Source organism: Gardnerella sp. KA00255, assembly GCF_049244095.1.
Taxonomy (GTDB): Bacteria; Actinomycetota; Actinomycetes; order Actinomycetales; family Bifidobacteriaceae; genus Bifidobacterium; species Bifidobacterium vaginale_F.
The window spans coordinates 749729-1672474 of record NZ_CP058374.1; the positions used below are offsets into that span (position 1 = coordinate 749729).

At 41.3% G+C, this 922746-nt stretch carries 658 protein-coding genes, 26 tRNA genes, 6 rRNA genes, 2 other RNA genes, 15 pseudogenes, 1 CRISPR repeat array and 2 riboswitches (1 of these 710 running past the window's edge); of the genes and pseudogenes, 375 read left to right on the top strand and 332 right to left on the bottom strand.

The annotated features are described in order from the left end of the window. Together rimM and trmD are read left to right on the top strand one after the other, a co-directional pair. A protein-coding gene (rimM, locus tag HXT51_RS02985; RefSeq protein WP_421776747.1) for a ribosome maturation factor RimM crosses the window boundary here: on the top strand, positions 1-328 show its 3' portion. 269 nt of this gene lie to the left of the window's left edge; 328 of the gene's 597 nt are visible here — the last part of the coding sequence; the start codon falls outside the window, past its left edge; its stop codon occupies positions 326-328. Positions 329-339: 11 nt separating this feature from the next. Beyond that, positions 340-1236 (top strand): tRNA (guanosine(37)-N1)-methyltransferase TrmD, encoded by an 897-nt coding sequence (gene trmD, locus HXT51_RS02990; protein ID WP_421776748.1) that lies wholly within the window; start codon positions 340-342, stop codon positions 1234-1236. 18 nt (positions 1237-1254) lie between these two features. Here trmD and rsmD read toward each other — a convergent pair whose 3' ends face one another. Together rsmD and trmB are read right to left on the bottom strand one after the other, a co-directional pair. Further along, a complete protein-coding gene (gene rsmD, locus HXT51_RS02995) occupies positions 1255-1839 on the bottom strand; it encodes a 16S rRNA (guanine(966)-N(2))-methyltransferase RsmD (protein WP_421776749.1) in 585 nt (194 codons plus the stop codon). Between the two features lie 57 nt (positions 1840-1896). Then, positions 1897-2769 carry a tRNA (guanosine(46)-N7)-methyltransferase TrmB gene (trmB, locus tag HXT51_RS03000; protein WP_421776750.1) on the bottom strand — a complete coding sequence of 291 codons (873 nt, stop codon included), beginning with the start codon at positions 2767-2769 and terminating at the stop codon, positions 1897-1899. 187 nt (positions 2770-2956) lie between these two features. Between trmB and galE the strand changes: the two genes are divergently transcribed. Next, positions 2957-3967, top strand: a complete 1011-nt coding sequence (gene galE, locus HXT51_RS03005) for a UDP-glucose 4-epimerase GalE (protein ID WP_421776751.1) — start codon at positions 2957-2959, stop codon at positions 3965-3967. Between the two features lie 59 nt (positions 3968-4026). Here galE and HXT51_RS03010 read toward each other — a convergent pair. From HXT51_RS03010 to HXT51_RS03020, 3 genes are all read right to left on the bottom strand, one after another. Continuing rightward, positions 4027-4099: transfer RNA gene (locus HXT51_RS03010), tRNA-Phe, on the bottom strand. A gap of 42 nt (positions 4100-4141) precedes the next feature. Next, positions 4142-4215, bottom strand: a tRNA-Asp gene (locus tag HXT51_RS03015). A 193-nt stretch (positions 4216-4408) separates the two neighbouring features. Further along, positions 4409-5074: a DUF4190 domain-containing protein gene (locus HXT51_RS03020; RefSeq protein ID WP_421776752.1), complete on the bottom strand. Its 666-nt coding sequence runs from the start codon at positions 5072-5074 to the stop codon at positions 4409-4411. Here HXT51_RS03020 and HXT51_RS03025 point away from each other — a divergent pair. Next, positions 5068-5421 (top strand): hypothetical protein, encoded by a 354-nt coding sequence (locus tag HXT51_RS03025; protein WP_415692234.1) that lies wholly within the window; start codon positions 5068-5070, stop codon positions 5419-5421. The genes HXT51_RS03020 and HXT51_RS03025 overlap by 7 nt on opposite strands. A gap of 274 nt (positions 5422-5695) precedes the next feature. Here the strand turns inward: HXT51_RS03025 and HXT51_RS03030 are convergent. The 8 genes and pseudogenes from HXT51_RS03030 to HXT51_RS03065 all read right to left on the bottom strand — a co-directional run. Then, a tRNA-Glu gene (locus HXT51_RS03030) sits at positions 5696-5767 on the bottom strand. 676 nt (positions 5768-6443) lie between these two features. Beyond that, on the bottom strand, positions 6444-8285 hold the full coding sequence (locus tag HXT51_RS03035; protein ID WP_421776753.1) for a DEAD/DEAH box helicase: 1842 nt from the start codon (positions 8283-8285) through the stop codon (positions 6444-6446). A 125-nt stretch (positions 8286-8410) separates the two neighbouring features. Beyond that, positions 8411-9418 carry a lipid II:glycine glycyltransferase FemX gene (locus tag HXT51_RS03040; protein WP_421776754.1) on the bottom strand — a complete coding sequence of 336 codons (1008 nt, stop codon included), beginning with the start codon at positions 9416-9418 and terminating at the stop codon, positions 8411-8413. 196 nt (positions 9419-9614) lie between these two features. After that, positions 9615-11291: an energy-dependent translational throttle protein EttA gene (gene ettA, locus HXT51_RS03045; RefSeq protein WP_103084850.1), complete on the bottom strand. Its 1677-nt coding sequence runs from the start codon at positions 11289-11291 to the stop codon at positions 9615-9617. Positions 11292-11597: 306 nt separating this feature from the next. Continuing rightward, positions 11598-13250 carry a hypothetical protein gene (locus tag HXT51_RS03050; RefSeq protein ID WP_421776755.1) on the bottom strand — a complete coding sequence of 551 codons (1653 nt, stop codon included), beginning with the start codon at positions 13248-13250 and terminating at the stop codon, positions 11598-11600. 15 nt (positions 13251-13265) lie between these two features. Then, complete coding sequence (locus HXT51_RS03055; protein WP_421776756.1) at positions 13266-14132, bottom strand: ABC transporter ATP-binding protein; 867 nt, start codon at positions 14130-14132, stop codon at positions 13266-13268. Between the two features lie 119 nt (positions 14133-14251). Beyond that, positions 14252-15478: a glycosyltransferase family 2 protein gene (locus tag HXT51_RS03060; RefSeq protein WP_415692229.1), complete on the bottom strand. Its 1227-nt coding sequence runs from the start codon at positions 15476-15478 to the stop codon at positions 14252-14254. 601 nt (positions 15479-16079) lie between these two features. Then, positions 16080-17409 (bottom strand): annotated as a pseudogene (locus HXT51_RS03065) (AI-2E family transporter); the annotation flags it as partial. Positions 17410-17661: 252 nt separating this feature from the next. Here HXT51_RS03065 and glnA (HXT51_RS03070) point away from each other — a divergent pair. Next, on the top strand, positions 17662-19098 hold the full coding sequence (gene glnA / locus HXT51_RS03070; RefSeq protein WP_421776757.1) for a type I glutamate--ammonia ligase: 1437 nt from the start codon (positions 17662-17664) through the stop codon (positions 19096-19098). Positions 19099-19287: 189 nt separating this feature from the next. Here the strand turns inward: glnA (HXT51_RS03070) and HXT51_RS03075 are convergent, their stop codons facing one another. From HXT51_RS03075 to HXT51_RS03100, 6 genes are all read right to left on the bottom strand, one after another. After that, positions 19288-21117: a ribonuclease J gene (locus HXT51_RS03075; RefSeq protein WP_258004258.1), complete on the bottom strand. Its 1830-nt coding sequence runs from the start codon at positions 21115-21117 to the stop codon at positions 19288-19290. Between the two features lie 218 nt (positions 21118-21335). Continuing rightward, positions 21336-21707 (bottom strand): hypothetical protein, encoded by a 372-nt coding sequence (locus HXT51_RS03080; RefSeq protein WP_421776758.1) that lies wholly within the window; start codon positions 21705-21707, stop codon positions 21336-21338. Between the two features lie 61 nt (positions 21708-21768). Continuing rightward, a complete protein-coding gene (locus HXT51_RS03085; RefSeq protein WP_415692226.1) occupies positions 21769-23130 on the bottom strand; it encodes an MFS transporter in 1362 nt (453 codons plus the stop codon). A 167-nt stretch (positions 23131-23297) separates the two neighbouring features. Further along, positions 23298-23972 carry a GNAT family N-acetyltransferase gene (locus HXT51_RS03090; protein WP_421776759.1) on the bottom strand — a complete coding sequence of 225 codons (675 nt, stop codon included), beginning with the start codon at positions 23970-23972 and terminating at the stop codon, positions 23298-23300. Positions 23973-24314: 342 nt separating this feature from the next. Next, positions 24315-29024 (bottom strand): ATP-dependent DNA helicase, encoded by a 4710-nt coding sequence (locus HXT51_RS03095; RefSeq protein WP_421776760.1) that lies wholly within the window; start codon positions 29022-29024, stop codon positions 24315-24317. Positions 29025-29045: 21 nt separating this feature from the next. Continuing rightward, entirely contained in the window at positions 29046-34352 is a 5307-nt protein-coding gene (locus HXT51_RS03100; protein ID WP_421776761.1) for a UvrD-helicase domain-containing protein, read from the bottom strand. Between the two features lie 471 nt (positions 34353-34823). Here HXT51_RS03100 and HXT51_RS03105 point away from each other — a divergent pair, with 471 nt between their 5' ends. The 4 genes from HXT51_RS03105 (at position 34824) to HXT51_RS03120 (ending at position 40071) form a co-directional block, all read left to right on the top strand. After that, positions 34824-35609: a hypothetical protein gene (locus tag HXT51_RS03105; protein WP_421776762.1), complete on the top strand. Its 786-nt coding sequence runs from the start codon at positions 34824-34826 to the stop codon at positions 35607-35609. 125 nt (positions 35610-35734) lie between these two features. Next, positions 35735-35826: riboswitch (TPP riboswitch) on the top strand. Beyond that, entirely contained in the window at positions 35815-37332 is a 1518-nt protein-coding gene (thiM, locus tag HXT51_RS03110) for a hydroxyethylthiazole kinase (protein ID WP_421776763.1), read from the top strand. Its footprint overlaps the riboswitch before it by 12 nt. Before the next feature lie 26 nt (positions 37333-37358). Beyond that, a complete protein-coding gene (locus HXT51_RS03115) occupies positions 37359-39053 on the top strand; it encodes a bifunctional hydroxymethylpyrimidine kinase/phosphomethylpyrimidine kinase (protein WP_421776808.1) in 1695 nt (564 codons plus the stop codon). A gap of 463 nt (positions 39054-39516) precedes the next feature. Next, a complete protein-coding gene (locus HXT51_RS03120; protein WP_004118531.1) occupies positions 39517-40071 on the top strand; it encodes a cysteine hydrolase family protein in 555 nt (184 codons plus the stop codon). A gap of 496 nt (positions 40072-40567) precedes the next feature. On the opposite strand, the gene HXT51_RS03125 is transcribed toward HXT51_RS03120, so the two are convergent. From HXT51_RS03125 to HXT51_RS03145, 5 genes are all read right to left on the bottom strand, one after another. After that, on the bottom strand, positions 40568-40996 hold the full coding sequence (locus HXT51_RS03125) for a hypothetical protein (RefSeq protein WP_421776764.1): 429 nt from the start codon (positions 40994-40996) through the stop codon (positions 40568-40570). Then, entirely contained in the window at positions 40993-41511 is a 519-nt protein-coding gene (locus HXT51_RS03130) for an ImmA/IrrE family metallo-endopeptidase (protein WP_421776765.1), read from the bottom strand. Before HXT51_RS03130 ends, HXT51_RS03125 begins: the two co-directional genes overlap by 4 nt. Before the next feature lie 334 nt (positions 41512-41845). Continuing rightward, positions 41846-43285, bottom strand: coding sequence for a hypothetical protein (locus tag HXT51_RS03135; protein WP_421776766.1), 1440 nt, complete (start codon positions 43283-43285; stop codon positions 41846-41848). Positions 43286-44235: 950 nt separating this feature from the next. Beyond that, positions 44236-44814, bottom strand: a complete 579-nt coding sequence (locus HXT51_RS03140) for a hypothetical protein (RefSeq protein WP_415692693.1) — start codon at positions 44812-44814, stop codon at positions 44236-44238. Between the two features lie 575 nt (positions 44815-45389). Beyond that, on the bottom strand, positions 45390-46727 hold the full coding sequence (locus HXT51_RS03145) for a hypothetical protein (RefSeq protein ID WP_421776767.1): 1338 nt from the start codon (positions 46725-46727) through the stop codon (positions 45390-45392). A gap of 819 nt (positions 46728-47546) precedes the next feature. Here HXT51_RS03145 and HXT51_RS03150 point away from each other — a divergent pair. Together HXT51_RS03150 and HXT51_RS03155 are read left to right on the top strand one after the other, a co-directional pair. Next, positions 47547-48008, top strand: coding sequence for a Panacea domain-containing protein (locus HXT51_RS03150; protein ID WP_421776768.1), 462 nt, complete (start codon positions 47547-47549; stop codon positions 48006-48008). Between the two features lie 729 nt (positions 48009-48737). Beyond that, a complete protein-coding gene (locus HXT51_RS03155) occupies positions 48738-49832 on the top strand; it encodes a protein kinase domain-containing protein (protein WP_421776769.1) in 1095 nt (364 codons plus the stop codon). 781 nt (positions 49833-50613) lie between these two features. On the opposite strand, the gene HXT51_RS03160 is transcribed toward HXT51_RS03155, so the two are convergent. After that, positions 50614-51828, bottom strand: a complete 1215-nt coding sequence (locus HXT51_RS03160; RefSeq protein ID WP_421776770.1) for a hypothetical protein — start codon at positions 51826-51828, stop codon at positions 50614-50616. Between the two features lie 538 nt (positions 51829-52366). On the opposite strand from HXT51_RS03160, the gene HXT51_RS03165 reads away from it, so the two are divergent. The 3 genes and pseudogenes from HXT51_RS03165 to HXT51_RS03175 form a co-directional block, all read left to right on the top strand. Continuing rightward, complete coding sequence (locus tag HXT51_RS03165; RefSeq protein WP_103084585.1) at positions 52367-53539, top strand: ATP-binding protein; 1173 nt, start codon at positions 52367-52369, stop codon at positions 53537-53539. Between the two features lie 270 nt (positions 53540-53809). Next, positions 53810-53882 (top strand) — tRNA-Arg (locus tag HXT51_RS03170). 539 nt (positions 53883-54421) lie between these two features. Continuing rightward, positions 54422-55381 (top strand): annotated as a pseudogene (locus HXT51_RS03175) (class C sortase); the annotation flags it as partial. Between the two features lie 238 nt (positions 55382-55619). Here HXT51_RS03175 and HXT51_RS03180 read toward each other — a convergent pair. The 3 genes from HXT51_RS03180 to HXT51_RS03190 all read right to left on the bottom strand — a co-directional run bounded on the left by HXT51_RS03180 (position 55620) and on the right by HXT51_RS03190 (position 59363). Continuing rightward, complete coding sequence (locus tag HXT51_RS03180) at positions 55620-57140, bottom strand: nitrate/sulfonate/bicarbonate ABC transporter ATP-binding protein (protein WP_421776771.1); 1521 nt, start codon at positions 57138-57140, stop codon at positions 55620-55622. 78 nt (positions 57141-57218) lie between these two features. Next, positions 57219-58967, bottom strand: coding sequence for an ABC transporter permease (locus tag HXT51_RS03185; protein WP_421776772.1), 1749 nt, complete (start codon positions 58965-58967; stop codon positions 57219-57221). A gap of 252 nt (positions 58968-59219) precedes the next feature. Next, a complete protein-coding gene (locus tag HXT51_RS03190; protein ID WP_258004218.1) occupies positions 59220-59363 on the bottom strand; it encodes a hypothetical protein in 144 nt (47 codons plus the stop codon). A 104-nt stretch (positions 59364-59467) separates the two neighbouring features. Then, positions 59468-59627, bottom strand: a riboswitch (M-box (ykoK) riboswitch). Between the two features lie 653 nt (positions 59628-60280). On the opposite strand from HXT51_RS03190, the gene HXT51_RS03195 reads away from it, so the two are divergent. Continuing rightward, positions 60281-62413, top strand: coding sequence for an ABC-F family ATP-binding cassette domain-containing protein (locus tag HXT51_RS03195; protein ID WP_421776773.1), 2133 nt, complete (start codon positions 60281-60283; stop codon positions 62411-62413). Positions 62414-62555: 142 nt separating this feature from the next. On the opposite strand, the gene HXT51_RS03200 is transcribed toward HXT51_RS03195, so the two are convergent. The 56 genes and pseudogenes from HXT51_RS03200 to HXT51_RS03475 all read right to left on the bottom strand — a co-directional run bounded on the left by HXT51_RS03200 (position 62556) and on the right by HXT51_RS03475 (position 115099). Beyond that, positions 62556-63230: an HNH endonuclease family protein gene (locus HXT51_RS03200; RefSeq protein ID WP_103084581.1), complete on the bottom strand. Its 675-nt coding sequence runs from the start codon at positions 63228-63230 to the stop codon at positions 62556-62558. A gap of 70 nt (positions 63231-63300) precedes the next feature. Beyond that, positions 63301-66162: an ABC transporter gene (locus HXT51_RS03205; RefSeq protein ID WP_103084580.1), complete on the bottom strand. Its 2862-nt coding sequence runs from the start codon at positions 66160-66162 to the stop codon at positions 63301-63303. A 356-nt stretch (positions 66163-66518) separates the two neighbouring features. Then, positions 66519-67637 carry a LacI family DNA-binding transcriptional regulator gene (locus HXT51_RS03210; RefSeq protein ID WP_258004217.1) on the bottom strand — a complete coding sequence of 373 codons (1119 nt, stop codon included), beginning with the start codon at positions 67635-67637 and terminating at the stop codon, positions 66519-66521. Positions 67638-67661: 24 nt separating this feature from the next. Further along, positions 67662-68498 (bottom strand): ribonuclease HII, encoded by an 837-nt coding sequence (locus HXT51_RS03215; RefSeq protein WP_421776809.1) that lies wholly within the window; start codon positions 68496-68498, stop codon positions 67662-67664. A 32-nt stretch (positions 68499-68530) separates the two neighbouring features. Next, positions 68531-69301 (bottom strand): signal peptidase I, encoded by a 771-nt coding sequence (lepB, locus tag HXT51_RS03220; RefSeq protein ID WP_421776774.1) that lies wholly within the window; start codon positions 69299-69301, stop codon positions 68531-68533. Between the two features lie 151 nt (positions 69302-69452). Then, complete coding sequence (gene rplS, locus HXT51_RS03225) at positions 69453-69818, bottom strand: 50S ribosomal protein L19 (protein ID WP_103084577.1); 366 nt, start codon at positions 69816-69818, stop codon at positions 69453-69455. Positions 69819-70229: 411 nt separating this feature from the next. After that, on the bottom strand, positions 70230-70973 hold the full coding sequence (locus tag HXT51_RS03230) for an energy-coupling factor transporter transmembrane component T family protein (protein ID WP_421776810.1): 744 nt from the start codon (positions 70971-70973) through the stop codon (positions 70230-70232). A 188-nt stretch (positions 70974-71161) separates the two neighbouring features. Next, a pseudogene (locus HXT51_RS03235) lies at positions 71162-72953 on the bottom strand (ABC transporter ATP-binding protein); the annotation flags it as partial. Between the two features lie 67 nt (positions 72954-73020). Further along, entirely contained in the window at positions 73021-73620 is a 600-nt protein-coding gene (locus tag HXT51_RS03240) for an ECF transporter S component (protein WP_103084575.1), read from the bottom strand. Positions 73621-74146: 526 nt separating this feature from the next. Further along, positions 74147-74965, bottom strand: a complete 819-nt coding sequence (locus HXT51_RS03245) for a DeoR/GlpR family DNA-binding transcription regulator (RefSeq protein WP_103084622.1) — start codon at positions 74963-74965, stop codon at positions 74147-74149. Positions 74966-75289: 324 nt separating this feature from the next. Further along, a complete protein-coding gene (locus tag HXT51_RS03250) occupies positions 75290-76477 on the bottom strand; it encodes a quinone-dependent dihydroorotate dehydrogenase (protein WP_103084621.1) in 1188 nt (395 codons plus the stop codon). Positions 76478-76788: 311 nt separating this feature from the next. Further along, entirely contained in the window at positions 76789-79137 is a 2349-nt protein-coding gene (locus HXT51_RS03255) for a transglycosylase domain-containing protein (protein ID WP_103084574.1), read from the bottom strand. Positions 79138-79354: 217 nt separating this feature from the next. After that, the gene (gene rplQ / locus HXT51_RS03260; protein WP_103084573.1) at positions 79355-79780 is read right to left on the bottom strand and encodes a 50S ribosomal protein L17; all 426 of its coding nucleotides are present in this window, start codon (positions 79778-79780) and stop codon (positions 79355-79357) included. 86 nt (positions 79781-79866) lie between these two features. Then, positions 79867-80862: a DNA-directed RNA polymerase subunit alpha gene (locus HXT51_RS03265; protein WP_103084572.1), complete on the bottom strand. Its 996-nt coding sequence runs from the start codon at positions 80860-80862 to the stop codon at positions 79867-79869. A gap of 79 nt (positions 80863-80941) precedes the next feature. Further along, entirely contained in the window at positions 80942-81340 is a 399-nt protein-coding gene (gene rpsK, locus HXT51_RS03270; protein ID WP_004105468.1) for a 30S ribosomal protein S11, read from the bottom strand. Between the two features lie 83 nt (positions 81341-81423). Next, positions 81424-81801 (bottom strand): 30S ribosomal protein S13, encoded by a 378-nt coding sequence (gene rpsM / locus HXT51_RS03275; protein WP_103084570.1) that lies wholly within the window; start codon positions 81799-81801, stop codon positions 81424-81426. Between the two features lie 182 nt (positions 81802-81983). Continuing rightward, entirely contained in the window at positions 81984-82097 is a 114-nt protein-coding gene (gene rpmJ / locus HXT51_RS03280; RefSeq protein ID WP_082266282.1) for a 50S ribosomal protein L36, read from the bottom strand. A 22-nt stretch (positions 82098-82119) separates the two neighbouring features. After that, positions 82120-82338: a translation initiation factor IF-1 gene (infA, locus tag HXT51_RS03285; RefSeq protein WP_075523701.1), complete on the bottom strand. Its 219-nt coding sequence runs from the start codon at positions 82336-82338 to the stop codon at positions 82120-82122. A gap of 182 nt (positions 82339-82520) precedes the next feature. Further along, positions 82521-83081, bottom strand: coding sequence for an adenylate kinase (locus HXT51_RS03290; RefSeq protein WP_103084569.1), 561 nt, complete (start codon positions 83079-83081; stop codon positions 82521-82523). A 55-nt stretch (positions 83082-83136) separates the two neighbouring features. Beyond that, a complete protein-coding gene (gene secY, locus HXT51_RS03295) occupies positions 83137-84471 on the bottom strand; it encodes a preprotein translocase subunit SecY (RefSeq protein ID WP_415692278.1) in 1335 nt (444 codons plus the stop codon). Positions 84472-84726: 255 nt separating this feature from the next. Further along, positions 84727-85182, bottom strand: a complete 456-nt coding sequence (gene rplO, locus HXT51_RS03300; protein ID WP_103084567.1) for a 50S ribosomal protein L15 — start codon at positions 85180-85182, stop codon at positions 84727-84729. Positions 85183-85184: 2 nt separating this feature from the next. Then, positions 85185-85367 carry a 50S ribosomal protein L30 gene (gene rpmD, locus HXT51_RS03305; RefSeq protein ID WP_075523705.1) on the bottom strand — a complete coding sequence of 61 codons (183 nt, stop codon included), beginning with the start codon at positions 85365-85367 and terminating at the stop codon, positions 85185-85187. Further along, positions 85367-86095 carry a 30S ribosomal protein S5 gene (gene rpsE, locus HXT51_RS03310; RefSeq protein WP_103084566.1) on the bottom strand — a complete coding sequence of 243 codons (729 nt, stop codon included), beginning with the start codon at positions 86093-86095 and terminating at the stop codon, positions 85367-85369. Before rpsE ends, rpmD begins: the two co-directional genes overlap by 1 nt. Further along, positions 86092-86463 carry a 50S ribosomal protein L18 gene (gene rplR / locus HXT51_RS03315; protein WP_103084565.1) on the bottom strand — a complete coding sequence of 124 codons (372 nt, stop codon included), beginning with the start codon at positions 86461-86463 and terminating at the stop codon, positions 86092-86094. The genes rpsE and rplR overlap by 4 nt, the downstream gene beginning before the upstream one ends. A gap of 1 nt (position 86464) precedes the next feature. Further along, the gene (gene rplF / locus HXT51_RS03320; RefSeq protein WP_103084564.1) at positions 86465-87004 is read right to left on the bottom strand and encodes a 50S ribosomal protein L6; all 540 of its coding nucleotides are present in this window, start codon (positions 87002-87004) and stop codon (positions 86465-86467) included. 16 nt (positions 87005-87020) lie between these two features. Beyond that, positions 87021-87419 (bottom strand): 30S ribosomal protein S8, encoded by a 399-nt coding sequence (gene rpsH, locus HXT51_RS03325; RefSeq protein WP_075523709.1) that lies wholly within the window; start codon positions 87417-87419, stop codon positions 87021-87023. 85 nt (positions 87420-87504) lie between these two features. Then, positions 87505-87690: a type Z 30S ribosomal protein S14 gene (locus HXT51_RS03330; RefSeq protein WP_004114370.1), complete on the bottom strand. Its 186-nt coding sequence runs from the start codon at positions 87688-87690 to the stop codon at positions 87505-87507. Position 87691: 1 nt separating this feature from the next. Then, positions 87692-88264: a 50S ribosomal protein L5 gene (gene rplE, locus HXT51_RS03335; protein WP_415692279.1), complete on the bottom strand. Its 573-nt coding sequence runs from the start codon at positions 88262-88264 to the stop codon at positions 87692-87694. After that, complete coding sequence (gene rplX, locus HXT51_RS03340; protein ID WP_004114367.1) at positions 88261-88596, bottom strand: 50S ribosomal protein L24; 336 nt, start codon at positions 88594-88596, stop codon at positions 88261-88263. Before rplX ends, rplE begins: the two co-directional genes overlap by 4 nt. Position 88597: 1 nt before the next feature. Further along, positions 88598-88966, bottom strand: a complete 369-nt coding sequence (rplN, locus tag HXT51_RS03345) for a 50S ribosomal protein L14 (protein ID WP_075523712.1) — start codon at positions 88964-88966, stop codon at positions 88598-88600. Between the two features lie 91 nt (positions 88967-89057). Continuing rightward, positions 89058-89324: a 30S ribosomal protein S17 gene (gene rpsQ / locus HXT51_RS03350; protein ID WP_075523713.1), complete on the bottom strand. Its 267-nt coding sequence runs from the start codon at positions 89322-89324 to the stop codon at positions 89058-89060. Between the two features lie 2 nt (positions 89325-89326). Continuing rightward, positions 89327-89578, bottom strand: coding sequence for a 50S ribosomal protein L29 (rpmC, locus tag HXT51_RS03355; RefSeq protein ID WP_075523714.1), 252 nt, complete (start codon positions 89576-89578; stop codon positions 89327-89329). After that, complete coding sequence (gene rplP, locus HXT51_RS03360) at positions 89578-89997, bottom strand: 50S ribosomal protein L16 (RefSeq protein ID WP_075523715.1); 420 nt, start codon at positions 89995-89997, stop codon at positions 89578-89580. The genes rpmC and rplP overlap by 1 nt, the downstream gene beginning before the upstream one ends. Before the next feature lie 4 nt (positions 89998-90001). After that, the gene (gene rpsC, locus HXT51_RS03365; RefSeq protein ID WP_103084562.1) at positions 90002-90820 is read right to left on the bottom strand and encodes a 30S ribosomal protein S3; all 819 of its coding nucleotides are present in this window, start codon (positions 90818-90820) and stop codon (positions 90002-90004) included. Between the two features lie 2 nt (positions 90821-90822). Further along, a complete protein-coding gene (rplV, locus tag HXT51_RS03370; RefSeq protein WP_004114358.1) occupies positions 90823-91182 on the bottom strand; it encodes a 50S ribosomal protein L22 in 360 nt (119 codons plus the stop codon). A gap of 16 nt (positions 91183-91198) precedes the next feature. After that, a complete protein-coding gene (gene rpsS / locus HXT51_RS03375; RefSeq protein WP_004114357.1) occupies positions 91199-91477 on the bottom strand; it encodes a 30S ribosomal protein S19 in 279 nt (92 codons plus the stop codon). A 15-nt stretch (positions 91478-91492) separates the two neighbouring features. Then, positions 91493-92323, bottom strand: coding sequence for a 50S ribosomal protein L2 (gene rplB / locus HXT51_RS03380; protein WP_421776775.1), 831 nt, complete (start codon positions 92321-92323; stop codon positions 91493-91495). 35 nt (positions 92324-92358) lie between these two features. Next, the gene (rplW, locus tag HXT51_RS03385; RefSeq protein WP_103084560.1) at positions 92359-92655 is read right to left on the bottom strand and encodes a 50S ribosomal protein L23; all 297 of its coding nucleotides are present in this window, start codon (positions 92653-92655) and stop codon (positions 92359-92361) included. A 5-nt stretch (positions 92656-92660) separates the two neighbouring features. Continuing rightward, positions 92661-93326: a 50S ribosomal protein L4 gene (gene rplD / locus HXT51_RS03390; RefSeq protein WP_103084559.1), complete on the bottom strand. Its 666-nt coding sequence runs from the start codon at positions 93324-93326 to the stop codon at positions 92661-92663. A 5-nt stretch (positions 93327-93331) separates the two neighbouring features. After that, entirely contained in the window at positions 93332-93982 is a 651-nt protein-coding gene (gene rplC / locus HXT51_RS03395; RefSeq protein WP_103084558.1) for a 50S ribosomal protein L3, read from the bottom strand. Positions 93983-93998: 16 nt separating this feature from the next. Next, positions 93999-94307, bottom strand: coding sequence for a 30S ribosomal protein S10 (gene rpsJ / locus HXT51_RS03400; protein WP_003808013.1), 309 nt, complete (start codon positions 94305-94307; stop codon positions 93999-94001). A gap of 449 nt (positions 94308-94756) precedes the next feature. Continuing rightward, a complete protein-coding gene (gene adhE / locus HXT51_RS03405; protein WP_421776776.1) occupies positions 94757-97474 on the bottom strand; it encodes a bifunctional acetaldehyde-CoA/alcohol dehydrogenase in 2718 nt (905 codons plus the stop codon). 363 nt (positions 97475-97837) lie between these two features. Continuing rightward, entirely contained in the window at positions 97838-98326 is a 489-nt protein-coding gene (rpsI, locus tag HXT51_RS03410) for a 30S ribosomal protein S9 (protein ID WP_103084557.1), read from the bottom strand. Positions 98327-98346: 20 nt separating this feature from the next. After that, positions 98347-98796 (bottom strand): 50S ribosomal protein L13, encoded by a 450-nt coding sequence (gene rplM, locus HXT51_RS03415; protein WP_103084556.1) that lies wholly within the window; start codon positions 98794-98796, stop codon positions 98347-98349. 399 nt (positions 98797-99195) lie between these two features. After that, positions 99196-101358 (bottom strand): 4-alpha-glucanotransferase, encoded by a 2163-nt coding sequence (gene malQ, locus HXT51_RS03420; RefSeq protein WP_421776777.1) that lies wholly within the window; start codon positions 101356-101358, stop codon positions 99196-99198. 287 nt (positions 101359-101645) lie between these two features. Further along, the gene (locus tag HXT51_RS03425) at positions 101646-102314 is read right to left on the bottom strand and encodes an AbrB family transcriptional regulator (RefSeq protein WP_421776778.1); all 669 of its coding nucleotides are present in this window, start codon (positions 102312-102314) and stop codon (positions 101646-101648) included. A gap of 609 nt (positions 102315-102923) precedes the next feature. Continuing rightward, entirely contained in the window at positions 102924-103565 is a 642-nt protein-coding gene (locus HXT51_RS03430) for a YigZ family protein (protein ID WP_421776779.1), read from the bottom strand. Continuing rightward, positions 103562-103855 (bottom strand): metal-sensitive transcriptional regulator, encoded by a 294-nt coding sequence (locus HXT51_RS03435; protein WP_103084553.1) that lies wholly within the window; start codon positions 103853-103855, stop codon positions 103562-103564. Before HXT51_RS03435 ends, HXT51_RS03430 begins: the two co-directional genes overlap by 4 nt. A 290-nt stretch (positions 103856-104145) precedes the next feature. Continuing rightward, complete coding sequence (locus HXT51_RS03440) at positions 104146-108684, bottom strand: hypothetical protein (RefSeq protein ID WP_421776780.1); 4539 nt, start codon at positions 108682-108684, stop codon at positions 104146-104148. 326 nt (positions 108685-109010) lie between these two features. Then, a complete protein-coding gene (nusG, locus tag HXT51_RS03445; protein WP_421776192.1) occupies positions 109011-109901 on the bottom strand; it encodes a transcription termination/antitermination protein NusG in 891 nt (296 codons plus the stop codon). A 24-nt stretch (positions 109902-109925) separates the two neighbouring features. After that, entirely contained in the window at positions 109926-110153 is a 228-nt protein-coding gene (gene secE, locus HXT51_RS03450; protein ID WP_103084550.1) for a preprotein translocase subunit SecE, read from the bottom strand. A gap of 41 nt (positions 110154-110194) precedes the next feature. Then, positions 110195-110270: transfer RNA gene (locus HXT51_RS03455), tRNA-Trp, on the bottom strand. A 226-nt stretch (positions 110271-110496) separates the two neighbouring features. Beyond that, the gene (locus HXT51_RS03460) at positions 110497-111723 is read right to left on the bottom strand and encodes a pyridoxal phosphate-dependent aminotransferase (RefSeq protein WP_421776193.1); all 1227 of its coding nucleotides are present in this window, start codon (positions 111721-111723) and stop codon (positions 110497-110499) included. Between the two features lie 166 nt (positions 111724-111889). Beyond that, a complete protein-coding gene (locus tag HXT51_RS03465) occupies positions 111890-113176 on the bottom strand; it encodes an FAD-binding protein (RefSeq protein WP_421776194.1) in 1287 nt (428 codons plus the stop codon). Positions 113177-113314: 138 nt separating this feature from the next. Then, entirely contained in the window at positions 113315-113608 is a 294-nt protein-coding gene (gene groES / locus HXT51_RS03470; RefSeq protein ID WP_103084547.1) for a co-chaperone GroES, read from the bottom strand. Between the two features lie 156 nt (positions 113609-113764). Then, a complete protein-coding gene (locus HXT51_RS03475) occupies positions 113765-115099 on the bottom strand; it encodes a hypothetical protein (RefSeq protein ID WP_421776195.1) in 1335 nt (444 codons plus the stop codon). Between the two features lie 349 nt (positions 115100-115448). On the opposite strand from HXT51_RS03475, the gene HXT51_RS03480 reads away from it, so the two are divergent. Both HXT51_RS03480 and HXT51_RS03485 read left to right on the top strand, forming a co-directional pair. Then, on the top strand, positions 115449-115625 hold the full coding sequence (locus HXT51_RS03480) for an FmdB family zinc ribbon protein (protein WP_082266286.1): 177 nt from the start codon (positions 115449-115451) through the stop codon (positions 115623-115625). A 288-nt stretch (positions 115626-115913) separates the two neighbouring features. Then, positions 115914-116516, top strand: coding sequence for an SAF domain-containing protein (locus tag HXT51_RS03485; protein WP_103084545.1), 603 nt, complete (start codon positions 115914-115916; stop codon positions 116514-116516). A gap of 65 nt (positions 116517-116581) precedes the next feature. Here the strand turns inward: HXT51_RS03485 and HXT51_RS03490 are convergent, their stop codons facing one another. The 25 genes from HXT51_RS03490 to HXT51_RS03610 form a co-directional block, all read right to left on the bottom strand. Then, complete coding sequence (locus tag HXT51_RS03490; protein WP_103084544.1) at positions 116582-116782, bottom strand: hypothetical protein; 201 nt, start codon at positions 116780-116782, stop codon at positions 116582-116584. After that, a complete protein-coding gene (locus tag HXT51_RS03495) occupies positions 116782-120714 on the bottom strand; it encodes a helicase (RefSeq protein ID WP_421776811.1) in 3933 nt (1310 codons plus the stop codon). The genes HXT51_RS03490 and HXT51_RS03495 overlap by 1 nt, the downstream gene beginning before the upstream one ends. A 5-nt stretch (positions 120715-120719) precedes the next feature. Continuing rightward, positions 120720-122144 carry an FHA domain-containing protein gene (locus HXT51_RS03500; RefSeq protein ID WP_421776196.1) on the bottom strand — a complete coding sequence of 475 codons (1425 nt, stop codon included), beginning with the start codon at positions 122142-122144 and terminating at the stop codon, positions 120720-120722. A 209-nt stretch (positions 122145-122353) separates the two neighbouring features. Beyond that, positions 122354-122548: a 50S ribosomal protein L28 gene (gene rpmB / locus HXT51_RS03505; protein WP_012913853.1), complete on the bottom strand. Its 195-nt coding sequence runs from the start codon at positions 122546-122548 to the stop codon at positions 122354-122356. A gap of 245 nt (positions 122549-122793) precedes the next feature. Next, positions 122794-125577, bottom strand: a complete 2784-nt coding sequence (fni, locus tag HXT51_RS03510; RefSeq protein WP_421776197.1) for a type 2 isopentenyl-diphosphate Delta-isomerase — start codon at positions 125575-125577, stop codon at positions 122794-122796. A 180-nt stretch (positions 125578-125757) separates the two neighbouring features. Continuing rightward, positions 125758-126870, bottom strand: coding sequence for a diphosphomevalonate decarboxylase (gene mvaD / locus HXT51_RS03515; RefSeq protein ID WP_421776198.1), 1113 nt, complete (start codon positions 126868-126870; stop codon positions 125758-125760). Continuing rightward, complete coding sequence (gene mvk, locus HXT51_RS03520) at positions 126858-128132, bottom strand: mevalonate kinase (protein ID WP_421776199.1); 1275 nt, start codon at positions 128130-128132, stop codon at positions 126858-126860. The genes mvaD and mvk overlap by 13 nt, the downstream gene beginning before the upstream one ends. 362 nt (positions 128133-128494) lie before the next feature. Beyond that, a complete protein-coding gene (gene rplL, locus HXT51_RS03525) occupies positions 128495-128875 on the bottom strand; it encodes a 50S ribosomal protein L7/L12 (protein ID WP_103084540.1) in 381 nt (126 codons plus the stop codon). A 94-nt stretch (positions 128876-128969) separates the two neighbouring features. Beyond that, positions 128970-129491, bottom strand: coding sequence for a 50S ribosomal protein L10 (rplJ, locus tag HXT51_RS03530; RefSeq protein WP_415692295.1), 522 nt, complete (start codon positions 129489-129491; stop codon positions 128970-128972). A 393-nt stretch (positions 129492-129884) separates the two neighbouring features. Then, the gene (locus HXT51_RS03535; RefSeq protein WP_103084538.1) at positions 129885-131291 is read right to left on the bottom strand and encodes an NCS2 family permease; all 1407 of its coding nucleotides are present in this window, start codon (positions 131289-131291) and stop codon (positions 129885-129887) included. A 253-nt stretch (positions 131292-131544) separates the two neighbouring features. Beyond that, a complete protein-coding gene (pstB, locus tag HXT51_RS03540; protein ID WP_415692297.1) occupies positions 131545-132324 on the bottom strand; it encodes a phosphate ABC transporter ATP-binding protein PstB in 780 nt (259 codons plus the stop codon). An 89-nt stretch (positions 132325-132413) separates the two neighbouring features. After that, positions 132414-133448 (bottom strand): phosphate ABC transporter permease PstA, encoded by a 1035-nt coding sequence (pstA, locus tag HXT51_RS03545; protein ID WP_421776812.1) that lies wholly within the window; start codon positions 133446-133448, stop codon positions 132414-132416. Between the two features lie 49 nt (positions 133449-133497). Then, positions 133498-134406 (bottom strand): phosphate ABC transporter permease subunit PstC, encoded by a 909-nt coding sequence (gene pstC / locus HXT51_RS03550; RefSeq protein ID WP_421776813.1) that lies wholly within the window; start codon positions 134404-134406, stop codon positions 133498-133500. A gap of 142 nt (positions 134407-134548) precedes the next feature. After that, entirely contained in the window at positions 134549-135832 is a 1284-nt protein-coding gene (pstS, locus tag HXT51_RS03555) for a phosphate ABC transporter substrate-binding protein PstS (RefSeq protein WP_415692299.1), read from the bottom strand. A gap of 206 nt (positions 135833-136038) precedes the next feature. Then, positions 136039-136764 (bottom strand): 5'-methylthioadenosine/S-adenosylhomocysteine nucleosidase, encoded by a 726-nt coding sequence (gene mtnN, locus HXT51_RS03560; RefSeq protein WP_103084535.1) that lies wholly within the window; start codon positions 136762-136764, stop codon positions 136039-136041. Further along, positions 136757-137272: a hypothetical protein gene (locus HXT51_RS03565; protein WP_415692301.1), complete on the bottom strand. Its 516-nt coding sequence runs from the start codon at positions 137270-137272 to the stop codon at positions 136757-136759. Before HXT51_RS03565 ends, mtnN begins: the two co-directional genes overlap by 8 nt. 105 nt (positions 137273-137377) lie before the next feature. Then, positions 137378-138559 (bottom strand): 3-deoxy-7-phosphoheptulonate synthase, encoded by a 1182-nt coding sequence (locus tag HXT51_RS03570; RefSeq protein ID WP_421776200.1) that lies wholly within the window; start codon positions 138557-138559, stop codon positions 137378-137380. A gap of 475 nt (positions 138560-139034) precedes the next feature. Further along, positions 139035-140369, bottom strand: coding sequence for a C1 family peptidase (locus HXT51_RS03575; RefSeq protein WP_421776201.1), 1335 nt, complete (start codon positions 140367-140369; stop codon positions 139035-139037). A gap of 84 nt (positions 140370-140453) precedes the next feature. Continuing rightward, positions 140454-141923: a cell division protein gene (locus HXT51_RS03580; protein ID WP_421776202.1), complete on the bottom strand. Its 1470-nt coding sequence runs from the start codon at positions 141921-141923 to the stop codon at positions 140454-140456. A 164-nt stretch (positions 141924-142087) separates the two neighbouring features. Further along, positions 142088-142759, bottom strand: a complete 672-nt coding sequence (locus HXT51_RS03585; protein ID WP_415705592.1) for a pyroglutamyl-peptidase I — start codon at positions 142757-142759, stop codon at positions 142088-142090. Positions 142760-142771: 12 nt separating this feature from the next. Next, positions 142772-143737: a polyphenol oxidase family protein gene (locus HXT51_RS03590; protein WP_421776203.1), complete on the bottom strand. Its 966-nt coding sequence runs from the start codon at positions 143735-143737 to the stop codon at positions 142772-142774. A 14-nt stretch (positions 143738-143751) separates the two neighbouring features. Beyond that, entirely contained in the window at positions 143752-144615 is an 864-nt protein-coding gene (locus HXT51_RS03595; protein ID WP_180978571.1) for an aldo/keto reductase, read from the bottom strand. Positions 144616-144870: 255 nt separating this feature from the next. Then, positions 144871-147672, bottom strand: a complete 2802-nt coding sequence (locus HXT51_RS03600) for a polyribonucleotide nucleotidyltransferase (RefSeq protein WP_421776204.1) — start codon at positions 147670-147672, stop codon at positions 144871-144873. A 714-nt stretch (positions 147673-148386) separates the two neighbouring features. After that, a complete protein-coding gene (rpsO, locus tag HXT51_RS03605; protein ID WP_004109774.1) occupies positions 148387-148656 on the bottom strand; it encodes a 30S ribosomal protein S15 in 270 nt (89 codons plus the stop codon). Positions 148657-148839: 183 nt separating this feature from the next. Then, positions 148840-149508: a teichoic acid transporter gene (locus HXT51_RS03610; protein ID WP_374703757.1), complete on the bottom strand. Its 669-nt coding sequence runs from the start codon at positions 149506-149508 to the stop codon at positions 148840-148842. Between the two features lie 212 nt (positions 149509-149720). Between HXT51_RS03610 and HXT51_RS03615 the strand changes: the two genes are divergently transcribed. Together HXT51_RS03615 and HXT51_RS03620 are read left to right on the top strand one after the other, a co-directional pair. Beyond that, positions 149721-150410 (top strand): DedA family protein, encoded by a 690-nt coding sequence (locus HXT51_RS03615; RefSeq protein WP_415692308.1) that lies wholly within the window; start codon positions 149721-149723, stop codon positions 150408-150410. A 139-nt stretch (positions 150411-150549) separates the two neighbouring features. Further along, positions 150550-150622, top strand: a tRNA-Ala gene (locus tag HXT51_RS03620). A 56-nt stretch (positions 150623-150678) separates the two neighbouring features. Here the strand turns inward: HXT51_RS03620 and HXT51_RS03625 are convergent. From HXT51_RS03625 to murA, 4 genes are all read right to left on the bottom strand, one after another. Next, complete coding sequence (locus HXT51_RS03625; protein ID WP_421776205.1) at positions 150679-153090, bottom strand: hypothetical protein; 2412 nt, start codon at positions 153088-153090, stop codon at positions 150679-150681. Positions 153091-153185: 95 nt separating this feature from the next. Continuing rightward, complete coding sequence (locus HXT51_RS03630) at positions 153186-153569, bottom strand: hypothetical protein (RefSeq protein WP_421776206.1); 384 nt, start codon at positions 153567-153569, stop codon at positions 153186-153188. 168 nt (positions 153570-153737) lie between these two features. After that, positions 153738-156308, bottom strand: a complete 2571-nt coding sequence (locus tag HXT51_RS03635; protein WP_421776207.1) for a serine/threonine protein kinase — start codon at positions 156306-156308, stop codon at positions 153738-153740. A gap of 456 nt (positions 156309-156764) precedes the next feature. After that, entirely contained in the window at positions 156765-158114 is a 1350-nt protein-coding gene (murA, locus tag HXT51_RS03640) for a UDP-N-acetylglucosamine 1-carboxyvinyltransferase (protein WP_180978570.1), read from the bottom strand. Positions 158115-159087: 973 nt separating this feature from the next. On the opposite strand from murA, the gene HXT51_RS03645 reads away from it, so the two are divergent. Next, positions 159088-160068: an IclR family transcriptional regulator gene (locus tag HXT51_RS03645; protein WP_421776814.1), complete on the top strand. Its 981-nt coding sequence runs from the start codon at positions 159088-159090 to the stop codon at positions 160066-160068. 25 nt (positions 160069-160093) lie between these two features. Here HXT51_RS03645 and HXT51_RS03650 read toward each other — a convergent pair whose 3' ends face one another. From HXT51_RS03650 to HXT51_RS03680, 7 genes are all read right to left on the bottom strand, one after another. After that, positions 160094-161431, bottom strand: a complete 1338-nt coding sequence (locus HXT51_RS03650) for a metallophosphoesterase (protein ID WP_421776815.1) — start codon at positions 161429-161431, stop codon at positions 160094-160096. 887 nt (positions 161432-162318) lie between these two features. Continuing rightward, a tRNA-Gln gene (locus tag HXT51_RS03655) sits at positions 162319-162390 on the bottom strand. Between the two features lie 40 nt (positions 162391-162430). Then, positions 162431-162503, bottom strand: a tRNA-Glu gene (locus HXT51_RS03660). A gap of 182 nt (positions 162504-162685) precedes the next feature. Then, complete coding sequence (gltX, locus tag HXT51_RS03665) at positions 162686-164248, bottom strand: glutamate--tRNA ligase (RefSeq protein ID WP_421776208.1); 1563 nt, start codon at positions 164246-164248, stop codon at positions 162686-162688. 49 nt (positions 164249-164297) lie between these two features. Further along, the gene (locus HXT51_RS03670) at positions 164298-165308 is read right to left on the bottom strand and encodes a hypothetical protein (RefSeq protein ID WP_421776209.1); all 1011 of its coding nucleotides are present in this window, start codon (positions 165306-165308) and stop codon (positions 164298-164300) included. A 28-nt stretch (positions 165309-165336) separates the two neighbouring features. Further along, positions 165337-166053 (bottom strand): histidine phosphatase family protein, encoded by a 717-nt coding sequence (locus HXT51_RS03675; RefSeq protein WP_421776210.1) that lies wholly within the window; start codon positions 166051-166053, stop codon positions 165337-165339. A 6-nt stretch (positions 166054-166059) separates the two neighbouring features. Then, positions 166060-166572, bottom strand: a complete 513-nt coding sequence (locus tag HXT51_RS03680; protein WP_180978569.1) for a GtrA family protein — start codon at positions 166570-166572, stop codon at positions 166060-166062. Between the two features lie 116 nt (positions 166573-166688). Here HXT51_RS03680 and HXT51_RS03685 point away from each other — a divergent pair, with 116 nt between their 5' ends. Further along, a complete protein-coding gene (locus HXT51_RS03685) occupies positions 166689-167036 on the top strand; it encodes a phenylpyruvate tautomerase MIF-related protein (protein ID WP_415692316.1) in 348 nt (115 codons plus the stop codon). A gap of 138 nt (positions 167037-167174) precedes the next feature. Here the strand turns inward: HXT51_RS03685 and brnQ are convergent, their stop codons facing one another. Together brnQ and argS are read right to left on the bottom strand one after the other, a co-directional pair. Next, positions 167175-168656, bottom strand: coding sequence for a branched-chain amino acid transport system II carrier protein (brnQ, locus tag HXT51_RS03690; RefSeq protein WP_421776211.1), 1482 nt, complete (start codon positions 168654-168656; stop codon positions 167175-167177). A gap of 328 nt (positions 168657-168984) precedes the next feature. Further along, positions 168985-170781, bottom strand: coding sequence for an arginine--tRNA ligase (gene argS, locus HXT51_RS03695; protein ID WP_421776212.1), 1797 nt, complete (start codon positions 170779-170781; stop codon positions 168985-168987). Positions 170782-170893: 112 nt separating this feature from the next. Here argS and relB point away from each other — a divergent pair, with 112 nt between their 5' ends. Beyond that, positions 170894-171136 (top strand): type II toxin-antitoxin system RelB family antitoxin, encoded by a 243-nt coding sequence (gene relB / locus HXT51_RS03700; protein WP_421776213.1) that lies wholly within the window; start codon positions 170894-170896, stop codon positions 171134-171136. 96 nt (positions 171137-171232) lie between these two features. Here relB and valS read toward each other — a convergent pair whose 3' ends face one another. The 3 genes from valS to HXT51_RS03715 form a co-directional block, all read right to left on the bottom strand. After that, positions 171233-173995 carry a valine--tRNA ligase gene (gene valS, locus HXT51_RS03705; protein ID WP_421776214.1) on the bottom strand — a complete coding sequence of 921 codons (2763 nt, stop codon included), beginning with the start codon at positions 173993-173995 and terminating at the stop codon, positions 171233-171235. Between the two features lie 47 nt (positions 173996-174042). Further along, on the bottom strand, positions 174043-175608 hold the full coding sequence (locus HXT51_RS03710; protein WP_421776215.1) for an ABC transporter substrate-binding protein: 1566 nt from the start codon (positions 175606-175608) through the stop codon (positions 174043-174045). A 382-nt stretch (positions 175609-175990) separates the two neighbouring features. Further along, the gene (locus HXT51_RS03715) at positions 175991-176719 is read right to left on the bottom strand and encodes a beta-carotene 15,15'-monooxygenase (protein ID WP_103084510.1); all 729 of its coding nucleotides are present in this window, start codon (positions 176717-176719) and stop codon (positions 175991-175993) included. A 266-nt stretch (positions 176720-176985) separates the two neighbouring features. Between HXT51_RS03715 and HXT51_RS03720 the strand changes: the two are divergent. Both HXT51_RS03720 and nth read left to right on the top strand, forming a co-directional pair. Next, a pseudogene (locus HXT51_RS03720) lies at positions 176986-177693 on the top strand (winged helix-turn-helix domain-containing protein); the annotation flags it as partial. Between the two features lie 214 nt (positions 177694-177907). Further along, the gene (gene nth, locus HXT51_RS03725) at positions 177908-178603 is read left to right on the top strand and encodes an endonuclease III (protein ID WP_415692321.1); all 696 of its coding nucleotides are present in this window, start codon (positions 177908-177910) and stop codon (positions 178601-178603) included. Positions 178604-178959: 356 nt separating this feature from the next. Here the strand turns inward: nth and HXT51_RS03730 are convergent, their stop codons facing one another. Beyond that, complete coding sequence (locus tag HXT51_RS03730) at positions 178960-179454, bottom strand: inorganic diphosphatase (protein WP_103084508.1); 495 nt, start codon at positions 179452-179454, stop codon at positions 178960-178962. 359 nt (positions 179455-179813) lie between these two features. Between HXT51_RS03730 and HXT51_RS03735 the strand changes: the two genes are divergently transcribed. From HXT51_RS03735 to pgl, 4 genes are all read left to right on the top strand, one after another. Further along, complete coding sequence (locus HXT51_RS03735; protein WP_421776816.1) at positions 179814-182348, top strand: acyltransferase family protein; 2535 nt, start codon at positions 179814-179816, stop codon at positions 182346-182348. Positions 182349-182447: 99 nt separating this feature from the next. Next, positions 182448-184028 (top strand): glucose-6-phosphate dehydrogenase, encoded by a 1581-nt coding sequence (zwf, locus tag HXT51_RS03740; protein ID WP_103084507.1) that lies wholly within the window; start codon positions 182448-182450, stop codon positions 184026-184028. Continuing rightward, positions 184025-184966, top strand: a complete 942-nt coding sequence (locus HXT51_RS03745; RefSeq protein ID WP_421776216.1) for a glucose-6-phosphate dehydrogenase assembly protein OpcA — start codon at positions 184025-184027, stop codon at positions 184964-184966. The genes zwf and HXT51_RS03745 overlap by 4 nt, the downstream gene beginning before the upstream one ends. A 149-nt stretch (positions 184967-185115) precedes the next feature. Beyond that, positions 185116-185940, top strand: a complete 825-nt coding sequence (pgl, locus tag HXT51_RS03750) for a 6-phosphogluconolactonase (protein ID WP_421776217.1) — start codon at positions 185116-185118, stop codon at positions 185938-185940. A gap of 100 nt (positions 185941-186040) precedes the next feature. Here the strand turns inward: pgl and gndA are convergent, their stop codons facing one another. After that, positions 186041-187495 (bottom strand): NADP-dependent phosphogluconate dehydrogenase, encoded by a 1455-nt coding sequence (gene gndA / locus HXT51_RS03755; RefSeq protein WP_421776218.1) that lies wholly within the window; start codon positions 187493-187495, stop codon positions 186041-186043. Positions 187496-187944: 449 nt separating this feature from the next. Between gndA and nrdH the strand changes: the two genes are divergently transcribed. From nrdH to nrdF, 4 genes are all read left to right on the top strand, one after another. Then, a complete protein-coding gene (gene nrdH, locus HXT51_RS03760; RefSeq protein ID WP_033888558.1) occupies positions 187945-188205 on the top strand; it encodes a glutaredoxin-like protein NrdH in 261 nt (86 codons plus the stop codon). A gap of 2 nt (positions 188206-188207) precedes the next feature. Continuing rightward, positions 188208-188708, top strand: coding sequence for a class Ib ribonucleoside-diphosphate reductase assembly flavoprotein NrdI (nrdI, locus tag HXT51_RS03765; protein WP_415692327.1), 501 nt, complete (start codon positions 188208-188210; stop codon positions 188706-188708). A gap of 75 nt (positions 188709-188783) precedes the next feature. Continuing rightward, the gene (gene nrdE, locus HXT51_RS03770; RefSeq protein WP_421776219.1) at positions 188784-191015 is read left to right on the top strand and encodes a class 1b ribonucleoside-diphosphate reductase subunit alpha; all 2232 of its coding nucleotides are present in this window, start codon (positions 188784-188786) and stop codon (positions 191013-191015) included. Positions 191016-191097: 82 nt separating this feature from the next. After that, entirely contained in the window at positions 191098-192177 is a 1080-nt protein-coding gene (nrdF, locus tag HXT51_RS03775; protein WP_016635885.1) for a class 1b ribonucleoside-diphosphate reductase subunit beta, read from the top strand. 368 nt (positions 192178-192545) lie between these two features. Here nrdF and HXT51_RS03780 read toward each other — a convergent pair whose 3' ends face one another. From HXT51_RS03780 to HXT51_RS03815, 8 genes are all read right to left on the bottom strand, one after another. Continuing rightward, on the bottom strand, positions 192546-193718 hold the full coding sequence (locus tag HXT51_RS03780) for an exodeoxyribonuclease V (RefSeq protein WP_421776220.1): 1173 nt from the start codon (positions 193716-193718) through the stop codon (positions 192546-192548). A 34-nt stretch (positions 193719-193752) separates the two neighbouring features. Further along, positions 193753-194406, bottom strand: a complete 654-nt coding sequence (locus HXT51_RS03785; RefSeq protein WP_410312083.1) for a response regulator transcription factor — start codon at positions 194404-194406, stop codon at positions 193753-193755. 34 nt (positions 194407-194440) lie between these two features. Beyond that, on the bottom strand, positions 194441-194902 hold the full coding sequence (locus tag HXT51_RS03790) for a hypothetical protein (RefSeq protein WP_103084498.1): 462 nt from the start codon (positions 194900-194902) through the stop codon (positions 194441-194443). Between the two features lie 276 nt (positions 194903-195178). Continuing rightward, positions 195179-195352, bottom strand: a complete 174-nt coding sequence (locus tag HXT51_RS03795; RefSeq protein ID WP_004129684.1) for a hypothetical protein — start codon at positions 195350-195352, stop codon at positions 195179-195181. Further along, the gene (locus HXT51_RS03800; RefSeq protein ID WP_020759138.1) at positions 195349-195642 is read right to left on the bottom strand and encodes a DUF2089 family protein; all 294 of its coding nucleotides are present in this window, start codon (positions 195640-195642) and stop codon (positions 195349-195351) included. The genes HXT51_RS03795 and HXT51_RS03800 overlap by 4 nt, the downstream gene beginning before the upstream one ends. Before the next feature lie 292 nt (positions 195643-195934). Further along, complete coding sequence (locus HXT51_RS03805; RefSeq protein WP_415692331.1) at positions 195935-196525, bottom strand: type IV toxin-antitoxin system AbiEi family antitoxin domain-containing protein; 591 nt, start codon at positions 196523-196525, stop codon at positions 195935-195937. 147 nt (positions 196526-196672) lie between these two features. Next, entirely contained in the window at positions 196673-196960 is a 288-nt protein-coding gene (locus HXT51_RS03810; RefSeq protein WP_103084496.1) for an addiction module antidote protein, read from the bottom strand. Positions 196961-197102: 142 nt separating this feature from the next. Next, positions 197103-198554, bottom strand: a complete 1452-nt coding sequence (locus tag HXT51_RS03815) for an ATP-binding protein (protein WP_415705567.1) — start codon at positions 198552-198554, stop codon at positions 197103-197105. A gap of 274 nt (positions 198555-198828) precedes the next feature. On the opposite strand from HXT51_RS03815, the gene HXT51_RS03820 reads away from it, so the two are divergent. Then, positions 198829-200079 carry an ATP-binding protein gene (locus HXT51_RS03820; protein WP_103084494.1) on the top strand — a complete coding sequence of 417 codons (1251 nt, stop codon included), beginning with the start codon at positions 198829-198831 and terminating at the stop codon, positions 200077-200079. An 89-nt stretch (positions 200080-200168) separates the two neighbouring features. On the opposite strand, the pseudogene HXT51_RS03825 reads toward HXT51_RS03820, so the two are convergent. The 35 genes and pseudogenes from HXT51_RS03825 to HXT51_RS03995 form a co-directional block, all read right to left on the bottom strand. Then, positions 200169-200309, bottom strand: a pseudogene (locus HXT51_RS03825) (histidine kinase); the annotation flags it as partial. Positions 200310-200347: 38 nt separating this feature from the next. Then, the gene (locus tag HXT51_RS03830) at positions 200348-200947 is read right to left on the bottom strand and encodes an FMN-binding protein (RefSeq protein WP_421776221.1); all 600 of its coding nucleotides are present in this window, start codon (positions 200945-200947) and stop codon (positions 200348-200350) included. A gap of 45 nt (positions 200948-200992) precedes the next feature. Beyond that, complete coding sequence (locus HXT51_RS03835) at positions 200993-201838, bottom strand: ABC transporter ATP-binding protein (RefSeq protein ID WP_421776222.1); 846 nt, start codon at positions 201836-201838, stop codon at positions 200993-200995. Positions 201839-201912: 74 nt separating this feature from the next. Then, the gene (locus tag HXT51_RS03840; protein WP_421776223.1) at positions 201913-203307 is read right to left on the bottom strand and encodes an ABC transporter permease; all 1395 of its coding nucleotides are present in this window, start codon (positions 203305-203307) and stop codon (positions 201913-201915) included. Next, a complete protein-coding gene (locus HXT51_RS03845; protein ID WP_421776224.1) occupies positions 203297-204655 on the bottom strand; it encodes an ABC transporter permease in 1359 nt (452 codons plus the stop codon). The genes HXT51_RS03840 and HXT51_RS03845 overlap by 11 nt, the downstream gene beginning before the upstream one ends. 12 nt (positions 204656-204667) lie before the next feature. Then, entirely contained in the window at positions 204668-205939 is a 1272-nt protein-coding gene (locus HXT51_RS03850; RefSeq protein WP_103084491.1) for a DUF2318 domain-containing protein, read from the bottom strand. A gap of 72 nt (positions 205940-206011) precedes the next feature. Next, complete coding sequence (locus HXT51_RS03855) at positions 206012-206644, bottom strand: iron transporter (protein ID WP_421776225.1); 633 nt, start codon at positions 206642-206644, stop codon at positions 206012-206014. A 122-nt stretch (positions 206645-206766) separates the two neighbouring features. Further along, the gene (locus HXT51_RS03860; RefSeq protein WP_421776226.1) at positions 206767-208482 is read right to left on the bottom strand and encodes an FTR1 family iron permease; all 1716 of its coding nucleotides are present in this window, start codon (positions 208480-208482) and stop codon (positions 206767-206769) included. A gap of 218 nt (positions 208483-208700) precedes the next feature. Continuing rightward, on the bottom strand, positions 208701-211991 hold the full coding sequence (locus HXT51_RS03865) for a type I restriction endonuclease subunit R (protein WP_421776817.1): 3291 nt from the start codon (positions 211989-211991) through the stop codon (positions 208701-208703). A gap of 54 nt (positions 211992-212045) precedes the next feature. Next, positions 212046-212999: an Abi family protein gene (locus HXT51_RS03870; protein ID WP_421776227.1), complete on the bottom strand. Its 954-nt coding sequence runs from the start codon at positions 212997-212999 to the stop codon at positions 212046-212048. A 111-nt stretch (positions 213000-213110) separates the two neighbouring features. Then, positions 213111-214295, bottom strand: a complete 1185-nt coding sequence (locus HXT51_RS03875; protein WP_415692343.1) for a restriction endonuclease subunit S — start codon at positions 214293-214295, stop codon at positions 213111-213113. Beyond that, the gene (locus HXT51_RS03880; protein WP_421776228.1) at positions 214288-215895 is read right to left on the bottom strand and encodes a type I restriction-modification system subunit M; all 1608 of its coding nucleotides are present in this window, start codon (positions 215893-215895) and stop codon (positions 214288-214290) included. The genes HXT51_RS03875 and HXT51_RS03880 overlap by 8 nt, the downstream gene beginning before the upstream one ends. Positions 215896-216173: 278 nt before the next feature. Continuing rightward, positions 216174-217757: an amino acid permease gene (locus HXT51_RS03885; RefSeq protein WP_421776818.1), complete on the bottom strand. Its 1584-nt coding sequence runs from the start codon at positions 217755-217757 to the stop codon at positions 216174-216176. A gap of 88 nt (positions 217758-217845) precedes the next feature. Then, positions 217846-220602 (bottom strand): ABC transporter permease, encoded by a 2757-nt coding sequence (locus tag HXT51_RS03890; RefSeq protein ID WP_421776229.1) that lies wholly within the window; start codon positions 220600-220602, stop codon positions 217846-217848. Between the two features lie 6 nt (positions 220603-220608). Beyond that, entirely contained in the window at positions 220609-221310 is a 702-nt protein-coding gene (locus HXT51_RS03895; protein ID WP_415692347.1) for an ABC transporter ATP-binding protein, read from the bottom strand. A 174-nt stretch (positions 221311-221484) separates the two neighbouring features. Next, entirely contained in the window at positions 221485-222105 is a 621-nt protein-coding gene (locus HXT51_RS03900) for a DUF5701 family protein (RefSeq protein WP_103084486.1), read from the bottom strand. A 52-nt stretch (positions 222106-222157) separates the two neighbouring features. Further along, positions 222158-223225, bottom strand: a complete 1068-nt coding sequence (locus HXT51_RS03905; protein WP_421776230.1) for an aspartate-semialdehyde dehydrogenase — start codon at positions 223223-223225, stop codon at positions 222158-222160. Positions 223226-223320: 95 nt separating this feature from the next. Beyond that, positions 223321-223890: an ACT domain-containing protein gene (locus HXT51_RS03910; protein ID WP_103084484.1), complete on the bottom strand. Its 570-nt coding sequence runs from the start codon at positions 223888-223890 to the stop codon at positions 223321-223323. A gap of 62 nt (positions 223891-223952) precedes the next feature. Beyond that, on the bottom strand, positions 223953-224717 hold the full coding sequence (locus HXT51_RS03915) for an aspartate kinase (protein WP_103084483.1): 765 nt from the start codon (positions 224715-224717) through the stop codon (positions 223953-223955). Positions 224718-224826: 109 nt separating this feature from the next. Further along, complete coding sequence (gene recR, locus HXT51_RS03920) at positions 224827-225435, bottom strand: recombination mediator RecR (RefSeq protein ID WP_415692349.1); 609 nt, start codon at positions 225433-225435, stop codon at positions 224827-224829. A gap of 2 nt (positions 225436-225437) precedes the next feature. Beyond that, positions 225438-227966 carry a DNA polymerase III subunit gamma/tau gene (dnaX, locus tag HXT51_RS03925; protein ID WP_421776231.1) on the bottom strand — a complete coding sequence of 843 codons (2529 nt, stop codon included), beginning with the start codon at positions 227964-227966 and terminating at the stop codon, positions 225438-225440. A 133-nt stretch (positions 227967-228099) separates the two neighbouring features. Next, positions 228100-228564, bottom strand: coding sequence for an Rv3654c family TadE-like protein (locus HXT51_RS03930; protein ID WP_415705546.1), 465 nt, complete (start codon positions 228562-228564; stop codon positions 228100-228102). Between the two features lie 45 nt (positions 228565-228609). Further along, entirely contained in the window at positions 228610-228972 is a 363-nt protein-coding gene (locus HXT51_RS03935; RefSeq protein ID WP_103084479.1) for a TadE/TadG family type IV pilus assembly protein, read from the bottom strand. Between the two features lie 64 nt (positions 228973-229036). Next, complete coding sequence (locus HXT51_RS03940; protein WP_374703762.1) at positions 229037-229264, bottom strand: DUF4244 domain-containing protein; 228 nt, start codon at positions 229262-229264, stop codon at positions 229037-229039. 245 nt (positions 229265-229509) lie between these two features. Next, the gene (locus tag HXT51_RS03945; protein ID WP_103084477.1) at positions 229510-230229 is read right to left on the bottom strand and encodes a pilus assembly protein; all 720 of its coding nucleotides are present in this window, start codon (positions 230227-230229) and stop codon (positions 229510-229512) included. Between the two features lie 197 nt (positions 230230-230426). Further along, positions 230427-231029 carry a pilus assembly protein gene (locus tag HXT51_RS03950; RefSeq protein WP_421776232.1) on the bottom strand — a complete coding sequence of 201 codons (603 nt, stop codon included), beginning with the start codon at positions 231027-231029 and terminating at the stop codon, positions 230427-230429. Between the two features lie 3 nt (positions 231030-231032). Beyond that, positions 231033-232043, bottom strand: a complete 1011-nt coding sequence (locus HXT51_RS03955) for a CpaF family protein (protein ID WP_421776819.1) — start codon at positions 232041-232043, stop codon at positions 231033-231035. 260 nt (positions 232044-232303) lie between these two features. Continuing rightward, on the bottom strand, positions 232304-233593 hold the full coding sequence (locus HXT51_RS03960) for a hypothetical protein (protein ID WP_421776233.1): 1290 nt from the start codon (positions 233591-233593) through the stop codon (positions 232304-232306). Positions 233594-233658: 65 nt separating this feature from the next. Further along, on the bottom strand, positions 233659-235038 hold the full coding sequence (locus HXT51_RS03965) for a ClC family H(+)/Cl(-) exchange transporter (RefSeq protein ID WP_421776820.1): 1380 nt from the start codon (positions 235036-235038) through the stop codon (positions 233659-233661). A gap of 100 nt (positions 235039-235138) precedes the next feature. Beyond that, positions 235139-235546 carry a fluoride efflux transporter FluC gene (locus tag HXT51_RS03970; protein ID WP_103084472.1) on the bottom strand — a complete coding sequence of 136 codons (408 nt, stop codon included), beginning with the start codon at positions 235544-235546 and terminating at the stop codon, positions 235139-235141. A 3-nt stretch (positions 235547-235549) separates the two neighbouring features. Further along, on the bottom strand, positions 235550-236092 hold the full coding sequence (locus HXT51_RS03975) for a fluoride efflux transporter FluC (protein WP_415705537.1): 543 nt from the start codon (positions 236090-236092) through the stop codon (positions 235550-235552). A gap of 133 nt (positions 236093-236225) precedes the next feature. Then, a complete protein-coding gene (locus tag HXT51_RS03980; protein WP_103084471.1) occupies positions 236226-237527 on the bottom strand; it encodes an adenylosuccinate synthase in 1302 nt (433 codons plus the stop codon). 120 nt (positions 237528-237647) lie between these two features. After that, positions 237648-238703 carry a class II fructose-bisphosphate aldolase gene (gene fbaA / locus HXT51_RS03985; RefSeq protein WP_103084606.1) on the bottom strand — a complete coding sequence of 352 codons (1056 nt, stop codon included), beginning with the start codon at positions 238701-238703 and terminating at the stop codon, positions 237648-237650. Between the two features lie 16 nt (positions 238704-238719). Further along, positions 238720-239109 (bottom strand): chorismate mutase, encoded by a 390-nt coding sequence (locus tag HXT51_RS03990; RefSeq protein WP_421776234.1) that lies wholly within the window; start codon positions 239107-239109, stop codon positions 238720-238722. Positions 239110-239112: 3 nt separating this feature from the next. Further along, positions 239113-239574 (bottom strand): Lrp/AsnC family transcriptional regulator, encoded by a 462-nt coding sequence (locus tag HXT51_RS03995; RefSeq protein ID WP_103084469.1) that lies wholly within the window; start codon positions 239572-239574, stop codon positions 239113-239115. Between the two features lie 484 nt (positions 239575-240058). On the opposite strand from HXT51_RS03995, the gene HXT51_RS04000 reads away from it, so the two are divergent. After that, the gene (locus HXT51_RS04000) at positions 240059-241261 is read left to right on the top strand and encodes a pyridoxal phosphate-dependent aminotransferase (protein WP_421776235.1); all 1203 of its coding nucleotides are present in this window, start codon (positions 240059-240061) and stop codon (positions 241259-241261) included. A gap of 219 nt (positions 241262-241480) precedes the next feature. Here HXT51_RS04000 and rho read toward each other — a convergent pair whose 3' ends face one another. From rho to gatC, 7 genes are all read right to left on the bottom strand, one after another. Next, positions 241481-243505: a transcription termination factor Rho gene (gene rho / locus HXT51_RS04005; protein WP_421776821.1), complete on the bottom strand. Its 2025-nt coding sequence runs from the start codon at positions 243503-243505 to the stop codon at positions 241481-241483. A 397-nt stretch (positions 243506-243902) separates the two neighbouring features. Next, positions 243903-245516: an NAD(P)/FAD-dependent oxidoreductase gene (locus HXT51_RS04010; RefSeq protein WP_415692358.1), complete on the bottom strand. Its 1614-nt coding sequence runs from the start codon at positions 245514-245516 to the stop codon at positions 243903-243905. 277 nt (positions 245517-245793) lie between these two features. After that, positions 245794-246108 carry a DUF2469 domain-containing protein gene (locus HXT51_RS04015; RefSeq protein WP_415692359.1) on the bottom strand — a complete coding sequence of 105 codons (315 nt, stop codon included), beginning with the start codon at positions 246106-246108 and terminating at the stop codon, positions 245794-245796. A 2-nt stretch (positions 246109-246110) separates the two neighbouring features. Beyond that, positions 246111-247157 carry a GNAT family N-acetyltransferase gene (locus HXT51_RS04020; protein WP_421776236.1) on the bottom strand — a complete coding sequence of 349 codons (1047 nt, stop codon included), beginning with the start codon at positions 247155-247157 and terminating at the stop codon, positions 246111-246113. A gap of 312 nt (positions 247158-247469) precedes the next feature. Next, complete coding sequence (gene gatB / locus HXT51_RS04025) at positions 247470-248969, bottom strand: Asp-tRNA(Asn)/Glu-tRNA(Gln) amidotransferase subunit GatB (RefSeq protein WP_103084463.1); 1500 nt, start codon at positions 248967-248969, stop codon at positions 247470-247472. A gap of 32 nt (positions 248970-249001) precedes the next feature. Beyond that, the gene (gene gatA / locus HXT51_RS04030; protein ID WP_103084462.1) at positions 249002-250543 is read right to left on the bottom strand and encodes an Asp-tRNA(Asn)/Glu-tRNA(Gln) amidotransferase subunit GatA; all 1542 of its coding nucleotides are present in this window, start codon (positions 250541-250543) and stop codon (positions 249002-249004) included. A 3-nt stretch (positions 250544-250546) separates the two neighbouring features. Further along, positions 250547-250843 carry an Asp-tRNA(Asn)/Glu-tRNA(Gln) amidotransferase subunit GatC gene (gene gatC / locus HXT51_RS04035; protein WP_004114131.1) on the bottom strand — a complete coding sequence of 99 codons (297 nt, stop codon included), beginning with the start codon at positions 250841-250843 and terminating at the stop codon, positions 250547-250549. A 401-nt stretch (positions 250844-251244) separates the two neighbouring features. On the opposite strand from gatC, the gene HXT51_RS04040 reads away from it, so the two are divergent. The 3 genes from HXT51_RS04040 to HXT51_RS04050 all read left to right on the top strand — a co-directional run bounded on the left by HXT51_RS04040 (position 251245) and on the right by HXT51_RS04050 (position 255773). Then, on the top strand, positions 251245-252396 hold the full coding sequence (locus HXT51_RS04040; protein WP_421776237.1) for an ABC transporter ATP-binding protein: 1152 nt from the start codon (positions 251245-251247) through the stop codon (positions 252394-252396). Continuing rightward, positions 252393-253490, top strand: coding sequence for a hypothetical protein (locus HXT51_RS04045; RefSeq protein ID WP_421776238.1), 1098 nt, complete (start codon positions 252393-252395; stop codon positions 253488-253490). Before HXT51_RS04040 ends, HXT51_RS04045 begins: the two co-directional genes overlap by 4 nt. 735 nt (positions 253491-254225) lie before the next feature. Next, entirely contained in the window at positions 254226-255773 is a 1548-nt protein-coding gene (locus tag HXT51_RS04050; protein ID WP_103084459.1) for a thiol-activated cytolysin family protein, read from the top strand. Between the two features lie 219 nt (positions 255774-255992). On the opposite strand, the gene HXT51_RS04055 is transcribed toward HXT51_RS04050, so the two are convergent. The 5 genes from HXT51_RS04055 to HXT51_RS04075 all read right to left on the bottom strand — a co-directional run bounded on the left by HXT51_RS04055 (position 255993) and on the right by HXT51_RS04075 (position 261732). Further along, positions 255993-257078: an FAD:protein FMN transferase gene (locus HXT51_RS04055; RefSeq protein WP_421776822.1), complete on the bottom strand. Its 1086-nt coding sequence runs from the start codon at positions 257076-257078 to the stop codon at positions 255993-255995. 384 nt (positions 257079-257462) lie between these two features. Further along, positions 257463-258923: an ATP-binding protein gene (locus tag HXT51_RS04060; RefSeq protein WP_219726416.1), complete on the bottom strand. Its 1461-nt coding sequence runs from the start codon at positions 258921-258923 to the stop codon at positions 257463-257465. Positions 258924-259195: 272 nt separating this feature from the next. Beyond that, positions 259196-259918, bottom strand: coding sequence for a Fic/DOC family protein (locus HXT51_RS04065; RefSeq protein ID WP_415692367.1), 723 nt, complete (start codon positions 259916-259918; stop codon positions 259196-259198). Positions 259919-259946: 28 nt separating this feature from the next. Beyond that, positions 259947-260129 (bottom strand): antitoxin VbhA family protein, encoded by a 183-nt coding sequence (locus HXT51_RS04070; RefSeq protein ID WP_103084456.1) that lies wholly within the window; start codon positions 260127-260129, stop codon positions 259947-259949. A 382-nt stretch (positions 260130-260511) separates the two neighbouring features. Continuing rightward, positions 260512-261732, bottom strand: coding sequence for an ATP-binding protein (locus HXT51_RS04075; protein WP_103084455.1), 1221 nt, complete (start codon positions 261730-261732; stop codon positions 260512-260514). Positions 261733-261949: 217 nt separating this feature from the next. On the opposite strand from HXT51_RS04075, the gene HXT51_RS04080 reads away from it, so the two are divergent. Further along, positions 261950-262252 carry a HigA family addiction module antitoxin gene (locus tag HXT51_RS04080; protein WP_032843165.1) on the top strand — a complete coding sequence of 101 codons (303 nt, stop codon included), beginning with the start codon at positions 261950-261952 and terminating at the stop codon, positions 262250-262252. Between the two features lie 184 nt (positions 262253-262436). Here the strand turns inward: HXT51_RS04080 and HXT51_RS04085 are convergent, their stop codons facing one another. Beyond that, positions 262437-263429, bottom strand: a complete 993-nt coding sequence (locus HXT51_RS04085) for a Fic family protein (RefSeq protein ID WP_421776239.1) — start codon at positions 263427-263429, stop codon at positions 262437-262439. A 304-nt stretch (positions 263430-263733) separates the two neighbouring features. On the opposite strand from HXT51_RS04085, the gene HXT51_RS04090 reads away from it, so the two are divergent. Continuing rightward, positions 263734-265014, top strand: a complete 1281-nt coding sequence (locus HXT51_RS04090; RefSeq protein ID WP_421776240.1) for an ATP-binding protein — start codon at positions 263734-263736, stop codon at positions 265012-265014. Between the two features lie 168 nt (positions 265015-265182). Here the strand turns inward: HXT51_RS04090 and HXT51_RS04095 are convergent, their stop codons facing one another. The 9 genes from HXT51_RS04095 to HXT51_RS04135 form a co-directional block, all read right to left on the bottom strand. Further along, positions 265183-265497 carry a F0F1 ATP synthase subunit epsilon gene (locus HXT51_RS04095; RefSeq protein WP_103084451.1) on the bottom strand — a complete coding sequence of 105 codons (315 nt, stop codon included), beginning with the start codon at positions 265495-265497 and terminating at the stop codon, positions 265183-265185. Positions 265498-265499: 2 nt separating this feature from the next. Further along, the gene (gene atpD, locus HXT51_RS04100) at positions 265500-266987 is read right to left on the bottom strand and encodes a F0F1 ATP synthase subunit beta (RefSeq protein ID WP_421776241.1); all 1488 of its coding nucleotides are present in this window, start codon (positions 266985-266987) and stop codon (positions 265500-265502) included. Between the two features lie 5 nt (positions 266988-266992). Continuing rightward, the gene (locus HXT51_RS04105; protein ID WP_421776242.1) at positions 266993-267997 is read right to left on the bottom strand and encodes a F0F1 ATP synthase subunit gamma; all 1005 of its coding nucleotides are present in this window, start codon (positions 267995-267997) and stop codon (positions 266993-266995) included. Between the two features lie 3 nt (positions 267998-268000). Further along, positions 268001-269674, bottom strand: coding sequence for a F0F1 ATP synthase subunit alpha (atpA, locus tag HXT51_RS04110; protein ID WP_103084448.1), 1674 nt, complete (start codon positions 269672-269674; stop codon positions 268001-268003). Positions 269675-269779: 105 nt separating this feature from the next. Next, entirely contained in the window at positions 269780-270361 is a 582-nt protein-coding gene (locus HXT51_RS04115; RefSeq protein WP_103084447.1) for a F0F1 ATP synthase subunit delta, read from the bottom strand. 10 nt (positions 270362-270371) lie between these two features. Continuing rightward, on the bottom strand, positions 270372-270914 hold the full coding sequence (locus HXT51_RS04120; protein WP_103084446.1) for a F0F1 ATP synthase subunit B: 543 nt from the start codon (positions 270912-270914) through the stop codon (positions 270372-270374). A 57-nt stretch (positions 270915-270971) separates the two neighbouring features. Continuing rightward, positions 270972-271211: an ATP synthase F0 subunit C gene (locus tag HXT51_RS04125; RefSeq protein WP_075523893.1), complete on the bottom strand. Its 240-nt coding sequence runs from the start codon at positions 271209-271211 to the stop codon at positions 270972-270974. A gap of 115 nt (positions 271212-271326) precedes the next feature. Then, the gene (gene atpB, locus HXT51_RS04130; RefSeq protein ID WP_415692373.1) at positions 271327-272169 is read right to left on the bottom strand and encodes a F0F1 ATP synthase subunit A; all 843 of its coding nucleotides are present in this window, start codon (positions 272167-272169) and stop codon (positions 271327-271329) included. A gap of 286 nt (positions 272170-272455) precedes the next feature. Then, positions 272456-273487: a homoserine O-succinyltransferase gene (locus HXT51_RS04135; protein WP_415692374.1), complete on the bottom strand. Its 1032-nt coding sequence runs from the start codon at positions 273485-273487 to the stop codon at positions 272456-272458. A 118-nt stretch (positions 273488-273605) separates the two neighbouring features. Between HXT51_RS04135 and HXT51_RS04140 the strand changes: the two genes are divergently transcribed. Then, a tRNA-Met gene (locus HXT51_RS04140) sits at positions 273606-273679 on the top strand. Here HXT51_RS04140 and HXT51_RS04145 read toward each other — a convergent pair. Continuing rightward, a complete protein-coding gene (locus HXT51_RS04145) occupies positions 273639-273890 on the bottom strand; it encodes a helix-turn-helix domain-containing protein (protein WP_116285258.1) in 252 nt (83 codons plus the stop codon). The genes HXT51_RS04140 and HXT51_RS04145 overlap by 41 nt on opposite strands. A 160-nt stretch (positions 273891-274050) precedes the next feature. Here HXT51_RS04145 and HXT51_RS04150 point away from each other — a divergent pair, with 160 nt between their 5' ends. The 20 genes from HXT51_RS04150 to HXT51_RS04245 all read left to right on the top strand — a co-directional run bounded on the left by HXT51_RS04150 (position 274051) and on the right by HXT51_RS04245 (position 291345). After that, positions 274051-274884, top strand: a complete 834-nt coding sequence (locus HXT51_RS04150) for a tyrosine-type recombinase/integrase (RefSeq protein ID WP_421776243.1) — start codon at positions 274051-274053, stop codon at positions 274882-274884. A gap of 198 nt (positions 274885-275082) precedes the next feature. After that, the gene (locus tag HXT51_RS04155; RefSeq protein WP_004109958.1) at positions 275083-276141 is read left to right on the top strand and encodes a hypothetical protein; all 1059 of its coding nucleotides are present in this window, start codon (positions 275083-275085) and stop codon (positions 276139-276141) included. Between the two features lie 185 nt (positions 276142-276326). Next, positions 276327-277286, top strand: a complete 960-nt coding sequence (locus HXT51_RS04160) for a hypothetical protein (protein WP_258004202.1) — start codon at positions 276327-276329, stop codon at positions 277284-277286. After that, entirely contained in the window at positions 277283-278755 is a 1473-nt protein-coding gene (locus HXT51_RS04165; RefSeq protein ID WP_421776244.1) for an LPXTG cell wall anchor domain-containing protein, read from the top strand. The genes HXT51_RS04160 and HXT51_RS04165 overlap by 4 nt, the downstream gene beginning before the upstream one ends. Before the next feature lie 145 nt (positions 278756-278900). After that, complete coding sequence (locus tag HXT51_RS04170) at positions 278901-279230, top strand: hypothetical protein (RefSeq protein ID WP_009993955.1); 330 nt, start codon at positions 278901-278903, stop codon at positions 279228-279230. 390 nt (positions 279231-279620) lie between these two features. Then, on the top strand, positions 279621-280070 hold the full coding sequence (locus HXT51_RS04175; RefSeq protein WP_250310186.1) for a hypothetical protein: 450 nt from the start codon (positions 279621-279623) through the stop codon (positions 280068-280070). After that, entirely contained in the window at positions 280054-281346 is a 1293-nt protein-coding gene (locus HXT51_RS04180) for an MFS transporter (RefSeq protein ID WP_009993952.1), read from the top strand. The genes HXT51_RS04175 and HXT51_RS04180 overlap by 17 nt, the downstream gene beginning before the upstream one ends. A gap of 609 nt (positions 281347-281955) precedes the next feature. Further along, positions 281956-282504: a hypothetical protein gene (locus HXT51_RS04185; RefSeq protein ID WP_230454556.1), complete on the top strand. Its 549-nt coding sequence runs from the start codon at positions 281956-281958 to the stop codon at positions 282502-282504. 563 nt (positions 282505-283067) lie between these two features. Then, positions 283068-283196, top strand: a complete 129-nt coding sequence (locus tag HXT51_RS04190; RefSeq protein WP_421776245.1) for a hypothetical protein — start codon at positions 283068-283070, stop codon at positions 283194-283196. A gap of 1070 nt (positions 283197-284266) precedes the next feature. Beyond that, positions 284267-284599 carry a hypothetical protein gene (locus HXT51_RS04195; protein WP_009994572.1) on the top strand — a complete coding sequence of 111 codons (333 nt, stop codon included), beginning with the start codon at positions 284267-284269 and terminating at the stop codon, positions 284597-284599. An 11-nt stretch (positions 284600-284610) separates the two neighbouring features. Beyond that, positions 284611-285078, top strand: coding sequence for a single-stranded DNA-binding protein (locus tag HXT51_RS04200; protein WP_013399328.1), 468 nt, complete (start codon positions 284611-284613; stop codon positions 285076-285078). A gap of 115 nt (positions 285079-285193) precedes the next feature. Next, positions 285194-285505: a type II toxin-antitoxin system RelE/ParE family toxin gene (locus HXT51_RS04205; RefSeq protein WP_009994575.1), complete on the top strand. Its 312-nt coding sequence runs from the start codon at positions 285194-285196 to the stop codon at positions 285503-285505. Next, positions 285499-285855 carry an addiction module antidote protein gene (locus HXT51_RS04210; RefSeq protein WP_009994576.1) on the top strand — a complete coding sequence of 119 codons (357 nt, stop codon included), beginning with the start codon at positions 285499-285501 and terminating at the stop codon, positions 285853-285855. The genes HXT51_RS04205 and HXT51_RS04210 overlap by 7 nt, the downstream gene beginning before the upstream one ends. A 497-nt stretch (positions 285856-286352) precedes the next feature. After that, positions 286353-286913, top strand: coding sequence for a hypothetical protein (locus tag HXT51_RS04215; protein ID WP_009994577.1), 561 nt, complete (start codon positions 286353-286355; stop codon positions 286911-286913). A gap of 421 nt (positions 286914-287334) precedes the next feature. Then, positions 287335-287676, top strand: coding sequence for a hypothetical protein (locus tag HXT51_RS04220; RefSeq protein WP_162037913.1), 342 nt, complete (start codon positions 287335-287337; stop codon positions 287674-287676). A 696-nt stretch (positions 287677-288372) separates the two neighbouring features. After that, entirely contained in the window at positions 288373-288708 is a 336-nt protein-coding gene (locus HXT51_RS04225; RefSeq protein ID WP_009994580.1) for a hypothetical protein, read from the top strand. A 276-nt stretch (positions 288709-288984) separates the two neighbouring features. Beyond that, positions 288985-289371 carry a hypothetical protein gene (locus HXT51_RS04230; protein WP_013399331.1) on the top strand — a complete coding sequence of 129 codons (387 nt, stop codon included), beginning with the start codon at positions 288985-288987 and terminating at the stop codon, positions 289369-289371. Positions 289372-289451: 80 nt separating this feature from the next. Continuing rightward, on the top strand, positions 289452-289736 hold the full coding sequence (locus HXT51_RS04235) for a hypothetical protein (protein ID WP_421776246.1): 285 nt from the start codon (positions 289452-289454) through the stop codon (positions 289734-289736). Then, on the top strand, positions 289711-290259 hold the full coding sequence (locus HXT51_RS04240) for a DUF6036 family nucleotidyltransferase (protein ID WP_016637681.1): 549 nt from the start codon (positions 289711-289713) through the stop codon (positions 290257-290259). Before HXT51_RS04235 ends, HXT51_RS04240 begins: the two co-directional genes overlap by 26 nt. A 459-nt stretch (positions 290260-290718) precedes the next feature. Then, on the top strand, positions 290719-291345 hold the full coding sequence (locus tag HXT51_RS04245) for a hypothetical protein (RefSeq protein ID WP_415692381.1): 627 nt from the start codon (positions 290719-290721) through the stop codon (positions 291343-291345). On the opposite strand, the gene HXT51_RS04250 is transcribed toward HXT51_RS04245, so the two are convergent. From HXT51_RS04250 to HXT51_RS04260, 3 genes are read right to left on the bottom strand one after another with little or no spacing between them, the layout of a single operon-like run. Then, a complete protein-coding gene (locus HXT51_RS04250; protein WP_421776247.1) occupies positions 291328-292410 on the bottom strand; it encodes a tetratricopeptide repeat protein in 1083 nt (360 codons plus the stop codon). The two genes, HXT51_RS04245 and HXT51_RS04250, sit on opposite strands and share 18 nt — an antisense overlap. Before the next feature lie 39 nt (positions 292411-292449). Next, positions 292450-293532, bottom strand: a complete 1083-nt coding sequence (locus HXT51_RS04255) for a hypothetical protein (RefSeq protein ID WP_258004198.1) — start codon at positions 293530-293532, stop codon at positions 292450-292452. A 6-nt stretch (positions 293533-293538) separates the two neighbouring features. Then, positions 293539-295401, bottom strand: a complete 1863-nt coding sequence (locus HXT51_RS04260) for a hypothetical protein (RefSeq protein ID WP_103084436.1) — start codon at positions 295399-295401, stop codon at positions 293539-293541. Positions 295402-295708: 307 nt separating this feature from the next. On the opposite strand from HXT51_RS04260, the gene HXT51_RS04265 reads away from it, so the two are divergent. After that, on the top strand, positions 295709-296686 hold the full coding sequence (locus HXT51_RS04265; RefSeq protein ID WP_103084435.1) for an FKBP-type peptidyl-prolyl cis-trans isomerase: 978 nt from the start codon (positions 295709-295711) through the stop codon (positions 296684-296686). A gap of 253 nt (positions 296687-296939) precedes the next feature. Here the strand turns inward: HXT51_RS04265 and HXT51_RS04270 are convergent, their stop codons facing one another. From HXT51_RS04270 to clpB, 7 genes are all read right to left on the bottom strand, one after another. After that, positions 296940-297923 (bottom strand): ABC transporter permease subunit, encoded by a 984-nt coding sequence (locus HXT51_RS04270; protein WP_103084434.1) that lies wholly within the window; start codon positions 297921-297923, stop codon positions 296940-296942. Further along, a complete protein-coding gene (locus tag HXT51_RS04275) occupies positions 297920-298912 on the bottom strand; it encodes an ATP-binding cassette domain-containing protein (protein WP_103084433.1) in 993 nt (330 codons plus the stop codon). Before HXT51_RS04275 ends, HXT51_RS04270 begins: the two co-directional genes overlap by 4 nt. 131 nt (positions 298913-299043) lie before the next feature. Next, positions 299044-299850, bottom strand: coding sequence for a TrmH family RNA methyltransferase (locus tag HXT51_RS04280; RefSeq protein ID WP_103084432.1), 807 nt, complete (start codon positions 299848-299850; stop codon positions 299044-299046). A gap of 57 nt (positions 299851-299907) precedes the next feature. Continuing rightward, positions 299908-300756, bottom strand: a complete 849-nt coding sequence (locus tag HXT51_RS04285) for a hypothetical protein (protein WP_103084431.1) — start codon at positions 300754-300756, stop codon at positions 299908-299910. 58 nt (positions 300757-300814) lie between these two features. Beyond that, positions 300815-302155: a DNA recombination protein RmuC gene (gene rmuC / locus HXT51_RS04290; protein WP_004105862.1), complete on the bottom strand. Its 1341-nt coding sequence runs from the start codon at positions 302153-302155 to the stop codon at positions 300815-300817. A gap of 151 nt (positions 302156-302306) precedes the next feature. Then, positions 302307-303602, bottom strand: a complete 1296-nt coding sequence (locus HXT51_RS04295; protein WP_421776248.1) for an ATP-binding protein — start codon at positions 303600-303602, stop codon at positions 302307-302309. Between the two features lie 260 nt (positions 303603-303862). Then, on the bottom strand, positions 303863-306457 hold the full coding sequence (clpB, locus tag HXT51_RS04300) for an ATP-dependent chaperone ClpB (protein WP_103084427.1): 2595 nt from the start codon (positions 306455-306457) through the stop codon (positions 303863-303865). 278 nt (positions 306458-306735) lie between these two features. On the opposite strand from clpB, the gene HXT51_RS04305 reads away from it, so the two are divergent. Further along, on the top strand, positions 306736-307551 hold the full coding sequence (locus HXT51_RS04305) for a fumarylacetoacetate hydrolase family protein (RefSeq protein ID WP_421776249.1): 816 nt from the start codon (positions 306736-306738) through the stop codon (positions 307549-307551). 49 nt (positions 307552-307600) lie between these two features. Here the strand turns inward: HXT51_RS04305 and HXT51_RS04310 are convergent, their stop codons facing one another. The 3 genes from HXT51_RS04310 to HXT51_RS04320 all read right to left on the bottom strand — a co-directional run bounded on the left by HXT51_RS04310 (position 307601) and on the right by HXT51_RS04320 (position 310356). After that, positions 307601-308401 carry a YggS family pyridoxal phosphate-dependent enzyme gene (locus HXT51_RS04310; RefSeq protein ID WP_415692395.1) on the bottom strand — a complete coding sequence of 267 codons (801 nt, stop codon included), beginning with the start codon at positions 308399-308401 and terminating at the stop codon, positions 307601-307603. Positions 308402-308436: 35 nt separating this feature from the next. Further along, positions 308437-309486 (bottom strand): glutamyl-Q tRNA(Asp) synthetase, encoded by a 1050-nt coding sequence (locus HXT51_RS04315; protein ID WP_421776250.1) that lies wholly within the window; start codon positions 309484-309486, stop codon positions 308437-308439. Between the two features lie 138 nt (positions 309487-309624). Then, a complete protein-coding gene (locus HXT51_RS04320; protein WP_103084423.1) occupies positions 309625-310356 on the bottom strand; it encodes an MIP/aquaporin family protein in 732 nt (243 codons plus the stop codon). Between the two features lie 649 nt (positions 310357-311005). Here HXT51_RS04320 and HXT51_RS04325 point away from each other — a divergent pair. The 6 genes from HXT51_RS04325 to upp all read left to right on the top strand — a co-directional run bounded on the left by HXT51_RS04325 (position 311006) and on the right by upp (position 319010). Further along, a complete protein-coding gene (locus HXT51_RS04325) occupies positions 311006-313243 on the top strand; it encodes an RNA degradosome polyphosphate kinase (RefSeq protein WP_103084421.1) in 2238 nt (745 codons plus the stop codon). Between the two features lie 397 nt (positions 313244-313640). Further along, positions 313641-314966, top strand: a complete 1326-nt coding sequence (locus HXT51_RS04330; RefSeq protein ID WP_421776251.1) for an AAA family ATPase — start codon at positions 313641-313643, stop codon at positions 314964-314966. A gap of 54 nt (positions 314967-315020) precedes the next feature. Continuing rightward, a complete protein-coding gene (locus HXT51_RS04335; protein WP_421776252.1) occupies positions 315021-315743 on the top strand; it encodes an RloB family protein in 723 nt (240 codons plus the stop codon). Between the two features lie 429 nt (positions 315744-316172). Further along, positions 316173-317357, top strand: coding sequence for an NUDIX hydrolase (locus tag HXT51_RS04340; protein WP_421776253.1), 1185 nt, complete (start codon positions 316173-316175; stop codon positions 317355-317357). A 46-nt stretch (positions 317358-317403) separates the two neighbouring features. Next, the gene (locus HXT51_RS04345; protein ID WP_103084602.1) at positions 317404-318060 is read left to right on the top strand and encodes a thymidine phosphorylase; all 657 of its coding nucleotides are present in this window, start codon (positions 317404-317406) and stop codon (positions 318058-318060) included. A 311-nt stretch (positions 318061-318371) separates the two neighbouring features. Next, positions 318372-319010 carry a uracil phosphoribosyltransferase gene (upp, locus tag HXT51_RS04350; protein ID WP_103084418.1) on the top strand — a complete coding sequence of 213 codons (639 nt, stop codon included), beginning with the start codon at positions 318372-318374 and terminating at the stop codon, positions 319008-319010. Between the two features lie 148 nt (positions 319011-319158). Here the strand turns inward: upp and HXT51_RS04355 are convergent, their stop codons facing one another. From HXT51_RS04355 to ftsY, 8 genes are all read right to left on the bottom strand, one after another. Then, positions 319159-319578: a type II toxin-antitoxin system HicB family antitoxin gene (locus HXT51_RS04355; protein ID WP_103084417.1), complete on the bottom strand. Its 420-nt coding sequence runs from the start codon at positions 319576-319578 to the stop codon at positions 319159-319161. Beyond that, positions 319578-319775 (bottom strand): type II toxin-antitoxin system HicA family toxin, encoded by a 198-nt coding sequence (locus HXT51_RS04360; protein WP_032841657.1) that lies wholly within the window; start codon positions 319773-319775, stop codon positions 319578-319580. The genes HXT51_RS04355 and HXT51_RS04360 overlap by 1 nt, the downstream gene beginning before the upstream one ends. Before the next feature lie 96 nt (positions 319776-319871). Then, positions 319872-320663, bottom strand: coding sequence for a type 1 glutamine amidotransferase (locus HXT51_RS04365; RefSeq protein ID WP_421776254.1), 792 nt, complete (start codon positions 320661-320663; stop codon positions 319872-319874). A gap of 202 nt (positions 320664-320865) precedes the next feature. After that, the gene (locus tag HXT51_RS04370; RefSeq protein WP_421776255.1) at positions 320866-322272 is read right to left on the bottom strand and encodes a MurT ligase domain-containing protein; all 1407 of its coding nucleotides are present in this window, start codon (positions 322270-322272) and stop codon (positions 320866-320868) included. Positions 322273-322279: 7 nt separating this feature from the next. Then, the gene (dnaB, locus tag HXT51_RS04375) at positions 322280-323650 is read right to left on the bottom strand and encodes a replicative DNA helicase (protein ID WP_103084415.1); all 1371 of its coding nucleotides are present in this window, start codon (positions 323648-323650) and stop codon (positions 322280-322282) included. 254 nt (positions 323651-323904) lie between these two features. Then, positions 323905-325407, bottom strand: a complete 1503-nt coding sequence (locus HXT51_RS04380) for an MATE family efflux transporter (RefSeq protein WP_421776256.1) — start codon at positions 325405-325407, stop codon at positions 323905-323907. A 630-nt stretch (positions 325408-326037) separates the two neighbouring features. Further along, positions 326038-328050, bottom strand: a complete 2013-nt coding sequence (locus HXT51_RS04385; RefSeq protein WP_421776257.1) for an ammonium transporter — start codon at positions 328048-328050, stop codon at positions 326038-326040. Positions 328051-328206: 156 nt separating this feature from the next. Continuing rightward, complete coding sequence (ftsY, locus tag HXT51_RS04390; protein WP_421776258.1) at positions 328207-329565, bottom strand: signal recognition particle-docking protein FtsY; 1359 nt, start codon at positions 329563-329565, stop codon at positions 328207-328209. 301 nt (positions 329566-329866) lie between these two features. On the opposite strand from ftsY, the gene HXT51_RS04395 reads away from it, so the two are divergent. Together HXT51_RS04395 and HXT51_RS04400 are read left to right on the top strand one after the other, a co-directional pair. Continuing rightward, complete coding sequence (locus HXT51_RS04395; protein WP_421776259.1) at positions 329867-330175, top strand: mycoredoxin; 309 nt, start codon at positions 329867-329869, stop codon at positions 330173-330175. A 187-nt stretch (positions 330176-330362) separates the two neighbouring features. Continuing rightward, positions 330363-330435: transfer RNA gene (locus tag HXT51_RS04400), tRNA-Lys, on the top strand. A 241-nt stretch (positions 330436-330676) separates the two neighbouring features. Here the strand turns inward: HXT51_RS04400 and HXT51_RS04405 are convergent. The 7 genes from HXT51_RS04405 to HXT51_RS04435 all read right to left on the bottom strand — a co-directional run bounded on the left by HXT51_RS04405 (position 330677) and on the right by HXT51_RS04435 (position 344184). Next, positions 330677-330856 carry a DUF6903 family protein gene (locus HXT51_RS04405; protein WP_103084410.1) on the bottom strand — a complete coding sequence of 60 codons (180 nt, stop codon included), beginning with the start codon at positions 330854-330856 and terminating at the stop codon, positions 330677-330679. Then, positions 330853-331749, bottom strand: a complete 897-nt coding sequence (locus tag HXT51_RS04410) for a carbohydrate ABC transporter permease (RefSeq protein WP_103084600.1) — start codon at positions 331747-331749, stop codon at positions 330853-330855. The genes HXT51_RS04405 and HXT51_RS04410 overlap by 4 nt, the downstream gene beginning before the upstream one ends. A 15-nt stretch (positions 331750-331764) precedes the next feature. Further along, the gene (locus tag HXT51_RS04415; RefSeq protein ID WP_103084409.1) at positions 331765-332706 is read right to left on the bottom strand and encodes a carbohydrate ABC transporter permease; all 942 of its coding nucleotides are present in this window, start codon (positions 332704-332706) and stop codon (positions 331765-331767) included. Between the two features lie 225 nt (positions 332707-332931). After that, positions 332932-334269 carry a carbohydrate ABC transporter substrate-binding protein gene (locus tag HXT51_RS04420; protein WP_103084408.1) on the bottom strand — a complete coding sequence of 446 codons (1338 nt, stop codon included), beginning with the start codon at positions 334267-334269 and terminating at the stop codon, positions 332932-332934. 407 nt (positions 334270-334676) lie between these two features. After that, on the bottom strand, positions 334677-340769 hold the full coding sequence (locus tag HXT51_RS04425) for an endo-alpha-N-acetylgalactosaminidase family protein (protein ID WP_421776260.1): 6093 nt from the start codon (positions 340767-340769) through the stop codon (positions 334677-334679). Positions 340770-341426: 657 nt separating this feature from the next. Further along, the gene (locus tag HXT51_RS04430; RefSeq protein ID WP_103084599.1) at positions 341427-342836 is read right to left on the bottom strand and encodes a DUF4032 domain-containing protein; all 1410 of its coding nucleotides are present in this window, start codon (positions 342834-342836) and stop codon (positions 341427-341429) included. A 220-nt stretch (positions 342837-343056) separates the two neighbouring features. Then, positions 343057-344184: an ABC transporter ATP-binding protein gene (locus tag HXT51_RS04435; protein ID WP_103084406.1), complete on the bottom strand. Its 1128-nt coding sequence runs from the start codon at positions 344182-344184 to the stop codon at positions 343057-343059. Between the two features lie 277 nt (positions 344185-344461). Here HXT51_RS04435 and HXT51_RS04440 point away from each other — a divergent pair, with 277 nt between their 5' ends. The 6 genes from HXT51_RS04440 to HXT51_RS04465 all read left to right on the top strand — a co-directional run bounded on the left by HXT51_RS04440 (position 344462) and on the right by HXT51_RS04465 (position 351694). Next, positions 344462-346213: a protein kinase domain-containing protein gene (locus HXT51_RS04440; RefSeq protein ID WP_421776261.1), complete on the top strand. Its 1752-nt coding sequence runs from the start codon at positions 344462-344464 to the stop codon at positions 346211-346213. A 295-nt stretch (positions 346214-346508) separates the two neighbouring features. Beyond that, entirely contained in the window at positions 346509-347384 is an 876-nt protein-coding gene (locus tag HXT51_RS04445) for a DsbA family protein (protein ID WP_421776262.1), read from the top strand. Between the two features lie 157 nt (positions 347385-347541). Then, positions 347542-347615: transfer RNA gene (locus HXT51_RS04450), tRNA-Thr, on the top strand. A gap of 644 nt (positions 347616-348259) precedes the next feature. Further along, positions 348260-349819, top strand: a complete 1560-nt coding sequence (locus HXT51_RS04455) for a G5 domain-containing protein (protein WP_415692411.1) — start codon at positions 348260-348262, stop codon at positions 349817-349819. A gap of 157 nt (positions 349820-349976) precedes the next feature. Next, a complete protein-coding gene (gene rsmA, locus HXT51_RS04460; RefSeq protein ID WP_421776823.1) occupies positions 349977-350888 on the top strand; it encodes a 16S rRNA (adenine(1518)-N(6)/adenine(1519)-N(6))-dimethyltransferase RsmA in 912 nt (303 codons plus the stop codon). Positions 350889-351058: 170 nt separating this feature from the next. Beyond that, positions 351059-351694 carry a LytR C-terminal domain-containing protein gene (locus tag HXT51_RS04465; RefSeq protein WP_421776263.1) on the top strand — a complete coding sequence of 212 codons (636 nt, stop codon included), beginning with the start codon at positions 351059-351061 and terminating at the stop codon, positions 351692-351694. Between the two features lie 222 nt (positions 351695-351916). Here the strand turns inward: HXT51_RS04465 and HXT51_RS04470 are convergent, their stop codons facing one another. Then, on the bottom strand, positions 351917-353347 hold the full coding sequence (locus tag HXT51_RS04470) for a CCA tRNA nucleotidyltransferase (protein ID WP_103084400.1): 1431 nt from the start codon (positions 353345-353347) through the stop codon (positions 351917-351919). 88 nt (positions 353348-353435) lie between these two features. Between HXT51_RS04470 and HXT51_RS04475 the strand changes: the two genes are divergently transcribed. From HXT51_RS04475 to trxB, 5 genes are all read left to right on the top strand, one after another. Continuing rightward, the gene (locus HXT51_RS04475; protein ID WP_180978579.1) at positions 353436-354212 is read left to right on the top strand and encodes an NUDIX hydrolase; all 777 of its coding nucleotides are present in this window, start codon (positions 353436-353438) and stop codon (positions 354210-354212) included. Further along, entirely contained in the window at positions 354196-357051 is a 2856-nt protein-coding gene (locus HXT51_RS04480) for a DUF6049 family protein (RefSeq protein ID WP_421776264.1), read from the top strand. Before HXT51_RS04475 ends, HXT51_RS04480 begins: the two co-directional genes overlap by 17 nt. Further along, the gene (murJ, locus tag HXT51_RS04485; protein WP_421776265.1) at positions 357048-358862 is read left to right on the top strand and encodes a murein biosynthesis integral membrane protein MurJ; all 1815 of its coding nucleotides are present in this window, start codon (positions 357048-357050) and stop codon (positions 358860-358862) included. The genes HXT51_RS04480 and murJ overlap by 4 nt, the downstream gene beginning before the upstream one ends. Positions 358863-359021: 159 nt before the next feature. Then, the gene (locus HXT51_RS04490; protein ID WP_421776266.1) at positions 359022-361751 is read left to right on the top strand and encodes a kinase; all 2730 of its coding nucleotides are present in this window, start codon (positions 359022-359024) and stop codon (positions 361749-361751) included. A 135-nt stretch (positions 361752-361886) separates the two neighbouring features. Further along, positions 361887-362831, top strand: a complete 945-nt coding sequence (gene trxB / locus HXT51_RS04495) for a thioredoxin-disulfide reductase (RefSeq protein WP_103084597.1) — start codon at positions 361887-361889, stop codon at positions 362829-362831. 173 nt (positions 362832-363004) lie between these two features. Here the strand turns inward: trxB and HXT51_RS04500 are convergent, their stop codons facing one another. From HXT51_RS04500 to HXT51_RS04515, 4 genes are all read right to left on the bottom strand, one after another. Further along, positions 363005-363214, bottom strand: coding sequence for a hypothetical protein (locus HXT51_RS04500; protein WP_421776267.1), 210 nt, complete (start codon positions 363212-363214; stop codon positions 363005-363007). A gap of 222 nt (positions 363215-363436) precedes the next feature. Next, positions 363437-364906 (bottom strand): ParB/RepB/Spo0J family partition protein, encoded by a 1470-nt coding sequence (locus HXT51_RS04505; protein ID WP_421776268.1) that lies wholly within the window; start codon positions 364904-364906, stop codon positions 363437-363439. After that, entirely contained in the window at positions 364903-365859 is a 957-nt protein-coding gene (locus HXT51_RS04510) for a ParA family protein (protein WP_421776269.1), read from the bottom strand. Before HXT51_RS04510 ends, HXT51_RS04505 begins: the two co-directional genes overlap by 4 nt. Positions 365860-366099: 240 nt before the next feature. Then, complete coding sequence (locus HXT51_RS04515) at positions 366100-367266, bottom strand: proline-rich domain-containing protein (protein ID WP_421776270.1); 1167 nt, start codon at positions 367264-367266, stop codon at positions 366100-366102. A 411-nt stretch (positions 367267-367677) separates the two neighbouring features. On the opposite strand from HXT51_RS04515, the gene HXT51_RS04520 reads away from it, so the two are divergent. Both HXT51_RS04520 and HXT51_RS04525 read left to right on the top strand, forming a co-directional pair. Further along, positions 367678-368019 carry a type II toxin-antitoxin system RelE/ParE family toxin gene (locus HXT51_RS04520; protein ID WP_421776271.1) on the top strand — a complete coding sequence of 114 codons (342 nt, stop codon included), beginning with the start codon at positions 367678-367680 and terminating at the stop codon, positions 368017-368019. Beyond that, positions 368019-368369, top strand: coding sequence for a helix-turn-helix domain-containing protein (locus HXT51_RS04525; RefSeq protein ID WP_415692583.1), 351 nt, complete (start codon positions 368019-368021; stop codon positions 368367-368369). Before HXT51_RS04520 ends, HXT51_RS04525 begins: the two co-directional genes overlap by 1 nt. A 581-nt stretch (positions 368370-368950) precedes the next feature. Here HXT51_RS04525 and rsmG read toward each other — a convergent pair. From rsmG to rpmH, 6 genes are all read right to left on the bottom strand, one after another. Further along, entirely contained in the window at positions 368951-369772 is an 822-nt protein-coding gene (gene rsmG / locus HXT51_RS04530; protein WP_421776272.1) for a 16S rRNA (guanine(527)-N(7))-methyltransferase RsmG, read from the bottom strand. 126 nt (positions 369773-369898) lie between these two features. Further along, a complete protein-coding gene (locus HXT51_RS04535; protein ID WP_103084393.1) occupies positions 369899-370450 on the bottom strand; it encodes a protein jag in 552 nt (183 codons plus the stop codon). A 224-nt stretch (positions 370451-370674) separates the two neighbouring features. Then, complete coding sequence (gene yidC / locus HXT51_RS04540) at positions 370675-371682, bottom strand: membrane protein insertase YidC (protein ID WP_415692578.1); 1008 nt, start codon at positions 371680-371682, stop codon at positions 370675-370677. Then, positions 371682-371969 carry a membrane protein insertion efficiency factor YidD gene (gene yidD / locus HXT51_RS04545; protein WP_180978577.1) on the bottom strand — a complete coding sequence of 96 codons (288 nt, stop codon included), beginning with the start codon at positions 371967-371969 and terminating at the stop codon, positions 371682-371684. The genes yidC and yidD overlap by 1 nt, the downstream gene beginning before the upstream one ends. A gap of 171 nt (positions 371970-372140) precedes the next feature. Continuing rightward, positions 372141-372632 (bottom strand): ribonuclease P protein component, encoded by a 492-nt coding sequence (gene rnpA / locus HXT51_RS04550; protein WP_421776273.1) that lies wholly within the window; start codon positions 372630-372632, stop codon positions 372141-372143. Between the two features lie 21 nt (positions 372633-372653). Next, complete coding sequence (rpmH, locus tag HXT51_RS04555) at positions 372654-372788, bottom strand: 50S ribosomal protein L34 (RefSeq protein ID WP_004106067.1); 135 nt, start codon at positions 372786-372788, stop codon at positions 372654-372656. A 431-nt stretch (positions 372789-373219) separates the two neighbouring features. Between rpmH and dnaA the strand changes: the two genes are divergently transcribed. From dnaA to mscL, 8 genes are all read left to right on the top strand, one after another. Further along, positions 373220-375109 (top strand): chromosomal replication initiator protein DnaA, encoded by a 1890-nt coding sequence (gene dnaA / locus HXT51_RS04560; RefSeq protein ID WP_421776274.1) that lies wholly within the window; start codon positions 373220-373222, stop codon positions 375107-375109. A 476-nt stretch (positions 375110-375585) separates the two neighbouring features. Continuing rightward, the gene (dnaN, locus tag HXT51_RS04565) at positions 375586-376707 is read left to right on the top strand and encodes a DNA polymerase III subunit beta (protein WP_103084389.1); all 1122 of its coding nucleotides are present in this window, start codon (positions 375586-375588) and stop codon (positions 376705-376707) included. A gap of 271 nt (positions 376708-376978) precedes the next feature. Next, complete coding sequence (recF, locus tag HXT51_RS04570; RefSeq protein WP_421776275.1) at positions 376979-378433, top strand: DNA replication/repair protein RecF; 1455 nt, start codon at positions 376979-376981, stop codon at positions 378431-378433. Further along, the gene (locus HXT51_RS04575; protein ID WP_421776276.1) at positions 378430-378888 is read left to right on the top strand and encodes a DciA family protein; all 459 of its coding nucleotides are present in this window, start codon (positions 378430-378432) and stop codon (positions 378886-378888) included. Before recF ends, HXT51_RS04575 begins: the two co-directional genes overlap by 4 nt. A 220-nt stretch (positions 378889-379108) precedes the next feature. Further along, a complete protein-coding gene (gyrB, locus tag HXT51_RS04580) occupies positions 379109-381184 on the top strand; it encodes a DNA topoisomerase (ATP-hydrolyzing) subunit B (RefSeq protein WP_103084386.1) in 2076 nt (691 codons plus the stop codon). A gap of 73 nt (positions 381185-381257) precedes the next feature. Then, on the top strand, positions 381258-383945 hold the full coding sequence (gene gyrA / locus HXT51_RS04585; RefSeq protein ID WP_103084385.1) for a DNA gyrase subunit A: 2688 nt from the start codon (positions 381258-381260) through the stop codon (positions 383943-383945). A 244-nt stretch (positions 383946-384189) separates the two neighbouring features. Continuing rightward, positions 384190-384690 carry a DUF3566 domain-containing protein gene (locus HXT51_RS04590; RefSeq protein WP_374703755.1) on the top strand — a complete coding sequence of 167 codons (501 nt, stop codon included), beginning with the start codon at positions 384190-384192 and terminating at the stop codon, positions 384688-384690. Between the two features lie 91 nt (positions 384691-384781). Further along, the gene (gene mscL, locus HXT51_RS04595; RefSeq protein WP_103084384.1) at positions 384782-385195 is read left to right on the top strand and encodes a large conductance mechanosensitive channel protein MscL; all 414 of its coding nucleotides are present in this window, start codon (positions 384782-384784) and stop codon (positions 385193-385195) included. A gap of 171 nt (positions 385196-385366) precedes the next feature. Here mscL and HXT51_RS04600 read toward each other — a convergent pair whose 3' ends face one another. Continuing rightward, positions 385367-386098, bottom strand: coding sequence for a phosphatase PAP2 family protein (locus tag HXT51_RS04600; protein WP_103084383.1), 732 nt, complete (start codon positions 386096-386098; stop codon positions 385367-385369). Positions 386099-386298: 200 nt separating this feature from the next. Between HXT51_RS04600 and HXT51_RS04605 the strand changes: the two genes are divergently transcribed. From HXT51_RS04605 to pknB, 7 genes are read left to right on the top strand one after another with little or no spacing between them, the layout of a single operon-like run. Beyond that, positions 386299-387000: an FhaA domain-containing protein gene (locus tag HXT51_RS04605; protein WP_103084382.1), complete on the top strand. Its 702-nt coding sequence runs from the start codon at positions 386299-386301 to the stop codon at positions 386998-387000. A gap of 27 nt (positions 387001-387027) precedes the next feature. Further along, positions 387028-387543 (top strand): FHA domain-containing protein FhaB/FipA, encoded by a 516-nt coding sequence (locus HXT51_RS04610; RefSeq protein WP_103084381.1) that lies wholly within the window; start codon positions 387028-387030, stop codon positions 387541-387543. A gap of 8 nt (positions 387544-387551) precedes the next feature. Continuing rightward, positions 387552-389390 carry a PP2C family protein-serine/threonine phosphatase gene (locus tag HXT51_RS04615; RefSeq protein WP_421776277.1) on the top strand — a complete coding sequence of 613 codons (1839 nt, stop codon included), beginning with the start codon at positions 387552-387554 and terminating at the stop codon, positions 389388-389390. Further along, positions 389387-390994 carry an FtsW/RodA/SpoVE family cell cycle protein gene (locus tag HXT51_RS04620; protein WP_421776278.1) on the top strand — a complete coding sequence of 536 codons (1608 nt, stop codon included), beginning with the start codon at positions 389387-389389 and terminating at the stop codon, positions 390992-390994. The genes HXT51_RS04615 and HXT51_RS04620 overlap by 4 nt, the downstream gene beginning before the upstream one ends. Next, complete coding sequence (locus HXT51_RS04625) at positions 390987-392453, top strand: peptidoglycan D,D-transpeptidase FtsI family protein (protein WP_421776279.1); 1467 nt, start codon at positions 390987-390989, stop codon at positions 392451-392453. The genes HXT51_RS04620 and HXT51_RS04625 overlap by 8 nt, the downstream gene beginning before the upstream one ends. Next, a complete protein-coding gene (locus HXT51_RS04630; RefSeq protein ID WP_103084378.1) occupies positions 392450-393415 on the top strand; it encodes a serine/threonine-protein kinase in 966 nt (321 codons plus the stop codon). Before HXT51_RS04625 ends, HXT51_RS04630 begins: the two co-directional genes overlap by 4 nt. Further along, a complete protein-coding gene (gene pknB / locus HXT51_RS04635; protein ID WP_421776280.1) occupies positions 393412-395457 on the top strand; it encodes a Stk1 family PASTA domain-containing Ser/Thr kinase in 2046 nt (681 codons plus the stop codon). The genes HXT51_RS04630 and pknB overlap by 4 nt, the downstream gene beginning before the upstream one ends. A gap of 607 nt (positions 395458-396064) precedes the next feature. Here pknB and HXT51_RS04640 read toward each other — a convergent pair. Both HXT51_RS04640 and HXT51_RS04645 read right to left on the bottom strand, forming a co-directional pair. Then, positions 396065-397177 carry a class E sortase gene (locus HXT51_RS04640; protein WP_421776281.1) on the bottom strand — a complete coding sequence of 371 codons (1113 nt, stop codon included), beginning with the start codon at positions 397175-397177 and terminating at the stop codon, positions 396065-396067. Further along, positions 397174-397974 (bottom strand): DUF881 domain-containing protein, encoded by an 801-nt coding sequence (locus HXT51_RS04645; RefSeq protein WP_415692566.1) that lies wholly within the window; start codon positions 397972-397974, stop codon positions 397174-397176. Before HXT51_RS04645 ends, HXT51_RS04640 begins: the two co-directional genes overlap by 4 nt. A 75-nt stretch (positions 397975-398049) precedes the next feature. On the opposite strand from HXT51_RS04645, the gene crgA reads away from it, so the two are divergent. Beyond that, positions 398050-398463 (top strand): cell division protein CrgA, encoded by a 414-nt coding sequence (crgA, locus tag HXT51_RS04650; protein WP_103084375.1) that lies wholly within the window; start codon positions 398050-398052, stop codon positions 398461-398463. 205 nt (positions 398464-398668) lie between these two features. Here crgA and HXT51_RS04655 read toward each other — a convergent pair whose 3' ends face one another. Together HXT51_RS04655 and HXT51_RS04660 are read right to left on the bottom strand one after the other, a co-directional pair. Continuing rightward, entirely contained in the window at positions 398669-400060 is a 1392-nt protein-coding gene (locus HXT51_RS04655; protein WP_421776282.1) for a THUMP-like domain-containing protein, read from the bottom strand. A gap of 657 nt (positions 400061-400717) precedes the next feature. Next, positions 400718-401467 carry a rhomboid family intramembrane serine protease gene (locus tag HXT51_RS04660; protein ID WP_421776283.1) on the bottom strand — a complete coding sequence of 250 codons (750 nt, stop codon included), beginning with the start codon at positions 401465-401467 and terminating at the stop codon, positions 400718-400720. Between the two features lie 160 nt (positions 401468-401627). Between HXT51_RS04660 and HXT51_RS04665 the strand changes: the two genes are divergently transcribed. Continuing rightward, positions 401628-401846 carry a hypothetical protein gene (locus tag HXT51_RS04665; RefSeq protein ID WP_103084372.1) on the top strand — a complete coding sequence of 73 codons (219 nt, stop codon included), beginning with the start codon at positions 401628-401630 and terminating at the stop codon, positions 401844-401846. Positions 401847-402133: 287 nt separating this feature from the next. Here HXT51_RS04665 and HXT51_RS04670 read toward each other — a convergent pair whose 3' ends face one another. Next, positions 402134-404623: a glycogen/starch/alpha-glucan phosphorylase gene (locus tag HXT51_RS04670; RefSeq protein WP_415692562.1), complete on the bottom strand. Its 2490-nt coding sequence runs from the start codon at positions 404621-404623 to the stop codon at positions 402134-402136. Positions 404624-404911: 288 nt separating this feature from the next. Between HXT51_RS04670 and HXT51_RS04675 the strand changes: the two genes are divergently transcribed. Next, on the top strand, positions 404912-405283 hold the full coding sequence (locus HXT51_RS04675) for a sterol carrier family protein (RefSeq protein WP_374703759.1): 372 nt from the start codon (positions 404912-404914) through the stop codon (positions 405281-405283). Positions 405284-405362: 79 nt separating this feature from the next. Here HXT51_RS04675 and HXT51_RS04680 read toward each other — a convergent pair whose 3' ends face one another. Further along, positions 405363-405737, bottom strand: a complete 375-nt coding sequence (locus tag HXT51_RS04680; RefSeq protein ID WP_103084370.1) for a DUF3073 domain-containing protein — start codon at positions 405735-405737, stop codon at positions 405363-405365. Positions 405738-405880: 143 nt separating this feature from the next. On the opposite strand from HXT51_RS04680, the gene trpS reads away from it, so the two are divergent. After that, complete coding sequence (gene trpS / locus HXT51_RS04685; protein ID WP_103084369.1) at positions 405881-406972, top strand: tryptophan--tRNA ligase; 1092 nt, start codon at positions 405881-405883, stop codon at positions 406970-406972. A gap of 98 nt (positions 406973-407070) precedes the next feature. On the opposite strand, the gene HXT51_RS04690 is transcribed toward trpS, so the two are convergent. Then, the gene (locus HXT51_RS04690) at positions 407071-408744 is read right to left on the bottom strand and encodes a threonine/serine ThrE exporter family protein (RefSeq protein ID WP_421776824.1); all 1674 of its coding nucleotides are present in this window, start codon (positions 408742-408744) and stop codon (positions 407071-407073) included. A gap of 376 nt (positions 408745-409120) precedes the next feature. Between HXT51_RS04690 and HXT51_RS04695 the strand changes: the two genes are divergently transcribed. The 22 genes from HXT51_RS04695 to HXT51_RS04800 all read left to right on the top strand — a co-directional run bounded on the left by HXT51_RS04695 (position 409121) and on the right by HXT51_RS04800 (position 437975). Next, positions 409121-411877, top strand: a complete 2757-nt coding sequence (locus HXT51_RS04695) for a phosphoenolpyruvate carboxylase (protein ID WP_421776284.1) — start codon at positions 409121-409123, stop codon at positions 411875-411877. Between the two features lie 333 nt (positions 411878-412210). Continuing rightward, complete coding sequence (locus HXT51_RS04700) at positions 412211-412858, top strand: carbonic anhydrase (protein ID WP_421776285.1); 648 nt, start codon at positions 412211-412213, stop codon at positions 412856-412858. A gap of 88 nt (positions 412859-412946) precedes the next feature. Beyond that, positions 412947-414128: a permease gene (locus HXT51_RS04705; RefSeq protein ID WP_421776286.1), complete on the top strand. Its 1182-nt coding sequence runs from the start codon at positions 412947-412949 to the stop codon at positions 414126-414128. Further along, positions 414125-414961: a TIGR03943 family putative permease subunit gene (locus tag HXT51_RS04710; protein WP_421776287.1), complete on the top strand. Its 837-nt coding sequence runs from the start codon at positions 414125-414127 to the stop codon at positions 414959-414961. The genes HXT51_RS04705 and HXT51_RS04710 overlap by 4 nt, the downstream gene beginning before the upstream one ends. A 213-nt stretch (positions 414962-415174) precedes the next feature. After that, complete coding sequence (locus HXT51_RS04715; RefSeq protein WP_103084588.1) at positions 415175-416482, top strand: hemolysin family protein; 1308 nt, start codon at positions 415175-415177, stop codon at positions 416480-416482. Positions 416483-416527: 45 nt separating this feature from the next. After that, positions 416528-417007, top strand: coding sequence for a Dps family protein (locus HXT51_RS04720; RefSeq protein ID WP_103084364.1), 480 nt, complete (start codon positions 416528-416530; stop codon positions 417005-417007). A 100-nt stretch (positions 417008-417107) separates the two neighbouring features. Further along, positions 417108-417181: transfer RNA gene (locus HXT51_RS04725), tRNA-Ile, on the top strand. A 34-nt stretch (positions 417182-417215) separates the two neighbouring features. Then, positions 417216-417288 (top strand) — tRNA-Ala (locus HXT51_RS04730). Positions 417289-417635: 347 nt separating this feature from the next. Further along, positions 417636-419942 (top strand): heavy metal translocating P-type ATPase, encoded by a 2307-nt coding sequence (locus HXT51_RS04735; protein ID WP_421776288.1) that lies wholly within the window; start codon positions 417636-417638, stop codon positions 419940-419942. Positions 419943-420268: 326 nt separating this feature from the next. Then, positions 420269-421747 (top strand): FAD-dependent oxidoreductase, encoded by a 1479-nt coding sequence (locus HXT51_RS04740; protein ID WP_103084362.1) that lies wholly within the window; start codon positions 420269-420271, stop codon positions 421745-421747. 208 nt (positions 421748-421955) lie between these two features. Beyond that, on the top strand, positions 421956-423044 hold the full coding sequence (locus HXT51_RS04745) for a M48 family metalloprotease (RefSeq protein ID WP_103084361.1): 1089 nt from the start codon (positions 421956-421958) through the stop codon (positions 423042-423044). A 153-nt stretch (positions 423045-423197) separates the two neighbouring features. Continuing rightward, a tRNA-Gly gene (locus HXT51_RS04750) sits at positions 423198-423271 on the top strand. 428 nt (positions 423272-423699) lie between these two features. Next, the gene (gene nagB / locus HXT51_RS04755) at positions 423700-424512 is read left to right on the top strand and encodes a glucosamine-6-phosphate deaminase (RefSeq protein ID WP_103084360.1); all 813 of its coding nucleotides are present in this window, start codon (positions 423700-423702) and stop codon (positions 424510-424512) included. A 105-nt stretch (positions 424513-424617) separates the two neighbouring features. Continuing rightward, positions 424618-425892, top strand: coding sequence for an N-acetylglucosamine-6-phosphate deacetylase (nagA, locus tag HXT51_RS04760; protein WP_103084359.1), 1275 nt, complete (start codon positions 424618-424620; stop codon positions 425890-425892). Positions 425893-426477: 585 nt separating this feature from the next. Continuing rightward, positions 426478-428004 (top strand): 16S ribosomal RNA (locus HXT51_RS04765). Positions 428005-428378: 374 nt separating this feature from the next. After that, positions 428379-431439 (top strand): 23S ribosomal RNA (locus tag HXT51_RS04770). Positions 431440-431598: 159 nt separating this feature from the next. Then, positions 431599-431715, top strand: a 5S ribosomal RNA gene (gene rrf, locus HXT51_RS04775). Together the 16S, 23S and 5S rRNA genes form the textbook arrangement of a ribosomal RNA operon. 355 nt (positions 431716-432070) lie before the next feature. Next, complete coding sequence (rplK, locus tag HXT51_RS04780) at positions 432071-432502, top strand: 50S ribosomal protein L11 (protein ID WP_004118588.1); 432 nt, start codon at positions 432071-432073, stop codon at positions 432500-432502. 14 nt (positions 432503-432516) lie between these two features. Then, positions 432517-433212: a 50S ribosomal protein L1 gene (gene rplA, locus HXT51_RS04785; protein ID WP_103085051.1), complete on the top strand. Its 696-nt coding sequence runs from the start codon at positions 432517-432519 to the stop codon at positions 433210-433212. A 468-nt stretch (positions 433213-433680) separates the two neighbouring features. Next, positions 433681-434199, top strand: coding sequence for a hypothetical protein (locus HXT51_RS04790; RefSeq protein ID WP_258004279.1), 519 nt, complete (start codon positions 433681-433683; stop codon positions 434197-434199). 1458 nt (positions 434200-435657) lie between these two features. After that, positions 435658-437085 carry a hypothetical protein gene (locus tag HXT51_RS04795; RefSeq protein WP_103085054.1) on the top strand — a complete coding sequence of 476 codons (1428 nt, stop codon included), beginning with the start codon at positions 435658-435660 and terminating at the stop codon, positions 437083-437085. A gap of 347 nt (positions 437086-437432) precedes the next feature. Further along, positions 437433-437975: a peptidylprolyl isomerase gene (locus tag HXT51_RS04800; RefSeq protein ID WP_421776289.1), complete on the top strand. Its 543-nt coding sequence runs from the start codon at positions 437433-437435 to the stop codon at positions 437973-437975. A 93-nt stretch (positions 437976-438068) separates the two neighbouring features. Here HXT51_RS04800 and HXT51_RS04805 read toward each other — a convergent pair whose 3' ends face one another. The 3 genes from HXT51_RS04805 to lexA all read right to left on the bottom strand — a co-directional run bounded on the left by HXT51_RS04805 (position 438069) and on the right by lexA (position 440311). Further along, positions 438069-438779, bottom strand: a complete 711-nt coding sequence (locus HXT51_RS04805; RefSeq protein ID WP_421776290.1) for a hypothetical protein — start codon at positions 438777-438779, stop codon at positions 438069-438071. A 130-nt stretch (positions 438780-438909) separates the two neighbouring features. Next, positions 438910-439386, bottom strand: a complete 477-nt coding sequence (locus HXT51_RS04810) for a Panacea domain-containing protein (protein WP_415692511.1) — start codon at positions 439384-439386, stop codon at positions 438910-438912. Positions 439387-439591: 205 nt separating this feature from the next. Then, positions 439592-440311, bottom strand: a complete 720-nt coding sequence (lexA, locus tag HXT51_RS04815) for a transcriptional repressor LexA (RefSeq protein ID WP_415692510.1) — start codon at positions 440309-440311, stop codon at positions 439592-439594. Between the two features lie 156 nt (positions 440312-440467). On the opposite strand from lexA, the gene HXT51_RS04820 reads away from it, so the two are divergent. From HXT51_RS04820 to HXT51_RS04830, 3 genes are all read left to right on the top strand, one after another. Beyond that, complete coding sequence (locus HXT51_RS04820; RefSeq protein WP_415706439.1) at positions 440468-440797, top strand: LysM peptidoglycan-binding domain-containing protein; 330 nt, start codon at positions 440468-440470, stop codon at positions 440795-440797. Positions 440798-441075: 278 nt separating this feature from the next. Then, complete coding sequence (locus HXT51_RS04825; protein WP_421776291.1) at positions 441076-441222, top strand: hypothetical protein; 147 nt, start codon at positions 441076-441078, stop codon at positions 441220-441222. A 32-nt stretch (positions 441223-441254) separates the two neighbouring features. Further along, positions 441255-441482 carry a hypothetical protein gene (locus tag HXT51_RS04830; protein ID WP_421776292.1) on the top strand — a complete coding sequence of 76 codons (228 nt, stop codon included), beginning with the start codon at positions 441255-441257 and terminating at the stop codon, positions 441480-441482. A 260-nt stretch (positions 441483-441742) separates the two neighbouring features. Here HXT51_RS04830 and nrdR read toward each other — a convergent pair whose 3' ends face one another. Then, positions 441743-442204, bottom strand: coding sequence for a transcriptional regulator NrdR (gene nrdR, locus HXT51_RS04835; RefSeq protein WP_103085060.1), 462 nt, complete (start codon positions 442202-442204; stop codon positions 441743-441745). Between the two features lie 236 nt (positions 442205-442440). On the opposite strand from nrdR, the gene nucS reads away from it, so the two are divergent. After that, the gene (nucS, locus tag HXT51_RS04840; protein ID WP_421776293.1) at positions 442441-443181 is read left to right on the top strand and encodes an endonuclease NucS; all 741 of its coding nucleotides are present in this window, start codon (positions 442441-442443) and stop codon (positions 443179-443181) included. Between the two features lie 358 nt (positions 443182-443539). Here nucS and HXT51_RS04845 read toward each other — a convergent pair. Next, positions 443540-443737: pseudogene (locus tag HXT51_RS04845) on the bottom strand (hypothetical protein); the annotation flags it as partial. A 161-nt stretch (positions 443738-443898) separates the two neighbouring features. Here HXT51_RS04845 and HXT51_RS04850 point away from each other — a divergent pair. Together HXT51_RS04850 and HXT51_RS04855 are read left to right on the top strand one after the other, a co-directional pair. Continuing rightward, positions 443899-444081 (top strand): annotated as a pseudogene (locus tag HXT51_RS04850) (LacI family DNA-binding transcriptional regulator); the annotation flags it as partial. 379 nt (positions 444082-444460) lie between these two features. Continuing rightward, positions 444461-445804, top strand: coding sequence for an ABC transporter substrate-binding protein (locus HXT51_RS04855; protein ID WP_421776294.1), 1344 nt, complete (start codon positions 444461-444463; stop codon positions 445802-445804). Between the two features lie 180 nt (positions 445805-445984). Here the strand turns inward: HXT51_RS04855 and HXT51_RS04860 are convergent, their stop codons facing one another. Then, on the bottom strand, positions 445985-446998 hold the full coding sequence (locus tag HXT51_RS04860; RefSeq protein ID WP_421776295.1) for a LacI family DNA-binding transcriptional regulator: 1014 nt from the start codon (positions 446996-446998) through the stop codon (positions 445985-445987). Between the two features lie 301 nt (positions 446999-447299). On the opposite strand from HXT51_RS04860, the gene HXT51_RS04865 reads away from it, so the two are divergent. The 3 genes from HXT51_RS04865 (at position 447300) to HXT51_RS04875 (ending at position 449777) form a co-directional block, all read left to right on the top strand. Then, positions 447300-448151 carry a carbohydrate ABC transporter permease gene (locus HXT51_RS04865; protein ID WP_103085065.1) on the top strand — a complete coding sequence of 284 codons (852 nt, stop codon included), beginning with the start codon at positions 447300-447302 and terminating at the stop codon, positions 448149-448151. After that, on the top strand, positions 448148-448981 hold the full coding sequence (locus tag HXT51_RS04870; protein WP_103085066.1) for a carbohydrate ABC transporter permease: 834 nt from the start codon (positions 448148-448150) through the stop codon (positions 448979-448981). Before HXT51_RS04865 ends, HXT51_RS04870 begins: the two co-directional genes overlap by 4 nt. A gap of 187 nt (positions 448982-449168) precedes the next feature. Then, positions 449169-449777 (top strand): DUF624 domain-containing protein, encoded by a 609-nt coding sequence (locus HXT51_RS04875; RefSeq protein WP_103085067.1) that lies wholly within the window; start codon positions 449169-449171, stop codon positions 449775-449777. Positions 449778-449928: 151 nt separating this feature from the next. Here the strand turns inward: HXT51_RS04875 and malQ (HXT51_RS04880) are convergent, their stop codons facing one another. The 5 genes and pseudogenes from malQ (HXT51_RS04880) to HXT51_RS04900 all read right to left on the bottom strand — a co-directional run bounded on the left by malQ (HXT51_RS04880) (position 449929) and on the right by HXT51_RS04900 (position 458680). After that, positions 449929-452178 (bottom strand): 4-alpha-glucanotransferase, encoded by a 2250-nt coding sequence (gene malQ, locus HXT51_RS04880; RefSeq protein ID WP_103085068.1) that lies wholly within the window; start codon positions 452176-452178, stop codon positions 449929-449931. A 313-nt stretch (positions 452179-452491) separates the two neighbouring features. Then, positions 452492-454576 carry a type I pullulanase gene (gene pulA / locus HXT51_RS04885; protein WP_421776296.1) on the bottom strand — a complete coding sequence of 695 codons (2085 nt, stop codon included), beginning with the start codon at positions 454574-454576 and terminating at the stop codon, positions 452492-452494. Positions 454577-454966: 390 nt separating this feature from the next. Beyond that, on the bottom strand, positions 454967-455890 hold the full coding sequence (locus tag HXT51_RS04890) for a sugar ABC transporter permease (RefSeq protein WP_421776297.1): 924 nt from the start codon (positions 455888-455890) through the stop codon (positions 454967-454969). Continuing rightward, positions 455887-457297 (bottom strand): annotated as a pseudogene (locus tag HXT51_RS04895) (carbohydrate ABC transporter permease). The gene HXT51_RS04890 and the pseudogene HXT51_RS04895 overlap by 4 nt, the downstream one beginning before the upstream one ends. Positions 457298-457456: 159 nt before the next feature. Continuing rightward, on the bottom strand, positions 457457-458680 hold the full coding sequence (locus tag HXT51_RS04900) for an extracellular solute-binding protein (protein WP_103085071.1): 1224 nt from the start codon (positions 458678-458680) through the stop codon (positions 457457-457459). A 560-nt stretch (positions 458681-459240) separates the two neighbouring features. On the opposite strand from HXT51_RS04900, the gene HXT51_RS04905 reads away from it, so the two are divergent. The 4 genes from HXT51_RS04905 (at position 459241) to HXT51_RS04920 (ending at position 473080) form a co-directional block, all read left to right on the top strand. Next, on the top strand, positions 459241-460941 hold the full coding sequence (locus HXT51_RS04905) for an alpha-amylase family glycosyl hydrolase (protein WP_421776298.1): 1701 nt from the start codon (positions 459241-459243) through the stop codon (positions 460939-460941). Between the two features lie 276 nt (positions 460942-461217). Beyond that, complete coding sequence (locus tag HXT51_RS04910; protein WP_421776299.1) at positions 461218-462156, top strand: TraX family protein; 939 nt, start codon at positions 461218-461220, stop codon at positions 462154-462156. A 59-nt stretch (positions 462157-462215) separates the two neighbouring features. Next, a complete protein-coding gene (locus tag HXT51_RS04915; protein ID WP_421776300.1) occupies positions 462216-465131 on the top strand; it encodes a TIM-barrel domain-containing protein in 2916 nt (971 codons plus the stop codon). Between the two features lie 470 nt (positions 465132-465601). After that, positions 465602-473080: a peptidase gene (locus HXT51_RS04920; protein ID WP_421776301.1), complete on the top strand. Its 7479-nt coding sequence runs from the start codon at positions 465602-465604 to the stop codon at positions 473078-473080. 928 nt (positions 473081-474008) lie between these two features. Here the strand turns inward: HXT51_RS04920 and HXT51_RS04925 are convergent. From HXT51_RS04925 to tgt, 3 genes are all read right to left on the bottom strand, one after another. Next, on the bottom strand, positions 474009-476267 hold the full coding sequence (locus HXT51_RS04925) for a HelD family protein (RefSeq protein ID WP_421776302.1): 2259 nt from the start codon (positions 476265-476267) through the stop codon (positions 474009-474011). Positions 476268-476587: 320 nt separating this feature from the next. Continuing rightward, a tRNA-Leu gene (locus HXT51_RS04930) sits at positions 476588-476670 on the bottom strand. A gap of 247 nt (positions 476671-476917) precedes the next feature. Continuing rightward, positions 476918-478231, bottom strand: coding sequence for a tRNA guanosine(34) transglycosylase Tgt (gene tgt / locus HXT51_RS04935; RefSeq protein WP_103085077.1), 1314 nt, complete (start codon positions 478229-478231; stop codon positions 476918-476920). Between the two features lie 231 nt (positions 478232-478462). On the opposite strand from tgt, the gene HXT51_RS04940 reads away from it, so the two are divergent. Both HXT51_RS04940 and HXT51_RS04945 read left to right on the top strand, forming a co-directional pair. After that, positions 478463-480571: a S1C family serine protease gene (locus tag HXT51_RS04940; protein WP_421776303.1), complete on the top strand. Its 2109-nt coding sequence runs from the start codon at positions 478463-478465 to the stop codon at positions 480569-480571. A 190-nt stretch (positions 480572-480761) separates the two neighbouring features. Further along, positions 480762-481472: a nitroreductase family protein gene (locus tag HXT51_RS04945; RefSeq protein ID WP_421776304.1), complete on the top strand. Its 711-nt coding sequence runs from the start codon at positions 480762-480764 to the stop codon at positions 481470-481472. On the opposite strand, the gene HXT51_RS04950 is transcribed toward HXT51_RS04945, so the two are convergent. Beyond that, positions 481464-483329, bottom strand: coding sequence for an ABC transporter ATP-binding protein (locus HXT51_RS04950; RefSeq protein ID WP_421776305.1), 1866 nt, complete (start codon positions 483327-483329; stop codon positions 481464-481466). The genes HXT51_RS04945 and HXT51_RS04950 overlap by 9 nt on opposite strands. Before the next feature lie 130 nt (positions 483330-483459). Continuing rightward, positions 483460-484455, bottom strand: coding sequence for a 23S rRNA (guanosine(2251)-2'-O)-methyltransferase RlmB (gene rlmB / locus HXT51_RS04955; protein ID WP_421776306.1), 996 nt, complete (start codon positions 484453-484455; stop codon positions 483460-483462). 228 nt (positions 484456-484683) lie between these two features. On the opposite strand from rlmB, the gene HXT51_RS04960 reads away from it, so the two are divergent. Together HXT51_RS04960 and dcd are read left to right on the top strand one after the other, a co-directional pair. After that, on the top strand, positions 484684-487674 hold the full coding sequence (locus HXT51_RS04960) for a cation-translocating P-type ATPase (RefSeq protein WP_421776307.1): 2991 nt from the start codon (positions 484684-484686) through the stop codon (positions 487672-487674). Positions 487675-488084: 410 nt separating this feature from the next. Continuing rightward, a complete protein-coding gene (gene dcd, locus HXT51_RS04965; protein WP_421776308.1) occupies positions 488085-488666 on the top strand; it encodes a dCTP deaminase in 582 nt (193 codons plus the stop codon). A gap of 643 nt (positions 488667-489309) precedes the next feature. On the opposite strand, the gene HXT51_RS04970 is transcribed toward dcd, so the two are convergent. Next, positions 489310-489771 (bottom strand): nucleoside deaminase, encoded by a 462-nt coding sequence (locus HXT51_RS04970; protein WP_421776309.1) that lies wholly within the window; start codon positions 489769-489771, stop codon positions 489310-489312. A gap of 75 nt (positions 489772-489846) precedes the next feature. After that, positions 489847-490617 (bottom strand): alpha/beta hydrolase, encoded by a 771-nt coding sequence (locus HXT51_RS04975; RefSeq protein ID WP_421776310.1) that lies wholly within the window; start codon positions 490615-490617, stop codon positions 489847-489849. Between the two features lie 290 nt (positions 490618-490907). Between HXT51_RS04975 and HXT51_RS04980 the strand changes: the two genes are divergently transcribed. The 4 genes from HXT51_RS04980 to HXT51_RS04995 all read left to right on the top strand — a co-directional run bounded on the left by HXT51_RS04980 (position 490908) and on the right by HXT51_RS04995 (position 494754). Then, positions 490908-491876 carry a ketopantoate reductase family protein gene (locus tag HXT51_RS04980; RefSeq protein WP_421776311.1) on the top strand — a complete coding sequence of 323 codons (969 nt, stop codon included), beginning with the start codon at positions 490908-490910 and terminating at the stop codon, positions 491874-491876. Between the two features lie 201 nt (positions 491877-492077). Further along, positions 492078-492389 (top strand): prevent-host-death family protein, encoded by a 312-nt coding sequence (locus HXT51_RS04985; RefSeq protein WP_415706411.1) that lies wholly within the window; start codon positions 492078-492080, stop codon positions 492387-492389. After that, positions 492379-492759, top strand: coding sequence for a type II toxin-antitoxin system YafQ family toxin (locus HXT51_RS04990; RefSeq protein ID WP_415706410.1), 381 nt, complete (start codon positions 492379-492381; stop codon positions 492757-492759). Before HXT51_RS04985 ends, HXT51_RS04990 begins: the two co-directional genes overlap by 11 nt. Before the next feature lie 48 nt (positions 492760-492807). Continuing rightward, positions 492808-494754 (top strand): alpha-glucosidase, encoded by a 1947-nt coding sequence (locus HXT51_RS04995; protein WP_421776312.1) that lies wholly within the window; start codon positions 492808-492810, stop codon positions 494752-494754. A 28-nt stretch (positions 494755-494782) separates the two neighbouring features. On the opposite strand, the gene HXT51_RS05000 is transcribed toward HXT51_RS04995, so the two are convergent. Then, positions 494783-495556 carry an SIR2 family NAD-dependent protein deacylase gene (locus HXT51_RS05000; protein WP_421776313.1) on the bottom strand — a complete coding sequence of 258 codons (774 nt, stop codon included), beginning with the start codon at positions 495554-495556 and terminating at the stop codon, positions 494783-494785. A 298-nt stretch (positions 495557-495854) separates the two neighbouring features. Here HXT51_RS05000 and HXT51_RS05005 point away from each other — a divergent pair, with 298 nt between their 5' ends. From HXT51_RS05005 to HXT51_RS05040, 8 genes are all read left to right on the top strand, one after another. Then, the gene (locus HXT51_RS05005; RefSeq protein WP_421776314.1) at positions 495855-497192 is read left to right on the top strand and encodes an ATP-binding protein; all 1338 of its coding nucleotides are present in this window, start codon (positions 495855-495857) and stop codon (positions 497190-497192) included. 194 nt (positions 497193-497386) lie between these two features. Next, entirely contained in the window at positions 497387-498037 is a 651-nt protein-coding gene (locus HXT51_RS05010) for a response regulator (protein ID WP_421776315.1), read from the top strand. A 554-nt stretch (positions 498038-498591) separates the two neighbouring features. Continuing rightward, positions 498592-499227 carry a hypothetical protein gene (locus HXT51_RS05015; protein ID WP_415706405.1) on the top strand — a complete coding sequence of 212 codons (636 nt, stop codon included), beginning with the start codon at positions 498592-498594 and terminating at the stop codon, positions 499225-499227. Positions 499228-499647: 420 nt separating this feature from the next. After that, complete coding sequence (locus HXT51_RS05020) at positions 499648-500040, top strand: hypothetical protein (protein ID WP_421776316.1); 393 nt, start codon at positions 499648-499650, stop codon at positions 500038-500040. Between the two features lie 17 nt (positions 500041-500057). Continuing rightward, positions 500058-500960, top strand: coding sequence for an efflux RND transporter periplasmic adaptor subunit (locus HXT51_RS05025; protein ID WP_421776317.1), 903 nt, complete (start codon positions 500058-500060; stop codon positions 500958-500960). Further along, positions 500957-501667 (top strand): ABC transporter ATP-binding protein, encoded by a 711-nt coding sequence (locus tag HXT51_RS05030; RefSeq protein ID WP_421776318.1) that lies wholly within the window; start codon positions 500957-500959, stop codon positions 501665-501667. The genes HXT51_RS05025 and HXT51_RS05030 overlap by 4 nt, the downstream gene beginning before the upstream one ends. Beyond that, positions 501651-502862: an ABC transporter permease gene (locus HXT51_RS05035; protein WP_421776319.1), complete on the top strand. Its 1212-nt coding sequence runs from the start codon at positions 501651-501653 to the stop codon at positions 502860-502862. Before HXT51_RS05030 ends, HXT51_RS05035 begins: the two co-directional genes overlap by 17 nt. A gap of 27 nt (positions 502863-502889) precedes the next feature. Continuing rightward, the gene (locus HXT51_RS05040) at positions 502890-503414 is read left to right on the top strand and encodes a hypothetical protein (RefSeq protein WP_421776320.1); all 525 of its coding nucleotides are present in this window, start codon (positions 502890-502892) and stop codon (positions 503412-503414) included. 44 nt (positions 503415-503458) lie between these two features. On the opposite strand, the gene HXT51_RS05045 is transcribed toward HXT51_RS05040, so the two are convergent. Next, positions 503459-504733 (bottom strand): MFS transporter, encoded by a 1275-nt coding sequence (locus tag HXT51_RS05045; protein WP_421776321.1) that lies wholly within the window; start codon positions 504731-504733, stop codon positions 503459-503461. Positions 504734-505378: 645 nt separating this feature from the next. Then, positions 505379-506809, bottom strand: a complete 1431-nt coding sequence (locus HXT51_RS05050) for an ATP-binding protein (RefSeq protein WP_421776322.1) — start codon at positions 506807-506809, stop codon at positions 505379-505381. A 694-nt stretch (positions 506810-507503) separates the two neighbouring features. On the opposite strand from HXT51_RS05050, the pseudogene HXT51_RS05055 reads away from it, so the two are divergent. The 6 genes and pseudogenes from HXT51_RS05055 to HXT51_RS05080 all read left to right on the top strand — a co-directional run. Beyond that, positions 507504-508460, top strand: a pseudogene (locus tag HXT51_RS05055) (alpha-amylase family glycosyl hydrolase); the annotation flags it as partial. A gap of 984 nt (positions 508461-509444) precedes the next feature. Beyond that, positions 509445-510716 (top strand): ABC transporter substrate-binding protein, encoded by a 1272-nt coding sequence (locus HXT51_RS05060; RefSeq protein ID WP_415692476.1) that lies wholly within the window; start codon positions 509445-509447, stop codon positions 510714-510716. A gap of 84 nt (positions 510717-510800) precedes the next feature. Then, entirely contained in the window at positions 510801-511706 is a 906-nt protein-coding gene (locus tag HXT51_RS05065) for a carbohydrate ABC transporter permease (protein WP_415692475.1), read from the top strand. Next, positions 511706-512527, top strand: coding sequence for a carbohydrate ABC transporter permease (locus HXT51_RS05070; RefSeq protein WP_415692474.1), 822 nt, complete (start codon positions 511706-511708; stop codon positions 512525-512527). Before HXT51_RS05065 ends, HXT51_RS05070 begins: the two co-directional genes overlap by 1 nt. A gap of 32 nt (positions 512528-512559) precedes the next feature. Beyond that, positions 512560-513939 carry a glycoside hydrolase family 13 protein gene (locus tag HXT51_RS05075; protein WP_415692473.1) on the top strand — a complete coding sequence of 460 codons (1380 nt, stop codon included), beginning with the start codon at positions 512560-512562 and terminating at the stop codon, positions 513937-513939. A gap of 29 nt (positions 513940-513968) precedes the next feature. Next, positions 513969-515027 carry a LacI family DNA-binding transcriptional regulator gene (locus tag HXT51_RS05080; protein WP_421776323.1) on the top strand — a complete coding sequence of 353 codons (1059 nt, stop codon included), beginning with the start codon at positions 513969-513971 and terminating at the stop codon, positions 515025-515027. A 115-nt stretch (positions 515028-515142) separates the two neighbouring features. Here HXT51_RS05080 and HXT51_RS05085 read toward each other — a convergent pair whose 3' ends face one another. Further along, positions 515143-516681, bottom strand: a complete 1539-nt coding sequence (locus tag HXT51_RS05085; RefSeq protein WP_421776324.1) for an aminotransferase class I/II-fold pyridoxal phosphate-dependent enzyme — start codon at positions 516679-516681, stop codon at positions 515143-515145. 387 nt (positions 516682-517068) lie between these two features. Here HXT51_RS05085 and HXT51_RS05090 point away from each other — a divergent pair, with 387 nt between their 5' ends. Next, a complete protein-coding gene (locus tag HXT51_RS05090; RefSeq protein ID WP_103085130.1) occupies positions 517069-517335 on the top strand; it encodes a hypothetical protein in 267 nt (88 codons plus the stop codon). A gap of 3 nt (positions 517336-517338) precedes the next feature. On the opposite strand, the gene HXT51_RS05095 is transcribed toward HXT51_RS05090, so the two are convergent. After that, complete coding sequence (locus tag HXT51_RS05095; protein WP_415706395.1) at positions 517339-518145, bottom strand: nitroreductase family protein; 807 nt, start codon at positions 518143-518145, stop codon at positions 517339-517341. Between the two features lie 409 nt (positions 518146-518554). Here HXT51_RS05095 and HXT51_RS05100 point away from each other — a divergent pair, with 409 nt between their 5' ends. From HXT51_RS05100 to HXT51_RS05135, 8 genes are all read left to right on the top strand, one after another. Continuing rightward, positions 518555-519361 carry a histidine phosphatase family protein gene (locus tag HXT51_RS05100; protein WP_421776325.1) on the top strand — a complete coding sequence of 269 codons (807 nt, stop codon included), beginning with the start codon at positions 518555-518557 and terminating at the stop codon, positions 519359-519361. Positions 519362-519548: 187 nt separating this feature from the next. Then, positions 519549-520952, top strand: coding sequence for an ABC transporter substrate-binding protein (locus HXT51_RS05105; RefSeq protein ID WP_421776326.1), 1404 nt, complete (start codon positions 519549-519551; stop codon positions 520950-520952). A gap of 146 nt (positions 520953-521098) precedes the next feature. Continuing rightward, positions 521099-522439, top strand: coding sequence for an ABC transporter substrate-binding protein (locus HXT51_RS05110; protein ID WP_421776327.1), 1341 nt, complete (start codon positions 521099-521101; stop codon positions 522437-522439). A 315-nt stretch (positions 522440-522754) separates the two neighbouring features. After that, positions 522755-524644 (top strand): molecular chaperone DnaK, encoded by a 1890-nt coding sequence (gene dnaK / locus HXT51_RS05115; protein ID WP_421776328.1) that lies wholly within the window; start codon positions 522755-522757, stop codon positions 524642-524644. Beyond that, the gene (gene grpE, locus HXT51_RS05120) at positions 524644-525360 is read left to right on the top strand and encodes a nucleotide exchange factor GrpE (protein WP_421776329.1); all 717 of its coding nucleotides are present in this window, start codon (positions 524644-524646) and stop codon (positions 525358-525360) included. The genes dnaK and grpE overlap by 1 nt, the downstream gene beginning before the upstream one ends. Positions 525361-525507: 147 nt before the next feature. Next, positions 525508-526551: a DnaJ C-terminal domain-containing protein gene (locus HXT51_RS05125; RefSeq protein ID WP_421776330.1), complete on the top strand. Its 1044-nt coding sequence runs from the start codon at positions 525508-525510 to the stop codon at positions 526549-526551. A gap of 140 nt (positions 526552-526691) precedes the next feature. Continuing rightward, positions 526692-527273, top strand: coding sequence for a heat shock protein transcriptional repressor HspR (locus tag HXT51_RS05130; RefSeq protein ID WP_374703777.1), 582 nt, complete (start codon positions 526692-526694; stop codon positions 527271-527273). A 139-nt stretch (positions 527274-527412) separates the two neighbouring features. Next, on the top strand, positions 527413-528144 hold the full coding sequence (locus HXT51_RS05135; protein ID WP_421776331.1) for an HAD family hydrolase: 732 nt from the start codon (positions 527413-527415) through the stop codon (positions 528142-528144). Here the strand turns inward: HXT51_RS05135 and HXT51_RS05140 are convergent. The 3 genes from HXT51_RS05140 to HXT51_RS05150 form a co-directional block, all read right to left on the bottom strand. Further along, on the bottom strand, positions 528141-530393 hold the full coding sequence (locus HXT51_RS05140; RefSeq protein WP_421776332.1) for a transglycosylase domain-containing protein: 2253 nt from the start codon (positions 530391-530393) through the stop codon (positions 528141-528143). The genes HXT51_RS05135 and HXT51_RS05140 overlap by 4 nt on opposite strands. A gap of 43 nt (positions 530394-530436) precedes the next feature. Continuing rightward, an RNA gene (gene ffs, locus HXT51_RS05145) (signal recognition particle sRNA small type) lies at positions 530437-530533 on the bottom strand. Positions 530534-530576: 43 nt separating this feature from the next. Continuing rightward, entirely contained in the window at positions 530577-531719 is a 1143-nt protein-coding gene (locus HXT51_RS05150; protein WP_415706385.1) for an inositol-3-phosphate synthase, read from the bottom strand. A gap of 266 nt (positions 531720-531985) precedes the next feature. Between HXT51_RS05150 and HXT51_RS05155 the strand changes: the two genes are divergently transcribed. The 15 genes from HXT51_RS05155 to pepN all read left to right on the top strand — a co-directional run bounded on the left by HXT51_RS05155 (position 531986) and on the right by pepN (position 552627). Continuing rightward, positions 531986-533407, top strand: coding sequence for a phosphatase PAP2 family protein (locus tag HXT51_RS05155; RefSeq protein ID WP_421776333.1), 1422 nt, complete (start codon positions 531986-531988; stop codon positions 533405-533407). A gap of 359 nt (positions 533408-533766) precedes the next feature. After that, a complete protein-coding gene (gene topA, locus HXT51_RS05160; RefSeq protein ID WP_421776334.1) occupies positions 533767-536781 on the top strand; it encodes a type I DNA topoisomerase in 3015 nt (1004 codons plus the stop codon). A gap of 8 nt (positions 536782-536789) precedes the next feature. Further along, entirely contained in the window at positions 536790-537503 is a 714-nt protein-coding gene (tmk, locus tag HXT51_RS05165) for a dTMP kinase (protein ID WP_421776335.1), read from the top strand. A gap of 2 nt (positions 537504-537505) precedes the next feature. After that, positions 537506-538666: a DNA polymerase III subunit delta' gene (locus tag HXT51_RS05170; protein ID WP_421776336.1), complete on the top strand. Its 1161-nt coding sequence runs from the start codon at positions 537506-537508 to the stop codon at positions 538664-538666. Between the two features lie 4 nt (positions 538667-538670). Then, positions 538671-541127, top strand: a complete 2457-nt coding sequence (locus tag HXT51_RS05175; protein ID WP_421776337.1) for an ATP-dependent DNA helicase RecG — start codon at positions 538671-538673, stop codon at positions 541125-541127. Positions 541128-541227: 100 nt separating this feature from the next. Continuing rightward, entirely contained in the window at positions 541228-542373 is a 1146-nt protein-coding gene (locus HXT51_RS05180; RefSeq protein WP_103085021.1) for a PfkB family carbohydrate kinase, read from the top strand. A gap of 106 nt (positions 542374-542479) precedes the next feature. Continuing rightward, positions 542480-543916 carry an MFS transporter gene (locus tag HXT51_RS05185; RefSeq protein WP_421776825.1) on the top strand — a complete coding sequence of 479 codons (1437 nt, stop codon included), beginning with the start codon at positions 542480-542482 and terminating at the stop codon, positions 543914-543916. 164 nt (positions 543917-544080) lie between these two features. Beyond that, positions 544081-544611: a pantetheine-phosphate adenylyltransferase gene (gene coaD, locus HXT51_RS05190; protein ID WP_421776338.1), complete on the top strand. Its 531-nt coding sequence runs from the start codon at positions 544081-544083 to the stop codon at positions 544609-544611. Further along, positions 544611-545597: a hypothetical protein gene (locus tag HXT51_RS05195; protein ID WP_421776826.1), complete on the top strand. Its 987-nt coding sequence runs from the start codon at positions 544611-544613 to the stop codon at positions 545595-545597. Before coaD ends, HXT51_RS05195 begins: the two co-directional genes overlap by 1 nt. Then, the gene (locus HXT51_RS05200) at positions 545597-546250 is read left to right on the top strand and encodes a YceD family protein (RefSeq protein WP_421776339.1); all 654 of its coding nucleotides are present in this window, start codon (positions 545597-545599) and stop codon (positions 546248-546250) included. Before HXT51_RS05195 ends, HXT51_RS05200 begins: the two co-directional genes overlap by 1 nt. Before the next feature lie 169 nt (positions 546251-546419). After that, the gene (gene rpmF / locus HXT51_RS05205) at positions 546420-546617 is read left to right on the top strand and encodes a 50S ribosomal protein L32 (protein WP_103085024.1); all 198 of its coding nucleotides are present in this window, start codon (positions 546420-546422) and stop codon (positions 546615-546617) included. Between the two features lie 157 nt (positions 546618-546774). After that, positions 546775-547551 carry a ribonuclease III gene (gene rnc / locus HXT51_RS05210; RefSeq protein ID WP_415706379.1) on the top strand — a complete coding sequence of 259 codons (777 nt, stop codon included), beginning with the start codon at positions 546775-546777 and terminating at the stop codon, positions 547549-547551. Between the two features lie 48 nt (positions 547552-547599). Continuing rightward, the gene (locus HXT51_RS05215) at positions 547600-548151 is read left to right on the top strand and encodes a YbhB/YbcL family Raf kinase inhibitor-like protein (protein WP_415706378.1); all 552 of its coding nucleotides are present in this window, start codon (positions 547600-547602) and stop codon (positions 548149-548151) included. A 159-nt stretch (positions 548152-548310) separates the two neighbouring features. Beyond that, on the top strand, positions 548311-549918 hold the full coding sequence (locus tag HXT51_RS05220; protein ID WP_421776340.1) for a C69 family dipeptidase: 1608 nt from the start codon (positions 548311-548313) through the stop codon (positions 549916-549918). Positions 549919-550011: 93 nt separating this feature from the next. After that, positions 550012-552627, top strand: a complete 2616-nt coding sequence (gene pepN, locus HXT51_RS05225; RefSeq protein ID WP_421776341.1) for an aminopeptidase N — start codon at positions 550012-550014, stop codon at positions 552625-552627. Between the two features lie 560 nt (positions 552628-553187). On the opposite strand, the gene glmM is transcribed toward pepN, so the two are convergent. After that, a complete protein-coding gene (glmM, locus tag HXT51_RS05230; protein ID WP_103085029.1) occupies positions 553188-554624 on the bottom strand; it encodes a phosphoglucosamine mutase in 1437 nt (478 codons plus the stop codon). A gap of 392 nt (positions 554625-555016) precedes the next feature. Between glmM and HXT51_RS05235 the strand changes: the two genes are divergently transcribed. The 3 genes from HXT51_RS05235 to HXT51_RS05245 all read left to right on the top strand — a co-directional run bounded on the left by HXT51_RS05235 (position 555017) and on the right by HXT51_RS05245 (position 560413). Beyond that, positions 555017-555670 carry a peptide deformylase gene (locus tag HXT51_RS05235; protein ID WP_103085030.1) on the top strand — a complete coding sequence of 218 codons (654 nt, stop codon included), beginning with the start codon at positions 555017-555019 and terminating at the stop codon, positions 555668-555670. 136 nt (positions 555671-555806) lie between these two features. Continuing rightward, positions 555807-558425, top strand: a complete 2619-nt coding sequence (locus tag HXT51_RS05240; RefSeq protein ID WP_421776342.1) for a hypothetical protein — start codon at positions 555807-555809, stop codon at positions 558423-558425. A 464-nt stretch (positions 558426-558889) separates the two neighbouring features. Then, complete coding sequence (locus HXT51_RS05245) at positions 558890-560413, top strand: formate--tetrahydrofolate ligase (RefSeq protein WP_421776343.1); 1524 nt, start codon at positions 558890-558892, stop codon at positions 560411-560413. A gap of 132 nt (positions 560414-560545) precedes the next feature. On the opposite strand, the gene HXT51_RS05250 is transcribed toward HXT51_RS05245, so the two are convergent. Further along, positions 560546-561388, bottom strand: coding sequence for an alpha/beta hydrolase (locus HXT51_RS05250; protein ID WP_103085032.1), 843 nt, complete (start codon positions 561386-561388; stop codon positions 560546-560548). Positions 561389-561663: 275 nt separating this feature from the next. Between HXT51_RS05250 and rsmI the strand changes: the two genes are divergently transcribed. Next, a complete protein-coding gene (gene rsmI / locus HXT51_RS05255; RefSeq protein ID WP_421776344.1) occupies positions 561664-562593 on the top strand; it encodes a 16S rRNA (cytidine(1402)-2'-O)-methyltransferase in 930 nt (309 codons plus the stop codon). 166 nt (positions 562594-562759) lie between these two features. Here rsmI and HXT51_RS05260 read toward each other — a convergent pair whose 3' ends face one another. Together HXT51_RS05260 and HXT51_RS05265 are read right to left on the bottom strand one after the other, a co-directional pair. Next, positions 562760-563026: a hypothetical protein gene (locus tag HXT51_RS05260; protein ID WP_421776345.1), complete on the bottom strand. Its 267-nt coding sequence runs from the start codon at positions 563024-563026 to the stop codon at positions 562760-562762. A gap of 35 nt (positions 563027-563061) precedes the next feature. Then, positions 563062-563820, bottom strand: coding sequence for a hypothetical protein (locus HXT51_RS05265; RefSeq protein ID WP_421776346.1), 759 nt, complete (start codon positions 563818-563820; stop codon positions 563062-563064). A gap of 250 nt (positions 563821-564070) precedes the next feature. Between HXT51_RS05265 and metG the strand changes: the two genes are divergently transcribed. After that, positions 564071-565936 carry a methionine--tRNA ligase gene (gene metG, locus HXT51_RS05270; protein WP_415692445.1) on the top strand — a complete coding sequence of 622 codons (1866 nt, stop codon included), beginning with the start codon at positions 564071-564073 and terminating at the stop codon, positions 565934-565936. A 500-nt stretch (positions 565937-566436) separates the two neighbouring features. Here the strand turns inward: metG and HXT51_RS05275 are convergent, their stop codons facing one another. Further along, positions 566437-567903 carry an aminopeptidase C gene (locus HXT51_RS05275; protein ID WP_421776347.1) on the bottom strand — a complete coding sequence of 489 codons (1467 nt, stop codon included), beginning with the start codon at positions 567901-567903 and terminating at the stop codon, positions 566437-566439. A 531-nt stretch (positions 567904-568434) separates the two neighbouring features. Between HXT51_RS05275 and HXT51_RS05280 the strand changes: the two genes are divergently transcribed. The 14 genes and pseudogenes from HXT51_RS05280 (at position 568435) to fdxA (ending at position 591306) form a co-directional block, all read left to right on the top strand. Continuing rightward, positions 568435-569424, top strand: coding sequence for an ABC transporter permease (locus HXT51_RS05280; RefSeq protein ID WP_415706368.1), 990 nt, complete (start codon positions 568435-568437; stop codon positions 569422-569424). Positions 569425-569451: 27 nt separating this feature from the next. Further along, positions 569452-570519: an ABC transporter permease gene (locus HXT51_RS05285; protein ID WP_421776348.1), complete on the top strand. Its 1068-nt coding sequence runs from the start codon at positions 569452-569454 to the stop codon at positions 570517-570519. 21 nt (positions 570520-570540) lie between these two features. Further along, positions 570541-572610 (top strand): ABC transporter ATP-binding protein, encoded by a 2070-nt coding sequence (locus HXT51_RS05290; protein WP_258004277.1) that lies wholly within the window; start codon positions 570541-570543, stop codon positions 572608-572610. Between the two features lie 373 nt (positions 572611-572983). After that, positions 572984-574720 carry an ABC transporter family substrate-binding protein gene (locus HXT51_RS05295; RefSeq protein WP_421776349.1) on the top strand — a complete coding sequence of 579 codons (1737 nt, stop codon included), beginning with the start codon at positions 572984-572986 and terminating at the stop codon, positions 574718-574720. Positions 574721-574883: 163 nt separating this feature from the next. Next, positions 574884-576698, top strand: a complete 1815-nt coding sequence (locus HXT51_RS05300; RefSeq protein WP_415692440.1) for an ABC transporter ATP-binding protein — start codon at positions 574884-574886, stop codon at positions 576696-576698. A gap of 3 nt (positions 576699-576701) precedes the next feature. Next, on the top strand, positions 576702-578498 hold the full coding sequence (locus HXT51_RS05305; RefSeq protein WP_103085042.1) for an ABC transporter ATP-binding protein: 1797 nt from the start codon (positions 576702-576704) through the stop codon (positions 578496-578498). 121 nt (positions 578499-578619) lie between these two features. Beyond that, positions 578620-579600: a TatD family hydrolase gene (locus HXT51_RS05310; protein ID WP_415706364.1), complete on the top strand. Its 981-nt coding sequence runs from the start codon at positions 578620-578622 to the stop codon at positions 579598-579600. A 166-nt stretch (positions 579601-579766) separates the two neighbouring features. Then, positions 579767-582280: a KUP/HAK/KT family potassium transporter gene (locus HXT51_RS05315; protein WP_421776350.1), complete on the top strand. Its 2514-nt coding sequence runs from the start codon at positions 579767-579769 to the stop codon at positions 582278-582280. Positions 582281-582308: 28 nt separating this feature from the next. Continuing rightward, the gene (locus HXT51_RS05320; RefSeq protein WP_415706362.1) at positions 582309-583109 is read left to right on the top strand and encodes an HD domain-containing protein; all 801 of its coding nucleotides are present in this window, start codon (positions 582309-582311) and stop codon (positions 583107-583109) included. A 468-nt stretch (positions 583110-583577) separates the two neighbouring features. Then, positions 583578-585104, top strand: a 16S ribosomal RNA gene (locus tag HXT51_RS05325). Between the two features lie 374 nt (positions 585105-585478). After that, a 23S ribosomal RNA gene (locus tag HXT51_RS05330) occupies positions 585479-588539 on the top strand. 156 nt (positions 588540-588695) lie between these two features. Beyond that, positions 588696-588812 (top strand): 5S ribosomal RNA (gene rrf / locus HXT51_RS05335). A 411-nt stretch (positions 588813-589223) separates the two neighbouring features. After that, a pseudogene (locus HXT51_RS05340) lies at positions 589224-590854 on the top strand (APC family permease). A 134-nt stretch (positions 590855-590988) separates the two neighbouring features. Further along, positions 590989-591306: a ferredoxin gene (fdxA, locus tag HXT51_RS05345; protein ID WP_103085140.1), complete on the top strand. Its 318-nt coding sequence runs from the start codon at positions 590989-590991 to the stop codon at positions 591304-591306. Positions 591307-591407: 101 nt separating this feature from the next. Here the strand turns inward: fdxA and dinB are convergent, their stop codons facing one another. Next, positions 591408-592925, bottom strand: coding sequence for a DNA polymerase IV (gene dinB, locus HXT51_RS05350; RefSeq protein WP_421776351.1), 1518 nt, complete (start codon positions 592923-592925; stop codon positions 591408-591410). 110 nt (positions 592926-593035) lie between these two features. Here dinB and HXT51_RS05355 point away from each other — a divergent pair, with 110 nt between their 5' ends. Both HXT51_RS05355 and HXT51_RS05360 read left to right on the top strand, forming a co-directional pair. Continuing rightward, a complete protein-coding gene (locus HXT51_RS05355) occupies positions 593036-593968 on the top strand; it encodes an EamA family transporter (protein WP_421776827.1) in 933 nt (310 codons plus the stop codon). Positions 593969-594629: 661 nt separating this feature from the next. Then, positions 594630-594716 (top strand) — tRNA-Ser (locus HXT51_RS05360). Positions 594717-594812: 96 nt separating this feature from the next. Here HXT51_RS05360 and HXT51_RS05365 read toward each other — a convergent pair. From HXT51_RS05365 to HXT51_RS05380, 4 genes are all read right to left on the bottom strand, one after another. Beyond that, positions 594813-596036 carry a hydroxymethylglutaryl-CoA synthase gene (locus HXT51_RS05365; RefSeq protein ID WP_421776828.1) on the bottom strand — a complete coding sequence of 408 codons (1224 nt, stop codon included), beginning with the start codon at positions 596034-596036 and terminating at the stop codon, positions 594813-594815. Between the two features lie 159 nt (positions 596037-596195). After that, complete coding sequence (locus HXT51_RS05370) at positions 596196-597518, bottom strand: hydroxymethylglutaryl-CoA reductase, degradative (RefSeq protein ID WP_421776352.1); 1323 nt, start codon at positions 597516-597518, stop codon at positions 596196-596198. Between the two features lie 27 nt (positions 597519-597545). Then, positions 597546-598832: a thiolase family protein gene (locus HXT51_RS05375; RefSeq protein WP_421776353.1), complete on the bottom strand. Its 1287-nt coding sequence runs from the start codon at positions 598830-598832 to the stop codon at positions 597546-597548. 320 nt (positions 598833-599152) lie between these two features. Next, positions 599153-599740: a xanthine phosphoribosyltransferase gene (locus tag HXT51_RS05380; RefSeq protein ID WP_421776354.1), complete on the bottom strand. Its 588-nt coding sequence runs from the start codon at positions 599738-599740 to the stop codon at positions 599153-599155. Between the two features lie 384 nt (positions 599741-600124). Here HXT51_RS05380 and HXT51_RS05385 point away from each other — a divergent pair, with 384 nt between their 5' ends. From HXT51_RS05385 to HXT51_RS05535, 31 genes and pseudogenes are all read left to right on the top strand, one after another. Next, positions 600125-603232: an ATP-dependent helicase gene (locus tag HXT51_RS05385; protein WP_421776355.1), complete on the top strand. Its 3108-nt coding sequence runs from the start codon at positions 600125-600127 to the stop codon at positions 603230-603232. A 272-nt stretch (positions 603233-603504) separates the two neighbouring features. Further along, entirely contained in the window at positions 603505-603990 is a 486-nt protein-coding gene (locus HXT51_RS05390; RefSeq protein WP_103084628.1) for a DUF4418 family protein, read from the top strand. 105 nt (positions 603991-604095) lie between these two features. Next, positions 604096-605306, top strand: a pseudogene (locus HXT51_RS05395) (ABC transporter permease). 19 nt (positions 605307-605325) lie between these two features. Beyond that, positions 605326-606168 (top strand): ABC transporter ATP-binding protein, encoded by an 843-nt coding sequence (locus HXT51_RS05400; protein ID WP_421776356.1) that lies wholly within the window; start codon positions 605326-605328, stop codon positions 606166-606168. A gap of 198 nt (positions 606169-606366) precedes the next feature. After that, entirely contained in the window at positions 606367-606993 is a 627-nt protein-coding gene (gene rpsD / locus HXT51_RS05405) for a 30S ribosomal protein S4 (RefSeq protein WP_103084631.1), read from the top strand. 784 nt (positions 606994-607777) lie between these two features. Next, positions 607778-609055, top strand: a complete 1278-nt coding sequence (gene galT / locus HXT51_RS05410) for a galactose-1-phosphate uridylyltransferase (RefSeq protein WP_308411039.1) — start codon at positions 607778-607780, stop codon at positions 609053-609055. 183 nt (positions 609056-609238) lie between these two features. Further along, positions 609239-609913 (top strand): histidine phosphatase family protein, encoded by a 675-nt coding sequence (locus HXT51_RS05415; protein WP_421776357.1) that lies wholly within the window; start codon positions 609239-609241, stop codon positions 609911-609913. Between the two features lie 145 nt (positions 609914-610058). Then, positions 610059-610466, top strand: a pseudogene (locus tag HXT51_RS05420) (DUF948 domain-containing protein); the annotation flags it as partial. A 139-nt stretch (positions 610467-610605) separates the two neighbouring features. Beyond that, positions 610606-610968: a hypothetical protein gene (locus HXT51_RS05425; protein WP_421776358.1), complete on the top strand. Its 363-nt coding sequence runs from the start codon at positions 610606-610608 to the stop codon at positions 610966-610968. A 127-nt stretch (positions 610969-611095) separates the two neighbouring features. After that, positions 611096-613777 carry an alanine--tRNA ligase gene (gene alaS / locus HXT51_RS05430; protein WP_421776359.1) on the top strand — a complete coding sequence of 894 codons (2682 nt, stop codon included), beginning with the start codon at positions 611096-611098 and terminating at the stop codon, positions 613775-613777. Positions 613778-613882: 105 nt separating this feature from the next. Next, the gene (gene ruvX / locus HXT51_RS05435; protein ID WP_415692643.1) at positions 613883-614356 is read left to right on the top strand and encodes a Holliday junction resolvase RuvX; all 474 of its coding nucleotides are present in this window, start codon (positions 613883-613885) and stop codon (positions 614354-614356) included. A gap of 256 nt (positions 614357-614612) precedes the next feature. Beyond that, a complete protein-coding gene (mltG, locus tag HXT51_RS05440) occupies positions 614613-615710 on the top strand; it encodes an endolytic transglycosylase MltG (protein WP_421776829.1) in 1098 nt (365 codons plus the stop codon). A 275-nt stretch (positions 615711-615985) separates the two neighbouring features. Then, on the top strand, positions 615986-618358 hold the full coding sequence (locus tag HXT51_RS05445) for a choice-of-anchor M domain-containing protein (protein WP_421776360.1): 2373 nt from the start codon (positions 615986-615988) through the stop codon (positions 618356-618358). A 34-nt stretch (positions 618359-618392) separates the two neighbouring features. Further along, a pseudogene (locus HXT51_RS05450) lies at positions 618393-619624 on the top strand (choice-of-anchor M domain-containing protein). Between the two features lie 13 nt (positions 619625-619637). Further along, entirely contained in the window at positions 619638-621833 is a 2196-nt protein-coding gene (locus HXT51_RS05455) for a choice-of-anchor M domain-containing protein (protein ID WP_180978600.1), read from the top strand. Positions 621834-621886: 53 nt separating this feature from the next. Continuing rightward, entirely contained in the window at positions 621887-623671 is a 1785-nt protein-coding gene (locus tag HXT51_RS05460) for an anchored repeat ABC transporter, substrate-binding protein (RefSeq protein WP_103084640.1), read from the top strand. A 20-nt stretch (positions 623672-623691) separates the two neighbouring features. Beyond that, positions 623692-624480, top strand: a complete 789-nt coding sequence (locus tag HXT51_RS05465; RefSeq protein ID WP_180978588.1) for an anchored repeat-type ABC transporter ATP-binding subunit — start codon at positions 623692-623694, stop codon at positions 624478-624480. After that, a complete protein-coding gene (locus HXT51_RS05470) occupies positions 624480-625352 on the top strand; it encodes an anchored repeat-type ABC transporter permease subunit (protein ID WP_103084642.1) in 873 nt (290 codons plus the stop codon). The genes HXT51_RS05465 and HXT51_RS05470 overlap by 1 nt, the downstream gene beginning before the upstream one ends. Before the next feature lie 111 nt (positions 625353-625463). Next, positions 625464-626348, top strand: coding sequence for a lysophospholipid acyltransferase family protein (locus HXT51_RS05475; RefSeq protein WP_421776361.1), 885 nt, complete (start codon positions 625464-625466; stop codon positions 626346-626348). A 166-nt stretch (positions 626349-626514) separates the two neighbouring features. Further along, entirely contained in the window at positions 626515-627510 is a 996-nt protein-coding gene (locus tag HXT51_RS05480) for an NAD(P)H-dependent glycerol-3-phosphate dehydrogenase (RefSeq protein ID WP_103084644.1), read from the top strand. Positions 627511-627579: 69 nt separating this feature from the next. After that, positions 627580-628722: a D-alanine--D-alanine ligase family protein gene (locus HXT51_RS05485; RefSeq protein ID WP_415692649.1), complete on the top strand. Its 1143-nt coding sequence runs from the start codon at positions 627580-627582 to the stop codon at positions 628720-628722. A 153-nt stretch (positions 628723-628875) separates the two neighbouring features. Further along, positions 628876-629868: a CPBP family intramembrane glutamic endopeptidase gene (locus HXT51_RS05490; RefSeq protein ID WP_415692650.1), complete on the top strand. Its 993-nt coding sequence runs from the start codon at positions 628876-628878 to the stop codon at positions 629866-629868. A 197-nt stretch (positions 629869-630065) separates the two neighbouring features. Beyond that, positions 630066-631469 carry a homoserine dehydrogenase gene (locus tag HXT51_RS05495; protein WP_421776362.1) on the top strand — a complete coding sequence of 468 codons (1404 nt, stop codon included), beginning with the start codon at positions 630066-630068 and terminating at the stop codon, positions 631467-631469. Positions 631470-631488: 19 nt separating this feature from the next. Continuing rightward, entirely contained in the window at positions 631489-632565 is a 1077-nt protein-coding gene (locus tag HXT51_RS05500; RefSeq protein WP_421776363.1) for a homoserine kinase, read from the top strand. A gap of 33 nt (positions 632566-632598) precedes the next feature. After that, positions 632599-634050: a Maf family nucleotide pyrophosphatase gene (locus HXT51_RS05505; protein WP_421776364.1), complete on the top strand. Its 1452-nt coding sequence runs from the start codon at positions 632599-632601 to the stop codon at positions 634048-634050. A 390-nt stretch (positions 634051-634440) separates the two neighbouring features. Beyond that, the gene (locus HXT51_RS05510) at positions 634441-635268 is read left to right on the top strand and encodes a KilA-N domain-containing protein (RefSeq protein WP_421776830.1); all 828 of its coding nucleotides are present in this window, start codon (positions 634441-634443) and stop codon (positions 635266-635268) included. Positions 635269-635628: 360 nt separating this feature from the next. Next, complete coding sequence (locus tag HXT51_RS05515) at positions 635629-635895, top strand: hypothetical protein (RefSeq protein WP_421776365.1); 267 nt, start codon at positions 635629-635631, stop codon at positions 635893-635895. After that, complete coding sequence (locus HXT51_RS05520; RefSeq protein WP_421776366.1) at positions 635892-636182, top strand: hypothetical protein; 291 nt, start codon at positions 635892-635894, stop codon at positions 636180-636182. The genes HXT51_RS05515 and HXT51_RS05520 overlap by 4 nt, the downstream gene beginning before the upstream one ends. Before the next feature lie 248 nt (positions 636183-636430). Continuing rightward, positions 636431-636655 carry a hypothetical protein gene (locus tag HXT51_RS05525; RefSeq protein ID WP_421776367.1) on the top strand — a complete coding sequence of 75 codons (225 nt, stop codon included), beginning with the start codon at positions 636431-636433 and terminating at the stop codon, positions 636653-636655. A gap of 33 nt (positions 636656-636688) precedes the next feature. After that, a complete protein-coding gene (locus tag HXT51_RS05530; protein WP_103084656.1) occupies positions 636689-636976 on the top strand; it encodes a toxin-antitoxin system antitoxin subunit in 288 nt (95 codons plus the stop codon). A 249-nt stretch (positions 636977-637225) separates the two neighbouring features. Then, positions 637226-638326: a hypothetical protein gene (locus HXT51_RS05535; RefSeq protein ID WP_421776368.1), complete on the top strand. Its 1101-nt coding sequence runs from the start codon at positions 637226-637228 to the stop codon at positions 638324-638326. 179 nt (positions 638327-638505) lie between these two features. Here HXT51_RS05535 and HXT51_RS05540 read toward each other — a convergent pair whose 3' ends face one another. Beyond that, positions 638506-638793 (bottom strand): type II toxin-antitoxin system RelB/DinJ family antitoxin, encoded by a 288-nt coding sequence (locus tag HXT51_RS05540; protein ID WP_421776369.1) that lies wholly within the window; start codon positions 638791-638793, stop codon positions 638506-638508. A 283-nt stretch (positions 638794-639076) separates the two neighbouring features. Here HXT51_RS05540 and HXT51_RS05545 point away from each other — a divergent pair, with 283 nt between their 5' ends. Continuing rightward, positions 639077-640252 carry a hypothetical protein gene (locus HXT51_RS05545; protein WP_421776370.1) on the top strand — a complete coding sequence of 392 codons (1176 nt, stop codon included), beginning with the start codon at positions 639077-639079 and terminating at the stop codon, positions 640250-640252. A gap of 91 nt (positions 640253-640343) precedes the next feature. On the opposite strand, the gene HXT51_RS05550 is transcribed toward HXT51_RS05545, so the two are convergent. Further along, positions 640344-641285, bottom strand: a complete 942-nt coding sequence (locus HXT51_RS05550; RefSeq protein WP_421776371.1) for an AEC family transporter — start codon at positions 641283-641285, stop codon at positions 640344-640346. A 1771-nt stretch (positions 641286-643056) separates the two neighbouring features. Between HXT51_RS05550 and HXT51_RS05555 the strand changes: the two genes are divergently transcribed. The 5 genes from HXT51_RS05555 to proB all read left to right on the top strand — a co-directional run bounded on the left by HXT51_RS05555 (position 643057) and on the right by proB (position 650180). Then, the gene (locus HXT51_RS05555) at positions 643057-646269 is read left to right on the top strand and encodes an Rne/Rng family ribonuclease (protein WP_421776831.1); all 3213 of its coding nucleotides are present in this window, start codon (positions 643057-643059) and stop codon (positions 646267-646269) included. 182 nt (positions 646270-646451) lie between these two features. Beyond that, the gene (gene rplU, locus HXT51_RS05560; RefSeq protein ID WP_004111933.1) at positions 646452-646760 is read left to right on the top strand and encodes a 50S ribosomal protein L21; all 309 of its coding nucleotides are present in this window, start codon (positions 646452-646454) and stop codon (positions 646758-646760) included. Between the two features lie 33 nt (positions 646761-646793). Next, a complete protein-coding gene (rpmA, locus tag HXT51_RS05565) occupies positions 646794-647045 on the top strand; it encodes a 50S ribosomal protein L27 (protein ID WP_103084659.1) in 252 nt (83 codons plus the stop codon). 199 nt (positions 647046-647244) lie between these two features. Continuing rightward, positions 647245-648915 (top strand): GTPase ObgE, encoded by a 1671-nt coding sequence (obgE, locus tag HXT51_RS05570; protein ID WP_421776372.1) that lies wholly within the window; start codon positions 647245-647247, stop codon positions 648913-648915. A 119-nt stretch (positions 648916-649034) separates the two neighbouring features. Continuing rightward, on the top strand, positions 649035-650180 hold the full coding sequence (gene proB, locus HXT51_RS05575) for a glutamate 5-kinase (protein WP_421776373.1): 1146 nt from the start codon (positions 649035-649037) through the stop codon (positions 650178-650180). 111 nt (positions 650181-650291) lie between these two features. Here proB and HXT51_RS05580 read toward each other — a convergent pair whose 3' ends face one another. Next, positions 650292-651890, bottom strand: coding sequence for a helix-turn-helix domain-containing protein (locus HXT51_RS05580; protein WP_421776374.1), 1599 nt, complete (start codon positions 651888-651890; stop codon positions 650292-650294). 116 nt (positions 651891-652006) lie between these two features. After that, a complete protein-coding gene (locus HXT51_RS05585; RefSeq protein ID WP_421776375.1) occupies positions 652007-654022 on the bottom strand; it encodes a DUF6020 family protein in 2016 nt (671 codons plus the stop codon). Positions 654023-654278: 256 nt separating this feature from the next. Between HXT51_RS05585 and HXT51_RS05590 the strand changes: the two genes are divergently transcribed. Next, a complete protein-coding gene (locus HXT51_RS05590; RefSeq protein ID WP_421776832.1) occupies positions 654279-655160 on the top strand; it encodes a biotin--[acetyl-CoA-carboxylase] ligase in 882 nt (293 codons plus the stop codon). Positions 655161-655378: 218 nt separating this feature from the next. On the opposite strand, the gene HXT51_RS05595 is transcribed toward HXT51_RS05590, so the two are convergent. Further along, the gene (locus HXT51_RS05595; RefSeq protein ID WP_103084664.1) at positions 655379-656038 is read right to left on the bottom strand and encodes a biotin transporter BioY; all 660 of its coding nucleotides are present in this window, start codon (positions 656036-656038) and stop codon (positions 655379-655381) included. A gap of 156 nt (positions 656039-656194) precedes the next feature. Here HXT51_RS05595 and HXT51_RS05600 point away from each other — a divergent pair, with 156 nt between their 5' ends. The 4 genes from HXT51_RS05600 (at position 656195) to HXT51_RS05615 (ending at position 671832) form a co-directional block, all read left to right on the top strand. Continuing rightward, positions 656195-658153 (top strand): biotin carboxylase N-terminal domain-containing protein, encoded by a 1959-nt coding sequence (locus tag HXT51_RS05600; protein WP_103084665.1) that lies wholly within the window; start codon positions 656195-656197, stop codon positions 658151-658153. Next, positions 658153-659781 (top strand): acyl-CoA carboxylase subunit beta, encoded by a 1629-nt coding sequence (locus HXT51_RS05605; protein ID WP_421776376.1) that lies wholly within the window; start codon positions 658153-658155, stop codon positions 659779-659781. Before HXT51_RS05600 ends, HXT51_RS05605 begins: the two co-directional genes overlap by 1 nt. Positions 659782-659853: 72 nt before the next feature. After that, positions 659854-669528 (top strand): fatty acid synthase subunit beta domain-containing protein, encoded by a 9675-nt coding sequence (locus tag HXT51_RS05610; RefSeq protein ID WP_421776377.1) that lies wholly within the window; start codon positions 659854-659856, stop codon positions 669526-669528. A 252-nt stretch (positions 669529-669780) separates the two neighbouring features. Next, positions 669781-671832, top strand: coding sequence for a PASTA domain-containing protein (locus HXT51_RS05615; protein ID WP_421776378.1), 2052 nt, complete (start codon positions 669781-669783; stop codon positions 671830-671832). A 66-nt stretch (positions 671833-671898) separates the two neighbouring features. On the opposite strand, the gene HXT51_RS05620 is transcribed toward HXT51_RS05615, so the two are convergent. Then, positions 671899-673569, bottom strand: a complete 1671-nt coding sequence (locus tag HXT51_RS05620) for a zinc-ribbon domain-containing protein (protein WP_421776379.1) — start codon at positions 673567-673569, stop codon at positions 671899-671901. 351 nt (positions 673570-673920) lie between these two features. Between HXT51_RS05620 and HXT51_RS05625 the strand changes: the two genes are divergently transcribed. The 5 genes from HXT51_RS05625 to HXT51_RS05645 all read left to right on the top strand — a co-directional run bounded on the left by HXT51_RS05625 (position 673921) and on the right by HXT51_RS05645 (position 680245). Next, on the top strand, positions 673921-674472 hold the full coding sequence (locus HXT51_RS05625; RefSeq protein ID WP_421776380.1) for a holo-ACP synthase: 552 nt from the start codon (positions 673921-673923) through the stop codon (positions 674470-674472). Positions 674473-674578: 106 nt separating this feature from the next. Then, positions 674579-674652 (top strand) — tRNA-Gly (locus HXT51_RS05630). 170 nt (positions 674653-674822) lie between these two features. After that, entirely contained in the window at positions 674823-677246 is a 2424-nt protein-coding gene (locus tag HXT51_RS05635) for a GH25 family lysozyme (protein ID WP_421776381.1), read from the top strand. 326 nt (positions 677247-677572) lie between these two features. Further along, on the top strand, positions 677573-678541 hold the full coding sequence (locus HXT51_RS05640; RefSeq protein WP_103084821.1) for a glycosyltransferase: 969 nt from the start codon (positions 677573-677575) through the stop codon (positions 678539-678541). Positions 678542-678610: 69 nt separating this feature from the next. Continuing rightward, positions 678611-680245, top strand: coding sequence for a glycosyltransferase family 39 protein (locus HXT51_RS05645; RefSeq protein WP_421776382.1), 1635 nt, complete (start codon positions 678611-678613; stop codon positions 680243-680245). Here the strand turns inward: HXT51_RS05645 and HXT51_RS05650 are convergent. After that, positions 680180-681145 carry a DMT family transporter gene (locus HXT51_RS05650; protein WP_421776383.1) on the bottom strand — a complete coding sequence of 322 codons (966 nt, stop codon included), beginning with the start codon at positions 681143-681145 and terminating at the stop codon, positions 680180-680182. The genes HXT51_RS05645 and HXT51_RS05650 overlap by 66 nt on opposite strands. A gap of 111 nt (positions 681146-681256) precedes the next feature. Then, positions 681257-683053: a phosphotransferase gene (locus HXT51_RS05655; protein ID WP_421776384.1), complete on the bottom strand. Its 1797-nt coding sequence runs from the start codon at positions 683051-683053 to the stop codon at positions 681257-681259. A gap of 214 nt (positions 683054-683267) precedes the next feature. Between HXT51_RS05655 and HXT51_RS05660 the strand changes: the two genes are divergently transcribed. Then, positions 683268-684401, top strand: a complete 1134-nt coding sequence (locus HXT51_RS05660; protein WP_421776385.1) for a LicD family protein — start codon at positions 683268-683270, stop codon at positions 684399-684401. A 106-nt stretch (positions 684402-684507) separates the two neighbouring features. On the opposite strand, the gene HXT51_RS05665 is transcribed toward HXT51_RS05660, so the two are convergent. Next, positions 684508-686823: a glycosyltransferase family 2 protein gene (locus tag HXT51_RS05665; RefSeq protein ID WP_421776386.1), complete on the bottom strand. Its 2316-nt coding sequence runs from the start codon at positions 686821-686823 to the stop codon at positions 684508-684510. 85 nt (positions 686824-686908) lie between these two features. Between HXT51_RS05665 and HXT51_RS05670 the strand changes: the two genes are divergently transcribed. Together HXT51_RS05670 and HXT51_RS05675 are read left to right on the top strand one after the other, a co-directional pair. Beyond that, positions 686909-687745, top strand: coding sequence for an ABC transporter permease (locus HXT51_RS05670; protein WP_421776387.1), 837 nt, complete (start codon positions 686909-686911; stop codon positions 687743-687745). A 76-nt stretch (positions 687746-687821) separates the two neighbouring features. Then, entirely contained in the window at positions 687822-689099 is a 1278-nt protein-coding gene (locus HXT51_RS05675) for an ABC transporter ATP-binding protein (RefSeq protein ID WP_415691778.1), read from the top strand. Positions 689100-689167: 68 nt separating this feature from the next. Here the strand turns inward: HXT51_RS05675 and HXT51_RS05680 are convergent, their stop codons facing one another. After that, a complete protein-coding gene (locus HXT51_RS05680; RefSeq protein ID WP_421776833.1) occupies positions 689168-691309 on the bottom strand; it encodes a glycosyltransferase in 2142 nt (713 codons plus the stop codon). Between the two features lie 125 nt (positions 691310-691434). Between HXT51_RS05680 and HXT51_RS05685 the strand changes: the two genes are divergently transcribed. Both HXT51_RS05685 and rfbB read left to right on the top strand, forming a co-directional pair. Then, positions 691435-692685: a UDP-galactopyranose/dTDP-fucopyranose mutase family protein gene (locus tag HXT51_RS05685; protein ID WP_421776388.1), complete on the top strand. Its 1251-nt coding sequence runs from the start codon at positions 691435-691437 to the stop codon at positions 692683-692685. An 86-nt stretch (positions 692686-692771) separates the two neighbouring features. Continuing rightward, positions 692772-693851: a dTDP-glucose 4,6-dehydratase gene (gene rfbB, locus HXT51_RS05690; protein WP_421776389.1), complete on the top strand. Its 1080-nt coding sequence runs from the start codon at positions 692772-692774 to the stop codon at positions 693849-693851. A 254-nt stretch (positions 693852-694105) separates the two neighbouring features. Here rfbB and HXT51_RS05695 read toward each other — a convergent pair. Further along, positions 694106-694190, bottom strand: a tRNA-Ser gene (locus HXT51_RS05695). A 275-nt stretch (positions 694191-694465) separates the two neighbouring features. On the opposite strand from HXT51_RS05695, the gene HXT51_RS05700 reads away from it, so the two are divergent. From HXT51_RS05700 to rpmG, 5 genes are all read left to right on the top strand, one after another. Further along, on the top strand, positions 694466-695728 hold the full coding sequence (locus HXT51_RS05700) for a hypothetical protein (protein WP_421776390.1): 1263 nt from the start codon (positions 694466-694468) through the stop codon (positions 695726-695728). 269 nt (positions 695729-695997) lie between these two features. Then, positions 695998-696079 (top strand) — tRNA-Tyr (locus HXT51_RS05705). Between the two features lies 1 nt (position 696080). After that, a tRNA-Thr gene (locus HXT51_RS05710) sits at positions 696081-696152 on the top strand. Positions 696153-696156: 4 nt separating this feature from the next. Continuing rightward, positions 696157-696230, top strand: a tRNA-Met gene (locus HXT51_RS05715). Positions 696231-696280: 50 nt separating this feature from the next. Next, a complete protein-coding gene (rpmG, locus tag HXT51_RS05720) occupies positions 696281-696451 on the top strand; it encodes a 50S ribosomal protein L33 (RefSeq protein ID WP_103084679.1) in 171 nt (56 codons plus the stop codon). A gap of 118 nt (positions 696452-696569) precedes the next feature. Here rpmG and HXT51_RS05725 read toward each other — a convergent pair whose 3' ends face one another. Continuing rightward, entirely contained in the window at positions 696570-697142 is a 573-nt protein-coding gene (locus tag HXT51_RS05725) for a prepilin peptidase (RefSeq protein ID WP_421776391.1), read from the bottom strand. 239 nt (positions 697143-697381) lie between these two features. Here HXT51_RS05725 and aroC point away from each other — a divergent pair, with 239 nt between their 5' ends. From aroC to sufU, 9 genes are all read left to right on the top strand, one after another. Next, positions 697382-698569, top strand: coding sequence for a chorismate synthase (gene aroC, locus HXT51_RS05730; protein ID WP_421776392.1), 1188 nt, complete (start codon positions 697382-697384; stop codon positions 698567-698569). 108 nt (positions 698570-698677) lie between these two features. Beyond that, positions 698678-700372, top strand: a complete 1695-nt coding sequence (locus tag HXT51_RS05735) for a bifunctional shikimate kinase/3-dehydroquinate synthase (protein ID WP_421776393.1) — start codon at positions 698678-698680, stop codon at positions 700370-700372. A gap of 18 nt (positions 700373-700390) precedes the next feature. Then, complete coding sequence (locus HXT51_RS05740) at positions 700391-700846, top strand: type II 3-dehydroquinate dehydratase (protein ID WP_421776394.1); 456 nt, start codon at positions 700391-700393, stop codon at positions 700844-700846. A gap of 50 nt (positions 700847-700896) precedes the next feature. Next, the gene (locus HXT51_RS05745) at positions 700897-702579 is read left to right on the top strand and encodes a CTP synthase (RefSeq protein WP_421776395.1); all 1683 of its coding nucleotides are present in this window, start codon (positions 700897-700899) and stop codon (positions 702577-702579) included. Positions 702580-702836: 257 nt separating this feature from the next. Then, positions 702837-704396, top strand: coding sequence for a Fe-S cluster assembly protein SufB (gene sufB / locus HXT51_RS05750; protein WP_415691784.1), 1560 nt, complete (start codon positions 702837-702839; stop codon positions 704394-704396). 53 nt (positions 704397-704449) lie between these two features. Next, entirely contained in the window at positions 704450-705751 is a 1302-nt protein-coding gene (gene sufD / locus HXT51_RS05755; RefSeq protein ID WP_421776834.1) for a Fe-S cluster assembly protein SufD, read from the top strand. 32 nt (positions 705752-705783) lie between these two features. Next, positions 705784-706560 (top strand): Fe-S cluster assembly ATPase SufC, encoded by a 777-nt coding sequence (gene sufC / locus HXT51_RS05760; RefSeq protein ID WP_421776396.1) that lies wholly within the window; start codon positions 705784-705786, stop codon positions 706558-706560. A 125-nt stretch (positions 706561-706685) separates the two neighbouring features. After that, positions 706686-708017, top strand: coding sequence for a SufS family cysteine desulfurase (locus HXT51_RS05765; protein ID WP_421776835.1), 1332 nt, complete (start codon positions 706686-706688; stop codon positions 708015-708017). A 41-nt stretch (positions 708018-708058) separates the two neighbouring features. Next, positions 708059-708736, top strand: coding sequence for a Fe-S cluster assembly sulfur transfer protein SufU (sufU, locus tag HXT51_RS05770; protein WP_421776397.1), 678 nt, complete (start codon positions 708059-708061; stop codon positions 708734-708736). A gap of 38 nt (positions 708737-708774) precedes the next feature. Here the strand turns inward: sufU and HXT51_RS05775 are convergent, their stop codons facing one another. From HXT51_RS05775 to HXT51_RS05785, 3 genes are all read right to left on the bottom strand, one after another. Continuing rightward, positions 708775-709245, bottom strand: coding sequence for a metal-sulfur cluster assembly factor (locus tag HXT51_RS05775; protein ID WP_421776398.1), 471 nt, complete (start codon positions 709243-709245; stop codon positions 708775-708777). 390 nt (positions 709246-709635) lie between these two features. Continuing rightward, positions 709636-710448: a DUF4191 domain-containing protein gene (locus HXT51_RS05780; protein ID WP_421776399.1), complete on the bottom strand. Its 813-nt coding sequence runs from the start codon at positions 710446-710448 to the stop codon at positions 709636-709638. Between the two features lie 173 nt (positions 710449-710621). Continuing rightward, positions 710622-711257 carry a DUF3043 domain-containing protein gene (locus HXT51_RS05785; RefSeq protein WP_103084690.1) on the bottom strand — a complete coding sequence of 212 codons (636 nt, stop codon included), beginning with the start codon at positions 711255-711257 and terminating at the stop codon, positions 710622-710624. Positions 711258-711395: 138 nt separating this feature from the next. Between HXT51_RS05785 and HXT51_RS05790 the strand changes: the two genes are divergently transcribed. The 9 genes from HXT51_RS05790 (at position 711396) to HXT51_RS05830 (ending at position 727651) form a co-directional block, all read left to right on the top strand. After that, the gene (locus HXT51_RS05790) at positions 711396-712760 is read left to right on the top strand and encodes a dipeptidase (protein ID WP_421776400.1); all 1365 of its coding nucleotides are present in this window, start codon (positions 711396-711398) and stop codon (positions 712758-712760) included. A gap of 69 nt (positions 712761-712829) precedes the next feature. Continuing rightward, positions 712830-713156: an ACT domain-containing protein gene (locus HXT51_RS05795; RefSeq protein ID WP_421776401.1), complete on the top strand. Its 327-nt coding sequence runs from the start codon at positions 712830-712832 to the stop codon at positions 713154-713156. Between the two features lie 29 nt (positions 713157-713185). After that, positions 713186-714550, top strand: coding sequence for a PFL family protein (locus HXT51_RS05800; RefSeq protein ID WP_421776402.1), 1365 nt, complete (start codon positions 713186-713188; stop codon positions 714548-714550). 162 nt (positions 714551-714712) lie between these two features. After that, positions 714713-715360 (top strand): tRNA (cytidine(34)-2'-O)-methyltransferase, encoded by a 648-nt coding sequence (locus HXT51_RS05805; protein WP_421776836.1) that lies wholly within the window; start codon positions 714713-714715, stop codon positions 715358-715360. Positions 715361-715502: 142 nt separating this feature from the next. Next, positions 715503-716318, top strand: coding sequence for a peptide ABC transporter permease (locus tag HXT51_RS05810; protein ID WP_421776403.1), 816 nt, complete (start codon positions 715503-715505; stop codon positions 716316-716318). 299 nt (positions 716319-716617) lie between these two features. Beyond that, a complete protein-coding gene (gene rpoB / locus HXT51_RS05815; protein WP_415691792.1) occupies positions 716618-720253 on the top strand; it encodes a DNA-directed RNA polymerase subunit beta in 3636 nt (1211 codons plus the stop codon). 63 nt (positions 720254-720316) lie between these two features. Next, positions 720317-724333 carry a DNA-directed RNA polymerase subunit beta' gene (locus tag HXT51_RS05820; RefSeq protein ID WP_415691793.1) on the top strand — a complete coding sequence of 1339 codons (4017 nt, stop codon included), beginning with the start codon at positions 720317-720319 and terminating at the stop codon, positions 724331-724333. Between the two features lie 487 nt (positions 724334-724820). Next, complete coding sequence (locus HXT51_RS05825) at positions 724821-726023, top strand: hypothetical protein (protein ID WP_421776404.1); 1203 nt, start codon at positions 724821-724823, stop codon at positions 726021-726023. A 719-nt stretch (positions 726024-726742) separates the two neighbouring features. After that, positions 726743-727651, top strand: coding sequence for an Abi family protein (locus tag HXT51_RS05830; protein ID WP_421776405.1), 909 nt, complete (start codon positions 726743-726745; stop codon positions 727649-727651). 1196 nt (positions 727652-728847) lie between these two features. On the opposite strand, the gene HXT51_RS05835 is transcribed toward HXT51_RS05830, so the two are convergent. Together HXT51_RS05835 and HXT51_RS05840 are read right to left on the bottom strand one after the other, a co-directional pair. Continuing rightward, on the bottom strand, positions 728848-729258 hold the full coding sequence (locus tag HXT51_RS05835; protein ID WP_415691794.1) for a DUF86 domain-containing protein: 411 nt from the start codon (positions 729256-729258) through the stop codon (positions 728848-728850). Positions 729259-729327: 69 nt separating this feature from the next. Further along, positions 729328-729801: a nucleotidyltransferase family protein gene (locus HXT51_RS05840; RefSeq protein WP_415691795.1), complete on the bottom strand. Its 474-nt coding sequence runs from the start codon at positions 729799-729801 to the stop codon at positions 729328-729330. A 608-nt stretch (positions 729802-730409) separates the two neighbouring features. Between HXT51_RS05840 and HXT51_RS05845 the strand changes: the two genes are divergently transcribed. After that, on the top strand, positions 730410-731648 hold the full coding sequence (locus HXT51_RS05845) for a hypothetical protein (RefSeq protein WP_421776406.1): 1239 nt from the start codon (positions 730410-730412) through the stop codon (positions 731646-731648). Between the two features lie 692 nt (positions 731649-732340). Here the strand turns inward: HXT51_RS05845 and HXT51_RS05850 are convergent. The 3 genes from HXT51_RS05850 to HXT51_RS05860 form a co-directional block, all read right to left on the bottom strand. Beyond that, positions 732341-733987: an MDR family MFS transporter gene (locus tag HXT51_RS05850; protein WP_421776407.1), complete on the bottom strand. Its 1647-nt coding sequence runs from the start codon at positions 733985-733987 to the stop codon at positions 732341-732343. A 326-nt stretch (positions 733988-734313) separates the two neighbouring features. Beyond that, positions 734314-735300 (bottom strand): G5 domain-containing protein, encoded by a 987-nt coding sequence (locus tag HXT51_RS05855; protein ID WP_421776408.1) that lies wholly within the window; start codon positions 735298-735300, stop codon positions 734314-734316. Positions 735301-735525: 225 nt separating this feature from the next. After that, positions 735526-735891: a thioredoxin family protein gene (locus HXT51_RS05860; RefSeq protein WP_421776409.1), complete on the bottom strand. Its 366-nt coding sequence runs from the start codon at positions 735889-735891 to the stop codon at positions 735526-735528. 252 nt (positions 735892-736143) lie between these two features. Here HXT51_RS05860 and serS point away from each other — a divergent pair, with 252 nt between their 5' ends. Beyond that, positions 736144-737430, top strand: a complete 1287-nt coding sequence (gene serS / locus HXT51_RS05865; protein WP_421776410.1) for a serine--tRNA ligase — start codon at positions 736144-736146, stop codon at positions 737428-737430. A 79-nt stretch (positions 737431-737509) separates the two neighbouring features. Continuing rightward, a tRNA-Ser gene (locus tag HXT51_RS05870) sits at positions 737510-737594 on the top strand. Between the two features lie 172 nt (positions 737595-737766). Here the strand turns inward: HXT51_RS05870 and HXT51_RS05875 are convergent. Beyond that, a complete protein-coding gene (locus tag HXT51_RS05875; protein ID WP_103084703.1) occupies positions 737767-738519 on the bottom strand; it encodes a Bax inhibitor-1/YccA family protein in 753 nt (250 codons plus the stop codon). A 241-nt stretch (positions 738520-738760) separates the two neighbouring features. Further along, positions 738761-739465, bottom strand: a complete 705-nt coding sequence (locus tag HXT51_RS05880; RefSeq protein WP_421776837.1) for a GTP pyrophosphokinase — start codon at positions 739463-739465, stop codon at positions 738761-738763. 324 nt (positions 739466-739789) lie between these two features. On the opposite strand from HXT51_RS05880, the gene miaA reads away from it, so the two are divergent. Then, positions 739790-740803, top strand: coding sequence for a tRNA (adenosine(37)-N6)-dimethylallyltransferase MiaA (gene miaA / locus HXT51_RS05885; RefSeq protein ID WP_421776411.1), 1014 nt, complete (start codon positions 739790-739792; stop codon positions 740801-740803). A 128-nt stretch (positions 740804-740931) separates the two neighbouring features. Here the strand turns inward: miaA and ssrA are convergent. From ssrA to HXT51_RS05905, 4 genes are all read right to left on the bottom strand, one after another. After that, positions 740932-741328: a transfer-messenger RNA gene (gene ssrA, locus HXT51_RS05890) on the bottom strand. 258 nt (positions 741329-741586) lie between these two features. Further along, positions 741587-743137 (bottom strand): MFS transporter, encoded by a 1551-nt coding sequence (locus HXT51_RS05895; RefSeq protein WP_421776412.1) that lies wholly within the window; start codon positions 743135-743137, stop codon positions 741587-741589. 436 nt (positions 743138-743573) lie between these two features. Continuing rightward, entirely contained in the window at positions 743574-747656 is a 4083-nt protein-coding gene (gene hrpA, locus HXT51_RS05900; protein ID WP_421776413.1) for an ATP-dependent RNA helicase HrpA, read from the bottom strand. A 125-nt stretch (positions 747657-747781) separates the two neighbouring features. Then, the gene (locus tag HXT51_RS05905) at positions 747782-748516 is read right to left on the bottom strand and encodes a class I SAM-dependent methyltransferase (protein ID WP_421776414.1); all 735 of its coding nucleotides are present in this window, start codon (positions 748514-748516) and stop codon (positions 747782-747784) included. 101 nt (positions 748517-748617) lie between these two features. On the opposite strand from HXT51_RS05905, the gene hflX reads away from it, so the two are divergent. From hflX to HXT51_RS05920, 3 genes are all read left to right on the top strand, one after another. Then, positions 748618-750099, top strand: a complete 1482-nt coding sequence (gene hflX / locus HXT51_RS05910; protein WP_421776415.1) for a GTPase HflX — start codon at positions 748618-748620, stop codon at positions 750097-750099. Positions 750100-750380: 281 nt separating this feature from the next. Then, on the top strand, positions 750381-751343 hold the full coding sequence (locus HXT51_RS05915; RefSeq protein ID WP_421776416.1) for an L-lactate dehydrogenase: 963 nt from the start codon (positions 750381-750383) through the stop codon (positions 751341-751343). 207 nt (positions 751344-751550) lie between these two features. Next, the gene (locus HXT51_RS05920; protein WP_103084711.1) at positions 751551-753035 is read left to right on the top strand and encodes a sensor histidine kinase; all 1485 of its coding nucleotides are present in this window, start codon (positions 751551-751553) and stop codon (positions 753033-753035) included. Positions 753036-753155: 120 nt separating this feature from the next. On the opposite strand, the gene HXT51_RS05925 is transcribed toward HXT51_RS05920, so the two are convergent. The 4 genes from HXT51_RS05925 to HXT51_RS05940 all read right to left on the bottom strand — a co-directional run bounded on the left by HXT51_RS05925 (position 753156) and on the right by HXT51_RS05940 (position 758401). Then, complete coding sequence (locus HXT51_RS05925) at positions 753156-753428, bottom strand: WhiB family transcriptional regulator (protein WP_415705967.1); 273 nt, start codon at positions 753426-753428, stop codon at positions 753156-753158. Between the two features lie 120 nt (positions 753429-753548). Continuing rightward, positions 753549-755531 carry an FtsK/SpoIIIE domain-containing protein gene (locus HXT51_RS05930; protein WP_421776417.1) on the bottom strand — a complete coding sequence of 661 codons (1983 nt, stop codon included), beginning with the start codon at positions 755529-755531 and terminating at the stop codon, positions 753549-753551. Between the two features lie 75 nt (positions 755532-755606). Beyond that, positions 755607-756944 carry an LCP family protein gene (locus tag HXT51_RS05935; RefSeq protein WP_421776418.1) on the bottom strand — a complete coding sequence of 446 codons (1338 nt, stop codon included), beginning with the start codon at positions 756942-756944 and terminating at the stop codon, positions 755607-755609. A gap of 188 nt (positions 756945-757132) precedes the next feature. Then, positions 757133-758401 (bottom strand): LCP family protein, encoded by a 1269-nt coding sequence (locus HXT51_RS05940; RefSeq protein WP_421776838.1) that lies wholly within the window; start codon positions 758399-758401, stop codon positions 757133-757135. Between the two features lie 517 nt (positions 758402-758918). Here HXT51_RS05940 and HXT51_RS05945 point away from each other — a divergent pair. Both HXT51_RS05945 and HXT51_RS05950 read left to right on the top strand, forming a co-directional pair. Beyond that, entirely contained in the window at positions 758919-762293 is a 3375-nt protein-coding gene (locus HXT51_RS05945) for a glycosyltransferase family 2 protein (protein WP_421776419.1), read from the top strand. Continuing rightward, the gene (locus HXT51_RS05950) at positions 762280-764103 is read left to right on the top strand and encodes a DUF5719 family protein (protein ID WP_421776420.1); all 1824 of its coding nucleotides are present in this window, start codon (positions 762280-762282) and stop codon (positions 764101-764103) included. The genes HXT51_RS05945 and HXT51_RS05950 overlap by 14 nt, the downstream gene beginning before the upstream one ends. Before the next feature lie 49 nt (positions 764104-764152). Here the strand turns inward: HXT51_RS05950 and HXT51_RS05955 are convergent, their stop codons facing one another. The 3 genes from HXT51_RS05955 to HXT51_RS05965 all read right to left on the bottom strand — a co-directional run bounded on the left by HXT51_RS05955 (position 764153) and on the right by HXT51_RS05965 (position 766777). Next, positions 764153-764581, bottom strand: coding sequence for a metallopeptidase family protein (locus HXT51_RS05955; protein WP_415691808.1), 429 nt, complete (start codon positions 764579-764581; stop codon positions 764153-764155). Positions 764582-764982: 401 nt separating this feature from the next. Then, on the bottom strand, positions 764983-765816 hold the full coding sequence (locus HXT51_RS05960; RefSeq protein ID WP_421776421.1) for an HAD hydrolase family protein: 834 nt from the start codon (positions 765814-765816) through the stop codon (positions 764983-764985). Between the two features lie 109 nt (positions 765817-765925). Further along, positions 765926-766777: a ComF family protein gene (locus tag HXT51_RS05965; protein WP_421776422.1), complete on the bottom strand. Its 852-nt coding sequence runs from the start codon at positions 766775-766777 to the stop codon at positions 765926-765928. A gap of 173 nt (positions 766778-766950) precedes the next feature. On the opposite strand from HXT51_RS05965, the gene rph reads away from it, so the two are divergent. From rph to ileS, 22 genes and pseudogenes are all read left to right on the top strand, one after another. Then, positions 766951-767712 (top strand): ribonuclease PH, encoded by a 762-nt coding sequence (rph, locus tag HXT51_RS05970; RefSeq protein WP_415705979.1) that lies wholly within the window; start codon positions 766951-766953, stop codon positions 767710-767712. A 35-nt stretch (positions 767713-767747) separates the two neighbouring features. Next, positions 767748-768434 (top strand): non-canonical purine NTP pyrophosphatase, encoded by a 687-nt coding sequence (locus HXT51_RS05975; RefSeq protein ID WP_415705981.1) that lies wholly within the window; start codon positions 767748-767750, stop codon positions 768432-768434. 215 nt (positions 768435-768649) lie between these two features. Beyond that, the gene (locus HXT51_RS05980) at positions 768650-769693 is read left to right on the top strand and encodes a DMT family transporter (protein WP_421776839.1); all 1044 of its coding nucleotides are present in this window, start codon (positions 768650-768652) and stop codon (positions 769691-769693) included. Between the two features lie 116 nt (positions 769694-769809). Further along, positions 769810-770826: a ribose-phosphate diphosphokinase gene (locus tag HXT51_RS05985; RefSeq protein ID WP_421776423.1), complete on the top strand. Its 1017-nt coding sequence runs from the start codon at positions 769810-769812 to the stop codon at positions 770824-770826. Positions 770827-770965: 139 nt separating this feature from the next. Next, entirely contained in the window at positions 770966-771262 is a 297-nt protein-coding gene (rpsF, locus tag HXT51_RS05990; protein ID WP_103084723.1) for a 30S ribosomal protein S6, read from the top strand. 155 nt (positions 771263-771417) lie between these two features. Beyond that, on the top strand, positions 771418-772050 hold the full coding sequence (locus HXT51_RS05995) for a single-stranded DNA-binding protein (protein ID WP_103084724.1): 633 nt from the start codon (positions 771418-771420) through the stop codon (positions 772048-772050). Positions 772051-772162: 112 nt separating this feature from the next. Further along, the gene (gene rpsR, locus HXT51_RS06000) at positions 772163-772411 is read left to right on the top strand and encodes a 30S ribosomal protein S18 (protein WP_103084725.1); all 249 of its coding nucleotides are present in this window, start codon (positions 772163-772165) and stop codon (positions 772409-772411) included. A gap of 16 nt (positions 772412-772427) precedes the next feature. After that, complete coding sequence (gene rplI, locus HXT51_RS06005; RefSeq protein ID WP_103084726.1) at positions 772428-772874, top strand: 50S ribosomal protein L9; 447 nt, start codon at positions 772428-772430, stop codon at positions 772872-772874. 1100 nt (positions 772875-773974) lie between these two features. Further along, positions 773975-774853 (top strand): annotated as a pseudogene (locus tag HXT51_RS06010) (Mbeg1-like protein); the annotation flags it as partial. A gap of 56 nt (positions 774854-774909) precedes the next feature. Continuing rightward, the gene (truA, locus tag HXT51_RS06015) at positions 774910-775869 is read left to right on the top strand and encodes a tRNA pseudouridine(38-40) synthase TruA (protein WP_421776424.1); all 960 of its coding nucleotides are present in this window, start codon (positions 774910-774912) and stop codon (positions 775867-775869) included. Positions 775870-776038: 169 nt separating this feature from the next. Further along, a tRNA-Ser gene (locus tag HXT51_RS06020) sits at positions 776039-776125 on the top strand. 697 nt (positions 776126-776822) lie between these two features. Next, positions 776823-782894: a GA module gene (locus HXT51_RS06025; protein WP_421776425.1), complete on the top strand. Its 6072-nt coding sequence runs from the start codon at positions 776823-776825 to the stop codon at positions 782892-782894. A 566-nt stretch (positions 782895-783460) separates the two neighbouring features. Then, on the top strand, positions 783461-786415 hold the full coding sequence (locus HXT51_RS06030; protein ID WP_421776426.1) for a hypothetical protein: 2955 nt from the start codon (positions 783461-783463) through the stop codon (positions 786413-786415). After that, positions 786412-788190 (top strand): SpaH/EbpB family LPXTG-anchored major pilin, encoded by a 1779-nt coding sequence (locus tag HXT51_RS06035; protein ID WP_421776427.1) that lies wholly within the window; start codon positions 786412-786414, stop codon positions 788188-788190. The genes HXT51_RS06030 and HXT51_RS06035 overlap by 4 nt, the downstream gene beginning before the upstream one ends. 93 nt (positions 788191-788283) lie before the next feature. Beyond that, positions 788284-789351 carry a class C sortase gene (locus tag HXT51_RS06040; RefSeq protein WP_421776428.1) on the top strand — a complete coding sequence of 356 codons (1068 nt, stop codon included), beginning with the start codon at positions 788284-788286 and terminating at the stop codon, positions 789349-789351. 701 nt (positions 789352-790052) lie between these two features. Then, positions 790053-790126 (top strand) — tRNA-Lys (locus HXT51_RS06045). 775 nt (positions 790127-790901) lie between these two features. Next, complete coding sequence (locus HXT51_RS06050) at positions 790902-796913, top strand: S8 family serine peptidase (RefSeq protein WP_421776429.1); 6012 nt, start codon at positions 790902-790904, stop codon at positions 796911-796913. Positions 796914-797077: 164 nt separating this feature from the next. Then, positions 797078-798433 (top strand): exodeoxyribonuclease VII large subunit, encoded by a 1356-nt coding sequence (gene xseA / locus HXT51_RS06055; protein WP_421776430.1) that lies wholly within the window; start codon positions 797078-797080, stop codon positions 798431-798433. Positions 798434-798492: 59 nt separating this feature from the next. After that, on the top strand, positions 798493-798825 hold the full coding sequence (locus tag HXT51_RS06060; RefSeq protein ID WP_103084733.1) for an exodeoxyribonuclease VII small subunit: 333 nt from the start codon (positions 798493-798495) through the stop codon (positions 798823-798825). A 104-nt stretch (positions 798826-798929) separates the two neighbouring features. Beyond that, positions 798930-799002, top strand: a tRNA-Arg gene (locus HXT51_RS06065). 210 nt (positions 799003-799212) lie between these two features. Beyond that, on the top strand, positions 799213-800295 hold the full coding sequence (locus tag HXT51_RS06070) for an Abi family protein (RefSeq protein WP_421776840.1): 1083 nt from the start codon (positions 799213-799215) through the stop codon (positions 800293-800295). Between the two features lie 335 nt (positions 800296-800630). After that, on the top strand, positions 800631-804029 hold the full coding sequence (gene ileS / locus HXT51_RS06075) for a mupirocin-resistant isoleucine--tRNA ligase (protein WP_421776431.1): 3399 nt from the start codon (positions 800631-800633) through the stop codon (positions 804027-804029). A gap of 103 nt (positions 804030-804132) precedes the next feature. Here ileS and HXT51_RS06080 read toward each other — a convergent pair whose 3' ends face one another. Both HXT51_RS06080 and HXT51_RS06085 read right to left on the bottom strand, forming a co-directional pair. After that, entirely contained in the window at positions 804133-804336 is a 204-nt protein-coding gene (locus HXT51_RS06080; protein WP_415683395.1) for a hypothetical protein, read from the bottom strand. Further along, the gene (locus HXT51_RS06085; RefSeq protein WP_103084736.1) at positions 804314-804589 is read right to left on the bottom strand and encodes a BrnT family toxin; all 276 of its coding nucleotides are present in this window, start codon (positions 804587-804589) and stop codon (positions 804314-804316) included. The genes HXT51_RS06080 and HXT51_RS06085 overlap by 23 nt, the downstream gene beginning before the upstream one ends. A 549-nt stretch (positions 804590-805138) precedes the next feature. Here HXT51_RS06085 and HXT51_RS06090 point away from each other — a divergent pair. The 6 genes from HXT51_RS06090 to murI all read left to right on the top strand — a co-directional run bounded on the left by HXT51_RS06090 (position 805139) and on the right by murI (position 812233). Beyond that, positions 805139-805306 (top strand): hypothetical protein, encoded by a 168-nt coding sequence (locus HXT51_RS06090; RefSeq protein WP_421776432.1) that lies wholly within the window; start codon positions 805139-805141, stop codon positions 805304-805306. Between the two features lie 382 nt (positions 805307-805688). Next, positions 805689-806618, top strand: a complete 930-nt coding sequence (locus HXT51_RS06095) for an ABC transporter permease (protein ID WP_421776433.1) — start codon at positions 805689-805691, stop codon at positions 806616-806618. Continuing rightward, entirely contained in the window at positions 806615-807853 is a 1239-nt protein-coding gene (locus HXT51_RS06100; protein WP_421776434.1) for an ABC transporter permease, read from the top strand. The genes HXT51_RS06095 and HXT51_RS06100 overlap by 4 nt, the downstream gene beginning before the upstream one ends. Before the next feature lie 170 nt (positions 807854-808023). After that, positions 808024-809730: an ABC transporter substrate-binding protein gene (locus tag HXT51_RS06105; protein ID WP_421776435.1), complete on the top strand. Its 1707-nt coding sequence runs from the start codon at positions 808024-808026 to the stop codon at positions 809728-809730. 6 nt (positions 809731-809736) lie between these two features. Continuing rightward, complete coding sequence (gene nikE / locus HXT51_RS06110; protein ID WP_415706005.1) at positions 809737-811410, top strand: nickel ABC transporter ATP-binding protein NikE; 1674 nt, start codon at positions 809737-809739, stop codon at positions 811408-811410. Between the two features lie 49 nt (positions 811411-811459). Then, positions 811460-812233, top strand: a complete 774-nt coding sequence (gene murI, locus HXT51_RS06115; protein WP_415706007.1) for a glutamate racemase — start codon at positions 811460-811462, stop codon at positions 812231-812233. A gap of 569 nt (positions 812234-812802) precedes the next feature. Here murI and HXT51_RS06120 read toward each other — a convergent pair. After that, positions 812803-813780: a PHP domain-containing protein gene (locus tag HXT51_RS06120; protein WP_421776436.1), complete on the bottom strand. Its 978-nt coding sequence runs from the start codon at positions 813778-813780 to the stop codon at positions 812803-812805. A 76-nt stretch (positions 813781-813856) separates the two neighbouring features. Between HXT51_RS06120 and HXT51_RS06125 the strand changes: the two genes are divergently transcribed. Further along, positions 813857-814507, top strand: a complete 651-nt coding sequence (locus HXT51_RS06125; RefSeq protein WP_103084743.1) for a vitamin K epoxide reductase family protein — start codon at positions 813857-813859, stop codon at positions 814505-814507. 39 nt (positions 814508-814546) lie between these two features. On the opposite strand, the gene HXT51_RS06130 is transcribed toward HXT51_RS06125, so the two are convergent. Continuing rightward, complete coding sequence (locus HXT51_RS06130; protein ID WP_103084744.1) at positions 814547-814771, bottom strand: DUF3107 domain-containing protein; 225 nt, start codon at positions 814769-814771, stop codon at positions 814547-814549. Between the two features lie 46 nt (positions 814772-814817). Next, positions 814818-816521 (bottom strand): phosphotransferase, encoded by a 1704-nt coding sequence (locus tag HXT51_RS06135; protein WP_421776841.1) that lies wholly within the window; start codon positions 816519-816521, stop codon positions 814818-814820. A gap of 291 nt (positions 816522-816812) precedes the next feature. Between HXT51_RS06135 and HXT51_RS06140 the strand changes: the two genes are divergently transcribed. Then, a complete protein-coding gene (locus HXT51_RS06140) occupies positions 816813-818453 on the top strand; it encodes an ATP-dependent helicase (protein WP_421776437.1) in 1641 nt (546 codons plus the stop codon). 65 nt (positions 818454-818518) lie between these two features. Here the strand turns inward: HXT51_RS06140 and HXT51_RS06145 are convergent, their stop codons facing one another. Further along, complete coding sequence (locus tag HXT51_RS06145) at positions 818519-820330, bottom strand: zinc-dependent metalloprotease (RefSeq protein ID WP_421776438.1); 1812 nt, start codon at positions 820328-820330, stop codon at positions 818519-818521. Positions 820331-820779: 449 nt separating this feature from the next. Between HXT51_RS06145 and HXT51_RS06150 the strand changes: the two genes are divergently transcribed. The 4 genes from HXT51_RS06150 to HXT51_RS06165 all read left to right on the top strand — a co-directional run bounded on the left by HXT51_RS06150 (position 820780) and on the right by HXT51_RS06165 (position 826274). Then, complete coding sequence (locus tag HXT51_RS06150) at positions 820780-821523, top strand: ATP-binding cassette domain-containing protein (RefSeq protein WP_421776439.1); 744 nt, start codon at positions 820780-820782, stop codon at positions 821521-821523. Next, positions 821513-823591: a YhgE/Pip family protein gene (locus HXT51_RS06155; RefSeq protein WP_421776440.1), complete on the top strand. Its 2079-nt coding sequence runs from the start codon at positions 821513-821515 to the stop codon at positions 823589-823591. Before HXT51_RS06150 ends, HXT51_RS06155 begins: the two co-directional genes overlap by 11 nt. 237 nt (positions 823592-823828) lie before the next feature. Continuing rightward, complete coding sequence (locus HXT51_RS06160; protein ID WP_421776441.1) at positions 823829-825007, top strand: hypothetical protein; 1179 nt, start codon at positions 823829-823831, stop codon at positions 825005-825007. A gap of 40 nt (positions 825008-825047) precedes the next feature. Next, positions 825048-826274: a hypothetical protein gene (locus HXT51_RS06165; protein WP_421776442.1), complete on the top strand. Its 1227-nt coding sequence runs from the start codon at positions 825048-825050 to the stop codon at positions 826272-826274. A gap of 51 nt (positions 826275-826325) precedes the next feature. Here the strand turns inward: HXT51_RS06165 and HXT51_RS06170 are convergent, their stop codons facing one another. Further along, on the bottom strand, positions 826326-826748 hold the full coding sequence (locus HXT51_RS06170; RefSeq protein ID WP_103084752.1) for a DUF3052 domain-containing protein: 423 nt from the start codon (positions 826746-826748) through the stop codon (positions 826326-826328). Positions 826749-827231: 483 nt separating this feature from the next. Between HXT51_RS06170 and nrdD the strand changes: the two genes are divergently transcribed. The 4 genes from nrdD to HXT51_RS06190 all read left to right on the top strand — a co-directional run bounded on the left by nrdD (position 827232) and on the right by HXT51_RS06190 (position 831669). After that, entirely contained in the window at positions 827232-829664 is a 2433-nt protein-coding gene (nrdD, locus tag HXT51_RS06175; RefSeq protein WP_415691833.1) for an anaerobic ribonucleoside-triphosphate reductase, read from the top strand. Between the two features lie 221 nt (positions 829665-829885). Further along, entirely contained in the window at positions 829886-830593 is a 708-nt protein-coding gene (gene nrdG / locus HXT51_RS06180) for an anaerobic ribonucleoside-triphosphate reductase activating protein (protein ID WP_415706021.1), read from the top strand. Positions 830594-830902: 309 nt separating this feature from the next. Further along, complete coding sequence (locus HXT51_RS06185) at positions 830903-831544, top strand: ECF transporter S component (RefSeq protein ID WP_421776443.1); 642 nt, start codon at positions 830903-830905, stop codon at positions 831542-831544. 48 nt (positions 831545-831592) lie between these two features. Next, positions 831593-831669 (top strand) — tRNA-Ile (locus HXT51_RS06190). Between the two features lie 88 nt (positions 831670-831757). On the opposite strand, the gene HXT51_RS06195 is transcribed toward HXT51_RS06190, so the two are convergent. Together HXT51_RS06195 and HXT51_RS06200 are read right to left on the bottom strand one after the other, a co-directional pair. Beyond that, the gene (locus HXT51_RS06195) at positions 831758-832654 is read right to left on the bottom strand and encodes a carbohydrate kinase family protein (RefSeq protein ID WP_103084756.1); all 897 of its coding nucleotides are present in this window, start codon (positions 832652-832654) and stop codon (positions 831758-831760) included. Positions 832655-833019: 365 nt separating this feature from the next. Continuing rightward, positions 833020-834618: an aminopeptidase P family protein gene (locus HXT51_RS06200; protein ID WP_421776444.1), complete on the bottom strand. Its 1599-nt coding sequence runs from the start codon at positions 834616-834618 to the stop codon at positions 833020-833022. A 315-nt stretch (positions 834619-834933) separates the two neighbouring features. Here HXT51_RS06200 and HXT51_RS06205 point away from each other — a divergent pair, with 315 nt between their 5' ends. After that, positions 834934-836394, top strand: coding sequence for a bifunctional folylpolyglutamate synthase/dihydrofolate synthase (locus HXT51_RS06205; RefSeq protein ID WP_103084758.1), 1461 nt, complete (start codon positions 834934-834936; stop codon positions 836392-836394). Between the two features lie 305 nt (positions 836395-836699). Here HXT51_RS06205 and HXT51_RS06210 read toward each other — a convergent pair whose 3' ends face one another. From HXT51_RS06210 to HXT51_RS06235, 6 genes are all read right to left on the bottom strand, one after another. Beyond that, entirely contained in the window at positions 836700-838487 is a 1788-nt protein-coding gene (locus HXT51_RS06210) for a UDP-N-acetylmuramoyl-L-alanyl-D-glutamate--2,6-diaminopimelate ligase (RefSeq protein WP_421776445.1), read from the bottom strand. A 38-nt stretch (positions 838488-838525) separates the two neighbouring features. After that, positions 838526-839296, bottom strand: a complete 771-nt coding sequence (locus HXT51_RS06215) for an exonuclease domain-containing protein (RefSeq protein WP_421776446.1) — start codon at positions 839294-839296, stop codon at positions 838526-838528. Positions 839297-839448: 152 nt separating this feature from the next. Next, complete coding sequence (locus HXT51_RS06220) at positions 839449-839523, bottom strand: 50S ribosomal protein bL37 (protein ID WP_369803150.1); 75 nt, start codon at positions 839521-839523, stop codon at positions 839449-839451. A gap of 402 nt (positions 839524-839925) precedes the next feature. Further along, entirely contained in the window at positions 839926-840426 is a 501-nt protein-coding gene (ybaK, locus tag HXT51_RS06225; RefSeq protein WP_415691840.1) for a Cys-tRNA(Pro) deacylase, read from the bottom strand. Positions 840427-840600: 174 nt separating this feature from the next. Further along, a complete protein-coding gene (gap, locus tag HXT51_RS06230) occupies positions 840601-841656 on the bottom strand; it encodes a type I glyceraldehyde-3-phosphate dehydrogenase (RefSeq protein ID WP_415691841.1) in 1056 nt (351 codons plus the stop codon). Positions 841657-841920: 264 nt separating this feature from the next. Continuing rightward, positions 841921-842715 carry a thiamine diphosphokinase gene (locus HXT51_RS06235; RefSeq protein ID WP_421776447.1) on the bottom strand — a complete coding sequence of 265 codons (795 nt, stop codon included), beginning with the start codon at positions 842713-842715 and terminating at the stop codon, positions 841921-841923. A 401-nt stretch (positions 842716-843116) separates the two neighbouring features. On the opposite strand from HXT51_RS06235, the gene infC reads away from it, so the two are divergent. The 27 genes from infC to HXT51_RS06370 all read left to right on the top strand — a co-directional run bounded on the left by infC (position 843117) and on the right by HXT51_RS06370 (position 882377). After that, positions 843117-843827: a translation initiation factor IF-3 gene (infC, locus tag HXT51_RS06240; RefSeq protein ID WP_103084831.1), complete on the top strand. Its 711-nt coding sequence runs from the start codon at positions 843117-843119 to the stop codon at positions 843825-843827. Then, a complete protein-coding gene (rpmI, locus tag HXT51_RS06245; RefSeq protein ID WP_103084763.1) occupies positions 843808-844002 on the top strand; it encodes a 50S ribosomal protein L35 in 195 nt (64 codons plus the stop codon). Before infC ends, rpmI begins: the two co-directional genes overlap by 20 nt. Positions 844003-844062: 60 nt before the next feature. Next, the gene (rplT, locus tag HXT51_RS06250) at positions 844063-844446 is read left to right on the top strand and encodes a 50S ribosomal protein L20 (RefSeq protein WP_103084764.1); all 384 of its coding nucleotides are present in this window, start codon (positions 844063-844065) and stop codon (positions 844444-844446) included. Between the two features lie 232 nt (positions 844447-844678). Beyond that, positions 844679-845692 (top strand): site-specific tyrosine recombinase XerD, encoded by a 1014-nt coding sequence (xerD, locus tag HXT51_RS06255; protein WP_103084832.1) that lies wholly within the window; start codon positions 844679-844681, stop codon positions 845690-845692. Positions 845693-845742: 50 nt separating this feature from the next. Beyond that, positions 845743-846582, top strand: a complete 840-nt coding sequence (locus tag HXT51_RS06260) for a ParA family protein (protein WP_103084765.1) — start codon at positions 845743-845745, stop codon at positions 846580-846582. 283 nt (positions 846583-846865) lie between these two features. Then, on the top strand, positions 846866-848788 hold the full coding sequence (gene typA / locus HXT51_RS06265; protein WP_421776448.1) for a translational GTPase TypA: 1923 nt from the start codon (positions 846866-846868) through the stop codon (positions 848786-848788). Positions 848789-848956: 168 nt separating this feature from the next. Next, positions 848957-849367 carry an alcohol dehydrogenase gene (locus tag HXT51_RS06270; RefSeq protein ID WP_258004248.1) on the top strand — a complete coding sequence of 137 codons (411 nt, stop codon included), beginning with the start codon at positions 848957-848959 and terminating at the stop codon, positions 849365-849367. 118 nt (positions 849368-849485) lie between these two features. Continuing rightward, positions 849486-851006 carry a glycine--tRNA ligase gene (locus HXT51_RS06275; RefSeq protein ID WP_421776449.1) on the top strand — a complete coding sequence of 507 codons (1521 nt, stop codon included), beginning with the start codon at positions 849486-849488 and terminating at the stop codon, positions 851004-851006. Between the two features lie 110 nt (positions 851007-851116). Continuing rightward, positions 851117-852271: a tRNA dihydrouridine synthase DusB gene (gene dusB, locus HXT51_RS06280; protein ID WP_421776450.1), complete on the top strand. Its 1155-nt coding sequence runs from the start codon at positions 851117-851119 to the stop codon at positions 852269-852271. Positions 852272-852496: 225 nt separating this feature from the next. Beyond that, positions 852497-853705, top strand: coding sequence for a cell division protein FtsZ (gene ftsZ / locus HXT51_RS06285; protein ID WP_421776451.1), 1209 nt, complete (start codon positions 852497-852499; stop codon positions 853703-853705). Between the two features lie 24 nt (positions 853706-853729). After that, on the top strand, positions 853730-854197 hold the full coding sequence (locus tag HXT51_RS06290) for a cell division protein SepF (protein WP_103084770.1): 468 nt from the start codon (positions 853730-853732) through the stop codon (positions 854195-854197). Between the two features lie 182 nt (positions 854198-854379). Beyond that, positions 854380-854679, top strand: coding sequence for a YggT family protein (locus HXT51_RS06295; RefSeq protein WP_103084771.1), 300 nt, complete (start codon positions 854380-854382; stop codon positions 854677-854679). Between the two features lie 261 nt (positions 854680-854940). Continuing rightward, entirely contained in the window at positions 854941-856254 is a 1314-nt protein-coding gene (locus tag HXT51_RS06300) for a DivIVA domain-containing protein (protein ID WP_103084772.1), read from the top strand. Positions 856255-856416: 162 nt separating this feature from the next. Further along, a complete protein-coding gene (locus HXT51_RS06305) occupies positions 856417-856911 on the top strand; it encodes a signal peptidase II (protein ID WP_421776842.1) in 495 nt (164 codons plus the stop codon). Further along, complete coding sequence (locus tag HXT51_RS06310; RefSeq protein ID WP_421776452.1) at positions 856904-857896, top strand: RluA family pseudouridine synthase; 993 nt, start codon at positions 856904-856906, stop codon at positions 857894-857896. The genes HXT51_RS06305 and HXT51_RS06310 overlap by 8 nt, the downstream gene beginning before the upstream one ends. A gap of 45 nt (positions 857897-857941) precedes the next feature. Beyond that, positions 857942-861496: a DNA polymerase III subunit alpha gene (dnaE, locus tag HXT51_RS06315; RefSeq protein WP_421776453.1), complete on the top strand. Its 3555-nt coding sequence runs from the start codon at positions 857942-857944 to the stop codon at positions 861494-861496. Positions 861497-861594: 98 nt separating this feature from the next. Next, a complete protein-coding gene (locus tag HXT51_RS06320; RefSeq protein WP_421776454.1) occupies positions 861595-862497 on the top strand; it encodes a hypothetical protein in 903 nt (300 codons plus the stop codon). Positions 862498-862644: 147 nt separating this feature from the next. After that, on the top strand, positions 862645-863982 hold the full coding sequence (gene glnA / locus HXT51_RS06325; protein ID WP_103084777.1) for a type I glutamate--ammonia ligase: 1338 nt from the start codon (positions 862645-862647) through the stop codon (positions 863980-863982). 299 nt (positions 863983-864281) lie between these two features. After that, positions 864282-873827, top strand: a complete 9546-nt coding sequence (locus HXT51_RS06330; RefSeq protein ID WP_421776455.1) for an InlB B-repeat-containing protein — start codon at positions 864282-864284, stop codon at positions 873825-873827. Between the two features lie 180 nt (positions 873828-874007). After that, positions 874008-874220 carry a 50S ribosomal protein L31 gene (gene rpmE, locus HXT51_RS06335; protein ID WP_075523086.1) on the top strand — a complete coding sequence of 71 codons (213 nt, stop codon included), beginning with the start codon at positions 874008-874010 and terminating at the stop codon, positions 874218-874220. Positions 874221-874406: 186 nt separating this feature from the next. After that, positions 874407-875504, top strand: coding sequence for a peptide chain release factor 1 (prfA, locus tag HXT51_RS06340; RefSeq protein ID WP_103084779.1), 1098 nt, complete (start codon positions 874407-874409; stop codon positions 875502-875504). A 106-nt stretch (positions 875505-875610) separates the two neighbouring features. Further along, positions 875611-876525, top strand: coding sequence for a peptide chain release factor N(5)-glutamine methyltransferase (gene prmC, locus HXT51_RS06345; RefSeq protein WP_421776456.1), 915 nt, complete (start codon positions 875611-875613; stop codon positions 876523-876525). Next, positions 876503-877249 (top strand): L-threonylcarbamoyladenylate synthase, encoded by a 747-nt coding sequence (locus HXT51_RS06350; protein ID WP_421776457.1) that lies wholly within the window; start codon positions 876503-876505, stop codon positions 877247-877249. The genes prmC and HXT51_RS06350 overlap by 23 nt, the downstream gene beginning before the upstream one ends. After that, the gene (locus HXT51_RS06355) at positions 877246-878349 is read left to right on the top strand and encodes an MraY family glycosyltransferase (protein ID WP_415691853.1); all 1104 of its coding nucleotides are present in this window, start codon (positions 877246-877248) and stop codon (positions 878347-878349) included. Before HXT51_RS06350 ends, HXT51_RS06355 begins: the two co-directional genes overlap by 4 nt. Positions 878350-878416: 67 nt before the next feature. Continuing rightward, a complete protein-coding gene (gene guaB / locus HXT51_RS06360; RefSeq protein WP_421776458.1) occupies positions 878417-879961 on the top strand; it encodes an IMP dehydrogenase in 1545 nt (514 codons plus the stop codon). Positions 879962-880154: 193 nt separating this feature from the next. After that, complete coding sequence (gene orn, locus HXT51_RS06365) at positions 880155-880862, top strand: oligoribonuclease (protein WP_410314448.1); 708 nt, start codon at positions 880155-880157, stop codon at positions 880860-880862. Positions 880863-880910: 48 nt separating this feature from the next. Beyond that, positions 880911-882377: an ATP-dependent DNA helicase gene (locus tag HXT51_RS06370; RefSeq protein ID WP_421776459.1), complete on the top strand. Its 1467-nt coding sequence runs from the start codon at positions 880911-880913 to the stop codon at positions 882375-882377. A gap of 112 nt (positions 882378-882489) precedes the next feature. On the opposite strand, the gene HXT51_RS06375 is transcribed toward HXT51_RS06370, so the two are convergent. Then, entirely contained in the window at positions 882490-883506 is a 1017-nt protein-coding gene (locus tag HXT51_RS06375) for a hypothetical protein (protein WP_421776460.1), read from the bottom strand. A 270-nt stretch (positions 883507-883776) separates the two neighbouring features. Here HXT51_RS06375 and HXT51_RS06380 point away from each other — a divergent pair, with 270 nt between their 5' ends. Together HXT51_RS06380 and HXT51_RS06385 are read left to right on the top strand one after the other, a co-directional pair. Next, complete coding sequence (locus HXT51_RS06380) at positions 883777-885612, top strand: proline--tRNA ligase (RefSeq protein ID WP_421776461.1); 1836 nt, start codon at positions 883777-883779, stop codon at positions 885610-885612. 910 nt (positions 885613-886522) lie between these two features. Continuing rightward, positions 886523-887764 (top strand): ATP-binding protein, encoded by a 1242-nt coding sequence (locus tag HXT51_RS06385; protein ID WP_103084789.1) that lies wholly within the window; start codon positions 886523-886525, stop codon positions 887762-887764. A 338-nt stretch (positions 887765-888102) separates the two neighbouring features. On the opposite strand, the gene HXT51_RS06390 is transcribed toward HXT51_RS06385, so the two are convergent. Continuing rightward, entirely contained in the window at positions 888103-888624 is a 522-nt protein-coding gene (locus HXT51_RS06390) for a single-stranded DNA-binding protein (protein ID WP_103084790.1), read from the bottom strand. Positions 888625-889124: 500 nt separating this feature from the next. On the opposite strand from HXT51_RS06390, the gene cas9 reads away from it, so the two are divergent. From cas9 to cas2, 3 genes are read left to right on the top strand one after another with little or no spacing between them, the layout of a single operon-like run. Continuing rightward, the gene (cas9, locus tag HXT51_RS06395; protein ID WP_421776462.1) at positions 889125-892685 is read left to right on the top strand and encodes a type II CRISPR RNA-guided endonuclease Cas9; all 3561 of its coding nucleotides are present in this window, start codon (positions 889125-889127) and stop codon (positions 892683-892685) included. 7 nt (positions 892686-892692) lie between these two features. Further along, on the top strand, positions 892693-893601 hold the full coding sequence (gene cas1 / locus HXT51_RS06400; protein WP_421776463.1) for a type II CRISPR-associated endonuclease Cas1: 909 nt from the start codon (positions 892693-892695) through the stop codon (positions 893599-893601). Continuing rightward, positions 893598-893930 (top strand): CRISPR-associated endonuclease Cas2, encoded by a 333-nt coding sequence (cas2, locus tag HXT51_RS06405; protein ID WP_174143299.1) that lies wholly within the window; start codon positions 893598-893600, stop codon positions 893928-893930. The genes cas1 and cas2 overlap by 4 nt, the downstream gene beginning before the upstream one ends. A gap of 50 nt (positions 893931-893980) precedes the next feature. Continuing rightward, positions 893981-894648: direct repeats of the CRISPR family, unit length 36 nt; unit sequence CAATTGTATCAAGAATGGTAGAAGCTAATTTTCAAC. A 433-nt stretch (positions 894649-895081) separates the two neighbouring features. Here cas2 and HXT51_RS06410 read toward each other — a convergent pair. Then, positions 895082-897220, bottom strand: a complete 2139-nt coding sequence (locus HXT51_RS06410) for a M13 family metallopeptidase (RefSeq protein WP_421776464.1) — start codon at positions 897218-897220, stop codon at positions 895082-895084. Positions 897221-897289: 69 nt separating this feature from the next. Between HXT51_RS06410 and map the strand changes: the two genes are divergently transcribed. The 13 genes and pseudogenes from map (at position 897290) to HXT51_RS06475 (ending at position 912852) form a co-directional block, all read left to right on the top strand. Further along, positions 897290-898063: a type I methionyl aminopeptidase gene (gene map / locus HXT51_RS06415; RefSeq protein ID WP_103084792.1), complete on the top strand. Its 774-nt coding sequence runs from the start codon at positions 897290-897292 to the stop codon at positions 898061-898063. A gap of 87 nt (positions 898064-898150) precedes the next feature. Further along, complete coding sequence (prfB, locus tag HXT51_RS06420; RefSeq protein WP_103084793.1) at positions 898151-899308, top strand: peptide chain release factor 2; 1158 nt, start codon at positions 898151-898153, stop codon at positions 899306-899308. 119 nt (positions 899309-899427) lie between these two features. Then, positions 899428-900441, top strand: a pseudogene (gene ftsE, locus HXT51_RS06425) (cell division ATP-binding protein FtsE); the annotation flags it as partial. A gap of 398 nt (positions 900442-900839) precedes the next feature. Beyond that, positions 900840-901763 (top strand): permease-like cell division protein FtsX, encoded by a 924-nt coding sequence (gene ftsX, locus HXT51_RS06430; protein ID WP_415691862.1) that lies wholly within the window; start codon positions 900840-900842, stop codon positions 901761-901763. A 185-nt stretch (positions 901764-901948) separates the two neighbouring features. Beyond that, positions 901949-903340, top strand: a complete 1392-nt coding sequence (locus tag HXT51_RS06435; RefSeq protein ID WP_421776465.1) for a CHAP domain-containing protein — start codon at positions 901949-901951, stop codon at positions 903338-903340. A gap of 66 nt (positions 903341-903406) precedes the next feature. Next, positions 903407-903898 carry an SsrA-binding protein SmpB gene (gene smpB / locus HXT51_RS06440; RefSeq protein WP_103084797.1) on the top strand — a complete coding sequence of 164 codons (492 nt, stop codon included), beginning with the start codon at positions 903407-903409 and terminating at the stop codon, positions 903896-903898. A gap of 255 nt (positions 903899-904153) precedes the next feature. After that, positions 904154-905062, top strand: coding sequence for an ABC transporter substrate-binding protein (locus tag HXT51_RS06445; protein ID WP_415691864.1), 909 nt, complete (start codon positions 904154-904156; stop codon positions 905060-905062). A gap of 118 nt (positions 905063-905180) precedes the next feature. After that, positions 905181-906209, top strand: coding sequence for an amino acid ABC transporter permease (locus HXT51_RS06450; RefSeq protein ID WP_421776843.1), 1029 nt, complete (start codon positions 905181-905183; stop codon positions 906207-906209). Between the two features lie 86 nt (positions 906210-906295). Further along, the gene (locus HXT51_RS06455) at positions 906296-907141 is read left to right on the top strand and encodes an amino acid ABC transporter ATP-binding protein (RefSeq protein ID WP_421776466.1); all 846 of its coding nucleotides are present in this window, start codon (positions 906296-906298) and stop codon (positions 907139-907141) included. Between the two features lie 231 nt (positions 907142-907372). After that, positions 907373-908338 carry an ABC transporter substrate-binding protein gene (locus HXT51_RS06460; protein WP_415691866.1) on the top strand — a complete coding sequence of 322 codons (966 nt, stop codon included), beginning with the start codon at positions 907373-907375 and terminating at the stop codon, positions 908336-908338. 126 nt (positions 908339-908464) lie between these two features. Beyond that, complete coding sequence (locus tag HXT51_RS06465) at positions 908465-909340, top strand: amino acid ABC transporter permease (RefSeq protein WP_421776467.1); 876 nt, start codon at positions 908465-908467, stop codon at positions 909338-909340. A gap of 82 nt (positions 909341-909422) precedes the next feature. Next, the gene (glmS, locus tag HXT51_RS06470; protein WP_421776468.1) at positions 909423-911330 is read left to right on the top strand and encodes a glutamine--fructose-6-phosphate transaminase (isomerizing); all 1908 of its coding nucleotides are present in this window, start codon (positions 909423-909425) and stop codon (positions 911328-911330) included. Positions 911331-911475: 145 nt separating this feature from the next. Further along, positions 911476-912852, top strand: a complete 1377-nt coding sequence (locus HXT51_RS06475) for an ABC transporter substrate-binding protein (protein ID WP_421776844.1) — start codon at positions 911476-911478, stop codon at positions 912850-912852. Positions 912853-912915: 63 nt separating this feature from the next. Here the strand turns inward: HXT51_RS06475 and HXT51_RS06480 are convergent, their stop codons facing one another. Genes HXT51_RS06480 through glgB form a run of 4 tightly spaced genes read right to left on the bottom strand, consistent with a single transcriptional unit; the run spans position 912916 to position 918073 of the window. Continuing rightward, positions 912916-913689 carry a type III pantothenate kinase gene (locus tag HXT51_RS06480; RefSeq protein WP_421776469.1) on the bottom strand — a complete coding sequence of 258 codons (774 nt, stop codon included), beginning with the start codon at positions 913687-913689 and terminating at the stop codon, positions 912916-912918. Between the two features lie 52 nt (positions 913690-913741). Further along, positions 913742-914980 (bottom strand): sensor histidine kinase, encoded by a 1239-nt coding sequence (locus tag HXT51_RS06485; RefSeq protein WP_258004251.1) that lies wholly within the window; start codon positions 914978-914980, stop codon positions 913742-913744. Positions 914981-915020: 40 nt separating this feature from the next. Continuing rightward, positions 915021-915785: a response regulator transcription factor gene (locus HXT51_RS06490; RefSeq protein ID WP_103084805.1), complete on the bottom strand. Its 765-nt coding sequence runs from the start codon at positions 915783-915785 to the stop codon at positions 915021-915023. 14 nt (positions 915786-915799) lie between these two features. Continuing rightward, a complete protein-coding gene (gene glgB / locus HXT51_RS06495; protein ID WP_421776845.1) occupies positions 915800-918073 on the bottom strand; it encodes a 1,4-alpha-glucan branching protein GlgB in 2274 nt (757 codons plus the stop codon). Positions 918074-918207: 134 nt separating this feature from the next. Between glgB and HXT51_RS06500 the strand changes: the two genes are divergently transcribed. After that, positions 918208-918804 carry a CarD family transcriptional regulator gene (locus tag HXT51_RS06500; protein ID WP_180978606.1) on the top strand — a complete coding sequence of 199 codons (597 nt, stop codon included), beginning with the start codon at positions 918208-918210 and terminating at the stop codon, positions 918802-918804. Positions 918805-918974: 170 nt separating this feature from the next. Here HXT51_RS06500 and HXT51_RS06505 read toward each other — a convergent pair whose 3' ends face one another. Continuing rightward, positions 918975-920036: a metal ABC transporter solute-binding protein, Zn/Mn family gene (locus HXT51_RS06505; protein ID WP_103084807.1), complete on the bottom strand. Its 1062-nt coding sequence runs from the start codon at positions 920034-920036 to the stop codon at positions 918975-918977. Positions 920037-920183: 147 nt separating this feature from the next. On the opposite strand from HXT51_RS06505, the gene HXT51_RS06510 reads away from it, so the two are divergent. Both HXT51_RS06510 and rpsA read left to right on the top strand, forming a co-directional pair. Continuing rightward, on the top strand, positions 920184-921059 hold the full coding sequence (locus HXT51_RS06510; protein ID WP_103084808.1) for a bifunctional methylenetetrahydrofolate dehydrogenase/methenyltetrahydrofolate cyclohydrolase: 876 nt from the start codon (positions 920184-920186) through the stop codon (positions 921057-921059). A 144-nt stretch (positions 921060-921203) separates the two neighbouring features. Further along, complete coding sequence (gene rpsA / locus HXT51_RS06515) at positions 921204-922706, top strand: 30S ribosomal protein S1 (RefSeq protein ID WP_103084809.1); 1503 nt, start codon at positions 921204-921206, stop codon at positions 922704-922706. Positions 922707-922746 lie beyond the last annotated feature (40 nt).

Sequence of the window (922746 nt, forward strand, 5' to 3'; positions counted from 1 at the left end):
TAACGGATTAGAGTTATATATTCCTGCAGAAGATAAAGAAAAGCTCGCATCCGAAAACGCATGGTATATAAAGGATTTAGTTGGACTTGAAGCGCGTTTATGCCAAGATAATCAGTTAGGATTACAATCACAAGTTATTGGAAAAGTTGTTGACGTGCTAGATGGGGCGCAATCTTTATTAAAAATTCGTCTTGCTAATCCTTTAGACGAAGATAATAAAACCGCATTAGTTCCTTTTGTTGAAGCACTGGTCCCAGAAGTCAATATTGCAAATGGATATTTGACTATTAATCCCCCGAATGGCTTAATTCCCGGACTTTCGCAGTGAAGTGCACTATTATGAACATCGATATTATTTCTGTATTCCCTGAATATTTCAATATGCTTGATTTAAGCTTGCTCGGAAAAGCACAAGACAAGGGTTTGCTGAATATACAAGCACATAATTTACGCAAATGGACGCACGATGTTCATCAATCGGTTGATGATACTCCAGTTGGCGGCGGAGCTGGAATGGTAATGAAGCCAGAAGTATGGGCTGAATGTTTAGACGAATTATTAGGTTTTAATTCTTCAGACGACGAAATTAGTTCTTCGGGCGACGAAATTAAATACGAAGAAGACAAAATTAATTCTTCAGACGACAATAACGAGTCTTGCAAAGAAAATAATCACCCTATATTGATATTCCCAAATCCTTCTGCGCAACTTTTTAACCAGAGTGACGCAACTGAGTTAAGCCGCGCGAATCATCTTATTTTTGGATGCGGCAGATATGAAGGCTACGACTCGCGAATCCCAGATTATTACAGATCTAAAGGAATAGACGTTCGCGAATACTCTATTGGAGATTACGTACTTAACGGCGGAGAAGTGGCTGTAAGCGTAATGGTAGAGGCTATTACGCGCTTAATGCCTGGATTCATGGGAAATCCTGAATCAATCATAGAAGAGTCTTATACAGGCTCTGAAGCTCTTTTAGAGCATCGCCAATACACTCGCCCAACTACTTGGAGAGGTATTAGTGTTCCAGACGTATTAACTTCTGGTAATCATGCGAAAGTCGATCGTTTCCGCAGAGATGAGGCTTTAGAACGCACTAGCGAGATTCGTCCGGACTTAATTGAAAAACTAGATTGTCATGCATTAGATAAAGCAGACAGAAAAACGCTTATTAATCTCGGTTGGGAAGTTTCAGGTAATAATCCGCGAAAGTTAAGCGATAAGCAAAATTAATCCGCTTAAAATATAGTTTTAGGACCTTTTAGACTGTATAAACATAACAGCAGTTTCACCATAATGGCGATTGTCAAAAAGCTCCCATCCGTCAGGAATATTCGGAATACTACTTCTTGCGCTACGTTCTAAAACTATCAGCGTATCAGCTTCCGCGCTAGCAAGTTTATTGCCAATTATTTGCTGCAAGAGCAACTCGCAATCGCTTGTTTCATAAGCATACGGCGGATCTATAAATATAAGATGAAAAGCATCTCCAGCATAGTCATTAACGAATTGTTCAGCGCGCTTACGACTAACCAGCATAGAAAGTGAATTATCCCAAGACGAAGATTTTTGCAAAACTTTAGCAGTATGACCAATAAGAGCGGCAGCTTGGGAATTCGCTTCAACAGTTACTAATTCTTTAGCTCCGCGAGATAACGCTTCAATACCTAAAGCGCCAGTTCCTGCAAACAAATCAAGAACTCTAGAGTTTTCAATTACATCCCATGAATCAAGACGTGAAAATATAGCCTCTTTCGTGCGATCTGTTGTAGGTCTAGTACACGACTTAGCAGATGTTAACGGAATTGATTTGAATCGTCCAGAAATAACGCGCATATATATCTTACTTCTTGTATCTTTTATTAACGCAAATTAAATACTCATGCAAGTAAATTAAATACTCATGTACGTAATATCGTGAATCTTACGTCCAGCTTCCAATCCTTTGCGCTCAAAATTCGTAAGAACACGACCATCAAATCTATCTGACTCGCAAAAATCAGCATGCGGAAGCAAATTAGCATCCTCAGCATTGCCTTTTCCAACGTGTTCAATTGGTAAGCTAACAGAAGTATTTCCTATATTTTTAAAATCTGAACGATTATCCATTACTTCATGCACGTGTAAAGCATAATCTTCTATGTCTGTTGCAATTCTCCACAATCCGCCTTCTACTAAAGCATTATGAATATCTTTAGCTAGTTCCGATTGCACAATGCGACGCTTATGATGGCGCATTTTTGGCCAAGGATCTGGGAAGAAAGTCCAAACTTCGCGAAGTACATTAGAATCGCAAGCTTTAAGAAAATCTGGGGCATTAACTTGAGCAATTCTCAGATTTTTCAAGCCTTTATCTGAGTCTTGTTCAGATTCAGAAGAATCGCAATCTGCATTAACGCATTTAGAAGCAAGAAGCATAGTATGCGCTACTCCTGGATCATAAACTTCTAAAGCCAAAAAATTTATATCAGGATTTTTAGCAGCAGCCGCAACTATATTTTCGCCTTGGCCTGATCCAATTTCTACAATAAGAGGATTTGTATTACCCCAATTTCTAGAAATCCACTCAGTATTAACACGAATATCATCGCTTAAGCGCAATGATCCTTCTGAAGATGTAACTTGCAATAAATACTTGGAAGAATACGCATCTTTAGCGCGCTGTAAACGAGAATCCAATCTAGCTGATCGTCTAACAAAAGATAAAACGGCACGAGCCTTAGCTATCATGCTATTATTTTCAGATTGTGTATTTTCGTTATTCATAATTATCCCAACACGTATTCATGCGACTTAGACTGGCCATTTTTGTATTTTATTGTAGATTGTGAAATATGTAAAATATTTTGCCTTTATGATGTATACTAAAAGAGCAAAACATAACATATGTGAGCAAAAACGAACATTTTTTGTTCCAATTAATTTCTATCGATCAATGCTAGAAAGGTCTATCATGACTGTTCTCGTTACAGGAGGATGCGGATACATCGGCGCACACGTCGTACACGCACTTCATCAAGCCAAGCAAGAAGTCGTCGTCGTTGACGATTTAAGCTATGGCAAACCAACGCGTATTGAAGGCGCTCGTCTTTACGGAATGGACATTGCAGCCCCAGGTGCAAGCGAACGTCTTGCAGAAATTATGAAAAATGAGCATGTAGATGCAGTTATACATTTTGCTGCTAGGAAACAAGTTGGCGAATCAATGGAAAAGCCACTTTGGTACTATGAGCAAAATCTTAACGGAATGCTTAATGTTCTTGAAGGAATGCGCCATAGCGAAGCTAAGAAGCTCGTATTTTCATCTTCTGCAGCAACTTATGGAGAGCCACCAGTAGAAGTAGTGCCTGAAGATGTTTCTCCTATGCTTCCTATCAACCCATACGGCCAGACCAAACTTATTGGAGAATGGATGGCTCGCGCTTGCGAAAAGCCTTATGGGATTCGCTTCTGCGCATTGCGCTACTTTAACGTGGCTGGATGCGGTCCAGTTGAGTTAGAAGACCCTGCTGTACTAAATCTTATTCCTATGCTCTTAGAACGCCTGCAGCGCGGCAAAGCACCTGCTATTTTCGGCGATGACTACCCAACTCCAGATGGAACTTGCATTCGCGATTATATTCACGTCTCAGATTTGGCTGACGCGCATATTGCAGCTTTGAACTATTTGGATCGCGACGAGCGTAAGTATGACGCTTTTAACGTTGGAACTGGCACTGGTACGTCAGTTAGGGAAATCGTTGAAGAAGTTCGACGCGTCACAAAGATACCGTTCAAAGAAGCTGTATTACCTCGCCGCGCTGGAGATCCTCCTCAATTAATTGGCAATCCAACTCGTATTAATGAGGAAATGGGCTGGCATGCACAATATAACGTTAAGGATATTGTTGAATCAGCATGGGCTGCTTGGCAAGCAAATCCAAAACATCATATTGATGTTGAATCTTGGAAGCAATCTGACTAGCTTATGAAATAAAGAAACGCGCGACAAAGACTGCCGCGCGTTTTTTGTTTATTTACTTGTGGCTCCGAGCGGGATCGATCCGCTGACCTAACGATTTTCAGTCGTTCGCTCTACCAACTGAGCTACAGAGCCAAGATGAATAAAAAACCCGGACTAACCGGGCTTCCACCATCGCGACCCCGGCCGGACTTGAACCGGTGACCTCCGCCGTGACAGGGCGGCGCTCTAACCAACTGAGCTACGGGGCCGTGGCACGTTCTCTTGAACGGCCGAGTCACTATCTTACAGGAAATAGCCTTAAATGCAAGTTATAAAATAACAATCGGCGTGTTGCCTTGATAACTAAGGGATTTCCGGCGTGTTGAAAATCGGCGTAATTAAGCCAACTTCTAACCTAAAATCACAAATCCAATCCTGCGAAACACCGACAGATTTATAAAATTAGTCACCATTATCCGAATTGTACGAATTGTCATCATACGAATTATCCGAATTGTACGAATTGTCATCGTTATCAGAGTTATACGAGTTATCGTCGTTATCTGAATTGTACGAATTATCGTCGTTATCAGAGTTATACGAATTGTCATCGTTATCTGAATTGTACGAATTATCGTCGTATGAACGCGAATAATTATATGTACTATTTATCGAATCATGTATTTTCGAATTAATAGTGTTTACGAAGAACAAAATGCCAAAAACATACACAAATGACATTACAATGCTGACGATAATTGCAGCAATGGCTCTACCTTTACCGCGTTCGTGGTTTTTAGAAATCTGAACTAATCCAATAATACCTAAAATAAAACCTACAAGAGGAATAAAGAACGCTAGGATAATGCTCCAGAAAGCGAACATATTCACAGAATCATCGTCATTATTGATATTTTTATCCGCTTCAGGATCATCATATTTAACTTTCGGAAGCGCATATGAAGGAGTATTCCAGAATCTTCTATATTTCTCGTCTTGAAGGCTACCGCGACGGCGATACGGATTGCCTTGTCGATAAGCGCCATTCCTACCATTCATTCCGTAAGGTGGACGTGCATATTGCATATTCGGATTGCCATACTGTTGATACGGGCGTCCATATGGCATACCTTGATTACCCTGATTGCCATATTGCATATTTTGAGCACCATACTGTTGAGATGGATTACCGTATTGCTGAGTATTCTGCCCGTAATAATTATTGCTTTGCTGAGGCTGTGAGTATTGAGATTGTGAATACTGCTGCTGTGAATATTGTTGCTGAGTGCTCTGCTGTGCACTTTGAGGCCGTGTGTTCTGTGACTGCGTGTTCTGTGACTGAGAATATTGAGGCTTATAATTCTGCTGCGTGTTTTGAGGCTGCATACTCTGTTGCTGCACGTTCTGTTGTGCATTCTGTGACTGCGTATTCTGAGGCTGTGAATATTGAGTCTGTGAATATTGAGGCTGACTAAACTGATTATTCTGATTTAGCTGATTATAATTAGAGTTTTGATAATTTTGATACTGTTCGTTACCATTAGAACTTCCATATTGATTATTATCTGCAGCCATCGAAGCCTCCTTACAAACCTTTCCTTAACATTCTAATTCCGATTGTAGATATGTATAGTATGGCAAACTAATAGCCAACTGACTAGTTTTGGACTATAAACCATAGTTTTAAATGGCAGATAGAAATTATACATATATAAAAAACGCCGCCCAAAACGAGCGGCGCAGAATTTGTACCCCCTAAGAGAGTCGAACTCTTGTTGTCAGATTGAAAGTCTGGTGTCCTAACCGTTAGACGAAGGGGGCTTTAACCAAACCATATGATATTAACACTTTGATCGCGCAAGAGCAAACCGGCGTGTCGCATCGTCTTGCTTTTTCACTCAAAGCGTAGCGTGAAAAAGCAAACCGATGCGAGAGCGCTGACTCAATGCTGAAAGCACAGTGCGCTTTCAGCGTCAGCGCGCCGATTACGCTTTCTTTACCACCCTAAAGAAGCGTAATCCACAGACCAAAAAGCTTCTTCTCGATACACTAATGCGAAAGCGCTTGCACAATGCGGAAAGTCCAGTGGACTTTCCAGCAAGCGCGCTTCCCCCAACTTTGTGTACTTATCTGGTACCTAAGTAAACAAAACCAAGAACACTTCCCCGATTTTGTTTACCAACACGCCCAATAAGTAAACAAAACCAAGAACACTTCCCCGATTTTGTTTACCAACACGCCCAATAAGTAAACAAAACCAAGAACACTTCCCCGATTTTGTTTACCAACACGCCCAATAAGTAAACAAAACCAAGAACACTTCCCCGATTTTGTTTACCAACACGCCCAATAAGTAAACAAAACCAAGAACACTTCCCCGATTTTGTTTACCAACACGCCCAATAAGTAAACAAAACCAAGAACACTTCCCCGATTTTGTTTACCAACACGCCCAATAAGTAAACAAAACCAAGAACAGGAATAGCAGAGATAACAATCAGTGCTTGTCGACGGCTTTGCTGCGGCTCCTCCTACTCCATCTTCCACGACTTCTTCCGCGACCTTTCCGCTTATGCTGCTCAGGCTCCGGCATAGTCCAACCTTCTTGCAGCTCAGCATAATCGCCAACAAGTTCATCAATAATCGTAGAACCCGAATTCACATCCTCGGCCTTTGCGTGAATTCCAGCTCTGCGAAGCATCATATGAGCAGCGCGCTTTTGATTAGGAAGCACAAGAGTTACTACGTCGCCTTCTTCACCTGCGCGAGCGGTACGACCAGAACGATGCAAGAAGGATTTAGGATCCTCAGGAGGCTCAGTTTGCACAACTAATGCAACGTCGCTAATATCTATACCTCGCGCAGCAACATCTGTAGCAACGAGCACGCGCACTAAGCCTTCAGAAAACACTGCCAAATGGCGATCGCGCTGACTTTGGGAAAGATTACCTTGCAAATCAACTGCAGGAATACCTTCTTGTACAAACTTTTTCGCCATATTCTTCGCCTGATATTTAGTGCGAGTGAAGAATATAGAACGCTTTTTGCCTGATGCTAGCTTTCGTAGAACTTCGTACTTGTCTCCTGCAGAAACAGCGAAAATATGATGCGTCATAGTGTCTACTTGACTATCGGCATCATCCACAGCATGAATAACAGCATTTGGCAAGAATCGATTAACTATTGCGCTAACTTGCTTATCGAGAGTTGCAGAAAACAGCATTCGCTGGCCATCTGGTTTAACTTGCTCTAAAAGTCTTGTTACAGCTGGCAAGAATCCCATATCTGCCATTTCGTCTGCTTCGTCGAGCACGCTAACCATTACTTTTTCAAGCGTAAGCGCACCTTGGCGTATTAAATCTTCCAAACGACCTGGGCAAGCGAGAACAATCTGAGCGCCTTGCTTAAGTTGTGATATTTGACGTTGATATCGCACGCCACCATAAACAGTTACTGTTTTCATGCCATAGGCTGCAGCAAGTGGAGCGATTACGTCATCAATTTGATGGACAAGCTCACGAGTTGGAGCCAAAATCATGGCACGAGGTGCAGGAATATCACTGGATTCGCGCGATTTATGCTTTTTACCAGAATTAATTAGATCAACAAAATTCTCAGCTAAACGCGCAACAAGCGGAATAGAAAATGCTAATGTTTTACCACTTCCTGTACGACCGCGTCCTAGAATATTCGCGCCTTTTAGGGAATCCGGTAACGTTGCTTGCTGAATTGGGAAAGCTGTAGTTTTGCCATCTGCACGCAATACTTCCACAATAGGGTCTGGAACGCCAAGTTGCGAAAAAGTGACATTTTCAGAATAGTTTTCACGAGATTCGATTGCAGAATCAGGTATTACTATTGAATTTTGCTTAGCTGAAGAACTGTCATATTTTTCAGCGAAATCTTGCTGTGCGTCGCGAATAGCCATTTCTTCGTATTGCAAAGCCTTCTCGCGAGACTTTTGACGAGCTTTATCCGCCTTGCGATTGCGCTCTCTGCGCGAATTAAACTCGTGATTGGAGCCATGACTGAACTCGCTATTGGAACCGTGATTAGAACCGTGATTAGGACCATGGTTGGAACCATGATTCTTATGACTTGGCTGGTATTCAAAAGGATTGCGTTTTTTAGAGACTCTTTTCGACTTACGCTGCTCATTAGAATTACTAGTTGAACGAGAATTGTAAGAGTTACTTAATTTTGTATCACTATTCCTAACGCTACTATTTTTATTAGCGTTATTTGTTTTATTATTCATGCTGTTTTTATTATTTGCAGCATTTTTAGTTTTTTTAGCACTGCGATGCATGGCATGCGCGTTATAGTGAGTGTGTGGCACAATAGCCTTTCATATCTTACTTTTATTTATATTTATTTATTTTATTTTTATTTATATTTCTATCTTATTTAACAGTGATGCACGTAATTATTACAAAATCGTGAACTAACTGAGCCTAGCATAAATTACTTTTTATTTCTATTAATAAATTTGGAATAAGCGTCATCGTCAATCACAACGTCTAAATCGCCAATCCATAAACATGGTTCATCTGCCTTGCAGAATCCATACTTAAAGAAGTAAAGACCATCGTCAACGCTTAACGAATAAACGCCACCCATATTAAATTTCTTTAAATTAAGCTTTTTAGCGCGCTGAATCAAATCCCAAATGCAAATATATCCTGGGCTAATCTTTCCACGCATAGTCTGAGTTGCTCCGTAAATGTACCACAAAGTGTCTTTATACGGAAAAGCAATCATGCTTGCAATAGGCTCCCCTTCGTACTCGCAAGTGCAAATCTCAATTTGTGGGAAAGCAGCCAGCAAGCGCTCAAAATATTCCTTAGGCCTATACGTAATACCATGCCTATTTGCCATAATTTCAGTAAGAGCATAAAAAGTATCTAAATCCTCTTGGCTTCTACTCCATCGTGTAGAAACACCTGCTTTAATGGCGGTTCTAATATGCCTTCTTGTCATTGAACTAAAGCCAGCCATCAAATCTTCTTCAGACTTTCCTTCAACAGTCAGCATAATCTCATAACGAGGATTTGAGAACGAATGAATATCTTCACCGTCGCTTCTAAAAGTAAAACCTTGATCCCTGTACTTTTTCACAAGATCTTGATCGTTTTGAACGCAAGGATCTAATCTCAAAAGAAAAGCATTATATTTTTCAAAAAGCGGTTTAGCTTCATCAATCAGCTTTTTAGTGGTTTCGATATCGTAAAAATCACAAACTGGCCCACGAGGAGCGTAAAGGAACATTTTATCGTCTATTGCTTTAATTCCTAAAACAGACATTGCAGCGCTGATTTTGCCATTTTCTTCAAGATAGACGTATTCGTTAATCCAGTTATTTTTAACTTTTGCCCAGCTCATATCTTGCATTGCGTTAGAATATGGAGAGTTCTTTATAAAATCCTCATATTCTTGAACTTTAGCAGAATCATTTTTATCAAGTATCGGCATTTGTACTCCTTTTAAGCTCAATACGTGATTTTACCGCGCATCGAATTGATTAAGCGCTAAGCGATGCGAATTATCCTCACACAGCTTAGCGCAAGATTATATTTTTAAGCTAACAATCTAACTAAGTTAACCGTACACTAAGTTAACCGTACACTAAGTCAACCGTACACTAAGTTAACCGTACACTAAGTTAAATTTAGCGCGTGAGCTTCCTATGCAAGCGATGCGGACGAGCAGCTTCCTCACCCAAGCGAGCAATCTTATTTTCTTCGTAAGCTTGGAAGTTACCTTCGAACCAGTACCATTTTGCAGGATTCTCGTCGTCGCCTTCCCACGCAAGAATATGCGTTGCAACGCGGTCAAGGAACCAGCGATCGTGCGAAACCACAACAGCGCAGCCCGGGAAATCAAGTAAAGCATTTTCCAAGCTTTCCAAGGTTTCAACATCCAAATCGTTAGTAGGCTCATCGAGGAGAAGCAAGTTTCCACCTTGCTTAAGAGTCAAAGCCAAGTTCAAACGGTTACGTTCACCGCCGGAAAGAACGCCAGTAAGCTTCTGCTGATCCGAACCCTTAAAACCAAAGCTTGCAACATATGCGCGAGTAGGAATTTCAACGCCTGCAACCTCAATAAAATCGAGTCCGCCGGAAACAGCTTCCCACAAGTTCTTATTAGGATCCAATCCTGCACGATTCTGATCCACGTAAGAAATCTTTACGGTATCGCCAACAATAAGCTCTCCGCCAGAAAGAGGCTCCAAGCCTACAATCGTCTTGAAAAGCGTAGACTTACCAACGCCGTTTGGACCAATCACGCCAACAATACCGTTACGAGGCAAAGTAAATGACAAGTCGTCGATAAGCACGCGGTCGCCAAAAGCCTTGTGAATATGCTTTGCTTCCAAAACTTGCGAGCCCAAACGTGGACCTGCTGGAATTTGAATTTCAGAGAAGTCAAGCTTCTTGGAATTACGTGCCTCTTGCTCCATCTGATCGTAGCGTTCCAAACGAGCCTTGTTCTTAGCCTGACGTGCCTTCGGCGAGCTACGTACCCAATCAAGCTCGTTCTTCAAACGCTTAGCAAGCTTGGCATCCTTAGCACCCTGGATTTCCATACGCTTGGCTTTAGTTTCCAAATAAGTAGTGTAATTACCCTTGTATGGATAAAGCTGGCCGCGATCAACTTCACAAATCCACTCTGCTACGTTATCCATAAAGTAGCGATCGTGCGTAACTGCAATAACAGCGCCTTCATACTTGTGCAAGAACTGTTCAAGCCAAAGAATAGACTCTGCATCCAAGTGGTTTGTAGGCTCGTCAAGCAGCAGCAAATCTGGAGCTTCAAGAAGAAGCTTGCACAATGCCACTCGACGTCTTTCGCCACCAGAGCACACAGATACAGGAGAATCAGGATCTGGGCATTGCAAAGCATCCATTGCCTGCTCAAGCTGAGAATCCAAATCCCAACCGTTTGCAGCATCAATATCAGTCTGAAGCTTACCCATTTCTTCCATCAAAGCATCGAAATCAGCATCAGGATTGGCCATTTCTTCGCCGATTTGGTTAAAACGCGCTACTTTTTGCGCAATCTCACCAAACGCCATTTTAATGTTTTCGCCAACTGTTTTAGTTTCATCCAGTGGTGGCTCCTGTTGCAAAATTCCAACAGTGTAACCTGGAGTGATAGAAGCTTCACCGTTAGAAACGTTTTCCAAACCGGCCATAATTTTAAGCAGCGTAGATTTACCCATGCCATTAGGTCCAACCACGCCGATTTTCGCTCCTGGAAGGAAACTTAATGTAACATCATCAAGAATTACGCGATCGCCGTAAGACTTACGCGCTTTAATCATCTGATAGATAAACTCAGCCAAAGTAATATACCATCCTTAAAACGTTGGGATTCCAGCGTGCTGCATGCATAGACGAAAGCGTAACCTGAATTTAGCGCATTAACTTTGCAAGTGTTTGATTGCATAATGATACAAAATCCAAGCCAGAAAAAGTCAAGCTGGCAAATATCAAGCTAGCAAACACTACAAATTACGAGCAGATTACGCAAAAATAAAGTAAATCGCAAGCAAAAGCAGCAAAAGTACCGTTGGTTATTATCTCATGCTATCGATACATTAGCATTCAAAAATATCTACTGTATACAAGCAGGAGCCAGTAATAGGTATTTACGCAGTAATCGACGAGAATCTGCGCAAGTTTTCTACAATGCGAATCATGCGCTTATCCATTACTTTGCCGCCAAGAATTACGCCAACAACCAGCACAATCAAACCGTTTATTACAGACAGAATGCTTGCAATCCACAAAAAATTCATGTTAATAGCCACAAACGCAATAGCTGCAGCAATAGACGGAATCATGCATACTGCAGCAAGAAGCGTAAAACCTATTGGTGCAAGAGATCTAGCACCTGCGGAACCTTGCGGCCTAGAAAATGGCTTTTCAATTGACGCCACAGGGTACATTGCAATGCACGAAGAAACTGAGCCAATACCTATGGAAGCAAAAGCTACACCAATTGGCAAAAGAGTCTGTAACATAACCGAACTTACACTTTGTTGAATATTTGCTACGAGGAAAAGGAAAACATAAAATCCTACTCCAAGAAGAGCAAAATACACAGCGCAAATCAAGGACCAAACTATTGCGTGCGCTAAGCGATCGCGAATGCCTTTTACGCCAATAATCGCGTGCATAGTAAAAGCTGTGCCATCGTAAGCAATATTGTTTCCAACAACCATGCCAATCATCAAAGCAGCATACATAAGCCAGCCAGATACGCCTAAACCATCTGCCAAACCCTTAAAGCCTACGGAACCAGTAACACTTGCAGTTGGAACTACCAGCATAAAAAGAGGCATAATAAGCAAAAATAGCTGGCGCATATCTCTTCTCATAACGCTAACAATTCGTGCAATAATCGCACCGACTGTGTTGTCTGGAACTGCTGCAAACAAGCCAATTCCCTTAGTTTTAACAACTGTTTTTTGTTCACTGCGCAGTAGCTTAGGTTCTAATTTTGCACAAAATACAGAGATTGCAAAGCAAACGGCAATCGTTACAACGCAAATAAGGAAGCGAATAACAAGCGCAAGCCAATTGCCATTAATAGCATCGAGCGGCAAAGCCATAGCTGCACTTAATGGCGTAAAAGCAGATACAGCGCAGAAACTTGAGCTGATCACAATTTTATTTGGTGAACTACCATGCCCGTTCATTGATGCAACAAAAATCATGTACGCTATAAAAATAACAACGTAAAAAATGTTTCTTGAATGCTTGTTTATTAAAATAGTGTCTAAAAATTCAATAAGCATTTTGCTTAAAGACACGATTGTTACAACGTAAAGCGGAGCCGCAATTACACTTACTAAAACCGGCACAATTCCAAAGCTTCGGTACGCTAAAGACCACAAAGCAAGTGCGATTGTGCTGCTTATAGAAAGCGCTCCAAAAAGAGAGCCAAGAAGCATTCCAGCTTGCTGCTTTACGTAAGGAATGCCGTAAAGCGCAAAACTGCGCGATTTTAGTGTTGTGTCGCTGCCAAACATAAACAGGTTTATAAACAGCGTAAAAATTGACGCAGCTGACGCAACCGTTATTGGAAGAGCTTGGAATTCCTGCCAATCTTTAGTATCTGGAAGCATCCCTGGATCAAGATACTTTCCTGCTTGAAAACCAGCAAAGCCAAGAGCGCATATAAGCGCAAGTCCAAAAACAATTGCTATACCAAAGCCGATTTTTTGCCAAATCGACTTTCGCATAACGGAAAAAGTAAGCGCCCAGCGAAGGCGAACCATTGTAAAAATCATAGACATTACGGTTCTCCTTTTTTAAGCGTTGAAATTGGTGGAATCGGTGCTAGGAGCGTTATCAGACTTGCCGCCATTAAGCCAATCAATGCGTGCAGCCGCGTGACGTCCGCCAACAAGCTCCATAAAGCGATCTTCAAGATTCTTGCCTTGAGCAACTTCTTCAAGAGTGCCAGCAGCTGCAACATGACCTTCGTTAATAATCGCCACATGCGAGCACATTTTTTCGACTAATTCCATAACGTGCGAAGAAATAATCACCGTGCCGCCAGTGGAAACATACTCGGCGAGAATATCCTTCAAATTCGCGCTAGAAACAGGGTCCACTGCCTCAAAAGGCTCGTCCAACACAAGCACGCGAGGGCTGTGAATCATAGCTGTTGCAAGGCAAATCTTCTTAGTCATACCAGTTGAATAGTCAGAAACCATAGTGTTTGCGGCTTCTGTTAAGTCGAATGCAGAAAGCAAGTCGTTCGCGCGACGAACAGCCTCAGCGCGGCTCATCTCGCGAAGCATGCCAGCATAAGTTAAAAGCTGAAGACCGGTGATAGTCCTGAAAATCTCATCTGCTTGAGGCATTAAACCGATTGCGCGCTTAGCGCTATTTACGTCACTCCAGACGTCATTGCCAAAAATCGAAGCCGAGCCAGCATCTGGCATAAGCAAGCCCGTAAGCATTTTAATCGTGGTAGTTTTACCAGCACCGTTAGGGCCTACTAATCCGTAGAAAGAGCCTGCTGGAATGCTTAACGAAAGATTATCTACAGCAACTTTCTTGCCAAAAGTCTTAACAAATCCGCGAATAGAAACCGCTGGAACTTCTCCGCTACTATCACTCGCATCGCTCGAATAAGTGTTTGCGCCAAAAACTGGAACAGAATCTACCATAGAAACCTCACAACATACAGATAAGCGCACGCATTATGCCACATTATGCGCAAGCGCGCGCTTATGAAAAAATCTATATTATCTTATCATATGCAAATTTTTTGCACAAACATTGCAAATCAGTGCCCAGTATGGTGAATTGGCTTCCACTCGCTCTTTGAAAATACTGCTTGGAAGGAAATAGGAACATACGAAAGCATAAAGATTGGGAAACTAAGCGCATATGCGAATAGCTCTTTGCCAGTAGCACCAAGTTTGCGGTGCTCAACAATCATTGTCAGAGAAACAAAGATCATCATTCCAATAACACTGCTGATTGTTGTAATAATGAAGTTAGTTGCAGCTTCAATCTGGCTTGCCCAAGTCACGAATCCGAACATAGCAAATATAAATCCTAAAATAAGTCGAATAATCGCAAGAACCATAAATGGGCAGAGAACTAGAGAAAAATCAACCGATGAAAAATCACGCTCCTGAATACCATGCTTAATCAAAGCAGAACCGTAATAACGGAATACTTGCAAAAAGCCTTTACTCCAGCGTAAACGTTGCCTCCAGCTTTGGCTGAATGACACAGGCTGCTCGTCGTAAAGCACAGCCGAACCACAATACCCCACGCGATCTCCGTGCAAAATCGAATCCATAGTAAATTCGAGATCTTCTGTTAAAAGATGGAACTTCCAACCGCGATTCCTATGCATTATTTCGCGAGAGAACATGAATCCAGTTCCTCCAACATGGCAGCTAGATCCAAAAAGCATCCTCGAGTTATTTGTAAATCGCGATTCGCGTATAAACCATAAAGCAGATCCAGACGATACCCAATTATCAGATAAATTAACAGAATTACGATAACTTGTAAGTATCTGGAAGCCTGCGTGGAATCCTTTATTCATCTCTTCGAAATAATGCTTATCAAGACGATTATCTGCGTCAAAAACGAAGTAAGCGTCGTATATTTTATCCTTCCCTTTTTCCATGATGTGATCAAGAAGGAAACTTAAAGCATATCCTTTTCCAATATTCTTTTTATCGAATCGCTCTAATACATTGCAACCAGCGTCACGGCCAACTTGAGCAGTTTTATCTGTGCAATTATCCGCTACAAGCCAAATATCTATAAAATCTTGATTGTACGTTTGTTCTTTAATCGAATTTATAAGATTTCCAATTACAGCTTCCTCATTACGAGCAGATATTAATACAGCATAATGCTTATCCATAGGAGCATCTGGAAACTCAATTGGCTTAGCTATAAGTGACGCTACAGCGCATACGGCTTGATAAAGTACATTCGTTACGCCAATGATTATAACGAGTATGTCAAAAACATATAATAGTGTCATTTCTTCCACCCGCTCCGCGGATTGTTACGTGTATTATTTTTACGTTTTGTACGCTTTATTGCTTTTTCAGAAGTCTTTTTTGTAAAATCTTCTTTTGTTTCATCTGATGAAATTCTATCAACATTCCTGACAGACGCACGCGAGCTTGTTTTATTTGAGTTTTTATATTCGCGATTTATATTAGATGAATTTAGATTTTTCTTATTTAATTTCACTTCTTTATTTACAGCATTAAGCATTTCGCGCGATATAACCATAGTTGAAAGTTCTTCAATATTGGAATTATTAACGCTATTAACGCTATTAACGCTATTTTCAGTAGTTTTACTACTTTCGCTAGTTTTACTACTTCTACTACTTCTATTAGTATGATTTTCTTTATTATTAGCAGGATTTTCGCGAGAATTATTTACAGAGCGAGAATTACCTACAAATCGAGAATTATTTACAACGCGAGAATTATCTTTGCTATCTTCATACGAATTAACTTCATACGAATTAACTTTAAGCGAATTATCCTTAAGCGAATCACCATCAGACACGCCACCATCAGACACGCCCCCATCAGGCAAATCTTTATTAAGCGAATCATTTTTATTGAATTCATAAGCTTGTTTGTACCAATAAAGCACTTCATCATTCATAGTTACACGAGAACTACTTCCTTTAAGAACTCGCACAACGCTATCTCGAACAGGACGAACTATGCTATTGTCAATCGCTTCAGCTCCAGCAACCATAATTGACTTATGATCCGGCTTAGGATCTTCCATCAAAGGAGAATCAATTAAGTCATAACTCTTTGTGTACACTTTAAAAATGGCTTGAAGACTTGCTGTAACAGGCAAAGCCAAAAAAGCTCCTAAAGCTCCAAATACTGCTCCTAAAATCAATACAGAAAGAAACGCAATAGCCGGATTCAAATCCATAGTTTTTTCTGAAATCTTAGGAGAAATAACCATATTCTCAATCTGCTGGTAAATCGTAACAAAAGCCAAAGTAGCTAATGCAGTACCAAATCCATTTGAGCTCCAAGCGAATATAATAGGCAAAGCTCCGCCTAAATACGTACCAACAGTTGGCACAAATTGAGAAACAATTCCGCAGAATAACGAAAGAGGCAACCAATAAGGCACGCGCATGCAAATAAGGAATATTGCGGTTCCAACAGCATTAATTACGGCAAGAATAATTCTTGAAAAAAGAAAACTTGAAATTTGCTCTTGCACTACAGACCATATAAACACAAAACGACGCTGTGATTTAGGATTTAACCACCTGCAGAAACTACGACGCATTCTTGGACCAGCAGCAGAAATGTAATACGTAACCATAAGGATAGTAAGCAAATCAAGTAATCCAGAGAACAATCCCCAAGTTGTATTAAGAGCAAAACCTCCAAAATCAACTACCCAAGAAGTCTGTATATTTTTCAAAATTTCTATTACTAATTGCTCAATATTAGGTAGTTTTACGTGAGCAGTATGTTGCACTAATTTCGAGAACTGTTCATAAAGTTTAGGCAAACCAGTAATCATAGAAATAGCCTGCTGCACGAACATATTCCCAAAAAGGCCGAGCATAAGACCTACAGATACTATAAGTCCAAATAAAGTTACTCCTGAAGCAACACCCCTACGCCATCCATGTTTTATTAATCGCACTACAAGCGGTTCCATTGCGAGCGCAATAAACATCGAAACTATTACGTCGAATACTACAAAAGATATTTTTTCCCACGCAAACCACAGAAAAATAGCAATAAAAGCCATCATAACCACGTATAGCAATGCGCGGCCAAGCCAGTCAGGCGGTCGTCTATCATCGCCTTTAACCGGGAATAAAGATGCTAAATCTATCTTGTCACTGCTTGAATTTTTTTCTTCACGGTCACTGACAGTATCTTCGGCGTAATATTTGGGATTACTCATAGGCTCTATTGTAATGTAAACTGCTATTTTGACCTAACTTAAAAATGAATTATTGCAAATGCAAATCGCAAATATAAATCACCAAAGCAAATCGCAAAAATAACAGTAAAAACAACAGTAAATAAATTACAACTAAATAAATTTTCAGGAACACGAAACACAAAAGTAACGTGATAGTAGAGTTGTTGAAATCCAAAACAGCATATGCGCATCTAAACTATCTACTGAGTTTTAAGAAAGGAATGTGTCTCCATGACCACTTTGCAAACGAAAGAAGATGCCGCAGCCCTTATTGAAAAGGAAGGCATTGAATACGTATCCGTACGATTTACCGATTTGATTGGCGTTCAACAGCATTTCACTGTTCCAGCTGAAGAGTTCTTACACAGCGCTTTCACTGATGGAATGGCATTCGATGGTTCTTCTATGCAAGGCTTCCAGGCTATTAACGAATCAGATATGAAGCTTATCCCAGATGTTGATACTGCTTATATTGATCCATTCCGTAAGCATAAGACTTTAAACGTTGCTTTCTCTATTGTTGACCCTGTAACAGATGAGCCATATTCTAGGGATCCTCGTCAGGTCGCTATTAAAGCAGAGTCTTATTTGAAGTCCACTGGCATTGCAGATACAGCAAGTTTTGCCCCAGAAGCTGAGTTCTTCATTTTTGATAAGGTGCGTTTTGCTAACGATATGCAGCGCTCATTCTATGAGGTTGATTCTAACGAAGCTCCTTGGAATTCCGGAATCGACACTGAAGATGACGGCAGCAACAATATTGGTTTCAAGAATCGCGTAAAGCACGGCTACTTCCCTGTGCCACCTGTAGATCACAATCAGGATTTGCGCGATGACATGGTTTCAAATTTGCAAAAGGTTGGCTTGATTCTTGAGCGTTCTCACCACGAAGTTGGCGGTGCAGGTCAGCAGGAAATCAACTACCGTTACAATACGCTTGTTCACGCTGGCGACGATTTGATGAAGTACAAGTATGTGGTTCATGAAACTGCTGCTTTAGCTGGTAAGGCTGCAACATTTATGCCAAAGCCAATTGCTGGAGATAACGGCACCGGCATGCACTGCCATCAGTCTCTTTGGAAAGATGGCAAGCCACTGTTCTATGCAGAAACTGGTTACGCTCAGCTTTCTGATATTGCACGTTGGTACATTGGCGGTTTGATTAAGCACGCTTCTTCTGTGCTTGCATTTACGAATCCTTCGCTTAACTCTTACCACCGCTTGGTTCCAGGCTACGAAGCTCCAGTCAACTTGGTTTACTCTGCTCGTAACCGTTCTGCAGCTATTCGTATTCCTCTTGCTGGTGATGCTCCTGCAGCTAAGCGCATTGAGTTCCGCGCACCGGATCCTTCTTGCAACCCATTCTTGGCGTTCTCTGCTCAGCTTATGGCAGGCTTGGATGGCATTATGAACCATATTGAGCCTCCAGCTCCTGTTGACAAGGATTTGTATGAGCTTCCTCCAGAGGAGCACGAGGGCATTAAGCAGGTTCCTTCTTCGCTTGGCGAAGCTTTGCAGGCTTTGGAAGAAGATCACGACTTCCTTATGCAAGGAGACGTTTTCACAAGCGATTTGATTGATACTTGGCTTGATTTGAAGCATGGCGAAATGGATATGGCTCGCTTGGCTCCAACTCCATTAGAGTATGAGCTTTACTTCCATATCTGATTTTTAAGCATTAATTATTAGTAAGGGGTTTGCGGACTGCTACAAAAGCAATTCACAAACCCCTTAATATTTTGCTATTTAATATTTAGATACTTAATATTTTGATATTTAATATCTTTAATATCTAGTTGCTACTTATATCTAGCTGCTACTTATATCTAGCTACTAATTAGGCTGCTACTTAAGCTGCTACTTAATAAACGAATCCTTTAAGCTTTCAAATGCAACATCCGCAACAACAGGCACAATCATAGGACGTCTGCGCAAAGTGCGCGCAATCCATGTGCCAAGTACTCTGCGCATAATCTGCTGAAGCTTATAAGTATCACGCTCGCCGTTCATCATTGCATCTTCTAATTGCTGAACAATTTGATGGCGAATCTTATCAAAATCAGACTCATCTTCAGCCATAGCGTTAACGAAAATCTTCGGGCCAGTTACAACATCGCAGCTATCAGTATCAACTACAACAAAGCTCGAAACGAATCCTTCTGTGCCCAGAATCCTACGTTTTTCAAGCTCTTCATCTGTAAGCTCGCCCACAGAATCGCCGTCAACATACACATAACCGCAAGGAACTGATCCAACTACAGCAGCGCGACCGTGATACAAATCAACAACATCACCGTCTTCAGCTAAAACAACATTTTGAGGATCAACACCAGTTTTAACAGCAATTAAGCCATTAGCAACAAGATGTCTGTGCTCGCCGTGAATTGGCATAGCGCATTTTGGCTTCACAATGTTGTACAAATACAGAAGCTCGCCTTCATTGCAATGTCCAGAAACATGAATAGCAGCATTATCTTTGTTTATAACTCGCGCACCCATTTGAACAAGCTTGTTAATAACCTTATAAACTTCATGCTCATTACCAGGGATAAGCGAGCTTGCAAGAATCACAGTATCGAATTCGTTAACAGTGATATCCTTGTGATTCCCATCTGCAATTCGCCCAAGCGCAGCCATAGGTTCACCTTGAGAACCAGTGCACATATACACTAACTTATCGTCTTGTATATCTTTAGCTTGCTTTAAATCTACAACAGTATTTTCTGGAATATGCAAATACCCCAAATCAGCTGCAATAGACATATTGCGAATCATAGAACGGCCAACAAAAACAACTTTACGACCAAACTTATGAGCTGCATCCACTACTTGCTGCACGCGATGCACGTGGCTAGAGAAGCTTGCAACGATAATCTTTCGAGTTGCTTCAGAAAAAGCTCGATCCAAAGCAGGACCAATAGTGGTTTCAGGCTTCACAAAACCTGGAACTTCAGCATTAGTAGAATCAGCCATAAGCAAGTCAATACCCTGCTCACCTAAACGTCCAAACTCAACTAAATCAGTAATACGATGATCTAGCGGAAGCTGATCTAACTTAATATCTCCAGTATCAATAATCGTTCCAGCAGGAGTTTTAACACACACAGCAAGAGCGTCTGGTATAGAGTGCGTAACATTGATGAATTCCAAGTTGAAAGGCCCAACCTTAAGCTTTTCTCTGCCTTCTACTTGAATCATCTTAGGATCAATCTTATGTTCCTTACATTTAGCTTCAACAAAAGCCAAAGTGAGTTTGGATCCAATAAGAGGAATATCAGGACGCATCCTCAATAAATAAGGAACGCCACCAATATGGTCTTCATGTCCGTGAGTTAAAACTAAAGCTTCAACTTTATCTAAACGATTTTGTATATAGTGGAAATCAGGCAGAATTAAATCCACACCAGGCTGTTCTTCTTCTGGGAATAAAACTCCGCAATCTATAAGAAGAATATGACCGTTATATTCAACTACATTCATGTTACGGCCAATTTCACCAAGTCCGCCTAATGGAACTATACGCATAGAACCTTTGCGATACTTTGGAGGAAGCACTAATTCGCCTTCACGCTGATCATTTACAACAGGTGGAAGAATATTAGCACGCGAAGTTTTAACGTTTTTACGAGATTCTGCTTTACCTGCTTTAGATTCCTCACGCTCTATTATTTCTTTATCTTTTTTCACTAACTTACTCGTACTTTTCTTAAATTATTATTAATTGGTTATATATATACAAATACTTTTAAATACGCTTATCGTGAACGCAAGATTAGTATTATAACAACAATCAACGCAATTACAAAAAGAATTGCGAGTAAAACAACTGCCGCAAATATAGCTACACCCATGGCTCCTAATACATGCGTACCAGTTATTAATTGCAAAGCATTGTATAACATTATTTACTTTTCTTCGCTATCTGGATCTTCGTGGAATACTTCGGTTTCGTCTACATCAGACTCGAAAGATTCTGCAGACTCAGAAGATTCAGTTTCGCCAGTTTCAGATCCTTCAGAAGCTTCAGATTCCTCAGAAGCAGCATCGGCAACTTCAGATTCACCTTCCACAGCTTCAGGATTATTCTTGCTCATCTTCTTATTTCTGATAGTTTTAACAACGAAATTTATGATAGCAATTAAAATACCGATAACAGCTACAACAAGAGCGAAAATAAGAATACGCAAAATTGCAGCACCAGTTATAGGCAAAGAAGCTTGTGCTACTTTACTAGCTTCAACTAATTTTCCAGAAACAATCTCTTCAATTCCAAACATAACATTCCCCCTGCTTATTAAAACAGTACATGTACTTTTGTTCTAATCATACAACTTGTATTCACCTTTTACCAAGAATTATCACAATAAACCATCCTAAAACAGCAAACGGAATCGCTATAAGCGTTGCAACCCAAGGAACAGACATACCAACATGCACATTCCATGCGTCGATAACTGCACCTGCAGCCATAGATCCCAGGGAAGATCCGATAGCAGAAGCCGTAGGAAGCCAAGAAAGACCTTCAGTAAGAGAATATTCTGGAACTGTAGCTTTAACAATTAAATTAGCTGTAGCGAAAATCGGCGAAACGCATAAGCCTGAAAGTACTTCGAAAATACTTAGCACGATTAAACGATCCAGATTAATACTCATAAGAACGTATCCAAGTGTAAGGAAAATAAGGAATACTATTAAATGAGACCAATTAGATCCGCGGAACTTATGCGAGCCAAAAATCATTGCGCCAACAAGAGAACCGCAAGCAAATAATGCTAACTGCATGCCGATATGATTTTCTAAACCTTGAGCTTTCAAAGCTGCAGTAACTGAAAGATCAAAAGCGCTAAAGCTCATGTTAAAAATCAAAAACATAATTAGCAAAGGTATAATACCGCGATAAAGCAGCACGTTTTTTGACTTTTTTCTAGGTTTAGACGTACGCAATTGCTTCAAAGTCAGCTTGTCAAGCAAACCAGCGTTATATTTTTTATCCCTAACGTCCCTAACAGCATCACGTACATCAATATCATTTGAAGAAGCAGATTCTACTTCAACAACTTCCATAACAGCAGGTTGAGTATTACGCAAAGAGAAGAACCAAGTTCCGCCAATTCCGCTAGCAAAAACTGGCACAAATAATTGCGATACTGGGTGAACAGATGTTGCTAACCATGCTGAAAGAATAGGTCCGAAAATAAATACTATCTCGTCAATTCCAGATTCGAGAGCGTACGCAGTATTGAGCAAAGAATCGTCTTTTTCAGAACGCAAAGTATAAGCCCATCTAGTACGCACAAGCGCACCAAAAGCAAATTGCGTAACGCCCATAATTATTGCGAGCACAAACAATAAAGTTAAAGATACGTGGAAAAGCACAGCTGTAGCAAATGCAAGCATTGCAATTACTTGAATTGTTAGAGCTACAGTACCAATTTTCTTTTGACCAAATCTATCAAAAAGCTTTGCATATAAAGGCGTTACTGCAGCTTGCGCCAACACGTATGCGGCCGCCATTGCTCCAGCAACAGTCCAATTATTGTAAAGATTATTTATAGCAAGTACTATTCCCAAGCCCATCATAGACATTGGCAATCGAGCAAGAGCACCTGACAAGCAAAATGATTTAACCCCTCTATACGCAAAAAGACGCGCATATTTTGCTTTCGCTGCAGGTTTCTTATTCAATGTTGACGATGTCATACATTCAACTCCCAGTAGCAACAATAAGTAGATAAAAGATAACTTAATTTAAAGATAAATATCGATTTGAAGATAAATATCCTTAAATTATTTAAATCCCGTAATTTATTTACTGTTTATTATTTGTTATTCGTTTGTTATTTGTTATTCGTTTATTATTTAATCTTTCAACGCTTATGAGAATGAGAAGATTTAATTAACGGCTCACCTGAGTAAATAAATAAATCACTTACCAAATTTTTAACGCATTCAGCTTCTTTAGGATGATCTTGATGCATCCATTCAGCGTCTCTTCTCAAGCCATAATAATCATAAAAACTCACGTCGCAAGCAGTATCGGTATGCAAATAATAACGATTCACTCCGCGATGACGCAAATGGCTCATAGTCTTAGACCACAATCCTGCGCCAACTCCCTTTCCTCGAGAATCAGGCGATACTACGAAAAGCTCTAATTCAGCTTGAGTTAAATCGTTAATATGAGATCTAGCTTCCAACTTAATTTCGATCTCACGCATTGTTTCAGCTCCAGCTAAAGCGTTTAAATACCTATCATCTTTGGCATTCTTCATAAGAGATTCTTGCTTTTCCAACATATATGAAACTTCTGGGAAAAGTAGCTCATCACCAAAAACGCGAGTTAATAATAAGCCTAATAATTTATCATCATCATATGCCATAACGCTATACGTAGAAGGCGCTAAATAATGCAATACAAATCTGCGAGAAAGCTCCAACGACGCTTCCGATCCAACAACTTTAGCTATACCCCACGTACGCTCATATTCGTCTACTACAGCATCGATATCACCCAAACCCATCGGGCGAAATTCAACAGCCATTTTACATCCTCAACTTTTTAACACTATTAATGCTAAATATGCAATGCACAATACGCGTATCTCCTATGCATATGAAATATACACGGCATAGACATGAAATACACATGACATACGTAATGCACAAATACTTACAGGCTAATTATTTGTTATGAATACAATTTAATTATGCATAAAATTTTGACCAAAAGATAGACTTTCTTACACATTTTTATGCATATTTACATATTATTCATACATTTTGCTGATTACACATCTTATTTTATAACTATCGTCAGCTATATCTAAGAGTATCAAACACCCAATATGAATCATATATTTTTAATATTCACATAACGAAAAAGCCTATTCTAAGCCTAATTCAGAGCGAATCTGCTGATCGTTTTTCATTGAAGCATGAATTTCTCGCGATTCTTCATTTTCCTCACTTACGTAATAAAGCGTAGCGTCAATAGAATCAAGATTCACTCCAGTAACAGCTGAAAGCATTAAACGATACCAATCAAGCTGAACCAATTTTCTTTGAATTTCCAATGGCTCAACAGGCTTTTTGCCGGTTTTCCAATCCACTATCGTGAAACGCTTAGATGAATCTTTAGAGTCTAATCCTCCAATAAAAACAGCATCTAAAACGCCATTTAAAACACGCTTATCTTCACTACTAGCATCATTGGATCCGTTCGCATTATTTCCGTTCGCATTATTAGCTCCAATTGCAAACGAAATAGGCAATTCTGCTGCTAATGAAACTCGCTTAGACCATCTAGATTGCACTAATCTGCGCTTCCATAAAAGCAATAAATCTTCACTGCTTTTACTTGCGCCTGAAACACTATTATCAATCGAAACGCCATCATTTCTCGAAGTATCACCCAAAGAATTAGCCAAATTTTGCTGAGCAGAAGTAAGATTATCTCTTTGAGCTAAAGAACTTACTTCTAATTTAGACGAAATCCCTGAAAGTGCAGCAAGCTGACGATCAATTCTTGAATCATTTAATTCAAAAACATCATCAATTGAAAAATCATTCGATAAAACATTACTTTCAATCAAATTACCAGCATTAACAAAATCTTCAGCCCAAGCATGAAATTGCGTGCCTAAATCTGAACTTAAAGTCGCAACAGAAGGTATAGGACGTATCCAAGCCATTAAAGCTTTACGCATACTCCTATTGTTAATTTTAGAAACTTTACTATCTTCTACAGTATCTTTATAAGTATCGTGAAGCTTAGCACTGCGTTGCATAGTAGTTATACTTGTTGTACCAGAATTAGCATAACTAGCGTAATTACGCGCTTTTTGAGCTGCGTCTTTCATAATATCTTCGCTAGATTTATAAGCTTTAGGCATTAAATCTGAATCGTTAACAAATATCCGCGCGCGCGAAGTCAAAGAGTCATCAACATCGCTATCGGCATTTTTAGAGTTAAGCGAATCAGATGAATTTGTATCCACATTCGTATCTTCATTTGCATCTTCACTTGCATCTTCACTTTGAGCACAAATATCGCCATTTTTCATAAAGCGAACAGATTCTTTCAAAGTGTTTTCTAAATCCTCACTCAAAGTAATAGGCCAAGGAAGTACAACATTTCCCAGAGAAGAAGGCTGATTCGTCTTTTCTTCTAAAGCTTGTGCCAATTCATGCGCATACTCGCCTAACGCGACTCCAAAAGTAACATTTTTATTACTTTCTTCAGACGAGCTTTCTTTATCCGAGCTTTCTTTATCAGATTTATTTTCAACAGAACTATCTTTAGAAAGACTATCTCCAGCCGAGCTTTCTCCAGCAGCTTTATTTTGAACAGAGCTTTCTCCAGCAGCTTTCATATAAACGCAATCAGCATTCATCTCACAAAGCGATTTCAATGCTTCTTTCATGAAAATAGACATTTTCATATCACGTTTTACGTCATCTGTAGCCATTTTAGCTGTGCGAGCGCAACTTAACATCGTAGCGAATTGAGCACGAGTCATAGCAACATAAAGCAAATGCCTTTCTTCCATATGCAATTGATTTCCGCGCTCTTCAGATTGAGTAAAAGCATTATTATTTTTCAAATTAAGACTATTAGAATATATTTCTTTAGTTTGCTCAGACAAAAATTGATCAGGATCAACTTCACTAGGCATAGTATCGCTTTCATACACGGATTCAGCGAAATCGCGCAAGGAATTATAACGATCCCTTTTCATCTCGTCATAAATTTTTTCTACGCAATCGTAAGACTTTAAAGCCTCTTTTGGATGCATGCTTTCTTGCAAACTAGCATCATGCGGGAAATGAGGTAAATTATGCGAATCAACTCTTAAAGGAATTGGAACACAAGATGCGTATTCGATTGGGACATTAGCAGTAATAGAAATTTCAGATTTATTCTTTACGCAATCATCTGAAGAGCTAGAATCAGACGAATCCCCAGAATCCCCAGAATCGCTAGAATCCGCCAAATCACTTTTACCACTGAGCTTATCTATATAATCACTGTCGTCGTCGGAATCTACAGAAAAACGAAGACTATCCCCCTGACTACTAGGGAATCTCGTTGCATTCAATCCAACAACCGCAACAGCTGGCCATTGCAAGCCTTTAGACTGATGAACTGTCATCATAATTACTTGAGCATCTTCTTCTTCCGAAGAATCAACAGAATCAAAGTCTTCAGTTGCATCAATCCAAGACATAAGACCTTTAAGAGAAGGACTCTGCCACTCACTCATTTCTTGAATATAAGTAGAAACAACTGAATTTAAGGAATCTAAAGCTCCATGCATAGCTTTTAATATTTTTTGACGATCAAGCGAATTATCATTAACGCATGCAGCAACGCCTGAATCAATATCTACATTTAAAGCCTCAACAGCAGCTCGCATAACGTCATTTAAAGAATCATTACACCTGCAACTAACGGTTTTTAATATTTCACTAACTCTTCTTACAGCTTCATAACCGTGTTTGCTTAATCTATTTTTTAATTCACGAGTATTCTCATCTAAATCAGACATAAGTATATCTGCTAAAAATACGCCGTTATCAACGTTTACAGCAGATGTAGATGAGCTTGTTTGCGAAGCAGAACCACTATTCACACCATTTCTTTGGCTTGTAACAGCTCTCATCATTTCTAATCCGCTAAGACCAGATGGTAACAGTCCTGCTTGCACATAAATATCATATTGATATTTTGCATTCGCTTCGTCAGCAATTGATGCAATAGTTTTTAAATCTTCTGCAGATAGAGCAAACCTTGCAGTAGCAAGTAATCTCATAAGATCTGACGAACGACTGTGATCATTAACAATATTTAATAACGCGAGCACATCTTTTACAGCTGGATCATTTTTTACAGAAGAACATCCAACAACGCTAACTTTTAGACCAGCTTCTCGTAAAGCATCTGCGTATAAAGGCATAGATAATTTGCTTCTAAATAATATTGCAACTCTAGGCTTTAAAGGATTGCGATTTTCATCCCCCGGCAAAGGCGTAAGATCAGGATTAGAAAACAGCTTAGCAAAACGAACTACTGCTTCGATTTCCTGATATTTAGTAGGCATTACTACAGCTGCAACTGTTCCAGAAGCAGCATTATCCATAGCTTTCAAAACTTCTACATCAACTTCACAATCTTCAACGCTACTTCTATTTTTAAACATAGATTCGCGCATCGGTTTTGTTAAATCATTAGCGAGATTGAGAATAAGACGAGCATTTCTTCTAGTAGTAGTAAGAGAACATTCGCTTAAATCGACATCTTTAGCACTATTGAAAGAATTCTTAAAAGATACAAAAGCCCCAGAACTTGCTCCTCGGAATCCATAAATAGCTTGGAAAGGATCACCGACAGCAGTAATGTAAGTATTTGTTTTACGCGCATTAGGATCACGCTTTATTTCGGAATCATCATAATCAGGATCATCATAATTAAACAGTTTATTTATAAGCATTGCTTGCGTAGTAGAAGTATCTTGATACTCATCTAACAAAACTTGCTTATACTGCTCTCTATATTGAATCGCAATTGAAGGAAACTTAGTCACTAATCTATAAGCAGCAATCGTAAAATCACTAAATTGCGCCATATTAGCTTTACGCTTAGCCTTGTCAAAGGCCAAAACCAAATCAAGCAAAATATTGCGCTTTTTAGCAGCCGTAACAAGATTCATAGACTCTTCAACGCAAGCATTATCCCAATACTGCTCAAAATTTTCACAATACCTTTTAAAAATCTTATTTTTCTCATCAACTGACTTATTTTTAGCTTTACTATACTTACGAATTGCAGGAGCAGAATCTTTATGTTCACCCAAAGTTTTATTAGCAACAATTCCGTCCATAAATTCCAGAAAATCTTTATTCCAGCGTCGAATTTTACTAACAGCTTGAGGAACACTATCGCAAACATTATTCTCAGCATCGACGCCAATCATAGAGCAAGCTATATCTGAATAAAGACTTAGAACATCCTTGCATAAAGTCTTAAAACCATATAACGAAATAACACAATCATCAGAATACAAATTCCATGTGCCACTATGCTCGTCTATATAATCGCCGACAACTGATTTAACTAATTCGTACGCTCCAGCATCGCTTAAAGGCATAGCATTCTGACTGAATCCGATTAGAACACCATATTTGCGCACAATCGATTGGAAGAATGCATCATAAGTCATAACTTCAGGCTTCAAAAATATATTTGAAGACGATTTACTTACAGCAGCAGAAACGCGAGATAACAATTCGGCAGCAGCTTTATTCGTGAAAGTAAGACCGAGAATTGACTCCGGCGCAACACCTTGATTTATAAGCTCTATCACGCGCTGAGTCATAGTGAAAGTCTTACCGCTTCCAGCTCCAGCAACAACAAGAATGTGATTGTTCGCGGAAGATTTTATAACTTTTGCTTGTTCATCGCTGAAAACAATTTTTTGACTATTATTACCCGGCTGAGGCTGTGAATCTTGTGATACTTGCGAGCCTTGCAATCCCTCTGAGCCTTGCAATCCCTGCAATCCTTGCGATTCATTATCTGATAATTGTGCACTCATTATATTTCCGCCTACTTAATATCACTTATCACTATTTGAAGAATTACGTACAATATTTAATTTCTGCGCTTCTTTAGCAGCAGTCCTAACCTCATATACAGCGTCGCTTTTACCAGCACATGCAGGGCAAGTAGTGCCACATCTACAACGAAGAACATGCTCATTCGTAGGCTCATGCTCAAATTTTTCAGCAAGCATTGCACTAGCAGCAAAAAATACGCGCGAAATCATCATAAGCGACCACTGAGCTTGAGGAGGAAGATTAATAAAATCACTCCAATAAGATTCGTCTACGTCACTTGGCCTTGAATTTTCATCAAGTACCGGCAAGCCATAAAGACGATTCACATCATTAAAACCAGTACGTTTATTTATTTCTTCTGTATTTAATTTATCGCCCATAAACAACGCTGGCTGAGACATATTTTCAGCCATATTGCGGCTTTCTGCAGGATAATTTTTATTTACTACATGGAATAGCATACTTTCAGAAATCCTGCGATTGTGCGCCAAACGCAACACATTTAACATGCTTGATTCAAGTGATTTATCAATACCTTCAGCATCTGAATTGTCTGAATTACTTGAATCAGCTGAATCGTTTGAATCATTTGAATCAACAGAATTCTTTTCAACATAGCTAGGACAATTATTGAAGCACAAGAACTTTTGCACATCATTTTCATCGAAATATTCTTGCAAAACAGCTTTTGCAAACTCGCAATTCCTACTAAAGAAACGCAAAGCAAGCTGGTAGCAAACTAATTGCAAATCAGAAAAAACTTCTTTTTCAGAAGGAACAATCCCAGTTTTATAATCTATTAATCGTATTGTTTCCCTAGATATTTGAGATTTAATATCTTCAAATGAAGTACGTTTCTTAGAATTTTCAAGCTTAGAATCATTTGCAGTCCCAGAATCAGAAGCATTAGCGATACTATCCGCATCGCTTCTAACTTCCATACGATCCATTCGGCCTGAAATACGAATAAGCATATTCTCATTGTTTTCTACAGGCCATCCACCTACAAGATATCCCATAATAGAACGAAGATTAGCGATTTTTTTAGACTCTTCAGAAGCCACATATGAGAACGATTTTCCATCCGAATCAATTTTCTTTTTAGGATTAAAATCAACTCCTAAAGTCTTGTAGTAAATACGAGCTATATCTTCGAACCCAAAAGTAGCACGCAATTGACATTCACTATAAGAACGCTTTAAAACGCCAAAATAAGGAGAAACAGAATGACTTTTAGGCTTATACACACCTTTAGAATTATCGTATCCAATAACTCTTCCTAAGTCATCTTTCATAATATTTCTTAAAGCATAAGCGCCTTTAGCAGATTCCACAAAATAATTCGCAATATCGTAAATAGCGCTATCAACTTTTCTTTGATTAACTAAAGCCATATAACGATTACGCACATTTTCATCTACTGAAGAATTACTAGCAAGTTCAATATAATGCTCGCGCATAGAATCAGCTATATGTTTAACAGCTTTCAGATAATCTTCCTCACTAATTTCGCCATTTCTAACAATAATCTGAGGATAATTTTCTTCTAAATAACTCGTATCAAGGCTTTTATCTTTACACGCCCAGCAAGCAGTGTTGTGTATTAAAGTACCAAAATTCGTACTCGTATTTGATTTCTGCGGACCGCTAAATTCGTTTTCTAATAGCGCACACACAGGGCAATTCCATAAAGCATCAACTTTAGAAGGCGAAAGACGAATAATATTAGCTTTACTTTCGGCAGAATCCTTGCTTTTGGTAGAATCTTTACTTTTAGCAGAATCTTTACTTTTAGCAGAATCCGCACTTTTATCTACGAAATCCCAAGTTTCAAAATCTGCAGCATGAATATCGTGCTCACTTAATAACTTCAGAGCACAAACAGCATCCGCGATTTTCCCCTTATCATTATTTTTAATCGCATTCATTAATTTCGCGCGCGCAAAGCATACCAAAGCTCTCGCATCTGTATCGATAGCAGCCAGCTCATGATCTATAGGCGTATAAATAGCAGAACCATCCTCTTCTCTTAAAAATTGAGCAGGCATATATCTAAACAGAAAATCAGACGGAACTAAATCATCACTTCTAACAGCACTGATATATAACTGTTTAATCGCTCGAGTACAAGCCACAAAGAAACTACGTTGTTCATTAGTATAAACAGCTATTTTATCGTTCACAGACATGCCCAAACTATTTTTCATAGATAAAGGCTGATTAAGCATGCCAACAATACGCTTATTAAGAGTCATATCTACTAAAGATTCAGATCCAAACATTGTGTTACGCAAATCAACATTTGGCCAAATCCTCTGCTGCACTGCTGGAATCCACACTAAAGGCCAGCGATTCCCAGCAGCTCCTGCAGGAGTAGCAAGTGTTACAGCATCCGGCAAAGGCGCCACTCTAGCAAGAGAATCAGCCTCAATTTCCATTCCTCGCACTTGTTCAATAAAAAGATTGATAGCACCTGTAAAATCGCCCGTCATAGGTCTATACGAAACAGCAGAAGACTTTTTTTGTTCAGACATATTAAAAGTTTTTACATACGCAAATAATCTCATAGCAATATCTAATCGCTCATTAGCAATTCTGCCAGAATCATTGTGATGCAAAGACATAATCTGCCATTTTTCTGCTACATTACAGATATTCCAAGCTTCACCAAGCACATACTTAGGCTCTGACATTTCAGAATTATTCTTAATGCTTTCAGCCAACTTATTTATCATGCGGCAAGCGCGAACAAGCGCAATAACATTCTTGCTAGAAGGACACATATCGTGCAATAAACTCAATAACGAAAGCGAAGTAATTTCACGATAAGCGCGCTTATTTATGCAATATTTGTTATTTGTTTTGTTATCTGCTTCAAGCTCTGTTTTGTCATTCGCTTCAAGCTTCGCATTCCTATCCTTAGACGTGTTTAAGCTTTCGCAAAGCTCACATAAAAGTAACCAATAGCACGCATCTAAATTACAATTAGAATATTTAGAATCATCTTTTAGATTATTCCCAATAGGATTTTCTTCAATAAGACTGTTATCAATCGTGTAATTTTCAAAATTCGAAGTATTTATATCGCTTTTTTCTTGCGTCTTAGCGAAAGAATGCATTTTATCGCAAAGCTTTTGCCATTGATCAACTATTACTCGCAAAGGAGAGGAATCATACTCACTATTATCCCCATGATTCACGTTTACAACTGCTTGAAGAGAAGAAATAGAACGCATTAAAATCTCAACACTATTAATATTCATAGGTGTTTCACGAATATAATTAGACTCAGAAATTTCTACGCTATCAGAATCTGAATTCGAATACTTTGAATTCGAACTACCTGAACTATTCGAACTATCTGAACTATTAGAATTCCCCAAACTATCTGAATTCGAATACAAATCGCGATTATCGCTTTGCACAAGAGGACTATTCATAATAGATACAAAACGAGAACGCACATAAGAAGCTACTTCGCGCATAGTCAGAGTGCCAACAGAGATATCATGCGAAATATCGTCTAAACCTCGAAGGCTTAATTGCGCTAATTCAATCATTGCAAAAAGGCCTTGTACAAAAGGCTCATCGCGAAGAGTTTTCTTAACAGACGAATACCTAACAGGCACGCCATCTCTAGATAATTTTTCACCAAAAGCTCTAACCGTTGCATTATCGTGAGCAATAATCGCAATATCACTCCACTTACAATTAGAATCCAAATGAGCGCGCTTTATTTGCCAAATAATAGTATCTAATTCTTCTCTAGCAGAACGGTACACAGCTCCATAAGCATTAGCGGCGACTTCACCTTTGTGCACATGATTTTCGTTCGCATAACTTTCGTGCGCTGTATACTTCCACAAACGCTTAGATAAAGGCATATCAGTCGATATAAGAGAAGCTATAGAATTATCAATATTTCGCGATAATTCTTGAAGAGATATTGGATTATTGCGAATTTGATTAGAAACAAAAGTTGAATTATCTAAATCTGTATTATCTAAATCTGAATTCGGATAATCTGAAGAATCGCAATCGTCAGAAGACGAGTCACAATCAGCAGAATCATAAGCGTCAGAAGACGAATCACAATCGCAAACATCTTCAATAGAAACAGCAGCAGCGCGCATAAAACCATGACGTGCAGCTTCAATCACATAATCCGGATAAGCTCCTCTAAATGATTGCACTGATTCATCTGGATTAGCAGTTAAAACTATGCGAACACCAACTTCAGATAGAGAATTCAGAAAATCTAAGCCGCCTAAAGTAACATCCTGAAAATCGTCAACAACAAGCATAACTGGAATATTCGCTAAACCATCTTGCAAATCTGCCAATTCTTTAACAGCTTTAGACGCAGCAATCATCAAACCAGAAGAATCATAACGAGCCGAATTATTATAATCCTTGCGAAGTCTATCTTGATATTCCTTGCGCAAACGAAAAGCTAAACTCCACTGAGTGCGCAATCTTTCGATATAATCCGCGCTATATAAACTCGCATAATCTTTAGTTAAATCTTCTAAAACACGAGATTCATCATCACTAGAAACTATTGATAACTCATCCAAACGAGCAATCATATCTCGTAATTCATGCACAAAAGCAGAGTTAATTAAAGACTGATCCTGATTATTTTCATTATCTAAACGAGTATTTGAAGCATTATTAGAATCTTTATTAAAATTCTTAGAAAAATCTTTAGAATCTCTAGAATCTTCATCTCTAGCATCTCTAGCATCTTTAGAAAGACTGTCTGAATTTACAACAACGCAATTCCACTGATAGTTATTAAAATATTGCGCAAAAAGTTTGCAAGTTTCGCAACTTCCATTATCTCCCCTAACAACTTCCAACATATGCGTATGAATCACACTGCGCAATAGAGAATCCTGCTCCGCTCCATTAAGTAAACGCGGCTTTTGCGTATGCTTCAAATTAGATAAAGCAGAAATAATGCGAAAAGCTAAAGCAGACAAAGTTCCAACAGGCCTTGATTGCAAAGACGCACCCAATTTATTAATTATTTCATTTGAATAGCGAGCTGCAGAATTACGATTTTGCACAACAACAGTTACAGGGCCATAAGCACGATTTTGAGAAAAATCTTTATAATATGACATGCCATCAAGAGCAGCTTTAATAGCAAATCGCGTTTTACCCGTATTTGGAGCACCAAAAACAAGAAGCGTATTAGTCGGTTTTTCGTAAGTCTGCACTGAAGAATTATCCGGAGTAGATGAATCTGAAAAGCTATGCGAGCGCAAAGTACCATCAAATAATGCTTGCAAGTAATTCATATACCACTCCTTTGTTTAAGACTATTGATTATTATACGATTCACTACACTTAAGTACCCTTAAGTACCCTTCGCTACTCTTAAGTACCCTTAACTACTCTTCATTACTCTTCATTACTCTTCATTACTCTTAACTACTCTAAAGCGCCAAAAATAGCCAAAAACTAATGAATCACCAAGCAAACAACCCTAAACTACCCTTAACTACCCTTAACTACCCTTCCTACTCTAAAGTACTCTCTCTTAATCACTCTTCAGCACCCTTAACATCACAATTCAAAACTCAAAATATTTAGCTTAATAAAGCTTAATTGCATACTTCATACAAAAAAACACAATCCTTTTTTGAAGAATCATATACTGTGTAAAAATATTTTTTTATAGTTAAATCATTATTGTTGGTGATTTAAACTCACTTAACAAATACAAATCATGCTCGAACTAATGCGAAAATAAGAGATATGGAAAGAATATGTCTGAAAATTTACAAAACGTTGAGGAAAATACTTCAAACACGCAGCAAAACACGCAAACTCTTACAACCCACGACTACACTGTTCGCACAGTCATACGCATAATCGCTATTGTCGCTTCAATTTACGGAATGGCAGCCTCATGGGAAGGCTGGCTATCACTTTCATACTTCACAAATCTTTCTAATCTTATGATTTGCGTAGCTCTTGCAGGCTCACTAATTTGGGATACGCTAAACGTAATCAATCGAAACAAAGAAAATTCTAATTGGATTGATACAAAAACTAACGCTTGGTATATTTTCAAATTCATGATGACAATTTCTATTGCCGTCACATTCACACTCTACTTATGCTTCCTCGCTCCAACGAACAAACTAGGATTCATCGGAGCATACATGAATAACGGAGCAAGCAGCCTTTGCGTTCATTTCATAACGCCGCTTTTAGCTATAGCTGACTTCGTTCTTTACGATTACTTGTTTAAATCAAAGCGTTCACACATACTTTTCGCAACAGTTCCACCATTGGCATACGTGGCATTTTCAGTATTATTAAGCGAATTCGCAAACGTAAGATGGGGAGAACATGCCATGAAAGCTCCTTATAATTTCTTAAATTATGGAGCTAAAGCAGGATGGTTTGGATTTGCACCAGATACTTTTAACGCAACAACTCTTGGCGTGGGAGTCGCGTACTTACTCGTTATTTTCACGCTTATCTTTATTGGAGTAGGACAATTATTCCTAACGCTTAAAGATATTCGCGCGCGCAAAATGGCGTAACGCGTATAGCGAGAAAAGTGACGCTATATGTGGCTAGTATAGCTGGAAAAGTGACGAACAAAATAGCGTTATATATAGCGTAATAAATAAAATCCGAATAACGTCATAACGCGCATATATAGTCAAATATGGGTTCGGGGTGCGCAAAAGCGCTGAGATTATACCCGTTGAACCTGATCTAGTTAGTACTAGCGAAGGGAAAATCATGACTACTATGTCGTGCCATCAAAATAGTGAATTCTCAAACAATGCTCGTCGCAAGCAATTCGTTCAAGACGTGCGCGAATGTATTGAAACTTTGCGAGCAAAGAATCCTCTAACACACTGTGTAACAAATAATGTTGTTCAAGAAATAACAGCAAATGTTCTTCTTGCAGCAGGAGCATCTCCAGCAATGGTTATAGACGCCAACGAAGCTGAAGTATTTGCTCAAATCGCTTCTGGAGTATTAATAAATCTTGGAACATACAGACCAGTAGACAAAGAATCTATGGATGCTGCAATACGCGGAGCTGTAAAAGCGCATACACCGTGGGTTCTTGACCCTGTTGCAGTTGGCGGATTACCACCTCGCACCGAATACGCGCGAGAAATTGTTAAAAATCAACCTGCTGTAATCCGTGCAAACGCTTCAGAAATCTTAGGTTTAGCTGGAGAAGAAAGCGGAGGCAAAGGCGTAGACGCTGGAGACTCGGTTGATTCGGCAGTTGCAGCAGCTAAGAAGCTAGTTAAACTTTATGGATCCGTAGTAGCTATTTCTGGCGAAAAAGACGCTATTTATGGCCACGGATGCTCAGCTCGCGTTTCAGGCGGAAACGAGATAATGACAAAAGTAGTCGGCACTGGCTGCTCTCTTGGTGCATTAGTAGCAGCATACGTTGGAGCAAATCGAAATAAGCCTTTTGCTGCAACAGTTGCCGCACACGTACATGCTGCCGCAGCAGGAACCTGGGCAGCACAACGTTCAACTTCACCAGGATCATTTAGAACATTATGGATGGATGCGCTTATGGATTTAAGCGCAGACGAAATGATACAACTAACAAATATTGAATTCGAACTCGACCCCGTTGACTGGTCTTTATATTTCATAACAGACCCAAAGATGAGCGATAGAGCTGAAGAAGATATTGCAGTTGATTGCGTTAAAGGCGGTGCGAGCGTAGTCCAATTGCGCGATAAGTATGCAGATAGCGAAACTTTTAATAATAAAGCTCAAAGTTTACGTGAAAAAATGCTTGCTAACGGTTGCGGAGACGTACCTATTTTCGTTAATGATCGTTTAGAATGCGCTAAAAACTTAGGATTCAACTTACATGTTGGACAAACAGATACTCCTTATATTGAAGCGCGTAAATCTATTCCTGCAGAATGGATGGTTGGACTTTCTATAGAAAACTTAGACCAGTTAAATTACGTTTATGAAGAATGCGCTAAAGAAAATGTAGCATTGCCTGATGTTATTGGAATAGGTCCAATTTGGCCTACTGCCACTAAACCAGACGCTGCTCCTGCTTTAGGCATTGAAGGTCTAGAAAAGATTGCCAAACAAGCTAAAGAATTCGGCATTAGCGCGCTCGGAATCGGCGGCGTTAACGAAAGCACTGTGTTCCCTATTAAAAATACTTCCGTAAATGGCTTATGCGTGGTATCTGCTCTTATGCTCGCAGAAAACCCTTGCGAAGAAGCACATAAATTACGCGATACTATCACGAAAGAATAAAATTAATGAATAATGAATCTGTCCAGATAGACACTCAGTCAAGTCAATCAGCCCAAACTCAATCGGTTAATCAAGTGTACGAAGCGAATCTAAGGCCATCTTCCCTACCTTCTTTAGAAGAGCCGATTATTCCGCGAGTGCTAAGCATTGCAGGCACTGATCCAACAGGCGGAGCTGGAATTCAAGCTGATTTGAAATCAATCATGGCATCTCACGGATATGCAATGTGCATAACAACGAATTTAGTTGCTCAAAACACTTGCGGCGTGCGCGAAGTTTACACTCCACCAACTGAGTTTTTGCAAGCGCAACTCGAAGCAGTATTTGACGACGTAACTATTGACGCTGTGAAAATCGGCATGCTTGGAGACGAATCATATATAAGACTAGTTCAAAACTGGCTTAAAAATCATCCAGTTCCTGTTATTGTGCTAGATCCTGTTATGGTAGCAACTTCAGGAGATAGATTGCTTGAAAAATCTGCAGAAAACGCAATGCGCGAATTTGCAGCTTGTGCGGATGTTATTACGCCAAACGTGCCTGAACTCGCAGTATTATGCGATAAACAGCCTGCATCTAATTTCGAAGAAGCTTATGCACAAGCAAGCGAATGGGCTGCAAAAAACAATACGATTGTTATTGTTAAAGGCGGTCATTTAACAGACAAAGATGCCGGAAATACTGTTGTATTCCCAGACGGACACAAAACACACGTTCCTTGCCCTAGAGTTGACACAACAACAACGCATGGAACCGGCTGCTCGCTATCGTCTTCGCTCGCAACACGCATAGGATTAGCGTTACGCGAAGGAAAGAATCTACAAGATTACAATACTGTAGCTAACGCTTTAGCATGGTCATCAAGATGGCTGAATGAGGCTATTTCGCGCGGTAAAGATTTGCATGTTGGAAAAGGACACGGTCCAGTAAATCATGCAGCTCGCAATTATCGTTTGGAATTAGACTCTTCAGCAACGCCTTGGGAACATATGAAAGCGCACGATTTAGACGGATTGACTCCGCAAAGCGTAATCGTAAAAGCCCACAGCAAGCCAAGAAAGCCAACTGTAGAGCCTTGCGGTCCTTGGACTCAAGCCTTATGGGATGCTACTGCAGATGTTGATAACAACATTATGAACATGCCATTCATTAAGGCTTTGGGCGATGGAACGCTTGATCCTGACTTATTCGCTTTCTACATAAATCAAGATTCTGAATACTTGAAGCGTTATTCTCGCGCGTTAGCTGCTGTTGGAGCTAAAACGCCAGATAACGAAGCTAGAGTTCATTGGGTTTCTGGCTCAGCAGTGTGCATAGAAGCAGAATCGCAATTGCATAGAAATTGGCTTGGAAGTAGACATATAAGCATGGATTCGGCTTGCTCGCCAGTGACATTAGCTTACGTAAATCACTTACTTGCTTCTACTATGATTGACGACTACGTGATCGGCGCTGCATCAGTATTACCATGCTATTGGCTGTATGAAGAAGTAGGACAGGCATTAGTTAAGAACAATACTCCTGAAAATCCTTATCATGATTGGATTGCAATGTATTCTTCTCATGATTTTGAATCAGGCGTGAGGATGGCAGTCGAATGCGTTGAGCGCGCTTTTGAGGAAGCTGGCCCGAAGGCTCGCGTTCTTGCCGCTCAAGCGTATATGACTTCATGCATTTACGAGTATAACTTCTTCAATCAGGCTCATCGCGCGTTGAGGTAGATTTTGCTTACACCCATCTTCTTGGTTTTGTTTACTTATCAGTGCTCTAAGTAAACAAAGTCGGGGAAGTATTCTTGGTTTTGTTTACTTATCAGTGCTCTAAGTAAACAAAGTCGGGGAAGTATTCTTGGTTTTGTTTACTTAGGTAGCGTGTAGCAAGCGAGCTGACGAGAAATCACTAAACCACAACATTTGCCGCAAGGTAGTGATTAAATAATTGTAATCGGCGCAGAAGCAAGTGAGCTTTGAGTATTCTTTGAGTATTAAGGTATTGCGCCGATTGCAATTGGGCCAACAATTGAGTTGATAATTGGGCTATCAATTGAAATAAAATCAAGCAATTAAGAATGCGGAATATTGTAACTAAAACGATTGTGCTATTTGCAGTAATACTGCCAGAAGTAATGCTATTAGCGATAATTGTGCTAGCGATTATTCTGCAAATTTCATACAAGGAGTAGGTATGAATAAAGCCCTTATTAACATTGATTATACGAATGATTTCGTGGCAAGCGACGGTTCTCTAACTGTAGGCGAGCCTGCGCAAAAGCTCGAGAAGCGTATTACTGAGATTTCACAGGAATTTCTCGATGCTGGCGAGTTCGTGGTTTTTGCGATTGATACGCATCATTTGAACGATCCGTATCATCCTGAAACTAAGCTTTTTCCACCTCATAATATCGCCGGAACTCACGGCCAGAAGTTATATGGCACGCTTGGTGATTTTTATGAGGCGAATAAAGATAAAAGCAACGTGTATTACATTCATAAAACTCGCTACTCTTCGTTTAATGGCACGGATTTGCTGATTAAGCTGCGCGAACGCCATATTGAGGAGCTGCATTTGGTGGGAGTTTGCACGGATATTTGCGTGCTTCACACTGCGGTTGATGCGTATAATCTTGGTTTTAAGATTGTGGTTCACAAAGATGCCGTTGCAAGCTTTGATCCTGCAGGTCACGAATGGGCTTTGCGTCACTTTAAGACCTGCCTTAACGCGGATATTGTAGAAGGCTGAGAATTTTAGCTAAAATATTTGGATTATAGGCTAACTATTTAAACAGTTACTTAAATAGTTATTAAATGGTTACTTAAATAGTTACTAAGAATAATCAACGCTGGTTGCTTTGAGCCGCCAGCGTTTTTATTTATCTAAAGTTTAGCACTATAGTTAAAAGTTAGCACCATAGCCCAAAGTTTAGATTTATAGCCTAAAGTTTAGAGTAGAAACAAAGATTAAGCAGCAAGAGGCATTAATCAAACCGCGCGCAATAAACCAATCTGATACGTTTTGACACATGGCGTGTCATCTGGGATAATATAGATAACTCATCTGCCATGTGTAGAAGGAGACTCCTAGAATCGATGTAAAAAGTTGATTCTAGTTTTTTTATTTATTGTATGGTTTTATTTATTCTTTTGGCACGTTCATAACGATTTCTTTCAGCATCAATATAATTATCATAAAAGGCGCTAAAAATGCAAAAACCGCAATTCTAAACGCCTTTTACATACTAATGTTTTTCAGCGCTCTTATCCCGCTTTCTATCGTGGAATGGGAACAAGCTCCTAGCAATAACCCAAAGAATACCAATAATCTCAACAAAATTGGAACCAATCCACGTGCTGATAAGAATATCTGATATGGACTGATGGAAATAAACATAGACAATTACAAATACATCACATGCGACAAGCTGTAACACAATAATAACAATAGTACAAATACATAATATACTGCGTAGCTTATTCTCACCTTCCTTTTTCTGAACTTTTACAGCTTGCATATGAAGTGCTACAGATTGAAGAGATAAATGATCTCCATCTTTTTTTGAAGATTTATTCGTAGCAAATTCCTCAGTCTCCGAAGTAACATTGCCAGAAGTAGATTCAAGCTGCTGAGCTTCACGAACCTTAGAATCTAAATCATCTTTCTCACTCATAACTTTAACAAACCTAAATTATAAAGTCTATTACCTAACGCAGCATCAGAAACTTTAAGAGTACTCTTAATCTTATCTATGCTCCAATTTGATGCCCAAACCAGATATAAAAACTTTTCAGGCATGAGAAGTTCAGCAGCAAAAGAATTAGCCCAACGTTCTGTATCATTCGTTCCTTTAGAAGACAACTCATTCCTGAAATCAACATATCCATATTCAGAACTCTTATCGATAACATGATTCTTCCAATAATGTCCAAGCTCGTGCGCAATAGTAAATCTTTGTCTAACATCAGATTTATTTTTGTTAACATAAATAGTCGGAATAGCATCATCCTTTTTCTTAAGAATAAAGCCATCAATGTTATCTTCTAACTCTTTAGTTCGCTCGACTTTAATTCCAAGCCTTTTTGCTATATCATCAACATTAATCGGAGGAACAGTAGGGCCATCTTTCCCAATAGTCTCCAAACGCAATTGCACTGCAGCATCAATCGCTTGTCGTATATCACTCATGATACACCTCCTTCCATTAGATATATATTCTACTATCAACAAAGCGAAAATTTGCAATTTGGCTTGTTATACGCGCGCCTCGCCTATATATCTATAGCTTTTTTATTTATCAATTAGATTGTTCGACGATTACTACTGCCTTAGATAGGCGTGAATCGACTTGGAGTTAAATGGGTTGAGCGAGGCTGATGATCTTGGTTAAGGACTTCGGCTACGAAACTAATAAAAACGTGTGGCACAAAACTGAATAGTTTCATACCACACGTTAATTAAATTAAAGCAAACGCAAAACGTAAATTAATAAATTAAATGTTTATGTTTGCAATAATTAAATTTAGTGACGGAACTTGCGAACAGCAGCACCGATGCCAGCGAGCATGGAAGCAGCCAAAGCAGTGAACATCACAGTAACACCAGTCTTGCTCAAAGGAGCAGCAGAAGCAGCAGCGGCAGCCTTGGTATCAAGCTTTGCACCAGCTGGAGCAGCAGCAGAAGCACCCTTCTTACCGGCTTCCTTCTTAGCTTCACCCTTCTGAGCCTTCTTAGCAACAGCCTGAGCAGTCTTACCGAACTTACCACTCAAAGCCTCAGCATAAAGAACCTTAGCAGAAGTAATATCTGGGAAGTTTGGAGCCAAAGGATCATCAGTCTTTACAGGAGGAAGCAAAGCTGGGTTCACGCCCAAACGAACAGCATCATTGTAAAGACGCTTGTACTCAGTCAAAGCATGATTGTAAGCAGCAACAGCCTTATTAGCATCCTTCAAAGCAGCAGCAAACTTAGCCTGAGCAGCAAGCAAAGCAGCCTGAGCGCGATCAAAATGAGCCTGAGCACGATCCTTAGCATCCTGCAAAGCAGTCTGGGTAGCAGAATCAGTAGCACCAGAAGCCATGAAATCAGCCAAAGCCATCTCAGCAGCCTTCAAAGCAGCACCACGAGCAGCATACTCAGCCTCAGCAGCCTTCAAACCAGCAGCAGCTTCCTTATAAGCCTTCTCCTTAAGAGCCTTATTATTAGTAGCATTCTGCAAGTTCATATCAGCTACGCGAACAAGATCAATGGCCTGAGCCTGATCAGCAGGAGAAATACCATCAGTGCTGATATTTAATGGAGTTGTGCTTGGCTTTGGACCAGGCTGTGGGCCAGGCTTTGGAGCTGGGGTGGTCTTGCACTCGGCCTTAGCAAGAGCATCCTGAGCCTTCTTCAAATTCTCCTTAGCAGTATTCAAATCATCATTAGCGGTAAGGAGAGCAGTCTTACTAGGAGCCTCAGGAGCAGTAAGATCAGCAGTAGTAGCGTTAACAGCAGCAACAGTAGCTGGAAGATTACCAACAGCTACCTTAAGAGCAACCATATCAGCTGGCGTATTAGTGTTATAGTCATTAACAGCCTTTATAGCATTAGTAAGCGCAGTACCACGCTTGGTAACCTCATTTGCCGAGAAGTCATCTTTCTTCTCACCAAACTTAGCTTCCTTGTAAGCCTTCAAAGCATCGTTATAAGCTTTTACGACACCCTGAGCCTTAACAAGCTGTTCGTTCTGCTTTTCATAATTCTCTTTCGCAGTGTTAGCTTTATCTTCTGCTGTATAAACAGCACCCTCAGCCTTATTGAGTTCGCGCTCAAGCTTAGCTACATTCTTAGGATCAACCTTGCATTCTTCAGTCTTAGGAGCCTTGGTCTCATCCTTAGCCATAGCTGGAGCGGCGAAAGCCAAACCAGAAACGAGGGTGGCGCCAGCAGCGAGAGCGGCGATAGCCTTCTTATTTAACATGATATTTTTCCTTTTCTTCTTCTTCTCCGCACTAGGGTATGCGAAGAACAATTTGCCGTTTGCGGTTTCCCGCTAGCACCAGTCGAACTAGGGATTCAACCGGTTGCTGAGTTATAAGATACTCTATGCTTTAAGAAAACTCAACAGAAATTCCCAGCTTACTTTCAGCTTTAAATTAGCATATTTTACAAAATTTTATAGAACGCACGCTAATTTTCATTATAATTTATTGAATCTCTTTAAATAAACAAGAAATTATTAAAAACACGCCGTACATAGAATTTTTTAATGAATTTCCCAGCTTTCTTTAAGGTTTCTCTTATTCTCCCTCACCCCAACCCTGTCCTGCCTTCGTTAATAGAAACGAAGGCAGACCTCGCTTGCGTTGAAAGCGCACTGTGCTTTCAACCCTGAGCAAACTCGGCGCTCCGAGTTGCCTTAGCGCGCTATATCGCAGCGCTCAGGCATGTCTTCGCGCAACCCCCTTGCAATATCGCCGTTTTATGCAACATACGATAGCCCATTTGCGTAGTTCCACAAAAGTAATACCCCTTCCCCGATTTCGTTTACTTATCTGGTACGTAAGTCCACAAAATCAAGAACCCTTCCCCGATTTCGTTTACCAACACGCGCTGTAAGTCCACAAAAGCAAGCGCGAAGAAGTCAGTAAATTCATATTCAGAGCGAAAATCTTAAATCTCTGCCTAACTAATGGCATTGTGCGCTTTAAGCTCGGTCGAATCGCAGCTGAGCTTTACACACTTTGACGCCTATAGCTCACACTTTGGGCCTACAACCCCCGATCTGGCACATAACCCTAGATATCGCAGGAGCCGGCGCCCAAGATACTCAGGCAATTCCGGCTCCAACTTCCATATCCTCCGAAGAGATAGGCAATAAATTCATTGTATCAATATGCGACAATATTGTCACATACTTTGTTAAGTATGCTAGATATTTTTTACGTGAACATTTTTGAATTTTTGAATGAGATTTACAAATATAGGATCTTCACATTTATTTAATTGTTCCCCATAAAATCCAAGAATTTGATCTGGTATCCATAATCTTGCGTCATCTTTTCCGTTCTTAAATTCAATTTGTAATTTCTGTATTGTTTTATTTTTTATCAAATATTTTTGCAATACAAGATCTTTCGCATTTTGATGTTTTTCTCTTGACTCAAGAATTAGCAAATTTACATTATACTGAGATTCCAATGTTTGTAATAAACTTTCCATGCATTTTCTTCTTGCTCTTTCAGGTTTCAAATTTAGGTAATTTCGTGGCATGGAAACGATAATATGTTGTAAATCTAGACCCTCTATAATTCGTATAGATTCTTCTTTTTCGCGCGTTGTCATATCACGCCAATGCAATTTATTGACATGTTTCTTTGTTGCATTTAATAGTTTATTTCTCACAACAAGCTCTGGAAAATTACAAATGCATGCGCATACATGATATGCCTGTATCCCGGATTTGCTAGATTTTGTACTTTCATCTCCCCAAGCTATGGTTCCGTCCATTTTGCCCCCCACCAAATGCAACAACAGTCTTCTCACTCTTAATGAAGTATTTTATTATAAATGATTCATTTTCGCATAAATTACCCTAAACCGGAGCCTAAAGCACAACACACAATGCAACTTTAATCACTCAAGCAGGTCATCGCGCTTATGTACCCAGTAAGTAAACAAATTCCGCCAAACGTCGTACTAATATCTCGCCAAACGTCGGAATAGAAGTCCGCCAAATACATGAATAAAAACACGCCAAATACTTGAATAGAATCCACTAAGGCCTACTAACGCTTACTAACACTTACCAACGCTCGCCCAAAAGTAAAAGCCGGACTATAAGCAAAAAGCTTGCATATAAACAAGAAAGGCTTACCGAAGTAAGCCTTTCAAAACCTGGAATCATTACCCGTCCCTAGCGGAAAACAAAACCAGTATCAACACTCAACACTCAAACCATCACACTCTAAACACTTGCTAGTAAGAAAAGGTAAACGGCAAACCAGCAAACACTTAAAACGCTAACAGTCCGAGCAGTGGCGTGAAACACACGCTCCACGCCACAAGTTGAATGTGAAAACTATTTAGTGACGGAACTTGCGAACAGCAGCACCGATGCCAGCGAGCATGGAAGCAGCCAAAGCAGTGAACATCACGGTAACACCAGTCTTGCTCAAAGGAGCAGCAGAAGCAGCAGCGGCAGCCTTGGTATCAAGCTTTGCACCAGATGGAGCAGCAGCACCACTCTTCTTAACAGCACCCTTCTTAGCTTCAGCCTTCTTAGCAGCTTCCTTCACCTGGTTTGGAACACCGAAAGTAGGAGCCTTAGCAACATCATCTGGCTTCGGGAAGCCGGAAACATTAGCGCGGACAGCTACAGCATTGTTGTAAGCGTTACGGTAAAGAACCAAATCAGCATTGAACTTATCTGCAGCAGCATTCACAGCCACAGTCTTAGCCTGGAAGTCAGCAGCAGCCTCATCGAGAGAAGCTTGAACAGCAGTGTAACGAGCGCTAACAGCCTGCTCATCATTAAGAGCAGCCTTATAAGCGTCAGTACCTTCCTTACCAGCAGCCTTAAGATCAGCTACCTTCTGCTGGGCAGCAACATACTCCTTATCAACAGCCTGGTACTTAGCAAGAGCAGAGTAATAATTAGCCTTAGACTTCAAATATTCGCTATGAAGGGACTCGAAAGCAGCCTGATCCTTCTTCAACACAACGTAAGCGTTCTCAAGACGAGTCAAAGCACGAATCTGATCATGATCCATATCACGCAATGGAATGCTTGGAACATCTGGAAGAGGCTTTGGACCTGGCTGTGGACCAGGCTGTGGAGCTGGAGCTGGGGTGCAGGAAAGCTTCTCAACTTCAGCATCAGCAGCCTTACGCTCAGTTACAGCCTGATCATAAGCATCCTTAGCATCAGCAGCCTTACCCTGCAAAGTCCTAAGCTCAGTATGAACACCATTTACATCAGCGAAATCATTAGCATTCTTACCTAATGCTGTCTCAGCGTCACGAAGACCCTTAGTGTAAGCTTCATTGGCTTCATTCTTAGCCTTTTCGAGCTCAGCCTTCTGCTTCGCACTGTAATTATCCTTAGTATCAGGAGCAGTGGTCTTGTTAAGCTCTGTTGTAGCATCATCAAGAGTCTTCTTCAAGCCCTTAACTTTTGCGAGCTGAGTATTGGCAGTATCAACTTTAGCGTTAGCTTCATCGAGAGCAGCCTTGGCTGTAAGCTCAGCAGCAAGCTTCTGTGCAGCCTTGAGTTTAGCAGCGTTAAGCTTAGCAGCATCAACCTTGCATTCTTCCTTCTTAGGAGCTTGTGGCTCAGCAGCGAAAGATGGTGTGGCGAAAGCCAAACCAGAAACGAGGGTGGCGCCAGCAGCGAGAGCGGCGATAGCCTTCTTATTTAACATAATAATTTCCTTTCTTCTTCTCCTTCGCACTAGGGTATGCGAAGAAAAATTTGCACCACGATTGTCTTAAAACAATTCGCGGTATCGCCAGCCTTAAAATCTAGGGCGGCTGACGTTTGCTTTTAAGATACCCCCCCCCCGTTTGAAAAAGTCAAGAGCCAATCAACCCATGCTTATCCACAATTTAAATAAAATATTTTAATAAAACACGATAAACAAACCCTAAACCGTAAAAAATACAGTATTATGCTTGTTTTTATATTAAAAAATGAATTTTCAAGAATTTTCAAGAATTTTCCCAGGAAACTCTCAGGAAACTATTTCGCACTTCCCCAACTATCCTCAAAACCGTTGCAATATCGCCACTCTCTCGCGACACGCCGATACCCCATTTGCGTAAGTCCACAAAAGTAAGCACAACTACTTGCTTTGCTATTCACGAGGCAGAGACTTAATTTTTCGCCCATGCATTTTCTTGATTTTGTTTACTTACAGGGTATATAAGTCCACGAAATCAAGAACCCTACCCCGATTTTGTTTATCGACACGCGCTCTAAGTACACAAAACCAAGAACACTTCCCCGATTTTGTGGACTTAGAAAGTGCGCAAGCGCGACCAAATTCAGCAAGCGCTAGCAACTCTGATATGCATACAAATCCGTGAACTAATAACTAAGTTTTCATCGATGAATATAATCACTTATAACAATATAAATTGAATTACCGTTCAGTACGCAGTTATTGCATTTATCAAAGGTGATTTGAAATGCTTGATTTAGAATATGAATTATATGTCTGTTTTATAAAAGGGAGGTGCGTATGACAACAATCTTTAACGTAGCATCGTACATCCTTGATATTACTGGAACTATTACCACTATGAAGCTTCAGAAGTTAGCTTACTATTCACAAGCATATTCTTTGGCTACTACTGGATATCCGTTATTTAACGAGGATTTTCAGGCATGGAGGAATGGTCCTGTTTGCCCGGAATTATTCGCAATGCATCGTGGGAAGTTTTTGATTCGTAAGGGAGAAATCACGCTTCCCGATAACGAGAAACTGAATGAGAATTCTTTAACTGATAATCAAAAGCTCATTGTGAAAAAGGTATGCAAAAAGTTTGCTGAATATTCTGGTAGCGATTTGAGCACTCTTACACATCGCGAGGATCCATGGAAGAATGCTTATGATGTTAATGATGGCTCTGCAATATGCGTTCAGAAAATTACTAAGACTTCTTTGAAAGAGTACTATTCAGCTCATAATTTGCTGCAGTAAGAATGCTATTTGTGAGCCTACAACCCTATTCTTTGTGCTCTTATTTGACGTGTACTCATAATTTGCTGCAGTAAGAATGCTATTTGTGAGCCTACAACCCTATTCTTTGTGCTCTTATTTGACGTGTACTCATAATTTGCTGCAGTAAGAATGCTATTTGTAGGTCTATAACCCTATTTTTGCGCTCTTATTTACAGTGTGCTCTTATTTGCCGCTTTGAAACACTCGGAATTAGTAAGGCCTACTAACGCTTACCAACACTCACCCAAAAGTAAAAGCCGGACTATAGGCAAAAGGGTTACCCCCTCCCCACCAAAAAACTAGCTTCTTCAAGCATTTTTCCATCACTAATAAGTTGATCTATAAGTTTTCATAACCGCTTGCGTTTTCTACAGATATTTATAGGTCTGCGTAATCACAAGTTACCAATTTATCTTTCTTAATTTTGTGTTATACAGCATTAGTATTGTTGCAATTGGCGCTAATACTCTTGATACTTATGTAACAAGAAAACAAGTTTTAATACAAAGTAAGCTTTAGTATTAAGCATTTTATGTTGTGATACTAAACACAATTTCTAATTTACTTTTTCTGAAAGTTCCGCAATATGTTTTTTATGTGTGGTTTTTAATAACATTAAGATTGTTAATTTAATAAGAATTCGTTTTATTCTTATTTATTACATTTGCAAAATGAATGCGTCATATTAGGATTTGTAAGGAGTTAATAATGTGTTTATGTAATATTTTAAATAAACGCAACAGTAATAAAATAAATATTTCATTGAATCAAGTAAAAAATATCAAAGAATTTAGTCATTATAAAGAATTTAAGAGACTTGATAGCGGCAGTAATGCTACGGTGTTCAAAGCTAAGCATAAAGTTACAGAGCAGTCTGTTGTTATTAAAGTTTATAAAATTTTTAGAGATAATGAAGAATCTTATAAGGATAAGCATTTAAAAGAGATTAAAAAGAATGCAAAAATAAATTTGACAAAATATAATCATTCTGTATTTGATGCTGGAACTATCAGAGTAGGCTGTTTTAAATATCTATATTGCATTATGAATTATTTAGATGGCACTACGCTAAAAAAATGGCTAAAGAAAAGAAAATCACTAGAAAAAAGATTAATAAAACAAATTGAAATAAATGCTGCTTTAGGTTTTTTGTACTGTTGCTATAATTTGGTCGATAACGATTCTGGCGAGATTACGCATGGAGATATTAATCCTAATAATGTAATGTTTTTGAATCAGAATAGCAATCATGGTGAGAATGACATTTTGAACTATTCTTCGCGCTATGGCGATTACTTAGTCCCTACAAAAGTAGAACTAATTGATTATGGCACATCGGAGCGGAAGGGAACTACTCACGCTTGCGGCATTAAACGTGATTTTAATTTTATTGTTGATAATACCTGTAAAATATTATCTTCATATCCTATAAGGGAATTTATTAATTATGATGCAATACGTAAAAATGAAGAGTTACATATTCGAAGGAATATTTTGATTGTTGATTTGATACGAATCATATTATCAATTGATTATCTTGATAATTTATGTTATGCAGGAGGCCGTAAAAAAGACTACTCTGATTGGCTTTATAAACTATGGAATTACGAATTTAAATGGGAAGACAAATTTGAATTTAATAATTTTATTGACTTAAATTATTGGTCTGCATTAAAAAAACCAAGCACAGGAAAATACATTAATAAAACAGAAATTGTTAATTATATGAATAATCAAAACAAGCAACTCTATAAAATAAAGTTTATAAAGGATACTGATTATCCGAATATAAAATTTAAGTAGTAAAAGTAGATTGATACAGATTTTAAACTTTTTAGATATAGACCAAACAAGACAAGAGCTGTCGAATCTTCTCTTAGAGCAATTTAAAAATCTTGCAATGAGAGAAACTCCAACAGCTCAGCAACATCAGAAAGAATCTTAACGAGCACGCTACGCTTTAATCGCTCAAGCAGGTCGTCGCGCTTACACACCTTCTAAGTAAACAAATTCCGCCAAACACTTGAATGAAAACCAGCCAAATACATGAACAAGCGACAAGCGACATAAAAAAAAACCGGGGCAGATGCGCTTTCGCACTTCCGCCCCCCAAAACCCTAAGGTTTTCAAGCATCTTCAATTATATCTTTCACATACCCAACCGTCAAGAACGGCACGGTTTAACGCTTATACAATGCCACCCGAATACTCGCACAGCAGATAGTAATAAAAAAGGCTTCCGAGTGAACGACCCTAGTATCATCCACTCGAAAGCCAACACACTTAACAAACCAGAAAACTCACAACCCTAGTCTTAACACTGTGAAGAAAAGAAAAACAGCAAAACAATGTTAAAACCAAACAAGCCAGAAGAAATCCAGTAAAACCAACATGATGCTTCCCTATAAAACACCACATCAATCGTTAAGTGCAAATCTAAAAACTGGGCTTAAACTCACAAACTAAGAAACACAACCTAGAACGAAGCCTAAGCCCAATCAAAACAAGCACTCAACAGCTCAAACTTTAAAGCTCAAACCTTAAACGCTTTAACGTTTAAACGCTTGTTTTTGTTAAATTAAATTTAGTGGCGGAACTTGCGAACAGCAGCACCGATGCCAGCGAGCATGGAAGCAGCCAAAGCAGTGAACATCACGGTAACACCAGTCTTGCTCAAAGGAGCAGCAGAAGCAGCAGCGGCAGCCTTGGTATCAAGCTTTGCACCAGCTGGAGCAGCAGCAGAAGCACCCTTCTTGCCGGCTTCCTTCTTAGCTTCGCCCTTCTTAGCTTCCTTCTGGCCCTTCTTAGCAGCAGCCTGAACAGCCTTACCGAACTTACCGCTCAAAGCCTCAGCATAAAGCTCCTTAGCACCTGGAACAGGGTTGAAGCTCTCATCCAAAGGATCAGCAGTCTTAACTGGTGGCAACAAAGCTGGGTTCACGCCAGCAGCAACAGCAGCATCGTAGGCATTCTTGTAAGCCTGCAAAGCATCATTGTAAGCCTGCTTAGCAGCAAGAGCATCAGCATAAGTCTTATTGTAATCAGCCTCAGCCTTACCATAAGCCTCAGTTGCGCGAGCAAGATGAGCATTAGCACGGTTTACAGCATCAGCTAAATGCTGTTCCTTAGCAGAATCATTCACACCAGAAGCCCTGAAGTTCTCAAGAGCCGTAGTAGCTGCATTGTAAGCAGCTGTACGAGCATTCAACTCAGCCTGAGCCTTAAGGAATGCATCCTTAGCGGCATAGTAAGCCTTCTTAGCCTTAGCGAAATCGTTATCAGCATTCTGCAAATTCTTAGCGGCATCGCGAACAGCATCGATAGCTTCCTGCTTCTTATCAGGATCTGGCTTAGAGCAGTTCTCAGCAAAATCCTTAGCAACAAGGTATGCATTGTACAAACGCTGTGCTTCAGCAGACTTTGTAGTGTAGTTAGCCTGATCAGTCACATACTGGTTGTTCAAAGTTACATAATTCTGAGCTTCAGCAATATTAGCTGGATCAGCATTAGCCTGAACAGCCTTCATCTTAAGCTTGCCTTCATTGCCATCAGCTTCGTACAAAGCCTTAACTTCAGCCTTGGTTGGCTCAGTTGGCTTAGTTGGCTTAGCTGGAACAGCAGCCTTAGCAGTTTCATAAGCAGTCTTAGCCTGTGTGGTAAGAGCATCATTCACGCTCCTAAGAGCCCACTCATCCTTATTAACTGGGCAATCAGCAGCGAAAGATGGTGTGGCGAAAGCCAAACCAGAAACGAGGGTGGCGCCAGCAGCGAGAGCGGCGATAGCCTTCTTATTTAACATAATAATTTCCTTTCTTCTTCTCCACAGCACCATTTAGCGCCGTGAAAATTAAATCACTGCAAAACTTTCACTAAAGTTAAAAGCAGTGCATCAGCAAGTTATCCACAAGCTAATGTTGCTTTTAAGATACCCCCCCCCGTTTGAAAAAGTCAAGAGCCAATCAACCCATGCTTATCTGCAATTTAAATAAAATATTTTAATAAAACACGATAAACAAACCCTAAACCGTAAAAAATACAGTATCAAACTTGTTTTTATATTAAAAAATGAATTTTCAAGAATTTTCAAGAATTTTCCCAGGAAACTCTCAGGAAACTCTTCCGCACTCCCCCAAGAACCATCAGAATCGTTGCAATACCGCCACTCTTGCGCGACACGCCGAAACTACATTTGAGTAAATAAACAAAAGTGAGCGCAAAAGCACAAGTCAAAAAAGGCAAGTTAGAAAAGACAACTTAGCCATTTTGGGCGTAATTTTAAAGTTGAACTTTAAATTTACGCCCAAAATGTATACACTATTATACAAAGGGAGTCTTTTATGATAAAAAGAAAAGTTGCTGAAAAGCTGGTACAAGTTTCCAAGCAAGTGCCTGTAGTTACTGTAATTGGGCCGAGACAATCTGGTAAAACTACCCTAGTAAAGGAGTGTTTTCCAGAATACAATTACGTAAATTTAGAAGATCCCTTTACTAGAGCGTTAGCCACAGAAGATTACCGAGGATTTTTTGCAAGCTACAAAGAACCTCTTATTATAGATGAAGTTCAGCGAGTGCCTGAGCTTCTCTCCGCAGTGCAAGTCATGGTTGACCAAGACAGAGAGAAAAATGGGCGATTTATACTAACTGGAAGCCATCAAGCAACCCTACAAAAAGAAATTTCTCAATCTTTAGCAGGTAGAACTAGCATAGTGACGCTTCTCCCATTAAGCATGGATGAACTTGCGGAAGATGGACTTCTAGGGGAATTATCTGCTGATAAGTTATTAATTCAGGGTTTTATGCCTGAATTGTATAGGGAAAATTCAAGAGAAAGCAGTGTGTATTATCGCGATTACTTGAATACCTATGTGGAAAAAGATTTACGCGAGATGTTAGAAGTTAAGAATTTGGATAAGTTTCTACGATTCTTAACCTTGCTTGCAGGCAGAGTTGGGCAAGTTGTAAATTTGTCTTCTATGTCTGGGGATGTTGGCGTTTCATCTGCAACTTTGTCGCAATGGCTGTCAGTACTTGAGGCATCTTATATAGTGTATAAGTTACAGCCATATTTTTCTAACATTTCAAAGCGGCACACCAAATCGCCAAAAATCTATTTTACAGAAATTGGATTGGCTTCATACTTATTGGGAATTGAAACAGAAAATCAAGCAAATAGAGATCCGTTACGGGGAAATCTTTTTGAAAATCTAATCGTTTCGGAAGTACTAAAATCTCGATTGAATGAGAACAAAACTCCTCAGCTGTTTTACATGAGAACAGAAAAAGGTATAGAGGTGGATTTGATTGTAAAGAAAGAAGATGCTTTATATCCAATTGAAATAAAAACATCAATGACACCTAATAGATCGTTTTCTAAGAATTTACTATCTTTTGTAGATGCAGAAGAAAATGCAAAGAATCCTAAAATTATTTACACAGGACAGTCATACCCACAATTTAATGGCGTTGAGTATGTTAACTTCAAGGACACGAAAAACTACCAGATGTTCTAGATGCGCTGATGCAAATACCTATGCATTGTCAATTCTTATGCATTGTCAAGCGAAATAAACAGATAGTCTTGCTATGGGATTGGAATCTTTACGAACTGAGTCATCTGTGCTGTAAGGCTTGACTGGTGTATCATTCCGACGATTGGCGTAATTATGTTCCGACGATTGGCGAACTTAACGCTAGCTAGTTAGCGTGAGCAAAAGCACCAAAATTTGCAAAAGTAATCATATGCTGCAATCCCTAGCAACGTGTATACTTTCACAGGTTGCGGGCTTGTAGCTCAGTGGATAGAGCGTCTGCCTCCGGAGCAGAAGGTCGTGGGTTCGAACCCCATTAAGCCCACTTTTGTAAATTGTAAAGTAATCGTTAAAGCAAACGTTAAGTAATCAGTAAATCCACAGTTAAACCCACCGTTGAAGCCAACGTTAAAGTTTCTGTCGGGTGATAGCATAATTTTTATGCGCATATTCCAATTCTTTAGTCCGAGTATAGTGCCTGATTCTAAAGAAAAACATTCGAAAAGCAATGTTTCCAATGGCAATACCAATGATGCTTACTATGATTCTGACAAATTGGATAACGCAGATCCGCTTTACTACTTAAATAACAGCGACCCTCTCGACTACTTAAACAACGCTGAGTTTCCAGACTACTCAGACAATGACGATCCTCTTGACTATTTAGACGATGATCCGCTCGACTACTTGTATAAATCCAAACCTGCCAAGTCTTCGCGTAAAGCAAAACAAGCAAGCAGCGTAAATAGAAGTAAGCGCACAATCACCTCAAGCGCTCATAAAACTTCAAACACTTTAGACGACATAAATCCTGATAAAGAATTAGACGCAATAGATTCCAACGATGGGTCATCTGATTCCCAGCTGTCTGATTCAAAGCTGTCCGATTCAAAGCTATCCGATTCCGACTCTACTGATTCAAAGTCCACCGATTCAAAGTCTACCGATTCAAAATCTACTAAAAGTCGTAAGCATTGGAAGTTTTCTAAATCGTCTATTATTCCAGCTATTTTGCTGCTGGCATCTTTTGCTTCTCTTATTTATCCGCATGCAGCAATGTGGATTAGCCAGTATCACATGTCTGAAGTTGCTGCGGAATACGCGAAACTTATCACCCACGCCGTCCCAGCTCCGCACGAGCAATTAAAGCGAGCAAGGGAATATAATCGTAAGCTTTCTTCCGGCGCTATTTATGAAGCGAACACTAATATTCCAACTTCTCACGGTGCTACTTCGGACGCAAGTCAAGATTATTGGGATCAGTTGAAAGTAAACGATGATGGTTTGATGGCGCGTTTGCGAATCAAAAAAATTGACCTTGATTTGCCTGTGTACCATGGCACGGAAGATGCTACTCTTCTTAAAGGTTTAGGACATTTGCGCGGAACTTCGCTTCCTGTTGGCGGCAGTGGCACACGTTCTGTGATAACAGGCCACCGTGGTCTTGCTAGCGCCGAAATGTTTACGCGACTTGACGAAATCGTTAAAGGCGACACTTTTACTATTGAAGTATTTGATGAAATATTAACTTATCGCGTTATTGACAAAATAGTTGTAAACCCAGATGAAACCAAGAAAATCGCCGCTGTTCCTGGGAAAGATTTGGTGACTTTGATTACTTGTACTCCTCTTGGTATTAATACTCAGAGAATTTTGATAACGGGCGAACACATAATTCCAACTCCTACATCGGATAAAGCGCTTCGAGGAAAGAAGCCGGATGTTCCTAGATTCCCGTGGTGGATTGTTTGGAGCGTGGCCAGCTTGTGCATAGTATGCGGATACATTTGGTGGGCTGGTTTGCCGGTTAAAAAGAAGAAGCGCTCGCCTTATAAGCGCGTGGGGCGTCGCATAGCCTTTAATAAGTGAATCTTTTCTGCGCCAGTGTCAAAAGACAGGCAAAATCTGACCATAACGCAGAACGCATACTGCACTAGTGTCAAAAGACAGGCAAAATCTGCACTGACTTCGTCTTTGTTGACGAAGGCAGACCTCGCTTGCGTTGAAAGTCCACTGGACTTTCAACTTTGAGCAAGCTCGGCGCGACGACCTGCCGTCGCGATTATCTAGCTGCAGCATCCAAAGGAGCTGTTTCAACAGTGCGAGTCAACTCATCATCGTCAGCATCGTAATCAAAAAGCTCACCATAACGGCCCCAGCTAATCGCAATATCGAATTGCTGACGAGCCAAAGCATCCGTATGCTTGCTACGAAGCAAATCCAGAATCAATTCACCACGAAGCTTGCCATTACGATTACGACTCAAAGCCTGATCAATAGCATGAACTAACGGAGCATGTTCAATAGCTAAACGAGCAAACACTTGTTTACTATGAAGAATATCGGCATTATGCCATTCTTCACCTGCTTGCGTAATAGTAATATGGCCATTGTCTGCAGTAATAAGATCTAACATTGCTCCAGCATCAACGAGTGGGAACAAATCATCAATCTCAAACGAAAGATCCGCAGCCAAATCAGCCAAATCAATGCCTTCTGGATATTCAGAAATCACATCAAGCAAACCAGCCATTCCGCCCGGAGTTGCGTTAGGCAGAAGATGCATAGCAACATGTTCTGAAGAAGAATCAGAATCGTTCGAATCGCTATTATTTTCATCGTCCGCAGCGGATTCATCTTCGTGATGCTTAGCAACAAGCATATCGGCAATTGCAGCTGCTTCAGTATCTTCCGCATCTTCATCATCTACAGTCTGCTCTGTAACTTGATCAACCACAGAATCCGAAGAGCTGGTTTCTTCAGATCCATCAGGGGCAGATCCTGTAAGAACAGCGTAAAGATTATCGACCATTGCTTCAAATTCCGCGCTATGCTTATCGCGAGGGCGAGGCAAATCAACCTCAACGTTCGCAATCAAATGCCCAGGGTGTGATCCGAGAACAACAACACGATCAGCCATTTGAACAGCTTCTTCAATATTGTGAGTCACAATCAACACAGATTTAATATCACGCTCTTCGCTTGACCAAAGTTTAAGAACTTCTTGACGCAAGTTTTCAGCAGTAAGCACATCAAGCGCAGAGAAAGGCTCATCCATAAACAACGCATCTGGGCGCAAAACAAGTGCACGCGCAATACCCACACGCTGACGCATACCGCCAGAAAGCTCCTTAGGATAAGCGGTTTCGAAGCCGTCCAAACCAATCGCATCTATTGCAGCGAGCGCAAGTTCCGTGCGCTTCTCTTTGCTAACTCCTCGAGCGCGCAAACCAAGCTCCACATTATCTTGCACGGTAAGCCATGGCATAAGTGCGAAGGTTTGGAACACAATTGCCACACCTGGGTTTGGACCTGTAAGTTCACGTCCGCGATACGTAACAGTTCCTTCAGTTGGCTGAATTAATCCAGCCATAGTTCGCAAGAACGTCGATTTTCCAGCCCCAGAACGACCTAGGATTGCTACGATTTCACCTTCTCGTAAAGTAAAGGATATGTCGTGAAGCACGTGCTGAGTAGTGCCACTATCGGATGTAAAGCTTTGGCTTATGTGCTTTGCGTCGATGATATCGCCTGTGATTGAAGATTGCGCATCCTTTTCCGCGGTTTTGTTCAAAGTGTTCATAATTTTGCCAATCTGTTTTATAAAGTTAAAAAGTTTAATTTTCCGTAGTTTATTTGATTTATTCGATTGATTATTCGATTAATTCAACACGTATCTTTTTGCCGAATACCTTTGCAAAGGCGCCCAGAACAGTCGATTACTTAACACAACTATTAAGCTCATAACCGTTACTCCAACAAGCGTTTTAACAGAGTCACCCATAGTTGTAGCCGAAGTAATATATGCACCTAAACCTTGAGTTTCCATGTGATTTTTGCCGTATTCCACAATCTCAGCCACAATCGAAGCATTCCAAGCGCCACCAGCGGCAGTAATACCTCCAGTGCACCAAGATCCGAAAATTGCAGGCAAAATAAGAGTTCTCCATCTCAAAGTTCTATTCAATCTAAAACTTCTTGTCATTTCGCGCAAATCATCTGGAATCGCACTAGCTCCAGCAATAACGTTAAACAGAATGTACCATTGCGTTCCAAGAGCCATCAAAATAATACTTCCCCAGCCGAGGTCAATATTCCAAGCCATGAACCACATCATTGCAAATGGGAATATGAAGTTTGCTGGGAAGCTAGCAAGAATTTGTACAAGCGGCTGCATAATTCGCGAAATCTTAGGATTCATGCCAATATACACGCCAACCGGCACCCAGATTAGTGAGCTTACGAGAATCAGCACTGCAACGCGCGCAAAAGTCAAAGCTCCTAACGCTCCAGCTTTTGCGAACTCTTGCAAACCAGTACGAGTAGCAACAAAATAAAGCATTTGGGCAGCGCACGCGATTATTAAAATAATCATAAGAATGTTGAAAACTAAATCACCAATCTTGCGCTGGGATGCTTTACGAGGCCATTTAGATCCTGTACGACCAAACGGGCGAGTAATAGTTTCAAGAGCTTCACGAATTGGCGAAAATAGCTTGCTAACTACTTCATCTGCATGCGAATGACGAATAATTGTCAAAATAGCACTGTGTCTTTCTTCGTCTGAAGAGCTTTGAGTTATACGGAATTTTTCCGCCCAAGCTGTAAGAGGTTTCCAAAGTAAGAAGTCAATCGCAAGCACGACAACAACCATTGAAGCGATGGCCCACCAAATGTTTCCAAGCTTGTTTTCTGCAGCAGATTGCGCCACGAAACTGCCAACTCCATAAAGAGCGTAAGTGTGATTGTTCACTGAAATCATTTCGGAAGCTGTGAGGAAGAACCATCCTCCGCCAACACTCATCATGCAATTCCAAAGCAGCGGAATCATTGCGTTTGGCATGTCTAAAACCCAGAATCTCTGCCAATGCGTAAGTTGCAAACTGCGAACAGCCTCATCCAATTCTTTAGGTTCGCTTAAAAGTGAACGATGGAATGAGAAAGTCATATTCCACGCTTGGCTAGTGAAAATCGCGAAAATCGACGCTGCTTCTACTCCCATCATTGATCTTGGGAAAATCACGAGCCAAATTGTAACCGTTGCGGAAAGGAAGCCAAGAATTGGAACGGATTGCAGAATATCTAACAGCGGAATCAGAACTTTTCCAAGTCTACGGCTGCGCGCTGCAAGAGATCCATAAACGATTGTGAAAATCAGCGACGCTATAAGCGCTAACATCATGCGAAATACTGAGAGCAAAGTGTATAAAGGCAGATTGATTAAATCCGTGGGCACCTTAGATGGTATGCCACTTGGACCAATCGGCTGATTTATGCGTTGAATAAGGAATGCACTTACGCCAAATAACGCGATTATGCCGATGCACACAATAATATCTGACCAGAAACGAGTGTTTTCGTCTACTTGCGAGCCAGCGCTATTTTTTCCAGATGTTGTAAATATTGTCATGATAAGTCCTCTGGGAACGCTTATTTTTTTAAGAGCCGCTTATCACCACTTAAAGCACAAGTTCAATTCACTAAGTTAACCAACCAAGTTCAATTAAACCCGACTGCAATCTACTTGAGTAAGTCAAAGTCCCAGTTAAATTGAAAAATCTCAGCTTGCGCAAACTCAATTCGACTCGATTCAACTCAATTCAGCTCGAGTGAACTCAAACGAATCCAAGTAGATTCAAGCAAATTCAAGACTTTGAAATCTTTAATCGCAAATATTTTGGCGGCAATTGCCGGCTTTTATATATTCAGGAGGAACGTCCGTACTACTACTAGTACTGTCTGAATCGTCACTAACTGTATTAACTGTGTTAGTACTCTGATTACAACTACTACTGTCATGTTTCACGGCAATCACCTCCTCTAGCCTGTGCGCGCCAACGCAAAACCACATCATCGTTGATCGGAAGTCAAGCAAGAAGACACAAGACCGCTAACAATCATTGAAAAATCAGTCTTAATCTGTCGTTCAAGCTTCAGCTTCGCAGGGCGGTGGCGTTGCATTAGTCGAAGCCTTGAAATCGACAACGACTGTTGACCAACTTGCAGTGTCTCCACTGTGACGCGGCAGCAAACCTTATCCCCGTGGTAGCCTTACCTACCGACCGTGGCAATTATAAAACGTAGCAATATTTATGTCAACATCAAAACCGTTATTTTGCGCGCAATTTCATAAGTATTTTTATAAGGATTTTCCTATACGATGGTGCGGCGAATCGACCGAGCTTAAAGCAGCATAGTGCGCTTTAAGCTCCTTCGATGAGTGAGCTGGCACAGAGTGGAAGTCCAGTGGACTTCCACGCCAGCGAAGTATTGAGCTGTTACTGCGTGCGCGATGAAAAGTGACACTAAAGATTTCTCTCATCGTAAGCGAGGATATGATTCTGGTTGTGAGGAATAAGGATTACTTGTCTCGCAGACGTTACGCTCTCGTGAGGAACATTGTCTTTATACTTGTGCTATTAGTCTTTGGATTCTTAGTTAAGTTTTGATTCCCAATAGGATTGGATTATGTGAAAGTCTGTTTAGAATCGCTCCACTCTTATATTGCTCGACCAAGCAATCCTTATCCCTCACTGCTACCTGGTAATGCACACATAAAAAATAAATGGGCGAAAAATCTCAAATCTCTGCCTAATTAGTAACAAAGCGTATCTTGTAAAAATATGTATAACATTTGCGCGGAATATACGATTTTGTGAATAAATTAAATATTGCTACGTAGATTTATGTGAATATAGGAGTCTACGGCTATATTTGTGCCTTATGCCTACGTATGATTTGGGATTAGAACGAGTATCGCTAGAATTCGCAACTAAAACTATTTTTACAGATGTCACTCAAGGTGTTTGCGAGGGCGATCGAATTGGAATAGTCGGGCGTAATGGCGACGGAAAATCAACGTTATTGCGTCTTCTTTCTGGTCACATGTCGCCTGATTCCGGTCGCGTAACAAGGCGCGGCGGATTGACTTTCGGCATGCTTGACCAGCGCGATCCTTTAGATGATAACGCTACGGTTCGTGAGGCTGCTTTAGAAAATCGCGAAGATTACGAATGGGCTGCTGACCAGCGTTCGCGCGAAATCGTAGAATCCCTTCTTGGCGGCATAAATTTGGAAGCGAAAGTTGGTACTCTTTCTGGAGGCCAGCGTAGGCGCGCTGATTTAGCAAGATTATTGCTGCACGACTGGGATATTCTTGCATTAGATGAGCCTACAAATCATTTGGATGTTGTAACAATTCATTGGCTTGCAGAGCATTTAATTCATCGTTGGGCTCCTGGTCAAGGCGCATTGCTTTTAGTTACGCACGACCGTTGGTTCTTGGATGAAGTTTGCACTTCGATGTGGGAAGTACACGATGGCGTTATTGACCCATTTGAAGGCGGATACAGCGCTTATATGATGCAACGAGTTGAGCGCGAGCGCCAGGCGGATGTGCGCGAAGAACGTCGCAGAAATTTGGCGAGAAAAGAATTGGCTTGGCTTTCAAGAGGAGCCAGAGCGCGATCCACTAAGCAGAAATTCCACGTAAAGCAAGCGCGCGAGCTTATTGCAGATGTGCCACCACTAAGAGATACTCTTGAGCTAAAGAAAATGGCTACTTCGCGTCTTGGTAAGCAAGTTGTTGATTTAATTGATGTTACGCAAATTTTTGACAATGCTCAGCAGCTAAAAAGTATTGATCCGGATATTGCAGAAAGCGCATCTTTAAGTGAAGGTATTGCAGAAAGCACATCTTCGTCTGAATCTATTGCAGAAAAATCAAATAAAATCGATATCGTAGAATCCGCTTTTGCGCAGCCAACTCACACAGGAAGCGTTACTATCGCCGTTGACGAAAATCAAGAAAATTCTTCTGACGATACAGATACGAGCGTAGAAAACATTGCAGAAACTTCGGCAGCTTCGCGTAAAACTATTACCGGCCGAATGATTTTAGACGATGTGACTTGGCTTATTGGTCCAGGCGACCGTTTTGGAATAGTGGGCGCTAACGGTGCAGGAAAATCTACATTATTAAGCATTATTGATGGATCTATAAAACCTACTGTAGGCCATGTGAATATTGGCAAAACTGTGAAATTTGCCGTGCTTTCGCAAAGGCTTGACGAGCTGGAAAAGCTTGGAAAGTATAAAGTTAAAGAAGTTTTAAGCAGATATAAGCCAAGTTACGTGATTGATGGCAAAGAGGTAACTCCTGGCCAATTGATGGAACGACTTGGTTTTAAGCCTGAGCAGCTTATGACTCCTATTCGCGATCTTTCAGGCGGCCAAAAAAGGCGTATGCAGCTGCTTCTGATTTTGCTTGACGAGCCAAACGTGCTGATTATGGACGAGCCTGGAAACGATCTTGACACAGATATGTTGGCTGTTATGGAAGATTTGCTTGATACTTGGCCAGGAACTTTGATTGTTGTTTCGCATGATCGTTACTTGCTTGAGCGCGTAACAGACCAGCAATTCGCTTTGCTTGATGGCAAAATCCGCCATTTGCCTGGTGGTGTAGATGAGTATTTGCAAATTGTAGAAAATCTGCAACGCGATCACGAAAATAATACTAGCGCCAAGAATATTGCTGGCACTGCAAGTGCTTCGAATACTGAAAGTTCTGCAAATTCTGCAACTAAAGAAAGTACGGAAAGCTCAGAAAATACAACAACTGAGCCGAAACTCACCGGAAAAGCCTATCACGATGCTGCAAGACGAGTTTCTGCAATCGAACGCAAACTAGCTAAACTCGAATCACAAAAAGCAGATCTTGAAGCACAAATGGCTTCACATGACCCAAGCGACTTTGTTGGTTTGCAAAAGCTAAACGAAGAATTGCAAGCTATTGCAAACGAGTCTGATTCGTTAGAAGAAGAATGGATGAGTCTTTCTGAGCAAATCGAATAACCAGAAATCAAATAACCAGAAATCTAATATTCAGAAATCAAATAGCCAGAGCTAGCATACGAGAATAAGAACTACCTTTAAGGTAACGAAAACACAAAAGCTACTTTTAAGACAACAGAAGCTACCTTTAAGGTAACGAAAGCTACTTTTTAGGTAATTCTTGAGCACTGCATCCGTGAAGAACAGATAGCATTTCTTGCTTTTCTGCAGACGTAACAGACAAATTATACTTACGTTTTACAGCGATTTGCCTTGCAACATACGAACACCTAAACGACTTATTAGATGGAAGCCAGTAAGCAGCAGAAGCCGAACCCTTCTTTTCGTTCGCAGAACCTTGAACTGCTAAAAGATTTAGCATGTCATTGCCAAAACTCAAGCGCTTTTTAACGCTCCACTTCCATGCTCCGGACTGCCACGCGTTTTCTAATGCTACAACGTGATCGATTTGAACTAAAGAACTTGTTTTACGTCCGCGTTTAAAATTAATTTGCAAACCAGTGTACGGATCATGCAATATTCCAGATTTTACTGTGCAAGAACCAACATAAGTAAAACGCACGTTTTTTAAATCGCGAGCAAGAACATCATCTCTAACATCGCACCCATTGCCATCATCGTCAGTAGTGCGATATCCAAAAACTTTTCTATCGTACCCAGCAGTATGCGGAGATTGTACCTGCAAAAGTTTTAAAGCATCAGCAGCGCTTCCGTAAGCTTCGTAAGAGCCTGTAACTTGGGCAACATTATTGTTCAAATGCGGCAAAAGTAAGCCTACTATAATTCCAACAATTGCAGCCAAGAGCACGAGCCACATAAGCGCTAGCCACGAACGTTTACGCGATATTATTTTGCCTTTATATTGTGAGCTAAAGGAAGATGGCTTCTTACTCGCCAAAATTCACCACCCACTGTGTACGACGCAATACAACATCTGCTATCTGCTTAAGCAAACTTACTAACACGATTACAGCCATAACAGCGTAAACTGTACTCCATGCAGGTATATTCGCTGGCTCAGGATGCACGTTTTGGGCAATTATCATAGTCCCAACTAACATTCCAACCAACGAAACAGACATAACAAGCGAACACATTGTTGCTAAACGACGAGCTAATCTCATGCGCTGCACAGAAATGCGCTCCATTGTTTGAATCATTCTATCTACACATTGCTCACCCACTCTGAATGCTAAAACTTCATCCATTCCAAGCTCAATATCTTGCACTTCGCGTTTTAATACATGCATGTGCTTATGCACGCTGCGTTCTATCTTCCTAGAACGAACAAATCGATACCACGGTATAAGCACTACTACAAGCACATAAATTACGATTGAAAGTATCATAAGTTGCTTATTGAAATACCAAAGCAGCAAGAAAGCTGGGATTGTTGCAAAAGTTAAGCCTAGCGTCATTGTCAGCGATGCTTTACGTTGACGAGCCTTATGGAAATCAAATCCTGCAAACGAAGCTAATAATGTTATAAGCCTCAAAAGCATGCATATAAGCGTTCCTTGCAAACATTCTTGCATATTGAATCCAAAAATAGGCCTGCCAACCATTGCGAACATTGACGCAACTGTACATACCGGAATGAAAATTGCAGCAGAAACACTTATTGCTGTAGCTAATACAGAAACAAAAGCTCTAAAAGCTTTAATCATCGAATACACGAAATTAGGATATTTCTTATTGCTTGATTTGCTCGAATTGCCTGAATTGCCTGATTCTTTATAAAAGTCATTTTCAGCTTTGTTTTCAGATACTGATTTTTTGAATTCTTCAACTTCAGCCAAATCATCATTTTTCGCATAAAAATCAGATAAATCTACATTATCTTTTATAACTTCACCCGATTTATTCTGGAATTCTATTGGAAGCAAATCTTCGTTATTCACTATTCCAGATTCGTGAGCACTAGTAGGCATTAATGCGATTACAATAGCTTTTTTAGATAGTTTTCGCAAAATAGCACAAATTTTAGCCGATTCGCGATCCCCCATAAGCTCACGCGAAAAATCGACTATATATACTGGAGTATGTCTAAGTAAAGCACGCGCTAAAATAAATTTCCGCATAGTGCACTCAGAATCATAAATAGAGCTATTAGAGTTATCGCTAGAATCGCCTTGTGAGTAGCTTTGTGAGTAGCCTTGTGAAACACCCTGAGAAACACTCTGAACGCTATTTTGAGCTTCAGCCTCACCACGAGAATCCCCACGAGAATCCCCTTGAGAAATGGCATTTTCTTTAAAGCGATCAATGCGCAAATCTAATCCGTCATAATCCGCATATACAATTCCATCTATTTTGGCTTCGCGCAAAGCTTCCCACATAGACGTAGTTGTTGCAAGAGGGGCAGCCATAAGAAGATTAGAACGCAAAGTATCTGCAAAAAGATGACTTCTTTCACTTACAACACTTACTAAATCCGCGAGCGCTCCTGGTTTTGCTCCAGAAAGAGAAATTTTAGAAGATTGCTCTAATTTAGAGAAAGATTCCGAACCGACGAATGGCGAATCGTCTTTGTCATAATTGTAATTGTCGTATGAATTGTACGAATATGAATCATCTGAAGCATCGTCTAATTCATAGCGATCATTGTATCTAAGAGTCACATCCGCATTCGTACTAAAACCAGCTCCTGACAAAACTGCAGATCTTACAATATCGTTAAATTTTGCTGGCACAAAATTAATCGAACCTGTTTGCGCAACAAACTTTAAGTAAGACGGAAAATCTGAGGAATGATTAGAAGAATGAATTGAGGAATGATTTGACGAAGGATCTGACGAAGGAATTTCTGCTTTTACTATTAAGGCAAGATTATTAGCTCCATCTGGCAAAGATAATTTTGTGGAATCGTCCGCAAATAATGCTGAAACTGGAGAATCTGCTACTCGCTTTAGCAAATAGCTGATTCTTTCAAATGATTTTCTTGCGAAAGTTGCCATATGCATATATCTTCCGCATCTTCTTAACGGCTCTATACTAAGCATTAACAATGGCATAGTTAGCATTGCTGAAGGTAAGCCAACACCGCGAATTGAGGAAACCCATATAGTTGAGATAATCGCTGCAGCTGCAGAAATATAAGCAAATAATGCACACGAGCAACGAATTATAGGCGATACTTCTAGTATCAGTGCGCAAAAAGCTGTTGCAACTGTAAAAACGGCTGTCATTAAAGAAATAGCCGCGATAGAAGGATTAACTGAAAAAAGAACAGCGCTTATAACTAAAGGAGTAACAACAGAAGCAAATACTTGCGGTATGAATAATCCACACCACATTTGCATATTTTCTACATCACTGTTTAAAGAATCAGAGTTTTTTAAAGACAAATTTGAGTGTTCATCTAAGACTTGAGAATCTTTAGAATAATCAGATAAATATGGAGTATTTTCATCTTTTATTAAGCGAAGAGAAAGTATTGCGCGAAGCATTTTAGGACGCAATCGCATAGCAACGTGATTACTTATATCTCCGCCTAAGCTATATGACCAACGTAGAATTAAATATTTAATAACAACTAATACCAAAAAAGCAATAACGTACGAAGTTAATTCAACAGTGGACATCAGCGATTGATGAGAAGTATGAATAGGCCTTAGTACAGGAGATAAAATTCCGACGCAAACATAAACTAAGGCGATATTCAAAAGAGATGAAACAGCCAAACATGCTGACTTTAATGCAACAAGATGTTTCACACCCGGCACAAAAGCGAAGAAACGATTAATCATTAATACCCATTTCTCTTATAAACAGCGATATATCGATGTTTTTAGCTCACACATTTTCACACGACTTCACACGACTTCATAAACCCAATCACAAGCCCCATCACAAGCACACTCTAAACACATTTCATGCACACTTCACTACGTAATAACATGTTGATAACAACGCTGATAACACATGTTTATATAACTTATATGTTATTGCCAATCAACATGCGATTACAAGATTACGCTGGATAGGCGCATTCGACACGCCGCAAATCGAAAGCTCAATTAGAGATTTAAAACATGCGAGAGATTTAAAAAACAAAAGAGATTTAAAAACACAAATTGCTTGTGCTAACGAGCAATTAAAAACTTTAAACGTGAGATTGACCTAAAGATGATCGCAAAACAACATTTGCTGGATGCAATCCAACGCCATGAGCCATATCTGCAAAAGCAAATTCTGGACCACCATTAATAAGTCTTAATACTTCTCGAACAGCCAAAGCTCCCATTGTTGAAGCATCAATATTTACTGTTGTAAGAGGAGGGAAAAAATCACTCATACCAGGATCGTCCCCAAAACCAACAACACTAACATCCGCAGGCACGCGAAAACCATGCTCATAAAGAGAACGAATTACGCCAATAGCTTGCAAATCACTTGCTGTTACAATCACGCTAGGCAAAGTTAAACCTTCAATACCATATTGTTCAATCACGTGATTTAAGCGCGAATAACTTTCAGAAGACTTCCAAGAAGCACACTGAACAATCCTAGATCTTATACCGTTTGCTTGCGAAATTTTATGCCACGCTGTAAGCCGAGTTGCAGCATCTCTCCACATCAAAGGACCAGCCACATACAATGCATCACGATGTCCTCTAACGTTTATAACGCCAATAACATCTGCCATAGCTCGCCATTGATTAATGCCGATAATAGAAAACTTAGCGTTAGTAGAATTTGAATATTTGTTTAACAAAGCTCTACCCTCGTGAATACTTACAGATCCGTGAGTAGAAGTAACAATAACGCGAGAAATACTTGAACTGATTTTGCACGCCGCAGCAAACATAGCATCTGTTGAAGCTATAACTATAATTCCGTCAACATTTTGCTCTTCAAAACTTTCAACAATAGTGTCAACATCGCTTTGAGTGCAAAGAAGCTCGTTAACCATACTTAAAGAAAGAAAATATCCCCTGGATTTAGACGCAGATTCTATTGAAGAAATCATATCTTTTACGCCTAATATCATAGATTCGCCCACGATTAGGCCTATTGTATGCGATTGACTTGTAACTAATGCGCGAGCAGCATTGCTAGGACGATATCCTAATTCTTTAATCGTATCCATAACTTTTACGCGCGTAGAAGCTGCAACATCAGGAGAATTATTAATAACTCTGGAAACAGTTTGATGACTTACTCCCGCAGCACGAGCCACGTCAAGCATAGAAACGCGCTTGTTATGCGATATTAAAGACATTACTTTTTCACTTTCTTTTTTATCTCACCCAAGATGCCAAGAAATCCTATGCAAATCGCTAGGACCATATTTTGCTATTGCTTGACGGTGCGCTTTAGAACCATAACCTTTGTTATGATCCCAATCGTATAAAGCATACTTTTCTAAGCTAGCGTAATCAACCATCATATGATCTCGAGTAACTTTAGCTATAACAGCTGCCGCAGCTACACTTGCACATTGTCGATCTGCTTTAACTAAAGTTTGAACATCAATTGAAATAGGTAAAATCGGAGCGTCAAAAGTATTAGAAACTTTGCTTATGTAATCATATGGGCCGTCTAAAATAGCAGCCATTTTTATATTTTTTATATTTTTTGTATTTTTACTTGAAGATTTAATATCAGAATTATTATTGCTAAAAGTCGTTATTAGATTTTCTTGAGCGCTACTTATAGCTCTTAACGCGGCAATCCCCAAGGCATATTCAATACCCCAATCATCAATATCGTGATTCGTACAAGAGCCAACAGCATAAGCGCTGCACCATTTTTTAAGAGGATTATATAAAGCCTCACGCTTACGCTCTGTAAGAAGCTTGGAATCAGCCAAACCAGCAGGAATATTATCTTCTGTCTCTTTTACATATTCTGCATCTTCTGCATCTTCGGTATCTTCGGCATCTTCTAAACAATCAACCGAAGTCTTAGAGCTTGAATCCTCACAAGCACTAGGCACAACTTGTTTAAAGCCGATTATTGCAGCTCCAACCATAACCGGCCCAGCCAAGGAACCGCGGCCGACTTCATCGAGTCCTACAACCCAATCATAGCCATTTTTAAGTAGATTTCTTTCGTATTTTAATGAAGGAATTAAAGGGATCGAAGACATATTATTTATCGTTATTGGTCTAATCACTTTGCCGGTTCCGGAACTTTATCAAAAGCATCATGATGAGAATCTAATAGCCCAATTCGATTAATCGGCCAAAAACGCATAAAAGCAACACCTTCAATTTTCGAAATAGGCACTAAACCATCGTCACCATCGTTACGATGATATCTAGAATCAGCAGAATTAGCGCGATTATCCCCTAAAACAAATACATGACCAGGCTTAACTTTTACCTTAAACGGGAAGGAACTTGGCTCAACACCAGGACGAATATACGAAGATTCAAGAACTTCTACACCATTTACTGTAATCGGAGCACCAGCACCCTTGCACTCAACAACATCCCCAGGCAAACCAATTAAACGCTTAATAAGATTTTTACCTGAAAGAAGGCTAGTTTTAACGCTTGGATCACCACTCAACCAATTCGCAGGATCCTCAAAAACAACAATGTCTCCGCGATGCAAAGGGAAAATTTTAGGAGTCATTTTAGTTGTAATCACATTATCGCCGATGTGAATAGTATCAAGCATTGACCCGGATGGTATAGTATACGCGCCTAAAATAAATATGCGTATAAGAATCATCACAATAACTGGCGTGCAATACCATAAAAGTATATCTCGCCATGAAGTTTTTTTAGAAGATTTCGAAGCCTTAGCATGCCTGCCGATACGCGAATTATTATCTGACAAAAGAGCGTCATCAGCAGGAACAGGAGAAGGATCTATACCATGCCCTGCAACTGTAACGATATGATTATCACTTTTGATCGTGTTGTCAGCAGCCATATAAATCCTTTGATAAATTAACCCTGCACTTTTTACAAGTTATAAACTCAATATCAAATTGTAAATCAACGTTTACTGCCAAATCACGCAATCATAAATAAATTAAATTACGCGAATCACAGTAAACGTTGACTAAACAAAATAACGGTGCTTACTTAGCAGAGTTATCGCGACGCTCAGCAATACGAGCAGCCTTACCACGCAAAGCGCGCAAGTAGTAAAGCTTAGCGCGACGAACGCGACCGCTACGAACCAGCTTGATTGAATCAATAGCTGGGGAATGGAGTGGGAAGCGACGCTCAACACCAGTGCCGAAGCTCACCTTACGAACTACGAAAGTTTCACGCACGCCAGCACCCTTACGAGCGATAACAACGCCGGTAAAGGTCTGAATACGAGAGTTATTACCTTCCTGAATCTTCACGTTGACATCAACGGTGTCACCAGGACGGAAAGCTGGGATTTCCTCAGCAGACTTAAGATGCTTAGCATCAAATGCTTCTACAGCATTCACCATGATAATTCCTCCTCGCCGCCGCATATCGACGTAAGCTACATCAAAGTAAATTAGTATAAAAAGCAAATTAGTATAATTTCAACTTTTTAAACTTACTTTGAATAATCTTTCCCAAAAAGTTTGCTTTTCAGGGCTTCCATCCGCCAAATCTTAATAAAGCTGGCTAGACTAATGACAAGAAAACTATGCGGCATTTTCTTATCGAAAGCATACAAGTTATAAATTTATGCATAATAATGGACATTTTTGCGGCGTATAAATACGTAAAAACGTAGTATTCTAGCGGATAATACGCTTATATTACGCATATAATACTTGGAAAATGCGCGGACAAATACACGAACAATACGCAGACAATACACGGACAATACACGGACAATACGTTTATCGCAGATGCAATAAAATATCGCTTTAATTATATCCACCTAAGAAAGCAAACGATCCAGTATATATAGCTACGGATAATGCAACCAAAGGAATAATTAAGCTAACAACTAGCAAAATCCAATCGCAAGCTTTTACTTTACTAATTCGAGCGTGAGATCTTGGAGTAGAGCCGCCAAATCCCCTAGCTTCCATAGCTACAGCCAAAGTAGTGGAACGGCGAATTGACAAAACAAGCAGAGCAAACATTTGAGGGAAAAATGCCTTTAACTTATTTCCATCGCCAATACCACGAGATCGTCTGGAAGCACCTAAAGCTCGCCAATCATCTTTCAAAACGTTAAACATTCTAATTCCAGCCAATCCGCCGTATACAAAGCGATCCGGCAAATGCAATATTTGACTAAAAGCATCTGCTAAATCAGTGGCATCTATGCCTATAACTGTTACAATCGACGGAATTCCAATAGCCAAAATCCTTAAAAATGTAGCTACTGCTAAAGATGCAGACCTATCTGTGACATGAATCATGCCCCACTCGAACCACGTACTTCCGCCTGATTTACCGTAAAGAAATATTGTAATAGCAGAGGTTGGAGCGCCTATCCAAACAGGCCAAGATAAATAGATAACTTTCCAAGGCGGAATTTTTATACAAGCCAAGATAATGAATTCTATTGCGAGCGCCACAGACGCTGAAAGAGAATCCAAAGTAAACAATAACGGAATTGAACACAGGAATGCACTAAACATGCGATAAACAGGATTCATGTAAGCAAGAACAGGAGAACAGCTTGATTTCCTTGGATCTTCAGAGCGTAAATTGACATTGCTTACAGAAATTCTAGACGCAGAAGAGCTACTATCTGTAGAAGAATTATCAGCAGAAGTGCTACTATCAGCAAAAGGCTTGTTAGTAGCACAAGACTTGCTATCCGCAGAATCATTACTATCCGCATGCAATTCAATTACACGCGCGTTTAAAGCTTCTACTAATTCTTCATCGTGAGTCACAACAATAATGCAAACGCCATCTTTATTAAGACTTTCGATTAAACGAATAATCTGCATCCAAGTCTTGCGATCCTGACCAAAAGTTGGCTCATCTAAAATAATCACACTAGGAGCTGCAGCCAAAGAAGCAGCAACCGTAAGCCTACGCTTTTCACCGCCGGAAAGAGTATAAGGATTCGAATTTGCATACTTAAACAATCGGAATCTTTTAAGCAAAGACTCTGCTTTAGCGCGAGCATCCTCAGCACTCATACCCGTACGCAAAGGCCCAAGCATTACTTCTTGCAAAACAGTTGCGCACGCAAATTGATGCTCAGGATTTTGGAAAACATACGAAATACGCTTGGCTAGTTCAGACGATTTCCATTTAATAGGATTCGTCCCACGAGCACCGTTTGAAAGCTCCTCACTTGCAACCACTTCCCCACTTACTGCCGGCAAAAGACCTGCTAAAGTAAGAGAAAGCGTTGATTTTCCAGCTCCATTAGCGCCGACTAAAGCTGTAATCTGTCCAGACTTAAATTCCAAGTTAATGTGCTCGGCAATAGGCTTATCTGTATGACTTATAGACAAATCTTTAGTTGAAAGTATTACTTTTCCAACGCTATTAGATGAATTATTATTCGATTTATAAGAGCTATTATGCGATTTTTTATATTTACTAGGAAGCCAGATTCCGAGATCCTCAAAGTCTAAATCAGTGCGAGTAAAAACTTCATCAGGAGAGCCATCCGCTACTATAACCGTTCTAGCAGAAGACGCGCGCGCAATATCATCATCGTGAACTTCTTCCAAAGATTCTGAGTCCGAGTTTGAATTTGAGTTTGAGTTTGATTCTGAACTTGAGATTGCAGATGAGTCTGATTTATCAATATCGTTGTTATCTAAACCTAAAACCACTACTCTATCAATCATGTCAATCCACGGCTCAGCGTGATGCTCAACAAGTACCATAGTTGCGTTGGTTGAGTCTAAGATATTTTTAACAGCCTTAACAACCTGATTTACTCCGTTCGGATCCAAATTCGCAGTAGGCTCATCTAAAAGCAAAACACGTGGCTCCATCGCCAAAGCTCCAGCCAAAGCCAATCTTTGCAACTGGCCACCGCTTAAATGTGATGTTGAACGATGCAATTGCAATCCATCAAGCCCAACTTCTTTAATGCTTTTTTCTACGCGCTGCCAAATCTGCTCGCGCGGAATATTCATATTTTCCGGTCCAAAAGCAACGTTATCGCCTAAACGTTGGAAAATTGCTTGCGCATCAGGATCTTGTAATACTAATCCAACTTTTCCTCTAGCTTGACGAACAGGAATATCGTCAACGTACACACAGCCTTCGCTTATTCCACCGTCTTCATCTTCTATTGAAACTGATGAATCCGATTCATCAGAAGATCCCGTCTGCTTAGAAGAATCCGATTTATTAGAAGAATCTGATTTATTAGAATTATCCGACTGTTTATTTTGAGATTCAATAATACTGCTGCCTATAATTCCAGCAGCACCTTCAAGAATGGTGGATTTTCCTATGCCTGACGCTCCCAGAAGCAGAACTCTTTGACCCGCTTCAATAGTGAGATTCAACCCGCGCACAGCAAAATGTTTGCGAGTAGCATGACGATAACCCCAATTATCGAAACGGAGACTAGCATTACAAGAATCCGACGGAAGGAATGTTTCGGAATTCTTAGTATTTTCTTCTATTAGAACTTGCTTTTGAAAGTCATCAGGCATAGTAAATCCTTTATGGCAATGATGCGTAGTTTATTTAATATATGGACTTATTAAATATATGGATTTGTTAACGTCCCGATGCAAAAGAACTTAATGCACCCGTTTTACGTATACCCTTATACAAGAACCACATAAGAATACCTGCAAACACAGCTCCGGAAATAAAACTTGTAGTAAAGAGTACAATTCCGTATTTTCCGAATAAACCAACACCTTGCAAATGATTAAAAACGGAGTTCACCCAAGTTCCAATACCAGAAAAACCTCCAGCAAGAGCCGTATACCAGATATTCCAACGCTTATACAGAAGTATTAGGAATATTATTTCTGCACCAATTCCCTGAATCATTGAAACAATAAATGTATGTGGAAGGCCCCAAATATTACCCATGAGACCTTCGATAACACCAGCAAGCAATTCAGTATAAAGAGCTGCTCCAGGCTTGCGAATTATGATTGCAGCCAATGGGCCTGCAAAAAGCCATAATCCGTTAATCAAACCAGCCAATCCAGGTACTAGAGACTGAAGAAAATCCCAAGGTGCCGTGCAAAAAGCTGAAACAACCCAATAAATTACAGCAGATACAACAGCTATTACAGAAGCTACTGAAATATCAATAACTCGCCATCTTAAATGAGATTTTGGTTTAGCAATATTATTTGACATAAATTGTGCCTTTCAAACTTGATTGCGATTTAATTGTTTAAAACGCAATTTTTGATATTTAGGCACGGGAAAACAGACCTCCGTGCGCCAGCATTATCTGGATTCACGTTCAAGCGGTTTCTCTCAGCTTTGTTCACACAAAGCACCCGTGTCGCAAGAATGAGTGTACTTCATTTCTTTGACCATATTTAAAAGTATTAGGATGCAATTTTCGGTATTTTGAGTATTTTTAACAATATTTGAGAAAACAAAAGATAACATTATAAAAGCTTATTTTAAGAAAAATAAACATAAAATATACGCAAAATATACCTAAAATATGCATATTTCTAACAAACTTGAACATATTTAAAAGATAATTAACAAATAATTACCAATAATTAACACACGAATATTGTTAGAAATAGCGCAATCCTACTAAAAAATAAGCGTTACAAATGAGATGTATATCACATTAGCAACGCTTTAATAGACTTTGATAATACTTAACCAAAGCCTAATACTCTAAAAATTAAGTGAAACTGTATTACATACCTATAGAAATCGAATGATTATCAACAGTTTCACTAGTAGGTGCAAGTATCAAATCCTTCACCAACTCACGCGTTCGAAGCTGCGCATTTGGCTCTAATCTATCATCAGTTATAACCATATCGACTTGATCAAATCGAGCGAAAAGCGAAAGCGAAGTACACCTCCACTTAGTGTGATCAGTTAATATAATCGTACGATCCGCAATTTCCATCAAAGCCATATCAGTAGCAGCTTCAAGAGAATTTGGCATAAGGAATCCGCGCGGAAGCGAAACTGAATGAGTTCCCAAAAACACAGTGTTCACTCTCAAAGATGAAACAACTTTATCTGCAATAGGTCCAACCAATGAATTAGAGCGAGTAATCACACCGCCAGTAACAATAACTTCAACATCCTTAGACTCCAAAGCTTGCACAAGTTCAGCAACAGGAATCGAATTTGTCAAAATCGTAATGCCAGAAGCCTGACGCGACTCTAATAAATGCTGAGCAAACACATAAGCAGTAGTACCACCGCCAATAGCAATAACATCGCCAGGCTGCACATAACCAACTGCCTTACGAGCAATGGCATCTTTCAGACCAATATCCATCTGTGATTTAACAGAAAACAGCGGCTCACTTAACAAAGTATTAGTCGTAACAGCGCCGCCATGAACACGCTTAAGTAAACCTTTATCCGACAACTCGCCTATATCTCGGCGAATAGTCATAGCAGATACTGCCAATTCCTTAGACAATGCAGTAATACGAACTGCGCCTCTTGTACGAAGTCTACTAAGAATTAATTGCTGACGCTGTGAAGAAATCATACGAACATTATCGCACACATATACGCAAAAAACAAACGCGATTGAGCGTTTATCTGTGCGCAACGCAATGCAGCGAACAAATAAAAGCAAAATCAACTATTCTTGAGCGCAAAGCGCACAAAATCGAACTCAAAAAACGCAGCTAAAAGCGCACTAAAAGTACAACTAAAAGTACAAAAACTCAATTAAAAAAGAAACACGACTAAAAGCGCGACTAAACTCAACTAAACTCAATTAAAAAAGCCTGGCTTATAAGAAACCAGGCTCTAAAAAATTTAGCTTACTAAAGACTTAATAAATACTTACTAAATCCTTGCTAAAGACTTAAGCATCAATTCCGACAGCGTCAGAAACATGCTCAAAACCATCAGCCTTCAACAATCTAGCTAATCCTCGCTTCAAAACACTAATTTGCTGAGGTCCTCTATACATAAGAGAAGAAATAAACATAACTAAATCAGATCCAGCGCGAATCTTCTCATACGCTTGACGAGGAGTGAAAACTCCACCAGCTCCAGCAATAACAAAACGATCGCCAAAAGCAGCACGCGTTCTACGAATCAACTCATTACTTGCTTTATAAGTAGGGCCGCCAGAAAGTCCACCAGGCAAATCAGCAGGAATATTCAAACCAGCGCGATTCTTGCACAAATTAGCAATAGTAACACCGTCAACCTTATGCTCAGCAAGAACATCAAGAAGCGATTTAAACTGATCCCAACCGCCAGGCACGTTCAAAGGCATCTTAACCAAAGTTGGCTGAGGGCGATCCACCTTATCTAGCACTGTAAAAAGCTTATCCAATGCTTCAGGCTTGGTAAAAGGCTCACCAGCGCACGTGTTCGGGCAAGAAATATTCACCTCAATCATAGAAGTACGCCCAGCAGCACGCTCAAGCGATATACGATAATCTTCAATGCCTTCGTCTAAATCGCCAACTAAATCATCATTCGTGCGAGCAATAGACACAGAAATATTCATACGAGAACGAGTCCAAGCCTTTTCAGCGCGAGCAACAACAGCCTCACTGCCATCGTTATCTAAACCAGCGTGAACCAAAATAGAATCATATTCAGGGAAACGATGATACCAAGGCTTTGAATTACCAGCACAAGGGCGAGAAGTAGTAGATCCGACTGTTTCAAATCCGAAACCTGCATTGTCAAGAACAACAGTCAAATCGCAATTCTTATCCAAACCAGCACTCAAGCCAAAAGGATTGTCAAAATCTAATCCCATAACATTTGTTTCCAAAACAGGATCCGTATAATCCAAAGTTGAACGCAAAAGCCACATAAGCAAAGGATTGTCAGAAAAAGCTTTGCACAAAACCAACATGCGCTCATGAGCTTCGTCAGGCGGAACATTGAAAACCATATGTGGCTTAATAATATGCTTATAGGAGAAGGTTAGAAGATCAGTTGCAGCCATATTTATATTGTTTCTTAAAGGATTATTTGAAACATAGGACTGCGAAGACTTGCTAACTTTCTTAGATCCCGAAGATTTCATGTTTTTGGTAGCACAATCTGATTTAGAACAATCGGACTTAGCTAAAGAACAAGATTTGCCGGAAGCACAATCCTTTTTCGATTCGTTATTTGATTCGTTATTCGATTCGTTATTCGATTCCTTCAATTTTTCAAGCTCCTTAAACTTATGGATTAAGCAGACCCCATGAATGACACAAATACTATAAATGCCATAAACGGAATCTGCTAATCTCTTTTACTTTATATTTTTACTTTATATTTTTACTACTCAACTTCGCTGATTTCACAACGATTAGCAATTGACCTAACAATTACCGACTTTCAGCATCACTACTGATTGTCACCATCGTTGCCATCATCAGTACCGCCGGTACCGCCGGTACCACCTGTACCGCCTGTACCAGCATTAGTTTGATCTCCAGCTTGAGAACCACTTTGTGAACCATGCTGTTCACGAGCAGCCTCACGTTGAGCATCAGAATCACGATTACGCTGTTCCGCAGCGTCTGAATTACGCTTCAAATCTGACGGCATAGGGCCACCCCTTAAGAAATCAGGATCCGGCTTACCGTAATCATTATCTTTAGGGAGCTTCGCAGCATCAGAATAAGTATCCATGAAGTACTTCCAAGCTGGTGCAGCAATAAACACACCAAACCAAGTGCCTCTTCTAACGCCATTAATCATGGCACCGTTAAAAGTCTTAGGATGCTCAGCATTGCCGACTGCCACAAATGCTGCAACTTGATTAGGTATAAATCCACCCGTAAGCATGTAAGTATCTTCGTTAGTACCAGTCTTAGCAAAAGTCTTACGGCCACCTTCAAGCTGAGCAACTCTTGCGACACCAGTTGGCTGAACAACACCTTGATTCATAGCATAAGCAACAGTTTGCGCAACCTTCTTAGGAATAGCTTGATGGCAGTGAGCGCTAGGAACACGCAAGCGCTTTCCATTTTTATCTATTACTCGCTTAATAGCAATAGGATCGCATTGCACGCCATCAGCGCCAATAGTCGCATAAACATTTGCCATACTCAAAGGCGATCCCTGCACAGCACCAATCATCATAGGAGGGTTCAAAGAATTCTTAGAGAAAATATCTTCCTGACCTAAAGGAGAATTATGATAACCCAAAGTTCTTGCAGCTTCAGCAACAGCACACAACTTAATCTGCGAACCCATAGAAGCCTGAATAGTGTTATGAGAATGCACAAGACCCATTAACGGCGTTTCAGGGCTAACAGTACCACCGCCAGAATTCTGAACAGGCCATTTACCTAAACCGTGATACCTAGCGCACGAAAAATCATCGTTATTATACAAAGTAGAAGTACGCAAAGGCTGATTGATCGACTTTCCAGCTAAAAGCCAAGCAACCATGTTAATAGGCTTCCAAGTAGAACCAACTTGCCAACCTAAACCGCCACCATCGCGCTCATCAACCGCATAATTGATAGCGGTGTGAGTAGGATCAAGCCTTGCAGCATCCGTAGCATCATAAATACGATTGCTACCAAATCCCAAAACTTCACCAGTTCCAGGTTTAATAGCAGCAATAGAAACCTCAAAACCGCTGCTATCGTTCACAGGAATAGTTTTACGCGCAGTTTTCATTGCAGCGTCATTAGCATGAATATCCATTGTGGAATAAATATCCAAGCCACCTTCATTAAGCAACTTTTGACGAGCCATCACACTGCTGCCAAATTCGCGAGAATTAAGGATTTTCTTAGTAACATAATCGCAGAAGAATGCTGCATCCCCAGCTGCTTGACATCCAACATGCGATATATTTCTTTGAATATTTAAAGTATCTTTAACAGGAATAGCAGAAGCTTTATCGTGTTCAGCTTTAGAAATAAAGCCTTGACGTAACATCAAATCCAAAACAGTATTTCGCTGAATTTGCGAGTCCTTCAAATTACTTTCAATAGAAGGATCATACCTAGCAGGATTCTTAGTAATAGCCGCGATAGTTGCAGACTGAACTAAATCAAGTTTCTCAGCTGTAGTGTTGAAATATCGCTTAGCTGCCATTTCAACGCCATACAAATTATTGCTTCCAAACTGCGCGATATTCAAATAGCCTTGAAGAATCTCTAACTTTGAATACTTCTTTTCCATTTGAATTGCTATAAGCATCTCACGAAGCTTACGCGCAATCGTGCCTTCTGAAGCATGGTATTCAGCAATAGGATCGTTATCGTCACGAGCCTTAATCATCAGAACATTCTTCACATACTGCTGTGTAAGCGAAGAACCACCCTGCATACTTCCATGCTTAATAAATGTTTGCACAAAAGCTCGCATAACGCCTTGCACGTCAACGCCTGAATGCTCAAAGAAGCGACGATCTTCTCGAGCTACCATTGCTCGCTGCATGTATTGGGAAATCTTGCGAAGAGGAACAACAGTACGATTTTGAGCGTAGAACGTAGCTATAACTGTTTTTCCATCAGACGCAAAAATACGCGATTTCTGAGGTAAAGCAGTGACGTCAAAATCTATGCCGTCAACACGAAGCGAAGGAACAACAGATTTCACAACACTATTTACGCTCATAACGCTTGGCACAAACAATATGCTTAGTGCACCACCGCCACAAAAGCACAATAAAACATAAGTAAGAAATAGTGCTAATACGCGATGCATAGTAAGTGAATTCTTTTTAGGCATGCGTACTATTCTAAAGGTTTGCCTCTACTTGAGAAACGTTAAGGAAATATTCATGATTTCTCTGGCTAGAAATTAGTTAAATCCTATTAAACAAAAACGAGCCAGGAAAATTCCTGACTCGTTTAAGTAAACTTACAAGGTAATCATAAAACTTATAAACAAATCATGTTAACAATCGCATTAACGAATCGCATATAAGTCTTACTGCACCCCAGGCTTACTCAGCCTCAGTAGCTACCTTTGTTGCAGCTTCAGCTTCTTTAACGACTGCCTGCTTTGGGCTTACTGGCTCAGCAACAAGCTCGATAATAGCCTGTGGAGCAGTATCACCACGGCGAGGAGCGATCTTCACGATGCGGGTGTAACCGCCTTCGCGCTGCTCCATCTGCTCAGCAATCGAAGTGAAGAGATTGTGAACCACGGACTTGTCGCGGATCACGCGCAACACGCGACGACGTGAATGCAAATCGCCACGCTTAGCGAATGTGACCAAACGCTCAGCAAGTGGACGAAGACGCTTTGCCTTTGGCAGAGTCGTCACAATACGACCGTGCTGGAAAAGGCTGGTCGCCATGTTGGCCAGCATCAGGCGCTCATGCGCTGGGCTTGAAGCCAGACGAGGGCCTTGTTTCGGTGTAGGCATTGTTACTCCTTATTGTCGCAATTGTCGCATCATTCAGGTGGGCATCAACCCGAACATCCGAATGTTACGGCACTTGCAGTGCTACTTTACTCGTCTTCAGGCGAGAAGAAAGTACCACCTTCGAGATTATTGGCGTCAAAGCCAAGCGGTGAAGCCTTCAATGACAATCCCATGGACTGCAACTTTTCTTTCACTTCATCGATGGATTTCATGCCGAAATTACGAATATCGAGCAAATCCTGCTCAGTGTGAACTACTAATTCACCGACTGTATGAATACCCTCACGCTTCAAGCAATTGTAGCTACGCTGCGTAAGATTCATTTGCTCAATCGGTATAGCCATTTGGGAATTAGATTCCTCCATGGCAGGAGCTGGACCAACCTCCACACCTTCGGCCTGAAGATTAAGCTCACGGCAAAGACCGAAAAGCTCAACCAAAGTCGAACCTGCTGATGCAACTGCATCACGTGGAGAGATAGCCGGCTTAGTTTCCACATCCAGGATGAGCTTATCGAAGTCCGTGCGCTGTTCCACGCGGGTAGCTTCGACCTTATAGCTCACCTTTAATACTGGCGAGTAGATCGAATCCACAGGAATGCGGCCGATTTCGCTGTTCTCCTGCTTGTTCATCTGAGCTGGCACATAGCCACGGCCACGCTCAACAGTGAACTCAATTTCGAGCTCGCCATCTTCTGCGAGAGTAGCAATATGCATCTCAGGATTGGCAATAGTCACACCAGCCGGAGGAGTAATATCTCCAGCAGTTGCTTCACCTTTGCCGTTCTTTCGAAGATACATCACTACAGGTTCGTCATACTCACTTGTGAGCACAATACCTTTGATGTTCAGCAGGATTTCAGTGACATCCTCTTCAACACCTGGCAGAGTCGTAAATTCGTGAAGAGCACCAGAAATACGCACCGATGTAACGGCGGCTCCTGGAATAGAACTCAACAAAGTACGACGGAGCGAATTGCCGAGCGTGTAGCCGAAACCTGGCTCCAACGGCTCAATAGTAAAGCGAGAACGCTGGGGATTCAGTGATTCCTCGGTAAGTGTCGGACGCTGTGCGATAAGCACTTTGGTATCCTTTCAGCTTCTGGTCGGTGGTGCACACGCCTTCCATAAGCGGGTTGGATGGATGGATTCGTAAGAGTGCTCAGACGCGGCGACGCTTTGGTGGGCGTACGCCGTTATGCGCTTGCGGGGTGACGTCGGTAATAGAACCAACTTCGAGACCCGCGGACTGGAGGGAACGGATAGCGGTTTCACGACCGGAACCTGGACCCTTAACAAACACATCGACCTTCTTAAGGCCGTGCTCCATAGCCTTACGAGCGGCAGACTCAGCGGCCATACCTGCAGCGTAAGGAGTCGACTTACGGGAACCCTTAAAGCCGACATCACCACCGGAAGCCCAGGAAAGGACTGCACCGGATGGATCGGTGATGGAGATAATAGTGTTATTAAATGTTGACTTAATATGCGCCTGCCCAACCGGTACCGACTTGCGGTCCCGGCGACGCGGCTTGCGCGAGGCTTGCTTTGCAGCTGCCATTGACCCTCGTTTCCTAATGACGAATGAGTTGGTATGTCTAGGCGATGAGAATAACCTCGTGGCCTAGAGCCGACCACCGACTACTATCGGGTGGCCTTCTTCTTCCCGGCGACAGTACGCTTCGGACCCTTACGAGTGCGAGCATTAGTCTTAGTACGCTGACCACGCACAGGAAGACCCTTGCGATGACGCTGGCCTTGATAGCAGTTGATCTGAATCTTACGACGAATATCAGCGTCGATTTCACGACGCAAATCACCCTCGATCTTGTAGTTACCTTCGAGATAATCACGCAAAGTGATTAATTGATCATCAGTAAGATCCTTGACGCGAGTATCCGGATTAATACCGGTCGCGGCAAGCGTTTCCTTAGCGCGAGTACGTCCAACACCAAAAATGTAGGTGAGGGCAATCTCAATGCGCTTCTCATTGGGAATATCTACTCCGGCAAGACGTGCCATTGCGATTCCTTTACTGTTCACGCAGGTCGTACACCAAATCTCCCGCATATTGCGGCCTGGGCCTGCGCACCCAGGGTTCGGCATGCTGTCACTTCTTAACTTCAAAACTTAGATTTTAAAAACTAAAACAGCAATGCTGTGATTTAGTGCCTTATTTCTTTATTTCCGCGATGGGAATCTACTCAGCCCTGACGCTGCTTATGACGTGGGTTGGTGCAGATCACCATGACGCGGCGTTTGCGTTTGATCACACGGCAATTGTCGCAGATCTTTTTAACACTCGGGCTGACCTTCATGGTTTTCCTTTTTACTTGTACCTTACTTGTATCGGTACGTAATACGTCCACGGTTCAAATCATATGGACTCATTTCTAGCACAACGCGATCCTGCGGCAGAATGCGAATATAATTCTTACGCATCTTGCCCGAAATTGTAGCGAGCACGATGTGTTCGTTCTCAAGCTGCACGCGAAACATTGCATTAGGCAATGCTTCAACTACTCTGCCTTCGACTTCAATCACACCGTCTTTTGCCATGAGCCTCGTTCCGATCCTTGGACATAATACTTTGCGCGTCCGAAGACACACCAATCTTTAATGATACAGCAAAAGCGCCCAATGCGACATTCGGCGTGTCGCACCAGGCGCTAAAAATTAAATTTTACTCAAACTTTAATTAAGTTTTACTTCAAACTTTAGGTCAGTTCAGAGAACTTAATTCAGCTCAAAGATTGAATAATGCGATGATTAATCTCAGCTACATCGCCAACGCCGTCAACTTCAACCAACTGACCACGGCTATCATAAATATCAAGCAATGGAGCAGTTTCGCGCTCATAAGTTTCAAGACGCTTAGCAATAACCTCAGGAGTATCATCTGAACGACCCTGCTCAACTGCGCGCTTCTTCATACGCTCAATTAAAACATCACGCTCAGCTTCCAAAGCCACAACATGATCCAGAGGAGTATTAAGTTCCTCAAGCATCCTGTCTAAGGCTTGCACCTGAGAAGCATTACGAGGATATCCGTCAAGAATCCAACCCTTTTTAGTGTCATCTTGAGCTAAACGATCCTTCACAATGCTGTTAGTTAGCTCATCAGGAACCAACTCACCTTTGTCAAGATATCCCTGAACCTGTTTACCGAGCTCCGTTTGATTCTTAAGATTGTAACGGAAAATATCACCAGTAGAAATAGCTGGAATATCATAGTGTTCACTCAATAATGCGGCCTGAGTACCTTTGCCAACGCCTTGCGGTCCCATAATCAGCAATCGCATATCAATCTCCTTAGCTTAAGTGCTGTAATTTAGATACTTAATTTAGATACTTAACTTACTTAGATACTTGATTCTTTGCATCATGATTGAACAAGAATCCAGCGTACTGGAACTGTTCGGTTTGAGCCAATGCTTGACGCAAAGTATCCAAACCAACGCCTGCAATAATCAAAATCGTAGTACCACCAAATGGAAGCTTGGTGTTCAAGTCTAATGTCTTAATCAAAACAGTTGGAATCAAAGCAACAAATAGTAAGTAAACAGCACCAACAGTGTTCAATCTGTTCATAACATAGCTAAGATACTTGCTTGTAGCGCTGCCTGCACGAATACCTGGGATAAATCCGCCGTATTCCTTCATATTATCAGCAGTTTCATCGGTGTTAAAAGTAATCTCAGTGTAGAAGAAGCAGAAGAATACAATCATCAAAGCATACAAAGCGATATACCAAACAGATGTTGTATTTGCAAAATTCTCTTCAATCCACTTAACCCACTGTTGATCCCTATTACCAAACTGAGCAATAAGCGTTGGAACAGCAAGAATAGACGAAGCAAAGATTGGTGGAATAACGCCGCTCATATTAACTTTCAATGGAAGATAAGTTGATGAGCCGCCGTACATCTTACGGCCAATCATACGACGCGTGTACTGCACAGGAATACGACGCTGAGCAAGCTCCACGAAATCAACAAACACAAGAATAACAAGCAGAACGCCAGTAACAATGCCGAACTTAACCCAATCGCCATCTGAACCGTTGCTACCCCAGCCAATACCCCAAAGCTTTGGCAAGAATCCAGCGCATATAGACATGAAGATTAAGACTGACATACCTTGACCAATACCCTTATCGGTAACAAGTTCTGCCATCCACATGATAAGACCAGTACCGCCGGTCATAATAATAACCATAAACGGCAAATCATTTCCATTAGGAATAACTCCTGGGCACATACCGCCAAAAAGCATTCCATTCCTTGCAGTAACAAGAATAGTAACCGACTGCAAAACAGCTAAGCCAACAGTCAGATAACGAGTATACTGCGTAAGTTTTGTTTCACCGGACTGACCTTCTTTGTGCAATGCTTCAAATCGCGGAATTACAACACGCAATAACTGAATAACAATTGATGCAGTGATGTAAGGCATAACACCTAAAGCAAAAATAGAAAGCTGCAACAAAGAACCGCCAGAAAACAGGTTAACCAAACCTATAAAGTTCTCGTTTGAAGAAGCTAAGCGAGTAGTGCAAGCACTCACTACTTTATAGTTCACACCCGGGATCGGGATAAACGAACCAATACGATAAATAATTATCATCGCGAAGACGAAGAGGATTTTATTCCTCAACTCTTTCGTCTTGAAGGCCTGGATTAACGTTTTCACCTGGGTCTTCCTCCCTTTTTGCGCGACTATCTAAGCGCAACCAGTAAAAAAACAAACTCTGAGGAAATAGTGTAACCTACGGTGTCTACCGGCACGCCGCTAAGAAAAATAGCATAAAACTATTGCAAGCAGATATAAACTGCAAGCAAATCTAAACAAATATAAACAAATCTTAATAGCAAATAATCCCTCCAGCACATGCCGGAGGGATTATCGATGCATTATAAAGTGACTATCAACTAGCTTAAAGTATTACTACTCTTCGCTAACAGAGCCACCAGCAGCTTCAACCTTAGCCTTAGCAGAAGCAGAAGCCTTTACACCCTTCAAGTTCAAAGCGACGCTCAAATCGCCATCGCCCAAAACCTTAACAGGATAGCCATCACGCACAGCGCCCTTGACTACCAAGTCAGCAACAGTAACTTCGCCACCCTTTGGGAAAAGCTCAGCAAGAGTTGCAACGTTCACTACCTGGAATTCCTTCTTGAAAGGACTTCTAAAGCCGCGAAGCTTTGGTAAACGCATGTAAAGTGGAAGCTGACCGCCTTCAAAGCCTGGACGAACTTGGTAACGCTTCTTCGTACCTTTATCGCCACGACCAGAAGTTTTACCCTTAGAGCCTTCACCACGGCCAACACGAATGCGATCCTTGTTAGCTCCTGGAGCTGGACGCAACGTGTGCATGTGAAGCATTGGTTCTTCATTAGCCATAATCAGTCAACCTCCTCGACGCTTACCAAGTGGCGCACGGCCATTACCAAGCCACGATTGACGGGGGTGTCTTCACGAACAACACTGTGACCAATCTTATGAAGGCCAAGAGTGCGAACGTTTGCGCGCTGGCGCTCGGTGGAATGAACCAAACCGTGTACCAGAGTGATCTTCAAATTAGACATCACTCACCATCCTTTGCAGCTTGAGCCTTTGCAGCTTGAGCTTCTTCGCGAGCCTTACGTGCTTCAGCAATACCTGCAGCACGTTCGCGAAGCAAAGCATCAGGTGCAACTTCCTCGAGGGAAAGACCACGACGAGCAGAAATTTCTTCTGGCTCTTCAAGCTTCTTCAAAGCATCCACAGTTGCGCGAACCACGTTAACAGCGGTTGCAGAGCCCATGGACTTGGTGAGGATATCAGTAATGCCTGCGCATTCCATAACGGCGCGCACTGCACCACCAGCAATTACACCAGTACCAGGAGCAGCTGGGCGAAGCAAAACAGTACCAGCAGCATCATGACCGAGAACCGGATGGGTGACGGTACCACGAATGCGTGGAACAGTAAACATATGCTTCTTAGCATCGAGCTGACCCTTAGCAATAGCTGCTGGGACTTCGCGAGACTTACCATAACCAACACCAACAGTGCCCTTACCGTCGCCTACAACAACTAATGCTGCAAAGCTAAAAGTACGACCACCCTTGTGTGTCTTAGAAACACGGTTAATGGTTACAACGCGATCGAGAAGCTCTTCACCGCGGTTTTCTTCACGACGGCTACGACGTTCACCGCGCTTGCCCTCGCCCTTAGAACGGCGAGAACGACGGTCATCATTGCGTTCCTCAGCGGATGCCTGAGTGTTCTGAGTTTCTTCAGCCACTTGGGTTTCCTTTTCGTTGTCGCTCACAGTGCTAGACCTCCCTGACGGGCGCCTTCAGCAACAGCTGCGACGCGACCATGATATTTGTTACCGCCACGATCGAAGACAACAGCGGTGATGCCCGCTTCCTTCGCTTTAGCTGCGATTAACTCGCCAACCTTAGCTGCAGCTTCAGTCTTCGTGCCAGTGAAACCAGCGAAGTCAGAAGTCAGAGTGGAAGCGCTTACCAAAGTAATACCTTTGGTGTCATCCACAATCTGAGCAACCATATGACGGTTGGAACGAGAAACGACCAAACGAGGACGCTCCGACGTACCGGAGATACGCTTACGAAGACGGGCGTGACGACGCAAACGCGCGACTTTCGTACCTTTACCGAAAATCTTGACGCTCATATCACTTACCAGCCTTTCCAGCCTTGCGCAAGATACGCTCATCTGAGTACTTGATGCCCTTGCCCTTATATGGTTCAGGGGCGCGAAGCTTGCGAATGTTAGCGGCAACCTGGCCAACGACCTGCTTATCAGTGCCCTTGACGATTACCTGGTTGGGATTCGGCAACTCTAATTCGATGCCTTCAGGAGGTTCAATAGTAATCGTGTGAGAATAGCCAAGGGAGAATTCAATACCCTTACCCTTCTTAGCAGCACGATAACCAGTACCAACAATATCCAAAGTCTTGGCGTAACCTTCGTGAACGCCCTTAACGATGGAAGCCACGATTGCACGAGCCAAACCATGCTTTGCACGAGTTGGACGCAAATCGTCAGCAGGAGTCAGTACAACCTGACCATCAGCAACCTCAGCAGTGATGCCTTCTGGGATTACATAGTTATCAGTACCCTTAGCACCCTTGGCGCTAAAAGCCTGACCTTCAATTTTAACTTCCACGCCTGCAGGGATGTCGACGGGGAGCTTACCAATATGCGATGCCATTTTCAGCTCTCCTTTCTCACCATACGTAAGCGACGATTTCGCCGCCAATGCCTCGATCGAGGCATTCCTTCTGGGTCAACAATCCCGAGCTAGTCGAGATGATTGCGATACCGAGGCCACCAAGAGGCATTGGCAAAGAGTCAGACTTTGCATAACGACGCAAGCCTGGCTTAGAAATGCGCTTAATACCCTGGATGGAACGCTGACCATTGGAACCGTACTTCAACGTAATTTCCAATGTCTGTCCAACCTTGGCTTCCTTAGCAGCAAAGTCCTTAATATAGCCTTCGCGCTTCAGAATCTCGGCGATATTCGCCTTGAACTTGGAGTACGGCATATCCACTGTATCGTGCTTTGCCGCGCTCGCATTACGCAGACGTGTCAACATATCTGCGATAGGATCTGTCATTGTCATGTGGGCTAACGCCCTTTCTCGCCGTGGTTTCCACCGCCATTTTCTAGACTTTCTGTCATCGGCAGTGGACCTTCAGCGTCGATATTTACCAACTGGACTTCGTAACACCCGGCAGTTCACCGCGATGAGCCTTTTCACGAAGGCATACGCGGCACAAACCGAACTTGCGATACACGGAGTGGGGACGACCACAAACCTGGCAGCGCGTATAAGCGCGCACCTTGAACTTCGGCTTAGCGGCCGCCTTGTTTTTCAGAGCGGTTTTTGCCATTTCAGTTCTCCTTGAATGGGAAGCCGAGATGCTTAAGCAAAGATTTAGCTTCCACATCGTCCTTGGTGGTGGTCACCACGGTGATGTCCATACCACGCTGATGATCAATCGAGTCAGGATCGATCTCATGGAACATAGACTGTTCAGTGAGACCAAAGTTGTAATTTCCCTGACCGTCAAACTGGTTGCCATTAATACCGCGGAAATCGCGAATACGTGGCAAAGCCAGAGTGAGCAGACGATCCAAGAATTCCCACATACGATCGCCACGAAGTGTTACATAAGCACCAATAGCCTGGCCTTCACGCAAATGGAATTGTGCGACAGACTTCTTAGCCTTGGTGACCTTTGGCTTCTGGCCAGTGATCAAAGTGAGATCTTTAATCGCGCCTTCGATAAGTTTGGAATCACGAGCAGCTGCACCGACGCCCATAGATACGACGATCTTTTGCACGCGAGCTACTTGCATAGGATTAGTATGTCCAAATTCCTTTTCCAAGGCAGGAACGATTTGATCATTATATTGCTGCTTTAAGCGCGGAGTTGCCGGTGCCTCAACAATAGTATCGGTCATGCCAGCTCCTTTCCGGACTTCTTGGCGACACGCACGCGCACGGTTTTCACCTTGCCGTCACGAGCCTCTTGCTTGACGATCACGCCAACGCGGGTAGGCTGCTTAGTTTCTGGGTCAATAACCATCACGTTAGAACGATGGATTGGAGCCTCTACAGAAACAATGCCCGCCTGCTGACCCTGCTGGGTGGCACGAACGTGCTTCTTAACAACCTGTACACCCTCGACAATAAGACGGTCTTCGGCAAGTACGCGAAGTACTTTGCCTTCCTTACCGCGATCCTTACCGCGAATGACCTTTACCTGGTCGCCGGACTTAATTTTGGCTACCATATCAGATCACCTCCGGGGCTAGGGACACAATCTTCATGAAGCGCTTATCGCGCAATTCACGACCGACTGGTCCGAAGATACGAGTGCCCTTTGGTTCACGGCCAGAGCCGAGAATGACGGCGGCGTTCTCGTCGAACTTAATATAGGAACCATCGATACGACGATGTTCCTTGACAGTACGGACGACGACAGCCTTGACTACGTCGCCTTTCTTGACCGACCCGCCAGGGATCGCGTCCTTGACGGAGGCGACGATGATGTCGCCGATGCCGGCATAGCGTCGCTTCGATCCACCGAGCACGCGGATGGCAAGTAATTCCTTAGCACCCGTGTTGTCGGCGACATGAAGCCGCGTTTCCTGCTGAATCATTGATTCTCCTTAGCCGAGCTGGTTCTCCCCACTCACCCGTGCTGATCAAAAGAACAGACACGGGTGAAGTGCGGAGCCTTGCCGAACTTGTTTACTTGGCGCGCTCGATAATAGATTCGAGACGCCAGCACTTGGTCTTGCTCACGTGCCGAGTTTCCATAATACTCACGAGGTCGCCAACATGTGCCTCGTTGTGTTCATCATGGGCTTTGACCTTGCTGGTGGAACGAACAACCTTACCATAAAGTGGATGGGTTGAACGCTGTTCCAACTCGACAGTAATCGTCTTGTCCATGGCTTCGGACACGACGTAGCCGCGACGAACCTTGCGGAAGTTGCGCTCTTGGTTCTCAGCCATGCTTACTTCTCCTTGACCTCAGTCACGCTTGGCTCTTGGCTAATGCCGAGTTCACGCTCACGTAGGACAGTATACATCCTAGCAATGTCGTGCTTGACAGCCTTGAGGCGAGCGGTGTTTTCAAGTTGACCGGTTGCTGCCTGGAAGCGCAAGTTAAAAAGCTCTTCCTTGGACTTCTTCAAGAAGCCTTCAATTTCAGCATTGGTCTTCTCGTTCAAATTCTTGATGGTGTAGTCTGCAGTTCCGACTGGCATCAGATGTCACCGCCTTCACGCGCAATAACACGGCATTTCATAGGGAGCTTATCGATGGCGCGGCGCAAAGCCTCGCGAGCGATGTCCTCAGAAACACCACCGATTTCAAACATTACACGTCCTGGGTGAATATTGGCAATCCAGAATTCTGGAGCACCTTTACCGGAACCCATTCGTGCACCAAGCGGATGCTTGGTCAATGGACGATCTGGGAAGACCGTAATCCACACACGACCACCACGCTTGATGTAGCGGGTCATGGCGATACGAGCTGCCTCGATCTGACGGTTAGTGATGTACGCCGGAGCCAGCGCCTGAATACCGAAATCACCGAAAGCGATTGCGGTACCACCCTTAGACATGCCGCTTCGGGTAGGACGGTGCTGCTTGCGATATTTTGTCCTCTTTGGGATAAGCATCTGCTCACTCCTTCGTTTCCGTTGCGGCAGGAGCCTCAGCAGCTACAGCTTCAGCTGGCTTTTCAGCCTGTGCTTCAGCAGCCTTCTGCTGGTTAGCAGAACGTGCTCCACGACGTGGACGACGATCGCTGTTACGGCGACCTTCACGCTTGCCCTGCTGTGCCTGCTGCTCTTCAAACTCACGCTCAGTCATATCGCCCTTATAAATCCAGACCTTTACGCCAATGCGGCCGTAAGTGGTCTTAGCTTCAAAGAAGCCATAATCAATGAGGGCGCGAAGGGTCTGCAGTGGAACGCGACCCTCACGGTAGAACTCAGAACGGCTCATTTCCGCACCGCCAAGGCGGCCGGAAAGCTTGATACGGATACCCTTGGCTCCTGCGCGCATAGCATCCTGCTGAGCTTTACGCATAGCACGACGGAATGTAACGCGGTTTGTCAACTGTTCCGCAATACCCTGAGCAACCAACTGAGCGTCAAGTGCAGCATTCTTCACTTCGAAGATGTTGAGCTGTACTTGTTTGCCTGTGAGCTTCTCGAGCTTTGCACGAACGCGCTCAGCTTCTGCACCACGACGACCGATAACGATACCTGGACGAGCTGTGTGAATATCCACACGCACGCGATCACGAGTACGCTCGATAACAATACGAGATACACCTGCACGTTCGAGGTCGTGGCTCATTTCCTTGCGAATCTTGTCATCCTCAAGAACGAAGTCACGGTAACGCTCGCCAGCCTTAGTGGAATCAGAGAACCACTTAGAACGATGATTCTCGGTAATGCCCAGGCGATAGCCGAAAGGATTGATCTTCTGACCCATCTTTAGCGATCCCCTTCCTTAAGCGAGACGATAACAGTGATATGGCTTGTGCGCTTGTTAATGCGCGCAGCGCGACCCTGTGCACGAGCGCGGAAACGCTTAAGCGTTACGCCTTCATCCACATAGGTTTCCTTGATGACCAAGTCCTGCTCACGGAATGGTTCGCCAGCCTTTTCGGCCTTAACGCGAGCATTAGCGATCGCGCTTTCGAGAACCTTACGCACCGGCAAAGATGCGTCCTGAGGAGCAAACTTCAAAATGGTAATAGCTTCGCTTGCACGCTTGCCTCGGATGAGGTCGACCATGCGGCGAGCCTTGCGCGGCGTCACGCGTACGTGACGAGCGATTGCTTTAGCTTCCATGTGTCCTAACTCTCCTTTAGCGGCGTGCCTTCTTGTCGTCCTTCACATGACCCTTGAAGGTCTTGGTCGGGGCGAACTCACCGAGCTTATGACCAACCATGGCTTCGGTAACGAATACCGGCACATGCTTACGGCCATCATGTACGGCAAAGGTATGTCCAATGAAATCAGGTGTGATCATCGAACGACGAGACCAAGTCTTAATGACGTTGTGCGTACCCTTGTCGTTTTGCTCGTCGACTTTCTTCTGTAAGTGGGCGTCGACGAAGGGGCCCTTCTTGATGCTGCGAGTCATCTATTCGACACTCCCTTACTTGCGGTTCTTACCATTCGGGCGACGACGAACAATCATCTTGTTCGAAGCCTTCTTCGGACGACGGGTACGAACCTCACCCTTACCCCATGGAGATACTGGCGGCTTGCCACCACGGGTACGACCACCATGTGGATGGTCTACAGGGTTCATGGATTCGCCTCGGGTGATTGGCCTACGACCGAGCCAACGTGCGCGGCCAGCCTTACCAAGCTCAATGTTAGCGTGATCGGAATTACCAACCTCACCAACTGTAGCGCGGCAACGAGCGTCCACGTTACGGATTTCGCCAGATGGCATACGCAACTGAGCGTAAGCACCATCCTTAGCTACGAGCTGAACGGCTGCACCAGCGGAACGAGCAATCTTTGCACCACCAAGTGGACGAAGTTCGATTGCGTGAACCACGGTACCGGTTGGGATGTTCTTCAAAGGCAAGTTGTTGCCTGGCTTAATATCAGCCTGAGCACCAGTCTCAATAACATCACCCTGGACGATACCTTCAGGAGCGACAATGTAGCGCTTCTCACCATCTGCATAGTGAAGCAGAGCGATACGGGCAGAGCGGTTAGGGTCATACTCGATATGAGCAACCTTTGCTGGAACGCCATCCTTGTCCCAACGCTTAAAATCGATGAGACGATACTGACGCTTGTGACCGCCGCCACGATGGCGAGAAGTCATGCGGCCGTAAGAGTTACGACCACCAGTTTTGCTAAGTTTGCGTACCAGCGACTTTTCAGGCGTAGAACGCGTAATTTCGGAGAAATCCGAAACAGATGCGTTACGACGGCCTGCAGTCGTCGGCTTATAAACGCGGATAGCCATAATATAGTCTTCCTTTAACTTTTCTCGGCTAGCCTTCAGTTACCAAAGATATCAATCGTTTGACCTGCAGCCACGGTGACAATAGCACGCTTCTGGTTCACACGACGGCCAAAACCGGTGCGTGAACGCTTACGCTTGCCAGCGCGGTTCAAAGTATTAACGTTTGTAACTTTGACTTTGAAGATTTCTTCAACAGCCTGCTTGATCTGAACCTTATTAGCATCTGGAGCCACTACGAAGGTGTACTGACCACGATCAGATGCTGCATAACTCTTTTCAGAAACAACTGGCTTCAAAATGACGTCATATGCTGGGTTATGGACTGCGACCATATAAATCAGGCCTCCTTAACGACAGGCTCGGTCTTAGCAGCAACGAAGGCGTCAAAACCTTCCTTGGTGAAGACAACGTATTGAGCCGTGATGACATCATATGTGTTCAACTGATCAGCGAAGATCGGATGCACCGTTGGAATATTGCGCACAGACATCCACTCGTTGATGTTTTCACGAGAAAGAACAACGGTGGTGAACTGATTGTTTGTTACTGGTGTAAGTGCAGCAACAGCTGACTTAGTAGATGGAACATCCTTGATGCCCAAATCTACGATAGCAACGCGTGCGGCATTTGCGCGATCCGAAAGAGCATAACGAAGAGCAGCTGCCTTCATCTTCTTTGGAGTACGCTGATCATAGCTGCGAGGAACTGGACCGTGTACAACGCCACCATGTACCCACTGTGGAGCACGAATGGAGCCTTGACGAGCACGACCGGTGCCCTTCTGCTTCCATGGCTTCTTACCACCACCGGAAACGTTAGCGCGATTCTTTACTGCATGAGTGCCCTGACGAGCAGCAGCGAGCTGTGCAATAACGACCTGGTGAACCAATGGGCCGTGAGCTAAAACGTCTTCATTGGAGATACCGAAAATCTCGGCAGGAGCTTCAACAGTACCGTTAGCTTTACCCTGGTTATCAGTGACGTTCAGAGTTACGTTTGCCATAATTATCAGGCTCCCTTCACTGCCGAACGGACGAGAACGATAGCGCCCTTAGGTCCTGGAATAGCACCCTTGATAGCGAGAATGCCGTTCTCGACATCCGAAGAAACGATGGTGAGGTTGAGCGCGGTAGAAGTCACATGACCCATGCGACCAGCCATACGCTTGCCCTTCAAAATACGGCTTGGAGTTGCACATGCACCCACAGAACCTGGGCGACGTTCATTCTTGTGCGAGCCGTGAGTACGACGATAAGACTTGAAGCCCCAACGCTTGATAGTACCAGCGAAGCCCTTACCCTTAGTCGTACCGGTAACATCCACTTCAGAACCTTCAGCAAAAAGCTCAGCAGTTAATTCCTGTCCTGGCTTGTATTCTGCTGCGTCTTCTGTGCGCACCTCAGCGAGGTGACGACGAGGAGTTACTCCAGCCTTAGCAAAGTGACCAGCCAATGGCTTGGTTACCTTAGTAGGATCAATCTGGCCGTAACCGAGCTGAACAGCATTGTAGCCGTCAGTTTCTTCGGTCTTCACGGCGGTTACTACGTTAGTAGCAACTTCAACCAGAGTTACGGGGACAAAAAGGCCGTTTTCATCCCAAACCTGCGACATGCCAAGCTTGCGGCCGAGCAATGCAGTGCGATTCTTATTCTGCGACATTATTTTCTCCCCCTTCCTACAGCTTAATCTCAATATTTACATCCGCAGGCAGGTCAATGTGCATCAAAGAATCCACAGCCTTTGGCGTTGGATCTACGATGTCAATAAGACGCTTATGAGTACGCATCTCGAAATGCTCGCGAGAATCCTTATATTTGTGAGGAGAACGGATAACAACAAATACGTTCTTCTCGGTCGGCAGAGGAACCGGACCCACTACTGTGGCGCCCGCGTTCGTCACCGTCTCGACGATCTTCTTCGCCGATTGGTCGATGACCTCATGGTCATAGGACTTAAGCCTGATGCGGATTTTCTGTCCCGCCATTGCCGTCCGCCCTTTCTAGCGATTCGTTTACTGTTTACCAACCTGTATTAAAAGGGCACTGCGAGAATAGACACTTATAGCCATTCCACATCAGTGCGCAGCACCAAAATACCCATTTAAAATGAACATTTCGTTTCCGCGCTCGCTTTTTTTGATTCCAATATGCGAGCCTTAAAAACAGGCAACTGTCTAATTAAACCATTGCCTATGGATTAATAAAACCGGGCGTGTCGGCTTTTTAAGCGCTTTTTAAGCGCCGAAAAATTGCAAAAAATGGCAGAAACCACAGTTAGTGTAGCTTCTGCCATTATTAACTAAATATGCGATGATATCTACTTCAAACAATGCTCTTAAACATAACGCTTCTAAAAGTAACGCATATAAACGTAATACTCCTAAAAGTAGCGCTATTAAACAAAAGTAACGCTATTGTTTTTGAGCATCACATTTTACTTCGACTCACGCTCTTGACGCAAGCGATGGCCTTCTTCCTTCGAAACGCCGTAATATGCCGCGATTGCAATATCTTTCATATCTTCAATTTGAGGAATACGAGGATTTGCAGGCGCGCACTGATCTTCATACGCACGCATACCAATATGATCCAGCAAAGACCAATAGTATTCTTCATCCACGCCACAAGCCTTGAATGAAGCATCCATGCCAAGCAAATTATCTCGATAATTTTCAACTGCTTTAGCCAGATTTTCAACCCCTTCTTCAGGAGTCTTTCCAGGATCTACACCAATATTCTTCGCAAGCTGCTGATATCTCTCAACAGCAACATAACGGTTATACTTAGGCCAGCTTGTAGGCTCTTGTGGAATCTGGCCATTGTATCGGATAACATACGGCAGCAAAATAGCATTCGTATGACCATGAACAACATGGCACAAAGCACCAATCGTATGCGCCATTGCGTGGCACATTCCAAGGAAAGCAGATCCAAATGCCATACCTGCCATAGTTGCAGCATTATGCATCTTTTCTTGAGCTTCAATCTTGCGCTCATAATCTTCGCAATTAACTGAATCGTTAAGATTTTCCCAAATCAACTTCGTCGCATGCAAAGCCATAGCATCAGTGAAATCATTAGCGTATACGGATGCATAAGCTTCGATTGAATGAGTTAAAGCATCGAATCCTGAGTCACATGCCAAACGACGAGGCTGCGTACGCGCCAAAACAGGATCAACAATTGCTACCGAAGGAGTTAAAGCATAATCGGTAACTGGATACTTATACCCCGTCTTATGATCCGTAATAACAGCAAATGGAGTGACTTCAGAACCGGTTCCAGACGAAGTTGGAATGCAAACAAGTTTCGCCTTTTCGCCAAGCGGAGGAATCTTGAATGCGCGCTTACGAATATCGAAGAACTTTTCGCGCAAATCAGCGAAGGAAATTTCCGGATGCTCGTAAAGAAGCCACATAATCTTAGACGCATCCATTGGAGAACCGCCGCCGACAGCAATAATCGTATCCGGCTGGAATTCCTCACGCATCATTTCTGCGCCGCGCTCTACTGTTTCAACGCTTGGCTCTGGCTCAACGTAATCAATAATTCTGAACGTAACTCGATTTTGACGCGCACGAAGCTGATCAATAATCTTATCGACCACACCCAGCTGTTCCATTACTTTATCGCACACAATAACCGCGCGTTCAATACCATACATGTCGCGCAAATAGCGAACGGCATTTGGCTCGAAATATGTTTTTGCTGGCACTTTGAACCACTGCATATTGTTATTCCTTCGTGCAATACGCTTTACATTTATAAGATTTACTGCCTGAACATTTCCAGAAACCGAATTTCCACCATAAGATCCGCATCCCAAAGTTAGAGAAGGCGCGATTGAATTGTAAATATCGCCAACGCCACCCAAAGAACCTGGGGAATTCCAAATAATACGGCAGGCATGCATTCGTAATCCATATTCTCGAGCTAATTGCTGATTATTCGTATGAATTACTGCAGTATGGCCAGCTCCATGCACAAGCATTTGCTCGCACATTTCAAAGCCTTGTTCCTTATTTTCCGCGCGAAGAAGAGCGTGTACAGGAGCGAGTTTCTCCATTGTAAGAGGCTCCATCTCGCCAACTTCCTTGCATTCTGCAATCAAAATCACAGCATCTTCAGGAACCTCAAACCCAGCTTCATGAGCAATATATTGAGGAGATTTTCCTGGAACAACTGAATTAAGCTTTGGAGTTTGGCCTGAATACGAGGTGCAACCAAACATATACTGTTCAAGCTTCGCTTTTTCATCAGCGTTAACGAAATATGCTTTTCTACGCTTCAATTCCTTTAACAATGGCTCGTAAACGTCTTTATGAGCGATAATCGCCTGTTCGGTAGCGCAAATCATACCGTAATCGAAATGCTTTGAAAGAACTAAATCGTTAGCAGCGCGCGCAATATCAACATCACTATCGACATATGCAGGAGCATTACCCGCTCCAACGCCAAGCGCTGGCTTTCCGGATGAATAAGCTGCCTTAACCATACCTGGGCCGCCTGTAGCAAGAATTGTTGCAACTCCAGGATGCTTCATTAACGCACCAGTAGCTTCAATAGAAGGATGCTCAATCCACTGAATACAATTTTTTGGAGCTCCTGCTGCAATTGCAGCATCTCTAACGATTCGTGCAGCCTCAGCCGAGCACTTTTGAGCAAATGGGTGGAATCCAAAAATAATTGGGCAACGAGTTTTAAGAGCTATAAGAGACTTAAAAATAGCTGTTGACGTTGGATTAGTAACTGGAGTTACGCCTGCAACAACTCCTACCGGTTCAGCAATTTCATCAACACCAAGAACATCATCTTCGCGAATAATGCCAACGGTTCTTTGGCCTGCCAAATAATGAGTTATATGCTCGCATGCAAAGATATTTTTAGTCGCTTTATCTTCTACTAAACCACGACCAGTTTCATCAACTGCCATCTTTGCCAGAATCAAATGCTTATTTAAAGCAGCAACAGAAGCTTTTGCGACTATATGATCGACCTGCTCTTGATTTAACTTTTCATACTCATCTAATGCTTTAGTCGCGTTTGCAACAAGATTATCTACTTCTTGCTGAGCATTAATAACTTTTTCATCAACATCTTTTTTATCAATATCTTTTTTATCTGTGGCATCTTTACCAATAGCCTCAGCCATTCGGTCCTCCTTGATCATAAATATCGCAGGCATTTTATTTAGTTTTTCACTTACTTGCGTTCACTTTTATATTTAATTTTTATTTATAAAAAGTGATATAGATTACAATCTACTTGGCTTACTGTACTATTCCGATTTTGTAGCGAGTTGCGCTATTTATGATTGAGGATTATCACCTATTGTTCGATTTATGTAATTATTTGTAATTAATTTTGTGCGATTATCAACTAGATTTTCTAAAATGTTAGATTTATTCGCAACATATAAACTATTCATAACATTTAGAACATTCAACCGCATTAGATACAAAAAATGGCTTCCAGCAAAAGCCAGAAGCCATAGAAAAATAATATTCTTCGAAACTTAACGCTTCGAGAACTGAGGTGCACGACGTGCCTTGTGCAAACCAGCCTTCTTGCGCTCCACAACGCGAGCGTCGCGAGTCAAGAAGCCAGCCTTCTTCAAAGCAAGACGATTGGCATCATGATCGATAGAATTCAATGCACGAGCCACACCCAAACGAATAGCACCAGCCTGACCAGTAGTACCGCCACCGTCAACGAGAACGACGACATCAAACTTGCCTTCAAGCTTGAGCAACACGATAGGAGAATTCACTTCGCGCTGCAATAAGCGAGATGGGAAGTATTCTTCCAACGTGCGACCATTAATGGACCACTTACCAGTGCCAGGAACCAAACGAACACGAGCTACAGCTTCCTTACGACGACCAGTGCCATAGCCTGGCTCAATCGCAGAAGTACCAGTACCTGCACCAGCGTTAGTTTCGGTGGTGTAGTTTGTCAGTTCTTCTTCATTCTCGAGAACCGCGGAGTTGTTGTTATCTACCATAATCATATTCTCCTTACGATTCACTTAGCCTGCTGAGAAACCTTAGAGATCTCAAAGACCTGTGGTTTCTGGGAAATGTGCGGATGTTCTGCTCCAACGAATACGCGAAGGCGATCAAGCTGCACCTTAGCAAGACGATTCTTTGGAAGCATGCCTCTGACAGCGGACACGATGATGCGCTTTGGATCCTTCTCCAAAAGCTCAGCATAGGAGTCGCGACGAAGGCCGCCTGGACGACCAGAGTGGGAATAAAGTTCCTTGCTCAACTTGTTGCCAGTCAAAGCAATCTTTTCAGCGTTAATAATAATAACGTGATTGCCTGCATCAGCATGTGGAGCAAATGTTGGCTTATTCTTACCACGCAGCAAGATGGCTACCTGAGTGGCCAAACGACCGAGCACCACATCAGTGGCGTCGATAATATACCAGTCATGAGTTAAATCTGCTGGTTTCGGTGTGAAAGTCTTCACAATCGTACCTTTTCTCTATTGTGTTTCGAGCGCTATCTTCATTTACGACAATCTCTAAAGGATTCCCTGAAGAGAATATCTGACGAAGATTTAATGCTCATAATCCGTGGGCTCCCTGAAAGTCCTCGATGGCGAGTGGGAAAAGCGCTTTGAAGGACCCCTTAGGGAAACACAACAATCTGCAAGTATATCGCCAGCTGACGACTACTTGCAAATGTCTATTTTATATATGGTTAAGACGAATAAAATCGAATCGCGAAATGAATATAAATGAAATCTCTAAATGAACAGAACGAATTACAAAACAAACGAATTACAAAACAAACGATTCGCGAATCGAACGAATCGCAAAACAAATTACGAAACGAACGAATCGCGAATCGAATAAATCAAAAAACGTCACGCATTCATAATCTTCGAAAGCGATTGTACACGAGGCAAATCGAAAAGATTATCCAAGGATACTGGATTGCAATCCCCATCCGCCAGCGGAATACGCCAATTAGGATACTCGTCGCTAGTTCCAGGCTGATTTTGCGAACGACGCTCACCAGTAGCATCCACAATCGAAGCAGCCAATAACCTAGATGGAGCAGCCTTCAAAGCGCGATACAACGCTTCAACGATCTCTTGCTCATGCTCAGACTCATTTTCAACAAGCTTTGCATCCAAGAATCCGCCTTCAATAAGCATCTTCAACATAGCGTTATGTTCTGCAACAGCACCAGCGCGGAATTCCTCAACAGAACCGGTAAGCAAGTGCAAACGCTCTCGGATATCCACGTGTTCATATCGCAAATAGCCAGCAGCAGGAGGCAAATCATGAGTATTAACCGAGGCTAATGTCATTTCGCGCCACTTGCTTGGATGACGGAACACGCCATCACGAGCCTCAAACCATTCAACAGTGCAACCAAGAACAGCTTTCTTAGCTAAAACCTCAATTGCATTAGCTGGAAGCACGCCAAGATCTTCGCCAACAACTACACCACCAGCGCGAGTAGCTTCAATCGCCAAAATTCCGAGCATGATATCTGCGTCGTAGTAAACGTACGCTCCGTTCTTCGCGCTAGCGTTTTCAGGAATCCACCACAAGCGGAAAAGTCCAAGAATGTGGTCAATTCGCACTGCTCCAGCAGAAGCAAACATGCCATGAACCATGTCGCGATAAACTTTAAATCCAGTACGCTCAAGCTCTACTGGATGCAAAGGAGGCTGAGACCAATTCTGGCCATTCTGATTAAAGTAATCTGGTGGGGCACCAACACAAGCACCATGAGCGAATCGCTCAGGATTCCACCAAACTTCAGACCCAGAAGGATGCACGCCAACAGCCATATCAGACATAATTCCAATACGCATTCCTGCCTTACGCGCAGCAACTTGCGCATCATGCAATTGCGTAAAAGCAATCCATTCCAACCAGCGATAGAATTCCAAAGTATCCGGGAAGCGCTGAGCTAAATCGTGAATTTCTTCAGAATTCTTATTTAAGCAAGACTCCCAATCGTCATGACCTTTAGGTGCACCCCACTTGTCATAGCACAAGCACCAAGTTGCATAACTTTCAAGACGCTCGCCCATATCTTTCTTAAAGGCTTCAAATTCTTCAGCACGAGATTTGCTAAGTCCAGCCTTGAAAATAATCCACAAAGCATGCATTTTTACGCGCCACATTGAATCGCGATCAATAATCTGCGAATCATTATTCAAAGGCGATACTTGAGCGTGCAAATCACAAATTGTATTGCGATTATTTTCATCCAAAGTTTCATACTCAGGGATGCTTTCAGGGTGAATGTAAGTTATATTCACCATTGAACGAGCAACTGGCAAATAAGGCGACGGAGTTAATGGAGCAACTGGCTCACCAGCGTGAAGAGGATTTACTAATACGAAATCAGCGCCAGTCTTCTTCTTTGCTTCAACAAGCAACTGCGCTAAATCAGCATAATCACCAACACCCCACGATTTAGAAGAACGAATGGAATAAAGCTGAGCCATCCATCCCCAAATCTGCTTGCCGTCAGATTCCAAAGAATCTAATGTTTCAATACGCTCTGGAGCGCTAATCAAAGTAGCTTCTTCAACTCGATCAGCAACAGTGATTTTCAAAGTGTGATATCCCATAGGAACATCAGCTGGAATTTTCAACAACGCCGTAGCAACAAATTTTCCGTTAACAGGGAATGCAACATCATTATCGCTAGGTTCAATTGCCAAATCACCTTTATAATGCTTACCATTTTCCAAAATGAGCTCAGCAGATGGGCAATCTAAAATTCCTGTGTTTATCTTTACTTTGTCTTCTTTGCCAGCAGTATGCAATACGGTTGGAGCAATAAGACGCGAGTAACGTTCTGACAAAATATTTTTAATCGAAGCATCAATTGCTTTATCGTCATGCGCGTCAACACCTAAAGCGTTTAGAACTGATTTCAATACATCGTCGTCAGTATCATGCTCTACGCCGTCAGCACCCACGAAACGAATACCAATACCCATTAACTCAGCAAGTTGAATTAATGGCTTTTCTGGTTCTTCTTCTAGTTTATTGTTCATATTTCCCATCGTAATCTATGAAGAGGGTATTTACATCGAACTATTTTACAATAATGTGATATTTATCAGTACGATTCCATAAAAAATATTGACAAAATAAATCAAATTTCTAAGAAAACTAAATAAAACCTTATTAAAATAAACAAAACTCCAGCAATTCAATAAATTTTATGAAACGCGCCTACTTAAATCTACTATGAGCCTACTTAACTTTAATACGCGCCTTTACTAAGGGCCTTTACTAAGGGACTTTACTAAGGGACTACTTAGACCTATATTACGAAAGCTTAGCTTCTACTTTTTGCAGCAATCGCAACGTCTGAAGCTTTGTCATTACATAGATTTTTAAGAGTTTGAGGAGAAACTCCGGCATTAAGAGCTACCGCACGACGTACCATAGTAGCGAGAACTACAGGCGCATCTTCCTGTACAGTAACTCCTAAAGATGCTAAATAATCGAGAGTCGAAGCGCTAACACCGTTAGTTTGAGCACCTTCTAATCGCATCTTCCATGATGTTTTAGGATTACATAACGCAGCATCTCTAACAGCTGCACAATTATCTTTAGTAAGACGACCAACAAGCCAATTCTTTACATTATGATTTTTTGCTACAGCTAATCGCACTTTATCGGATTTATCTTCTGAAAGTTTTACTAAAATATTAGGAAAAGGCATGGTACTTGCCAAATAAATACGATCTTCTTCAGGAGTATTTGCATTCCCAGCAACAGCTTCCAAAAGTGCTGTAGCGCGCGAAAATGCAGCCTGATTACTGCTATCTGGCAATTGACGAGTGGCGAATTCGTGAAGTTCTTGTGAGTCATCAGAGTGACGAAGATGTTCATAAATAGCCGTTAATGGCTCATAATCATTATGCTTAGCTTCAGATTCATCAGCAATATTATTAGATTGCTGATTATCATTGCTATTCTGCTCAGTCTGATTAAGCTCCATACGTCACTCACCTACTTTTAAACGTAAAATAAAATAATAATTTAAATACGTAGAATAATAATTCCAGATTTCATTCTATCTTCATAAGTAAATCATCCAATACTTCAACACGCCTATATCAATACTACGCATATCATCATGCAAACTATGAAACAGTAGTACGCATTAATCAGAATTACACCAAAAATATACCTATTCCCCCGAAGGATTTTTCTTTCTAGTGTTGCTGAGCTCTCGGAGTTTCTCTCATCGCAAGATTTTTACATTGCTCTAAGAGAAACTTCGACAGCTCTTGGCATGTTTAGTCTTTTAATCTTCGGTTAATCACCGAGATTTTTCGATTTTTCTTCTTCGCTCAATGAATCACCACTTCGTGCTGCGAATCGACTTGCATGAGCGCTTAAAGCGTAGCGCGCGAATGCACTTCGATGAGTGAGCTTGCTCAAAGTTGAAAGTCCAGTGGACTTTCAACGCAAGCGAAGACGTGAGCGCGCTGTAACGCGCGAGCGATACATTTCGCTCTGGGCGAAAAATCTTAAATCTCTGCCTACTAATTAGAACTGCAAGATAAACAAAAATACGCATATCATCATGCAAAACAACAATGGATTAAGCTATGCGATTAGCGTTGCATTCTAATCGTATAGTAACAGTGTCAGACGTAGCATTCCTGACATTCGTAATAAATTCTTCGAGATTTTCAGTTGGAATCAAAGCGATTATATGTATTAACGCACCGTATTCCTCATTTTCAACTGTGCAATTGTGTGCAGTCAATATATTTTTGAACATTCTTAATTGTTGATAGGTGACATTGCATGATATTTTTTTGCATTCAACAATATCTTTAATATTTGCACAAGCGATAGCACCAGCTGCAGATCTAGAATAAGCTCTTATTAGCCCCCCAGATCCAAGCAAAATTCCGCCAAAATACCTTGTAACAGTTACAACAGTGTCTGTTAATTTAGATGAACGCAATACATCAAGAATAGGTTTCCCAGCTGTTCCAGATGGCTCTCCATCGTCACTCATTCTTTCAGATAAAGAACCACTTTTATCCCCGCAAATAGCTGCATAAGCGACATGTCTTGCTTTAGGATGATTTGCACGTATTGATTGCACAAATGCCATAGCTTCGTCTAAATCAGATACGTGACATGAGTCTGCGATAAATTCAGATTTCTTGTCTATTAGAGAATAATGCGACGGAGATTGTGGAGTATCAATTACTGTACGTATTTCATTCACGATTTATCATATTTCATTAATCTGTCTACAACTTTCACAACTTCACGAGTCTTCTTATCTACAAATTCAGAATTATCGTTGTGAGACACGTCTCCTAAGCATTCACTTATTTGAGCGCGCGCAACTAAAACGGCAACAGACTTTAACGCTGCTGTAGTCGCTGAAAGTTGCATCAGTACATCAGTACAGTAGGCGTCGTTTTCAATCATGTTCTCTATTGCTTGAACTTGCCCGCTTATACGATGTAAACGAATCATCATTTTATTTTTGTCAATATTGTACTCGCTCACGAAAGCCTCCAACATTTATTAAACGTAAAATAATAAATTACTAATCACATCTCTCTCAAAACAAAAACAATGTATTCACCGTACCACTTTTTGCACTTTATTCCAAGATTATTAATCTTATATCTTCAAATAATGTCATAACTTTTTTTGAAAAATCCTAATATGCGTAACGTCTTATTCAAATAAATATAAAAATATAGAAGCTACCCCTTCGGAACGTTGATTTTCATTGTTTATGTTTGTCAATCAAATTCCGAAGGAGCAACTCTACTTTATTTTCTTATTTGCGATCAGCATATTTTGCAATGACGCGAGCGCAAAATTCTCCTTCTACTGACATTCATTTCATCTGAATTTAGCTTTCCCAATGCCATTACTCCAATCACCATAAACGCTGTTGCAATGATAATTGCAATATTTATGATTGAAGATCCTGTTTGAGCCAATTGATAATTTTGTTTTTCTTCTTCAGTGTCATTGTTGACATATCCTGTCTCTGAAGAATTTACGTTACCATTAGCTTCATTAGACGATTTTCCTCTAGTTGATATTTCTTTATTAGAAGAAGATCTCCTATTGTTACTAGCAGATTCGTTTGAACGATTTCCACTATTCGGATCAGAACCATTGGAATTATTACCACCAGGATTATTGCTACTAGAATCAACATTGCTCGAGCCAACACTATTCGAATCAGCACTATTTCCAGCAACACCGTTCTCTTCAAATTCGCTTGAATTCAAATTTGAATTAAAGCCAGAATCTACTAATCCACTAGCATTGCCTTTCATACGGTTTTTAATGAGGTTAGCTAGATTCGTATTATTCAAATTCATCTTGCTGTTTAGATTGAAGATAGAGCTAGCATTTGCATTGTTTTCACCATACTTTTCAAATAGCTCTTTCAAACCATTTGAGTAATCAGACAGATAATCATTCAAAGAAGTGTTTTTATCAGATTTTCTAGTTACCAAATTTTTATTGTTTGATTTATTTTTATTGGAATAAAGCAAACTTAAAATGTCACCTAAAGAAACTGAATTTCTTTTATCTTTATCTGAAATTACGTTAGTTGATGTAATTGAACCACTATTATTTTCTATCGATTCTCCAGTAGTAACATTCTCACCGGAAGACTGACCCTTAGAAGACTGCCCACCGGAGGACTGAGTTCCTGATGTCTGAGTGCCAGACGTATTACCAGCAGACGTATTACCAGCAGACGTATTACCAGCATGATTCTGCGAGCCAGAAGACTGTCCGCCAGATGTCTGACCACCGGAAGACTGACCGCCAGTTTTGCCACCGGAATTCGAATTTCCACCTTGCTTGGATGATTCACCCGGATTGGCCTGATTTCCTGGTTTAGATGAATTACCCGGATTAGTTTTATCGCCAGGCTTTCCAGAATTTCCAGGATTCGAAGCATCACCATTATTACCGTGATTATTTTGATTACCAGGCTTACCTGTTCCAGAGTAATTGCCAGTATTCGTTCCAGATCCTGAACCAGTACCAGATCCATTACCCGAACCAGCAGTACCTGAACCGCCAACACCAGCAGACGCATTAGGGCCAGAATTACCGTTTCCAGACGTCTGAGTACCAGACGTCTGACCACCTGAAGACTTACCGCCAGGTGTCTGAGTACCAGGAGTCTGAGTACCAGGAGTCTTACCTCCAGAAGACTTACCGCCAGGTGTCTGGGTACCAGATGTTTGACCACCAGAGGCTTGCGCACCAGAAGGATTAGAACCATTACTGGAACCAGCAGAACCGCCAGTACCACCAGCAGCAGTACCTGAACCGCCATTACCTGAACCGACTGTACTAGAACCAGTAGCACCAGAGCTACCTCCAGCAGTACTACTAGAGCCACCAGAGCCGGAACCCGCACCAGAACCAGCACTACCAGCATTACCGCCAGCACCACTACCGGCACCACTACCTGCAGATCCGCCAGATCCGGCACCACCAGAAGGATTTAATACCTCGACTTTGCCTGGCTGATTACCATTGCCCGGCTTAGAATTTGTGCTTCTCGAATTGCTGTTTCGAACAATCAACTTTCCAGCAGAATCGAACAACTCAGCCTTCCAATAAACTATTCCTTCTCGAGTAGCTTGTATCTCTGGGCTTACTACACTAATACTTCCACCTTTACGCATATGTTCGATAGCAGCATTAGGAATATTAATCTTGTGATGATCAAGCAAAAGCTTATCAGAATCCTTATGTTCGCCTTCTACAGCATCCCAAGCTGTAAATTCCACATACGATCCTTCATCTAAGACCTGAGAAAGATAAATAGTACTGCGTATTGGCTCACCTACACCATGTACTTTATTGTCTGGCTTAATGGTTGCAGTATTAGATACAACATGAACTGTTTCATTCGCATCACCTAAAGTATGAGAAGCTAGCGGCTTACCGTTAGGACCGTACAACTCAGCCTTCCAATAAACTGTTGCACCTCTGGAAACTTTAATATTCATAGAGTTAATATCTATTTGATTCTTACTACTATCAGAAGCTTGCTGATCTGTAATATTAACTCGACTATTAGTTAGAATGTGTTCGCCTTTATTCAAATCGAATTTTTCAGCCGATTCTGGCTTATTTTCTAAACCAGAAACACTGGCATTCATATCATTACTCATTGCATTATTGGCATGAGCATCTGAAGAATCATCACCATTAATTGAAGTTGGCATTTTATTAACATTCTCATGAGAATAAGCATTAAATACCACATAACTTCCTTTAGGAACTTTTCCAACTATATGAGCAATATCGTGGAACAACTCACCAGAAGAAACAACATTTGAACTAACGCTTGTTGTCAAAGAGATATTAGTAGCATCATTTGTCTCAGAAGGTTCTACCAAAGTTCTGCTCCAAACATCGTCGTATTCAGATGTGAATTCTTCAGTTCGAGAAGACCCAGGAAGGCTATAAACGAATACATACCATCCAGAATCCTTAGTTTTATCTGCTCTAATGCTTTTTATACTTTTAATTTCACTACCTAAACCATTAGAATCAGCATCTTTTGCAGACTTAAACATAATTTTCCCGTTACCAATTGTGTAAACACCATTTTTAGCAGGGACTTCCCAATCGCCGATCAAACGATGATGCGAATCTTCAGTAGGCTCCTTTTTCTTAGCTTCTCCAGCAGCACCAGGACGATACTTGTCGTTTGCTTCTTTTGTAGCATTGTCAGTTCCATCACCAGCCCACCAAACTTTTATATGAGCTTTCGCATCGCCGCTAAACTTATATTTATCGTCACCATTAAATTCACCATAATCATCAGGTAATCCGCCAATTGTAATAGTATTGACTATTTCTTTACCTAAACCAACACTCTTCTCTTTTACTGAAGAATCATGGAACAATTTTGCTTTAGTACGGTGAGAATAAGTAGAAGCAATTCCTCCAAGGCCATCTATGTAATCGCCAGTAATCAAATCTTTTTTAGCTTTATTTTCTTCACTACTTTTACCTGGATCGTCTTGGTCAGATTTTGAAATAACCCATACCCAACCGCCGAACATTCCAGCATCTTCATCAGTAACCTTATACCTCTCGGCTTTTTCAAGTTCCTCTGGATTAAAATCTCCAGTTTCTTTTTTAGCTTCTACTGATAGTTTTTGCTTATTACTTGTAAAATTCACATAAGCAGCAGCTACTTGTCGAATATTAGATTTATTACGCAATCTGTTTAAATAAGATTCCGTAGTTTCATTAGCATTTGGCTTATTCGAATTCAAAACATCCTTGCTTTTCCCAACGAAATAGTATCCGCGCGCTCGCACAGACATATCTTTAGGCCATGAATCAATTTCACCAACAAACGATGAAACGTTAGCAATAACCGGACTGTCCTGAGATAATTCCTTTGTTAAAGCTTCTGAAGATACCATAGGTTGGAAATGCTTTTGTACTTTTAAAGTGTAAGTGTCATATTTTTTCCAATCAGATTCACAATTACGAATAACATCTAATTTAGGTGAATAGAACTGTTCTATTCTCGGAACTTCATAAAATACGTCAACTTTAACTTCACCGTCACCATCAGCAGTCCAGTTAACAGCCTTACCGCCTTCAGATATGTTACCTATATATTCATTCTTACCAGTTTCGTCGAAATGAATAAGTTTATTATTGGCTACAATTTTAATTTTTACATCGTCTATATAAAGTTTTGTATAGTCATAAGGTACTTTTGGAGAAACAGATATCTTTCCTTTTTTACCTCCATCAAGATAATCATTGCCTGCATACAAGTCCTTAATAACACTTCTCTGAGCGTCGTGCCACAATTTTGCAGCAAGAGTTTCAATATGTGACGATTCAAATTTCATAAACCCATGTCGCTTGTACTTACTCCAAAGTTCTTTATCAGAATCAAGATGATCGTGAATTGCATAAGCTACAGCAAGCTGTATTTCATTACTCTTATTTTTTCTGTTCATCTGTATGAGTCTTGCAGCAACAGTATTAATGTATGGATATCCACTATCTAATGCCTTCCAATATCCATTTTTATAATCATAATCATCTTTACTTGATTCAACCGCATACATTGGCATGTTGTTATAGTCCATAGAGATAACTCCAACGAAAACTTCATTGTATCTAATGTGAATTCCATCTAGATCACCACTTCGGATCATATCTCCTGGAAGACCTGAAGGCATTTTAGCAACACTAACTCCCATAACATTCATGAGAATAAACAGAAATGTAACCAATAAAGAGCATAAACAAATCCCCTTATTACGCACATTACTAAAGTTTTTTATTATGCTATGTTTCCCCATAAGAAACTCCTTAACCCAACCCTTAAGCGATAGCACCCTACTATCGCCTTGAACAAAAACGTTCATGAAACAACTATGAATGCAATAATCAAATATGTAAATAAAAAAATGTTTATGTGGTCAGAAGTTCAAAAATATAGGAAATATGGAAGTTATGCACATAGTTATGCACATTCACATTAAGAAAAACAGCAAGAAAAAACAGTACAGTGAGGAAAAATAAAAAAATATCGGGGAGTGAATCAAATCACACCCCGATACAAAAGCTTATAAAACTTCGAACAATTATCTGCACGCTTAGCCAAACAATTAGCTAAACAATAATCTCAGACGATTGGCTCCACTTGATGGAATCCAAGCTCCACAGGAGTTTCGCGACCAAAGATGGAAACCAACACAGTAAGCTTCTGAGTTGTAGGATCCACGTCCGAAACAACGGCAGCCATAGTTGAGAATGGGCCGTCGATAACAGTAACTTGATCGCCAACCTTGTAAGCCACTTCAACTTTACGCTTGCGTGCCGCAGCAGGCTTATCACCGGCATTCTTCAAGGCTTCAGAAGCAATCATAGGAGCCATCATTGCCACAACTTCCTTGCGGCTTAACGGAGCAGGATCCCTAGAAGGACCAACGAAACCAGTTACGCCTTCAGTTTCGCGCACAATACGGCGAGCGTTCTCATCAGGCCACATGCGAATTAACACATAGCCTGGCACGCGCACGCGGGTAATAACTTTCTTACCTTTTTCTGTGTGCTTTTCAACTTCTTCCATTGGCACTTCAATCTGGAAAATCTTATCTTCCAGACCAAAGTTTTGCACGCGGGATTCAACATTTGCCTTTACACGCTTCTCATAACCGGAGTAGGTGTGAAGTACGTACCACTTGCCTTCCAAAGTGCGAAGCTTCTTAGAAAATTCAGCTACAGCGATTGCACCAGCGTCAGTCGGATCAACTTCAGCAACTTCATCTTCAGCAGTAGATTTCTTATCCGCAGCATCTTCAGCAGATTCAGCAGCTTCAGCAGACTTTTCCGCATTTGCTTCCGCATTTACATCCGTATTATCAGAATCATCAACAGAAGAATCATCAACAGCGCCAGCAGAAAGCTCAACTTCAGCATTATCATCAAAAGCTTCAGAGCTAGAATCTGCTACATCTGATACAAAGGCTTCATTTCCTTCGTTTACTTCTTCGAGTTTCAACTCGTCAGTCATATTTGCACACCCTCAAAATCTAAATCAGCCAAACAGCCACATAACGAACTTACCTAAGTAGAAGTCCATGCATGTGACGAACAGCATCAAGAAAATTACAAAAATAAACACGGAAACGGACCATGCAAACAGCTCTTTACCATGAGGAGCTACAACCTTGCGCGTTTCGTCAATAGTCTGCTTGACGAACATGAAAATACGCACGAACAAATTCGGCTTCACCGTTTTGTTATCACCGTTTGCCTTAGCCATGCCTGAATCCTTCGTTTGTTGTAATCGATAATAATGAAAAGTGGCAGGGACGGCGGGACTCGAACCCACAACCTACGGTTTTGGAGACCGTTGCGCTACCAATTGCGCCACATCCCTAGGGGAACTCGCCTTATCATACCTTAAAATGTCTGACTTGGCAAAACCGCCAAGTAGATATGTTAGCGGAAGGCCAAGATTTCGCGCAATTTCGGCGATTATAAGCTATGCAAGCGAGTGTCGCATTTTGCAATAAAACCAGAGTTCACATTCTGCATCAAACCACGAATGCCCGGTCTACAGCACAAAACAGAGTGTCGTATCAATAGAAAGTAAGAATACTTTCTTAAGCCTCAATCCACTTCTTCATACGACGCATTCCCTCAGCAAGCTGGTCATCAGCTAACGCGCAAGAGAAACGCAAATAGCCAGGAGCACCAAAAGCCTCGCCCGGAACAGCAGCAACATGCGCTTCGTCAAGAAGCATCTCAGCAAATCGAGAAGAAGTATGAGGAACTTCGCGCTTCTCACCAAGAGGTTTCTCAAGCAGATCCTCAATATTAGCAAACGCGTAAAAAGCGCCGTGAGGAAGAGGGCAAGTAACGCAATCAATATTGTTCAACGCTTCCACAATTGCTTTACGACGAGCATCAAAAGCCTCACGCATAGTTGTAACCACGTCCAATGAACCGCCAACTGCAGCAATTGCAGCGCGCTGCGAAATATTAGAAACATTAGAAGTCATATGGCTTTGAAGCTTAGTTGCAGCTTTAGCAACATCTTCTGGAGCTACCATCCAGCCAACACGCCAACCAGGCATAGCATAAGTTTTAGCAACGCCATTCAAAATCAGCAATTGTTCGCGAATTTCCGGCACTTCAACGCCAATATACGAAGTCATAATGCCGTCGTAATGCAAGTGCTCGTAAATCTCGTCAGAAATAACCCAGACATGATTTTCAAGCGCCCATTTTCCAATCGCGCGCATAGTTTGCGCACTCCAAATAGCGCCAGTAGGATTCGAAGGCGAATTTACAATAATTGCACGAGTACGTGGAGTACGAGCTGCCTCAATTGCCTCAATATCTGGTTCAAAACCGCGGTCAGCTCCTGCTAGAACAGGCACAGGCACGCCACCTGCAAGCTTCACAGCCTCTGGATAGCTTGTCCAATACGGAGCTGGAATAATAACTTCGTCGCCATCATTCAAAAGAATTTGGCAAGCTTCGTAAACAGCTTGCTTTCCGCCATTTGTTACTACAATTTGATTTGGAGAAACTTCGTATCCGGCATCTCGCTTCACTTTACGAGCAATTGCCTCTCTAAGCTCAGGCAAACCTGCAGTAGCAGTATAGCGATAGTTTCGCGGATCTTTGCAAGCCTGTGTTGCAGCATCAACAATGTAAGAAGGAGTAGGAAAATCTGGCTCACCTGCACCAAAACTTACAACGTCAATGCCGTCAGCTTTCATAGCTTTCGCTTTACTATCGACTGCCAAAGTTGCACTAGGAGCCACTTTATTAATGCGATCACTTAACACACGCCACTGTTCATTTGCCATAGTTTCCGCCATTATCTCCACTATACTTTTGTTATATTTATATTTTGCTCTAACTAGCGCAAGCACTTGTTACAACATTTACAGTGTAACCATCTGGCATGAATACTGATTCAAACTTAAGCGAAAATTTAACTCAAGCCAAATCACAAGCCAAATTACAAACTAAAGCTCAAACAAACTAAAGCTCACTAAACGCATCAATCACAACCGGCTCAGGAACCAATTTCACACCAAACGAATGATTCACTCCATCAATAATTACACGCGCTAAACGGAAAATATCAACAGCGCGCGCGTTGTGCCTATTAGTTAAAGCAAGAGTATGCAAAGAAGACAATCCTGCAGCTCCATCACCATTAGAGTTCTCATCGACTGCAGAATCACAATTAGCACCGTCGTCAATCTTAAAACCTTTATGGAACCCAGCGTTATCAATAAGCCATGCTGCAGAAGTTTTCACACCAAAAGACCCATCAGGCAAAGTCGCATCAAAACGAGGCGCATTATCCGGTAATTTATCAGCTTCTTCAACGCTTAGAATCGGATTCATAAAGAAACTTCCACAACTATGCCTATCGCTATAAACATCATCCCCATCATGCCAAACGCCTGTTACGTAATCCTCTGATTGCAAACGAATGGCTTCACGCACGCAATCAGAATTTTTCACTCCACACATCCAAGGATTTTCATACCTATAAGCATCCTCCAGCATACCTTTAGACGCTCTTACGCGTAGAACTTCTCTTCGAATAACAGATGTATCTATGCGATCATACAAGTTAACATTAAGTGCATGTGCTAATTGAGAATGCGAAACAACACCAGTTTTACTATGTTTTAAACAAAAAGTAACAGACAGAACAACATATCTAGGCGTTGGGAAAAATTCAGATTTAGGCACTCCAGGAGCATCATACATGCTTTGCTTAAGCAGAGAAGTTCGGTACCCAAACTTCATTTCTTCACACGATAATTCGCGCGTAACTTTATTTTTACGATCCCAAACTTCTACTGATTTCACACTTTGCGAAACTTCCTGACCATATGCACCAATATTTTGCACAACAGAAGCTCCAACAGTTCCAGGAACGCCAGATAAGCCTTCAACACCCTCTAATCCAAGAGAAATAGTATGAGATACGAAATCATCCCAATTGCATCCCGCTTCAGCATTAACGTGTACGATATGCGCTCCCGAAGCATCAATGCCATCTTCCGCTGGAGCAGCTTCATCTTGTACGCTTATAGTCCTTCTAGCGTCACGAACTACAACGCCATCAAACGGATTATCACTTACAAGCAAGTTTGATCCTCCGCCGATAACACACAATTTCAAACCTTTTTCATCGGCATCTTCAACCGCTTCAATAAATGCTACTCTGCTCATTGGCTCTATAAAACGTGCTATAGTTCCGCCAACACCAATGGTTGTTATATCAGCAAAAGTTGGTTGATCACTCATAATTTACATGGTACTCGATGCCATGCTCGAAGTTATGCGATTTTAACGCAAAATATAAATAAAAACGCTGGAAGCAGAACGCATACGCATTCAAACTTTCAGCGTTATTTTAAAATATCCTCAACTAGGATCTAAAAATCAGCCAAGAATAGCAAGTACATCGCGAGAAGATACGATTAAGTAATCTTCACCTTCATAATGTACTTCAGTGCCACCGTACTTGGAGTAGAGAACCTTGTCTCCAACCTTAACATCCATAGGAATACGCTCACCCTTGTCGTCTCTGCGACCTGGGCCTACAGCGAGAACCTCGCCCTGCTGTGGCTTTTCCTTGGCATTATCTGGAATATACAAACCTGAAGCAGTTTGAGTTTCTGCTTGAGCTTGCTTAACAATAATCTTATCTTCCAACGGCGTGAGTTGAATCGACACTGTTGCCACCTCTTTCTTAAGAGAGATACTACATTTCGCGCAAACTAAACTGGACGGGCTGACGACACGTCTGTACATGTTCACGCACTAACTGCTATAGTAGCGCGATTTTAGCACTCTGCCAACTTGAGTGCTAAAATTTTTAAAAATTTAATATCAAGCTTGATTTCTACGAGCTAAAACATCAAGCAAATCAGCGCTTCCCAAAGAGTCTTCAGTTTTAGCAGGAGGCTCTACTTCTAATTCTGCAGACTTTGCCAATTTACTAGTCTTAATAGGCTTAGCATTGACGGCATTAACAGCACTAACAGTATTAACAGTCTTAACTGAATCAAACTTAACAGGAACAGCTTTAGTTACTTGCTTAGTCGACTTAATTTCCAAACTTTCTGGAGCATAAGAACTATCAGATTCTGGTACAGAGCTGGATTTTGCATCAGATTCAGATTCTGATACAAGCTCTGAATCAACTTTAGACTCAGATTTTGAATTCTGCGAGTTATTGGAGCCTAAGGAGAATGATATTAAATCATGTGATTTAAGCGAAGAATCCGATGAATCTACACTAAGAGATGCAGTAGCTAAGTCAAACACATCTAATCCTCTAGATGCGCGAACAGTATTAATTTCATTCGTAGAATCTAAATGCAAAGAATTATGCGAAAAATCATTCGAAGAATCAGAATTTTCTGAATTTGATTTTGAAGAGCTTTCTACAGTCGTAGATTCAGTCACAGTAGCTTCAGTAACAGTAGCTTCAGTCACATTAGCTTCAGTCACAGATTCAGAGGATGAATATTTCAAAGAATTATCATCATTCTTAGAACGTCGTTCAAATGCGCGTTGCTGATCTTGCATAGAACGACGCAAAGCAAGTCGAATCTCGCGCTTTTCCATAACGGAAGTAGCAACAGAATCGCCTTCCGAAAGAGCAACTTCATTAGCTTCATTAGCTTTTTCTTCAGAGTTAATACTTGATTTATCAATCGAATTAGATTGCGACGAAGATTGCGACGAAGATTTCAGCGAACTATCAGAATTAACTACAGATGAATCAAAAGCAGAATTACGAGTTAAATTACGCGATGCATTAATAGAAGCAGCAATACTGGCACGCTTAACACGAGCTTCCCACTCGCGAGCGCTTTTAGAAGCATTGATTCCACAAAAAATTACGAATGCTAATAATGCGAAAGGAATCAAAGCGAACGCAGGCGAATACAAACCGCTGAAACCAACAACAAGCACAATCAATGTAATCGCCAGCAGCGAAAGAACCAAAATCCTACGCCTGCGCACTGCAGCTTTACGCAATGCACGAACACGACGTATATGTTCAGTTGTCATCACAGTCTTCTGTTCAGTAGGTTGCATTCTTGCCACTTCCACAAACGTGCCTGCATCATCACAAATATGTGAATTACTCCACTCATCAACCAGATGCAGCGAAGACGAATACCTATCCCCACGATGCTCCAACATGTTCTTCATGCTTTTAACCGTGAGCTTAGGTAACCATCCAAACAATAGAGCTACAATAACAATCACTACAAGTAACGTACTAACTGATTCATAACCCATACGTATAAATATAAAGAGTCTTTAGGATGTGAAGAAACATTCTGCGAATCGGCGTGTCGCATATTACGTATCAATCATATTTATGCTTTGCATATTTGGCACACAAAATATAACTATCTAGGTATGACTATCTAGATATAACTGTCAGGTCTGACTGTCTAGGTCTGCGCTAGGATATTTGAGTGGAATACAGCTTTTACAACTGCAAAGCGGTTTATATTTCACACAAAATCGCTAATTACAAACTTCGGAGGGTTCATTGCCTACTTATCATTATCGTTGCAAGCAATGTGGATATGACTTTACAGAACAGCAATCGTTCTCAGACGATCCTATTACTATTTGCCCAAAATGCGGCGAAGCTGAAGTGCGCAAAGTATTTTCTGCTCCTCCAATTAATTTCAAAGGAAGCGGATTCTACCGCACTGATAAATAAATACTTCAGCTAAAAGCTTAGAAAATCAACAAATTTTAATTACGCGGATAGTCGTTCATATAACTTCTGACCACATAGCGAACTTCTGACCACATAAGACGATTTTTATTGCGATATTAATTAGAGCGAGTCATGATACAGAACATGGCTAATTTTTTCACAGATTTTATATCGCATATTTTGTCGTCTAGCGATTCTCAGACGGACTATCAGAGTGCGCTTATAAAAAGACGAAATCGAAGATTTTTTCGTAAAATAATCCTATCGATATTCGTTTTTTTATTATCGATGCTTATTATTTCAGCGATAAGCGCAATTCAGGAAACGCAAAACGTATTAATTGCAACTAAATCGATTGCAGTTGGAGAACGGATTACTAAATCACATGTTCGTGTAATTAGTGTTCCTAAGCATAGCGTTTTTAAAAAAGCTCTTACATCATATTCGCAAAACAGCAATATTACAGCGATTTGCAATATAGAATCCGGCATGCCCATTCTTGCAAATGAGATTAGCAATACTCCAAACGTTCCTCGCGGATACACTGCAGTTAACGTCACACTCGCTAGCGCAAATCAAACTTTCCAGCCTGGAGAAATCATTTCTATTGCTTTTGCACAATCTCAAAACGACATTAAGAATGAATATGATGAAGGTGAAAATAGCCAAAAGAATAATGGTAAAGATAAGCACAGTGAAGACAATAATAAAAACTATTTTGAGTTAGATAAAAATAACAAAAACTTTAAAGTTATAAAAAACGTTCTAATTATACGAACTCCAAATAATCAACATATAGCAACGCTTGCAATGAGCGCGAGTCAAGCTTTAGATTTGTTAAACGCGCAATCTATAACGCCAACGCTAGCAATAGTTGCAATTAAAAAGTAACTTTACTAACACAAAGCTTGGCGACACAAAGCCATATACGATAGACAGTGCTATCTAAGGCTAAACTATCCAAGACGTTCGCTAAAAATACCCCAGTGAGGAGGTAATTCGTTCAAAATACGTTGATCATCATCTTCTGAACGCTGGCTCGAAGTTTGCAAATCTGAAGGCTCAAGTTTTACACCGTCAGCATCAAACAACTCCGAGCCACCACGAACCACACGAGTATGTTTACGCGGAGAACGCTTATTGGCATCATACGCCATTAACGCTCATCTCCATGAAGCTCACCAATACGTGAAACAATGCGATCAACTTCTTTCTCAGGATTTACGAATGCAGCTACACTCCAAACAGTCATAACAGACCATCCAAGAGTTTCAAGATCCTGAACTAGAATGCGATGACGCTCGCGAGTCGACTGAATACTCATAAATCGAGAATCATCAGTCAAAACAGCAACTTCATAAGGCTTGTCAGACAATCCAATTACAAGCGGAATACGAATTCCATTCTTTAAGCCATAATTCACAGCTACACGTAATCCGCGAGAACGAATACGATCAGCTAAATCAGCGAAAAGAACATTTTCGTTTCTAGACAGCATTTCCAAAGAAGATTCAGAATTAGACTTGCCATCAGAAGACATACCAGACTTCGCAGATCCAGACTTAGAACCAGACTTCAAAGCACCAGACTTAGCACCAGAAGTTTTGTTTTCAGAATTTTCTAAAGCTGCATCGAGCTGAGCTTGAGCTTCATCTAAAGCCTTCATTGTCTCGTAACTCTGGCTATCATAATCAGATTCTTCAGAACTGGACTCATAAGAATCAGCATTAGCCTTATTTTCATTGGAATTACTAGATTCAGAAGATTCAAGATATGACTTTTCACCATTAGGCAATACAGGAGTATCCTTCAAATTTTCGGCCCAAACAAGCAAAGCTTTAAGTAATTGAGGACCTTCCTGATGCAAACGATCATCATCCATATCTTTAGAAGTAAAAGCACATACAATATCAAGATTCCTACGAGCTAAAGCCAAAGAATCTAAAAGCATACTCTTACCACCATCAGATTCCAATAAGCCAAACTGCTGCAAAAGACGACCATGCGAAGTCTTTGCATAGCAGAATGAAAGAATCACATCAGTAGCATAAGCTCCAACAGCTTCATGAACGCTAACTAAACGAACATGACGCAAGAATCTAGCCATATTCTCATCGCGATAAGCCAAAGCTTTTAGCTCAGCTCCAAGTCGCGTACGGAATGTGTTCGTAAGCATAACAACAGCAAGCACATAACTTGAAGGAACAACCGTGAAAGTCTGAGCGCGCTGCTGAATCAAAGAAACAACTTCATCAATCTCACGCTGACTGCATTCAATCAGCCCAGAAGACATAACAGGAACGCCAGTAGCTTCTACTTGATGCAAATGAACTTTTCCTTGCAAGCGCTCAACAGGCATATCCTTCTGAAGATTGCCATAACCATGATCTTCCAAGAATTTCGCCAAACGCAAAGATCTACGCAATGCGTGAGATTTTAATTCAATTTCAGGCAAAAATTCCACTAACTTCTTAAGGCATTGAGAACTTATAGTTTCTTTATGAGCTATAATCACAACGCTTCTTGCTCTTACAAGAACCGATAAAAGCTCAAGATTAGAAATATGCTCAGCAGAATCAATAATAACTGTATCTACAATAGGCTTAAAAGGTGTCATCATTGCCAAAGTGGAAGGCATGCCAATCATAATAGGCTTTGCAGAAATTACTAAATCAGCATAATCTCTTACTAAACTGGCAAATGTAACACCAACACGATTCCCAGCAAGCGTAGTATGAAGCTGATTTGCTTCCTGAGTACGTGAAAATAGCAAATCGCACAAACGCTTCATAGCCTCTTGCTGAACCATTGGTCCTATAGAGCGAACATGCTCAGTATCGACTTGTACAAATCTATCTGCAGCATCTTGCATAGCAGAACCATCTTGGTGAGAAATAATTTCAGAAGACTTAACGATATCTTCAAAAACAGTAGTCCACCAAGCAAGCTGCAATTCGCCATCAAGTGACTCACCAGTGATATGACGACGACGCAAATCTTCAACTAAACCATTGAGGCCAGCTTTACTAAATTCACGTTCTAACACGCAACGACCTGGAAGCGTATCAAGAGAAGTGCGATCATCGTGAAGTTTACGTAAACGCTCATCAAGCTTAGCAAAATCAGTATTTTCTAAGTCAGCGCCTTGACGAGTAGTTGAAAGAACAGCATCTAATGCAACAAGATTTCGCGTAAGCATATCTTGAGTTTCAACGATTTCATCAAGCTTAGGAGGTAAAACAGGCCATCCTCCATGAGGTACAAACAAGCGCCATTGAGCAGCCTGCTGAGCTACAATCTTCAAAGCTTCATGCAAATCATCTACTTTTGCACCAACTCGTAGCAAATTACGAGCTTCTTTAACGCGTCTTCTACGTTCCCAGAAGCCCATAATAGTGCCTTCAGATTTACGCAATGCTTTAGGCTTGCTAGCTTCAATCATAGAATCTAAGTCGCGCTCAAAAATTTCCGGCTGGAATACGTCAAGAACACGGCGCAAATTCTTCAAAACTGTAATCTGACGAGCCCATTCTCTTGCAGTTGCAGGCACAGGGAAACCGCAGTTTTGTACAGTTGTTTTAACTTGTTCGCGCGTTACAGGAAGAAGCTTAGTTAATACATCAACTACTCGCTGATAAACAGTAATCGCTTCACTCTCATCAAAAACAGAAGCACCAAACCATGGAGTATCTTCAGGATTAATAGTGAATTCCCCAAGCTTATCTGCCTCGTGAAGCTTATGAGCACAAGATTCAAGATGACCTGCTAAAGCTTGAGCAGAATCGACCTTCAATCGCACATGAGTTGAAGGATGAGAAGGGAGCATAGCGATTGCCGCAAGATTCTGTATAGTTTGATAAGCAGAAATACCCCAACGCTCGTTTTCTCCGTGAAGATCTCCAAGATAGCGTGTTAATCGCGCGCGAACACCTACAAGTTCGTCTGAAACCTGTTCAAAACGCGAAGATGCAACGCTATGACGAGAGCCAACAGCAGCAATAAGTTGAGCATCAACATGCTTAGCAATATGAGGATCTGAAACATCTACAGATAGCGAAGAAATCTCATGAGCACTTAAAGCCTGACGGAATCTACGCTGCTGCTCAGTAACATCTGCAACATATAAAACAGAGCGACCAGCTAAAACAGAGCGCGAAGCAATAGCTGCAGCTAAAGTTGCAGAATCACAACCAGCATCAACGTTCATAAACACAGATGTGCCATTAGCAACTAATCCTGATGCATAACGAACTGAATTATCTACGTCTCCAACTTCATACTCATTATGCGGATCAGCGTCAAATGGATCATATTTCGGAGCGTCTGAAGCTTGTAAATGCTTAATAGCATTGTCATATCCAGCTATCGCATCAATCATATTATTTCCGACAGCACCGGATTTTAAGGCTTCAATAATATGATCGCTTTCTGCTACAAATCGCGTACCAGCATCTGTGAAGCAGCCAAGAACTATATCTCGCTCAATATCAAAATCAGGGAATACGCTACGAGCCTGATTGCTTACTGCAGCAAAAACAGCAGACGTTTCTGGAGTGCCGCTTTCATAATTCGATCCGTCAAAAAGCACTTCTTCGCGAAGTTCAATTCCACGATTGCGTAAACGCTGCACAAGAGCATGATTTAAACGAACATTGCCTGAAAAATAAATAGACGCAACAGTTTCATCTTGAGAACTATCTCTGACTACTCGCACAGGATAAGTAAGAACAGGAACATGATTTCCATTCCAAGATGCCACGCCTACAACAAGAGATAATTCAGAAACTCCGCTTTCATGAGCTTTAGTATCTCGATCTTCACATACACGATCCAAGTTACGCCCAGCAGCACGCAATACTCCAGGATCTCTAAATAAAGATTTAAGTGTTACTTTACCGCTTGCGAATAATTGCGCGATTCCTGAAGGATGAGCATGAGTAAGTTCAAGCTTGGCTTGCAACTTTGTAATATCTTCAAGAGGAGAAGGAACTAATTCAGATTTATAAGTATTTTGCCAACTTTTTAAGTCATTCAATGCTTCTGCACGCTTTTTAACGACTTGTGGTTCCAGTGATTCACCAGTATTCATATCACTCACTTCCCCATTGTTTTACGATAAGCGTCGTATCCGCTGTTTCTTGCCAATGCTTCATCTACGTCAGAATTTGACTGAGCTGCAAGCCATGCGTATAAGTCGTCATAAAGGCCAGTATTCATAGCCAAATATGGCAGCAACTCAGGGTACTTTGCCATTTCAAATTGTTCCGAAAAATCTGCTGTTTGCTTAGCTTCATCAGACGTATATCCGCCAGCTTCAATCACTTCATGATGAGAATCAAATTCACCTTGTGAAACTTTTTCAAACACAGATCCAGGCTCGAAAGCTGGAGTATATTCTTCTGAAAAAGTAGAGCTAGCAAGCATGGAAGAAGCTATATTTTCTGCATTATTAACTTCTGCATTATTAACTTCTGCATTGTTAGCTTCCGCATTATTAGCTTCCGCAGAGTTATCTTCTACAGAGCTATTTCTATTTTCAACAGGACTAGTTTCAACAGGATTAGTTTCAGCAGGATTGTTTTCTACAGGATTGCTTTCTGTAGACTTAGCCTCTGCGAACTCGTTTTCTACAGATTCAAAGATATCTTGCTCGCGAATATCATGCTGTTCACCGTCGCGTTTCACAGATTGTTCCATGGACTGTTCCATAGACTGATTTAACAACTGCTCAACATCATTTTCATGCTCATTTGGATTATCATCCGTTTGAGCACTATTATTAAGATTGCTAGAATCTTCAGGATTCTGCTCTTGACTGTCTTTATTACTATCTTTATTACCATCCGCTTGAGCATCATCAAAAAGATTTCTAGGCTCCGCCTTTTCTTCTTCGCGAACTACAGGAAGATCTACCCCAGCTGACGAAATATCATCTATTACACTATTTTTTTCAGGATTCAAAGAAACAGAATCATTATTCCATTTAAGTTCAGGAACAGAAACAGATTGAGCATGGAATATTCCAGTTGGCTCTCCAGCTCGCAAATCAAGTATTTGATCAACTGACAAATCAGAAGCATCCGGCTCTTTAGGAGCGCTATCAGTCGCATATGAGAAAAGATCGCGAACAGGATCGTTATCAGAATCTTCTGATTCTTCAACGTGCACAAAATCTACAGGAACATCGCCGAATTGCATTCGCATAATTGTATCTGGAAGCTGAAAATCAACATCCGGATCCAAACGAAGTAAATTCCCATTATCTCCAACTAAATAAGTGCCATTTGTCGAGTGAAGATCACGAATAGTAGCAACACCACGCTTATTAACAATAAGTAGCGCGTGACGCTTAGACATAGAGCGCTTATTATCAACAATATCTATTCGAACAAACCCATCATCGCGTAACGGTCGAATAGGCTTACGTCCAATCTCCACTGTTTGGCCAGCTCCTACGCGAGCCTGCTCTACACCACCTACAGTAATCATCCAGCGTTGTACAGTTTGTTGATCGGCCACGCTACATGCTCCCTTCAAAAAACACACTACCTTCTATTGTGTCATGCTTTATGTATATTGAGCGGTTTTATGAAAAAAATAGTGAATCCGTGACAAATTTGTAACAGATTTATAAGAAATAATAACAGATTTATAACGGTTTTACGCGTAAAAACAATAAAAAAGAGCCCTGAACAAACGCTCAGGGCATCTTACATTCTTTACGCGATTCACGCCTCAACGCGCTGAACCTTACCAGCCTTAATGCATTTCACGCACACGCGAAGACGAACATTTTCGCCATCGATAGTGGTGCGAACTGGCTGAAGATTCGGGCGGAAGGTGCGCTTATTGCGGATATGCGAATGTGACACAGTGAAACCGGTCTGCGGTCCCTTGCCACATACTGCGCAACGAGCTGCCATGATGAACTCCCTAATTCTAGACTTGCAAGTCCTGCGTCGTTCAATCACACAAATACGCATAAACAGATAAGCGTGTCTGAACGCACAACTAAACAAGTATACCACTTGCAAAGACAATCTTATTATCTGCTGATTTATCTACCGATTAATCTACAGATTTATCTATCGTTTTATTCACAAATCTGGCCGCTAATCCTGCTACCAATCAGTCACAAATCAGATATCAATCAGCTATCAATCAGATATCAGTCCAAATTAAAACTATTAGCTTTAAATTGCGCAGATTTACCAGTAAGAACAAATCTTGACTTAGATTGTATGTCTTGCACTTTTTCAACTCCAAGCAAAGCCATAATTCTACGAATTTGTTCCGTCCAATCGCAAATTTGCTGAACTAACACTTCTTCACCACTATGCATAAGAGTATGCAAGAACTCTCCAGCAACTCCAACAGCTTGAGCTCCTAATGCAATAGCGCGAACAACATCAAGAGGAGTACGCACACCACCACTGGCAAAAACAGTCATATTTTTATTGGCACAATTAGGTTCACGCATAACTTCAATCAATGATTCAACTGTCGTAAGACCCCAAGATGCTAAATAATCGTACTCATTGCCATCCCTACGAGCGTTCTCAATTGTAACGAAGTTGGTTCCACCACGGCCGCCAACATCTATAGCTCTCACTCCCAAATCGTACAATCTATGCGCATCGAAAGCAGTCATACCGCATCCTGTTTCTTTAACTATCATCGGTATGTTCGCTTTTTGGCAAGCAATCGAAATCTCCTCAATGCTGCTCATCCAATTGCTAAAATCACGATCGCCCTCTGGCATAACAAGCTCTTGAGCAACGTTAAGATGCACTTGTAAAGCATTAGCATTAATCATTTCAACAGCACGCATAGCATTATCTGCAGATGTGCCAGCGCTGACATTGGCTAATACAAATCCCTTAGGATTTTCTTTACGAATCACGCTAAAAGTATCAATAAGAGAAGAATCGCGAAGAGCAGCGCTCAAAGACCCAGATGCCATTGGCATATTAGTTTTAGCAGCAACTCTTGCTAGAGCGGCGTTTACAGCTTTAGATTCCTTACTTCCGCCAGTCATCGCATTAATATACAAAGGCATTGACCAAGAACAGCCTAATGGATTAACGCTAGTATCAATATTTTCTAGAGATAAATCTGGTAAAGAATTAGGCATGAAACTTATATCGTCAAATCCTGCTTCAGAATGAGGCTTATATTGCTTATCCGCAAGAGTTAAATGCATATTTTTGCGGCTTGAAGTAATTTGCGACTCTAAATCCTTAATAGCGTTTTCCAAAGTATTATAAGGCTTTTTAACTTTATTATTAGACGAAATATTATTAGACGAAGCTGAACTGCTGAAATTATTGGAGCTCAATTCATTTTCGCTATTCTCGCTATTCCCGCTATTTTCACTAGAAGCAATAGAAGCACTAGACTCACTAGAACCATTAGAATCGCATAGTTTCGCATTACGCTCTGCAAAAGCTTCTGCAGTAACTGGATCTGAATTATGAGGCAAACAAATATCGTCAAAATCCATATGCCCATAATCAGAATATTTCTTTTTATAAGCTACGATATAAGGCTCTAGCTTTTCGCTATATTTGTAATTTAAAACTATATTTTCAGATGATTTGCCTGTTCCGTTAATTTTCGCAACTTTAAGATTTAAAGGCTTAATTCCATCTAACTTCCAGGTCTCTTTAATATGAGAAATACGCTCTTTAGAATACGAGTCTATTAATGCGATTCCACAATCACCGCCGCCTGCACCGCTTGTTTTAGCAGCAGCTCCAACAGATTTTGCATCTTCAATCAACTTTGTAAGAGATGGTGTTTCAATAACAGTTTGAGTTAATTCACCCATATCTTTTAAAAGCTGACGATTGCATTCAAAACCGCTCGCTATGCTTATAAAATCGCATTCTTCAAGTACTTTTGCAAGCCTTTGAACACAAGCTTCACTTAATAGGCAGAAGTCTTCGTATGTAAATAATTGTTGCTTAATATTATTTGATTTAACGCTATTAACTAACGCTGCACTTGAAGCAGGAGTACCAGTCCAACCCACTAATAGATTCACGCAAGGATTTATATCTAAACGTTTAACTTCGAGTCTAGGCCATTTCTTACGAACAAGCTTATGCAAATCGGAATCTCCGGAATTAACCAGCTCGATTTCTGCTTTAAGCCAATCGCGATTATAAGCGCGATACGTAATCCAACCGCCGTAAACGCTAGCAGCTATATCTCCACCGCTACCTGAGCCTTTGACGTATGCGGATGCTATTAACGCCAATTTGCAAATATCCGGAGTTGAAAGATCCAGCCCATACCATTCGCATAAAGCACGAACAACAGCTACTGTAACTGCAGCAGAAGAACCTAATCCATATTTTCTTCCAGAACGCACATCATCTAAATCGCTAGAAATTCGCACATTGTAGACTTTATTTAAAGGCTCTTTGTACTTTTCTAAAGCGAATTTATCTACGATACTCATTGCAGAAAGTACATAAGAATACGACTTTGCATACTCATTGTTTTCTACAAGAATATCTTTGCCATTTACAGAACGGCTCCAATATAAAGTCTTATATTTTGAGGATTCAATGGATTCTGAATTCGAAGAAGTATCACGAGTACTGTCAGATTCCCCAGCACTGGCAGATTCACAAGTACTATCATATTTTTTAGCAGACTCAGATTCCACAGCACGCTCAGCTTTTTCAGCGCTATAAGACAAAATCGATCCATATACTTTGCAGAAATCTAATTTATCAAAATCTTTTGCGCTTAAATCTGATTCTTCAAAATCTCTGCTTGAATAAGTCTTACCTTTGCTATCAATTATTCGCAAATCATCGTTATCTATTGTTACAGTCACATAACGATTAACAGCAACAACAATTGCAGAAGAACCATCCACAACTGCATATTCACCAGCAACGTAAAGCTTCCCCGGAGCCATAGCTTGCACTTTACTCATGATATCCCCAGACGTTTCGTTTATATCTACAATGTTGTTACGTACATTTCCACTGTATACGAATACTACTCGCACGAAATACTATTCTTATGGAATACTACTACGATAAATCCACTAACGATACCAACCAACGCACCAGCACTAGCACCACCGGCGTTACTATGCAGCCATTTACCGCCGTTATTTGCTAGTTGAAACGCTTACAGAATCCCCAGGCAAAGCAATCATAATTCGAATAGCTTCACGAGAAGAATCTTCGCTAGAAGAATACTTTTCAGAAGAACGCATCCTTGAATCGCCTAAATCTTGTGAAATACGCGAGCGCAATTCATCCGCAACTTTTTGAGCCTGACTTTTAACAGTTAAAACTTTTACATTAGGACCGGCATCCATAGTAGCCCAAGCTGGAAGTCCTTCAGATCGCAAAGATTTTACGATATCCAGTACTTTATAGCTTTCTTCAGTAAGATAATTAATCGCAGGCACAGCATTATGCATTGTTTCATGCATTCCAGCGAAATTACTTTCTACTATGCTTCCCAAGGCTTCTATATCACTATTTTTTATAGCACAAATAGCATTTTGGAAATCTTTTTCTGATTGATTAACCCATGGCATATATGTAGGAGAAGTTTCTACTGTTCTACGCATTGCTTCACGACTGGAAATTGGCTTGCTACCAGGATTTAGCACTATTGCAATCATTGCTAATTCAAGATTTTCAGGCATATCTATTGGCTCAGCATACGAGGATTCATCGTCTTCTCCAGCATGCCAAACAACTAGTCCGCCAAAAATCGATCTGCACGCTGATCCTGAGCCTCTTCTAGCAAGACGAGACAGTTCGCGAGCGCTTAAATCTAGCCCAGCAGCGTATGCTCCAGCGGCAGTTAAAGCTGCAAATCCAGATGCACTTGATGCTAAGCCTGCTGCAGTAGGAACACTATTATGCGAATCTACGCATGCTTTCGTAGATATTCCTGCACGCTTACGTATAAGATCCAGCGTAGAAACTATGCGATTGCGAACTTTATTAGATTCATCACTAGCAAGTTTTACTCCATCTAAAGAAACACAGTCTTCAGATAAATCCTCATCAAAACTAACTCGTGTTTTAGTACCCCAATCCGCAAGAGTTAGAGATAGCGAAGAAGTGTATGGAATAATCAGATTCTCGTCTCGTTTTCCCCAATATTTAATTAGAGCGATATTAACATTCGCGCGCGCTTCTGCACAGCGAGATTGCATATTATCGTCATAAATTATTGATGGCTGAACATTTACGATTTGCATACACACTCGCTTTCACTATCATATTCGCTGTCGCTTTTGTTAACGCTTTCACTATATCCTTCACTATCGCTTGTGCCGTATCTTTCGCTGTCGCTTTCTCCGCAAATTCTATTGCAGATTTTATTATCGCGTTCATTAGCATCAGCATCAATATCTACAATCCAAGTTTGCTTAGCTCCAGCAGATTTAAAAGCTTCACTGACTTTACGCGCGCAATCTTCAGAATCAGCGAGTGCTATAACGCATCCACCGCCGCCACCGCCTGTTAACTTTGCGCCTAAAGCTCCATTGTTATAAGCAGCATTCACTAAATCATCTAACAGCGGCGTGCTAATTCCAAGCTCTGCTAATATTTTGTGAGCTCGAAGCATCCTAGCTCCCATATCTTTACTACGACCTTGAGCTAAGTCATCTTCTGCACTCAATGCGATATCGCCTAATTCTTTTAACAAAGCATTAACGAAATCTGGATTTTCTTCACGCTTTTTTCGCAAAGCTTCAACAGTTACTCTCGTCATACCTTTGCAACCAGAATCAGCAAGTACAATCCACGCTCGCATATCTATATTCATGTAGCTAAACGAACCGTCACCATACTTAACTGGTGCAAGCGATGAAGTTGCAACAGCATCTAGTCCAGAAGATCTACCGTGGGCGACTAATTCAGCTTGCTGAGTTAAAGAGAATAATTTCGATTTATCTGCTTCAACACCGTAATAGTCTAAAATCGCACGAATAACGGCTCCAGCAGCAGCTGCAGACGATCCCAATCCTCTTTCCGGAGGGAAGTCAGATTCCGTAAGAACATATAAAGGCTTACCATCCCATCCCACGAAATCTAAAGCGGCGTGAATAGCGGTTCTTATAGAAGCTAGCCTTTTAGGTACATCGCGCAAAAGTCCAGTAAAATCAAGCGCACATAGTACAACACTATCGTCAATATTTTGACTATCTGCATTCTGATTATCTGCATTATTAGTATTTGCATTCTGATTATCTAAAGAAACTTCATTAGAAGAATCAAAGGCAGAATTTTCTAAGCTATTTTTAAATGGACAAGAATCTGTAACAGTCGCGTTTATACAAAGATTGCGCAAAGGCAATGCAACAGCAGGATATCCATATACAACTGAATGTTCTCCAAAAAGGATTACTTTTGCACAAGTTTTTCCATGGCCAAGGCGAGTATGCGCAGAAGATGAGTTTTCACTCCCACCCGTTGAAAACGTGTGACAAGTGATTGTTTCACAAGTGCATTTCACCGTATAAGCCTCCCTTTTAGGAATAATCACAAATGATTATAAAATACCACAAGCGACTATAAATGACTGTTCCAATGTAGTATCCAAAAAATCAAAAAACTACGATAACACGAATACACTTACAACACATTCACATAATACATTTAGAAATAGTGTTTAAAGCAAATAATGTCTTAACTAAATAATCAAATTAAGGGTTAATTCCCAACAAGCTAATTAGTAATGCGCCAATCCCCAACAAGCTAATTCACAACACATAAATTCACAAAAAAAGCGAAAGCAACAAAAAGTCACTTTCGCTTTGTAAAGCATTCAGATATTACTGCATTAAGCAGATAATACTATCGGAATATGCAATAGAACTACTTAAGTTCTACAGTAGCACCAGCTTCTTCGAGAGCAGCCTTAGCCTTGTCAGCATCTTCCTTCTTAGCCTTCTCGAGAACGGCCTTTGGAGCACCGTCAACGAGAGCCTTAGCTTCAGCCAAACCGAGGTTGGTCAAAGCACGAACAGCCTTGATGACTGCAATCTTCTTATCGCCAACAGAAGCGAGGACGACATCGAACTCGTCCTTCTCTTCTTCAGCAGCACCGGCAGCAGCTGGAGCAGCAGCAACAGCGGCAACAGGAGCAGCAGCTTCAACGTCAAACTTCTCTTCGAATGCCTTGACGAACTCAGAGAGCTCAACGAGGGTCATTTCACCGAAAGCTTCAAGAAGCTCTTCATTACTGAGCTTAGCCATAATGGCTTCCTTTCTTACTTGGCCGGGCACACTTTGTGCCTTACGCCATCAAATTTTTATTAATATTTGGCTCATGCAGCAAGCTGCAAGGGTATCAAGCGGCCTTTTCCTGCTTCTCGCGCAAAGCGTCGATAGTACGCACAGCCTTTGTTGGCAAAGCGTTGAACAGGTAAGCGGCCTTGGACATAGTGCCCTTGAGCGCGCCGGCCATTTCGGAAAGCAATTCTGGGCGAGACTTGAGGTCTGCCAACTGCTTTGCACCTTCGGCATCGTAAACGGTTCCATCTGCGAAACCGCCCTTAACGACGAGGGCTTTATTCTCTTTGGCAAAATCACGCAAGGTCTTAGCAGCCTCAATGAAATCACCCTTTACGAAGGTGATTGCAGTTGGGCCAGCGAGAAGCTCGTCAAGACCTTCAATGCCCGCTTCCTTAGCAGCAATACGAGCAAGCGTGTTCTTAGCCACAGAGTAGGAAGTATCGCGGCCTAGCTTTTCGCGCAGAGCAGAAATCTGCGGAACTGTAAGCCCGCGGTACTCGGTGAGGTAGATAGCATCTGCATTACGGAATAATCCGGTAAGCTCAGCAACTACCGCTTCCTTTTCGGGCCTCTTCATGGCGTTCCTTCCTAAATTGGCCGTCAGTTCGAAAGAAACACATCAAGCTTAATCTAAACAGAGCAACAAAAAAGCCCTGCGCACTGGCAGAGCAACATAAGAAACACTAAAGCGTGCTTAAATTTTCGATTTACAATAAATACTTTGCAAATCATTGCTCAACCTGTGCTGGCCTGACGCATCAATTTCAGGAATTTTTCAATTCCACCAACGGTCTGTGGTTTACGTTGGGATAGTTTAATATGCATCTAAGACAATGTCAATAATATTTGCAGTAAATCTAAGAATAAATTTAGAAAAATAAAGACAGAAATAAAAACAGAAATAGAAATGGAAACAAAAAGAGGGTATGTAATTTACACACCCTCTAATTTTTAAGATTCTATTCTTAAATTATTTCTCAAGCACAGCAAGTGCAACAAAGTTAAGAATGAACAAAGCTGAAACAATCCAAAGCATTGGATGAACTTCTTTAGCACGCTTTGTAAACACCTTAACCAAGCAGTACATGATGAATCCAGCAGCAATACCATAAGAAATGTTGTAGGAGAACGCCATGAACACTGCAGCGAAGAATGCTGGAATTGCTTCAGTAATATCATCCCAAGCAATTTCCTTCAAAGAGCTTGCCATCATGCAGCCGACAACCACAAGCACACCGGCAGTTGCAGCAGCAGGTACAGCGGAAATGACTGGAGCAAATAGTATAGAAAGCGCGAAGCAAATAGACACAACTACAGAAGTTAAACCAGTACGACCACCAGCACCAATACCTGCAGCAGACTCTACGTAAGTGGTGGTGTTAGAAGTACCGAAAATAGCACCAACGGAAGTTGCGATAGAATCAGCAAACAAAGCACGATCCATCTTGGAGCTAAATCCAGAGCCGTTTTCAAGAGCCTTTTCATCCGCCTCAGAGAAGATACCAGTACGGCGACCAGTACCAATAAAGGTACCCAAAGTGTCGAAAGTATCAGACATTGAGAAAGCAAAGATTGTTATTAAAACAAGCGGAATACGAGCAGGATTTGAGAATAATGCTGGGAATCCCTGATCGCTAAATATTGCGCAGAAAGTAGTTGAAAGCTGGTTAAAAGATTCCACAATTGAATTTGAATTACTCATGTTAGTCAAACCCATTGGAATGCCAATTAACGAAGTCACAATAATAGTAATAAGTAAGCTTGCACGAACCTTAAGAACCGTAAGAACAATTGCTAAAACAAGACCTATTAAGAAAAGCCAAATAGCTGGATTATTCATAACAGAAAGTCCTGGAACTGCAGGTGCTGGCTTACCCTTAGCGGATAAAGCTGGATTTTTAGAAGCAAAAGTGATAAATCCAACGTGGTCGTTAACCATGCCAACGTAGGCCACGAATAAACCAATGCCACCGCCGATTGCGTGTTGTAACGAAGTCGGGATGGCACGAATAATCATTTTACGAATTTTAGTAACGGTAATAAGAATGTTAATTAAACCGCATAAGAACACCATAGACAGTGCTTCTTGCCAAGTAAATTTCAATCCGAAGCAAACTGTGTAAGTGAAGAATACATTAAGACCCATGCCAGCAGCCTGAGCGTAAGGCACGTTAGCAAACAAGCCCATAACAAGGGTACCAATGATTGCTGCAATAATTGTTGCTAAGAACACGCCACCAGAAGGCATATGAGTTTGGCTTAAAATCATTGGATTTACGATAATAATGTACGACATTGCGAAGAATGTAGTGAGACCTGCAGTGATCTCCGTTGGTACATTCGTGCCGTTTTCTTTGAGATGGAAGAACTTTTCCATATACTCTCTGTTCCTTGGTTTACAAGCGCAAAAGACCAGAAAAGCGCGGCGAAAGCACTTGAGCAATCGCGTACGCAATTACATTTGGGCATTCACGCAGAGGTTACTGCGACTCGTCGAATGAACGAAGGCATCACAAAATCTCACATAAAATTATGAAAATTGCGAAACCTTTGAACAACCGAACAGCTCTGACCTTACGCGCACGTGCTGACCAAGGAAATACACCGAAATCAAAAAAGTATATAACAAATCAGCCAAAACGACCGGAAATATAACGCTCAGCTTCAGCGTTGCGCGGATTGTTGAACATAGTAGTCGTGTCTGCAAAGTATTCCAAATGCCCTGGCTGACCTACGGCTTTCAAATTAAAGAATGCCGTGTAATCAGCAACACGCGCAGCCTGCTGCATATTATGAGTCACGATCACAATCGTGTAATCGTTTTTAAGCTCGTTAATCAAATCTTCTACAGCCAACGTAGAAATAGGATCAAGAGCAGAGCAAGGTTCATCCATAAGTAAAACTTGCGGATGCACAGCCACAGCTCTAGCAATGCAAAGTCGCTGCTGCTGACCGCCAGAAAGACCAATTCCAGGCTTATCTAAGCGATCCTTAACTTCATTCCACAAGTTCGCGCCTCGCAAAGCCCACTCAACTAAATCGTCAGCATCACTTTTAGCAATTTTGCGATTATTTAAGCGAACTCCAGCAAGCACATTTTCGCGAATAGACATTGTTGGGAAAGGATTTGGACGCTGGAAAACCATTCCAACATCGCGGCGAACTGCTACAGGATCCACATCTTTACCATATAAATCGCGGCCTTCAAGAAGCACTTGACCTTCTACGCGCGCTCCCGGCGTAATCTCGTGCATGCGGTCAAGAGTTCGCAAAACAGTTGATTTTCCGCATCCGGAAGGCCCAATAAAAGCCGTAACCTTATTTGGCTCAATATTAATATTCACGTCTTCTACAGCAAGAAAATCACCATAGTAAATATTCAGATGCTTCACATCAATGCGCTGACCCATTTTGCACTCACTTTCTAAAAATCTATTTCGCTTTATTCGCTCTATTTGCCTTATTCATTTTCATTCAGCTTCATTCAGTTTTATTCGCTTTATTTCGCCTTAACTGAAAACACTCGAGCCACAACCCTACCGATAATATTCAGCAAAAGAACAACAATAATCAAAGTCAAAGCTGCCGCCCACGCGCGTTCCATAGGTATTGAAGTAACACAAGAAGCAGGAGCATTAGCTGGGCAATTTGCTGAAAGTTTAGAATACTCCTGATAAACATAAACCGGCAAAGTCGTCATCTGCCCGTCAAAAAGATTGAAATTAGTAGATGAAATAAAACCTGCAGCCATAAGCAAAGGAGCAGTTTCACCAATAACGCGAGCAACCGCTAAAATACATCCTGAAACAATTCCAGGCAGTGCGGTACGCAAAACAACTTTCGTAATCATGCGATGCTTAGTAACGCCCAAAGCTAAAGCTGCCTCACGCAAATCAGTCGGAACAATTTTTAGCATTTCTTGAGAAGATTTAACAACTGTTGGAATCATAAGAAGCGAAAGCGCCACAGATCCTTCAAAGCCATTAATCGTACCTGGGCCAGCGAGAAAAGCAAACATAGAAAAAGCAAACAAGCCCGCAACAATAGACGGAATACCACTCATTACGTCAACAAGCAAATTAATTATTCGAGCAATTTTGCTTCCGCGAGCATACTCAATCAAATAAACAGCACACATTAAGCCAATTGGTATAGAAATAAGCATTGCTCCAAAAGTAATTTCTAACGTTCCAATTATTGCATGCAAAATTCCGCCATAACCGCCTGTGCCAGTAGCATTACCACCGACAACGTAAGTCATGTTATGAGTTAAGAAATCTATATTAAATCTTTTAATTCCATGAATAATAGTCGTATAAAGCAATGAAAATAACGGGATTACTGCCACAATAAATGACAAGAAAATCAATACGCGCATCAAAAAATCTTTACGCTTTCGCGCGGCAATAGAAGATCTTGTAGGTCGGAATTTATCGAAATCTATAACTGGAGCTTTATCTTCAATATTAGATTTATTTTCAATCTTATACTTATCTTCCAATGATTCTTTATCCACATCAATATTATTATTCAAAAGATTATCGCTTAAAGAATCATTTTTACTTTGCTGAATACTACTCATATCAAGCACCAGCCTTTCCAGTAATCTTTCGCGCTATGAAATTCACAGCAAACGAAATAAGGAACAAAACAAGGCCGGTTCCAATCAAAGCACTTACACCTAAACCATTAGCTTCAGGATATTGTGCGGCAATATTAGCCGCAATAGTTTGATTTTGAGATGCTTGCAAAATATTAAAACCAAAAGTAAAACCAGGAGAAAGAATCATTAAAACTGCCATTGTTTCACCAAGAGCGCGACCAAGACCAAGCATAGACGCTGAAACAATACCAGATTTAGCAAACGGCAAAACAGCCAACTTTATCATTTCCCACTTTGTAGCTCCAAGCGCGAGCGCGCCCTCCTGTTGTAATCGCGGAGCTTGCTGGAAAATATCTCGAGCCATAGAAGTGATAATAGGAAGAATCATCACAGCCAAAACTAAGCTAACTGTTGCAGCACATCTGGAAGGATTTGCTACAGGGCCGGAAAATAGCGGAATCCAGCCAAAAATCTTAGAAACCCAATCCCAGAAAGGATACATTGCCGGGACTAAAACTAATCCACCCCACAAGCCGTAAATAACGGATGGGATTGCTGCTAATAAATCAACTACTCCACTTAAAAGCGGAACAATTTTCTTAGGTGCGTAATGCGATATAAATAAAGCGATACCGATTGCTACAAAGAATGCAAATAGAAGAGCAAGAGCAGACATTAGCACAGTTCCAAAAACTAAAGGAGCTACATAGCTTACAAAATCGTGCGCTTTGCCGGCAGTAAAATCTGCATAAACGGCTGACAATTGCGCGCGATCGCCTACAATTAATGGCCATGCGCAAAAAAGTAGAAATACTGCTACCGCTGCTAATATTAATAAAATTAACATTCCACAAGCGCAGGCAATATACTTGAAAATATTGTCTGCTATATGCCCGCTCCGATGATTATAAGAATTTTGATCATCTGGAGTTGTTTTTGCATTCTTTGTAGAACTCACCCATACTCCTTTATGCTGATATGTTCATAATATCAATTTTTAAAGCAATTCATAAAGCAATTCATAAAGCTTTTTACTTTCCGGTTTTAATTGCTTGAATTGATGTGCTAATTTTGCTTACCAAATTTTGCGGAAGTGGAGCAGTTCCAGCAGCAGAGGAAGCTGCATTCTGACCATCACTACTAGTTACATAGCTAAGCCAAGACTTCACAAACTTAGCAGTTCCAGAATCCTTATAAACCTGGCAAGCAATATCGTAAGAAACTAACACAATCGGATATGCATCTTTTAATTGCGTAAGATGATTTACTTTCACAACAACGCGATGTTGATATTTAGTAGCCGCATCAACATCGATTTGTGAATCAGATAAAGTGTTTGAAGCCGCTTCTGGAGAAATATCAATATAAGAATTATTAACTTTTACCGCAATTGTTCCAAGCTTGCCAACCTGCGAAAAATCAGCATAACCAATCGAACCATTTGCCATGCGAACAGTTGACACAACACCTGAAGTACCTTTCGCACCTTGACCAACATTATTTGGCCAGTTTTCAGAAAGATTATGCTTCCAATCATCTGGAGCCGCATCCTTCACATAGCTTAAGAAGTTCTGCGTTGTGCCAGACTTATCAGAACGGTGAACAACCGTAATTGGAGTGCTAGGAAGTTTTAACTTAGGATTTTGCTGCTTAATAGCGTCATCATCCCAGCTTGTAATCTTGCCGTCGAAAATTTTAGCAATCGTCGAAGCGTCCAAATTAATATGCTTTCCAGCGTCAGAAACACCTTTTAGATTAAAAATAATCGCAATTGGAGAAACATACACAGGCACATCGAAAGCCGAGGTGCCATTAGCGCAAACCGACTTAGACTTTTCAACCTCGTCGTCACTAAGAGGCTTGTCTGAACCAGCCCAGGCAGTTGCACCCGTCATAAAAGTAGTAACTCCAGCTCCAGAGCCGGTTGGGTTGTATGCTATTTTCGCACCAGGATTTTTAGATTGGAATCCTGCAATCCACGCTTCTACTGCAACCTGCTGAGATGAAGCGCCAGATCCTTGGAAATTGCCGGAAATTTTGGCACCGGAACCTGTAGAAACTGTATTTCCTGCAGGAATATTGTCTCCGCAAGCAGCACAAGTTGCGCATAAACCGAATGTGAGCGCGGCCGCTGCAATAGCACGGAACTTAATTGAGATTTTATTTGTATTTAGTTTTGTTGTAATTAGTTTTGTTGTAATTACCTTGGTTGTATTTGCCTTGGTTGCATTCAATTTATTCATATTTAATTTGTTCATATAGTTACGCATATTCTTCTTTCCTTTCGCGAAGAACTGCCTTGCGCCCCACCACACTTTCGCATTCTTATAGCCGTATTGCGAATCGGGCGCATTCTCTTAATTAATCCCTATCTTTTTTTTATTAACGCAACCATCATAAATAGGTGGGTTAAACCGCACCGGCAAAAATAAAATGGGTACCAAAAATGGCGGTATTTGGCGCTACTTATTGCGCTATTTGCGTAAACGTAGGGTGGCGACCACATCAGCGTGTCGAAATGTCACAAATTGCGGATTATATTTACAGTAATTTTTGCAGCAGTATCCGCGTATTCGGAAATATCGAAAGTCTTAAATGTTTCGTATTGAGTATCCGCGTTATCACTCATTGCGCGCACAATAAGCGCAGGAACATCGTTACGTGCAGCAACATGCAAGACTGCTGCGCCTTCCATTTCCACAGCATCCGCTTGAGTAGCTGCAATTACTTCTGCTACTTTTTCTGGAGAATCAACGAAATAGCCGCCGGACGCGATTGTTCCTGAAATATGCGTAATTTTCATGTCAGTTAATACATTGCTAGCTACTTTAAGCAAGTAATCATCCGAATGAAATTCGCTTGCAAACGGCTTCCATTGACCGATTAAACGCATATCAGTATCGAGATATTTTACAGTTTTTCCAAGAACGACATCGTTCATATGCAAATTTTTATTAAGATTTCCTGCAATACCCGAAAAGATTACGACTTGAGGGTTATATGTGTCAATAAGATACTGCACAGTTGCAGCAGCATTAACCAAGCCCATGCCACCAACCGTAGCCGCGACTTCGATTTTCCTACCATCTGCCGAGTCAAGAGTTCCACAAGACACATCAAGACTTGCAGCCTTCTTAAGACTTACATTTTCAAGCGCGCTAGAAATATGCGCAACTTCTTCCTCTAAAGCGCCAACAACAGCAACTTTAGTAATATCAACTTTCGTAATTTTCTCATTATCAGACATCAACAGAATCATCCTTTTTTACTTCGCTACTTATGCATTTGCTATTACGATTAAACAAAAACGCGCATACTAAAGTCATAATAACAAAAGTTAAAGTCGCAATATTCAGCGATGCGCCGCACGTAAAATCAAACCAAGGATTCACAACAGGAACATTGAGAAACGCAATAATTTGATCCTGCAAAGCAAAAAAAGCGAAAGATCCAGCTATAATCAACACACAAACTAAAGTGCCAACAATGCGACGCCATCCGTTAGCAAAAACAAGCAAAGCAATTCCAGTTACAAACGGTATAAAAACGCTAAACCACAAAGCAGAAAACGTAACAAGCGTATACCCAGCACTATGCGTGCCACGATACCATGCAAAAGCAAGCAAAATAACACCAGTTGCAATCAAAGAGAACAATACATAACGCACAATCGGTAGCGCTTTACACGCAAAACCTTCATTCGCTTTATCTGCTTTATTTGCTTTATTCGCTTTATTAAAGTCTTTGTTATACATTTCAACACACTCCCTTGTACGCAAAATATAGTGCAAAAATAGACGGCAAATACAGTAAAAATATAAGCCTAGCAGAAGTAAATTGAGATTATCTTACTACAATCTCTAATCTCTACGGCGTGTTGCAACAGATTTAGCTAAAGTTCTTAGCAAATCGGCAGTATCTTCCCAAGAAATACAACGATCAGTAATAGACTTGCCGTATTCAAGCTCGCTAAGAGGAGCAGGATCTTGATTACCACCCTGCAAGAAGCTCTCCATCATAACGCCCTTAATACCCTGCTCGCCAGCAGTCAAACGATCCGCAATCTCGCGCACAACCTCAATCTGGCGACGCTCATCCTTGCCAGAATTACCATGCGAGCAATCCACAACCACGCCATGCGAAGCCATGCAACCAGTACCCAAACGTAAACGAATTGAAGCCACAGCAGACGCAACCGAAGCAGCATCATAATTCGGTCCCTTACTAGAACCGCGCAAAACCACGTGGCAATCCGGGTTACCAAGAGTCTGCACAGCACAAGCGCGACCAAGATGATCAATACCAAAGAACGTATGATGCTGGCTCGCAGCCAAGCAGCCATTCACAGCAGCAGAAACAGAACCATCTGTAGCATTCTTAAAACCAACCGGCATAGAAAGACCACTAGCAAGCTGACGATGAATCTGAGACTCAGTATTACGCGCACCAATCGCACCCCAACTCACAGCATCCGCAATAAACTGAGGACTAGTCGGCTCCAAAAACTCAGTAGCAGCAGCCAAACCAGCATCCAAAACACCAAGCAAAGTCTTACGCGCAAGCAACAAACCCTTATGAATATCATGCGTTCCGTCAATATCCGGGTCGTTAATCAAACCCTTCCATCCAAGAGCTGTACGCGGTTTTTCAAAATACACTCGCATAACAATAAGAAGCTCATCTTCGAGCTCTGAGCGCAACTTAGCCAAACGATTCGCATAATCAAGAGCAGCCTTAGGGTCATGCACAGAACACGGGCCAACAATAACAAGAAGGCGATCGTCGTCGCCATTCAAACAGCCGCGAATCTCATCACGCGACTCAGCAACAATATCCTGCGCATACGGCGACAACGGCAACTCACCAAGCACCTGAGCAGGAGTTGGAAGCGGCTCAAGCTCAAGCACGCGGCGGTTAATAATGCGATCCACACCAACCTGATCCTCCCAGCGCTGGAATTTCGCAGAATTAAGCGGATTTTGACCGTTTTCAACAGCTTTTTTAACCACGCTTGAAGCACACTGTTCAGCTGTAGATTCCATTTGTCACCATCCTATAAAACAAAACTCGCACCGCCGCGCTTGCGTTGGAAGTCTAACCACACCTAGTGTGGTCGGCGCGCGTTTTTAGAACGCGCACCGCCGAACTCGCGCAGAGAGTCCACCGGACTCTCTGCAATAGCGAGTTCGGAGCTTTGGAGTAACGCGAAGCGCATTATGCAGCTTCGCGTTAGTCATCTGCATTCGCGCGGTCTAAGCGCGCGAATGCCCTCGCCGCAGCAGAAGCACACTGTGCTTCTGCACTAAGCGGCTCGGCGCTTTGAGGTAGGCTAATTTCCTAGTGAAATTAGCCTAGGCCAAAGCGCACACGAAAAGCCAACCACACCTGATGTGGTCGGTGTTCTCGTCTTGAAATAAAGACGAGAACACCGCCGCGCTCGCGTTGGAAGTCCACTGGACTTCCAACTCTAAGCAAGCGCGGCGCTTTGGAGTAGCTTAAGCGCCCAATGCGCTTAAGCTAAGCCAAAGCGCCCATTGGATCCCACGCCGGTAATACAATTGCTGGTTCTTCTAGTGCTTTGCGATATTCCTCTGGAAGCAAATTCTTCGGAACTGCAACTTCATACACGTATTCAGTGAACCAATCGTCACTCATCGTAAAGTAACCCTTGTCAGCAATGTCCGCTCCCCAAGAGTTCTCCACGCGCCAACGACGAGTAGTAGTTCCATCATCAGCAACATCCACACCAGCAAAAGCCATAGCGTGATTCATCGCCGAATCAGCAAAACGTACGCGCTGCTCCTTATTCAAGTCAAAATCAACGCCATAAACGCGATCATACTCGAACAAATCAGTAGCCCAAGCGCCATTATCGCGATCCATCATAGGATGGCAATCAGCACCGAACCAAACAGGAATGCCCTGCTCAACAAGAACCTTACGCACGCAATCCTTCATAAACTGGTTTGGCACGTTCAAATATTCCGTGGCATCTCCGCCAGCAACATTACCCAAGTGCTCAATAGCAATCTTCTTGCCCTTAGGATGCTCAGCGCGAGGATCATCTACCAAGCAAACATAATCCTCTAAGCCAGCAGTAACGTACTTCTTCCAAAACTCAACTGGCGTAACCTCACCGTCACGATGGAATTTTCCGTCTTCGTCCGTCCACTCCCAATCGAAGCTTTTTGGAGGCTCGCCCAAATGAATAGTTAAAATCCTATGACCTGCAGCCATAGTTTCAGAAACAATATCATCAATATCAGCAGCATTAGCATACATATGAGCAACAGCTGTATGCAAAAGCTTTTTAAGCTGAGTATTCATATCACCAGTGTCTTTAGAAGACTCAGTTTCTGGATACAAATCCTTTGGAACAGCACCATACTTCTTATAGACGTTCATAGCCATAGTCCACTGGCCGCCGTCACCCATAACATCACTAAGCAAATGCTGAACTAAACGAGAATCAGAAGGCTCGCCAGAACGAACAAGATCAGCAACATCCTTTAAGAAGTAGTTGATTCGCTCAAGCTTGTCATAATACATGGCATAATTCTGAGAAAACTCAAAATCCTTAACTTTCAAAGCTTTTTTAGCCACGAATCGAGCAACATTCAATGAGCTAAACAACCAGCATCTGCCAGAATGATCCTGATGCCTTGCGTCACCATTGTCTACAATCGTTGAAAAACGGCGCTGCAGTAAACGCGCACGATCATAATTCTTAGCAACCTTATCAATACCGGCCGCAGTCACACCATTCATAGCCAAACGATTCAAAGGATTTGCATCAAAATCATCTCGCAAACCTTGCAATGCCTCTGTAGTTAAAGCAGAAATCTCAGCCACTTTTCAACCTTTCTAATTTCCTATATTTGTAAATTCACTACAATTCTTAATTCTTACAATCTTATATATTTCAATAACCTAGCGTCACGATTCTTCAGATTCAGCAAGAGCATCTTGAATTTCACGCTGAGCCTCGCGCTGAACACGTTTAGAATCATCATTTTGGCTATCATCAGAGTTATCAGATATAGCAGACACATTATTATCGCTAGCATCAGCACCGCTGAGATTATCAATATCTGACTCATCCACATCATCATTTAAATCAGAAGACATACTATTGGAACCCTGCTGCTTATCATCACCAAAATCAAATCCTGCAAATGCGTTTGTAAAAAGCGAACGCAATTCAGTAACGCGCTGAGTAATAGTTGCTTCTCTATGCTGCAACTGATTCAACCTAGCAGTCATACCATCTAATTCTTGCTGAGCTGCAGCCCTACGCTCTTCAACCTGCTCAGTAGCTTCTTTCATAGCTTTTCTAACAATTTGAGCAGCTTGCTCATCAGCTGATTTATGCGTTTGAGCAGCATAATCATCCGCATCTTGATGAATTCCCTTTGCACGAGCAATCAGCGCTTCAGCTTCCTCCTGAGAAGCCTTTTCACGATCCTTCAAACCAGCAAGCAAAGCGTCAACTTTCTTAGTCGCATCTTCCTGTTGCTGAGCAATATCCGCACGAATCTGCTCAACTTCCGCACTCACCTGACTTAAAGTCTTAGTGCGCTCAACTTGTGCAGCATCAGCAATCTCTTGAGCCTTAGCGCTAGCAGCATCAGTAATTTCGCCTGCCTTACGCTGTGCTTCTGCCATCATTTTCGAAGCACGCTCGCGCATATCAGCCAACTTTTTATTCGCATCAGCCAAAGCTGTTTCAATCTGATCGTTCGTTTCAGCTTTAGCATGAGCAATCTCATCATTAGCCGTAGAACGCTGCTCAGCTATTGCTTTAGAAGCTTCCGCCTTCATATCAGCAATATTTCGCTCCTGCTGAGCTAATTCAGACGCCATCTTCTTATTGTGTTCTTCTCTAGCATTATTTAATTCCAATGTAGTTGAATCACGCAAAGCCTTAACATCACGTTGAGCTGAAGAACGAAGTCGATCTGAATCTTCTTGCGCAGCATTCATCATTTGCTCAGACTGTTTACTTGCATTCGAAAGCATTGTATCAGCCTTAGTTTGCGCTTCCTGCAACAAATGTTCAGCATCCAACTTTGCATTATTAAGCAAAGTTCCAGCTTGAGCACGAGCAGTTTTTTTAATCGAAGCAGCATCTTGTTTAGCGCGCTCTAATAATTGAGCGCTAGTTTGCTCTGCAGAAGCAAGTAACTGTTGAGCATTAGCACCTAAAGACGCAAAAGTAGTACCACTTTTAGCTCGTTTTACGTTATTTTTTTCTTCTTGCAATTGAGCTTGAAGCTGCAAAATAGATTCATCACTAGAACGTACTTGTTCTCGTAAACGCGCTACAGTACGCTCATAGTTTGCTATAGCTTTATTTACTTCTTCTTTGTCGTATCCTCTTAATCCGACTGAGAATCGATCCACCATGGCGTTCCTTTCACCAACAGCATACAAAGCAGACAATCTGCATGCGAATACCAGCATTAACGCTATCACTTACGCAAGCAAAACACTCGGGTGTTGCGCACGTTTTTGCGAAGCTCACACAATAAATAAATACAAAATATAAAAATAGGATATAAGAATAAAATCTACTCAAATAAAATATCCGAAGATGAAGGCTTAAGATAGTACTTCACAGCTTCACTTACAATATCTTGACCAGCTTTAATTTGCATATCCAAAGGCAAACCATGACGAGCATCATGAGATTCAACAACAGGCGGAAAACTCACAAAACCAGCCAATAATCGCCTATCCGTTTTACCAGCAGACCAATGTAATAATCTGTAAAAAAGCGAATTGCAAACATATGTTCCAGCATCTGAGCTTAAAGTTGAAGCAATACCTTCATGCGCAAAATCATTTAAAATCATACGCAATGGCAAACGAGTCCAATAAGCCGCAGGACCATCCTCTACAATAGGCATTCGCTGAGGTCTACGATTATCAACATCAGGCTTTTTAGCATCCATCATATTCGTAGCACAACGCTCTAGTTGCACTCCACGAGCAGCATGCTTAACACCAGTCGATATTACTATATTCGCATTTTCACGTTCGACTATTTCTAATAGTTCTGGCCAAGAATTAGCAAAACTAATAGGTAGCATTACGGATGTGACTTTAATAGTTGTGTCTTTTGGTAAAGAAAACTGATCGCTTTGCATAAGTGACAGCGCGCGTGGAACTTCATAAGAAGGATTTATGTCAAGATCTGAATATGGACCAAACCCTGAGATAACTATGTTGATTTGATGCATAACAATATCTTTCTACTTGTCCTTGATTATAAGAGCAAGCAATCTTCCTTCATGCGATTTTCCAGCCAAACTAGCACGGCGATGAGAATACCAGAGTGGATTTTCCAAAGTACAAAGAGGATTATGCAAATCCTGCAAGCGTGCAGCTAAGGACTCGCCTTCACCATCTACTTCGCAAATCGTGCGCAATTCCTCATCTTCAGATAAATATTGCGTTGCAGCTGTAACTCGCGGCAAAGCATCAACAATATTCGCTACTCCTGCGAGCGCTAAATCAATGCGAGCAGCTTCAGCAATATCAATACCGATTCCACCGAAACGCGTTTGTGTTACAGTTTGTGGATAACGTTTTTCAAAATCGCGAGCAATACTCTCACCAACTTCGTAGCAATCTCCACAAATACATGGGCCGAGCACTGCTGTTATGCGAGAACGCTCAGCTCCCTTTTCGCACATTGCTTCGATGGCAGAATCAAGCACGCCAGCCATCAATCCTTTTCGCCCACAATGCGCTGCAGCGATTACTCCAGCTTCGTCGTCCGCAAGTAAAACTGGCAAACAATCAGCAGCAAACATGCCCAAAGCGAGAGAGCACGCAGTTGAAACTTGCGCATCTGCTTCAATTCTAAATTGCGAATCCGCAAAACCTGTTGCATCAAAGCCGTAAGAAGTATTCCATGAATCTACTACACTATCTGCGTCAAATACTTCTCTGCCATGAACTTGAGCAACAAGCGACAAATCGGCTTGCAAAGCTTTTTTTAAAGATGCGCGATTGCTCGCTACAGCTTCTGCATTATCTCCTGCGCGACCACCTAAATTAAGTGAAGCAAATAATCCTTCAGAAATCCCACCCAATCTAGTAGTAAAAACTGCACGAGTGCGAGTTCCTAACGCCACCGGAATAGTCACAGGAATTGGTGCACCATCCTCATCTTCGTGAGGCAATGGCATACCAGTTACGCTTGTTTCTTGCATTTTATTGTTTTCTTTCAGCCTAAATAAGCCAATTCTTCATTGCTTAATTGCAAATCGGAAGCTTTCAAACTATCTAAAATTGTAGCCGGTCTGTGAGCTCCAGGAATTACGAATATGTGATCGCCTTTAGCTAGCTCCCAAGCCAAAACTACTTGCTGATAGCTTACGCCATGATTTTCTGCAACTTTGCGGAATGGATCAAAAAGATGCTCGTCATAAGGATGACGGAATCCACCAAGAGGACTCCAGCAAACAAAAGCAATTCCGAGCTTTTCGCAATATTGCAAGGTATCTTCATTCTCTAAATGAACTGGAGAATATTGATTTTGTACTGCTACTAACTTTTCTCCTAAAATATTGCGAGCAATATCAATCTGCTCTACAGAAGCGTTAGAAATACCGATTTCTCGAGACACACCTTCGTCAAGCAACTGTTGCATTGCTTCAATAGACTCATTGTATGGAACTTCTGGATCTGGCCTGTGGAAGTAAAGCAAGTCAATAGTGTCAACACCTAAAGCCATTGCAGACTCTTTGGCATGCGCAATCAAATGCTCTGGCTTGCCATCTTTACCCCATGTTGGTCGTCCGTCAGTAAAGTTACGGAAGTGACCGACTTTAGTAGCAACCAGAATAGAAGATTTGTCGCCTTTCCAGCTTTCTAAAGCCTCACGAACAAGCTTTTCGCCAGTTTGTTCCTCGCCACCAGAGCAGTAATATGCCCAAGCTGTGTCAATATGCGTACAACCTGCATCAAGAGCCGCGTGAATTGTTTCAATTCCCATATCATGGCCAAGATTATTTTCTATTGTTAACGGCATTTCGCCAAAACCAATAGCAGTTGTATCAAACGAACCTAATGCGCGATGCATAACCATATTTCACCCCTACGCTGGTAGTATAAACTTTTCCTGTTTTTATATATGCTTTCATACTAGTTCATTGCAGAGATTGCATAATATATGCTTCATGCGCATCTCGCTAATTAGAATGACTAATATGTTAATTAGGCTTTGCTAATTGATGTTTATGAGAAATGCCCCCAAATGCAAACGCAGTTTGAAGGCATTTCTACAAATATTCATTTTTAGTTAGTATCTAGCAATAATTTTGCTTTAATACTATTTGCGCGATTAATTCTCCTCGAATGGATCAAAATCGCGGCGCACACGGCGACGAGGACGTTCTGCACGTTCATCACGAGCTGAACGATATTCATCATAGTGATCATCATCTGCTGCATAACGTGGATTTCGATCAGATGCGCGACGATTTTCTGAATCGCGACGGCTACCGCGGTCATCACGGTCATCACGCGATTCACGAGATTCACGTACGTCACGATCATCACGATTATCATATCGAGCATCGCGATCATCGCGAATACGGCGACGAGGACGATCGTCAAAATCACTGTCATTGTAGCGGTCGTCGCGATCTGCACGATCTGCACGACGGTCATCACGACGATCATCACGACGGCTACCGCGGTCATCATAACGACTATCGCGATCAGCATAACGGTCGTCGCGATTCACACGATCTCGATCATCGCGGTCGTCACGCATGCGGCGACGAGGACGATCAGCGTGATCATTGCGGTCTGAACGATCGTGATTGTCTCGATCATCACGACGTGAACGAGCACGATAATCACCGCGATCATTGCTATCGCGATCATCATGGGAGTTACGAGTACGATTTTCCCTGCCTGCAGGAGCTGAAGATTCTTGATCTTCAAAACCTGGAATAGCCAAAGAAATCTTTCCGCGCTCATCTACGCTTTGCACGATAACTTCAACATTATCGCCTTCCTTCAGCACGTCTTCAACAGTGTCAATACGCTCACCATTTGCTAAATTGCGAATCTGCGAAATATGAAGCAAACCGTCAGTTCCTGGAGTCAAGTTTACGAAAGCGCCAAAGCTTGTAGTCTTAACAACTTTACCAGTGAAAGTTTCACCAGCCTTTGGTACGCGAGGATTTGCAATAGAGTCGATGATTTCCTTCGCCTTCTCTGCAGCTTCGCCACCTTCAGAAGAAATGTAAACAGTACCGTCATCTTCAATAGCAATTTCAGCACCAGTTTCTTCCTGAATTTGGTTAATCATCTTGCCCTTAGGACCAATAACTTCACCAATCTTATCTACAGGAATTGTGGTTGTGATAATGCGTGGAGCAAATGGGCTCATCTCAGCTGGGCAATCAATGCACTCGTTAATAACTTCAAGAATCGTTGAACGAGCTTCGTGAGCCTGCTGCAAAGCGGCAGCCAAAATATCAGCTGGAATACCATCAAGCTTAGTATCAAGCTGCAAAGCAGTGATGAACTCGGAGGTACCGGCAACCTTGAAGTCCATATCACCGAAAGCATCTTCTGCACCGAGAATATCGGTCAAAGTCTTGAAGATATGCTTTCCATCAACATCGCCAGAAACCAAGCCCATAGCAATACCAGCAACAGGAGCCTTCAAAGGCACACCAGCTGCAAGCAAAGAAAGCGTAGAAGCGCAAACGGAACCCATAGAAGTTGAACCATTGGAACCAATAGCCTCAGACACCTGACGAATAGCGTATGGGAACTCTTCGCGACTTGGCAAAACTGGCACCAAAGCCTTTTCAGCTAAAGCACCGTGACCAATTTCACGACGCTTTGGAGAACCAACGCGACCAGTTTCACCAGTGGAATATGGAGGCATTTCGTAATTGTGCATATAACGCTTAGTTTGTGGACCAGAAAGTGCATCCACTTGCTGTTCCATCTTAAGCATATTCAAAGTAGTTACGCCCAAAATCTGAGTCTCGCCACGCTGGAAGAGCGCAGAGCCATGAACGCGAGGAACAATATCAACCTCGGCAGAAAGCGTACGAATATCGCGTAAACCGCGGCCATCAATACGATAATCTTCCGTTAAAATACGACGACGAACAATCTGGCGCTGTAACTCCTTGAAAGCGTTACCAAGCTCCTTTTCCTTCTCCTCATCGTCCATATCAGTAAACTCTTCTGCGATTGCAGCACGCACGCCTTCCTTAATTTCAGCAATGCGATCTTGACGAGGAAGCTTTTCAGCAATAGAAAGAGCCTCATTCAAATCAGCATGAGCAATCTCATCGATTCTGGCATAAAGTTCGTCAGTATACTCCGGGAACAGCTGGAATTCCTTGGTTTCTTTAGCTGCAATACGCTTCAACTCATTCTGAGCATCGCAAATAACCTTAATAAACGGCTTTGCAGCTTCCAAACCGCCAGCAACAACTTCCTCATCTGGCTTAGTTTGACCCTCATTGTAGATCAAATTCCAAGCATTCTTGCCAGCGCCAGCTTCAATCATTGCAATAGCAACATCGCCATTTTCAATAACACGACCAGCAACAACAATCTCAAATACTGCACGCTCGCGCTCACTCCAGCGTGGGAAAGCAACCCACTGACCATCAATCAAAGCCAAGCGAACGCCGGAAACTGGGCCTTCAAATGGCAAACCAGAAATCATAGTAGATGCAGATGCAGCATTCAAAGCAATAACATCGTATGCATCATCTGGATTAATTGCCAAAATTGTTTCAACAACTTGCACTTCATTACGCAAAGTGTGTGGGAACAATGGACGTAATGGGCGATCGATAATACGGCATGCTAATGTTGCTTCGTTAGAAGGACGGCCTTCACGACGGAAGAAAGATCCTGGAATCTTTCCAGCAGCATACATTTTTTCTTCCACATCAACAGTCAATGGGAAGAAGTCGTAATTTTCCTTTGGACTAGATCCTGCAGTCGTCGTAGACAAAATCATGGAATCATCATCCAAATATGCGGCAACAGCACCGTCCGCTTGCTGAGCGAGACGACCAGTTTCAAAGCGCATCGTACGCTTTCCAAATGAACCATTATCAATAACGGCTTCTACAGCCTTAATTTCGGGACCCTCCACGGGTTCCTCCTTTTCTTAACTTACCTAATCAACCAACATGCGTAATAACATTGACGAATCCGCATCATTACCTATATGCGAATATTTGCAATCTTTGCAACACTTGCATTACGCCAATATTTCGTAGTGTTTTTTGTTTCGGCTACTTCAATCATCCTTATTTAGTTATACTTCATTTTTTAGTTATAAAATTAAAATAATTCAGCGCTATTTACAAATACATTGTGCTGAATTAAAGACTAATTAAGTTTTAATATTCAATCTTCTTTAATATATATTAAAGATTTTACTGCCTTAATTATTACTCTATTATTTTATTTATAATTTATTATTTTAACTTTTATTATTTTCTTCTCGAGACTTTCTGTCTTCCCAGATTTTAAATCTACAGAATTATTTAAATTATTCTGAGGATTTTATTTCTCTCAAACTTCTTAGTTTCTTTATTCTCTTAAATTACTCTCTCAAGACTCTTTAAAGGCTCTCTTAAGGCTCCCTCAAGACTCTCTCAATAGTTACTCTCTTAAATTATTGCTTTTAAGATTTTCTCTCTTAAGTTTTTTAAGTTTTCTTCTTAAACTTTTTTCCTAAGATTTTCTCTTAAGATTTTCTCTCCTACACTTCTCTACTAAGCTTTTCACACAAACAAATATGTTTAAAACTCAGAAGAAATGCAAAAAGACCCGGGCATAATAACACCCGGGTCAAAAAAGATTATCGACGCAAGCCAAGTCGTTCAATCAAAGAACGATAGCGATTGATGTCAACGCGCTTCAAATAATCAAGAAGACGACGACGATCACCAACCATAAGAAGCAAACCACGACGAGAATGATGATCGTGCTTGTGCTCCTTCAAATGCTCAGTGAGATCAGCAATGCGCTTGCTCAACAAAGCGACCTGCACTTCTGGGGAACCCGTGTCACCCTCGTGCGTCGCGTATTCGTTGATAATATTCTTCTTATCTTCAGCCGTTAATGCCACGGCGTCCTCCTTAATATCACTGCGCGGTGCCACAACCTCATGTTGTAGCGCTCTCAATCCGCGGGCGTTACACGCCGAGTTTCAATGTTACAGCTAAGCGAGAACAAATTAATATATGAACGCAAAAATTCTAAGCGCAAAATAAAATTCAACTACAATCCAATTTTGCATTAGCTGCATCAACTACATTGCTGTTAGAAAACCGCCAAACAAAACTATTAATATTGAAATAACTTCAACAGTGTAGAACATAAGGAAAGATGCCCAGCTTCTCGTAAATACGTTAAGGCGCGATTTTTTAGGCACTACAACGAGTAAGCCAACAAATAATATTGCAAACGCAGCAACACCAAATCCAGCAGATATAATTCCAAGATTAGCAGCATTCGCCAAAGCAGCTGAAGCACCGTAAACAACATGAGTAGAATACCAGAAACTTAATCGCAACAAGCACAATCCAGCAATAAATTGTTCAAATGCCAAAAATACGAGTAAGCCAATTCTCCATATCCACTGTTTTGGCTCAATAACAGTCATAGCCAAACAAGTAAACAGCGTTACAGTAACAATCCAAGAAATAAAAACAACTCCAGCTGGCGAAAGAACTGAGAAATTATCTATAACCCAATTTGTATTATTTGCCGCAAGGGTTCTGCCTTCCCAATACGGAGCAATAATAGCTACAAGCAAAACAACTACGTATAAAGCCACCCATTTAGGATTAGAGTTTTTACGCGAAATATCTGCAATAGAAAGCTCCTCATCCGGCTTTGACATATCTACGGAATTAGAAATAGAATAATTTTCCTCTACAGATTCAGACTTTTTATCACTATTTACTTTAGTCTTCATATCAGCCGAACTCCTTCCTATTTACTGTAACACTTTATATTTTACGTCACAAAATTTACCTTTATCTATCACCATATTTTATACGAGTGTACGCTTATATGCACATTTGCAAAACTTCTTAAGTTGAAGCATTGCAATATAATTAGTAGTCCGAGTTAATTGACATATGCAACGTTTCAATAGCATCGTTGCAGCCATACGACAGGATATTCATGGGATTCATTGATTTTATTGCTAATCTTCTCAAAAATCCACACTCAGCCATAGCTGGCTGGATTGCCATGGGCACAGCACCAGCGCTAGGGATTATATTCTTAGTAATTTTTATTGAAACAGGAGTTGTGTTCTTCCCATTTTTGCCAGGCGATTCATTGTTGTTCGCGGCTGGAGTTTTTGCAGCACCAGACGTTAAAACTGGTAACGTCGCCTTGCCACTTCCATTATTACTTTGTGTTGTTTGGCTTGCTCCAATTATTGGCGATCAATGCAACTACATGATAGGCCATTTCTTCGGACGCAAAATAGTTGAATCAGGTATGGTTAAAGCTCTTACTCCTGAGCGACTTGCGAAAACAGAAAAGATGATTGACAAGTGGGGACCTTTAGCAGTATTCATGGGTAGGTTCTTCCCGTTTATTCGCACATTTATGCCGTTTATTTCTGGAATTTCTGGCATGAAGTGGATAAGATTCACGCCATATTCGATTCTTGGCGCAATAACATGGTCTTCACTTTTTACTTTCCTCGGATATTTCTTTGGAAACATACCTTTTGTGCAGAAAAATTTTGAATTAGTAATCGTTGCGATTTTGCTATTATCACTTATCCCTACTTTTATAGGTCTGATTAAAGCTCATATTGCTCATAAAGCGAAGAAAACCGACGCTTCCAATAAGGAATAGTCACAGATTAAGTAATAGTCAAAACCAAACCTCCAATGCAATATCGCCACTCTCGCGCGACACACCGATAGCCTATATACGCACCTCGTTGTGCTTATATAAATTTTGTAGTAACCTTGGAGAGTTGTCGTAAGATATTGGGGCTATAGCTCAGTTGGTAGAGCGCTTCGTTCGCATCGAAGAGGTCGTGGTTTCGATTACCATTAGCTCCACTAAGCCCGCTGCACTCATTCCACCGCGGCGGGCTTTTTTATTATAAAATTCGGGGTTAATTCCCAAAAAGCTTCCCGTCATGACGATAAACAAAATATCCAACTACACAAACGCCAGAAACACTAACAATTATTACGGCAATTGCAATTAATAATCCAGCATTATTGTTTTTAGAAGGATTGTTTGAGAATGATTTATCTTCAGACATTAGCTTCTTATTGGAATGCTCATTCGAAATTTCCCCCTGATTTTCTGAATCATCTTTATTTTTATCTTTAGAATCCTTACTATTCTTATCATCATCGCTTTTAGATCCGCTATCTTTATCGCCATCATCACCTTTATCACTATCGCTATCTTTATCGCTCGTTTTATCTTTATTAGCACTATCTTCTTCAGAATCATCATGATTTGCTGAATTATCAGAAGATTTCTTAGATTTAGTACTAGATTTATTAGACGAATCTGCAGAAGCGCGGTTAGAAGAATCCTTTTTAGCGTAAGACTTTCTTGCACTGCGATTTAACCTTATAGCATCCGCCATGTCATGCGGCATAGCTCGATTATGATCTTTTAATATTGCTTTCCATCTAGGATGCAATCTATAAACACTTCGTGAAACATTCTTATTTTTCTTAACGCTTTTATTTGATTTTGTATTACTAACTTCAGAATCGTTTTCATTCTTTTCAGCACTTTTACCTTTAGTTTTTTGCACTGTTTTATCAGAAGAATCCTCATCTTTCTCTTGTTTTTTAGACGCACTAGACGCATCAGAAGCATTAGAAACATCAGAGGCATTAGATTCTTCAACACGTTTTGGACTACTATCTCGCTTATTGATATCATCAGATTTGCGGCTATAAGCAGACTTCAGAGAATCTTTTCCCCCAACTTTTTGACTAACTTTCTGACTACCTTTCTGACTAACTTTTCCATTAACTTTCTGACTCACTCTCTTATTTGCCGCATTATTCGAAGAACCATTTGCCGCATTATTCGAAGAACGCTTAATTTTCGCACTTGTCTTAACAGACTTTTCTACGAGATAATCTTTTCTAGCTTTATTACTTTTATTCAGATTTTCGTTAGTAGCTTCTTTTTTAGCACTTTTAGAATTTCCAACATTTACCGATGAAGACTTAGAATCATTGGAATTACGCGTATTATTATTTGAATCATTGTTCACATCAGAAGCCCTATTACGATCAGTAGCAGCATCACTACGTATAGCATCGCTATTACTAGAATCAACATCACTGTCGCGAGAACCACTGTCACGCTTTTCATTGCTACCGGTATTCGTAATCCCAGCATTAGCAGATTTACTGTCTACAATAAATGAATTTTTTAATATTTCTGACTTATTCCCAGAAAGATCTACAAATCCATATAGCACGCACCAAAATCCGTCGTCATAATTCGCTGTCGCATGCCATTTCTTGCTTGTATCCTCTTTAGTAAAATCAGAAGCAGTAAGAATTACCTTGTTATTGTTAAAAGAATTAACTGCTATAGGCATCGCAGGCTCTAAGCTCTTAACTAAAGCAAAATTCTCATCTTGAATTGTTACATGCGCAATTCTACGAGTATTGAAATATTGCATATCTCGAGAATTATTATCTTCGTATTTAACAGATATTTTCGGACGCGTATTGTCAATTACTATGTAACGAATAAAACTTTGATTATTATCAAAATTGCTAATAGACAAACTGCTATTATCCGCTTTATTATTATCCGCAACAACATTGCCAGAAATACCATTATCCCTAATACCATTATCCGCATTATTTTCAGAATCATAATTCTTTGAATTAGAATAAATGCGATAACGCGAAGGATACCTAAGAGAAACAGACTTCACAGTTATCTTAGATAAATCATATATGCCTTCGTTTTTAAGAGTTAAGTTAATCGTATAACTCGTAAGCGCATCTAAAGGAAGCGACTTAATTTGAGGATTCTCTTTGTAATTAACTTCAACATCTTCCGATAATGCTAGAAAATTCCTATACAAACGAGAATTATTAGTCGAGTTATAACTCGGTATATTAACTCGCACGGTTTTAAGATTTTTAGCAAACTCTCTTGTAAATCCATCTATAGTAATTTTTAAGCGCACATATGCGTGAGCGAAAGCAAACATGCTTTTATTAGATATTTTCGTATCATTTTCACCACGAAAATCCACATTTTTAACATGTAAATTTCTAAGTCCGCGCGAATCAAAATCACGCAAATCACTACTCGGACGCAAATCATCAGCATTACGTAATTCATTAGCATTACGTAATTCTTTGCCTTCAGCCATTGCAGAAGAAGACTTTACATCATGCAAAAATGCATTAATATGCGTCTCATTCATACACATCCAAGAAATAATAACTATTAAAACTATAGGAATATACACCCATCGTTTATGAGATGAAGATGTATAAATACTATGCTTACCCAACCTCTTCATAATCACATTCCCCCAAATAAACAGATACAAAACACTTTTACTCAAATTTAAATTAGAGCTACAAATAAATTAATTTAATCATTACGTTTATTCGCTCATACAAGACAAAGCAAACGTTTATTTACACGATTAACGCCAGAATTCTTAGAGTTACTTGTACGCAAAGAAATTTGTATTAGACTAGAAGATCTAGGACGACTATTGCTACAAAAACTACCCCTCAAAAACCGCTTTTTAGATCGGACTATAACGCGCCTTCCGCGACTTTCACGAAACTTTTGAAAAATAGATAATCCACGATGATTTGCGCATGATGAATATTTTTGACCATGCCTTGCAGATGTTTTAATTAAAGTGCCAACTGAACTAACAGCTCGCTTTAACACAGCAATCTTCGCCAAAGCGAACGCTCCGAAGCACAATAACACACCCATTATCAGGAGTGAATATCCCAACATATTCCACATATTAGCTGTCATACTTTCCCCCTATTTAAAGCTCTCTTCTTAAACTGCAATCCACTACTGTGATCCACTTAAACTGGATCCACTTAAACTGGATCCACTTAAACTGGATTCACATAAACTAAATTGCAATCCGTTTAAACTGAAATCAGCCACCTTGTTTTAGTTATTTTTAGCCACTATTTAGTTGCGCTTAGTAGTCTTTTGCTTCCCATTTTTATTTGATTTGACTCGTGTACTACTCCAACTCATTCCTTTAAAATCATTGCCATCACCTCCTTTAGCGTCATCGTTGATATAAACTCCACCTGTATCTGCATATTTATGAGTATTTATATCTTTTTTATCTATGAGTATTCCTTTATCTGCATTATTTTGATTTGACTTTTTACTATTAGATTTTTTACTATTTACTTCTTTATTATTTGCATCTTTGTATTCAGATTTATTATCAGCAACACCCACATTTTCTTTGATAACTTCATAAATACTTAGCAATTGTTGCTTTCGAGATTCAAGAATGCAACTCGTAGTATTAGTAGACTGCGCTAAACCATAAGCTAACTCATAAGTTTTTTGCACGTTATTTTTATCGTTTTCATCGTCTAAAGTCGCGTCCAAGAATTGAGCACTATCCACAGCAACTTCAGCCATACCAATACGCAAAGCTGCATTATTATTTTCATAAGTCTTTTTGAGCAGCCTTATAAGGCAATCACAAAAGTCGCGATAATACGCTTTCTTTTGCTGATTTTGCGCATAGCTCAGCTCACTGTTCTGATTAGTAGAATCTTCAGAAGAATTAATTAAATTATCAGTAGAATATTTTGATTCCTCACTGGATTCTCTAATTAGCTGCAAATACGATTTGGCGACAGACTTATATAGTTTAATAAGCTCATAATTTGAAGAATCCTCACTATTTAAAGCTTCTTCAAACCAACCAACAGCTTTATAAACATCTTCTGCATACTCTTTTTCAGAAATATCTGAATTATTCAAATTATCGTCGCGCGAATTACTGTCACGCGAATTACTAAAATCATCAGTCTTATAATTACGCCCGCTTTTAGAATCACTAATTTCAGAATTATTCGCATCTACTTCAGAATCATCTTCAAAATTTTCTGACTTAAAGAAATCAAAAGCATAAAACCAATAGGCCTTACCTATCTCAAAAGAAAGCTTAGACCATAGTTCAGGTTGATTGCGCAATCTTGCTTCATAAGTTGAAATAATCTTATTAAATGCAACTATTTCACTTTCATCCCAGCGATAATCTTTGCAATAATACTCCAATAATTTAAGCACAGGAGTCATCGGCATTGATTCATCACTTATCGCACGCACGCAATACATTTCAGCTTCTTTAGAAGTTAAAGCAGAAACGCAATTGCGAATATTATTGTCATAATTTTCATTTCTCACGCGTTGAGATACAGCAAAACTCACAGGACTTAGAACAAAGCACAAAGCTCCAGAAAGAACTAGCGCTAAAATTCGCACAAAGTTCTTCCTCTTATTAGCAGTGCGCTCCCTTCTGCTTGCATACGATTTTTTCTCGCGACTAGAAAAGTCTTTTCTAGTTTCTTCTTCGCAGAACTCATCTTTAAATGAATTATTACTATGATCTTCTTTAAAATCATATGAATTATCATCGCACGATTCTGAATCAGAAGTTTGATTATTAGACGCAGAAAACATACTAGCCGCAGAAACAGTACTGATACCAGAAACATTATTGATACCAGAAACTGTAGCAGCATTATTCGCAACAGCAGCAACATTCGAAACTGTAGAGACATCCGAAACAGCACCAACATTAGAAACTGCAGCAACACTAGAGACAGTAGCAGCATCCGATACGGCACCAATCTCAGAAATAGCGCAAGACTTATACTTACTTAATAATTTTTGCAATATAAGTAAGTCATTCATCATATCATCGCAAGAACGATACCTATGCATAGGATCAGCGCACATACCGCATTCTACAATCTTGCATAATTTAGAAGTTAAATCTAAATCAGCTCGCTTATGCATATTATTTTCAGACTCACGCTCATTAAGCATATAAGAAAAACCGATTTTGCCAGTGCGCTTATCGAATTCAACTTTTTTACCTAAAAGCACATATCCCAAAGTTGCAGCTAATGCATAAATATCTGATTGAACAGTTATATTTGCGCGCTTATCTAATTGCTCAGGAGCAGAAAAACTTTTAGTCGCAAAAATAGCATTACCATAATCATTTGAACTTATATCACGTATTGTTCTCAACTCTTGAGAAGCTCCGAAATCTATAAGTTTTACATGATTCTCGTTGTTTATTATCACATTTGCTGGCTTCATATCGCCATAAATTACACAAGGATGCAAGTTATGAAGATACTTCAATATGTCGCATAATTCCAAGCCAATTTTGATCACAAATTCAGCATTTTGAGCGCCATTTTTAGCAACAATATATGAAAGAGAATTTCCTTGAACATAATCTCGCACTATATAAGCGCGATTATTTTCTTCAAAATAGTTAACAATGCGAGGTATAAGAGGATGATCGCAACGATTTAAAATGGAAATTTCCGCTTTCAAAGCATTCATAACAAAATCACGATTAGGATTTGAACCTAAAATAACTTCTTTTACAGCCCAAGTTCGCTGCAACACGTTATCTACAGCAAGAAACACTGTAGACGTGCCACCGCGACCAAGCTCTCCAAGTAGCTGGTATCTACCTCCAACGCATGTCATTTTATGCCCCAACTTTCTAATACTCACATGCTTTACTCACATGCCATATTCACATGCTTTAAATGCTCCTTTTATTGCTTTCAATCAACCCCAACCGTGGATGTTTGTATTACTTTAACGAATATTTTTAAATAGACAAAGCTTTTTTATGCATTGTGGTCGAAAGTTTAAAATAACATTTTCTTTACGCAAATAAACATAAAATTACAAAATAACACATAGCAAAAAACGCCCATAAGAAACCAGCAAAACCAGCGGAGCCAGTAAAACCAGCAAAACTTATGAGCGTTAAAAATAAATATGCCTCAAAATATGACTCAAAGAAAATGACTCAAAGACAATAATCCAAAGAAAATCCAGCAGAGAATCTGTCAGAAAACCTAGCAAAAACCTAGCAAAAACCTAGCAAAAACCTAGCAGAAAACCTGCAAAAATCTAGGAATCATAAACTAATCGTCAATCAATATCTGCACCCAATGCGAGTAACTTACCACGGAAATCAGCATATCCACGATCTATTAACGATATTCCGTGCACATTTGAAGGACCTTTTGCAGTTAGAGCAGCAATCAAATGACTAAAACCACCACGCAAATCAGGAACATCAATATCTTGACCAGTTAAAGGCGTCGGGCCAAAAATAACAGCAGAATGCTTATAGTTACGCTGCTGGAATCGGCATGGAAGAGATCCTAAACATTCACGATAGAGCTGCACCATAGCACCCATATCAACTAAAGGCTTAGTAAATCCAAAACGATTCTCATACACTGTTTCGTGCACAATACTCAAACCCTTAGCTTGAGTTAAAGCAACAACTAAAGGCTGCTGCCAATCAGTCATAAACCCAGGATGCACATCTGTTTCAATAGCTACAGGCTGCAAATCCCCACCTGGATGCCAGAATCTAATACCTTTATCAGTTACATCAAACTGACCGCCAACCTTACGAAATACATTCAAGAAGGTCATCATTTCAGGCTGAGTAGCACCCTTAATAAACACATCTCCATGAGTTGCAAGAGCAGCAGAAGCCCATGAAGCTGCCTCAATTCGATCAGTTAACGCTGTATGCGTGTAACCATGAAGCTTTTCAACACCTTCAATGCGGAAAGTTCGATCAACATCAACAGAAATAATAGCTCCCATTTTCTGCAAAACAGCTACTAAATCCATAATCTCAGGTTCAATAGCAGCACCAGAAAGCTCTGTGCGGCCCTCTGCCAAAACAGCAGCCAGAAGTGTTTGCTCAGTTGCACCAACCGAAGGGTAAGGCAAATGAATCTTAGTACCATGCAATCCATAAGGTGCAGTGATATGAATACCGTCTACATGTTCTTTATCAACATTTGCGCCAAGCTTACGCAAAGTTTCCAAATGAAAATCGATTGGACGGCCGCCAATATTGCATCCACCTAAAGCTGGGATAAACGCTTCGCCCAAACGATGAAGCAGCGGACCAGAGAAAAGAATAGGAATACGAGAAGATCCAGAAAGCGTATCAACATCTGCAACATCAGCTAATTGAACTTTGGTAGCATCAATTGTCACAATGCCTTCAGAACCATTTACTTCAACATTAACTCCATGCAAGCGAAGCAAATCTGAAACAACGTGAACATCTCGTATTTCTGGCACATTCTTTAATACTGATTTTTCAGGCGCAAGCAATGCTGCAACCATCGCCTTGCTCACGAAATTTTTAGCACCGCGAACTTTAATAGTTCCATTCAGCGGCTTACCGCCTTCAACGTGCAAAACATCTGACGCATTATTGTCAATATCAGCTGCGCTATGTGCGGACACAGTTACCTCTTTCGTTCACGCGCCAACTTTAGATTCAACCACACTTGCTATTTACTCATATTCAAACATAGTTTAGTATCTTCTATCACGCAAAATATCCAACTCATATATGAACCAATAATATTTTGCATGAAAGCAGCAGCGCATTCAAAAACACTATATACATCATAGCGAAACACTTGCCCACACGCTGAATTATTTGTTGAATTCTACACGCAAATTTTATCTAACAGCTTAAATTCAAAAAGAATCAAAAATAAAATCGTAAAAGTTGTAAAGCTGAAAGGGAGAAAAGCGTAAAATCCAGAGAACTGGAAGGGCCAAAAGAGTAAAAGTTGGAAATCTGAAAGCCGGAAAGCCAAAAAGCCAAAAAGATATAAATCTAAAATCCACAAAACTGAAAAATTGAAAGCTGGAGATCTAAGAAAGATAAAGTCAAGAAAAAAAAATGATATTTTTTATTTTTATTTTCCATTTTTAAAATTATAAATTTTCAATTTTTCTAAAATCATAAAAATCGTAATTATTATTAAGATAAATTGCGATATTGGCTTAAAAAATAATTTATATGGTAGATGTTACCGCAATCATTTTGGAAATCCACTTACAAAACGAAACTGTAAAGTTTACATAAAAATAAACTTATTTTTGCAACAAGAAACATTTATACGAAATTTTTATCTTTTTAAAAGAATATTTCTTAAAAACATTATTGAAAGCCATATTTGCATTTTTAACAAATAATGGCATAATCATCAATAAACTTTTAAGCAATTGATAATTTTCCATATTGAATCAATAAATATCGGAAATTATTAAAAAACAATTATTAAAAAACAAAACTGCAATAATATGCATTCATATGGGGTGGTGAAAACATATGCAGAATAGCGAAAATGACAATCTGATGCGCAATTATGTAAACAACGAAAATAACGAAAACAATCAGATTATTATTCCAACTAGCGCTATTTTGCCTAATTCCACTTTGTCTAATTCCACTCTGCCTAACGCCACACTGTCTAATGAAAATTCTGAAAATTTTTTGGAAACATATAACGACGAGAACAAAATCTCAAATACAGCAAGCATAAACGATGTTTTGCAATCTATAGAAGCAGAAAATTCCTCGTCTAAAGAGAATCTAGAAGATTATTCCGGCGTAGGCGTACTAGATAAGATTGTTCGAATAATTGACACACTAGAACAAGGACCACTAACTTTAGCGCAACTTGTAGAAGTAACGCATTTGCCAAGACCGACAGCTCATAGACTCGTTACAGCGCTAGAACACTACAACTTTGCATCTAAAAATCACCAAGGAAAAATACAACTTGGATCTAGATTCACAGAACTCGCATCATACACAAGTGACGACCTGCTACTATCTAAAGTCGATCCAGTTTTAAAAACATTAGTAAATAAAACCGGAGAATCAGCATTAGTATTCCGCAGACAAGGTGGCAAATGCTTATGCGTTGCAGCAGAAAATCGCAATATTGCTAGCAATATGAACTCAATGCACAATGAAAAATATATATCGCACTTTCAAAATCAAGGACTAAATTATTCATACGATGATTTAAATCGCGAAAACTCTAAAACAACGTCCTTATTTAAAGTAGGATCTGTCCTTCCACTCACACGCGGATCTATTGCCCAAGTATTATTAGCCTGGGAAAATCTTGAAAAAGTACAGCAATATATAGATAATTCAAACTTTACAAACGCACATCTTAGCACTGTACGCAAGCGCGGATATGCGGAATCACTCAATGATTACGATAGTAGATTATGCTCAATTTCTGCTCCAATTCGTAACTCTTCAGGAAAAGTTATTGCGGCCCTTACAATATCCGGAGAAGCAAATCGCATGGGCACAAACCTGGGGTTGCGTTATTCGCATCTTATTATTTCTGCAGGCAAATATTTAAGCGAATCGTTGTCGAAGTAATAATATTCCACGCGCCACTAAGCATCTAACGCTTGCGTAATCTATGCAATAACCTGACCCACAGCGAAGGCTTGCGCAATAAATCAACCTCTGGAAGATTATGCTCAGATTCCGCCGTCAAACCGTATGTATACGCCTTGCGAGATGAAGGCTTACCAACTAATTCACCAAACTCAAGCATTTGCATACGCGGCTCAAATGGGTGACGAATGTCAAATTCAAAAAGACGAATCCCGCGTTTAGACGGTTCAGGTCCGTAAGAGCCAAATCCGCAAGTAGGCGTAGATACGAGCAAAATATTATTAGAAGGTTCCCTGCCTGCAAACGCATTACGATGATCATTCCCAGCAGCAACAGCAAAAGTGCCGTTCTTGCACAGGATAGCAAACTCGCCACTATCTACATCCGGGCAACTAATTCCTTCGCACAAATAACCATCAGGTAAAACTCGCTTTTCATCTAAAGCATAATATTTACCACTAAATGCGCGATATCCTTCTATAGCATGCTCTGCAGAAGCAGATTTTGCAGGAACGGTGCGGAGCAAATCATAATACTGAGGCAAAGGAAAATGCTGGAAAACGCAGAATCTTGGCGGCAGGAAATTTGCAAGTTCATTCAAAAAATCTAATGTTCTACGAGAAGGCTCACCATATCCGCCTTCTTTAGAATAATCTCCTGAATTAACTAATACGAGCGAGAACACTATATTTTCACGCTGTTCATCTTTTACTGGAAGAGCTAAAGTACCTGCCTCACAAGGGAAAATAACCTGATTAGGTAAGATTCCATGAACGCGCTGCACTCCACTAGCCCAATTTGAAGTACTACTAGAAGGATTCCCTTTTTGATTTAAACAACCATGAAACTCTCTATACAAATCATCCAATTGATCATTACTTAAACCGCACTGAAAATCATGATTACCATAAGTTACAACCCATGGTATTCCGCGATCCTCCAACGGCTTTACCATGCTTCGAATATGCTTACGCACCTTTTCGCGAGTAGCGTCTAAATCACTTTCGGAAAAATTAGCATTACTGTCCCAACGGCGACGCATAAAAGTGTTAGCAAAATCTGGAGAATATCCAGCAATTTGATTTCCTGTAAAAATAACTAGATCAGGACGCGCTGTATCACAAGCAGATTCAATAAGACGAATTGTATCGCTTGAAATCTTAGAACTTTCTTGCAAATCTGCACATTGAAGTACGCGAAACTTTCCTGAAAGATGAAACTGCAATTGCCCTAAGCGTGCGGAAATAGATAAAGAATTGCTACGAGTGGCTGACGCGCTATTCTGTGAGCTCAACTCTGCGCTAACAAGATTTAATTCATCAGGCTCATCTTGAGAAGACATATGTTCAGGCATAATTTAAGCATACGGCAGATTATTCAACATTTCACACAAATTTGTATTTTTCTTATATTTTTATTATTAGAAATACGAGGAATACTAGGAAAATAAGCTTTATATAGGATTATTTACAAAATACGCTTTGCTACTAGTAAGACAGAGATTTGAGATTTTTCGCACATGCATGTTCTTGAATTTGTTTACTTCTCCCCGAGTTTGTTTACTTATGTACCCTGTAAGTACACAAAACCAAGCAACCCTTCTTGCTTTTGTTTATTAACACACCACATAAGTAAACAAAACCAAGAACACTTCCCCGACTTTGTTTACATATCAACCCCAAAAGTAAACAAAACCAAGAACACTCCCCCGAGTTTGTTTACTTATCAACCCCAAAAGTAAACAAAACCAAGAACCCACTCTTGCTTTTGTTTATCAACACACCAAATAAGCGCACTATGCTGCTTTAAGCTCGGTCGATTCGACTATAGATTTATTAACAAACGCACCTAAAAAGAAGAATTGGAACAGGACAAACAAGTACATTCTCTAAAAAGGATAGAAACTTAGTAAATTAACATTATATTCACAGGAAACTTTCAGCAAATAGCATATTATTACTCAGGATTGCGTGATTATATATAAGTAACAAAGAAATCACGAACAAGTGATTGACATAGACTTGATATAATTTAACCTCTCTTCTTCTTTTATCAGAAACCCCGGCATCGCTCCGGGGTTTTTGATTTCTAATAAAATCTACTCAGAAAATCTAATTACAGATTCGAGGTATGAGAGTAGACAGCATGTTATAAACATGATCAGCAGATAGCAGCGAAACCAAAAGAAAACAAATAACAAAAAAGCCCTCGTCCTACGAGAGCTATTCGCTGGGGTACCTGGACTCGAACCAAGAATGGATGAACCAGAATCACCTGTGTTGCCAATTACACCATACCCCAATTGGCAGGCTTCGCGGCTCTTGGAACCGTTCCGTCTTTGTACCCCCGACCGGATTTGAACCGGTGTTGGCGCCGTGAGAGGGCGTAGTCCTAGGCCGCTAGACGACGGGGGCTTTCATTTATCAGCTACGCCTCTTGACGCAACAAATGACGACTTTACAACATAACTGCCCAACACGCAACCGCGGCGTGTCGCACCAAGTGAAAAATCATCCCCAAATCAGTTACAAAAATGCCCCAATGCAAGCAAAAATCAACAAGCATCGGGGCAAATCGCGTTAAAGCTTAATCATTTTTACAAATGCTCACGCAATCCAGCCAAGCGCGCCAAAGTCACGTCTTTGCCCACGATTTCCATGGACTCAAAAAGTGGAGGCGAAACACGGCGGCCAGAAAGTGCAACTCGCACAGGACCAAATGCCAAGCGCGGCTTGTAACCAGCTTCCTCAACAAGCTTCTTGTTCAAAAGCTCATGCAAGGAATCTGTATGCCAATCAGAAGCGTCAACATCCTTCAAAGCAGCGAGCGCAGCATCAAGAACCTCGCCTGCAGATTCCTTCAACTGTTTACGAGCATCGTCATCTGGCTCAATGTAGCCATCTTCGCTTAACAAACTGCCAACCATTCCAGCGACCTCACCAAGCAAACGCACGCGAGGCTGTACAAGAGGAGCAGCAGCTGTGAGCACTTCACGCTCGCGGTCAGTTAACGCATCCCAATTATCCGCACTTACTACGCCATCCTTATGCAAGTAAGGAACAGAACGATTCAAGAAATCTTGCGTATCGAGCATGCGAATATGCTCAGCATTAATGGAAATTGCTTTATCCAAGTCAAAGTGTGCAGGATTTGCCTTAACATCTCGCACATCGAACTTTTCAATCATTTCGTCCATAGTGAACACATCGCGATCAGGAGCGATCGACCAGCCAAGCAAAGCCAAGTAGTTCAGCAAACCTTCTGGAATAAATCCGTTATCTCTATGCAAGAACAAGTTGGACTCAGGGTCTCGCTTAGAAAGCTTCTTCTTACCTTCGCCCATAACGTAAGGCATATGGCCGTAAAGTGGAGTTTCCTTAGCAATACCCATTTCCATAAGATAACGGTAAAGCACAATCTGACGAGGCGTGGAGCTCAAAATATCCTCACCGCGCAAAACCACGTTCACATCCATTAACGCGTCATCAACAGGGTTCGTAAGCGTATAAAGTGGATCGCCATTCGGGCGAACAATCACATAATCAGGAACAGATCCAGCTTTAAAAGTGATTTCGCCACGAATTAAATCGTTAAAAGTAATGTCTTCATTTGGCATCTTCAAGCGAAGCGCAGGCTTACGACCTTCGTCGCGGAAAGCTTGCTTCTGTTCCTCAGTAAGATTGCGATCGTAACCATCGTAACCAAACTCAGCAGGACGGCCAGCAGCAATATTGCGCTCCTTAATTTCTTCTGGAGTAGAGAAGGATTCGTAAGCGTATCCTGCTTCAAAAAGCTTTTGTGCTACGTCTTTATAAATTTCCATGCGCTGGGACTGGCGGTATGGGCCGTTATCTCCGCCAACGTCAATGCCCTCATCCCAATCAATATTGAGCCAACGAAGAGCCTCAATAATCTGCTGGTAGCTTTCCTCGCTATCGCGCTCATTATCGGTATCTTCAATGCGGAACAGCAATTTGCCATGAGTGTGGCGAGCCTCCGCCCAGTTAAACAGCGCGGTACGAACCATACCTACGTGAGGTGTACCAGTTGGCGAAGGGCAAAAACGCACGCGAACATTCTTTGGAAGTTCAGGCTTTGTGGATTTTGTTGCGTTATTAGCAACTTCTTGAGTTTCCTCGATATCAGTCATAGGTTCCATTGTGCCGCGCGTTACGGACGTGAATCCACGCTTATAAAATCAAAAGCCTTTAATCTAAAGCTTGCGTAGACTCTTTATTGCCCTCAATGTGCGCAAACTTTGCTGCAAGAGCTTCGCGAGACTTTCTATCGTCCTCTTCTTTGGCAAGCTTCTTCGCAACTTCAGGATCCCACAACACATCCTCACGATGCTTTTTCCACTCAGCGCTAAGCAACGGTGCAGCAAAAATAATCAAATCGTGAATACTAATATCTTTGCAGTTACCTTTACTACTATCTTTACTGCTCTCGTTATAGCTATCCTTACCACTCTCATCGATGTTTTTAACGCAATCGACAAGCTCACGCCATTGAGAATCTTTGAACATCATTCGCGGTACACCAACGCACTCACAAACTTCGTTAATATACAAGAATATTGGCAAAGTTTCGCGAATATCATTAGTTTTTTTAATTAGATTTGTTAGTAAGCTTAAAACTACAATAATTCTTTGTGTTTCAGATGATTTATTTTCGTAGCAAGAAACCACTTGTTTTGCATAATTAATTGCAGAGTCAATATCGTTACTATTCCAATTGCCTTCCACGTTTAACGTATCAGCTGCAGCATTTATTGCATTAGAATCTTCAGAAGAATGAGATATAAGCCTTCCAAAAACGGAATTTATATCGTTATTATTTTCTAATACTTCTTCTGCATCATAATTAGGCTCATAGCAGGAACCCATATCGTCGTAAGCGTCTGCAGCATCAAGAAGCGCGTCTACTATTTCTTGAGGTCGACCTGGAATTTCATCCGCACCTTCATACACAAATTCCGCATCAGGCACAGTAACATCAAGACCTGTAATAATACGTGCAACTGTTCGCATAGATCGCACTTCAAGATTTTCTGCGTATTTTGCGTCGTTATCTAAGTGTCGAGCTTCTGTTAATGGCCATAATTCTGTTAGTTCCGCAGCAGATTGCGCTGCATTATTCAGCATTAGCATACTTTTTTCGTTATCTTTAACATCTTCAGAATCTTTGACAGAATCAACAGAATCAACAGAATCAACCATTTCCATGCTCCTTCGCATTATATGTTACTTACTTCACTCGCCCAGCAGGATCTACGTATGTAATCGAAAGCACGCGCATAGTTTCGCAATCGTAAGTAATAGACGTAATTGAAGCTAAAGCAGTCTTACGAAGCAACATATTATGCTCCGGATGACCTGTTTCTAGCAAATGACGATAAGACCAAATAGGCGATTCATGAGTTACAGCTACTATTTGCTCTCCAGGATGATTTTTAACTTGTTCGCGCGCAAAATCGCCAACGCGAGCAGCAATGCTTCGATAGCTTTCACCCCAACTTGGGCGCCAAAGATTCAATACAAGTTTCCAATTTCCATTCTTCCACAAAGCACCTTCGCCGTAACCTATGCGTTTTCCGCGGAAATTATTACCAGCTTCAATCAATCGCTTATCTAAAATGATGTCGCTTTCTTGAGATTGATCAGAAGATTGATCAGAATCTTCATCACGCTCTTCATCACAGTGCGCTTTTGCATAGGCAGAATCCGCAATATTGCGCAACGCCTTTTCTATTTCACGAGCTGTTTCACGAGTTCGCTCAAGAGGAGATGAATAGATTGCACTAATTTCGCGCATTTGAGGAGCAGTAGCAAAATAATGCGCTGTAGCCTTAGCCATGCGCACACCCCTATTAGAAAGATGGAATCCTGGCAAACGTTCATAAAGCAGATGTTCAGGATTCTCGACTTCACCGTGACGAACAAAATGGATTGTTGTAGCCGGCATAATAATTCACTTCCTCCTTCTTTTTGGAGTATGACTTAACGACCACTCGCCCAACTTATGTGCAAAAGTATTGTCTTTAGCGGCATCATAATCAGGTTTTTGTGACTTTGTGTCATCTAAAAGCCATTTTCTAATAACAAAATTCCACACAGCTACAACAACTGTTGCAATAAGCTTGCCAATGTTTGTGCGGAGCATGTAAATCGCAGTACCACGCAAAGCTTGCGCCATTCCAAGCGTACTAAGCCAAATAATCGCATCGTTAATAAGCAAACCAATAACTGCAGAAATAACAAAAATCAGTAATTCCATCCAACGAGCCATGTCTTCGCGGTGCTTAAACACGTACTTCATACTTGCAATGTAGTTAAAAATAAGTGAGATTATAAAAGATATTGTTCCAGCAACAACATTATTAAGATGCACAAGAAGAAGCAGATTTAGCAACACTACGTCAATAATCAACGCAATAATGCCTACGATTCCGAACTTAACAACCTGTTCAATAAGTTTTTTCATACATTCAATTAAACACGCGGAGGTTAACAATTCACTATAATTATTGCGTAGCGCAAGTTGCGCAATACAAGTTTATAGAACTTAGCAAATTTATAAAATTTAGCAAAGGAGCGATTATGCCAGTTATTCATACTCATGTTTCTGTAAGCACTACACCAGAGCAACGCGAAGCTTTAAAATCTGCTTATGGCAAGGCAATTAGCGCTGTTCCAGGAAAAAGCGAACGCTGGCTTATGTGCCCATTCGAGGACAATATGCCGATTTATTTTGCGGGAGACAATACTAAGCCTGCAGCTTACGTTGAAGTGAACGTGTTTGGTTCCAGCGTACCAGGATCTGCTTGGGAAAAGTTGACTGAGCAGATCATGGCAGCTTTGGAGCGCGAGCTTGGAATTCCACAGGATCGCACTTACATTCGCTACACTGCAACAACTGACTGGGGTTGGAACGGCGGCAACTTCTAGTCGCAAGTTTTAAAAAATCTAACCAAAAAATCTAACCAAAAAGCCTACAGTACAAGAAAACGCACCGTAGGCTTTTGTTATAATACAGGTAAATATTACTTTTGAAAATTACCGGTTATTCCGCAAAATCACACAAGACTATGATTCGTCAGGAATATAATCATTGTCATCAGCAACACTCCCCCGCGCTCCAGGAGCAACAGATGACCTAGCTATTTCAGCTATTCCTTGACTATCTCTTAATAAATTACGAATCAAACCAACAACAAATCCAATAATCGCAGGGCAAACCCAAGCCATGCCAAATTCTGAGAACGGCAGCCAGCTTTGAATAACCGCTAATATACCATTCATATGCAATGCATTGCGCAAAGATTCTGGCAAACTATTCAAAAAATCATATACTGCTGCAACACCAGTAAAACCAAGCGTCCAAGCGTATACGACTTTGGAATTGTTAAAAAGTCGACCACACAAAGCCAAAAGAATAAGCACTATGGAAAGTGGATATAAGAACATAAGCACTGGAACCGCATATTCGATTATTGCGCTTAAGCCAATGTTTGCAACACCAAACGAAACAAACGTAATTATCACAGACCAAACTCTGTAGCTAGGACCTTTAGGGAATAACTTAGAGAAAGTTTCCGAGCAGCTTACGATTAAGCCAACTGCAGTCTTTAAGCAGGCAAGAGTAACAGTTGCAGCAAGAACAAACAAACCAAAATCGCCAAGACTATACCGAGCTATTTGAGCTAAAGTTATGCCACCATTTTTTGCAGGTGGGAATATAGCGCGACTGCGAACGCTAATAATTGCAATCGCAACATAAATAATAGCCATTATTAGGCAGCTAAAGAAACCGGATCGCACAGTATTCACTGCCACATCTTTAGGATCTTTTACACCAAACTGGCGAATGGTGCTAACAACCACAATACCAAAGGCCAAGCTAGCTAAAGCATCCATTGTGTTGTAGCCCTCTAAGAAACCTGCAAAGAATGGCATATTTGCATAATTACCAATAGGGGAATCATTAGCAGAAGCACCACTAACAGGCGAAAGCAAAGCAGTAAATACTAAAACACCTAAGAATACCAGGAAAATAGGCGTAAGAACTTTACCAACCCATGTAAGTATTCCACTAGGCTTTAGAGCAAAGAAGAACGCGAGCGCAAAGAATACCACAGAAAACAGGAACAAGTACAATTGATTGTTACCATTTTGAGGAATTACACGCTCTAAGCTAACAGTATATGAAGTCATTGCGCAACGAGGAATTGCAAAGAATGGGCCTATTGTCAAATACAGCACGCAAGTGAAAAACATGCCGTATTTTTTGCTCGGCTTGCTGGAAAGCTCAAAAAGACCATTCGCACGGCTCATAGCAAGAGCTGTAACACCTAACAATGGCAAACCAACGCCAGTAATAATAAAACCAATTATTGCAGGCACGAAACCATTTCCTGATTTTACGCCTAGATTTACTGGGAAAATCAAATTCCCTGAGCCAAAGAACATGCCAAAAAGCATAATCGCCACGTACGCGGACTCAATAATTGCCAAATTCCTTTTTTTCGGGGCACTGTCCGTGCTGACACCTTGTGTTGTGACGCTCATGCTTACACCTCCTATAATGGCAAATTCGTATTTAGATACTATTTTACTATTTAGTCAATCAAAGATTTTTATAAGGAATTGATAATTATAGCGAAAATAATATTAGGGGGTATATTAATAAATCGCATGTACTTAATATACAGAAACCCATAATTCGCGCGTGTCTTCTAATAAAAAATAATCAGAAATAATCAGAAACAATCAGAAGTAATCATAAATAATCAGAAATAATCAGAAATAATCTTGAGTTAATTTCAAAAAATAAAAGGACGCTAACATAAAAGCTAGCGTCCTAAATAAATCTTAAATGCGCAATAATAGCAAAAAGCTACATCTTTTCTGGAGCAGAAACTCCAAGCAAATCAAGACCAGAGGCGATTACCGTACGAACAGCAGCATTAAGCTTTAAACGAGCTGCAGCACGTGCTGGCTCTGGGCACTTTGCAATGCGAACTGCCTCACGTTCCGCTTCTGGCAAGCGATTTTCTGGGTCACTCAACTCCATTGGCACTACGCGCTCAAGGTTGTACCACTTGTGGTAGCTTGCTGCCAAATCCTCAAGATAATGCGCAACGCGGTGAGGAGCGCGCAAATCGCCAGCTTGTGCAAGAGCTGCAGGCCATTGAGCCAAAGCAGCCAACACTTCGCCGTCAGCCTCGGTATTAAGCAAGCTTAAATCAGCGCCATCTTGTGTAATTCCAGCGTCTGCAGCATTGCGAGCCACATTGCAGCTACGTGCATGAGCGTATTGCACGTAGTACACAGGATTATCGTTGCTGTGAGAAGCAAGCAAATCCAAATCGATATCAACGCTTGTGTTGTAATCTGTGCGAGCAAGCGAGTAGCGCGAAGCATCAACGCCAATTGCATCAACTAAATCGTCAATTGTGATGACGTTTCCAGCACGCTTGCTCATGCGTACAGGCTTGCCGTCCTTCATAACATTTACCATCTGGCCAATAAGAATCTGCATGTTTTCGCCAGGATTGTCTCCAAAAGCCGCGCACATTGCCATCATTCTGCCAATATATCCGTGATGATCCGCGCCTAGCATGTAGATTGCTACGTCTGCAGGATTCTGTTCGCGATGACGCTTGTTGCGATAGTATGCGATATCTGCAGCAAAGTAAGCGTAATTGCCGTCAGACTTAATAATTACGCGATCCTTGTCATCACCATGCTTAGTGGATTCGAACCAAGTTGCGCCATCTTTTTCGAAAATATCTCCACGCTCACGCAAGTCCGAAATAGCGCGCTCAACTTCGCCGTCCTCGTACAGGCTGTTTTCGTGGAACCACACGTCAAAACCAACACGAAAATCGTGCATCGACTTGCGAATTTCCGCAAACATCATTGGAACTGCGCGCTTGCGGAACTCTTCTCGCTGCTCGGAATCGCCTTCGCCAAGTGGCAAACCTTCTTCGTCTTTTCCAAGATCGATTCGCGGCAATGAGAGAACGTCAACGCCGTCCGCTTTCGCTTCTTTTATAACAGCGTCCGCGATTTCGTTAATATACGCGCCTTTGTAGCCGTCTGCAGGTGTTTCTTCGCCGTGAGCTGCAGCAACTAAAGACTTTGCAAAACGGTTGATTTGCTCGCCATGATCGTTGAAGTAGTATTCGCGCACAACTTTTGCGCCGTTCGCTTCCAAGACTCGAGCCATAGAATCACCAACTGCCGCCCAGCGCGTGCCACCAATGTGGATTGGGCCAGTTGGGTTAGCGGAAACAAACTCAAGATTCAAAGTTTTGCCGCTCAAATGCGTATTATTGCCAAAATCTGCACCCTGCTTTAATACTTCGTCAACAACAGCCGCTGCAGAAGCAGAATCAAGCGTTATGTTAATAAAGCCAGGGCCTGCAACTTCTACAGACGCAATACCTTCTGCTTCTTGCAAACGCTCGGCAAAAAGTTCAGCTAAATCGTGAGGCTTCATACCAGCTTTTTTAGCGAGCTGCATAGCAACGTTCGTTGCCCAATCGCCGTGTGCGCGATCTTTTGGCCTCATAACTGCGAGTTTTTCGGCAGCAGGAATCAAATCTTCTGTTAAACTGCCAGCTTTACCGCTTGCTACTAAATCTTTAGCAATTTTTTCAATTAATTCACTTAAGCTTTCTGGATTCATGGTTTACAGTCTAGCGTTACCGCGCGATGCTTCGCGATTACAATGTATTAGATTGCATTATTCGACATATAGTGTAATATATGTTTTACATGTTTTACAATGGAGATTAAAAATGGCTGCAACAATTACAGGATTAAGAGTACCCTCTAACGTTTTAGATCGTTATGATCAGCTCGCTAAAACCACTCACCGCACTCGTTCATTTTACATGAATCAAGCACTAGAAGCTCAAATCGATGAACTTGAACATGAATATGGACTAATGGCAGATATTGAAGCATACAAACGTGGAGAATTAGAAACATCTCCACTCGACGATGTGGTGAAGCGCCTTGATTTGGAAGAAAATAAGTGATTATTCTTAAGTGCTTAAATACACAAAAAGCGCTGGAGTCGAAGATTGACTTCCAGCACTTTTGTTTTGCGATTAATTATTTTCGACTACTTGCAACTACTTCTTTTTTGCAAGAGCTTCACCGAGTTCGCTTTGAGCAACTGAAACGTTTACGTTAGCTGCATCAGATTCTGAATCAGAAGCAGAATCAGAAGAATCTCCAGCATCCGCAGCCTTAACAGCGTTAAGCTTTACTTCTCCAGTAACGCGACCAGCTTCAGCAACGTCATCCAAAGTATCCTCAACAGCCTTATAAGCGTTTTCTGCAACGTTCAAAGTCACTTGCAAAATAGGAGTCTTCATAGAAACTTTTGCTTCAGACTTAATCTTTCGCAAAGTAGCCAAAGCTTCACCAGCGTAAGCCAAAGTATCTGCAGAAACACCATTTGCAGCAGCCTCATACGCCTTAGAGCATGGCCAGCTAGCACGATGCACAGAGCCTTCACCGTCATGCATCCAGCTCCACACCTCTTCAGTAGCATAAGGCAAGTAAGGAGCAAGCAAACGATCCAAAGCATCGAGTGCAAGGCCAAGAGTTGTGCGAGCAGACTTTACAGCAGCTTCGCTTGGAGTGCGTCCAGTAGATTCTGCAGTACCGTAAGCACGATTCTTTGCAAGCTCAATGTAATCGTCGCAGAACTCCCAGAAGAATGTTTCGATTGCTTCCAAAGCCTTAGAATGCTCGTAAGATTCAAGCGCATCAGTTGCGGTACGAATAACAGATGCGAGCTTTGCCATAACAGAGCGATCCAATACTTCCGTAACGTTTGCAAAATCCCAGTCCGCGCTAGCAGGCTCAAGAACCTGATGCTCATCATCTTCGCGACCAATTGCGAGCGCAAACTTCGTAGCATTCAAAAGCTTAATTGCCAAGCGTCGGCCAATCTTCATCTGACCTTCGTCGTAAGTTGCATCCAAGCCAAGTTTTGCTGAAGTTGCCCAGTAGCGCACAGCATCCGCGCCAAACTCTTCGATTGGCTTATTTGGCACAACAACGTTGCCTTTAGATTTAGACATCTTCTTATGGTCAGGATCAAGAATCCAGCCAGAAAGCGCAGCATGCTTCCAAGGCAAGCAGCCGTTTTCAAGATGCGCGCGATCAACCGTACTAAACAGCCAAGTACGAATAATATCCTGGCCTTGTGGACGCAAATCCATTGGGAAAGTAGCCTTAAACAAAGCTTGATTTTCCTCACCTGGCTCTTCCCAACGAGTCACAATTTGTGGAGTTAAGGAAGATGTGGCCCAAGTGTCCATGATGTCTTGCTCAGCAGTAAAGCCGTTTGGCTGGTTACGCTGAGATTCATCAAAGCCTTCTGGAACGTCAATAGTTGGGTCGATTGGCAAACGATCTTCGCTAGGAGTCAAAGGATGCTCGTAATCCACTTCCCCATTTTCGTTTACTGGGTACCAAAGTGGGAATGGCACACCGAAGAAGCGCTGGCGAGAGATAAGCCAGTCACCATTCAATCCGTGAACCCAATTCTCATAGCGCACGCGCATAAAGTCTGGGTGGAAGTTAAGCTCCTTGCCGCGCTCAATAAGCTCAGCATTCAGCTTTTCGTCCGTACCGCCGTTCTTTAAATACCACTGGCGAGAAGTGACGATTTCCAAAGGCTTATCGCCCTTTTCGTAGAAGTTCGTCATACGCTTCGTTGGCTTTGGATCGCCATCCATATCTCCAGCCGCTTGCAAAGCCTCAACAACTTCCTTACGAGCAGAGAACGTGGTTTTGCCGGCAATCTTCTCGAACATTTCACGGCCAGACTCATCCGTAATCCAATCAGGAATAGTCATTACAATGCGGCCGTTACGCTGAATGATTGGTCGAGTTGGCAAATTCAAATCGCGCCACCACTCAACATCGGTTACGTCACCGAAAGTGCAGCACATTGCGATGCCAGCGCCCTTGTCCATTTGTGCAGCAGAATGCGCCAAAATCGGGACCTTCACCTTAAACAGCGGTGAATAAACTTCCTGACCAAAGTACTTCTTGTAACGCTCATCGTCTGGATGCGCAATCAAAGACGTGCAAGCAGCAAGCAACTCTGGGCGCGTAGTTTCAATATAAATTGGCGTACCATCTTCGAAACGGAACGCAATCTTATGGTAGAAACCAGGATACTCGCGCGCTTCAAGCTCAGCTTGTGCAACTGCGGTCTGGAAAGTCACATCCCACAATCCAGGAGCGTCTTTCTGATAAGCCTCTCCACGAGCAAGATTACGAAGGAATGCTTTTTGTGCAACTCGACGAGGCTGCTCACCAATAGTGTGGTAAGTTTGCGACCAGTCTACAGAAAGACCGAGTCTGCGCCACAATGCTTCAAATAGCTTCTCGTCTTGAGAAGTCAAACGCTCACAAAGCTCAATAAAGTTCTGTCGGCTTACAGGAACCTGATCCTTCGCTTCAATCTTCTTGCCTTCAGTGCCTTCAAAAGGCGGCTTAAAATCAGGGTCATACTTCAACGAAGTGTCTACGTGCACGCCGTAATAGTTTTGTACGCGGCGCTCTGTTGGCAAGCCGTTATCATCCCAACCCATTGGGTAGAAAACGTCAAAACCTTGCATGCGCTTATATCGCGCAATAACATCCGTATGCGTGTAAGAGAATACGTGACCAACATGCAAATGGCCACTAACGGTTGGAGGTGGAGTATCGATAGAATATACGGCCTTACGATCGCGAGAATTATGGAATGCGTAAGTCTTAGCTTCGTCCCAATTACCACGCCACTTGTCTTCAAGACCATCAACGCCAACTTTGTTAGGAAGAGGCGTTAAATGTGCGTGCTTTACTGTGTTATTATCCTGTTCACTCATGAACTGAATATTAGAAACTCAGCGCGACAACGCAAATCTTACGATTTCTACTTCACATTCAAATCACGCAAAGGCATCAACTGATCAGTCATATTCTTAGGATATCCTTCAATATTTGACTTAACAGCAACTACACTATTGCGCGCATAAATCCAAGCAGCAGCGGCATTATTCTTAAGATACTTTGCATACTTCTTTATATTCACTTCATATCCAGCAGCATTCGGCGAATTCATTGCATCAGAATAAGATTTCTGCGAATCAGAATTCTGGAACGCGTAAGGCGAGTTAGGATTAACAAATGCATCTATATCTAAAGTGTGATTAATAGAAGTTAAAGCCAAATCGTATTTTCTTTCTTTAATACGCTTATCAACTTCTTTACTGTCTAAAATCTGTAAATCAATTTTCGCATAGCTAGTTGAAGATATAGAATCAGCTATTTTACGAGCTAAATCTGCATTTTCTTTTGGAGCAATGAATACAACCGTCTTGAAATATCTAGGAGAAAAGTAGCTAAAATGCCTTCTAGCTTGAGCTTTGTCAAACGGCAATATTTTAGTCAAATCCTCATAACCTGGAGAAAGCGAATCAATAGGTCCGCCAACAGGCACGCCACCATTACCGTCAGAATCTATAGCCCACTTCGGGTCAACAGAATAGCAGAATCCTCTACGAATCCAATCTTCACTAGAAACGGATAAATTATTACTACTATTGAAAGCAATAAATTTTATTTGCGTGCTCTTTCCTTTAGATAGCGTCACATTTTTAACGGAAGCCAAACGCTTATTATCTTTTCCTTCCAAAGGAAGAGCCATCTGAATACTGCCATTAGACATAGCTTCAGTTAAAGAAGCGTCATCTTTGAAATACTTTAACGTAATTCCGCCTAATTTTGGACGAGTACCCCAATATCTATCATTGCAACGCATTACAAGAGAGTCGCCATTTTTATAACTATCAACAGTAAAAGGACCAGTTCCAATAGCACTATTTGAGTAATTGATAAAAGCACCTGTATCATAAACAATTCCAGCTCGCCCAGCTAAACGCCTTAAAAGCAACGGGTCAGGTGAATTTAACTCAATAGTTATAGAATATTTATCTGTATTATCAATACTTTTTATATTGTCTAACGCTTCATATCCAGGATATCTATTAACAATGCCTTGCTTAATTGATTGCAAAACTGCCTTGGAGTCCATAGCAACTCCATTAGAGAAATTAACTCCATGACGCAAATTAAATTTGTATACTAATCCATTCTTGGAAATATCCCAGGATTCAGCCAAACCCGGCTTTAAAGCATTGTTTTCATCACGATTTACCAATGTTTCGTAAACATTTTCTAATAACGCCTGCTGCAATTCATCACTATCATCAGTGCGAATATCCAAACTTTTAGGTGCAGTACGCAATCCAATCGTAACGGTTTTTCCGCTAACAGAACTGAATGTAGGTATTTGCGAAAGTATAGGTCTTCCGTTTATTATTTGCCATCCGAACCACATAACAGATAATAGAATTGCGAAAACCGCTATAAACACAATCCACGGGGTAAATTTATTATTACGCCTATGACTATAGTGAGAATACCTACTTTTTGACATATGGGATATCTTATATCACTATGAGAATAACAACGCAACATTAATGCGCATCATTAAACCCATACATATTTTTGCAGGATTTTCCTATTTAATGGTGCTGAGTTGTCGGAGTTTCTCTCATCGCAAGATTTTTACATTGCTCTAAGAGAAACTCCGACAGCTCTTGGCATGTTTAATCTTTTAATCTTCGGTTAATCACCGAGATTTTTCGATTTTTCTTCTTCGCTCAATGAATCACCACTTCGTGCTGAGGTTCATTTCGCTCTGGGCGAAAAATCTTAAATCTCTGCCTAACTGATAGCAGAGCGTATTTAGTAAATAAACCCATCGGCTTATTTTATTCGAGTTTCAAACTTTTGTTATTTAAAACAAAATCATAAGATTATGCAACTAATAACATTCCTAATCCAGCCGCATAAATAAGCATTCCTGAAAGCATTACTGGCAATAACGCCATTCCTATTTCTGGCTTTATGCACTTGGCATCATATTGTGCATTTTTATTCCACAAATGCGCCATTCCTGAAAATACTATGATTAGCGAAATGCAAATCACCGCTACAGCACAACCGCCATATACGTTGCGCAAAGATGGCATAAACCGAATTATAGAAGGCAGGAAAAGCCAACCAGGCAATGCAGCTGTTGCAACGCTTGCTGTAAGAGTGTGAGAAATATTTCGCACAAGGTTAGTTCGTTTTTCTCTTAACATTTGGCGAGCGAAACTTACAAAAGTTGCCGCAACAAGTATAAGTGCAAAAGATACAGCCCATTTTTCATAAGGTTTCATAGCTGCAATGAACTGAGACATTGATACTGAATCATTGTTGTCTATAACACTATTAGGCAATAATCCTCTTAGCGATAGAGCTGCACACCAAAGAGATGAAATTCCTGCAACAAAAGCTATAGTGCGATCTGATTTACCGCCTTTTAAAGGCCATAGCGTAAAGAACACAAGCAAGATTAGTGCGCAAACTAGCATACTTGCTTTTAACGTAGAAAAAGGAAGAATTGCAGCTATAAACATAACAGCCACGGAAAAAATTTGAGTGACAGCAATTGTTGCAAATGCAGTCACCGGTTTTTGTGTGGTAGTTGTATTATCCATACCTTCTCCTATTACGCATATCGTGCGTCGTTATTATTTCTATTATGTTTTAAGGCGCATGTTTGCTACTTATGTGTCACAGTATTAAACCATTATATAACACATACTTTTAGCTTAGAATGCTTTTGTTTATTTAAAAGTTTGATATGAGTGTTTAGATAAAAAATTTTTTATCAATATTGTCTAATTTTCCTAATCTTCGCACTATGGACTACACTTCTAGTAAGAGCGTGTTAGGCGTAAACCTTTTTGGCTTGGAGGTATGTATGACAGACATCACTTTGATGACTTCCTGTGCCTCGCCTGCCATGGTTCTTCCTTCGCTTACGTTGTTATCTCATCGCGTTCGCGTATTACCGTTAGATTCCTCTAGTTTTGTAAAAATGCCAGAGCGCACGGTTCTTCTTATGGACGCAAGAGATGACTTAGCAACAGCAAAATCATTATGCAATTTATTGCGAGTTTCCGGAGTACAAGCGCCCGTTATTCTTATCCTTACAGAGGGCGGATTTACTGTAGTAAATGCGACTTGGGGAGTTTCAGATGTGATTCTAACCGGTGCTTCACCTGCAGAAGTTGAGGGACGTTTAAGACTTGTAGCACAGCGAAGTCGTTTTGTTGAGGCTACTTCGCATCAAGAAGAATCATCTCAAGAGGACGTTGAAGTTTCTGGCGATGGATGTGTTTGCGCAGGAGACCTAGTTGTTGACACTCGCGGTTATACGGTTACTTTGCATGATCAGCCTATTGATTTAGCTTATAAAGAATTTGAATTATTAAAGTATTTTGTACAGCATCCTCGTCGCGTATTCACTCGCGCTCATTTATTGCAAGAAGTGTGGGGATACGATTACTACGGCGGAACTCGTACTGTCGACGTGCATATTAGAAGGTTGCGCGCTAAGCTCGGCGGCGAATACGAGCATGTGATTGGTACTGTGAGAAACGTTGGATATCGTTTTGACCCACCTGAGGATATTCCTATAGGCATTGACGCTAATGTTGGCGATCATGTTGTTTCCGATTCTTTAATTCAACCTTCTCAAGAAGATTATGACGAAACTTTTAAATCAGACGACGATGACATTGATGAGGCTGCAGCAGCCGAGTTGCGCGAAATATCTTCTGCCCATAGAAAGTCTGCTATGGTTTCAAGACTTGCAGCAAGATCTGCAATGAGAAGCTGAGTTGATTGTGCTTGAATCTTCTAACAGAAGTAATAAAAGTGATAGAAGTGCTCTTTCAACGCGTATTCATAATGAGTATGCGTTGCTTTGTAAAAGTATCCCATCCCCAAAATGTGCTCTTAATTTCAATAATCCATTTGAACTATTAATTGCTACTGTTTTAAGCGCGCAAACAACAGATAAACGCGTTAATGAAGTCACTAAAGATTTATTTTCTGAATTTCCAGACGCGCTTTCTTTATCTAAAGCTCCAATTAGCAGAGTTGAATATTTAATTCATTCTTTAGGATTTTATAGAGTAAAAGCTCAGCATATTGTTATGCTTTCAATTAAATTGGTTGAGGAATACAAAGGTGTTGTTCCTAATACAATGAAGGATTTGACTTCTCTTCCAGGAGTTGGGAGGAAAACAGCTAATGTTGTCTTAGGTAATGCTTTTAATATTCCTGGCTTCCCAGTTGATACGCATGTTATAAGAGTTACAGGAAGATTGCGTTGGCGTAAGGATTGGAGTAGTAAGAATCCTGATCCAGCAAAAATTGAACGCGATATAACTAAGTATTTTCCCCCTGACGAATGGACTAATCTTTCGCATAGATTAATTTTGCATGGAAGAACTGTATGCACTGCACGTAATCCGCACTGTTATGAGTGCCCATTAAGACTTACTTGTCCTAGTTTTAAAGCCCCAAAATAATGCAATAATCTCATCACTAAATCAATTTTTGCGTGAGCTTTTCCTGTCTAATGTTGCTGAGCTGTCGGAGTTTCTCTCATCGCAAGATTTTTACATTGCTCTAAGAGAAACTCCGACAGCTCTTGGCATGTTTAGTCTTTTAATCTTCGGTTAATCACCGAGATTTTTCAATTTTTCTTCTTCGCTCAATGAATCACCACTTCGTGCTGAGGTTCATTTCGCTCTGTGCGAAAAATCTCAAATCTCTGCCTAACTGGTAGCAAAACGTATCTGGTAAATAAATATATAATAAAAGAAATAAAATGAATATAGGTAAAAAAATGCAGTAGATTCAACAATCTACTGCATTAATTCAATTATTTTTCGCTTTCTTCCAAGCGCTTACGAGCTGCAACGATTTCCTTTTCAGCCTGCTCTACGCCAGCCCAGAAATCACCAGGAAGAACTTCCTTACCTGGCTCCAAAGCCTTGTACTGCTCGAAGAAGTGCTTGATTTCAGCCTTGTGATACTCATTCACGTCATCGATATCCTTGATGTCGTCGAAACGAACGTCAGCTGGAACGCACAAAACCTTATCATCTCCGCCAGCTTCGTCAACCATGTGATACAAGCCAACAGCGCGGCACTCAACAACGCATCCTGGGAACACAGAATTTGGAAGCATAACAAGAGCGTCGAGTGGATCGCCATCTTCGCCCAAAGTACCTTCAATGTATCCGTAATCATCTGGATAACCCATAGCTGTGAAAAGAGTGCGATCCAAGAATACGCGACCAGTTTCGTGATCTACTTCATACTTGTTCTTGGAACCGCGTGGAATCTCCACAACAACATTAAAAGTTTCAGCCATTTTTACTCCTTTAGCTCATGGCAATAATTTTCTCTATTACTTTACCGCGCGCCAAAGAGTAGAAATTAAAATGGTTAAAATTAAAATAGTAGAAATTAAAATATTACGAACTCAAATAGTTAAAATTAAAGATAAACAATTAATCAAAAATAAATTAGAAAAAGACTTTGGAAAAATATAAAAACCTAACAAAAATGCTTAAGCATAAGACATGATTATCGCGCTATTTCAACAATTATTAGTTAGAAAATTAAGACACGCTTAACGCATTATAGTGTCTTAATAAGTAGTTATTATCATTCTGATTTTGTAAGAAAATACACTTAGTTAAGTACTTAACGGAACGAATTGCAGGCATGATGGCAAAAGAAAAAACGGGGAAAAATCCCGTTATTCCGCAGGCAAGTATGACCTTTTCTGAGAAAGATAATTTAAGCACACGAAAATCTGAAAATCTTACACCCAATATGGGCGAGAACGCTAATAGCAATTCCTCGGAAGATAATAAAAATAAGTGCAGTCATTACAGAAATCCTGCTATAGATGGATTACGAGCATTGGCAATAATCGGAATCGTAGCATTCCATTTGCGCCCAGCAATGCTTCAAGGCGGATTCTTAGGAGTAACTTTATTCCTTGTTTTAGCTGGATATTTCAGCACAATTTCGCTACTACATATCTATAGCCGCGACTTACATATTCATTACTTTAAGTATTTATGGAATCGAATTAAAAGGATTTGGCCTTCAACACTTGGAACTATTGCTTTAAGCGCACCAATATTATGGCTGTTTGCTCCAAGCTTATTGCCTAAATTACAATCCGACGCGCTCTCAGGAGCAGGATTCTTTAGCAATATGGCTTATATTCTTCGAAAAGTCTCATACTTTGACGAAGCGGGTCTGCCATCTCCTATTAAACACTTATGGTATCTAGGCCTTATAATGCAAGCTTTTGTAATATGGCCAATCATATTATGGGCGCTTATAAAGCTTGTTCATTCTAAATTCATACGAATTGGAATAACAGCATTATTAACTATTGCTTCAGTGATAACAACGGCTGCTATTACATTCATGCACGGCAATGGCATGACTATAGCTCGCGTCTACTATTCGCTTGATACGCGAGGATCAGAATTTTTAATCGGCGCGCTTTTAGCAATGTATTCAATATGGTTCTCTAAAGGTAGTATCCGAGGGCTTGTTGCAGATACTTTTACATATGTTTTAAGCAATAAAGAAAACAAGAGAGAAATTTTATCTCAAGAAAACGCTTATTCTGGGGAAGACTTAAAACAGCCTAATAAATTAGAAAATAGTCGAAACGTATCAAACGGTAATTCTTCAATTAATTCAGAAGATAAATTTAACTCGTCATATAAATTTAATAACGATGAATATAATATTCCGCAAGATTTACGAGCTGGACTGCAAATAGATTTTTCGGATTCAAATTCTGAAAACAATCCTAATAATGTTTCTGGCGATGCATACTCGGATTCATACTCGAGTGAAACTGATAACTCGTATGCTAAATCTGAAATTAAAGAACTGCCTGAGAACATTTTTAATAATACGAAGAAACTCACTCATACTTTTACGCCGTTAGCATCGTGGATTCGTTCAATAATAGGTTTGCTTTCTATAGTCGTACTTATTGTTGGATACGTTTACGCGGATAGCATGTCATATTGGCTTAATTACGGCGGATATACACTTATTGCAATTGTTTCATCAATAGCACTATGGGCATGCTGCCAAAAAGATAACTTGTGCTATAAGATTCTTGGATTAGCGCCTTTTAAATATCTTGGCAAAAGATCATTTGCATTGTATTTAGTTCATTTCCCATTGCTTGAGATTTTCAATCCTGCGACGCGCACAAATCTTGCGCCTTGGTGGGAGCAAATATTGCAATTCTTAGCTACAGTTGTGGTTGCAGAATGCTTCTATCGCATATTTGAAATGCCTCTAGTTAAGCGAAAGTTCTCTTTGAACACGTCAAATGCGGTGGACGCTAACGTTAATGTATCTAGCAAATCTGTAAACATAACGTCTGCAGCTAGAGATCTTTTCATAGTAGTATGCGCAGCAACTACAGTTGCTCTAATAGTATTGCCGTTAAATTGGAAGAATATTGCTCATGAACGCGCCGTACAGTTGCGACCAGAACTTTCAGCTGTAGCAAGATCTTCACACCAAAAGTCAGAACACAATCAAAATAATTCAAATCATAGTAATAAAAATGGTTCTGCGAATAAGACTGTAGCAAAGCGTCGTTTTACTGGAAAACTCATAAATATAAAGAAGGGTAAGAATCCGCCTATTCCAGCAAAGCAAAGAATACTTAATCCTATTGCTGAGAAAGTGCCAGAAAATCTCGTAACGTCGACATTCAAGTTCGATAGCAAAAAAGATACTTGCTCTGCAAAGATAATGATGGTCGGAGATTCTATAACTGAAGGCGCAAAACCATATATTTTGGAAGTAATGCCTAACGCTTTTGTAGATGGAAAAGTCAGCAGACAAATTTATCAAGGCGCAGATGCATTCGAAAAAGATTTATCGGAAGGCCATAAAGGTAGCGCTGTAGTATATGCTCTCGGAACAAATGGACCTCCTAATAATGATTCGCTACTTCAACACTTGGTTGACGTAGCACACGGAAAACCAGTTTACTTTGTTACAACACGTGTGCCTCAGCCATGGCAGGATGCAACAAATGCCAAACTACGTGAATTTGCAGCGACACACAAAAACGTTGGAATTATTGATTGGCATGGTTTGAGCAACGGTCATTCTGAATATTTGACTGATGACGGAGTGCATTTAACTCCTATCGGAGGCCCTAAATTTGCAAGAATGATTCGACTTGCGGTATGCGGATTATAAGGCGATTTTTCTAGGAATTTGCGTTTGTTACAAGAAAAGCCTATAACAAAAATGCTAAAGCGCGTGTAAAAATAGCCTAGAAACATTACGATAGTACTTATGACTGAGTTGAGGACACTACGTAATTTGCAAGGCGATGAGGAAAGCGCATCTACTTGGACGAATCCTTTGCGCGATCCGCGTGATTTGCGTTTAGCTCGTATTGCAGGCCCGTGCAGCCTAGTAATTTTTGGCATTACTGGCGATTTAGCACGCAAAAAACTTATGCCAGCTGTATATGATTTAGCTAATCGCGGGCTTTTGCCTCCAGGATTTGGTTTAACCGGTTTTGCAAGACGCGATTGGACGGATGAGCATTTCGTAAACTTTGTGCGCGAGAATATTGAGCAGCATTGTAGAACGCCATTTCGTGAGTCAACTTGGATTAATCTTGCTAAAGGCATACGTTTCGTGCGCGGTACTTTTGACGATGCATCCGCGTTTGAGCGTTTAAGCAAAACAGTAAACGAATTAGATAGGGATCGTGGAACTCGCGGAAATCACGCTTTTTACATGTCTATTCCGCCTTCCAGCTTCCCGGTTGTTGCACAACAACTTGCAGCATCAGGCCTTTCGCACTCTTCTGAACATGCTTGGCGTCGCGTAATTATTGAAAAGCCTTTTGGACACGATTTAGCGAGCGCACGAGAGTTAGATCGCGTTGTTTCTGAAGTTTTTGATCCTAATTCTGTGTTCCGAATTGACCATTATTTAGGCAAGGAAACTGTGCAAAATTTGCTGGCTTTCCGATTTGCTAACGCAATGTATGAGCCGATTTGGAACGCAAATTATGTTGACCACGTGCAAATTACGATGGCTGAAGATATTGGAATTGGCGGAAGAGCTGGATACTACGATGGAATCGGTGCTGCTCGTGATGTGATTCAGAACCATTTGCTTCAGCTTATGGCGCTTACTGCTATGGAAGAGCCTGTAAGTTTCCGCGCTAGCGATTTGACTGCTGAAAAAACGAAAGTTCTATCCGCAATCCGACTACCTCAAGACTTGGCTGCCAACACTGCTCGAGGACAGTATGCAGCCGGCTGGCAAGGATCTTACAAAGCTGTTGGATACTTGGAAGAGCAAGGCATTGATCCTAAAAGCACTACTGAAACGTATGCTGCAGTACGACTGGATGTTGATACTCGCCGTTGGGCTGGAGTTCCGTTCTATTTGCGTACAGGTAAACGTTTAGGTAAGCGCGTTACGGAAATTGCTGTTATTTTTAAGCGTGCTCCGCATTTGCCGTTTGAGTCTACTGCTGTGCGCGAACTTGGTAGTAACGCTATTGTGATTCGAGTTCAGCCGGATGAGGGTGTTACTATGCGCTTTGGTGCGAAAGTTCCTGGAGGAACTGCTATGGAAGTGCGTGACGTTTCTATGGACTTTAGTTACGGACGCTCTTTTACAGAAAATTCCCCTGAAGCTTACGAGCGATTAATTCTTGATGTACTTCTTGGCGAGCCACCGCTATTCCCAACTACGCAAGAAGTAGATTTAAGTTGGAAAATTCTCGACCCTATTGAGGAATTCTGGAGCTCGCTTGGCACACAACCGCAACCGTATCGCGCTGGAACGTGGGGTCCTGCAGAAGCTGATGCTATGCTTGCTCGAGATAATCGCCATTGGAGGCTGCCATGATTATCAATCTTCCTGATACTAATACAAGCAAAATCGCGGCTAAAATTGACGAATTACACGAAGAGCGCGGTGAATCTGCTACTGGTCGCGTGCTTACTTTGCTTATTGATACAACTCTTAAAGAGTTAGAGCATGCGCTTGGAGCTGCGAATAATGCTAGCCGCGAGCATCCTTGCCGTGTTATTGCAATTGTTCGCGATTGGTCTAGTGAGCACGCTGCTGAGCGCGGTGAAGTTGTGCCGAATCTTGACGCTCAAGTGCGTTTCGGCGCGGATGCTGGAGCTGGTGAAATTATTATTTTGTATCCACATAATGGCTTAGTTCGCCATCCGGATACACTTGTTATTCCTCTACTGGTTCCAGATGCTCCGATTGTGGCATGGTGGCCAACTAATGCTCCTGAAGATCCTGCTCACGATTTGCTTGGAGCTATGGCAAGCAGCAGAATTACTGACGCACAGAGATCAGACGATACTTTTAAAACTGTTCAAAACTTGCGCAAAAACTGGTCTCCTAAAGATGTTGATTTATCTTGGACGCGTTTAACTCCTTGGCGTGCGTTACTTGCTTCTATGCTTGATCAGCCTCCACATTTGCCTATTCTTAGAGCGAAAGTTGTAGGCCCTACTCACTACGTATCTTTGCATTTGCTTGCAGCTTGGCTTAAGAGTAGTTTGCATGTGCCTGTAGAAATAGTGGAAGATCCTAAAGCTAAGGCTATTAATTCAGTTACATTTGAGCGAGAAGATGGTATATTGTCACTTACTCGCCCCGATGGAGACGATCAGGCTATGATTAGTCTTCCTGGGCAAGCTGCACAGCCTATTGCGCTTCCTATTCGTACTCTGGATGATTGCTTAAGCGAAGAATTGCGACGTATCGATCCTGACGAAATTTATGCGCAACTTGTACGAGATAATCCAACTGAAAATTCGTGATACATTACGTGATACATTACGTGATACATTACATAAATGAAGCAATACGTAAGTAAAGTAATACGTAAATGAAACACTAGGCAACTAAAGCGAAATTAAAAGTAGCGCACGAATCGTTTAAAAAAAAATAAGAAATTGAGGAAATGAATATGGCAGATAATGAAGTCACCTTTGCACATAAAGCAAGCGTTTACTGCTACAATAATCCCGATGTGCTTTCAGCCATTGCAGCTCAACGCTTGGCAATTCTTGTTATGGAGTCACAAGCTAATGTGCACAATCTCGACAAACCATTCCATTTACTTATTACTGGCGGCACGGACTCAATACGCATGTTCCAAATGCTTGCCAGCAACCCACTTTTGACGGTGATTGATTGGAATCTAGTGCATATTTGGTGGGCAGATGAGCGTTTCGTAGCTTACGATAGCGAGGATCGCAACGCACGCAAGACTCGCAAAGCACTGCTTGACTTACTTACTTCTCATAAAGCTTTATCAGAATCTCATATTCACGAGATGCCTGCAGATGAGCGTAGCGCAAAGGAAATTGCAGCAGCCAGCGACGCTGAAAATGATGCTATTTTAGATGATGCAGCACGCGACTATGAGGAAGAAATCATAGGATTGCTTGGAAAAGAGCCAGTGTTTGATTTAGCAATTCTCGGCATGGGACCGGACTCGCATATGGCTTCACTCTTCCCAGGATTGCCACAGGTTAATAATCGCGAGCGCATTGTTGTTGGCGTAAACCACTCCCCTAAGCTTCCTCCAATGCGATTGTCGCTTACTGTTCCTGTATTAGCTCACAGTCGCCGCACTTGGTTCTTGACTGCTGGTGCAGAAAAGGGTGCTGCTTTAATGAACGTACTTTCGAGTGCGGATAATCCGGAATATCCTGCATCTTTTGCAAACGGAACTGACGAAATCTCTTGGATGACCACCGCAGGCACACTGCAAGCTGCAATCCAATAATCTGCATAGCTCTTAGCAACATGCATAATACTCAGAACAATAACTAACAGGCCTCTGCATTATTATGCAGAGGCCTGCTTGTTCTAAATATTATTTTGATTTAGTCTTGCTTTACTTCTGGACGATTAGGATCTGCCCACAAAGTGTGGAATACGCCTGGCTCGTCGATGCGACCGTAAGTGTGTGCGCCGAAGAAATCGCGCTGAGCTTGAATCAACGAGGCTGGCAAACGCTTGGAACGCAAGCCATCGTAGTATGCAAGCAAGCTAGAGAATACTGGAACAGGAACTCCATGCTCCACTGCACGCGCAATAACACGACGCCAAGCAGCCTGAGACTTTTCAATAGCATCCTTAAAGTAAGGAGCAAAAAGCAAAGAAACGCTAGCTTCACCAGACTCAAAAGCCTCGGAAACGCGGTTCAAGAACTGAGCGCGAATAATGCATCCACCACGCCAAATGCGAGCAACAGCAGCCTGGTCAATCTTCCAATCATGCTCAATTGCAGCAGCTGCAATCTCGTCGAAGCCCTGTGCGTAAGAAACAATCTTAGAAGCGTACAAAGCTTGGCAAATATCCTCAATAAACGCCTTGCGCTCAGCATCGTTCAAATCAAAATGCATGTCTGGGCCAGTTAAACCTTGGTTTTCAGCAGCTTCACGCAAAGCAACCTGGCTTGAAAGTCCACGAGCAAACACAGCTTCAGCAATACCGGTAACTGGTATTCCAAGAGAAAGCGCGGACTGTACAGTCCAAGTGCCAGTGCCCTTCATGCCAGCGTGATCCACCATCATTTCAACCAAAGGCTTACCAGTCTTAGCATCCTTCTGACGAAGCACATCAGCCGTAATCTCAATCAAATAAGAATCAAGTTCGCCCTTATTCCACTCGCTAAATACGTCTGCAATTTCGTCGGACTTCATTCCCAAACCGCGAAGCATTAAATCGTAGCTTTCGGCAATAAGCTGCATATCCGAATACTCGATGCCATTGTGAACCATTTTCACAAAGTGTCCAGCACCATCAGTGCCAATATGGGTTACGCAAGGCTCACCTTCAGCAACAGCAGCAATAGACTTCAAAATAGGACCAAGAGTCTTCCAAGATTCCTCAGTGCCACCAGGCATCATCGAAGGACCACGAAGCGCACCTTCTTCGCCGCCAGAAACACCGCAACCAACATAATGAAGACCACGCGCACGAATATCACGCTCTCTGCGAATCGTGTCTTCAAAATAAGAGTTTCCGCCGTCTACGATAATATCTCCCGGCTCCATAGCATTTGCAAGTTCTTCAATAACAGCATCCGTAGGAGCACCAGCTTTTACCATAATGATTGCAGTGCGCGGACGCTTCAAAGAAGCCACGAATTCTTCAACAGTTTTAGCAGGCACAAAAGCACCTTCACTGCCATGCTCATTCATCAAAGTTTCGGTGCGTGAATAATGACGATTGTAAACAGCAACTGTATTGCCGTGATGCGCAAGATTTCTCGCTAAATTCGACCCCATAGCCGCCAAACCAACAACGCCAATATTTGCCTGGGCTTCCGTCATAATGACACCTCTTATCTTTTATCTTGTTATATTATTTGCACGAGCTTTGCATACTAAAGCAATTTGCACGCGCCCAAGTAATTTAAAGAATTTGCATTACTAATAAAACATGCACGATTCTTTCGCGTTACGCCCCTTCAAGAAACGCACTTTTTAATTTTATCTACCGATGTGCACAAGGAAATCCAGTTTTAAAATAATTAAACGCAGATAATAAATTTTGTGATATAGATTACATTTACACACTTCCAAAATATCATCCAAAATCTCTTAATCAGCACGACACGCTTACAAAAATGCTATTTTTAGCAATTCTGACAACAACTATATGTAGTGATTGTATGTTCGACACACCACTACAAATAGTACTTATTGGTAGTATGCTGGCTATTTGGCTTTTGTCGATACAACACGGAATTAAAAATTCCCCATCACCAGAGGAGATTGAAATGACTATTACAGTGTTTACCAAACCTCATTGCCCACAGTGTGATGCCACTAAGCGACAGTTCACAAAACTTGGCGTGAACTTCGAAACTGTGGACTTGTCAAAAAGCCCTGAATCACTCGAACAGTTAAAAAATGCTGGATACCGTCAAGCTCCAGTGGTTATTGCTCCAGACGCATCCTGGAGTGGGTACCGCCCAGATTTAATCGCACAAATTGCAGACAAACTCGGAACTTCCGCAGAAACAGCAAAAGAAGCATAAAAATGTGTGAACAAGAAGATATAACACAACCAAGTGAGCCAGAAGCATGCGCACAAGGCGAATCAATCGGAGCTGTAGTCTATTTTTCTTCCGTCTCCGAAAATACATTGAGATTCGTGAAAAATTGCGACTTCCCAAGCAATAATGTGAACGTTTATCGCATACCACTTCGCCCAAAAGAACCAGAACTAAACGTACGCGAGCCATACGTTTTGATTGTTCCGACTTACGGCGGTGGAAACATTAAGAAAGCGATACCGATTCAAGTGCGCAAATTCTTAAATAATCGCGAAAATCGTTCGTTTATTCGCGGAGTAATTTCTTCCGGAAATACGAATTTTGGAGAAGCATATTGCGCTGCAGGCGGTCAAATTTCTGGAAAGTGCGGAATTCCAAATATGTATTCGTTTGAGCTCACGGGAACTCAAGAAGATATTGAAAAAGTAGCACAGGGAATACCAAGATTTTTAAGGCAACTAAAAGAAACAGAAGAAACGAAATAAACAAAAGATACATAAGCAACAAAACAACCAGCGTTTGAAAAACAAAACTAACGCACTAGGAAAGGAATAAAACCCATGAATAGCACGGATCCGATGAGCGAATCTACTGCGCTTAATCTTGATAACACTGACGACGCCAGCACTGCCAGCACTAATAGCAGCACAGCAGAGCGTATTCGCAACAGCCGCGACTACCACGTTCTTAACGCTATGCTCGGCCTTTTTGACCCAGAAAAAGGCATTCAGTTTGATAAAGATCAAGAAGCAGAAAAGCTTTACGTTTCGGGTTACGTGCAAGATCACAGCATGAAGTTTGCTTCCACTCGCGAGCGCTTGAACTATTTGATTGACAACTACTACTACAACGGCAACGTGTTCGGAAAGTACAGCGACGAGTTTCTCGATAAGTTCTACGAGCACGCAGAATCTGCTCACCACACTTTTGGCACGTTCTTGGGAGCTTTTAAGTTCTACACTTCTTACGCTTTGAAGACTTTTGACGGCAAGCAGTATTTGGAAAACTTCGCTCAGCGCGCAGCTGCAGTCGCTTTGGAACTCGCAGACGGCGACGAAAAAGCAGCGCTCAATTATTTAGACGAGATGCTTGCAGGCCGCTTCCAGCCAGCAACTCCAACGTTCTTAAATCTTGGTAAAGCTCAGCGCGGCGAAGCTGTGAGCTGCTTCCTTGTGCGTTTGGAAGACAACATGGAGTCTATTGCGCGCGGAATTAACTCTGCTTTGCAGCTTTCTAAGCGTGGCGGAGGCGTGGCTCTGCTTCTTACGAATTTGCGCGAGCTTGGCGCTCCTATTAAGCGAATCGAGAATCAATCGAGCGGCGTTGTGCCTGTTATGAAGCTTTTGGAAGATTCATTCTCTTACGCTAATCAGCTTGGCGCTCGCCAGGGCGCTGGAGCTGTGTATATTAGCGCGCATCACCCAGATATTATGCGTTTCCTTGATACTAAGCGCGAGAACGCAGACGAAAAGATTCGCATTAAGTCGCTTTCTTTGGGCGTTGTGATTCCAGATATTACTTTCGAACTTGCTAAGCGTAAGGAAAAGATGGCTTTGTTTAGCCCTTACGACGTTGAGCGCGAGTATGGTAAGCCTTTTGCAGATATTTCTGTTACTGAGCATTACGATGAGATGGTTGCAAATCCTCGCATTCACAAGAAGTACATCGACGCTCGCGAATTCTTTATGACGCTTGCGGAGATTCAGTTTGAATCCGGCTACCCTTACATTTTGTTTGAGGATACTGTGAATAGCACGAATCCTATTGAGGGTCGCATTACTATGAGCAACTTGTGCTCCGAGATTTTGCAAACTCAGGAAGCAAGTACTTATAACGCCGACTTGTCTTATAGCCACGTTGGTCGCGATATTTCTTGCAATCTTGGCTCTCTTAATATCGCTAAGGCAATGGACGGCGATTTGGGCGCAAGCGTTGATTTGGCTGTACGTGCGCTCACGTCTGTCTCCGAACACACTTCGATTGATTCCGTACCTTCAATTCGTCGCGGTAACGAAGAAGGTCATGCTATTGGCTTGGGTCAAATGAATTTGCACGGTTTCCTTGCGCGTGAGCATATGCAGTACGGAAGCGAGGAAGCTCTTGACTTTACAGACATGTACTTTATGACTGTTGCTTACCACGCTTATAAGGCTTCTCACGCTTTGGCTGTAGAGCGCGGCCACGCTTTTGCAAGCTTTAAGACTAGCGCTTACGCTAAGCCTGCAGGCAAAGGCAACTATTTCGATAAGTACACAGATGGCAGCCGCTCGTTGGAACCTCGCACTCAAGCGGTTCGTGATTTGTTTGCTCGTTTTAACGTTGCAATTCCAACCGTTTCAGACTGGGAGCAGTTGCGCGACGAGATTTTGCGCGATGGCATTTACAACGAGTATTTGCAAGCTGTTCCTCCAACTGGTTCAATCTCGTACATCAATCATTCCACAAGTTCGATTCACCCGATTGCTTCGCGTATTGAGATTCGTAAAGAAGGCAAAGTTGGTCGCGTCTACTACCCTGCCGCTTATATGACGAATGACAATATGCAGTACTTTAAGGATGCATACGAGATTGGCTGGAAGGCGATTATTGATACTTACGCTGAAGCAACTCAGCATGTGGATCAAGGATTGTCGCTTACTTTGTTCTTCCCAGACACTACTACTACTCGCGATTTGAACAAGGCTCAGATTTACGCATGGCGTAAGGGAATTAAAACTCTTTACTACATTCGTATTCGCCAGAAGGCTTTGGAAGGTACTGAAATCGAGGGTTGCGTAAGCTGCACGCTGTAAACCTTATGATTGCAAATCTTTCGAACGCCAAATCAAAAACTTAAAAATTTTATAAAACGTAAACACAGAATCAGGAGTAATTATGACAGAACTCAGCCCAACCGAGCTTAGAAGCAGTCTCGATAAGCCTTTCGGCACGAATCGCGTAATCGCAGACGACGCTATGATGGCAGCTTCTATCACCCCAGCTCAGTACCGCTACCATCACGGTTCGCGCGTGCGCCCAGTTAATTGGAATAATATTGTTGACGACAAGGATTTGGACGTTTGGAATCGTCTTATTGCTAACTTCTGGCTTCCAGAAAAGGTTCCGCTGAGCAACGATATTCCTTCTTGGCGTTCCCTCACCGACCTTGAGCGCAAGACTACTACTCGCGTTTTTACAGGCTTGACTTTGCTTGATACCAGCCAGGCAACTATTGGTGAGCTTTGCCAGATTGAGCACGCTCGCACTGAGCACGAGCAGGCTATTTACACGAATATTGCTTTTATGCAGTCGATTCACGCTCGCTCCTACTCCTCTATTTTCTCCACTCTTTGCTCTAGCGAAGAGATTGACGAAGCTTATCGTTGGGCTGTTGGAAACGACGTTTTGCAGCAGCGCGTTACCACAGTGCTTTGCGAGTACGAGAGCGAAGATCCGCTTAAGCGCAAGATTGCGGCGACCATGCTTTCTTCGTTGCTTCTTTACGCGGGCTTCTATCTTCCGCTTTACTTTGCTTCTCGCGGTAAGATGATGAATACTGCAGATATGATTCGCTTGATTTTGCGCGATAAAGCTATTCACGGCTATTACTCGGGCTACAAGTTCCAGCGCGGATTGGAGCTTAGAAGCGAGAACGATAAGAAGAATCTTGAAAAGTTCACTATGAACTTGCTTGATACTTTGTACGATTTGGAAGTTGAGTATTCTGGTCAGATTTACGAAGGATTTGACTTCCACGATGACGTTTTTGATTTCGTGCGTTACAACGCTAACAAAGCTTTGATGAACCTTGGCTACCCTGCTAAGTACAGCGAAGAAGAAACACACGTAAGCCCAGAAATTCTCGCAGCTCTTTCTCCTGCAGCCGACGAAAATCACGACTTCTTCTCTGGCTCTGGTTCCAGCTACATTATGGGCAAGTCTGTTGAAACCGACGACGATGATTGGGATTTCTAGTCACTTAGTTGTTTCATTGCTTCGTTAATTAGTTAATCAGTCAGGTTGCTTATGTACTTTTCATAAGCAACCTCTTTTTTTATTTAATTATTTAAGAATATTTCCATTTTGGAACTATTTTTAAATATCCGCGTACTTATGGCGTTATCGTGGCAGTTTTTGCTAGATTTGCAATTTCTGCCACGATAACGTGTATAGCATAGCAACGAAACAGCATTCTGCATTGCAAATTAACCGCCTACTTGTATCTGCCATGCAGCAGACGCGTCCAAATACTCGGTTGAAATATGTCCAAATACTCGATTAAAAAGCGTCCAAATACTCGATTAAAGCGCAAGAAAGCACAATAATTTATTCTTGCACAATGACTATTTCTCTACATGAAGTGGAACGTGTACATTAATAATCCACGAATCGCCATCTTCAATAACTTTAAAAGTTCCGCCAACGCGTTCCGCAAGTATCTTATGAAAACGCAGTCCATATCCTAATTGCAAGTTAGCAAGAATACCTCGTTGTGCACTATTTATACACGTAATATGACATTCATGGTCATTAAGCATTACATTCATAGCGTATTCTTTAGGCTTTGCAGCATGCTTTTTTACGTTCGCAAGCAGTTCTCGGCAAATATACTCAATTTGAGCACATTCTTCAAAAGGCAAATGGATTGACCGAGAATCTTCAGCAGCTAAATCACTACTAAAGTCAATGGAACCAATATAGCCAAGCTTTTCAAACGACTTTTGTTCACAGTCAAATAAAACGCGTAAGCCTGTACAAAAATCTTTATAACATGTAGTCGATTGCATAACATCGCCAGTGCTTATAGTTGTAGCATTGTCAAGAAGAGAAATGATATTACGTGCTCTATGAAGAGTTGTAGTAGCACGTTGAAGAATCTCTCGCGAATTTTCGTGTTCTTGCTCATGAGTTGTTTGAGGTTCAATAGATTGTTGAGCCATCATCATAATGTTGGAAAGCTCATTAGTTACTTCATCGTGCATGCGAATTGCGGCAATAGTGGCATATTTTTGAAAAACGTTGTAACGCTGTGCAAATAACTGTTCCTGCTGTTGGTGAATAGTAGAAATATAGTATTTTACGATTGCGCTAGAAATAAGAGTGATAAGAAGCCACCACGCTAACACATAAGCGTTTTGAAAATCGCATATAATAAAGAACCATGAAGAAACTCCGCAAGAAGAAAGCACTGTGTACCAAGGTTGAGTAATTACAGCAATTGCCAAACAAATCAATATGGTAAGCATCATAGATGAATAGTTGATATTGGGTGCAACAATTACCAACGGCATCCAAATGAGCACAATAAAAGATGCTTTACGTGGCCATATTGCAATGCATAAGCAGATTACAATCCATACTATTTCAACTGTAATTGCATGCCAATTAGAGTAGTAATGAAGATTATTATAGGAACAAATTTCAAGAATCAAAGTACAACTTATGATTGCACAAATTCCAATTTTCTGCCAAGCATCATGCGGCAAAAAATTGATCATACGCGTTAATAATTTCATAACTACCTACTTTTACACGTTAATTTCTTACACGTTATATGTCATGCGAGTATTTTGCGAGCGCAGCGAGCGCCTGCATGCGACTTTTAACTTGAAGTTTTCCATAAATACGCCGTAAATGCGTGTTGACTGTTGAAACTTTCACATTAAGCTGATCTGCAATCTCTTTCGTAGAAGATCCCTGTTTGCACAAGCGCATAATTTCCGATTCTTGAGGAGACAAAACTGAAGTCTTCGGAAGTTGAGAAATCATATTAAATGATTCTTGCGGAGTGTGAAAATAGTCAATATATTGTGGCAATTCTGGACACCCGTAGCTTGTTGCGCGCGATTGGATAGCTGCAACTACGTCTGATAAATTGTCTTTATGTATTAACGCTTGACCACCCGACTTAGCAACTTGCAATACGTATTCATCTAGCATGTAGGAAGTAATGCCAATTAAAACAATATTGCTATTGCGTTCGCGAATTGCTTTAATTACATCAACACCACTCATTTCTCTCATTGACATATCTACTAAAAGTACGTCAGGAGTATTTTCTGTAACGCAACGATGAATAGCTTGTTTTGCAGAAGAACACATCCATGCACAAACAAAGTTTTCAGGCAAACGACTTTTTAGAAGAAGTTGCATATATCGCAATACAAGCGTGTCATTATCAACAATTGCGTAAGTAGTGTTCATACAATATATGGTATCTTGTTTTAGAATCCGATTATCAAGAGATGTGCGATTGTACTGTTTTTCTCAAATTATCAAGATTGTACACATTAAAGTGCCATACGCTAGCACTTTCCGTTGGCACACTCCATTCTTCGGTTTTACTATTGACAGTAAAGCGAATTATTTGAGTTGTTGGCTTATTTATAACTTCAAAATTAGTGAGTTGATTCCACGCAATACGACGAAGATGCTTATCGTCTAATTTAGCTAGATTACCCGAGCCTAAAATGACATTCGGATTAACAACAATAAACTCATTATCAGTGGCAGCAACAATACGCGCATCAACGCTTTGTGCTACATAGAATAATTTAGGTAACAAAAATAGTTTGATTAAATCTTTCCACCAAGGGTCGTATTTCATGGTAAATACATACGTTTTATCAACTGAAAGATTGTGCTCTTTAAAGTACTTGACGATATCTTCTTCTCGTATACCGCGCAAAGGATTAGTCATAATAAGCACCTCCTCGTGATTCTCGTTTTGTAAATTACCAACATACTAACGTGCAGATTTTATCTATACAAATAGGTGTACCTATTTTTAACGATAGTGCTTTTAGAAAACTTTTTAAAAACTTTTACTATTAGCAGTTTGTATGTTCTCAGCAATCAATATTTAAGAATATTTCCGTTTTGGAACTATTTTTAAATAGAGGCGTGCTTATGAAGTTATCGTGGCAGTTTTTGCTAATTTTGCAATTTTTGCCACGATAACTTGGTATTTTGTGTTTTATAAGTCCTGTAACGCAATTCTTTTATCTTCTGCAGACTGCTTAGATGACTTATCGTCTTTCTTAAGAGAATGCGCATATCGAATAAGACTTCTTGCAATAAAGAACACTAAAGCACATATAACAAGTGCAATAAGAATGTCAATTATTGGACCAAATAATGCATAGCTCATGATTCATCCTTTCTTTTTCTATATTCGTTTATGAGTGTTCGAGCTGTGTCAACATCGTATTTATCGTCAATAGCAAGACTCTTTACTAAAAGAACGAACGGGTCTTCTGGTTCATTATCGCTTATGCGCAGTTTTTCAATGAGCTTGTTAAGCCTGATTCTCATCGTTGGATAAGAGACTTGATACATTTGCGACATTTCTTTTAACGATCCAGACGATAATACAAAGTTCTTTATAAACGACATATCTTCGTCTGTGAGATTAGCCATCCATTTTGGAATATGATCCATATCACCCCTTTCGTCAACCTATAAAACTTTAATTAAATTAAACTTTTATTAAAAATATTAAAGTTGTTGTATGAGTTTGTCAAGAATGAGCATGAGAAATATGATGCAAAACGACATTTTTATGTCGCCAAAATTGTCGTCTTGTCGCCAATGGGTACAAAATTTAGTCATCTTGCTTAGCGTTAAGAACGTTCAATAAGTTTATAATTTCATCAAGTACGCTTGAAAATGTTATTTCTTTTGTATAACTATATTTTTTCGAATAATTTTGCCACTGTTAATTTTATCTTATTCACAATAGCACTTCCAGTGTTTGCTTAACTTTATTGGATATATTCATTTTTGTTGCATACTCATGAAGTTTTATAAGATCTTTCCCATTATGCTTACTGTAAGCTTGAAGAGTTTTAACAAAGAGTTCAGAATCAATGCTGTTTCTGTTTATTATAAAATCACAAATAATACGTTCAAAATCATAGACACGTACTTCATTCCCCATTGGGGTAGCCGTTGTAGTGACGCCTAACTTGCTATACAATCTTGAAACCCAATGAATAGCTAAATTTGAGGGTGGATTATTAAAACGATATCCTCTAGGAACGCTTACTTCAAGATGTTGTGGAATTTCATCTGTAAAACCTTGAAGATAAAGAGCTGAAACATAAGAGAATACGGCCTGTGGATAACGATATTGAAAGAAGTAATATTCGTCATAATCACCATTGGAAGAGAGGAAAATCCCCCTTTCAATTCGATTAAGAACACCTTCGTTTTTCAAACGAGTTAAATATATAGTTGGAATATCTAATGTTTTACAATCCTTGTATGTAATTATTCCATGATTATTATCTAAATAGTTAAGGAGTATCTCTTTGTTTGACACAATAGCCTCACTTCTGTTGCTTTCATACTAACATTTTATCTTTTTTGTAGTGTAAAAGCAACAAAGAATTGTAACGCCATATTTTTAACCGAGTTATCGTGGCAGTTTTTGCGATTTTTGCAATTTTTGCCACGATAAATGGGTATATCACGCATTTGCAGGTTCTATTGCAATGCGTCCGCCTAACGCTTGAACAACCTTCGCAATAGTCTGAAAACTAGGATTGCCGTCTCGTCTTAGGCTTTTGTAAAGGCTTTCCCTTCCGACCTCAGCTTTTTGAGCAATCTCTTTCATTCCTCGAGCTTTTGCAATATCACCTATGGCAGCTTGCAACAAGCGAGGATCGTTAAGTTCTGCTGCGGCATTGAGATACGCAATAACATCATCATTGTCCTCAAGATACTCACTCGCATCCCATTTACTTATATTTACCATTTTTTCATCCAATTGCGATACTCATCTGTTTTAAGTATCTCCATAAAAATATTTTATCCTGCAGGATACAATTTTGCAATTTCTGCCACGATAACTTGTGATTATTGCTACGCAATATAGTCTCGTAACTATTGTCTCGTAATCAATTAAAAAACATTGTTTGCGCGTCAACAAAGTTGATGCTTGTTTTAGCATGACGAGGATTATAAGAAGTTGGATACTTTGTAAACAACATAAATATTTTCTTATAATCGCGATTTTTTGCATTCTCAACTAAAGTTGCTCGCTGCAACAACTTGCTCACTGCTTCAGCTTCGTTAAGATTATTACGCCACTTACATTCTGCAATAAGAAGCTGCTTGTTAATATCGTCTTCTGCAACAATATCGATATCAGTTTGTTCACGAGCAATAGGATCCGCACCCCACCATTTACCTAACTTAGTTGGCAAAAAGTCCATTCTGCCAATTTTGCATTGGCGCACAATCCACTGTTCGCACATTTTCTCAAACTGTTGACCTACAAAAGTACTAAATACTTCATGTTCGCCACCAAGAACACTACTTGCGGCAGCGTGTGAAAGTCCGCGTTCAATCAATCCTTTATTAGGCGCTACAAACCTATACCAATACGCAAAAAATGGGTCACAAATCTGCCATAATCCTTTTTTGCAATGAAGTGGATTCATGCCGAATGGAATATTTCTTTCAATTAATCCGAGGCCTTCTAATGTTTTCAAATACACGTTCACTGATGTAGCCGGCAATCCAATACGATCCGATATTAAAGTTGGAGTATTGCATCCAGTTGCAAGAGCATTGAGCACACTATTGTATGTTGAAGGATCGCGCAATTCTTGGCGCATAAGCATGTCTGGTTCAGCGTACAAAATTCCCGAAATATTAAAGCATAGCTGCTCAAGATTTTCAGCAAGCGAAGACTTATTATCTAACTGTTCAATATAGTATGGCGTTCCTCCAAGGGATGCAAAATAGTTGATTTTATCTTCCCAAGTAGCATTATTTGGCATAAGTTCAGATGCTTCAAAAAAATCAAATGGTTGCAAGCGAATCTGTGCGGTACGTCTTCCGTAAAGCGGACTCTTTTTACCAAGAACTTCACTTTCCATGAATCCTTCGTTGCTGCCGCACAAAATAAGAGTCATGTTCGCGTTCTTAAATTTATGATCTATTGCAACTTGGAATGTTGACGCTAGGGATTTATCTGCTTGAGCTGCGTAAGGAAATTCGTCAAAAACTAGAATAAGTGGGGATTGAGAAGCGCTTTGATTTGCGCTACTAGATTGTCGTGCAATAAAATCGAGAGCGTCGTTCCAATTATTAAACGATCCTGTAGTTGACGGTAGATTGAAGAAATCGTACACAGTTCGCGAGAAATCACGCAAATTCTCGATATTAGTTTGTTCGCGAGCAGTAAAAAGTATTGCGCGCTTATTTTTACAAAATTGTGAAATAAGCGAAGTTTTTCCTATTCGTCTTCGACCATAAACTATTGCCATCTGGAACGAGTGTTTGCTGTTTTCATACAGTTTTTCCAGTACTTGTAGCTCGTCTTGTCTGCCAACAAAAACCATATTCCACCTGCCGATACGCCAATAATTGCATATTTTTCAGCGCATCTTATTGCTGACGAATATACGCTCTATTTAATATAATCGCGATTATTATAATCGTAATTATAATAATCTAAATTATATTATTTTGCAATATACTCAACACAATCACACGTTATCGTGGCAGAAAATGCAAATTTAGCAAAAACTGCCACGATAACTTGGTTTTTGCGATATAATATAACTCATACGCCAATACGAAAAAGGCGTTTGGCTCTTGTAAAAGGATTTTGCTATGACCGTGAATCAAGAAAAACTGTATCGCCGCGAAAAGTATCTTAGCAAAATTCGCGCGTTTTACGATGATAGCGATCTTATAAAAGTGATTACTGGCATTCGCAGATGTGGTAAATCAAGTCTTATGCGCACGATTATCGATGAGCTTAAAGAACGAAATAATCCAGTTCCAGAATCTAATATTATTTATATAAATCTTGATAAGCGCGAATACAGAAATGTAAAAACAGCCGATCAGCTTGACGCTCTTATAGAAAAACTTACTAATACTAGCGGCTTAAAATACGTGTTTCTAGATGAAATACAAAATGTTAAAGGATTTGAAGAAGTAGTAAACGGATTTCGAGAAGAAGGCGAATATTCTATTTTTATAACGGGATCTAATTCTTACTTGTTAAGTGGCGAATTAGCAACAAAATTAACTGGAAGATATCTTGAATTTGAGATGTTTCCGCTAAGTTTTGACGAGTATGAAGATTTCAAAAAATTCTATGATCAACCAGTAGATTCCGACATTAGTAAAGAGCTTAATAATTATATTCTCGAAGGTGGTTTCCCTCGTACTGTTTCCATAGATAATATGGGCGACAAACGAACGTATGTAAGTAATGTTATTAAAGAAATTTTTGATAAAGATATTAAAACTCGAGTAAAAATTAAAGATACGCAAGCGTTTGAAGCGGTACGTAACTATATTATTAACAATTTTGGCGCTACGACTAGTATCAATAGCTTGTGTGAATCTTTAAAGAAGAATGGATTAGCTATAAGTCGTACTACTTTAGCAAGGTATATTCGTGTTCTTTCAGATGCGAAAATCATTTATGAATGCCCACGTTTCGATATGAAATCAAAGCGTGCTCTTTCTGGAGAAAAGAAGTATTACTTAGCAGATTTAAGTTTTTATTACGCTCTAAATACGGATAATCGCATAAACTATGGTCCTACTTTGGAAAATATTGTGTACTTATATGCTAAAAGCTTTGGATACTCTGTAAGCGTTGGACGTATTGGAAAGTTGGAGTGCGATTTCATTCTGCGCAATGCAGATATGGATTATGCTTACGTGCAAGTAGCTTATACGATTTTGTTGAGTCGGGAAACAGAAGATCGCGAGTATAGGGCTTTAGAAGCTATTCATGATAATTATGAAAAATATGTTATGACCATGGATTCGCTTATACAAAAACGTAACGGCATTAAGCACGTAAACATTGCAGATTTTATTAAAAATAAGCAGATTTTTTAGAAAACTAGAATAAATAATCTGTGCGTTATCGTGGCAAAAATCGCAAAATTAGCAAAAACTGCCACGATAAATCGAGAGTTTGAGTGATGCTAGTTTAGCGGAATAACAACATTGACCAGCCAAGTGTCATCATCTTTTTGCGCGCTTAAAGATCCACCTAAACGTTCCACAGATTTTTTGTGAAACAGTAGACCTTTGCCAAAAACAAGCCTTTCGCCAAACTTGTTGACAATTTACCATTACGTTGAGTACTAACTTCTGAGTACATTTATTGCGCGGATTGAATTGAAGCCTTTTGGCGAGCAACGTCAAGCGCCTTGTTAAATGCATCGCTAGTCCAACTTGCTCCAGCAACAACCGAAATATGCAAATCTTTTAGCGGTTTTCCAACTATTTTTCCAGAGATAGCGCTAGCAAAAGCATTCATGTGCTTTTTTGAAATCGGCGTAAACGGATGAGGCGTAATTTCAACACCGTTCACATTACCACTTGCAACGCTTAAATTCACATCAAAACTATCTTCTGCAACAGGACCATACGTGGCTTTGATTTTGTAATCGCCATCTTTGTAATTGCCAGTATCGGTTTTAGACTGGTTTTTAGAATCCCCAGAATCTTCACTTTGCGCAGAAGACTGAGATTGCTGAGCGCCAGCATCATACTTCCCCGAAGGATTACCGCCATCATCCGCGCTTTGACCAGAATTGCCAGCGAACTCATCGTTCATTGGCACAGCTTTTGGCTCTCCACAAGCGGACAACATAGCAGACGATGCAGCTATAACAGCAAGCGCGGCAACAGTTTTTGCAACTTTTTTAGACTTCAAATCATGCTGTGAAGCATCGTGAAAGATATTATCCGAAATCATGAAATCATCGCCTTTAAATCTTATATATTTTAAAATCTTGCGCGACTAATCAGCTAAATCCGCTAATTTAGGAGACTTAGTAGGCTCATGGTCTTGCAAAGCCTCTGCAACACTCTCATCAACGTGAGCACTCGTAAACGCAGGTTTTCCACCAATCGCCTCGTACTCCTTGCGCGCATCCTCATTATTCCAACGCTCCCCAACAAGCACACCGTGGTTAAGCATGATTTCACGATCCGCGCACTGAGCAACCAGAGAATCGTGAGTTACAACAATAATCGTAGTTCCTTGATTGTGCAGCTGCTTAAACAAATCGAGCACAATCTGCTCATTTTTTTCATCCAAATTGCCAGTCGGCTCATCCGCGAGAAGCAATTTAGGGCAATTAATAAGCGCGCGAGCAACGCATACACGCTGCTGCTCACCACCAGAAAGCTGACTTGGCAAATGGTGAGCGCGATCCTTCAATCCAACTCGCTCCAAAGCATCCATCGCTTGAGCTTCATCAACAACAGAATGATAGTATTGCGCAACCATCACATTTTCAACTGCTGTTAAATGCGGCACAAGATAAAACTTTTGAAATACAAGACCAATCACATTTTTACGAACATCTGCAAGTTGGCCAGCATTCAAATCCTCAAGTTTGCGACCTTGCAAAGCAACAGAACCTTTAGATGGCGAATCCATGCAGCCAATAATGTTCATCAAAGTAGTCTTGCCAGATCCACTAGAACCAACAATTGAAAGCCACTGACCTTGAGGAACGGTAATCGACAAATCGTCGACAGCTCGAAGAGAGCCGTAAATTTTGGAAATATGATCCAAAGTCAACAGCATTTTTGGCTTAGAATCAGTATTTTCCAACTTATTTTCTATATTCTCTGTCATATTAAATCCTTAATTAAAATCTTCACTAAAAATCTTAATAAACTCACACTTCTTAATAAACTCACATTCAACAACTATTCTTCTCGAAGCACAATCGCAGGATCAATCTTTGAAGCTCGCAAAACAGGCGGTAATGCAGCAACACAAGACGCAGCCACGCTAAACACAATAGAGAACGCGACTAGCCACCAATTCACGCCCAAATCTCGCGCGAATACCATTGCTGCAAGCAAACGCGCGAACACGTATCCAACTGCTGTTCCAGCAATACCACCAACTAAACCGTATAATCCAGCTTCTGCAGTGAACTCCACACCAATACTTCTAGCACTTGCACCCAAAGCTTTACGCAAGCCAATCTCATTTCGTCGCTGTTGCACAATCGAAGAAATAGTAGTACTCACGCCAACCATCATCAGCACCAAAACAACAAGCGATACTATACAAAACAGGCTGCGAAGCATAGTTACGATACCTTTATCAGCAGCAGTAACTTTAGTAACCTGCTGAGCACGCACACGCATGGAAGTCATGTCGTTAATACTTCTAACAACCGCATCAACGCTAGGCGCAGAAGAAGAATAAGCGATTACATCAGCTCCACGCTTAACTCCTGTAAGAGTATTCACATCTCCATTAAGCGCATAAAGCATAGCATCTTCAGGTCCGCCTGTATCTAATATTCCACAAACGCGGAAAGTTGTGCCGCTCGTATCCATAATATCCGTTGAAACTCTGCCTTCAACAAGCTTATTTTGCGCAGGACTTTGAGATGAATTTTGCGCAGATTTCTCAGAAGGACTTTGTGCAGATGAACTTTGCGAAGAACTTACGCCAGCAGACTTATCTGAAGTATCTTGCGAAGAAGAGCCAGCAGACTTACCAGAAGACTTACCAGAAGACTTCTCTGCAGGCTTATGTGATCCAATAGTATTATCCGAAGATCGATAGGCAATTGCAATGCGAGAACCAATTTTCAAGCCCATAGCCGAAGCAACATCTCGTCCAACCATCACATTCCCAGAGCTCGGCCAAGATCCATCAACATTCCAATGCTTATTAAGCGACTTCACTGAGCGAACATCAATTCCAGCAAGCACATACGGAGCTGCGTTAATACGCACGTTTTCATAACGATACGTAGCAGAACGCATGGCACCTTTTGCAAGAACCATATCGTTTGTGTGCAAAACCATCGCGCGATCAATGCCGTTTTTCCACTCGCCCTCCAAAGGAGTTACGATAATATTCGCTCCATATGAGCGCATTTCATCACTCATTTGCTGAGGAACAACAAGGCAAATTGCAGCCAAACAAAATAGCGTAGCAGCACCAACAAGCGTTGCTACAACAGCCATTACAGCACGCGATTTGCGACGAAACACAGCGCTTAAAAGCATCGTAATAAACATCGTATTATTGGATGTCATATACGATTTGCGGAATATTTTATGTAATTTACCTGCCATGAAGCACCTCCGCCGGACGTACGCGAAGAATTGAACGAATAGACGAACCAGCAGCAACCAAAACAGTTAACGCAAGTAATACAAACACGAGAACAAACACCATAGGTCTAAACGAAATAGCAGATTTAAACACAGCAAAACCAATGATTTGAGCCACACCGAAGCCAGATAGCATTCCAACAACAGCTCCAACAAATGCGATAACAGCTGTTTCCATAAGCATTAAACGCGCAACTGCACCATCTTTCGCACCTAATGCTTTAAGCAAAGCTAATTCGCCTGATCGCTCAGAAATCGTGGCAGCCATAAGATTTGCAACAGCAACAGCCGCAGCGATCAAACTTAAAGCTGTCATCAAAACCATAACAGCACGAGTCTTATTTAATACGTTACCCTGAAGAGCCGCAACTTGACGAACTTGTTTTGCTACAGCTCCCGGAATTACCTCCTCAATTTGGTAAGTAATAGAACTCGGGTAAGCTGTGCAATACCAAGTTTCCCACTCTTCTTGACTTAGCGCCGCTGGATTTTTTGCAGCTTTTCTAGCCAAATCATTTTCAGGAGTTGTAAGCGCTTTTACTTCAATAGAATCAACCATATTCGGCTTATTTGCAATCTTCTGCGCTTCTATAGAATCTGCATACAAAGCGTTATCGTCATCATCACCTGAATCATATATTCCAACTACCCGCAATGAAACATATCGATTATCACGCTTCAGCTTTATATATTTTCCTAATTGTATATTCTGATTTTGCGCGAGTTTTATTCCAACCATGGCTTCAGAATTTTTATCTCTCGCCCATCGGCCTGAATTAATCTTCCACCAAGATCTCATGCCTTGTACGCCAACTACTGTAGTTTCTCCAGAAGCTAATACAAGCTTGCGATTAAACCATGTTCCAACAATAGGAACAACTAAGTTTCCAGAATCTTTAGTCTTGGCGTTCTCAGAATCTTTAGATTCTAAATTAGCGTGAACCGTTATTTTTGGAGCAAAATTTGTGATATTAAACGCCCAAAAAATCATTTTTATTTTTGATGCGTCTGATTCTTTCAAAAAAGCTGTAGACTCTTTACTTTCAGCGTCGGCCAAATTATGCGAATAAGAATCTATAGACTGTTCTCGAGAAGCGTACAAATCATTAACAACAGCGTTAGATTTTGGCTGAACTACAATATTAGAACCATAAGAACTTAATTCAGCGTTTATCTTGTCTCCAACATCATAAACAACGCTAAGCATTGCAACACTTACGCATGCACTCAAACATACAACGAACGCAATTAAAACGCGCTTTTTTATCTGCTTTAAAAGGGATTTAGCAACCATGCGAATCATAAACATAGCAACTCTCCCTTACTTAAAATGCGAACTAAGCGCATCTAAATCAGCTGTATGAATAGTTATCTTTCCATGACCAGCTTTATACGGGAATGGAATTGGATTACATCCGCCTTTGAATCCAATAGTCGCTAAATTAATAGCTACATCGCATTTGCGGCAAATAATTTTCCCATCTTTTTCGTAATATCCTGCGTCTCCACAATTTTCGCAAGCATCCAAGCCAACTCCATACGCTCCACCATTTTTCTTAATAATTATGAAACGCATTACGGTGCCATCTTTTGCTTTATATTGGAAACGATGCAAATGCCCATCCGAAATTTGCACGTAATTAATAGTTGCAATACCATCATGCAATTCGTATGGCTCAGGTGGTGTAAGCGTAGGTTTGATATTCATAACAGATACGCCAACAGTTAACGTGAGTATTATCGTAATTGACGCTAATAGCGCTGCAAGAGCAGACTTGCGAGATTTTCTTTTAAAAGCACGCTTGGCACGAATTTCAGCAGCATTTTCTCCAACTACAGCCGTTTTGAATCCTATTACAAGAGATGCAACTGCAGGAATCATAAATACGCACATCTGTGCCATGATCATTATTGGAGCATTGTTTATAAGCCAAACGAGAATACTGAAAGAAAAGTCATCGATATAAAGCAGTATGCTTCCTTGCATAATTTGCAAAAGTGACGTTATGTGTTGTATAAGCAAAATTATCATGCTTAACACAACTGCAACTGTAAAAGATTTTTTATCTGCAGTATTACGCAAAAGACGAGCCATAAGACTTAAGCAAATGGCTGCAATTATCCCAAGCACAAATCCCAGAGCACGCAAAAGCATGTCGGATGTAAAAGGCGGCGTACTTGAATCTACAAAAATCGTAAGTTGAAGAATAACATCTGGCAATGCGTAAAAAACTGTAAGAGCTAAGCAGCACGCGCCTATTGCGTTACATACGTGTATTGCAATCGGATTTTTTCGCCAATTGCTTACGATTCTGTGAGAGAAAATTACTACTAAAATCGCAGCAATATCGATTGGTACAGTCACACATAAAACTGGCATGTTTATGAAATTACGTTGATTAATTACAACAGCTGCACGTAAAGATGCAAAAATCAATGCAATAACAGTGCCAGTTATTAGACCGTATAATCTCCAATGTGAAGAAATAGGCTTATCACGCCCTTCGCCAACAGTTAACGAAGAACTTAAGCCCATAGTAAGTAAAGCAAGAGGGAGTAGCCCAGGTAATACTGCTACGAACAGTCTGAGCATAACTCCCTCCTTTGCTATTACTTGTTATTTACTAAAATTATTAATTAATTGCTAATTATTAACTAGCTATGACTACCACTGACGAGGAGTGTACTTCCAATCGTCGAATGTTGCCTTAATTGGCTCAGTCCAGAAGCGACCAGTCACACCAGTTGCAGGATCGACGTGAAGCATCCAACCCTTCTTTTCTGGGGATTCGATTGAAAGAACAAGCTTGTAAGAACCAGCTTTGTCTAATTTAACATTTGCGCCATAGTGAGGGCCGTCGGAAGCATTCATCTGCATAAACGTACCCTTAACAACTGATTCGCCACTTGCCTTATCAACAATTTCATAGTTTACAGTCAGATCTGGGATGAACTCGCCCTTACCATAACCAAGCTTTGTACCTTTTTCGTTAGCATGAATATCTGCTTCAAGGTGGAAGCTTGCTTCGCTTGCTTTCAAGCCCATACCCGCTGGGAGCATATCAACTGGCTGGAAGTAAACAGCGCCAATAGTAAGAGGTCCAATGTTCTGATCTTGGTGAGGACCAACTGGAACCTCTTCAAAGCCCTTATCGCCGCCTTTGTCATCAGCTTTCTGCTCTGCAGCCTGTGGCTTAGCATCATTTTTAGCAGAATTACCGTTAGAGCCGCAGCCAGCAAGCGCAAGCAGACCAGCAAGAGCAAGTGCAGCAATTGACATCATTTTATTATTCTTCATATTTAACCTTCTCTATTGATTGATTGGTTATTTTATTTAATTGTTATTATTTGTTATTTATTAATTTGTTATTAATTAGTTTTTTTATTTATTATTTTTTATTTTGTTTATTTCTATTTTGCTTATTTGCTTTCTATCGCACGTTTTCCACGACTTCGCGCAATAGATACGCAAAGCAGTGAAATTACAACGATTGCAGCTATGATTTGCGCAACAATCGTCTCAACATATGGATAGAACCCAAGCCAATCGTTAGTTGGCAAGCCTTGAATATAAATACCTTCGAGCGCATCACCTTCAATAAGCGCGTGCACGCCACCGCCTGCAAAAATCACTACAAGGATGGACATGAGCGCGCTAGTTCCAGTGAAGAATGGTCGAATTGGTATGCGTACTGAAGCGAAACGAATTAGCAAGAATATTATTACAAGCACTAATGCAGCTGCAATAAATCCTCCCCAAATCGTGGAGTCAGCACCGTTCGATACGGCAAAAATAGCTTGATAGAATATTACAGTTTCAGCGCCTTCGCGAAATACTGCAAGGAAACTGAGTAACGCAAGCGAGATCAAGCTTCCTTTTGATACAGCTGATGCTGTTTGTTCGCTAATATACTTATTCCACGCTTGCACTGAAGATCTAGAAATCATCCAGTTACTCGTGTAAAGAAGCATAAGCATTGCAAACAGTGCAACAACGCCTTCTGTAATCTCTTGTTGAGGTCCGGAACCGTTGAACAAAAGACCAAACAGTGCAGCAACAATTAGTGAAGCTATAATTCCAGCCACAAGTCCTAAGTAAATATACTTAACCATTTTCTTATGACCAGATTTAATAAGGTACGCAATAATTGCTGCGACTACGAGCAAAGCTTCTAATCCTTCTCGAAGCAAAATCACAAAAGCCTGACCAAATGGACTTGTTATGAATTGCATCAAAGGATTCGCATTTGAAGATGCACCAGCATCAAGTTTTGCCGCGTCTTCAACAAGCATAGCTTTAAGATCTTTTACAAACTTCCTAGCTTGGTCAATCGTACCAGCATTATTCATAGTTTGACGGCACTCTTTGAACTGGTATTCTACAGTTGAAACGCGGCTTCCGCTGATTGCGTTCATCACGTTTTTTTCAAATCCAAGCTTCTCGTAATACTGATAATAAGCATTGTTGATTAAATCTACAGCGCTAGAAACTTGAGTTTTATTGCCTTTTGCAGACTCGTAAGTTCGCAACGATTTGTCTAGAATCGCATTCATTTCTTGAGCTACTTGACTCCACGTCCTGCCATTTCGACCAAGATTTTTCTTTTTCACTGCGTCAAGTTTTTTGCGTTCAGATTTAATTTGTGCTCTTAACTTACGAGCATAAACGTCAGGCTTATCTAGTTTAGGATTTGAATCAAGTTTAGAAGCTGTTTCACGAATATCTGTTTCGAGAGAGTCTATAACTGAATCGATTTTAGTACTTTGATTTTGTTGAAATACAAGCGTTTGCAACTCTTGGAATTGGTTGAAATGCGATTGGACTTTATCTTGACCAATAGTATCTCGAACAACTGTTATAAAGTTTGAAGCTACATAAACTGAATTATAAGCAGCTTGAAACCTTGTAGAAGCTCCAGAATTGTTTCCGTCTGTGTATTCTTTTTTGCCTTGCTGTAATTCGTCATTAATTGCATCGGAAACAGAAGTCCAAGTTGAATATACTTTGTCAGCATCTGTTGCAGAAGCATTAGAAGTAGCAAATAATGAGCAAGTGCAAAGCATCGCGCATGTGAATAATATTGTTAGCGCGAAAACACCAGATAAAATCCGACGTTGTTTTGTAGGTGCGCTCATCGCATCTCCTTCCGCACTCCCCTACTTAGTGCGCAAAAATCTTTTAATTATTAACTAATAATTCACTAATCAAAATTTCGCATCTATAGCGCATTCCCCTTATATGCACTATCCCTCAAACAGACACTAATCATCATGATATCGATATATCAAGTAGATTGATATAGTTAGACGCAAAAAACACGCAAATATTACAAAAATGATATTGATAACGATAATTATCTTTCGTTTTGACTAAAGCCAATAAGCCCAACAAACTCATTAAACAGGTTTCTCATACTGTCTACAATGCGATTTTTCTTTTCAGCGCGCGCAATAGCCGCAGAGCCAAATCTGCTCATTCTAGGCATTAAATCATTAATGTCTGTACCAAGCTCACTCACTTCGCCAGAGCTAAAAGATTTCTCCATAAACTTGCGAGTCAAAGCATCGTTTAATCCTTCGCTTTGCACAAGTTGCGCCAAGTCATTATTATACTTTTGCTCAACATACTCGCTCCAGCAATCAACAATGCTCAACTTGTTGCCGTTAGAATCGTAAACGGTAATGTTACCTTCAGAATCCACAAGCTTCCCAAGCTCATTCTCGTTAAGCTGCGCAATAAACCCTTCAATAAGCTTCTTTTTACTACGCAACTGCGGGCTAGAGTCAACCGCCACCCTAATAGAGGCAAGAACATTTTTATCTTTACAATGCTTGCTATGGTAATGTTCTACTAACATCAAAATGTAGTCAATATTTACTTCTACTTGGCGCACAAGCTCCATCTCAAACACAACGTCATCCGTAATGTCTGCAATCTCGCCTTTTTGCTCTTTGCGCTTCCACTCTTCATGCAAATCCTGGTAATGCCCCAAGTAATCTTGCATATCGCGCTCTTTGATTATTTCGTTGCCTTCAAATTGATCGAAAGCTTTCAGCATATTACGCAATCGCAGGATATTACCAAAAAGCGATATAAACTTTTTCTGATTCTCTTCTCCAACAATGTTGAATCCTTGCAGCGGATACTTTTCCATAAGCTCATTTACTAAATCGCTGTATCCACAACGCTCAATTCCTTTAGCGTCAACATAACCGTTGTAAATCTGCTCAAACGTAGGGCAAAGCACAATACCTTGCGCATCTTTATCTCCAAAAAGAGCTACCGCTTCGTCAACTCTATAACTCAAATCCCTAAAGCACACAATGTTTCCGAATGTTTTAACGGAATTTAAGATTCGATTTGTGCGCGAAAACGCTTGAATAAGCCCATGCATACGAAGATTTTTATCTACCCAAAGCGTGTTCAAAGTTGTTGCATCAAAACCAGTTAGAAACATGTTGACTACAATCAAAACGTCAATTTCCTTATTTTTCATGCGAATTGAAACGTCTTTGTAATAGTTTTGGAATTTGTTATTTGACGCATCATACGCAGTATTAAACATTTCGTTATAGTCTTTTATTGCGCTTTCCAAGAATTCTTGCGAATTTGCGTCTAGATTTGCCGTGCTTTCTGAATTTTCTTCTCCAAGAGAACCCATTCCGTTGACGTACGCCGAAGAATCTGACTCGCCCTCGTTTACTGCATAGCTGAAAATAGTTGCTACTTTTAAGCGTTCGCTTGGAGGCAGATTTTGCTGCTGCTTTTTGAACTCGTTGTAATACGCTTTTGCAAGAGGAATGTCTGCAACAGCAAAGATTGAATTAAAGCCGTTTATGTCAACTTCTTCAGAAGATTTTTTAGGTTCTACAGTGTTATGCTTATCTGCAGCAAGTTCTTTGACGTTAAGAATGCGCTTGTATTTGTAAGTTTTCTCGTTGCGATACGTTTTTTGACTAAAATGCTCAATAATGTATTGAACAACATTATGCACGCGCTCTGGGTGCCTAATTACATCTGGTCGATTAATATCTTTAACCAATTCGTCGGTTGCTTTTTCCAACTCGCTCGACGTTTTTACAGTAGCAACGTATTCAACGCGGAATGGCAACACGTTTTTATCGTTAATCGCGTTAATGATCGTGTACGTGTGCAAGCAAGGCCCAAAAGTTTGCTCGGTTGTAGAAATATGCGCAGCGTCGGAGCCTGCAGCGTTCGCTTCAAAAATTGGTGTGCCAGTAAACCCAAAAAGCAGAGCACTTTTAAAGTGTTTTACAATATCTGCGTGCATGCCTCCAAATTGGCTTCGGTGGCATTCGTCAAAAATAAACACTATGCGCTTTTTGTAAATTTCATGACTTGGGTTGTTACTTATAAATCTACTAAGCTTTTGAATAGTGGTTATAATAAGCCTGCATTCTTCCGTATTATCTTCTAGCTGTTTTGTAAGTACAGCTGTTGAAGTGTTACTATTTGCGGATCCTTTTTCAAACGCGTCATATTCTCCCATTGTTTGATAGTCAAGGTCTTTACGATCTACCACAAACAAAACTTTGTCAACAAGATTGTTGCCTTCTGTATCTTTCAAAGTTTTTACTATCTGCGATGTTTTGAAACTAGTTAGCGTTTTACCAGAGCCAGTAGTATGCCAAATATAGCCGCCCTTTTGACGCTCTGCTGACTGCATTTTGCTTGCATTAGCAAACATGTATTTTACGCGATTCACTATGTTTTCTGCTGCAGTAATCTGGTATGGACGCATAACCATCAAGCATTTTTCTGCATTAAAAACGCAATATTTTGTAAGAATGTTAAGAATTACGTGCTTTGCAAAGAAGGTTCTTGCAAAATCGCATAAGTCGGAGATTATAGTGTTTTGAGCATCGGACCAATAGTTTGTAAATTCAAAACTGTTACTTGTTGTTGTTTTGCTAGATCCTTTACTTTTCTGCTCGTTGTACGCATTATTGCGCGTTGAGTTAGAGTAATACTTTGTTTCAGTGCCGTTTGAGATTACAAAAATTTGCACATATCCAAATAGTCCGCTTCCAGCCCAAAATGAGTCACGAGCATAACGGTTAATTTGATTGAACGCTTCTCTAATAGGCACACCTCTGCGCTTTAGCTCAATATGAACCATTGGCAAGCCGTTTACTAGAATCGTCACATCGTAACGATTGCTACGAGTAGGGCCATTTGCATCATTATCGCTTGCACTATCGTTTGCATTAACAGCATATTGATTGATTACTTGCACAATATTCTTGTGAATATTTTCTTTGTCAATAATAGTAATGTTCTTATCTGTGCCGTCATCCTTTTTGAGTATTTTAACGTTATCTCGCTGAATAGTATCTGTTTTATTAGCTATATCGTCAGTGCTGTTTGCAATATTTTCTTTGAAAAATCTTTCCCATTCGCTATCTGAAAAATGATAGTCGTTGAGCTTTTCAATTTGCACGCGAAGATTTGCTATAAGATCTTTCTCGTTGTGAATATGAGCATACTCGTAGCCTTGGGATTGCAAAATGTTAATAAACTCTTCTTCGAGTTGTGCTTCGCTTTGATAGCTGCCGTCGTTGCGCGCACTCGGCGTAAACGTAGACATTACAGTGCTATCTTGATTCTCTAACACGATTTTCATTTTGCTTCCTTCTTTCTTACTCACATAACGCATTGCATATTCTACAAATTTAACTTATCTCCAATGTAAATGGTTAAATATTCCATTTTTGTATTCTTCATTTTTATTCAGAAATTCTTTTATTTCAGTCTCATAATTATGATTGTTTTCTATTTTTGATACTAAATACATTAAATTTACTAATGCTGCAGCAATAGATTTATCCGTATAACCATTTAATAAAGAAGAATTTTTAACATCACGAATTGAGGGAGTTGATATTACAGTTTCCTTATACCATAATCTACAATGATGAGAACACAAATTACGCAAGTAAACTATTGAATGGATTGCTTCAGAAGATTTACGAATTTCTGTTTTTAACCCCATTGAATCAAAAAGTTTTCGCAACACATTAGTATCTTTATACAAAGAAATCATTCGTGAAATAGTATCAAATGGAAAAGCTTCAACGGCAGCCCATATTGGTATAGGTTGTTTCTTACTCTTATAATGTTTTATACAAACTTCATTAGATTTTTTCAGCCATTTGTTCATATTAGATAAAAGATTCTTTATGCTTATATTAGACTTTTTAATATATGAATCTGAATTGAGGTATGTATATGCTCCTCCAGAACTTGCAACGTGATATGCAAATCTAGATCTTAATGTTAACTCTACTTGTGCTGTACCTTTAAGGATAATTGTTCGCAATTCTTCATCCATTTTGTATGGCACAAGAAAATCAACATCTTTGCTACCTGGCTTAAACTGATTATTGCCAGAAGAAGGATCGATTTGAAACACTCGAAAATATCCAGATAATCTATAGTAGTTGCAGTCATACAGCATACTTTTTAAATTATTTTCATCAGTAACTACTAATTCTCGAGTTTTCATGAGTTGAATCATATCGTCAATAGATTTTGGAGGCTTTGAATTAGCTGAAAAACAAGAAGAACCCCCAGGTTTGAGCACTGTTAGTAGGCTTAGGGGGCTGCTGTTATCGTCAATAATATCAGACATCTCTTACCTCCTCAATATCTTCGGCGAGTCTCACTAGAAATGTAATTTATGTAAATTCTAATACTAAATACGCGTTTATAGTTTGTTTTACATAAATTGTGCATAACTAAATTACGCACGCTTGAAGGTTAGGAGTTGATCGCGGTAGTACTCGTATTGCTTGCGACGAGCTTCGATTTCTGCAGGCAGGCCTTTAGTTAAATCATTGCACAATGCGTCAAAGCGATCCAGAATTTGTACGATTTGACGCTGTACTTCTAGAGGCGGAACAGGGATTTCAAATTGCATTACAGCTTTCTTATCGCCTCTAGGCATCTTCGCGCCTTTCGAATTGCGAACATCATATAAGAAAAACCGCTCAGAGCTTAAAATATGATATAAAAATCTAGGACTAATAACGTTTTTATCGTGAATATGAATAACTAAAACATCACCGTTAGTTCCACCAACACAATCAGCAAACCATATTTTCTTAAGATATGGTCTTATATTACCAATAAGTACATCACCTATAGAAAAACAAATAGCTTTACTTTCTTTAGGTATAGAATTAGCTAGCGTTTTTCCCTGCTTGTTTTGTAATAGATTTTCAACACCAACATAATTATGTTCATCAAGAATCTGCGAATCAATGCGATTTTTAGAATATGATGCAACATACTCTAAAGCTTTATACTCCACACCGTTTGGGCAGTAGCGTGAGATAAGCGAGTGTAGGGGATTATTATCGTTAAAAGTAAGCAAGGTATCTCGATAGTATTCGTATTGCTTTTTACGAGCTGTAAGCTCTGCTGTAAGCTCTGCTGTAAGCTCTGTAAACGTATCTAAAATCTGCACAATCTCCGCTTGCACGTCAAGCGGCGGCACTGGGATTTCAAGCAAACGCAAATCTTTTCCAGTTAGCTTAGGAATATTCCCATGAACAAACTGAGTAATATCAATTATTTGGATAAAGTGATATAAATATCGCAGCAAAACTTCAGATTTTGCTTCTAAAATATGAGCATGATTATTAACCCATATTTTCCCCGAAGCCCACGTTACTATAGGAGTTCCAGATTTAGTTATTACACTCCCATCTTCTCCCACTAAAATAAAGTTACCATCAAAAATGTAATCTGAAACATAATCTTGAACACCATTAGCGCCATAATACGGATAATCTCCAGCAATACGCGAAGATTTAGATATAGGTTTTCTTTTTGAATCAAGAATATTACAACAATCTTGCAGTGCCTTATACTCCACACCATTCGGACAAAGCTCAGCGATTAATTCCTCAAGTTTGCTAGTCATTGAGCACCTCGCCATTATCAGAGTTAACGCAGCCAGCTTCAATCTCGCTTACAATCTTCTCGATCTGTTCGCGCAACTCTTGCTCGCGAGCACAAACCGACGCAATTTGCGCGTTAAGCTCCGTAATATTAATCTTCTCGCGAGTATCTTCCGCTTCAACGTATGTAGAAACCGAAAGATTGTATTTATTGGATTCCACTTCTTCCAAAGACGCCACGTGCGCAATATGCTCCACATCTTGCCTAGAAGTGTACCACTTAACAATCTGCTCAATGTTCTCGCAAGAAAGCTTGTTGCTATTCGTTGACTTTACAAACTCTTGGCTAGCATCAACGAATAGTATAGAAGTGTCGTTTTGCTTGTTTTTGCGCAAAACCATAATGCACGTAGCAATCGAGGTGCCAAAGAACAAATTGCTTGGAAGTTGAATCACGCAATCAACAGCATTATGTTCAATTAAATATTGACGAATCTTTTGCTCAGCTCCGCCGCGGTACATAATGCCTGGGAAGCAAACAATTGCAGCAGCACCGTTTTCTGCCAAATGCGCCAAACAGTGCAAAACAAACGCCATGTCTGCCTTGCTTTTTGGAGCAAGAACTCCAGCCGGAGCAAAACGAGGATCGTTAATCATTAACGGGTTAGAATCCCCCTCCCAACTCGTGGAATAAGGCGGATTAGAAACTACTAGCTCAAACTTTTTATTAGCATCGATTTGCGGATTTATAAGAGTATCGCCGCAAGTAATCTCAAACTTGTTAAAATTCACATCATGCAAAAACATGTTCATGCGGCACAAGTTGTAGCTAGTAACGTTCTTTTCTTGACCGTAAAAACCGCCATTAATATTTTCAATGCCTAGCACTTTTTTGGCCTTTAAGAGTAACGACCCGGATCCGCACGCTGGGTCGTACACGTCCGAAATGCTTGATTTCCCAACAGTTCCAAGGCGCGTGAGCAGCATTGAGACTTCTGCAGGCGTAAAGTATTCGCCGCCAGACTTGCCAGCATTAGAAGCGTACAAGCCCATTAAATACTCGTAAGCGTCACCAAAAGCCTCAATAGCACTGTCAGTTACACTGCCAAGCCTCATCTCACTAATCACTTTCAATAACTTAACAAAACGCTTATTGCGACCTTCAACAGTGTCTGCAAGCTTAATGTTATTCACATCGTAATCGGAGAATAATCCCTTAAAATCGCCAGAGGAATCAGTTCCTTGAGAAGAAGCTTCAATATTGCGGAACACGCGGCTCAATGTTTCGTTCAAATTACTATCTTGAGGAGCGTTCTTAAGCACATTGCAAAACAGTTCGCTAGGAAGTATAAAGAAGCCTTTTTCACTAATCATGTCACTGCGAAGAGGCTCGGCATCTTCATCGCTTATTTTTGCGTAATCAAAGTTTGGATCGCCGTCTATAGATTCGTGCTCATCTTTATTAATATAATCGCATAAATTCTTGGAAATATAGCGATAAAACATTGTGCACAATACGTATGCTTTGAAGTCCCAACCATCGACGGAACCTCGCAAATCATCGGCAATCTTCCAAATCGTGCTATGCAATTCCGCGCGTTCTTCTTCTTTGCGAGTGTCCATTTTGCTGCTCCCCATTTGTGCAATTTGTGCACGCGTATGCGCAATAATTAAATAAACGCAATAATTAAAAATAAGCGTTCTTTAATATTCTACTGTAAACGCGCACAATCAGCAGCGATAGTACTCGTATCGCTTTTTACGAGCTTCGATTCTGCAGGCAAGTCTTACGCTAGACAAGGTACAACGCGTATGCACATATATGCCTACGCGCTTTTATAAACCTATTAACATAGTGCATATCAACACATGCGCATATCAACGCATGCGCATATTTAAACTTATTTGCCTAATGCTTTAGCTAAATCGCGATTCTGCCAATGCTGATGCAAAGCGCAATATCCGCCGAACAATACGAGCCACACTAATCCGCCAATTGCAGAAGCACGCGTATCGTCGCTAATAAACAAAGTCACATACACAAAGACAAAGAACGCTATAGTAATCGAATTCAAAAGCTTATAGTGCGGCATAACGAAACCGTCTGGAAGAAAATCAGCAGATTCACGATACTTACGATGCGTAACCATAATCAAAATGTAAATCATGATTATTACCGCAGAAGAAGCCGAAGCAAACAAAATAAACGCACCATGAACGCCAGGAATCGAATTAATAATTGGCGAAAGAAGAATCAAAGCAGCTGAGAACAAAATCGCATTAGCAGGAACCTTAGTACGTGAAACCTTACGCAACTTACCCAAAAGAGGCGAAGGTGACTCAAGAGCAATCTGATACATGTGGCGACCAGCAGAATACAACAAAGAATTAAGTGCAGAAGAAGCGGCCGTAATAACCACAAAGAACACAAGCGCAGAAGCCCACTGCACTCCCGCATACTGGAACACCATAATGAATGGTGACATAAATACGCCTTCTGCATTCGTAGCCTTAAACTGCTGCCACGGCACAATAAGCATAATCGCTATGAGTGCGCCAACATAGAAAACCAGAACGCGCACAATAATCTCGTTAATAGCCTTTGGCAAAACCTGACGAGGATTCTTAGTTTCCGAAACAGTCACACCAACAAACTCAATAAGCTGGTACGCGTAAAACACCATTTGGAAGCTCATCAAGAAAGCAAGCCAGCCGTTTGGCATAAGAGAGAAATTATTGAAAATATTATCTAATCCAGCGTGACCAGCAGGACTTATTACACCACCATGCAAAGGAGTTGCAGAGTAATGATATCCGATTAAAGCCATGACGATTGCTGTAGCAATAAGCACAACAATTAGCGTGATTTTAATCATTGAGAACCAAAACTCAGTTTCTCCAAATAGCTTTACAGCTACCAAATTTATGCACACTAAAGCAGCTAAAAATACTACTTCTATTAACCATTTCCAATGACTTACATCAATATCGAAAGTTTGGAAGAATGTAACGCAATACGTACTAACTGCCGTAATTTCACTCATGCCAATTAGCACAAGCACAAACCAATACGACCATCCGGCAAAATTACCCCAACCTCTGCCAAGATAGCGCGTAATAAAACTAATAAAAGTATGCTGGTTCGGATCCTTATACATAAGTTCGCCAATGCCACGCATCAGCAGGAACATGATCAATCCAACAATAATGTAAACAAATACGATACTCGGGCCTGTTAAGCTAATAGATTTTCCGGAACCAAGGAACAAGCCTGTACCAATTGTGCCACCAATAGCAATAAATTGCACGTGACGCTTAGTAAGACTTCTTTCCATCTTATTGCTAGCGTCATTAGTACTGCTAGCGTCATTAGATGATTTTCCAGAAGACTTTTGAATATCGGATGGATTACTACTGGTTTCTGCAGCAGAAGATTCTGTACTGTTAGAATCCGCTTTTGTGCCACTATCGACAATACTGCTCATTACCATAACTCCATTCCTTGTTTACCACGAATTCCCAATTTTATAGGAACCCTTAACTATTTCATTACATATTCCATAATTTGCGTTACTATTCAACGCTTTTAAGCGAGCTAACAGGATCGATTCGATCCAAAGCTGGATTAGTTGACCATTGCACGATTAAAGCAAATATTAACGTAATAAATCCAGCAATACAGTAACTTAATGGAGCTACCTCAACTTCAAAATACAAAGATGGCATACGCAAAGCACTAGTAAGCAATCCTGCAATAAGTCTTCCTAAAGGCAATCCAAGTAAAATACCAATAATCGTTAGAGTAAGCATTTCTTTATGAACATAAGCATGCACTTCTCGCTTATAAAAACCTAGTACTTTCAAAGTTGCTATTTCACGAGTTCGCTCAGAAATATTAGTACTTGCTAGTGTAAACAGAACTGCTAAAGCTAGTCCTGCTGCAAGCGTAACTATAAGTCCAACTACAGCATTCATTAAATCGAAACTGAAATCACGCTTCATTCGAGCAATATTCATTACTGAAAGCACGCCATCAAAATCAGCAAACTTTTCAGCATACTTTATTTTTTCATCATTATTTCCACGCAAACGAAGCAAAAATGCGTTTTGATCTACTTTTTCATTACTTTTAACTCCGAATAGACGTTCATAGCAACGCGAAGTCATATACATATTAGACCCGATAAGATTGCGCACAATTGCTCGCACATGTACTTTTGCGCGTTTAAGAGAAACATTAGTTATAGAAATTTCACTATCTCGCGAAATATCTAATGAAGCTGCAGCACTTTGTGAAAGCAAAGGAGCCTCATCATTAAGCACGATATTTTTAAAATTATTATCTATATCCTGCAATTTCACTATTTTAGACAAAGTATTCACATCTTTGACTACAATCATTTGAACGCTCTCAGAATCTCCAACGCTACGATTCTCAGATTTATCATTTGCAGAATTTGACTGCACTTTGGAAATTTCTCCAGAACTCACATATGCAGGAAGTATAGTTTCAATAAGATTTTTAGAATAATCTTTATCAACTATTTTCTTAATATTTTTAAACGAATCAGTAGATGAAATAGCGATCATATCGTATTTATAAATTCCATCATATTGACGAATACCTAAAGTGGCTACTGTATCGTTCAAAGCTAGAGCACACACTATAAGCGCGGTGCAACCTGCAACTCCACCGATAGTCATGCATAATCGGCCTTTAAAACGAGCCAGATTACGTATAGCAACTTTATTTAAGAAACTAAGACGATTCCATATGAATGGCAATCTTTCAAGAAGCACACGTGAACCAGCTTTAGGAGATTTTGGCCTTAATAAAGCTGCAGGTACTTGCTTGGTTTCTTTCCAACTCACAACTATCGTGCATATTGCAACAGGTATTACGAACGCCAATACACATAAAGAACCATATAACCAGTCGTATCTTAGCGTTACTCCTGGCACTGTGTATAATCCGCGCAAAATTTTAAGCAAAAGCGATGGTATAGCCAAAAAGCCCACAATATCGCCGATTCCACCGCCTATGAAGCAAGCAAAAATAGCGAAGAAAGCATGTCTAGTTACAGCAGCCGTTCTACCGTAGCCCAAACTTAAATAAGTACCAATCAAACCTCGTTCTTCTTCGACCATACGAGCCATAGCAGTTAAACTCATCATCATAGCAACAACGAGAAAAACGGCTGGAAAAGCGTATCCAAGAGATTGTATTGACGCAACATCCGATCTCAAACTCGCGTAGCTGCCATTCGATATTCGAGTAATAATATGCCATCTAGCTTGAGGAACTCGTTTTTCTACTTCTTTTTTGATATTTTTACGAATCTGATTTCGACTATTCTCAATGATTTCAGAAGGAGCGTTTTTAAGTGTTGGAATATTAGCTATAGCTCGATCTACTTCTTTATTTGTGTAATCATCAACAACTTGATTGCGCCGCTCTTTTTCACGTTTTTCTTCTACTTTATCTCGAATTTGTTCAGATGCCTTTTCAACAATATTTCTATAGGATTGCGAAAAAACATTAACACTATGAGATTTATTTAGCTTTACAGATATTGCTGTATATGGAGAATCTTTTGAATTACTTGGCACAGCAGAAGTAAAAACTTTATATCTTGAAGTAACAGAATTACGAAAAGCCTTAGATTGGTATCCGTTTGCGTTACCCAAATCATCACTATCAAGCACACTACCCGCAATACGCAGCTTATAATTTTCGGAAGTTTTTTCATCTTCTTCTATATTTACGTTGATTATACTTCCAATATTCAAGCCGCTGTCGTGTAAAAATCTTTGCGTTACAACAGCTTCAGAATTATTCTTAGGCATATTCCCATGCAACAAATGTAAGCGATTTATACTTTTATTAGCATGATTGTATTGAATAAGATTCAAAGCATATGAATAAGTATTGTCACCTAACGGCTTAGCTGTAGCTTTCCAGGATTTTTCTGCATCTACTTCTTTTACACTTGGCAATTTACTAACTGAATCAACGTCTTCTTTCGTTAATCCCAATGTAGACACAATCTGTAAATCATAAGAATTAAGCTTGTCGTACATATCGTTAGCGCCGAGAAGCATATCGTTGCATCCAGCGTAAATACCCGTCATAACAGCAACGCCAAGCATTGCTATAACAGCTAATATGCAAAATCTACGCCACTCATGTGCCCACATTCGCACGGCACTAATAAAAACTATTGGAAGAATCGAATGAGTGCGCCTATTTCTATTAGTATTTTTGTGTTTTTCTTCGCGATTTGTTATTTTATCGTCTGATTTTTTTAACGTTACACTCTTATCACACATTGCATATCACCACTCGATATTCGCAATTGCGGTAGGATTTTCTTGCACAGTTTCGCTTATCACTTTGCCAGAGTGAAAACGCACAACTTTATGTGCCATAGGCGCGATTGCAGCATTATGCGTAATAATTAACACAGTCATACCTTCGGATCTGCAAATATCTTGCAATAATTGCAAAACTGATTTACCTGTCTCATAATCCAAAGCGCCAGTAGGCTCATCGCATAACAATAATTTAGGCTTTTTTGCAAGAGCGCGTGCAATAGATACACGCTGCTGTTCGCCTCCGGAAAGCTGCGAAGGGAAATTATTAATTCGATTTTCCAATCCCACGTCAATAAGTGTTTGAGCAGGATCGAAATGGTCTGCACAAATCTGTGACGCGAGTTCAACGTTTTCTAAAGCAGTAAGATTTGGAACAAGATTATAGAATTGGAAAACAAATCCTATATCTTCACGACGATACTTCACCAAACCCTTGGCATTAAGCTTAGTTACATCGCAATCGCCAACCATAACTTTGCCGCTGGTTGCAGTATCCATACCGCCCAAAATATTTAATGCCGTAGTTTTTCCAGCACCTGATGCCCCAAGGATTACTGTAAGTTGACCAACTTCAGCTGTAAAACTAGCATCGTCAAGGGCACGAACAACGCTAGATCCAGATGGGTACTCTTTAACAACATGATCAAAAGTTATATACGACACAATCCACCTTCATTATTAACTTATGATTTATAAAAATACGATACGCCTAAATAACTTGAAAAATTCTTTAATCAACGGGATAACATGCTATCACAATATTACTAAAATTATCTTCCAAACACACCATTGTGAAAGTTAAAAGATAATTAATAAATGTTATAAATTACAATACCTTTAATGTAAAAGTGAAACTCCTCTACGAGCGGTGCAATAAGCATTACCAAGCCAAGTATGCCTTGAATTAGGCCACACTGCTCCTAATCGCGGAGCTCCTTGACTCATCCAAATACTTGGAACGCGTCCATCAGTACTTCTAGAACCTAAAAGATTAAAACCGCTTTTATTTTCTAACCAATCCGGATGTTGAGTAACAATTGCTAACCCTTCTTCTAAAGTAAGAGGCAAACGTTCATCTGAATCTATTAGTTTACGAGCTACATCCGGCTCACGATTCACATAAGAAGTACCAACATTAGGGTCAATAGCAACGTAAAAAGGTCCTTCCGGTGGCTCAAAGCCGTCATGTGGAAGAAAACTAGCTATATCGCGCGGAGGCATAGTCGTAAAACCTGCCATACGATTTATACTCGTCCTTGAAATTAAAGATTCAGGTGAAACTAATTCGCGAGTTGGAACAAGAAGAATATTAGTGCCTAAATCGTTTTTCTCAAGCGCTTGTATCAAGGGCTTAGCAAGAGAACGGAATGCAGCAGCGCTCATATCTGCCACATCCGGATACCCAAGTGCCACTATACGATCGAGTTGCTGCTGTATTTCTTCAGATGCTATTGACATAATTCCAGTTTACGCAAAATCTTACATAATCGCGAGCGCAATATAATCATAATCAGTTTAGGAAATTACGCTTTTTAGCAATAATTTCAGCCAATTGCACAGCATTCAATGCAGCACCTTTTCGCAAATTATCGTTAGTAATGAAAAGCGTCAATCCTTTATTTCCATCGACTGCTTGATCTTGTCTAATTCTGCCAACATAACTTGCAGATTTTCCTGCTGCTAGCTGAGGAGTAGGTATACCGTTAAGTTCAACTCCTTCAGCGTTGCTCAATACTTCGCGAGCCATGTCTGGAGTTACATCATGCTCAAACTCAGCGTTTACGCTCATACCGTGACCAGTGAAAACGCCTACGCGCACACAAGTACATGATGCTGCAAGATTTGGCAAATGCAAAATTTTACGACTTTCGTTGCGTAATTTTTGTTCTTCGTCAGTTTCTTCAGAACCGTCATCGACTATTGAACCAATAAAAGGCACTACATTAAAAGCAATAGTACGAGCAACCTTTGTAGGCTCAGGGAAATCTATTGCGCTACCGTCGAAAACGAGTTTATCTGCTCCTTGATTTAATGCAGCTTGTGCTTCGTTCATGAGTTGCAAAGCTCCGGCTCGACCAGCGCCAGAAACAGCTTGATAAGACGAAACTATTAAACGTTTTAATCCAAAAGCATCAGCAAGCGGCTTTAATACAGGCATGCAAGCCATAGTTGTGCAATTTGGATTTGCTACTATTCCTCTTGGAATTGTATCTAAATCTTCAGGGTTTACTTCCGCAACAACCAAAGGCACATCGTTATGCATTCGCCATTGCGAAGAATTATCTACTACGATTGCGCCAGCTTCAGCGAATTTTGGAGCCCAGATTTTTGACGTTCCGCCGCCTGCAGAAAAAATAGCTATGTCAATTCCGTGCAAATCCGCCTTTTCTACATCTTCTACGACTACGTCTTTGCCGCGATATGGTAAGACTGTGCCAGCAGAATGAGCGGAAGCCATAAAACGTAAATCTTTTATTGGGAAATCGCGTTCGTCAAGCACACGACGCATTACCATACCAACTTGGCCAGTTGCGCCAAGTACTGCCACATTCACGCCTTTTTCGTTGATAATTGTCATCGAGACTCCCCTAAAAAATAAGTACGTATGGTTTCTATATTTCTGTGTTTTCTATAATTTCCGAGTACATTCCCGAGTACATTTCAACGCCAATTTCAGCGTCCACTTCCGCCGTACACTACTGCTTCAACCTGACTTGCATCCAAACCGTAAGCAGTATGCAAAGCGCGAACAGCTTCATCGATTTGTTCAACTGGAACTATAGCAGCAATACGAATTTCGGAAGTAGATATCATCAAAGTATTAATACCATGCTCACTTAAAGCAGTGAAGAACGTAGCAGCTAGACCTGAATGTGTTTTCATACCAACGCCAACAACAGCTACTTTTCCTACTACCGGAACAACATCCATAGAAGTGAACTTCAATTCATCATGCGCTTCTTCTAAAACTTTACGAACCGCTCCCATTGACGCTCCAGGAGCAGTAATAGAAATATCTGCCGTACCAGTGGAAGCACTTGCCTGCGCAATCATGTCAATATTTACATTTGCTTTTGCGAGAGTTGTAAATACTTTTGCAGCCATACCAGGAATATCTGGAATACCGCGAACTGTAATCATTGATTCACTACGATCATGTGCAACTCCAGAAATAACAGGAGTTTCCTGACCTAAATCAGGGAATAAATCACCCATAGTCGAAAGAATATCATGATTTACCATTATTACCGCCTTAAGTTCGAAGATAGTTTGATATTATCGCCAGTATTTTATTTTTATATTTTCTAATTCAAATTAGGTAAATTATCCGGATCAATATTATTTGGGACTATAAGTGTTCCGTTCCTATGGGAGAACGAGCTTCTTACATGCAAAGGCATGCCAAAACGTTGAGCGTATTCAACACAGCGCAAAGCAAGCACACGCGATCCACAAGATGACATTTCAAGTATTGAATCATAATCGATTACAGGAATGCGCTTTGCAGTTGGCACAATGCGCGGATCTGCAGTAAAAACTCCATCTACATCCGTATAAATTTCACATATATCAGCGCCTAAAGAAACTGCGAGAGCTACAGCAGAAGTATCAGAACCACCCCTACCGAGAGTAGTGTCATCCCCAACTTCGCTAATTCCTTGGAATCCGGCAACAATAGCAACACTGCCCTTGTCAAGCGCTCTGCGAACACGATCTGGCTTAACTGCACGAATATGAGCAGCGCCATATTGCGTATCTGTCATAAATCCGGCTTGAGAGCCTGTAAAAGAATAAGCGTGAGATCCTTGAGCGTGAATAGCCATCGCAAGTAAACTCATAGAAATTCGTTCACCTGCTGTCATAAGCATATCCATTTCGCGAGCAGGAGGATGAGCATTGACACTCATCGCTTGATCTATTAGATCGTCAGTAGTGTCTCCCATTGCTGAAACTACAACAGCGACATCATGACCTTTAGATTTTGTGTCAAGAATACGCTTAGCTACTCGATTAATAGCATCCGTATCCGCAACGGACGATCCGCCATACTTTTGTACAATAAGAGCCAATTTTCACCCCTTGACCTTACGTTTGCAAAATCTCATGCGCATTAATGCACTAAGCCCTTCGATAGTCAGATTATCAACTATGCTCTATTATTATTTCGTTAGTCAGATACTAAACAGATTGTCGACCTGAAAAAGCGCGACTTAACGTCATTTCGTCCGCATATTCCAAATCTCCGCCAACAGGCAAACCACTTGCGAGTCGAGTGATGGTTATTCCAAGAGGTTCAAGCAATCTTCCCAAATATGTAACTGTAGCTTCGCCTTCAATATTTGGATCAAGAGCCAAAATAACTTCTTTAATAGATGGATCTTTAAGACGCTCAAGTAATTGAGTAATTTTCAAATCACCTGGCCCAATATTGGCCATAGGATTAATGGCTCCTCCGAGCACATGGTACACGCCTGAATATTCATGCGTACGCTCAATACTCATAATGTCTTTTGGCTCTTCGACTACGCAAATTTTCGTATGGTCACGACGTGGATCTTCGCAAATTTTGCATGGACTTTGCTCGCAAACATTACCGCAAATGTCGCAAAAACGCACACTTTCTTTTACATCGTTAATAGCTTCAATTAAAGATTGAACTTCTGAATCTGGTTCTGAAAGTATATAAAATGCTATTCTCTGCGCGCCTTTAGGACCAATCCCAGGCAAATGCGAAAACGCATCTATAAGACGACCAATTGCGCCATCATATAATGATGTATTTCGCACTTTTATTCCTCCTTTGAACGGTATGAATCAAAAGTTTTCTTTTTCTTACCGAAATTTTTAGGATTCCGAGAATCATCTGCAGAAAAATCTTGAACTTCTTTTACTTCAAACATTTTTTTAATTTCTTCATCGCTAACTTCAACAATACTATCTAAAGATTTGTCTTCTAAAGAACACTCGTCTGAATTTGCGTAAGAAATACCAATATTTTCATCTAAGTCTGATTTATCTGAGCTAGATTCGATAAATCTAGATTCGTTAGAGCTAAATCCGTTAGAACCAGATTCGTTAGAACCAAATTTATCTAAGTTAGCTTCATTCGAGTCATATTTATCTAAAGCGTTTCGATCAGATTTATTTTCATGCGGAATATTTTGAGTATTACTAAAATCCTTTTGAATATTCTGATTACTTTTTTGCGCAACATCTTCAGACTCTGTCTCAGTTTCAGAATTTAAGTGTGAATCCAATACTGGCATCGAAGAAACATCTGCCCAAGCATCTGAAGAAGCTAGCACGCTATAATCAGCCGCAGTATTTGTACTTTCAACTGACGCTGCGTAGCCATCAGCTTTCTGAAAACCCAATTCTTCAGGTTTGTTCTTTTCTGAATTATTTTCAGGATTATTTTCAGGATTATCAGCGTTCACCGTCTTATTAGAAGTTGCAGAAGATGCGAATCCGGAAACAGAACCAGTTTTACGCATAAGCACTTCACGCTTAACTTGACGTAATCTTTCTGGAGACATCTTAGTAACAACTTCTACAGTTTCGCCATCTGAAGCAACAGAATCCGGAGCAATCATGCAATTAGCTCCAAACTCGCGCTTCACAGCATTCATAACAACAACCGGAACTTTCTGCCCTTCATAAGGATCAGTGGTACATATTGCGAGCGCAAAAGCATACTGATTTATTGGTTTATTGAAAGTTAGAACAAGACGTTGTTTTCCATTAGCTCCTTTTACAAGATGTACTTTTGTTACGCAATCTTTCGATACGTATTCTTTTACATCTTCAGGCAACGTTGAAACAACTTCATCCCACATATCATCTGTAGTAAGTTGTTTTTTATGTGATTTAGACGCGTAATTATCTTCTATTTGATTCACACTAGGACTATTATTTGAATTTTTCTCACTTGATTGCTGCGTCTGAATATCTGGCCAACCGGATTCTTCTTGAATATTAACGGTATTATTTTCTTCAGATTTATTTGAATGGTTTTCAGGAATAATCGGCATATTCTTGTTAACATTGCTATTGGAAGCATTATTAACGGCATTATTAACGGCATTATTAACGGCATTATTAACGGCATTATTAACGGTTGAATTAGCAGAAGAGCGATTTCTTCTTGCACCCGCAAAACCACTTTTAGTTTCCGCAGAATAATTATTAGCTGCTTGAGAAGATGAAACTCGATCCTCATGCTCAGAGAGCAAACGAGCCATAAGAATTTCCAAGTTCATTCTAGGCGAAACAGCACTTGCCATACCGCTTAACGCAGAATTAGTCATTTCTGCCATGCGCGACAAATCAACAAGATTCAATTTTTCTGACTGACGCTTTAATTCAGACAATTCCTCTGGAGCTAAATCATCCAACAATCCAGAAGTTGCATCAATTCCAGCAGAAACAATAAGCAGCAAATCTCGCATGCGGCCAAGCAAATCTTCCACAAACTTGCGAGAATCAAAACCACTAACAACTACTCTATTAACAACTTCATAAAGTTTCGCTCCATCGTGATCAATTAAAGCGTCTATAACTTCTCCAATAAGCGAACTTGGAGTGAAACCCAATAAAGCTACAGCTGAATCTAATGGAATTTTCCCATTTACAGCACAAAGCATGAGCTGATCCAAAATCGAAAGAGTATCTCTCATAGAACCACCGCCAGCGCGCATAGCTAACCTTAATACGCCCGGTTCTGGTTCTATTTTTTCTTTCTTACAAATTTCTTCAACATACGGACCCATTATTTCAGGAGGAACCAGCCTAAATGGATAGTGATGAGTACGAGAACGAATAGTCCCGATTACTTTATCCGGCTCAGTAGTTGCAAAAATAAACATAACATGCTCAGGAGGCTCTTCCACAATCTTTAGCAAAGCATTAAATCCTTGCGGAGTAACCATATGAGCTTCATCTAGTATGAAAATCTTATATCTATCTCTAGCTGGAGCAAATCCTGCACGCTCACGTAATTCACGAGCATCATCGACACCGTTATGACTTGCAGCATCTATTTCTACAACATCTACAGACCCAGACCCGCCAGTAGCTAAATCTTTACAACTTTGACATTTTCCACAAGGATGAGATGTTGGACCTTTTTCGCAATTTATACAACGAGCCAGTATTCGCGCTGAACTTGTTTTTCCACATCCTCTAGGACCTGAAAATAAATATGCGTGAGTAATTTTCCCTTGATCAAGCGCTCTACATAATGGAATAGTTACTTGATCTTGACCTATAAGACCATCAAATGTATCCGGACGATACCGTCTATACAATGCAAGAGCCATAACTACCCACCATCACCTGATTAATAACATATAGCCTTTTAAGCCTAGCAGAATCCACTACCGTAAAACTCTTATAATACTACACTTAACAAGCATCAATACAGCATATTTTTATTGACATATCAGCATTCTGCTACTCATCGCATGAAATCAATCCAGCTTTAACAGTTTCAACAATCTTAGGAATAAATGGGATTCTAGTTTGAAGATTTACTTTTAAAGTAACATCGTCATTTTCCGATTTGCAAGATTCCATAGTTATTCCATTGGCAGAAATAATATTTTGAGCAATAGCACACTCATTATTCCCATCCATTTTTTGCAATACTCTAGCTCCTGACAGTGCAGCGGAAGAAGCTACGGCATGAACTCTATGCTTTTCAACTAACACATATCCTATATTTACGGACAAAATAAGCATGGAGCAGACAACGATTATCAACCCTATCCCCAACATAGTCCCCGAACCATCGTCTGCTCTATGCAAGCATTTATCCTTGCGGCAACAGTTTTTTGCCGAGGATAATTTACAATACGAAGTAATACTTTTTAAAAGCATTACAATCTTACGCAATACGCTTTTGCTATATTGTGTCATTTCAATACTTTTCTAATTATTATCTCGTTGAACATAAATTAAATTTCATGTAACTATCTGCTTGATATCACTATGAACTACTGTTGGAAGAATATGCATAGGATCTGGAATAACAGGGCAACTTACTGAAATATCAACATTATTACCATATTTTTTAATATTCAAAGATGCTTCTGGACCTGCAATCTTATGTACAACATCTTCCAAAGGCGTACTGTCTTTGTAGGCAACCAAATGATAAGCCACTTGCTGAGCAGCGTCGTGACAATTCATTATGCATACTACTGTGCGACCAACGCCAAATAGAACCAGTACAAGTACAACTACAGCGGGCAAAACCACAGAAAATTCCGCTGTAACAGCACCACTATCAAAATAACCTTTTGCTCTTTTTTGCTTATTTAACATAGATAATTCCCCCAAAATATCAACGTTATTAAATTTATGCAACGAGCATTCAATACTCTTCTACTTATTCAATATGCAAAGCGCGTTTCACTAAATCGTTAAGCATGTTACGAACAGCGTCTGATTTCAATATAGCAACCAAAAGAGCAGCAAATCCTGTAGCTGCAATAAGCACAACAGCATATTCTGCAGTAACAGCACCACTATCTTTAGATTTCAATTTCTTATACCATTTCTCAGTTGCACAGCATAACGATTCTTCTGCATTCAATAACAATGAGCTAATGCGCATAGAACTCAAACAGCCCCACGTGCACAATTTTTGTACAGCCCCAACCATTATTGTCAACCTTTCTTTTTATTTAATCCGAAATTTTCGGATATCGTTATTTTCACATAGATAATCTTCATAACAAAGCAATTTTTATTAATGTGGTCAGAAGTTAATATGCATTGAAAAATAAGCAAAACAAGGCGAAAACATAAAGTTCTAATCTAAATTTTTATATATTTGATAAAATTTCCGTCTTAAAACTTCTACTGCATAAAAGAAGCAACCGTTGGCAAAATACCTATGCTAATAAATGCAGGTAGAAAACATAAACCCACTGGCAACAGTAATCTAACAGATAATTTTGCCGCCTCTTGCTTAGCAATATTTCGCATACTATCGCCATAATTTTTTAACACTGCTTTCAATACCGGCAACGCTGGAACGCCATTATCCCACGACTCTCGCAATGAAGTCGACAACCATTGAGCAAGCAAAGGGAAAGAGCTTTTATTACGTTTAAACCTTAAACGTAAGTTACGATTCCTATCAGTTAAATTCTTTGAAGCTTTACTCATATTGCAATCAAACAAACTAACGTCAAAATCGCATAAAACATAAGTCGGAGACCAAGCTTCCCTCCATGTACTACCACGCATAAGCGCGTATGAAACAGCTCGTAACCATAATCCTTTACTTTCTGAAAAAACACTTCCAACAGCATCTAAAGCATAAGGTAAAGAAGCGCCACTTGATAGCGCAACTATAATCATATTTAAACCTAGAATTGAGTTAATAGATACTGATTTTTTACGATAATCATAACTTTTATTTAAAGCCATTACATCTTTAGATTCACGCTCTAGCAACGAATCATAACCTCGTCTATAGCTTTCATAATTCCATACAATAATGCTTATCAGGCATGCTATTAAAAACAGCTGCTCTAAAGCATTCATAACATTAATAGAGCTAACACCACTCATAAAATCCCCCAAATTTTATAATTAAATCCACGATTTTATAGTCGATAAACAAACTAACTTTCTACGCTCTAAAACGAGATCAAGAAAAACAAAATCAAACGCTAAGCCAAGAACAAACCAAGATTAAAACAACATTAAACGCGCAAAATACATGTAAACACTTGTAAACACATATAAATACATATAAACGCTTGATTTCATTCGTTATCAATCATCATGTTTTTCCGCGATTTAGACATCATAGTTTTAACCCAGATCACACCTGCAATATAACTAAATAAACCGACTGTTAACATACACCAGCCTTTAGGAGAAGAAATAAGAAACAACAAGGGATTTGCTCCCATAATTTCTCCAGCAATTAAAGTCAATAAAGGCAAAGCTGTTAACAATGTTATAGTCGCTTGCGGCATTGCAAGAACTTCAGAGCGTAAAGCTTCCGATTTGCATTGATAATGGTACGAGTCAGCTACAGCATCTACACAATCAGCCATAGAGCATCCAAGATTATTGCTTAGCTTATACGCAGCCATCAAAGAATAAGCAATATTATTTATATCATTATCAATTGCACTTTTATTTTTCTTACTGCTATAAGATTCACACCGAGCGCGCAGCCACTTAGCAATAATTTCTGCACTCATACTCGTAAATTGATATGATTTTTCAGAATAATAATTATCAGAATCCGCTTTTTCAGAATAGACTGCTCCAAAAATCACATCATGAAATTGAGCGCCCGAAGAAAGCGCAGCAGATAAACTCGCAAGAGCTTCCTCAATACATCTAGTTTTACTCATAAATCACCTTCTTTTTATCAACTTCCACTTTCCAGCAAAAACAGGCCAAAGTTTTGTAGCTTTTAAGTGAAAATTACCAACTCCCTTATCTTCAACCATTTGAATAACCGGAATACCTTGTAACACCATATTTTCAGCATTATTGTTAAAACCTGCAAAACGAGAATAATCATCCGAACCGCTACTAAGCACACCAATTTCACGAATCATGCGCTTATTATTTATTCGTTCAACATGAATTACTACATCAAAAGCACCAGCAGCTAAAGCACACAAGGCTCTCGGCTGCAATCCTGCTAATAATCCTAAAGCCATAAGCCTTGCTGGAACTTTATAAACATCATCTGCATGTAATGTAGTCATGCCACCATGATGTCCGGATGTAAAAACACGTAACAAATCAGCTATTTCTTCACCTCTGCATTCCCCAAGAACTATACGATCTGGGCGCATACGCAAAGTTGCTTTTACAAGTTCAGGTAAACCAACTTCGCCTTTACCTTCTACATTTGATTCACGCGTGCTTAAAGATACGTAATCGCCTTTCAAACCGCATAATTCCCTTGTTTCTTCAACAGAAACTATGCGATCATTCCCATCTGCTTCAGAAAGTAAAGCCTTCATTAAAGTTGTTTTTCCAGACCCCGTACTTCCAGTAATCAATATATTTGCTCGCATACGAACAAGAGACGAAAGAATATACTTCATCTCTAACGAATACATACCTTTTTTATAAAGCATGTCTAAACTACAAATTCCTTGAGAAGGAAAACGAACAGCTATAACAGCTCCCATAGATACAATTGGAGCTAAAATTGCATGTATTCTTATCCCAGACGCACTAGACACATCTGCTATAGGGCATGCGTCATCAAGTCGTTTACCCAACTGAGCACAAAGCCAAACAGCATACTTACGTAGCACATGAGGATCATTCATTGGGATTCTTGAAAAACGCTCCCTCAATCCTTCCCCATAATCCACCCACAAACGACCATTTTCAGTAATAACCATATCTGTTAAGCGCGAATCGTTAACAAACTCTTGTAAAACCCCAAAATCAATATCTCGAACACAAGAAGATTTTGAAGAAAAACTTAACTCTGAATCATGATTAAAATTACGATTATTTGTAATCTGCGCTAAAGATTTATTATTGCTATCTAAAATCATGCAATTCCCCTCACTTTATCCCAATAAATTCTCATATAGCCGGAATCTCATATCCCCAAATTCATACTTAAATTCTTATATCCCCAAATTCTCATTCCGATTTACTCGTCATCAGATAAACAAAATTCAGAAACACAATTCGCTAATCGCTCAATCACTTGACGTAAAGACGTAGGGATTTTACGAATACCGTATCCTTCAATAATGTCTTCATGCATGCGCGAATTGTATTTAATAGGACCCATAACATTCTTAGACAAATACTGCGAAGCTTCATCGCAATCAACAACACACAGTTTTGCAGATAAGCCATGAGGCATAATCCCAACAACAACTGACTCGCGACCGATTTTAATAATATCTTTAAAAATTTCTTCTCTAGCTTCTTTAGAAGAACAAGAAGATAAGCGTTCAATCAACAATTCTTTTACAACAGAAAGTTGATAATTATACGCGCGCATACGAGCCATTCCTAAAACGGAAAGTTCACTAGCATAAACACTAAAGCAATAAGCTAAACCTGGAATTGTATTAAAAACATTAAAAGCATTCATGCCAGCGCCTACATCAACAATCACAAAATCATGGCACTGAGCTAAACCACGAATTGCAGCATCTAATAACCAAGGCTTTAAAAATAAAGAATCACTTATATTCTTAACATCTTCGCTTTTTATATCAGAATCATTCTTTGGGATAATACGACCAATTGCTCGCCAAGGAGCGTAAGCGAGAACACCAACCCCATTCCAATAAATAAGCTCATCTTTTAACACATGCCCGTCTAATTTACCTAATGGAGCTTCAACTTCTTGTAATCTTCTGCCTTCATCTGATTCTAAGCCGAGCAAAACATCTAAACCGCCATGAGGAATATCAGCATCAACAAAAGCTACAGAATAACCACACGAGCTTAAATGCAAAGATAACATTGCAAGAGTTGTACTAAGCCCAACACCATCAATTGCAGAAGAACCAACTATTACATTCGAAGGAAATAATTCTGGAGAAACGTATGAATAATCTTTGCCAAAAAGCGAGATAGCAGCAGCATGCGGATAAACAGTAGCTCTACTAGCATAAATACTTTCAGACGAAGCTCCAGACAAACTTTCAGACATGCCTCCAGACGAATCGTCTGATTTTTCAGTTACATCACTCGAGTCAGAAAATTCCGAATCATAATTATCAGAAAGTTTTCCAAAAACATTACTTTCAAGAAAATCATCATCAAAAGCGCTATACGAAGATAAAATCGTACGATCGTCTAATTCATTGTCTGAGAAACGGCCATTATTCAGCTGTTGCCTATAATTCGCATACGAATCCGATAAATTCGAATTAGCGCTAGCGGCGTTATTGGCGTTATTTATATTATTTAAATCATGCATGGAACTATTACATAGCAACAAATTCCATAGCACAATATTTTTTAATCAATGTGGTCAGAAGTTCACTAATTCACAGACTTATCCACAAAAACAGAAGGATCGTTATCGTGTTCTGCAATATAACGCTCAAGTAATTCACCATAAATAGGCTTAGTTTTCAAAGCATCAGACACTAAAAGAGCTATAAAAGCAGATGCAGCAACAGGCAACATGTGAATTAGCGTTCCAGACATTTCAACAGTTAGCAAAATTGAAGTAAGCGGAGCCTTAACAGAAGCAGATAATGTACCAGCCATTACGCACACAGCGAATACGGATATAAACTTTGAATCAACTCCAAAATGCAAAGTTATAAACCTTGACATTACGCCACCAGCAAGTGCACCAACAGCAAGAATTGGCATGAAAATACCACCAGGAGCACCACATCCAAAGCTAGTTGAAGTAAAAAGCATTTTTACTATAAATAGAACGCAAAGGAAACTAAAACTTATCTTCCCATATTCTGAAAGACGCACTAAGTTAGATCCACCACCCAAAACTTCTGGAATAAAAAGTCCAACTGGTATAGCTATAAGACATGCAATTATTGTTGGAGACCATTTCGGCATATGCTTATACAAAGTTTGCAATCCAAGCAATGAACGATTCATTAAAGAACCTATTAAACCTGCAAAAACACCTAATGGAATAATCCAAAAATGCAAACTGATTGGTAAATCAGGAATATTGCCAAAATCTAAAACTGGCTTTAATCCTAAACAAGTTTGAGCAACAAAATCGGCGCACAACGAAGCAACCGCTGCAATAATAAGCACTGAAGAAGATAAACCATGTCTAACTTCTTCGAGCGCAAACATCAATCCTGAAAGCGGAGCACTAAAAGCCGCAGAAAGTCCAGCTGCAGCGCCAGCTGTAACCATATAGTGCTCAGATTCATCTCCGTGAGATGATTTTCCGCGTAAAATTCGCGAAAGCATCTGACCGCCGCACGCACCAATTTGAATAGAAGGGCCTTCCCTTCCTAATGAAAGGCCGAGCAAGGAACCAATAAGGCCAGCTACAAATCGTACTGGAAGTATTGTGTTCCATCGCATATTTAAACCGCGATTTTCATATCCAACAACTTGAGGAATACCACTTCCAGACGCCATCGTCTCTTTTCGGCTCATCCACCCTATGCACGCGCCTATTATCACAGCAGACACAACAAGAACAGATAATATAATTAGCGATATTTTAGTAGGTTGCTTCCAAACTTGTGAATAAACCCAGCGGGCTACATCTGTACCATATTCAATACCAGCACGATACAAAACAACTAATATTCCCGAAACGATACCGACTAGTGCACCTGCACCTACTAGTTTCCAATGAAGACGATTAATAGTATTTCTAAAGCTCAAATCAATGCTGTGCACACAATCGCTAACTTTTTCCCGAATCACTGCAAACCTATTCTTGAATCAAATAGCAAACAAAACATGAAATATTCTAACATTCCGACAAATAATAAATTACAGCAGAATATAAAATATTTAGACTTTAAAATAAGAAAACAATAAAAGAAGTTCCAACATATCCTAAAGTTGCGGCTAAAAATGGCAGAATTAACTCAGCGAAAATCAAGAATATTCCGTCTTTAAAACGCCTATTTTTAACGAGATATACTCCTTCAAAAATTGCTGTAGAAAAAGTCGAGTAACCTCCCAAAAATCCTACAACCATTATGAATACTAAATTCATTCCCAATATTGCATGAAGCGCTAGGAATAAATTAGATGCAACACCAAGAGCAAAAGAAGCAATGCAATTTATCCACAATGTAGCTACAGGAATATTACTCTCATAGGATCTAGTTATTCCCTTAGTCATAGCGCATCTACAAACAGCACCTAATCCGCCGAAAATACACGGCAAAATAAACATAAAAGCAGTATTCAGAAAATGCATTATTCACCGCCTTACTCTTAAATCAGGTGACTTTTTCGCTCGCTTTGAAAGAATGCAGCTAGCGATTTTGTCTCCAATCCATATCCCGATAAAAGTTAAGATAATTGCAATCACTACCGAAAAAACCATTCCCAAAATAGAAAATATTCCTTGGGTGCCCATTGATGCAACAGCGCCTTCTAAAGCGAAAGTGGACATAGTTGACAATCCGCCACAAAAACCAGTTCCTAAAGCATAACTATATAAAGTTTTACGCTTTGAAGAGCACGCGGCAACGACTAACGAACTAACCATCGCAAAAATGAAACATGCAATCATATTGGACAAGAAAGTGCCAAGCGTGAGTTTAGTAGACATAAGAGAATAATTTATGCTAATAACAGATATTACGCTACGAACAATCGCTCCGCACATTCCGCCGAGAAAAACTAATAAATACAACTTACGATTTGTGTATGGGGAACGTTTATTAACTTTAGTATGCTCTAGATTAGTAGAACTATTTCGGTTTCTATTTAACTTAAGACTACTATCATTCTCTCTCACTATTTGCTCCTCTATCAATTAACACAAAATACCTCATACTAAACCAAAACGACACTCTATTTTAGAAGTGCCGTTTTGATAAATTAATCATACGAAGCGAATCACGCGAAGTTAATCACGAGCAATTTATATCTCAATCCACTAACGAATGAACGCTAATAATATGATCACGCTGTGGGCCAGTACCAATAGCAGAAATACGGCAATTTGAAAGCTCTTCCAAACGCTTTACATAACTTTGAGTATTTTCTGGCAAATCTTCAAACTTATGAATTTGAGAAATATCTTCACCCCAGCCTGGGAGCATCTCATATACTGGCTTTGCAGAAGCGAACAAAGACTGATCTACAGGCATTTCATCCATGCGCTTAACAGTTCCATCCGCCAAAGTCACGTCATAGGCCACGCAAACTGGAATCTCCTCCAAACCAGTAAGAACATCCAACTTAGTAAGCACAATATCTGTTAAACCATTAACGCGAGATGCATAACGGGTTACAACAGAATCAAACCATCCGCATCTACGAGGACGGCCAGTAGTAACGCCATACTCATGACCATGCTCACGCAGCCAATCGCCCTTCTCATCTAAAAGCTCAGTAGGGAAAGGACCTTCGCCAACGCGTGTGATATAAGCCTTAGCAACTCCAATTACGCGATTAATTCTTGTAGGGCCAACGCCAGTACCTGTGCAAGCGCCACCTGCAGTAGGATTTGAAGAAGTAACAAATGGATAAGTACCGTGATCCACGTCAAGCATTGTTGCCTGACCGCCTTCAAACAGAACAGTCTTACCTTCATCCATAGCTTTATTAAGCATAAGAGAAGTATCAGCTACATAAGGCTTTAAACGCTTGCCGAGTTCTATAAGCTGAGCAGTAACTTCATCTATATCAATAGGATGCTGGTTATAAAGCTTAACAAGCATCTGATTTTTTTGATGCAGGCTAGCTTCAACCTTATCGCGCAAATGCTCAGAGTTAAACAAATCGTGAACGCGAATACCAACTCGGTTAATTTTATCTGCATAAGTAGGTCCAATACCGCGACCAGTCGTACCAATCTTATGCTTTCCTAAGAATCGTTCTGTAACTTTATCGATTACTCGGTGGTAAGGAGTAATAACATGTGCTTCTTCGCTTACTAACAAGCGGGAGCAATCTACGCCGCGAGATTGCAAAGCATCAATTTCTTCAAAAAGAACTTCTGGATCAACAACAACACCGTTGCCAATCACTGGCGTAACATTTGGCGTAATAATACCGCTAGGCAACAAGTGTAATGCGTAGGATTTATCTCCAACTACAACTGTATGACCAGCATTGTTTCCACCATTGAAACGCGCTACAACATCTACTTTAGAGCCAATTAAATCTGTTGCTTTGCCTTTACCTTCGTCACCCCATTGAGCACCGATAAGCACAATTCCAGGCATGGAACACCTCCATTATGAGCTTTGTAACAGCTCAAATCGCACAAACCCTACTCGACAAGACTAGCGCGACGCCCATACCGAATATAGAAATAAGAAATGTAAATTTAACAGCTAAAGCAACTATTTCAACGCTTTACCAGCAGATCCAAGTTGTACACACGCTTCAACTACTCTTTGAGCCATGGCGTTTTCAGCCTCTCTACCCCACGAACGAGGGTCGTAAAGCTTTTTAGCTCCTACTTCACCATCTACCTTTAAAACAGCGTCATAATTTTGGAACATATGACCTGCTATAGCACGCGTAAAAGCATATTGCGTATCCGTATCAATATTCATTTTGACTACGCCATAACGAACAGCTTGCGCTATTTCTTCAGGACGAGATCCTGAACCTCCGTGGAACACAAGTAGGAAAGGCTTATTCGATGCACCGAAACTACGGGAATCACACTCAGTTTTATACTTCTTGTACACAACTTCTTGAATTTCTTCAAGTAATTGCGGACGCAATTTCACTACTCCTGGCTTATAGGATCCATGAACATTACCAAAAGTGAAAGCAGCCATATAAAGACCACGCTCACATAATCCTAATCGTTCTACAACGCGCAACGCATCTTCAGGAGTGGAATACAATCGCTCATCTATATCTGCGCGATGTCCATCTTCTTCTCCGCCAACGGCGCCAATCTCAATCTCAAGTACTGTATGAGCTTTAACAGAAGCATCAAGTAATTCCTCTGCAACATCCAAATTATGATTCAAAGAAACAGTTGACCCATCCCACATATGAGATTGGAAAAGTGGCTCTTTACCTTGTTTAACTTGTTCTGTTTCATGTTCAAGAAGTGGGCGAATCCAATCATTCAAATACGGTTCAGCACAATGATCAGTGTGAAGAGCAATAGAAATATTTGGATATTTAGATGCTACTTCGTGGGCAAACGCTGCGAATGCAAGCGAACCAACAACTCGATTATTAACGGCCTGACCCGAAAAATATGCGGATCCGCCTACAGAAACTTGGATAATACCGTCAGATTCCGCTTCAGCAAAACCCTGAAGAGCAGCATTCAGAGTTTGCGTGCTCGTAACATTTATAGCAGGATACGCATATCCACCTTGAGTGGCTGCATTAAGCATCTGCTTATAGCGTTCAACGGTTGCAATAGTCATATTCTTATTATTGCGCTTAGTGCGCATATTGAGAGCGATCAGCAATACGCTGGTGCCTCTTCTTTGCCTCCGAAACAACAAACTCATGATAAGCTTGCGCAATTGAAGTTTCTAAACCAACGTCTTGTGCAATTTTATTTAAACGCTCAATTTGCTCTTTTTCACGATTTGAATCGTAAGGAGCAAAACCATATTGAGCCTTAATTTCTCCTACGCGTTTTGTGAATTCAAATCTTTTAGCGAGCAAGCGAATAACATCTTCGTCAACGCTGTCAATCGATTGACGCAACTCGAAAATCTTCTCTACGGCATCAGCCGAATCAGGATGCCTTAAAACTTCGAGAGCGTCAATCGTCGACTCACTAGAATCTGACTCTAAAGTCTCAAAATTAGAAAAATCACTCATACTTTAGTCGAAGTATGTTTGCAAAACCATCGTTGTCTCAGTGCTTACTGGAACAGTACGGTGGATAGTATTAATCAATTCTTCCAACTTACCTGGGGTTGCTACGCGCACAACAAGCATAAAGCTTGGGCTTCCAGTAATGGAATAGCATGCTTCAATTCCAGGAATATCTTGCAACTTTGCTGGAACAGTAGCTTCCTGTTCAAAATCTAACGGAGTAACAGTAACAAACGCGCTAATAGGCAAACCTCGACGTTCATAATCAATTAACGCACGATATCCTGTAATAATGCCCCTACGTTCAAGTTTCTGAACTCTAGATTGGACAGCAGAAACCGACAATCCTGAAGCTTTAGCAAGACGTGTAAGAGTAGCACGTCCATCATGCTCAAGAATATCCACAATTATTGCATCTGTAGAATCCATACTTGCACCATTCTCAATCCTGCTAGTATTACTAGTCATACGGCCTCCTCCATACTCATTCAGCGTTGGCCGAAATCGACGCTACGCCACCTGCAGTCACTTCAGCTTACAGTATTTTTTAGCTAAAAAGAATAAAAATTTAAGAAAAATATTATTTTTAACAAAAAATTGCCAAAAGTTTATGCGCCTAAACTTTTGCTTAGATTATTTTATTTCGGAAGTTATTTAAGAATTATTATAGGTTTAATAGAAAAGATTACTGATAACATTTAACAATTTCGTAAAATTCACACCATCAAGCAGTGCTACTATATTTAACAACATTTAATAACATTTAACATTGGGAAATAATTCGTAACATATAAAAGATATATACTAAAAAATAACTAAACCCATAAAAATAAACGAATAAACATAAACATATAAATCTACGGATTATTAGAAAACATATAAAATAAACGAAAATTTATCACAAAATATGTGTTAATTCACAAAATACACACTAGAGGCAAAAGGAGCTTATATGTCGACTTTGGCACAACACGCGATATCTATACCACGATCAGGCATACGCGACGTATTCGATCGAGTTGAACAAATGCCTGAAGCAATATCCTTATGCCTTGGAGAACCTGGCGAAACCGCTTCGCCACATATTGTTGAAGCCGCATGCTCATCACTAAAAGCTGGAAAAACAAAATATACAGACGTACTTGGCATACCAGAATTTAGAAAAGCTGCAGCAGCATACACGAAACGAATTAAAGGACTAACTTACAATCCTGATACAGAAATTCAAGCAGTAGACGGAGCTACAGTAGGCTTATATTTGGCCACAAAAGCACTTATAGACCCAGGCGACGAAGTAATTATCCCATCTCCATTCTTCACATCATACGAAGCTGGAGTGCTTATGTGCGACGCAACACCAGTAACAGTTGCACTAAAACCAGAACACGGAATGCGAATCAACGCAGAAGACATACTTAAAGCTGTAACTCCAAAAACAAAAGCTGTAATCTTAAATTCACCAGGAAATCCAACTGGCGCAGTAACAACAATGGAAGAACTCAAAGAAATAGCTAAAGTCTGCATTGACAACGACTTATGGGTTATTTCCGATGAAGTTTACCACCCATTCGTATTCTCAAATGATCCAGAAAGTGACGTTTCGATTGAAACTGTAGCGCCTTCCATAGCATCAATTGAGGGAATGAAAGAAAGAACAATAGTTGTTGAAAGCTTGTCTAAAACTTTTGCAATGACAGGATGGAGAATCGGATACATTCTTTCAACTGAAGATGTGATTGAACAAACAAGTAAAATCGCAGAAATGATACATTCTTCTATAAATTCAACAGCTCAATACGGCGGTGTTGCGGCGCTAACAGGATCTTTGGATCATGTAAAAGAAATGCGAGAAGAATACCGATTCAAACGCAATATCGTTATGGAAGAATTGGCGGATTGCACTGCAGTAAAGTTGATTGAACCTCAAGGTGCTTTCTATGCTTTCGTTGACGTTCAACCAACAGGACTAAGCTCTAAAGAATTTAGCGATAGATTGTTGACAGAAGAAAAAGTGGCTGTAGTTCCTGGAGAAGCATTCGGTAAAGAAGGCAGCGGATTCGTGCGAGTATCATATGCAGGAAAACCTGAAGATATAAAAGAAGGCGTATCAAGATTACGCAAATTCGCAATGGCTGCTTGTGCCGAAAATAAATAACTATTAAAAAGTAAACAAAGTGGCGTTAATTAGCGATAATTAGCGCCACTTAGCATTAATTCACGATAATTCCATAAAATATAGCTTTATAAATATTGAGCATCTAAGTACACAAAAAAGTTTTTGGAATCTCTTCTAAAACAATACAAAATTACCCCCTGATTTTATTAACAATTGTATTAAATCAGAGGGTAATTTTATGAATAAATCAATTAAATTTTAAGCAACACTTGGAGCATTGCCACCATTCGTAGAATTATTCGCTTGCTGTACAATAGCAGCCAAAAAATCGCGATTAGATGCAGTCTTCTTCAAGCGAGGCACCAAAGTTTGGTAAGCCTGCTCAGGTTCAAGACCACCAAACAAGCGACGCAAGCGGTAAATAATTGGCAATTCTTGAGCAGGAGTAATCAACTCTTCACGACGAGTACCAGAAGAATTAATATCCACAGCTGGGAACAAACGCTTATCTGCCAAATCGCGGCTCAAACGAAGCTCCATATTGCCAGTGCCCTTGAATTCCTCAAAGATCACTTCATCCATCTTTGAACCAGTTTCAACCAATGCGGAAGAAATAATAGTCAAAGAACCGCCATTTTCAATATTTCGAGCTGCACCGAAGAACTTCTTAGGAGGATAAAGAGCCTGAGCATCAACGCCACCGGAAAGAATACGACCAGAAGTTGGAGCCGCAATGTTATATGCACGCGCCAAACGCGTCATAGAATCAAGCAAAACAACAACATCCTGACCAAGCTCAACCAAGCGCTTAGCTCTTTCAATTGCCAATTCAGCTACAGTAGTGTGATCTGTTGCAGGACGGTCAAAAGTAGAAGAAATAACTTCACCTTGAACTGTGCGTTCCATATCAGTCACTTCTTCCGGACGTTCATCCACAAGAACAACCATCAAGTGAACTTCAGGATTATTAGCAGAAATAGCGTTGGCGATATTCTGCAAAGTGATTGTCTTACCAGCCTTTGGAGGCGAAACAATCAAACCACGCTGACCTTTACCAATAGGAGCAACTAAATCAATGATTCTTCCAAGAATACGATTTGGAGTAGTTTCCTGCTTCAAACGCTCCTGAGGATACAAAGGCGTCAGCTTAGCAAATTGTGGACGTGACTGAGCCTCTTCCACGCTAAGACCATTAATAGTATCAATTGCTTGCAAAGGAACAAACTTTTGACGCTGATTACGACGATCTCCCTCGCGAGGAGCGCGAATAGAGCCTTGAACAGCATCACCCTTACGCAAACCATACTTCTTAATCTGGCTCATAGAAACATAAACGTCGTTAGGACCAGGCAAGTATCCGGAAGTTCTCACAAAAGCGTAAGAATCCATAACGTCTACAATTCCCGCAACCGGTACAAGCTCTTCCTTAACCTCTTCGCGTGCACGTTGGCGATCGGATTGATCATGCCCTTCTCGTATCTCACTAAGCTCACGGTCACGATCGCGAGAATCGTCAGAACGATCCAAATGTTCAGGATGATCCTCACGGCTTGTTTGAGATTCATCAAAATCACGAACACGACCGCGAGCGCGACGCTGGAAACGATCTGAGCGAGAACCGCTGTCACGATTTGCATCACGTTGAGAAATCCTTTGACGACGAGAATCACCCTCACGATTAGACTCACCGCGACAATCAGACTGAACTTCTTCAATTTCATTAGGCAAAGTTGCTAGAATCTGATCCAAATCAGGCGAAGAAACAGACGAAGAATTAGAGGAGGAAGACTGCTCATTATCGTTAAATTCTTCGCGCTCGTCTTCATTCTCATCTTCACGAATCATTTCTCTACCAAACTCTCGGCGACGACGCATTTTCATACCGCGATCTCGTAAATGAGAACCCTCAGGTATATCTAAATCTTCTAGCATACGATTATTTTCACGATCATTATTATCAGATTGATTCACGCTTGCATCATCATCATTACCAGCGCGATCTTCATTATTCTGAATATCATCAGACTCCGCATAGCTACTGCGGTTATCATTTGGATAACTATCGTTATCAAAATCGCTATCATAATACTGCGATGAACGAATAGGACTTGCAGGAACATAAACGGTAACACCTGCTGGCGCTTCTCCCCCATTGCGCGCTGCAGTCAGCGTAGAAACTAAATCTGACTTACGCATAGTAGAAGTACCACGCAGCCCCATCTGCTTCGCAAGATCTTTCAGCTCGGATAGCTTCATATCTTCAAGATTTTGGCTTGTTGCCACAATTATGCCTTTCCTCGACTCCACGGGTAGACTCCGGTGAGCTTTTTCTGGAAGATTACGGAAAATTCCGTCATGAATTTCATGCACAATACATATCATTCATACAATGCATGAACAAATAAAAGACTACTACAGTATACAGACGGCACAAAACGCCGTATATTGCCGATAAATGCAGTATTTTATGTATTAAATATGAAAAATTTAAAGTAAGCAATTTGGGATTTTATTAAAACTTTTTATAAAACACTTTCTAATAAATGTAGAAATATATAGGAATGTGTAGGAATATATAAAAAATATAAAACATATATAAAAATAAAAGTGGCAGAAATCGAATAACTCGCATTTCCGCCACTTAACATTAAATCGGCATTAGATTAGCAATATTTAGATATTACTTTTTCTCATGATACGATTTCTCAGTATTAACAGACCACACGTTCTCTTTAGACTCACGACCAGAACGAATATTATCAACAGCTTCAATAGCAGTAGCCATAGAATGATCCTGATTATTGTATCTATGCTGACCATTACGACCAACGCAATACAAATTACCAAAGCTATCCAAATATTCAATTAACTCTGGCATTTGAGCATAAGTATCAAAATAAGCAGGATAAGCCTTAGGCACGCGCTCGCGATGTGAATCTAACACATCTTCCTCACCGTTAATAACCTGCATTCGAGTAAGCTCATCGATAGCAGACTTACGAGCCTCATCTTCGCTCATATTCCAGAAATCATCGCCCTCATCGCAGAAATACTCGAGGCCAATCCAAACAGTATTATCAACGTCTTTTACGAGATAAGGACTCCAGTTGTTGAAAATCTGCAAACGACCAACTTTGTATCCAGGATCTTGCACGTAAATCCAGCAATCTGGGACAATAGGCGGGTTGCCAAGAGTTGGGATAGAAGTAGTATTACGCAAACGCATACGCTTTACAAGCAATCCAACAGTCACAAAATCGCGATAAGGCAAACCTGCTGCAACTTTTTGCATTTCTGCAGGAACCTGATTCTTAGACTTATCCCCAGCTTCCAAAGCTGCAACCAAATCTTTGATTGGCATAGAAGAAATAAACTGATCTGCGTAAATATCAGAGCGCTCGCCATTAGAATTTTCAACTGTAACGCTAGAAATATGGCCGTCTTTTTGAGAAATTCCAACAACCTTAGCATTCGTGTGAACAGTAACACCATTCTCACGGCAACGACGCTCAACAGTTTCCCACAATTGACCAGGTCCAAGCTTTGGATACCAGAATTCCTCAATTAACGAGGTTTCTACTTCCTTCTTTTTGCCCTTTTTCTTAGGCATTAACTTTGAAAAAGCATTCTTCAAAACTTCCACAATGCTCAAACCTTTAACGCGCTGAGCACCCCAATCTGCGGAAATCTTGCTAGGATGTCTACCCCATAATTTTTCCGTATAGCCTTCAAAGAACATCGAATAAAGCTTCCTACCAAAACGATTGATATAGAAGTTTTCAAGATTTGTTTCAGGCAATTTATGAATCATAGACCATAAATAGCTAAAGCCAACTTTCATCGTTAACACGAATCCCATAGAACGCAATGTTGACGCCGAAAGAGAGATAGGATAATCAAAGAAATGATGATTCCAGAAAATTCTTGACACACGGTGACGCTTCAACATCACTTCGTCTTCAACTTCAGGATCAGGACCGCCTGCTTCCAAATCATGGTGACGACCAAGCTTTTTATCATCGTAAGAAGGAGCACCTTGCAAAGGCAACATATCGCGCCACCATTGCATGATACGGTCGTCCTTTGAGAAGAAACGATGACCGCCAATATCCATGCGATTACCGTTATATTTTACAGTGCGAGAGATTCCGCCAAATTCTGTAGTAGATTCAAGAACAGTAACATCATAATGTTCTGAACCACCGTCTTTTACAAGTTCCCAAGCAGCCGTCAACCCTGCCGGACCACCGCCGATAATTACTACGGATTCTTTTTGGGATTGCGTATCTGACACTTGTCCTCCATACCTAAATATGTGTTTTTACTAAGCTCCACAAAACTAACAAACTTTACGCAAATGCGTACAAGTTTTAATAAATGCCCATAAAGAGCATACACTCAAGTTAAGATAGCAAATTATATAAATTCTGGTTTAATTGCACAAATTCTCTTGGGTAAATTTACCAGCAAACTACAATTAGCAATGAAAATAATATTGCAATAAGCCAGATAATTAGCTACATTTCATAGAATTTACTAAATAGTTGCGTTTATTGCATAAATAGTTTTATTTACGCAATAGATTCTGGAATATCGATATCGGTTTTTTGAACTTCCTCAACATTCACATCTTTAAACGTAACAATTCGCACAGTTTTCACAAAACGCGTCGGACGATAAACATCCCAAACCCAAGCATCAGTGAGTTTCACATCGAAATAAACGTCTTGTCCTGCTGCGCAAGCATTAAAATCAACCTTATTGGCTAAATAAAAACGCCTTTCAGTTTCTACAACATAAGTGAATAATTTTATGACATCGCGATACTCTTTGTACAACGCAAGTTCCGCATCAGTTTCATAATTATCAAGATCTTCAGCACTCATAATTAAACCTCCGCTGTAGCATTGTCATTCTTGTCGTTCTTGTTATCATTCTTGTCATCATTCGTATGATTATTACGATCTTTACCCAAGAATCGCCACCAAGCGCGCTTAGATGGCTTTTTTACAGCAGCAACATCGGATTCACCAGACTTATCTGGATTAGAATCGTTATTTTTACCAGCAGCAGAACTGGCAGCAGAACTGGTAGTAAAACTCGTAGCAAAACTCATAGCAGATGCGTCTTTAACTGGAACAGCAATAGAATGTTCATGTGCGCTTAAAGCTTCACGAACACCAGGGTTTTCCTCAATAACATGCAATCCAAAAGCATCAAGAGAACGAATCGCATCGTATTCATCTGCCAAAGTATCCATAACCACAAAATCTTGATATTTTTGATTGTACGAATCCCACAAAGCATCTCTAGCAGTACCAGTGCGCATAAAACCTAAAGACTGATACACAGAAAGAGAACGTGTGTTTGTGGCAGGAACTCCAACCCAAATTCTGTGCATTCCCAATCCAATAGGAGTTGCAGCAAAGCCGTACGTCATAACGCGAGGCATAGCGTCACGAGAATAACCGCGTCCTCGGTAATCGCGACCTAAAACAACCTGTATGCGAGCAGAACATGACCAACCGTCAATGTCAATTAAGAAAATCATGCCAATAATAGCTGAAGATTTGTTTTCTTCATCATCTAAAACATCAGGCACAATCGCCCAAGCTATAGTAGGGCGCGATTGAATATCCCCAGCAAAACGGCATGCATCCGAAGGATTATCTGCAATGCGACCACCGCTAGACCACTGTACAGATCTTTCAACCCACGCATGCACCATTGCTCGTTCAGATTGCGAATCTTTTCCAGTTATCAGAGCAGCTCCATCAAAAGCATGCAAATCATCCATTCTAGATAAATCGTCTATTGTCGCAGGACGAAGTCTAGCCATTTCGCCACGAATTTCCGGAATAGTTATATTTTCAGGAAGCGTCCTAGAATCAAGCGATTCACACGCGTTATTAATACTCAAATTCATTTCCTGCATATCCACCTCTTCAAACAATTTCCCAACTCACACAATAAATTCATAATAGTCTTACTCTATCACCTGCATATATTTAGTATCACATGCATATATTTAGCTAGCAATATTTAGCTAGCAATATTTAATTACCTATATAAATCTACAATCACTTGTTATTATTTCAAATAGCCCACACAAAATCTTAAAATACAAAATTTAATTGCATCATTGCATTAAATAATTTATATTCACGCGTAAAAATGCAAAAGGTTCTGCACGCTTACGAAATGCTAATAATTATAAACAAAACGCAAACGTACAGAACCTATAAAATCATGCCTTGATCTTTGCCATCACAATCTTAGTAACAGCCTTAGCATCAGCCTGACCCTTAGTTGCACGCATAACAGCGCCAATAATTGCACCCATCGGCTTCATATTTCCAGCCTTAAGCTTTTCTGCAACTTCAGGATCAGCAGCAAGAGCAGCGTCAACAGCAGCTTCCAAAGCGCCGTCATCGTTCATAACCTTGAATCCGTGCTTCTTAACAACTTCATCAGGCTTACCCTCGCCAGCCAAAACGCATGCAACAGTTTGCTTAGCGAGCTTATCGTTAAGATTGCCGTCTGCAATTAGCTTTTCAACTTCAGCCACATCTTGCGGAGTAATAGGCAATTCTTCCAAAGTCACGCCACGAGTGTTTGCTTCGCGAGCAAGCTCACCAAGCCACCACTTCTTAGCACCTGCTGCACTTGCACCAGCCTTAACAGTTTCTTCAACCAAATCAAGAGCATCTGCGTTCAAAATATCGCGCATTTCAAGATCACTAATACCCCATTCGCTTTGCAAACGGTTACGGCGCTCGCGAGGCATTTCAGGCATTTCTGCCTTCATGCGCTCAATATGCTCTTTAGTGATGTGAAGCATAACCAAATCAGGATCTGGGAAGTAGCGATAATCGTCAGCATCCGACTTCACGCGACCGCCAGCAGTAGTCTGAGTTGCCTCATCCCAGTGACGAGTTTCCTGCAAAATCTCGCCGCCTTCGCTCAAAATAGCAGCCTGGCGACGAATCTCATATTGCAGCGTCTTTTCAATACCGCGGAATGTGTTAACATTCTTAGTTTCTGAACGCGTACCAAATGGATCGGTTGGCTTGCGGCGGAGCGAAACGTTCACGTCAGCACGCATATTGCCCTGCTCCATACGAGCGTGGGAGATGTTGAGAGCGCGAACAATATCGCGAATAGCACGCATATAAGCGCCAGCAATTTCTGGAGCGCGGCTACCTGCACCTTCGATTGGCTTAGTTACAATCTCGATTAAAGGCACACCTGCGCGATTGTAATCAACCAAAGAATGATTTGCGCCTTCAATACGACCGTCAGCACCACCAACGTGAGTATTCTTACCAGCGTCATCCTCAATGTGAGCACGCTCAATCGGCACGCGGAACACAGTGCCATCTTCAAGCTCAACATCCAAGTAACCGTTGCCATTAGTAGGCTTATCGTACTGGGAAATCTGGTAATCGCGAGGCATATCTGGGTAGAAGTAGTTCTTACGAGCGAACTGGCTCCACTCAGCAATTTCGCAATGTAATGCCAAACCGAGCTTAATAGCGTAATCAACTGCAGTCTTGTTTACAACTGGCAAAGAGCCTGGCAAACCAAGGCTTACAGGAGTTAGCTGAGTATTTGGCTCGCCACCAAAAGATACTTCTGCTGGGCAGAACAGCTTCGTACGAGTGCAAAGCTCAACGTGAGTTTCCAAACCGAATACTGGATCAAACTGCTCCACAGCATCGGCATATTTCATAAGTTTTTCAGCCATGAGAATCCTTCTTATTTAAGCTTTACTTCACTTTACTTAGCCAATGAATCGAGCCAGCCAGCTTTAAGCGACTTCCAGATTGGGCCGCCCCACTGCTCTTCGAGCGCTGCTTCCAACGCTGCTGCAGGCTTGTACATCTTTTCATCATGGCATTGCGGAGCAATAATCTGAATACCAACAGGCAAACCATCATCACTTAAGCCAGCTGGGAGGCTCAAAGCTGGAACGCCAGCCATGTTTGCAGGAATCGTAGCAATATCGTTCATGTACATGGAAAGCGGATCGTTCATCTTCTCACCAAACTTAAATGCCGTTGTAGGGCTTGTTGGAGAAATAAGAACATCTACCTTATTAAACGCTTCTTCGAAATCGCGAATAATAAGCGTACGAACTTTTTGTGCAGAACCATACCACGCATCGTAATAGCCAGCAGAAAGAGCATAAGTACCGAGAATAATACGACGCTTTACTTCGTCACCGAAACCAGCTTCACGAGTTGCAGCCATCATATTTGCAGCAGTCTGAGGCTTGTCTGCCGGCGGCATTACGCGCAAACCGTAGCGCATACCGTCATAGCGAGCCAAATTGGAGCTAACTTCGGAAGGCATAATAATGTAGTAAGCAGCCAAAGAATAAGGGAAATGAGGGCAGGAAACTTCTGTTACTTCTGCACCCATATCCTTAAGCAATTGCACAGCTTCATTAAAGCGTGCTTCAACGCCTGGCTGGAATCCGTCGCCACTAAGCTCCTTAACTAAACCAACCTTCAAGCCCTTCAAATCACGGCGAGCGCCCTCACGAGCAGCTTGAGCCATTGGAGGAACAGGAGCTGGAATAGAAGTAGAATCGCGCCTATCGTTACCGCCGATAATTTCCTGCAAAAGTGCAGAGTCAAGAACAGTACGAGAAACAGGTCCAATCTGATCAAGGGAGCTTGCCATAGCGATTGCGCCAAAACGGCTAACACCGCCATAAGTTGGCTTTGCGCCGACTGTACCAGTTAAAGCGCCTGGCTGACGAATAGAGCCACCAGTATCTGTACCCAAAGCAATAGGGGCCTCGAATGCAGCAACAGCAGCTGCAGAGCCACCACCAGAACCGCCAGGAACACGCTCAGTATCCCAAGGATTGCAAGTAGTTTGATAAGCCGAATGCTCTGTAGAAGAACCTTGAGCGAACTCATCCAAATTAGTCTTGCCAAGAATTGGCATGCCAGCTGCCTTGAGCTTTTCAATAACAGTAGCATCGTAAGGTGGAACCCAGCCTTCAAGAATCTTAGATGCCGCAGTAGTAGGAATGCCCTTAGTAACAATCATGTCCTTAATTGCAATTGGCACACCAGCCAACTCAGGCAATCCTTCAGTCTCACCCTTAGCGTTCTTGGCATCAAAAGCATCTGCCTGCTCAAGAGCAATATCTGCAGAAACATGCAAGAATGCCTTAATTTCTGGCTCTGCAGACTCAATAACCGCCAAGTGAGCTTCAACAAGTTCGCGGCTAGAAACTTCTTTAGCTTTTACAGCCTTTGCCATATCGGCAGCAGAAAGTTTTACTAAATCTTGAGTATTAGTCATGTTTTATTCCTCCCCCAAAATTCGAGGCGCTACAAACATGCCAGACTCACTTCTAGGAGCACCAGAAAGAGCTTCTTCTTGAGTCAAAGGTGTAGCAGGCTCATCTGGACGCAAATAAGCTTCCAAAGGCACTGGATTTGCAGTAGGTGGCACATCTTCGCCAGCAACTTCCTGCACTTTATTAATAGATTCTGCAATGACGTTTAATTCGCCTTGCAAGCGACTGATTTCTTCGTCGCTTAAAGCAATCTGGGACAAAACGCCCAAATGCTCAATTTCTTCGCGTGTGAATGTAGGCATAACCTCAACTATATGAGTGATACGTGACCTTTCAAAGCTGAAAATAATAGTATTAATGCTTTTTAAAATATTGAATTTATGTGATTATTGCCGTTAAGTTTCTAAACGCAAAAAGTATATATAGTAAATAAAACCCAAACGATTTGATAACAAAAACTACGAATATTGCAAATCCATGCAGACAACTATTTATACAACTATTTATACAACTATTTGTACTGCAATTTATACAGCTTACAAATCTGTATAAGCAAATAAATACACGAGCGTAAAAGCAAATATTTAAAGATAATGCGTGGAAATAAATTACAAAATAAAGTTACTAAATTCATTTTTAATAATTATTACAAAATATTATTTTCACCTTATGATTACAGCGATATTAACAGTATTATCTAATTATGATAGAGATACGAAATATAACTAAGCGATATAACGGTAAACGTGCGCTAGACAATGTTTCCTTTGTAGCAGAAGATGGCAGAGTTACAGGATTAATAGGGCCTAACGGATCTGGAAAGTCAACATTAATACACTGCGCATTGGGACTCATAAATTTAACAAGCGGAAAAGTTCTATTTGATGGCGTTCCGTATAAGAATCTTCGATCTCCAATTGAAACAGTTGGTTCAGTATTAGATATGAAAATTGAGGATTATAGCAAAAGCGCGATTAGCTACCTTAATAGAATTGCGGAAACTTATGGTATAGAGAAAAGTCGCGTATTAGAAGTTATTGATCTTGCCGGAATTGCATATATAAAAAATATGAAAATTAGAGCAATGTCAACCGGCATGCGTAAACGTTTATCAGTTGCAATAGCACTTCTAGCAAACCCGCACAATCTTATCCTAGATGAACCTTTCCATGGTTTAGATTCCGAGGGAGTCAACTGGATGAGAGATTTGTGTAAATATTATGCAAAACAAGGTGGATCTGTATTAGTAAGTTCAAACACAATAAACGAAATTGCAAATGTAGCAGACGATATCGTAATCATCGCTCATGGAAATATCTTGCTACAAGATAATGTGAGGAACTTTGCTGAAAACTACTCACGCTATTCAGCAATTCGAGTTATTACACCAGAACCTAAAAAGCTTCTTTACATTATGCAGTCTCAACACGGAGAGTGCACTATCACTAGAGTTGATAACAAAAATGACGATGTTCAAAAAGGTGTAGCTTTCGTAATACGAAATGCAGATATTACAGATTTATCTCGTAGTTTTGCTAATCAAGAATTAATCACATATCAGATAAATATGGAAAGCCCTTCGTTAGAAGCTGCATACATTTCGCTTACTAAAAATCACACGCAATATGTTTCTATTCCTACAAGTGAATACGAAAATATGCCAAGCAATGTTGAAAATCAACCTATATATCAACAGGCACAGTACTCTCAGCAATACCAGCCGCAGTACGAACAGGCGTACCAGCAGCAGTATTCACAAGCACAGTACAATCAGCAATCATATTCAGCTCAACCATATTCGCAGCAACAATATTCGCAGCAATCGCAATATAACACTCAGGGAGAAGTACGATGAATGCACAAACTATGAACCAAATGCAACCAGGAATGCAGACTCCTACATCTTCAAGAGGCATCACGCGCTACCATTTAACATTCTTTAACATACTTAAAGTTGAAATAATCAAACTATTATGCGCGCAATTCACATGGTGGTGTACTGCATTATTTATACTGATTCCGTTCGCTTTAACATCATTTTTTTCATTTATGGTTAACGTATTTACCATTAAGATAAATAATGGCGCCGCAGTTTCATTATCAGCAGCAATTTTTGAAGCAAATAGACAAAGTTGTTCAATGCGAATGCAAAAAGTAGAAGGCTTTTGGCGTTACTACAGCAATTGCGATATGGGCCAGTACATCAATATTCTAAAAAATACGATTTCCGGAGTGTACATAATTATATCGCTGTCTGCAGTAGCAGTTTCTATTGCCTTTGCAGCAATTGCAGCATCACGCGATCGCGAAAAAGAAATACTAAGCGGATTAGCCGTTGCTGTTCCAAAACGTGATTCCCTTATATTTGCAAAATTAGTTGTCGTAGTACTGTACGTATTTGTCATACAGATAATTTCTATGATCCCAGTAAGCGTAATATCTGCAATAACACTTTCAAGATATTACATTACAAGCAGACTCGGTAGTCAAAGTCCTTTTAACACATCTATTACAATTGTATTTCTTTCAGCAATATGCGTGGCTTTATTTGCAATTATGGGTTACGGATTGGGACTTATATTTAAGTCTTCGAGAATCATCACACCAATATTTATAATCCCGCAAGCTTTAATACAAATGATAGTGTCTTTTTATTTAACAATTTATGTTATTACCATGATTCAAGGTGAAAAGATTGAAACATTCTTAAACCTTTATGCTCCGCAAACCCCAATACACGAGCCTGTCTTCAAAACAATAATTAATTTAATAGGTATGATTCCGTTAAACGCTGCAAGTAATTTTATATCTGCAGTAGCGCTTCATACGACGGAATCAAATATTTATATTCCGAACGCTGGCTTATCATTTGTTTCTCTAATTGCTTGGGCAGTAATTTCATACGGCATCGGGCACACTATAGAAAGAATGAGAAACATCGTAAAATAACACGGAACCAGTTTTGGCATCGCAGTTATTTCGTGTTTGGAAGCCCACTAAGAAAACGCTCGCACTTTATTGTGTGAGCGTTTTTTAATGCCGCAGAAGGCTTAGACATGTTCGCAAACTTATAGGAATATAATCACTAAGACGAATACAATCACTAATAAGAATACAGTCACTTATACGGATGCAATCGTTACACTTGCCAAAAGATTTACGCGTTACACAATTTTGCAATTTAACATGATTATTTTGTTAAGTTTATAAATACAAAAAAGTATATGTAACAAATAAAACATAAACAATTTAATATCTAAAACTGCAAATATTAAAAGTTTGACTATGAATATATATTCAATTTATCCAATATATATTCATAGATAAGCAATTAAGTTATCCATTGCAAAGCAGGATTTAAATGTCAATTAAGCAGGAATTAAACAAAAATCTGCATTGGGTAACAAATGTTGATATTTATTAGCAAAAATCCTTAATTTAACAGTCAACACGCCGCTGAGAATAATCTTGATAACGCAAAATAATTCATTTATCAACCTTTTTAAATTTAAACTTTAGTTTAGAATAAATTTTTCACTTCAAAAGTTGTTTTCAAAGCATAAAAGGAATAATATTCAAATTGAAGCATTTGTGAATTGCACATTGAAGTCTACACAAATAGCAAAGAAGCGAAATTAGCAAATGTTTCAAATCAATTATCTACAATCTAACGAAGGTTCGAATATGGTGAACTCAAAGTTCTATCGCAATGTAGCGATGATGTTGCTTGCAGGAGCAACTGTTATCCCACAAGGTTTAGCAATTCCGGCAATGGCATCACCTGCTGAAAAGACCCCAGAAAACAATTCTTGCGCAGTAAAGAAAAGCGCATTGAATGATTACCTCTGGGATTTGAAATACGATAAAACTAATATTCTCGCCCGTCACGGCGAATCAATCGACAATAAGTTCTCAAACGACAGCTTTGACAAAGGCGGCGAATTTGTTGTTGTTGAACATCAAAAGAAGAACATCACAAACACAACTTCTAATTTGTCTGTGACTTCCTCAAACGATGCTCGCGTATACCCAGGCGCTTTATTCCGCGCTGACCAGAACTTGATGGACAACGTTCCAACGTTAATCTCCGCAAATCGCGGTCCATTAACATTAAGCGTTGATTTACCAGGATTCCATAACGGAGAAAGCGTTGCAACAGTAACCCGCCCAACCAAGAGCACTGTGACTTCAGCAGTAAACGACCTTGTATCTAAGTGGAATTCTCAGTACGCAGCAACTCATCACGTTGCAGCAAAAATGCAATATGACTCCGCAAGCGCACAGAGCATGAATCAACTTAAAGCAAAGTTCGGAGCTGATTTCGCAAAGATCGGCGTACCTCTTAAGATTGACTTTGATGCTGTACATAGAGGTGAAAAGCAAACTCAGATTGTAAACTTCAAGCAAACTTACTACAACGTGAGCGTAGATGCTCCAGATAGCCCATCTGATTTCTTCGCACCATGCACAAGCCCAGAAAGCTTGAAGAGGCGTGGAGTTGATGAAAAGCATCCACCAGTATACGTTTCTAACGTTGCTTATGGCCGCTCAATGTATGTAAAGTTTGACACCAACAGTAAGAGCACTGACTTCCAAGCTGCAGTAGAAGCTGCTATTAAGGGCGTTGAAATCAAGCCAAATACTGAATTCCATCGCATCCTCCAGAACACTTCTGTAACTGCAGTAATTCTTGGCGGTAGCGCAAATGGCGCAGCTAAGGTTATCACTGGAAACATTGATACACTTAAGGCTTTGATTCAAGAAGGTGCCAACATGAGCACCTCCAGCCCAGCAGTTCCAATTGCTTACACTACTTCCTTCGTAAAAGATAACGAAGTAGCTACGCTACAGTCCAACAGTGATTACATTGAAACGAAAGTTTCCTCTTACCGCGACGGTTATCTTACCTTAGATCACCGCGGAGCTTACGTAGCTCGCTATTACATCTACTGGGATGAATATGGAACTGAAATTGACGGAACTCCTTACGTTCGTTCTCGCGCTTGGGAAGGCAACGGAAAGTATCGTACCGCTCACTTCAATACCACTATTCAGTTCAAGGGAAATGTACGCAATCTTCGAATCAAGCTCGTAGAGAAGACCGGCTTGGCATGGGAACCATGGCGCACAGTGTATGACCGTTCTGATTTGCCGCTCGTTCGTCAGCGCACAATCAAGAACTGGGGCACTACATTGTGGCCACGCGTTGCTGAAACTGTTAAGAATGACTAGTTCATATCCTAAAAGTTACAGCTAGAACTTTAAAGTAGATAGATATAAGTTAATACAAATTGAATATATTAAGGGTTTTGTTTCGTAAATAATTACGAGATAAAACCCTTAATTATTAAGAACTTAATTATTAAGAACTTAATTATTAAGCCATTAATTATTAGAAAATTCATAATATTAGCGGATTATAGGGGTTATAGCTTATAAACGGAAATAGTTTTATGAGTTATATACGAAAAACTGTGCAGGGAAGTTTTTCGTTGCGCGCATTGTGTGATTTGGCAGTGTTACAGCAAATTCAGCGCCTTTATTTTGGATGATTTTTTGCAAATAACTTTCTGTAGAAACGAAAAGCGCGGTCGCTAATGCGTCGGCATATGCAGTTGGAAAATCACACGTTTTAGCAGGAACGTAAGCCCAACTTGCAGAAAGTTTTTGCACTGGAACGCCATCTAAAGCGTTGACCAAATGGGCTGCAATTAAATTTGATTCAAAACCATTACCTGCAAGACAATTCTCATCTCTTACTTTCCAGCGTTTTCTTGCACTAGACGACGCACACAACGCTCCGCTTGCGATTGATGCCACTCCAACTGCTTGCGTCGTATCAAAAGGATTTTCTAAAGCAACTTTTATTTTATAATCTTCATCACTAAAACAAGCGCGCATATCACCGCCAGCATTTACCAGAAAATCGCGATTTGCATGCAAATCGCTATCCGCATGCAAATCGCTATCCACATGTAGATCACTGTCCGCATGCAAATCGTCACTAAGCTCCTCTTTAATAATCTGCGTTAAAAGATCTACAAAATAACCTTTCCCAGCTGCCCCAAAATCAAGCTGTACTGGCTGATTTGTGCAAAGCGTTGCGCCGCAGTCATCTCGCGAAATATCTCCCCACTTAACCGACAACGAGCGACGATAATTGGCCCAACTGTCACCGCCGCTATCTTCACTCGCACTGCCAGCCAATTCCGGAACGAATTGCACAGAATTATCGTAGCCAAGCGCAAGCAAATCCGCACCAACACACGCGTCAAAAGCCCCTCGCGTAGCATTGTAAAAATCATCATAAATTGCAAAAAGCGGTTGCACCCACGACGGGAACTCAAAATCGCCGCCATGCTCCGCACGAGCCATGCGTGAAACTAGCGAATCTTCACGAAACCTAGAAAGTGTGCACTCATATTCGTCAATAAACGCGCGAATCCGCTTCTGCACGCGCTGCGAAATTGGTTTGCTGCTAGAGATAATAATCCCCGTTCCAAGCGCGCGTTCAATCGCAACAACATTCCTAAACATCATTTGCCTCACTCACAACATCAAACACTCTACCAATCATCAAAACCCGCAACAATATCCCCCCCCCAAAAAAAGCCACAAAATAGAAAAATGTCGTCATAGTTTATAGAAAGTCATGTTCTATACCTACATTTTGGCAAAATGAAGGCATAGCGCGCAACAAATACTCATCTATACCTACATTTTTGAAAAAACGCACTATAGAAACATAGTCAGCATCGGCAACATCACGCCACTCGTTTCAGTGTAATATGTTTTGCGCGCGTTAAAATCGAGCAAATACCACTTCGTAAACCAATCAAATCCCATTTCGCAAATTTGAAAATTTTTTAATTTTGCGAAATGAAACGATATTCACACAAGCCTAAAAACCCAGTAACAACGCTACTTAAGCAACCAATCAACAATGTTTTCAACGCGAATGCCGTCGTAATCATCATCCAAAGCCTTACTCAAAGTAATAACCAGCTTTTCGTAATTATTTTGGATCTTACGAAGCGGCTTTAACTCTCGCTCGCGCACAGACTCATCCATCATGCTTTCAGTTACTTGAATATAAAGTTTTTCGGAAGCAGAAGTCGCAACAAAATCCACTTCCAAATTATCTATTTTGCCAACAGCAACATCGTAGCCTCGCCTTAAAAGCTCAAAGAACACAACATTTTCTAACGCATGCCCTCTATCTCTGTCCCTAAAACCGAGCAAATAATTACGCAACCCAATGTCAACAATGTAATACTTGCCAAGAGTGCGCAAATAATCTTTCCCTTTAATGTCAAAGCGCTTAACGTCATAAAACATGTAAGATTCTTTTAACGCACTAACATAAGCGGATATAGTTTGAGTTGCAGGTTTAGCGCCACGCGCGCGCAAGACGCGAGAATTACTATCAGCAGCATCAAGAAGATTTTCAGAAGAAAGCGTATTGCACACAGAATTTAAAGACGTATTGTTTCCAATATTATCTGCCAAAAACATAATTATTTTTCTAAGAAGATCTGCGTCTGTAATCTGCCTTTGCCCGCGGCGCTTCTCGCGCTCGAGTATATCGCGAACTACTACAGTGGAATAAATTCCGTCTAGCAAAGTCATTGCACTACTCTGATTAAAACCTGATTCTAAAGCAATATCACAGATTGCAGGCATACCGCCGTAACGCATATAAGCTGCAAACAAGTCATCAAGCTCTACACTACCGCCATTAGCATTCACCGCTCTTTTTTTCAGATCACCGAGCGGAGACTTATATTCTTCAATGGAATAATCCTGAAAATCAACGAACTCTCTAAACGAAAGCGGATACATTTTCACTTCCACATACCGACCAGACAAGTATGTTGAGTACTCCGAGGAAAGCAGGTATGCGTTAGAGCCAGTTATATAGATATCGCAATCAAAATCTACGCGAAACGAGTTAATTGCATCTTCCCAACGATCTATACGCTGAAGCTCGTCAAAGAAAAGATACGTTTTTTTAGTATGCTTAACACTAGAAGATTCACTATCAGCAGATTCAATACTGTTGTATTCAATCCTATTTTTAACGTAATTGTACAAGTCCTTATAACTCATATCTTGAAACTCGAGCGACTCAAAGTTTATAGATATAATTTGATTTTGCTCAACTCCAGAGTTAATAAGGTATTCTTGCATGAGCTTAAGCAAAGTTGACTTGCCGCATCGACGAATGCCCGTCACAACTTTCACAGGTTCTGTATCTTTGAAAGCTATAAGCTGATTAAGATAAATATCGCGATTTTTAATATTTTTGCCGACTATAGCAGGGCGATTACTATGCATTGGCATATTTGCGCTTTCAAGTAGCTGATCTTGCGAATTTACCATAATAAGCCTCTACTCCGCTTTAGATAGTTTAGGAATTCTTAAAACAATGCTTACGTTGATTGCACAGTCACAAAATTGCAAAGTCATAAATTTTATGAATCTTACAATCTTACGAATCTTATAAATATTATGACTTAAACTTCGATTTTTTACAAGTTTAAGTCATTCATGACCTAAACTTTTATTTTTCGTAAGTTTAGGTTATCGATAACTCAAACTTTGTATTTTTAGAAGTTTAGATTGCACACTATAGCAATACGCAATCGCTAAATTCAATCTATGCCGTAACGCGTTTTGTACGCAGCGTAATCCCTATCTTGTAAAACACTAGCCACATTCGGCGCGTATTCGTATTCTTCTTCAACAAGATGCGCAAACTGCTTCTGCGCTAAAAGCTCAACCTGCAAAGGCTTTGTAATAACGTGGAACATGTCTTCAAGAAGCTTTGTATCGTTAGTATCTTTGGCCTGGATTGAAGCTTTGTCATTAACGCGCTGCGTTATTAATCCCCAATCGAAATGATATCCAGCATCTCGCGCAACTATATCCCAAAAAACGCGCTGTGTTCTACCATTGCCCTCACGAAATGGGTGTAAAACATTAAAATTATTGTAATTTATACTTAGCTTACTAATAAACTCATCAATAGATAAACCTTGCAATAAATTATCATTCTTAAGCGTTTGCTCACAGTAACGAATCCCAACGCCCATGTATTCAAGCGGATGAAACGGCTCTCCGCCGCCTTTAGTCATGTCTATAGTGCGAATCTGACCAGCCCAATCGTAAACATCCTGAAAAAGATAATGATGAATCCACTGCAATTGCTTAACAGTTCCTTCAGCATGTGGCAAGTTTTCGTACAACTTATAGCTACGAACTGAAACTAAATCGTTTTCAAAGAAATCAAGATTTTCCTGAGTTTGTAAATTCAGTTTGTTCTTCAGCACTCGCGTATGAGGAATAAGATATGGGTCAAAAACTTCATCAACCATAATTAATACTTAAACAAGTTAGGATTGATTATTTCAGACCGTAACGCTTACGAGTTAGAGATATAAGCTCATCTGCGCTTATAGAACCGCGAATATATTTTCTTGTATCAGCCAAGCATGCAGAAGATACAGTGCCACCTTCTAATTTTGCTGAAGATAATGCTATTGCAACGTTTTCTAGTCGGAACTTTTGCGTTTCTTTATCAATCATTTCTTCTACCTACCAACACACGCACCCAAATCAAAAACAACTGTTAACTATTTTACTATGCGCAATACATTTTGATTACCAAACATTTCCGTTACGGAACACTTTATTTACAGCACACTTTGCTTACAGCACATTTTGCGATTTGACGAATCCACACAAACGCAAAAAGCATCGGCAACATCACGCCACTCGTTTCAGTGTAATATGTTTTGCGCGCGTTAAAACCGAGCAAATACCACTTCGTAAACCAATCAAATCCCGCTTCGCAAATTTGAAAATTTTTTAATTTTGCGAAATAAACCCTCCTAATAATCTAAACCATATGCGAAAGAGAAGAATAGTATAAGAACAAAATAGCCTTATTACGCGCATTCAGTCCAAATCATCGCTCATACAACCATCGCGCTATATCAACTATTTTTACACCGTCTTTTTCCATCTCATCGTGACGAGTACGAGCAATAATCATCTTTGGGTAAGCGTCTTTTATAGATAACAACGGACTAATTTCTCTTTCAAAAGTTTCATCGCGCGAAATATCGTCAGAAACTTGAATATAAGTCAGCTTTCCGTCCTTCTTTGCCACAAAATCGATTTCCTTAGTATAAAGCTTGCCAACATACACTTCATACCCGCGTCTTAAAAGTTCAATAGCCACTAGATTCTCATACAAATGTCCAACATCAGAATATCTAGTACCTAATTCCGAAAACCTAAATGATAAATCGGCAAGATAGTACTTTTTATCTGACTCAAGGTACCTTTTGCCTTTAATATCATAACGTTGTATTGGATAGAACATGAATGATTTACATAAATAACTAATATGAGCACCAACTGTTTTATCATTAGTTTTATAAGTTTTTGACGTTAGTACAGAAGCAACATTGCGAATCGAAGTACAATTACCAACATTGTCCATAAGGAAATTCGCAATCATAACAAGTAAATCTTCATTTTCTATGCCATATTTTTGCACGATATCTTTTACTATAGTTGTACGATATATTCCTTCAACATACTTTCGCGCATCGTAATCTTTGTTATATAAGTAAGATCCAGGCATTCCGCCACGTACATAGTATTCATCGAAATACTTATCTATATCACTCTTATCGATATAATTTTCATCATTATCTGTTTTTGAATAATATTTACAAAATTCAGCAAAAGAAAATGGGTACATGCTAATTTCAAATACCCTACCGCCAAACAAAGTAGCAAGATCACTTGAAAGCAGAAAAGCGTTAGAGCCAGTAACATATATGTCACATAATTCTTCATCATGAATGCTATTAATCACACGTTCGAAGCCATTGCAAAGTTGAATCTCGTCTACAAAAAGATAATTTGATTTCCCCTCAACACAATGTTCTTCAATATAGTTATATAAAGCATCCTCTTCTAAAAGTTTTTGATACTTTTTCTGATTTAGATTTATTCGAATTACATTCGCATTAGCATCTTGTTGGATACGTGAACTAAAAGCATCTAACAGTTTAGATTTACCACTTCTACGAATTCCCGTAATGACCTTTATGTCTGGTACATCTTTAAGTTCTTGCAGCCTATTTAAGTAAAAATCCCTGTCAATTAGCTTCATAGCACACCTCCCACTACTTCTAGTATAACTAAAACCACACAAATCCCATTTCGCAAATTTGAAAATTTTTTAATTTTGCGAAATGAAACGATATTCACAGCATATTCTGCGATTTGATGAATCCATGCAAGATTAACAAGCTCAACAACATCACGTGTCCACTATTCAAGCAACACTAACGCTTGACGTTAGTAACGCAATGCATTACCATAGTTTTATGGAAACCAGAGAAAAGGAACTTAACAAGCACTTGAGCACTCCAGGTGAAATTTTGCGCGAAGAATTTATGGAACCGCTTAAAATCAGCTCATACAAACTTGCACACACTATTGGCACATCCCAAACAGCCATCGGAGAAATTTTAAACGGAAAACGCGCAATCAGCGTAGCAATGGCATACAAGCTATCTAAAGCTTTTAGAACAACCCCAGATTTTTGGCTCAACCTTCAACGCGACTACGACATTCTGCGATTTGATGAATCCAGCATCGGCAACATCACGCCACTCGTTTCAGCGTAATATGTTTTGCAGCACTTCGCAAACCACACAAATCCCACTTCGCAAGGTTGAAAATTTTGGGTAAGCAAAAAATCGGGCGACGCATAAATGCATCGCCCGCAAAACTTTCGTTTTCAAATCGTATAAGACATGCTACCATGCCGCACATATGCTACGCAATACAGTCTATTTACAAAAGCTTGCGTCACAACCCAAAAAGCTTCAACAACGCACGGAACGTATCTTGACCGTCATAGCAAGTTTCAACTAGGAATCCGCGCTCATTGCCGTATTCTTTGAGACCGCGATAATAGTAGTATTTCTTTCGATCCTCAATAATAAACGGCACGATATTATGCTTTAAGCATTCCTTAAAAGCAATCAAACGCCCAACTCTGCCATTTCCATCCTGAAATGGATGTATCCGCTCAAACCTGTAATGAAAATCAACTATATCTTCTAGCTGTAAATCAGTTTTAGCAAGATATTCTGCCAACAACTTGCTAATCTCACCATGCACTTTTTGCGGCTCGCAAGTTTGCACACCGCCTACAACATTCGCACGCAACTTGTAGTCACCCACACGAAACCAAGGCAGAAGCTCGTCGCTTGTTCCGCGTTTTAGCAGCAAATGTAAATGCTTAATAATTTCTTCACTAAGAGGCTCTTCAGCAACGTCAATGCAGTAATCAATCGCGCGAAAATGATTCACTGTTTCAACTATGTCGTCAACTTTAATACTTGTGTTCTCTGCTGCACCAACGCTTGAATCCGCGCTAGCTCCTACGCCATCCACTTTTTCTTCGTAACCAATAGTATTAGTTTCAAAAATTCGCCTAGTTTGATCTTCACTTAGCTGACTACCTTCAATATGATTCGAGTTATACGTCATGCGAATTTGAAGCTCATGATAAATTCCACCCGGTATACGATGCTCCTTCTCTTCTCTAAGTCTTTGCAAAATAGGGTTACTTGAAATTACACGATACAATTCGCTAGGCTTGCATTGTAAATAGTTGCTGATTTTCGCAATTACTGAATTTGATAGTTTTTCGCCTTTTGAGATTTTTGCAATCGTACGAGAAGAAATATGCAACTCGGCTGCTAACTGCGATTTTTTAACGCCTTTTTCTCGCAGCCTGTTGTTAAATCCCGTGTAATCATACATTTTTAACGCTTCTCTTTCTTCCGCTTGCATAGTTTTAATTGAGATAAATCATGACGAATCTAAATACTCACGCACTAAAATCTTTACTTATTTTCCCATAATCAACATCAAAAGTAAAGATAATCACAATTTGTCACACACAAAAGTAAAGATTCGCAAAACTATAAGCAAAAAGATTCCACACTTTCAAAAGTGAAAAAATATTACAGTTTTGAAAGTGAAAATGATATAATACTTTCAAAAGTAAAATAAAATTAAAGTTTTGAAAGTAGAAATACGTGTTTGCTTTCAAAAGTGAAAAATACTACAATCCTGGAGACGAAAGGCGATTGCAATGAAACTCATTGAGAGAACAGATTATCTAAATCACCTAAAGCGACTTAAAGGCACGCCAGATATAAAAATCATTACTGGTATTCGGCGCAGTGGAAAATCGGAGTTGTTGCGCGCTTACCGCACCTATTTAGAAAACACTTATGGCAATCAGAGTAGCAAACTTTACGCATCAGCCAAACACGCACAGCAGCCAAACGAACTACAACAAGCTAACACAAACAACCAAGAACTTAACATAATCAGCATCGACTTTAATAACCTAAATTATGAAAATCTAAAAAATTACAAAAGCCTTTTTGCATACGTTGAAAGCCGTTACGTGCCCGAAGCGTACAACGTTCTTATGATTGACGAAGTGCAATTATGCCCAAAATTTGAGCTTGCGATTAACAGCCTTCACAATAGCAATAAATACGATATTTATTTAACTGGATCCAACGCATTCTTACTTAGCTCGGACCTTGCAACACTGTTCAGTGGAAGATTCATTGAAATACCAGTATTCCCGTTTAGTTTTGCAGAATATTGCGAATACTTTGAAATCACAAGCAACTTTAACGATGCTCTGCAAAAGTATTTACAACAGGGCGGGCTTGCAGGATCATACGTTTACGCAAATCAAGACGATGCGGAAGTGTACATAAAAAACGTGTATACAACTCTTGTTAAACGCGATTTAGTAGACAAATACGCAATATCGGAAGTATCACTTCTTGACTCAATATGCGAATTTTTAATGGACAATATTGCGAATCTCACAACCGCAAACAATGTAAGCTCAATACTTAAGCAGAATCAGATTGAAACAACGCACGTAACAGTTGGGAATTATCTAAAATATTTATGCAATGCATTCATGTTTTATAAAGTAAAACGTTACGATATTCGCGGCAAAAAATACTTAGAAACAAACGAAAAATACTACTTGGCAGACACTGCACTTCGCTACGCAATTCTGGGAACTCGCAACATGGATTACGGAAGAGCATACGAAAATATTGTTGCACTTGAGCTTATGCGAAGAGGATACTCAATTTATGTTGGCAAACTTTACCAAAAAGAAGTAGATTTTGTGGCAGTAAAAGCGAGTGAGAAGCTTTATATTCAAGTTTCAGACAATATTAACGACGATTCCACGTTGAAGCGCGAACTTTCGCCACTAAAAGCGATAAAAGATTCTTATCCTAAAATCCTGCTCGCAAATACTAGACACTATTCTTACGACATTGAAGGAATCCGCGTAATAGACATAGCTCAATGGCTGCTTAACGCAGACTGAGCAAACAACAGCATGCAATATAAAAGGGCCTTCACGCGCGAACGCAAACAAGCGAGCACTAAAAAGCAAAAGGCAGGAGCTTGAGAATATCCAACCTGAGAATACCCAGATTGAGAATACCCAAACTCCTGCCTTTTCAGTAGCTTACTTTATTTATACGTAAGCTTCTTAAATCACCTTAGCGTTAGGCAAAACGTTGCCGTCTTTATCAACGTTGCAACTGTGTTCAACAGCAATCGTTATGTGATCAGAGTCAACAGAGAAGAAGCCGTCAGTCACGTTAAAAACATGATGCTCGCCTTCTGCATCATCGACTTTCACTAAACCGTGATCAATTAACGCAAGCACAGCCTCATGCCCAGGAAGTATACCCATTGAGCCATTCACTGAAGGAATAACCACAAACTTAGCTTCACCTTCCCACACAGGATGCCTGGCTGCCACCACACTAATGTGCAGCGTTTTTACTTGCTTATCTACCATAATCACGCACCAAACTCTTGCTGCATATCGTGCCAACGACGCTCAAGATCATCGATGCCACCAATACCAGAGAACGCCTGCTCAGGAATCTCATCGTAAACACCATCGCAAATGCGCGTAAATGCTTCGATTGTTTCGTCTGCTGGCACATAAGAACCTGGACGACCAGTGAACTTTTCAGCCACGTAGAAGTTCTGACCAAGGAACTGCTCAATCTTACGAGCACGGCTCACAGTAGTCTTATCTTCCTCACCAAGCTCATCAATACCAATCAAAGCGATGATATCCTGAAGCTCCTTATTACGCTGCAAAATAGCCTTCACGCGGTTTGCGCAATCGTAATGAGCCTGTCCAACATAACGCGGATCAAGAATTCGCGAAGTAGAAGCCAAAGGATCAACAGCCGGGTAAATACCCTTAGCAGCAATATCACGCGAAAGCTCGGTAGTTGCATCCAAGTGCGTAAATGTTGTTGCAGGAGCAGGGTCAGTGTAATCATCTGCAGGCACATAAATAGCCTGAAGCGAAGTAATGGAATGGCCGCGAGTAGAAGTAATACGCTCTTGCAACGCACCCATTTCATCAGCCAAGTTTGGCTGATAACCCACTGCAGAAGGCATACGACCAAGCAAAGTGGAAACCTCAGAACCAGCCTGAGTGAAGCGGAATATGTTATCAATAAACAGCAACACATCCTGATTCTGCACATCGCGGAAGTACTCAGCCATAGTCAAAGCAGTAAGAGGCACGCGAAGACGAGTCCCAGGAGGCTCATCCATCTGACCGAAGACAAGCGCTGTTTTCTCCAAAACGCCAGCCTCAGCCATTTCGCCAATCAAATCGTTACCTTCACGAGTACGTTCGCCAACGCCAGCAAACACAGACACACCACCGTGATTCTGTGCAACGCGCTGAATCATTTCCTGAATCAACACGGTTTTACCAACGCCTGCACCGCCGAACAGACCGATCTTTCCACCCTGAACGTAAGGTGTAAGCAAATCGATAACCTTAATACCTGTTTCAAACATCTGAGTCTTAGACTCAAGCTGATCGAAAGCAGGTGGATTGCGGTGAATTGGCCAACGCTCGGTCACCTCAATATTTTCGCCAGGCTTAGCATTCAAAATGTTGCCAGTAACGTCAAAAACGTGACCTTTAGTAACATCTCCAACCGGCACAGAAATTGGACCACCAGTGTCACGAACCAAAGCTCCACGAACCAAACCATACGTAGGCTTTAAAGCTACTGCACGTACAGTGGAATCACCAAGGTGCTGCTCAACTTCCAAAGTAATCTCATGAACGGTATCTCCCTCCGTATTTCCAACGGTGGCGATATCAACCTTGAGAGCATTATAAATATCTGGCAGATAGCCGACTGGGAATTCAACGTCAATAACGGAACCTTGTACACGCGTTACGCGACCGGCCGTTGGGTCGACTTCCTTTTTAGCCTCTGGAGGTGCTGTGGTCTGATCTTCAGCCATTGCTCCTAATCCTTCTCATTATTCAGCGCATCTGCGCTGCCGATAATCTCGGTAAGTTCCTGCGTAATAGAAGCCTGACGAGAAGCATTAAGTTTCCTCGTCAAATCTTCCACTAAATTACGTGCGTTATCTGTAGCCGTATGCATAGCATTCTGGCGACTTGCAGTTTCTGAAGCAGCAGAAGTCAAAAGACACTCATGAATACGCGATTGAATATACTTTGGCAAAACAGCGTCCAAAACTTCATCTGAGCTAGGCTCAAAGCAATATTCAACTGCATCAGGATTACTACGACTTACTGCTTCTACGCGAGCATTCACTGCACCAGTAGAAGAAAGAGATGCAGATGGACCTGAAGCTGCCTCGTAATCAGGACGGTGCATAGAAAACTCTTCGCCATCCTTTAACGGAACCAATTCCACTGGAAGCATACGCAAAGTGCGCACCTTCTGTCTCACCATATTGATGAACTCAGTGAAAACGATATACAGTTCAGAAACACCGCCCTCATCTTCTGGCTTCATATAAGCATCCATCAAGGTATCAGAAATTTTTTCTGCAATAGTCACGTCAGGGTGATCCGTAGAGCCTTCCCAAGTACCAGCAACATCTCTATTGCGATACTTGTAATAAGTTGCTCCACGGCGACCATAAACGTAAAGCTCAGCATGCTTACCTTCAGAATCTAGCTTGGATAACAATGCTTCCGTCTCGCGAATAATCGAAGACGTAAAAGCACCAGCCATGCCACGATCAGAAGTTAAAGCAAGCACCGCTACACGATTACCTGGATGTTCCTTACCAAAGATAGGATGCTTAATATTTTCCTCATGATGAGCCACCAGAGCCTGCACGGCATCGAAAATCGCATCACTATAAGGCTTCGCATTTAAAGCGATATCGCGAGATTTAGCGATATGCGATGATGCAATCATTTCCTGAGCTTTGAAAATCTTACCCAAAGACTGAGTGGAAATAATTCTCGATTTCAATGCAAGTTGGGAGGACATAAGTTACTTCTCCCCAGACTTTTTGGTATCAGACTTATGCTGCTCAGACTTCTTAGCTACGAGCTGTTCCTTTTCCACTGGAGCAGGATTTTCAGCAGGTGGCAACGAATCCTTTACAATCAAAGGCTTACCTGCAGAAGTCTTAAATGTTCTGCGGAAGTCATCAATAGCAGCATCAAGCTTGGCTTCAGTTTCCTTAGTAAAATCTTCTGTGTCATGAATTACTTGCAAAATATCGGTTCCCTTATCAAGGTAATCCAATAATTCGCTTTCAAAACGCAAAACATCTTTTACAGGAATATCATCAAGCTTTCCGTGTGTACCAGCCCATACAGAAACAACTTCTTGTTCCATAGAGCGAGGAGAGAATTGCTTCTGCTTAAGTAATTCAGTCAAACGAGCACCGCGAGTAAGCTGTGCCTTTGAAGCTGCATCCAAATCTGAAGCGAACATTGCGAAGGATTCCAAAGACTTATAGCGAGCCAAGGAAATCTTCAACATGCCGGAAACCTTCTTCAAGGCCTTAGCCTGAGCAGCTCCACCAACACGAGACACGGAAATACCGACGTCAACTGCTGGACGCTGACCTGCGTTAAACAAATCAGACTGCAAGAAGATCTGACCATCAGTGATAGAAATCACGTTGGTTGGAATGTAAGCAGAAACGTCATTTGCCTTAGTTTCGATAATTGGCAAGCCGGTCATGGAACCGCCACCCAAATCGTCGGAAAGCTTTGCGCAACGTTCTAGCAGACGAGAATGCAAGTAGAACACATCACCAGGGTAAGCTTCACGCCCAGGTGGACGACGCAAAAGCAAGGAAATTGAACGGTATGCTTCTGCTTGCTTCGACAAATCATCGAAAACAATCAAAACATGTTTACCGTTGTACATCCAATGCTGGCCGATTGCAGAACCGGTGTAAGGCGCAATATACTTAAAACCTGCAGAATCAGAAGCTGGGCTAGCCACGATCGTCGTGTACTTCATAGCTCCTGCTTCTTCAAGGCTTTGACGCACAGCAGCAATAGTCGAACCTTTTTGACCGATTGCTACATAAATGCATCGAACCTGCTTCTTTGGATCTCCAGTTTCCCAATTAGCGCGCTGATTGATAATAGTATCAATAGCAATTGCAGTCTTACCAGTCTGACGATCACCAATAATAAGCTGACGCTGACCACGTCCGATTGGTGTCATTGCGTCAATAGCCTTTAAACCAGTGGAAAGTGGTTCATCAACAGGATGACGGTGAATAACGTCTGGTGCCTGAGCCTCAAGAATACGACGCTCTTTGCACTCAATAGCACCTAATCCATCAATAGGCTTACCCAGAGGATCAACGGTACGACCAAGGTAGGCATCACCCACTGGCACGGACAACACCTCACCGGTGCGATACACTTCCTGCCCTTCCTCAATACCTGTGAAATCGCCTAGAATAACAACGCCGATTTCATGAGCATCAAGGTTAAACGCAAGACCCAAGGTATCGTTCTCAAAAGTAAGCAACTCGTTTGCCATGCAGCCAGTTAAACCAGCCACGTGAGCAATGCCATCGCCTGCCGTAACAACATATCCAACTTCTTGAGTTGGCATATCTGTCGGCTTATACGATTCAACGAAACCGTCGAGTGCCTTGCGTATCAGGGCGGGATCAATAGATAGTTCCGCCATAATTCTCCTTATGTACATTATGTACGTTCTTAGAATTAATTAGTTCTAAGATTCAGCTTTTATAAACAATAACGCGAATATTACAAGAAAACTTTTTTATAAGCGTTATTTAATCGCCTGAGTCCATGCACCATTACGAGCTGAACGCTGTAATTGCTTCAACTGCATGAGCATCGTTCGATCAGTTACTTTGTCTCCTATGCAAATACGCATACCGCCGAGCACATTGGGATCAACAATTGGGTTTATATAAGCGCGATGCCCCAATTTCTTAGTGTAAATCTCAATTAACCTCTTGATTTGCTTATCTGTAAGCGGCTGAGCTGTTGTAACGGTAACAAGAGTTTCTCCAGCTTCGCGTTCGAAACCAGACCATGCTCCACCAAAGCTACCTTTCTTACCAGTATCTTCTCCGCCATGCCATGAACCAACTAGGTAATGCAGTATACGCAACACAACTGGATGTGCTTTATCACTCATAAGTTCGTCAATAAGACGAGACTTATCATCCGAAGATCTATTCGGATCGGTGATTGCGTCAGAAAGCTCAGGATACTGATCAAGAGTTTCAACTATAGATGACAACTCATCGGCAATACGTTGCGCTTCATCATGCGCATCCGTAATGGCCTGCACAAGCGAAGTACGAGATAGGTTCTCACTAACTCGCGATGCCTTTGCCTGCATCTTTTACCTCCTACTCCTCGTGATCTGAATTTTCTGAATTCTCGACATCATCAATAACATGGTCAAGAATCTGAGCGCTCACTTTTTCATCATCCAATTTTGATGCAAGAATCTTACCAGCCAAGGCAGCGGCCAATACTGAAACCTCGCCCTGAAGGCTATTCATAGCATGCTTATGTTGAGCTTCAATAGAACTTTGTGCTTCGCTAATAATCTTTGCAGCATCGTGTTCAGCACGCTGACGAGCTTCATCAATAATTTTTGAAGCTTGCGCACGAGCCTGCTCACGAGTCTTTGCAGCATCAGCTTGAGCTTGAGCTACTTGAGATTCAATCCTCTCTTTAAGCTCATCCGCCTCACGCTGCGTTTCAGCAGCTTTAGCAATTCCGCCTTCAATCTTCTCAGCGCGTTCGTCGAAAATCGCTTGGAACTTCGGCATAACAAACTTGTAGAAGAATACGGCCAGAATCACCAAGATAATTAGAGACCAAACAAGGTCGTAAGCTTCAGGCAAGAACAATGCCAATTTACTATCTCCGGCTGCAAAAGCCATGGCTTGTCCTTTCTTTATTGTTTATTACACTTTTGTGTTTGCACATAAAAGTCTTAATCAGGCGTTCATACCCATGATGTATGAAACGAAGCCGAGCAAGCCCAAAACTTCGATAAATGCCAAACCAACAAACATGAACAGCTGTACACGGTTACCAACAGCTGGCTGGCGAGCAGTGGACTCCATAGCCTTGGATACCACGAAGGACATGCCAAGAGCAGGAGCGATGGTTGCAATAGCAAAACCAAGAATGCTGAGGTTACCAGTCAAACCTGCGAGAGCAACTATAGTATTCATTTTTTTGATCCTTTCTTTATAAACTGCTTCAAGTTATTGCAACTTTTATCAGTTCAAAATATTAATTTTTATCAAACCTAATCATTAAACGCGTAACGCTACTTTGTAAACAAATCTACGCAGCTTCGACCGCGCTCTTTTCTTCCTCTTCTGGATAGCTTTCAGAAACATAAACGGATGCAAGCACTGTGAAGATAAATGCCTGTAATCCTGCAACCAGAATTTCAAAAACAGTGAATAAGATTCCGCCTAATAGCCACAGAACGCCACCTAAAGCAAGAAGCTTATTACTTGAATCAACTACGTAAAAATTAGTGAAAACTAAGCATGTAGCAACAAGTAAATGCCCTGCTACCATATTCGCAAACAAACGTATTGTAAGAGAAAGTGGTCGCACAATTATAAGCTCTATTAATTGCAACGGCGAAAGAATGAAGTAAATAGGCCAAGGAACTCCAGCTGGGAATAACGCTTCACGGAAGAATCTTAGGAATCCTTTTTCTCGTATGCCTACATAAAGATACTGGCACACAACCCACAAAGCGAAAACCAAAGGAGCGGCAATAGATGCTGTTGCAGCAATATTAAAACCTGGAATAACAGAGCATAAGTTGAAGAAGAAGATTGTTAAGAATAACGTTGACATCATAGGAATGTAACGCTTACCACGCTCTTCACCAATCATCTCATACACAATGTTATAGCGCACGAAATCCATTAAGGTTTCAATCAAGCTCTGCCAACGAGACGGAACTAACTTCGCGCGAATAGCACTAATGCCGAATACAAGCATAACAATAATCGTCATTAATACTCGAACTAATATAATGCGATTCATTGCAAACGGAGTACCAGGGAACAAAATCTCTGGAGGCAAAAAATCATTAATGCTAGGCAATTCCGGCTTACTCGCCGCTAATGCAACAGCATTAGTAAAGCCTCCAATGACTCCAATCATTGACGCCTCCTAGTTTGACACACCTTGAATAAAACGAGCTGCATTTTTCACGAATCCGTCTTTGTAGATTGCATACACAACTCGAAAATACGGCTCTCGAATTCCGATTCTACTCGTGGATTGTACATAACTTATACCTCCTGCATTTTATCACATTTCAACACTAGACTCTTTATTTATTTTTCAATGAAATTTAATAAAATACGTAATTTTTTAAGATATAATCATTAATTTTCGTAAAAATACCACTATCGTTCTAAAAATTGTTCATCAGGAAATGTTCGTTTTAGTACTTCAAACCGTACCCCACCTCGGTAAATATCGAATAGGAATCTAAACGAGGACTAGCAGGAGCATGCCGTATGGATCTGTCAGTACCGAGCTTTCCAGCAGAACGCAATTTAGGTATGTCATTAAGATCGTACGGGGTGGTTTCATAAACCCAATTAAGCCAATTTCTCCACAATAAGTTTGCATGCGCTCTCCAGGAAAAAACAGGCTCTAAACAATAATCGTCATTCGGGAAATAATTCTTCGGCAGATGAACATTACTTAATCCTTTATTCATATCCCTTTTATATTCATCCGCTAAAGTCATCTTGCCATATTCCCAATGCCCAAGAGCAAAAACCTCAGAGAAATCTCTAGTAGCAATTAACCCAGGTCCTGATTCAACACCAGATGTGAGAATCTGCAAATTATTATTTGCTTTAATATCATCTAAATCAACACTTGCTATACGCGAATGCGGCTGCAAAGAAATCTCATCAAATCCATTAGTCAAAAAGCAATATTCATCTTGTAGGAATTGTGGGAAAACGCCAAAAATTTTCTCATCTAATACATGCTTACGTACACCATATCGATGATACAAAGCTGCCATAGCACCCCAGCATAAATACATTGTTGAAAATACGTGGGTAGATGACCAATCAAGAATCTTCGTAAATTCTTGCCAATAATCAACTTCTTCAAATTCCATATGCTCAACAGGCGCGCCAGTGACAACAAATCCATCGTAGTAATTTTCTTTAAGAGATTCTAAATTTTCATAGAATTTCACTAAATGATCTGCACTAACATGCGTAGAAACATGCGTTGATGTTTTCATAAAATCAACGTCTACTTGCAATGGTGATTTTGAAATTAGACGAAGCAATTGAGTTTCTGTTTCAATTTTCTTCGGCATAAGATTCAGAATTAAAACACGCAGAGGTCTGACACGTTGACGCTCAGCTTCAGGACGCTCCAACGCAAAAATACGTTCTGAATCAAGTATGTCTCTGGCTGGTAAACCCTCAGGAATTTTAATAGGCATATGTTTATTATAAAACACATTTGTTTACATTTTTACAAATATTTTATAAAAAACACGCCAAAAACTTGACAAATCAAAATTTGCACCTATTGTAGATAGAGCTGTTTAAATCAGCCGACGCGGGGTGGAGCAGCTCGGTAGCTCGCTGGGCTCATAACCCAGAGGTCCATGGTTCAAATCCATGCCCCGCTACGAATAAGGTCGTAGGTTCTACTTTTAAGAATTCTGCGGCCTTTTCTATTTCCGGAACACGCCATGGAGTGGCTTCATTTAATCTCATATTGACCGACGGTCGTGTCATATCTAATACTTCCGCCAATTCATTTTGCGTACGTCTTTGACCCGCCAAAAGCATACGAATATTCATTGTCACAATCTGATTCAATGTCAAATCCATTATCATTCATCTTTCTTTCCTAAAACCAACTAGCCTTTTCATCCTATCGGTTAGTTACATATATAGTATATCACATATTATGTATTTGTAAAAAAAAACGGACTTGAAACCGTGTAACGAAACAATACGTAAAATCTTTTCTCTACGTATTCTAGTCCATGTTTTTATGTTAAAAATCAAAAGAAAACTACTCCCTAATAGTTGGGAAACATATGTTACACATTGGCTTGAATATCTTGAAGCAAGTGGATATACAGAAGATACGATTAGATGCCGCTACTACAAAATCAGTCGGCTTGCACGCCTACTTAATCAGCCACCAGAAGATATTACAGGACAACAACTTGTTGAGCTTTTTGCACACCAAGACTGGAAACGAGAAACGCGCAAAGGTTATTCTTCAACAATACGCTCGTTTTACTCATACATGATTGAAGAAGAAATTATTGATGTCAATCCAACAGTAAAGTTACCTAAAATTCGTAAAGAATACGCAATACCTCATCCATGTCCTGATTACATCATTCGTGGTGCTTTAGCCCGAGTTAGAGGTAACAAGGAGTATGAAGCCATGCTCAGGCTCGGGGCAGAATGTGGATTACGACGTAGTGAGATAGCACAAGTATCTTCATCCGATATTATGATGCTTAATACTCATCCCCAGCTTCTTGTACACGGTAAAGGACGCAAAGAACACACTGTCCCCATCGCGCCAGATCTCGCACAAATCATCGCCAACAAGCATGGATACATGTTTCCTGGCAGATGGACCGGTCACGTCGAAGCATCCTATATTGCGCATCACATCTCTCAGCTTCTTGGTAACGGATACTCCACACATAGTCTCAGACATCGATATGCCACTAAGGCATATGAAAGTACACACGACCTTCTCTTAGTATCTAAACTCCTTGGCCACGCTAGTGTAGAAACCACTCAAATATATATCAGTCTCACATTCCCTGATAGCAGTGCCATTACAGAAGCTGTTCGCCTCTAAAACAAGACAATATGAGGGGAGCACACGAGCATATTGACTTTATATCAAAAAGTTGCCAATCGTATTCTCACTACTATGTATAAAGCAAAAGTTATCGAGATTAGGAAAGAAAAATTAGAACGACACTAAGTATGTATATATCTTTCACCTGAATATTTACGTATAGTAAAAACATAGATAGAAAGACGAAGGATAATTATGGCTAATATGGATAAAAATCAGATTATTAAACAAGAAACCGAGATTACGAGACTAGATGCTATTTCTGGTCGCGGTGACCAGAAGCCAGGGAGCAAGAAGAAGCGTAAGCTTATCATCATTGCTACTGCGGTTGTTGTAGTTATAGCTTTGCTGGTTGCGAGTATGCTGGGTGTGAAGTCTTTAAGAGATTCCAAGACTCAAGCGTGCATCCAGGCAAACAGTGCGTACGCCAAAGCGTGGGCACAGTACGAGAAGACACGCCAGGATGCTGATGAAACTGCTAAGACTGTGACTAGTGTGGAGCAGGTTGCAAACGCTAAAACCTACACCACATTCACAGCCCAGCATGCTAAGAGTAAAAAGGTAAGTAAGGCGCAGTCTTTGAATTGTGCTATCTCCTACACTCAGGCTTTCAACGCGACCATGTCTAGTCTTGATAAGACTACAGCACAGCTTAATAAGACCACTAAGGCTCTGAAAAACTCAGTCGTTCAGGTCACAAAGTCGAAGAATGTGAAGGATCTTGAAAATGCTAAGAATATGGTGAAGGCGAAGCTTGATGAGATGAATAATCTGCTCTCCTCATCAGACGGTCAAGTGGCTGATAATGCTACTCGTGATAACCTGCAAAACCAGATAAACACGCTTACCGCAGCGTTGAATGATAAGAAAGCAACCGTCGAGTCTTTGACTAAGGCTCTTGAGCCAGTCCAAGGCGCAATCGACAGTGTAAACGCAAGTATACAAGCGAAGCAGCAGGCAGACGCTGCCGCAGCGGCTGCGGCGCAAGCAGCTCCGCAGGCTCGTTCCCAGTCTGCGGCTCGTACTAGCTCGGGAGCTCCTCGTTCAAGTACTCGTGGTGGGTCTTCTTATAGTGCGCCAGCACAGAATAAGAATTCGGGTGCGGTCGACTGGGATAAATACCTTGCTGACGGGAAAGCATATAATGAATTACATAGAACACCTAATCAATGTCGATATATCTATCGCTGTGGCACTGGATGGAATACCGATGGAACACCAGATGGTGACGGTGATGTAACTAATAGCAAATAGTTTCCATCTTTACTCATTTTCCCTTTACATAGTGGTTGGTTTTAGACGACTTCTAAAACCAACCATTTTTATCAATACCAAATTTTTATTGATATAAAATAAAATTTTTTCATTTTCTCATTACTGAATGTGAAACTTTTTGGTTTCGCATTTCATAATAAGCAATTTGAAAAAGGGAGACTTTTATGTCGCTTTTCGCTAAGCATAAAAGTATGAGAGACAAGATCCGACAAGGTTCACATCGCGCTCTTGCTGGTATCGTTGTCGCATCAACAATGTTGACAGGATCCGCATTTGCCGCTGGCGGTGCCGGATGGACAGGTGGAAACACTGGCGGATCTGGCACATATAAATCGAATACATTCTGGGTTACCGATGATAACCTAGGTTCCGCATCAGATAATGAAGCAGTGGTGCGCGCTATCCAATCAGAAGGTGTAGCCATCGGTAGCTCTGCTACCCGCGAAGCAGCAGCTAGAGCGCAAATTAACGCTGCATTATCCAAGGCTCGCGGTGATTGTGAAACAGAGTATACTGCGCGAGGTGGCACTGGTTCGGCAGACTGCCGCATCTGGGGTGTAGGCTTCACCGCAACAACAGCAGGACCAGGAATCACAAAACCGGAATATAACAATACTTCTAGCGCGCAAGCAACTGGCGCTCAATGGTTATCAGCATGGAACAACGAAACACAGAACGGTACCAGAAAATATAATCACGGCGGTAGCGAATACACAGTGTTTGATGATATTGATTCAGCTAATACACTCGCTTCATTCGCTGCTCAGGGTATGAGTACGCCAAATACTGATTTGATTGTTATCGTTCTTGCAAAAGACCAGCCTAAACTGTGGGACTTTACCCCTGATAAGTCCTGGGTAAAATACTCTAACGGCAAATGGGCAACCGTTATTGATGCGAAGCATACCAACACCACCGGTGCAGACACCCAAACCATCCTTGATGGTGACAAGCTCGGCTCTGTGGTTAACGGTAGCTTGGGCGAGAACCTGGGAGATAGCCTCGACACATTCACCCTGTCTGATGATTACACGGCTGCTGACTATTTGTGGGATCCAGATATGAGTGATGTGCATGTGTATGCTGCTCCAATCCCTGAGGCATCAACTACCGTCTCGGCATGATCGATGACTATGATGATGAGTACTTGCAGCTCAATGACAAGAATATCGAAATCCTAGACGCAGCCGGTAAGGACGTCACCAACAAGTTCAATATCCAGGTTAAGGATGGTGTCGTCTACGTGTTCGCTAAGACCGTAGACACGGAGTATCTCGGAGATATTCTTCCAGGGGATCCACAACCAACAGATTTAAAGGCCTACGCTGGCAAGGTATTTGATGTGACAAAGGATCCTGCAATCGACCAGTCTCTCCTTGGTCAGGATTACACCATCGTGCTTCCTATGACAGTCAAGCAGGTCAAGGACGGGTATGTAGTGAAGAACACTGCCACCCAGATTACAAACGATCGCAAGGATGTAACGAACACGGTAACTAACCCGTTAAAGGTTATTAACCCGAAGAAGGATGTGACTGTTAAGGTTAATGGCGAAAGTGCGAATGGTAAGAGTATTTATAAGGATCATCAGTTCTTGTATCGTCTCGATAGCTCCAAGATCGCTGGTAACCGTGCCTACAAGCAGATCAAGAATTGGCGCATCGTGGATGATTATGATGAAAAGTTTGACAAGCTAACCGGCCAGTGGGCAGTCTATGTCAACAACGACATTAAGCTCGCTGACGGCACTGTGATCTCCAAGGGTAGCCGTATCGACGGTAGCGGTGTTGATGCCGGATATTTCACTTTCACCGAGGCTAATGGTGCGTTTACTGTAGAGGCAACACAACAGTTCCTTGATATTGCATCTGCTATGGATAGTGACTTGTCCTGGACAGCGTACGTGCAAATGACCCGTTTGGGCGTAAGCGATCGCGTAGAAAACACGTTCGTGGAAACCATGAATGATGTTGAACGCGAATCCAATATGGTGTGGACCAAGACCCCAGACCAGACCCCTGCTATTAAACTCATCAAGTACGACGCAGCATCTGGTCTTGAAGCGGGAGACCGTAACACACCAAGCGAAGCCTTGAAGTCTACCAAGAACGGCACCAAGATTGTGTTCCGTATCATCAACACCGGTAAAGTCAACCTGACCAAGATCACGTTAGATGATAAGACTATCGCAGGCTCCGGTACGGTAACTAATCTGGAGTATCCAGCAAACTGGTCTAACCTGGTATTAAAGCCTGGCGAATACGTAGAAGTCAAGGGCACGTTGACTGGTATGAACACGATGAATCATACCGACCGTGGTCACACGACTGGTACACCTATCGTGCCATGCGCATCCCATAACGATCACCCATTCGACCCAAACGGTGGAGATAATGGTAATGGTGGTAATACGGGTGTGTGCTATGACACTCCAGTCGAAGATTCTGATGATTGGAACGGTGTTACTGCTGCACCATTGGCTCAGACTGGTAGCGCGGTCGTGTCTATCGCTATCGCTGCTCTTGCAGCCCTGGGCGCAGGAGCAAGCATCATGATCACTAAGCGTAACAAGGAAAATGCTCGTAAGCATTAACCCGTAAACACGCTTAGTATTAACTGGCGAGGGGTCGCACATGCACACGGGACTATCTCCGTGCAATGGTGTGGCCCCTCACTCTATATTTTCTTCTTCCTCTATTGATTTCTTATTAATCTTTCACACGTAACGGTTCATACTCATGAGTAGAAAAGACACAGCCTTTACCCCTAGTCAACGTGCTTATCTCAACAGTCTTCCAGCTATCAAACACGCGACAGCCACACGAATCTACTACACAAGCCAATTCCACAAAGACGCTGTCCAGCAATACGATAACGGTGTCAGACCGTCTGTTATTTTTGCACAGGCTGGAATGCCGTCCACCCTCATCGGGCGCAAAAGGATTGAACGCTGCATCAACAGGCGGGAAAACACCGACTACACACAGTCCGGCATGCCAGAACAAGTACACAAGCAAGTCAGCATATTCCTCGACCAGATGGCGAGCAGAGTTGAGGGTTTTGATTGAAGCCAAGCGTTACACCTTATCCACCAATTCCACAGAAAGAATCCTGACATACGAATAGCCGGACTCTGCCAAACAGTAGGGATATCAGAAAACACGTACTACGAGCTGAGACTGGTAAATAGTTAAGGTCTAATAATGTACTACTAATTTTTATATAAAATTATTCCACAATAAGAGACACACTTGGAAAGAATGCGAATCCTGTATTAGGATTATTTGTATCTTCATAGATGAAGATGCAAATAAGATACAGCATTGTTCTTATGAAAGGAGGCAAAGATGAACAAGAATAGCAAGCGCGGCGGAATCAACCCACGACCTCGACCATATCCTCATATGATTTAGGCATAATTTATCCGCACATATTCACACCAAAGGTTAATAATGAACATGACTTCGTACGAAGAAATGTTTGATGAGTATGTGAAATCAAGTGCAGCATATTGCGCTTCTCTATTTGAAGCCACTATCGTCAGTACAAACACAGCGAAAACATCCACCATCCATTCAATACAAGAATATTTCGAGACATGTAAAATATCGCTTATTAAAACAATTGATTTACTACGGACATTCCAAGAAATACATACGACTATCCCTGGAGAGCAAGTAGAAGTCGATTTCGCACAACAATACTTCTATATAAAGAAAACATTATCTTGCGTCGAGCAGATTATTCAACTCTTTAGCACAGTGCGTGATGACAAGAACCTACAGCAACAGATTTGGGATAACGACGACTTTACAACATACTTCACTACTAGTGCCGATAGCATCTCTCAAGCAATAATTTGGCAATGTAATTTCGCGAAACGAGCAAACCTTGACGAATCTATTTAAACCTTACCGCGGATATCTGCGTTTAGCAGCTAGTGATTTTCTTTCTAACTATGCAACTACACTAGCCTCAACTACTATTCAATTATGGCTATTGAACTCACTTTTTATCGGTTTTCAGCAGTCAAGCCATTATTTATCGCTTTACCTCACCCTCACTGCAATAAGTGAATTAGTAGCAGGCCTTTTCTCAGGAGCACTAGCTGAGCATGTAGGAATTTTCAGGACAACAGTTGCTGCATGCTTAGCAAGAATGATTGCGGGATTATGTATTATCGCAATTGTATCGGTATCCTTCTCAACCCCATCTGCTAACAAGTTGCTCCTATTTTGGTGTGTTTGTATACTTGTAATGGTTACGACAGCATGTGATACTTTCTATTTTCCTGCTATTACTTCCTTTGTTAATCGTGTAACAAAAAATGATGATCTTATTAATGTTCTTTCACTTCTTCGCTTTACAAGCCTCATGGGTACATTAGTAGGACCAGCAGTTGCAGGTTTTGCGAGTAGTAAATATTTATACATTCCAATTCTATTTACAGAAACTATCGCATTAGCAGGAATAATAATTTTTATTTATTTTATTTACAAGCATGCAGTTAGAACCGGAATTTATACTTCAGACGTCGCAGATGAAAATCCAGAATATTCTCAAGGCTTTTTGGCAACTTGGGCTAGGGGAATGGCAACATTTGTAAAAAACCAAACGTACAGGACTTTAGCTCCATTTGCAATACTCGAAGCTATCGCATCTACTGGCATAAGCTTTGCTGGAGTCCTCTTATTCTCAATGGTTCTACATAGTGCAGAAGGATATGGCTGGTATTTAAGCGCAATGTCACTTGGGTATGCCCTCAGCTATCTCATCGCGCCAAAAGTGTCCAGCAAAATGTCCTTCTCTATGCTACTCACTCTTTCACATATACTAGTGACTCTTTCTATAATAGGACTGGCATTAGCGCCTAACGCTATAGCAGCAGTCGTGTTTGGTTTCCTTTTTGCTTTCTTCCAAGGAGTAGTAAATCCACCATTCCAAACAGTATTTATTCATGCAGTAGATGATAATCTCGTTGGACAGGTAATGTCTGTATTCATCTCAGTTGTTGCCGCTATAGGAGCAGTAAGCTATCCGCTATGGGATTACGCTTATTCCCACATGACCATTCCATCTCTACATGCAGAGTCAGGAATAATTGTCATAGCTGCTCTTATCCACTTTATACTGGTGCTTATCTGCATATTCGATAAGCGATTGCGTTCAATTAAAGCAGAATAAGATGCAATAAATATTGTAAATACGAGCACAACTACAAGCTGCGCTGTGAAAGTTCACTACAGAAGTTTCACAGCGCAGCTTATTTTTAAATTAGAACGCTTTCAATTCAGACATCTAAGTTAACCGAGTGAACCATACTTTATCTGTCATAGAGTGTTCATTTGTGCCGTGAGCAAATAGCACCAACATCTATATCTAGGATATTTATAACTGATGTCCCGTCTGTAAATTCTTTTGACTAACATCATGAGAATTAAAAGAAATATCAGCACCATACCCGGATCCACTAAAAAGTCTGGGCGGCTATTGTCTCCACGAGTTTCACTCGTGGAGACTGTACTGTTGTGGCGCAGCAAGAATGCTGCCACCGGTCGCCGCCCCCACTTTCTCGTGTTGGTAGCCCAGAGGCTAGCACACCCAGTCCAAAGACCACACGCCAGCCTTGTCACGCCACCCAACAAGCTCACCCCTGCCAGCCCATTCCACAACATGTTCCACGGGCTGACCGGAGTCGAGCCTGGAGCGTCGCACAAGGACTGGGAGTGTTCTTGTGGGTTTACGGGTGTGCCTGCCCTGGAACTACCAACACACAAGGAAAGGATAAAAAAAATGGTTACCATCAACAGCGACCACACGGTCACACTCCTAATAGGAGAGGTAGAAGCTCTCGTAGCATTCCACAACTACCTAGCAGGCTTTACCACGAAAGGATTGGACGAGAACACACTACGCTACGGTATCCAAGCATTAAGCAGTCTCCTCATCGTGCGTGACATGTTCCTTATTGATAGTTTCCATGGCTGCACCATGCAAGACTTCCTCGATAACGTTGAGCACCCATTCGCTGAGAAAACTGTCCACTATGTGCGTTCAAGCCTCGACCTGGTTTTTAGAGATGACAATTTCACCCTCGACACACGGCGCATCCATCGTGCAATAGCACTGCTGACCACCATGCTGGAACTTAAAGGATTAAGTCAGAGGGAAACTGTCACAGTCTATGGCACACTGTCATACTTGTATTGGCTGAAAAATGACACGACAAACGCTCGTATCACAGCCCAGAAAGCACTCACGATAGACGAGAAGTACGGGCTTGCACGCATCACTACTACAGCGCTCCTTCACCACATCACACCCCACTGGTGCCAGAAGTAAGCAGAGGGTTTGCTGGCAGAAAAAGAAGCGCAACTTTTTCTGCCAGCCCCTGGTGGCTTATCGCAGCCACCCTCCCGCGCGGGGCGCGTCTTACCCCTAGGGCATGCCCTGAACAAAATTCCATAAATTTTAGGGCATTACCCCCAGGAGCAAGCCGCGCTATTACCACGCGAGAAGGGTGGCTACTATGCTTCCATAAGTTCACACAAAGATGTGTGAACCAGCCGCCACCAGCAGAACAAAGAATCTGCCACCACTATCATGGCGGCAGACCCATTATCATCGCATGGAACACCTGCGGTGTACTCTCATTTTTTGCTTTTTATGACGTGTTCTTGACACTTCCCACTCTAAAAAACGGGTCACTTCCGCCAACTTCCCCGCGTCCTCCACTCGCGTTACGGACACGCGCGAAGCTAGGGCCCGCAAGGGGTTGGCTCCAGCGCATTCCGTTTTTGTCCCTTCCAGTGTTCAACAACACGAACGAAAAATAATCACACCAGGGTTTTTATATAAAACCAAACCATAAGAAAAATCATATACAAGTAGAAAGGAAAACAAGAATGAAAATTAACAGCAAGCCAGTCACCGGCACAAGCTTCGCATACGACGGATGCCACAAAATCTACATCTGCGAAAACACACAAGATGAGCAAGACGCGCAAAAACCGGATACACCATCCACCCCATAAGCGAGCTTGAAAACACATACGAAAACTCGTGCGACCTACGCTTCATCCACAACTGGACACTCGATAAAGACTATGTCTCCCAACTAGAGCCCGCCTTATTCCAAGAATAACCAAAACTACAACAAAGAAAGGTCTTTTATGCTCATTCGTATACTCGCAGCATTCATCCTAATAAATGCACTTATTGCATACAGCGGTCTTGTAACCTACATGGCACATCTCATGCAAGAGAGCGCGAACAAGACACATACGCCAAAAACACGATGGCAAAAACTCACACTCGCACTAATTTTTACCAGTGTGACCGTCTGCGTACTCGTAGAAACACTATCAGACAACCAGACTATACGAACGATTACTCTCGCAGCCTTTGCATTTCTTATCGGCAACTTTTCAGGTGGCATGTATCAAAAAATCAAAACGAGCAACGAAAAGAAAGAACAAGAATGAGTGAACAAGAACGTAAAGTCCGTCTCGTCATCCGTATCACCCACACCATCGATATGAATGACAGTAACGGGTGGACACCACAATTAAGCTTCATCAAAACAAGAGAATCTTAAAAGGAGAATTATCATGGAGTTTACACTAGACAACGGGCAGCGTGACCTTCTATGGCTCGTCTTAGCACCCGCTGCCCCTGCCTTATGCTCACAAATAGGCCACGGCATGCCACAGTGGGCAATCATACTCGCAAGTATCATCTCATGCTGGATCCTCCTTGCTACAGCATACACAGAAACAAATAGATTATGGAAAGACAGCAGTCGAGTACGCAATTGCCAACACCAGACAATTATTCGCGCATGGACAGTACTCTTAAGCGTTCTCGCAGTAACCATAACCCTCGTACTGGCAGCAGCGCTTTATAACAGTTTTCTCCCTACAAACACGCAAACCTTTATTATCTTTAGCTCAATCAGTGTCATCGGTATGATGGCATTCTTTGCCCACTACTACTTCTACCAAGCCTGGATACCAGAAAAACGGGTATCCCTCAAAGAAATAGCAGCCACACACGGAATAGAACCATACACCAGTAACCACAATAAGACGAAAGAAGACTTGCAATGAGTGAACAAGAACGTAAAGTCCGCCTCGTCATCCGTATCACCCACACCGTAGACATGAATGACAGTAACGGGTGGACACCACAATTAAGCTTCATCAAAACCAGTATCCTCACCCCAGAAAAAGCGAAAAACATCGCGGCAATCCTGAACCGTCTTGAAGCATTCCGCGCATCCAAACTCGGAAACACGCAAGGCGTCCTGTGGATCATCAACGCGACCGACACATACGATCTGGACCGTATCACAAGCCAATTCGGACTCGATGAGCTCAAAAACCTACCCGAAGTCTTAAACCCAGTCACAGAAATAAGCCTCAACAACCTCAACTAAAAAGGAGAACAATGATGAAAACGACCATCGCTCAAACTATCGAAGGAAACCTCACCGACAATCACACCTACTTCCCGCCAGCAGACCGTAAACGCGCTATGCTCCAATTGACCATCGCATCACAAAACAGACGCCAGGAAAATGGGCAGTGGGTCGACGGACCAGCAGACTTCATCCAGGTAAAAATATTCGGTAGGTCTGCGGAAATCCTCGAAACCCTATGGAACAATGGGCAACTGGGTAAAGGCATGCCCGTCATTGCGATAGGCCGGTTCGATCCACGCCCATCCGCATGGATAGGCAAAGACGGCAAAGCCCACGCCCAAGTCAGTTTTAATGCTGAAAACCTTACAACCAATATCGCACTGCTCGCTATGCGGCAAAACCGCGACACCACACCTGTAGCTGCTCCAGAACAACCAGCCTCATCAGAGGACGATTGGATGACTGGTTACGACCCAGGTGATATGCCATTCTAAAGGCTGTAGTTTAAGTTAAAGAGTGCGGGTCTCTCTACCTAGAAGAAAGGTAGAGAGACCCGCGCTCTTATTGCTTCAGATTGACAAACTGTAAGAAATATCTTACAATTGATGTGTGAGAATAATAGAAACAGAAGAATTTACAAAATGGCTAGAAAAGCTTAAAAATAGACGAGCTCAACTAGCTATCGGCTCTCGACTCTTCCAGTGGAAAAATGAGAGCATGGTTTTCGGAGACGTTAAAACCATACATGGCGAACTCAAAGAAGCACGATTCCATATCGATGCAGGGTATCGCGTGTATTTCGCCCAAAAACAAGACAAGATAGTTCTCCTTGTCTTTGGTGGAGACAAATCCACACAAGACAAGGATATCAAGAAAGCAGACGCTCTCCTTAAAGACATGAAAGAAGCAGGACAATGGTAAAGACACGAGAATTCGATATTCAAAACTATCTAACCGACCCAGAATCTATCATTTATTTCCTTAATGCGGCATTAGAAGCTAACGATGCGCACTTCTTTACTCAAGCACTAGGCGAAGTAGCAAAATCTGAGGGAATGACAAAGCTTGCGCAGCGTTCCGGAATTCCACGCGAAAGCTTGTATCAAATCCTTTCCGGCAAAGGCAACCCACGTTTAGATACTCTTATGCGTGTTCTTGACAATCTCGGGTTTAGTCTCTCACTACGTCCACTAGAGGAAAACGAAGAGGAAACATCCAAAGATCACAAGAACAAAGAAGGCATAGTATATAAAGAACCTGCATACGCGTAAACACCCTCTAAGGGACCAAAAATCGGGTGGTTGGCTTGTCCTTTGATAGAAAACCAACCACCACCAAAATGGAAATGGTCGACATTACCGCACGTGAGATCGACCATTACTCATATATTCCTGACCTATATATCATGTGGGGCTAATGCCAACCCTTAAAGGGTTGTCTGTATGACACGGGTGCAGCAAAGATGCTGCACCCCGGCCGCCCCACATGAGCTTTGTGCGTGCCAGCGCCAAGACAAGCACACACCCACCACAATCCACACACACCACCCCGATAAGGATTCTTGCAGTTCGCGCCAGACACCATCGTTTTTCAGGCTCCCCATGCCTGCAAAAATTGCAGACAGGGAAGCCTTTCCACGGGTGTGGGCGCGCCCCACAAGAACCCATATCATTTTTAGAGGGGTGGCGGAGTGTCTTATGGCAACGGGTTGTGTGCTGCTTAACGCTTGTCACGCACACAGTGACACACATAAGAAAGGACAATTATTATGGGACACTCCAGCATTCTCTACTCGTTCACCAGTGAAAAAGACGCTATCGAAGCACTCAAAAAATATGCCAGCTACGACAACCTCATCGCCACTTTTCTCCAGTCGGTCGATCCCCTTACCCTCGAAAAAGACATAGCCGATGAAGCTGACTATGTTGACTTCATCGACACATGGAACAATCCACGCGATATCGTCGACTTGGAAATACAGTACATGCCATACACGCTTACCAGTAAGAATGACGGTATCGTTCACCTACACGCTGATAGTGAAAAGATGAATAGTCTTGCACATGAAGCTGCGGAAACATTCCACCACGCTGCACGAATCGTAACCGATTACGGGTACATGCCACACTACGGTGCGCACAGTGAGCTAGACAGGCATGTCATGCGTGACTACCGTCGTCTTACACAACCGTATGCGACTACTCGTATTATCATCATGAACCCGTCAAACTTATCATGGACAGTCCTTGAAAGTAGCCTTGACTATCTCGACCCTCACTATCGTGACCTGTACATCATGACTACAGTAACCGGCGACTACCACATCTAAACGCACCGCTATACCACTAGAAGGGTTACCCATTAGGGTAGCCCTTCTTACTTTCTCATCTTGATAGTTTCTCTCACACCCCACACGCTGACATGGCCTTTTCCTTGCATCTATGCACTTAGCTAAGGATTACGCATACGAGGCGCCTCGTGTGGTAAGACAATACTTCCTTCCTTAAAAAATGTGAGTGGCTGTTTACCGCTTAGGCCTTCTTTTGTTTACCGATGAATGCTCGCTGCGCCTAGCGACATATGTCAACCTGTCCGTCGTGTCTTTCACTTACGTTGCAGCCACGCGTGCCAGGTCACGCACCCACAAGGGGTGTGACATATGCCGCCAGTCGTAGCGTGAACCGCAATCATCAACAAAAGAAAACCCAAGCGAAACAACCACTGTTTCACTTTTAACGGAAAGGATTATTATGACTACCACACTCGAAGCACCAGTAACCCGCAACTCCATTAACGTGCACGGCGCTATGGAAGGTGACATCCTCGTAGCAACATGGGGGTATGACCAAACCAACTGGGATTATTACGAAGTCATTCACGTCACCTCTAAAACAGTCACTCTCTTCGACTTGCGCCACCATACGCTGCTCAAGGGTAAGCGCACCCAGCCAGGCTATTACACGAACATTCCAGGCCGGTACGGTGTGCGCATCAATACCTTCAGCAACGCGTACTTCAATCCTGACGACCCTCAAGGCACGCATGCTCGTGAAGACGAGAAACGCTACTGGTCTATCAACATGGGTCACTAAAGCCCTCGTGGTGGAACACTCACGAAAAAGGTGGGTGCTCCACCACCTTTTCATTTCTCTTGTATAAGCCAGCCTACGCTTTCGTGTCGGTTTTCTTCTCACAAGAATGCCCATGACGATAAGCCAAAGACCTGGAACCATGCACTATTAATACGCTCATACAGATGGATATACAAGCACACCCCACAACCGATAGGTTGAGCACACGCATACACGTCTACGCGCTACTGGTAAGAGTGGTGCCAGAAGAATAGTTTCTACACATTCACTCTCCATCACACGTGTATGAGCCGCACCCACCCCTGCACGCATGGAACACAATCTTTTTCTACCACACAATCCTCTGCACTATTATCCTTCGCAAAACCATCAGCTACTCTGCCCGTGTACTTATAAGAGTGAGGAGATTATGCGCATTCAGTAAGAGCGACTGCTCACTCTTTTCCTTTTCATAGCTGGAGCACGTGTTTTCTCTACCCGTGTTTGTTTTACCGATGAATGCTCGCCCTACCAGCGGACGCATGTCAACCCATCCGAGCGTCTCTCAACAATAAATTGTTTCGGCCGCGCGAGCTGGGTCAAGCACCCCGAGGGTGTGAAACGCATCCACCGGCAGGACGTGAAACGCAATCATCAAAACAAACACAACGGGGAAGAGAAAAGCCTCTTCTCCCCACTTTTTGAAAGGAAAACACAATGAGCACCACAATCACTATGCCACAAATCTACAATCCACTCAAAGACTACGGGTACACGCCAATCACTACTTTCTGGGAAGACTTCACCATAGCAGAAGCATTTGGTCTCGACGCTATCGAAGATACTTACCAGCGCGCTTTTAATGAGTGGCACAGCAATTACAAAATGATGACCGAGCTTGTCATGGTGTTGAACAATAAAATCTGGCAATACCATTTCTACAACGAGGATAAAGCACGTGTATACAACGACCTGTATACGACCCTGGCAGCATGGTGCGAAGATAACTTCACAAGCGACCAGCTTGACTACTATTACACCACCACAGACTAAAACCTATAAAAGCACATGGGGTGAAGGATTCATATTCTTCACCCCTATTTCGTATGTACTTGACGACTCAATAGACAGGAATATTGTGTTGCACACGCTAAAGCGTGTACAACCATTCTTTTTCGTATGGAACACCTGCGGTGTACAAAAAATTTTCTTTAAGGTTTGTCAATTTCCTTGACACTTACGATCCTATCGCCACGTTCCTCCACGCAACGCCCGCGATGTCCCTAAAGGTCCACGCGCAGCTTATGCGCTACGTCACTTCACGGCGATATGTCTTCAGTGTTCAAGGAACTTGAACAAAAAAATGTCACAGACACCCCGAGGAAAAGGAGAGATGAAATGTGCACATGGTATGACGGGAGCGACATCGAAAACGTACTCGAAGAATATCCACAATTCAAAGATTGGTTCGACGCGCACCACACCATTGACGAAATTGACTGCTTTACCGTGTGCGATGTCGAAGAATGGTTTGAAGACTTTAGCGAGACGTGGATAACTCCCAAACTTGCCCAGCATAGTGAGCTTCCTTATTCGCTTCTCTATCACAGTATCGATATTGAACTTCTTGCCCAGAATTGTTCCGAAGTTGAAGACGGTGGCAGAGCATTCACCTTCGATAAGGCAAGCGGCTTATGCCTATGCCTAGCATACTAAAAGTTTGTGTGTTGTCCGATTAGAATAAGAATCAGGTAATACACAGAAGGAGACGACACATGCACACGTGGTACGAGTATATGATTCAAGCAAGTAAGAATAGCGAACGAGATGGGGATTTATGGTTCCGCTACCTGTACAAAGTTATTCAAGACAATGGCACGAAACTCACCAGTGATGATGTCACACGGTTACTCAACAGCACCGTGCTGACTCCCTTCCAAAAAATAACATTGCAAGACGCACTCACTGACGGCACACACACAAGAGAGCACGTGCTCCAAGCGAATCGTAGAGCACAACCAAAAAATATTCTGCAACTTTTCAAAGAAGGACGTTATGGACAAGACACCACTGTTCGCTGAACTCAATGACAATCTTGCGAACGAAAATATCACACTCGAAATTATTTGTGCTGGTGGTTTCGTTCTTGAGTATTACAATCTTCGAGGCACGCAAGACGTTGATGCCTTCTATACAGAAAATGAAAAAATCAGAAACATAATTCAACAGGTCGGTGAGAAATATAACGCGAACGAGCCAGATGAATTATGGCTTAATAATTCTGTTGCGAACATGAACCGCATCCCACCGCGCAAAATTTGCACTCCTGTTTTTCAATTCTCTCATCTTACCGTGCTCATGCCGCCGCTTGATTATATCCTTGGTATGAAACTAGAAAGTGGCAGAGAAAGAGACAAACACGATAGCGCTGAAATTATTCGCAGGCTCAAACTCACATCAGTAAAACAAGCACAAGATACTCTCCACAGTTACGGATTCCATACAGACTTATCACTCTTGCTCGAATCCTTTGAAGAAGCCTACGGCATGAACTGGCTCGCTGACTACATGGCACAGCACATGAATGAACTCGACGAACTGTAAAAACAAAAATCTTATTTTGCCTCGACTTAGTAAACAAGTCGAGGCAATTTTCTTTTATCCCTATAAAATTTTTGCTCGTGTTTTGCTTGGCTCTGTGGTTTCTTGTGCGCGTGATTTTCCGTGGCACTGTTTTCATAAAAAGGTTCTAGGGTTCTTCAAAAATTTTTCTTCTCTTTTATGAAAAATTCTTCTAAGAATTTTTCATAAAATCACTCCACACTTTAACCCATTTTTTCTTAAAACTATCCACAGATTTTTCTTCAGAAACATAAAAATAAAAGTTTTTTAATTTTAAGGAACCAATGCACCCTTCGGGTGTTTTTATTGGCTCACGCCAATAATTTCAAGGCTTTAAGAGTTTTAAGGCGTTATATAACGCCTTTGAGATTTTCTTTATATCAAAGAAAACTTTTTTACTTTCTCATTATTAAGTAGGTACAGGTAGAGAAAGGAGGACTAATGAGCACTTTAGGAGAGAAAATGGAACCTATTACTCGTCAGTGTGAACGCTGTAACAAATCATTCACTATCACTGATAAGCGCGCAAAGCATAAGAAGTTTTGTAGTGGCTACTGCCGTGTAATGGCATGCAAAGAACGCACTCAGCGTCTTCGCGATCAGGCGCGCGATTATGCGTATGCTCAACTCACTCTCAAAGATTATGAAAGAGAAAAAGATTTCAAAGCTTTACGTGAACATGTTGAGCAGTTAGAAGCACAAGCCCTCGCCGATAGAGAGTTCATCTCTCTCCTTGAAATCACACTGCCACGTATGATTTCTACAGGCTACCTGACTATCAATGAGAACAGCACCATGGCATCATACTGGATGAATACGCTCAAAGAATCAGATGTGGATTGGGACAAATTATTAAAACCAGTTCCCATCTCTTTTATTGACAAGCCATCGCTAGAAATTCAGAATGAAACGGCAACACTTCTTCAAGAGCAGCAAGAATACGAACAGAATACACAGAGGTCCATGGTTCAAATCCATGCCCCGCTACTAAAGCCGGGAATCACACAAATTTCTCACGATTGTTGTGGCTCTCGGCTTTTTCTTATCTTATTAATAAAGCAAAATTGAGAGTCTGCGACGAGCACGCTTCAAACGCTCATCATCAGCAGGCAACATTGCAAAATATTCCAACATTCTGGCACGAATAGTATCCGCATCAGATTTATGCCCTTCAGCCAAGAAATCAAGCAATCTGCCAAAAGCATCATCAATATGACCGTCAATCATATCTACATCAGCAACTGCTAACTGAGCATCAACAGATCCAGGATTATCTCCAGCAGCTTTACGAACTTCAGCAACGTTCGTATTAACATTGCGAGCCAAAAGCAATGCTTTAGCATGTTCACTGGAAGCCAACAAATCATGTGGATCTGCTTCAACTAGCTTCTCATACTCACGTGCAGCTGCTTCATAATCCCCTTGCTTAGCCAATTCATGAGCACGAGCGTGAGCAGGAGGAATATTTTCCGAATCATTCGCATCTTCTGAATTCGCAAATTCTTCCGATTTTCCAAAATTATCAGAATTTCCAGCATTACCAGAAGCATTAGCAGAAGCATCAGCAGAATTATCAGCAGAATCCGAAGCATTATTATCCATATACGGAGCCGTTCCAGCAACACCTGATTGTTCCGCAACTTGCACAAGCTTTGGCAAAATAACAGTGCAAATCTGCTGCATTTCCTCATCAGTTGGCAAACCTTGAACAATCGGCATAGGCCTTCCAGCAACTAAACCATACACAGCAGGAAAATCTTGAGCGCGCAAAGCCTGTGCAATTGAAGGAGAATCATCTACATCAATTCGCGCAAGTTGCATACGGCCGTCAAGTGAATTAACCGCATCTGCCAATTTAGAAGCAACGTCATAACAAGCTTCATCATTTGACTGCCAAAGCAAAAGAATAATAGGGAAACTTACAGACGTTTGCACCATAGCTTGGAACGACTGATCGTTTACATCAATAACATATCCACCAGCTTTTGGTGCACTAGGAACACTTCCACCAGCAGCCAACTTTTCTGACTGCTTTGCTTGAGCTTCAACCCTACGTTTTACACCTTCTAAATCCACTGCTCCAGCAAGCGAAAACATGCCAGGATTCATACCTTGTGCATTCTCATTCACCATATTTGCCTCGTTTTCATATAACAGCTATTTTACTTTTAACTAAAGTGCTTCTACCTTAATAGGCTGACGCTCGGCACCAACAGGAGTAATTTTCATATTTGAACCAGCAGGAGGTATAACAAGCGCGATTACATTCACATAAGTAACCCGCATGGTACTTTTTGGATTAGAATTGCCGAAAAGCGCTTTTTCTTCATCTGAAGCAGGACGCGATTCCCTTCCTTCCCCAGCTTTACGAATCCATACCGAATCAATCCTAGCAACTACTAAATCACTGCCATCGGTTGAACGCATTACGCTAATAACGTCTGCAGAAGGAGTAAAAGTTTGATTTTGCGTGCCCTTATTACGTTCCATTCCTTCCTGAACTGTTTTTGAAAGCTCAGTTAACTTTTGACGTAAATAATCATTAGAAAAACGTTTAGCAAATTTACTATTATCATTATTTTGCAAAACATCAGCATATGCGGCAACTGCATCACGCGGAGTCATAATCAACCCCGAATCGTTTTCTTTGCCCATTGAAGAGCCTATAGAAGGTACAGCAAATTTAGGCAAATGAACGCCTGGGAATAATCGCGCAACAGCCCACAATTTGTAATTCGTACGAGCACGATCTTGTCTAAATACTAGAAGTCTCTTAGATTGCTGATCTTTAGTCGTAGTAGTAATAGTCATGACATCGCGTGGCCATGAAGAATTAGTTGGAACAATCGTCTGAGCTACTTCTCTAGGAATAGTGGTTTTAGGATCCAACTTGCCTATTTTTTTAGCTACTGTTAATTCACTTGTACGCACATCTAGCGCAGGTCCGCTTAAATATTCATCTAAGCCATCAACATTTTTCTCATCGTTTGCGCGCTCAAGAGCACACAAAACACGAAAACGTATGTCTTTCTCCTTAATCATTGTTAAATCAGGCTGCTCTTTAGAAGTCTGACTTTCTACAGGCTTAGGAACTTGACCATCGCACGCAGATAAGCATAAAACTGGGCTCAAAACTAATGAAGAAGCAAGAGCTGAAGTAACCGTTCTAAAAAACGCTTTACTCACAATATTTTTAGATATATTTTTAGATATATTTCCATATGTATTGTTATTAACTTGTTTTTTATTACGCATACTCAACTACTCCCCATCATTTTCTGATGAATTGCGGCTTCTACGCTTATTTCTTAATCGGTAATTATCTTTTCTGTATTTAACGAAAGTACGTCGATTATTTCGATTATTCCTTTGATTCTGATTGTCTGAATCATTATTTGAAGAACTAGTATTGCTTGTATTCACGCTATTATTGCGCTTATCTTCACCAGTGTTGCGCTTATCTTCGCTAGTGTTATTTTGCCTTGAGCTATTGTATTTTCTAGAAGGCCACTGAATTTTCTTATCGCGCTTACGGGAATTATTTTTTGACCTGTATTGCGAGCCATCTTTGACGCTATTTTTATTCCTTGAAGAAACATCATCAGATTCAGACTCAGATTCAGACTTATCGTCTAAAGCATCGCCATTATCTTCATCATTGTCGTTATCGTCGGTTCCACCATTGCCGCCATTACCGCTATTGCCGTCATTCAGATTATTGCTACCGTTATTGCCATTTTGTATAACAGATAAATCAGCATTATTAACTAATTTACGAACAGCATCCTTACCGATAACAGCATTTTCACCTGTTTCTTCCTCCCCAGAAAAGTCAGTATTAGAATCCTCATAAGTTTCCTGAGCAAAACGAGCAAAGTAAGATTGCAATTCATCCCTACTTATAACTTTCGTTTCATCATTAAAATCATGTGGATTAATGTTCTCAGAAGACTTTTTAGCCCCACTAGTTCCACTAGCTCCACTAGCACCATTATTTTCACTATTAAGAGAAGAATTATCAGCACTAATCACAACTGAATACTTCAAATCATCTTGTTTATCCGCGCTAATTTCATTATTCCTCTTACCCTTACGAGCATGAGCACCATGACGCGCATGAGAACCAGATGATTTCTTCTTTCGCCGCGAACCAAACAATTCAACAAAAGTACCAGCAAACGCTTCTGAAATACTAACTTCTTCACGCTTATTTTCAGATTCCAAGGCTCCCGATCTGCTTGCAACAAAGCGCTTATTACGCCTTTTATGAGGCGCCATTGAGAATAAGGTTGCAGAAAGCACTGCCATAACAATAAATAAAGCTCCAATAAAATACAAAGGAGTTGCAAAATTAGGAACAGAATGCCTGCGCCAACGCATTTCAATATACGCATTCTTTGAGTTATCTCCTAAATCAATAAGAAATACTCTTTTAGACAATTGCGAGCGCAAAGCACTAGTGTTATCTGATGAATTTGTACGTCCACTTTTCTGGCTTATTGAGGCTTCGACTCCATCTGCATCCCGCTTACCTGACTCAGTATGCATATATACGCCAGAACGAGATTGAATAAAATCTGAAAGATTAACAGATAATCTTGCTATACCTGCTTGGCAAGATCTTTGCTCCCACAAGTCTGAATTCTCAAAGGAAACATCCTTATTTTTATTAGACGCATCTGAAGCAGAATCCTTAGAATCAGATTTGCTCTTACTTACATTTGATGACGAATCATTATTTGAATTAGGATCCTTATCACCCTCAGCATCTTGAGGTATAGAAGAAAGTTTATTCCAATCTTTCAAACCCGTAATTCTTTGAACAGGATACCCCGATACCCATCCTCGCGCGTCTTTCGCTAAAGCCGATGCAATACAAACAGGCTTATGCGTACCTTCTACAGCAACATCGATTCGCACATGATTATCAACCATATTCATAACGCCAGGATCAGTCATAATATAACGTTTACCTACTATGTGACCATATGCGTTTATAACTGGATCTGGCTTCCAGATAGTTGAATTAAGTACGCCTAAAACAATACTCACTATGGCAAGCGCAACAAAAAGAGGAGCTACAATCCCACGCATGATCTTAGCGCGCATTGTTACTTTTTGCATAAATACTCTTTTCTTTCGTTATTGCTTTACAAAATTGCCATATCGTTTCTATTTTACTATCTTTTCGTATTATGTGTATTTTTTGCTTGTTATATTACTTATCTCAAGTTTTAAAATCCCAATATTAAGACTTAAAATACCAATATTTTACACATATTTTGCAAGTATTAATTTATGCTACACGACTCACTCAATATATAAATATCTTCAATTAATTTTATTTATTTTCTCTAAAATTTTGTAGACATAACATATTACGAATCAAATTTATTACATAAAATCAATATCACGCTGTAGTGTGAAGCCTATGAAGAAAACTAATATACAAAAATCTTTGATTACACGCGCTGTAGCAATTTTTAGCGCAGTCGTAATGTGTGCAGGATTAGCATCCTGCGGAGAGAATAATAATAGCCAATCCGATTCTAAGGCAGACGCAGCAGGAATGCACGTGATGTCAGGCGTAGAGGCCAAAGGAACCCTAGGTAAAATGCCTGAGGTTACTTTAAAGACTCCACTTAATTTCGAGAAGAATTCCTATGCTATTTTGCAAAAGGGAAACGGAAAAGCAATTAACGAAGGCGACCGTGTTTGCACACAGGGAACTGTTTATTCTGCTAAAGATGGCAAAAAAATAATGAGCACTTGGGATAAGCCTAATGGTCAAGATTGCTCTTTGGTAATTAAAAAGAATTATACGAGTCCTCAATATTATGCTCTGCTTAAAGGTAGAAAAATAAATAGCACTATTGCTTTTGGTATAAAAGGCGAGGGTAAGAATCCTTCTTACGTAATAGTTTTGACGATTGTTTCTACTCAAAAATCTTTAACTAAAGCAGAAGGTAAAGCAGTTACCGATATTCCAGCAAATTTGCCGAAAGTAACTCTTGATAAATCTGGAGCCCCAAGCTTAGATAAAAATAACTACGTGCCAGACGGAAAGCTTGTTTCTCAAACTTTGATTGAAGGAACTGGCAAAGAGGTGAGCGCGAAAAGCACAGTCAGCGCTCATTACTCTGGATGGACTACAGATAAGGACGGCAAGCTACACCAGTTTGATTCATCATGGACACGCGGAACACCTGCAGATTTCTCACTCGACGGACAGGTAATCCCAGGATGGACTAAAGGTTTAGCTGGTAAGAAAGTGGGATCCCGAGTTCTTTTGGTAATTCCACCAGAAGATGGTTACGGTAAGGAAGACAAGAAGGATGCGCAAGGAAAAGTAACGATTCCTGCGAACTCCACACTGTACTTTGTGGTAGACATTCTTTATGCTTCTTGATTTTTCTACTCATAGTTTTAAAATTAGCAGTGGAATGATTCTTTGGTAACTTATTAGTTACTAGATAGTTCTAAAATAAAACCAGAAAAAAGTTGAGGTATCTTAAGAAATTCTTAGGATACCTCAATTTTTATATCTTTTATATCTTTATATCTTTTATATTTTTATAAAACAATTAATAATCAAGCTTAATAATCAAGCTTATGTAATTTTATGATTCATAACGCATAAGCATGATGAAATTAAATTGTTTTTAAATATCGCGATGACTTTCAATTAAGTGGCCGATTACATACATAATCACGGCCCAAGCAAGAACCACTAAGCCTGATTGCCACCATGTGAAAACAACTGCGTCTGGCGGAAGTTGTGGGCCCGAATTAGCAGAACTTCCTAAGAATTGACTCACAGCATTGGCTGGCAAAATCTGCATAAGTATTGAAGTCCACTTCGCGAAATTGCTCGCAATCATAATAACGCTAACAACTGTAGGCAAAATCATCACGGCTCCAATAACGCACATAATTCCGCCAGCAGTTGACTTGCAAATCATGCCGAAACCGTACGCCATTGCTGCCACAACAACCATGATTGCAGGAGATCCAAGAAGCAGAATAAGAGGCAATTTCCACACGTTGCTTCCAGATAATCCAGAAACATTATCTCCTACAAAAGCTAATTCTGCAGCAGCTAACGAAACTGTCATTGCAATAAGTTGGGCTACAAAAACGTAGATTGCAACAGCAATAAACTTAGCCGTAAAGAGCACACCCCTTTTAGGTACAGCCGTAAGAGAAGCCTGAATTGAAGTCGTAGAATGTTCCGCGGTTATAGCAAGCACTGCAAAAATCGCCAAAACAATCAAAGATATAGAAGCAAAACTAATAACTAAGCGGAAAATGCTTTCTTGAGATGCAATAAGGTCACTTTTACCGCTCGGTCCAACAGTAATCGCAGCACTTGATCTACCTTGACTTGCTCCATTCTTAATGTCAGCTTTAGACATTGCTTTCTGCACAAGCGCGATAATAAAACTAAAAATTACTGGCAAAACAATTGTTAATGCCATGCACCACCATGTTGAGGCAAGTCCACGCAGCTTAACAATTTCAGATTTAAGCGTGTGCATAAATGTAAGGCGTAAGTGCTGAGCGTTCATGCTTCTTCCGGTTTTATAAGAGCTGCTTGCTGCTGGATTAACAGATTGATTAACAGATTGATTAATTTGCCCACTCATTTCCTGCTCCCTCCATATACATATTGCGATCCAGTCACAGAAGTAGTATTTGGCAATGCTTTTGTTACGTACTGCTCTTGGCCGTGTGTAAGAGCCAAATATGCTTCCTCAAGCGACGCATGCTCTTGATTTAGCTGATATACCAAAATCTGATTATCTGCAATTTCTCGAGCAAGCTGATTGAGCTCGCATCCTGTTATTCTAAGAAGCTCGCCTCCTTGAGCATCTTGAGGAGTGCGATTATCTGGCAAAATCCTGCATTCAGGATGATTTTGTGTAAGCACTTGCTTTAGTTTTTCGCCTTCAGGTGTCACAAGTCTCACAGCGTGCTGCGAATGTGCATCAACAAAATCTTTAACTGTTGTACGCTCCAAAATTTCGCCATGCGCAATAATCACAAGGTTATCTGCAGTAAGAGCAACCTCGCTCATTAGGTGAGAGCTAAGAAGTATTGCACGACCTTGGCTTGCGTAATATCTGCATAATTCACGAACCCACTTAACGCCTTCTGGATCCAAACCATTAATCGGCTCGTCAAGTATGAGATTGTGTGGATCTGCTAAAAGAGCTGCAGCAATAGAAAGACGCTGGCTCATACCAAGCGAGAAGGAGCCTGCCTTACGTTTTTTTACGCTAGTTAAACCAGTAATATCAATGACTTCATCTACACGTTTCTTTGATATTCCGTGAGTTAAAGCCAATGCGTATAAGTGATTGTAAGCCGTACGACCTCTATGAGCGGACTTTGCATCAAGTACTGCTCCAACTTCTGTCATTGGAGACGAGATCTGCTTATATGACTTGCCGTCAACCAAAACAATACCGTTATCAGGATGAATAAGCTCAAGCGCACAACGCATAGAGGTAGATTTGCCAGCACCATTAGGCCCTAAGAAGCCTGTAACTTTGCCGTCTTCGGCGACAAAAGAAACGTCTTCAAGCGCTGTTTTTGCGCCAAAACGTTTTGTAATATGTTTGAATTCTAACATATTACAATATTATCACTATTAAAAAAAAATACACATTTTATGTAAGTGTTTATGAGTACAAACTACTACGTTTTGTAATGCAATCGTTTGTTTGCGATTGTTTGTTTATATTTGCTTGTTTGTAGCTTGTATCAGCAATTTGGTGCTGCATGTTGCGCAATCCACGCGTGCATGGAAACAGCCGCAGCAGCTCCTGCATTTAGTGAGCGAACAGAGCCGAATTGCGAAATATAAACAACGTCATCCGCCATTTCTAGCGCTTTTTTAGAAAGCCCCGGCCCTTCTGCACCAAAAAGCATAAGGCAACGTTTAGGGAACTTGTAGTTTTCCATAGCAACTGCGCCTGGAATAATATCGAGCGCTATAACGCGAGCGTTTTTAGCGTCTTGTTCCTTAATATTTGCGATTTTTTCGGCTTCTTTATTGCCTTCTGCTTGCGCTTTAAGCAAAAGTTGATGCGCTTCTTCTGTTTCTCGTGCTATATTTTCGCGCCAATTAGTTACTAGAGTTTCAATAGTTGGGCAGCACTCAACGTATTGGTAAAGCTCAGTCATTAACGAGCCTTTACGATTCCATTTATGAGGCCCTACAATATACACTTTTTTCGCAGTAAATGCGTTTGCGGTGCGAACCATAGAGCCTATGTTGAAATCGTGAGTCCAATTTTCTACAGCTACTTCAAACTCGTGGCGTCCTTTAGAATCGAGATCCGCTTTTATAGCTTCTACTTTCCAGTATCGGTAGCGGTCTAGGACGTTGCGCTGGTCACCTTCGTCTAGTAATTCAGCGCTAAACCGCGCATCATAATTTGGCGATTCTGGATTATCTGGACGAGGCTCACCTGGATGCTCTTCTTCCCACGAGCCAACTCCTATAGGTCGGAATTCTGGCTCATCGGAAGCTTTTGCAGCCAAAGTAATTGGATTCGGTTCGTGCATGTGTGAGTTTTGCTCCGTTTAATACTTTTACTTAGTATTGGCAGCTAGTAATTGCAGCTAGTCTTGGCAGCCGTCAGTTGCGCAGTCACCTGTGCAACCTGACTTGCAGTGACCACCACAGCAGTTATCCTCGCAACATGGCTCAGTGCAACCATCGTTAGCGCAATCACCCGTGCACTCTACTTTGCAATGGCCACCGCAGCAATTGTCTTCACAGCAAGGCTCAGTGCAACCATCATGAGCACAATCACCCGTGCATTTAACCTCGCAATGACCACCACAGCAGTTGTCATTGCAGCAATCGTCGTGATCTGCATCTGCACGTAATTCTTCTTCATCGAAAGCTTGAACAAATGCCATTTTAGTACTCTCCTCACTTATTGGATTTACTAATTGAAGATGCCTTGTGCCTTGTTCGTCGGCGTCAACACCACCAATTAATGCAACTATAGCAAGAATTTGCGCGCCTTGCTGATTAACAATGCCAAAATCAAGACTTAATTCATTGCCGTGTCGTAAAGTCACAAGCGAAGAAGTTTGAACATACGATTTTTCAGAAAGCCAAGAGTCAAGTAACAATACTCGCTTGCCTTTAACTGACGGACCTTTTGTTGCAGGAAAAACAAAATCCATAACGAAGCCGTCGAGTGCAATTCCTTTACGTTCTGCAGCATGAATAAGCGCAAAAACCATAGGCACTGCAGCAGCAGTTAACGCACCAATAGCGTCAACATCGCGTTCTAACGAATACCCAGCTTTCTCAATTGCATCAAAAAGAACATCACCAACCAGCTTAGAGCCGCGCTGAACAAATGTAACAGAAAACAGTTCACTAAATGGTTTCGCACTCATATCCGCACAAAGCATGCGCTTAAGTTCCGCGCGTTCCTCTTGTAATTCCGTCATTATTACACTCCTTAGCGTTTAGAGTTCTTCAATTTTTGATGCTTTGATGTTTTTATGCTTAACGATCTTCTACTGATACTTCCGGAGCGCTCAGCTCTTTAACATCAGCTTTATCAGAATCTATAAGATCTATTGAAGCAATAACTTTACTTTGGTCTAACTTCTGAAGTTTACGCGCTGTTACCAACACTCGCGACTCAAGCGAAGAAGCAAACTTATTGTAAGCTGCAACTGTTCTTGCCAAAGATACGCCAAGTTTTGAAGCATTTTCTCCAAGAACTGCAAAGCGATCGTACAATTCTCGAGATAAATCGAAAAGTTCTTTTGCATCATCTGTAAGACTTTGCTGCTGCCATGCGTACGCAACAGACTTAAGCACAGCCCACAAAGTAACTGGCGAAGTGAGTGCTACTTTTTGCGCAAAAGCATCATCCATAAGCGTTGGATCCGCTTCAAGAGCCGCCTGAAGCAACGCTTCGTTTGGAATAAATGCAACTACAAAATCTGGTGCTGTTTCAAAAGCCTGCCAATACGCTTTAGCTCCCAATACTCTAACGTGCTCTCGCAAAGCCTTAGCATGCGCTTTTAGAAGCTCGCTCCTTCTAGCTAATTCTTCGTCACTTGCATTATCTGGGATTTCGCAAGCACGCTGATAATCCGCATACGGAACTTTTGCATCAACTGGAATTGTTTTGCCTCCTGGCAGATGCACAACCATATCTGGCCTCTGCTGTTCGCCATTTACTCCCGTTACAACAACCTGCGTATCAAAATCAACATGCTCAAGCAAACCCGCAGATTCCACAATATTCTTTAGTTGAGCCTCACCCCAAGCTCCGCGAACCTTATTATTTCGCAATGCTGCAGAAAGCGAACTTGTTTCGCGGTCAAGCCTTGTTTGCTGCTCACTTAAGCCTTTAAGCTGAGTGCTCAGCACACCCATTTCTTGCTTACGCCCTTCTTCAATCTGCGAAACTTTATTCTTCAATGCTTCGAGATTGTCTTTTACTGGAGCAAGCGCTTCCAAAACTTTACCTTGCTCTTTCAAAGTTTTCTCACGATTTAACCGTTCGCGTTCTTCTCGCTCTGCTCGCAATTGTTCTTCGCGATTCACTCGCAATTGCTCTGCCTGCTGCGCCTTAGCAAGTTCTGCTTCAACAAACTTTAATCGCTCAGCAAGCTGCTCTGCTTGCGTGCGATACCGTATGGCTTGATTGCCATTTTCTTGAGCTTGAGCGCGCGCTTGTTCATACTGCGAGCGCAATTCGTTAAATTCGCGCTGGTTTACGCCATTAGCGCCTTGCGTTCCAGAGTTGTGCTTAACAATAGCCAGCACAACAATGGCGGTTATTACAACAGCAACCACCATTAAAACAAACATCACAATATTATCGAACATACGTTCTATTAAACACTATTGAGTTGACTTTTAACACATAATTAAACACGCGCATTATTGCATAGAAAAATAAGCATTATGCAACAAAATAGCGCGCTGTCTACTGGAAAATCCAATAAACAGCACGCTTTGTTTTATTTGACTACCGCTTTTATTTACCGATAATTGTTCCATCCATCAAAAAGTCCTCTATACCAACGTAGAAAATTCCATTATCGTCGTATCGGGGAATAATATGATTCTTAACAACTACAATCTTTTTGAATGAATCATCGATTTTTTTAAGCGACGCTGTTTCTTGCTCCAGCTTTTCTTGAGTATCAACATTGAGCGCTGATTGAATGTAGTATCTCTGATACCCTTTATTTACAACAAAATCAACCTCAAGCTGAGTCTTCACCCTGTTCCCATTATGCTTTAAGTCGCATTCAACTACGCCTACATCTATGTTGAAACCTCTACGAAGTAGGTCATTATAGATAACATTTTCCATAAGATGAGATTCTTCTACCTGTCGGAAATTTAGCCTAGCATTTCTAAGACCAACATCTGCAAAATAATATTTAAGCGGTGTTGAGAAATATCGTGATCCTTTAACGTCGTACCGATTGGCACGATATATAAGATACGCATCTTCAAAGTAACTTAGATATCTTGAAATTGTGCTGGAGGATATTTTTATTTGTTTTTCCGATAAAAATCTATTTGAAAGTTTGGTTGGATTTGTAAGAGAACCGATACTAGAAGATATAAAATCTAATAATAATTCCAGTATCTCCTGCTCGTTTTGTACATTATTCCTTTCAAGAATATCTTTAATATATGTTTCTTTGAATAAGTCTTTCAAATATTTATTTTTTTCTTCGTCTGTTTTCAAACTGTAAACATACGGCATACCACCATATATTAGATAATGTTCAAAAGCAGATCTTTTATCGTCATACAAGTCATAAACTTCCTCAAACGATAGTGGGTTAACATGTATATCATCGCCTCTATCTCTGAATTGCGTAAGCACATCCGAAGAAAGCATTTTAGAATTGCTGCCAGTTACATAAATATCCAAATTGCTGTTTTTCATAAGCCCTAGCAGTGCGTCAACAAATGTAATATTTTTCTCTTCATTGCTAACATAGGGATTGCTTACAGCAACTGATAATTGAATTTCGTCAATAAAGACATAATACATTTGATCTTTATTGCTCGTTTTTTCCTTAATAAATTCGTTCAAGCGAAATGGATTTCTATATTCCAAATTGTCTATTTCATCAAGAGCGATAGATATAATCTGCTCTTCCTTAACGCCTTGCGATAATAAATAATCACGATATAAGTTGAATAAAAGATAAGATTTTCCACATCTTCTTATTCCTGTAATAATCTTTATTCTCCCATTTTCTTTTTTATCGATAATTTTCTTCAGATAGAAATCTCTTTTAATGATCATAAGATTGCCTTACTTGAAAAATTAAGGGGGAAATCCACCTTTTTATTACAAGTTAATTCTACAATGAAGCGATAATACTATCAATAATGAAATGCTATCAGCAATAACTCGAAAAATTAAGGGGGAAATCCACCTTTTTATTACAAGTTAATTCTACAAATATTTTTTATTTAGATAAAAAAATAGCGCGCTGTCTACTGGGGAATAATCCAATAAACAGCACGCTTTGTTTTATTTGACTACATTAAAGAATGCAGGCACTACGCAATCTTTAGGGTCACATGGTCGCTAGTATTCTCACAATCCGCAACTACGCGAGCGCCATCATGCACCTTTCCAGAAAGCAGCAATCGCGCAAGCTGGTCGCCAATTTCTGTTTGAACCAATCTGCGCAACGGACGAGCACCATAAACTGGATCGTAGCCATGCTCCGCAAGACAAGCGCGAGCAGAGTCACTCACATCCAAGATAATGCGGCGGTCACTCAAGCGTGCAGCCACTTGACGAACTTGAATATCCACAATTCCACCAAGCTCTTCGCGGCTCAACGGATGGAACATAACAAGCTCATCCAAACGGTTAATGAACTCTGGCTTAAACTCAGCATGAACAGCATTCATAACAGCCTTGCGTTTAGCAGCATCGTCCAAGCCCTCTTGCACAAGGAATTGCGAACCCAAGTTTGATGTCATAATCAAAATCGTATTCGTAAAATCAACCGTTCTACCCTGGCCGTCAGTCAAACGACCATCATCCAAAACCTGCAACAAAACGTCGAATACTTCTGGATGCGCCTTCTCAACTTCGTCAAAAAGCACTACAGAATACGGACGCCTACGCACAGCTTCAGTAAGCTGACCGCCTTCCTCGTAGCCAATGTAACCAGGAGCAGCACCGATTAGACGCGAAACGGAAGCCTTTTCCATGTACTCGCTCATATCAATGCGAACCATTGCACGCTCGTCGTCAAACAAGAAGTCGGCAAGAGCCTTAGCAAGCTCCGTCTTACCAACGCCAGTAGGACCCAAGAATAGGAACGAACCAGTCGGGCGATTCGGGTCTGCAATTCCAGCACGGCTTCTGCGCACAGCATCCGCTATAGCCTGAATTGCTTCGCTTTGGCCAACAACGCGCTTAGAAAGCTCCTTTTCCATGTTTAGCAGTTTCTCATTTTCGCCTTGCATCAAGCGACCAACAGGAATGCCAGTCCATTCGCTAACAACTCCTGCAATAGAATCAGCATCAACCTGGTCTGGAACCATCGGCTCTTTCGCTTCACTCTTAGCGTTAGCAGCCTCGGACTCCGCTTCTTCCAAAGCTTTTTGAATGCTTGGGATTTCGCCATACAAAATACGGCTTGCTTGCTCCAAATTGCCTTCACGCGTGAATTTGTCGGCTTCTACGCGCTTAGCATCGAGTTGCGCTCGCAAATCACCAACCTTGTTGTGACCAGCCTTTTCCGCATCCCAACGTGCTTTCAATCCAGTAAGCTTTTCGCGCGAGTTTGCTAATTCTTCTTGCAACTTTTCTAAGCGTTCTTTAGCAGCAGCATCTTCCGCTTTCTTTAATTGCATTTCTTCCATTTCAAGACGCGTAACTTTGCGCTGCAATTCATCGATCTCTTCTGGCTGAGAATCAAGCTCCATACGCAAGTGAGCTGCCGCTTCATCCACCAAATCAATCGCCTTATCTGGAAGCTGACGACCGGTAATATAGCGGTTTGAAAGCGTTGCTGCAGCTACGATTGCATCGTCACTAATAGTCACCTTGTGATGTGCTTCGTAACGTTGCTTAAGTCCGCGCAAAATCGTCACCGTATCTTCAACAGATGGCTCGCCAACAAACACTTGCTGGAATCTGCGTTCAAGCGCCGAATCCTTTTCAATATGCTCGCGATACTCGTTAAGCGTAGTTGCGCCGACCAAGCGCAGCTCACCGCGCGCAAGCATTGGCTTAAGCATATTGCCAGCATCCATTGAACCTTCTGCAGATCCAGCGCCAACAACAGTGTGAATTTCGTCAATAAACGTAATAATTTGACCGTCTGATTGTTGAATTTCCTTCAACACTGCCTTTAAGCGTTCCTCGAACTCGCCGCGATACTTCGAACCTGCAACCATCGAAGCCAAATCGAGACTGATAAGACGCTTGTTTTGCAAAGTCGTAGGCACATCTCCTGCAACGATTCGCTGAGCCAATCCTTCTACAACTGCCGTTTTGCCAACGCCCGGCTCGCCAATTAGCACAGGATTGTTCTTCGTGCGGCGAGAAAGAATCTGAATTACACGACGAATCTCCTGATCGCGACCAATTACAGGGTCAAGCTTTCCTTCGCGAGCGCGCGCAGTCATATCAACAGAATACTTTTCGAGAGCTTTGTAGTTGCCTTCCGCGTCCGGACTTGTCACTTTCGCGCCTCCGCGTACTTTTGGTACGGCTTCACGCAGAGACTTCGCGCTAACATTGTACTTTTTGAAAATATCCGCAACAGCATTCGGCGCACTCGCAACCATGCCAACAAGCATATGTTCAGTGGAAACGTATTCGTCTCCCATTGCGCGCATTTCTTTTTCTGCCTGGCTTAGCGCAGCCAAAAGCTGACGACTTGCATCTGGCTTAGTCGTAGTAGAGCCAGTAGATGAAGGCAATGCCACTAATGCGTTACGAATTTCAGCACCGATTTGTTGCGCATCTGCCCCCGTTTGCGCAATAAGCGCGCGTACCACGCCCTGCTCTTGACGAAGTAATGCATCTGCCAAATGTAACGTATCAACTTGCGCATTGCCAGCTGCCGCTGCACTTTCTACAGCATCACTTAATGCGTCTTGCGCTAAGGTTGTAAACTTTTGTTCCATATCTACCCCCTATTTGCACCGCTTATCTAGCGGATTTAGGTGATTCTTATGCAATTTTTTGCAATTGCACTCAAATCACATTCTGTCAATTTCTAAAACTTGAGTCTACTACACTCAAGTTTTGTTTTCAAGATATCTGTGGCGTTTCCTTATGCACCTTCCGCTTGCAACTTATCTGCCGTGAACTTGTTAATTACCAAATCAAATCTAAAAGATTTAAAGTCTCAAATAAAAGTCAAGAAATTAATAAGTATCAAATATGTCGTAATCTTAAAAATATGAGAATTGCACGTTTTTCCTATAATGAAGTTCCTCAATACGCGTTTGTTCAAAAAGACGAAACAGACGGCAAGGATTATTTAGTAGCGCTGGAAGGCCACCCATTAAGCCCTCAAGGAGTTAAGCCAACCGGCAAGCGCTACGAGCTAGACGCAGATGGCGTGCGCCTGCTTGCACCAGTAATTCCTTCAAAAGTCTACGGATTGGCAAAAAACTACGATGCGCGTTCTGCTGAAGAGCGCGACGCTTCTCCTGCGGCAACTTCGCATACTGCTGCAGATATGGTTATTTTTACAAAGCCAAGTACTTCTGTAGTCGGTCCAGACGATCCGATTGTTATTCCTGCTTTCTCAAACGACATGAATTTCGAGCCAGAAGTGGCTGTCGTCATGGGCAAAATCGCCAAAAATGTGTCTGCAGATACCGCAATGAACTACGTTCTTGGCTTTACTTGCGTAAATGACGTAACTTTGCGTGATTGCGCAGGAAGTGACCCAATGTGGACTCGCGCAAAAGGATTTGACACTTCTTGCCCACTAGGCCCATGGATTACCACAGAGCTAAATTGGCGCGATGCACATATTTCATTTACGCTTAATGGCGAAAATGTTCCGGAAGCTGACGGTACTACAGCTCGACTTATTCACAGTATTCCAGAGCAAATTGCAGCGATTTCAAGCTTCTCAACACTTCTTCCAGGAGATGTGATTTTGACAGGAACTCCGTACCCAGCCGGAACTTTACGCGCTGGAGATGAAGCGATTGTACACGTAGATGGCATTGGGTCTCTGCGTAATGTGATTATGCACGCGTAACAGCAATAAAAGTAAAAAATAAGAATCAGAAGCTAGACAAAACTTAATACTACACAAATGCGCGCGGGCCAAAGATTGCCGAACCGATTCGGACCATTGTTGAACCTTCGGCAATCGCCCACGCAAAATCGCCGGACATTCCCATCGAAAGCTCTAATTTTGCAGAGTTTTCATCATGATCTTGCGCGAGTTGTTCACTCACACAATCTCTAATTTCTCTCAACTTTGCAAAACCGCTTCTTACTATTTTTTCATCATCCACTCGCGCTCCAAGCGTCATAAATCCGCGCAAATTAAGCGCCGGCAAGCTAGATATAGCGAGCGCTTCGTCAATCGCACGTTCTGGAGCGCATCCGGATTTTGTAGCTTCTCCCGAAACGTTCACTTCCAACATAACGTCTGTGCAAAGTCCCAAATTTTGCGCGCGAGCAGATATTTTTTGCGCAAGATCAATTCCGTCAACCGACTGAATACCATTTGCAAGTGGTAAAACTTTGTTTATTTTATTGCTTTGCAGCTGACCAATTAAGTAGAGCGGAATTTCGCCGTTTACACCAACGCTTAAACCTTCTCTAGCAGCTTCCGCACGTAAAATTTCGGCTTTTGCAACGATTTCTTGCGGTCGATTTTCCCCAATTACTCGCACTCCAGCTTTAAGCGCTGCCATAATTTCGCCAACATCTCGCGTTTTAGTTGCAGCAAGTAGTGTAACAGATCCAGCTTTGCGACCATAATGCGATTCGACTTGAGCAATGGCATCTTGCACGCTGTGTACGCCGTCGGCAATTTGACGCGCACGAACACAATCGACCTCAGTATTCGCTAAATCTTTTTGCGTCATATATGCCATTTATTGCCCCCAATCTATCATTCTAAATACATAGTTTAGTCGAGGAAGGGCACGGATTTGTCGGCTAGGTTTGCACGAACAGAATCCCACGGCGTTTCGTCGCTTTCAAACAACGCAAGCGCATCGGCAGCACTCATATCTACAGGCTGATTTTGACCAGGCTTTTTGTATCCCAAAAGATACATGCAATAGCCAATCATGTGCTCTGCACTCCAGCCAGATTCACGAAGCGCACCAACGTCTAGTGAATGCTTACTTTTGGCAAGCCTCTCGCCTTGTGCGTTATCAATTAGCGGCAAGTGCGCAAATTGCGGACGCACGTAATGCACACCATAAGCCGCAAAAAATCCCGACTTTTCAAGCAGCTCACCAATCCAAATTTGAAGCGCCGCCGAACGCAGCAAATCGCGTCCGCGCACAATATCATTTACTCCCGAAAGCACATCGTCAACAACAACCGCAAGCTGGTAAGAAAAAACGCCATCCGCTCGGCGAATCACCATATCCCCCAAATCGCGATCAATATTAAAAGATTGCTCCCCAAAAATCGCGTCTTCAAAACTCACATTCGCTTGCGGTGAATCAGCAGGCGGTACCGCAAGTCGCAAAGAATGTTGCTGATTATTTTGCAAACGCTTTTCGATTTGCGCCAAACCTTGCGCGTTTTTGCGAAGATTTCTGCACGTACCCGGGTAGCGTATAAAACCGTCGCCTTCTTGCGGAGCTGCAATTGCGCGAATATCGGAACGCGAGCAAAAACAAGGGTAGATTAACGAATTTCCGTCAGCATCTTGCAAAGATTCTAGCGATTCAAGAGCTTCCTGGTAGATTGCAGTGCGCTCATGCTGATAAGTTGGCTCACCGACCCAATCAAGCCCAGCCCAATGCAAGTCGTCAATAACTCGCGCGCTAGCATCCTTCGGCATGCGAGCAATATCAAGATCTTCCAAACGCAAAAGCATGTGGCCACCCTGCGATTTTGCAGAAAGCCAAGCAGCCAACATTGCTACCATATTGCCAATATGCATACGCCCGGAAGGAGTCGGCGCAAAACGACCAATTGCAATAGTTGACTTAGAAAACATGATTTCGTCTTTCTTAATAAGTAAAAAAGCAAAACAAAAGCGCGTAACGCATTCATACTAGCATTACGCGCTTCTTACAACCGCAATTATTCTATTATTTCGTGCAATTATTTTACGCAAAAACCTTACGTAAAAACCTTATGCAAATAACGACTTGTACATAAGCACGCCCAAGATTGCACCAGCAGTAGGAGCAACAACTGGGATCCACGCTTCACCCCAGCGAGAAGATCCCTTGTGTGGAATTGGCAAAATTGCGTGAAGCAAACGCGGCATAAGATCACGCGCAGGATTCAAAGCAGGACCAGTTGGGCCGCCCATAGAAGTCACCAAACCCCAAACAACGAAGCCAACAACGATTGAAGCACCGGCCAAATTCTTCTCACCCCATGGAGACTTAAGGCAACAAAGAGCTGCCAAAACAAGCACAAGCGTGCCGAAGAATTCGTTAAGGAAGTAATTAAGCTTGTTGTTATAAGCGTCCGTAGTGCAGAAAGTGCCAAGAATAGCTCCAGGCTCCTCAGTTTCGTTGTAGTGCGGCAAATACGTTACGTACACAATAAGCTGTCCAACCAACGCACCCAAAAGCTGAGCTACAATATAAGGCGCAACGTTTTGCCACTCAAACATTCCATTTGCAGCTTGCGCAATCGTCATAGCAGGATTGATATGCGCTTCGGAAATTCCTCCGAACATTAGCACTGGGAACATCACGCCAAAACCGTATCCCATGGCAATATTTAACCAACCAGCATGGTGTCCTTTAGTATTTTTTAATTCAACATTTGCAACAGCACCGTTTCCAAAAATCATAAGAATAGCAGTGCCAATAAATTCTGCAGCCAACTTCGTCATAAACGAATATTGCATGGTCCTTCGATCCTTCTTACCTGTTTCAAACTCCGCACACGTAATCACGCGTCAATAAATTAGCAACTCGCAATTGCAATTAGCACAGCATGGAACACAATACATCCTCATTTTCAAAGAAGCTAAGAAAATGAATTCCAACAATTATTCTTTGATAGTTTCCCTTATGCGCGCGACAGTCTGCACGAGCAGCAAAATCGCCCTCACATCAAAAGAGGCCCGCCATTTCGGCGAGCCTCTCATTCACAAAAACAATATCAGCGGTCTCATCTTCACAACAACATCGTTGCAACGGTTAAAGTCTCATGTTCCGTTCAACGTTCACGGATATTTTATCCATACACCTTTGTGGGTCTACCGCTCTTTTTATTTGTTCTTGTACTTATTATTATGCTTAAAATAACTTGCTTTGGCAAGAACAAAAACCAATAAAATTCAATTTGTTAGATTATTGTCGCAACTGTTAACTTTCATTCATAAAAACACTTTTATTGAAGCATTTTGTTCATATAAAATAGCACTCTTGTTCACTTACGTTCACATCACATAAATACCGGCGTGTTGCACGAGTCAAATGTGTGCTTTATTCGCTTACTTAAAGGCGACACTCATTCACATACATCCCTTCTAACGCATACAATTACGGATTATGGTACAGATTTTTGACGCTCCCTCAAAGGCGATTCTGCGTGGTCAAATTGCAGAGCATATCGCCGAAGACGAAAAGGCAGAAAAACGTGAAGCTCGTGAGGGTGAGCTACCGTTGCCAAAAGATCGTTTCTTCGACCGCGAACTAAGCTGGTTGAAGTTTAATCGTCGTGTGCTTGAGCTAGCGCAAAATACTGACTTACCACTTCTTGAACGCGCTAACTTTGCGGCTATTTTTGCCTCAAACCTCGACGAATTCTTTATGGTTCGAGTCGCAGGTTTAAAGCGCCGAATTGATTCCGGTATAGCGGTAACTGCAGCAAGCGGATTAAGTCCTCGTCAGCAATTGCGAGCTATAAGCGAAGTTACGCATCGTCGCCAAGACGAGCACGCTCACTATGTTATTGAGCACATTCTGCCGGAGCTTGCAAAACAGCGCATAGTTATGCTCAGCTGGGATAAGTTGACAAAGTCAGAGCAGGAAAGACTTTCAGATTACTATAAAAAGCAAGTATTCCCAGTCCTTACTCCTCTTGCAGTAGATCCAGCACACCCGTTCCCATATATTTCAGGCAAGTCTATTAACTTGGCGGTTATCGTAGAAAATCCAAATTCTGGAAAATCGCATTTTGCTCGCGTAAAAATTCCAGATAACTTGAATCGTCTTGTACCAGTTGACGATTTAACAGATGAAGAAGGCCGCGAAGAGCGTTACGGCTTCATCACTATGGAAAAGCTGATTGCAGCTCACTTGGAATCGCTTTTCCCAGGCATGATTATTAAGGAAGCTCGCTCATTCCGCGTTACGCGTAACGAGGATATTGACGTTGAGGAAGACGATGCAGAGAACCTGCTGAACGCCATGGAGAAGGAGCTTCTTCGTCGTCGTTTCGGACCGCCAATTCGTTTGGAAATTTCCGACGAAGCTAGCCCATTCCTTTCGCAGCTTCTTGCTAATCAGTTGCGAGTAAGCCCTGAGGAAGTCTATCGCTTGCCTTCGCCGCTTGACATGACGGTACTGTTTGAATTGCAGGCGCTTGATCGCCCAGATTTGAAGTATCGTCCGTTTATTCCTACTACTAACCGTCAGATTGCAGAAGTTGAAACTAGCCACGCGCAGGATATTTTCGCTTCGATTCGTGAACATGATATTTTGCTGCATCATCCTTACGATTCGTTCTCTACTTCTGTACAGGCATTCCTCGCTCAAGCAGCTGCAGATCCAAAAGTGCTTGCAATTAAGCAAACTTTGTATCGCACGTCTAGCAATTCGCCAATTATTGACGCTCTTGTTGACGCAGCCCACGCTGGCAAGCAGGTACTTGCGCTTGTTGAGATTAAGGCGCGATTTGATGAGGACGCAAATATTGCTTGGGCTCGTAAGCTTGAGCGCGCCGGCGTTCACGTTGTGTACGGCATTGTCGGTTTAAAGACTCACTGCAAGCTTTCTCTTGTGGTTCGTCAGGAAGCCGAAGGATTACGCCGCTACTGCCACGTTGGCACTGGTAATTACAATCCTAAGACTGCTCGCCTTTACACAGATTTGGGATTGCTTACTTGCGATCCTGTAGTCGGCCAGGATTTGACTCGCCTATTTAATCAGCTTTCTGGTTACGCTCCAAAGTCAAGCTTCCACCGTTTGCTCGTAGCTCCTCGCACAGTTCGAACTGGCATTATTGCTCGCATTCGCCGTGAGGAAGCTGCAGCTCTTGCCGGTAAGGAAGCTTGGATTAAGATTAAGGTTAATTCTGTTGTTGATGAACAGACTATTGACGCATTGTATCGCGCATCTCAAGCTGGAGTGAAGATTGATATTGTTGAGCGCGGAATTTGCTCACTGAAACCTGGCATTGAGGGATTGAGCGACAATATTCGCGTTCGTTCAGTACTTGGCAGATTCCTTGAACACAGCCGCATTTACGCGTTCGCTAATTCTTGCGGACCGCAAATTGGCGACGGCCCTGCCAGTGGTCCAGAAGTGTGGATTGGTTCGGCTGATTTAATGCACCGCAATCTTGATCGCCGCGTTGAAACACTTGTTCGCATAAGCGCACCGGATCAAGTTGAAGCTTTGATTCAGTATATTGATTTGCAAATGGCTGATTCTACGGTCTCGTGGTGGATGGATGGCGATGGCACGTACACGCTGCATTCTCGTGACAAGGAAGGTCGTCCGCTAGTCGACAGTCAGGCTTACCTGATTCATACTCACACGCGTAAGCCTCGTGGCGCGAACTAATCGCAAGTAACTAATAAACAATAAGCAAGAGCCAGATTCGGTAACATGTTTCTGGCTCTTGTTGTGTTTATTAACCCTTTATAATCTGCTAAATCTCAAGCGTTCCCGCAATAGCCGAAATCTTCTATAACACCATTTGCCAGTTTTGGGTAGTTTGGGAATATAGCGTTACCAATGTTTTAGTACAAGTCAATTACACGCGCGAGAACAATAATCTTATTATTTAAATTTTCAACTACTTTTATGTAGATTTTATGCAAAAAACTGTTTATAGATTGCAAATATGATATTTTACGATATTCTTATATAAGATATATCGCTGTAGATAGTAGATAATAATCAGAAAAATTTTGATGCTACTTGTAAACAAACAGCAAACTGGACACTGGAGGCAACTATGTTGCTTAATTTTAGCGTAGAAAATGCACTAAGTTTTCGTCAATTGCAAAAATTCAGCATGCAAAGAACTATTCACGCAAAAAACAGTTCGTGGGCACATCCAGATGTATCAACTCTTGCAGCCATTTACGGAGGAAATGCTTCAGGGAAAACAAATCTGTTAAAATGCATAGCATTTCTAAAAAATTTCGTGGAAGGAAGCTTCAAAAGCGGTAACTCAAATTCAAAAATAAATGCACTTCCTTTTCTTTTGAACAGAGAGTCTGAAAAGGAACCGTCAACATTCTTTATAGAATTCATTGCAAAAGATAACAACAGATATAAATATTGGTTCACTTTCAATAATGATTACATTATTGAAGAGGTACTATGGCTTTTCCGATCTACAACAAACAGAAAAACTGTGCTGTTTGAACGAGAGCATGGCAAGACAATGCGATTTGGCTCGAACCTAAAAACCATAGGGAAGACTGTAGAAAAAATTACAAGAGACAACGCATTATTTTTATCTGCAGCTGCAGCATCAGGAGTGCAAGCATTGCAAGCTGCATACGAAGAAATAACTTCTACACAGCAATGCAGAACAGTTAACTTTGATGAGTATTCCAATAATCTGATAACAGTTTTACAAGAAAATCCAAATTTTGCATCCAACATTAGCAAGTTGCTAAAATATGCAGATTTAGGATTAAAAGGTGTAACTGTACAATCCGAACAGCTAGATGCTAAGCAATCAGAAAAACTAACGAGACTCGCAAATCTTCTCAACGAACTTGACGGAGATAACAATAAACTTACAGATAACACTTCTGAAAACACTGAAAAAATGCAAAAATTCAGTGTTTCACGTTTAATGTTTACACATTCTGGTCAAAAAGATTGCCAGCTTCCTGAAGGTTTTGAATCTTTAGGAACTAAAACAGCATTGGTGTTATTTGCTTTCGTTATAGATGCATTATCAAAACATTCAGTACTTCTAATCGATGAAATTGACACAAGTCTGAGTATGCAGCTTGTTTCTGAAATACTCAAGCTTTACAGTAATCCAGAAACGAATCCTAACCAATCGCAATTAATTTTTACTACTCACGATTTAAGTCTTATTAGTAATTCTGGAACCGACAAAACTATTCTCGACAGAGATCAAATTTGGTTTATAGAGAAAAACACATTAGGCGAATCTTCGCTACATCCACTTACGGAATGGGAAAACCGCAATGTAAACTTTGGTAAAAACTACCAACACAACATATATGCTTCAGCGCCACAACCTTCGCTACATGATGTTTTTGCGGAAATACTTACAAATACTAACAGAAGCTAAAGCACTACCGGTATTCAAACAATATAAGACACTAGTATTCATGAGGAGCGGGCTATGGTTCATGTTCCATCACACGGCCGTTCGAAGAAACAGTCGAAACGGAATAAAAGATTCCTTATTGTTTGCGGCGGTATAGTTACAGAGTTTGAGTATTTTAGTTATATAAAATCAGAAGTAAGTAAACATTGTGCTACATCATGGGATATTTATAAATCAATTAACATAGAAAAAGAGGGCGTAGATCCACTCACTTTAACGAATTATGCTGTTAAACTTGAGAGATTAGACTGCAAAGAAGCAAAAAAAGAAAACTACGATCCGTTTACACTGGTATGGGTTGTAACAGACGTTGATGAATTTGGAGAAAAAATTCGACAAGCTCAATCTAGGTCGGATTCAACTTGTGGGAAGGTAAAATTAGTAATTTCCAACCCTTGCTTCGAAGTATGGCTTATTGACCACGTAAAAAGCTGTCCTCTTTCTTGCACAGAAACGCGAGATTGCCAAAAAGAAGCAAGAGAACTTGGGCTACTTCACAACACTACTGGGAATAAAAATAAGCATATTCAATTAGAAAAATTAACTGGAAACTATAAGAATGCTTTTAAAAACGCAAAGCAGCATATGCAAACCGAACAGATAGAAAAGCGCAAAAATCACCCTTCAGTAACTCAAAAGTCAAACTACGCTCCTTGGACAGATGTTCCAGAAATAGTAGAAACAATATTAAATGAATGCAAGCGTGTATCAGGAATAGATTTGTCAGAAAAATTGTGAATCAATGATATAACTACATATGTCTTCATTACTGTTATTAACAGTAATGCTCTAGATGTGGGTGATATGATGGCGCAATATTGATGAGTCATGACGTCTATGGAGCGAATTATCACAGTCACGGAAGTCAAAGTGACTGTCATAAGTCAACACATCTCGGTCAAAATACGTAAGATTACAGTCAAAATATAGTAAATGACTGTCAAAATCGAAAAAATGACAGTCATATATAAGAAAATCACTGTCACGAACGAGAAAAATGACAGTCACAGCGCTTTTATCACTGTAATGACTGTGATAAAAGTAAGCAGCGCAAATATGCGAAAACCAGCAACTAAATTGGCTCTAACTAAATAAGCAAATAAGCGAATTGTAATAAATACAGGTCACGACTAAAAGTTGCGAAAGAAAACCGCTAAAATAGTGAATATGAGTGCAGTAACGACGCAATACGTTGAAGCAGCTGGCGGGATTATTTATCGCAAGCGCAATATTACAAACAGCTCAAACGCAGGTGAAGATACAAAAACAGGCAGCAATGCAAGCAAGTCAAATCGTGCAACTAAGCCAATCAGTGCAATAAAGCCTAGCGATGACGACTTTGAGCTTTGCCTTGTTTACCGTCCTAAATATGACGATTGGAGCTGGCCAAAAGGCAAAAACGAGCTAAACGAATCGCATCGTCACACTGCAGTTCGCGAGGTTGGAGAAGAAACAGGATATTCGGTCACGCTTGGCCCACATATCGCTAAAATAGAGTATCCGCTTGATCACGAAGGCAAAAAATCCTCCAAAAACAACGCGTCAAATAGCAGCCAGAACCGCAATGGCCAACCGGAAGTAATAAAGCGAATCCACTACTGGATGATGCGCTTAATAGACAATCAGTCCGCAGCAAAACGTCTTCCCGCTTTCGGACCAATTAAGCCTGCTAAACCCACTGAAATCGGAAATGTGTCATGGCTTACTCCTTCACAAGCGCGAAAAAAGCTCACGCACGATAGTGACCGCGAAGTGCTAGACGCTTTCTTAGAGAAGCTCCACGAAGGTCAATCAGAATATAGCACGCTGCTTTTAGTGCGTCACGGAAAAGCTGAGTCTAGAAAAACTTGGCAAGGAAGCGAAGCGACTCGACCAATAACACCTCTGGGCGCTGCCGCTTCATACGCTCTAGGCCGCGAACTGGCCTGCTACGCGCCGGATAAAATCATATCGTCTCCTTGGAAGCGTTGCTTAGAAACTCTCGACGCTTTTGCAAACGATTCTTCGCTTTCTATAAAACAGGCTGCGGAACTTACCGAAGATCATCACGAGAAAAAACCAAAATCCACATTGTCTGTTCTTGTGAACGAAATACAAAATCTTGAGCGTAATGCACAAAATGCAAGCGTTACAAACAATACAAACTCAACTGTCATATGCCTGCACAGACCGGTTATCGGCACTTTCTTCGATTATTTGCGGGGAATAACAAAACCTAGAGCACACAAGCGCATACTCAGCCAAAAATCTCCATACATGCCTACCGGAAGCGCAATAGTTTTGCATATAATTAATACTCCTAAAGGCGCTCGCATTATTGATATTGAAAAGGTTCTTCCAAGTGTCTACTAGTTTAAATTCGCAATCAAGTTCTATTCATTCAAGCAGATCTGCTTTTATGCCAAGCCCAAACGGTTCAAATCGTCCAAGCAGACCTGCGCAAATGGATCCAGCCATGCTCGCACAAATAGAAGGTGGTACAGATCCGCAGATTGTCAATGAGATTAGCCACACTTCCGCGGCCGTTCTACTTAACCGCGTACATAAAACGCAGTCGCCAGAAATCGTTGAGCGCGTGCTGAATTTAGTTGAAAATGAGGGCATTGAAGTTATTGCAGATCTGTGGAATCATGCAGAAGCTGAATCTCTTCCTGGAATACTTTGGAGACTTTATTTACTGCGCATCTCTTTGCGTAAGAATCGTGAAATTTACGCAGAATATTGGCGTCTTGGCGAACCTGAAGCCACGAGCGCATCAGCTATTACAGGAATTGATGAAGCTCCTACGGGAGATGATATTGCGCGACTTGCAGATTCTATTCTTTCCGGCGCTTTTACAGGTGATTTTGCTGTAGCACTTTATCGCGCTTCAGCTTTTACTTCTATCATTTCGCGCGGAATGCACGTTTACGCGAAAAAGTTGGATAAGCAAAATTCTAATTCGATTAATACAGAAAAAATTGCACATATTTTGCACACTTCTGCAAATCTTAATTCACTTTCATACACTTTCCGTAATTGCGCAGGATTATGGCGATTAGGGAAACTTGAGTAAATTATTGGCAATTTGAATCGGATTCGAATTGGATTCTGATTGTGATTTGAATTGGATTCTAATTATGCGGCGCGCTGAAAATTAAAAACATGTATACTCGAGGTTGACGCTGGCTTGTGTTTAAGCCCCGGGCTCCATTTTTTGCCGCTACGAGCGGCGTTTGCGCCGACAGGCGCTTTCGCAAGTCAGCGTTTTATATTTGAGATTAGAGGCCAATACTGCCTTTTAACTGTTATTTTGTTTATATTTTGTTATAAATCTCACGGCACGCCGATAGCTTTACATGCCATGCTTGCATTAACCTAGAAGGTATGGATCTTCATGTTTTACATCATCCGCTGGTGGACCACAAGCTCACCGTTTTGCGAGATAAGAATACACCTTCTAACATTTTCCGCGAGTTGGTTTCCGAATTGGTAACCCTCGAAGCATACGAAGCAACCCGCAATTTGGAAGTTAGCGATCGCGAGATTGAAACTCCTATTTGCAAGATGACTGGCAAGCATTTAAACCGCCCACGCCCAATGGTTGTGCCGGTTTTGCGCGCTGGCCTCGGTATGCTTGACGGCATGACTCGTCTTCTTCCAACCGCTGAGGTTGGATTCCTTGGCATGAAGCGTGACGAGCAGACGCTCGACATAGTAACTTATGCCAATCGTTTGCCAGAAGATTTGACTGGTCGTCAGTGCTTCCTTCTTGACCCAATGCTTGCCACCGGTGGCACTTTAGTTGCTGCTACTCATTACTTGGCTGAGCGTGGAGCTAAAGATGTTACAGCTATTAATATTTTGGCCGCTCCGGAAGGTTTGAAGCGCCTGGAGAAGGAAATTGATCCTTCTATTGACTTTAAGGTTGTTGTTTGCGCTGTTGATGAGCGTTTAAACGACAAAGCTTATATCGTTCCAGGCCTTGGCGACGCTGGCGATCGCTTGTATGGCTTGATTGACTAATACTCATTAGCTAAATCAAACGAAAACCAGAATATAGAAACTAGAATCAAAAACTACAAAATAGCCTGCTGATTTGCAACACTTTGCAATTTAAGCAGGCTTTTGCATTAATTCATTGCGCAATATTGCATCAAATCAGATAATATGACTAGGCTTTATTTACAGCGCCTTTAGCATATAAAGATTCTAGAGCATCGCGCAAAGTCCCACTGTAGCTGATGCCTGCTTTTTGTGCCCAAGTATCAAGCCAAGCTGGAAGAGTAACATTTTTACGAACTGACTGAGAACCGTATTTTGCAGCATAAGAATCCATATCAAGCGCAACCATAGATAACTTTGAATTAGGATTTTCTACAACAATATCACTAATATCACTAGCTTTTGGTGCAGGCTTTCCGCTTTCAAGTTCTGTAAGAACCCATCCACTTGCTGCGTCTTCTGCCATAATCAGAGCCTCTGCAAGATTACTACCGCCAGTTACACACCCTGGCAAATCAGGAACTTCTGCAACAAAACCTCCGCTATTATCTTCATATGGAGTAAGAATAACAGGATACGCTAATTTCATCATTTCACCTTTGTCTCACTAATTCCTGCCTGGCGCCAGATTGACTTAACAACCGACGGGTTAATATCACCTGGATGTTTAGGTACTGTGACTTTACCCGTTTTAGTTTTATGTACGAATTGACAATGGCTTCCACGCTGTGCAAAAAGTATCCAGCCGTCCTTCTTAAGACGTTTTTCAATCTCTTTGTATCTCATAAAAAGATTATACACATTATGCGCATAAAATAAAATAATCAATCAAATTTTTACTAAATCATGCATATGCCTATGCTCATTTAGTGAGAACAGCTTTTACCGCGGACGAGTTACGGCAACTTCGCGAGCGCGATCTGCTAATTCGTCTAGTTTCTCAAGCTCTGTGCGCTGAGCATTAGTCTGCTTTGGCGCAAATTCTCCGTAACGATTTTGTGCAGCAGTGCGAATTAAAAAGTCAGCTAAACGTGGATTTTTTGGCAAAACTGATCCGTGCATATAAGTGCCGATAACGTTGTATTTGCGAGCGCCTTCAGTGTGATCCTCGCCATTATTTCCGCAATTTTCACCATCAACAGAGCCGAGTGGCTGAGTATCACCCTCCAAGCTTGTTCGTCCAGAATGGTTCTCGTAGCCCACAATATCGCCAAAATCGTCGCTATGTTCCACAAGATTTCCAATCATGCGCACGTCTTGACCAACCGTATGCTCGCCAAGTATTCCAATTCCTTGAAGCTTTTCCCCTTCGACGGTTTCGAAATACTCTCCAAAAAGCTGATAAAGTCCGCAAATCATAAGCATTGGAACGCCATTTTCTGCAAGCTCACGAATCACGTCTGCGCGCGCAAATAAATCTTCAGTAACTCTACTTTGCCCATGATCTTGGCCACCGCCGCCAAGAATCATATCTACTCGCTTTGGCCAATCATCGCCAACATTGTACTCGTGAAGCACAGGCTTGTAACCGTACAATTCCGCTCGGCGCATAATTGTAAGCACATTGCCATAGTCGCCGTAAATATTCATGTCTTTCGGGTACAGCGACATAATATCAAGTACACGAGCAGCATATGCTTTCGTGGACTTTCGCGATTTTGTTGTTTTTCCCATACGTCACTTACCTTATTTTCTTAAAATTTCTTATCGAAAACTATAAGCGATTCCGTATTAAATATTTTATAAATAATACTATTTTTGATTTTCGTTTATTTTATCCGTTTTCGATTTTATTCATTTATTTTATCCGTTTTCGATTTTATCCGTTTTTATTTATTATTTTGAGTTTATGCTTTTGAGTTTATTATTTTGAGTTTCAGCGCCCAACTCCAACATCTTTAACTTCAGTAAATTGAGCTAAAGTAGCGCGTACTCGAAGCATGGCAGTGTATGTGCAATATATTCGCTTGGCTTTCTTCTTATCGCCATAATCGCCGTTTACAAATGCTCGAACATCTTCTTCCAAGTCTGTATTTACGTTATTAGCTGAAACCTTGTCGTATTGTAAACGCAACGCCATATCCCATGCGCGAGTTCCTGAAACACATTTCACGCCACTTCTGCGCAAGCAGCTAAAATCAACATCCCATAGCCAACTCATATCACGGCCATCAGCGTATTCGTCGCAAATTGCAATCATTGTATTGTGTTTTTCGGGATGATCTGAAGCTAGCGCAAGCCTGAACCCAATAGGATTTTTCACTAAAACTAATTCTACTGGTACATTATTTACTTTAATGACTTCTCCGCGTCCAAATGCAGGAGTTACGCGCGAAATCGAATGCATTAAAGAATTGTCATCAGGCTTCAAACCTTTTTCGCTTTTAGCAGCTACATCTTCTAGTATCGCTCTAACAATTGTTGCAGCAGCGGCAGCATTGAAAATATTATATGCGCCATCGAGTTTTAACGACGTAGTTTTGCGCTTACCGTCTATTATGAAGTCAGCTTCATGATCTCCAACTCTTGCTAAAACAACATCTGCTTTGGGTAGATTATTCTCGTCATATTTTTGACTATCATTATTTTCCTGATTATCGTCACTATGCAAATCATCATCAGATGGGAACATATTTCGTACTTCAGGATCTAATCCAAAATATTTAACTTTGCACGAAGGAAGAACATCCGCTGCGAGCGCAGAAATTCGAGGATCTTCACGATTAAGCACAAGAATATTCGTTGTTGCACGTGAAACATTGCTCAATAGTTTTGCTGTAGTGTCAATTTCTCCAAAACGATCAAGCTGATCTCTCATGACATTTAATAACAGTGAATACCTCGGGCGAATTTGATGAACAAAATGAACAGCGTAAGCTTCATCAAGCTCCAGAACTGCAATATCTGCATCAAGCTTCGTACTAAACGCAGGCATTTCTTGCACAAGACCTGCAACAACGCCACGCGTAAAATTAGATCCTGTAGGGTTCGTAAAAACACGTAATCCTGCATCTCTAAGCATAGATGTAATCATGCGAGTGGTAGTAGTTTTACCGTTTGTACCAGAAACAAGAACTACTCCATAAGGAAGTTGCCCTAAGATTCTTGCTAAAAATCCTGAATCCAGCATTTCAACGACTTTACCAGGCAACGCGCTTCCGCCATGATGCAACGCTCTGGAAACAGCACGAACGAATTTGCCTACTGCGGGCATAGCAAAACCATAGAAACACTTTTTGTAAGTAACAGGATCAGAAGATTTACGCGAATGACTTTTATTCATATTTAAATCACACCGCCTGTGGCTGCTCTTGAGCCATATCTTCAAACTTCGAATTAATTCCACGGAAAGCAAGCTTAAATGTGTCTGTAGGGCCATTTCGATGCTTAGCCATAATAATATCGGCTTCTCCAGGACGGTCGTCTTTATTATAGAAATCAGGCCTATGCACTAAGAACACAACGTCAGCATCCTGCTCAATAGAACCAGATTCTCGCAAATCTGAAAGCTGCGGTTTTTTATCATTACGCATTTCAGGGCCACGATTCAGCTGGCTTAACGCCACAACTGGAACTTCAAGCTCTTTTGCTAAAAGCTTTAGCGCGCGCGAAAAATCAGAAACCTCTTGCTGACGGCTTTCAACACGTTTCCCAGACGTCATTAATTGCAAATAGTCAATTACAACTAATTTCAAATCATGAGTTTGCTTTAGACGACGGCATTTTGCACGAATCTCCATCAAACTCATATTTGGACTATCGTCAATAAATAATGGGGAATCTTTCATCTTATCCCAAAAAGTATTTAGCTGATTCCACCTATCAGGAGTAATTTCTTCAGCATGACGTAAGGCGGTTAAAGGCATATTTGTTTCTGCAGCAATAATACGCTGAGCCAATTCGATTTTGCTCATTTCCAAAGAGAAAATAATAGAAGTCATATTGTGATGCAAAGCAGCAGAACGGGCAAAATCAACACCAAGAGTCGACTTACCCATAGCAGGGCGTCCCGCTACAACAATCATCTGACCAGGCTGCAATCCCTGAGTCACATTATCAATATCTCTAAAACCTGTAGGAATACCACGAGATATGCCATTAGTTTGTATATCGTCAAGCTGGTTCAATGTGCTTTCTAAAACTGATCCAATTGACACGTAATCTTGACGCACTCTACCCGTACTCATCTCATATACTTCAGATTGTGCAAGATTAACAATATCTTCAGCAACAGCTCCATCTGCAGAATATCCCATTTGTGCGATTTTTGTACCGGCTGTAATTACGTTACGCAAAATAGCATTTTGATGAACTATATCCGCATAATACGTTGCATTCGCAGCTGTAGGAACAGAAGCAACCAAGCTATGCAAATAATCCGCTCCACCAACTTTTTCCAAATTGCCATTTTTTAACAATTCATTAGCAACAAGAACAGAATCTACAGGCTGGGAAGCAGAAAAAAGCGTAATAATCGCATCATAAATAGTTTGATGCTGAGGCAAATAAAAATCAGATGTTTCAAGCTCTTGTGAAACTTCGCCTATCGCGTCTTTGCTCATAAGCATTCCGCCAAGCACAGCCATTTCTGCATCAACATCGTGCGGTGGCACACGATCAAATATGCTACGAGCATCCGATGATGAAGAATCTTGATTCATAGTTTTACCATACCCCGCAGTGCTATTGTTTGGCACTAAATTTTCATGTGCAATACGTATTCCCCGCTGTATTCCTCGCGAAAATTACTACGCACAATTTCCTATAGAAACGAGTATAAACGTGTGCAAGTATTACGCGATACATGCAAACGTTAAAGCCATTTTAAGAATAATACTAACTTTTTAAAGTTAAACGATTATAAATAAAACTCTTATACTAAATTCACAATTAAATTCAAATATTAAATTCATAGTTAAATATGCTTAGCAGATTCCATCCATTCATCTGTGCCTATACGCAAGCTATTTCCTACAGCACGCCCACCAATATACACAACGTTTAGTGCCAGCCATAATGTGATAGTTCTTACAACATCGTTAACGCCAAACGTAATATCAGTTAATCCTGTGCATACTAAAGTTGCAATATAAACAATAGCCATTATTGAGCATGCTTTTGCAAGATATCTGTGATCTCCAGCGCCGATTAGCACTCCATCTAAAGCCCACATCCAACCAGATAATGGAAGGAATATTCCAAGAATTGTCATACTCACAGAAATAAGAAGTTGAACATAAGGATGATTGCTAAATAAAGGCGCACAAGTCCATCCAATTGCGATCATGAATATTCCAACAACTACACTGCTTAAAGCTCCCACGCTAGCGCACATACGAGTGATTGTTCTTGCACGCATACGCAAATTTGCTCCAAGCGCTGTAGCCACAATAGTTTGAGCTGCTATTCCAATTGCATCAAGAATATTCATTACAAAATTCCAACAAGAGTTAGCAACTTGATAAGCAGCAAGAGTATTTGTTCCTAAACGAGTTGCCGTAACTACTGTAGCTACCATGCAAACTCGTAACGCAAGAGTACGAACAAATAATGGCATTCCGCTACCGGCTGAATGAAGTATGTGATGGAAATTAGGCTTTAATCTTGCTCCACTTTTAGCAGCCCAAAATACAGCTGGGATAACTAGCACTAATCCCATATACCATTGTGCAATCATCGTAGCGATTCCAGACCCAGCAATTCCCCATTTCAAAGCAAATACCATTATTAAATCAAGAACAGTGTTAACAATAGCTCCACTTACTGCTGCGAATAAAGTAATCCGCACTTTACGAAGACCTCTAAAAATCCCATTCGCAGCATAGATTAGCAACATAGCTGGCAATCCGGGCATAACTGTTTGTGTGTAAACAATAGCATTCTGTAATGTTTCGCCTCTAGCTCCTATTGCATAGCATAATGGTTCTGCTGCAACCATTAATAATGCCGTAAGAACAACGCCTAGAAACAGCGCCAACCATAATCCATCCATTCCAATGCTAAAACCTTCACGTTTTTTGCCTGATCCAAGCAACCTAGCAACTTGTGAAGTCGTGTTATACGCAAGGAACAAACATAATCCCGCAATAGTTAGTAGAACAGTTGATCCAATTGAAAGACCAGCTAGAGCAGTACGGCCAATGTGCCCAATGATTGCGGTATCAATAAGCACGAATGCAGGTTCAGCAATAAGTTGACCGAAAGTAGGAACAGCAAGAATCCATATGCTATGAAGTATTTCGCGCTTATCAAACGCACTGTCTTCAAACGCACTGTCTTCAGATGTACTGTTTTCAGATGCAATGCCTTCATCATTTTCTTCATTAGTTTTAGGTAATTTAGCTTTAGCTTGATTAATTTCAGAGGATTCTATAGATGCCTCTGTGTCAATCTCATTTTCTTGCTGTTGATATTTCATAATGTTTTATTCTATAGCCTTGCAATTAGCGTTATTTATAGCATTGTTTATAAATTTTAAGTTAGAGCAGATTAGTAACACAAAATCTCCTAAAACACAAATCGAGTTTTTAAAATTAAAAGTTATTCGCAGGTTATCCACACCTTTATCCCCAACATGTGGATAAAATTGCGAGATATCCACGCAGACACGCCTAGAATGTGGATAACTTTGTTTTTTTATCCACACTACAAACTCCGTGCGTGTTGTGGATATACACATATAAGACAAAATACCATAAATACTTGCAAGATTTTCTTGTTTAATTGGGCTGAGTTGTCGGAGTTTCTCTCATCGCAAGATTTTTACATTGCTCTAAGAGAAACTCCGACAGCTCTTGGCATGTTTAGTCTTTTAATCTTCGGTTAATCACCGAGATTTTTCGATTTTTCTTCTTCGCTCAATGAATCACCACTTCGTGCTGAGGTTCATTTCGCTCTGGGCGAAAAATCTTAAATCTCTGCCTAATTGGTAGCAAAGTATGCTTAGCAAGTAAACTCAGGAAATCATGCGAAATATTAGCAATACAAAAAGCCACCAACTTCAAAGAAGCTGATGGCTTTAATGTATATTTTAAATTATTTGATATTTTTAATTATTATCAGATCGATTTCTCTTGTTATTGCGCTTCCTATACCTAGTATTTTTATTATTCTGAGAATTATTGTTTTCAGAATCTTTGCTATCAGTATTTCGTGATTTAGATTCCGATTTATTATCATCTGAACTTTCATTATCAGATTCGTCATTATCGGTCTCAGACTCCTCAGATTCAGATTCATCAGACTCTTTTTCAGAATCATCATCGGATTCAGTGTCGTCTTTTTCAGAATCTGTTTCTGATTCTTTTACTTCAATATCCGAATCTTCAACATCACTCTCAGAAACGTCACTTTCAGAAACATCAGACTTAGCAATATCACCTTCAGAGTCTGCAGCTACAGAATCGTCAACTACAGAATCTTCAGCTACAGAATCCGGATTATCGACTCCGCTAGCTGCGCCAGTTTCACTAACTTCACTAGCTTCATCAACAGCCTCGTTAGCCAAATCAGCAGGAGCCGATACTGCTACTTGAGTTTTATCAGCAGACTCATCAGATGCTTCCACTGTAACTACATCACGCACTTGAGAAATAGCCGAAAAATCATAAGCTCTTTCGCCTTGATCTGCCAAATCAACTCCCTTGCGTTCTTTAGCTTCAGAAATGCGCCATCCAAAGAGCTTTTCAAGAGCAAAAGCAACAACAGCGGTTACAGCGCCAGCGTAAAGAATCGTAATGCCAATCAAGCATAATTGCGCAACAAGTTGATGCCAATCCCAAGAGATAAATAACCCATAGCAATCAGCAAATAAACCTACTGTAATCAAACCAATAACAGCAGCAACACCGTTAACACTAACTACGTGCAAAGCGCCATCGTAACGCGAAAAAGTCTTGGAATGAGAAACAAGCGATGTAACTACGCCAACAACAACTCCAAGAATTAGCGCGCATAAAGGTGAAATTACATTGGCCGCAGCAGAACTTGCAGCCAAACCTGCCATAACTCCAGACGCTGCACCAAGTCCAGTGAAACGACCATAACGCAAACGCTCAGTGACTCCCCAAGCAAGCATAGACGCAGAAGCTGTGATAGTAGAAGAAACCCAAGCATAAGCGGCTACAAAAGGAAGATTTGTAGACGAGCCAATCATGAGACCCAGCCAACCGAACCAAATAATGAAAATACCAAGCATAACAAAAGGAACGTTATGTGGATGTCGAATACTAGCTGAAGAAGCATCACTACTCATTAATTCTTGTGATGAATTTTCAACAGTCGTATTATTACCGCTAGAACGAGCAACATCTTCCCATAAAGCTCGCTCTAATTTTCCCTTATTTGAATTCTTAGGATCGCTTACAGAATTAGATTTCATGCCAGCGCGAGAATTATTAAACACGCCTTTAGCTTGAGAAATAAGATTCGTTAATGGCTTCTTAAGTGGGAATTTAGCATGCCCTCCAATAACAAATACTATAGCTAACGCAGAAATAGCGGCTGTAATATTTAACACAGAACCACCTGCAAAATCACGAGGCGAAACCCCTATTGCCTGCGCAATAGCACCGTTAGGAGAAAGCAAACCGCCTCCATAAACCATATGACTGATTGGAGCAAAAACCAGGGTAATCCAGAAAGCAACGAAAATCAGCCAAATAGCGTAACGAACGCGACCTGCTAGCGCACCTGTAATTAAAGATACTGCAACAATTGCGCACGCTAATCTAAAAGCAGCAGGAAGCTCAGCCGATACACCTAAATTCTTATATACGGATGTAAACATTCCCTTATCTGGAACCATGGAATCCCGGAATAACAATCCGCTCATAGGATCACCGAAAATTCCACCTGCCATATCTTTCCCAGCAAACGCAAGAGACCACCCCCATAACGTCCATACAATAGTTGTTACAGCAATAGCGCCCGCGGAAAGCATCATCATATTAACCATGGAAGTTGCGCGCTCGCGACCTCCATAAAATAGTGCAATACCAGGAGTAATAATAAACACTAAAGCTGCAGCAAGTAATGCCCACTGTGGATCCATATACATCACCTCAAACGTTCACGATTATGCAACTTACTCTTGTTGACTTACTTTTGTTGACTTTCTTATACCTTATTTATTGTACCTGCAAAGCGATATACAATTTTTATCTTTCTGAGAAAATTGACAATAAATTTATGCAAAATCTTGCAAGTTACTGTAATTTCATGAAAGTATTCCGTCTACAAAACTCTCTGGTTCAAATGGAGCCAAATCATCTGGCCCTTCTCCCAATCCAACAAGTTTTACCGGAACGCCTAATTCTCGTTGAACAGAAATTACAATTCCACCTTTAGCTGAACCGTCAAGTTTAGTTAAAACTACACCTGTTATTCCAATAGCTTCAGCGAATACTTTTGCTTGAGCCATTCCGTTTTGACCAGTAGTTGCATCAAGCACAAGCAACACTTCATCAACAGGCATAGTTTTTTCTATAACTCTGCGAATCTTACCTAGCTCATCCATTAAATTGGACTTATTTTGTAAACGTCCAGCAGTATCTACTATTAACGCATCAACGTTTGTTTTACTTGCCTGCTCAGCCGCATCAAATGCCACGGAAGCTGGATCCGCTCCATCTTTATCGGAACGTACCACCGGGACATTAACAGAAGCAGCCCATGTTGAAAGCTGATCTGCAGCGGCCGCACGGAATGTGTCAGCAGCTGCAAGCATAACAGAACGATTTTTGGCTACAAACAACCTAGCTAACTTGCCAACAGTTGTTGTTTTACCTGTTCCATTCACTCCAACCATCATGATTACGCTTGGGTGATGAGCACTAGGCTTATCAATATTTAAACTTCGATCCGTGTTCTCACCAACAAGCTCTAAAAGCTTAGCTCGCAAAGCATCATGCACTTCATTAGAAGTTGAAACACCAGTAATACGAGCATCTTTACGCAAAGATTCAACAAGCTCTTCACTTGCTTGAGTGCCGACATCAGCCAAAAGAAGCGTATCTTCGACTTCTTCCCAATCCGATTGCGAAATACGATCCTTAGTTAGAATCGCAAATAGTGCCTTGCCAAAAGGATTTGCGCTCTTAGATAATCGCGCGCGCAAACGCTCTAAACGAGAAGGCGTAGACTCAGGAAGATTAATAGGCTTAGACTCTTGAACCTGCTCTGGTTCAGTTTCTTTCGTATTTTGCTCAAGATCAGATTCAGAATCTAAAGCTGGCTCACGCTCAGGATCACACTCTGGTTCTGGCTCACGCTCAGAAGCTGACTCACGCTTCACTTCCTCAATCTCTGGCTCAGAAACTAAATCTGCCTTAATCTCAGATTTTGGCCTATCAGATTTTGGCTGATCAGATGCACGCTCCGCAGATTCATCTTCTAAAGATTCTTTTCTGACAGCTTCTTCAACACTATTATCTTTATTCTCTTCATTTTTTTTATTTTTATTCTTAAAGAATCGAACAAAGCTATAACAAATTACGATAAGAACAACAGCGACAACGGAATACGCAAAAAAATTTTCCGAGTCAAAAACGCTAAATAAACTAAACAAGTTAAACATACATCAAGCATATGAAACTCAAAGTACATGAACAATATAATATATAAGTTTTTTATTACTTTTTCACATTTTGAACAATAAAATTACTGGCATAAACAATTATTTATCACATAAATCTGCTGTCTATTATTTACGATTCTGATGCTCAATCAAACTTAAATAAACTCAATCAGACTTATATGGACTAAACTAAATTTACTTAAACTTGATTAAATAAGTGAAGATAAGTAATTTATTTATATTGTCGTAATATCGAATAAGTTACCTACAAATCCGAAAATAAATAAAGAAAAGAAGGATCATGAATTCTTACACTGAATCTACTGAAAACACAGAGCAGGAAAACGCAAGCAATAATGCAATCAATAGCGCAAACATTCACGTATACGGAGCCGATTGGTGTGGAGATTGCATTAGAGCCAAAGCTGCACTTAACAGATACGGAGCTGCATTTATATGGCATGACATTGAATCCGAGGAGGGCGCCGCAGAAAAAGCTGTAGAAATTAGCGGCCAAAAACATATACCTGTAGTAATTTTCCCTGATAACTCATTTATGGTTGAGCCTTCTGCGGTGCAGATTAAGGAAAAGTTAGATTCCTTAAAGTAATTAGACAAATTAAACGAATTTGAATAATTTGAATAATTAAAATAATTAAATAACAGCTTTTTAAAAAGTGCGAGCGATTTAAAAGGCTTGAGTTTTTAACAAAACTTGAGCCTAACTATTGGTAATCAACACGCGCAACACATTACATTCACATAGTCGTTTGAATGTAGTATACTTATCAGCTGTTGCCCCTTTAGCTCAATTGGCAGAGCAGAGTCCTTTTAAGTCTTGGGTTGTGGGTTCGAGTCCCACAGGGGGCACTTTTTTATGCCTTGATTACGGGTTATCCCGGGTTATACCCCACCAAAAAAACATTGACTTGCAATGCACGTTAGCTAAATATTCATATTCGTATAAATACAAATCCAAATATTCAGAACGTACACACTGCAAGTCAATGCTATGTAATTATTGAGTACTTAATTATTGAATACTTATTGAGTACTTATCGATTAATTATCGAGTAGTATCAACTTCTATCAATTATTTATCTGTTACTTACTACTTATTGCGCAAGTTGTACCACCAAAGCATGCAAATAACGCCAATCAAGCCAATTAACTCCAATCCGAGATTAAATAAGCTTGTTTTACTTGCACCCACAATTGTCAGCACAACAAAAGCCAAATAAAGTACTAATTTGAAGAAGACACTTAATGCTTTAATTAATTTCTCACTCATTTGATACCTCCCATATTTGAGGTTTCAAGCAAACGCTTTTGCACGATTGCATAGAATATAAGAACAGGGACCATAACAATAACCATGCCAGCATATAAACGACCATAATTTGTAGCCGCCTTTTGCGTTTGCATAAGATTTAGTAAGCCAACTTGAACAGTATGATTTTCGCCAGGCATCAAAGTCATGGAAATAATATAATCATTCCAATAGCTTAAGAAGTTGAAAAGCATAGACATCGCGATTGCAGGCTTAGCCATAGGGAAGAACACTCGAACCATAATCTTAAATTGCGATGCGCCATCAATCATTGCAGCTTCTTCATATGCTTTAGGAATTGACGCAAAATAATCTTGCAAAAGGAATATTGTGAAAGGCAATGACATAACTGCGTAAACAAGCGACAACACAAATATATTATTTACAAAAATGCCTTCTGGCAAAAATTCCATAACAATTTTGTCTGCTCCAACAAACATCAAGAAGATTGGAACAATAATATAATTTGCATTAATAAACAGTCCGCATTGAACAGCGAGTTTAAGCAACCTTCGTCCAGGAAACTCAAATCTAGCCAAAGCGTACGAGCATGGCAAGCCAATAACCAAAACTAAAATCATTGATAGCACGGTTACTATTACCGAAGTTCCGAAGTATTGGCCTAAATGAGCATCTACGAAAGCATCAACATAATTCTGCCAATGGAAACCTTTTGGCAAAGTCCAAGGACTTCCATAAAACTCGCTTTTATCTTTAAACGATGCAATAAATACCCATATAGTTGGAACAGCAATACTTAATGCAGCAAAAACGAGCACTATCTGACCGACTATGCGACCAAAATTCCAACTATTGCCCTGCTCGTGAGCCCTAAGATTATTATTAGATTTCATAATCACATACCTTCCTTAATGCTCAAGAACTTCGCTCTTTGTAACCATGTTCACAATCAGAGACACGACAAAGCTAAATACGAAGATAACTACGCCGATTGCCATACCGTATCCATATGAAGAATTCGTATAAGCTTGCGAGTACATGTATCCAAGAAGAACTTGTGACGCATTATCAGGACCACCATTAGTCAACGCCATTACAAGAACGAAGCTTAAATTAACAGAGCTTAGAATAAAGAACGTCAACGTTGTGCGCAAATTATTCCAAATAAGTGGGATAGTAATTGAGAACAATTGCCTCGTTTTACTAGCTCCATCAATTCTTGCAGCTTCATATATTTGCGGATCAATTCCAGCCATCGAAGACATATACATGACCATGTAGTAGCCCAACGACTGCCAAAGCATTGCCAATCCTATTGAATAAATTACAATTTTTTGATCGCCTAGCCACATTATCTTAACTGCATCTAAATGCAATAAATGTAACAAAGCATTTAAAAGTCCATCTTTTTGATCATAAATCGATGAGAAAATTGCTGCTACAACAACAATCGAAAGAACAGCAGGCACGTACAAAATAAAACGTATAAGACTGCTTCCAATAATTCGATTTTGCATAAGTATAGCGGCGAAAATAACAGCTAAAGGCAACGTAACAGACGTAACAACCACCAATAGCAAAACAGTATTTTGGAATACGTGTATGAACTTCATATCGCCAAGAAGCTTTTGGAAATTAGCTAAACCAACAAACTTCTTATCGTCGGAATATCCGCTCCACTTATATGCAGACATGCGGAAAATATTTATCGCTGGGATGAAGATAAATATTAACAACAGAATTGCTGTAGGCAAAGAACACAGCAGGCCAAACCTCGCACGCTTTTTATCCAAATCGGTGCTAACACCTTTGTTGCGCAAACGATTTAACGATTGCTTAAGATTTAACATTATAAATTCCTTTGTGTGTAAATAAATAACCCCTACTGCATGTAATTACGACTAGCATAACAACCTTGTTATTTCATCTAAGTAACTATTTGAGCAGCCTGAAGTATCAATGCCATTAATTTATAAAAACTAGAAATTATCGGCAAAAGGCGGGCACCAACAGCGGTAACTGCAGTGCCCGCCTATTTTAGGTGAATTAATTCACATGCTTAACGGACGAACTCACTACTGAGCAGCAGCAGCATTCAAAGCGTTGCTTGTATCGTTCAACTGATCAATCCACTGCTTCAAAGTCTTTTGCTTAGATGCAATAGAATCGACAGCGTTGTAAAGATCTTCCTTAATATTCTTTCCTTCTACGGAAGCTGTAGTGGAGAACGATCCTGAAACAGCGTGAACATTTGGCTCGTTATAAGCGTCATAGAAGAACTTCATGCTAGGATCAACCTTATCAGGCATACCCTTGATTGGCTGTACAGCACCGGTCTTTACGAAGATCTCAGCAGCCTTATCGGAGTACAAGAAGGCCATGAACTTCTTAGCTTCTTCCTTATGCTTTGCCTTAGATGGGATCCAGACAGCTTCAATCGTGGTATTGATATGGCGGATTCCATCCTTATTCAAGGTAGGAACTGGAGCGAATCCCCACTCAAATCCATCCATACGAGGAGCATCCTTCATCTCATTAACAATCCAAGTACCGTTTGGCATGAACAGCGACTTGCCATCCAAAATGGACTGCTGATTCTTGGTGAAGTCCTGAGCGTTAGCATAACCAACAGTATTAGGATTGAGGTATTCAGTAACAAGCTTTGTTGCGATGCTTAATACCTTCTTGGCATTATCAGTCTTCCAAACATCCTTCTTGTATGTCATAACATCCTTGAAGAATTCTTGACCACCGATATCAGCAATAAGAGCATTGAAGAATCCATCGAAGTAACCAGCGGTTGGGTAAGTGAACAGCGAAATACCCTTTGCCTTGGCTTGATCGCCGAGCTTGAACATTTCATCCCAAGTTGTTGGAACTTTCCAACCATTCTTCTCAAGCAGAGTCTTATTGTAAACTAAGCCAGATGGCGAGTAATACATTGGCATAAGATAAGTATCACTGTTTCCGTAAGGATTTGTGTACAAACCAATCACACCATCAATAAGCTTCTCTTTAACAGTCTTAGACTCGCCTGGAACTTTGATGTCCAAAACGTCATTCAACTTATCCAAAGCCTTATCCTTTAACAGAGTTTCTGTTAAACCAGAAGGAGTACCCTGGGCAAGCTCAACGATATCTGGATAATTTCCAGCCTTCATACCAGGAGTGATTTCATCTTCAATCTTCTTAGAAGTGACTAAATCAATCTTGACATTTGGATTCAGCTTCTCATATTCTTTTACAACGTCTTTATACATCTGAGAACCATATCCGCCCTCAAATGCAGCAAACTTAAGCGTTACTTTACCGTTGGCACCAGTTGAATTAGTACCGCAGGCAGCAACACCGAGCAACATCGCGCCGGCGCCTAATGCTGCAACAAGACGCGTTATTTTATTAAAACAAGACATCCTTGTACCTCCTATTTATGCCGAACCGGTTTAGCAGCCTTGCTTCAACTGATCGACGTTTGTGTATGTGCTTCCTCACACATTTTTAATTGTACACTATGTTTCCAAAAAACAAAATAAAAAATCAGAAAAGTTTTAATAATATTTTTTACGCTCACATTTAACTAATAACATCAACATTTATAAGGAAAATGACAGGCGATTTTGAAACAAAAATTACACAATTGTAATTTAAAACCATCGCATTTAAACAAAGACCTAAAGCATTATTGGATTCATAATAATCTATCCTTACATAAAAAGAGGGGCAAAAGATTGCTATAATTCACAAACTTTTACCCCTCAAATAACGGCGTAAAGCCGTCATCATTTAATTATGCATTATTTAATTATAGATTATTTAATTATCAGATTGCACGGCGAACGAGAATAGCGCCAGCTGAAATAATCAGCAATACGCCAACAGCGAGAACACTAATCACGTTCACACCACTGTTTGTAAGGTGAGTAGCATTATTTGCTGCACTCTCCTTACTTTCAGTAGCTTTCTTCGTAGAATTAGCCACAACAATATTCGTCCAAGCAATCTGCTTGCCCTTCTTATCAACCAAAGCAACTGTATGCTTTCCAGAATAATCAGCTGGGAACATGGCATCAAACTGAGGCTTGCCGTTAACAATGCGAACGGTTACATACTTTGAACCATCGGCACCCTTAAGCAATCGCGGAGACGAGTAGATGTAGGCATAAGCATACGCAACACCATCACGCTTCAAAGTTTCATAGAACTCAGAATTCGTAATATTGAGCAATACTTTATTTACCACACCCGGCTGCGCAACATTATCATTGCCAACAGTAAGTTTGCCATTTAATTCCGCTTTAAGATGCTGCACGGTTGCTGGAGCTGCAGGAGCAGGAGCAGATTCTGCTGGCTTTACCGAATCAGGAGTAGATTTTGCTGGAGCAGGCTGATTTGTTGGAGCTGCAGGATTTGTTGGAGCCGGCTGAACTGGAGCTGGAGATTGCTCTGAAGGAGCAGGAGCCGGTTTAGCAGGCTGTTCAGCAGGAGCAGGAGCTGCAGGATTTGCAGGAGCAGGCTTCGAAGGAACAGTTTCTACAGGAGGAACCGATGGCACAGTTGGAACTGGCTTAACCGGAGCCGGAACAGATGGCACTGCCGGAGTTGGCTTAACTGGAGCCGGAACCGTAGGAACTGCAGGAACTGTAGGCACTGCAGGTACCGTAGGAGTTGGCACCGCTGGAGCCGGCTTTGCTGGGTCAGGAACAGTTGTAGAAGGATCAACCGGAGCGTTACCATTAATAGATTCCGCAGCCTTAGTTTCCTTCATTGCAGCACGAAGCTCAACAATAGCTTTCTGTACATCTTCAACAGATGCATCAGCATTCTTATCTACAGACTTTGCAGATTCGATTGCTTTTTGCAATGCACTCCACTTATCTGCAGCGTAATCAGCTTCAGAAAGGCCGCCAGCCTTCTTAATAACTGACTTTAGCTCTGTTTTATCAGCAGCAATCTTGATATCTTGAATCTCACGGTTAGTTGTCAAACGCAATTCAGCAGCAGATGCAAATCTATTTCTTTCATCGCTTTTTGCACCGCTAGAAGACAACGCTGTCAAACGTACCTTCTTGACATTTTCAATTTGCTTACCGAAATCAACCTTTTCCCAGTTACCGTTATTCTTAAAAGTACCACTCTTTATTACTGGATTTCCTTCAGTAGGAGTGATAGTAACCTTATACCTTATAATCTTTCCGTTATCTCCACTACTTCTAGGAAGATATCGCAAAGCACTAATAGTCATAGGCTTCTTAAGAGTAAACTCAAACCACGCATCACCTTGATAAACCGCAGATTCATCCCAAGCGGTATGCCACCAAGTATTAGGGTCGTTATCAACAGCAAACTCTGCAGGTCCTTCATTACCATACTTTTCTTGAGCGCTTCCAACAGATATGTCATATTCGTTGCGAGCAACGTCAAACTTATCGTCTAATGGCAAAGCTGGAGCAGTCTTCATAAATGAATCCAAGTACTCAAGAATAGCTACAGCGGACGCAAAGTCTTCGGATTTTGCTCCCTTTCGATTAAGAATAGAGTGAGCAAGTGCCATCTTTTCAACATATGTTCGCTGTGCTGACTCTGCAAAATTCTTACGCTTTGAATCCCACTTCTGCTTAATTTCATTGTATTTATTCTGAGCCTGCTCACGTGTTGTTACAGAATCATCCTCTTTAATCTTAAGATTATCAAGAATGAAATCCCTATAACCGCCAAAGTTTGCTCTAGCAGAATCTGGACTTACACCGCTAGGTAATTTTTCTGCGGTACCTGTTGAGAAAATACCAAACCAAGTATCGCCATCATCTCCACCAATAACAGTGAACTTATGATGCTTTGTAGTACCTTTAGCTTCATCGAGAGGAATCTTTGAAACCTTATCAGATGCAAAATCACCATTGCCAATAGCAACAGCATATGTGCCATTACTACCAGACTGGTAATCAAATTCAACTGTGTACTTTTTACCTGGCTTAAATGTGAAGTTCTGCGGAATTGTGCGATAAACAAGATTATTCTTGCGAACTAAACCGTTTATTTTAACAGACCAATTCCCGCCAAGAACATCATCTACTTCCTTCACATCCCATCCAGCTTGAGTAAATGGAGCGTGCTTTTCAGAAAGATGAATTCTATTGTCTTCTACACGCTCTGATCCAGAGATAACGAATGGCCAAATACCCTGAGCATTATGTTCAAAGTCGTTTTCAAGACCGATTACCTCGCCCTTGGAGTTAAACTTCAAACCTTTATACTCATTTTCAACAACACGAACGTCGTCGAAATAAGTATCTTCAGCGCCAAGATGCTCAAGCTCTAAAGTAGTCTCGCCACTTTGCGGAGCATCAAAGAACACATACATGTTCTGGAAGTAACTACTACCTCCTACTGTTGCAGAACTAGTGTTATGAGAATAAGCTTTAACGTAATTCGCGGCTATGCTTCGCATAGTTGAGTTGCTTGCAAGCACCTTACCACCAGAACGAACTGTCATACGAGCAGCAGCATCAGAACGATTATCAACGCCTACATACAGAGCATAACGCTTACCCGGCTTCAAATCAGTTAGCTTCTGAGTTGCCTTCACTTTTCCTGTAAGTTTAAGCATAGGATTACTAAACTGACTCTTAGCAATACTTGCAGTGCCATTTCCTTCAATATTCCAATTCTTCTTAAGCGATTCTTCACCGCCATTGAATCCGGCATCTACAATATGCATATTTTCACTCCAAGTTACATGCAATTGTTCTGCCTTGGCATCACCCTTGTAAATAACATATGGAGTTTTAGCGAGAGCGTTTAACGTAATTTGTCCATTAGCGACATTTACAACAGTTCGCTCGGTTTTACCGAGATCTGTTAACTTATAAACGCTTACGTTAGCAAGATTTTCCCAGCCATTCGGCAACTTCCATGTAGTTGTACCGCCTACAGTATTCCAGTGGTAAAGCTTTTGCTTTGAATCATCCACAAGTTTTCCTGTATTGACATCCCACATCCACGGCAAAAGATAAGACTCGTTTCCTACACCTTTACCATCTCCAGGCGTTACAGCACCGGTCGCAATTAACTTACCGTTTAATGTAATAGTGCGATTGCGATAAGCAGTTAAGCCAGAATTATTCGATCCGCGCGCAATAACAAGCTTATTGCCATGATTATCTACTAAATCAATTTGCTCGCTACCGTTATTAGTATTACGATCGCGCACAGAAGAAGAATCCAGCGGGCTATTTACCCAACGAGATACCTTGAAATGCTGGATAAACTTAGTGGACAAATCATGCGTGAACAAATTCCTAATGTATGCATCATAATCATTACGTCCTTGCCAGCCTTCGAAGTCCTTCATATTGTATCCACCCAACAGCGGAGCGTTTGCAGCGCCGTAGTAGGTAGGATAATCGCCGATCCAGCTATCTTTTTGATGGTTACGAAGGAAGCGCATAACTTGAGAGTTTTCTCCCTTCATCTTAGATCCACCGTAAGTTAAATCAGCAGCCCAATGTTGGAATGTGGAATCATATTCGTTTCCAGCACCCCATTCAGTAGTCATGCGCCAGCCATTCTTGTTAATCATCTTAGACATTTTGCGAGTTTCCCAAGAATCCTCACGACTGCCAGAAACAAGATTGCCCCAAACGTCAAGATAAATGAAGTCCATATTATCTTTGACTTCTTCCTTCAATTTATCAAAACGCTTTTCACGGGAATTAGATGCTAAATCGTAAATACCGTCTATACCAATACCTTGATCAAGCCAATTCCAGCCATAGCTCAAGCTACTTCCCCTACGGCGAACCATATCTTCAGTGAAAGCTTTAGCTTCTGGATACATTTCCGAAGCATTCACATGTACGCCAAAGCGAGCGCCGTATTTCTTACCCTTTTTCATTAAGGTATTCATATCATCTGCGCCGCCAAGTCGCTTGCCAATATCAGCATAATCTGGGTGACCAGAATCATGACCTTCATTGCCATAACCCTTTAATAGCACTGACTGTCCGAGACCATCAGTATTAAGAGCAACTTTCTTAACATTATCGAGAGTTGTAAGGAATGGATTTTGCGCTTGTCCACCAAAATTCATTGCAATTCGCCATGCAACTAATTCTGGAACTTCTTCATACTTGTACGGATTATTCATAATATCGCGATAGGCGATAGCTCCATCCTGCCACGTAATAGAATTATCACCATTCAAATCGCCAGCAATTGCCACAGACATTTTTGGCATATCTGTTTCTGGAACAGTATATCTACGCCCCTTGCTGTCTTCGACAACTCGATGGTAATACCACGGTGCACTAGTTAACCCAAGCCTTGTTCCTGCAAATTCTGATTTAGTAGATGCAATAACGCGGGTATTCTTAGAACCACCTTCAATTCCAGAATATGCAGCAGTTCCATTATGTTCAGAATTGCTCCAGAGACCAGCACTAAGCTGATTATTTGAAACAAATCCATAAGTGTAATCGCCTTTATCCCTCATGGAATATCCGTTAGTAACTGCAACAGTTTTATCTCCAGGAATATTCGTATTCGAAGACATGCGAGCTCCTGTAAAAGTGGCTCCTTCTTGACTACTGGTTACAGAAACTAAATTATTTCCAGGGAAATAAAGCGTTTGAATAGGATGACTTTCGCCAGCATTATTAACGATTTTTGTGACATTGAAGTGTAATTGATTTGCCTTAACGCTCATATCAACAGTAATTTCTGCATCAATATTTTTATCTGCATTTTTTACCTTAAGAACGTATTGAGCTTTAGTGTTATCGATTTTCTTAAATGTAACGTCAGAATCTTGTAGTTTAACATTTACGCCATTTATAGAAACGGTGCGAATGTCACTGCGCTGGGCTTCCATTATGCGATTTTCAAGCTTTAGCATCTTGTAGTAAGAAACAGCCGGGAAATTCTTATGGAGAACAGCTTCCATATCTTCAGTTTTCAGTGTTTCGGTATCAAATACGCCTGTTTTTTGTAGCGTTATATCACCTAATTTAGAATCTGAATCAGATACTGAAATTTCCTTGGTGAATTCATCGTATCCGTCGGCGATGGCAGAAAGAGTGAATTTACCAGGCTCTAAATCATTAATAGAAAACTCACCATTATTGTTAGTGTTAACAACTTTATTAGCACATTGAACTCTAGCATTTTTAAGAGGAGCATTATCTTGTCCTAAGATTTTTCCAGAAACGCTATAAGTGAGGCTAGGAGCATTAGGATCTCTCACTTCTATATCCGTGATTTCATTGCCGTAGGAACCTGCTTTAATAGCTAATTTATTTGAAAGCTTATCTTTCATGCTTGAGTAATCGACTTGGAGGACAATTCGTCTATCTACGCGAACTACAGCCGTATTTTCACCCCAGCGAATATTTACTTCTGTTTTTCTACCAGCTTGTGGAGGAGCTACGCGCTTGCCTTTAAGGTATTCGCCGTCTCCACCATACCTTTGCCAGAACCATCCTTGATCATCAAATCCTATAAAAAGGCCGCTATTAGGATTTTTATATCCAAGATAGAATCCGAATCGATTCTTACCTCCATCTTCTTTGGTTTTAATAACAGTTGTGAATACTCCAGAAGAATCTGCAAAATTATATTCTGCTTTATTAACAGCTATTGCAGGGTATTGCGAAGGATTTTCTGCCGAATTCCCATTCTGACTGCTGGATTTAAAATGATACCAGCCATACTTTTTTTCGAGTACTTCTCCACCCTTTTTTGTTGATTCATCTAAGGACCAATCAAAATCAGATTGCGGATTTTCTTTTGCAACTGTGCTTATTTGCGATATGGCACTTAAGCCATTAGCCCACGCCGGAGTAGCAAAAGCAAAACTACCTACCAATGGCATTATTGATAGGGTAGCAGCAACAGTGCCAGCCACCAATCGTTTCATATTTTACCTTTTCTACCAGTGAAATTTTTGGATAAAAAATTTTGATAATTAATTAACTTTTATCATTTATTATTGCGAGCTCTTCAATGAGCTCGCTTTAACAATCAACACGAATATGACGAATATTTTAATCACGGTAAAACTGTTATTTTGAGCTTGTACCTCCTTCTATCCATTGAGTTTTGTGCAACTTCGCGCCTTAAACTCACTATGAATAAATATTAAGTAAAAATAATTGTACATGAAGTTTCCAAAAAGTAAAATAAAAAATAAATATTTTTTATACTATTCAGGGGTATTCTCTAATTATTTGTAATATAACAGTGTTTTTTACCTATTACTCTTCTATTTTGGGGAAAAATATTTTAATACTTATTCCTTACTTTTAATATATTTATAAGCCAAAACTGCCACATATTTAGATACTAGAAAATAAATAAGCTACTTCAAAAAATAGGCACAAATTATAACTACGTGAAAATATAGTGAATTATTATAAAATGTGAGAAATTATAAGAAAAATAATCTAATTTAATTAAAAAATAAAAATCTGAAGATGCAATAAGGATAATAAAAGCAGCTACTTTCATATCGTAAATTACGTTTACAAAAATAGCTGCTGTTTTATTAGATAAACTACGGAAAAATTACATATTTTTAGCTTGCCCAGACGCTTGCATCTTGGTCTTCATCTTCATCCGGATTGTATGCAGCTTTCGAATACGTATATTCATCATCAACTACGCCGGAATCAGCATCAGCATTAATCGCAGCAAGCACTCCCTTATCCATCTTGTATTGAGGAAGCACATTCTTAATGTAACTTGTCACCGCATCTTGCATAGAAACATCATGGCCAACTTTCTCAGCCATAAACCAACGGTGATCCAAAACTTCATGGAAGAATTGAGCAGGCTGAATTTGAGATCGGAATTCAGGCGGAATCATGCGGACAGTTGGCTCAAACACTTCGCGCATCCAATCTGTTGCAACAATTTCCAGCTCTTCTCCTTGCCTCCAAGTAGAAGTCCTGTAAGCATCCAAATCATTAAGCAAACGACGAGCTTGATTTTCTTGCACATCTAAGCCTGTTAATCGCAAAAGCTTACGTGATGCATACCCAGCATCTACAACTCGCGGACGAACCAAAACTCGACGGCCATCTTCAGATGTTTTCATCTCAAGCTCATCAACGTCAAAACCTAATTCATTCAAACGATTAACGCGTCGTTCGATACGCCACATTTCGTCAGGGCTAAATTTATCAACGTCTGTAAGAGTACTCCAGAGAGAATGATATCTATCTACCAAACGATTGCCGACGCTAATTTCATCAACTTCTCCAGGCAATAATTGACCGGAACTCAAATCCATTAACTCGCCAATAATATTCGTTCGAGCCAAATCAATATCGTACTCACGCTGGCCTTGAGTCAAACTATTATGCAAATCACCAGTTTCAGCATCAACTAGAAACGCAGAAAACGCATCTGCATCGCGCAAGAACAAAACGTTAGAAAGAGAAACATCACCCCAATAAAAACCAGAAAGATGTAAACGAACCATTAAAACTGCAAGAGCATCAATAAGTCTTTCTGCAGTATCTGGTCTTAAAGTGCGAGCAAATAACGCACGGTAAGGAAGAGAAAACTTTAAATGACGAGTAACTAGCATAGCCTCTAAAGGCTCACCATTTGCATCTTTACGGCCTGCAACAACGGCAAGAGGTGTTACAGTTGGCAATTCCAGTTTCCTCAAACGACGAAGCAATTCATATTCTCGTTCAGCTACTTGCCTAGTGATTTCCTTCATAGCATAAACTTCGTCGCCAACGTGAACGAATCGCACAACGTGCCTAGAAATACCACGAGGAAGATTAACAAACAAATCTTTAGGCCATTGTGAAAGTGGAAGCTCCCACGGAAGCATAAACATTCGAGGGTTCGACACTGCAGCAGTAATTTTTAACGCTGAAGGCTCTTTTTTTGTAGACTCTTCATCCTGAGCCGAAACAGATGTTGCTTGAACAGCACGCGGATCCATAAGAGGAGCTTCATTCCATTCCATATTGTTTAATATACCCATCAGTTCGAATTATAGCTACGCTTTGTATTTGATATTCATATAAGATGCACAAATATTTTAATGCCGTTAAGCAAAATCCCCATACATTAAACAAATAATAAGAAAATTTGCTTTCATATAATGATGTGAAAAGCGGGGCAGCGTTAAGCAAACCCCGCATCACATTGCATTATATTAACATTTCAATCATGCAAAACAGAAATTAGTTCAAGCGCAATTCAGTAGAAGGTGCAAACAAATGCATCTTTGCTGGATCGATCTTGATCTTTACTATATCGCCAACCTTTGGAAGCGCACGAGGATTCACACGAATAGTAGTGAGCTTGTTCTGATCGGACATCATAGTAGATACTTCTGCAGGAGAACCATCAGTTACGATGTTTCCATAGATGTAACCGTCAGAGCCAAGATCCTCAACGTTAACAACATTCAAGGAGAATGCGTTTGGATCGTCTGAAGTAGCCAAGCTTGCATCTTCTGGACGGAAGCCAACAATAATCTGTCCACGATCTTCTGGAGTAAGCATGTTCACAGCTTCCGGAGGCAAAACAATAGAATCTTCACCAATCTGAGCACGGCCATTTACGACTGGATGCTGATTAATGTTCATGGATGGGGAACCAATGAAGCCTGCAACGAAGACGTTTGCTGGACGATCATAAAGTTCTGTTGGAGCACCAACTTGCTGCAAAACGCCAAGCTTAATTACAGCAATACGATCACCCATCGTAAGAGCCTCAGTCTGATCGTGTGTCACGTACAAAGTAGTAACACCGAGCTGACGCTGCAAAGCTGCAATCTGCGTACGAGTCTGAACACGAAGCTTTGCATCAAGGTTCGAAAGAGGCTCATCCATAAGGAAGACCTTTGGCTGACGAACAATTGCACGACCCATAGCAACACGCTGACGCTGACCACCAGACAAAGCCTTTGGCTTACGATCCAAATACTCAGTCAAATCCAAAACCTGAGCTGCCTTCAAAACTCGCTTCTCAATTTCTGCAGCAGGTACATTAGCAATCTTCAAGGCAAAGCCCATGTTTTGTCTAACAGTCATATGTGGATACAACGCATAGTTCTGGAAGACCATTGCAATATCGCGATCCTTTGGCTGCATAGTAGTAACATCTCGACCACCAATGAAGATGCGACCGCGGTTAACCTCTTCAAGGCCTGCCAACATACGTAATGTAGTAGACTTACCGCAACCGGATGGGCCAACGAGCACAAGAAACTCGCCATCCTTAATAGTCATGCACAAATTATCAACCGATGGCTTATCGTTGCCAGGGTAAATACGAGTGACATGATCAAATATAACTTCTGCCATGATATGTTCCTTTCATCGGCAGGTACGTGCCGAACGATCCGTTGTGAAGGGTGTGCACACAAGCCCGCTTCCAACTTCGGCTGAGGCCTTACGCACACATTACTTATCTGGTCCATTGAAGGTTCTCTTCGTTGAGCCATAATCCAATATAACATGTTCGAGGTGACAAAACACCAAATTTTTTATTAACTTTTCTCGGCGTGTCGCAAATAATATAAATAAATACGCATAATTTATGGTTAACAGTAAAGCTCGGAGTAGGTTTACCATAATAACCATGGACGAAATTAGCATGTTCAATCTAAGCCAAGGTCAAAATATTGGCGGATACACACTTATAAAAAGACTCGGCGGCGGTGCTATGGGCTCAGTGTGGAGAGTTAGCGACGACGGCGGCCAAGAATATGCCATGAAAATTTTGCGCGCAAGTATGTGCAACACTGAAGATAACTCAGATAATGATCAAGATCTTGCACGAACGCGTCTACGTCGAGAAGCGATTGCACTGCAACGAATTCACAATAGTGGAGTTTGCTCAATAGTAGACATGGAACTCGATGCGTCAATCGCATTTATAGTCACAGAACTTATTGACGGTTTAAATTTAAAAGAAGATGTATCAGAAAATGGCCCTTATATTTCTGACGATTTAGAAAGACTTGCGCACAAGCTTATTGAAGCTGTTAAAGCAGTACATGCAGCAGGCATTATTCACCGAGATATAAAACCAACAAACGTAATGATTTCAGCCACAGGACCAGTTTTAGTCGATTTTGGAATTGCGATGGGAGAAGGCGAAAGCCACGTTACTAGAACTGGTCTAGTTATGGGAACACCAGGATTTATAGCTCCTGAAATCATAGAAGGCGGAGATTCTGACGAATTCACAGATTGGTGGTCACTCGCAGCAGTTCTAGCTTTCGCAGCAACAGGAAAACCTGTTTTTGGCACAAAGCCTATGATGGCTGTATTAGAAAGAGCTGCTTCAGGAAATGCAAATCTTAATGGCTTACCTCCATTAACTATGGATGCGTTGCGATCTGCATTAAACCCGGATCGCAATAAAAGATGCACTCCAGACGAACTAGAACAAGCTATTGCGAAAGATGCAGAAGATCCTCTTGCTTGGCAGGAGGCGATGCACCCTTTTGATTTAAATAACGACGCTGATTTCGCATATAAATCAGACGCTCCGAAAACAGTTATTTTCTCTAACGATGCTCAAGATTTAGATACTTCACAAACAGTTGATATTTTGAAAACTGCTAGTGTTTCACATGAAACAGTAATATCAGGTACAACGGCTATTGGGAATCTTAATAGCACAAAAAACGTTAGAAAAAGTTGGCAATATACGGCAAATGCTGGCGAAACAAATACTCAGGAAACACTATCGCAGGTAGTACTCTCACAGGAAACGCAATTACAGGAAACGCAATTACAGGAAACGCAATTACAAAATGCGCAACTGCAAGACGCGCAACTAGAACAAACAATAATTCAGCCAATACAAGAAACACTCTCACAAGAAGCGCAAGAAACAAACGCGCAAGAAACAATCCAACCAACACAAGAAGCAACACAAGAAGCAGAATCTGGTTCAGAATCTGAGGCAGATAGCCAATATCAAGAAAATCTTAAACAATTAACTAGCTCATACATGTTCAGAGGAACAATATTCCTTCTTATCTTTATTCCAATACTTCTAGTTATAACCTGTTTATCTTTAACAACATCACTTTGCTTGCACGTATTACTACTACTTATATCGGCAACAGTAGGCTATAACGTTTCATCCCATATACATCGTCAAACAATAAACGGCACAATGCGTAAAGATAACTTCGTACGCATATTTTCAATACCATGGCATTTTATAAAAGCCATAATTTACACAATTCCTTCAATGCTTATAATTCTTTTAACATCAATACTTGGAGCTTATATCTACCCATTTTTAACTCAATCTAATTCACAACTTATTGCATTTTATATTAACCTTCCAGAATGGTTATCAATTAAAACTTGACAATACTATTCCCATCGTATGCTCCAGAAATACTTTCACCTACATCAATCGGCTACACAATAGGAGTCTTAATCGGATGGATAATAATAGCTTTACTTAGAAAATCTGCAATAATTCGACTAGGATTAGGTGCAATATTTAGGTCAAAATAACTTAATCCCGTTGATACCGTACATTAAACTAATGTTCCAAGCTAAATAATTCACTTCCTTACAAAAATAAATACTTCGCAATTGTGTTGCGCGCAAAGGGGATAGCGAAAGAAAAGCAGAAGAAAATCGAAAGGATAGGCAATATGGAAACAAAAACCAACAGAAATCAATTAGTAGCATTAATCGTTACTGTAGTAGTGATTTTATGCATGTTTGTAGGAGTTATTCTCTCTACAACTCTTTCTAATTCAAATCATCCAAAAGAGGTTGCAAAAACACAAGCTCGCGAAGCAGCTAAAAATATTAAAGATTCGGAAAAGCCTATCAACATGAATAAAGATGGCGGTATTCCTATCAGCAAAAACGGATATAACAATCCTGTTAGTGGAGTTCCTACCATTGGCGTTTATTCCGATTCCCTGTGCCCAGGATGCGGAAGCTTCAACCGCTCTGCAGATAGAGAACTTATATCAATGATGGAAGCCGGCCAAATTAACTTGGAAATTTATCCAATGTCATTCCTCGACACTTTGTCTAGCGATCATTATTCCTCAAGAGTTATGGGTGGCATTTACTACATTGCAGATCACGATAGCAACCCACAACATCTTGTTGAATTCATCAACAAGATTTTCGCTGAAAACTTCCAGCCAAGCGAAGGCGAAGATTACAAGCCGGTAAGCAATGAAAAACTCGCTGAGCAAGCTGTGGCAGCTGGCGTCCCAGAAGATGTAGCTAAGGTCGCATTTAACCGTCATTACTTGAAGTGGCAAAAAATCATGAACGGCACAACTCCTGATCGTAAGGAATTGTGGAATGTTAGCGGTTCAAACGCAGGCGCTATGACTACCCCAACAGTCACAATCAACGGAAAACTTGTTGATATACCTGCAGCAAGCAAAAAGAATCTTGAAATAATAGATGCCGTTTTGAAGTCTATTGGATTGAATAAGAAGGATATCGGTTCAAGCACAGTAAAGCCAAAGCTTGACGATTCTCACAAGCCAAATGACTTATAAACATTTATAAATAAATATCGCGCATAAGTATTAAGCAAAGTAAAACATAGCCGTCACGATTTAATACTTTTTAAATATGACACGTGCACACTTGCCACTGGCAGGAGGTGCTGGTACACTAATCAATGTTTTGCTAACGCGTATATTTATGCGCTTTGCCTTCTTAGCTCAGATGGCCAGAGCGGCCGCCTTGTAAGCGGCAGGTCGTCGGTTCGATCCCGACAGAAGGCTCCGAGAATAACTTAAATAATAAAATATCCTAAAATTTCTGCTTGTTTTAATCTTTTTCCCTTTTATTTTGAGAATTAGCACTTATTTTCTGAATTTTTAGCTTAAATTCGCCTATTTTCATAAGCAAAAAATATAACTAAAATATGCGCTGTCTTGATACTGCGATATTTTGCAAATATGCGTTATTAACATGTTGCGCTAGCTTGAATTACAACAATTACGCGTTAACATAGAAAATACGTAAACAATGCATAAATACAGAAGTAGTCTTTTTGCGAGTAAGAACTCGGAAACCTTCCCCCAACTCAGGGTTTCCGAGAATCGAGAGTGGAGCGTCCCCCAACCTGCTCCACCTCGCAGGGGCGGGAAAATCCCCTTCTCTCCCGCCCCTTTTTCATACCCAATATCAGAAGAAATCCAACTGACTCAAGTTGTCTCAAATTAGCCCATGTTAATTCAGGTTGATTAAGTTAATTCGAATATCGCAAATTTATATTATTTTTTGATTTGCAGACTTCATTTTTTCGTAAACTAGCTATATTTTGAAAATAAACACTCTATTTTTGTTTAAAGCCTTTATTTTCAATCGCATTCATATTAATAGTTAGTTATAATTAAATTCTGATTTCGGGAAGTGAGGTTGCATGATACGTCGATGGACCCCAAAACGCTTTGTTGTGTTTAGACGAGCACGAGTTATAGCTTGCGTAATAACTATCGCTCTTATATGCACAGGATTCTTCGTTTTTTCTTCTCGAAAAGCAGTTGCGCTTACTGTAAATGGAAAGTCTAAAATAGTAACTACTTATGCAATGAGCACACAGCGTCTTCTTGAAGAACAAAATATACACGTAAAAACCCACGACCAAGTAATCACATCTTCCGGAGGAATACTCACAGATCACAGCACTGTTACTGTGAGAAGCTCTTATCAAACTACTGTTACTGTTGACGGAGTAACAATACAGTTCTGGACTGTTGCTACAAGCATAGAGCAGCTTATTGGATTCTTTAGAGCAAACGAAAAAAATGCTGAAAAAATAACAGTTAATCTTCAAAATATTTACGACAAACTTTCAGGAGGTTTATCAGTAAATAAAGAAGGTCCAGTAACTGTAGTTTGCGATGGGAAAACAAGAGTTGCACCTAACGGCAAACTTCCAGTTAGCTCTATCCTTGATTCCTTAGGAATTGTTTTAGGCGGAGAAGATCGAGTTACCGTAGAAAACGAAAATAATAAAACAATATTGCGTATATTGCGAGTAACTCACGGACAAGAAAAACGCACGGTAACAATACCATTTGATACGCAAACTATCACAGATACAAATCTTCCTATAGGAACTCGTATTGTACAAACAGCTGGCGTAAATGGGCAGAGAGAAGACGTCTATAACGTCACATACGTTGATGGCAAAGCAGAATCAGCTACTCTTGCTTCTCAAAAAGTTATTAAACCTGTTATAGATTCTGTAGTATTAGTGGGCGGAAAAGCACAAACTAAGCATGCTAATACAAATAAAACTACAACAAAAAATCCTAAACAAAATAATCAGAGTAAGCCTAAAAAGAATAATAAAAATAATTCTGAAAGCCTAAAAGAAAAGACGTCCGAAAATAAGCAAAAAACAAATACTAATAAACAAAATCCTTCAAATAATTCCAATAATAATTCTTCTAACACATCCTCTGAAAACTCTGCTAAAGGCCAGTCTAATGGTCAATCCAATGGTCAATCCAAAGATAAGGGCCAGAGCGATGGGCAGAAGAATGATTCACAAAATACGCAAACTCAAAAGCCTGCAGATAATACAGCAAATGGACCTGCTTCAAACGCTCCAGCTCCAGCTCCAGCGCCAGAAAATAGCAATAGCATGATTCATGCAACTCCTGAACAAGCTAAACTTTATGCAAAGGCAGCTTGCGCACAATTAGGCTGGACTGGAAAAGATTGGGAAGCTTTAGTTTGGTTATGGAATCGCGAATCGCACTGGAGATGGGATGCTGAAAACAAAAGCTCTGGCGCATACGGAATACCGCAAGCTTATCCTGCTGACAAACTAGGTGACGTATCGCGCGGAGGCGGCCCTAACTGGCGAAATGACGCATCTGTACAAATCAATTGGGGACTAAATTACATACTAAATAGATACGGAAGCCCTAGTGCAGCTGTTGAACATTCACGTAAGATTGGCTGGTACTAAATAGCCCAATAAATTAAAAGCAAAATTAACGCTAAAACTAGCAAAGTCAAAAAACAAAGTTAGAAAGCAAAACAAAAGCAAGATAAAAAACAAAAACAAATAAAAAATCTAATAGTTTTTAAATATAAATTGGACGACATTAATTTGATTACATTAACTGGACGGTATTAAATTGACACAATTCAACGATGCGAACGAAGGACAACTACTCGGAGCAGCTGATATAAGAAGAATCGCAGCTGAAGAGGGTATTACTCCAACTAAAAAATTTGGACAAAACTTCGTTATCGACCCTGGTACTGTAAGAAAAATCGTCCATATTTCAGGCATTACCGAAAAAGACACAGTTCTTGAAGTTGGACCTGGTTTAGGATCCCTTTCGCTGGCTATTTTGCAAACTGGAGCAAATCTTACAGCCGTAGAAATCGACCCACCTTTAGCAAAAAGATTACCTAATACAGTTGCAGAATTTATGCCTCAGGCAACTAATAGATTTACTGTGCTATTAAAAGATGCTCTTGAAGTAACGCCACAAGATCTGCCTGCCATTGCTAACGCTGAAACTGTTACTCTCGTAGCTAATCTCCCATATAACGTTGCAACACCGATTATTTTGACTTTATTGGAAAAGTTTAATAACTTGAAGCATTTCGTAGTAATGGTTCAAAAGGAAGTTGCAGACAGATTATGCGCGCAACCTGGAAACAAAGTTTATGGAACCCCAAGCGTAAAACTCGCTTGGTACGGTAATGCAGAAAAAGCTGGTGTTATAGGAAGAAACGTATTCTGGCCTGCCCCAAATGTTGACTCTGCTTTAGTGTCATTCACTCGATACTGCGATAGTAAGGGGAGCGAAGACGAAAGAAAAAACGTTTTTGCACTTGTAGATGCAGCATTCCAGCAACGTAGGAAGACTCTAAATGCCGCTCTAAAAAATCGCGTGCCTCAATCTGCTTATGAGATTGCGAAAATAGATCCGACTCGGCGAGGGGAAACACTTACGTGCGACGAATTTTTTGCTCTTGCAAAAGCAGCAAGTTATACTCAAGTAGCTCTAGGTCATGCATAGTAAGTAAAATGCGGGTAAAGTGATGTGTTTTGCTCATGACTTAAATAACTTAAAAGTATTTCGCAACTGTTGAAATTCAATAACGGAATATATAAGCAAATATGAGCAATACACGAGCATTGGAATATTAGATATAGCAGAAACATTTATACGGATAGATTTGGAGTATCATGGCGCAAAATTACGATGAGCGCATTGCTCGCAAAGAGTTCATGTATCAGAAGACTAAATCCGTAATGTTTACTGTTGGAATTGTCCTAATTGTAGCTACATTCATATCTTTTCTAATTCAGTTTCATATTTTTGGATTAAACGCTCCAAAAGCTAAAAACGATAATCAAAATTATGGCTTCATTGCCCCATGCCCAGTGAGAAGTAAGAATGGGGATAAGATTTCTTATCTAGATTCGCGTATAGTGCGAATTCGCGTGCTAAATGGCACTAAGTTCAGAGGCTTCGCAAGCGCTGTCGGTGAAGCTTTACGACTTCGCGGTTTTAATTTGATTGAAATCGGCAATAACAATACTCAAGGCGTAAAGCGAACAACAATCTACTTTGGGAAAAAAGCTGTAAATGACGCTTATACGTTGAGCAGTAATTTTAACAATGTTATTTTGCGCATGGATGATCGCGAAGATGACCTTGTTGACGTTGTACTTGGATCAGATTTTAGGAATTTGCGACCAAAGGCGGATGTTCCTCCATCTGGCGCAGAAATAGTGCCTATCTCTAATTGCAAGGATGCAGATTCAATTACAAATTTGCCTAAAGCTGCAAAACACAAAGTCGACAATAAAGATAGATAAACACTACATAAGCGCATAAGCATGCGTGTAGACTTACCTATTTTATGAGATTTTCCTAACAAATGTTGCTGAGCTCTCGGAGTTTCTCTTAGAGCAATGTAAAAATCTTGCGATGAGAGAAACTCCGAGAGCTCAGCAACACTGCATAGGAAAATTATAAAATTCTGTTCCTCACGAGAGCGTAACGTCTGTCCTCACGGCATAGCCGTTCGGCTGAGATTACTACTTACCTAAATACTCGTCGTTGTACCATCGTAACAATTCTTGAACAGCAACATCATGTTCAACAGGACCATTATCTAAACGGTAATTAAGCATATGCTTATAAGCGGATCCAACCACAGGCCCCGGATTTACGTTAAGCAAAGTCATGATTTCATTGCCATCTAAATCTGGACGAATAGAGTTTAAATCTTCTTGAGCTTTTAGTTGTCGCACGCGATCTTCCATCTCATCCATGGCATGCTCAAACATCAAAGACTTACGACGATTCTGAGTAGTAGCATCCGCTCTAGTTAAACGATTTAATCGTTCATATAAATGGCCGGAATCTTTAACGTATCTTCTTACGGCAGAATCAGTCCAAGGCTCATCAACATAACCGTGGAATCGCAAATGAAGATTCACTAGCTCGCTTACATCTTCAATAAGATGATGATCGCAATGCAAGGCTTTCAAACGCTTGGCTGTCATTTTTGCGCCGACTACATCATGATGGTGGAAGCTTACTTTCCCTCCGTCTTCAAACTTGCGTGTACGCGGCTTGCCAATATCGTGCATAAGCGCTGCTAAACGTAGTGTTAAATCTGGTCGAGGAACAGCTCCGTCTTCATCAGTTTCCAACGCAATAGCGCGTTCGAGAACCATCATCGTATGTTCGAAAACATCTTTATGCCTATGATGTTCGTCTATTTCTAAACGCAAAGCTGGAATTTCTGGCAAAACATATTCTGCAAGACCTGAATCGACAAAAGCTTCTATGCCTTTACGAGGACGATCCGATAGTAGCATTTTAGTTAACTCATCGCGAATACGTTCAGCTGAAACAATATTTAAACGGCTGCCCATTTCAAGAATAGCTTCAGCGGTACTAGCTTCAATCGTAAAACCAAGTTGAGCGACGAATCTTACAGCGCGCATCATTCTTAGTGGATCGTCGTCAAACGATTGACGAGGGTCTACAGGAGTTCTTAATACACCTTTAGCTAAATCGTTTGCTCCACCAAATGGATCTATAAATTCCATATCTGGTACACGCAAAGCCATTGCGTTAACAGTAAAATCTCGCCTAGAAAGATCCCCTTCTAAAGTATCTCCATAGTGAACTTCCGGTTTACGTGAATCCTCATCGTAAACATCTGAACGATATGTTGTAATTTCTACTTTTACTTCTGTACCATCTTTACGTCGTCTAACAGCACCTAAAGTGCCAAATTTTCGCCCCATATCCCAAAAGCCATCGTGACCCCAAGATCTGAGAATAGGCTCAAATTCCTCTGGTTTAGCAGAAGTACAAAAATCAAGATCATGCGACACTCTGTGAAGAAGCATGTCTCTGACAGGCCCACCTACTAATGCAAGCTCATAATTATGTTCGGCAAATAAACGTCCTAATTCTATGGCTTCAGGCCAAACTTCAAAGTTTCCAGACACGCTTAGCGACACCCTTTCAGCATTCAAACAAACTACATTCCAGCATACCGTTACCCCAATGCACAGCGGATTGAGTATGGTTGAGAGTATGGTTACTCCCGCAGATTTGAAACGCATGCTCGCCAAGAGCGCGGGTAACCATGCTCAAAAACCTAAAAAACAGTCTGTAACACCTCTGGATGTAGCGAAATCGCTATACTTGCAACAGCAGAAAATTATAGATGAAGACTCGTCTATTTTCATTGATATACCAGTATTTTCAGCAGGTGAAGACATAGAAGAAAATGTGATTCGAGTTGAAGAATCTTTGCTGCGTGAAGAAATTTCTTTCACTCCTTCTCCAGCATTGATGCCTCAAAGAAGAAGCTCGGAAATACCAAAAACTTTTGCTTCTTTAGACTCACAAGAATTGCCAATTGTGAGAGAATATTCAGCCGGAGGTCTTGTTTTTGACTCACTCGGGCGTGTCGCGATTATTGCACGACATTCCAGAAGCGGACACCTAGAATGGTGTCTTCCAAAAGGTCATATAGAGAAGGGCGAAACACCTCAACAAACAGCTGTTCGTGAAATACGCGAGGAAACAGGTATATTAGGCGAGATTGTTGATTCAATAGCCACTATTGATTATTGGTTTACTGGCACAAGTCAGAGAGTACATAAATTAGTGCATCATTTTGCTTTGCGATATTTAAGTGGGGAAATATCTGTACTTGGCGATCCGGATCATGAAGCTGAAGAAGCTCGTTGGGTTGATTTTTCCGAGCTTAATAATATTCTTAGTTATCCAAACGAACGCAAAATAGCGTGGCTTTATGCTAGAAAGTCGAATAGGCGGTCTAACAGATATGAAAATTGCGAATAAACAATCAACATCACTCATCAAACGATTGGGCGATATTGCTTGCGCTATTATATTGTGCCTCGCTTTATGCGTAGTTAGCATAGCAGATTGCCAACTTTTCAATCATGCTTTTAATCCGAATCGTAATGCTATAGCTGCTGAATCAAATAGTAGTAGTAATGGCAATGACGCTAACAGTAATACAAGCAATAATGGCAGCGGAAGCGATAGCAAAGTCAGCGATAGCACCAAAGATAGTACAAACAATAGTGCCAGCGATAGCACAAACAAAAACGACAATAACAGCTCTAATAACAGAGCTAACAACAGCAAAAAATCGAATATTAACTCTTTTAGAGCCAAACACAAAACAAATACCTTTAAACGCACAAATCTGCTAAGTAAAGGTCTTTCTTTAAAAATTCTCCAAGCAACACCTGTAGTTACTGAAACAAGCGGATACCACTTATCTGTGTCTCTTTATACTGCTAAAAATCAGACTCTTCCTAAGGGAACAGTAAATGTGTTCGTGAACCCATATCACACTTTTGCGTCTCGAACTGATATGCAAAAGTGGTCAGAAGGCCAATCTCGAATACCAACTATGCAGCTTTTAGGAACAGCATCTGTAAAAACTATGGCAGCTAATAGCTCGAGAACTATTAACGTTGACGTAAAATCAGACTCCGCTAATATTAAGGCGATACGCCATTGGGGACCAAAGCCGCTATTAATTACATATACTTCTGAAGATGGAAAGCACTATATTTCACTTACATCTTTCTTAACTAGATCAAACGATGGCTTACCAAATCCTAATACTCCGCCTATCGATATAACAGCTGTTATGCCAATTCTTGCAAATCCTCGCAAGTGGAAAGTAACTATTCCAGCACATAAATTAGAAGAAAACGTTGGAAATAGTCAAACTGAAAATAAAAATAAAGATACTAAAGATAACAAAGATACTAAAGATAACAAATCTAGCGATAACTCTAAAGAAAAAACTAAAGAAAAAGAAGATAGTTCAAAAGATAGCTCTGCAAATCATTCTGTATTCAACTTCCCTAGCGAAATAAAAGCAACACTTTCACTAGATCAAAGCGAAGATAAGCGAATTATTAAACAGGTAAATCTTGCGGTAAAACATAATAAATTACAGACGATAGCAGATCCTGAAACGCTAAAAATATCAAAGATCCTCTATACGCCAAACTTATTTATGCAGAAAGATGGATTTGATATAAGCTCTTACGCAGAAGATAATTATCCAAGCCTATATAAATCTGCTGGAATCGCGCCAGAAAAATGGTCAGCTAAAGAATCTTGCAAAATAGCTGGATCGCTACAAGATTCGCAAAAGAAATCTCATAACGAAATAAATTGCAAGGATCTCAAAACACCTGTTATCGCTTGGCAAACAAGTGGACAATGGACTCTTAACGCTTTAACGCAAGCTAAAATTAACGGATACAATACTGTTATTTCCACAAATGGATTTGACCCTAATGCAAATCGTTTTGCTATAAACACTGGCGTATACAAAATCCCAACTAACGCTGGAGAAATTAAGGTTCTTTCTTCACAAGAAGTTTTAACGCGATTAGCGAACGGTAAAGCAACAAACGAATTATCAACAGCTGAATCCACAGAAGCAGGACGAATTATTAGATTAGTTGCACAAAGCGCGTTTTATCAGATGGAACAGCCTTACGCATCTCGTCACTTACTAGTCACTTTTGATTCTGAAACTAGCAGCGATACGGTTGATGCCGTAATGAAAGCTCTAGAAAAATCTCCGTGGATTAATCTTCAGGATTTTGAATCTCTTACTTCATCTGAGCCATTTGAAAATAACGTTTTACGAAAGCTAGTTCCAGATAATAGTGGACTAAACTCTGAGGATACGCAATTAAGAAATAATAAGCTGCAGCAATTAACTAAAAATAGAGAAAAATTACTGAACTTTAATAACAATATTCTTGACGATAAAAAAATCAATAAAGAAAAAAGCGACGCTGGAGACGCCCAGGCTTTAGCAAAACAGCACGCAAAAATGGGTAATCTTAATAAAGCAATAAACTCAAAGACTTGGGGAAATCAACTTATTAATGCTTTTGACGAAATGGCATTAATAGAAATACTTTCTTATAGCGGAAAATCGCATTTTTCTGATAATCAATCAAAAGAAAATAAGAATAATTCTGTACGAAAAGAATCTAAGCTTCCTGATAAAACCACAGAGAATAGCATTAGCGAAAACAACGAAGATAGTAAAAACAGCAAAAACGGCGAAAACAGCGAAAACGCAAATGCTAAAGATGCCAACAAAAACACTGATAAAAGTACAGACAAAGCAAACAAAAACCAAACAGATAAAGAAAAGTCGAAACAAAACGACAACAGCAATCAAAACAAATTTACAACACGAACTCTTGTTAACAGCCTTGTATCAGGAATTCGTATTATTCCGCCTAAAAATATAACGGTCGTTAGCGAAACAGCATCTTTGCCTGTTGTTGTCAGCAACTCTCATCCTTATCCTATAAAAGTTTATGTAGCTGCTACAACGCAATCCATGGAAATTGTTTTAGCCAGAAAAACACTTGTTAGCGTGCCAGCCAATAGCGAAACTCAAGTAACTTTGCCTGTTCGAGTTACTACATCAACGCAAACTAAAGCGACATTAAGCTTAGAAGATAGACAACACGATACTTTTTCACAATCGCAATTCACCACTATTACAGGGACTCTACAGATTAGCGATAAAAGCGGTACGATTATTATAATGTTTGCTTTCGCTCTTGGAATATGGGGGCTTTGGAGGCAATTCCACCGTAAGAAGGATCCAAACGAATGAGCTCAGTAGGTCGAAATTCAGTTATTATGGCCAGTGGCACCGCAGCCTCGCGAGTTACGGGCCAAATTCGCACAATCTTACTTGCTGCAGCTTTAGGAACAACTGGCCTAGCAGCCAATGCTTATCAAGCCGGATCTATGATTCCGCAGCTTATTTACACTCTTGTTTCTGGAGGAATCTTCAACGCCGTTCTCGTACCTCAAATCGTACGAACTTTAGAGAAAAAAGATGCCAAAGATCGCCTTAACAAACTTATTACTTTCGCCATTATTCTTTTATTGTCTGTGACGATTATTATGGGCATTTCCACACCTGTGTTAACTTGGCTTTACGCGGGTGGCAGTCCAGAAATGCTTGCCTTAACTAATGCTTTTACTTTGTGGTGTATACCACAAATATTCTTCTATGGCTTATACACAGTTTTAGGGCAGATTTTAGCAGCTAAAGGCAAATTTGCCATGTACGCTTGGAGCTCTGTAGCCGCAAATGTAGTAAGCTGCATTGGCTTTGCAACTTTTATTATCTTGTTTGGCAGAGCTACTACAAAACCTTTAAGTTTTTGGAACGGCGGCAGTATTTTACTAACAGCAGGATTTTGGACTTTAGGCGTTGCAGTACAAGCTTTACTACTTTTCATACCTTTAACAAAAGTAGGTATTGTTTACAAGCCTAGCTGGGGAATCAAAGGTATCGGATTGCGTTCTATGGGTCCTGTTGCTGCTTGGAGCGCAGGAATTGTTCTTATAACTCAGCTATCAGTTATGGCCACTACGCATATAATCACAAGCGCGCCTTTTGCTGCAAAAACTAGATTTGGGATTGATCAATTTTACGTAGCCAGTAATGCTACTTATCAAAATGCATACACTATATACATCCTCCCGTATTCGCTTATAGCGGTATCAGTAGCTACAGCAATATTCCCTAAGATTTCACGCTCAATCGCAGAGCATAATATAGCTTTAGCAAGAAAAGATTTGAGTGAATCTTTAAGACATGTAAGTCTTCTTATGTGCTTCTTCTTGATTGCTTTCGTAACTATGCCACTACCTCTTTCTTTAGCATTGTTGCCGTCTATAAATATTAATGAAGCGCATCTTATGGCACCTCCGCTAATGTTATTAGCTTTTAGTTTGCCTTTCGCGAGCGCATATCTAATTATTCAACGTACTTTCTACGCTTTTGAAGATGGAAAACGACCGTTTATTTTTGCTCTTGCTGGCGTAATAGTTGAGCTTCTGATACTTGTCGCATGCATACAGATATTCCCACCTATGAAATGGGTGGAAGTTTTAAGTTCGTCAGTTACGATTGAATTTCTTATTACATTCCCAGCACTTATATGGGTGCTTAGGAAACGTTTTAACAACGATTTAGATGATTCAAGACTGCTTACTGCACATATTAAAATCGCGATTGCTACTGTTGTTTCTATTGCCTTTACGATGCTAGTAAGAAAACCTGTTATGCAGGCAATTAACATTGAATCTTCTCAGCTTCATGGAGCTTTAAGATGGATTCACGCGATTCTTATATGCTTTATTTTAACTATTGCAATTCTTATCTCTTACATTGGCGCTTTAATTGTTTTGAAGACTGAAGAGCTTACTGCAATATATAACTCTTTCATGCATAAAATATCTTCTAAAATTCCAGCTCTAGCTTCATTTGGATTTGTTAAGAAGAGCATTGAAAGAAATGAGAACTTTAATACGAATAAGGATGTTGAAACAAATAAAAACGTTGAAACAAAAGACAATAGCGATACGCCTCGTAAGCCGAGAATAATAAGATCCCATAGCTCAAAATAACTTAGATAATTTTAGAATTGGCAAAAAATGTAATAAACACGCCACTAATAATATATTTGTTACAAAATCCACAAAAAGTATGATGCACTTATGGCACGTCGCCACTAGAATATTGATATCGGCATATGTATTTTTTAAAACTAGGAAGATGAGCAATAGATGAAACCTTGTTTAGGAGATGTAGTTCTAAACCGTTACGCACTGATTTCTCCATTGCGTAATGACGAGGAACTTCAGGTTTGGCAGACAAGCGACAATATTTTAGCTCGCGATTGCCAGCTTTTCATCGTAAGAGACTCAAGATTCCTGCCTGAAATTAACACTATTTCTTCAACTCTTGCGCTTGCTCGAAGCAGTAAATTCACTCAGGTTTTACAACTTCAACATATTGACGATGTTGCGATTATTATTACAGCTTTAGATTCTGGATTAAGCATAAGCGACTATCTTTCAGATAATTTCAAACAAAAGAAAAAAGTCCAATTAAATCCTTTGAGCTACGAAGCTATACGCACTATAGTTTCAGAAACCGCAAGCATTGTAAGCAAAATGATCGCTAATGGCATAACACATCATGCTATTTCTACTGACACAGTGAGGCTCACAGCACGCGGAATTGAGCTAGCAGATACTCCTGTTAGCCCTATGATTAAAGATGTAACTTTGCTACAAAATAAATCTGATTCTGCGGATGATAACAAGTCAAACAGCGCGGAAAATATACAAACTCCATCTCCTGAGTTTTATGAACAAGTTGCAACACGTCAATTAGCAGCACTTCTTTATGCACTTCTTACACGCACAAAGTCACAAAATTTGCAAGATTTTTCCATGTCTCGCCTTCCTGAAAACATACCTTCCGAGTTTCGTATGATTTGCAAGCGAGGATTAGCGAAAGTTAATAATCAGAACAACAGCCAAGCGGATTCAAAAGTTATCCCAATGGCCTCAATAGCTGAACTTTCTGCATTACTTGGCACATATACTCAGCTTCGCAATTTAAGCGCTCAAGACATTTTGTTACCAAGATTAGAAGGCGAAGCTTCAATTAATTCCGTACAACTAAAGCCAAGTGACGAAAAAACTATTCTGCCTTTCCCTGAAGGTCTTTCACAAAACGAATATGAACTTGATTCAGCATTAGAGCAAGCTGAAAATTCTGGATTGCTAAATGAAAATTTTGCAATTGAATCAATCGGATCTTATGAAAACGCTAAAGATATTCCTTCTATGCTTGTTAATTCAAATGATTCAGATAATAAATCTGACAGTAGCTCAAGCAAAGGGAATGCTGGAAAATCCTCATCGAAAAAAGGGTTCCTGGGCGTAAGTATTGCTAATGGTGTTAATAGCGCAGCTTCTTCAGTTACATCCGCAAAAGCTTCAGAAATAGAATCTGCTGCATCTGCATCTAACGCTGCCTCATCTATACACTCTGCTGCTGTATCCGCAGCTGGAACAGGTCTTAGAAAAGCAGGAAAAACTATTGGAACTTTATTCAGACGTAATTCTCATAAAAAGTCTGAAAAATCTTCTGATAATTTTGAAACACAAAATTCTTATGAAGTTGGAGTTGATACTACAAGCACTGGCAGTTTTGACGTAGATTTCCACGATATTGCAGCTGCAGAAATGGCTAGTATTTTGGCTCCTACAGAGTTAGATGCGGATGATTCCTTATTCCCTCTTTCTGAGCAAAGAACTCAAATTATAAAGGAAGATTACCGTAAATTAGCCAAGAAATCTTCTGAGACTGTTGATGATGAAAGTTCTGATTCTAACGCAGGTAATTCTTATAACGTCGAAAATCCTATAAATAAGAATTCAAATAATGGGGTCGATGAAAATAATTCTAACGATTCTAACTATTCTAATGATGCAAGTGCGTCTAGTGATTCAGGCAATTCAGGCAATTCAACTGAAGGCAACGAAAATACAGATTTAGATCATATTTCAACAGTTGCTTCTAATGTTTTTGATTTTTCAGATTTGCTCACTGAAAACGCTCACCATACAGAACCTTTATCACGCGTAAATGCGCTTATTGGCGAAGAAACTGAACTGACAGGCAGAGTTCCTGTGGTCGACAATCAAAGTCATTTTATAGCTCCTGGAGAAGAGTCAGCTAGAGCTTTGCGAGAAGAATCTCTTGAAGATACGGATACGGATTTGCACACTGTCTCCTCGTTCTCATCCTTGCCTCCAAGCTTTGAGCCTCGCGAGCATACTGCAAGCTTAAACAAACAGAATCAACTTCGTAAAAACGCGAACGATATTGCTGACGCTAAGATTTTTGGTGGCTTATCTACTAAAGTCATAGCAATTGGCGCAATGGTTATAATTCTTGTTGCTGGCTCATTCTTAGCTTTACATGGATTATTAAACCATGGAGATTCTTCGTCTTCTTTCATGGACGCGAATCCTTGGGATAGTAAAAACATTAACAGCGTGCCTTTTGGCAGTCGCGGCATTTTGCCTGAAGAAAAAGCTAAAGGTCGTAAGGTTCCTGAAGGCCGCAAATACGCTAAAGCTGTACCAGCTCCTGCAATTCCTGTTAACAAAACGGCGTATGAAGTAGATATTCGTCAATTCTTAAACAGGCCTTCTAATATGGACGGCTACGGATATTACATGCATTTAACTCAGCCTCAACTGGCATATAAATTCGTTATTTCAATACGTTCTTCCGGAGGACGCGGATATCTCTTTGCTAATACTAAAGACGACCCAAATAGCGGTGATAAATTAGCAGAGTTCACTTTTGATGAAAGTGGTAAGACTGAAGTCAAGTTTACGCATCCTGTTAAGGCTCAGGACTTCTTGTTGTGGGTTCCTAGGGAAAGTATGCCAAATAATAGTTTGTATATTAATTATGCAAAGATTTACTAATAATGATTGATAATGCTTCATGAGGCTTTATAAGGCTTCATCTAAATGAAGATCTTAAACGAAAATCTTAAACGAAGCATTCAAACGAAGTATTTAAACAAAGCTCAGGCGCGTTTTAAAGATATGAGGGGATTTATGACAGATAAACCACGCAAGGCAATTATTATTGGTTCAGGTCCAGCCGGATATACTGCTGCAATTTATTTAGGGCGAGCAGGATACAATCCGCTAGTTATCGCAGGAGCGCTTACTCCAGGTGGACAATTAGTGAATACTACTGAAGTAGAAAATTATCCTGGATTCCCTGATGGAATTTTAGGGCCGGATCTTATGGACGCTATGCAAAAGCAGGCAGAAAAATTCGGCGCAGAAATCGTTTATGACGATGTTAAGGATGTTGATTTTAATAAGCCTATAAAAAGCGTTACAACCGGAGACGGAATGTTGTATGAAGCTCAGGCTGTAATCGTTTCTACAGGCTCACAGGTACGCAAATTGGGCGTGCCAGGAGAGCAGCAATACTCTGGCCGAGGGGTTTCTTACTGTGCTACATGCGATGGATTCTTCTTCCGTGGGAAACCGATTGTTGTTATTGGAGGCGGAGACAGCGCTTTTGAAGAAGCACAATTCCTCACTCGTTTTGGATCTTCCGTCACTATTATTCATCGCCGTAATGAATTCCGCGCATCTAAGATTATGGTTGATAGAGCTAAGGAAAACGAAAAAATTAATTTCGTTTTAGATAGCGTCGTTGAGTCTGTAAACGGCTCGGATACGGAAGCCAAATCTGTTACCGTACGCAATGTGAAAACTAACGAAGTTAGTGAAATCGAAGCTGAAGGAATATTCGTTGCAATTGGCCATACTCCTTCTACTGAGTTTTTGCATGGATCTTTAGAGCTTAATTCAGATGGGACTATTGCCGTGCAAGGCACGTCTACTAAAACATCAATTCCTGGAGTTTTTGCCGCTGGAGATGTTGTAGATAGCGTATATCGTCAAGCTATTTCTGCAGCTGGGATGGGATGCCATGCAGCTCTTGATGCGCAGTCTTATTTAACAGAACTTGAGGAAAAATAATCTAAAAGGCTATTTTCTTAAGGACTAATCTAGTTAACTCAAGTTGGCTATAGTTAATTCGAGTTAACTAGACTTACTTAGAATTACTCGGAGCTATTTAGAAGAGGAATTACGACATTTTAGTCGCGATTCCTTTTTTAAAAGCCTATGACTATTTTTACAAAATTCCTTATCTAGTGTTGCTGCGAATCGACCGAGCTTAAAGCGTAGCGCGCGGTAAGATCCATTCTATTGTTGCTGAGTTGCGAATCGACCGAGCTTAAAGCAGCATAGTGCGCTTTAAGCTCCTTCGATGAGTGAGCTGGCACAGAGTGGAAGTCCAGTGGACTTCCGCCGCCAGCGAAGTGTTGAGCTGTTACTGCATGCGCGATGAAAAGTGGCACTAAAGATCTCTCTCATCGCAAAATTTTTACATTGCTCTAAGAGAAACTTCGACAGCTCTTGGCATGTTTAGTCTTTTAATCTTTGGTTAATCACCGAGATTTTTCGATTTTTCTTGCTCTCTCGGCGAGTCACCATCTAGCGACGCTGAGGCTCGCCTCTTTCGCTGCGAAAAATCTCAAATCTCTGCCTAACTAGTAGCAAAACAAATTTTGTAAATCAAACTACTTATTTTCTTGATTCAGCATCAGCATATCTACTATTCGCTGCATATCCTCAGGAGACGAGAACACGATTTCAATATGGCCGTGTTTAGGTGTTCCTTTGATTGAAACCTTAGTAGAAAAATGCTCTTCTAACTGATGGCGTATAGGAGATGAAGCCCACCTATCGTTCCGCTGCCTACGAGTAGGAGCAGATCTACGACCTGTTTCTACGCCTTTAAGAGACACGATTTCTTCAGTAGTTCTTACTGATAGCCCTTCGTTGATAATTCTTTGCGCTACTGCTTCCATTTCTTCAGCATTTTCCAAGCCTAGCAACGCTCGAGCGTGACCAGATGAAAGCAATCCTGAAGCAACTTGTTTTTGTACCGATAGAGGTAGATTAAGAAGTCGCAAAGTATTTGCAATTTGCGGTCTAGATTTAGATACAGACTGAGAAAGTTGAATCTGAGTTAATCCAAATTCATCAATCATTTGCGCATACGCTGCTGCTTCTTCTAGCGGATTCAAAGCAACTCTGTGTAAGTTTTCAAGTAATGCATCGCGCAACATGTGCTCATCGGACGTTGTTCTAACTATTGCAGGAACTACATCTAAACCTGCAAGTTGCGAAGCTCTCCAGCGTCGTTCACCCATTATTAATTCATAATGAGCAGAGCTGTTATTTTGCAGAGTACTTTCGGAATTATTTTTATCGATTTTACGAACAACGATTGGCTGAAGAACTCCAACTTCTTTAATAGAAGCAGCAAGTTCCCTAAGTTCTTCTTCGTCAAAAATTAATCGCGGTTGTTGAGCATTTGGAACTATATCCGAAGGCTTAACATACTCTAAATATCCACCTTCAACAGGCTTTAATCCTTGATTTTCTGCGGTTTCTGTATTATTTTTATCTTCTACAGAACCATTGTTATTATTGCTCGTTTCATGTGAAACACTCTTATTTTTATCACTTACAAATGTTCTTTCAGCAGAATCACCGAAGAAGAAATCAATAGGTCTTGTCACATCTTCTAAAGAAGGCATTGCAGATCTTTTATTATTCTTACCAGTTTTGAAACTTTTATTGTCATAAGATTTTGTTTCATGTGAAACTGTATTGTTGTTCTGAAGTTCATTATTATGTGGAGCAATAGCATGCGTAATACTAGGCACTTTAGTTTCATGTGAAACACTAGACCTGGAAAAATGATTTACGCTTTTATCTTCATCTTGAGTATTTTCCTGCTTCTCTGCATTTTTATTTTCAGAATTGTACTCGTCTTTATTTTCGTGCTCGCGACTATTTCCATCGCCATTATTTATTTCAGCAGATTTTGCAACAGATAACGATGAATTGCCATTTGTTTCACGAGAAACATTTTGATTATCTTCTTGAGGTTCTTGAGGAGATACTAATTCTTCTTCACCTGGCAATGCTGGGAACAATGCGCCTAAGCCTTTACCTAAACGAGACTTCATTCCACTCATCGTTTGTTATTCTCCTCTTCTTTTGCAGCGATGACTGATAATACTGTTTCAGAACGACGCGCTATTTCTAATGCAGCCTCACGATATGAAACTGCACCTGTTCCACGTGAATCATATGTAATAACACTTTGTGCAAAACTTGGCGCTTCAGATATTTTTACAGTTCTCGGAATTGTTGTATTAAGAACAATATTTGGATAGTGATTTTTAACTTCTTGATAAACTTCACGGCCTAAAAGTGTACGCTTATCGAACATTGTTACAAGCATAGTTGAAACTACAAGAATAGGATTGTAATGTTTTTGCACTAATCCAATCGTGCGAATTAATTGACCTAATCCTTCCAAAGCATAATATTCAGCTTGAATTGGAATCAACATTTCTTGAGCAGCACACATAGCATTTATAACAAGCAATCCGAGAGACGGAGGGCAATCTATAAATACGTAATCGTAATGCTCTTCGCTATTATTCAAGAATTCATTCACAGCATTTTTAAGCAAATTATTGCGATCATCCATATCTGCAAGTTCTAATTCAGCACCGCTTAAATCAATTGAAGCTGGAACTACATCTACACCCTGAATATCTGGGCAAGTCTGCTTAACTTCACTTATTGTTTTACGGCCTTCAATAACATCGTATACAGATAAATCCCCTGAAAGATGAGATATGTTGAATGCTGTAGACGCATTACCTTGAGGATCCATATCAATTACGAGTACACGTAATCCTCCGATTGCCATTGCTGCAGCAAGATTAACAGTAGAACTTGTTTTGCCAACTCCACCTTTTTGATTAGCTACTGCAATAAAACGTGTTCGCGCAGGATGCGGATATTCGACTCCTTCAAGTGCATGATATCGTGAAGCCACATCAGCTAATTCACTGCCGAGAGAAGATCCAGAATCTCCAAAAATACGTTTAATAGTTTCTTCTGCAGACTCTACCACTCCGTATCACCCCCACCCTCTTTTTTACAAGCACGTAGTGTCAAGTTTCTATTCTTCTATGGACATAAAACACATAAAAACTTCTTAGTTTCATGTGAAACATTTCAAATATGCATGCCTCTTACTAACTAAGCACTGAGATTTCATTACGCATAATTTCTTTATTAAAAAGTGGTATGTGCCCATTGGGGACACATACCACTGGTGTATTCTTTATAAATGCTTGCTATAAGCAAACTTTTATAAATGCATCATCTCACGTTCTGGATTAAGGAACTTCGTGAACTTTACAGACTTTAACAGCAAAGCTACAAGATACGGCAAAATCACCAACATAGAAATTGCAGCAATAAAGAACGATAACGAATGTGATAATAATCTAGATGTTAATGATGAATCGTAATAATAAAAGCCATTAATATAACAACAAATACCATCTGCAATATAGAAAATTATAACTGACAGGAAATTAACGAGCATATATTTTAAATCGTTTTCAGGCTTATATTTGGTTATAGCCCATTGCAATATTTCTACAAAAACAAGAAAAATAAGAATACAAAAATAATACATTAATAATTCAATAACAAAATAATACTCCATACCCCTGTTTTTAACATAATAATCAAGGCAATAACATATTAGTGCAATAATCATAATGCTTAAAACAAATATGCCACTGACAGCAGTAAAGAATTTTTTACGTAAGACTTGAGCAAAACTAAGTATTATTGCAAATGGGAATATATATCCTGCCTTAATTATGGTTGCAGGAAAAGTGTTGTATTGATCATCATATTTAAAAACACTTTTAATCATTCGCGATATATTAAAAGAGAAATGAAAGCCATACCTAATAATAAAACTAGTAATAACAAATGCAAAAATCGATGATATAACAACAGCTATAATCGCAGAAAGAATTTCTTTATTATTCCACTTAATACAAAGCTTACGCCTCTCTGTTTCAATATCAGAAGGATCCAACATATAATCCTCATAACCAGCTCTAGTAGCAAAAGGTGCACCGCCATACGGAGGACGACCATACGTACGACCAATAGGAGGCTGAGCAAACTGCTGATTGACAGGCTGACCAAACGACTGACGACCAAACTGTGGCTGATTCATACGCGGCTGGCCAAACTGCGGCTGACTCATCTGCGGCTGGCCAAACTGCGGCTGACTCATCTGCGGCTGGGCATGCCTACCATATGACTGACCCATTTGCGGTTGAACTGGCTGACCGTATGGATACTGCTGACCAGAAAACTGCTGCTGAGAAGATTGATTCATAACATACTGATTCCCAGCAGAAGCACCACTACTGGAAGTATCATTACCAGCAACACCATTCATCTGATTTTTGCTCCGATAATCATCAATACCATTGTTGGCATCACTCATAGCAAACCTCCAAATCTAACACTCACTGTTAAAAATCTCTCTAATAAAACAGTCAGACGATAAAACAATCCAACAAAACTGTCAGCTTATTATACCTCCATCAACAAATCAGCCGAACAGCTATGCTGTGAAGATCAGCACTAAGGCAGGTCGTCGCGCTGCGTTAGTGTCTCATTTTGCTTGTTTTGGGACACTGGTGCAGTATGCGTTCTGCGTTAGTGTATCATTTTTGCTTATTTTGGGACACTGGTGCAGTATGCGTTCTGCGTTAGTGTATCATTTTTGCTTATTTTGGGACACTGGTGCAGATTGGTTTCTGCGTTATGGTCTATGGTTAGCGGTTTTGACAAGACGCGCATATACTATTATGCTATATATAACATAAAACAGGGGGTTGGGGAATTGTTTGATGTGATTTTTTACAGTGACGAGGATGGTGATAAGCCAGTACGTGAGTTTATTAAAAGTTTAGACGTTAAGTTGCGAGCGAAGGTGGTTTCTGATTTGCATCGTTTGGAGATGTTAGGAAGTGATGCAAGAGAGCCGCTTAGCAAGTATGTTGGCAATCATATTTTTGAACTTCGCACTATTTTAGGTAACAACATAGTGCGTATTTTATACTTTTTTGACGCTAATAAAATTATTGTTGCCACCAACGGATTTGTTAAAAAGCAGCAGAAAACTCCGCGTAGTGAAATATTGGTAGCTATGCAGAGAAGAGCTGAATATTTTAATAGAAAGATAGGCTTGTGATGAAAAGTCAAGAGTTGAAGGAAACGCAAGTAGTGCATGGAACGTGCGCAGCACAGGGAACACGAATGAATGATTTGCATGAACTCACGGACGAGCTTATTAAGGATCCTGAATTTAAGAAAGAGTATGATGCGCTTCAGCCTGAAAGAGACCTGACTATGTCTCTTGTTATGGCCAGGAAAAAGGCTGGTTTGACTCAGGCTGAGTTGTCGGAGAAGACTGGCATAAGTCAGTCGGATATTAGCAGGTTGGAAAATGGCTCGAGGAATCCGACTATTGCGCTTTTGAATCGTATTGCGAATGCTTTGAATACAACTTGCAGGATTGAGTTTGTTCCAAATACGCGCTGACGACGTGATTTCGCGTTTAGAGCGCAGCATTGTGCGTTTTAAGCTCCATTCTAGTGTTGCTGAGTTGTCGGAGTTTCTCTCATCGCAAGATTTTTACATTGCTCTAAGAGAAACCCCGACAGCTCTTGGCATGTTTAGTCTTTTAATCTTCGGCTAATCACCGAGATTTTTCAATTTTTCTTGCTCTCTCGACGAGTCACCATTCGGGCTGCGAATCGACCGAGCTTAAAGCAGCATAGTGCGCTTTAAGCTCCTTCGATGAGTGAGCTGACACAGAGCGGAAGTCCAGTGGACTCCCGCCGTCAGCGAAGTGTTGAGCTGTTACTGCGTGCGCGATGGAAAGTGGCACTAAAAATCTCGTTCACTGCGAAAAATCTCAAATCTCTGCCTAACTAATATCATTGTGGCTTTAAGCGCTCAAGCAGGTCGTCGCGCTAGCAACCCTTATTCCTCACAGCCACATCCATACCCTCGCTTGCGTTGAAAGCGCACTGTGCTTTCAACTTTGAGCAAGCTCAGTCGATTCAAGCACCAACAAGTAGGAAGGTTCTGTAAATAAATCTATACGTTTATTCACAAAATTATGCTTTCTCAACTAGCACAACAGTTGTTGATTGTAATCCACGTGCAACAGGTGCTTCAACAACCTGAGGATTTACACCGCCTGCTTTGCGAATCATTTTAGAAGCTTTTTCGATCTCGAGTTTAGCGGATTTACCTTTAAGAGCAACCAAACTGCCATGCTTCTCTAAAAGAGGTATTGTCCATCCAGCTAACTTAGTCATAGGCGCTACAGCTCTGCATGTTACTGCAGCAAACGGCTTAATTTCATGCGATTTTACTTTAGCAATTACATCTTCAGAGCGACCGTGGAAAATAGTTACATTATCAAGTTGCATCAAAGAAACACACTCTTGCAACCATGCTACGCGCCTTTCCATTGGCTCGATTAGTGTTATCTGAAAATCAGGCAAGCATGCTGCTAAAACTATGCCGGGAAAACCTCCGCCACTGCCAACATCAGCAATTGTTTTATTTTTACTTTTAGCTGTTACTTTGCGAATAAATGGAACTACGGCTGCAGAATTTAATATATGTCTTTCCCATAAAATACCCATATCGCGCGGGCCAACTAAACCTCGCAATAAACCTTCCTGAGAAAGTTTCACATGAAACAGTCGACATTTGGGAAGAGCTTCGCCAAGAACTTCTGACAATAATGGCGAAGATTCTAACTCGTCTATAACATTTCCATCAATGCTATTTTCCGAGTTGCTTTCTGAATTATCTTCTGAATTGCCTTCCGAATTATTTCTCAAATTGCCTTCCGAATTTTTAGCATTCGCAGAATCCTCAGATTTTGCCGGATCTCCGGAATTTTCTACAAGTGAAATATCTTCCATACTTACACGCACGCAGCCTTAATATTTGCTTTAATATCAACAAAAGTCACATAACAAAACATTTTTTGTTTCATTATGTAACTTTTATATGATTTGTTTTTATGATTTGTTTTATTTCAGAGATTTTTACTCGTCAACGTATACAACTTCATCATCTAAATCATCAGAAGATTCATCTTCAGACAAACTTGCAGGCAAGTAAACTGTCACATAACGATGAGGTTCTTCACCATGAGATCTAGAGCGTAATCCTTCATCTCGAACAGTGTCATGTATAACTTTGCGCTCAAACGAATTCATAGGACGCAAGCTAACAACTTCGCCTGTTTCACGAGCTTCATCAACAGCATCTAAGGCCATATCGCGCAAATGCTGACGCTTACGCTTTAAGAAACCATCAACATCTACAATTAAATGAGAGCGCTCACCTGTTTTCTGCTGAATAGCAAGCCTGCTTAATTGCTGTAATGCGTCAACAACTTCACCATTACGGCCAATTAAATTCTTAATATCCGTATCGTCATCAGCAACAATCTGAATCATTGGTCGATTATTGCGAACGCCCATCTCAATATCACCCTCATAATCAGCAATATCGAGCAAACCCTCCAAATAATCCGCTGCGATATCTGCTTCTTCGTTGAGCTGATCTACGGTTCTATCCTCTTCTTGTACCATGCTTACTCCTTATTGCAAGCGTTGCGCACTTATCTTATAAGTCTAACTAAAATGAAATCACAATGTTACTTAGATTATCACTTACAACAACAGATTATATAAGCAAAAATGTGAACGTTGTAAATAATAATACTTTTATTAAATTATCTTTTTTAAATTATGCATTTTGTATGATGTGCAAGTACAAACTTTAAATACTCACACATCATACTCAAAAACTTAAATTAAGCACGCTTACGCTTACGTTGAGGCTGCTTACGCTGGAAACCTTCAACTTCACGACGTTCGTTGTCCTCACGAGCTTTTTGCAATGCTTCTTCTTCTAATGTAGGCAATCCTTCACGTTCGCGACGTTTAACTTCCTTATCGTGCTCACGCTTTTCCTTTTCTTCAGCAGCCGGAGAACCAGGAGTTGGGAAAGCATAAACCTGCCAAATTGAGCGAAGCATATTCATAATATTGTTTACAAGCCAATATATCAACATTGCAAATGGAAGTGCAAAAGCAGAGAAAACGTAAATCAGAGGGAATCCCCACATCATAAGTTTCTGCATCGTATATTGACTGCCCTGCTTAGCTTCAGGAGGCAAATTTTTACGAATATTATTAAATTGCATGTACCACATTGCAACACACATAAGCACAATAACGCATACGATTACTATTTTTCCTGTTGTACCAACGGTAATAAAAGTGTCGGATAAGCCTACACCAAATACCTTAGTTTTCACAAATTGCTGCGCAACAGAAACATCAAAGGCACCAAGAGAAGCATGCTTTCCACGAGCTATAAATGGAATCACAGAAAGCGTGTACCACACACTCATAAACGCTGGGCCTTGAATCATCATAGGTAAGCAAGATCCTGCAGGATTCGCATTGTTATCCTGATAAAGCTTCATCATTTCGCGCTGCATCGCTTCCTTGCTAGCAGGGTCTTTTTTCCCTTTATATTTCTGTTGAATTTTCTTAATTTTTGGGGAAATAGCCTGCATTTGGCGCATTCCTTTAATGCTTTTAACAAATGCTGGGAAAATGCATGCGTGAACAACTAACAATAAAAAGATTATTGAGAAAACCCATGAAAATCCGATTTCGTTCATTCCTATAAGAACTAAAAACTTATGGAATAACGCCATTATCTGAGTCATAACCCATTCAACTGGCGTAAGGATTTTATAGAACCATCCAAAAAATCCATTATCAAGCACGAATTTATCTTGATTAAACATTATTTTTCCTTGTCTTCTTCAGCCAAGGGAGTTAACCGTGGCTCTTCATGCGCTTTAGACCAAGCAAATCTGTAAAAAATTGAATATTTCCGTGGCACATCGTCAATACTGCAACTCGTCCAAGGTCTACAGCGTAATAATCGCAATAAAGCTAATAATCCACCACGAAATGCTCCATAACGTTCTAATGCTTCAATAGCATACCTGGAACAAGTGGGGTAATAACGGCAACAGGCAGGATTTTTAGAAGATATAACTCGTTGATACCAGCGAATAGACCTAATCATTAGAGAAGACAATGAAAAAGTATGAGAAAAACTATTTTGCATTTTATTCGCATTAAATGCACTGCAAATTGAATTAGATTTATTCGCCATATCTTTTCACCTCTCTCAAAAAATCAGCGTCAATTAATATCTAGTAAACACCTAGCAATTAGAAGATAAAAATCCTTCTGCTTATGAATCTGAATGATTAGCTATGTTAGCTATGTCAGTAAATAACTTTTCAATTTGATGATTCAAAGAAGCAAACGTTGCCGTGGCTGCACTAGGTTTTGCACGCAATACAACATCACAATAACGCGGTAACAATGATTCATATTTTCGTGCGAGTACGCGAAAACGACGTTTTACTAAATTACGAACCACTGCTTTACCAACAGATTTAGATACAGCAAGGCCAAGTCTTTGTGATTTTTCTTGCGATAAATTATCGTTTAAACAATCACATGACTTTTCTTGCTGTATTAAGGTATCAAAAAATTCCGCGGGACTACTATTAAATCCCGTGGTTTCCTGATTAGTACACTCGCTACCTTTTTCGTTAAGTGTGTTATGTACGGCCATATCGTCACGCATAACATAATGCGCGACGATATCCCGCGAACTCACTTTGCGTCGTTTTTTAAGTACCGCGACGAAATCGCGATGGCTTTTCAGCCTTTCCATGCTTTACGACGCTACCCTAACTCAGGCAGACAGCGACTTACGGCCCTTGGCACGACGACGGTTAATCACTGCGCGGCCAGCACGCGTACGCATGCGAACGCGGAAGCCGTGCTTCATGTGACGACGACGGTTATTTGGCTGGAATGTCCTCTTCATAACTAATGCTCCTGTATTCAGCCATGCAAAAGCATGGCCCCGTATGAGTCAAGCTCTACTAAAATACTCTTACCCCTCACCAAAAGGCAAAAACTCAACAAATTATTACACATTTTGTTTATATTATGAACAAAATGCTTGTAATCTGTGAGACTATCTTCAATTAAACAAAATAAATAGTATTTTTGTCAATAAATAACTGAATCTTAATAAACTTGATAAATCAATCCAAAATTTATACAAAAAAATTATCCACAAATTACACACATGTTATTAACAATTAAGCATTTTCAACACGCGAGGCTGTGGATAACTTCTTAGGGTTAGAGTAAACATGTTCTATTGATAATTCTTTTGACGCCTTTTGTGAGTAAATCATATGAGGTAAATTTAGAGTTTATTCTTTTATTACGCGTTTGGATTGGAGTGGTATGTCTGATACTTTCAGCGACCCGGCTACACAGGCCGCCATTGTATGGTCCAATACGCTTAGTGTTTTACAACATAACGCATTGCTAAGTACTCGAGATAAAGGATGGTTTGAGGGAGTTCACCCTGAAGCTATTTATGGAACTACTATTGTTTTATGCGTAAATAGTCCCACAGCGCAGCAGGCTCTTCAAAATGAGTTAAACGAGCCTTTATTAACTGCTTTGAAGATTTGCACTGGAAAAGATATGTTTCCAGCTTTTAAGATTGTAAAATCTAATGAAAATCTTCCGTCTAATAGTCTTAATTCCAATAGTCGTAATTCTAATAATCAAAATACAGGTACTCAGAATTACGCGCAGAATATTCAACATAATGATCAACAGAGCATACAACAATTTGCTCAAAATAATACGAATCAACCTTCACAGCAGGATTCATCTTCGAACAATCAAGATAATAGTCTGTCTGAAAAATCTATTAATGATGATTTAGATAATGGTTCTTACGAAAACTACGAAAATACTTATGAAAATTATGAGAACTCTTACGAAAACTCTAATTTTCAAAGTGATTTTTTGAATGGTAATTCAGATTCTTGGGATAGTTCTAATTTGTGGAATAAAACTGAAGATTATATGTCTAATCCAAGTTTTGCATCCAAAAATAATAATTCTGACGTATCTTTACCACCTATTCAGCCTGATTTTGATGGTCTTACAACCGGTCTAGCAACTATGAAGAACGAAAGTATTGTTAGACATGATCCGGATACCACTGGTAATGGGAAAATCTCTATTTCTGTAAAGAGAGATCCTAAGACTCATCTTAATATTTGTGCTACTTTTGATACTTTTGTTCCGGGTGATTCTAATCGTTTTGCTCGCACTGTTGCTTTAGCTGTTGCTGAGGGTTCAGGAAGAGATTTTAATCCTTTATGTATTTATGGCGGATCTGGTTTAGGTAAAACACATTTGCTTAATGCTATTGGAAATTATGCTTTGGTAAAAGATCCTTCTCTTAAAGTTCGTTATGTGACTAGTGAGGAATTTACTAACGAATTTATTGAAGCTTTGCAGGTGCCTAATCAGAGCCAAAATAAGATTGCTGATTTTAATAAGAGATATCGCGAAGTAGATGTTTTGCTTATTGATGATATTCAATTTTTAGGCGGTAAAGAGGCTACTTTAGAGCAGTTCTTCCATACTTTTAATTCACTTTACCAGTCCAATAAGCGTATTGTTATTGCTTCAGATGTTGCTCCTAAGAATTTAAGAGGATTTGAATCTCGTCTTATTTCTAGGTTTGAATCTGGTTTGACTGTTGATATTAAGCCGCCTAATTTGGAAACCAGAATCGCTATTTTGAGGATGATGGCTTCTATAAGTGCTGTAAAAATTCCTACTGATGTTCTTGATCTTATTGCGGAACGTTTTACGGAAAATATTAGAGAGCTTGAGGGTGCTTTAACTCGTGTAACTGCTGTTGCTTCTTTAAGTAATCAGCCTGTTAGTAGAGTTCTTGCAGAAAAAGCTCTTCAGGATTTCTTTGCTTCTGACATTGAAGTTCGTCCGACGGATATTATTGGCCAAGTTGCTCAATATTTTCATTTAACTTTTGATGAAATTGTTGGACGTACTCGTACTAAGAATGTTGCTTTATCTCGTCAAATTGCCATGTATCTTGCTCGAGAAATGACGAGCATGAGTTTGGTTGATATTGGTGAAGTTTTTGGCGGCAGGGATCACACTACAGTTATGCACGCTTACACGAGAATTAGCGATGAGATGAAGGAAAAGCAGGAAATCTATAACTATGTTATTGAGTTGACTGTTCGCTTGAAGCAGCATAGTAATCCTGAAGAGCAAGAAAAGCCTCAGCAAAATAATTAATTTTATTTCCACAGCGCCTTTTTCTTTTTTATTATTTTTAAAAAACTATTTTTCCACAAGATTATGCGCAATCTGTTAATAAAAAATAAAAAAGTTATCCACATGCTTATTCACAAATGTGGGTAAAACCTGAGCATAACTCGTGGAAAACGCCGCTAAAAAATGTGTATAAGCTGTTAGTAAGCGCCTTCCAAATGTGGACAAGCTAAAAAATAGCTTTTATTGTGGATAAGTAGTCAAGTTATGCACATTAATATCCTCATGTTATTAACAAGCTCTTATTCTTGATAAGCCTTCTTATTTCTTGACTTTTAAGAGTTATCCACATATTAACCGTGCTTATTACTTCTATTATTTTTTATATTTATTTAATAAAAACATTAAAAATAAGGGTTAATCTTTTTGCTTATTTAGAAAGCAATTAGGGCAACACCTTACTGTAAACTAAATTCAGACTTTTTAAGAAATGAGGAAGCATGAAAGTAGAAGTTAATTCTGCAGCTTTTGCAGAAGCAGTAGCTTGGACTACAAGAATTATTGATTCTCGCCCAGCTAATCCTATTCTCGCTGGATTAAAAATTGAAGCAGAAGATGGTACGCTTAACCTTTCAGCTTTTAACTATCAAGTTTCAAGCAGAAATCATATTGAAGCTGGCATTGATGAAACAGGAAGCGTATTAGTTCTTGGAAAACTTATGGCAGACATTACAAAACTTTTGCCTGCAGAAAATACTTATTTAAGCTCTAACGAAACAACGCTTACTATTACTTCAGGAAAATCAACTTTTACTTTGCAACTTATGCCTAATGGAGAATACCCTGATTTGCCTGCTATGCCTAATAAATTGGGTCAAGTTGATGCTCCAACATTTGTTCAGGCTGTTAATCAGGCTTCTGTTGCTGTTTCTCGCGAAGATGAACGACCTGTTTTGCGAGGAATCCATATTCATTTTGAAAATGATTCTGTTACAATGACTTCAACCGATCGATATAGGTTGGCAAGAACTACATTTAAGTGGACTCCTGAAAAGCAAGATATTAATGCTGATACGCTTGTTATGGGAAATCTTCTTAAAGACGTTTCAAGATCTGTTAATGATAAAAATAACGTTATCATTAATTTGAATGACGAAGATCCAACGCTTTTAGGATTTGAAAATTCGGGACATTCTAGTACTGCACAACTTATAGATAGTGAATTCCCATCTGTAGATCGTTTATTTGCTAAAGATTATCCTATTCATGCTGTGATTAATAGGCAAAATCTTCTTAACGCTATTAGAAGAGTTTCTTTGGTTGTTGAAAGAGATCCTTCTATTACTTTGTCTTTCTCAGGTCAAGAATTAACTCTTTTTGCTGGTGATTCTAATGAATCTCAAGCAAAAGAAAATCTCGATATAGACATGGACGGAGAAGATATTCAAGTAAAATTCAATCCTAACTTCTTACTTGAAGGTTTGAATAATATTACTGAACCTTTTGTTCATGTAAAAATCAAGACAGCAACTTCACCTGTAGAATTTAATGGACAACAAGAAGAAGATGGAGATGAATCATTAGATTATCGCTATTTGGTTGTCCCTATGCGTCAGCAGTAGTAATCAAAAGTAAAAATTAAAAGTATTAATAAAAAGTAAAATCTTAAATTAAAAGAATAATTCTTTTAATTACTTATTTACTTACTTTTCTTATATCTGCCTTTGATTAGTAATTTTTAATTTATTTTTTAAATTATTACTTTTCAAAGGTAGATATGAATATTTTATAAAATAAATTATGAAGTAATTTTTATAAAGTAATTTATAAAATATATCATTGCTTTTATTGGCTTTAATTTATATTTGTTTTTAAAGATTTGGAGGAGAAATAGTGTATATTTCACTTCTTGCTCTGGATCATTTTCGTTCTTGGAACCATTGCATTATTAAGTGCAATCCTACTTTAAATATTCTTTATGGAATAAATGGTTTAGGTAAAACAAATATTGTTGAAGCAATTGAAGTTATTTCTACTGGCACAAGTCATCGTTCTTCTGCTACTTTACCTCTTATAGAACGTGGATTTACTTCTGCTACTATTCGTTTGAATGTAGAAAATTTGAATTTTAATGATTCAGATAGTAATGATTCAGATAAGTTTGATTCGAACGATTCAAACACTTATGAGGCAACTCTTACGAATAGAGGAGCTAATAGAGCTCGTATAAATTCAGGAAAATCAGTTTATATGAGAGATATTGTAGGAATAATTCCTTCTGTTTCTTTCACTCCTAGAGATCAATTTTTAGTATCAGGAGATCCTTCTCAACGTCGTACTTTTCTAGATCAAGCTTGCTCACTATTAATACCTGGTTATGCTAAAAATCTTCAAGAATATAAACATATTTCTAAGCAGCGTACCGCTTTATTAAAACAATTAGGAAATAATTCTTCGCAAAATTATAGTTATAGCGAAAATAGTTTTGAAAATAATTCTGAAAATTCTTCTTTTTATTTAAATAATGCTCTTTCTGGATTAGAAGTTTGGACTGGAAGATTTATTGAAGTAGGTATTTTTATAACTCAAAGTCGTCAAAAAGTAGTTGATGAACTTTCAAAATATTTTTCTTCTGTTGTTGAAAACATAACCTATTCAAAGCAAAAAGCGAATATAGTTTATAATCCTTCTTTTGAAGAAGTTGGAAAAAATAATGATGAAATTTCTTTAAAAAATTATGCTTCTAAAATAAGTGAGCATTTTCAGCGTCTTTGTGCTGGTGAAGTTTCTAGGGGATGTAATCTTATTGGACCTCACAGAGATGATTTTTCACTATTACTTGATGATTTTGATGCGAAAGATTTTGCTTCTAATGGTGAATCTTGGACTCTTGCTTTAGCTTTAAAAATGTCTTTACTAAAAGCTTTAGAAAATAAAAATCAACAAAAACCTATTATCATTTTAGATGATGTTTTTGCTCAGCTTGATGAAAATCGTAGATTAGAAATTTTAAAATTTATAAAAAATCAAGGTCAGGTTTTTATAACTGTTGCGTCGCTGAATGATATACCTCAAAACAGTTTATTATCTGATAATTCTTTTATTGATGTATCTTCATTAATTCCTTCTTCAGAAAATAGTTTTGAAAATAAGGAAAATATTGATGAAGATCATAAAAGTATTATTGATGATATTCTGCTACAACGCGTTAATAGTAGCGTAAATAACAATGCTATTAATAGCAGTATAAGTAGTGTTTCGAATAGTGATTTAAATAGTAATAAAACTGATTATTCTATAGATGATTCTGAAAATATTTGTACAGAAAAAAGTGGTGAAATATCATGAAAAAACCTGTGCATTTGATTTTAAATATTGATACTAGAAAACTTCCTTCTATTATTTTTGATCCTATTCAATTAAAGGGAGAGAAGCTAGAAAAACGCGATCAACAGCAAGAAGATTCTTGGGAAAGTTTTGGAAAACCTGGTAGAGATCCTAATACTTTAAATTCAGTTTTAGAATTATTTTCTCATAATAATCATTGGGATAAATTCTTATTAATAGCCAATATAAATTCATTATGGCCTAAAATTGTTGGCGAATATAATTCTCAATTTAGTAAAGTTGAAGATATAGATAATAAAACTTTAATTGTAAGCGCATGCAATCAGTCTGCTTATACAATTACAAAGTTTTTAATTAATTCTTCAAAAAATATGATTCTTGACAAAATAAAAGAAAATAACATAAAAAATATTAAAGATATTAAGCTAATTATTTCTACTGATAAAAGTTATTAATGATATTATTTTAGTATCAAATTTATTGTTATTTTTATTATTTAATTGGCTAAATATAGCCAAATCTTTCCAAGGCCTCTTACTCTGATGCCGTCATGGTATATGTGTAGAATGTCGTATGTTATAGTTCAATCGCTAGAAACCCCTTTTATGTGCTTTCTAGCGTGTATCGACCTTGTGAATAGCATGTTTTGCGAGGCAATACGGGAAGGGATCGAAGTTGTCAAATATGGAAGACGATTCGATGGAAAAAATCAATGATGAGCATAAATTAAATGATGCTCAGCTTGATGATTCACTTGCTCCTGAACATTACGATGCTAGTGATCTTCGCGTACTCGAAGGTTTGGAAGCAGTACGTATTCGTCCAGGTATGTATATAGGTTCAACAGGCCCTCGAGGATTACATCATTTAGTTTATGAAATTGTCGATAATTCTGTTGATGAAGCTCTAGCTGGATATGCTTCTCACATTGAAGTGACGATTTTGCCAGATAATGCAATTAGGGTTGTTGATGATGGACGTGGTATTCCAGTAGATGAAGTGCCAGGTGAGGGTGTTTCAGGTGTTGAAACAGTTATGACTAAGCTTCATGCTGGTGGTAAGTTTGGCGGCGGCGGTTATGCTGTTTCAGGTGGCTTACATGGAGTTGGTATTTCTGTTGTTAACGCGCTTTCTACAAGAGTAGATATTGAAGTTCGTCGTCAAGGATTCCACTGGACTCAAACTTATATTGATCAGCATCCGACTGCTCCTTTAGCTAAAGGTGAACCAATGGCAGAAGGAGAGTCAACTGGAACTTCTGTAACTTTCTGGCCAGATGGCGCGATTTTTGAAACAACTATTTATGATTTTGAAACCTTGCGTTCTCGCTTCCAACAGATGGCCTTCTTAAATAAAGGTTTGAAGATTTCTTTAACCGATTTACGTAAGCCAGATGAAGCTGGTGATGAGGTTGCTGGAGATTCTGAATCTTCTAGTGAAGAAAAGCATAGAAGTGTGAGCTATCAGTATGAACATGGCATTAAAGACTATGTTGATTACTTGGTTAAATCTCGAAAAGCTGTTCCAGTAGAGCCAGATGTTATTGATTTTGAGGCTGAAGATCTTGAAATCGGTATTTCTGCGGAAATTGCTATGCAATGGACTGTTGCTTATTCTGAAGCAGTTCACACTTTTGCTAATACTATTTCAACTACTGAAGGTGGTACTCACGAAGAAGGTTTCCGTGCAGCACTTACTACTTTAGTTAATCGTTATGCTCGCGAAAAGAATATTCTGAAAGAGAAAGATACTAATCTTTCTGGTGATGACGTTCGCGAAGGCTTAACAGCAGTTGTTTCAGTAAAGCTTACAACTCCACAGTTTGAAGGTCAGACTAAAACAAAGCTTGGCAATTCTGAAGCTAAGACTTTTGTTCAGAGAGTTATGACAGAAAAGCTTGGAGATTGGTTTGATGCTCATCCAAGTGAAGCAAAAAATATTATTCAAAAAGCTATAGAAGCTTCTCGTGCTCGACTTGCTGCTAAAAAAGCTCGCGAAAACACTCGTCGTAAGTCTATTTTTGAAACTGCTGGCATGCCAGATAAGTTGAAGGATTGCCAGTCAAGTAATCCTGAAGAATGCGAATTATTCATAGTCGAGGGTGATTCTGCAGGTGGCTCAGCAATTCAAGGTCGTGATCCTATTACGCAAGCTATTTTGCCTTTGCGCGGTAAGATTTTGAACACTGAGCGCGCGTCAATCGACAGAATGATGAAGTCTGAAACTATTGAATCTTTGATTACTGCTGTTGGTGGCGGTTATGGTGAAGACTTCGATTTAAGCAAGGTTCGATATCACAAAGTTATTATTATGGCTGATGCTGATGTTGATGGTGCTCATATTGCTACTTTGAATTTGACACTATTCTTCCGTTACATGCGTCCTATGATTACAGCAGGATACGTTTATGTTGCTATGCCTCCTCTTTACCGTTTGAAGTGGAGCAAGGGAGCACATGACTTTGTTTATACGGATGCTGAGCGAGACAGAGTTTTGGCAGAAGGTAAAGCTGCTGGTCGTCAACTTCCTAAAGGTGAAGGTATTCAGCGATACAAGGGCTTGGGTGAGATGAGCTATCAGGAGCTGTGGGAAACAACTATGGATCCTGAACATCGTATTTTAAAGCAAATTCATATTGAAGATGCTGCTCGTGCTGATGAAACATTCTCCATGCTTATGGGCGATGAAGTAGAGCCTCGTAGACTCTTTATTCAAAGAAATGCTCATGATGCGCGATTCATCGATGCTTAAACCTTAAAAATATTATTAAAAATATTTTATAAGCATAAAAAATACTTCGATATCGTAAGAAAAAGGAATTACATTGGTAGATGAAATGAACTCCGTCAATAATGATGGTGAAGAGCAGCTGCCGGACGGATCAATGGAGCCTCAGAGCCCGCAGGAAGCAGATAATACTGATTATGGCTTAATGAAGGGTGCTCGTGTAAAGCATATGGATTTGCAGCAGGAAATGCGCGAATCATATCTTGCTTATGCACTTTCCGTTATTGTTGAGCGTGCTTTGCCAGATGTTCGTGATGGTTTGAAGCCTGTTCACCGCCGCGTTATTTATGCTATGTATGACGGTGGTTATAGGCCTGATCGCGGATATAACAAGTGCTCTCGCGTTGTTGGTGATGTTATGGGTAAGTATCACCCTCATGGTGATTCTGCTATCTATGACACTTTAGTGCGTATGGCTCAGTCTTGGTCAATGCGCTATATGCTTGTTGATGGTCAAGGAAACTTTGGTTCTCCAGGGGACGATCCTGCAGCAGCAATGCGTTATACGGAATGTCGTATGGCACCTTTGGCTATGGAAATGGTACGAGATATTGATAAAGATACCGTTGATTTCCTGCCAAATTATGATGGTAAAACTCAAGAGCCTACTGTTTTGCCAGCTCGTTTCCCAAATCTTTTAGTTAATGGTTCTGCTGGTATTGCTGTTGGTATGGCAACCAATATTCCACCTCATAATATGCGTGAAGTGGCTGATGGTGTGCACTGGGCTTTGGATCATCCTGATGCAAGCAGGGAAGAACTTCTTGAAGCTTTAATTCAGAGAATTAAAGGACCTGATTTTCCTACTGGAGCAACGATCTTAGGTCACAAGGGAATTGAGCAAGCGTATCGTACAGGTCGCGGCTTAATTACAATGCGAGCAGTAGTTAATACTGAGGAAATTAAGGGACGTATGTGCTTGGTTGTTACCGAGCTTCCATACCAAGTTAATCCTGATCGCTTAGCTGCTTCTATTAGGGAAGCTGTACGAGACGGCAAGATTCAAGGCATTGCAGATATGCGCGATGAAACGTCTGGCCGTACTGGTCAGCGTTTGGTTCTTGTTCTTAAAAGAGATGCTGTTCCAAAAGTTGTTTTAAATAACTTGTATAAGCATTCGCAATTGCAGCAAACTTTCGGCGCAAATATGCTTGCTTTGGTTGATGGCGTTCCTAGAACTTTGAGCTTGGATGCGTTTATTCGTCATTGGGTAACTCATCAGCTTGAAGTAATTGATCGTCGTACTCGTTATTTAAAGCGTGAGGCTGAAGAGCGAGATCATATTTTGCAAGGCTACTTAAAAGCTTTGGATATGATCGATGAAGTTGTTGCTTTAATTCGTTCATCTAAAGATGTTGATACTGCTCGCACTGGTTTGATGAATTTGCTTGATGTTGATGATGTTCAAGCAGATGCTATTCTTGCAATGCAACTTCGTAGACTTGCAGCTTTGGAACGTCAGAAGATTCTCGACGAGCATGAAGATTTGATGCGCAAGATTGCTGACTATAACGATATTTTGGCAAGTCCAGAACGTCAGCGCAAAATTGTTGGCGATGAGCTTGATGAAATTGTTGCTAAGTATGGTGATGATCGTAGAACTAAGATTCTTCCATTCTCTGGTGAAATGAATGTTGAAGATCTTATTGCTGAAGAAAACGTTGTTGTTACCGTAACTCGCGCAGGTTATATTAAGCGTACTAAGGCAGACGAGTATCGTGCTCAGCATCGCGGTGGTAAAGGAATTAAAGGCGCTAAATTGCGTGAAGATGATGTAGTTGATCACTTCTTCTTAACTTCTACACACAATTGGTTGTTGTTCTTTACTAATCGTGGTCGAGTTTATCGCATTAAAGCTTATGAACTTCCAGAAGGATCTCGCGATTCTAAAGGTCAGCATGTTGCTAATTTGCTTCAGTTTGCTCCTGGAGAAACAATTCAAGCAGTGTTATCGATTCCAAATTATGATGTTGCTAAATATTTGGTTTTGGCAACTCGTTCTGGAAAAGTTAAGAAAACTGCTTTACAAGAATATGATTCTCCACGTCAAGGCGGTTTGATTGCTGTTCGATTAATGACTAATGAAGAAACAGGCGAACCTACTGATGAGCTTATTGGCGCAGCTTTGTGCAATTCAGAAGATGACATTATTCTTGTTTCTAAGCTTGGAATGAGTTTGAAGTTTAGAGCAGATGATGAACAACTTCGACCAATGGGTCGCCAAACTGCAGGCGTTCAAGGTATGCGATTTAGAGATGGCGACGAATTGCTTGATATGGATGTTGTTTCTTCTGAAACAAGCAAAGATCTTCTTGTTGTTACTAATGAAGGTTTTGCTAAGAGAACTGCTATTGAAGAGTATCGTTTGCAAGGAAGAAACGGCTATGGTGTTAAAGCTGTTCAACTTGCAGAGGGTCGCGGTTCATTAGTTGGTGCCTTGATTGTTGAAGAAACAGATCAAGTAATGGCAATTATGAAGTCTGGTAAGGTAATTCGCTCTGACGTTAATGAAGTGAAGCGCACTGGTAGAACAACTCAAGGTGTGACTTTAGCTAAGCCAGATAAGGGTGATGAAATTATTTCTATTGCTCGTAATGAAGAAAAAGATGACGAAAATTCTAAGGCTGATGAAAGTCAAGAATCTTCTGAATTTAATTCTCAAGAAAGTCAAGAAATTAATGAATCTCAAAACAATTATGAATCTGAAGAAAATTCAGATGAGTAATGATAAATAATTTTGAGTAAAAAATTACCCAAGATAATAAAAATTAAATAAATTTATTTTATGAAGTATTTTGTAAAATAATTAAGCAAAATATTCAAATAAAAGAGTATTAGTCGTATGGCATCGTCCTTTTCGACTGATACTCTTTTTTAATAAGGATAAGCAATAAATAGGCTTAATCAGCACATTATGTATTTGTAAAATGTTGTACTGACTAAACGAATATAAGAGAAGGAAATAATTAATGAGCGAGGATTACGAACCAGCGCGTATGGCTTCTTCTGGAAATTATGTAGCTGAAAATGGTGGTAGTGCTAAACCTCGCACTATTGGAGGAGTAGCTTCATCAGCAAAAAGAGGTACTCACTCGGCTAACCATCCTCGTGCTCGTAGAATGAGCTTATCTTTAGTAAGAGTTGACGCATGGTCTGTTGCTAAAGTGTCATTCTTGTTGAGCTTTGCTCTTGGAATTATTCAAATTATTGCATCAGGCTTAGTTTGGGTATTCATGAACATTGTTGGTGTTTTTGATCAAGTCACTCAAATTGTTTCTTCAACAGGCTTAGATAGTAATGGTTTGAATCTTGCTGATGTATTCTCGCTATCGACTGTATTAAGCTCGGTAACAATATTTTCCGTTGTTGAAATATTAATTCTTACTATTCTTTCTGTGATTTTTGCACTGCTTTATAACGTTGTTGGATCATTAGTTGGTGGTATTCACATAACCTTGGGCGATGACTAAAAATTATTGATTAATAGGAAATTAATTAATAGAAATTAGTAGTGGTTATAAATTAGTCAATTAAATAATTCATATCCATAGAGGAAATAAAATGCTAAAAGGATTTAAGAAATTTATTTCGCGTGGGAATGTTATTGATATGGCTGTCGGTGTTGTAATGGGTAGTTCTGTTACCGCTGTGGTTACATCTATTGTGAAAAATATTATTAATCCACTAATAGCAATGATTTGTGGAAAACCTGAATTAGATGGCGTTTTGACTATTACTTTTAATAAAGCAACAATATCTTTTGGAGCTGTTATAGGATCTATTTTAAATTTCTTAATTGTCGCTATTGCTGTTTATTTCTTCATAGTTCTTCCAATAAACAAGTTGCGAGAAGTTGGAGTTAATTTATTGCAACTTGATAAAGAAAAAACTGAAGAAGAAAAGCGTGCTGATAGGGAAAGAGAAATGATCTCGTTATTGAAAGATATTAGAGATCAGATTTCAAAAGATAATTAATTTCTAAAACTAAATATTTTAATAATTACAGTACTTTAATAATTACAGTGTTTTAATAATTGCATTTTTTAATAATGAAATTCCCCTAGTACTTTTAAAAGTAGAAGGGGAATTTTCATATTCGCTTAAGCTTCATAGTTTGTTTAAATATTTTATTTTTTTTATTTTTATTTAATTTTCTATTTGATTTAATATATCTGATCCGTTTATATTCTTTACTTCAACAAATTCGTATAGATTATGTTTTTGGAATATGTAAAAAATAGTTGTCGATAATAATGGGTAAATAATCGCAGAAGTTAGAACATCTGTAGGGAAATGTGCTGCTACAACAAGTCTTGATAAAGCTACGATAATAACAACTATTGCGCTAATTAATAATTCAAAATGAATAAAAAGTGGCTTCTTTAAATAAACCATAAGCATAATCATCGTAAGAATTGCTACAGCAGCAGCTGTGTGTCCGCTAGGAAAACTTGGATCAGGTGGTAGTTCAGTAACAAGATTTGGTCTTTGACGGTGAACTATGAATTTTATTGCGAACACATATACCATTGGTAGCAATGATATTAGTAGCTGAACAATAGTTGTTTTGTAATTCTTGTGCAAATAAAGTGAAAGTAATGCTAAAAGAACTAATATAGCAATGCAACATTTAGTTGAAAAAAGTATTGCAAGAACTTTAGATGCTGAGAGAATAAAGCTTGGAGAATTATTGTGGAAGAAAGAAACTATAGATGTTTCAAATTCTCTTTCTTCTTGTTTAACGAGTAAGAGTTTTCCGATTATTGGAACAAAAATAGCTAATAAGAATGTTATTGAATAAAGAAAATATATCTTTATATTTCGTGAAGACAGATTTTTTTGTGTCTTATCGGATTTATTATCAGTGTAATTCGTCATATCATTTAAGATTACTACAGCTAGTATGACAGTTATTATTGTATGAGGCGTATTTTTATTATTGATTAGTGCTTTTAAAAGTAAATGGTATGTTGTGTAAAGAATATGTTTAATAGTGTTAATAAAAGTATGCAAAAAGTTAAAGTTGAATACCGTACCCGGTGACGAGTACTATGTTGAAAAGATAGAAAGGGTTTATAATGAGTGTGCTTGACAGACTTGAGAAGAGCGTTGAAGGTGCAATGAACGGTGTCTTCGCAAAATTTGGCTCTAAAGATTTACAGCCTGTAGATCTGTCTAGTGCTTTGGAACGTGAGATTGATTCTGAAGCTATGCCTATTGGTAGGGATCATACAGTTGCTCCTAACGAGTATCGATTTAAGTTGAGCACTCCTGATTTTGATCATATTGAACAATGGGGTAGTGAAGCTTTAGCAAATGAGCTTGCTGATAATTTAACTCAATATGCTAAAAGTCAGCATTATGCTTTTGTTGGCCCAGTAGTAGTTATTTTTGAAGAAGATTTGGAATTGACAAAAGGTAATTTCCAATTATCTTCTGAATCTGTGCAGGGTAACGCTGTTCCTGTTACTACTGATGATCAATCACAGAATCACCCTATGCTTGAAATAAATGGTAACCAGTATTTGCTGACTAAAGATCGTACTATTTTAGGACGCGGTTCTGGTTGTGATATTGTTATTGACGATCCTGGTATTTCCCGTCGTCATTTAGGTATTGATATCACTTCTGATGGTGTTATTGCTAGAGATTTAGGATCTACAAATGGAACTTATGTTGAAGGTCATCAAGTTCCTGCAGCTACATTAGTTGATGGAAATACAATTACTATTGGCAGAACTCGTATCCTTTATTGGGCTTCCTCTCAGGATCAGGAGTAAAAGAAATTCTAAGGGACGAGTACGCACATGATTTTTACTGAGTTAACGTTTGCAATATTAAAGTACGGTTTATTAGCTTTACTTTGGCTATTTGTATGGTGTGCTGTTCGTTCTTTGCGTAGGGATATTGAAGTTTTTAGTCCGCGTAAAAAGAAGTCTTTTGATAAAAATGCTTCACCTGCGCGTTCTAACGGGAATAGGGTTCGTAAAATATCTAGATCCAATAATTCTTCTACGCAAAATCATAAAGGTCCAACTCTTTTAGTTATTATTGATGGTCCTTTAGCTGGGTCTTCTTTCCCACTAAATGCTTCTGGTGTAACTCTTGGAAGATCCCCTTCTAATACGGTAGTTCTTAACGACGAATTTGTATCGTCTAATCATGCTCGCGTTTACTTTAACAATGATGTTCAATCTTGGGTTCTTGAAGATTTGGGTAGCACAAATGGAACCATGATTGGTCATACTCGTGTAACAGAACCAGTTGTATTGAAGCCTAGAACTTCTGTGCGTATTGGCGCAACCATGTTTGAATTGAGGTGATATGTAATATGACTCAATCTGATTCAAATATGGATGATAATACAACTGGAGTTAGTGACGTTAATAATAGTCAGGATTCTAAGGATTCTCTTGCTAATAGTATTTCCACTCAATTTTCAGGAGTTGAAGAAGTAGATAAAGCAAAAGAATTTCATAGTGATGTTTTTTCTGTAGACAAAACTCTGTTTATGTATGCTACTGCTGTTAGTGATGTTGGAACAGTGCGTAGTAATAATCAGGATTCTGCTTTTGCTGGAGAACATTTAGCTGCAATCTGTGATGGTATGGGCGGTCATGCTGGTGGAGATACTGCTTCTACTATTGCTATAAGATCTTTAGCGCATATTGAGCAAGATTCTAGGCCAGATGATGTTAAAAAAGTTTCAGACATGTTAGAAACATCCATTATGGCTGCTCATGACGCTATTGTTGGGAAAGCTAAACGTGAGCGAAAATTAGCTGGAATGGGAACAACTGTTACAGCATTATCTTTAGTTCATAGTTATTGGGTTTTAGCTCATTTAGGTGATTCTAGAGCATATTTATTACGAGATAATCGTCTTATAAGAATGACGTCTGATCATAGCTATGTTCAGCATTTGATTGATATGGGGCATATTACTCCTGAAGAAGCGCGTAATCATCCTCAAAGAAATGTTGTTATGCGTGTTCTTGGAGATTTTGATATTGATCCTCGTCCGGACATTTCTATAAGAATGGCTCATCCTTCTGACCGTTGGCTTTTATGCTCTGATGGTTTATGTGGAGTTCTTGAAGATTCAACTATTCAGGAAGTTATGAGTACTATTTCTAATCAGGAAGAATGTGCTCAAAAACTTGTTTCTATGGCTTTGCGCGCTGGCAGTACAGATAATGTTACTGCTGTAATAGCTGATGCTACTTTGGCTTTAGATGCGGATGCTTTTGATTTGCCTCATCAAACTCCATTAATTGGCGGTGCTGCAAGTCTAGATTTGGAATCTATTGCAGATATTGTAAATAAGGCTGTTTCTTCGACGCCTATATTGCGCGATGACAAATCACCTGCTCAAAGGGCTGCAGCTTTAGTCCAAAATAGTGATCAATCTTCTGAAAATGTTAATAAAGAAAAAACAACTAGGTTAGTTCAGCCTTCTCATCTTCGCGAAGAATCAGTTGAGTTAAATACTCCTGATACAAATGAGATTCCTATTGTTACTAAAAAGAATGGTAAGATTTCCAGCGATCCTAGAGATCCTGATGTTGCTCGCGCTGTAAAACGCGAAAAAGAAGAAGCCAAGAGAGCTAATCATTTACGTATTCGTTGGACGCGTATTGGCGTAGTTCTTGCAACATTATTTGCTATTTGCGTTGTGTGCGGCAGTAGCTATGGAGTTTATGTTTGGACTCAAATGCAATATTACGTTGGAAGCAGCAATGATCATGTTGTTATTTACCAAGGTGTTCCGACGAATATATTTGGATTATCTTTGTCTCACGAAATTGAATCAACGGATATTAAAATTAAAGATCTTGATAAATCTTGGCAAGAAAGACTTAAATCTGGTATTAGTGTAAGCAGTCTTTCTGAAGCGCGTGGGCATGCTGATTTGATTCGTCGAGGAATGTATTCTCGAGAATTAGAAAAAATGCGTAACGACAATAAAATTACTCAGACTGATAAGTCTGATAAGTCTTCCGACAAGTCTGATAAGTCGGATAAATCATCTGATAAGTCTGATAAGTCTTCCGATAAAAAAGATAGTTCCGATAACTCTAAATCTGATTCTCATAAAGATTCTGATAAATCTGAAGAAAATTCAGATAAAAGCAAGGATGATAAAAGTCAGGAGGGTAAAAACTCATGACTTTGACTCGTATTAGACAAATTGCTTTATTAGTATTCTCTATGGTTATTTCCGCTATAGCATTCTTCCAAATGTTTTTGCGCATAGACGGATACATGTCAACAAAATTCGTATCAATGCTCGTACTAATAGCAGTTCTTTACATAATTTTATGGGTAATATTGCTATTTAAAAAGCCTTTTGCAAGTCAGGTTATTCTTCCTTGTATGTTGCTTTTAACATCAATAGGAACAGTAATGATAGCTCGTATTGATAAGCAACTTGGTACGAATATTGCGTTCAAACAGATGATTTGGATATCTGTAGCATTAGTTCTTTCTATTTTGCTTGTTCTGTTCATTGACGATTATCGTATTCTTAGAAGATTCTCATATGTGAGCATGATTATTGGCCTTGTTCTTCTTCTTTCTCCTATGATTCCAGGTTTAGGAAAAGAAATTGGTGGAGCAAGAATTTGGATTGGATTCGGAGATCATACTCTACAGCCTAGTGAATTTGCAAAACTATTCTTATCGTTCTTCTTTGCAGCTTATCTTTTCAATCATAGAGATCGTCTTGCTGTTGGCGGAGCTAAGATTTTTGGAGCTCATCTTCCTAGATTGAAAGACACTGGTCCTATTGCAATAATTTGGGCAGTTTCAATGGGAGTGTTAGTAATACAGCACGATTTAGGAACGTCATTGATGTTCTTTGCAATGTTTGTTTCTATGCTGTATGTTTCAACAGGTAGAAAAAGCTGGCTTGCAATAGGATTCATAGCTTTTGTTATCGGATGCTTAGTTGCAACTAAATTATTCGCACACGTTCAATACAGGGTTGATGCATGGCTTCATCCATTTGATTCAGAAGTTTATAATCGATTCCCTGGTGGTTCTGCACAAATAGTAAGTGGTCTTTTTGGATTAGCTTCTGGCGGAACAATGGGAACAGGTTTAGGTAAAGGCCATCCTGCGATTACTCCTTTAGCTAATTCTGATTTTATTTATGCTTCTGTTGGAGAAGAGCTAGGTCTTACCGGATTATTGGCAATATTAATGCTTTATTTGATTATTATCACCTCCGGCATTATTACAGCTATGAAAATTAAAGATGGATTTGGAAAGCTACTTGCATCGGGATTAGTTTTCACAATGGCTTTCCAAGTTTTCACTGTTGTTGGAGGCATAACATTAGTTATTCCACTAACTGGTTTAACTATGCCTTATATGGCTGCAGGTGGCTCATCATTAGTAGCAAATTACTTACTTGCTGCAATACTTATCATTATTTCGCATTCGGCCAATAAGCCTGAATCTACAAAGCTTTCTGAATCATTCCAATATGAAGCTCTGGCTGCTTTAAGAGAACGTGAATTGCAAGAGCGCGCAGAGAAGGGTGGGAATATTTCTAATAGCGAGGATTCAGAAGGTAATGAGTATTCTGAAGAAGCTGAAGAAGCTGAAGAAAATTCAGAAGGCGATGTAAATAATAATTCTTACAATAATTCATCTTATTCATATAATTCGCTTAATACTCAAATAGATGATGAGTCATGGCCTGAATTGGTTGTTCCTTCTCTTAACACGAATGTTCACTCTGAAAATCGGGGTGATAGAAATGAATAAATGCTTGAAACAGCTTTTTATTACAGTCGTAATTTTGTTTGTTATTCTTGGAATTTCAAGCATGATGATGACTTCTATAAGAGCTAAAGCTTTGAATTCCGATCCTAGAAATAGACGTGCTTTATACAATGAGTTTGGTGCTCCTAGAGGCCCGATATTAGCTTCAGACGGAACTGTATTGGCAAAATCTGAGCCTTCGAAAGACGCTTTTGCTTATCAAAGATATTATCCAGAAGGAAATCTTTATGCTCCTATAACAGGATATTTCTCAATAAGCCAAAGAGCAGATAGAGGTATTGAGGCTTCTCGAAATGAATTCTTAAGTGGAGAATCACACGCTTTATTCTGGCAAAAATTCAAGTCATTGTTCACTGGCATATCAGATAAAGGTGCTTCTATTGAAACATCTATTGATCCAAAGCTTCAAAAAGTCGCATACGATTTGCTTAAAGATAAAAGCGCTGCATTAATTGCGATTGAGCCTAAGACTGGCAGAATTAAGGCAATGGTTAGTACGCCAAGCTACGATCCTTCAGTTTTAGCCATTCATGACACTGCTAAAGTAAATAAAGCTTATAGTGACTTAACTTCAGACTTTGGCAATCCTATGCTTAATCGTTCTATTTCAGAACTTTATGCTCCAGGATCAATATTTAAAACTGTTATAGCTGCAACAGCTTTGGAATCTGGTAAGTATAAGCCAGATACTGTTATTCCAGCTGGTATTAGTTATAAACTTCCAGGAACTAATACTCAATTAACTAATGTTGTTTATCAAGCAGCTGGCAAAGACGGTAAAATTACGCTTGAAGATGCTTTAGCGTATTCGTCTAATACTGCGTTTGCTCAGCTTGGCGTATCTTTAGGATCTGACGCTATTATTCAGCAAGCAAAGAAGTTCGGTTTCTTTAGTTCTATTACTCTAGATGGATCAGACTCTTCAGGGCTCCCTATGAGAGCTGTAACATCTAAAATTCCTCTTAAACCAACACCTGATAAATTAGCTATAGAATCAATTGGTCAAGGAGACGTAGTTGTAACTCCTTTGCAAAGTGCAATGATTGCTGCGGCAATTGCTAATAAAGGTGTTCTTATGAAGCCAACGTTAGTGGATTGTGTAAGATCTAGTGATTTATCAGTTATTTCACAAACTAAGCCAACTGTTATGAGTGATGTTATGAGTGCTGATAATGCTACAAAGTTAACTCATATGATGCAGTCTGTTGTTACAAAAGGCAATCCTCATCTTGCGATACCGAATATTAATGTTGCTATAAAAACAGGTACTGCACAAATTGGTTTTAAGAATCAAGCATTAAATGGTTGGATTATTGGATTTGCTCCGGCAGAAGACCCTAAAATAGCTATAGCGGTTGTTATTCATAACGCCAATAATTTTGGAACTTTTTCTGCAGGGCCAGTTATGAAAACGGTGATGAAGGAGGCACTTACTCGATGAAACTTGTAGAAGGACAATTAGTTCATAATAGATATCGCCTCGATCATCGTCTTGCACAAGGTGGTATGGGTGAAGTCTGGAAAGGCTTTGATATACAGCTAGGACGAGTAGTTGCTATCAAGGCTTTGAGGACTGATACTAATAATGTTGAGGCTAAGTTAAGGCGTTTGCGCGCTGAAGCACATAATTCTGCCAATCTTGCGCACCCTAATATTGCTGCCTTGTTTGACTACTATGAGCATGATGGAATTGGATTCCTAATTATGGAATACGTACCAAGTAAGTCATTGGCTGATTTGTATCATAAAGAAAAAGTAGTAGAGCCAACGCGATTATTGCCTATTCTTATTCAAACTGCTAGAGGTCTTTTCGTTGCGCATTCACATGGCGTTATACATAGAGATGTGAAACCTGCGAATATTATGGTTTCTAAAACTGGCAGCGTGAAAATTACAGACTTTGGTGTTTCGTATTCAAACGATCAAGAGCAGATTACTCAGGATGGAATGGTTGTTGGAACTGCACAATATATTTCACCTGAGCAGGCACAAGGAGAGCAAGCTACTGCGCAATCCGATATTTACTCTCTTGGAATTGTTGCATATGAAGGTCTTTGCGGACATAGGCCTTTTACTGGCGCTACTCCTGTTGATATTGCAGCAGCGCATGTTAATGACCCTGTTCCTCCGCTTCCGGAAAATATAGATTTGCAGCTAAGACAATTCATAATGTCAATGCTTGCTAAAAATCCTAAAGATCGTCCAAAAGATGCTCTTACAGTTGCAAAAGTTCTTTCAAAAATTGAGAGAAGATTGTTAGATCAGCAGACCTCTTTTGAAAATAAAAATTCAACGTTTAATCCCCATAATTCACGGCCTACTCGTCGTGTAAAAAGTGAACCTCAAACAAAAGTAAATATAATAAACATTTTTGATACCAATAATCTCAAGGAGCAGCAATGAGTAATACAATGCCCACCTCATTAGCGAATGGCCGATACCAACTAGGAGAGCTTATTGGCCGCGGCGGAATGGCTGAAGTGAGGATAGCGGAGGATAATCGCCTTGGAAGAACTGTTGCTGTGAAGATAATGCGTTCTGATTTGGCTACTGACGAAATCTTCTTGTCAAGATTCCGCAGGGAAGCTCATTCAATCGCGCAAATGAATAATCCAAACATTGTTAATATTTATGATTCTGGAGAAGAATCAGTAGTTACTGACAATGGTGTTGAAGAATGCTTGCCATACTTAGTTATGGAATACGTTAAGGGCAAAACTCTTCGCGATATTCTTAAAATGAATGGCGCTTTAAGTCAACGCGATGCTGAGCAAATAATTCTTGGCGTGCTGAATGCATTAGAGTATTCGCATCGAATGGGAATTATCCATAGGGATATTAAGCCTGGCAATATCATGATTTCTGAACAGGGCGTTGTTAAGGTCATGGATTTTGGTATTGCTCGCGTATTGGATGATTCAGCAACAACTATGACACAATCTCAAGGTGTTGTTGGTACTGCACAATACTTATCTCCTGAGCAAGCTCGTGGAGAGCAAGTTGATATGCGATCTGACCTGTATTCTGCAGGATGCGTATTGTATGAGATGCTTACTGGAAGACCTCCTTTCATAGGTGATTCCGCAGTTTCTATCGCTTATCAGCATGTTTCTGAAGTTGCAACTCCAGTAAGTACTTTGGTTCCAGGTTTGCCTGTTATGTGGGATAAAATCTGCGCTAAAGCTATGGCAAAAGATCGTCAAAATCGTTATGCTACTGCCGCTGAGTTTAAAAATGATGTTCTTGCTTTCATGAATGGTGGTGTACCTGTTGCTGCCGCTTTTAATCCTCTAACGGATCTTGCAAATATGAAAGCACGTAAGCAAGCAGAAATGTCTGCAAGCCAAAACACGAATACTTTTGATACTGCATCTACGCAAACTTTTAATCCTATTGCTCAATATGGTGATGATTTTAGTAATACTGGAATGTTTGCGACTCGTGCAGCTCAGCGTGCTGCTGTTCAAGCTAAGCAACGTAAGAAGACAGTTATAACCGCTGTAGTTGGTGTTATTGTAACGCTTGTAGTTATAGTCGGTTTAATGTTTATCCTCATGATAACTAGGAATTCTGGGGATGTTGTTGTTCCGGAGTTCAGAGAAACCACAACTCAAGATGCTGCTCGTGAAAAGTTGCGTTCTCTAGGTTTGGTAGCTGAAGTTATTTACGATAATAATTCTACTAAACCTGAAGGTACTCTTATAAGGCAGTCTCCAAGGGGTGGAGAGCATGTTTCTTCAGGATCCAAAGTCACTTTGTGGTTCTCTGCTGGGCCTCAATCCACTAAGATCCCAGATGTAACTAATCTTTCTCAGCAAGCCGCACGTAAAGCGCTAGAGCGCGCTGGATTTAAGGTTGCAGGCGTGAGCGTGGAAGATAGTGCGGATGTTAAGAAGAATCATATAACTCGAACTGATCCTGTGGGTGGAGCGTTTGCAGATAAAGGTTCTGCAATCACTTTGTACATTTCTTCTGGAATGACTAAAGTCCCAGATGGAATGGTTGGACGTCCTAAGGATTCAGTTATCAGCGAATTGCAAAATCTTGGATTTAGTACAGATAGCACTACTGAGGAATCTGATTCTGTAGATGAGGGTTCTGTAATTCGTTTGGATCCTTCATCGGGAACTGTTGTAAAGCCTCATAGTTCAATTAAGGTTTACGTTTCCTCTGGTAAATCAAAGGTTGAAGTACCTCATATTGCTTTGGGTACTGTAACTGTGAAGCAAGCAAGGACGATTCTTGAAGCTAAAGGCTTTAAAGTTGTAGTTTCGTCATCTGCTAAAGATGATGATATTGTATCTGAAATGTCTGCTACTGAAGGAAATAAGATTGACAAAGGCAGCCAGATTACGCTTACAGTTAAGTCCTCTGGTTCTTCAGATGACTATGGAGAATCGCGTCCTGGCTCGTCTGATTCGTCTTCAAATGGCGGCAACAATTAAGCCTAAGCTTAGCTAAGCTAAGCAGATGACAGTTGCTTAAATTAGAGCGTGTGAATAAAAGTTCGCGCGCTCTATTTTTTTGCGAATCGATTGCATTCGCGCTTAAAGCTGCTCTGCCTAACTAGTAGCAGAGCAAGTCGTCGTGCTTATTTGGTGTGTAAGTAAACAAAAGCAAGAGTGGTTTCTTGGTTTTGTTTACTTAAGTAGCGTGTTGGTAAACAAAGTTGGGGGAGTGTTCTTGGTTTTGTTTACTTAAGTAGCGTGTTGGTAAACAAAGTTGGGGGAGTGTTCTTGGTTTTGTTTACTTAAGTAGCGTGTTGGTAAACAAAGTTGGGGGAGTGTTCTTGGTTTTGTTTACTTAAGTAGCGTGTTGGTAAACAAAGTCGGGGGAGTGTTCTTGGTTTTGTTTACTTAGATCATATATAAGTCCACAAAACTAAGCGCGACGACCTGCCTAAGCACTGATCCTCACTGCTAATTGCTGCTCGGCTGAGATTGCTCAAAGTTGAAAGTCCAGTGGACTTTAAACTATAGACATCTTTAGTGAGACGTAACAAAAAAGACGGCCTACGAGCCGCCTTCTTTGTTATACATGCCTTATTAAATATTAGATTGGTGTGTAATTAGACATGCTTTGCAAGAATGGAACCGTTGAAGATAGCCATGGGAATATCCACTGCAACAGAACCATAGAAATCATCAAGTAAAGCAATAGCTGAAGCAGTATTCTCATTGGTAAAATACCAGGTTGGATCCTAGCGATTCCTCCAAAGATGCTGAAATCTGGCTTAGGCTTTAAACCAGCGCGAATGCTACGTAGCAACGGCCAACGCCATGCTACTGCGCTAGCAATAAACACAAGCACATACAAAATAACAGTAACAATTATTGGCATTACCAAAGAATCAAGATGAGAGATAAGAGATTGCTGTTCGTTGTTAATGAAACGTATTTTTCCGTTTGAATCTACAGTAGAAAGCTCTTTTGGAATTCCATCTGAAACTTTAGCCCAATAATCAAATTCGCCGTAGCTAATCCAACGATGAGTTGGGGTAGAATACCTTGGCTCGCAAGTTGTTAGGGTTACCATGCGCTTAACAGGGTCCTTACCAGGGTGCTCAGGATTTGGCGCAATAACTTCTGAGTGGCTAGGAGTCACAATCTTATAGCTTGTGTACTTGTACACATACCAATAATTCTTAGTACGAATAATAATCGGATCTCCAGCCTTGAGCTTATCAACATCGCCTAAAGGCTGACCATAACCTTCGCGGTGGCCTGCAATACCAACGTTTCCCATTTCGCCAGGTAACTGCGTGTTTTCATAATGGCAAAGTCCTGATCGGTTTAAAAGCTCAAGAGTAGAGCCTTCTACAAGGTTTCGCTCCCACTGATTACCGAAGCGTGGAATATATACGCGAGCAAATAATTCGCCAATCTTTGCTTTTCCTTCTACAGGAGGTTCACCAGATTGTTTTGGAGCTATTTTTGTTTTATTACCTTGGTCAGGATTAGTCCAAGAAACCGACGAACGTGCTGCTATTTGTGCATGCTCTGATTGTGCGCTAGTCCACCACAATTGCCAAACAATATAAAGTATGCATATAACAGCGCAAGCAATGAGAATCTCACTGAGTACGTTTACAGCTTGCCAAAAAGGACTAGTTCGCTTCTTAGCAACCCCGTATTGATTACTTTGCATATTCGTAGAGTGCCTCATGCTACTCCTTCGTTGTTTCTAAAATGACTCTGTAAATCATTGGCCTTAATATCTGTTCTTCGTGGAACAGTCGCATATCGTAATGGTTGTAGTAAAGCTGAAGCTTCAGGGAAACTTAATTTCTTCATCTTTTCTACTTTCCACCCCAAACCAAAAGCACTTACATAGTCTTTATACGTTTGAATCGCTGGAGAATTGTTCAGCGCTTCTATCATATTTTCAGTAGAGCCAATAGCAGATATTTTATATGGTGGTGAGTACTGATGTCCTTGTAACATCAAAACATTTCCTATACAAATAGCAGCAGAATTAAATAATACTCTCTGATCTTGTATAGTCATTGCTTCAGCGCCTCCGCGCCATAAAGCATTAACAACGGCTTCAATATCTTGTTGGTGTATTACGTAATCGTTTATATTCGCAGAAGTTCCAGATCCGTTTACGGCAGATTTCCATAAAGGTGAATCATTAAGAGTTACGGTTATACCCGGACCTTGTAATGCGGGTAGTACAGTACTGCTTTCAGCACCTGAAATAGAATTTGTTTCGCTATTATTTCCCAGAGTTTTATTTAACAGATTTATTTGCGAATCTAGTTCTTTAACATCTTCTCTTAAACTTTTAGCTCTTTGAGAATTACGTTCGACCATCTGCCCAGTATCGGAAGTTATAAAAGCAGTGCGATTAACACGTAAATTCGTGACAAATAAATACCCTGTGAAAGCAACAGCAATTGCAACAGCAATGCTACTAAGCATGGATTTTCTTGCTGCATGCCGTCCTGTTTGCTTTGCCATAATACTTCGTTTCTTTCCGCGTTCGAGTGTAACTATTATTATAGCGTGTAGCCTATTGATTGGAGAGTTACAGTTATGGCTGACGAAGAATTAAAAGCGTTGAACACGACTGCAGCTGATGACGCTGCTGGGGCAAGCGAAAATAATAATGAGGAATCTCATGACGATTTTTATGGCGTCCCTATGGATAAGGTAGAAGCTGTATTGAATGCTACTGCTGATAAGTCTACTTTGACTCCGCAGATGCAGCGTATGATGCAGCGTCAAGCTGAAAATACGCGTCGTGTTGAGGAAAGTATTAAGGGCACTAAAGCGAATGCATCGTGGTTTGTTCCGCTTTTCTGCACGTTAATGATAGTTGGATTGCTTTGGGCAGTTGTTTATTACTTAAACCCTATGTATCCAATTCCTGGTATTGGTGCCTGGAATCTACTTATTGCTGTTCTTATTGCGATGGCAGGATTCCTTATGACCATGTATTGGCGCTGATGCTTAGATTTTTGTGGCGTTGGATGTACTCTAATATTCTTTGATATTCTCTGATATTCTCTGATATTCGATGTTAATTCAACGCCACAATTCTATATAATCTAATTTTTTTTTTAATATTCTTTTATTGTTTTTTGCTGTTTCTTGCTTATTTAAAAATCTTATTCTGCTGTAGTTTATCTTGTAGTATTTGTTCTGCTTTAGTTTATTCTGCTTTAGCAAAAATCAAAATATGACGATTAGTTGAATCAGTAGTCGCAATAATACGAGTCTGCCCGCCGTCTTTAACGCGCAATTTTTTTCGTAAAGCATCTACAGACATAGGGAAGTTTCTTACCGCAATATTCGCATATGTGATTCCGTTAAGAGCTTCCTTCAAATCGCGCTTATTCATGCTGCATATATTCGTAATAGTTAGCATTTTTCCAGGAAATTGTTTTATTGGATTTTGCGAAACAAAAACGTGGCTATTAGACGAAATCTGCTTAACTTCGTATAGCTGCGTTAAAAGTTCAAAACAGCCAGATTTCATAATAGAAGCATTAGGCTCGTAAACGTAACTCGCATAGTTTTTTAAATATTCTAAAGAATTGTTTGAGTAATCGTTTAAGGAATTTACAGAAGAATTATTTACTATACGCGATTCGTAATCGTTATTTTCGTTTGAGATATTTTTTGAGATAATTTCTATGCGATTTGATGATAAATCATATTTTGCGTAAAAAGTTGTAAGCTGATCGTCATTAACGCAATTAATAACAACATTTGTATGTATATCGTTATCTAAAATTATTAATAATTCTTTACACTCGTTTTCGCACGAAACAATGTGCAACTGTGAAACGTTACCCTTAAAATCTGCTATAGTTTTGCGCCAATCGAGCATTGGAGAAAGCTTAATCATAACAAAATCAGCAATGCTAAGTAGCTGCTGTTTAAGTAATAAGACATTTGGAGTGCAATCTTCAATTGCGTAAGTTCTAGATCCGTGTGAATTTCGTCTTGCTGGATCTACATAAATCATGGTTATTTTATGGGTACTTTGAGCGCTTTGTGTGTTTTGAGCGTTTTGATTGGCAGATACGCTAGATATAGCTGTAGTACTGTCTGTATTAAAGCAATATACGTTATTTTTGCCTAAAATTTGCATGTTATGATGAACAATACTTGCTAATTCCGGCTGCTGTTCAATATATATAGTTTTTTGGAATAAATCAGAAAGAATAGTGCAATCTACTCCAAAACCACCAGTTAAATCAACTAGTGTACGTGTGTTTTCATCGTTTTTTCCTAGGGAATCAATCAATTTTTTAACTATAAACGCTTTGTATTGCGCTGTTGCTTGTGATGAGCATTGCTCTAAAGAAAGATGCACTGGATAAACTATGTCATCATATTTTGCCCATAAAGGTAATTTTGTTTGCGCTATTTTGCGGCCTGCGATTTGATTAATAGCATAGTGAACGTCTATTTCAGCATTGCGCGATGCTTTAAGAGCTGCCTGATCTGAAGTTAAACTCGCATTTTCCTTAATAAAATTAAGAGTTTTAAGCGTCGGCTTTGTGATTTCTTTTGGGGCATCTAACTCTGAAAACATAATATTATTTTTGCTTGAAGTATGGATGTAAAAGATTTAAAAACAGCAGCATTTAGTTTATCCACGATAAGTTTAAATTGTGGATAACTTCTTATACACATGCACACAAGGCAAAAAAGACTGACTTATCAACGTTTGTGTATAAATATGTGGATAACTTTTGCATATATTGTGGATTTAGTCCCAACTTATGCCCAGGTTATCCACATTGCTATCCACAGGTGTGGAAAACTACACGCGTGTAATTTAAATATTTATATTTTGCCAGATTTTCCTAACCGATGTTGCTGAGCTCTCGGAGTTTCTCTCATCGCAAGATTTTTACATTGCTCTAAGAGAAACTCCGACAGCTCTTGGCATGTTTAGTCTTTTAATCTTCGGTTAATCACCGAGATTTTTCAATTTTTCTTCTTCGCTCAATGAATCACCACTTCGTGCTGCGAATCGACTTGCATGAGCGCTTAAAGCGTAGCGCGCGAATGCACTTCGATGAGTGAGCTTGCTCAAAGTTGAAAGTCCAGTGGACTTTCAACGCAAGCGAAGACGTGAGCGCTCTGTAACGCGCGAGCTATACATTTCGCTCTGGGCGAAAAATCTTAAATCTCCGCCTAGCTAGTAGCAAAGCATATATTGTAAGTAAAACTATAATTTAAACATTTATATTTGATTTACGGTTAAGTCGCTAAATAAATCTAATCCATACGCAAAATAGAAGCATGCCACTGCTATAGCTACGAGAATTATTAAAAGCAGGATCGCATAAATAGCGAAACGTTTGTTTAAAGAAAGATTTTTAAAAATATGATTGTTTAGACTAAGCAAAGCGGCTAAAACAAATCCGACTACTAATCCACCTACATGAGCTTGCCACGCTATATTAGGAACAATAATCGGCAAAGCTAGAGTAATAGCAATCCAAATAAGCGTGCCTCTAACATCCTGCCTTAACTTCCACTGTGCTACTAGAAGCGCGCCTATAAGCCCCATAATAGCCCCTGAAGCTCCAACAGATGCAATCGCAAAGTTCTTAGTAATTGTGCAATATAAAACAGTTGCTACATTTCCTCCCAAACCAGAAAGGGTATATAAGAAGAAGAATTTCCATTTACCGAAGAAATGCTCAAGTTCTAATCCTAATGAATATAAGCAAAGCATGTTAAAGAAAATATGTCCTATTGATAATGAGTGGACGAACATGGACGTGAACCATGTCCAACTTGTTTTAGTAATGAGATAAGGGGAGAAGGCCGTATTTTCTATGAATATTTCATAAGTATTATGTGAGAAGGTGTTAAGAATTATTTGTACAATCCAAACCAACACGCATGCATAAATAATTATATATGTGGCACTTTTTCCATTTATCTTTAATTTTTCTAATAAATGTTTTACTGGTAAATTGTTCATGAAATAACATTAACTATGTGGCTGCACAAATATACAAAATTTATTGAATATAGTACTGGTACTGTCACGTAAAGTTACTATTATTAGACATAAGCGAAAAATCGTGGTAAGGAATAGTTGACTTGGATGAGCAGGTCAGCATGACCCGAAAGGAGCCATTATGGAGAACAAATCCTCCAGCGGTTGGAAGTTCTTTGCACTGCTCTTCGGAGCACTGCTCGCAGGTGTTGCCGCATATTACATTTATAAGAAGCATAATCCTGATTATGATCCTTGGGAGGAGCCATGGGAGAACAGCTCTTCACCAATCGATTTGGGAACTACGCCAAAGAAGGTAACTGCTGAGACAACAGATGAAGAAGTTGCCTCTGAAGATTAGTAATTATAAGAATATATTTCATATCTAATATGGTGATGGATACTTTTAGCTTCTGTCACCATTTTTTGTTGCGTATTTTGCTTATAAGTCGTTTTTGACCAGAGCGTGAAGGATTCACAAGAAAGCCAAGGATGCGCAAAAAGTATACCCAAAAAGGGTCCGCAAAAGATTACGCAAAAAGTCTATATAAAAGTTAAATAAAGAACTAAATAAAAAACCAAAAAGGCGGAAACTGATTAACAGCCTCCGCCTTTTATTTTTATGTATTGCTATTAGAGAATACTCAATTACTCAGCAACGTGTGCTGGAAGAGCACCAGTGTGCCAAATGCGATCGAGATAATCTTCGATAGAGCGGTCAGAAGAGAAGTAACCAGAGTTGGCTACGTTCAAAACTGCCATGCGAGCCCACTTCATTGGATCGCGGTAAGTTTCCTCAATCTGAGCCTGAATATCCATGTAAGAGCTGAAGTCAGCCATTGCCATGAAGTAATCGTGGGTAAGCCAATCGTTGACGAGTGGCTCGTACACGCTCTTGTCGCCATTGGAGAAGGTGCCGTCAGCAACCATGTCAACAGCGGTCTTCAAGCGAGGATCAGACTCGTAGTACTTGCGGGAGCCGCCGTGATCGTAGCCTTCAGCGTAGAGCTTCTCAACCTCGTCAACAGTCATGCCGAAGAGGAAGAAGTTCTCAGCGCCAACGCGCTCGCGAATTTCAACGTTTGCACCATCGAGAGTACCAACAGTCAAAGCACCGTTCAAAGCGAACTTCATGTTACCGGTGCCGGAAGCTTCCTTGCCAGCCTGAGAAATCTGCTCATCCAAATCGGTGGCAGGAATCAAGTTCATTGCCAACTCGATGTTGTAGTTTGGTGGGAAGAACACTGCAAGCTTGCCCTTGCATGCTGGGTCGTTATTCACCACGCGAGCAACATTGTTAATGAGCTGAATGGTGAGCTTTGCCATAGCATAGCCTGGAGCGGACTTAGCGCCGAAGAACACGGTGCGTGGAAGCATCTTGTCAACGTCGATTGTGCCGTTCTTAATTCCAGCGTACATGGAGATAACCTGGAGGATCTTCATGGACTGGCGCTTGTACTCGTGCAAACGCTTGATGATGGTGTTGAACATAGTGTCTGGGTTGATTTCAAAGCCATACTTCTGCTTTGCGAAATCAACGAAGGCGAGCTTGTTCTCTTGCTTAACCTTAGCAAACTTCTTAACGAAGGAAGGATCGTCAGCCAATGGCTTCAAACCTTCGAGAAGCTCCAAATCACCCTGCCATGCGTCGGTGCCCAAGCCCTCAGTAATAAGAGCAGACATGCGTGGGTTGCTCAATCGCACGAAGCGACGAGGAGTTACGCCGTTAGTAACGTTCTTGAACTTATCTGGGTAAACGCTGGAGAAGTCCTTCAAAGTGACATCCTTCAACAACTCAGAGTGAAGCTCAGCAACACCGTTAACGTAAGAACCACCGTAGGTAGCCAAGTAAGCCATACGAACTACAGCACCTTCGCCATTTTCGTCAGCGTCGGTAGCGATGCGCATGCGCTCAACCTGATCCTCAGCAACGCCCTTACCGCGAAGCTCATTGCGGAACTGCTCACTGATGCCCTGAATAATCTCAAGGTGGCGTGGCAAAAGTTCGCCGATAAGCTTGGCTGGCCAAACTTCCAAAGCTTCTGGAAGCAAGGTGTGGCAAGTGTAGTTGAAGGTCTTGGTGGTGATACCCCAAGCGGTGTTCCAATCGTAGCCGTACTCGTCCATAAGAACGCGCATAAGCTCTGGAATACCGATAACTGGGTGAGTATCGTTCAACTGGAAGTTAATCTTGCTTGGGAAGGTGGTGAGATCCGGCTTATCCTGACCTGGATAGAATACGCGGATAGCATCATGAATAGAAGCAGCTACGAAGAAGTACTGCTGCTCAAGACGCAAAGCCTTACCTTCTGGAGTGGAATCTTCTGGGTAAAGAATCTTAGAAATGTTTTCCGCTGCAACCTGTGGTTTAACAGCGTCCAAGTAATCAGACTTGTTGAAGGTGAGCAAATCAAACTCGTCGTAAGACTTAGCAGTCCACAAACGAAGAGTATTTACGCGACCAGAATTATAACCTGGAACCATGTAATCAACTGGTACTGCACGAACAGACCAAGCTGGCTTCCATACGCGCTTGCCGTTTTCTTCTACAACTTCACCACCGAAGTTGACGCGCTGGTCACGACCATAATCAATGTGACCCCATGGCTCTTCATTGCTAAGCCAGTAATCAGGAGTTTCTACCTGCTTACCTTCTTCATCAAAGCGCTGCTTGAAGATGCCGTAACGATACTGGATGCCGTAGCCAAATGCTGGAACGCCAATAGAGGCGAGTGAATCAATGAAGCAGGCTGCGAGACGACCCAAACCGCCGTTACCCAAACCTGGCTCATACTCAGCATCGATAACAGCCTTTGGATCAAAGCCAAGCTTAGTAACAGCCTTATTGAATTGGTCAGTAAGACCAGCGTTCAACAAAGCGTTCTCAAGCTGCTTGCCCATCAAGAACTCTGCGCTCAAATAGCCCACAGCCTTGGTATTGCCATTAACCATGTCATGCTGAGTCTGCATCCAAGAGTCCATCAAGTGACGACGAACTGCGGTAGCAGCGGCAACATACACATCTGCCGTAGTGGCCTGCTCTGGCGTTACACCCTGGGTGTACTTGAGGTGCTCTTGAAGTTCTTTGGCAAATGCCGTCGCAGTAGTTTTGGCTTTCGGCGCGACGTGTTTAGTCATATTTGACTCCTTGTGCCGTTTGATATATTTCCTAAAAGTGTGCAGCCTAAGACTTTGTGTTTAGGCAATTAAACCATCACCATTTTGCAGATAACTTTTTCAGATAACTACAAGAGGCATGTGAATGCACACGATAAACCCAATAATACCACAACCCCAATCCCTTAAATGTTGGTATATAACGTCTTAAGACAAATATATTGCTGAAAGTATGTTGCTTAGAAGATAATAAAAGACGTGTCAGTAATACTTGAACGAGATATAGCACGAGGACAGAGTGCTTTAAAAATTTGGAATGATCTTGCGCTAAAAGCAGTTAATAATGAAGTTAATGCAATGAAAATAAATAGCAATATTTTGAATATTAGCCGTACTGACGAAGCTCTTGCTGTTAGATATTCATTGTATGTTCTTGAAAATAAAGTTCCTGGCTGCGGAGTTGAAGTAAGAGTCGCTCCTTGGGGAGCTGTAAAAATCCTAGAAGGCCCAGAATCTGACCCTCACAACTTAACTCCTCCAGATGTTATTGAATTAGAGCCAAGCGTTTGGTTGCGATTAGTTTGCGGAATAACAAAATGGGATGAAGAAAAAGAAGCTGGGAATATAAGCGCAATGGGCGAACGAGACAATTTGAGCGCAATATTACCGCTAGAATTATAAAATTCGGGTAAACTGCGCTCGAATTGCAACAACAATACTATGCAAAAAGCAAAAGTCGCGTAATACTTTTACTTACTTCTTACTTCTCACTTTTATGCATAAAGTTTGGTACAGGCATAGGTATGTGATGGTGAATAGCAGAGTGCGTATTTGAAGACGATGAAGTTTTTTCACTATTCATCGCCTTTGCAGCTGATTCTGCAGCCCATTTAGCATACTCGTCTAAATCATCATCTACAGCTTCATACTGAGTAGAAGATGTAGTATCTTCGTTATCAAGATACTCGCCGCTACCTTCGTAGTTTTCAGTTGTTTCACGTGGATCGACGGATTCTTGTTCAAGCTCATGAGCGTTAAGCTCTTTAGCAAGCTCGTCATAATCCGTATCGGTCGTCAGGTACTTGAGCTTACGGGCAATTTTCTGTTGCTTTGCCTTCTGTCGTCCGCGGCCCATCTGACCCCCTCTAAAAATTCTGTAACAATCAATTCATCACACAAGAGCGTACCACTTAACCGCAACCGCGTATATTGTCTGAGCAAACTTTTACGATAAAAGCCATATTTTAAGCGTGAAAACGCGTGTGCAAGGAGTTGTAAATGGCGCAAGAAGCACAGGTAACAGCTGTAGGTAATGAGATGAGTGCAAGCTTTGTGGCAGCTAGAAAACGTTCAGATGCTACATTGGAAAAATTGAAGACCAATCCGTCGTCGTTTACTATGCTTACTGGGGATCGTCCTACAGGTAGATTGCATTTAGGTCACTACTTCGGTTCCATTAAAGAGCGTGTTGCAATGCAAGAGCGCGGCGTAAAAACGAATATTATTATTGCAGATTATCAAGTAATTACAGATCGAGATACAACAGAACACATTGAAGATAATGTGCTAAATCTCGTGCTTGATTACATGGCTGCCGGAATTGATCCTGAAAAAACAATGATTTTTACTCATTCGGCTGTTCCTGCAGAAAATCAACTTATGCTGCCATTCTTATCTTTAGTTACAGAAGCGGAATTGCATAGAAATCCTACAGTAAAATCTGAAATGGAATCTTCAGGTCACGCTTTAACAGGCTTATTGCTTACTTACCCAGTTCATCAAGCTTGCGATATTTTATTCTGCAAAGCAAATGTAGTGCCGATCGGTAAAGATAATTTGCCTCACATTGAAATTACTCGTACGATTGCACGCCGTTTTAACGAAAGATACGCGAAGAAAAATCCAGTTTTCCCAGAACCTGCAGCAATACTTTCTGATGCTCCTGAAATTCCAGGATTGGATGGTCGTAAGATGAGCAAATCTTATGGTAATTCAATTATGCTCGGAGCTACTGCTGAAGAAACTGCTAAGTTAATTAAGAAGAGTCCAACTGATTCTGAGCGTATGATTACGTTCGATCCAGTAAATCGTCCTCAAGTTTCTGCACTTTTGACTACTGCTGGTTTGGTTACAGGAAGAGATCCTAAAGAAATCGCGGAAGAAATTGGTAACTCTGGTGCTGGGGCCCTTAAAGCTTATGTTATTGAAAATGTGAATAACTTCTTGGCACCTCACAGAGAGCGTCGAGCAGAATTAGCAAAAGATATGGATGCTATTCGCGATATTTTGCACGATGGCAATAAGCGTGCAAATGCTATTGCGGAGGAGACTCTTGCTCAAGTTCGTGAAGCTATGGGAATGAAGTACTAATTAAATTTCAATAAGTAAATTAATAAACAATAAAGCCGCTCGCAAGAAAACTTGTAAGCGGCTTTTTGTTAAAAATTAACGGGCTGAAACTTAGAACATCACACGTCGTAACGCCAGTTTTTATCTGTGATAACTCTAGCTACAGCAAGTCCTATTGGAAGGCAAATAATCACCATAAAAGCTTTAAAAGCCCAATTTAAAGCAGGGATAGTGTTAAATTGCCCAAGATAGAACATTGCCCTGTACATATAAAGTCCTGGAACCATAATCACGATTGAAGGAACAGTAAGACTTATTCGAGGATATCCCAAGTATTGAGGTGCCCATCCGTGGCGAACTATAGATCTCCAGGCTGAAGCTAAAAGTCCTGCTAGAAGTGCTCCTGTAAAGGCTGATATTTCAGCAGAAATTCCAAAGTCAACCATAGTTAAACGAAGTGTATCTGTGATTGCTCCTATAGCGCCGGCAACAACACACATTCGTTGTGGAGAATTAAATAGCACGGAGAATCCCCACACGCCAGCAAATGCTGTAATCATTCTTAAAACAGCATTTAACCATGGGTTTAATCCTAAAGGAGTGAAGCCTTGAGGATTTAGTTGTATAAGACTTGCAACCATCCAGCCTGCTAAAGTTCCCATAAGAATAATTGCAACCGTATAAGAAAGACGTTGTATTCCAGACGGGAAATCTATTTTCGCTATATCCAATCCACCTGTGATAAGCGGAAAACCAGGAATAACGAATAATACTGAACCAATATAAGCAGTATTGTGTAATGGTGCACTAGGGTCAAATAAGCCTATAAGCTGTAATGAAGCAATGCACGCAGATGCGCCGATAGCAACAGCGACGAATGTTACAACGAATTGATTTAGATGGTGCATGAGCATTCTTCTGCGAACCCAGTGACCTATTCCTGCTCCAATGAATGCGCCAATCATATCGTAAATGCCGCCGCCAAGAAGGAACGCGAATGACGCACATGCTACAGCAGAAGCGAGTCCTGCAAACCAAGGTTTATACAAAGGTTTGCGGTTTTTAATGAGGTCAAGACGATCGTGAACTTCTCTAACAGTAAGAGGCTTATGCTGTTCTTCATCCAAATTTTGTGAATTATTAACGTGTGAAAAATGTTCCTCATAAGCATTTTCTGGTTTTAAAGCAAAAAGTCCTCGAGGTTTTTCTTTTGCTATAGCATCGCAAATCGCTTTATTTTCAGCGCGTTTAGTTTCATCTTCTTCAGATTTTTTAGCAGCTTGGACTATGGTTGTTTCATCGTCTGAAACTTGTAAAGTATCTACTAATTCTTTAGAAACAGTTGCTTTAGAGTGATAAAGCGCATCGTTTCCAAGTTTCACGTTAAACCAGTCTGCAAAATGCTCAAGAAGCCAAATTCTCTCCGTATTTACGCCTGTTGAAGGCAAATCAACAACTTCAGTAATACGCGAATGCTTATCAGTGCAGGTGGCTTCGATATCTGTGAGATTTACGTCTGCTCTTACGCTTACGCCCATGGGTTCGCCGACGCTGTGCATCAGCTCTCTAACCCTATAGCTTCCGGTTCCAGCGCCTAATCCTAGAGCACCAACTCGAACGATAATACTTGATTTTGCAGCTATGCATGCTTCTGTAACTGGTTTATCCCAATCTTTTTCAACGTCATCCATGTCGAGAGGAATCGCGTGCGTGAAAAATCTTCCGGATGGTTTTCCTACAACATGGCCATTAGGCAAAATTTTAGGATTATTTTTCGATTCTTTATTATTGATATAACTTTCTCTATCTGAAGGAACGCTATCTTTAAAAAGACTGTCGATATTATCACTATTATCGCTACTATCGCCGCTAGCGTTGTTATCGCTTGTTTTAGAGTTGTTATTGCTATTATCAGCACTAGTGCTATTCTCTGCTGTACTCACAGTTTTTAGTATACGCACCCCTGTTGCCTACTTTTATAAACGTATTATTGAGGCCATTTATGTGGGTATTTTGTTGTAAAAAAATCAGTCCTATGGTCGGTTCACAATTGTCTTGGTATCTCGCTGGTACCAAGGCTATGGGCTTGCAACTTCTAAACAAATAACCGCGGAGGAGCCGCGGAAGTTAGATGACCGAGCAACCTGACAACCAGCACAAGGAGGTCTGATGACAACTGAGAATCAACAGGTAACTCCAGCAGACGCCACTATTGTGACGTCTGGATTAGGACGAAAAGGTCCTGAGGAGCGTGAATTACCAGCATCGCTTCAGCAAGATATGGATTTGTGCTTGCATATTTTACGCGATGTATTGGGTGAATTTGATGAAAAATTATTAGCGGTATTCGACGAAGTGCGTTTGAATGCAGTTGAAGCTAGTACAGCTCATTTTGCGCAAATGGTTGATGCGCAAGAAACTGTTGATGATGGTTTGAGCAAAGCTGTTGAAAAAATTAACGGCATGGATTTGACCGATACTCAGCTTTTAGCTCGCGCATTTGCAACTTACTTCCATTTAGCTAATCTTTGCGAAGAGAATTATCGCGTTTCAGTATTGCATCAGCGTGAATGTGATGTTGCTGATTCGAATCCAGTTGACCCTGTTAATGAATTAACATGCGCTTATCATAAATTGTTAACTGAAATGAGCCCTGCTGAAGCTAAAGAATTGTTGGCAAAGCTAGAGTTCCATCCTGTTTTCACAGCGCATCCAACTGAGGCTCGTCGTAAAGCTGTTGCTGGCAAGATTCGTCGTATTTCTAAGCTTTTGAGTGAGCATCATCGTTTAGGCGGATCTGATAAGCGTGAAAATTATCGCCGTCTTTATAACGAGATCGACGCTTTACTTCGTACATCGCCTATTGCTTTGAAGAAGCCTACGCCGGTTGAAGAAGCAGATACTATTCTTGAGATTTTCGACGCTACTTTATTTGATACGATTCCGCTTGTATATCGCAGATTTGACGATTGGCTGCTTGGCAAGAAAGCTGGTCTTGTGCCACCTCGTTGCCCTGCGTTCTTCCATCCTGGTAGCTGGATTGGCTCAGATCGTGATGGAAACCCGAATGTTACTGCTAAGGTAAGCCGTCAAGTAGCTAGTAAATTCAGCAACCATGTGTTAGCAGCTTTAGAGGCTCGTACTCGTGAAGTTGGAAAATGCTTGACTATGGAAACGCGCACAACGCCTCCAAGTGTTGAGTTGTTGGAGCTTTGGAATCGTCAGCGCGAAATGAGCGAACAGCTTACTGAAAGCGCTTCAGACGTGTCTAAGAGTGAGCCGCATCGTGCTGTAATGCTTGTTATGGCCGATCGTTTACATCGTACGATTAGTCGCGATACTGATTTGATGTATCATTCTTGCGAAGATTTTATTGAAGATTTGCATATTGTTCAGCGTTCCTTGGCTGAAGGTGGAGATCCTCGCGCAGCTTATGGTCCTTTGCAAGATTTGATTTGGCAAGCGCAAACCTTTGGATTCCACATGGTTGAAATGGAATTCCGTCAGCATTCTCTTGTACATTCTCGTGCTTTGGAAGATATTCGTGAACACGGATTACACGGTGAACGCGGACCTCTTCAGCCTATGACTCGTGAAGTTCTTGATACCTTCCGCGCTTTGGGAGCAATTCAGAAGCGTAACGGCATGCGTGCTGCTCGTCGTTATATTATTTCCTTCGCAAAGTCTGCTCAGCATGTTCGTGACGTGTTTGAATTAAATCGTCTTGCTTTCGCTCACCCACAGGATGCGCCAACTCTCGACGTTATTCCACTGTTTGAGCAGTTGGAAGATTTGCAGAACTCTGTGAACGTGCTTGAGGAGATTATTAAGATTCCTGAAGTTCAGGCTCGTCTTAAGGCTACTGGTCGCAAGATGGAAGTTATGCTCGGCTACTCGGATTCTTCCAAGGATGCCGGTCCTACTTCCGCAACTTTGGCTTTGCACTCTGCTCAGGAGCGTATTGCTCAATGGGCTAAGAAGCATGATATTGATTTGACGCTTTTCCACGGTCGTGGTGGCGCTGTTGGTCGTGGTGGCGGCCCTGCAAACCGTGCAGTTCTTGCTCAGCCAGTCGGTTCTGTAAATTGCCGATTTAAGCTCACTGAACAGGGCGAGGTTATTTTTGCGCGTTACGGTAATCCAATTTTGGCAATCCGTCACTTGGAGTCTGTTGCTGCTGCAACTTTGCTTCAGTCTTCGCCAAGCGTTGAGAAAACAAATACTGAGATGACACACAAGTATGCTGATATGGCACAAAAGCTTGATGTTGCAGCTCATGAGCGTTTCCTTGATTTGCTTCAAACAGATGATTTCACTCCGTGGTTCTCTACAGTTACGCCGCTTAGTGAAATTGGTTTGCTCCCAATCGGTTCTCGCCCTGCAAAGCGCGGTTTGGGTGCAAAATCTTTGGATGATTTGCGTACTATTCCATGGGTGTTCTCTTGGGCGCAGGCTCGCATTAATCTTGCTGCATGGTACGGCTTGGGTACAGCTTGCGAAAAGTTTGGCGATTTGGAAACTTTGCGTCGCGCTTACGAAGAGTGGCCTCTGTTCAGTACTTTTATTGACAATATTGAGATGTCGTTAGCTAAGACAGATGAGCGTATTGCTCGCATGTACTTAAGTCTCGGCGATCGTGAAGATTTGAGCAATAAAGTGCTTTCGGAGATGCAACTTACTCGTAAGTGGGTTTTGCAAATAGTTGATGATAAGTGGCCTTTGCAGCATCGTCACGTGCTTGGTCAAGCGATTCGTGTGCGCTCGCCGTATGTTGATGCTTTGTCTGTGATTCAGTCTCTTGCTTTGCGCAAGCTTCGTAACAAGGTAGATAAGGAAGAATTGAGCGAAAGCCAGCAGGCAGAGTTTATTTACCTTATCTTGTGCACTGTTTCTGGTGTTGCTGCAGGCTTGCAGAATACTGGATGATTTCCGGTAAGTTTTAGCAATTTTAGCGAAGAAAGCCTTCATGTAACTTTTGTTACTGGAGGTTTTCTTTTTTATTATTTATTATTTTTTTATTATTTTATTTATTTTGGTTTGTAAGTTTTGGCTTGTAAGTCTTTATTTTTTGGATTTCAAATTTTTTGCTTTCAAATTGCAAATTGTAAGTTTTCAAATTCAAATCAAATTGTATTTTCTTTAAAGTTGATTGATGTAATCTTTCTTTATTCGTATTGGTAAATATACAATGTACTTGTAATTCAAGTTCGAATTAGAGTTGTAATTCAAGTTCGAGAAAAAGTGACGAATGGGGTTGTAATGCAAGAAGTTGTCGATGATGATTCTACGTTAGCTACATCGGTTTTAAGCGCAATGCTTGCGGGTAATCGTCGGTTTGCAGAAGGTAAATCAGAGCATGCTGGAGTAGATGTTGAAACTCGTAAATCACTTATTGATGGTCAAAATCCTTCAGCGGTTGTTCTCTCGTGTGCTGATTCGCGAGTGGCTCCAGAATTTGTATTTGATGCCGGTTTGGGCGATATTTTCTCAGTTCGCAGTGCTGGGGAAGTTGTTGATGATGCGATTATTTCATCTTTGGAATATGCCGTTAGTGATTTGGGTGTGAAAGTTCTTGTTGTACTTGGCCATGAGCATTGCGGTGCTGTTAAAGCGGTTTTGCCGCAAGTTGAGAAGATGATGAGCGATTTAGATGAAGAGGATGATATTTATGATGTGCTTGAATCTTCAGAATCAATATTGCTTCGCGCTTTAGGTCCTGCTGCTGCAGCTGGAGTTGAAGAGTCTTTGGAAACTGACGATATTGAGCGTATTCATGTTGCTAATATGCTTATGGAGATATGTGATAAATCTGAAATTATTCGTGAAGCTGTAAATAACGATAAGCTTATGATTGTTGGAGCTAGATATCGCATGAGCGATGGATTAGTTGAAGTATTATCCTGCTAAATAAGTTGCTTTCGTATCAGATTTCGTATCAGATTTCGTATTAGTTTTTGTGTTAGGTTTGGCAACAGATTTTGTAAATGGTTTAGGTATGAAACAGGATTCGCAAAAAACGAGTTTACAAAAAACGAGTTTACAAAAAACAGGTTCCGCGCATTATTTATATGTGATTATTGGCATGCCTATTATTGCGATATTCATTGCTATGGCTCCAGCATTACAAGCGCGATTTCCTTGGTTTACTATAAGCACTACGATTCGCGGAATATCAGGCTTACTTTTACAAGCTGTCCCTTTTACTCTTATAGGAGTATTAGTTTCAGCTGCTGTTGAAACATTTGTCACAGCGCAATTTGTGGAAAAGCATATGCCTAAATCCACTTCTGACGGATTTTTAGTTGCGATTGCAGCCGGATTTTGTATGCCTGTTTGCGATTGTGTTATTGTTCCAACTTTTTCTCGTTTAATTGCAAAAAAGTTGCCTTTGCCTGCGGCTGTTACTTTTCTCTGTGCTGTGCCTGTTGTTAATCCGGTATCTGTTTTAGCTACCTGGTACGCGTTTTCTGATGCTCCTGCTGTTGTTGTTATTCGCGTTGCGTTAGGAATTGTAATTGCTCTTCTTGCTGGAATAAGTTTCGTGATTTTTCCACAAAAAAGCCAGATTCTTAAGCAGAATTTTATTTTAAGACAGAATTTAGAAGGCGCTAGTGGCCTTTCGTGCGGTTGCAAGGATGCTTGTTCTCATAATGAAGATACTTGTGATATCGAAAATAATTGCAATAGCGAGAATACTTGTCAAGATTGCAAAAATACTTGCGAGAATTGCCCTGAGTCTTCTAAGCATTTATCATTCGGACTAAAGCTATTAGATTATTTCCATCATGTTTATGAAGATTTCGTTCATTTAATGCCGATTATTTTATTCGGGACAATAGTCGCCTCAGTAATAAGAGCTTGGCTTGGTAACGATCCTGCTTCTCGTTTAAATACGACATTCGTGCTCATATCTATACCAATGATGATGCTTATTGCCTACGCAAGCTCGCTTTGTTCAAGCTCAGATGCCGTTATTGCGAGGAGTTTAGCAGCGTCTTTGCCTATATCTTCTGTGATTGCTTTCTTGATTTTCGGACCAATGTTAGATATTAAAAACACTCTTATGCTTCTTTCAGATTGCAAAGCTAAGTTTGTTTTGCGCATCACTTTAACAATTACAGTATTGTGCTTATTAGGTTCATTGCTTATTCACTTTGCATGGGGTGGAGCTATATGAATTCGATTTTTAAAACCGGGACGATTTTCAAAACCTGGACGAGAATTAGTAGGAATATAGGAATTCAATCTCATAAAAGTCCTATATTTTCTAGGATTTTGCTTGCAGCATCTTTGTGCTTTCTTTCAGCTGTAATAGCATGGTCGGCTTTTAGTGGAAGTTATACTACGCTTACTACTCCGCGCGCTTTTATGTATTTGATACTCGCTTCGATAATGCTCGTATTATTAGCTTTTTGCGCTATTTTTGGCGTATGTAAAGTATCTCCAAGCGAATCTCTGCGCATATTGGTTGCAATACTTATTCCGGCTTTGCTTATTGTAATTCCGCTACAAAATCAAGATTCTATGAATTCTGGATTTGACAAATATGCTGGCGGGCGAGCTATAGCTATTAAAAGTTTTCAGAATTATAAAAATCCTCAGGGATTGGATTCTAAAAATCGCGTTATTACAATATCTGATGATGATTTTGGAACTTGGTATGACGAAATTGATCATAATTTGGAGCGCTATAAGGGCTATGAAGTAATAGTTAATGGTTTTATAAGTAAATCTAACTCTCTTACTTCTAAACAATTTTATGTAGCACGCCATTTAATGTCTTGCTGTATTCTCGATATGTCTCCGTTTGGATTTGTCGGCGAACTTTCTGATGCTGCTTCGAGTAAAAAATATTCTTCGCAAATTAAAGAACATCAATGGGTGCGTGTGCATGCTCGAATTGACGTTGGTAAAATCGGTAAGCAAGAAAATCAGCGTATGGGCGTGATTCTGAAAATTTACAAAATGTCTGAAGTTGATCCTCCTATCGGATATTTCTATAGGCCGTGATTTAGTTTTAGTTTATTTAGCTTTATGTGATTTGCGTTTCGTCAGTCTAATTAGAGTTTGTGATTCTGTGATTCTGTGAATTTGTGATTTTAATTGGAATTTGTGAGCTTAATTAGAACTTGCGAATTGGAATTTAATTGGAATTTTGGAATTGTAAAATTAATTTTTCGTATGATTGTTGATATCGTAGCGAAGTCAACTAATATAGCAAGTATGTCGCTGGCTTTTAACATTGTGCTTATTGTAATTTTTCTGTTATGCGGTTCGATTTTTGCCGCTACAGAATTAGCTCTAGTCAATTTGCGCACTTCGCAAATTGATCGCATGGAGATGCAAGATGCGCGCGGTGCTCGTGTGGCACGTATTGCTCGCGATCCTAATACTTTTTTGTCTACTTTGCAGATTGGCGTAACTCTTTCTGGTTTTCTTTCAGCATCTTTTGGTGAATCGGCAATAGCACCATATATTGTGCCTCAAGTTAAATCTTGGGGTGTTCCAGCGCATATTGCAGGTCCTCTGACAACTATTGTTTTAACGCTTGTAATATCTTATTTTTCGATTGTTATTTCTGAGCTTGTTCCTAAACGTATTGCTATGCAAAGATCTGAGCAAATTGCTCGTGCTGTTGTTCCTGCTATAGATATTGTTTCTTTGATTTGCAAGCCTATAATCTGGCTTATTGCTAAGAATACTAATGGTTTCGTAAGGCTTTTGGGATTTGATCCGAATGAGAAGGAAAGCGAAGTTTCTGACGAAGAATTGCGTGTACTTGTAAATACAAATAAGCGTTTAAGTCAGGATGAGCGCACTATTTTGGATGATGTTTTTGACGCTTCGGAAACAATTGTTGCTGAAGTTATGCGTCCGCGCGCTGACGTTGAATTTTTAGAGGGTTCTTTAAGTCTTAAAGAGGCTGCTGAAAAAATTCGTGAGCTTCCGTATTCTCGTTATCCAGTGACAGGCAAAGATTTCGATGATGTTATTGGTTTCGTGCATGTTCGCGATTTGTTGGATGTTAGAGATCCTAATGCAAAAACTGTTGCAGACGTAACGCGCGAGGGTATTAGCTTGCCTGGAACTTCTAAACTTTTGCCTAGCTTGTCTTTGTTGCGTAAGCGTGGAATACATTTAGCTGTTGTTATAGACGAATATGGTGGCACGGATGGCATTGTGACACTAGAGGATATGACGGAAGAGCTGGTTGGGGATATTCGTGATGAGTATGATTTGCCGCCGGAAACAAATCAGGGTCATGATAATAAAGCAACTGCTTTTGTTAATGGTGTTGCGACGATTGACGGTGGCATGACTATTGAAGATTTTGCGGATATAACTGGTATTGAGTTAGAGGATGGTCCGTATGAAACTGTTGCAGGCTACTTCTTAGCTCATACTGGCGCAATGGGTGAGGTCGGTGCTGTGTTACATGATGCTGACGGCTATGATATGACTGTTACTGAGGTGGAAGGAAGACGTATTGCTACGCTTGAGGTTCGTCGTAGAGCACAACTTGAGGCATAGCGGTAATATAAGAAACTGTACTAACAAAGATTACGGGAGGATAAAATGACTTTGTTGCACATGGTTCCAGGTCTTGACGAATCGGCTAGTGAGAAAGCTATAGCAATCTTACAAAATCGTTTAAGCCATGAGCAGGAAGCTGCTTTAGTACTTAAGCATGCTCATTGGAATGTGACCGGCTCTGATTTTATTGCGGTTCATGAAATGCTTGATCCTCAGGTTGCTGAAGTTTTAGCTCAAGCTGATGAGACTGCTGAGCGCATTGCTACTTTAGGTGGATCTCCACTTGGACGTGCAGATGACGTTATTTCTTCTCGTACATGGAAGCGTTTTGCTTTAACTGGACGTAAGTCGACTAAGGAATATTTGCAAGCTTTAATTGAGTATTACAGCGATATGATTGCCGATGATCGTAAGGCTATTTCTGAGCTTGATGAATTGGATGTTATTAGCTCGAATATTATTCAGGATCATGTGCAAGGACTTGAAAAGTTCCAGTGGTTTATGCGTAGCCACCTTGAGTAATAGATTGCGACACGCCAAGAATTTTTAGAATAGTTAATATTATTTGACTTTTCTTTTTCCTGTGCTAATCTATCTACTTGTGTGTTTTCGAACATGCAGCGGGCCCGTAGCTCAGGTGGTTAGAGCGCATCCCTGATAAGGATGAGGTCGGAGGTTCAAGTCCTCCCGGGCCCACGGAATTGAGTGATTACTTCATTCAATACCGAATGGGGCTATGGCGCAGCTGGTAGCGCATCTGCTTTGCAAGCAGAGGGTCAGGAGTTCGAGTCTCCTTAGCTCCACAAACAAAGTCCTGGTCGATTTTCGACTGGGATTTTTTGTTTTTTGTTTTTGTTTCTGTTTCTGGTTTTGTCGGTTTGCTAATTTGCTTTAGTTTACTGATTAATTTACTGATTAGTTTGCTGTTTGGTTTTGCTGGCTAGTTTATGAGAATGCTTCTCATCAAGGCCTATTGGTATGATTACTAAATATAAATAAATATAAATAAATACAAATATAAATTAAATATAAATCTTTACGCCGTGTATTGAGTGCGCTTTTAATTTGTGCTCAGTGGGTTAACAAGGCGTGAAATCGTGTGTTAGCAGCGTTTTAAGCGTAGTTAACCTGATCAGCGTAAGGAAAGTGTATGCGTAAACTTTTAGCATATTGCCGTCGTGCACCACAATTAACAGTCGTAATTCTTGCTTTTCCGTTTATTGCGGCTTTGTACTCGTATAATTTGCCTATATTAACTACTTTCTGTGAGCAAATTTCTAATTTTTCGCAACAAATCTTTGATTTCTTAAAAATTAATTGCAGTATTTCCATAAGCATTAGTATAGGAAAAACTATTATTGCTCTTCTCGTTTTATATACGAGCGTTATTTCTTTGCGTAATATGATTAAACATTTACTGCATGGAACTTTGGGCATTGATTTACTTGCTTTTGTTGCATTGCTTGCAACACTTTGTATTGGTGAGTTTTGGGCAAGCTATTTGATTGTAGTAATGGTTTTTACTGGGGATGCAATTGAAGATTTTGCTCATATGAAAGCACAGCGCAACTTGTCTCTTTTAGTAAGCGCAGCTCCAAAAACTGCTCATCTTATGACTTTGCCAGGCCTTGAGCATGGAATGCAACATGATCAAGCAAATTACGAGTCTTGCGAGCCAGCGTGCCTAAGCGCTAATCAGTGTAGGCCTAGTTCGTGCGTGCTGTGTCACGATGCTGAATTTAGAAAAGTAGACGCAACTGATTCTTCTGAAGCTGCCGATATCGTACGAAATAACTGTCACTGTAATTGTGGCGTGTGTGATTGCGGTAATAAACACAATATTTGTCCGTTACTCCAGTCGAGTACGGACGGTGAAATATCCTCAAATTTGCAGCGTTACACTACAGTTCCTGTTGATGAGCTAAAGATAGGAAACGTAATTATCGTGCCTCCTGGTGAAACAGTGCCAGTCGACGGTGAATTACTAAGCGGTTCTGCAACTCTTGACACTAGTGCCATTAACGGCGAATCTGTGCCTAGAGAAGTGTTTGCAGGAGCTTCAGTGCTTTCAGGTTGCGTAAATGGCGGCGTTGTGTTGATTATGCGCGTAACTAAGTTATCTGAACACTCTCAATACCAAAAAATAATGCAGTTGGTTGAATCAGCTAGGTCTTCTAGGGCAGCTGTAGTTCGTTTTGCAGATATGCTATCTGTGCCGTTTACTGTGCTGTCTTTCTTAATCGCCGGTTTTGCTTGGGGCTTTTCTGGAGATGTTCTTAGATTTGCACAAGTGCTAGTCTTGGCAACTCCGTGTCCGTTGTTAATCGCAGTGCCAGTTGCGTGCATGGCTGGTACTGGGCGTTTAGCAAAGCTTGGAATTGTTGTAAAAAGTCAGGATGTGCTTGAGCAATTAAGCCGCGTAACAGACGTGTTTTTCGACAAAACTGGCACGTTGACGGTTAAACAGCCGCAAGTTGTGAACGTAGAAATAATTGATACTACGCAGAAAGCTGATCGTATTGTGATGCTCGCAGGCGTTCTAGAAACGTATTCTCAGCACATACTTGCAGGTGGTATTGCTAAAGCGGGTTCAGTTTTGTGGGATCGCACGCATCCATCTTCAACTCCGCAATTGCCTAGTGTTCGTGAGTATCCAGTAGTGCATAGCGTGAAAGAAACTGCTGGACAGGGTATTCAGGGCGTTGTAGACGGCGTTCTAGTGCGAGTTGGGCGTAGAAAGTATGTTACTGAGCAAACTGATATTAATAAACAGGGCATGAGTCAGATTGCGGATCAGCATACTGCTGTTAAATCTATGCCTGATGCGCTCGCTGCAGACGAAATGGCAACCTACGTTTCCTTTGACGGAGTGCTGGTTGGTCGGATTGTGTTAAAAGACGTGCCTCGCGATAACGCGAAATCAACTATTGACGCATTGCGTATGCTTGGTGCGCGCTCAATATCTATTCTTACCGGAGATAGTTTGCAAGCTGCAACAACAATTGGTAAAAGCGTTGGAATTGACACAATATATGCAGATTTGCTTCCGCAAGATAAATTAGCGCACGTAAAAAAAGAAATTTATGGCTCGTCTAAAAATAAGAAAAATTCAACTGTAACAATGATGGTTGGAGATGGTGTAAACGATGCTCCAGTTCTTGCCGCCTCCGATATTGGCGTAGCGGTAACGGATGGTACGGATACTGCAGCATCTGAATGCGCACAGGTAGTTATTATGAACAACGATATTTCTTCTGTTGCAAGCGCAATAAGAGTAGCAAAGCATACTAAACGCGTTATGGTTCAGTCAGTATTGATGGGCATTGGATTGGCAATTATAAGTATGCTCTTTGCGGCCTTTGGGTTTATTCCAGCTGTTATTGGCGCAATGATGCAAGAAGCAATTGATGTTGTTGCTATTATGTGGGCTTTAACAGCATTGCGCGAACGCAGGTGAATCAAGATTTTTTGGCAATATTTTTTACGATATTCATTACGGCACCTTTAACAATATTCGTTTGAGCATTTTATCTATTTAAGTGTTTTATTGTTTGAGCATGTTGTAAGACGAAGTAATGCGCTAGTCTAATTATGAAAGCATACGAGTTAGCTTCAGACGGTAATGGCTCAAGCTTGTACGTGACTTATTTTGGCGAAGAATTACATATAAATGCTTTACAGTTACGTTGCTGAGTGATTGAGGCAACCTATGCTTGTAGGCCGCGCGAAATAGCGCGAAAACGGTGAAAAGTGCCGTAGATAAAGCTCAATATGGGGATAATAATGGAAAAAAATAACTTAAACGAAAATGTTTCACGCGAAACATCTCAGCTGCGCATTGCTGTAATAGGTGCAGGTCCTGCTGGAGTGTATTCTTCGGATATTTTCTTACGCCAGCTTTCTAAGCGTGGAGAAGAATTGGGATTAGGTAATAGCGCTCGCATTGATCTTTTTGAAAAATTGCCAGTGCCTTTCGGATTAGTGCGTTACGGAGTGGCTCCGGATCATCCAAGTATCAAATTTATTGCGGATGCGCTTGAGAAAACTCTTGATAATCCAAATATTCATTTGTATGCAAATGTTGAATTTGGCAAAGATATAAATATTGAAGAAATGTTACAGCGCTATGATGAAGTTCTTTTTGCGACTGGAGCTATAGCGGATCGTCCACTTAAAGGTGTGCCTGGTGTTGATTTATCTGGAGTATATGGTGCCGCAAAATTTGTGGAATGGTACGACGGATATCCAACTAGCAATCGAGAATGGCCACTTGAAGCTAAAGAAGTAGCTGTTATTGGCGGCGGAAACGTTGCAATGGATGTTGCTCGCGAGCTTTTACGAGATCCTGATTATTTGCGCGCTAATACGGATATTCCAGATGATGTGTATGAGGGATTGCAAAAAAATCAAACTCAAACCTTGCATTTATTTATTCGTCGTGGAGTTGCACAAGCAAAATTCTCTGTTCAAGAATTGCGTGAAATGGAAAAATTGCAGGGTGTGCAAATAATTATTAACGAAGACGATTTCGAGCTAGATGATGAGACTATTGAAGTAGCTGGTAATGATAAGCTAACTCGTCAAATGGTTGAGGAGCTTTTCGCTATTCGCGATATGGCTGAAGATATGGAAGATGGCGGAAACGTTGATTTTGAGGGAAATCCAGCCAACAAACGTTATATTATCCACTTCAACTGCGCGCCGGTAGAAATTCTTGGAGAAGATGGGCATGTGAAAGCAATACGAGTTGAGCGAACTGTAACAAGCGCGGATGGCACAATGACTCGTACTGGAGAGTTCGAGGAGTATGCCGTTCAAGCTGTATATCACGCGATTGGGTATCATCCTGCAGAAGTTGCAGGTATTGCTTACGACGAAAAGCGTACTTTGCTTGCAAATATTGATGGTCGCTTAGTGACGTCTGTAGAAAATGGCGAAATTCGTGATAGATTGTATGCAACTGGCTGGGCTAAGCGTGGGCCGGTAGGATTAATCGGCTCTACAAAATCTGATGCTCTTTTGATTGTTAATAATATGCTTGAGGATTTATCTAAGGCTGGCAATGCTGGGCGAATCGCACCTGATCGCGATGAAAAATCTATAGATAAATTATTAGCAGAAAAAGGCATTAAACCAATTGATTACGCTGGTTGGAAGCGAGTTGACTCTTATGAGCGTGAGCTTGGAGCCAATGAGCAGAGAACTCGAAAGAAAGTTGTTTCAGCTGAAGATTTATGCGCTGCTGCTTTAGGAAATAATTAATCTTAGGTATCGTTGGATTTTTCAGATTATCGAATCTTGGATTACCAGATTTTGGATTATTTGAATCTTTTAGATTGTAGGATTTTTTAGAATATTGCCGGGATTTTTCAGATTATTGCTGGGATTTCTCGGCATTCCCAGATTTTTCTAAAGTAATATTCAGTTTATGTTATGTAGAATTCAAGTAGTGTAAGTTAAAATAATAATTATGTTTAGCAATGAAGGTAAGAAATATCGCAATATCATGAGGGTTGCATTGCTTTTCGCAATTATGTGGATCCCTCTAATTGTGTTGTGGATTATTTTAGGTTCAAAGTTAGAGTTTCTAATTTGGTTCATACTTATTGGCATTGCTATTAATTTTGCTTCGTATTGGCTGTCTGAAAAAGTTGTTATCGCAATAATGAATGCGCGTGAAGTAACTGAAGAAGAAGAGCCTGTGCTTTATTCGGTAGTTAGAGAGATATCGGCGCGCTTAGAAAAACCAATGCCAGCTATATATGTTGCGCCTTATTCTAGCCCTAATTCGTTTGCGACAGGTCGTAGCGAGCGTCATGCTGTGCTGTGTTGCACTCGTGGTCTTTTGAATATTTTGAATGAGCGAGAATTGCATAGCGTAGTTTCGCATGAGTTGATGCACGTATACAATAATGATATTTTTGTATCTGCTCTAGCATCTTTTATGGCTGCGATTGTTTCTTATTTCGGATATTGGCTTATGTACGTAGGGGAAACGCACGCGCGGATTTACAAAAATCGTTGGGATAAACGAGATAGTTCTCGTGGGGATAATTCTAGTGGGGATAGTTCTAGTCTGAGTAGCTCTAGCGTGGATAATTCCGATTCTGATTCTTCCGATGCTGGAGTTGTTAAATCCAATTCAGATAAACAAAAGTCAAAAACAGCGGAGAAGTTACGAGATATTTTGAAATTCCACGCTTTCGGCATTGTTACGATTATTGGTAAATGTTTAAGTTGCGTGTTTGGTTCGCTTGGCGCTTTATTTATAAAATTAGTATTATCTAAAAATCGCGAATTTAGTGCTGATGAAGATGCAAGTAAACTTATGGGTGATCCGTCTGCGCTCGCGTCTGCTTTGAATAAAATTGCGTATGTTTCTGAATTGCATAAGATGGATTTTGGCGCAGGCTCGCATATTATGGCTTCAATTATGATTATTGACCCGTATGAAAAGCGTTCTACTATGTTTTCTCGTTTCTTTTCCGTTCATACTTCATCAGATGATCGAATTGAAAAGTTGATGCATATGGAAAATGAGCTTCATTTAAGTGTTTGATATTAAGTCGCGTCTCGCTTTGTACTGATGTTTTTGGACGGATTTTGGACGTATTTTGGCGGATTTTTAAATAAAAACTTGCCGCAATAATAAATGGTGCATGATGCATGATATTGTTAAATGGTTTGCTTGAGCTTGCTTGAGTGTTTATGTGCGGATGTAGTTCATCGGTAGAATGGAAGCTTCCCAAGCTTCAGAGGCGGGTTCGACTCCCGTCATCCGCTCCATGTAGAAAACGTTGGTATATCAATGTTTTTGGCTTGTTTTTACGCCTTAAAAATAGGTTAAATATGCAAATAATGTGCAAGATTCTGTGATTTTGTTTTTCTTTATGCTGATATAACGATTAGATGCCGCATATTTTGGTACGTTGCGCTTAAGTTGTATTAAAAGTTCTACTTGTTACTTGAAATTTTTGTATTGTTTTGTATTTTTTTGCATTGTTAAAGTCTGTGTTTTGGTGTATTTTTAATTGTAAAGAAAGTAAACAAAATAATAGTCAAGATAATTTGCTTTCTTTATAAAATGTGAATTATCGCTAGTAATGCGTTAAGCGTTTTTGTACGAAGACTGTACAAAAGGAGCACAAAGACTGTACTTGCGCAATATGTGCGAGTTGCGCAAATCTTGTATCTGCGCTTTGAAGGAGGCAATGATGGCTGAAGTAATTATCGTGAAAAATCAAGATGAAGCTGGAGAGCTGTACGCTAAAAGTGTTGTTTCGCTTATCGAACGCAAACCTAATGCTGTACTTGGATTGGCAACTGGGTCTAGCCCATTGAAAGCATATGAACATTTGGCAAATCTGGTTAAAGCTGAAAATGTTGATGTGAGTAAGGTTCAAGGATTCGCTCTTGACGAATATATAGGTTTGCCTCTTGAACATGAGCAGTCGTATCACAGTACAATTCGAAGAACAGTTACAGATTTAATTGGATTAAATCCTGATTTAGTGCATGTTCCAGGTGATGTGCTTAATGGCGCTCCGCTTAGTGCTGGCGAAAAGATTGCGCGAGCTGGTGTAGAATATGATGCCGCTATTGAAGCAGCTGGCGGTATTGATGTGCAAATTCTTGGTATTGGTTCGGATGGTCATGTTGGTTTTAATGAGCCAGGTTCGTCGTTGGCTTCTGGAACTCGCGTTAAGACTTTAACAGAGCAAACTCGCGTTGATAATTGCCGCTTCTTTGATGGCGATATGAGTAAAGTTCCTACTCATTGCATTACTCAAGGTATTGGTACGATTCTTCGCGCTCGCCATCTTGTGCTTCTTGCTTTTGGCGAAAATAAGGCAGATGCGGTGGCTGCCACTCTTGAAGGTGGCGTTAGTTCGTTATGCCCTGCTTCAGCGCTTCAAATGCATCCTCACGCTACTGTGATTGTTGATGAAGCTGCAGCAAGTCATCTTAAATTGGTTGATTATTATAAATTTGTGTATGCAAATAAGCCTTCATGGCAAGGAATCTGATAATAATCTAACAATCTAACAACCTAATATTTAACTTGATGTTCTAAAATTTAATAATTAAATAATTTGATAATTTAATAAGTTAATAAGTGCTAGGTGAGTGAAATGTCAAAAAATACTTATGCTGAAGCTGCACAGAAGATTGATGATTTATTCGCATCGCGTGAAAATCGTACATATATAATAAAGAATGCAACTCGCGTGGATGCTCGCGGCATCGTGCCTAATGCGTGGATTGTTGTCGTAGATGGTGTAATTCAGCAAACAGGTTTTCGAGACACGGATCTCACCTCTTTTATTTCCTCTAGCGGGCTGGAAAGCAAAGTTAGTTCTACGAAATCTATTTCTGTTATTAATGCAAATCGTGATTTTCTAACGCCTGGTTATATAGATGTTCATGCTCACGGCGCTTGGGAACATTCGTTTGATGACGGCATTGATGGAATTCGTGTTGCTAGAGCTTACCATCTGTTACATGGAACTACTCGCCAAGTTTTGAGTTTGATTACTAATCCTTTAGATGTTATGCAAGAAAATTTGCGAAACGTAAAGCAAGCTATGAGTAATCGCCCAGATATACTTGGTTCACATTTGGAAGGGCCATTTTTGGCTTTGTCTCGTAAAGGCGCGCATGATCCTAAATGTCTTGTAGATCCTACTCCTGAACACGTAGAAGGCTTATTAGAGGCTGCTGATGGGTCTTTGCGACAAATTACCCTTGCTCCCGAAAGGCAGCATGGCATTGAGGCTATTAAGCGTTTTGTGGCGGCTGGAGTGATTCCTGCTGTTGGGCATTGTGATGCAGATTATGATTTGGCGCGCGAGGCTTTTAATAATGGTGCTACTTTGATGACCCATGTATTTAATGCTATGAATGGGATTCATCACCGTGAGCCTGGGCCGATTCCTGCAGCTTTAGAAGATAGTAGAGTCACTATTGAGTTAATTAACGATGGTTTCCATGTTGATAATCCTGTATTAAGGATGATTATTGGCGCTGCTCGTCATCGTATTGCTTTCGTAACAGATGCTATGGCTGCTACGGGTTGTGCTGATGGCGCATATAAGTTGGGCGCTTTGGATGTGACTGTGAAAGATGGGCATGCTCGTTTGGTTTCTAACGGAGCTATTGCTGGTTCCACTCTTATATTAGAGGTGGCTGTTATGCGTGCGGTTAGAGAACTTGGAGTTGGATTGCCTGAGGCGATTGAGGCAGCAACGCTTACGCCAGCGAAGGCGTTTGGATTTGATAAGTCGAATGCTGTTACTGGTAATCCATTGGGATTAGTTGAAAAAGGATATTGCGCGGATGTGCTTTTGCTGGATGCGGGCGATTTGGCAGTTAAGCATGTTTGGTGTGCTGGGCGTGCGATTAGTTAGGTGTGGATGTGCTTTTGCTGTTCTGTGTGCTGGGCTGTGCGCTTTGCGCTGGGCGCTGGATGCGGGCGATTAGTTATTAGTTATTAGATATTAGATATTGTGAGTTTGTGGTTAGTGATTAGTTAGTTTGTGGTTGTTGAAGTGCGTGTCGCGTAATTTTGTGGCGCAAGTCGGTTTGAGTCGGTTTGAGGCTGATTGATTGCGGGCTTGAGTCGGTTTGATTGCGGTTTTTCGACACGCCGGTGTTTTGGCTTGTTTTCAATGGTTTTGGGGTTGTTTTACTGGTTGGGTTTGCATTTAATCTTGGTTTGGTGTAAGTTTATCTCTTGCTGCTCAGCGCGGCTGGTTCTCCTCGGTGAGGTTGATGAGCCGGCTGGTGTGGTGGTGGTTTGAGAACTCAAAAGCGTGTCTGTACTACTTATTTAGTTAATTATTGCCAGTTCATTGTCAGCCTTGCAGGTTGCAGGGTGCCTGAGAAATGGTTAAATGATGGTGAGGTTTTGTGGGATGTTTTTTCCTTAAAGAATATCTCGTCTTTTTCTTATTTTTTTTTTGGAGCCTTGTTTTGGCTCTTCATTGAATTTTTTCGTGGAGGGTTCGATTCTGGCTCAGGATGAACGCTGGCGGCGTGCTTAACACATGCAAGTCGAACGGGATCTGACCAGCTTGCTGGTTGGTGAGAGTGGCGAACGGGTGAGTAATGCGTGACCAACCTACCCCATGCTCCAGAATAGCTCCTGGAAACGGGTGGTAATGCTGGATGCTCCAACTTGACGCATGTTTTGTTGGGAAAGTGTTTAGCGGCATGGGATGGGGTCGCGTCCTATCAGCTTGTAGGCGGGGTAATGGCCCACCTAGGCTTCGACGGGTAGCCGGCCTGAGAGGGCGGACGGCCACATTGGGACTGAGATACGGCCCAGACTCCTACGGGAGGCAGCAGTGGGGAATATTGCGCAATGGGGGAAACCCTGACGCAGCGACGCCGCGTGCGGGATGAAGGCCTTCGGGTTGTAAACCGCTTTTGATTGGGAGCAAGCTTTCGGGTGAGTGTACCTTTCGAATAAGCGCCGGCTAACTACGTGCCAGCAGCCGCGGTAATACGTAGGGCGCAAGCGTTATCCGGAATTATTGGGCGTAAAGAGCTTGTAGGCGGTTCGTCGCGTCTGGTGTGAAAGCCCATCGCTTAACGGTGGGTCTGCGCCGGGTACGGGCGGGCTAGAGTGCAGTAGGGGAAACTGGAATTCTCGGTGTAACGGTGGAATGTGTAGATATCGGGAAGAACACCAATGGCGAAGGCAGGTTTCTGGGCTGTTACTGACGCTGAGAAGCGAAAGCGTGGGGAGCGAACAGGATTAGATACCCTGGTAGTCCACGCCGTAAACGGTGGACGCTGGATGTGGGGCCCATTCCACGGGTTCCGTGTCGGAGCTAACGCGTTAAGCGTCCCGCCTGGGGAGTACGGCCGCAAGGCTAAAACTCAAAGAAATTGACGGGGGCCCGCACAAGCGGCGGAGCATGCGGATTAATTCGATGCAACGCGAAGAACCTTACCTGGGCTTGACATGTGCCTGACGACTGCAGAGATGTGGTTTCCTTTCGGGGCAGGTTCACAGGTGGTGCATGGTCGTCGTCAGCTCGTGTCGTGAGATGTTGGGTTAAGTCCCGCAACGAGCGCAACCCTCGCCCTGTGTTGCCAGCGGGTTATGCCGGGAACTCACGGGGGACCGCCGGGGTTAACTCGGAGGAAGGTGGGGATGACGTCAGATCATCATGCCCCTTACGTCCAGGGCTTCACGCATGCTACAATGGCCAGTACAACGGGTTGCGACATGGTGACATGGAGCTAATCCCTTAAAACTGGTCTCAGTTCGGATCGTAGTCTGCAACTCGACTACGTGAAGGCGGAGTCGCTAGTAATCGCGAATCAGCAACGTCGCGGTGAATGCGTTCCCGGGCCTTGTACACACCGCCCGTCAAGTCATGAAAGTGGGCAGCACCCGAAGCCGGTGGCCTAACCCTTTTGGGATGGAGCCGTCTAAGGTGAGGCTCGTGATTGGGACTAAGTCGTAACAAGGTAGCCGTACCGGAAGGTGCGGCTGGATCACCTCCTTTCTACGGAGTTTTTGTGCACGCTCGGATGAGTGTGGTTACTGGTGTGGAAAACAATAGTTAGCTTTTTATTGTGAGTGGTTTGGGCATGTTTTTGGGTTCCCGGATTGCCACCCCCCTTGTTTTGGGGTTGTAGTCTGTGACTCATGGGATGCGCGTTAACGTGTTTTTGTTAGTGTTGTGTTTCATGGTGTTGTGGTGGTTTGAGAACTGGATAGTGGACGCGAGTAAGAATAGTGAGACTTTATTGTTTTGCTTGTTTTTACTTTTATCAATTTCAACCGGCTCCATTTTGGTGGAGTCGTCTTGATCGTTTTATGATCTTTTAGTGTGATGATTAGTTGTCTAGAGTATTTTGCTGGTAGGTCTTATTAGTTTGTATTACTGGTAAGGGCGTATGGTGGATGCCTTGGTAGACAGGACCGATGAAGGACGTGACGGGCTGCGATATGCCTCGGGGAGCTGCCGAGTGGGCTTTGATCCGAGGATTTCCGAATGGGGAGACCCGGCCATTGTTATGAGTGGTCACCATGTTTTTGCATGGGGGGTACGCAGGGAAGTGAAACATCTCAGTACCTGCAGGAAAGGATACTCCGTGAGTAGTGGCGAGCGAAAGCGGATCAGGCTAAACCGGGTGCGTGTGATAACCGTCAGGTGTTGCGTGCTCGGGGTCGTGGGATTGATTGTTCAGCCTCTGACGGGGTTGAGAAGAGTGATAAAATGTCGTGCTAGGTGAATGGGATTGAATTCCCAGCCGTAGAGGGTGATGGCCCCGTAGCTTGTCGTGCGATGTCTCTTTATGTTTATTCCCAAGTAGCGCGGGCCTCGTGGAATCCCGCGTGAATCTGCCCAGACCGTTGGGTAAGCCTAAGTATTCCTGTCTGACCGATAGTGTACTAGTACCGTGAGGGAAAGGTGAAAAGCACCCCGGGAGGGGAGTGAAATAGTTCCTGAAACCGTGCGCTTACAATCCGTCGGAGCCTTTTTAATGGGGTGACGGCGTGCCTATCGAAAAATGAGTCTGCGAGTCAGTGGTATGTGGCGAGGCTAACCCGGGTGGGGGAGCCGTAGCGAAAGCGAGTTTTAAAAGGCGTTTGAGTCGCATGTCCTGGACCCGAAGCGGGATGATCTAGCCCTGAGCAGGTTGAAGCGCGGGTAAGACCGTGTGGAGGACCGAACCCACCTAGGTTGAAAACTGGGGGATGACTTGGGGTTAGGGGTGAAAGGCCAATCAAATTCCGTGATAGCTGGTTCTCTCCGAAATGCATTTAGGTGCAGCGTCATGTTATTGCTTGCAGGGGGTAGAGCTACTGGATGCTTGCGGGCCCATACCGGGTACTAATAGCAGCCAAACTCCGAATACCTGTTAGGTTTATCATGGCAGTGAGTCGGCGGGGGATAAGCTCCGTCGTCAAAAGGGAAACAGCCCTGATCGTCGTCTAAGGTCCCTAAGCGTGTGCTAAGTGGGAAAGGATGTGGAGTCGCATAGACAGCCAGGAGGTTGGCTCAGAAGCAGCCACCCTTGAAAGAGTGCGTAACAGCTCACTGGTCTAGTGGTTCCGCGCCGACAATGTAGCGGGGCTTAAGCACGCCACCGAAGACGCGACTGCGTGATTTAGTTCGCGCGGGGTAGGAGAGCGTCCTGTATGGGGTGAAGCGGCAGTGTGAACTTGTCGTGGACTTTACAGGAGTGAGAATGCAGACATGAGTAGCGAGAGACAGGTGTGAATCCTGTCCGCTGAATGACTAAGGGTTCCGGGGCCACGTTCGTCGTCCCCGGGTGAGTCGAGTCCTAAGGCGAGGCCGACAGGCGTAGTCGAATGGATGAACGGGTTGATATTCCCGTACCGGTGTTACACCGTTCGAACTGAATCTGAGAGTACTAACCTTCATTTATGAGTTGGCTGCCTTTCGGGGTTGTTGGCTTGTTTGTGTTGGGACTGTATCGGTAGTAGGTTAGCGTGGGAGTGACGCGGGTAGGTAGCCGGCTGCGGAGGTGGTTTTCCGTGGCTAAGCGTGTGGGCTGTCTCCTAGGTAAATCCGGGGGATGTTAAAGCTGAGGCGTGATGGGTAGGCTGTAAGGCTGATTCCGGTGATCCTGCTTGCCGAGAAAAGCTTCAACGTGAGGTGTGATTCCGCTCGTACCCTAAACCGACACTGGTGGTCTGGTAGAGTATACCGAAGCGATCGGGCGAATCCTGGCCAAGGAACTCGGCAAATTACTCCCGTGCCTTCGGCATAAGGGAGACCCTTGATGGTGATGTTTTTTACAAGCGGAGCTGTTGGGGGTGGCACAAGCTAGGGGGTAGCGACTGTTTACCAAAAACACAGGAGCGTGCGAAGGCGTAAGCCGCTGTATACGCTCTGACGCCTGCCCGGTGCCGGAAGGTTAAGAGGATCCGTTAGCCCTCGGGTGAAGCGGTGAATTTAAGCCCCGGTAAACGGCGGTGGTAACTATAACCATCCTAAGGTAGCGAAATTCCTTGTCGGGTAAGTTCCGACCTGCACGAATGGCGTAACGACTTCCCCACTGTCTCGGCCAGGAGCCCGGCGAAATTGCAGTACGAGTAAAGATGCTCGTTAAGCGCAGAAGGACGAAAAGACCCCGGGACCTTTACTATACCTTGGTATTGTCGTTAGGTGTGGATCGTGTAGCATAGGCGGGAGGCTGTGAAGCGTGAGCGCTAGCTTGCGTGGAGTCGTAAGGTGAAATACCGCTCTTTCCATATCTGGCGTCTAACCTCAGCACGTTATCCGTGTTAGGGACAGTGCCTGGCGGGTAGTTTAACTGGGGCGGTTGCCTCCTAAAGAGTAACGGAGGCGCTCAATGGTCCGCTCAACCCGGTTGGCAATCGGGTTTTGAGTGTAATCGCACAAGCGGGCTTGACTGTGAGACTGACGGGTCGAGCAGGGACGAAAGTCGGAGATAGTGATCCGGTGCCGGCGTACGGACGTGGCATCGCTCAACGGATAAAAGGTACCCCGGGGATAACAGGCTGATCATTCCCAAGAGTCCATATCGACGGGATGGTTTGGCACCTCGATGTCGGCTCGTCGCATCCTGGGGCTGGAGCAGGTCCCAAGGGTTCGGCTGTTCGCCGATTAAAGCGGCACGCGAGCTGGGTTCAGAACGTCGTGAGACAGTTTGGTCTCTATCCTCTGCGCTCGTTGGAATGTTGAGGAGACCTGCCCATAGTACGAGAGGACCTGGGTGGACAAACCTCTGGTATGCCGGTCGTCACGCCAGTGGCGCTGCCGGTTAGCTACGTTTGGAAGGGATAACCGCTGAAAGCATCTAAGCGGGAAGCCTGCTCCAAGATTAGCATTCCTTGCACTTAGTGTGTGAGCCCCCATGAAGAACACGTGGTTGATAGGCTGGATGTGGAAGCCCTGTAAGGGGTGGAGCTGACCAGTACTAACGGGCGATAGTAATATACTCTTTTAAGCTTATGGTTTAATATTCTGGTTAGCTTGGAGTGTTAAAAGATTCTGCGTTTAAGTTTGTTGAGATTGGTTTGATTGTTACTCGCGTTCATGTCCGGTTCCCTAACCGCCACTATTCCGCTCATGGTTTACTGTGAGTGTTATAATTAAGTTTGCGGTGGTCATGGCTCAGGTGAGACGCCCGGTCCCATTCCGAACCCGGAAGCTAAGGCCTGACACGGTGAGGGTACTGCACTCGATAGGGTGTGGGAGACTAGCACGCCGCCGCATTATTCTTCTAGCGGGGAGTTAAAACTCCCCGCTTTTTTATTACCATCACACAGAGGTGTTCCAATATTCACTGCCTTTAATTTGCTATCGGCTATTTGTAAGCGTCTTTTCTAATGCAATATCTTGCAAGTAGTCGCTATTAGGTGGCATAATAGGAAAGCTTGTGTCTGGAGGAGGAATCCGCTAGCACAGCACAGCAATACAAGATGCGGGAGGAAGCTGCAAAACAGCTTTATAGCAACGTTTCGTAAGTGTTTATACGTTTTCGAACGTTTTGCATGTTTTATAAGAAGCGACTATAGAAGAGTTTGCAGCAACCGTTTGGACCGCTTGTACAAGAAAGAAGAACCATATTATGGCTCCGAAAAAGAAAGTCTCCGCGCTTATTAAGCTCGAGATTCAAGCTGGTAAAGCAAATCCAGCTCCACCACTGGGTCCAGCATTAGGCTCCCACGGCGTGAACATCATGGACTTCTGCAAGGCCTATAACGACCAGACGAAGGACAAGATGGGTCAGATCGTCCCAGTAGAGATCACCGTTTATGAAGATCGTTCCTTCACTTTCATTCTGAAGACCCCACCTGCCGCTGCTTTGTTGCTTAAGGCTGCTGGTATTCAGAAGGGCACCGAGAATCCATTGACTCACAAGGTTGGTTCTGTGACCAAGGCTCAGGTGCGCGAAATCGCCGAAATTAAGATGCCTGACCTCTCCGCACGTGACGTCGAGGCCGGTATGAAGATCATCGCGGGTACTGCTCGCTCGATGGGTATTACCGTTACCGACTGAAAGGGAGTGTAGAAATGGCTAAGCGTTCTAAGAAGTATCGTGAAGCGGCTGAGAAGATTGACCGCAATAACCTGTACACCCCAGCTGAGGCTATTGCTTTGTTGCAGAGCATGCCAAAGCACGCTTTCGACGAGTCCGTTGAGGCTGTTATGCGCCTTAACGTGGATCCTCGCAAGGCTGATCAGTTGGTTCGTGGCGTAGTTAACTTGCCAAATGGCACCGGTAAAACCGCTAAGGTTTTGGTGTTCGCTCGTGGTCCAAAGGCTACTGAGGCTCAGGAAGCTGGCGCTGACATCGTTGGCGATGACGAGCTTATCGAAAAGGTTGCCGGTGGCTTCCTTGACTTCGATGCAGTCGTTGCAACCCCAGACATGATGGGTAAGGTTGGCCGCTTGGGTCGTGTTCTCGGTCCTCGTAGCTTGATGCCAAATCCAAAGACTGGCACCGTGACCATGGATGTTGCCAAGGCTGTGGCTGATATTAAGGGCGGTAAGATTGAGTTCCGCGTGGATCGTCAGGGCAACCTGTCCTTCCTCTTCGGCAAGCTCTCCTTCGATGCTAAGTCTCTTGAAGAGAACTTCAAGGCTGTTGCAGACGAAGTTCGCCGCTTGAAGCCAAGCACCATCAAGGGTCGTTACATTACTAAGGTAACCGTTACCTCCACGATGGCTCCTGGCGTTCCAGTTGATATCGCCAGCATTGCTGCCTGATTTGTTGCTCACATAGTTTGTGTGAAAGCATAAGCTAGTAAGTAATGAATTAAGTTTAAAGCTTATAAACGCTGAAAATGTGCTCTTTTTGAGTTATGTTTTCAGCGTTTTTTTATTTGTGTTGTTTGTGTTGTTTGTGTTGTTTGTTTGTTTTTATTTGGTTTATTGTTTTATTTTGTTTTTTCGATAATTGTTTTGGAGAATACCCTCATTTTGTGGAATAACCTGGAAATAACAAGGAAATAACCAGGAAATTATCAATGATCAGCTGGGATTGTTCCTAGTCCTAAATCTTTTTTTATTTAGTGTTTTTCCTTGAAAATCTTTTTATTTGTGAAAAATTGGTGTAACCTGTGCCCTGTATTCTAATTGGTGAATTCCAGTTAGCATATTTCAATTTTAATAACGGTATCTCACTTTCATATCTGTCTTGTGCTGTGTGGAAATGTGATAAAAAGGATTGAAGGTATGAATATGTTGAGCAAGAAGTCAATCGCTGCTCTCGTTGCGGGTGCTACTTTGCTTGCCGGTTTTGCAATGGCAACTCCAGCAATGGCTGAAGATTTAGGTTTGCCACCAGTAGTAACATCTGATCCACTTGGTGGTTCTTCTAATAGTGAGCCAGCAACTGTAGAAAATAATGCTCCTGCTACTGCTAAGAAGTCAGGTAAGGCCACTGCTTCAGCTGAAGTTCAGGTTCCAGACCGTTCCAACTGCTACAAGAACTATTATGGTACTGTAGTTTGCGTTCCAGCCACCAAGCCATTGTATGATAAAGCTTTGTCTGGAAAGTTCGATGACCCTGTTTCTCCTGCTAAGCCAGCCGCTAAGCCAGCTAAGGAAGCAAAGCCAGCTGCTAAGCCTGCAGCCAAGCCAGCTGCTAAGCCATCTGCATTGCCTAAAACTGGTGTTGCTGTAGCTTTGGTTGCTGTTGCTGCTTCTGCTCTTTCTGGCATGGGTGTTGCTCTTCGCAAGTTCCGTCACTAGAGCTTATTATTGCAGACGCTGACTTTTTGTTTATAACTTTTAATTTATAGATTTTCGTTTATAATTTTTTGTTTTGCGTTTGCTTTAATTATTACTGTTATGTGGTGTGAAACCTTTTGGTTTTGCGCCACTTTTTTGTTTTGCGTTCGCGATTCGACTGCGAATCGACCGAGCTTAAAGCAGAATAGTGTGCTGCTGTTTAAGGTTCATGCTGATGTTGCTGAGCTCTCGGAGTTTCTCTCATAGCAGGCGCTTTGACTGAGTTTGAAATTGCATAACGCATTTCAAACTCCTTCAAAGCGTGATTTGGCTTAATTGTGAAGCACAGTGCGCTTCACATGCCAAATCAGCCGAACGGCTATGCCGTGAGGATCAGCACTCACGTCCTCGCTTGCGTTGAAAGCGAGTGTATGGCTCTGGCGGTGAGGAATAAGGATTACTAGCGCGACGACCTGCTTGAGTGCAGCATTGCGCGCACGAAAGCAATTCGGAGCGTGAGCTTGCTCAAAGTTGAAAGCACAGTGCGCTTTCAACGCAAGCTCAGCCGAGCGGCAATTAGCCGTGAGGATAGACGTTACGCTCTCGTGAGGTACATGGTTTTTATGCTTGTGCTACTAGTGTTTGGATTCTTAGTTAAGTTTTGATTCCCAATAGGATTGGATTATGTGGGAGTTTATTTAGAATCGCTCCACTCTTATATTGCTCGACCAAGCAATCCTTATCCCTCACTGCTACCCGGTGATGCACACATGGGCGAAAAATATTAAATCTCTGCCTAACTAATAGCATTGCGTACTCAAGCAGGTGTCGCGCTTGCGCACCTTCTAAGTACACAAAATCGGGGAAGTGTTCTTGGTTTTGTGTACTTAGAGAGCGTGTCGATAAACAAAATCGGGGTAGGGTTCTTGATTTCGTGGACTTATATACCCTGTAAGTAAACAAAATCAAGAAAATGCATGGGCGAAAAATCTTAAATCTCTGCCTAACTGGTAGAAAAGCATCTATGGTAAGCAACTCACATTACTTACTAGCGTATTGTGTGACTGCTGCTTGATAGGTGGTGTATATATATTATCGGCGTGTCGCGCAAAAGTGGCGATATTGCAACGGTTTTGCAGATAGTTGGGGGAGTGCAGAAGAGTTTCCTGAGAGTTTCCTGGGAAAATTCTTGAAAATTCTTGAAAATTCATTTTTTAATATAAAAACAAGCATGATACTGTATTTTTTACGGTTTATGGTTTGTTTATCGTGTTTTATTAAAATATTTTATTTAAATTGTGGATAAGCGTGGGTTGATTGGCTCTTGACTTTTTCAAACGGGGGGGGGGTATCTTAAAAGCAAACGTCAGCCGCCCTAGATTTTAAGGCTGGCGATACCGCGAATTGTTTTAAAACAATCGTGGTGCAAATTTTTCTTCGCATACCCTAGTGCGAAGGAGAAGAAGAAAGGAAATTATTATGTTAAATAAGAAGGCTATCGCCGCTCTCGCTGCTGGCGCCACCCTCGTTTCTGGTTTGGCTTTCGCCACACCATCTTTCGCTGCTGAGACTCCTAAGAAGCCAACTGCTGAAGAGTGCAAGAATGCTCAGGACGATGTTAATGCTAAGAAGGCTGCTTTGCAGGATGCAAAGGATGATCTTGTTACCGCTAATGCTGCTAAGCGTCGTGCTCATAAGAAGCTTGATGCTGCAAAGGCTGCAGTAACAGCGTACAAGAATGCTGTTCAGAAGTTTGTTGATGCTAAGAATGCTATCGCTGATGTTGATGCAGCTGATTTAGTTGCTGTTGCTACTGCGCAGCAGAAAGCTAATAATGCCGCAAAGGATATTAAGACTGCTATCGATGCTGCACAGAACACGGGCGTGAAGTTGGAAACCGGCGCTCCAACTGCTCCAGCTGATTATAATGGTACTGCTCCTGATAAGAAGGCTTACGATACTAAGCTTGGTACCATCAAGACTGATGCTGAGGATACTAATGCTCAGAATGCTCAGGATGCAGTATCTGCAGCCCAGGATAAGCTCGATCTTGCTGAGATTCATTTTAAGAATCTTGGTTGCAAGGCCAGTGGTAATGAGCAGAATCCTCCTGCCAACCCACCTGCTAACCCACAGAATCCTGTAACTCTTCCTACCGTGGTTGCTGATCCAACTACTAAGGATGAGGCTATTAATGCTACTCGTTTAGCTGCTATGGTTTTGCAGAATGCTGAGAATGATCTTGCTAAGAAGAATCATGATTATAATGATGTAAAGGCTGCTTACGAGAAGGTTATTCGTGAACTTTCTGCTGCTAAGGCCAATCTCGAGAAGGCTCAGCATGATTTGGATGCCTTCTTGGCTTCTGGTGTAGATGATTCTGCTAAGGAAACTCGTTTGACTGATCTTCGTGATCGTGCTCAGGCTCATGTGACTCGTCTTGCTGCTGAGTTTACTGCTTTGACTCTTAAGTACAATGATGCTAAGACTGCTGCTGTTGCTGCTGGCGCTGCTTTTAAGGCTGCTAAGGCTCAGTATAAGAAGATTTACAATGAGGCTATTGCTCTTGGTGTGAATCCTGCTTTGTTGCCTGTAGTTGCTACTTCTGATCCTTTGATGCCAAACTTCGCTGATCCTGCTGGCGCTAAGGAGCTTTATGCTGAGGCTGTGAGCGGTAAGTTCGGTGACGCTGTTGCTGCTGCTGCTAAGAAGGGCCAGAAGGAAGCTAAGAAGGGCGAAGCTAAGAAGGGTGCTGCTGCTCCAGCTGGTGCAAAGCTTGATACCAAGGCTGCCGCTGCTGCTTCTGCTGCTCCTTTGAGCAAGACTGGTGTTACCGTGATGTTCACTGCTTTGGCTGCTTCCATGCTCGCTGGCATCGGTGCTGCTGTTCGCAAGTTCCGTCACTAAATAATATTTTCACATTCAACTTGTGGCGTGGAGCGTGTGTTTCACGCCACTGCTCGAACTGTTCATGTTTTAAGTGTTTGCTGGTTTGCCATTTACCTTTTCTTACTAGCGAGTGTTTAGAGTGTGATGGTTTGAGTGTTGAGTGTTGATACTGGTTTTGTTTTCCGCTAGGGACGGGTAATGATTCCAGGTTTTGAAAGGCTTACTTCGGTAAGCCTTTCTTGTTTATACAGCTATATTTTTGTAGCGTGACGACCTGCTTGAGCGCGCAATCCTATTAGTTAGGCAGAGATTTAAGATTTTTCTCAGCATGTTCAACAGTCTTTAACGTATGGGAAAATTATCGCATGACAAAAGCTATTATTAATACCTCTGAGGGTAAAATCGCAATCAATCTTTTTGATGATAAAGCGCCAAATACTGTAAAGAATTTTGTAGGATTGGCAACTGGAAGAATCGAGTGGGAAAATCCTGCTACTCATGAAAAGTCACGCGAGCCATTCTATGATGGCCTTATTTTCCATCGCGTAATCAAGGATTTCATGATTCAAGGTGGATGCCCATTGGGTAATGGAACTGGCGGCCCAGGATACGAGTTCGATGACGAGATTGATCCATCGTTAAAGTTTGATCGTCCTTATCTTCTCGCAATGGCTAATGCTGGTACGCGTCTTGGTTATGACGGTCGCATGCATGGCACTAATGGTTCTCAGTTCTTCATTACGGCAGTTCCTACTCCGTGGCTTGACGGTCATCATACTATTTTTGGTGAAGTTGCAGATAAAAAATCTTGCGAAGTAGTGGATGCTATTGAAAGCATTCCAACCGATCCGTCGGATTGCCCGATTGAGCCAGTTGGTATTATCTCTATTGAAATTGTTGAAGAATAATTTATATTATTTAGACTACGGATTTTAGTCGCGGATTTTAGTCGCGGTAATCCCGATGGAATAGGTTTTATCCTGCTCTATCGGGATTATTTTTTAATTTGTTTGCACAGTGCGAGGTCGCATAATTGGTCCCATTGTTTGTACGCCATCGTATTCGCATGGGCGCGTAAAGTTTAACTCATATAGTTCTTTTTCTTCTCCAAACGATTTCAAAATATTATCTAAAATTTCCTTTTCTTTTCTTATTTTGCATTCTTCTTCTTTTAATTTATTTAATATCCCGCTATCGTTTTCTTGAGTGCAATTCTTTTGTTTAGCTTCGTTTGCAGCAATACTTTTTAATAGAAATTCTCTTCTGAGCAGTAATATTTTCTTTCCGCCAGCGTGGTATCCTTTAAAACATTGATTTTTCCATTTTTTAGAATAGAGTGGATTGACTTTTTGCTTTTCTTTTTCAATGTCCGATTCAAATTTGTGATATAAAGACAATAGTTCTCTATAATCGAAATTTGTTTGTGAGCCTACTATTTTCGCGGCTGACAAATCGCTGGATAATGATTCGCGTATTCTCATGAATGTGCGAATCAATTCCTTTTTTATTTTTTCCTCTTTCTCTTTGTTTGATTCCATGAAGCTGCTATTTTTAGCCGATTTGTTGGATTGAGATGCCGGTTTTTCGTGGAACAAGCGTTTTCTTTCTGCGGCATAATGATCTTTTTCTAGCGAACTTTTGCTGTTTGTTATTGAATTTTTCTCTTGTATACAGGTATTTTGCGTGAGAGGACTATTATCTAGGGTTTTCATGAGTCGTCCTTTTACGTTTTAGAGATTTTAAAATTCAAAATCTTAAGATTTTAAGTTCCTATGGCTATAAGATTTTAAAATCTTAAGATTTTTATGTGAAATATTTATCGCTCTAATAAATAAGTGACAATTAGTGTCTGGTACGTTTTCGCTTACCGGGCACTACTGGGTTATATGTGTAAAATGTTCTTATATAGCCGTTGAGAATAATTTCTTCACAGAATTGGTCTTCTCTATACGGTATTCGAGCTATTCTCCAAGGCGTTTCTTTTGTGACTCGTTTATAAAGGTCAAATCCTGAGCAATCTTTTAGAATATCGCATACTTCGTCAATAAGATCTATCTGATCTTGATTGAGCGGATTTTCGCGCTCGTTCAACGAGAGTATTAGACATCCTTTGTGGATGACGATTTTATCTCTGTATCTATTTAGTAGCTCGATTGAAACTGGCCCGTTTTTCCAAGCTTCAAAATTTTCGTCGAACAGAGTTTTATTTGTACTAGCAAGACTATGCGCTTGAGCATAGTAGGCTAGTTTTTGCAACCTCATGGTTGTCATTGTTCCTAGATTATCTAGTATGCGGTCTGCCACGTTTACAACTGACATTTTAGCTTCCTTGCTTCGATGTATACGGGTCAAAACGTAGAAATATATAAATATACGGTCTGCTGCATTAGGGTATGCTTGTAGCTGTATTATTTATTATTTCTCTCTTAATTCCTTATTGGCCTCAGTAGTGAAATAAATAAGAAATTATGAACTATTATACTGGAAAAATTTCGTTACACAATATCGTATTGGGTATTTAATTTTAAATTTTTCTCAAAACTGTGACCACTTTGCCCATAATCGTCGCATTTGTGCCGTCAATTGGGGAATAAGTAGGATTGTGTGGTATTAGCCAAACGTGTCCGTTGTCGTTTCTGAATGTTTTAACAGTTGCTTCATTGTCTAGCAATGCGGCAACTATGTCACCATTGCAAGCGTCGTGTTGCTCGCGTACAACAACGTAGTCTCCATCGCATATTGCAGCGTCAATCATTGAATCTCCATGAACTTCTAGCATAAACAGATTTCCTGTTCCTGTTAAACGCTCTGGCAGTCGCATAACGTCGTCAATATGTTGTTCTGCTGTAATAGGCGTTCCTGCAGCGATTCTTCCAACAAGAGGTACGTCGTGTGATGTTTGAATGCTTTCGCTTTCATACATATCTACATCCACGCCTAAAGGTTCAGATTGTTGTCGCTGCGCGGACGAAGTTACTGGATTGTGCCCAATAACTTCAATTGCCCTACCTTTGTTTGCGCTTATTCGAATTAGGCCCTTTAATTCGAGCGCCTTTAATTGATGCTTAACAGAAGATGTACTTCGTAATCCGACTAATTCTCCTATTTCTCTGAATGAAGGCGGAAAACCATGAACTGCTATATTTTGCTGTATTGCATCCATGATTTTGCTCTGTCGCTCGGTCAGAGAAGCGGCATCGCTTTCTGTGGCAAAATCTGCCTGGTCGGTGCTTTCGTCGTTCATGGTTACTCCTTTCAAAATTTATATTAGCGCATGTTGTTCAAAAAATCAAACATATGTTCGACACGCCGTTGCATATTTTTTCAGACTGTGCAATTATTAAAACACTTGTTCGATAGAACAAATGTTCACAAGGAACTTTGAGTAAAGGAGAGATATATGAATAAGTCATCTGGAGTACGCTCTACTGGTAAAAACAGAGTGTCAAAGAACAATTTTGTGGCCAGAGTCAGTGTAGTTTTATTTGCTATTGCTGTTGCTTGGATTGTAATTATGCCTAAGGTTGCTGTTTCTGCTGCGCCAGAAAAGTTCGTCACATATACAGTCCGCCCTGGTGACACTTTATGGGGTTATGCCGCATCTATAACTGATAAAAATGGTAACGTTTCAGATACTGTTGAACATTTGGCTGAGATTAATAATCTTTCGTCTTATGATTTGCAGGTAGGTCAGACTATTAACGTTCCAGTATTAAATAGTGATAAATAACGGCAGACTTGTAAGCATTTTCAAAAATAACGATTCATTATTTCTTTTACGCATAAGTACTGTTGGAACACTTGATTAGAAGAAGAACAATATAAGCAATAAATGGGGGATTGATATGAGTTGGAATCAGGATGCAAAATGTGGGATATATATCTATGAATGCACTCCTATAAACATTGATACTATGCGGTATATCTATGCAAGTTTAAGCAATGAGTATTTTCTTGAGGACGAATGCTATAGAAAATTATTGCAAAAACGCATAGAAGCATATGTAGATGACTATTATTTGGAACGTATTTGCAGTTCAGGCTGTTCGAGGCGCTCAGGGTGTTCAGGGTGTTCAGGATGTTCTGGGTGTTTGGGGAATTCAGGGTGTTCGTGTTCACGTTGCTCATGTGATTTTGATGACTTGGATAGTTTGAGTTGTTTGTATGGCTTGTATGAATCAGATTGTTTGGATAGTTTGGAGGGATCTGAAGAGTTCTTGAGCTGTTGTTCTGATGATTTAGGACGGCGTTATTCTAACTATTCAGACTCTTACTCGGATGGTTCTGTGTATTGTTTGAATGGCTTTATCTGCCCAGGATGTTTAGAGTATTTGGCTTCGAAATATTCAGATTGCTATGAGGATTCGGAATGTTCGGATACTAGGCCTGCTATTTTGATGGTTTGTGACGCTTAAATGATTACTTTCCTTAACCCTATTGAGAATAAAATATGTGAGGCGAATGTCGACATAGACATTCGCCTCACAGGACATCATCTGGCGCATTCGTAAAAGCAACAATGCAATACAAACGCACATTATTTATTTGGAATGATGGTTACTCATGCGGAAACCAACATTCCAATTATACGCGGAACCGTGTATTTACTAGGGTAAAGCGTACTTGAGCGTAACGGCAATAGTATCCAACTTATGAGTATTACTTATGAGCGATACTATTCCTGAGTATTAGATTGGTTCTTTTTTAAGTCTTCAATAGCTTTTTCAAAATCTTTAAGGCCCGTAAAGTTTTGATATACGCTTGCGAATCTTAAATAAGCAACTTCATCAAGTTCTCGTAAAGGTTGCAAAATAGCTTTTCCGACTTCTTCAGAAGTAACCTGAGCTAAGCCTCGAGCTCTTAAATCAGCTTCGACTTTCATGCCGAGGGTTTTAAGAGCTTCTGAATCAATAGGTCTGCCTTGGCATGCTTTACCTACGCCTGCAACTACTTTTGATCTATCAAAAGGTTCAATAGATCCTGATCGCTTCATAACAAGAAGCTGTGTAGTTTCAACAGTGGTAAAGCGATTGCCGCACAACTGGCATTCGCGTCGTCTGCGGATGGAATAGCCATCCTCGCTGATTCGCGTATCTACGACTTTAGTATCAGAATTCTTACAAAAAGGACAATGCATAAGATAAGCATACTAGAAAATACTAGAAAATTAATATAGAAAGCGAAGAAAAATGATTTTAATTCACTAAATTATCAAAATGCAAGACAAAATTTCATAAATTTTATAATTTTTGACTTATATTGGCTCGTTTTAACTTACTTCATAATTTATTATGAACAAGTTTTAGTGCATAAATAACTCAAAAATTATACGATTCTATGGCTCACAGAGTGTAATTTTGTTATGCTTACGCTGTGCGAATTATTGTTGCTGATTGTAGTGCTGAATATTCAGGTAGACTTAACGCGTCACTTCCACTATCAAAAAGAGTGTTGCTTATAAAAGAAGACGGCAGTGTATTAATTTTCTCAGAGTTGGGATCGTACAAGCCGCTTAATTGGATGGCAGCTCCTTGCACTATGCGCATAGAACATGCATGCCAAGAAAAAGCAATAAAATCTAATGCATCCGATGCAAGCAATTGTTCTTCTAGTTATGCTTTAAGTGATGGTGATGTTATAAAAGTTGCGGCTAAAAAAGGCAAAGATGTATTAACGATTGTTTTGCAACGCGTATACGATGATCAGACACATGATCTTGGCGAAGACCCAGGTTTAGTAAAAGATGGAGTAGAAGATCATCTACAACGTTACTTAGCAGAACAAATTGAGAGAATCGGTAAGGGTGCCTCACTCGTTAGACGCGAATACCCAACAGCAATCGGCCCAGTAGACATTATGGCTGTTGACAGTGATGGAGTTCATGTTGCAATAGAGATTAAACGTCATGGAGGAATAGACGGAGTAGAACAGCTAACAAGATATTGTGAATTGCTTAATCGCGATCCACTCTTAAAACCAGTGCGTGGAATTTTTGCAGCACAAACGATTACGCCACAAGCACGAGTGCTAGCGCACGACCGTGGGTTTACATGCTTAATACTCGACTATGACGAAATGCGCGATACTGAATCTGACGAACTTCGTTTATTCTAACTCTGACGAGTGCGCGTAACAGCCTATGCAGAATCAACCATAAAGAACCGAACTTAAACCAAAGAATTAAGCCGAATCAGCAATACAAAGTAAAACAGTGAAGCGTTAAAAACAGGAAGAAGACGAATCAAACCCTGTAACAACAACCCAATAAGAGCAAATAAAAAGCTAAACAATCCATAAAGAGCCAAATACAAACCCAAAACCAAAAACAAAAAGCCGCACAACACGGAAAACAACAACAATCAGCGCATCGCAACAAACAAAAAGCCGCACAACACAAAATGTGCTATGCGGCATATGCGAGATGAGAAAAAGTGTTTTGTTCTTACTTGCCTCTTATCGCCTCTTATCGCTTTTACTTGCCTTGCATTACAGCAGCCATAGAAAGTACGCGAGAAGACTTAAAGACTTCATCAGTATGAACAACATGGCCGTTCTCATCAGCAAGAGGAATACGCCAGTTCGGGTACTCAGTGCTTGTGCCAGGCTGATTCTGCGAACGCTTTTCGCCAACAGCATCAACCAAAGCTACCTGCAATAGAAGCGGTGGTGAACAAGCAATCGTCTTCCATAATTCTGACGCTCGTGCCAAGGCTGCTGGCGAATTATAAATGGTGTAACTGTTGGAGATAGTTGGCGCCCCAATAAAGATAATTCTATGATCGTATTGCAAGCTCAACAGTAAAAATAATGTAGAAGTAAGAAGTGTGAAGCATGGGAAAGAAAATTACAATGCAGGATATTGCTGACGCGGCGCATGTCTCTAAATCTGCTGTCTCCTTTGCGTATAATACTCCTGATCGCTTATCATCAGAAACTGTAGAACACATATTTTCAGTTGCGAAGGAACTAGGATATGTGCGTAATCCTGTTGCTTATATGTTGCGAACTCAAAAGAAGGTATGACTTCTATGGGCGCTAATCAAGCATGGGATACTCTTAAGAAAGTGTTCGTGGACGGCTGGGAGAAGGAATATAAGATTGCTCACAGTAAGAGTTAGCTGCTAATTAAATAATTTGTTTTAAATTATGATTCTCAAGGGATTGCGCAATCGTTTGCTAAATTGTTGCGTAATCCCTTTAATTATTGCCAAAAATACGTGTTAATTTTATCGGAGATATTGGTGTGTGATATTTTTTATGACGACACGCGTTAATTTACTTATGCTATCGTTTGCAATATTGCAGCAGTTGAGGCATAATAAATATTGTCGATAAGGACACCTAGAGGTGTGGCAGTCCGATGACGGGATTGTCTGCATAGGAGAAAGGTTCGATGATGAATCGTACAATTAAATCAACAATTGCACTGATAGCTTGCTCAGCAATGGCTTTTGGCGCGCTTGCTGCTTGCGGATCCTCCTCAAGCGACAGCTCTGCTAAAGGTAAGGTTTATTTCTTGAACTTTAAGCCAGAAGCTGCAGATCAGTGGAAAGAAGTAGCTAAGGCATACACCAAGAAAACTGGTGTTGAAGTTAAGGTTCAAACTGCTGCTTCCGGAACTTATGAGCAGTCTTTGAAGAGCGAAATTAGCAAGGGTGACGAAGCTCCTACACTCTTCCAGATTAACGGCCCAGTTGGTTACGCAAGCTGGAAGGGTTACACTGCTGATTTGAAGGATACTGAGCTTTATAACCAGCTTCAGAACAAGGATATTGCTTTGAAGGATGGAGATAAGGTTGTTGGTATTCCATATGCAATGGAAACATACGGCTTGATTTATAACAAGGCTTTGCTCAAGAAGTACACCGGTCTTAAGGATGCTAAGGTAAAGTCTGCTGAAGAAATCAACTCCTTCGATAAGCTGAAGGCTGTTGCAGATGATATCCAAAAGCACAAGTCAGATCTTGGTGTCGATGGTGCATTCACTTCTGCTGGCTTCGATTCCAGCTCTGATTGGCGTTTCAAGACCCACCTTGCAAATCTTCCTTTGTACTATGAGTTCAAGGAAGATCATGTTACCAAGCAGCCTGCAAAGGTAAAGGGTACGTTCCTTGACGGTTACAAGAAGATTTTCGATCTTTACATTACTGATTCCACTACACCAGCAACGAAGATTGGTTCTAAGACTGGTGAAGATGCAAATGCTGAGTTCTCGCAGGGCAAGGCTGTGTTCTATCAGAATGGTACTTGGGCTTGGGGTGACCTCTCCAAGGCTGGTATGAAGGCTGAAGACCTTGGCATGCTCCCAATTTACATTGGCGCTAAGGGCGAAGAGAAGCAAGGTTTGGCAACTGGTTCTGAGAACTATTGGTGCATCAACGAGAAGGCATCTGACGCTAACAAGAAGGCAACTAAGGACTTCTTGAAGTGGTTGCTTACTTCCGATGCTGGTAAGGAAGCTATTTCTAAGAAGATGGGCTTCACCACTCCATTCAAGAGCTTCGCAGATATCAAGTCCGACAACCCATTGACTCAAGCAGCTGTTGAAGATGCTAAGTCCGGTAAGACTCCAGTAAGCTGGAACTTCACCGTAATGCCATCTGATAACTGGAAGAACGACCTCGGCTCCGCTTTGCTTGAGTACGCTCAGGGCACCGGCAAGTGGGATAAGGTTAAGAGCGCATTCGTGGACGGCTGGGCTAAGGAATATTCTCAGGCTCACGAAGATGACGACTGATCCATTAATAAATAAATAGACGTTACACCTGCTGACGTAAGCAAGCAAAGGTGACGTAAGCAAATCCGCTAGGATACTGGCACATAATAGTGCTAAGTCCTAGCGGATTTTGTTATTTAGATATCTTTGTTATTTAGATATCTTTGTTATCTTGATACCTTATAGAAAATTATAAAAGGCTTAGTCATTTAATAATGCGGCTGTACTTGAGCGCACAATAAGTTGCGCTGGAACAATGCGATATGGATCTTCAACTTTCTCTGTGTTTATAAGCTCAAGCGTGATATTTGCCGCAGTAGAAGCAATATCAACAGGGTCCTGCCTAATAGTAGTTAAGCCAGTTTCGTGCGCGTAAAAACTATCGTCAAAACCGATAATTGACACATCTTTTGGAGTGGAATACCCGCTGCGTGCGAGCTGAAACATAAGTGGTATTGCAATCCCATCTTCTTGGCATGCAATTGCTGTTGGCATAATTGAATTTCCAAGAAGCATAGAAACTATGGCACTTATGCGATCAGAATTAGCAGGTGCCACAATTTCTATAGGTGTAATTCCGCTATTTTGACATTCATCAATAAAAGAATGGTACCGCTGCAATACGCTGAAATGTAGTGAAACGTCACGAGTTGTGCGCACATATGCAATATTGCGATGCCCTAAACCTATTAAATGGCGTGCCATAAGTCTTGCACCTTGGTCATCGTCAATATTGATAGTCGCGTCAAAATCGCATTTTTGAGGGTATAAGCAGTTTATGCCAACAATTGGCACCCCTGTTGATTTAAGTTGTGCAATTTCGTTGGTATTTACGTCAAATGAGCATACAATAACGGCGTCAGCATTACGTCTAGTTGGGAGCATTGTGAAAAATTCGCTACGCTCTTTGCTGCTGGAAATCTGAAAAATAGATAAATCGTATCCAGCTGTGTGGAATACTTGATTCAATCCTTGAATAATAGATGCAGAAAACCATAGACGAATTTGATCGCTAATCAGTAAAGCGATGCGCAAGGTTTTACCAGATTTCAGTGCTGCTGCAGATTTCGAAATAGAAAAATTCAATTGTTTGGCAATTGCCAATACTTTATCGCGAGTGGATGCAGATACTAAGTTTGGTCGTGTAAATGAACGCGACACAGTAGAAACTGACACATGAGCTTTATTTGCTACATCTTGAATATTTGCCGACATGTGAACCCCTTTATTCGAGTATAACAAACGTGTAGCACAGCCTTGTGTTTAGTTGTTTAGTGTGAACTTTTATAGTTCGAAACAAACAAACGTTTGCAAACATTTCTATTTTAGCAAATTTTGCTGGAATACCAACGATAATAAGCAATTTTTTAAAACTAAATTTTGATATTTGTTTGAAGCGACATGTCGAAAATGACAACGTTTGACATAACTAATTCATGTAGTAGAATGAAAGTATTGGTTCAGGACAGCGATGTCTACGTAGATATCGCACTCAAAGAGGAGAAAGTGACGAGTCATGATTAGTATGAGCGGAAAGGCAATACGTAAATGGTGGTGGCTATTTGCGCTACCTACGTTTGCTGCGTTTATTGTTGGCTTCTTAGTGCCATTTATTATGGGTGTGTATTTGAGTTTTAGAAAATTCACTACTGTAACTGATGGTAAGTTTGTGGGTTTTCGTAACTACTATAGAGCTTTAAAAGATCCGCATCTTCTTTATTCGTTTTTGTTCACAACGTTTTTTGCAGTTATTACAACAATAATTATTAATGTTGTTGCTTTTGCGATTGCGTATTTACTTACTAAGAAGTTCAAGGGTACAACACTATTTAGAGCAGTGTTCTTCATGCCAAATCTTATTGGCGGTATCGTTTTAAGCTATATTTGGCAGCTTTTGTTAAATGGCATACTTGGATACTTCAATCGTACGATTACGTTCTCTGCAGTATTCGGTTTCTGGGGTCTTGTGATTGTTGTTTGCTGGCAGCAAATTGGCTATATGATGATTATTTACATTGCTGGTATGCAAGCTCTTCCTGGAGACGTTATGGAAGCAGCTGCTGTCGATGGTGCAAGCCCAAGCCAGACTTTATTCAAGATCACTATTCCATTGATGATGCCTTCTATTACTGTTTGCACGTTCTTAACAATTACTAACGGCTTTAAGCTTTTCGATCAGAACTTCGCATTAACTAATGGTGGTCCATCGAGGAAAACAGAAATGTTAGCTCTTAATATTTATAGGACTTTCACTACTCCAAGATGTGAAGGCGTTGGTCAGGCTCAGGCAGTCATGTTCTTCGTTATCGTGGCTGTTATTGCTATGGTTCAGAATATTCTCACTAGGTCGAAGGAGGTAGCAGCATGAACGAGAAGACAAAGTATCCTGCGTTATTGACGGTGCTGTTCACTTTTATAAGCTTGTTATGGATTTTCCCTATAGCTTTAGTAGTGCTGAATTCTTTCAAGTCTAAGGTTGATATTGCCAGCAATCCTTTTACTTTTAGTCCAAAATCGTTTGTTGGAATGTCTAACTACGTATTAGGCTCAAATCGTACTGATTTTCCTATGAGCTTCTTATGGACTGTGGTTGTAACTGTTGGCTCTGTGATTCTTATTCTTCTGTGCACATCAATGTGTGCATGGTGGATTGTTAGAGTTAATAATTGGTTTGCGAAACTGCTCTACGTGTTGTTCCTATTCAACATGATTGTGCCATTCCAGATGGTTATGTACACCCTTGCTTACATTACGAATACTTTGAAGTTGAATACTCCATGGGGCTTGTGGATTATTTACTTAGGCTTTGGTGCTGGTCTTGCAGTATTTATTTTCACTGGCGTAATTAAGGGTATTCCGCAAGAACTCGAAGAGTCTGCAATGCTTGATGGCGCTTCTGTGCCACGCATATTCTTCCAGATTATTGTGCCGATTATGCGACCTGCTATTATTTCGGTTTCAATCTTACAAGCAATGTGGATCTGGAATGACTTCCTGCTTCCGTTCTTGACGCTCGATCTCAACAAGTATAAGACTATTTCTATAGCTGTTCAGTATTTGAAGGGTGGCTATGGTTCCGTTGAAATGGGCGCAATGATGGGCTGCTTAGTTATGGCAATTGTTCCAATCATAATCTTCTACCTCATCTGCCAGAAGTACATTATTAAAGGTGTTATGTCTGGCGCAGTAAAGGGATAGATTAATTCTTCTCCAAAATTCCGGTGGCAGTAAAAGCGGCGGTGTGCGCATACTATATGTTTGTGCACACCGTCATTATTTTTAATAGTTACGCTAGTTTGTAATTAAGTGGTAGAGTTCGTTGTTAAAGGTATCTATAGATAGTAAAGCATAGGAATTGCGTCATAAAACCAGGAGATAGTATAGAATGTTTTTCTCGTTTGGAAGCCCAGATTCAAAGTTTGCGCAAGGCATGGAAACATTTGCTGATGCCGTGTGGCTTACAATATTGATGATTTTAACAAGCATTCCTTTAATCACTATCGGTGCTTCTCTTTGTGCAGGTCATGATGCTGCAAGACGTATAGAGCGAGGTGAAGGACATATTACTGCAGCGTATTTTCGTGCGTTTGCTAGCAATTTTTTGGAATCTACTATTATTTGGGCTGTAATGGGTCCGATTCTTTTTGCTATTATTTGGCTATGGCTTTGTGTGTGGTCTACTCCACTTTTAATTATTAAATTTATTCTGAGCATATTATGGGTTCTTATTGCCGAATGGGTGTTTGCACTGCAAGCGCGTTTTAAAAATTCAATCGATAAAACAGTGGTTAATTCTCTTATTTTTGGTATTTCTTATTGGAAAGAAACTCTTTTAATGGCACTGCTAGATATAGTGTTTATTGTGTTAATATTTGCATCAATCGTGTATCTGCCGCAGGGTTTACCTTTGTTGGTATTCATTGGTTGGGGATCGCTTATTATGCTTCACACGCCTTTGTTGGAGCGTGTTTTTGCAAAGTATATTAAGCAGTAGTTTCTGCAAATAATTAATGAGGCGAGCATCTATGACAATGCTCGCCTCACATAGGACATCATTGCAAGGAACATTTTGACTTGCTACTATGCAAATCATATTCCTTACGAGGGGGGAATAGAGTCAGTTCATCAGTAAACCAACTGTTAAATTATACATGCTTCCGTGTATTTTCGCCGCGCATAACTGCCGTCATAGATAGCACTCGTGGTGACTTAAATACTTCATCGGTGTGAACTACACGACCATCAGTGTCAGCAAGTGGAATACGCCAGTTTGGATACTCTGTGCTAGTTCCAGGCTGATTCTGTGAACGCTTCTCGCCGACAGCATCAACCAAAGCCACCTGCAATAGAAGCGATGGGGAAGTAAGCAATACAGCGTGCATACCCTCAACAATCTCTTGTACGTGACCCTCAACATCCTTAGCAGCATCTTTGCTAATCCAGCCGTTCTCAAGAAGCATCTTCATCATTGCATCGCGTTCAGCTTGAGCAGTCTCCTGGAACGTTTCTACGGAGTCTGTAAGCAGGTGAAGCTGCTCGCGAAGCTTTACATGCTCAAAGGCAAGATAACCAGCTGTAGGTGGCATATCGTGCGTAGTTACAGAAGCCAAAGCGTATTCGCGGTACGTAGAAGGATTTGCGTAAATAATTTCCTTCTTGCCAGCCTTCTTAAGTGCAGCTTCAGCCTCATCGTCATGAGTAAACCACTCAACAACTGTTCCAAGAACACCGTGAGCAGCAAGCACCTTAGAAACATACTTCGGTACAGTGCCCAAATCTTCGCCAATAACAACACCGCCTGCGCGAGTTGCTTCAATAGTGAGAACTGCGAGCATTGCATCTACGTTGTAGTACACATACGCGCCGTTTCTAGCACCTTGCCCTTGTGGAATCCACCACAAGCGGAAGAGGCCAAGAACGTGATCAATGCGAGCAGCTCCTGCATGCAAGAACACGTTATGAACCATGTCTCGGTAAGCAATATAGCCAGTTTCATCCAAGTAATTTGGATCGAATGGAGGTTGACCCCAATCCTGACCTTGCTGGTTGTAGAAATCAGGAGGAGCGCCTACGCTAACGCCATTAGCAAATCGTTCCGGACTCCACCAAACGTCAGCACCGTAACCGTGTACGCCAACTGCCATGTCTTGCATAAGACCAATTGCCATGCCAGCAGCCTTAGCTTCAGCGTGAGCTGCAGCAACTTGCTCATCAGCAATCCACTGAAGCCAACGATTGAACTCAAACAAGTCAGCATGTTCGCGCTTAAGTCGTTCAATTTGCGGAGTGCCTTTACCAGTAGTATCAAACCACAAATTCTCGCCCCAAGGAGCACCCCAAACCTCAAACGCAACACACCAGGTGGCAAAAGCATCAAGATCTTCACCAGAACGATGCTTAAACTCACTAAATTCGCGCTCGCGTTCTGCGGAACGAGGCTGCTTGAAAATAATACGCAACGCAGGAAGCTTGGCATCCCATGCAGCGTTGATATCTATAGGATTTGGATTGTTGTTTTGAGGTGCAATAGACTCATGCAATTGCTCTACTTTAGCAAGATTCTCTCCACTTAATTCAGCATATTCTGGAATATCTTGCGGACGAATATAAGTGACATTTAAGAACCTACGAGACTCAGGCAAGTACGGTGAAGGCTCAAGAGGTGTTACTGGAGCGCACGCATGAATTGGATTAATCAGCATAAAATCAGCCTTGCCGATTTCTCCAGCATCCTTAAGTAGACGACGCAAATCGCCATAATCGCCAATTCCCCAAGAATCTTTTGAACGCACAGAATACATTTGCGTCATGAATCCCCAACGTTGCTTTTGCTTAACGCTTTCAGGCAATGGAATACGCGCAGGTGCGGCAATCAATGTGACATCAGCATGTTGAGCCGTCTCACCATTCGCGTTGATTACTTTAGCATGCAAAGTGTGGTAGCCCATTGGCAAATCATCCGGAAGCTCAATGAACAAATCTCCATTGTCTTCGGATTGAATATCGCCTAACGAACCTTCATAATCCGTTCCATCTTCGAGTGTAAGAGAAATATGAATTTGCTCTTTTTGGGCATCTCCTGCGTGAATTGGCACACAAGTTTTAACACCATTAAAAGCAACTACAGTAGGAGGAAGCAATTCATTAGCTGTTTTTTGAGAAACGCGCTCATAAGAATCAGCAATACTTTCAGGCGTATCAGCCTTAAAACCTAAAGCGTCAAGAACTCCAACCAACGCTTCATCAGTAATCTCCGTATAATCGCCCAATTGATCGATATAAAAAGTAGCTACTCCGCATGCTTTCGCTAACTTAATAAGTGGACGCGCAAGACGTTCCGCACTTTCCTCAACAGCAGGCGTGCTTTTGTCTTCGCTTTTAGCCTCTTTGCTCATTATGCTCCTTTAATTACGGCACCTTCTTCAACTCATTGCACTTAGTGCCAAATGTGCAAACGAGAGCGAGAGTACAACAAAACTTAACGCATCTGTGGATTAAGCCGCACTCTAAAAAGCTATTATATAAATTATTGATATTGTTTGCAAATAAGTGTTTGCAGATAAAATAACAAAAAGGCGCAGAAGACCAACATTTTCTACGCCTATAAAACATGCAATCTGATTGAGATTGAGCTTACAAATTCCAGATACGACTAAACTACTCGCGCACAAGAACTACTCGCGCACAAGAACTACTCGCGCTCAAGAACTACTCGCGCTCAAGAACTACGAAAGTTCGCGACGGAATATGCAGAACTTCTGCAGCAGAGTCTAAACCAGCTGGATTGTTAGTTCCAGCTTGCCTTGCTTCACAAGTAGCAGAACAAGCCGCCGCATCAGAAGCGCCAGAACCACAAGCATCAGAACAAGCATCAGCACAATCGCCCGCAACCCAATCAGCAAAATAGCTGGAAGAGTCAAGTGCAATCTTCCAATTCTTGTGCTTTCCGTTGCTAGAGAGTTCAGGCAAAGTGACGGAAGCATCCGCATTATACATAGGATTGACGCACACAATCACGTCATCTCCAATAAGATCAGCTATTACAGTCTTATCGGATGCTTTAATTTGCGTACGAGTACCGTCATAGAAAGACTTATGCTTAGCGCGCAAAGAAATCAAATCGCTATACCAGCGTACAAGCGACTCATACTTTTGCGAACGCACCCAATCAAGCTGATTGATTTTCGCACCGCTCTTATAAGTATTATCGTTTCCGCCTTTAGTGCGGCCAAATTCTTCGCCGCTTAACATAAATGGAGTGCCTGCAGAGCACAAAACCATTCCGGCAGCAAGCATATTAGCTGTGAAAAGATCTGCTACTGAATGAGGATTCTTAGCGTAAAAATCAGAGTCGCTAGGCTTTTCTCGCAAAGAAATGCAGAGTTTATCCCACAGAGTCAAATCGTCATGAGCGGAAATATATTGGATAATTTGTCCAACTTTCTTACCAGCGGAAGGAGTACCGCGCCATCCGTTTAACGCTTGACGAGCCGAATCCGCAGTCCAAAACTCATTTCCATTAATGTAACCATGCTCGTGATGATCCATAACGTTACCTTTAAGAGTATCGCGAGTTTCATCACTAAACCAGCCAATTCGATCGTCCAAATTATGTCGACCGAGTTTATCTCCCATGGTTGTTCCTTCAGGCACTGCAGTATAACCAGCAGACCATGGTTCGCCATACATGAGTATGTCTTTCCCGCCAGGAAGTTTATCAAGAGCTTCTCGAGCTTGATTCAAAGTATCAGTGTCAATCAAACCCATAAGATCAAATCGGAATCCGTCAATGTGGTAGCACTTAGCCCAATGCAACAAAGATTCAATAATAAATCTGCGATACATAGGATGCTCGCTAGCCATGTCGTTGCCGCATCCAGAGCCGTTAGAAAGTATATTTTCTTCGTTACGCCTGCAGAAATACCCTGGGGCGGTTTGCTCGAAAGCGTTGTCGGAATGATACATGTGGTTGTAAACTACGTCCATTACAACGCGCAATCCATTCTTATGAAGGGCAGCAATCATAGCTTTGCATTCGCGGATTCGTGCAGTGCCATCATAAGGATTAGAGGAATAAGCTCCCTCTGGAACGTTATAAGCGCTAGGATCATATCCCCAGTTATAAAGCTGATCGATGTTTTCGCCGTTTTTGCGAGCGTCGTAAATGTTGATTTCATTCACAGTGCAAAAATCATAAATTGGCATGAGCTGGACATGCGTAACGCCCAACTTTTTAAGATAGTCAATACCTGTTGGGGATGTAACAGTTTTACCGTTGATTTCAGAAGTTACAGTCGTGTGCTCATCCGTGAAAGCTAAGAATCTTCCGCGATGCTCAGGCTTAAAACCGCCATTAACATCATTGCTGAAATCAGATACGTGTGTTTCCCAAATAACAGTAGAGTGTGCAGAGAATTTTGGAGATTTATCTTTTTCCCAATTGGCTGGAGCGACACGATTTTCGTCGATTACTAAGCTGCGCTCGCCGTTGACGCCACTTGCGATGCCCCATGGATCGCTTGTGCGATTAACTTTTCCGTCTTGGAAAGCGATTAGATAATCATAATAAATTCCGTCAAGTCGTTTACGTACGTTAACTTTCCAAGCGCCGTCATGATGAGGTTTTAATTCATAAGATTGAGTTGGTTCGCTATTATTTCCGGTTTCAAAAAGTCGCAATGTTACTGAAGTTGCAGTAGGTGACCATAGCGTGAAAGTAGTGGACTTTGCGTTAAGAGTGAATCCAAGTGATCCCTCGTAAGTTGGCCATTGTGCTGAAGGTAAAGAAGTCATAAAACAATCCTTCTGATTTTGTTTTATTCTGCAGTTTTTCTGTAATGTTCTTTTCAATGCTGGGTTGCAATACCAGGTTGCCATATCAGTTTGCAACGTTAGGTTTGTAACTCTTGGCTGCAAAATCCGTCTGTAACGAACATTGAAAACTGAAAACTATTGAAAACTGAAAATGCTTATTAAATTTGAGATAGTGAAGGCCGAAACGCTTAATGACGCTCGGCCCTCACTATTCTACGCTACCAGTTATTTGTCGCAAAACTTATTTCACAAATTGGTGAATCGTAGCTTTGAATAACCTTTAAGCGATTTATTAATTTTTTAACTGCCCGTAATCTGTGTAAGTATCATCCGATACCTACTGATACTAGTTAATACCAGTATCTGATATCAGCCCTTAACGGAGCCAGACATGGACTCTTCGTAGAAGCGCTGCATCACGATAAACAGAATCACGATTGGGATGGAAATGCACACAGCTCCTGCTGCGAATGAAGCGTACCAATCAGGTAGATACTTCTTGGTAAGCATCTCCATCAAGCCGTAAGCAACTGTGTAGTTTTCCTTATTATCCCTTACTACTGTCTTAACCATAACGAAGTCTAGCCATGGGCCTAAGAAGCCTGTAATAGCCTGGAACACAATCATTGGCTTGCAGATTGGAACAATAATCTTCCAGAATACTTGCCACTTTGTGCAGCCATCCAAGTATGCAGCTTCATCCAAAGACTTTGGAATAGTATCCATGTAGCCCTTCATAATGTAGAAGCCAGCACCGCTACCTGCAGAGTAAACGATAATAAGTGCGACTAATACAATCGAACCAGTTGTTAAGCTAAGAGCCTTCAAAATGAAGTAGATAGCGATAACAGCCATGATGCCTGGGAACATACCAAGAATCAAAGCAAGGTTCATGAATGTCTTACGTCCCTTGAAGCGGAGGCGAGACATGCAGAAGGATACTGCTAATACGAATACCAAGGAAATAATGCACACGAAAATTGAAACAATAAGTGTGTTCAAGAACATTCGTGGGAAATTAATGTCATCGGTATCAGTAAATAACTTTATGTAGTTATTTAGCGAGTATTCAGTAGGGAAGAATGTCTTCTGATAGGCGCCAGTGTTAGCATTGAAGCTTTCCAATACAACCCACAGGATTGGAATCAACCAAATAATTGATAACACGAGCAAGAACAGATGTGAGAATATGTCTCCGAAAATCCTTCGAATGCGCTGATCTTGCGTAAGCGGAACAGTGCGAGTGCTTTTTTCGACAGACTTCGCGGCTTTTGTGGTATTTTTATTACTCACCGGAATCCCTCCTCATTCTTATAAGATCCAGAGTTGCGATACGTAATCAGTGCCACAACAGCGAGAACAATGAATGTCAAAATACCGATTACAGCACCTGCGTTGTAGTTCTGCTGGTCAACAGTCAACTTGTAGAGCCATGTGATAAGCAAGTCGGTGCCGCCTGCGCTGTTAACTTTACTGCTTGCTGGACCACCCTTTGTTAAGAGGTAAATAACGTTGAAGTTGTTGATGTTACCAGTGAATGTGGTGATCAAGTATGGAGTCATAACGAAGATGATGTATGGCATTGTGACGTTCATGAAGCGCTGCCACCAGCCTGCACCATCAAGCTCTGCAGCTTCGTAGAGTTCTGCAGGAACGTTCTGCAAGATACCCGTAATCTGCATGATAGTAAACGGAATACCAACCCAAAGGTTGATGATAATAACTGTTACTCGAGCCCAAGTTACATCTGTAAGGAATGGAAGTTCGTGACGTATCCAACCATGCTCCTTAAAGACAACGTTAATAACGCCGTTTTGGTCAAGCATGTTATTCATGATAAGCAATGAAACGAACTGTGGAACTGCAATCGTAAGAGAGAAGCAAGTACGCCATACGCTCTTAAGATGAGTTGTCTTTCTGTTAATTATCATCGCTATGAACATTCCAAAGAAGAAGTTAAGGAATGTAGCAAGGAATGCCCAAATAAGAGTCCAGATTAATACGTCAAAGAATACGTCGGCTTTGATTAACTTGCTTTTGCCTGTTAAGAACTCAGAGAAAACTTCTAATCCAACCCAACTAAATTTCTTTTGGTGGTCTTCATCGTAGTTTGTGAAAGCCATAGAAATCATGAAGAACAATGGCAAGATTGTGAACAGCACAATTCCAGCCGTTGGGAGTGTCATGAAACCAATATGTGCTTTTTCATTCAAGAGCTGCTTTGCATCTTTGATGAAGTTAAGAGGCTTATGTCCGCTTTTAACTACAGACTGCGTCTTATAAGCGCTGCGAAGAGAAAGTGTTGCAAGATAAACAAGCAATACGATTGTTAAGATTGACATAACGCCGTAGGTAGAGTAAAATTTCTACAGAGTTATCGCCTGGAGTGTATCGCCAGAATCCGTTTACCTTAATTTTCCCTTGCTCTACTGTACCAAGCGTGTGAAGTTTTGGAAGATATTCAATGCCGGTTGTGAACAAGAATCCGAACAGTGCAACTTCGCACGCTAAGAATATAAGACCCTTAACGAATTGCATGCGCACAAAACTACCGAAACCGAATATTACGATGGAAATCCATGAAAGAATGTCCGCATGTTTTGCAGCCTCTTTCAAAGAATACGGTGAAGGAGCAAAGCGTTCTGCAGTTGACGTCTTCTTCTGGCGCCTTTTTAGCTTTGTGGATGTCGTGCCAGTCATGACATGCCTTTCATGTAAACAAAATTATTTAATAGAAGATAAACAACGCGCCCCACCCCTTGCCGGAGCGGGGACTGGGGCGCATCGTTTTACTCGAAGTGCATAAGACACTGCTTATGCAACCATTTAAATTTATTGGCTAGAGTAGGTTTTGTTTACTTACTTTCCTAAGCCCTTAGCAAATTCTGCAGTCTGTGCAGCAGCGTTTGCTGGAGTGATCTTGCCGGTGGAGATACCGGTGCCGAATGCCTGGACTGGATCCCAGAACTTACCCATCTCTGGGATTGCTGGCTGCAAGACAGAAGTCTTAGCAATGGTTTCCATCTGAGCAACAGCAGCTGGCTCAGCCTTTACGCTATCAGCAAGGGACTTATCAGAAGGAATTGCGCCTTCCTTCTCGAAAGCGATCTGCTGGGACTTCTTGGAGCCCAAGAATGCAGCGAATGTAGCGGCCATCTCTGGGGACTTGGTGTTGGTGTTGTAAGCAACAGCCTTAGAACCAGCGAAGGACTTCATCTGATGTTCGCCAGACTCGGTCTTGAACTTTGGAAGAGCAGCTGCAGCGTAGTTGTCCTTCAAAGCATCCTTTACCTTGGCGGCATCCCAAGAACCGGAGAAGTAAGCGTCAACGGAGCCATCCTTCAAACCGGCCAAGCCACGGCCGTTACCATCGAGCACGAAGTTCTTGTTTGCAACGAGGTTTGCGAGGTACTTTGTAACTTCGCCAGCCTTGTCGCTGAGCTTCATACCAGCCTTGGCATCGTTTCCATTCTCGCCGAAGAGGGTCATGTTGCCATCGAGGTAGAAGCCTGGGAGATACCAAGCGTTAGCAATATCGAAGGAAACCTTGCCCTTTGTAAGCATAGTGTCGAGAGACTTTACGTCATCAGCGGAGAACTTAGCCTTGTTGTAGTACATGAACCAAGTGTTGCCGGTGTAAGGAACACCGTACATCTTGCCATCCTGAGCGGTAACAGACTTGATCAAAGTATCTTCGTTCTGTTCCTTAACCTGGTTTGTAGCAGCATCGCTCAACTCGCCGATTGCTCCAGCCTTTACCAAGTCACCGAGCTGATCGTTAGGGAAGAGGAACACATCAGCAGCAGCCTTAGCGTCCTGCTTCACAGCCTTTGCGGCGTCTGGTGGCTCAACAACAGCATTCTTGAAGGTAACGTTTGGATGGTCCTTCTTGAACTCCTCCTCGACGGTCTTAATCCAGCCGCCGTCCTTCTGATCATCTGCAGAGCCCCAAACAGTGAGCTGAACTGGAGTAGAAGTATCTGCCTTCTTTTCGGAACTGTTATTGTTAGAACCGCAAGCTGCGAAACCAAACAAAGTTGCGACAGCGATACCAGCACCCAGCATCTTCTTAATATTCGTCATCCTTGACCTCCTAATTTTATGCCGTATGGCATTTTCTTTGGTGGCGTAGTGACGGACTAAGCTGTGGCGCGACATCGCGTTTGCTGCGCTAGGCAGCGTCACATGCTTTGTTATCCGTCCGTAAGCAATGTGAAGTATACACGAATATGAATAAGTTCGCAAACTACCTTGATTTGCATGCTAGGTTTTGTTAGCAAAATGTTTATTTCGTGTTTGTTTTTGTTTGAAGAGTATAGTTTCAGTGTATGTGTGAATTAAGTTAAAACGTTGTTATAGCTTATATTGCCGCGTTATTAGCATTTTTTAGTAGCAAATTAAGTAATTATTTATGGTATGTTTTGTGAGTTTTGAATATACTGCGTTGAATTTGAAGATATTGTGTTGATTTTGAATATATATTTTGAGCATATATTTTGAATATATTGTGTTGAGTCTTGAAAACAGAGAGTGTCGTGATAGAAAATGTATAAAATATCACTCAATAGCTGCAAGAAAGTTGGGGACAGCTTATTCTAGTGTTTGCTTCTAGGTTTGAGTTTAAAAGTAGAAGGATTTAAAAAATGGCATTATATGATCATGCTAAATGGCTTAAAGACGCGGTTTTTTACGAAATCTATCCGCAGAGTTTTTGTGATTCCAATGGGGATGGAATAGGCGATATTCAGGGAATTATTGAAAAGTTAGACTATGTAAAATCGCTTGGTTGCAACGCAATCTGGCTTAATCCTTGCTATGACTCGCCTTTTAAAGATGCTGGCTATGATGTGCGCGATTACAAAAAAGTAGCTGCGCGTTACGGAACAAACGAAGATTTAAAGCAACTTTTTAATGAAGCTCATAATCGAGGAATCCGCATATTGCTTGACTTAGTGCCCGGGCACACGAGTGAAGAACATGAGTGGTTTAAGGAAAGCTCGAAAGCGGAAGAAAACGAGTTTAGCAAGCGATACATTTGGACAGACAGTGCGTTTAGCGGCTATTCTATGCCGTTTATTGGCGGTGAAACTGAGCGTGATGCCACTTATATTCTAAACTTCTTCAAATGCCAACCGGCTTTAAACTACGGTTTTGCGCATAGAGATAGAGCTTGGCAATCTTCGCCTGATTCCAAAGAAGCGGCAGAAACTCGCGCTGCAATGGTTGATATTATGCGATTTTGGCTTTCGCTTGGTGCGGATGGATTCCGAGTCGATATGGCTGATTCGCTTGTAAAAAACGATGACAATAATGGCGAAGGAAGTCTTGGTAAAGACAATACGATTCGCGCATGGCAGGAAATGCTGGGTGCTGTAAAAGAAGAGTATCCTGAGGCTGCTTTTGTTTCCGAATGGGGCAGACCACGTCAGGCTCTTGCTGCCGGATTTGACATGGACTTCTATTTGAATTGGCGCTGGGATGGAAATCCTAATGGATACGCACGTTTAGCTCGTGATGTTGATAACGCTTTAGACAGCAATCCTGAGCATGATCACAGCTACTTTAATGCGCGCGGCGGCGGCAGTATTTGCCCATTCTTAGACGATTATTGCCCACAATATGAGTCAACATGCAACCAAGGTTACTTTAGTTTCATCACGTGCAATCACGATACGCCTCGTCTGGCTCCGCGTCTTGACGATCGTGAGCGTCGCGTGGCTTTCGGCATGATACTTACTATGCCAGGCGTGCCATTCGTATATTACGGCGACGAAATCGGCATGAAATATCGCGATATTCCAACAAAAGAAGGCGGTTACGCTCGTACTGGTACGCGTACGCCAATGCAATGGGATGATGCAAAGAATTTTGGCTTCTCAACTGCTGCAAAATCTAAATTATACTTGCCTGTTGAAGCGCGAGCAGACGGAAGAACTTGCGCAAATTCTCGCAAGCAAGCAGTAGAAAGTGGCGAAATTCCAACTGTTTCTGCACAAATTAATTGCGAAAATTCCTTCCTTTCATGGGTGCGCTCGCTTATTGAACTTCGTCATAATCGCAAATCTTTGCACGCTGACGCGTCTTGGAGAGTTTTGTATGCTCCGGTTGACGGCCGCGGATTTGCTTACGAGCGTTGTGCAAAAGGTGACGCTGGAGAATCAGCTTCAGAACGAAGCATTGTGGTTATGAACCCGGGTGTAAATAGTGAGTATGTTTCGTGGGATTGCCTTGCTGGATTAAGCGCAAACGAAGCTAATTCGCCTGTGTTGAAAGTTGGAGAAATCTCATGCACTGACTCTTCGCTTGTGCTGGGTGCTCAATCTTTCGCCATTTTTAGTTTGTGAATTAAAGGCATTCGATTTAAGGAACCACATATTTTACGTATTGAGTGCGCATACATAAATACGTATACGGCAAGTACAATGCATGCGTGCTCATACGTACTCATGCGTAAACGCGTATATATGGGCGTATAGGTGTGTATATGAAGCGCGCGTATAAAGGCACATAAGTGTATAAGCAGAGTATATAAGCGCGTATAAGTACGTGATACTAATAGAATGGTATGGGTATATACACAGAAGTAGTAAAAGTTTGAGTCAGGTTTCGAAAGGTACGTTATGGGATTGTCGAAGAATGGCGCGAAGAATGCCGCGAAGAATGCCGCAAAGAGTGCAGCAAAAAGTGCAGCAAAGAGTGCCGCAAAGAATAGCGCGCAGTATGATTCTTCAAAGTTGAAGTCCACAAGTATGAGCGGAGTTTCATTTAACGGCTATTATCACGAGTCAGAAACTGAGGAAAAACTAGATAATAACGGGAATCCTATACGCGCGGATCGCAATATTAAAGAAGGCATAACTCTTAACAAGTTTAAGATGTTGTGCGCGTTTATGGCTGTTCTTAGCGTGTTTGGCACGTCTCTGCTTTCCGGTTTTTACGGCGGATTGATTGCGTTATTATGCGAGCTTATATCTTGGGTTGCTTTGCCATGGTATGCGTGGATGATTGTTCGCGGATATCACAATACAAATAATGTTGTGTTTTATGGCTTGAGATTATTTGTTTTGGCGCTTATATGTGAAGTTCCGTACGATTTTGTAACTTCAGGAAAAGTTTGGGATATGACATCGCAGAATCCTGTGTTTGCGCTGCTTATATCGCTTATCGTGCTTAGTTATGTGGATACTGTATGCAAAAAGTTGCGCGGGTTTAAAAAAGTAGCTGCTTGCGCGTTTGTTGTTCTTGCTGGTGCTGCCTGGAATTTAATCGGTATGGTCGGAGTGCGTCAAAGACTGCTTTTTGGCGGTTTGATTATTTTCGTTATGTCGATGCTTTTTGAATTTATGCGCAAACGTGAAACGACTATGGAATTGACTGCAGGTGTGTTTGGTGCGATGTCGCTTGTTGCTCCAGCTATTGGCGTGGTTGTGTTGCATTACCGTAGTGTTTATGGCGATGGCCCTCGACCAACTAAGCAGTTCCGCTGGATTATGTACGCGTGGTATCCAATAATGCTACTTATTGCGTCTGCTGTATTGCTTGTGCAAAAGTTTATGTGATTTTTGGATTGATTACTCATTAATTTATTAGTTACTTTTTACGCAAAGGAGCTGGGGTAATGGTTTACGATTTTTGTGGCTCGCAAAGTGGGTTTAATTGCGGTTCGCGAGATGAATTTAGTGCCGGTTCGCGAGATGATTTTGAAAGCGGTTCGCGAGATAGTTTTAGTGCAGACGCGCAAAATAGCCTCAGTTCGTCTAAAAATATCGTAAATGCATGCGAATGTACTTGCACTTGTACAGATCCTAGCAAAGCGCGAATTTTTGCCGATTTCGTAAATAATCCTGGCGTAAAAGCAAATAATCAACAAATTATTCAGGGTGATTGTTTCAGAATTACTGTAATAACAGATTCCCTGATTCGTCTTGAGTGGAGCGATGATGGCAATTTTGTTGACGCTCCTACGCAAATGGTTGTGTGCCGTGATTTTTCTGGAGGTAATTCCGTTCAGCCAAAGTTTTGCGCGCGAGAAGATGAAAATGGTTGGCTTGAAGTTGAAACGGATAAGCTGCTTTTAAGTTATAATCGCAAATCTTTCAGCAAAGAAGGATTAAGTATAGTTGTGCGAGGAGTTCCTTGTTCGCAATTTAATACGTGGCATTATGGCGACGATTGCCCAGGAAATTTGCTTGGCACGGCTCGCACTTTGGATGAAGCGGATGGTGCAATTAAGCTTGATTATGGCATAATGTCTCGTGACGGCTGGGCTGTGTTAGATGATTCAAAATCTTGTGTTATTGTTCCGGAGAGCGAAGTAAATGGTAAGCCGAATCCGTATGGCGCGTGGGTGAAGCCGCGCTCGCAAGAGTTTGATTCGCACGATCTAAGTTCGCACGATAATAGCAATAACGCCTCGCAAAATAATCGTTATCGCGACTTGTACTTCTTTGGCTATGGTCACAATTACATAGACGCAATCCGCGATTTCTATAAGCTCACAGGATCTCAGCCGCTGTTGCCAAGGTTCGCAATGGGCAATTGGTGGAGTAGATATTGCAGATATTCGCAATCTGATTATGAAAATCTTATGAGCAGATTTAAGCGTGAGGCAATACCTTTTAGTACGGCAGTTATAGATATGGACTGGCATATTAGAGACGTTGACTCAAAGTATGGATCTGGGTGGACTGGTTACACGTGGAACGATCAGCTGTTCCCTGATCATAAAGCTTTTTTGCGAAAACTAGCGAATGAAGGCTTAGCGCCTACTTTGAATTTGCATCCGCGAGATGGCGTGCGTGCTTTTGAGAAGGATTACCCACAGGTTGCGCGAGATATGGGCATTGACCCTGCAAGCGGTAAAGCTGTGGAATTTGACTTAACTAATCCGCGATTTGTTGAAGCTTACTTTAATATGCATCATCGCATGGAAGATGAAGGTGTTAAATTCTGGTGGATTGACTGGCAGCAGGGTGGAGTTACAAAACAGGCTGGGTTGGATCCGCTATGGATGCTTAATCACATGCATTATGAGGATTTGGCTCGAGATGGAGGCTGGCCACTTACGTTCTCGCGCTACGCTGGCCCAGGTTCGCACCGATACCCAGTTGGATTCTCGGGAGATACTGTTACTACTTGGAATTCGCTTGCTTTTCAAGCTTATTTCACGTCTACAGCTTCGAATATTGGTTATGGCTGGTGGAGTCATGATATTGGCGGCCATATGCTGGGTGTGCGAGATAACGAGTTGGAAGCGCGATGGTATGCTCTTGGAGCTTTTAGCCCGATTAACCGTCTTCATTCCAGTTGCTCGCCTTTTGCTGGTAAAGAGCCTTGGAATTTTCCGCGTGAAACTCGTGACGCGATGGTTAAGATGCTTCGTTTAAGAGCGTCGTTGATACCTTATTTATATACGATGAATTATCGTGCGGCTTTTGAGAATCGGCCAATAGTGGAGCCAATGTATTGGCAATCTCCAGAGGTTGGTGCTGCTTACGAGATGCCGCAGGAATATCGTTTTGGTAGCGAGCTTATAGTTGCGCCGGTAGTTTCTAAAAATGACGATGCCGTTACTAGAGGTTGTGCTGGAGTGTGGCTTCCTGCTGGAGATTGGTACGATTTCTTCGACGGGCGACGTTACGTATCTCGTGGTTGGAATGGTCGTCGTTTTGAGGCGTGGCGTGCGCTTGACAGAGTTCCTGCTTTTGCGCGTGCTGGGGCTATTGTGCCAATGCAAGTTTTGCCAAGTGTTGAAGATTGCGCTCGTAGCGATGAGGCTGCCGAATCGGTCAATAGTGTTGAAAATCCGCGATCTTTGCGCGTGCTTGCGTTCCCTGGAGCTGACGGCGAATTTGTGATGCGCGAAGATAACGGACGCTTTGAAGACGCGTGCGATGGGAAAACAGCTGATACTAGTATGCGGTTTGTTTGGAGAGATGGGAATGGATCCACGCAATTTGTGATTGATGCGGCAAAAGGATGCAATAGTGCTGTTGCTGCGCTGCCTTCCACGCGCGATTGGAGTGTGGTGTTTAGAGGCGTTGCATGCCCTGATTTTTCGCGCGTTCGCGTTTTTGTTGGCGATTCTCAGCTTGAATCTAACGCTGTAGAAGTTTCATATGAAGGCGAAGAATCTACGCTCAGTCTTACTGTTTGTGTGCGCAATGTTCCTGTTTGTGAGTGCGTGCGAGTGATTGTGGACGGCGGTTTGTGTATTGCGCAAGACCCTAAGGTTGGCGATGCTTACAGGCTTCTTTTGCAAGCTCAAGTGCCGTATCGCGGTAAGGAAATGGCTTTTGATGCGATTCGCGAGGCTGGTGGCAGCGCGAGTGCTTTAAGTGCGCTTTCGGCTCTTGAATATGAAAGAGAAGAGCAGATGATTGAGCAGCAGAACAGTGTTGATATGGTGAATGCGCATGCGTGTGTGCAGCCTTCTGTGGTTAAGTGGGCGCAATGGCGTTGTACTCTGCCTGGGTCTGTTAAGCGCGCGCTTGAGGAGATTTTGTTGCGCGAATCGACTTGCATGAGCGATTAAAGCGTAGCGCGCGAATGCACTTCGATGAGTGAGCTTGCTCAAAGTTGAAAGCACAGTGCGCTTTCAACGCAAGCGAATACGTGAGCGCCGTAAAATAGAATTTTTGTATTTTGATGGACTTTTATTACCAAAATCTGGATTTGTATCATAACAAATGTTTAGATTTGGCGACGAAAAACTGTGAGAAACACCTCAATTTAAAATATTCACAAAAAAATATTAATCCCCAAAACCGTTGGAAAATATGGCTTGGGGGGGGGGTGCTCGATGCTCTTCAATCTAAACATATGTTATTTGACTTTATAAAAAAATTTTAAATTGTTATAATAACTTGACAAAGATAGCTGCGATTTTATAAATGTACGCTATGAAATTTTGGATGAGTTTCGTTGAGAATTTGCATTTTGCGTGTCTATCGTCGGGCATGCGAATCTGCCTTTGTATCGGATCACTAGGTGAAGGAGTATATTATGGTATCTAAATCCAGAAAGCACGCGCGTACTGTGAAGTTAAATTCTGCAGTAAATAACGCAATTGAAAAGGCTGTTGACGCTCGCAAAGTGGCGGCGTTTACGATTGGCGCGGCAGGTGTGATTGCTGGTGCTGCGTTCGCTTTTGGTGCAACTCCTGCAATTGCGGCGGAGGTGAGTGGTGCTCCTGATGCTAAGCCGGCTCCTGTGGCTGCTGGTGAGAAGCCTGGTGCTGATGCTGGTAAGAAGGCTGGGGTTAAGGAAAATGATGGTAAGGCTGAAACTGATGGCGTAAAAGCTAATGGTGGCGAATCTGAGGATGATGCGAAGAAGAATCAGGCCGAAGAGAAGTCTGCTACAGGCGAGAAGACTGACAATAATACTCTAAAGAAGGCTGACAAGACTAAGGATAACAAGTCTAAGCTCGAGCAGAATTTATCTAAGGAAAAGAAAGCTTCTACGCAGTCTGTAGCAAAGGCTGACGACACTGAGACTGAGCAGAATAAAATCGCAGAGCAGAAGACTGTGAACACTGAGTCTGTAGATAATAAGGTTACAGATATCACTTCTGCAGAAAATGTCTCAAGGAAGCGCACAAGGCGTGCACTAGGAAATACACAAACCGATGCCGCTACATCTGAAAATCAGGAACGCGCTTCTGATAATAATGCAGCAAACCGAGATCCTAATAAAATTAATCCTGATACATCGGATTCCACTAATACCAATATTGAAGTTAACGAGAATAACGCTGAAACTATGCCAAATGCGTATGCTTGGGGAAGCTCAGACAACACGTATAGCGTAAATGGCGAAAAGCATACTGTTACTTTCCACTTTGCAAAGCCAAAAGATGGTGGAACAATCACCAATATTGCTATTTTCCCTGCTCAAAACAATGGTTTGACTAACGATAAGAGCAAGAGGGGTGCTGAATACTATTCTGGCGATCCTAAGATGCACCAGAGCTTCTCTGGCAATTATACGTTTACGAAGGGTAAAGACGGCTCTGCAACTCTTGAAATGAGCACTCTTTTTAGAGATGGCAATATCGGCGCTGCTGAGAAATATGCTGCAAACCGCTCTATTTTTGTGTACGTAACCAAAGATGGTACTACAACTGTTTATAAAACGAATGCATTCCGTGCAGCAACGCTTGTGCCACCAAAGACAGCTGGATCAGTTGTGCTTAAGTATAATCAGCCTCTTACGAAAGAGCAGGTTCAATCAGCAATTACTGCGGCTGCTAATGCTGAAACAGCTCGCGGCGATAAGAAGTCTGTGAACGATCAAATTATTGCAGCAAGTAAAGCTAACGGTGTAAATACAACTGTCAACGGAAAATCGACGCAAGTTCCAGATACGCTTAATGACAAGCTTAACGTAGAATCTGATGATGCTTACGACAAGACTACGTTTGAGGCTATTAATAAAGAAACCTCAGCTAAAGATGCAAAAAATAAGACGTACGTAGCTGGAGCTAAGACGCTTAACACCTATATGGTTACGGATTTGGGCTTTAAGTCCGGGGCTATTCCGCTTACGGTTGCGCGCTACGATGATCGCATTGATAAGCCAATTGTGGAAGACCCAACTAATGTTTCGACTGAAGTTAAGGAAGATATTAAGAAGAAGCTTGCAAAGATTAACGGCGTTACAGCAGATAAGATTTCGTTTGAGGGCGATAAGGCTGTAATCCATTTTGATGGCGTGGATGAAAAAGATGCTCCTAAGATTAAGCTCAGCGACCTTGTGTTGAAGAAGCTTGAGGAAAAGGATGTTATCGTTCCAGCTGGCGAGAAAGCAGTCTTTGTTTACAACCCACTTGCTTACAACGATGCCGAAATCGCACGCATTAAGAAGGCTATTTACGAAGCTAATAAAGAAAATAAAGAGCTTGGATTAAGTGAAAAGGACTACGAGAATCAGATTTCGCTTTCATACCTTACTGGCAATCTTACTGCAACTGGTGATTCTAATAAGGGAATCTCGAATGGTCAGGCGGAAAATACTATTACCGTTAAGATTAAGACCGATAAGGCTGTTGCTGAGTTTACGTCTGATGTAAAGGCACGCAAGCTTACAAAGCTTCCAGATATCCGCAAGGATTACGAAGTTTCGTGGACTGCAGACAAGATTCAGGGTCGCGATACCGACGAGGGTCTCTCATGGAGCGAAGATGGGAAGACAATCATTTACCGTTACGATCCAACTGCGGCACAAGAGTTTGATACAAATAAGATTCTTGGTTTGCTGAAAGCTACACCAAAGGAGACAAACTCTGGCTTGCGTGAACTTACAGGCGGCGAAGCGCTCGACCATGAAGGCGCAGATGGAAAAGCTAAGAAGTCGCATGTGGGCTACGTGATTGACAAGAACGGCCAACCTACAACTGAGTTGTCGCTCGGTAATATGAGCGGTGCTTATTGGCAATATAGTCAGAAGGTTGATAATTCTGGTGTGGACCTCGGCAATGAAGAGTCGAATGCAGGATCGTATTCCTGGGATAAAGACGCTGAGCCGATAGTAGTTGCTGCTAAAGGAAACAAGGTATATAAAGCGCGCTTGTTTGTTTTGCCGTATGGATTGACGATGTATAGAAATGTTTACATGGAAAACGGCAATCAACCTTGGAATACGCCTAAGGCAATTAACGTTATCTTTGTGCCGCAGACGAATCATAAGGTAAAGGATTTGAAGAAGTCTGTTGACGAGCACGCGACAACTCAGGTTGATGGCAAGGATGTTCCTACTCAGCATGAGTACTACAATGCATCGGACGATAAGAAGGCTGCGTATGATGATGCGTTGAAGAAAGCTAATGATGCGTTGAAGGAAGCTGGTGATACGGAGGATTCCAAGCTGTCTGAAGAGCTTAAAGCACGTATCGATAACGCAACTATTAGGTTAGATAAGGCTCGTGCGGCTCTTGATGGTGCTAAGACCGACAAGAGCAAACTTGAGCAAGACATTAAGGATCAAGGTACTGCTGCGAAAGGCAATACAGCTGCAAGCGGCACGTATAAAACTGATAAGTATAAGAATGTTGCTGAGCCTGCCTTCCTGAAGGATGACGGAATAACTCCTGATACTAAGAAGAATGAGGCTGCCAGCGCAGCTAAAACAGCTTATGATGAGGCACTCGCTGCAGCTGAGAAAGTAAAAGCCGACGATAACGCTACGCAAAAGGCTGTTGACGAAGCCAAGGCTAAGCTTGATGCTGCGCGTAAGGAACTTGATAATTACAGCACTAACAAGGATAAGCTTAACGCTGCCATTGCTGAGCATGGTAAGGTGAAGGATGGTAGGGACGCTCAAGGCGCTCAAACGATTGCAAACGCTGACCCAGCATATCAAAACGCAACTGATGCAGAGCGTACAGCTTACGATAACGCTGTAAAGAAGGCAAACGAACTTTCTAAGGATCCAACCGCTTCTCAGAAGGAAGTCAACGACGCGATTACAGCTCTTGAGACTGCTAAGAAAGCGCTTGATGCCAAGGCAACGAATAAGGCGAAGCTTGCTGCTGCTGTTCAGCAAACCTTCGATAACCCTGATCCTGATAATTTTAATGGCAAAAAGAGTACCTTCTATCAGAATGCTCTTAATAAGAAGAACAATGGATCAGATGACGAAAAAACTAAGGCTGCTGCTGCTATTAAAGCATATGATGATGCTCTGAAGGCAGCTAAAGACCTTCTTGAAGATAAGAATGGCAAAGCAACTCAAGCTCAAGTTGATGCTGCAGTAAAAGCATTAACTGATGCTGAAGATAAGCTCCATAACTATTCAACTGACAAGAACGATCTTACGAAAGCACTTGCAGACAATATTGATGGCTATTTGAAGCCAGCGTACTTCAATGCATTCGATAAGTCATTTGGTGCGGGTGCTGATGCTGAGGCTGCTAAGAAAGCATTCAAAGAGTACAACGATGCCTATCATGCGGCCAAGGAGCTGAAGGCAAAGTTTGCTAAAACTAATCCAGCTGAGCAGCCAACTGACGAAGACTGCAAAAAAGCTAAAGAAGCTCTTGAAAAGGCTCGTCAAGTTATAGATACGTATGCAACTGATACGAAGAAGCTGTCGGCAGCTTTCTGGAATGACATCGCTATTCAGAATAGCCCTGCGTATAAGAATGCAAAGGCGCTTGCTGTAAAGACGAATCCTACTGATGATGAAAAAGCTAAGGTAGAGGCTGCTAAGAAGATTAAGCAGGCATATGATGATGCGGTTGCTAAGCTGCACAAAGCATTTGAGAATAAGCTCGACAAGGATCCAGATGCACAAGACACTAAGATTCCTGATGCAAAGGGTGACCCGGCTTCCAAGAATTATCTTGATGGCATTCAGACACACGCAAATGGTGAGCCGCTTGATAGAGATGTCACGAAGATTCTGAAGGAAATGAACGACGCAGCTGCTGACTTGAACCAGTTTGCAACCAAGACGGATAAGCTACAGGAATCCATCAACAAGGATACGGATACGCAGAAAGATCCAGCATACAAGAATGCTAAAGATCCGCATAAGCTGGATACCCACGGCATGGAAGATACTTCTGGATATGACGCCATCAAGGAGAAGGCTACAGCTTACGACAATGCTTTGAATGCTGCTAAAGACTTGCTCAAGAATCCTGACGCAACGCAAGAGGATGTAAACGCAGCGCTTAAGACGCTCGATGAAGCTCGTAAAGCTCTTGAGGGGTACAAGACTAATGTTGAAGACCTTAAGAAGAGCGTTGAAGCGCACGGTAGTACAGATGGTCCTGCAACTAAGGAAGGTACTGTTACTTCTGATGTGTATCGCAATGCGTCTGATCCGCACTTCTTAACTGCTGATGGCAAGCCAGATGACGCCAGGAACAACGCTGCTAAGGAAGCTAAGAAGGCATACGACAAAGCGTTAGCTGAAGCTCAGGACTTGCTCAAGAAGGCTGACGCTGAGAAAAATAAGACTCCTTTGGATGCGCAGCCGATTCAAAAAGAAATCGACGCCGCGTTGACAACGCTTAACGAAAAGCGTAAAGCACTTGATGCCTATAAGACTGACACTTCTAAGCTTGATGAGGAAGCGAAGAAGTCTACTGCAGACGGTGCTACCGTAGCCGATACAGACTTTGAAGCTAAGCCAGAGTTCAAAAACGCTAAAGCTAAGACAAGTAACGGTGTGGAAAACACAGATGTTACTGCTTACAAAGAGGCTCTCAAGAAAGCTCGCGAACTTGTAAAGGCTGCTAATCCTACAGATCCGGATGCTAAGAACAGTTCGCATCCAACGCAAAAGCAGATTAATGACGCGCTCGATGCCTTGAAGCAAGCTAAGAAGCAGATTGAAGACAACTACAAGACGGATGCTTCGAAGCTTGAAGAAGCTAAGAAGTATGCGGAAGATGTATTCAAGAAGACGCCTGAGTATAAGAATGCTCTTGCTAAGAAGGAGGCTGGAGATCAGACTGCTATAAGTCGCTTGGGTAAAGATGGTGAGCAAACTGGCTTCGATAATGTTCTTAAGAAAGTTACCGAAAAGCTCAATGATAATGACTGGAAAGGCAAGGTAACTCAAAAGTTTGTCGATAAGTTACTCGAGAAGTTACAAGAAGCTCAAGATAATATTACAAAGAATTATAAGACTGATGTAACTCCGCTTTCTAACGAAGTCGGCGATAAGGATCAAGACGGCAAGCTAGTTGTCCCTCCGTTTGAAGCGTCTGTGCCATACAAGAACGCGCTTGCAAAGAAGAACGCTGAATCTGAAGATGATGCAAAGAAAGAGACTTCTGCAACTAAGAAGCTGGAAGATTACAACAAGAAGCTTAAGGATGCGCAAGACTTGATTGCGCAGGTAAACAGTACCGATCCGAATGCTGATCCAGATAAAAAGCCAACACAAGCGCAGGTAGACAAGGCTCTTGCAGCTTTGAAGAAGGCCAAGAAGGATATCGACGATGCCTTCAAGACTAAAGTTGATAAGCTCCAAAATGAAGTTGATGATAAAAACGAGGATGGCACTGCGCGTACTCCAAAGTTCGAAGAATCAACTGAGTTTGCAAATCTTAAAGGAAAGACTAAGGATGGCAAGCAGCCTGATGACCTTGTAGCGTATGAGCAAGCTTTGGCAAAGGCTAAGGAACTCATCGACAAGAACGATGGTAAGGTCACGAAGGATGGCCAGGAAGTTGACGTTCCAAAGGATCAGCTCCCATCTCAGAAGGAAGTTGACGAGGCTCTTAAGAATCTGAAGGAAATTAAGGATAAGATTACTAAGAACTACGTCACTAGCCCGCATGACTTGCAGCAAGAAGTTGATAAGTCTAAGGACGGCGATACTGATACTGACACCAGCCCCGACGTGTTCGAGAACACTCCTGCGTTCAAGAACGCGACTGCTAAGGGTGATGAAGCTGCCAAGAATGCTCTTGAAGACTATAACAAGAAGCTTAAGGCTGCTAAGGATCTACTTGATAAGTTTGACCGCGCAACTGGCAAGCCAAAGGCTCTCAAAGCAGGCGAAAAGGCTCCAACTCAGCAGGAGCTTGATAAGGCTCTAAAGGATCTTCAGGATGCCAAGAAGAAGATTGAAGACGAGTACAGCACAGTCAAGTATGATTTGCGTCAAGAAGCTGGTAAGGATTCTGACTTCACTAAGTCTCCTGAGTATCAGAACGCTCAAGCTAAGGGTGATGACGAGTCCAAGAAGGCTCTTGAAGACTATAAGAACGCTCTTGACGAAGCTAATAGTGTGCTTGCAGATCCTAATGCAACTCAAGCTGAGGTTGATGCGGCTTTGAAGAAGCTTCAGGATGCTAAGTCCAAGCTTAAGGATGAAAACAGCACGGATAAGTCTAAGCTTCAGACTGAGGCTGATGATGATGCTAAGTTCCGTAAGTCTTTGTACTTCATTATTGGCAATAAGGCTGATATTGAAGCCTACAAGAAGGCTTTGGCTGAGGCTAAGAGCGTGCTTAACGATCCTAATGCTACTCAGGCTCAGGTTGATGAGGCTTTGAGGAAGCTTAAGGCTGCTAAGTATAAGCTTAATCATCCGTTTGGCGCTGGTAGTGGTAGCGGAATCGGTAGCGGCTATGACACTAATGCTGGTGATGGTTTTGCTGTTGAGACTAGTGATTCTCAGAGTGCTTCGGTTGATAAGTCTGCCTTGCAAGTCGAAGTTAACAATGCTGTAGACACTAGTGCAAACACTGCTGCTGCTAGAGCTTATAGAAAGGCTTTGGCTGAAGCTAAGCGCGTGCTTGCTGATAAGAATGCTACTCAGGCTCAGGTTGATGAGGCTTTGAGGAAGCTTCAGGCTGCTAAGTCTGCGTTGCTTAATAGTTTGCGTGGTGCTTCTGGTAATGCTGGTGGTCTTGCTAAGACTGGTGCTGAGACTGGATTGTTCGCAAGTGTTGCTGCAATCTTCGCTGGACTTGGTGTTGCAGGCGTAGCGTCTCGCCGCCGTAAGCATTCTAACGAGTAGTTTCGCTCATAACTAAAATCCCTCGCAGGTTATCTTCCGATAATCCGCGAGGGATTTTCATATGCTATTACATCCGCCAAACTGTTTGCGCATAGAGTGTGATGGATGGATGTTGTTTGCTCGAACCTGCTTTGCTATTAGTTAGGCAGAGATTTGAGATTTTTCGCAGCGAATAGAACTTGACTTCAAGTAAACAAAATCAAGAACACCTCCCCGATTTTGTTTACCGACACGCTACTTAAGTAAACAAAACCAAGAACACTTCCCCGATTTTGTTTATCGACACGCCCAATAAGTCCACAAAATCAAGAACCCTACCCCGATTTTGTTTACTTACAGAGCACTATGCTGCTTTAAGCTCGGTCGATTCGCAGCCCGATGGTGATTCATCGAATGAAGAAGAAAAATCGAAAAATCTCGGTGACTAACCGAAGATTAAAAGACTAAACATGCCAAGAGCTGTCGGAGTTTCTCTTAGAGCAATGTAAAAATCTTGCGATGAGAGAAACTCCGAGAGCTCAGCATCATTGCATAGGAAACCTGTACCTCAATAGAGCGTAACGTCTGCGAGATAAGTAATACTTATCCCTCACCGCCACAGCCATATCCTCGCTTGCGTTGAAAGCGCACTGTGCTTTCAACTTTGAGCAAGCTCACTCATCGAAGGAGCTTAAAGAGCGAAATTCCATTAATTAGGCAGAGATTTGAGATTTTTCGCAGCGAATAGAACTTGACTTCAAGTAAACAAAATCAAGAACACTTCCCCGATTTTGTTTACTTATGTACCATCTAAGTCCACAAAATCAAGAACACCTCCCCGATTTTGTTTATCGACACGCCCAATAAGTCCACAAAATCAAGAACCCTTCCCCGATTTTGTGGACTTACAGAGCACTATGCAGCTTTAAGCGTTTGCGATTTGAGAAACTCACCTAAGAACAATTAGGCGCTGAGTAGGTCTTGTCATAGCAACATAAACGTCTGCAGCGGCAGTCATTTGCGAAGAAGCTTCATCCTCAATCAACTCAGGCTTAATAAGCACAACAGCGTCATACTCCAAGCCTTTAACATCTTCAGCACTGCACACGCTTACTTGCGCATCGTCATAATGCTCAGAAAGCTGCCTGTTAAGCTGCTCCCATTGCGAACTAGAAATATTGTCCCGAAGCGTATTGTAAACGAGTTCTCGAGTCTTTTTAAGCATCGATTTAGGCGTGATAATCGTCACGCGACCAGTACCGTCATCTGAAACAAACTCGTGGAACAAGTCCACGCAATATTTAGCAAGAGAAGCGTCAAGATCTGAATCATTCGCATAATTTTGCATAACTAAAGAGCCTGGAACAGAACGAACAGCGCTAACGGTTGAAATATACAATCCAGATTTGGTTGCTAAATCGCCAGCGGCTTCAGAAACTTCACGAGGATTACGATAATTTATAGTCAACTCGTACAAATCCCAATTATCCTTGCCGAAAACAGGATTCATACTCGCATGCCATCTATGAGTTCCGCCAAGAGCAGAAGTTTGAGCAACATCGCCAACAATCGTAAACGAGCGCGAAGGACATCTGCGAACAAGCATTCGCCAGTCCATTGGCGTTAATTCTTGAGCCTCGTCCACAACAATATGGCCATAAGTCCATTCGCGATCCGCTGCAGCGCGCTGAGCTGCAATACTTGAATCGCATCCGTTTAAGTTGTCAAGAAGCATGTCTGCAGTTATCAAACCATTGCCGATACCAGCTTGAGCTAAAGTATCTGACGCGATTTGACGCTCGGCTGCAAGTTGCGCTTGTTGAGCTGCATTGCGATTTTCGCCTTTAGGATCCGGGCCAAGCAATTCCATAGCTTCGTCCAAAAGAGGAATATCTGATTTTGTAATAGGACTTCCTTTAGGGCGAGTCAAAGATTGCACTTGTTCGTCTGAAAGCCATGGTGCGGCCGCGCGCAATTGCTGAGGCTTAGAGAATAATTGATCAATAAGCCAAGTGCCGCGCATTGGGAGCCAAGCTAAATTAAGAGTTACGCGAATTTTATCGTCTAAACGCAATTGAGATAGAACGTCGTCAAGCTCTGAATTTTGGGGAACGTAATCTAATTGTTCTATATAACGATTTTTCAGAGCGCTTAGTACTGATTTAACAAAGGTTGTGCGCGCGAGGTTGTGCGGCTGATGAGTGCTTTTAGCATCCGATTGCGCTTGTAAAATATCTTCGCGCGTTAAAGGTATTGCGAAACCGTTTATGCGAACAGTAGGAAGCTCTTTTGGCACGCGAATTCTAGCTTCGATAGCATTCGAAATAGCTAGGTGCATGCGGAACATGCCTTTGAGTTTAGCGACTTGTGGACTATCTTCAGCGGTTGCTTCGATTCCAGGAATAAGATTTGCTATTGTGCGACTTACAACCCCAGTTTCGCCTAAAGATGGCAGAACCTGGTCAATATAACGCAAGAATGCTGTACTTGGACCAACAACTAGCACGCCAGCGTTTTCAAGTTTTCGGCGATGCGTGTAGAGCAAGTATGCTGCGCGGTGCAAAGCGACGGCTGTTTTTCCAGTTCCAGGGCCGCCTTGAACAACAATAGGGCGATTTAACGAAGCGCGAATAATACGATCTTGCTCTGCTTGGATTGTGGCAACAATATCCGTCATTTTGCCGGTTCTGCGCGAGCCAAGGGATGCGAGTAGTGCGCCTTCGCCGGTAAGAGTGCCGCGTTCCGAAGCGTTACTTACTTCATCTGAATTAACGTCGAGCACTTCATCTTCGACTCCAACAACGTCGCGGAAACGAAGCGTGATATGCCTGCGCATAACGATGTCTCCGTGATTAGAAGGCGTGGCTTCATAGAATGGTCGTGCAGCTTCAGCACGCCAGTCAGTTAAAAGCGAATCCAAATTTTTGTCGAGCAAACCCATGCGGCCAATGTAGTGGCGTACTCCTGAAGCACTATCGATGCGTCCGAACACGAGTCGATCTTCTACAGCGCGCAATTGCATAAGGCGATCTTCGTACATAGTTGCAAAAGAGTCGCGTTCTGTACGCTGAGTAGGAGAGCCATGTGAACCTGCTGCTCGAATTGCGTCAAGACGAGTGCGCGCATCTTTGCGTAAGTCATCTAAGCGTTCGTAAGCGCGATTCACATTTCCTTGTTCTTCGCTGATTTGTGAGGAGTACGTAGACATTTTGGTCCGTTCTAGTTGGTATCAATCTGCTATCGTTTGCTTTTTTGTAATTGATTTTGCAAGTTTTATATTACTGATATGCGTTTTGCGAGTTGCGTTTATAACTTTCGCGAGCATATCTTAATGCTTAAAAACTAGGCGTTTAAGTATATCTCGAGGCGTATACGTAATTAATGGGATTTTGTCTACTATAGGATTTTGTCGACTATAAGATTTTGCACATTATTTGTATATTATTTGCACATTTAGCCTATTTTTAAGGTGTAATAACAGGTGAAAAACGTTGATATATCAACTCTCCCCGACGAGACATCACAGAGTGCGAACGGCGGGACTTGAACCCGCACGAGTATACACTCACTGCCACCTGAAGACAGCGCGTCTACCATTCCGCCACGTTCGCATGCAAATCACAAAGCTACCATATTTGCAGCCGTTTATCAAATATTGACACTTGTGTGTTGGCACAAATTTGCTAAACAATGTAACCATACTAGGTAGAGATTCGAGATTTTTCGCAGCGGATGAAGTGTTTCGTTCGCGCGGTCTAAGCGCGCGAACGTCTTCGCTTGCGTTGAAAGCACACCGTGCTTTCAACTTTGAGCAAGCTCAGCGAATCGAAGTGCATTCGCGCGCTACGCTTTAAGCGCTCATGCAAGTCGATTCGCGCATGACCCATTCTCATAATAATGAGCCAACGATTCATCTCTGAACTCTTCAAAGTAACCGTTATCAATCGAATCGCGAATATCGTCAAGCAGCTTCACAAAGAAACGCTCGTTATGGATTGTTGCAAGAGTGTATCCGTTCATCTCTTTAGCGCGAAGCAAATGATTCAGATACATGCGCGAATAATGCGTGCAAGTGTAGCAATCGCAACCCTCTTCGAGAGGACCTTGATCATGCTTGAAATCAGCGCGCTTCACATTGTAGCGACCATGTCTAGTAAAAATCGCACCATTACGTCCGCAACGAGCTGGAGCCACGCAATCAAAAGTGTCGCCGCCGTTTTCTACGCAAGCAAAAATATCATCCACGGCCGCAATACCGAGCACATGACGTGGGCGATTTTCCGGCATAGCATCGCAAATCCAAGCGCAAGTATCGCCAATAATACGTTTTTCAATTGCGCCGCCAATACCGACTCCATCAAAATCAAGAGAAGCGATTTGCTCAGCGGCATGCCTACGCAAATCCTCGTAATTCGCGCCCTGAACAACGCCGTATAACGCTTGATAAGGCTTACCTAAACGCTCCTGCGTTAAACGCTTATGCTCAGCCACGCAACGCTTTGCCCAGCGGAAAGTGCGCTCAACCGACTCCTCTTGATATCGGCGAGTATTCATCAAAGTTGTAAGCTCATCGAATGCAAACATAATATCCGCGCCAAGCTTATGCTGAATTCCCATAGAAATTTCGGCACTAAAACGATGCTTAGCTCCGTTAAGAGGAGATTTAAACGTTACGCCATCCTCATCGACGAATGCCATTCGCTCTTTTCCTTCAGCAATAACATCGTCTGACTTCATGCCCGTAACATCCATAGCTAGTGTTTTCTTAAAACCAGCGCCAAGCGAAAGAACTTGGAATCCGCCGGAATCTGTGAAAGTAGGGCCATCCCAATTCATGAATTTGGCGAGTCCGCCTGCCTCGTCTAAAATATCAGCTCCCGGCCTTTCGTAAAGGTGGAAAGCGTTGGAAAGCATGCATTGTGCGCCTAAATCTTTGATTGTTTCTGGAAGCACGGCTTTCATAGCGGCTTGAGTTGCAACAGGCACAAAAGCAGGCGTATGAATATCCCCGTGAGGCGTGTGAATTACGCCGGTTCGTCCGTATCTTGCGCCGTCACGCCCCTTGCCGTCAGCGCTGTTAGAAAGACGCGTGTGGGAAGTAAAGTAAAATTCGCCCCTGTCTCCAGGCTTACCAGGTTCAGCCCCGCGCGGACATTCAATAAAATTAGTCATATAGCTTACTCTATTACTTTTTAGCGATAACACAGTTAATTTAAAGGATTTGCTCACAAAATTTTCAGCAATTTAATGAATATATATGTATAAAATATAAAAAGCAAGCGAGTAGATGTATAACTTTTGTTTTGCGACTTATAAGTTTAAGATTTTTACGATTTTTACGAATTGTATATGGTTTAACAACGGCTTGGTTTATTATTAGTGAAAGAATTTTAAGGAGTATTAATGGCAGGTGAAATGTACAATAACGGCGAACAAAATCCTGATTTAGGCCAGGGGTATCAGGGCAATCCTGGCAATCCGGTAAATCAAAGTAATCCTGGCAATCCTGGTAATCCGGGCAATCAGGGATATCAGCAGGGATATCAAAGCAATCAGTCCAATCAAAGCAATCAGTCTAATCAGAATGCTCAGGGCTATCAAGAAGAGCAGCCTACTGAGTCGTATAGGCTTGCTCCAAAATATGGCGCTTATAAAATTGGCGAAAACTCAAGCGAAACCGCTTATCCTCCTCAACCTCCTTACAACGGGAATAGCTACAATAATGCTAATAATGCTAGTAATGCTAATAATGCCAATAATGCTAGTAACGCTAATAATGGGCGCGATAATCGCAATGGGCGTAATGGGCAGCAAAATCAAAATTCAGGGATGAAAAATAATTATTTAGGATTTGAGAATCCTTATGCAGATTTTGATGATGATATGGATGCGCAAAATCAGAATACGCAGGCTCAAAATGGCCAGCCAGTAAATACGCAACCTGTTAATACGCAGCCAGTGAACACTCAGCCTGTTAATAATGCTCAGCCTCAAGATGCTCAGCCTGCTCACGAAGTTGTACTAGAGCCGAGTGCTGAACCTCGTACGGCAAAAAATTCACAGTTTGGTACTTCAAAACCTAATTCAGGCAATTCCAATTCAGATGGCTCAAGAGGTCCAAGAGATCCAAGAGACCCAAGGAATCCTCGAGACTCGCGAAATAATCGCAATCGTGGCGCTTCTAATGGAAGTGGAAGCGGAAGTACAGATTACGCCTCGCATATGATTGTGGCCGTAATATCTGCATTTGTTACAGCAATCGTATGCATTGTAGTGACAATGTTTGTTATTAATAACGGATTTATCCAAATACCTCAAGTCGGTTCACTTTCAGGAATTGGCGCATCTAATACCGTTACAGGCGGAAAAGGTAGTGCAATTGTTAAAGGCGGCAATGCTCCTAACTGGGTTAATGTTGCTAAAAATGTTTGCAATTCCGTCGTGTCTATCCAAATGCGCACATCAAAGATGGAAGGAAAAGGCTCCGGTGCGATTGTAGACGCGCAAGGCCATGTTGTGACTAATAATCACGTAGTTGCAGGCGCAGAGCAAATCCAAGTGACATTGGCTAATGGCGAAATTTACAAAGCAGAAGTTGTTGGAACGGATAAAACAACAGACTTGGCTGTTCTAAAAATCGTAAACCCTCCAAGAAATCTTAAGCCTGTGCAATTCGCAAACTCTGATAATTTAGCGGTTGGCGAACCGGTAATGGCAATTGGTAATCCATTAGGCTATGCGAACACTGCAACAGCAGGCATTGTTTCCTCCTTGCATAGGCCTGTTTCTGTGATGGACGATACTTCTCGCTCTGAAATAATTACAGATTCTGTGCAAATCGATGCCGCTATTAATCCTGGTAATTCTGGAGGTCCAACCTTCAATGCTGCTGGTCAAGTTATAGGCATTAATTCTTCTATTGCTGCAGCTTCAAGTAAAGCAAATGTTTCCGGATCTATTGGAATCGGATTTGCTATTCCTTCAAACTTAGCGAAACGAGTTGTAAACGAAATCATTAGCAATGGTTCTGTAAAACACGTGGCGCTCGGAATTATGATCAAGAATTCATTAGTAACTTCCGGTAACGTTAGCCGCGGCGGTGCAGAAATAGTATCTGTAACTCCTGGCACGCCTGCAGCTAAAGCTGGACTTCGCCGTGGAGATAATATAGTTGCATTCAACAATGAGCCAGTTTCCAGCAATTATTCGCTTCTTGGATACGTGCGAGCAACAGCGTTTAATCAGCAGGCAACTATAACTGTTGTGCGTGGCGCAAGAACTATTAAATTGAATGTTCTTTTCAACCAAGAAGAGGCTTCTGTAATGGGAGAAACGCGTAAGGATCCGCATTCACGTAGGCAGCGCGGACGCAATAATAAAGGCGATAATAATTCGAAAAATCCTAAGGATAATAAGCGCGATAAGGATAAGGATGACGATGACGATGATTTGCAGCCTCGCGGTGATAACGATGACGACGGCGGCATTTTTGACCCATTCGGATTCTGGTAAATTACGCGCTAGCGTGCGCTAAGTGTTGATGATAAACGCGCGCTAAGTGTTTGCTAAGAGTAAGTAAAAGTGCGCTAGCTTATGCTGGTTAGTGTTTAAAGTGCGCTAGCTTTTAAGCGAAAACACCCCGAAAGTAGGCTAATATGCTTGCAATCGGGGTGTATTCGTATTTTCGTATAAAATAATACACATGACTTATAAAGATTTTGCAGAATTAGCATCGGCGCGATTCTCCTCACGTGATTTTCTCGACAAACCAATACCTGAAGAAGCGTTAAATTCAATACTTAAAACAGCGTCGAAAGCCCCAAGTTGGAGCAATACGCGAGCATACGCGCTGGCAATTGCACAAGGGGAGCGTAAGAATCGCATCGTAAAAGCATATTTAGAAAAATGCGAAGCTATGCTCAAATCTAAAGATAAATCACTTAGCGAAACAGAACGAGCGAACTTCGCGAATTTTGCTGCGCCTAATGGAGATGTGCCTGTTAGTAAGCCTTATCCAGATGATTTGAAACAACGAAGCGCACAACTCGGCTTAGCGCTGTACTCGCATCTTGGAATAGACAGGCATGATTTTGAAGCGCGAAATGCGCATACAAGAAGGAATTTCGAGGCCTTTGGAGCACCTTTAATAGGATTCGTGCTCGCTCGCAAAGATTTTATGCCTTTTTCTGCGCTTGACGCTGGATTAATGCTACAAACTTTATTCTTAGCTGCAAAAGACTTAGATATCGACTCTTGCCCTCTAGGAGTTCTTGCAACATGGCGAGACCCGTTAGATTCGGAATTCACAGTTCCAGAAAATTACGAGCTTCTAACGGGCTTCGCACTAGGATATTCCAATAATTCTTACGCGAACGAGTTTAGGGCGAATCATCCAGAAATCGAATTATTGTAATTTTTTGATATTATTTTTACGCTCATATACAATAATTTTTCCTTTTGAAATTTTCGATTTCCAGGAAGATTTAGTTTCAGCAATAACACGATCAGTGTAATGATCAATATTGTAATTTAACGAAACAAAGTAATACCAAGGTTTGCTTGATTCCGTAACGAAGAATTCTGGCTCTTTCTTTGCCTTGCAAGCGTTCAACTCGTCGGAGGCTTGATATCGCGAAATCTGCTCATTCGTAATAAACGAGCTATTCTTATAACTGCAATCAATAAGATTCTTTGAGAAATAAGGATTTGCTGTAATAAGCTGCCACGAGTATTGATGAATATCTTCAAATTCCGGAACAATAACATTACCTTGCTTATCGGTTTTTTCGTCTTGATGTAGCCAAGATGTTACGAATCGCTTATTTTCAGCGTGTTTTTGCTTGATAAATTGTGCAAGCGCTCGCGAACCTGAATAGTCGAATCGAATATCGTTAACGCAAGAATACGCGTTCCAAATTAAGCTTGGGGATAATAAGACAATAGTAATGATGGCTGTAATAACGCTAGTGGTGACTTTGCTTCTGGCAGATTCATTGGCAGATTTATTTGTGCCTTTATTTTCAGTTTTGTTTTCAGCTTTATTCGCAGACTTATTCACAACTTTGAATAGCTTAAAAATAATCGCCGGAATATCTTTAGATTCCAGTGGTTTGCACGCAATGCACATCCAAAGCTGAGCTATGAAGAATGCAAAAACGATTCCTGCGTGATGCAAAGTGAAATATTGCGTGGCAACTGCTGCAAAAGTCAAGTAAGGAAGTATCAAAGAAACAAGCATGCCTCTTCGATAAGCGATTCTTACAGCGAAAGCCCATATTAAAATCGAAATAATAACGCAAATAATCGCGGAAGGTGCGCTTAGTGTAAGTCTACGTAAAGAAACATCACCTGCAAATTGAGTGAACATGCTTTCTGATGGCATAACGAAAATAAACGACAAGAATTGCGTAAGAGGAGAATTTCCGTCGAATGTTTCACGTGATGCAAAAGCGTTAGAAGCAGGCCAAATGCAAATAATGCTTGCAATTCCAACTAAAGCAAGGATTATCCAGCTTACTAATCTGTTAGTGTTAGATACTATTTCAGCGAAAGCTTTTTTAATTCCTGCAGATTTTGTAGCTCGCCAAATCCACGCCAAAGCGAAACCTGCTGCTAAAGCAATGCCATACGCGCTGATTGCGCATAAAAGCACAAGACTTAAAGCGAGTTTCCAAGTATCAGAAGGTTTAGAATCAGACTGTTTCCAATAATGCGCAACCATGAACAAAGCCGCGCAAAGAAGAGCATACGGACGCGAAGTAACGCCATATTGGAAGCACAAAAAATACGTAAATGGAAGTAAGAATACAGCCAATTTACTAAAAGGCGCGCGGAAAATAAGCCAACCGCCTAAAAGTGCGACGCATAGAAGCTGCACGCCTTTAAGACCAATTTCGTATGGAATTCCTGTTTTTGCAGGGATTGAAAGAATCAAAGTCCAAAGCGGTGGATGGCCTTCATAATGTGGGCGAAGAGTTAACAAATCAACAAAAGAAGAATCGCGTGCAATAAGCCAACTTTGAGCTTCATCGAACCACGGTTCATGGAAGTACATAACTACTGCGACAACAGCCATGTACGCAATAAAACTAAGCGCGCGCGCATGCTTTACGAGCCATAGTTTATTTGTTGTTTTCGGAGTATTTGTAGTTTTTTGAGTATTCGTATTTGTACTTGTATTTGCGGTTGCATCTGTAGCAATCGTATTAGTAATAGTATTTTCGTTCATAAATGTTTTATTTTCTTCTATAGTATTTTCACTAATATGCATATTTCTATTTAATTATTTCTTTCAAAATTGCGTCAGTACTAAACTTCAGCAAATAAAAGCCCCAACCAAATAAAATCACGCTAACACCGTAACAATACAGTGCAAGCGTGATTTTAGAGTTTGAAAATTTTTAGTTTTGATTCAATGCAGCCAAACGACGAGCATTAGCAACAGCGTACAAGCTAATACCTGCTGCAACTGAAGCGTTAAGAGATTCAACCGCGTTAGAAATTGGGATTCCGGCAATAGCATCGCACGCTTCTCGTGTAAGGCGACTCATTCCCTTACCTTCGGAGCCGAGCACAACAACTAGCGGATCGGTTTCAAAACCAGTTTCTCCAACAAGCTTATCGCCGCCGCCGTCAAGACCAATTGCATACCATCCGCGCTCGCGCAAACCTTGAATTGCCTTATTTAAATTCACAACTCGAGCAACTGGCAAATGAGCTGCAGCGCCGGCAGAAACCTTCCAAGCGGCAGCGGTTACGGAAGCACTTCTACGCTCAGGCAAAATCACGCCATTTGCGCCGAAAGCTGCTGCAGAACGAATAACAGCACCCAAATTTTGAGGATCTGTAACGCCGTCCAAAGCAATAAACAATGGTCGAGCATTAATGCGAGCAGCCAAAGAGTCAGCAGCTTCCATTGCACGCGACTTCTTTTCAGCACGTTCAACCAACTCTTGCAAAGAGTGATACTGGTAAGGCTGAACTTTCAAAATAATACCCTGATGATTCGTGCTATGCGCAATACGATCCATCTCAAGGCGATCCGCTTCAAGCAAACGCAAACCCTGCATGCCTGCTAACTTCACGATTTCGCGCGTGCGATCGTCGTGTTCAATGCGATTAGCAACATACAATTGCGTGCTTGGAACTCCAACTCTTAAAGCCTCTAAAGCAGCATTGCGACCAATTACCAACTCGTCTGAATCGCTACCAAGCTTGTCCACTCGGCGGCGCGCAGCCAAACGCGGATCCGCAAACGTGCGCTTAATAGCAGCTTTCTTAGCAAAATAAGCTTTGTGATACACGCGATCTTCAGCCTTCGGAGTAGGCCCTTTTCCGCGCAAAGCATTGCGATGTTTTCCACCCGACCCCTTGGTCGGTCCTTTTTTCGTAGCCATACTCCTATTCTCACATGCCCCCGAGGCATTGCTATTAATAGCTTTTTGAATCCGGTAAAGTTCGCTGATTCTAAGCTCGGCGCGTTGTATGGCATAATAGAACGGTACTTAATTGTTGCAAACTATTGCAATATTCCACAACCGCGCAATAGTTACAATACGAAGCGCTAAAAATAGCGTTAGCATTGCGATTATTGACTACTCCGCGGCACTCCCAAGGGGGAAGATATGGTTGATCACGCTCTTGATCAATCCAATAAAACGGCTGACACCTCAGCTGATAGCAAAGATCCATCATTGTGTGATGTTCAACAAGTAGCTAAATCGCTTAACGTAGATATTTCATGCGGTTTAAGCTCTGAGGAAGCTGCGAAAAGACTTGATCAATTCGGTCCGAATGCGCTTGCTGCTGCTCCTAAAATTCCAGCATGGAAACGATTCCTTGAACAATTTAAAGATCCGCTCGTTTACTTGCTTATTGCGGCAACTATTATTTCTGCAATCGCGTGGTTTGTTGAGCGCGCACAACATAAAGGAAACAGCGGTGGAGAAATTCTGCCGTTCGATTCAATCGTAATTATCATTATTTTGATTGCAAACGCAGTGCTTGGCTACATTCAAGAGTCGCGAGCAGAAGAAGCAGTCGAAGCTTTAGCTAGGATGAGCGCTCCGCAAACTTCAGTTTTGCGCGATGGCAGCGTTGTACGCATTAATACTTCAGAAGTTGTTCCTGGAGATATTCTTGTGCTTGGCGAAGGCGATGCTGTGTCTGCAGATGGTCGACTTATAGCAGCGGCTTCATTGCGCGTAGCAGAGGCAAGTCTTACAGGCGAATCTGTGGCAGTAAGCAAACGTCCAAATACGCTTTCGTCTGCAAAAGCTTTAGGCGATCGTACAAATATGGTTTTCAACGGAACCGCTGTTACGCAAGGAACTGGCCGCGCTGTAGTTACCTCTACTGGTATGCGCACGCAGGTTGGAAAAATCGCGGATATGCTTTCAAAGTCAGATGACGAAGCAACACCTCTTGAGAAAGAAATGGTACGCGTTTCCAAAGTTCTTGGAATAGCGGTGTGCATTATTGCGGCTGTTGTTCTTGCGTCGATGTGGATTCTTGAAGGATTCCATACTGTCCAAGATATTATTGATTCTTTGCTGCTTTCTGTTTCCCTCGCTGTTGCTGCTGTTCCAGAAGGTTTAGCTGCGATTTTGACAGTAGTTCTGGCTCTTGGCGTGCAACGAATGGTGAAGCATCATGCTGTTGTAAAAAAGCTTTCATCCGTGGAAACACTTGGTTCTGCTTCTGTTATTTGCTCCGATAAAACAGGTACTTTAACTCGAAATGAGATGACTGTTGAGCGCGTAATAACACCTAGCGGCGAAGTTCAGCTTACGGGGAGCGGTTACAAGCCTGAAGGTCGCATGATATTAATTGGTTCTGCGGATGCAGATCTGGCAGTGCCGCAAAATCTTGCTACAGAAGTATTAGGTGCGTTAGGCTCTGGATGCTTAGCTAACGACGGCGATTTGCACTATGACGAAACTGCTAAAAGTTGGCAGCCTGTGGGAGATCCTACAGAAGTTTCGCTAGTAGTAGCAGCTCGTAAAACAAAAGCAGACAAGCGTTACGCTCATTTGACTCGAGTTGCGGAAGTACCTTTTACTTCTGAACGCAAACGTATGTCTGTTGTTGTTAAAGATGGCTCGGATTCTGGAAATCTGATTGTCTGCGCTAAAGGTGCCCCAGACGTGCTGCTTTCTTATTGCACGCGTATTGCAGTAGCTGGTGCCGTGCGTCCGCTTACTGATGGCGATCGCGAAGATATTTTGGCAACTGTTGAACGTCTTTCAGGAGAAGCCTACCGTACGCTTGGAATGGCTTATAGGCCGCTTGGAGTCGATAGTCTTTCAAAAGTTGATGGCATGGTTTCTAACGCTGCAGGTCAAATCGCGGACGTCGCGGAACAAAGTGACGTACTAGAATCTGATTTGATTTGGAACGGCATGGTTGGAATTATTGATCCTCCGCGAATTGAAGTTCGAGATAGTGTAGCTCAAGCTCATCGCGCTGGAATCCGTACTGTTATGATTACAGGCGACCATCCTCTTACGGCTACGCGTATTGCTCGAGATCTTGGAATTATTGGAAAAGATGAGCATGCGCTTACAGGCGACGAACTTGACGATTTGCTCTCACGCGATGACGACAACATTGCTTTTGATGAAGCGATCAGTAAAACTAGCGTGTACGCGCGAGTAGCTCCTGAGCACAAGTTGGCAATCGTTTCTTCGCTTCAACGTCAAGGCAACATTGTTGCTATGACAGGCGATGGCGTGAACGATGCTCCAGCAGTAAAATCTGCCGATATCGGCGTGGCAATGGGTATTACCGGTACAGAAGTAACTAAAGAGTCTGCCAAGATGATTTTGGCTGACGATAACTTCTCTACAATTGTTGCAGCAGTGCGCGAAGGCCGCGGAATTTTCGACAATATTCGTAAATTCTTGCGATACTTGCTTAGCTCTAACGTTGGCGAAGTATTCACTGTTTTTGGTGGCGTTGTTTTCGCTGGAGCGTTGGGAATTACGCAACCAAATTCTGTTGGCGTAACTTTGCCTTTGCTCGCAACGCAGCTTTTGTGGATTAATCTGCTTACGGACGCGGCTCCTGCGCTCGCGATGGGTGTTGATCCGCAAACTGACGATGTAATGGATCGAAAGCCTCGAAAGCTCACGGATAGCGTTATTGACCGACCGATGTGGGGCGATATTGTATTTATCGGCGTGCTGATGGCTGCTATCACTTTGATTGGCATGGATATGCATTTGGCAGGCGGATTATTTACGGATCGTTCTGTTGGAATTATGGATCATGCCGCTCAGCTCACTCACGCTCGCACAATGGGCTTCACCATTCTTGTGTTTGCTCAAATGTTGAATGCTCTTGCATCGCGCTCGCATTTGCAAAGCGTGTTCGTGGGATTGTTTGCAAACCGTTGGCTTTGGGGCGCTATAGGTGTTTCCGTAGTGCTTCAGCTAGCTGTAATCTACATACCATTCCTGAATGAGCCATTTGGCACTGTGCCGCTTGACTGGACTGAATGGTTCGAATGCCTAGGTCTTTCGATGGTTGTGCTAATTGGTTCTGAGCTGCGTAAATGCGTGCTTCGCTTTATTGCTTGGCGTAAATCTGCGCGTGCTTTGACAAAGGCGGCTTAATTTAAGGCGGCTGTTTAATTTAAAGCGACTGCTTAATTTAAGAGGGCTGTTTAATTTAAGGCGGATTTGCGATGTGCAGTAGTAAATCTGTGCAATTAGCAAATCTGGACAGCTAACGTTCTAAACGTGTATGATGTAGCGTGCCTGTAGGATTTCCTATGATTCTACTTTCGTAATTTTACGAAGTTTAATTTATAGGATTTGCCTACAGGTTCATCATGCACGTTTTCGTATTTTTATATTCGTCCCGTTCAATTCTTTACGCATAATCTTTTGTGATTAAGTGCAGACCGCGGCACGCGCTACAATTGTGCATATTGTAATTTTCGCGCAAAATAGGCGTAAAGAATATTTCGTGCGAACAATGAAGTTGCTGATGTATAAGCTTTATCGCAAGGAGATATGACGTTATGCTGTTGTCTGATCGCGACATTCTCAAAGCTCATGACGAGGGTCATATTGATTTGACCCCATGGACCCCACAAATGGTGCAGCCTGCGTCGATTGATGTGCGGCTTGACCGATTCTTCCGTCTGTTTAACAATCACGCTTACACGTATGTAGATCCGGCTGAAAATCAGGGTGAGCTTACAGAACAGTTTGAAGTAGCTCCTGATGAACCTTGGATTTTGCATCCTGGAGAGTTTGCGCTCGGTGCCACGTGGGAGTATGTGAAGCTTGACAATACGATCGCAGCTCGCTTGGAAGGCAAGAGTTCGCTTGGTCGCTTGGGAATTTTAACCCATTCAACAGCCGGATTCATTGATCCTGGTTTTGAAGGACATATTACTTTGGAACTTTCGAACGTCAGTACTTTGCCAGTTAAGCTTTGGCCTGGAATGAAGATTGGGCAAATGTGCTTCTTCCAGTTAAGCTCACCATGCGAAAATCCATACGGTTCGGCTGTTAACGGCTCGCACTATCAAGGTCAGCGTGGCCCAACCCCATCGCGTTCCTATGAGCATTTCTATCGTGCTGATTTAAGCGAATAATTGATTGCTTTAGTTGTTAGCTGGCGATTACATGGTGAAAATGGCAGATTTTTGGAGAAAATCAGCATAAAAACAGAGTTTTCTCAGGTAATTCTCAGGTAATATACGAACATTATTAAGGATTGTGTGTTTTCATAATAGTAGCGAAAAACTTAATGAATTGTTTAGGTTTTTTATTCATATTTTCCTTTCTCTTTTTGAACCCCGGTACGCACAGCCGGGGTTATTTTTTTCTGTGCCTTCTGATGTTTGCTGTACCAAAGATGCTGAGGTTCATTTCGCTCTGGGCGAAAAATCTCAAATCTCTGCCTCGTGAATAGCAAAGCAAGTCGTCGCGCTTATTTGGTGTGTAAGTACACAAATTCGGGGTAGTGTTCTTGGTTTTGTTTACTTATTGGGTGTGTAAGTAAACAAATTCGGGGGAGTGTTCTTGGTTTTGTTTACTTATTGGGTGTGTAAGTAAACAAATTCGGGGGAGTGTTCTTGGTTTTGTTTACTTATTGGGTGTGTAAGTAAACAAATTCGGGGAAGTGTTCTTGGTTTTGTTTACTTGAAGTCAAGTTCTATTCTCTGCGAAAAATCTCAAATCTCTGCCAACTAATAGCAAGGCATACTTCGCAAATAGATATGTATTAATTCACAATTATCGGTGATTTTCGAAAAAGTTTCGCAAGAGTTGAGCGCACTCAGATTCGCATACTGAACCAATAACTTCCGGTCGTGATCCTACATGAGAATCTCGCAAAATATCCCAAACGGATCCGCAAGCTCCGAGCTTTGCATCCCATGCGCCAAAAATTACGCGCTTAAGTCTCGTTTGCAACACAGCTCCAGCGCACATAGGGCAAGGTTCAAGAGTTACTACCAGAGTGCAGTCAGATAGATTCCAAGATTTACGCGAAATCGCAGCAGATTTCATAGCAAGCACTTCAGCATGAGCCAAAGGATCAGCATTCTGCTCTCGCATATTTGCACCTTTGCCAATAACATTGCCATCACCGTCAAGCACAACTGCTCCAACTGGAACTTCGCCTGCAGAAGCAGACTCTCGAGCCAAATCCAAGGCTTGATTCATTGCAAATACTATCTCATCGCGCATATTCATGAAATCACTTTACAAATCACTTTACAAATTAAGGAGTAAACGAAATCGAATAAATCTACATAAACCTAAATAAATTTACATAAGCCCAGAAGAAATATCATGAGTGACGAACCATTTGCGAATATCGCCAATTTCGTTCATGTCAACAGCATGATCCAGTCCGCGATAACGACGCTCTTCAAGCCAAGTGTGCTCTTCAAGCCAAGCTGCAGCAGCCGAAAATTCGTAAGGAGGAATCACGTCATCTTCTAATCCGTAGCCGAAAAATACTGGAGTATTACGATCTGCTAAATCGTCGTCTTTCAAAGCAATTTCAGATGCAGAAGCAGGAGTATTAGGAGCTATAAACCCAGAAAGCGAAACGGCAGCACGGTAGCGCGAAGGATTCAAACGCAAAACATGCACTGCGAGCGCAGCTCCTTGCGAAAAACCAAATGGCACAATCTCACGATTTGTTGGAATATTTTCACGCACCCACTCGTCGATTGAGACAGCAGCAGCATACATGTCGTAATCTAAATCTTCTCGCTGAGGCACAGCATCATGGAACCAACTGTAAGCGCCTTCCGCCAGCTTAAGTGGAGCACGTAAAGCAATTGCATCATTGTATGGTGCCACCACTCGCAACAAATCCAATAAATCTTCCTCATTAGAGCCCCAACCGTGAAGAAGCAAAAGTAGCGGATGCGTTGGATGAGCTGAAGCATTACCTTGCGAATACTGTGCATTTGTAACTTTTAAAGGCTCACCAAAATAACCAGGCACAACATGCGATTCACGACCGATATGCGATTCGTAAGAATTTTTCTCCGCATTATTACCATTTAGTTCATCGCTAATATTCATTTCGTCACCGCCGCTCGTATAAATAGTTGCGTTATAAATCGTTATTTTAATAAATATTTCGTATCACACTATTATGATTTTCTCATTTACAGCATACGACATATGAAAATTAAATTTATAAGAATTTTGACATTCTCCTAAAACTGTGTAATATGCTATAAAAACAAAAAGCAGTCGGCTAATTCAGCAACACTGTTGGTTTGCTGCTTTTTATATATCAGTCGCTTCGACGTAATTCCACTAACATGAATCTCGCCTAAGCACAGTTTTATCTAAAAGGAGGTGTCACTATGAGTGGCATGAAATATGCAATGATCGGTTCGGGAGCTATGGGATATCGCTATGGCGTTTTGTTGCAGGAAACGGCCGGTATTCATGTTGATTTCATTGACGCCTGGGATAAAAATGTGAATAAAGTTCGCGAGCAAGGCGGCGTAATGGTGAGCCGAGATCATGAAAATCGTCATCTTGTGCCAATCAATATGTATACCCCTGAAGAGTATGACGGCAATCCAGATGTGTGGATCGTGTTTATGAAGCAGATGCAGCTTGCGGAAATGTTGGAGCGTTGCAAGCATTTGTTTAAAGAGCATCAGGTTGTGTTTGCTGCAATGAACGGTTGGGGTCATTTTGAAAAGCTTCAGCAATATTTCTCGGATGATCGTATTTACGGCGGTACTGCAATGATTGCAACCGTTTTGAATGGCCCGGGCGATGTTGATTTTATTGGTAAAGTCGGCGTTGGCACAATGAATATGTGCGCGTTGAATGAGCAGGTGAGCGATGTTGAGCTTGCTATGCGAGACGATTTTAAAGCTGCTGGTTTGAATCCTACAATTACGGAAGATTTCAAGGGCACGTGCATGGCTAAGGTGATTTTTAATTCCGTAGTTAACACTTTGTGCACAATGTATCAGATTCAGATGGGTCAGTTTATTTCTTATCCTGGGGCTATGGATATGGCTCGACAGCTTATTAACGAGGCGTACGATGTGTGCGATCGCGCAGGAATTCGTATGGTTAACACGCGTCAGCAGGAGCTGGAGGCTATCGATTACGTGAGCCGCGTGGCAAATCCTTTGCACTATCCTTCTATGTACCAAGATATGAGTCGCGGCCGCGAAACGGAAGTTGATTACATCAACGGATATATTGCGAAACTTGGTCGCGAAAATGATTATGTTTGCCGCACTCACGAGTTCTTAACGCACGGAGTTCATTTGGCGGAACTTGCATTCAAATTGCATAATCAGCAGTGATTTGGAGAGTGGTCTACAATTCGTACCCTGAATGAGAAGGAGGAACGGCTCGTAGTTTTTACTACGGGCCGCTTTTTATAGTACTTTAACTACAATATTTACAAGTATAGTAACTTTCATATATACTTGTAAAAAGTATAGTAAATATACATGTATTAAGTATATGCGTGGATTATCTGTAGAAAAGTTAGGGTAATAGGTATGGTTACAGTCGCTCCAATAAGCACTATGGTTCCTATTAGTGCTTTTAGTAATGGTAAATCTGCACAGGCTTTTGCCAAGGTAAGTTCTGGTATGCCAGTTACGGTTTTAAAAAACAATCAACCAATGTACTTCATTATTGATCGTGAAGATTTTGAGCACTACCAATCGCTTGAGGAACAACTTCAAAAGTATATTGAAGAAGCCATTGAAAATAAAAACAAGGAAGCTCGCAGGCAAGTTCAAAATCGCGAATTCACTCATGAATCACATACTGCTTCTGATATGATGGATTACTTAAATGGTCTGTGAAAAGAGACGTCTTCTTACAATTAAGTCATTTGATAATGACTACAAAAAGATTCGTAAAAAGCATATTGATACTGAAGATTTTCTTGCTGTATTTCAGGCTCTTATAGATAATAATCAACAGCTATTAAAGAGTAAATACCGTGATCATGCTCTTACTGGTAGTTGGAAGGGGTATCGTGAGTTGCATGTGCAGCCAAATTTGCTACTTATTTATTGGGTTGATGGATTGTCTGTTTCTTTGGTTTTGGTAAGAGCGGGGAATCATGATGAATTATTCTCCAATGCTCATACTAATTCCAAAATTATTCGCAAGTATTCTGAGATGGTCAGTAATACTTTAGCGTTGCTTTCAAAATCCAAAGATAATTAAAGTATAGAATTGTAAACGTTATAAATAATCTAAATTAATGGGGATTAAATGACTACTTTTGACCGAGCGAATTTGCCAGAATCCGTGCGCACAAACGGCGCTACGCCAAACCCTTGGTGGGCAAATGCTGTAGTGTATCAGATTTATCCGCGAAGCTTCCAGGATACGAACGGCGACGGAATCGGCGATTTGAAGGGAATCACTTCTCGCCTCGACTATTTGGCTGATTTAGGCGTTGACGTGCTTTGGCTCAGTCCTGTTTACAAGTCCCCACAAGACGATAACGGTTACGATATTTCCGACTATCAGGATATTGATCCGCTTTTCGGAACTTTGGAAGATATGGACGAGCTTTTGGCTGGAGCTCACGAGCGCGGTCTTAAAGTTGTGATGGATTTAGTAGTAAATCACACTTCCGACGAGCACGCTTGGTTCCAGGCTTCAAGAGATGCTTCGAGTGATTACGCGGATTGGTATTGGTGGAGGCCTGCGCGTGAAGGTTGTGTGCCTGGTGAGCCGGGCGCGGAGCCAAATAAGTGGGGCTCGTATTTCGGCGGTTCTGCGTGGACTTACGATTCAAAGCGCGGTGAATACTTCCTTCACCAGTATTCGCCAAAGCAGCCAGATTTGAATTGGGAAAATCCTGCGGTTCGCGCTGCCGTGTACAAGATGATGAATTGGTGGATGGATCGCGGAATTGACGGCTTCCGTATGGATGTGATTACGCAAATTTCCAAGCATGTTGATTCTGAAGGACGCTTGCCGGGCGAGGCTGGTTGTCAGATTGAAGATTTTCCAGCTGGTGCTGACGGGTACTCTTCGCCATTCCCATTCTGCTCAGACGGTCCTCGTTTAGACGAATTCTTGCGTGAGATGCGTGCAAAAGTTTTCGAAGGGAGCGAAGGTTATCTTACTGTTGGCGAAGCTCCTGGAATTTCAGCTCATCGAAACACGTATATTACGGATCCTGCTCACAGTGAACTTGACATGTTGTTCTTGTTTAATCACGTGGATATTGATTGCGAAAACGGTACTAAATGGAATCCTGTGCCGCTTAAGCTTACGGCATTAAAGCGCGTGATGGCTGAGCAGCAGCAAGCTGTTAGTGAGGCTGGTTGGGCGAGCTTGTTCTTTAATAATCACGATCAGCCGCGTGCGCTTTCTCGCTGGGGTAGTGAGTCTAGCGACGAGATGCGAGTTCGCTCCGCTAAGGCGATTGCAATGCTTCTTCACATGCATCGCGGTACTCCTTACGTGTATCAGGGTGAGGAAATCGGTATGACTAACGCGCACTTTACGCGTCTCGAGCAGTATCGCGATTTGGAAGCGTTGAATATGTTTAAGCAGCGCGTAGAAGAAGCGCATATTCAGTCGGCTGAGTCGATGATGGATGCGCTCGCGAAGCGTGGTCGCGACAATTCTCGAACTCCGATGCAGTGGAATGCTTCTAAATATGCGGGATTCATGCCATTTAATATTAGTTCGAAAAATAACGCAGAGCCGTGGATTAGTGTGAACCCTAATTATGTAGACATTAATGCGGCTGAGCAGATGGAAGATTCGGATTCTGTTTACGCTTTTTACAAGTATTTGATTGCGCTTCGTCATTCGGAGCCGATTGTTTCCGCAGGTTCTTGGAATTTGGTTGATGCTGATGACGAGTGCGTGTACGCTTTTGTTCGCGAGCTTAAATCTGATTGCGAAAAGCAGGAGGATTCTGCTGTAGATTCTGCTGATTCCGATTCAGATTCTGCTGAAAAATCTGCTGTAAATCCTTCTGTAGATTCCACAGAGCGCATGCTTGTGATGGTTAATATGACTGAATCTACTGTTCCTATACCTACAGAAAGCGCGCAATTATTGCAGAATCGCACTTTAGACAGATTTACTGAAAATGATGTGCTTCTTGCAACTTATGACGTGAATCACGCGCTTACATCGCTTAAAAATGGCACGCTTTCGCCTTGGGAAGGTATCGCTGTTATTTTGCAATAATCGCTTTGAGATAGTTATTTTGCAATAGTCACTTTGCAATCGTTTCGTCTACTAACTTTGGCAGAGCTTTCGCAATATCTTCGCGAATAATACGCTCTGCCAAGTAGTCGTATTGCGTAGCGCCAAGATTCATTATTGTGATTGGCACTCCTGCACGCGCTGCTAGTGGTACAAGACTTGCTGCTGGGAATACTTCTAGCGTGGAGCCAATAACCCACAATTCATCTGCATTTACAATTGCTTGCGCACTGCGTTCCATAGCGCCTTCAGGAAGTGCTTCTCCAAAATAAACAACGTCTGTTTTAATCAGACCATTGCAAGGCATATTGCTACGGTACGGCAGAGCGCGCCTGCAATGCGGATCTGGATGTTCGTCTAAGTCGCGCATAATATCGGCAGTTTTATAGCTCGCGTGACAGCTCATGCAGTGCGAAGTTCCAATACTACCGTGCAAATTCACTATGATGTCTGGGTTGTTTCCAGCTTTTTCGTGAAGCGCGTCAAAATTTTGAGTGGCTATAAGGTCAAGCATTCCGGCCTTCTCAAGTTTTACAAGCGCTTTATGTGCTGTTCCCGGCTGAGCGTTCCAAACAGGCGACTCTTTTTGCCATCGCCAAGAGTAAATGCGTTCCTCTTCACTGCTTAAAAACGCGTCTATGTCGTAAACACTCATTTGCTCTGGGTGCTTAGTCCATACGCCGTCTGGACCGCGAAAATCAGGAATGCCAGCGCTAGTTGAAATGCCTGCTCCGGTAAGAACTACTATGTGGTGATTGTGACCTTTGCTGTTTTTGTTAGTCATTTCTTTCTCCTGCTATTACTTTATTTCTAATAGTATATGCTTTATAACAGTTTCTCACAGCTAATACTTTGTTTTTGCGATTTGTTTTTGTGAGTTGTTCGTGAGTTGTTTGCGAGTTGTTCGTGAGTTGGCATTATTCCTTGTGAATCGTCACTATTTTTTGAGTCTATCTCGCAAAACCCAAAGTACTTTGGAAAATATCAGATAGAATTGCCAAATATGCCCTATTTTCGCTAAGTCTATCTTGCAAAACCCAAAGTACTTTGCTAAATTGAAGATAGAAGTGGAAGGAAAAGGAATGCGAATGATTTTCAATCGTCAAAGGTACATAAAGAAACTTAACCAGCTGAGTTGGAATGGCTTGGTTAAAATCATTACTGGTGTGCGCAGAGCAGGAAAGTCGTTCATTCTTAACGAGCTGTTCTATAATTCTCTTATTTCTCAAGGTGTTTTGCAGAATAATATTATTCGGTTCGCATTTGATGCAGACGAAGATATTGATCGTCTTGAGCCATTCGCAAATGGCGAGCCAGTAAAAATCGCAGATAAAAAACTTGGTTACATTATCAATGCTAAAGTGTTCCGTCGCTACATTGCGTCGCAAATAAATGATAGCGACAAGTTTTACATTTTCCTCGACGAAGTGCAATTTCTTGACAATTTTGTTGGAACACTTAACAGTTACTTAAGGCACGCAAATTTAGACATATATGTTACTGGATCTAACTCCCGTTTTCTTTCATCAGACATTGTTACTGAATTTAAGGGGAGAAGCACAGAAGTTCACGTTCAACCACTTACTTTTGCCGAATACATGGAAAGTTCTAGCAAAACGATTTCAGAATCTTGGGCAGATTACATTGTTACTGGCGGAATACCGCTTGTAGCTAAAATGCAAAATGTTGAGGAACAAATAAAATATCTTGAAAATCTTGTTAAAGAAACTTATTTAAAAGATGTAGTTCAGCGAAACGGAGTGCGAAAAGAGCATGCGCTTTCTGAAACGTTGCAAGTAGTAGCTTCGTCAATAGGCGCTCCTGTTAATCCAAGGAAACTTTCTAACACGTTTATTAGCCACGGATATGGAGAAATTACTTCAGAAACTGTTAGTCGTTTCATAGACTACTACAGTGATGCTTTTCTTGTAAGCAAAGCTCAAAAGTACAATATTAAGGGCAAAAAATACATTGATTCCTTGTTCAAAATTTACTTTGAAGACATTGGAGTACGTAACGCTTTACTTAATTTTAGGCAAATCGAAGAGTCGCATATTATGGAAAATGTTATATACAACGAGTTAAGGTATCGCGGATATAACGTAGATATTGGCGAAATGAATATTGCTGAAAATACTGGTCGAAAAGATAAAAATAACCATGATATTTATGCGCAAAAATCTTTGGAAATAGATTTTATCGCTACTTTGGGAAGTGAAAAATATTATATACAATCTGCGCTCGCTATGACGACGGAAGAAAAATCATTGCAAGAAAAGCGCTCGCTTTACTATATTGATAATTCTTTCAAAAAGATAGTAGTTACGAAAAATGGGTTGCATGCTACAAGAGATAATCGTGGAGTAATCACCATGGATCTATTCGATTTTTTGCTTAACGAGGATAGTCTTAATCGGTGAAGATTTAGGGAATAAATAAGTATTTGTTGTTAAAAGTGTCTTCGGAATCTTTATATGGTTAATCTTGTTTATTGTCAAGCAGATGCATATATAAATTTTGAGAATATTACTACTATAGTGGATTATATTTTTATGTTTTTATAGACACGGTGTTTGCTTACAATTTTAAATATTGCAGTTTTCAAAGGAGTGATATGGCAAAGCAGATTGCTGTCGGAATTATTGACGATGATTCTTTTTGTTTACGCGGTATTAAAACCTATATTGAGAAAATCGTTCCATCTTGTCATATTTGCTGGTTGTCTACTTCTTATGAGAAAGCATTATCACTTTGTGCGGAAAAATGTCCTGACGTATTGTTGATAGATATGTATATGGCTGGAGTTTCTGGAACCAGGATATTGTATGAATTACGACGAAGATATGAGCGTCCAATCATCATTGCTATCACTTCGTTTCCTATTAAAGATTATGCATTAACAGCATCCGTAGCAGGTGCTCAGTGCATCGTTGGCAAGAATCACCCAAAAATAATTTGTGACATGCTCGATGATATTAGTAACGGAATATTCTGCCCACAGAAAATAAATAATATTCATTTTGATGATGCTATGGTAGCATTCCAAAGATTACAAAATAAGCCGAAAGTTGGTATTCTTGCATTAACAAATCATGAACAAGAAATTGTTAAACTATGCGTGCAAGGCATGACAAATGCACAAATAGCGAAGAAATTATTTGTTGAAATTGGCACCGTTGAGACAATTCTTCGTCGTGTATGTAAGAAGATGGGTACTCTCAACCGTGCACAACTAATTGCTGCTTGGTTACATGATGAATATTAAGGGTGTGGGGATCAATGGCGCTTTCATTATTGCGAAGTTTACGCGAAAAGTTTGTTGGCAATAAAACATTACTGTTTTTGAGTTGTATAACCAGTGTAATGGATGCATATTGCTGTGCCAACGCTAATAACATTTCGACAATATCTAAGTTACTATATATTACACTCGTGGTTATAAATTTATTAATTTGGGTATCGCCACGTTTAATGAGTATTTGCTATGTTTTGTTGCATCTATGCATCTCTATTATTCCGATGATTTACGCTCCTGTAGTAACGTTTGGATTTGTTTTTACTTTCACTTATATTGCTTATGTATATTCTCTTCGGCTTACAATTCAATTACTTTTAGTTTCATATATATTACAGTGTTTTTGTTATTACTACTACCCAACTACGTCATCTTTTAAATTATTTTTTATTTATGTTTTAATGAGTGCTTTTTGTGCTTCCTTAGGTGTGATTCTGCGTATCCAACATAAGAAAATTATTTTGCGTGAACAAGAACATCAGATTGTTCACAATCTACAATTGGCAGTGTGCATGCATAATCATATGACTAATAAAATTGCTGATCTTATCCTGAACATTGAGATAGCGCTACTTGACACATCTCTTTCTGAGGAACAACGAGCTTCTTTTGAAGAAATGAAGACTTTAGCGAATCAGGCCTTTGAAGAAGGCCATCGCATTATTGACTTACTTCATAATAATGGAATATTGCAAGATGTTCGTACTGAATTTATACAGCGCATTAACTATGTTATTAAGAAAAATGACGCGCTCAATAAAACATGTGGATTGCATGGGGAATCTGTGTGTAGAATATTCGACGATGATATTGACTCAGATATGAGTTGCGAGGCTATTCGTGAAGTTCTTGATTTAATTGATGAATTGTATATTAATACACGCAAACATGCCACGTTGTGGTATAGAATGAGCTTTTCTGTAGAAAGGGAACAAATTGTCATTAGACAGTTCAACATGTGTTCTTCATTTAATAAGCAGGAAACTGTTACTCGTCCAGTTTCTAAAAAAGGACTTCAGCTCCATCGTGATATTATAAAACAGTTGGGCGGTTCTATGAGTATTCATAGTTTTAGCAGATATTGGGAATGCACTGCTATTATTCCAACTAGAGCAAGAGTTGCTGATGGTAAATTTAACACATACCAAGAGCATGCATGAATATAGGACAATACACATTTCTGTCTTTAATTTGGTTAATTTGGTTTATTGTATTGATATTTGCCATTTGTGTTGTTGTTGTTCCACCATTTGTGAACAAGAATAATAGGATGAAACAGAGAGATAAAGCTGTTTTTGACATAGTAACTATCCTCTTTTTAAAATAAATAAAGGTTGTTAACGTGTACACTTTTTGTTCTAACACATATTTTTTACTGAAAAGTAGTATTTTCAGTTATATCTTGTGATTATCTTATCGATACATAGCTTTACCTGTAAAATATTTGTCTTGGTTTTCATATACAAGGTCTTGGAGTGCAATTTCTCCTTAAGATAAGCTTAATCAAAAGTGAGTTGTTATTAATAAAGAAAGTTTTTTGGTAACAATTCATAAAATAAATAGTTAACAAGGAGGTTATTATGAAATCTTTCAAAAAAGTAGTGATTGCGTCTATATCAGGTGTATTACTTATTTTTGGGGCGGCTAATATTGCTCATGCTGATACAGCTTATGTGTCAGGTCAACTTAACACATCTGGCGCTCTTGTAAAATACGATTATACAAGAACTCATCAGTTTACTGGACCAATTAGTTTACATATTACAGATATGCCCTCTGGAGTTCTTCGTTTAGGTTTGCGTAATATGAAAAAATCTGGTGGTCCACAATTCGGTGATTCATTACAGTGGAATCGAACAGGCACTAAAGCATGGGATGATATTTTAGTAGGAACTAGATTCGCATTCCAAGGTAGAATGCTAGCTTTTGGAATTTTTCTTGATAATACTTGGGGTGGAGATTTAACATATTAAATCAGGAACTTTGTGTTATGCGTAAGTTTACGAAAGTATTCTTGTTAGCTGCTCTGCCAGCGTGTTTGCTTACTGCATGCGCTGGTAGAGCAGTTGATAATAGTCAGCAGCAGGCATCACATGATTCAGTTCCACTTGTTTCAGTCAAAAAACAGCCTTTAACGCAAGTTGTGTCGGGTAAAGCAGCAATAGAACAATCGTCTACCTTTGTTATCGCTGCTGTAAGTAGAGGGAATTTTTCTCCATCGGTAAAAGCAGGAAGTGCTGTAAAAGCTGGAAGTATTTTAGGCTACAATGCTGGTAACAAAATTATTGCTCCCGTAGACGCTAAAATTGTGTCAGTAGCTGAATCATCTGCGGACGTGCCTAAATCTTTCCCGCTATTCACCCTTAAATATGAAGGCTTTTCAATAAGCCTTAACGCAAAAGCTTTACTTCGTTCTGCAGATATTGCAGATGTTAAAGGTCGCTTCCAAGTTGAAGATGGTGTTGGACCAACCAATTGTTTGCAAATAGTACAAAGCGGTGGAACTTCTACCGATGTTGCAGCCTCGGGTAGTAGCAAGAATGATAATGCTGATTCAACTGAAACGGCTGAATCTAGTGAGCAAAGTACACCTAGTGTATCGTCAAAAGTTTTAACGTGTTTAATAGATAAAAGCACAGAAGTAGAATCAGGCCAAAATGCGACGCTTGTTTTTAATGGCAAGCATAAACAATCGGTTTTAACTCTGCCTGTTAGTGCGGTTGCTGGAAGAGTTCAAAAAGGCTTAGTTTCATACAAGAAAGGCGATAATTGGGAGCGTAAAGAAGTTGGTCTTGGAATCAGTGACGGCGCTAATATTGAAATTACGTCTGGCTTGCATGAGGGTGATGTTGTAGCAGGTGTTTCTCCTGATCTCATTCCAGGAGTGCAATGATTATGGAGAACAATCCTGTTCCACTGGTTGAACTACAAGACGTGTCAGCGCGTGTGAAACTAGGCAATGGCGAATGGCTTACCACTGTTAATTCTTCTTCTATGCTACTTAATCAAGGTGAAACATACGCGGTAGTTGGCAGGTCTGGATCTGGCAAAACGAGTCTTATTTCTATTATTGGATTTTTGAATAAAAATTTTACTGGAAAATACTATTATTCTGGCAAGTCAATCCAAAAGTGTAGTGATGCTACAGTATCGCATATGCGCGCTCGAAATATTGGTTTTGTTTTTCAAAACTATTCTCTCATTAAGCATTTAAGTATTAGAGAAAATGTTGAATTGCCGCTTTTGTACGCAGGACTACAACAAAGCAAGCAGACAAGAAGAAAAACGATAGAAGAAGCATTATGTGCTGTTGGATTGCAAGATAAACTAAACGAATACCCTGGAAGGCTATCAGGCGGTGAACAGCAGAGAGTCGCGATAGCGCGCGCTCTCGTTACTAATCCCGAATTACTTATTTGCGATGAGCCAACTGGTGCGCTCGATAGTAGTACGGGAGAAAAAGTGCTTCAAGTGTTGCATGATCGTGTTCAAGAATCTGGAACAACATTACTATTAGTCACTCATGATATGAAAGTGGCTCGTTCTTGCTCTCACATTTTTACTATGGAAGGCGGTGTTCTTTATGATCATGCTGCTTAAAGATTTGCGCCTGTCTCCTATGAGATCCTTCCTCACAGGTTTTTCAATGTTTATCGGCATCGTTACCGTTATTGCGTCAGTGCTTATCGGCACGGTTGGTAAGGACTGTCTTATTGCAACTAACGAACAGCTAAACGGTCGTAGACCAACATACGAGATTACTTTTTCAGCACAAAATTTTGACGAATATTCAGTATTTAATAAATTTCTAAATCGCATTGAATCTTCAAATCGTAACGCTAACGTTATGCTACAACCAAACACTGGACTACTGTTTAGCGCTTCTATGCCAGCTTTGAAGAGCGTAAAAATAAGCAAAGAATATAAAACCAGCAATCTTCAATATGTTGACGCTGTTTACACTACGGCAGGATACAACAAAGTTTATAACTTACCTATTGTAAGTGGAAGATGGTTTAGTAATAGCGCTAAAAGCAACGCATTAGAAATGGTAGTAAACCAATCTGCTAGCAAAAGATACAAGATTGGTGAAGTAGCATTTATTACTTCTCGCAAAACAACACAAATGAGTCCTATAAGGATTGTTGGAGTTGTGAACGATGGCGTAGACTCAGCAAAAGTATACGTGAATATTCTAGGCTTGTTGCGTTACGCTCCAACTCTTTGGGAATATTCTGAAAAAGAAGCTCAAGGCTCAATCTACTGGTTAAATAAGGAAAATCGTTCTCAAAAATCAATTAAATCTTATGTTTCAGACGCTCTCTACGACTGTTGTGGTGGGCAAGTAAACGAAATTAGAAGACATGATAATAGTGATGATTACGAGAATGTTATAACAGTATTGCAATTAAGTTTTGCTATCGTAGCAGCATTATTGCTTTTTGTTTCCGCGCTAGGTTTAATCAATATTGGTTTAGCATCGTTGGAGCAGCGCACACATGAACTGCTTATACGCAGAGCTTTGGGTGCTACTAGATGGTCGATTGCTTCACTCGTGTTAGGCAGTGCGATTATTTTAGCACTAATAGTTTCGATTGCTGCCGTCGCTGTTTCTTTTGCTCTTGTGTCTATTGCATCAAGTTTTTGGGATGCAGCAAGCCCAGTTAGTCCGCCAGTTTACCCATATGAAGCCGCTATTGGAGCTGTTATTTCGGCTTTCATTACAGCGCTTGCTGGAAGTGTGGTGCCGGCAATAAAAGCATCGCGTTTACAACCAGCATTAGCATTGCGTTAATTTTCAAAAAATAAGAAAGAAGGAATAATGAATAATCATACTATTGGTAAAGCAACTCTTATTATTGGTGTTCTTAGTGCGCTTCTTATGTTTAATGCGTGTGGAGGAGTAGGCAACAATAATGCGAGTGGTATGGGTGGCGCGCGCTCGCAAAATAGTTCGCCGAGAGAGATTGTTGATTTTGCTCATATAGAGAAGGAATATCAGGAATCTGTGGAAAAGCTTAGTTGGCCTAAAAAATATAAAGCTCCTGCAAACTTGGTTGGAGAAGAAAAAGACGGTCAGTTCCAGAGTGGATATGGTGATACGCAAGCATCTAATTATTATCAGTGTGCTTGGGAACGGCAATGGCTAGACACGTATGCTAGTGATGAGCAAGCGGCAAGTAAAGCTTTGCATGAGCTTGAAAAAGTGCCTAGCATGCCGTTTATGGGTCCAGATCGTTGTGATGATGCAACGCGAAACTTTTTCAAAGAGCACATGCGTAAAGCAAAACTTGGAGATCCATCAGGATTCCAACAGGATGTGCAAGCTAATTGTCCTGTGATGTAATTGCATTTGTATGGATTTGTTGTGCTGTCGCGCTAAATAGCTTGTTACATGCTTCTTTTTACCCATGTTGATGGTGTCCAATAATCTTTGGTAAGCATTGATGGGTATGTTTGTTTACGAGCTTGAATAATCCATAAGGCTATACCTGTTGAAACAAGTATTACGCAAGCTGCAATCATTATGAATAATGATGAATTTAGATTTCCCCATGCTAGTACGCTTGCATACCCAACGATAATGCCGCATTGCTCCATAATAGAAGTAAAAGTAGTAGTCGCGCCGAGAATGTGTGTTGGTATGCCGTCGAGAAGAGCTGTTTGCCCATAGACAATAGTTGCGTCAAAAATAATACCTGCAATGAAAGCAGAGCAAAGAAAAAGAGCAATCCAATTATTAAGTGCGAAAATAAGTAAAGGAATAGAAAGGAATCCAGGTAATAAAATAGAGTATAAAATCTCATAGTGCAGCACAATATATTTGCATAATAGCGAACCCACGATCATGCCAATGTTAAATATGCTGACTATTGAACCCCACGTGGATGCCGAATGAAAAAGCGTGAGACAATGGTGTGCTCCCATTAGTCTGAATGCGGCAAGCCATGATCCAGATTGTAATGCGGATACTACTCCTAAGACTATTAGCCATGGTGTAGATTTCATATAGTGTAGAGAAGCTGCAAAACCAGCAGTTTTATTGCTTCCTGTATTGCTTCCTGTTTTCGTATTGTTTGCGCTATTTTGTGATTGCTGGCTTAGATTAACTAACAGTAGAGGTAATGCCGCCAGTATCATCACAATAGCAATGCTCGTAAAGAAAATGAGAGGATTGCATATATCAACAAATATGCCAGTAATCGCAGGTGCGGCAAGTCTGCTGAGATTAATCCACATGCGCATGCTTGCTAAAAATTTGGTTTTTTCGCCAGTCGGTACGCTATATGCCATTAATACTTTTTGATTAGGCGAAGAAAATGCAGTAAAGAACCCGAATATTATGCCGAGTAGCGTAACCATAATAGAAATAAGATTATGCTGTGCTACTAAAGCGAAACCATATCCAGCACACAACAAGGCAAAACAGAACGTTAGCGCTATAAACAATCTAGTTGGTGGATATTTATCTGCGATAATGCCGCCAAGCGGTGCTGCTATGCAGGTCATAAGCGCTACGGATACCGCGTTAAGCGCTGCGTGAGATAAGTCAACATGCATTAAAAGATATAGACTCACGCCAAATCTACAGCTCGTTAAAAGAAAAGCATTAAGCGATAAAACGGCAATAATAAGAGTCGTGCGAATTCGTGCCGCGGCGTTCATTTCCTTCTCTTTTTTTTTCTTTCATGTTATGAATGTCTTTCATATTCTGAATGATATGTGTCTCTTGATATGTACACCTTTTTCTGGACTGCGAGTGAAATGAGTGTTTTATTGCTGTGTTTTACTCTTAACTACTCTTAACTACTCTTAACTACTTCGGAGTACTCCGAAGTACTCCGAACTACTCCGAACTACTCCGAACTACTCTTAACTACTCCGAAATACTCCGAAGTGTGCTGAGCCTTACTCTTGTATAGCTTTGTTGGGCTTTCTTTGTGTTTATTGCTGTGTTTTACTCTTAACTACTCTTAACTACTCTTAACTACTCTTAACTGTGCTGAGCCCTACTCTTGTATAGCTTTGTTGGGTTTTTGCTGTGTTTGTTGCTGTGTTTTACTCTTAACTACTCTTAACTACTCTTAACTACTCTTAACTGTGCTGAGCCTTACTCTTGTATAGCTTTGTTGGGTTTTTGCTGTGTTTGTTGCTGTGTTTTACTCTTAACTACTCTTAACTACTCTTAACTACTCTTAACTGTGCTGAGCCCTACTCTTGTATAGCTTTGTTGGGTTTTTGCTGTGTTTGTTGCTGTGTTTTACTCTTAACTACTCTTAACTACTCTTAACTGTTTTCTCTGTGCTTGATCTAATCTTTTATGCGTGCATAATATTGCTTAGGGTCAAGTTTAGAGTTTCCATGCCACAGTAGAGCGTGTTTATTAGCAAGTCCACGTAATAATTTTCGCGCTGTAGCTTCGCTCATATTAATAAGATTTGCAGCTGTTTTTACGGTAATTCGATCATTGCTATATGAATATGCGAGAATTTTTCGCTCGTTCTCATTGAACTCGCCATTATTTAGTTTTTCCTCTAACTCATTTATATGATCGTCCACACGCATTTGACGCGAAGCATAGTTATTTTCTAACGTCAGCAATAAAGAGTAAGGATTTGGCTGGCTGTATTGAGGATCATTGAGATAAAATTCCGCCATTTCCTCATAAATTCTATTAATTCCTTCATTGAGTTCTCGAACCCAGCCGAAGTTAACTAATGCGCGAGCAATACGAGGATTCCTAGCGTAGCGTGTATGTCGCATATTCTCTAATGTAACAATATCTGGCAAGGAACCAGGACTGAATATCTCGAATCGATCGTCAAACATGCTGACGCGAATATAATCGCCTCTTAATGAATAATCGCGATGTGCTACTGCGTTAACAATTCCTTCAAACCAAGCAAATTCTGGATATTCTGGTACGACTTTGAATCTTCCGTCGTCTCCAAGATATTCAAATTCGCGCAATTGCGCTCGTATAGCTGTTTGTGATTGGCGAATAATTGTTGGAATCGGTCCGTCAAAGGTTTGATCTTTAACAATATTCATTCGTGCGCCAGTCTCACGATGGGTTCCTTCATATCGCAGGAATCTCAGACGAGCTTGTGGGAAATAATAGCTTGGATTTTTGCCAAACATTAAAATTGATGCGGCAGTTAGTTGACCTTGATGCATAAATCCGCGAGCTTCTAATACTTGCTTATTAGGTAAATGTTCGCAATTAAGTTGTTTTTTATATTCATTCAACAGTTGTTCATCAAGATCTGCCAGGTTAGCGTCTGGAATTAGATTATCTTCGAATAATCTTTCGCCTTTAGCATACTCTAATTGCTTAATTTGAGAGTAATTTTGTTTGACGCTTTTATCTCCAATTCTTAAATAAACTTCTTCACTTCGATTTTTAATAAGTTTATTTTTTGAGCAATCAATATGAATGATAAATAATGCATTTTTGCCATCTTCGGATTCATATTCTAACTTGCTGTAATCGATTGAAGGTTGACCAATGATATCTTGTTGGATCGCTAGTTCGTATTCGTCTAAAGAATGAGCCTCCGTATAATTTGTGCCAGATAATTCGCCATTATCATCGATGCCGATAGCTAATGTGCCTCCGTCTGCGTTGGCAAAGGCAATGACGTGTTTTAGTATATCTTTAGGCTTTATACGAGCACTTTTACGATCAAAATACTGACCTTCTTTCAGGTCTTTAATCTCTTCAATCTTGTACTCTTCCATTGTTCCGCCTTAAATATCGAAGCATTACTGCGCGATTTTTATACGAATAATTCTTGTGATTACTATATCAAAGGAAGGATATAGAGAGTGTTAGTATTTCAATGATTTGACTGGAATGTCATGCGTAAATTAATGGTATTTATAGTGCGCTATTAAGTACATTGTTGTTTTACTCTTAAGTACTCTTAACTACTCCGAAATACTCCGAAGTGTGCTTAGCCCTACTCTCGTATAGCTTTGTTGGGTTTTTGCTGTGTTTGTTGCTGTGTTTTACTCCGAAGTACTCCGAACTACTCCGAAATACCCTTAACTACTCCGAAATGTACTTACTTTGCGCTTTGTTGTTTGTGTTGTGATTTGCATCGCTGCGGCTTGCAAGCAAGATGCATAAATAATTACTGGCGATAGTAGGAGAGGAAGGTGGAGAGTTTGCCCATTGCGTCGCGAAGCGTTTGCAAGCGCGGCAAGTAGATAACATGTAATTATTTTAAGGGATTGACGTTTGTTCAACAATGTAGTAAATTGATTTACAAGAGTTTAGCATCACGGTTCAAAGGAGACTGAAATGAACTCTCGAGTAATGAAGTTTAGCGCATTTATTCGTAGGATTTTATTTTTTATAGTTTCATTTTTTATTAGTGTAATATTACTTTTTAATTCATCTAGTTCTGCTTTTGCGAACACTGCTCATAGTATGCGACCATTGGAAGAAGGTGATGTTATCTATCAAGTCTTAGTTGATAGATTTGCGGATGGTGATTCATCCAACAATGATTTTGGTCATGGTGAATATAACCCTAATGATTTAGGTTTTTATCATGGTGGCGACTGGAAAGGTCTAACTAATCATTTGGACTATATAGCAGGGCTGGGTGTTACTGCAATTTGGATCTCTCCTGTGTCTGAGCAAGAACCGTTGTCAAAAGATGGTAAAGAAGCAAGCTATCATGGTTACTTTACTAAAAATTTTGCAACACCAAATAAACATTTTGGTAGTAAAGCTGATTTGCAAAGGCTTATTAATGAAGCTCATAATCGTGGATTAAAGATGATTCTCGATGTTGTGACAAATCACACGTCAGACTATCTTGATGCTTATGCTCGTAAATATAATGGGGCATATCATCCAGAAGGGTTTTTGAATAATCCAACATTTTATCATCATTTTGGTGATTGCAAATTCGATAATACTGAATCGCAGTCTGATATAGAGCAATGTGATCTTGGTGGTTTAGATGATCTTGATCAGTCTAATCCGCAGGTTTCTAAATATCTTATTAAGACATATAAAGATTGGATTGATATGGGTTTCGATGGAATGAGAGTAGATGCTGCTCGTTCTATTCCGAAATCTTGGTTAAAGAAATTTGAGAAAGAAGTTGGGGTTCCATCATTTGGAGAAATATTTGTTGGCGATGTTGATTATGTTGCTGATTACCAAAACTACGAATGGGGTGCATTAGATTTTCCTTATTTCTTCACTGTGCGTAGAACTTTTTCAGCAGACACGGATATGCGTGACTTAGGGAAACTATTTTCGCAGGATACGAAATATAGGAATCCAAACCAATTAGAGACATTTATTGATAATCATGACAGAGCAAGGTTCTTGACTTGGGCAAATGATGATTATCAACGTTTACGTTCTGCCTTGTCGTTTATGATGACTACTCGCGGTTTGCCAATTATTTATTATGGCACTGAACAGGCTGATGACGGTAATGGCAATGGTTCAGAAGTCCCTATTGCAAATAAGGATAATCGTAAAGATATGAAATCGTTTAACACTAAATCTCCGTTATACCAGCATATTAAACGATTAACAGAGATTCGTCGTAAACACACCTCATTGAGGACAGGTCGTCAACTTGAGATGTGGTCTGCCAAAGATGTGTATGCTTTCTCTCGTATGGCCAAGGATAATAGCGATGAGGTTATCACAGTTGCTCATAATACTTGGGGTGAAAAGATGGTTACTATACCTCTTAGAGCAGAAAGTCATATCTCTGTAGGAACTGTTTTGACAGATATGATGAATACGAATCGTAAGGCAACTGTTGTGCCAGGAGGAGTAACTGGTAAACAGATTAAGGTGCTGTTATCTTCGCATGATGTCGCTATTTTTGCCAAAGAGACATCTACTTCTGAGTATCACCCAGTTCGTCGGAATCTTACGAAAATTATGGTTCACGCGAATGTTCCTTTAGGTCATTCGCTAACTGTAAGAGGAGATACTTATCCACTTTCTTGGAATTATGGTCGTGCATGTCATTATTTGGGTAATGACATATGGGAATTTGAAATGGAGAGAATACCTAAAGGTAAAAAGTTCCAATTTAAGGCATTGCTTGATGACAAACAGTGGGCATCTAAAGATAATGTCTTCGGAGTTGGAGGGGAGGAGGTAGAAACAAGTGTGCATTTTTAATTTGGTGCCTGTGTGAACATGACATGTAGATTTATATGAGCCAGTGTTTGCGGCAATTAAAAAATTGTTTGCTTGTTATGTAGTCATACAACAAAGAATAAAAAAATTATTAGTTTGTTTTCTGATGCTTTAGAGAATAGTTCGTCATCCATTTTCTAAATGCAAAATGAGTGCAAGTTAACACATGCAGATAAAAAGAAGGTTACAATGAAGAAACTTACAAAAATATGTGCACTGATTGGTGCTGCTGCAATGATTATTAGCGTAGGTGCGTGCGGTAGTACAAAATCGTCCGACGCTAATGGTGCAACATCGCTTACCATTTGGCATTATTGGGATGGCGCTAATGCTGATACCTTTGATGCAATGGTGAAGGATTTTAATGCTTCGCATAAAAATATTAAGATTAAAACTGCGAGCGTCCCGAATTCTGATTTTATGACGAAGCTTCGTGCATCGGCTTCGTCGAAGAGCTTGCCAGATATTTCTATAAGTGATTTGGTATGGGTGCCACAGATTGCAAAAATGGGCAATTTGACTGATCTTTCTAAGGTTATCAGCTCGAAAACGCTCGATGATGTGACTCCTGCATTGATTGACTATGGTCATATTGACGGTAAACAAATTTCTGTGCCAGTGACTGCCAATAATCTTGCGTATATGTACAACAAGGACGTTTATAAAGAAGCTGGGTTAGATCCTAACAAACCACCACAAACATGGGATGAGTTGAAGAAAGTTGCAAAGACAATCAAGGAAAAGACGGGCAAGCCAGGGTATGATTTGCTCACTCAAGCAGGAGATAACGGCGAAGGTTTAACTTGGAACTTCCAGGTCAACTTGTGGCAAGCTGGCGGCGAATTCTTGACGAAGGATAATTCTAAGGCTGCATTCAATACGCCAGAAGGCAAGAAGGCTATGAACTTCTGGATGGATCTTATCAAGAGCGGTGTGAGCCCATATGCTAAGTGGGGCGAATTTGAAAAGGGCAAGGGTGGTTCTGCTCAGGAAGGCAGCTGGATGGTTGGCATCTGGGCGCCAGATCCACCATTTGATTTCGGTGTAGCGAAAGCTCCTCATCCAAAGGATGGCAAGGAAGCAACCAATCTCGGTGGTGAACAAGCAATCGTCTTCCATAATTCTGACGCTCGTGCCAAGGCTGCTGGCGAATTCTTGAACTGGTTCTTGCAGCCAGAACAGGTGATTAAGTGGTCGCAAAAGACTGGCATGCTTCCTGTAACGAAGAGTGTTGCAAAGTCTGATAAGTATTTGGATTGGGTTAAGAAGGAACAGCCTCGTTTAATTCCGTTTGTGGAACAAATGGAGATTGCTCATACACGTCCAAATACGCCATTATATCCAAAGATTTCCTTTGAATTTGCAAAGGCTGTGGAGAAGGCTTTCGCTGGAGAGCAGAGTGTTGACGAAGCGCTTGCGAATGCTGAAAAGGCAGTAAACGACGTGATTGCCAAAGGCTGATTGCATAAATACTGTGCCGATAGCTGGGTCGAATGAAATAAAGTTGGCTCAGCTATCGGAGTTCTTTGCATCAAGGAGTATGTAATGAAAAAACGTCATTTTCTCAAGTCTGTGCACAGGCGCTACCAGAAAGATCAGGTAATTTGTGCTGCGGTATTCTTGTTTCCAGCAGTGCTTATTATTGGTGGTTTCGTGCTGTACCCTGTGTTGTCTGCTGTATATATTTCACTAACATCGTGGGATGGATTCTCTCCGGAAAAGAAATTTATTGGCTTGGGAAACTATGCTCGTCTTTTCCAAGATCCTGAGTTTTTCAACAGCTTAATGGTAACAATTATTTATGCTGCTGGTGTATGTGTATTAAGTGTGCTGACTGGGTTATTGCTCGCACTTTTGCTTGATGCACCTATACGAGGTAGGAGTATTTATCGTAGTATTTACTTCCTTCCAGTGGTTACATCTTCTGTAGCTGCAGCCATTGTGTGGAAATATATGCTTGATTCTTCTGGATTTGTGAACAGTGTGTTGATGAAATTCAATATACACGGACCAGATTGGTTGCAAAATCGCTGGCTTGCGCTTATTGCATTAATTCTTTTGACCGTGTGGAAAAACATTGGATTTAACGCTATTTTGTATTTAACTGCATTGCAAGCATTGCCAAAAAGCGTATATGAAGCGGCTGCATTAGATGGAGCTACTGGCTGGCAAAAATTATGGAAGATTACTTTCCCATTGCTGTCTCCAATGACGTTTTTTGTAGTAGTTCAGGCATTAGTAACGAGCTTCCAATCCTTCGACCTTGCATACATGCTCACAGGTGGCGGGCCTCGCGGAGGAACGGAAGTGCTTGGCATGATGATGTATCGTGATGCGTTCAAACTTGGTGATTTTGGCTATGGAACAGCAATAGCGTTCATTACGCTTGCGCTAGTGCTAGGCGTGACTATGATTCAATGGAAAGTTTCTGGAGCACAAGGAGAAGAATAATGAAATCATCATTATGGTCGCGTTTGGCGCGTCATGCGATTCTGATTTTAGGTTCAGCAACAGTAATCATTCCATTTTTGTGGATGTTCACTACTTCTTTGCAAATGCGTGCTGAAACATACACGAATACTTCAATTTTTCCTACATCATGGCACTGGGAAAACTATATTCACGCGTGGCAAGCGGCACCGTTTGCGCAATATTACTGGAATACGCTATTGATGACAGTAGGAATTGTTGTAGGACATTTAATATTGGATGCCTTTGCTGCCTACGCTTTTGCGCGTTTAGAATTTCCTTTGAAGAAAACAATATTCATTCTGCTGCTTTCTGCATTGATGATTCCTAATTTTGTGATTGTTATTCCTTCCTATGAGATAGTCGCTAATTTGGGGTGGGTTGATACGCTGTATGCTTTGGTTGTTCCTAGACTTGCAGATGTGTTTGGCATTATTTTACTTCGCCAATATTTTGCAACAATTCCTAGAGATCTTGATGATGCAGCGCGCATTGACGGTTGTGGCAGGTTCGGAATATTCTTCAAACTGATCGTTCCATTGTCATACCCAGCGTTTGCGACGCTTGGTATTTTCAGTTTTCTCTTTGCGTGGAATGATTTCCTTTGGCCGTTATTGGTTACGAATACGGATGAAACTCGTACAATCCAGATTGGTTTATCATCCTTCGTGGGGCGTTATGGAACCTCTTGGAATTATTTGATGGCAGGAACTTTGACTGCAACAATACCAAGTATCATTGTGTTCCTTTTCTTCCAACGTGCGCTCGTTAGAGGAATTGCAAATACGGGTATGAAAGATTAGAAATTGTAGAAATATTAAGGATGGGGTTTATTATGCCTATACCACAGTGGTTGCCTGATGCAAGATTTTATCAGATTTTTCCTGATCGTTTCTATCGTTCTGAAGGCTACGGTATGCTAACTGAAGGTCATGTGCCGCTTGATTCATGGGATGCTGAGCCTACGCGTGAGAATTTCTTAGGCGGTAATATTGCTGGAATTACAGAAAAACTTGATTATATTCATGATTTAGGGTGCAACGCGCTCTATTTGAATCCAATTTTTTCTGCTGCAACAAATCATCGTTATGATGCAAACGATTATTTCAAAATCGATCCACTCTTAGGAACTCTTGAAGATTTTCATACATTGGTAGATGAAGCGCATAAGCGGAATATACGTATAGTACTAGATGCAGTTTTAAATCATTGTGGTAAAACTCATTGGATGTTTCAAGATGTTGTTAAAAATGAAGAGAATTCAGAATATGTTAATTATTTTTCAGTGAAAAACTTTCCAGTTAAGTCATTGCCTGTGCCTAATTATAAAACCTGTTCTGGTTGTGAATATCTACCGAAGTGGAATGTGTTTAATCCAAAGGTGCGTGAGCATCATTTTAATGTTGCAAGATATTGGATTGATCAAGGTATTGATGGTTATCGTCTTGATGTTCCATATTTTATTTATCCAGAATTTTGGCAGGACTTTAGGCAAGTTGTTAAAGCAAAAAATTCGGAATTATGTTTGATAGCTGAAGAATGGAGAGACCCTGCTCAATGGTTGCAAGGAGACACTACCGATAGCACAATGAATTATACTCTGCGTGATTTGATTTTAGGTTTTACTGCGACAAAGCGATTCAATGCATACGATTTTGTTGACGGTATTAACCGTTTGCAGGAGCGAATACCGTATGGTTATCACCATGGAATGATGAATTTGTTGGGTAGTCACGATACGGAGCGTGTTTTAACTGCGCATCAAAATAATACTGAGGATTGCATAACCGCGTACTATTGCATGTTTGCCTGCGAAGGTGCTCCAATGATTTATTACGGTGATGAGCTTGGTATGGTTGGCGATAATGATCCAGGGTGCCGTTCTGGTATGCAGTGGGATAGTCTTGATACAAATGCTGAAATATTCCGTACAATTGTTCAATTAAATGCATTGCGGCGTGATCATATTGCGTTGCGAAGAGGCACACAAAGTTGTTACGCTGTTGACGAAGATACTGTCATTATTTCGCGAGAGCATAAGGAAGAATCTCTTTTGATGATTATTTCACGTAATAATTTGGTAGAATATAATTCATCGAAGCTGCCTCAACAATTGCAAAATCATAATTGGCGAATTATAAATGGTGTAACTGTTGGAGATAGTTGGCGCCCGAATAAAGATAATTCTATGATCGTATTGCAAGCTCAACAGTAAAAATAATGTAGAAGTAAGAAGTGTGAAGCATGGGAAAGAAAATTACAATGCAGGATATTGCTGACGCGGCGCATGTCTCTAAATCTGCTGTCTCCTTTGCGTATAATACTCCTGATCGCTTATCATCAGAAACTGTAGAACACATATTTTCAGTTGCAAAGGAACTAGGATATGTGCGTAATCCTGTTGCTTATATGCTGCGAACTCAAAAGACAAATAGTTTGGGATTGTTACTACCACAGCAATTAGGGCGAGTGTTAGAAAATCCATACTATTCGGAATTTATTCAGGGTATTGGGCAAATCTGTGAGCGAGAGGGATTGACACTTCTTTTAGTGCCCCCACTTCGTAATTCTATGTTAAAAGCAATTCCTTATGCTGCAGTTGACGGTTTTATAGTAACTGGTTTAGAAGAAGATCGTGGTGAAGTTGAAGCTCTTATGCAGCAAGGAAAGCCATTTGTTATTGTTGACAGTGAGGTGCATAGTCAGGCTCCAAGTATCAATATTGATGAGACGCGCGCTATGAAGGAATTAACTGAGCATCTTATTTCATTAGGTCATCGCAATTTTGTGGTGATTTCTCCAGAATCAGGCGATGATGATGGGTATCTTTCTTGGCATGGAACAATTCGTCGTCGTATTGATGGTGTGGTTTCTGCTTTAGAAGAGAATGGAATAGCTCCACTGGTTGATAAAGAAAATGTTATTGAAGTGCCATGTACTCGTACTGGAGGAGAAGAAGCTTTTTCACAAATAAAACAAAATAATTCTGTATTCCCAACTGCGTTCATCTGCTTTAGTGATGTTATTGCGTTTGGAGTAATGGATGCTGCTAGACAGTCTGGTTTGCAAATCCCACGCGATATTTCTGTTACAGGTTTTGATGATTTAGATGAGTCTGCATGTAGTAATCCACCGTTGACAACAGTTAAACAGCCTGTTACAACTAAAGGACGTTTAGCTGCTGAATATATAGTAGAGACTTTGAATGCTGGGTATGAACGAGCATCATCACATCATGTATGTTTACCTATTACTGTGCTGCTGCGTGAGTCAATTGGTCCAGCAGCATCTATACGAGAATAGGCTGCGTAGTAAATACTTTGATTCCTTCCTCCTATGAAAAATATAGTGCCACGTTAAGTTTTTTTAGCGTGGCACTATATGCATAATTCTTTTGTTTATATAAAAATTATTTTTTCTACTGGCGATAGTAGGAGAGGAAGCTGGAGAGTTTGCCCATTGCGTCGCGAAGCGTTTGCAAGCGCGGCAAGTAGACTACGCGGAAGTAGCCTGGAGTCTGCCAATTAAAGCCTTTTCCGTGCACAATCAGCAACTTCTGATCGCGCAGCAAATCAAGCGCAAACTGTTCGTCGTCGTGAATGTTGTAGCGAGCAGGATCGAGCTTTACAAACATGTAGAAAGCAGCGTCTGGCCGCTCAACGCTTACGCCATCCATCTCCTGAAGTGCGTTATAGCAATACTCGCGCTGCTCATACACGCGTCCGCCCGGCTCCAAATACTTCTTAACGCTCTGGTATCCGCCCAAAGCAGTTTGAATAATCGACTGCGCAGGAACGTTCGAGCACAAGCGCATATTAGACAGCATGTTAAGTCCCATAATGTAGTCGCGAGCCTTGGATTTATCTCCCGAAAGACTCATCCAACCAATACGGAAGCCAGCAATCATATGCGATTTAGAAAGTCCGCTAAAAGTTACGCAGAACACGTCTGGAGCAAGAGAAGCAATCGAAATATGCTTCTTTCCATCCATAACAAGACGGTCGTAAATCTCGTCCGCAAAAATAATCAAATTAAACTCGCGCGCAATCTTAACAATCTCTTCCAAAACTTCGCGACTATACAGCACGCCCGTAGGATTATTCGGGTTAATAATCACGATCGCTTTAGTGCGAGGAGTGATTTTAGAGCGAATATCGGCAATATCTGGGTACCAATGCGACTTTTCGTCACACATGTAGTGCACAGGAGTGCCGCCAGCCAAGCTCGCGCACGCAGTCCACAGAGGATAGTCTGGGCTTGGAATAAGAATCTCGTCGCCGCAATCAAGCAGTGCTTGCATAGAAAGATTAATCAGCTCGGAAACACCGTTGCCAGTGTAAATATCTTCCATTTGCACGCCTGGAATGCCCTTAAGCTGATCGTATTGCATAATCGCCTTGCGCGCAGAGAAAAGTCCGCGACTATCCGAGTAGCCTTCGCAGTCAATAAGCTGCTGCTGCATGTCGTAAATCACTTCGTCTGGAGCGCGGAATCCAAAAGGCGCAGGATTTCCAATGTTGAGCTTTAGAATATGCGTTCCGTTTGCTTCCATGCGGTTTGCTTCTTCAACAACCGGGCCGCGAACATCGTAAAGCACGTGCTCAAGTTTGCTTGATTTGTTGAAATTGCGATGCTTGAGTGTTTCGGAAAGTTGTTCTTCTGTAAGCTGCGGCTGATCTAATTGTGATTCTTCTGAAGACTGGCAGTTTTGCTCGGTTTTTGCGCAGGAATGCCCACCTTTGATTACATTTTCATTATCATTGACGCTGATTCCAAGAATTTCGGCAAGCATGTTACGCACGTCTTTGCGAGGCTCAGTTTTGCCGCTTAAATACTGGCTTAACTGGCTTTTGCCAAGTTTATGGCCGTTTTTTGCTGCAAGCTCGATTACGTCAATCTGCTTATAGCCTTGTGTTTTCATAGCTTTCTTAAGCTCGTCAGCAAAATTCTGTGCCATAATCTGTCTTTCTTATAGAAGCCCGTAAAATCAACATTTATAAATTGAACAAACTGAGAACAAATTGAGAATAAACTAATAATAAAGTTCACAATAAAGTTCAAAGTATAAGTATTAAATTGAATTATTTGCCCAATATTACTCATAGGAGCCAGATTTGTACAGTAGTTTTCAAAAAATTGAATCTTAGTCGAATTTTAGTTAAGTTTGAATTGAATTTTGGTTAATTGATTGAACTAAAAGACACTAAATTGAACTTATTGTGATTTCTTATTTTGATTTATTTGAATACGATTTTGCGCAATCTGTAGTCTTGTAATGCTTTTATTACTAGGTTTGAATGCTTTTGTTAACATGTTTACTTGCGCATTTTGCTGTAGTGATACCATGAATTACATGTATTTCTTTACTCCGCGCAGATGTGAATCTACTCAAAAAATAATGTATACAAATAAAGGGCAGGCTCTTATTGCAGCGGATAAAAGTCTTAGAGAGCGTGGAGCGCAACTTTGGGTTTACAAATGCGAATATTGCAGTTGCTGGCATTTAACTCATTCAAATCCTGCAATTCGCAAATATTACGATACGCGCTCGCGTTTTGAAACAACCAAGCCAAAATCAAGAAAACGCGGATACAAACCTCGGCAAAGGTAGGAATCAGATTTTGAACGTAAAGCCTTGTTTGTTTAATTGCGTTTCGCAACTATGGTTTTTAGCGCCAGAATCCACGGAAAGCTTCACGATTTGAGCACTGAACGCGTCAACTGGCTTGTCTGCATTGCGCAAATCGTAGTATTCGTGAACTCTTTCGTCGAATTCAGCTAGTTTTTCAATTAAAGAATCATCGCTGCTCGGATATTCGTTTTCAAAGAATTGCATGCTGGAATCCATGCGAGGCTTCAGTTCTGGGGATTGATCAGGTTTGCCTATTGCAAGTCCTAGTACTGGATACGTGTATTTTGGCAATTTCAAAAGTTCAATTAGTTCAGAAATATTATTCAAAATTGAACCAAGAATTACGCATCCGAGTCCAAGTGATTCTGCTGCTGTTTCCATAGCGTGAAGTGCAAGAATGGCATCGTTTTGCGATTGAGAGAATCGATATCCTGTTTTAAGAGTGAAATTGTCGCCATCTACGTCTATGCCATTTTTACGTGCGATTACAGAATTTCTGTGCTGATCGATAACGAATACGTATAGGAGTGGAGTAGTAGCAATATAAGATTGATGTCCAATTTCTGAAAGCTTTTGCTTTATTTCAGGATTAGTGATTTTAATCGCGGACCAGTCGTTTAAAAACTGGCTGCAAGCGGCGCGCTGAGCCACAGATTCAAGAGTTTTAACAATTTGTGGGTCAATCGGCTCATTTTTAAAAGCGCGTATAGAACGACGATTAAGAAGCGTATTAATAGTATGGTTATTTGCTAATTCGCGTTCTTGAATTGAACTTTCTTCTAATATCATTGAACTTTCTTTTGACGCTTCAATTTGGCAATCTGATAAGTTCTGTGTTTGGTTTTGATTTTGATTTTGCATATTACTTCACGATTGTTTTCGTAGTCGGATTTATTTTCTTACAATATATTTTTATTTTTGCAACATATTAGTCAAAATGCAATCGTATAAGCCAGAATCGTTATAAAATAAAAGCTTTTTAGTTATTTCCTTATAACTTGTGATATGAAAATTTCTATAAAATTTTAAAAAGAAAATCATAAAAAGATGACGTAACAATGCAATAGGTTGTATCATAGGACGGTATAAAACGCGTGCACTGCGATGAAGCGGATGTGCGCTAAAAGCAAGATTACTTAATAGTAGTATTGCTGCGGATTCATTAGTGTGATTTGTGTTTAAAGCAGAAGGAGTCACGATGACTGAGGCCTGCAAATTCGATGTAGTTCCAGATAATTCAGTAGTTCCAGGTAATTCATGTGTAGTGTCAGATAGCTCAAATGTATCTGCAGATAGTTCAAATGTAGTTCCGGCTATAGCGTCAGAAAATTCGTGTGCTTGCGAAGGAAGGCTTGTTTTGTTGCGTCACGGCCAAACTGCTTGGAGTGTGTCTGGTCAGCATACTGGGCGCACGGATTTGCCGCTTACTGAGGTTGGTGTTGAGCAGGCAAAAGAGGCTGGTGCTAGATTGCAGGATGCGTTCACAAAAGGTTTTGATGAGGATTGTGTGCTTGTAAGTCCGCTTCGTCGCGCGCAGCAAACAGCTCAGTTTGCTGGATTTGCTTCGTACACAATTTGCGATAGTGCGTTGGAGTGGGATTATGGTGCTGCTGAAGGTCGCACTAGGGGCGATATTGCGGCATTAAGTGGCGTTGAGGCGTGGGATGTGTGGAAGCATGGTCCTAAAGTTCTTCCTTCTCGCATGGTTAGTGACGCTAAAGAGGTGCTTCCTAGTGGAGAAGCAGTGGATGTGCACAGGACTTTTGGAGAAAGCTTGCAAGAGGTTTCGGATCGTACTCAAAAGATTATTGACATTGCAATGCCTAAATTGAAATTAGGTAAGGATGTGCTTGTTGTTGCGCACGCGCACGTATTACGTATATTAACTGCGCGCTGGCTTGGAGTAAGCCCAGATTTTGCGCGATTGTTGCGTCTCGATACTGCGCATTATTCTGTGTTGGGCACGTATAAAGGCGATAATGTAATTGTGCATTGGAATTGCTGAAAAGCGTTTTAGAATTTCAGATATTTCCATATATTTTATTGTGATTCGCACAATTTTTATTGCAGATACATTTATATATTTGAGTCTTACGTTTGCTGTAGTATTGGTTCACTACTGTGGTTTAAACAGTATTCAATAGCAGTAATTAGTTAGTTTGGAAGAGATTAGCAGTATGTGGAAAGGTTCGATGATGAGTCGTTCAGTTAAGTCGATTATTGCGCTAGTAGTTTGCGCTGTTTTGGCGGCTTGCGCGTTTACTGCTTTTGGTTTTTCTAAGTCTTTTGGTGCAAATACCGATAGGTCTGCTGGTGGGAAAGTTATTTTCTTCAACTTCAAGCCTGAAGGCAAGGATATTTGGGTAGAGGTTGCTAATAAGTATAAAGAAACTCATCCGGGGGCTTATATAGATGTCAAGACTCCGCAAAGCAACAGTTACGAAGATGAGCTTCGTGCTGCTGTTAAAAGTGATCCTGATGCTATGCCTACATTATTCCAGATTAACGGTCCTGTGGGCTACGCTAACTGGAAAGATTACACGGCTGATTTAAGTAATTCCCCTCTTTATAATCAGCTTAGTAACAAAGGCCTTGCTCTTACTGATAATGGTAAGCCTGTTGCAGTGCCTTATGTTACTGAAAATTACGGCTTGATTTACAACAAGGCTTTGCTTGCTAGGTATGCGGATCTTCATAATTCAAAGTTGAAGCCGGAAGAAGACGGCGTATCTTTTGAAGATCAAATAACTTCTTTTGATAAGTTGAAAGAAGTTGCAGACGATTTGCAAAAACGCAAGGATGAGCTTGGGATTGATGGTGCTTTCACTTCTGCTGGTTTCGATTCCAGTTCCGATTGGCGCTTCAAGACCCATCTTGCAAATATGCCTCTTTATTACGAGTTTAATGGCGACACTAAGCAGCCTGCAAAAATAAAAGGCAGCTATTTAGATAATTTCAGGAAGATTTTTGACCTTTATATTTCTGATTCCACAACTCCTGTAAGTCAGTTAAGTACTAAAACTGGTGAGGATGCTGTTTATGAATTTGCGCTTGGTAAGGCTGTGTTCTACCAGAATGGTACTTGGGCTTGGGGTGACCTTGCAAATGCTGGCATAAAACCTGACGACGTTGGCATGCTCCCAATTTACATTGGCGCTAATGGCGAAGAGAAGCAGGGCATGGCTACGGGTTCTGAAAACTATTGGTGCATTAATAAAAAGGCTTCAAAAAAGAATCAAGAGGCAACTAATGAGTTCTTGCAGTGGCTGCTTACTTCAGATTATGGTAAGGATGCTTTAGCTAATAGGCTGGGCTTTGATACTCCTTTCAAAAGTTTCCCTGATGCAGAAAATCCTCTTGTTAATGCTGCTACCAAATACAATGGCAAAGATAAAGTAGTACCTGTTAAGTGGGTGTTTATTACCATGCCATCTAACGGTTGGAAAGACGATGTTGGCTCTGATTTGCTTACATACGCTCAAGCTACAAAAGACGGTATGACTTCTATGGGCGCTAATCAAGCATGGGATACTCTTAAGAAAGCGTTCGTGGACGGCTGGGCTAAAGAGTATGCGATTGCTCACAGTAAGAGTTAGCCTAATCTGTAATTGGTAAATACGTGTTATTTACTATGTCATCGTTTGCGATTTTCCGTCAATTGATGCATAATAAATAACATCTGTAAGGGCGTCTATATGCGTGACAGTCCAATGGTTGGGTTGTTTGCATACGAGGAATTTCGATGATGAATCGTACATTTAAATCAACACTTGCGTTAATTACGTGTATTGTGATGGCATGCGGTGTTTTTGCCGCGTGCGGCTCAACTAACTCTAGCAATGGCAAGGGTAGAGTGTATTTCTTGAACTTTAAGCCTGAAGTTGCTGATCAATGGAAAGAAGTGGCTGAAGAATACACTAAAGAAACTGGCGTTGAAGTTAGAGTTGAAACTCCAGGTCCAGGCACTTACGAGCAGGTTTTGAAGGGCGAGATTAGTAAGGGCGATGATGCTCCTACATTATTCCAAGTGAATGGTCCTGTTGGCTATGCTAATTGGACGGATTATACGGATGATCTGAAAGATACTGAGATTTATAAGCAGCTTCACAATAAAGACATTGCTTTGAAGGACGGGGATAAAATCGTTGCCGTGCCGTATGTTATGGAAACTTATGGCTTGATTTATAACAAGGATTTGCTTGCTAAATATATTGCTATGCACAAAGCAAAAATAAAGTCCGTAAAAGAAATTAATAGTTTTGATAAGTTGAAGGAAGTTGCAGACGATATTCAAAAGCGTAAAAGCGATTTGGGGGTTGATGGAGCGTTTACGTCTGCAGGTTTTAATTCAAGCTCTGATTGGCGTTTTAAAACTCATTTAGCTAATATTCCTCTTTATTACGAGTTTAAAGAAGATAAAATCACTAAACAGCCTGCAAAAATAAAAGGCAGCTATTTAGATGGTTTCAAGAATATTTTTGACTTGTATATTAAGGATTCTACTGTTCCTGCATCTGAGCTTGAGAATAAGACTGGCGATGATGCGATTGCTGAATTTGCTAAGCATAGAGCTGTTTTTTACCAGAATGGTACTTGGGCTTGGGATGAACTTTCTAAAGTTGGTATGCAAGCTAAAGAAGTTGGTATGTTGCCAATTTATATTGGTGCTCCTGGTGAGGAAAATCAGGGTTTGGCAACCGGTTCCGAAAACTATTGGTGTATAAATAAGAAGTCTTCTGCAATTAATAAAAAAGCTACTAGAGACTTTTTGAAGTGGCTTATTGAGTCGCGTGCAGGCAAGGAAGCACTTTCTCAGAAGATGGGCTTTACTACACCGTTTAATACTTTTGCTGATATTAAATCAGATAATCCTTTAACAGAGGATGCGGTTGCGGACGTGCAGTCTGGGAAAATTTCTGTTAGCTGGAATTTCACCATGATACCTTCTGATAATTGGAAGAATAATCTTGGCTCTGCATTGCTTTCGTACGCTAAAGGCGACGCTAAGTGGAGTGATGTTAAATCGGCTTTTGTTGACGGTTGGGCTAAAGAGTACGCACAATCGCATGCTTCGGAAGACTGATTGCGCAAGGCTATTTGTTGCGCGCCGTTTTGCAGCAGATTAATTACGTATCAGACTAATTACGCATTAGATTAATTACGCATTAGATTAATTTCGTAATTAACTGTGCTTTTGGGAAATAACCCGAATTGGGGAATAACCCGAATAGCCCTGCTTTTATGAAACTTGAGTCCTTTACTATAAAGTTTTTATAATTTTTGCTATAAATATTTGACTTTTATAACTTGAGTGTAGTAGACTCAAGTTTTGGAAAACAAAAAAGGTGGTTGTTAATAATCCACCTAGTTAATCTTTAGAAAATATGAAGGAGAAAATATGGGACGCGCAGTAGGTATTGATTTGGGTACAACTAATTCTTGCATCGCTACTCTTGAAGGCGGCGCTCCAACCGTTATCGTAAACGCTGAAGGTGCACGTACAACACCATCTGTTGTGGCATTCAGCAAGTCTGGCGAAATCTTGGTTGGTGAAGTTGCTAAGCGTCAGGCCGTAACAAACGTTGACCGCACGATTAGCTCTGTAAAGCGCCACATGGGCACTGATTGGTCCGTTGAAATCGACGGCAAGAAGTGGACTCCACAAGAGATTTCCGCACAGGTTTTGATGAAGTTGAAGCGCGATGCTGAAGCTTACTTGGGTGAGCCGGTAACCGATGCTGTTATTACATGCCCGGCTTACTTCAACGATGCACAGCGTCAGGCAACTAAGGATGCAGGTAAGATTGCAGGCTTGAACGTGCTTCGTATTATCAACGAACCAACTGCTGCAGCTTTGGCTTACGGCCTTGAAAAGGGCAAGGAAGACGAGCGCATTTTGGTATTCGATTTGGGCGGCGGTACTTTCGATGTGTCCTTGCTTGAAATTGGTAAGGATGACGATGGATTCTCCACAATCCAGGTTCAGGCCACTAACGGTGATAACCACTTGGGTGGCGATGACTGGGATCAGAAGATTATCGATTGGCTTGTTGGCGAAGTTAAGAACAAGTATGGCGTTGATTTGAGCAAGGATAAGATTGCTTTGCAGCGCTTGAAGGAAGCTGCTGAGCAGGCAAAGAAGGAACTTAGCTCTTCTACTTCCACTTCAATTTCTATGCAGTACTTGGCAATGACTCCTGACGGCACTCCAGTGCATTTGGATGAGACTTTGACTCGTGCTCACTTTGAGGAAATGACTTCCGACTTGCTTGGTCGCTGCCGTACACCATTCAACAACGTGCTTTCTGACGCTGGTATTTCAGTAAGCCAGATTGATCACGTGGTGCTTGTCGGTGGTTCAACTCGTATGCCTGCTGTGAAGGATCTTGTGAGGGAGCTTACCGGCGGTAAGGAAGCTAACCAGTCCGTTAACCCAGATGAAGTTGTTGCAGTTGGCGCTGCCGTGCAGTCTGGCGTTATTAAGGGAGACCGTAAAGACGTTCTGCTTATCGATGTAACTCCACTTTCCTTGGGTATTGAAACCAAGGGTGGAATTATGACAAAGCTTATCGATCGCAACACTGCTATTCCTACGAAGCGCTCGGAAGTATTCTCTACTGCTGAAGATAATCAGCCATCCGTGTTGATTCAGGTTTACCAGGGTGAACGTGAGTTTGCTCGCGATAACAAGCCTCTCGGTACTTTTGAGTTGACTGGTATTGCTCCAGCTCCTCGTGGCGTTCCTCAGATTGAAGTCACTTTCGATATTGATGCTAACGGCATTGTGCACGTTTCCGCTAAGGATAAGGGCACTGGTAAGGAACAGTCTATGACTATTACCGGTGGTTCTGGCCTTCCAAAGGACGAAATCGATCGCATGGTGAAGGAAGCTGAAGCTCACGAAGCTGAAGATAAGAAGCGTAAGGAAGAAGCTGAAGTTCGTAACCAGGCAGAAGCCTTTGCTTATCAGACTGAAAAGGTCGTAAATGACAATAAAGACAAGATTTCCGATGAAATCTCCAAGGAAGTTACCGACAAGGTTAATGCTTTGAAGGAAGCTTTGAAGGGTGATGACGTTGAGAAGATTAAGTCTGCTCAGAGTGAGTTGATGACTTCTGCTCAGAAGATTGGTCAGCAGCTTTACGCTCAGCAGGGTGCTGCTGGTGCTCAAGCTGGTGCTGGTGCTCAGGCTGGTGCAAATGCTGGCGCTGGATCTTCTGCAAAGGATGATGACGTGGTTGACGCCGAAGTGGTGGACGACGACAAGGATGATAAGGACAACAAGTAATGTCCGACTTCAACGCCAACGAATATTTGCAAGATATGGAAGATGCTGACTCGCTGGGTGTAGGAGCTGCAGGTGATTCTGCTGAATCTTCTGCTGAATCTTCAGTACAAGATGCTGAAAACGCAAATCATGCAGAAAAGAAAGCTGATGCAAAAACTGATGCTGACGTTTCTGCAGACGATAGCGCTTCCGCAGCTTCTGCAGATTCTACAAATTCCGTAAATTCTGAAGAATCTTCGGATTCGGAAGGTAGCCAAAATGCAGATGAAGGTAGTCTCACTCCTTTAGGAAAAGCTAAAAAAGAGGCTGCTGAATATTTAGAAGCATTACAGCGAGAGCGTGCTGAGTTCATAAACTTCCGCAATCGTGCTTCTAAAGAACAAGATCGCTTCAGACAGCATGGGATTATTGATGTTCTAACTGCTTTGCTTCCAGCTTTAGATGATATTGACCGTATTCGCGAGCATAGCGATATGGATGATTCTTTCAAAGCTGTTGCTACAAAGCTAGATAAAGCATTCGAAAAATTCGGTGTTGAAAAGTTTGGCGAAAAAGGCGAGGATTTTGATCCTACGAAGCATGACGCTATTTTGCATCGTCCGGATTCAAACGCAACTAAAGAAACTGTAGATGCTGTAGTTGAAGCAGGCTACAGGATTGGAGATCGTGTGATTCGCGCTGCGCGAGTTGTAGTCGCGTCGCCAAATAACAATTAATCCGATTAACGCATTGTAAATTTAAGCGTTAGTAGTGATTAAAAATTGATTTACATACTTACTCGTGTTGGCTTAATTCATAAGTCAGCACGAGTAGGTCATATTATGCAAAAATGCCACGTGTGCTGAAACTGAAAGGAGGCACAGATGGCTGAAAATGAATGGTTAGCCAAGGATTTTTATAAAGTACTCGGTGTCTCCAAAGATGCCGATGAATCTACTATTACTAAGGCTTATAGAAAATTAGCTCGTAAATATCATCCTGATTTAAATAAAACAAAAGAAGCCGAAGAAAAGTTTAAGGATGTTTCTGAAGCTTATGATGTTTTAAAAGATAAGCAAACACGTCAGCGTTATGATGCTATTCGTCAATTCGGCGCAGGCGGTGCTAGATTTTCTGGCGGAGCCGGTGGAGCAGGATTTGATGCAAGCGGATTTTCTGACATATTCTCGTCAATGTTTGGCGCAGAAGGTATGGGCGCTGGTGGAAATACGCGAGTTCGCTTTACTACAAGTGGATCTGGTCCTGATATAGGTAATATTTTCTCAATGTTTGGCGGGTCTGGAGCTCAATCTGCAGGATTCCAAAGTGCGGGTGGCTTTGGTGGTAGCCAGTTTGCGCAATCAGCTCAATCTGAGTCAATGAATACGCCTAAACGTGGTGATGATATTACTTCGAAGATTACGCTCACTTTTAAGCAGGCGTTTAAGGGTGCTACGGTATCTTTGCGTTCAGGAGGAGAATCTTTCAAAACGCATGTTCCGGCAGGCGTTCGTGACGGTCAAAAGATTCGCTTGGCAGGAAAAGGTAAAGCTGGTCAATTTGGTGGAAGTAATGGAGACATGTATTTGCATGTTAGCGTTACGCCATCTGATAAGTTCAGTTTGCGAGATAATGATTTGGTAGCAAAACTGCCTGTTACTGTTTCAGAAGCTGTTCATGGCGCCAAAGTCACATTGCTTAATGTTGACGGAGAGCCAGTAAAATTCAATGTTCCTTCAGGATCCTCCAGTGGGGATGAAATTCGCGTTTCTGACGCTGGTGTTCCGGGAAAGAATGGAAGTTTTATTGGAATAGTTGAGATTCATGTACCATCTAAGTCGACTATGTCTATTAAGCGAGCTGCTAAAGAATTTGATAAAGCTTGCGGAGATGCGTACGTGCAGTCTGTAGCTGAACTAAGACAGTAAATTTATTTGGGTATAAGTCCTAAGACAGTAGATTTACTTGAAATACAGCTTGAAATACCGCTTGAAATAATATTTGTAATAACACTTGGAATACCGTTTAGCTTAATAAGTCCACAATATGCTTAGAAAGGCGCGTTATAATGCGAATTGCGCGAGATACCAAAGTTCTCTATGAGATGTGTGCCGTAGCGTTAGTTCGCGGTAGGGCAACTCTCGATGGTGCGGATGAAGTAGGTTTTGACATTGATATGCCTATTTTTACTGTAAGCTATGTGGCAAATCTTACTGAAACTCACCCTCAAACTTTAAGACAGTATGATCGCTTGAATTTAATCGTGCCTAAGCGTACAGAAGGCGGAGCTAGACGGTATTCCTTAAGGGATGTTGCTAGGTTAATTCAAACGCAAAAATTAAGCCAGAATGATGGTATTAATTTAGCTGGTATTATGCAAATTCTTTCTTTGCAAGAAGAAAATCGTCAGCTTAAAAGACAGTTGCGCCATATGGCTGAGCGCGCAGAATCCTCCGAAAGAAATATTTTTGCAGCAAACGCTCAGGGAGATATCGTTGAAATAATGCGTTCCAGAAATGCGCGTAATTGGAGATATGATATTCACTCTGAGCGCAGAGCTTTGCCTTCTTCTAATACTTATTCGAACGATACTAACAGCGGTAAAAACGTAGATAAATCAATTGTGTTGTGGCGTTCTTGGAATATTTAGTTTTATTGTAAAAACGTGTGTAATATCACACTTTAAACAGATGCAGCTTATATAAATCATGTGTAACATGTTAGAGAATTAAAATCTGAGTTAACGAATAGCGAAGTTAACGAATAGTAAAAATACGAAGGGTATTTAAATGGATTTTTCCACGCCACACTCCGAGCAACGACTACTTAAAGCTGTTTTCTGGGATATGGACGGCACTCTTATAGATTCTGAACCTTATTGGCATGAGTCTGAAATACGTCTTGCAAGTAATAATGGCGGTCATTGGACTGAAGAACTAGCGTGGCAATATTCAGGTGGTTCTCTTGTAACAGTTGCAAAAGCAATGATTGAGCTTGGAACTAAATTATCTGTTGAAGAAATTGGCCAAGGTATGGTCGATTATGTTGCTAAATGTGAAGAAAAAGAAGTTCCATGGGTTCCTGGGGTTATAGACGTATTAAATGATTTAGCTAAAGCTGGAATTCCGTCAATTCTTGTAAGCAATTCTCCTAGAAGATTAGTTGAAAACATTGTTAATCACGCTCCAGAAGGCGCATTTGTTGGATACATTTGTGGAGATGATGGTTATGCTACTAAGCCTAGCCCTGAGCCTTATATTGCAGCTGGTAGATTAGTTGGAATTAACGCTGATGGAACTCTTTCAGAAGAAGAAGTTAAGCGTGAAATGGCTTATTGCATTGCTATAGAGGATTCTTTCGCAGGTCTTAAGTCTGCTTATGCTTCTGGAGCTACTACTTTAGCTCAGACCGCATTTTCTAATATCGACGTAAGTAACGGCCCACAATTCGCGGAAATTGACGGATATAACAATATTAATTGGCGTACTTTTAATAATTTCGTTTCTGAATCCGTCTCTTAATCTTTTTCTGTAGATTTTTCTTGGGATTTTTCTGAATCAGATTTTGATTCAGACTTTGAATCAGATTTTGAGTTTGATTTTGAGTCCGATTCTGTTTCGGATTTTGATTCAGGCTTTGATTCAGACTTTGAATCAGACTTTGAATCTGATTCTGATTCTGAAACAACGCTTCCTAATCCCCAAGTTCCATCCGGCCCGCCAATTTTTCCATTATCTTTTGCGGAAGGGAAACTTTCTACCGGAACGTCAGATAAAGCGTTTCTCATATAAAGAGTGAATAAGTGTACCGGCAGAGCACTTCCGCTTAAACCGTATCCTCCTGGGAGCGTTGGTATAACTTGAGGGTTTCCGTTCGAATCCGGATACCACATAGCAAAAACAGTAACAACATTTGGCGTAAAACCAATGAAGCTTACTGCAGTTTGATCGTTTGCGGTTCCAGATTTTCCGGCAATAGGTCTCCCTAAGCTACGAGCTTCGGGAGCAGTACCGTGTTGAACTGTTCCCAGCATAGCTTTTGCTGCAAGAGATGCGTTATTAGATGAAAAAACTTGTTTTATCGTTATAGGTGTAGTGTAAATATCTTTATTCTCAGAATTTTTTACTTTAGAAACAATATGTAAGTCAGGTCGGTTTCCTTTATTCGCAAAAGTAGAATAGGCTTTCACCATTTCGCTTACATGCACGCTATCGTTTCCTAGAACTGTAAAAGGATTGTCACCTGTAATTCTTTTAGGGCTAAGTCCTGCGGCTACAGCGGTTTGAGCTATTACGTGTGTGCCTAACTTTTGTTGTAAAGCCATGTATGGTGTGTTTACGGATTTGGCTGTTGCCTGATACATGTCAATTGTTCCGTAACTTATGTTCGCAAAGTTGTTAACTGGATTTCGTATGCCGTCAAATTTCAGTGAAGAATCTCCGTTAAAAAGCGTGTTAAGATTCATTCCAGCTTGAATTGCTGCCATAAGAGCGAATGGTTTCATAGTTGATCCAGGCTCATAAAGTGCTTGAGTTGCGTTATTTAAGGGTTTTTTAACGTAATCGTCCCCAGCGTAAAGCGAAATAATTGAGCCGTCTTTAGGATTTACAGACATTGATCCTACTTGCATTCCTCTTGGAAGCATACCGCTCATAATTTGAGAAGGACTTGCCACTTTAAACATAAGATCTTGTTTGGCTTTGTCTACAGTTGTTATAATTCGATATCCGCCAGTATCCAAGTCGTCTTTAGTAAAAGTTCCACTGCTAGTAAGTTCTTCTCGAACCATGTTTAACAAGTATCCGTTTGGTCCGCCATAAATATTTTGAGTTTTTTGATTAAGTGTTTTCGGGAAAGCGGTTTTAGCGCGCTCTTTATGCGTTATATAACCATCTTTTTCCATAATATTTAGCACACGGTTGAATCTCATTTTGGCTTCTTTAAGGCCTACAGCAGGATCCCAACTGCTAGGAGCTGGGATTATTCCGGCTAATAGTGCTGATTGCGCTAAAGTCATATCCTTTGCTTCTACGCCGAAGTATGCTTTTGCTGCTGCTTGAATTCCGTATGCTCCGCGGCCAAGATAAATCGTGTTCATATAATTGCATAAAACTGTGTTTTTATCTTGAGTTTGTGCGATTTTTAAAGCGAGTATTGCTTCTTTTAGTTTTCCTAAATAAGTTTTTGTTTCCCCAAGATAATAGCGTTCGGCGTATTGTTGCGTGATTGTGGATCCGCCCCAACGGTCGCGTTTTGTAACGTTGTGTATAAGAGCGCGTCCGATTCCTTTTATGTCAATGCCGTTATCTTTGTAAAAAGAGCGATTTTCTGATGCAACTATTGCGTTTCCAACATATTTTGGAAGTGGGGAACAGTTTATTATTTCACGATTTTGTTCTGCGAAAGATCCTATTTCAGTTTTTCCGTCTGAGTAGTAAACCTTTGTTTTATCTGCCATGGCGATTTTGTCTGGCTGCGGAATATTAGTTGTGTAATACAAGTATGCGAACGACAGTGATGCAAGAAGCGTAAAGAAAGTAAATAAGATAATTATCCAGAATATGAATGGGTGTCTTTTTCGCCAAGTCTTGTTTAGATTATGATTTTGCGATTTGCGATTTGTTATTTTGTGATTTTTAGATTTATAAGTTGTTGCTCTGCGGTTTGAATTGTGGTTTGAATTGCGGTTTGAACTAGATCTGTATACGTTTTTATTGCGCGTGTTGCGCTGGGTTGTGTTTTCAGAATGCCCATTATTACGTACAGTCATGTCATCCAAGTTAATGCCAGGCCTTGAATTTATGTTTAAAGATACAAAAATACCTCCGCGCACCCATCAGAGGCCACTTACCCTTGCTGCATTCCTGCCCTGGGGGGATTGGGTGACTTAATGCCACACGGAGGCTTTATCTATATTACACGATTTTTGCTAGTTGTCGAGTAAATTAAAATTTTAGGCGCGCCATACGCTTTTACCATGCTCTTTAGCAGATTCTAAATCTGCATTAAGTTGAGATTCATCAGCTTCAACTTCACCTGCAATATAGCGTTCAACTAATTCGCGAGCCTCGCTGTCTTCATGCTGAACAGCTGGAGACTTCATAAAGTAAGAGCTTGGCGCCAAAATCGGGCCAGAAAGCTTACGATCCAAAGCAATCTTTGCAGCACGAACAGCATCGATTACAATACCTGCGGAATTTGGCGAATCCCATACTTCAAGCTTATATTCCAAATTCAGCGGAACATCACCAAAAGTAGTTCCTTCCAAACGAACGAAAGCGAATTTTCTATCATCAAGCCAAGCAACATAATCAGATGGGCCAATATGCACGTTATGCTCATCCATTTCATGCGGAACAATCGATGTAACTGCGCGAGTCTTAGAAATCTTCTTAGATTCCAATCTTGAACGCTGAAGCATATTCATAAAGTCCATGTTTCCGCCGACGTTCAACTGATATGTGCGGTCCAAGCGAACTCCGCGATCTTCAAAAAGTCGAGCCATTACGCGGTGTGTAATAGTTGCGCCTACTTGACTTTTAATATCGTCGCCAATAATTGGCACACCTGCATCGCGGAATTTTTGCGCCCATACAGGGTCTGAAGCAATAAACACAGGAAGACAATTAACGAACGCGCATCCGGCTTCCATTGCTGCAGTAGCATAGGCTTTATCTGCTTCTTCAGATCCGACTGGAAGATAAGAAACAAGAACATCTACATGCTTATCGCGTAATACTTGAGCTACATCTACTGGCTCTGCTTCCGATTCGTCAATCATTTGACGATAATATTCGCCCAAGCCGTCGTAAGTAGGTCCTCGTAATACTTCAACTCCAAGATTCGGCACATCTGCAAAACGAATCGTATTATTTTGTGAAGCTTCGATTGCTTCGCTTAAATCGTGTCCAACTTTTAATGCATCTACGTCGAATGCTGTAACAAATTCAATATCTCGTACACGATATGATCCAAAAACAGCGTGCATTAATCCTGGGATTTTATCGCCATCATCGGCATTACGATAGTATTCCACACCTTGAACCAACGACGAAGCGCAATTGCCCACGCCGGCAATGGCAACGCGGATACTCATATAAACTCCTTGTTTGCAAAGATCAATGACATATGCTTTGTAGCACTAACACATTTATCATACTAGCTACTGACTTATATAGGTTAGTTTCTTTTAATATTTTCAGTAGAATTTCCTTAATCCATTATTTATCGGGTTATTTCAATCTGCTAAAGAGTGTGAAAAATCTTAAAATTACATAAATTAGTTAAAATATCAACTCAGTTTTATAGAAAAGTTTTAGTATAAGAATGTTTTTGGTGTGACGCTGTCGTAAAGTCTAAAGTATGAGTGAGGAATTAAAGAAGCAGCCGCGCGGATTACAAGGCTTGGAAGATATTGAGCCATTGCCGGAGCTTCCTAATGAGCATAAGTCAAATTTTGCTGGCGTTGATTCTGGGAATAAACGTAAATCTGGCGATGAAGAATTGGTGGGTTTTGTTGCGGATTCAGAAGAATTAGATGATTCCGGAGATTCTAATGATTCTAAGAATTTGTCTAAGATGGCAGGAAAGTCCGTTAAGTCATCCGCTAAGTCCTCCGCTAAGTTGTCTTCTAAGTCCTCTAGCGAATCCTCTATTGCGTCACTTATTAATGCTAATGCAAATAAGGGCAGCAATGAAAGTAAGGCTATTAACGGAAGTACTTTCATTAACGGAAGTAAGTCTAGCGGTGCAAGTGATGACGCGTTATCTCCTTTAGATCCTTTACTTTCTAATCCTAGAATCTCAACACGAATATGGTGTGTTGTTTGTGGATTGATTATGGTCGCTGCTGCTTTTGGTTTATGGTGGCTGGCTGTTCGCACTCAATTAGGACAGAGTTATGAAGAGATGGTTATAGAAGGTTTTGGCGAAAATGCTTTACCTTCATGGCTTAGCTTAGTGCTCGCTCCTCTAAGAAAATCTGTAGTAATCGTATCTATAAGCGTGCTGATTGGGTGCATTGCTCTAGTAATAGCGATTGTTCGTAAACGTTGGTGGCTTATTGGCCAATGCGTAGCGATAGTGCTTTTATCGCTTTCAAGTGAACCGCTTAAAAAAATACTTCCTCGAGAATTACTTGTAAATATAGAAACTCTTGCCAAGAATTCTGCTCCTTCAGGCCATACTTTGCTAGTTGCCTGTGCTTGTGCGCTATTGGTATGTTGCGTTACGCGTACGTTTAGAGCGTGGACTGCATTGATAGCAGCTGTGTTCACTTGTCTTGTAGCGTATTCTCTTATGGCTGGTAAATGGCATAGGCCGACGGATGTTATCATGTCGTTATTGCTTGTTGGAGCAGCCTCGTTATTCGCTCTTGCTGCATCTAGAAAATCTGGAATGGATATACCGGGTTCACGTCGGTCCTCTGTTAGCGTGCAAATTATTGGCACTTCTATGATTACTTTTGGATTGCTTTTTTGCATTTACGCTACGTACCTTGTATGGCAAATTTTGCCTGGAGTTGGATTATTCGCGCGTTGGGCTGAAGGCGTGTCGTATTTATCGGTTTATTGGGCCGTTGCAGGCGTATCGTTACTAGTTTTTGGAGTGGTAATGGTTCTAAGGCAAGCAAGCGCGGCGCCTTTGAGTAGATTGGGATTAGTGGGTGCGCCTCCAACGCCTCCTTCTTCGTTAGCTAAATCACAATACGAAGAAAAATCTCAAGATGATAAGCTGTCTGCGCTATTATCATCTGCTAATATATCCGATACTTCTAGTAAGTAATATTTCGTGAATATTATCTACTAAGTGATACGGTTGTAATGTTTTGTATATACGTTATAACATTTATGCGCGTTTTAGACTTTTAAAAGGTTTAGAAACGTAAGAAGAATTGTATATATGCAAGTGAAAATTAAAGATAATATACGAAAGTTTTGTAAAAGTACCGTAAGTGGTTGTATAAATAGTAGATGTTAGTAGATGAGAAAACTATTGCGTAAGTTTAGTTGATTAGCAACTCTGAAATAACAGTGTTGTATACGTGTGTTGCGATGATTAACGCTTTAAGTGTTATGAGATTGATTTACGCAATAATTAAATAAGTTTGTAATGTAAGATGCGATGTAAAGAAAGGGACGAATATGGCAAATAAAAATAAGCTTGTCATTGTGGAGTCTCCGACCAAAGCTCGGAAAATTGGTGGGTATCTGGGCGATGGCTATACGGTTATGGCATCGGTTGGACACATTCGTGATTTAGCTCAGCCAAGTCAGATTCCTGCAGCTAGTAAGGCTGATTTTGGTAAGTTTGGCGTTGATGTGAATCATGGTTTTGCTCCGTACTATGTTGTCGGTACGGATAAAAAGAAAACTGTATCGGATTTGAAACACGCTTTATCTAAAGCAGATGAGCTTTTCCTCGCAACTGATGAGGACCGCGAAGGAGAGGCTATTGCCTGGCATTTAGTTGAAGCTTTAAAGCCTAAAGTTCCTGTAAAACGTATGGTTTTTCACGAGATTACTAAAGATGCTATTTGTGCGTCTCTTGCTAATACGCGTGATGTTGATGATCATATGGTTGACGCTCAAGAAACGCGTCGCGTGTTAGATCGTTTATACGGTTATGAGCTTTCTCCTGTTTTATGGCGTAAAGTTGGGCCGGGTCTTTCCGCAGGTCGCGTGCAATCTGTTGCTACGAGATTGATTGTTGAGCGTGAACGTGAACGTATGGCTTTTAAGAAAGCTGAATATTGGGATATTAACGCGCTTCTGAGCACTAGTGATACTAATAGCGCGAATGATAATTCTGCTGAAAGCAATCTTAATTGTGAAGCTCGTTTAGTTGAATTTAATAATCAGCGTGTTGCTTCTTCTAAAGATTTCAACGATCGTGGCGAATTAGTATCTTCGCGAAATTTGAATAACACAGTTGAACAAGATGATTTGGATGATTCTACGAATTCAGTTGATTTAGAAAATTCCAAGGATTCATCTTCTGCAAGTCATTCTTCTTCTGTAATTCTTATTGATGAAGCTTACGCAAAATCTATTGCGGATGCTTTAAAGCAGGCTGATTTTGTGGTAGACGCTATGGATACGAAGCCTTATCGTAGACGTCCAATGCCGCCGTTTACTACTTCGACTTTGCAGCAAACAGCTGGAAATAGACTTTCTATGAGTTCTCGTCAGACTATGCGTGCTGCTCAAGCTTTGTACGAAAACGGTTACATTACGTACATGCGTACAGATTCCGTAACTCTTTCGCAAGAAGCTATTGCTGCTGCTAGGGATGCTGCTAGTAAATATTACGGTGCCGAATATGTAGCAGATGCTCCAAAGCAGTACACGACTAAAACTGCTGGCGCTCAGGAAGCTCATGAATGTATACGTCCTGCTGGAGCGCATTTCCGTAGTCCTCAAGAGCTGGCTGATTCCTTGCCTTCTGATCAATTGAGATTATATACGTTGATTTGGCAGAGGACTCTTGCCTCGCAAATGGCTGACGCTACCGGTTTTACTGCTACGGTTACGTTAAAAGCAAGCGCTGGAGATTTAGGAGAGGCTACTTTCCAGTCTTCTGGAACTGTTGTGACTTTTGCTGGATTCATGAAAGTTTTCGGTGAGCAACGTTCTGGTGAGCAACGTTCTTCCTCAGGCGACTCTGCGTCTGTTGCTTTGCCGCATATGGAAGTCGGTGACGTGCTTTCTGCGTTGCAAGTAGATGCTAAATCTCATGAAACTCAGCCTCCAGCTCGATATACTGAAGCGTCTTTGGTAAAGACATTGGAAGCTAAAGAAATTGGTCGCCCTTCTACGTATGCAACTATTATCTCTACGATTATCGATCGCGGATACGTTTATGAACGTGGACGTGCGCTTATACCTTCTTGGCTTGCATTTGCTGTAATTAAGCTGTTGGAAGCTAATTTCCCTAAGTATGTGGATTATGCTTTCACGGCAGATATGGAAAATGGATTAGATCGTATTGCTCACGGCGAAGAGTCTGGGCGCGATTGGCTTACAAGATTCTATTTTGGTTCCGGAGATGGTGCTGCTGAATCTTCTGAGCAAGCGCATGTCGGTTTGCAAGAACAGGTTGCTGAGCTTGGCGAAATCGACGCTCGTGAAATAAATACGATTGATATTGGCGATGGCTTAAGCGTGCGAGTCGGAAGATATGGCCCGTATTTGGAGGATTCTAAGCATTTAGATTCGGAAGGTAATCCTCGTCATGCTTCATTGCCGGAAACTTTAGCTCCAGATGAATTAACAGTTGAAGTAGCGCATGATTTGCTTGAAAATAATGCTGAAGGTCCTCGAGTTTTAGGTGTTGATGCACAAACAGGTGGAACTGTAGAAGTTAGAAATGGACGTTTTGGGCCGTATGTTGCTCTAGTGCAATCAACTAATTCCGAGGATTCTACTAAAGATAATTCTGAAGATTCTTCAAAGTCTAATTCTAGTAAGTCTGATTCTTCGAAAACTGAAGAGCGTCCAAAAATGGCGTCTTTGTTTAAGACTATGAATCCTGAGACTGTGACTTTGGATGAAGCTTTGCAATTATTGAATTTGCCGCGATTAGTTGGAGAATATGAAGAAACTAACGCAGACGGCAAATCTCAAAAAGTGCGTATTGAAGCAAATAACGGAAGATATGGCCCATATTTGACTAAATCTTATGAGCCTGATGGTAGTTCTGATGCTGTTAAGCCGGAGACTCGTTCTCTTGGTAGTGAAGATGCTATTTTCACTGTGACTTTGGATGAAGCGAAAGAGATTTTTGCACAGCCAAAGTATGGCAAGCGCACTCTCGGTGCTGCAAAACCGCCACTTAGAGAGCTTGGAAACGATCCTGAAACCGGCAAGCCTGTAGTTATTAAAGATGGATTCTATGGAGCTTATATTACGGATGGTGAAACTAATCGTACTTTGCCAAAGCAATATACTCCGGATTCGATCCAGCCGCAGGAAGCTTTTGATTTGCTGGCGCAAAAACGCGCTGCAGGTCCTGTAAAACGTAAGAAGCGCACTGCTTCTAAGACTGCTTCTAAGACATCCGCTAAGGCTTCTGCTTCTAAGACTGCAACTTCTAAGAAGGCTACAACTAAGAAGTCAGCAACCAAGAAGGCAGCAACTAAGAAGGCTACAACTAAGTAGGGAAGCATATGACATCTAAAAGCAGTGATCTTTCAAGCGGTTGCGCTTGCGGCGGAAATTGCGGTTGCGGTGGTCATGAAGAAAGCATCAAAGGCCTATTTATATCGTTTGAAGGCATTGACGGTGTTGGCAAAACTACGCAAGTTGAAGCTTTAAGCAAGCATTTGCAATCGCTTGGACTTGAAGTAGTTGTTACTCGTGAACCTGGTGGCACTTCTTTAGGCAAGGAATTGCGTGAAATATTATTGCACGGAAGCAATGTTTCTTCTCGTACAGAAGCTTTGCTTTTTGCTGCCGATCGCGCTCAACACGTTGCAGAAGTAATTTTGCCAGCTCTAAAACGCGGAGCTGTAGTAATAACAGATCGCTATATCGACTCTTCTCTTGCTTATCAATCAGGTGGCAGAGAATTAACTATGAACGATATACGCGATTTAAGCGAATGGGCCACGTCTTCTCTATGGCCAGATCGCACTTATCTTCTTGATATGAATGCTGAAGATGCGTTTGAAAGATTGCACGGACAAGCAGATCGCATGGAATCTGCCGGATTAGAATTCGCTCGTCGCACGCGAAATTCATTCATCGATTTAGCAGATAACGATCCTGAAAGATATCGTATACTAGATGCAACTTGTTCTGCTGAAAGCTTGGCGGATCTTATATCTGAAGATGTTGATTCTTTAATGAAATCTAAAGATTTGAAAAAACCAGGATTCTAAATATGAGCGTATGGGATTGTGTAATTGGTCAACAAAATGCAGTAGATCGATTACGAAAAGTTGCATTGTCAGATAAAAGCTCTATAGCTCAGTGCTGGCTTATTTGCGGTCCTACTGGAAGTGGTTGCACAAAACTTGCTCGCGCTTTTGCAGCAGCTTTAGAAAGTGAAGATTGCGGAGAAGGCGATACTTTATCGAAAGTTTCTTCGGAAGTTTTAGCAGGATCTCATCCAGACGTAAACGTTCTTAGTACAGATAAAGTTACGATTAGCATTGATGAAGTTAGGGATATTGTTGCGTTATCTTCTCAAATGCCTAGCACTGCTCCTTGGAGAATCATAATTATTGAAGATATTGGCAGAATGCTTGAGCGAACTACGAATGTGCTTTTAAAAGAGATAGAAGAGCCAAGCGATAGAACTATGTGGCTTGTTTGTGCTGCTAGTGCTCACGATGTTTTGCCTACTATTCGATCTCGTATGCAAGTTGTTACGCTTTCAATGCCAGATGAATCAGCTGTTTCGAAATATGTAATGGAGCAAACGGGTGTTGATGAGCGCATTGCTAATCAGGCTGCGCGTATTTCTCAAGGGAATATTGATGAAGCATTGCTGTATGCGGAAGATGAGAGAGTGCGAGTTAATAGAGATGAATTAATTGCCGGTATTTTTCGTATGAGCAGTGCTAGTGATGCAATAATTTTAGCTGGGAATATTATTGACGATGCTAAAACTCAGGCTGAAGTTGAAGTTCAAAAAGAGGTTGATTTTCAACAGCAAGAATTTAAGCGTATTAATGGTCTTTCTAATGAAGATCGCATACCTACAAAACTTCGTAGCGCTTATACTGCTTTGAGTAAAAAAGATGAAGTTAAACGTCGCGTTACTCGTAAAAGTCGAGATGTTATAAATAGAGCTTTAGATGCTATCGACAGTGTTTATAGAGATGTGTTAGTTATTTCTAGTAATGCTCAAAGTGTGACTCCGATTATAAATCAGCAGTATAAATCAAATATTGAAGCTTTAGCTCAGAAGTTATCTATAAAAGATGTGCTTTCTAGGGTTGATGCAATCGCTACAGCACGCCGTCGATTGGCGTTTAATGGTAACCCGACTCTTGATTGTGAAGCATTACTATGCTCGCTGATAGTAGGGAAGGCGTAGTTGCATGTCTGTAACGCTTGAAACGTCACTTGCTTCAATAATAAGCAACAAGCGTAGAGTATCAGCACTGAAATCGTTAGGGATAGTAAGTATTAAGGATGCTCTTACCTACTATCCTTTTCGCGTTACAGAACCTATGAGAATTATGCGTTTACGTGATATTCGTTACGGTGATTCTGCTGTTTTCGTGGCATGCGTAAATTCGGTTTCCGTTATACCAATGAACGTGCGTAGAGGTTTTAGATTAGAAGTAAACGTGGTTGACGATGTTTTGTGTAGCGCAACTTTAGTTTATTTTTCTAAGAAAAAACAATACGTTGATTGGATGTTAAATAAGTTTAAAAGTGGATCAAAAATTGTTATTTCAGGAACTGCTAGCGAATTTAATAACAGATTGCAATTTACGCATCCCGATGTTTTACAAGTAAATGATTCTAGCAATTTAGGCGATACGCATAACGTTGATAATTCTAATCGCATTACTGGCGCCAATCATGACTTACTTCAAGGTGCGGAACAGAAGAATAGCGTTGAAGATTGTCTTAAAAAGTTAAGCTCGCCTATGCCTATTTATCACGCTAATTCTCGTATATCTAGCGAGCATATTCACGATACTATTATTGCCTCTCTTAATGCTCTTGAAGAAGACATTTCGGATATTATCCCCGAGTCAGTTCGCGCTTCGCATAATTTGCTGCATAGAAGTGAAGCGTTTGGAAAAATCCATAATCCGCAATCTACGGATGATTTTAAAAAAGCTTTAGCTACTTTAAGATATGAAGAAGCGTTAGTTTCACAAGTTGCGATATTGTCTGCAAGGAATTCTGATTCATCTTGTATTGCTCAAAGTTGTAAGTGTGATGATATTCGTAAAACTTTTGTAGACTCTTTGCCTTTCGAACTTACTCAGGGCCAGAATGAAGTTATTGGTGAAATTCTTGAAGATATGGCATGTAATAAGCCTATGAGAAGACTTTTACAGGGAGAAGTTGGATCTGGTAAAACAGTGGTTGCTGTGAGCGCTATGCTTCAAGCTGTTGGGTCTGGGAAACAGGCTGTTTTGGTTGCCCCTACGCACGTTTTAGCTTTGCAGCATGCTGATAATTTGCGAAATATGATTTCTCGCGCGAATCTTTCTGTAAAACTTGTTGTTGTTACAGGTGGCATGAAACTTAGTGAGCGCCGTAAAGCTTTGGCCAGTGTTGCAAGCGGGGAGCCTGCAATAATAGTTGCAACGCATGCAGCGTTTTCTTCAAGTTTTAATCCTACTAATTTAGCTTTAGTTGTTATAGATGAGCAACATAGATTTGGCGTTGAGCAGCGCAATTCTCTGATGCGTTCTTTCGGTGGAAATTCTACGGTTCCGCATTTATTGGTTATGACTGCAACTCCTATTCCGCGCTCTGCTGCTATGACTTGGTTTGGAGATTTAGACGTATCTTATTTAATGCAATTGCCTGCTTCCAGAAAACCTGTTCGTACTTTTATTGTTCAAGAACATGATTCTCGCACTATGGCAGCTATGTTTTCGCATATTCGAAAGAGAATTGATGCCGGTGAGCGAGCTTATATAGTTTGCCCGCATATTGAAGATGAAGAGTTAGATTTAGATGCTAATGCTAGTGGAGCTAAGAATTCGCATAATATTGCAGATGATAACGATGCTTTTGATGATGTGATTATTAGCAATGAAAGTTTCGTTGAAGGATATTCTGGGGACTATTACGAAAATTCATCTGAAGGATCTGTAAGCGAAGAATCTACGAATGGCGGCTCTGTGATTGCTGGCTCGATTGCTGGCACAAGTGGTGGCTCAATTGGTGTCCCTGTAAGCGAAGAAAATAATCAGCCTCGCAAACTTCACACGGTTACCAATATTCTTCAAAGGCTATCTGCGCTTCCGCAATTTAATAATATTTCTTTAGTTCAACTTACAGGTAGAAATACTGACGATGAGAAGAAAGAAATAATGCGTCAATTTATTTCTGGAGAATCGCCAATATTGGTTTCTACTACTGTTATTGAAGTCGGAGTTGATGTTCCTACTGCTAGTTGCATGGTGATTTTTGATGCAGATCGTTTTGGATTAGCGCAATTACACCAATTAAGAGGCAGAATTGGCCGCGCTAACTTACAATCCTGGGCTTTTCTTGTTTCATGCGCTCAAGAAGGAAGCGTAGCTGAAAAACGCTTACAAGTAGTTGAAAAATCGCGTGATGGAGCTGTTATAGCTCAAGAGGATTTGAAATTGCGCAATGTTGGAGATGTTCTTGGAGATAAACAATCTGGCGGAAAATCAAGTCTTAAATTGTTAAGAGTAGTTCAGGATGCTTCTGTTATTGCTTCTGCTCGTGAGGAAGCGTATAAGTTGATTTCAGACGAATCTGATTTTAATAAAATGACGTCTTTGCGCGGAGCGGTATTAGATTTCACTCGAGGAGGATCAATTATTAGTAATTGATATTTTTACGATTTAATTATTGTGCGATTTGAGTATTGTGAATATCCTAGAAAGTAGTGATTATTAGTTCTAGTTGTAATCGTATAGAGACGAGGCAATGATGACTGAGAGAGAGCAACAAATTTTAGCATGGATTCAGCAAAATCCAATGATTAGTCAGCAGGAACTTGCAAGTCTTGCTGGTATTACGCGTTCCGGTGTAGCAGCGCATATTTCTAATTTAATACGTAAAGGTTATTTGCGTGGAAAAGGGTATATCGTTACTCCGCCTAGCTATGTCACAGTAATTGGCGGCATTAGCATGGATGTGCTTGGAGTTGCTCGCGGTGATTTAATGGATTACACGTCTAACGAGGCACGTGTTCGTTACATGCTTGGTGGTGTTGGACGAAATATAGCTGTCGCTCTTGAAAAATTGAATATTCGCACAAGTATGGTTTCTGTTTATGGCGGAGATCATAATGGAGAGCTTTTTAAAATAGATGCTTCCGCTAATGGATTGGATATTGGTTATTCAAAGCAATTGCCTGATTTAATGACTGCATCTTATATGTATGTTGGTGACGCTTCAGGTCAACGTTTGCTAGCTCTTGATGATATGAGTATTTATAATCATATGACTCCTGATTTTTTGCGTGAAAGATACTCTATTATTGAGAATTCCGACATGGTTATTATGGATACCAATATTCCGCAAAAATCCTTGGAATGGGTGTGTGATCACTATAATCGCCCAATTATTGTGCGCGCCATTACTGACGCAAAAGCTCCGCGCGTACTTTCTAGACTTAATCGCGTAGATACTCTGGTGCTTGACACTGCGGAATCTCAAGCTCTTACTGGTATTGTTGCTGTTGATGGACGTTCTGCTGCTCGCTGCGCTGCAGTATTGCTGAAGCGTGGAGTTAAACACGTGTTTGTGAATGCTGGACGCGAGGGTGTTGTTTATGGCAATTCAGAAGACATTGTGTTCTATCCTGTGTCTGTAAAGCATGTTCAGCGTATGATAGTTGCTCGCGATGGCGGTCGCGGCGGTGTTAAAGCTGTTGGCAACGACAATGGTTCTAGTGATACTGCTACTGCTGCACTGATTTATGCGCGTTATGCTGGCTTTGACGATAAGAAGTCGAGTAGATTTGCTGTTGCTGCGGCTGTGTTGAATACCGAGTCTATGGAAGCTGTTCATGAATCCTTAGATGCTGATTTAGTATTGTCCTACATGGAAAAGATTCACGAGCGTGCGTGATACGGGCGCGAATAAATCTGTCAGAGAAAATCCTGATATAAATACTGACGGCAAATCTTTCGTTAATACTCGTGCGCTAGGTAGTAAGCATCCTATTTTTGCATTAATGCTTGCATTATTTGTGTCAATTTTCTCTTTTCAATTAAATATTTCTATGCTTTCTCCGGCTCTTGCTTCGATGGAGTCTGAATTACATATTTCACAAGTGCAAGTCGGATTAATGCAAACTGTGTTTTTCGTAGCTGCGGCATTATTCTCATTATTCTTGCCTAGGCTTGCGGATCATATTGGTAGAAAAAAAGTTTTGCTAGGCATGCTTACTGCAACTGTTGCAGGAAGTGTTATATCTGCTTTATCTCCTAATGTCACTTTGCTATCTATAGGTCGCGTTATGCAAGGAACATCCGGGCCTATGATGCCTTTGTGTCTTATTATGCTTCGCGAGCGCATTAAAGATAATAAGCATTACGCAAAGCTTATGGCGATTCTAACTTCAATTAATGGAGGCTTAGCTGGGATTGATGCTTTAGTTGGCGGCTGGCTTTCTAGTATTTGCGGTTTTCGTTCTATTTTCGTTATTATGACTGTTGTTTCACTGTTAGCAGTGTTTTTAGTTATGTATAACGCAGAAGAATCTAAAGTTGCAGACGATATAAATATGGATTGGTGGGGTGTTGTTACTTTAGGAATCGCGTTCTTATCTGCGTATATGGCTATTGACGAATCGCAAAAACTTTCGAATGCTAGCTGGATACTTATACTTGCGCTTGCAATAGTGGCTTTAGTGTTCTTCGTAATTTTTTGGCAAATTGAAAAGCATGTTAAAAATCCTATGGTTTCAACTCGCTATATGAAGCAGCGTCGTACGTGGGGTTTATTGAGCACTACGTTATTTACGATGACAGGCGTTTTTGCAATCATGAATGGCGTTGTTTTGAAATTTGCTCAAGATAATTTCTGTGGTATAGGTTTGCCGGAAGCTATTGTTCCTTTCGTAACTCTTACGCCTTATGCACTTGTTGGCTTCTTGTTTGGGCCATGGGCGGGAGTTCTAGCTGCAAAATATGGATATAGGCTTGTTTTAAGAACTGGTATTTTAGTAAGCATAATAGGATTATTGTTAGGAATATTTGTTATGAAAAACCCTGATATTCTTACTTTGGTTCTTTTATCTGTTTTTATAGGTATAAGTTATGCAGGCGTTGTAAATATTATGCTAAACGGATTGGGAATTGTTTTATCGCCTAAAGATAATCCTGGATATTTGCCTGGCATGAATGCTGGAGCGTTTAATCTTGGAGCTGGATTAAGTTTCGCTGTTATTTATGCTGTTATGGGAGTTTTTAACGTTAATCCTTCTGCTATTTCTTCTTCCGCTGCTCACGCTCCTTCTGCTGCTTCTTCTGCTTCTGTTGCTGCAGCGAAAAGTGTTATTAAGCTAGTTCCTTCTTCTTCAAGTTATATGTCTTCTATGGTGGTTGGAGCAATATTGCTTGTTTTAGCGCTATTGTGTTCTATTTGTATTCCGCGTTCTGAAGATTAATAATTGTAGAAGTTTTGATAGAAGTTTGTCTGTAGTCTGTTTGCTAAAATTTTGGTGCGAATTTTGACGCTAATTTTTGTGCTAATTTTGGTGAGAATTGTATTTTAAAAGTAGATATATTCGCAAATGTAAATTAGTGACATGGTCGGTGCTAATCTAAACATATGACTATAGCAGTGTGCCCAGGCTCTTATGACCCAGTTACAGCCGGTCATTTAGATGTGATACAACGTTGTACCAAGCTTTTTGATGAAGTTCATGTGCTTGTTGCAGTTAATTCCGCTAAAATGCCTATGTTTACGGAGAAAGAGCGAGTTCAAATTATTAGCGATGCTGTAAGTGACGCGAAATATTGTTGCAATGGCGGAAAGTTAGTAGTTTCGTCAACTACTGGGCTTGTTACCGATTATTGCAAGAAAGTTGGTGCTACAGTAATTGTTAAAGGTTTGCGTCAGAACGGTGACTATGAGGCAGAACTTGGCATGGCACTTGTTAATCGAAAACTTGCTGGTATTGAAACTATGTTTCTTCCAGCAGATCCGATTTTGGAACATGTTTCCAGTTCGGTTGTAAAGGATGTTGCGCGTCACGGTGGTGATGTAACTGGCATGGTTCCAGATAATGTAATACCCTTATTACATAAACTGCTTGCAGAGAAAAATTTTGAGGAGAACAGACTGGAGAGCAGACAATGATGACTGAAGATGAAAATGTTGCTAATGCAGCAAATGATGATTTTGCAGAAGACGATACTATGGAGCGAGATGTTCGAGCTGACGTTCGTGCAGATAAGCTCCCATTGAATCCTGTAGTAGAGCCGGACGATTCTGAAACAGACGCTATTGCTTCACTCAAATCTAATAGCAGTGAAGATTCTTCTAATAATGCTGAAGATGCAAATAAAAATAGTGCAGGCTCTAAACGAAATAGTGATTCTGCCGACTCTGCTGATTCTTCTATTAAGCCGTTGTTCCCTATGCCTGATTTGCGTGAGCGCGATGACGGTGGAGCTATGGATTTTGAAGGCGAAGATTCGCACGATTCCTACAGTTCCAGCAATAGTAATGCAAATGTGAGCGATAAAGCTCGTTCGCAGAGCAGAGCTGAGTTCACTACTGTTTACGACATTATTGACGTAATGGAGTCGAATCTTTCAGAGGCTAAGGGCGTTCTATTTTCTGCTGATATGGTGAAAATTAGTCGTGAAGATTTTGAAGATCATCTTTCGCGATTAAAAGACATGTTGCCTGTGCAATTGGAGCGCGCTTCAGCTTTAATGCGTGAAGCTGAGCGTCGTTTGCGTACTGCTCAAACACAAGCAAGTTCTATTGTTGCAACCGCTAAATCTCAGGCAGCTCAGATTGTTTCAGACGCTGAAGATCGTGCTCAATATTTGGCTGGTCAAGAAAACGTTACTGCTCTCGCTCGTCGTAAGGCTGCAAATATTTTGGAAGCAGCACAAGCAAAGTCGGATAAGCTTACTCATGGAGCAGATCAATACTGTGTAACTGTTATGGAAGGCTTGAAGCAGCAGTTAGACAAGCTTGAGCAGGATGTGCAAGCAGGACAGCGCGTTTTGGAAGAACGCCGTCGCGCTGCTACTCACATTCAAGACGGCATTAGTGCTCAAGCTCATCTTGATGATGAAGATGAATACGGATATGGAGAAAGGAATAACTAATGACATCTCATCCATCTAAATCTTTGTGGGCTATACCTGTTGCGCAAATGGGTGCTCGCGCTGGTCACAGTATGCATATTGACCGCGCGTTTCCGGCTCCTGAGGGTATAGGGGATAGTGTTATTGGTGTAAAACCTGGAAGTGACGTACAAGTAAAAGGCGATTTCGATTCTGTCGTGGACGGACTTATGTTTCAGGGGAGTATTACAGCTCCTGTTCACGCTGAATGCACGCGTTGCTTAATGCCATTGCGCCGCGATTGGAAAGTCGACGTATGTGTATTTTTCCCATATAAGGATGATCAACGATCGCAGGCTTCTCAGCGTAATTCTAAAGTAAAAGCTAATGGAAAGTACGCGGATAAATCTGATTCTGAAGATGATTCAGAAATATGGGATGACAACGATGATTCCGGCTGCGTTTATCCTCTAGTTGCTGGCGGAGATTTTGCTGATATCGAAGCTTTGATTCGCGATACTATGGTAAGCGAATTGCCTTTGCAGCCTTTGTGCGAACCGGATTGTTTGGGATTATGCCCACAATGCGGAGAAAATTTGAACGAGCATCCTGATCATCATCACGATATTACGGATATTCGTTTTGCTGCGTTAGAAGGTCTTAAAGAAAAGCTGAGCAAATCTAGCCAAAGCTGAACTAAATCTGAACAGAGATGAGTCAAATCTTGCAAAAGCTGAGTTAAATCTGAGCTAAATATGTGTTTAATAGCCAGATTTAGCAGTGAGATTTAGCAGAATGTATGGCGCATGTTGTAATATACAGAACGCTTAAGCTCAATCGTTCGAACGAAATAGAGGAAAGATTATGGCACTGCCTAAGTATAAGACCTCGCGTGCTAATACGCATTCGCGTCGCGCTAATTGGAAGGCGTCTGCCGTGCAGACTGTGACTTGCCCGAACTGTGGTTCTGAGGCATTCCCACACATGGCTTGCCCATCCTGCGGTAACTTCCGCGGTCGTGTATACAGCGAAGCTATTCGCTCAGCACACACCACCAAGTAGGTTGTATTTATGAAAACCCTGCCATCGACGGGTGGTGGGGTTTTTCTTTATAGTTATTTATGATTCGTATAACGCTTTATTTTTACTTATAGGATTCATAGAATTTATAGTATTTATAGCGTTTGTATTGCTTTTATGAGTATTGGGGTAGTGAAATATGGGAAATCAACATCAATCTGAAGCTAAAAAGCAAGATATTGGTGTAATTCATTACGACAATGATGCAAGTCAAGTGAATCCTTCGCAAGAACTTTTAAACGCGTTGGGCACTACTATTTCACCAGATTTGTTAATCGAAGCTTTAACGCATAGATCGTTTTCTCATGAGCATCCTGGTACGCGAAATTATGAGCGTTTAGAGTTTTTAGGTGATGCTGTACTTGAATTAGTTTCTACGGAAACTCTTTTCACTAAGCATCCAGATATGACTGAAGGTCAGTTAGCAAAGTTGCGTGCTAAAGCTGTTTCTGAGTGGGCTCTTTCGGCTGTAGCTCGTGAAAAATTGCATGTTGGTCCGTATATTTTGCTTGGCCGCGGTGAAATGGAACAAGGCGGTAGCGATAAAGATTCGATTTTATGCGATATCGTTGAAGCTTTAATTGGAGCTACTTTTGTTGAGCATGGAATTGATGAAGCGAGAGTAGTAGTTCATAGATTGATTGATGATACTCTAGCTGAAGTTCTAACAGAAGGTCCTGCATTAGATTGGAAAACTTCTCTTACAGTTAAAGCGCACGATATGGGATTGCCTGATCCAGAATATCGCATGGCTGTTTCGGGTCCTGATTTTGCGCCTGTTTTCGAAGCTCGCGCGGTATTAGCGCATGCTGATGGCGATGAGTTTCTTGGTGAGGGTACTGGTTCAAGTAAGCGTAAAGCACAATTGGCTGCTGCTGAGAATGCGTGGCATGCGCTTGATTCGCGTAAACAGTGATGATCTAGTTCTTTGCACTTCGTCATTGAGATAGTAGATACTTAAAGTATGAATATTTCTACAGATTTCACTACCATTCCGGATGATTATTCTAAAGCTGCGCCGGAGCAGAATAAGATCAGTGGAGTGCCGGTAGTTTCTTTCCCGTTTTACGTTGATAATATGCCATCTTTCGTGCATTATTTGCATTGGCGTTTTGTTGACGACGACGCAATACCAGTATGCGGTTTTGAGTGGATTCACTGGACTGCCGCAAACGTGCCTGTTGAAGCGTTAATGTTTGATTTTAACGATTCTCATGCTTTGCAAATACCGGAAGATTTTTCTCGCACAATGACTTCTATGATTCCAGAAGCGCTTCAAGGACGTAACTCGCAAGCAAGCAGATTTATTGGTTGCGCTGATCCAGCAATTACTATGCGTTACAATGGCCCTCAGCCTCCTGATAAAGATCACGAATACATGTTTGAAGTTTTTGGCACAGAAAAGCCTTTGCCAAATCTTAAGCCGGGATTCTATATGAATGAATTATTGCGCGAAGTGAGAAACGTAACTTCAGGTGTAGACGCTGGCGGAATGTTCCTTACTGGTAAAGCCTGAATGCAAGTATTAGTTCAATAAATTATGATCGCAATAAATTATGCGCACAATCAATAATTGCTGTAACTAATTATGATCTCAATTAACGCCTAAGCGTTAGAATCAAACAGTAATAAATATAAAAATAAAATATAAAATCTAAAAACAGGGGATGCAAATATGGCATGCACAACAATTCTTGTTGGTCGAAAAGCAAGTTACGACGGATCCACGCTCATTGCGCGCAATGAAGACTCAGCAAATGGCGAGTTTAATCCAAAGCGTTTAGTGGTAGTAAAGCCTGAAGATCAGCCTCGCGTTTATAAGTCCGTGCTTAGCCACGTAACAGTTGAGTTGCCGGATAATCCAATGCAATACACAAGCGTGCCAAACGCAGACTTGCGCGAAGGAATTTGGGGAGAAGCTGGCGTTAACGAAGCAAACGTTGCAATGAGCGCAACTGAAACGCTTACGTCCAACGAGCGCGTGTTAGGTGCAGATCCAATGGTTGAGCTTCAAAAAGCGCAAGGTAAGGAAGGCGACGCTGATTATAAGCCAGAAGTTCCTGGTGGAATTGGCGAAGAAGACTTCTTAACGCTTGTTTTGCCTTATATTCGTAGCGCTCGCGAAGGTGTTGAGCGTTTGGGTGCATTGCTTGAAAAGTACGGCACTTACGAGATGAACGGTGTTGCGTTCTCTGACGTAAACGAGATTTGGTGGATGGAAACCGTTGGTGGCCATCATTGGATTGCTAAGCGCGTACCAGATGAAGCTTATGTTGTTATGCCAAACCAGCTTGGAATCGACGAGTTCGATTTGGAAGACGCTTTGGGAGACCAAGAAGAGCATATGTGCTCGGCCGATTTGCTTGAGTTTATTGAAGAAAACCACTTGGATTTGTCGGTGGAAAACGCTTCTCCGTTTAACCCTCGCGACGCTTTCGGCTCTCATTCAGATGCTGATCACGTGTACAACACTCCTCGCGCATGGTTTATGGAGCGTTTCTTGAATCCTTATGACGAAGTGTGGGATGGTAAAGACGCGGATCATAAGCCAGATAGCAACGATATTCCTTGGGCTCGCCAGCCTGAGCGCAAAGTTACAGTTGAGGATATTAAGTACGTTTTAAGCTCTCACTATCAGGGCACTGAGTATGATCCTTACGGCAAGCTTGGTGATGAGCATACTCGTCATCTTTTCCGTCCAATCGGCATCAATCGTCAAAGTCAATTGGCTGTAATGCAAATCCGCCCTTACGTGCCGGAAGCGTTCCGCGCGATTCAGTGGATGGCATACGGCTCTAACCCGTTTAATGCGCTTGTGCCGTTCTATCCGAACGTAAATCGCACTCCAAAGTATTTGGAAGATACTACTACTCGCGTAACAAGCGAAAACTTCTATTGGGAGAATCGCATTATCGCAGCTCTTGCGGATGCTGCTTTTAACGACACTGCAAATGCGATTGAGCGCTACCAGGAAGTTGTTGGTTCCCTTGGTCACGCGATGGTTAAGTCTACGGATGCTATCGTGGCAGGTCTTCTTGGCGTTAATTTGAGAGATTACGAGCCAGAGCGTGAAGGTGATGAGGGCGAAGATTACGATGATTTAGTTCGCGATCCTGAAGCTATTATTGCAGAGCTTCGTAACGACAAAGTGCGCGAAGCTTTGGCTGAAGCAAACGACGATATGGCAGCAAAGTTGAAGAAAGAAACCGATTCTTTGCTTGACACAGTGCTGTACATCACTAGCATGCGTATGAAGAATGGTTTTAATCGTTCCGATCACTGATTTATTTAAAGAATTTATTAGAAAATTATTAAAAGAAATAATTAGGAAAAATAATTAGGAAAATAATTAGGAAAAATACGAAAGGTACAAAATATGCCAGGAGCAAATCTTACTCGCGTAGAAGCTGCGGAACGTTTTAGCGCAATTCAAATGCCAATTCACTACGATGTTGCGCTTGATTTAGGAAAAGGCGGACGCGATTTTACTTCGCGCACGAAGATTGAGTTCGACGCTAAAGCTGGTGAAACAAGCTTCCTTGATTTGATTGCAAACAGTGTAGAATCCGTAGTGTTAAACGGTACCGCTCTTGACGTTTCTAAAGTTTTTGCAGATAGCCGAATTGAGCTCGCAAATTTGCTCGAGCATAATACCGTAGAAGTTGTAGCGAACTGCCAGTATTCCAACACGGGCGAGGGCTTGCATAGAAGCGTTGATCCTTCTGACGGAAACGTGTATTTGTATACTCAGTTCGAAGTGCCGGATGCTCGCCGCGTTTATGCTGTGTTTGATCAGCCAGATTTGAAAGCTGTTTTTGACTTTACGGTAGACGCTCCAGAAAGCTGGATTGTTACTTCAAACATGCCAGTTAAAAGCGAAACCGCGATTGAAGGACGCAAGACAGAAGACGGCACTTTGGAAAATGGTGCTGTAGAAGGCATGAAGCGCTGGGTATTCGAGTCAACTCCAAAAATGAGCTCTTACTTAACTGCTATTTGCGCAGGACCTTACGCCGAATGGCACACGTCTTACAACAACGAAGACGGTCGCGTAGTGCCAATGGCAATGTACTGCCGTCAGGCACTTAAAGACGCTTTTGCAAAAGACGTTGACTACTTGTTCGATATTACGAAGAAGGGCTTTGCTTTCTACGCTAAGACTTGGGGAGTGCCATATCCGTACGCAAAGTACGATCAGATTTACGTTCCAGAATACAACGCTGGAGCTATGGAAAACATTGGTATGGTTACCATTCGAGACCAGTACGTGTTTGAATCCAAAGTTACGGACGCTTACGCTGAGCGCCGCGTTGTAACAGTTTTGCACGAGCTTGCGCACATGTGGTTCGGCGACTACGTAACTATGAAGTGGTGGAACGACTTGTGGCTTAACGAATCCTTCGCAGAATTCACTTCTACTCTTGCAACCGCTGAAGCAACCGAATGGCACGACGCTTGGAGCACTTTCAATTCCGGCGAAAAAAGCTGGGCGCTTAATCAAGATCAGCTTCCAACAACGCACCCAATCGTGGCTCCAATCAACGATTTGAACGACACTTCCGTCAACTTCGACGGCATCACTTATGCAAAGGGCGCTTCTGTTTTGAAGCAGCTCGTAGCTTACGTTGGTCGCGAAAAGTTCTTTGAAGGAATTCACAATTACTTGAGCAAGCATGCATACAGCAACGCAACTTTGGCTGATTTGTTACACGAGTTAGAGCTTACAAGCGGACGCGATCTTAAGTCTTGGAGTGCGCAATGGCTTGAAAAGGCTGGAATTAACACGATTTCTACCGAAGTCGAAGAAGCAGCTGACGGCACTATTGCTTCCTTGCGTTTGCGCCAGAGCGCACCAGCTGAGCATCCTGTTCTTCGTGCACACCGTTTGGCTGTTGGATTCTACAATGTAGATGAAGCAACTGGAGAAATTAAGCGCACAAAGCGAATCGAACTTGACGTAGACGGCGAAGTGACGGAAGTTGTTGAAGCGCGCGGCGAAAAAATGCCAGCGCTTATTCTCGTAAACGACGACGATTTGACTTACACAAAGTTACGTTTCGACGAAAAGTCGCTTGAATTTGCTGCAGAAAACTTGTATCGTTTCAAGGATTCTTTGACTCGCTCGCTTATTTGGCTCGCATTGTGGGATATGACTCGCGACGCAGAATTCCCAGCAGAACGCTTCGTGGAACTCAGCCTTAAAGCTTTGGCAACCGAGCGCGAATCAACTACTTTCCGCTATGCTCTTGGTCAAGTAAAGGTAACTGCAAGCCACTACGTTGTTCCAGAGCGTCAAGCAGAAGTCGCAAAGCATGTTGCTCACGAACTCTGGCAGTTAGCTTTGGCAGCTTCTGCAGGTTCCGACGAGCAATTCCAGCTCGTTAAGGCTTATCTTGGATATGGCGAAGTTGGAGATGCTGAGTTCTTGCGCGTAGCTAACGGATTACTTGATGGTTCCGTGCGCTTAGAAGGCTTGGAAATTGACAACGACTTGCGCTGGAGCATTCTTATTGCGCTCGCAGGCGTGAACGCTTTGGACGAAGCTGGAATTGACGCGGAACTCGCTAAGCGCGATACTACCGAGAATCGTGAATACGCTTACCAAGCTCGTGCGGCTCGTTCAACTGCAGAAGCTAAGGATTGGGCTTTTGAACAGGCTTTGCGCAATCTCGATTTGACTAATATGCAAATGGGTGCTGTGGTTGCTGGCTTTGCAAGCACCGCTAAGGGCGATTTGGTTAAGCCTTATGTTGAGCGCTATTTTGCTGAAGTTGAGTGGATTTGGAAGAATCGCACATTCCACATGGCTGAAGCTTTGATTGAAGGCTTGTATCCAAATTATGCGGATGTAGACGAGTTAGTTGAGCGCGGACAGTTCTGGCTTGATGAGCATAAGGATGCGGATCAAGCTTTGCGCCGCATGGTGCTCGGCAAGCTCGATTCTTCTCGCCGTACGCTTAAGGTGCAGCATTACAACGCTTCCTTGCGCTAAATTCGTGCGCTCGCTTTGACTGAGCTTGAAGCAGCATTGTGCGCTGCGGTTTAAGGTCCATGCTGATGTTGCTGAGCTGTCGGAGTTTCTCTCATCGCAAAATTTTTACATTGCTCTAAGAGAAACTTCGACAGCTCTTGGCATGTTTAGTCTTTTAATCTTCGGCTAATCACCGAGATTTTTCGATTTTTCTTCTTCGCTCAATGAATCACCACTTCGTGCTGAGGTTCATTTCGCTCTGGGCGAAAAATCTCAAATCTATGCCTAGCTGGTAGCAAAGCATACTAGACCAAGCAACACCCATCCCTCACTGGCATCCTGTTCTTGGTTTTGTTTACTTACGTACCAGATAAGTAAACAAATTCGGGGGAGTGTTCCTGATTTTGTGGACTTAGAGTGCGTGTAAGTAAACAAAATCGGGGAAGTGTTCTTGATTTTGTTTACTTGAAGTCAAGTCCTATTCGCTGCGAAAAATCTTAAATCTCTGCCTAACTAGTAGCAAAGCGTACTTTGTAAATAAAATTATTTACAAAACCTAAAGGTTCACAAATCTTAAGCATTTACAGCTTCAAATTATCTATAACTACTTGTGCTAACCTAGCGCATATTTCATCTGCTTGCTTCTGCGTAGCAGCCTCGCACATAACGCGCACAAGAGGTTCTGTACCGCTAGGACGAAGAAGCACACGACCAGTATCTCCCAGCAGTTTTTCTTCTTTTTCAACAGCTTCAAGAACAGCAGCGTTAGTTTTGGAAGCCATCTTATCTACATTTGGTACGTTTACAAGAGCTTGAGGAAGCTGCGGGAAATCTGCTGCCATTTGAGAAAGCTTCTTGCCTTCACGCACAACCTCGCGGCACAAAGTCAAAGCAGTAAGTGTACCGTCGCCAGTAGTGGCAAATTCGCGATTAATCACATGACCAGACTGTTCTCCGCCGAGTGAATAGTCGTGCTTAAGCATTTCTTCAAGAACATAACGGTCGCCAACATTTGTTTGCACGGTTGCAATGCCCATATCTTTAAGCGCAAGTTTTAATCCAAGATTGCTCATAACTGTAACTACGAGAGTGTCGTGATTAAGCTTACCTTCAGCTTTCTTAGAGCGAGCAAGAATACCCATAATTTGATCGCCATTAACCATATTGCCATTCTCGTCAACAGCCAGGCAACGATCAGCATCGCCATCGAAAGCAACGCCTAAATCAGCCTTTGAAGCTTTAACCATAGCCTGCAACTGTTCAGGATGCGTTGAGCCGGCGTGATCGTTAATGTTGTAGCCATCAGGAGACGCATTAATTACGATTACTTCAGCGCCAGCTCTACGTAGAGCTTCAGGAGCAACAACAGAAGTGGCACCATTTGCGCAATCTGCCACAACGCGTAAACCAGCAAGTGGCTTTGGGCGCGTAGTAGAACCATTGCTTAAAGGAGCGACAGCTGAAACTAAATGATCAATATAAAGATTAGTAGCGGTAACGGTATCGTGGCTTATGCGACCAACTCCAGCGCCAGTAGGACGCTCCCAATCCTGACCAAGCACAGCTTCAATTTCGTCCTCTTTGCTATCTGGAAGCTTGAAACCGCCTCGCGCGAAGAATTTAATACCGTTATCTGGCATAGGGTTATGCGATGCGGAAATCACAGCACCCATTTCAACGTTTAGTACAGAAGTTAAGAATGCAACGCCAGGAGTTGGGATGATTCCTGCGTCAATAACATCAAAACCGCCAGCGCTCATACCAGCAGCAAGAGCAGAAGCTAAGAAATCGCCGGAGACGCGAGTATCTCTGCCGACTAAAGCGCGTCTACGTGCATGAACAGAAGTATCGGAAGAATTATCTTTGCAACTTACAAAAGAATCTTGAGCAACGTTGCATTCTGAAGATGTCTTTCCTAAAACTCGCACTGCAGCGTCACCCAAATCTAACGCAAGTTGTGCTGTTAAATCACGGTTTGCCAATCCACGCACGCCGTCAGTACCAAACATTCTTGGCATAATAAAGCCTCTTTCACAAAAATCGCTTCACCTTGCGCGCAAGCAAACAACATCGCATACTAGCGCGTCACACACTATCCGCAATTCTACTCACTGTTCCACATAACGCGCTAGCGCTCCGACCTGCCTTCGTCTCGATTGACGAAGGCATGGCAGAGCTGTGTGGTTGTTCATTGGGAATTTGATTGTGGTTGGTGTACGCTGACGACCTGCCGAGCTAACTAGCGATAGTTAAATAGCTCATGCATTTTTCTAGCGTCCACAATCGTGTTGGCATATGGCAAGGCGTAAATAATTTTGGTATACTTAAGAACTTAGTGTTATGTTCACGAGATGCACATAACAATGATTTTTTGAACAAGTTATTATTCTTGCAATTTTAAAGGAGTCCTATGTTTACGCATCACGCAAGTGTCGATACTAAGCTAAGCCGCGCTGTTGAGCATCTATTGGATTCCGCAACAAGTGATGGAATATTGCCTATCGTTCAAGCGGGAGAGCCTGTTTTGCGTTCTCGCGCAGTCGAGTACGATGGTCAGCTTACCAGAGTTACGTTAGATAAGCTTATTTCTCTTATGCATAGCACGATGCTTGCAGCTCCAGGAGTCGGTTTAGCTGCTCCTCAGATTGGCTTGGGTCTTGCTATCGCTGTAATTGAAGATCATGTGCGCGATGATGAAGATGATCCTCGTGATATTGCAGAACTTCCATTCCGCGCGATTATCAATCCGCACTACGAGCCTATTGGTACGCAAACTCGTAGTTTCTATGAGGGTTGCTTAAGTTTTTCTGGTTATCAGGCAGTTCGTCAGCGTTGGCTTGATATTCAAGCGACTTGGCAGGATGAAGATAGTAAGCAGCATTCTATGAAGCTTCATGGTTGGCCTGCACGTATTTTCCAACATGAAACAGATCATTTGCGTGGTGAATTGTATATAGATCGTGCGGAAATTCGTTCGTTGACTACGGATGAAAATCTTGAGGATTATTGGTCGGATGAAGCTGTTCCTGTGTCTGCTTCTCGTAGTTTAGGTTTTGCGATTTAGGCTTTACCTTTATTATTTTTTATAAAAAAATTGATTTTTACGGGTTGATATTGCTGTGATGGCTTAAACTTATAATCAATATTTTAGAGAATGTTTGATTGCTCTAAATGTAATGAGTTTGTTGCAAGGAGAAAAGATGAAGATTTGTAGCCGTTGTAAAGCAGAGAACAAGGACGTTGCTAATTTTTGCCGTGAATGTGGTAACAAACTTGAGGCAGCTACTGTAAACAGTTTTAGCCAGCAAAATAACCGTACTCCGAATAATCGTACGCAGAATAATAGTACGCAGGATAATCGTACGCAGAATAATAATCAACGTGTTAATAGCCAGTCTAATGGCGGTCAATTTAACAATAATGGCCAATTTAATAACGGTGGCCAATTTAATGGCGGTCAATTTAATAATGGTCAATTTAGCAATGGTCGACCTGCTGTTCAGACTAATAATGGTCAGGCTGCTGTTCAGGCTAATGGACAGGCTGATGGTCAGACTAACGGTAAGAAAAAGGGCATATTTAGTGGCTGGTTTAATTCCAAAGATAAAGAGCAGGCTAATAATTCCCAGGCTAATGCTCAGGATAATGTAAGCAACAATAGCAATCAACTTCAGAATCAGCCTTATCAACAAGCTAATTTCCAATCTCAAAATCAGCCGCAGAATCAGCCTCAGTCTAATTATCGCCCTCAGGCACAGCGTCAAACTAACGTTCAGCCTCAGACGCAATCTCAATATAGGCAGCCGGCTCAGTCAGTTTCTCAATATGGTCAGCCTCAGAATTATGCACAGGCTAATGGGCAGGCTCAGCAGCAAACTAATGCTCAGCAGAATGCTCAAAACCAGCAGAATGCTCAGTCTCAGTATGCTAAACCGCAGAATCAGCCGCAGCTTCAGACTAATCAGCAGGCTCAAAATCAGACTCAGTATGGCCGCACGCAGAATCAGGCTCAGTCTCAATATAATCAAGCTCAGAATCAGCCTCAATTTGCTCAGCGCTCAATGAATAAGCCTAATGAGCAGGTTCGTTCGCAAGGTCAGCCGCAGAATTATGCACAGGCTAATTCTCAGTCTCAGCCACAGCCGCAGGCTCAGAATCAGTCACAGCCACAGGCTAATTCTTATCGCCAAAATCAGCAGAATGTTCAGGCTCAGGCGAGACCTCAATATCAGCAGCAGCCTCAGAATCAGGCTCAGCAGAATACTCAGCCGCAGACCCAAAATCAACCTCAGTATGGTCGCATGCAGGCTCAAAACCAGCCTCAATATAATCAGACGCAGAATCAGAATCAGGCGCAGCCTCAAAATAATTATCCGCAGTATAATAACGTTCAATTTAATAACGGCAATCGCGCTCGTGAAAATAATGCGTTTGAGGAATATAAATCTCCTGTGAATAATAATTTTTCTAATGTAAGAGCAGAAAATGATTCTGCAAATACATTAAGTAAATTGGTTTCAGAAAGTGAACAATTAGAGAATTCTTCAAATAAGAGCTTTAATTTCGAGGATTCAAATACTAATAGAAGCACAGCGGATGCTGTTTATACTCCGGTTTCGAATATAAGCGCTCCAAAGCTTGCTGATATTCAATCAGAGAATAATTTTGGCACCAATTTTGAGGCATATAAGCAAAACGATGTGTTTGAGGAACCTAAGTTTGAGGAACCTAAGGTTGAATTTGCTGAGGATTCTAAGTCTACGAGTGATTATGTTCCAAAGTTAGATATTAGTGAAGAACCTGAGAGTGATATCGTTGAGGAATCTAAAGTAGAACCTGCATATGAGCCTAAGTCTACGAGTGATTATGTTCCAAAGTTAGATATTACTGAGGAACCTGAGGATGATATTAAAGAGGAACCTAAGCCTCAATTTACTGAGGAACCTAAGTTTGAAGAGCCTAAGTTTGAATTTGCTGAGGATTATCAGGCTGAAGAGTTGAAGGTTGAAGAGCCTAAGTTTGAGGAGCCTAAGCCTCAGGTTGAAGAGTTGAAGGCGGAAGAGTCGCCTAAAGCTGAGGCCAAACCACAAGTAACGAATGCTCAACCACAGTCTCAGAACGTTCAGTCACAAGTACAGGCTAAACCTCAAGAAAAGCCTCAGACGCAGCCGCAGAATCAGCCTAAGGTTCCAGCACAGCTTCAGGTTCCATCACAGCCGCAGGTTACGAATGCTAAGCCAAAAGCGTTGAATGCTCAGGCTCAGCCTCAAGCCCAGATTCAACCTAAAGCTCAGCCACAAAGCCAAGCTAAACCGCAAGTTCAGAATCAGGCTCAGTCGCAGAATCAGCTTCAGGTGCAAAATCAGCAGAACGTTCAGCCACAACAGCAGTTCTATGGCCAGCAAACTACTCAATATTACGGTCAGCAAGAGCAATATTATGGCCAGCAAACTCAGTTCTATGGTCAAAATACTTATGGCCCACAGTACGGTCAACAGGCTTATTACATTCCGTATCCGTATGACCAGCAGTACGGTCAGCCTTATGGTCAGCAATACGGACCACAGTACGGACAACAACAAGCTGTTCAACCTTATGGCCAACAGCCTTATGGTCAGCAGTACGGTCAACAGCAATATGATCAGCCTGAATATGGTCAGCCATACAGAGAGCCATATAGCCAGCCGAAAAATGACCAGCCATATGGTCAGCCTTATGAGCAACGTCCGGGTCAGCCGTATGGCCAGCCTTATACCGAGCCGTACAGTAAGCCGGAAAATAACAAGCCGTATGGCCAGCCATTCAACAAGAAGTCATAATAGGAATTTTTGTTATAAATAGTCATTTAGTTGCATGTTGCGTTTTGCTGCAGGCGGTATTTGATTGTTTAAAATTATTCTGGTTATTTTAGATTTCTAATTTCAAAAACAGGTTTCTTTGGAATAATCCTTAGAAGCCTGTTTTTTTACAAATTTAGTTTCGCGTTGATTTCGCGTTACTTCAGTGTTAGTTCTGCGCCAGTTCAGCGTCACTTTTGCACAATGCCAGCGCCGGTTCACTGTTAGTTCAGCATTAATTGCGATATTTTCTAGATTTAATAAAGGCATATAACTAGATCAAATAAATACGTATAACACCAAAATGTGTTATTAAACACATTTACTATGAGCGGCCCACACATTCGTATAATATTGTTTCTGTTTTGAAATATTGATATAAGTTCTGTGATATTAACTATGAATATTTCAATGAATCAGCGTGTTTTGTTAAGAAAGTGGGGAATATGAGCATTCTTGAATCGTTTACGACTTCTTATGGTTTAGTTTCTAAGATTGACGCTTTTGGTTTTATGGATTATCTCAACCAGCATCCTGATGAAGCACGTAAACACGGCAAAGTAATTCTTGTTACGGCGGATACTCCGCTTAAGGCTTCTCGTGGCGAAGGTAAAACAACTACTACGATTGCTCTTGTAGACGCATTACGCAAGCGTGGAATTGATGCAGCTGCTGTTCTTCGTCAGCCAAGTATGGGCATTACTGCAGCTGGTTCTAAGGGTGGCGCAAGTGGCGGCGGTAAGGCTTCTCTTTCGCATCCTGAATTGATTGATTGGGGATTGTGCGGAGAAATGGCTGCTATCGCAAGCGCGCAAAATCTGCTAGTTTCGTTCGCTGAAAAGGCTATTGACGAGGGCGTATTAGATAAAATTTTGGTTCCACGTGTAAGCGAGGTTCCTTCTCGTTCCTTGAGAAGTATTGCGGTTGATTTTGGCAAAGGCACAGTTCCAGAGCGTGTTGTGTTAACTCCAACTTGCGAACTTATGCAGATTGTAGTGCTTTCAAGGAGCATGGAGGAGATTTCTAATCGCGTATCTTCTATGATTGCCGGTACGAAAGATGGTAATCCTGTTACTTTTGGCTCTTTTGTAGATTTGTGGCGTATTACCAATATGCTTTCAGACGCTGTAAAGCCTGTGAAGACTGAAACTGTAAACGGTTCTCCTATTTATGTTCATTGCGGCCCGTTTGCTAATGTTTCACTTGGAATCCCTAGCTTAATAAGCGTTGAAATGGCTTGTGCTGAGCATGACATTGTTATTGTTGAGGCTGGTTACGGCACTGATGCAGGTGCTCAAAAGTGGCTTGACATTGCGTCTCGCGAATATGGTGCTCAATGGCCAACTGCTGCAGTTGTTGTTACTCGTGCAAGTACTTGGCGAGATGATAAGACTTTGGCATGGCGTTATCCATTCCATGTTGAGCATCTTGAATCATTGCATATTCCTGCGTTCCCACTTATTAATTTGTGGGATGGCGAGGATGATCAGATTCCGGATTTGCTTAGTTACGCAAGTCTGCTTAAATTCCGTAAGCCTATTATCGGAAACTTGTTCAGAGATGGCGGAGATGCTTTAGTAGACCAGCTGGATGGGTTCGTGTCTGCTATTGATAGCGAAATTCCTGCTGTAAGAAGTCTTCCTGAAAGTCGTAGAGGCAAGTCGTTGCGCAATCGCATTGATTTATTATGCGAAGAATCATATGGAGTTCCGTGTGATCGCGTAATTGAAAAAGATGGTTTTGCGGATTCATTGTCTGAAGCTTTGGATTTATGCAATAAAGCTGGGATTGTTTTTGATGATCTTGCTTTAGTTGCTGTAAAATCTCCTGCAACTATGACGGATGATGATCATAAGCTTGCCAATGAGCGTACAGTAACTTTGAAGAAAGTGGAGGTTCATTCTGGCGCTGGACTTGTGCAAGTCAATCTCACTTCTTCGTTAACTACGCCAATGCCGAAAATCGTGTGAAATATTAATTGTGTGAAATATTAATCGTGTGATTTTCTTTTAAATATAAATAACGTCGTCAACACATCTAAAGTGTGCAGGCGACGTTATTTTTTACAAACGTTTTTTTATGAATGTTTTTATCTTTTTGCATTATGCAAAAGTGCGGCGTAGCCAATCGCAGGCAAGCCCAATCCACTGCTGTACCTCTGGCTGCACAAATTCAGGAATCACATTTCCGGAATCGTCGCGTTTAGAAGTCTCTTTAACAGCTAAAGCTAAACCGTGCGGACCCTTCGGGAACAAGTGTGCTTCAACATTTACTCCTGCTTTAACGCAAGCATCCACGAACATAATTGAATTTTCAACTGGAACAACCTGATCTGTAACAGTTTGCCATATGAAAACAGGTGGTGTCTTGGAATCCACATGCTTTTCTAATGAAAGATCTTCAACAAGCTGCTCGCGCTTTTCTTCGCTAACATCTCCAAAAAGACGGTCGAATGTTGGCTTATGCGCGTATTTTCCAGCAGAAATAACAGGGTAAGCTAGCATAAGTGCATTTGGACGAACCTCGTCGGCTACGTATCCGTGAGCTTCTTCAATATCGTCGCTAACGCTTGTAGCCAAATTTGCAGCCACATGTCCGCCAGCTGAGAATCCGATGATAGCAATTTTCTTTGGATCCACATGCCATTCTTTTGCATTATTACGAATCATGCTAATCGCTTCAGCTGCTTCTAAAAGTTGGGTTGGATGAGTGCTTGGAACAAGCGAGTAGCGTAAAACGAATGCGTGGAATCCTTCTGCTGTAAACTTCATTGCTATTGGCTCAGATTCTCGATTTGACGTGCGTAAGAATCCTCCGCCTGGAAGTATAAGAATAGCTGGGCGAATCTGCTTTACGTCAGTATCTGTGTTATCGTCTAAAACGTATCCCGTTAGTTGCGCAATGCTATCATCTGCGCCTTTGATTTCATGTTCAATAATTTTCATAGTATCTCTTTCTTTTTCATAAAGTTACACTATTTATTTCAAGAATAATTCTAATCAAATACCTTGCTTTTTTAAGTGCGTTCTATATTAAATTCGTGTAGAGTTTTAATGAGATTTAATGAGCTTTAGGATTTTATACGATTTTTTAAGTGATTTAAGTGATTTAAGTGATTTAAGTTATTTAAGAGCTTAAAAGAGTTTAAAAGGGCTTAAAAGAGTTCAAAGGCTTAAGGGCTTAATGTCTTAAAGACTTAAAGTATTTTTAGGGAGTTTATATGAGTGGCGAGGAATCTGATATTTTGCAAAGCGATTTGAAAGATGTTAAGTGCGGGAAAGTTGTACTTGCTGCTACTCCTATTGGAAACATGGGCGATGCTTCTTCTCGTTTGGTGCATCTTTTAGAGACGGCGGATATTATCGCTGCAGAAGATACGCGTCGCTTGTATGATTTGGCGAATCGCTTGGAAGTGCGTGTTTCAGGGCGCGTTATTGCTTATCACGATCATAATGAGCGAAATAAAGCCGATGGCTTACTTGATGATGTTGAAAAAGGCGCTACCGTATTAGTTGTGTCGGACGCCGGTATGCCTACTATTAATGATCCGGGCTTAGCTATTGTACGTAGGGCAATTGAGCGTGGATTACCTGTTACGTGTGCTCCTGGGCCTAGCGCTGTTTTAGATGCTTTGGCGCTTTCGGGTTTGCCGACAGATCGTTTTTGCTATGAGGGATTCTTGCCTAGAAAATCCAGTGAGCGTAAGCAGCATTTGCGTTCGATTCGTAACGAGCGCAGAACTATTGTATTTTATGAAGCGCCACATCGCATTGAAGAATCTATGAAAGATATATGTGAGGTTATAGGAGCTAATCGCTCTATGGCGTTATGCCGTGAGCTGACTAAGGATTATGAAGAAATCCGACGCGGAAGCGTTCGAGAAATCCTGGATGGCGTGCTACAGGATCCTCCGCGCGGCGAAATTGTGCTTGTTATTTCTGGAGTAAGTGAGGAAGAGGCTGAAAGTTCTGAAAATGTTGAAAATCTTAGTGTTAAGCAGCTTGCTCAGCTTGCCATCGATTGCGCAAAATCAGAAAATATAAGGCTTAAAGATGCTATTTCGCGTGTTGTGGAAAGTAATCCTCGTATTGATGGATCTTTTGCGAATCGTAAACAAGTTTATGCCGAATGTCTTTCAATTAAAGAATAGAATCGCATATTTTTGCTGATAGTAGGGCTAGTGCTGTCGATAGTAAGACTGGTGATGTAGATAGTAAGGCCAAGATCATTTCTGTCGATTTCTCTAGATAGTAAAATCATTTCTGTATATAGTAAGGCCATTTCTGCAAATGACGACTTGCATATTATTTTGCTAATTATTTGATATTTTTACGCATATAGTCGTAGCTTTCGAAAAGCACATTAAAACTATGCTTTACGTCTGGGCCTCCCTGCTGAGAAATGTATTCTAATAATCTTGCGTCTGCAGAAGTGTTTGCAATAATCCATTTTCGTAAATGTGGAATATTCTGCGCAATATACCACAGTACTTCTTGACTGGTTTTTGGAGAGCAAGCGATATCTTCCGTTGGCATAATAGGAGGCTTAGGTGGAGTAAGTTTTTTGCTATTTATTTCGCTCATGATTTTTCCTCTTTTTCCTCTTTTTCTCTTTTTCCTCATTCATACTCGTGGTTGTTTTCTTCTTCGCGCTCGCAAATATTTTCATCTATGTAAAGTTGCATTATGCTTTCCAACCACTCGCGAGCAGCTACAGAGCTTGGAAAATGGTGATTGTCATTCAAAATATTCGAGCAATCTTTGATATTAATCATGTAATTTTCCATAAGCGTATATATGGTTTTGTATCTAAGAGATTGCGTTATTTCCGACTCCGTTTGAGTGAGAGCTATATCGCATACTGTTCTTGTTGGAGTAGTAACTAATAAATTTCCGATTTTAACGCATTCTCCGTCAATAATTTTGCGCGTATAAACGTGTATTGGGCGTCCGTGTGGCCTTGATCTATAGTGACTTTGTGAAAGCACGTCTAAAGTTACTGGGAATGATCCGCCTAGCCAAATCCATGCAGATGTGTAAAGGCATGCAATAGTATTTTTAGGCAATAGTTTCTTTATTATTTCGCTTCTTCCTGCAACTGTTTTAGATTGTTTGTCTGAAAATCCACTTTGATTATCTAAATGCTTGAATATGCCTATTTTGCTTAATTTATTCATGCATAAAGGCCCAGGTAGTGCTGAGCTATCTAGGATTGTTGGCATATCTGTATTTTCGGCGTTTTCTGAGTTTTCATTGTTTTTTGATTTTGAATTTATGGTCGTGATTACTTTGAGTGCTAGTTCCTCAGCAGTTTTCGTATGTTTTTTGTGATTTCTTTGCAAAATCAAATTTTTGCTTGCGCTTTTCTTGTATATCATTTTTCTCTCAGTCTGTGTTTCTGCGTTTTTATAGAGTAAGCAGATTTATTGAGCTACGCTAGCGCATACTAAAAAATTGTGGATATGTGGATAATTGTCGCAGATTGTATAAATTCACAAATTATGTGGCTCTACTTCGCGCATTTTGGCGGTTAAATAAGATTTTAAGAACGTTATTATTTGTATTTTATTCATTGATTATTTGAATATTATTTATAAGTGTCCTCGCTGAACAAGATAATAATTGCCTATGAGTCATATTTTGGTGAATGTTGCTTGGCCATACGCTAATGGCCCTCGTCATATCGGACATGTTGCTGGATTTGGGGTACCTTCAGACGTGTATGCTCGCTATGAGCGCATGAAGGGCAATGACGTGCTTATGGTTTCTGGAACGGACGAACACGGAACTCCTATTTTAGTAGAAGCGGATAAAGAAGGTGTTAGTGCTCAGGAACTTGCGAATCGCTACAATCGCGTAATTACTAAGGATTTGTGCGATTTAGGTTTAAGCTACGATTTATTTACGCGCACAACTACAGGGAATCATGAGCATGTAGTTCAGGAAATGTTCCGTCAATGCTTAAAGAACGGTTATATTTACAAGGGCACTCAGAAGGTTGCGATTTCTCCTTCTACGGGTCGTACTCTTCCAGATCGCTACATTGAGGGCACGTGCCCACTTTGTGGAGCAGATGGTGCGCGCGGTGATCAGTGTGATGCTTGCGGTAATGAGCTTGATCCAGATGAGCTTATTAATCCTGTTTCGAAAATTAATGGTGAGACTCCGCGATTTGAAGAAACAGAGCATTATTTCCTCGATTTGCCTGCTTTAGCTGATGCTAATTTAAGCTGGCTTAATTCAAGGGATGGTTGGCGTACAAATGTTATTAACTTCTCAATCGGCCTGTTTAAAGAAGTTAAGCCTCGAGCTATCACTCGTGATATTGACTGGGGTATTCCGGTTCCTGTAGAAGGCTGGATTGATAACCCGAATAAGCGCCTGTATGTGTGGTTTGACGCTGTTATTGGCTACTTGTCTGCGTCTATTGAATGGGCTCGCCGTCAAGGTAAGCCGGATGCATGGCGCGATTGGTGGTGTGATCCTAAGGCTCCTGGCTATTACTTCATGGGCAAAGATAACATCACTTTCCATTCTCAGATTTGGCCTTCAGAAATGCTTGCATATAATGGTGCTGGTTCTAAGGGTGGCGAGGCTGGAGTTTATGGCCCATTGAATATGCCTGAGCAAGTTGTTGCTTCTGAGTTTATGACTATGGAAGGCAAGAAGTTCAGCTCTTCGCGCGGAATTGTGATTTACGTGAAAGATATTTTGGCGCGTTATCCTGTGGATGCTGTGCGATACTACATTTCTATTGCTGGTCCGGAAAATTCTGATGCTGATTTTACTTGGGCTGAGTTTGCTCGTCATAATAACGAGGAGCTTGCTGCAAGTTGGGGAAATCTTGTAAATCGAGTAGCAAATCTTATTAATAAGAACTTTGGTGCAATTCCTCCTCTTGATGAAGATTCTATGACGGATATGGATCGCGCTTTACTGGATCAAACTTCTAACGCTTTTGAAATTGTTGGTGGTTTGATTGAGCGTCATCGTCAGAAGAATGCTTTGACTGAGGCTATGCATGTTGTTGCAGATATTAACAAGTATATTTCTGCAACTGAGCCTTGGAAGATTAAGGATGATGAAGCTCGACTTGGTACTGTTTTGCATGTTGCTGCTCAAGCTGTATCTGATGCTAATCATTTGTTGGCGCCATTCTTGCCTCATTCTGCTCAAAAAGTGTGGGAAGCGCTTGGCGGAACCGGCGTATTTTCTCCATTGCCTCGTATTGAGGAAGTAGAGGATTTGGATAAGCCTGGATTTAAGTATCCGATTATTACTGGCGATTACCGTTTGGGCGAAACTGTGCACCCATGGGAAAGCGAAGAGTTGGTAGTTGGTACTCCTGTGCCAAAGCCAACGCCTATTTTTGCTAAGATTCCTAAAGAAGCGGTTGACGAGGAGCTTGAGCGTTTTGAATCTGCTTTGGCTGAGCGTCAGCGTGCTGAGGCGAATAGACTCGCAGAGGCTCGTAAAATTTTAGAGAATAAGTGATTTTTGATTAAATATTTAATTAAAAGTGATGCAGATAACAAAAGTTAAATATTTAATCAGGATTTTTTAGATTTTTTTAAGGAAATTTTTAGCTTAAACTATCGTTTTTTGATGAAGGATGGTGTATTATGGAGTTTGTTAGCGGTTATCCGCTAGCGAGATTCGCTATTCGAATCCCATAACTGAAACCTTCTTCTCTCTTTCTCTCTGCCCAGGCGGGTTTTTCTCTCCCGCCTGGCTTCTTTTTTATCGCCTGCAAATCAAATCGACATATAGTTTTTGCAGTTTTATGAATTAATATTTTTTTGGGGATAACCCGGAATAACACTATTTTTTGGCCTATAGCCCATATCTGATAGCCCGTATCTGATAGCCCGTATCTGATGGTCCATATCCTATAGCCCATATTTAAAAATAAAAGCGCAGACTGCTGTGCTGCAATCTGCGCTAGTTATTCAAACTCTAAAGCATACCGTGCTTATGCTTAATAAGCTTTTAAGTTAACGGCAACGCTTCGAAAGTGGCTCCCATGGTTCGAGCATTACTGGCTCCTGGCCTAAGACAGCTAATGTTGCTTCATCGAGATACTTCTTATTGATGATTATTTCAGTAACGTAGCGGTCGAACCATTCAGCGGAGCCGACATAGTATCCGTCTTCGCCGTTATCCTTGCCCCAGCTATTCTCAATCTTCCAGCGATCTGCCTCGCCCTTTTCATTGAGGTTTACGCCTGTGAATGTCATTGCATGGTTGCCTGGGCAATCCATGTATTCCAAACCTTTAGCCTTGTCGAATGTGAATTTCACATCAAACAGTTCATCTACGCGCACAACTGCAGGATCAAAGAATCCTTCTTGTCTGAGTGAGAACTGAGTGCAATCGCATGCGAACCAAATTGGATGTCCGTCCTTCAACTGATCAACAGCTGCTTTTCGGAATACTTCAAGTGGTACGTTAAGGAATTCGAGTTCCTCAGTTTCAGCCACGTTTGTGCTGTACTTTAACTGATAGAGCTTGTTGAACGGAGTGCGTTCCATAGGAGAGTTGCATATTGTTACGAAGTCGTTCACGTCAATTGGCACATACTTCTTTGCAAATTCTAGTGGAGTAATACCATATTCGCGAATAATTGGACGCTCGTCTTTGCCGGTCTTTGGCTTTTCTTCTTTCTTGTCGTCCTTTTCGGCTTCGTCTTTCTTAGCTTCTTCGCCAGCTTTTTCGCTGTCCTTCTTTTCGTCCTTCTTATCTTCGTCCTCGTCTTTAGTGCGTGCGAAGAAATCGAATTTTGCTGGTGGTTCGCCTAAAGCAATAGAAGTCATGCGGTAAATAGTTTCCAAGTCGCGGACTTTCATTTCGCGCAATTCTTCCAAAGAAGTACCGTTCTTATGGGCTTCGCGCATTTCTGCAGCGAATTCGCGCAACTTGGTATTTATGTATTGTACAAATGCATCTGAGTCAATGGCATTCTGAGAATCTGGGTATGCGCTCTTTGGCACGAGTCCGTACTTGTTTACCAAGTTAACGAACATTTGCCACCAGCCGCCATCGTCGATTGGGCCATAGTTAATGCATTCGAAAACTCGGCTATTAACATCTTCGTCAAGTGTTGCAAGCACGTTTTCCAAATATGCGTTTGCTTTTTCAATCTTGTCCCAGAAGAACAGGTAGCTTTCAGAAAACTCGAAGTCTTCTAAATCCCACTTGTGCATTAATTCATAGCGCAAAGTGTTAAGAGAAGCGAACATCCAGCAACGTCCAGAGTGCTGCTGATTTGTTATTGTTCCTTGTTTTAATTCGATTGAGAAGTCGCGTGGAAGTTCTCGTTGGCCTTGGTAGCTTGTTGCTGCTTTAAGCACGCCATTTGCTACAGAGGCGTTCGCTGCCAATCGGTTTGCGCGCTGTTCGTTGAAATGTTTGGAATATTCTTGCACGTGATCCATGGTCACTGCTTTGACATTCTCTGCCATATAACTCCTTAAATAATCTAGCATTGGCTAATAAAAGCTATTCTATAGGTCACATTGTTCAAGACTTATACTGTTGTGTTTCGTAATTGTGACATATTGTTTACAAACCTAAGGAATTTTTGAATAATTATCGTTATACCGATAAATATTCTGTTTTTTGACGTAAAAATAGAATATATTTTATTTTATTGCTGTTTGCTGCACGTCTAACAAAAAAGATTTTTAAGTGTAAAAAATACATTAGCGCATAACAGTATTTATCGGCAAAAACCTTAAAAAACTTTGATATTCTGCGATTAATGGCATGTTTGAGGTTTACGGTTTATATGAGATTTTACTAAACATGAGTATATTTTCCTTATTTTCTGTTGTACATAGGTTAGCTGAAAATATACTAATTACAGTCCCGAGTTATATATGAGGGTCACTTGACTGTGTCTTTTTTCGGGAAATTAGACGTTAAAGGCATACAAACTTCCGCGGTTTGTGATTGTCTGTGTTTGGATATGCTAGGCGGAGAAAAGAGTTATAATGATTCGATACATTATTAAGCGGTGCTTGAATTATGTTGTGATGCTGTTCGTAGCAGTGTCTATGACATATTTCTTGGCGAGCGCATTTATGGATCCGCGTTCTAACCATGCTCAGATTTCGCCTGGAAAAGCGACTCCTGGTTATTCAATTGAACTTTCGTTAGATGCTGCGAATATCAACGATCGTACGCCAGTCATAATTCGCTATTTTAGATGGCTCGGTGGCATTTTCACCAGATGGGATTGGGGATTAAGTCCAGATGGTGGTCATGTCGGAAAAGAAATTGCTTATAGAATTGGTGCTTCTGTGGAGCTTGTTACTGGAGCTACCGTATTAGGCATTATTATTGGTGTTAGCCTTGGTATTTATACAGCTATTCGTCAATACAAGTGGCAGGATCGTGTTCTGAATGCAATTTCCACATTCCTACTTGTTGTTCCTACTGCTGTAATGATTTTGGCTATTGTTAATTTGGCTATTTTCATTAACGATTCAGCAGAATATCGCGTTTTCTACGTCACTGGTTTAAGCTCGTATCAAGGCAATAACATATTTGAGTATTTGGCTGATTTCTTGCAGCATTTGATTTTGCCAACTATTTCTATGACTATTTCTGGCATGGTTGGTTATCATTTGACTCAGCGAACCTATTTGCTTGATACAATGAATGCCGATTATGTGCGTACTGCTCGCGCTAAAGGCTTGCCGTTGAATATTGCTATTCGCCGCCATGCTTTGCGTACTTCTTTAATTCCTACTGCTGTTGACGTTGCATTCTCTATTGCAGGTATCTTTACTGGTGCTGTTATGACAGAGAAAATGTATGCTATCCACGGTTTGGGCGAGTACTTCCTTAATACTCTTGCTCAAAATGACATCAATGGTGCTACCGCAGTTGCTGCATTTGGTGCTGTATGTACATTATCTGGTGCTTTGCTTGCAGATATCTTCTCTGCTTGGTTAGATCCACGTATTCGTTTGAGTTGATTGCGTTAGAGTGTAGGTGATATTAGCATGACAAGTAATAAATCTTCTGATTCCAAAAAGATTGATTTGAAGAATACTGAATCTAAAAAAGATGAGGAATTAAAGAAAGACGAATCTGTGAAAACTGCAGAGTCTAAGAATGCTGCAGCAGAAAAGAAGATTTCTAAATCTAAGCAGAATTCAAATGAATCCGCCAAATCTGAAGGAACTTCATCGTGGGCTAACTTTAAGCGTACGGGAAGGCTTAGGCTTTATACTCGCAGATTCTTCCGCCGTCCGTCTGCAGTTTTTGGCTTAGTTATTTTAGTAATTTTGGTGTTCTTTGCTTTGTTTGGATCTTTATTCACTAAGTATTCATATACTGATACGAGCATGTCAGCTTTGCGTGAGCCGCCTTCTGCAGATCATTGGCTTGGTACTACCAAGGAAGGCTCCGATATGTATGCAATGCTTATCCGAGGCTTAGGTAGATCTTTGGCTATAGGCATTATTAGCTCTATATGCATCACTATCATTGCTGCTATTGTTGGTACGGCAATTGCATACTTTGAGGGTTGGTTTGAGCATGTCGGTATGTGGTTCCTCGATATGCTTTTGATTGTTCCTTCATTCTTGCTTATTTCTTTGCTTATTGGCAATGCAAGTGGTGGAAGCGATTGGCTGTGGCTTACTTTTGGCCTGTCAGTTTTCGGTTGGATTGGTTATGCGCGTACCATTCGAACTTTAACTTTAAGCTTGCGTGAACGTGAATATGTGCGTGCTGCAAAGTTCGAAGGTGTGAATTCATTCTTTATCATCATTCGACACTTAGTTCCAAATCTTGGTTCTGTTTTGATTATTAATTTGGTTCTTGGCGTTATTGGTGCAATTAATGGCGAAACTGCTTTAAGCTTCTTGGGCATCGGTATTAAGAGCCCAGATACTTCTCTCGGTGTGTTGCTTAGCACTGGTCAGGATCAGCTTTATACAGCTCCATGGCTTATTTTGCCTCCTGCAGTTGTTCTTGTTTTGCTCACATTCTCTATGCAGCTTATTGGTGATGGTTTGCGTGATGCTATCGATCCGTATTCCAAGTCAGTTGGTAAAGCCGAGTAAGGCTTATTTAGAGGTGTAAAAATGACCGATATGGTGAATGACGTGAATAAGGAAAATACCACTATGGAAGATCAGAACACTGAGGCTAAGCTTAGCGACCAGAAGACTGAAAAGGCTTCTGAGAAAGTTGCTGATAAGGCTAAAAAGTCAGACAAAAAGCATGAAGATTCTAAAAAATCTTGTGGCTTTAGTTTAAAGAATCTTTGGCCTCTTAAAAAGAATAAGAAAGTTGCAAAGAGCGACGATAAGTTCAGTGGTAAGTGGCCTGATGATAAGCCATTGATTTCTGTTCGCAATTTGCAAGTGAACTTTGCTTCTGAAGCTGGTACAGTTCATGCAGTAAGAGATATGAACTTTGATTTGTATCCTGGCAAGACTTTGGGTATTGTTGGTGAATCTGGTTCTGGTAAGTCTGTTACTTCCTTAGCTGTTATGGGTTTGCTTGACAAGAATGCTTCTGTTAAAGGTTCTATAACTTATAGAGGTGAAGAACTTTTAACTAAGACTGATCTTGAGATGAGTGCTCTGCGCGGCAAGAATATTGCTATGGTATTCCAGGATCCTCTTTCTGCTTTGACTCCTGTTTTCTCTATTGGCGATCAGCTTAAAGAGGCATTAGTTATTCATAATCCTGATATGACTGATGAGCAGATTCGTAGTCGCTCTATTGAGTTGCTCACTTTGGTTGGTATTTCTAATCCAGTAGCACGTTTGAAGGCGTTCCCTCACGAGTTTTCTGGTGGTATGCGTCAGCGCGTTATGATTGCTATGGCAATTGCTAATAATCCAGATGTTATTATTGCCGATGAGCCAACTACAGCTTTGGATGTTACAATTCAGGCTCAGGTGTTGGAAGTTTTGAAGAAAGCTCAGGCTGCTACCGGTGCAGCAATGATTTTCATCACACACGATTTAGGCGTTATCGCTGGTGTAGCTGATGAAGTTATTGTTATGTATTCAGGTCATTTGGTTGAGCATAATACTGTTGAAGAGATCTTTGAACACCCAACTCAGCCATATACGATTGGCTTGCTTGGAGCTATTCCTAGAGTCGATCAAAAGCGTACTCGTCGTTTGACGCCAATTTCTAAGCCTACTATGGATATGCTTATAGAATCTGAAAAGTCTGGCGATACCAGTTCTATTCTTGGCGCTGAAGCTCAATCTGAAACTGTTCGTGCAATGCTTCGTGCGGAGAGCGAACGTGATATTAAGCCTATTTTCGAGGGTATTCCTCGCGAGCAGCGCAAGGTTGTTTTGGATGTTAAACATCTTGTGAAAACATTCCCAATTACTGGTGGCGGTTTCTTGCGTCGCAAGGTTGGTGTTGTTCGCGCAGTAGATGATGTAAGTTTTGAAGTGCGCGAAGGCGAAACCTTGGCCTTGGTGGGCGAATCTGGTTCTGGTAAGTCTACTACTTTGATGGAAATCATGAATTTGAAGAAGCCGGAGTCTGGTTCGATTACTGTTTTTGGAACTGAGCTTAATGATAATTTGACTAGCTTAAAGCGTCGTCAGCTTCGTTCTGATATTCAATATGTGTTCCAGGATCCAATGAGCTCGCTCAATCCTCGTATGTTGGTTTACGATATTTTGGCTGAGCCTTTGTTGGTACAGCATAAGTCCAAGATTGAAATTCGCGATCGTATTGCGGAGCTTATGCAATTGGTTGAGTTGAATCCAGACCAGGTTGATCGATTCCCAACGCAGTTCTCTGGCGGTCAGCGTCAGCGTATTGCTATCGCTCGTGCATTGGCTGTAAATCCTAAACTTTTGCTTCTCGATGAGCCTGTATCTGCTTTGGATGTTTCTATTCAGGCTGGCATTATTAATTTGCTTGAGGATTTGCAAGATAAGCTTGGCGTAGCGTACTTATTCGTTGCACATAATATGGCTGTAGTTCGTCACATTTCTAGCCGAATTGCTGTTATGTATCGTGGTCGTATTGTGGAATATGGCGAAACTGATGAAGTTTTCGATAATCCTCAACATCCTTATACTAAGGCTCTGATTAGTGCTGTTCCTATTCCAGATCCTAAGATTGAGAAGCATCGTAAGCGTATTATTCTTTCTGAGGACGATACATTCTGATACTAGAGTGATTTTCAGTTAGAACACTTTATTTAGGCGTGCACTTGTATGAGTGCACGCCTTTTTATTTTGTGTTTGTGTTTTCTGTTTCTGTTTTTGTTTTTCGCGAATATAAATCGATATGTTGTATTTTTTTGTAAACATTAGATAAACGAATGAAAAGTAAAATATTTTGTTTTTTAGTAAAAATTAACTAAAAAATTTTTAGTTTTTGATTTTATACGTATGAATTAGCATTTCGTTAACTAAAAATTCAATTAACAAATGTTCATAATGTGGATGTTGGTAGTAATCGTAATCAAAATGTCATATGACAAGATATACTCTAACAACATACCGGAAATAGGACATCATCCGGGGAATGAGAGGAATCATGAAAAAAACAAATGCAGGTAAACTGACTGTATTTGCAGCAGCTGCTCTTTCAGTAGCAATGCTGCTCGGCGCATGTGGCGGAAAGAACACTTCCGCAGGTGACGTCTCTAAGGCTGAACCAGCTGCAGGTGTTGAATCTACCTACACTGGTACTTTGCCAATGCCAGAGATTGACAAGCGCTACGATAATCCACAGCCACGTGAAAACATTAAAGATGGCGGCACTTACACGTTTGCACTCTCTAACATCGGTCCAAACTGGAACTACGCTTCTAACGACGGTAACACCGCTTATATGAACACTTTGTGGGGATTCTACCAGCCATCACTTTCTTATTACGACACTGCTAAGGGTGAGAAGCTTAAGTATAATCCTGATTACATCACTTCTGTTAAGAAGGTAAGCGACAAGCCTCTCGTAGTTCAATACGATTTGAATCCAAAGGCTAAGTGGAATGATGGCACTGACATCGATTACACTGCTTTCAAGGCTACATGGCAGGCTATGAACGGAAAGAACGAAGCATATTCTGTTCCAAGCACCGAAGGCTACGATTGCATTAAGAGCGTTGAACAGGGTTCCAGTCCTAAGCAAGTTGTTGTGACTTATGAGAAGCCATGCGCAACTTGGGAATTGCTCTTCTCTCCACTGGTTCATCCGAAGGCTACTGATCCTAAGACATTCAACCAGGGTTGGGTTGACAATCCTCACAATGAATGGGGTGCAGGTCCATTCATGGTTAAGTCTGTAACTCAAGATCAGGTTGTTTTCGTGCGTAATCCAAAGTGGTGGGGCAAGAAGGCAAAGCTTGATAAGGTTGTTGTAAAGCGCATGGAAGATGTTGCTGCTTTGAACGCATTCAAGAATGGCGAGATTGATTCTCTTGATTCTGTCGGTTCAAGCGATAACATCATCGCTGTCCGCAAGGTAGAAAATGCACAGCTTCGTTACGGTTACAGCACTAAGATTCGCGTTTTGAACTTCAACTCTAAGGTTGGAGCACTTAAGGATAAGGCTGTACGTAAGGCTGTTGTTCAGGCATTCGACGTTAATAACTACAACAAGATTCAGTTCTTGGGTATGAACTGGAAGAGCGAACAGCCAGGTTCTGAGCTTGCTTCCATGTTCCAGGCTGGTTACAAGAACAATCTCCCAGCTGAATCTAAGTACAACGTTGCTAACGCAAAGAAGACTCTTGAAGCTGCTGGCTACAAGATGGGCAAGGATGGCTACTACGAGAAGGACGGAAAGACTCTTCAGATTTCCTTTACCTTCTTCGGCGATGACTCTACTCAGGCTTCTCTTGCTAAGGCATTCCAGTCCATGATGAAGGAAGCTGGCATCAAGTGCGAAACTGTTAACAAGCCTGCTGCTAAGTTTGCAAAGACTGTAACTACCCACGACTTCCAGGTGCTTCCAATGGCATGGGTTTCCACATCTCCATTAAGCTTCTTGGCCGCTGGTTCCCAGCTTTACAACTCCACTTCTGAGTCCAACTTCGCTGGTACTGGTAACAAGGAAATCGATGCAATCTTCGCTAAGGTTGGTAAGACCTACGATTACAATGAGCAGATTTCTTTGTCCAACAAGGCTGAGGCTATGGCCTTCGCTGAATACGGCACCATCCCAGTTTCCGCTCCTCCAACCTACCAGGCTTACAAGAAGGGCTTTGCTAACGCCGGTCCTTCTGGTTATGCTAGCGTTCTTGTTGAGGACATGGGTTGGCAGAAGTAAGTAAATTTGTAGCAATAAATCGCACAGATTTACTAAGCTAGTTGCTTAACGATAGCATGTGGCGCGTGGTCTTATGGCTTCGTGCCACATGTTTTTGTCTTTATCCATATAATTATTAAATTTATTTTGTTTTTATTTGTGCGAATGAAGGAGAGAACAGCGCATGTACGTAAACCCAACTAAACGCAAAGACGCGAGTAACGTGCGCTGGATATTGCAATATTGCAAGCCAGATATGTGGAAAGTTTGGCTTTCTATTTTCCTATTTATAATCAACGACACAATGGCAATGACAATGCCGTTGCTTTCAGGCTTTATAGTAGACAAAATCATTATTGGCAAACAACATAATTTGCTGATTGGCACATGCATATTAATGGTGTCTATGATGATTGTGCGAGTTGGATCTAGGTATATTTACCAACTTTTAATGGAAAAGTTTGGGCAGAATACTGTATACCGACTTGTAAGCGACGAGTACGAAAAGCTTCATTCTCTCGATTTTACGTACTTTAATCACACGCGCACAGGCGACATTATGAGCCGCATGACTTCTGATACGGATGCAATTCGTCATGTGCTTAGTTGGGTATCGTATATGGCTTTAGATTGCGTAGTAATGTTCGTATTCGCATTAGTCATAATGGTATCAATCCAATGGCAGCTTGCATTAGCGCTTATGGCGATTACGCCATTTTTGTTCGTACTGTCAAGAATTATGGGCAAAAATGCTAGGCCGAAATTCCTTGCAATTCGTGAATCTTTCGCTCGTATGAATTCAATGGTTGAGGAAAATATTGAAGGAAATCGCGTTGTAAAAGCTTTTGTGCGTGAAGATTACGAAACTAAAAAATTCGACGAGTGCAACGAAGATTACTTTAATCGAAATATTACTCTTGCAAAAAACACTCAAAAATACATGCCATGGCTTGATGGAATGGGCTTTGTGCTTGAGCTTATAACAGTAGGCTTCGGCGGTTGGCTGGTTTTGAGCGGCAACATGACTTTAGGCACATTCGTCACTTTTAATAGCTTCCTTTGGATGCTTCATATGCCTGTACGAATGGTGGGTTGGCTTATAAACGATTGGCAGCGTTTTAATGCAGGGTGCGTGAATATTCGCAAGCTTCTTACGCAAGAATCGCATATTAATCTTCCTAAGAATGCAGAAGAAAGTATTAAAGTCAAAGGTGAGATTACCTTCGAAAATGTTGAGTTTGCGTTCCCTGATGATCAAAACTCTTTGGTTTTGCAAGATATTAATTTAGATATTCCAGCAGGAAGTAAATTGGGTATTCTTGGTGAAACAGGCTCTGGAAAATCAACTCTTGTAAGTCTTATCGCAAGATTCTACGATCCTACGAGTGGACGCGTTTTAATTGACGGAAAAGACGTTCGCGAATGGCCTCTAGAAACTGTTCGCAACCAAGTTAGCATAGTTGCACAGGAAACATTCCTGTTTTCTGACACTATTGCAGGGAATATTAGTTTCGGTCTTCCTAAAGATAAAGAAAATCGCAAGGAATTAGATAGTACTATTCGCAGAATGGCTAGAATTGCTGCGGCAGACGATTTCATTATGAATATGCCAGAAGGCTATGAAACGGTAGTAGGTGAGCGCGGAGTAGGTCTTTCGGGTGGGCAAAAGCAGCGTTTAAGCTTAGCTCGCGCATTGGCAAATAATCCTGCAATCTTGATTATGGACGATACAACTTCCGCTGTAGATATGGAAACAGAAGAGCATATCCAACAGGAGTTAAAAAAGCTTGATGGCACGCGCACAATAATCACAATTGCGCACAGAATTTCATCCGTTAAAGATGCAGACATGATTGTTGTATTAGATCACGGAAAAATCGTGGAACGCGGAACGCACGCTCAACTTGTTGCAGCGCACGGGCGTTATTGGGAGATTTACCGAAAGCAACTTGGCTTGCAAACGGGTATTTCTGCAGGATTTGAAACGAAGGAGGAGTAGCAGATGGCGCAACGTAATACTTACGATCAAGACGAAAGTCAAGAAGAACACGTTAACGTTCATGAACTGCTACGCGTCCGGGCATACATAAAGCCGTACATATGGCAATTAGTGCGCGTAGTGCTAGTCGTAATTAGTGGAAGCATAATTATGACTGCAATGCCAATGATTACAAAAATTCTTATAGATGTAGTTTTGCCAAGTAAAAACGTCACATATCTTTACATGGTTATTGCTGTATTCGCATTACTTATTGTGCTTTACGAACTAGGCTTAGCGTACAGGACGCTGGCAATAACGCGCCTAGGACAGCTGATTATTAAAGATATGCGCCGCGATATTTTCACTCACGTGCAGTCACTATCATTTGATTATTTTGATTCGCGTCCGCACGGGAAAATTTTAATTCGCATTGTGAACTACATTAATACGCTTTCTGACACGCTTTCTTCAGGTTTAATTAACGTATTTTCTGATGTTTTTGTGCTTATTATTACGTTAATCACAATGTTTGTTATAGATTGGCGAATGGCATTGTGGAGCTTAGTGTTATTCCCAATATTTATAATCTGGACTCGCACTTTGCAAATTCTGCAAAAAAAGGCGTCTAAAAAATTATCAAATAAGCAAAGTAATTTGAACGCATATTTGCACGAATCAATTGCAGGCGTAAAAACAACACAGACCTTTGCTCGTGAAGCGACGGCATATAATACTTTCCAAGAGCAGCAATCAGAAGTAAGAAGTGCTTGGATGCGAAACGTTAGAGTGCAGTTGCTTCTTTGGCCTGGAGCTTCAGTTATTGAAACTGCAGCAATAGCGCTTTTGTACTATGTTGGCATAACAAACGTTGGTGCAATGAATGTAAGCACTGGTACGCTTATCGCATTTATATGGTATTCGACTACATTCTGGGATCCAGTAGTAAATATTGGTAATTTCTACACGCAACTTGTAACATGTTCAGTTTATTTGGAGCGAATTTTTGAAACGCTAGGAATTAAGCCGAATATTGTAGATAAGCCTGATGCTGAAGAATTGCCGCAAATTAAAGGCAAAGTAGATGTAAATGACGTAGTATTCCGCTACGAAGATGATGGAAAGCCAATATTAAATTTGGTTGATTTGCATGTTGAGCCTGGAACTACTGTAGCTCTTGTAGGTCCTACTGGTGCTGGAAAAACAACTCTTGTAAGTCTTCTTTCCAGATTCTACGACGTTTCTGAAGGTTCGATTACTATAGACGGTCACGATGTGCGCTCTGTAACTTTGGCTTCGTTGCGCAAGCAAATGGGCGTCATGCTGCAAGATAGTTTTATTTTCAGTGGAACAGTCCGTGAAAACATTCGTTATGGGAAACTTGATGCTACAGACGAAGAAATTGAAGCTGCGGCTCGAGTTGTGCACGCGCACGAGTTTATTGAAGGATTACCAAACGGATACGATACTGAAATTGAGGAGCGAGGAGCTACTCTTTCTGCAGGCCAGCGTCAGCTTATATCTTTTGCGCGAGTATTACTTGCAGATCCGCGAATTCTTATTCTCGACGAGGCGACAAGCAATATTGATACTCGCACAGAAGAAGCACTGCAAGCAGGATTAGCTCAATTGCTTAAAAATCGCACTTCTTTCGTAATCGCTCACAGGCTGTCAACTATTGAAAACTCTAACTTAATTTGCGTAATCGATCATGGGCAAATTGTGGAACGTGGTACGCATAAGGAGCTTATGGCGGCGAAAGGATCTTACTATCGTCTTGTGGAATCGCAATATGCAGCGATTCGTCAGTCTGTTGTGTGAATGCTACAGATGCTAAAGATGCTAAAAATGCTAAATAAGAAGTTTCGCGAGCACTAATAAGTAGTTGATTTATTAAATAAGAAGTTTCTTTAGCGTGAAGTTTCGTGGGTAAACTAATAGTATGAGTAAACATCATCGCGAACACAACTGGGCACCAGCGTTAACAGAACAATCTGCAATATGGGAAAATTTGCTTAAAGAAGGCCTAACAATTGCAGACGATCATACGCATATGCTTAGCGTTGTGGATTTTGCACATAATTTAAACAAAGAATTAGCAGAAAAAGGGCGCGATTTAATAGCAGAACCTACTGCAGACGACTTAGTTACTCAAGCAAAATCAGCAGGCGTTTCACACATGCTAGAAGTCGGATGTGAATATCCAGACTGGGAGCCGACGATTAAATTCGCTCAAGCGCATGAAAATTCAGTTCGTGCAGCAATCGCAATACACCCGAATGAAGCAGTACTACATGGGCATAAAGGCGCTCAAGGACCTGACGGACTTCCGATAGTTTATAAGCCGTATCACGATATTCCATTTGACGAAGCAATGCAACATTTGCGTTCGCTAGTAGTAGAGCATCCCAAAGAAGTAGTGGCAATAGGCGAAACCGGTTTAGACTACTTTCGTACAGGAGAGACTGCGAGAGAAGCACAAATAGAGGCTTTTCGAGATCATATTGCGCTCGCAAAAGAATTGAACTTGCCTTTGCAAATTCACGATCGTGACGCTCACGAAGACGTAGTAAAGGTTTTATTACAAGATGGCGCTCCTGAGAGAACAGTATTTCACAGCTATGCTGGCGGTGCGGATTTAGCAGAAATACTCAAAGAGCATGGATGGTATGCAAGTTTTTCTGGAACGATAAGTTACAAAGGCAATGAGGATTTGCGTAAATCAGCGCTTATAATCGGAAAATCGCATATAACTGTTGAAACTGATGCGCCTTATTTAACGCCAATGCCTTATCGGGGAAGGCCAAACGCACCTTATATGGTTCCTTATACGCTAGAAGTTCTTGCTGAAGTTTTAAATATGCAGTTAGAAGATGCGGCGAAAATCACGCGCGAAAACACTAAAAAAGTCTACGGATTCTAGCAGCACAAAACCCTTGTTTTTCAAGGGTTTTTCGTTATCTTTTGCGCTATATATCTATTGTTGTATACAATATCCAAGTACGAGTTAAATAATGCTGTATGTTAAATAAGGCCGTATGCAACTCCCTTAAGCGATGGGATAGGTCTTAGCTATGGAGGAATCTGGCATGACTAAGTCACGCATTAGTGTACCAACGAAAGAAGGTACAAAGGATCCTCGCAATGGTGCGAAAGATTCTGATAAAGTCTCAAAATCTGCTATTTTGCGCGCAGCGTCATTTACTAAAGCGCCGAAAGTTTCACAGAAAACGACCACTCGTGAAGAACGCGAAGTAATCGCTAAGCAACAAGCGCAAGAAGTAAAAGAAGCTGAAAAGCTTGCTGATAGTGCAGTGCGCGGTCCTATCGGGCGTTTGTGGGCTAAAATCCAGACTAGCTCCGATAAATTTACTTTCGGAATGGCGATTGTTGCGCTTGGCGTTGTTTATGGAGATATTGGTACTTCTCCTTTGTATACGGCTCAAACATTTTTAGCTGGGCAAGGCGGATTGCAGAATATTGATCGTGAAGCAATTTTTGGAATGCTTTCATTAGTTTTCTGGTCCATTACTTTAATTACGACTGTTAAATACGTTTTCGTAGCAATGCGTACAGATAACAAGGGTGAAGGTGGTATTTTTGCCCTTTATTCTTTAATTCGCAAGCGTGGAGCATGGCTTGCTATACCTGCAATGCTTGGCGGTGCAGCGTTTTTGGCGGATTCTGTACTAACTCCTGCAGTTTCAATATCTTCTGCAGTTGAAGGTTTGCGCACAATTGACGCTTTTAAGCCAATTTTTATGGAGAATACTAATTTATCTTTGATGATTACTGTTGTTATCATCGTTGTTTTATTCTCTGTTCAACAGCGCGGTACTGAGAGAATCGGCAAAGTATTTGGCATTGTTGTCATGATTTGGTTTGCGTTCCTTGCGCTTGTCGGAATTATGAATATAGGTACAGATTTTACTATTTTTGAAGCTCTTAATCCTGTATATGGCATTAAATTCCTGTTTAGCACGCATAACTTTGCTGGCCTTGCTGTTATGGGTACAATCTTCCTTTCAACTACTGGTGCTGAAGCGTTGTATTCAGATATGGGGCATGTTGGTAGAGGAAATGTTTATGTCACTTGGCCATTCATTAAAGTTGCGCTTATTCTTAATTACTTTGGCCAGGGTTCATGGATGCTAAAGCATCAAAATGATAAAGCGTTATGGTCGACTGAAGGTTTAAATCCATTCTTCCAAATGCTTGGTCCAAATCTGCGATATGTAGCCGTTATTCTTTCTGTTACAGCCGGTATTATCGCTTCTCAGGCTTTGATTACTGGTGCTTTCACTATGGTTTCTGAAGCAACGAGCTTGAATTGGATGCCTCATCTTCAGGTTCGTTATCCTGCGCGTACTCGCGGACAGTTGTATATCCCAGTTGTAAACGTTGTTTTGTGCATTTCGACATTAACAGTTTTGGCTGTGTTCCGCGATTCTGAGCATATTTCTGGCGCGTATGGTTTAGCTTTGACTATGACGATGATTGCGACAACCACGCTTCTTGCTGTGCGAATGTGGTATCAGAAGAAACGCTTTGGTGCTTTTGTATTCTCGGTTGTGTTCCTTGTCATAGAATTTATGTTCTTCGTGGCTTCTCTGGCAAAGTTTATGCATGGTGGTTGGTTCACTATGCTTCTTGGAGCTTCGATTTTGATCATTATGGTCACTTGGAAAGATGGCACTAAGATTGAACGTTCGCAGCGCTTGCATATGAAGCCTAAGGATTTCTTGCCGGTATTAGACAAATTACACAGCGATTTTCGTATTCCGTATTTTGCGGATAATATCGTGTATTTGACATCTGATCGCGAAATGAAGCGTTTGGATACTGGTATTTTCTTCTCGATTTTTGCTGATCATCCTAAACGCGCTCGCGCGTGGTGGGCTGTTTCTGTTGAAACGGATGATGCTCCTTTTACTCGCGAATATTGTGTCGAGAATTTTGGCACTGATTATCTGTTCCGCGTGAAAATTAAGTTAGGTTTTAAGGTTTCTCCTTCTATTCCTGCTTATTTGCATCAAATTATGCATGATCTTTCCCATACAGGCGAATTGCCGCAGCAGAAGTCTGTTTATCCGAAGGTTGATGCGGATCCAGATATTGGTCCAATTCGTTACGTGCTTTTGCACAAAGCTTTAATGCCTGAATCGAATGTTTCTGTGCGCGGTGCTTTGTCGTTGAATATGAAGTACGCGATTCGACATATTGCTGGTACTCCTGTTAAATGGTTTGGTTTAGCTCCTTATAATCCTATTGTTGAAGTTCAGCCATTGTTCGTTTCTACTCGTAGGCCTCCGCGTTTGAAGCGTGAGGATTGTGCGCAACGAGCAGTTCAATCTTTGCAAGGAGCTTCTGCTGTTGAAACAGATATTCCTGTGAAAGATAGTAGGCCTACTGACGCTGAGCAGACTGCCGTTATGAATGCGCGAGATATTGCAGCAGCTAACGTGATGTTTGCTGATGAAAAGTTGGCGAATACTGGGAATATTGATCCAGTTTTGCTAAAAGATGCGATTAAAGCTGAAGAAAATGCAGCTAAAGTTAAGGAAGATTCTTCTAAAGTTAGGGAAGATCCTTCTAAAAAATAATGAAGAGTCTTAAGGAATAGTTTTAAAAATGGAAAATGGCGCAGAAAATCTAGATAAATGCAATTCGGTGAAATTAGCTAATTTACCTGATTTTAGTGAAGTAGAAAAATTGCATTTGATTACTGCGCCTTCTTCTTCCGCTTATGATCTTATTCATGGCCATTGCGCGATAATTGCAACTATCTCTTGGCAAATAGCGCATCATTGCAATATGTTGCTTGACTCTAAGAGTGTTAATAGCGCGTTAGCTGATCGCGCGGATCTTGCTCAAGCTTGTCTTAAAAAGCTTATTGGAGATAAGTATTGTGACTTACCTCCAATTAAAGGTGGATTTGCTCCTGATTCTTATATTGATGAATATGCTGCTTTTATTGGCGGATTGATACATGATATAGGCACGTATTTTGTGCTTGCTAAAGATGGCAGCGAAAATGATGGCGGCGAATTGCGATTTGATGGACCTAATTATATTTTGCATGGTTTGCGCGGTTATAAATATTTAATTGATAACGGGTTTAGTGAAGATATTGCTCAATTTGCTCGTAATCATACTGGTGTTGGGTTGACACGTGAGCAAGTCGTTGCGCAAAATTTGCCGCTTCCTGCTGGTGACTATATTCCGCAAACTGTTGAGCAAGAAATTGTTATGGTTGCGGATAAATATAACAGCAAATCAATTCCTCCTCGTTTTTTGAGTGCGGACGCGTATCGTCGCAAAGCTGCGCGATTTGGCGAAAGCAATTCTATGCGCTGGATGCAGTTAGTTGAGAAGTATGGAAACATTGATGTTTTTGGATTTGCTGAGTTGTTTGGACTTAAAGCTGATTGATTAGGACTTATGTCTAATTAATTGGTTGAGTAATTGGTTGATTGATTAGTTAAGTGATTAGTTAAGTGTAGTTTTGTGGCGTAAGTCGGTTTGAGGCTGATTGATTGCGGTTTTTCGACACGCCGGTGTTTTGGCTTGTTTTCAATGGTTTTGGGGTTGTTTTACTGGTTGGGTTTGCATTTAATCTTGGTTTGGTGTAAGTTTATCTCTTGCTGCTCAGCGCGGCTGGTTCTCCTCGGTGAGGTTGATGAGCCGGCTGGTGTGGTGGTGGTTTGAGAACTCAAAAGCGTGTCTGTACTACTTATTTAGTTAATTATTGCCAGTTCATTGTCAGCCTTGCAGGTTGCAGGGTGCCTGAGAAATGGTTAAATGATGGTGAGGTTTTGTGGGATGTTTTTTCCTTAAAGAATATCTCGTCTTTTTCTTATTTTTTTTTTGGAGCCTTGTTTTGGCTCTTCATTGAATTTTTTCGTGGAGGGTTCGATTCTGGCTCAGGATGAACGCTGGCGGCGTGCTTAACACATGCAAGTCGAACGGGATCTGACCAGCTTGCTGGTTGGTGAGAGTGGCGAACGGGTGAGTAATGCGTGACCAACCTACCCCATGCTCCAGAATAGCTCCTGGAAACGGGTGGTAATGCTGGATGCTCCAACTTGACGCATGTTTTGTTGGGAAAGTGTTTAGCGGCATGGGATGGGGTCGCGTCCTATCAGCTTGTAGGCGGGGTAATGGCCCACCTAGGCTTCGACGGGTAGCCGGCCTGAGAGGGCGGACGGCCACATTGGGACTGAGATACGGCCCAGACTCCTACGGGAGGCAGCAGTGGGGAATATTGCGCAATGGGGGAAACCCTGACGCAGCGACGCCGCGTGCGGGATGAAGGCCTTCGGGTTGTAAACCGCTTTTGATTGGGAGCAAGCTTTCGGGTGAGTGTACCTTTCGAATAAGCGCCGGCTAACTACGTGCCAGCAGCCGCGGTAATACGTAGGGCGCAAGCGTTATCCGGAATTATTGGGCGTAAAGAGCTTGTAGGCGGTTCGTCGCGTCTGGTGTGAAAGCCCATCGCTTAACGGTGGGTCTGCGCCGGGTACGGGCGGGCTAGAGTGCAGTAGGGGAAACTGGAATTCTCGGTGTAACGGTGGAATGTGTAGATATCGGGAAGAACACCAATGGCGAAGGCAGGTTTCTGGGCTGTTACTGACGCTGAGAAGCGAAAGCGTGGGGAGCGAACAGGATTAGATACCCTGGTAGTCCACGCCGTAAACGGTGGACGCTGGATGTGGGGCCCATTCCACGGGTTCCGTGTCGGAGCTAACGCGTTAAGCGTCCCGCCTGGGGAGTACGGCCGCAAGGCTAAAACTCAAAGAAATTGACGGGGGCCCGCACAAGCGGCGGAGCATGCGGATTAATTCGATGCAACGCGAAGAACCTTACCTGGGCTTGACATGTGCCTGACGACTGCAGAGATGTGGTTTCCTTTCGGGGCAGGTTCACAGGTGGTGCATGGTCGTCGTCAGCTCGTGTCGTGAGATGTTGGGTTAAGTCCCGCAACGAGCGCAACCCTCGCCCTGTGTTGCCAGCGGGTTATGCCGGGAACTCACGGGGGACCGCCGGGGTTAACTCGGAGGAAGGTGGGGATGACGTCAGATCATCATGCCCCTTACGTCCAGGGCTTCACGCATGCTACAATGGCCAGTACAACGGGTTGCGACATGGTGACATGGAGCTAATCCCTTAAAACTGGTCTCAGTTCGGATCGTAGTCTGCAACTCGACTACGTGAAGGCGGAGTCGCTAGTAATCGCGAATCAGCAACGTCGCGGTGAATGCGTTCCCGGGCCTTGTACACACCGCCCGTCAAGTCATGAAAGTGGGCAGCACCCGAAGCCGGTGGCCTAACCCTTTTGGGATGGAGCCGTCTAAGGTGAGGCTCGTGATTGGGACTAAGTCGTAACAAGGTAGCCGTACCGGAAGGTGCGGCTGGATCACCTCCTTTCTACGGAGTTTTTGTGCACGCTCGGATGAGTGTGGTTACTGGTGTGGAAAACAATAGTTAGCTTTTTATTGTGAGTGGTTTGGGCATGTTTTTGGGTTCCCGGATTGCCACCCCCCTTGTTTTGGGGTTGTAGTCTGTGACTCATGGGATGCGCGTTAACGTGTTTTTGTTAGTGTTGTGTTTCATGGTGTTGTGGTGGTTTGAGAACTGGATAGTGGACGCGAGTAAGAATAGTGAGACTTTATTGTTTTGCTTGTTTTTACTTTTATCAATTTCAACCGGCTCCATTTTGGTGGAGTCGTCTTGATCGTTTTATGATCTTTTAGTGTGATGATTAGTTGTCTAGAGTATTTTGCTGGTAGGTCTTATTAGTTTGTATTACTGGTAAGGGCGTATGGTGGATGCCTTGGTAGACAGGACCGATGAAGGACGTGACGGGCTGCGATATGCCTCGGGGAGCTGCCGAGTGGGCTTTGATCCGAGGATTTCCGAATGGGGAGACCCGGCCATTGTTATGAGTGGTCACCATGTTTTTGCATGGGGGGTACGCAGGGAAGTGAAACATCTCAGTACCTGCAGGAAAGGATACTCCGTGAGTAGTGGCGAGCGAAAGCGGATCAGGCTAAACCGGGTGCGTGTGATAACCGTCAGGTGTTGCGTGCTCGGGGTCGTGGGATTGATTGTTCAGCCTCTGACGGGGTTGAGAAGAGTGATAAAATGTCGTGCTAGGTGAATGGGATTGAATTCCCAGCCGTAGAGGGTGATGGCCCCGTAGCTTGTCGTGCGATGTCTCTTTATGTTTATTCCCAAGTAGCGCGGGCCTCGTGGAATCCCGCGTGAATCTGCCCAGACCGTTGGGTAAGCCTAAGTATTCCTGTCTGACCGATAGTGTACTAGTACCGTGAGGGAAAGGTGAAAAGCACCCCGGGAGGGGAGTGAAATAGTTCCTGAAACCGTGCGCTTACAATCCGTCGGAGCCTTTTTAATGGGGTGACGGCGTGCCTATCGAAAAATGAGTCTGCGAGTCAGTGGTATGTGGCGAGGCTAACCCGGGTGGGGGAGCCGTAGCGAAAGCGAGTTTTAAAAGGCGTTTGAGTCGCATGTCCTGGACCCGAAGCGGGATGATCTAGCCCTGAGCAGGTTGAAGCGCGGGTAAGACCGTGTGGAGGACCGAACCCACCTAGGTTGAAAACTGGGGGATGACTTGGGGTTAGGGGTGAAAGGCCAATCAAATTCCGTGATAGCTGGTTCTCTCCGAAATGCATTTAGGTGCAGCGTCATGTTATTGCTTGCAGGGGGTAGAGCTACTGGATGCTTGCGGGCCCATACCGGGTACTAATAGCAGCCAAACTCCGAATACCTGTTAGGTTTATCATGGCAGTGAGTCGGCGGGGGATAAGCTCCGTCGTCAAAAGGGAAACAGCCCTGATCGTCGTCTAAGGTCCCTAAGCGTGTGCTAAGTGGGAAAGGATGTGGAGTCGCATAGACAGCCAGGAGGTTGGCTCAGAAGCAGCCACCCTTGAAAGAGTGCGTAACAGCTCACTGGTCTAGTGGTTCCGCGCCGACAATGTAGCGGGGCTTAAGCACGCCACCGAAGACGCGACTGCGTGATTTAGTTCGCGCGGGGTAGGAGAGCGTCCTGTATGGGGTGAAGCGGCAGTGTGAACTTGTCGTGGACTTTACAGGAGTGAGAATGCAGACATGAGTAGCGAGAGACAGGTGTGAATCCTGTCCGCTGAATGACTAAGGGTTCCGGGGCCACGTTCGTCGTCCCCGGGTGAGTCGAGTCCTAAGGCGAGGCCGACAGGCGTAGTCGAATGGATGAACGGGTTGATATTCCCGTACCGGTGTTACACCGTTCGAACTGAATCTGAGAGTACTAACCTTCATTTATGAGTTGGCTGCCTTTCGGGGTTGTTGGCTTGTTTGTGTTGGGACTGTATCGGTAGTAGGTTAGCGTGGGAGTGACGCGGGTAGGTAGCCGGCTGCGGAGGTGGTTTTCCGTGGCTAAGCGTGTGGGCTGTCTCCTAGGTAAATCCGGGGGATGTTAAAGCTGAGGCGTGATGGGTAGGCTGTAAGGCTGATTCCGGTGATCCTGCTTGCCGAGAAAAGCTTCAACGTGAGGTGTGATTCCGCTCGTACCCTAAACCGACACTGGTGGTCTGGTAGAGTATACCGAAGCGATCGGGCGAATCCTGGCCAAGGAACTCGGCAAATTACTCCCGTGCCTTCGGCATAAGGGAGACCCTTGATGGTGATGTTTTTTACAAGCGGAGCTGTTGGGGGTGGCACAAGCTAGGGGGTAGCGACTGTTTACCAAAAACACAGGAGCGTGCGAAGGCGTAAGCCGCTGTATACGCTCTGACGCCTGCCCGGTGCCGGAAGGTTAAGAGGATCCGTTAGCCCTCGGGTGAAGCGGTGAATTTAAGCCCCGGTAAACGGCGGTGGTAACTATAACCATCCTAAGGTAGCGAAATTCCTTGTCGGGTAAGTTCCGACCTGCACGAATGGCGTAACGACTTCCCCACTGTCTCGGCCAGGAGCCCGGCGAAATTGCAGTACGAGTAAAGATGCTCGTTAAGCGCAGAAGGACGAAAAGACCCCGGGACCTTTACTATACCTTGGTATTGTCGTTAGGTGTGGATCGTGTAGCATAGGCGGGAGGCTGTGAAGCGTGAGCGCTAGCTTGCGTGGAGTCGTAAGGTGAAATACCGCTCTTTCCATATCTGGCGTCTAACCTCAGCACGTTATCCGTGTTAGGGACAGTGCCTGGCGGGTAGTTTAACTGGGGCGGTTGCCTCCTAAAGAGTAACGGAGGCGCTCAATGGTCCGCTCAACCCGGTTGGCAATCGGGTTTTGAGTGTAATCGCACAAGCGGGCTTGACTGTGAGACTGACGGGTCGAGCAGGGACGAAAGTCGGAGATAGTGATCCGGTGCCGGCGTACGGACGTGGCATCGCTCAACGGATAAAAGGTACCCCGGGGATAACAGGCTGATCATTCCCAAGAGTCCATATCGACGGGATGGTTTGGCACCTCGATGTCGGCTCGTCGCATCCTGGGGCTGGAGCAGGTCCCAAGGGTTCGGCTGTTCGCCGATTAAAGCGGCACGCGAGCTGGGTTCAGAACGTCGTGAGACAGTTTGGTCTCTATCCTCTGCGCTCGTTGGAATGTTGAGGAGACCTGCCCATAGTACGAGAGGACCTGGGTGGACAAACCTCTGGTATGCCGGTCGTCACGCCAGTGGCGCTGCCGGTTAGCTACGTTTGGAAGGGATAACCGCTGAAAGCATCTAAGCGGGAAGCCTGCTCCAAGATTAGCATTCCTTGCACTTAGTGTGTGAGCCCCCATGAAGAACACGTGGTTGATAGGCTGGATGTGGAAGCCCTGTAAGGGGTGGAGCTGACCAGTACTAACGGGCGATAGTAATATACTCTTTTAAGCTTATGGTTTAATATTCTGGTTAGCTTGGAGTGTTAAAAGATTCTGCGTTTAAGTTTGTTGAGATTGGTTTGATTGTTACTCGCGTTCATGTCCGGTTCCCTAACTGCCACTATTCCGCTCACGGTTTGTGAGTGTTATAATTAAGTTTGCGGTGGTCATGGCTCAGGTGAGACGCCCGGTCCCATTCCGAACCCGGAAGCTAAGGCCTGACACGGTGAGGGTACTGCACTCGATAGGGTGTGGGAGACTAGCACGCCGCCGCATTATTCTTCTAGCGGGGAACAATCGTTCCCCGCTTTTTTATTACCTTTTTCGTGCATATTAAGCGCTACAAAAACGCTGAAACACGACACTTGCGCTCTTAAGCAAACAAAATCTGTCAGCTTCATAATTTAGACAAATACTCAACAGCATTCCAAAATAATTTGGATTATGGGAATAACGATTGTGGTTATAGTCCTAACAATTTGAGCCTAAAACAGTGTTTAACGAGGTCGTATAATTTAACTTTTATAGCTTAAATAGAATAATTATCTACTGATTAGCCTGTTATTTTCGTAAGAATTTTATGAAAACGCGTTATGTAGATGGTTTATGTGTAAAATTTACATAAGTTTTTTAACTTAACATGTTTTAATATTCAAGTTATGCATGTTTAAAAGCAAAGGTATTATTATGCAAATTTGGAGAAAGAAGTCAGTAGAACAAACGCTGGCTGAAACAATGGAAGGCGGAAGACGCCTCCACCGCACGCTTAACGCTTGGGACTTAGCTGTTATGGGTGTCGCCGTTGCTGTTGGTGCTGGCATCTTCTCTGTTGGCGCTCAAGCTGCAGCGTTCCATGCTGGCCCTTCGGTTATTATAAGCTTCATCATTGCGGCGGCAGTATGCGGTACAGCCGTAATGTGCTACGCAGAATTCGCTTCAATGATTCCAGTGGCAGGATCTGCTTACACATTTACTTACACTACTGTTGGTGAGTTGATTGCGTGGATTATTGGATGGGATATGATCCTCGAAATGCTTATGGCATCATCTGTTATAGCAAAATATTGGGGTGTTTATCTAAATGATTTAATGAACTTATTTGGAATCCCATTCAGCTCTACAATAAAGCTAGGTTCGTTTGACTTAGATTTTGCCCCAGCATTTATCGTATTATTCTTTACGGTAATGCTCGTATTGGGTACTAAGCTCTCAGCTCGATTTGATGGTGCTCTTACAATATTAAAAATTGGTATCGTGCTATTCGTAATAATCGTTGGATTCTTCTACGTTAAAGCATCCAATTTTGCGCCGTTTATTCCGCCTGCTACTGATGTTTCAAAATAAAGACTATTCATGAGCAGGGCGAGCTTATGCAGCCTCTATGGCAGTGGGTTACGGGCATGCAGCCGCAAACTTACGGAATCGTAGGTATTCTTTCAGGTGCTGCTTTAGTATTCTTTGCATTTATTGGTTTTGATATTGTTGCAACGACTGCTGAAGAAACAAAAAATCCTCATAAGAATATTCCTTTGGGTATTTGCTTAGGTCTTCTTTTAGTAACAGTTCTTTATATTCTTGTGGCTGTAGTAACAACAGGTATGGTTTCATACAGTGATCTAGCTTCGAGCGATAGTCCTTCTCTTGCTACAAGCTTTAAAATGGTTGGAGCTATTTGGGCAGCAAAAATCATATCTTTCGGCATTGTAATAGGCTTAACAACTGTTGTTATGGTACTTTTGCTTGGTCTTACGCGAATCGTATTTGCTGTAAGCCGAGATGGCCTGCTTCCTCGTGGACTTTCTAAAGTCGGCAAGCGTGGAACTCCTGCAACAATACAAATCATTGCTGGTGTTGTAGTCGCGATTGTGTCGTCATCATTAGATATTCAGATACTTTCAGACATGGTTAATATTGGTACTTTGTCCGCGTTCTTTATGGTTTCAGTAGGTGTGCCAATTATGCGCATGCGTAGGCCAGATTTGAACCGTTCATTTAAAGTTCCTGGGAATCCATGGTTGCCTATTATTGCTGCTATTTCCACCTTATGGCTTATGCTAAATCTTTCTGTTTTAACATGGGTGAGATTCTTAGTTTGGCTTGTTATAGGTTTTATGGTTTACTTTGCGTATTCGTACAGGCATTCCATTTTAGGTAAGCAGATAAGGCTTGCTAAAAAGATGGGTGTGCCGGTTGAAAGTCTTATTGCTAAAGATATTGATTTGGCTCAAAAAGATATGCAAGATTTGCGAGGTGATAAAAACTCGCTAGGCAGTAATGACGAACCGGATAGTACTAGCGGTCAAGACACCAGTAAATAGCTATTGTAATTAATAAGCTGATTTATGGAGTATAATAGTAGGGTTGGCGTTTCAATAATATGAAATACCAGCCCTACTTGCTATTGCTATAGTTGCACTAGCTTATTTAACGATTTGCAAAGAAAGGTGTACTCATGCCATACGTCATAGCAGAGCCTTGTGTAGACGTAAAAGATAAGGCTTGCGTTGATGAGTGCCCTGTTGATTGCATTTATGAGGGCGATCGCACTCTTTACATCAATCCGAATGAGTGTGTTGATTGTGGAGCGTGTGAGCCTGCTTGCCCAGTTGAGGCTATTTTTTACGAAGACGATGTTCCTGAAGAATGGCAATGGTATCGAGATGCAGCTGTTGACTATTTCGACAAGCTTGGAGATTTAGGTGGAGCTACAGACGCCGGCCCTTCGGGTTGGGATGAGCAGCGTGTAGCTGATCTTCCGCCTAGAAAATAGTAAATAGCAAAAAGCAAATAACAGATAGCAAGCTGTAATACTAAATTAAACAGTAAGTAGTATGCAGTAAGCAGGCAGTAAGCAGAATTGCTATATTTAGCTTATATTCCTAAATTTGCTATATTTTCTCCATATTTTTCTTTAACTGCATCTAGTACGTGTTCCGCGCGTCTTATTCGTGAAGCTTTATTCAAATTACTAGTCGATTGAGCCGAGTTATTTTTTGAGTTATAAGTTGAATTATGTGTTGAGTTATGTGTTGAATTATTAAAACTTGGCTCACGTTTTTGTTCTTCGTATATATCGTCTATAGACGGCTGCAAAAATGTTTTTATACTTTTCTTTAAATTACTAACGCTTACTCCAGCAAGCCTGATAGGGCTTAGTAATCTCTTTTCTGCTTGTGTATTTTCAGGTGTTGCTTGTGTATTTTCAGGTGATATTTGCGCGTGTGCAGATTTTGATTGTTTGTATAGCGATGTTGTTTGCGTATACGGCTTCTGTTGCGATTCTATGCTTATCTTATTCTTAGAAAAATACGATGACTTCGTGTTCGAAATATCGCGCGCAGCATTGTTGATTTGTGGATTTAATGAGTTTAATAATTCAATTACTTGTTTGTAAAGCTCATTCGCGCTGTCTGTAGCATTGCGCAAAGTATGCGAGCGAGTAGAGTAGTGCAAATCGCTAAATCGTAATTTAAGCGTTACTGTATATGCGACTAATTCGCGTTTCCTCAAAGATCTAGCTACTTCATTACAGCAGTATCTAATAAGCTTATTAACTGATTCAATATCAGTGGTGTCATAATCTAGTGTTCTTTCAGTCCCAATAGATTTTTCTGGAGCATTATTAATGACTGGTCGTTCGTCGATTCCGCGCGCTGCTTGATACAACATGTGTGCTGAGCTAGAAGATCCAGTTGCACGTTTAAGAGTTGTTTCATCAATAGTACGCAATGTTGCAATATCGTTGATGCCCCATGACAATAGTGTGCGAGACAGAGTTGAGCCAATTCCCGGTATGGCTCGTAAAGGCATAATAGAAACAAAATTAATATTTTGACTTTTTGGGATAAGTAACATGCCGTTTGGCTTTGCGTTTGTTGAAGCCATTTTTGCGATAAGCTTGTTTGAAGCAATTCCTACAGAGCACGTTAAATGGAATTTGTTCTCGACTTCAGTCCGTATCCAACTGCCTATTTTTATAGGCGAATTCCAGTGCAATAGTGCTGAGCTTACATCCATATAACATTCGTCAACTGAGACTTTTTCTATTTGATTAGTGATTTTAGAGAAAATTTCGTCAAAGATTTTTTGGGAAATTAACTGATAATACGGCATGTCAACTGGAAGAAAAATCCCATTTGGGCATAATCTATGTGCCTTAGACGTTGGCATAGCAGAATTAACTCCGTATGCTCGAGCTTCATAACTTGCTGCTGAAACTACAGAACGTGGACCGTTTCCAATTATTATCGGCTTGCCTAAAAGTTCTGGGTGTCGTGCCATTTCTATGGATGCGTAAAAAGCGTCCATGTCAATGTGAAGTATATTGCAGCCAGAGGTGTCGTGCCCCCAATCACGCTTTGCTGCCGATACTCTAGGTGCGGTACTCATAAGATAATAATAGAACAAGTGTTCGATATTGCCTTTTTTATTTTTATCAGCGTGTTGCAATTTTGCTAAGTTATGTGTAATAGGTATTAAGGTCGTGTATGGTTGAGAATATGAAACGATTTGTTGTGAGCCTTCTTAATCGCATGCCAGTGCTTCTTATCATCGTTATTGAAGCTGCGATGGTGTATATTGCTACTTCCGTTGCAAAAGTAGCTTTCAGTCAGTTGGATCCACTTTATGCAGTTTGGTATCGCGTTGGTTTCATGACACTTTTCCTTCTTTTATGGAGACGACCTTTTTCGCGTAAAAAGCGCGAATTTTTGCCTAAAAATTACAAACAGTGGGGGATTGTAGTAGCGCTGGGAATCTCACTTGTTCTAATGAACACAATGTTCTATCTTGCAATAAGTTGTATGGCTGTTGGTGTTGCGGTAACGATTGAATTTGTTGGGCCACTTATGGTTGCTGTTATAACAGGAAAAACTTGGCGCGAAAGAATCGGAATTATTATTGCGGCTTGCGGTATTACTTTGCTCGCGTTTACTTCTATGAGAGACGGGTCTAGCCCTCATTTTCTTCTGGGCCTGATTGCGATTCTTATAGGCGGATCCATGTGGGGAGTTTATATCGTTTCTGGGCGAGCTATGGCTAAAGGCAATAATGCGATTGATCGAGTTAGCATAGCGGCTTTAATAGGCTGGTTATTGCAATCTTCAGTGCTTGCTGTTCCTGCTGTTCAGCATGTTATATGGCCTAAACCAGGCGCGACTTGGGCTTTGGGGTCATTTGGCGCTTTAAAGCTCGTGGCTCTTATGGTGGTAATAGCAATATGTGCTTCGTTTGTTCCTACTTTGCTTGATCAGGTTTTACTAAAAAGGGTGACTTCTGCAAGGTATTCAGTAATGCAAGCATTGTATCCTGCTATTGCTGCGCTTGTCGGCATTGGTTTTGGTGAAATACCGACAGTAATTGATATCATCGGCATGGGATTTGTTATGTTCGCAGTATTTATTACGTTTTCTGGCGATCATCATCCAGCCTAAAGCGCGTAGTGAGCTTTAATATTCATTCTAATGGGGCTGCGAATCGACTTGCATGAGCGCTTAAAGCGTAGCGCGCGAATGCACTTCGATGAGTGAGCTGGCACAGAGAGGAAGTCCAGTGGACTTCCTCGCCAGCGAAGTAATTAGTTTTTACTGTGGCGGTGAGGAATGAGGATTACTTGTCTCGCAGACGTTACGCTCTCGTGAGGAACATGGTTTTTATGCTTGTGCTACTAGTGTTTGGATTCTTGAGTTAAGTTTTATTCCCAATAGGATTGGATTATGTGAAAGTCTATTTAGAATCGCTCCACTCTTATATTGCTCGACCAAGCAATCCTTATCCCTCACTGGCATCCTGTTCTTGGTTTTGTGGACTTAGGTACCAGATAAGTAAACAAAGTTGGGGTAGGGTTCTTGATTTTGTGGACTTATTGTGCGTGTTGGTAAACAAAATCGGGGAAGTATTCTTGATTTTGTTTACTTGAAGTCAAGTTCTATTCGCTGCGAAAAATCTCAAATCTCTGCCTAACTGGTAGCAAAGCATGTTTGATGGGGTTCTATTTTATTAAAAGATTACGTTGGCGTGTCGTTGCTTTCTTTAAACAGTCCGCAAATAGTGATATAGTAGCAACTCGTTGCGTTATCAGACGATAAAGCAACTGGAGTCATGCCTGAGTGGCCGATAGGGGCACCCTGCTAAGGTGTTAGCTGCGTAAGCGGCTCGAGAGTTCGAATCTCTCTGACTCCGCGAAAAATAAATCTCAGTGGATATTAATATTCACTGAGATTTTTGCTTTAAAGCCTACTTTCGGCTTATGTTTATATGGTTCGCCGCTTATACAAATTACAGTGTAGTAGAACTATAGTGGCGCTCTTGATTTGTAATTGAATCAAGGAAGAATTGAGTACAATCGCGATGCTTAGCGTCGCTTACAAAATCTTCAGGAGAGTAATCAGCTACGCTATTAAACATTTCTTCATACTCTTCAACGCTTAAACGCACTCTAGAATCAAGCATATCTTTGTGATCCTTAATAAACAGTGCATTTCTGAATCCTGGCATAAGAGTTCCGCTAAAGAACTCACCAACAGCGCCAGAGCCGTATGAGAATAATCCGATTCTATCTAAATCTTCAATAGGCTTAGAGTTCTCATCATTACAATCGCAATCTAATTCAAGAAGAGATAATAATCCTATATAAAGCGATCCTGTATAAATATTCCCAATCCTACGGCTGTATTTCGTGCTAGTAGCATACTTTGAAAGCATGCGCTCGCGTACGGATTCGGAAAGATTCTCAGTAGAATCCATTGCTGCGTTCAAAGCTTTCAAGCCCATCTTCGTATAAGGCAAGTGGAAGCACATCGCTGCAAAATCGTCAAAATTAAGGGAATACTTAGAACTATATTTTTGCCACACGTCGCAGAAGAATTGAATATACTGTTCTGTTGAAAACTTTCCACGAGCTAAAGCTGTATCTTGATAAACTGGTCGCCAAAAATCTTGAATATCAGAGGATTTTACAATGCTATCGTTATTAATCGCTAAAACGTGAGGATTGGCGCTTACAAGCATTGCTACAGCTCCTGCGCCTTGTGTTACCTCTCCAGGCGTATTAAGGCCATAGCGAGCGATATCTGCTGCTATAACAAGCACTTGGGCGTCTGCATGTACTCGAACGTAATCGCATGCTGACATTAAAGCTGCAGTTCCGCCGTAGCAGGCTTCTTTTATTTCAATGCAACGAAGCCATGGCGTGAGTTTTAGAAGATTATGAATGTATAATGCGCTTGACTTACTAGCGTCAACTCCACTTTCTGTTCCAACTATAACCATTGCTAGCTTATCATCGTTGATATAAGGCAATAGTGGGAAAGCAGCTTGTGCTCCGAGAGTTACTATATCTTGATTGCTTGGAGGTACAGCTTGCTCGCTTTGTCCGATTCCTATCGTGTATTTATTAGGATCCACATTTCGCGCTAAAGCAAGATCTTCCATGTCAAGGTAGTAGTGTGGCGTGGCGAAGTTGATGCGATCGATTCCGACAATAATATTTTCAGTATTCATACCGTTATTCGTTTTGTTAATAGCATCTTTAGCGTTTTCGTTCAGCGCAGGAGAAAAACTCATTTTTATTCTTTCCCTAGTGATTCACGATTAAAACTATTTCATATAACAAAGATTTTACAAGACATTTAAGCAAAATCGTAATTGTAAGTGAAATATTTAATTGTTCAAATCGCGTAATGCTTTCAAAAGCTTTTCGGCAGTTTGAGCGTTTCGATCCGCATCCTTCATGTGTGCAAGCTTATTTGTGATTTCTTCAATCTCAATGCCCTTCGCGCCAGCTGCAATAGCAATATTCGCTGATTGTAAGCGCATATGGCCTTCCTGTATGCCAGGACCTGCAAGAGCTCGTAAAGCAGCAAGATTTTGAACTAAACCAAGCGCTGCCAAAACATTGCGATACTCGTTAGAAGTCTTATATTTACCAACGTGGATTGCTATTTGAGCCATCGGTAAAGAAGTAATGGATCCGCCTACAATGCCGATTTGGAGAGGTATTTCTATGCGTCCGTAAAGCGTTTCTTGAGATTCGTATTCTTGGATGCTCCACGTTGACAACGGCAGATAGCTGCCGGAGTGAGCCGCCCACGCATGAGCAGACGCTTCAAGCGCTCGCGTATCATTTCCTGATGCGAGCGCAGCACCGGCTATGCCGTTGAGGATGCCTTTGTTATGCGTGGCGGCGCGCTCCGGGTCTGCGGAGGCGAACGCGCTTAATGCCGCGATTCGGCGTGCGAGCCGCGCACCTTCCGAAGCTTTTTCGCTTTCAGGTAATTTGTTCGAAGCCAGGCTGATTGTAGGAAGGTGCACTTCCGCCACAGTCGCGTGGCGGCTTGTATTGGTCAATATAGCCACAAGCGCCTCGCAGCCGAGCCAGCTTTCCAGCTGGGCTTTTACAGCTTCGCCAATAGTGTTTACGATGTTCGCACCCATTGCGTCTTTTGTATCCACGTCAATCGATAGTTTGGCGAAGCTTTTCAAAGCTTCAACGCGGCATTTGCGCGCTCCTCCGCCTCGCTCCACAATCGATGGGTGTGCTTTGTCTGAAATATTTAATATTTCGTCTTTTCGACTGTTAACTACGTCTTCTAATCGTTTGGCTAGCGTGCCGTCATAATCTTCAAAAACTATTTGAACTGTTGTCATGTAGCTTGGAGATGATGCGATTATGCCGTGTTCTAAGCTCATCGCTGTTATGCGTGCGCCGTTGCATGCTGCTGCGATTACAGATGGCTCTTCTGTTGCTAAAAGCACATTGTGTTTTTCGTTGTTTACGATTAAATTTCGAACTACTCCAACAGGCAAAGTGTATTTTCCTATTTGATGTTCAATCATATGGTTTGCAATATCTGCCGGAATGTTGGTTCTAGAGCTTTCTGCTTGTTGTTCGAGTAAAAGTCGTGTCTCGTTTTCGCTTAACAATCCTTCTGATTGCAATGTTTTGATGCGATCGTTGACACTAAGTTCACGAAAAGCAGTCATATTTACCTCATTATTTGCGTTGATACGTCAGTAGTGCATGGCGATTTGCAAGGACACTCCAATTCCACCGCCTACGCATAAAGCTGCAACTCCATTTTTCAAATGGCGATCGCGTAAAGCGTAGATTAGCGTTGTTAAAATTCTTGCACCGCTGGCTCCGAGCGGATGTCCGAGTGCAATCGCACCGCCTCGCACGTTCAACTTTTCCTCATCAATATGCAATTGTTCAGAAACGGCTATGCTTTGTGCTGCAAACGCTTCGTTAATTTCAAACAAATCAATATCGTCAAAGCTGAAACCTGTTTTATTTAAAAGTCGTTCCATTACTTTTTTAGGAGCGTAACCCATGAGATCTGGGTTAATTCCGCCTTCTGCAAATCCAACTATTTCAGCTAAATAATCGATTCCGTGCTCTAAAGCGTAATCTTTGCTCATAAGTACGAGTGCTGCAGCTCCGTCGTTTATGCCACTTGCGTTTCCTGCCGTAACTGTCGGGGTATGTTCGTTCCCGCAACTCTTAGGCGTATGTTCGTTCCCACAGCCATTAGTTGTATGCTCGCACTCGCAAGTATTATTAGCGTTTCTGCAACTATCAGAAAAATCAACTGAAGGTTTGAAAAGTGTACGAAGCTTAGCTAAACGTTCTAATGAAGTATCTGCTCGAGGATGTTCGTCCTTGTTTACAAGAGTGCCATCTGCTAACTGAACTGGAGTGATTTCAGCATCAAATTCGCCATTTTCTTGTGCTTTCACAGCTTTTTGATGAGATTTTAGCGCGAAAAGATCTTGAGCTTCGCGAGATATTGCAAATCTAGCAGCAACGTTTTCTGCAGTAACACCCATTGCGTCGCCGGTAAAAGCATCGCATAAGCCATCTCGTTTTAATCCATCTATAAGAGTGTAATCGCCATAACGATGCTCATTAAAACGCAAATCTTGTGCGTAAAATGGTACGTTGCTCATGCTTTCAGTTCCGCCAGCCACAACTACTTGCGCGTCTGACATTACGATTGCGGCTTGTGCTAAACGTATAGCTTTCAATCCGGAACCGCACACTTCGTTTATGGTCATTGCGCAGCTTGAAGTAGAAAGTCCTGATTTTAATGCGATTTGGCGAGCTACGTTTTGGCCGCTTCCAGCTTGTAAAACATTGCCGAAAATAGCTTGGTCAACATCTTTCGCTGCAATTCCTGCGCGTTCGATTGCTGCCTTGGCTACGATCGCTCCTAAGTCAACTGAGGAGAGGGAAGATAAACTACCGCCGAATTTACCAATAGGTGTGCGCGCTGCGCTTGCAATCACCACTTCAGTCATATGTTTAGTCACCTGCTCAAGTGTTTATGCTGACATTTACTAACCAGAGTACTTTACAGCATTTTGACGCAAAAGTGCTATTTGTGAAAAATTCTTCTCGTTTCTTTCACAAATATTTACACAAATGCGTGAGTACGGGATCGTATTCAATCTGAAATATTAGTAAATAAGCAAGAGAATATGCGAAAGTTAAAAATACGCTTTATCTAACACTGGTTATCTAATATTCGGCAAGCCTGTTATTAGATGATTAACATAAGGCGATTAGACGTCTTGCAAACGATTTATCAGACGTCTTACAAGCGATTATCAGAAATACTTCAGATTTGCTCGCGGAATATTATGGATCCGTCAGAAGGATTCATAGAATCAACAATTGCCAAAGAAGCAACATCGTATCCCGCTTCACGCAAAGAATCTCCGCCGCCTTGGAATCCCTTTTCAATAGCTATACCAATGCCAGCAACTTTAGCTCCAGCATGATTGCAAATATCAATCAAACCTTGTAAAGCATTTCCATTAGCCAAAAAATCATCCAAAATAAGCACGCTATCTTCACTACTTAAATATTTACGCGAAACAATTACAGGAAACTCGCGCTGCTTAGTGAAAGAGAAAACAGTCGAAACATATTGATCGCCATCAAGATTAATAGACTGCGCTTTTTTAGCGAAAACTACAGGAACATTACCAAAATGTCTTGCAGCAACGCATGCGATTCCAATTCCCGAAGCTTCAATAGTTAAAATCTTTGTGATATTCACATCTTTAAAATGCTTAGCCCATTCTTCGCCCATATGATCGAATAGAGTTACATCACATTGGTGATTAAGAAAAGAATCAACTTTCAATACGTTTCCAGGCTTAACGATACCGTTTTTGCGGATGCGTTCTTCCAGTTCTTGCACGATTGTTTTCCTTTCTAATTCCTACCTATATGCATCTCATGCCTACCAATGCTTATTTGGTACGCATGTTTATGTTTTAACGCGTATTTAGTATGCATCTAATACGCATCAATATCTATTCAATCCACGTCTAATAAGCTAATAATTAATAGTTTAATAAGCAATTTAAGCGTTTAACTTTTAAGCATACCCCTGACTGTAATACAACTGTTAGCACGAGTTTCAATATTATTTAATGCTATTGCTTAATACGTGGTTATTTTTACATCATTTTCATATTATTTTCTGTAAGATTTATTGTACTAACGCGTAACATTTGTTGTGAGGACTTGTATGCGCAAAATCATATTTTAAGTGACCTGAGCATATGGTAAACCTGAATGAATGAGTTCAAGCATGTACGATACTGATTTGTTTGGTGAACCAATCGAAAACGAAAGCGTAAAGCAAGCAGACAATCTTTCAGAAGATTATTCCGATAATAGTTCAGCAGAAAAAGCATACGATTTTACGAACGAAGCTGCCGAAGCTACTGAAGCGAACGAAGCTACTGAAGCGAATGAAGCTACCAAAGCTACAGAATCTACAGAAGCTATTGAAGTGAATGAATCTAATGAAGTTACTGAATCTACAGCTGATTTTTCTAAAAACTCTTACGAATATTACTCAAATCAACAAATCGCAATCGACACTGAAAAACTCACAGCAGGACTAAACGCTCAACAATTACAAGCAGTTAAATACGAAGGCTCAGCACTACTTATAGGAGCTGGAGCAGGATCAGGCAAAACTCGAGTACTAACTCGCAGAATTGCATGGATTTTAAGTCAACATCACGAGTGGCCAAGTCATATACTCGCAATTACATTCACTAATAAAGCCGCTGCTGAAATGCGAGAACGTTTAGCAACTCTTATTGGAAACGAAGCCCTGCATATGTGGGTTTCAACATTCCACTCAGCATGCGTAAGAATATTGCGCAAAGATGGAGAACAAATTGGCCTAAAATCAGGATTCTCCATTTATGATTCTTCAGATAGCGAGCGCTTAATTAAAATAATCGCAACTGAATTAAATATTGATATTAAACGATTTACGCCTAAAAGTATTAGTGCAAAAATATCTGATTTTAAAAACAGTTTGATTACTTGGCAAGATCAATTAGCTGCATACGCTACAGATTATCGCCCTGGAGTTTCTGGACAGCAATTAGCTAGAGCTTGGCAATCAGAAGCCGTTTACGCAACTGTTTACGCGGAATATCAACACAGACTTGCTATGGCAAACGCTGTTGATTTCGATGATCTTATTATGCGAACTGTAGAGCTTATGAGAAAAGTTCCACAAGTTGCGCAAAAGTATCGCAGAAAATTTAGATATATTTTTGTAGACGAGTATCAGGATACGAATCATGCGCAATATGTGCTTATTCGAGAATTATCTGGAGTTGATGCGCAAAATACTGGTGCGCAAAATGCTTCTTCTATCAATACTGGTGCGCAAAATATCAATGCTCAAAATACTCAAAACGATTTATCAAACTCACAAAATGCGAAATATGCGCAAGATGCATCGTCGAACTATGATTTACTAAAACCTGCATCAATAACAGTTGTAGGAGATTCAGACCAGTCTATTTACGCATTCCGCGGAGCAGACATACGAAACATACAAGATTTTGAAAAAGATTTCCCGCACGCAACAACCATCATGTTAGAGCAAAATTATCGCTCTACTCAAACGATTCTAGACGCCGCAAACTCAGTAATCTCACATAATCAAGCTAGAAAACCTAAAAAATTATGGACGGCATTAGGTCAGGGTGAGCCGATAATCGGATACGCTGCAAACAACGCTTCGCAAGAAGGATGGTGGATTGCGCAAGAAATTTCCAAGCTTTCTAGTGAAGAAAATATACCTTACTCAAACATAGCAATCATGTATCGCGCAAACGCTCAATCAAGAGCTTTAGAAGATGCGCTGATGCGCGCAGGATTACCATACCAATTAGTTGGCGGTACTAAATTCTACGAGCGCAAAGAAGTAAAAGACGTGCTTGCTTATATGCAAAGCATTGTTAACCCAAACGACGATATAAACATTCGAAGAATACTTAACGTGCCTAAAAGAGGATTGGGATCTCGCGCAGAATCACTTTTAATCTCATACGCACAAGCTAATAACACAAGTTTTTGGAATGCAATCGAACAGTGCGAAAACATACCTGGAATGCCAACTCGTAGCATTACGCAAATAAAAAGTTTCCACACATTAATGCAAGAACTTATAGAAATGACTCAAAAATTAGATTCAAAGCCATCTCTAATAGTTAAAAATGTGCTTTCAAAAACAGGAATTTTAGACGAATTAAAGCGTTCTGAAGATCCACAAGATGCTAATCGTGTAGAAAATTTGTCGCAATTGCAATCTGTAGCAGCAGAATACGAGCAAACAGCAGATGAAGTGACACTTGCTGGATTCCTTGAGCAAACTGCACTCGTAGCAGACTCGGATCAATTGCCTGGAAGCAATGAAGATACTGGAAAAGTAACTTTAATGACATTGCACACTGCAAAAGGACTAGAGTATCCAGTCGTATTCCTTACCGGTATGGAACAAGGAACTTTCCCTCATTCACGCGCTATAGATAACGAGTCTGAGCTTTGCGAAGAAAGACGATTGGCTTATGTGGGAATTACTCGCGCAAAGCAAAGATTGTATTTGACGTACGCTGCTGTGCGCTCGCAATGGGGAGAAGCTATGGATATGGTTCCTAGCCAATTCTTGGATGAGATTCCAGAAGATTTAATTCATTGGGAGCGTAAAGAAGCTGGATTTGACGAGTGGGAAGGTGAATACGAAGGCGAATCTGTAAGTTTTGGCGGGTCTAAGTTCGGTTCCTCTAAGTTCGGTTCCTCTAAGTTCGGGCGCAAAAAGTTTGGGAGAAGTCGTTTTTCAAAAGATGATTTTGACGAAGATTGCGATGATTTTGGAAGCGACGGCGGTTGGGATGACGATTATAGTGAATCTTCATCGTTTACAGGTCGCGCGTACGGATCGGATTCATATGCAAAAGGCGCAAGAAAATCAAGAAAATCCTCTTATTCAAGCTATGGCTCTTATGGATCGTCTAGCTCTTATGGATCGTCTAGCACGTATGGAAGTAGATCCAGCTCTTATTCAAGTGCGTCTTCTAGAACATCTAGATCTTTATCTTCTAAATCTTCTAGCTCGTATAAGTCTTCTAGCTCTTTTAGCTCATTGTCGTCTAGCTACGCTAAATCGTCTAGCTCTTCTAGCTCGTTAAATCGTGATAATCAGCTTAATATTCAAGATTTCAAAGCTGGAGACAAAATTACACACGACCAATACGGTTTGGGAACTATTATCTCAACGCAAGACAAAGGCAGAAACTCGATTATAACAGTCGATTTTGGAAGCGACGGAGTAAAACGATTAATGCTAAGAGTCGCTCCTATAGAAAAGTTGTGATTATATCTGCAAAAACAAAATATTCAAGTCTTGTTTTCTTTTAAAGTATAAGAAAAAATATATACGTATGCGGAAACGCAGGAGAGCAAGATTTTTAGCTATGGTAGCTAAGGGGAGGTTACTTAGTGCTTAAATATTGCGTGTTTTTGTATGCGTAAACAAGATTTTTTAAGAGGCGTGGTACTTGCAAACGTGAGTGCCGTAAGGCGTGTGACATTGAAGAAAATGTGACACTAAAAATTAATAACATACATTTTAAAGAGGTATTTATTATGAAAAACAAGTTATTCGCTTCTATTCCAGCGATTATTTTAGGTATTCTCATTGCTATCGCTCCTATAACTTTCGCTCCTGTATGCAAATCTGGCGCAATGGGAGGAATGAAAGGTATGGGCGGCATGAAAGGTATGGGCGGCATGAAAGGCATGGGTGGCGCAATGCATAGCGCTGCTCCAATGGCTTGCTACTACACTGGTCGAGCTGCATTAGGCATTGGAATTATTATTGCAATACTCGGCGTTGTAGCTTTGTTTGTAAAATCTTCAGTTCGCGCTGGAATCAGCATCGCAATCGTATTAAATGCTTTGCTTATGATTTCAGTTCCTACTTTCCTTATTGGCGTTTGCTCAAGCCCAGCAATGCATTGCAATTCAGTTACTCGACCAACTCTGATTGTGTTAGCTGTTCTAACAGCAGTATTTTCAGCAGCTGGCGCGTATTTGGATTTGAAATCATCTGAATGCGAAGAGCAGAATTGATACTAGCGTGAAAAATTAACGTTAATATAAACGTTAATATAAACGCGAATATCAGTAATTGAAATAAAAGATTAATAATTAAGATAACTGTAATTCGTAAATGCTATGCAACAAATTACATTAAAGCGTTTGCCGCTGGAGAATCTCAAGTACAAATCATTGCGAACTATATCGCTTGTTATAGTTGCCGCATGCTTGTCTGCAGTATTCTTCGGCGGCGCGCTGATTTCTATGAATTTATCGCGCGGATTAGAAAGTATGCGCGAACGTTTAGGTGCAGATATTATGGTGATTCCGCAAGGAACACATAATAAAGCTGAAGCTTTGTTAACAAATGGCGGATCGAGCACATTTTATTTTACGAATAATATTGAGGACTTAGTTCGCAAAGCTAAAGGTGTTAAAAAAGCCAGCGTACAAACTTATATTTCGTCGCTTTCTGCAGGATGCTGTGCAGAAAAATTGCAAATTATTGGATTCGACCCCGACTCTGATTTTGTTATAGGCCCTTGGATTTATTCGCAACATAAAAATACGCTGCATAAAGGTGAAATGATTGCTGGAGCTAACGTAGTCGTTTCATATGAAAATACAGTTCGGCTTTATGGGCATTATTGGCCTGTTGTAGCTCAGCTTGCAAAAACTGGTACGAGTCTTGATAATTCAGTATTTGTAAACATGCAAACAGTTCCACAAGTAGTCGAATATTCCGCAAAAGTTGGCCATGCTGCTATTCCTAAAGAATATGCTAATAAAGCTATATCAGCTGTATTAGTGAAATTAGATAAAGGATATAGTGCGCAAAAAGTCGCAGATAATATTCGCAAAACAAGCGGATTAAAAGGCATCGGAATAGTTTTTCCAGGCGGTGTTACTGCTACAACTAAAGATAATTTATCTATAGTAACTAGATCTATTTCTATAGTTATAGGAATTTTGTGGATAATTACTGTAATTATTATGGTCGCCGTTTTTGCATCTTCTATTAACGAACGCAAAAAGAATGCGCATCGCTAAGAATCATGGGCGTGACTCGCTCAAGACTAGTGAAATTAATGATGAAAGAATCATTCATAATAGGCTTGCTTGGCGGAATTATTGGAGTGTCTTTTGCTTCTCTGATTTTGTTCCCGTACAGTTCGTTGATTTCAAAGCAAATGCAATTGCCTTATCTTGAAATTACTGCAGCTCCAGTAATTGGATTGATTATCGCAGGTGTTGCTATTTCGCTAGTCACTACGATGCTGACTTCTATGGCTGTAACTTGGCGAATTGCTATGGGTGAATCTTACCTAAGATTGCGCGAAGGCGAATAAAAGTAGGGTGATTTTAAACATGAGTGAAAGCAAATCGTACAGAGAATTTCACAAAGATACAGATAGTGAAATTAATTCTGATTCAGCTTCTGATGCTAATGAGATTGTTAAGATTACTCGAGTTACGCGCAATTTTGTTCGCAGAAAAAAGACATTTGCGGCAGTTGATAATGTGAGTTTTTCATTAAAATCAGGCGAGTTTGCGGCAATAGTAGGCAAGTCTGGCAATGGCAAAACTACGTTTATTAATATTGTTGCAGGATTGCTTAAACCTTCTCATGGAAGCGTGAAAATATGCGGATGTGATATTTCTTCGGCGAATTGTACCGACGATGAAATATCTGAATTGCGAGCAAGAAATATAGGATATGTTTCGCAAACTCATACTTTGATGCCGAATCTTACAGTTTGTGCAAATGTTATGTTACCTATGTACATTTTGGAAGATTTCGATAAGGCTGGTTGCGATACTGGCAATAAGTCTGATAAGTCCACTGAAAATACGACTGAATCCTATATGGATAAAGTTGTAGCTTTACTTAAAAAATTGGATATTGAAGACTTATTGTGGTGTTATCCTAAAGAGCTTTCAGGCGGCGAAGTAAAGCGTGTTATGATTGCGCGTGCGATGATGACGAATCCGAAGCTTTTAATTTTCGACGAGCCTACGGGTGACTTGGATTCAGAGCATACTCTTGTTGTTATCGATATGTTGCGAGACGCTGCTGCTAAAGGGGCAGCTGTGTTGGTAGTAACTCACGATAATCAAGTAGCTGATTGCGCGGATCGTGTTTATTCTATGGATTCTGGCGTTATTACATTCACACCACAGAGTACTATTGGCAACGTTGCCTATTTTTAGGCACGTCTGGAGCCTTAGCCCATCAGTGGGTCGGCGCACAGGAATTATGCATTGCAGAACTTACATGTTTTCAAAGCTTTAATTTTTGTGTGTTCGTGTGTTAACACGAAGAAGCACTGGAGAGGCCGGCTCAGCGTGAGTAGTCAAATGATTACATTCACGTTCCGTTCAGATAACGACAGAATTAAAGGATTAGCTATGACTAATGTTCAGCGTTCTCGCCGTCAGGTGCGTCTTTCTCGCGCCCTCGGCATCGCTTTAACTCCAAAGGCTCAGCGTATCTTCGAGAAGCGCCCATATGCTCCAGGTGAGCACGGCCGCACTCGTCGTCGTACAGAGTCCGATTACGCAGTACGTCTTCGTGAGAAGCAGCGTCTTCGCGCTCAGTACGGCATCTCCGAGAAGCAGCTTCGCGCTGCTTACGAAAAGGGTACGCACACTGCAGGCCAGACCGGTGACGCAATGCTCACCGATTTGGAAACCCGCCTTGATGCTTTGGTTTTGCGCGCAGGTTTTGCTCGCACCACCGCCCAGGCTCGTCAGTTTGTTGTACATCGTCACATCTTGGTTGATGGCAATCTTGTTGATCGCCCATCTTACCGTGTGAAGCCAGGTCAGACCATTCAGGTTCGCGCTAAGAGCCAGACAATGGTTCCATTCCAGATGGCTGCTGAAGGCGTTCATCGCGACGTTTTGCCAGCAGTTCCTGGTTATCTCGATGTGAATCTTGCCTCTTTGAAGGCTACTTTGACTCGTAAGCCGGAAGTCGATCAGATTCCAGTTGAAGTCAACATTCAGTACGTCGTCGAATACTACGCTCGTTAATTCGTCGATTTAATTCTTAAGGACATACCGCTTAACCCCTGCTGTGTATATAACGTGGCAGGGGTTAATGCGTTATTTAGTGTTATTTGGCAAATGTTTAGAATATGGTATTCTTCCGGCGTTTTGCGAAAGTTACATTTTATTACAGATTTATATTAAAAGTTCACATATATGTGTTATGATATTTGCAATAACGCTCGTTATGTTACAAAAAGTAACATGTAGAGTGTATTATACGGGAATAAAGCATAGAATAGTAAAAACTACGCTTAGCACTTCAGGGTGCGAAGACGATGGGGTCGAAATGTCTTACAATACTTTAAACGATCAAAACGAAAGCCAGAACAAGAGTTACATTATGAACCCAAATATTAGCCAGTCAGAAAACGAATCGACTAATAACAAAATTAAAGGATCAGATTCGAAAGATAAGACTTTTGCAATGGATGGTTTACATTCAATACCAACTAATGCAGGGTTTGCTGGTCCAGGAGCAGGATTTGAAGGTGGAGCCGCTCCAGGATTTGAAATCAACGAAAAAGGATCTGAACGTCCAAATATAGACGATTCGCAAGTAATTAGAAACTTGGAAGATACAGACGCGTTTGACGCGATTGATGTTGATGCAATTCGCGCAGCTCGTCAAAAAGATACTTCTGCTATCAATAAAATAACGAGCACGGGTGTTGGAGATTCTTCTCTAATGGATCTTGTATCGAAATCTGAGGATGAATCTGATTTATTATCTTCCAAAGATATGCTGCAAACTCCAATAACAGTATCCATGCAAAATCCTATTCGTGATTTTGATGGTGAATATCCGTATAAGCTTTATCGCCCTGGAACGTACGCTCGAGAGCATATTCGTATTACTGCAACAAAGCTTGCAGACGGACGCGATTTCTTCTACATGGATGACAATCCTGAATACGTAAGCGGTCGTAAAACGCGAGAGTTAAAAGATCCGCGCAAACTTCCTTACCGCTTCTCGTATATAGTGGATGCGAATGGAAACGAATCGCCTTATACGGCTCCAGAAATGCGCCAGGATCCTCTTACTGGCGACTGGATTCCTATGGCAACAGCTCGTATGAATCGCCCTATTACAGCCGGTCCAACCGTTCTTGCTAAAAGCAATCCTTTAGCTGCGCGCAAGCCGGGGGATCCTTACCAAGATGGAGAAGTGCCAGATACGGATTATGACGTTGTAATATTTGAAAACCGCTTCCCATCAATGGTGCAAGTTCCAGGCGAAGACGTGTCAGTCAAATATGTTGACGGAAATCCATTGTGGAAAAAAGCTCCTGCAGCTGGCAGATGCGAAGTAATTTGCTTCGGTCCAGATGAGAATCTTCTTCCAGCTAATCTTTCTGTTTTTAGAATGCGTACTGTAGTTGAAGCGTGGGCTTTCCGTACTGCAGAAATTAGTCAGATTGATGGAATTGAGCAAATATTCCCATTTGAAAATCACGGTGCGGAAATTGGTGTTTCGCTAGCTCATCCTCACGGACAGATTTATTGCTATCCATTTATTGCTCCTCGACTTGAACAAGAATTGCGTCATACTGAAGCTTATTTCGATCGCACTGGTGGAAATTTGCTTAAGGATTTGATGAAAGCAGAGCTTGAAGCTGGAACTCGCGTTATTATGCGAAATCACAGTTGGGTTGCATATGTTCCTGCAGCTGCTAGGTGGCCGCTAGAAGTTCATGTTTCTCCAGTTCGAGACGTATTAACCTTGGATCAGCTTGATGATCAAGAGCGCTGGGATCTTGCGCAAATGTATATTACTTTGCTGAAAAGAGGGAATAAGTTCTTCGATAAAGGCGATGGCAAGGGCATGGATCTTCCTTATATCGCAGCATGGCATCAAGCTCCTGTTCGCGATCCTCGCAGATCTCATTATCGTTTGAATTTGCAATTCTTCTCATTCAGACGTGCTGCTAACAAAATCAAGTATTTAGCTGGTTCTGAATCTGGTATGGCTGCTTGGGTTTCGGATACTACTCCTGAGCTTATTGCAAAGCGATTCCACGAAATTGGAGAAATAGATTTAGATTAAGCTTGAGATTTAGGTTTAGTTTTAGTTTCAGCTTTAGCGTGTGTTTTTTGATTGCAATATTTGCGTTTAAAAATACACGCTAAGGCTAGTTAAAGCGAGTTAGAACACATCGAGATAAATTAAAACGCATTTTAAGACATATTAAAATGTAAAGCGCAATATACGCATGGAAACGAAGGCATTATGTTATTGCATATTTACTTGGTTCGTCACGGTCAGACTATGTTCAATAGATATAACCGTTTGCAAGGATGGTCTAACTCTCCATTAACTGAGCGCGGTATTGCGGATGCTAATCGGGCTGCTAAAAAATTAGCTAATGTTGATTTTGCTGCAGCTTACTGCTCAGATACTACTCGTGCGCAAGTTACGGCACAGAAAATCTTAGACATAAACGAAACTGCAGAACACGAACGCCCAAAGCTTATAAGCGATATGCATTTTCGTGAACAATGCTATGGGTATTTTGAAGGTCAAGATATGTCTATGGCATGGTGGGCTGCAGGAGCTCCGCATGGTGTTCACTCATATAATGAAATAGTTGAGAAATTTGGTCTTAGTGCAACTCGCGACATGCTTAAAGAAGCTGATCCTTTCCATGACGCTGAGTCGGATATTGAATATTGGACTCGCGTAGAAGGTGGTTTTTCTCTTATCGCAGCTAATAAAAGTTTGCTGGACGGAGATAATGTTTTGCAAATTTCGCATGGCAACACTTTGCTAAGTCTTATGCATCGCTTTGCTCCTGAAGGATACGATTTAAGTGAAAGACCGGCAAACGGTAGCGTAACAAGACTTGATTTTGATACGACTAAGCCATTAGATCAAGCTATTGAAATTAAGGGATACAACGAGTAGCGGCAGATTTAGTTAATATTTTGAGTCGTGACCGTTCGTTAATCTTATGTCATTGCATAGGATAAATCTGTGAGCTTTAGGCGAGCAGAATAATGTTGGAAATCATGGGATAAACGTGATTTCTTCATGGCAGGAAAGAGGTATGATGAGCGTTGGAGATATCGCGGGATTGATTGCGGCAATTGCGTTCGCAGTGCTTTCTGGTTCCATAATTTACCCACTTATTAGATTGGGTAAAATGTTTGACCAAGTTTCACAAACTGTTAAAGAATCAGGTGATCACGCTATTCCTGCAATCGATGAGTCGTTAACAACTATGAAGCGAGTTAATAAGACTTTGGATGATGTGAATGTAATTACTGATTCCACTCGCACAACCTTAACGAATATTAGCGCTCTTACTGATTTGTATGGAACATTCCTTGGCAAGCCAATTATAAAGCTTGCATCTATTGGATATTCCATCAAAGATACATTCTCATCTTTCTTCAACAAACATTCTGATTCTGCTGAATCTAAAAGTTCAGAGCATGTGTCGAATGCAGCTTCTGCAGTAGCGTCTGCTGTTGTTTCTGCTATGGCATCTGCTGTATCTTCTTCATCTAAATCTTCAGATAAATCAGATAAAGAAGATAAATTATCCTCATCGCATTCTTCTTTAAATTCTTCTTTAGATAACGAGGAGTAGAGTCATGTTTAAGCGTTTATTCTGGGTTGCCACTGGTTTTATTGCTGGAGTATTAGCTGTTACGAAATTCCGCGCTTATTTGAAGAACAAGCTTTCTGCTGCGGCATGCAAGATTTTAGATGACGATAGTCCAGATACTCTTAATTTGCGCACTTTGATACTCTTGTTTAGAGATTTCAATTCTAATTGCAAGAATCATGAAGAAGAGTTGAATTCACGCTATGCTAAGCAAGTTGAATCCGGTCAAGTTGAATCCGGTAGTTATAAATATGATTCTGTGAATAAGCATGCAGACAAGTTAGTTTATACTACAGAATCTAAAGCTGAAAAGCTTAATGAAGAATCGGCCGATAAAGCTGTCGATTAAAAATAATATTTGAGCTAACACGGCAGATTTACTCATCTGCTTTAACGCCTTAATCATGATGGTATGATATTTCTTTGTGCCGCCTTGACTCATGGCGTCTTAAATAAAACAAGAGGAGTTCATACCTATGCGCACAGCAGAAATTGCAAAGCGTTATCTCGACTATTTTGGTAAGAATGGTCATATGGTTGTTCCTTCGGCGTCTCTTATTTCGCCGAATCCAACTACGTTATTTACTATCGCAGGCATGGTGCCGTTTATTCCTTACTTGCTCGGAGAGCAGACACCTCCTTCGCGCCGCATGGCTTCGAATCAGAAGTGCGTTCGTACTCTTGATATTGACGAAGTCGGCAAGACTACTCGTCACGGCACATTCTTCCAGATGGTTGGTAACTTCTCGTTTGGTGATTATTTTAAGGAAGAAGCTATTCACTACGCTTGGGAGCTTTTAACAACTCCGCAAGATAAGGGCGGATACGGATTTGACCCTGAAAAGCTTTGGGTAACTACTTATACTGACGACGATGAAGCTCGCGCAATTTGGAAGAACGAAGGCTTCGATCCAGAGCACATGCAAGTTTTCGGCATGGAAGATAACTTCTGGACTACTGGTGGTCCTGGTCCTGGCGGCCCATGCTCCGAAATCTACGTTGATCGCGGTCCTAAATACGGTAAGGATGGCGGTCCTGCTGCTGACGAATCTCGTTTTATTGAGATTTGGGATTTGGTTTTCGAAAACTTCCAGGTAGATAACGTCAAGTCCAAGACTGATTTGCATATTGTTGGTGAGCTTGACCAGAAGAATATTGATACCGGCGCAGGTTTGGAACGTTTGGCTTACCTTATGCAAGGTAAGGAAAATATTTACGAAACCGACGAAGTCTACCCAGTTATTGAAGCTGCAGAAAAGCTTAGCGGCGTAAAGTACGGTGATAATAATGATGCTGACGTGCGTTTCCGCGTTGTAGCAGATCACGTACGTTCCGCTTTGATGATTATGAGTGATGGCGTGCGTCCAAGTAATGTTGGCCGCGGCTATGTACTTCGTCGTCTTCTCCGCAGAACTGTTCGCGCAATGCGCATGCTCGGCGTTCAAGATCCAGTTCTTCCAACCTTGTTCCCAGTTTCTAAGGCTGCAATGGAACCAAGCTATCCAGAGCTTAATAATACTTTCCATGAAGTCAGCGAAGCTGCATACGGTGAAGAAGACGCGTTCCGTCGCACTCTTGAAAAGGGCACAACTATTCTTGACTTGGCTGTTGAAAAAGCTAAGAAAGAACACAAGGATGATCCTATTGTTGGCGGCTCTGACGCATTTACTTTGCACGATACTTACGGCTTCCCAATCGAGTTGACTTTGGAGATGGCTGCTGAGCAGGGTGTTAAGGTTGATGAAGCTAAGTTCCGAGAGCTTATGAGCGAGCAGAAGGGCCGCGCTCGCGCTGATGCTTTGAAGAAGCGTCACAATGTGGACGTTAGCGTTTATGACGATATTAAGAAGGAGCTTGAAAAGCCAATCGACTTCCTTGGTTACACAGACTTCTCCAGCCGCTCGAACGTTTTGGCAATTGTTGAAGCAGGTAAAGGTTCTGTTAAAAGCGTTACTGCTCCTGCAAACGTTGAGATTATTCTCGACCGCACGCCATTCTATGCTGAGCGCGGCGGTCAGATTGCTGATCAGGGTGAGATTATCTCCGACGACGGCGCAATTTTGGAAGTTGACGATGTTCAGCGTCCAATTAAGGATTTGATTGTTCACAGCTGCCGACTTACTGAAGGTACTTTGAGTGTTGGTGCTCCAGTGAACACGAATATTGATCAGGTTCGTAGGGCTGCTTTGGCACGTTCTCACACTGCTACTCACACTCTGCACAAGGCTTTGCGCGAAGAGCTTGGTCCACAGGCAACTCAGCGCGGTTCTGTAGTTGATCCAGATCGTTTGCGCTTCGACTTCCAGTGGCCAAAGGCTGTTGATAAGGATGCGCTTTCTCGCGTGGAAGCTCGCGTAAACGAGCGTATTCGCGACGATTTGCAGGTTGTTCCAAAGGAAATGCCAATTGACGACGCTTTCAAGCTTGGAGCAATGCACTTGTTCGGCGAAAAGTATGGCGACGTTGTGCGCGTGGTTGAAATCGGCGACGGTTGGAGCCGCGAGCTTTGCGGTGGTACTCACGCTAAGAGCACTGGAAAGATTGGCATGGTAACAATTCTTTCCGAGTCTTCTATTGGCTCTGGTGTGCGCAGAATCGATGCTCTTTGCGGCGAGGCTGCATACGAGTATGGCGCTCGCGAACACACTTTGGTTGCGCAATTAGCAGATATGGTTAACGCTCGTCCAGACGAGTTAGCTGAACGCTTGGAATCTTTGCTTAACAAGATGAAGGATTCTGATCGTAAGCTTGCTGCTGTTTACGAAGCTCAATTAAATGAGTCTGTACCAGCATTAGTTGATGAAGCAAAGAACAGTAGCGAAAAAGTTAAGCTTGTTCTTAAGAATGTTGGCAATTTTGGCTCATTCGATGCCTTGCGTAAGACAGCTCTAGATATTCGCGCTCGCTTAGGTGAATCTGCTCCAGTGGTTGTTGTGCTTGCTGGTGTTAATGAAGATGATCGCCCAATGGTTGCTGTTGCTACAAACGAAGCTGCTCGCGGTCTTGGAGCCAAGGCTGGAGATCTTGTTCGTACTGCTTCCAAGGTGCTTGGTGGCGGTGGTGGCGGCAAGCCAGACTTCGCTCAGGGCGGTGGCGTTGACGCTTCTAAGATTGATGAAGCACTTGAATCCGTTAAGGCAGAAGTTGCAAATCTTTAGTTTTAAAAAATAAAATTAAAGTTTATGAAAATTTTTGCCTACTTTAAAATAAAGTGCGTATTAAATTTGCGCTAAGCAGAACAAGAAAGCTTGGTTTTAGTTTTTATGATTTGGCTTGGCGTTGATTTAGGTGATGCCAGGGTCGGTCTTGCGGTTTCCGACCCTGAGCTTACATTTGCTCATCCGATTGGTAATGTGCAAGTGTTTGGGGATTCCTTCCGTGCTATCGATGAAGTACTTGAAGTTATTGAAGATAACAGTGTAGAAAAAGTTGTTATTGGCTTGCCTTTGCAACTTGATGGCACTGAAGGAAAATCTGCTAAAAAAGCTCTGCGCTGGGGGAAAAACTTAATCAAACGCATGCAATTATTGCATGATGAAAAAGATTGGGCGTTGGATTATATACCAGAAGTAGTTTGGAAAGATGAGCGTTTAACAACAGTAAGTGCTCACCGCCAGCTTTTGCAAGCGGATCTTTCTACTAAAAAGCATCGTCCTATGGTAGACCAGCAGTCGGCAGTGTTGATTTTGCAATCAGCTATTGATAATTATCACAATGAAGGAGAGTGTCGTGCCTGAAAATCTTGATGATTTTTTCGAGCATAATGCTCAATGGGTTAGCAATGATTCTGAGTCTTCAGAATCTTATGATGAGGAATCTGATTTAGAGTCTGAAGAATCCAGTTTAGATTCGGATAAGTCGGATAAGTCTGATAAATCCGATAAATCTGATTCTAATGATCTTCAGTTGGATTCTGATTCAGAGTCTGATTCTGAAGAAAAAGCTAAATTAAAATCCGCCCATTCAAAGTCCTCAAAATCTAAAGCTTCACATATAAAGTCTTCTCATGCTAGTAAAGGTAAGAAGTCTATGAAGTCGAAGAAATCTAAGCGTAAGCGTCGCACTCGCGCTGTAATTATTACCATTGTTATTGCGTTAATATTTTGCATTGCCGGTTATGGTTTCGCCAAAATCGCGCGTTCTATTATGAATCCGCAAGAGATTTCAGCAAATGATGATTGGCCTGGTCCTGGAGAAGGCTCAGTAGATTTCACTGTTGAAGTTGGTGAAGGTGCAAACTCGATTGGCGCGAAATTAGTTAAGCAAGGAATCGTTAAATCCCAAGCTGTTTTTGCAAGCGTGGTTTCTGCTAATAATAAGATTTTGTATCCTGGAATTTACAAGTTAAAGAAGCATATGTCTTCTATGGATGTTGTAGATATTCTTTCAGACAGAACTAAAGCTACAGGATTCTTAGAAGTACAGGCTGGACAGCGTTCAACTGATATTATTAGAAAAGCTGCTGAAATTTCTGGAGTAGATTACTCAAAGTTCAAAGAAATTATTAACGCTAAAGGTGCTGGAATTTTGCCACCTGAAGCAAATGGTAGTTTTGAAGGTTGGCTCGAGCCTGGAAATTATAACGTTAAGCAGATTAAGGATGCTAAGAAAATCCTTTCATCTATGGTTAATCGGCGCATAGAAAAATTAGACGCGTTAAAAGTTCCTAAAGGCAATGAACGTGAAAAAGTGCTGAAAATAGCTTCAATTGCGGAAGCTGAAGTGAACACCAAAGAATATTATGGCAAAGTTGTTCGCGTAATTTTGAATCGTCTTGATAAAAACATGCCTCTTGGTATGGATACGACTGTTGCATATGGCATTGGAATAAAAGCTATAGAACTTAGACAATCTCAGTTAGATGATGCGAATAATAAGTACAATACGCGTATTCATAAAGGATTGCCTCCAACTCCTATTAGTATTCCTGGAGATAATGCTATTTATGCAGCGCTTAATCCTAAGAAAGGTCCGTGGCTTTATTTTGTTACGACTGATCTTAAGACTGGTGAAACGAAGTTCGCTAATAACTATAAGGATTTCGTGAAGATTCGCGACGAATATAAGCGTAATAACAAGGATGCTAATTAGTTGATTAGTTGATTTAGTTTTGATTTAGCTGAAGTGGCGGGCAATTTTCCAGAAAATGTTTACTTATTTGGTGTGTAAGTAAACAAAAACAGGGAAGTGCTCGCCAATCTGTATTGCATTTTATTTACTTGCGACACGCGCTGAATATTTATTTGCCATTAATGAGAATCATTATTATTATTGATACACGTTGTAAAAATATCTTCAATAATTATCTGATATTAGAAGAGAGCAGATAAGACTGAAGAAGATGAAGTGTAGAGAGCGAAATAATAATGACTCAGGTCATCAGGAATATTGGGAAACGTGCTTTTGCAATGGCAAGTGTTGCAATACTTGCGTTTGCCGTGCTTGCATCAGGATTTAGTGCAGCTTTACCAGCAGTTGCATTAGAAAATAGTAATCGTGGTGAAAAATACGATCCTACAAAAAAAGAAGTGCTAAGTCACGGCCATACAGACGTATTTTACCCAATTCAATACAATGGTAAATTCATTATGGCCGTCGAAAAAGACGCTGAAACTTTCTTAAAGCCTGAAAACACTACTTTGCGCGTAGCAAAAAGCACATACACTACAAAATCGCAACTTCCTGCTCTAGCTACTGAATACTACTATCTCGATAGCTCCGGAAATCAAAAAGGAAATCCTCTCTTCCCGGGTTGGGACACAGGTTATGCTTCAACTTTAGTTGGTGCATCTCACGCAGATGACGCAACAGCAGATATTGCAATCCAGCAAGTTACTGGACCAATGAACGGTCGCATTTTGCTTTGGACTACCAATGGCATTGGTAAAAATTCGAAGAAAGTATCATTTGAAGAGAACGATTTAGACGACGAACCTGATACTGAGGGCAGCCGATTTATGCTACCTGGCGTAATTCACCAACATACTGCTGGTCATATGCATGCAAACTGGGGATTTACGCAGCCTGGCGTTTACAAGCTAAAAGTAGCAGCAACTATTACAAATAAGAACACTAAAAAGCAGATCACAACCGAGCCTGCAGAATACACTTTTGAAGTAGAAGACACATATTCCGGCGAAGTTCCTACTTCTGGAATCCCAGAAACGCTTGATTTGCATCGTCGCGGTGATTTTATTAATCCTGACGATGATGAAGAAGCGCACAAAGCTTCCGAAGAACATAAAGACACGGATAAAGACGATGGCGGCGATATGCGCATCGGCAATATTCGCGATTCCGGAGAACATCCGCATTATCATTCATACGAAGGTTATGGCGGTTTAGATTTAAAAGTAGTTAACAAACCAAAGGGTGCTCGTATTGAGTGGAGATATGTGCGCGCTGACGAAGGTCCTGACGCGTACGGAACCACTCTTTTTGCTGAGAGATTGCAGCTTCCAGCTGAGCCTGCAATGAACAAGATGAAAGTGTATGCTCACGCAACTGAAGGCGAAACGCAAATTGGTAAAGATACTGCGTCTGCAACCATCGCCGTTGAAGATCACGGTGCTGATGGGCATCCTGTAGTAAAAGCGATTGTTCCTTATAAGCGTTTTAAGCCAGGGGATACTTTACATGCGAAAACAGTATTGCTTAACCCTCATGTTGCAACCGATGCTACTACAGGTGATCCAATCGATGACCCTACGAATCCTGTAACTTCCATAGTCAAAGATTACGTTTGGTTGATTAAAAAGGAAGGAGAAAACGATTTTAAGCGCATTCCTGGTGCTGTTAGCAGCAAGTTGGACTTAAAGCTTGATGCATCAATGCAAGGTGCAACGATTCGTCCTTCTTTAGTTTTAAAGAACGGTGAGCTTTACAGAAATAGCAAATTTGATGAGTTTTGCGATTATGTTATTGAGATGAAGGGCGTTCCTCACTCTCATAACAATGATGGCAATGATGATCAAAGCGGTTCTGATTCTGAAGATGATGAGAATCCTCATGGAAAAAAGCGCCATGAGAAGCGCCATAATAAGCGTAAAAATAAGCGTAAAAATAAGACTAAGCATTTTGCTGGTGGCAGGAGCTTCTTGAAAGGCGTATTTGGCGGCGCTGCAAATTCTGGATTATTAGGATCTAGTTCTAACGGTGGATTCCAATTCGAATCTAATTTCTTTAAGAAATCCAACAAAAAATTAAAGCGCACAAAGAATAATCACAATAAGATTAACCTCACTAATCGTAAGAATAATCGTAAGAATAATCCTAAGAATAATTCTAACAATAATGCGCAAAATGGCTCTGGTTCTAGCTCTGGTTCTAGCTCTTTTACAAGAACAGAAAATTCAAGCGGAAAATCGTCGCATAATTCATCGCGACGAACTTCTAGTGGAACTCATACTAAAAACAAGAGCTCTAAGAAAAGTGGGCAAACTGTTCGTAATTTCGTGAAAACAGATAATAATTCCGGCAATAGTTTTGGCAATAATTCCGGGAATAATTCTGTTAGCAATTCTGGTTTAGCTAAAAATAAGGAAAATCAGGCTTCAAAAGATGCAAGGCAATACGATGAAGATTCTGATGAAGCGTATGAGGATAATCCAGAGGATAAGAAAAGTAGTGGTTCCTCAACAAAGTGGGTTGCGGTTGCAGCTTCAAGCGCGAGCGTTGGCTTATGTGCAATAACTGGCGCATGCGGAGCAGTGATACGTTCTAAATTGAAATTGTTGTAAATAATATTCGTATTATTACTAGAAAGTTTAAATAATGAATTACAAACAAAATGAAACATTGCAAGTAAAACAAAAGCATGCATATCCTACTTCATTGCTTGCGCTCATATTTTCTTTAATGACTTTGGTTGCATCTTTATGCGTGCCAACTTCAATGCACACTGCTTATGCTGCTGAAGGCAATCAGCCAGTTATGATTCAAGCAGGTCATGCCGATTTTGGTCCAACGCTAATCGATGGCAAATGGAAATTGAAGATTCGCGATGATACTGGTGACGAACCAGTGTGGCGAGACCCAGAAAATGTGGTATTTAAATTAGGTGGCAATTCAATAATTCCTATGCCTGATGACGCTGCTTACAGTTTTATTGGCGAAAAGCCTGGAACTAAGCTGTATGTTATTCCACAAACTCAGAATCCTGATGTGCCATGGCTTGGTTGGAACACACAGGAAGGTGGCGTGCTTAACGAGCTTAATCGTGGTGCGAATCTTTCTCTTGAAGGAGTAAGCGGTCCGGGCAAATTGCATGTTTACTTAGAAAATGGAAACAATAATCCACAGCAACTTTGGGATAGTACTAAAGGATATCCGCAAAATAGCTGGATTGAAACTAATGCTCATACTCATGTGAATTGGGTGTTTTCTAAGCCTGGAATCTACCACGTAAAGCTCACTTTTTCTGGAAAGCTTAAAAACGGACGCTCTGTAAGTGATACTCGCGTTCTTAATTTTGCTGTTGGAGATAATGCTGATCCTAATGCCGCTTTAGGTGCGGGAGCTGCTGCTGGAGCAAGTGACGACGAGGGTGACGAAGAGGGCCGAGATGAAGAAGAACATGATATAGCTATAAAAGATGAAGTTGGACAAGATGGAGATAACCATAATAACAAACTTCTTCACAACAAGCATAAGCACTCTAATAACGCATCTGAAAACAGTGATGACACTGCTTTAGTTCTTCAGATTATAGCTATTTTTGCAGCTATTATTGCCGTAATTATTGTGATATTTGTGCTAATAGCTGTAGTTAAAAGTAAGAAAGCACGTAATCTTGCGATTGCTGAACAAGCTTCTGCACAGGCTAATCAACAGCATGCAAATAATGCAAATCCTGTGAATAATGCAAATTTTGTGAATAATGCAAATGGCGAAAGTGCTTTGTCGGATCTAGTGCGTGATCAAGAAACGACAGTAATGTCACCAATTAATAATTCTCAATATTCTCAATCGGATGATATGTAAACGATGGTAGTCAGTGGAAATAATGGTGTAACGAAAATGGTTCGTAATAGTATAAAGAAATTATCTCGCGCTTTGTTGGTGGGCGTGTGCTTGTGCGGCATGATGATGGGAACGCCTGCGGCTTTTGCTGCTGGCAATGGTAGTGACGCAACTGTTGCAAGCGGAAAGAAATCTTCTAAAGATTTTGCCGAAATAAAGAAAGCTAATTTTGAAGCGTGTGCCGCTGCTCGCTTAGATAAAACTGCTTCGCAATCTGCGGCTGATAGTAAAGCTACAATATGCCACGCGTATAAAGGTCATACTGACGTTTTTGCAACTTTCTTTGATACTACAAATAAGCGCATGGTATTAGGTACCTTGGGTGATTCGTTTGAAAGTGATGATCATGATGGCGCTCGTTACGATACGAATCGACTTATTTTTGAAGTCGGCTCCAAAAACATCATGCAGCTTTCCAAAGATGAGGACAATCCGGCAATAAAAGAAATTTACGCAACAACTCGCGAAGGTGTAGTTTGGTTCTTTGATCAGTCGGGAGCTGGGGATACAGGCGCTTTGTGGCCTGGTTTAGATACTAGACCGTTATATGAGGGAGCTGGTTCTACAAAAGTTAATCCAACAGTTAAATTGTCGCTAACTGGTATCGAAGCACCTCACAACGGCGAAGTTTTTATGTACACTCGCAGCGGTGAAGATTATGAGAAAATGCTCGGCTCCGCTGAAAACTGGCCGAAAAATGTTGAAATTACTGAGGATGGCGGCAAGCATTCGCACATGTATTGGTCTTTTAACCGTCCTGGTGTGTACAAGTTAAAAATGAAAGCTACTGCTACCGTTGACGGCAAGGAGCAAAGTTCTGAGCAGACTTATACGTTTCATGTAACTAATCATGATGTAACAGATGGCGATTTTGCTGATTATGATGGCGCATCTTTTGACGGTGACGAAGATGACGAAGAAGATTCAGATGATAATGACGATGACGATTCGCAAAGTGAAGGTAACGGCATTAATTTGCAACAAAGTAATGGATCTTTCTTCATTAACGGCAATAACAACACTGTGTATGTGACTCCATGGCCTGGAGCAAAAATGCAGCAACAAGGACTTGCCGGAAGCAATAAAGGACTTGCTGGGAATAATAACGGTGGTCTTTTTAGTGGGATTCGTAACGTTAAAGGTGGGAAGCAAAATTCTCAAAAGCAGCAATCTTCTGCAACAAAGTTCAAAGACATCAAGGGTGACAAACTTGTTATAGATCATGGTCACGTTGATATTGCTGTATATACTGGCGATTCAAATAATGTTGATATGGCTGTGCAAGAAGATGTGACAGGAAGCCACGTATTTAGAGACCCAGACACAGTTGTATTCGCAGTTGGTGAGGCTGGTAAAACTAAGGGCGTGTATCGTATACCGCAAACACAAATTGATGGTGTGCCATGGATGGGTTGGAATAATCAGTCTATGAATCCTCATAAGCCAACTCAATTGAGCCTAACAGGAGTTGAAGGTCCTGGAAATGTACGCGTTTGGATGTTTGGAGGCTTGGGAGGCGGAGATAAAGAGATTTTCTCCACTCAAGGATCAACAGATTATACGATACCTGCAAATACGCATGCTCATGCGAATTGGGATTTCGACGAACCGGGATATTACACATTGCAATTCCAGGCTTCCGACGGAAATTCTACAGTAACTCGCAATATTCACGTTGCTGTTGGTGTAGATCCACAAGAAACACCAATGGGTTATGCTGACGGCGGCGAAAATACTGAAAAAAAGGATGATAAAGGCAAAAAGGGTGGTCCTTCTTCACCTCATAGTCCAGCAAAGTCCACTAATTTGCCTCGTTCTGGAGGAAATAAAGGCAGCAGTGGAATCGGTTTTGTTGGCGGCGGAAATTCTTTCGGTGGTGGTCGTAGTTTCGGAGCAAGCAATTCAAACTCTGGAAAACAATTGCCAAGAAAAGCTAAAAAGTCTAAAGGTCTTGTTTCAAAAATTAGTAACAATAGGCTCGCTAAAAGCTTGTATCGAAAGAACTTGAACGATAATGATGATATTGCGAAGTCTGAAGCAAAGGGCGTAAAAGGATTATTCAAGCGAAATCCTTCACTTGCTTATTCGCTTATTATTGGTGGAATTGTTGCTGTGATTGGCGTTTTGGGTGCAGGAATTTGGTATCTCCACAAGCGTGGACTTATTAGTTTCGACTGGTTGTTGCGCTATTAGGTTGCGCTATTAGGTTGTGCTATTAGGTTTATTGGTAGTAGGAGTGTGTAAGGGTGATTTATAAGCCCAAAAAAGTAAAGCAGACTTTGTTCTCTTCGCTTGCTGCAATTGCATCCGTTGCTCTTATTTTGCCGCTTTCTGCTTGTGGTAGCGCTAACGGAAATCGTGCAGGGCATCGCGACGGTCGTATTAATGTAGTTACAACTACAGGCATTTTGCGCGATATGGTGGCAAATGTAGCAGGTGATTCTGCAAATGTAAGTTCAATTGTGCCAGATAATGCTGATCCGCACTCCTACGAGCCACGTTTGCGTTCAATTCGAGACGTTGTGTATGCGGATATAGCTTTTAGCAATTACATGATGCTCGAAGAACATAGTGTTATTACAGCTTTAGATGCAAACTTGCAAAAAGGTGTGCCAAATGTGCAACTTGCTGAAGAAAGCGTGAAGCATGCGGCAGATATTATCCCAATGGTCGAAGATGTGTCCTTAGACACTATTTGGCTTGGTCTTGCTACAGAACGACAAACTTCGCAGCCGGTTGAGGAAGCTAAAGACGCTAAAGAGCAACAAAAATCTCAAGAGAAAACTGAGCAAAAATCCGATAATTCACGGTCTTTGCAGTCTTCTTCTCAGTCTTCTTCTCAGTCTTCTCAGTCTTCGCAATCAAACGCGCCTTCAACTGTAACGAAAGAAGGACGCGCTACTGTAATAAAGCCAAAAGCATACAATATGAAGCGTTCGGATAGGATTCGTTTAACTGCCACTAAAGTAACTGGTCCTGGCTCGCTTTTCGCTTACCTTACTGGCACTTTTGGAAGCGTAGAAACTTACGTTAATTCAGCAAACGGAATTAATGATGAAGATCATGTGGATTTGCCTGCGGATGCTCATACGCATTTAAGTTGGGCTTTTAGTAAGCCAGGAGAATACACTCTCGATTTCCACGCAGATATGCTCAATGCTCAAAACGAAAGAGTTGCAAGTTTAGGAAATGCTACTATGCGTTTTGCTGTAGGTATTAACGCGCAGAAACTAGCGAAAAAGCGTGGAGCTAGCGTAGTTTTGAATCAAGGTCATGCAGATTTGGCTTACGATTTAGCTAAACGCGGATTCTTGTACAGGGTTGATACTTTGCAAGAAAAGCGGTCGGTTGCGCCAAAGCGCGTATATTATGAGCCGCGAGATGTGGTAGTAGAAGTGCCTACTAATGCTTTAAAAGAAATTCCAGCTGAACAAGGCTATAGATTCCTTGGATTTGCAAGGCAGAAAATCTATCAACTTCCTCAAGCAGTTCTTGGAAAACATGTTCATGGAGATATTGATCCACATTTATGGCAGTCAGTGAAAAACGGTATCGCTTATGTGCGCACAATAGCTGACAGATTGTGTGAGGTTGACCCTAAAAATTCTCGCAAATATCGCGCTAATGCAGACCGATATATTAACAGGCTTCTCGATGTAGACGCTTATATGCGTAAGAAAATTGAGTCGATTCCAAAAGAGAGCCGCAATTTAGTTACAACGCATGATGCTTTTGCATACTTAGGCAAAGCTTACGGCGTAAATATTGCAGGATTTGTAACAATCAACCCTTCAAGCGAGCCAAGTGTACAAGATAGGCGTCGTCTTTCGCAAATTTTGCGCGACTTGGAAATCCCAGCAGTGTTTTTGGAGCCGAATTTGATTTCGCGCTCGTCTGTGCTTAAAGAGCTTGCAGCTGAAGCGCATGTGAAAGTTTGCCCAATTTATGGTGACGCTTTCGACGCGAATGTGCGAACTTATGCGGATATGATGCGTGCGAACGCGGATTCTTTAGCGAAATGTTTGAAGTGAAAGTGTTAAAGGTAGTGAATATGGAAGAAAATGCAGTAATTTGTGCAAAAAACTTGAATATTTCGTACGGGAATCGCGCTGTTGTAAAAGACGTTTCTTTTACCATTAATAGCGGCGAATTCGTGGGATTGCTTGGCGCAAACGGCGCTGGTAAAACGACGCTATTTCGTGCAATTATGGGTTTGATTCCGCATACTGGAAAACTTGAAGTGCGCGCTCCTCATGTGGAAGGTGCAAAACTTAATTCTCGCGTATCTTACGTTGGATACGTGCCTCAACGTCACGATATTGCGTGGGATTTCCCGCTTTCTGTTTTAGATGTAGTGATGATGGGTAGGATTCGTCATATTGGTTACGTTCGCCGCGCTAAAAAAGAAGATTACGAGATTGCATTAAACGCGCTTGCACGCACAGGAATGGCTGATTTCCAAGATCGCACGATTGGCGAACTTTCTGGAGGTCAACGTCAGCGCGTACTCGTTGCTAGAGCATTGGCTGGAGAGCCGCGTTTGCTTCTGTTAGACGAACCGTTTACTGGTCTTGATATGCCTACTCAGGAGCTGCTTACAGATTTATTCTTAAAATTGTCTGCTTCTGGCGAAGCAATTCTTATGAGCTCACACGATATTATTGGCTCCATTAACTCATGCTCGAGAATAATGCTATTTGACGGCACTATTGTGGGCGATGACAATCCGCAAAATTTGCAAACAGAACAGTGGGTTAGAACTTTCCACGTAGCTTCGCAAAATCCTCTTATTAAAGCCGTTGAGCGCGTAATGTCGCAAGAAAGTGTGGTGGAAAAGTAATGTTATCTCCAATAGAATTTATACAAGATTTAACAAATCCTGACCTTTGGTTTTTACTAAAAGCGCTTATCGTGGCCTGTCTTTCTAGCGTAATTTGCGGCGTAGTTGGATGCTATGTAGTGCTTAGAGGAATGGCGTTTATTGGGGATGCTGTAGCTCACTCAGTGTTCCCAGGACTTGCCATAGCTTTCGTCTTGCAAGGAAATCTGTTATTAGGAGGCGCTCTAGCAGGAGTAGCAACAGCGCTTATCGTATCTATTTTTAGCCAAAATCGTAGGCTTCGAGAAGACTCATTTATTGGAGTATTCTTCGTATCTGCTTTCGCTCTTGGAATAGTAATTATTTCTAAAGCATCCGGATACGCTGGATCCTTGGAATCCTTCCTGTTTGGCTCTATAACTGGTATTCCAGATTCAGATATTACTGTTGTTGCTGTAACAGGCCTTATTATTTTGGCATTGCTGTTCATATTCCATAAAGAACTTGTATGTGTATCAATGGATCGAGAAACTTCGCGTGCAATGGGATTGCCAGTTGCGTGGCTTGATGGAATGCTTTATGTGTTAGTTGCGATTGCTGTAGTTGTTTCAGTACAAATTATTGGAAACGTGCTTGTTCTCGCTCTTCTTGTCACGCCTGCAGCAACAGCGCGACTTATTACAGATAGATTGCCAATAATGATGGTTCTAGCTCCTGTAATTGGATGTGCTTCATCAATAGTCGGAATGTACGTTTCATGGAGTTTCGATACAGCAACAGGCGGAACAATTGTGTTAGTAGCAACAGTATTCTTTGTGCTTGCATGGATTTGCTCGCCTAAGCACGGTTTGATTGCAAAAGCATTGCCAAAATTGCAACGATTTGTTAGATAGCAATTCGCGTTGTAATTAGCGCTACCATTCACGCTGTCATCTGCATAGCAATTCGCGTTGTAATTTGTGTTGTAATTAGCGTAGTTTATAGCATGCTGCACAATAGAAGGTATGGTATCAAAAGGAAAACCTTCGCCAAGAAGCGCAGTAAAACCACTCAGCGATGAGCAAGTAAAGCTTTTAGCTAGCAAACATGATTTAGTTGACCCAACGTATTATTACCCAACTGGTGAGCGAAAGCCAAACCAGGCTGAAATTGACGCGCAAAATCCTAAAGCTGCTGAAAGATTACTTGAAGGAACGTCGCGCGTATTGCGTTCGCGCTGCAAAGTAAAGGCTTGGGGATTGGAAAACGTGCCAGAAGAAGGCGTGTTTATTACCGCTTGCACACACGTGACTATGTTCGACGTTTTCATACCTATGACTGCGTTGTTCCATCAAGGACGTAGGCCTCGTTACATGGCAAAAGCAGAACTTGCGCACTGGCCGATTTTAGGAAAATGGTTCCAGCTAGTAGGTATGCAGCCGGTTCCTCGCAGAAGTGGGAAAGCGCGCGAAATTGAAGAAGAATCTATTAAAATCCTCACAAACGGAAGACCTCTAAGCGTCTGGCCTGAAGGAACTTTAACACGAGATCCTAAAAAATGGCCTATGAGCATGAAGCCTGGAATCGGAATAATCGCTCTCGAAGCATCGCGCAGACTCGGGCATCAAATACCACTATTTTGCGCTGTAACATGGGGTGCTGCAAGTATTAACCACTGGTGGCCATGGCCAAAGAAAAATGTAGTTATGTGTTACGATTCGCGGCTTGATTATTCTGATCTACTAGAAGGCAGCGAAAATTGGGGAGAATTGCCTCCAATGGAATCTGCTGAAGAACTGGCTAGACGTGTGCGAGTGCGTATGACGCAAATTATGGAAGAAATTCGCGGTGAAAAATCACCAGAAGGATACTTTGACTATAAGCTTATGAAGCGAGTTAAAGAAGAATAAAATTTTTAAATCGCGAATGATCGCCGTAAAGCGTCGTGTGTAGAATTATGTAATAGTGTGATTAAAGCCAATAATTACAGGTCTAAAAATCGTAAAAATATAGACATATAGACAAATAGACAAAGTATAAGGCAATGATTTACAACCGAAAGTTGAGGCGTAAATAATGAACGTTACGGTGTTGGGTGCTGGTGCTTGGGGAACTGCTTTTGGACAAGTACTTGCGGACGCAGGAAATCAAGTGACGATGTGGGCAATTGAGCCGGAAATCGTTGAAGGAATTCGCGACCATCATCATAACGGCGTGCGCTTGCCAAGCGTTGAAAAACTGCCAGACAACATGACGGCAACTGGGGATCGTGCTGAGGCTGTTGCAAATGCAGATATTGTAGTTGTGGCGATTGCAGCGCAATTTGCCCGCGTTGCATTAGCAGAATTTGTTGGTCTTATTCCGCAAAATGCGATTGTTGTTTCGCTTATGAAAGGCATTGAGCGCTCAACTGGCAAACGCATGGATGAAGTTGTGTGCGAAGCATTGAACTTGCCGCGTAATCGTTTTGCTGCACTTTCTGGTCCAAACTTAAGTAAGGAAGTTGCATCTCGCCATCCTGCTGCAGCAGTAGTTGCTTGCGCAGAAAAATCTCAAGCAGAAGTAGTTGCAAAAGCATGCTCAAATAGCTACTTTAAAGCATTCGTGTCAACCGATGTGATCGGCGTAGAAATGTGCGGATCTCTTAAAAACGTGGTTGCGCTCGCAGTTGGTATGGCTCGAGGCGCAGGATACGGCGAAAACACTGCAGCTATGATTGAAACGCGTGGGCTTGCAGAGTTGACGGCATTGGGCGTTGCAGAAGGTGCAGATTCTCGCACTTTTGCAGGTCTTGCAGGCTTCGGCGATTTAGTCGCAACTTGCGGATCTCCTCTAAGCCGCAACTATACTTTTGGCTCAAATCTCGGTAAAGGAATGAGCGTTGAAGAAGCAACTGCTGTAAGCAATGGCGTTGCGGAAGGCGTGCCAACCACGAGTGCAGTAGTGGCAATGGGCAAGCGTTTGGGCGTTGAAACTCCGCTTGCAAGCGCAATGGCTCGCGTGCTGGAAGAAGGAATATCCTGCCAAGAAATGCTCGCAATGCTTTTCGATGACGACGTTTGCGAAGAGTAGTAAAGCGCGAAAGTAATCCGAAATAATTAAAAAATCTAAAATAATCAAAAAATAATCTAAAGGAAAAAAATGACGAAAAAGCGTGTAGTGTTCTTGTACGGCGGTAAAGCAGACGAGCATTCGATTTCTTGCATATCTGCTGCTGGAGTACTCAGTGCTGTTGACGAAAGTCGTTTTGATATTATTCGCATTGCGATTACTAAAAAAGGCGAGTGGATTGTTGGTGGCGAAGATCCGCGAAACTTCCGCATGGAAGAAGGCGAGCTGCCGGTAATCACAAAAACCGCTGAAACGCGCGATGTTGTGCTTGACCCAGCTAAGGGAGCAGACGGATTTTTAGTGCGCGAGTCGGACGGCACGCTTACAAGTTTGGGTCATATTGACGCAGTTTTCCCAGTTCTTCACGGTCCCAATGGCGAAGATGGAACTTTGCAAGGCTTGCTTGAAATGATGCAAGTTCCATACGTTGGTTGCGGAGTATTGGCTTCAGCTGCATGCATGGATAAGTATTACGCGAAGCAACTTTTTAAGGCAGCTGGAATTGCCGTGGCTCCTGGAATCGCTTTAGATGCGCGAAAATTTGCGGGCGATGCTGTAAATCGCTTTGCTGCATACGAAAATGAAATTCTTGCGCAAGTTGATGAAGCAAAACTCGAGTATCCGCTTTTCGTGAAGCCAAGCCGTGCAGGATCTAGCTTTGGAGTTACAAAAGTGGAATCGCGCGATGCTAAAGCTTTAGCAGATGCAGTTTATGAAGCTTCGAAGCACGATTGGCGAGTGTTAGTAGAGCAGGGAATTGACGCGCGCGAAATCGAGTGCGCGGTTCTTGCAGCTCGCGACGGCGACGAGCCTCAAGCAAGCTGGCCTGGAGAAGTTGTGCTAGACAAGCGCGAGGCTGGTGAAGATCAGTTCTACGATTTTGACAGCAAATACATGGATTCTGCAGCTTCACACGTTGAAGTTCCAGCAAATCTGCCGGAAGAAACTTTGCAGCGAGTTCGCAAAACAGCGCTTGCAGCGTTCAAAGCAGCAGACGGTCGTGGGCTTAGTCGCGTGGATTCTTTCGTAACTAAAGACGGGCGCGTAATTCTTAATGAAATCAACACAATGCCTGGATTTACGCCGATTTCCATGTATCCAAAAGCTTGGGAAGCAACTGGAATAAGCTACAGTGATTTAATCACAAAGCTTATTGAAGGCGTTCTAAGTTGATTTGGGTTAAGTTGATTTAATCTAAGCTAAGTTAGGATAATCTAATTGCAGTTGGGTTAGTTTAATCTGGACTAATTGAAGTTAAATCAAGTTAAGTAGATTAAGTAAAAATAGTTATAAAATCCGAAATTTACATATATGAGAGGAATAGCAATGTTTGAACACGAACGGGATAAAATTTATGCTGTAGCTAAGCGTAATCAGTGTATACTTGGCGCTTCGTTGTGTTTATTGCTCATTGTTTGGATTGCTGCTTCTTTTGCTATCAAAATATTTTTTGATATGTATTCGTTAGAAAAAGTACTTGGAAGTTCACTATACACATTCCTCATATCTGATATTTCGCAATATGCTATTGCTTTGCCGCTAGCTTTAATCGTAATGCATTTTGTCCCAACTCTACGAGTGAAACAAATGCCTATGAAATTCAAGCATTTTATTGGATTCTTCTGCGTGAGTATTCCAATCATGTTTTTGGGTAATATCATAGGCGTAGTAATGTCTTCTGCTATTTCTGGTGGAGGCGCGGAAGATCGAGTATCTGATCTCATATCTTCAAGCGATACTTTAGAAACCTTCGTCTTTGTTGTTATTTTGGCGCCACTTGTAGAAGAGTTTCTGTTTAGAAAACAGCTTATTGACAAGCTTCGCGTATACGGAGAAAAACGAGCTATAGTATTTTCTGCTTTAGCGTTCGCTCTATTCCATACAAATCTATTCCAATTCTTCTACGCATTTGGCTTAGGCTTAGTGTTTGGCTATATGTATATGCGTACTTCGCGACTTCGTTACACCATTTTCTTGCATATGATAATTAACTTCCAAGGAAGTATCGTTGCCATGTGGTTGGAAAAGCAGCTGGTTGATGCAAGCGGAAATATGATTGACGTAGAAAAGATGTCGAGACAGGAATTAGCTAGCCTGCCAACCGGTTTTATTCTAGCTGGAATTTATGGGATGTTTATGATTGCCATGCTTATAGTAGGCGTTGTTTTGCTTATTCGCTGCCGTAAGTATCTTGTATTCTTTGAATCGCCTAAAGAATTATCTAAAAAAGATGGAATTCGTACGTTGTATGGCAATATTGGAGTTATAGCATTTCTTGCGATTACAGTATTCATGAGCGTAGTTTCCGTTCTTTTATGAGAGATGAGTTTTGTTCTTTTGATTGATCGAGACTTTTTGATGGATCGAGACTTTTTGCGACTTGGAACTGTTGGATTCTTGTGGTGATGTTGTTCGATGGTTGCTGAATTTTATGAGCGCTGAATTGAATGAGCGCAACTTGATAATCGTAATTTTATAAGTGCAAATTATAAGTGCAAATTTTAGTAAGGGTTGATATGACACAAAACAATACGAAAACTATTCGCGTTGGATTGCTTGGCGCAGGCACGGTTGGTTCGCAAACTGCACGACTTATAGTTGAGCAGAGTGAAGAGCTTGCGGCTAGAATTGGCGCAAATATTGAGCTTGCAGGAGTTGCATGCTTGCATCCGGAAGAAGTTGACGCTCCTTGGATTAAGCGTGAATTATTAACTACGGATACTGCCTCTTTGTGCGCTCGCGAGGACGTTGATATTGTAATCGAGCTTATTGGCGGACTTGAGCCTGCGCATACTTTTGTAAAAAGCGCGCTGAGTCACAAAAAATCTGTTGTGACAGCTAATAAAGCGCTGCTCGCAAAGTTTGGTCCGGAATTATATGAGTGTGCAGAAAGTCACGGAGTTGACTTGTACTTTGAGGCGGCTGTAGCAGGAGCGATTCCTATTGTTCGACCGCTTCGAGAGTCACTTATTGGTGACGAAATTACGCAAATTTTCGGAATCGTAAACGGAACTACTAACTATATTCTTGATGAAATGACTGTGCGCGGACTTGATTTTGACTCGGCTTTACGCGCAGCTCAAGAAAAGGGTTATGCGGAAGCGGATCCAACTGGAGATGTTGAAGGTTTCGACGCTGCAAATAAAGCTGCGATTCTTGCGACTCTCGCATTCCAAATGCCAGTAAGCATTGACGATGTTTCCGTTGAAGGAATTAGTGCGATTACGGCTGAAGATATTGCAGCTGCAGGTGCGGAAGATCGTGTAATTAAGTTGCTTGCGGCAGTTGAAAGGCATGATGACGGCGAGTCGAACACAGATGGCGGCGTAAGCGCAGATTGCGGAGTAAGAGCAGATGCTGGAGTAAGCGTTAGTGTTTATCCGGCTCTTGTTAACGCGGAACATCCTTTGGCATCGGTTCATGGCAGTTTCAACGCTGTGTTTGTGAAAGCTCAAGCTGCCGATGACTTGATGTTCTACGGACGCGGTGCCGGCGGCGCTCCAACTGCCAGCGCTGTTGTTGGAGATGTTGTTAGCGAAGCTAGAAATATTGTGCGCGGATGCTCCGGTTTTGGCGTGCCAATGTACAACAAGTATGTGCCGGCTTCTAGCGAGAAAACTAAAGCAGATTTTGTAATTCGTTGCAACATGGAAGATACTTCTTTGGCGTTGTGCAGCGAAGTTATGGATGTTTTTGCAGATCATGGCGTTGCAGCTGAGCGTTTGGCTTCGGCATGCCAAGCTAAGTATGCGCAAACTAATGGTGATTCGGATTGCCCAGAGTGCGGTCTTGGTGGTCCTGGCAGCATGCGTGTGCTTGTGCGCGAATGTTCGGAAGCTGCGGTTCAAGCTATTTGCGAGGATTTGCAGAAGTTGGACGTTGTGTGCGGAAAGCCTCTAGTTTTGCGCGTTATAAAGTGAAAAGCGAGAAGGTGATTGTATGAATCCAGTATGTAATAGTGTTTCCGTGCGCGTGCTAGCAACTAGCGCAAATCTTGGTTCTGGGTTTGATACAGCCGGTATTGCGCTTGATTATGCGGATTCTTTAGTATTTACTCTGGATGATAATCAGTCTAAAAATTCGCTTGATTCGCTTGATTATGCTGGAAATGTGCGCGTAATTATTCACGGCGAAGGCGAGAATACGCTTCCAAAAGATGAAACGCATCTAGTTGTATCGACTTTTCGCAAAGCTTGCAAAATATTTGGTTTGCCAAACTTACGATTTACGTTAGAAGCGCATAATCAGATTCCGCAAGCGCGCGGTATGGGTTCGTCTGCAGAAGCGATTGTGGCTGCTGTTGCTGCTGCCTGGGCTTTTGCGCATGAAGGTGATCTTAATCGCGAAGCGATTTTCGAAATCGCGGCCGCAATTGAAGGCCATCCAGACAATGTTGCTCCTGCTGTTTTTGGCGGGTTGACGATGAGTTGGAAGCTTGATGCTGGGGAAGGCAAAGGCTCTGTGCGTGTGGCTGGAGATTGTGAAGCTCCGCTTTCTACCGGTTTTCATACGGTACGATACAAAGTTTCGCAGGATATTTCTGTGTCGGTATTTGTTCCTGATTTCGAGCTTTCTACAGAGCTTGCTAGGCGTGCGCTTCCGGCAAAAGTGCCGTATGGTGACGCAATATTTAATGTATCGCGAGCTGCAATGTTACCGGTTGCTTTTGGTGAGTTAAATAGTGATTCTGAAAATAAATTAGGCACAGTAAAATCTTATATTTCGCGAAATGCGTTACTTTTTGCAGCAACTCAAGATGCTCTTCATCAAACGTATCGTGCAAATCTTATGAAAGATTCGTGGAAGCTTGTGGAGACGTTGCGCGAACATGGTTTTGCGGCAGCGATTTCGGGAGCAGGATCGTGCGTTGCTGTATTTTATGCAGGAGACGCTGAGTATAAAAAGAGTGCGGCTCAAAAAATCGACGCAATTGCAGAGCCGTGGCTTTCGCGCACAGGCTGGCGCGTTTTGCATGTGCAGGTTGATTCTAATGGCGTTGCAATAAATCGCGAATGATTTGTGCGAAGTTGTAAAAAGGAAGAGTAAGATATGACAGTTTCGTTGATTTTGGCCTCACAGTCTCCAGCGCGTAGAGCGGTTTTGGCGTCGGCTGGCGTGATTCCGGTAATTCACGTAAGCGAAGTGGATGAGCCGGCTGCTTTGCGTGATGCCGCTAGTGAGCGAGGTACAAGCGTTGAGCAGTTGAGTGCTGAGCAGCGAGTTTCTATTTTGGCTCGCGCAAAAGCTAAAGCTGTGTACAATGCGTGGAAACTTGTGGCAGATGCGGCGGCGAGTGCTAGTGGCGATTTAGTTGTGGGGTATCCGCTGGAAGCTAAATCTGCTGAATCTGAATCTGCTGAAACTGAATCTTCTGAAACTTCTGAATCCTCTAATAATGTTTTAGCAAGCGATTCGCAATCAGATGTAACGCATAACGTAGATACGGCGCAAACTCGCGATTTTTCAGGCGTTACTGTTCCTACAAAAACTTTCGATATTCACGATTTTGCGTATACGAATAAATCTTCTAATGATTGTAGCGGTGTGCTGATTGTTGGCTGCGATTCTATGTTCCTGCTCGATGGCGAATGCTACGGAAAGCCGCATACTCCAGAAGTTGCGTTTGAGCGGATCAAGCAGATGAGCGGAAAAACAGGACAATTGTGGACTGGTCACTGCTTAATCGACGCAAAAACCGGCAAAACTGTTTGCAAAACAAGTCATGCAAGTGTAACTTTTGCGCAAATGAGTGACGCGGAAATTCGCGCGTATGTAGCAACTGGAGAGCCTCTGGAAGTTGCAGGATCCTTTACGCTAGAAGGTTTTGGTGGAGCTTTCATTGAAAGCATTAATGGAGATCCGCACGGTGTTCTTGGAATCAGCTTGCCGCTGCTTAGGCAGATGGTTTCGGAGCTTGGATACGCTTGGCCGGATTTGTGGAATAAGGAAAGCTTGGAAGAAGTTGGCGAAAAGAACGATCCGACTTCCACAGAGGTACCTAAAGAAAATGTGCACCAGCCGGGAGATGGCTGGGTGCATTGCAATTGTGGTCGCAGACACTGGGGTCATAACGGTGCTGCAGGAGTGCTGCTTGCTAGGAGAGATGCAGAAACTGGTTGCGTTACGCACGTTGTGATGCAACATCGCGCGCTTTGGAGCGCCGAAGGTGGCACTTGGGGTATCCCTGGTGGCGCAATTTCTGATGGCGAAAGTGCGATTGAAGGCGCATTGCGTGAGTCTTTCGAGGAAGCAAATATTACTTCGGGAGATATTGAAGTTGTTGGAGCTTACCGCGAAGATCACGGAAACTGGCGTTATACAACGGTTTTTGCGTTTGAGAAGCCTGGGCATAGTGTGGATCCTTGCGCGCATGACGACGAGAGTATGGAAATTAAGTGGGTGCCGATTGACGACGTGCCTAAGCTGAAGTTGCTTACGGCAATGCGCACGGATTGGCCGTCATTCCGCGCTCGCCTCGATTCGCTCGCTTCTCAAAAGTAGCATCGCGAAGATAGTTGTTCGAAGGTAGCGTCGCGAATATAGTTGCGCAAAGAGATCTGCGGTTTGGAAGTAGACTTCCAACTTGCGAAATTTTATTTAGAGTATTGTTTTGGGAATTAACTTTTTTGTTTTGTCTACGTGTTTGCGTTGCTTTTAATCTATGAAATCTTATAAAATCATATTTATGCGCTGATGCATGCTAGTTTTCTGCTAGTTGTTAGAAGTTTATGGCTTTGCGAGATTTTGTAGTTTTGTTTGTGATTTAGGGGTTTTGTGTTAAGCGCATAGAAATAAAGCAAACTAAGCAAGTAAATAAAATAATTACGTAAAAAACTTGCGCAAAAATTAGGGGAATATTATGTCTAATATGTCGAAAATTAAAAAGAAACTATTGAAGCAAAAGGCTTTACAATTCAGGTTTATACGGAAGATTTTAGGAATGATTACGTTAGTTTAACCGATATTGCGAGATATAAAAACAAAGAAGAGCCTAAAGATGTTGTTAAAAACTGGCTGAGAGTGAAGAATACTATTGAGTTCTTGGGATTGTGGGAGAGTATTAATAATCCGGATTTTAAAGGGGTCGAATTCGACTCCTTTAAGAATGAGGCTGGTTCTAATGCTTTTACTTTATCTCCTAAAAGATGGGTAGAATCAACAAATGCTATTGGCATAGTTTCCAAATCTGGTAAGTATGGTGGAACTTACGCTCATAAAGATATAGCATTTAAGTTTGCGGCTTGGATTTCAGCAGAATTCGAACTATATATTATCAAAGATTATCAAAGACTTAAATCTGATGAGAACTCAAGGCTTTCGCTGAATTGGAATTTGAATCGTGAGATTTCGAAGATTAATTACAAGATTCATACGGATGCTATTAAGGAATATTTGTTGAAGGATTTGACTTCTGAGCAGTTGATGTATAAGTATGCAAATGAAGCAGATTTGTTAAATGTTGCATTGTTTAATAAGACTGCTAGACAATGGAGAGATGCAAATCCTAAGTCAAAAGGCAACATTCGAGACGAGGCGAGTATTAATGAACTTCTAGTATTGGCGAATATGGAAAGCTATAACGCTGTTTTGATTTCTAAGGGTTTGCCACAGGCTGATCGAATGGTGGAACTTAGAAATTTGGCTCGAACGCAGATTTTATCTCTTGAGAATTTGAATAATTCTGGAATAAAGAGTTTGGATTCCGTGATAAAAAATTGAGTTTAATCACTTTTAATTCTGCGCGCTATTTCCGCTTTTTGTTGTTGATTTTGCCATTTTGAGCAACATTTTCGGTAAAATCTTCCCGATTTTGCATGCTTTGCGCTAAGTCTAAAATCGCGCGATACTCTTGATTTCGTGAAAAATTGCCCTAAATTTACCTTTGATTTCGTGAAGATTTAGAGAAATAATACCTTGATTTTCGTGAAAATCCGGCATATTTTTACCTTTGATTTCGTGAAATGCATATGGCAAAACCGTAGTGTTTTCAACGCTTTTATGTTAATGAATACTTTCAGTATGTCGCTTGTTGTTTTTTCTTAATTGTTGATTTGTATGCTGTAGTGTATGCTGTAGTGTATGCGCATTATTATTCATCCTCATGCTCGCACTCATGGACTTGCAAATAAGCAAATCATTGAAGCGTATGAAACTGGATCAAATGGTGCAATTATTAGATATAGAGACCGTATTGCAGAACCGCCGCGATGGGCAACAATAGGATTTGATAGCGACGGTCATGAAATAGAGCTTGTTTTTGTAAAGCTTGAAAGCAATGCAATACTTATAATTCATGCCAATCGGCTTACAAAAGGATTTTTACAAGAGATAAGGGATGCAAGATGAGTGGTAATACGTATACGGCAGAAAACGGATTCGTTATTACGGACGATATTGTTGATAAGTGGGCTAAGGAAGCAGAAGACAATTTTTCTGGTGCTATTGTTACAGAGTTTTCTGGAAGAGCTTGGGAAGATGAAACTCAGCCATTGAAGCCGCGTACTGTTAGGTTGAGTGATACTGTTTGGCATTTAATTGAGGCTGATGCGAAGCGTAGAAAGATGACTGTGAGTGCGTGGACTAGAAAAGCTATACTTAACGAATTATCTAATGAAGTAGCTGCGCAAAGATAGTTGCGCGAATGTAGCTGCTCAAAGAGATATGCAGTTTGGAAGTAGACTTCCAAGTCGCGATAGGGTTGTTATTTTCGTTTTTTTTTTCTTGTGTTTTTATGTGTAGGTATGTTGATGAACTTTAATGCAATGTGATAACATTTCGTATACGAAAATATTGAGAGTTGGAGATATTATTTATGAAGGTTTTAGTGCATCCTAGAGTTATTCGAAAGCGACCTTGGCTCAGAGAAACTGAAGTGATAAATATGTGGAACTCATCATGTAGAGAGCTTCCCAGACAAGGTGAATATGAGCCTAGTCAAATGCTTTCACTTGCGTGGGATTCGCGCGGAGTTATTACAGAACTTATTGCATATAAGGGTGAAGATGGGGAATGGATCATTTTTCACGTCGCTCCTGCAACTAAAAAGTTTCTTGCTGAGATGGGATTTAGCCAAGAAGAAATTAGACAAATTTTTGGTAGAAGATAATTGGAATATATCTACGAGATAGTAGGAGTAATTATGGATAATTTTCGCGGTGAAGGTGGCGTTGATGTCACTGATGAAATGCTTGATAAATGGGAAAGCGATGCCGAAAAAGGCATCTATCATGGGAAAGCTGGCAATTTGCATATTAAGAAGCCTCTTGGTAGACCTCCTCTTTATGAAGAAGCTATGTTGCCTATAACTTTCCGTATATCTGTTGAGGACGCTGAGGCTTTAAAAGCTTCTGCTGATAAGCAGGGTGTGAAGGTAGGTGATGTTGTGCGAGAGGCGTGCAAATTGCTTCTTGCTCAGCATGCATTGTGATTGCATAGTGTGAGGTTGTTTTATAGCATCGATTAAGTCCACAATCACTGGGTAATGCGCCTGTGTTTGTGGACTTTTTTAATAGGGAAGTATTGAGTTTTTTAATGTTACTGTTTGTGGGGTTAATTTGTTGATGGAGGTATAATAATCTGACAGTTTTGTTGGATGATTCTTATCGGCTGACTGTTTTATTTGGGAGAGATTTTTAACAGTGAGTGTTATGGCGAGTGTTAGATTTGGAGGTTTGTTATGAGTGATTTCAATGATGGTGTTGATGATTATCGGGGCAAAAATCAGATGAATGGTGTTGCTGGTAATGATGCTTCCAGTAGTGTTGTTGCTGATAATGCTGGTTATTCTCAAAATTCTCAGGCGTATGGTCAGGCGTATTGTCAGTCGGCGCAGAATCATGATCAACCGATGCAGCAGCAGCCTCAGTTTGTTAGTCCGTATGGTCAGTCAGTTCAACCGCAGATGAATCCACAGCAGATGAGTCAGCAGCAGTTTGGCCAGCCGCGTATGAGTCAGCAGCCTCCGTATGGTCAGCCTCCTATTGGTCGCTCGTATCGCGGTGCTACTTTTGCTCCTAGAGCTGGTTATGTGAATGGTAGGTTTAATCCTGCTTATATTGAAGAGCAGGCTCGTAAGTTTTATTCTACATGGAATGCTAAAGAAAATATTTCTTCGATCATAGTTGTTGTAATAGTAGCGATTAACACCTTTTGTATTACTAGTTTTATTACAGGGTCTCGTGGCATTGATTTCTGTTCTAATGCATCGGGAATGATTAGAGATATTCTTAAATATAATAACCTACAGCAGGTTTTGTTTGAAATTCTATGTTATGTGGAATATATGCTTGCATTTGTAATAATACTTAGTTTTTCGCAAATCTTACGTAAAAGATTCTTTACTGTTTCAGGCGGCGGTTTTGTTGCTGTTAGTGTATTCTTGGCACTATTTTTTAATTTTCATACTTTTGGAACTATTGGATACGATATTTTGGTCTATTTTCTGAAATCTGCCGCTATTGTTATTTTCTTTGCTTTCGCAGAAATATTGCAATGGCTTATAACCAAATATCAGCCTGTAAGTAATTTAAAATATATGATTGTTAATTTCATATCAGTTATAATTTTCTGCATTGCTAATGCTATTTTTGATATTTGTATTAATAATTGGTCTAATTTTGAACCATCATCAATCTCGAGTTTATTATTAGGTGAAGCAGTATTCTTTATTCTTGCGATTCTTATGTTGGTGTTTGTTACATGTCTTTTAGCTTGGTCGCTAAAGGTTTTAAAGCTTGCGAAGTTCCTTAATCCAGAACGTGAGATGATGCATTTATAAGCGTTTTCGGACACACGCGCAGTTTTGATTGTATTATCGCGCGCGCCTTGATTCTATAGCATCGCGAAGGTAGCTGCGCAAAGAGATCTGAAGTTTGGAAGTAGACTTCCAAGTTGTGTAAGGCAAATTGATTTACTAAGCCGAATTCACGTAAAGTATGTGGTTGATTGGCTGATTTACTATTTATCGTCGTAATGGCCTTTGCAGTCGTGCTCTTCGAGCTTGATGGTGCCATTTTTAACGCCTTCAATCTGCGATTTTAAATATGCTTGATTTGATGGTGAGTAAAATGGGTCTAACGAAAAATCTAATGGTATTCTTTTTTCGCGACCAATTGTTTTGATAAACACGTTCAGTGCGGCGCTCATAGAGATTCCGAGTTCTTTGCAAACTCGTTCCGCGTTGAGTTTGTCTTCTTTCTTTGCACGAAAGTTTACGTTTACTATATCTGTTGTTGCTGTAGTCATTTTGATTCCTTTGGTTGGTTTTGTACTTTTCTCTTGTATAAATGTATGCCATAATTATATATGGTGTAACGTAAATGTCATTAATTATGCAAGCAATTGTTGATTATTTTGGTTTGTATACGGAATGCTGAATGTACTTATTCAGTTGCGTAGTTTGTGTGGTTTGTGGGGTTAATTTGTTGATGGAGGTATAATAAGCTGACAGTTTTGTTGGATTGTTTTATCGTCTGACTGTTTTATTAGAGAGATTTTTAACAGTGAGTGTTAGATTTGGAGGTTTGCTATGAGTGATTCCAACAATGGTGTTGATGATTATCGGAGCAAAAATCAGATGAATGGTGTTGCTGGTAATGCTGGTTATTCTCAAAATGGTCAATCGTATGGCCAATCATATTCTCAGTCGTATGGTCAGTCGGCGCAGTATCATAATCAAATGCAGCAGCAGCCTCAGTTTGCTAGTCCCTATGGTCAGCCAGTTCAGCCGCAGATGAATCCACAGCAGATGGGGCAGCAGTTTGGTCAGCAGCAGTTTGTCCAGCCGCAGTTTGCTCAGCCGCGTATGAGCCAGCTGCCTCCGTATGGTCAGCCTCCTATGGGTCGCCCGTATGGTCGTCCTGCGTATGGTGGTGTTCCTATGGGTCGTCCGTATGGAGGTGCACCTTTTGCGGCTAGAGCTGGTTATGCAAATGGTAGGTTTAATCCTGCTTATATTGAACAGCAAGCTCGTAAGTTTTCTTTTAGGTGGAATGCTAAAGAAATTATTTCTGCAATTATAGTTGTTGTCATAGCGGCGATTTTCGCATTTGTTTTCAATTTTTATAATTTTGAAATTAGTTCCTTTTTTGATTCACGGTTACAAGAAGTCTTATCAATAGATTTTTTTCTTGATAATATGCGGTTGATTAACTATATTGAGAAAGATATTTTTTCTTGCATATTTCCGCTTGCAATAATGCTTAGTTTTGCTCAAGTATTACGTAAAAGATTCTTTACTGTTGCATGTGGTTTAGTAGTTTTTGTTACTGACTTTTTAGCATTTGCGACATATTACATATTAAATTCGTCGCATTTGGAACATATTTATTATGTAGTGTTAATCTATTTTAAAGACTTATTTTGGCAACGTTCATCGATAGTTATTTTTATGATTCTTGTAGAACTACTACAGTGGGTGATGACAAAATATAAAGCTGCAAGTTTTTGGAAATATATTCTCATAAATTTCATAGCAGCTGTAATTGGTTATATTTATTATCTTGTTGTTACTATACTCGGTATACATAACGCTTATTTAAATTTACCATATCTATTTTCAGAATATTTCTTAATAGAAGCAGAAGGATTCTTTATTGTTGCAATTCCTGTGTTGATAATTTTGCCATGTCTCATAGCTTTGCTGTTAAAGGCTGTAAAGTTCACGAAGTTCCTTAATCCAGAGCGTGAGATGATGCATTTATAAAAGTTTGCTTATAGCAAGCATTTATAAAGAATACACCAGTGGTATGTGTCCAGAAATGTGCACATACCATTCGTATCAGTCGCTTCTAAAGTCATCCTAAAAGCGCTGCGATTACCGCAATAAAAATCGGGCTAGTAATAGTTGAAAATAGTATGCCGTCGCGAGCAAAACTCAAGCCAACATTGTATCGGGCAGCGTAATTGTACACGTTTTGACCAGTTGGAAGCGCAGCTAACACAACGCACGCATACAAAGTTGCTCCGCGGAAACCCATAACAAAATAAGCCAACAAAAACGCAACAATTGGCATAATCAAGTTTTTCAGAATCGCAACTGCAGCAATGGCAGCGCGATTGGAATCCTTTTGCAAAGGCTTGCTGCCATAAAGAGACATTCCGAAAGCCATTAAAATCATTGGAACTGCAGAATCTCCAATCATTTTAATAGGATCGTAAAGAAAATTAGGAACAGGGAAATAGCCAACTTTTGCGGAAATTGCAGAAATAATAATTCCACCAAGCGAACCAATTAAAAGTGGCTGCTTTAAAGGCTGCTGTGCAATGCGCTTAAGTGAACATTTTCCAGTAGTTGTAATGTCGAGAACCGTCAAACCAACAGGAGTAAACACGGCCTGTTGCATAACCAAAATCGGAGCAACAAGCGCAGGATTTCCTAAAATATACGTTGCAACAGGAAGGCCAATATTGTTCGAGTTTAAATAAAGCGAATTAAGCGCACCAATAGTGCAATCAGATGCAGGAAGATGGAAGAATACGCAATTTAGCAAAACAAAAATTAATCCAACAATCATTGCAGAAAAGAATGCAACAAAAATCGAAGAATGAAAAATCTCAAAAATTGGCTGTTTGGAAAGAATTGCAAACATTAAACAAGGGCTGGAAACGAAGAAACTTACGCGATTTAATACCATCTGAGCTTGAGGTCCGCCAATACGCATGCGTGCTGTAATATATCCAGCTGCAATTACTATGCCAATTACGCAAAAACCTTGCATAGCGCTTATTAAGCCCATTTGAGCCTCCGAATTATGAAAGAGATATGTGAAGCAATCTTTCAGTTTCATGAGATACTATAAACGTGTTATATAACTTACAACAGTTTTAGTGTAGTTTACGTGTAGTTTCAGATATTTTACGAGAACTTTTAGATAGTTTTTTGAGCAGTTTAAGATGCTTTGTGTGTAGTTTTATACACTTTATGGCATACTAGAGAGCGGTGGCACTGCAAGCCGCCATAGCGTCCGATGGCGTCGATCCCCTTGCATGAGTTTGGCGAGGCTTGGTGTCCGCTGTCCGCGCAGTTAGACTTTGTTGAGAGCTTGAGAATGTTGGTGTATGGCGTAAGCATGCCACATCTCGGCCAGGAATGCGAAACGATTGCAGCGTTTCGTGAGGATTATTGTGCCTGATATAACGAAAGAAAGCTTCAATGAGAGCGAAGCTGAAAATAGTAAATCGTCTGTAGAAAATGTTTCTGCAGATACTTCCGCGACTTCATCTGAGGATAAGTCTGTAGCCAATCCTTCAGTATCGTCTTCAGTATTGTCTTCAGTATCTTCGGAGACTCAGTCTGAGACTTCATCTGCTACTCAATCAACTAAGGCTTCTTCATCTGCAGCTCAATCTGCGGATGTTTCTTCCGCAAAAAATGTAGTTGAACACGTTGTTAATGTAGTTTCGTCGTCTAATGACGGTTCATCAACTTCGCGTCGCCGTAGCGGTCGTAGAGTAGTGCGAGTTGCTGGTGCTGCTGGGGAAGCTATGGAATTGCACGTTGAAGGCAGTAAGAAGGAAAACTCGTCATCTGCAGGTTCTATTACTTCTTTGCTTTTCCGTGAACCTGTTTTACCTCAGCGCGCTAAAGAAGAAACAGATAATTTAACTAGTGATGACGATTCTTATGAAAACGATCGTCGTAAATCTAGGAATAGTAGAGATACTAGAACGAGCAGTGGCGCTAGGGCTAGTAGGGATAATCGTAATGATAGCAGTCGTGAAACTCGCGCAGATAATCGTAGTGCAGATTCTAGTGATTCGCTAAATAGAACTAGTGATTTGCGAAAAGAAGAGCGTGATAATCGAAGCAAACGCAATAATCGTAATGATCGCAATAATAGAGATGACTTTAATAATCGTGTTGATCGAAACAATCGCAGAAGCAAGCATAGAGTAAATCTTATTGATGATTCGCAAGATGACTTAAGAAGCGAAGTACGTGAAGATGGTCGCGATGCTGGCCAAGATATCAGGGAAGATATCAGGGAAGATCGTCGTGGGAGCGCTCGTGAAAGTCGTTTGCGTACTCGCTCAAATCAGGGACGTTTGTCTAGAAATCGTATGACGGAAGATAATTCTTCTCGCTCGCGTTCTCGCAAGAATTTGAATAATTCTAACGGTGATTTCAGATATCGTGATGATGATTTTAACAATAATTACGATGATTATAGAGATTACGCTGATTCGGATTATAAGGATAAGGATTCGGATTATATAGGCTATAGGGATTCAGATTACAAGGATTCGGATTACAGGGATTCAGCATATAAGTCTTCATATGGCAGAAGCTATGGCCGTTCCAGCTATAAAGACGATTATAGAAGTGGCAATTACAAAAGCAATTATGACGCAGATTATAACGGCGATTATGTGAATGATTCAGACTACGATTCCGATTACTCTGATGGTTATTCGAATGGTTACGCGAAAGATTACGAGAGTGATTATAGAAGGAATCGCTACGATGATTATGATGATTCTGACGCGAGCAATGGCCAAGATTCGTCTATTAAGCGTCGCCGTAGAAGAAATCGTTTAGATAACAAGTTAGATAACAATTTAGATAACAATAGTGAAGCTGATAAATCTTCTAGTAGAAGATCGGCAAATCGGTCTAACAAAAATATCAAGGATTATAAGTCTTTTGAGGGTATGGATTTTGACGATTTGTCTTTAGAAGATTCGTTTGATTCTTCATTCAGTAAGGCTGAGGGTAAAGCTGAAGGTAAGACTGCGAATAAGTCTTCAAAGTCATCTAACAGGTCGTCTAATAAGTCTGAAAATAAATCTTCGGAAGATTTTGCGAATAATTCTAACGACGAGAATATTTCTAACGATGAAAATGGCGCGAATAGTGCGAATAACACGAATAGTTCCAGTAATGAGTCTAATGATTCATTTGATAATTCCTCTTCTAAGCGTTCGCGTAAGAATCGTCGTATGAATGCTTCAGAGCGTAGGGCTGCGGCTGAAGTTGAGCAAATTGAAGAAGATTTAGAATATGATGACATCGTTTATTCTCCTATTGACAGCAAAATCGAAGATACTATCGATATAAGCGATTTAATTAATAATGGTGCGAATCTTGAAAAGGGTTCGCGTCGTCGCCGTCGTAGAAATAGAGTAGATGATTCGCAAAATAATCTAAGCAACTCTGATAATTCGGATAATTTCGGGAATTCGGATAATTCTGACGATTCTAGTGTTTCTGAAAATTCCAGTTCTAATGAAGATAAGAAATCTAATTCATTAAGTTCTCGTAGGAATAATAGAAATATTGGCAGGAGCGAATCCGCTAATTCAGATGGCGGAGATAATGTAGATGAATTTGCAGAATCTGATTCAAATAATGGCGCTAATGGCGATAATGATGAGGAGGAAACTCTTTATACGCGTCGTCGTCGCCGTCGCAGATCGTCAAGAGCTGATAAATCTTCTAAATTAGCGTCAGGGAATTATGGCTCTGATTCTGGATCGTCTTCTGTTTCTGTTTCTGATTTTGATTTTAGTGATTCAGAAAATGACGATATAGATATTGACGAAATTGAAGTTTCGCAAGAAGATCGCGATTTGATACCGGATCCAGAAGAATTACGTGCGCAAGATGAGGAGGAAACTCTTTATACGCGTCGTCGTCGCCGTCGCAGGAATTCCAGGAATGATGATTCGTCTAGCTCGTCTAATTCGTCTGATGTATCTGATTCATCTTCGAATGATGATTCTTCTTCGAATGACTCAAATATGGTTCGTCGTTCGCGTAAACAGCAATATATTGACGAAATTACAGATATTGAAGGATCTACGAGACTTGAAGCAAAACGTCAGCGTCGTCGCGATAATAGGCGTGAGCGTAGTCGCCAAAACCTCATTATGGAGCAGGATTTCCTGGCTCGTCGCGAAAACGTAGATCGTTTGATGATTGTTCGTGAGCGTGATAGTCATACTCAGATCTCAGTTATTGAAGACAATATTCTTGTAGAACATTACGTTTCAGATATACAAGAAGTTGCTACTGTTGGCAATATTTATCTTGGTCGCGTGCAAAACGTGTTGCCAAGTATGGAAGCTGCATTCGTGGATATTGGCCAATCTCGAAATGGCGTTTTATATGCTGGTGAAGTTAATTGGGATATGACTCGATTGGAAGGCCAGCCTCGACTTATTGAATTGGCGTTTAAGTCTGGAGATCCTGTTCTAGTGCAGGTTACTAAGGATCCTATTGGACATAAGGGTGCGCGTTTAACTTCGCAAGTAACTCTTGCTGGTCGATTCCTAGTATTGGTTCCTTCAGGCGGTATGACTGGCGTTAGTAGGAAGCTTTCAGATCGTGAGCGCTCGCGTTTGCGCGGTATCGTTTCGAAGATTGCTCCAAAAGATATGGGTGTGATTATTCGTACTGCTGCTGATGGTGCTAGTGAAGAAGCGATTTCTAAAGATTTAGAGTCGTTAGTTCGTCAATGGCAGCGTATTAGTGAAAAGCGCGAAGAATTCTTACATGGCAAGCGTCCTAAATTGTTACAAGGCGAGCCTGATGTTGCAATTCGCGTTGTGCGAGACATATTCAACGATGATTTCCGAAAGTTGATTGTTGAAGGTGAAAGCGTTTATCACCGAATTGATGAATATTTGGAAATGATGGCTCCTGACTTGAGAAGCAAGGTTGAGTATTGGGATCCTGTGGATCATGAAGGCAGGGATGTGTTCGATAAGTGGCAGATTGATAGTCAGCTGCGTAAGGGCATGGAACGTCAAGTTTATTTGCCTTCTGGCGGATCTATCGTGATTGATCGCACGGAAGCTATGACAACGATTGACGTTAATACAGGACGATTTATTGGTCGCGGTAAATCTTTGGAAGAAACTGTTACGCGATGCAATTTAGAGGCTTCTGAAGAGATTGCTAGACAGTTGCGTTTGCGTGATATTGGTGGCATGGTCATGATTGATTATGTTGATATGGTTATGCCTGCTAATCGCGATTTGGTTTTGCGCCGTCTTGTTGAGTGTTTGGCACGAGATCGTACTAAGCATCAAGTTGCGGAAGTTACTTCTCTTGGACTTGTTCAAATGACTCGTAAGCGAGTTGGTCAGGGACTAGTTGAAGCGTTTTCGGAGGAATGTCCGACTTGTAAGGGTCGTGGATTTATTTTGCACGATGAGCCAACTGTTTCTTCAGAATATGCTGATCCTTACGCGCTTAAGGGTGGAGATCCGTTTATTAAGACGAATAAGTATGGTCATGGAACTTCTGTAGAGCCTGCTGCTCCTAAGCCAAAGGGTTCTAGTGCGGATGTTCGTGCGAAGCTGGCTCGTATTGCTGCGGCTGCTGCGAGTATGTCAGTTGACGCTAATGATGTTGCGGAATCCTCTGATAACGTGAGTGATGCGACTGAGTCTACTTTGGTTGAGTCTACTGATACTGAGTCTGCTGTGGCTGAATCCACTGATGCTGAGTTCACAGCGACTGAGTCTAATGATGCTATTGGTGTGACTGAAGCTACTGAAGTGACTGAAGTGGCAGGTGCAACTGAAGCTGAAGTTAGTACTGAAGATGCTTCTGAAGTTGCAGGCGATTTTGCGGCTGATTCTGAAGAAGATACGCAAAATGAGACTGGTGAAAATTCTGAATCTGTTGATTCAGACGAATCAACAGAAGATACAATAGATCACGAAGATTCACAAAATGCTTCTACTTATTCTACAGATGAGCAATCTGAGTGAAGTCTGAATGAATAAAGTATATGCCATGAGTAGAATAGTGACTATTGTCTAATTCGGCTTGAGAAAACACCTTCTTGACGTTAGTACATAGGTTGGTGTATTTTAGATAGTCGGTGTCTGAGCGCAGGCTTAAGTGCTGCGTGTTGGGCAAAATAAGCTTTCCAGATAGCAAGGAACAGATTATGTACGCGATTGTGAAGGCCGGTGGCCATCAGGAGAAGGTTGAGGTTGGAGACGCCATCCTCGTTAACCGTCTCGATGCAAAGAAGGGCGATACCGTGGAATTCCCGGTCGCGCTCGTTGTTGACGGTGCTAAGGTGACCTTAAGCGCTAAGGATCTTGCAAAGATCACAGTGAAGGCTGAAGTCTTGAATGACGAAGCCAAGGGTCCAAAGATTAGCATTATGAAGTATAAGAATAAGACTGGTGTGGCTCGTCGCAAGGGTCATCGTCAGAAGTTGACTCTCGTCAAGATCACGGCCATCGCCTGATTGACGGTGTTATAAACCTGAAAGGACAGCAAGATGGCACATAAGAAGGGTGCGTCTAGCTCGCGCAACGGTCGCGATTCACAGGCGCAATATCTTGGCGTTAAGAAGTTCGGCGGTGAAGCTGTAGTGGCTGGCAACATTATCGTTCGTCAGCGCGGTACTAAGTTCCACGCAGGCCAGAACGTTGCTTTGGGTAAGGATCACACGCTGTACGCTTTGGTGGACGGCAATGTGAAGTTCGGCGTTCGTCGCGACCGCAAGGTTGTTGACGTTGTGACTGCCTGAGTTTTAACTAAACCTAAGCAATTTCGACAGTAGTCGATAGTAAAACGTTTAAGTCGCACCCCGATCGGTGCGGCTTTTTTATTCCGGTATAAGATTCTGAGTTAGATTCAGAGTTAGCTTATTCAATTCGTGTTTAGCTAGTCAATTTAGCTAGTCAATTGAACTAGTCAAATTTAGATATTCGAGTAAGGTAGCAGGTATGAGTGATTTTGTAGATCGCGTAACAGTGCATGTGAAAGGCGGCGACGGCGGAAATGGTTCTGCTGGCGTACGTCGTGAAAAGTATAAGCCGTTAGCAGGCCCTAATGGTGGCAATGGTGGAAACGGTGGGTCGGTTATTTTCGTAGCTGATCGTAATGCTAATAGTTTACTCGACTATCGCTTTATGCCGCATCGCAATGCTGAAAACGGAACTATGGGATTAGGTGATACAAAAGATGGCTCACAGGGAGCTGATTTGATATTGCCGGTGCCGGTTGGAACTGTGATTTTCACTGCTCGCGGATCTGCTGGAGCATCTAAGCGCCCAGGAGAAGTATTAGCAGATCTAAATAAGCCAGGCAATCGATTTGTAGCTGCTGCTGGTGGTGCCGGCGGACTAGGAAATGCTGCTCTTGCTAATAAAACTCGCCGCGCTCCGGGATTTGCTCTTTTAGGAGAGCCAGGCGAAGAGCGTGACGTAATCTTAGAGCTTAAATCAATTGCAGACGTGGCTTTAGTTGGATTCCCTTCCGCAGGAAAATCAAGCCTAGTTGCCTCGATTAGTGCAGCTAAACCAAAAATTGCAGACTATCCTTTTACGACTTTAGTGCCAAATCTAGGAGTTGTAAGTTTTGGTAATTATCGCTACACAATTGCAGATGTTCCAGGCTTAATTCCGGGAGCTTCTGAAGGAAAAGGCTTAGGTCTTGAGTTTTTGCGTCATATTGAGCGTACGGAAATTATTGCGCACGTAATTGATTGCGCTACTTTAGAGCCTAATCGTGATCCTATTAGTGACTATCATGCTCTTGAGCATGAGCTTGCGCAGTACGCTGATAAGCTTGAGCTTCCGTTGGGTGCGATTCCAATTCCTGAGCGTCCGCGCATTATTGTTCTTAATAAAGTAGACGTGCCTGAAGCTAAAGAATTGGCTGATTTTGTACGCGGTGAATTTGAGAAAATGGGATTAACTGTATTCGAAATTTCCACCGCATCGCATGAAGGCTTGAAAGAGCTTGGTTTTGCGCTTGGGCGAATGGTTGAAGAAATGCGCGAGAAGCTCGCTGCCGAGGAAGCCGCGCGTGAAGAAGAGCGTGTTGTTATTCAGCCTCTTGAGCAGTCTGCATCAACATTGCGTAGACGTCGTGATGATGGCCGTGGCAATAGTGCAGACTTTACTATTGAGCGCGAGGAAGACAGGAACGGTGATTTTTGGTTCACTGTTACTGGTGCAAAACCTGAGCGTTGGGTTGTTCAGACTAACTTTGACAATGATGAAGCTGTTGGATACTTGGCAGATCGTCTTGCGAAGCTTGGTGTTGAAGATGAGTTACGCAAGAAGGGCGCGCGTCCTGGAGATGAGATTAGGATTGGCCGCGGAAATCGTATGGTTTGCTTTGATTGGGATCCAAGTATTGCTGCTGGAGCTGAAGGCTTAGATGGCGCTAATTTGGGTGCTCGAGGTAAAGATTTGCGACTTGAAGCGAATGATCCGCGTGGCGCAAGGCGTACTAATGCTGAGCGCAGACGCGATTATCACATTATGATGGATGCAAAATCTGCTGTCCGCGATGCTATGATGGCTGAGCGCAAATCTGGACACTGGGCTGATCCGTCTGTTGATGATGATCGTCATGACGAAAATAGTTTATTTGGCCGTGGCGAGTAGTGCAAAATAGGACTAGTAAAAACTGTAAAGTTCAGTAAAGCTCAGTAAATCTAGTAAAAGCCAGTAAATATTAGAAAAGTAAGAGTAGTAAAACAAGAAGATACATAAGGGGATGGTATATGAGTAGTCAAGCAATTGATCCTACCGAAGAGGGGGTTCGGAGTTCAATTCGCGAAGCGCACACCATTGTAGTAAAAGTTGGTTCTAGTTCTCTTACAGATTTATCCGGTCATTTGGACGTGCAAAAATTGCGTGCTCTCGTTGCAGCTATTAGTCACGCTCAAATGTCTGGAGCCAATGTGGTTCTAGTATCTTCTGGCGCTATTGCAGCAGGATTTGGATTGCTTGGCTTTAATGAACGTCCTAAAGATGTACCAACTCAGCAAGCGACAGCTTCTGTTGGTCAAGGTCTGCTTATGGCTCAATACGAGTCTGCTTTCGCGCAATTCGGCTTCCGCGTAGGTCAAATGTTACTCACTGCGGATGTCACTATTTCTCCATCTAGATATAGAAATGCTCAGCGTACCATGCTACGTCTGCTTGAGCTTGGAATCATTCCTATTGTCAATGAAAATGACGCTCTTTCAAGTAATGAAATTCGTTTTGGAGATAATGATAGGTTAGCTTCTTTAGTTGCGAATATTGTGCGAGCGGATGCTTTAGTTTTGCTTACGGATGTTGATTCTTTGTATACTGCGCCTCCTAGCGAACCGGGTGCTAAACGTATAAGTTTTGTGCCAGATGTTAATCGTGCTTTAGAAGAAGTGAAAGTTGGCTCTAGTGTTTCTGGAGTAGGAACTGGGGGTATGGTTACGAAGATGGAAGCAGCGCATGTTGCTGCTGTTTCGGGTATTCCAACTGTTCTTACTTGTGCAAGTAATGCTGGGCCTGCGCTTGCTGGAGATGCAGTTGGCACTGTGTTTGCTCCGATTAATTCGCGCGATTCTTCTAGAAGACTGTGGATTGGTTTTGCTTCTAATCCTAACGGAACTTTAATAGTTGATAGTGGTGCTGCAAAAGCTGTGCGCGGTGGTCGTGCAAGCTTACTTGCGGCTGGTATTGTGGGCGTGCGCGGCGATTTTTCTGCGACTGATCCGGTGTGGATTGATGACGAGCAAGGCAATCATTTAGCTAGAGGCTTAGTTGCTTTTGATTCAGAGGAAATCCCTGAAATTATGGGGCTTACTACTGATGAGCTTGAGGAATCGCTTGGGCGACAGTATGCACATCCAGTTGTGCATCGCGACAATCTTGTGCTTGTTTAAGAATTTCGCTCGCCTTGAGATTGTGCTTGTTTAAGAATTTCGCTTGTTTAGCTATCCTGCTTTCTTAGCGTTTGCAGATAGAGATTTGTTGATTTTAAATTCTCGCAAAGTCTAATGCGAATCGCGTATACGCCCAATAGTAATAGCTGTTTGTAAAACGTACGCTGCACGTGGATCTGTTGCATCCCATCCTGTTGTTTGTGCAACTTTACGCAAACGGTATCTCACAGTGTTTGGATGAACATTTAACTCGTGTGCTGTTTGATCAAGAGCGCCGCCAAATCTCAAGAACATATCAATAGTAGACAAAGTAGGATCATCTTCGCTATAAGGCGCTAAGCTTTGATAAACCGAAGTATACAAGGTATCTATAGCTGAAGAATCGCCAATAAGTGCTCTTTCTGGGAGTACGTCGTCTGTGTGAATAATATTTGGCAAATGATTAACTGACGGAGCCACTGCAAGAGACGCAAGAGTTGCGGTGATTTCTGAAGATACTTGACTGACGCTTTTAGCTATTGAACTAATAACAATCGGTTTTTTCGACGGCTCAAATATGCTGCATAGTTTTTCTAAAGCTTGTTTAGGCGGATCTTCTCGAATAGCAAGAATGACGATATGCGATGGTGAAGCGAATCCGTTGTTTTCAAAATCGTTATTATCGTTTTTGCTTTTACTTTTATTTTTTTCTTCTTTAGAGTGAACTATCGAATTAATATTCCAAGCTGAAGCTATGCGTTCTATAGCGTCGCTTTGTACGCTCTCAACTATAGCGTCATAAGCATTGCATGAGCTTAGCATTGGCCAAATAGTCCTGCGTAACGTGTCTGTATTGTTTGGTGTTTCATGCGTTACTACGCGTCTAGTTGGGCCATTGTCCTTCTTTTTAGCAGCTCCATAAGTGCCGGCAATAACAATAATCTTAGGGTTGTTAGGCCATTGTAAGAGATGCATTAATGCGCTTACTCTTTGATCTGCAATACCGTTCATAAGACATGTTGCAATAAGAGTATGCAAGCGAAGTCTTGTTGCAGAATCGAAAACTTGACCGTCTCGATTGTCAAAAATACCTAATTTTTCTTCACTAGAAGGAGCTGTTGGTAATACTGTGAAATGTGGTGTATCGTCACCGTTAGTTTTTTGACTATCTTTAGCGTCTTTGGCGTTTTTGGAATTTTTGTCGTCTTTAGATTCCTGATTCTTTTGAGAATTTCTAGAGCCAAAATGCCAAAGATGATGTTTGCGTTTTTTAGTCGGTTCTTCTGAAGTAGTTGATTCTTCTGAGGTTTTTTGATTTTCGTAATTAGTTTTGTATGGCGATTCAGAATTAGATTCAGAATTTATAGAAGATTCATAAGAATCAGGATTTGCTGTATTTACAGGATTTGTTGTATTCGTGGTTGCTACAGAGGATGCAGATAATTCAGCGTTATTTGAGTATGCGTTATTTGATGCGCCTTGGTATGCACTACTTTCGTATTCGCGATTGGATTGATTGTATTGATTGGACTGCTCGGATTGTTTAGAGTGCTCTGACGCATAAATACTACTTCCGTCAGCTTTAACTCCTGTTAAAAGTGAAAGAAAATCTATATCTAAGCTAAGTGATTGAGGAATATCATTCCTAGGCGAAATCGAATCGCCTTCTGCTAGAGACGTATGATTCTTATCGTTAGAATCATTGCTCTCTGCGCAAATCGCGTCACTCATTTCACACCTTTGTTATCGTTCGTTTAATAGAATATTTAACTTCTATTTTATTAGCCCAAGTTTATTCTGTTTATTCTTTTTTATTTTGTTTATTATATTTATTCCGTTTATTCCATTTATTCTGTTTTATTAGATATTTTATTAGAACAAGTGTTTTCTATTTTATTCAGATTCGTGCCATTTTTATCAATCGTCGGCATTTCTTCTGTTTTTAGTGATTCGCGCCAAAAAGTTAAAGCTGTAAACCAAAAAACAAAAGCAACTGGTAGCATATGTCTTTCAAAATTATTTGCAGGAGCAAGCATCATAACTCCAACTAAAAGCGCTAACGGCATGTGTAAAGCGAATGTTTTCCATCTTCTACAAACTAATTCTGAAATACCAATAAGTAACGTTGCAATAACATACGTATTGCCGTGAATAAGCCATCCAAACTCATTACTATCGCTTATATCGCTTGAAGTATTGTATACATCTTTACGCCAATCTGGCATCCAATATTTTATCCACGTTGAATTAAAAATATTATCTGTGTAAATGTAATATTCTGGTCCAACATAAGGCTTGTCTGTAATATCAAAATAACCGTAAGTTTTCGCTAAAAATGCGTCTGTAGCTACAACAGGACTGTGTGAAACGATAAGCCACCAAGCGTGATTAAATTTATTTAAGTCCGATTTATTTACGTAACGCCAACGGTAGCTTACTTTTTTAGATTGCATTCCAGAAGACTTAACAGGGTCGGCATCTTGAGGATTATAAGTTTCAGCAGTTTGATCAATATTAAAAATTGGCGCTAGTTCTTTTTGTGCTTCTTTAGGTATGCTTTCTGGATCTAATTTGGCAATGCGCGCGATTTGTTGTAGTTGAAGTCCGCGGCTTTCAATCGGGTCGCCGCTTATTATTACTCCATTGTGTATAAGTAATGCGATTGAACCATGTATTGCAATAGTTGGTAAAAGTAGGCAGCAAACCCATATGAGCCAACGTTTTCTTTCGCTTATAAGTAGTATCACGAATTGGATTACTAGAATGTACCAAGCGTATTTTGCTGCTATAAGCATTACGCATACGGATATAACAAGTTCTAGTATTGTGTACCATTTGTAGTTTTTATTTCTAAGCTCGTATAAAGTTCCAAACCACCATGTGAAAGCGAATGCGAATAATGGTGATTTTGTTAAAGCGATAGTGCTAAAAATAACGAGTGGGCTTAATAAGAATGTGACTAATACGGCAAAACGTATGAAAACAGGAGTGTCAGGGTGACTTTTCCACGGCTGGTTTAGGAATCTGTGCGCTGTTGCAGCACAACACCATATTGCGAATAGGAATTGAAGAGACGCGAGTATTACGATTCCTGCATCATTCGAGTCGGTGAAATACCTAGAAACGGCTGTTACTGATCCATAAATAACAGTTAAAACAATATTATGCTGATCTGTTAAATACGTTGGTTGCGATGGCCATAAATAATGTGCTGTCGGATAAATATCGGCTGGAACAAAGCTAAAGAATCCAATATAAGGTTGTTTTAATCCAGTAACTTGATTCCAAGCCCAACTGTATTCGCGTATTTGTGAGCAAATATCTGCGCCATAAGCAGCTAAAAGTGTAACTGGAATCCACAGCCACCCAATAAATAGCGTGATTATAAGTCTTAAACGTGTAGAAGTTATATTTATAATGGCAGTTCGAGCAAATTTTATAGCTGATACAGAAATATATTGGGAGAGTTTTATTGGAATCAGAAGGTAATTTGGTAATTTTGTTGAAGCTTTTGCTAAGTTGTGAGCATATTTGGAAATAAGTTTTCTAACAAAATTCCATGATTTTATTATGCAATTAGGAAGATGTGAAGTTTTACCAAAGTGTACAGCGATTAGAAGTATTAAGTAATAGCAGGCGAAAGAAATAATGAGAATTAGCCAGTTTTGCCATTGAAAATCTGTAATAGAATAAAAAACTACATTTTTACCAATTGAAGATTTTTCATAATTTTGCATTCTAAAAATAGGCCCGATACTTGTACACAAAGCAAACCATGCGCATAGCGTGATCATAAGAGTATGCTCTGCTATTGTTCGCGCAATTTTTAGTATGCTCTTTAAATGTGTATAAGTATTGTTCATTATTCTGCCTATGTTAGTTGCTTGAAGCTATGTTATTAGCTTACATCTTTTAAGCGCTAAATTTAATTGCTGGATTTAATAACTGGATTTGATAGCTTGATTTGATTTGCTGGATTTGATTTGATTGCTGGGCTTGATTTGATTTGCTGTGCCTAATCGCTTGGCTTGATTGAAATTCTTTATTTTGGGTTATAGCCTAAAAGTCACGTATATAATAAATATTATGAATATTCATATAAATCCTGATGTTACAAGAATGCCTTCATTGTCTGCTCATGAAGTATTGCCATTAACTGAAGCTTCATCAGACGGACTCGTATACGTAGCTTGTACAGATTCTACACAAAATATCGCTAGAGAAATGATTTTAAATGGCGATATTCGTGTTAAAAAAAGTGGAGAGCTTCCAATTTATGCGATTGTTGCAGATGATCAAACAGCAGGACGAGGTCGTCTTGGACGAGAATGGGTGAGCAGGCCAGGTGAAAGCTTCTTAGTTTCTTTCGTAACGCTTTTGCCGAAAAAGATAGTTATGGACGCGGATCGAAATGGATGGTTGCCTATTCTTTCAGGTTTTGCAACTAGAGACGCTTTATTAGAAACTTTTAGCAAGTATAAAAGTGAAGCAATTCACGGAAAAGATTGTACTTTAAAACTTAAATGGCCTAATGACATATTTCTGCATGATTGCAAAGAAGGCGGAATATTAACAGAACTTGTTTCTTCAGTAGACGAGGATTTAATTGGCGTAGTTTTTGGAATAGGTTTGAATTTGCATGTTCCTCAAGAAGTACTACCTATAAAAATGGCAGCATCATTGCAAATGCATATGACTTCTTTGCCTGAATCGTACGAGTTAAGAGATGTGATTGCGTCAAATATTGTAAGAGGATTGCGCTCGCGTTTAGCTGATTTTGTAGAAAAGTATCCGAATAATTCGTCTGATTTGCTTAATGAAGTTAATGAAGTTTGCTGGACTCTTGGACGTGAAGTCAGCGTGCATCCTGTGGATGGAGATGTTGTTAAGGGTGTTGCTTTGAGAATTGGAGAAGATGCTTCGCTTACGATTCGCAAAGATTCGGGGGAAGAAGTTGTTGTTAAAAGCGGTGATGTTAACGCTGTTGCGTATGAAAAATGAGATTTAAATAAAGCATACGCTATGACTTGCTTTCTGCATTAGTGTCTCATTTTGCTTGTTTTAAGACACTAGTGCAGATGAGTTACTGCGCGCGTGTCTCATTTTGCTTGTTTTAAGACACTAGTGCAGTTGTCGTTCTGCATTAGTGTCTCAAAACAAGCGTAGTGGAACATTTGCCGGAGATTTTCCGACAAATGCTCCACTTATAGAAGTTATGTTTAGTTGTTAGCGCGCTTCTTATTAAGAACGTTGTAGAATCCGGAGCAAACCGCGCTAGCAACAAAGGCCTTAATTAAATCGCCAATCATGAAGATAATCAAGGTTGCGGCAGCAGTTGAAAGCGGCATGCCGGTTAAGTAGCTTTGGCCAAAAATGCCGAATGCGTAAATAACAATCGTGCCGATTATGGAAGCTACAGCGTAAGTGCTGAAACGTGCGAAAGTCTTTTTGAATGAACGTTCTGGCATCATAGCGTCAAGAGCCACATCAAATACGCGCTTCAAAGCGGCAGTTGCTGCAACGCCAAAAATAAAGCCAACAAGGAAGCCTGCGGTTGGTCCTACGAAGGCAACCCAACCGGCCTTACCGCCAGCGAACACAGGCATGCCTGCAGCGCCAATAGCAAGATACATAATTACTGAGGCCACGCCTTTGCGCCAATTCAAGGTTAAACCAGCAATGCACAAAACAAGAGTTTGCAAGGTAATCGGCACAGGAGTAACAGGATAAATATAAATTGCGCCTGCCATAGTAGAAAGAGCCAAAAGCACAGTAAGAAGAGCTGGCTTAGAAATCCAAATTGCGGCTGCTTTCAATTTGTTTGCAACTGTTGCTCCATTGAATGCTGATGCTGCATTGTTTTTGTTCATGTTAGTCATGAAAACCTTCTTTCGTTTTTTAAACGTTTTCCGTTTCGCTAAACACATTACGTGCCGTAAAAATCATGTGCATTGGAGAAGTATACAAAATTTTGTGCAAGCTTTTGTGTATGTTGGCTCATACTAAAACGCGAATTTTCCGATATTTTTTATCGTATGGTTACGAATATCAAAAAATTACTCATCGCTAATCGCGGTGAAATCGCTTTGCGTGTTATCCGCACGGCGCATGAAATGGGCATTTCTACGGTTGCTATTTACGCGCCAACAGATCGCAATGCTCAATTTGTAGAAATGGCAGATGAAGCGTACGCGCTTTCAGGAGACACCTATCGCGATACTTATTTGAATGAAGACGCGATTCTTGACATTATTCAAAGAAGTGGTGCTGACGCAGTACATCCAGGCTATGGATTCTTATCTGAAGTTGCATCTTTCGCGCAGAAAGTCAACGATGCTGGTGTGATTTGGATTGGACCTCGTCCGGAAGCGCTGATTGATTTAGGGGATAAGATCACAGCTAGACGAGTTGCAGTACGCGCAAAAGTACCTCCTGTTCCTGGAATCTCAGATCCAGTAAAAGATATTCGAGAGCTTTTAACATTTGCGCAAACTCACGGTTACCCGGTTATGATGAAGCGCACTGATGGCGGTGGCGGACGAGGCATTACCGTTGTGCATAACGACGACGAGTTGCGCGGTTTTTATATGAATCACGACGCTTTGCAAGGCGGAGATTTAGACGAATACTTTATTGAACGCTTTATAGATAAAGCTCGTCACGTCGAAACACAATGTGGACGTGACAGTCATGGGAATTTCACCGTATATTCCACGCGCGATTGCTCTGTGCAGCGCCGCAATCAAAAGTTAGTTGAGGAGGCTCCTGCGCCGTTCTTAACGGACGATGAGAATGATCAGCTTCGCAGATATTCTCGTAACCTATTTGAAGCTGTTGATTACGTGGGCCTTGGCACGTGTGAATATATGGTGACTTCTCAGCATAAGGTTTACTTCCTTGAAGTTAATCCGCGTTTGCAAGTCGAGCACACTGTTAGTGAGGAAGTTAGTGGACTTGATTTAGTTCGCGAGCAATTAAATATTGCAAATGGCAAGAATCTTACTAAAGATCCAGAGCCGCGCGGACACAGTTTTGAGCTTCGTATTACTTCTGAAGATCCTGCAACTAATTTGACTCCAAGTTCTGGAACTTTGACGAAAATCAAGTGGCCTTCTGGACCTGGAGTTCGTGTTGACTTTGGCGTAGAAGAAGGAGATAACGTATCTCCAAAATTTGATTCTATGATGGGCAAGTTAATTATAACCGCACAAAGTCGTGAAGCTGCTGTAGCTCGAGTTCGTCGTGCTTTGAAGGAATTATGCATTGAGGGCGTGCCAACACCTGCAAAACTTTTTGAGCAGATTTTTAACGATCCAGAGTTTACTGCTGAAAATCACAGTTTTGACGTATCTACTAAGTGGATGGAACGCAAGTATTTGAATCGTGTTCCTGCAGCTTCTTTGGGCGGGCAGCCAGCATCTCTTGTTTCTGGTCAGGTTTCAGGTGAGCCTGAAAACAAGCAGCCTGCTATGGAATCATTCGTAATTGAAGTCGATAACAAGCGCGTAAAGCTTACAATTCCTCAAGATATTGTCGATAATCTTACTGGTTCTGCGCGAGTACGTAGTGTTTCCAGAGTTTCGCAGCCTCTTCGTGGTCGTAGTCTTCGCGGAGATACGCATAAAAATGAGGAGCAAAAGCAGATTCCTGGCGTTATAGCTGCTCCTATGCAAGCTGTTATTACGCGTGTGAATGTTGCTGAAGGTCAGAAGGTTGCTAAAGGTGATTTGCTGGCTGTTCTTGAGTCTATGAAGATGGAAAATTACGTGTATGCTCCAGCTGCTGGAACTATTACAGGTATTTTTGTAAGTCCTGGAGATGGCGTTGAAGCTGGCGCAAAAATCGTGACTATTGATATATCCGGTAGTTCGAAGAGCGGCGCAAATAAGTCTGAAGATTCTAACAATTCTGAAGATTCCAACAAGTCTGAAAATAATGCGAATACTGCAAATTCTGCTGAGTCTGCTGAAAAGTCGGAAGGAGAGCAGAAATAATGAGTGCCTTAGTAAAAGATAGGTCATCTCTTCTAGCAAAAAATTCGAGTTCGAAATCCGATTCAGAAGAGCAAACTTTGCAGCCAAGACGTGGAAAAGCAGCCGTTCAGCATGCAGCTCAATTAGCTAGAGATGCTGAGCAAACAGCTTGCGAACGTCAGCATGCAAAAGGAAAAGGCACTGCACGAGAACGCCTAGATTTGCTTTTTGACACCGGATCATTCGTGGAAATCGGACGTTTTAACGGCGGCGACATTAATAACGATGTTGCCGGATGCGCTGTAATCACTGGTTTTGGTGAAGTTTATGGCCGAAAAGTTGCAGTTTATGCGCAAGACTTTTCTGTTAAAGGTGGAACTTTAGGCAAAGCTGAAGGTGAGAAAATCTGCCATCTTTTGGATATGGCTTTAGAGCTTCGAGTGCCTGTTGTTGCAGTAATTGATTCAGGCGGTGCACGTATTCAAGAAGGCGTTAGTGCGCTTATGCAGTACGGACGAATCTTCAAAAAAACTTGTGAAGCAAGCGGTTTAATTCCGCAAATCTCACTAATTCTTGGTCCTTGCGCCGGTGGTGCAGTTTATTGCCCTGCACTAACTGATTTGATTATTATGACTCGCGAACATTCGAACATGTTCGTCACTGGACCGGATGTTGTTAAAGCTGCAACCGGCGAGGCTATTAGCATGGACGATTTGGGCGGCGGTCTTGTACATAACGCAACTTCCGGCGTCGCTCACTATTTGGGCGAAGATGAAGCTGACGCAATCGATTATGCGCGCACTGTTTTGGCTTATTTGCCATCTAGCTGCGAGTCTGAGCCTCCTACTTTTGCCTATTCTGCTACTCGTGCAGATCGTGAAACTGCGCGAGAATTAGCAAATATCGTGCCGGATAACGATCGTCAGCCTTATGACGTGCTTGACGTAATTCGAAGAATCGTTGATTACGGTGAGTTTGTGCAAGTTCAGGAATTGTATGCTGCTTCTGCAGTAGTCGGTTTTGCTTGCATTGAAGGGCATCCTGTTGGGATTGTTGCAAATCAGCCTAAAGTAAACGCTGGTATTTTGGATGTTAATTCTTCCGAAAAAGTAGCGCGATTTGTGCGATTGTGTGATGCTTTTAATCTTCCAGTCGTTACCTTGGTTGATACGCCTGGTTATAAGCCGGGATCAGATCAAGAGCATGCTGGAATTATTCGCAGGGGTGCAAAAGTGATTTACGCTTACGCGAATGCTCAAGTTCCGCTTGTAACAGTGATTTTGCGCAAAGCTTTTGGTGGAGCCTACATTGTTATGGGCTCGAAATCTATGGGTGCTGACGTAAATTACGCTTGGCCAACCAGCCAGATTGCTGTTTTAGGCGCTCAAGGTGCTGTGAATATTATTCATCGAAAAGATTTACATAAAGCAAAAGAACGCGGTCAAGATGTGGATGCTTTGCGTAAAAAACTTGTTGACGAATACGAGGCAACTACTGTTAATGCAAATCTTTCGCTAGAAACTGGTCAGATTGATGCAATGATCGACCCTGAGCAGACTCGCGATATGATATCTGGTTCTCTGAGTCTTTTACGTAGCAAAAAGCGCGTTTCGAGGACCGGTAAGCATCATGGTAATCAGCCTATGTAAATGAATCAATCAGTTATTGAATATTGAATTTATAAAAAGATCTAAATCAGATATCAACGAGAAGGAAATATCATGACAACATACTTTTTTGATCGACTCGCTAAAGATCCTCACGTGCTTGCTTTCGCAGGACAATCAACTCCATGGGTTGATGCTCTTCGATCCTTGCGCGATGACGCAGAATTAGATGCTGAGCTTCATCGTTACGAGTCAAGCGCAAAAGCATTATTGTCTCCAATTTACGCTGAATTATTAGCTAATGCAGGCGGAGACGTGAACGTATTTGATGCAATTGATAATAAGCATATTCATGCATCAAATGCACAATTAAGCGTTCCTGGAATTGCTTTAGCACAGTTAGGCGCAGTGCTTGATTTAACTAATCTTGGTTATAACTTTGAAGTTAATAAGCCATATTCTGTACTCGGTCATTCTCAAGGTGTGATTGCAGCAAGAATGGTTGAAGCTCGTATTAAAGCTGGATCTTGGCAGAAAGCTCGCGCTCAAATAGAAGAATTACTTGCTTGCGCTTACATAATTGGAGCAGCAGGTGATCGCGAATCGCGTATGCTTGAAATTTCCGGTGATGGTGATTTAACCCCAATGCTTTCTCTTAAAGGCGTTACTGAAAAGCAAGCAAAAGCATTGATTGCACGTGTTGAACGCACTAAAGGCACAATATCGATTGCTGTAAAAAATTCTCGCAATCACGTTGTGCTTTCAGGATATCCAGAAGATATGGAAGCTGTTGCAAACGAAGCGCAGAAAGAATCTAAGCGTTCTAAGAAATTGCGTGAGATGAAAGTGCGCGGAGGATCCGTATTTTCTCCTGTAGCTGAATATTTAGACGTAACTGTTCCGTTCCATTCTCCAATGATGGAAGCTGCAGTTAAGCAGGCTGAAGATTGGGCTGATGAAGCTGGTTTGAATGTAGAACTTGTGCGCACTCTAGCAGATGAAGTATTAGTTAAGCCTGTTGATTGGTCTGAGCTTGTTAAAAATGTGCTTGAAAACACAGACGCGCGCTCGCTTTGGGTTATAGATATGGGTCCTGGAGAAGTACTTGGAAAGCTTACCGGTGTGCTTGTTCAAGGTACTGGCGCTGGAGTAGTTGAAGCTGCTTCAGTGAATTCTCGCGCAAAGCTTTCAACAATGGATTGCGCTCCTGCTCGTACGGGATGCTGGGATGATTTTGCACCTCGCGTTATTGAAACTCCTGCAGGAAATAAAGTTCTTACAAAGTTCAGCAAACTGACTGGTAAAGCTCCTGTGCTTCTTGCAGGTATGACTCCAACAACCGTGGAGCCGGAAATCGTTGCTGCAGCTGCAAATGCTGGATATTGGGCAGAGCTTGCTGGCGGTGGTCAAGTTACCGCTGAAGTTTTTGATCGTCATATGAATTCTCTTACAAAGCAGCTTAACGAAGGTTCTACTGTTGAGTTCAATGCTATGTTTATGGACCGTTACTTGTGGAATTTGCAATTTGGTTCAAAGAGAATAGTTTCAAAGAAACGTCAATCTGGCGCTCCTATTGATGGTGTTGTAATTTCCGCTGGCATACCTGAATTAGATGAAGCAAAAGAGTTGGTTGCTTCTTTGCATTCAGACGGATTCTCCTATGTGGCATTTAAGCCTGGAACTGTTGATCAAATTCGTCAAGTTGTGCGAATTGCGAAAGCTGTTGCTCCAGCGATGATTATTGCACAAGTTGAAGGAGGATCTGCAGGCGGACACCACTCTTGGGAATCGCTTGACGATTTGTTGATTTCAACATACGCGCAAGTTCGTGAATGCGATAATTTGGTACTTGTTGCCGGCGGTGGTATCGGTACTCCTTCTCGCGCTGCAGATTATATTTCTGGACAGTGGGCGAATGAATATGATTTGCCTAATATGCCAGTTGATGCTGTGATGATTGGTACAGCTGCAATGACCGCTAAAGAAGCGCATACAAGTCCTGAAGTAAAGCGCATGCTTGTAGAAACTCCTGGAATTGTAGCTCCAAAAGCTTCTAGTGTTGAAGGATTTGATGATGATCCATTCGCGCCAATGGGAGAGCGTTGGGTTCCTTCTGGTGGTGTAGTTGGCGGAGTTACAAGTGGTTTAAGCCATTTGCATGCAGATATTTACGAGTTAGAAAACGCTTCTGCTCGCTGCGGTCGCTTGCTTGTTCATATGATGAAGCATCCTGAAGAACTTGAAACTCGCAGAGATGAGGTTATTAGCGCTCTTAATACCACAGCTAAGCCATATTTTGGCGATGTTGAAACTATGACTTATGCGCAATTTGCTCAAAGATTCCTTGATTTAACTTATCCTTTGGTTGATCCTACTTACGCGGATCGCTACTTGCATTTGCTCCAGCGTATTGAAGCTCGTCTTATTTCTCAGGATTCTGGTGAGTTTACTTCGATTTTGCCAACTCGCACGCAAGTTAGCGAACATCCTCAAGATGCTTTGGATGCGTTACTTGAAGCTTTGCCTCAAGCTCGTGAACTTAACGTTGTGCCAATGGACGCAGCTTGGTTCCCAACTTTGGTTCGCGAATATCCTAAGCCAATGCCATTCGTGCCAGTTATTGACAATGATTTGCTGCGCTGGTGGGGTCAAGATCAGCTTTGGCAGTCTGAAGATTCGCGTTATTCAGCGGATGCTGTGCGCGTAATACCTGGCCCTATTTCCGTTGCTGGTATCACGACTATGGATGAGCCGATTGCGGATATTCTCGGTCGTTTCGAAGCAGCTATGATGCAGCGCGCTAAAGATTTAGAGTTAGATGAGAATAAATTAGACAAGAGCAAATCTGATAAGAATAAGTCTTCTAAGTCTGATAAGTCTTCTGAATCTTCTGAATGCTATGATCCTAAAGCTTTTAGTCAGATTTCAGATGCTAAAAACGTTGAAGCTTACGTGCGTGCATGCCCGAATATTTCTTGGGTTGGCCATGTTACTTCTAATCCGGCTTATGGTACTAATCTTGGCGATGAAAATTATGTGATTAGCGTTATTAGTGAGAAAAATGACGTTATTCAGCTTGATTTAGACGTTAAGTTGGACACATTCTGGGATGATGAGAATTCAAATGATTCTGATAATTCTAAGAAGAATTCTCAAAAGACTGGCAATAAGTCTTCTAATAAGTTGCCTAAGCTTAAGCATGCTGTGCGCGATATTGTTATTCCGCTTACAGTTGACGCAAGTCGAGCAGGAAGCATACCAGTAGTTGACCGCGAACGCTTACCAAAGCACGTGTACGATATGCTTGCAGCAACCGCTGGTATTGGAAACACGGCGATTACAGGTGACGTACTCGAATCTATGCCAAAGGTTGAAACAGCTGGAACAGAATCTGAATTACCAGAAGATTTGCTTAACGAAGGTTATGAGAAATCTCCATTTGGATTAGTTCACTCATCTTATACTTTCTCTCGCAATCTTGGAATTGATCACGAGTCAGCTACTGCTGGAAGACTCCCAGATGGATTGCTTGCTTCTCGCATTGTGCCTGACGCTTTAGTTGGACCTGCTTGGCCAACTATTTACTCGGCTTTAGGTTCTGTGATGGTAGATGGTTACCCTGTTATTGAAGGCCTTCTCAACGCTGTTCATTTAGATCACTTAGTTGAACTAGATGTTGATGCTGAAGAATTCCGCAAGTATGTTGATAAAAAGATCAACTTACTCGGATGGGCAGAGCCTTACGCTGAATCTGCTTCCGGACGCGTTGTAACAATTCACGTAATTCATACTGCAGCCGATGGAACTCGTTTGGCTCACGAAACAGAGCGCTTTGCAATTCGCGGACGCAGCTTTAGCTCAGCACTTCCTGTGCCAGCTGCACAGTATGGTGATTCTGCAGAATTACACGGATACGAAGTTGAGGACACTCCTCGTCGTGCTTTGCGCAGAGTAGTAATTCGTGCGCCACACGATATGACCGCTTTCGCTCGTACTTCTGGAGATTTCAATCCAATCCACACTTCTAAGCGTGGGGCTGCAATTTCTGGGCTTTCTGCGCCTCTTGTACACGGTATGTGGCTTTCTGCAACAGCTCAGCATGTAGCTCAAGCAGTTGACGCAAAGGGCGCTCGCTATGAGTTAATCGGCTGGTCTTACAACATGTACGGCATGGTTCAGCTTGATGACGAAGTAGAAATTACGGTTGAGCGCGTTGGTAAAGTTCGCCGCGGCGGTCTCGCTTTGGAAGTTACATGCCGAGTTAACGGGCAAATTGTGTCTAAAGCCAGTGCGCTTACTCGCGCTCCACGAGCAGCATTCGTATACCCGGGTCAGGGTATTCAAAAGCAAGGAATGTCTCTGGATGAGAGAGCAAAATCGCCTGCAGTGCGTGATACTTGGGAAAGAGCTGATAAGCTTACTCGCGAAAAGCTTGGATTCTCAATCCTCGCAGTTGTGCGCGATAATCCTAAGGAGCTTACAGCTCACGGCGTAACTTACCGTCATCCTGAGGGATTGCTGAATTTGACGCAGTTCACGCAGGTTGCGCTTGCAACAGTTGCTTTTGCTCAAACAGCTCGTCTTCGTGAAGCAGGATGCGATATTTGGCCTGCATACTTTGCTGGTCACTCGCTTGGTGAGTACAATGCTTTAAGCTCCTTCGCGCAAATTATTCCGCTCGAAACTGTGCTTGAATTAGTATTCCATCGCGGATCTACTATGCATCATTTGATTGAGCGAGATGCACAAGGTCGCTCAAACTATCGCATGGGCGCGCTTCGTCCAAACCAGTTCGGTGTGGATGATGAAGGTGTTAATGCTTACGTTGACGGAATTTCTAAAGCTACTGGAGAATTCTTGCAAATTGTAAACTACAATTTGGCAGGTCAGCAGTATGCGATTGCTGGAACTATTAAGGGCTTGAAAGCTTTGCAAGCCGACGCTTCTAAGCGAGCAAAAGAATATGGTGGTAAGCCGCCATTCATGTTTGTTCCAGGAATTGACGTTCCATTCCACTCTCGAATTCTTCGAAAGGGTGTGCCGGAATTCCGCGATAAGCTTGATTCGCTTCTCCCAGAGAATATTGACTATTCTCGTTTAGTTGGAAGATATATTCCTAACTTAGTAGCTGTGCCTTTCGAGCTTACTCGTGAATTTGCGCAGAAGATTTTGGATGTTGTTCCATCTGAGCGTATTGAAGCAGCTTTGGAAGATGAAACTACGTGGAAATCTTATGCAGATGATGAGCAGAAGCTTGGTAGATTGCTTCTTACAGAGCTTCTTTCATGGCAGTTCGCTTCTCCAGTTCGCTGGATTGAAACGCAGGCTCTTATGTTTGCAGATCGCGCTCGCGGTGGTCTTGGCGTTGAAGAATACGTGGAAGTTGGTTTAGGAAATGCTCCAACTTTGGCAAATCTTGGTGCTAAAACTCTAGCTTTGCCGCAGTTTAGTGGCGAAAAGGTAACTGTTTATAACGTTGGCCGAGATGAAGGTCGCGTTTATATGACAGACACGGATTCGCTTGTGCCAGAAGTATTTGCTGATGAAGATAGCACGGCTGAAGCTACTTCTGTTGCTCCTGCTGGTTCTACTACTACTGCGAATGCTGCTCCTGCCGCTGCTGTGCCGTCTGCCGCTCCTGCCGCTTCTCCTGCTCCTGCAGCAAGCGGACCTGTAGCAGACTTGCCATTCAAAGCATCTGACGCAATCTCAATGCTTATTGCTTATAGCGCAAAAATCCGTCTTGACCAAATCGGAGATACGGATACAACGGATACTCTTACAAACGGCGTATCTTCGCGCAGAAACCAGCTTCTTATGGATATTAGCTCCGAGCTTGGCGTGGCAAGCGTGGATGGTGCAGCAGAAGCTCCAATGAGTGCTCTTCGTAAGTTGGTTGATTCCGTTGCTCCGCGCTATAAGGCTTTTGGTGCTGTGCTTTCCGATATTGTGCGCGAACGTTTACGTGCGCTTTTCGGTGCGGCAGGCGTGAAGCCAGCGCAAATTGATAAGCGTATTTTGGAAGTTTGGCAGTTAGGTGAAGGCTGGCGTGCTCACGTGCTTGCGGCTTTGGTTTTGCAAACGCGTGAAGGTGCTAGCGTGCGCGGCGAAAATCTTGCGCAAATTTCAACTGAGCCAGCAAAGAACACTTCTGCTGCGGATGCGTTAATTGACGCTGCAATTGCGCAAGTCGCACAAGCTCACGGCGTTAGCGTTTCTCAGCCTGGTGCTGCTGGTGGTGCAGGCGGTGCTGTTGTTGATTCTGCAGCTCTTGATGCATTTGCTGAACGCGTTGTTGGAGCGGACGGCGTACTTGCTGCAACAGCTAAGTTTGTGTTAGCAAAGCTCGGTGTTGAAGCTCCTAAAGCAGAAACTGAGAGTGACGAAAATGCTGCTGTTGTGGCCGCTGTTGAAGCTGAGCTTGGTGCGGACTGGCCAAAGCAAGTTGCTCCTCGATTTGATGAGCGTAAGGCGATTCTTTTCGACGATCGCTGGGCTTCTGCTCGCGAAGACGTTGCTCGCTTGTATTACAAGTATGCTTGCGCTAATAGTAATGCAACTTCTGCAGCTGCAACTTTTGCTGATGTGAATCCTAATGATGTTGAAGCAATCCTAAACAATATTGGAAGCTTCTTGGGAGCTGGTGAATCCGTTGCTGCTGAAGCTGCTTGGTTCGCAAAGAAATCTCAAGAAAATCATCTGAATAATCTATCTACAATATTTAATCGCATTTGTGATGATGCTCGCGCGAACGTGAAGGATTCGTCTTATGCGGCTAAAGACAGTGGATATGCAACTCGATTTGCCTCAGATGTGGCCGTTGTTACAGGCGTTGCTCCTAACTCTATTGCTGCTCGTGTTGTAACTGGATTGCTTGAATGTGGTGCTACGGTTATTGCAACTTCTCACAGTTTCAAGTCGAGCGTTAAGTCTTGGGCAAAGAAAGCTTACCGTAAGCATGCTTCAATGGGTGCAAAGTTGTGGCTTGTTCCAGCAAACTTGTCTAGTTATCGCGATGTTGACGCGCTTGTAAAGTGGGTTGGCACGGTTTCAAAGAAGGTTAGCGGTGCAACAACCACGATTTTGAAGCCTGCTTATGAGCCGAGCATGTTCTTCCCATTCGCAGCTCCACCAGTTCACGGCACTTTGGCTGATTCTGGTTCGCTTTTTGAATCGCAATCAAGACTTATGCTGTGGGGTGTTGAGCGCGCAATCGCTGGATTTGCACAGATTGGAGCAGATACAGATGTGCAACATCGTATGCACGTTGTGTTACCTGGTTCTCCAAACCGCGGTATGTTTGGCGGCGACGGTGCTTATGGCGAAGTCAAGAGCGCTTTCGACGCGATTGTGAATCGTGCGCATGCGGAAAGTGTGTGGTCAGATCGCGTTACATTCGCTCATCCTAAGATTGGCTGGGTGCGTGGAACTGGCTTAATGGGTGGAAATGATCCGCTTGTGGCTGTAGTTGAACGTCATGGCCTAACTACCTACTCAACTCAAGAAATGGCAGATCGTTTGCTTGATTTGTGCACTAAGGAATCTCGAGAGCAGGCTGCAATAGCTCCTCTGGACGTAGATTTTACTGGCGGATTAGGCAAGGAGCCTCTTGATTTGAATGCTCTTCGTGCAGAAGCGCTGGAAGATCAGAAGCGTGCGGAAGAAGCAGAAAAAGCTGCTGAAGCTGCTTCAGAAGAAACTGTATCGTCTGCAATCTCCTCTGCAAAGTCAACAAACAAAGCTTTGCCAACGCCTTACGTGCCAACTCAAGCACATGTGAACTTGGCTGATTGGAAGAACGTAACAGCGCGTCCAGAAGACGAAATCGTAATCGTCTCAGTCGGCGAGCTTGGTCCATGGGGTTCCGGACGTACTCGTTTCGAAGCAGAACTTGGAATTCGCGAAGACGGATCCGTGGAGCTTTCTGCAGGAGCAGTACTGGAATTGGCTTGGAATATGGGCTTGCTCACTTGGCAGGATTCACCAAAGCCAGGCTGGTATGATGCGGACGGCACGCTTGTTCCAGAAGAAGATATTGCAGAGAAATATCGCGATGAAGTAGTAGCACGTTCTGGTATTCGACCATTTGAAACCGGAATGGGTGGCGATTACAAGGATGGAGCGAACGAAGAAGAAGCAGAAATCTTCCTCGATCACGACGTAACTTTCAGCGTGCCAACAGAAACAATTGCGCGCGAATACGTGGCTCTCGACGAAGCACACACTGAGATTGCTCGTGATGCTGAATCGGGAGAGTGGATTGTTACGCGCAAGGCTGGATCTGTTATTCGCGTTCCGCGCAGAGCTGCAATGACCAGAACTGTTGGTGGACAATTCCCTAAGGGCTTCGATCCGCTAAAGTGGGGCATTCCAGCTTCGATGGTTGGAAGTGTTGACACGATTGCATTGTGGAATATCGTCACAACCGTAGACGCTTATATTTCCGCTGGTTTCACGCCTTCTGAAATATTGCAAGCTGTGCATCCTTCAATGGTTGCTTCAACTCAAGGCACCGGTTTCGGCGGCATGAGTTCAATGCGAAAACTGTATTTGGATCGATTCTTGAACCGTGAAATACCTACGGACGTATTGCAAGAAGCACTTCCAAACGTTGTTGCAGCGCACGTAATGCAAACATACATCGGCGGTTACGGAAACATGGTTCAGCCTGTGTCTGCATGCGCAACTGCAGCGGTTTCGCTTGAAGAAGGCGTTGATAAGATTGCTCTCGGCAAAGCTGACTTTGTAGTAACTGGTGCAATTGACGATATCGGCGTGGAATCCGTGGTTGGCTTCGGCAATATGAACGCAACTGCCAATAGCGAAGAAATGTATGCTAAGGGCATAAATCCACGATTCTTCTCTCGCGCAAACGATCGCAGACGCGGAGGCTTCCTTGAAGCACAAGGCGGCGGTACGATTTTGGTTACTCGCGGCGATATCGCTTTGAAGCTTGGCTTGCCTGTTGCTGGTGTGGTTGGTTTCATTCACTCCTACGCTGACGGCATTCACACTTCTATTCCTGCTCCAGGCTTGGGTGCTTTGGCTGCAGGCATGGGTGGAGCTAAGTCTAAGCTCGTGCGAGATTTGGCAGCTCTTGGCGTTACTCCAGACGATATTGCCGTGGTTTCTAAGCACGATACTTCCACGAACGCAAACGATCCGAACGAATCCGAGTTGCACAATACTCTTGCGCATGCAATCGGACGTACGGACGGCAATCCACTGTTCGTAATCAGCCAAAAGACGCTGACCGGTCACGCAAAGGGCGGCGCGTGCATCTTCCAAATCAACGGTTTGACACAACTGTTTAGAAGTGGCGTAATTCCTGGAAATGCATCGCTTGACTGCGTGGATCCTAAGCTTGCGCGCGACGACCACATGGTTTGGTTGCGTGAGCCGATGCGTATTGGTAACGGTGCTGGTTCCGGCGTTGGTTCTTGTGCAGTGAAGGCTGCTCTCGCAACTTCGCTCGGTTTCGGTCACGTTAGCGGATTTGTGGCATTGGTTCACCCTGGCGCTTTTGAGGCGGCTGTTGCTGCTAGCGCTGGTGTCGATGCGCTTGAAGAGTGGCGTTCAAAAGCAAATGCTCGTTTGGCTGCAGGTCAGAGGAGGCTTGAGGAAGGCATGATGGGTCGATCGGCTTTGTTCGAGCCTGTTGAGAATCGTCACTTGCTGAAGGATGGCACGCGTCTTCCAGATGGCACTCGCTACGACGGCCACGAGGCAGAAAAGGCGATGCTGCTTAATCCTGAAGCTCGCCTTAATGCAGACGGATACTACTGCTGAGCTTCTGATGTATTGACGCATTGAAATAAATGCACAACCAGAGCGGAAACATTTGCTGGTATTTTCTCCGGCTTTTGTTTTCGCTCTGTTTGTTTTTGCTTTGTTTGTTTTACTCTGTTTTGTTTTTGATATAAATGCTTGTAATTTTTCTGGCATATTTTTCGCATTAAAAAATCGCGTAAGTAGCTGTAGTATAGAAATAAGAATTTGTTCTGTAGATGAGATTGTTGCGTGCGTGAGAGAAGGTTAAAGATGTTTTGCGAGAACTGCGGCAATAAGATTGATGGAAATGATAAGTTTTGTACAAAATGTGGTGCAACAGTAAGCGACTATCAAAATCAGCCTAATTCAAATCAACCTAATCAAAATCAGTTCAATCAGAATCAGCCTAATCAAAGTAATTCGCGTAATCAAGGAAATCAATTTAATCAAAGTAATCAATTTAATCAAAGCAGCCCGGTAAACGCAGGTAATCGACAGAATATTGCTAATCGAAGAATTCAGAATAATCGTTCAATTCCGAATAATCCAAACAATCCTGGAAATCTGAATAATCCAAACAATCCTGGAAATCCGTCAAGATTCAACAATCCGTCAAGATTCAACAACATTCAGCGTCCGGGTAACATTCAGAATCCGGGCAATATCCAGCGTCCTGGCAATATCCAAAATCCGGCTAACATTCAAAATTCAAGCAGCAATAATTTCTTCGCTAAAAATCGCAATTTAGTTATTATTTCCTCATGCGTAGCTGTAGTAGTTTTAATAGTTATAATTTGCCTTACTGTTTTCTTAACGAGCTCGCATAATTCAAATAACTCAGCTTCTTCTTCATACAATCTCGTAGTGCCTAAAGCTGATTCTTCACAAAAAGCTGAAGATGTTATTCAAGATCTTAAATCTAAAGGATTCAAAACTCGTTTAATTAAAGAATTTAGCGGTGAAGAAAAAGGCAATTTCGCAGGATTTGCTAATACAAAAGCCGGCAAAAAATTCCCTAAGAATGGCGTTGTAACCGTAATAGAATCCAAAGGTCCGGGCATGCCGAAAAGGGGAGTAATTGGAAAAACTGTTGAAGAAGCAACATCTCTATTAAAATCAATGGGGGTGCCAGTAAAAGTTTACAAAGTAGCCTCACTTCATCCTGGAAAAATTGCCGCAACTAACCCAATGCCAGGCGAGCCTTTAGATGAAAATAAAGAAATCTTCATAGGTGTTGGAGAAGAAAATAAATATCCTGACAGCGAAAAGTTTGTTCCTGTTGAATTATTTGATAAGGATAAAGACGAAGCTTACAAAATGATGTCTGATGAAGGATTCAAAGTTAGACTTGTACCAAGGTATTCATCTCGAAAACACTTAGGCAAAATTGTTGGGTCTAATCCTGGATTGGGACAATTACATTGGGCAGATCCCAACATAACGCTTTACTATGGTGCTGATGCTTCCGAAACGAAGAAAATGTTCACTAGCAAGCGCGAATACGGTGAAGGCAACCATGCAACCGTAGTTTCTACATTAGTTCCATTTGTTGGAAAATGGTGCACGAAGTCCGGAGATTGCTTAGAGTTTGAAACAGGGCATTACAATGTTCAAGATCCGGAAGAGAACACGGATCTTCTTCTTCGTGGCTCTCATGCTATGGAAGATTTAGCTAGCGATGACAGTAGAAAGTATCATCACAGTTTTGATATGTGGCAGTATACGCAGCAATTATTAGGCGATGCAATTGACACAGATGATAGTAGTGAAAATAAGAATTCTCTGCCTTTGCACAATACATTGCTTTTTGGTGATTCCGGTATGGTTGATATTTTCCGCGATGGTGGAGCGCCTTATTGCGGTAATAAAATAGTTGAAGTTCATTCAGACTATTGCATTAATGGAAAGATTTATTCGTATGAGGATTTAGATAACGATTCTCGCTTTGAGGATTACAAGTCTGATTACAGGAAGATTCCTGGAATGAATCAAGGGCTTGTATTTAAGATGCGCGCGTATTTTGTGCTTGTTCCTGTTAATGCGAAGCTTGATGAAGTTGAAGCAAGCGGATTCTTTAAGGGCGTAGGTAGCACGAAGCCTGATATGAATCGTCCGTTTATTTTGCGTCGCGACCCTTCTAGCTATAGCGAATCCGAGCGTGTGGCCGACGCAAAAGATAGCGATTTACGCCACAATCCGTTTATTCCGACTGAATTTAATAAGCCTATTCCTTTTGCTCCGGCTCCGGATGATTCAAATGCATACTATTTAGTTGAGAAGCCGTTTGATTGGAATAGTTTTGTTGAAGACAGAGAATTGTAAAACTATGTTTAGATGGTAGCTTTATAAGTGTCTTCTGATGTAACTTCTTGTAGCTTCTTATAGCTTTTACAATGATTCGCTAGGGGAAGTGTCCCAGTTGAAAGGTTCTTCCACAAGATAATACGCGTTCGAATCGTCCGGGGCTGGAGCGAATGGCACAGCGCGACTACGCTCCGTAGGTATAAACGGATTAACCCAATCGTCTCCTTCAGCCGGCAAATTCTTGCGTGTTTCTTTGTATAGCTTAGGATTCCTGCGCAAAATAAACGGACGCGTCAAATCTGGTTTAGTTTCACCTTTTCCAACGAAATATCCGCTATTTAAAAGTTTATCGAACTTCGCGCCAACAGGCACAACTACCATAAAATCTTGCATTGTGTAGTAGAGACCAACATCCTTACCTGGATCATGAGTAATTTCATCAAGCTTCTTAGGGTCTCTAATAAAATCAACATATTTTCCATTTACGCACGCAGATCCATATCCAGCAACAAAAATATCATCGTCACCGCATTGTATAACTGCGCCGCCAGCATACAATTCAACTGCGCCGGTATCTCCAGAAATAAGATTATTTCTCATGTATTTTGTATTAGGAACGTTTTTATCAAACACAGCCCTATCTGCAGGATCCTGGCCTGCTGCCGTCAATGTGAGTACGCCCCTAAGGTTTATTTTGTCTGTTTTATCTTTATCAGGTATTCTGCCGTTTTTATCTGCAATATCTGCCGGTATAAGATCCTCAATATACTTCTCTTCCGTGTCTAATTCGGACACTCCACTCATAAGACGAGGAAGAAGATTTATGCAATTACCACTCTTCGTGCACCACTTGCCTATAAAAGAGGCAGCGTGATTTACAAGATATATCGTTTGATTGCCTAAATCCATCGGCTCAGTCACCACATCCTTAGCTTTGGATGCGTCAACGCCGTAGTAAAGCGTTACGGATTTTGGATTTCCTTTAGTGCCCAAAGCTGGATAAGCACCAACGATTTTGCCGAAATATTTTGCAGAAGAAAACTTCGGTCGAAGATCCACGCTGAAAGGCTTAGAAGATAGCATGTCCTTAGCTTTTTCTTTATCCATTCCAAACACGTTTACTGGCACGCCGTCAGTGTTTTCTCCAACTGCGATATGTATTACGTCGTCTTTACCAACAGCGTTTCCAGGCACTGGGCTGGAAGCAACGATTTTACCTACTGCAGAATCAGTTGCTGGCACGTGGTGAAGCTTCACAGTAACACCCATCGACTTCACAATTTTTTCGGCTTTTTCTAAACTTGCGCCGACAACGCCTTTTTCTGGTACGCCAGGACCTTTAGATTCCACTACTTCAACAACGTGATTTTTATCTACTCGATCGCCTTGTTTTACATTCTTATAGCGTACAAAATCTCCTGAGTTTTTAGCGCTAAACTCTTTTATTAAACGCGCATTTGCTCCTTTTTTATGTAACGAGTCAACTACGCTTTGAGCGCTTTGCGATTGTGAAACTTTTGGTATTACTATGCTTTGAGAAGTAGAGAATAAGGAAGAGTGATTTTTATTTGATACGTATAACGCTATTCCTGTGCAAGAGCAGATTAAAACTAACACTACTACTGCAATTATTGGTATCATAAACTTTTTTTGAGTATAAAAAGGCTTTTTGCTTGCATTATCTGCAGGAGTGCCGCATTTTGTGCAAAACTTGTCGCTGCTCTCAAGTTTATTACCGCAATTTATGCAAAACATGTGCAACCTTCTTACTCATATTTTTCTCTTCAAATTACTAATGCAATCTTACGATTACCGCTTTATATATTTGCGCGTAAGGTTCTAAAATTTATGCTTTTTTGGGGAGTTGTGGTAGTTCATGTATAAAATGCTGCTGAAGCAACATAATCTATTAATTTCTTATAAGATTTCTTATTCTATGAGAATTTATTAAAATAAAGCTATTTGCACATTTCGTGTCATATTGTGAAGATTTGGTATATCTGTTGGTATATCTGTTTATATATCTGTTGGTATACCTATTGACATATCTATTGATGATATATCTGTATAGTCTGTATAAAGTTGTTACGTCGGAAAGGTGTGCGCATGATTGCAGGACTTGGCCACGATATAGTCAGCGTTGCGCAGTTTGCTCAGCAGATGCAGGATAGCAACGGCTGGCGTGCTCTGTTTTCTGTGCGAGAACTCCGACAATGTGATCTTCGTGCGCAAGCTAAGAATGATGAGAAAGCATTACATATTGCCGCACGCTGGGCCGGCAAAGAAGCTGTGATTAAAGCGTGGTCTGAAGCGTTATGCACAATAAATAGCCCTTACCCATATACTTTAGACAACATGCCGTGGGCGAGTATTGAGATTCTTAACGATTCTCATGGTTGCCCTCGCGTTATTCTCGGCTCAGATGTTCATTCTCAACTTGTAAAATCGCTGGAAAGTGTCTTTGCTAAGAATCCAGATGTTAAGAATCCAGATGTTAAGAATCAAGATGTTAAGAATCAAGATGACAGTAAGCGTTTGGATCAAGTACTTGAGAACTTAGACAATAAAATCCGCTGGCATATTTCACTTACTCACGATGGATTGTTAGAAGATGATTCAGCTTTTGCATCCGCTGTTGTAATGCTAGAAGTCTTATAGAAAAATATAAATTATAAGAAAATATGTATGCGCACTTGTGTCGATGTCAAAAGCACCTGTATAATTGGACGAGTCGCCATTTTGCGGTAAGTAGAATGAGATGATTGCGGACGTAGCTCAATGGTAGAGTCTCAGTCTTCCAAACTGATTACGCGGGTCCGATTCCCGTCGTCCGCTCCACTTGATTTCTCAGCGAGTATGTCTCATATTTCGCTGAGATTTTTTATTTTCTGTCACATTTTGGGAAATAACCCAGAAATAACACTTAAAATCAGCCTTAAGAATCACAATATTTTGAATGTGTTTGTGCATATTGCTATGGTTATAAAGGCAAAAACGCGTAAAAACATATGTCTGGAGGATTTGTGGGACAGATTATTGTGCGTGTGCTTGTAGGTTTAATATCAGTTGCAACTGCTTTCAGTGCGAACGTTTGTGGACCTCGTCAAAAATTATCGTTAGTGGATAATGCTGAATCGAGTGTTGTTCGTCAAACGTATGCAGATTCGTCTGATGATTTGCGAGCTAAATTAAATCAATCAAATAATGTTAATAACTCATCTTCTATTCCTAACAATCCGAATGTGGAGCTTCCTAAGAAGATTAATTCATCAGTTCCAAACGATGCTGAAGTTGTTTCTTCAAAGTACGCTTTCACAAAGGATGGGAAGTTAAAGTCTCTGGATACAGGAAAAACTGTAACTGATAAAAAACTTGTCGGTACAAAAGATCATCCTGCTGATCCATTAGAGCTTACGAATGGCGTACGATTTGAACCTGTAAAAGTTTCAGAAGTTCGTAAAGCTATTGTTCAATCAAATAAAGCTAACGCGAAATCTAACGCGAAAGATAGCGCGAAAGATAACAATAGTGCTTCGAATAATAATCGTTCAAGCAAAGAACAAGAACTAAATTCGTCAAATAAGCCAACTGTTAAGAATGCTACTTTTAGTGAAGCCTTGAATCAGAATATTTCTGGAACAGTCCGCACAACAAGCAGCGTACGAAATATAGCTGTTTACGGAAACGAATATGGTGCTCATTGGGATACAGATGATTCAGGTGCCGTAACATTCATTGATGGTTATGACAATGTTTTTGCAAGAAATGCAACTGCTGTTATTGACGTTTCCGAGCATCAGAAGAAGATTGACTGGGAAAAGGTCAGTACTTCAGGCGTTGACGGTGCTATTATTCGCGTAAGCTACGGCTGGGATAACGGATACGATAAGCAGGCAAGGCGCAATATTAGCGAATGCAAGCGTTTAGGTATACCGTTTGGCGTTTATCTTTATTCTTATGCTGAAACCCCAGAAGATGGTGCTTCAGAAGGCGTAGATTTAGTTAAAAAATTGCGTGGCTTAGGAGTTAAGCCTTCCGACTTAACTTACCCAGTGTATTACGATTTGGAAAAATGGAGCTGGAGCGGTCACAATCCTCCTAATTCTCCGTATGTTTATCAGGATATTGTTGCTTCATGGTGGAATCAATTAGTTGATGCAGGCTATGACAATCTTGCTATCTATTCATACGCGAATTATTTGAAGGGTCCGCTTAATTCAAGCTTCATACATGATCGTACAAGCTGGGTTGCAAGTTATGGAATGCGCCCTGGATTTGATATGACAACTCCGTTAATTGGATGGCAGTACACTTCCAGTGGAGATATTGATGGTATTGATGGACGAGTGGATTTGAACGCATTTGGCATGGCCGATGGAAGCGTTATTACAAGCGGTCCTTTGATGCATTTCGGCAGGGTATCTGTTCAGTCTTCAGAAAATAACGGAACCGGTTGGAATATTAGTAAGAATGGACGCCGCGAAGTATGGAGCCGTGGTGGTGACAAGTTCGTGCTGCAATATGAATTGCGTGACGCTTACTACTCTCACGGTGGATTCAACCGTCTTGGCGCGCCTGTTGCCGATGAAGAGAATTTAGGTGGCGGCTGGTGGCGTCAGAAGTGCCAGAATGGTGACGTTTGGACTCACGGACGTAATAAGAAGTTCGTAATTCAATACGAGTTGCGCGGATCTTATTATGATCATGGTGGCGAGTCTCGTCTCGGTGTTCCTGTTGCCGATGAGGAAAACATTGGTGGCGGCTGGTGGCGTCAGAAGTGCCAGAATGGTGACGTTTGGACTCATGGTTCAGATAAGAAATTCGCTATAATGTTTAATCTCCGTAGCTCGTTCTATAGGCATGGTGGTACTCCTCGTCTTGGCGCTCCTGTTGCTGATGAGGAAGACATGGGCGGCGATTGGTGGCGTCAGAAGTGCCAGAACGGTGATTTGTGGACTCACGGACGTAGCGAGAAGCTTGTAATTCAATACGATTTGCGAGATTCCTATTACAATCACGGAGATTGCAATCGTCTTGGTGCGCCTGTTGCTGATGAGGAAAACATTGGTGGCGGCTGGTGGCGTCAGAAGTGCCAGAACGGTGACGTTTGGACTTACGGACGAGATACTAAGCTTGCAATAATGTTTAATCTGCGCGGTTCGTTCTACAAGCATGGTGGTACTCCTCGTCTTGGCGCTCCTGTTGCCGATGAAGAAGACATGGGCAACGGCTGGTGGCGTCAGAAGTGCCAGAACGGCGATTTGTGGACTCGCGGCTCGCGCGATAAGTTCGCAATATTGTTTAATCTTCGCAAGGATTATTACGCACGCGGTGACTTTGAAAAAGTCGGCGGACCTGTTGAAGATGAACATTACGACGGCAAGGGTATTTGGCGTCAGAAGTGCCAGAATTCCGTGCTTGAAGCGAGATAAGTAATAATTGCAAATTAGTAATTATTAGCAATAATCAAGCAATAAAAGTAATAATTTAAGCAATTATTAATCGAATGGCCGGTGTGATAAGCATGCCGGCCATTTTCATATGTAATTATCGATGTGAGTGCCCGTATTTGATGCAACTTTTATCAGATACTGGTTGTATATTATACTTTTTATTTGTGAAGAATTCTGCTGATAATCGTCAAAATACTGACAGTCAAGATGTTGATTGTAAAATCAGAGATATAAATAACAGGGATATAAATAACCTAGATATAAAAACGCAAAATATAAAAACGCAAAATATAAAAAATAGAAATATGGAAGATTTACAGATTAAAGCACCAGTTTTATACATTGTTGTGCCTTGCTTTAATGAAGAACAAGGACTTGCAACTACCGCGGAAGTTCTTCGCAATAAAATGAATAGCCTTGTATCTCGTAGGCTTATTGATTCTTCTAGTCGCGTAATTTTTGTTGACGATGGGTCTAAAGATTCTACTTGGGATTTGATTTCTTCGTTTAATACCTATGATCCTTCACTTTTTGGCGGTGTAAAACTTGCGCATAATCGCGGTCATCAAAATGCTCTTTACGCAGGACTTATGTATGCGCGTGAGAAGGGCTGCGATGCCGCTATTTCTATGGATTCTGATTTACAAGATGATGTGAATGCAGTAGACGCAATGCTTAGAAAGTTTGTTGAAGAGCATTGCGAGATTGTTTACGGAGTTCGTTCTTCGCGCAAAAAAGACACGTGGTTTAAACGCAATACTGCTTTGGCTTTTTACAAGGTTTTTGCCGCAATGGGTGCGGAGGTTGTTCCGAATCATGCGGATTATCGTCTAATGAGCGCTCCTGCTTTGGATGCTCTAAGCGAATACAGTGAAGTGAATCTATTCCTTCGCGGAATTGTGCCAATGCTTGGATTTAAAACTGGCAAAGTTTATTACGAGCGTGGTGTAAGAACTGCCGGAGTTTCAAAGTATCCTTTGAAGAAGATGATTTCTTTCGCTTTAGAGGGTATTACTTCGTTTTCAGTTAAGCCGCTTAGGTTAGTTACGTATATGGGATTGCTTTCTATTGTTATTGCTTTCGCCATGTTTATTTACGTAATTGTTTCGCTGTTTACTAATCACACTGCTGTCGGCTGGTCTTCGCTTATGTGCTCAATATGGTTTATTGGCGGATTCCTTATGATTTCTATGGGCATACTTGGAAGCTATATTGGCAAGATTTACTTGGAATCTAAGCATCGTCCGCGTTACTATATCGAGAAATCTTTGTAAATATAGTCTTTATAAATACAATTTTTGTTAAGGCGCTTTGTGAAAGCAATCTTTAAAGGGGTTAAAAGTATGATTGAGCGTTTTCAGCATGTAAGCGTAATGCTCGGGCGCTTTTTTAGCAATGCTATTGTGTGGTGTTCAGCCATATTTTTCAGCGCATTAGCACTACTTAGCTTAATTCTTTCTGCTCATCTTTTCCCGGGGGAGTACAGACTTGAGTTTTTGTGGTTTCAGTCTCCATTCGTACTCGCTTTAAGCGCTTTATTATTCTTTATTTTCGCGTTTTTAAAGAAGCGAAATATTTTTGATAAGATTCGTATTCGATACTTTGCAATAGCAGTTTTTGCTTATGTGCTTATATTAGGATTCTTGTGGGTAAGGGTCACTCATACTTGGCCTGAATGGGATTCTGTCTATATGTTTAACGCGGCGCAATATTATGCGGATCCTAATCGAGAACCTATAAATTGCGCTACTGATACGTCGGAATTATCGTGGATTGTTTGCCCGGGCGGTTACCTGACTCGCTTCCCATTCCAATTCCCGCTTCTTTCTCTTATGCGATTTTTGGTAATCATTTTTGGCTCTAATGCGTATCTCGCTTTTGAAGTATTGAACGTGTTATGCGCTGCTATTACTGGAATTCTTATTGCATACTACGTGAATTTGTTATTCCGTAATAAAAATGTGACTATTCTTTCTCTGCTTTTGTATGCAGCGTTTTTGCCTATGATTTTTTACGCGACTTTTGCGTACGGTAATACTGTGTGTTTGCCGTTTGTTTTTGGCGCGCTTATCTTCCACGCTAAGAATATTAAAAGCGGAAGTTGGCTTAACGCTGTTCAGGCGCTGATTTGCATATTCTTTGCGATATTGCTTAAGTCAACTATGGTTTATTTCCTACTTGGAATGATTGTTGTGTGGATTGTATCTGCATTGCGTTCTAAAAAGTGGGAGCACGCTGTTTGCGTATTGCTCGCGATTGTGTTCTTTGCTTTAAGTAATGTTGCTGTAGCAAGTTCAGCTAATTCTTTTGGCCATAATGCAAAAAATGGTTTGCCTTCTACTGTTTGGCTTGCAATGGCAACTGATCCGTCTCGCAAAACAGGTCCAAATAATCCTGGATGGTATAACGGATATCCTACGAGCTTCGACGTTAAAACATATAACAAGGATAATATTAAGAAAGAATCTACAGCATTATTACGCAATAATCTTAAGCATTTCGCAAATAATCCTGCAGATGGTTTTAGCTTCATAACTAAAAAGTTTGCTGGAGAATGGCTTGAGCCAACCTATGAATCTTTGCTTGCAAGTAGTTGGAAGTGGAGCGGCCCAGGTAGGCCAGTTTTGATTGAGCGTAAAATGAATCCTGTTTTAAAGTCGCTTTATTCCGGAAAGCTTGGCTTTATTACGTTTACATTCTTGGATGCTCTTCAATTTATGCTTGTAGCTTTTAACGCGCTATTTTTATGCGTAACTTTGCGTAAGAAAAAATCTATTTCTTGCGAATATTTAACGCCTTTCGTAATTGTATTCGGTATTGCTGTTTTGTATCTTATGTGGGAAGCACAATCGCAATATATTTTGCCAGCATACTTGCTTATGATTCCGTTTGCTGCGCAAGGTTTTGATATGCTACTTTCGCGCTACGAAAATCGTGCTACACATAATAGTAATGCAGCAAATCCAAGCGATAATTGATGGCATTGTTTGGTAAATTATGGAGGATGCAATCATTCCCCATGCAGCGTACGTGACGTTTGCTGCCATTGCGCGAGAAGCTCCTACTTGTGCAATTCCGCGATAATAGCTTAAATATGATCCTGTTCCAAGTAAGCCTATTGCAATTAGCATTGATATAGTTGCTAGAAGCTTAGAGGATGCGAATATGCTACTTACTGAAATATTGGCTGTGAAGCATAGTATTAACGCGATTATCGTGTAAGAAATAGCAGATACTGTTTCTCTAATGTGTAAGATTGTTTCGTCGTCTGCGCTTTGTTTTCTAGTCGCCCACGCGCATACTACAGCTTCGCTGCCCCAACCGATTACGCTTAAAAATGCCCCAGCTAACCCTAATAGCGTGTTTGTAATGTTTGCAGAACCTAGTGTATTTTGCGCATCAGAGCATGAATAATATCCAAGTGCTCCTACTGCTATAAGAGCTAAAGTGAAAGCTGCGTACTTTTTTGCGCTTAAACGTTCTTTTAGTACGATTGCAGAAAGAACTGCTCCAAAAGCAGGGTACAGTGCGGAAATTGCTGCAGCGTATCCTGCTCCTATATTGCTTGCTGCTAAAACGTATCCGCTCATACCAATAGGTCCGCCAAGTAAAGATCCTATGATAATAGGCGTGAGAATTTTTGGCTTTTTTAGTATTTCAAAAGTTTTATTCCACTTTTTTCTAACGCTTATATAAGTCCATATGAGTATTGCGCATACAATATCGTGAAGTAATGCGCCAATAATTCCTGTGAAGATTACTAGAGCAGTGTTGTTTTCGTAAGATGCGTTATTTGCAAATACGAATGATGCAGTTAAAAGAGCTAGAAGAGCTGTGTCTACTCCCCATAAAAGTCCACTTAGAAACGAATATTTCATAAATACCTACTTGCTGTTAGAGGATGTTCGTGATTTGTTTCTGCTTGTTTATCTGTAGCTTTCTTAGATGCTGCTTATTCAGCTTCCGCTTGCTTGTTGTTAGTTTGTCGATTATTTGTTATTTTCATAAGCTTTTAAAGCTTCATTAATATAGCGTTTCGCATAGCTGTAGTACGTGTACATGCAAGTCCCTATATTTTCGCCTTCTGCTTGTTTAACAAGTGACCACAAATGCCAGCACCATCCTGCAAATCCTATATAAGCCAGTAAATGACGCTTTTCTTGTGCTGACGGAGTATGTGCTAAATAAACAGACATAGCTTCGTTTATCTCAGTGTTATTGAATTCGTCTGAAACGCATAAAGTACCAAAATCTTGAGCGTAATCAGACATTCCAGCATATTCCCAATCGATAAGATGATAGCGATTGTTTTGATCTATTAAAATATTTGCGCCTAGTATGTCATTATGGCAAAGGCAAGTATGCGTTCCGTCTTGAGTAATTACAAACTTATGAAGCTTGTCAGCTAAAACACTCAAGTCTATGATTTTTTGCGGTATTTCCACATTTCTATCGTTAAGCTCTTTCATATAGCGCTGAGATTCTGCGTAAAAATCAAAGTTGCGATGCACGCTTTCGTTACTTTCATGCAAAGAACGAACTAATTTCAAGCTTTCTCGTAGTTGGTTAGAATCATGCATATCCGCAATATGGCAATCTGGCAAAAATCGTGAAATCTTCCAACCTTCTTTAGTGTCTGCTGTAATAAAAGTGCCATCTAAACCAAGTTTTTGAGCCAATTGCAAAGCTTCAGCTTCGGCTTGTCTATTAATAAGCACATCTGTTCCAACGCCAGGATGCCTATAAACGTATTCGCTATTTCCAACCGAAAAATGGCAAGATAAATTAGTAAGACCTTTTTTAAGCGGATAAACGTTATGAATATCGGATTTTTTGCATTTAAGCGTTTGAGTGATATGGTCAAAAATTGCGCTATCAATATTTTCTAGGAAAAGTGGATCAAATTCGCGCAGCTCATCAATAGAATCAAATTCGTGAATAATTGGCGTATCGTACTTGCGCATTTGCATGTCGAGTTCGTCAATGTGTTCAATAAAAATATCCTCCCAAAGCTTTCCTGCAGTTTGCGGCAAATCGTATTCTTCACTAAGAATTTGCATAAATCGCTTAGAAAATGCTTCGTCAAAATACACGTGACCAATCATGTACCAAGCGTTACTTCCGCCAATCGTGACTTTTGTAATGCGATCATGCGCTCCGCAAGTCATGCACCATTCTTTAGTGTATCCTTGCTGGAATTGTGCGGAATAATAGGCTTTCCAAACGTATTTTTCAAATGGATTTTCGTCGAAATAATTGTCGGATGAGCAAATATAAGTGTTTGATAGTTGGTTTGCTACTGCCATAATCGAGCTGTTATTATTACGAGTTCTGTACTCGCTATTTGGCACGATTTTTACGTTAAAAGCGTCTTCTAAGTAGAAAAATTGCTCTTGCTTGTAGCCAACAACAACTGTTATATCGTTAATCCCAGCTTCATGAAGCTGCTTGATTTGGCGTTCAATAAGAACTTCTCCTCGAACTTTGATTAGTCCTTTAGGTAGCTCGTATGAAATAGGGGAGAATCTTGAAGAAAAGCCTGCTGCCATAATAATAGCGTTGCGCACTTTATACGGTTCAAGAGATTTAATGCCTTCTTCAGTGATACGCAATTCGTTTGCTGTTTCAATAAGATTTTTATTTTCTGCGCTTTTTATTGCCGAATTAACAGTTCCAAGTGAAAGCCCTGATTGCAATGCTATGTCTCGCTGGCTTAATTGCGCACTCATGTTTTTGTTATTTAATAGCGTTGTAAGAAGCTTAAATTCGTTGTAATTAATAGCCATGCGAGCCTCGCTTGTGGTTGATGTTTTGTTCATTATACAACAAGCGTTCAAAAATAGCTATTAAATTTTTATTTTGAACACCAATGATGTTAAATTTTACAAACTTTAAAGCCGTTTAAAGAATAGGTCGCTTGCAAGCAGCAAAACGTATTATAATAAATAACCATATGACTTTCGCTAATAGAAGTGAGAGAAAGCAACAGAAGGTGTAAGTATGGCGTCTGTATTTCGTAAGCTAATGCGCAAATTTATTGAGCATTGTCCTTCGTCAAAACGTTCAATAAAAGATCTTAGAGCGCAAGTTAGCGATTTACAGGCCAGCGTAGATCGCATGCAACGCATATTAGACGAGCAATTGCCGCGAATTCTTGAAAACCAGCGCAATATGCATGTTGACATGCTTACGAATCGAGAGCATGCTTCTCTTTTAGCTTGGGCAAACTACCGACATGACAACGAAAGCGATTTTGACGCTCGCAAGCGTTTTTACTATGGTCTTCCTCAAGCAACGGGTTCTGTGCGACTTATTCAACGCGGTTGCGCTTCGCTTTTAAGTGAATTTGCAGCGGTTGCTAAAGAATATAATTTGCGATATTGGGCTGATTTTGGCACTTTGCTTGGAACTATTCGCCATCGCGGATTTATTCCTTGGGATGACGATACAGATTTAGGAATGATGCGAAGTGACGTAGATAAGCTTCTCGAATTGCTTAAAAAAGACGAAAAGCTGTCTAAACGCTATCGCGCAGTACTTGTATTTGACCCTTACGTTTTCTGCAGACAGCTTAGATTGCGATATAAAAATTCTGAAGATCCTAGCTTTATTGATATTTTCTTCTACGATTACATGCCTAAATACGATGAGCATACTAAGAGAAGGTTCATTGAAATTCGTGAAGAGCTAAAGGAAGATTTGAGATCTAGGCCTTTTTATAATAAGTGGCTTGCAAACGGATATTTGGAAGATGGCGAAGAACTTAGTAGCGAAATAGAAAATATTTTCACTAAATATCAAAATATTGCAAAAAGTGAAAATATTATTGCGAATGAATCTAATAGTAATGAGTGCAATATTATTTACGGGCTTGATAACGTCGATTCTGAATTAATATACACATCTCAATATGAGGATATGTTCCCACTTAGGCAAGAAGAATTTGAAAAATTCGAAATTCTAGTACCTAATAAAGCAGAAAAAATTCTCTTCAACTATTACGGGAATATTTATCAGCTTCCTTCAGATATGGTTTCGCACTTGCAACATGTAAGCCGTGAATTACTCAACGACAAACATACTATTGAGGCGATTAAGCAAGATATTGAAACTAACCCTTACGCGCGTAAATAGAGAACAAAACATAAGGGTTAGTTACATTAAACTTATTGGCGTTAAAGCGCTGGTAGTTTAGCTACCAGTATTTATACAAGTAGTTATACCAGTATCGCTCGCAGAATTATTTGTTATCCCTTCTCATAAGGCGTAACTTTTTCTGCAATTTTGCGATAAACACTGGGAGAGTTATTTTTTTCGCTGTTTTTACGATTTTTTCGCCAATCAGGTAGCGCGCAGAAGTGCGAATATTACTAATTTCCTGCTCGCATAATTCGCTTTTGCGCTCAAATTCAAACATGCGCCCTTTTAGCCACAAAGTGCGAGAAGTGGCGTTAAGTTGTAGTTTTTGGAACTCGTTATAAGCTTTTTCGTCGTAGAAATACGTTGGCAAGATATGTGAATTTTCCTCATAATTCAGAGCTTTTAATACTTCTTGCAGCTTGTCTTGAACGATTTTTGCTAAGGATTCAGAAGTTACTCGCGTATGGCAATCGTGAACGAAGCTTTCCATAAGAGCATTCGCGTATCCCTGATTATATGTTTCAAGAAGTCCTTCGCTTTCAAGCCATTTTCCGACTTCTAGCACTGAATTAACTTCAAGAGGTGCTTCATTAAACGACGTATTATGCTCTATTGAAAGCCAGAAGTTTTCTGGAATCGTTTTAGTATTAAGATTTTCGAATCCTTCTCCAGCTCCAACACTGAATCTTCCATAAGCATTTTCGTATGATTTAGCCAAATCGCAATACATAATATTTTGAGCTTCTAATGCTGCGCGCGTGCTAAAAGTCATAAGAGTTGCAGGAGTATCGTTATCTCCAGCTTCAACGCGAGCAGATTTCAAGAAGTCAGTTCTCCATATTTTCTGCCAACCGTAGCTGTAGCAACTGTTTATAAGAAGTTCTGAAATATCCTTAGGTGCATAAGATCCGTAATAAGTATCTTGCACTGTGTCATCACTATTTACAGCTCTAATAAAGCTTTCGTTGGAAAGATCGATATTATGCTTAATATCATTTTTAATAGAACAATCAATTAGATAATCGCTATGCAAGCTTTTGTTATTAAAGAACTCAAGATCAATAATCTTATTTTTATTATTAGAGCATTTGTGTAGATTATCTAAAGCGGCTTTAAGCACATTTTCGTTGATTATATAGCTTGAAGGCATGAAAATCGTGTATTTTCCATGAGCGTAATCAACTGCTTTAGAAATCATGTCTTTTATAGTGCATGAATCGTCATTTTGCTGAATTGTAAAGCGCTTATCTTTATCTGTAAATCTCTTAGCGATATTAAGAGTGCTATCCAAAGAATGAGAGTCAACAATAATAAATTCGCAAGAAATATTGCTTATAGAAGTGCAAGCTTTGAGGGAGTCAACAATCCAAGAATGAGCATTATGCGTGAAAATAACAAGAGAAAGCTCAGGATTAGATTCTGCTTTGTGCGCTTTAACTTCGTACGAGGATCCTAAGAAATCCATGTAGTAATCCATAAATTCTGGCTTCAGGCGAGAAGCCATAAGGAAAACTTCTTTTGAATCCATAGAGCTAAAAACTTCGTAAATAAGCTCGCGTATTTCAGGATTCTTATCGTCGAAACCAAACTCTGTGATTAACGAATTAACGTAATCAAATTCGCGTGAATAAAAAGCTTGCAAAACTTCGCGTGAAATATTCTGCTTGCTAAGAAATTCGCGCATATCACGCAAACGATCGAAAGGAAGATGAAAATCTTTCAATAAACTAGAAGCGCCAGGATTAGTTTGACGATAATAGTAGTACTTTCCAGGATTCCAGCAGATTTTATTCGCTAAAACCATAGTTTGCGCGAAGAAAGGATTATCTGTCCAACCTGCTCCAGGAATCGGCTTAAAACGTATTGTTGCATTATTTTTGTTATCTCCGTTAAGAAAATCTTTGCGGTAAATAGCAGACCAAATAGAAGGGTGATGGTAGAAAGGCTCAGCGAACTCGTTTAAGCTAAAAATAGACCTGTGCTTCGGCATAAAATAGCACAAGTTTGGCGTGTTTACTGCATCCTTATATCCATCTTTTCCATCATAAAAAAGCCAGTATCCGCCTTTAATAACATCGATTTTTTCATCTGTAAGATCTGTATTGCTTAAAAGACGCTCATACATGTGTGGGTCGATGAAATCGTCAGGCTCAACAATGCTAATCCACTCGCCTTTAGCGCGCTCCAAGCCGCGATTGCAAGTAGCCCCATAGCCCTCGTTTTCTTTTTCAATAACAACGAATCGACTATCTTTTTTAGCGAAAGATTTCATAATATCGATGGAACCGTCTTTGCTTCCATCTGAAAACATTAAGCATTCCCAATCAGTAAAAGTTTGATTTTGAATGGACTCCAAGCATTGCTGTAAAAAGGCTTCAACGTTATAAATCGGAACAATAATAGATATTTTCGGCATAGTTATGATGTTAACACAAAGAGGTTTATGTGTACGCTAGACAACACGCAAATTCAATTACAATCTAACTGATAATATGAGTACCGTGAAAAATCTAATAGATCATTGTCGTAAAAAGTATTCGTACGCAATTATCGTGCTTAGAGGCTTAGTAAAAACTGATTTTAAGTTGCGCTACCAAGGATCTTTCTTGGGTGTAGCATGGTCAGCGTTAAAGCCATTGATGATGTTTTGCGTAATGTATCTTATTTTTGGCAAGTTTTTGCGTATGACTGATGGCACGTCAACGTATCCAGTTGTGCTGCTTTTAGGTATTAGCGCGTGGCAGTTTGTGCAAGAATCTACGTCTATTGGATTGCGCTCGCTTGTAGATCGTGGCGATTTGTTGCGTAAAATTCATTTCCCTAACTATATTGTTGTAGTTTCGGCAACTATCGGGTCTTTAATAAGTTTTCTAATTAATTTAGTAGTCGTGCTTTGCTTCGCTATTTTCAACGGCGTTCATTTTACGTGGAGAGTAGTTTTACTTCCTATTAGTTTGATTCAGCTTTATGTAATCGCTATTGGAATTGCACTAATAATGTCTACTATGTATGTGTATTTCCGCGATATTTTGCATATTTGGGAAGTGGCTCAGCAGCTACTATTTTATGGAATGCCAATTATTTATCCGCTTAGCTACGTAATTAATAAAGGCGGTATTTTCGCTAAGTTAGCAAGGATGGAATTGCTTAATCCTATAGCTCAATGCATTCAGGATATGAGGCATAATCTTATCGCTCCTGATACGCAGCCAACTGTGTGGAGTTTATTCGGGCTTTCATGGATGTCTTTTGTTCCTATTTTGCTAACGATATTAGTTTTTCTGATTGGTATTTATGTGTTTAAGAAAAATAGTCATGCTTTTGTAGAAGTTATGTGATGTGTTGCAAGAAACTGTATGACTGATTTTCAAATCGCAAAAATTTTACGAAAGCTATGATGGGGAAGTGGATTTTATGAATAAGTTGCAAGATGACGTTGAAGCAAGAGATGACGATGAAGCAAGAGACGACGATATTGTTTTGTCTGTAAATCACGTGGGCAAATATTTTAAATTGCCAACCGAGCAAGCAACTGGCTTAAAACAAGCTTTTATAAATCTTACTAAAGGCATTAAAGGCTACAAATTCCAGCATGTGCTTAAAGATATAAGTTTCCAAGTGCATCGCGGTGAATTCTTCGGAATAGTCGGGCGAAATGGTGGCGGAAAATCAACGTTGCTGAAAATTATTTCGCAAATCTATTACCCAAATACTGGAAGCGTGAAAGTAAAAGGCAAGCTCGTTCCTTTTATTGAGCTTGGTGTTGGGTTTAATCCGGAGCTTACGGGACGCGAAAATGTTTATCTTAACGGAGCTTTACTTGGATTTACTCGCGCAGAAATTGACGCAATGTATGACGATATTGTTGAATTTGCTGAGCTTGAAGATTTTATGGATCAAAAGTTAAAGAATTATTCTTCTGGTATGCAAGTTCGATTGGCTTTTTCTGTTGCTATTAAAGCTCAGGGAGATATTCTAGTTCTTGATGAAGTTTTGGCTGTTGGCGACGAAGCTTTCCAGCGTAAGTGTGATTCTTTCTTTACTGAAATTCGAAAAGATCCTACTAAAACCGTTATTCTTGTTACGCATGATATGAATGCTGTGAAACGCTATTGCACGCGTGCGATGATGATTAGCGACGGTGAAGTTGCTGCGATTGGAAATACCGAGTCCGTGGCAGATCAATATACTTTGGCAAATATTGAAGCTGAGCGCGCAAAGCAGGATAAGCTTGGCGAAAAGATGGGCAAGGGGCAGTATGCGCAAGGATTAAATGCGAAGTGTCCGTTGCTTAGGACGTATGCTTTGGAAGACAAGATTTACAAGAGTAGCGATACTTTCCGTTTTGCTGTTGAGTATCAGTACGACGAGCCGGGTGATTTCTATTTGGCGATTGCTTTGCATGATATTCGGCGCGGCGGAATTACCTACGATACTGGTTCTAAAGTGTTGAAAATGCAAAAGCGTGGGCATCAAATAGTGCATTTTGAAATGCCGTTAAATTTGTTTAACAATGGCGAGTTTACGCTTTTTACTTCTTTGCGTACGCCTAGCCCAACCGAGGATGATTACACGGATTTGCTAGCTGTTGCTGTGGATGCGAACGCTTGCACGTTTGTAATCAGAGATAGTCGTAATCGCGATTATGCTTTGCTAAGCGATCGTGCGATGACGATTAAGCAAGTTTCGTGAAATTTCGTGAAACATCTCCGGTTATTTTTTTTGCGGCTTTTTGTAGCTGTTTTCGCCATCGCCGTTACTTATTTGTTGTTAGTTGAGCTGAAGATTTTATCCCAACTTTCAACGCTCGCCATATCGTAAGCGCGATACGCTTTAGAAAGCTTCTTCCAGCGGCGTAACATCTTTAAAGCCAAGAATACGTCTGTTCGCAACAGTTTACGGAATAATTTGCTATCTCTTTGGAAAAGATTCAGCGTAGTGCCATCTGGGGCTGTGACAATTGCAGTATTTACGCCAACAAACGAAGGCCAAGAAACATCTTGAGCTGGAATCGCAACTTCCGGACGAGGATTCTTCGCGCTCTTTGCGTTCGTTGCGTGTTTTTCGTGCGCTAGCAAAGCCTTAATTGTTGCGTGTTTTTGTGCTTTACGCAAAGCTTTAGCATCATGTGCAGTAAACGGACTTACGTGCTCGCGCGAAACCTCGCTAATAATCGATTCGTCATTTATAGGCTGCGTGTCGCTAAAGGATTGACGCGCTTTACGAACTTCACCAAGCTTTTGCGGCATCGAATCAACAATATATTGTGGCCCGCGCAAAATATCCTGCAATCCCATATGATGCAATTGCATAGCAGAATACGCAAGTTTTAAGCCGGAAGCCAAGTCACTTCTAAGCATCTCAATCGCAAAACGCAAGCTTGGTTTAGTGCAATGAAGTAGTCCGCAAATCCAACGATTGCGCTGGAAGAAGTACTCTTCCCAAGTGCGCGAAGGATCCTTATCGTGCCAAGCTTGATGCCAAACTGCAACTCCTGGCAAGCAAATCGTGTGATAACCGTGCTCAAGCGCTCTAATCGAATATTCAGTGTCGTCAAACTTAATAAACACAGGTAGCGAAAGACCGATTTCTTTCATAATTGCAGTTGGGATAAGGCTCATCCACCAACCGTTGTAATCAGTGTCTATTCGTTGATGGCGCTCAGGGCAATCTTGCAAAGTAATCGCTGCGAAATCATGATTGTAATCAAGATTCTGTGAAGGTTTCATCCATACGTTATTGCGAGTGAATCGCTCGCCTTGAGTGTAAAGGACGGTACGATTATCCAAGTGAAGCATTCCGCCGCCAATAATAGCAGACTTTATCGTGTAATCAGCAAATTGAAGCGCGCGAAGAATGCACTCTGTTTCGCTAATTGCGTCGTCGTCGAGAAGCATAGTGTAGCTGCTTCTTCCAGCTTTAAGTGTCTCAAACATGCCTCGCGAGAATCCGCCGGAACCGCCTAAATTAGCCTGCTGAATATAGGTGAGCTGGTTGCCAAGATTTGCGCTTGTTTCATTAAATCCAGGCTGATTCTTAACTAAATCGGTGCCTTGATCTGTGCAATAAATTGTATCAAGTCGCGCACGAAGTGCTTTGTTTTCTGCTATTGCTTTCAGCTGATTGTGGCAGTATGAAGGGCGATTAAACGTAGTAATAGCAATAGAAAAAGTGCTATTTGATTGCTGTTTTTTGCCTGATTGCACTTTATTCGCGCATGGCACGCTCCACTCAGCATTGCTAACAGTAAAGCAACTAGAATCACTTGCTTTAGCCTCAAACCAAAAATATCCACCGTCTGCAAGACCTGTCATAGGTATTTCGTAGCTGATGGTTTGCGCAGACTGATTTTGCTGCTTGTTAAAATCAAACTCAAACTTTTGCACAGGATAAGTAAGTCCGCGTCCAGTCGAGCGCATTAGTTGCAAGTAGCCGGCGCCTTCAACCTTTGCAGTAAACTTAACAGTTTTTACTCTCGTCCAATGCTGCCAATAGCTTGCAGGAAAAGCGTTAAAGAAAGTGCAAAGAGACACATGTTTTCCTGCGTCAATGCAAAGCGAGTTGCGTGAAAGAACAGTGCAAACACCTTGAGTTTCAACATTTGGCAAGTGACTGCTTGTGTCAGCAAGAAGCTTTTTAAAATCAGTAAGATTTAGATTATTTATATCGATTGCGCGCGTATTCATACGAGGATCGAGCACAGTGCGCTGCAAATACGAGCGATGCCAAGGAATTACGTAAAGTGGCATAGTAATTTCAGCGTCTTTTACAGGGTAAACAACACGATTTACAACTTCCCAACCTTTATTGTTGCTATTTGCGCTGTTAGAATCTTGTTTTTCTTGCATTTCTTGCTTATTTTGGGTTTCTGCGCGGTTTTCTGCACTCTTTGCCTTAGTCATATTAGACATTATATATACGTATATATACGCTTAAGCCTATTCTTGAAATGTATTGTGCATGAATGAATTGAGTTGGAGCATAGTTTAAATAATAAGCCCAACTGAAAGTACGAAAGGTAAATAATATGACGCAGTCAGCAACCTCCCAAAATACAACTTACCCAGATTTAGTGGTTGTTGGAGCTGGTTTGTTCGGCTTAACTGTAGCTCAGCAAGCAGTGGAACATACTGGCGCTCGCGTTGAAATTATTGACGTTCGAAATCATATTGGCGGCAATGCCTACTCGTATTTTGACGAGCGCACGGGAATTGAAATTCATAAGTATGGTGCGCATCTTTTCCACACAAGCAATAAGCGCGTATGGGATTACGTGAATCGTTTTACTTCATTTACTAACTACGTGCATCGCGTTTATGCAACTCACGACGGCGAAGTTTATCCACTGCCAATCAACTTGGGCACTATTAACCAGTTCTTCCACGCTCACTACACGCCAGAAGAAGCGAAGGCTTTGATTGCAAGCCAAGCGGGGGAGTTTGCTGGCAAAGATCCGCAGAATTTGAACGATAAGGGCATTAGCTTAATTGGCCGTCCGCTTTATGAAGCGTTTATTAAAAACTACACTGCAAAGCAGTGGCAAACAGATCCTTCCGAGCTTCCGGCTGGAATTATTAAGCGCTTGCCTGTGCGATTCAACTACAATAATCGCTACTTTAAAGACACTTGGGAGGGCTTGCCAACAGACGGTTACACAGCTTGGATGCAGCGCATGATTGACGATCCTAGAATCCACGTTTCGCTTGGCGTAGACTTTTTCGACGAATCGCAGCCGTTTAACAAGCGCGCGTTGGCGGAGGCTGGAGTGCCGGTGGTTTATACCGGTCCGGTTGATAGGTATTTTGACTATGCTCTCGGCGAATTGAAGTGGCGTACCGTTGACTTTAAGGAAGTGCGTTACGAGGAGAGCGACCACTTTGGCTGCCCAGTTATGAACTATTCGGATGCTGATGTGCCATTTACGCGCGCGATTGAGTTTAAGAACTTTAATCCAGAGCGCGAGGAAGTTTCTACGGAATCTAGTGGTGAAGCTAGCGGTGAAGCTGATTTCGTGCCAGGCAAAAGCGTGAAAGCTGGGGAAACTGTTGTATGGCAGGAGTATTCTCGCGCTGCTACTCGCGAGGATGAGCCTTACTATCCTGTGAATACTGATGCAGATAAAGCATTGTATGCTCGCTATGCGGAGCTTGCTGCAGCTGAGCAGAACACTGTTTTCGGTGGTCGCTTGGGCACTTACAACTATTACGATATGCACAACGTAATCGACATGGCTTTGCGCGCTTACGAATCGCAAGTAGCTCCACTTTTAAATAAATAATCTTATATAAGTAAGCAAAAACTATATAAAACCATATAGTTAAACAAAAGACTATATAAGTAAGCATCTGTATTGAAGTGATAATAATGGAAAATAATTCTATCGATATGCCATCTCATATATTAGTTACTGGTGGAGCTGGATTTATAGGATCTAATTTTGTGCATTATATTGCGAAATATCATCCTGATGTTGCAATTACAGTATTGGATTCTTTGACTTATGCAGGGAATTTAAGTAATTTATACGAATTGCCGCAAGAGTTTTTTAATAACCACTATTCCTTCGTAAAAGGTGATGTTCGCGATGCTGATTTAGTTGATCAGCTTTTAAATCCTTATGCGAAACATGTAACTGCATCCGGTTATAGCCTTCCAGCGATAGATGTTATTGTTCATTTTGCTGCAGAATCTCACAATGACAATGCTTTTGAATGTGCTGATCCTTTTATAAGCACGAATGTTTGTGGCACGTATGTTTTGCTTAATGCTGCCCGAAAATACAATATTCGATTCCATCACATAAGCACTGATGAAGTATATGGTGATTTACCTTTAAACAGCACAATGCGCTTCAATGAAGAAAGTCCATATAATCCTACGAGTCCATATGCTGCTTCAAAAGCTTCTAGTGATTATCTAGTTCGCGCATGGTGTAAAACGTATGGTCTTCGCGCAACTATTTCTAATTGTGGGAATAATTATGGGCCTCGTCAGCATATTGAGAAGTTTATTCCTAGACAGATTACGAATATTATGTGCGGATTGCCGGCGAAATTGTATGGCAAGGGTGATTCCATTCGCGATTGGATACATGTAGAAGATCATTGCGACGCAATATGGCGAATATTGACATGTGGAACAATTGGTGAAACATATGTTGTTGGTGCTCGATGCGAAATAAGTAATATTGAAATGCTTAGGATTATTTTGCGCATTATGGGTAGGCCTGAATCTGATATAGAGCGAGTTAAGCCAAGATTATGTGAAGATCGCAAATATGCGCTCGATGCGACTAAAATTCAAACTCAGCTTGGATGGAGTCCAAAGCATATAAGTATCAATCTTGGTTTAAAGGAAACTATTGATTGGTATTCGTCGCATTACAATACGTGGAATAATTTGAAATATGCCGTTGAACAGCATTACGCTGAATCCGGGCACTGATTATTTTTTTATTTGTGTGTTATAAGTCCTTATTTTTGGGAATTAACCCTGAATAAGGACTTATTTTTCGCTTTCACCCTGCAATCACCCGGGAATCACCCGGGAATCACCCGGAAATAAACTAGGAAATAACCCCTATTTTTAGATTTATTTAACCCTTGATATTTTGTGTATGATACTGATATAACGTTGATATTTCAAGGGTTTTTGGCATGAAAAAAGGGCTTCTGGCGATTGGCTAGAAACCCTACTCGCGGAGAATACGAGATTCGAACTCGTGAGGCTGTTACACCAACACGCTTTCCAAGCGTGCGCCATAGACCACTAGGCGAATTCTCCAAGTCGAATGCCAATCGAATATTATCGTTCGGCAGACAACTCAAAAAGAGTAACACAGAGTGGAGATAAAGTAAATACGGTGTGCCGTGGGTGTGTCATACTCAAATCTATGCCTAATTGGTGCAGAGCGTATTTGGTAAAGGAAAATATATAAGTTTAAATCAGGTATTAAGGGAAAGAATATTTTTTCGACACGCACAACAATATATTAAAAAGTGATTCAATAGAGTAAAATTACCAGAAACCGACAATCGAGAATGGGAAAAGGAGAAACTATGACAGACTCGACTGATCGTCAGATGCAAAATAAGTCTTCTAGTCAATCAAATAATCCGAATAATGAGAATAATGGTGCGCGTCCTAATCAGGCACCAAATCGTAATATGAATCCGCAATCTAATGGCGCTTACAACCAAAATCGTCCTCAGCAGCCTATGCAGCAGGGTCGTCCAATGGGTCAGCCAATGGGTCAGCCAATGGGTCGCCCTGGTCAGCCAATGGGTCAGCCTGGTCGCCCTGGTCAGCCAATGGGCCAGCCGATGGGACGTCCAATGGGCCAGCCGATGGGCCAGCCTGGTCACCCAGGTCAGGCTTTAGGTCGTCCTGTTATGCCACAAGGTCGTCCAATGGGTCAGCCAATGGGTGGTTATCCAATGGGTGGTCCTGGTCAGCCAATGGGTGGTCCTGGTCAGCCAGGTAATAATGGCTCCCAGATAATGGATTCCTTGAAAGGCTTAATGAGTAGTTTCTCGGCTTCCAAATTGGGGAATATTGAGACTCGCTATAAGCTGAATCAGGGTTATAGCTACGCAATGCGCGACAAGAATGGTGCTGATCCATATGATTCTTTGACAAGCAAAGCTGTTTTGCCGCCGAATTATGATTATTCTTCCAATATGGTTCAAAGAGGAACTTTGCTTTATGCGTTCTTGCATACAAATCGAGCTCCACTTATTGGCGCAATCGTATTTGTTGTAGCGTTCATATTTATGCTTATTTCTGGACTTTTCCCATGCTTCGTATTATATGAAGGAAGACTGCGTGGCGTTGGTTCAGCATTCCTGCCAAATGATGATTATTCCTATATTTCAGATGTTAAGAATGCTGCTGCTGTAGTTCATTTTATTGCATTTTTGTTTGTGCTGCTTTTCTTGGCAATAATGGCTATTGTTGTAATTTGCACTATTCTGTACGTTTTGTTCCTTTACAAAACACGCGAGATATGCAAGAACACTGTATATGCGAATCAGTTTGCAGTAGTAAAGGCTTATGCTCGAGTTGCTGGAATCCCTGTATATAGCAATACAGTTAATTTAACTAAGGAAGACTTAGTGCGTTTGCCTTACTTCCTTTGGAATTTGCGTTATATGCCTATTTACACTGATCGCACTAAGAACTATTGCGGTGATGTAAAGATGATTCCAGGTATGAACGAAAGCGAAGTTGATGAGTTAGGTTTGTTGTCTAACGATAAGCTTGCAAAGATAGGTTTCAAGGTGTACACGATTCTTTCGGGTACAACAACTATTGAAGGTTAGTTTCCTATTTTTGGTTGCGTTCTTATAGGAATCTTGGATAATAATCTAAGTTACTAATAAGGATTTATGAGTGCACTAGCGAAAGTTAGTGCACTTTTTTAATAATCTATAGAAATTTCTTTTCCTTGTAAAATCAAGGTTTTTGACGGGAATAATCCGATAAGCGGAGGCATTTGTGAGCTTATTCGGCGTGTCTTGGCTTGCATTAGTCTCGTTTTCGTGGCAAAATAACAAAGTTGCCGTTTGGAGATTACTCCTAGCGATAACATGGCGGGTTACCAGAGCGGCCAAATGGGACTGACTGTAAATCAGTTGCTTCGTGCTTCAGTGGTTCAAATCCACTACCCGCCACGCCTCGATAGCTCAGTGGTAGAGCACTTCCTTGGTAAGGAAGAGGTCGTGAGTCCGATTCTCACTCGAGGCTCTCTGGCGGGGTAGCTCAGCTGGCTAGAGCGTACGACTCATAATCGTAAGGTCAAGAGTTCGAGTCTCTTCCTCGCTACAATGGCCAGCAGGAGTTGGTCAACATACAATATTCTAGAGGTGAACGAAATGGCAAGTAAGAGCGCAGACATCCGTCCAGGCATTACGCTTGCATGCACGGAGTGCAAGGAGCGTAATTACATCACGACGAAGAATCGTCGTAATACGCCTGATCGTCTTGAGTTGAACAAGTTCTGCCCACGCTGCGGCAAGCACACACTTCATCGCGAGACCCGATAAGCTGTGTTTGCAAATTCAATTGCGTTGTATTAATTTTCAGCGCGATTGTTTGTTTAGACTTAATACCCCGCTTGTGCGGGGTTTTTATTTTATCTATTAGTTTGGGGAATAACCCCAATTAATACGAAAAAGTTAGTATCACTGCGAATATAGCGGATAATACTTCAACTGGAACAAACGGTATTCGTAAGCTTTTATTTTTATCATCATATTTTGGGTTTGATTTTGATTTAGAATTTGGATTTGAATTTGAATTAAAAGTAGAATTAGATGTTTGCTTTTTAGTATTAACGTACTTTTGAAATATAACATATGCAATAATTGCAAATCCGCCGATTACCCCTGTTAGCGCTATCCATGTTATTAAACTTTCAATTCCAAATAATCCCAAAGCTTGTGCAAGCATAGTCGCGCAGGTTATGTCTCCGAATCCAATCGACTTCTTCCCTGATATTTTCCGCATAGTTAAATATAGAAGAAAACAGCTTAGTGCGGAAAACCATCCGTATAAAGTTATTGAGAAATCGTGTTTTGTTGCTATCGAATAAATTGAATTTGATAAAGTTTGGGCGAAAATTGCAATAATCACCCATAATCTGGGTACGCAAAAGTAGCGCATATCTGTAAAGCATAATGCTATTGCGCAAATTAAAGTCGGTATAGCAGTTATTATTTTTGCAAGCTCAATCATGAAATAATGCTAGAAAATCGTGATTTTTTGCGCAAGAAAAATCAATGCTTGTGGTTAGAAGTTATAGCTTGTGGTTAGAAGTTAAATATTTTGAAACCCGTACGTGGCATCAAATATAAAGTGGAATAGCGAAAATCAAAATTGCAATTAGTTAAATAAGATATGCGTAAAATACGCTTAATAAGAATATGATGTAGTGAGTAGAATGAAAATCTAAAGCGTCGGCGAAGGGAGACTATATGCTGCATTGGCAGACAGCAGGCGAATCGCATGGTGAAGCGTTGGTTGCAATGATCGAGGGCTTGCCTGCAGGTATTCGTATAACTAGCGAAGATATTGTTGCTGCTCTTTTTCGTAGACGTTTAGGATATGGTCGTGGCGCTCGCATGAAGTTTGAGCAGGACAAAGTGCGTCTTTTAACCGGAGTTCGACACGGCGTAACGCTTGGTTCTCCGATTGCTGTAGAAATTGCGAATACAGAGTGGCCAAAGTGGACGGAAGTAATGAGTGCAGATCCTTTGGATCACGATTTACCGAAAGAAGGCCGCAATGCTGCGCTTTCTAGGCCGCGCCCAGGGCATGCTGATTTAACTGGCATGCGCAAGTATGGTTTTAATGATGCTCGCGAAGTTTTAGAGCGTTCGAGTGCTAGGGAAACGGCTTCTCGAGTGGCTTTAGGTGCTATTGTCGATGCGTTTTTGCAGCAAGCTTTAGGTGTGCGCACAGTTGCGCATGTTATTGGAATTGGTGGCGTATATGCCAACAGAAGTTTAGCTTTACCAACACCAGATGATGTTGCTGCTTTGGATGCTTCTCCAGTTCGTACTCTCGATAAAGATGCTGAAGCGCGAATGATTGCTCGCATTGATGAAGCAAAAGCGAATGCGGATACGCTTGGCGGAGTAGTGGAAGTGCTTGCTTACGGCATGCCTGCAGGAGTTGGCACGTATGTGGAATCGGATCGTCGTTTGGATGCGGCTCTCGCGAGCGCGCTTATGGGAATCCAGGCTATTAAAGGCGTGGAAATTGGAGACGGATTTGCAGAGGCAGATCGTCCTGGATCGGCTGCTCACGACGAAATCATAACAGACGAAAACGGTAAAATTAAGCGTCTTACTAATCGCGCTGGTGGTATTGAAGGTGGAATGTCGAACGGCGAAATTATTCGCGTGCGCGCTGCAATGAAGCCAATTCCGTCTATCCCACGCGCTTTGCGTACAGTAGATGTGCTTACTGGCGAGGCTGCTCAAGCTATTAATCAGCGTTCTGATTTCACTGCTGTACCGGCGGCTTCAGTAGTTGCAGAAGCGATGGTAAGACTTACTTTAGCGAAGTATGCTTTAGAAAAATTCGGCGGCGATAGCGTGTCGGAAACAATGCGTAATGCAAAAAATTACGTTGATTCATGGCCTGAACACATGCGTTAAAACAGAAATGCTAAAACAGAAATGCTAAAACAGTTTAAATAACGGTTTAAAGTAGCATCTTAAAGTAGCATCTTAAAGTAGCAGTTAAAAAGTCAGAAGAGTATTGCAATGAAACGCTTTAACGAAAACAACAGTAACGATAAGTGTTACCCGCTTGCTGTGATTATTGGTATGCCGGCAGCAGGTAAAACTCGTGTTGGGCGAGAAGTTGCGAATATTATGCACGTTCCTTTCTTGGATACAGATATTGTTATCGAAGAAAAAATAGAAATGTCTGTGTCGCAATATTTTGAGCAATATGGTCAAGATGCTTTTCGTAAAGTTGAAGCTCAAGTAGTGCGCGATGCCATTGAAGGCGATAATGCTTGCACTGGAATCGTTTCTTTAGGTGGTGGCGCTCCTATGAACGAATCCACTCAAAATGTTTTGAGAAAATATAAAGCTCTCGGCGGTAAAATCGTATATTTGCAGGCAAATCCTCAAGAGGCGATTGAAAGAGCTGGAAGGAATAATAATCGTCCTATGCTTTCCGGTTCGGATGGTGCTGAACGTTGGATGGAATTATTTAAGAAGCGCAATCCTGTATTTTCTGAACTTGCTAATATGCATGTTCGCACTCATGGAGCTACTCCGCGATTGGCTGCTGAAAAAGTTAGGAGCATGATTATGCAACATATTGTGCATGTTACCGGCGAAGGCATAGAGCCTTATGATGTGCGAATTGGTGACGGAGTTATGCAGCTTTTGCCGCAAATTCTCGGCGAAAAGCCTGTTAGAGTGGCGTTAGTGCATACTCAACCAGTGCAGAGGCATAGTGATAAAGCTAGAACTATTTTGCGTCAATCTGGCTACGAAGTTTTCGACATGATAATTCCGGACGCGGAAGCTGGAAAAACTATTAAAGTTGCAAGCGGATTATGGGCTAACTTGGCAGAAGCTGGTTTTACTCGTTCAGACGCGATTGTTGGATTAGGTGGAGGTGCCGCAACAGATTCGGCTGGTTTTGTGGCCGCAACTTGGATGCGTGGTATTCGATATGTGAATTGTCCTACTTCGCTTCTTGCTATGGTTGATGCATCAACTGGTGGAAAAACTGGTATTAATACGGATGCTGGCAAGAATCTGGTTGGTAGTTTTTACACTCCAGCTGGCGTTCTAGCTGACACTTCTACTCTTCGCACTCTTCCTAATGATATTTTGATTGAGGGCTTGGGAGAGGTTGCAAAATCTGGGTTTATTCGCGATTCTGAAATATTAAAACTGCTTAGTGACGCTCATAATGCTGAATTATTGCGTAAATTTAATGGAGAACTATTAGAAAATTGTGAAGAACTTCACGATCTATTAGTAGAACTTATTGAGCGCACTGTTAGAGTAAAAGCGTATCACGTGTCGAATGACTTAAAAGAGCAAGGTTTGCGCGAGTTTTTGAATTACGGTCATACTTTAGGGCATGCGATTGAGCAGATTGAGCATTTTCGTTGGCGTCATGGAAACGCGGTTGCTGTTGGAATGGTTTTTGCTGCAGAGCTTGCACAAATTTTGGGATATTTGGATGCGGAAGATGTTACGTATCATCGTTCGCTTTTGGAATCTCTTGGATTGCCAATATCTTGGAACGGCAATGAGGATGATGAAAGTGCGTTTGAGCGCGTGCTTAATCTTATGCATAGAGATAAAAAGGCTCGCGGAAATATGCTACGCTTCGTAATTTTGTATGGTATTTCTAATCCTACGCATCTTGATAATCCGCCTATTGAAGCGGTTCATGAAGCTTTTAGACGAGTTTATAAGCAAAATTAATTAAATTGCGAGGTCGTAATGGAAAATAAGCAGTTAAAAAAAGTTCTTGTAGTGAACGGGCCAAATTTAGGGCGTTTAGGCGTGCGTCAACCAGACGTATACGGCAGCGAGAATTTTGAAACTTTGTGCGAGCGTTGTGAAAAGTGGGGAGCGAATCTTGGCTTAAAAGTAGAAGTGCGGCAAAGCGATGACGAAGCTCAAATGGTTCACTGGATGCATGAAGCTGCCGACACGCATACGCCGGTAGTTATGAATCCTGCTGCTTTCACGCACTACAGCTATGCGCTTGCGGATGCGGCTCACATGGTTTTGGACGCTGGAGTGCCGTTAATGGAAGTACATATTTCCAATCCTGCTGCGCGTGATGCTTTTCGTAAAATTAGTGTAATTAGTCCTGTTGCAACCGGCACAATTACCGGCATGGGATTATATGGGTACAAACTTGCGCTTGAAGCTGTTGCTTATTTAATCTAACTTTTTAAGCAAATTTCCAGCGTCGAGGCTCGAAGATACTATGGAGTTCCATGGTTAGAAGACAACATGGTAACTCTCAGGAGCATATTACAAAGCATATTTTTGTCACTGGTGGCGTAGTTTCGTCCCTCGGAAAAGGCCTTACAGCATCATCTTTAGGCCGACTTTTACGCAGTCGCGGATTGCATGTATTACAACAAAAACTCGACCCTTATATCAATGTTGACCCGGGTACAATGAACCCATTCCAGCATGGCGAAGTCTATGTTACGGAAGACGGTGCAGAAACAGATCTCGATATTGGTCATTACGAGCGATTCCTCGATGTTTTCTTAAGCCAGAAAGCGAATGTAACTACAGGTCAGATTTATCAATCTGTGCTTCGTAAGGAGCGTGCTGGCGAATATTTGGGTCAGTGCGTGCAAGTTATTCCGCATATTACTGGCGAAATTAAGTCGCGTATGCGCGCGCAAGCTTCCGACGATGTAGACGTGATTATTACAGAAATCGGCGGCACAGTTGGCGATATTGAATCCCAGCCATTCTTGGAGGCTGCTCGCGAAGTTCGTCGCGATTTAGGTCCTGAAAACTGCATGTTTGTGCATGTTTCTTTGGTTCCTTATATTGCTGCAGCTCACGAATTGAAGACTAAGCCAACTCAGCATTCTGTGATGATGCTTCGTCAGCTTGGTATTTCTCCAGATGCGCTTGTTTTGCGTTCGGATCGTCCGCTTAATCAAGGCATTAAAGATAAGATTTCGCTTATGTGCGATGTTGATGCTGAAGGCGTTGTGAATTGCGTTGACGCTCCAAGCATTTACGATGTGCCGAAGATTTTGTTCAACGAGGGCTTGGATGCTTACGTTGTTCGTGAACTTGAGCTTCCATTCCACGATGTTGATTGGAACGAGTGGGAAGATTTGCTTGAGCGCGTGCATCATCCAAAGCATGAGCTAAACATTGCAATCGTTGGAAAGTATATTGATTTGCCAGATGCATACCTTTCCGTTACCGAGGCTATTAAGGCTGGCGGTTTTGCAAACTGGGCTAAAGTTAACGTTCGCTGGGTTGCTGCCGACAAGTGCGAAACTCAAGAAGGTGCTGCTGCGGCTCTTGACCAAATGGACGGCATGGTTATTCCAGGCGGATTCGGCATTCGTGGTATTGAGGGTAAGATTGGAGCTTTGCGTTACGCTCGCGAGCACGGTTTGCCAACGCTTGGTCTTTGCCTTGGTTTGCAGTCCATGGTTATTGAGTACGCTCGTCACGTGCTTGGACTTGAGGATGCTAATTCCACTGAGTTCGAAAAGGATTGTGGCGATCCAGTAATCGCAACTATGGAAGAGCAGAAAGATATTGTGGACGGTAAGGGAGATATGGGTCACACAATGCGACTTGGATCTTACCCTGCAACGCTTGAAGAAGGCTCGATTGTTGCTGAGCTTTACGGTTCTACGCATGTTACTGAGCGTCACCGTCACCGTTACGAAGTAAACGTGGCGTATAAGGATCGTTTGCGTGAAGCTGGCTTGCGTATTAGCGGCCAAAGCCCAGATGGTAACTTGACTGAGTTTGTGGAGCTTCCAAAGAGTGTTCACCCATTCTATGTGGCAACTCAAGCTCATCCAGAGTTTAAGTCTCGCCCAACTAAGCCTCATCCACTGTTTGCTGGATTGGTTGCTGCAGCTTTGGAACATCAAGAAGCTGCTCAAAACAGCAAGGCGGATAAGTAAGTCTTAAGCATGTAAAAACAGGCGGTAAAACTTGGTTTTCCTAAGTTTTACCGCTTTTTGTTTTATTAGATTGTGAGTAATATTACGTTTTGCGCGTAACACAGCTATACCAAGAAATCGCATTACGCGGTAACCTTAAATAGGTAAGAAATATAGTAGCTAGAGAGCAAAAGTAGCGCTTGGGGGAGCGGCTTTTGTGAATTAATGCGTATAACGATGCCGTACTATTCGTTATACATGGAGGTGTCAAAGGCGTTATGAGCGATACTAGCAATATTAGTGATGCTGGTGTTACTGGCGATACAAGCGTTACAGCAAGTGATGCTAATAATTCAGCAAAAAATAAAGCTGCAGACGTTGAAATGAGCCAGTATGTGGCAGATCGCGCTCGCGTAAATGAGGATAAAATCCGTCAAGACGAGCAGATTGTTGCTGAATTTGGTGAGTACAATTACGGATGGCACGATTCGGATGCGGCAGGCGAGGCTGCAAAGAAGGGTATTGACGAGTCGGTTGTTCGCGCAATTTCCGCCGATAAAAATGAGCCTGAGTGGATGCTAAATCTTCGTTTGCAAGGCTATCGCGCGTTCTTGCAAAAGCCAATGCCTGATTGGGGTGTGGACTTAAGCGGTTTTGACGCGGATGATTTTAAATACTACGTGCGTCCAGTTCACGATCAAGCGAAAACTTGGGATGATTTGCCAGAAGATATTCGCAAAACTTACGATCGCTTAGGCATTCCTGAAGCTGAGAAAAAGCGCTTAGTTTCAGGCGTTGCAGCACAGTACGAGTCGGAAGTTATTTACAATTCGATTCGTGAAGACTTGGCAGCTCAAGGCGTGATTTTTGTTGATACGGATACAGCAGTGCAAAAGTATCCGGAGCTTGTAAAAAAGTATTTCGCAACCGTGATTCCTGTTGACGACAACAAGTTTGCGGCTCTTAACACAGCGGCTTGGAGTGGTGGTTCTTTCGTGTACGTGCCAAAAGGCGTGCACGTGGATATTCCTCTTCAGGCTTACTTTAGGATTAATACGCCGAACATGGGTCAGTTTGAGCGCACGTTGATTATTGCAGACGAAGGCTCTTACGTGCATTACGTTGAAGGTTGCACAGCTCCGATTTATTCCACGGATTCGCTCCACGCTGCAAACGTTGAAATCGTTGTGGAAAAGCATGCGCGCGTGCGATACACAACCGTGCAAAACTGGTCGAATAACGTGTATAACTTGGTAACTCAGCGAGCTTATGTGCGCGAAGGCGGCACAATGGAGTGGGTTGACGGAAACATTGGCTCCAAAGCTACTATGAAGTATCCTGCTTGCATTCTCGCCGAACCGTACGCAAAAGCTGAGACTATGTCTTTAAGCTTTGCTGGCCGCGGACAGTATCAAGATACTGGTGCGAAGATGATTCACTTGGCTCCGCATACGAGTTCCACGATTGTTGCTAAGTCGATTTCTCGCGGCGGTGGACGCTCTGCTTACCGCGGTCTTGTGAAGATTATTAAAGGCGCTAAAGGTTCGAGCTCGTCTGTTGTGTGCGATGCTTTGCTTGTTGATGATTTTTCGAGGTCGGATACTTATCCGCATGTTGACGTGCGTGAAGATGACGTTTCGATGGCTCACGAGGCCACTGTTTCCAAGGTTTCTGAGGATCAGCTTTTCTATTTGATGAGTCGCGGACTCGAAGAAAAAGAGGCTATGGGCATGATTGTGCGCGGCTTCGTGGAGCCGATTAGCCGTGAGTTGCCAATGGAGTACGCGCTTGAGCTTAATCGCTTAGTTGAGTTGCAAATGGAAGGATCCGTGGGCTGATGAGCGATATAGCAAGTAGTGAAAATATGGAAGATACTGGGTTTAAAAATACTATGTCTGAAAATATTACTGATTCTGAAAACTCTTCTGCGAGCAAGGAAATTAATATTCCTGTAGCAGATCCTAATGATCCGTATGCGGTTCCTGCCGCAATGCCTTCTAGTGCAGATAAATCCGTGCGCTCGTTCAACGTGGAAGATTTTGCTATTCCGACGCGTAAGCAGGAAGATTGGCGATACACTCCAGTTGAGCGAATTTCCGAATTTTTTGAGCGTTTCGAGCCGTCTAATAGCCTTCAAATAACTCTTGAAGGCGTTGGTGGAGCTGCGTTGGATGATTCTTACGTTGGCAGCGATGGTTCTGTAAGTTTGCAAGTAAAGCCGCAAATTGAAGCTCCTCATACCGATATGAAGCCGTCTGATCGCGTTGCTGCAGTCTCGTGGAATGTAGCGAAATCTGCATACGTGCTTCACGTATCTGGCGAAATCAAAAAGCCAATCGTGCTGAAGATTCAGGGCGATAATGTTAATACGCTTGACGTGCAATCGCTTGACGCATTGCACTTAGTAATCGAAGCGGATTCTCGCTCGAATGCGGATATTATCGTAGAACACACGGGAGTTGCAAAACTTGCTGAAGGTGTGGAAATCATCCTCGGAAAGCACGCGCACGTTTCTACTACCTTTATTCAAGAGTGGGATTCTGGCAGCAAACACGTTGGAAATCAGCGTATTCACGTGGGTGAGGGGGCTTCGCTTCGCCACACGATGGTCACTCTTGGCGGAGATGTTGTTCGAATTCGCATGGATCAGGATTTTGGCGGCGAGCAGGGTGATTTGAACATGCTTGGCATGTATTTTGTGGATCCAGGCGAGCATGTTGAGCACCGCACGATGGTTGTGCACAATTATCCGGAATGCAAGTCGCGAGTAGTGTACAAGGGCGCTTTGGAAGGAAAGGGTGCGCATTCAACTTGGGTTGGAAACGCGCTTATTAAGCCGGAAGCTCCTGGCACAGATTCGTACGAGTTGAACCGTAATTTGGTGCTCACTCCTGGCGCAATCGCCGATTCTGAGCCGAATTTGGAAATTGAAAACGGAAATATTATTGGTGCCGGTCACGCAAGTTCAGTCGGTAGATTTGACGACGAAGAGCTTTTCTACTTGCAATCGCGCGGAATTAGTGAGATTGAGGCAAGGAAGCTTGTTGTGCGCGGATTCTTTAATGAGCTTATTGAAGAAATTGGCGTTCCGGAAATTGTTGATCACTTAATGAAGGCTATTGAGCGCCGTCTTGCAAGAACGGAAGAGCCAGCGAAAAACAAGCCTGCACAAGACTCACCTGTACAAGACTGACTTGCAAGAACATAAAAATAGGAGATATAAACATGTCAACTTTGGAAATTAAGGATTTGTACGCTTCTGTAGAAACAAAAGAAGGTCGCAAGCAAATCTTAAAAGGCGTAAATCTTACAATTAATTCTGGCGAAACTCACGCAATTATGGGTCCTAACGGATCTGGAAAGTCTACTCTTGCCTACACTTTGGCAGGGCACCCAAAGTATGAAGTTGATTCTGGCCAGGTGCTTTTAGACGGCGAAGATATTTTGAAAATGACTCCTGACGAGCGCGCAAAAGCTGGATTATTCCTCGCAATGCAGTACCCAGTAGAGGTGCCGGGCGTATCTATGACGAACTTCCTTCGCACTGCAAAAACTGAAGTCGAAGGAAAAGCTCCATCCTTAAGAAGCTGGGTTAAAGAACTTAGCGAGGCTATGAAAAAGCTTCGAATGGATCCAAAATTTGCGTCGCGTTCTGTAAACGAGGGCTTCTCCGGCGGCGAAAAGAAGCGCGCTGAAGTTTTGCAATTAGAGCTTTTGAAGCCAAAGTTTGCGATTTTGGACGAAACTGATTCCGGACTAGACGTTGACGCTCTTCGAATCGTGTCGGAAGGCGTGAATCGCGCCAAAGAAAACACCGGTTTGGGTATTATGATGGTCACGCATTACACGCGAATCCTCAAGTATATTAAGCCGGATATCGTGCACGTTTTTGCTCAAGGTCACTTTGTAAAGACTGCAGGACCGGAGCTTGCGGATGAGCTGGAAGAAGAAGGCTACGACAAGTATTTGCCGGAAGGCGCAACCGAGTCTGCGCTGGCTTAATAGCGGTTTATTAGTTGGATAGTTTTAAGTTACTGCTTAATCTATCTGTATATTCGTAAGAATAGCGTAAGAATAGCGTAAGAATAGCGTAAAAATAGCGGTTTAATATGACTACAGAAAATATTATGCGAGAATTTAGCGATTTGCGCTCGCAGTTTCCGATTTTAAGTCGCACAGTTCATGGCACTTCGCTTCACGATACTGTGCACGGAAAACCCTTGATTTACTTGGATTCTGCAGCGACTTCGCAAAAGCCGCAGGTTGTAATTGACGCCGAAAAAGAGTTTTACGAAACAATTAACGCTGGTGTGCACAGGGGAGCGCACGAGTTGGCGGCCCTTTCGACGGTTGCGTTTGAACAAGCGCGTGCAAAAGTTGCGCGTCTTGTTGGAGCGTGTGCAGATGCTGGCAGTGAGGAAATTGTTGTTACTCCGGGAGCTACAGGAGCACTTAATCTTCTAGCAACTGCTATTGGTAACGCTAGTGCGAAGGCAAGGATTTGCAAAAAAGACAGCGATGATTCTGCTGATTTCCGCAAAAATTTCGCGCTTCGAGAAGGCGATGTAATAGTCGTATCTCGCGCAGATCACCATTCTGTTTTGCTACCATTCCAAGAGTTGTCCCTTCGCACGGGAGCGGAGCTTCGTTGGATTGACGTAACAGAAGACGGCCGCGTGCGTACGGATGCAGATTATTTGCGAACAATTATTGACGAGCGTACGAAAATCGTTGCAGTTACGCATATTAGCAATGTTACTGGCGCTATTACGGATGTTCCGTCGATTTGCAAGCGCGCTCACGAAGTTGGTGCGATTTTTGTGCTTGACGCATGCCAGTCAGTGCCGCATATTCCAGTTGATCTTCACGCGTTAAACGTTGATTTTGCAGCCTTTAGTGCGCATAAAATGTACGGTCCTACAGGAGTTGGATTCTTGTATGGTCGCCGCGAGCTTTTGAACGCGCTTCCGCCTGCCAATTTTGGCGGTTCAATGGTAGAGCTTGCATGGCTTAACAAGCCGGCGCAATACATGGATGCTCCTTACCGTTTTGAGGCTGGAACTCAGCCTGTTGCGCAAATGGTTGCTGCCGGAGTTGCAGCGGATTGGCTGCGCGCTTTGGACATGAACCGAGTTGCAGAGCATGAGCAGGAAATTGCTGCAGAATTGCTAAAATTGCAAGATGTTCCGGGCGTGCGCATTTTGGGGCCGACTGATTTGAGCCAGCGAATTGGCACAGTTGCTTTTGAAGTTGAAGGTGTGCATCCGCACGACGTTGGACAGTTTTTGGACGCGCAGGGCATTGCGATTCGCGTCGGACATCATTGTGCTCAGCCGATTCACCGTCATTTTGGCGTGTATGCTTCGAATCGTGCTTCTGTTGGCGTTTACAATACAGTTGATGAGGCTCGCGCGCTTGTTGAAGCCGTCTCGCACGTTCGCGCCTACTTTGGCGCATAATATTGTTAGCGAGCAAGTTAGCTAGTAGGTAAGGAGTGCGTATGTTTGATATGGGTTTTGGTACAGATGCAGGTTTTGGTGTAGGTGCTGGCGATATGGCTGGTGACGGCTTAGAAAGCATGTACCAAGAAGTAATTTTGGATGCTGCGCGAAATCCGCATGGCAAAACTCATTTCGAAAGTACGGACGCGCTCGCACAAGCGGAATTGCAGGAAGAATCTCAAGAATCTGCAAAAAATACAGAATCTACAGAAAATACAGAATCTGCCGAAATCACCTTAAATAATGCTCACGAAAGTTGCGCTGTTGCATCTGGCGAAAACTCTGCTTTAGGTCAATCGCACCAATTCAATCCAACTTGCGGCGACGAAGTCACAATGCGCGTGGAGCTTTCGCGTGGCGAAAATAATGACGAAACCCCAATAGTATCAAGTATTAAGTGGGATGGTCACGGCTGCTCGATTTCTCAAGCAAGCCTTTCAATGATGGTTGATCTAGTCGAAGGAAAGTCGGTTGACGAAGCCTTGCGATTAGACGCGCTTTTCCACAAACTTATGGAATCTCGCGGCGCAGGTTTTGAAAACGAAGAAGACGAAGATGCTCTTGAAGATGCAATGGTTTTGCAAGGCGTATCGCGCTACCCAATGCGAATTAAGTGCGCGCTTTTGGCTTGGGAAGGCTTAAAAGACAGCATTGCCAAAGCTTCACAAAACTTATAACTACTGTCACAAAACATACGATTCACAAAATCGCAAAATTAGGCAGTCGGCGGAATACCTTCTGAGAATTCTTCAGAATCAGAAAACATCGCGCTGCTGGCGCCGTATTTGCTTCCTAATGCAAAATTAGCTTGCAAAGTAGAAAGATTGTATCCTAATGCCTCAAGCTGCGCTCTACCATCTTCGTTGATGTTTTCAACGGACCATCTAGGTTTCCAAGTCCAGTCAATTCTGAACTCGTCTACCAATCCAACAAGCGCATTAGCGCATTCATCTTCAATCAAATCAGTTAGCGGGCAAGCAGGTGTTGTGAGAGTCATTGTAATAATCGCGCGTCCAAGCTCGTCAATCTCAATGCCATAAACCAAGCCTAAATCAACCACGTCGATTCCAAGTTCAGGATCCACAACATCGTGTAAAGCATCTAAAATATCATCTTCCGTAACTCTACCAATGTCATTAGTGCTCAAAGATGATAGATTCTCAGATGCCGATTGATTTTCTGCCATAATATTCCTTGCTTTGCTTGTACCGAAATTTAATTTTACAAGTTGCTAAGAATTTACTGATTTATGTTTTGCCACTAATTAGGCAGAGATTTGAGATTTTTCGCCCAGAGCGAAATGAACCTCAGCACGAAGTGGTGATTCATTGAGCGAAGAAGAAAAATCGAAAAATCTCGGTGATTAACCGAAGATTAAAAGACTAAACATGCCAAGAGCTGTCGAAGTTTCTCTTAGAGCAATGTAAAAATCTTGCGATGAGAGAAACTCCGACAACTCAGCACCATTAAATAGGAAAATCCTGCAAAAATAGGTACAAGCAAAGCAAGCACAAAAGCTACACGAGTAAGAGTGTGCGAATAACAGCTAGTACCGAAATTCAGGGTTTAGGAGAATTTACTTGCCTCGCATAGCACGGCGGCTTATATGCTGCTTTTTAGTAGGATCGATGCCCTTAGGTATCCCAAATCCAAGTTTTCCTTGTAAAGTGCTCAATCGCTTGTTTACGTTTGCAAGCTCCAGCTTGGTCATAAAGAATCTGCGGCGCGGATGAATTTTTGCGATTAAAGCAAATTTATGATTGGTTGGCTGATAAGACTTCGCGTTAAGTACTTTACCTCGCAATTCCTTCAGCTTAACTGTTTTTTCTCCATTGCCAACGACAAACTTGTATACAGGTATGCATGATCCAACAGTGATATGCTTTATGCTTTGCTCTTGACGATTCATAGCAGTCATGACTCGCTCATAATTGCCTTCGCCGATTAAGAATATGCCGTTATGACCTGTTCCGCGCCAAATCGCATCCTTTGTTCTAGGGTCAACCCAAATAGGTTCTTTAGGGAATGTGAATCCGCCTTTATTAATAGAAGATAGAATGCCGATTGCAGCGCCAGGCTTGCCTTCAAGACGAGCGTATCCAACTTTATCTGCGCGCTTGGTAAGCACAATAGTGAAAAGTAAGAATCCGAGCATCACAGCTGTAATCGCGGTCATAACTAAAGTCACAACCTGCCAGTGCAAAGCGAATCCAATTGCCAAGCATAAGACAATAGGCGCTATGAAAGCTATTGCAAGCAATAACGGCAACAACTTATCGTATTCATGCGTATATTTATAAATTCTGTAAATCTGCGAGAAAATATTGTTGCGTAGGCTTTTATTAGCCTTATTATTCTTATTCGTTCTATCAGAATTATTTTGTGACATATGTTAAATCCCCGTTATTCGCGTAGCCTTTGCTCAGCCTGTAATTGTAATACTCTGTAATACTCTGTAATACTTGGTAATACTCTGTAATTCAATAATACTCAGTAATGCTCTATAATAATCAACTTCTAATACTAAATTAACTAAATTAAAGCGGCAGAAGTTTTAAATAATTACTTAGGCCAATTACCGTGCTTCTTATAACGCGGCTTTGGTAGCCTCCATCTGCGGAATTGAATTGCGCGACTCCAAGCATAAGTTGAAGATCTGGAAGAGCGGCTTACAGATTCAGGTCCAAATTTACGAATCAGCTCTTTGCGTAATTTTCTCCACATAATAAACAAGTCGATTACAACAACTAGCAAGAATACGTAAAGAATTACAATCAAAACAAACGACAAAGCTCTCAAATTAAATTGGCTAAGAGCCATGACGACAATCATAAGTACTAATGAAACAGGAATAAAATATTCCCCAAGATTTAACCTTGCATCTACGTAATCGCGAATATAAACACGCCACGGAAGCTGCTCATACTTCGGCATATGTGCTAAATCTCCAGAGCGCATTGCTTCATATTCAGCGTTTTCCTTGTCGCGCATACGCTTGCGAGCTTCCTTAGCACTTGCGTTACGATCTGTAGGTACAATAGGGCGCAAATTTTTAGCTTGTGCTTTATTTCTTTTAGGAGTAGGAGCGTTTTTCTGTCTACTATTTTTCTCTTTTTCAGTCAACGTAGACGAATGTTCTTGTGCGTCATTATCACTTTTTGCTTCAGCTGATTTTTTAGCAAATGGATTCCATGTCATGTTTGCAGATTACATAACAGACTAGACGCTTAAAACAATAATATGAGGTTAATCAGCGTTTATTTCGAAGGCTGTTAATAGTCTGATAGTAGTAATTTGCTTTTTGCTTTTGCTGATTCATAGTTTTTGGGAGGATTTATGGCTGGTTTAGCAGTTGAAGATATGCGCTCGCGAGTGCAGAATGCTTGGAACGACGTTGTTTGCGTTTTAAATAAGAAAATTTCTTTAGGCGCTGTTTCTGCTAAGGGAATTACTGGGGATCATATGCGTGCTTCGGCTGAGTATGTGGCTGAAGTTTTGCGCGAGGTTGGTGTTAATGCTCTCGTTGAGCAGTCTCAGAATCCGGATGGTACTCCTGGAGCTTTTGAAGTAGTTGGATCTCGTATTGTTGATCCTAGTGCTCCGACTGTTTTGCTTTACGCTCATCACGATGTTCAGCCTGTTCCGGATGCAAGCGAATGGAATACTGATCCTTTCAAAGGAACTGAGGTAGATGGTCGCTTGTATGGTCGCGGTAGCGCTGATGATGGCGGCGGAATCGCAATTCACTATGGTGCTTTGCGCGCTTTGGGTGAAGATTTGGGCGTAAATATTAAGGTATTTATTGAGGGTGAAGAGGAAATGGGCTCTCCAAGTTTCATTCCATTCATCGAAGCTCATAAAGATGAGTTTGAATCAGACGTTATTATTGTTGCCGACTCTGGAAATTGGTCTGCGGATGTTCCAAGTCTTACTACTAGCTTGCGCGGAAACACTACTGTAGACGTTAAAGTGAAGGTTCTTGGTCATCAGGTTCATTCTGGACAGTTTGGCGGACCAATTTTAGATGCTTATACTATTGCTTCAATGCTTGTTGCTTCTCTTTATAACAAGGATGGCGATTTGGTTGTTCCTGGAATTAAATCTCAGGAACCTGTTGGCGGTTTGCAACGCGATTTGGATGAGTCTCAAGTTCGCGCGGATTCTTCAGTAGTGGATTCTTATAAGCTTGCTGGCACTGGTTCTCTTGCCGCTCGTATGTGGACTAAGCCTAGCTTGACTGTTATTGGTATGGATGCTCATCCTGTTGAAGAAAGCTTTAACGTGATTGCTCACGAAACGCGTTTGTGTCTTTCGCTTCGTACGGCTCCAAGCCAGCGTCCGGAAGAAGCGCAAAAAGCTTTGAGTGACTTTTTGGTTGCAAACGCACCATTTGGGGCTGAGGTTACTGTTGAGCCGTTGGATAACGGTATGGGATGGGCTATGGATCCGAATGCCGTGGCAACTAAGGACGCTTTAGCTTCTATGAAGGATGCTTTTGGTGTGGATCCTATTAATAAGGGCGAAGGTGGATCTATCCCATTTATTCCAGAATTGCAACGTATTTTCCCTAAAGCTCAGGTTTTGGTGACTGGTCCAGAAGATCCTCAGTCTAATGCGCATAGTCCTAACGAGTCGATTTCGCTTTCTGGTTTGAAATCGAATATCGTAACCGAGGCTTTGCTTTTGGATCGTTTGTCTTAAGTTTTGTCTTAGGTTTTGTTTTAAGTTTTGTCTTAATCAAGTATGCAATCTTAAAAGAGAGGAATTGCTGTGAATCTCAAAGCAGATACTCCTGTTAGTGAAAACTTTGCCGAAAATGTTAGTGAAAACAAGGCTGTTATAACTGTCGTTGGTAAGGATGCGGTTGGAATTATCGCAGGCGTTACTACTCATTTGGCTTCGCGACACGTAAATGTTCTCACTATATCTCAAACAATCGTTGATGGCTTTTTCAATATGATGATGATTGTTGATATTGCAGATATGAATGTTGAGTTCGATGATCTTGTGTCTAGTTTGCAATCTCTTGGTGAAGAAATTGGTGTGCGGATTCATTGCCAGCGCACTGAGATTTTTACCAGCATGCATCGAGTATGAAAATATTTAGATACTAAAGGGGGATTGCTATGTTAAATATGATGGAAGTTCGCGAAACGAACACCATGATTGAGCAGGAAAAATTAGATGTTCGAACTATAACTATGGGCATTAATCTGCTTGATTGCGCTTCTTCTGACGTTTCTGAAGTTTGTAATAATGTATATAGAAAAATTACTACTTTAGCTAAAGATCTTGTTTCTACAGGTAAAGCTATAGAACGCGATTATGGCATACCGATTGTTAATAAAAGAATTACAGTAACGCCTATATCTTTAGTCGGATCTTCATCGTGCAAAACTCCTGAAGATTTTGTAAAAATTGCGCATGTTTTAGACAAAGCAGCTAAAGAGGTTGGAGTTGACTTAATAGGCGGATATTCCGCACTTCCTGCAAAGTCGATGACTTCAGCAGAGCGCATGCTTATTGAATCTTTGCCTCAAGCTCTTAGTGAGACAGACATCGTTTGCTCTTCAGCCAATGTTGGTTCTACTCGCACAGGCATTGATATGGATTGTGTTAATTTGCTTGGACGTGTGATTCGCGATATTGCAATGGCTACAAAAGACAATGATTCTTACGGATGCGTTAAATTCGTAGCTTTTTGTAATGCTCCTGACGATAATCCGTTTATGGCTGGTGGATTCCACGGTGTTACTGAAGGCGATGCTGTTATTAACGTTGGTGTTTCAGGCCCTGGAGTAGTTTCTAGAGCTTTGGATGATGCTCGCGGCAAAGACTTTGCGTTTTTGTGTGAAACAATTAAGCGCACTGCTTTTAAAATTACTCGTGTAGGCCAGCTTGTTGCACAAGAAGCATCTCGAAGACTTGGTATTCCATTTGGAATTATTGATTTGTCGCTTGCTCCAACGCCTGCTGTTGGTGATTCTGTTGGTGAAGTTCTTGAAAAAATTGGCTTAGCTCAGGTTGGCGCTCCTGGCACTACTGCTGCTCTTGCTATGCTTAACGACCAAGTTAAGAAGGGCGGAATTATGGCAAGCAGTTATGTTGGAGGTCTTTCTGGCGCGTTTATACCAGTTTCAGAAGATGCGAATATGATTGCTGCAGCAAAATCAGGATGCTTAACAATTGAAAAACTTGAAGCAATGACATGCGTTTGCTCGGTTGGTCTTGATATGATTGCGATTCCTGGAGATACTACTGCTTCTACTATTTCTGGAATGATTGCAGACGAATCTGCTATTGGCATGATTAATCAGAAAACTACTGCAGTTCGTATTATCCCGGTGATTGGTAAAACTGTTGGGGAAATGGCGAATTTTGGCGGATTGATGGGCTACGCTCCTATTATGCCTGTGAATAACGCTTCTTGCGAGGATTTCGTTACTCGCGGAGGGCGTATTCCTGCCCCTGTGCATAGTTTTAAGAATTAAAGTTTTAGTTTTAGGTTAGTTTATAGGTTAGTTTATAGGTGACAACAAGAGGTAATAATGACGCGTGAAGAGTGTGCGGATCAGCATATTAACGCTGATAATGCGTACAATGCTGATAACGCTGATAGCGCAGAAAACGCAGGTAACGCAGAAAATAGTGATATGCGCAAATCTTCTACGAATGAAAAACCAGTACAGCGCGTGCAACAAATGTACGAATATGGTTACCGCAAATCGAATTATGGTCCAGATGAGCTTGTAACTGATGCGCATGGTAATCCTATTAGCGTTGTTGACGCTATGCTTAGCGCGGATGATGCTGCTAAAAAGCAGACGCACACTCCTCATTTATGCTTCTATTCTCCAAGGATTCCAGGAAACACTGGTTCTGCTATTCGATTGTGTGCTGTGACTGGCACTATTTTGCATTTGGTTGAGCCGTTGGGTTTCAATTTGCATGATACGAAATTGCGTCGCGCCGGATTAGATTACCATGATATGGCTCATGTTGTAATACATCCTGATTTCAATAATCTTGTTGAATCTATGCCAAATTCTCGCATTATTGCGTTTACTGCTAATGCCACGAAACTTTATACGGATATTGAGTATAAGCCAACTGATATTTTGCTTTTTGGACCTGAGCCAGGGGATATTCCTGATCCTATGGATATTATGGCTGGCCCTCATGTTGCTGAACAGGTGCGTCTGCCTATGCGACCGGCATTGCGTAGTTTGAATTTGGCTAATTGCGCGTCAATAGCTGTTTACGAAGCGTGGAGACAGCTTAATTTTGTTGGCGGCAATTAAAATTTGCTCAAATAAGTAGCTTAGTTTAAGTATTTTATTTCATTTCAATCAATGCATTACAATAGAAGATATGGGCATACAATTACCACAACTAATGCGCAAGATTTCAAAGCGCAGTAATCCTCGCACTAAAAAGCGAACGATGACTAGCGCTAAGAAACAGTCTGCTTACGCTAAGAAGCAGTCTATGTATATGCGCCGTAGGATCTTTGTTGGTGTTGTTGCTGTTCTTATTTTAGCTTTGGCGATTTTTTGCGTTGTAAGTATTTCTAAGGGTTTTTCTGCTATAAGTGGTGAAATTTTTAAAACGCATAATGTTGATATTGCTCGTAAAGCCGTACCGGATCCTCGTCCTGCAAGTCTTACTCGTCCTTGTACTAGTAAGGATTTGCGTTTGGAGCTTTCTGCAAAATCTCAAAATGTGCCGATGGGCGGAAGTGTTGATTTTAAAGCTAATTTGATTTTTGTTGGCACTGGCTCATGTTTAGTTAATGCAGCTCCAGATCATCTGATTCTGGCGATCAGTGATTCTTCGGGTTCGAATGCAAATAGCGCAAATGGCAAAAATAGCGCAAAGAAAAAGGATTCTAAGTCTAAAGATAGTAAGTCCAAGGATAATAAATCCAAAGATAATTCTGCCAAAGATAATTCTGCTAAAGATAATTCTGCCAATAGCGGCAAGAATAAGTCTGAGAAAGATGCGAAAGATACGAAGGATTCTAATTCAACTGATATATGGCGTTCGGATGTTTGCCCTGTGATAGATAAGCCTTTACTTATGGCTCAAGGCGATCATTTTGATAAAAAATTTACTTGGGATACGGATGCGACTCGTGGCGTCGGCTGTGTTGATAAAGATAATATGCCGAAAGTTAATCGCGGGCCTTATGTTGTTAGGATTTTCCAGAAAGATATACCAGGCTTACAAAGTGATTCGATAGTTGTGAATGTTAATTAGTCGAATCGATTTAGATTAAGGTAACTGGGATTAAATAAGTTAATTTAAATCCGCAACACGCCGCGAAAAATGGCGAAAAATAGTCGCAATGTGCTTGTAAAATAGACAGTCTGTATACGGTGTGTCATATAGCGGGCATACTGAATAAGCCAAAGAAGTCGCCCGCATTTGCGCATTATTTTAACGTGTTTTAGCACATTATTTTAACGTGTTTTGCGTTGGTGTTTCTTAGGTTTTTCAGAGTTCACGCATGCGTTTACGCGCATGTATAGGTAATAGCGAGCGATAAGGAACGTCCATTGGCTGCTGAACAAGCTACGACGAGCACCACTAAAGTCATCGCACGTGCTGACGAACACGACATCAAGTTGCACAAAGCGTCAGATCGTGTGAATTTTGGCTCCATTTGTGAGCCTATCGATGTGCCATACCTTCTCGGTGTACAAACCGACAGCTTTGATTGGTTGATCGGTTCAGACCGCTGGAAGAAGCGCGTTGAAGAAGATGAAGCAAACGGTACTCACACAGTGCCTCATATTTCTGGTTTAGATGAAGTATTCCAGGAAATTTCCCCTATTGAGAACTTTGCTCAAACAATGAGCCTCACGTTCTCAGACCCATATTTTGAAGAGCCACGCCATACGGTGTTGGAATGCAAGGAAAAGGATTACACATATTCTGCACCACTTTATGTGAATGCTGAATTTGAAAACGGCGAGACTGGCGAAATTAAGAGCCAGACTGTTTTCATGGGTGATTTCCCATTGCAAACTCCACACGGTACTTTCATTATTGGAGGTACAGAGCGTGTAATCGTTTCACAGTTAGTGCGTTCTCCAGGCGTGTATTTTGATTGCACTCAGGATCGCACTTCTGATAAAGATGTTTACGGTGCCAAAATTATTCCAAGCCGTGGAGCATGGTTGGAATTTGAAATCGATAAGCGCGACTTCTTAGGTGTACGAGTAGATCGTAAGCGTAAGCAGTCTGCAATCGTATTCTTAATGGCAATCGGTATGACTAAGCCAGAGATTGCTGAAGCTTTTAAGGGATATCCTTTGGTGCTTGATGCACTTGATAAGGAAGTTATTGAAACTCAGGATGAAGCATTAACGGATTTGTATCGTAAGATTCGTCCGGCAGATACGGCAACTCCAGAAGCTGGCCATACTTTGCTCGATTCCTTCTACTTCAATACTAAGCGTTACGATTTGGCTCGAGTTGGCCGTTACAAGATTAATCGTAAGCTTGGTTTGGAAGCTGATTACAACGATCGCAGTTTGAATCGCGAAGATATTATTGCGACTATTAAGTACTTGGTTACTTTGCACGCTAATGCTACTGCTAAGAATACTGCTTTGAAGGCCACTAATCCGGCTGATAAAGCTGCAGCTTTGGCACAGAGCGAGCAGACATTCCCAGGTAAGCGCGATGGCAAAGATGTGCAATTGCGCGTAGAAGTTGACGATATTGATCACTTCGGTAATCGTCGTATTCGCCAGGTTGGTGAATTGGTGCAAAACCAGCTTCGTACTGGTTTAAGCCGTATGGAGCGCGTTGTTCGCGAGCGTATGACCACTCAGGATGCTGAAGCTATTACTCCACAGTCCTTGATTAACATTCGCCCAGTTAACGCTACTATTAAGGAGTTCTTCGGAACTTCTAAGTTAAGCCAGTTCATGGATCAAAATAACCCATTGGCAGGCGTTACTAATAAGCGTCGTCTTTCTGCACTCGGTCCTGGTGGTCTTTCTCCAGATCGTGCTTCCATGGAAGTTCGAGACGTGCACCCATCCCACTTCGGACGTATGTGCCCAATCGAATCCCCAGAAGGTCCAAACATCGGTCTTATTGGTTCTTTGGCAACCTTCGGACGAATCAACCCATTCGGTTTCATCGAAACTCCATACCGTAAGGTAGTGAATGGTCATGTAACGAACGAAGTTGAATACATGACTGCAGATCGTGAAGCCGAGCATGTTATTGCACAGGCAAACCAGGAACTCGACGAAAACGGCAACTTTGTTGGTACTCAAGCACTTGCTCGTATCGATGAAGAAGAGGCAGTCGATGTGCCAGTCGGAAGCGTCGACTACATGGATGTTTCCCCACGCCAGATGGTTTCCTTGGGTGCTTCTTTGATCCCATTCTTGGAGCATGATGAAGGCCACCGTGCTTTGATGGGTACTAACATGCAGCGTCAGGCTGTGCCTCTTATTAAGTCAGAGCGACCACTTGTTGGTACCGGTTCTGAATGGCGTGCAGCAGTCGATTCTGGCGATGTAATCTTAGCTGAAAAGCCAGGTGTTGTAACTTACGTTTCCGCAGATATTATTCGCGTTATGAACGATGATGGCACTCAGTCCAGTTACAAGCTTTCTAAGTTCCAGCGTTCTAACCAGACTACTTGCTACAACCAAGTCCCACTTATTAAAGATGGCGAACGTGTTGAAGCTGGTACTGTTTTGGCAGATGGCCCTGCAACAGATAAGGGCGAACTTGCTTTGGGTAAGAATTTGCTTGTTGCATTCATGCCATGGAATGGTTACAACTACGAGGATGCTGTTATTATTTCTCAGCGCTTAGTACAGGACGATACGCTTTCTTCAATCCACATTGAAGAATATGAAATCGACGCTCGTGAAACTAAGCTCGGTTCTGAAGAGATTACTCGTGATTTGCCAAACGTTGGCGAAGATGCTATTGCAAACCTCGACGAGCGCGGTATTATCCGCATCGGCGCTGAGGTTGAAGCAGGCGATATTTTGGTCGGTAAGGTAACTCCTAAGGGTGAAACTGAGCTTACACCAGAAGAGCGTTTGCTCCGCGCAATCTTCGGCGAAAAGAGCCGCGAAGTTCGTGATACTTCTTTGCGTGTGCCACACGGCGAAACCGGTACTGTTATTGCAGTTAAGGAAATCACTCGTGAAGACGCTGAAGACGATGGCGATGAGCTTCCAAATGGCGTGAATCAAATGATTCGCGTTTACATTGCTCAGCATCGTAAGATTACGCAAGGCGATAAGCTTTCCGGTCGACACGGCAACAAGGGTGTTATTTCCCGCATTTTGCCAGAAGAAGATATGCCATTCTTAGCTGATGGTACTCCAGTTGACATCATGCTTAACCCATTGGGTGTGCCTTCTCGAATGAACTTGGGCCAGGTGCTCGAGCTTCACTTGGGTTGGATTGCTCACGCTGGTTGGGATATTAACTTGGATCCAGATTTGGAAGCTGCTTGGAAGAAGTACGTTCCACAGGGTGCTGAACACGGCGATCCTGGAACTCCAGTTGCAACCCCAGTATTCGATGGCGTGCGTCCAGAAACTTTGAAGGGCTTGTTAAGCACAACTTTGAAGGATGCTGATGGTAATAAGCTTGTTGGCTCTGATGGTAAAGCAGTGCTTTATGACGGCCGTACTGGTGAGCCTTTCACTAAGCCAATTTCCGTTGGTTACATGTACATCTTGAAGCTGCATCACTTGGTTGATGATAAGATTCACGCCCGTTCCACTGGTCCGTACTCAATGATTACCCAGCAGCCGTTGGGTGGTAAGGCTCAGTTCGGTGGCCAGCGCTTCGGCGAAATGGAAGTTTGGGCTCTTGAGGCTTATGGTGCTTCGTACACATTGCACGAAATGATGACTACTAAGTCTGATGATGTTTCGGGTCGTGTGCGCGTATACGGCGCAATCGTGAAGGGTCAGAATTTGCCGCCTGCCGGTATTCCTGAATCCTTCAAGGTGCTTCTTAAGGAAATGCAGTCGCTCTCCTTGAATGTTGAGGTGTTAAACGCTGATGGCGTTGCAATTGACATGAAGGATGAAGAAGACGATCCTGTTTCGTCCTCAGATGATTTGGGCTTTAACATTGGCGCACGACCAGATTCGTCTGCCAAGGAAGATCAAATCATTTCTGAGCCGGAATATCAGTGATCGGCTATAGCCGCACTTATGTGATAGTAAAACGTAAAAAATTTCACAGACAGGACAATAAGAGTGCTGGACGTCAACACATTTGACAAATTGAGGATTGGACTGGCTACCGCTGACGACATTCGCGGATGGAGCCACGGTGAAGTAAAGAAGCCAGAAACCATTAATTACCGTACCTTGAAGCCGGAAAAAGACGGTCTGTTCGGTGAACAGATTTTCGGTCCGACTAGGGATTGGGAATGCGCATGCGGTAAGTATAAGCGCGTTCGTTTTAAGGGCATTGTGTGCGAGCGATGCGGCGTTGAGGTTACTCGTAGCCGCGTTCGTCGTGAGCGCATGGGTCATATCGAGCTTGCAGCTCCGGTTACACACATTTGGTTCTTCAAAGGTGTTCCTAGCCGTTTAGGTTACTTGCTTGGCATTGCTCCAAAGAACTTGGAAAAGGTTATCTATTTTGCAGCCTATATGGTTACAAGTGTAGATGTTGAGCAGCGTCAGCAGGATATGCCTGATTTGCAGGACGAGTTCGATACAGAAATCGCAAACCTTGAAAAGCGTCGTGATAACGAAATAGAATCTCGCGCTAAAAAGGTTGAAGAAGATTTGCGTGAGCTTGAAGAATCAGGCGAAGCTAAAAGTGCTTCAAAGGCTAAGCTTCGTTCTAGTGCAGAGCGCGAAATGTCTTCAATCCGCCAGCGTTACGACGAACAAATTAAGCGTTTGGATGCAGTCTTCAGCCGCTTTAAGGAAATTCGCCCAGGCGATATGGAAGGCGATGTAGACCTATGGCGTGAAATGGAAGATCGTTATGGCGATTACTTCCAGGGATGCATGGGCGCTGAAGCTATTAAGAAGCGTTTGCAAGATTTCGATTTGAAGGCTGCTGCTGCAGAACTTCGTGAAGAAATCGACACTGGCTCTGGTCAGCGTAAGGCTCGCGCTTTGAAGCGATTGAAGGTTGTGAACGCGTTCTTAACCACTGGTAATAAGCCAGAAGCTATGGTTTTGGATGTTATTCCAGTTATTCCACCAGATTTGCGACCAATGGTTCAGCTTGATGGTGGCCGTTTTGCAACTTCTGATTTGAACGATTTGTATCGTCGCGTTATTAATCGAAACAATCGTTTGAAGCGACTTATTGAGCTTGGCGCTCCTGAGATCATGCTTAATAACGAAAAGCGTATGCTTCAGGAAGCTGTTGATTCGCTCTTCGATAATGGTCGTCGCGGTCGCCCTGTAACTGGCGCGTCAAACCGTCCATTAAAGTCGCTTTCAGATATGCTTAAAGGTAAGCAAGGTCGATTCCGTCAGAACTTGCTTGGTAAGCGTGTAGATTATTCTGGTCGTTCCGTAATCGTCGTCGGCCCAAGCTTGCGCATGCATCAATGCGGTTTGCCTAAGCCAATGGCTTTGGAATTGTTCAAGCCATTCGTTATTAAGCGTTTGGTAGATCAAGGATTTGCCCAGAATATGAAGAGCGCTAAGCGCTTGGTAGATCGCGGCGATTCTGAAGTTTGGAGTGTTTTGGAAGAAGTTATTTCCGAGCATCCAGTTCTTCTTAACCGCGCTCCTACACTTCACCGCTTGGGTATTCAGGCATTTGAGCCAATTTTGGTTGAAGGTAAAGCAATCCACTTGCCACCACTTGCTTGCGCAGCATTCAACGCTGACTTCGATGGTGACCAGATGGCAGTCCACTTACCTCTTTCTGCTGAAGCTCAAGCTGAAGCTCGTACTTTGATGATGGCATCTGACAATATTTTGAAGCCAGCAGACGGTCACACTGTGACTATGCCATCTCAGGATATGATTTTGGGTCTTTACTACTTGTCTACCGTAATTGACGGTGCCAAGGGTCAAGGTCGCATATTCTCTTCGCTCGCTGAAGCTCAAATGGCTCTCGACAAGCATGAGATTGATATGCAAGCCAAGGTTTTGATTCGTATGCCTAAGGATTTCGTGCTTCCTGAAAATTGGGAGCCAGGAGATTTGAAGGTTGTGGATCCTGAACCAGGTAGCTCAGAAGTCGTTCACGAAGAGCGATTCTCCGATGGAACTGTTTTGTTCGCAACGTCTTATGGACGTGTGTTGTTCAACGAAACTTTGCCAGTGGATTATCCATTCGTAAACATGCAAGTACCTAAGGGCGTGCTTTCTAAGATCGTTGACGATATTGCTACGCGTTACCCAACGGCGCAAGTTGCAGCCACATTGGATGCTTTGAAGGATCTTGGCTTCACTCGCGCTCCATGGTCTGGCGTAACTATGGCATTCTCTGATATTGTTCTTCCTCCAAATCGTGAAGAGATTGCGCAATATTATGAGGATCAGGCCGCAAAGATTAACATGCGCTACGAGACCATTGGTGATTTAACCGATGAGGAACGTCGTCAAGAGTTGATCAACTTGTGGACTGAGTGCACTGATAAGGTTGCAGAAGCCATGCGTGAGAACTTCCATGATGATAACAATGTGAACATCATGGTTCAGTCAGGCGCACGTGGTAACTGGATGCAGATTCGTCAGATTGCTGGTATGCGTGGTTTGGTGGCTAACCCTAAGGGTGAGATTATTCCTCGTCCTGTGAAGTCGAATTACCGCGATGGCCTTTCCGTCTTGGAGTACTTCATTTCTCAGCACGGTGCTCGTAAGGGCTTGGCAGATACCGCACTTCGTACAGCAGAATCTGGTTACTTGACTCGTAAGCTTGTTGATGTTTCTCAGGAAGTTATCGTTCGTGAAGAAGATTGCGGTACTAAGCGTGGTCTTGACATGAAGATTGCTGATCGTGATGCTGACGGCAACTTAACTCTTGTAAAAGCCGCTGATGGTGGTCCATACTCTCGTTTGCTTGCTGCAGACGTGATTGACCCTTCAGATGGAACAACAGTGTTGGCAAAGCGTGGAGATGCACTCTCTATGTCTGTGCTTCGCGATTTGGTTGCTCACGGTGTTGAAGAAGTTAAGGCTCGTTCCGTGCTCACTTGCGAATCCAAGCGTGGCGTTTGTGCAAAGTGCTATGGCTGGTCTTTGGCTACAAGCTCTTTGGTTGACGTTGGTGAAGCTGTTGGTATTGTTGCAGCACAGTCCATTGGTGAACCTGGTACGCAGTTAACACTTCGTTCCTTCCACTCCGGTGGTGTTGCTTCTGCTTCTGATATTACGCAGGGTCTTCCTCGTGTTACGGAGCTTTTCGAAGCTCGTACTCCTAAGGGCGAGGCTCCAATCGCTGAGTTCTCTGGAACTGTTGAAATTCAGGATAGTCCAACTCAGGGTCGCATTGTTAAGTTGATTCCAGATGATACGACCGTGGAACCAATCGAGTATCCAGTAACTCGCCGCGCTCCAATGCTTGTGAAGGATCATGAGCATGTTGAAGTTGGTACGCAGTTTATTGAGGGTTCTGTGGATCCTAAGAAGATTCTTCGAATTCTCGGTACTCGTGCAGCCCAGGTCAACATTGTTGAAGAAGTGCACAATGTGTATCGTTCGCAGGGTGTAGATATTCACGATAAGCATATTGAGGTTATTGTTCACCAAATGCTTCGTCGTATTACTGTGATTGACTCTGGAGATACCGATTTGCTTCCAGGCGAGCTTATTGATCAGACTAAGTTCCGTGAGATTAATCTCGAGACTGTGAAGAATGGTGGCAAGCCTGCTGCTGGTCGACCAGAACTCATGGGTATTACTAAGGCTTCCTTGGCTACTGATTCGTGGCTTTCCGCCGCATCGTTCCAGGAAACTACTCGCGTTCTTACTGAAGCTGCTTTGAGCCAGAAGGAAGATGATCTTAAGGGCTTGAAGGAGAATGTGATTATCGGTAAGCTCATCCCAGCTGGTACTGGTTTGGCTCGTTACCGCAATTCTCACGTAGATGCAACTCCGGAAGCACGTGAGCGCATGTATCCAAACTTTGGTTTGGGGAACGTTGACAATACTCCGTCTAACTTCGGTGCAACCGATATGGGTGAAGTTGACTTCTCGAACATCGATTTTGGCGACATGGCTATTGGCGATGAGTTTAATCCAGATGATTACCTTGACGATCAAGGTGGTCAGAGCGATTACAACGATTAGGATTAACTAGAGTCAAATCTTTGAAACGGCTCAACTAGCAGATTGCGTTATTTTAGCGCGTTCTGTTGGTTGGGTCGTTTTTTTGTTTATCTACGCAAATGGGCTATCGGCGTGTCGTGCGAGAGTGGCGATATTGCAACGGTTTTAAGTGTTCTTGGGGGAGCGCGGAAGAGTTTCCTGAGAGTTTCCTGGGAAAATTCTTGAAAATTCTTGAAAATTCATTTTTTAATATAAAAACAAGTTTTATACTGTATTTTTTACGGTTTAGGGTTTGTTTATCGTGTTTTATTAAAATATTTTATTTAAATTGTGTATAAGCATGGGTTGATTGGCTCTTGACTTTTTCAAACGGGGGGGGGTATCTTAAAAGCAACATTAGCTTGTGTATAACTTGCTGATGCACTGCTTTGAACTTTAGTAAAAGTTTTGCAGTGATTTAATTTTCACGGTGCTAAATGGTGCTGTGGAGAAGAAGAAAGGAATTATTATGTTAAATAAGAAGGCTATCGCCGCTCTTGCTGCCGGCGCCACCCTCGTTTCTGGTTTGGCTTTCGCCACACCATCCTTCGCTGCTTGCCCAGCTAATCCACCACTCATGAGTGTTGCTAAGGCTGCTACTAAGGCTGCTCACAAAGCTTATAGTGATGCTAAAGCTGTTTTGGAAGCTATGACTGTTCCAGCAGAGCCTACTGATCCAACTGATCCTGCCGTAAAAGCTTTTTATGAGAAGCTCGGCGAAGTTTATGTTCTTAAGGCTGACGCACAGGGAACTGGAAAAAATTATGAGGCTGCTAAGGCTTTTGTAGATGGTATGGCTGCTCATAAGAAGGCTTTAGATGCTAAGAATGCTCAGCAGACCAAGGTGAACGAGCTTAAGGATAAGTATGTCGAGGCTCAGGATGCAGAGGATTGCGCAACTCCAGATCCAACTAAGGATGAGCTTAATCGTGCTGAGATTAAGAAGGTTTACGACGCTAAGCAGGACTTGGATAATAAGGAAGATATCCTTAATAAGAAGCAGAAGGCTTTCGATGGTGCTTTCAAGGCTTTGAATGCTGCTACTGCTGAGTTTAAGGCTCGTAAAGCTGCTGTTGATGCTGCTAAAGCTGCTATCGATAAGTTCGATGCTTCTGGCGTGAATGATTCTGCTGCTCGCGATCGTTTAGTTGATGTTTACAATCGCGCTGTCGCTCATCTCGTTCGCGTTTCTGCAGCCCTTGGAGATGCTCAGAATGCTTACGATGATGCTTTGAAGGATGTTAAGAAGGCTGTTGATGAGTATAATAAGGCTTTAGAGTATTACAAGGCTGTTTACAATGAGGCTATTGCTATGGGTATTAACCCAGCTTTGTTGCCAGCTGTTGTGACTGCTGATCCTTTGGCTCCAAACTTCCCAACCGTTCCAGGTGCTCGCGATCTTTATTCTAAGTCTTTGAGCGGCGAGTTTGGTAAGGATGTTCAGGCTGCTGCTAAGAAGACTCAGAAGGCTGCTCCTAAGAAGGGTGAAGCTAAGAAGGAAGCCGGTAAGAATGGTGCTGCTGCTCCAGCTGGTGCAAAGCTTGATACCAAGGCTGCCGCTGCTGCTTCTGCTGCTCCTTTGAGCAAGACTGGTGTTACCGTGATGTTCACTGCTTTGGCTGCTTCCATGCTCGCTGGCATTGGTGCTGCTGTTCGCAAGTTCCGTCACTAAATTTAATTTAACAAAAACAAGCGTTTAAACGTTAAAGCGTTTAAGGTTTAGGCTTTAAAGTTTAGGCTTTAAAGTTTAGGCTGTTGAGTGCTTGTTTTGATTGGGCTTAGGCTTCGTCCTAGGTTGTGTTTCTTAGTTTGTGAGTTTAAGCCCAGTTTTTAGATTTGCACTTAACGATTGATGTGGTGTTTTATAGGGAAGCATCATGTTGGTTTTACCGGATTTCTTCTGGCTTGTTTGGTTTTAGCATTGTTTTGCTGTTTTTCTTTTCTTCACAGTGTTAAGACTAGGGTTGTGAGTTTTCTGGTTTGTTAAGTGTGTTGGCTTTCGAGTGGATGATACTAGGGTCGTTCACTCGGAAGCCTTTTTTATTTACTATCTGCTGTGCGAGTAGTTTGACTGTTTCGTACTGATGCTGCACAGTGTTCTTGTTGGAAACTTAAAGCGTAATGCGCATCGCGTGGCTTTTCCTGTAGTGTTTTGTAGAATTGTTTTATGTGCGCTGATGCATGTAATTGTTAGAAGTTATATGGCTTGTGTGTGACTTAATTGTGTGTTTTGTAGTGTTGTTTGTGGCTTATTGGGGTTGTGCTAAGCGCATGAAGTAAATCAAAGTAAATTGTTACCCAAAGAGGATAGAGTCAGCGAATGCTATCTGCATAGTATTCGCAAAAATAAAGTATCTTTATCTATAATTTGGAAAAGGAAAAGATGTAGTAATGGATAATAAATGCGATTCGGGTACAGAGGAAGTATGTGTAATTAATGAATTACCTGTAAAACTTTCGTTGCCAGATCAGATAGAACATCTTAAGAAACAAGGTATAACTTTTAATAAACAATCTGAAGATTCTGCAATTTCCTATCTTTCGACTTTCTCATACTATTTTGAAACTTGTTCATATAAAAAATTGTTTAGCAAGAGAGTTGGTGGATCTGGGGATGGTCAGTATATTGACTTGGATTTTGATCAATTATGTAAAATAGAGCAGCTTAATAGGATATTTCAAAGACTTTTACTTCTAATAACTCTATCTATAGAGCATGAGTCAAAAGTTAAGTTAATGAAAATGTTTACTGAAAATTCTAAAGAAGATGGGTATTCCATTGTTAAAGATTACATGTCTAGTCTTAATGACGATGACCGCAAAAGACTAATTGCTGAATTAGAACGACTTAAAGATGGAAAATATAGCAGAGAATCAGCATCAAAGTATACAGGTGAAATGCCAATTTGGGTATTTGTTGAAAGTATTACATTCGGAACATTGTTAAGATTTTATCGTTTTTGCGCAAAACAATGGAAGAACAGAGAGATGCAGAAGGAACATCACCTATTGTGTAGGGTAAAATCTGTTCGTAATGCTTGTGCTCATTCTAATTCAATATTGGATGGAATTACTGAAAAAAGTTCTAATGATGTTATTGTTCTTGAAGAAGTTATTAAAGAGATTGAAGCTGTAGGCTTTAAGAAGCGTGCTAGGCAATCAAATATGTGTAATGCGAAGATGAAAGAAATAGTGATAACTGCATATATGCATAAGAAATTTCTATCTAGGAATTATCAGTGTGATGAATGCTTTAATGATCAAAAAGTATTATTCAAGACCTTGCTGAGGATTTTATAAAAAAGGCATCTGAGTACACAAAAGAGTATTATAAAATGACTAAATTTAACTCAGTGCTTACTTTTATTTGTACTATTATTGACAGTTGGGTATGTTAAAGATATAATTGAAAGTGCTTGAAAACCTTAAGGTTTTGAGGGGCGGAAGTGCGAAAGCGCATCTGCCCCGGTTTTTTTTATGTCGCTTGTCACTTGTTCAGGGTTATTTCGGGTTATTTCCCAAAAAGTGGGTTATTCCACAAAATGTGTGTACAGAATCTGCGTGTCGTTAGCGTATTTCGCTCATCTTTCACGTAATCATCTATGAATTTGTCAATAGGACACCGTTTGCCAAGTACTGTTAGGATTCGATAATAGCTGCTATTACTACATTTCTTTCTCACTATTTATATCTACTAACTAGGCCGTTACCGCATACACCACAAACGGGATCATTGCAAGACTTGTTCTTCATACATGCTTTTTAAGCATGTACTACACCTGACACGCCTCAAATATGAACAACAACAAGAAATTCTGTACACACTTTTTGGGAATTAACCCGATTTTGCAGCGAAAGAGATCTTTAGTATCACTTTCCATCGCGCATGCAGTAACAGCTCACTCATCGAAGAAACTTAAAGAGCGCAATCCCATTAATTAGGCAGAGATTTGAGATTTTTCGCAGCGAAAGAGGCGAGCCTCAGCGTCGCTAGATGGTGACTCGCTGAGAGAGCAAGAAAAATTGAAAAATCTCGGTGATTAACCGAAGATTAAAAGACTAAACATGACAAGAGCTGTCGGAGTTTCTCTTAGAGCAATGTAAAAATTTTGCGATGAGAGAAACTCCGAGAGCTTAGCAACATTGGTTAGGAAATTTATTGGCGTCGTAAAAAGAGTAAACATTTTACTAACTAGCGAGCGTTGGTAAGTGTTAGTAGGTCTTAATGGATTCTATTCAAGTATTTGGCGTGTTTTCATTCCGACGTTTGGCGGACTTGTTTACCGACACGTCACTTAAGTACACAAAAGCAACTCGGAGCGCCGAGCTTGCTTAAAGTTGAAAGTCCAGTGGACTTTCAACGCAAGCGAGGACTGCCTGAGTCAGTAAAGACGAAGGCAGGGTGATTTATTTGGTATTGCATTGGGAATTTGGTTGTGGTTATGGTGCGCTGACGACCTGCTTGAGCGTTGGTAAGTGTTAGCAAGTTTTTAAAATCAGTAGTTGCCTAATTTGTTTACACGAGTAAAATCAAGCAAATCGTCTGAATAAGAGCTTTTGTTTTTGTTGATATATTCTGTGAGAATTTCAATAACTTGTTTAGAGTCGCGTGACACTGACGTGTATAAAAGCTCCAAGTCTATTCCTTCATAATTGTGCACAATGCAGTCACGCATTCCAGCGATTTTCTTCCATTCAATATCGTTAGTATTTTCACGGAATGATTTCGAGAGCTTTTTCACATGTTCGCCAGCTTGCTCAATTGCATGAGCTACGGCATATTGTTTTTCTTCGTCCTCGACAAACTGATCAAAAGAAATATCGCTTATAAATCTAGCGGCAGCGCGCAAGTATTTGCGTATCGCTGCAACATGAACCATGTCGTTTGATTTGCTGGCTTTGCTCATTGTTTGGCCTTTGATTATTTGCGTGTGCTATGTTTTAAATAGATTAGTTTAAGTTTCAAAAAGTCAATTTCACACAATTTGGAAAATTGGTTGTGTGTTGATTTCTGTTACGAATGCTTTTCGCTGAAGTTCGGCATCTTCGTTTACTAGCGGTTGTGTTACGTAACGTTTGTTAACAAGGTCGATTTTTCTGCCTAAGCATTTAGATAGTGCTTCCGTGAGCATTTGCTTTTTGCTCACGATGTAAGCGGTTTCGCAATCTATACTTGAATCGTTTTGCATTTCGTATATAAAATCCACGTCTGAGTTCTGATTTGCTGTTCCTTTAGCAACAGATCCGAACAAGTATAGTTCTTTTACGCCGAGTTTTCTCGCAACTGGCGCGCAAAGTTTTTGCACAATCGAGGGAGTTAGTGCAGAAGGGTGATTTGACTTCGTGTTTTTTGGTTCTTTTGAAAACTTCTTAGATATTACAGTTTTTGCAGATGTCGTATTTGCGTCTATTATGCTTGTATTTATCGTAGTTAGTGTTTTCGCTGTCATTTCCCCTCCTTTGCGCGTGAATTTTTATTAATCGCCTTGATATTAATTTGTGAATTTATGGTTTACATACGATTTTATATGTTTGATGTGATGTTTTAGCTGGTTTTCGTAACCTAGTTTCAAACGATCAGATAAATCGTCTTGTGTTCGTTTTTATTGACGAAGGCAGGGTGATTTATTTGGTATTGCATTTGGAATTTGGTCGCGCTTACGCAAATGGGGTATCGGCGTGTCGCGCAAGAGCGGCGATATTGCAACGATTCTGATGGTTCTTGGGGGAGTGCAGAAGAGTTTCCTGAGAGTTTCCTGGGAAAATTCTTGAAAATTCTTGAAAATTCATTTTTTAATATAAAAACAAGTTTGATACTGTATTTTTTACGGTTTTGGGTTTGTTTATCGTGTTTTATTAAAATATTTTATTTAAATTGTGGATAAGCGCGGGTTGATTGGCTCTTGACTTTTTCAAACGGGGGGGGGGTATCTTAAAAGCAAACGTCAGCCGCCCTAGATTTTAAGGCTGGCGATACCGCGAATTGTTTCAAGACAACCGTGGTGCAAATTTTTCTTCGCATACCCTAGTGCGAAGGAGAAGAAGAAAGGAAATTATTATGTTAAATAAGAAGGCTATCGCCGCTCTCGCTGCTGGCGCCACCCTCGTTTCTGGTTTGGCTTTCGCCGCCCCAGCTATGGCTAATCCTGATTGGAATAATATTGTTACCGTTGCTCCTGATAAGTCAGCTGAGATTGCTAATGCTGAGAAGGAACTTAAGGAAGCTAAGTCTGAATTAGCTGATAAGCAGTCTGAAGTTCCAGCACTTAAGCGTGCTGCTGAGAAAGATCAGGAAGCTTCTGATGACGCTTACGCTGCTTTTATGAAGTTCTCTGAAGCGGAGCGCAAGGAAGCTAAGGATAAGCCTCAGTCCGACGCTGGTAAGGCTTACACTAAGTACACCACTGCTGCTGATAAGGCTGCTACTTCTAAGAAGACGCTTGACGATAAGAACAAGGAAGTTGAGGCTGCTCAGAAGAAGGTTAACGAGAAGCAGGAGGCTCTTAACAAGCTTAAGGGTGTTAAGCCTGTAGAGCCAAAGCCTGTTGATCCAAAGACTCCAAAGCTTGATCTTGTTAATCTTTTGAAGGGTGTTGATGAACCATCTGGCGCTACCATGGTTTCCCCATTCGGTACCAGCACTCTTTACACCAACTACAAGGGTTTGACCGCTGAGCTTATCAAGAAGGGTTTGACTAACATTGCTGCTTACGATGCTCTTCTCGACAAGCTTGAGTTCGGTTTGAAGCAGACTGGTTGGGCTAACATCTTGAAGAACATGGGTGGCGACAACTGCAATTACTTGGGTCAGCTTCGTCGCCAGCTTCAGAAGGCTGTAAAGCATTATGGTCACGTTGAGGCTGCTGTGAAGGATATTCAGGCTGAGCTTAACGAGGATAAGAAGGATGAGCTTGCTAAGAATACTCCAGAAGGCTATAAGAATGCTGCTGAGATTCAAGTTAAGTTGAACCAGGCTGGCGGTTTGCTTAAGGTTGCTGATAACAACCGTACTCGTGCTGCTGCTGTCTTAGATTCTGCTAATCATCATGCTAAGGATTTGAGCTGCGATACTGGTGCTAAGGAAGTTTTGGATGCCATGAAGAAGGCTGGTAACTTCCCTGGTAAGAAGACTGCTGATAAGAAGGCTGCTCCAGCTGGTGCAAAGCTTGATACTAAGACTGCCGCTGCTGCTTCTGCTGCTCCTTTGAGCAAGACTGGTGTTACCGTGATGTTCACTGCTTTGGCTGCTTCCATGCTCGCTGGCATCGGTGCTGCTGTTCGCAAGTTCCGTCACTAAATAATATTTTCACATTCAACTTGTGGCGTGGAGCGTGTGTTTCACGCCACTGCTCGGACTGTTCATGTTTTAAGTGTTTGCTGGTTTGCCATTTACCTTTTCTTACTAGCGAGTGTTTAGAGTGTGATGGTTTGAGTGTTGAGTGTTGATACTGGTTTTGTTTTCCGCTAGGGACGGGTAATGATTCCAGGTTTTGAAAGGCTTACTTCGGTAAGCCTTTCTTGTTTATACAGCTATATTTTTGTAGCGTGACGACCTGCTTGAGCGCGCAATCCTATTAGTTAGGCAGAGATTTAAGATTTTTCGCCCAGAGCGAAATGTATTGCTCGCGCGTTAGCGCTCTATTCCTCACGGCTAATTGCCGTTCGGCTGATTTGGCATGTAAAGTCCACTGGACTTCCGCTCTGTGTCAGCTCACTCATCGAAAGAGCTTAAAGCGCACTATGGCATAGGCAGAGATTTAAGATTTTTCGCAGCGAAAGAGGCGAGCCTCAGCGTCGCTAGATGGTGACTCGCTGAGAGAGCAAGAAAAATTGAAAAATCTCGGTGATTAGTCGAAGATTAAAAGACTAAACATGCCAAGAGCTGTCGGAGTTTCTCTTAGAGCAATGTAAAAATTTTGCGATGAGAGAAACTCCGACAACTCAGCACCATCATAAAGGAACTTTGAGCAAGCTCGGCGAATCGAAGATTCAGTATTGATGATGAGTATGATCGTTTAAAACATCCTTGTGCTCGGAAGAATGCGGAATATGCAATACGCGCATTTTAGCAATCGCCCTTCTAGCTAAGGCGTGAGCGGATCCTGCGCCTTCACCTTTAACCCCAAGAATCACGATAACAGCCATAATAGCTGTAATAATCGCACTGATTCTAAGAGTCCACTGAACACCAAAAATGCTAGCAGCAACATCCGCTGCATGCCCCGTGCCAAGGCTGGAATGACGCCAAGTAGTTAATGCCGTCATAGTAACAACTAGTACTGGAGCGCCTATTGCACCCCAAAGCTGTCTCATAGTGTTAGTTACAGCAGATCCATCTCCAAGCTCTTCGTGCTTCAAGCAGTTAAGCGACCACGTTGTTATAGGCATTAGCAGGAATCCCATGCCAATCTGCCTTGTAAACTGCCAAATAGAAATCCACCAAATCCACGTGTGCATATCTATAAGACTCATCATAACAGTGCCGAAAAGCAGTATCAAAGATCCTGCCATAGCAACTGGTCTAACTCCAAAACGATCGAGCATGCGTCCGCCTAAGAATTGCGAAATAGCCATGCCGAAAGCTCCAGGAAGAAGTATAAGACCGCTCATAGTTGCAGAAAATCCGCGATCATCCTGAATGTAAAGCGGTATGAGAACCATAATCGAGCTGAAAGCGAAAAATGTTAAGCATGCGCAAATAGTTCCAATTGTAAAATACTTATTTTTAAGCACACTTAAGCCAAGCAGGGGGAGTTTACCGCGCTTCTGATCAAGGAATTGTCGTATTACAAACCATATGATTCCAATGCCGCCTACTATCATTGGCACCCATGACATTGGGTGAGTAATACCGTAAGCTTCAATATTTGTGAATCCAAACATTAAGCCTCCGAAGCCAATAACTGATAGGCTTACAGAGAAGAAATCAGCTTTCGCATTTTTATCTTGCTCGCCAAAATTATGCAAGAAAAATGCTGAGAGAATTATAGAAATAAAACCTATTACGGTTAAAGATAAGAAGATTGAGCGCCAGCCGTTGAAATCTGTTTGCAAACCGCCAATAGTTGGGCCGATTGCCGGGGCGATACTCATTGCCATGCCTACGCTGCCCATTGCCATGCCTCTGCGCGTAAGAGGGTAGACGGAAAATACGGTAATCTGCAATACAGGCCACATGACTCCGGTTCCAATCGCCTCTAGAGTACGTCCGATTAGAGCCATAATAAAATCGGTGCTTATCCAAGCTAAAATAGAGCCTGCAGTGAATAAGCACATAGAGGTTATTACTATTTGCCTAGTGGAAAATCGCCTTGTTAAAAAGGCTGTTAGCGGCACCATTATTGCCATAATTAGCTGGAATATTGAAGTAAGCCATTGGCCTGTTGTAACGCTTATATTGAATTCTCGAACAATTGTAGGCAATGCCGCTGTGAGCTGTAACTGAGCGAAGTTACCTATGAATGTTATGAAGGTTAATATTGCCAGTGATATCAAGGCTGCGCGAGTAAGGTGATTGTCTTTATACGCTTCTTCGCCTATTAAAGCATGACTTAATTTAGCATGATTTAAATTATCGCATTTGCTGCATTCAGTTTTGCCGCATTTGCTTTTATGCAACCATGATGTTAATGGCACGTTTTAATCCTTTCTACAATAGTCGATAACAAATAATCAAGCGATTACTGCGTGAAGACGTAAAACAAACTAATAACATGCAAGTCGTAACATGCGGAAAATAGCATGCTGAACATAACGTGCAGTTTTAAGTTAGTAGTCTATACACAGTAATCGCATAATTTTACTAAGTAATATTAATTTATTTAGTAAATACGAAAGTAAGTTTTAAAATCAAAACTCAGCCTAAGCCGTAGCTTTGGAATCTAGTTTTGGGGTCTAGATTGTGGATTTGGCTTTTGAATCTCGATTTGGCCTATTACTAATTGACGTATTAGCAAGGCTGATTAGTAGTTGTGATGAACCATCCAATACTGGTATGCGCCTTGTATCGAGCCGTATCTACGATTGCAATAATTCCAGAACCACTTGAGCTGAGTCTGATAATTAGTAGCCCAATCAGCGCCCGCAGAAGCCATTTTTCCGCCTGGAAGAGCTTGAGGCAAGCCGTAAGCTCCAGAAGGATTCATTGCGTTTACGCGCCAACCAGATTCGTGAGAAATAATAAATACCGTGGCGGTAAAATCAGCTTCGCTATAACCGTTGGAAAGAAGCCAATCATGCGCCCAATTTTGCATTTCTCCAGCTGGTACAGTAGTTCCGAGTGAAATATCTGCTGGCGATCCTGCAAGTTCGCCACCTGTTCCAACAAGTATGATCTTGTCTTTAGGAGCTTTTTTAACGTAAGAGGCAAATATGTTAGACGATACTACTTTTTTGCCTACATGCGTAACAAGCTTGGCTGTTTCCATAACGCCATTAACGCCATTTTGCTGAACTTTTTCAGTGCCTTTTGGAAGCGCGGCAGTTTCCTTTTTGACAACGTTAAAAGCAATATCGTCATCTGAAGTTTCTAGTTTAGCACCTTCGCGTTGAATTGTGATAACGGTTGATTCTTTAACTTTCGTGTCAAGAGAAGGCGTTACAACATCGTGAGGCTCAAGCGTAATATCTCCAGCGTTTAACACGGAACGAACATCTGTAAAATTAGTTCCTAAAATTGTGCGATGATGCCCATTAATAACAACAGTAACGTATGAAGTATTGCTATTTAGAACATCACGAACTGCGCCACGAGAAACCGTAGTGAGATTTTCTGTAGCTGAATAAGAAGTTACAGGAGTTGCCTGAGGTGCTGATGACTCGTAAAAATTTCGAGAAACAACGACAAGCACCACTAAAGCAATCGCGCTTATAACAGACGCAATCAAAATTGCCCACTGACGCATGCTCAGCGATTTAAGCGTGACTGTATGTTTGCGGTGACTGGTCATATCCCTCCCTCTTCAAGTAAGCGATAATCAATCCAAATCTAATTAATTAAACACTAACTAATTAATTTAATCAGTCTAATTAATCGTTAACCAATATTGAAAATTAATCAGTTAAACAATAGACATAACTACTAGTATATTAGTCGCACGCAAAGAGAATGGCGGTATTTCAATCTTTATTTAATCGCACGGTTATGCTTTGCTGCTGTTCTATTCGTTTCCGTCTTATTCGTTATCGCCGCTATCTTCGCTATCGTCTTCATCGCTCGTGTCAAGTTTCTTCGCTTCCTCAACAACAAGTTCAAGTACCTCGGCTGTTACAGATCCCTGATGATTCCAAATTTCTCCGCAATTCTTTATAACTTTAATAGTTGGAATAGAGTGAATTTCAGCTTCCGCGGCTATATCTGGATTCTCGTCAATATCGACCTTAATAAATGTGATTTCTGGGTGATTTTCACTTACCTTTTCAAAAATTGGTCCGAATGCTCGACATGGAGCGCACCACTTTGCCCAGAAATCGACGAAAACAATTTCATTTGATCGTACAACAGACATGAAGTCTTCTTGCTTAACATGCATAACTGCCATTTTTCGCTCCTGTTAGATTTAGATAGTTGTTTTAATATTTGCTTTTATTATTTTTTAAATTTGCCAATATTTATTTATTCTTTAGTGTTTATTTATAGTGTTTATTTATATTTGTATTCAGCTGTGAATTGAATCAAGTTCTGCAATTATACACTTAAGTATTTATATGTGACTCATATCGTGTTATAGGTTATTTGCACTATTTATACCTATTATATGCATCTGTCGTCTTGCGGCACTAGGCTAGGAGTCATGCTTGATATCCAATTTATTCGTGAACATGCCGACGTAGTTAAGGAATCGCAGCGCAAGCGTGGTGAATCCGTTGAACTCGTCGATGAAGTATTGCGCAGCGATGACTTGCGCCGAACCGCTCTTAAGGCTTTTGAAGACGCTCGTGCTGAGCAAAAAGCTATTGGTAAGAAGGTTGCAACAGCTAGTGCCGAAGAAAAGGCTGCGCTTATTGCTGAGACTAAAGAATTAGCTTCGAAGGTTGCAGAATACAAGGCTGAATCCGAAAAAGCTACTGCCGACTACACTACAGCAATGTGGAAGCTTTCTAACATCGTTGAAGATGAAGCGCCAGAAGGCGGAGAAGACGACTACGTTGTAGTTAAGAAGGTTGGTACGCCTCGTGATTTTGCAGCTGAAGGTTTTGAGCCAAAGGATCATTTGGCTCTTGGAACTGGCGTTGCTGGAATTGATATGCGTCGCGGCGTGAAGGTTGCAGGCTCTCGCTTCTACTTCTTGCGCGGTGCTGTGGCTCGCTTGCAAATCGCAATGCTTACTATGGCTGTTGATCAAGCCGAAGAGCACGGTTTTACGCTTGCGATTACTCCAACGCTTGTGCGCCCAGAAGTTATGCGCGGAACTGGCTTCTTGAATTCTCATGCGGATGAGATTTACCGTTTGCGTGAGCCAGATGATCAGTATTTGGTAGGTACCTCCGAGGTTGCTTTGGCTGGTATGCACGAGGATGAGATTCTTGACTTAAGCAATGGTGCTTTGCGTTATTGCGGTTGGTCGAGCTGCTACCGTCGTGAAGCTGGTGCTGCTGGAAAGGATACTTCTGGTATTATTCGCGTGCATCAGTTCGATAAGGTTGAGATGTTCGTTTATTGCAAGCAGGAAGATTCTCGCGCTGAGCATCAGAAGTTGCTCGGTATGGAGCAGGAAATGCTTGCTAAGGTGGAAGTGCCTTACCGCATTATTGATACTGCTGCTGGTGATCTTGGTTCTTCTGCCGCTCGTAAGTTTGATTGCGAGGCTTGGGTTCCAACTCAGGGTCGTTACCGTGAGCTTACTTCTACTTCTAACTGCACTGAGTATCAGGCTCGTCGCTTGAATGTGCGTGAACGTATGGAAGATGGCGGAACTCGTCCAGTTAGTACACTTAACGGTACTTTGGCTACTACTCGCTGGCTTGTGGCTATTTTGGAAAATCATCAGCATGAAGATGGTTCGATTGATATTCCAAAGGCTATGCAGGCTTATATGGGTGGCAAGGAAGTCATTGAGCCTACTAAGTGGGAAGCGTGAGTGTTGCGTTCTATACGTGATGATATGCTATACCCTTGTGCATTGAAGGCAGTGATTTGATTGCTTTCGTGCGCAAAATGGATGGGTGTCCGAGCGGTCTAAGGAGACGGTCTTGAAAACCGTTGTAGGGAAACCTACCGCGAGTTCGAATCTCGCCTCATCCGCGAATTAACCAAGCTTCAAGCTGCATTGCGCGCTTGAAGCTTTTTTAATTCGCCGAGCTTGCTCAGGGTTGTAAGCACAGATTGCATTGTGTTGTATTAACGAATATAAATAAAATGTCTGCTGAAATTATAAAATCTCAGCAGACATAATAGATTACTGATTAATCGCGAGTTAATCTTTTCTATCTCCAATTAATTGCAACAGATAGACGAACATATTTATGAAGTCTAAGTAAAGTTGCAAAGCGCATAGAATTGATATTCTCTTGATAACTTCAGGTTGCTGATCGTATTCTTCGAATAGAGCACGAGTCTTTTGAGCGTCATAAGCAGTAAGACCAGCAAAAACCAATATTCCAATGGCTGAAATTATCTTAATTGCATTGTTGCTCGGTGTGAGGAACATAAGAATAAACTGAGCAATAACAAGTGTTATTAATCCAGCAAAAATAATCGGTCCAGCTTTAAGCATGTTGATTTTTGTAGTTAGTGCAAGCATAGTTAAGCACAAGAAGAATCCTGCTGTAAGAGCGAATACGATTACAATAGATTTAATTTTGAAAATATCAAATATTATGCTAATAGTGAATCCTGTTATAGCAGCATAAGCGTAGAAAATAATTCTAGCTAATACTACGTTCATCTTCATAATTCGTATTCCCAAGAAAGCAGACAATGCGACTTGTACTAATACGATGCCAATCCAACCTAACTTTCCGGTTGCGATGAGGAATTGTTCAAAAGCGCCAGTCGACTGTGAAAACATTGCAACTAGTGCTGTTACAATCAAGCCTACTGTCATTTCTCCGTAGACTTTTGCTACAGATGTTCGTTTTGCTTCCTCGTATGCATAAACTGCATTCGTGTTTATAGTTTGTTTAACGTCGCCATATTGTTGCTCGTATTTTTCGTTGTAATATGCCATAACGCTCCTTTTCTTAAATAAATTTCACTAATAATAAACAATCACACAAATACTATTATAGATAATTGCTATATGAATAACACTAACAATTTTACCTTATAAAAATATGAATGCACGTATTGCGCAAGTAGATATATTGTAAATGCACGTATAGTAAGTCACGTATCGTAAGTCACGCATAGCGTGCAAATGAATAGCGCAATTACGTATATGCAATTACGTATATATTTAAGTCACGTATTTACGAGTGTGGAGCATTTTCTACGCGAGGAGTGCCGTTAATATCACGGTGAATTCCCTGCATAAGAGCTTCGATTTTTTGCAAATTACAAGCGCAATCAAGCAAAGTTTGTGAATGTTCAGCAAGCTTACTATCCGGCAAATCCGCTTTATAACGCAACGCGTGTTCCAAGCTGGCCCAATAATCCATTGCGATAGTACGGAATTGGACTTCAACAGGAGTGTAATGCGCTCCAGAAGAAAGAAATACTGGGACTGCATAAATCACGTGCAAACTTCTATATCCATTAGGCTTAGGATTTTTAATATAATCCTTTACTCGCAATACTTGAATATCTGTTTGTTCTGAAAGATATTGCGCAACAGCGTAAACATCATCTCTATAGTTGCAAATAACGCGTATTCCAGCAACGTCAAAAAGGTTATCGCGGATTGCATGAGTGGAAATATCAAGGTTACGACGATGAAGCTTTTCAAAAATAGAGTGTACTGATTTTAAGCGTCTTTCCATATGATGAATCGGATCATGTGAGAATCGAACTTGGAATTCACTGTCGAGAATTTCGAGCTTAGTGCTTATTTCATACATTGCGCCTTCATAAACTTGCATCATGTTTACGAAGGCATCTATTTGATCATCAGGTAATGATGGTATAGAGTCACCGTTAGCTTCAAGTGCATCAGCGCTTCGCAGGCGAGCATACAGCTCTGCGGAATTTATGCGATTATGACGATCAAGTATCACGTCTTTTAATAATACTCAGAAAACTGCTAAATAGCTGATAGCGTGGCATTTAACAGAATAAATTTACGAAAGCGTAGCAAATTTACGAAAGCGTAGTAAATTTACGAAAGTACAGTGAATTTACGAAAGTGCATTGAATCTACAAAAGCGTAGTAAATAGTGAGTTTCGAATAAGTATGTGATAATAATAAAAATATAGAAGGAATATGGAAGTAATATACAGAAAATTTTAGCTAGTAAAAATTTAGCGAAATGTGATTTTGTTGGGAAATCGAGGAGTATAGTATGTCAGAAAATAAGCAGGATCGTGCTCCTAAAGTAATTTCGATAGTCGGTCCTACAGCTTCCGGTAAAACAAGTTTAGGTATTGCGCTTGCGAAAAAATTAGCTGAGCGTGGGATTCGTGCGGAAATCATCAACGCAGACGCGTATCAAATGTATCGTTACATGGATATTGGCACGGCGAAGGCGAGCGAGGAAGAGCAGGCGGAAGTACCTCACCATTTGCTTGACATTATTGATCCTGAAGAAACGATGACGGTTGCGCGCTTCCAAACCTTGGCTAGGCAGTGTATTAGTGAGTTGCAATCGCGCGGTGTGAGGCCGATTTTAGTTGGAGGATCGGGATTGTATGCGCGTGCTGCCGTGGATGATATTACATTCCCGGGCACGGATGAGTCTATTAGAGCCGCTTTAGAGGATCGCGAGCGCAAGGAGGGAGCTGGTGCGCTTTTCGATGAGTTGAAGCAGAAGGATCCGGTTGCTGCGGCTAATATGGATGCGCGCAATCCGCGACGTACAATTCGCGCGCTTGAAGTGATTGAGCTTACGGGAAAGCCTTATTCCGCAACGCTTCCGAAGTATAAGTATGTGATTGATTGCGTGCAAATTGGCTTAGATTTGCGTCGCGAAGATTTGGATAAGCGCGTGGATTTACGTACGCGGATTATGCGTGAGCAGGGTTTTGTGGATGAGGTGCGCGCAATTCGAGGGCGATTGGGTGTGACTGCAGCTCGTGCTCTTGGCTACCAGCAGATTATGGATTATTTGGATGGTGTGTGGAGCGAGGATGAGGCTTTTGCGGATATTGCGCAGAAAACTCGACGACTTGCGCGCAAACAAATGGGTTGGTTTGGTAGGGATGCGCGCATCCACTGGCTGGATGCGTTGCGACCGGATCTTGCGGAAGCTGCGCTCGCGATCGTTGATGCTGCGGACGCGGGTGAGTTTGATTGCGATAATTCTGACACTGCTGAGCACGCTACTCAGCATCATCTCGGAGATGCCTTTGATGCTTAACCTGAATCTTGTAAACATTGGGTTTTAGGAAATAACTCAAATAACTCAAATAACTCAGGTTTTGCTACAAAAAACGCCACTGTGTACCTATTGCGTTAGACGCTGGTAGAGCAGTGGCGTTTTTGCGTTTGTGGAGTCGCGGGGAATTGAACCCCGGTCCGGTGACCGTACCCTCGGTCTTCTACGTGCGTAGTCTGCTGGCCGCACGGCAGTTTTTCTGCCCCCATGTTATCGCAGACAATTCATGGCGAGCATATCTACAGTAAAAGTCCCTGAATTGCCCTGCAGCCCGGCAATTCAAGCAAGTCTTCTAATGACGTTCAGCACCACTCCGAAGACGTGAGTGGGTGAACGGAGCAGCTGCTCACTGGTTAATCCTGGCGCGAAGCTCAGGCAGCGAGAGCGAACTCAGTGCGATTAGATTTAGCACTTATTCTTTTGCGAAAGGACGTTTACGAGTGGACTTTCGCATTCTCGGCACGCTTCCCCGCGGCGAACAGATCGCCGTCGAAACCGATCGACCCCTTTTAACTTATTGCAATATGAATTTTGCAATATGAATTTCATATAGCAAAGCAACTTAGTGAAGTATTTAAACTCACCAACATATAGTACAACAAACTTTTAAATTAGAGCAAATTATTTATTCTAATAAGATTTGTAACATTTGCTGTAGGTAGTTGTTTTCGCAGTATTTAGTCGTCCAATATCGTTATCTACTAAAGTCGTCCAATATCGTTATCTAAAGACCTATCTAATAGATCTATCTACTATCTTTATCTACTAGCGTTCTTCGCGACTTTTCTCGACTTTGTTATTGCTTTTATATTTTTTGTCTAATTTAGAATACACATAATTTCTAATCACAAATACTAGCAATCCTAATATCGAAACTATTGAACCTATAAGCAAAACATTCGAGAATCCTGCAGCTGAACCTTTAACGCCAATAAACGAGAATCCTTCTAAAGTGTGATTGTCAATAAGACCGTAAAAAATCACAATTCCAATGGAAGTTGTAATACTCATAGCGAGATCATTCATACCACAACCGCGTCCAGTTTCTTCAACAGGCAAAGAATCCAAAATTGTAGAAACAAGAGGAGAGTACATAAGACCGCAGCCTGCGTAATATATGCAAGCTCCAACAGTTAGTGCCCAGAATCCGCTCATAACGCATAAGCTTGAAACAAGCCATCCTAAAGCCATTAATAGTGACGCAATAATAACAGCATTTTTGCGACCGAAGCGGGCAATTATTTTCCCTGAGCTAGTGCCAGCCAAGGCTGCAATAATAAATGCGAAAACCATATAGTGTGTTACGTCAGATGTGCTTAGTTTATATAATTCATCTCCTAAATGGTTGAAAATAGGAGTGAAACAATAGTTTGTGAAATAAAGGAACATAAGAACTATCATTGCGGAAATCCAACGTTTGTTCTTGAAAAATGCTGGAGCAACAAAAGGATTTTTAGCTTTACTGATATAAATTCCAAATACTATAAATAATCCGATTGAAATAATAAGCATCCACCAAATATGATACGAGAAGAAAACAGTGAGAAGTGCAACAGCTGTGCCAAAAATCATGAATCCTATAGTGTCTATCTTATTTCCATTTCCATTATTTTGAGGCAAATAACGCCTTAAAACAGGTAGGAAGAATATAGTGATAGCTGGGATTAAGAAGAATGATTGCCAGGAGATAGAGCTTAATAATCCTGCTGTAAAAATGCCAAGTGCTGCCGAAATTTGATATCCAGCTGTAAATAATCCGAAGAAAATAACTTTAAGATCATTGCGTAAATATTTTGATGCGATTACTAGATAAGCAGAACCTGTTACTTGTTCGCCTGCAGATTGAATCATACGAGCTAAAATAACGCTCCACAAATGTGGCTCGAAACAAAAATTCGCTACAAAACCAAATATTGAGCCTGTAAAAAGTGTTAGCAATCCGACTGTAACAAGTTTTTTCAACGATACAAAATCGCCCAAAGAACCGTAAATAAATAATGCGATTCCTAAAATAATTCCAGGCAGACCTGTGATCAAAGACGATTGTTCAGGACTCCCAACATCTGATCCGACTTGCTTAAATAGCAAATTGAAGCCCTGCAAGCATAAAGTTCCAAAAACATAAGATATGAGAAGTAGGATAAGCGCGCGAACTGCTATTTTATTGCGAGTTTCAGGATTTTCATAAGCGTCATTGTTTAATGTGTGAGCATGGAAAATAGTATGTTTGGAAGTATTGTGAGCACTATTTTTAACGGTATTACTTTTATTCGCATATGATTTTTTAGATTCATCTACAGGTGATAGCTCAGCCATATTTCTCCCAAACTATTGCAGCGCATGAGTGCGTTTACTTGCTAAACTTTGCATGCTGTTAAAGTTACGTTCATATAGGTTCACAATTTTATATTCGTATGGATACATAAGCTTATTGCAAAACTCTATGCGTTTTCTTGCTTTTGTGTACTTAGAGCGCGTGTCGGTAAACAAAAGCAAGAAGGGTTGCTTGGTTTTGTTTACTTAGGTGGTGTGTTGGTAAACAAAGTCGGGGGAGTGTTCTTGGTTTTGTTTACTTATGGGGCGTGTTGGTAAACAAAATCGGGGAGAAGTAAACAAAGTCGGGGTGGTGTTCTTGGTTTTGTTTACTTATGTGGTGTGTTGGTAAACAAAAGCAAGAAGGGTTGCTTGGTTTTGTTTACTTACGCACTAATTTTTAAGAGCAGGGAATCCAATAAATAGGAATTGAGGCCTATCACAGTTTTTGCATACGCTGAATGCTTATAGGGTAAGCTGTGCCTAATTCTTGCGCCCAAAGAGAGACATAGAATTCTTCGCACATCCAGCGTAATTTCTCAGCGATTATTTGCGACTCGTCATGTGCTGGTCCTGCTGGAATCTTCTGAGCGTTTTCTTGGGCTTTTACTACAAGCTTATGTGCTTCATCTGCCTGCCATGCCCACCGCACATCACGATTTTTATCTGCTTTAGCTTTAGCAAGACGAATCACGTCTGCATGCAAGTAGCGTTCAATACGAGGTAGTGAATCGGATGGAGTTTTTGCAATAAATCCTTCGTACACAAGACTTGCAGTGTGTTCGCGTATTGATTGCAACACTGAAAGCAAAGGCAAATCAGCCTTGCCTGAAACAGCTTTACTTGATTCTGCTTGACGTTTTAATATTGCAATCACATCGTGTGCAACGGCATAAACAGTGTCTTCATACACTTCAGATACGTTTGCAACAGCTTCGCGTAATAAATTATCGTCAGTAATATTATCCGTGTTCGTAATAAGTCGTTTTACTGCAGCCATTTGCAAGTCTTCTGCTAAAGCGTTAGAAGTTGAATAAGGTGCAGCTGCGAGTAGTAAAGCTTCCGATCCAAGCCAGCGAGAAGTAATGCGCTTATTGTCTAAATGCAGCATGTTTAACGCGCCATCCCACACCATTTGCGATCGAGAAAGATTTGTAGCGCCAGACTTGTGTAATAAATCTGCTCGTTCAATAACATGCCCAGCTTGTGCGGCTTCATTTGCTTTACGATTTACAATTGCTCGCGCAGATTCTTGTGCTTCTCTTGCGAAATGTTGTTGTAATGCAATTAACGATTTGTCGGTCCCAAGAATAGTAGGTTTTACGCGATTAGAATACTTATTACGACCTGCAGGTTTATTGCGATTTCCGTTAGTTTTTCTTTCTTCAACACTAAACGTCATGCGCAAGTATGGCGATAGTCTGCTTATTTGCTCATCGTCGAAAACTTCAGGATGTATTTGCGCTCCAACTACACTAATTGCAGCTTTAGTGAAAACTTCTCTAAAATCTGGCCAAATCAGCTTATTTTTATTTGCGTTTGTTCCAGTTTCTTCAATTCCAGGAAGCTCGTCGTAATGTTCGTCAATCCATGCGCGAATTTTTTTAGCAGTGTCAGGAGCTGGAACGAACTGTACTCGTAAAGCTTTAGGCAAAGATTTGATCATGCCAATAATAAGCTCGTCAAGCAAGCCTGGAACATTCCAACTAAACTCTTCAGGAGTTAAACGCGAAAGTGTGTGAAGAGGCACATGTACTGTTACGCCGTCCAAAGGATCAGCCGGATCATAAATATAACTTAGGCGCAGTCTTATAGGCTGACCGTCTGTGCCAATCGTGTTCCAATGATCAGGATAGTCGGCTAAATCAGTGCTTTGCGTAGTTTGTAAACGTTCAACTTCATCGGGATTAAAATCTAATTTGTGCGGATTTTCTTCGCGGTTATCTTTCCACCATTTTGCAAGAACAGCGATAGTAGTTGCTTCTTGAGGAAGACGAGTATCGTAAAAAGTAAATAAATCTTCGTCATTTACAGTTTCGCTTATTTGACGAGTGCGATTTGCTTGATTATCTGCGTCTTCAAGCACATTGCGATTATTTAAAATAAACTCATCGTGTGCGAAACGCTGTTGTACGTCTGCTTCAACTAAGCCTTGACGAATCATAATCATTCGAGCTTCGTAAGGATTAACTCTAGCCCATTGAACTGTGCGATCTTGAACAATAGGTAATCCGTATAGTAATACTTTAGATTTTGCTACAGCAGCACCTTTAGAAGCGCTCCAATGAGCGTCAGAATACGTGATTCTAGTAAGATTTTTAGCAAGTGGCTCAGCCCAAGCAGGATCGATTTGCGCGCAATATCTTGCCCAAAGTCTAGAGGTCTCAACCAATTGCGTACACATAACCCATGAAGGAGTTGTTTTAGAAACAGCTGAAGCTGGGAATATTGCGAATCTTCCTCCGCGCGCGCCTTGATAATCGTTTTTAGCCATTTTTTGAGCGCGTTTCATAGCGCGAATTTTTGCTGATCCGTGCAAATTAGCAAAATCTGAAGCTTTCGGTTCTCGCACTACTTGCATTCCCAACATAGAAAGCAATCCTGCAAGCATTGACGAGTGTATGCCTTGCGAATCCCAAGAGCAGCATAAGCTGTGAGCAGCCTGCTGATTATTAGGAAGCTGACGAATTTCCAAAGATGGCCTTTTAGATGGAATAGGCTCGCCAACTTTATAATGTAACTCTTTACACAAGTCTTGAAGTTGATTAACTAAATCTTTCCACTGTTTTAAACGCAAAAAGTGGAAGAATTCCGCTTTACAAAGTTTGCGAAGAGCGTTATTGCTCATATTTCCGTCTGCTTGGAAAATATAATCCCAAATATTTAAAGCAGTTAAGAAATCGCTTGTTTCATCCGCATAACGATTATGAAGTCTATCCGCTTCTTCACGCTGTTCTTCAGGGCGCTCGCGAGGATCTTGCAAACTCAAAAACGCAACAATTACAAGCACTGCAGCAAGAGTATTCGGAGTGGTTTTACGAGCCGCTTCAATAATCATGCGTCCTAAACGAATGTCAATCGGCAATTTAGAAAGCTCGCGTCCAATATGAGTTAAAGTGATGAAACCTGATTTTCTACTTATTGCGCCAAGCTCGTTAAGCTCATTAAAACCGTCGCTTACTGCTTTCATATCAGGAGGGTCAATAAAACCGAAATTCGTAATATCTTCGCCAGTTTTAGCAACGCCTACTGAAAGCATGTGTAATACTACTGCTCCAAGCGAAGTGCGAAGAATTTCAGGATCAGTAAAACGAGGTCGAGTTTCGTAATCTTCGCGCGAGTAAAGTCTAATAGCAATACCGTCCGCGATTCGTCCGCATCGTCCAGAACGCTGATCTGCGCTCGCTTGAGAAATCGGCTCTATAGGAAGCCTCTGCACTTTTGCAGACTTAGAATATCTGCTAATTCTCGCAAAACCAGGATCGACAACGTATCGAATCCCAGGAACAGTAAGCGAAGTTTCAGCAACGTTAGTAGCAATAACAATGCGTTGATGAGAGTGGTGTTCAAATACGCGATGTTGATCTTTTGCAGAAAGACGCGCAAAAAGCGGAACTATTTCAATAGCATCCGCTCTTTTCATATCACTTGCTCGAGTGCCAAAATATGAGCGTAATCCTGATTCAAATTCGCGAATATCGCGCTCGCCGGAAGCGAAAACCATAATATCGCGCGCGCCTTGCTCGTGGCTTGAATGAATCACTAATTGAGCGCATGCGCGTGTTACTGCAGATGTCATATCTTCATCTGCAATATCGTCTCGATTACTTTCGTTAGATTGGCTTTCTGCAACAGTTTCCTCATCCATTGTTATGTCTGCAAAGCCAGGGACGTGTCGCATAAGTGAAGGCGCGGATCCAAGAGGCTCATAAAGCACTCTCACAGGGTACGTGCGTCCAGAAACTTCAATAACAGGAACTTTTATGTGTAAAGCTTGTTCAAAATGTTCACGGAATTTTGCAGAATCTATTGTTGCTGAAGTAATAATCAGCTTTAAATCGCGTCTTTGCGGAAGTAAAGTTGTTAAATATCCTAGCAAAAAGTCAATGTTAAGACTGCGCTCGTGGGCTTCGTCAATAATAATCGTGTCGTATTTAGTAAGAAGAGGATCTCGCTGAATTTGCGCAAGTAAAATACCATCAGTAACAATTCGAAGCTTTGTTTTAGGTGAACTTTCGTCGGTAAATCGCACTTGGTAGCCGATTTCTTCGCCTAGTTTTACTTCCATTTCGCTTGCGATTCGCTCAGCAACAGTTCGCGCAGCTAAACGGCGAGGCTGAGTGTGTACGATTTGTTTACTTCTTCCGCCTCTTCCAAGTTCAAGCGCCATTTTTGGGATTTGCGTAGTTTTACCGGAGCCGGTTTGTCCGGAAACAATCACGACTTGTGAAGACTTAATTGCTTCTATTATTTCGTCGTGTGCTGCGCAAATAGGAAGCTCAACAGGGTAGTCGAATTTCATAGTGTATTTATTTCTTTTCGTAGATTTTTGCTTTTATCACTGCTTTTTGCTTTTAGTATTGCTTTTCGTTTTTAGCATTGATTCTTGCTTTTAGCGTTGCTTTTTACTTTTAGTACTTTTAGTACTTACTTCGTCTTTGTTACTTCTATAATTCGGTATCCCTTAGAGCTTGCATATTTTTCAACTATGTAGTTTTCGCCAAGATTTTCAGCAAGCCAAGGAATAAGTGAGTCTGATCCAAGATTTTTTTGTACAACTAAATATGCTTTTCCGTTTTCGTTCAATCTTGGTATCCAAGTAAGTAATATTTCGTGCAAGACTTCTTTTCCAACGCGAATTGGCGGATTGGACCATATTAGATCTATGTTCTCTAAATCTTTATTTTTAATTGCGTTTTCAACAAGTTCAGTGTGTATGTTTTTAAGATTAATATTCTTCGCGTTTAATTTAGTGAGTTCTAGTGCTCTCTCGTTTACGTCGATAGCGAAGATTTCTGCATTCGGAGATTCTAATCCAAGAGATAAGCTGATAGGACCCCATCCGCATCCAATATCAAGAAATCGGCCATTTTCCGGTGGTTTTGGAGCGTGTTTTAACAAAACAGACGTGCCTAAATCAAGTTTAGAAGCGCTAAATACTCCGTTTGAAACTTGAACGTCAATATCACGGTCGCGTAATGTTACATGAAGTGTTTTTCGCTCATCGTTTGATGAAGGAGTTGCGGAAAAATACTGTTCGCCGCTTTTCTTTACTGCAACATCATTAGTTTTAGTTTGAGTTTTAGGTTGAGTTTTAAGTTGATTGCGATTCTTAAGTTGATTGCGATTCTTAAACTGATTTTGATCCTGGTTTTTAGTCATTGTACTTATTTACGATTTAGCATTTAATATGTCTTCTAAAATCACAATAATAAAACAAACGTTGTAAAATACTATTAAGTAAAACGACGAAGGGTGCGTCTTTGGTAAATAACGTAGATATAGATGCTATTAGCAATTCGAATAGCAAGCATAATGATGTGCTTTCTGGCCATTCTGATGTACTTTTAGACACTACTTTAGAAAGTGAGAAGCATGATGAAGCGTGGCAGGAGCGCGAATCTCGTAATGCTTTAAAACGAGTAGCTGGTCTTGGTGAGTTACAAGATGTTACTGAAGTTGAATACAGAAAACTTCGTCTTGAGCGTGTTGTGTTAGTTGGCGTGTGGTCAAGCGCGCGTGGAACTCTTTCTCAAGCAGAAGAATCTTTGCGTGAGCTTGCAGCTTTGGCACAAACCGCTGGTGCTGTTGTTTGCGATGGCATGTTACAGCAAAGATATAGGCCGGATGCCGCAACTTACGTTGGCTCAGGTAAAGCGCGTGAGCTTGCAGCGGTAGTTGCTCAGCATGATGCGGATACGATTATTGTTGACGATGATTTACCACCTAGCCAGCGTCGAGCTTTAGAAGATGCGACTAAAGTTAAGGTTGTTGATCGCACCGCTGTTATTTTGGATATTTTTGCTCAGCATGCTACGAGTCGTGAAGGTAAAGCTCAAGTTGAGCTTGCTCAATTGCAATATATGCTTCCGCGATTAAGAGGTTGGGGTGCTGCTCTTTCCAGACAGGCTGGTGGTAGAGCTGCAGGCGATGCTGGTATTGGCTCAAGAGGCCCTGGCGAAACTAAAATCGAAATGGATCGTCGTGCTATTCGCAATCGCATTTCAAAATTGAGGAACGATATTGCGCATATGGCTCCAGCTCGAGATGTTAAGCGAGGTTCTCGTCGCAGGCAAGGCGTGCCAACTGTTGCTGTAGTCGGATATACGAATGCTGGCAAATCCTCTATTATTAACAGGCTTACTGGTTCAGAAGAATTAGTAGAAAATGCATTATTTGCAACTCTTGATACAGCAGTTCGACGTTCTAAAGCCCAAGACGGACGCAATTATACGCTTGTAGATACAGTGGGATTTGTTCGTAGGCTCCCAACCCAATTAGTTGAAGCATTTAAATCTACTTTGGAAGAAGTTTCGCAAGCGGATGTGATTATGCATGTAGTTGACGGCTCGCATCCGGATCCTACTTCTCAAATTGATGCTGTTAATGAAGTTCTTGGATCTATTAATGGAGTGGAAGAGATTCCTCAATTACTTGTATTTAATAAATCTGATTGCATGAGTCAGCCTCAAAGAGAGCGTTTAGAAAAATTGTATCCTGATTCTCTTATCGTTTCCGCTGCATCTGGAGATGGCATTCTTCGACTTCGACAAAGAATTGAATGGCTATTGCCTTCTCCAAGAGTGAAAGTTGACGTTGTTTTGCCATATAGTGCTGGATCTTTACTTTCGCAAGTTCGTGAAAATGGCGTAGTAGAAAAAGTTGATTATGAAGATCGTGGAGTTGCTTTAATCGCTTATGTTAATGACTCTTTGGCTTCAAAGCTTATGAGTGTAGCTTTGTAAAAATAATTGCACACATATTTAGATATACATATTTTTACATAAACAATTTCACGCACAATTTCAATACAATTTCACACATAATTGCACAAATAATTCCACAAATAATTTCACTTATTAACATATGTGATTTGCGAGTTTTGCAGGGCCACAAATTCCGGTGGTGCGATTAGAGTAAAGGTGTTCATACCCACAGGCTCTTAATAAAAGAGCAGCCTTCATAAATTAGTGTGTTTCATACATTTTGAAGGTGTTAATAGGTTGTTGAAAAGAGGTTGTTTCGCATGGTAAATTCGCAGGTTAAGCCAACAAAGCTGGCGATTATTGGTGCTGGTGCAGTCGGTTCTACGCTCGCCTTTGCTGCCGCTCAGCGTGGTGTTGCCCGTGAAATTGTGCTTGAAGATATTGCTAAGGAACGCGTAGAAGCTGAAGTTTTGGATATGCAGCATGGTTCAAGCTTCTATCCTGCAGTATCAATTGCCGGTTCGGACGATGTAGAAATTTGCCGTGATGCAGACATGGTGGTTATTACTGCTGGCGCTCGCCAGAAGCCAGGTCAGACTCGTTTGGATCTCGCCGGCGCAACCATCAACATCATGAAGTCGATTATTCCTAATGTTGTTAAGGTCGCTCCTAACGCTATCTACATGTTAATCACTAATCCTGTGGATGTTGTTACCCACGTTTCAATGAAGCTTTCTGGTCTTCCAGCAAATCAAATGTTTGGCTCTGGTACCAACCTTGATTCTGCTCGTCTTCGCTTCCTTATTGCTCAGCATACTGGCGTAAATGTTAAGAACGTTCACGCTTATATCGCTGGCGAGCATGGCGATTCTGAAGTTCCTCTGTGGGCTTCTGCAACCATCGGTGGCGTTCCTATGTGCGATTGGAATGCTCTTCCAGGTCATGAGCCACTTGATGCTTCTAAGCGCGAAGAAATCCATCAGGAAGTTGTTAACGCTGCTTACAAGATTATCAACGGTAAGGGTGCTACAAACTACGCTATCGCTATGTCTGGCGTAGATATTGTTGAGGCTGTTCTTCGTGACACTAACCGCATTCTTCCAGTGTCTTCTTTGCTTGATGACTTCCACGGAATTTCTGATGTTTGCATGTCTGTGCCAACATTGTTGAACCGCAATGGTGTCAACTCTCGTCTTAATACTCCAGTTTCTGATCGTGAATTGGCTGCATTAAAGCGTTCTGCTGAGACTTTGCGCGAAACTGCTGCACAGTTTGGCTTCTAATTTAAATAATTAGATTCGCTGTTAGTTTTATAAGCTGCTTCTGTACGTAAGTGCGGGGGCAGCTTTTTTATAAGTGTTTTGCAACATATTCGATTGAATGCTTGATTGCATGCTTGATTACATACTTTGTGCGAATGCTTTATGACATATCTTTTGCAACATACCTAATTGACTTATTTCTTACATGCTAGATATATGATTATCCATATGGCTGATTTTTCTCATATTCTTTCGACTCGTCCAGATTTTGACGATAGCGATCGTGAATGGTTACATCATTTGGTAGCTGATTGGCAAGTTATAGCTGACTTAAGTTTTGCAGATCTTCTTTTAGTTATTCAAAATGGTGATGGTGATTATGTTGTTGCGGAACAGTGCCGTCCATCTACTGCAATAACGCTTAGAACTGAGGATTTGCTTGGGGAAAAGCTTGATATTTCTATGTATGATGAGCTTTCGGAAGCTATGAAGTCAGAAACAAGTTTCCATTCTTCAGTATTGCGTTCTGTTGGAAGAGCAACAGTTTGTAATGTTTATGCTCCTGTGCGCCATAATGGTAAAGCTTTAGGTCTTGTTTTGCGAGAAACAAATTTGGCAACGCGCGAATCTAACGGTAGATATGAAACAGAAAGTATTAATGCTGGTAAAACACTTTTTGATATGATTCCTCGTGGTCAATTCCCATATCATTATTCTGTTTTAAATCAGCGCCATAATGCTCGTGTTGCAGATGGTTTTATTGTTCTTGAAGCGAATGGAATTGTTCGATACGCTTCTCCTAATGCTATTAGCTGCTTCCGTCGTCTTGGCGGATTAAATACTATGACTGGCGAGTATTTAAGCGAGTTTGGCACTAGGCTTTTGCATATTAACGATGTAGTTCCTGAAAGTTTGCCGCTTGTTTTAAGTGGTAAAGCAGATATAGATTGCGAACTTGAGGCAAATCATTCTGTTGTTTCAATGCGCTCTTTGCCGCTTTTTGGTCCTAGCGAAAGAACTGGCGCTGTAATATTATGTCGTGATGTTACTGAAGTTCTTCGTAGAGAACGTGAATTGCAAACAAAGAATGCTACTATTTCTGAAATTCACCATCGCGTGAAGAATAATCTTCAAGCTGTTTCGGCACTTTTGCGCTTGCAGGCGCGTAAAACTAAATCTCAAGAAGTGAGAAAAGAGTTAGAAGAAGCGCAACGTCGTGTTCAAACTATTGCTCTTGTTCATGAAGGTTTAAGTCAGACTGCCGATGAAGTTGTTGATTTTGATAAAGTTATTTCTAGTTTGCTTAAGATGTCTATAGAATTAGCTTCGCAAAATCAGAAAATTACTATTGATTTTGTTGGCAAATTCGGAATGCTTGCCGCTCAAGATGCAACTCCGCTATCTTTGGTTCTTACGGAATTGGTTACTAATGCTGTTGAGCATGGTTTTGAAGACAAAGAATCAGGTCATATTAAGATTTCCGTTGGGCGTGGTGGCGATAATCTAAATATTATTGTTGAAGACGATGGAGATGGTATTGATAGCGAGGCTTCGCACGGAATGGCTCGACCTTCTGGTTCTGGCTTAGGAACGCAGCTTATCAATACTTTTGTTACAAATGACTTTGGTGGAACTGTTCGCTGGGAGCAGAGGCATGAAGGCGGAACGCGCGTGGTTTTGGATATTAAATTACGCGTACCTGGAGTCGCTTAATATTGCGTGATTTTATTGCGTAATATTGCATAATATTTCGCATAATATCAATAATCTAGCTTGAATCAGTTTAATTTAGATTAACTTGGTTCGAGCTAGATTTATTTATAATTTAATTTTTTATAGTTCTGAATCACTATGACGTCGTGCGCGCATTGCACGTCGTTTTAGCGAGCGACGTTCTTCTTCGCTTAATCCGCCCCAAACTCCATAGTCCTGGTTTGTTTCTAATGCGCATCTTAAGCAAGAATCAGAAACTTTGCACGAGCGGCATACTAATTTTGCTTCCTCGATTTGCTGATATGAAAGTCCAGTATTTCCAACTGGGAAAAACAGCTCCGGATCTTTATCCCTACACGCTGCTTTTGTACGCCAGTCAAATACATTGCTCATATCTAAGTAAACCTCACTTAAAGTATTATTACAAAAAATTTCCCCGTATGTAAGGAAATCACGAATATGTATTTTTTTCAAGAGTTTTATGAAGTTTAGTTAAATATATAAATATTTATGCTATGTATTTTCGAAATAAATTAACTGCAGAAGATAAGCGTGCCCTGGATAAATTAGTACTGCTCGCCCCGGGGTGTGATAGTCTTGCGGAGTTAAAGATTGTTGAATTTCTGACGGTATTCCAAGCATTGTATCTGTTCCAGCATCCCCAGTTGGGAATATTATGCGCACTGGAGCTTGATCCGGCAATCGTAATCTATGAGCTGTTTTTGCGCTAAAAATCACAGTATTAGATGAAGATAGTTGTTCTTGAAAATATATGGCATCAGGATTGTTGTTCAAAGGGTTCACAAGCGCATCTGCATTGTCAACAATATAAGGATGATTAGTGTTTTCTTCCCGATTTTCGCCGTCTGCTATATCTTCTTTCAATAAGTTATCTATAAGACGCAAAATATTAGTTTTGCCGCGTCCTTGAGTGCCGATTATAGCTATATTGCCTATGTTTAGTGGGAGAGTGGCTGCATATAATCGTATTCCGTCATCTAATAATCCAATAGTAATATCGTTATTTTTATGAATGCGATTAGATGTTTTATCATTCGCATCAAATTTACTATATTTTTCAGCTTGTTTTACTGTTACAAGCGATGGCAATGGTTTGCTAAATAATTGTTCGGCTTGATTGTAATGATAGAATTTTCCAGCAAGATTTATTCCTTCGATAAGAGTAGAAGTATTTGCTATTTCAGAGCATCGCACAGCTGTAATTCCTTCGCCAAGATTGCAATACGCTCCTCCAAGTGATTGAGGATTTATATATGCTGCGCACGAGGAGCCAAGTAATTCGTGCGATTGAAGAGCATCCCTTACGCGTAGGCATAAATTAATAGATATATTTGCTTTCATATCTGCATTAACTTGACCAAGAGGATTTTGTGTGCAGGCAATAATATGCATCCCTAAAGATCTTCCTACAGACGCGATTCGAATCAGCCTGTTCATATAGTGCGGAAGTTGATCTTTTAATGCGTGAAATTCGTCTATAACAATCACGATTGAAGGCTGGTACGGTTTTACTTGCGTAATATCATGGCATTCTTGTTCGGCAACTAAGCGCTCTCTGCGATCTAATTCTTTTTCTAAACCTCGTAATGCGCGAGTTGCATGATGCAAATCTAAGTCTCCAACGTTGCCAATACTGTGAGGAATTTTTGCTAATGCGTCGAAAGTTGCTCCTCCTTTAAAATCCATGAATACGAATCGCAATGCGCTTGGCGGATATCGAAAAGCAAGAGCCAAACACCAAGTCGTAAGTAATATGGATTTTCCAGATCCTGTTGTTCCTGCTACAAGAGCGTGCGGTCCATTTTTCACAAGATCAATATTCATATCGCCTTTATTGCTAACTCCTATAGGCGCTATAAGTTGCCTTTTCTGGCTTTTATTTTTCGCAAAAGACATTAGCCAAGATCTTGCGATTTCTCTCCATGGAGGCATTAGTAGTTTGCTTCCAAGTTGATAATTCTTAGATATTTTAGGAATATTTAATAGTAATTTTTCCAATATTATTGGATTTATGTCGTCTGGATTTCCATCGATTTTAGGCGCGTTACTTAAAACGTTATTTAACGCATTATTTAGCCCATTATTTAATCCACTCCCGTTTAGTCCACTCTCGTTAAAATATGAATTCTCCTGAGAATTAGCGTACTGATTTCTATGCGAATTTGAGTTTATAGCGACAAGCGATTGCTCCGATTTTGCTTCTAACAAGTTATTTAACTTATTAGAGTTTTTAAAACCATTGGCATACGAGTCTAAAGAGCTATTTGAAATATCTCTAGACATATTTGCGTGCTGTTGTATAAGTTGTGGAATAATGCTGGCAAGATACATCATCGTGCTCGGTATTATCATTGCAATCATCATCCACTGGTGTTGCACAAAAGCTATAACAGCCATTGTTATGTTTGCAACAATAGGTACAATGCTTGCGAATATTTGCAATCGCAAAAGTGCTCGTTGTGTAATAGTTTTCATAGCATTATGATTACTATGCTTTTAATCAAAGGCAAGAAAAAACGAGCTATGTGGTTAGAAGTTCAAAAGTTGAATTTACTTTTCCATTTCTGCAAGAGTACCAACAGTTCCAGGCTTGTGCGTTCCTGAAGATAGTGAATCGAAAAGCTTTGTATTTTTATCGTCGTCTAAAAGCACTGAGGATCCTACTCCCGGAACGAAATAATTTGGATCCGTCCAATAAACAGTGCCAGAAATTCCGTTAGGTCCTGTGGCTTCTTTAAAAGCGAATGCCATATCTGCTAAGGACATAGGTGTAGATTTTTCGTCGAATACAAAGGATTTTAATCCTGTTTCTGTAAGTTTTTTCACTCTACCAAAGTTTGTTAGCGTATCTTTTGATGTAGCTTTTTTGATAATCGCAGAAATAACCATTCTCTGTCGTTTTGCTCTACCAAAATCAGATTCAGGATCTTCATATCGCATTCGTGAGAACGCTAAAGCAGTATTGCCATTTGCGTGATGGCATCCAGCTTTCCAATCAAGTCCACTGAACCTGTCTTTTACTGTGCGATTGTAGCAGAGTTCGATTCCTCCAATCGAATCAACAACGTGAGTTAATCCTCCAAATCGTATTTCTGCAACGTGATCAATATGATGTCCTGTAATATTTTCTACAACTTTAGTTAGTGCAGGCTTGCCGAAGAATTGCGCTACAGTGTTGATTTTCATCTTATTGTTATTCACTGATACAAGCGAGTCGCGAGGTATTGAAATAAGCGAGCTGTGCCCGTTTGCCGGCTTTGTTAATACGAGAATTGAGTCCATTCTAAAGCCTGTAATTTCTTTGGCTTCTTCTCCTTCGCGCTGGTCTGATCCTAATATAAGCCATGTTTTTTCAGGAGTGTCATTTGTGTTAGTAAGCCAGTGCGTTTTTTGTATGCGCGAGTCTACCCAATGGTATGTGTTACTTCCTACGATTGCGGCAACTATAAGCGCAATGCACATCAATAGCGATATTGTCATGAGAATGTAATGTTTTTTGCGTTTTTTTGGAATCGCTATTGCTGGATTATTGTTTTCTAAAGGTTTATTTTCGCGTGGGCTATTTGTACGTGGGCTATTTGCGTATGCGTTGCCTGAGTAAGAATTACTTTCGCGTAAGTTGTTTCCTGTGTAAGAGTTATTTCCTGCGTAAGATCCGCTTGCGTAAGATCCACCTGTGTAAGATCTGCTTGCGCGTGAGTTATCGCTAGATATATTGCTACTCGATGCTGTTGCTTTGCGTCTGTTTGAATTTGGTGCAAAGCTAGGCGGAATATTATCGTTTGAATTATTGGAAGGAAGCGGTTGCCTCATTCTACGATTGCGAGAAGGTGCAAAGCTCGGCGGCTGCTCATTATCATAAGAATCGTCTGAATTTGGCCTTGTCATATTCTTCCTTAACTTTTATCTATTTGCTATCTGTATTTTCTTTGCGTTGTTTTCTTTGCGATTACGTATTTTAGAATAAGTTTATGCAAGTATTACTAATAACTAATAATCTAACAATTGCATAATTTAAAATCTAAAATCTAACAATCTAACAATTCAGCAATCCAAACAATCTGAACAATCAACAATCACGATTTAGGCACAGCGCAAATAGTGTTGTTTATGTATTTATCAGCTATACCCATGTAATATCCGGTGTTAGGATCGCGAATAGTGCCATCTTCTGGATTAACAATTCCTCCGGTATTAGGGTCGATAAGTCTGCCTGAACTATCTTTAACTAATCCAGTCTTAGGATTTACAGGACCATATTCAGATTTATGATTCGGAGAATTATTTTGCGTGTTATCGCTTTGGGTATCATCAGAAGACTTTGGATGCGAAGAAGCATTGTGACGTTTATTCGTAAGCGGCCTATTTTGGCGCATTGTCTCCCATACATCTTGAGCAGAGGCATCCCAAACAACACGATTAGGGTTAGAAGGATCGGCAACAATAGGTATTGTTCTTGCGTAAATATGAGAAGTGTCTAATTTGTGTAAGCTCATAGCCAATCCAACTAAAGTTGCAGGATTTGCAAGACCCGAGCTAATATTCAAAGAATTTAAAGCAGATTTAGCCAACTGGTAAAGCTGTCCGGATTCAGTTAGCAAATTCTTAGATAAAGCTTGATGAACAAGCTGCTTTATTAAGTATTGCTGACGAGTTGTACGCATAATATCCGAACCGTCGCTTGCGGAATCGTGACGCATTCTAGCGTATTGTGTAGCTGTAACACCGTTAAGATGTCTCATTCCTCGCTTTAAAGTAACGCCAGTATAAACATCGTGTGTAGTTACAGGAATGCATAAGTCTACGCCGCCAATAGCGTTAATCATTTCGCTCAGGCCATTAAAATCGGCAACAATAAAGTTATCAATATCTAAGCCTGTAAGAGAATTAACTGTTTTAAGCGAGCAGCTTGCCGCTGAAGATAAATCTCCGCCTTGAGCATATCCGTAAGCAAAAATCGAGTTGAACATTACGTGTTCTCGCGCAGGGATACGTCCACGAGAAGTATCGCATTCCGGTGCGTTTACCATTGAATCTCGAGGAATAGAAACTATATTCACATACGAACGATCTGCGCTAATCTGCACAACCATAGCTGTATCAGATTGGTGATTATCTGTTTCTCCATCATGAGCAAAGTTATTATTTTTACCTTCTCGAGTATCTTGACCGAGTAGAAGGAAGGTAATTGGTTTGCCAGCATTAGGATCTATAGGTTCTGAAGATTTTTTGCCACTTGAGCCATAAATAACGTGCACAGAATTATTGCTAATAGTTGTTGAAAAATCCATCCACGTTATTGAAACAATAGTCGAAAAGAAGGTGAGTATTGCAACAAGCGACATGCATACTAAATTCTTCACGCGATTGTTAATACTAAAGCCAAGAGAGTGTCGTGGAGCGGCCAAGCGAGTAACCTTCGTCCTAGCGTGATTCCCGTATACTCTAGGGTGGCGTGAAGTCACCATGGCACCTTCTTTCAGAAGCCAGAATTCTGCAGAAAACAGGGTCTAATATCGTTGTGTTTTTACCGTGTTCTCTGGAGGAATCACGATTAAACACATATCCACATAACTATAGTGCAATCTATTGAAATTATTATATATTGGTCGTCGCGCTTAGTTTTGTGTACTTATAGCGCGTGTTGGTAAACAAACTCGGGGGAGTGTTCTTGGTTTTGTGTACTTAGGTAGCGTGTTGGTAAACAAAAGCAAGAAGGGTTGCTTAGTTTTGTGTACTTAGAGCATACGAAACTTAGTAAGGTCGTCAGCGCTGTCTTCTACTCTGTGTCAGATCCTTCAATTCGCTCGTTTTATTGCAATAAACACTTGTAGTTACATACCCCTTGCGTACACTGTAACTATGGATTCAATAATCGCTGATGTAGATAAGCTCGAACATGACGTTCTTCGCGCTTTTGCTAGTCTTAAAAAAGCAAAGCCTCGAGGTGTTGACTCGTCTATTATGGCAATGATGTGTCTTGAGCGAGATACGCGATTTTATAAGGAAACATTACGCGCTTTATCTGATCAAACAGTGCTCCCAGGCACTATTGTTATAGTCGATTGCGCTAGACGAACTAGCAAAATCAAAAGAGCTAATGTTAGTGTTTGCTGTGCTTCTTCGGCTTTAAGCGACATGATGAATCATGAACTTGCTTATAACGGGCATTATAAAGAGGACTATAAAGAGCATTATAAGAAGGACTATAAAGAGAGCTATAAAGAGCGTGAATATGGTTCATCTTTGGATTCGTATAACAAAAAAATACAGATAATTATTGTTCCTGTAACAGCAGCACGATCTTTTGGCGATGCTATAGATAAAGCTTTACACAAGTTAATGCCATGCACTGGCGTAAAAGCAATGTGGCTTTTACACGATGATTCGCGCCCAGCTGATTCGCATTGTTTGGAACATTTAAGAGAAACATGGCGAAACACTCCAACAGCATCTGTTTTAGGAGCTAAACAAGTTGATTGGGATGGAAAGATTTTACACAACGTTGGAATGTACGCATGGCATCATAGTTTGCATTCTTTAACTGTTGAAGGCGAATTAGATCAAGAGCAATACGATAACAGAGGGGATGTTTTTAGCGTATCTCTTGCTGGAGCGCTTGTTCCGTTAACCACTTGGCAACTTATGCATGGTGTTCAGCCGTGGATGACAACTTTCGGTGAATCTCGTGATTTTTGCCGTCGTGTTTGCTTGAATGGTGGGCGAGTAGTTGTTGTTCCATCTGCTCGAATTGCGCATAGGCGAGCGCGTTTTGAAGGAATCCGTACTCGAAGTGGGGATGCTCGTCCTGAAGAAAAATCAAGTATGATTCACGGTATAGCTGCCTCGCTTAAAGCTTTACAACGTTATCGTTACACGGATATTCGTATCATCTTATGGCCGCTTATTTGGCTTATAAGTGTTCCAGTTTCCTTAATCATGGCTTTGCAATCTTTATTTGTTAAACAGCCTTATATCGCTTTAGTGAGATTGTGGCTTCCATGGCAAGCTTTGTTGCAATTGCCTAGTGCGTTTTTCGTGCGATTCCGCGTCGCTAGATCTACTAGAGTATCTTTAAAGAATTTAAGTGCGCTTGTTGCAGATCGTAAACAAATATCAGTATGGAAAGATCGTTGTGCGGCGTATCTTTCTCAAAAACGTGGTGTATTGCTTGGTCCTCTTGCAAGAAAACATTTGCATAAAAGAATCTTATTGCGCTGGAGCGCTGCATTAGTTGCTGCGTTAGTAGTATTTTGTGCGGTTGCTGTATTTTATGGGCATTCGTGGCGAGAAATTATAGAAGGCTCGACTATTTATACTCAGCAGTGGATTCCTACCGGATCTAGCATGAGCCAATTATGGAAGGCTGCGACTGGCGCGTGGATGCCTGATAGCGGATTTGGTCCGGCTATACCGCCTTCTCCGTTGCTGTTGATGTGGACTATCGCCTCCGCTTTTACATTTGGAAATCCAGGATTAGCTGTTACATTAGCATTCTTCCTTTCGGCTCCAGCAATGTTATTGAGTTTCTGGGCTTTCGCTGGAGTGTTTACAAGATCTGATTCAGTTCGAGTTTGCTCTGGAATTTGCTGGACTGTTTTAGCAATGGCTTTCGGCTTATTTGCTCGTGGAGATTTGCCTATGTTGATCTTCATGGTATTTTTGCCAGCTGCCTTTGCGTTTGCTTTCCACGCTGTTGGAATGTATGTTACAGAAGATCCTGTTAAGCCTGTTCCTTCTACTCAATCTGCTGCCTGTGCTTCATTGTGCTTTATGGTTGCTGTTGCAGCTCAGCCGCAGTTGTTAATAGCTTTGTTTGTAATTTTCGTAGTTGCAATAGTAATGGTGAAGTCGCATAGGCCAATGTTAGCTCTTATGCCTATTCCGTCGATTTTAGTGTGCTTGCCAACTTTAGGAAGTGTTGTTAGATATTACAACGCTGGCATGTGGCGTCAAATATTCGGATCTATGTCTTTAGTTCATAGCGGTATTCAAGGTGTTCCGCGAACTGATGGATATGTTGACATATTATTGCGCGCTTTTAATATGAATGCAGGATATTCAAATGCGGGATATTCTTTTGCTTCTTCATATAATCCGCTACTTTCGCTTCGCGGAATAATTATGATTGTTTTTGCAATCATAGCTGTTGTTATGGCTATTACTTCTCTTGCGCTGCCATTCGCATTGCGTGTTTCGCGCGTAATGTGGGGCGTAATAATATCTGGTATGGTTCTTTCCCTCATTTCTGTAAGAATCGTAGTTGGACAAGATGAGTTTGGGCCTGTTGCAGGTAGTGCTTTGCCTGGAGTAGTGCTTTCAGCTATTGGCGTTTTGGCGTGCATATGCATGGTTGCTGGTCATGCTGTTAGTCGTTTTGAGCCTTTAAAAGTTAAGAATATTAAAGTTTCTGACGGCGTGTATAAAACTCGTGCTGATAGGCGTGCTGCTATGCGTAAATCTGCCGAGTTGGTTTTGAAAAAAATCGCATATTGCGCTAGAGGACTTTTAGCTTGTGGAATATTTGCTATGGCTATTCTATTAGCTATTTTTGCTATTCTTAGCGGACCTTTAAGCTCTGTTAATTCAAGTGATAATGGTTTGCCTATGGTTGTTGTCGATTATCTTAATAAAGACAGTAATCGTAGAGTTTTAGCAGTTCGAGCTATTAGCGATAGAGATGTTGAGGTTGCTATTATGCGTACTTCTAGAGGTGATTCTATTGACGAATCGCCTGCTTTGCGCGTGCGCAACGTTCTATATGGCATGTCTAAAAACGATATTACGCTTTCCAGAACAGTTGCTAAATTACTTTCGCATGCTGATTCTGGTGCTATTTCTACTTTAGAGCAGCTTGGATTTGGCGGTATTTACGTAGTGGATGATTCGTCTCAAGCTAAAAAGTACGCTACAAATTCATTGTTATATGGTGAAAATTTTGCAGATAAATCAGCAACGGATCGTTTTATTACTAATGTGAATGCTTCTGAATCAACTCAGCTTGTTGTAAGTTCACATCAAGGAACGTATTTGCGTTTTGACAATCCTGTTTCTTATAAATCTAAATCTTCGTTCTATTACAATACGCGTCCTTTAGCTTGGAGAAAGTCTTGGATGACAGTTTGTGGAATTGTGTTCATAATGTATTGCTTAGTTGCAGTTCCTCGATTTGGTCAGCATAACGTGTTAGAGCGTGCTGATGATGAGCGAGAGGAGAGTATTGATGAGTTGGCGTAAAAAGGATAGAGAGAATAGCGCGGATAGCGAGAATATCGATAATATCGCGGATATTGCGGATAGATCAGATAGCGCAGATATTGAGAATGTTGAGCGCGAAGATTTAAGTGAAAGCGAAGACCTCAGTGAGAATAATAATCTCAGTGAGAACAATAACCTCAGCGAGAATAAGGATTCTAGCGAGCATAAAGCTTTAGGCCAGCATAGAGATAATTCTCCTGAAACAGAATCTCAAAGAAAGCGTCATCTTCACAATATAGGCATTGTTTTTCTATCTTCTATAAGTGCAATAATTCTTATAGTAGTTTCTCTTATTCTCGCAACTATGCAAATTTATCCAAACGTTGTAGATAGTGGAGTGCGTTCAAGCACTTCCGTAACTCAACAAGTTGGAGCAACAAGCTTAAAAATGGTTTGCCCAGCGCGATTATCAGTGTCTGAATCTTCTGATTACGGAGATAAAGAATATAGAGAATCAGATGGAAACTCTACTTCTATGTCTCGTTTTGCTGCATTTGGGAATGTTTATCGTGCTACTGTACGAAATTCTAAAGATGGTGACGATTCAGCTTCTTCGTTAGATTCTGTTGAAAACAGTGATGATTATGAAGATGGTGAAAATAATGAAAGTGACGAGAGTAAAAATTCCAGCAGCAATATTACTTTTATCGCTTCTAAAAATATAGATAAAGATTCGCAAGTTTTAGAAGGAAGATTATCTCAATCGGATTCTGGAACAGGAATTGCCGCATCCTCCGCTTCATGGTCAACTAATGGGGATCTTCGAGGATTATCTGCATCATCTTGTATTAATGCTACTCGAAGCCAAACTTTCTTAGCTCCCGAAACTGAAACTGGTACGTTAATGCGTTTAGTTTCAGTAAATACTTCGTCTAAGCCAACTATTGTGCAAGTTAGGATGTGGTCTGTTGAAAGTGGAAGTAATTTAATTACTCCATCTACTGGTAGTGCCTTTACTGTGCCAGCTCATAGTGAATCTTATTTTGATATTTCTGCAGCCGCTCCGAATTCTAAAGGCTTGTATATTCAAGTTTTAAGCGAACAAACTCCTGTTGCTTCGTTTATACAAGTGCGTAAAATGCAAGGATTAACTGTTAAAGGCGTGGATGTTATTCAGCCTTTGCAAGCTGATTCAAAGTCTGCTCTTATACCTGGTGTTATTAAATCAGATAACGCAAAGTTATATTTATGGTCTAAAACTACTAGCAAGGTGAATGTATCTTGGGTTGGAGAATCTGGTTCTAAGACTGTTAATAATTTGCTTCTTGAAGGTAAAAAGTTGCAAATAGTGGATCTTGGAAAAGTCCCGGAAAAGGTAAGTGCTTTAAAAGTTGAAGCAAACAATCCTGTTTTCTCTATGGTTTCTATAAATCGTTCTGGCGAATCAGGTCAGGAAGATTTAGCTTTTGCTGAACCGGTGCATTCGCAAGGATATAGCGCTTTAGTCACGCCTGTTAAATCCGAAGAAACAACTTTGTATTTTGCTTCTGCTGACTCTAGCGAATCAACTGTGCACTTGCGTGTTTTTGACGATAAAGGCGCTCTTATAGCAAGAAAAACTTTGGTTGTTCCGGCGGATAGTTCGATTGAATTAGAAGCTAAAGATTTTGGAGATAAGGCTGTTGTGTTTGAAGCTGATTCAAAATCGAAAGTATCTTTTGCTGCGCGTATTCATAAAAAAGAAGTCGATGACGCGCATCTTGCAGGTATAGCGTGGCTTAGATCTCAATCGTTGGAGCCGCAACAAGTTTCTATAAAAGTTACGGAAACGCAAAGAGTAGTTAAATAAGTTTTAAGGCTAGCTTTTTGGCTAGCCTTTCGTTTTGCTTTTACTTTGCTTAAAAACCCCAATCCGGATCTATTTCTTCAGGTCTTCTGCCGTATAGTTGCGCTAATCGCTGAACCATTTCATCTCGAATCGCATAATTTAATTCTGATCTACTTGTGACATGCGTGCATAAAGGCATGCGATAAAGTACGATTCTTGGCGGCATCCCGTGACTTGCGGGGAAGCATTGAGACATTATTCTACGATTATTTTCCCATATGATAGGCTGCGATGGCGGCACGTCTTCTACTGCAAATTGGACGTTTTTCATAAGATCATGCCAGGCTCCGTTAAGCCTACGTATTTGAGAGGCGACCATAGCGTCAAACATTCCGCTTGCAGTTCTATATTTTGGAAGTCTTGTGCCGAACATAGGTGCTCTCATACCGCGTCCATGACGGTTTCTATAGCGGCGTTGATCCCAGATTAAAGTCGTCATATTCTACAATGTAAATTACCCTATAGATTTACTTACCCAACCTGCTTTGCTACCAAGTAGGCAGAGATTTGAGATTTTTCGCTCATGCATTTACCAATGTGTATATACCAGATAGCAGTGAGGGATAAGGATTGCTTGGTCGAGCAATATAAGAGTGGAGCGATTCTAAATAAACTCCCACATAATCCAATCCTATTGGGAATCAAAACTTAACTAAGAATCCAAACACTAGTAGCACAAGCATAAAAACCATGTACCTCACGAGAGCGTAACGTCTGCGAGACAAGTAATCCTTATTCCTCACCGCCACAGCCATATCCTCGTTTGCGATGAGAGAAACTCCGACAACTCAACAACACTAAAATGGATTTTAAAGTACACTCTGTTACCATTTGAGATTCTCAAAGTTTATGTGAAAATCTAATAGCTTTTAGCACTTCTTTGCACAGCGAAAAAGTATCTTGAGGATTCCGTACTTCCACAGCAAGCGCACCGGTGAAGGCTGTAGGATAATCATTCCCACCTTCGCACATACGATCGCCTATGAACACGGTATCCATTACGTCTATTGAGCAAAAATCGGCAAGAGCGAGTAATGCGTGAGCTTTATCATCTCCCATGCAATAAACGTCAACGCTTGTGTCGCCTCCGGAGCGAACGGCAAAATCCGGCAAATCTTTTGCTATTGCTTTAGTTAGCTCATTTTTCAAAAGTCCTTGAGGATCCCATGCTTTTTTGCGATTTGCAGGAGCTTGTTGTCCTAGTGCTGAGAACGTGATTTGACTTCCGCGGTTTTCAATTTGCTCGCCCCACAAATCAGGATCGCCTTTTTCTTTTAGTAATCCTAATTTATGAGCGTGGAAACGTATAACTTCTGTTATTCTTTTTGCATCTTCAGGTGAAATATTATGCGCGTAAACGCAATATAGTTTTCCATCATTGTCAATGCGGTAATATCGCGTGCCGTTTGTTGGCATAATATGGCAATTTTCGAGTTTTACATATGGATTAAGTACGTCTAGAACTTGGCTTTTAACTAATCCTAAGCATCCTCCGGTGATGATTGCGATTGGTTTTATGCACATTAAGTCGCTTAAAATCGAAGCCATGTCTGGTAGCATTGGTTGCCTTGAGCACGCTAAAGTGTTATCTAAATCGAAAGCTATAAGCGATGATTGGGCTATGCGTTGTGCAAGAAAATCCTCATTGCAATCATGCACTATAGCTTCTAACACCGCCGGCTCCTTAGCTTATTAATTAACGCAACTATTAACTATTTCAGTATTACATATAATTTTAATCTTGGAAATTAACTTGCGAATTATGATACATCATGATGAATTATTATGCTATTTTTTGTGGAGTAATCGCCAAAGCAAATCCTGTTAATACTTCTGCGCCGGATTTTCTAAGTGAAATTGCACAGTTTGTCATAGTGGATCCGCTTGTAACAATATCGTCTACTATTATCACTTTTTTGCCTTTTACTAGCGATTTTGTTACGTTAAATGCGTGTGTTGTGCGTTCTGCTCTACCTTTGATTCCAGATGTTTGTACAGATTTATTGCTCACATTTTTACGCATTTGAATAGCGCAGCAAACGCGTGCGTTTATTTTGTTATTGTTTAGATTTGATGCGATTGCTTTAGCGAGTGGTAATACGTGTTTTCTGCCTCGTTTTCGTGATGATTTTTTAGAAGATGGCATTGGAATTATTAGGATTTCATCCGAGTGTTTGCTCGAGCTTCTTCTAGAGCGTGTGATTGTGTTTAAGTGCGTACTTGAGCGTGTATTTGCTATTTTTAATCCTGAATTTGATATCACATTTAAAGCTAAAAAAGATATTAAGTTAGAAAAAGGAGTATCGCATTCAACGTCATTGTGATCTTTCCATAAAAGTATTGCTTTTCTAACGTTGTTTTCGTATAAGCCGCAAGCATATAATTTCCCATATTCGCTTCCAGGAAAATCTTTGCTGTAAATGTTACTTAACGAGTTTTTGCAAGTATCGCATAAAATTTCATCCGGCTTATTGCATCCTGCACATCCTCTTGGAAGAAGTATTTTTGTTATAGATTTCCATAATTCTTTCCAACTAGAGCAAAACCATCCGTGCGTGCGATTGCAAAGAGCGTAAGAATATTGTGCACAAGACCCCAATTCTTGTGCACGCTTTAATATGCGTCCTCCAACCATGTTTTTAGATTATTTACTAATTAATTTCCGGGCAAGAAAATTCTTTTATTGTGGTCGGAAGTTCGTGTATGTGGTCGGAAGTTGTATTTGTGGTCGGAGGTTCGTGCATGTAGTTAGAAGTACGTATATAAATTTTTCTAAGACATACCACTAGCATGGTAAATTTACACATTATGGCTCAAATTAAAGATATGTTGGGATTAGTTACGCCAATTCGCCCAGACGGTCGTGCTGTAGACGAATTACGTCCAGTTAAAATTACGCGCAATTTTACAAGTGTTCCGGAAGGATCTGTATTAATTGAGTGCGGAAATACACGAGTTATGTGCACTGCTACGTTCACAGTTGGAGTGCCACGCTGGCGTAGAGATTCAGGACTCGGCTGGGTTACTGCAGAATATTCTATGCTTCCGCGTGCTACTGCTGAGCGTACAGATCGTGAGTCTGTTAAGGGTAAAGTTGGAGGACGCACTCACGAAATTAGCCGACTTATTGGTCGATGCTTGCGAGGCGTAGTGGATATGAAAGCCATGGGCGAAACGCAAATACAAATCGATTGCGATGTTTTGCAAGCAGATGGTGGAACTCGTACAGCATCTGTAACAGGAGCGTATGTGGCTCTTGTTGACGCGTTGCGTTGGGCTGAAAAAAATAAGCATATTCATTCTGCAGATCGCGTGCTCACTGATTCTGTATCTGCTGTATCTGTTGGAGTAATAAATGGAACTCCTATGCTTGATTTGCCATATATAGAAGATAGTCAAGCTATGACAGATATGAATGTTGCTATGACTGGATCTGGAAACTTTATAGAAATACAAGGTACTGCAGAGCATCGTCCATTTAATCGCGATGAGTTAAACGTGTTATTAGATTTAGCTACTAAAGGAAACGTTGAACTTCAATCTTTGCAGCGTAAAGCACTTGAAAACTAAAATTAATGTTTTAACTTTAAGTAAAAGGAGAGAAAGTGAAATTAATAGTGGCCACGCATAACGAAGGTAAGCTTGTAGAAATTAAGCGTATACTTTCTGAGCAATGTGCAGATTTTGCAAATTGCATTAATCTTGTGACCGCTGGGTCTTTAGGCTTGCCTGATCCTGTTGAAACAGGTGTGACTTTTGAGCAGAATGCACTTCTAAAGGCCAGATTTGTAGCAGGTCTTACTGGCTGCCCGGCAATAGCAGATGATTCTGGAATAATCGTAGATATTTTAGGAGCTGCTCCAGGTGTGCTTTCTGCTAGGTGGAGCGGAGTGCACGGAGACGATCACGCAAATAATTCACTTCTTCTTAAACAACTTGAAGATATACCAGATCCTTGTCGTGCAGCGCGATTCCGTTGTGCTGTGGCTTTAGCAGTGCCAGAAGGATGCGATGAAATAGATCATGAAAGCATAATGAATCATTCTCATGGATTTGAGATTGTGCGATTTGGCGAAATGACTGGGCATCTTTTACACGAGGAACGCGGTGAAAACGGTTTTGGGTATGATCCGTTGTTTGTGCCAGATAATCAGCCTGTAAGAGATGGGGTTCAAATGGAAGGTTTGACTTCTGCTGAGCTTACAGCTGAAGAAAAAAATGCTATATCTCATAGGGGAAGAGCTTTGCGAGCTTTGCTTCCGGAGCTGAAAGCCATGTGCTCTACTAAGTAAGACTTTGCTTTACTAAGTAAGACTTGGCTGGTGAAGCTTTACTTGTGTGGTTTAGCTAGTGGAGTTTGGCTAGTGGAGCTTGGCTGTTGAGTTTGGCAGATGAGTTTGGCAGTGAAGCTTAAAATTAGGTTTAGTGAACCAGGGGGAACGTTATGTCTAAGTTTTTATTGAACAAAAAGTCTTGTGACACATCTTGCGAATCAGATAAAAATATTATGAATCGCAAGGAAGAGGACCTTAATGAAAACGCTTCCGGAAGTTCTTCTGAAAACGCTTCTAAAGTCACCTCTGAAACTGCCTCTAAAACTTTTGATTCATCTAAATCTGCACAGCTTGCCATCTCAAGCTCTCCGGATTCACCTAATCCTGCTTTTAGCTCCTCTGCTCGCACAATATTAATCGGCATGATTCTTACGCTTCTAGGCGGAGCATTATGGGGCACTAATGCGACTGTGTCCAAAATACTTATGGCTGATTACCGAGTAAGCCCACTGCAAATCGCGTGCGTCAGACAGCTTGCTGCAGGAGTTTTATTTACAATAACAGCTAGTTTATGCGCGCGAAAACAATTATTAAGCGCTGCAAAATCAACTAAATCTTGGGGCATGTTCGCTTTAACCGGTATAGTATGCGTTTTACTAACTCAAGTATCATATTTATGGGCAATTGATTGCACTAATTCTGGAACAGCAACAGTATTACAAAGCTTAAATCTTGTTTTTGTGCTTGTATACGTGTGCTTAAGGAATAAGCGGCTTCCTATAATGCGCGAAAATATTGGCGTTTTACTAGCGTTTGTCGGTACTGCTTTAATGGCTACTGGTGGCGATTTTTCAAAGCTTTCGCTGCCTATTATGGGATTAGTATGGGGATTGTTAGATGCTGCTTCTACTGCAGCGCTCGCGATTATGCCAGTTAAACTTATTGCAAAATGGGGAAATTTAACTATTAATGGCATTACTTTTATTATTGCCGGATTGATTTTATTGCCTTTCGTGCGCCCGTGGGAAACGATGCCGCCTCTTGATTGGAGAGGTATTGCGCTTTTCACATTCACTGTTGTAGGCGGTACTTTTGGAGCATACTGGCTGTTCCTTTCAGGTGTTATGCGAGTTGGTGCTGTACGCGGTACTTTGCTTGGAGCAAGTGAACCTGTTATGGCTGCGTTAACTGCTGTTCTTTTTACAGGAGCTGTGTTCTCGTGGGCTGATTTCGTTGGTTTTGCGCTTATTTTTATAATGATGACGCTTTTAAGATAAATTTTGTTTAGCTAGCGCTTGCTTGTTAGCTCGCCTATAAAATCGCCTATTTTTCTCACGACTTGCCCAGCTGGTAACATAAGTATTCGTATGTGCAATTGCGAAGGAAGGCTGATATGTCTACTATTCTTGAAGGTAAACCTACAAAGCAGTTAATGTTGGTAACTGGTAGAGCATACCCACAGCTTGCGGATGAAACAGCACAATACCTTGGCATTGATGTACTTGAAACTACTGCTTACGATTTTGCTAACGGCGAGATGTACGTGCGCTTTACTCAGCCTGTTCGAGGAGCGGACGTATTCGTTTTGCAAGCTCATACGAATCCTATTAACAATTGGATTATGGAACAATTGCTTATGGTTGATTCTTTGCGTAGAGCTTCAGCCAGAAGCATTAATGTTGTAGCTCCATTCTTTGGCTATTCTCGTCAAGATAAAAAGCACCAAGGTAGAGAGCCTATTACAGCGCGATTAATGTTCGATTTGTTCCACGCAGCTGGCGCTACTCGTATTCTTACTGTAGATATGCACGCGGCTCAGGAGCAGGGATTCTTTGATGGCCCTGTGGATCATTTAACTGCTATGCCAGTGTTAATAGATTATGTGAGAAACACTATGAATCTTGATAACGCTACTATTGTTTCTCCAGATGCTGGGCGTATTAAGGTTTCAGAACAGTGGGCTGCTAAACTTGGCGGTTTGCCTTTGGCGTTTATTCATAAAACTCGCGATATAACTCGACCAAATCACGCTGAAGCGCATGGAATTATTGGCGATATTCAAGGACGCGATTGCATTGTTGTTGACGATATGATTGATACCGCCGGCACGATTTGTGAAGCTGTGCGCACTTTAAGTGAAGCTGGAGCTAAGTCTGTTACGCTTGTTGCAACGCATGCTTTACTTTCTGGTCCTGCTGTTGAAAGACTTAAGAATTGCGGTGCGCGAGAGATTATTTTGACTGATACCGTGCCTGTTCCAGAAGAAAAGCGTTTGAAGAATATGACTGTTCTTTCGATTGCCCCACTTTTGGCTGCTGGTATTAGATCCGTATTCCGCTATGGCTCGCTTGTTTCTTTGCGTAATGCTTTGCCTGAAGATATGAAGCAGAGGAATATTTACGCACACTGATTTGTAAATAAGCGTGCTTCCAAGTCTTCGCTTTAAGTTATACTTAGCAGGTTATTCGTGTCTATATGAAATCGCGAATGATTGCAAACACACTCCTGCTGTGGAAATACCATAGCCGATAGTCCGAAGGAGGTGGGTGATGTCTGCACATAAGTATGAACTGATGTTCATTGCTAATCCAGAGCTTGATGAGCGTGGTCTTAAGAAGTTGACCGAGCAATATCTTGAGCTCGTCACCAAAGAGGGCGGTTCTGTTGATGGCACCGATTATTGGGGTCGTCGTAAGCTCGCTTACGAAATCAACGGTTACACCGAAGGTAATTATGCTGTTGTGAATTACACTGCCGAGCCATCTGTTAGCGATGAGCTTGATCGTGTTTTGAACCTTAATGAATCTGTAATCCGTACGAAGATTATTCGTAAGGATGCTAAGTAAACAGTAAATGCGGGTAAATAGCAGTGAAAGTATCTAGTAACTAGTAAATAAAACGATAGCTAGATTTAGAAAATCACTGTTAAAAGTAGATAAGTAAAGTCATATAAATCATATTCAAGTATTTGTGAGATCTTGAGATTAAAAGGGAGACTGATATGGCAGGTGAACCGATTCTTACAGTGGTGGGAAACCTCATTGCAGATCCTGAATTAAGGAATACGCCTAGTGGAGCATCTTTAGCTAGCTTTACTGTGGCTTCTACTCCTAGAACATACAATCGCAATTCTGGCAAATATGAAGATGGCGCTACGTTATTCATGCGTTGCACTGCTTGGAATGATTTAGCAACACATTGTGTTAATAGTATTCACAAGGGTGTTCGCGTAATCGTACAAGGCCGTGTAGTGCAGAATTCATTTGTCGCCAAAGATGGTTCTAAACGAAACACTATTGAAATGATTGTTGACGATATTGGTCCATCATTGCGTTATGCTACTGCTCAAGTAAATCGTATTGCTGCACATTCTGGTTTTGTTGGCAATACTAATGCTGGTCAGCAGGGTAGTGATTCTGGATTCAATAATGGTGCGTATGCTGGCGGCGGATATGCTGGCGGTGCGAATTACGCAAACGCTAATGCAACTGCTAATGGAATCTCCGCATCCATTCCAGGAAATGATGCTTCTGCTGAAGATCCTTGGAGTGCATCTGCTCCTTCAAATGATGGTTTTGCAACCTTTGGTGCAACATCAGATTTTGGCGGTGCAAACGATGAGCCTGAGTTCTAAGATAATCCTGAGTCCTAAATCGTTCTCGGAAATTTCTTAGTTTTCTTATTTGCTTATATTTACTAATAAATATTTAAACATCAGTTAAAACATATTTGAGAGAGGACATCCTATGTCACGCAAAAGGCCGCAACCACCGGTCAAGCCTTTCAAAAAGAAGCCAAATCCTTTGAAGGCTGCCAAGATTACAGAAATTGATTACAAGGACGTTGCATTGCTGCGTAAGTTCGTTTCGGACCGCGGTAAGATTCGTTCCCGTCGTATCACTGGTGTCACCGTACAGGAACAGCGCAAGATCTCGAAGGCCGTGAAGAACGCTCGCGAGATGGCTTTGCTTCCATACGCCACCACCGGTCGCTGATTGAGAGGATAAGAACATGGCTGAAACCAAGGTTATTCTCACCAAGACTGTTGCCAACCTCGGTCACTCCGGTGACGTTGTTGAAGTTAAGGCTGGTTATGCACGTAATTATTTGATTCCACAGGGCTTAGCTTTTGCTTGGAATAAGGGTGCTGCTTCACAAATTGAAGCAATGCGCCGCGCTCGTCTTGCTAAGGCTGTTGCTACCCGTGAAGAAGCTGTTGCTGCTAAGGCTCAGATTGAGGGTACTGTTGTGGAAATCGCTGCTAAGGTTTCCGAATCTGGCAAGCTCTTCGGTGGTGTTTCTGCAGATAAGATTGCTGCTGCTTTGGCTTCCAAGGCTAAAGTTGAAGCTCGTGCTATCAGCGTTGCCACTATTAAGACAACTGGTGAATTCCCAGCAACTGTTGCGTTGCATCCAGAAATCACCGCTTCTTTCACTGTGAAAGTTGTTGCTGAATAGTTTTTAAACGTGTTATAGCTTTCTAACGATTCTGCTTAATACGAGTGATTACGCTTAGAGTGTATTGCGCTTGTTGGCATGATTCGTTAGAAAGCAATCCATTTGGATTGATCTTAAGCATTAACCTCGTGCGTGTATGTAAGTTAAATTACAGCATGCTCGAGGTTTTTATTTATAAGACTTTAAATTATTAGCTTGTCAATTATTATAGAAATATGTCGAATATTCTTGATCTTATAAGCACTGATTTTCGTACTTTTGCGCAGCGGCCGTTTAATGCTACTGATTCTTTAGTTTTTTGCGAACTAGCATATTTACGCATGCCTAAGTCTGTGTCAAATTACAATTCGTCATCAAAAGGAATATCTACTGTTCCTATAACTGATCTGCTTCGAGCAGAAGAATATTCAAACATGTTTTCTTGCGGATCTCCTAAAGTAGACGAGTTCCGTTTGAATTTGTTAATGGCTGTTGTAGCAAATCCAAGATATCGTGGTTTGCGCATTGGAGAGTCGCTTGAGCGTTTCGACGATACTCTTGAACAACAATTTGCTGCTGTGACATTTGATCTTAGCGATTGCGAAGGCATAGATAGTTCTTTCCCAATGGAGCCAATAGTCGCGTCTGATTTTGCGAATAGTTTAGTGAAAAATTGGTTTAACGCAAATTATTCTTCGGAATCTAAAGATGATCTTAAGAAGCATGATTCACCTCAAAATAATTTAAGCAAAAATGATTTAATCAAAAATAACTTAATTAAAAATAATTACGCTGACTTGTATAAAGATTATGCCGATTTGTATAAATCTTCTTCTGACTTGTATAAAGATTCCAGCGTGAACGAATCTGAAAGTAGAAATACTTCTGATAATAATGCAGATGTTAATGCAGATAGTAACGCTGAGAGTAATGCTTCTGATATAAGTGGCGATGATAGTTCCAATTCGTATAACAATAATTCTGATAATAATTCAGTTAAATCAGGGGAAAATCCAGGATTCTTTACGAAGATAGCGCATAAGTTGGGTTGCGCATTATCTAAAATATTTAGCTTCAAATTATTCAAAAAGTCGAAGTCGAAGGAAGCTTATTCGGGCGCTCTTGTAGTGGCTTTCCGAGGCACTGACAATACGCTTGTAGGCTGGAAAGAAGACTTTAATATGGCTTTTCGCTGCCCGATACCAGCGCAGGAATCAGCTGAAGAATACTTGCTTTCTATAGCAAAAAGATCTTCTAAGAAACGATATAATTTGCATAAAGCGGTACCGCGTATTATTGTGGCAGGCCATTCAAAAGGCGGGAATATGGCCGTTTATGCAGCTATGAAGTTGAATTCCGGCAATTTGAACTCTTGTAAGTTAAAGCCGGGCAAGATGAAGCTTGATAAGTTGATCTCTGGTAAGTTTGGCTCTGATAAGTTGGGCTCCGGTAAATTGGACTCCGGTAATAAAAATAAAAATTCTGCAGATAATATTTTGTGCAATCGTCTTGAAAGAGTTTATTCAATGGACGGGCCGGGTTTTGCCTCAGATGTTATTAACATAGATATTTTTTCAGATTTGGTTCCAAAAATCGAAAAAATCGTGCCGTCGTCCGCCTTTATTGGTTTGTTAATGCCTGAAGGTTTGCCTTATAAAGTAACTGAAGCGGATTCTATAGGTCTTATGCAACATTTTGGCATGTATTGGCAAGTTAAGAATGGTGATTTTGCGTATTGTAATTCTGTAACTAAGCGCTCATTGGCTGTATCAAAAGTTGTGAATCGGTGGATGTCTGGCTTTGATTTTGATGAGCGTAAACGCAGAATTGAGAGTGTATATAATGCGCTTTCAAGTTTGGGATATCCTACTTTTGATGAAATATCTTCACATTGGTCTGAGATGCTGCCGAAATTGTGGCATATGACATCGCATATTGACGATAAGTCGCGCTCGCTTTTGCTTGACGTTTTGGCTGCAATTGCTGGTTTCGGGAAGTAAGTAAGTATTTTAGAAGTGTTTGGGAAGTAAGTAATTAACGCTTTAGGGGAGTGATTGTGAGGATTCGCTTGGATTTTGCCTATGATGGCAGCGATTTCTACGGTTGGGCTAAGCAGCCTACATTGCGTACTGTGCAAGGCGAATTGGAATCTGCTTTGCATAAAGTTTTGCGCGTTCCCGAGGGAGATGAGTCAGAGCCTTTAAGGCTTACGGTTGCTGGTCGTACAGATACTGGTGTTCATGCGGCTCATCAAGTTTGCCATTTAGACGTTTCTGAAAGTGTTTTAGAAAATTGCATTGGACACATGTCTTGTGATTCGTTAAGCGCGCTGGAGTATCGTTTGAGGCATGTATTGCCTGCAGATATTGCTATTCATAAAGTTAGTGAGGCTCCAGAGGGTTTTGATGCGCGTTTTTCTGCATTAGAACGCACGTATGTTTATAGGATTATTGACAATTCCGGTTTTGCGTTTGTTGATCCGCGCATGCGAGGATTTGTGCTGAAAATTGATTATGCTTTGGACGTTGATGCTATGAATCAGGCTGCACAAATGATGGTTGGCTTGCATGATTTTGGATCTTTCGCACGGCCAAATCCTGGTGGAACTACGATTCGCGAAGTTAAGAAAGCGTATTGGGAGCGGATTGGGGATTGTGGTAAGTCCAATACTTGTGCGCATGAGTGCTGTTCTTCTGTTTCTAATAATTTGGAGTCTGATGCTTTTTATCGCGTGCCTCCTTTGGAACAAGGTTTGCTTGAATTCACTATTGTTGCAGATGCTTTCGCGCATAATATGGTGCGCTCGCTTGTTAACGCGTCTGTGCAAATCGGCATGGGCAAGCGTACTTTAGACTGGTTTGATGAGAAAATTCATAATCCGATTCGAGAGGGTTCGACTGGCCCGATTGCTCCGCATGGTTTGACCTTGGAAAATGTTGCTTATCCGCCAGACGATGAGTTAGGTGTAAGAGCGGATGCGATTCGTGCGCGTCGCGAACTTTCGGAGTTGGGGTGAGTTTGTGATTGCGAGTTGGTGTTAGCGCTCGCGATTCTTTGTGTTGACTAGTTTGTTGACTTGTTTGTTGACTTGTTTGTTGACTTCAGTTGGTTGTCATATTCACAGGTTGGTTTATAATAGAAAAGTTGCATTCGTTTACGCTTTTATTAGAGTGATTCGATGCATTGGATGAATGTCCGAGCGGTCTAAGGAGCACGCCTCGAAAGCGTGTGAGGGTTTACGCCCTCCGCGAGTTCAAATCTCGCTTCATCCGCAAGCAGGGTTTCTAGCAAATCGCTAGAAGCCCTTTTTTCATGCCGAAAACATTTGAAATATTAGTAGTATAGGCCAAATATCAACGTTCTTGGCTTATTTCCAAGTCTTTTGTTTTAGTATTAGATATCATAGTTTAATTTGCAGGATTTTCCTATGTAATGTTGCTGAGTTGTCGGAGTTTCTCTCATCGCAAAATTTTTACATTGCTCTAAGAGAAACTCCGACAGCTCTTGGCATGTTTGAACTTTTAATCTTCGGTTAATCACCGAGATTTTTCAATTTTTCTTCTTCATTCGATGAATCACCACTTCGTGCTGAGGTTCATCTCATTCAGGGCGAAAAATCTTAAATCTCTGCCTAAATAATGGCAAAGCATGCTTTGTAAATTAAACTATTATTTTTTAATTACAAACGCTGTGTTTAAATGAATAATCATGTTTAAATAACCATAAAACACCTTGGTAATGTTGTCATAACAAATTTAGTGATGAATGTCACTGTATAAATAATTTTAAATTCATGAATATTTTGGTATCATACACAATGTGTACCTGTAGTTTTCGCAAGTTTCGTTGTGAAATATACAAATAGCATTTGCGTTAATTATGGATATCAAAAATGGGAACGAACGCTATTTTCTATTGCTGCGGTTTATGCATAAAAATGGTAATAATGAATAAATGGAGTAAAGGAATATGAAGAAGAATAGTGTAAACGCAAAGGATTTTGCTGATTTACTTAAGTCTGCTAAGAATACGTCTTACGCGCCACTTTCTAAGAGCGTGTGCGCAGCGATGCTTGCCGGCGCAATGGCGCTTGGGGGGGGGGTATTCGTTTCTACTCCTTTGCCTGCGTATGCTGACGGTTATGTAGACGGCACTGGCAACAATGTTTATTACGGTTTCAAAACTGATGCAAAATATGCCGAGGCTCATTTCAACATTGACGTTGAATATTACGATACCTTTGCGCACGCCAAAGCTGGCGGTACTGAAGGAAGAGATCCTTTAGGAAAATTTGTTCGCGTTCATTATCTTTCTAATTGCCATGACAATGCTACAGCTGACGATTGGAAGTTCCGCCCTATGTGGTGGTTTGGTGTTCCTGCTGGTTTGAAGGATCCTCAAGATATTCAATTTAAGCGTATTGAAAAGTTAACAAAAAATGGCAATCAGCAGTTTAAGCCTGCTGGTTCTTCGCAATATATTACAACTGACGCAAACGGTTATGGCGCTGTTTCTGACAAACATTTTAATAGTCCTAAGGAATGGACTAATATTTCTAATTATTATTTTAGTGACAAAAATATTCTTGCCAGCAAAGGCTGGAAACAGCTTATGGGCTTGGGTACCAAAGACAATAAAGGCTACGATAATGCGGGCAATACTGCACAACAATGGGAAGAATACCAAAAGCAAACTCAAGGTCTTAAGGGTATTTTCGTAGACTGGGAATCTGCTGGTCAGCGTTGGTATGACATGACTTACGTTTCCGAGATGACCGATGACGCCTGGAAAAAGCGCGATGAGAATCCACTTCGTTTTGCTGCGGGTGTTTATCGCTTTGCAGGTAACTGGCACTATGCTGTTGGTCAAAAGCACAATACGCCAAAGATTGCGGATCATTTGAAGCTTGCGTATCCAGAGGTTACGAAGGTTAAGAATCCTAACGCTTTAAGTGAAGCCGAGCAAAAGGCAATTAAAGACAAAATTGAAAAAGCTAATGAAAACACCAAGTACTATAAAGAATTGGTTGCTGATAATGGTGTTGTAGTAAATAAGGATGGCTCTGCAACTATCACCTTTAAAGACAACACTAAGCGCACTATTCCAGCTAGCTTGCTTGTAACAAAAGACGAGACTGATAAAGATAAGTACAGGCCAACTTTGCCAACTCGCACGCCTGTCGTGAAGCCGTCTAAGCTTACTGCTGATGACAAGAAGGCGGTAATTGCTGCGTTTAAGACAGCCAATAAAGACAACAAGGACTTTAACGATCATGTGAAAGCTGATCCTGACGGCATCAAGTTCAACGATGACGGGACCAAGCTTACTGTTACATACCAAGACGGTTCAAAGCTTGAAATTAACGCTTCTGAGCTCGTGTGCCAAGGAGCAACGGTTGCCGACTGGGCTCCGTACGTTGTGCCTGACTACATCGACGTCGACGATCTGAAAAATCTTAAGCCAGAGGAAATAACCAAGATAGTATCTGCTTTTGATACAGCAAACACGGGCATCACGCCGTATGATGATGCTAAAAAGGGCAATGGCGATAAAGCGCCGGTGACCGTTGATAAAGCGACAGGAAACGCAACTATCACCTGGGAAGACGGTTCAACCACAACCATCTCTGCGTGGCAATTCCTAAAGCAGAAGCCAAAGACTCCAACTCCAGAGCCACCATCTCCTACGCCTACCGCCGAAAAAGAGTTCATTGTTGAAGCGCCTAAGAAGCAATCAAGTGTTGATTTCGATCCGTTTAATGCAAAGGATACGGACTTAACAGACGCTAATAACATAAAGAGTCTTAAGTCAATTAAAGAATTATTGAAAAAGTGCGCGGCAAAAGATGCAAAGGACAACAACACATCTGTAACAATCAAAGATGTTGAATTTAAGATAGCAGATGGTAAGGGTGTAGTAGTATTCCACGCTGACAACTACAAAGATGCTACATACCCAATGAGCGTATTCCTTAAGCAGAAAGTTGATCAGCAAACGCCGGCTCCAGATACCAATTTGCATCATCCAGGTAATATGACTGCATATCAGTATTATGTAGATCCAGTTGAAGTAGATAACGTGAATTCTCCTTCAGGACAAGAACAGATTGCGGCGTTTAAGAAGTTCATGAAGAAGAACTATAATGTGGATATAACCGATCAAGAGGCTATTTCTGCTTATTCTCTTAAAGAAAATGATAAGCCTGTATCGGGTGTTACAAATATGCAACGCTATGTTAAAAACCAAAATAATGGCGCAGGCGTAGTATCGTTTAATCTTAATCCGGACGGAACCATAGCTGTTCAAGGTTTTGAAACTGGTGAGAATAGCTCAAAGAAACTGTTTGATGTTCCTTTAACAGATTTGTATGTCAAAAAGAACAGCTCTCAACCTCAAACAGATACCACGATCAATGATTTGAAGAAGCAAGCAAAAGCTTTGCTGAAGCAGCGTCAAGATGATGGGCTTACCAATGACGATTTGAAGCGCGCTGGCATCGAGAATCCTGATCAGCTGAATGATGCCAAGATCGATGAAATAGCAAAGGGTCAAACAGCCGAGAAAGACCTGCGCGACCTTATTCGCAAGCTTACCGATGCCAAGAAAGCTGAGCGCAAGTACAATCCAATTCCTGAGATTGAAGTTACCGACCCAGAAAATCTGTCTGAAGCTGATTTCAAGAAAGCTGCGGAAGCATTCTTGAAAGCCAATTACGATGGCACGGGTTCACTAGCAGGAGATAAGGCGCCGTATACCGTTCCTACGAGTCTCACGCCAAAAACAAATACCGTCTTAATGGAGCTTGCATCCGATACTAACACAACAGGTATTTCATCGATTAAATACACAAACAGTGATTATACGAAGCTTGTTTTCAGTGACAAAAATAATAGTCAGCTGTTTACCGTTTCTGTAAAATACAAGAAGAAGGATGAGACGCCTGCGCCAAGTCCTGATGCACTTGCGCAAATGAAGAAGGATGCTGAGCAGCAAATCGACCGTAATCCTAATTTGACAAAAGAGCAAAAAGAAGATTACAAGAAGCAGATTGGTGATGCTACCACTCCCGACAAGATCAAAGAAATTCTCAATAAAGCGGCTCAGAAGGGCAAAGAGAATCAAAGCGATCCATCGAAGTCGCAGACCATAACCGATAACAAGAACGGCGGCAACGCAAAGAAAGAAGCCGAAAAGAAGCAAAAAGAAAAAGAGGATGAGCATAACAAACAACAGCTTCAAAAAGAAAAAACAGATGCCAAGAATACTATCAATTCTTTGACCAATCTGACTGATGGTGATTCTGGCGATAAGAAGAAGCTATCAGATGAAATTGATAAGGCTAAAACTCCTGAGGAAGTTAATAATATTCTCGAAAAGGCCAAGGCGATTAACGACGCTCGAGGTGCTTTGAAGGAAGGTGCGCTTCCATTCTTAAGCCACGGCAATGCTAACAGCGATGACGATAAGGCTCTTAAGGAGTTAATTGGTTCTGATCCAGCTAAGAAGGATAGCAAACTTGATGCTTTGGAAGCTGCTCTTGCAAAGAAGGATCCTGCTGCTGCTACTGCAGAAGAGATTAAGAATGCTCTTGACGCAGCTAAGCGCCAGAATACAAGTAATGAGCAGAATGCTAAGAGTGCCGGTCTTGCCAAGCTTGAAGCTAAGAAAGCAGAACTTGATGCAGCATATAATGCTTTACCAGCTGATCAACAGGCGAAAGCCAAGAAGAATTACGACGCGGCTATTAAGGCAATCAATGATGCTAAGACTACTGTAACTAACGCGACAAAGCCTTCTGACATCATGACAGCTGTTAATGGTGTAGATACTTCGCTTAATGCTGCTAAGGAAGACATTAAGAATAATACGCCAAAGCGCGATACGACTGGCAACACCAACGATGATCAGAACGCTCTCAAGCAAGAAAAAGAAAAGCAGATTGAACGCATCAAAAATAGCGGTCTTTCTGACAAAGATAAGCAGAAGGCTATTGATGACATCAATAATGCAAAGAAGCTTGGCGACCCAACGGGTATTGCTGATCGTGCGCTGAAGGCTCAAAAGATTGCCGATGCTCTAAAGAAGATTGATGAATTTAAGCATTTAAACAAGGCTCAAAAGGATGCTTTCAAGGCAATCATCAATGGTACTGATGCTGGTAATCACACCAATGCTGATGGCACAACTTCTGATGACATTGACGATGCGCTCGCAAATGCTGCAAACACCGATAATGCTATGGAGCGCCTTGAGAAGCTGAAAGAGATCGCTGATACGTTCGCTAATGGCGAAAAGTACAAGGGTCTGCAAGAAGGCAATGAGCAAAAGAAAGCGTTTGACGCTGCTGCTACTGCTGCTGGTGCCGTGCTAGACAAAGCTAAGGGCGACGCCAAGAATGCGGATCAGGTTAATGAGCTGTACAAGGATCTTCTGAAAGCAATGCGTGCTATCGATCCTAATGCTCAAAGTGCTGGTCTTAAGACTGATGCTCTTAAGAATGAGATTGACTCCGACAATAAGTTGAAGCCAGATGATAAAGCCGACCCTAAGACTCCAGGTGATTCGTCTTATACCACCGCTTCTAAAGAAAAGAAGGAAGCGTTTGACAAGGCTTTGAACGAAGCTCAAACAGTTTTGAATGGTACCAAGACTGCTGATATTTCTGATGCAGATAAAGAAGCTGCTGAACAGAAAGAAATCGACGCTGCTCTTGACAAGCTTATTAAGGCTCGCCTTGCTTTGGATGGCGTTGACACCAAGCCTTTGCAAGATGAGATTGATAAGGATAGCAACGTTAAAGACTTAGATAAGTATAAGTATGCTGATAAGTCTAAGACGGATGCGTTTGATAAGGCTCTTCAAGACGCTAAGGATCTTATCGATAAGCTAACTGGTAAGAAGCAGGCTGCTCAAGGCGAGGAAGATGTAACAACTAAGACTCAAGCTGAAAAGCAGAAGCTTGTTGATGATGCTCTTGCAAAGCTTAAGGCAGCTGAAGCGGCTCTTAAAGGCAAGAAACCAGTCGAGCCGACCCCAACTCCAACGCCAACTCCTGCTGCTGTCGATAAGACGGATTTGGCTGCAGAGCTTTCTAAGGCGGATACTTTCGGGCGTTATCTTTCTTATTTGATTTCGTCTTCAGATAAGCAGGATGCTTATAATGCGGCTTTGGCTGAAGCTCGTCGCGTTTACGGTGATCCTAATGCAACTCAGGAGCAGGTGAATGCTGCTGCTGCGGCTTTGCGTCGTGCTGCGGAGGCTTTGCGCGGTTACTTCTGGCTTGATGATGGTACTGTTTCACCAACCCCAAGTCCATTGCCAATTCCAAGTCCATTACCAACACCTGGTGCCGGAACTGGCAATACTGGCTCTGATTCTGAAGCAGGTTTTGGTGTGAATGATAACGCGCCTACTACTGTGGATAAGGGCGAGTTGAACATTCAGATTGATAGTGCTGAGTCTGATTTGCAGCCTGGCAATGCTGGTAATGGTAACGCCGGTGCAGGTAACGCTGGCTCTAACAACGCTGGTAATTCTGCAAACTCTGGCGCAAGCGCAGGTAATGCAGGTAACAACAATGCTGCCAACGCCAACGCCAATGCCAACTCTGGTTCCAACGCAAATAATGTTAATGGCGCAAATTCTGCTGCTGTGAATGCCGCTGTTGAGAGTAACCAGGCTGTGAAGCAGGCAGATGCTCAAGTTTCTAAGGCTCAGGAGGCTGTAAATGCGGCTTTGGCTGAGGCTAAGAAGGTTGCTGCTGATCCTAACGCAACTCAGGCTCAGGTTGATGCTGCAGTTAAGAATCTTTCTGCTGCTCGTAAGGCTTTGGCTGCTGCTAAGGCTCATGCGGCTGAGGTTCGTGCTTCTGTGCGCGCTCAGGTGTTGAAGAGTGGTAAAGAGTCTAAAGAGTCTGCCTCGTTGAGTGCCACTGGTAGCGACGTGTCTGCATTTGGCTTGTTTGCTGCAACTCTTAGTGCTGCTGGTGCCGCGCTTTTCGCTACTAAGCGTCGCGGTATTTCTCGCCACAGCAATAGGTAAGAGCAGTGTAAGCTAAAAGCTTAGATGGCTGTTAATGACTGTTGCTAATGCCTGTTATTAATGGGTATTAGCAATGGTTGTTGTTAATAGCTGTTATCTAGCTCTTGGATAATTAAATAATTAATGAAAGCCTCGCTTCGTGATTAAATTCACGGGTGAGGCTTTTTTAAGATCAATTTTTTAAATCAATCTCTGATACTTTTTAATCAAGTGTTAATTGCGCAATTGAATCCGCATAAATGCACGAAATGCATTATGTTACATATATTTAACTTCTCGTAATTTGCGTATTTATTCCATATTTATATCTGAAAATGCGATTTTTTCTATAAATTATAAGTTTTATAAATTGCGACGAAGAAAGTATTTCATATAAATGAATATTTAAATAATTATGCATTCAATATTACCAAAGAATATGGGTTGAAATCTGCCTTGGGGGGGGGGTATAGTTGCAAGAACTGTGGCCACAATTATGAGTGGCTTTGTAATGTTGTGCGGTTTTTGATTTTGTAATGCTGACTACACAAATTTTGAGAGTTCGAATTTAACGAAGGGGATTAGAGATGTTTCCGCAGCGTCGTCGTAAGAATCTTTCTAAGATTATGCGCGTAATTTGCGGTTTCACGTCTTGCGTGCTGACTCTTGCAACTCTCGCGATTGTACCTATCGCTTCGTCGAACGCATCAACTGAAGAAAGTACTACTAAGACTTCAGAGAAGGCCGGTGCTGGTGAGAATTCTGGCGCTGTTAAGAAGGCCGGTGCTGCGAAGCAAGGGGATAAGAAGGCTGAAAATCAACCTAGTAGTTCTGCTGAGAAAAAGTCTGAGTCTAAGACTGAGCAGCAGCAACCTGGTGGTAAGCCTGATCAACATACTTCTGTAACGACTAATGCAAATCCTCAAAACGAAGCTTCCAATAAAGATAAAAAGACTGATAAAGCCAGTAAAGATAAAGAAGATAAAACCGCTGATAAATCTGCGAAAACTGAAAATCACGAAAACAGAAGCGTAACTGGCAATACCGAAAATAGCGCGAAATTCTATAATCCGGTTTATAGTGGAACATCAAGTATATTCGCAGGAAATCTTTCTGGTAGTGCATACAATGCATCTAAAACTCCTATGAGTGAAAAAGTACCTAATAATAAGAAGATTAAAGTTGGATATCTTCCTGCTGGCACGTGGTTTGAAATTAAAAGAGCAAATGCAAGTGATAAAGAAGACGCGTACGACTGGGCTAACTTTGAAGGCGAACAGTGCGGTGATGCTACTGAGTGTAAGTCTACTAAAAAAATCCCCGATGATGCTGATGATTTGGATAATTATGGCGTTATAACTTTCAAACCAAATAGGTGGACCAAAGATGGAGATTATAAGGTGCACGTAGTTGTGCATTATCCAGATGGAACTACATCAGATGATTCCAATGCAGGAAATATCCTTTTTAATAAGAAAACTGCTGTTTACGCTAACGTTCATATTTACAGATATAAACTACAAGTAGGAGATTTGTCCCTTTCGATAAATAGTGAAGATAATGAAGACTATAGGTATGGTCAGTCTGATGAATCAGATTTAGTGTTAATGGCTGGTCAAAAGGTTGAAAAAACCACTTTTGATTCTTCTGCGCATCTTGGCATAGGCAATATTAATCAGCGTGTGATTTGCTACGAAAAGGATTCTGAGGGCAAGCCTGTTGCTGGAAAATACGAGTCTGGTGGAATTAACGGGCTTGAATTAAAACAAGATGATTATAACGTAAAAGTTTGGAAGCACGCAAATTACGAGCAGCAAAAGAAGTGTTTTGATGATCCTGTTAACGGCTGCAAGATGGCTGACTTCCTTTATGACGATTACGTGTACGAAAAGTATGCAGATTCTCATTCTGAATATGAGCCTATAAGTGTTAGTGAAAGAACAGTTGGTAAGTTTGCTGGTTCTCCAACAAACTCAGGCAATTTTGTATGTAAAGTATATGCTTTAAAAAATAAAGTTAACGCTAATGATGTGCAAGATGATTCTATTGCAATAAAATTTGATAAAATAGCTAAAGATAACTCTAACAACATTGATAAAATTGATTCTGCGCTAAAGTCAGAAGATTTGTTTAAGTCAAGTAAAGGAATTACTTGGGAATCTAAGACTTTGAACATTACTGTTCGCAAAATGTCTTACTACTATCAACCTTACTACAAATATGGTGTGTCAGTATTTCCTGGAGAAAAGAAGGTTTCAGTAGCACCTGTTAACGAATGTGGTGTAGGTAGTTGCCGTAAACAATTAGCTCATACGCGTCATCTTCCTGACGGGACTTGGTTTGAAATAAAACAATATAAGGATGATTCTGATCACCCAGTTCCCGATTGGGCTTCATTTAAGGGCAATCAAAGTAATGAGCAAGACAAGCATGGAAGAGATAATTCTAAAGATTCAGGAAAGAAATATGGGAAAGTTACCATTAGAGTAAGTTCGTGGATGAAAACAGGAAATTATCTTGTTCCTGTGGTTGCACATTATCCTGATGGTTCTTCTTCAGAAGACGATGAATCTAGCAATAAAGGTAAACCAATATATCTAAAAGTTGCGGTCAATAATTCTGTATCTTTAATTGGTGATGATGATTTAAAGTTGCGTGTAACAACTAAGCAAGCTTCGGATACTAATAAGTCTGATTCGCAAAGAGACGATTATGGTGATGTAGATCCAGACCAGGGCATCACAATGATGCGCGGAATGCGTTTTTTGAATCCGTATATTGATGCGTGGTCATTGCATGATGTAGATAAGAAAATTTCGTTAAAAGTTTTGTGCACTAATGTGAGCAAAGCTGGCAAAGACGGCTCTGCTGACACTAATGGCTCTAGTGGCGTGGGTGTTTGGTCTAGTAGTGTTGATGGCTTGACTGCTCCAAACGGTGATCAGATTCATCAGTGGAGCCATGTTAATTCGTTCGAAGAAGCTGAGAAATGTAATCGTGATCCTGCTTCCTGTAGCACTAAACATGTGTTGTATAAGCGTGATATCAAAGCAAATAATTGGGATGAAGAAAATCCATTCTATGCAGTCGAACGCACGGATTCAATTATTGGCGGCGCGCCTAAAGAAACGGGCGATTATCAATGCGTTGTGTACGCGTTGAAGCCTAAGGCGCTTGATGTTTATACGGATAAGGTGACTAACGAAACTTCCGTACAAAACGGCGATACTCTTCTTAACGGCGTCGCTGGTCTCGAAAAAGGCAATGACTGGACGATGACCTCGGTCAAAATTCACGTTGTTGAGCCTTTTAAACTGCCAAAGACGGGATTCGCCGGCTGGAACATGCTTCTTAGCGTTGCTACAACGATTTTCACAAGTCTTATGGTTCTTGCGTTTGCTCTCGACCAAACACAGTGGGGGCGCGCATTTATAAAAAATTTTGTATACAGAAATTCTGCTCAAAAGGTCAGTGAAATAGCTGTTCAAAAGGGCACTGAAGTATCTGCTCGTAAGGGCAATGAAATAAAGGAGAGGAAATGAATAATTTCACAAAACGATGCGTCGCCGCATTCGCCTCGCTCGCAATGGCTGGTACGCTGTGCGCGGCGGGTGCTGTGACAGTGTCCGGCGTTGCGTGGGCTAGCAAGCCTGGTATACAACAGGGTGGTCAACCTAAAGGTGGTGTTGCTGGTCTTGGTAATCCATCCCAACCTGTGCAGAAGGGTGATGCGCCATGGACGCTTAATGATACCGATAAGGCAAAGACTTATTCCCTCACTATTTTCAAGTGGAAGGACGAGGTTGAAAAAGGCAATCAGAAGAAGTCAACTCCTGTTCCTGGTGCCGAATTCACTGTAAAAAAGGTGACGAAGCTTAATGCAAGTGATAAGGAGGATCTTGACTTAACTAAGTACGCCGATTGGGTTAAGGTCGCCAATAATATTGATGGTCTTAATAAAGGCACTGCTACTGGAATAACCACTGAAACTGTTACTGGTTCTCCAAAAAATACTAATGATAAGGGTGTTGCGAAGTTCGATCTTGGAATCGGTCTGTATCAAGTTACAGAATCAAATCCTCCAAAGGGCTTCTCCGCTGCCGAATCCAAGCCATTCTATATGACAATCCCAAGGATTGAAAAGGATTCTGATGGCAACGTAGTCTACAACTATGCTCCATACGCGGATCCAAAGAATAAGGATTTGAGCGATAGCGTTAAGAAGACCGCGGATACTTCTAAGACTGTTGGAGCTGGCGATAAGATTTCCTACACCATTAGTGCTGAGCTTGACAAGATGAAGGCAGCGGATGCTGATGCTACAGCTCTTACTGCCGATGATTTTAAAGGCTATTCTGTAGTAGATCTCGCTCCTGCTAAGGCTTTTGTTTATCCTACTGACAAAACCTCTAATAAGGTTACTGCTGACAGCATTGCAAAAGTAGTTACAAAGGTACAACTTGGAACCGGCGAAGCACCTGTAAATACCGATAAGACGCTTACTGCTAATACTGACTACACCGTTAGCGTTCCAGAAGAGTTTACGGATACAACCGATAATAATACTAAACGCGATAAGATTACTATCTCCTTCACTAATGACGGTAAGACTGCGCTTGCTGCAGCTGCTAACAATAATGCTGGCAATGTAGTAAAGGTATTTGTTACTTTAGAGTTCACTCTTGCTGATTCGACAACCCTTGGCAACAGCACTGTTATTAACAAGGGTGGCTTAATTCCTTCGCATGAGGGTACGACTCCAGACGTTGTTACGGGTAAGGATAAGGCGGAAGTGAAGTTCTCAACGTTCACTATTCAGAAGCTTTCTGCAAAGGATAAAACCCCAATTACAACAGCAACTGCAAAGTTTAAGCTGTTTGCTGATGAGACTAGTGCAAATACGTGCTCTCAGGCTATTACCGACGGAAAGAAAGATACCGAATTGGCTAATGCTTGCTCTGCTGCTTCTACTAATTTCGGTGAGCAAGAAACAAATAATACTGATGCTAAGACTGCTGAATATTCAGTAGTTCGCGGTAAGACGTACTACGTTGTGGAAACTGCTGCTCCAACCGGCTACATTCGTAACCCTAAGGCTGTTGCAGTAAAGGTTGAGGATACTGATAAAACCAAGAACTTCGAGTTCCTAGACGTTCCAGACGATAGCAACGGCTCTTGGCTCAGCCTTCTTCCAAAGACTGGTGCTGATGGCGTAATTATCTTCGCAGTTATCGGAATGTGCTTCGTTGGTTCCGGATTCTTTGTGTACATGCGTCGTCGCAAGAAGGAAGAGGAGCAGGCTAAGCTCCGCGCTTAGTTAATCCCTTTCTTTAAGCATTAACGAAAATGGGGAGTCGGGCGCGCGTTAACTAACGCTTTCCCGGCTCCTTGTTTATTTATTGGAGGAATTATGAAGCTAGCTGATTTTGCAGAGTCTGCTCGCGCGCTATTTAAACAGCTGACTCGTATGTGCGCTAATAAGTCCTCCAAAAGTGCGGAGGATGTCGCAAGCTCGCAAACTGCGGAAAATGTGCAATCTTCACAATCTTCACAATCTCCGCAAGATCAGTCTCCGAAATCCGCGCAGGAGCAAACTTCCCCAAAACCAATGTCCACACTTCGCAAGCTGGCTGAGCCAATTGCGCTTGTTACTATTGGCATTTTGTGTTTCAGCTATCCTGTGGTTTCTACTTTGGTTAACAATCACGCTGCCAAGGAACTCTCAATCGAGTACGACAAATTAAATAGGGAAAAGCCTAAAGAAAATCGCGCGGAAATTTTGCGAAAAGCGCGTGAATACAACGCTCGCCACAAGGCGATTATTAGCGCGGATCCGTATAACGGCAGTAACGACTACATGGACACTCCCGAATATAAAGAGTACGAAAAAGTGCTTAGTGAGCCGATGGGGATTATTGGCATCGTGAAAATACCAAAAATTGGCGTGAGGCTGCCGATTTACCACGGAACTACTCAAGATACTCTCGCAATGGGCGCTGGGCATTTGTACGGCACGGATTTGCCGGTTGGTGGCAAAAGCAGGCACACTGTTGTGACGGCGCATACGGGTATGCCGGATGCCACGATGTTTGACGATTTAAACACGCTGAAAAAAGGCGACTACTTCTATTTTGATGTGCAAGGCAAAACTCTTCGGTACAAAGTGTTTCGCATAAATGTGGTGGAGCCGAACGATATTCGTTTGCTGCGGCGCGAGAAGTGGCGCGACTTGGCGACGCTGATTACGTGTACGCCGTATGGAATTAACACGCACAGGCTGCTCGTGACTGGGTATCGCGTGCTGCCGGATCCTGCTAACGTGCCTGGCGACCATATGCAGTGGCCGCTGTGGATGACGCTGTTTGTGATATCGATGGTGATGTCTGCGGCGTTGATTGCGATGATGCTGGTTGCGATTTTAAATAAAAAGCGCAATTCTAGGTTGCTTCGCGGTAGGCATTTGCTTTTTGTTCGTTAGCGCTTTCGCATCGATTTGCTTGAGTTGGAAAAGCTTTTTGGTCTGTGGATTACGCTTCTTTAGGGTGGTAAAGAAAGCGTAATCGAGTGCTCGCTTTGACTGAGTCTGAAATTATTGGGATTTCAGACTCCTTCAAAGCGTGATTTGGCTCAATTGTGAAGCACGGTGTGCTTCACATGCCAAATCAGCCGAACGGCTATGCCGTGAGGATTAGTGCTCAAGCAGGTCGTCACGCTTATGGTTTGATAAGTAAACAAAAGCAAGAAGGGGTTCTCGGTTTTGTTTACTTATTTACCCTGTAAGTAAACAAAATCGGGGAAGTGTTCTTGGTTTTGTGGACTTAGGTACCAGATAAGTAAACAAAATCGGGGAAGCTCGTTTGTTTGCTCGCTTACGAAACTCACGTTTCGTTAAAATCCGACAGACAAAAACAACTGAGCTCTTGTTCTAAACAAACAAGAGCTCAATGAAATCACGTGTAGGAGCAACCTACACAGGTAAAACAAATTCTAACACATTCAATTACGATTTGCACCTGTTGTATTGCGCCTAGTAGTGTTTGTGCAAGCGCTCTCGCATTGAGTCGCTTTTCGCGCTACGCTATAAGCGAAAAGCGAGGCAATGCGACACGCCCACTTGCGTACAATCAAATTCTGAGTATAGTAGTTACTCGGTTCGCGAAATGAACCAAGATAACCAACGCCCCTTTAGCTCAGTTGGTTAGAGCAGCTGACTCTTAATCAGCGTGTCCAGGGTTCGAATCCCTGAGGGGGCACAAACAAAAACCCAAGCTTCATCGCTTGGGTTTTTTCATATCTAATATTTCGGATTATTTCCCAACAAGTATGGTTATTTCCGGATTATTCAGGGTTATTCCCCAACAAATGTCCAATATTCAATATCAAATGTGAATAACATGTTAATTTATTGGCCTTAAAATAAGACGATCTAAAAAATTTTTTGCGTTAGAAATGTTGGAATATAGCCGTTCTTATATAAGAGCTCATGTTTTTTGAAATCAGATTCATAAAAATTTACATATTAATTGCATTTTTTATTTACTACGTAGTGCTAAAGTTTGTGAAAAATATTTTGTGAAATCGTTGATGAATGTATTTATCTGCTATTTACAAAGCATTTTGAATTGTTTTTAAATTGTTTTTGCATTTGATAGCGGTAGAAAATTCATAACATCTTACAGAAATATTTACACTTATTAGTAATGCTCAGAACTTGTAAGAGTAGTTTCTGCAACATTTTATTGAGATTTTGGGAGCTAATTCTGAATTAACCCAAATTTGATTTAGAACGTTGCAGTTAACGCATTAGTCCATTCTTGTTTGGGCTACATGTGATGTATGCGCGACATGTGCATTAGATGTCACGATATGCGCATGTGATGTCTCTATATGCGCATGTGAAACGTGTGTGGCATGAGTTACACGCGTTGAGTCCTATGCGTGCATGAGTTACATGTGTGCATGAGTCGCATGTGCGTTGAATTACAAGCGTACTTGAGCGTGCAGTTCTATTTGAAAGAGAGTGTATTTATGAAGTTCAAACGAACGTCATACCTGACTCGCTTAGCTGCATTAGGTGTTGCTGCTGCAACACTTATCGTGCCTTTTGGTACAGTAAATGCTGCTGATGCTAAAAATCCAGTAAATACAGGTAAAGGTGTTTACTCAAAAGATGCGAAAGTATCTTCTTTTGAAAAGCAACTTACATCTAATAAAAAAACGTCAATAAGTCATAATCTTACTAAAGATGAGAATTTATACGTAGATTCAAATAAGGCTGCATTGCTTGAAAAGTATGCAATAAAAAATAATTCAAGCAGACCTACTAAGCCGATTGCTGTTATTGTCACATTGCGCAATCAGCCTAAAAGTCCTTCAATTGCTTCCGAGAAATCAAATAAAAATCAGCAAAATAATTTAATTGCTAAATGGCGTAAAAAGTACAATATGAATGTTCGTCGCCAACTTGGTTATTTGATGAACTGCTTCGAAGCAACAATTCCAGCAAATCGTATGCAAGCTTTACGTCATGAGCCAGAAGTTAAGTCTGTAGAAAAAGAGCGCTTGTATTATCCTCTGGAGAACTTTGCTCGTGAGCTTCAAGGTATTACGCAAGCCTTCAAGGCTGCTAATAAAAACCTAGACGGTACAGGAATGCTGGTTTCCATAATCGATACTGGAATCGATATTAAAAACAAAGATATGAAATTGGATCCTGCTGCTAAAACTGCAAAAAAGCTCAATCCACAGCCGGGCTTTACTGATAAAGTTCCTGCAGGATTCAATTATGCGGATGAAACGTCTGATGTAAAAGATACTCATGCAGAACAGCATGGCATGCACGTTGCTGGTATTGTGGCTGCTAATGGAGATGAAGAAAACGCTCCTGCAGCTAGCAATCATCGCGTTGATGGTATAGCTCCGAATGCTCAGTTGCTTGCAATGAAAGTGTTTTCTAATAATCCAGATATGCCAGGATGCCGCGATGCAGACATTGTAGCAGCTATAGAAGATTCTGTTAAGCTTGGTGCCGATGTTATTAACATGTCTATCGGTTCCGATAATGGTCTTGACTCTACTTCAAGCATTGCTGCTCTTGCATTAATGAAAGCTCGCAAAGCTGGTGTATTGCCTGTTGTTTCCGCTGGAAATTCCGGTTTGAACTTCTCGAAGACTGGTGGAGTAGATGATGAGTTTGGGAAATGGGATGATGGCACTTTAGGATCACCATCTTCATTCCCAGATGCTTTCAGCGTTGCTTCTGTTGAAAATTCAAAAGTTACGCAGACTAAGGCAACTTGGTCTGTTAAGAAAGCGTCCACTACAAGTACGTCTTCTAGCGATGCTCAGCAGAATGATTTCCCTTATTCACTTTCTACTGGTGTTGCTGATGGTAAATCACATGAAATTGTTGATATTAACCTTGGCAAAAAAGATGATGTTAAAGACCTTGACCTCAAGGGTAAATATGCATTAGTTAAACGTGGAGATATTGCGTTTACAGAAAAGGTTAATAATGCAAAAGAAAAGGGTGCTGAAGGCGTTGTTGTATACAACGTAAAGGATGACTCTACTCAATTCCTAGATATGGCAGGCGTTGATAAGATTAAAGACATTTTTGTAACATCAATACGTTACGAAGATGGAGAGGCTATTTATCAAGCAATCAAAAAGAATAATGGAAAAGTGGAAGTAACTTTCAGTAATGATTTTGTTGCTATTGCTAACCCAGATTCATTAAAGCCATCTAGGTTCACATCTTGGGGCCCAACTCCAGATCTTAATTTTAAGCCTCATATTTCTGGTATTGGTGGAAATGTGTGGTCTACTCAGAATGATAATAAGTACAGGAGCATGTCTGGTACCTCTATGGCAGCTCCAAATATTTCAGGTCTTTCTGCGCTGCTTATGGAAAGTTACAAGAAGCGTTTTAAGGGCAAAGAACTTAAGTCTTCTGAATTAGTTGATCGTGTTGAGCAAGTGTTGATGAATACAGCTAAGATTCTCACTCGCGATGATGGCAATAAGAAAGTTCCATATGCTCCTCGTCAAATTGGTGCTGGTTTAGCGCAGATTGACAAGGCTATTAAAGCGGACGTTGTTGCAACTGTTAAAGATAGTCGTAGCAATGAAAGCAAGGCGTATGCTTCTCTTTATGAGTTAAAGCAAGGCGAACGCAAGTTTGATATAACATTGAACAACTATGGTTCTAAAGATGTTGAATATAGCGTACCAAATCAGGTTGTTGTGAATGAGACCAATAAAGCTGGTGAAAAAACATCTACGTTCGTAAACGATAAAGAAACATTAACTGCAGACAAGTCTTCTGTAACTGTAAAAGCAGGCGAAAAGGTTAATATTACTTTTACTTTGACTCCTCAATATGGACAAAACCATTACATTGAGGGTTGGGTTTGCTTAAAGTCTAAAACTGAAGGACAGCCTGATTTGTCTGTTCCATATCTTGGTTTTGTTGGCGATTGGAATGCTGAGCAGATTTTGGTTAAACCTGGTGAAAAGTATAAGAATGCTGATAAGCCAGCTAAGCCTGTTAATCCTGCGCCAAATCCTGCTCCGGGAACTCCAAGTCAGCCTGCTGATGAAAGTAATGGTGAAATCGATTCTACTACAGCTCTTATGGCTGATTCAGCGGACGGAAGCATGCAAGTTAAGGTAAATGGATCTAAACGATTTATGTTCTCGCCTAATAATGACGATTGGTATGATTTAATAACACCTTATGCGCCATTATTGCGTAGTGCTGCAGACATTCGCTATGAGATTATGGATGAAACCGCCACTAAGGTATTACGAGTTCTTGGTGAGGATCATAACGTTTCTAGACCTACTTTGCCTTCTGCGGCGGATTCAATGGGACATGAAGCTGTGAATGGTCGTTTTGACGGTACTAGCTATGATCCGAAAACCACAGAGTTTGTGAGATTTAAGGATGGAAACTACGTTTATCGTATTCAAGCTCGTTTGGGTAAGGAATTCCCTTGGCAAAATTACGACATGAAGTTTGCTCTAGATACTCATGGGCCTGATATGAATGTTTCTGAACGCGATTCTAATGGCGTTGTAACAATCACCTTAAGTGATAGTTTGAGTGAGGATCCTGGTCTTCCTGTTATTCGTCGTGTTGGCGATAATGATGTATTTAAGTATGATGATGCAGCTGATTGCACTCTAGATAAAGAACATCATAAGCGCGTTTGCAAAATAAACGTTGGTAACACTACGCCATTTATCTCTGTTGTTGCTAAAGACGCAGGAATGAATGGAACTCGTGTAGTGAAAGTGTTTGCTGATAAAAATCATAAGATTTTCATTTCCCGTCGAAAGGAAATGGATGGGAAGATGGTTGGAACATCGGTAGTGCGTGACAATAAGTTAAGTCTTGAAGGTTATGTTTCTGACGATGTTAAATCAATGAAAGTCTTAGCAAGCTATAAAAAATACGACGGAAGCACTGTTAACCAAACAGTTAAAGTGAATCTAAATAAAGCTCCGAAGTTTACCACTGATAATATAAAGATTGTTCGTGGTGAAAATACTGTAAAGGTGCTTGGGTTCTCTGACGATAAATGCAAGACGCAAATAGCTAGTGAAGAGTTCACATTAACATACAATCCAGAGCGTCCTCGTATTAGTGTTACTAATACGGATACTGGAGATAGTGACGGTAATTTGCCGGTTGCAAGTGATGGTAGTGTAACTGTAAAAGGCAAGGTAAAAGATAGTTCTCAGCCTAAGCAAAAGTTAGAGCTGACTATTCGTTACCAAGTGGATAAAGTTAAGAAAGATGCTGGTTCTTCTAATGCTGGTTCTTCCAATTCAAGTGGTGAATCTGCTGAAGATGCAGATGATACTGAAACAAAAGAGGATACAGTAACTCTTAACCCAGATGGTACGTTTGAAGTAACGGTAAAGCCTTCTGCTAAGGCGTATCAGGTTACTCTATGTGCAAGTAATGGTCAGAATCTTAAAATTAAATCCGTTAAGCTTCAGGGTCGTAACGAGCCAAGCTTTATGGAAGTAAGCAATGGCGTGTTCTATCCAAGTAATGTAACGCCACTTGGCGCGAATATTTGGATGATTAATCCGCTTACTGCAGGGCCAAGCTTAGATTCCTTTACCTTGGAAGGTACTGTTGGACCAGATATCAAGAGTGTAGAATTCACTCCTTCTACACGTCTTAAAGATGGTAAATATGAAATAAAGCCAGCCGTTGTTGCAAGAATAGACGGTCAAGCGCATAGTTTCTCTATTGATTTGCCAATGCATACGGGAATTAATGATTTCCGTGCTGTTGTAAAAACTGCTAATGGTAATAAGCTTATGGATTTTGCAGTTGCTTTCTTGTTTGATAAAGAAGCTCCAAAAGCCACTTTTGCTGAGCCACAATTATATGGTCATACGTTGTTTACAAACAAAGATACCGTAAAGTTTAAGGGTAGTGCTCAAGATGACGCTTCTGGATATAGGCTTTCTATTAATCATTCTGTTGTTGCGGAATTCACTTCTCTAGAAAATGGTGATGGTCCAGAAGCAAATAAGAAGGAATTTGAGCGTGATGTTCATGTAGAAAATAGAGATCATATCCTTCTTGAGCTTAACGACAAGGTGAATTCGTCTGTGTATGGTTCAGTTCCAGTTGTTGTTGATAAAACAAATCCAACTGTAGATGTGAGCATGAAAGACGGAGAATCAGTAGAAGGTGACTATACTGTTACTATAAAAGCTAAAGATGCAAATCTTAAATCTGTAGCTGCATATGTTGATGACAAGCCAATCGGTGCTGTTTCTAATACGAATTTAGCTCCTCATCCTGTAGAAAGTACATTGCTTTCGTTAATTCAAGGATATAGTTCTTATACCGAAATAGATAAACCTGAAAAGGATAATTTGGAGTTAAAGGCGGTTATTCATGGTAAAGATTTGTCTGCCGGTAATCATGTTCTTCGCATAGAAGCTACTGATTATGCTGGAAACTCTGCTAAGGGAGATAATCAGCGAACTGCCATTTCGTTCGTGAAAAAGAATCCTGCTGAGCCTGTTAAACCTGAGCCTGTTAAACCAGGACCTGTTGAACCGGGACCTGTTGAACCAGGACCTGTTGAACCAGATCAGCCAGACAAGCCGGTGACTCCAGTTGCTCCAGAGAAGAAAGAAGTTCCTCCTGCTCCTGCTGCTAATGCTCCTGTCCCACAAGCTCCTAATAGCGTTATTAGCTTGAAAAAGAGCTTGAAGAGTAATCTTGTAGTTGGCGAGAATGAGAACAATGTTGCTCGTGCTGGTGTCGAAAATCCTATGAAGCTTCGACTTGATAATAATAGTGAATTATCTAAGAAGCTTAAAGAGGATAAAGCCATATATGCATATGCTTACATTTATTCTTCGCCTGTGCTATTGCATGGTAAAGATGGCGTTAATTATGTGAAAGTCACCTTGAATGAAAAGGGTCAAGCTAATTTCGATGCTAAGATTCCAGAAGGATATTCAGGTAAGCATACGATTGTTCTTCTTGATGAAAAGGGTTCGCAGATTGCATGGACTACTGTGTGGGTTATTCCTGCTAATGCAACTTCATTTGAAGAAACACGAGCAGAAGATAATCTGAAATATTCTGAAAATAATTTCGGAAGCTCTTTCGGAAGTTCTTCAGGAAGTTCTTCAGGATTTGGATTTGATTCAGATTATGAAAATTATGTATCTTCTAGCGATGTTGCCAATGATAATTTGAGCTCTGGCGGCTCAAGTGCTGGTGGCTCAAGTGCTGATGGCTCTGCAGGTGGAAGCAATGCTGATGCTAACGGTAGCGGAAATAAGAGCGGAAGTAGATCTAAAGCTAATGGCGCTACCAAGTCTGGTACAAGCAATTCTGCATCTTCAAAGGAAACTAATGCAAATAGCGTGCTTTCAAAGTTAAGTGCAACTGGTGTTGGAACAGTTTCCACTATGGTTACAGTCACTTTGTTGATGCTAATTGGTGCTTTTGCGTTAATTGCTAGCAGATTGCGGAATCGAAGTATTAAATAATTGCATTTTAGATTCTAAGATTCTAAAATTCTAAGATTCCAAAATTCTAAGATTCCAAATAATTAAGTACTCCTCATGCCTAATCGCATGGGGAGTATTTTATTGTGGGCACAACTGGCGAGTGTTAGCGCGTGTTTGTCCTTCTTTGCAGTCAAGCTGTAAACATGACCTCGTCAAATATGATGCCGCAATTATTCCAGGATGATGCTTCGCAAGATTATACTTCGCAAGGTTTGCAGCAAGATTCGCAGCAGACGATTATGCCTCAGCCGCGCCAGCTTCCTCTGAAAGCAGCAGACACGACTGCCGAAAATCCATGGCCTGTTGCAATCTTAAGCCAAAAGTTCCACAGTGCAGTAGAACGGTGGCCAGCAGCGTGGATTGAGGGTCAAATAGTCGAAATTAACATGCGCCGCGCGTCTTCCGGATACATCACTCTTCGCGATAGCAACGAGGAAGTGTCGATTTCCGTAATGGGCTTCAGTAATTTCGTGCAGCAGGCGCGTGAACTTCGCCAAGGCGATCGCGTAGTCGTTCACGGCAAAGCGGATATTTGGGTGAAAGCCACGCGTTTGAGCTTCGTTGCAGACGAAATTAGGCGCGTTGGTGCCGGCGACTTAAAAGCGCAAATTGACGAATTGCGCAAAAAGCTTAAAGGTGAAGGCTTATTCGACGTTGAAAATAAGGTTCCGCTTCCAGAATTTCCTAAGTGCATCGGTCTAGTGTGTGCTCCTCAAGCTCGCGCGGAGGGCGATGTTATTACGAACGTGAATTTGCGCTGGCCTGTTACGCGATTCAAAGTTGTTCACGCGCATGTGCAGGGCGTGCAGTGCCCGGCGGATATTATTGCCGCAATTAAGCAGCTCGATGCTGATCCAGAGATTGACGTTATTATCGTTGCTCGCGGCGGTGGTAGCTTTGAGGATTTGATTGGTTTTTCGGACGAGGGCGTGGTTCGCGCTACTGCTGCGTGCGTGACGCCGATTGTGTCTGCAATCGGTCACGAGGACGATTGGACGCTTATCGATTTGGCTGCAGATATGCGCGCTTCGACTCCTACGGATGCTGCAAAGCGCGTTGTTCCGGACGTTCGCGAGCAGTGGCAGCTTATTGATAACGCGTTGCAAACTATGCGCATGCGAATTTCTGCGCGCGTTGACAATGAGATTCGCCTCGTTGAAGGTTATGCTAATCGCCCGAGTCTTACGCGCCCGAGCACTATGCTTGAGCCGCACGAGCGCTTGGTTGAGCAGGCTGTTGAGCGAATGCGTCACGGTTTGGTGCGACTTCTTGACGACGCGAGTTTGACTGTTGAGAAAGCTCACGCGAGCTTGACTGCGTTAAGTCCGCAATCGACTTTGAATCGCGGGTACGCCGTTGTGCAGCTTAGCGGTGGGCGAGTGCTTGACGACGCGGCTTTAGCGAAAGTTGGCGACGATATGACAGTTACGCTTAAAAGCGGTGTGGTACTTGGCAAGGTGACTGGAACAAAGGTGACTGGAACGAAAGCTGCTTCTTAAAGTCAAGTAAGTAAATTTTTAGATATTTTAGATATTTTAGATATAACGAAAGGTTAGATATGAGCGAGAAAGCGACGAAAAAAGCGGAAGAAGTAGCTGCAGAAAATAACGAAAGTGCAGAATTTGCAAGCACACTTACGAAAGAAGAGCGCGCTGCGATTGAGGCGATGCCGTACGAAGAGGCTCGTGAAAAGCTGGTTCAGGCGGTTCAGGCGTTGGAAGCTGGCGGTTTGACGTTGGATCAGTCCATGCGTCAGTGGGAGATTGGCGAGGCGTTGGCAAAACGTGCGCAGGGTTTGCTTGCCACAGTTCGTGCCAAATTGGACGCGGCTCAGGCGGAGCAGTCTGCAACGGCGGCTACAGCTGGTACGCAATCGAATCTTGAGGATTAAGCGCGCCGCAGTGACACGCCTTAGTGTATAATTGCCATTTGTTGCTTTGCAGGATGCGTGCGCGTGTTTCGTTTTGCGTGTTGCGCGCTGCAATCAACTACACTGCCTCGGTAGCTCAGTGGATAGAGCACCACTCTCCTAAAGTGGGTGTCGTCAGTTCGATTCTGATCCGGGGCACTTTTATGTGTGGATGTTGTGCAGCTTATATTTGTGCAATGGTGTTGTGTGCTATATGTAGTTTGCTTATTTTTTTTTTGTTGACAAACATTAGTTTCTTTTGTATAATCGAAGTGTGATGAAGCCAGGCAGTGTCTGGTTCGCAAAGAGCCAATCAAGTAATTGATTGGCTCTTTGTGCATCTAATAGCGGGGGAAATTGGTGGGGATTATGGTGATTTATAAGCCTTTTACTACTATCAAGCAACAAATAGAATTGCTTAAGTCTAGAAGAGTAGTGTTTGATGATGAGTTTAAAGCTATGGAAATACTTGAAAGAGAAAGTTACTATAGCGTTATAAATGGGTATAAAAATCCATTTCTTGAGTCAAACAATTCGAATGAATATGTTCAAGGAACAAAGTTTGAGCACATTTATTATCTTTTTAAATTTGATCGCGAACTTCGCAGTATTATCTTTGCGGCTACAACTAGAGCAGAAGCATTATTAAAATCATCATGTTCGTATTGTTTTAGTCAGATACACAATAATGAAGTTAATGCTTATCTTAATGAAACTAATTATGAAGATCCAGAGGGATCACTTACTTTAATTAATACATTTGCTCGAATCATCGAAAATAATACATCAAATAATCAAAAATTAAATCCAGGGAAAGAATATATACGCCATTGTGTTGATATTCATGATGGTCAAGTTCCATTATGGGTTTTGTCTAATGATTTGACTTTAGGGCAGATATTCTGGTTTTATCAAAAGCAAACTGATCTCGTGAGAGGTTTGGTTGCTAAGGAATATACTGAACTTTATAATTCTTCACACTGCTCTCAAAAAGATATTACGTCAATAAAAATTGATTCTACTTATAGAAGAATTAAAGAGTTTAGAAATATTTGTGCTCACGATGAACGTTTGTATTGTGCTAGACCACATAGTTCTAATGCAACAGTATTTCAGCTTATTAAAGATTTCGACATACTATTAGAAACTAGCTATTATCTAGAGTTTTTAGAGAAGATTGAGAAATTATTAAGTGCGCTTTGTGTTGAAGCGCCAAATTGTTCTAAAAATGTCATTGAATGCATTGGAATGTCGAGTATTTGCGAATTTTATGATTGGAAAAATAAAATTAAAGAAAATATTACCTTGAATAGTAACTTGCCTGTTCCCAACGAAGCAACGCTTAAAGCTATGAATCACGCTAATCAAATTATGAATGGCAAAATTTCTGAAGACGGCATTGTTTTTAGCAATGCTAAGGAAGCTAAGGCATTTTTGGATAATATGTCATGAAAATGTAATGAAATTATTCGTGAGTCGCGAAATACTTCCTAATGTTAGGGGATAGTGTTAGATTGTTTCTAACTTAAGCGATGATCCGTTATCGGCGGGGAGTTTTCGGAAGAACGGCGAGGATTCGTAAGATTCTCGCTTATTAGAACCGACGGGGTTGGCCCGTATAGCCAAACACGAGAGGCTATGAGAATAGTTAGATTGCGTTACGTACTTAAGTTTTGTAACTTGCGTATTTGAGTTACGTAATCATCTTGTAGCAAGCGAGGTGGTACCGCGGCAGTAACTGTCGTCCTCGCAGGGAAATATTCACCCTGTTGAGCGAGGAGATCACAGTGAGCGAATCCACTAGTCCATCAGAAGAGTCGTGCGCAAATAACGTATACCCAAAGGTAAGTGTTTCAGCATCAGCGCAAGAAACTGCCGGCGCGCAAGTTGCACCAAATCCTTCCTTCCCAAAGCTTGAAGAATCAGTTCTCCAGTACTGGGATGCAAACAACACTTTCCGCAAGTCAATCGAATACCGTCCGTCTGGCAAAGGAAGCCAGAACGAGTTCGTGTTCTTCGACGGCCCTCCATTCGCAAACGGTCTTCCTCACTACGGCCACTTGCTAACAGGCTACGCAAAAGATGTTGTTCCGCGCTATCAGACTATGCGAGGCCGCAAAGTAAACCGCGTTTTTGGTTGGGACACTCACGGACTTCCAGCAGAGTTGGAAGCGCAGAAGGAACTCGGCATCGAGTCGGTTGATCAAATCGAAAAAATGGGCATCGCAAAGTTCAACGATGCTTGTCGTGCTAGCGTTTTGAAGTACACGAACGAGTGGCAAAACTACGTACATCGTCAGGCTCGCTGGGTTGATTTCGAGCGCGGCTACAAAACTCTGAACATTCCATACATGGAATCCGTAATGTGGGCATTTAAGCAGCTTTACGATAAGGGCTTGGCTTACAAGGGTTACCGCGTGCTTCCGTATTGCCCAAAGGATCAGACTCCGCTTAGCGCCCACGAGCTTCGCATGGACGCGGACGTTTACCAAAACCGCCAGGATACCACTGTTTCCGTTGCTGTTAAGCTTCGCGATGAAGACGATGCTTACGCAGTATTCTGGACCACTACTCCTTGGACAGTTCCAACCAACTTCGCAATCGTAGTCGGCGCAGACATCGACTACGTGGAAGTTCGTCCAACTGAAGGCAAGTTTGCTGGAAAGAAGTTCTACATCGGTAAGCCTTTGCTCGGCTCCTACACTAAGGAACTTGGCGAAAACTACGAAGTTGTGCGCGAACTTAAGGGCGCTGATATGGCAGGCTGGCGCTACTACCCAGTATTCCCATACTTTGCAAGCGAATCTGCGCTCGCAGAGGGTGGCACTCCTGGTCCTAACGCTTTTACGATTTTCACAGCAGATTATGTTGACACCGCTGAAGGTACTGGTCTCGTTCACCAGGCTCCTTACGGCGAGGACGATATGAACACGCTTAACGCGCACGAAATTCGCAGCGTTGACGTGCTCGACGCAGGCTGCAAGTTTACAAGCGACTGCCCAGATTACGAAGGCTTGTACGTTTTCGACGCGAACTTGCCAATTTTGCGCAACTTGCGTGCAGGAGATGGTCCGCTCGCTCAAATGCCAGAAGATCAGCGCGCGTTGCTATTCCAAGAAAAAAGCTATGTGCACAGCTATCCTCACTGCTGGCGTTGCGCAACTCCGCTTATTTACAAGCCTGTTTCTAGCTGGTTTGTGTCTGTTACAAAGATTAAGGAGCGTTTGCTTGAGCTTAATCAGGAGATCAATTGGATTCCTGGAAATGTTAAGGATGGCCAGTTTGGTAAGTGGCTTTCTAACGCTCGCGACTGGTCGATTAGCCGTAATCGCTTCTGGGGCTCGCCAATCCCAGTGTGGGTGAGTGACGATCCAAAGTATCCTCGCGTAGACGTGTACGGTTCGTTGGAAGAACTTAAGGCTGATTTTGGCGACTATCCGCGCGACGACGACGGCAATGTGAATATGCACCGCCCGTATATCGATCGCCTTACTCGTCCAAATCCAGACGATCCTACTGGAAAGTCGCAAATGCACCGTATTACGGATGTTCTCGACTGCTGGTTTGAGTCCGGTTCCATGCCTTTCGCGCAGTTCCATTATCCGTTTGAAAATAAGGAATTCTTCGAAGAGCACTTCCCATGCGATTACATCGTTGAATACATTGGTCAGACTCGCGGCTGGTTCTACACGCTTCACATTATGGCTACGGCTCTATTCGATCGCCCAGCTTATAAGAACGTGATTTGCCACGGAATCGTGCTTGGTTCCGACGGTCAGAAGATGAGTAAGCATTTGCGCAATTACCCGGATGTGAACGGCGTTTTCAACGAGTACGGTTCGGATGCAATGCGTTGGTTCCTTATGTCTTCGCCAATTTTGCGCGGTGGCAATTTGATTGTGACTGCAGACGGCATTAGGGATACTGTTCGTCAAGTTATGCTTCCAGTTTGGAGCTCATACTACTTCTTCACGCTGTATGCGAATGCTGCAAACGGCGGTAAGGGTTACGATGCTCGTCGCCTTCGCGCGGATGAGGTTGCAGGACTTTGCAACATGGATCGCTACTTGCTTGCTCGCACGCGTTTACTTGTTGAGCGCGTAGAAAAATGCTTGAACGAGTTTGCGATTAGCGATGCTTGCACGGCAGTAAGCGATTTTATTGACGTGCTTACAAATTGGTATATTCGCGGCAGCCGTGACCGTTTCTGGAATGAAGATGAGACTGCTTTTAACACGCTTTACACTGTGTTGGAAGTGTTTATGCGCACGATTGCTCCTCTTGCTCCTATGGAAGCGGAGGCTGTGTGGCGTGGTCTTACCGGCGGCGAATCCGTGCATTTGGCTGATTGGCCTTATTTGGTTGAGCCTGAGACTCTTTCGGATGGTGAGAAGAATCCTAAGGCTGGCGAAGTAACCGAACTTGGCGCTGTTCTTGCGCACGATGATGCTTTGGTTGCTGCTATGGATAAGGTGCGCGAGGTTGTGTCTTCTACGCTTTCTTTGCGTAAGGCTGAACAGTTGCGTGTGCGCCAGCCGTTAGCAAACTTGACGGTTGTTGCGGAAAATACTGCTGCTGTAGAGCCTTATGAGCAGGTGCTTGAGCGCGAGCTTAACGTGAAGAATGTTACATTCTGCACTTTGCAAGATGCAAGCTCTCACGGTTTGAAGATTGTTCACGAGCTTAAGGTGAACGCGCGCGCGGCTGGTCCTCGTTTGGGTAAGCAAGTTCAGTTTGCTATTAAGTCTTCTAAGAGTGGCGATTGGCGAGTTGACGAGTCTGGCGCTCCTGTTGTTCAGACTCCAAACGGCGAAGTTGCGCTTGTTGAAGGCGAATATGAGCTTGTGAATCGAGTTGAGTCTTCGGATGCTCAAGCGGCTCAAAATACGGCTTCTGCTGCAATGCCAACTGGCGGTTTCGTTATGCTTGACACTGCTTTGACTAGCGATTTGCTTGCTGAAGGTTACGCTCGCGATGCTATTCGCGCTGTTCAGGATGCTCGCAAGGAGAACGGTTTGGATATTAGCGACCGAATCGCTTTGACTTTGAGCGTGCCAGCTTCGGACGTTGCTAAAGTTGAGCAGTTCCGTGATTTGATTGCTAACGAAACTCTTGCTACAAGCTTAGACGTTACTGAGGCTGATTCTAGCGCAACTGAGCTTAGCGTAACTCTTAAGCGCGCGTAGTTTAAGCATTAAGCAAATTTTAGATAACTAATAACTAAACAAAAAACGTGCCGTTGTATGATTCAATACGTCGGCACATTTTGTTTTTATTTCTTTTATTTGACTACCGTGTTGTAGCTACTCTAAAGAATTTCATTATTCTCAATATCCATTCAGGCATAATAAAAGTGACGTGCTTTTGTTCATTTGAGTGGTTCTCTATAATTGGATGCTCCAAATCAAAGTACTCAAGCACGTCTTCGCCGTTATCGAATTTTCTATCAATTTCTTTTCCGCTTATTTCTTTACTTTTTGTGGTGTTTTTCATAATATTGTTCCTCCTTCTTTCGTGATCTTCTTACAGAAATAATACGAATTCGATTATTCCTTTTTGTTATTACTACAGTCCAATGTTTGCTGCCTATCTTTCCAAAAACTAAATAGCGAGAGTTGTCGTTTCCTGAATTTTTGGATTCTAATGTAATTGTCGTATTCTCCCAAAGTAATTGGGCTTTTTTGAAGCTGATACCATGTTTAGCTAAATTTTTTAAGCTTTTTGCAGGATCGTACTCAAAATTCATACTCACCTTCTATCATCTAGTTTAACGTAAAATAGCATCAATTGAAACTATTTTTAATGATTGTTGTTTTGTATTAAGTATCGTAAATGCTTTAAGTCGGCTTTCCTATATTTTTTATTCAATGTGGTCAGAAGTTCAGCGCTCTCGCATTGAGTCGCTTTTCGCGCTACGCCTAAGCGAAAAGCGAGGCTTATGTGGTGCCGTTTTATTTGAGTGTGGTTGAACTAATTGGCGTATTACGCCTAGGAGTGCTTGTGGTTGGGCGCGCTGACACTGAAAGCGCACTGTGCTTTCAGCATTGAGTCAGCGCTCTCGCATCGGTTTGCTTGAAGCGCGCAATGCAGCTTCAAGCAAGACGATGCGACACGCTACTTAAGTAAACAAAACTAAGAACCCACTCTTGCTTTTGTTTACTTATCAACCCCATAAGTAAACAAAACCAAGCAACCCTTCTTGGTTTTGTTTACCGACACGCGCTCTAAGTACACAAAATCAAGAACCTCATCCCGATTTTGTTTACTTAGTGTGTGTGCGTGTCGAAAGTTTAGTGTGCTTAACGCTCGCGCTGGTAACGCGCTCGCTACTGAGCTTGCGTTGAAAGTCCACTGGACTTTCAACCCTAAGCAAGCTCAGCGAATCGAAGTGATTTCTCGCGCATTATGCAGCTCGAAGTCGTCGATTCGCAAATCAGCCGAACGGCTATGCCGTGAGGAATAAGTCCACTGGAGTTTCCACATTGTGCAAGCGCTTTCGCATTGAGTCGCTTTTCGCGCTACGCCTAAGCGAAAAGCGAGGCTTATGTGGTGCCGTTTTATTTGAGTGTGGTTGAACTAATTGGCGTATTACGCCTAGGAGTGCTTGTGGTTGGGCGCGCTGACACTGAAAGCGCACTGTGCTTTCAGCATTGAGTCAGCGCTCTCGCATCGGTTTGCTTGAAGCGCGCAATGCAGCTTCAAGCAAGACGATGCGACACCCCGTTTTCTATGGGTTCCTATAATGTCGATAAGACAACAATACAAATTTTTACTCGATTTGTATTTTGCGTTAATTTATATTGCATTATATTCAAAAGAAAGTGCAGGTGACGAAATGAGTAAAGATGAGAAGGGTCGGTGTATTTCGTTCACGCTATAAGCGTGATTCATCTAGCGTCACCGTTCCTACTGGGAATAATTCTGGCATGATTGCAGGAAGTATAATTATTGCAATCTTCGTGATTTTGGCAATTTTCGCCGATGCTTTTACTGCAATCACTGGCAATAATCCTTATGATGAGCATCCAGAATATTTAGATCTTAATTCTGTTCCAAAAGGCTTTGGTGGAATTAGTTTCCAGCATTGGTTTGGTGTTACGCCACTTCGTGGTCTTGATATTTTTGCAATTGTGGCTCATGGCGCGCGCGTATCACTTGGAATTGGCGTCGCTTCTACCATAATATCGCTATTTCTTGGCATCATAATCGGCATGATTGCAGGGTATTTCAGTGGTTTTGCTGATGCTTTGCTTTCGCGCACAATGGACGTGTTCTTCGGATTCCCGTTCTTGATTTTTGCGATTGCTTTATCTGCTGTTGTGCCACAAGATTTTCCGCGTCCACTTCTGCTAATACTTGTTTTAGGATTTTTTGGTTGGCCAAGTATTGCGCGTTTAGTTCGTGCTCAAACTCTTACGCTTAAATCCCGCAATTTTGCAGTTGCATCTCGCGTAATGGGAGCCGGTACGTGGCATGTTCTTCGTGAACAAATAATGCCAAATATGATGCCGTTGTTGCTCGTAAATATAACGTTCCTTATTCCTGGACGAATTGGAGCTGAAGCTGCGTTGTCTTTCCTTGGCGTTGGTATGAATCCGCCTTCGCCTTCGTGGGGTCGCGCTATTGCAGAAGCTGTGCAATGGGTGTTAGTTGACCCATGGTATTTACTTTTTCCTGGAATTGCACTGTTCTTGCTAACTTTCGGTTTTAATCTTGTTGGTGACGGTTTGGCCAGTGCTCTTCAGCCTCGCTCTAAAAAGGCGGCGACGGCATGAGATATAAGGAAAATATTAGTAATAGCGATACGAAAAATAGTAATAGCAGTACAAAAAATATTAGCGATAAGCAGAATGTAAATAATACGCAGAAGAAAAATATGCAACAAAATATTAGTAATAACAGCAATAATGAATCCGCCCAAAACTCGCGAGTTATTAGTAAAACCGTAGATTTTCTTACGTTTTTAATAAAGCGTTCAGCAAGCGCGGTACTTGTTTTAACACTAATTGCAGTTGTATTATTCCTTATTTTCTTTATGCTTCCAGCGAATCCTGCGCAACTCGCTTGCGGAAAGCCGTGCACTCCTGAACGTTTGGCTCGAGTTTCCGCATTTATGGGCACGGACGCGCCTTGGTATGAGCAGCTTGGAAACTATATTCGTGGCATATTTTTTGGACGAGAATTTGGAACTAATTATGCATCCTCAGGAATTTCTGCAGCTGGTGCCGCTGGTGCCGCCGCCGGTTCTGCCGCTAGTGCCGCCGGTGCTGCAATTATCTGCTCGTCTCCATGCTTAGGTTGGTCATTCACGCTTAACGAACCAGTCACAGATCTTATTATGAGTCGTTTCGCTGTGACAGCTTCTTTGGCGATTGGCGCTGCATTACTTTGGGTAATTATTGGTGTAGTAACCGGAGTGATTTCTGCTTCTAAAGAAGGATCGCTTTTTGACCGTGCGTTTAGAGCGCTTTCGTCAATTGGGATTTCGTCTCCTGCTTACCTGATTGGTATGCTTGCGATACTTGCTTTTGCAGTGTATTTGCCGATTTTCCCTACAGGCGGTTATGTGAATTTTTCGGATAATCCTTTAGGTTGGCTGCAGCATTTGCTGCTTCCGTGGATTGTTTTGGAGCTTCTTAACGCCGCTTATTATACGCGACTTACTCGTGCTCATATGCTTGACGAGTTGCAACAGGATTATATGCGCACTGCATTGGCTAAGGGTATGCCGCGAACGAAAGTTATAACTCGTCACGCTCTGCCTAACGTAATGCTTCCTGTGCTAACAATGTTTGGCTTGGATTTAGGCGGTTTGCTTGGCGGTGCTGTGATTACTGAGAGAGTTTTCTCTATGCAAGGTTTGGGTTCGCTACTTCTTGATTCTGTTAAAAATCTTGATTTGCAAGTGCTGGTTGGTGTGACGCTTTTTGCGGCTGCGCTTGTGATTGTTGCGAATCTTATTGTTGACATCTGTTATCGCTTCGTCGATCCTCGTGCCGCAGTCTGTTAGTGCTTTTCGAGTGCAATTGTTAGTGGGCGAGTCCTAAGCGTTTGCGTTTGCTTGATGCTGATCGTGTCAGCTCGCTCACTTTTTCTCAAGTTAAAACGTTAAATAGCGTATGCGCGAGTTTTAAAGAATTAAATTTTAAATAGAAATATTAAAGAAATAAGGGGATTATTATGTTCATTTTCAAAAATACGATTTCAAAGAAAATTCTTGCTTCAACAGCAGCTTTTTCGCTACTTACAATTTCACTACTTTCGCTTTCAGCTTGCACAAATTACAACTCGGGAAAAACCAGTATTACGAACGCTTCCGTTCTAAATTCTAATCCTAAAAAAGGCGGAACTCTTACAATATTTACGTCAAATACGAATATGAATTTCGATCCAGCTCGCAGTCAGGGTTTGCCAATTACGTCAAATAATTTCATCTTCCGCGCGCTTACTACTTGGAAAGTAAATCCGGATTTAAGCAAGCAAACGCGCGTAGTTCCAGATTTGGCAACGGATACTGGCACAACAAGTGACGGTGGAAAAACTTGGAAATACACTCTTAAAAAGGGTGTTAAGTATGAAGATGGAACCGAAATTACTTCGCACGATATTAAATTTGGCATTGAGCGCTCGTTTGCAGATTCGTTAAGCGGTGGTTTTGGATATCACAAAACTCTTCTTGTTGGAGCTGAAAACTATAGAGGACCATTCGACGGAAAGTCGCTTGATTCGATTGAAACTCCAGATAATCAAACGATTATTTTCCATTTGAAAGCACCTTTTGCAGATTGGCCGTGGGTGACATCTTTGGCTGCATTCGTGCCGGTTCCAACTAGTTCAGGCGATGCTCAGACATATAGTAAAAAGCCTAAATCTTCAGGGCCATACAGGATTGTGCAAAACGAAGTTGGAAAGCAAGTTGTAATGCAACGCAATAAGTATTGGGATCCTAAGCTTGACAGCACTCGCACAGCTGCTACAGATGAAATCGTGTGGAAACTTGGTTCGGATACTAATGTTTCAGCTCAGTCTATGATTCAAGGAAATACGGATACAAAAGCCGCATTTTTGGCTGATTTTGTGCCGCCTGCTCAGCTTGCACAAGCTCAAGCGCATCCTCAATCTCGCAAGTTGCTGACTACTAGTAGTGATGGTGCTCTTGAATATTTGGCTATTAATACGCGCAGAATAACGGATATCAATATTCGAAAGGCGATTCAGTATTCTGTTGATAAGCAGTCATATCGCACTGCGAAGGGCGGCGAAATTGCTGGAGGTTTTGCTACTACGCTTATTACGCCTGGTATTTCTGGCCGAAAGCAGTTTAATTTGTATTCTGAAGATCCTCGCGGAAACGTTGATAAAGCTAAACAACTGTTGAAAAAATCGGGTAAAACTGATATTAAGTTGAGCCTTATTGCGCGTCCGGATCAAACGCAAGTGGCGTCTTCTGTGCAATCAAGCTTAAAGCGAGCTGGTATTAAAGTGACGATTAAAACCGTTGACGCAGTAAACTTCACGGACGCAATTACGTCAAATTCCGGAGATTACGATTTGGCTTTGGCTTCGTGGCAGCCTGATTTTCCTTCTGCTTTTGCCAATTTGGGACCGCTTTTTGATTCTTCGCAAATTGGCGGCGGTAACTGGAATATTTCTCGTTATTCTAATCCTAAAGTAGATTCTTTAATTCGCGAAGCTGTGCAAACTGTTGACGAGAATTCGGCGCATAAGCTGTGGCAAAAGGCGGATCGCGCTATTATGGAAGATTCGCCTGTTGTGCCGCTTATTTACTCGCATAACACGTTTATTCATGGAAGCAGTGTTGAGAATTTCTACATCGGAAGTTTTCCTGCTTACCCTAATTATGCAGCTGTGTCTTTGAATAGGTGATTGAAGATGACGAATTTGGATGCGCAAGCTTCAGATGCGCGTAAAAAAATTGTTATAAGCGTTGAAGATTTGTCGGTTTCGATTGACGGTAGGCAAATTACGCACAACGTTTCTATGCAATTGCGCGCCGGAATGGTTTCTGCGTTAGTAGGCGAGTCCGGTTCTGGAAAGTCGCTTACTGCGCTTGCGCTTATGGGATTGCTTGATAATAATGCGCGTGTTGAAGGTAATGCGGCGCTTTTTAACGCTTCGGATTCTAACGAATCTTTTATAAATTTGCTTAGCGAAGATGCACCTTATGAGCATATTCGCGGTGGCATGATTGGCATGATTTTTCAGGAGCCGTCCAGTGCGTTTAATCCTGTGAAAACAATCGGCAAGCAAATAGAAGAAGCGCTAATATATCATCCTGAAAAAGCAGGAAAACTTAGCCAAAGAGAGCGTAAGAAGCGTGTAATTTCGCAGCTCCTCGAGGTTGAGTTGAGTGATGCTGAGCGCGTGTACCGTTCTTATCCGCATGAGCTTTCTGGCGGCCAACTCCAGCGTGCGATGATTGCGATGGCTTTAATAAATCGTCCACAAGTTTTGATTGCAGACGAGCCTACAACAGCACTCGACATCACAACGCAACGAGATATTTTACGTCTTATACGTAATTTATCGGAGAAATTACAGCTTGCTGTGCTAATTATTACGCACGATATGAGTGTTGTGCGCGCGCTCGCGGATGAAATGCATGTAATGCAAGGCGGAAATATTGTGGAATATGGCGAAGTTCAGCATATTTTTGCGAATCCTAAGCACGAATATACGCGCACTTTGCTAGATTCTGTTCCGAAATTTGATATGCAATATGCTTCAAGCGGTGATTCTTACGAAAGTATAGAAGAAGTAGCGAAAGCGATTGCTAAGAATATTTCTAATAATATTGCTGAAAATATTTCTGAATCTACAGAATCTGAATCTCCAGAATCTGGATCTCCAGTAGTTGAAGTTCAAGGCGTAAGCGTGAAGTATTCGCATGCTCGTTTTAGCAAAGATTCCAATAAGCTTGCTCTAACTAACGCAAACTTGCGCATTAACTCTGGCTCTACACTAGCTTTAGTTGGGGAGTCTGGAGCTGGAAAAACCACTATTGCAAAGCTTATTTCTGGGCAAATCAAACCAAATTCGGGATTAGTGCTACTTAATGGAGAAAACTTAAACAGATTAAACAGTAAAGCTCGCCGCCAAGCATTATCGCGAATTGGATACGTTTTTCAAGATTCAGGTTCCGCACTAAATCCGCGTAAAACCATTGGCTGGAGTATTGCAGAACCATTACTTTTACACACGAATCTTGATGCCAATGAGCGTTTAGAGCGCGTTGAAGAAATGCTTAATCAAGTACAAGTGCCAGTTGAATTCGCAAGCCGTTTTCCTCACGAGCTTTCCGGAGGTCAAAGACAGCGCGTAGGTATTGCGCGAGCGTTGATTTTACAGCCTTCTCTGCTTATTGCGGATGAGCCAACTTCTGCGCTTGACGTAACAGTGCAACGTCGTGTACTTAACTTATTACATGATTTGCAACAAAAATACTGTTACGCATGCTTGTTTATTACTCATGATGTTGGCGTTGTGCAAGAAGTTGCTAGCGAAGTTGCCATAATTAGAAATGGCAGCGTTCAATATATTTCGTAGTATGTTGAGGCTCGCCATTACGATTGTGAACTGTCTTAGGAGGTAGTGTATGTCTTCGTCGGCAGCAATTGGTGTGTTTGATTCTGGATTAGGTGGGATATCTGTTGCTCGCGAAATAAGATCCGCTATGCCAAATGAGCATATACTTTATTTCGGCGACTCTGCAAACGCGCCATACGGCATTAAAACTCCTGAAGAAGTTAAAAAGCTGAGCTTTGCAATCGTTGAGCGATTCGTTAACCTAAATGTAAAAGCAGTTGTGATTGCCTGCAACACAGCCACTTCTGCGGCTGTGAAAGATTTGCGAGCGCACTACGACATACCAATCATAGGTATGGAGCCAGCTTTGAAATTAGCTTGCGATTTAGGCAAAGGCGAGCCTCAACGCGTAATCGTAGCAGCAACTGAGCTAACTCTTCGCGAGCGCAAGTTTGCGGATTTACTACAACGCTTTTCTCAAAACAACACGATTTTCTCTAGGCCTTGCCCGGATTTAGTGCGGATTGTTGAGCAAGGGGAGCTTAGTAATCGCGATATAGTTTTTGCAGCTCTTCATAAATATTTTGATGATTACGATTTAGAGTCTATTGATTCGGTTGTACTTGGGTGTACGCATTTTATTTTTTATCGCGATTATTTTCGCGAATTTTTGCCTTCTAATGTTAACATCGTTGATGGCAATGCTGGGACTATTAATCATTTGCGCGAAGTGTTGTTTGAGCGCTCAGAGCTTGCTCCTCAAACAGAAATTGGCAGCATAACTCTTTCAAATTCCGATACCAGCAATCGCATAAGCGTTTTGTCTAAAACTTTGCTTAACTAGTTCGTTAGCAAATCTGCTATTCTCTGCTATTTTTTAATTCTGGCGTGAGACAAGGATTACTAGCGTGACGACCTGCTTGAGTGCAGCATTGCGCGCTTTAATCTCCTTTCTATTGTTGCTATTTTTAATTCTGGCGTGAGACAAGTAATCCTTATCACTCACTAGTATCTGGTGAATCGAAGGAGCTTTAAGCGCGCAATTCCACTAATTAGGCAGAGATTTGAGATTTTTCGCAGTGAACGAGGCGAGCCTCAGCGTCGCTAGATGGTGACTCGCCGAGAGAGCAAGAAAAATCGAAAAATCTCGGTGATTAGCCGAAGATTAAAAGACCAAACATGCCAAGAGCTGTCGAAGTTTCTCTTAGAGCAATGTAAAAATCTTGCGATGAGAGAAACTCCGAGAGCTCAGCAACATTGCATAGGAAACCTGTACCTCACGAGAGCGTAACGTCTGCGAGACAAGCAACCCTTATTCCTCACAGCAAGAGTCACCGCCAGAGTCACAGTCAAAAATGGCAAAAATTAGCGAAAATTCTGCAAAAAATAGGAGGATGCTTTTATTAGCTAGAGCTAGAGCTTATATCCTAGCTTGAGTATTTTGTTTACTGTCTCACGCCCTGTTAATTCCTCCCCGAGGAGGTTCGGCTTGCCATCTCCATGCCAATCAGATCCTCCGGTAACAAGCAGATTGTAATCTTTAGCTATTTTTAATAATCTTTGCCTTTGCGTTAAAGAATTTCCGCGGTGATAAACTTCTAATCCGTTTAATCCAGAGTGAGCATAGGAAATAATTTGATCGTCTGAAAGCAAAATAGAATTGCGACTATAGTCTGCAGGATGAGCAATCACACTTACGCCGCCAGCATGTTTAACAGCTTCAATAACTTCATAAACATTCGGGGATGGAGTTGGAATGTAGTATGGTCCATGAGGAGAAATCGGTCCAGCGAAAGCTTGAGATCGCGTTTCAAAAATTCCAGCAGCAACAAGAGCGTCTGCAATATGAGGGCGTCCAATTGTAGTAAGCTCGCCGTAACTAGCTTGAGCTAAAACGTCCTCCCAAGTAATCGGATAATCTTTTGACATTCTCTCAACCATTGCGCGCGTGCGATCTATGCGTCGTTTTCTAGTAGTCGCGAACATTTTTGTCACAAGATTATCTTCGGGATTATATTGATAAGCTAACATGTGTACTGAAATTCCGTGATCTTCGGCTGTAATTTCAGAACCGTATAAAACTGGCATATTCTCTTTAGATGCAGCTTTTTGAAAATCATCCCACCCTGATGTTGTGTCGTGATCTGTAATGGCAACGCCTTCGATATTAAGTTTTTTGGCGATTTTTATTAAATCTTGGGGAGTTTTAGTGCCGTCGGAATACGTTGTGTGGCAGTGCAAGTCCCAGCCGCTTATATGTGAATGAATTAATGAATCATAGTGTAAACTTGTATTATACGAAAACGTATTTTTATAATCGCATTCGTTGTCGTTTATGGATTCACAGCAATGCTTTTTAGTAGATTCGTTATCGTTACCGTTTACAGTCATACAACTATCGTAAACTGTGCTATGTAACGCACTTTGCGAAAAGTTACGTAATCTTTAAAAACGCGTAGGAGTAATTATGCAACAATCAGATATTGCACAAAAAAATAACGAAGCCGAGTTTAAAGGTTGGCGTAATTCGCATATATGGACTTACGGCGTTATGCTTGCTGTTTCAGCATTAGCGTTACTAACTTCATTTGTTCTTTCGTCTGAAACGCTAGCTTTGGCTCGCGCTCCACATTCTCAATTAAGCTGCGATGTTAACGCTGTAGTGTCTTGTTCAAAAGTTGCTCAAACATGGCAGGCGGAATTCATACGATTCGGTGAATTAAGTTTCCCTAACTCATTCTTTGGAATAGCTGCAGAGAGCATTTTTGTAACGATTGCAATAATCGGATTAGCGCGAATGAAATTCCCTAAATGGCTTGCAGCTGCCTCGTGGGCATGTGGATTGTGCGCTTTGCTTTACGCTTATTGGCTGTTTTCGCAATCGTTATTCGTAATTAAAATCATATGCCCGTGGTGCTTAGTTTTAATGCTTTGCACAACAATACAATTCATGGCGCTTTCTCACGCTACTACTTGTTTGCAAGGAGTAGGATTGAAAGCTATGCCATGGATTAAAACGTATTATCGTTTGAATTACGATATTATGGTTGATGCTTTGTGGATTGCTGCTTTAATCACTTTGATTTTAGCAACGCATGGCAGTGATATTTTCGCGTGACAATTAGCAAAATATATTGAATAAATCAAAATATTTTGCTTAATTTAGAGCGCCAAATCCTACTGTGTGCTTTGGTTTGTCTCCGATAATTGCGTAAGATAGTGATTCTTTTGGCATAATAATCTTACGATTGTTTATATCAGTGAGTTCAATCATAGAATTTTCATTGGTATTTGCTATTGCTTCACGAACTTCGTCTGCGCTTTGTTTAGTTTCAAAATCAATGGAATCAGAAACGTATTTCACTCCGAGCACTACTTGCATAATAATCTCCTATTGTGTGTTTATTTAAAGTTATTTTATCAGCATATTAATTATCTAAATCTGCTCTAGCGTCGCGCATCGCACGTTCTTCTCGTTCAAGTAACGGGATAGCAATAGTAGCAGGAGCGTCATATGAATCAGCTTTAGTTTGATCAGCTTCAGAGTTGTCAGTCTTAGTGCTGTCAGATTTAGTTTCAGTAGCTTTAGCTTTAGTAGTTTTAGTTTCAGTAGCTTTAGTGGCCGTAGCGTCGTCAGCTCTAGTTTCAGTATCTTCAGCGTTGTCAGCCGCATCGCCGCTAGTTTCATAAGCTTGAGTAGCTTTAGTAGCTTTAGCATCTTTAGCATCTTTAGTGGCTTTAGCAGCCGTAGAGTCGTCAGCGCTGTTTTCGTTAACTTCGTTAGATTCTTCTTTATTATTTATGCTATTTATAACTTGTGTTTCAATAGCATCAAAAGTCCCAGATTTCGCACTTGTAGAAGACGTAGTTTCATTAGTGTCATCATTTAATTGAACAGTATGCTCATTAGTAGGATCTTTGACTTGAGCGCCTCTATCGAGTGTGACATCGCTTTCCGCGGTAACATCTGTAGATGCGTCTGTGACTATTTGAGTATCAGAAGATGCTTTAAGATTTGCCCCGGTAGCTGGTTTTCTTTCAGAAGAACGAGTGTCATCGCTTAGTAAATCACCAACTGTAAGAGTAGAAGGCTTAACACTATTAGCTCTAGCATTTTTAGCTGCTTTAGAGCCATTAATGCGATTAAGCTCATGCGCAAGACGTTCAACTTGTGCTTTAAATCGCATTATTCCAATATTATCCGCATTTTGTAATGCTTGAATAAAATCTCCGACTTGTTCCATCTGCAGCCATAAATTAGCGCGTAGCATAATAAGGCTATCTAAATGCGATCCGCGCATGCGTCCGTATGAGGAAAGTAATGCATCTCGCTTTTGCTCATTTAACTTTGCGAAAATCCAAGCTAAATCGCGTGCAGGATCATTTATTTGCATACTTTGCCAATTAGTAATAGCGCTAATAGTGGAACCAGAAAATAGCAAATCTCCATCTGAGAATCCGCCGTGAACTGGGCAAGTATCAAATGCCCATAATCCTTCTGTTTCAAGTACTCGTGACCAGCTATCTGTGATTTCTGTAGGTATGTGTCCGGCAGAACGTAAACGCTTAATCCAACCAGTAAGCTGTGCTCTAATATTCCCAGTCGTAAATGCTGGGTATTTTGCTCTTTGCAAAAAAGTAGGACGGAGCCTGTGAATCGCACCTAAAGCTGTGCCAACATTCATGCAATCATCAGTAGTTAGAAGATTAAGTTCTCTAGCAGTTCCGCGAAGGTGTGAGCAGATTAATACAGTTGGATTATCGTCTTTCAAAGGCTTATATTCGCCGTATGTAGCACCTTGCATAACAGACGAATTTAAGTTTGCTTGAGAATCAGAAGATTTCTTTTCAGCGTCGTTGCTTTCATTTGATGGGCGTAATGCTCCAGGATAAAAATTAAGCATCTCATCATGAGCAAAACCAAGTCCTGCTAAGCCTTTTGTTTGTTGTAATGACCATGCTGCTCTTGCGCGATCGCGTAATCTTACACGGCCTTTCATCTCGCTACTGACAAATATGTCGTAAAGCTTGCCTGAAACGTCTTGTATAACTGCATGAGAGATTCCCGCAGAGGCATCAGTGGCATTTGCCTGCTCGCTTTGGCGGGTTCCAGCGAACTGTACTTCTGGCATGACCGATGAGGCCAATGCTGCTAACTTGAATCTGCTTAACTGTGTCACACTCCCACAGTAATACAAAGTAACGAAATGCGACAGTTTTCCCAAGTATTGTTTTTTGTTTTCCAAGTATTGTTTTGCGTCAATCGCGATTGTTTTGTATTAGTAGCGAACAGAATTGCTTTTAGTCGCGAACAGAATTGCTTCAATCTGCAAACAGAATGTCTTTTTAGCTATTAACAAAACTTCTGACCACATATGCAATAAAAATTTTTATATGGCTAGAATTACTGTCACAATAGAAGTATGAGTTTTATAGATACTCCTGAAGCATTATTGCAAGGTTTGGACGATAAGCAGCGCGAAGCGGCAATGTCATTGCATGGTCCTGTGAGAATTATTGCATGCGCTGGAGCTGGTAAAACTCGTACTATTACTAGAAGAATCGCATACGCTTGCGCTAAACATGAGTGGGATCCTAAAGGCGTATTAGCTGTTACTTTTTCTGTAAAAGCTGCTAAAGAGATGAAAGATAGGCTAGATAGTTTAGGCGTGTGTGCTGGAGCTAGGGTTTCTACTTTTCATTCTGCAGCATTGCAACAAACTCGTAGTGTTTGGCAAGACGTTTGTTCTGCTCCTTTTCCTAACATAATCGATGATCCTAGAAATATCGTTCGAATGGCTGCATCTCAATGTGAAGGATTATCTGATATTCCTGCTTCGTATGTTAGAGATATTATTGCGGAAATTAATTGGGCTAAAGTATCTCTTATAGCTCCTAAAGACTATGAAAAAGTTTGTGCAGCAACACATCGCAAGCCTCCAGCAGGATTGGAAGTAGAACAGTTTATTGAAATGTATGAGGCCTATGAGCGCGAGAAGAATTCTCATAATTTTATAGACTTCAATGATTTATTGCTGCTTACTTGCCATATTATTAACGCGTTTCCTCAAGCTGCAAGTAAAATACGTAAATCTATTAAATGGCTTACTGTTGATGAGTATCAGGATGTTTCCCCATTGCAACATGAGCTTTTGAAATTATGGTTGGGTGAAAATAGGAACGTTTGCGTAGTTGGAGATCCTGCACAGACTATTTATTCATTCGCTGGAGCTAGTAGTTATGATTTGCTGCAATTTACTCAAGAATTTGCTCCTATTAGTGCAGATATTAGTTTAGACACGGATTATCGTTCTACAGAGCGCATTATTGGTTTAGCAAATCGCGTACTTTCGGCTTCTCCTTATCGCAAAGATTATGTGAAAATGCGTGCATTAACTAAAGGTGGTCAAAGAGTTTCTAAAAAAATGTTTCTCACAGATAAGGATGAAGCTTTAGCTGTTGCACAAGATATTATGAGCATGGTCCGCAATCATAAGGTTGTGCCAAGTGATTGCGCTGTATTAACTAGGACTAATGCTCAGCAAGATATTATTTGCAAGATGTTATGCAATATTGGCTTGCGCGTTAAAGTTCGTAACGATATGAGTGTTCAACGAACTGTGTTAGATGAAGCAATGCCATCTGAAAATAGTGCGAATGAAAGCGTATCGAATACTTCTACAGATTTAAAAGTTGGTTCAAATTCGGTTTTAGCGTCTTCGGTTTTAGCGTCTTCTGAAATTCAAGATAAGCCTTTGAAAGTTTCTGATTTGATGCGCGATATTCCTCATAGTGAAGAATCGCGTATGCTTGTTCCGGTTAATGTTTCTACGATTCATGCCTCTAAAGGTCTTGAATTTAAACATGTTTTTATTATCGGATGTTCAGAAGGTCTTATACCTTTTGGAAACGAGTCTTCTCTTGATGACGATAATCTCGAAGAAGAGCGGCGATTAATGTATGTTGCAATTACGCGTGCTGAAAAAACACTGCAACTTTCATACGCTTTGCGCAGGGAAGTTGCATCAGGAGCAACACGGCACCCTAGCAGATTCTTAGGCTAAAACATTCTTAGGCTAGCAGATTTTTAGTCTAGTAGATTCTTAGGCTAAAAATTATTTAGCTTTAATTATTCATCTTTTTTAGAGCTGTTATTTGTGCCATCGTCTGTAGCGCTATCGTCTGTAGCGTCACCGTCTGTATTGTCAGTTCCGTTATCTGTAGTGTTATCTGTACTATCGCTATCTTTGCTTGGATTGCTACTACCGTCTTCATTGTAGTTGGAATCATCAAGTAACTTAGCTAATTCATCATCCCAATTTATTGAATCAATTTTTTCGCTATCGCTACTATTTAAGCCATTTAAGCCATCGAAAGAAGTATTGCTGCTATTAGAAGACTTAGAATCCGCAGTATTTTCTACAGATTTTGCTTCTTTAGAATCGCTACTATTCTTAGCGTCACTTGTATTCTTAGTATCACTACTATCCTTGGCGTCGCTATTATTTTTAGCGTCACCAGTATTTTCAGTATCTTTAGTATTTTCAATATCTTTAATATCTTCGATACTCTCAATATTTTCAATACTTTCAAGATTCTTACTATTTCCAGATTTATTAGAAGAAGAATTATCTTCAGGAAGAGAAGGCAATAAATCAGGATGCGACCATAAAGAATCCCTTTCTTCAATGCCTTTTTCGCGTGTAATATTCTCCCACAAATCTGCAGCTTCACGCATGCGCTTTGGACGCAAATGTAATCCAAGTAGAGCTTCAAACGTAACTTCAGCAGGTCCGCCGGCAGCGCGCTCGCGACGAGTCATTTCGCGCAATTGATCTATATGAGGAATATGCGCCATTCCAGCTCGCCAAGTAACGCAATCCACCCAGCCTTCAGTTAAAGCAAGTAAAGTTTCCAAACTTTCTAAAGCGTGTTTTTGATCTTCTGAATCACTAAGACCAACTTTAGAAAGATTAATCGCTCCACTGATAGATTCAGGATTCATAGCGTCAACGCTACGCAATTGTTCTTCCATAGCATCCAAATCAATATTGATAGAATTTGAATACTTGATAATTAGAGATTCAAATCGTGGCATAAGCCATGGTACTGATGCAAATAATCTAGCGTGAGCCAATTCTCTTAACGCGAGATAATTCATCACTTCAGTTGTTTCTAAATTCCAAACTTTAGCGTAATCAATGCAATTATAAGGAATTAATCCTCCAGCAGGATTCTTTAATAAAGCAAGACCTTGATCAAAACTTCCATGAACTTCATGAGATAACGCTCCTGCAGCAGATCCTAATTGCATTGCAAAACTTGTGTTAGCTAACAATTTCATAAGCTGAACTGGATTATTCATACCTTCAGGCAGTGGAATAGGAACAACGCCAGCAAATAATCCTGAAATTTCAGCATTATCTACATCGCCAAATCTTTCTGCAATAACAGAAGTAAAAGCATCGCTCATAGAACGAGCAACAGGATTAGCGAATTTAATCCAAGAATCAATAGTGTCTTCAACCCAAGCTTCACGCGAAAGAATCTCAGGAGTTCCAGGAGCTGGATTGAAATTAGTTGTTATATCAAGCCATAAATTTGCTTGACTTATAGATCTACGCGCTGAATCTGCAATATTTGCATTAACTGAGCCATTATCTCCAGTTGCTTGTTGCAAAGCCAATGATTGCGCTAGTTTGACGTTAATAGGGCCTTTTTCAAGAGTATCGCTCATTTGTGCAGGAGAGTTCAATCCTCCCATAGCAAAAGCTTGCATCATTGTGCGAACTTCTTCAGGGCTTGGTAGCTTATCTGCATCCTGATTCATAAGTTGTTCGCGCACTTCAAAAGGAAGCTGATTTAACTGTTGCCATGCTTCTTCACCTTGAACAGGGCCGAAGCATTTAATTAGCCATTGATGTACTGCTTCTTCATTCATAATGCGTGTCCCTTATTTCTTTAAAACACAGTGTTATAGGAGTGTTATAAGACTATATAGCACAATCATTCTACCTGATAATTTAGTTATATGCATGTATTGAAATCTTATTTTTGATGCAGTTTTGGGGATAGTTGCGTCTTGTAAATTTTAGGTATTAAATCATATTAGCTGAAGATTATACGCAGATTAAGCAAAAAACATTAATTATTTCGATTGTTTTACTGTTGTTCACATGTTGTTCATATAAAAGAGTACTCTGAAAGTGTTTGTTCGGATAGTTAGTAATAATCGTTAATCTAAATAGTTAAAAATTTTATTGCAGCGCGTAATGTGAGATTGCTGTAAAAAAATAAAAATCAAATGATTAAAAGTAAAAAAGTTAGTAATTCAATTATTAGGTAAGGAGGAATGCTTGGCTTAGCAAAATTGCAGCCAACTGATTAATTATGCAAAAATTCCAAACGCTCTTAGAAGCTAAAAATTTAGGATTAAAAAAATTTAAAAGATCTCCATTTTGGGATATATCGCTAAAAGTAGAGCCTCATCAAATCGTTGCTATTTCAGGCGAACATGGTTCAGGAAAATCTGCTTTACTTCTAACATTATCCGGTTATATGAAATTCACTACTGGAACTCTTAGCATTTCAGATATGATTCTTCCTCGCGACTTTCAAAAATCGCGTGATTATGTTGGTTTGGGATTGTTTAACGGAATTAATGACTTTTACAAAACTCAAACAATAGAGGAAGTCTTAACAAGTGAGTTGAAACTTGCTTCTAAATCGAAACTATTTTTAGAACAGTATAAGAACAACGTTAATAATCGTGAAGCCTTACGCCAGTACGCGTATAACTTACTCGCACAGTGGAAAGTGTTTTCTCCTCGCGAAACAGAAATAGGTGATTTAACTCCATACGAGCGAATGCGCTTAGCAATTGCGTTAGCTTTGCTAAAGAAGCCATTGTTACTGTTCGTTGATGGAGTTGAATCGGAGCTTACAAGCGAACAAAGCGATTGCTTATTTGCTGATCTTAGAGCGTATGTTAATGAAAACTATTGCTCATGCATTGTTGGAGTTTTACAAAGCGAACTAGAAAAACAAGCAGATCAGATTATTCCGCTAAGCGATTCAAATTCATATCACGAGCATAAAAATAGTCTTAATGAGGGTGATACCAATGCGCGCTAATATTATTTCTCTTGCATTTCGTGAGATTAACAATACATTGAAAGGAAAAGCTCGAAAGCTTGTTATTGGAACCGTAGCTTTAATACCACTTTTATACGGATCGCTTTATTTATGGGCATTTACTAATCCTTATAAGACTTTAAATACTGTTCCTGTGGCTGTTGTTGTTGAAGACAATGGTGCTGTTATTAACGGCAAAATGCGTAACATTGGAAACGAAATCAAAACTCGCTTAAAGAATCAAAAAGACGGTAGCGAAGGATTCCAGTGGAATTTTGTGGATAGTGATGAAGCAAACAAAGGTCTTAAGAATGGCAGCTATTTTATGGTAGCAACTATTCCATCTTCCTTCACTAAGTGCATTGCTTCTGCGCAATACGATACTCCTACTAAAGCAAAGCTTCACGTAAAGTATGATCAAGCAAGTAATATGCTGGCATCTCAGATTGGAAAAACTGCTTTCCATACTATGCGTAGCGAAATTAGCGAGGCGATTGCACAAGAGTATTGGGAGAATATGTTTGCGAAAGTTAATTCTGCTTCTGATTCTCTTGGTGCTGCCGTAAATGGCGCTCATGCTTTGCATGAAGGCTCAAAATCTTTGCAAAATGGAGTGAATAAGCTTGCAGATGGATCTAATCAGCTTTCACAATCTTTGAGAAAGCTTCAAGGCGGATTAAGTGAGCTTCAAAAGGGTGCGAATACTCTTTCTAAAGCAAATGTTCAAAGTAAAGAAGGAGCTCAATATCTTGCTCAAAAAACGCAAGATTTAGCAAATGGTGCTCAACAATTAAGCGAAGGAACTCAAAAACTATCGGCAGCAACAGGCGAATTCTACGATGGTGCGCAAAAGCTTGCAGCTTCGAGCAGCGAATTAGAAGAACGCGTTAAAGCTGGAAATGCTGAAACAAAAGCACAAATTATGGGTCTTCTTATGAAAGCTCAAGATCCTAGAGTTACTAAGGAAGACGTGCTCGCTAGCTTGCAAGGTTTAGCTGGAGGATTAAGTGAGAATTCTGATCTTCTAGAAACAAATCTTTCTGCGCTAAGTTCTGGAGCAGACAGACTTTCTGCTGGAAGTTTACAAATCAAGGGCGGAGTTGACGCTCTTTCTTCTGGTATTGAAACTGTTAACGCTGGCTCGAATAAGCTTGCTGCCGGAGCGAACAAACTCGCTGACGGTTTGGCTCAAGTAAGTAACGGTAGCGAGAAATTAAATAATGGCGTGAATGCAGCAGCTTTAGGCTCAGCGAAAATAGTTAATGGCTCCGATCAGCTTAATTCTGGAGCTAAGAAGCTATCTGATAACACTCCAAAACTTGTTGATGGTGCTAAGAAATTGCATGACGGACTTAAAGATGCTCAAAAGTCTGGGAAAATCAACAATATTGTGCAAAAAAGTAAGATGATGAGTGCTCCTGTTTCTTTGGAAGAACACGAGTATTCTCATGTTGAAAACTATGGAACTGGTTTCGCACCTTACTTTATTTCTATAGGACTTTGGGTTGGCGCTCTTATGGCAACATTCGTCTTAAGAGTTATAGATAGACGATCGATACTTAATGGCATGAATTCGCTTAAGAGCACGCTTATTAGCCTTACGCCATTTGTGATTATGGGAATTGTTCAGTCCGCTATTCTTATGGTTGTTGTTCATTGCGTTTTGAAGTTGCAAATTGACAATGTCGCCGTATTCTACCTGCTGGGAGTTGTGGCGTCTATAACATTTATGGCGATTATGCAAATGATTATGACAGTGTTCCATATACCAGGTCGAATTGTGGCGATTGTGCTTCTTATGTTACAAATCACAAGTTCTGCAGGAACATTCCCAGTGCAGATGACTCCATCATTCTTTAAAGCTGTTCATCCGTACCTTCCTATGACGTATTCGATTATGGGATTGCGTCAGGCTATGGCTGGTAGAAACAGTGGGGAAATAGCTTTCTGCTTTGGAATACTAGTGATTTTCGGCGTTATTGCAATTGCTATAACAAGCATTGTTGCTCACATTAAGCGCAACGTTACGATGTTTGATTTGCATCCTGCTATTACGCTCGAAGCATAAGCGTTGCTTATTTAATATTTAAATACTGGCCTGCGTAATAGTGAAAAGCTTTTGCGCAGGCTTTTCTATAGTTTCTCTATATCTATCTCTTCTTTTTCTATATCTATCTCTTCTTTTTCTATATCTTTTCTATATTTAATTAATCTATATTTTTCGTAGTTTTCAAATATTACAATGTCGTATTAAAATATTTAACTTGTTTGCTTATAATTAGTTAAAGCTTGAGAAGGGGTAGTTATGCCTAATGAAATTATGTTGAAACTAAAAAAATTTATTGCGTTAGTGCTATCGCTATTTCTTTTCGTGCCATTATGTGCTGGATGCTCGAATCAAAATAGCGCAAATACAAAATCCGCTAATAGTGCAAAAAAAGTTAATGTTATTAATGCAAAAGTAGCAGCTTTATATAAAAAAGTTTTAGCAAACGCTGATAAATATAACTTTAATGATGCTGATTTAAAAATTGATGCTAGCCAAAGTAAGTATTCTTACGCGTTAGTCAATATGAGCGATAGGGATATTCCGGAGCTTGTTTTGCGGAAAAATTTGGAAGGTATATCACTGCTGAAGTTTTTTGCTGCAAATAAAGATTACAGTGACGTTGTTTCTTCAGATGATTTAATTGGCTTTGGCGTAGCTAGTGGCATTAGAGCTTCAGTATCTCAATATGAAGACAGCAATTCATTAAGCTATGTTGAGTGGTCTTCTGGAACAGGGGATACTGGAGCTTATAAAGTGACTATGGATATTGCTGACAACAATCCTCTTAAACAAGAAAAATACTGGTCTGGAATAATCACTGATCTTCCTAAACAGAATGTAAAAGATATTAATTTTGTCAGTACAGATGACACTACTCTTCTCGATAATTTGGCAAAAACTGAGGATAATACTTATGAGAAAACCGTAAGCAATAAAGGCGGCGACTCTAATTCAGAAGATAAGGATTCTAAGAAGGCCGAAAAGAAGTCTGCTAAGAAGTCTAGTAAGAAAGCCGATTCTAAGAAAGCTGCTAGTGGCGAATCTTTAGATAGCAAGATTAAAGCTGAAAAAGCAAGCGGAAGGCAAGTAGTTTCTGGAACTGTGCGAGTTTTGTCATACAACCAGGTTCTTGAAGCGCAAAATATTCAAGATCCTAATCCTGGATCAGATACCAATCAAACTTTCATGATTCTTATTCTGGATAATAAAACCAGCGTTACTTTGCATCACAGCGGCGATATAGGTAATACGCCTCATCCTAGCGATGCAACCATGATGGCGATTGAGGATGGCAGTAAGGCTAAACAAATCATGGAGAAGTACGTCAATAAGAAAGTGTATATAAGCTTTACAGTAAACGATGGAGTTTTCCCTTCGGATACTGGATTGCCTTTAGGCGAGCCTCGTTTGTTTAGGCTTAAAGTTATTGAATAGTTGGATTCATTCAGTAGATAGTTAAGGATAGGGAATCATTATGAGAAGCAAAGCCTTGTTAGCGTCTAATATTTTAGCTTCTATTTACATTCCTATTTTATTTGGAACTACGATTTTGCTAATTGAGCAAATCAGCAAAATTAGAGTAAATATTCCATATATGTCTTTTGAGTTTTGGATTTTAATTTTTAAATTAGTTCAATACTCTTCTACAGCTCTTACTACTGTTTTCGTAATTGTTGTTTTAGCTTTATTGCATGTTGTTTTATTTGTTTTAGCTATATTGCTTGGATGGATTGCATATGCTAGGAAAAGCTGGGGTACAGGTCTTGCTTCTGCGATTATTTATCTCGTAGGATCTGTGATTTTCCCAATAAGCTTGGTTCTAGTATTGCCTATTATGAGTATTGTTTTTGGATTTATTGGTGCTTTTGATCAAAGAAAGTATCACAAAAAAGAAAAGCTTGAAAATAATACTGTTGAAGTTAATTTGAGAAATTCTGACGATCATGTGATTTGTCAAGTATCGCAGACTAAAGTTATTTTGCCTTCAAATAATTCAGATAATTTCCATAAAGTCGGCATGAATGCAAGCGAGAATAATAATATCGATGTGAATCAGAATCATGCTTTTGCAGGTCAGGCTCATGCTTTTGCTGGTCAGGCTCCTACTTTGGTTGGCCAAAATCCTAACGCTTATGAGAGTCAGCCTATGCCGGTAACGCCTATGCTTGTAACGCCTGCGCATGTGACTTCTATGTCAGCATCGCCTCAAAATGTGATTAATACTACTAGTGTTACTGATTCTACTAGTAGTATTAATCCTCAAAATGAAGGTACTAAGCATAAAAATAATTCTTTTAGAGATTACTATATTTCTTTAAAACAAAGTACGACGAAAGTTTTTCAAAATAATGTGATTATTACAAAATGTCGTACTTTCTTCAAAAAAGAATACAAAGCTATTGAAGATACTATAAGCAACATTGATAATAATGGCGTCTCTGCAAAGAACAATTCCAAGAACAATGCCAAAAACAATGCAGGTAATAGTGTTAGAAACGGCGCAAGAAACAATGTTATGAATAGCACTATAAACAACACTCAAAATGGCGCGAGAAACGTTAATAACAATGTTAGAAACGTTAATAACGGCGTGCGAAACATTAATAATAATGCCACTAATGTTAACAGTAGTGGCATTAACGCAAATAATGTAATTAACGTTCAAAGCAATGCGAACACGAATGCTCCTTACAGAAGGTGAGCATAGAAGTGCGCATAGTTGCACCTATTGATGGTGCTAAAGCGTAAGACTTTACTTACTCTGACCTTTTCCGAAAGCACGCAAGCGAATTCCATTCCAATCTGCGCTAACAGTTAGAGGAGTGGCTGCGTTCATTCCTGCGGTTTTTGCTGCGGATTGAACTGTGCTTGAGCTTGGTGAGCCAGGACGTCCAGGCTTAGGAGTGAGAACCCACATTGGAGCGTCATCGCTTAGCATATTAGTTGCATCCATGATGGTATCTGCCAGCTCATCTTCATCATCGCCGTCACGCCACCAAATGATAACGCCGTCAACAGCTGAATCGTAGTCTTCGTCTACAAGATCTACGCCAGTAAGCTGTTCAATACTTGTGCAAATGGCATCATCGACATCGTCATCCCACAGCCATTGCTGTATGACATCTCCGGATTGGAATCCAAATTCTTCTGCATGTTGAAAAGCTGTCTGTTCCACGTCACTCAATATATCAAATCGTCGCGAAGTGCGCACTTATTCCGGCGTGTATTCGATTTTTTCAATATTTGTTTTAAAACATGAATTTATTGAATGTGTTATTTATCACATATAAAGCACTGGTTATTTATAAGTGTTGCTTTCTTTAATTAATTAATACGAATGTAGTATCAAAAATCATAAGTATTTTTGATAAAAATAATTAGTATTTTGATTAAAAATAGTAATTTTTACGACCAATTTTTATACGCAATTTTTCAACACGCTTAGACACGCCTGAAAAATCGCGAAAATAACATAAATCACTATATCTGGGTGGGAATCTTTACTTGAACCCTAGATATTGTGCATGGTTAGGGTTATAGTTAACCAAGTTGCTATGAATTTGGCATGCAATATGCTCGATTTTGGCATTGAGTTACAAGTGAGGTACAAGTAACTCTTAGGTGTAAAGGAAAAAAGAAATCAAGAAAGGTCTGTAACATGCAGGTCTACGGAACGACTTTAGAAGCAACATCTGAAGATGAAGTAAGCGCAGATTACAAGGACGCTTCGAGAGATAATCAAAAGTCTCGCGTACTTGTAGAAAAGCGCGATGGTCGTGTGGTTGATTTTGACCCTATGAACATAATCATGGCTATTAAGGCTGCTTTTAAGGATTTGGGCAAGGAAGTCGGTCCGCAAGAAGAGCAGATGATTCGCGATATTTCAGATCATATTGAGGCTGAAATTCAAGATCGTTACAATGGCCCTGCAAAGATTGAAGATATTCAGACTTTGGTTGAGCATAGCCTTATTGAAAATCATCTTTATGAGGTTGCTCGCTGCTACACAAGTTATCGTTTGAATCGCGATATTGACCGCGCTAAAGCTACTGATATTAATGAAGCTGTTAATCGTCTTGTAAATCGTGATGAGTCTCTTGTTCGCGAAAATGCAAATAAGGATTCTAATGTTTACGCAACTCAGCGCGATCTTCTTGCAGGCGCTGTTTCTAAGGCTTCTGCGTTCTCTATGCTTCCTCACGCAGTTTCTAACGCTCATATGAAGGGTGATATTCACTTCCACGACGCTGATTATTCGCCATTTACTTGCATGAGCAACTGCTCGCTTCCAGATTTTGGCGATATGCTTGCTAAGGGCTTTGCTCTTGGTAACGCAATGATGGATAGCCCAAAGTCTATTGGCACTGCTGCAACTCAGGTTACGCAGATTATTAAGGATATTGCTGGAGCGCAATACGGCGGTCAAACAGTTAATCGTGCAGACGAGATGCTTGAGCCTTACGCTAAGTGCGATTACGACAAGAATCTTGCTATGGCACACGCAATGATTCCTGATTCCACGCCAATTCAAGTCGCAAAAGATATGATTGACGGCTTAAAGGCTCAGGAGCCTAAGAATCTTCATTGCTCAGACAGGGATCCTCTTCCAGCTGATACTCCTTTTGATGAAAACTTGAGCGAGCTTGATCAGATTCGTGAAGTTTACGCAAAGATTATGACGCGTAAAGCTATTTACGACGCTATGCAAACTATGGAATATCAAATTAATTCCAACCGTGTTTCTAACGGTCAAACTCCGTTCGTAACTGTTGGATTTGGCTTGGGTACTTCTTGGTTTGCTCGTGAAATCCAGCGCGCTATTTTGCTTAACCGCATTCGTGGCCTCGGTAAAGATCGTCATACCGCAATCTTCCCTAAGCTTGTATTTACTATTAAGCACGGTGTTAACGCAGATCCAGACGATCCTAACTACGATTTGAAGCAGCTTGCGCTTGAGTGCTCTACTAAGCGCATGTATCCAGACGTTGTATTCTACGAGAATATTGTTAAGATTACCGGCTCCTTCAAGGCTCCTATGGGTTGCCGCTCATTCCTCCAGGGTTGGATTGATCCAAAAACTGGTAAGGATGTTGAAGATGGCCGTATGAATCTTGGCGTTGTAACTGTTAACATGCCACGTATTGCTCTTGAATCTCACGGCGATGTGTCTCGCTTCTGGAAGCTTTTCGACGAGCGTATGGAAGTTGCTCACCAGGCTCTGCGATTCCGCATTATGCGTTGCAAGCAAGCAACTCCTGTGAACGCTCCAACACTGTTCCGTTACGGTGCTTTTGGTCGTTTGGAAGCTAATGAGAGCGTTGATCAGTTGTTCCGTAATGAGCGCGCAACCGTTTCTCTTGGCTACATTGGCTTGTACGAAACTACTGCAGTGTTCTTCGGCAAGGATTGGATGCAAGATCACAGCTGGAATGAGGAAGGCAAGGAGTTTGCGCTTTCTTTGGTTCGCCGCATGAATAAGCTTTGCCAGCAGTGGTCAAAGGCTGAAGGCTACCATTATTCCGTTTACTCAACTCCTGCTGAGTCTTTGACTGACCGCTTTAACCGTATGGATCGTCAGAAGTTCGGCCGCATTGAAGGCGTTACCGATCACGACTTCTACACTAATTCCTTCCATTACCCGGTTTGGTTGCAGCCAACTCCTATGGAGAAGCTTCGCTACGAGGTTGACTTCCCGTATCTTGCTTCCGGCGGCTTTATTAACTACTGCGAATTCCCATGTTTGCAGGCAAATCCTAAGGCTTTGGAGGCTGTTTGGGATTATGCTTATAAGATTGGCATTGGCTACTTGGGTACGAACACTCCGATTGACCATTGCTTTGTTTGCGGATTCCAGGGTGATTTTGAGCCAACTAAAGAAGGATTCCGCTGCCCAGAGTGCGGCAACAGTGACCCAGATAAGTGCAATGTTACTAAGCGTACTTGCGGTTACTTGGGTAATCCTGTTCAGCGCCCAATGGTTCACGGACGTCACGAGGAAATCGCTCACCGCGTAAAGCACATGTCTGGCGAAACTGGTCATGTGACTCTTAACAATGGTGAGTCTCGTGAATGGTATGAGGAAACAAAATAAACTTAGCTAATTTACTATGTGAAACTTATTAAAATAAGTTGAATAGGTAATTTAGTTAGATAAATAGCGTTTCTTTTGTTTGTTGTTTGGTGATAATCTGGCCGCTAGAAAATGTTGATTGCATTTTGTGATTGCACTTTCTAACGGCTGGATTTATTTTATTTTCTCAAATTTGGTCGTTTATTTTTTGGTTGTTTATTTGCTTCGGAAGGGGGTTGGATATGGCTCGCATTAGTTTGCACGATTTTGCGCCTGCGGATGTGAATCGTGGGCCGTGGATTCCTACCTCTCTTTCCAATAATCCTCGCGCCGGCCAGTGGTCTAGTGAGCGCATGAGCCAGGGGATGATTGCCGATTACAAGCGTTTTTTGATGACAGACGGCGAGGGGATTCGCTGCTCGCTTTACGTTTCCGGTTGCCCGTTTCATTGCGTTGAGTGCTATAACGAGTCGATTTGGGATTTTCGCGCTGGACATCCTTATACTCAAAAGCTTGAAGATCAAATTATGGAAGATTTGTCGCAGCCTTATGTGCAAGGATTGACTTTGCTTGGTGGCGAGCCTTTGCTTAATACTGGCATTTTGCTGCCTCTTTGCAAGCGTATTAGAAGTGAATTTGGTCATACGAAAGATATTTGGAGTTGGACTGGATACACTTGGGAAGAGCTTATGCGCCCGGGGGAGACGCCTGATAAGCTTGAGCTTCTGCGTTATATTGATATTCTTGTTGACGGCCGTTATATGAAGGATTTGCACGATTCGCTTTTGCAATTCCGCGGTTCTAGTAATCAGCGAATTATCGATGTGCCAAAGTCTTTGGAAAATCCGCAAAATCCTCCTGTAATCTGGGAAAAGCTTCACGATCAGGAGCGTTTTATTCCGTCTATTTACGGCAAAGATCGCGCGCAAGGCGAAGGTGACGCGTCTTAGTCTTTAAGTTAATTTAAGGATGAATTTAAAGATAATTTTGAGTGTGATTTTGAGTGTGATTTTGGGGATGATTTAAAAAATAATCTAGGGTTATCTTAATAGTAAAATCTTATGTTTAAAAACTATCGAAACATAAAAAGATTTATAATCTCTCATAAATTACATAAATATTATAAAAATAGCAACACACTTGCCTAAAAGTTTAAAGATGGTAAAGTATCGTAGGTTGTTTCTGCCCGGGCTGCGTAGGTCAGGGAACATCTGTAAAAGTAATTACAATGCGCAGCGTTAAATGAAAAGGAATCTCATATGAGTGATACTTTTAAAAATACACTGAAACTAGATAATTCTAAAACAACTTTTAATTTCCATTGGCGTGTTGCTGATATCGCTTTAGCTTCTTCTTTAGCTGCTGTTTTTGGCGTAATCTACTGGGGATTCACTATGGTGTTCTTCTCGCAGATTTCGCCTGTGCTGCGAACCATTCTGCCTGGTTTTGGAAGTATCTTGCATGGCGTTTGGTACTTATCTGGTCCACTTGCGCTTCTTTTAATTCGTAAACCTGGTGCTGCAATTTATGTAAATGTTCTTGGTGCTGTTTTTGAGAATATTCTTGGGAATCAGTTCTCAGCATTTATGGTTATTATTTCTGCTGCTTTGCAAGCCGTTTTTAGTGAGATTCCTTTTGCGATTACCAAATATAAGAAGTATAACCTTAGTTTGAGTATTATTTCCGGTGTTCTTACAGCAATCGAATATGGTATTTATTTGATGTTTGTAGTCTACCAAGGAAAGAATGCAAATTATTTAACAATTCACATGATTTGCGAAATTATAAGTGGACTTGTGATTGCTGGAATTATCCCTTGGGTTTTGTTTGTGGCGATTCGTAAAACTGGAGCTTTAAGTAATTTTGCATCTGGAAGAGAACAACATGCATTAGCGTGTTAAACGTTTATGGGTGTGTGCTAATCTAGTCGTTGCTGAGTTCATCAGCGTGGGGCTTTAGCTCAGTCGGTTAGAGCAGCGGACTCATAATCCGCCGGTCCAGGGTTCAAGCCCCTGAGGCCCCACCAATGACTAAAAATAAAAGCTTCAACTCGTTTGATCTAAGGAATCAATCCTTGTCTTACAAGTTGAAGCTTTTGTTTATATTCTAGCGGCCTACTGCTCCGCCTGAGCAAGGTAGTCTGTGATTTGTTCTGGATACTTTGGCCATGCTCCAGCCTGAGTGCACACGTATGCAGCGGTATTGACTGCGTAGCGGTGAGCATCCTTCAAAGAGTAGCCTTCCAATATTCTTGCTGCAAAAGTTCCGGAGAATGAATCGCCTGCTCCAACAGTATCGTTTACTTCAACATGAGGAGTTGTATAAGTAGAACTTTCGCCATCTTTAGCAATAATAGTGCTGAAAGTAGAACCGCCTGTAAGAATTACGTAATCCAAATCGTAATGATTCTGGAACCACTTGCATGCTTCGTCATCTGAAGTTTCGCGAATATCAAACATATCGCGTAATAAAAGAAGCTCAGAATCATTAAGCTTAAACACAGTAGCTTCTTTAAGAAGTGCTTCAATCAAATCTTTTGAATAGTAATTGCTTCGTATATTTATGTCGAAGAACTTCATTGCGCCAGGCTTAGTATGCTTCAAAAGTTCCAAAACAGTGTCATGAGTTTCTTTAGATCTTAAGCTAAGAGTACCAAAGCAAATTGCGTCTGCTTTGCTAACGATATCAGCAAGTTCGTCAGTGTAAACAATATGATCCCAAGCAATATTTTGAACTATTGTGTACTCAGGAATACCATTTCGAAGAGCAACATCTACTGTGCTTGTTGGCCAAGTATTTCGTTGAATAATATGCTTTATATTAGCTTTTTCAACTTCGTTTATTAGCTCATTTCCTAAATCGTCTTCTCCGACTGCACTAATAACGTAGCTTTCTGCGCCGTTTTCTTGTGCGTTATAGGCGAAATTTGCAGGAGCACCGCCAACTCGTTTTCCTTGTGGAAGTAAATCCCATAATAGTTCTCCAAGTGAAATAACGATTGGCTGTGACATAGTGTTCCTTTCGAATACGCTAGTAAATAGAGATAATATAACGTAAAAGTTGCATAAAATAGTTATACAAATTTATATACAATTTAATTATGGTGTGAACACACGATAAAAGTAAATTTTTTACTTTATGTGAGTCACACCATAATTTACATTTTGATTTATATAATTCTTAAGTTCATGATTTAAATAATATTTTAGAGAATTATTTAAATCATTATTCATATTATTTATTAAATAATATTTTTTAAGACAAATTTAGTGATTTTCATCACTATTTATCTTTTATTTAATTTTTATGTTTTACTATAATTTTTTACAGTCTAATTTTAGACTTTTTATAGTTTTTATTTATTGGCTTATTTATTTTATTTATTGAAGATATCGTTTTTTGCAGCTTGCTCAGCCATCCAAGCTTCGACTTCATCGATTTGCTTAGGAATATCGATTGAAAGCCATTCTGGACCGTTTTCTGTCATTAACACATCGTCTTCAATACGAATTCCAATGCCGCGCATTTCTTCCGGAAGCATCAAATCGTTAGCAGCGAAATACAATCCTGGCTCAATGGTGAAAATCATTCCAGGAGTAAGAGGTGCACCTTGATAAGCTTCGTATCTAGCTTGAGCGCAATCATGAACATCTAAGCCTAAATGGTGTGCCACGCCACAAGCATGCCAACGACGATGCTGTTGACCTTCTGCAGAAAGCGATTCTTCTACGCTAACCTTCAAAATACCCCATTCGTGCAAGTGTTCTGCAAGTACGCGCATGCATGCGTGGTGGATATTTGAATAAGTTGCTCCCGGCTTAGCAGCTTCAAAACCAGCCTGCTGAGCATCAAGAACGCACTGATAAAGCTTCTTTTGCAAATCAGTGAACTTACCGTTAGTTGGGAAAGTACGCGTAATATCAGCAGTATAAAGGCTATTTACTTCAACGCCAGCATCAATAAGCAAAAGCTCGCCGTTAGAAACAACGCCAGTATTTCGCATCCAATGCAAAATAGGAGCATGCTTGCCTGAAGCAACAATAGTGTCATAACCTACTTCGTTGCCTTCTTCGCGAGCAACAGAATTAAACGCACCTTCAACCATGCGCTCAGAATGTTCCTTACCCAAAGCCTGTGGCAAACGAGTAAGCATGCGGTCGAATCCAAGTTTTGTAGCAGCAATTGCCTTGCGCATTTCGCGAATTTCATACTCGTCTTTAAGCATGCGAGCTTCAGCTGCAACTTCGTGAAGCTTATCATCTTCAGCAACATTCGCATCTTCATCAGTAAATCCGCTAGCTTCACGCAGTGTGTCAACGTGTGCTGTTAAATCTGCATCAGCTTCGCGAATAATACGTACTTTTACGCTTTCTTCAGAACTTGTATCGTCGCTAACGTTTTTAGCAAGAGCATCATCGAGTTCAGCGATATCACGCGTTTCAATGCCTGTCATCGCTTTAAGTTCTTTTAATCCTGCTCGAGGACCAACCCAGTATTCTCCGTAGTGTGGATCCTTATAGAATGCAGAAGTGCTGTTATCTGCACGAGGAGCAACGAAAAGCTCAGGCACATGCGTTTTGCCGGCTTTTTCTTCATCGCTACCTGCTTGAACTGGTTCCATTACAAGCACGGCTCCAGCTTCATAATCCTGACCCAAACCAGTGTAGTATGCAAAAGTTGTATCAGGACGGAAAGCGTAATCGCAATCATTGTTACGTACTTTTGGCTGTCCTGCAGGAATAACTAAACGCTCGCCTGGGAATCTCTTTCCAAGAGCTTCTAATCTAGCTGGAGTGTACTTTGCTGATTCAAGTCGAGTGATTTCTGGCTCCTGATTATCCCAGCAGCTTGTCATAAAATCTTTAAAAGAATCGCTATTAGGGCGAAGAGAACGATTATTTACGCGGTCTTCCGCTTTTTGAGTGCCATCTGGATTTAATTTTTCGCCATGTTCAGTTGGAGTATGTTCTGCCATTATGAAACTCCTTAAGTTTTCCTTTGCTTATGCAAATAGTTCAAATTGTGCAAAATATGCAAATTATGCCAGTAATGCAAATTATGCAAATAGCCAATAAACAGTCAATAAACTAACATAGTCTTATTTATTGTTTTATGCGAGTTTTTTGACGCAAAATAATAAGATTTTATATGCAATTTACAAAGTAAGTTTCTGTGCATTGGATATGTGAATATTGTCACAATATTTTCTTATGCGAGTGTTGTTGGCTTAAAGTAATCTATATATTTGGAAAATGAGTAAGCAAGCACGAAATTTAGGGGGAGTGCGGTTATGTCTATAGAAAATCCAAATCGCAACAACGAGAGAATTATTGATATTGAACGAAATATTATGAGTCGCGCTCCAGAACATAATAAAACTAATCTCGACCTGGATCGCATGCGACTTATCCTTGATATTCTAGGTCATCCAGAACAATCTATGCGTGTTATTCACATAACAGGCACGAACGGTAAGGGTTCTACTGCTCGTATGGCTGAGGCGATTTGCCGAGCTTATGGTTTGCGTACTGGATTGTATACTTCTCCGCATCTAGAGCGCGTAAACGAGCGCATTATGATTGATGGGCAAGAAATTAGCGATGACCAATTTGTAGATGTCTGGGATCAAATGAAAGACATTATAGACATGGTCGATGCTCGCATGGATGAGCAAGGCAAACCTCATATGAGTTTCTTTGAAGTGCTTACATCTATGGCGATTTGGGCTTTTGCAGACGCTCCAGTTGACGTTGCTGTTATGGAAGTTGGAATGGGCGGCGAATGGGACGCTACCAATGTTATGAACGCTGATGCTGCAATTATTGGGCCAGTTGATATGGATCACATGCAATGGCTTGGAAACACTGTTGAAGAGATTGCGCGTACGAAAGCTGGAATTATAAAGCCTAATTGCACGGTTATTTTAGGGCCACAACCTCATGAATCGCAGGTACTTCCTATTATTCAAGAAGTCGCAGCTAAAAATAATGCTACTTTATTAAGAGATGCTCCTTACGGGGAAGGGGAGCTTGAAGTAGTTTCTCGCACTCCTGCTGTTGGAGGGCAGATTGCTACTTTGCGCACGCCTCTTGGAACTTATGAGGATGTTCCTATTGATAAATTTGGAAAGCATCAAGCTCATAATGCTTTAGCTGCGCTCGCTGCAGCTGAAATTGTGCTACCTGTTAGTGGAGCGCTTGATGGAGATTTAGTTGCTGAAGCTTTAAGCCAAGTTAAAGTACCAGGTCGAATTGAACAAGTTCGTAATTCTCCGACAATTATTATTGATGGCGGGCATAACGTTAACGCCGCTGAAACTTTGAGATCTACTATTGAAGAAAACTACCATTTCGATCAGCTTGTTGGCATTGTTGCGATGATGGCAGATAAACAAGTTGAAGAATATTTGGGTGTTCTAGAGCCAATATTAACTAAAGTAGTTGTTACTAGTAATTCTTGGCGTGAGCGCGTTATGCCTCCTGAAGAATTAGAAAAAATAGCTGTAAAAGTATTTGGACGCGATCGTGTTATTCGAGAAAACGAATTGCCTGATGCTATTCAAACTGCAGTTAATATAGTAGATGAAAACGATGAGTTAGGCGTCGGATACGGTTTGGGAGTGCTTATTTGCGGTAGTTTTGCTACAGCAGGTGATGCGCGAACAATGCTTGCTGAGCATATTAATCCTGATTTGTTAAAGCCAAAAGCTGAGCGCGCAATTCATCCTAATATTGATGAATCTGAAAAATGATTGCGAATGTCGGCATGCGAATGCCAGTATTCACTAGATGATTTACTATCTGTTTTACTAGATGCTTTATGCTAGCTATTGCGGATTAGCTGTTTCAAGTTATTTTTGCGGATTAGCTCGCTTCAGATTATTTATCTGCTGATTATTTAAATACAAATTAGTTAGCTGCCACATTGTCGAAGTCTAAGTAAATCTACTTTTTAACTTTCTGACCTTGTGACAGCTAACTTTTAAACACAGTTAACCTTTAAACACAGCTACAATTAACTTTTAAACACAGTTAACCTTTAAATTAAAACCTCAGTTTAATCTATCTCAAAAACTCGCTTAACAATAAACGAATCTCCCTCGTAAGGCACATGTTTATTTAATCGCTTAATCCATTTCTCGTCGCCTTTTCCGATGATAAGAATGATATTAAGCTGATCGTTATTTTCCTCATAACGTTTTCTCACGTCAGAAATACAAGACTCAATCGCCTCATCTCGATCGATAATAATACTAGATTCCACATTCTGATTAGTTATATAGCCTTTCATAGACTCACAAATATCCATTGGATCTTCAGTATTAGTATCTTCAATAGTGAAAATAAACTGCTTAATTCTATCTTGTGCAGCTTCTACGATTTCTTTTCTGCGATCGTATGCTTTATTTCCTGCTGAACCGGCTATAAGCGTAATACGAGGATTTTTATCACCATATCGCTCGTTAACAAAGTCAAGAATAGATTTTACAGAAATGTAGTTATGAGCGTAATCAACTATTGCAATTGTGTTAGATTTACTATCTTCAAAAATTTCCATTCTTCCAGGAATCTTAACTTCTTCAATAGCCCTTAAAGCTTTCTCATCATTGTCTTCATCAATGTTAAGCATGTTCGCAATAGCAAGAGCAGCCATAGCATTATCGTAGTTAAAATCGCCGGCAATCGAAAGCTTGAACTCTCCAATAGATTTGTAAGGAGGATTGTCGAAAACGCCCCTGGTTACACTCATACTTGAAATTCTTTCCAAGTATTCGTCCGTAAGATCCATCTTCATAATTTCATATGCTTCGTTATCTACTTTAGATGGGATAGCAATATAGAATGGATGCGCTAATTCAGGATACCTTCTTGAATCATATGAATTATGATATTTTTTACACAAGTCGCAGTTGTTAGAATCGCAAGGATTATTTTTAAGCTCATCCTTGTTTATTCTCGCAAACGATAATATATTGACATCGCACTCATTAGCGTTCTGAACAATTAAATCACCGTGATTAATTTCCGAACCTAATACTAAGTTTTTCGTATTTTCAACAATCTGACGTTTGCAATAGAAGTAATCTTCAAAAGTTGGATGTTCTATTGGGCTTATATGATCCGGGCTAATATTTAAGAATGCTGCAACGTCAAAGTTAATATTAGATACGCGTTTTATTTTATAAGCTTGCGAAGATACTTCCATAACTAAGTATTTCATGCCGTTATTTACAGCTTCGCGCATCATTTTGAAAGAGTCAAAGCTTTCCGGAGTAGTCAAATCAGATTCAACATAAGTTTTGCCATCTAAACAATTGTCTACAGAAGAAAACAGTGCAGCTTTTCCCTTAGAATGCGTATTTAAAATCTGATGCGTAAAGTAAGCAGTAGTTGTTTTACCTTTTGTTCCAGTGATTCCAACAATCTTAAGTTTTTCTTGAGGATTGCCAAAATATTCTGCTGAAAGTATGCTCATAGCTTCTCGAACGTCTGTTACGATTAAGCCAATCGCGTTAGTGCAATTAGAATAACTACGTTCTGCAACATAAGCTTTTAAGCCTAGTTTATCCGCATCAGCAAGATATTCTTCTTTGAAATTTCCTTTAATAAAAAGCAACGTTCCAGGCTTAATATCACGAGTATCGTATGTTGCATGATTAAAAGGCTTTTTAAAATCTGGGAAATCTTTAGGATTTGTAGACCAAGTCTCAACTTTTGAGTAAGTCGGATCTTTTTCAACATCCTCCGGTGTTACGTTTGGATGGCGTTGAATAATCTCGCGAAGTAAGAAATTATCTTGCAAGATATCGCTTGCTTTTTCCAAAGTTAAATTCGAACGTTTCATAAGTATTATCCCTTGCTAAAAATATAAAATTTAATACGTTATAACCATGACTCAGAAGTAGGTTTTCCACCTTTTGACTGTAACCATAAGTTAAAAGATTTCGCCCATTTTGCGTATTCTGCGCGTTGGTAATCCATAAGCTTATCCAAAGTCATATTTGCTACGATATCGTAAGTTTTGCAAAGAGGTTGCATTAAGTCAACTGCTGCAACTGTATCTGCCGTAGCGTCGTGGAAGTTCCCTATAGGTTCCACTCCGTAGAATTGTGTTGTTGCAGTTAAAGTTCGTTTTCCTTTTCTCCAGCTCAATGCGCGATCGATAACAAGTGGATCTACAACAAGTATGTCGCCATTGTTAATGCTACTTTTTTCGCGATTTTCCAAAGGTTCAAGATCCCATCGCTTTATGTCATGGCGAAGCATAGATACGTCAAAAGGAGCATTGTAGGCTAAAAGCGGAATGTTTTTTGATTGAGCTATGCTCACAGCCTTTGCGAGAAGCTCAATTTCTTCCACTGGTTCTCCGCCATTTTCTTGCAAGTATTCGTCACTGAAACCGTTAACAGCACTTGCTTGAGGATTCATAGGATGATGAGGGTTAACAAGCCATGTTGCAATAACATCACCAGCGTGTCCAAGAATAGGATTTCGTAGCACTAGTGTTGCTGAAACAATACAGTCATTTTTAGTGTCTGCGCCTGTAGTTTCAGTGTCAAATCCTAAAAACCACGATTTAGATAAAGTAGTATTGCCAGATTGCGTCTGTGCTTCTTCTAAATTTTCTAGCAATGATTCGATGTTGTCCGCCATGTTATTAATCCTAGAATGCGCTACAGACCCATAAATAGTAGGGAATAGCAGTGAATGATAGTGGATAGTAAGTAATAGTAGGGAATAATAGTGGATAATAAAAAACCCACGAGAAAATTCGTGGGTATAGCATTATTAAGCAAAATTACAGCTTAAGCATTTGGTCTTTTGCCGTGATTTGCTGCTTTTTTACGACGCGCCTTGCGCTTACGTCCACGCATGCCCATAATAAACTCCTTAACGATTAAAAGCATAACCTTAGGGATTATCGCACGTCGTCAAGACGTTTAGCGACGATTTGCATTTGCAAGTTTTTCCTGTCTGATGGTGCTGAGTTGTCGGAGTTTCTCTCATCGCAAGATTTTTACATTGCTCTAAGAGAAACTCCGACAGCTCTTGGCATGTTTAGTCTTTTAATCTTCGGTTAATCACCGAGATTTTTCAATTTTTCTTCTTCGCTCAATGAATCACCACTTCGTGCTGAGGTTCATTTCGCTCTGGGCGAAAAATCTTAAATCTCTGCCTAACTGGTAGCAAAGCAGGTTTGGTAAATAAACGCCTATGTAATGTACTACTGAGTGCTAAGTGTCGTTTGATTGAACTATACGAGAGTAGAGCAATTTCGTAGATTATGCTGCTATGTCTGCAACAGTCGCATTCAATATGCTAACGATATCTTTAGGGCTAAGAACTACGTCAAGTCCGCGCTTTCCGCCTGAAACTAGTATTTCGTCAAACTTCATAACGCTGCTATCTAAAACTGTTTCATGATGCGTGCGCTGTCCGAACGGGGAAATTCCCCCAACTACATAGCCGCTTTCGCGCTGGGCAACTTCTGGACTTGTCATACTAGCTTTCTTTGCATGAACTGCGCTGGCGATTGATTTCATGCTAAGACGACCATTAACAGGAACAATTCCAATTACGCGCTTTTCTCCTGTGTCTACCATAAGAGTTTTGCATACTTGTTCTGCGCTTACACCGAGTTTTTCAGAAGCTTCTAAACCATATCCGTCTTCCATATGATCTGCATCATGCTCGTATTCGACTACTCGAAATGTCACGCCAGCTTTTTCTAATTGCGCGATTGCTGGGGTTGATTTTCCGGTTTCTGCATGCTTTTTGCTCATTTTGTTACCATGCCTTATATTTAACTGTCAAATTGTGTTACATGATATGGTATATCGACTAATGCATAACAAAACCCCTTGCGTCGCTTTACTAAGTCACACAAGGGGTTTTAATAGATTAAATATTCGCTCAAACAGCTATTGCTGATTGATACTTAGCGATACTCGGCGAAATTACTCGGAGATTTCTGCGAAGTAAAGCAAGGTGCGAATCATGTTAGCTGTGAAGCCATACTCGTTATCGTAGAAGGTAACGGTACGAGCCAAAGTTACGCCGTCAATAGTGTTGACATCGGTCTGAGTTGGATCGAAAACGCCACCGTGGGTGTCGCCGATGATGTCAGAAGATACGATGCTGTCAGCATTGTAACCGAAGTACTCGCAATTCTCGAAAGCCTTCTTGAATGCTTCGTTGATTTCTTCAGTAGTAGCTGGCTTCTCAAGAACGGTTGTCAACTCGGTAACAGATCCATCTGGAACCTGAATACGCTGTGCATGACCCTGGAGCTTGCCGTTAACTTCTGGAACAACCTTGCCGATTGCCTTAGCAGCACCGGTGGAGTGCTCGATTGTGTTGCAAGCTGCAGAACGGTTGTTGCGTGGCTTGGAACCGCGTGGGCCATCAAGAATCATCTGGGTGCCAGTGTAAGCGTGGATGGTGGTCATGAAGCCGGACTTAATGCCCCAGTTATCCTGCAAAAGCTTAACCATTGCAGCCATGGAGTTAGTGGTGCAAGAACCAGCGGACACAATGTTGTCGGTTGGCTTCAAGATTTCGTGGTTAACGCCGAACACAACTGTTGGAGTGGTTTCATCCTTAGCAGGAGCGGAGATGAGAACCTTCTTTGCGCCAGCATTCAAATGAGCCTGAGACTTCTCAGCAGAAGTGTAGAAGCCAGTGCACTCGAGTACGAACTCAACGCCATCATTCTTAACCCATGGAATGTTGTTTGCGTCTTTTTCAGCGTAGACCTTGTAAGTCTTGCCGTCTACGACAATCGCGTCTTCGGTGGAAGTCACCTCAACAGGAGTGCCGTCATCGTGACGGAACGTGCCATGAGTGCTGTCGTACTTCAACAAGTATGCAAGCATTGAAGGAGTGGTCAAATCATTGATGGCTGCGACTTCGATGTCACCTGCCTGACCGCCACGAGCCTGAAGCTCAAAAATGCGGCGGAATGCTAAACGACCGATACGACCAAAGCCGTTAATACCAATCTTGACTGTCATGTAATTCTCCCTTGAGTAAGACCTCTTAATGCGCGTAATTACACGAGTTTTCTCGCTATTTACAAGGCACGCCAAGGCCTTCGATATATTGAACTAACGTGTTCATTCTAAATGGCGGTATGTACTACACTTCTAGCTTTCTGTTATATAAATATTCTGTTTGAAAGCGAGAGAAAACTGGTTGCAACTACTTATTTTTGTGAGCGTTTTTGTGCAGTTTTTGATTAATTTATGTTCGATTTGCCGTTTTTCTAGTCAAATAAACTAGTTTTTGTTAATCGAATTAGCTGCAGCTGTAGTTGAATCAGTAGGATCTTCTTCGCTTTCAAGAGGAGTAGCTAGAGCTTCCGACACAGACGTGCTTATTGATCCTAAATCTCCACTTGGCCTCTTAAACCACTTTACTTGAGGCAAAGGTGCGTTAATTGGGAACGTAACAATAATCGTGCCTTCATGAACGTCGACATGAGCTGGAATGTCATTAAGTAACTCGTTGCTTAAACCTTGAACTGCGTCACCAAACATTTGTGCATGTTGAAGTTGATACTTTAAGCCAGTTTCATTAACGTCATACGAAACAGGAGTGTGAGAAAATACGGATAACATTCTTTCTTCAGAGCTACTAGAAGCAGGGAAGTCAAGAGAACCATTATGAATCGCCGTTACAATAGTTCCGTCTCCGTATAAGAATCCTATTCCTCCGCGAACAGCTAAACGAACCATCAATTGGATATTTGAAATAGTATGGTCAACTCTGCCGCCTAAACCTCCGAAAATATGGAATTCTCTAGCGCCTTTAGACCAGCCAACTTTAAGCGCAGAAAGTAAATCTGGATCATCTTTTTGTGAAGGTAAACGCGTAATAATTGCATCGTTTGGGAGCTTAAGTCTTACTGAATCAAAGTCTCCGATAAGAGCATCTACGTGTAATCCAAGTCTACAAGCGTGATCCCAGCCTCCATCTGCTGCAATTGTTAAAGCGCGGTCTGGTATTTGTTCGCGAGTGTGATCGTAGTAATCGCCTGCTGCTAATACTACGCAACGTTGTAAAGGTTCCATGCGTTCATAGTGTACAGCGTTTAATACGTAGCTCAAGCGTTGTTTTGCATTTTATTGTGACTTTTATGTTACATCCTTGTACAATTGTTAGTGTGTGCTAACAATATTACAGTATTTTTAATGTTTTAATCGTATATATTTCTGTATAAATTTTCTGTTATTTCTGTATATATAGATTTGTCTGGGCTATCTGTAAAATAGATATTCGGCTTGAGTAATCAAGAAAGTGGGATTCCCCACCTGGAAGCCGTAGCGGTTTCGGGTTCATGACTTCGGTCACATAGTGTTGCTATTTATGCATTTCACTATGAGTATATTGCATAAGATAAATGTGTTGTTATGCAATTGTGCGATTGAGTATGAATCTGCTATGACTCCTTGGTTTGCATCTCACTAGATTTATAAGGATTGGAGTCATCATTAGCGACGAACCACGCATTAACGATGAGATTCGCGTTCCCCAGGTACGTCTTATCGGTCCGAAAGGCGAGCAGGTTGGGGTTATTGCGACCTCAGTCGCGTTAAACCTGGCAAGGGAAGCAAATCTCGATCTCGTCGAGGTTGCACCTACCGCTAAGCCTCCTGTAGCCAAGCTTATTGACTACGGAAAGTACAAGTATAACGAGAAGATTAAGGCTCGTGAGGCGCGTCGAAATCAGACCACAGCTGAGATTAAGGAAATTCGTTTCCGTCTCAAGATTGATGATCATGATTTTGAAGTCAAGAAAAGCCATGTGCTTCGTTTCTTGAATGGCGGAGATAAGGTAAAGGTTACTATCATGCTGCGTGGCCGCGAACAATCTCGTCCGATTGGCGGCGTGGAACTGTTACGTAGGCTGGCAGATGAGGTTTCAGAAAGTGGAACCGTTGAGTTTGCACCAAAGCAAGAACTTCGTAATATTGTTATGACTCTTGCGCCTAAAGGCAAGAAGGTTCACACACAGTCCGAGCAGCGTCGTCGTGGCGCAGAGTCACGTGCTGAACGTCAAGCTCGTCAGGCCGCACGTCTTGCAGCTAAGCAGGAAATCCAAGCCCAGGCCGCGGCTGCAGTAAATTCCGCGCAATCCGATCAACATCACAAGGAGGGCAGCAATGCCGAAGATGAAAACTAATTCCGCAGCTTCCAAGCGCGTTCGCCTTACCGGCACCGGTAAAGTAATGCACGATGGTAGCGCAATGCGCCACAACTTGGAGCATAAGTCTGCTCGTAAGCGTCGTGCCTTGTCTGAAGATAAGGTTTTGGCTCCAGCACAGAGCAAGAAGCTCAAGGGCTTACTCGCTAAGTAAGCATTACTTATACAGCTTATAAAAAGACGCATAAAGAATTTTTAAGAAAGAGGAATACTTATGGCACGAGTAAAACGCGCAGTGAATGCTCACAAGAAGCGTCGCGTTGTTCTTGATAGGGCTTCTGGCTATCGCGGTCAGCGCTCCCGTCTTTATCGTAAGGCAAAGGAACAGCTGCTCCACTCATTTACTTATAACTTCCGTGACCGCAAGGCTCGTAAGGGTGACTTCCGCAAGTTGTGGATCCAGCGCATTAATGCTGCTGTCCGCGCTGAAGGCATCACTTACAATCGCTTCATCCAGGGCTTGCGTTTAGCAGGTATCGAATTGGATCGTCGTGCTCTCGCTGAGCTTGCTGTTTCCGATATCGAAGCTTTCAAGGCTGTTGTCGATGCTGCTAAAGCTGCTTTGCCAGCCGATGTGAATGCACCTGTTGAAGCTTGATTTGATTTTTCTCGTTTAATAATGAGCATGCAATAGTAATTATTTAATATTAATTATGTTAATTGTTGCGTGCTCATGAATTTTCGAGTATAATAAATCTAAGATTTCTTCTCCTTTTAGCTCGTCATTTTTTATGGCGGGCTTTTTATTTTGTCCTATAGTCCGGAATAACACTTGTTTGGGGGAGTAATCCTATAATTAATCTATGAATTCGGATCCTGAGTCTTACGATATGAGTAGTTCTTACGATAAGTCTTTTAATCAGTCTTACGATAACTCTTGTGATACAAGTAGTTCTTACGATGCAAGTAAGTCTTGTACTAAGTCTTACGAAAATTTCGCGCCTTTAATTCAACGTTTTATTGCGCATATTGATATTGAGCGTGGTCTTTCCGCAAGAACCGTGTCAGCATATAAGTCTGATTTAAATAATTATGTTTTATGGCTTAGTAAGAATCGCAATATTCGTAGTATTTCAGATATTTCATATAAAGATATTGACGCTTATATTAGTGAATCCCGTGATTGCGGACTTGGAGCGCGAACAGTTGCTCGCAGATTAGCAAGTATCCATGAGTGGCATCGTTTTATGCTTGCTCATGGAGATGTAACTAGTGATGTTTCTTCATCTATAAAAGCTCCTAAGCAGCCAGAACATTTGCCAGATGTTCTTAGCATCGATGAGGTGAACAAAGTTATTGAAGCGGCTGGAAATTTTGGTTCAGATGATGAAATTTCTTTAAGAGATAGCGCATTACTAGAGTTTTTATATGCAACAGGAGCGCGTATTTCTGAAGCTGTTAGTGTAAAATTTGAGGATTTTGATTTAGAGGAGTCAGTAGTAAAACTTACTGGCAAAGGTTCTAAACAACGTTTAGTTCCTCTTGGAGGTTGTGCTATCAGAGCGTTGAAAAAATATCTTCAACATGCTCGTCCAATATTATCTTCTCGAGGTAAGCGAGAGTTGCCGTTTATATTTTTAAATAAACGAGGGAATGCATTATCTAGGCAATCCGCTTGGGCAGTTATAGCGGAAGCGGGCAAAAAAGCTGGTGTTTCGCAATCTTTACATCCGCACACTTTAAGACATTCTTTTGCTACGCATCTTATAGCTGGAGGAGCGGATGTTCGTACTGTTCAGGAAATTTTGGGGCATGCATCTGTTACTACTACGCAAATTTACACACATATTAGTCCAGACGCTTTAATTGAAGCTTATGTAATGTCTCATCCAAGAGCGAAATAATTTTCTGTGTACAGAGTTTCGTGAGCATACCTATTGATAGCATTGGAGACATGCCTACTGATTTACTTGGACGTGAATATGAAACTTTTTGTGCGCCGGAACCATTGAATTCTCATGGACCTGCGCGTGTTATTGCTATGTGCAATCAAAAAGGTGGTGTTGGTAAGACAACAAGCTCTATCAATATCGCTGGTGCATTAAGTCAGTATGGTCGTAAAGTTTTAATAGTTGATTTTGATCCTCAAGGTGCTGCAACTGTTGGACTTGGTATTAACGCTAATGCTCTTGACAATACTGTTTACACAGCGCTTTTTGACTCGTCAGTTGATGTTCATGATGTAATTCGTCATACTGCAACTGAAAATATAGATGTAATGCCTGCCAATATTGACCTTTCTGCTGCGGAAGTGCAATTGGTTACTGAAGTCGGTCGTGAGCAAATTTTAGCTGGTGTTTTGCATAAGATTCGTAATGAATATGATGTGATTATTATTGATTGCCAGCCTTCACTAGGTTTGCTGACAGTTAATGCTCTTACTGCTGCGGACGGCGTGATTATTCCTGTTGCTGCTGAATTCTTTGCGCTTCGTGGTGTTGCTTTGCTTATGCAATCAATTGAAAAAGTCCAATCGCGCATTAATCCAAACTTGGAAGTTTTTGGCGTGCTTGTGACAATGTATACTCGCACTCTCCACAGTGAAGAAGTATTGCAACGCATTTATGAAGCTTTCCAAGGTCGTGTTCTTCACTCTGTGATTTCTCGTTCTATTAAGCTTCCTGATTCAACTGTTGCTGCTGTGCCAATCACGATTTTTGCTCCTGAGCATAAAACAGCTAAGGAATATCGCGAAGTTGCTAGAGAGCTTATATCTAAGGGCGTCGTGGCTTAGTTTGTGTCTTAGTCTGTAATTTAGTTTGTGGCTTAGTTTTTTAGTTTAGTTTTTCTAATAATAGTAGAAAATTGCATGCGATTTGTGAGCAATTTATTTTAAAAATACTTATTAGATTTATTAGATTATTAGCGTGTATATAACTGTCTTTAACATCGAGTAAAATCGGTGCGGTTTGGCACAATGTCAAGTTTTATGCAATTTATAGTCGTAATAATAGTATTTGCATGCTTATTTAGGAAATGTAAAACGCTTAATACGCGAAGAATGGAAGAGGTTTGTGATGACTGTTCGCGGTGATATTCGAAATGTGGCAATTGTGGCGCACGTCGACCACGGTAAGACCACTCTGGTAAACGCTATGCTTCAGCAGTCGCACGTATTTTCTGAGCGTGAAGAAGTTCCAGATCGCGTTATGGATTCCAACGATTTGGAACGCGAAAAGGGCATTACTATTCTTGCTAAGAACACTGCTGTGCAATACACTGGCCCATTGGCTGAAAAGTATGGTCATCCAGAAGGTATCACTATTAACGTGATTGATACTCCAGGGCACGCTGATTTCGGCGGAGAAGTTGAGCGCGGTATTTCTATGGTTGACGGCGTTGTTTTGTTGGTCGATGCTTCTGAAGGCCCTCTTCCACAAACTCGTTTCGTGCTTCGTAAAGCTTTGGAATCTAAGCTTCCTGTGATTTTGTGCGTAAACAAAGTCGATCGTCCAGACGCTCGTATTGAAGAAGTTGTTGGTGAGTCAACAGATTTGCTTCTTGGCTTAGCTCAGGACGTTGTTGAGGAAGGTATTGACCTCGATCTCGACGCTTTGCTTGATTTGCCAGTGATTTATTGCGCTGCTAAAGCTGGATACGCTTCTGTTAATAGGCCTGCAAATGGTGCTCTTCCAGATAACGATAATTTGGAGCCACTTTTTGACTCTATTATTTCCAACATTCCAGCTCCTGAATACGATGAAGGCGCTCCTCTTCAGGCTCATGTTGCAAACATTGATTCCTCTGACTTCTTGGGCCGTCTTGGTTTAGTGCGAATTTACAACGGTACTTTGGAAAAGGGTAAGACTTACGGTCTTTCTCGTGTTGACGGATCTATTGAAAACTTCCGCGTTTCTGAGCTTCTTCGCACTCAAGGTTTGGAGCGCACTCCTGTAGCTTCTGCAGGTCCTGGTGACATTGTGGCTGTTGCTGGCGTGAACGATATTATGATTGGCGAAACGATTGTTGACCAGAATGATCCAAAGCCACTTCCATTAATTCACGTTGACGATCCTGCAATTTCCATGACTTTCGGCGTAAACGATTCTCCTCTTGCTGGAACTGAAGGCAAGGATCATAAGCTTACTGCTCGTATGATTAAGGATCGTTTGGATCGCGAGCTTATTGGTAACGTGTCCATTAAGGTTCTTCCAACTGATCGCCCAGATACTTGGGAAGTTCAGGGTCGTGGCGAGCTTGCTTTGGCTGTTTTGGCTGAGCAAATGCGTCGCGAAGGCTACGAGCTTACTGTTGGTCGTCCTCAGGTTGTTACTAAGACTATTGATGGTCAGATTAACGAACCTATGGAAAGCACTACGATTGACGTTCCAGAAGAGTACATGGGTACTGTCACTCAGCTTATGGCTGATCGTAAAGGTCGCATGGATTCTATGAGCAACCACGGTTCCGGTTGGGTTCGTTTGCAATTTACTGTTCCTTCTCGTGGTCTTATTGGTTTCCGCACAGCTTTGCTTTCTGCTACTCGCGGAACTGGTATCGCAAGCTCTATTTCTGCCGGATATGCTCCATGGGCTGGTCAGATTGTAACTCGTCAAAACGGTTCTATGGTTTGCGATCGTAAGGGTGTTGCAACTCCTTACGCTATGCAGCGTTTGCAAGCTCGCGGTATCTTCTTCGTTGATCCGCAAAGTCCAGTTTACGAAGGTCAAATCGTTGGTATTAACAACAAGCCAGATGAGTTGGATGTGAATATTACGCTTGCTAAGCATATGACTAACATGCGTTCTTCAACCGCTGATGTGCTTGAAACTTTGACTCCACCAATCAAGATGAGCTTGGAAGAGTCTCTTGACTTCGCTAACGAAGACGAGTGCGTGGAAGTTACGCCAGAATCTATTCGCGTGCGCAAGATTATTTTGAGCCGCGACGAATGGTATAAGTGGCGTGCTAAGCAGCGTCGTCAAAACAATGCTGCGTGACGCGTTTTAAATAAATTTTCTAAGTTACGCGTAATTTATGTATGTTAAATGTGCATAAGTTACGCGTAGCTTATTTTTCATGATTGTTTTATAATTTATAGATATTTTATAGGGAATTTATAGAAATTTTGTATACTCTTTTATAACTTTTATTTTGTGAGGCGTATTATGAAAGAAAAACCGTGGTCGCATAATCTTCCAGTGTGGGGCAGGTATGTGGTTACGTTTGTTTCGGCTATTTTATGCGGATTAATCGGCACTTTTGCTCATAGAGTTGGTGCTGCTAGCAATATGCCAATTGGATTAGTTGTAGCATTTCTTTTAATTCTTATTTCTACTTGGTGCGCGCGTTCTAGAACTGGCATACTTGGATTGTTGTTGCACGTTATATGCTCAAGCGCTGTTGTCTGGATTATGGCTTTGAGAATTATTGGCAATGATGTGCTTGTTCCTGTTGGATTTTATGCGCAGCTTCCATGGCTTTCTCAAAACGCTGGACGAATATGGATTTATGGTGTTGTTGTTCTTCCGCTTCTTATGATTTTCTTACCATCTAAATTCTTTTCTATGCATAACTAACAGCAGAGCGCGTTTGCAAATAAGTGTAGTTTTATTTATATTCGTCTAGCGTCACAGGGTTTTTCTATAATAAGCAACGTTTTTAAACAAATTCTTAAAGATCATGAAAAGGTGTATTGTGGCTGTTTCAAAGCTTGATGAAGTCGTGTCCTTGGCTAAGCGTCGAGGTTTTGTGTTCCCGGCCGGCGAAATTTACGGTGGCACGCGCTCTGCGTGGGATTACGGTCCGTTGGGCGTTGCGTTGAAGGATAATATCAAGCGCGAATGGTGGCGTTACATGGTTACCACGCGTGGAGATGTTGTTGGCGTGGATACTTCCGTTATTTTGCCTTCGCAAGTATGGGTTGCTTCCGGTCACGTTTCCGTGTTTAACGATCCTTTGATTGAGTGCTTGAATTGCCATAAGCGTCATCGTGCAGATAAGTTGGAAGAATCTTATGCTGAAAAGCACGGCGACAAAATGCCAGAAAATGGCTTAAAAGATATTGTTTGCCCAGATTGCGGTACTCGTGGAAACTGGACTGAGCCGCGCGACTTCAATATGATGCTTCGCACTCATTTAGGACCGGTTGAAGACGAAAACAGCTTGCATTATTTGCGTCCAGAAACAGCTCAGGGCATTTTCGTGGACTTTAAGAACGTTATGACTTCTACTCGTCAAAAGCCACCTTTCGGTATTGCAAATATTGGTAAGTCTTTCCGTAACGAAATTACGCCTGGAAACTTCATCTTCCGCACTCGCGAATTTGAGCAGATGGAAATGGAGTTCTTCGTAGAGCCTGGAACCGACGAATCTTGGCATCAGTATTGGATTGATACTCGCGTGCGTTGGTATGTGGATTTGGGTGTTAAGCCAGAAAACTTGCGTATGTATGAGCATCCTAAGGAAAAGCTCAGCCATTATTCCAAGCGAACCGTCGATATTGAATACAAATTCGGCTTCCAAGGTTCGGATTGGGGAGAGCTTGAAGGTATTGCAAACCGTACCGATTACGATTTGTCTGCTCACTCTAAGCATTCCGGCGAGGATCTGAGCTACTTTAATCAGGCTACTGGCGAAAAGTATGTTCCTTACGTTATTGAGCCTGCTGCTGGCCTTACGCGCTCGCTTATGGCATTCTTGGTTGATGCGTACGACGTTGACGAAGCTCCAAATACTAAGGGCGGAGTTGACAAGCGCACTGTTCTTCGACTTGACCCTCGTTTGGCTCCTGTTAAAGCTGCAGTTTTGCCTTTGAGCAAGAAGCCAGAATTGCAAGCCGTTGCTCAAGATTTGGCTGCAGATTTGCGCCAGCATGATTGGGTTATTGATTACGATGAAGCTGGTGCTATTGGTCGCCGCTACCGTCGTGAAGATGAGATTGGTACTCCTTTGTGCGTAACAGTTGATTTCGATACTTTGGAAGATCATGCTGTTACAATCCGCGAGCGCGACACTATGCAGCAGGAGCGCGTTTCTTTGGATAAGGTTGCAGATTACATTGCTAGCCGCATTAACGAAAAGCGCGTTAAGTATCCGCAAGGTCCTGTTGAAATCGTTGGTACTCGCGCTGCTGATGGTGCTGTGGATATCGCTAAAGAAGCAGGCGAAGACGAGTCTAAGCCTGTGCAAATCGCGACTGCTGGCGGATTGTACTAATACGCGCTTTATCGATTAAAGATATCTTGAGTATCTCTTGAGTATCTCTTGAGTATCGCTTAAGCATTAGCAAGCAAAATTATTATTAAAGTGAACGGAGTTAAAGCAATATGAATTTTTCTATAAAACCAGTGGATTTAGGGAAAGTTCATATTGCAACTCCTGTTGTTTTGTCTCCGATGGCCGGAATCACTAACTGGCCTTTTCGAGTAATCTGCCGCGAATATGGTCCTGACGGGCTTTACGTAGCAGAAATGATCACATCTCGTGCATTAGTTGCAAGAAATCCAAAAGCATTGCGTTTATGCCGTTTTGCGCCTAGTGAAAAAGTGCGCTCCTTGCAACTTTATGGTGTAAATCCTTCTATTGTAGAGCAAGCAGCTCGAATTGTTGTTGACGAAAACATGGCTGATCACGTTGACTTAAACTTCGGCTGCCCAGTTCCAAAAGTTACAAGGCGCGGCGGCGGTTCTGCTCTTCCTTGGAAAACAGATTTGTTGCAAGAAATTTTGCATCGCGTTGTTTCTGTTTGTGATCCAGCAGGAATCCCTGTTACAGCTAAATTCCGTGTTGGTATTGACGAAAGTCATGAAACTTTTATTCAAGCTGGTCATATTGCGCAAGAAGAAGGATGCGCTGCTGTAACTTTACACGCTCGCACAACTGCAGAATATTACGGTGGTCATTCAGATTGGCAGCGTATTGGGGAGCTTGTAGAGGCGCTGAATATTCCCGTTTTTGGCAATGGTGATATTTGGGGTGCGGAAGATGCGCTCGCAATGTTTAAAGAAACTGGTTGCGCTGGTGTTGCTATCGGTCGAGGATGCCAAGGTCGCCCGTGGTTGTTTGCTGATATTCGCAATGCTTGCGAAGGTAGCGATAATCGTGTGAATCCTACTTTGGCAGAAGTTGGTTCCGTTATTTTGCGTCACTTGAGACTTTTAGTTGAGTTTTATGATGGTGACGAGCGTATGGCTGTTCATGATTTGCGTAAGCATGTTGCTTGGTATTTAAAGGGTTTCCCTGTTGGTGGCGGTACTCGTAAAGCGTTTATGGAATGCGAGTCAATTGATGACGTGCAACGAAATATTGATGCTTTGGACGGGTCTTTAAGATTGCCTGAGCGTATTTTAGACACGCCGCGAGGTAGAGTCCGTTTCGCAAAGAAAGTTCACTTGCCTTATGGCTGGTTGTATTCGCGTAAAACGTCTCACGAAGAACGTGAAGCGCTTTTTGGCGATGATCCTATGGATGCTAGTTATTAAGTTTTAGTAGTGTTTTCTAGGGTTTTATTCATAGTTTAAACGACTCTAAACTTTTGTTTATTTATATAAACTTTTATTAAGAAAAACACGATAATAATTTGCGTATAGTCAGGTGTATTATCGTACCAGACGATTTTTTTAAGTTTTTATTAGTAAAAAGTCGCCATTATCGAGCGTTTTGCGCTAAAGTATTGCGTAAACGTGCTTGAGTGACAGGAGACAACGGTGAGCGAGATTGCCCAGACTGACAATTTCAACGACAAAACCATCATTAAGGTAGTCGGCGTCGGTGGTGGCGGCGGTAATGCCGTCAACCGAATGATCACCGAGGGCTTACAGAATGTAGAGTTTGTAGCTATAAATACAGATGCTAAAGATTTGATGCGCTCGGATGCTGACGTAAAGATTTCATTATCAGATGCTTCTAGTAGAGGACTTGGAGCTGGAGCTGACCCTGAAAAGGGTGCTAAGGCTGCTCAAGATCATCAATCAGATATCGAAGAGGCATTAAAGGGTGCTGATATGGTGTTCGTCACCTGCGGCGAAGGCGGCGGTACAGGTACTGGTGCTGGCCCTCTCGTGGCTCGTGCAGCACATCAACAAGGTGCATTAACCATTGCTGTTGTAACTCGTCCATTCAGCTTTGAAGGTCCTCAGCGTGCTGCTTCTGCAAATCTTGGTATTGAAAATCTTCGTAAAGAAGTAGATGCTTTGATTGTTATTCCTAACGATCGTTTGTTGGAAGTATCTGATCGCGCTATTGGAATCATCGACGCTTTCAAGTTAGCTGATACAGCTTTACTTTCCGGTGTACGCGGAATTACGGATATTATTTCTACCAATTCGTATATTCACGTTGATTTTTCTGATGTTACGGCTATCTTGCGTGGTGCTGGTACTGCTTTGTTCGGTATTGGTGCTGCTAAGGGTGAAGATCGCGCAACACAGGCTGCTGAAATTGCTATTAGTTCTCCATTGCTTGAAGAAAGCATTGAAGGTGCACATGGTGCTTTGATTAATATTGCTGGTCCATGTGATTTGAAACTTCAAGAAGCTTCAGCTGCAACTGAACTTGTACGTAAGGCTATTCATCCAGAAGCCCAGATTATTTGGGGTCTTTCATTGGATGATGCTTATGGCGATGAAGTGCGCGTAACTGTTATTGCTGCAGGATTTGACGCTCATTCTAAGAAGGATGATGCTGGTTTATCTGGTAAGTTTGTAGATATGCAAGCTGGTGTTGAGCATGTTGCTCCAGCTCAGTCAACATCTAAAACTCGTACACAGTCTGAACCAAAACCTGCTGCACCAACTGCAACAAGCACTCCTTCTATGTTTGAAGAGCCTGCTGCGCGTCAATATGAGTCGCCTGCTCCTTCAGTACAACCTGTTGAGGAACCAGACGAGTTGGATATTCCTGATTTCTTGCGCTGAAAGTGAATTGAGGAGGGTTGTTCAATGGCTGGATTAGTAAATCGCGTAATGTCGTACATGGGTATGTCAGATGTACAAGATGACGATGCGATTGAATCTAATGAGCAAGATAGGTCGTTTGATAGCGATTATTCTGTAGCTCCTGGTATTCAGCGTGATGATGCTTCTCGTAGCAGGGATTTTTCTTCTCCTAGAGTCGGTAGCGCAAATCGTATGAGCAGGATTACTACGATTCATCCGAAGTCATATGACGATGCTCAAATGGTTGGTCGCGCATTGCGAGATGGCACTCCTGTTGTTTTAAATCTAACTGGGGTTTCTGAAGCTGTTGCGTATCGTATTGTTGATTTTTCTGCTGGCGTAGTCTTTGGTGTTGGTGGTTCGATTGAGCGAGTAACACCTAGAGTATTCTTGCTAAGCCCAGCTCAAGTAAATATTAAGGTTGAAAGCACTCCGAAGAGTAATTCTGCCAGAGATTTATTTGCTGACTAGTTTATTTATTGACTAGGCTATTGAAGAATTGCGTTAATTACGTGAAGATTTGATTGCACAATTTAATATTGATTTTATAAAAGGCAATGTTTTTATATGAATTCATTGCCTTTTTATTTTAAGTATTGCTTTTATGTATATAATTAAAGACCGCGAATAGTGATGGAGTTTATTTAGACAGTATGATTAAAATTTTGTTGTTCTTTGTGATACTTGCGTTATCTTTGCTTATTGACGCCTATATGACAATACTTTTCTTGCGAGTTATTGCTGATTGGGCACATGTGTTTTTCCCATCTTTCAGGCCTAATGGCGTGTTAAGAATTATTATCCGCGTTATTTATAAGCTGACTGAACCGCCATTAAAATTCTTACGGCGCTATATTCCGCCTATGAATATGGGGCGCATAAGTTTTGATACAGCGTTTATTGTTTTGTATTTTGGACTTATGCTAATTAGAAATATTATTCATTTGATTTAATTAGCAAATTATTATTTTGGCTACATTCATAAAAGTTGACAGCGAAAGTTGACAGCGAGAGTAGCAGCGAGAGTTGGCAGCGAAAGCAGATATTGAAAGCAAATCGTGAAAGTAGATACTAAAAGTAGGCAGTAAAAATAAATAATATTATTAATTTTATTTTTTATACTCGTGTTTTGCTGTAATTGGTTACTCAACGTGATAGCATCAAATAGATATATATCTTGGAGCATAGTCCCCAAAAGTGAGGTGTAATGCATTATGACTCTTTTAACGCCTAAAGATATCCGAGAGCATACTTTCCAGATTGTTCGTTTTAAAGGTGGTTATGACGTCGACGAGGTTGACGACTTTTTGGATCAAGTCACCGAAACAATCGAAGCTCTTGGTCAGCAAGCTGTTCAAGGACTTGGGGCTTCAACTCAGTCTTTGGGACAGGATGTTGCAGGATTAAATAAGAAGATTGCTGAGCTTACTTCTAAGGTTGAATCTTTAACCAAGGAAAATGAATCTTTGCGTGCAGCTTCTAAAGAAGGCTCCGATAAGGAAGATGTTGTTTCTGCAAAGCTTACTGAAGCAGAAGAAAGCAACCGCGCTTTGTCTGCGCAGAATCAGCAACTTAAGGAGCAACTTGACGCTATGAGCAATCAAATTGATCAGCTTACAGCACAAGCAGCTAAGTCTGATAATGACGATAAGGCAGCTGCGAAGGAACTTGAAACTGTTAAGCGTGAGCGTGATGACTTCCGTGCAAGCAGTGAGAATTTGGGTCGAGAACTTGACAATATTCGTCAGCAGCTTGTTGTTACACAGCAAGAAAATGCTAAGTTCCAAGATTTAGCTCGCCAACTTGAAGAATCTCGTCAGCGCGAGGAACAGTTGCGTAAGCAAGTTTCTAAGCTCGAACCAAATACTGAAACCGGTAGCTTGCAGAAGATTGCTGGCGCTGGTGCTGAAGTTTCAGGATCTGAGCCTGAACGCGCTACTGCAATGTTGACTCTTGCTATGCAACTTCATGATCAATATGTTGATAAGGGCAAGGCTAAGGCTCAGCAGATTGTTGAAGAAAGCCAAGCTCGTTATAACGAAGTTATTGCAAAGGCTGATGATTACTCTAATCGCACACGTTCTGAAGCAGATACATACAGCAAGCAGACTCGTGGTGATTCAGATGATTACTCTGCACGTACTCGTTCTGACGCCGATGCTTATGCCGCTCGTGCGCATAATGAAGCTGATGCTTATTCAGGCAAGGTTCGTCAAGCTGCAGATGATTACGCTAAGCAAGTTCATGAGCAAGCTGATCAGTATGAAGCTGAAGTTCAGCATCGTGCTGCCGACTATGACGCTAATACTCGCACTAAGGCCGATGCTTATGCTCGCCAGGTACGTGAGAATCTTGAGAAGCAAACTAAAGTTATCGAAGGTAATATTCAGAGCCTTAAGCAGTTCGAAACTGAATATCGTGCTCGCTTGACTGATTTCCTTGGACAGCTTGTTGCTCAAGTTTCCGATGCAAATACTTATGACTCATTAGGTCAGAAGCAAGCTTCCACTGAAGATAAGAAGGAGTAGTTTTCTGCACAAGCGCGTAATTTTAGATTAATTGTTAAATTAGTTTTAGATTAATTTTTAGGTTAATTTTCAGACTAGTTTTAGATTAATTTTAAGTGTTTGCGCGCTAGAGCCGATACTATTTCGCTATTACAGATCGGATAAAAATTGACGCATAGAGATGTGCGTGTGAAACGGCTGCGTACTCGCGCAGCCGTTTTTGCACTGATTGTTTTTGTTGGCGTTGTGCTAGATCGCATAACGAAAATTTGGGCTTTGTCAGCGCTTAGCAGTGGGAAAAATATTGAAGTTTTCCCACACTTGCTTTCTTTAACTCTTGTACGAAATCCTGGAGCATCATTTGGCTTAGGTTCTTCTTTTACATGGGTTATTAGCGTATTAGCTTGTGCTGCTTGTGGTGCCATGATAGCGGCTATTAAGCACACAAAATCTTTGTATTGGACTATTGCGTTTGCTCTAGCGTTTGCTGGAGCTTTTGGAAATCTCATTGATAGAGCGCAATATGCTCAAGGTTTTTTGAATGGCAAAGTCGTAGATTTTATAAACTACGGTTGGTCTGTTGGAAATGTTGCAGATATTGAGCTTATGTTTGCAGGAATCGCAGTTGTATGCCTTATTTTGATTGGGATTCCTCTTTTAGAGCGTGCCGATGAGTGATATTTGCTTTAAAGTTACTAGCCAATTTTCCGGCTGCAGATTTGACGTTTGCTTATCAAAGCTAATGGGAGTTTCGCGTGCAAATGCGATATCTCTTATTGAGCGTAACCAAGCAAAAATCTTAGGTAGAAAATCGCAAAAATCCTCCATTTTGCAAGATGGAGATACGATTGTTGTTGATCAAAAAGAAAGCGCAGATCAAAAAGAAAGTGCGAATCAAAAAGGAACGGAAGAAGAAAAAGTAACAGCACAACAAAAAGAAGAGCAAAATAGTAAATCTGCTATACGTGACATTCCAATAATTTATAACGATGACGATGTTGTTGTTGTAGATAAGCCTGTTGGAGTTGCATCTCACGAAGCAAAAGGATGGAGCGGGCCGACAGTCCCAGAATGCATAGAAGCTGCTGGAATAGATATAAAAACAACCGTTTGCGATGAATCACGCAAAGGAATCGTAAGCAGATTAGACGTTGGAACAAGCGGATTAATGCTGGTTTGTAAAACAGATTTTGCTTATGAAGTAATGAAAAAGCAGTTTGCAAATCATAGCGTTAAAAAAACATATCATGCGCTTGTTCAAGGAGATTTAGCGCAAAATAAAGCAACTATTGAGGCTCCTATAGGGCGCGCAAAAGTATCTGATTTTCGTTTTACTATTACTTCTGATGGAAAGCCTGCTGTAACTCACTGGGATGTGCTTGAACGTTTTGGAAGAGCTACTCTCGCTAGTATTAATTTGGAAACCGGCCGCACGCATCAAATACGAGTGCATTTTTCTTCTATAGGCCATCCTTTGGTAGGGGATTCAATGTATGGCGCGAATCCAGTTTTTGCTCAGGAACTTGGGTTGCAACGTCAATGGTTGCATTCTATGGAACTTACTTTTACGCATCCTACTACCGGTAAAATTATTACGTTAAAGTCGCAGTATCCTTCAGATTTGCAACACGCTTTAGAAGCCATGCGAGCGTTATCAAAATAGCATTTTTGATTTTAGAGGTCAGCTTTCGCTTATAGAATATCGTCTATGAGTCAGCCGGAAACCAATTTTGTACATTTGCACAATCACACGCATTATTCATTGCTTGATGGAGCTTCTAAAATTCCAGATTTGGTTAATCGTGCTAAAGAATTAGGTATGCCAGCTGTAGCTATTACGGATCACGGCAATATGCACGGTGCGTACGAAATGTGGAGTACGGCTGTAAAGGCTGGTATTAAGCCGATTATTGGCATTGAAGCTTATGTTACTCCTGAAACTGCAAGACAAGATAAAAGCCGCGTGCATTGGGGCACGGAAGAGCAACATGCAGATGATGTTTCTGGCGGCGGTTTGATCACGCATATGACTTTGTGGGCGCAAAACGATGAAGGTTTAACGAATCTTCTTAAAGCGTCATCTGTTGCAAATCTTGAAGGCCGTGTTATGCGTTACCCGCGTATGGATAAGGAAGTGTTATCAACTTATTCTAAGGGTGTTATAGCATCTTCTGGCTGCCCATCTGGTATTATTCAGACTCGTCTTCGTTTAGGTCAGTTTGATGAGGCTTTACGTGCTGCGGGCGAGTTTCAAGATATTTTTGGTCGAGATAATTTCTTTATTGAGCTTATGAATCACGGGCTTTCTATTGAAACGCGCGTAACTAAAGATTTGCTTGAAATTGCTAAGCGTCTTAATGCTCCTCTTCTTGCAACGAACGATTTGCATTACGTTCATGAAGAAGATCGCGAAGCGCAGGATGCTATGCTTTGCATTAATTCAGGCTCGCGCTTGGATGATCCTGACCGTTTTAAATTTGACGGTTCTGGTTATTATCTGAAGTCTGCTGAGCAAATGCGCGAACTTTTTAAGGAGCTTCCTGAAGCTTGCGATAATACGCTTGAGATTGCTCGTCGTTGTAACGTTATGTTTGATGACGGTGAGGATGGCGCTTTTATGCCTCAATTTGACTGCCCGGAAGGTTGGGATGAGACTTCGCTATTCCTTAAAAAAGTCGAAGAAGGTTTGGAGAGGCGTTACGATAACAACGTTCCTATAGAGGTTCTTAAGCAAGCTGACTACGAGTGCGGCGTGATTTGCCAAATGCAATTCTGTGGATACTTTTTAGTTGTTGCGGATTATATTAATTGGGCTAAAGCGCATGGTGTTATGGTTGGCCCTGGACGTGGTTCGGCTGCAGGCGCAATGGTTGCGTATGCAATGGGTATTACAGAGCTTGATCCTATGAAGCACGGTCTGATTTTCGAACGATTCTTAAATCCTGAGCGAGTTTCATTGCCTGATATTGATGTTGATTTTGACCCGGATGGTCGCGCTAAGGTTCTTGAATACGTGGGTGAAAAATACGGTAGAGATAAAGTAGCTCAGTGTGTGATTTATGGAACTATTAAAACTAAGCAGGCTCTTAAAGATTCAGCTCGAATTATGGGATATGAGTTTTCTGTTGGAGAAAGAATAACGAAGATCTTGCCTCCTCCTAAAAATGGTAAAGATATGAGCTTGCGCGATATTTTCGACGAAAAAAACAAGCGTTATGCTGAAGCGCGCGAGTTCCGCGAAATGTATGAGTCCGATCCTGATACTAGGCGTATTACTGAAGAAGCCAAGGGTATTGAGGGTTTGATTCGTCAAACTGGTGTTCACGCTTGCGCTACAATCATGGGTTCGGAGCCTATAACTAACACTTCGCCGCTTTTAGAGCGCACTGATGGCACGATTACTACGACTTTTGAGTATCATACTTGCGAAACTTTGGGTCTAGTTAAAATGGACTTTTTAGGTCTTTCTAATTTGACTGTTATTCGCGATACGATTCGAAATGTTGAGCATAATCGTCATGAGTTGATTGATTATACGAAAATACCTTTGGATGATAAAGCCACTTATCAACTTCTTGCTAGGGGAGATACTTTAGGTGTTTTCCAGCTTGATTCCGATGGTATGCGCGCGCTTCTGCGTACGTTAAAGCCAGATAATTTCAACGATATTTCGGCTTTGATTGCGCTTTACAGACCTGGCCCTATGGATATGGATTCGCATACTAATTACGCTAAGCGCAAAAATGGTTTGCAAGAGATTACTCCTATTCATCCAGAAGTTGCTGAGCCTTTGAAGGATGTTCTTGGTGAAACTTATGGTTTGATTGTTTACCAGGAGCAGGTGCAGTCTGCTGCGCGTATTTTAGCTGGATATAGTCTTGGTAAGGCAGATGTTTTGCGTCGAGCAATGGGCAAGAAGAAGCCTGAAGTGCTAGCAAAAGAGCAGGTTCCTTTCTTTGAAGGCATGAAGGAACATGGGTATTCTCAGGAGGCTGCTCAAGCTGTTTGGGATGTGCTAGTCCCGTTCTCTGGTTACGCGTTTAACAAGGCTCATTCTGCTGCTTACGGCTTGATTTCTTATTGGACTGCGTATTTGAAAACGCATTATCCTGTGGAATTTATGGCAGCTTTGCTTCAAAACGAACGCACTAATAAAGATAAGACAGCTCTTTACTTGGGTGAAGCGCGCCGCATGGGTATTCAGGTTTTGCAGCCTGATGTGAACGAGTCCGTGCTTGAATATTCTGCTGTTGGAGACGTTGTTCGCTTTGGTTTGGGTGCTATTCGTAATGTTGGAGATAAAGCAGTAAACGATATTATTGCTGAGCGTGAGTCTTCTAAAGGACGTTTTGTAAACTTCAAAGATTTTGTGAAACGAGTTCCTTTTACAGCGCTTAATCGTAGGCTTGTTGAATCTTTGATTAAAGCTGGAGCTTTTGATTCGATTGATCCTAATAGGCGTGCTATTTGGCAAATTTGTGAGCCTATGATTGATTCTGTTATACCGCTTAAGCGTAAGCAGGCGGAAGGTCAGTTTGATTTATTCTCTCATTTTGACGATGATGGCGAGTCGCTTTTAGGCGATGTTGATATTAGTGTGCCTGATGTTGAAGAGTGGGATAAGAAAACTAAGCTTAATTTTGAACGTGAAATGCTTGGTCTTTACGTTTCTGATCATCCTTTAAGTGGTCTTTCAGCTGTTCTAACGAGTTTGAGTGATATGTCTATTGCGCAGCTTATTGATAAAGCGAAAACAATGGGGGAGCGTCAGCAAGTTACTTTAGCTGGTTTAATTACAAGCGTTGATCGTCGTGTTTCTAAAAAGGGTAATGCTTGGGCGATAGTTACTTTAGAAGACATGGAAAGTTCAATACAATGCATGTTCTTTAGTAAGGCTTATGAGGCTGCTGCTAATGAGTTTGCTATTGATCAGGTTGCTCAAATTCGCGGTGAAGTTGAGTTTCGTGATGAAACTGTTTCCTTGCGTGCAACTGATTTTGAAGTGCCTTCTTTAGAGTCTATTGATTCGCGTCCTATTACTATTGTGCTTCCTCATTCTGCTATTAATCGTGTTCGCTTGAATAAGTTGAGTTCTGTTTTAAGTGAGCACCCGGGTTGTTGCGAAGTTAATTTAGCTATGATAGACGATAAAGGTAATGCTCACGTATTTGTTTTTGGTGATAAGTACAGAGTTAAACGAGATACTTCGCTTTTTGCTGAAATTAAGATCTTGTTTGGCCCTAGTTGTTTACCAAGTGCTTAGTCGTAAAATGTATAATTGTTTTATTGTTGTATAGACGCATTGTATGAGTTTGTTAAATTGTGTAAATAATTGTGCAAATAAAGAGGAGTTGCATAGGGATGAGTAAGGAATTCGACGATAAGGAATCTTTGTATTCTAATGAAGATTCTCAGAATAATCAAAATGAGCAGAATAATCAGAATGAGCAGAATAATTTAGGTAATTCTTCATCAAAGGGTGATAGTTCTAGTATGAGAACGTCGTTTACGGATGCTGAGCTTGATGCCGCATTAGCCAGTTTCGAACGCGAATTTAATAATGCAAATAGTGTGAACGATGCTGGTAATTCTGGAAATTCTGCAGACGATTCTTCCGAGGATTCTGCTGATAATTCTGCTGATAATTCTGCCGACGATTCTTCCGATGATTCAGAATCTAGCGATTCGTATGGAATATATGACGACATTCCCGATACTATAGATTTAAGCAAAATGCATCGCAGCAAAGAAGCTGAAGAAGCTGCTAGAAAGTTCGAAGAGGAAACGTCGTTTGAAGATACTCTTGAAGGTTTAACCGGACAAAAAGCTCGTTCTGCAATAATTATCACATATTGCGAGGGAGCGGATTTATTATCAGCATTTTGTAAAATCTCGCAGATCCCGTCTATTTGCGTTATGACTGGAACTGCTGCTGTTGCATTATTGAAGAATCTCGATAACGATGAGCCTGAAGCCGCAGTATTAAGATTAAGTGATTTACTTGGCGATATGGAAATGATACTTATTGTTAATCGAGCTAATAAACTTGAAACTTCAATGTATAAGTACGGCGAAAAAAGAGATGCTTTTCTTCCTTCTCCTGTAGCTTTAACTTTCTTATCTGAAGAAGTAGAAGATGTTGTTTTAGGACTGAAAACTATGAAAGATTTTCATCCTTCTGTTGAAAGTTTTGACCCTGAAGATATAACTTTTGACGGTGCGCTATCGATTTGCAAAAAATATTTCAGCAAGTATGGATTATAAATGCAATAGATTTATATCGTAATTTTTATACGATAACAAATTAACAATAGGTAAATTCATCGCTTATATTTATAAAAACTTATATATATAGGGGATAATGAGAATACAATAACAATGCCTAACGTGTATATGATTGGACTGTAGATTATGGATAGACAGCAAGAGTTCGCTTTACGTACGGTTGAAGAGCGTGACGTACGATTTATTCGCCTATGGTTCACAGACGTGTTAGGAACGTTAAAATCTGTAGCGATTGCTCCAGCTGAACTAGAAACAGCTTTTGAAGAGGGTATAGGATTCGACGGATCTGCCATAGAAGGCATGACTCGTATTTTAGAGGATGACATGATTGTCAAGCCGGATCCTTCTACATTCCAAATTCTCCCTTGGCATGGTGGCCCTCAGGGTACAGCAAGAATGTTTTGCGATGTTTTGACTCCAGATGGTGAGCCGTCTCTTGGAGATCCTCGTCACGTTTTAAAGACTGCGCTCGCTAAAGCAAAAGAAAAAGGTTTTACTTTCTACGTGCATCCTGAAATCGAGTTTTATTTGTTCGAAGCTCAGGATGATTGGTCTAAAACTCCTGTTCCTATTGATGAGGGCGGGTATTTTGATCACGTGCCTAGAAGTTCAGCTATGGATTTCCGTCGCAGTGCTGTTAGCATGCTTGAGCAAATGGGTATTTCTGTTGAGTATTCGCATCATGAGGGTGGCCCTGGCCAAAACGAGATTGATTTGCGTTATGCGGATGCTCTTACTACAGCAGATAATATTATGACTTTCCGCACTGTGGTTAAGGAAATTTCTCTTGAGCGTGGAATGTATGCAAGCTTTATGCCTAAGCCTTTAACGGATCAGCCTGGTTCCGGTATGCATACTCATTTGAGTTTGTTTGAAGGGGATGCTAACGCTTTTTATGAGGCTGGTCAAGAGTTTAATATGTCGCTTATTGCGCGTCAGTTTGCGGCTGGTATTTTGCATCATGCTTCGGAAATTTGCGCTGTTACTGATCAGTATGTGAATTCCTATAAGCGACTTTGGGGCGGTGCTGAGGCTCCTAGCTATGTTTGCTGGGGTCATAGTAATCGTTCTGCGCTTCTTCGCGTGCCGCAATACAAGCCTGGTAAGGGTAATTCTTGCCGTATGGAATTCCGTGCGCTCGATCCTGTAGCAAATCCTTATCTTGCATATTCTGTGCTTTTGGCTGCTGGCTTAGATGGTATTGATAAGCAGATGACTTTATGTGATCCTACAAGCGATGATGTTTGGGAGCTTACTGATGCTGAGCGTCAGGCAATGGGTATTCAACCGCTTCCTGAATCTTTGGATGAAGCTTTGAAGATTATGGAGAAATCTGATTTTGTGGCTAGTGTGCTTGGCGAGCATGCTTTTGAATACTTCTTGCGTAATAAGCATCAAGAGTGGGAAGAATACCGTCGTCAGGTAACGCCTTTTGAACTTGAGAAGTATCTGCCTAGGTTGTAGTTTTGCTGGTATTTTTGCTGGTTTTGTCGCCAGTATTGTTGCCGGCGTTGTTGCTGATTTTGTGCCGGTATTGTTGCTGTAAATATTGCTATTGGCATTGCTATTATTGCAATTTTTTGTAAGCATGTGTTGGTATAATACGTACTTGGACTGTCAATACCATATGTATAGTTTGTTTGCATATATGCATTGAGATGTTTAAATACTTAATGCTTAGGTATGAGTGCTGCCAAGAGTTTTGTGCCCTTAATTTATAAGTGTACGTTACAAATAATGTTTTGCTTTGTGTAGGGATTAGTATGAGCGCTAACGTTAATGAAGTTGATGCTAAAAAAAGAAGTAAAAAAGTTCATAAAAGAGTGAACCGTAAAAATGTTACAGCTGCATCTATGGTTCTCGTTTCGACTCTTGCCATGATTCTTCCTTCTTCTGCTGCAGCTCAGGTTTCAGAGTATAAGCGTACTTTGGCAGATGAGAGTGTAGTTCGTAGATCAATTAAAAAAACTCATAAGAATCTTCTTGAGCCTCTATCGCCTGTTTCAAGTGATTTAAGTAAGCGTACGGCTAATAGACTTGCTGCAGAAGCAATGAAGTCTATTAATAATAGTGTGGCCGGTGCTGGTGTTGACGGTGTGGATGGAAGCAATGGTGCTGGTGCTGGTGTGGCCGGAAGCAATGGTGCGACCGGTGTGGCTGGTGATAATGCTGGTGCTGGTACTGACAGTGGTGCGGTTGATGGAAGTGGTGATGCTTCTAGTGATACTAATCCTGCTGTTGGTGCTCCTGCCGGTGTTAATACTGCTGGTGTTAATGGGCAAGATAATCAAAAGACTGCGAAGCCAGATACAACTGCGCAACAACCAAAGACGGAGACAGCTGCTAAGGGTACAGTAGCTACAAAGCCGGAATCAACTAATCCAGAAGCTACTGCTCAGTCCTCTGATTCTTCGAAAGCTAAGCAGCCAGAAGTAAAGCCATCAGTTGAGACTCCTGCAGAGAATCAGCCTGTGCAACCAGAAACTTCACAGACTGCAAGTGCAAAGCCTGCTGCAAAGACTGAGAAAGAAAACGCAGATCCAACAGATGCGAAGCCAACAGATGCGAAGTCAACAGAAGTAAAGCCTGAATCAACGCCAACTGCGAAACAAGATGCAAAGCAACCTTCAGAAACAAAGCAACCGGAAGAAAATGCTGGTGGCGTTAAGCCTGCTGAGGTTAATCCAGCTGAAAATCAGCAGCCTGCAAATGCGCAGTCTGGAAATGCTGAAAGCGCAAAGCCTGCTACTTCGAATACTGATTCTGAGAACACTAATCCTGCGAATGAGCATACTGTAACTACAACAACAAGTGCTCCTGCGGCTCCTGCAAATAATGTACCTGAAACTCCGTCTGCGGCTCCTGCAGGTAATGTATCTGCACCTTCTGCTTCCACATCTTCGGCAGGTGCAGAATCTAATGCTGGTGCTGGAACTACAGCTAACCCAACTGCGGAAAAGCCAAGTACACAAGGCAATGCCGCTGCACAAGGTTCGCAAAGCAGTGCAGAAGGTACAAATACAGGTGTTCAAGGAGCAAATAAAAACGGCGCTCCTTCAACTGCTGGCTCAACACCTACTTCAGAGCCTAGGTCTACTTCGAACAATGATCCAACGCCTTCACCTGCTTCTACGCAGAACGCTGGTACACAGGGCGCTGGCACACAGAACACTGGCACAACAAACACCGGCTCAGCAACTAATAACACAGCAACTGATCCAAATAGTCAGGTAATTAAGCCGAATACAGATAATCCAGAGGCTGGCAGCACCAGTGAAGCCAATGGTCAGGTACAAACCGACAAAAAGCCAAAAGCTACGTACAATTTGAAAATTCGCTATACGATTGGCGGTGCTGCGAATAAGCAGCTTGTGCAGCCGTACGAGCTTACGATTGACGAAGGCTTCTTAAATAATCTCGGCAAAGACGGCAAATATGAATACATTGAGCTTCCAAAAGCTGCTGGATACCGCCCGTCCGTATATCATTCTGGGGATTACCAGTACTACGTTAAAAAAGTTGAGGGAGCTAACAGCAAGTTCGTTATTGACGATGGCACGGATGCGGATGCTATTCGCTACTTGCGTTTAAGCAAGAAGCTGATTACGGATTACGCTGTAAAGAAAAGGCAGGCTGTTGAAAGCAATAATAGTGTTCAAACTTCGCAGAATACATCGTCTACGCAGTCGGGTTCAGACGACGGTATTCAGTACTACGGCGAGTTGAACATCAACTACGCTCCTAAAACAGCTAAGTACTATGTGCGTCACTTGTTGCAAAAGCTTGACAATAAAGATGAGTTTGAAGAAGCGCCTAATATCGGCAAACCAATTGTTGTAGAACATAAAACCACCAACGACGATGGCAGCGTTACAACAACTAAAGAAGTTATTCATGTTACAGAGATTACTGGCACGGTTGGCTCGGATGTAACAGCTGTTTCAACGTATATTCCAGGCTATGAACCAGAGCACAATCTTATTAGTTCGCCGCTTTCGGATTCTGAAGATGAAAAAGACAAGCTTGTTTTGAACCTTCGATACTACCGTAAAGCGTATGAAGTTACTTACGATTCTGCTGGCGGCACGGATGTTACTGCTCAAAAAGTGTATTATGGCCAGGAAGTGCCTGAGGTTACAGAACCTACGTATCGTGGTCATACGTTCCTTGGATGGCAGATAGTAGAACCGGGGGAGAGCGCTAATCGCTCAAGTACTTCTAATAGGTCTGTAACTAATGAAGCGCTTAACTACAAGATGCCGGATCACAATGTGCAATTCCGCGCAGCTTGGTCGGCTAACGAGGCTACCAGCTACCGCGTGAACGTGTGGGTGCAAAAGGCAGATTTGGTTGACAAAGAGCATCCGGATTCGCTTGTAAACTACGACTTTGTTGGCCTTGTTGAGCGCAAGAATGTGCAAACAGACAGTGAAGTTGCGCTTGATAAGATGAATGACGCTGGCGTTGTTGATGATGCTAGTAAGCTTAATGGCGCAAGCGAAACTGAGTATGTAAAGAACCCGGAGCTTGGCTTAACTAAAGAAGAGTTGCAAGGCAAAGATTCTAAACACGAAACTGGCTTAATTGCAAAGTTCAACTGGATGAACGATACGCACGTAACAAACTTGGAAGGGTATGATACCACTAATCCTGGTGCCGAAAGCAATTACCTTAAAGATTCTAGCGGTAATTATGTTACAGGTCCTATTGATGCTAAAACCCCTAATTGGGATAATAGAGTTTACAAGGACATATTCACGCGCTACTTCCACGTGAATAAGGATCTTACTAAAAAGCTTAACAATGAGCAACATGATTTTGTGCCGGGTCGTCCAGATTTAGGCAAACGTAGTAAAGCGAAGCTTTGCGCGAACGACTTAAACAACACTCTTAACTTAGTTTACGATCGCAATACTTATGAGCTTATTTTTGCTAAGCCGGCTGGCGTAGATAATGGTGACAATGCTGCTATAAAAAGAAAAGATGAAAACGGCAAAACAACTATTTATTGCTATGCTGGCGGTGGCGGTTGCTCAGATAAGTATGTTGGTAAAGACAAGGATGAGCATGGCACTGAGATTAACCATAAAGGCTACCGCGTAAATGTTCGTTACGGTCAAAAGCTTACTGATATTTGGCCTGATGTAAATGAATTATATTTTAGTGAAGAGGGAAAAGGCTCTTTAGGGTGGCAGCTTGGATTTGCAGGGGTTGTAAAGTATCGTGACACTCCTCCGTATCGTTTTACTAAAGAAGAATTTGCTGACCCTCGTTGGCGTGCTGCTTTTAAAAAAAATCCAAAAGACAAAGTAATACCTAAAATTAGCGATGACCCTGAGCATAACCCTCAAGTTACACACGAGTTAAAAGATAATCAGCGTCTGCTTACTGCTGATAAAAGTAATCAAAGTCAGCCTATACAGGTGATTATTAGGAAGCAAAGTATTGCCTCTGCTAAAAAGGGTGGTGACATAAGCGAGGACGATTATGAGCTTTCTACCGATTCTTATAGCAAAGATGATACTCCTAGCGGTGACTATGATTATCCAGCTCCATCTATTGCTGGTTTTAATCCTGCTGATGGTTATGATACGGCAAGAGTTGGTGATGCGTTAGATTCAGACGACTTTGAAGGTAAGCTGGAAGAGTGGTATAACGAATCTCATGATCATGGGGAGTGGGATGATTTAAGTGAGGATGAGCAGAAAGCTTTTGCTAAAAAGTATCATTTAGCATTTCGAAAGTATAGGGGCGTTCCAGTAGATGAACAAGAAGGTTATACTGGTGATGCAACTGAATTTGATGATAACAAACCACTTGAGTTTAGGTACGACCGCCAGAAGTACGCTGTGCAGTTTTATAATGCGGACGGCAATGCTATAACAAAAGATAATGTCGCTGCTACAGAAGAACTGCCGTTTGAGTATAGCTTGACTAAGCGCGGCAATGCTAAATTGACGGGCGAAGATGCAGACTTGTACTACGACGGTGGCAACGTTAAGTCTTACGATGCTTCTGTAACTAAAGACGATGCTGACGATACGTCTAAGCAGTTCGACGGCAAGTACACTTTCACGCTTAATGGTACTAAGTACTCCATCGTTCGCCCTGAAAATTTGCCAAAAGACTACGTGTTTAAAGGCTGGGCTGTTGATCAAGCCGGTATTCATCTTATAAATGGCAAGATAAATGACAATAGTGAAGGTACTGAAGGCGAAGGCAAAGCTAAAGGCAAAGCTAAAGATTTTACAATGCCAGTCAACGGCATTAAGCTTTACGCTGCGTGGGGTAAGCCAACTGATATTAAGCACACTGTAACGCTTAACTACCACATGCCTGAAATTGACGAAAACGGCAATGAAATAAAGGACTCTAACGTAGTTACGAAACAGCAGTTCGATCACTACTATGTTATTAAGGAAAATAAAGATATAAAGGTTCCAACACGCAAAGGCTACGACTTCTACGGCTGGGAAATTGACAAGAACGGCACAAAACTTCCGTACGCTTTTGGCAACAAAGTAGTAGAAGATATAACGCTTGATGCAGTGTGGGTTAAGGATACTCGCTACAACGGTACTTTTAAGCATATATTCTTAAAGCCAGGGTACACGTTTACTGACTATAAGCAGCCTGGTCTTTCCGAATCAGCCAAAGCCGCGATGGTGGACCACATTTCTACTCAAACGGTTTCCGGCTTGCGCGAGCATTTGCGCTACAATGCGGAAGCAGTCTACAGTGACGAAACGCACTTCCCAGATAAGCAGTTCACGAGCTTTGAAGCCTCGAAGGACGAGGATCAGAATACTGGCGAGTTTATTTACCAAACGTACAATACGCGCAAGTATAAGGTAAAGTATATTGATCAAGACGGCAAGGATCTTCTTCCAGAAAGCGAAGTCAGCTCTGTAAATCGAAAGTACGACGTAGCGTTCTACAAGCCGATTGAAGGCTTTATGCCGGAAACTACGCAGCAGAATATTGAATACGCTATTGGCAAAGATGGCAAGCAGATTGGCGAAAAAACATACACCTTCAAATATAAAGACGTTCGCGTGCTTAAGCGCCAGGATGATGCTCAATCTCGCCCAACCAACTACACGCGCTACGTGTTTAAAGTGGCTGATGGCCAAGGCTCTATGGGTAGCGTTGTTGACTGGCAAGGAAGTAATGTAGCCGACGGCTCTGCTCTTGTGTACGACGCAATTAAGGGCACGAAGGCATATCAGATGCCGCTTCCAACAGTTAAAGCGAAGCCTGGATATGAGTTTGATGTCTGGACTTCTAAGATTTATATAGATGATGGACATGGTGGGCAAACACATACTGATGGTTTCGACCGTCTGCCAATTCTTTCTGAGTCTCAACCTAATCCGAAGGTTATTTACACTGTTAAATTCAAGCTAAAAGCTCCTGTTGCAATCGATACTAAGGTTTTGAAACCAACAGATGCTTTGAGTCTGGATGATAATTCAGCTAAAGAGCTTATAAAGAATGCTGATAAGTATCCAAGTAACGCTAAGTTCAGCTTTGCGCCTGGCGAAAGGTTTGACAGCACTCCGGGCTTGCACAAGATTAAAGTGCAAGTACATCTTGATGGCAACACTGCTGCAGCTGAAGTGCTGTACCGCGTGCTGCCAGATTTGGTGTACGCAAGCGATTGGGGTAAGTTTAAGGCTACAGAGTACGGCAGCAAGCATGCTGACGACTACGTGCCGATTACCTTTACCGGTAAGAATGATGAAGGCACTATTATTGGTCACGATGGAGGTAATACTGGTTCTTCTACTAGCGGAATAACTACGCTTACTGCTTACGTTTATAAGAATAAGGATGTTAGAATCCGCGTGCCGCAAGCTTTCGGTAAGGATTATAACGGCCAGCATTACCACTACGTATTCAAGGGTTGGGTGACTAAGGTTGTAGAGCCGACTACTAGTACGCCTTCTGCTAGTACGCCTTCTTCTGGCACGATGAAGCCAGATGAGCAGAAGCCAGAGGAGAAGAAGCAAGAGCAGACGTTTGATATAAATTCAAGCGACCGTTACAAGAATGTCAATTTAGACAACGGCGTAACTTACCACGCTATTTACAAGCGAATCGACTACTTCTCCAGTTCGTCTGACAACGGAACAGTTCCTAAGGATTCTGTAATTGCAATATTCAAGCCTGCTCCAAAACGAAAGTGGAAGGACGGCTCAGACGGCCCTAAGGTGTTCTACGTAAAGAAGGGCGCTAATCTTGCTGATATTACAGTAAAAGTTACGGATAGCGATGGTAACACTACAGAAGAAAAGGCGTTAGATTTCCTTCAAAACAATCTCACCAACCCTACTGGTAAGTGGTCTCGAAGCAAAATGATTAATGGCAAAGAGGAAGTAACGCCTATAGACAATGTTTCGGATTGGAAAGTTGATAAGCCATTCCAAGAGTTCGTGGCAGATCAAACTCCTTGGACAAAGCCAAAAGTTCAGACTGATTACTTGGTTGCTGTGCAAGGTAAGAGTGAGCTTCCGGCGTTAGAAAAGTATTTGACAAAGGAAAGTTTTGATGCTTTGAAAGAGGCGAAAAAGAAAGGCGAGATAGAAGACGTAAAATTTGACTACGATTTGCCGAAAGGTAAGACGCCAGAAGAATTTGAGAATGAAATGCTTTCTAAGCCTTCTTTGTACACTGTGCCTCTAAAGGTTACAGTAAATTACAAGGATGGTGCTAAGCCTGAACCGTATAATCTCGTTGCTCGCCTTAAGGTTATTTATCAGTTGATGTACCCAGAAAGTCTGCCGAAGGATGATACTAAGCCTGCTCCTAAGCATGATATTAAGAAGAATTATGATACACCAGTTATTGGCGAATCTGGTGAGATTAATCTTGTTACAAATAATACTGATAAATACGTTAAGGTAGAGTTTGAGAATCCAAATAGTACTGAAGGTACTGTTTCGGGCCGTAAAGAATATTACATCTTGAATGCTAGTAAAGAAACCAATACTACAGGAATAAAAGCTCCTCAAGCTACTGGCAAAAAGTACGATGAAAGAAGCTTCCACTACGAGTTTGTTGGCTGGAAGATGGTTAAGGGCAGTATTGCGTCTACTACACCTACTGTGAAACCTGTTGCATCTACCTCCTCATCTGCAGCTCCTGCTTTGCCAATGGTAGCTTTGTATGCATCTGCACCTAACACAACAGGTGCTGGTGTAATACGTTCTGTTGAAACGGGGAATTCATCAAAGGATAATATTTACACTAAAGAACAAATTGCTAAGATGTCGTTTACTGAAAACACCAAGTTCGAAGCTGTCTTTAGAAAAGTGGATAACGTGTTGAAGCCTGGCACCAATGAGAAGATCCCGGATAATTACGTGCCACATTTGTTCTTACCAGGTTTTGGTAGAAGGTGGACTGACGGCACTTCCAATCCGAAGGTGTTCTACTTTGATCCAGAAAGTAGTAACTATTATAACGATATTAATAATAAAGTTGATAATTTAGGTGTTCAGCTTAAAGGCTTTGGTGGTTGGTCTATTTATGGTGCTGCTGGCAACGAACTCAATGCTTCATCACCTGATTATACTAAAAAAGAAACTCGCGTATATGTTGCAAAACAGGCTCGTATTAACGATGTGAACGCGTCGGATATTGTTCTAAGCGTTGGTGACGGCATACCTGGTCCTGATGAGCTTGTGCACGGGAATGATGCTAAGTCGAATCCTAATATTGTTGGCGTGCAAGGTGCTGGCGTATACGATATTAACAATGCAATTACTAAGCCGGGTATTACCACTGTCGTAGTAAACGTTACTCGCACGAATGATAAGAAGGAACAGGTAATAGTTCCTGTTAAGGTACATATTCGTGTTCTTCCGAAAGTTATTGCGGATAAAGATTTGCCAGAAAAAGGTACGAAGGAATATGGATTTATTGCGCAGAACTACACGAAGGTAATGTATGCAGCTGGCGAGGGTGGAACCATGCAGTCGCCAATGCACACTTACTGGGTGCGTAATGGCAAAGAGTATGCAATAAGGGATTATATTCCTGACGTGCTTGCGGATAAGGGATACGTGTTTAAGGATTGGTCGTCTAAGACGATTGAAAAGCCAGCAGCTCCGGCAGATCAACGTAAAGCTACCAATGAAGAGCGTGAAGTATTGGCTAATATAGCTATTGTTGATGGTGTGTCATATGTGGCAAAGATTATTCGTAATTCGCATAATTCCACTTTGGCTGCATTGCAGAATCTGCTTAGTGAAGCTCAAAAGGAGCATGCAAAGGAAATTTATAAAGCGAAGAAAGAACAATTAGCTAAAATTGCGGAAAGTAATGGTAAGCATTACTTAGCTGAGTTGATTCGCAAATCTAATAACAGTACTTTAGCTGCATTGAGTAACTTACTAGCGCAAAATATTACTAATCCGTTGGAGATTAATAATACTATTGAACGCGATAAGCTTGCTGAGCTTGCTGATGCTGCAGGTAAATCATTTGTTGCAAATATAATTCGCAACTCTAAGAAGTCTAGTTTGGAAGCTTTGAAGCAGCTTTTGCGCAGTGTAGGTGTAAATCCTGAGACTTCTCTGCCAGAGCCACAGCCAACGTACGAAACCACTATTACTGCAAACTTCGAGAAGATGGCTCCTATGAAGTTTAAGCTTAGTGGTTCTGCTCGCGAGGGTATTTTCACGAACTTCAGATTGCAAAACATGACTGAAGGCAATCTTAATGCTGACGGAACGCCGGATACTAAGAATACAAAGATTACAGTAGACGGCAAGGAAGTAACTATTAACGATTTAGTTCCCCAGGTTAAGAATTCTGTAAGCGGCATTAACGCAAATTGCGCTGGCACTGCCTGCACAATTTCCGGCACTCCGAAGGTAGTAAACGGCCAGACAAAAGTTGAGCTAAAGTTTACTACTACCGACAAGTACGGTCGCGAAGCGGAAATTACTATGGAAATTGATGTGATTCCTGAGTACACGCCGTCTCCGTCGCCAACTCCGGAGCCTGAGCCGGAGCAGCGAACTCCAGCACCTGTGCCAGCGCCTGAGATTCCGTTTGTGCCAGATTTTGCGCCTTCTGTGATTCCTGAAGCTCAAGTTATGGAGCCTGAGGTTGAGCAGCCTGAGCAGCCTGAGCCAGAAGAGCCGCAACAAGAGCCAGAGTCAAAGCCTGTGCTCGCCAAGACTGGTAGTGACACGTCTAGTGTTGCATCCGCTGGTATTTTGTCGGCAGCAATCGCAGCAATCGGTCTCGCGGTTGTAAAGACTGGCAAGCACCATCGCAAGCGTCGCAATAATAAATAATCTATTTTAAATTTGGAGCGTTTGAATTTTTCATGCGCTCCATTTTTATACGAATTATAAACGCGTTTTATGCGAATTATAAGTGCGTCGAGGGTGGTGACTAGAATAGCGAAGGTTCCGGTTCACGCTTAGCTATTGGGGCTTTGCGACCCGGGTCGCCCGAATTCCATAGGAGACATTATGAAGCAGGGTATTCATCCCGACTATCATGCAGTGCAGGTTACCTGCTCTTGCGGCAACACTTTCGTAACTCGTTCTACCGCTAATGGCGATCACATGACGGTTGACGTGTGCTCAAAGTGCCACCCATTCTATACCGGCAAGCAGAAGATTCTCGACACCGGCGGCCGCGTGGCTCGCTTCGAGAAGCGCTACGGTAAGAAGACTAAGTAGCTTTTGTGACGCCAGCCCTGCTTTCGTGTAACTCGCGGAATCGGGGCTGGCGTTTTATGTGCCAAAAATGCGTGTTTAATGTTTTACATTTGACGTGTGTTTAATATACGTGTGTCTAATGTTTTACATTTGATATTTAAATTTTTAATTTACAATCCGCGTTAAGCGTGACTAAAAAGGAATATGATGGCTGAGTCAGTAGAGGAACAGTTCCCGGCAGCAGTTACCGCGTTAGAAGAGTATCGCGATATTGAAAGTCGTATGGGTAGCCCGGAAGTTGCATCAAATCCGGACGCTATTCGAAAGCTCGGCCGCAGGCATGCAGAACTCGGATCAATCGTAAACGCTTACCTAAATTACAAGCAGCTTTGCGACGACTTTGAAGCCGCAAACGAAATGGCAAGCGACGATCCAGATTTTGCCGAAGAAGCTAAGCGCTTAGAAGATCAACTCCCAGCAGCAAAAGAAAAGCTACGCACAGCGCTAATTCCTAGGGATCCGGATGATGCGCGCGATATGATTATGGAAATTAAAGCTGGCACAGGCGGCGAAGAAGCGGCTCTGTTTGCTGGCGATTTATTGCGTATGTACATGCGTTATGCTGAAAAGCGTGGCTGGACTACCGTAATCCAAAGCGAAAATTCAACGGAACTTGGCGGCGTAAAAGACGTTCAGCTTGCGATTCGCGCAAAAGGAACTCCTGCTCCAGAAGACGGCGTGTGGGCGAGCATGAAGTACGAGGGTGGCGTGCATCGCGTGCAACGAATCCCAGTTACGGAATCGCAGGGGCGTATTCAAACTTCCGCAGCTGGCGTAATCGTGTTCCCAGAAGCAGACGAAGACGATGACGAAATCGAAATCGATCCAAAAGATCTGAAAATCGACATTTTTATGAGCTCCGGCCCTGGTGGACAGTCTGTGAACACTACTTATTCCGCGGTTCGCATGACGCATATTCCAACTGGAATTGTTGTTAGCATGCAGGATGAAAAGTCGCAGATTCAAAACCGTGCGGCAGCTTTGCGCGTGTTAAAGTCTCGTTTGCTCGCCATGAAGCACGAGCAGGAGGCGGCTGAGGCTGCAGATATGCGTCACTCGCAGGTGCGTTCTCTCGACCGATCTGAGCGAATCCGCACATACAACTTCCCAGAAAATCGTATTGTGGATCATCGCACGAATTACAAGGCTTACAATCTTGACCAAGTGCTTAACGGCGACTTGCAGCCTGTTATCGACAGTGATATTCAGGCAGATGAAGCTGACCGCTTAGCGCAAGCCAAGTAATAAGTAATAAGTAATATTCTTTAAACTTGTTCTTGTGTTAGCTTGTGTTAGCTTGTGTTAGCTTGTGTTGGCTTGTAGAAATTAGCTTCTAGGAATTGCTTGTATTATGCGCGAACTCTTGCAAAATGCTATTGCGCGTCTTCGTAAAGCAGGCGTAGATTCTCCGCAATATGACGCTCGTGTACTTTTGGCACACGCTTGCGGCGTAAGTTTATCGGATTTAAACAAAGCGCTAATACTTGGCGATTTAAATGATTTTCCGCCCGATTATGCTAGCAAATATAGCGATTTTATATCTAGACGTGCTTCTCGCGAGCCGTTGCAACACATTATTGGATGCGCAACTTTTCGCTACATAGACCTAATAGTAGGCAAAGGTGTTTTTGTGCCGCGGCCGGAAACAGAAGTTGTAGTTCAAGAAGGAATAGATTGGATTCGTGCAAATAATCTAAAGAATCCCGTCGTTGTAGACTTATGCGCAGGTTCGGGCGCAATCGGATTGTCGGTTGTGACGGAAGTTGCAGACGTGCAAGTGTGGGCTGTAGAAAAGTCGCCTGAAGCATTTGAATATTTACAAAAAAACTATTGCAAAATCGCGGAAGAATATGATATTTCAAACAGATATCATGCAATATTGGGTGATGCAACAGATGTTAATATGCCTGAAATAAGTGCGATTAAAGGACTAGTAGACTTAGTGATTACGAATCCTCCATACGTGCCAGAAAATCAACCTGTAGAGCAAATAGAAGCAAGAGATTATGACCCTAAAATGGCGTTATATGGTGGATCTCAAGACGGTCTACTAATACCGCAAAAAATTATGGAAGCAAGTTTTGAGTATTTGCGTCCAGGTGGAATAATGATTATGGAGCACGATATTACGCAAGGAAAAGCCCTTTCGGATTATGCACAAAACATAGGATTTGGTAGCGCAAAAGTCAAAAACGACTTAACAAACAGAGCAAGATTTGTAGTATGCAAAAAAAGAGGAAAAAATGAGAAAAATTTGCACAATTAATGAAGAATCCTTGCAGCTTGCAGCACAAATTATTAATGCTGGGGGAGTAATCGTAGTGCCGACAGACACCGTTTACGGCGTGGCTTGTGACCCGTTTAATGAGAAAGCAGTTGCAAAAATTTACGAGCTTAAACGCAGACCTCGCACAAAAGCGTTGCAAATTTTAATGAGCAGTGTAGATGACTTAGAAAAACTTGGGCTTTATTTGCCATCTCCGCTAGATATTTTAGGCAAAAAGTTCCTTCCAGGAGGATATTCTCCGATTGCTCGTGCCAAAAAAGGCTCGATTGCTTCAAGACTTGCTACGCTTTGTAAAACGTCTGAAACTGATGCTCAAAACGATGCTCAAAACGATACACAAACTCAAGCAACTCAGTCAGCTGAAGCAACTCAGTCAGCTGAAGCAACTCAGTCAGCTGAAGCTGAAGCAACTCAAGGCGTGCGCGTGCCAGATTGCCCAGAATTGATGCAAATTTTGCGCGTTACAGGCCCACTGGCTGCTTCTAGTGCGAATCGCAGTGGGCACGAAAGTGCAGATAGTGTAGAAGAGGCCGTGGCTGCTTTTGGAGACGAAATTCCTCTGTATTTGAACGCAGGTCCGACTCGCTCGCACGTGGCAAGCACGGTAGTTGGAGCAGATCCAGCAGACGCGGACGGAATTGTGATTTTGCGCGAAGGCGTGATAAGCGAAGAACAGATAAGAGCAGAAAGTCGCAAGAGATGAGGGTATACCTGTTTATTGCAGCAATTGCAGGCGGAGCTACATGGCTGATTATGCCTTTAGTGCGTCATCTTGCTATAACCATGGGAGCTGTTGGCAAAGTTAGAGCTAGGGATGTTCACACTATACCTACACCTCGTATGGGTGGTGTTGGCATGCTTTTCGGATTAGCTGTTGCTTTAGCTTTTGCAAGTTCAATGCCATTTATTTCTGGTTTATTCGCTGGAAGTAATCAGCCTTGGATTGTTTTAGCAGGTGCCATAATGATATGTATTCTGGGCGTTTGTGACGATATCTGGGATTTGGATTGGATGCTTAAACTTGCCGGTCAGCTTCTTATATCTGTGTTTGTGGCATGGGGAGGATTGCAAATCGTCACATTGCCGCTTGGCTCGCTTGTTACAGCATCTCCTAGTTTGTCTATTGCAATTACAGCATTTTTAATTGTTTCATCTATTAATGCAGTTAATTTTGTTGATGGACTTGATGGTTTAGCTTCCGGGATAGTTGCAATTGGTGGAATTGCATTCGCTACGTACTCATATATTCTTGCAAGAACTTCTCCAATATACGCTTCTATGGCAACTCTTGTTGACGTGCTTATGGTAGGTATATGCGTAGGCTTTATATTGCATAATTGGCATCCTGCAAAACTTTTTATGGGCGATTCAGGATCCATGCTTATAGGTTATTTAATAACTTGCGCTTCGATTATAATGACTGGCCATATTGATCCTTCAGCGGTTCATACGAGTATATATTTGCCTGTTTTCATGCCAATATTATTGCCGATTCTTGTGCTGTTCTTACCTGTATTAGACATGTGCTTGGCGATTGTTCGTAGACTTTCTAAAGGCCAGTCACCTACGCATCCTGACAGAATGCATTTACACCATAGGATGCTTAGAATTGGCCATTCTGTGCAAGGTGCAGTTTTAATTTTATGGGGTTGGGCAGCGCTTATTGCCTTTGGTTCTATTATGATTTTGTTCTTCAAAGCTGCTTATGTACTTGTTGGAATGATAATTGCAGCTTCACTTCTTACAGTACTTACGCTATTCCCGTATTTGCGCAAGAGAATTCCAGAAATTCGTAATTCATGAGACGCTCATGAAACGCTCATGAAACGCTATTTTTCTAAACGTCATAGCAAAAACGTATAGTAACCCTATGGCTACAACTGATATGAACACGGAATCCGTGTATGCTCCTGTTCCACCAATTTTCGAGAAGCTCGGCCTCGCTTATGACGATGTCCTTTTGCTTCCAAATGAGACTGATGTTATTCCTTCCGAAGTGGATACTTCTACTCATTTGACTCGCGAAATTACCATGAAAGTGCCAGCTATTTCAGCTGCTATGGATACTGTTACAGAATCCGATATGGCTATTGCTATGGCGCGTAACGGTGGTATTGGTGTGCTTCACCGCAATCTTTCTATTGATGATCAAGCTGCGCAAGTTGATATTGTTAAGCGCAGTGAATCCGGTATGATCACCAATCCACTTACTGTTCACCCAGATGCTACGCTCGCCGATTTAGATAAATTGTGCGGGCGTTTCCATATTTCTGGCTTGCCGGTAGTGGATAGCGAAAATCGTTTAGTTGGCATTATTACCAACCGTGATATGCGTTTCATTGCTTCCGAAGATTACGACCGCTTGAAGGTTAAGGATGTGATGACGCGTGAAAATCTCGTCACCGGTCCTTCAAATATTTCTAAGGATGACGCTCACCGTTTGCTTGCAGACAACAAAGTTGAAAAGTTGCCGCTTGTTGATGCTGATGGCAAGCTTACAGGTTTGATTACTGTTAAGGACTTTGTGAAGACCGAGCAGTATCCGGATGCTACTAAGGATGATCAGGGCCGCTTGCGCGTGGCTGCTGGAATTGGTTTCCTTGGGGATGCTTGGCAGCGTGCGTGCGCTCTTATGGAAGCTGGAGTTGACGTGCTTGTGGTCGATACCGCAAACGGCGAAGCTCGCTTGGCTCTTGATATGATTCGTCGCATTAAGGCAGATAAGGCTTTTGACGGCGTACAAATTATTGGCGGAAATATTGCTACTCGCCAGGGTGCGCAGGCAATGATTGACGCTGGAGTTGACGCTGTAAAGGTTGGCGTTGGCCCAGGCTCTATTTGCACTACGCGCGTTGTTGCTGGCGTTGGCGTGCCTCAGCTTACTGCAGTTTATGACGCTGCTCAGGCTTGCAAGGCTGCTGGCGTTCCATGCATTGCTGATGGTGGTATTCACTATTCTGGCGATATTGCTAAGGCTTTGGTTGCTGGCGCTGATAGCGTAATGCTCGGTGGTACTTTGGCTGGTTGCGAGGAAGCTCCTGGTGAAAAGGTTTTGCTTCACGGCAAGCAGTATAAGCTTTATCGTGGCATGGGATCACTTGGTGCAATGGCTCCTCGCGGTAAGAAGTCTTATTCGAAGGATCGTTACTTCCAGGCAGACGTTACCAGCTCCGACAAGGTGGTTCCAGAAGGCGTAGAAGGCGAAGTTCCATATCGCGGTCCACTTAACGCTGTGCTTTACCAATTGCTTGGCGGATTGCATCAGTCAATGTTCTATGTTGGTGCGCACAATATTAAGGAAATGCAAGAGCGTGGCCGCTTTATTCGCATTACTGATGCTGGTCTTCGCGAATCTCATCCTCACGATATTGTGATGACTGCAGAAGCGCCAAACTACAGCGGTTTCCACAACTAAATCGCGTGGTGCGCGTGGTGCGCAATTGAATCGCATATAAAGCACGTATAAAGCGCAATTAATTTTGCTCTAAACGGCGAAAAGTTAACCAAGTTCCCCATACTTGCATGCTTTTCGTCGTTTTTAATATGCGCCTCGTCTCTACGAAGATGTAGGCTGATGGGTTCGAAAAAATATTAGGAAAGGAACGAAAATGGCTGAAGCTAAGGAAGATCTTACGTTTACGCCGGAAGAATCGCGCTTAATTTGGATTGATTGCGAGATGACGGGACTCGATATTTTCCACGACGAATTATGCGAAGTATCTGTAGTTCCAACCGACTTTAATTTGAAAGTTTTGGACGACGGAATTGATTTAGTGATTAAGCCAAGCGATGCTGCTGTGGCTCATATGAACGATTTTGTGCGAAATATGCACACTTCTTCCGGACTTGTTGACGAGTGGAATAAAAACGGTTTGTCTTTGGAAGAGGCGCAAAAGCAGGTAGTTGAGTACGTAAAGCGCTTCCTGCCGGCTCGCGGAAAAGCTCATCTTGCTGGAAACTCCGTCGGTTCCGACAAAAAGTTCCTCGACCGTTACATGCCAGATTTAATGGCAAATTTGCACTATCGTGTAATCGACGTAAGTACGTTGAAGGAAATTTCTCGCAGACTTTACCCGGACGTTTACCGCAATAAGCCGGCAAAACATGGCGGACACCGTGCGCTCGCGGATATTATTGAGTCGATTGACGAGCTTCGTTACTATCGTGATATGATGTTCGTTCCAGCTCCAGGCCCAAGCGAGGCTCAAGCAAAAGCTGGCGCGCAACACATTGAGAGCACGAGCTTGCTTCGTGACTACGAACGCCGTGGAGAAGCGCTAGAAGATGTAAATTCCGCAGAAAAGCGCGACTATTAAATAACGCGCGACTACTAAACGTATTAAACGCAATAAAAGGTACTGCCAATGAAGCAATCCGAAGCTCTAACCATAATCAACGCTGGTGCAAGCGCGTTCATTACCGGCGCTCCGGGTGCAGGTAAAACCTACGTATTAAACGAAGCTATTCGCGCAATGAGAAAAAACGGTTTAAGTGTTGCCGTAACTGCTTCTACCGGCATTGCGGCAACTCATTTAAACGGTCAAACCATTCACTCGTGGAGTGGAGTTGGAGTTTCAAACGCGCTTACGGATACGCTTCTTAAAACCATTAGAGCTAGGCGAGGAAAGCGCATAAAAGCCACGGACGTGCTTGTGTTGGACGAAGTTTCAATGATTCACGCGTGGCTTTTCGACATGGTTGACGAAGTATGCCGTAAGGTGCGCAAAAATTCTGCTCCTTTCGGCGGACTTCAAGTAGTTATTTCGGGAGATTTCTTCCAACTACCTCCTGTAAGCACTTCTATGCGAAATCGCGATGTGTTCGAGCCAAGTCAGGCATTTATTGAGTCGCGAGAAAAGTATGCTGCTGCTGGCAAAAATCCTGAAGGTTATATTACGGAATCTTTCGCTTGGGATGCTTTAAAGCCTGTTGTGTGCTACTTAACTGAGCAACATCGTCAGGATGACGGCAAGTTGCTTGAAGTTTTGACGGATATTCGTGGCGGTATTGTAAGTGACGACGATAAGCAAGTGCTTGCTAGTCGCCTTGGTGAGTATCCGCAAGACGACGAGGTTTCAGTGCATCTTTTCCCTACGAACGCGCAAGCAGATGGCTTAAATAATGTGCAGCTGGCGGCAATTGATGCTGAGCCTCACGAATTCGTTGCAACAGAAGCTGGTCCTAAAAATCTCGTCGATCGCTTAAAGAAGAATATGCTCGCTCCGGAACGTTTAGTTTTAAAGGCCGGAGCTGCTGTGATGGCGTTGCGAAACGACCAGGAAAAGCAGTACGTAAACGGTTCGGTTGGTCGTGTGTTGCGTTTTGCGCCTGAGTCTAAAGGCGGATGGCCGATTGTTGAGTTTGAAAACGGCAATATTGTGACTCTTAAGCCGGCTGCTTGGGAAATGACGGACGGTGAGACTGTACTTGCAAGCGTAAATCAAGTGCCTCTTCGTTGCGCGTGGGGAATTACGATTCATAAATCGCAAGGTATGACGCTTGATTCTGCGGTAATGGATTTGCGTAGAACTTTCGCTCCCGGAATGGGATACGTGGCGCTTTCTCGCGTGGAAAATCTGAGCGGGCTTTATCTGGAAGGTATTAACGATCGCGCGTTTAGTGTTTCGGTGGATGCTGTACTGCTAGACGGATCTTTGCGTGAGGCTTCTGAGAAAGCAAGTAAGATGCTTACTAACAGTGGTGCTAATTCTTTCGTAAAAAACACGTTAGAAAACGAATTCATTAGTCAGCAGGAACTTGATATTTTTGCAAGTACTAGCAACGATGAGTTTGGATTCAATGACGAGTTTGGATTCAATGACGAGTTTTAGTGCTTTATTTAGTACTTTTATTTACTGCTTTATTTACCACTTTTATTTAAATTACTATAAAAATTCTGGAAACTAACATAAAAATAGTATGCTTAAGCAATTTTAGAAATACTTATTTTGTAGAAGGTCGTTTTATGATGTTCCACGAACTTCCAATTCCAAAAACCATTAAAATTAGTGCGATAAATATGAAAATAAGAAATATTCGTGGTTGTTGTAAGAAATCAGCGAATAGTGCAATTATGGTTGATGCTGTTCCAGATACGATTAGTGCGATAGATACTAACGGAGGTATCGCATTAGAGAATCCTGCATCGTATGCTCTGCGAATAAGAAGAGTAGAGTAAGGTAATAAAAGTGGGGATGCTATGATTGCTCCCAATAAAAGTTTGGTAGGAGAAAACACTGAGCGAAGAATAGAAGCAGAAGTTATTAAATTATTGTAATTAGCGCTTTCAAATAAATATATGTAATAAAACAGTTGGACTGTAAGGAATATGATGCCTGTAGTTATAGCGCCAGCGAAAAATTCATTACGCGACGCAGTTTCTTTAATCACAAACATTTTTGTAAAGTAATTAACAAAGTAAATAAAAAAGTCTTCGATTGTTTCTGTTTTAGTTATTGGTTCTTTAGATATTTTATAAGCAGGATTCAAAATAAAATGATCTGGTCGAGAATTTCTCACAGGATTTGGGTTATTGTATCCAGCATTTATTTGTTGGTAATGATTAGGCGTTTGAGAATAATTTGATTGTTGAGCGTATTGTTGAGCTGGATGAGAGTATGGTTGAGGTGAATGAGCGTATTGTTGAGGCGGCTGATTGTATGGACCGGCTGGCTGAGCTGGATGAGGCGGCTGATTGCGAATTTGTGGCTGATTGTACGGGCTGGCTGGCTGAGCGTATGGACTAGATGAATGAGCTGGCTGAGCATATGGGCTGGATGGCCAAGTTTGCTGATTGAATTGCATATTGTACGGATGATTATTTTGCCAGTTTGTTTGTTGATTGTTTTGGGAATAGTTATTATTTTGCATGCCTTGATTATTGTTCGAAGCATTATTGTTCGAAGGATGATTGTTCGAAGCATGATTGTTCGAAGGATGATTGTTATTAAAATCGCTCATAATAAATTCCACTCTCTTAAAATCACAATTTAAAAAATTATAAGTTACAAAATCAACAATTCATGCCATTTTTCATATAGGCTTTAGTATAACTCTTAATGTCAAGTTATTTAATAAATACTTTTGTGCATATTATATTGTGCACAAGTTATTGCAATATTCGTAAATAATTATTTTATTTAAAATAGAATTTATATATTTTACTAATTTATTTTTGTTAATACTATTAAACAAGTGTTTATGTCCTCATGCGCAAATAGATTGGAACGCATGAATTCCAATGTACTTCGTATGTCTCAGCTGTTCCTTCGTACGCTGCGCGAGGATCCAGCAGACGCGGACGTTACTTCCGCAAAACTTATGCAGCGCGCAGGCTATATTCGTAAATCTGCCCCAGGTGTGTGGACTTGGTTACCGCTTGGCCTCAAGGTTTTAAACAAGGTTCAGGCTATTATTCGCGAAGAAATCAACGGTATCGGTGCGCAGGAGGTCCACTTCCCAGCGCTTCTTCCACGTGAGCCTTATGAGGCGACAAACCGTTGGGAAGAATATGGTGATAACATTTTCCGCCTTAAAGATCGTCATGAGGCTGACTATCTTCTTGCTCCAACGCACGAAGAAGTTTTCACGCTTCTTGTTAAGGATATGTATTCTTCTTACAAGGATTTGCCAGTTACTTTGTATCAGATTCAAACGAAGTATCGCGACGAATTCCGTCCTCGCGCAGGTCTTATCCGCGGCCGTGAGTTTATTATGCAAGACGCTTACTCGTTCTCGATTGACGAAGATGGTTTGAAGTCTGCTTATGTTGAAGAGCGTGCTGCTTACGCTCGAATTTTCGACCGTTTGGGCATTAAATATGTGATTGTTCACGCTGTTTCCGGCCCTATGGGTGGTTCTGATTCCGAGGAATTCTTGGCTCCAATGCCAATTGGCGAAGATACTTTTGCTCTCGCTCCTTCTGGAAAAGCTTGGAATGTTGAGGCTCTTACCACTCCAGAAATGTCTGATGTTGATTATTCAGCAACTCCTGCAGCAGAAGCCCTTGAAACTCCAGACGCTAAGACGATTGAGGCTTTGGTTAAAGTTTCCAACGATTTGCATCCGCGCGAAGATGGTCGCGAATGGCAAGCGTCTGACACTTTGAAGAACCTTATTATTGCTGTTAAGCACCCGGCTGATGCTGAGGGTGGCGAGCACGAGGAGCCATGGCGCGAAATCGTGGCTATTGGTATTCCAGGTGATCGCCAGGTAGATATGAAGCGTCTTGAAGCTCAGTTTGCTCCTGCAGAAATTGAAGAAGCAACTGAGGATGATTTGAAGGCTCATCCTGAGTTTGTTAAGGGCTACATTGGCTTTAGTGTATTAGGTCCTCAAGCTCGCAAAGAGGGTAGTGGTATTGAAAATCCTGTCCGCTACTTGATGGATGCTCATGTTGCAAAGGGAAGCGCATGGATTACAGGAGCCGACGAAGACGGAAAGCACGTTTATAACGCTGTTTACGGACGCGATTTTGAGGCTGATGGCGTTGTTGAAGCAGCCCAGGTTCGCGACGGCGATATGAGCCCAGATGGTTCTGGCCCATTGAGCTTCGAACGCGGTGTGGAAATCGGCCAGGTGTTCCAGCTTGGCTTAAAGTATTCTAAGGCTTTGGGCTTAAGTGTTCTTAACGAAAACGGTAAAGCTGTACCAGTTTGGATGGGCTGCTACGGCATTGGCGTTAGCCGCGTGATTGCATGCTTGGCAGAAACGCATCACGATGATACTGGTCTCGCATGGCCTATGGCGATTGCTCCAGCTCAGGTTCACGTCGTTGCTACTGGCAAGGATCAAGTTGCTTTCGACGCTGCTGAAAAGGTTGTTGAAGAGCTTAGCAAGCAAGGCATCGAAGTAATCTTTGACGACCGTCCAAAGGTTTCTCCAGGCGTGAAGTTTAAGGATGCTGAGCTTGTTGGCGTGCCTCTGATTGCTGTAGCAGGTCGCGATACCGTGAACAACGGAACGATTGAAATCCGCGATCGCAACGGCTCAAACGTTGAAGCAGTTCCAGTGGATGAGGCTGCGGCTCGAATCGCTGAGCGCGTGACGACCTGCTTGAACGAATAGTGCATGGTGTGCGACGACCTGCCTAAGCGCGCTAAATCGCAGCGCTCAGGCAGGTCGTCGCGCTGCGTTAGTGTCTGATTTTGCTCGTTTTAACGTTCGTGCAAAGCTCAAGTAAGTAAACAAAAGCAAGAGGGGGTTCTTGGTTTTGTGTACTTATCTGTGCTCTAAGTAAACAAACTCGGGGGAGTGTTCTTGGTTTTGTTTACTTAGGTAGCGTGTTGGTAAACAAAAGCAAGAAGGGTTGCTTGGTTTTGTTTACTTTTGTGGTGTGTTGGTAAACAAAAGCAAGAAGGGTTGCTTGGTTTTGTTTACTTAGCGCATACGAAACTCAGGCAGGTCGTCAGCGCACCTTAGCCACAACCAAATTCCCAATGCAATACCAAATAAATCACCCTGACTTCGTCTTTACTGACGAAGTCAGACCTCGCTTGCGTTGAAAGCGCACTGTGCTTTCAACTTTGAGCAAGCTCGGCGCTCCGAGTTGCCTTCGCACGCTATATCGCAGTGCTCAGGCAGGTCGTCGCGCTGCATGAGTGTCTGATTTTGCTCGTTTTAACGTTCGTGCAAAGCTCAAGTAAGTAAACAAAAGCAAGAGGGGGTTCTTGGTTTTGTTTACTTAGCAGAGGTTGGGTACCTTAGAATTGTCTGCCTGTTGGGTTTGGCCGCATTGTGTCGGTGAAGAAAATTGCCGTAAATGGCAAAAATCTTCATTGCTTTTATTTTATGATTGCAATAGAATCAAACTTAAGGAATTCCAGTGAAGAAAATTGCCGTTTCTGTCAAATTTATTCAGTGAGTAATTCAGTGAGTAATTTAAAGAAATTATCGAGTGAATTACTAAGTGAATTACTAATGAATCATTTAGCGAGTTGTTTAGCGAGTTGTTTAGTGAGAATAGTGAGGAATAGTAATGCAAATTGCGAGAGAACATTATTTACAGCAGATAATTGATAAAAAAGATGATGGAATGGTTAAAGTGATAACCGGTATTCGAAGATGTGGAAAATCGTATCTTTTGGATCCTTTATATAGAAATTATCTGCTTTCTGAAGGCGTACCTGCGGATCATATTATTAAAATAGAATTAGATCGCGCAATTAGTATGAAATATCACAATAATGCAGAGTTGCTTGAGCAAGATATTTTGGCGATGATTAAAGACAGTAATCCTTATTACCTTATTCTTGATGAGATTCAGTTGGTGAAAGGGTTTGAATTTGTTGTAAGTGGACTATTGCATGAGCAAAATATTGATATTTATATAACTGGTAGTAATTCTAAATTCCTTTCTTCTGACATTATTACAGAATTTAGAGGTCGAGGTGAGCAAATACATGTTCATCCGTTGTCGTTTTCTGAATTTTATTCAGTTGTTGATTCCGACAAGATTAATGCTTGGAATGAATATCTTACTTATGGTGGCATGCCGCTTATCGTATCGAAGAAAAATGATAAAGAAAAAGCTTCATATTTAAAGAATTTGTTTGATCAAACTTATGTTCGCGATATTACAGAGCGTAACGGAATTAAGCGTTTAGACGTTATGGATACGCTTATTAATATTCTCGCATCTTCTGTTGGCTCTTTGACAAATCCGCAGAAAATATTTGAGACGTTCAAAAGCAAAGGAGAAAAGGAACTGTCGTTATGTACGGTTATTTCTTATCTTTCTTTTATAGAAGATTCGTTCATTGTTGAAAAAGCGTTACGTTATGACATTAAAGGAAGGAAATATATTAATACTCCACAAAAGTATTATTTTTCTGATTTGGGACTTAGGAATGCGCGACTCAATTTCAGGCAGCAGGAAGAGTCTCATTTAATGGAAAATGTTATTTATAATGAATTAGTTGTGAGGGGATATAACGTAGATGTTGGCGTTGTTGAGATTCGCGAAGGAAATAAGAGAATTCAAACAGAAGTAGATTTTGTTTGTAATCTTGCGGATAACAAGTACTATATTCAGTCGTCTTTGAATTTGTCTACGCACGCGAAGACTTTGCAAGAATCTAGATCGTTGAACAATATATCAGATAATTTCAAGAAAATTATTATTGTTAAAGATTGTATTAAACCGTGGAGAACAGATGACGGAATTCTTGTCTTAGGAGTTATTGATTTTCTTCTTGATGAAACGCTTTTGGATATTTGATAATAAAATATTCTGATATGTACCACTTTTTTGGACACCCGTGCAGTATGTGTACTGCGTTAGGGCCTGATTTTGTCTATCTTCGGGCACTCGCGCAGTATGGTTTCTGCGTTAGTGTCTTATTTTGCTCGTTTTAAGACACCCGTGCAGTTGGCGCTCGCGCGTAAACGCTTTGCTTGCGTAAACGCTTATAAATTAAAACTTGCCGCCAGGAATTTTGCTATTTTCGTATCGTAACGCGTATTGATACTAGTAGTAGCATTGTTCTTGGCGGCAAATTATGAAATGTGCAAAAAACTTTATTTATTTATTTATTTTATTTATTTATTACCATCCATTTAAATATTCGCATCACCTCCGAATTCATCGTTTTCTACTTGAGAATTAATATTTGATGATTTAGACGATGTAACGCTTATTTTGTTTTGCTCATTATTCTTTTGTGTTTGTAAGCCTTCAGAAGAATTTTTAGAATTAGCATTTTTATTAGAGTCGTATGAGTGCTTTGTAAATTGAGTAGTTCCACGATTAAGATCATGGCCAATTGCAGAAGCTTCTAAGATTACTCTGCTATAGTCTGATCCGTCTTTTTGCCATGCTTCAGTGTTTAAAATTCCAGATACAACAATCGCATCGCCTTTGTGTACACTTTGCAATACGTTGCTTGCAAGATTCCTGTATGCTTTAACTGTCATCCAAGTTGTAGGTTTATCTACCCAATGTTTTTCTTCAGCATGATAGTAAGATGGAGTATTGGCTATTCGCAATGTGCATGCTGTAGTTCCGCCATTTTTACCGAATTCCACAGGGTCTGAACTAACATACCCACTCATAGTAATAGTTGCCTGTTGTTGAACCATTTTTAATCCTTTCACAAATTGGACTGCAGCCATTTCAGCCCCGAAATCAGAGCCTTCATTGCCCCTGAGCTTCGCAGCTACGAGGAAATGCCGCAGTACTATCTACTATGAAGCATGTTTAAAATTTTGCATAGAAAAAAATTCCATTGTGGTCAGAAGTTCTTCCGACCACAAAGAGAGTAAAATCTTGACTTTTTTGGAAAAAGTGCTAAATGATTTGCGAACTAACTTCTATTCGTGAATCGCAACTGATTTGTGAATCGCAACTGATTTGTTAACCGCAGCTGATTCGTGAACTAACTTTGGGAAATAACTTTGGGGAATAATCCTGATTCTGATTTAGCGCTTATTTTTAGCATAAAAAATAAGCTCACAACACATTACTGCGAGTGAGCTTATTTTATCTTTTATTTCTTTTATCTCTTATCTAGCGTATTTAATATATGAAAATTTATAGATAGTTATTTTATTTATATAAATAAGTGCTTATTATTCTATATATGGAAGGCAATATTTCTTATGCTATCGGCATTGACGTCGGTTTAAATTCAGTAGGTCTTGCTGCGATTCGTTTGGATAATAATGGTAAACCTATAAGAATACTTAAAGCAATGAGTGTTATTCATGATGCTGGTATTGATCCAAATGGGGCAAAAGAATCTGATACTCGTAAAGCAATTTCTGGTGTTGCGCGTCGTGTGCGCAGGTTGCATCGTCAGTGCAGGCGTCGATTGAAAAAACTTGATTTTCTATTGCAATCATTGGGTTGGCCTGTCGTTGAGAACAAGGATTTAGATTTTTCTGATTCGTTTATTCCATGGATTTTTCGTGCAAAACTTGCTGATGAATATATTGAGGACGAAAAACAACGTAAACAAATGTTAAGTGTTGCAATTCGTCATATTGCTCGACATCGTGGTTGGCGCAATCCTTATCAGTCAATAAAGTCAATGATGCAAGAGACTGAGTATTCTGAATTTTACAATGAGCTGCTAAAAAATATTGAAAAGTTTGCGCCAGGAGTAGGTTGTGAAGGTTGTACGCCTGCGCAATTAGTACGCGATTATCTTTTATCACAACAAGGTAAACCCTCACGTCGTTTACGTATAACTACAGACGATAAAAAGAAAGATCATCCCAACTCATTAGATCCTGTTTTACCACGTAAGCTAATGCAAAGTGACAGCATGCTTGAGATTCTCAATATTTTCAATGTGCAACATATTGATGACAAGTGTGTTAGAGAGCAGATTATTAATGCTGTTTTTTATGCGAAATCTCCGCGTGGTTCTGCAGAAAATCGTGTTGGCAAGGATGCTATAACAGGCAAGGGTAAGCGTGCGCTAAAGGCATCGTTAGCGTTTCAGAAATATCGAATCATATCTACTATTTCTAATCTTCGCATAAGAGAAAATTCAAAAGAACGTTGTTTAACAATAGAAGAAAAGCAAAGTGTTTATAAATTATTAACAACTTCGACTTATGAGTCTTCAAAAGAGAAAGGCTCCGAAGCGCCATTATATACTTGGATTGATGTAGCTGATTGCCTCGGAATTGAACGCTATAAGTTGCGTGGAGTAGGATCACAAATAGGAGATGGAGAATCTGTTGGTAATCGTCCGCCAATGTTGAATAGTGAGTTAGCTATTATTTATGCGAATAATAAATATTTAGGGCAATCGTTGCCTACTTGGTGGTTATCTGCTAATCGTACGCAAGAAGAGAAAGAAGCTCTTATTGAGATATTGAGCAACACGGTAGACATAGAAGCAATTCATGATAATCCTGAATATCAAGATAAGTACGGTTCATCAATAGCGTTTATTGATTCAATGGATGAAACAAGAATTGCGGCATTGGAAAATATTTCATTACCTGATGGTCGTGCTGCTTATAGTTTGGAAACATTAGATAAACTCAATAAACAAATGCTTGAAACTGATGATGATTTATTTGAAGCGCGCAAAAAGTTATTTAATTTACCAAATAATTGGCGTCCATCTGAAGCTCCTATTGCAGAGCCAACAGGTAATCCTTCAGTTGATCGAGTATTGAAAATTGTGCATAGATTCCTTATAAGTGCTAAAAATCGTTGGGGCAATCCTGAACGTATTAATATTGAACATGTTCGTTCTGGATTCCAATCTAAAAAAATGGCGAATTCATATAAGAAATTATTAGATAAACGAACAGAAGATAAAGAAAATATTAAAGCAATGATGCGGAATTCTTTGCATTTAGGCACGAATGATTCTATTTCAGATGCAGATATACGTCGTTATGAGGCTGTTCAACGTCAGAATGGGCAATGCTTGTATTGTGGTGCTGGGATTACTTATCATACTTGTGAGCTAGACCATATTGTTCCGCGTAAGGGGCCAGGTTCTACGAATACTCGTGAGAATTTAGTTGCTACTTGCTCATCGTGTAACGCGCAAAAGTGTAATACTCCTTTTGCAACTTGGTGCGAGCAATCTACATATTGCAAGAATCATGATATTAGTGTAGATTCCGCTATTAATCGGGTTCGTGCTTTTATTTTCCCGCCTAAATCATACGATAAACGCGGTGCTAACCAATTCAAAAAAGAAGTTATAGCTCGCTTGAAGCAAAAGGTTGGTGATGAAGCGTTCGATAATCGTTCTATTGAATCGGTTGCATGGATGGCAAACGAATTGCATCGTAGAATTGATTGGTATTATAATTCGCAGAATTATCAAACAAACAATGGTATTTCCGATATAAGTAATAAAGCTCAAACAAATGTTGGAGTTTATGCTGGGTCTCTTACTGCTATAGCAAGAAGAATGTCTGGAATTGACGGAAAACTGGAGTTCTTTGATGGTAGAAGAAAAACTCGTTTTGATAGACGACATCATGCAGTTGATGCATCAGTAATTGCAATGATGACTCCAGGAATAGCTCAAATACTTGCAATTAAATGCAATCTGCGTGAAACACAGTTATTGCAAGGCAATAAAGTGGTTCCCGGTGGTATTGATTGGAGAGAATATCCAACGGCTAATGATCAAGGATATCAGCAATATGCTAATTGGTCTGTTCGTATGAATGAGTTATTGAAACTTCTTAATGAAGAAATGAGAGCTGATCGTATTGCTGTGGTTAATTCTATTCGTTTGAGATACAGTAATTCTTCTGTTCATCAATATGAGGTACATGCATTATTGAAGTTGCATGTCGGTGATGAAATTGACAGTGAAACAATTCGACGTTCTTCTACTCCTGCACTTTATTGTGCTTTGACAAGGAATCCTGATTATGATGTAAACAATGGTCTTCCTGAAAATCCAAATAGAACTATTCTGTTGCATAATAAGAAGTTAAATGCTGATGATTCGATTACTTTTTTCAAAGCACAAGCAGCGCAGCTTTTCGTACGAGAAGGTTCTGCAGAGATTGGTAATTCTATCCACCATTTACGTATTTATGAATGTTTTGAAAAGTTGAAAAGTGAGAAAATTAAAAAATCTTATAGAATGATTCGTGTATTTCAAAATGATTTGCATAAACACATTCATGAAGATTTATTCTCGTGTGATTTGCCTGAGCAGTCTATCTCAATGAGATATGCTAATACGGAAGTCGCTCATGCTGTGCAAACAGATAATGCTAATTATCTCGGATATCTTGTGCCTGGCGATGAGATTATCGTTGATTTTAGTCATGCTAAATTATCAGAAAATATAGGTACATTTGTAGAATTCCTAAACAAAATAGGAGCAAATTGTGCAGCATATAACCATTGGGTGGTTGTGGGTACAGACAATGAAACAACTTTGATACTTAAACCATCGATGATTTCTTCTGAAGGAATTGACAAGTTGTATTCGAATTGCAAGCGCAATAACTTCGATTATTCTTCTTATGAAAAATCTATTAATAAGATTCTAGTTGGTAAAGGTTGGCGTGTTTCGGTTAATGTATTAGCCAAGTATAACGCAGCAACTATTCGACGTAATGCGTTAGGTGAAGTGCGTTGGATATCGCATTCGCATTTACCTATCTCTTGGCGTTGGAATACTGGAGAAAATAGAGAATAGAGGAATTATGCAGAATGCATGGCGTGTGATTGATTGCACTAATTTACAAGGTGAATTACGGTATATTCGCGGTAGGATTTTAGTGTGTGATCACGCATTAGAGCAGAAAGTTGAAATTCCTCTAGCGGAAACAGCAATATTGCTTATTGGTTTGCATTGTAGTTGTTCTGCAGGTCTGCTTCATCAGTGTGCTGAATATGGTACTTGTGTAATGACCTGTGATTGGCGATGTGTTCCTATCAGTGCTATGCATTCGTGGACCAATGTTCCTACGAGAATTACGGTTCGTCAATTGTCTCAGGCAACAATGAGTGTGCCTCGAAGAAAAGCAGCGTGGGCTCAGATTGTTCGCGCGAAAATACGTGGACAAGCAGCTTGCCTCGATTTATTAAATAAAGAGGGAGGTGGATTATTACGAGGACTATCTAATACTGTTCGTTCTGGAGATGTAACGAATAGGGAAGGCCAAGCTGCTCGTGAATATTGGAAACGTATTTTTCCCGAGAAAGAAGATTTTCATCGTAAACCAGGTTCTGGTCAAGATAGGAATGCTTTACTTGACTATGCTTACATGGTGTTGCGTGGTTTTTCCATTCGTGCAGTTTTATCTGCTGGTCTTAATCCCGCAATGGGCATGAATCATCATAATGGTACTAATTATTTCTGCTTAGCAGATGACATAATTGAACCGTTTAGACCAGCTGTTGATTACGCTGTTTCAAAATTATTGTTCTCTGATACACCAAATGATAAAGCAGTTAAGAAGTATTTAATCGACAGTGTTAATCAACAGTTTAATGGTTCTGGGCATACGATTCCTAGTGCCTTATCTGATTTAGCTCAATCATATGGTATTTATGTGGAAAAAGGCGTGGAAGAATTTCAAGTACCACAATTCGTGAGGAGTGGATTTTGAAAGTCGATGAGGACAGTGGTGGCATGTGGTGTTTAGTGATGTTTGATTTACCGGTGAAAACAAAAGTGGAGCGTCATGCTGCAACTGTATTTCGCAATATGCTGCTTGATATGGGATATGCAATGGTGCAATTTTCTGTATATGTTCGTTATAGCCCCACTCAAACAGGAAATAGAACTTCAGTAAAAATAATTAAGGATAATCTTCCGCCGCGTGGATCTATACGCATTTTACATGTCAGTGATCATCAATGGTCGTCTGCACAGCGTTATTACAATGCTAGGCAAGAAAAGAAAGAAGAAACTCCAGATATAGCTGTGCTTTTTTAATCGTAAAACGCTTCATAATAGTTGGAATTCTACCATTCTTGACGATATACCAATTGTATCAAGAATGGTAGAAGCTAATTTTCAACAACTTGCACATCACGTTTTGCATAGAATACAATTGTATCAAGAATGGTAGAAGCTAATTTTCAACGCTTCTGTCATCAAAGATTTTGCCCCTTCAATTGTATCAAGAATGGTAGAAGCTAATTTTCAACGCTTGGAGAGGAAAGCAATCGTAATACTCAATTGTATCAAGAATGGTAGAAGCTAATTTTCAACGCGTATTAACATTCAATGAAGCTTGTGTCAATTGTATCAAGAATGGTAGAAGCTAATTTTCAACACAACGCTGGACACGACAAAACACACTTCAATTGTATCAAGAATGGTAGAAGCTAATTTTCAACTACAAAGGCTGCTTTTTTAATACCATGACAATTGTATCAAGAATGGTAGAAGCTAATTTTCAACTAACGCGTGGACTGATGCGTATGATGCGCAATTGTATCAAGAATGGTAGAAGCTAATTTTCAACAATGCCGACACCACCGACACCAATTGTATCAAGAATGGTAGAAGCTAATTTTCAACAACAAAACAGGACGTTTACGAGGCGTTTCAATTGTATCAAGAATGGTAGAAGCTAATTTTCAACACACCTAAGCATATATATGAGGGGCTTCAATTATATCAAGAATGGTAGAAAATAACTTTTGGCCTATAACCCTAATTTTCAACGAATAAATAAAAACGGGGAAGCTGGAAAGCTTCCCCTGCAGTGATAATCATCAAAACTGCTGAGCAATCAAACTGGATAACAAGTCCAGTCTTATTGAAAATTAGCACTTCTAATATATCATTTTTGGGAAATAGAAAACAAGTGAACTTTTCTAAGTTTTGTTAAAAGATTTAAAAAGTAACATATTGATATAATCAATAGATAGTGTAGTTGAAAATATTTCTACTTTCCGCATTTGTGCGTTTTTTTAAAAAAAGTGTCTTCTGGAAATATGTGCGTGTAGTCTTCATATAAACAATATTCATATATCAATAATGGGAACGTTACTAAGGTAGCGTTCCCATTATGTTTCTTTATAATAAGAAAATTATTTATGCGTTATCTGCACACGATAAGCAAACGCATTATCGCTTTACCAAATGTGCACGCGCTCGCTTGGGTCGAGCCACATCTCGTCGCCTTCTTTAACGTCGAAAGCATCGTAGAACAAGTCAACGTTGCGTGCAATGCCATTAGTGCGGCATTCTGCAGGGGAGTGTGGGTCTATTTGAAGGTATTGCTCAGCAATCTCGTTACGAGCCTTTGAACGCCAAACAAGTGCGTAGCTTAAGAAGAATCGTTGCAAAGCAGTGAAACCATCAATCTTAGGAGCGTTCAGCAAAGTTTCGCGAATCGCATCGTCACTTCCGTCGATTTCTTGGCCCTTGCTCTTTTGCAAAGCAAAAGCGTAGGCTTTAAGAGCAATAGTTACGCCGCTTAAATCGCCAATGTTTTCGCCGATTGTTAAAGCGCCATTTACGTGAGGCATTGCATCGCGCTCTTCTTTGCTCTTTAAGTGAGAGTATTTAACAATAAGCTGCGTTGGTGTAAAAGCGTTGTATTGCTCAATAAGCTTTTTAGTGCGCTCAGCAAAGTTGGTTTTGTCTTCGTCAGTCCACCAATTGTTAAGCACACCGTCGCCGTCATATTCGCAACCTTGGTCGTCAAAACCGTGTCCAATTTCGTGTCCGATTACCGCGCCAATAGCGCCGTAGTTTGCTGCGTCTGGAGCACTTGGGTTAAAGAATGGTGGCTGCAAAATCGCAGCTGGGAACACAATTACATTAAGCAACGGATCGTAGTAAGCGTTTACAGTTTGCGGAGTCATCTGCCACTCTTCGCGATCCACAGGATTTCCAGCTTTTGCAGTATATCTACCAAAGATAAATCGAGAAACTTCGCGCATATTCTCAATTAAGCCAGCGTCTTCCTTAATATTTAGCGCAGAGTAGTCAATCCAATGATTTGTGTAACCAATGTTTGGCTCAAACTTACTAAGCTTTTCCAAGGCCTTCGCCTTAGTCTCCTCACCAAGCCAGCTGCTGTGAGAAATCGACTCGCGGTAAGCGTTAATAAGATTGTCAACTAAGCCTTGCATATACTTTTTAGAAGATTCAGGGAAGTGCAAGCGCACGTATTCGCGGCCAACTTCCTCACCGCAAGCATCGTCAACAACTCCGATTGCGCGCTTCCAGCGGTCGCGTGGCTTGGTAGCACCAGAAAGTACTTTGCCGTAGAAGTCAAATCGTGCTTGTGCAAAATCTTCGCTTAACATGCTTGCCCAGCACAAAATCACGTGCACGCGTGTCCAAAGCTTTAGATCTTCTAAGTCGGCTTCTTGCCAAATCTTATTCAATCCTTCTATAAAGCTTGGCTCGTGAACTATTACCTTGTTAAAAGCTTTAAGAAAATCTATTGGCTGATTCTTTGCTTCTTCGCAATCGTCGTATGCTTTTTGAGCAGAGTCTAAGAAAGCGTCAAGATTCAGAGCTTCAAGTGCTTTTGCCAAATCAGAATAATTGTAAGGATTATAAGTTTTTTGAGAATCGCGAGTTGCAACGTTATCCCAATGGTTGCTTGCGATTTGCGTCTCAACCTTCAAGAAACGTTCCGATTGCTCGCTTGTAGTGGATGCGTCACCGTATCCAGCTAAGCGCAACAATGAAGCTACCATTTTTACGTATTCAGCGCGAATTGGAGCGTAATTATCTTCGCGATAGTATGCTTCGTCTGGCAAGCCCAATCCAGCCTGCTCAATATGCATAATATTCGTCTTAGGATCCTTAGGGTCTCCATAAACGCCAAAAGCAAACATTGCATTAGGGCCGCCGTATGGAGTAAGAGCACCAATAGTGCGAACCAAATCTTCCTTGCTGTTAGCCGCATCAACAGCGTCTAAATCGCCTTTAATTGGCGTAATTCCAGCTTTTTCAATAGCTGCAGTATCCAAATAGTTACGGTATAAAGCTTGTGACTTTTTGGCTTGGCAATCTTCGCTTTCTAAAATATCTCGAATTTGCGTCTCTGCATCTTCTGCAAGCTTGTAGAAAGCGCCATACATTGGTTTGTCTTCTGGAAGAGTGTAAGTGTCAATCCAAGGACCGTTTACGTAACGGAATAAATCATCTTGTGGTCGAGTAACCGATGAGAAGGATGCAGGATCAAAATTTACAGCAGAAATTTCGTTCTGCGATTCCTTATTATTATTATTAATTTCATTGTTATTAGACATGTGTCTAGATTACAAGTATTAAGCGACAGTTTTTGCGCCATTTTCGTGCCTGCGCGTTAGTCTTAAAGCATGATTGAACTTAAAACTCCATCTGAAATTGAAGCGATGAAGCCTGCAGGTCGCTTTGTCGGTAGTATTCTTAAAGACTTGAAAGCAATGACAAAAGTTGGAACCAATCTTCTTGAGATTGATGATTTTGTACGCCAGCGAATTATGAGCCGCAAAGGTGCGTCTTCTTGCTATGTTGATTACGCTCCTGATTTTGGAACTGGTCCTTTTGCACACTATATTTGCACTTCTGTAAATGATGCTGTTCTTCACGGAGTTCCTTTTGATTACAACCTTAAAGATGGTGATTTGCTAACTCTTGACTTGGCAATTAACGTTGATGGCTGGGTTGGAGATTCTGCTATTAGTTTCGTGGTTGGAAAGCATGCGGATCCTGAGGATTTGCGCTTGATTAAGTGCACTGAGGAAGCGCTGGAGGCTGGTATTAATATGGCTCAGCCTGGAAATCGCCTTGGAGATATTTCTTCTGCTATTGGATGCGTTGCTCACGAGTATGGTTACAGCGTAAACCTTGAGTTTGGTGGTCACGGAGTTGGCCATATTATGCATGGTGATCCGCACGTTCCTAACGATGGCACTGCTCATCACGGCTACAAGCTTCGCCCAGGTCTTGTGATTGCAATTGAGCCATGGTTCTTAAAGACTACTGACGAGATTTACCAGGATCCAAAGGATGGTTGGACTCTTCGTTCTGCTGATGGTTCTCGCGGTGCACACACTGAGCATACTATTGCAATTACTGAGAATGGTCCAGAGATTTTGACTGTACGCTAAACTTATAAAGAGTAAAAAGTTTATTTGGTAAGAGTTTTGCGAATAGTGATTGCGTAAGACAAGTATATAAAGAGGAACTTTAAGTAAATGGCGGAATTTGATTTTGCCCAAGCGTTAAATGATGTTGAAGCAAAGTATTCTTCGATTTCTAAAGCACTAGATGTTGATTCGTTGAAAGTTACGATTGCTGATTTAGAAAAGCAGGCTGCAGAGCCTGGGCTTTGGGATGATTCTGAGCATGCTCAGCAGGTTACGAGTAAGCTTTCTGCAGCTCAGTCTCAATTGAAGCGTTTGCAAGCTGTTGAGCAGCGAATTGAAGATACTAAGACTTTAATTGAACTTGGTCAAGAAGAAGACGATGCTGATTCCATGAGCGAGGCTCAAGAAGAGCTTGGAAGTATTGCTCACGAGTTGGACGATATGGAAGTTCAGACTCTTCTTGACGGCGAGTATGACGCTCGTTCTGCAGTTGTTACGATTCGCTCTGGTGCTGGAGGCGTAGATGCCGCTGATTTTGCTCAAATGCTTCTTCGTATGTACTTGCGCTGGGCTGAGCGAAACGGCTATAAAACTAAGATGATGGACACGTCTTATGCAGAAGAAGCTGGTATTAAATCCGCTACTTTCCAAGTTGATGCTCCTTACGCGTATGGTCGTCTTTCTGTAGAAGGCGGCACTCACAGAATGGTTCGTATTTCGCCGTTCGATAATCAAGGTCGTCGTCAAACTGGCTTTAGTGCTGTGGAAGTAATTCCTCTTGTTGAAGCTACGGATCATATTGATATTCCAGATTCGGATATTCGCGTGGATACTTTCCAAGCTTCAGGGCCTGGCGGCCAGGGCGTAAACACTACGTATTCTGCTGTACGCATTACGCATTTGCCAACCGGCTTGGTTGTTTCTATGCAAGATGAGCGCAGTCAGATTCAAAATCGCGCTGCTGCAATGGCAGTTTTGCAATCGCGTTTGCTTGTGCTTAAGCATGCTGAGGAAGCAGCGAAAAAGAAGGAGCTTGCTGGAGATATTAAGGCAAGTTGGGGAGATCAGATGCGCTCCTACGTGCTTCACCCTTATCAGATGGTGAAGGATTTGCGCACTGGCTACGAAACTTCACAAACTCAGGCTGTTTTTGACGGTGATATTGACGGTTTTATTGAAGCTGGTATTCGTTGGCGTCATGAGCAGCGAGTTGCAGCTCAAAAAGAAGCTGAAGCAGAGTCTGATTTGAAATCTGACAATAAATAATTTAAATATAAAATTGAATATCACGGATTAGCAAAAACGGATTAGCAAAAACGGATTAGCAAAATATATGATTTTGAACTTTATTATGTTCGTGTCATTGTTTGGAAGGAAAGTCGGACATGTCACTAATGTCATTGGAACATGTTTCTAAGATTTACCCTAAGGGTTCGCGTCCTGCTTTGGACGATATTTCTTTGGATGTTAATCGCGGTGATTTCGTATTTTTAGTTGGAGCATCAGGATCTGGTAAAACCACTCTTTTAAGTCTTTTATTGCGCGAAGAGGAAGCGACTAGCGGTGAAATTCATGTTGCTGGTAACGATTTAAGGCGTTTAGCTAATCGTCAAGTACCGCAGTATCGCAGGTCTCTTGGTTTTATTTTCCAGGATTATAAATTACTTAATAATAAAACAGTTTATCAGAATGTTGCTTTTGCTTTAGAGGTGATTGGTACAAGTAGAGCGACTATTCGTTCGCTTGTTCCGCGCGTTTTGGAAACAGTTGGTTTGACTGGGAAAGAAAATAATTATCCACATGAGCTTTCCGGTGGTGAAGCTCAGCGTGTGGCTATTGCGCGCGCTTATGTTAATCATCCTCAAATAATTTTGGCAGATGAGCCTACTGGTAATTTGGATCCAACTACTTCTCTCGGAATTATGGAAGTTTTGGATGCTATTAACCGAACTGGCACAACAATTGTTATGGCTACGCATAATGAGGAAATTGTGAATTCAATGCGTAAGCGAGTTGTGGAGCTTCATGCTGGAAAAATTGTGCGTGATGAGCGCGAAGGATCGTATGATTCTGCGCTTTACTTCCCGGATGCTGATGTTGAACAAAAGTCTAAAGCTCAGCAGTCTGTTGAAAAAAATGAAGAAGAGCATGAAATTTCAGTTGTGAGTGAGCAGCCTGAAAGAACTGAACGTCATAAGCGACTTTCTAAGAAAGCTCAACGTGCAGCGCAAGCTCGTGAAACTGTTGATATTGTTACGCAATATCTTCAAAGTGATACTTCTGAAAATGAGGGTATTGCGCGTCTCGCTCAGTCTGTTCATTCTGGAAGAACTGGTCGCTACGGTGAAGTGTTCCAGTCTTTGGAAACAACTATGACTTGGGGACGCGGTTTGAGTTTGAATAATGCCGAATCTTCTGAAAAATCTGGATTGAACGAAGGCTCTGAAGCTAACGAAGGCTCTGTAGCTAAAGAAAAAGCTGAAGTTAAAGAAGACGTTGAGGCTAAAGAATCTGCTGTAGCTAATAATGAAAATGCTGTAGCTAGCGAAGCTGCTGAGACTAAAGAAGACTCTGAGGTTAAAGAAGCCGCTGTGGCTAAAGAAGCCGCTGTGGCTAAAGAATCTGCAATGCCTCCTGCTCCGCCTAAGCCTCCTGTTGCATCATCAAACACTCATAACAAGAAGGCTAGTGCTGAAGATGCTAGTGCTGAAGAGGCTAGTGCTGAAGATGCTAGTGATACAGACGCTAGTGCTGTAAATAGCGATAATTATACGGATAAAGTTGAAGGAGAGAAATAATGCGTTTGCGATTTATCTTTTCAGAAACTTGCATTAGTTTACGTCGCAATGTTTCTATGATTCTTTCAGTTATGCTCGTCACTTTCATATCATTTCTTTTTATTGGTTCTTCTGTATTAATGCAGGCTCAGATCACAAAAGCTAAAGGCGATTGGTATGACAAAGTAGAAGTCGTCGCGTGGCTTTGCCCGGATGGTACGAGTCAATCTGCTTCATGTGCATCTGGTAAAGCTCCCACTAAAGAAGACATTGTTAAGCTTGAAGAGGTTATTTCTAGGGAACTTGGCGATGACGTTTCGCATATTACTTATGTCAGTAGGGAAGAGTTTTATAAAAACACATTCTTAAAGCAATATCCGCGTGGAATTTATCAAGGTCGTACGCTTACTGCAGCAGATATGCAAGATTCTTTGCGATTGAAATTACGTAATCCTATGAAATATCAAGTTGTTTCAGAAGTTCTTTCAGGCAGAGATGGCGTAGAAAGCGTAGTTGATCAGCGTCAAATTTTTGATCCAGTTTTTAGTGTATTGAATCGTGCTACTGCAGTAACAATTGTTTTAGCTGCTGTGATGGTTGTTGTAGCTATTATGCTAACTGGAACGACTATTAGAATGTCTGCTGCCTCACGTAAGCAAGAAACAGAAATTATGCGACTTGTTGGCGCTTCTAATTGGACTATTCGTATGCCGTTCATTCTAGAAGGGTCTATAGCTTCTTTCTTTGGCTCACTTCTTTCTGGAGTTGTTTTAAGTGCTGTAGTGAAAGTGTTTATTACGGATTGGCTTGCTCAGAAGGTTAAGTGGATGCCTTTTGTGGATCAAACAACGGTTTGGGTGACTGTTCCAGGTCTTGTGATTGGAGCTGTAGTTCTTTCTATTGTTGCGTCTTCTATTGCTTTGCGTAGATATTTGCAAGCCTAAGACTTTAAAATAGTGCTTTAGAGTAAGGTTTCGGATTACGGTTTTGGAATAATACTTTGTTTTACGGTTTTAGAGTAGAGCTTATTGCAAGTCTGCTTTATAAATTAACTAGTTAGACATTCATAATTCCATTCATAATTCGAAAGGCGTGGTATACTAGCACGAATGAGGTCGTGGAAAGGGTAATGATGAAGACTCGTATGAAAGACAATAGTCGTCTTCGAATTGCAGTTGGTGTAATCATGGCTTCTACATTAATGCTTTCTGTAGGTGCAACTTGTTCGATTTTTTCGACTTCTCCGGCAGAAGCTGTTAGCTTGCAAGAATACCATCGAAAAGTGCAAAACAATGCTGCTTTGCGTAGAAAACTAGCTGGTGTTAGTAAAAAGCTTGCAGATAAAATAGTAGAGTTAAATGATCTTAACGAGCGTCAAATCCCTAAACAGCTTCGAGAAGTAGAACAAGCAGAACAGCGTTCAGAGCAGGCTCGTAATCTTGCGGATGCTACTAACCAGCGTTTAGAATCTGCTAAAAAAGATAAGCTTGAATTAGAAGAAAAAATTAAAGAAACTGGCATTGATTATGACGATGCTAAGGCTGCTGTAGCTCAGCTTGCTCGTGAAAGTTTCCATGGTTCGAATTCTTCGCATGTTATGGCTATGCTTACGAATTCAACTACGACTGAGCAATTTGTTGGTAAGATGCAGTCGGATGCTGCTATAGCGCGTAGTGAGTCAAATGCGGCTCATAATGCGGCAATAACTTTGAATACTTCCATGAATCGTAAACAGCGTTTGGCTGCTATTGAAGTTGAAATTACAAAGTTAAAGAAGAAAGCAGACGAGCAAGTTCAAAGCGCTCAGGTTGCTGAGCAAGAAGCAAAGAATAAGCAAAAGTATTTGCAAGATTTGCGAGATAAAGGTCAAGAGATTCGTAAACAGCTTGAAAGTCAAAAAGGTAGTCTTGCTTCGCAGCAGGCTCGTGAAGCTGCAGAAATTGTCAAGATGAAGTCTGCTATTGATGCTCAAGCAAGGGCTTTAGCTAGAAGTGCTGCCGCTCGTATTAATCCTAAGTTTGGCAATCGTCAGCAGGTTAATGGAGCTAATTCATCTAATGTATCTTTGCAATCTATGCCTGAAGGTTCTGGTTTTGCGCAAGGTATGAATTACGATGTTCCAGGAAATTGCCCTGAAGGATCTAAGTTCTGCTATGGCCATGGAACTGGTAACAGTGTTGGTGGTTCTGCTTATCCTGCTCGCCAATGCACTTTATGGGCTTATTTGCGCCGTTCTCAGTTGAATCTTCCTGTAGGATCTTATATGGGAAATGGAGCTGATTGGGCTGCTAGTGGACGCCGATTGGGCTATTTAGTGAATCACACTCCTCATGTTGGAGCAATTATTGTATTTCCTCGTGGAGTTGCTGGATCTGATTCAACTTATGGCCATGTGGCTGTTGTTGAGCGCGTTAATTCTGATGGTTCTGTATTAATTTCTGAAGGTGGCGTTGGATTTGCTACATTCCCGTCTTATAGAACTATTAGTAATCCTGGTATGTTTGAATTTGTACATTACTAAATTCTTTGAAAAAGGGAATTTACCTGTGCTTTGCGTGCGCTTTATTTAAGATGTTTGGAGTGAAAAGTGGATAAAAAACCTGCTCAAGATGGGACTCTTACAATAGCTAATAATCGCAAAGCTTATCATGATTATGCTATCGAGGATTGCTATGAAGCTGGTCTTGCGCTTACTGGTACTGAAGTCAAGTCTCTTCGTGAAGGGCGCGCTTCTTTAGCTGAATCATTTGTGAGTATTGATAGACGTGGAGAAATGTGGTTAGAGGGAGCGAATATTCCTGAGTATTTGAATGGTACTTGGAATAATCATGCTCCTAAGCGTAAGCGTAAATTGTTACTTCATGCTGTTGAAATTGCTAAGCTTTCCAGGCAAACAGAAGCGAAAGGTTACACTGTTGTACCTTTGCGATTGTATTTCCGCGGAAGCTATGTAAAAGTTGAGATTGCTTTGGCTCGAGGAAAGAAAGAGTTTGATAAGCGTCAAGCTTTGCGTGAGGAACAAGATAAGCGAGAAGCTTTGCGTGAAATGCGTTATCGTAATTTGCGTTCTCGCGCATAATTTTTTGAGTTTTTGAGACTTTTTTTGAGTTTTTGAGACTTTTATTGTGCTTTTAAGGCACGAGTATCAATTATTATTATTCATTTTTTTGCATATTATTCACTATATTCACTTATAATTAGCGATTTTCTGCCAAAATTATGTATAAGAAATCTATAATATACAAAATACGTAAAAAAATACACTTGCAATATCGCCACTTTCATGTATATTTATACACAACATTGTAAATATGTAATTTTTAGGAGAAGTAAAATGTCAAAGTTATGGAAATCAATGGCAATAGCAGTGTCACTTGTATTAATGGGTTCTGTTGCTGCATGCGGACCGGCTGATTCTAAAGCTGCGGATCCAGATGTTGCAAGAAGCTATGACGTAAGCCAAGTTAAGAAAGACGACGCTATCGCAGCTATGCTTCCTGAAGATGTTGTGAAAAGTGGAGAACTTACTGTCGGTGTAAACGTAAGTTATGCTCCTGCTGAATTCTTTGCTGCTGATGGAAAAACTCCAGTCGGATATGAAGTCGATTTTGCTAAAGCTTTAGCAAAAGTATTTGGCTTAAAAGCTAAAATCATGCACGCTCCATTTGACGCGATTATCCCAGCAATCGGCAGCAAATATAATGTTGGTATTTCAGGTTTTACTGTTAATGCTGAGCGTATGAAGAGCGTAGATTTCGTAACTTACGCTAATGCAGGTTTATCTTTTGAAATCCGTAAAGGAAATCCAACACATGTAGATACAAGTAACTTGTGCGGAAAGAAAGTTTCTTTACAAACTGGCACAGTAGGTGAGCCTCTTATGGAAGAAGCTAAGAAGCAGTGTGCTGCAAAGAAAGATAAGCCTTTGGAAATATTGAGCTTTGAAGAGCAAACTGATGCAACTGCTGCTTTAGTTTCCGGTCGCGCTGACGTTATGTACGCTGATACACCTGTTGCAGGTTATGCTGCAATTAAGAATCCTGGAAAGCTTGAAATTTTGGGAAAGAGCAATGATTCTGAGCCAATGGGTGCAGCTGTTAAAAAAGGCGATGAAAAGATGCTTAAAGCAGTGAAAGCTGGTATCGATAAGCTTATGCAGTCAGGTGTTTACAAAGACATCCTGAAAAAGTGGGGTGTTGAGGATGTTGCTATTGATCAAGCAGTAGTGAATCCTAAACTCTGATTGAGATGATTTTTGTGGCGTATATTGTGTAATTTATTGGATTGCGCAGTATACGCCATATTCTGCTTTAAAGATATTTTAAAGATATTTTAAATAAGCAATGAGTGGAGTGAACAGTATGAATTACAATGCCAAAAAATATAGCGGAGAAGAGCATAGCGGAGAAGAGAATTTGAAGCAGCAATCCGAAAATAATGCTGAGCGTATTTTGCCAGTTAGAAATCCAGGTCCTGTTGTTGCAGGAATTATAGTTGCAATTATCGTATGCTTCCTTTTATATTCAATTATTACTAATCCACGTTTTGAGTGGTATGAAGTTGCAATATATCTTATAAGCGATAACGTTCTTGCTGGTATTGGTTGGACTTTGTTCTTAACTGTTGTCTCAATGGTTATTGCAATTATTTTGGCTGTTGTTTTAGCTATGATGCGTAAATCTGTTAACCCAGTTCTTCGCGGTGTTAGCTGGTTCTTTATCTGGTTCTTCAGAGGTACTCCTGTTTATACTCAGCTCGTTTTTTGGGGTATGTTTGCTGTTCTTGTGCCTAAGCTGAGTTTGGGCATACCGTTTACGTCTGTTGAGTTTTTCTCTATTGATTCAAATGTTGTTATGACTTCTTTGAACGCTGCTGTTATTGGTTTGTCTTTGAATGAAGCTGCGTATTTGTCGGAGATTGTTCGCGCTGGTTTAGAGGCTGTTGACGTTGGTCAGGTAGAAGCGTCTAAAGCTTTAGGCATGTCTCGTTCTTTGATGATGCGTCGTATTATTTTGCCTCAAGCTATGCGTATTATTATTCCGCCTCTCGGTAATGAAACTATTGGCATGCTTAAAACTACTTCTTTAGTTGTTGCTGTGCCTTTTACGCTTGAATTACAATTTGCGACAAGGGCTATTTCTAATCGAATTTATAAGCCGATTCCGCTTTTGCTTGTTGCTGGTATTTGGTATTTGCTTATCACCTCAATTTTGATGGTCTTGCAATACATGCTCGAGAAGCATTTTGGAAAAGGCTTTGAAGCAAAAGACATTGTAAAAAATACGCAAATCAACTCGAATGCTGCAAAGCGTGGAGATGAAGCTATTAAGGCTGCTAGCGATGCTGTAAATGGTCGCAATAATGCAACAATGCTTGGATTTAATGCATAGGTTGTATTGATTGCAATTAATACAAGCATAAATAAGTGCATTATAAATGGTAAAATTCCATTAGTTTTTATTAGATTTGAGGAAAAATGACAAATAATCTAACAGTTACAGAGCAAGACGTGCAAGACGTACAAGACGTACAAGATCAGAATCATAATAATGATGTTCCAGCTGTAGTTATAAGCGATTTGCATAAGAGCTTTGGCAATTTGCAAGTTCTTAAGGGCATTAATATGACTGTAAAGCCAGGAAGTGTAACAGTTATACTCGGTCCTTCGGGAAGTGGAAAGTCAACTTTGCTACGATTGGTGAACCAGCTTGAAACAATCACATCTGGAAAAATCACGATTTACGGCGAGCGCATTGGCGTAAAAACTGTTGTTCGTAATGGCAAAGAAGCTTTGCAAGCGTTAAACGACAAGGAAATTGCAGTGCAACGCGCAAAGCTTGGAATGGTGTTCCAGCGTTTTAATTTGTTCCCTCATATGACGGCATTAGAAAACGTTATGGAAGCTCCTGTTCATGTTGGGCACGTCAATAAGGGTGAAGCGCGTCATTTAGCTATTGAAGAATTAAAGCGTGTTGGAATGGCAGACCGCATGAATCATTATCCTTCTCAGCTTTCTGGTGGCCAACAGCAGCGAGTTGCGATTGCTCGCGCGCTTGCTATGAAGCCAGAAATCATGCTTTTTGATGAGCCTACGTCTGCACTAGACCCAGAGCTTGTTGGAGAAGTGCTTAATGTTATGCGCTACTTGGCAAACGATGGAATGACAATGATTGTTGTAACTCACGAGATTGGTTTTGCTCGAGAAGTTGCAGATCAAGTTGTGTTTATGGATGGCGGAAAAGTTGTTGAATTTGGAACGTCTGGGATTATTGATAATCCTCAAACTGAAAGGTTCAAGGATTTTCTGCACAGCGTTTTGTAAGATATAACATATAAACATAAATACGTAAAAATTAAAGCATTTTGCGTAAAATCATGAATAATTTATGGCTGCGGTGTTTGCTGCAGCCTTTTTATTTTGATTAGCACTATTATTTAAACAATTTTACGTAAAGAATATCTTGAGCAATGTTTGGCAAGTTTGTTTAATAAGAAACATAGTGTAAAGTTGTTCATTGTTTAAATATTCCATCCAATTTATTCGGAGATTAGTATGAGTGATGCATGTTCTTCGTGCGAATCAAACTCGCATAGAAAGAACGGCGTTCGTGTGTCTCGTTGGCTAAAATTTGTTGCAGCGTTTACGTCGCTATCTTTACTAGGATTTTCCAGTGCTTGCGGAACAAGCGATGCGGTTGGGCCAGATCCTCTTTTAGCGCGCAGCTACGACGTCAATCGTATTAAAAAAGATGAAAGTATTGCTGCAATGTTGCCGAAAAAGCTTGTAGAAAGTGGCGAGCTTGTAATGGGTACTAATGTTGGATATGCGCCTGCAGGATTCTACGCTAGAGATGGAAGAACTGTTGTAGGTTACGAAATAGACTTAAACAAAGCGTTAGCAAAACTAATGGGATTAAAGCTTCGCATTGTTCATGCGCCTTTTGATGCGATTTTGCCATCTGTTGGAAGCAAATTTGATATTGGTGTTTCGGGATTTACGGTTAGTAAAGAGCGAGAAAAGTCAGTTGATTTTGTAACGTACGCGGACGCTGGTTTGCTTTTTGTTGTTCGAAAAGGAAATCCAACAAATGTAAATCTTAACGATTTATGTGGTAAAAAAGTTTCTGTTCAAGTTGGAACAACAAGCGAAACTCAAATGTATGACGCAAGAGATGTTTGCAAGTTAAGTCGCAAAGCGCCATTAGATGTTCTTGCATTTAGAGAGCAAACGGATGCTACGACTGCAGTAGTGGCAGGTCGCGCAGACGTTATGTATGCCGATACTCCTGTTTCTAGTTTTGCGATTGAGCAAACGGACGGTCAGCTGGAGCCATTGGGTAAAAGTCGTGATAAAGCTCTTATGGGTATTATTACTCAAAAAGGAGATACTCAGCTTGTAAAAGCAATAAAAGCTGGTATTGAAAAGCTAATACAAACGGGCGCGTATCAAGAAATAATGAAGGCGTGGGGTGTTGAAGACGTTATGATTAAACACCCAGAAGTAAATCCAAAAGTGTGATTGATTTGTGTGATTTGCTTTGCTGATACTTTGTATGATTGATTTTGCTGATTGTTTTGTATGATTGATTTAGCTGTTTAATATTCACTAGTAGAAACTTTGGTTGCTTAGAGTAGGATTAAGAACATGTTTGCTAAAAATAACAACAACGAGCGTATTTTGCCAGTCAGAAAACCTGGACCTATTATATCTGGCATTATTGTTGCGATTATAGCGTGTGCTCTTGTGTATTCAATTGCTACAAATCCTCGATTTGATTGGGCAATCGTTTGGAAATACATTTTTAACGAGAACGTTCTTTCAGGTATTGGTTGGACTTTGTTCTTAACTGTTGCCTCTATGGTTATTGCAATTATTTTGGCTGTTGTTTTAGCTATGATGCGTAAATCTGTTAACCCAGTTCTTCGCGGTGTTAGCTGGTTCTTTATCTGGTTCTTCAGAGGTACTCCTGTTTATACGCAGCTTGTTTTTTGGGGTATGTTTGCTGTTCTTGTGCCTAAGCTGAGTTTGGGTATTCCGTTTACTTCTGTGGAGTTTTTCTCTATTGATTCTAATGTTGTTATGACTTCTTTGAATGCTGCTGTTATTGGTTTGTCTTTGAATGAAGCTGCGTATTTGTCGGAGATTGTTCGCGCTGGTTTAGAGGCTGTGGATGCTGGTCAGGTTGAGGCTGCTCAGGCTTTGGGTATGGGTAGGTCTTTGACTATGCGTCGTATTATTTTGCCTCAAGCTATGCGTATTATTATCCCTCCTTTAGGTAATGAAACTATTGGCATGCTTAAGACTACGTCTTTGGTTTTGGCTGTTCCTTTTACTTTGGAGCTTCAGTTTGCTACTAATGCTGTTGCTAATCGTATTTATAAGCCGATTCCGCTTTTGCTTGTTGCTAGTATTTGGTATTTGGTGATTACATCTGTTTTGATGGTTTTGCAGGTTATGTTGGAAAAGCATTTTGGCAAAGGATTCGAAGCAAAAGCAGATAGTATTCATATCAACAGATAACAGTAATTTCAAAACGTAATTTCAAAACATAATTGCAAAACATGTAGAAACACACACGTTTTATAACGTAGAATAGAAAATTATGTGTGGCATTGTTGGATACGCAGGTTTTGGAAAAGTTTGTGCAAAACCTTTAGAAGTTTGTTTAGGTGGTTTAGAGCGTTTAGAGTATCGCGGATATGATTCTTCTGGAGTTGCGTTAGTTGCTCCAGGAATGGATTATGCTGACGTTCGTAAAAAAGCTGGTAGGCTTACTAATTTGCGTAATGATATAGCTAAAAATCCTATGCCTGATTCAAGTGCAGCTATTGGTCATACTCGTTGGGCTACGAATGGTGCTCCTTGCGATATTAACGCACATCCTCATACGAGTGCAGATCGTAAAATCGCGCTTATTCATAACGGTATTATTGAAAACGCACTTGTGTTAAAAGAGCAGCTTCATGAAGAAGGATACGAATTTTCTTCTCAAACAGATACTGAAGTTGCTGCAAAATTGCTTGGCAAAATTGCGAATGAAATTATAAATGAAACTGGCAAGCCGGATTTATTTACTGCGATTCGTCGTACGGCAAAAATGCTTAAAGGAGCTTTCACACTATTAGCTGTTGATGTTCGTCAACCGGGTATCGTTGCTGCTGTTCGTCACGATTCGCCTTTGGTTGTAGGCCTTGGGGATGGTGAATATTTCCTTGGGTCAGATGTTGCAGCTTTTGTTGCTTATACGGATCGAGTTTTGGAAGTCGGCCAAGATCAAGCTGTCTGCGTTGGTAACATTGATGAATCTGGTAAAGCGAGTATTTTGCTTACTGATTTCAATGGCAATGAGGTTAAAAATCCTACTTGTTTTACAGTTGATTGGGACGCGTCTGCAGTAGAAAAAGGCGGATGGGATTCCTTTATGGACAAGGAGATTCATGAAGATCCGCATGCTGTCGCGGATACTTTGCGCGGTCGCTTTGACACTAAGGGAAATATTGTTCTTGACGAAGTTCATATTGGTCAAGATGTTTTGCGTTCAATAGATAAAATTATTGTTGTTGCTTGTGGAACTGCAAGTTATGCTGGTTTAGTTGCAAAATATGCTATTGAGCATTGGGTTCGTGTACCTGTTGAAGTGGAATTAGCACATGAATTCAGATACAGAGATCCTATTTTAGATAATCGAACGCTTGTAGTAGCGATTTCGCAATCTGGCGAAACTATGGATACGCTTATGGCTTTGCGTCATGCTCGTGAGCAGGGTAGTCGTGTGCTTGCGATTTGCAATACTCAAGGTTCTAGTATTCCGCGCGAATCCGATGCTGTTCTTTATACGCATGCTGGTCCAGAAATAGCTGTTGCTTCTACAAAGGCGTTCGTAGCGCAAATCGTTGCAGCTTATATGTTGGGCTTGTATTTAGCGCAAGTAAAAGGCACAATGTATCGCGATGAAATTCAGCAAATCGTTTCTAAGCTTAAAGATATGCCGGATAAGATTCAAGAAGTTCTTGATACTCAAGCGGATGCTATTATGCAAGCTGCTAAACGTACAATAGGCGCAAAATCGTTCTTATTCTTAGGCAGACACGTTGGGTACCCTGTAGCTTTGGAAGGTGCTTTAAAGCTTAAAGAAATCGCGTATACTTTTACGGAAGGTTTTGCTGCAGGCGAGCTTAAGCATGGTCCTATTGCATTAGTTGATGACGGCGAACCCGTTGTTGTAATAGTTCCATCTTCTCGAGGACGTGACGTTCTTCATTCTAAAGTCATTTCTGGCATTGAAGAAGTTAAAGCGCGTGGAGCTTTTACGATTGCAGTTGCTGAAGTTGGTGATTCTGATGCTGAACGTTACGCTGATATTGTGTTCTGGCGTCCTAAATGTGCAACTTTGTTAAGTCCTTTAGTTGACGTAGTAGCATTGCAACTTTTCGCTATGGATATGGCTAAATTAAAGGGTTATGACGTTGATAAGCCACGTAATTTAGCTAAATCTGTAACAGTTGAATAAATATTGAATAAATATTGAATAAATAGTATTAGGCGATTGTATGATTGCGTTTAAAAGCGGCGTTTTGAAGTGCGTTTCTTGGCTTAAGCGATTTTTGAGTGTGAAGAATTTTCGCATGCTCAAGATTGCTTCATGGCGTTTTTCTATGTCGCTTTTATGTATTATCTCCATAGTTTTTTCTTGTGCTTGCGGGCAAACAGATTCCAGAACGCATATTACTGTTTGGTCTTGGGAGCCTAGCATGAAACGCTTGGCTGTTGAATTTGAAAAGTCAAATCCAGATATTCGAGTAACAGTTAAGGATACGAGCGGCTATAACGTTTTGAATAATGCGATTCAAGATGGCTATGGTATGCCAGATGTTGCGCAGCTTGAATATCATGCTTTGCCGCAATACGCAGTTAGCGGTCAACTTTTAGACATTACGGATCGCGTGCGAGACATGAAAACTTTTTACACGCCTGGCACTTGGTCGTCTGTTAAATTAGGGAATCGCGTTTATGGTTTGCCAATGGATTCAGGTCCTATGGCTTGGTTTTATAATGACGATGTTTTTAAGCAGGCTGGGGTAGACGCGTCTAAAATCCACACTTGGGAAGATTACCGGCATGCTGCTCGAAAGTTGAAAGATATTGGCGTTTATATTGCAGCCGATTCCGGTGACGCTAGTTTTTATGATGCTATGATTTGGCTTGCTGGAGGTAAGCCTTATATAACTTCGAATGATGGCAAAACTGTGACTGTTCGTTTGCAAGAAGATAAAGCTACGAAGGAATTTACCGAGTTTTGGCAGTCTATGATTGATGAAGATTTGATTGAAACTAGGTTTAATACTTGGTCATCTGATTGGAAGGATGCGCTTGGATCCGGTAAAGTCGCTTCAGTTTTTTCAGGCGCTTGGATGCCATCGCTTCTATTAGCAAATGTTCCTGGTAATGCTGGGTTATGGCGTGTTGCTAAAGTTCCAACTTTGCATGGCGAACGTAGCAATTCTGAAATGGGTGGATCAGCGTTAGCTGTATTGCAATCTAGCCGTAAACCTGAGGCTGCTATGCGTTTTGTGGAATATGTATGCCATAATTCGCAAGGCATTCGTATGAGAGTTGATAGTGGAGCTTTTCCAGCGGATGTTGTTACGCTAAGAAATAAGTCATTTTTGAATAAGACAACAGTTCGCGATTCTAGAGGTATTGATATACCTTATTTTGGTGGTCAAAAGTTTAACCATGTTTTAGCGGATGCTGCAGATTGTGTTAATACGGGGTACAAGTATCTGCCGTTTGAAGTGTACGCTCGTAGTGATTTTCGCTACACCGTTGGCAAAGCATATGATTGGAGCAGAAAATCGCGCGCTCGTTTACGCGTTCAAGCCATGATTGATGCTGGAATAACGCAGAATGACGGCAAGCAGTTGCGGCTTCCGGATGATCCAGGCGATCGTATTTCTTTGCAAGATGGACTTTCTTTATGGCGTAAAGATTTGCAAGAATACGGTTATAATCAAGGCTTTGTAGTTAAGTAAACTTCTGCTTGTCCGAACAAACCATAGGAATAGAACTATAGAAATAGCACTATAGAAATAGCACTATTTTGAGCTAGTGTTGCGATTATAAATTGCTGCCATTCCTTTGAAAATCAAGTTTGGATCGTAATAGTCTATCGCTTTTACGTCTTTTTCAAAAAGACTACCTAATCCGCCCGTGGCAATTACTTTAAACGGATCATTGATTTCAGTCTTAAACTGTTCGATTGTGCGTTCAATTCCGCCTAAGAAGCTGTAGTACAAGCCTGCTTGCATAGCAGTACGAGTAGATTTCGCCAGAACTGATTCTGGGCGGGATATTTCTACTTCAGGAAGCTGCGCTGTGTTATCCCATAAAGCTGCTGCGGCTGTGCGAATTCCTGTGCAAATAAGTCCGCAAGTAATAGCGTTATATTCGTCTACGTAATTGTAAGTAGTTGCTGTACCAAAGTCGATTACTAAAGCAGGACCGCCGTATTGTGTTATTGCACCAACGCAATCTGCTAAGCAGTCAGCGCCAAGAGTTTTAGGCTCATCTATGCGAATATTCATACCGGTTTTTACGCCTGGGCCTACAATCATTGGGTCAATATGAATGAATTTAATAATACTCGATCTGAATGAGTGCATTACTTTTGGAACAACAGATGCAACTATCACGTCATCCACATCTTTAAGACTATATCCGCTTAAATGAAGGAATTGCATAATCATGATGCCATACTCATCAGAAGTTTGACTTGCTTTAGTTGTCATTCGATATGTGCCTACTATGCGATTTCCTTCTAAAAATCCGAGCACAATATTCGTATTTCCGATGTCAACTGCTAATAGCATGTGCATCTCCTTAGGCTGTTAGTGGATTTATTTGTATTAGTATACTTCAGAGTTATTCATTATTATCTGTTACAGCGTCGTATTTTAGGGGGAGCGTGATTTCAAAATTAGGTCCGCGCCTATCGTCAACTACTTTTACGGTACCATGATGAAGCCCTGCTGCCCAGCGTGCAATAGACAATCCGAGTCCAGTTCCACCTGATTCAGTTCCAATTCCTTGGTTTCCTTTAACGAATCTACGGAAGATTTCCGAGCGTTCTTCTTCTGGAATCTGCTTTCCGAAGTTAATAACATTGCTTGTAAGCATATTATTTTCCAAATCTGCATAAGCTGTTATAAGAACTTTAGTGTTGTCTGGAGAATGTTTAAGAGCGTTAGAAATTATATTTGTGAATAATTGAGATAGTCGATTTTTATCTCCTGTGATTTGTATATTATCGCTAATTTTAACGTCAATATGATGATTATGCCCTCCGTCGGCTATTTCTAAAGGTTCGACTATTGAGTCTATAAATTCATAAAAGTCAAAAGATGTTATATTAAGATTTTCTGCTCCGGCTTCAACTCGAGATAAATCTAATAGGAAAGTAATAAGATCTGCAAGGCGATGTGTTTGGTTTAATATGGCTTCCATATTTGCAGGCGTTGGCTCTACAACTCCATCTGCAAGATTTTCTAACATTGCTTGTAATGCGGAAACAGGCGTTCTAAGTTCATGGCTTACGTTCGCAATTAAATCGCTTCGCATTTGATCAACATGCTCTAGTTCTTCAGCCATTTCATTAAAAGCTAAAGTTAGTTTTCCTACTTCATCCCTGCGATTTTCTATTGCAACTCGTACGGAATAATCACCTTCTGCCATTGCTTCAGACGCGTCTCTCATTTGACGCAATGGTGCAGTTAATCCGCGTGAAAATGCATAGGTTATGCCTAATGCGACAGCTAATGTGATCGGCATTGCAATCCATCCGCTTAATCCTACTTTTAGAAGGAACCATGCCATTACGAATGCTATTGCTGTTGCAAAAACTATTATTGCGGATAATTCGCTTTTTAGGGATGTAAATATAGATGGGAAAAATCCAGTTGATTGTTGAGAAATATTGTGTTTTTTAAGTTTTTTATAGTGTGATACGCGATTTGCAAAGCGACTTTTAGAAGATTCTTTATTTAATTCGGCATGCTTATTTTCTTCTGCGGATTCGGCATGCTTGTCTGATTCAGCGCGTTCAGCTTTAGAATTTGAAGGTGAGCTGATTGAAGATTTTAATATAGATGTTGATTCTTTCATATTTTAAAAACATTCTTAAATAAGATGTTAATAGTATTACTTAATCAGAATTTTTATCAGTTGAGTAATTATTTTCTAAATCAGATTCGTTCATAGGAGGTTCAAAAGCATAACCAATTCCATGCACTGTTCTAATTAAAGAAGAACCAATTTTATGCCTTAAAGATTTGATATGTGAATCAACAGTTCGAGTTCCAGAAGCGTCAGGCCAATCCCATACTTCTTCTAGTAACTTTTCGCGTTTAAAAACTGTATGAGGTTTGCGAGCTAAGGTTGCTAGCAAATCAAATTCTGTAGGAGTAAAGTGAATCTCTTCGTCGCCGCGTGTAACAACGCGCTGCTGGGGTTTAATTACCAAATCACCGAATACTATGGCTCGTTCATTTTCCATTGCTTTAGCTATTTGCGTAGCACGTTCAACGCGTCTCAAAAGCGCGGCGCAACGAGCTATAAGCTCTCTAGGGGAAAATGGTTTAGTCATGTAATCGTCAGCCCCAGCGCTTAAGCCAGTAATTTTATCTGACTCTGCATCTCTAGCTGTTAGCATAAGAATTGGCACAGGGCGCTTAGACACAATCCTCTTAGTAGCTTCAACGCCATCCATAATTGGAAGCATTATGTCCATGATAATTAAATCCGGCTGCAACTGTTCTGCTACTTTAACGGCAGACGCCCCATCAGATACAACCCGAGCTCTCCATCCTTGTGCAGCTATACGCTGTGCAATTGCAGTTGCAAGATCTGGTTCGTCTTCAACCACAAGGATTGTTCGTGGAACTCCGTTGCCTGATGGAGCGTTAATCATTACAATAAAACCTTTCAGTCTTTCACAGGCTTAAGGAACACGGCACCCAATGCTGGTACAGTAATTCTTGCAGAATACGGACGAGAATGATACTCCTCAGCAGCTGCAGTAAATGTACCATTGTGAATATCCGATCCGCAATACTTAGCATCATCGGTTGTGAGAATCTCTTGCCACTTGCCTCCTTGAGGAAGTGCAACTTGATAATTCTGCCAAGCCTGACCTGAGAAGTTGACTACGACAACAATCAAATCGCCGTCATCGCCAATTCGCATGTAGCTCAAAGTATTGTGATCGCCATCATCGCTTGTAAGCCACTGGAATCCATCTGGAGTGAAATCTTGGCTCCAGAAAGCCCTAGAACTCTTATAAAGAGTATTCAAATCAGCTACAAGCTTTTGCACACCTTGATGGAATGGCCATTGAAGCTCGTTCCAGTTGAGTGAAGCGTTGAAATTCCATTCGCTTGATTGGCCAATTTCTCCACCCATGAAGAGCAAGTTCTTACCTGGGTGAGACCACTGGTAAGCAAGCAGTGCACGCAATCCTGCAAACTGTTGCCATTCATCTCCAGGCATCTTACCTAACAAAGAACCCTTACCGTACACAACTTCATCGTGGCTTAATGGCAAAACGTAATGCTCGGAATAAGCATAAACCATTGAGAATGTAATCTCGTTATGATGCCAACGACGATTAATTGGTTCCTCTTTAAGGTATTGCAAAGTATCATGCATCCAGCCCATATTCCACTTCAAGCCGAAGCCTAAGCCGCCCATATCGGTTGGAGCAGTCACGCCTTGATAAGCAGTGGATTCCTCAGCAATCATCATGATGCCAGGATTATTCTTGTATGCAGTTGCGTTTGCTTCCTTAATGAAGTCAATTGCCTCAAGATTTTCGCGGCCACCATAAATATTTGGTCGCCACTGTCCTGCTTCACGGCTGTAATCCAAGTAAAGCATTGAGGATACTGCGTCAACACGCAATGCATCAACATGGTATTCGTCAAGCCAGAAGCATGCATTAGCAACAAGGAAGTTGCGAACTTCATGACGTCCAAAGTTGAAGATGTAAGTACCCCAATCAGGATGCTCTCCGCGCATAGGATCAGGATCTTCATACAAAGCTGTACCGTCAAAGCGACCGAGTGCAAAATCATCCTTAGGGAAGTGTGCAGGAACCCAGTCCATAATCACGCCGATACCAGCCTTATGGAGCTTGTTAACCAAGTACTTAAAGTCGTCAGGGGAGCCCAAGCGAGAATCAACTGCGTAATAACCAGTTACCTGATATCCCCAAGAACCTGAGTATGGATACTGTGTAAGAGGCATAAACTCAACATGAGTGAAGCCTTCTTTTTCTACATAGTCAACAAGCTTATCTGCCAATTCGCGATAATTAGTTAAATCACGATTCCAGCTATTTGCTTGCACTTCGTAGATGCTGATAGGGCCATCGTGTGCATTGGTCTTAGCGCGGTTATCAAGCCATTCGCTATCATGCCACTTGAATTCAGAATCGACAACAACAGAACCTGTGTTTGGTGGAACCTCATGCGAGCGCTCCATAGGATCTGCTTTCATAATCCATGCGCCGGATTGCGTGAGAATCTCGAACTTATAAACTTCTCCTGCAACAATTCCAGGGATGAAAAGCTCCCAGATTCCAGAAGAACCCAATGAGCGCATGGCATGACGACGTCCATTCCAGTAATTGAAATTACCTACTACTCGTACAGCACGTGCATTAGGTGCCCATACTGAGAACGCAGTACCTGTAATCTTCTTGACCATTTTGCCGGTTTCTGGAGAAACAAGTCCCCATGAATCGGTTATCGTCTTTACATGTGCACCAAGTGCTTCCCACAAACGCTCATGACGTCCTTCGCCGAACAAATACATATCTAACTCGCCAACTTGCGGTAGATAACGGTATGGATCGTCATCGACTGACTCAGTGCCGTCTATTTCAACAGTACGTACGCGATAACTTGGTACTGACCACTCTTTAGAACGAGCGTGCTTGGTTGCAGGAATAACAGCGGTGAAAATACCATTATATTCGTGCTTAGCCTCGTACTCTCCAGACTTGGTAAGAATTATCACTTTCTTGGCCATTGGACGTAAAACGCGTACCGTGGCAGTTCCGGCTCCTTCGCCTGTTCCAAGATGTCCGCCAAGGACCTCATGTGGATTGTAATACTCTGCGTTGCTGACCGCAGCTAATACGTCCTGTCGGACCTCAACTGCGACTGCATCTTCATTGATGGTAGAAACTGTACTCATGCTCTCCATAATACATGCTTTCATGTATGAAGTCGCGTGTGTTTCGAGAAGTTATTAAAAAATATTAATTTTTTCCTCAAGTCGTTAGCTTATGAGAAACTTTTATGAGTTTTTCTGTGCGTACGGAGGGTTCTGTGGAATATCAAGTCGGCGATATGGTCGTCTATCCTCGTCATGGTGCTGCTAGAGTCGAGGAAATCAGTGAGCGAACAGTAAAGGGTGTTACTCGACAATATTTGCGCCTTGTTGTTCTTTCATCAGACGGTCTGGAAATTAATGTTCCTGTTGACAGTGTCAAAAAAGTCGGCGTTAGAGATATTGTCGGCGCTAAAGAAGTAGCGAAAGTATTTGAGATTTTACGTACACCAATTATCGAAAAAGAGATGAATTGGTCTCGTCGTTATAAGCTTAACGTTGAAAAGATTGCTACTGGCGATGTTAATAAAATTGCAGAAGTAGTTCGCGATTTATCTCAAAGAGATGTGGATGAGCATGGCTTATCTGCAGGCGAAAAACGTATGCTTGCACGCGCTCGCAGTATTTTAATTTCAGAAATTGCTTTGTCTGAAAAGATTGATGAGCAGGAAGCTGAGCGTTTGTTAAATGTGAATCTCGGTTATGAGCATCCTCAAGATGGAGATGAGAATCATCATACTTCATTCCCTGAGGAACCTGCTTCTGAAACTTTAGCTTTGTTGGCTAGTAGTTCTCGTAAGTCTCGCAAAAAGTGAGTTAAAGTTTAGTTATTATAAGACTTTATAAATCTTTATAACGCTATATAAATCCTTATAAAAATAAAACTTTATAGAATAAGCCTTGTCTAAAACTTTTGATTTCAGACAAGGCTTTGTTTTTTTGAATTTTGTTGTTTTGCAGTATCTGTTTTACAGGATTACTTTTATTACTTTCCTGGGTCTGTTTGACCTTGATTAGAACGAGCTGGTCCAGGTACAACAGGCTTTGGTTTTTCAGTAACTAACTTACTAGGCTTCTTTAATTGCTTATCAATTTCTTCTCGCATTGATGAGCTCATTTTAGTTGCATTATCAATGTCGTCGCAAATCTTAATTATCCATGTATCGAGCTGCTTAGCATACGAAGGCATTAATTCGCTTACATTAATAATGCTTGTGTAGCTACGTCCTGCAATACCAGTAATCAAATTTATATTGTCATTTTTAGATTGCTGGGAATCGTTTATAAGAACATCGACTTTTCGGTCCTCAAGCATTTTACTAAAGTCAGAAACGCTTTTCGAGCTAGGATCGGTTTCTTGAGAAATAGCAGATAAGTAATCTTTTGGAGCGTTATCCTTAAGATTTAAATCTGACATAAGCCAGAATAAAATAGGAGAAGTAGAAGCAATCTTCAAATCCTTGTGTTTCTTAGCGAATTCGTCAAGATAATCCTCTAGCTTCTTTTCTCTATCTTTCCAATCATTTAATCTTTGCTCAAATTCCTTGCGCTTATTTGGTTTAACGCGAGAAAAAGCTTCAGATAATGAATTCGCCATTGCTTTTCTTGCATCTTTAGACATCCATAAGTATGGATTGTCTCCTTTAAGCGCTCCAACAGTACTTGCAGCGCTTACGTTTTCCGCTTGCTTTGGCAAATTCTTGGTTGCCCAATCGTCATAGCCTGCTCCGTTAGTTACAATTACTTGAGCTGAACTTAATGCTTCAGAAGTTTTTCCATTAAGCTTTACGTCAGATATATCTGTATCTGCTCCAGCTAGCAAAGACACTACTTTTACATCTGTTCCGCCAATTTCTTTTGCTAAAGTACCCCAAGTGTCTACCGTAGAAACTACGGATATTGGCTTATTTTTATCTTCTGTCGGCTTAGTGCTAGTATCAGGTGTTTGAGATCCGCATGCTGCAACGCTTAAGCCTATAAGTGATGCTATTGTAAATGTCGCAATAGTTTTGCATGTTTTCACTAAAGTTTTAACAGTGATACGCATCGTTGTCGCTCCTTCCGTCGTTTAATTACGTCGGCAAGTGGCGTACGTTCTATATGTGCTCGTATTTTTACGCGCAGTGTCGTACACCTCTATACCTCACGATAGCCTATCCATACGAATTGTGCGAGTCGGGAAGGGATAATTTTTATGGTTATTGTATTAGACGGTAAGGCTTTAGCTAGCAAGGTTAAAAAAAGCTTGGCTCAGCGTGTTGCTTTGCTTAAAGAAAAAGGTGTAGAGCCAGGTTTAGGAACGCTATTAGTAGGTAGTGATCCTGGTTCACTAAAGTATGTAGCTGGAAAGCATAAGGATTGCGAAGAAGTTGGGATTCGCTCAATCCGATGCGATTTGCCAGAAGATGCTAGTGAAGATGAAATTCTTGCTGCTGTCGAAAAATTAAATAATGATCCTCTTTGCACAGGTTTTATAGTGCAATTGCCTTTGCCTAAAGGCGTGGATTCTAAGAAGATTATTGAGGCAGTGGATCCTAAAAAAGATTGCGATGGAATGCATCCTTATAATTTAGGCGAATTGGTGATGCATATTTCTGGAGATATTGTTACACCTTTGCCTTGCACTCCGCGTGGAATTTTGGCTCTGCTTGATGAGTATGATATTAATCTTTCTGGAAAAGAAATTTGCGTGCTTGGCCGTGGTATTACTGTTGGTCGAACAATTGGTCTTCTTTTAACTAGAAGGGGAGTTGATGCAACTGTTACGTTGTGTCATACTCGCACGAAAAATGTGCAAGAAGTTATGCGTCGTTCTGACGTTATTATTGCAGCGATGGGCAGTGCTGGATTTGTTAAGCCAGAAGATGTGAAGCCTGGAGCTGTGTTGGTTGATGTTGGCGTATCTCGCGTGTTTGATGAAGAAGCTGGAAGATATCGCATAAAAGGTGATATTGACGTTGCGTGTAGAGATTTTGCTGGAGCGTATTCTCCAAACCCAGGCGGAGTTGGTCCAATGACTCGAGCAATGCTACTTGCAAATGTTGTAGATATGGCTGAACGCTTAGTGTAATAATCCGACACGCCCGAAGTAAAACACTTATTTTGGCTATGCCTATATATAACATTGACAGAGCGTGTGCAAAATGCGCCGCAAATATAACTAATAATTTAATATCGAGTAATATCCACCCCAAGAAGAAACCACTAATAAGTAATGGCAGAGAATAATAACGAAGTCGCCAAGGTTGCGATTAATGATATTGGCACCGAAGAAGACTTCATCAAGGCAGTCGATTCAACCATCAAGAATTTTGATGATGGTGATTTAGTTGAAGGTACCGTCGTAAAGATTGATCACGACGAAGTATTGTTGGATATCGGCTACAAAACTGAAGGTGTAATTCCTTCCCGTGAACTTTCAATCAAGAAAGACGTTGATCCAGATGATGTCGTTGAAGTTGGCGACACCATTGAAGCCCTTGTTGTCACTAAGGAAGACAAGGAAGGACGTCTTATTCTGTCCAAGAAGCGTGCACAGTATGAGCGTGCTTGGGGTGATATCGAGAAGATCAAAGATGCCGATGGTATTGTTGAAGGTACTGTTATTGAGGCTGTTAAGGGCGGCTTAATCGTAGACATCGGTTTGCGTGGCTTCTTGCCAGCTTCCCTCGTGGAAATGCGTCGCGTCCGCGATCTTTCCCCATACATTGGCCAGAAGATTAAGGCTAAGATTCTCGAGCTCGATAAGAATCGCAATAACGTTGTTCTTTCTCGTCGTCAGTTCCTCGAGGAAACCCAGTCTGAAGTTCGCGAAACCTTCCTTTCGCAGCTTAAGAAGGGTCAGATTCGTGAAGGCGTTGTGTCTTCTATCGTGAACTTCGGCGCATTCGTTGATCTCGGCGGTGTTGACGGTCTCATTCACGTCTCCGAGCTTTCTTGGAAGCATATCGATCACCCATCCGAGGTTGTTAAGGTTGGTGATAAGGTCACTGTTGAGGTTCTTGACGTTGATCTCGATCGCGAACGCATCTCCCTCTCCCTTAAGGCAACTCAGGAAGATCCATGGCAGCGCTTCGCTCGTACCCATGTTCCTGGACAGGTTGTTAAGGGCAAGGTCACCAAGATCGTTCAGTTCGGTGTGTTCATCTCCGTTGAAGACGGCATCGAGGGCTTGGTTCACATTTCCGAGCTTGCTAACCGTCATGTAGAGAACCCAGAAACTGTTGTTAAGGGTGGCGAAGAAGTATTCGTTAAGGTTATTGACGTAGACCTCGATCGTCGTCGTATCTCGCTCTCCTTGAAGCAGGCTAACGAGGCTGTTGATCCAAATTCTGAAGATTTCGATCCAGCTCTCTACGGTATGCCAGCTGAGTATGACGAAGAAGGAAACTACAAGTATCCTGAAGGCTTCGATCCAAACACTAACGAGTGGATTGCTGGTTACGAGCAGCAGCGCGAAGAGTGGGAAGCACAGTATGCAGCAGCTCACGAATTGTGGGAGCAGCACAAGGTGTTCGCCGCTAAGGAACTCGCAGCTGCAGCAGAATCCGCAGCCGCTGATGGTCAGCAGGAAGAAGCTGAAAAGAAGCCAGCTAAGGAAGAAAAGAAGGAAGAAGTTGCTTCCAACTATTCTTCTGAAGCAACTAGCGAAGGTGCTTTAGCTGATTCTGATCAGCTCGCAGCTTTGCGTGAACAGCTTTTAAGCGAAAAGAAGTAGTTTCTGCTTAAATTTTAGAAACTTTACTTAGCAGTTGTTT

Excerpts from the sequence above, each read along its gene's own strand:
- trmD (WP_421776748.1), top strand. The coding sequence starts at position 340 with ATGAACATCGATATTATTTCTGTATTCCCTGAATATTTCAATATGCTT.
- rsmD (WP_421776749.1), bottom strand. The coding sequence starts at position 1,839 with ATGCGCGTTATTTCTGGACGATTCAAATCAATTCCGTTAACATCTGCT.
- trmB (WP_421776750.1), bottom strand. The coding sequence starts at position 2,769 with ATGAATAACGAAAATACACAATCTGAAAATAATAGCATGATAGCTAAG.
- galE (WP_421776751.1), top strand. The coding sequence starts at position 2,957 with ATGACTGTTCTCGTTACAGGAGGATGCGGATACATCGGCGCACACGTC.
- HXT51_RS03025 (WP_415692234.1), top strand. The coding sequence starts at position 5,068 with ATGGCATACCTTGATTACCCTGATTGCCATATTGCATATTTTGAGCAC.
- HXT51_RS03020 (WP_421776752.1), bottom strand. The coding sequence starts at position 5,074 with ATGCCATATGGACGCCCGTATCAACAGTATGGCAATCCGAATATGCAA.
- HXT51_RS03040 (WP_421776754.1), bottom strand. The coding sequence starts at position 9,418 with ATGCCGATACTTGATAAAAATGATTCTGCTAAAGTTCAAGAATATGAG.
- HXT51_RS03050 (WP_421776755.1), bottom strand. The coding sequence starts at position 13,250 with ATGTCTATGATTTTTACAATGGTTCGCCTTCGCTGGGCGCTTACTTTT.
- HXT51_RS03055 (WP_421776756.1), bottom strand. The coding sequence starts at position 14,132 with ATGGTAGATTCTGTTCCAGTTTTTGGCGCAAACACTTATTCGAGCGAT.
- HXT51_RS03060 (WP_415692229.1), bottom strand. The coding sequence starts at position 15,478 with ATGACACTATTATATGTTTTTGACATACTCGTTATAATCATTGGCGTA.
- glnA (WP_421776757.1), top strand. The coding sequence starts at position 17,662 with ATGACCACTTTGCAAACGAAAGAAGATGCCGCAGCCCTTATTGAAAAG.
- HXT51_RS03080 (WP_421776758.1), bottom strand. The coding sequence starts at position 21,707 with ATGTTTGGAATTGAAGAGATTGTTTCTGGAAAATTAGTTGAAGCTAGT.
- HXT51_RS03085 (WP_415692226.1), bottom strand. The coding sequence starts at position 23,130 with ATGACATCGTCAACATTGAATAAGAAACCTGCAGCGAAAGCAAAATAT.
- HXT51_RS03090 (WP_421776759.1), bottom strand. The coding sequence starts at position 23,972 with ATGGCTGTTGAATTTCGCCCGATGGGTTTGGGTGATATCGATGCTGTA.
- HXT51_RS03095 (WP_421776760.1), bottom strand. The coding sequence starts at position 29,024 with ATGAGTGCACAATTATCAGATAATGAATCGCAAGGATTGCAGGGATTG.
- HXT51_RS03100 (WP_421776761.1), bottom strand. The coding sequence starts at position 34,352 with ATGAATTACTTGCAAGCATTATTTGATGGTACTTTGCGCTCGCATAGC.
- HXT51_RS03105 (WP_421776762.1), top strand. The coding sequence starts at position 34,824 with ATGTCTGAAAATTTACAAAACGTTGAGGAAAATACTTCAAACACGCAG.
- thiM (WP_421776763.1), top strand. The coding sequence starts at position 35,815 with ATGACTACTATGTCGTGCCATCAAAATAGTGAATTCTCAAACAATGCT.
- HXT51_RS03120 (WP_004118531.1), top strand. The coding sequence starts at position 39,517 with ATGAATAAAGCCCTTATTAACATTGATTATACGAATGATTTCGTGGCA.
- HXT51_RS03125 (WP_421776764.1), bottom strand. The coding sequence starts at position 40,996 with ATGAGTGAGAAAGATGATTTAGATTCTAAGGTTCGTGAAGCTCAGCAG.
- HXT51_RS03130 (WP_421776765.1), bottom strand. The coding sequence starts at position 41,511 with ATGAGTGATATACGACAAGCGATTGATGCTGCAGTGCAATTGCGTTTG.
- HXT51_RS03135 (WP_421776766.1), bottom strand. The coding sequence starts at position 43,285 with ATGTTAAATAAGAAGGCTATCGCCGCTCTCGCTGCTGGCGCCACCCTC.
- HXT51_RS03140 (WP_415692693.1), bottom strand. The coding sequence starts at position 44,814 with ATGGACGGAACCATAGCTTGGGGAGATGAAAGTACAAAATCTAGCAAA.
- HXT51_RS03145 (WP_421776767.1), bottom strand. The coding sequence starts at position 46,727 with ATGTTAAATAAGAAGGCTATCGCCGCTCTCGCTGCTGGCGCCACCCTC.
- HXT51_RS03150 (WP_421776768.1), top strand. The coding sequence starts at position 47,547 with ATGACAACAATCTTTAACGTAGCATCGTACATCCTTGATATTACTGGA.
- HXT51_RS03155 (WP_421776769.1), top strand. The coding sequence starts at position 48,738 with ATGTGTTTATGTAATATTTTAAATAAACGCAACAGTAATAAAATAAAT.
- HXT51_RS03160 (WP_421776770.1), bottom strand. The coding sequence starts at position 51,828 with ATGTTAAATAAGAAGGCTATCGCCGCTCTCGCTGCTGGCGCCACCCTC.
- HXT51_RS03165 (WP_103084585.1), top strand. The coding sequence starts at position 52,367 with ATGATAAAAAGAAAAGTTGCTGAAAAGCTGGTACAAGTTTCCAAGCAA.
- HXT51_RS03180 (WP_421776771.1), bottom strand. The coding sequence starts at position 57,140 with ATGAACACTTTGAACAAAACCGCGGAAAAGGATGCGCAATCTTCAATC.
- HXT51_RS03185 (WP_421776772.1), bottom strand. The coding sequence starts at position 58,967 with ATGACAATATTTACAACATCTGGAAAAAATAGCGCTGGCTCGCAAGTA.
- HXT51_RS03195 (WP_421776773.1), top strand. The coding sequence starts at position 60,281 with ATGCCTACGTATGATTTGGGATTAGAACGAGTATCGCTAGAATTCGCA.
- HXT51_RS03200 (WP_103084581.1), bottom strand. The coding sequence starts at position 63,230 with ATGTGGCTCGTGCTCTTGGCTGCAATTGTTGGAATTATAGTAGGCTTA.
- HXT51_RS03205 (WP_103084580.1), bottom strand. The coding sequence starts at position 66,162 with ATGATTAATCGTTTCTTCGCTTTTGTGCCGGGTGTGAAACATCTTGTT.
- HXT51_RS03210 (WP_258004217.1), bottom strand. The coding sequence starts at position 67,637 with ATGTCTTTAATATCGCATAACAAGCGCGTTTCTATGCTTGACGTGGCT.
- lepB (WP_421776774.1), bottom strand. The coding sequence starts at position 69,301 with ATGGCTGCTGACAACACGATCAAAAGTGATAATCATATCGTTACAGTT.
- rplS (WP_103084577.1), bottom strand. The coding sequence starts at position 69,818 with ATGGTGAATGCTGTAGAAGCATTTGATGCTAAGCATCTTAAGTCTGCT.
- HXT51_RS03230 (WP_421776810.1), bottom strand. The coding sequence starts at position 70,973 with ATGAATCCTGTTTATCGCATGTTTAGTGCATTCCTGTGTTCAATTCCG.
- HXT51_RS03240 (WP_103084575.1), bottom strand. The coding sequence starts at position 73,620 with ATGTCAAATAATATTGCTAAACCAAAATCTCATTTAAGATGGCGAGTT.
- HXT51_RS03245 (WP_103084622.1), bottom strand. The coding sequence starts at position 74,965 with ATGATTTCTTCACAGCGTCAGCAATTAATTCTTAGTAGACTTCGTACA.
- HXT51_RS03250 (WP_103084621.1), bottom strand. The coding sequence starts at position 76,477 with ATGAAATCTTCGGGATCTAAGAAAGTTAGCAAGTCTTCGCAGTCCTAT.
- HXT51_RS03255 (WP_103084574.1), bottom strand. The coding sequence starts at position 79,137 with ATGCCTAAAAAGAATTCACTTACTATGCATCGCGTATTAGCACTATTT.
- rplQ (WP_103084573.1), bottom strand. The coding sequence starts at position 79,780 with ATGCCTACACCGAAACAAGGCCCTCGTCTGGCTTCAAGCCCAGCGCAT.
- rpsK (WP_004105468.1), bottom strand. The coding sequence starts at position 81,340 with ATGGCAGCTGCAAAGCAAGCCTCGCGCAAGCCGCGTCGCCGGGACCGC.
- rpsM (WP_103084570.1), bottom strand. The coding sequence starts at position 81,801 with ATGGCACGTCTTGCCGGAGTAGATATTCCCAATGAGAAGCGCATTGAG.
- rpmJ (WP_082266282.1), bottom strand. The coding sequence starts at position 82,097 with ATGAAGGTCAGCCCGAGTGTTAAAAAGATCTGCGACAATTGCCGTGTG.
- infA (WP_075523701.1), bottom strand. The coding sequence starts at position 82,338 with ATGGCAAAAGACGGTGTGATTGAAGTCGAAGGCAGAGTAGTTGAAGCA.
- HXT51_RS03290 (WP_103084569.1), bottom strand. The coding sequence starts at position 83,081 with ATGCGATTGCTGATTATGGGACCGCAAGGCGTTGGCAAAGGTACTCAG.
- rplO (WP_103084567.1), bottom strand. The coding sequence starts at position 85,182 with ATGGCTAATGAAGAACCAATGCTTCACATGCACACGTTGCGTCCAGCT.
- rpmD (WP_075523705.1), bottom strand. The coding sequence starts at position 85,367 with ATGTCTAATTTGAAGATCACTCTGGTACACGGTTTGGTTCATTCCACC.
- rplR (WP_103084565.1), bottom strand. The coding sequence starts at position 86,463 with ATGAGCGTCAAGATTTTCGGTAAAGGTACGAAAGTCGCGCGTTTGCGT.
- rplF (WP_103084564.1), bottom strand. The coding sequence starts at position 87,004 with ATGGCATCGCATATTGGTAAGCTCCCCGTCGACATCCCTGCAGGCGTG.
- rpsH (WP_075523709.1), bottom strand. The coding sequence starts at position 87,419 with ATGACAATGACAGATCCTATCGCAGATATGTTGACACGTCTGCGTAAT.
- HXT51_RS03330 (WP_004114370.1), bottom strand. The coding sequence starts at position 87,690 with ATGGCAAAAACCGCTCTGAAAAACAAGGCGGCCGCTAAGCCGAAGTTC.
- rplE (WP_415692279.1), bottom strand. The coding sequence starts at position 88,264 with ATGACCGATACTATTGTTGAGGCACCGGCAACTCCGCGCTTAAAGCAG.
- rplX (WP_004114367.1), bottom strand. The coding sequence starts at position 88,596 with ATGGTAGCCAAAATTAAGTCCGGCGACCAGGTAAAGGTCATTCGCGGT.
- rplN (WP_075523712.1), bottom strand. The coding sequence starts at position 88,966 with ATGATTCAGCAGGAAACGCGGCTTCATGTCGCCGACAACACGGGTGCT.
- rpsQ (WP_075523713.1), bottom strand. The coding sequence starts at position 89,324 with ATGGCTGAGAACCAAGAGCGCAACTTCCGCAAGGTTCGTCGCGGCTAC.
- rpmC (WP_075523714.1), bottom strand. The coding sequence starts at position 89,578 with ATGCCAGTCGGAACTGCAGACTACACCATCAAGAATTTGAACGAGAAG.
- rplP (WP_075523715.1), bottom strand. The coding sequence starts at position 89,997 with ATGCTTATCCCAAAGAGGACAAAATATCGCAAGCAGCACCGTCCTACC.
- rpsC (WP_103084562.1), bottom strand. The coding sequence starts at position 90,820 with ATGGGTCAGAAGATCAATCCTTTCGGCTATCGCCTGGGCATTACCGAG.
- rplV (WP_004114358.1), bottom strand. The coding sequence starts at position 91,182 with ATGGAAGCTAAAGCAATCGCTCGTCACGTACGCGTGACGCCGCGCAAG.
- rpsS (WP_004114357.1), bottom strand. The coding sequence starts at position 91,477 with ATGACTCGCAGCATCAAGAAGGGCCCCTTCGTCGACGCCCACTTACAG.
- rplB (WP_421776775.1), bottom strand. The coding sequence starts at position 92,323 with ATGGCTATCCGCGTTTATAAGCCGACGACTGCAGGCCGTCGTAACGCA.
- rplW (WP_103084560.1), bottom strand. The coding sequence starts at position 92,655 with ATGGTCGCAGTCCATAACCCAGCATATGACGTCATTTTGAAGCCAGTT.
- rplD (WP_103084559.1), bottom strand. The coding sequence starts at position 93,326 with ATGGCAAACGTAACTCTGAACGTCACTGATAACCAGGGTAAAGCTAAC.
- rplC (WP_103084558.1), bottom strand. The coding sequence starts at position 93,982 with ATGTCGCAGAATAAGAATCGCACTGCATTGCTCGGCCGCAAGCTTGGC.
- rpsJ (WP_003808013.1), bottom strand. The coding sequence starts at position 94,307 with ATGGCGGGACAGAAAATCCGCATCAGGCTTAAGTCCTATGACCATGAG.
- adhE (WP_421776776.1), bottom strand. The coding sequence starts at position 97,474 with ATGGCTGAGGCTATTGGTAAAGATGCCACAGATAAAAAAGATATTGAT.
- rpsI (WP_103084557.1), bottom strand. The coding sequence starts at position 98,326 with ATGGTAGATAACAACAACTCCGCGGTTCTCGAGAATGAAGAAGAACTG.
- malQ (WP_421776777.1), bottom strand. The coding sequence starts at position 101,358 with ATGAACAATAAACTAGAAGAAGAACCAGAAAAGCCATTAATTCAACTT.
- HXT51_RS03425 (WP_421776778.1), bottom strand. The coding sequence starts at position 102,314 with ATGGAGCTTAATCAGACTGAGCAGAATAGCAATGATAATCAGCAATCT.
- HXT51_RS03440 (WP_421776780.1), bottom strand. The coding sequence starts at position 108,684 with ATGGGGAAACATAGCATAATAAAAAACTTTAGTAATGTGCGTAATAAG.
- nusG (WP_421776192.1), bottom strand. The coding sequence starts at position 109,901 with ATGACTGACGAGTTGAAACTCGAAGAAGTAAACGAAGGAAATGAAGCC.
- secE (WP_103084550.1), bottom strand. The coding sequence starts at position 110,153 with ATGGCTAAGGCAAACGGTGATAACAAAACGGTGAAGCCGAATTTGTTC.
- HXT51_RS03460 (WP_421776193.1), bottom strand. The coding sequence starts at position 111,723 with ATGGCGGAAACTATGGCAAATGAACAGTGGCGTGTGTTAAGTGATCGC.
- HXT51_RS03465 (WP_421776194.1), bottom strand. The coding sequence starts at position 113,176 with ATGAGTGATCAACCAACTTTTGCTGATATAACAACCATTGGTGTTGGC.
- HXT51_RS03475 (WP_421776195.1), bottom strand. The coding sequence starts at position 115,099 with ATGAAGAACATGTTGGAGCATCGTGGGGATAGGTATTCGTCTTCGCTG.
- HXT51_RS03485 (WP_103084545.1), top strand. The coding sequence starts at position 115,914 with ATGCTTATTATTTCAGCGATAAGCGCAATTCAGGAAACGCAAAACGTA.
- HXT51_RS03490 (WP_103084544.1), bottom strand. The coding sequence starts at position 116,782 with ATGGCGTATGATGCCAATAAGCGTTCTCCGCGTAAACATACTCGTGTG.
- HXT51_RS03495 (WP_421776811.1), bottom strand. The coding sequence starts at position 120,714 with ATGAATACTGGTGAATCACTGGAACCACAAGTCGTTAAAAAGCGTGCA.
- rpmB (WP_012913853.1), bottom strand. The coding sequence starts at position 122,548 with ATGGCAGCTCGTTGCGCAGTATGTGGCAAGGGACCGCAGACCGGTTTC.
- fni (WP_421776197.1), bottom strand. The coding sequence starts at position 125,577 with ATGAGTAAAGTGCAAGCTATGGCTCCGGGGAAGCTTTACGTTGCTGGT.
- mvaD (WP_421776198.1), bottom strand. The coding sequence starts at position 126,870 with ATGCAAATCGTAAATGTTCAGCCATCAATAATTTATGACGATAATATG.
- rplL (WP_103084540.1), bottom strand. The coding sequence starts at position 128,875 with ATGGCTAAGCTCAGTAATGAAGAGCTTCTTGAAGCTTTCGGTGAAATG.
- rplJ (WP_415692295.1), bottom strand. The coding sequence starts at position 129,491 with ATGAAGAGGCCCGAAAAGGAAGCGGTAGTTGCTGAGCTTACCGGATTA.
- HXT51_RS03535 (WP_103084538.1), bottom strand. The coding sequence starts at position 131,291 with ATGGAAAAGTTCTTCCATCTCAAAGAAAACGGCACGAATGTACCAACG.
- pstB (WP_415692297.1), bottom strand. The coding sequence starts at position 132,324 with ATGGGTCAGCGCATTGATGTGAAGCATCTGAATATTTACTATGGTGAT.
- mtnN (WP_103084535.1), bottom strand. The coding sequence starts at position 136,764 with ATGTCTGATAATGAGAAAATTACGAAAGTTGATATTACTAAAGTTGCT.
- HXT51_RS03565 (WP_415692301.1), bottom strand. The coding sequence starts at position 137,272 with ATGTATAACAAAGACTTTAATAAAGCGAATAAAGCAAATAAAGCAGAT.
- HXT51_RS03570 (WP_421776200.1), bottom strand. The coding sequence starts at position 138,559 with ATGGAATCTACAGCTGAACAGTGTGCTTCAAGCGTGGTTAAAAAAGCT.
- HXT51_RS03580 (WP_421776202.1), bottom strand. The coding sequence starts at position 141,923 with ATGGTGGATCGATTCTCAGTCGGATTAAGAGGATACGACAAAGAAGAA.
- HXT51_RS03585 (WP_415705592.1), bottom strand. The coding sequence starts at position 142,759 with ATGCATCAAATCAACATAGTTATCTCAGGGTTTGGTCCATATTCAGAT.
- HXT51_RS03590 (WP_421776203.1), bottom strand. The coding sequence starts at position 143,737 with ATGCAAGAAACAAGCGTAACTGGTATGCCATTGCCTCACGAAGATGAG.
- HXT51_RS03595 (WP_180978571.1), bottom strand. The coding sequence starts at position 144,615 with ATGGTTATGCATCGCGCATTAGGTTCGTTTGATACAACTGCTATTGGT.
- HXT51_RS03610 (WP_374703757.1), bottom strand. The coding sequence starts at position 149,508 with ATGAAGACTAAAGTAAATAGTGATAAAAAGTCTGAATCTGTAGAGGAA.
- HXT51_RS03615 (WP_415692308.1), top strand. The coding sequence starts at position 149,721 with ATGGGATTCATTGATTTTATTGCTAATCTTCTCAAAAATCCACACTCA.
- HXT51_RS03625 (WP_421776205.1), bottom strand. The coding sequence starts at position 153,090 with ATGAAGAGGTTGGGTAAGCATAGTATTTATACATCTTCATCTCATAAA.
- HXT51_RS03630 (WP_421776206.1), bottom strand. The coding sequence starts at position 153,569 with ATGACAGCTAATATGTGGAATATGTTGGGATATTCACTCCTGATAATG.
- HXT51_RS03635 (WP_421776207.1), bottom strand. The coding sequence starts at position 156,308 with ATGACATGCGTTGGAGGTAGATACCAGCTACTTGGAGAGCTTGGTCGC.
- HXT51_RS03650 (WP_421776815.1), bottom strand. The coding sequence starts at position 161,431 with ATGTCTTCTCAAGATGAGCCTGATGAATTAAATCTTGTTAGCGCAGAG.
- gltX (WP_421776208.1), bottom strand. The coding sequence starts at position 164,248 with ATGGAACCTATGACTGATATCGAGGAAACTCAAGAAGTTGCTAATAAC.
- HXT51_RS03670 (WP_421776209.1), bottom strand. The coding sequence starts at position 165,308 with ATGGTTGATTCTGTTGATTCTGTTGATTCTGTCAAAGATTCTGAAGAT.
- HXT51_RS03675 (WP_421776210.1), bottom strand. The coding sequence starts at position 166,053 with ATGCCGGCTACAACAATCCATTTTGTTCGTCACGGTGAAGTCGAGAAT.
- HXT51_RS03680 (WP_180978569.1), bottom strand. The coding sequence starts at position 166,572 with ATGAAAAAACTTATTGAACAGGTTGTTAAGTTCGGAATCGTAGGCATT.
- HXT51_RS03685 (WP_415692316.1), top strand. The coding sequence starts at position 166,689 with ATGCCAGTTATTCATACTCATGTTTCTGTAAGCACTACACCAGAGCAA.
- brnQ (WP_421776211.1), bottom strand. The coding sequence starts at position 168,656 with ATGAGCGTCACAACACAAGGTGTCAGCACGGACAGTGCCCCGAAAAAA.
- argS (WP_421776212.1), bottom strand. The coding sequence starts at position 170,781 with ATGAATCCAGAAAGCTTAAGTGAATTAATTGAAAAAATTGCTAAAGAT.
- relB (WP_421776213.1), top strand. The coding sequence starts at position 170,894 with ATGGCTGCAACAATTACAGGATTAAGAGTACCCTCTAACGTTTTAGAT.
- valS (WP_421776214.1), bottom strand. The coding sequence starts at position 173,995 with ATGAGTGAACAGGATAATAACACAGTAAAGCACGCACATTTAACGCCT.
- HXT51_RS03710 (WP_421776215.1), bottom strand. The coding sequence starts at position 175,608 with ATGTCAAAAAGTAGGTATTCTCACTATAGTCATAGGCGTAATAATAAA.
- HXT51_RS03715 (WP_103084510.1), bottom strand. The coding sequence starts at position 176,719 with ATGGATAATACAACTACCACACAAAAACCGGTGACTGCATTTGCAACA.
- HXT51_RS03730 (WP_103084508.1), bottom strand. The coding sequence starts at position 179,454 with ATGGCTGAAACTTTTAATGTTGTTGTGGAGATTCCACGCGGTTCCAAG.
- HXT51_RS03735 (WP_421776816.1), top strand. The coding sequence starts at position 179,814 with ATGGCAAAAGAAAAAACGGGGAAAAATCCCGTTATTCCGCAGGCAAGT.
- zwf (WP_103084507.1), top strand. The coding sequence starts at position 182,448 with ATGACTGAGTTGAGGACACTACGTAATTTGCAAGGCGATGAGGAAAGC.
- HXT51_RS03745 (WP_421776216.1), top strand. The coding sequence starts at position 184,025 with ATGATTATCAATCTTCCTGATACTAATACAAGCAAAATCGCGGCTAAA.
- pgl (WP_421776217.1), top strand. The coding sequence starts at position 185,116 with ATGGCAGATAATGAAGTCACCTTTGCACATAAAGCAAGCGTTTACTGC.
- gndA (WP_421776218.1), bottom strand. The coding sequence starts at position 187,495 with ATGACGGAAGCCCAGGCAAATATTGGCGTTGTTGGTTTGGCGGCTATG.
- nrdH (WP_033888558.1), top strand. The coding sequence starts at position 187,945 with ATGACTATTACAGTGTTTACCAAACCTCATTGCCCACAGTGTGATGCC.
- nrdI (WP_415692327.1), top strand. The coding sequence starts at position 188,208 with ATGTGTGAACAAGAAGATATAACACAACCAAGTGAGCCAGAAGCATGC.
- nrdE (WP_421776219.1), top strand. The coding sequence starts at position 188,784 with ATGAATAGCACGGATCCGATGAGCGAATCTACTGCGCTTAATCTTGAT.
- nrdF (WP_016635885.1), top strand. The coding sequence starts at position 191,098 with ATGACAGAACTCAGCCCAACCGAGCTTAGAAGCAGTCTCGATAAGCCT.
- HXT51_RS03780 (WP_421776220.1), bottom strand. The coding sequence starts at position 193,718 with ATGAAATTATTAACGCGTATGATCAATTTTTTGCCGCATGATGCTTGG.
- HXT51_RS03785 (WP_410312083.1), bottom strand. The coding sequence starts at position 194,406 with ATGAACACTACTTACGCAATTGTTGATAATGACACGCTTGTATTGCGA.
- HXT51_RS03790 (WP_103084498.1), bottom strand. The coding sequence starts at position 194,902 with ATGACTAATCCTTTGCGCGGTATACGAGAAGAAGATATCGTCAAGTAC.
- HXT51_RS03795 (WP_004129684.1), bottom strand. The coding sequence starts at position 195,352 with ATGAGCTATGCATTATTTGGTCCAATAATTGACATTCTTATTGCACTT.
- HXT51_RS03800 (WP_020759138.1), bottom strand. The coding sequence starts at position 195,642 with ATGGATCATATTCCAAAATGGATGGCTAATCTCACAGACGAAGATATG.
- HXT51_RS03810 (WP_103084496.1), bottom strand. The coding sequence starts at position 196,960 with ATGGTAAATATAAGTAAATGGGATGCGAGTGAGTATCTTGAGGACAAT.
- HXT51_RS03815 (WP_415705567.1), bottom strand. The coding sequence starts at position 198,554 with ATGGTTTTTGTTGGCAGACAAGACGAGCTACAAGTACTGGAAAAACTG.
- HXT51_RS03820 (WP_103084494.1), top strand. The coding sequence starts at position 198,829 with ATGACCGTGAATCAAGAAAAACTGTATCGCCGCGAAAAGTATCTTAGC.
- HXT51_RS03830 (WP_421776221.1), bottom strand. The coding sequence starts at position 200,947 with ATGATTTCGGATAATATCTTTCACGATGCTTCACAGCATGATTTGAAG.
- HXT51_RS03835 (WP_421776222.1), bottom strand. The coding sequence starts at position 201,838 with ATGACAGAGAATATAGAAAATAAGTTGGAAAATACTGATTCTAAGCCA.
- HXT51_RS03840 (WP_421776223.1), bottom strand. The coding sequence starts at position 203,307 with ATGGCAGGTAAATTACATAAAATATTCCGCAAATCGTATATGACATCC.
- HXT51_RS03845 (WP_421776224.1), bottom strand. The coding sequence starts at position 204,655 with ATGTTTATGATTCGCATGGTTGCTAAATCCCTTTTAAAGCAGATAAAA.
- HXT51_RS03850 (WP_103084491.1), bottom strand. The coding sequence starts at position 205,939 with ATGCTCAGACTGTTCGTAGCAGTATTACCTGGGCTACTCCCTCTTGCT.
- HXT51_RS03855 (WP_421776225.1), bottom strand. The coding sequence starts at position 206,644 with ATGAAGAATAATAAAATGATGTCAATTGCTGCACTTGCTCTTGCTGGT.
- HXT51_RS03860 (WP_421776226.1), bottom strand. The coding sequence starts at position 208,482 with ATGAGCGCACCTACAAAACAACGTCGGATTTTATCTGGTGTTTTCGCG.
- HXT51_RS03865 (WP_421776817.1), bottom strand. The coding sequence starts at position 211,991 with ATGAAAATCGTGTTAGAGAATCAAGATAGCACTGTAATGTCTACGTTT.
- HXT51_RS03870 (WP_421776227.1), bottom strand. The coding sequence starts at position 212,999 with ATGTCTGATATTATTGACGATAACAGCAGCCCCCTAAGCCTACTAACA.
- HXT51_RS03875 (WP_415692343.1), bottom strand. The coding sequence starts at position 214,295 with ATGACTAGCAAACTTGAGGAATTAATCGCTGAGCTTTGTCCGAATGGT.
- HXT51_RS03880 (WP_421776228.1), bottom strand. The coding sequence starts at position 215,895 with ATGGACACTCGCAAAGAAGAAGAACGCGCGGAATTGCATAGCACGATT.
- HXT51_RS03885 (WP_421776818.1), bottom strand. The coding sequence starts at position 217,757 with ATGAGCAGTATTGTCGATAGTGGCACAAAAGCGGATTCTAACAGTACA.
- HXT51_RS03890 (WP_421776229.1), bottom strand. The coding sequence starts at position 220,602 with ATGTGTGATAAGAGTGTAACGTTAAAAAAATCAGACGATAAAATAACA.
- HXT51_RS03900 (WP_103084486.1), bottom strand. The coding sequence starts at position 222,105 with ATGTCAATAGCATCTGAAGAAATACAGCAGCAACTCGATCGTATAGTG.
- HXT51_RS03905 (WP_421776230.1), bottom strand. The coding sequence starts at position 223,225 with ATGACAATTATCAACGAAAAAGGCGTGAATGTGGCAGTACTTGGCGCA.
- HXT51_RS03910 (WP_103084484.1), bottom strand. The coding sequence starts at position 223,890 with ATGGTAAATCATGATATTCTTTCGACTATGGGTGATTTATTCCCTGAT.
- dnaX (WP_421776231.1), bottom strand. The coding sequence starts at position 227,966 with ATGGCTCTTGCATTGTATAGACGGTATCGTCCGGATACATTTGATGGT.
- HXT51_RS03930 (WP_415705546.1), bottom strand. The coding sequence starts at position 228,564 with ATGACACAATATAGCAAAAGCGTATTGCGTAAGATTGTAATGCTTTTA.
- HXT51_RS03935 (WP_103084479.1), bottom strand. The coding sequence starts at position 228,972 with ATGTTAAATAAGCAAAAAAGAGCAAAAGGTTATTTTGATAGTGGTGCT.
- HXT51_RS03940 (WP_374703762.1), bottom strand. The coding sequence starts at position 229,264 with ATGCGCATTAGCTCATTGTTATTGAATGCAGAAGAATCGTTATGCTGT.
- HXT51_RS03945 (WP_103084477.1), bottom strand. The coding sequence starts at position 230,229 with ATGAGTGGTGTTAGCTCTATTAATGTTATGAATGCTTTAGAGCAGCTG.
- HXT51_RS03950 (WP_421776232.1), bottom strand. The coding sequence starts at position 231,029 with ATGAGTAAAACTAGATGTATTGAGGAAGCTCTTGCGAGTTTATCTGCT.
- HXT51_RS03955 (WP_421776819.1), bottom strand. The coding sequence starts at position 232,043 with ATGGTTATTACTGAAAATGGTCGTTTGTGGGTGGATTATGGGGAAGGA.
- HXT51_RS03960 (WP_421776233.1), bottom strand. The coding sequence starts at position 233,593 with ATGCATGATTTAAATAATATAAATAACGCCAATAACGCCGCTAGCGCT.
- HXT51_RS03970 (WP_103084472.1), bottom strand. The coding sequence starts at position 235,546 with ATGCATTTTCTGAATACTGCTTTTATGTTTATTTTGCCGTGTATTTTC.
- HXT51_RS03980 (WP_103084471.1), bottom strand. The coding sequence starts at position 237,527 with ATGCCTGGAATTGTGCTTATCGGTGCTCAATGGGGTGACGAAGGTAAA.
- fbaA (WP_103084606.1), bottom strand. The coding sequence starts at position 238,703 with ATGACTATTGCAACCGTTGAACGCTATAAGCAGATGCTTAATGCAGCC.
- HXT51_RS03990 (WP_421776234.1), bottom strand. The coding sequence starts at position 239,109 with ATGAGTGATTTTTCTAATTTTGAGACTTTAGAGTCAGATTCTAGTGAG.
- HXT51_RS03995 (WP_103084469.1), bottom strand. The coding sequence starts at position 239,574 with ATGACTAGTAATACTAGCAGGATTGAGAATGGTGCAAGTATGGATTCT.
- HXT51_RS04000 (WP_421776235.1), top strand. The coding sequence starts at position 240,059 with ATGTCGACTTTGGCACAACACGCGATATCTATACCACGATCAGGCATA.
- HXT51_RS04015 (WP_415692359.1), bottom strand. The coding sequence starts at position 246,108 with ATGAGTGCTGAAGATCTTGATAATTATGAAACTGATGCGGAACTTGCG.
- HXT51_RS04020 (WP_421776236.1), bottom strand. The coding sequence starts at position 247,157 with ATGCAGGAAATGAATTTGAGTATTAATAACGCGTGTGAATCGCTTGAT.
- gatB (WP_103084463.1), bottom strand. The coding sequence starts at position 248,969 with ATGGCTGAAAAACTTATGAAATATGCCGATGCTGTGGAGCAGTTTGAT.
- gatA (WP_103084462.1), bottom strand. The coding sequence starts at position 250,543 with ATGACTAATACTCAAGATTTAGTAAAACTTTCTGCTGCCGATATGGCA.
- gatC (WP_004114131.1), bottom strand. The coding sequence starts at position 250,843 with ATGCCTACATTCACACGCGAAGAAATTGAGCATTTGGGCGTTTTGTCC.
- HXT51_RS04040 (WP_421776237.1), top strand. The coding sequence starts at position 251,245 with ATGATAGAGATACGAAATATAACTAAGCGATATAACGGTAAACGTGCG.
- HXT51_RS04045 (WP_421776238.1), top strand. The coding sequence starts at position 252,393 with ATGAATGCACAAACTATGAACCAAATGCAACCAGGAATGCAGACTCCT.
- HXT51_RS04050 (WP_103084459.1), top strand. The coding sequence starts at position 254,226 with ATGGTGAACTCAAAGTTCTATCGCAATGTAGCGATGATGTTGCTTGCA.
- HXT51_RS04055 (WP_421776822.1), bottom strand. The coding sequence starts at position 257,078 with ATGTTTAGGAATGTTGTTGCGATTGAACGCGCGCTTGGAACGGGGATT.
- HXT51_RS04060 (WP_219726416.1), bottom strand. The coding sequence starts at position 258,923 with ATGGTAAATTCGCAAGATCAGCTACTTGAAAGCGCAAATATGCCAATG.
- HXT51_RS04065 (WP_415692367.1), bottom strand. The coding sequence starts at position 259,918 with ATGGTTGATGAAGTTTTTGACCCATATCTTATTCCTCATACGCGAGTG.
- HXT51_RS04070 (WP_103084456.1), bottom strand. The coding sequence starts at position 260,129 with ATGATTGATAAAGAAACGCAAAAGTTCCGACTAGAAAACGTTGCAATA.
- HXT51_RS04075 (WP_103084455.1), bottom strand. The coding sequence starts at position 261,732 with ATGAAGCTAATTGACAGGGATTTTTACTTAAATAGGCTGCAAGAACTT.
- HXT51_RS04080 (WP_032843165.1), top strand. The coding sequence starts at position 261,950 with ATGGAAACCAGAGAAAAGGAACTTAACAAGCACTTGAGCACTCCAGGT.
- HXT51_RS04085 (WP_421776239.1), bottom strand. The coding sequence starts at position 263,429 with ATGCAAGCGGAAGAAAGAGAAGCGTTAAAAATGTATGATTACACGGGA.
- HXT51_RS04090 (WP_421776240.1), top strand. The coding sequence starts at position 263,734 with ATGAAACTCATTGAGAGAACAGATTATCTAAATCACCTAAAGCGACTT.
- HXT51_RS04095 (WP_103084451.1), bottom strand. The coding sequence starts at position 265,497 with ATGGTAGATAAGCAAGTAAAAACGCTGCACATTAGTGTGGTGGCAGCC.
- atpD (WP_421776241.1), bottom strand. The coding sequence starts at position 266,987 with ATGGCTGAAGATCAGACCACAGCACCTCCAGAGGCTAAAAAGGAAGTC.
- HXT51_RS04105 (WP_421776242.1), bottom strand. The coding sequence starts at position 267,997 with ATGTCCTCCCAACTTGCATTGAAATCGAGAATTATTTCCACTCAGTCT.
- atpA (WP_103084448.1), bottom strand. The coding sequence starts at position 269,674 with ATGGCGGAACTATCTATTGATCCCGCCCTGATACGCAAGGCACTCGAC.
- HXT51_RS04115 (WP_103084447.1), bottom strand. The coding sequence starts at position 270,361 with ATGCAGGCAAAGGCATCGCGAGTTAGTGAGAACCTATCTCGTACTTCG.
- HXT51_RS04120 (WP_103084446.1), bottom strand. The coding sequence starts at position 270,914 with ATGGCTTTTGCAGCCGGAGATAGTAAATTGGCATTGTTCTTGCCTGAA.
- HXT51_RS04125 (WP_075523893.1), bottom strand. The coding sequence starts at position 271,211 with ATGAATACTATAGTTGCTCTCGCAGGTTTGACTGGTAACCTCAGCATT.
- atpB (WP_415692373.1), bottom strand. The coding sequence starts at position 272,169 with ATGATTGGAGTCATTGGAGGCTTTACTAATGCTGTTGCATTAGCGGCG.
- HXT51_RS04135 (WP_415692374.1), bottom strand. The coding sequence starts at position 273,487 with ATGCCTATTAAAATTCCTGAGGGTTTACCAGCCAGAGACATACTTGAT.
- HXT51_RS04145 (WP_116285258.1), bottom strand. The coding sequence starts at position 273,890 with ATGATAATGGATTTGACATTGAATCAGATTGTGACAATGAATATTCGT.
- HXT51_RS04150 (WP_421776243.1), top strand. The coding sequence starts at position 274,051 with ATGTTAAAAATCAAAAGAAAACTACTCCCTAATAGTTGGGAAACATAT.
- HXT51_RS04155 (WP_004109958.1), top strand. The coding sequence starts at position 275,083 with ATGGCTAATATGGATAAAAATCAGATTATTAAACAAGAAACCGAGATT.
- HXT51_RS04160 (WP_258004202.1), top strand. The coding sequence starts at position 276,327 with ATGTCGCTTTTCGCTAAGCATAAAAGTATGAGAGACAAGATCCGACAA.
- HXT51_RS04165 (WP_421776244.1), top strand. The coding sequence starts at position 277,283 with ATGATCGATGACTATGATGATGAGTACTTGCAGCTCAATGACAAGAAT.
- HXT51_RS04170 (WP_009993955.1), top strand. The coding sequence starts at position 278,901 with ATGAGTAGAAAAGACACAGCCTTTACCCCTAGTCAACGTGCTTATCTC.
- HXT51_RS04175 (WP_250310186.1), top strand. The coding sequence starts at position 279,621 with ATGACTTCGTACGAAGAAATGTTTGATGAGTATGTGAAATCAAGTGCA.
- HXT51_RS04185 (WP_230454556.1), top strand. The coding sequence starts at position 281,956 with ATGGTTACCATCAACAGCGACCACACGGTCACACTCCTAATAGGAGAG.
- HXT51_RS04190 (WP_421776245.1), top strand. The coding sequence starts at position 283,068 with ATGAAAATTAACAGCAAGCCAGTCACCGGCACAAGCTTCGCATACGAC.
- HXT51_RS04195 (WP_009994572.1), top strand. The coding sequence starts at position 284,267 with ATGAGTGAACAAGAACGTAAAGTCCGCCTCGTCATCCGTATCACCCAC.
- HXT51_RS04200 (WP_013399328.1), top strand. The coding sequence starts at position 284,611 with ATGATGAAAACGACCATCGCTCAAACTATCGAAGGAAACCTCACCGAC.
- HXT51_RS04210 (WP_009994576.1), top strand. The coding sequence starts at position 285,499 with ATGGTAAAGACACGAGAATTCGATATTCAAAACTATCTAACCGACCCA.
- HXT51_RS04215 (WP_009994577.1), top strand. The coding sequence starts at position 286,353 with ATGGGACACTCCAGCATTCTCTACTCGTTCACCAGTGAAAAAGACGCT.
- HXT51_RS04220 (WP_162037913.1), top strand. The coding sequence starts at position 287,335 with ATGACTACCACACTCGAAGCACCAGTAACCCGCAACTCCATTAACGTG.
- HXT51_RS04225 (WP_009994580.1), top strand. The coding sequence starts at position 288,373 with ATGAGCACCACAATCACTATGCCACAAATCTACAATCCACTCAAAGAC.
- HXT51_RS04230 (WP_013399331.1), top strand. The coding sequence starts at position 288,985 with ATGTCTTCAGTGTTCAAGGAACTTGAACAAAAAAATGTCACAGACACC.
- HXT51_RS04235 (WP_421776246.1), top strand. The coding sequence starts at position 289,452 with ATGATTCAAGCAAGTAAGAATAGCGAACGAGATGGGGATTTATGGTTC.
- HXT51_RS04240 (WP_016637681.1), top strand. The coding sequence starts at position 289,711 with ATGGACAAGACACCACTGTTCGCTGAACTCAATGACAATCTTGCGAAC.
- HXT51_RS04245 (WP_415692381.1), top strand. The coding sequence starts at position 290,719 with ATGAGCACTTTAGGAGAGAAAATGGAACCTATTACTCGTCAGTGTGAA.
- HXT51_RS04250 (WP_421776247.1), bottom strand. The coding sequence starts at position 292,410 with ATGGTGAATGAGAATGCACAAGGTATGAATCCTGGCATGTTTTCGCTT.
- HXT51_RS04255 (WP_258004198.1), bottom strand. The coding sequence starts at position 293,532 with ATGCGTAATAAAAAACAAGTTAATAACAATACATATGGAAATATATCT.
- HXT51_RS04260 (WP_103084436.1), bottom strand. The coding sequence starts at position 295,401 with ATGCAAAAAGTAACAATGCGCGCTAAGATCATGCGTGGGATTGTAGCT.
- HXT51_RS04265 (WP_103084435.1), top strand. The coding sequence starts at position 295,709 with ATGAAGAAAACTAATATACAAAAATCTTTGATTACACGCGCTGTAGCA.
- HXT51_RS04270 (WP_103084434.1), bottom strand. The coding sequence starts at position 297,923 with ATGAGTGGGCAAATTAATCAATCTGTTAATCAATCTGTTAATCCAGCA.
- HXT51_RS04275 (WP_103084433.1), bottom strand. The coding sequence starts at position 298,912 with ATGTTAGAATTCAAACATATTACAAAACGTTTTGGCGCAAAAACAGCG.
- HXT51_RS04280 (WP_103084432.1), bottom strand. The coding sequence starts at position 299,850 with ATGCACGAACCGAATCCAATTACTTTGGCTGCAAAAGCTTCCGATGAG.
- HXT51_RS04285 (WP_103084431.1), bottom strand. The coding sequence starts at position 300,756 with ATGACGGAATTACAAGAGGAACGCGCGGAACTTAAGCGCATGCTTTGT.
- rmuC (WP_004105862.1), bottom strand. The coding sequence starts at position 302,155 with ATGTTCGATAATATTGTGATGTTTGTTTTAATGGTGGTTGCTGTTGTA.
- HXT51_RS04295 (WP_421776248.1), bottom strand. The coding sequence starts at position 303,602 with ATGATCATTAAAAGAGATTTCTATCTGAAGAAAATTATCGATAAAAAA.
- clpB (WP_103084427.1), bottom strand. The coding sequence starts at position 306,457 with ATGGAACAAAAGTTTACAACCTTAGCGCAAGACGCATTAAGTGATGCT.
- HXT51_RS04305 (WP_421776249.1), top strand. The coding sequence starts at position 306,736 with ATGAGAATTGCACGTTTTTCCTATAATGAAGTTCCTCAATACGCGTTT.
- HXT51_RS04310 (WP_415692395.1), bottom strand. The coding sequence starts at position 308,401 with ATGGCATATATGACGCAAAAAGATTTAGCGAATACTGAGGTCGATTGT.
- HXT51_RS04315 (WP_421776250.1), bottom strand. The coding sequence starts at position 309,486 with ATGTTTTCTAAGTCAACTATTGCAATTGGTCGTTTTGCGCCGACTCCT.
- HXT51_RS04320 (WP_103084423.1), bottom strand. The coding sequence starts at position 310,356 with ATGCAATATTCGTTTATGACGAAGTTGGCTGCAGAATTTATTGGCACT.
- HXT51_RS04325 (WP_103084421.1), top strand. The coding sequence starts at position 311,006 with ATGGTACAGATTTTTGACGCTCCCTCAAAGGCGATTCTGCGTGGTCAA.
- HXT51_RS04330 (WP_421776251.1), top strand. The coding sequence starts at position 313,641 with ATGTTGCTTAATTTTAGCGTAGAAAATGCACTAAGTTTTCGTCAATTG.
- HXT51_RS04335 (WP_421776252.1), top strand. The coding sequence starts at position 315,021 with ATGGTTCATGTTCCATCACACGGCCGTTCGAAGAAACAGTCGAAACGG.
- HXT51_RS04340 (WP_421776253.1), top strand. The coding sequence starts at position 316,173 with ATGAGTGCAGTAACGACGCAATACGTTGAAGCAGCTGGCGGGATTATT.
- HXT51_RS04345 (WP_103084602.1), top strand. The coding sequence starts at position 317,404 with ATGCCAAGCCCAAACGGTTCAAATCGTCCAAGCAGACCTGCGCAAATG.
- upp (WP_103084418.1), top strand. The coding sequence starts at position 318,372 with ATGGATCTTCATGTTTTACATCATCCGCTGGTGGACCACAAGCTCACC.
- HXT51_RS04355 (WP_103084417.1), bottom strand. The coding sequence starts at position 319,578 with ATGAAATTAGCGTATCCTGTTATTCTTACTCCATATGAAGATAATAGC.
- HXT51_RS04360 (WP_032841657.1), bottom strand. The coding sequence starts at position 319,775 with ATGAGATACAAAGAGATTGAAAAACGTCTTAAGAAGGACGGCTGGATA.
- HXT51_RS04365 (WP_421776254.1), bottom strand. The coding sequence starts at position 320,663 with ATGGGAAAAACAACAAAATCGCGAAAGTCCACGAAAGCATATGCTGCT.
- HXT51_RS04370 (WP_421776255.1), bottom strand. The coding sequence starts at position 322,272 with ATGAATAAAAGTCATTCGCGTAAATCTTCTGATCCTGTTACTTACAAA.
- dnaB (WP_103084415.1), bottom strand. The coding sequence starts at position 323,650 with ATGAATCAAGATTCTTCATCATCGGATGCTCGTAGCATATTTGATCGT.
- HXT51_RS04380 (WP_421776256.1), bottom strand. The coding sequence starts at position 325,407 with ATGAAATATCAACAGCAAGAAAATGAGATTGACACAGAGGCATCTATA.
- ftsY (WP_421776258.1), bottom strand. The coding sequence starts at position 329,565 with ATGTTTAACTTGTTTAGTTTATTTAGCGTTTTTGACTCGGAAAATTTT.
- HXT51_RS04395 (WP_421776259.1), top strand. The coding sequence starts at position 329,867 with ATGAATTCTTACACTGAATCTACTGAAAACACAGAGCAGGAAAACGCA.
- HXT51_RS04405 (WP_103084410.1), bottom strand. The coding sequence starts at position 330,856 with ATGAGTGAGAAATTAATTAAAGCATTAAGTGTCTTCTTCAAATTAGTA.
- HXT51_RS04410 (WP_103084600.1), bottom strand. The coding sequence starts at position 331,749 with ATGAAATCTAATAATAATCTTAGGGCTCACGAGCAGGGCAATAGTTGG.
- HXT51_RS04415 (WP_103084409.1), bottom strand. The coding sequence starts at position 332,706 with ATGTTAAATCTTAAGCAATCGTTAAATCGTTTGCGCAACAAAGGTGTT.
- HXT51_RS04420 (WP_103084408.1), bottom strand. The coding sequence starts at position 334,269 with ATGTCTTGTTTTAATAAAATAACGCGTCTTGTTGCAGCATTAGGCGCC.
- HXT51_RS04425 (WP_421776260.1), bottom strand. The coding sequence starts at position 340,769 with ATGAAACGATTGGTGGCTGGCACTGTTGCTGCTACCCTATCAATAATG.
- HXT51_RS04430 (WP_103084599.1), bottom strand. The coding sequence starts at position 342,836 with ATGGAATGGAATGAAGCTCCTCTTATGGATCCGCGTGCTGTTCAAGCA.
- HXT51_RS04435 (WP_103084406.1), bottom strand. The coding sequence starts at position 344,184 with ATGGCAGAAGTTATATTTGATCATGTCACTCGTATTTACCCTGGCAAC.
- HXT51_RS04440 (WP_421776261.1), top strand. The coding sequence starts at position 344,462 with ATGGACGAAATTAGCATGTTCAATCTAAGCCAAGGTCAAAATATTGGC.
- HXT51_RS04445 (WP_421776262.1), top strand. The coding sequence starts at position 346,509 with ATGGAAACAAAAACCAACAGAAATCAATTAGTAGCATTAATCGTTACT.
- HXT51_RS04455 (WP_415692411.1), top strand. The coding sequence starts at position 348,260 with ATGATACGTCGATGGACCCCAAAACGCTTTGTTGTGTTTAGACGAGCA.
- HXT51_RS04465 (WP_421776263.1), top strand. The coding sequence starts at position 351,059 with ATGGCGCAAAATTACGATGAGCGCATTGCTCGCAAAGAGTTCATGTAT.
- HXT51_RS04475 (WP_180978579.1), top strand. The coding sequence starts at position 353,436 with ATGGTTACTCCCGCAGATTTGAAACGCATGCTCGCCAAGAGCGCGGGT.
- HXT51_RS04480 (WP_421776264.1), top strand. The coding sequence starts at position 354,196 with ATGAAAATTGCGAATAAACAATCAACATCACTCATCAAACGATTGGGC.
- murJ (WP_421776265.1), top strand. The coding sequence starts at position 357,048 with ATGAGCTCAGTAGGTCGAAATTCAGTTATTATGGCCAGTGGCACCGCA.
- HXT51_RS04490 (WP_421776266.1), top strand. The coding sequence starts at position 359,022 with ATGAAACCTTGTTTAGGAGATGTAGTTCTAAACCGTTACGCACTGATT.
- trxB (WP_103084597.1), top strand. The coding sequence starts at position 361,887 with ATGACAGATAAACCACGCAAGGCAATTATTATTGGTTCAGGTCCAGCC.
- HXT51_RS04505 (WP_421776268.1), bottom strand. The coding sequence starts at position 364,906 with ATGAGTGGAATGAAGTCTCGTTTAGGTAAAGGCTTAGGCGCATTGTTC.
- HXT51_RS04515 (WP_421776270.1), bottom strand. The coding sequence starts at position 367,266 with ATGAGTGATGCCAACAATGGTATTGATGATTATCGGAGCAAAAATCAG.
- HXT51_RS04525 (WP_415692583.1), top strand. The coding sequence starts at position 368,019 with ATGAAAAGTCAAGAGTTGAAGGAAACGCAAGTAGTGCATGGAACGTGC.
- rsmG (WP_421776272.1), bottom strand. The coding sequence starts at position 369,772 with ATGGAAGATATTTCACTTGTAGAAAATTCCGGAGATCCGGCAAAATCT.
- HXT51_RS04535 (WP_103084393.1), bottom strand. The coding sequence starts at position 370,450 with ATGGTACAAGAAGAGGATAGAACCGTAGATCAGCTCAACGAAGAAGCA.
- yidC (WP_415692578.1), bottom strand. The coding sequence starts at position 371,682 with ATGTTTAATCAAGATAAATTCGTGCTTGATAATGGATTTTTTGGATGG.
- yidD (WP_180978577.1), bottom strand. The coding sequence starts at position 371,969 with ATGATTAGGTCTATTCGCTGGTATCAACGAGTTATATCTTCTAAAAAT.
- rnpA (WP_421776273.1), bottom strand. The coding sequence starts at position 372,632 with ATGGAAAGGCTGAAAAGCCATCGCGATTTCGTCGCGGTACTTAAAAAA.
- rpmH (WP_004106067.1), bottom strand. The coding sequence starts at position 372,788 with ATGAAGAGGACATTCCAGCCAAATAACCGTCGTCGTCACATGAAGCAC.
- dnaA (WP_421776274.1), top strand. The coding sequence starts at position 373,220 with ATGTCTGATACTTTCAGCGACCCGGCTACACAGGCCGCCATTGTATGG.
- dnaN (WP_103084389.1), top strand. The coding sequence starts at position 375,586 with ATGAAAGTAGAAGTTAATTCTGCAGCTTTTGCAGAAGCAGTAGCTTGG.
- HXT51_RS04575 (WP_421776276.1), top strand. The coding sequence starts at position 378,430 with ATGAAAAAACCTGTGCATTTGATTTTAAATATTGATACTAGAAAACTT.
- HXT51_RS04590 (WP_374703755.1), top strand. The coding sequence starts at position 384,190 with ATGAGCGAGGATTACGAACCAGCGCGTATGGCTTCTTCTGGAAATTAT.
- mscL (WP_103084384.1), top strand. The coding sequence starts at position 384,782 with ATGCTAAAAGGATTTAAGAAATTTATTTCGCGTGGGAATGTTATTGAT.
- HXT51_RS04600 (WP_103084383.1), bottom strand. The coding sequence starts at position 386,098 with ATGACGAATTACACTGATAATAAATCCGATAAGACACAAAAAAATCTG.
- HXT51_RS04605 (WP_103084382.1), top strand. The coding sequence starts at position 386,299 with ATGAGTGTGCTTGACAGACTTGAGAAGAGCGTTGAAGGTGCAATGAAC.
- HXT51_RS04610 (WP_103084381.1), top strand. The coding sequence starts at position 387,028 with ATGATTTTTACTGAGTTAACGTTTGCAATATTAAAGTACGGTTTATTA.
- HXT51_RS04615 (WP_421776277.1), top strand. The coding sequence starts at position 387,552 with ATGACTCAATCTGATTCAAATATGGATGATAATACAACTGGAGTTAGT.
- HXT51_RS04620 (WP_421776278.1), top strand. The coding sequence starts at position 389,387 with ATGACTTTGACTCGTATTAGACAAATTGCTTTATTAGTATTCTCTATG.
- HXT51_RS04625 (WP_421776279.1), top strand. The coding sequence starts at position 390,987 with ATGAATAAATGCTTGAAACAGCTTTTTATTACAGTCGTAATTTTGTTT.
- HXT51_RS04630 (WP_103084378.1), top strand. The coding sequence starts at position 392,450 with ATGAAACTTGTAGAAGGACAATTAGTTCATAATAGATATCGCCTCGAT.
- pknB (WP_421776280.1), top strand. The coding sequence starts at position 393,412 with ATGAGTAATACAATGCCCACCTCATTAGCGAATGGCCGATACCAACTA.
- HXT51_RS04640 (WP_421776281.1), bottom strand. The coding sequence starts at position 397,177 with ATGAGGCACTCTACGAATATGCAAAGTAATCAATACGGGGTTGCTAAG.
- HXT51_RS04645 (WP_415692566.1), bottom strand. The coding sequence starts at position 397,974 with ATGGCAAAGCAAACAGGACGGCATGCAGCAAGAAAATCCATGCTTAGT.
- crgA (WP_103084375.1), top strand. The coding sequence starts at position 398,050 with ATGGCTGACGAAGAATTAAAAGCGTTGAACACGACTGCAGCTGATGAC.
- HXT51_RS04655 (WP_421776282.1), bottom strand. The coding sequence starts at position 400,060 with ATGTTTTCAGAGTTAGATGCCCCAAAAGAAATCACAAAGCCGACGCTT.
- HXT51_RS04660 (WP_421776283.1), bottom strand. The coding sequence starts at position 401,467 with ATGAACAATTTACCAGTAAAACATTTATTAGAAAAATTAAAGATAAAT.
- HXT51_RS04665 (WP_103084372.1), top strand. The coding sequence starts at position 401,628 with ATGGAGAACAAATCCTCCAGCGGTTGGAAGTTCTTTGCACTGCTCTTC.
- HXT51_RS04670 (WP_415692562.1), bottom strand. The coding sequence starts at position 404,623 with ATGACTAAACACGTCGCGCCGAAAGCCAAAACTACTGCGACGGCATTT.
- HXT51_RS04680 (WP_103084370.1), bottom strand. The coding sequence starts at position 405,737 with ATGGGCCGCGGACGACAGAAGGCAAAGCAACAGAAAATTGCCCGTAAG.
- trpS (WP_103084369.1), top strand. The coding sequence starts at position 405,881 with ATGGCGCAAGAAGCACAGGTAACAGCTGTAGGTAATGAGATGAGTGCA.
- HXT51_RS04695 (WP_421776284.1), top strand. The coding sequence starts at position 409,121 with ATGACAACTGAGAATCAACAGGTAACTCCAGCAGACGCCACTATTGTG.
- HXT51_RS04700 (WP_421776285.1), top strand. The coding sequence starts at position 412,211 with ATGCAAGAAGTTGTCGATGATGATTCTACGTTAGCTACATCGGTTTTA.
- HXT51_RS04705 (WP_421776286.1), top strand. The coding sequence starts at position 412,947 with ATGAAACAGGATTCGCAAAAAACGAGTTTACAAAAAACGAGTTTACAA.
- HXT51_RS04710 (WP_421776287.1), top strand. The coding sequence starts at position 414,125 with ATGAATTCGATTTTTAAAACCGGGACGATTTTCAAAACCTGGACGAGA.
- HXT51_RS04715 (WP_103084588.1), top strand. The coding sequence starts at position 415,175 with ATGTCGCTGGCTTTTAACATTGTGCTTATTGTAATTTTTCTGTTATGC.
- HXT51_RS04720 (WP_103084364.1), top strand. The coding sequence starts at position 416,528 with ATGACTTTGTTGCACATGGTTCCAGGTCTTGACGAATCGGCTAGTGAG.
- HXT51_RS04735 (WP_421776288.1), top strand. The coding sequence starts at position 417,636 with ATGCGTAAACTTTTAGCATATTGCCGTCGTGCACCACAATTAACAGTC.
- HXT51_RS04740 (WP_103084362.1), top strand. The coding sequence starts at position 420,269 with ATGGAAAAAAATAACTTAAACGAAAATGTTTCACGCGAAACATCTCAG.
- HXT51_RS04745 (WP_103084361.1), top strand. The coding sequence starts at position 421,956 with ATGTTTAGCAATGAAGGTAAGAAATATCGCAATATCATGAGGGTTGCA.
- nagB (WP_103084360.1), top strand. The coding sequence starts at position 423,700 with ATGGCTGAAGTAATTATCGTGAAAAATCAAGATGAAGCTGGAGAGCTG.
- nagA (WP_103084359.1), top strand. The coding sequence starts at position 424,618 with ATGTCAAAAAATACTTATGCTGAAGCTGCACAGAAGATTGATGATTTA.
- rplK (WP_004118588.1), top strand. The coding sequence starts at position 432,071 with ATGGCTCCGAAAAAGAAAGTCTCCGCGCTTATTAAGCTCGAGATTCAA.
- rplA (WP_103085051.1), top strand. The coding sequence starts at position 432,517 with ATGGCTAAGCGTTCTAAGAAGTATCGTGAAGCGGCTGAGAAGATTGAC.
- HXT51_RS04790 (WP_258004279.1), top strand. The coding sequence starts at position 433,681 with ATGAATATGTTGAGCAAGAAGTCAATCGCTGCTCTCGTTGCGGGTGCT.
- HXT51_RS04795 (WP_103085054.1), top strand. The coding sequence starts at position 435,658 with ATGTTAAATAAGAAGGCTATCGCCGCTCTCGCTGCTGGCGCCACCCTC.
- HXT51_RS04800 (WP_421776289.1), top strand. The coding sequence starts at position 437,433 with ATGACAAAAGCTATTATTAATACCTCTGAGGGTAAAATCGCAATCAAT.
- HXT51_RS04805 (WP_421776290.1), bottom strand. The coding sequence starts at position 438,779 with ATGAAAACCCTAGATAATAGTCCTCTCACGCAAAATACCTGTATACAA.
- HXT51_RS04810 (WP_415692511.1), bottom strand. The coding sequence starts at position 439,386 with ATGTCAGTTGTAAACGTGGCAGACCGCATACTAGATAATCTAGGAACA.
- lexA (WP_415692510.1), bottom strand. The coding sequence starts at position 440,311 with ATGAACGACGAAAGCACCGACCAGGCAGATTTTGCCACAGAAAGCGAT.
- HXT51_RS04820 (WP_415706439.1), top strand. The coding sequence starts at position 440,468 with ATGAATAAGTCATCTGGAGTACGCTCTACTGGTAAAAACAGAGTGTCA.
- HXT51_RS04825 (WP_421776291.1), top strand. The coding sequence starts at position 441,076 with ATGACTATTATTTGGAACGTATTTGCAGTTCAGGCTGTTCGAGGCGCT.
- nrdR (WP_103085060.1), bottom strand. The coding sequence starts at position 442,204 with ATGCATTGTCCTTTTTGTAAGAATTCTGATACTAAAGTCGTAGATACG.
- HXT51_RS04855 (WP_421776294.1), top strand. The coding sequence starts at position 444,461 with ATGATGAATCGTACAATTAAATCAACAATTGCACTGATAGCTTGCTCA.
- HXT51_RS04860 (WP_421776295.1), bottom strand. The coding sequence starts at position 446,998 with ATGTCGGCAAATATTCAAGATGTAGCAAATAAAGCTCATGTGTCAGTT.
- HXT51_RS04865 (WP_103085065.1), top strand. The coding sequence starts at position 447,300 with ATGATTAGTATGAGCGGAAAGGCAATACGTAAATGGTGGTGGCTATTT.
- HXT51_RS04870 (WP_103085066.1), top strand. The coding sequence starts at position 448,148 with ATGAACGAGAAGACAAAGTATCCTGCGTTATTGACGGTGCTGTTCACT.
- HXT51_RS04875 (WP_103085067.1), top strand. The coding sequence starts at position 449,169 with ATGTTTTTCTCGTTTGGAAGCCCAGATTCAAAGTTTGCGCAAGGCATG.
- malQ (WP_103085068.1), bottom strand. The coding sequence starts at position 452,178 with ATGAGCAAAGAGGCTAAAAGCGAAGACAAAAGCACGCCTGCTGTTGAG.
- pulA (WP_421776296.1), bottom strand. The coding sequence starts at position 454,576 with ATGACTTCTTTACCTTCAGCACAATGGCCAACTTACGAGGGATCACTT.
- HXT51_RS04900 (WP_103085071.1), bottom strand. The coding sequence starts at position 458,680 with ATGACGAATATTAAGAAGATGCTGGGTGCTGGTATCGCTGTCGCAACT.
- HXT51_RS04905 (WP_421776298.1), top strand. The coding sequence starts at position 459,241 with ATGGCATTATATGATCATGCTAAATGGCTTAAAGACGCGGTTTTTTAC.
- HXT51_RS04910 (WP_421776299.1), top strand. The coding sequence starts at position 461,218 with ATGGGATTGTCGAAGAATGGCGCGAAGAATGCCGCGAAGAATGCCGCA.
- HXT51_RS04915 (WP_421776300.1), top strand. The coding sequence starts at position 462,216 with ATGGTTTACGATTTTTGTGGCTCGCAAAGTGGGTTTAATTGCGGTTCG.
- HXT51_RS04920 (WP_421776301.1), top strand. The coding sequence starts at position 465,602 with ATGGTATCTAAATCCAGAAAGCACGCGCGTACTGTGAAGTTAAATTCT.
- HXT51_RS04925 (WP_421776302.1), bottom strand. The coding sequence starts at position 476,267 with ATGTCTACGTACTCCTCACAAATCAGCGAAGAACAAGGAAATGTGAAT.
- tgt (WP_103085077.1), bottom strand. The coding sequence starts at position 478,231 with ATGACTAATTTTATTGAATGTCCGCGCGGGGCTGAACCTGGTAAGCCT.
- HXT51_RS04940 (WP_421776303.1), top strand. The coding sequence starts at position 478,463 with ATGGCAGGTGAAATGTACAATAACGGCGAACAAAATCCTGATTTAGGC.
- HXT51_RS04945 (WP_421776304.1), top strand. The coding sequence starts at position 480,762 with ATGACTTATAAAGATTTTGCAGAATTAGCATCGGCGCGATTCTCCTCA.
- HXT51_RS04950 (WP_421776305.1), bottom strand. The coding sequence starts at position 483,329 with ATGCATATTAGTGAAAATACTATAGAAGAAAATAAAACATTTATGAAC.
- rlmB (WP_421776306.1), bottom strand. The coding sequence starts at position 484,455 with ATGGCTACGAAAAAAGGACCGACCAAGGGGTCGGGTGGAAAACATCGC.
- HXT51_RS04960 (WP_421776307.1), top strand. The coding sequence starts at position 484,684 with ATGGTTGATCACGCTCTTGATCAATCCAATAAAACGGCTGACACCTCA.
- dcd (WP_421776308.1), top strand. The coding sequence starts at position 488,085 with ATGCTGTTGTCTGATCGCGACATTCTCAAAGCTCATGACGAGGGTCAT.
- HXT51_RS04970 (WP_421776309.1), bottom strand. The coding sequence starts at position 489,771 with ATGAATATGCGCGATGAGATAGTATTTGCAATGAATCAAGCCTTGGAT.
- HXT51_RS04975 (WP_421776310.1), bottom strand. The coding sequence starts at position 490,617 with ATGAATATTAGCGATGAACTAAATGGTAATAATGCGGAGAAAAATTCT.
- HXT51_RS04980 (WP_421776311.1), top strand. The coding sequence starts at position 490,908 with ATGAGTGGCATGAAATATGCAATGATCGGTTCGGGAGCTATGGGATAT.
- HXT51_RS04985 (WP_415706411.1), top strand. The coding sequence starts at position 492,078 with ATGGTTACAGTCGCTCCAATAAGCACTATGGTTCCTATTAGTGCTTTT.
- HXT51_RS04990 (WP_415706410.1), top strand. The coding sequence starts at position 492,379 with ATGGTCTGTGAAAAGAGACGTCTTCTTACAATTAAGTCATTTGATAAT.
- HXT51_RS04995 (WP_421776312.1), top strand. The coding sequence starts at position 492,808 with ATGACTACTTTTGACCGAGCGAATTTGCCAGAATCCGTGCGCACAAAC.
- HXT51_RS05000 (WP_421776313.1), bottom strand. The coding sequence starts at position 495,556 with ATGACTAACAAAAACAGCAAAGGTCACAATCACCACATAGTAGTTCTT.
- HXT51_RS05005 (WP_421776314.1), top strand. The coding sequence starts at position 495,855 with ATGCGAATGATTTTCAATCGTCAAAGGTACATAAAGAAACTTAACCAG.
- HXT51_RS05010 (WP_421776315.1), top strand. The coding sequence starts at position 497,387 with ATGGCAAAGCAGATTGCTGTCGGAATTATTGACGATGATTCTTTTTGT.
- HXT51_RS05015 (WP_415706405.1), top strand. The coding sequence starts at position 498,592 with ATGACTAATAAAATTGCTGATCTTATCCTGAACATTGAGATAGCGCTA.
- HXT51_RS05020 (WP_421776316.1), top strand. The coding sequence starts at position 499,648 with ATGAAATCTTTCAAAAAAGTAGTGATTGCGTCTATATCAGGTGTATTA.
- HXT51_RS05025 (WP_421776317.1), top strand. The coding sequence starts at position 500,058 with ATGCGTAAGTTTACGAAAGTATTCTTGTTAGCTGCTCTGCCAGCGTGT.
- HXT51_RS05030 (WP_421776318.1), top strand. The coding sequence starts at position 500,957 with ATGATTATGGAGAACAATCCTGTTCCACTGGTTGAACTACAAGACGTG.
- HXT51_RS05035 (WP_421776319.1), top strand. The coding sequence starts at position 501,651 with ATGATCATGCTGCTTAAAGATTTGCGCCTGTCTCCTATGAGATCCTTC.
- HXT51_RS05040 (WP_421776320.1), top strand. The coding sequence starts at position 502,890 with ATGAATAATCATACTATTGGTAAAGCAACTCTTATTATTGGTGTTCTT.
- HXT51_RS05045 (WP_421776321.1), bottom strand. The coding sequence starts at position 504,733 with ATGAACGCCGCGGCACGAATTCGCACGACTCTTATTATTGCCGTTTTA.
- HXT51_RS05050 (WP_421776322.1), bottom strand. The coding sequence starts at position 506,809 with ATGGAAGAGTACAAGATTGAAGAGATTAAAGACCTGAAAGAAGGTCAG.
- HXT51_RS05060 (WP_415692476.1), top strand. The coding sequence starts at position 509,445 with ATGAAGAAACTTACAAAAATATGTGCACTGATTGGTGCTGCTGCAATG.
- HXT51_RS05065 (WP_415692475.1), top strand. The coding sequence starts at position 510,801 with ATGAAAAAACGTCATTTTCTCAAGTCTGTGCACAGGCGCTACCAGAAA.
- HXT51_RS05070 (WP_415692474.1), top strand. The coding sequence starts at position 511,706 with ATGAAATCATCATTATGGTCGCGTTTGGCGCGTCATGCGATTCTGATT.
- HXT51_RS05075 (WP_415692473.1), top strand. The coding sequence starts at position 512,560 with ATGCCTATACCACAGTGGTTGCCTGATGCAAGATTTTATCAGATTTTT.
- HXT51_RS05080 (WP_421776323.1), top strand. The coding sequence starts at position 513,969 with ATGGGAAAGAAAATTACAATGCAGGATATTGCTGACGCGGCGCATGTC.
- HXT51_RS05085 (WP_421776324.1), bottom strand. The coding sequence starts at position 516,681 with ATGGCACAGAATTTTGCTGACGAGCTTAAGAAAGCTATGAAAACACAA.
- HXT51_RS05090 (WP_103085130.1), top strand. The coding sequence starts at position 517,069 with ATGAATTACATGTATTTCTTTACTCCGCGCAGATGTGAATCTACTCAA.
- HXT51_RS05095 (WP_415706395.1), bottom strand. The coding sequence starts at position 518,145 with ATGATATTAGAAGAAAGTTCAATTCAAGAACGCGAATTAGCAAATAAC.
- HXT51_RS05100 (WP_421776325.1), top strand. The coding sequence starts at position 518,555 with ATGACTGAGGCCTGCAAATTCGATGTAGTTCCAGATAATTCAGTAGTT.
- HXT51_RS05105 (WP_421776326.1), top strand. The coding sequence starts at position 519,549 with ATGATGAGTCGTTCAGTTAAGTCGATTATTGCGCTAGTAGTTTGCGCT.
- HXT51_RS05110 (WP_421776327.1), top strand. The coding sequence starts at position 521,099 with ATGATGAATCGTACATTTAAATCAACACTTGCGTTAATTACGTGTATT.
- dnaK (WP_421776328.1), top strand. The coding sequence starts at position 522,755 with ATGGGACGCGCAGTAGGTATTGATTTGGGTACAACTAATTCTTGCATC.
- grpE (WP_421776329.1), top strand. The coding sequence starts at position 524,644 with ATGTCCGACTTCAACGCCAACGAATATTTGCAAGATATGGAAGATGCT.
- HXT51_RS05125 (WP_421776330.1), top strand. The coding sequence starts at position 525,508 with ATGGCTGAAAATGAATGGTTAGCCAAGGATTTTTATAAAGTACTCGGT.
- HXT51_RS05130 (WP_374703777.1), top strand. The coding sequence starts at position 526,692 with ATGCGAATTGCGCGAGATACCAAAGTTCTCTATGAGATGTGTGCCGTA.
- HXT51_RS05135 (WP_421776331.1), top strand. The coding sequence starts at position 527,413 with ATGGATTTTTCCACGCCACACTCCGAGCAACGACTACTTAAAGCTGTT.
- HXT51_RS05140 (WP_421776332.1), bottom strand. The coding sequence starts at position 530,393 with ATGACTGTACGTAATAATGGGCATTCTGAAAACACAACCCAGCGCAAC.
- HXT51_RS05150 (WP_415706385.1), bottom strand. The coding sequence starts at position 531,719 with ATGAGTATCCGCGTTGCCATTGCCGGCGTGGGCAATTGCGCTTCGTCG.
- HXT51_RS05155 (WP_421776333.1), top strand. The coding sequence starts at position 531,986 with ATGAGTGAGGAATTAAAGAAGCAGCCGCGCGGATTACAAGGCTTGGAA.
- topA (WP_421776334.1), top strand. The coding sequence starts at position 533,767 with ATGGCAAATAAAAATAAGCTTGTCATTGTGGAGTCTCCGACCAAAGCT.
- tmk (WP_421776335.1), top strand. The coding sequence starts at position 536,790 with ATGACATCTAAAAGCAGTGATCTTTCAAGCGGTTGCGCTTGCGGCGGA.
- HXT51_RS05170 (WP_421776336.1), top strand. The coding sequence starts at position 537,506 with ATGAGCGTATGGGATTGTGTAATTGGTCAACAAAATGCAGTAGATCGA.
- HXT51_RS05175 (WP_421776337.1), top strand. The coding sequence starts at position 538,671 with ATGTCTGTAACGCTTGAAACGTCACTTGCTTCAATAATAAGCAACAAG.
- HXT51_RS05180 (WP_103085021.1), top strand. The coding sequence starts at position 541,228 with ATGACTGAGAGAGAGCAACAAATTTTAGCATGGATTCAGCAAAATCCA.
- HXT51_RS05185 (WP_421776825.1), top strand. The coding sequence starts at position 542,480 with ATGCTTGCATTATTTGTGTCAATTTTCTCTTTTCAATTAAATATTTCT.
- coaD (WP_421776338.1), top strand. The coding sequence starts at position 544,081 with ATGACTATAGCAGTGTGCCCAGGCTCTTATGACCCAGTTACAGCCGGT.
- HXT51_RS05195 (WP_421776826.1), top strand. The coding sequence starts at position 544,611 with ATGACTGAAGATGAAAATGTTGCTAATGCAGCAAATGATGATTTTGCA.
- HXT51_RS05200 (WP_421776339.1), top strand. The coding sequence starts at position 545,597 with ATGACATCTCATCCATCTAAATCTTTGTGGGCTATACCTGTTGCGCAA.
- rpmF (WP_103085024.1), top strand. The coding sequence starts at position 546,420 with ATGGCACTGCCTAAGTATAAGACCTCGCGTGCTAATACGCATTCGCGT.
- rnc (WP_415706379.1), top strand. The coding sequence starts at position 546,775 with ATGGGAAATCAACATCAATCTGAAGCTAAAAAGCAAGATATTGGTGTA.
- HXT51_RS05215 (WP_415706378.1), top strand. The coding sequence starts at position 547,600 with ATGAATATTTCTACAGATTTCACTACCATTCCGGATGATTATTCTAAA.
- HXT51_RS05220 (WP_421776340.1), top strand. The coding sequence starts at position 548,311 with ATGGCATGCACAACAATTCTTGTTGGTCGAAAAGCAAGTTACGACGGA.
- pepN (WP_421776341.1), top strand. The coding sequence starts at position 550,012 with ATGCCAGGAGCAAATCTTACTCGCGTAGAAGCTGCGGAACGTTTTAGC.
- glmM (WP_103085029.1), bottom strand. The coding sequence starts at position 554,624 with ATGCCAAGAATGTTTGGTACTGACGGCGTGCGTGGATTGGCAAACCGT.
- HXT51_RS05235 (WP_103085030.1), top strand. The coding sequence starts at position 555,017 with ATGTTTACGCATCACGCAAGTGTCGATACTAAGCTAAGCCGCGCTGTT.
- HXT51_RS05240 (WP_421776342.1), top strand. The coding sequence starts at position 555,807 with ATGAAGATTTGTAGCCGTTGTAAAGCAGAGAACAAGGACGTTGCTAAT.
- HXT51_RS05245 (WP_421776343.1), top strand. The coding sequence starts at position 558,890 with ATGAGCATTCTTGAATCGTTTACGACTTCTTATGGTTTAGTTTCTAAG.
- HXT51_RS05250 (WP_103085032.1), bottom strand. The coding sequence starts at position 561,388 with ATGAAAATTATTGAACATGAAATCAAAGGCGCAGATGATAGCATTGCG.
- rsmI (WP_421776344.1), top strand. The coding sequence starts at position 561,664 with ATGAGTGGCGAGGAATCTGATATTTTGCAAAGCGATTTGAAAGATGTT.
- HXT51_RS05260 (WP_421776345.1), bottom strand. The coding sequence starts at position 563,026 with ATGAGCGAAATAAATAGCAAAAAACTTACTCCACCTAAGCCTCCTATT.
- HXT51_RS05265 (WP_421776346.1), bottom strand. The coding sequence starts at position 563,820 with ATGATATACAAGAAAAGCGCAAGCAAAAATTTGATTTTGCAAAGAAAT.
- metG (WP_415692445.1), top strand. The coding sequence starts at position 564,071 with ATGAGTCATATTTTGGTGAATGTTGCTTGGCCATACGCTAATGGCCCT.
- HXT51_RS05275 (WP_421776347.1), bottom strand. The coding sequence starts at position 567,903 with ATGGCAGAGAATGTCAAAGCAGTGACCATGGATCACGTGCAAGAATAT.
- HXT51_RS05280 (WP_415706368.1), top strand. The coding sequence starts at position 568,435 with ATGATTCGATACATTATTAAGCGGTGCTTGAATTATGTTGTGATGCTG.
- HXT51_RS05285 (WP_421776348.1), top strand. The coding sequence starts at position 569,452 with ATGACAAGTAATAAATCTTCTGATTCCAAAAAGATTGATTTGAAGAAT.
- HXT51_RS05290 (WP_258004277.1), top strand. The coding sequence starts at position 570,541 with ATGACCGATATGGTGAATGACGTGAATAAGGAAAATACCACTATGGAA.
- HXT51_RS05295 (WP_421776349.1), top strand. The coding sequence starts at position 572,984 with ATGAAAAAAACAAATGCAGGTAAACTGACTGTATTTGCAGCAGCTGCT.
- HXT51_RS05300 (WP_415692440.1), top strand. The coding sequence starts at position 574,884 with ATGTACGTAAACCCAACTAAACGCAAAGACGCGAGTAACGTGCGCTGG.
- HXT51_RS05305 (WP_103085042.1), top strand. The coding sequence starts at position 576,702 with ATGGCGCAACGTAATACTTACGATCAAGACGAAAGTCAAGAAGAACAC.
- HXT51_RS05310 (WP_415706364.1), top strand. The coding sequence starts at position 578,620 with ATGAGTAAACATCATCGCGAACACAACTGGGCACCAGCGTTAACAGAA.
- HXT51_RS05315 (WP_421776350.1), top strand. The coding sequence starts at position 579,767 with ATGACTAAGTCACGCATTAGTGTACCAACGAAAGAAGGTACAAAGGAT.
- HXT51_RS05320 (WP_415706362.1), top strand. The coding sequence starts at position 582,309 with ATGGAAAATGGCGCAGAAAATCTAGATAAATGCAATTCGGTGAAATTA.
- fdxA (WP_103085140.1), top strand. The coding sequence starts at position 590,989 with ATGCCATACGTCATAGCAGAGCCTTGTGTAGACGTAAAAGATAAGGCT.
- dinB (WP_421776351.1), bottom strand. The coding sequence starts at position 592,925 with ATGAGTACCGCACCTAGAGTATCGGCAGCAAAGCGTGATTGGGGGCAC.
- HXT51_RS05355 (WP_421776827.1), top strand. The coding sequence starts at position 593,036 with ATGAAACGATTTGTTGTGAGCCTTCTTAATCGCATGCCAGTGCTTCTT.
- HXT51_RS05365 (WP_421776828.1), bottom strand. The coding sequence starts at position 596,036 with ATGAATACTGAAAATATTATTGTCGGAATCGATCGCATCAACTTCGCC.
- HXT51_RS05370 (WP_421776352.1), bottom strand. The coding sequence starts at position 597,518 with ATGACTGCTTTTCGTGAACTTAGTGTCAACGATCGCATCAAAACATTG.
- HXT51_RS05375 (WP_421776353.1), bottom strand. The coding sequence starts at position 598,832 with ATGACTGAAGTGGTGATTGCAAGCGCAGCGCGCACACCTATTGGTAAA.
- HXT51_RS05385 (WP_421776355.1), top strand. The coding sequence starts at position 600,125 with ATGAGTTCAAGCATGTACGATACTGATTTGTTTGGTGAACCAATCGAA.
- HXT51_RS05390 (WP_103084628.1), top strand. The coding sequence starts at position 603,505 with ATGAAAAACAAGTTATTCGCTTCTATTCCAGCGATTATTTTAGGTATT.
- HXT51_RS05400 (WP_421776356.1), top strand. The coding sequence starts at position 605,326 with ATGAGTGAAAGCAAATCGTACAGAGAATTTCACAAAGATACAGATAGT.
- rpsD (WP_103084631.1), top strand. The coding sequence starts at position 606,367 with ATGACTAATGTTCAGCGTTCTCGCCGTCAGGTGCGTCTTTCTCGCGCC.
- galT (WP_308411039.1), top strand. The coding sequence starts at position 607,778 with ATGCAAAATCCTATTCGTGATTTTGATGGTGAATATCCGTATAAGCTT.
- HXT51_RS05415 (WP_421776357.1), top strand. The coding sequence starts at position 609,239 with ATGTTATTGCATATTTACTTGGTTCGTCACGGTCAGACTATGTTCAAT.
- HXT51_RS05425 (WP_421776358.1), top strand. The coding sequence starts at position 610,606 with ATGTTTAAGCGTTTATTCTGGGTTGCCACTGGTTTTATTGCTGGAGTA.
- alaS (WP_421776359.1), top strand. The coding sequence starts at position 611,096 with ATGCGCACAGCAGAAATTGCAAAGCGTTATCTCGACTATTTTGGTAAG.
- ruvX (WP_415692643.1), top strand. The coding sequence starts at position 613,883 with ATGATTTGGCTTGGCGTTGATTTAGGTGATGCCAGGGTCGGTCTTGCG.
- HXT51_RS05445 (WP_421776360.1), top strand. The coding sequence starts at position 615,986 with ATGACTCAGGTCATCAGGAATATTGGGAAACGTGCTTTTGCAATGGCA.
- HXT51_RS05455 (WP_180978600.1), top strand. The coding sequence starts at position 619,638 with ATGGTTCGTAATAGTATAAAGAAATTATCTCGCGCTTTGTTGGTGGGC.
- HXT51_RS05465 (WP_180978588.1), top strand. The coding sequence starts at position 623,692 with ATGGAAGAAAATGCAGTAATTTGTGCAAAAAACTTGAATATTTCGTAC.
- HXT51_RS05470 (WP_103084642.1), top strand. The coding sequence starts at position 624,480 with ATGTTATCTCCAATAGAATTTATACAAGATTTAACAAATCCTGACCTT.
- HXT51_RS05475 (WP_421776361.1), top strand. The coding sequence starts at position 625,464 with ATGGTATCAAAAGGAAAACCTTCGCCAAGAAGCGCAGTAAAACCACTC.
- HXT51_RS05480 (WP_103084644.1), top strand. The coding sequence starts at position 626,515 with ATGAACGTTACGGTGTTGGGTGCTGGTGCTTGGGGAACTGCTTTTGGA.
- HXT51_RS05485 (WP_415692649.1), top strand. The coding sequence starts at position 627,580 with ATGACGAAAAAGCGTGTAGTGTTCTTGTACGGCGGTAAAGCAGACGAG.
- HXT51_RS05490 (WP_415692650.1), top strand. The coding sequence starts at position 628,876 with ATGTTTGAACACGAACGGGATAAAATTTATGCTGTAGCTAAGCGTAAT.
- HXT51_RS05495 (WP_421776362.1), top strand. The coding sequence starts at position 630,066 with ATGACACAAAACAATACGAAAACTATTCGCGTTGGATTGCTTGGCGCA.
- HXT51_RS05500 (WP_421776363.1), top strand. The coding sequence starts at position 631,489 with ATGAATCCAGTATGTAATAGTGTTTCCGTGCGCGTGCTAGCAACTAGC.
- HXT51_RS05505 (WP_421776364.1), top strand. The coding sequence starts at position 632,599 with ATGACAGTTTCGTTGATTTTGGCCTCACAGTCTCCAGCGCGTAGAGCG.
- HXT51_RS05515 (WP_421776365.1), top strand. The coding sequence starts at position 635,629 with ATGCGCATTATTATTCATCCTCATGCTCGCACTCATGGACTTGCAAAT.
- HXT51_RS05520 (WP_421776366.1), top strand. The coding sequence starts at position 635,892 with ATGAGTGGTAATACGTATACGGCAGAAAACGGATTCGTTATTACGGAC.
- HXT51_RS05525 (WP_421776367.1), top strand. The coding sequence starts at position 636,431 with ATGTGGAACTCATCATGTAGAGAGCTTCCCAGACAAGGTGAATATGAG.
- HXT51_RS05530 (WP_103084656.1), top strand. The coding sequence starts at position 636,689 with ATGGATAATTTTCGCGGTGAAGGTGGCGTTGATGTCACTGATGAAATG.
- HXT51_RS05535 (WP_421776368.1), top strand. The coding sequence starts at position 637,226 with ATGAGTGATTTCAATGATGGTGTTGATGATTATCGGGGCAAAAATCAG.
- HXT51_RS05540 (WP_421776369.1), bottom strand. The coding sequence starts at position 638,793 with ATGACTACAGCAACAACAGATATAGTAAACGTAAACTTTCGTGCAAAG.
- HXT51_RS05545 (WP_421776370.1), top strand. The coding sequence starts at position 639,077 with ATGAGTGATTCCAACAATGGTGTTGATGATTATCGGAGCAAAAATCAG.
- HXT51_RS05550 (WP_421776371.1), bottom strand. The coding sequence starts at position 641,285 with ATGGGCTTAATAAGCGCTATGCAAGGTTTTTGCGTAATTGGCATAGTA.
- rplU (WP_004111933.1), top strand. The coding sequence starts at position 646,452 with ATGTACGCGATTGTGAAGGCCGGTGGCCATCAGGAGAAGGTTGAGGTT.
- rpmA (WP_103084659.1), top strand. The coding sequence starts at position 646,794 with ATGGCACATAAGAAGGGTGCGTCTAGCTCGCGCAACGGTCGCGATTCA.
- obgE (WP_421776372.1), top strand. The coding sequence starts at position 647,245 with ATGAGTGATTTTGTAGATCGCGTAACAGTGCATGTGAAAGGCGGCGAC.
- proB (WP_421776373.1), top strand. The coding sequence starts at position 649,035 with ATGAGTAGTCAAGCAATTGATCCTACCGAAGAGGGGGTTCGGAGTTCA.
- HXT51_RS05580 (WP_421776374.1), bottom strand. The coding sequence starts at position 651,890 with ATGAGTGACGCGATTTGCGCAGAGAGCAATGATTCTAACGATAAGAAT.
- HXT51_RS05585 (WP_421776375.1), bottom strand. The coding sequence starts at position 654,022 with ATGAACAATACTTATACACATTTAAAGAGCATACTAAAAATTGCGCGA.
- HXT51_RS05590 (WP_421776832.1), top strand. The coding sequence starts at position 654,279 with ATGCCTTCATTGTCTGCTCATGAAGTATTGCCATTAACTGAAGCTTCA.
- HXT51_RS05595 (WP_103084664.1), bottom strand. The coding sequence starts at position 656,038 with ATGACTAACATGAACAAAAACAATGCAGCATCAGCATTCAATGGAGCA.
- HXT51_RS05600 (WP_103084665.1), top strand. The coding sequence starts at position 656,195 with ATGGTTACGAATATCAAAAAATTACTCATCGCTAATCGCGGTGAAATC.
- HXT51_RS05605 (WP_421776376.1), top strand. The coding sequence starts at position 658,153 with ATGAGTGCCTTAGTAAAAGATAGGTCATCTCTTCTAGCAAAAAATTCG.
- HXT51_RS05610 (WP_421776377.1), top strand. The coding sequence starts at position 659,854 with ATGACAACATACTTTTTTGATCGACTCGCTAAAGATCCTCACGTGCTT.
- HXT51_RS05615 (WP_421776378.1), top strand. The coding sequence starts at position 669,781 with ATGTTTTGCGAGAACTGCGGCAATAAGATTGATGGAAATGATAAGTTT.
- HXT51_RS05620 (WP_421776379.1), bottom strand. The coding sequence starts at position 673,569 with ATGTTTTGCATAAATTGCGGTAATAAACTTGAGAGCAGCGACAAGTTT.
- HXT51_RS05625 (WP_421776380.1), top strand. The coding sequence starts at position 673,921 with ATGATTGCAGGACTTGGCCACGATATAGTCAGCGTTGCGCAGTTTGCT.
- HXT51_RS05635 (WP_421776381.1), top strand. The coding sequence starts at position 674,823 with ATGTCTGGAGGATTTGTGGGACAGATTATTGTGCGTGTGCTTGTAGGT.
- HXT51_RS05640 (WP_103084821.1), top strand. The coding sequence starts at position 677,573 with ATGGAAGATTTACAGATTAAAGCACCAGTTTTATACATTGTTGTGCCT.
- HXT51_RS05645 (WP_421776382.1), top strand. The coding sequence starts at position 678,611 with ATGATTGAGCGTTTTCAGCATGTAAGCGTAATGCTCGGGCGCTTTTTT.
- HXT51_RS05650 (WP_421776383.1), bottom strand. The coding sequence starts at position 681,145 with ATGAAATATTCGTTTCTAAGTGGACTTTTATGGGGAGTAGACACAGCT.
- HXT51_RS05655 (WP_421776384.1), bottom strand. The coding sequence starts at position 683,053 with ATGGCTATTAATTACAACGAATTTAAGCTTCTTACAACGCTATTAAAT.
- HXT51_RS05660 (WP_421776385.1), top strand. The coding sequence starts at position 683,268 with ATGGCGTCTGTATTTCGTAAGCTAATGCGCAAATTTATTGAGCATTGT.
- HXT51_RS05665 (WP_421776386.1), bottom strand. The coding sequence starts at position 686,823 with ATGCCGAAAATATCTATTATTGTTCCGATTTATAACGTTGAAGCCTTT.
- HXT51_RS05675 (WP_415691778.1), top strand. The coding sequence starts at position 687,822 with ATGAATAAGTTGCAAGATGACGTTGAAGCAAGAGATGACGATGAAGCA.
- HXT51_RS05680 (WP_421776833.1), bottom strand. The coding sequence starts at position 691,309 with ATGACTAAGGCAAAGAGTGCAGAAAACCGCGCAGAAACCCAAAATAAG.
- HXT51_RS05685 (WP_421776388.1), top strand. The coding sequence starts at position 691,435 with ATGACGCAGTCAGCAACCTCCCAAAATACAACTTACCCAGATTTAGTG.
- rfbB (WP_421776389.1), top strand. The coding sequence starts at position 692,772 with ATGGAAAATAATTCTATCGATATGCCATCTCATATATTAGTTACTGGT.
- HXT51_RS05700 (WP_421776390.1), top strand. The coding sequence starts at position 694,466 with ATGACAGACTCGACTGATCGTCAGATGCAAAATAAGTCTTCTAGTCAA.
- rpmG (WP_103084679.1), top strand. The coding sequence starts at position 696,281 with ATGGCAAGTAAGAGCGCAGACATCCGTCCAGGCATTACGCTTGCATGC.
- HXT51_RS05725 (WP_421776391.1), bottom strand. The coding sequence starts at position 697,142 with ATGATTGAGCTTGCAAAAATAATAACTGCTATACCGACTTTAATTTGC.
- aroC (WP_421776392.1), top strand. The coding sequence starts at position 697,382 with ATGCTGCATTGGCAGACAGCAGGCGAATCGCATGGTGAAGCGTTGGTT.
- HXT51_RS05735 (WP_421776393.1), top strand. The coding sequence starts at position 698,678 with ATGAAACGCTTTAACGAAAACAACAGTAACGATAAGTGTTACCCGCTT.
- HXT51_RS05740 (WP_421776394.1), top strand. The coding sequence starts at position 700,391 with ATGGAAAATAAGCAGTTAAAAAAAGTTCTTGTAGTGAACGGGCCAAAT.
- HXT51_RS05745 (WP_421776395.1), top strand. The coding sequence starts at position 700,897 with ATGGTTAGAAGACAACATGGTAACTCTCAGGAGCATATTACAAAGCAT.
- sufB (WP_415691784.1), top strand. The coding sequence starts at position 702,837 with ATGAGCGATACTAGCAATATTAGTGATGCTGGTGTTACTGGCGATACA.
- sufD (WP_421776834.1), top strand. The coding sequence starts at position 704,450 with ATGTCTGAAAATATTACTGATTCTGAAAACTCTTCTGCGAGCAAGGAA.
- sufC (WP_421776396.1), top strand. The coding sequence starts at position 705,784 with ATGTCAACTTTGGAAATTAAGGATTTGTACGCTTCTGTAGAAACAAAA.
- HXT51_RS05765 (WP_421776835.1), top strand. The coding sequence starts at position 706,686 with ATGCGAGAATTTAGCGATTTGCGCTCGCAGTTTCCGATTTTAAGTCGC.
- sufU (WP_421776397.1), top strand. The coding sequence starts at position 708,059 with ATGTTTGATATGGGTTTTGGTACAGATGCAGGTTTTGGTGTAGGTGCT.
- HXT51_RS05775 (WP_421776398.1), bottom strand. The coding sequence starts at position 709,245 with ATGGCAGAAAATCAATCGGCATCTGAGAATCTATCATCTTTGAGCACT.
- HXT51_RS05780 (WP_421776399.1), bottom strand. The coding sequence starts at position 710,448 with ATGTCACAAAATAATTCTGATAGAACGAATAAGAATAATAAGGCTAAT.
- HXT51_RS05785 (WP_103084690.1), bottom strand. The coding sequence starts at position 711,257 with ATGACATGGAATCCATTTGCTAAAAAATCAGCTGAAGCAAAAAGTGAT.
- HXT51_RS05790 (WP_421776400.1), top strand. The coding sequence starts at position 711,396 with ATGGCTGGTTTAGCAGTTGAAGATATGCGCTCGCGAGTGCAGAATGCT.
- HXT51_RS05800 (WP_421776402.1), top strand. The coding sequence starts at position 713,186 with ATGTTAAATATGATGGAAGTTCGCGAAACGAACACCATGATTGAGCAG.
- HXT51_RS05805 (WP_421776836.1), top strand. The coding sequence starts at position 714,713 with ATGCGCAAATCTTCTACGAATGAAAAACCAGTACAGCGCGTGCAACAA.
- HXT51_RS05810 (WP_421776403.1), top strand. The coding sequence starts at position 715,503 with ATGACTAGCGCTAAGAAACAGTCTGCTTACGCTAAGAAGCAGTCTATG.
- HXT51_RS05825 (WP_421776404.1), top strand. The coding sequence starts at position 724,821 with ATGTTAAATAAGAAGGCTATCGCCGCTCTTGCTGCCGGCGCCACCCTC.
- HXT51_RS05830 (WP_421776405.1), top strand. The coding sequence starts at position 726,743 with ATGGATAATAAATGCGATTCGGGTACAGAGGAAGTATGTGTAATTAAT.
- HXT51_RS05835 (WP_415691794.1), bottom strand. The coding sequence starts at position 729,258 with ATGAGCAAAGCCAGCAAATCAAACGACATGGTTCATGTTGCAGCGATA.
- HXT51_RS05840 (WP_415691795.1), bottom strand. The coding sequence starts at position 729,801 with ATGACAGCGAAAACACTAACTACGATAAATACAAGCATAATAGACGCA.
- HXT51_RS05845 (WP_421776406.1), top strand. The coding sequence starts at position 730,410 with ATGTTAAATAAGAAGGCTATCGCCGCTCTCGCTGCTGGCGCCACCCTC.
- HXT51_RS05855 (WP_421776408.1), bottom strand. The coding sequence starts at position 735,300 with ATGACCAGTCACCGCAAACATACAGTCACGCTTAAATCGCTGAGCATG.
- HXT51_RS05860 (WP_421776409.1), bottom strand. The coding sequence starts at position 735,891 with ATGGCAGTTATGCATGTTAAGCAAGAAGACTTCATGTCTGTTGTACGA.
- serS (WP_421776410.1), top strand. The coding sequence starts at position 736,144 with ATGCTTGATATCCAATTTATTCGTGAACATGCCGACGTAGTTAAGGAA.
- HXT51_RS05875 (WP_103084703.1), bottom strand. The coding sequence starts at position 738,519 with ATGGCATATTACAACGAAAAATACGAGCAACAATATGGCGACGTTAAA.
- miaA (WP_421776411.1), top strand. The coding sequence starts at position 739,790 with ATGTCAGAAAATAAGCAGGATCGTGCTCCTAAAGTAATTTCGATAGTC.
- HXT51_RS05895 (WP_421776412.1), bottom strand. The coding sequence starts at position 743,137 with ATGGCTGAGCTATCACCTGTAGATGAATCTAAAAAATCATATGCGAAT.
- hrpA (WP_421776413.1), bottom strand. The coding sequence starts at position 747,656 with ATGAAATTCGACTACCCTGTTGAGCTTCCTATTTGCGCAGCACACGAC.
- HXT51_RS05905 (WP_421776414.1), bottom strand. The coding sequence starts at position 748,516 with ATGACTAAAAACCAGGATCAAAATCAGTTTAAGAATCGCAATCAACTT.
- HXT51_RS05915 (WP_421776416.1), top strand. The coding sequence starts at position 750,381 with ATGGTAAATTCGCAGGTTAAGCCAACAAAGCTGGCGATTATTGGTGCT.
- HXT51_RS05920 (WP_103084711.1), top strand. The coding sequence starts at position 751,551 with ATGGCTGATTTTTCTCATATTCTTTCGACTCGTCCAGATTTTGACGAT.
- HXT51_RS05925 (WP_415705967.1), bottom strand. The coding sequence starts at position 753,428 with ATGAGCAATGTATTTGACTGGCGTACAAAAGCAGCGTGTAGGGATAAA.
- HXT51_RS05930 (WP_421776417.1), bottom strand. The coding sequence starts at position 755,531 with ATGAAAACTATTACACAACGAGCACTTTTGCGATTGCAAATATTCGCA.
- HXT51_RS05935 (WP_421776418.1), bottom strand. The coding sequence starts at position 756,944 with ATGACAAGGCCAAATTCAGACGATTCTTATGATAATGAGCAGCCGCCG.
- HXT51_RS05940 (WP_421776838.1), bottom strand. The coding sequence starts at position 758,401 with ATGTCGCTTGTTGCAATACTCACCTTCTTTTCGACTATTGTTTCAATA.
- HXT51_RS05945 (WP_421776419.1), top strand. The coding sequence starts at position 758,919 with ATGGATTCAATAATCGCTGATGTAGATAAGCTCGAACATGACGTTCTT.
- HXT51_RS05950 (WP_421776420.1), top strand. The coding sequence starts at position 762,280 with ATGAGTTGGCGTAAAAAGGATAGAGAGAATAGCGCGGATAGCGAGAAT.
- HXT51_RS05955 (WP_415691808.1), bottom strand. The coding sequence starts at position 764,581 with ATGACGACTTTAATCTGGGATCAACGCCGCTATAGAAACCGTCATGGA.
- HXT51_RS05965 (WP_421776422.1), bottom strand. The coding sequence starts at position 766,777 with ATGGTTGGAGGACGCATATTAAAGCGTGCACAAGAATTGGGGTCTTGT.
- rph (WP_415705979.1), top strand. The coding sequence starts at position 766,951 with ATGGCTCAAATTAAAGATATGTTGGGATTAGTTACGCCAATTCGCCCA.
- HXT51_RS05980 (WP_421776839.1), top strand. The coding sequence starts at position 768,650 with ATGAATCGCAAGGAAGAGGACCTTAATGAAAACGCTTCCGGAAGTTCT.
- HXT51_RS05985 (WP_421776423.1), top strand. The coding sequence starts at position 769,810 with ATGTCTACTATTCTTGAAGGTAAACCTACAAAGCAGTTAATGTTGGTA.
- rpsF (WP_103084723.1), top strand. The coding sequence starts at position 770,966 with ATGTCTGCACATAAGTATGAACTGATGTTCATTGCTAATCCAGAGCTT.
- HXT51_RS05995 (WP_103084724.1), top strand. The coding sequence starts at position 771,418 with ATGGCAGGTGAACCGATTCTTACAGTGGTGGGAAACCTCATTGCAGAT.
- rpsR (WP_103084725.1), top strand. The coding sequence starts at position 772,163 with ATGTCACGCAAAAGGCCGCAACCACCGGTCAAGCCTTTCAAAAAGAAG.
- rplI (WP_103084726.1), top strand. The coding sequence starts at position 772,428 with ATGGCTGAAACCAAGGTTATTCTCACCAAGACTGTTGCCAACCTCGGT.
- HXT51_RS06025 (WP_421776425.1), top strand. The coding sequence starts at position 776,823 with ATGAAGAAGAATAGTGTAAACGCAAAGGATTTTGCTGATTTACTTAAG.
- HXT51_RS06030 (WP_421776426.1), top strand. The coding sequence starts at position 783,461 with ATGTTTCCGCAGCGTCGTCGTAAGAATCTTTCTAAGATTATGCGCGTA.
- HXT51_RS06035 (WP_421776427.1), top strand. The coding sequence starts at position 786,412 with ATGAATAATTTCACAAAACGATGCGTCGCCGCATTCGCCTCGCTCGCA.
- HXT51_RS06040 (WP_421776428.1), top strand. The coding sequence starts at position 788,284 with ATGAAGCTAGCTGATTTTGCAGAGTCTGCTCGCGCGCTATTTAAACAG.
- HXT51_RS06050 (WP_421776429.1), top strand. The coding sequence starts at position 790,902 with ATGAAGTTCAAACGAACGTCATACCTGACTCGCTTAGCTGCATTAGGT.
- xseA (WP_421776430.1), top strand. The coding sequence starts at position 797,078 with ATGACCTCGTCAAATATGATGCCGCAATTATTCCAGGATGATGCTTCG.
- HXT51_RS06060 (WP_103084733.1), top strand. The coding sequence starts at position 798,493 with ATGAGCGAGAAAGCGACGAAAAAAGCGGAAGAAGTAGCTGCAGAAAAT.
- HXT51_RS06070 (WP_421776840.1), top strand. The coding sequence starts at position 799,213 with ATGGTGATTTATAAGCCTTTTACTACTATCAAGCAACAAATAGAATTG.
- HXT51_RS06080 (WP_415683395.1), bottom strand. The coding sequence starts at position 804,336 with ATGAAAAACACCACAAAAAGTAAAGAAATAAGCGGAAAAGAAATTGAT.
- HXT51_RS06085 (WP_103084736.1), bottom strand. The coding sequence starts at position 804,589 with ATGAATTTTGAGTACGATCCTGCAAAAAGCTTAAAAAATTTAGCTAAA.
- HXT51_RS06095 (WP_421776433.1), top strand. The coding sequence starts at position 805,689 with ATGAGAAGGGTCGGTGTATTTCGTTCACGCTATAAGCGTGATTCATCT.
- HXT51_RS06100 (WP_421776434.1), top strand. The coding sequence starts at position 806,615 with ATGAGATATAAGGAAAATATTAGTAATAGCGATACGAAAAATAGTAAT.
- HXT51_RS06105 (WP_421776435.1), top strand. The coding sequence starts at position 808,024 with ATGTTCATTTTCAAAAATACGATTTCAAAGAAAATTCTTGCTTCAACA.
- nikE (WP_415706005.1), top strand. The coding sequence starts at position 809,737 with ATGACGAATTTGGATGCGCAAGCTTCAGATGCGCGTAAAAAAATTGTT.
- murI (WP_415706007.1), top strand. The coding sequence starts at position 811,460 with ATGTCTTCGTCGGCAGCAATTGGTGTGTTTGATTCTGGATTAGGTGGG.
- HXT51_RS06120 (WP_421776436.1), bottom strand. The coding sequence starts at position 813,780 with ATGACTGTAAACGGTAACGATAACGAATCTACTAAAAAGCATTGCTGT.
- HXT51_RS06125 (WP_103084743.1), top strand. The coding sequence starts at position 813,857 with ATGCAACAATCAGATATTGCACAAAAAAATAACGAAGCCGAGTTTAAA.
- HXT51_RS06130 (WP_103084744.1), bottom strand. The coding sequence starts at position 814,771 with ATGCAAGTAGTGCTCGGAGTGAAATACGTTTCTGATTCCATTGATTTT.
- HXT51_RS06135 (WP_421776841.1), bottom strand. The coding sequence starts at position 816,521 with ATGCCAGAAGTACAGTTCGCTGGAACCCGCCAAAGCGAGCAGGCAAAT.
- HXT51_RS06140 (WP_421776437.1), top strand. The coding sequence starts at position 816,813 with ATGAGTTTTATAGATACTCCTGAAGCATTATTGCAAGGTTTGGACGAT.
- HXT51_RS06145 (WP_421776438.1), bottom strand. The coding sequence starts at position 820,330 with ATGAATGAAGAAGCAGTACATCAATGGCTAATTAAATGCTTCGGCCCT.
- HXT51_RS06150 (WP_421776439.1), top strand. The coding sequence starts at position 820,780 with ATGCAAAAATTCCAAACGCTCTTAGAAGCTAAAAATTTAGGATTAAAA.
- HXT51_RS06155 (WP_421776440.1), top strand. The coding sequence starts at position 821,513 with ATGCGCGCTAATATTATTTCTCTTGCATTTCGTGAGATTAACAATACA.
- HXT51_RS06160 (WP_421776441.1), top strand. The coding sequence starts at position 823,829 with ATGCCTAATGAAATTATGTTGAAACTAAAAAAATTTATTGCGTTAGTG.
- HXT51_RS06165 (WP_421776442.1), top strand. The coding sequence starts at position 825,048 with ATGAGAAGCAAAGCCTTGTTAGCGTCTAATATTTTAGCTTCTATTTAC.
- nrdD (WP_415691833.1), top strand. The coding sequence starts at position 827,232 with ATGCAGGTCTACGGAACGACTTTAGAAGCAACATCTGAAGATGAAGTA.
- nrdG (WP_415706021.1), top strand. The coding sequence starts at position 829,886 with ATGGCTCGCATTAGTTTGCACGATTTTGCGCCTGCGGATGTGAATCGT.
- HXT51_RS06185 (WP_421776443.1), top strand. The coding sequence starts at position 830,903 with ATGAGTGATACTTTTAAAAATACACTGAAACTAGATAATTCTAAAACA.
- HXT51_RS06195 (WP_103084756.1), bottom strand. The coding sequence starts at position 832,654 with ATGTCACAGCCAATCGTTATTTCACTTGGAGAACTATTATGGGATTTA.
- HXT51_RS06200 (WP_421776444.1), bottom strand. The coding sequence starts at position 834,618 with ATGGCAGAACATACTCCAACTGAACATGGCGAAAAATTAAATCCAGAT.
- HXT51_RS06205 (WP_103084758.1), top strand. The coding sequence starts at position 834,934 with ATGTCTATAGAAAATCCAAATCGCAACAACGAGAGAATTATTGATATT.
- HXT51_RS06210 (WP_421776445.1), bottom strand. The coding sequence starts at position 838,487 with ATGAAACGTTCGAATTTAACTTTGGAAAAAGCAAGCGATATCTTGCAA.
- HXT51_RS06215 (WP_421776446.1), bottom strand. The coding sequence starts at position 839,296 with ATGGCGGACAACATCGAATCATTGCTAGAAAATTTAGAAGAAGCACAG.
- ybaK (WP_415691840.1), bottom strand. The coding sequence starts at position 840,426 with ATGAGCAAAAAGCATGCAGAAACCGGAAAATCAACCCCAGCAATCGCG.
- gap (WP_415691841.1), bottom strand. The coding sequence starts at position 841,656 with ATGACAGTCAAGATTGGTATTAACGGCTTTGGTCGTATCGGTCGTTTA.
- HXT51_RS06235 (WP_421776447.1), bottom strand. The coding sequence starts at position 842,715 with ATGGAACCTTTACAACGTTGCGTAGTATTAGCAGCAGGCGATTACTAC.
- rpmI (WP_103084763.1), top strand. The coding sequence starts at position 843,808 with ATGCCGAAGATGAAAACTAATTCCGCAGCTTCCAAGCGCGTTCGCCTT.
- rplT (WP_103084764.1), top strand. The coding sequence starts at position 844,063 with ATGGCACGAGTAAAACGCGCAGTGAATGCTCACAAGAAGCGTCGCGTT.
- xerD (WP_103084832.1), top strand. The coding sequence starts at position 844,679 with ATGAGTAGTTCTTACGATAAGTCTTTTAATCAGTCTTACGATAACTCT.
- HXT51_RS06260 (WP_103084765.1), top strand. The coding sequence starts at position 845,743 with ATGCCTACTGATTTACTTGGACGTGAATATGAAACTTTTTGTGCGCCG.
- typA (WP_421776448.1), top strand. The coding sequence starts at position 846,866 with ATGACTGTTCGCGGTGATATTCGAAATGTGGCAATTGTGGCGCACGTC.
- HXT51_RS06270 (WP_258004248.1), top strand. The coding sequence starts at position 848,957 with ATGAAAGAAAAACCGTGGTCGCATAATCTTCCAGTGTGGGGCAGGTAT.
- dusB (WP_421776450.1), top strand. The coding sequence starts at position 851,117 with ATGAATTTTTCTATAAAACCAGTGGATTTAGGGAAAGTTCATATTGCA.
- HXT51_RS06290 (WP_103084770.1), top strand. The coding sequence starts at position 853,730 with ATGGCTGGATTAGTAAATCGCGTAATGTCGTACATGGGTATGTCAGAT.
- HXT51_RS06295 (WP_103084771.1), top strand. The coding sequence starts at position 854,380 with ATGATTAAAATTTTGTTGTTCTTTGTGATACTTGCGTTATCTTTGCTT.
- HXT51_RS06300 (WP_103084772.1), top strand. The coding sequence starts at position 854,941 with ATGACTCTTTTAACGCCTAAAGATATCCGAGAGCATACTTTCCAGATT.
- HXT51_RS06310 (WP_421776452.1), top strand. The coding sequence starts at position 856,904 with ATGAGTGATATTTGCTTTAAAGTTACTAGCCAATTTTCCGGCTGCAGA.
- dnaE (WP_421776453.1), top strand. The coding sequence starts at position 857,942 with ATGAGTCAGCCGGAAACCAATTTTGTACATTTGCACAATCACACGCAT.
- HXT51_RS06320 (WP_421776454.1), top strand. The coding sequence starts at position 861,595 with ATGAGTAAGGAATTCGACGATAAGGAATCTTTGTATTCTAATGAAGAT.
- glnA (WP_103084777.1), top strand. The coding sequence starts at position 862,645 with ATGGATAGACAGCAAGAGTTCGCTTTACGTACGGTTGAAGAGCGTGAC.
- HXT51_RS06330 (WP_421776455.1), top strand. The coding sequence starts at position 864,282 with ATGAGCGCTAACGTTAATGAAGTTGATGCTAAAAAAAGAAGTAAAAAA.
- rpmE (WP_075523086.1), top strand. The coding sequence starts at position 874,008 with ATGAAGCAGGGTATTCATCCCGACTATCATGCAGTGCAGGTTACCTGC.
- prfA (WP_103084779.1), top strand. The coding sequence starts at position 874,407 with ATGGCTGAGTCAGTAGAGGAACAGTTCCCGGCAGCAGTTACCGCGTTA.
- prmC (WP_421776456.1), top strand. The coding sequence starts at position 875,611 with ATGCGCGAACTCTTGCAAAATGCTATTGCGCGTCTTCGTAAAGCAGGC.
- HXT51_RS06350 (WP_421776457.1), top strand. The coding sequence starts at position 876,503 with ATGAGAAAAATTTGCACAATTAATGAAGAATCCTTGCAGCTTGCAGCA.
- HXT51_RS06355 (WP_415691853.1), top strand. The coding sequence starts at position 877,246 with ATGAGGGTATACCTGTTTATTGCAGCAATTGCAGGCGGAGCTACATGG.
- guaB (WP_421776458.1), top strand. The coding sequence starts at position 878,417 with ATGGCTACAACTGATATGAACACGGAATCCGTGTATGCTCCTGTTCCA.
- orn (WP_410314448.1), top strand. The coding sequence starts at position 880,155 with ATGGCTGAAGCTAAGGAAGATCTTACGTTTACGCCGGAAGAATCGCGC.
- HXT51_RS06370 (WP_421776459.1), top strand. The coding sequence starts at position 880,911 with ATGAAGCAATCCGAAGCTCTAACCATAATCAACGCTGGTGCAAGCGCG.
- HXT51_RS06375 (WP_421776460.1), bottom strand. The coding sequence starts at position 883,506 with ATGAGCGATTTTAATAACAATCATCCTTCGAACAATCATGCTTCGAAC.
- HXT51_RS06380 (WP_421776461.1), top strand. The coding sequence starts at position 883,777 with ATGAATTCCAATGTACTTCGTATGTCTCAGCTGTTCCTTCGTACGCTG.
- HXT51_RS06385 (WP_103084789.1), top strand. The coding sequence starts at position 886,523 with ATGCAAATTGCGAGAGAACATTATTTACAGCAGATAATTGATAAAAAA.
- HXT51_RS06390 (WP_103084790.1), bottom strand. The coding sequence starts at position 888,624 with ATGGTTCAACAACAGGCAACTATTACTATGAGTGGGTATGTTAGTTCA.
- cas9 (WP_421776462.1), top strand. The coding sequence starts at position 889,125 with ATGGAAGGCAATATTTCTTATGCTATCGGCATTGACGTCGGTTTAAAT.
- cas1 (WP_421776463.1), top strand. The coding sequence starts at position 892,693 with ATGCAGAATGCATGGCGTGTGATTGATTGCACTAATTTACAAGGTGAA.
- HXT51_RS06410 (WP_421776464.1), bottom strand. The coding sequence starts at position 897,220 with ATGTCTAATAACAATGAAATTAATAATAATAATAAGGAATCGCAGAAC.
- map (WP_103084792.1), top strand. The coding sequence starts at position 897,290 with ATGATTGAACTTAAAACTCCATCTGAAATTGAAGCGATGAAGCCTGCA.
- prfB (WP_103084793.1), top strand. The coding sequence starts at position 898,151 with ATGGCGGAATTTGATTTTGCCCAAGCGTTAAATGATGTTGAAGCAAAG.
- ftsX (WP_415691862.1), top strand. The coding sequence starts at position 900,840 with ATGCGTTTGCGATTTATCTTTTCAGAAACTTGCATTAGTTTACGTCGC.
- HXT51_RS06435 (WP_421776465.1), top strand. The coding sequence starts at position 901,949 with ATGATGAAGACTCGTATGAAAGACAATAGTCGTCTTCGAATTGCAGTT.
- HXT51_RS06445 (WP_415691864.1), top strand. The coding sequence starts at position 904,154 with ATGTCAAAGTTATGGAAATCAATGGCAATAGCAGTGTCACTTGTATTA.
- HXT51_RS06450 (WP_421776843.1), top strand. The coding sequence starts at position 905,181 with ATGAATTACAATGCCAAAAAATATAGCGGAGAAGAGCATAGCGGAGAA.
- HXT51_RS06455 (WP_421776466.1), top strand. The coding sequence starts at position 906,296 with ATGACAAATAATCTAACAGTTACAGAGCAAGACGTGCAAGACGTACAA.
- HXT51_RS06460 (WP_415691866.1), top strand. The coding sequence starts at position 907,373 with ATGAGTGATGCATGTTCTTCGTGCGAATCAAACTCGCATAGAAAGAAC.
- HXT51_RS06465 (WP_421776467.1), top strand. The coding sequence starts at position 908,465 with ATGTTTGCTAAAAATAACAACAACGAGCGTATTTTGCCAGTCAGAAAA.
- glmS (WP_421776468.1), top strand. The coding sequence starts at position 909,423 with ATGTGTGGCATTGTTGGATACGCAGGTTTTGGAAAAGTTTGTGCAAAA.
- HXT51_RS06475 (WP_421776844.1), top strand. The coding sequence starts at position 911,476 with ATGTCGCTTTTATGTATTATCTCCATAGTTTTTTCTTGTGCTTGCGGG.
- HXT51_RS06480 (WP_421776469.1), bottom strand. The coding sequence starts at position 913,689 with ATGCTATTAGCAGTTGACATCGGAAATACGAATATTGTGCTCGGATTT.
- HXT51_RS06485 (WP_258004251.1), bottom strand. The coding sequence starts at position 914,980 with ATGAAAGAATCAACATCTATATTAAAATCTTCAATCAGCTCACCTTCA.
- HXT51_RS06490 (WP_103084805.1), bottom strand. The coding sequence starts at position 915,785 with ATGATTAACGCTCCATCAGGCAACGGAGTTCCACGAACAATCCTTGTG.
- glgB (WP_421776845.1), bottom strand. The coding sequence starts at position 918,073 with ATGAGTACAGTTTCTACCATCAATGAAGATGCAGTCGCAGTTGAGGTC.
- HXT51_RS06505 (WP_103084807.1), bottom strand. The coding sequence starts at position 920,036 with ATGCGTATCACTGTTAAAACTTTAGTGAAAACATGCAAAACTATTGCG.
- HXT51_RS06510 (WP_103084808.1), top strand. The coding sequence starts at position 920,184 with ATGGTTATTGTATTAGACGGTAAGGCTTTAGCTAGCAAGGTTAAAAAA.
- rpsA (WP_103084809.1), top strand. The coding sequence starts at position 921,204 with ATGGCAGAGAATAATAACGAAGTCGCCAAGGTTGCGATTAATGATATT.